This is a genomic window from Bacteroides congonensis (genome assembly GCF_900130125.1).
Lineage (GTDB): Bacteria > Bacteroidota > Bacteroidia > Bacteroidales > Bacteroidaceae > Bacteroides > Bacteroides congonensis.
Window position 1 is genome coordinate 1,095,758 of sequence record NZ_FQXY01000011.1, and the last position, 757,147, is coordinate 1,852,904.

Below are 757,147 nucleotides of genomic sequence, written 5' to 3' on the forward strand. Positions count from 1 at the left end.
TCTGTCTGTATGGAAACGACCTGGATGATACAACCTCTCCGATAGAAGCCGGATTGGGATGGATTACCAAGTTCGTGGACGGTAAGGATTTCATCAACCGTCCTATGCTGGAGAAGCAGAAAGCGGAAGGAACTACCCGCAAGTTGGTCGGTTTTGAAATGATTGACCGGGGGATTCCTCGTCATGGATACGAACTGGTGAATCCGGAAGGGGAGAAGATTGGTGTAGTGACTTCGGGCACTATGTCGCCTACCCGCAAGATTGGTATCGGTATGGGGTATGTGAAGCCTGAATATAGTAAGGTGGGCACGGAAATCTGTATCGACATGCGCGGACGTAAATTAAAAGCAGTAATAGTAAAACCACCTTTCAGAAAATAAGATTTTAAATCTGTCTTGTTTGATTAGGCCCCGGATAAGTTCTGAATTTATCCGGGGCTGATTGATTTTATGCCGGCTATCATAAAACATATCCGTAAATATGTTGTTTATACCATAGAATTATTTTAATTTTGTCAGCAAATACGATAAAATAATGTCTCAATTACCTACCCTGATAGCTGACCTTGCACTAATATTGATATGTGCGGGCATTATGACTTTATTGTTTAAGAAGTTGAAACAACCTCTAGTCTTGGGATATGTCGTTGCCGGTTTTCTGGCAAGTCCGCATATGCCTTATACACCTTCCGTAATGGATGCTGCGAATATCAAGACATGGGCGGATATAGGTGTCATCTTCTTGCTGTTTGCCCTTGGACTGGAATTTAGTTTTAAGAAGATTGTGAAAGTGGGTGGCTCTGCCATTATTGCTGCCTGTACCATTATCTTCTGTATGATTTTGTTGGGAATAGGTGTCGGCATGGGTTTTGGCTGGCACAGGATGGATAGTTTGTTTCTGGGTGGTATGATTGCCATGTCTTCCACTACCATTATTTATAAGGCTTTTGATGACCTCGGATTAAGGAAAAAACAATTTACCGGATTGGTGTTGAGTATCTTGATTTTGGAGGATATTTTGGCTATCGTGTTGATGGTGATGCTTTCTACTATGGCGGTGAGCCACAATTTTGAAGGCACGGAGATGTTGGAGAGCATCGGCAAGTTATTATTCTTCCTTATTTTGTGGTTTGTAGTCGGTATCTACCTGATCCCGGAATTTCTGAAGCGTTGCCGTAAGTTGATGGGGGAGGAGACTTTGCTTATCGTGTCGTTGGCATTATGCTTCGGTATGGTGGTGATGGCTGCCAATACCGGATTCTCTGCTGCATTCGGCGCGTTTATCATGGGTTCTATCCTTGCGGAAACGATTGAGGCGGAATCCATAGATCGGTTGGTGAAACCAGTGAAAGACCTTTTTGGAGCTATCTTTTTCGTATCAGTGGGTATGATGGTAGATCCTGCGATGATTGTGGAATATGCCGTGCCTATTATCGTGATTACTTTGGCAGTCATTTTAGGGCAGTCTATCTTCGGGACTTTCGGAGTGATACTTTCCGGTAAACCTTTAAAGACGGCTATGCAGTGCGGATTCAGCCTGACGCAGATTGGAGAGTTCGCGTTTATCATAGCGTCCCTGGGAGTCTCGTTGCATGTGACGAGCGATTTTTTGTATCCGATAGTGGTAGCAGTTTCTGTCATTACTACTTTTCTTACTCCTTATATGATTCGCCTTGCCGAACCTGCTTCTTCTTTTGTTGACGCTCATCTTCCCGCTTCGTGGAGAAAACTTCTGATGCGTTACTCTTCCGGGTCACAGACTGCACTCAACCATGAGAATTTGTGGAAGAAGCTGATATTGGCAATGGTACGGATTACAGTGGTTTATTCCATTGTCAGTATATCGATTATCGCTCTTTCTTTCCGTTTCGTCGTCCCTTTCTTCAAGGAGAACCTGCCGCATTTTTGGGCGTCATTGTTGGGGACGGTGTTTATCATTCTTTGTATTGCTCCTTTCTTACGGGCTATAATGGTGAAGAAAAACCATTCGGTGGAATTTATGACTTTGTGGCATGACAGTCGTGCGAATCGTGCTCCTTTAGTATCGACAATTGTTATCCGTATTATGATAGCGGCACTCTTTGTCATCTTTGTGATTTCCGGTTTGTTCAAAGCATCTATCGGATTGGTTATCGGTGTTGCTGTGCTTGCCGTATTGTTGATGGTATGGTCGCGCCGCCTGAAAAAGCAATCTATTTCGATTGAACGTCGTTTCTTTCAGAATCTTCGTTCCAGGGATGTGCGTGCGGAGTATTTGGGGGAGAAGAAACCGGAATATGCCGGACGTTTGTTGTCGCATGACCTGCATCTGGCGGATATGGAAATTCCTGGAGAATCCAATTGGGCAGGAAAGACGTTGATGGAGCTTAATTTGGGAAAGAAGTTTGGCGTTCATGTGGCTTCCATTCTTCGGGGGAAGAGACGGATTAATATTCCGGGCGGTTCCGTTCGCCTGTTCCCGATGGATAAGATACAGGTGATAGGGACGGATGAGCAGTTGAACGTGTTCAATGAAGCGATGCAGAATGGAGCGAAGATAGACTGGGAGGTATACGAAAAGAGTGAAATGACCTTGAAGCAGTTTATCATTGATGGTGATTCTGTTTTCTTGGGCAAAACGATACGTGAATCGGATATCCGGGATAAATATCATTGCATGATAGCAGGGATAGAAAGTGAGGACGGGACATTGATGGTTCCCGACGTGAATGCACCGCTCAAAGAGGGTGATGTGGTATGGTTGGTAGGCGAAAAAGAGGATGTGTACCAATTAGTCAATCAAAAAAACGAAAAAGTACAAGCCGGATAAGAATGGAATCCTTATTTTTGTGACGATAAAAACTTAAAATTATAATAATATCATGAAGAGCGATCCGAAAGAATGTCTGTATTGTCAGAATAATGAGACGCTGCATAATCTGATGATTGAGATTGCGCAGTTGAGTGTGTCACGTGTATTCCTGTTTAAGGAACAAACGTATCGTGGACGTTGCCTCGTAGCATACAAAGACCATGCGAACGACTTGAATGAGTTGAGTGACGAAGACCGTAATGCTTTTATGGCCGATGTAGCACGCGTTACCCGTGCCATGCAAAAGGCTTTCCAACCAGAAAAGATAAATTATGGTGCTTACTCGGATAAGTTGTCCCATTTGCACTTCCATTTAGCGCCTAAATATGTGGATGGGCCTGATTATGGTGGTGTATTCCAAATGAATCCGGGAAAAGTTTACCTGACAGATGAAGAATATCAGGAGTTGATTGATGCTGTAAAAGCAAATCTATAAATGATAATTTTATTGCAGACAGAGTAATAAATTTCTTTTTAGACATAAGAACATAAGAACAAAAGATGAAACAGTGGTAGTTTAATGACCAGCAGAAATAATTTTCCAAGCGCAGCCTCCTTTATGTTCTTTTGTTCTTATGTCTAAATTAAAATCCCATTTACTATTCTTCACTATCAAAATCGAAATCAAAGTCAAAATCATCCATAAACTCCGGTGCTGTGAAATCTTCCAGTTCCCGGCGGTCTTTTTTGGTAGGACGTCCGGTGCCGCGTGCACGGTCTATGAATCCACTGATTTTGCTCATCTCCAATAGTTCGTATTGGTCAGGAGTAGTCACGTTTTCCATCATTTCCGGTACGAGCTTTGCGCCTATACGCTTTTCGATAGCTTGCAGTACTTTGAAGGAATAGGTGATAGGCGGCTTTTTTACTTGAATGACATCTCCCGGTTTCACCATACGGGCAGCCTTGGCCAGGGAGCCATTGATGGTGATACGTCCTTTTTTGCAGGCTTCTGCCGCAATTGTGCGTGTCTTGAAGATGCGCACAGCCCACATCCATTTATCTATTCTTGCTTCAGCCATGTTTTTAGTGATTTCATTTCTTATTGAACTGGTTCATCGTGATGTCGATTCCGGCCAGGCAGAAACTCTTGATAATGTCTCCCGCCATTTCCAGTCTTTCGTCCATCGTCTTCCAGTCTTCGTCCGTGAAGTGTCCGAGCACATAATCAACCTGTCCGCCACGTGGAAAATCGTTTCCGATGCCAAAACGCAGTCGGGCATAATTTTGAGTACCCAGGGTGGCGGCGATATTCTTCAGTCCGTTATGTCCGGCATCGCTTCCTTTACCTTTCAGACGTAACGTACCGAAAGGGAGAGCCAGGTCGTCCACTACGATCAGTACATTCTCCAATGGGATATTTTCCTTCTGCATCCAGTAGCGGACAGCCAGCCCGCTTAGGTTCATAAAAGTCGACGGTTTGAGTAGTGTCAACTGTCGCCCTTTGACAGAGAAACTGGTGGTGAAACCGTAGCGCCCGTCGATGAAAGGCGGGGCATTATTGGTTCTAGCCAATGCTTCTACCGTCATGAATCCGATATTATGCCGAGTTTCGTGATACTCGGGGCCAATATTTCCCAGTCCGACAATTAAATATTTTATCATTGCTTTTCGGTAAAACAGTTCATTAATTGGAAAGAAAAACGCAGATTAATACAAATTAATGCAGACTGAACATCTGCTTTAATCTGCATTAATCTGCGTTTATAGTATATCTCTTTTTACAGGGATAATCTCAGATTACTTGCCAGCGGTTGCTGCTGCACCTCTTGCTGCACGAGTCAACTTAACAACACATACAACGGCTTCTTTAGCACTCATCAGTTCAAGACCTTCAAAGCTCAATTCGCCAACCTTAACAGTCTTACCCAATCCAAGGTGAGCAACGTTAACAGTCAGTTTTTCTGGGATGATGTTGTACAAAGCTTTCACTTTGATCTTACGCATCTGCAATGCCAACTTACCACCGGCTTTAACACCTTCTGCAAGACCTTCCAACTGTACAGGAACTTCCATTACGATAGGTTTAGCTTCGTCGATTTGATAGAAGTCAACGTGCAGGATAGTGTCTTTTACAGGGTGGAACTGAATATCTTTCAGGATAGCGTTTACTTTTTTGCCATCGATGTCCAGGTCTACGATGTAGATGTGCGGAGTGTAAACAAGATTACGAAGGCCTTCGTTAGGCACTGTGAAGTGAACTACTTCATTACCACCATAAAGTACACAAGGTACACCACCGTTCTTACGGATTTCTTTCAAAGCTCTTGCTTGTTCTGAAGAGCGTTCTGCAATTGCTCTTGCAGTTCCTTTTACTTCAATTGATTTCATTTCTTAAAAAATTGTGTTACTCTAAATTAAGTTATTTTGCTTAATTCACCATCACACGATGTGGATTATCACACGATGTTGCAAAAAAGCGGTGCAAAAGTACATCTTTTTTTTGAATTATCAAAGATTTACTTTCTTAAAAGTCGATATCAATCTTAATTTCGCTTTCCAATTTGTTCTCTTGTGCTTCTTCGGCAGCTTTTAGTTCATCTTCTTCATCTGCTTCCTGGTTCAGGCGACTGATATAGTCGTTCATGTCGCTGCGTTCTATGAAGTTGACAGCTTCCTCAAGTCCTGCCATGAACTTCTGAAAATCTTCCCGATATAAGAAGATTTTGTGTTTCTCGAAACTAACTTGAGAATCATCACCTTCTCCCGTTATCACTTTCTTACTCTCTGTAATAGCCAGGAACATCTCATCTTTACGATTCTTTTTTACGTCGAGATAGTAGATGCGTTTACCTGCTTTGATAGACTTGGAGAATACAATCTCTTTGTCATTCATGTCTGCGCTCATTTTCTTTTTTAAATCTTCCATGTCTTACGATCTGTTTATAATCGGCTTCAAAATTGGATATTTTTTTTAAACTGTCAAAAGAAAAAGCGCAGAGAATCAAATACTGCATTAAAAAATGTGATTTATTTGTGGAAACTCGCTAAAAATATCTACTTTTGCAGTTCGATAACAACAGTATTAAATTGAATTATGATCAACAGAGTTCTTATTCGTCTTAAGATTATACAGATAGTATATGCCTATTATCAAAATGGCAGCAAAAATCTAGACTCAGCGGAGAAAGAGTTATTCTTTAGTCTTTCAAAGGCGTATGACCTTTACAACTATTTGCTAATGCTGATGATAGCATTGACAGAGTATGCACAAAAACGTATTGATGCGGCAAAAGCCAAACTGGCACCCACGGCAGAAGAGTTATATCCCAACACGAAGTTTGTGGACAATAAATTTATTGCCCAGTTGGAAGTCAACAAACAACTAATGGAGTTTATCGCCAATCAGAAGAGAACCTGGGTGAACGACCAGGATTTTGTGAAAGAACTCTACGAAAAAATTGTGGAAACCGACATCTATAAAGAGTATATGGCTTCTGATGACAAATCGTATGAAGCGGATCGTGAATTATGGAGAAAGATCTATAAGACATACATCTTTAATAATGATTCTCTCGATCAGGTACTGGAAGACCAAAGTTTGTATTGGAATGACGATAAAGAAATAGTAGATACATTCGTATTGAAAACAATCAAGCGCTTTGACGAGAAAAAAGGCGCGAATCAAGAATTGCTTCCTGAATTCAAAGATGACGAAGATCAGGAATTTGCACGCCGTCTGTTCCGTCGTACTATTTTGAATTCAGACTACTACCGTCACTTGGTAAGTGAGAATACGAAAAACTGGGACTTGGATCGTATTGCATTTATGGATGTCATCATTATGCAGACAGCATTGGCAGAAATTTTAAGTTTCCCGAACATTCCGGTCAGCGTTTCGTTAAATGAATATGTGGAAATTGCGAAGTTATATAGCACCTCTAAGAGCGGTAGCTTTATCAACGGAACATTGGATGGAATAGTTAATCAATTGAAAAAAGAAGGTAAGTTGAATAAAAACTGATACCTTTGTATATATAATAGAAACTAAAACTGATTATTTATGAACGTATTTACTGTATTATTGCAAGCTCCTGCTGCTGGCGGTGGAAGTATGATGTGGATCATGCTGATAGCAATGTTTGTTATCATGTATTTCTTTATGATCCGTCCTCAAAATAAGAAGCAAAAAGAAATAGCTAATTTCCGTAAATCTCTGCAGGTAAATCAGAGTGTGATTACTGCCGGTGGTATTCACGGTATAATCAAGGAAATTACAGACGACTATATCGTACTTGAGATTGCTTCTAACGTGAAGATTAAGATAGATAAGAATTCTATTTTTGCTGATGCTTCAGCGGCTAGCAATCAATCTAAGTAAATCGTCGGTAAAAAAATGCCTATGTTTGATCGTAGGAAAATAAGATATACGTATTTAAAGTTATCTAAGAGAATTAAGGATTTTCTGCTCAGTGATAAGAGCAGGGAATTCTTAATTTTTTTATTTTTCTTCCTGATAGCCGGTGGATTTTGGCTGCTTCAGACATTGAATAATGATTATGAAGCGGAATTTTCTATTCCGGTGCGTATTAAAGACCTTCCCAATAATGTGGTACTGACTTCGGAACCTCCTTCCGAACTTCGTGTCAGAGTGAAAGATAAAGGTACTGTTCTCCTTAATTATATGCTGGGAAAGAGTTTCTTTCCGGTAAACCTGAGTTTTTCCGATTATAAAGGGAAAAACAATCATGTGAAGATTTACGCATCCGATTTTGAGAAAAAGATATTGAGCCAGTTGAATGTTTCTTCCAGGATTCTTTCCATTAAGCCCGATACGTTGGATTATATCTATTCTGAAGGGAAATCCAAGTTAGTGCCTGTCCGCCTTCAAGGAAAAGTGACAGCCGGACTTCAATATTATGTGTCGGATACGATTTGCAGTCCCGACTCGGTATTGGTCTATGCCCCGGAAGGGATTTTGGATACGATAACCACTGCTTATACTCAAAAGATAAACTTGGAGAATATATCGGATACTACCCGTCAACGGATTTCTTTGGCTTCGGAAAGGGGAGTGAAGTTTGTTCCGGGTTCGGTTGAGGTGACATTCCCGGTGGATATTTATACGGAGAAAACGGTGGAAGTACCGTTGCATGGGATTAACTTTCCGGCGGATAAAGTACTGCGTGCTTTTCCTTCAAAGGTTCAGATCACTTTTCAGGTAGGACTGAAGCGATTCCGTAGTATAAAAGCAAGCGATTTTGTGATTAATGTTTCTTATGAAGAACTACTGAAGCTAGGCTCGGATAAATATACGGTTAAACTGAAATCATTTCCGAGCGGAATCAATCAAATCCGTATTATTCCCGAGCAAGTTGATTTTTTGATAGAACAAGTAACTCCAGATGGCGATTAAGATTGGTATAACCGGTGGCATCGGTAGCGGAAAGAGTGTAGTTTCCAGACTGCTGGAAATAATGGGAATCCCTGTTTATATATCGGATATAGAAGCGAAACGTATTACGCATACGGATGAAGTGATCCGTCAGGGACTTTGTGACTTGGTGGGTAGGGACGTTTTTCAAGATGGAGAATTAAACCGTCCTTTGCTTGCATCCTATATGTTCGGACATCCCGATCATGTGAAAGAAGTGAACAGCCTCATTCACCCACAAGTGAAAGAAGATTTTCGTCAGTGGGTAATCCGGCGAGGGAGTGAACCGTTAGTAGGCATGGAGTCCGCCATTCTCATTGAAGCCGGTTTTAGGGATGAAGTCGATTTCCTCGTAATGGTTTATGCACCGTTGGAAATAAGAGTAGAGCGTGCTGTAAAGCGCGACTGTTCATCAAGAGAATTGGTGATGAAACGCATCGAGTCGCAAATGAGTGATGAGGCTAAGAGAAATCATGCTGATTATGTGATTGTAAATGATGATGAAACACCGTTAATTCCGCAGGTTTTGGAGCTTATTTCTTTGCTATCTAAAAATAATCATTACCTTTGCCCCGCAAAAAATAATTAATAAACAAAAGTATACATACTATGTTGAAGACTATCTTGTCTATCTCCGGTAAACCGGGATTGTACAAACTTATTTCGCAAGGAAAAAATATGTTGATTGTTGAATCAATCAATGCTGAGAAGAAACGTTTCCCCGCTTATGGTAATGAAAAAATTATCTCATTGGCAGATATAGCAATGTACACGGACGATGCGGAAGTTCCTTTGTACGATGTGTTGGAAGCGATCAAGGAAAAAGAGCAATCAGCAGCGGCTTCTATTGATCCTAAGAAAGCTACCCCTGAACAGTTGCGTGAATATTTGGCAGAAGTACTGCCGAACTTCGATCGTGACCGTGTGTATGTAGCGGATATAAAGAAACTGGTTTCTTGGTATAATATTCTGATTTCTAATGGTATTACAGAATTCAAACAGGAAGAAACCAAAGAAGATGAGAAAGAGGCAACGGCAGAATAGTCGATGTCGCTTATCCTGAAAGACTAAAAAACATGGTAATCATTTAAAAGTTGGTTATCATGTTTTTCTTTTATATAAATGTTTGTTTGTTAAAGAAAAAATTAGTATATATTGGGTTATCTTTTCTTTAAATAAATATCTTCTACTTATATTGTAAATAATGGTGCTTTTTTATGTATCTTTGCCACTGTTCATAATTTCATGGAATTTGGGCGTGGATAAATATAATAGTAGAGAACAAATCTGTTATGTAAGGGGATGGAAACGATAACAAATAAAGAAGTGAATGTCCATTTGGACAAAGAAACAGGGACATTATGCCTGACCAGGTTACTGGCGGGTACAATGGTATTCTTATATGATTCTCAAGGTGAGCTAAGGGGGAAGCATCAGTTTGCTCTGCCTTCACTTACCATAACAATACCGAGACATGGTACTTATGTTTTAGTGATGAGTCATCCGAACTGCCAGCCTGAAGTTCGGAGAGTCGTATATGCAGGAATATAAAAAAAGCCGGTAGGTTCTTTTCAGGCCTGCCGACTTTTTCATTTAGCTTGATGCTGTTTAATTTCTGAACACCAATCCGTCGCCGCCTGCGTCAACGATAATTGCCTTGCTTCGATCTACTTCCTGAGAAAGTAGTTTCTTGGACAAGTCATTCAACAAGTAGCGCTGAATAGCTCTCTTGACCGGACGTGCTCCGAATTCGGGATCATATCCTACCTGGGATAAGAAGTCCAAAGCGGCTTCTGTCATTTCCAGTTCTACCCCGTTTTCAGCAAGCATTTTCTGTACACTCTTAATTTGCAGAAGTACGATCTGCCTGATTTCCTTTTCCGTTAACGGCAAGAACATGATCGTCTCATCAATACGATTCAGGAATTCGGGACGAATGGTCTTTTTCAGCATATTCATCACTTCCTTTTTCGTTTCTTCGATTACTTCTTCCTTATTAGCGCCATTCAGCTTTTCCATCTGACTTTGTATATAAGAACTACCCATATTCGAAGTCATAATGATGATTGTATTCTTGAAGTTAACAACCCTTCCTTTATTATCTGTCAATCGTCCGTCATCCAAAACCTGCAACAGGATATTGAAGACATCCGGGTGAGCTTTCTCTATCTCATCAAACAGTACAACCGAGTAAGGTTTCCGCCGGATAGCTTCCGTCAACTGACCGCCTTCATCGTATCCTACATATCCCGGAGGCGCTCCAACCAAACGGGAAACACTGTGTTTCTCCTGATATTCACTCATATCAATACGGGTCATCATCGTTTCGTCATCAAACAGGAATTCAGCCAAGGCCTTTGCCAGCTCGGTCTTACCCACACCGGTCGTTCCGAGGAAGATAAATGAACCTATCGGACGTTTTGGATCTTGCAATCCGGCACGACTACGGCGCACGGCATCCGCAACCGCTTCAATTGCTTCATCCTGACCGATTACCCGTTGGTGAAGTTCTTCTTCCAAGTGCAATAACTTGTCTTTCTCACTTTGCAACATCTTGCTGACAGGAATACCCGTCCAACGAGATACGACATCCGCAATATCTTCAGCATCTACTTCCTCTTTAATCATGGCTTTATCGCCCTGCATCCCACGGAGTTTCTGTTGCGTTTCTTCTATCTCTTTATCCAAAGCCTGAAGTTTGCCATAACGGATTTCGGCTACCTTTCCGTAGTCGCCTTCACGTTCAGCCTTTTCAGCCTCAAATTTCAGATTTTCTATTTCGACCTTATTCTGCTGAATTTTGTCCATCAACGTCTTTTCGCTCTGCCACTTGGCTTTGAAGGACTTTTCCTGTTCTTTAAGCTCGGCAAGCTCCTTACCGATGATTTCCAGTTTCGGCTTGTCATTCTCACGTTTGATGGCTTCGCGCTCAATCTCCAACTGCTTGATTTTACGGGAAATCTCATCCAGTTCTTCCGGAACGGAATCCACTTCCATACGCAATTTGGCGGCAGCTTCGTCCATCAGGTCAATAGCTTTATCCGGCAAGAAACGGTCGGTAATATAACGGCTGCTCAATTCCACGGCAGCAATAATCGCATCATCTTTGATACGTACATGATGGTGATTCTCGTAGCGTTCCTTCAATCCACGAAGGATAGAAATAGTGCTTAAATTATCCGGCTCATCCACCTGTACAATTTGGAAACGACGCTCCAGTGCTTTATCCTTCTCAAAGTACTTTTGGTACTCGTCGAGAGTTGTCGCACCGATAGAACGCAATTCTCCACGGGCTAGGGCAGGTTTCAGGATGTTGGCTGCATCCATGGCGCCTTCACCTTTTCCGGCCCCCACCAAAGTGTGGATTTCATCAATAAACAGAATGATGTCACCTTCCGATTTCTTCACTTCATTGACAACCGATTTCAGTCGTTCCTCAAATTCACCTTTATACTTTGCACCTGCAACAAGTGCACCCATATCCAATGAATAAACTTGTTTGTTCTTTAGGTTTTCAGGTACGTCACCACGAAGGATACGATGCGCCAAACCTTCTACGATGGCAGTTTTACCTGTACCCGGTTCACCAATCAGAATCGGATTATTCTTTGTACGACGGCTTAATATCTGAAGTACCCGACGTATTTCTTCGTCACGTCCAATCACCGGGTCTAGTTTGCCGCTACGGGCAGCTTCATTCAGGTTGATGGCATACTTTTCCAGTGATTGATAAGTATCCTCACTTGACTGTGACGTAACCTTTTCTCCTTTTCTCAATTCGCTGATAGCATTGCGCAGTTCCTTTTCCGTCATACCGGCATCCTTCAGGATGGTAGATACGGTGCTCTTTACAGTCAGCAATGCCAGTATGATATGTTCCAATGAAACGAACTCGTCGCCCATTTCCTTGGAATACTGTGTTGCTTTCTGCAATACTTCATTCGATTCACGACTCAAATACGGCTCTCCACCGGATACCTTCGGCAGTGAATCTATTTGCTTGTCGACCACGAGCGCCACTTGCTGTCCATTCATGCCAAGCTTCTGGAAGATAAAGTTGGTGACATTCTCACCTACTTTCATCACTCCCTGCATGATATGGGCAGGCTCAATAGCCTGTTGTCCCCGGTTTCTTACCAGGTTCACGGCTTCCTGTACCGCTTCTTGGGATTTAATAGTAAAATTGTTAAAGTTCATATCGTTGTTCTCCTTTCTTATTTCACGTTTCTAATAACACCTAAAAGGGCGCAAAAGATTTGCCAAGTAGAAAAATATGACAAAATAGCATGGTTATTAGGGAGTTAAAGGACAAAATGACCTCTTTCTCTTATGTACGACTGACGAATTTGCTGCGAAATGAGGGTGATAAATAAAAGTATTGTAGTATCTTTATCGGCTGTAATAATATTAAGAATAAGGTATGAACGATAAACCTCAAATAAAACTGTCTGAGACAGTAGTGTTGATTGATGCGGCTTTTCTGAACTTTGTAATTACAGATATGAAGGGATATTTTGAAAAGACCTTGCGGCGTTCTCTGCAAGAGATAGACCTTTCGATACTGACTACTTATCTGACATTGGATGCAGGGATTACAGAAGGAAAAAATGAAGTGCAATTTCTTTTTGTTTACGATAAGGACTCGGAGCGGCTTGTGTATTGCCAGCCTTCCGATTTGGAGAAGGAACTGAACGGGGTTGCTTTTCAAAGCCCTTATGGTGAGTATTCATTTGCAAGTGTTCCTTCGGAAGGAATGGTGACAAGAGAAGATTTGTTTCTTGATTTGTTGTCCATCGTTGCCGATTCGGCTGACGTGAAAAGAATGATTGTGGTTTCATTCAATGAAGAGTATGGAAAGAGGGTGACTGATGCGTTGAATGAGATAAAAGGCAAGGAAGTTATTCAGTTCCGGATGAACGAGCCGGATGCTCCGTTAGCGTATAAATGGGATATGTTGGCTTTCCCCGTCATGCAGGCATTAGGAATTAGAGCTGATGAACTTTGATAGCCCCATGCCCGATGCTTGATATCTAATGCTTAATACTTAAAATTTAGCCCCATGTCCGATTTTCGTTTAAAAGTGTTTCAGAGTGTGGCGAAGAACTTGAGTTTTACGAAGGCTTCGCAAGAGCTGTTTGTCAGCCAACCTGCTATTACCAAGCATATTCAGGAATTGGAGACTTATTATCAGGCTCGCTTATTCGAGCGTCAGGGAAGTAAAATCTCCTTGACCGATGCCGGTGAGTTGCTATTGAAGCATAGTGAGAAGATTCTGGATGACTACAAACAGTTGGAATATGAAATGCATTTGCTTCACAACGAATATATCGGCGAATTGAAATTGGGAGCCAGTACTACAATTGCTCAATATGTCTTACCGCCCTTATTGGGAAATTTCATCGCTAAGTTTCCACAAGTCAACCTTTCCCTGATTAATGGAAATTCCCGTGGAGTGGAAACAGCTTTGCAGGAGCATCGGATAGATTTGGGTTTGGTAGAGGGTATCTTCCGTCTTCCTAACTTAAAATATACTTCATTCCTGCAAGACGAACTTGTGGCAGTGGTACATGCACATACCAAACTGAATATTCAGGATGAAATAAGTCCGGAAGACTTGCTGAATATTCCATTAGTCCTGCGTGAAAGAGGATCAGGGACGTTGGATGTATTCGAGCGTGCTTTGTCGCAACATAATCTGAAACTGTCCTCTTTGAATGTTATGATGTATCTCGGCAGTACGGAAAGCATCAAACTTTTCATCGAACATGCTGATTGTATGGGGATTGTTTCAATCCGTTCCGTACATAAAGAACTCGTAGCGGGCAATCTGCGCGTGATTGAAATAAAAGGGATGCCCATGCAGCGCGAATTTAATTTCGTACAACTGCAAGGGCAGGAGGGAGGATTGTCCCAGGTCTTCATGCGGTTTGCGGGACATCACAGCAAAAATTTATAATTCAGGTTCAGGCTCCCTGTTGCTCTACACAAGAAATGGAAAAAGTATTTCTCATATTCTCATAAATTTTAGTCAACAGTCTTCTAACCAATGAACTACTGTATGAGAAATGCTTTCACGGAAATGCATTTCTCATCATTTTAAAGAGAAAATAGCCTTGAAAAGGTTGTTTCTCATACCCTTTCTCATCATTTCTCATACTGTTATTGCTTTTTTCTATTGCCCTTCTTCTACTATTTTTTTCTTTATATATACTCTATGGACACCTCTGCCGGCTATTTCTATTCCTGAATCAGGCTGGTGTCCCCATTGTCTCAATTCATTGGTAGCAGCAGTTTGAAGCAATCCGGTCAGTTTGCGGTATTCCCATACAGTAAGGAAAGGATTCTCGTCAAGGTACTTTATTGCTAACGCCAATCGTTGCTCCGGTGTGAATTTCTCCGAAGAACGTTGCCGTTTCCAAGGTGCTCTTTCCAACCGGCATCTTTCGCTGATGTTTCTTATCATCGTCCTATCTGCACGGAAATTAACACCACCTATAAAGATGCTCTGTGCATTACGATGTGTTCCACCTTCTTCTGCGTCTTCCCGTTCCTTATCCCTGCCCAAGGTAAGCGACGGGGTAAATGTCCCTATCCCGTCTATTTTTACCGAGCGTCCTTCTGCCATCAGACGTGCCATTTCGATGCCTGTCTGAAGCAGTACGCCTTCTATGTCTCCGGCACTAAAACCGCTTACATCGCCCACCCGTTGCGCCAATTCTTTTAGACTTGCATTGTCTATCCGTGCAAATCTGGGATAAGTAATTCTTTTGCCTGTTTTTTGGAGATCGGGCATCTCTTCCATGATGTAACGTGCCATACATTCTTTGGTTTAAAGTATTAATAGATGGGGGCTTGTCTATTAAGAGAAAACTTCCTCTGCATTAAGTGCAAACTTCTTTTCTCCTAATCCTGAAGTTCCTTTTGATTAATCATAAACTATAAATGGAAGTTCTGTTTTTATAAATAAAGCTTGCAATTATAAAAATGAAACTTGCGTTTTTATAATCAAAGCTTGCATTTATAGTTTATGATTAGACAAAGATAAGTTTTCTATTTGATAAAAGTAAGTTTATGATTAATAAAGTGGAAGTTATTTGTTAATAGACTGGGCGAGAAGTAGTAATAGATGTGGAGAAGAGAGGTATATGTTTAATAAAGGATGCCAAGATTACACAGAAAGAGGAGTTATCTTCGAAAAAAGAGTGTGTAATACCTCTGTTTATCTCCGGAAAAAGTGTATATTTGTTAGTCGTTTATGCGTTAAAGCAATAAAATATATCAATATAAAGCAAACAGAAGAAAATTGATGATTTGATATGGGAGACTATAATTTACAACGGTTTCTTGACGCCCAACAAGGCGACTATGAACGTGCCCTTACAGAAGTCAGAAACGGGCGGAAATATTCTCATTGGATTTGGTATATATTTCCTCAACTGAAAGGGTTGGGAATGAGCTATAATTCACAGTATTATGGAATCAGTGGCAAGGAAGAAGCTGAAGCATATTGGGCGCATCCGATTCTGGGTGAAAGACTAAGAGAAATAACATCGGCTTTTCTGCAATTGAAAGGTAAGACGGCGCAGGACGTTTTCGGCGCGTTGGATGCGATGAAGGTACTTTCGTGCATGACGCTTTTTAATGAGGTTGCTCCTGACGGTTTGTTTCAGCAGGTGATAGAACAATATTATCGGAGCGAAACGGATGAGATGACAAAAAGAATATTGGATAAATAATAAAAAGTTATTGTTATGGGCTGTTTGATGAACCTTTTATGGTTGTTGCTTGGTGGTATTTTCACGGCAGTAGAATACCTTATTTCAAGTATATTGATGATGATTACTATTATCGGCATTCCTTTTGGAATGCAAACGTTGAAATTGGCAGGACTTGCTTTGTGGCCTTTTGGTAAAGAGGTGAGAAGCGGAAGTCGTTCCAGTGGTTGTCTTTATATATTAATGAACGTGATATGGATATTCGTGGGTGGCATTTGGATTTGTTTGTCGCATTTAGTTTTTGGGGTGGTTCTGTGTATAACTATTATTGGTATTCCTTTTGGCTTACAACACTTTAAGCTGGCTGCATTAGCATTGTCGCCTTTCGGAAAGGATATCGTAACTGTATGAAAATAGTCCAAAGTAGGTTGTCTATAACCAAAAGTTATAATGCATAATTAGAAACTATTGGTATGTCTTGATTGTTTCCCGTACCTTTGCACCCCGAAAACAATTAAAGATAAAATTATATGATTTCAACAGCTACAAAAACGTTGCAGACAAACAACAAGACAATTTATGTCGCGTTACTTTCTACTTTGACTTTCTTTCTGTTTTTAGATTATATTCCGGGATTGGAAGCATGGTCGGCATGGGTGACTCCACCGGTTGCTTTGTTTCTTGGACTTATTTTTGCATTGACTTGTGGACAGGCACATCCGAAGTTTAATAAGAAAACATCTAAATATTTATTACAATATTCAGTTGTCGGACTGGGTTTCGGAATGAACCTTCATTCGGCTTTGGCTTCCGGTAAGGAAGGTATGGAGTTTACTGTAATTTCTGTTATCGGTACTTTAGTGATTGGTTGGTTTATCGGACGTAAGTTATTCAAGATAGACCGGAATACCGCTTATCTTATCAGTTCGGGAACTGCTATCTGTGGTGGTAGCGCCATTGCGGCAGTAGGGCCGGTGCTGAGAGCGAAGGATAGTGAAATGTCTGTTGCACTGGGCACTATTTTTATCCTGAACGCAATCGCACTCTTTATCTTCCCGATGATTGGTCATGCTTTGAATATGGATCAACAGCAGTTCGGAACATGGGCGGCGATTGCCATTCACGATACAAGTTCGGTTGTCGGTGCAGGTGCTGCGTATGGCGAAGAAGCCTTGAAAGTGGCTACCACTATCAAGCTGACCCGTGCGCTTTGGATAATTCCTATGGCTTTTGCCACTTCGTTTATCTTTAAGAGCAAAGGACAGAAAATCAGTATTCCCTGGTTTATCTTCTTCTTTGTATTGGCGATGGTGGTAAATACTTACTTGCTTGGCGGAGTGCCGCAATTGGGAGCAGCAATCAACGGAATTGCCCGTAAGACATTGACGATTACTATGTTCTTTATCGGTGCTTCTCTTTCTATTGATGTGTTAAGAGCAGTCGGAGTTAAGCCATTAGTTCAGGGAGTTCTGCTTTGGGTAGTGATTAGCTTGAGTACGTTGGCTTATATTTATTTCGTATAAAGAAGAGGCACACATAAATACACATATATATAGAGAAAAGTGGGAGAATATCCGTGTCATGCGATATTCTCCCACTTCTTTTGGGATACAGCCCTGTCTTAAAAAGATGACAGAATCCCGTTATTCTTTTTTCTTCAATTTCTCGAAGATAAGTCCTTCCAGTTCCTCGGCAAGTTCGGGGTTGTCAGCGATGCATTGTTTGGCTGCGTCACGTCCCTGTCCCAACTTGGTATCGTTGTAGCTATACCATGAGCCGCTCTTCTTGATGATTCCCAAGTCGGCACCCAAGTCGATGATTTCTCCGGAGTGGGAGATACCTTCACCGAACATAATGTCGAATTCTGCTTTCCGGAAAGGAGGAGCCACTTTATTCTTCACAACTTTCACTTTAGTCAGTTTACCCAGAATTTCTTCGCCATCCTTGATAGGTTGGCTACCACGAATGTCTATACGTACGGAAGCATAGAATTTCAGTGCATTACCCCCGGTAGTTGTTTCCGGATTACCGAACATAACACCGATCTTTTCACGCAACTGGTTGATGAAGATACAAGTTGTACGTGTCTTGCTGACTGTACCGGTCAACTTACGTAATGCCTGCGACATCAAACGCGCTTGCAAACCTACCTTATTGTCGCCCATATCACCTTCGATCTCCGCTTTAGGAGTCAATGCGGCAACCGAGTCAATAACAATAATGTCAATAGCGGAAGAACGGATCAACTGTTCTGCAATTTCCAATGCCTGTTCGCCATTATCCGGTTGGGATATATACAAGTCGTCAATGTTCACGCCCAGTTTGGAAGCATAGAAACGGTCGAAAGCATGTTCTGCATCAATGAAAGCGGCGATACCGCCGGCCTTTTGAGCTTCGGCAATGGCATGGATAGCCAATGTCGTTTTACCGGAAGATTCCGGGCCATATATTTCGATTATCCTGCCTCTTGGGTAACCACCTACGCCGAGCGCCACGTTCAAGGCGATAGAGCCTGTCGGGATCACTTCTACCTGTTCAACACTATCGTCACCCATTTTCATGATAGAACCTTTACCGAAGCTCTTTTCTATCTTTTCCATGGCAGCCTGTAAGGCTTTTAGTTTTTCGCTTGATGCCATTTTATTATCTGTTTCAAAATTAAGTTCGTCTTTCTTTGCCATACCTTATTCTATAATTAATGGATTTATTGGTTTAAAATCTGTGAGGCATGTTCTTTGGTCTTCACTTCTTTCGGAGTGATGATCCGTTCTACGATTCCTTCTTCGTTAATCAGGAAAGTAGTGCGGAAAGTACCCATATATGCACGTCCGTACAGTTTCTTTTCTCCCCACACGCCAAACTCCTCTACCAACTTCTTGTCAGTATCGGCAATCAGGGTGAAAGGAAGGTTGTTCTTCTCGATAAATTTCTGATGCGACTTTTCATTGTCTACGCTGACACCGATCACTTCGTAACCGGCCTTGCGCAGATCGGAATAATTATCACGCAGATTGCACGCTTGCGCCGTACAACCCGATGTGCTGTCCTTCGGATAGAAATACAACACAATCTTTTTTCCTTTGTAAGCACTCAGACGGATTTCCTCACCTTTTTCATTGATGCCTAATACTTCCGGTGCTTTATCTCCAACGTTAATCATGACTTCCTTTTTAATGAATGTCTTACAATTCCAAATCCTGATCGATTACTTCATGCCATGGCAAACCCTGCTTGTTCAGTTGTTCCATAAACGGATCCGGATTGAACTCTTCTACATTGTTTACACCCGGACGTTTCCATTCTCCCTTGAAGAACATCATGGCTCCGATCATTGCCGGAACTCCGGTGGTGTAGCTTACTCCCTGCATACCCGTTTCCTTGTATGCTTCCTGATGGCTGCAATTATTGTAAACATAGTAAGTACGTTCTTTACCGTCTTTCAGACCGCGGATACGACAACCGATGGAAGTTTCGCCTTCATAGTTCTCACCCAAATCTTGCGGGTTAGGCAATACAGCTTTCAAGAATTGCAAGGGAACAATCTTCACTCCGTTATAATCAACTTCATCAATACGGGCCATACCGATATTCTGGATGACACGTAAGTGAGTCAAGTATTCCTGTCCGAAAGTCATCCAGAAGCGGGCGCGTTTGATAGTCGGGAAATTCTTCACTAATGATTCCAGTTCTTCGTGATAAAGAAGATAGGAGTCACGGGGACCGATATTCGGATAAGTCAGGTCTTTATGAATTTCCAACGGGCCGGTAGTTATCCACTTGCCGTTTTCATAATAACGTCCGTTCTGCGTAATTTCGCGGATATTGATTTCCGGATTGAAGTTAGTGGCGAATGCCTTATGATGATTTCCGGCATTACAGTCTACGATATCCAGATATTGGATTTCGTCAAAATAATGCTTGGCCGCATAAGCTGTATAGATACCACTGACTCCCGGATCGAATCCACAACCGAGGATAGCTGTCAGGCCGGCTTCCTTGAAACGTTCATGGTAAGCCCATTGCCAGCTATATTCAAAGTGAGCTTCATCTTTCGGCTCATAATTGGCAGTGTCCAGATAGTTCACTCCGGCTTTCAGACAAGCTTCCATGATAGTCAAGTCCTGATAGGGAAGAGCAACATTAATCACCATTTCCGGTTTGAAATCGTTGAACAAGGCTACCAGTTCGTCCACATTGTCTGCGTCGACTTTTGCTGTCTTTATATTGGGATTACCTATTGCCTCGACGATTTTGTCGCATTTCTCTTTTGTACGGCTGGCAATCATAATATCTGTAAATACATCGGCATTTTGTGCCACTTTGTGCGCAACGACAGTGCCAACACCGCCTGCACCAATAATAAGAACTCTACCCATTTCTTTAAATTGCGAATTAAAAATTAAGAATATAAGAATTGTTTATGGAGCAAATATACGTGATTATTTTCAGATAATCATTCGTCGGTACTCCTTTTTATTTGTATCGCCGTAAGGTACCGTTCTCAAATTCCAGCGTTTTGCCATTGTAGAACCAAGTTTCAAAACGATTATCTTTTTTCAACTCGATTTCTACCGGATCACCGATGGACAGACGGCATTCATCAGTGCTCATACCTGTTTCCAACTCACCGCGGGAGATGAGCTGCCAACGCTTTTCAGTGATGCCCGGATATTTTTTCTGTATATCTTCAAATCCGAAAAGATCCTCGATATAATTCGCATTTCTGACAATAACATCATATTTCAAGTCAGCTTCCAGTTCATAGAAGACTCCGGCTTTGTCTTCCAATGACAGAACACTCAGACTGCCTGATGGAGCCAAATTAATGTCTTTGATATTCAGAACCGTATACCGGGGCAAATGAACACGTGATTCCGTCTGCTTGCCTTCAAGGGAAACCACCCTTTTAGCAGGCAATATCTTTTTAGGATAAACGGTTCGTCCCAGATATTTGTTTTTCAGTCCTTCGATATTATCAGAGTTTTTATTCGTGAAGCTGATCGCATTCGAAAAATATTTCATTCTCTTTTCGCCTTGAAAGTCATTCAGATCCATGCCTGAGTTGGTTCGTGAGAGTGCGACTTCGAGATAGTAAGAATGTCCTTGTGCATCCTTAAATATGATTTTCACAGGATATGTCTGATTACCGACTCCGACGGCGGTTATTGTAGCTTCCGTATTGGCAGGAATGGCTACATCCCGATAACCGGAATAATTATTAATATCATCTACACGCACGCTTTCGGATTGAATATAGATTGTTTTTCCTATTAACAGGTTCTTTGCCGTATCTACATCTTTCAAATAGACTAATCCATTGACGCATGCGCGGGGAGCTTTCTCGCAAATTTCATCCAGTCGCATATTTTTTATGTCATAGTAATATTTTTCTCCTTCACATTCGAAAATGAAACGGGTGGAATAATTGGTGCTGTTTGATATGTTTTGGGCTTTTTCTTCAGTTCCGGTGAAAGTGAGGATTTTGTGTTTCAGCAAACTATTATCTACCCCCTTGTCGGTATCATAGTTAGAAAGTGTAGGCAGGAACATATCCCGTGAAGATGGAGCGAACATAAATTTCATTCCGGGCGTCCACTTGCACAAAAGTTGCAATGGGAAGTTACTTTTGATAAATTGCTCTTCTTCACTTTCGGGAATTTCCTGAGTGGAAGGGGTGGTGACAATATAATCGTTTTGTGCTGTGACAGGAGACGTACCACAACAGAAAAAAAACAGAAAAAGAGCGATGATTCTCATATTTATTTACTTTTTGTGAACTATGTAAATTGTTCGTTTGTTGTACATTCAATGGCAAATGTATATATTTTATATTGTATTGGATATTATTTTCCAATCTTTTTGATATCTTTGCCCCCAATTTAACTTAAACGTTATAACATATGAATAAAGTATTAGTTTCAATTTGCATTGCCGGTGCGGCGCTTGCAATGTCTTCATGCCGTTCGGTTGAGAAGGCGATCCCTTTGTCATCTATCAATGGTGAGTGGAATATCATAGAAATCAATGGCTCGAAAGTTACTTCGGGCGAAAGTAGAACACTTCCTTTTATTGCTTTTGATACCGCAACGGGGCGCGTATCCGGTAGCAGCGGTTGCAACCGTATGATGGGTAGCTTCGACGTAAACGCGAAACCGGGAAGCCTTGAACTCGGCGCAATGGGCAGCACTCGGATGATGTGTCCGGATATGACAACAGAGAGAAATGTATTGGGTGCTCTTGCACAAGTGAAAGGATATAAGAAAGCCGGCAAAGACAAACTGTATCTTTGCAATGCGTCCAATCGTCCGGTTATAACTTTGGAAAAAAAGGAGGCTGATGTGAAATTGTCGGTATTGAACGGAGAATGGAAAGTGAAGGAAGTGAATGGCGAAGCAATTCCTTCCGGTATGGAGAAGCAACCTTTCATCACTTTTGATGTGAAGGAAAAGATGATTCATGGTAATGCCGGATGTAATATGATAAATGGCGGTTTTGAAACCAATACAAATAATGCCAAATCCATTTCTTTCGCGAGAGTGGTAAGCACGATGATGGCTTGTCCGGATATGGAAACGGAAGGCAAGATTCTGAAAGCGATGAATGAGGTGAAATCATTTGATGTATTGTCCGGTGGTGGTATCGGTTTGTATGATGCCAACAATGCATTGGTGCTTGTTTTGGAGAAGTAATAAAATAAGAATAGTATATATTAAGGTATGCCTGTGTCGAATATGACGACACAGGCATATTTTTTTTCCTGCATTGAACCGAAGCCGTCTGCATTTGTTTTATGAAGCAGTTGCTGATTGAGTCCGGACGTGACTATGTCAGCAGTGTTTATTTATTAAAACTGTCTTTTTGGCAGATATTATGTCATGCATTCGTATAATTTCCTTTTGGCACACGGTTTGCTTTTTAATAAGCGTCCGTTCGGGACGAAGCTCTGCAATAGGAGCGGAGAAACAACCGGACAAAAAGAAATCATTGAATAATAATAAATAAAAAAATAACGATCATGGGAAAAATTATTGGTATTGACTTAGGAACAACAAACTCTTGTGTTTCTGTATTTGAAGGTAACGAACCGGTAGTAATCGCAAACAGCGAAGGTAAGCGTACGACTCCTTCAATAGTTGCTTTTGTAGATGGTGGCGAACGTAAAGTAGGTGATCCTGCCAAACGTCAGGCTATTACCAACCCGACACGTACGATTTTCTCTATCAAACGTTTCATGGGTGAAAATTGGGATCAGGTACAAAAAGAAGTGACTCGTGTTCCTTATAAAGTAGTGAAAGGTGACAACAATACTCCGCGTGTTGACATCGACGGACGTCTGTACACTCCGCAGGAAATCTCTGCAATGATTCTTCAGAAGATGAAGAAGACTGCTGAAGATTATTTGGGACAGGAAGTGACAGAAGCTGTTATTACAGTTCCTGCTTATTTCTCTGACTCTCAACGTCAGGCCACAAAAGAAGCCGGACAGATTGCCGGTCTGGAAGTAAAACGTATTGTAAACGAACCGACAGCCGCTGCTCTTGCATATGGTCTGGACAAGGCTCACAAAGATATGAAGATTGCCGTATTCGACCTTGGTGGTGGTACATTCGATATCTCTATCCTCGAATTTGGTGGTGGTGTATTTGAAGTGCTTTCTACAAATGGTGATACTCACCTTGGTGGTGATGATTTCGACCAGGTAATCATCAACTGGCTGGTACAGGAATTCAAGAATGACGAAGGTGCTGACCTGACTCAGGATCCGATGGCTTTGCAACGTTTGAAAGAAGCTGCTGAAAAAGCTAAGATTGAACTTTCTTCTTCCGCAAGTACAGAAATCAACTTGCCGTATATTATGCCGGTAGGTGGTGTGCCCAAGCACTTGGTGAAGACTTTGACTCGTGCTAAATTCGAATCTTTGGCTCACAGCTTGATTCAGGCTTGTCTTGAACCTTGTAAGAAAGCAATGAGTGATGCAGGTTTGAACAACGCTGATATTGACGAAGTAATCCTTGTCGGTGGTTCTTCACGTATTCCGGCTGTACAGAAATTGGTAGAAGATTTCTTCGGTAAGGCTCCTTCCAAAGGTGTGAATCCGGATGAAGTGGTAGCTATTGGTGCTGCTGTACAAGGTGCTGTTTTGACAGACGAAATCAAGGGTGTGGTATTGTTGGATGTAACTCCGTTATCAATGGGTATCGAAACACTGGGTGGTGTAATGACTAAGTTGATCGACGCTAACACTACAATTCCGGCTCGTAAGAGTGAAACATTCTCTACTGCTGCCGATAATCAGAGTGAGGTTACTATCCATGTATTGCAGGGAGAACGTCCGATGGCTGCTCAGAATAAATCAATCGGTCAGTTCAACTTGTCAGGTATTGCTCCGGCTCGTCGTGGTGTTCCTCAGATTGAGGTTACATTCGATATCGACGCTAATGGTATCTTGAAAGTCTCTGCCAAGGATAAGGCTACCGGTAAGGAACAGGCTATCCGTATCGAAGCATCCAGCGGTTTGAGTAAGGAAGAAATCGAAAAGATGAAGGCTGAAGCTGAAGCTAATGCTGAAGCAGATAAGAAAGAACGTGAAAAGATTGATAAGCTGAACCAGGCTGACAGCGTAATCTTCCAGACTGAAAATCAGTTGAAGGAATTAGGTGATAAGTTGCCTGCTGATAAGAAAGCTCCGATTGAAGCTGCTTTGCAGAAACTGAAAGATGCTCACAAGGCTCAGGATTTGGCTGCTATTGATGCTGCTATGGCAGAGGTAAATACAGCTTTTCAGGCTGCAGGTGCTGAAATGTATGCTCAAGGCGGTGGTGCCCAAGGTGGTGCACAGGCTGGCCCTGATATGAATGGTGGTGCTGGTCAACAAGACGATAGCAAGCATGGAGATAATGTTCAGGATGCTGACTTCGAGGAAGTCAAATGATTCCGATAAGGAAACAGATAATAAACAATAAGCAAAAGCGTGCAGCTCAATGAGTTGCACGCTTTTTGCGTTTATGTTTATTTGCGGATTTTTCAATCCTACATCACTCCATTACCGTTTCCTTTATAGAAAAACTCCCCCGTTGAATTACGAAAAAAAATCATATATCTTAAGTTATATGGAAAGAACCAGATCTGCTAGCAAGACAGCCGTTTCCGGTTCGTTTTTCGGTGCATCCTTAGCTTTCCATGCCACAACGAACCGAACAGATGCAGATTTCACTTTATAACCTTTTTCTTGCCATTCCGACAATGTGGTCTGCATGTTTTGTGACAACTTTGCTACCGGTTTGTTGGTCTGCGTATTATATAAAACGAAATTGTTGTAATTTAAAGGATCTCCACCTTTCAATGCTAATACTTCTTGCTTAAGTTCTTTGAAAAATCCCAAATAGACATCTTTATAAGAGAGTTGCAGGACTATTTCTTCGGGCATTGCATACTCTTTTTTACTGATATAATACTGGTCTGTTCTCAAATGACTGAAACAATCGCCGTTCGTATGCACAAACAGTCGATTTTTTGCACGGGTCATTCCCACATAGTACCGACGCATCAAATGGGCATCTTTCGAATAGTTGTCAGATATGAGCATATATACGTCATCAAATTCTCTGCCCTTAGCTTTATGGATAGTCGATACCACAACATCAGTACCTGAAACATCACAGAAATCTTCCACTGATGACTCAAATACAAACTCTTTGAAGTCACTAAAATATTTAGTTTTATTGGTCTGCTCAAACAGTTGTACGCAATGCTTTACATATGCCAAACTTTGACTTTTGTCATAAGTGGAAAAGGTTGTATGTTTGGCAGCTTCCCATAATTCTTCCGGAATTAAGGGTGTCTTCACTCGTTTGTCTATATACCTCAAGAAATATCTCATCTCGGCCATGTTCCAAAAAAGGAAACCATCCATAGATTGTATTAACTTGCTGTTTATGCCATATTTTCGCAAAAGAGCTACCAGAATTACAGCTTCTTCGTTTGTCTGGGTGAGCACACATGAAGTGCCGTCGTTCTTCCGGTAGTGAACCAATTCCTCAACGAGTGGCTGATACATATACTTTGATTGATGGCGTGTTACCTCAACCCAACCATCTTCTTCTCTCATTGAGATAATTGGCGTACTTTTCATCCTTTTACTGATACCTCGCACAAATTCGTTCGCGAAATTAACCGGATGATGAGCACTACGATAATTCTCAGTCATTTCAATAAACTTGCTTCCGGATTCTTGTGTCAACTGGTACATATATCTGGAATCGGATCCACGGAAATCATAGATGTTTTGGTCATCGTCGCCTACCGCTATCACACGCATCTCTTCGTTTTTGGTCATAAGAGCCTTCACGAGTGCATATTCCTCAGCACTCATGTCCTGAGCTTCGTCTATGACCAGTACCGTTTTTCCGATTTTGTTCGGCTCCACTTCTCCTTGGTCGATCATCTCGGCCGCCTTTGAAACAACGTTCTTTGCAGCCTCAAGGTTACCTATCCGACCCAAAAGGTCAAAACAATAGGAGTGAAATGTCTTTATTTCGACAAAGTGGGCGGCATTGCCTATCAGTTCCATGAGTCTCTGCTTGAATTCCGTAGCGGCTGCCCTTGAAAACGTTAACATCAGAAGTTGTTCGTGTTTTACATCTTCGAGCAGTAAAAGTGATGCAAGCTTATGTACCAATACCCGTGTTTTTCCACTGCCGGGACCTGCCGCGACAACGATGCAACGTGACTCTTTATCAGAAATAATTTCCATTTGGCGTTTGGACAACTGACCAAATAATTGCTTGTATTTCTGTGGAGTCAAGTTACGTTGTATTTCGCTGACTCTTTCTTCTTTGAAATATTTTGTGACAAACTTTTTGTAGTCCATTTGGAAATAGTCTTGAACATACTGTAAAGCTGTATTGTAATCCTTTACCATCAAATTGGCATATTCGCCTACAATATGAACTTGCTGGATCTTCTGCTTGTAGAATTCGTTAAGCATCCGGTAGTCATCCTGCTTATACCTCGATTTGTTGTCTTTTATTCTTTGTATATTCATGGCGTTATAAAGAACTAAGAAGCCGCCTTCGAGTTTGAGTGCGCCTATTTTCGACAGATACAGAAGTGCCTCTTCTACTTCTTCCAACTGCAGGTTATCAAGTCCGCTAAAAAGGGATTGGGGGCTTGACTTTATTTGATTTAGAAGTTCTACCACAGAAAATTGAACGGCTTTGTTTGGGGAACTCCCCTTGTCCACATCAGCAGACAACTTATATAGCCATTCCACAGTAAAACGACTGATTTCCAATCGCTTTTCAAAACGCCTGATGATTGATTCCGAGTCTGCCTGACGACTGATTTCCATATTGTGGCCTGCATCTTCTTTCTTGCGAATATATCCCTTGACCGTGAGGAAGTAGAGTAGTGTCCGGATATCTTTTTCTTTGGATGCATTAATTCCGTCGTTCACAGCATTGTCATTCAGTTGTTTGCATGATATCCGCAAAGATTCGTCAGGAATATGGCTGAGGATGTATTGTTCAAGTTTCGCAAAACGTTCGAGTAGTGTCCGTGATTTTCGTTCCGAGTCGCCTACATCCAGCAGATAGGCGGATATATCTTTACTGTCTGCCAATATGCCTTCCTGCCTCATTCGTTCTACGGCAGATATGACTTCACGTTTGCTTATCCCCAATATATCTGCCAGATAATCAATTCGTGATTCAGCTTCTGAATCTTGGGCTTTGGTAATATGTTTTTGAGAAATCAGTGATTTGATGATTCGGACAGCCTTCTCTATTTCATCACTGCCAAATAATAGTGACGCTGATATGCGCTCTCTTGCTTCATCCATGTTCTTTACTGTGATACCTGTGGCATATACATGAGGCACATTGTTTCCTCTTACCAGATATCCACTTTGTTCCAAAGCTGCCAAAGCTGTCCGCACACGAGTTTCAATATCGGATACCGAATCGTCCCAACCTGCTTGCCGGGCAATTTCCAATGCGGAACAGCTGACTTTCGTGCGTTGTCTGGTAAGGTCTTTTATTGCTTTCCACACCTGTTGAATTTCGCTGATACTTAGCTTTGTCTGGTTCAACAGTATAAAATGCTTATCCAGGTCATTGTCACTATAAAGTACATAGCACCGTGCGCTGAGATTGGGGTCACGACCGGCTCTGCCTGCTTCCTGAACATAATTTTCCAATGAGTCGGAAATATCATAATGTACCACAAGACCGACATCTTTCTTGTCGACTCCCATGCCGAAAGCTGACGTTGCCACGATGATGCGTACCTGATCATTCATGAATGCGTCTTGGTTTGCAATCTTTTCGTCAGCTTCCATCTTGCCATTGAAAGGTAATGCCTTATAACCGTCACGGGTCAATCTGTCTGCCAGTTCTTTTGTACGTTTAGTGCGTGATACGTAAACGATTGTCGGGCAATCGGATTCAGCCACAAGTCCCCTCAGTTTTAAGTATTTATCATTATCACTTTCGGCATGTATGACGGAATAACGCAGATTTGTTCTTGAAGCCGTTGATGCAAACAATTCCAAGTCTAAATTCAGTGTCTGTTTGAAGTAGTCACAGATGTCTTGTACTACCTTCTGCTTTGCCGTAGCAGTGAAGCAGGATACAAGTATCGGATTCTTGCATTTTTTCTTTTGTTGGTATTCACGGATGAATTTACCTATATAGAGATAATCAACCCTGAAATCCTGTCCCCATGAAGAAAAGCAGTGTGCTTCGTCTATTACAAATCTCACGACATGACGTGCCATCAAGATTTTCTCAATGGTTTTTGAGCGGAGCATTTCGGGAGATATATATAAAAGTGAAGCTTCCCCGTCTTGTACTCTTTGTATAGACAATGCTCTTGTGATAGGGTCTAAAAGGCCATTGATGGTTACAGCATCAGTAATACCTCTATCGGCAAGATTGTCTACCTGATCTTTCATTAGCGACTGCAATGGTGAAATAACAACCGTAAGTCCATGCACGGAACGGCCTGCCATGAGTGCAGGTAATTGAAAGGTAAGTGATTTTCCACCGCCGGTAGGGAATATTGCCAACAATGACTTGCTTTTTACAGCTGCTTGGGCGGCTTGTTCTTGAAGCGGTTCGCCTTCATAGGTGCGGAAGTGGTCATATCCAAAGAAGGCTTTTAAGTTATGGAGTACATCCAGCCGGGTATTGCAGTAAACACAGCTTTCGCTACAACTGGTATGACGCAGAAGTTTCATGACAAATTCCACTTCGGGGTAATTGTGAAGTACCCATCCGGGAGTAATGGAGCGATGGTCGGTAGTGTCTATTAGAGCCAATGCGTATGCCAATTCGCATGGATGTTGCGCAATGAGCATGTCAAGGTCGGCGTGTTGGCAGATTTTTCCCACATAAAGATTTCTTATGAGCTCGGACACCCCTTCGTTTATAAATTTCGCACCTGCCATACTGAGAAATCCTTCAAATTCTTTTTGGTCTTTCAGCAATGATGCAAACAGCTTGCGTTTTTCGTCCGGCAACGAATTCCAACGGGCTATTTCGTCCAGTAGAAGATCTTTTGCTTTTTCGCAATCATTCACCGGATTGTTCATTTGCTCACTTATCAGTTTGTCATCTTTTACCAGCCTATGGTAAGGGCGTTCCGGAAACAATAAAGGCGAGACATAAAGTGTATCGACTAAAATCCAGTGGCATGTTTTATTGGTGAACAGATATTTGGCATCATGATGAATGATATTGTGTCCGCAGATATAGTCTGTATCATTAAGAAATTCAAACAGTTCCTCTTTCGAAGTTTTATGATATGTTGCGCCGTCATGGCGGAGTGCTCCGATATCATGAATTTTACGATCTTTCAAACCAATCTCTACATCTACTATGGCATAGCGTGGGGCATCATATGGTACAGATGTAATTTTATTACTGATGACATTATTTGTGTCTTCAGTTTTCTTGATTCCTATGAGTCGGCTCCATATTGACATACGTTCAATATAATAAGTTGTTTTATAATTTGAATTTATTATGTATCTGTGGTGTATTCTTATTCAGATATAATAACCCGCACAATCACATACAAAGATAAGGATAAAACCGAATAATTTGTTAAATTTACTGTTTTCTTATGACTTTTATGTGTTTACCTCACACTTGGTTAACTTCCCTGACAAATGATAGAGAGTTGTTTGATAGTATGAGTTTTGATGATTACTTCCATAAGGGTATGTAATATTGATGGGGATTTTTTTTGTAAAAACCATAGGGTATTTCTCGTCTGAACGCTCTTATATATAGAAACGCAAATTATTTACCTTTAAAAAAGAACCGATATGAAGAATTTAGAAAAGTACTTGGTTGGATGGCTGGCAGTATGTTTGATGCTTTGCAACTCTCCTGTATGGGCGCAGGGAGATGCCGGAGATTATCTTACCATCGTTGGTCAAGTGAAGGATAAGCAAAATAAAAAAGCTCTGGAGAATGTGAATGTATCCGTATATGGAAGTAATATCGGTACAGTGACGAATGCAGAAGGAGAATTTGCTTTGAAGATCAAAAAGACGGAAGCGCCGCGCGAACTGGAAATTTCTCATATCGGCTATGCCAATAGTCATATCTCTATAGAGAAAGAAGCTCCTGCTAAATTGACGGTATGGATGACACCCCATGCCAACCTGTTGAATGAAGTCGTAGTGTATGCCAGTGATCCTCGCCTGATTGTGGAGAAAGCTATCAGTAAGATTCCGCAGAATTACAGTGATAAACGTGATATGCTTACAGGATTCTACCGGGAAACTGTGCAGAAAGGACGGCGCTATATCGGTATATCGGAAGCTGTGCTTGATGTTTCAAAGACTGCATATACCAATAGGAATATCAATTATGATAAAGTACGCGTAATGAAAGGACGTCGTCTGCTTAGCCAGAAGGCAAGTGATACGCTGGCTGTAAAAGTAGTAGGAGGCCCTAACCTGAGTGTAACGCTGGATGTGGTGAAAAACAATGAGGCATTGCTCGATTTGGAGGAATTGAACAATTATGAGTTTTGGATGGCGGAATCCGTTCTTATAGATAATCGTATGCAGTACGTCATTAATTTCCGCCCGAAAGTAATTCTTATGTATGCTTTACTGTATGGCAAACTATACATAGACCGTGAACGACTGTCATTTACCCGTGCCGAAATGAGTCTGGATATGCAGAATAAATCAAAGGCAACCACTGCTATCCTTTATAAGAAACCGCTCGGTTTGAGATTCAAGCCGCAGGAACTCTCTTATCTGGTTACCTATAAAAACGTGGATGGCAGAACCTATCTGAACTATATCCGCAACACGATCCGCTTTAAATGTGACTGGAAACGGAAGCTTTTCTCTACAAGTTATGCGATAACTTCGGAAATGGTGGTGACCGATAGAAAAGAAGGTTCATTGGAGACTATACCGAACAAGGAAGCTTTCAGCCTGAACCAAATATTCTACGATAAAGTGGATGAATACTGGAGCGAAGGCTTTTGGGGGAATTATAATATAATCGAACCTACGGAATCTTTGGAATACGCAGTAGATAAATTGAAAAAGCAAGCTGACTAGAATGAAATAGGGATAGTTTTCTTATATTTGAGGTCAATCATAAAGAGAAGCAAGTATGCTGAATGAACTGCTCATATTAAAAAAGATAAAGGAAGGTGACATAAAAGCGTTTGAAGACCTCTTCCGCTCTTATTATTTCCCTCTTTGTTGCTATGCAGCAGGTATCACCGGGCAAATGGCAGTGGCGGAAGAAATAGTCGAAGAACTCTTTTATGTACTTTGGAAAGAAAAGGAACATTTGCAGATTTTCCAGTCTGTCAAAAGCTATCTGTACAAGGCGACACGTAATCAGGCTCTTCAGTATTGTGAACATGAGGAAGTGCGAAGCCGCTATCGCGAAGCGGTATTAGCTGCTTCCAGTCCGGAGCAGTCAACAGATCCTCATCAGCAAATGGAATATGAGGAATTACAGAAAATCATAAATAATATCCTTGAAAAATTGCCTGCCCGCAGGCGGCAGATTTTTGAAATGCATCGTATAGAAGGACGGAAGTATATGGATATAGCCGCGCAGCTTTCCCTCTCGGTCAAAACAGTGGAAGCCGAAATGACCAAAGCCCTTCGGACGTTGAGAAAAGAAGTTGAAAATTATATTCACATGGAGTGATGAAAACAGATATTTATAAAATAAAGACAGATAAAGCCTGGAACCGGTTGTACGACCGGTTGGACAAAGACCATTTACTTGCGAAAGTTGATGAAGGTCATCATATGCGTAAACTTTCGCCGTGGATGCGTCATGGAGCAGTTGCCGCAGTATTGATTGGCATTGTTTGTGGGGCGTTATATTGGGTATCGGGCTTCAAAGAACCTGTACCGGATCTGCTCACGCAGGAAAATCAAAGTGCCTTTATATTGGCAACCACCCTTGAAGACGGTTCCGTTGTGCTTTTGGGCGGAGAAACTTCGTTATTGTATCCGGAACATTTTGTTGCGGATAAACGGGAAGTAAGTCTGGAAGGAAATGCTTTCTTTGATATAGCGAAGAAGCAGGGGCAACCTTTTTGGATAAATACGGAACAAGCCAAAATCGAAGTTTTGGGAACGGCTTTCAGTGTGCAAAGTGATGGGAATGCTCCCTTCCGTTTGTCCGTGCAGAGAGGCACAGTGAGAGTCTCTCTTAAAAAAGGGAATCGGGAATGTTATGTGAAAGCCGGTGAAACGGTAACTGTACAATCACAGAAACTGATAGTACAACGTACTGATGAAGAAGCCGAAGACTGGAGTCGCTTCTTTAAGCATATACGTTTTAAGGACGAACCTTTGTCCAATATTCTGAAAGTAATGAATTTGAGTACGGACAGTTTGCAGATTCAAGTTGATTCACCGGCATTGGCAGAACGCAAATTGACTGTTGAATTCTCAGATGAATCTCCGGAAATGGTTGCCAACCTGATAGCCGGTGCACTCAATTTAAAATGTATCCGGCAGGGAAATATTTATAATCTGTCGGAATAACGCTCTTTAAAATTCAAAAAAATGAAACCGGCTTATTACTATCTCCCCATTCTGTTCATGCTCTTTTTCGGATTTGATACGATGAGAGCAGATGGAGGAGATGTGTTGCAGCAAATAGTCCGGTTGCCTAAAACGAAAGCAACGGTATATTCACTGTTGGGGGATGTTTCCCGACAATCAGGATATATGTTTATTTATGATAGTAGGGTCGTAGACAATGACGCGATAGTGAGAGTAAAAGAAGGAAAGCGTACCATCCGTCAGGCTGTCTACGATATAATAGGAGATACTGACCTTGAATTTAAGGTTATCGGTACTCATATCCTGATAACTTCCCCTTCCGTCAAAAATCTCCGAATATCACAAGACTCTCTTCCGCTTCAACAAACCGTAAATTTAATCATTGCCGGCACTTTACTGGACAAGGAAACGGGAGTACCCATACCTTCCGCTACTGTCGGAGTCCGGGGAACATCCGTAGGTAGTATCACCAATCAGGACGGAGAATTCAAACTGTCCTTGCCGGATTCTTTAAGGCAAGCACCGGTTGCTTTTTCACATATAGGTTATATTTCACAGGATATAGAACTCTCTGCGCTGTCAGGTCGGCACAATGTACTTAGTCTCGAACCGAAAGTAGTCCCTTTGCAGGAAGTCGTCATTCGTAGAAGTGATCCCAGGAAGCTGCTGCGGGAAATGATAGAACGCAGGGAACGAAATTATTCGCATTCCCCCGTATATCTGACAACTTTCTACCGTGAAGGCGTCCAGTTGAAGAATAAATTCCAGAATCTGTCTGAAGGCGTCTTTAAGGTCTATAAGACATTCTCTTCCTCTTTGCTACCTGATCAGGTGAAGTTATTGAAGATGAGCCGGCTTAGTAATGTAGAAGTGAAGGACAGCCTGCTTGTGAAGGTAAAATCCGGAATCCAGGCTTGCCTGCAAATGGATTTGATTAAAGATATGCCCGCATTTATGATTCCCGATATAGAGAATAACGCATATGTCTATACTTCGGAAGGAATGACATTCCTGGATAACCGCTTTGTGAATATTGTGCATTTTGAACAAAGGAAAGGCATCACCGAACCTCTATTCTGTGGCGAACTATATCTTGATTCTGAAACGTGCGCTTTATTGCAAGTCCGTCTGGAAGTTCATCCTAAATATGTAAAAGATGCCGCAGGTATGTTCGTAGAAAGGCGTACGCGCAATATCCGGATGAATCCTCAAAAAGTAGTATATACTATTTCTTATAAACCGTGGCAGGGAACTTATTATATCCATCATATCCGCGGAGACCTTTATTTTAAGGTGAAACATAGGGGGATGCTGTTTGGTAGCCGTGACCTGCATATTTGGTTCGAGATGATTACCTGTAAAGTGGATACGGAACAAGTGACAGCCTTCCCCCGTATTGACAGGCTGTCCACCCGTACTATCTTCTCCGATACGAACTTCAAGTATGACGAGAACTTTTGGAAAGAGTTCAACGTCATTCCTTTGGAAGCTGAAATCAGCAAGCTGATAGAAAAAGTCTCTTTAAAGATAGAAGAAATAGGTGATTGATTTGTTTTGCCATTCAATGAGATTGCTGTAACTTTGCGTCCGGTTTAAAAGATTGTATGTTATGGAATTACCCAAAGACCCGATGATGCTGTTCAGCATTGTCAATATGAAATTGAGAGACTGTTATTCTTCGCTTGATGAACTTTGTGAAGATATGGACGTGAATAAGGACGAACTGGTGAATCAGTTGAAATCCGTAGGTTTTGAATATAGCGCGGAACATAATAAGTTCTGGTAAACGCTTTTTTGTACATAGCTTATAAATAAACATTTAAAGCGCTTCCGTGGTCTTTGATGAGGCTATGGAAGCGCTTTCTCCATTCATATATACTCTCTCTTTTCTCCTTTTCACGTTAATAAAAGCAAAAAGCGGAATCCCCTATTTAACTTCCCCGCCTTTCTGCGTTCTAATAATCAAAGCTCAGAAAAAGAACAGATGATAAATGAGAATAAAATCCGGGAAGCTTGTACCTCGAATCGCGAACGGGGATTCAAGATGTTGATGGACGCTTTTCAGGAACCGATATATAATTATATCCGTAGACTGGTCGTATCTCATGAAGATGCGGAAGACGTACTTCAGGAAGTATTTATTCGCGTGTTCCGGCATTTGGAGCAGTTTCGCAGTGAAAGTTCTTTGAGTACCTGGATTTACCGGATTGCGACCAATGAAAGCCTGCGTCTGCTGAATGGGAGAAAAGAAGAAGGCACCATCGCTTCGGAAGAGATTCAGGAAGAACTGATGAGCAAATTGCAGGCTTCTGATTATATTGATTATGAAAACGGACTGGCGGTGAAGTTTCAGGAAGCCATTTTGAGTCTGCCTGAAAAGCAGCGGCTCGTGTTCAACTTACGCTATTACGATGAACTCGAATACGAAGAGATAGCACGGATACTGGACAGTAAAGTGGATACACTGAAAGTGAACTACCATTATGCAAAAGATAAGATAAAGGAGTATATATTAAACAGATAGGACGATGAAAAAGGATTTTGATTTCGACGATATTGGTAAACGGACACCTTACCGCACTCCTGACGGATTTTTCGAGGATGTGCAACGAAAGGTGATGGAACGTGCCGGAGTCAAACAGCAGCGTAAATCCCATATGAAGCTGATTGTTTCTACGGTAATTGCTTTAGCGGCCATGTTGACAGGACTTTTATTTGTTCCGTCTTTGCATCAGACAGATGAGACCAAATCACCTTCGAATGTACTGGCTGCCGACCGAAGCAATGGTACAGATACGGACAAATGGATTAAGGAATTATCGGATGAGGAGTTGGAAGAGCTCGTCAGCTTCTCTGAAAACGATATATTTTTGAATTAAGTAACTCAATCAATTATTAAAAACGTGAAGATTATGAAGATGAAGTTTATTTATGTAATTTTGGCTGCCCTTTTGATGGGAAGCCAGATGACCCTTTCTGCCCAAAATAAGGACAATAAAGAGAGAAAACAACGTCCTACGCAGGAACAGATGATGCAGATGCAAACCAGTCAGATGGTGAAAACACTGATGCTGGATGATGCAACAGCCGCCAAGTTTACTCCGGTTTACGAGAAATATCTGAAAGAACTGCGTGAATGTCGTATGATGAACCGTAAACCAAGAACTGAAAAGGCGCAGGGTACGGAAACGGACGCAAAGAAGGAAGGTCAAAGACCGTCCATGACTGATGCGGAAATTGCAACGATGCTGAAAAATCAGTTTGCTCAAAGCCGTAAGATGCTCGATGTCCGTGAGAAGTATTACAATGAATTCAGCAAGATACTGTCTCAGAAGCAGATAATGAAGATTTATCAGCAGGAGAAAAGCAATGCGAATAAATTCAAAAAAGAATTTGACCGCAGAAAAGGACAGAAACCCGGACAAGGACACCATCATCAGGGACAGAAACCTCGTGCTCCGCGTCAAGGCTAAAAACAGAGATTAGGTTTATTTTATTAGAGTTTTATTTTACTAAATCAACACAATTTGAACATAGGCAGTCATAAGTATTCTTTTCAGTACCGTTTGATTAGTTGTTATGTCTTCTTACTGATTAGTTTGGCTGTTTATGCGCAGTCCGGTGGAGAGCGTTTTGCCGGACGTGTTGTTGACTCGGAAACTTATGAGCCGGTACCGTTTGCTACGGTCCGGCTTTTGGCTCTACCGGATAGTGCAATGTTGGCGGGCGGGGCAACCGATTCACAGGGAAAATTCCAGTTAGCCGCCACTGCTCCTAAGAATAAGTCTTTGCTACTTCATGTCTCTTTTATCGGATACACTCCGGTTTATCGCGCTGTTTCACCTGTGGCAAATGGCAATAAGAATGCTTTAGGTGATATTTCTTTAAGCTCAGAAGCAATCGCTTTGGATGAAACAGTTGTGGTAGGTCAGGCTCCTATGGCTGTGACCGAAGGAGATACAACCGTTTTTAATGCGTCTGCTTATCGCACTCCCGAAGGTTCGATGCTGGAAGATTTAGTGAAACAACTTCCCGGTGGCGAGATTGATGCAGATGGAAAACTGCTGATTCACGGAAAAGAAGTGAAGAAGATACTGGTAGATGGGAAAGAGTTCTTTTCCGATGACCCGAAAGCGGCGCTCAAGAATCTTCCTGTAGAAATGATAGAGAAGCTGAAAGCATACGAACGTCAATCTGACTTGGCACGCCTTACCGGTATTGACGATGGGGAAGAAGAAATGATTCTCGACCTGTCGGTAAAGAAAAATATGAAATTAGGTTGGATGGAGAACTTTATGGGCGGATATGGTAGTAAAGCCCGTTATGAACTAGCCAATACCCTGAACCGCTTTCGGGACAACTCCCAACTGACAATTATCGGAAACCTGAACAATACGAATAATCAAGGCTTTTCCGAGATGCAGAGAGAATCCGCCAGTTCCAGCGGCAATCTGCGCACGCAAAAAGGGCTGACCACTTCCCGTTCCTTGGGTGTGAATGCTACTTATGACTGGCAGCGGGTCAAGTTCCGTTCGAATATCCAGTATGTAGGAACAGATCGTCTGGAAGACAGCTATACAACGGTCGATAATTTTCTTCGTCAAGACAAGTCCATCACTCAGAGCACCGGGCGCAACCGGCTGAAAAATGATAATCTGATAGCGAACGCATCTCTGGAATGGAAAATGGACTCTGTAACTACATTGATTTTCCGTCCCCAATACCGTACGGCAGTCAACGACAGAAGGAATGAAAGTTTTCAGCAAGGGTGGGGGAATGATGTCTTGCTCAATGAAAAAGAATCATCAGGAACAAATCATAACTCTTCCTATAATATGACGATGATGCTGCAACTTAGCCGGAAACTCAGCCGGATGGGAAGAAACGTAGCATTGAAAGTAGATTATGGCACGAATGCTTCTTCAATAGACAGACAGAATCTTTCTACTACACACTATTTTAAGAATAATACGGAAAAAGTCCAAAACCAAAGGATAGAAGACGACGTAGACGGTTACAACTATCGTTTACAGTTAGTCTATGTAGAACCATTACCCTGGTTGCACTTTCTTCAGTTCCGTTATAGCTATCAATATCGGGTGAACAACTCCGATCATTTTGTCTACAACTGGGATAAGGAACTGCAAGAATTTACTCCCGGCTATGATGAAGAAGCAAGCAACCAATTTGAGAATCAGTATAGCAACCACCTGTTTAACCTTGCTGTCCGCACTTCCCGGAAGAAATACAATTATAATATCGGTGCCGACTTCGAACCTCAGAAATCCGTGAGTCATTCCGTTCTGAAAAATGACCCGGAGAACCAGTTGAAAAGGACAGTCTTTAATTTTTCACCTACTGTCAACTTCCGCTATAAGTTCTCCAAACGTACTCGTTTGCAGATTGTATATCGGGGAAAGAGCCGCCAACCCAATATACGCGACCTTCAGCCCGTGACCGACCGTACCAACCCATTGAATATCCGTGTGGGGAATCCTTCTCTGAAGCCTTCTTATATCAATACGTTTACATTGAATTTCAATTCCTATAATACGAAACATCAACGGAATATAGTTGCTACCGCACTGGTAGAAAACACCATTAACAGTGTGACCAATCAAGTTACTTATGACAGCGAAACAGGAGTGCGGACCACTACTCCGCTCAATCTGAACGGTAACTGGCGGGCTTTGGGTTCTTTTTCTCTCAATACTCCTTTCAAAAACCGTAGCTGGATATTCCGCACGTATTCATACCTGCAATACAGAAATCAGAACGGATATAGCACAATAAACAAGGAAGACCCTGTAAAGAGTACTGTAAAGCATCTCACGGCGTGTCAACGCCTGCAATTAACATACCGCACGAAACAAATCGAAATCAGTGCCCGTGCAGAATTGCTTTACAACAATTCCCATAATAATGTGAAAGAGACACGTACCGAAACGTACGACTACCGTTTCGGCACGGAAATGCAATATTACTTCCCGTGGAGGATAGAGCTATTCAGCGACCTTACTTATTTCCAACGTTCCGGCTATGGATACAGTGGCTATGCCCGCGAGAACTTTATGTGGAACTGCCAGTTGTCAAAAGCCTTCCTGAAACGGAAACAATTACTGCTCCGTTTCAAAATATATGATATCCTTCATCAGGACGTTTCGATGATACGTACGATTACTGCCACCGCCATTCGTGATACCGACTACAACGCGCTGGGTTCCTATTTCATGGTGCACGCTATTCTTCGTCTGAATATGATGGGACGATAATTTAAATTCCTGTTTGTTTGAAAACCACAACGGGGTTTTGATTGTTGTTGTCCTACGTGAAAACAATGAAAACCTTGCCGAATGTTTGATTTTGTCAATAAATTGAAGGATAAGGGCCGTTGGCGAATCTTTAAGTTGAAGTTGATTGATGCGCGGCTTTACTTTGTCAGTATCTTTGTGGGACTGCTGACAGGGCTTATTGCCGTGCCCTACCATTATCTATTACAGTTTTTCTTTAATCTTCGTCACGATTTCTTTGGTGCCCATTTGGAGTGGTATTGGTATATTCCCCTTTTTCTGTTGATGTGGGGGATTCTTATATTCGTCTCTTGGATGGTAAAGAAAATGCCTCTCATTACGGGCGGCGGGATTCCGCAGACGCGTGGAGTCATTAACGGACGGGTTGATTATAAACATCCTTTTCGGGAATTGATTGCCAAGTTCATGGGGGGAATACTCGCATTAAGTACAGGATTATCTTTGGGGCGTGAAGGTCCTTCCGTACAGATAGGCTCGTATGTGGGATACTTGGTATCTAAATGGGGACGGGTACTTAGTGGTGAGCGGAAACAATTATTGGCTGCCGGTGCGGGTGCGGGATTGGCGGCTGCTTTTGCTGCGCCGTTGGCTTCGTCGCTGTTGGTTATCGAATCCATCGAACGGTTCGACGCGCCTAAAACGGCTATTACCACGCTTTTGGCAGGAGTAGTCGCCGGTGGGGTAGCTAGTTGGATTTTTCCCATGAATCCTTATTTTCATATAGATGCCATTGTACCGGGAATGACTTTTTGGGGACAGGTGAAACTGTTTCTTCTATTGGCTGCTGTGGTTTCTATTTTTGGGAAGTTTTTTTCTATCACCACCCTTCAGGTCAAACGTATCTATCCTGCCATTAAACATCCGGAATATGTGAAGATGCTCTATTTGCTTTTTATAGCCTTCCTTATTTCTATGGCAGAATTCAACCTGACCGGTGGGGGAGAACAATTCTTGCTTTCGCAGGCAATGCATCCGGATACACATATTCTCTGGATTGTCGGTATGATGCTATTACACTTGGTTTTTAGCATATTCTCTTTTTCTTCGGGCTTGCCGGGCGGTAATTTTATTCCTACATTGGTGACAGGAGGGCTTCTCGGACAAATCATAGCATTGATTATGGTGCAACAGGGACTTATCGCTCACGAGAATATCAGTTATATCATGTTGATTTGTATGTCCGCCTTTCTGGTGGCGGTAGTCCGTACCCCATTGACAGCTATCGTACTGATAACCGAGATAACAGGACATTTGGAAGTTTTCTATCCTTCTATCGTAGTTGGGGGATTAACTTATTATTTCACGGAAATGCTTCAAATAAAACCTCTCAATGTGACTTTATACGAGGACATGATTCATTCGCCCGCATTCAAAGAAGAAGCACGCTACACATTGTCGGTTGAAGTCATGAGCGGTTCTTATCTGGACGGAAAGATTGTAGACGAACTTCGTCTGCCGGAGCGATGCATAATCATCAATGTCCACCGTGACCGGAAAGACTGGATTCCTAAAGGACAGAAACTAATGCCCGGCGACCAGGTACAAATAGAAATGGATTCGCAAGATATAGAAAAATTGTATGAACCTTTAGTCAGTATGGCGAATATTTATTAAGTATCTATCTGATATCACTTATCTTCCTTTCGGGAGTGGCAGTGAAGGAGACTTGTAAATATTTGTGGGAAGGGAATCTGGATATGCATGGGAAATAAGTAGGATTCTAAAGCTTGGTGATTGTGATATAAAAAATGGCTGAAAGTGCAAACTACTTTCAGCCATTTTTTATATTGAGAGGATAAGAGTGGTTATTTCTTGTACCAATCCTTATTTGTGTTATTATTCTTTGCCCAGCCTATGAATTTCGGATAAAGTTCACTAATGGCAATACCTTCATTTTCTTTTGTTAGAAGCTTCTCCACATCACTCAGGTTGGCACCTTGCAGGAAAAATGCAAATGGATAGATTTTATCTTTATCGGATACATAGTAAATACCTTTAGCCGGATCCGAGCGATCATCCTCTGTATTGAAATATGTCATATCTGCTTTTGCAGTTGGTGCTTGCATAGGAATATGTATTTCTAAGCGAGTTCCGTTATTGCTAGGACGGAAAATGAAAGCATCTATTGAAGTTTCAGATGTTTTCTGACCTTTTTTATATTCAATAGTTACTTTGTACTGCGTTTTTGAGTTATCTTTCACTTTTTCTGTCAGTATGACAACATTGTTTTCGTGTACGAAATTAGTTAACTTAAACTTTGTATCATTACTTGTCTTGATAGAGTCTGTTATATTCTGATAGCTACCTAAGTCTTTTAAAGTAAATGCCAGTCCGTTGTTCAACATTGCCTGCCAATCGGCAGTATGGGGTTCTAGGGTGAATGATTCCTTTAGAATTTCATTATAAATATTGAATGTTTTTTCATAGGTATAAAGTACAACTACGTCATTCATGTCGTAATCATACGCCTTAGGCCAGTAATCCTCGAATGAATACACACCTGTCTTTTTGATGGTGGTGTTTGATTCCGGATCTACAGTCGGAACATTAGTAATTTTTGGATTTGCTTTTAGGGCAAACAGGACATCAGTGAAATTCTGGTCGTCTTTGTAATCCTCAAAGGTAATGGCAATGTTGCCTTTGCTATCTTTGAACATAGCAGTGCGAACTTTTCCAATACCTTCTGTTGAACAAGCATAATAAGGAAAGTCGAATTTGAAAGCAGAGAAGTACCTGTCCCAAGCATTTGTAGCGAGGACAAAGCCTATTTTATAGCCTTTCGGGAAATACTCTGTTCCTTCCGGGTAATCTTTATCGAAGTATTTCAACTGAACGGATTCTCCCTCGTTAATACCTCTTGGGTATGAATACACTCCGTATCCATTATTCCAACTGGTTTGAGTATTTGGGAATATTGTGTATATAGTTACATCATTTAGATTAGTTGGAACCTTGTCAGCTCTATAGTAATAGTATCCCAATGAACTATTCCAACAAGTCCATCCGGATAATGCGGTTAGTGCTACGGCTGTTTGGTCTTTTTCAATATATAAATCAGCTCCTGTACGGTATGCTTGCGGGCAGACAAAACTAGTAGAATTTTTCAAAACACTATTTATGGTAGTCTTCAGCTCTTTCATTTCTGATTTGCTTAATTTTAAGTCACCATTATATAGGTAGTTTATTTTCCCTGTTTCTGTGTCAAAAGAGCCTAGAGCATTATTCCATCCTAATGATTTAAATCGGTTGGCATTATATTGGGTGTTTTTTTTGCCTTGTGGCTCTGAAGCCCTTGTTCCAATTTGTTCATCAGTTTCGGAAAACTTTAATATTCCATTCTCTACTTTACCTTCTATTACAGGTTTTGTTGCAAATGGCGATGTGGAGACAATATATACTTCTGATACATAGGCAGGAAGGAACATTTTACCACTATACTTGCCTTGTTCATCTGTCCAAGCACCATCCAGTGGCTCGATGTTTTCGTCAATGGTTATAGTGTTGGATTCAGCTTCCTGTGGTTTTATCGGATTCTTGTCATATATATAAAAAGGAACGTGCGAATCGGCGTTCGAATAGTCTGCTTCTACTTGTACTACCTGTTTTGTAGAGAAATCTGATAGATTTGTTTCTTTTTCCGGAGCTCCCTGGTATAAGTCTTTATCACTGTCTACACAACCGCTTATACCCACTGCGATGACCATTGTGCATGCTAACCAAAACTTTTTCATATACGTTGCTTTTTTGTTTATGCGATTATTAAAATGTTTGTTTTGCAATAAAAATACCCGTAAGCACTTTGAAGTCCAAAGGTTTACGGGTGCAAAAATACATATAATATTCAATATTATAACATAAAGTTGAATATATTTTCGTAAATGTGTTCTATAACTTGTATTTTCCGGTCTTTTACTCGACGCTTCTTAACCAGGCAATCTCTTCCGCCCACTTACTCTCATCCGGAGTTTCGAGTATTAGCGGCATATTGTCGAATCTTGAATCCTGCATTAATCTTTCAAAAAATGCTTTTCCAATCAGTCCTTCGCCGATACTGTCATGGCGGTCTACATGGGTGCCTAATGCTTTCTTTGAGTCATTCAAGTGCATGCCGCGTAGATAGTTGAATCCTATTTCCTTATCGAATTCGTCGAATATCTTATCGTAATCGTTCACTATATCGTAACCTGCTGTGTAGGTATGGCAAGTATCGAGACAAACACCTACCCGGCTTTTGTCGTTCACCCGGTCAATAATATATTTAAGTTGCCAGAATTCGCTTCCCAGATTACTGCCTTGTCCGGCGGTATTCTCGATAACGGCTGTCACTCCTTTCGTCTTTTCCAAAGTGATGTTGATACTTTCTGCTATAAGTGCCAGGCAATCTTCTATTGATATTTTATTGAGAGAACTGCCGGGGTGGAAATTTAGAAGTTTCAATCCGAGTTGTTCGCAACGTTGCATTTCATCCAGAAAAGCGGCACGGCTTTTATTAAGACCTTCTTCTTCGGGGTGTCCCAAATTAATAAGGTAACTGTCATGGGGCAGGATATATTCCGGCTGGAAACCGAACTTCTCACAATTCTCTTTGAAAAGACTGATACTTTCTTCTGTTAACGGTTTGCTTACCCATTGGCGTTGGTTCTTGGTGAATAGTGCAAAAGCATTTGCTCCTATTTCATGTGCATTGGTGGGGGCGTATTCTACGCCACCGGATGCGCTTACGTGTGCTCCGATATACTTCATCTGTTGTTCTTTTTTATTCTTAGTCTGCAAATATAACATTTTTATATGAACTAATGTTTGAATAAGCCATTGAGGTAGGATATTAAAAATCACTTTTTACCTTTCACAAATTTCACAGACTCGTAAGTTGTAGTATGACAGATGTTTACTGTGATTAAAAGTCCTCTTTTTTATCTTTCACATCTTTCACACTGTTCACACTCACAAAGAAAGAAGCCCCAGCTAAAACCAAAGCTTTGGTGTTCCGTGATATGTGAGGGTACAAGAAAACGAATACGACTGAATACCGGATTGAAATAGTCAGCATAATATTGGCCGAATGCAGTTGACCGTTCAGCCAACTGGTGTCGTCTAAGTAGCCAACTGTATTTGACCAAATAGCCAACTCTAGTCGTCCATTAACGAAACTTCAAAATCACCGTATAGAGCCGGCATTATGTAGTATTGAACTATATACTTCATGTGCGGTTGCGGTTAGGACCGTTCTTTGACATGATAGACAACAGAAAAAGAAGTAAGATAATTAAAATAAAGTTTGTCAGTCTAAATTTAACTTTCTATATTTGCAGCATCCAGCTAGCCCTAGAGGGGGTGGCGGGGATTTTTATTAAGAAAGGCGTTTACCAAACATATCTTTCAGTCTCGAATCTCGCAAATTCTTAGTCTGTAAGCGGATATGGCAACGGAGAACGTCCACTATAGGTGTGATTAAACATTATGCTATGCATAGTGTTCTATATATCTCATCTAGGCGTGGGCTAGCTGCGTTGCTTATCCTTACAGACGGGCAATGCGAGAGCCTGAGACTGAGATAAGCAACAGTACAGACTCCCATGCCTTTTTTATTTATTATTGCCCAATCCGGGGAGGCTATAAGCAGACAAAATAAAAAGCGGGAATGAAACGACGTAATTGCTTAATAGTTATTGCTCTATTCCTTTTTTCTATCAAGTCTATATCAATGTACGGACAGGATGTGAAGCAGAACATTGATAGGAGATATGACATCATTTGTGAAGGAAATGGAGTAGAAGGTACTTACCTTGTAAAGGTTTGGGTGTATGCAAATAAACTTAATCTGAAACCGGAGACACTCCGGAAATATGCTGTTCATGGAATTATATTTAAGGGGGTGACTGGTAGCACGAAATGCGGCGGTCAGAAACCATTTGCCAAAAGCTTATCTGTAGAGGAAGAAAACAAGGAATATTTTGATGAGTTTTTCGAAAAGAAAAATGCCTATTTGAATTTTGCCACTATTGTAGAAGGCACGTTTGAACGTGTCAAAGTAACAAAACGGCAATATAAAATAGGTGCTGTGATTTCTGTGGCAAAAGATCAGTTGCGAAAACAATTGGAAACCGATAACATTATCAGAGGATTGTCTTCAGGCTTTTAATATGTAACTATAAAATCTCAGCATATGAAACGGATGTATTATGTATGTGTCCTACTCTTCTTTTCACTGAACTTATTGGGACAAGCAAAGAAACCGGAACTTATGGTCGTTCCCAGTTTACCTTGGTGTAATGAAAAAGGATATGTGTTTGAAAGAACTACAGAATTGGGAAGCGAAACATTTCCGGACTATAAGAAAGCACTGGCGCAGGATAAGGATTTGATGAATGTCATTTCTAAGATAGGTATTTTGATGGCTGACAAAGGGTTTCCTTTGAAAGACCTTTCCACTTCTATAAAAAATATGGAAATGATGAATGCCAGAAATGCTATGACTTTGAGTAAGAATTCGGGTGCCGTGTTGACGGAAACAGCGCTTGATGTTTTGAAACGAACCGCTAAATGTGACATCATTCTGGAAGTTGACTGGAGCGTGAATGTGTTGGGGCCGAAGAAATCGGTAACCTATAATTTGCGTGGGATAGATGCTTGCACCAATATGCAGGTGGCAGGTGCACAAGGAACAGGGCAACCTTCTTTTTCGGCCGAGATACCTGTATTGGTTGAAGAAGCCATTTTAGTTAATATGGATAATTTTACTTCACAGTTGCAGGCTCACTTCGACAATTTGTTTGAAAATGGCAGAGAAGTCTCTATTGATATAAATGTGTTTGATACAGAAGCGGGTATTGATCTGGAAACTGAGTACGGTGAAAATGAGCTGATTGATGTGATTGAAGAATGGCTGGAAAAGCATTGTGTGAAAGGTAGGTTTTCGAAAGCGGAAGGCTCGGAGAATTTTGCCATGTTCAATCAGGTTCGAATTCCAATGATAAATGAAAATGGCAAAGCGATAGATACGGAAGATTTTGTGAAAGAATTGAGAAAGATGTTGCGCAAGCCACCGTACAACCTTGTCTGCAAGGTAATTCCACAAGGATTGGGAAGATGTCAATTGATTATAGGGGATAAATAGAAAATATCATGAAAAAGATTATAGGTGTATTTATGGTGTTGCTGATGTTTTCCAGTGGAATATCGGCGCAAGAGGAGTGTGACACTCCTATCGCTGTGTTAATGGCGGAGAGTATTGATGGGGTGAATGAAATGCAGCAAGAGTATTTACGTTCTAAAATGGAACAGTTGGTAGTTTCTCAAGGTATTTCATCCGATTTCTTTTATACTCAGTTTTTTCTTACAGCAGATGTTGTAGGAATACAGAAAGAGGTCGTGCCTACTATTCCGGCAAGTGCGATTTACCAATGTGACATTATTCTCAAACTGGTGGATAGGGCAGGTATGAAAACGATGGCAACTCTGGTTGTCAATGTAAGAGGGGCAGGTGCTACAGAGACAAAAGCCATGCAGAATGCCATACGGTTGATAAATCCGCAAAACAAGAAATTGCTGGATTTCATCAAAGGAGCAAAAGGTAAAGTTTTGGCCTATTACAATCAGCATACGGCGCAGATTGTGTCACAGGCACATCGGTTGGGTGGTCTGGAAAAGTATGAAGAGGCTTTTAACTTGTTGGCTTCTGTGCCGGAATGTTGTAACCGATATGATGAAGTGACTCGTGAGATAATAGCTATTTATCCAAAAGCGCGGGATAGAATAGGTGAGAACTATTTGAAGAAAGCCCGTAGGATATGGACAGCCGATCAAACAGGGGCTGCTGCCGGGGAAGCTTGCTATTGGTTGTCTTTGATAGATCCTAAATCCTCTGCTTATTCTAAGGCAGAATCACTCTATACTGAGATAAAAGGTCGGGTACAGGTAGAGGTGCAACATGAGATGAAAGTTTATGACGACAACGTTGATTTAGTAAAAGAACAGATAAATGCTGCCAAGGAAATCGGAATGGCTTACGGAAAAGGGCAGCAGACGGAAATTAATGTGATAAAATAATGTGCAACTAAAAAATGGTAATATGAATCGTATTTGTTGGATGATTGTTTTCTATCTAGTGATGGGGACATCAATATTGAATGCGCAAACTCTTATTCCCGAACAAAATGGGAAAGGGAAATGGGGATATGTAGACCTCGATGGCAAGAAAGTAATTGATTACAAATTCAAGGAAGCTTATCCTTTTATTGATGGTAAGGCGAAAGTTAAAAAAGGGGAGAAGTGGGGATATATTGATGCAAGAGGCAAAGAGGTTATAAAGATTAAGTACTCGGAGATGTACGAGTGGAATGGCGATTATTGCAAGATTGCGGAAGGTGGAAGTGTAAAAGACGGCATTCTCACCGGTGCAAAATGAGGATATATCAATCGGCGGGGAGATATAATAATGAAAGCTGAGTATGACGAGATTGGTCTGTTTAAGGATGGGCTTGCCTATGTAATGAAAGGTGGAAAATATGGTTATATAGATGATAGTTTCCATGTTTTTATTCCTTGTAAATATACTGCGGTCGGCACTTTCAACGAGCGTGGATATTGTTGGGTAAACGAAGGTGGCAAATTTGATAAGAAAAAGAATAAGGATATTGTGAAAGGCGGAAAGTTTGGTGTGTACAAACGTAATGGTGATCTTATTGTTCCTGTAAAATACAAAGCTATTGGAACTTTTGATGAATTGACACCGGATGCGAATCCATTGATGGCTTCGATTTATAATGATCCGGAATACATCAAACAACTTAGAAAAATAAAAAAAGACGGTTATGCGTTAATGCGGTACACTCCAAATCTGTTTAAGTTTAGTTTTGATGTATCTTCCGAGTTTGATTTTTCGGAAACGAAAAAATATGTGGAAAGCCATACGAAAGAATTGAATGAGTCATATCTGGAAAAAATGTCTGAGGCAGATCGGAAATTAGCGGAAGAATGCGGTAGCTTTGAATTATTGACATATAGTTTCCTGTCTCCGAAAAAGTTTGGCAAGTTATCCATGACTAAAAACACTTACATTGTAGTGTCTAATAAGTTTGGTTTCTCTAGCTTGAATGGAGAAATGCATAAATATGATTATAGGAAATCGAATGAGAAGTTTTTTCATAAAATAGGCATATTTGATGGGAATGGTACAATGTTGCTGCCACCGGATAAGTATGATTTGGCTTATAGCCCTAATAATGGATTTATTACTGTAGCTCGTGAGAAGAAGAAAAAAGTTCAGTCTAATTATTATACTATAGAATCGGGTAAATTACTTTTTAAGGATTGGATAGACGTTGAGGTAGTCACTCCTTTTGAAAAGGGAAATGCTGTCATCGCTACTCATAAAGAACAATATCTGATAGATAAAGAAGGTCGTAAGATTTCTAAAAATTATAGTTTGATCCTTCCTATGAGGGAGAGCGTATATGTAGTCAAGAATGGTGATAAATGTGGTATTATAGATAGCCTCGGACATGAAATTATATCTCCTTCTTATAATCTAATCAGTCCTGTAAGCGAAGGACTTATGTGTGCACAAAAGGATAAAGGCGGGTTGTATGGATTCCTTGATAAAAAAGGGGAATTTGTAATTCCGGCTATGTATGAATCTGCGCAATCATTTAAATATGGTTGGGCTAGCGTGCGAACAAAATCCGGTTGGGGCGAAATAGAACCGGATAATAAGATGGCTGTGGAATGTAAGTGGAATAATACAGCCGCTAAAGAAGAATGGAAACCAAAACTAATGTGGGTGCAGAAAGAAAACAAAGGTTTATGGTATTGCCTGTCAACCGAAACAAACCAATTGGCCTTTAGTGCAGGATATACGGGCTTTAGAAACTTTAATAGAGATTTTGAGGGAGTTGCGGTAGTCTGGGACAAGAACAATAAGGTCGGTTGTATTTCTTCTGATGGTAAGGTCTTGGTTCCTTGTATAATGCCAAATGGAAACTTGGCAATAAAGGCTTATTCGCAGATGCTCAATCAAAAGATGGGAGCATGGACAGAAATAGATACTTACAAATTTATGATTAGAAACAATCAGGAGCGCAATAAATGTGAATTGACAGGGACTATTGAAAATGATATGTGGGACTATTAAAGAATAAAGAAATGAGAAATGTAAGACTTTTGATAACGGTACTATTGGTAACATTCGTGTTTTCTGAGTCTGGGGCACAGGAAACCGTTCAGCAAGATATGAAATATCGTCGTAGTTCTATCTATAGCATACTTGTAAGCCATAGCGAACAGGATTTCTGTGACGAGATAAAAGAACAGTTCCTGGCGATTCCCGTTCCTGATAAATATAATGATCATGGGCTGAGTATAAATGCTGTTGTTGTAGACTGTAAAGGAAAATATACAGAGGATATTACGGACTTTATCAATCGTAACCATATAGCCAGCCGACTTGTAGGGAAATGGTTTAATAGGAACATTCTAACGGGGGAGTGTGACATGGAACTGGTAAAAGAACGCGGTCTTTATAATGCGTCAGAATTTGATAAGGAACTGGCAAAACGCTCAAAGAGAGGGATAGCCATGTTGCAAGATGCTGGAGAGGATTTAATAGGAAATACTTACTTATTGGTAAATGAGGTTCGCTATATAGATAAAAACGCCCGTGCCAAAACATGGGGACTGGCTTTGACTGTACTTGGCGGTGTTGCCGGAATGGCTACCGGCAATAGCGATTATGTAAAATTGGGACAAAATTATGGTGATATTATAGCGACACTAAAGGGCTTCTCTGTGAAAATACATACTCGTCTTTATCAACTGATATGGAATGAAGAAATTGCAAATCAGTTTTATACTCTTTACTACTCGGAGAAAGCGGATGAGCAAAAGAAGTTTGCCTTCGAGAAGAATCGGGGGGCGTTTCAGATGAAATATGTTGGTGAAGTGGAATCCAGTGGTGCTAAAACGTCTTTCTTGGGAATAAAAGAAGAAGAACCCTTGCAGATGATTCGTAAAGCCTGCCAACGGGCTATTGATGAAAATGTGGCTGACTTACAAAAGAAATATGAACAGTTTAAAATAAAAGCTCCAATCTTGAATGTGGATCCGGCTATAACAGTGCAGATAGGACAAAAAGAAGGCATCGACAAAAATTCCAGATTTGAAGTTCTTGAAGCCAGAGAAGTAGAAGGTAAGATTGAATACAAACGGATGGGCATTATTAAACCTGTTGCCGATAAAATATGGGATAACCGTTATATGGCAGCAGAAGAGGGGGCTTATGGAGCAGATTTGAAAGCTACAACTTTTGTCAAGGTTAGTGGCGGCGATTTTTATCCGGGGATGCTTGTTCGAGAGATAAAATAGGATTGAAGTCACTTTAATATTCACTTAAATTAATTATTTATGAAAAAGAATCAGAAAAAGAGAAACGGCTTGCATAGTCGGTTCTTAAAGAAAGTCGGATTGTTTTGCTTTATGCTGGCTGTGTTTCCTTCACTGGGCCATGCAATCGATTGGACACCCAAATATGCAGGAGGGATGCATATTGGTTATGGAACGAGTTCGACTGTGAACGATGCGAAGACGTATTCTGCCCGTGCCATGTTGGGAATGCTTCATGGAATCATGTGGGGGGATTATCTTCAGACATCAATTGGTGTAGATGCTCATATGTTAACGCATTATTACAAAGGTCAAGGTTTACGTTTTGCCATGACAGGGTATGTCGATTTGCGAGGCTTTTATCCTGTGACCTCTGACTTTTCGCCATTCGTGGATTTGGCATTAGGTGCAGGGCACTCACTGAAGCCGTCAGGTGGTAAAACTTCTTTCTATTGCGAATTCGGACCAGGTATAAAGTACAAAAAGTTCACTCTTAGTTGTGGCTTACAGAAGTTCGGGAACGATAAAGGCTCTTCTCATTTTTATGTAAAGACAGGTTTTTATTTCTAATATTTAAAGGATTACATTTATGAAAAAGAAAAATAATAACGACGAACTAATTTCCAGAAGACAGTTCTTTAAAAAAGCAGCAGGACTTGTACTTCCGGCAATAGCATTGACTGCATTACCAAGTATTCTCACTTCATGTGAAATTGATGAACCACCTTTGGATGAGGTTAATGGTGGCGGTGGCTGCTCTGATTGCAGTGGGAAGTGTAAAGATACCTGTAGCGGACAATGTACGAGAAGTTGTGCTTCTACTTGTAAGTCAAATGCGGCAAATACAACTGGCTGTAATCATAGCTGCAAGGGAAAATGTTTTGTGGGTTGTTCGAACGTATGTATGCATACAAGTAAATGATAACTGACTAAATGAAGATAAAAGAACAAGATGCAGGTTGGCAGTCCGGCATGGACAAGAACATCACATTCATTGTCACAAAAGACTGCCAGCTTGCTTGTAAATATTGCTATCTTGTAGGTAAGAATACGAAAGAACGTATGCCTTGGGAGATAGCAAAGCAGGCTGTTGACTATATTTTGGAACGGGAAGATGAATTCCGGGAAGAATCCGTTGTCTGGGATTTTATCGGAGGAGAACCCTTTTTGGAGATAGATCTAATTGATAGGATTTGTGACTATATTAAGATGGAAATGTTCCGTCGAAATCATCATTGGTTCAACTCCTATCGCTTCTCATTCTCTACCAATGGCATTAATTACCATGAAGAGAAAGTACAGAATTTCATCAAGAAAAATAAAGAACATTTAAGTATCGGTATCACTATAGACGGTACGGAGATGAAACATGATTTGAATCGTGTGTATAAAATTACAAATAGAGGTTCTTATAAAGATGTGGCGCGTAATATACCATTATGGCTAGAACAATTTCCAAGTGCGGGAACGAAAGTGACAATTAGTAGTGCGGACATTCCTTATATTAAAGAAAGCGTTCTTCATTTATACAGCCTAGGTATACATGAAGTCAATATAAACTGTGTTTTTGAGCCTGTCTGGAAACAAGGAGATGAGTCTCTTTTTGAGGAACAACTTATACAGTTGGCCGATGTGATTATAGATAGAGGATATTATCAGGATTACACTTGTTCGTTTTTTACAGAACATATAGGCAAACCTATGGATTGTGTACTGGATAATCAGAATTGGTGTGGAGCCGGTATGATGCTTGCTGTGGATGCAGCAGGTAATTTCTATCCTTGTACTCGTTTTGCTCAATACTCTCTGCGTAGTAAGAAAGCATGGATTATCGGAAATATTCATGACGGCATTGACAAAAACAAGCTTCGTCCATTCTTAACTCTTGACCGTTGTACGCAGAGTACGAAAGAATGTATTGATTGTGAGGTAGCTAGTGGCTGTGCATGGTGTCAAGGTGAGAACTACGATGCTGCCGACACTCCAACTATTTATCAGCGAAGCACTGCTATCTGCAAAATGCACAAGGCACGCGTTCATGCCAACAACTATTACTGGAACAAGCTTTTCCGTAAGTTGGAATTGGAGGGTGAGTGTGATGAGTTTGGGAAAAGGCAAAAGATGTCAAACAATGTAATCTGTTAACGTTATGATTCAATATCTGATTATACAATTAGACGATACGAGTACGTCTTTCTGTTATTATGAAAATAGCGGTAAGGCACGTAGGCTGATAGCTTTGGATGATTTGAAAGCAGGTATATTTTTTGCTATGAAAGAAAATTTGTCGATTCAGTTTGTGTATCCCGATTACGAACTTCCTGATGAGTATAAGGAAACTATTGAAACTATTGACCATAGCAAGATTGTTCCCGTCGGTTGTCGGGAAGAAGCAGATGTGATAGTTTTCAATGACTGGAACACATTTTTGAGTTTTCAGCTTGCTCCAGGTCAAACTTACGTGCTTCGAACATCAAAAAAGGATTTCTTTGATATGTATTTGTCTTTAGATTGTATTCTACAAAAGATATATCGTTTAAATGTCGTCTTTACTGATATAGACGACTTTACAGATGTAGACTTTACTATTTACAAGCAAGTATTACAGGCTATTTCGAAGATGATTTCGGCATGTTATGCTCAGGGAAAAAATTCGCAGCTTAATTTGCTGACTGACCGCATTATGTTGGATAGAATGAACAATTGCAATGCCGGATGGGAAAGCATAACATTGGTACCCGATGGGAAGTTTTATGTTTGTCCGGCTTTTTATCTGGAAGGTGAAGAAACTGCTATAGGAGATTTGAAAAAAGGTCTTGACATCAAAAATGCGCAACTTTATCGTTTGGATTATGCTCCTTTGTGCCGTATCTGTGATGCTTATCAGTGTAAACGTTGTATTTATCTAAACAGAAAAACTACGTTGGAAGTAAATACTCCTTCGCATGAACAGTGTGTTGTTTCACATCTGGAACGAAATGCGGCACGTGCATTATTAGCTGTTATTCGTCAGTCAGGGAGTACCTGCATGAATAATGTGGAAATAAAAGAAATAACGTATTTGGATCCTCTTGATATAATAAAGAAATGAGAAAAGTAGTTGGAAAAGTGACGGAGGAAGAGAAGTGTGAAATTCAACAGCTCTTTGAACGTCAGAATGGCTTGAATGAATTGGCTAAAATAGTATCTGCTGATAACGATGCTTTATATGAGAAATTAGTGAAGGACTTAGGCGAGACTGGAGCCAAGTTTCAGGATTGGTGGAATCGTATGGCGGAGTATTATCAATGGGAGAGTGGGGAAGGTGCTCATTGGGAAATTGATTTTGTGACTAACGATATTAATTTAGTTTATGAATGAGTTCTTCTTGAATGAATGTTGTAATTGAGTGATCTTTTAGTATAAACAATTAATAAAATGAATGAATTATGAAACAAATTTTATGGAAAATGGCTGCATGCATGGCAGTAGTGTTATTATCATTTAGTGTATATTCTTGTGGCGATGATGACGAAGATTCGGTGGGGTCACGTGATTTATTACTGGGAACTTGGAATGGTGTGTACTATCTTGACCAAGAATGGGAGGATGGTGAAATGGTGAATAACCATAAAGAGGATTATGTGAACGGTACCAATCGCTATTCTATTGAGTTCAAAGAAGATGGAACTTACGTAGAGAAAGATGTCTATAATCTTTCAGGTGGTATTAATTATTATCATGGTACATGGACATATTCAGGTAATAAGCTTACCATGATTGATACTGACGACGAAGGATATACGGAAGTTTGGACAGTGACCAAGATGACTGAAACGGAGTTAGTCTATGAACTTCGTGAAAAAGAAAAAGAAGATGGAAGCGTATATGAATATTATGAGCAACACGCTTTTGTAAGATAATTTTAGACTAGTAAAAGGTAGTTTCTACATTTTTATAGGAAAAACAGGAGAGTGATAATAAGCTCTCCTGTTTTTATTTGAATATTATTATCTTATATCTCAAAATCAGGTAAATAGTCCGTCAGAATTTTGCTGACTTGTTTACCTTCCACCTGGTCAGTTACAATCGTCGCACCTTCCTTTTTACCTGCGTCATAATTTAAGGAAACCTTTTCAGCCTTATTGGTGACACTGATAGCGGCTTTTCCTTTATCTGTCAGATTGCAAGTGATAGTCCAATCGCCTGCCTGCACGGTATTACCTTTACGGATTACTTTCATATCGGGACGATTATTTCCATGTGTATCCATAATCGTTAAGAAGCGGGCGGTTTTGCAAGGAACAGTTGTAGAGGAGAAATGCCAATGATTAGGATATTTCAGGGCTTTTCCCTGAGCATTCGTCACATTCTTCCAGTTGGTAGGAGCACAGAAGAAAGTATCTACAATAGCTTGTTCTGTCTTGGCTGAACTGAACAGATGAGCAACGGATATACCGCCGGTCTTATTCTTTCCGGTAACTTTTACCTCATCAGGTAGTTCCTGCATTTCCATAGGAAGTTCTACCGTATGCAGAAGATAGCTCCATGTCACAGCTTCTTTTCCTTCCAGTTCATCATAGATTACGTACACTCCGGTAGTCCCCAATTGAATGATGTGGCGGCGGAACATGTCTACTTTGTTCTCGTCCCAACCTTTTTCAGGCGTGTACTGAGTGCCGGACAGTTCACCGCGTTTCAGCCATAGGGGAGAAGTCACTTGGCCATAAGCGTTGGAAGCATCTCCGACCATATATGAAATCTTTTCCCCTTCATACCAGCGTGGAATCCATCCGTATCCTTCTGTCCCGATTTTCTGTGTCATTCCGTTGACCAGGATACTATTGTGCGCACGTGTGTTACGATAGGAATACATACAATGATCGTCCGTGAATCCGGTACGGTGTCCGCTGCTGTAGAAGATTGCTTTTCCACCATAGAATGTGTTGAAAGCATTCTGATTGGCAAGCGCATGAGAAGTAGAGCCGTAAGGACTGGAGCGGAATGAAAGCATTGCGTTCTTGGCTATATCTCCCAGAGAAGTATGCATTGTTGCAATTCCCGTTTCGTTGAATACTTTTGCCATGGGAAGTTCTGCCAATGAGTGTTCCTCTTCAGGCAAAGACTTTTTGGTAGTACAGCGATACCAGGTAAGGTCACCGGATTTTCCTAAGAATGTTTTCTTCATAATATTCGGTTCTTTTTCCAATATCGTGCGTGCATAAGCGGCTGCCCAAGGGTTGTTACATTCACGCGCCAATGCGTCTGCGTAACCTACTCGTGTACCATTCGGTTTCATCTTCGTTTCATGTGAGTTACCTTGTCCAGCAGATTTCGAGAAAGGCGGTTGCTGGTAAATAACATAAAGTGCGTTATTATTATACCAAGGGTCGGCAAAAAAGTCGAATCCGCTGATACGTGAGTAGAAAGCGGGAACTTCAATTAATGTACGGAGATTGACATGGAAATAAGAATCACCGTTGTGCCATCCACCGTCGGTGTTAAGTCCCGGCAGACGGGATACCCATTCATTGTAGCAATAATCTACCCAGGTAGAAGACATCGGGAGTTCTCCGTACGTAGCAAAGGCCGCCATATTCAGAATACGGAAAGTCATTTGCCAGACATGATTGTCCGCAATACGATTTTCAAGATGGTTGACGTATTCGTGATAGAACTTCTTGCCGTTGTCGCGGATAGTTCCTAAAAGTAGCTTTTTTTCTTCCGGTGTCAGCAGGTTATACCATGCGTCATAAGCCGAAGTACTCATAGACAGGATAGTGGAACGGTTGAAGTCCCCTGCAAAGTATTTACTGTTTTTCCATGAAAGGATTTCGGAAAGGCGTTTGACACCTTCTTTATAATACACCTCATCTTTAGTCAGCAAATAAGCACGTACCATTGCTTCGATATTCGCTTCTTCACGGTCTACAATCTTCCGGCTTTCACGAATCAGGGCAGAACGATACTGCACAATATTTGTCAGTTTGACAACCTGTGTCGTATCAATCTCTTCTTCCAAATGTTTCAGCGGATGATTCAGGCATTTGTTTGCCTTCGTGATATACGCCTGTGCTTCCGGATTATTCTTATTCCGTTCGATAATGTTATCCCAGTCGTTGGCATCGAGCAGAATACGGGGGTGGCTTTTTGGTAATTTAGCCAGTACTTCTTGTAGTGAAGGCGGGTTGAAAGTACGTGTCTGACCATCTACATAGAAATGATAAACAGGCGACCACTCTTCTTTGCCGTCTTTATCTACATAGGCATGTTGCCAATACCATTTCCCTTTCTCGAACAATTTGAAAGGATTGAAGAAAGCCCACTTCCTTTCGGCAGTAATCACCTCAGACTTAAATTCCGGATCGCGTGCAATACGGATGCGGTAAGTCACTTCCGGTTTGAAGTCCTCTTCTTCTACACCGTCAAGTACGGCACCAAGGTGAGGAAATTTGTCCGGCCACATAAAGCGTGGGGGATTGACTGCAATATGCTGTCCATCCAGTGGGGAAGGCGTTTCGCGGATTTCGTGCATCAGTGCCTGTTGACTTGGATGCATGATGCCCTTTTGTGCATATCCGTTTGCAGACAGCAAGAGAGAGAACAATAGGAGAATATAGGTTCGTTGTTTCATAATCATACTTTTTTAAACAGCTCTTTCAGTTTCACTGTCTTATTGTTGATCAACGGGCGAGCCCAAAAACCGATAAAGGTAATGTATCCTGCAAAAACGAGGATGAACAGCATACCTGTACGAAGGGAAGTAGCATCCGCTATCGTACTGACAATCATCGGGCCACCTGCTCCGCCTACGATTGCCGAACACAGGATACCGGCAAAGGAACCGTGATGTTGCGATGCTGAATTCAATGCCAGTGAGAATACGATAGAAAACATCATCGAAATGCTGAACCCGATAGCAGGAAAAGCAATTAATGATACTTCCTTGCTTCCGAACAGCGCAGAGAGCAACAATACAATAGTCAATACTCCGGAGAGTTGTAACAATCGCTTGCTGTCAATCAGTTTCAGTAACACCATACCTACCAGGCATCCGGCAGTCATCAAGCCCCAAAAATAGCTTACTGCCTGTGCGCCGTCAGTTTGAGGATTTACCCCGTGATATTGTTCGAGAAACGTACTCATAAAGATAGAAGTTCCCTGTTCCGTGCTCACATAGCAGAAGATTCCCAGAAAGAACAGCCATACGTATTTCTGCTTGAATAATGCCAGATATGAATCTTTTGAACCGCTTTTTTCGTCTTCTTTCAATTCGATTTTCGGGAAGCGGGATGCGCTGACAGCAATCAACATGACTAGCAGAATCAAGGCAAACACCCAGTAAAGAGATACCCAGGGCATTTCTCTCGGAGTGACATCGGCCAGCAAATCAATTAAGAAACCTTTTCCGGCCGTATAAGTCACAGGATCGAGTTCCCGAATCAGGTATGTATATACCAATGGGCTCAGGAAGGAAGCGATTCCAAACATGAATTGTGCCAGTTCGGCGACGAATGCGTAGTTTTCCTCTCCGCCTACGGTGCGTTGAAGCGGATTCAATACGGTTTGCAACATAGCCATTCCCAGTCCGATGATAAAAGAAGAAGCCAGTAATATCGGATATGTGTGCATGCAGGCAAAGAGGATAGTTCCGATAAACGGCATCAGGAATCCGCCGAATAGTACGGGCTTTTCACCGAAACGGTCGATCAGCAGTCCGGCAGGGATGGACATGATGGCGTAAGCCAGGAAAAAAGAAGTCGGGATAAATCCCGCCATCGCCAAATCGCTCAGATTGAAATTGTGAATAATGTCCGGAATGAGTGGTCCCAGGATATTAGTAATAAATGAGATGGTGAACCAGAACGCCATAATCAGCGCCAGCATTCCTAAATTTCTTTTCATAATTTAATTAGATTGGGAGCGGATAATTGAGTAAATACAAGTGAGGCGGCTCCGATACTTCCGGCTTTATTGCCTAATGCGGCAGCCATGATTTCCGTATTCACGGCACAGTCGGAGATGGCATAGCGGTGAGCCTTCTCACTGACTTTCCGGATATAGAAATCTCCGGCTTCAGAAAGTCCGCCGCCGATTACAACCTTTTGCGGGCTGAAGATATTGATAAATCCGGCAATTCCATGTCCCAGAAAATCACAATGTTCTTCCAGTGATTCGGTGGCAATGCTGTCGCCCTCTTTGTAAAGGCGGACAATCAGTTCTCCGTTGATTTCGTCATTCGGATAAGAGATACCCGCTTCCGCTATTCGCTGGCTGAAACGGCGCACCAAAGCCGAAGTCGAAGCATAATGTTCCAGACAGCCGACAGAACCACAGGCACAAGGTTCACCATTGGCAATTAAAGGCACATGTCCCAATTCTGTTCCCCGATTGGCATAACCATTGAACAGTTTACCGTCGATAACCACTGCACCGCCAATCCCCGTTCCTACGGTTAAGAAAACAACATGAGTGGCGCCCTGACCGGCTCCGTACATGGTTTCGCCCAATCCCATCAGATTGGCATCATTTCCCAATAAAGCAGGGATTCCGGTCTCTGTTTCAATACGGTCTGCCAAATGCAGATTCTCCCATCCTTTGATGTTTTCCGCTCCACCCAAAACGATGCGGTTCGTACAATCCACGATACCCGGTGTCCCGATTCCTATACCGTCAATCTTGAACTCTTGCTTTGATGCAAAAGCTTTCACTTCATTGATGGCGGCAACCAACTGCCCGATGACAGCTTCGGCTGATACATCGGCTTTCGACGGTAACTTCCCTTGAAAATGAAATACGCCTTCATTATCAATAAGGGCGTATTTCACAGAAGTTCCGCCAAGGTCTATCCCTATAGCGTATTCTTTTTCCATATCTGCAAAGTAATGCTTGATACTTATTTCTTAATACTTGAAAATCACACTCTTTCTGCCCAGATTGGTGAACTCCAAGCCCATTGTCCGTCACGTTGGCGGGCGCGTACATAGTAATAATCAGTATCGCGTTGAGGCTCCTTGTCTTCCATGTAGTGCTCTACTGTGAAGCAGCTTTCCGGCATTGCACGGTTGAAGAGGATTGCTTCGCTCAACCAGCCGATCATAAAGTGTGAACGTGAACCTTCAAGCAGTTCGCCCAATGTATGTTCAAACTTCTTGCCGTTGAACTCTGCGATAATCTTACCGTCTTTCGGCATCTCCACGTCAAGAATTACAGCTTGCATAGCCGCAGTTGTCGTATTCGGATTCTTGCTGCTGTACATATCCAGTTCGGTTTCCTTGTCGCCAACAGACAATATACGGTTGACATGTGTGTGGAACTCAGTTTCACCTTCCTGCGGAGAAGTGAAGGCTGCGCCGCGGAAACAAGGAGTCACGCTATGGAGCTGTCCTTTGTCTAATGACAATTTGCCTTGCCAATGTACGTATTTCTCTTCACGATTCCAACCAAAATCAACTTTAACTTTGCAACGTACCGTATCGCCTTCCGGAGCAACCGGGGTCAACGGGCCGTTCATGCGAGCCAGAATCTGACCGTTCTTTACAATATCTACATAGTCGATGCAGCTTTCACCTGTTACGTTCAGATAGATACGACGGCTGTTACCACGAACTACATCTCCCATAAGAGCGTCATTCAGACGGAAATCTATAAGAATCTTATCACCCGTTGCGGCACATACGTGGCGGGTACGGAGAGCTTCCCAAATAGCGTCGCGAGTCAGTGACGGAGCCAGTACGCCGATACGTCCGTCGCCATAACTTCCCGGATAACCGGAGTGTTGGTCGGTGGAAGCCATGATACCAAACTTGTTGCCTGATTCAAGACCATACTGGATAGTTCCTTCCCATTGACGGGGGCCCATATCATGCAGATAAGGATAATCGCCCTGGTCGCTTTCTGCCAGACCGTGGCGGGAATACATTTCTACGAAGGGAGTAATGTCACCTTCAGTAAAACAATTCCAGTTGTAACCGCGATAACCGCCCTGATAACCCATGTGGTGCGGAGTAACGAATACTTTGTGTCCTTTGGCTTTTTCTTTCCAGTCTTCGATAGAAGTACATTCTACAAGCGGCGCATCCAGGTCGTAGTTCAGTGCGACATGGTCGCCATGCTCCATGCTGTGAGCTTCGTATCCTACGAAAGTCAGGAATTCACCTTCCTTGTTATACTCATTAGTCATTCGTACATATTTCTCGTAGCCACCTTCACGCAGACGTTTGAAAGCCCCCGTGTGGTAGTCGATTACCCATTTCAGACGAGGGTCATCTGCTCCGGGAATATCCGGCCACATGGCATGAGGGGTTACACTGACAAAATCCAATTGTCCTTTCGCCGCTTCAAAAGCGTCGCGCATATCGCCGTGTCCGTATGTGATGTTACAGTGGTTATGTAAGTCGCCCCAATACATTTTGAGGTTGCTTGCCGATGGCATGATTTTCTTGGCATCCTTGCTTCCCGGTGCACAAGAACCTAGTAAACTGCCTGAAGCTGCCAATCCGAGGAAAGACCAGCCTGTGTTTTTTAAAAACTTTCTTCTATCCATGGTTTTAGTAATTAGTTTATCTGTTTTTCATTTGTCGACGGTCTCCTTTGAAAAGGACTTTCTCTTTTTCATCGGGGTCGGTGTCGTTATATTGTTTTTGGGTATCCTGAAGGAGTTGCATCAATTCTTTTTGTTTTTCTGCATATTCCGGTTTGCCGAAGACGTTGTTCATTTCTCTCGGGTCGGCTTTCATGTCGTACATTTCCCATTCATCTATATCGTTGTAGAAATGGATGAGTTTGAAATCCTGGGTACGGATACCGTAATGACGTTTTACGGAATGTTCAGCCGGATATTCGTAGTAATGGTAATAAGCAGCCTTTCGCCAGTCGGCGGGAGTTTTGCCTTCGTTTGCCAATATCGGTTTCAAGGATGCGCCTTGGATATCAGACGGGATTTCCACTCCGGCAAAGTCGAGGAAAGTAGGGGCAAAGTCTACGTTCATGCTGATGGCGTTGCTTGTGCTTCCTGCCTTGATAGCCTTCGGATAGCGGATGATAAGCGGCATACGCTGACATTCTTCATACATGAAGCGTTTGTCAAACCAGCCGTGTTCGCCGAGGAAGAAACCCTGGTCGGAAGTGTAGACAATGATTGTGTTGTCCAGTTCACCGATTTTTTCAAGATAATTCATCAGTCGGCCGATATTTTCATCTACTGCTAATGTAGTAGCCAGATAGTCGCGCATATACTGTTGATATTTCCAACTGATTAATGCTTTGCCTTTCAGGTCGCCTTTGCGATATTCTGCGATACGTTGTGCATATACGGAATCCCATTTGTCCTGTACTTCGGCAGGCATACGCTTATATACGCTGTAAAGACGGTTTGTCGTATCTTTCAACATCTCTTCGCGGGTCAGTAGCTTGAGATCCCAATCATCGGTCAGCGTGTGTTCGATGGACATATCCTGTTCGCGCGCTGCCCTTCCGCGTCCTTCGTAATCGTCGAACAGGTTGGCAGGTTCGGGGAAAGTAGTATTGTTGAAGATACCCAGGTAGCGGGGAGCAGGCATCCAGTTACGATGCGGAGCTTTCTGGTGATACATCATACAGAACGGTTTGTTCTTATCCCGGCTTTCGAGAAATTCAATGGCTTTATCAGTGATAATATCCGTCGCATATCCTTTTTCTACGATATGCTTGCCGTCTTCCCAAAAGTCAGGGTCGTAGTAATCGCCCTGTTCATGCTGACCGCTAAGGATGCTCCAATGATCGAACCCTTGCGGTTCACTGATAAGATGCCATTTACCAATCATGGCAGTCTGGTATCCGGCTTGTTGGAGAAGCTTGGGGAATGTCTGCTGGTCACCGTTGAATGTACTTGCGTTATCGGTGAAACCATTTTCATGACTGAATTTACCGGTAAGGATACAAGCACGTGAAGGGCCGGAAAGGGCGTTGACAGCATAGCAGTTATCAAAACGGATACCTTCGTTGGCAATCCGGTCCATGTTGGGCGTCTGAATCAAGTTTCCGCCATAGCAGGACATGGCTTGGGTGGTATGGTCGTCCGTCATCATAAAGATGATGTTCGGTCGTTTAGTTTCTTCTTTCTTCTGATTGCCGCAGGAAGCAAGGCTTAATGCAGCCAATGGAAGGAGTAGGGTAGAGGGATAGTTTCTCATAATAAAGAGTCTTTTTGAGGAGAATGTGATACTAATAAACGAATAATAGCCGGATATGACTGTCATTCAGGGGGATGCGTAGTGACGAAAAATCTCCTCTCTTTATAACGTAGAGAGGAGATTCTTCGCTACGCTCTGATGGACATTGATCAATGTCTTTTTATCAGAGTTTATATTTTAGTGACTGTTTCTTTCCATTTACTTTCACTTCTACTTCCAATCCGTTTTCATCGAACGCTTTGTTCTTGAATTTAGCAGCAAATTTAGGGGCATCTGCGCTTTTCTTAACAGGATAGATGACAGTGATATAACGTACAGCTTCTTCTCCGTCTTTTCTTACGTTGAATGATACGTTCATACGTTTGTAACGTTTGCGGTAAGCAGTTGAACACCATCCCGGTTCTTTCTTCATGCTCATACCGTCAGGACCGAAACATTGCAGTTTCATGTTGCTTCCATCCTCAAACTGAGTAAGGAATGTCATGTCTTCGCGGCTGTTGGCGATTTCGCCTTTCGGCATTTGGTAATGAAGATTGATAGAACCTTTGGCGCTGCCTGCCATTTCGTCCACAATTACAAAGTAAGTGTTATCAACGAAGAATACAGAACGGCGATGCTTCAAGTTCTTGTAACTCGGGTTTTCGGTAACCAAAGTCTGGATGGTACCTTCCGGTTGCCACAGTTTGGTAACTGATTCTGTTGTATCCAGATTCTTGTTGTTCAGGGTTACAGTGTTGTGTACACAAGTCTGACGATGCCAGTTGCGTTGTTCCATCACTTCGCCTTCGCCTGCATATACATATGAACCGGAATCCGGGAACAAGTTCTTGCCATTGAACCAAAGTTCGAATGTACCGTTGTCCGGCTGACAGTGCCAGAATGCTTTCGGACCTGCTTTTACTACCATTTGAGTAGCATCCATTCCCCAGGAATTACGGAATACGAAGAAACCTGATTTCAGGAATCCCTTAGACATATAATCCGGCAATGCGCCCTCTTTACCTTCTGTTGCAAAGTATTTGATAGCCTGATTTTTCGGGAACAGTTTACTCCACGCTTTGTAGTTCTTCACCATTTCTTTCTTAGTTGTCAACTTGGCGTCGCTGAAACATGGGTTTGTGTAATCCGGGAAAGAAATGTTTGCATAGAACATAATCATGCTTTCGATTGTATTCAGATAATCTTGCGGGAATTCCTTGCGGAATCCGTTTACATCTGCAATTCCTAATGCTTTGCAGAAAATGTTGATAGCAGCAAGGTGATAGTGAGGGTCGAGCTCAAACTGACCGCCGTCTTCATATACCTGTACGTGAATTTCACGGTTCAGGATATCGATACCACTCTTTCTCCAAGCCGGAGCATCTTTGAATTCCGGGAAGAAAGCGCCTGCATAAATCATACGCTGAGCTTCAAACAACAGGTGATTACCCTTGTCGGAGTAGTTACCTAAGATATGTACGGCATGTTTGTGGTAGTTCACTAGGAATTCAGTCAGGAAGTCCGGAGTGAAAGAAGGAGAAGGCAGGAACAACTGGAACTGTGAAGTCTGGTCTTGCAGACGGTTGCTCACTTCCAGTGGACGCCATGCGAAACGTACATTTTCTACTTCACCTTTGATTTTTCCGTTGCTTACCAGCTCATATTCTTTCTTGTCCATCTTCACCAACGGATTCTTTTTAATCCAGTCGATGTATTGGTGTGCCCATTCTTTGGCGTATTTCTCGTCACCGGATACACGGTAAGCCTTACCCATCGGAGTGAACCATTTGTGGCGGTGTAATTGCCAGCGAAGTTCGTTGTCTTTTACCGGCCAGTATTGCCAGTTGATGTCTTCTCCGTAATTGTAAGAAGGCTGATAACCTTTGTGAACGAAGAAGGTATGCTTCAGTGCGTCGTCTGCCCACTGCTGTTCTTCTTTGCCGATAGTAACTTTTTTCAGGTTAATATCCGGAGTTTTCACGTTGGTGCGTGCACGGTAGTAATCGAGCAATGCTTTTGCGGCATCTTCGTCTTTACCTTCCTGATGCAAGGCTTTTACTTTTTCCAGTCCCGGGTAATCGAGGTTGAGAAGTGAAAATACTTCGCTTTTCAACTCCTGGGCGCTAACTTTACCTGCAAAACAAGCAATTGCCAGCAAAAGGATATACTTTAAAATTTTATTCATGATAGATTCGGTATTATGATTTTATGTCTTAGATATTTTTGTAGTTGATGCCTTTCAAGTCCATGAATCTCTTCAATGCTTCCAAATAGTAGTAGTCAGCATAATTCAGCGGAGTGTCAATTTCAGAACCGTTAGGCAGTGAACCTACAGAGTGCATCAGGATGAATCCCTGGTTGTCGCCGACTTTTGCAAGGTATGCATCACTTGACAAACTCTTCAGAATTTTTTCAGCATAATCCAGGTATTTCTTACCATCAGGAACCATTGTGCTTAGTTCAATCAAGGCAGAAGCGGTAACAGAAGCGGCAGATGCATCACGCGGAGTTTCTTCAGTCACAGGAGCATCGTAATCCCAGTAGGGGATAGCATCGTCTGTTTTTACGCGATCCATAATCATATCAGCTACTTTGATAGCGAAGTTCAGGAAAGTGCTGTCGTTTGTTTCACGGTAACAAGCTGTGTAGCCATATACAGCCCATGCCTGTCCGCGTGCCCATGAAGAATCATCGTTCTTACCTTGGTGAGTCTGTTTGCGTTCAACTGTACCGTCGTTGTTGTAGCTCACTACATGCCAGCAAGTATAATCCGTGCGGAAGTGATTATGCATGGTAGTCATGGCATGTTTGATGGCAACATCTTTATATCTGCTGTCACCCGTTGCTTTGGCTACGTTGAACAGAAGGTCAAGATTCATCATATTGTCAATGATAACCGGGAAGTTCCATGTGCCGAAGTCCCATGAACGGATAGCTCCGATAGAATCGTTGAAACGTCCGCACAGATTGTCGGCTGTTTCTCTCATCACTGCTGCGATAGTGTCATTGGGTGCAAGACGCTCTGCGTTACCATAACTACAGTTAATCATAAATCCTAAATCGTGCGTACCTTTATAATAGCGTACCGGATTCAGAAGATTAGTATATTGAATAGCTTCCGCTTTCAGTGTGTCGTTTCCTGTCAGCTCGTATGCGTACCACAAAGAACCGGGGAAGAAACCGCTTGTCCAGTCATGAACGCCACAAAGACGGCGTTTGCCCAATTGTTCTGCGGTCGGTTGTGCGCGAAGTGAATCTTTAAATGTCAGTGAATCTCTTTCCAACTGGCGGCAAAGGAAATTCATGTCATAACCAGTACGGATGGAACGTGGGAGCTGACCTGTACCGTCAACTTCTTCTGCTGAAAGTTGTAATTGTGCAGAAGCTACATCCAGTCCTTTTTTAATCCAACTGTAGTCTTCCTTTGGAGCTGTCTGGCACGATGCGAGTGCGATACTAACCGAAGCAAAGAGAACAAGTTTCTTTTTCATGTTATTCATTTTAAGTGATTGTTTTTAGAAGTTTTGTAACTGATACAAAAGTAGCGGAAAGGCTTGACTTTGCGTTGCAGGATTGTCCAAAAGGTGTTTGAACCCTGCTCTTTCAGTTTCGATTTTGTTGAAAAAGGTTTTAAAATTCTCCAATACGCCTTGGTTAGGGGCATATTGGAGAGGATTAAACCTTTTATTTTAAAGAGAAATTACTTATTTTCCCCAGCCTGGATTTTGCTTAAAACTAGTCATCAAGTCTAAATCACGTTGTGGAATAGGAAGTAGTTCATGTTTACCCTTTTGAGTGAATTCAAAGCAGATGTAGTGAGGAGTCTGTCCACACCAGTCCAGCATATCGTAATAAGTATTCTGGATAGTTTCATAGTAAATCCCCCAACGGACTAAGTCTTGACGTCGATGTCCTTCATATGCTAATTCATAAGCTCTTTCATCGCGCACTGCTTGTTGGAACGTTTTGTAATCCAGTCCACTTCGGTCCACATTGGTATTTGGTGTTTGGACGTCTTTCCCAAATCCACGTCTACGTACCATATTTAAGGCTGTATACGCTTCAGTTGTTGGACCTTGTTTCCATTCATTTAACGCTTCTGCATAGAGTAGTAATACATCAGCATAACGGAGAATGTACCAATTAATGTTAGAATAGTCAGTGCTTAATAATGCATTGTTGGCTTCTACATATTTTTCTGTATCCCATTTGGCGGGACAACATTTGTTATCGAAATCTTTATAACGAGCTTCTCGTAACTTTTTAATATCACTATCTTTCATGCCACTATTACTTAGTTCCTCATCGCTGGTGATAGCTTGTTCAAAAGTAAAGTTTAAATTTACAGGAGTTTTAATACCGTCTTTACCTGTTTCTTTATCTTCTGCATATATATAATCTGCGAATGAGAGTGCCCATCTCTTATCCTCCTGGCGTTTGTACCAATCACGAAGGAAAGTGCAGGAAACTTTCCAGTTACCTTTATTACTTCTCTTTCCGCTTAAGGCTACTCCATTCCATTTTCCAATGCGTCCACAAGGATCCAAAAGTGAAGAACCTGTGATTGCAGGTGCATAGAAACTAACTTCTATTAGACTTTCATTTGCATCCCACACTCCGTTGCAGGTATTCTTCCAAAGTTGTTCGTAGTCGCTGAGTAGTTGATGTTTGCCGGAGTTTATTAATTCCCCGGCAATCTGTGCTGCTTTTTCCCATTTACTTTCGTCATTAACAGGCTGTCCTGCCCAAGTTGCATAGACTTTAGCTAATAATCCCATTGCAGCACCTTTAGATAAACGGAAACGATTATCAGAACGTGATGCGTCATCTTTTGCATAAGGTAAATTGTCTACAGCGTATAGCAAATCTTCTTCAATAAATTTATATACATCTTCCGGTTTTGCCTGTGTGTATGTAGAAGGATGCTGATAGGATTGTTGGGTATTGGTGATTAATGCGATATTTCCAAACCAACGTACCAATTCGAAATAATATAAAGCTCTTAATCCACGTGCTTCTGCCATATAGATGGTAGCTAATGAACGGTCTTTTTCAGGGAATTCATTGATACGTAATTGTAACATTTCAATAAAATTGTTGGCATCATAGACCGCTCCATAAAGAGACTGCCATGTGTTTTGTATGTCGGCTTGTGCAGGGGTATATGCATTTGCCGGTACTTGTCGGAAACCATTAGTTGTGCTTCCTTCGCATTTTGCCAAGTCACTAGGGATGGGGAGTAGGCAAGAGAGATTGTAACCATATAAGTTGGCTTGAACCATATCCCGATAAACTCCTAACAATACATATTGTGCTTCTGAAGCATTTTTCATGTATGTCTTTTTGTCAGCTTCTGTATATACTTCCTCGTCTAGTGAGCAAGAACTTACAGAGCATATACAAGCTAATGTGATGATATAATAGATAAATTTCTTCATTTTATTTGGTATTAGTTGTTAAAACTGAACTTCAAGGCCGAATGTGAAAATTCGACTCTTAGGATAGGCTCCCCAATCAAGCCCTGGAGTCATCGGATTACTGGAAGCCGTGCTAACTTCCGGGTCATATCCGCTGTATCCACTGATGCAGAATAAGTTTTGTGCAGAAGCATAGACGCGTAAGCGTGATATATATGCTTTTTTAGTCCATTTGTTTGGAATAGTATATCCAAGAACGACATTCTTTAGACGTAAGAATGAACCATCTTCAATGAAGCGGGAATATAATTCATTTTTGACATATCCTCTGGCAGATGGAACTTTATTGGAAGCATGTGTCGGAGTCCATCGGTCTGCAACTTCTGCCAACTGGTTGGAGCGTTCGTCTTGTGACTGGGTAGCAAACAAACGGGTTGCATTGTAAATATCGTTACCGTAGTTGAATTGAAGCATAAAGCTAAGGTCAAACTCTCTATATTTAAAAGTGTTGGTGATACCACCATACCATTTAGGGATACCGTTACCAATGACTGTACGGTCACTGGTTGTGATTACACCATCTCCGTCTATATCTTTGTATTTCACCATACCAGGTTTTACGGTTGTTCCAGCATGTTCACTAATATCAGTTACTCCGGGTTTTAATATGAATTGGTCACTTCCTGCTACTTGGTAGAAATCAGAATATTGATAAACACCGTCGAATACATAACCATACATCTGTCCTAATGGAGAGTCAATAGTAGCAATGTAATCGTATCCTTTGAAATCACCGCTGAATCCTGCACGGTCATATTTGGTGTAGGTTCCAGGTTGAAGCTCTTTCAATGTGTTTTTAATGAAAGATATATTGAAATCCGTCTGCCAACTGAAGTTGCGTGTTTGAATGTTAGTACTATTGATACTTAATTCAATACCTTTGTTCTGTATTTTACCGATGTTTTGCATCTGGCTACTAAATCCGGATACAAAGGCTAAATCTTGGCTTAATAGTAAGTCTTTAGTATTTTTGATAAAGAAATCGGCTGTTACATTCAGTCGGTTAGCTAAGAAGCCTAAGTCGAAACCTAAATTTGTAGTGGAAGAACCTTCCCATTTCAAATCTTTATTGGGTAAGTGCTTGGAATTGAGTACAGTAACAAGACTGCTTCCTATTCCGTATTTACTTGTTGTATATAAATCTTGTGAAAGGTTATTAGCAATACGGTCATTACCTACGATTCCCCATCCTAAACGTACTTTCATATTGGAAATCCATTCGATATTTTTAAGGAATGCCTCTTCTGAAACTCTCCAAGCTGCTGAAAATGATGGGAAATATCCCCATTTGTTTTTCTTAGAGAATACTGTAGAACCATCGGCACGCACTGTAGCTGTCAGTAGATAGCGGTTGTCGTAGTTGTAAGTACCGCGCGCAAAAAACGAAAGTGATCTCTTTTCACTTTTATAGGTTCTTACCTGGCTGGGAGTGGCTCCCAATCCTAAGTTGTCATTTCCTAGATTATCAAATGGGAAATCTTTGGCTTGTCCTAATAAATATTCACTTCCACGATAGGAGTATTCATGACCAAGCATTACATCCAGAGTATTTTTTTTGTTGAATTTCTTTCTATAAGTTAAGTTGTTATAATTCACAAAGCGTACATCTTTGGTCATCTGTGTCTGTCCATAAGGATTGCCACCGCTTCGATAGGCTTCACGTGATTCTTGTGTGTAGAAGATATCAGCACGAGTGTTAGTTGTGTTATAAGTTGCAGCAGTCTTGAAAGTCAAATCTTTTGTTATCTTGTAGGTGAGTGACATATTGGTTCCCCACATTTCGGCATTTCTTTTATTATTTACAGATTCTGCCTGTTTGATAGGATTTACTTGTGCAAGACTTCCATCACCTTCTGTCAATTCTATAACGTCAATAGCAGAGTTTAATAATTCTTCGTTTGTCATACTGTTACCACCAGTCGGACGTGCACGTAAAATCATTGCAAGCATATTGAAACGTCCGCTGTCTGCTGTAGTTCCTACTCCTTCTCGTATAATATTAGAATAATTGAATGTAGCGTCTAATGTGAGCGATTTAGTCAGTTTCTGATTAACACGGAATTTACCAGTAGTTTTTTGGAATCCGCTATTAGTAAAAATACCGTTTTCATCATAATGTGAGAATGATGCCGAGTATTTGGTATCATTTGTACCACCAGTGATTGTTACATTGTGATCTTGTGACCAAGTCGGATTAAATGTCTCGTCTTGCCATCTTACCCCTCCTTCTGTGAGGTAATCATCCAAAGTTTGATAGGGATAAGGATTTCCGTCTTTATCTACTCCTTCACGATAATATCCGTCTGTGTATTTTTTGTTCAGTTCTACTTGAAGTTTTACAAATTCATAGGGTGATAACATATCTAATTTTTTGCTGATATTGCGATAACTTGCAGAACCGTTGTAAACAATGACTGGTTTGCCTGTTTTACCGGATCTGGTAGTTACTAATACAACACCATTGGCAGCACGGGCACCGTAAATAGCAGATGCGGATGCATCCTTTAAAATTTCTATAGATTCTATATCAGAGTTAGCGAGATGGTCAATGCCGGATACCTCAAATCCGTCTACAATATAAAGAGGAGAAGCGTCTCCTGTCAAAGTTCCTACGCCGCGGATGTTTACGTTGAATCCGGAACCGGGAGTACCGTCATTTTGGGTGATTTGTACACCGGCGATTTGGCCACCTAAAGCTTCCATGACAGAACTTGTTTTGAAGCCTTCCACATTCTTCTGCGAGACAGATGCTACGGAACCTGTTAAGTCGCTTTTTTTCATAGTACCATAACCAACTACAACAACCTCGTCTAATGTCTGATTGTCTGGCATAAGGGTTACGTTGATGCTTGTTTTTCCTTGTATTTTTATTTCTTGTGTCTTATAACCAATATAGCTGATTATAAGTGTTCCGTTTTTAGGTGCTTGAATGCTATATTTCCCATCTAAATCGGTTGCAGCACCTGCCTGCCCGCCTTTTACCTGTACTGTTGCACCGATTAAAGGTAGATTTGTTTCGTCAAAAATAACTCCTTTTATCGTCACATTCTGTGCAAATGTGATGATAGATACTAGGAGAGCTAAGAGGGTGATGTACCCTCTTTTGCTCAGTGTATGATATATTGATTTATACATAATCGTTAAATTCTAGCTTTATTGAATTAAAAATTTTCATCAAACCAAATTACTATAGGATAGAATAATGCTCCATCACTTATTTTGTCTGTATTACCATCTGTTATATATGATATTCTTCCAAACAATACTCCATTGGCATATTCATTGTTTTTGGATTTCCACATATTAGGATTGATTACAATTGAGCGATCTGCAGGGTCAATATAGCCTAATAATTTGTTTAAGTTTTCGGGATTTTTAACCCCGCTGCTTGTGTCATAATATGACATAGGTTTTTTGGCCCCTGTATTTACTGCAACTCCCAGTGAGTTGAAGCACGATGTCCATACATCATTCAAAAGAGAACCTGACGTTGACGGTAAATCTCCCTTCTCATTTTCAATATCTATACTAAGGAAATTGAAATCTTTGCGGAAATCAAGTGCAAACAACTTATCGTCCGGACATTCAATTTCTGGTATACTGGAACGTCCGCCGGTTTTGGGGTTGACTTGGAAAACAAATGGTTGATACTTTATAAGTACATTGTTCTTTTTTACATTTCCTCTAATAAAAACCGGAGTAGTAATGGAATAGGCGATGTCTCCTTCTCCAACTGTTGCTCTTACAACTAACATGCCGACATTCATACTACCAGTAAGGAATCCGCTTTCTGTAAAAGTTATTTCTCCTGTGTTTTCGTCAATTGTCGTACCAGCTAAAGCTCCTGTAGGCTTGGAGCCTGCCATTATTTCTTTAACAACCAATTCCCATTTTGCTTTTCTGCCATTAAGGTCAGTTTTGGGCATTAGCTTAAGTTTACCTAATGCGGTCTTATTGGCAACTTCATATTGGCTGGCATTACTTTCTTCTGGCAGACCTAAATTATTTCCATAACGAATATATGTAAAACGGTTTGGATTAGCTTTTACTGTAAGTTTAAACGATGTAGTAGCATCGTTTTTATCATTATAAGCTTTCACCTTCACTTCATATGGGGTTGCACTAGGAGCTAAAGTATTGTTTCCTGCGATTGTGATCGTTCCTTTTTGACGATCAATGCTGATTTTTCTATATTCTATTTGTTTCTGAATTTCAGTAGAATTATCTTCTGCAAAATCAAAAAGTACTTCATCGCCTATCAAACCTTTTTCTATTTCCTGAATTAGTTCACGTGCTTCATAAACTTCAGCATCGGCATATTTGAACGTATTAGGGTCTATTGGGGTAATAAAAGATATGATATTCACGCTGTAAGCGTTAGGAAAGTCTGTTTCCCCGTATATGTTTTGAACAGTAACATCTATAATATATGGAGTATCACTGATTTCCAATCCATTATTTGCTTTTAAACTAATTTGTCCGGTAGTAGGATCAATAGTAAATGCATTTGTATTTGGAGTTACCGACTTGATTTTAAATGCTATTTCTTCTTTAGAACCTTGAATATGCATTTCTTTTGATGTATGTTCTGTATTTTGCTCTACACTAACAATATTGGGTGTGTATGATAAATTACGTGGCTTAGAAATAGCTTTGAAAGTTACTGCATTCGGATAGATATGTTCACCAGCTTTCGTTGTTAGTTTCAAGTCCAATACATATTCCTCACCTGCTATGATTTTGTCTGCAAAGCTTTCAACAATAGTGATTTTTCCAGTAGTTGGAGATACTGTAAAATATTCTAGGTATTCTTTTGAAGGATCTTTCGCAATAGCATATTGGATAATGGATACATGACTTTCTTTCTCTGTAGTTACTTGTGCGCTTGCTTTTACCCAATCGTTTTCATCCATTTTTAAGAGGACTTCTTCAGGTGTAACAGACACTCCTTCAGGAACTGCAAGAAGCATATTTACTTTTACGGCATCTTTGAATTCATAATACTTGCCGTTGCAGAAACAAGATACACTAATACTGTATAAACCGGTAGGTAATGTATTGGTGTTTTGAATGTTTATGACTCCTGTCTCAGCATTGACCGTGAAACTTTCTGTTGTATATGTTTCACCTTCGTGTGTCACGTTTGTGATAGCAAAATCATAAGGTGTGCCTCCTATATAGCTTGGAGCTTGTAGTTCACAACTCATTGAGGGACCTATGTCAGTGACTCCATAAAAGAAGAGCGTAAAATTCCCGGAGTCGGTCGTTTCCGTATCCGAGCAAGATACAGCTACATGCCCCAATAAACATATTGAGAAGAGCATGAAACATTTGGTAAATAATTCTTTAAGGTTCATTTCTGTATTATTTTAGAATTTGAATTTGTATTATAACGTATAGGATAAATTATAAGTCTCACCATCCACAGTTACTGTAATTCCTGAGACTCCATTGGCATTATAGTCCGCATTCATGCTACCTGTGATTTTTACATCATCAAGAGAGCCTTGTTTTGGGTAGATGACTGTCAAGAAGCGATCAGCTGTTCTTTCTCCTGCTTCCATTGTGAGATAATATGCGGGTCGAGGGAATGTGAAAGCTTCATCAGATGCCTTAAATGACATTTCTCCTTCTTTAGAATCAGTCAGTGTGTAAGTTCCATTCGCAAATACGGTACTGATAATAATGTTGTTATCATCGCTAAAGGTTGCACGTGCACTCTTATCTGCATTATTTGTAATGACCGTACCACCGTCACAAAGATTGAAGTGAAGAAGGACAGGTTCTGATTTAACTCCTTCACCGATACCTTCATCTACGATAACAAAGAATGTATTGTTTACAAAAAACACATAACGACGATGTTTTAAATTGGAATAACCTTGATTCTCAAAAACAACGACCTTAGTTTTTCCATTATCAATAGTTCCATGTGAGAGGTATTTGCCCAAGGTAGAAGTGTAATTTTTTCCGTTAAGTGTAAGTGTGTTGTGCATTTTACTTGAACGGAATTTAGCGCGTCTTGCATTTGTTTGTGCTGCCGTAGAACCAGAATAACTGTAATATTCACATACACCTGAATCTGGAAAGAAGTTACGACCATTATGATAAAGTTCGAACGTCCCATTGTCCGGTTGGTTATGTGACCATGGTGAATTCTTAGGATCTCCATTATTTAAATAATTGTTGCTGAGTATCATCATTGTTGATGATTTTTTCCAACCGTTGCGTAATATATAATATCCAGATTCCTTAAATACTCTTATTTCATCTGAAGGGCATGTACCGCCATTCTTTCCATAGCCGGCCATATACTTAAATTCTTCATTATCAGGAAAGAATTCATGGGCGAGTATGAACTTTTTATTCAAGACGCTTCGGCTCCATGATGATTGGCGGGTGTCATTAAATCCTGGTACAAAGTGGTTTCTGACCTCAGGATCTTTACCATCAAAATTGGGGCCATCAAAGTAGTGGGGATAGGTGAATTGTACAATTATGTTTCCTGCTTTTTCCAAAGATTTTTTTATATTAGAAGCAAATGGATTATTTAAATTATTGGCATTGATTAATTTTAGTAATTCACTACATGTAGTAAACACGTCAATATGATAACTTAAGTCCAATTCTTCATGCATTCCGTCTTCTAAAAATTGGTCACCTATATAACCGAACCCTGTTTCTGCCCATTTCTCAGAGTTCTTGAACTCTGGATATAGTGTGCCTGCAAATACTAGTGCTCGAGCTTGGGTTGCTAATACGTTTCCACCGCTAGCGTATTTATATTGAGTCAGATAATCGCAGTGGTCTGCGAAACTACACAAAAAGACAGAAAGCCATTCGGGAGTGAAATTGGTTGAATTTTTATAATATTCAAACAGTTCAACTTGAGCTTCCAAACGGGTTGCTGTTTGTAATTGCCACCATGGCTTGATATCTTTTACTTCTTCTGTAGGCTTAGGGTTTTGCACAATCCAATCTCCATAAACGTCAATCCATGAAAGAACATGCTGTTCATTGCCTGTTGTACGATATACTTTAGCTTGGGGAATGAACCATTGATGGCGGTGAAGCTGTTTGGGGTACTCATCGGAGGTTCCGTCCGGATGATTATCCCAATTAAGTTTTCCATCTGTCTTTTTTAATTGGTAAGGAAGGCCGTTTTTGTCTGTAAAACCATTAACGAAGAAACGGTATGTCAGTGCATTCTCCGCTTTACTTGCGTCATCGGTTGTAGCGGTAATATTCATTAAGTTAAGAAGTGGATTAGTTGGCACTTCAGTTCTTCTTTGGTAGTAATTAAGCAGCGCTTTTGCGGCATAATACAAATTACCTTCTTCATAATGTGTTTTAACTTGTTCTAATCCCGGATAATCAAGATTAATGACATCGAAGACTTTTTCGTTAATAACATCATTAGGTTTTGGTTGCGGATATGTAAATTCGCTTCCGTTTGTGGTCAGTTCATCGTCATCGTCTGTGCATGCGCTGAATGCAAATAAGCAGAACGAACAGGTAAACAAATAATAGAAGATGTTCTTCATACTTTATTAGGTTTTAATTATTAAAAGTTATATTTTACTGTTGCAAATGTAATCTGTTTATTTCTAATCGCTAAGCTGTGTTGTTCAAGCTTTGTTCAAAAATGATTTTTTTGATATTAAATTTGTTGAATCATATATTACTTCTGTTTAAAAAGCCTGCTATGACTCTGATAACAGGCTTTTTATCTGCCATAATGTAATCTATACCTATTGTGCTTGCAAGGTTTCTCTTGTACATTTTTAGATGTTCTATTGGATGATTTTTAATCCAAATTGGATGCGACTCCTATTCTTGAACCAAAAGTAGAGGCACATTTTGCCACTGATAATTTCTCCTTTGGGATGTAGGGCAAAGTATCCAGTCAGTAGTCGGGGGATTCCGAATACGTCTCTTTTGTTTCGGTGGTCATGTTTTTTATCTTCATTCTAAAGTTGGTAATTTAAACTATATGTTTCATTATCAATAGTCACTTCAATAGAGACATTATCTGAATTTGAAGTATTATCTGTAAATGTAGCATTAATCTTGTGATTGGAAGCAGTAGTTACCGGATATAATATAGTTATATATCGTACGGGAGCATTTTTCTTCTTCTCCATGATGAGCGAATAGGCTTTTCTGACAGAGTATTTTCTATCTGTCTGATAAGAGATTCGTCCATCAAAAGGTTTTAATGTAATGTCCTGATTTCCAAAACTACGGATAATCAGGTTGTTGTTATCTTCAAAAGTGGTGTGCGCACCTGCCTCTTGAATATCCAGATTCACGTTGTTGGTTGATGTCTCATCACAAAGGTGGAAATATAACTTGGAATATCCCGTAGCTGTCCCGAAACCTTCATCTACAAAAGCGAAGAACTCGACAGGTTTTTTCACATAGAAGATGGCACGGCGATGCTTGAAGTTGCCATATCCTTGATTTTCCGTTACTATCAGTTGTTGGTTATCGTTTTCTTCCGATAATACTAATTTTCCTTGTGCCTTGTTGATGTTTTCGCTTCCGGTAGCTTCATGTTCTTCTGATTGTCCCAGAACCATCGTGTTGTGTGCCTTGGTTTGGCGGAACCATCTGCGTAGTTCCATTACTTCCGTATCATTTTCTTTCATATACGAACAAACACCGGAATCCGGAAAGAAATTACGGCCGTTGTGGTATAATTCGAATGTTCCGTTATCGAGCTGGTTGTGACTTGAGTCTTCTAACTTGGAAGATATATTGTTGCTGTGTACCAACATCGTAGATTGGGGAGTCCAGCCATTGCGCAGTACATAAAATCCTGAATATTCGAATGTTTTGATTTTGCTGTCGGGCGGAGTTCCTTTTCCATATGTCTTCATGTAGTTAAGTTCTGAATCATCCGGGTACATTTCAGCGTATTTTACGAAATTCTTATTCAGGACACTTCGTGTTTTTATCCACGAATCATTGAATGCGGGACTGCAATTCTTACTTCCTTTTGTGAAGTAACTGGGGTACGTAAAATGCATGACGACTTTAGTTGCTTTCAGCAGGACGTTGTCAAGTTCTGGAGAAAGCAGATTATCCGGTAGCTTGTTCAATTGGATGAGTCTTTTTAAATCGTATAGGCCGTCCACTATGCCTATATGATAATGGAGTGAGAGGTCATTCGTCATTCCATCTTTTAAAAATAGCTTTGTGGTCTGTTCATTTATGATGTCGCATCCCGTTTTTTGCCACTGCGGGGCATTTTTAAGTTCGGGAAACAGAGTTCCTGCGAATACTAATGCTACTGCCTGGCTCAGTAGAATATTGTTTTCTCCGGCATATTTGTACAAGGACAAATAGTCGGCGTGTTCTGCAAAGTGTATGAGGAAAAAAGAAAGCCATTCAGAAGTAAAGTTGGGAGAGGACTTGAAATACTCGAATGATTCTGTTTGCCCCATGATACGTGTAGATACCTGAAGTTGATACCATTTGAATTTGTCCGGTTTTCCATCCGGTTTGGGGTTCCTGGCAATCCAGTCGGTATACACTTCTTTCCAAGAGAGAATATATTTCTCATCATGTGAGTTTTGGTAAGCTTTCCCTTGAAGAGGCATCCAATTGTGACGATGCAATTGTTTCTGATATTCGTTATCAGCACCCTTTGGAGCAAATTCCCAATTGATTGTTTTATCATTGTTCTGCAATGAATAAGGAATCTTTCTGGTTTTATCTTCCAGATAATTGTCATTGACATAAAAACGATATTCGTTTATCGCATAGTCGGCATAACCCTGTTCCGTTTCATTAAGGGTGGCAGATAGATTCGGATTTAGAATCTCAGGTCTGTTTTGGTAATAGACAAGCAGTTTTTGCATGGCTGCATCGTTGTCACCGGCTTTATACAAAGCCTTCACTTCTTCTAATCCGGAATAATCAAGATTGAGAATATCAAATAAAGATTCTTCAGCATCTTCTTTTGGGGGTGTCGGTTCCTCTTTCGGCGGAATGTCGGTATTGTCTTTTTGTGGAATATCATTATCTGTACATCCTGCGAATGTAATGATAAGAAACAGCCATATATTAATTCGGAATCTGTTTTTGCAATTCATAGTATAAACTTTAGTTTGGATGGATTTTGATTTTATATTTGAGATGGTTACTAACTCTATGCAAATATATGGGAGAAAGTAGCCTTGTTGTTAATAGTTTTATCGAATAGTATATCAAATTTGTGTAATGATACTGTTTGATATGTATAAAGGACTGTATTCTTTCTCCAAATTATGCGGAAGTTTTAATGACTTCATCTAATTGAATTGTACAAATCATGCTATCCTTTTAGTGATTTCTCCTAATAGAGTTAATCTGTTGCAGTTGAGTAACTCATGAGTTGCACTTGTATATCTACTCGGAAGGACAAGTGCAACTTGGTGATTGCACAACTGCAATTCACTAATGGTAAAAAATAGACGGTAATTGTAGGTAATATGTTGACAAATAGGATATTATGATAAAAGTGCAGTTTTTCGTCAGAAAAAAGCAAAATCATCCTATTGTTTTTTGTAAACTAATCTTGATTTAGTACTGTTTTTAGTCTTAAAGTGTTGATTATGAACTCTGCGACATTTTTGTATTTCCCCTTATAAAACTTAGAATAAATACAAAAATGTCACAGAGAATGGAATTATTAGTTCTTGGAATTATCCTTTAGCCTTCTTGATATATTCCGTAGGCAGGCATCCGAAATACTTCTTGAAACTTGTAGCGAAGTAAGACGGCGTATTGAATCCTACCATCGTACTTACTTCCGCTACTGTATAACGTCCGTCCTTCAGTAATTTGGCAGCCTCATTAAAGCGAATCTTACGTATAAAGTCGATAGTAGACTCACCTGTGATGGCTTTTAACTTCAGGTGTAGATTGGAACGGCTCATATTCATTTCTCTGGCAAACTCGTCGGTAGAGAATTCTATATTGTCCATATTCTTTTCTACAATAGCTACGGCACGTTTCAACAGCGCTTCATCCATAGCGTTGAACGTAATCTTCTCCGGTTCCACTTCCAACGATTTGGAGTAACGTTCAAGCATACGTCTGCGGGTACGCATCATGTTCTGAATCTTCGTAGTCAGTATGGCAAGAGAGAATGGTTTGGGGATATAATCATCCGCGCCCATTTGCAGACCTTCCATCTGATCCTTGATTTCGCTTTTGGCTGACAGGATAATAACCGGGATATGACAGGTACGGATATTCTGCTTCACGTTCTTACATAGTTTGATACCATCCATAACAGGCATCATCACATCAGTAACAATAATATCGACTTCATTATCTTTCAGTTTCTCCAGAGCTTCCTCACCGTTTCCGGCTTCCAGTGTATTAAACAGCTCGGAAAGTCCGCTGCTGAGGTAATGGCGGATTTCATTATTGTCTTCTACGATAAGAATTGTCCCCCGTTTCTTGTCACCTGATTCTATAGCTTCATTTTCCACTTTTTCCGTATCAATGAAATACATCTCCTTGGAATTAGTGGAATATACCTGTTCTTCTTCATTCTTGCTATCATTGGAAGCTAATTCAGATGGCTTGTAGGTATTTATATCCTGCGGAAGATATACAGAGAACGTGCTGCCTTTACCCTCTTCGCTATCCAGTTCAATGCGACCGTGATGTAATTCTACCAGACGTTGTACCAATGAAAGACCGATACCACTTCCCACATGCTCGCTTTCAACCTGATAAAACCGTTCGAATATCTTCCCCTGCTTGTTGATGGGAATACCGATACCTGTATCACTGACTTGCAGTATCAGCCAATTATTTTCCTCTTTCAGGGTTACAGTGATGCTTTGCCCGCTTTCCGTATATTTGAAAGCATTTGAAAGCAGGTTGTTGACAATCAGTTCCAGATAATTAGGATCGAAAAGTTCCTCTTTGTCTTCCAGTTCGGAATGGAGAGTATAAGTTATCTTCTTGTGACGTGCCAGCTTGTCATAGAACAGGAAATTGTCCTGTATCAATTGATGGGCATTTTCTTTCTTGACTTTCAATTCGAATACTCCAAGCTCGGCACGGCGGTAATCCATCAACTGATTGACAAGATGCAACAGACGATTGGCATTTCGTTGGATATATTCCAGTTGATTGCGTGTCCAGCGGTCGCTTATCTTATTGATGATTTCCTGTAAAGGAGCTAAGATGAGAGTCAGTGGAGTACGCAATTCGTGAGAAATATTGATGAAGAAGCGCATCTTCATCTGGTTGATTTCTTCCTGATGCTCTTTGTCCCTGCGTTCTATTTCCAGTTCCGCTTCCATGCTTTTACGCATCCAGAAGAAACGGAAAACAAAAGTGATAAAGCCGATGAAGGTAGCGAGGAAAAGTAGAATCGCCCACCAAGTCTTGTACCATATGGGAAGAACGATGATTTCGAGGGCGGTAGGAGTCATGTTCCATTTCCCGTCACTATTGGCGGCTTTTACTAAGAAATGATACGTTCCTTGTGGTAGGTTGGAGTAGGAGACAGAGCGTTTGTCTGTCAGATAATACCATTCTTTATCATATCCTTCCAGTTTGTAAGCAAACGTATTGTGTTGTCCTGAAATATAGTTGGATACAACGAACTCGATAGTAAAAGCGGTTTGCCATGATTTCAGAGTGATGCTTTCCGTTTCATTGATATTTTTGGTCAAAATACCAGTCTCGTCATCCGGACGAACTGTTTTGTTGAACAGTTGCAGTTTGGTTATTACTACTGGCGGAGTATAAGGATTGTCAAGTAGTAATTCCGGTCGGAAAGTTGTGATACCGTTGATACCGCCGAAGTACATTTGTCCGCTGGAAGTGCGGCAGTACGAGGAAGTATTAAACTGATTGCTTTGCAAACCATCTGATTCCGTAAAGTTACGGAACTTTTCAGTCTCCGGGTTAAAGCAGGAAATTCCCCGGTTCGTACTTAGCCAAAGTCGTCCGAAAGTATCTTCCAGAATACCATAGACTACATTATTAGGCAAACCATTGGCAGTAGTATATCTTTTGATTTTCTTTTCTTTCTCATTAAAGCAATAAACTCCTTCGCGTGTACCTACCCAAACAATACCGTTATTCGCTTCATAAATACAGTTGGTGAACATCTTGGTGACAGGAGACGCGGGAAGGATAGAGGCCCTTTGTATATCCAGTCCTTGTTGTTGAAAGACTGATACCCCTTCTTCACCACCAATCCAGAGCCGTTTGCGTGAGTCTCTGAATAAAGTCGTGATTTGCTGTGAAGTGAATGGAGTACCATCTTTTTCTTTATCTATGGTAGTAAAACTTTGTTTTTCAGGATTGAAACTGACTAAAGCGCTCAGTGTTCCTAAGAGAAGATTCCCCCCTTCGTCGGGAAGAATGGCATATACGTTCTCATTAACCAGTTGGCTGTTAATTTGGTTGAAACTTTCCATTCGTCCACTGTTGCGGTGGAGGACAGACAATCCGCCGGCATGCGTACCTATGTAAACAAGTGATTTCCGCTCGTCTACATACACCGCCTTGATGTTATTGGAGCCGATTCCTATTTCCCGTTCATTTTCCTGTAACGCATAATGTGTAAACTGCTGCGTTTTAGTGTTGTATAGATTCAGACCACCGTCATTTGTTCCTATCCACAGGTTTTTGTCCTTGTCTTCTACAATGCAACTTACCACATTGTCACTTAATGAGTTCTTATAAGGAATGCGTTGAATATTCTTGAACCGGTTCCGGATGGGATGATAATAGTTCAGTCCGCCGAAGTAAGTCCCGAGCCACATACCTCCTTGGGAATCCATAAAGATACTACGTACCGAACGTTGCGACAGGCTGCCTCTCTCTACCGGGCTGCTACTATATGAAATAAACGAATCACTTGCCTCGCGATAAATATTCAAATCATTGAATGTGCCTATCCACAAACGATTTTGCGAGTCTAGTGCCAAAGAGCGGATATAATTGGAACTGATACTTTTAGGATTGGAAGAAGAATGGAGATAGGTCTTGACTTCTTTAGTTTTCGGGTTGAGCAGAAGCAGGCCGGCTCCTTCGGTAGCTATCCATATACGGGTAGGGGATTGTTGCAGAATAGACTGGATTCGTTTAGTATCCAATATAGGAGTTACCTTTTCCAGGCTCTTTTGGGGGATGGAGTAGCTATAAAGCCCGTTCTCCATCGTACCGATATAGATTATATCGCCATGTCTGTAAAGGGCGGTAGCTATAATCTTATGCATGGCCGTACTAAAAGAATCCTCCACAAATTTGGATTCTTTTATGTCGAACATAATCAGACCTTCCTGTGTACTTATAAGCAACTGTTCCGGTGATATTTCAGCGATACCATTAATCTGTTGTCGCTTGCCTTTCTTCTCGTAGAAAAAGTTTTTGAATTGGTCTTTTTCTTCATCATACCATGACAATCCATCCCGCGTACCTATCCAGACCCGTCCCTGACTATCTGTCTTTACGATTCGTGAGATGTCATTGGCGATACTGTTAGGATCGTCTTCATTATGCTGGTAAACCGTAAATGCATATCCGTCATATTTGTTCACTCCATCGTAGGTGGCAAACCACATATTGCCACGCTTGTCCTGATCAATGGCGAATACGGTACTTTGCGACAATCCTTCATTGATGGAAATATAGGAGAAGTTAATTTGTTCCGGAATCTCGGAAAAAGCGGAATTCGTTCCTATGCATAGAAAGAACAAACAGATTATTATATATTTTAGATAGCTCATTATTAGGTCATAAGATTAATAACGGCATCAAAGATAATAAAATCTTTTCTATACAGTATTATGAGGTATGGAAAAAATAAGCCCGGAACTGCTTCCGGGCTCTCTTGTATAGTTTGATTTCGAAATCGGGAGGATTATTTGGCCAAGTCGCCTATTTCATCCAAATTCTTCTGAATATCTTCATCTGTCAATGAATAGTTGACCAAGTCACCCGCCAGGTATTTATCGTAAGAAGCCATATCAATCAAACCATGGCCGGACAGGTTGAACAGGATAACTTTTTCTTCTCCTGTCTCTTTGCATTTGTTTGCTTCGCGGATAGCTGCCGCAATAGCGTGGCTGGATTCGGGAGCCGGAATAATACCTTCAGACTGTGCAAACAGGCAACCGGCTTCGAAAGATTCCAATTGCTGTATATCTACCGCTTCCATCAGGTTGTCTTTGAGCAACTGGGAAACGATAACACCGGCACCATGATAGCGAAGTCCGCCGGCATGGATGTGAGCCGGGGCAAAGTTGTGTCCTAATGTAAACATAGGCAACAACGGAGTATATCCTGCTTCGTCACCGAAATCATATTGGAATTTACCGCGTGTCAGTTTCGGACAAGAAGCGGGTTCGGCAGCAACGAAGCGGGTTTTCTTTCCTTCCAGTATATTATGACGCATGAAAGGGAAGGAGATGCCACCGAAGTTGGAACCACCACCGAAACATCCGATAACTACATCCGGATATTCACCGGCCATTTCCATTTGCTTTTCAGCTTCCAAGCCGATAATTGTCTGGTGCAGAGTCACGTGGCTAAGTACCGAGCCGAGTGTGTATTTACAGTTGGGAGTCATTTGTGCCAGTTCGATAGCTTCCGAGATAGCTGTACCCAGTGAACCTTGATAAGTGGGGTGCTTGGTCAGAATATCTTTACCGGCACGGGTAGACATGGATGGAGAAGGAGTGACCTGTGCTCCGAAGGTCTGCATGATGCTACGGCGGTAAGGTTTCTGCTCATAGCTGATTTTTACCTGATAAACGGCAGCTTCCAGACCGAATACTTTTGCTGCGTAAGAAAGGGCAGCTCCCCATTGTCCGGCACCGGTTTCGGTAGTGATATTGGTTACACCTTCCTGCTTGCAGTAATAAGCTTGTGCCAAAGCTGAATTCAGCTTATGAGAACCGATAGGACTCACACTTTCATTCTTGAAATAAATATGCGCCGGAGTACCGAGTGCTTTTTCCAGTCCGTAGGCACGTACCAACGGAGTACTGCGGTAATATTTATACATTTCGCGAACTTCTTCCGGTATTTCAATCCATGCGTCAGTCTGGTTCAGTTCCTGGCGGGATAGTTCTTCCGCGAAGATAGGAAACAGGTCTTCCGCTTTCAGCGGTTGTTTGGTTCCCGGATGCAACGGCGGCATCGGTTTGTTGACCATATCGGCCTGAATGTTGTACCAGTAGTGTGGAATTTCTTCTTCCGGTAGGATATACCGTTTTCTTTTGTCACTCATAATATATTGTGGTTTTTAGTTTTCTGCTGCCAAAAGTAGACAATTTTTTTAATATTCGGATAATTTTGTCAACAAAGAATCGCATTTGATTGTTATTTTAGTTAAGTTTGCACGACCCTGTTAAAAAAGATGATATGAAGATTTATCATAAGTTTTTATTGTATCAGAATAAACTACTAAAACCCTATATACGCATTGTATTGGGATTGTTGGAAGCACTAACTTATTTAGCGTCTCTTACACTTATTATCGGAGTGATTTATGAACATGGCTTCCCCTTATCGGTAGATGAAGTGGCAAAAATACAGACGTTGTATAAAGCGGTATGGATTATTTTCCTGATTGATGTCACCTTGCATATTTTATTGGAATATAGAAGTACGAAAAAGCAATACCGGCGACTGGCATGGATATTGAGCGTCTTGCTGTATCTCACTTTGATACCGGTCATTTTCCATCGGCCTGAAGAAGAAGGGGCAATTTTACAACTCTGGGAATTTCTGCATGGCAAGTTTTATCATTTGGTATTACTGCTGATTTTCTCTTTGTTGAACCTGTCCAACGGACTGGTACGGCTGTTGGGGCGCCGCACCAATCCGTCTTTGATACTGGCGGTCAGTTTTCTCGCTATTATCCTGATTGGTACAGGGTTGTTGATGTTGCCGCGATGTACGGTGAACGGCATCACTTGGGTGGATTCCTTATTTACGGCTACGAGTGCGGTATGTGTCACGGGATTGGTTCCGGTGGATGTCTCGACTACATTTACTACCGGTGGTCTTGTTGTCATCATCTTATTGATTCAGATAGGTGGTTTGGGAGTAATGACGTTAACCAGTTTCTTTGCCATGTTCTTTATGGGAAATACTTCCCTTTACAATCAGTTGGTTGTCCGTGATATGGTCAGTTCCAATTCATTAGGCTCGTTGTTGTCCACTTTATTATATATACTGGGATTTACTTTGGTGATTGAAGGTATCGGCATGATTTCTATCTGGTTCAGTATTCACGGTACGCTTGGAATGAACTTTGAAGATGAATTGGCTTTTTCAGCTTTCCATTCTATTTCCGCTTTTTGCAATGCAGGATTCTCCACACTTTCCGGGAATTTGGGAAACTCAATGGTGATGACTAATCATAACGGGTTGTTTATTTCCGTTTCCTTGCTGATTATTCTGGGCGGTATCGGCTTTCCTATCCTTGTTAATTTCAAGGATATAGTATTGTATCATTTGCGTCATTTTTGGAAATTTGTACGTACCCGCAAACTGGAAAAGCACAGAATGCTTCATCTTTATAATCTGAATACGAAGATTGTACTGATAATGACTTTCCTGTTGCTGGTTATCGGTACATTGGCGATTGCTGCTTTTGAATGGAACGCTTCTTTTGCCGGAATGCCCGTCGCGGATAAATGGACGCAGGCTTTCTTTAATGCTACTTGTCCCAGAACAGCCGGCTTCAGCAGTGTCGACCTGGCTTCTTTGAGTGTACAGACTTTATTGGTTTATCTGGTGTTGATGTGGATTGGTGGCGGGGCACAGTCTACTGCCGGTGGTGTCAAGGTAAATGCTTTTGCGGTAGTCGTCTTGAATCTTGTGGCCGTACTGCGTGGAACAGAACGGGTGGAAGTATTCGGCAGAGAACTCTCTCACGATTCTATCCGACGCTCCAATGCGACGGTAGTCATGTCATTGGGCGTATTATTCCTCTTTATCTTTATATTGAGCATCCTTGAACCGCAGGCATCATTGATGGCGTTGACTTTCGAATGCGTTTCGGCGCTTAGTACGGTAGGTTCCAGTCTGAACTTGACTCCCGTGTTATGTGATGCAAGTAAGTTATTAGTGGCATTATTAATGTTTATCGGGCGTGTAGGCTTAATTACGTTGATGCTTGGAATTGTGAAGCAAAAAAAGAATACAAAATACCGTTATCCGAGTGATAACATAATCATAAACTAAAGATATGAAGTATATTATTATCGGTTTAGGAAATTACGGTCATGTGTTGGCCGAAGAATTATCAGCACTGGGACACGAGATTATTGGCGCGGATATAAGTGAAAGCCGTGTGGACAGTATCAAAGATAAGATTGCCACTGCATTTGTGATTGACGCAACGGACGAACAATCTTTATCGGTACTTCCGCTGAATAGTGTGGACGTGGTCATTGTCGCGATTGGTGAGAATTTCGGTGCGTCCGTGAGAGTGGTGGCTCTGCTAAAGCAGAAGAAGGTGACTCATATCTATGCCCGTGCCATTGATGGAGTGCACAAATCCGTGCTCGAAGCGTTCAGCCTGGAGAGGATATTGACACCGGAAGAAGATGCAGCCCGTAGTTTGGTGCAACTACTTGATTTTGGAACGAATATGGAAGCCTTCCGCATTGATTCGGAATATTATGTCGTGAAGTTTACTGTGCCGAAGAAATTTGTGGGATACTTCGTCAATGAACTGAATTTGGATGAAGAATTTCACTTGAAGCTCATAGGACTGAAACGGGCGGATAAGATAACCAATAGTCTGGGTATCTCTCTGACGGAACTACATGTGAAAAACGAACTGTCGGAGAACGAGAAAGTAGAAGAGGGGGATGAGTTGGTTTGCTATGGTAAGTATCGTGACTTCCAGTCCTTCTGGAAAGCTATTTGATACTTATTCATATTAAATAAACATCAAAGTCATATATTCTTAGACTCCAAACGATAAATGAAAAAGCCGGATAATCAATCGGACTCTGGAAAGACTTCCGATGATTATCCGGTTTTCTTATGACGTTTAAGAAGCAGCGTTGATTATTTCGTCTGGATACGAATATTTCCTGCTTTTACACCGCTTGCCTTTGCAGTAAGCACAATTTCACCTGTTTTTTCATCCGATTGTACAATGGCTGTCAACATTCCGTTGAAAGCATGCATTTTCGGAAGATGGAACTGTTCAAGGTTAGTAGGGTCACCGTTGGCGGCAGCACGATATTTACCGGCTCCTTTGACGGAGAAGTTAATCTGGCGATTGTCGGCAGGGCAGAGGTTTCCGTCTTTATCTACTACTTTTACAGTGATATAAGCCAGATCTTTTCCGTCTGCTGTCAGCTCGTTCCGGTTACTTACCAGTTCGATGTGATGAGGCTTTCCGGCAGTGCGAACCACTTTTTCCGCTACTGCTTTTCCGTCTTTGTTATAAGCTACTACTTTAACTTCGCCCGGTTCATATACGGCATCCATCCACATCAAGCGGTAACGGCTCTTTAAGGAACTGTTGTTTTTGCTTTGTTTGCCGTAGCTTTTTCCGTTGATAAACAGTTCGGCTGTCGGGTAGTTTGTATATACGAATACCGGAGTTACTTCACCTTCACGTCCCGGCCAAGTCCAATGAGGAAGAATATGCAGCGTCTCTGCATTTTTGTTCCATACGCTACGATAGAGATAATAACGGTCTTTGGGCAGGCTGGCAAGGTCTATAATACCAAACATGGAACTATGATTCGGCCATGAATCGACATCATAAGGTGAGGGTTCGCCCAGATAATCGAATCCTGTCCATACGAATTGTCCCATAGTCCAGTGATTATCATCCGCCAAAGCAAAATCTTCATCGGGAATATTCGACCACGGGCAGACTTCCACGTCATACGAAGAACATTGGTGGTCTTCATATTTGGCGCCTTTCTTGTCCTCAACCGGGAATTTATAGACTCCGCGCGAGCTGACGGTAGAAGCTGTTTCGCTACCCAGAATCAGGTTCTGCGGAAGTTGGTCGTAAGACTCTTTATAACGCTGGGTGCGATAGTTAAGCCCCGGTATGTCAATCATAGCCGCAAAGCCATTGGCAAGTACACAAGTCACCTGATCCATTCCGCAAGTTACGGGACGGGTAGGATCTTCACGGTGGCAAATATCCTGCAGGAATTTAGCTACCTTATAGCCGACAGGACTACATTGGGTAGGTACCTCATTACCGATGCTCCACATTACTACACAAGGATTATTGCGATAATTGTGAAGCATATTCACCATATCGCGTTCCGCCCATTCATCGAAATAACGGTGATAACCGTTTGTGCATTTGGCAATATCCCATTCATCGAACGGTTCAATCATCATCATAAATCCCATTTCGTCACATAGTTCAACGAGTTCCGGAGTCGGCATATTATGCGATGTACGGATAGCGTCACACCCCATGTCTTTCAAAAGAGTAAGTTGGTGGCGAAGAGCAGCTACGTTGATAGCAGCTCCCAACGGGCCTAAATCGTGATGATTGCATACCCCCTGGAATTTACGGTGTTCGCCGTTCAGGTAGAATCCTTTATCGGCTATGTATTCAATACTACGGATACCGAAACGGGTAGTATATGTATCTACCAACTTATCATCCGCATAAATCTTTGAAACAGCTTTGTAGAGCGACGGACTTTCCGGTGACCAAAGTTCGGGTGCGTCTATGATGAAATTCTGTTCAAACGGTTGTCCGTGATTGATTCGGCTTGTATTCTCTTTACGGGTAACGACCTTTCCGTCCGGAGCAAGAATATCCGTCTCTACGCGGATTTGCGTTTTCTCACCGGCATTCTCAATTTTCGTCTGCAGGCGCACGGCTGCAAATTCCTTGCTCACGTGAGGAGTTGTAATCTGTGTTCCCCATACAGGTACATGTACTTTCTCCGTCACAATCAAGTGTACATTGCGGTATAAGCCCGCTCCCGGATACCAGCGCGAAGACTGCGGACGGTTTTCCAAACGAACGGCTAATGTATTGCTCTTACCGTCTTTATTAAGGAAAGGGGTTACATTGCAATGGAAAGAATTGTAGCCGAAAGGCCAGAAACAAGCTTCTTTCCCATTCACATAGACACGCGCTTCACTCATAGCGCCATCAAAGAGTAATGTCACTTCTTTGTCTGCGGGAGTGTCAAAACTGGTGCGATACCAACCGGAACCTACATAAGGCAGTCCCCCGGTTCGTCCTGTCTTTAAAGATGCCTTTTTCTCGAAGTTCTGCGTAACAGCAACATTCTGGAGATCGTTGTTCATGTCGAAAGGGCCGAAAATAGCCCAATCGTGCGGAATAACGACCGATTCCCATTTTGTGTCATTGAACTCTGGCTGGCTGGCCTCTTTAAAATCTCCTTTACTGAACTTCCAGTTCTTCTCGAGCAGCGTCTCGCTGCGCTGCGCTTGCAGGCTGCAAGCGGCTCCCATCAAAAGTACAGTTATCAACTGTTTTTGGTGTTTCATGTTCATTTTCACTTTTCAGGTATAAATAATTTTGGATTCGGGGTAAAGATATAAAAAATGATCCAATAATATTATCTTTTAAAGGCATTAAATGAATTGGTGGGCTTACCGCTGTCGTCAAACATCCCTTTACTATAACCTTTCCAATTTCCGTAACATTGAGGTTCCCAGGTAAATACTCCCAGACATTGGTCTACTTGTTTCGCTTTGGTAACAAAATCTGTATAGAAGGCTTCCGCTTCTTCGTAATCCCAACTGATACCGATTTCGCACATCATTACCGGAGTATTGTATTTGGTTATTAACGCTTTCATATTGGCAATGCAAGCATCGTTCATCGCTTCCCAGTCATCCGGCGTATGTCCGTCTTCGGCCGATATGTCCGGATAAAGTGACATACCGATAATGTCCCATCTGGCATTGTTCTCGTGCAGGTAGCCGAAGATTCTATTGTACAGGCCGGCATCATTTCCCTGGTCGAGATGAACGATAACTTTGGCTTCCGGGTAGACCTCTTTTACAGCATCGTAACCTGCTGTGACAAAGGCTGCGAAATTCACTCTTCCCGCTTCACTTGTGGTTTGCCCGGTAGGGAATAGCATCCCTTGATGAGTTTCATTGCCTACCTGTACCCATTCTACGTCAATGCCTTTCTCTTTCAATGCGCTGAGCACATCTTTCGTGTGGTCGGCGATAGCCTGTTTCAATTGCTCTACGGAGTAATCTGCCCATGCCTTGGGCTTGGCTTGCTGTCCGGGGTCAGCCCAACGGTCGCTGTAATGGAAATCAATCATGATGCGGTAGCCCAGGTTATGCGCTCTCCATGCTTTGAGCAATACGTCCCCTTTGTTGCACCACCCTCTTACATCATCCGTGTCATTCTCCGGATTTACCCATACACGCAGGCGGACGGCATTCATTCCCAAATCACGTAACAGGGACATGCATTCTTGTTCTTTTTCTCCGGCAGTATAGAATTTGTATCCGGAGCTTTCCATTTCCGTCAACCAACTGACGTCGGCTCCCCTGGCGAAACCTGACATGTCATAAGTAACTTCTTCCTTTTCGGGGAAAGTCGGCGTGTCGTTATCATCGCTGCAAGCGGTGAAGAGGCTTCCGCCAAGCAAGGCGGAAGCTATAAATAGAATCTGTTTAAATCGTTTCATTGTCATTTTTATTATTGATTGCTAATGGTGTAAGTTCCGTTTATCAGGTCGACTGTAACATTGTATGTGCCTGCCTCTACCGGTTTGATTCCGTCATTGGCACCATAGTACAGCGTTCCGTCATAGCCACCGTAAGAGCCTGTCCAATCATTTATCACAAATTTGAGTCCCCATTGGCTGTCCTGTCCCAATGTAATGCTTCCGGAATATGTTCCTGCCGTTTCGCCGGCTTGTAGAGCGACCAAACCTTCACCGTCTATACCGAGATAACAATATATATTGTTGACTGCATTACTCTTGTAACTCATAGGTTCTTTTAATGACACTTCAAATAGATATAATCCGTCTACCGGAGCTGGGATATTTTTTCCGTTTCCTTGGAAAAGCACTCCGTTCTCGGCTGTACTTGTCGCATCGTCACTAACCAAGGTGTACAGTTGACTCTCATCCCAGTAGTCTGTAGTACTTATTGCATAATCTCCCCATTCAGAGTCTACATTAACAACCCCTGCATACTTGAGTTCGTCTTCGTTATAGATTACAATTTTGTGGTCATAAGCCCAAGCACCGTTGACGGCAGGCCCGATGCCGGGGAAGTAGATGTATGGTGCCGCTTCCGGTTCCGGCTCTGCTGCTCCGGCTTCCACGCTGACCGTCCATTGCTCCGGATTATTAAGGTCGATAACCAACGTACATTCTCCTGTAGCCGGAACGCTTATCGTTATATTTCCTGCTGTTGCAGCTTCTCCAGTGCTGAATGTCAGTTGTCCGGCAGTTCCACCGAAAGCAAATGGAGTGTCTTTGGCTTTCGTATCGTCAATCGCATTATCGGAACCGCTGACACTGGTATTGTTGTAAAACTTGCCTGTTCCTTGAAGCTGAATGTTGATATTCGTACCTTCCGTTCCCGTAAATACACCTTTCCATTGATTGTCCGCACGACTGTATTGCATGTTGATACCTTCTATGCCGCTTACATTCAGTTCGGGCATCAACAAGGCGTTCCATTGTTTCTGAGCCGTATTTACATTCACGAAATAACATCCCGACTGACCGGGGAACCACATATCCCATGTTCCTTCCGCTGCGTCTGTTGTCAGCAAGAATGGAGTTCCTACTCCGCCGGATTGGGCTGTATGCCAGGTTGTTCCGTCAGCTTCCTGCACGTAAATGCCTTCCCAGGCTGCCGCTCCGAAGAATCCGCTATACTGTCCGTCGGCATTTGCAGAATAGAAATCCTGACCGGAATCTTGACCGCTGCTCTTGTTGATAATGCTGGCGTAATGCATGTCAATATGATAAGGAGTCACCGTGACTGCCACCGTATTGCTATACACAGGAGCGATGTTGCTACCATTGCTTCCTGCCAGTCGGAAATAGAGAGGAGCGGCTTCTTCAGCCGGTGCATCCAGCTTGTAGGCAATGATGTTCAGGGCGGCGACTGTATAGCTTTTGGAAACTCCATTTTCCGTAGATTCGATAATGCTGCCTGAAAAATCTTCAGAGCGGGATACTTGTACGGTAGTTTGAATACCGCCGGTCACTTGATACCTCGGGTCGCTGATTTGCAAGGTCTGGTCGCTCCAGGCAAGGGACAATGCATAGAGTTTAGCGGTAGCTTCCGTCAGTACAACGGCATTGGTAGAAGCAATCAAGTCACTTTCCACCGGACTGGAGAGATAGAATTTGTCTCCGTCTTTCTCACACGCTCCTAATAGAAGGAGTGCGGAAAGTAAAGCCGACAGGATATTTATTTTTTTCATATTGTTGTATCGAATAAGCATGATTAATAGTTTTCATTGTATAGATTCGGGTTGGCGGTCAACTCGGTAGTCGGTATCGGGTAAATGTTGTACCGGCTGTTTACCGCTGTTCCCTCTTTTACGCCGCCTTTCCATTGCCATAGGTAGCCATTGGTGGTGAATACTCCATAGCGGATTAAGTCTGTACGACGATGCCCTTCCCAGTAAAGTTCGCGGGCACGTTCGTCCAAAATAAATGACAGGTTGATTTGGCTTGCGTCCTTATTATTACTGTCGTCACCATAAGCCCTTTCCTGGATTTGGTTGATATAATCGACAACTTCCGTTGCTGTTGTTCCGCTTCCACCCCGTACTACGGCTTCTGCCATCATCAGATACACATCTGCCAGGCGGAAAAGAGGGTAGTCCGTATTGACACCACCGTCCGCCGTGTTCGAAGCTGTTTCTCCCGCGTCAGTCAGGTTCGTCCATTTCTCTACAAAATAACCGTTGCTCTGGTCATCTATCTTATCCAGATTCAGCGTTTGCCCATCGGTGAAGAACATTGCCCGTTTATCTTCTTCTCCCGTGAACAGGGAAGGGATTTCTCCACGTACACGGAACATGCCCCAACCGCTTTTCACTCCGTAATCTTCCGGTTTCTGCAAGTCCGAAGTATTACTTACCGCACCACAGATAATATACGTGGAAGAGCCCCATGACACGGTATGCGTAGCGTCTACCGGCAAGGTAAAGATAATTTCGTTAGCAGTACGTTTGTCATTATCAGCGTTGAATAGCTTGCTGTAATCACCTTCCAATGAATATCCCTGTTTGATGACTTCTTTACAAGCGCTGATACATTCGGTATATTTCGGTGTGTTGATGTAAACTTCCGCATTCAGATACAGTTTAGCCAATAAGGTGTAAGCAGCTCCTTGGGAAGCCCGTCCGTAAGGACAGTCGGCTTTATCGAGCATATCGCCCGTGATACTGGTCAGTTCCGATTCAATATAGCTGAAAACTTGTGTAGCTGTATATCGCGGTGGCAGATAGCCGACGGTCGGGTCGTTCTCCGTTACGAACGGGATATTGCGGAACAAATCCATTGCATGATAGTAGAACAGGGCGCGCATAAAACGGGCTTCGGCACGGTAGTGACGAATTTCAGCCTGTTCCTGTTCCGTGAATCGGGCAATTCTCTCATCCGTAGCATTGCGGAGAAATTCGTTGCACAATGCAATGTTGTAATAAATACGATAGTACATATCCGACACCCAAGGGTCGTTGGCGTCCCAACTCAAGTAAGTCAGACCGGTAACATTATCGCCCGACAGCCAGGTAGAAGCCACTTCGTCCGTTCCACATTCCTGTAGATTGAAGAAGCAACGCATATAATCCTGTCCACTGTTACTGTTCAAATCCGGATCACCGCTTTTTTCCTGACCTGTGGTCACCATGGCAGCGTATATTTTCCCTAAAACGGCTTTATAATTATCAGCGCTTGTATAAATCGTAGAAGATGTTTCGTCTTCATGCGGATATTGATCCAAGTCGCCTATACAGGAACCCAACAGCAATGCGCTGCAAAAATAGAAGGCTGTATATAATATCTTTTTCATGATTCGCTTGTTTTTAAAAGTAATTAGAAGTTGAAACCTACGTTAAGTGAGAATGTACGCGGACGGGGGTAGAAGGAATTATCCACTCCGTCGGGCACTTCTGGGTCTACGCCGCTGTACTTCGTGATGCAGAATACATTCTGAACCATTGCGCTGACATTCAGGCTGCATCCCTTGCAAATCTGTCCGAAGTTGTAGTTCAGTGACAAGTTATCCATTTTCAGGAAAGAAGCATTCTCTACATAATAGTCGGACAAGTATTGGCGGGATTTGAATCCGGTTTCCAGATAACTGGTCGACAGGTTGTTCAACTGATAAGAGTTGTAGCTCACTGTTTCCCAGGCTCCGGCATTCATAGCCATGGCATTGTAGACATAGTTACCGATATTGGCTCGCAGGCTGGTGCTCAACGTCCATTTCTTCCAACGTAGGGAAGTGCTGAAACCGAGGATATAATCGGGGGCGGGAGAGTGGTAACGGTATAAATCTTCCGTATTGATTTCCCTGTCTCCATTAAGGTCTACGTAAGCGCCTTCTACGGGCTTTCCGGTTTTCTCGTCATAGAGTTGGTGATACACGTAGAACATATAAGGAGCGTATCCTTCGGTCAACGTCTGCACTTGATAACTGTCGATGTATGGGCCGACCGAAGTATTGGTTGCGGCAGCTCCGGCAACGAGCGACAGGTTCTTTACTTTCATCTTCTGCCATGTTATATTGAAACTGACATCGCAGTTCCAGTCTTTTGTCTGAACGGGCGTGGCGTTTATGCTGAATTCAATTCCCTGACTGTCCACATTTCCCACGTTCGTAGTGATATTACGGTCGAAAGTCGTTCCGGCAGCGGCGGGAACCGTGGCAATCAAGTCCTTTGTCTGGCGGGTGTAATAGTCGAAGCTACCTGTAATCCGGTCTTTCAGGAACCCGAAATCAAATCCGACGTTCCAGGAAGTAGTCGTTTCCCATTTCAAGTCGGGCACGTAAGAACTCGGACGATAGGTATGAATGTATCCGTTGCCCATACTGGCTTCCGCCCCATTCTGGCTGCCGGTATAGATAGGCAGGTAATTATAGTTTCCGATACCATCCTGCTGTCCGGTCACACCATAACTTGCACGGATTTTCAAATTGCTCAATACTTTATTTTCTTTCAGGAAAGATTCTTCCGTTACTCTCCAACCCAAAGCTACCGAAGGGAAAGTACCCCAACGTACATTTTTTGCGAAACGTGAAGTAGCATCCCGGCGGACAGTCGTTGTCAGCATATAACGTGAATCGAGCGAATAATTCAGACGACCGTAGTAGGAGAGCAGCACATGGCGTTCATCCTTCGCTTTGGATGTCTTCTGTATTTCTCCCAGCGTGTTCATTTCGCTATAAAGCGGAGTGGTCGATTTCCAGTACTGATAATCGTAACCGGCTGTCACGTCAAAGCTACTCTTGATAGATTCGACGAGCTTGTTGTAATTGGCGTATAAGGTGAGCAGGCGGTTCTCTTTCTTTTCGGGGCCGTAGCTGTAATCCAGGCCGGAAGTATTATAGTTCTGTGCCGCTTCTGCCGGAACATATACGCTGCCTTTACCTTGCGCGTAATCATAACCCAGCGTAGCGTGCAGTTTCAGGTCGGGGAAGAAATGAACACGGTAATCCGCATCGACATTTCCTATAAAACGCCTTACGTTACTTTGAGAATCATTCATCTTGATAAGTCCTACGGGGTTCATCACGGCTCCGTTGACAGGAGTGCCCGTGTTGTCCGTCGCTTCCGTATATCCGCCGAAGGTATCCAGTCCTGAATAAACGGGAATGGTCGGATTCATGGTAGCCGCAGCCCAAATAGCGTCTGTATTGCCGAATGTATTGTTGTTGATAGAACCTTTGGCATTGATGTTCAACTTCAGGTGGTCTTTGAAGAAAGAAGGGGTCAGCATGATGCTTCCCGTATAGCGCTCCGCATTGTCGGTGCGTAACAGACCGCTTTGGTTATAATAACCCACTGACACACGGAACGGCCAGTTTTTGGCAATCTTTCCGGAAACACTCAGGTTATTGTCCGTACCGAAAGCATTCTGATAAATTTCATCATTCCAGTCTGTGCGGACATTTCCTAACAAAGCCTGTTGTGCTGCACTTCCCTGTGATTGGATAGTGTTGACAAACTGATTGTAGCTCAACATATCCGCCAGTTTGGTACGTGTCTGAATGGAGTTGGTAGTGCTGAACGTGATTTGCAGTTTGTCCGAAGTCCCTTTCTTGGTAGTGATAAGGATTACACCGTTGGATGCACGCGAACCGTAGATGGCGGTGGAAGAAGCATCTTTCAGGATAGTCATGCTCTCAATGTCGTTCGGGTTGATGAGGCTCAGGAAATTTCCGTCGTTGCCACTGATACCGCCCTGTTCCAAAGGAACGCCGTCCAATACAATCAACGGGTCGTTGCTGGCATTCAGTGACGCACCGCCACGCACACGAATCGTGCTTCCCGCCGTAGGCGAACCACTGTTGGACATAATCTGTACACCGGAGATTTTACCGTTAATCAGTTGCTCGGGAGAACTGACCAGTCCCATATTGAAGTCTTTGCTGCTGACATTTGTTACCGAACCGGTCAGGTCACTCTTGCGTTGCGTACCATATCCGATAACGACTACGTCACTTAATACCTGAGAATCGCTTTTCATCTGTACGTTCAGTACGGAGCCGCTTGCAGGGAGGGGAACAATTTTTGTTTCGTATCCTACATAAGAGAATTGCAACTCTTTGTTGCCTTGTGGTACGTTCAATGTGTAATTACCGTCAAAATCGGTAACCGTACCGGTAGAAGTGCCCACGATGAGGATACTTACTCCGATCATCGGCTCTTTATTTTCATCAATCACTTGTCCGGTGATTTTCTTGCCTGCCTGTTGGGCAAAGGCAGGAATCGTGCCCCCTAGAAAGGCTGTACACAACATTAGTAGTACAGTCAGATGGCGTAGATTTAAGATGTTCCTGTTCATAATTACTGTGTTATTGATAATAGATTTATTATATTAATTCTTATTTATCTCTCCTCTTGCTTTTCACTAATATATTTCGTATCTTTAAGAATTTTCCGCCTTTTGGAAACAGGTAGTCACATTGCATAGTGATAAATGTCATGTTATAGAGTGACATTTGTCTCTTTATAAGGTGACTATTGTCACCTTGCAACGGGATGACTACCCGAGTGCATAAAAGATTATAGTTTACTGCACTCAAAATCCTTATTCTCTGCACTGAAAACTCTTGTTCTCTGTATTAAATAAAAAACTCTTGGATACGTTTATTCCAGCCATACGTCGCCGAGTTCAACCTCTATGGTTGGTTTGCCGGCTCCCGGCATCGACAGTTCCAGTTTCTCTATCTTTTCCGGTCGGAAGGGAATTTCTGTTTCCGGATGGAAATATTGTTTCAGGAATGTCGGATAAGCTATGGGCAATAACGCTGTGTCCGTTTGACGCAACTCTTTCAGAGCTATCCGTATAATACCATCTACAGCCGGAACAGGGCATAAGCTTTTGTAAGTATATCCGTCCGAAGTGACGAAACCTGCGCTGAATCCTTGTGGAAGGGGCTTGTCGCGATTTACGCGGATGCAGAGCGTAGTACAGCTTTTCACCTTATCTTTTCTTCCTTCGATTTCATCTTTCACGAATGCGCGGAGAAAGTGTTGCGGATTCTCTCCTTCCGGTGTGAACCGGAATCGGAGCAACGGCTTCTCAACTGGAGAAGAATCAAGTAAAGTACGTTGCAGGTCATTCCATTCGGGAAGTGTATATGCTTCCATCCGGCTATCCGTATCTGTTACTTTCAGCAGTTGTATCGCACTACCGGATGTGACAACACGGGTAGTCCAGTATGAATCGGAAGTGTAGTTCCAGTCCAATGGAGTTCCTTTGATTCCCGAAGGATTTCCGGTGACGGAGTTTCCTGCGGGATAAGTACGGGTGCTGTCGCCCCGGCAGACGATGATGTTATACCTGAAACAACCTTCCTTTATTTCTGCGGCAGGCAGGATAGCCTGATATGTATAGCCATTTGTACGTTTCATCTTTATGTACGGATTATGCTCGTTCCAGAAAGAAACTTTGTCCGTGTAGATAATGACGGAATCCGGAAGAATGTTTCCTGCTACTTGCGCGTTAATAGTCAACGCTTTGCCTGCTTCAACAGTTGTTGCCGGAGTATGAGTGACTTTATAATCCATCGTGCGGGGAGAGGGAGCAACAAACTCTCCGATACGAATCGAATTCCATTGGGAATCAGCTTTCCAACTCTGCTTCGGGGTGCAACCATTACGTTTCAACAGATAAACACCCGGACGAAGGCTGCGAATCACCCCATCCGTTATCTTTTCTTCTTCTTCTCGGTCATTCTCTTTATTGAGAGCAATAAGAGTAAACGTCCTGCCCAAATCAGGAATTTGTAAAGCCATATCCCACGCACCGTAGATGATGCTGACTACTTCTTTTTCGAGTGACGGTTTGGCAAAAGGGTCATTGACTACTATCGCGTCCGGCATTACTTCAAGTCGCCATACTCCCGTCTCGAGACAATCAATGAAATAAGCTCCCGTGCCCTCATAGCCTACTACCGGCGAACTGCCGCATCCGGCGATCGAAACCAACTTTGATGCATCCCTGGGCAGTGTATTTGTCTGATTGGAGTAATAAAATTTCTTCCCATTGTCCAACTCACTCAGATCTTCCGTATAACTGACGCGAAAGCCGTCACCAAACAAAGTATCCTGCGGATAACTGCCATAAGATTCTCCTCTTTTCAGACTTCGTGCAGCTTCGGCAGCAATCTTCATGCTGATAGCTTTGTTGGGAGTATAGGCAAGATTCAGAAAGTGAGTCTGATATTCTGTATTGGCATAGGCAATATCCATCGGATCATAGGCAAACTGTGTTATCCATTGGAAACCGGCTGTGCGGAAAGTGCGTACCATAGCCGGATACATATAGGAATACATAATATCCACCGGGTCAAATTCATAAATCATCCGTGCTTTCTTATTGAATCCTTTCACCTTATCAGCGAAAGGAATGTCATAACGGTCTACGTAAGGGAGAAAATTCCCTTGTTGCGTCTGTCCGGATACCAGTCCGATGGGATACCACTGATAGGTAGTTCCCTGAATGTCAGTCTCATAGTAAGCATCCACCACATATCCGTTGTGACTTACATTATAGAACACAGGCTTGCGGTTTCCTGTCTTATCGATTGCTTTCAGCATCCGGTTGATGTATGCCTTTACATCCTCTTTCGTGCCTGAATGGCAGGGTTCGTTATTAATCTCAAAACCTACGATAGAAGGGTCGTCCTTATAAGCCAGTCCCGTATAAGGATTGGTATGTTTCACCAGGTCACGGAGATACGTTTCCTGTGCGGCGATAGCTTCCGGGTTGGAGTGTATATCACATTTATCATATTTGTAAGAGAAGCCACCGGTGGGTATATTCCGTTCCGGGTAACCATTACCAAAGTTAGTCTGTGCGGTAACAACAATATGGATATTTCGCTCCTTGAGTTTGGCAATCAGATAGTCCATCAAGTCAAGATGCTCGTTTTCAAGGAGATTTCCTTGTCCATCTGTCAGTTCCACGTCCCATAGATGAATACGGTAAGCATTCAGTCCCAAACGGGCGATATGATATACATCATTATATATGGCAGCTTTGCGGTCAAGTCCCAGATAACCGAGTGCACGATAGGCATGGGCAAAAGGCAACGTATAGTTCACTCCGAAGAAAGAAGCTTCCTCGCGGGTATCGCTCCAACGCATCACTCCGTTTCCGTCTATATATATAATAGGTGTGGAAGTTGATTTCGCCTGCGTACTGCCAAAGGAGAATAACAAACTAATGAAGGTAAGGATTAACAGTCTTTTCATACTATCAAATTTATCGGTTTATTGATAGCGACAAAGGTAAATTATTGGCAAATCCACTGAAAGCACAGATTGGACATATAAGGATAAAAATAGGACGAAACGCGTCAGAATGCCCCTACGACTCCTCATTTAGATATTGGCGGGGTGTTTTTCCGAACTCTGACTGGAAACATTTGGAGAAATAAGAGTGATTGGAAAAACCTACCATATACATCACTTCAGCAATGGTGAATTTTTTTTGTTGCAGCAACATCGCCGCTTTTTTCATCCGGATGGATTTGATATATTCCACCGGAGACATTCCGGTCAGTTGTTTAATCTTCCGGTAAATCTGTTTGTTGCTGAAACCGGACAATTCGCACAAGGCATTAACGTTCAGGTCTGCATCGGAGAGATGATCTTCAATCAGACGGATAATATTCGACAGGAATTTCTCATCCTGTGATTCTGCCTCGATAGGTTTGAGTACAGGCAATGTTTCCAGTGATTTCTTCGTCTGGCTAGCCGGCATTTCTTCCTCTTCGATGGCAGTGACAGGAATGCTCAATCCTACACTTGTCCCTTGATTTTCTTCGGAAGTGACTCCGTTGATATGTCCGCCATGCAGTTCCGTATACGTTTTCACCAGATAAAGCCCGATGCCCGTACCCGCCTTATGTCCCGAACGGGGGGACTGGTAAAAACGCTGAAAGATATATGGAATATCCTGCTGCGGAATTCCGGTTCCGGTATCCGATACGCAGATATCCAGTTGTCCGGTTTCCTGCGAATAGAAAAGGGAAAGCCGCACACTTCCGCCATCCGGGGTAAACTTCACAGCATTTGAGAGTAGATTATCCAGTATCACACCCAATTTGATGGCATCCATATCCGCGTAAATCTTGGCTTTGTTCGCTTCGAAATGAAAAGTGAGACGGGGATTTTCCTCATAAACGGAGAACAGGCTGCGGCTGAAAGATACCAGCTCGATGCGTGACAGAATAAGCAGTGAATCTGCATTATCCTCTATCCGGTTGAAGTTAAGCACTTGATGAATCAATGAATTTATCTTCATGGCATTGCGCTGTACCTCTTCCAGTGTCTGCTTTTCGTGTGCGGCTTCCGTGGCAGGCAATAATTGGCTGACAGGAGCGATAATCCGGCTGAGAGGTGTCTTCAACTCGTTGGACAGATTGGTAAAGAATGCCATTTTCTGACGTGATTGTTCTAAAATCTTTTCCTTCTCCAAGCGCTCCATCTTCAACCGGTTTTTAACCCGGAAAAAGTTGATAGTCCAGGCAATAAGGCTCAGAAGTAAAAGACCATAGAGCATTTTCGCCCAAAGCGTATAATACCACGGTGGCAGAATCTTTATATCCAATATGTAAGGATGTTCGGAAGGATTTCCGTTCTTTTCCACTTTGCTGATAAATAGCTGATAATCCCCATAACTCAAGTTGCTGTAAGTAATACGGTTCGTATTGGATTTCAGAAAGTTCCATTCCTTATCCATACCTTCCAGGCGGTAAACGAACTTATTCTTTTCTTCGAGGGAATAGGGGAGATCGGACAATTCGAAAGCCAGATTATTCTGGTCGTATTTCAATTCGATGGCATTGGTATAGCGGATATTGGGAATATCCGTAGTACGCGGATTCATCAACTGGTTGTTGATGTACAGAGCCGTCAGAAAGATAGGATGCTCAGGATGATTCAAACCTTGTATCTCTGGGCGGGATATGGCAAAACCGTCAGCGCCGCCCAAATAGATATTCCCGTCTTTCGAATCAAACAGCAAACTGGTGAAACGCTTGTCCGTCATATTTTGCTGACGTGCATCCATCGTTTGCCGGTCGATAATCCAAAGCCCGTTCGTGGTGGAAACCCAAATGTGGTCTTTCACCGATGTCATGGACAGAATTTCGTTATTATTGAAACTTCCGAAAGAAATGCTTTGGTGACTGGAATCTTTGGGATTAATGCGCATCACTCCCCCGTGAAATCCTACCCACAGCATACCGTCTGCGTCACATAACAGATAATTCGGACTCTTTTCACCACTCAACTCGTCGGCAAAAAGCTTGGTGACCTGCTGTGTGTGCGGGTTGATTTTGTCCAATCCTTTACTGTTGTATAGCAATACCCATACATTCCCTTCTTTATCAGGCATAATCTGATTGATAAACATACCCGATAATCCGTTGTGAACGGAGTAGTTCTGTCCGGCTACATATTGTTCGCTGTTAGATTGCATTAATTTATGCTTGTCTACTACAAAGATTCCGCCTAAACAGGTGGCAATCCATAGATGTCCGGAATCATCTTCGAAGAGATAATAAGCCCAGTTTGTATTGTAAGTCCCCGTGCTGTCAATAATATTATAGTGTACAAACTGCTGTGTGGCATAGTCATAACGGTTGATACTGCCATCCGTAGCTATCCATAATTGCTGTTCTTTATCTTCGTAAATGTGACGGACGCGATTATGGGACAAAGGATACGTTTTATCTCCCATCCTGTACCAGGCGGCTTCATGCCTGCTCCCGGTGGGATGAATAAAACGGAGCAGCCCGTTCGTACCGCCAAACCAGTAAAATCCCTTTGAATCCCGGAACAATGAGTAGAATTGATTCCCGTCTCCCGTCCCCGTAATCCGGGAAATAGGAACGAATTGCAGGGCGCTGTTATAGCGTGACAAGGAAATTCCATAGTCGGTTCCCAGCCAAATATTATGTTCCTGATCGGAAAAAATATTCCAGATAATATTGTTTGTCAATGACTGGATATTGCGTGAATCATGGATGATGTGCTGTAAAGGCTCTTTATTATTCTGATATACATAAAGCCCGTTATCCGTACCTGCCAATAAATTCCCGTCACCGTCCAATGCCAGTGATTTGATGGAGTTATTATGGAAAACTTCTATCGCATTCATTTTTCCTGTCGCAGGAATGTATTGGAAGAGATAACCTTCCATGCCGATCCAAATGCACTGCCGGGTGGTATCTTCCAGTAAGGAGTTGACAAACAGATTACTTATCCCCCGGTTGACAGGCAGGAAAATACTCTCAAATTCCCCACTTTCCGGCAGGTAACGGCATAAACCATTATAAGTACCCACATAAATCTGATTCTCTTTCGTATGGATGATGGAATAGATTGTATTATGGGGCAAACCGCTATGCTTGCTGTCAAAACGGGTCAGTTTGCTGTCTTTTAGTTGATACGTATAGAGCCCGTTCAATGAACCTATCCATAACGTATCCCCCTGAAGCGCCATCGTGCGGACGTCGGTGGGAAAATCCGTCTCCGGCTGTTCGTATTTGTCCGTACGGTAGTTGTAAACAAGTATTCCGTTATCCGTTCCCAGGTACAGATGCGTATTGTCTGCGATAATACCACAGTAAATACGTGTGTTATTACGTTCGCCGTACGTGAAATGCTGTTGGGTGGAATAACCGTCGTAACTGAATAACCCTTTGTTTGAACCGATCCATATCAGTCCCTCGCTATCTTGCAGAAAACAACTGATAACCGAAGCCTCGGCGCCAAGATAAATATTATCGAATTGCTGATAATTCACTTTTTGCCCATATGCACCACAATGGATACAGCCAATATAAATGAGTAAAAGAATTGCTCTAATTCGTCGGTACATGGTATCAGGTTTGCAGGATTTATTCCGCAAATGTAGGAAAAATGTCGGTTACACTTGTAAATATCCCGCTCTTTTTGTTCCTTTGTTACCTATTTATAAACAGAAAACTTACGTATGAGAAAACTAATTTATTTGCTTTTGTTGCCATTGGCAGTGGCTATGACTGCCTGTGGCGGTAAAAAAGGAACTTCAAATAATGAATCGATATTGGCGACGATGGACAGTGTGGATGCTCACGGGCTGCAACGTATGCAGACTTCCAAAAGCGAAACGGATTTTAAGTTTAAAGGAAAAGACTACCATTCCATGGTTTCGCGCACACCGGACGAAAGCCTGCCCCATGTCACCAATGAAATGGGAGATACCTATGTCGACAATAAAATTGTGTTGCAACTGACACGTGGCAACGAAAAGGTATTTGATAAGACATTCACCAAGAATGATTTTTCATCCGTAGTAGATGCCAGGTTCCTGTCGAATTCCGTCCTGGAAGGAATTGTATATGATAAGACCACTCCGCAGGGAATGGTGTATGCCGCAAGCGTATGTTATCCGCAGACAGACCTGTATATGCCGCTTTCCATCACCATCACTGCTGATGGAAAGATGAGCATCCAAAAAGTCGATATGCTCGAAGAAGAATATGATGACGAACCGTCCAATTAAGCCTGTGAGTGGCTATTAACGGTAGAATTACACAAATGTGAAAACATTTGAGACAAAAGAAAGGCAGCCGAAGAGGTTGCCTTTCGTATTTTTGCACCGTCAACAAACTTAATACCAAATAGAATGAAGAAAAACATTTTAGCTATCTGTGTGGTAGCGGCAGGATGTACGGCAATGACCGCCCAGACCAAAAATACACAAACACTGGTTCCGCTTACCGAACGTGTAAACGTACAGGGAGATTCGGCACGCGTCGATCAGATAATAGACGGTTGTTGGGTTGCAGTCGGTTCTAAAAAACCGCATGCCATTCAACGCGACTTCACCCGTATGTTCAATGGAAAGCCTTCTTATCGTTTTGAACTGAAAGAAGATGATAACACGTTGTCCGGATACGCCAAAGGAGAAACAAAAGGACGTGCGGAATTTTCCTATTGCTATGCAACTTCCGCTGATTTCAAAGGCGAGCCTGCCGATACCTACAAGAAGGCACAGATTATGAAAACCGTATATCATCATGGTAAAGGAGCTTGCCCGCAAGGTTCTTCCCGAGATTATGAGTTTTCGGTATATATCCCTTCTACATTGGGCAGTGATGTTTCGACAATTTTCGCCCAATGGCATGGAATGCCTGACCGCACTTTAGTACAGACACCGCAGGGGGAAGTGAAGACACTGACTGTTGACGAATTCATGGAACTGGAAAAGACTACTATTTTCAAGAAAAACGCAGGACACGAGAAAAAAGTCAAACTGGACAAGCAAGGTAATCCGGTGAAAGACAAACAGGGCAATCCTGTGTACGTAGCCGGTAAAGCCAACGGATGGTTGGTTGAACAGGGCGGATACCCGCCACTGGCATTCGGATTCTCCGGCGGCTGGTTCTATATCAAAGCCAACTCCGACCGTAAATGGCTGACAGACAAAGATGACCGTTGCAACGCAAATGTAGAGAAAGCGCAAATTATGAAACCTGTGACATCTGAATATAAGGCATCCACCATTGCTTACAAAATGCCTTTCGCTGACTTCCCGAAAGATTGCTGGATTACATTCCGTATCCATATCGACTGGACGGTCTATGGAAAAGAAGCCGAAACAATCGTGAAGCCGGGTATGCTCGATGTGCAGATGGACTATCAGGACAAAGGAAAAAAGGTTAGTAAACATATCGTGGACAATGAGAAAATCCTGATTGGACGTAACGACAAAGACGGCTACTATTTCAAATTCGGTATTTACCGTGTAGGTAATAGCACGAAGCCGGTATGTTACAATCTGGCAAATTATTCGGAAAGGTAAATTAGTTAAAAAGGTAAAGAGAGGGTAATATCCGGATGTTCTTCAGTGGGCATCCGGATTTTTATTTATGTGAATCTGGTAATATTAAAAAATGTCAATAATCATATGCCGTTTGGCATATACGTTCCAGTTATGCAAAAAGATTCGTTCTTTTGCCGCCTGCCAATATGGTATATGTATAAAATAACTAGTGATGTAAATGATGAGTAAAAATGGATTTAGCCGGTGTGGAGAGCTCTACATCGGTCGTTTGCGAGAGGAGGGGCGCCATTCCACGGCGCATGTTTACAAGAATGCCCTTTTTTCTTTCAGCAAGTTCTGCGGCATATCCAATATGTCGTTCAGGCAGATCACCCGTGGCCGTTTACGATGCTATGGGCAGTATCTTTACGAGTGTGGCTTGAAGCCCAATACGATTTCTACGTATATGCGTATGCTCCGTAGCATTTACAATCGGGGAGTGGAAGCGGGGAATGCCCCTTATGTGCCCCGACTGTTCGGTGATGTTTATACGGGCGTGGACGTCCGTCAGAAAAAAGCCTTGCCTGCTGCCGAACTTCACAAGCTCTTGTATGAAGACCCGAAATCGGAGCGTTTACGTCGTACGCAAGCCATTGCCACCCTGATGTTTCAGTTTTGCGGAATGTCGTTCGCTGATTTGGCTCATCTGGAGAAATCGGCTTTGGAAAGCAATGTGCTGCGTTATAACCGTGTCAAGACCAAGACTCCCATGAGTGTGGAAGTGTTGGACAGTGCAAGGGAAATGATTGAGCAACTACGGAACAAGCAGGACTCTCTGCCCGATTGTCCGGATTATCTGTTTGATATTCTCCGTGGTGATAAGAGACGGAAAGATGAGCGTGCTTACCGGGAATACCAGTCCGCTCTCCGTCGGTTTAATAATAGCTTGAAAGATTTGGCAAGGGCATTGCGTCTGAAATCTCCGGTTTCTTCCTACACGTTCCGTCATTCCTGGGCTACTACTGCCAAATACCGGGGAGTTTCAATTGAAATGATTAGTGAATCATTGGGGCACAAATCTATAAAAACCACACAAATCTATTTGAAAGGCTTCGGGCTTAAAGAACGTACGGAAGTAAATAAAGGGAATTTATCTTACGTAAGAAACTACTGTGTAGGTCGGTGATTTTAGTGTAATGTGTTAATAATCAGTAAGAGTAATCGCCCGTTACTTCTTAGGTAACGGATTTAAATTCGGGACAAAGATAGACAAAAACATAGATAGCACACAAATATTTCTTCACTTTTTTTAGTTTTATCTGAAACAAAGCGCAAAAAACTATCCGAACATGAAATAATAAATTTTTCATGCTCTAACTTTTTATTGCCTAAAATCAAGAACTTTCTCGTTGATTATTAGGCAATTTCCTTTTTTGTGCCCTGTCTATGTGTATAATTTCCCTTTTCATTGTTGTGTGTGCTCAGTCCGTTACCTAAGAAGTAACGGACAAATATGGGGTAAAAAAACATGATTTTAACAAAGAGAAAATCAGTAATTGCTGGGCCTAGTAATGGGACAGGGGAAGGCGTAGCACACTCTAAACGCTGGTATGTAGCTTTGGTTCGCATGCATCACGAAAAGAAAGTCTCGGAACGTTTGTCTAAGATGGGGATTGAGAATTTTGTTCCGGTTCAACAGGAGGTTCACCAGTGGAGTGACCGCCGTAAGATGGTCGAATCAGTCTTGCTTCCAATGATGGTGTTTGTGCATGCCGATGCAAAAGAACGCAAAGAGGTTCTTTCCTTTTCTACAGTAAGTCGGTACATGGTAATGCGTGGTGAGAGCAGTCCGACTGTGATTCCTGATGATCAGATGGCTCGTTTCCGTTTTATGCTTGATTATTCAGAAGAAGCAATTTGTATGAACAGTGCTCCTTTGGCACGTGGTGAGAAGGTTCGCGTTATCAAAGGCCCTTTAATGGGACTTGTGGGTGAACTTGTTACGGTAGACGGTAGAAGCAAGATTGCTGTCCGGCTTAATATGCTTGGATGTGCCTGTGCTGACATGCCGGTAGGTTATGTAGAGCCGGTGAGGCCTTGATTTTAATTTCTGGTTGTATCTCTGATACGCAATTTTATTCGTTCATACTACAATGGAAAAGACATTGAAGGGCATAGTACAATATGCCCGTAAAAACTATTTCAGCTATTGGGTAATTTTAGGTATTGACACGGCAATATCCGTATTATGTTCATTGGCAGCCTATGCCGTCATTCATTATATGGCACATGTCCCAATGACCGACTGGATGCTTTGCAAACTTGTTTGCGTTTCTTTTGTGTCAAGTATTGCCGGAGCTCTGATATTTCACACATATCGTAATACGATTCGTTTCTCCCAGGCACGTGAACTTTGGCGTGTCATGTGTGCCGTCTTGTTCAAGATTACCTGTCTGGCGGTTATTTCTTATTGTGTTATTTATGAGACAGAATTGCCGGACAATTATAGAATATCCTATCTTTTATTTGATGGTTTATTAACTTTGGTGACACTGACAGTCTTCCGTGTATCACTGATAATTGTCTATGACCTGTTGTTGGATTGGGTGAATAAAAAGAATACGCGCATTCTTATTTATGGTATTGATGAAAAGAGTGTAGCCTTGAAATTTCGTCTCCGCGACAGTGCACATTATAAAGTTGTAGGTTTTTATACTTTTGGTAAAGGTAATAGCAGGCGTCGCTTGACGGATCTTCCCATTTATTACTTTGAAAATGAATCAGATGTTGAGTATATAATGCGGAAACGGGGAATTCGTGGCATTTTGTTTGCCCGTTATGAAGATACCCGCCTGGAGGAGAACCGTCTTCTGGAATATTGTAAAAGCAATTCTCTTAAAACTCTGATAGCGCCTACTATCAGTGAGGCTGACTCTGACGGTAACTTTCACCAGTGGATACGTCCTATTAAGATTGAAGATTTGCTGGGACGTGCTGAAATCAATATTAATCTTCGTCAGGTTGCCGAAGAGTTCAGAGGGAAAATTGTACTGGTGACAGGTGCGGCGGGTAGTATCGGTAGTGAACTTTGCCGCCAGTTGGTACAGATGGGTATTCAGAAACTCATCATGTTTGACTCTGCTGAGACTCCTTTGCATAATGTCCGTCTTGAATTTGAAAAAAATTATCCTACTATAGATTTTATTCCTGTGATTGGTGATGTGCGTGTGAAAGAACGCGTACGTATGGTATTTGAAAATTACCATCCTCAAATCGTTTTTCATGCCGCTGCTTACAAACATGTCCCATTGATGGAAGAGAATCCTTGCGAAGCCGTACTGGTCAATGTCACGGGTTCCCGTCAGGTTGCTGATATGGCAGTGGAATATGGTGCTGAAAAAATGATCATGGTCTCTACCGATAAGGCAGTTAATCCTACCAATGTGATGGGTTGCTCCAAACGTCTGGCAGAGATATATGTACAGAGTCTGGGATGTGCCATCCGTGAGGGAAAAGTGAAAGGTCATACAAAGTTTATCACTACCCGTTTCGGTAATGTATTGGGCAGTAACGGTTCGGTTATCCCCCGTTTTAAGGAACAGATAGAGAATGGAGGGCCTGTTACTGTAACTCATCCTGATATCATCCGCTTCTTTATGACCATTCCTGAGGCTTGCCGTTTGGTAATGGAAGCTGCCACAATGGGAGAGGGCAATGAGATTTTTGTCTTTGAAATGGGTAAGGCTGTGAAGATTGTCGACTTGGCTACCCGTATGATTGAACTGGCTGGTTATCGTCCGGGAGAGGATATCAAGATTGAATTCACCGGTTTACGTCCTGGTGAGAAACTTTATGAAGAAGTTTTGAGTGACAAGGAAAATACGATTCCGACCGAGAACAAGAAAATTATGATAGCTAAAGTACGTCGTTATGAATATGCTGATATCCTTGATACTTATGAAGAGTTTGAAGAACTATCCCGTGCGGTTAAGATCATGGATACGGTCAGACTGATGAAGAAAGTTGTACCAGAGTTCAAGTCAAAGAATTCTCCGAAGTTCGAGGTGTTGGATAAAGAATAATAAACTAGAATATATTATGAACAATTCATTTTGCATTGCTGTAAGTATGCATAAAAAGACTAGGGAATTACTTTCCTGTCTGTTTGTGCTCTTTCTGCTTGCTTCCTGCCAGTCTTATAAGAAAGTCCCCTATTTGCAAGATGCTGAAGTGGTGGGACAATCTGTCCTACACGAAACTATGTATGATGCCAGAATAATGCCTAAGGATCAGCTTACTATCATGGTATCATGTACGAACCCTGAACTGGCAGTACCTTTCAATCTCGGAGCGATCGGTTCCGTAGGTTTGACTGCCAGAAACTCACAGGGTACTTCCCAGTCATCCCAACAGACTTATCTGGTGGATAATGAAGGTAGTATCAATTTCCCTGTATTGGGCACATTGAAAGTGGGAGGACTGACCAAAAAGGAGATAGAGCAAATGATAGTGGAAAAACTGAGACCTTATATCAAAGAAACTCCTATTGTCACTGTCCGTATGGTCAACTATAAAATATCCGTATTGGGTGAAGTTGCCAGTCCCGGCACATTTACTATCAGTAATGAGAAAGTAAATCTGTTGGAAGCCTTGGCTATGGCAGGTGACATGACTATTTATGGAATTCGTGACAATGTAAAACTAATCCGTGAAAGTGCTGGCGGTAAGCAGCAAATAATAACACTGGATTTAAATAAGGTTGAAACTCTCATTTCCCCTTATTATTGGTTGCAGCAAAATGATATAATATATGTAACCCCTAACAAGGCGAAAGCCCGTAATTCGGATATCAGTAACAGTACAAGCCTTTGGTTTTCGGCCACCTCTATTTTAGTGTCATTGGCAAGTTTATTAGTAAATATTTTCAGATAGTAACATCGTATGGTTGAGGAAAGAAAAGAAAGAACGGGGGCACAATCCCAGGAACAGATCAATATTCAGGAAATCCTTTTCCGTTATCTGATTCATTGGCCATGGTTCGTAGTTTCGGTAATAGTCTGTATTACCTTCGCATGGGGATATTTACGTCTGACAACACCAATTTATAATATTTCTGCCACTGTTCTGATCAAGGATGAGAAGAAAGGTGGTGCGAATATGTCTTCAGAATTGGAAAAGATGGGTCTGAACGGCTTTGTCTCTTCATCAAGTAATATAGAGAATGAAATTGAGGTTTTGAGTTCCAGAACATTGGCAAGGGAGGTGGTTAGTTCTTTGGGATTATTTGTAACTTATATGGACGGAGACAGGTTCCCTAAAAAGGAACTGTATCGTACTTCCCCAGTTCTGGTAAGCCTGACTCCACAGGAAGCGGATAAACTTCCGCAGACAATGGAGGTGGATATGTCCATGCAACCTTCTGGTGTGATGGATGTACAGATTAAGGTGGGAGAAAAGGAGTATCGGAAACGTTTTGAGAAATTGCCTGCCGTACTCCCGACCGATGAAGGTACAATTGCTTTTTTTGCGAACAACGATACCTTGTCACCTATCCGTTCGGAGAGTGTTACGAAAGAACGTCATATCACGGCTTATATTAACAGACCTTTTTCTGTTGCGAAAGGATACGCCGGTTCTCTGTTGATAACTCCTACTTCGAAGGCGACTTCCGTAGTGACCGTTTCACTTAAAAATTCCAATACCCAACGTGGCAAAGACTATATAGACAAGCTGCTTGAGATGTATAATATCAATGCCAATAATGACAAGAATGAGGTTGCTCAGAAAACAGCTGAGTTTATTGACGAGCGTATAGGTATCATCTCAAAAGAATTGGGCAGTACGGAACGCGATTTGGAAAATTTCAAGCGTAGCGCGGGTATCACGGATTTGAGCAGTGAAGCCCAGATAGCTTTGGCTGGTAATGCCGAATACGAGAAGAAGCGTGTGGAGAACCAGACACAGATTAATCTTGTCATAGATTTGCAAAGATATCTGCAGGGTACTGAATATGAGGTGTTGCCTTCGAATGTCGGTTTACAGGATGCTGGTGTAGCGGGTGCAATTGATCGGTATAATGAAATGGTGTCCGAGCGTAACCGTCTATTACGTACATCAACGGAAAGCAACCCGGCTATTGTAAATCTTAATGCCAGCATCAGTGCGATGCGCGGTAATATACAAACCACCTTGGATGCGACGCTGAAAGGTCTTGAGATCACTAGGGTTGATTTGGCCCGTGAAGCAGGCCGTTATTCCCGTCGTATCAGTGACGCTCCCACTCAGGAAAGACAATTTGTGAGTATTGCTCGCCAACAGGAAATCAAGTCCGGCCTGTATTTGATGTTACTTCAGAAGCGTGAGGAGAATGCCATTGTCCTGGCCGCTATAGCCAATAATGCCAAGATTATTGACGAGGCACAGGCGGACGGTGCTCCGATTTCCCCAAAGTGGATGACGATTTATTTGGCGGCTTTGATGTTCGGAATAGGTATTCCGGTAGGTATCATTTATCTGATTGGTCTGACCAAGTTCAAGATAGAGGGTCGTGCAGATGTTGAGAAGTTGACTTCACTCCCTGTTATCGGTGATATTCCATTGGCAGATGAAAAGACAGGTTCTATTGCTGTATTTGAGAACCAGAATAATCTTATGAGCGAGACTTTCCGTAATGTCCGTACCAATCTTCAGTTTATGCTTGAAAATGGTAGAAATGTAATTCTGGTGACTTCTACCATTAGTGGTGAAGGCAAGTCCTTTATATCCGCCAATTTGGCTATCAGTCTTTCCTTATTAGGGAAGAAGGTTGTGATAGTAGGGCTTGATATCCGCAAACCGGGCTTGAACAAGGTCTTCAACATACCTAAGAAAGAGCATGGTATTACCCAGTTTCTGACTAATCCTGCTATAAATCTGATGGATTTGGTACAGCCTTCTGATATAAACAAGAACTTATATATTCTTCCCGGTGGAACTGTTCCACCTAATCCAACAGAGTTGTTGGCTCGTGACGGGTTGGAAAAGGCTGTTGAAATCTTGAAGGAGAATTTTGATTATGTGATATTGGATACTGCTCCTGTAGGTATGGTGACAGATACTTTGCTCATAGGACGTGTAGCGGACTTATCCGTTTATGTATGCCGTGCTGATTACACTCGTAAAGCAGAGTTTACTTTGATCAACGAACTTACCGAGAATAACAAACTGCCTAATCTCTGTATTGCCATCAATGGACTTGACCTTCAAAAGAAGAAGTATGGCTATTACTATGGTTATGGAAAATATGGCAAGTATTATGGCTTTGGGAAACGTTATGGCTATGGTTATGGCTATGGAGAACATAAAGAGAAGAAATAAACTTAGCAGATTTTTAAAAAAGTATTTTGGGGTGGTCAACAAGCTTGATGTGGCAGAAATACTTGCTCCTCTCCATGCTAGAGCCGGAAAGATGATAAAGAATGAAAACATCTGCATTTTAGTGACTTGATGAATAATGCTTTTTGTTATGTGTTTAATGGTTTGGATAAGTTGTAAAATAGCTGTATGGATGGTCGTTATATTATCCGTAGCCGCTACATATTTTATCGTAATAGAAACAGCAAAGATGTATGAGCTTGAAGTTAGGGACTATTTTGTACATGTAGTCTGTGAGATAATGAATGGAAATAAAGGCTGTTCAATATTCGCTTCTGAGTCGTTTCTAGCATTAAAAGCAAATATAAATGTGTAAATTGTTAGAAGACATTGACATAACCTTTATAGGAAATAAGCATGTTTGGCAAGCAGCGGAATAGTCGAAAGATATTTCGCTCAAGTTTCATGAAGAAATAAACAAAAAACTGCTAGTTGACAATTTAGAAAAATGAATTAAAAAAACTTTAATGCATTGTTTATCCAAGAAGATATGAAACTGAAGGTTTATTATAATATATTTAAACTGAGAAACGATTGGGAAAGGCTGAGCAAAGAAAATGTCTCATTAACTCCCTTTCAATACTTTAATTACAACAAAAATTTATTCTGGGATCGCTGGCTAAATGTATTCAAAACACGATTGGTACCAGTCTTTGTTTCTATTTCAGACAGCAATAAAATAATTATGATTGCCCCTTTTCTTAAAACGTTGAGGAACAATTATTTTATGTTGGGTGATATACAAGGTTGTGGCTTAACAGATTTTATTTACTCGAATTCTCTTAACGATAGCCAAATTTTAGAATGTATTAGTTTATTGCGAAATCATTGCAAGTATATCCATGTAGGCAGATTGTTATGCACCTCGCGTTTCTTTGAAGTATATAACAGAGCAAATGAGATTGGTGGGACACAAAGGGATATACTTATAAATGTAAAATTTGGGGATGACTATGACGAGTATTATAAAGCGCTTACGAAGCATGTAAGACAGAATTTAAGAACCTCATATAACAGATTAAAATCGGATAACATAGAATATTCGTTTGAAGTCATTGATAATTTATCTATGACTTCTGCTATTTGGAATGGTGTAAGCAATATATATTGTAAGAGACAGAAAGATGCTTACGGTGCGTCAGGTGTATGGATGGACATGAAAAATAAATATCTCAAGCATGACTCTATTAGCTTAAGATATAATGATAACCTTTTCTGTGCTATATTGAAGTATGGTAATGAAATAGCTGCAGTTTTGATGGGGTTAATCAATTACGAGAAAACAACGATTATAGTACCTCGATTGGCAATTAATACGGACTTTTATCATTATTCACCAGGAAATCAATTGGTAAATGAATGCATAAAGTATCTGATTGAAAAAACAAAAGTTCGCAATTTGGATTTAAGCAGAGGTACTGAACAATACAAGTATATGATGGGTGGCGAAGAGTATCAGACCGTCAATTTTGATATTGTTAAAAAACAATAGATAGAGATGAATTTTCTAAAGACGACAATGGGTATGTTGCCCTATAAGCAATGCCGCTTCAATATAAGCGCTGCAAGCATTGATAATGAAAAAATGACCTGTTGTTTACGTTTATTATATGTTCATCTGAATAAGATTGGAATTAACTGGGGACCAGCCTTTAGTACATTGATTGGCATTGTGCGCAACGATGGCTATCTGCCTTGGGCAAATAATATCTGCATATATGTGCTGAAGGAGGACGAGGAGTGCTTGAAGGATGAGATGTGGAACATTGTGGCTGATGGCTTTGAACTCTGCAGATATGAGCGCAGAGGAATGTATTATCTACGCAAAGAGGGCCAGTATATTCGCATTTTTATTCTTCGCAAAATTTCTTCAAACGTTCGACACACGGGGGGGGCTGACTTTATTTTTGAGAAATATCTTCAAAATACTACTAAGTGGGATTTTAGAGGCATGCAACTCAACGTACCTTCTGATTTGGACGAATATCTCACTTTTCAATATGGTGACTGGGTAGTACCTATACAGTATAAGAATAACCAGTTTGTTCGTGTAGCTGCTCATTTATCTCAGCTATTGCAGGACATTATACCTACTAGCATCTATTATAAATGGATGATAGCTCATCGCAAAAAAGACTTCAAACGTTTTAAGCAACTATGTGACCAAAATCATAAACCTCTACCTGACAATGTGGAACTGACCTACATACAACATCGTAAACATAAGAAAATACTAACAGTTGGAGTTTATGACCTCATTCACAAGGGGCATGCAGAGCTATTCCGCAGAGCCAAAGGCTTGGGTGACTATCTTATCGTAGCGGTGCAAGATGGCGACTGGGTGAATAAATATAAAGATGCAAAGCTCCTCAATTCCACAGAAGATCGCTGCTTGATGGTGCGCTCCATTCGTTATGTTGATGAGGTGGTCGTATATAAAGATGTTGATGAGTCGATTAAGAATATAGACTTCGATGTTTTTGTTACTGGTCCCGACCAGATTCATGCAGGTTTTCAGCGTGCAATAAAATGGTGCGAAGATAATGCCAAAGAGCATCTTGTTATTGGAAGAACGGAAGGCGTGTCTTCGTCTGAACTGAAAATCAAAATTTTAGAAAAAACAAAAACGCATAATAGATGATAACGCTATATATTTTATTAATTATTGTTTTCTTGCTTGCAGTACGACCTGTCTCTGCCCAAGTAATCTACAATGATGATTATATTTCAAAAGAAACAACAAATATAATCAAAGGCCTTTGTATATGGGTTGTTTTTATATGTCATATTAGTGTTTACGTAGGTAGGCTACCGGGGTTAAATTTTGCAGATAATTTACTTTTTGTGGCAAACCATTATGTGCGACAGCTTCTTGTAGCACCATTCCTGTTTTATTCGGGCTATGGCATTACGTTAGCTTTGAAAAACAAGGGGCATTCGTATGGCTCTGGCATCCTAAAGAATCGATGCCTAACAACATTAGTAAACTTTGATGTAGCTGTATTGTTTTTTGTTGTTTTGAATTACATATTAGGAAGGGAATACGACGTTAAAACAGTGCTTTTGTCATTTACGGGGTGGGAGTCTATTGGCAATAGTAACTGGTATATATTTTGCATAATAATATGCTATGCAGTATCATGGATAGCATATAAAATCTGTGGCATAACAAACAAAATGATTTATAGCATCGTTATTCTTGTACTATTATACACAATCGTTATGTATTGGTTTAGCGAAGGCAGCTGGTGGTATAATACTGCATATGCCTATGCTGCTGGTGTTATATTTGCATGGAATAAAGAAAAAGTAGATAAACTTTTAATGACACAATATTGGAAAATATTTATTGTGTCAGCAATAGGTTTCTTAATTTGCTACTTCGCACCGGATTACTATAGTGTTGCATCGAACCTTACAGCTGTCTTTATGTGTGTTTTAGTCGTTTTATTTACCTACAAATTTAAGCTGAAAAGCAAAGTTCTTGCATGGAGCGGTTGTCATCTATTTCCTCTCTATATATACCAGCGCATACCTATGATTTTATTCTCCACTATAGCGGGTGGAACTTTTATAGCAAATTACCGCTATTTATATGTTATTGTTTGCTTTGTAGTGACTATAGGTATAGCTTTTTTGTATAAGTACTTTAATATCTCGTTAAAGAAGTAATTACGCTTTATGGTAGAAAGTGTAAAAAAGCAGACATTATCAGGAGTTAAGTGGACAGCGCTGGAACAATTTAGTACACAAGCCATCACTTTTGTCCTTGGAGTTATACTTGCTCGCATATTATCACCATCTGATTATGGTACAATAGGTGTATTGGCTGTTTTTATGGCTGTGTCACAAACATTCATAGACAGTGGTTTTGGCCAAGCCTTGATACGTAAACCTGATCTAAAAGATATAGATTGTAACACTGTGTTCTATTTTAATATAGGCATATCCATATTGTGCTATATTATACTTTTTATATGTTCACCTTTCATTGCAGAATTTTTCAATATGCCAATATTAAACCGTATTGTAAAAATATATTGTGTAATATTGGTGATTGGCGCATTAGAATCAGTACAGATTAGTCGACTGACTATTAATCTTAATTTTAAGGCTCTTGCTAAAGTTAATGTAGCTTCAACATTCGTATCTGGTATTATTGGCTTATCACTGGCTTATCTTGGGTATGGTGTTTGGGCTCTTGTTTGGCAAAGTGTTTTGTCGAGGATTTTTCATGTTATTATGATTTGGAGTGTTGCAAGGTGGCATCCACAGTTTGCTTTTTCAAAGAATTCTTTTGATAATCTTTTTGGTTTTGGCAGTAAATTGTTAGCTGGAGGATTACTATGGCAAATGTATTCAAATTTAATTCCTATTATCATTGGGAAATTTTTTACAGCAAAAGATCTTGGTTTCTATAACAGAGGTACAAGTTTAGCACAATTGCCAAGCGGAACAATAATGGGAGTGTTGGAAAAAGTTACATTTCCTATACTTGCCAAATTGCAGAATGATACGGGGCATTTAATATTTATCTATCGAAAATACATTAAAAGCTCCTCTATGGCAATAATGTTTTGCTTGTTGCTGCTTGCTGCTCTTGCAAAACCAATAGTCTTGATTCTTCTTACAGAAAAGTGGGTTGACTGTGTTGTTTATTTGCAAATCTTCATTTTTGCTGAAATGTTTGATCATGTGCAAAAACTTAATTTGAATCTGTTAAAGGTTACAGGTCGTAGTGATTATGTGCTAAAATTAGAAATATATAAGCGAACTATATCAGTCGCAATAATTGTCATATCAGCCTATTGGGGTGTGATAGGAATTTGTGCATCAAGAGTGATTATTGCACAAATTTCGTTGGCTTTTAATACTTATTATACAGGTAAATTATTCGGGATGGGCTATTTTGCTCAAGTGAGAGATTTTATGCCTTACGCATTGTTAAGTATCATTGCTTGTGCACCCTCTTATATTTTGACCTTTCTACCTATATCAAACTGGATAATGTTAATATTAGGTGGTATGTCTGCCCCTTTTATATATATATTAATATTGCATGTCAAGCATGATGAGGCATATATGGAATTTGTTAAGCCTGTTATAAGCAAATATAAATTGCGTAAACAAAGAATATGAATTTTATAAAACACATATTTGAGATTGTACTGAATCTTCAAGAACATTATGATTTGCATAAATGCAGGCTGTATGATGTTAAGCGTGCACCTTCAAAAGTCATTTTGAAAAAAGCTGCAGAGATTAGAAAGAAGAATATTATAAAAGTTGCTTTTGTGGTTTATGATATCTCAAAATGGAAATCTGAGGAATTATATCTTCAAATGCTGGAACATCCCCGCTTTGAACCAGTGTTAGTTCCTGTAATGTGTTACCATGGAGATTATGTTGAAAGCACAAGGCAGTTTGATAAATGTATGGAAACTCTCAAAGCAAAGAATTATAAGTATATTGTTGGTAGCCCCCATGTTGATATTGATGATTTAGTACGGCCTGATATTGTGTTTTATGGCGAATTGTATGATGGATTATTTGATAAACAATATGCATTCTTATACAACACGAAAAGAACTTCATTAGCTTGCTATGTACCATATTGTTTTCGTAATACCAACATTCCAGAAACTATTAATCATTTAGAGAACAATCTTGTGTGGATGGGCTTTGTAGAAAATAATTATACGTTGGAGGATTTTCGTCCGATAATGACCAATAATGCGGTGAATCATTATGTGACAGGACTTCCTATTCAAGACTCTTTTATAAAAGCATTCCAGAATCATCAAGATGTATGGAAAATTCAGAGGACTAATAAAAAATGTATTATTTGGGCTCCGTCTCATACAATTAAAGGTGAAAATTTGCGAAATGCATACGAGCAATCTACATTCTTAGACATTGCTGATGAAATGTTGCAGTTGGTTGAGAAATATAAAGATTCTATTCAATGGGCATTCAAGCCTCACCCAGTACTTAAGCGTAAGCTAATACAAGTTTGGGGGCAAGAGCGAACAGATGCATACTATGCTAAGTGGGCAGAGTTGGATAATACCCAGTTAGAAGAGGGGCAATATGTTGATCTTTTTATGGGTAGTGATGCTTTGATTCATGATTGTATGTCCTTTATGGTTGAGTATATGTATACAGAAAAACCTCTCCTGTTTTTGAGTAATGGTCATGATAATATGAATATATGCAACACACAAACAAAAGAAGCATTTAAGTTACACTATAAAGGTGCAACTATTGAAGAAGTTGAGACGTTTCTTTTAAATATTGTTATGGATGAATATGATGATTTGAAAACAAAACGAGTTGAATACAAGAAAAAGTACCTAACTCCACCTAACAATCGCTCTTCATCACAAAACATTATTGACGCAATATTGGGTTGATTTGATAATTAATTTTTTTATAAAAAATGCAACTTTTATTTATTATAAAAAAAGCTGTTATCAAGTTTTTCGTTATAATCGACTACTTGAAACAACTGACACAATATACTTGTAGAATTGTCATCAGGCGAAAACTTGCAAATGTTCGTGTTTTGAATACTGAAGATTCCATCGATTATATTATTAGGAACAGATGTAGTCTGAGTCGTTATGGCGATGGCGAGTTCTCTATGGCTTGGCAGTATATTACTGGTAAGCGGTATATGAACGAATCATATTTTCAACAATATGACAAGGAGTTAGGGAAACGCCTTGCAGAGATATTGCAACAAACAAATTTTGATAATACTAAACATGCTGTGGGGATTTCATATTCTTATTATAATGGTTTAAGAGGGTTGGTTTTTGATGCGAGAAGATATTTGATGTATTTCATTAATAGCCATCATAGTTTGCTTTTGTCTAGTATCAATATAGATAGACTGTATTTAAATTCTGAACTTACACGTTTTTATATTACAAGAAAAGACAAAAAGAGATCACGTAAGGTTATTCAACAAATGTCTAAAATCTGGGAGGGTAGAAATATTTGTTTTATAGAAGGCGAAAAATCTAGATTGGGGATAGGCAACGATTTATTCGAAAATGTAAAATCTGTTAAAAGAATTTTATGCCCAGCAGAGGGTGCATATGATAAGTACAACGAAATAATAAACAAAGCGAAAGAACAACCTAAAGATACTTTATTCTTATTGGCTTTAGGAATGACAGCTACAGTAATGGCCTATGATTTGAGCTTATATGGGCTTCAGGCTATCGACTTAGGACACGTAGATATTGAATACGAGTGGATGAGAATGGGTGTAAAACAAAAAGTACCGGTACCTAACAAATACACTAATGAAGTTGAAGGCGGAAAACAACCGGGAAACATCGTGAATACAATCTACGAAACACAAATTATTGCACGAATAGGCTGTTAATTCATTTATTTATGATACACATAGGATTATGCGCTGACGATAAATTTGCTTTGCCATTAGGTGTTTGCATTACCTCAATTTTTGAAACAAATAAAGCAAATGATGTATTTGTTCATGTTTTAACAAAGGGGTTATCTCAAGTGAATATAGCTAAGTTGAATGAAACTTCAAAGCGATATAATCAACATATCGATATTCATTTGATAGAGGATACAATCTTTGATGGTTTCCCCATTTCGAAACTGTTCCCTAAGGCAATATATTTCAGGTATCTTTTTGCAGATATACTGTCAAAAAATATAAAAAAAATATTATATATAGATTGCGACACTATTGTATTGCAAAGTGTGGCGGATTTATATAATGTAGATATAACAGACTCACCTATAGCCGCAGTAGAAGACCGAAATGGTGATGATATCCTTGACCGAAATCGTATTGAGATTTATGATGGCAATTATTTTAATTCTGGTGTTCTTTTAATGAATCTTGAATATTGGAGACATAATGAGAGTTTCAAGCAATTATCGAAGTTCATTACAGACAATCCTAGTAAATGTCTGTGGCCAGACCAAGACGCTTTAAATATAATTTTTCATAACGAGGTTGTTTGGCTTCCTTTTAAATATAATTTTTTAATATCCTTCTTTGATTCATTTGACTCGTATAGGTTACATAAGAAAAAGTGGGCCTCAATATTAGATTCGTCTAATTGTATTGTAATTCTTCATTATGCCACAAAAGAAAAACCTTGGTATAATGATAGCAAGCATCCACTAACTTTTATTTGGAGATACTTCTATAGCAAAAGCGTATGGAATTCTGTAACTTTAAAAAATAATCGTAGTTTGACAGATATTCTTTATACAATATACAAAACAAAGGTATTAAAATGGCCAATGTATACTATTAATCCATTGATGAAAGATGCAATAGAAAAGTTGAGGCAAGATTATACTTTAAAGAATTAAGGCTATGAAAGAAAAATCTATGAAGTGTCCAGTTGTTTCTATATTAGTTCCAGCATATAATGCATCAGCCTTTCTTTCTCAATGTATGGAAAGCATTGTCAATCAAACTTATCCTAATCTGCAAGTAGTTGTGGTGGATGATGGGTCAAAGGATAGTACGTTAGTGATTGCGGAGCAGTATGCCGCAAAATATCCTTGCGTGGAGGTGTATCATCAGGAAAATGCTGGAGTGGCAGAAGCACGTAACAAACTCCTTTCGTTAGCTAAGGGTGATTATGTGCTTTTTGTGGATAGTGATGATTGGATAGAGTATGATATGGTGGAACGTATGCTCTGTACAATTAATGAGCTAAGAGTAGATATTGCAGTTTGTGGTTGTATAAAGGTAAAAGATGATAAGCAGACATATTGTCCAGTGACCTATAGTCGACAAATACTTGAAGGTCAGGAAAATATTATCAGAGCATTGCTCTTTCATAAAGAATTAAATGGTTCGCTTTGGAATAAATTGGTTCCTCGCAAGTTTTATGAAGGTCTCACTTTCCGAAAAGATATATGGTATGGTGAGGATTGCTTATTTTTTTGGCAAGCACTTAATCGTGGGGTAGAGAAGATTTGTTATGTCACAGAATGTTTTTACCATTATCGTATGAATAACCAAAGCATATCGCATGAGCCATTCAATTATAAAAAGATTACAGGTCATGAAGTTTGGAAACAAATAAACAATGATGTGCAAGTGAATTGGTCTGCACTTTCAGATTTAGGCAAGGCTGCTTATGCAGTATCAGATATGTGGTTGTTGTATTATGCAGCTGGGGCTGGATATAAAAAAGATGATTATATTAAGATATATCAATCAAATGTTAGAAGTCATCTTAGAAAAATATATAGCTCTGGATTAATAGCAAAAAAGAAGTTTTTATTTGCTATGTTAGTTGCTTATAGTTATAGATTAGGTGGTTTTGTGGTAAAGCATGTAGGGTAATTTATGAAACGAACAAAAGTTTGTATTTTGCAAAACGGGTTGGCAAGAGGTGGTACAGATACATTTGTGGTAAATTTATGCAAAAGAATAGATAAATCTAATTTTGAGATTGTTGTAGTAAATTGTAATAATCAACCTAAATGTATTGTCAGAGAACAAGATGTTCTTTCGCAAGGCGTCAAAATAGAGCATACAGGTGACTTGCTGGGTTTGAGAAATAAGTTAATGCATTATTGGCGACTTTATAAAATCTTAAAGAAAGGCAAATTTGAGTTTTTTCAAACAAATATAGATCTTCAAAATGGACCTCAATTATTGGTGGCAAAATTGGCAGGTATACCAGTAAGGATATGTCACTCACATAATACACAGCAACAAGCAGAAGTTATTAATAGTAGGTCATTATCACTTCGCATATATCAGAATGTAATGCGATGGTTGTGTTGGAATTGTTCAACTAGACGTTGTGGATGCAGTGAAGAAGCAATGGAATTTTTGTTTAAAGGCAGGCAATGGAGGCAAAATGAATATCCATCTGTTATCTATAACGGTATTGATATCGTTCATTTTAGAAAGCATATTGATATTGAAGCTAAGAAGTCGGAACTTAGGCTTTCGAAGAAGAAGCATATACTTACTGTGGGGCAAATGGTATTGCAGAAGAATCCAGAGTTTATAGTTAAATGCATATCATCCTATCTTAAAAAGAATAATGACTCTGATTTCGTATGGATTGGTGTGGGGCCAGAAAAAGAACGAATAGATAAATGGTTAGTAGAAACAGGAATGGCAGACAGATTTCATTTCCTTGGTTCTCGAAACGATGTAAACGAAGTGATGCAATGCTGCGACTGCTTTTTCCTGCCAAGCCATTTTGAAGGGTTGGGTATAGTTATGATAGAAGCTCAAGCTGCAGGTCTTTCATGTGTTGTGTCTACAGCTATCCCACCTCTTGCAAATTGTGGAAAAGTGGAATATGTTTCGCTCGATGATTCATACAATAATTGGCATTCTGCTATAGATAGAGCCATTGAGAATAAATCAACAATTAACGAAGATACTTTGCAAAAGTTCTCGATTGAGAATATGGCAAAGCAAATGACACAAGTATTTACAGTAAAATGATATGAGAATAGTATTTGTTAATCTCCATGCAGATTGGATGTTATTAAAAACATCATCTGTAATGGTATATAAGTTTTCACCTGCTATCAAACATGGTTATCTCTTGAACTATCTTTTACGACATCCCGAGTATGAGGTATGCAATTATATAAACGATAGAGGATTCTCACTATTAACAAAGGGAAATAGTGTTTTATTGAAATTCTTGAATTTATTCAGCATATTAGAGAACATAATTATCTTGAGCAAAAATAACATTGAACGCAAGAAGATAACTGTAATAACAAATCCAAAGGATATTCGTCCTGACGATATTGTAATAGCGTATAACTTCCACCATGAGCATTATCGTGGCTTGGAGAATGTGAAAGGCTTCAAGGCTTTGAGTATGCTTCATTTTCATGGTATATCAGAGGAGGATAAGTTGATAGAGAAGGCAAATGTGGATTGTTATTTCAATGAGGTTAATCTGCGGAAGACCTCAGAGCTATTCCTTCATTTTTACCATCAGGAGCATCCTTGGATTGTGATACCATTCGTGTTTGCTCAGCGTTTCCATAACAAGAAGCCTTTTGCAGAGCGTCAAAACAAAGCATTTTCGGTAGGTACAATTACATATAAAGTGCACAAGGAGTATTTTGAGGTATACGATGAAAGTTGTTTACAACCTGTTAGGAAGTTCGTAAAAGATAATCCTGAGTTCTTCAATGATACCATAGATTGCTATAGTGAAGATTACCTTGAAGGTGATGAGGGTAAGAAGGTTAAGACTACAGACAATAAACTAGTAGTATTATATAAGAAGATTTACAATCGCTTCCATACAGGTCAGCAAAAAAAGTATTTCTCGTTTGATATGGTTGAGAAGTTCAATGACTACAAGATGTGTATCGTAGGTGAAGAGCGTATTGGCTTGCCTGGTATAGGGTTCGTAGAGGGTATGGCTTGTGGTGCTGCATATCTTGGTATTGATTCACCTATGTATCGTGACTATGGTCTTATTCCTGGCACTCATTACATTGCTTACGATGGTACAAAGGAAGGACTGCGTAAGACAATTGAATACTATCAGATGCCAGAGCATCAGGAGGAACTTGAACGTATAGCAACGACTGGTTGTGAGTTCGTACGTATAAAATTCCAAGGAGATGTGGTTGCAGAGCATCTATTCAAGGAACTTGTTCGCCTTCGCGATGAGAAGTTAGCAAAGAAATGAATATTTTGGTTTGTCTTATTAGAAAAATAGTAAACCATTGCAATGGTTATGTAAAAAATCGTAGGTAATAATGTGTGTACACTTCCCCAGTAGCAGAAAAGTTAAATCATATAATTTCAACTTTGCCTCATTTCAATGAGACTGTCTATAAATTGGGTTATGGTTTTGTAGAATACATATTACTTTTTGCATATTGCGTTTTGATGGTATATTTCTGCAACCGATTTTTGCCAACTCTTACAGGTGGAATTAAACAAAATAGAAATTCAATATAATCGCTATGCGTAAACTACATATCGTAATGCCTATGGCTGGTGATGGTTCTCGTTTTCTGAAGGAGGGATGGAACACCCCGAAGCCACTTATTCAACTTCATGGTAAGGAACTCTTCTTGCGCGCTATTGGTAGTGTTAGCGAAAAGGACATTGAGATGAAGTATAGCTTTATTGTTCGTCAGGAACATATCGACAAGTACCACATTGACGAAGGTATTAAAAGTATCTTGCCAGATGCCAACATCTTCTCAGTACTTAAGACTACGCGTGGAGCAGTTGAGACCTGCCTCATGGCCGAAAGCTCCATCGCCGACAACGATGCTGTTATCGTGATGGACTGCGATCTCGAATTTCGCAGCAAGCGCTTCATTGAGATTATCAAAGAGGAACTTTCGCAAGGGACAAAAGACAAGGGACAAGAGACAACAATCAACGGGGGAGCCTTGGTTTCTTTCGAGAGCAATGAGCCACGCTACAGTTATGCCGCCCTTGGCGAGGATGGCAATGTAGTTCGTACTGCTGAGAAGGAAGTTATCAGTAATCACGCCCTCTGTGGCGCCTACTTCTTTAGCAGTGGCAAGACCTTCAAAAACATAGCCCATCGCTTACTTGATGAACCCGAATTCAAAAAGCCCGAGTACTATGTGTCACTACTCTACAACTATCTTCTTGCTGATGGTGCACGTGTGCGTTTAGCGCCCATGGAGGAGTACTATAGTTATGGTACTCCTGAGGAGTTAAAGCGATATTTGCAATCTGATTATAGTAAATAATTGATAATGAATGCGCTACTTCGTACATCCGCCTGTAACTAGGATAGTAAGCTTATAAGCATCATTACTCCTGTATATAATGCCGAGAAGTACCTTGATGACTGTGTGCAAAGTGTGCTTAAGCAAGACTATAGTCATTGGGAACTGATATTGGTTGATGATGGCAGTTCGGATGAAAGCCCCTCTATATGCGATGCTTATGCTGCCCAGAATGTAAGAATACGTGTTATTCATCAGAAAAATGCTGGATCTGGTGCCGCACGTAATAAAGGTATGGAGACTGCTAAAGGTGATTATCTTTGTTTCTTGGATAGTGATGACTATCTTACGTCTAACGGTGTCTCAGGATTGGTTGCTGGTGCTTTGAAATTTCCTTATGCAAACTATATTAAGGGTGACTATGTGTTGTCTAATAAGATAGATGTAGTTGACCATATCTGTTTGAGACGATATCCATATAGTTATACAGTGTATACTGGACCAGAGTTCTTGCGTACCATCATACACAAACATGCGTATACAATTGGAACGCTATATGAAGTAGAGTACTTAAGGAAATATAATATAACTTGGCCTGAAGGTATATTCATGAATGAGGATCAAGTATTTACGCTTCGTTACTGCTTGCATGGTTATGGAGTACATGTACAGCACGTTTCTTATGTGGTGAGACGTGATGAACAGAATGAAAATTCATTGTCTAATACTATAGATTATCGTAAGTTGCTGGGTATGATAAAAGTAATAGAATACGATAGAGTTTGTGCTTTAATGTCGAATGATAGTACATACATTAAGGAGGCTAACGATTGGCAATGGATGATACACTGCGGTAGCATTGCTTTAGTAAGACGTGTTGAATGTGCTAAACGCATGGAGGTGCTAAATGCGATGCGTAAGTCTTTAGGTCGTATTGCTATAAAGAAGACTTCATTAAAGAACACTATATACACTAGTTTGTACAATTATGCCCCTTGGTTGCTGGTTTGGTTGATGAACTGTGTATCACGTAAATAGGGTATATGCTTAAACTATTAATAACCGACTTCGACGGCACTCTCGTTGATACCTTCGAGGCCAACCTATTAGCCTACCAGCAAGCATTTGCTGAGGTGGGCTTGACGCTAACTACCGACGAGTATTCCCGTTGCTACGGTCTGCGTTTCGATGTCTTCATGCAGGCTATGGGCGTGTTCGATAAAGAAACGGCTACGAAGATAAAAGAAGCGAAAGCAGCTGTATACCCACAGCATTTCGATGCGCTCAGAGTAAATAAGGCATTGGCACAACTACTCCTCACTTTCCGCAAGAGCGGAGGTAAGATAGCAGTGGCATCAACTGCACGCGAGAAGAATTTGATGGCTGCTCTGAAGCATATTGGCATGGCGGACTGCTGGGACTATATCGTGGCAGGTGAACAGGTGCCAGTGGGTAAGCCCGATCCATTTATATACACGCATGTGCTGCAACACTTCGATATCTCAGCTAATGAAGCTATGGCTTTCGAGGATTCCCCTGTGGGCATGGCGGCGGCGGAACGAGCAGGACTGCAGTATATGCAAATAACAGAAGCATTTTATGGAAATTGAAGTAAAAGGACATAGCGGTTGCCAGATTGATGTGGTGAACGACACCGATGGTAAGGTATATGTGTATAAATCGACTGCCGACCCTAAGTATTTACAACGCTTGGCGTTACAAGCCGAGAAGCAGCAGGTGGCGGCCAAAACAAAGCACCAGCATATTCGTGTGCCGGGGATTTTTGCGATCAAGCGTACCGATAAGACCACGATTGTGAAGATGGAGTACGTCTACTCACGCAACTTTATCGAGTTCTTCGAGCAGGCTGGTTTTGAGCAGGTCAACTACCTTATTGCCGCCCTCAAGTCGTTTGTGGAGTGGGAGATATCACAGTGCGAAATGACCACTGTGAGTGCCGATGTCTTTCGCACAAAGTTCGCGGAGATTGCAGAAAAGGTATCGGTCAACCCTCTTTATAAGGGTAACGAACAGATTGCTGATGTCATGCAGTGTGCCGAAAAGGTTTTTGATGAGTTGGCCGACCTCACGATTCCAGTGGGCACCTGCCATGGTGACCTCACTTTTAGCAACATCCTCTTCAATGGTAACAACTACTACCTTATCGACTTTCTTGATAGTTTCATTGAGACGCCCTTGCAGGACATAGTGAAGCTTCGTCAAGACACCCGTTACCGTTGGTCGCAACTTATGTATACGAAAGAGTATGATGCTATGCGCTTGGGTATTGTGCTGGACAAGATAGATGCGGCCATTGATGCGCATTTCTCTGCACATTATGACTGGTATCGTCAGTATATCAATGTGATGCAGCTCATGAATATGTTGCGCATTCTGCCCTATGCCCATGAAGAAAAGGTGGTGCAGTATTTGGTCAATGTACTCAGCAGCCTTGTTGATAAGGGACAAGGGACGGGAGATAAAGGACATGGGACAAGGAATAAGAGGCAGGAGTTTAGAGATATGGGACAGCGTACACTGATTATGCCCATTGCCTCCAACAAACCCGACTATGCCTATCGTATGCCTCGCGTGTTTCAGATGGCAGAGGATGGCACTATGATGTGTATACATGCTTTGCTGAGTCTTGACTTGACAAAGTATGATCATATCTATATCACTACACTTCGTACTTTGGACGAGCGCTACTCCATCGGTGAGATGCTTCGCTTGCAGTTTAAGATTAAAGGAATTCAGAATGCCGAGGTCGTGGTGCTCGATGAACCTACAACTTCGCAGCCTGAGACTATCTACCGCACCATCCAGCAGAAGCAGATAATAGGTAGCATCTTCATTAAGGATGCTGACTGCAATTTCGTTGGTGAAGATACAAAAGATAATGCCATTGTCGTCTATCCCCTAGAGCAACTCGACTGGGTGAACCCCAAGAATAAGAGTTATGTGAATGTGGATGATCAGTACTACATCACCAATATTATAGAGAAACGAATCGTGAGTCATTACTTCACTGCCGGCGGCTATAGTTTTGCCGATGTTACCACTTTCTGTCGTTATTACGAACGTTTCGCAGGACAAAAAGGTCTCTACCTCTCACACTTGATTTACACCATGCTCCTCGATCAACATACCTTCCGCCCTGTGATGGCTAAGGCATATGAGGATTTTGAATTCAAATATTAAGCACGGAATATGGCTGCCGTACAACATATAATTTTCGACAGAGACAAGACGCAAATCATCAAGGGAATCGCTATTTTGACAATGATTATCCATCATTGCATAGCTATTCCTACAGGTTCTACATTACTCGACATGTTTGGAGCTTCGATGAAAATATGTATCTCGTACTTCACCTTTCTGATTGGTTTTGGCTATGCTTTCTCTAAGCAGAGAACTATAGCTGGTGGGTTGCATCGTGCTTTTAAACTACTGGTACAGTTTTGGCTGTTGCTCATCCCTGTGTTTATTCCTCTGTATGTAATAGGGGGTGGAAAATTAACGGTGTATCAAATTATTACAAATATGTTTGGCTTAGAATCTAACTTGCATCATTTTAGTTGGTATCTCTATTATTATATCTATGCTATGATTGTAATGCCATTTGCTTCAAAAACGATGGATAGATGGGGATGGAAAGCCTTAATAGGTGTGATTGTTTTTAGTTTTGTGTTGGAGTGTAGTGTACATATTATTCCTAATTGGACTGATAACATCTTCACTCAAGCAGCCTTTGATTGTTTTTTTAACTCACCATTATTGTTTTTGGGATACTACATGGCACGTTACAATAGTTATAGACGCATAAATCTTACAAAGAAGCATACCTTACCATTGGTTCTGCTCTTTGTAGTAGTGATTGCTGCAGTAATTTATAAACGAGTTGTAGTCGGTTTTATGCTTGACTTTATATATATCCCATTAATCCTGCTCTCAGTACTAGGTATCTTCACATTATATAAATTGGAGATAGTTCGCAAGGTACTGATGCACTTTGGTGATATGTCGATGCCCATGTGGTTTATTCATGCTTTGTTCATAATGCCTTTGGTTACTGCTTATTGGGTAAATTACATTGTAGGTAGTAATCCTTGGTTGAAATTTGTAATAGTTGTACCATTATCTTATTTGTTAGCTTTTTTATATGACAAGTTGACAAGACCGATTGTAAAACGAATATAGTTTATTAATGATTGCTGAATTCTATCAAAGTTTTTTCTTAGTAATATTGTTTTTTTTGTCAGTATCTGTTGTTAATAAGAATAATTCATCATTGTGCTATTATGGTGGTGATGGCATAATCTCTACCAATAAACAGAGCAAGCTTTTAATGTGGGGTGTTGTTCTGTTTATTGGACTACGACCTGTTCATACTGTATTCGCAGATACAATAGGGTATGTTATGCGTTATGAAAACGAGATTGCCATGCCTGCTTCATGGAATGAAGTTTATTATTCTGAAGATATAAGAAATGAGTGGTTATGGCATTTTATATTAATGGCTTGTGCTAGGTTGGGTTTACCGTCATGGGGTTGGCTGACAATTGTGGCTTTGGGTTATGTTGGTTTTGCTTTATGGGGTATCAAGAGAATTTTTCAGGCAAATCATACTTATATTGCTTTCCTCTTTTTCATTAGTGCGTTTAGTTTTTTTTCTTATGCAGTCAATGGATTGCGAAATGGGTTGTCATTTAGTGTAGTCATATTGGCTTTAACTTATTTAGACGATAATAAACGAGATCTGATAAAGTTTGGAATATTGTCTTTTATTGCATACAATATACATCATACTGCACTTTTACCTCTTGCTTGTATGGCAATCTCTCATTTTGGGTTAAAGAGTAATAAAATTGCATTTTATGTATGGTTTCTTTCAATTCCTGTATCATTGTTTGCACATAGTTTCTTTGAGGCAATACTGATTGATTTAGCCCCAGATGATAGGTTGGCGGATAATTTATCGGCTCAGTATTCTGGTAGTATTGATTCAGGTTTCTCTCGTTCGGGCTTTAGATGGGACTTCTTGTTGTATAGTGTTATGCCTATAATTTTATCATATTTTGTTGTATTCAAAAACAATGTAACCGATAAAACGTATACGCTTTTATTAAATACATATTTGCTTTGTAATGCGTTCTGGATCCTTGTTATTAGAGCATCTTTCTCAAATAGATTTGCATACTTGTCTTGGTTTATTTATCCGATTGTGCTAGCTTATCCTCTATTAGAATTAGATTTTACCGAAAATCAAAGAAAATGGATATCGAATATATTGCTGGCTCATTTAGGATTTACAGCTTTTATGCATTTTATATTCTATTGAATTATGAAAAAGAAACCTCGTATAAGCGTAATTATTGGCATATACAATTGTGCCTCTACTCTGGCAGAAGCGTTAGATTCGATGTATGCGCAGACGTATCAGGACTTTAAACTGATATTGTGCGACGATGGGTCAAAGGACAATACATTTGAAGTGGCAGCGGAATATGCAGAAAAGCATGATAATATTTTGCTGATAAAGAACTCATACAATAAAGGACTTAATGCCACGTTGAATCACTGTTTGGAGCATGCGGACACTGAGTTTGTAGCTCGTATGGATGGTGATGACAGGTCGTTGCCTCATAGATTTGAGAAGGAGGTGAAGTTTTTGGATGAGCATCCAGAGTATGCTATTGTTAGTGGTCCGATGCATTACTTTGACGAGCAAGGTGTGTTTATGAAGGGTAAGGGTAAGGGCATTGTGACAAAGCAAGATTTTATTGCGGGTACTCCTTTTTGTCATGCACCTTGTATGGTGCGGAAAGAGGCATACGATAAGGTGGACGGATATACAGTTGACCCTAAACTGTTGCGTGTTGAAGACTACCATTTATGGTTCAAAATGTATGCAGCAGGATATAAGGGATATATGCTAGAGGAGCCAATCTATGAGATGCGAGATAGTCGCGATGCTGTGGCTCGCAGAACGTTTAAGAGTAGGTTGAATGAAGCTTATGTGAAATATATAGGGTATAAGATGATTGGGTTACCTTGGTGGACGCAAGTTTATTGCTTAGTGCCAATTATCAAGGGATTAATACCAAATAAGGTATATAAATGGCTGCATAAAAGAATACAACATTAAATATTAAAATCTATGTCAAAAAAGAAAATATGTTTTGTGGTAGCAGTACCAGGGACTGCAGAAGCTTTTTTGCGTGATCACATAAAAGCACTGCGTGAGGACTATGATGTCTTTCTGGCAGGCAATATCAATAGCGAGAAGGATGTTGAGATGCTTGACCTTACAGGGTGGAGGCAGATCTGCATCTTAAGACCTATGTCATTAAGTAGTGATCTGAAAGCTGTTCTTCAGCTTTCTGCTTATTTTAAAAAGATGAAGTTTGATGCTGTACATTCGGTGACTCCGAAGGCGGGTCTGGTATGTGCATTGGCAGGTTTCTTTGCGGAGGTGCCAATTCGTATACACATTTTCACAGGACAAGTGTGGGCCACTCGCACAGGTTTCATACGCTGGATGCTGAAGTCGGTCGATAAACTCATAGCAAAGTTGAATACCCATATTTTGGTGGATGGTGGTTCGCAGAAAAACTATCTTGTTAAGAATGGTGTAATCAAGGCAGATAAAGGTCAGGTACTTGGTGATGGTTCAATTAGTGGAGTTAATCTTGACCGATTCAATCCGCTTGTAGAGACTCGCATGGCTGTTCGCAAGGAGCTTGGTATAAGCGATAATAAGATTGTATTTGTGCTAATGGGGCGTTTGAATCATGACAAGGGCTTATACGAACTTCTTCCAGCTTTTGATAGGTTAGCAGCAGAGAATAAGAATGTTTTTTTGCTTATGTTCGGTAGTGACGAAGAGAATGTTGCAGCAACCTTTGGCAACTATAAACATTTGAACAGAGACAACTTCTTGTACTATGGGATTACTTGTGCACCTCAACGCATGTTACAGGCTGCAGATGTATTCGTGTTGCCTACTTATCGTGAGGGGTTTGGAAGCAGCGTAATTGAGGCGGCATGCTTAAGGCTGCCTACCATCACCAGTGATGCTTATGGCGTGTTGGATGCAAGTGTGCCTGGGGTAACAGGCTTGCAATGTAAGATTGGTGATGTAGAATCGCTTTATGTTTGCATGAAGGAACTGGCTGATGATACTGACAAGCGCAAAGCTATGGGCGCTGCAGGCAGAAAGAGGGTACAAGAAAAGTTTGCTGGTGCTGTAGTAGTGTGTCATTGGAAAGAGTTTTACGATAGATTGCTTAAATAAAAATGGGGGATAATCCTGCGGAGACTGTGCTGAACAATGTGCGAGGTATGCAGATTATTGCAGACTTGGCTGTAAAGTATGGGACGAAGAAATTAGTGATGGTGAGTACCGATAAGGCTGTCAACTCAACTAACGTTATGGGTTGTAGCAAGCGTATTTGTGAAATGTACTCTCAGTTGCTCAATAATGAGCAGACAGGAATACAATTCGTAACGACTCGTTTTGGAAATGTATTGAGTTCTAATGGAAGCGTAATTCCTATTTTCAAGGAGCAGCTCAAAATTGGTGCTCCATTGGCTATTACGCATCCAGATATTATCCGCTACTTCATGCTGATACCAGAGACCTGTAGATTGGTTTGCAGGTTGGTACGATGGGGAATGGTGGCGAGAGTTTCGTATTCGATATCGGGAAGCCTGTGATGATTTCTGACCTTGCAAAACGCATGATTATGCTCTCTGGTGCTACACATGTGGAGATAAAGTACACTAGTCTGCGTGATGGCGAGAAACTTTATGAGGAATTGCTCAACAAGGAAGAAAATACCAAGTCTTCATCGCATCCGAAGATTAAACTCGCTGCAGTTCGAGAATTGAGCTACGCTGAAATATTGGAACAGGTAGCAGAGTTTGTGCGCATCATTAAGGATGGTGCGCAATTATATGGCTATGTGAAGCAGATGAAGGTACTGTGCTGCTTGAGTTTAAGAGTAGGCATTCGAAATACAAAGTTTGGGATGCTTAACGCTTGTGACAGCGTGATAAATAACGATAAAACAACAACTATTCAAAACATAATATCATGCAGAAAATTATAATATTTGGAGCGACTGGTAACTTAGGTGCTTATGTTGCACTCCATCTGAAATCAAAAGGATATGATGTGGTGGCTGTGGGGCATCGCAAAAATGATAATGGATTCTTTGAATCGAAAGGTATGCAGTATCTGTCGGTGGATATAACCAAGCCAAAGGATTTCAAGCAGTTACCTCAGGAGGGTGTGGACTGCGTGGCTCACTTCGCTGGTGAGTTGCCTTCGCGCTATACGTTCGAACCTGCGAAACTGATTGACAGTATCACCGTTGGTACGCTGAATGTACTGGAGTATATGCGTGGGTGTGGTTGCAAGAAAATTATCTTCCCTCAGACTCCTTCGGACATGGCTAACTATCACAACAATGGTAGTGTGATACCTGTGGATGCGCCTCGTCACTTCCCTTTGACTGGCGACCATGCTATCTATACAATTGCAAAGAATGCTGCGGTGGATTTGATGATTCATTATAAGGCAGAATATGGTATAAAATGGTTTGCACTACGGTTCTTTACTATCTATCAGTATCATCCAAATGCTTATCACTATCGTGACTTCAAGTTCCACTTGATGCCTTATCGTATGTTGATGAAAAAGGCTGAGAATAGCGAACCTATTGAGATTTGGGGCAACTGTAAGAAGGCAAAGGAGATGGTGTATATCAAGGATTTTGTTCGCGTAGTGGAGAAGTGTATTGAGTCTGATAAAGAAGGTGGTATGTACAACGTGGGTAATGGGTGGCAGGTATCGCTCGAAGCTCAGATAAAAGGCATCATAGAGGTGTTTTCTCCCAAGGACAATCCTTCTGAGATTATTTATTGCCCCGAAAAATCTGATCCTTTGGAGAATGCCTTTGATGTGAGCAAGACATTCAGTGAACTTGATTATAAGCCTGAATTCAGCTACATTGACCAGCTTCGCGACTTTAAGAAAGAAATGGAGGAGGAGCCTATGGCTCAGTTATGGGGCGTAAAGACTGATTATCCCAAGAACTGTAAAAATAGATAAGATGTACGCACATTTTTTTAAACGTATAATAGACTTTTTAATAGCATTGGTAGTCCTTTTGCTTATCAGTCCTGTTCTGCTAATAATTACGATTCTCCTTTACGTTTTCAATGAGGGGGCGGGAGCATTTTTTCTGCAGGAACGTCCGGGACTGCATGGAAAGATATTTAAGATCATAAAATTTAAGACAATGAATGAGCACAGGGATGCATCAGGTAAACTTCTTCCAGATGTACAGCGTATTACCAAGTTTGGTCGTTTTGTCCGTAATACATCTCTTGATGAACTTCCGCAGTTGATTAATGTTCTAAAAGGTGATATGGCGCTTATTGGTCCTCGTCCGTTACTGGTTAAATATCTTCCCCTTTATAGTAAAGAGCAAATGCGCCGTCACGATGTCCGTCCTGGTATATCTGGCTGGGCGCAGTGTCAGGGACGTAACTCTCTCTCGTGGACTGACAAGTTTGCATTAGACGTATGGTATGTGGATCATATATCGTTGATGACTGATTTAAAGGTAATCTTCGTCACTATGAAAAAGGTGTTATGTCGTGAAGATATAAATACCTCTGATGCAAGTGCAACAGTTACAATGGAAGAATTCAATGGTTATAACTGAATAATACAGCAGAATGGATAAGATATTGACAAGTACATTACAAACACCTTGCTTTTTATTGGATGAGAAAGAGTTAGGTAGGGGAATTAGCGGGTTTTACCGTTCACTGAAGAAGCGCTTTGCGCATTGTATTGTTGGATATTCGGTGAAGACAAATTCGCTACCATATGCAATAGCAAAAGCTAAGGATTTTGGCTGTTTTGCAGAGGTCGTTTCGGATGATGAGCTGGAGTTAGCTTTGGAATGCGGCTATAAAATGAATGAAATTGTATTCAATGGTCCCATGAAGTCTAAGGCACGTTTCCTTGATGCTTTAAAGGGTGGAGCAACGGTTAATATTGAAACTCACCGCGAATTAGAGTGGTTAAAGGAGTTACCTTCTGATGGTTTTTATAAAATAGGCATACGTCTCAGTGTTAATATTTCAGACGTGTCTTTAGAAGATGCTGATGGTGAAAATGATTTCAGTCGTTTTGGGTTTAATGATGTAACGGACGAGTTTGCCTATGCTATTGAATCAATAAGGAGTATTCCTCAAGTGAAATTGGTGGGATTACATATTCATCGAACTTGTCATAGCAGAAGCGTTAGATTCTATAAAAGCTCTGTTGCTTATGCTGCAAGTGTAATAAAGAAGTATCATCTGGATCTTGATTACCTTGATGTTGGAGGAGGATATTATGGAATTTTCCCTAATGCTCCCACCTTTGACGATTATGTGACAGCAATCTATGAATCTCTTCAGAAACAAGGTCTAGAGAAACTTGCAATCATCGTGGAACCGGGTAATGCATTGGCCGCTTCGGCTTTTACTTATTATTCGCAGGTGATAGATGTGAAACAATTGCCGGATTGTCGGATATTGACAACGGATGGAACACGTAATGATATAGATCCCTTTTTTCATAAGAATGGATATATGACAGAGATAAACCGTACGAATGAGTTTGGACAGGTTGTTCCATTACAAATAGTGGCGGGTGCTACTTGCTTGGAGTATGACCAATTGTTCAGGTTAGAAAATCAGCCGGAAATAAAGGTTGGAGATGTGATCGAATACAAGAATGTAGGTGCCTACACTTTATCGTTAACACCAATGTTTATCAACTATTTCCCAAGAGTATATTCACTTTCTTCTGATGGTTTGAAACTTGTTCGTGATAAATGGACAGCAAAGGAATACATACAAAAATCAAATATATAAATCCAATGAAATCTAGTATTTTGTTTAGTAGTGCCGGACGGCGTGGTCGCTTGCTCCGTAACGCACAAGAATCAATCGGCTCAAAATGTGATATCAACGCAACCGATAATAACGCAACGGCTCCTGCACTGTACTTTGCGACAAACGAATATATTGTTCCGCGTATCAATGCTCCCGAGTATGTTGACACGCTACTTGATATCTGCAAAAAAGCCAATGTAAAAGCTATAACTACTCTCATTGATCCAGAGATTGAAGTCCTTTCTGCAAACCGTGAGATATTCTTGGAGGCTGGCGTGTTGCCGCTTTGTCCTGCTGACGAGATTACTGCCCGTTGCTGTTTTGATAAGTATGAGATGTTCAAATATCTCACAGAGAAAGGTATTCCTACTCCATTGACTTATCATGACTTTGATGAATTTAAGAAAGGGGTAGCTGATGGTAAAATCTCTTTCCCTATATTTATGAAACCTATTTGTGGTAGTGGTAGTGTGGGTGCTCATAAAGTGAATACTATGGAGCAGGCTGAGGCTGATTGGTTCTCCGGTGAACATGATTACATTATCCAGGAGTTAATGACTGGAGGAGACTGTGATGCAGATGTTTATGTAGATGCCATTAGCCATAAGGCTGTCGCAGCTTTCTTAAAACGTAAGATTGAAACTCGTATTGGAGGAGCTAGTAAAACAATTTCTTACAAAGATCCGGTGTTATTTGCTTTTATTGAGAAGATCGCCTCTGTGTTCAAGTTTTGCGGTCCGCTTGATATGGATTTTTTCATTAAAGACGGCCAGTATTATTTATCAGAAGTAAATCCTCGTTTTGGTGGTGCTTATTTACATGCGTATGGGGCAGGTGTTGATTTCTTCCCTCTTATCTGGAACAATATGAATGGGATAGAGAATGACTCTCAGATCGGTCAGTATGACGAAGATGTTCTTATGTTGATGTACGATGATGTGGTCATACGAAAGAAATCTGAATTAGTTAATGACAATTTCTCAATATTGTAAAAACAAATTTGGAATAGAATTATCTCCTATCTTTAATAGATAGGAGAGTAATAACAATTGGAAGAAGATTATGAGTTACATTCCTGAAAAAACAATTTATCTCTGTCTTGCTCACATGAGCGAAGACGGAATTGAACAGAAATACGTAAAGGAAGCATTTGATACCAACTGGGTGGTTCCTTTGGGACCTAACGTAAATGCTTTCGAAGATGATTTGAAGAACTTTGTAGGCGGACAGAATGAGGTTGTTGCACTTTCGGCAGGTACGGCAGCAGTTCATCTGGCATTGATTGGCTGTGGTGTTGAGGCGGGTGATGAAGTATTGGTACAAAGCTTTACCTTTTGTGCTTCATCGCATCCGATAACTTATCTTGGTGCCAAACCAGTGTTTGTAGGTTCAGAAAAGGATACTTGGAACATGGATCCGATATTATTAGAGGAGGCTATAAAAGATCGTATCGCCAAAACTGGTAAGAAACCGAAGGCAATTGTTCCTGTGGCACTTTATGGTATGCCTTACGATTGCGAAAAAATCATGGAGATTGCAAACAAATATGAGATTCCAGTTGTTGAGGATGCCGCAGAGGGATTTGGTAGCAAATTTGATGGTAAGGTGTTGGGTACCTTTGGAAAGTTTGGTGTATTGTCATTTAACGGTAATAAGATGATAACCACATCTGGTGGTGGTGCTCTGATTTGCCGGAATGCGGAGGACAAAAATACCATTATGTGGTATGCGACTCAGGCCCGTGATGCTTATCCTTACTATCAACATACGGCCATTGGTTATAATTATCGTATGAGTAACATTTGTGCCGGTATTGGTCGTGGTCAAATGACTGTTGCGGATGCGCATATTGCCCACCACAAGCATGTTCAGGCATTGTATGAGGAACTGCTGAAGGATGTGGAAGGTATTCATATCCACAAGCAGCCTAGGGATTCACGCTATGATTCTAACTTTTGGTTATGTACAGCCACTATTAACCCTGATGTAAAGATTGTGGGTCAGGAGAATGCTTATAAAGAAGTAATTAAAACGGCTGTGGGTGGTGCTGCCGGTGTGATCAAAGCTGTAGATAGTGCTACGACGGATTGTCAGCCTAATGAGAATGTGGAGGCACTCCGTGTATTCATGCTTTCAAAGAGGATTGAGGCACGTCCTGTATGGAAGCCGATGCATAAGCAACCGGTTTATGCGGATGCTCCTTTCTATACGAATGGAGTAGAAGAGAAAATCTTCAAAGTTGGATTTTGTCTTCCTGCCGGACCGTATGTAACTGATGATGATGTGCATTACATTGTAGAAAAAATCAAAGAAGCGATTGTGAGATAATAGTTTCGACCATTAATATAAAAAGCAAGAGAATATGTGGCGGAATATCAAAGAAATATGTAGGTCCCTGAACTCATGATATATTCATGAATTCCCTGCATTATATGAGTTGGGAAGAATACAGCGGTATATTCCTGACTTATCCCCTCATATTGGTGTAAAACCGATATGTGTTTGTATGTGAAATATATCAACTGTCTGTGAAGATAGTTGATATATTAGTTTTAGGGGTATATCGTGGATTTCGATATTTTTTCGTAGCTTTGTGGCAACTAATATATGGACTTCTCTTCAATGAAAAACATCATTAGCAAAATCAGGCAAATTTATCCGGTTTCCGACGAAGCGCTTCAAGCATTACAGGAGAATATGCAGCTTCGTTATTACCCAAAAAACACTTATATCGTTCAATCGGGCATAACAGACCGTTTGGTTTATTTTATAGAAGAAGGTGTTGCCCGTTCCGTGTTTCATCATAACGGGCAGGACACTACTACCTGGTTCAGCCAGGAAGGTGATGTGACTTTCGGCATGGATTCGTTGTACTACAAACAGCCGTCGATAGAGAGTATTGAAACTCTGACGGATTGCAAAGTCTATGTTATCCATATTGATAAACTGAACGCCCTTTACGAAACATATATTGATATAGCCAACTGGGGAAGAATCCTGCATCAGGATGTAAACAAGGAATTGAGTCATATGTTTGTGGAAAGGCTTCAGCTTTCGCCCAGGGAGCGATACGAACAGTTTAACCGGCGATATCCCGGACTGATAAATAGGGTAAAGTTGAAGTATGTGGCTGCTTTTCTTGGTATTTCCATTTATACGCTCAGCCGGGTACGTGCAATAAAATAGATATTCTCCAGTCTTTTTTGCTTTTAAGCAAAAGAACTTCGCTTGCCAAGCTGTATCTTTGCCATCTGAAAATATTAATTAAACAATAAAAAAACAGATGTCGAACATTTCTTCCTCAGCTTTTGCAGACACTAAAGCACATTATGATCTTCTTGACGGACTTCGTGGCGTGGCAGCTCTCATGGTTATATGGTATCATATATTTGAAGGCTACGCTTTTGCGGAAGTCAGTAATTCCGCTGGTAGTGGTATGATTGAGACCTTCAATCACGGATATTTGGCCGTCGATTTTTTCTTTATCCTTTCGGGTTTTGTTATCGGTTATGCGTATGACGACCGTTGGGGTAAGAGCCTGACAATGAAAAATTTCTTCAAACGCCGTTTGATACGTCTTCATCCTATGGTAATCATGGGTGCTGTTCTGGGTGCTGTCACATTCTATCTTCAGGGGTGTGTGCAATGGGATGGAACGCACGTTGCCATATCCATGGTGATGCTGTCACTTCTCTGTACGATATTCTTTATTCCTGCGATGCCGGGTGTAGGTTATGAAGTTCGCGGAAATGGTGAAATGTTCCCGTTGAACGGGCCTTGCTGGTCATTGTTCTTTGAATATATAGGTAATATCCTTTATGCCTTGTTTATTCGTCGCTTGTCGAACAAGGCATTGACGATACTTGTAGTTTTGTTGGGAATTGCGTTGGCATCATTTGCAGTCTTCAATGTTTCCGGTTATGGGAATATTGGGGTAGGTTGGACATTGGATGGTGTCAACTTCTTAGGCGGATCATTGAGGATGCTTTTCCCTTTCTCTTTGGGTATGCTTTTGTCGCGTAACTTCAAGCCCGTTAAAATAAGAGGTGCATTTTGGATATGTACAATTATATTGCTCGCTTTATTTTCAGTGCCTTATCTGGAAGGTACAGAGCAGTTTTGTACAAATGGTGCTTATGAAGCATTTTGTGTGATCGTAGCTTTTCCCATCCTTGTCTGGCTGGGAGCATCGGGAACCACTACGGATAAGAAGTCAACTGTGATATGCAAGTTTCTGGGCGATATATCTTATCCGGTTTATGTGATACATTATCCAATTATGTATTTGTTCTATGCATGGTTGATTAAGAATCAGCTCTACACTTTGGGAGAAACCTGGGAAGTAGCTTTATTCGTTTACGTATTGAGTGTTGTATTGGCTTATCTGTGCCTGAAACTGTACGATGAACCCATACGAAAATATCTGGCTAAACGCTTTCTGCATAAGAAACAATAATTTATAACCCGGCTTTTGACAAGGCAAAGTAAAGGGAACGGTTAAAGAATATAAAAAATGAGCAAACTCATAGTATTCCTAAATCTTTCCGGAATCTGTATCGTTATTTGCAGTATAAAAACTAAGTATAGTATTAACGCTAAAAAGAATAACGATTATGAAGAAAATTCTATCTTTACTTGTGTTGGCTATTGTAGCCGTACAGTTTTCATTCGCAACTGATGTGATAACGAAAGACATGAATCAATTGCCGCTTCCTGCACGCAATTTTATCAATCGTCATTTCACGAAGCCTGAAGTTGCTCAGATTAAGATTGATAAAGATTTGATGGAGTCTACCAAATACGAAGTATTACTGGTGGATGGTACGGAGATTGATTTTGATAGCAAAGGAAACTGGGAAGAAGTAAGTGCTAAGAAAGGACAGTCTGTTCCCGCAAGTATAATTCCGGGATTTGCTGTCGATTATCTGAAAGCGCACAATTTTGTAAGTGAGGGCGTGACGAAAGTCGAACGTGACCGTAAAGGATATGAAGTGGAATTATCTACGGGAGTTTCTTTCAAATTTGATAAAAAAGGAAAGTTTCTGAAGGCTGACGATTGATTGAACAATAGTAATAGATAAACCTAAACAAGAAGAAAGCTATGTGGAAATTTAAGTTTGGCGCGTGGGCGGTATTGCTGATGATGACCGCCCTTTCTTTCAGCGCATGTAGTGACGATGATGATGATCCTGCCTTGGTGCCGCCCAGTAATATTACTGAGGCTTTGAAGCAACTGTATCCGGCTGCACAGAATATAGAATGGGAAATGAAAGGAGACTATTATGTGGCCGACTGCTGGGTGACCGGTGATGAATTGGATGTTTGGTTTGATGCCAACGCAAATTGGGTGATGACTGAGAATGAACTGGATAGCATCGACCAGTTGGTACCGGCTGTTTATACGGCTTTCCAAAATTCGGATTATAGTGCGTGGGTAGTGACGGATGTCTATGTATTGACGTATCCGCAGAACTTGACGGAATCCGTGATTCAAGTGAAACTGGGTAGTCAGCGATATTCGCTTTATTTCTCACAGGAAGGCGGATTACTGCATAAAAAAGATATCAGTAACGGGGATGATACCAATTGGCCGCCTACTGAGAATAATTAAAATTAGGCACGGATTACGCGGATTTCACGGTTTTAGTTAATCAGAACCGTGTTATCCGCGTAATCCGTGCCTGAATAATTCTAAAGGTATTTAAACTCCCCTTTATAATTACATCTGTTGGTAATCTTTAGCCAATCCGCCTTCACTTGTTTCTTTGTAGAGTGACGGCAGGTCGTGTCCGGTCTGTTTCATTACTTGCACTACTTTGTCGAATGAGACGCGGTGCATACCATCCGTAAAGGATGAATAAATGTTGGCGTCCAACGCACGGGCGGCAGCATAAGCGTTGCGTTCGATACAGGGAATTTGTACCAAGCCGCAGACAGGGTCGCAAGTCATACCCAAATGGTGCTCAAGTCCCATTTCGGCAGCGTATTCGATTTGTGCCGGACTACCACCGAATAACTGATTGGCAGCAGCCGAAGCCATGGCGCAGGCAACGCCTACTTCTCCCTGACAGCCTACTTCCGCGCCGGAAATAGAAGCGTTGAATTTGACAATGTTTCCGATTAATCCGGCAGTGGCCAATGCACGTAAAATACGCATATCACTGAACTCGCGGCTTTTTTGTAAATGATAAAGCACGGCAGGCATCACACCACAAGAACCACAGGTAGGGGCAGTCACAATCTTTCCGCCGGAAGCATTCTCTTCACTTACTGCCAGGGCATATGAAAAGACAAGTCCTCTGGATTGGAGAGATTGCTTATAGCCGGTGGCACGTATATAATAGGTGGAAGCTTTACGTCTCAGGTTTAGCGGGCCGGGCAATACGCCTTCCGCTTCCAGTCCGCGGTGGATGGCATCTTTCATGGTAGTCCATACCTCTGCCAGATAATCCCATATATCCTCATTCTCACATTCCTTCACATATTCCCAATAACTTTTCCCGGTACGCTCGCACCATTGGAGTATTTCGGTCATATTGTTCATGCCGTACACTTCCGGGCTTTCGATAGTCGGGGTATCATTGTTTTCTGCCAATGCACCGCCGCCTATACTGTAGACTGTCCAGTTTTCGGTAACTTTATTATTGGCATCGAGGGCGGCAAATGTCATCCCATTCGGATGGAAAGGCAGGAATACTTTGGGCTGCCATACGATTTCCACCGGAGCAACGGGTTGTAGAGTATCTATGATAGCTACATCCGTCATGTGCCCTTTGCCCGTAGCGGCCAAACTGCCATAAAGAGTAACTTTGAAAGAAGCGGCATCCGGATGGCGTTCCAGAAACATTTCAGCAGCTTTACGTGGTCCCATTGTGTGGCTACTGGAAGGACCTGTGCCTATCCTATATAGCTCTTTGATTGATTTCATGACTGAAGGTGTGTTTTTATTAATACCAATTTTTCTTTTTGAAGAACAAATATACGATAATACCGATAATCCCCATCACAAACCAGGCAAATAAATAACCATAGCGCCAATCCAGTTCGGGCATCCATTTATAGTTCATCCCCCATACTCCGGCTAAAAAGGTCAGAGGAATAAAAATGGTGGACACGATGGTCAGCCGTTTCATGATGTTGTTCATCCGTAAGTCATTGTTGGAGATATAAAGGTCTACCAATGAAGAAAGCGTTTCCCGGCAGATTTCAATGGTTTGCAGGACGAACTGCAAGTGGTCGTTCACATCGTTGAAGAAAGCGCGGTTCACCTTATGAATGAGCAGGTTTTCTGCACGTAACAGTTTTATATATTGCTCTTTCAATGGAAGAATAGATTTCTTCATCAGCATATATTGGCGTCGGAGTGCCTGAATCTGGACACCGATGTCGTTTCCTTCGGTGATAGTGAGCAGTTCCTCTTCCAGGTCTTCGAGCGCATCATCAATAGAGGAGATAGTCGAGATATAGTTTGCCATTACACTGTTCAGTAATACGCTAAGCAGGTAATCCGTCTGGCGGCTACGTATTTTCAGGACATCGTTGCGCAGAGCAGAATTGACGTCATCGAAGAAATCGGTTTCCTTTTCAAGGAAGGTAAGCACATAATTGCTTCCGAGGATAATACATACCTGTTGTTGGAGCAATTCGTCCAGTTCGTCTTCCTCTTTATGCGTATTGGGGTAGAATAATTTTAGAATCAGGACAATATACTTGTCATGTTCTTCGATTTTGGTAGGGTGGTCAGAGTTCAGAATGTCTTGTAATACAAGGAAATCTATTTCAAAATGACTGCAAATTTCGCGGATGGTTTCCGTATCTTTCAATCCGTGCACTTGCAACCAGTTGATTCGTGCATTGTCCAATGTATCTTTGACGGATTGGAATGTATCGCCGGAATTTTCCTGCATCTCGGTAGTATTGTACGTACAAAGATGGATGTGGGTAGGAGTCTGGCTGTCTCCGGTGTAAATAAGCTTTTCGCTTAACAGGTTATTTTTCATGCTTTATTCTCGTTTTAGAAAACCACCGCGGCAAAGGTAGTGGTTTTCTAAATGAGAACAAGTTCTTTAGACGTTTTGTTTACAGGTTAGTCAAAATCGACTACCGTGATTCCGGCACCACCGAACTGTACATGTTCGTCGGCATAATGACTGACTCCGGGCACGGTGGACAGATATTGGCGGATAAGGGTACGGAGTATTCCGGTTCCTGTGCCGTGAAGGATACGTACACGATCCATGCCGACTAATATAGCGTCATCAACAAAATAAGTGACAGCTTGCAGTGCTTCATCCCCACGCATTCCCCGAACATCGATGTCCTGTTTGAAACTAAGTTTCTTCTCATACATCTGGTCATGCGTCTGGCTGCTGACAAAGGTGCTTTTGGCAATGCCTTCCGTTTTTTGAACAGCATTGCTGCGTTCGAGACGGTCTAATTTTACGGTCGTCTTAATGCTTCCGAAAGCGACAGTCGCGTTTTTGCCGTTGATTTCCATCACCTGTCCGACACTGGTCTGACCTTTGATTTTTACATTGTCGCCGACTGCGATAGGAGTGACTTTGGGAGTGCTTGAAGGAGTGGTGGCAGCGGTTTTCGGTTCGTTTCTCTTGTTCTTCTTCCGTTCCTGTTTCTCTTTCAGTTTCTCCATTTTGCGTGCCATCTTCTCTTCCTGTTCTTTGGAAGCTATTGCATCCAGGGAAGCGCGGAAGTCGGTCAGTTCCTGACGTGCCAGGCGTGTCTTTTCCTTTTCGGCCTGTGCTTCCTTGATGGTACGAATCGTATTTTCAATGCGGGCATTCGATTCTTGCAACATTCGTTCCGCTTCTTCTTTTGCCTGCTTGATAATCTCTTTCCGTGATTTCTGCAATTCTTCTATTTCCGTCTGATAGCGGGTGATAGTCTCTTCCATATGCTTTTCCCGTTGGCGGATGGTTTGACGTTTGCCTTCCCAGTAACGCTTGTCGCGTACAATGTCCTGAAGATATTTGTCTGCGTTGATATATTCACTTCCTACAATTTCAGAAGCATCGGCAATGACATCTTCCGGCAGACCGATTTTACGGGCAATTTCTACGGCGAATGAACTTCCCGGATTTCCGATTTGCAGTTGGAAAAGCGCTTGCATCAGATGGCGGTCATAAAGCATAGCTCCATTCACTACTCCTTCATGGTCTTCGGCAAAATGCTTCAGATTCTGATAGTGAGTGGTGATGACTCCGAATGTCCGCTTCTGATTGAAACGTTTCAATACGGCTTCGGCGATAGCGCCGCCAATCTGTGGTTCCGTACCACCACCAAACTCGTCAATCAGGATGAGGCTGCGTTCGTTGCAGTTCTTCATCATAATTTTCATATTGGTCAGGTGGGAAGAGTAAGTACTCAGGTCATCTTCGATGGACTGTTCATCACCGATATCAATAAAGATGCTGCTGAATATGCCTGCATGACTGCGTTCGTGCAGAGGAATCAACATACCGCATTGCAACATATATTGTAGTAACCCGACTGTTTTCAGACAGACAGATTTACCGCCGGCATTCGGGCCGGATATAATAAGAATACGCTGCTTCTGATTAAGTTCCATATCCAGCGGTACGACTTTCTTGCCATGCTTGGCTAATGAAAGTTGCAGTAGCGGATGCACAGCCATCGTCCAATCCAGCAGTTGTTCATTTTCTACAGAAGGTTTCAAGCTATTCGTTTGTATCGCAAAATAACTTTTCGCACGGATAAAGTCAATCTCTGCCAGGAACTCATACGACTGAAGAATTTCCGGAATAGACGGGCGGAGTATATTTGAAAACTCGGTGAGGATACGGATAATCTCGCGTCGTTCGTCTCCTTCGAGTTCGCGGATACGGTTATTGGCTTCTACGACTTCGGCGGGTTCTATAAATACAGTCTTTCCACTGGCGGATTCGTCATGTACGATTCCTTTGATTTTCCGTTTCAGTCCCGGGGCGACGGGGATTACCAAACGACCGTCACGCATAGTGGGAGCCACGTCTTTATCTACATATCCTTCTGACTGTGCACTGCGCAGAATGCTGTTCAAAGAGCGTGAAATACTTCCCATTGTGCTGGCAAGCTCACGGCGAATGCGGGCTAACTCAGTAGAAGCGTTATCCTTGATTTTACCATATTTATTAAGGATACCGTCAATCTTCCCGATTAGTTGCGGGAATACGGCAATATCTCCCGCCAGTCTTTTCAGACTAGGGTAGGGGGCATCGTTTTCTTCTTCATCTTCACTCCGGTGCAGAAAACGTACGATGTCTCGAATGGTTTCTAATGAACGCCGCAGGTCAAACAGCTCCTGTTCGTCCAGATACATGCCTTCTATCCGTACACGTTTCAGCGACGGGCGGACATCAAAGAAGAACTGGTCGGGAAATCCGTCCTCTTCCTGAATGATGCGGACAAACTCAGTTACCTGGTTTAATTGCTCTTCTACTTCTTCAAATTGTTCGGAAAAGATCATATCCATCACCCGCTCTTCACCTAAAGTGCTGAGACATTTGTCTTTCAGTAACTGCCTGATCTGGTCGAATCCTATCTTTTGCTCAAAATTTTGAGGGTATATCATATCTTTGTTCTTACTAATGGTCTGCAAAAATACGATTTATTCGCGAAAAAAATATCAGATTGTTTGCGGATTTAAAAATGATTTGTACCTTTGCACCGCTTTCAACGGAAAGCACTTCTGATAAAGGAGTTTTGGAGAGGTGGCAGAGTGGTCGATTGCGGCGGTCTTGAAAACCGTTGAAGGTAACACTTCCGGGGGTTCGAATCCCTCCCTCTCCGCTGAACTTACTGGACAGAAATGGTCAGTAAACGGACAAAAAGCTACAAATCAATGATTTGTGGCTTTTTTTATTGCCCGAAAGTCCTGCTTCCAAGACTTCAAAAGTACGGTAAAAGACAAAGTTTCGTTACTAAATCGTTACCTGTTCCCTGCCGGACAAAAACGGTAACGATTTGTCCTCAAATGACCTGAAAATGACTTGATTAGTCCATAGTCTGCATAACTCGAAAACGAGAGGTAAAAATTAATTTTGCAACTAAAAAAAGTGAGTTATGAAATCGACATTCAAGGTTCTTTTTTATTTGAAGAAAGGTTCTGAAAAGAAAAACGGCGAGGTTATGATTATGGCACGCATCACCATAGACGGCAAACTTTGGCTCAGTCTGAAAATTTGGGGGATTTGGTTAAAATATCTACTTTTGCATCATGAAAACTCCTTCTCAATCCATAGCTTTAATTGATGCCCTAAGTTTGTTCTTACCTTCGGGCTTACTTGATTATTTTACGCTTGTTGACAGTATCTCTCAAGATACCTGTTTTATCCTTTATTTGGAAGAGAAAGCTGTTATCCCTGATGAATATTCCGACCTTCATCTTCATTCCAAAGGCTTCTTTCCCGAGATTGAAGTACAAGATTTCCCTATCCGTGGAAAAGCAGTTTATTTGCGTATCAAACGTCGTCGTTGGGAAGAGCCTACAACAGGACAGACCTATAGTCGTGACTGGACTTTGGTAGCCTCCGGCACTCGCATTACAGCAGAGTTCGGAGCATTTTTAAAAGAATTACTTAGACAATCATGCCGTTAGCTGCCAAAGCGTAGCTGAACATTATTGTATGGATGGTAAACAGCTTCAGAGTCAATACAAAGAACATTTAAGTGATTATAAAGACTGGGAACAAAAAGAGCATGCCCAAGATTATATTCTTTATCCCAAGAATGTCGGCTATCGTCTTTGTATAGACGAGACAGCCCTAAGCAAGGGAGAGCTTTACACAATTATTATCAATAAGGACAAACATGGAAGAAAAGGTTCTATTGTGGCAGTCATTAAGGGGACTAAAGCGGAAGACGTTATAGCTGTACTGATGTTGATTCCGGAAGATATACGCCGGCAAGTCAAGGAAATCACTTTGGACATGGCCGCAAGCATGTATAAAATCGCCAGAAAATGTTTTCCGCAGGCGATGCAGGTCATAGACAGGTTTCATGTACAAAAGTTGGTATATGAAGCAGTACAAGAACTACGTATTACCTATCGCTGGCAAGNTAATCAAGGAAGAAAACAAGCGGATGAAAGAAGCACGAAAGAGAGGAATTGATTATGAACCGGAAGTATTTGAGAATGGGGATACAATCAAACAACTCCTGGCCAGAAGTAGATATCTTCTTTTTAAATCACCTGATAAATGGACCAAAAGTCAGAAGATTAGAGCAGAAATTTTATTTAAACAGTTTGAGGATATCAAGCATGTATACTACTATTCACTCCAGTTAGGAAAGATATTTTCGGCTACTTATGACAAGGATGTGGCAAGAGCCAAACTCGCGTTATGGTACAATAAAATAGAAGAATATGGATATGACACATTTTCCACTGTGGCTAATTCCATTGAAAACCATTATGAAAGAATATTGAACTTCTTTGTGAACAGAAGTACGAATGCGGAGGCAGAAGCATTTAATGCCAAAATAAAGGCATTTAGAGCATCATTTAGAGGGGTAGTAGACAGAAAGTTTTTCCTATTTAGGTTAGCCAAAGTATATGCATGAGGGAATTAACACTAGTTAATCCCCCAAGATTTACAACTGAGCCCAAACTTTGCCAGTTCAGCACGAAACAGAGCATCCAGCCCGACAACTGGAACACGGCTGCGGGCAAAGCCAAAGGCAGGGATGCCGGGAGGATAAACGCCCTTTTGGACGACATACGTTCTTCCCTGAATACCATTTACCACGAAATGCAGCGGCGTGACAACTATGTGACCGCCGAGAAAGTGAAGAACGAGTTCTTGGGACACAGCGAGAGCCACGAAACAATCCTTTCATTGTTCCAAAAGCACAATGACGATGTGAAGCAGCTTGTGGGCATATCCAAGACGATAGCGACCTACCGCAAGTATGAAGTGACCCGCCGCCACCTCGCCGGGTTCATCCGCAGCAAGTACAACGTATCGGACATATCCATAAAGGAGATAAGCCCGATGTTCATTACCGATTTTGAGTTGTACCTGCGTACCGCCTGCAAGTGCGGCTACAACACCACCGCCAAGTTCATGCAGTTCTTCAAGCGCATCATCATCATTGCCCGCAACAACGGCATACTGGTGGGTGACCCGTTCGCCAGCTACAAAATCCGGCTGGAAAAAGTGGACAGGGGTTATCTGACAGAGGACGAGATAAAAATCATCCTCAAAAAGAAAATGGTTTCCGAACGGCTGGAACACGTCAGGGACTTGTTCGTCTTTTCCTGTTTCTGCGGTCTGGCTTACAGTGATGTCGCCAACTTGCGGCAGGAGAATATCCAAAAGTCCTTTGACGGCAACCTTTGGATAATCACCAAGCGGGTAAAGACCAACACGGACGTGAATGTCCCCCTGCTGGATATTCCCAAGATGATTTTGAAGAAGTACAAGGGCAAGTTGCCGGACGGCAAGATACTTCCCGTAATCAGCAATCAGAAGCTAAACGCCTACTTGAAAGAGATTGCCGATATTTGCGGTATTAAAAAGAACCTGACATTCCACCTTGCCCGGCACACGTTCGCCACGACCACCACGCTGTCAAAGGGCGTACCCATTGAAACGGTGTCCAAGATGCTGGGACACACAAATATAGAAACTACGCAAATTTACGCCCGCATCACCAACAGCAAGATAGGCAGCGATATGCAGGGGCTTGACAAGAAGTTTGTCGGCATCGAGAAAATTTACAAGGAAGTTGCCATGTAATCTTGATTATTGGGAACTGGTCACAATTTGTGACCAGTCCTTACTATTATTCCAACATTGCTAAATCTCCTAAAATATACGATTATGGATTTGCAGATTATCCAAAACAAGATTTTTGAAGTCAGAGGTTGCCGGGTGATGCTTGATTATCATTTGGCAGAACTCTACCAAGTGGAAACACGAGCTTTGAAGCAGACGGTCAAGCGCAATATCGAGCGTTTCCCCGGTGATTTTATGTTTGTCCTCACCCAAGAGGAAGCTAACTTGCTGTTATCCATAGGGGTGTCACAAAATGTGATACCCCCTGCTTACAACTTCGGCGTTGCTATGCCTATGGCTTTTACCGAGCAGGGCGTAGCCATGCTTTCTTCGGTTCTCCGCTCCAAAGTAGCCATAGAAGTAAACATTTCAATCATGCGGGCTTTTGTCCTCATGCGCCAAATGGTAATCGGTTACGAGGAACTCTTAAAGCGTATCGAGGAACTGGAGGTAAGCACCGATGCGCAGTTCAACGAACTGTACCAAGCCCTTACCCAGCTTTTGAGCCAGTCGAAACAACAGAAAGAACGCCGTCCGGTAGGTTTCGTTACCTATAACCGTGACAAAAACGAATAGATAACGATTTCGGTAACGAAATTCCACCTAACAAACTATATCCCAATAAAGTACATTCTTTTACCTTGCGGGCAGTCCACCGACTACCCGCATTTTTTTATATCCCTTTCCCACTGGCACATTTCCCGAAACGCCAGCCGTGCGTGGCATGGCTGACTGTATTTCGTGAAAAGAGCCGTTGGAAACCCGCACAAGCGTATTGCAAGCAAGCTCACAACACCCTTGCCTTTCCCGCCCGCATGGAGTGTTCCCTAAAAGACGAAAGAGAACAGGCTCTTTTCCCCTGTTTCCCTAAATGTAAATCTTCCTCTCACGCAGTCCCCCAGCCGGGACAGTCGTTTTAATCATTTCAATAGGCAAAGGTAGTTACGTGTTCTTCACGATTTTGAAAGGTCGAGCCGTTCCGGTTTGGCGAAAAAATCTTCCCTGCCTTGCGAGGTATTTTTTGCCCAAAACCTTGCAAACTCTAAACACTACCCTTTTAAGCCTATGTGAAACGAAAACGACCGACCCGACCGGAAGACGCATAAAAAAAAGTCGGATTTACGGGAAACAGGAAAAAAGTTCAGTGAAACTTCAACTCCCTCACCTCTCGAATCCGCATAAAATTAAAAACTTAAAAATTACAGCAATATGGAAGCAACGACATTATCAGCAGCAAGCGTTTATGTAGGCACTTACGCCAAGTACAACAACGGTTCATTGTATGGGGCATGGCTCAACCTTTCGGATTATTCGGACAAGGAAGAGTTTTACGAAGCGTGCCGGGAACTGCACAAGGACGAGGAAGATGCGGAATATATGTTTCAGGATTACGAGAATATCCCGGAAGCCCTGATTTCTGAAAGCTGGATTTCTGAAAACTTTTTCGCTTTGCGTGATGCAGTGGAGGATTTGAGCGACACCGAGCAGGAAGCCTTTTTCGTGTGGTGCAACTATAAAAGCCGTGATTTGGGCGAGGAAGATGCGGACGACCTTGTACGTGATTTCCGGGACGAATATCAGGGGGAATATGACGATGAAGAAGATTTCGCCTATGAAATTATAGAAGAATGTTACGACCTGCCGGAGTTCGCAAAGACCTATTTCGATTACAAACAGTTTGCCCGTGACTTGTTCATGTGCGATTACTGGTTTGATGACGGCTTTGTGTTTCGTGCGGCATAACAACCAATCCGGGCGGGGTGTCAAAGCCCTGCCCGCTAAAAACAACCAAGTTTATAACCATAAAAAAAATAAGACATCATGCAGTCACTTAACAAAAACGGGGTAAGCATCACCCAAATACCGGGAGAAGAAAAATACGTGAAATGCTGTTTAGGGGCTTTCAGGGGACAAATTTATTATCAATATGACTACCGCCACACGGACGGCGAACTTTTCAGCACGGTAGCCAAAACGCTGGACGAGTGCCGCCGCAGGCGTGACGAATGGGTAGCGAAGAAGAACGGAGTAATAAACAAGTAAATTTTAGGGACATGAAAACGACAGAAGTAAACAAGGAGCTTATCGGCAGACGTTGCGAGTGTATTTTTACGGGCTTAATGGTAACGGGCGTTATCGAGGACATCCAAGACGACCAGCATTCCACAGCGGTCAAAGTCCGTTTCGACCACCCGCACCAGTGGGGCGATGATTTGTATAGTGATGTATGGGCGTGGGGGCGCAAAATTGACGAGTTCGGCACGTTGCACCATTTGCAACTGTTAGAGGACAAACCGGACTTTCAGATAATGACGGTAGTTTTCGGCGAGCCAATCAGCCGGATAGACCGCAGTGTTTTTGAAGATGTGGACACGTGGGGCGTCTGTTCCCTGCAAGGCTGGATAAACAGCTATGAAAGTGTCCGGTTTGTAGCCATAAACGACCATACGGCAATAATCACGGGCGAATACAACATGGAGCAGGTAAAGGTGTGGTTAGAGAAATACACGTCCATAAAGAGCCTTAAAACCAGTTGATAGAGAACGGCGGCGGTTGCCGCCGTTACTTTCTTCCATGAGCATACCTGCGGTGAAGAAAGTAACAAAGAAGCCAAATTTGAAAAATTCATCAAGGGTTTATACCTATGAGTGCATAATCTTGAGGTTGAATATTTTTTAGTAAAATGCGCCTTTCAGTCTCAGGGAAAAGAGTTATTTTATCCTTGAAAAGAAGCAAAAATAATTTATTTGTTAAATATGAAGCTTTTAAAAAATTATTTTTCCATATATTGAAATCTCCTATTGAAAAAGTCTTTGTTGTATATGCTATTTTTTTAGACTGAAAAAACATAGGAGCTTCTGCATGTATATGCTTTGAAAATCTTTTCCAATAACTAGTCAATTCATCAATAAATGCTGATGCTCCTACAAAATTAGGGTGCTTTTTTAGATAATTATTTAATGTATCATGTTTTATTATAAAATCACCATCCTTCCATTGCATATATTCAATCTCATGTTGATAAAAATATACCATTTGCATTGATAATTCAATAAGGCTTCTTAAATGCATGTGTGCAGTACGATACAAGCCTAAATAGGATTGAAAAAACGATGTATTTATATCTTCATGTAATTCATCTAATAGAATGTCCATAGAAGTAATTCGTAAGTGATTGAGACTTTGTTTCCAATTTTTATATATCAGAGTCGCATGATAACAATCAATCAAATCGCTATCATTTATATTATTAACTACAGAATTCCAATAAGATTCAAAATCGTTAAGATATAAAGGAATATCCTTTTTAGCTTCTGCCAATATGCGTGTGTCCATATATTTTATATTTTACGAATAATTTCTGCCCATTTATCAAATGTTTCTGCTGTAATAATTTCTTTTTTTGATTTACTAGAAGAAATGTTATGCATTTTTTCATTGCGCATGGACAAAACTGCTAATTTTAATTTTTCTTTAAGTGTCGGATTGTTCCGAATCCGTCCTATTATCCGTGAAATAGTTACGTTTCGAGACTCCTTTTGGTCTTTAAAATCAAGATTCAATTTATCATTTGCAAATGTTATAACATCCTTAATTGTAGGAAAAACTTTTTTATCTTCTAGAAATTTTTGAACTAAATTAAGTTTTTCATCTAAAGACAGTTGCTCAATAGACTGTTCGTTTATTTTCAAGAAGTTTTTGTAGTTTTTTATAAATATTTTAAGAGACGAAGTATCCAACCCCATCTTTTCAAAGGATGATAGTTCTTTAAGTATACACTCTAGCTTATTTAAAATATCTATATTCATGGTTCTATTTTATTTAATATTTCCCGAACTAATGTTTTGTAGGCTCTTATCCCATTACTATTCGGATATTCTAATAGGGCAGGACGACTTTTTGCTGCAGCTTTGCTTAAATCTGTATTTTGAGGGATAATAGTGCTAAAAGAATATATTATATTTTTTCTTCTTAGTGCATCCATTTGTTCTGCATGCATATTATAACGTCCATCTACTTTAGTAAATATCATTCCTAAAAACTCAACATTGCACGATGCTATATTTCGTTTCCAATTATTAACTCGATTTACCAATAATGGCAATCCTATTGCAGGGAAAACTTCTGGAACTACAGGCACAATGATATAATTACTTATTACCAAAGCATTTTGGGGAGCTAAGGTCAAGTTGGGAGGACAATCTATCAATATATAATCATACTGTTTGGAAAGATTTCTTATTTGATTTTGCAAAATACATTCCCTTGCAGGACGTGACACCAAATCAAGGTCTAGAAATGTTAACTCTAAATGAGATGGAATCAAATCAAGATTTTCAATACCACATACATTCTCAATCACAGCAGAATTTATATCAAATTCTTCATTTCTAGAGGACATACCTCTATTCATTCCTAATACATCAGCTATAGTAGCGGTATCTTTTATTTGTTCCCACTGTTCTAAAGTTATTAAAGAAAGTGTGGCATTAGTTTGTGGATCTAAATCTATAACTAATACTTTTTTATTGTGTTCTTTTGCCAATATAGCTGCAATCTCTACCGTTGATGTGGTTTTTGCAACCCCACCTTTCATGTTGATAAATGAAATTACAATCATAATATATCTGTTTTTATTTGATATGTAAAAGTAGGCATAAAAGAGCATCCAACAAAATTTTGCTGGATGTTTATTAACATTAGACTAAAAGTTTTTATCCTCATTACTATCATTATTGAACGAGAACGAAACCTGCTGCACCTGCCCGAAGCTATCAATTACATAAATGTCAATCGTCTGCTGGTCTGTCGATGCCGAAGTGTAGTAGAGCCAGAACGTTTCATTCTCCAGCGGGTAAAGGTCATTGGGCAGGAACACCGTGCCGTTATCCATTTCCAGCTTCCCTTTGCCGTCCGGCTGGAAGTACCTTATCTGATAGGTAGTCGGCTGGTAATAGCCGCCACGCACCAACTGGCAGCGTATTTCTGCGGTTTCCCCGACTTTCAGCCTTTTGGGTACTGGCAGCGTTTCGATGCTGAACGGGTATGCCTGCTGAATATCCAAGTTGTCATTACAGGCGGTGACAAGTACGAGGGCGGCCACGATGTAGCAGCCCATGATGATTTTATACATTACATTCTTCATATACATTATTATATAGCGGTCAGTTGATAATGAATTTCAGTCCCAAAGATACCTGCGTGTGGAACTTGCCTATGTCCGAGCCGAACAACGCCCGTTCCCTTGCGTTCAGCAGCAGAGCCACCCGGTCGGTCAGGTAGGCTTCCAGTTCCAGCGTCAGCGCACCGCCGTAAATGAAGCAGTCCTTATCCAGCAGCGTGGAGCCGTCCGGCAAGAGTTTTTCGCTTCGGTTGCTCGTTTCATACCCGGCGAGTGCCGACAGTCCCAGCGACAGGAAAAAGGTCTTTCGCCTGTCCGATAGGAATTTCAGGTAATAGCCGCCCTCTGCGGTGAACTGTTCTACGGGTATCTGCATATCCTTGTAGTCATACTTCTTGTGCAGGTATTCGCCGCCAATCACCCAGCGGTTGGCGTTCTTGGTGTAAACGCTGTACGCCGCCCCGATGTGGTAGGCGAAATCACTGCCAGCGTTCCAATGCACCCCGTCCGTCATGCCCGCCGTCACCTGCAAGCCTTTCATGCCCGGCAGGTATCTTTGTGCGTGTGCCTGAAACGAGGTCAGGCACAGCGCAAAGAGCATCATTCTAAAGATGTGTTTCTTCATTCCCTATTTGATTTTTAGTTCGTTAATCACTTCTGCGTTCACGATGTCGGCGTTCTCCACCCGGATAACCTGATGCCGCCCGCCGTTCTTCTCGTAGAGTTCCACGACCAGCAGCTTGTCGTCAGGAATGGTGAACTTCGGCAGGGCGTACACCGTGCGCACGGTACTTTTTCCTGCAATCTCTACCACCTCGTTGTAGCTGCGTACCGCATCCAGTACCGTTTCCTGAATAGCCGTGCGTTTGGGCACTTTCTTATCGACTATCTTAAACTTGATGAAGTCGGTGTCGAAAGGCACGTTGGAACTGTTCTTTGTCTGCATATGCACGTAGAGCATCCCGTTATAGGTGTAAATCCCCTTGATTAAGAACTGTATGCCGAAACGTTTGCTACCCAAATGGCGCACTTTCCGGTCATTGTTCTTGTAGATGCTCTGCATTATCAGCTTCACCAACAGCGGGCTTTCATTACCTAATTCCCGGAAATAGATGTTCATGCGGGTATGTGAGAAGTCGGACGTATCTTCATTTTCCAAGAAGTCTTTCATTTCGATGTTGAGCATTTCCGGTTCACGTGCATATTTGGCGTTGAACGAAAAGAAACTTCCGTCCTCGCAAATGACGGAGAAGTTCGTTTCTCCCGGAAAACCCTCTGTCGTGGCTTTTACTCGGATTACGTTCTCCGCACCGTCCGCCTTTCCCGCTATGATATGGTTGCTTCCCAAATCGACATATCGGACGGCGGCGGGGAAGATGATATGCACCGTCTTGGCAAAGGTCACTTCCACGCCGTAGGGCGTTACCATTTGACGGTACGGGAGTTTCCGGGTAATTCCCCGGTACAAGTCGTTGCCAGCCGCATACTTCACGGTGGCGGTTTCCTGTGCGTTTGCCGCACACACGCCCAGCAAGAGGGCGAACAATACAAAAATATGTTTCATCGTTAATTGAAATTTTTACATAAATCTTGCTGCATTCGGCATAGCCCAAACAAGTTTGGCTCTGCTCTAATTGGCAAAGATTTTGTGGTTGATAAAATGGTTATTGTTGTTTGGCGTAAAGCATGACTTTATAGCCTGCTTTCAGCTTCACTTTCACGGTTCGGAACTTCTTGGCGAGATAGCCGGACGTTCCTTGCAGCAACCCCCTTGTCACGTCCATAGCCACCTGCTGCCCGGCACTCCGTGCAAAGGAAATGCTTGTGCCCAGCCCGCTGCCGATATTCGCCATAGCTTCGTTGAATGCTTCCTGCTCCATAGAGGACGGTACGGAAAGCCCCTTTTGCCCGTCCGTATCGAACACGGCGAGTTCCACCGGGATGATGTTGCCCGCATACTCAATCGAGGACACCTGTATGTCGAGCCGTTCGCCCTGCACCTTTGCCGTTCCCGCCACAAGGGTATTCTTCGGCACGACTATGTTTCCCGCCTGCATGGGTTCGAGCAGCCGGAGTTTCACCGCCTGCCCGTCCGTCAGGGTTTGGTCTTGGTGGATGCAGGCGGCTACCGTGTTCTTTCCCATAGCGTAGCCCGTGCCTACCGCCGTGTTGAAGCCGTAGTTTCGTGGCTGGCTGTAAGCCCGGATGAAGTCGGCATCGCTCATGGGCTGCTGCAATCCCGATACGGTCGTTTCCCGGATTGCCTGCACCGCCACCGCATCCGGCTTGCGGTCAATGCCGCCCGTTACCGGGACTTGTGCGACTTGTCCCTGCCCGCTGTTCATGTACTTTGCCGCCAGTTCGTAAGACTTTTCCAAGAGTGTCATTTGGTCGTCAGCCGTAGGCGTGGCGTTCTGCTGTTGTTGTAGTCTGTCGGTCAGTTCCGCCACCTGCCGCTTCAAGTCCTCTTTTTCCTCGTCCACAGGGGGCGTTTCGTAGAACGTGCTTAACTGGCGGTTGATGTCCCGGTAAGCGTTTGCCGAAGAAACACCGCCGCCCCTTTGGGGATGCACATCTTCTTCCGGCATCAGGTCGATTTCCGCTTGCGGTTCTTCCGTTTCATCGTCCCCCGTGAAACCGAAGTCCTGCAAGGATTGTATCTTGTCCTGTTGTTTGCGGCTTATCATCGCTTGTTCGTATGCCTTTTGCTTGTCGGCTATAATCCCGTCCTCTGCGGGCAGGGGTATGTCGGCGTTGAAGCCGCCCACGCTTTCCACATTCACGTCCTCTTTGCCGGAGGGGGCGAATATCAGGTACATGCACCCGGCAAAGGCAAGGAACATCAGCGGGAAGACTATCATTTTCCTGCGCTGCTGTACCTGTTGGGGTGTCAGTTCCCGTTTGGGTTTATCTTCCTTTTTCGGCTTCCCGTCCGTCTGCGGTACGGTCGTGCCGTTCTCATTCTTCTGTACTTCGTCCATATTCCGGTCTGTTTAAGGGGTTGATACTGTTGATTGTGTCATTGCCTTGCAATGGCAGTTGTCTGATATGTTCTATTTGCAGCCGCCTGCCGTCTCGTTTCCCGATATTGTAGATTGATGAAACGGTGATGTAGATAGACAAGCCGCCGAAAAAGAAGAACATCACAAGGATAACCGCCAGCCTTTTGCCCGGCGTAATCCGTCCGCACATTCGGCGCAGGCAGTCGTCCGCCCAGTCCTGCACCTTTTCGATGTAGTTTCGTTTTCTCTCCATAAGGCTATCTCTTGACGGTTTGCAAATCCTTGTTCTCGGTAATGGTGAACGCTTCGATGATGAAGCCGTGCGGGTTGTTGTCGCTCCGTGTGGCGTTGAGCAACCGGCACGAGGTCACAAGGCTGCGCACCGTCAGGCTGCTTTCCCGGACAATCAACTGGCGGGCGTAGGTGTTTACCTTGTAGGGGTACTGGTCGAAGTCGCATTTCACGCTGTCAATCTCCACCGTCTGCGTGACGTTTCCGGAAATCACCCGGTTGTAGTAACCCTTTTCCGCCAAGTCTTTGTAATAGTTGAAGGCGGTCTTGTCGGCGAGAAACAACGAGCGTTTGATGTTGCTTTCGATAGCCCCCTTGTCAGGTGATAAGGTGAAGAAAAGTTCGTGGAAACGCCGCACGTGCGATTTGGCTTCCACGGGTCTGTTCTGTGCCATGTCTTGCGAGAGTGCCAACATCAGGCTTTTGCCGTTGTCGAGGACGTATATCTTCTGCCGCTGCTTTTCGGCGAAGCTGTACGAGTTCCACACGGCAAAGCCCGTCACCAGTGCGCACAGGCAGATGAATACCAGTGCGAAGAGCCGGATTTGCCGGAAACTCGTTTCTATGTTCGTTAATGACTTAAATTCCATATCCTTTAAAAATTTGATGTTGTTTATTTGAGTAGTTTTCCCGATACCTTTCCACCGACTGCGCCAACCGCAGCCCCGGCGACCGACCCGGCTTTCGACACGTTGCGGTTATAGGCGGACATACCGCCAGCCGACACAATCCAGCTTGCCACCGTTGGAATGGTGAAATAGCCCACGATGCCGATAATCATAAAGATTACATACACGGTGCTGCTCCCGTCTGGGATGAAATTCGGGTCTGAAAGTTCCTGAATGTCCTTTTGGAGCATCAGCGTTTGTATGCGTGCCAGCACGCTGCTGAACAAGTCCGATACGGGCAACCACAGGTAAATGGAGATATAGCGTGAAATCCACTGGGTCAGCGTGCTTTGGAAACCGTCATAGACGGAAATCGCAAACGCCAGCGGACCCAGTATGCTTAACACGATTAGGAAGAACGTGCGCAGCGTGTCGATAATCAGCCCCGCCGCCTGAAAGAGCATTTCCAGTAACTCCCTGAACCAGTCCCGGACGGACTTCTTGATATTGTAAGCCGCCCTGTCCATGTACATACCCGTCATAGTCACCATGTCGGAGGGCGACCAGCCCAGTTCTTCCAGTTGTCGGTCAAATTCCTCGTCCGATGCGAGGTAAGCCGTTTCGGGGCTTCGCATCAGGGCTTCATATTCCAGTCGGTCTTTCTGCGCCCGGTACTCGTTCATGTCGAAAGTCTGCGTTTCCATAAGCTGGTTGCACCCTTTCACCACTGGCGACAGCACCGTGTTGATAGTCCCCAACACGAATGTTGGAAAAAACATGATACACAGCCCCAGCGCAAAGGGACGCAGGAGCGGGTACACGTCTATGGGTTCGGCACGTGCGAGCGACTGCCACACTTTGGCGGCTACGTAGAACAAAGCCCCCAGTCCGGCTATCCCTTTGGCTACCCCCGTCATGTTGCTGCACAAGGGCATCATTTCATCGTACAGCACCCGCAGCACTTGGTGCAGGTTGTCAAAATCCACTGCTGCTAATAACATAGGCATACCGGTTTATATGTTACCAGTAGCGTTCATCCGCCGAGCCGTAGAGAGCCAGCACCCGGTCGGTGTCGTTCTTCTTCTTTGCCCGCAGGTAGGACACGGATATGTTCTTGCGGGTGTAGTAGTTCACGAGGTTGCGGTAGTTGAGCAAACTTCGATAAGCGTTGTCGATGATTGCCAGCCGTTCGGCATCCGTCAGCGACATACCCGTGATGTTCACTACATTTTTCAAGTCCTGCAACACGTCCGAACTTTCCGACATCAGTTTGGCATAGCCGAACGATATTGCGGAAAGTTCGTCAGGCGTGAAATTCGGGTCTGCCAGCATGTTTTGGAAGTTGCGCACGTAGATTTCGGAGATTTCCGCCACCAGTTCAATGGACTTCTTCACCTTGACACCGCCCTTAACCACGTCATGCACCGCTTTGAGCGCATCGTAATATTTTTTACCCTGCTGGAAAATCTTCTGCGCTTCCATGAAGCCGTCCAGCGTGTTCTTAGCTGTGGTGGAAGTCTGCACTATCTGCTTGGTGGTGTTGATGATACCCTGTGCCAAGTTGCCGGGGTCTGACACCACCCACTGTGCGGATGCCTTGCCGATGAAGCAAAGGCATACCGCCATAAGGAGAATTGTTTTCTTCATGTTCCTAATTTTTAAGTTGTTGATGATTGGGGATTACGTTTGCTTTCCGCAAGCCGCTTGATAGCCAGTTCAAGGTTGCCGCCCAGCTTCTCGGCGAGGGCGAACAGTTCCATTTTTTCGCTTTCCTCTGTCGTGAACGTGTAATATTCTTCCAACGAAACTTCCGTGGCATATACCGCCGACTGCGTGCCGCCCAGCGAGAAGAAAACTTCCTTGTACTTCCGTCCGGGGTGGTTCGCCATGTTGATAGACAATATTTGCGAACGCTCCTTGTCGGTCAGTCCGAGCAGGTTTTGTATGCTGTCGAACTTGTTCAGGTATTTTCGCTGGTCTAACAAGATTTTGCAGTCCGAGTTATTGATGATACTCTCTTTCACTATGGGCGAGGAAATAATATCTTCCACTTCCTGCGTTACCACAATCGCTTCCCCGAAATACTTCCTGACGGTTTTGTACAAATATTTTATGTAGTCCGCCATATTCGCCGATGCAATCGCTTTCCACGCTTCTTCAATTAGTATTAACTTCCTTATTCCCTTTAACTTGCGCATCTTGTTGATAAAGGCTTCCATGATGATGATAGTCGTTATCGGGAATAAAATCTTGTGGTCTTTGATGTTGTCCAATTCAAAGACAATGAAGCGTTTATGCAGCAAATCCAGTTCCTTGTCGGAGTTCAGCAGGTAGTCGTACTCACCGCCACGATAGTACGGTTCAAGCACGTTCAGGAAATTGTCGATGTCAAAATCCTTTTCCCTGACATTCTTCTGTTCAAGCTGTCGGCGGTAATCATCCCGGACAAACTCGTAAAACGTGTTGAAACAGGGTGTTACCGACCTGTCGCCCGTGATACGTTCGATATAGGCACTTACCGCATTGGACAACGCCACTTCTTCCGACCGCTTGGGGGCTTCATCGTCCCGCTTCCATAAAGTAAGGATAAGCGTCTTGATGCTCTCTTTCTTCTCGATGTCAAATACATCGTCCTCGACATAGAACGGGTTGAACGCTATCGGGTTCTCGTTGGTGTAGGTGAAATAAATCCCGTCCTCGCCGTGCGTGCGGTTGTGGATAAGCTGGGACAGCCCCAAGTAACTGTTACCCGTATCTACCAGCAGCACGTGCGCACCCTGCTCGTAATACTGGCGCACCATGTGGTTGGTGAAGAAAGACTTCCCGCTACCGCTCGGCCCAAGTATAAACTTGTTGCGGTTGGTGGTGATGCCTTTCTTCATGGGCAGGTCTGAAATGTCGATGTGCAGCGGGTGACCGCTTACCCTGTCCACCATTTTGATGCCGAACGGGGAAAGCGAACTCTTGTAGTTCGTTTCTTCCACGAACAGGCAGAGAGCCTGCCCCAAGAACGTGTAGAAACTTTCCTCTGCGGGGAAGTCCGCCTCGTTGCCGGGTATGCCCGCCCAAAAGAGCGTGGGCGTATCGACCGTGTTGTGGCGTGGCTTGCACTCCATTAGTGCAAGCTGGCTTCCCACATCGTTGCGTATGCGTTTGAGTTCGTCCCTGTCGTCACTCCATGCCATGACGTTGCAGTGGCAACGCACCGAGATAAGCCCCCTGCTATGCGCTTCGTTCAGGTACTCGTCTATCCACTCCTTGTTCACTTGGTTGGCACGGGAGTAACGGGAGAGCGATTGCATATTCCGGGCGGTCTGCTCGAAGTTCTTCAGGTTTTCGGCGTGGTCGTCTATGAAGATGAACTGGTTATAGACGTGGTTACACGACAACAGCACGCCCACCGGGGCGGCAAAACTTAACCTGCAATCGCTTCTGTCAGTGGACAGCTTCTCAAATCGGCAGTCCGTCCCGACCTTTCCGGGCAAATCTTCCACGTCCGAAAGCGTGTGCAGGCACAGAATATCGTCCCCGACACGCATTTCTTCCGGGTACAGCCCGATGTCTTTCAGGCAGGTGGTATCTGTCTGCGAGAGCGAGAAGTATTTCTCGATGATGCCCGCCTTTCCGTCCTGCCCGGTGATTTCCGATGCCGCCAGCCGGGTAAGTGTGACAAACCCGCTGTCGTTCATGATGCGCTCGAACTGCCCGACCGCTTCGATGAACTTTGCCGCCGCTTCCTTGTCGGCTATTTCCTGCGGAACAATCCTGCCCCGGCAGAGGGTGGAGAAGTCGCTCTGTCGGCGGCTTCTCTCCCTTGTCGTTTTCGTCAGGAACAGGTAGCAGTAATGGTTCAGGAACGGGCGTTCATTGAAATGCCGTTCAAAACTCCGGGACAGGAAACTAAGCTCGTCCCTTTCGGTGTCGGGCTGGTAGTTCTCCTTGATGAAGAAGTCCTGCTTGTGTACTATGGAGTAGTCGGGCAGCACCTTTATAGCCTTGTACCATGCCGAGTGTATGGCTTCGTACTCGGCACTGGTGACGGTGAACAGTTCGGGCAGTTCCACCCTGAAAGCCACCGTTATGTCTGCATCCTTTGAAATGATGCAGCCGTTCTCCACCGCCAAAAGTGGAAATTTCCTTTCCAGCGTGGTAGCCTTTAACATATTCCTCATGTTCTTTCTTCCTTTCTTCTTTTGTAGTTGAACAGCCGGGGTATCGCCTTTCGGCTGATAATGAAGCGTGGGTGTCTTTTGCGTGCGACTGCTTTCATCAGCCCGTGCGTGCCGTACCGTGCGTTGAGCCGGAACGTCTGCCACACGAGCAGCAGCGAAGCCGACACGATGAAACCGATACATAGCCACTGGTTCACGCCTGCCATGAACAGGACGATGAACACCACGAAGACGGCGAGCAAGCCGCCGCAAAAGATAAAGAGGTACTGGCTTTTCAGCCCCTTGAACTCCACCGGCTTCCCGATACCCCTGTTTACCGGATATTCAGACATAGCCGCTGGTTTAGAGGAAGAACGACCGCAGGATAGTGGCGGCGACAATCAGGAAGATGCACGCCCCGAACCAACTGGCGGCGGTCTTTGAGGTGTCGGGGTCGCCGCTCGAAAATTTGTTATATACTTTTACCCCGCCAATCAAGCCGCAGACCGCCCCGATTGCGTACACTAATTTTGTTCCGGGGTCGAAATACCCTGTGATTAGGTTCGTGGCTTCGGTGATGCCCGCCTGCCCGTTGCCCTGTGCGTAGGCACTTACCGCTGCGGCAAGTATAGCCGCCGACAAAAATATTTTCTTTCTCATTGTGATTTGTTTTTAATGCCGGGCGGCGGGTGGGAAGTCCGCCTTTCCCGGCTGGTGAATAATTTGAAATTTTAGTGGTCGGGAACATTCCCGTTTGTCTGTTTGGTTTTCAGGTTGCCAATCAACCGTAGTCACGTTGCTTCATATTGTTACACATTAATTATATTATAGGAAGTCGTTCATGTCGAACGCTTCGTGTTCCTTGCTTGTATCGCCAGCTTCGGCAGGGACGGCAGCCGTAGCCAGTTCCGCTTCGTTGCGTCCCAGCAGTTCCGCCACCTTTGCCAGCCCGCCGTTGATGTTCTCCACCATCGCATCGTAGAGGTTCGTCCCCTCAATACTTGCCAGTGTCCCGGCTGCTTGCCGTTTCTCCGCTTCGGTGGGATTGTCGGCGTTCGCCGTGCGTACCGCTTCGCCCAGTTCGTCAAAGCTCACGCCCGTAGCCCGCCCGGTATCATCGTCACCGTCCATGTACCCGGCTATTTCCTCGTCCTCGTGGTCGGGTTCGTCATTCTCGTAACCGGGCGTTTCTTCCGCTTCGGCTGCTGCTCCCGAAATGTTTTCTTCCGGCTGTCCGTCAGCTTTCGGCGCAAAAATAGTATCATTTTCAGCCGCTTGCGGGAGGTGTCCCGATTTGTCCTGCGCTGTCCCGATTAGTCCGCCCTTGTATCGGCTTTCACCTATTAGTGTGTAGCCTGAAACCCCGTTTCGTGAAAGCGGCGCATCATCCGTTCTGCCCGGTGATGTCCGGCTGTCCGTGTAGCGATACCACAGCCATAAGGCGATATAGTACACCAAAAGCCCGGTAAGTATGCAATAGATTACCATAGTCAGACAGGCTTTTGGAAGTGGCTTTCGTACAGGGTGTTTATCTCGTCTTGGTACTGCTCGAAGTGGCGCAGCAGAATGTTTTCCACGTAGCTGCTTACCGTCACCTTTCGACCGCCTATCACCGTCACGATACGCATCAGCTTCTCGTGCGTGGTACGGCTTACATACAAGGGCTGTCGGTCTGCCAGTTCCACTTTCTGAAAGTAGGTTTCCCGGTAGTCACCCGAACCGCCCTTGCGCTTGCGGTTTGTTGTTTTCTCCACCCGTACCATTTCAGTCTGCCGTCCCTCGTGGGCGGTTCCCGTTTCGCCGCCGGGCTGCGGTGCATCATCCGGCTGGCTCTCCCGCTTGGCGGGTACGCCCTGCGAGATAAGCTCTTTCATGAAATCCTCGTCTATCTTCGGCATCCCGCCGCTTTGCTTTGCCATATCATTGTAATTTGATGTAGTACACTATTTCGGTTATCAGTTCTTCCAAGTTGCTTCCCCTTACCAGCGGGCGGCTGGCGGGAAAGAGCGTGGAGCGGAACACCGCCTTTTTATCCGCTACCAGTTCCTTTTTGTAGCGTTTGGTATCGGGGATAAAGGTTTTCATTAGCGGCAGTTCCAGTTCCTTAATGGTTTTGTCATAGGCGGTGTAAAGGTCTGTTTTCTCCCGCCCGTCCACCATGTTCCAAAAGAGGTACAGCCCGGCAAGTCGGCAGGCTTCATTCTTCACCAATAGCTTTTGGATAGCCATTGCGAACGACAGGCTGCTTTCCAGCACCACCTTGTCGGCTGAAATGGGGGTGAAGATGTAGTCCATGCCTGCAAGGGAGTTTATCACGCCCTCGCTGTTCACCGTGCCGGGCAGGTCGAAAAACACAATATCCGGCACGTGTCCGGCGGCTATATGTTCGTCAGCCGTTGCAATCGCCTTTTCAGGTGAACTGCACAATACCGGGTAGGCTTTCTTCCCCAGCCGGGTAAACTGTTCATACGCCATTCGCTTGTAATCTTCATCCGCCCCGACCTGCTCGGCATCCCGCTTTCGCATCCCGGCAATGGAGTGTTGCGGGTAGTCGCAATCGACTACCGCCACATCGTAACCTTTGAGGTAGTAGAGGTAACTCGCCGCCAGCACGGTAAAGGTGGTTTTGCCGACCCCGCCCTTTTGGGTGGAAAAGGCGACATAAAGGGGTGTTTTCTCGTTTTCCATATTGCTTTCGTTCATTATTGGTTGATAGATTTATTTATTGCTTTCAATCAATCCAGCCATATAGCTTTCTTTGTTTCCATATTGCAATCTTGAAAGATTGAAAGACTGTTTTATTTCAATCTTGTTTTCCAGCTTTCATTCTTTCTTGGAATATTGAAATCCTGCAATCATGCTTTCTTGAAATCATGCTTTCAATCATTCTTTCCTGATTGGAATATTTCTTTCAATCTTGCTTTCAATCTTGAAATCCGATGCAAAAAAAGGGAGAAAAAACGTCCCCTGAAAACCTTGTCCCGATTTGTCCTGCGCTGTCCCGTTTTGTCCACCAACCACCTATTTTACAGCATTATAAATCACCGTTACTTTGCAGCGGAGTAACGAACCGCAGGGGGCGGAGGTGTAAAACAGGGCTGGTGAATGGCTGGGCTTGCCGTTCCACGCTAACCCCAATCCGTCCGTGACGGATTTCGATTTTCGTCAGAAAATAGCAAGGTGTGTTTTGTAGCATACAAAACCGTTTTCCGTGCCTGAAAACGCCTTGCCCCTTGCGGGGGTAAAAATCACTCCGAAGTCGTAATTTTTTAATCCAAAGAAGTATGGAAACAAGAAGAACCAACAAGGGCGGTCGCCCCGCCCTCGCAGACCCGGCGAAGCATCGCCATGTCCTTTACCTGAACGACCGGGAGAACGCCCGTTTTCTCTCGCAGTGGGAGCAGTCGGGCGTCACGAGCAAGTCCCGGTTCATCGCCGCCCGGTTGTTCGGCGAGCCGTTCCGGGTGGTGAAAGTGGACAAATCGGCGGTCGAGTATTGCGCCCGGCTGACCGAATTTTACGCCCAGTTCCGGGCGGTAGCGGTCAATTACAACCAAGTGGTAAAGGCTCTGAATAGTAACTTTTCGGAGAAAAAGGCACTGGCTTTTCTCTATAAACTGGAGAAAGCGACCACTGAATTATCTCTGTTGAACCGTCAGGTTATCGACCTGACAAACGAGTGCAAGGAACTATGGTTGCCAAAATAAGCACGGGCGGAAATATGTTCGGCGCACTGGCTTACAACCAAAACAAGGTGGACAGCGGGGAAGCAAAGGTGCTTTTCTCCAACCGGATGCTGTTGAGCGAGGACGGGAATTTCTCTATCGGCGGGTGTATGCGCAGCTTTGAAATGCAAATGCCCGTCCAGCTATCCACCAAGAAGCCGATACTTCATATTTCCATAAACCCGCACCCGGAAGACGTGCTGACCGACCGGCAGCTTTCCGACATCGCACGGGAGTATATGCGGAAGTTGGGCTATGGCGACCAGCCTTATCTGGTGTACAAGCATACCGACATTGACCGCCACCATATCCACATCGTGGGGTTGCGGGTGGACGAGAACGGCAAGCCGCTGAATGACAAGTTCGAGCATCGGCGCAGCAAGCAAATCACCCGTGAACTGGAAAGGAAATACAACCTGCACCCGGCAGAACGAAAGGAACGTGCCGAACGTCCGGAACTTAAAAAGGTGGACTATGCCGCCGGGGACGTGAAGCACCAAATCGGTAATACAGTGAAAGCGGCTTGCTACGGCTACCGCTTCCAGTCGTTCAGGGAATACAAGGCTTTGCTTGCCGCTTACAACGTGTGCGCCGAGGAAGTCAAGGGCGAGATAAACGGCAAGCCCTATCAGGGCATTGTCTATTCCGCCATGAACGACAAGGGCGAAAAGGCGGGCAACCCGGTAAAGGCTTCCCGCATCGGCAAGTCGGTAGGTTATGAAGCGGTGCGGCGCAGAATGGAAAAATCGGGCGAAGCAATCATGAACGGGAAACTGAAAGAGCGCACCCGGAAGATTGTCGCCACTGCCATGCAGACCGCCCGCAGCCGCAAAGAACTGGAACAGCAGCTAAGGAAGCGGGGCATTGACGTGGTATTCCGTCAGAACGACAGCGGGCGAATCTATGGCGTTACGTTCATCGACCACGACAGCCGGGTGGTGCTGAACGGTTCACGCTTGGGCAAGGAGTATTCGGCGAACGTGTTCAACGAACGCTTTTCGGGCGAAACCGGAAAGATGCACCAGCCCGAAGTGTCAGCACCGCAGCAAGACCAATCCACGCATCAGGAACAGCCGGGCTTTACGCCGAAATCCGATATCGTTCCGGGTGTGGCTTCCGTGCTGGGAGCTTTCGGCGGTTTGCTGGGCGGCGGTGCATCAGGCGGTGACGAGCCGCAAGACACCGCCCGCCAAAAGAGAAAGAAGAAAAAGAAGCGCACAAGGCGCATCGACTAACTAAAAAAACATTACAATCATGCAACAGGAAGATGATTTGAGAGGGCTTGCACGGGTCATGGACTTTATGCGGGCTGTCAGTATTCTATTCGTGGGAATAAACGTGTACTGGTTCTGTTACTCCACCCTGAAAGAATGGGGAGTGACATTTGAGGTGATAGACAAGATACTGTGGAACTTCCAGCGCACCACCGGGCTGTTCTCGTCCGTCCTTTGGACGAAACTTTTTGCGGTGGTGTTCCTCGCCCTGTCGTGCATCGGCACTAAGGGCGTGAAAGAGGAAAAGATAACGTGGACGAAGATACATTGCAGCCTTGCGGTAGGAGTAACTTTGTTCTTTCTGAACTGGTGGTTGCTGGAACTTCCGCTGCCACATACGGCGGATGCCGTGTTTTATATCGCCACGTTGTCGGCGGGCTATATCTGTATGCTCATGGCGGGTACGTGGATGTCCCGGTTGTTGAAAAACAACCTCATGGATGATGTCTTTAATACCGAGAACGAAAGTTTCCAGCAGGAAACAAGGCTTATCGAGAACGAGTATTCTGTAAATCTGCCTACCCGGTTCTACTATAAGAAGAAATGGAATAATGGCTGGATAAATGTCGTGAACCCGTTCCGTGCCAGTCTTGTACTGGGAACGCCGGGCAGCGGTAAGTCGTATGCAGTGGTAAACAGTTACATAAAACAGCAAATCGAGAAAGGTTTTGCGCTTTACTGCTATGATTATAAGTTTCCCGATTTGTCGGAAATCGCTTACAATCATCTGCTTACCAACTTGGACGGTTACAAGGTAAAGCCTAAGTTTTACGTTATCAATTTTGACGACCCCCGCAAGAGCCACCGATGCAACCCGATAAACGCCAGCTTCATGTCGGACATTGCGGATGCCTACGAAGCCAGCTATACGATAATGCTCAACTTAAATCGCAGTTGGATAAGCAAGCAGGGCGACTTCTTCGTGGAAAGCCCGATTATTCTTTTGGCGGCTATAATTTGGTATTTGCGCATCTATCAAGGCGGTAAGTATTGTACTTTCCCCCACGCCATTGAACTGCTAAATAAGAAATACGCCAATGTATTCACCATTTTGCGCAGCTATCCCGAACTGGAAAACTACCTTTCCCCGTTCGTGGACGCATGGGAAAGTTCGGCAGTTGAACAGTTACAAGGGCAGATAGCCAGTGCGAAAATCCCGCTTTCAAGGATGATTTCACCCGCCCTTTACTGGGTAATGACGGGCGATGATTTTTCACTCGACATCAACAACCCGAAAGAGCCTAAAATTTTGGTTGTCGGCAACAATCCTGACCGCCAAAATATCTACTCGGCAGCACTGGGATTATATAACAGTAGAATAGTGAAGCTGATAAACAAGAAAGGTCAGCTTAAAAGTTCGGTGATAATAGATGAATTACCGACTATATATTTTCGTGGGCTTGATAATTTGATTGCCACCGCTCGAAGCAACAAGGTTGCGGTTCTGCTGGGCTTTCAGGATTACAGCCAGCTTACCCGTGATTACGGGGACAAGGAAAGCCGGGTAATCCAAAATACGGTGGGTAACGTGTTCAGCGGTCAGGTAGTCGGTGAAACGGCGAAAATCCTTTCCGAGCGTTTCGGTAAGGTATTGCAGAAACGGCAGAGCATGACAATCAACCAGCGGGAGAAGTCCACCTCGATAAGTACCCAAATGGACAGCCTGATACCCGCTAGCAAAATATCCAACCTCACGCAAGGTATGTTCGTGGGTGCTGTGGCGGACAACTTCGATGAACGGATAGAGCAGAAGATTTTCCATTGTGAAATCGTGGTGGATAATGAAAAGGTGAAGCGGGAAACCGCCCGTTACGTGAAGTTGCCGCAGATAATCGACTTCACCGACAAGGACGGCAACGACCGGATGCAGGAGGAGATACAAGCCAACTATGACCGCATCCGTCAGGAAGTCCGGCAGATTGTCGAGGACGAGATAACCCGGATTAAGAATGACCCGAAACTATGCCATTTAATCAAAGAATAAAAATAATGACAAGTCGCTTGTTTTTTTGCGACTTGCATTAAATTTAATCGGTTTCATACTTATTTAAAGCGTCTTTATACATTTCAGAACAATCATCTTGAAAAGTATCCTTATGTTCATATAATTCACATAATTTTCCATATACACTCCGATAAATAATTTGATGAGCTTTGTTGGCAAGTAAAGTTTCATTATATTCATCCATTTCTATCTCATCTTTATCTAAAACAATATTTATTAGGGATAAAATACTCTCTTTAGTAATTTTATCAATAGAAGTAAAGTTTACTCCATCTAAGCTAAATTTAGCTTGGTTATTTTCAATTTTCAAGATTTGCATAATTTTGTTTCCTTTCATTATAAGCATCTTTCCCAGCTTCAAGACTATTTATTTGTATGAGGAAATTTTGCTTTGATTCATTAATATGTGATTGTAAATGCTTATCATTTGGATGTCCGTAGTATATTTTAAATATAGGTTTGTTATTTTCGATAGTTCTTTCCGTATAAATGATATAGTCAGGTTGTATCGATGCACCTATTGTACTATTATGTGTAACAATTATAACAGGCATTTCTCTAGACATTTCTTTTAACATGATATTAATATTCTCTTTTAGAAAAACATTATCAAAAGAAGATTCAGGTTCGTCTACAAGTAACATATCATAGTTTCTTGCATCTCGAATCGCTTGAATTAAATTAAACTCTGACCGTTCTCCACCAGAAACAGGCAACCCATATTCATTTAATACGTCATAGTCAATAGTAATGAATAATTTATATATTTCATCTTTGTTTACTCCTGCTGCTTCAAGAGCTTCTATGTATTCTAATGGATTTTTGTAATGAATAAAAGAACTAACAAATGATTGCCTCTTAGGGTAATTTTTTGATAAATCTGTAGCATTAACAAATAGTCTTTTTTTTGCTACAATATGAAACTTAGAATGATAGCATTCATTGATAATTTTTTCGGTTTTTAACTTAGTACAAACTTCAATGAATTTTTTTCGTTTCATTTGACTTATAGCTATTTTATAAAAATCAATATCAGATATTCGTCCTGCAGACGAATTAAATCGTAATTGATTTTGTATTTCGCTTGTTAGTTCATTGGTTATTGATTTCCTTTTATTTCTACTAATATTTTCTATTTCTATATGAATTAACTTTATATATAATGCTTTTAGTCCAGCCCTTGATATATGTAAATCAATAATATCCTTAAAAGTTTCATTGTCTAAGATGTTTCTGATATTTTCAATCAAACGTTTTAATTCATTATTATCAACAATGCTATATAGGGACTCATTATATAGTGCGCAATTTGAATAAACATCTTTTAGTCCTTCTTCCTGTGCATATTTCAACAATGAACTAACATAATTCTCTAGTGCAGTTTCATCTTCTCTTTCCGTACTATTTTTTAGAATATCATCAAGTACAGATTTGAATTCGCAAATATATTCTTCAAATAAGCTGCTTTTTTGAAATGTCATCATTTCATCAAAAAGTCTTTTCTGTTCATTCTCCTTTAAATTTAATAATTGAAATTGTTTTATATATGTAATATTGTTTTTTCCATATATTGATTCTAACAAATTTAACGTATAAGTTTTGCCGGAAGAGCGCTTTCCAAGAATGACATTTAGACCTGTTGATATTTTTATTTCTCCATTATTGATACTTATTAAATCATGTCCGCCTTCTTCTGTAAGAGAGACTTTATTTTTATCATGTAGAGCTGCTTTTAATGCTCTTAATGTTATATCACCAATGTCAAGAAAGGTCTGTTTAGAAGAGAAAGTAGTTAATGCTTCTAATCGACAATCACTAAATAAGACAGGTACTATTTCGTTTCTTTTAATAGCATATATAAATTTCTTGGGGCTACTTACTTCTCCTGTAAAAATATTATCTCCGAATAATTTTATTGTTTCAAAAGATAAACTCGGAGTTTTATCATAATGAGGTATAAGAAGATATTTTTCATAATCTGGATATATATTTATAAATTCTTCATATGATAAACTATCAGTAGCTAATGTAATTTTGTTTTTCACACAATCTGCACGTTTGCTAAATTCTTCTAAGTTAGAAGAATCTGAAATGAGTAGCAAATGCCCACCGCATAAATTTATTTCTATACCTGGAAAAACTACAATATTATTTAGTAACGTTGTTATTTCTCTAAATTGCGTAATATCAAATAAATTGTGATTGGTTATTGCAATACAATCTATATTCATGGCATTAACATATTCTTGTAAGCGAATTAGGCTGAAATTGAAATCCGCATCGCTTATACTTTTGACTGTATGTATGTGTAAATCAATCTTTTTCATATCAATATTTATAATAAATTACTTTTACAGTAAAAGTTCTATTTTTTTAGCTATTTCTTCCGATGTCGGTAATAATTTTTTGTAGGCTTCGGGTAATTCGGAAGAAAGGCTGTATGTTGCCACCCCGATAGGCATATTGGAACTTTTCAAGGCGTACTCCACTATCATGCGGCTTTTGGACTTACAGATGATTATACCGATAGCCGGATTTTCATGCGGTAGTTTTACTGTATCATTCAAAATATTCAGATAGAATTCCATTTTACCTTTATACTCCGGCTGGAACTCTCCGATTTTCAGTTCTATGGCAATCATGGCTTGCAAACGTCTGTTATATAACAGTAAATCTATGAAGTATTCTTTTCCGTCCACTTCCAGCCGATATTGGTTGCCTATAAATGAAAAATCCGTACCGAACTCCATAAGGAACGCACGGATATTCTTAATAATAGCCTGTTCCAATTCATATTCCGAATGTTCCTCTGCAAGCCCTACAAGGTCAAATGTATATTCGTCCTTTAATGCAAGTATGGCTTGATTTTTTATGCTATCGGGCAAGGTTATATCGAAATTACTTTGTCCGAGCAAATAGTTTTCATAAGTTTTGGCTTCTATCTTATTGATAAGGACATCTTTCGTCCAACCGTATTTCTTGGTAGCCAATATATAAAATTGCCGTTGTCGTGTTTCCTTGCACTTCGTCAGAATGACGATATGTTTCGACCAGCTAATTTCTCCAACTAATGGTTGGAGAATTTCATTGGACTGGTATTCTGTATAAAAACGTGCCATGTCCCACATATTGGAAACTCCAAATCCTTTTATTCCCGGAAACTCTTTCTGTATGTCCCGTGAAAGGTTTTCCACAACGGATTTTCCCCAACCTAATGCCGTCTGTTGCTCGGTAATCCGTTTACCGACTTCCCAATATAAGGCTATCATTTCTTTGTTTACTGCCTTTAATGCTTCATACTGGGCAGACCTGATACGGGCGGTTATCTCATTTTTGAAGTTGAGATATTCGGGGGATAATATAGAACTGTTTTTCTCTGCCATATTCTGTATATATAATAACCGATTACAAAGTTATGTTTTTCTTTGGATTAAGTAATGGATTGCTCCTGCTTTATCACCTCTTTTTTAATCCTGACCGGACAAATCGGGACAGTTCAAGACAAATTCGGACAGCCGTTTCCGCCCGTCCAAATATAGCATATTTAGTCGCTACCTTTGGGCGGGACTATTCCCGTAACCGCTAAAATTTCAATTATTTATGGCAAACAGAATGACCCCGCCCGCAGAGGGGCAGGAAAAAGACGTACTGCTGGTCTTGGATAAACAGCAGGGCAAGGTGAGTGCCGTTAAGGGTATCGACAAGGAGGGCAATTTGCAGACCGTGCCGCCGACACAGGGCGGCGAGTTCATGCAGGTAGACAAGAACAGCGATGTGTTCAGCAACTTCATTTCCAATTTCTTCCGCAAGTTCCAAGACACTTCCGGGCTGGAACTGTTCAGCGTCAAGGCTTCCCAAGTAGAGCAGGACGCAAAGGCAATCGAGGACAACCACCGCAACCCTACACCGGAGGGCGGCAAGCGGGCTGAAATGCTTCGAGTTCCGAAGCCCGACTTTCACGAGTTCAAGCAGGGCTACCGCTTCGACCCGGCAAAAATCGACTGGGAGAACCTGAAAAAAGTCGGCATCACCACCGACACCCTGAAAAACACGAAGGACTTCGACCGGGTGATGCGAGGCTACAAGTCCCGCAACACCTACACCGTTTCGGGAACGGTGGGCGGCTTCTACCTCAAACCTACCGATGTCAAGCTCTCTTTCTATCAGGCAAAGGACGGCACGGTAGTACCCAAACTGCACGGCGTGCAGCAGGACGAGAAACTGTTGCAACGCCCGTTCCATGAACACGAGTTCACCAAGCAGGAACAGGGCAACTTGCAAGGCACTGGCAACTTGGGCGGCATCGCTGAAATCAAAGACCCTAAAAGCGGCGAGCAAATCCCCGTGTTCGTCAGCCGGGACAGGTACACGCACGAACTGGAGTATATGCGGGCTGACAAGTGGAAATGTCCCGATACAATCTGTAACGTGCAAGTCAGCCCGGAACAGAAAGCCGCCTTTGAAGCCGGGCAAGCGGTGAAAATGGAAAACCTGCAATTCAGGGACGGCACGAAGCGCAGTGCCTATTTGCAGGTCAGTGCGGTGGAGCGTGGCTTGGAGTTCCTGTCCCGTGCCGCCGTCCAGTTCTTGCAGCAGGGGCAGCAGCCCGCAGAACAGCAGGTAGCCGGGTTAAAGGACGGCAAGGGCGTTGAGTTCAACGGTCATGTGCAGCCCGGCACACAGGGCAAATCCCCCGACAAGGTGCAGCCGAAAGACGTTACCCCCGCCGCCGAGAGCCGGACGCAGGTAGCGGTCAATTCCGGGGGCAAGACCAACGAAGCCACCAAGCAGGGCAAAGAGCCGTTGAAACAGGGTCAGGACAAGCCCACCGCCAAGCAGAAAGAGAAGCAGGAGAAAGCGCAGGACAAGAGCCTGAAAGCTGACAAGCCCAAGAAGTCCAGAGGAATGAAAATGTAATATCCACCATTAAAAAGTAAAGAATTATGATTGCATTGATAGCAGAGAAGCCCAGCGTGGCAAAGGACATCGCCCGCATCATCGGTGCGACCCAGCGTAATGACGGTTATCTTTCCGGCAACGGGTATATGGTGACATGGGCGTTCGGCCACTTAATCCAGCTTGCCATGCCGGAAGCCTACGGCGTGGCGAACTTCCGCAGGGAGAGCCTACCCATACTGCCGCCCGATTTCCAGCTAATCCCCCGTCAGGTGAAAGCGGAGAAAGGTTACAAGGCAGACCCCGGCGTTCTGAAACAGTTGAAAGTGATAAAGGAAGTGTTCGACCAGTGCGACAAGATTATTGTCGCCACCGATGCCGGACGTGAGGGCGAATTGATACACCGTTACATCTATAACTATTTGGGCTGTACCAAGCCCTTTGTACGCCTGTGGATAAGCAGCCTTACCGACAAGGCAATCCGTGAGGGGCTGGATAACTTGCAGCCGGGAGAGCGTTACGATAACCTCTACCTCTCTGCCAAGTCCCGTAGCGAAGCGGACTGGCTGATAGGGATAAACGCCACCCAAGCGTTGAGCGTAGCCGCCGGGCAGGGCGTGTTCTCGCTGGGTAGGGTGCAGACACCCACGCTCGTGATGATATGCAGCCGCTATTTGGAGAACAAGAATTTCGTACCCGCCAAGTTTTGGCAACTCAAAGCGGCAACCGCCAGCGGGGGAATAGTTTTCACCGTCCAATCTACCGCCAAGTGGGAGCAACAGCCCGAAGCCATAGCCGCCCTGCAACGGGTAAAGGATGCCGGGCGGCTTTCCGTGAAATCCGTTGAGAGGAAAGAAGTCAGCCAAGAACCGCCGCTTTTGTACGACCTTACCACGCTGCAAAAGGAAGCGAACACGAAGCTGAACTTTTCGGCTGACAAGACGCTTTCCGTAGCGCAAAGCCTGTATGAAAAGAAAGTGATGTCCTACCCGAGAACCGGAAGCCGCTATATATCGGAGGACGTTTTCGATGAAATGCCGGAGCGTGTCGCCCTGCTGGGGCAATACCCCCGCTTTGCCGGGTATGCCGCCGGGCTGGACGGCACACCCCTGAACCGCCGCAGCGTGAATGACGGCAAAGTGACCGACCACCACGCCTTAATCATTACCGAGAACCTGCCCGGCGAACTCTCCAAAGACGAACGGGCGGTTTACGAGCTGGTAGCCGGGCGTATGCTGGAAGCCTTTTCAGGCAAGTGCGTGAAAGACGTTACCACCGCCGTGCTGTCAGGGGGAGATACCGACTTCACGGTGAAAGGGTCTGTAATGAAAGAAGCCGGGTGGCGTGCCGTGTTCGGCGAGCAGGAAACGGGCGGTGATGAAGAAGCCGCCAGCCTGCCGCCACTCCAAGAGGGCGAAAGCCTGCCGATTTCCAACGTGGAACTATTGGAGAAGCAGACCAAGCCGAAACCGCTGCACACGGAAAGCAACCTGCTTGCGGCAATGGAGAACGCCGGAAAGGAACTGGAAGATGCCGAACTGAAAGCCAGCCTGAAAGATACCGGGATAGGCACGCCCGCCACCCGTGCGGCGATTATCGAAACGCTGTTCGCCCGCCAGTACATCGTGCGTGAGAAGAAGAACCTTGTGCCTACCGAGAAAGGGCTTGCCGTTTACAAGATTGTCAAGGACAAGAAGATTGCCGATGTCGAAATGACGGGCATGTGGGAAACCGCCCTTGCCAAGATAGAAGCGGGCAGCATGGATGCCGACACGTTCCGAAAGGGCATTGAGGTGTACACCGCCCAAATCACGGCGGAACTGCTTTCGGTGCAGTTGTCTGTCGCCAATGACGAAACTTGTTCCTGCCCCAAATGTAATAACGGGCATATCTTGTTCTACCCGAAAGTGGCGAAGTGTTCCAACGTGGATTGCACGCTTACCATATTCCGCAACAAGTGCGACAAGCAACTGACTGACAAGCAGATTGTCGAACTGGTAACGAAACGCAAGACCGGGCTAATCAAGGGCTTCAAGGGCAAAAACGGCAAGGCTTTCGATGCTTCGCTGGTATTGGACGAGCAGTTCAATGTCGCTTTTTCATTCCCCGAAAAGAAAGGAAAGCCGAAGAAATAGCCTATCTTTATCGCTGAAATTTCATTGTGATAGGTTTTGCCACTTATGATAATTGAAATTTTAGTGGTTGTGCCCGGCGGGAAAACCGGGCGCATTTTCAAAAAACTTTTCAATTTTTTTCTGTTATAACTTCCTAATATACAAAAAGAGTTACCTTTTTGTAACTATCTTACCGTCTTGTAACTTCTTTTTTTATACTAAGTATATTTATATCTTTGCAATCGAAAAAGATACTTAATATATCATGTTTACCGCATTGGTATATTTGTTTGGTGTCTTAACAATACATTATTAACTAATAAAAAAAGGATTATGCACTACACTGGAACTATTTGGCGACCGCCTTACGAAGCATACTCAATGCTCATTCAAGTAACAGCTGGATGTACTCACCATTCCTGCAAATTTTGTACTTTATATGAAGATTTACCTTTCAAATTTAGGCTATCACCAATTGAAGAGGTAAAATCGGATTTAAAGGAAGCAAGTTATTATTATAGACACGCACAAAGGGTGTTTTTCACAGGGGCAAACCCATTTGTGCTTAGTGTGAATAAGCTTAAAACACTTGCGAAAATGGTACATCAATACTTTCCTGCTTGTCAGAGTATAGGGTGTTTTGCACGAATTACGGACATTACCCCTAAATCTGTTACAGAATTAAAAGAATTGCGAGAACTCGGATATGATGGAATTACAATCGGAGTTGAAACCGGATATGATGAATCTTTGATTTTCATGAGAAAGGGATTTCTATCAAAGGACATCATTGAGCAATGTAAGAAATTGGAAGAAGCAAATATTACCTATAACTTCTTTTATTTGACAGGAATTTATGGTAGTGGAAAAGGTAAGATGGGTGCGAAGGTAACAGCAGAGATTTTCAATCAGCTTCATCCACAAATAATTGAATCTTCAATGCTTACAATTTATCCGACTTCGGAACTGTATAAGGAAATACAGGCTGGTAACTGGAAAGAAGAAACTGAAATTGAGAAGTTGGAGGAAATGGAGACTTTGATTGAAAATCTTAAAATTGATGCTCGATTTGTAACGGATGGGGCGTCCAACTTAATTCAGGTTAGAGGCAATTTGAAAACAGATAAACAAAAAATGATTGCTTTTCTAAAACAACAAATAACAGAGCAAGACGAAGCTTATTTGAGAAGCTATCGTGAAAATCTGCCACATCTATAAAATCTATCTAATGAAAGCGGATATTAGAGTTATAGTAAAAGGTGTTCAACAATATGCTGATTATATTGACGAGATAGTGACTAATGCTATTGGCAAATATTCTATTGTTAATAGTCTGCATATTGTTGAATATCGAGAACTCTGTAAAGGTGGACATATCGTTGAAAACAAATTGGTAATCAGTAATAAATCTGTTTGTTTATACCGAAGTGGGAGTTTGTTCTCTGAAATGTCTTTCATAGAGGGAGAATGTATGGAATCTGATTATATTAATACAGATGGAGAACTCAATGTAAAAATCAAAACATTGTCTTACCATCCTACAATTAGTGATAACAATATTCATATTGAGTTGAATTATGACTTATTTATAAATAACCAGTTCCTCTCGAATAACTCCCTTACCATATTTATTAATGAAATGGCATTGTAAACTATAATATTATGACTTTATGAAAATAAGAATAATTGATTTGTTGAAAACAACTACTTATAATATTAATGTAAGTGTAAACGGCTGGGTACGAACGCATAGACAAAGTAAAAACATTAGTTTCATTGCAATAAATGATGGTTCAACTGTTCATAATCTGCAAATTGTGGCTGAACATGAAAAGATAAAAAAAGATTTTCTTAAATTGGTAACTACCGGAAGTGCCATTCGGGTAGATGGTATGTTTGTACTATCTACTGGAAATCAGCAGCATGGAGAAATAATAGCCCAAAATATAGTTTTATATGGCACTGCCGCCCCTCAGGAATATCCTTTACAAAAGAAAGAACACTCGTTAGATTTTTTGCGGAATATTGCTCATTTGCGGATGCGAACAAATATTTTTGGAGCGATATTTAGAGTTCGTCATAATTTAGCTTTTGCTATACATAAATACTTCCATGAAAAAGGTTTTTTCTATTTTAATACTCCCATAATAACTACATCTGATGCAGAAGGAGCAGGAAAATTGTTTGAAGTAACAACGGGTGATAATCAAGATTTTTTTGGTGTTCCGGCGAATCTAACTGTATCAGGGCAATTGGAGGGTGAACTGGGGGCTTTGGGATTAGGGGCTATTTACACATTCGGACCAACTTTTAGGGCTGAAAACTCGAATACTTATCGACATTTAGCTGAATTTTGGATGGTGGAACCCGAAATGGCGTTTATTGACATCAACGATAACATGGATTTAGCGGAGGACTTCTTGAAATATGTAATTCGCCATGTTATTGAAGCGTGTGAAAGTGATTTGATTTTTTTGAATAATACAGTAAATAGTGGTTTAATCGAAAGGTTACATTCAGTAGTAAATAACAGATTTGTTCGATTGCCATATTCACAAGCAATAGAAATATTGAAACAATCAAACAGAGAATTTGAAATTCCAATAGTGCAAGGCATGGATTTAAGTTCTGAACATGAACGTTTTTTAGTTGAAGAATATTTTTGTTGCCCTATCATTGTTACGGACTATCCTAAAGAAATAAAAGCTTTTTATATGAAGTTGAATGAAGACAGTAAAACTGTACGAGCAATGGATATTTTATTTCCACAGATAGGAGAGATAATAGGAGGTTCTGAGCGTGAATCAGATTACCTGAAATTACGCCAGCGAATGGAAGAATTGGGTATGAATGTGAAACAATTATGGTGGTATCTTGAAACACGAAAGTTCGGAACTGTTCCTCATGCAGGATTTGGGTTAGGATTTGAAAGATTAGTGTTATTTGTTACAGGAATGTCAAATATTCGTGATGTGATACCATTTCCACGTACACCGAAAAATGCCAATTTTTAAATCTTTTAAGTTTGAACGGTGCAAAAATACATCAATGAAATGTTACTTCGCATTAATGAAGAAATGGAATTGCGTGGTATTGATGAGAACGTCAATACAGAAGATGCATTATATATGATAGACGTTATACGTCCATTGTTTGAAAAATTGCGAGAAATGACTATCGCATACGAATTTCAGAGTGAACAAGAAGAAATTCATTTTTTCAAAGAAATAAAGCCAGATATTCTTGGTAGGTACATATTCTTTCATAAAGTTGTTAGAATTGAAATGAAACGTCCTATTGGCAGTGATGATGTACAGAGAGAATATCTTCATAGCCAATTAAATAGTCTGAAATATTTTTTTGACCAAAATCTTGATTTTTACCAGTATTACCGTTCAAGCGTAACGCATTTAGATACTTATTACTTTGTTCGATATAAAAGTAACTTTCGGTTATGTTTAGATTGCAATTTTTTGGATAAAGACCCTGCTTTTTCAACCGGGTTTGACTATAAAGTGGCAAAAATATTATCTAATGAAATGTTGCGCATATATTTAAATCGCCAGTTACAATTATTAGATAGAAAAACGCAGATTGCGGAAATACGAACTTCGCTTTCAGATTTTAGTTTAAAATGGACTGGCTCGAAATCTGAAGCAATAGAATGGGGATATGGATTGTTTGCTGCAAAATCCTTGAATTATGGAAATGCTACGATAAAAGAAATTATGGCGTTTATCGAAGCAGCATTTGGCATTGAACTGGGAGATTACTACCGAACCTATTTAAGCCTTAAAAATCGAAAGAAAGACCGAACTGCTTTTTTCACATTCATAGTAGAGCAACTGCAAAAGCGTATGGATGATGATATTCTGTAGATAAGATATTTAGCCTATTAGAAAACTACCATGTTATTAGCAACTTGGTAGTTTTTCTTTTTATACAGACTGGCAATATGAATAGGACTGAAATATGCAATTTTCTCTGAAATTCACTCCAAAAGACATTGAAAATAATTTCAACCAAGTTTATATAATCTTGTATTTTTTATCTTACAGAAAGATGCAATTTTGCGGAAAATCAATTAGTTATCATTTATGGAAATAATAACATTCGAGTCCAAAGCCTATAAAGAACTGGACAATAAGATTACCGCTATTGCCGATTACATCTTCAACCATGCGGAAACGGCAAAGCAAAGTGAAGAAGATATGTGGGTGGACAGCTATGAGGTCTGCACGTTCCTGAAAATAAGCGAAAAGACCCTGCAACGCCTGCGCGGGTCGGGGACTATCGCCTATTCCAACATCAGGGGACGCTACTTCTACAAGGTCAGCGAGATACGCCGGATGCTGGAAGAACGCCTGATAAGGAGCAACAAGGAGAACATCGACAACCTGATAACCAACCACCAGTTGTATGCTAAGGAAAGAGGAAATCTTAGAAAGAACAAGTAACGGGCTAGCGGTGTTCAAACACTACCTGCCCGGGAACTGGCGCATAGGTCGCAACTTTCTTAACCCGCTGTACGAGGACAGCAAGGCTTCCTGTAACATCTATTTCGACCGCCGGGGTGGTATCTACAAGATGAAAGACTTCGGCAACGACAGTTACAGCGGTGACTGTTTCTTCCTCGTGGGGCAGTTAAAGGGGCTGGACTGCAATAGGGCGGCAGACTTCGTGGAGATACTGGAAATCATCGACCGGGATTTGGGCTTGGGGCTGGCTTCCGGCACTTCAGTTTCCATTCCCCCGGCAACCGTCCGCCGGGCAGTGCCGGACAAACCCGAAGAAAAGCCAGTCAAGCCCTACCACTTCCGGGAACAAAAGTTCCTGCTTGCCGAACTGGTGTACTGGCAGCAGTATGGCATCACGCCCGAATTACTGGAACATTACAAGGTCTGTTCACTTCGGGAATATAGCAGCGAAACGGCAGAGGGTAAACCGTATACATACACTTCATCGGTGGCAGAACCTATTTACGGCTACAAGGGGAAACAGCACATCAAGCTGTACCGCCCGTTCTCCACGCCCCGCTTCCTCTACGGCGGCAGCTTCGGCGAAAACTACTGTTTCGGGCTGGAACAACTGCCCGCCAAAGGCGACACGCTATTCATCACGGGCGGCGAGAAAGACGTGCTTTCGCTGGCGGCACACGGTTTTCACGCTATCTGCTTCAACAGCGAAACGGTGACGATACCGCCCACGCTGGTTTATCGGCTGACGTTTCGCTTCAAGCACATCGTCCTGCTCTTTGACATGGACAAGACGGGCAGGGAAAGCTCACGCAAGCAAGAAAAGCTGTTAGAAGAATTTGGCGTGAAACGCCTGCTGCTGCCGCTTCCGGGAACGAAAGAGGAAAAGGACATATCCGACTACTTCAAAGCCGGGAACACCCGTGAAGATTTCCTGAAACTGTTTATCGAATTTTTAGACAACCTGTATAGCGACACATTGATTATGCTAAAATCATGCGAGATAGATTTCAACAACCCGCCCGCCAAAGCGCATGAGATTATTTCGGCGGGTGACGTTCCGCTGGGGACACAAGGCAACCTGTTCGGTATCACCGGGGGCGAGGGAACGGGCAAGAGCAATTATGTAGCCGCAATCGTGGCGGGCTGCATCTGTCTGGCTGGTGCGGAAGTAGATACGCTGGGCGTACAGATAACCGCCAACGGCAGGCACAAGGCGGTTTTGCTCTATGATACCGAACAGTCGGAAGTACAACTGTTCAAGAATGTAAGCAACCTGCTGACACGTGCCAAACAGCCGGACAAACCCGATGAACTGAAAGCATTCTGCCTGACGGGTATGTCACGTAAGGAACGCTTACACGCCATAGTACAGAGCATGGATAAATTCTACTACCAGTACGGTGGTATCCAGTTGGTCGTCATCGACGGCATCGCAGACCTTGTAAAGAGTGCTAACGATGAAGCGGAAAGCGTGGCGGTGATAGATGAACTTTATCGGCTGGCGGGTATCTACAACACCTGTATTCTTTGTGTGCTGCACTTCGTTCCGAACGGCTTGAAGTTACGGGGACATTTGGGTAGTGAGTTGCAGCGTAAGGCGGCTACAATCCTTTCGATAGAGAAAGACGAAGAACCCGCCCAGTCGGTGGTAAAAGCTCTGAAAGTAAGGGACGGAAGCCCGTTGGACGTTCCTTTGATGCTCTTTGCATGGGACAAGGAAGCGGGGATGCACGTGTACAAGGGCGAGAAACCCCGTGAGGAAAAGGAGAAGCGCAAGGAAAGGGAACTGGTGAATGTCGCACGTGACATCTTCGGGCGGCAGACACGTATCACCTACATAGACCTTTGTGAGCAGTTGCAGCAGGTCTTGGACATCAAGGAACGTACTGCAAAGAGTTATATCCGCTTCATGCGGGAAAGGGACATCATCACCAAAGACATGGCAAACCAAAGTTTCTTTGTTATCGGTTCATATAATCTTCAATAGAACATAACACCCCATAAGCGTATGGACGAAACTTGTGTGTTTCATGTGCTTGTGTCCTGCCATGTTGTGATAACACGGCAGGATTTCTATTATTTGCACGGTTATTCCAGTGATTTTTATTACTTTTGCAAAAGTAACATAAGAAAATAACGGCGATTGAACAGCTTCGGCTGTGATTTCGTCTTTATATATAACATATACGTTCGCCGAACGTCCCAATGCGAAAACTGGCACTTTTCAAAACGAGGGGATATTCAGCGCAGGATATGCTATGTTTTATCATAGCGTGGTCTTGCCTGTTCCTCGTTTGGGTATTGCCAGTACCTCGCATTGAAGCAGTGTAAGAGCCACGCTTCTTTTTGGGGGTATTGGCGGGCAGTTATCAAAGATTATTAACTGTTAAAACCAATATTTATGGGGCAGATAAAATCATTTATAGCACTATCTCTTGACGGTTTTATTGCGTCTGTCGATGGAGAATTGGATTGGATTCCACAAAGTGTAAGGGCGATACCTAAAAGTTTATTTGAAAATGCTTCTTGCTTATTAGTCGGTGCTAATACATACAATTATCTTTTTGAGCATTTAGATGGGCAAGTTTATAAAACAAAGCCTATTTATGTCGTTTCGCATTCCGATTATAATATACTCCCCAATAGCAATATTTCATTTCTTACTGAAAAGCCATTGGGTGCAATAAGAGGATTGAAGCAGCACCATGAAATATTAGTCATAGGAAGTGCTAAATTATTAACGGAATTAATTCAATTAGAATTATTGGATGAAATAACTATTTGCCATATTCCGGTTTTTGTAGGAAAAGGAATAGGCTTTATCGGAGCAACATTTGGTTCTTATTGGCAGTTAGTAAAATGTCAATCGAATAAGGACGCAATATTTGCGACCTACAACTATAAGAAAAAGCAGGATAGTTAATCATCCTGCTTTTTCTTAATTGATTCCATTTTATTACGATGTTTCAAGATTTCATCGGAATGTTCCAATGCCCATTGGATAATCCCATCTAAAGGCAACATAAGACTTTCGCCAAGTGGTGTAAGGCTATACTCTACTTTGGGAGGTATTTCGGGGTATAATTTACGATTTACCAACATATCCGCTTCTAATTTTTTCAATGCTGTAGTCAGCATCTTTTGAGATATGTTAGGAACATTGCGCATTAATTCATTAAAACGCATTGTCCCATTTTTTTGCAATAAGACCAGTATTCTTAAAGACCATTTATCACCAAAACGGTCTATAATACCACACGCTGGACATACCGCTTCTCTATAATGATTTTCTTCCATATTTTTTATCTTTAAATAATTGTCAATCAACAAGAGTTACCTTGTGGTAAGCATCTTACCTTTATGTAAGTTCTTTTTTTATACTAAGTAACTTTATATCTTTGTTTGCGCAAAAGTAACTAAATATATTGGAAATACAAAATTTGGTGTGATTATAAAATGGATAAATCAATGGAATTAAAAAGAATGCAATTTACTGGTTCTGTTTGGAGACCGCCTTACGAAGCAAATTCACTATTGCTTCAAGCCACTATAGGATGTTCACATCATAGGTGTAAATTCTGTAGTTTGTATAAAGACACGCAGTTTAGAGTTGCTTTCCGTGAAGAAGTTGAAAGGAATTTAGAAATAGCCCAGCTATATCAACCAAAAGCACGAAGAGTATTTTTAACTGGTGCAAATCCGTTTGTACTTAGCTTTGAAAAACTGAAAATACTTGCCACTTTAATAAAGATATATCTTCCGGAAGTGCAAAATATCGGCTGTTTCGCTCGAATTAGCGATATAAAACAAAAGACAATAGAGCAATTGATGGAATTACGTCAATTAGGATATGACCGGATTTCTATCGGGACAGAAAGTGGAGATAATATTACGCTGTCACAAATGAATAAAGGGTATTCTGTTATGGATATTGTTGAACAATGTCGAAAATTAGAGAATGCTGGCATTGAATATAATTTCACGTATTTGATTGGGCTTGCAGGAAAGGGGCAAGGGGAACGCAATGCTATTAATACAGCTGATACCTTTAGTTTGTTGCATCCGTATATTATCAATGTACTTTCTTTAACCGTATTTCCCGATACAGTTCTTTATGAGGAAATAGGAATGGGGACATTTATTGAAGCATCGGAATATGAACGGATAGAAGAAATGGAAATGTTTATTGAACGATTCCAACCATCTAATTGTGTTCATCTTTTAGCAAACACTGTATCTAATCCCATACCTTTTATTGGAGTTCTACCCAAAGAAAGAGAACGGATATTAAAAGAAATACAGTCCATTAAAAATAATTTTAGGGAAGAGGATTTAAGAGATTATCGTAAACGCATAAAATCGTTATAATGGCAAAATTAGAAACAAAAATAAGTGGTATTGATTTTAAAAATCCTGTAACAGTTGCATCGGGAACTTTTGGATATGGAACAGAGTTTTCAGATTTCTTTGATGTGTCTTTATTAGGAGGAATATTTGTAAAAGGAACAACGCTATATGCGCAAGAGGGTAATCCGTACCCTCGAATGGCGGAAACTCCATCAGGAATGTTGAATGCAGTTGGGCTTCAAAATAAAGGTGTAGATTATTTTGTGAATAATATATATCCAACAATAAAAGACATAGATACAAATATGATTGTAAATGTTGGAGGAACGACCATCGAATCTTATGTAAAATGTGCCGAAACAGTAGCCACATTAGATAAAATTCCGGCAATAGAGTTAAATATAAGTTGTCCGAATGTAAAACATGGAGGTATGGAGTTTGGAGTAACAACTAAAGGTGCAGCATCCGTTGTTAATGCAGTCAGACAGGTTTACAATAAGCCGTTGATTGTTAAGCTATCCCCAAATGTAACAAATATTGCAGATATTGCTAAAGCAGTAGAAGATGCAGGGGCAGATGCTATTTCTATGATAAATACAATTATGGGGATGGCTATTGACATAAATTCTCGTAAACCTATCTTATCTACTGTAACTGGTGGGTTGTCCGGCTCTTGCATCAAACCTGTTGCATTACGAATGGTTTGGCAAACATATAAGACTGTTAAAGTTCCGATTATAGGTTTAGGTGGAATATCGTCATGGCAAGATGCAATAGAATTTTTCCTTGCTGGTGCTACCGCTATTCAAATAGGGACATATAATTTTATAGACCCGACTATAAGCCTAAAAGTAATAAACGGCATCAATTCATATCTTGACGAGAATGGTTTTTCTGATATACAGGATTTGACAGGTGCATTAGGAGGGATTTAAGCCAAAATCTTAGTGCAAGGTGCAAGTATATATTTATATATATAGCTTGCACCTTGCACTAACCGCAGAATATTTATTTTCAATGATTTGCATATTTCAAAAGAAAGCCATATCTTTGAACCCGAAAGTTAGGCAGACAAACAGCGGTCAAAGTCAGACAGGCTTAACGGTTGAAAATCGTTACTGTTTCGTTACCTATTTGAAATCTTGAAAGCAAAGTAGCTGACACATAAGCGGTTAGAGTTACAGGTTCAAAACCCTCCCTCTCCGCTGAACTAACCGGACAAAACCGGACAATGAACAGCCAAGTCCTACAAATTCAACGATTTGTGGGACTTTTTTTATCCCCTTATGTCTGCCCTACCGGACATCATTTAGACCCTGAAAGACAAAGTTAGTAACCTAACTCGTACCCCCGACAACTGAAAGTCCAAAAGGGGTACACTTAGTCCGAAATTGGCGAACTTCTGTCGCTATTTGGCGAGCCTGTATAAACTTAACTTTGAGCTAATTAACGTAGTTTTGTAACCTAAAAAAGTGAGTTTATGAAGAGTACATTTTCCGTTCTTTTCTTTGTGAAAAAGGACAAGCAAAAAATCAATGGCAGTTACCCTATTTTTGTCCGCATCACGATTGATGGTGTGGCAAGCCGTTTTAATTCCAAGCTGGACGTTCAACCCAAACTTTGGGACGGTAAGGCTGGTAAAGCCGCCGGACGTTCTGCGGAAGCTACCCGTATCAACCGATTGCTGGATGATATAAACGCATCCCTTAATACCATTTATCACGAACTGCAAAGGCGTGACAATTATGTTACCGCCGAAAAGGTGAAGAATGAATTTTTAGGGCATAGCGAGAACCACGACACCATCCTTAACCTTTTCCAAAAGCACAATGACGATGTGAAACAGTTGGTCGGCATATCCAAAACGATTGCCACTTATCGCAAATATGAAGTGACCCGCCGCCATCTTGCCGAGTTCATCCAAAGCAAATATAACCTGTCGGATATTTCTATAAAGGAAATAACCCCGATGTTCATTACTGACTTTGAGTTATATTTGCGTACTACCTGCAAATGCGGTTATAATACGACTGCCAAGTTCATGCAGTTCTTCAAGCGCATTATCCTGATAGCCCGTAATAACGGCATCCTGATAGGTGACCCGTTCGCCAATTATAAAATACGTTTGGAAAAAGTGGATAGAGGTTATTTATCAGAGGATGAAATAAAGATAATCCTCAAAAAGAAGATGGTTTCCGAACGGTTGGAACAGGTGCGTGATGTTTTTATCTTTTCCTGTTTCAGTGGTTTGGCTTATGTGGATGTTGCAAATTTAAAGGAAGATAATATCCGCAAGTCTTTTGATGGTAACCTATGGATAATTACGAAACGCCAAAAAACAAATACAGACGTGAATGTTCCCTTGCTGGATATTCCTAAAATGATATTGGAAAAATACAAAGGTAAATTGCCGGACGGAAAGGTACTTCCCATTATCAGCAATCAGAAACTTAATGCGTATTTGAAAGAAATAGCGGATGTATGTGGAATTAAAAAGAACTTGACATTTCACCTTGCGAGGCATACTTTCGCAACCACGACTACGCTTGCCAAAGGTGTACCCATTGAAACAGTCAGCAAGATGTTGGGACACACCAATATAGAAACGACACAGATATACGCCCGCATCACCAACAACAAAATCAGTAACGATATGCAGGGGCTTGATAAGAAGTTTGTCGGCATTGAAAAAATCTACAAAGAAGTATCTATGAAATAGGTATATAGAGAACTTATCACAATTTGTGATAAGTCCCTTTATGCTTCCAATTACTCACCGTTAAATAATAACATTATGGACTTACAAATCATCCAAAACAAAATCTTTGAGGTCAGAGGTTGCCGGGTCATGCTCGATTTCCATTTGGCGGAACTTTACGGAGTACAGACCAAAGCCTTGAAACAGGCAGTAAAGCGTAATGAAAAGCGTTTCCCCGGTGATTTCCGCTTTACCATGACAAAAGAGGAATGGGACGAACTGGTCACAAATTGTGACCAGTTGCCGGAGAACCTGAAACACAGCTATATACTTCCCGATTGTTTCACCGAGCAGGGAGTAGCGATGCTATCCAGTGTTTTACGCAGTCAGACCGCCATAGACGTGAATATTTCCATCATGCGTGCTTTCGTCCTCATGCGCCAAATGTCAATCGGTTACGAGGAACTTCTTAAACGCATCGAAGAACTGGAACAGAGTACGGATGCACAATTCAGCGAGGTTTATCAAGCACTGACCCAGTTACTAAGCAAGCTCGAACCGAAGCCACGCAAACCGATAGGATATAGAACCTATGACGAATAACGGTTTAAGGTATTCGGTTGTCTAAGCGGTGTCACCAGTGATACCCCTTTTCAGTTCCCTAAAGTAATGTATCTCAATCACAAATTTTAGCAAAGTTACAGCCCGGTGGGGACAAATACCAAATCCGAGCCGTTCCGGTTTTCTAAAAAATCTCCACACCTGCGGGTCGTATTTTTTGAAAAGATATGGTTGAAGTCCCCGCCAAACTGTGGGTGTCCGGCAAAATTTCTTATTGTTTAATTTAAAATTCAGTAGTCATGAAAACAACAGAATTTACCATGCCGGAAATCACTATCTCTTATAAAGACAATGTAAAAGCATCCGAAAGGGTGAAAATACTCTCATCCGAAACGTCCTACTCTTATCTGAAACCGTTCTATGCGGAATGTATGGAACACCACGAAGAAAGTCATGTAATGTTCCTCAATCGGGCAAACAAGGCTTTAGGCGTTTCCCTTATTTCTAAAGGCGGCATGGCTGAAACTGTAATGGACGTGAAAATCATCCTGCAAACCGCCCTGAAAGTCCATGCTTCGGGCATCATCCTCTCACATAACCACCCATCGGGTAACCTGCGTCCGAGCGAACCGGACAAACAAATCACCTCAAAAATAAAAGAAGCCTGCAAGGTCTTGGATTTACACCTGTTAGACCATATCATCCTGACAGAAGAAAGCTATTACAGTTTTACAGACGAGGGGCTTTTATAAGCCCTTTTTTTACTCTCTCATTACCCAATACAAAAAGCCCGATGGCTTTTACTTCTATCCTCTCAAACAAGAGAAAAATTTTCCCTAAAACTGATTGGAACATTGTCAAAGGTATATCCGTGCCTGTTACTGTTCAAATTATTTTTTAGAAATCTCCACACCTGCGGGTAGTATTTCATAAATAATAATTTGCCCTGTACCAGTCCCGAACCTTTGAAAAGACAATGTTCCCATTCAGTTAAAGGAAAAATTTACGTGGTGGGCGACAAGCGATGTAAACGATTAAAATTCAAAAGTCATGGAAGTAGTAACATTATCAGAAGCAAGAGTTTATGTAGGTACTTACAACAAGTATAACAGTGGTTCACTTTTCGGCAAGTGGTTAGACCTTTCCGACTATTCGGACAAGGACGAGTTTTTGGAAGCGTGTCGGGAACTCCACGAGGACGAAGAAGACCCGGAATTTATGTTTCAGGACATCGAGAACATACCCGAAGCCCTGATTTCCGAAAGTTGGCTTTCTGATAAGTTCTTTGAGCTACGGGATGCCATCGAAAAACTAAGCGAAACCGAGCAGGAAGCATTTTTCGTATGGTGCGACCATCACAACAGCGATATAAGCGAAGAAGATGCGGACGACCTTGTTTCTTCCTTTGAGGACGAATATCAGGGAGAATATAAAGACGAGGAAGATTACGCCTATGAAATCGTAGAGGAATGTTACGAACTGCCGGAGTTCGCAAAGACCTACTTTGATTATTCGGCTTTTGCCCGTGACTTGTTTATGACTGATTACTGGATGGATAACGGTTTTGTTTTCCGTTGTGCCTGATTACTAATCGGGTGGAGCAATCCACCCGCAACACACAAAGACAATGAAAGTATATAATAACATAAAGACCGTTTTAAGGTGGGTAATACTGGCTTTTATTATCTATCAGGTAGCCACCAGCACCACCGGAGCATGGATAGTCCTAATCATAGGCTTTTATATAGTCCGGTTCTTTCTCTGGCTGTTTATCTCCGCCGTTTACCTGTTGTGTATGGCTTTTATTTTCATTGTACTGCTTTCGCTTTTGATTATCTGACAACTCATTTTAAATTATAACGATATGGAAACTTTAAACAAAAACGGGGTAAGCATTCCCCAAACACCGGGAGAGGAAAAATATGTAAAATGCTGTTTAGGCGCATTCATGAAAAAGGGTTTATAGTATTAGACTTATCGCGTTCCAAAGAAAACAATTTAGGTATTTGCTAAGATGCTTAAAAACTGCAAAGAATAATAGGACATAGAAATCCAGTTAAACTACTTTCATTTATGAGTAGAAACTAAATTGAAAGTTCGTAAATGATTTAGGCATCTATAAAAATTGGAAGAACTCTACCTCTATTATAAGAACTTTAGTAAAGAAAGCATTCTATAATGGCTGGAAACTCTGTAAAAAGTACTATTTTTCTTTATGTAAACATTCTCTATTGATTAAAATCACTATCTTTACGAAATAAAATATCAGTAAAGAGATTGTTTCTTTTTATGTTTAACAACATATAAATAGCGAAATATGATAAGTAAAGATAAAATTGAAAAACTGGAAGAAATCACAATTGAAGATTTTAAAGAGTTAATGGGAAACTTGATTAGTTTTTTAGGATATACGGACACTATTGTGGATGCAAATTCAATTACTGCTATCAGAGAAAGTCCTTTGAGTTCTGAAAAATATATGTTTATTTTGTTAGAAGAAAGATTGAGTGGTATTGTTAATGTAGATGAAATTGAAAAAACAATACTTGATTATCATAACAGAATAAAGCCTGATGTTACGTATTTAGTTTCTCCTAAAAACATTTCAAATGGATTTGAGCGCAGTTTAACTCAAATAATACCACAAATAAAGCTTAATTTTATAGGCAGAGACAATCTCATAGATTTGATAAATAAGCATTATGATGATTTTTGGAAGCATAAAGATTTAGCGTTGTTAGAATACGAAAAATATTTTCACGAAAATATATCAAAAGATAATGAACTAAAGAAACTTAAAATATTTAATGATAAATATCAGAAGATTTTAGATATATATATTGAACCTAGAATTACTCATTTTTACGAAGAGAAAGCGACTCAAACGCCCGTAAAAAAAAGAATTTTAATAGATGACGTTGTTAAAAACTTGAACCCCATTGTTATATCAGGTGATGCTGGGACAGGAAAATCTACTCTTTTAAAGAAAGTTGGAGAAAAACTAATCAAACTAAATCAAGAAAATATTGAAAGAAAAAACATACCTGTTTGTATAAGTACGTTAGAGCTTTTAGAAGAAAAATACCAAATAAACCAATTAGTAACTAAAAAGTTATCTGTATTTTTTGCGAATTTCAATTTAGAAGATTTATCTAAAAGTTATCAAATAACTCTCTTAATTGATAGTATAGATGAGTTTGGAGGTGAAGAACAAAAAATGATATTGAACGAGTTACAGAATTTATCGCAGAATCATAAAATTAGGTATATAATTACATCTCGAAATTCAGATAAGATGGAATCTCTCGGAGAGAAAATATTTGATTCTTATACGATTGAACGTTTCAATAATGAACAAGTTAAGAAATTTATATCAAACTTTTTTCTTGGTGAGAATTCTAAAACGGAATCACTTCTTGATGCATTACGTGAAAACAGAATTATCGAAAGACTTCCTATTACTCCTTTAACACTATCTCTTATATCTATATTATACGAAGAGAATAATTTAGAGATTCCAGCAACAATCGCCGATATTTACGACAATTTTAACTCCTTAATTATAGGGAGATTGACTGTTTCTAGTCGGATTGAATTTGTTGATATTTCATTTAAGGAAAGAATATTGTCATTATACGCATTGCATCTTCTGGAAAAGGAACAACATATTCCATTAACAAAAGAAGAGTTTTTTATCTTTTTTGAAAATTATTTTAAAGAAAAAACATTGCCAATAAAAAAAGGTACATTGAGAGAAGTGCTAGATTATTTAATTGATAATACAGGAGTTCTTATTATTAAAGATAATAAATGGGTGCAATTCAGCCATGATTCATATATGGAATATTATGGCGCTTTGGAAATATTTAAACACCGAAGAGATAAGGAAGACTTATTGATTGAAAATTTTTTCGATTTTAAGCTACAAAATGCAGCAGTATTTTATGCAGGAAAGTCTAAAGATATGCCCGTTTTTCTAGAAAAAATAATTGCCAAATTAAAGAAGGCTACTGCGTTAAAACATTTCATGTCTGGGGTACTTGGTGCTGGATATTTATTGCAAGCTTTATATCAAACAGATAATACTTTGAGAAAAGATGCTATATTACAAGCATTAGACCTTAATGCAAAGTCCACAGATATACTTATCAAACTAGCGGCAGACGATGTTATTCTTTTCAGAAGTTATTCAATACCAATTCTTCAAATAATGAATCTATTCTATTTTTACGAAACATTCAATTCTGTAACAATAAAAGAACCATTAAAAATGGCGTTTGATTTTTATTATCAAGATTATAAAGATACAGGCAAAGCAATTAATGCGCTAAAAGCAATCACTTTAGCTCTGGTGTTGGATTCAAAACGAATATGTTATCCCCAAGCATTAGAACAAATTTTAGAAAACGATAAAATACTGAAAGATCCAGGGCTATATACAATCCTAGATTTTTCGTTTAGCACGTTTAATAATGAGAAATACAACAAATTGAAAAAGGAAATTAGAGATAATTATTTCCCTAAGATATCATCCCCTGTTAGAGAATTAGTAAAATTGCCGGCTAGTAGAGTTAGGTTTACTAAATTGGATACCATATCTTTAGATAAAAAAGTTCAATTAATTGTTGAGGGGAAATCTGACGCTGAAATTATAGAACATGCTTTTTATGTATTGACGGGACAATCCCCCTATTGGAGTATAAAACCAGCGGGAAATGAATCAGGTGGAGCCATTGAGGTTAGTAAGGTAATTATGAATTGTAAATCTTTAATAGATAAAAATGGAGTTATAATTGGTATTTTTGACCATGATGCTAAAGGTTTGCAAGAATTTAGAGGACTTAAACCTTCTGTTTTTGAAAAATATATAAATGATACTGTACGAAAGCATATTAGCTGCGAAGCATATGCGCTTTTACTCCCTGTACCCGGCGAGATGGACATATATTTAAAGAAAGACCAATCATTTAATTTCTTTGAAATTGAACATTATTTTGGCAAAACATTTTTGGTTGAAAATGACATCGTAGAATCTACAGATATCCCCGAAGTATATAAAATAAAAGAATCAAAGAAAAAAGCGCTCTCTAAATTAGTAAGAGGGCTTCAAAATAAAGAGCACTTTATTTATTTCATAGATTTGTTTAATGCTATAGATAAAATAACAGGGATAGAACCTGAATATACATTGGAATAGCAATTAGAGTATATAAAGAGCTATTTCTACTATTAATTAATAGAATAGTAGAAATAGCTCTTTTTATTTTGATGTTTATTTTAGTCTGAAATAATTTTAATAACACCAAACATGCTATTTTCTCTTACTACTATCATTATTAAATAAATGAAAACGTAAGTTGTTGCACCTGTCCGAAGCTATCCTGAAAATACACATCTACCGTCTGCTGGTCGGTCGATGCAGAGGTATAGTAAAGCCGGAATGTTTCACCCGGAAGCGGGTACAGGTCATTCGGCAGTAAAACCGTTCCATCGGACATTTTCAGCGTTCCCGCCCCGTCCGGCTGAAAATAGCGGATGAAATACTTTGTTTCCTCAAACCGCCCATCCCGGTGAAGCTGGCAGCGTATTTCCGCCGTTTCACCTACCTTTAATTTCTTCGGTACAGGCATCGTTTCGACAGTGAACGGGTAAGACTGCTGTATATCCACATTGTCATTACAGGCACTCACTAACAACAGGGCAGCCACCATGTAGCACCCTATCAGCATCTTATAAATTACATTTCTCATATACATTGTATATAATAGGTTAGTTTATCGTAAGCATTCGGTAAACCACGTATTTTTTCCTCAAACTTCCGTCATTAACTTTACGTCCAAAAAGCAAAGTTATGATGACACGAGAAGAAGTAGTAGAGATAATGAACTACTGCAAAGAGCACAAAGTGACTTATAAGTCAAGATTAGAGGAACTCAACATCCCTGTATGGCGGTTTTATGACAGCAAATCCCGTTATGCCGGCGAGCAATCATCGGGTAAAACGGCTCAAGGTGAGTTTATCGAGCTCCCGCACAGTGGATCTTTTGTTCCGGTTCCTTCATTTGCCGGTACAACCGGACGGAAACAGAAAAGTACACCGGCTACGCCAAGCGGATTGAAAGAGATAGAAATACGTACACCGGGTGGTAGTGCCATACGCATTTGCGGTGAGCTAAATGAAAAGGAACTGTTTTCAATCATCCAGTCCTGCAACCATGTTCAGCCTTAATGACAGTATGCGCTATCTGTTGTATAACCGCCCGACTGATATGCGCAAAAGCTTCCATACCCTCAGCGGTATCATCACAGACGCCATGGGTCAGGACCCCTGCAACGGCAACGTGTATATCTTCATAAACCGTACCCGTGACCGTATAAAACTCCTGCATTGGGAGCCAGGCGGCATGGTGCTGTATTCCAAACTTCTGGAAGCCGGCACTTTAGGTAAGCCTGATTCTGCCAGCGATAATGAGGTCTGTGCAAATATAGAATGGCGAGAACTTGTCATGACTGTGGAGGGTATCATGGAAGCCCGCGATTCGCGACGCACGAGACTTGAAAACCTGCAAAAGCTTCGAAAATAGTACCGGCTTTTTACTCCGTTCGCTTTTGTATGCCATGGGATTTTAGTATATTTACATTGTGAAACAATGAGATGCAGATGCTTACAGAAGAACAGGAAAAAGCCTTATTGGAAGAAATTGAGAAGCTCCGTCAGGATAAAGCGGCGCTTATCAGCAGGGTTTCCTCGCTGGAACAATCCCTGTACTGGCTCCGGAAAAAAGTCTTTGGCCGGATGAGCGAGAAGAGTCTTCCGCTTGATCCCAACCAGCTGTTTCTGTTCTCAAAGGAAGCAATGTCCTCCATGGAAATATCCCGGCTTGAGGAGGAAGTCCGCAAGAGTGAAGAAGAAATCACCAGAACTATAAAAGTAAAGGAAAAACCGGTCCGCAAGTCTCTGGACACTTCCTCACTGCCTGTAGAGATTATTGATCTTTACCCCGAAGGGACAACAGACGAGGAAGGCAGGCTTAAGGATGATTTCATTGAAATCGGAAAGGAAGAGAGTTCACGCCTGGAACGTGTTCCGGCAAAAGTATATATTCTGAAGACCGTCCGTCACAAAGTGATAAGTAAATCCGATATGGAGAAATACCCCGAGGAAAGGCAGATTCTGATTCACCCGCTACCTCTTGTTCCGGTCAGCAAATGTATGGCAGACTCCTCGGTTCTGACAGACATTATCATCGGCAAGTTCATGTATCATCTCCCGTTCTACCGTTTGATACAGCAGTATCGCGAATCAGGAATTAGCATAAGCGAATCTACCATGTGCGGATGGTATGAAATGGCGGTGGAGAAACTCAAGCTGCTGTACAACCTGCTCAAACAGAAGATACTCTCCAGTGATTATATACAAGTGGACGAGAGTGTCATTCCTGTGATGGACAATGAGAAACATAAAGCGAAAAAGGGGTATGAGTGGTGCGTGCGCGACGGCATCACGGGAGACGTCATGTTCCATTATGACCGTGGCAGCCGTTCGGGTATGGTAGCCCGTGAACTGCTGGGATGCTACCATGGCATTGTGCAATGCGATGGCTATGCAGCTTACGAACAGTTTGAGCAGATGAAAGGAATCACTCTGGTCGGCTGTTGGGCACATGTCAGAAGGAAGTACGTGGATGCCCTGGAAGAAAACAGGACGCTGGCCACACAGGCGATTCATTACATCGGTAGGCTGTACAAGGTAGAGTCTGATGCCGGTGAAGCCGGACTCACAGCTGAAGAGCGTAAGGAAAAACGTATTCGTGAGGCCTATCCGCTGATACTTGAATTTGAAAAGTGGCTGCAGGATGCTTATCTTAGAGTGCTTCCTAAAAGCCGCATGGGTAAAGCTATCGAATATACGTACGCGCTTCTTCCCAGGCTTTCCAGATACGTAAACGATGGAAGAATAGAAATTGATGACAACCGCATAGAAAATGTCATAAGACCTTTGGCTTTGGGAAGAAAGAACTATCTGTTCTGCGGCAACGACGCATCCGCATACAGGGCTGCCATCGTGTACTCTCTGATAGCCACCTGCAAGTCTGCAGAAGTAGACCCTAGAATCTGGATGGAAGATGTCCTGAGTAAAATCCCATATTATGAAAGGGATAAAAAGGATATGACAGAACTTCTACCACGTAATTGGGCAAAATCCAATCAAACTTGTTCCGAATAGATACTATTAGTTCCGAATTAACTACGAATAGCACCGATTCGGAACTAATTCACAATATTTGCAACGTGGTTTACCGAATGCTTACAGTTTATCACATGATTATCTTTAGTCCGACCCCGAACTGTGTATGGAACTTGCCAACGGAAGAACCGAACAGGCATCTTTCCCGTGCGTTAATCAGGAATACCACCCGGTCAGTAATATAACTCTCCAGTTCCAGCGTCAGCGCACCGCCATAGACAAAACCGTCCTTATCGGTCAGGGTCGAACCATCAGGTAGCAGCTTGTCACCCCAATTACTTGTTTCGTACCCGGCAAGGGCAGACAAACCCAGCGAAAGGAAAAAGGTTTTCTTCCGGTCTGAAAGAAAGTTCAGGTAGTAACCACTCTCACCTGTAAACTGGCTTACGGGTATCTGTAAATCCTTATAGGGGTAATGCTTTTCGAGGTATTCCCCGCCGATAATCCACCTGTTCCCGTTTTTGGTATAGGTACTCATGGCAGCCCCGAAGTAATAAGCGAAATCGCTTTTACTGTTCCAGTGAACGCCGTCCGCCATGCCGCCCGTAACCTGCAAGCCTTTCATTCCCGGCAGACATCTTTGTGCGTGTGCCCGGTTGAAAGTCAGGCACAGCACAAAAAGGGATATAATACAGCATATCCTTTTCATGTTCATTTGATTTTAAGTTCGTTAATCACTTTGGCTGCCACGACATCCGAGTTCTCCACCCGGATAGTTTGGTGTCTGCCCCCGTTTTTTTCCATCAGTTCAATAACCAAGACCTTATCATCCGGTATAGTGAATTGTGGAACGGTGTACACGGTGCGGACGGTACTTTTGCCATCGATAACCAGTATCTCGTTATAGCTCCGCACCGGGTCAATGACGGTTTCCTGAATAGCCGTTCTTTTGGCTACTTTCTTATCCACAATCTTGAATCGGATAAAATCGGTATCAAACGGCACGTTTGAACTGTTCCTTACCTGTGTGTGGAAGTAAAAAAGCCCGTTATGCGAATAAATGCCCTTTACCAAGAACTGCACCCCGAACCGCTTGCATCCCAAATGCTTTATTTCCCGGTCATTGTTCTTGTAGATGGACTGCATAATCAGCTTTACCAAGAGCGGGCTTTCGTTACCCAATTCACGAAAATAGATGTTCATCCGGGTATGGCTAAAATCCGTTGTGTCCTCATTCTCCAAGAAATCTTTCATTTCGATGTTCAGCATTTCCGGTTCATGTGCATACTTTGCATTAAAGGAATAAAAGCTGCCATCCTCACAGATAACGGAAAAATTGGTTTCACCGGGAAAGCCCTCTGTCGTAGCCTTAACCCTGACAACATTTTCCGCCCCGTCCGCTTTTCCGGCAATAATATAGTTACTGCCTAAGTCCACATACTTAACGGCAGACGGGAAAATAATATGTACTGTTTTGGCAAACGTCACCTGTACGCCGTAAGGTGTCACCATTTGGCGGTAAGGGAGCTTTTTAGTAATGCCCTGATACAAATCGTTACTTTGTGCTTTCACGGAAACCATGCCCATGATAAGAGCGAATAAAATCATTAACTTTTTCATTTGGATTGAAATTTTTATGGTTGATAATTGATAAATAGATTATTGCTGTTTGGCGTAAAGCATCACCTGATAGTTCGCTTTCAGGTGTACCTTTACCGTTCTGAACTTCTTGGCAAGGTATTGCGAACCGCCTTGCATCAAGCCCCTTGTAATATCCATTGCGACCTGCTGCCCGGCACTTTGCGCAAAGGAAATGCTCGTACCCAGCCCGGCGCCGATATTCGCCATCGCTTCCTTTGCCGCTTCCTGTTCCAGTGACGAGGGAACGGAAAGCCCCTTTTGCCCGTCACTGTCGTAAACGGCAAGTTCCACAGGAATGATGTTACCCGCATATTCGAGCGAGGACACCAGTATGTCGAGCCGTTCCCCCTGCACTTTGGCACTTCCCGATACAAGGCTGTTTTTCGGGACAATCACGTTCCCCGCTTGCAACGGTTCTAACAGCCGCAGTTTGACGGTCTGCCCGTCCATAAGTGTTTGGTCGTTATGAATACATGCCCGGATAGTGTTCTTTCCCATCGAATAACCACTGCCGACTGCCGTATTAAACCCATAATTGCGTGGTTTGCTGTATTCGGCGATAAATTCGGCATTGCTCATGGGCTGCTGCAATCCTGAAACCGTCCTGTCCGATATAGCTTTTACGGGTGTGGCACTTCCTTTTTCCTGAATAGCTGCTGTGGGTGTTACTTGTGCTACCTGTCCCGGCTGCCCGCCGTTCATGTATTTTGCCGCCAGTTCATAGGACTTTTCCATAAGAGCCACCTGCTCGTCCATGCTGCCCGCCCCGTTTTTTTTCGCATCGAGTCGGGCAGTGAGTTCTTCCACCTGACGTTTCAGTTCCTCTTTTTCCTTGTCCTCTTTCGGCGTTTCGTAGAAACTGCCTAACTGACGGTTCATGTCCCGGTAAGCTGCCGCCGATGATTGGATGGAGGAACGGCTATTGTTCGGCGTACCCGCCCCGAAATCTATTACATTGGTTTTCGGCTTTTCCGCCGGAGCATCATCTATCAGGGTTAAATCTTCCCCGTTCCCGTTTTCCTCTCCCAGCGAAAAGGCAAAATCCTGTAAGGAGCGCATCTTGTCCGCCTGCTTGTTCTCCATCTGCTCCTGTTCGTAGGCTGTCTTTTTATCGCTGATTATCCCGTCCCCTTTGGGTTGCGGAATATCAGCATTAAATCCGCCCACGTTTTCCACTTTTGCTTCATCCTTATCGGACGGTGCAAAAATCAGGTACATAGACCCCAAGAAAACCAGTCCCATAATCGGATAAACCAGCATCTTCTTTCGCTGCTGTATCTGCTGCGGGGTAAGTTCCTTTTTTTCTTTTTCCTGTTTTTCAGGTTCTTTCTTCCTGTCCGTTTCCGGTGCGGGAACTTCATTCTTCACTTCTTTTTCTTCCATTGTCTGACTGATTAAAAATGTTCGTACTGTCTTTACCTTGTAGCTGCAACTGCCTGATGTGTTCTATCCGCAGGATTTCGCCATCCTCTTTTCCTATCCGGTAAATGGATGATACCGTAAAGTAGATGGATAGCCCGCCGAAGAACAGGAGCATAAGCAGGATTACCGCCAGCCTTATTTCCGGTGTCATGCGTCCGCACAGGTGGCGGAGTTTTTCATCCGCCCAGTCCCGTACATGGGTAATCGCCTGATTCACCGGAGAGAGAATTTTCCGTATCATGGCTTACCGCTTTATGGTGTTTAAATCCTTGTTTTCCGTTATCTCGAAGTTTTCCATGATAAAGCCGTGCGGGTTATTATCACTTCTTACGGCGTTTAATAACCGGCAACGGGTGACAAGGCTTCTTTCCGTCATGCTGCTTTCACGGATAATCATTTGCCGGGCATAGGTAGCCACCGCATACGGGTACACATCGAAATTGCATGAAACGCTGTCTATCTGTATCGTTTGGCTGATATTGCCCGATATGATACGGTTGTAATACCCTTTTTCCGAGAGGTCACGGTAATAGTTGAATGCGCTCTTGTCAGCGAGGAACAGCGACCGTTTGATATTGCTTTCGATAGCGTTCTTATCCGGGGACAACGTGAAAAACAGTTCGTGGAAACGCTTCACGTGTTCCCTTGCTTCGACCGGACGGTTTTGCGAGAGGTCTTGCGAAAGCGCAAGCATCAACGACTTGCCACCGTCCAGCACATAAATCTTCTGCCGTTGAGCTTCGGCAAACGTGTAGGAGTTCCAAACAGCATAACCCGTTATCAGGGTACACATGACGACAAACACAATTCCGAAAAGACGTATCTGTTTGAAACTGGTTTCAATATTCTTTAAACTTTTAAATTCCATCTTGATTTTTATTTATTGGTTACTTTTGATTAGTTTACCGCCGACCCTGCCGCCAGCGTTCCCGGTGGCTGCTCCGGCTACCGCACCCACTCCGCTACCTGTTTTGTTAGCTGCATTGTTGATGTTCCGGCTCATGTTACCCATTCCACCTGCCTGAATAATCCAGTTCGATACGGTGGGGATGGTGAAGTAACCGATGATACCGATTATCATAAAAATGATGTACACACTGTTACTTCCGTCCGGTATGAAATTGGGGTCTGATAGCTCCTGAATATCCTTTTGGAGCATAAGCACCTGTATTCGGGCAAGAATGGAACTGAACAGGTCTGAAACAGGCAGCCATAGGTAAACGGAAATGTACCTTGTTATCCATTGGGTCAGTGTCGCCTGAAAGCCATCATACACGCTGATGGCAAAGGCTATCGGACCCAATATCGCCAGTACAATAAGGAAAAAGGTTCGGATAGTGTCTATCACAAGGGCTGCCGATTGAAAGAGCAGTTCCAAAAGTTCCCTGAACCAGTCCCGGACGGATTGCTTGATATTGTGGGCTGCCCTATCCATGTACATACCGCCCATCGTGGCAATATCTTTGGCAGACCATCCCAGTTCATCTATCTGCTTGTCAAACGCTTCATCCGAAACAAGGTAAGCCGTTTCCGGGTTGCGTACCATCGCTTCATATTCCAGCTTGTCCTTTTGCGCCCGGTAAGCGTTCATATCGAAAGTCTGCGTTTCGAGCATGTTGTTACAGCCCCTTACCACAGGTGACATGACACTGTTAATCGTACCCAGTACGAATGTGGGGAAGAACATAATACAAAAGCCAATCACAAAGGGACGCAGAAGCGGGTAAACGTCTATCGGTTCGGCACTGGCGAGCGACTGCCATACTTTGGCAGCCACATAGAACAAAGCCCCCAGTCCCGCTATTCCTTTGGCTACCCCCGCCATGTTCCCGCATAAAGGCATCATGTCCGTGTACAGACTTCGTAAAATCTGATGCAGGTTATCAAATTCGATTGCTAATAACATACTACTTATTTTTAGAAGTTACCAGTAACGTTCATCCGCCGAACCATATAAAGCCATTACCCGGTCAGTGTCCTTTTTCTTTTTCGCCCGCAGGTAGGAGACAGAAATATTTTTGCGGGTATAATAACTTACCAAGTCCCGGTAGTTTTTGATGGCGTTATACGTCCGGTCGATAACGTCCATCCGTTCCTTGTCCGACATGGAAAGCCCGTTGATGTTCACCACGCTTTTCATTTCTTCCAGCACATCGGAACTTTCCTGCAACAGTTGGGTATATCCGTAGGCAATGGCGGAAAGTTCGTCCGGCGTATAGTTTTCATCCGAAAGCATCTTCTGAAAACTGTTCACATAGATGTCGGAAATTTCCCCGATAAGCAGGATGGACTTTTGCACCTTGCGGGCATCTTTGACAAGGTTATGTACTGATTTAAGCCTGTCGTAGTATTCCTTACCCTGTTGGTAAATCTTCACCGTTTCCTGAAAATTCTTTACCATATTCTGTGCGGTGGATGATGTCTGCACGATGTTCTTTGACGCATTGATAATCCCTTGCGCCAAGTTGCCGGGGTCACTCACGACCCACTGTGCGTTTACCTTTCCGGTAAACAGGCTGCATACTACGAGCAGCATTATAATCTTTGTTCTCATACGCTTACTTCTTTATTGGTTGGTTACTCCGTTTGTATTCTCCGCCGGGTGAAAGCAGAATCCGGTCGTTCTCCTTGTCGTAGGTCAAAAGGACGGAAAGCCCCGTTTCGATGAACAGGTTTCCGTCCTGTTCTGAAATCTGATAGGTTTCCGTTTGGATAGTCCCCCGGTAAGTTATTTTGCGGGTCGTTACCCTATAATGCCCGTTTTCCTCAAAGAGAGAGAACGCCGGACGGTTTTTCACGCTTTCCCAGTCGCCACGCATCGCCCTAAGACGGTCGGCGTTCGTTTCCTTACAGGAAGAAAACCCCAGTAACAAGGTGCATAACAGCACCGGAAACAGGAATTTTAAATGTTTCATACTGATTGATTATTAAATTGTTAATTGATTATTTTTCGGGATTACGCTTGCATTCGGCAAGCCGTTTGATAGCCAGTTCGAGATTGCCGCCCAGCTTTTCAGACAAGGCGAAAAGTTCCATCTTTTCCGTTTCTTCGGTCGTATATGTAAAATATTCTTCCAAACTCACTTCTGTGGCATATACGGCGGACTGTGTACCGCCTAAGCCTATCCAAACTTCCTTGTATTTCCGGTTGGGATGATTGGCAAGGTTGATGGAAAGCACCTGTGAACGCTCTTTATCGGTCAGCCCTAAAAGGTTCTGTATGCTGTCGAACTTGTTACTTTCTTTGGTCGAGCAGTATCTTACAATCCGAATTGTTTATAATACTCTCTTTTACAATGGGTGAGGAAATAATATCTTCCACTTCCTGTGTGACTACAATCGCTTCACCGAAATACTTTCTGACGGTTTTATGTAGGCTAAGCATCCAGCGCCTTATCATATTTCTATGGTAGGTTTCCAAATGCTCGCCCCCGAACCGGACTTACACCTCTCAGCGTATCCGGCTCTCCACTAATTTCAGTCTATCTTTCCGTCATGTATCTTCTTGTGACAACTCCTGCACACGGCAATCGTCTTGCGTTTGCGGGCAATCATGTGTCGTTCCCAGCTTTCCTTACCCTGCAAGTTTTTTAGTTTTCTTACATGGTGCATAACAAGGTCGTCTGTCGCTCCACATAATTCACACTCACGGGCTTGCAGTCTTTCAACAAGGCTTGTCCGCCCCGCAGTATAAATTGTTCGTGGCATAATGTCACATTCCGATTTATAGGTGGGCTTCTTTCGTTTGAAGCCACCGTCGTAAAAGTATCTTTCCTTTACACCTGTTTTAGTCATGTGTTTTATGATAAACCTACCGTTCTTACGATATTTTTTGTTTACCTCACGTGTGCGGCACTTGTATTTGCCTGCAAACGTTTTGTACATGCTGTATTCCATGATGTACTTGAAATTATTCAAGGCATGGGCGCAGTTGTTGGCTATGGAGTAATAATTATAGAAACCCACGATTTCCCGATTATAACTATCAAGGATTTCAAGGTCGTCATTGAATATCAGTCCCGATTTACATTTCGGTTTCCATATTTCCTTTCCGTTACGGTTTGTCAGTTCCAAGACTCCCCAATCGAAAAGTTTCTTACGGACAGTTTCCGTACTGACATTCAAGCAGACCCTTTTACCATAGGTTCTTCTTAATGCTCCTCTTTTATCCCGTCTTTGGTCGTTGGATTTTCTTACAGTAATTTCATATCCGAGAAACTTGGCAGCTCTTTCCGTGTGGGTGACAAGTGTCTTTTCATCAGACAGTTCCAATGCCAGTCTGTCAGCAAGGAAGTTTTTAATATCTTCCTTTATCAGTTGCGCATCCTGCTTGCTTCCGATAATTCCCACGAGAAAATCATCTGCATATCTTGCATATTTCATTCTCCTGTAATCAGCATCCATTTCTTCACCGTTGGGATATTTAGCCCGTCCTTGTTCTATTGCTTTCAGTTCAAAGATTAGCTTTTCCCTTTGCCTTTCGTCTTTTACGGACTTCAATCTTCGCACAATACGTTTTCTTGCATTGCCAAAGTCCATACTTTCTCTACTGAATTTTCGTTTCTTCCCTTTGTCGAATTTGGCTATGTATTCCTTTATATACTTATCCAGCTTGTCAAGGTATATATTAGCCAATATTGGGCTGATGATACCCCCTTGCGGTGTGCCACTGTAAGTATTGCGGAATTGCCATTCTTCAATATATCCAGCTTTCAAAAACTTGCGTATCAATCGGATGAATCGTTCATCCGCAATGCGCTCCATGAGAATGTTTATCAATACATCATGGTTTATATTATCGAAGAAGCCTTTTATGTCTCCCTCTACAAACCACTTTGCACCGCTAAACTCCTTTTGGATATGAGTTAATGCAGTATGGCAGCTTCGATTGGGACGGAAACCATGCGGGGTGTATTCAAAATTTCCCTCATATATGGCTTCCAATACCATTCTTACCACTTCTTGTATCAGCTTGTCATTGAAAGTCGGTACGCCAAGAGGTCTTTTCTTACCGTTTTTCTTCGGTATGTACACCCTCTTTGACGGTTGAGGCTGGTACGTCTCATCTTTTAACGTATCAATCAACTTTTCAATTCGTTTCAGGCTCATGTTGTCAATGGTCTGACCGTCCGAACCTTTAGTCATGTTGCCCTCTTTGGCATATATGCGCTGATAGGCAACATAGAACATTTCCTCATTGAACAAAATTCTGTAAAGACGTTCAAACTTATAGCTTGCATCCTTACTGTGTTCTGATAGACTGTTTAATACTCTTTCTGGACTTCTCATAATGTCTCTCACATTTTCCGTTAATTGTATTAATAATTAGCTGCTTCCCTTCGCCATGTACAAGGCGTTACCTTGCTCGGACTACTATGGAAGCTCCGTTACCACTCCGAATTTTCATAGGTCAAACCTAATAGCCTTTCGGCACTTCGGGATAGGTAATCCCCGTTTATTGCATCGTAACTGTTGGCATGATAGATTGTCGGATACGACTTCCGTCCTTTACTCGCTTACTGCGGTTGTGTCGTGATAAGTTCTTGCTACGTTCATACCTTTACACTGAAGTAGTATCACGATATGGCGATTGATAGTTACCTTACGCCATAGCCTCGAGGGGGACCACTCGGACTATCGTTCAATCAATTCGGACTTTATCCTCATATCTATCTTTTCATCTTGCCATTCAGTCGCAGTTTGGTAACTAACTGACTTATGACTTTTCCGACATGCTACACTCCCTGCTCGGTTAAGCTTTCCCGAAACAGATAAGTCGGCTGATGATAGGTTATTTTCAAAGAACACTTTCCTAATCTCTTGCCAAAGAGATGTTTACGATGCAACCTTTACGGGCGCACAGAGGTACTTAATATAATCCGCCATGTTCGCCGATGCAATCGCTTTCCACGCTTCTTCTATCAATATTAATTTTCTGATACCCTTTAGTTTACGCATCTTGTTAATGAACACTTCCATGATGATAATCGTAGTAATCGGGAACAGGATTTTGTGGTCTTTGATATTATCCAACTCAAAGACAATGAAGCGTTTATGTAACAAATCAAGCTCCTTGTCGGAGTTCAGCAGGTAGTCGTATTCGCCCCCTTTGTAGTAAGGTTCTAATACATTCAGGAAATTGTCTATATCAAAATCCTTTTCCCGGACGTTCTTTTCTTGCAGGTGTTCCCGGTAATCGGTTTTCACATACTCGTAGAACGTATTGAAGCAGGGAGTAACCGAACTGTCCTTAGTAATCAGTTCGATATAGGAACTTACAGCGTTTGACAAAGCCACTTCTTCCGCCCGTGTGGGTGCTTCATCGTCCCTTTTCCACAGGGTCAGGATAAGCGTTTTGATACTCTCCTTTTTCTCAATATCAAATACCCCATCTTCCACATAGAAAGGATTGAACGCTATCGGGTTTTCGGTGGTATAAGTGAAATATATTCCATCTTCCCCGTGTGTTTTGCGGTTAATCATTTCACACAGCCCCAAGTAACTGTTTCCTGTATCGACCAACAGGACGTGCGCCCCTTGTTCGTAATACTGGCGCACCATGTGGTTGGTAAAGAATGACTTGCCGCTACCACTCGGCCCAAGTATAAACTTGTTGCGATTGGTAATGATACCTTTTTTCATGGGTAGGTCTGAAATATCAATGTGCAACGGCTTTCCAGTGACCCTATCCACCATCTTGATACCAAAAGGGGAAAGCGAACTTTTGTAGTTCGTTTCTTCAGTGAACAGGCAAAGAGCCTGTTCGATAAAAGTGTAGAAACTTTCTTCCGCCGGGAAGTCCCCCTGATTGCCGGGTATGCCCGCCCAAAACAGGGTCGGCGTGTCGGTGGTGTTATGGCGTGGCTTGCACTCCATAAGTGCGAGCTGGCTGCCTACATCGTTTTTGATATGCTTTAGTTCGTCCCGGTCGTCACTCCATGCCATGATATTGCAATGGCATCGCACGGAGATAAGCCCCTGTGAATGTGCTTCGTTCAAATATTCCTCTATCCAAGCCTTGTTTATCTGATTGGCACGGCTGTATTTGGAAAGCGAGTGCATATTGCGAGCCATCTTTTCAAACTGTTTCAGGTTCTCCGTATGGTCGTCAATGAAGATGTACTGGTTATAGATATGGTTACAGGAGAGCAACACGCCCACCGGAGAAGCAAAAGATAACCTGCAATCGCTCCGGTCGGTGGATAACTTTTCATAGCGGGTATCTGTTCCCACCTTGCCCGGCATATCTTCCGCATCCGAAAGGGTATGCAAACAAAGAATATCATCGCCAATCTTCATTTCGTCAGCACCCAGTGAAATATCTTTCAGTGTGGTGGTGTCGGTCTGCGAAAGTGAAAAGTATTTTTCCACGATACCCGCCGTTTCCCTTGTTCCGGTGATTTCGTCCGAGTTCAGACGGGTAAGGGTAATGAAACCGCTATCGTTCATAATACTTTCAAACTGCCCCACCGCTTCGAGGAACTTTGTAACCGTTTCCTTGTCCTTAATCTCTTTTGGGACAAGGAAGCCCCGGCAAAGGGTGGAGAAGTTACTCTGCATCCGGCTGCGTTCCTTTGTCGTTTTCGTCAGGAACAGGTAGCAGGTATGATTTAAGAACGGTCGTTCATTGAAATGCCGTTCAAAGGAACGGGAAAGGAAACTTAAATCATCCTTTTGGATGTCAGGCGTATAGTTTTCTTTGATGAACCAGTCCTGTTTGTGTACGATGCTGTAATCGGGCAGCACCTTTACCGCCTTGTTCCAAGCGGAATGTATCGCTTCGTATTCGGCTGCCGTGACGGTGAACAGTTCGGGCAGTTCCACTCGGAACGCCACCGTTATGTCGGCATCTTTGGAAACGATGCACCCGTTTTCCACCGTGAACAGTGGAAACTTGTTTTCCAGCGTGGTAGCCTTTAATATATTTCTCATTTCGATGCTTGTTTTAAATGGAATAATCGGGATATGGCTTTTCGGTTGATGATATGGAAAGGGTGGCTTTTGCGTGCGGACAATTTCATTAACCCGTGTGTCCCGTACTTTTCGTTTAACCGGAATGTGAGCCATACAAGCAGCGTTGCCGAAGTAACGCCGAAGATGATGCACACCCACTGGTTAATGCCTACCATGTACATGATGATGAAAAGCACGAACAGGGCTAACAGCCCGCCCGCAAAAATGAAAAGATACTGACTTTTCAACCCCCGAAACTCAACTGGCTTGCCTATCCCCCTGTTAATCGGATAGTCTGCCATAGTCCGTTCTTTTAGAGGAAGAATGAACGTAGGATAGTGGCAGCGACAATCAAAAAGATACACGCACCGAACCACGAAGCCGCTGTTTTACTGGTGTCAGGGTCGCCCGAAGAAAATTTACCATAGACTTTTACGCCGCCAATCAAGCCGACCACCGCACCGATGGCGTAAATTAATTTTGTCGCCGGGTCGAAGTAACTTGTTACCATGTTGGTAGCTTCTGTAATACCCGCCATGCCGTTACCTTGTGCAAAAGCGGAGGATGCAGCCAAAAGAACGGCTGCCGAAAAGAGAACTTTCTTTTTCATTATAAATACATTGATTTTTAAATTGCCGGACGGTTGGATAGTCCGCCCGGCGGATTGATAAATAATTGAATTTTTGTGGTTGCGGGGAGTGTTCCCCGTGTTCGGAAAGGTTTGTCTTAACCGTAATCTCTTTGTTTCATCATCTTATTATTTAAAGTTTACCATTAAAGAAAATCGTTCATGTCAAAGTCTGCCATTTCATTACTTCCGGCAACCGGAACGGTGACGGGTACGGGTATCTCATGCTTTTGTAAAAGTTCTGCCACCCGTGACCTGCCCCCGTTAATCTGTTCCACCAGCGAATGAAACAGGTTTGTTTCCGTCCGGCAGATGGTTTGTACCGCTTGCCGTTCTTCCATTTCGGACGCTTGCTTAACCTGAATGACCTGTACCATTTGCCCCAGTTCCCCCAGCGTGACACCCTGTGCCATTTCCGGTTCACTGTTCCCCATGTAACAGGCGATTTCTTCCTCTTCGATTTCATCCGGCGAAATATCCGGTTCTTCCGTTTCAAACTCCATTTCAAATTCGGTGTCAATCGCTTGCGGGGCAGGTATTTCTTCCTCTGCTTCATCACTTTTCGGGACAAATATAGAAGCATTATCAACCCCTTTTGAAAGGTGTCCTAAGATGTCCCCGTTTGTCCTCATTTGTCCCACCCGGTAACGGCTTGCACCTACAAGAGAATCCCTGTTTCCGGTTTTCACGGTCGGTTTGCTTTTGGGCTGCTCCGGCTGCTTTTTCCCACCCGTGAACCATGTTCCCAAGCTATCCCTGTATCGCCATAAGAGGATGGCGTAATACAGGAGTGTTCCGATAATAAACCATTTCAACATATCAGAACGGCTTTTCAAATTTGCTTTCGTACAGTTCGTTTATCTCGTCCTGAAACTGGTCGAAATGCCGGAGCAGGATATTTTCTACATAGCTGCTCACGGTTGCCTTGCGTCCGCCGATAACGGTTACTATCTTCATTAGCTTTTCATGTGTGGCACGGCTGACATATAACGGTTGTCGGTCGGTCAAGTCCACCCGCATGAAATAGGTTTCCCGGTAATCGCCCGGAGCGTTCTTTTTCCGGCGGGCAGGTTCTTTCAATGCCTTTTCTTCCTTTGGTTCTACCTTGATTTCCGGTTTATCTGCCATTTCCACTGCACCCGTTTTATCATCCGGTTTATCCGGTGTTTCTATTTCCGTTTTCACCGTCACTGTTGGCGTTTCCTGTTTCTTCACGGGTAAGCCCTGTGAAATAATCTCTTTCATAAAATCCTCGTCAATTTGCGGTTTCCCGCCGCTTTGCTTTGCCATATCGTTACAGTTTTATAAGGTATGCGATTTCGGTTATCAGTTCTTCCATGTTGCTGCCTTTTACCAGCCGTTTGTCCGCCGGGAACAACGTAGAACGGAACACGGTTTTACGTTGTGCGTCCAGTTCCTTTTTAAACCTTTTGGTGTCCGGGATAAATACTTTCATAAGGGGTAGTTCCAGTTCCCCGATGGTCTGCTCATACAGGGTGTAGAGGTCTGTCTTTTCCCGCCCATCTACCATGTTCCAAAACAGGTGCAGCCCTTTCAGGCGGCACGCTTCATTCTTTACCAGCAGTTTATGGATAGCCACTGCAAAGGAAAGGCTGCTTTCCAATACCACCCGGTCGGCGGCTATGGGGGTAAAAATATAATCCACCCCTGAAAGGGAGTTGATAACGCCCTCACTGTTCACCGTTCCGGGCAGGTCGAAAAAGACCACATCATAATCCATCCCGGCAGACGCAAGAAATTCATCCGCCGTTTTTATCGCTTCGTCCGGCGAACTGCAAAGCACCGGGTACGCTTTCTTTCCCAGTGTCTTGAACTGGTGAAAGGCAAGCCGTTTGTAATACTCATCACTGTTCACCTGTTCGGCATCCCGTTTGCGCATGGCACTGATACTGTGCTGCGGGTAGTCGCAATCCACGACCGCCACGTTGTACCCTTTCAGGTAATACAGGTAACTTGCCACCAAGACGGTGAACGTTGTTTTGCCGACCCCGCCCTTTTGGGTGGAGAAAGCTACATACAAGGTTTCTTTCTTCATTGTCATTTTGAATTATTGTGATACATCTTTATTGTTTTCCATCCGTTCAGATTGACAGACAGAGTATTTTCTTTCGTTCCATACAGGAAGCCCGAAAGCAGGAATGATTTCTTTCTTCCTATTCTTGTTCCTTTCAATCTTTCCACAAAGACGGACAGTTTTCTTTCCCGATTGAAAGACTGTTTTCTTTCAATCATTCCATCCGGCTTGTATTCCTGCTTTCTTGAAAGATTGCAATCTTGAAATCTTGTTTTCAAGTTTTCAAAACCGCTTTCTTTCCGTCCGCTTGCCGTTACATATTCCCATCCGTCCATATTGCTTTCTTTCTTAAATCCGGGACAAATAAACGTAGAAAAACAACCCGTTTCGAGATGTGTCCTCAAATGTCCTCGTTTGTCCTCATTTGTCCTATAATCCGCTATTTCACAGCATTTTTAATACCCGTTACTTTGCAACCGAAAGGTATCGGTCAGGCTAACCAAGCCCCCGCCGCCGGGAGCGTTCCAATATCCGCTAACTCCAATCCGTCCGTAGGCGGATTTTTATTTGCACTGGCAAATAGCAAGGTGTGTTCTAAGCAGCTTGAAGTTCTTTCAGCAGCTTTGAACGCCTTGCCCGGACGAAGCCGGGATAGGGTCACTCCGAAGTCGTAACCCTTTAAAAAATGTAGCATGAAACAGAAAAATGAAAATGCGCCCCGTCCGGGTGGCGCAGGACGCAAGCCCAAAGCAGACCCGGCAGTGTTCCGGTACTCTATCAGCTTCAATGCGATAGACCACTCCCGCTTTTTGGCATTGTTCGACCAGTCCGGTATGCGCACGAAAGCGCATTTTATCACCGCCCGTATCTTCGGCGAACCGTTCAAAGTGATTAGAATCGACAAGGCGGCAGTCGAATATTATACCCGGCTGACCGCTTTATATTCCCAGTACAGGGGAATTGCCGTGAATTACAATCAGGTGGTAAAGGCTCTCCATACCAATTTTTCAGAGAAGAAAGCTCTCGCTTTTCTCTATAAACTGGAAAAGGCAACGATGGAACTTGCCGACCTGAACTGCCAAATTATTGAACTGACCCGTGAATTTGAAACAAGATGGTTGCAAAGATAAGCGTAGGCAGTTCCCTGTTCGGTGCGCTTTCCTACAACCAAAACAAGGTGGATGAAGAGCAGGGAAAAGTACTTTTAAGCAATCGTATGTTTGAAAGTGAGGACGGGAATTTCAGCATCCGGCGATGTATGGAATGTTTCGATATGCACCTGCCCGCAGACCTGAAAACGGAAAAGCCGATTATCCATATCTCCTTGAACCCGCACCCGGACGATGTGCTTTCAGACAGCCAGCTTGCGGACATCGCCAAAGAATATATGGATAAGTTAGGGTACGGCAACCAGCCCTATATGGTGTATAAGCACGAAGATATTGCAAGGCATCACATCCATATCGTTTCCATCCGGGTGGATGATACGGGTAAGAAGATAAACGACAAGTTCGAGCATATCCGCAGCAAGCAAATTACCCGTGAACTGGAACAGAAGTACGGGCTGCATCCGGCAGAGAAGAAACAGGCAGCCGACCGCCCCGAACTTAAAAAGGTGGATTACCGGGCAGGGGACGTAAAGCACCAGTTATCCAATACGGTGAAAGCACTTGCCAGCAGTTACCGTTTCCAAAGTTTCACGGAATACAAAGCGTTGCTATCTATATATAATGTACAGGCGGAGGAAGTGAAAGGGGAAGCGAACGGCAAACCCTATAACGGTATTGTCTATTCAGCGACCAATGACAAGGGAGAAAAGCAGGGAAACCCGTTCAAATCTTCTTCTTTGGGTAAGTCGGTAGGTTACGAAGCCATCCAGCGACACATCAAGAAATCCACAAAGGACATTCAGGACAAGAACTTGAAAGAGCGTACACGCCGGACGGTTGCCGCAGTGATGAAATCCGCCCATAACCGTAAGGAACTGGAACAAGAACTGAAAGCGAAAGGCATAGATGTTCTTTTCCGGCAGAACGATACAGGCAGGATATACGGTGTAACATTCATCGACCACGAAAACCGTACCGTCCTGAACGGTTCACGGTTGGGAAAGGACTTTTCCGCCAATGTGTTCAATGACCTGTTTTCCGGCTCCCGTACTTTGACGGGAAACAGCAAACAGGAAACGCAGGAACACACGCCGGAATTTAACCCGACCGGACACCTTGAAAATACAGGCAATACCGTTGCCGGACTGTTCAGTCTGTTATCCGGCGGGGACGATGCGCCACCCGACAACAGCCAAGTTCCGCCACCCAAGAAGAAAAAGAAGAAGAAACAAAGACGTATTTAATAACTATAAAATTTCAATTATGCAGAATGAAGATGATTTAAGAGGACTTGCAAAGGTCATGGACTTTATGCGGGCAATCAGTATTTTATTTGTAGTGATAAACATCTACTGGTTTTGTTACCAGTCGTTCCGGGAATGGGGTATCAATATCGGGGTAGTCGATAAAATCCTGTTGAACTTCCAGCGTACCGCCGGGCTGTTCTCCAATATCCTGTACACCAAACTCTTTTCAGTGGTATTCCTTGCGCTTTCCTGTTTGGGTACAAAGGGAGTGAAAGAGGAAAAAATCACATGGAACAAGATTTATGTGTTCCTGACTATCGGTTTTATCCTGTTTTTCCTGAACTGGTGGTTGCTGGCTCTGCCCTTGCCACTGGCGGCAAACACGGCATTGTATATCTTTACCATGACAGCCGGGTATCTTTCCCTTTTGGCTGCCGGAGTATGGATTTCACGTTTGCTGAAAAACAACCTGATGGATGATGTGTTTAATTTGGAGAATGAAAGTTTCGCACAGGAAACACGCCTGATAGAAAACGAATATTCTATCAACCTGCCGACACGGTTCTACTACAAGAAGAAATGGAATGATGGGTGGATAAACGTTGTAAACCCGTTTAGGGCAAGCATGGTTTTAGGCACACCCGGTTCGGGAAAATCGTATGCGATAGTCAATAATTACATCAAACAGCAAATCGAAAAAGGTTTTGCTGTTTATATTTATGACTATAAATTCCCCGACCTTTCGGAGATAGCATATAATCACCTAATCAACCATTTAGACGGGTATAAGGTACAGCCTAAATTCTACATGATTAACTTTGACGACCCACGTAAAAGTCACCGATGCAACCCGATAAATCCGGCATTTATGACGGACATATCGGACGCATACGAAGCCAGTTATACAATCATGTTAAATTTGAACCGCAGTTGGATAACCAAGCAGGGAGATTTCTTTGTGGAAAGCCCGATTATCCTGCTGGCTTCTATAATATGGTTTTTGAAAATCTATCAGGGTGGCAAGTATTGTACATTTCCGCACGCCATTGAATTTTTGAACAAGAAATATGCCGATACATTTACTATTTTAACCAGCTATCCCGAACTGGAAAACTATCTTTCACCGTTCATGGACGCATGGGAAAGTAATGCGCAAGACCAGCTTCAAGGGCAGCTTGCAAGTGCTAAAATCCCACTTTCCCGTATGATAAGCCCTGCTTTGTATTGGGTAATGACAGGGGATGATTTTTCACTGGATATAAACAACCCGGAAGAACCTAAGATTTTGGTAGTAGGCAATAATCCCGACCGTCAGAATATCTATTCCTGTGCTTTGGGTCTATATAATTCCCGCATCGTGAAGCTGATAAACAAGAAGCACCAACTGAAAAGTTCCGTAATCATTGACGAACTACCGACCATCTATTTTCGGGGACTGGATAACCTGATAGCAACGGCACGAAGCAACAAAGTAGCGGTCTGTTTGGGCTTTCAGGATTTCAGCCAGTTACGCCGGGATTATGGGGATAAGGAAAGTCGTGTAATCGAAAATACAGTAGGTAATATCTTTTCCGGTCAGGTGGTTTCCGAAACGGCAAAAACGCTTTCAGACCGTTTCGGAAAGGTCTTACAAAAACGCCAAAGCATGACTATCAACCGGAATGATAAATCAACCTCTATCAGTACGCAGATGGATAGTTTGATACCACCCAGTAAAATATCCAATTTAACACAGGGTATGTTCGTGGGTGCAGTCAGTGATAATTTCGATGAAAGGATAGAGCAGAAAATATTCCATGCGGAAATTGTGGTGGATAATGATAAGGTGAAACGGGAAACAGCCAATTACAAGAAGCTGCCCCAAATTATAGATTTCAGGGACGAGGACGGGAACGACCGGATGCAGGAAGAAATACAGGCAAATTACAACCGGGTCAAGCAGGAAGTCCAGCAGATTATCATGGATGAAATGGAACGGATAAAGAACGACCCTGAATTGCAATATTTAATAAAGGAATAGTAGTTTATATCGTTTCGTTGGTGTTGTTATATCGATAATCGTGTTTTTATTTACGATATTTGATATATTTATATCAATATGCTTGTTTTGTATTACGAAAAATGCTACATTTGCCACATAATTGATTTTAATGGATTATGTACACAGAAATATTAAGAATAATAGAAGGGGGATTAGCTAAAGACACGAAAAAAGTCTATAGCTATTCCAAGTTACTTGCCGAAAAAATGGGCAAGGATGGAGATAGCAGGATGTCTAAAATGATTATGAAAGCAATAGAAAATAGAATGGCTACGACTATTACTATGGATGAATTGCTAACAACACCTGTTGACCAAGAAAGCCGATTGAGTATTGTAGATGTATCAGTCCCCTCGGTTGATAGTACGCCAATTGTTCTACCAAAATTGATAGATAATAAAATAGCAGACTTTATTAATGTTGTAAAACACCAAAGTCAGTTAATTCAAAAAGGAGTAGAAACGTCAAATTCACTACTTCTTTATGGGAGTCCGGGATGTGGAAAAACAACTATTGCTAAATATATATCTGAAAAAACAGGATTGCCCTTAGTCGTTGCAAGGTTTGATGCCATTGTGTCTTCCTTATTAGGGAATACAGCCAAGAATATTAGAAAAATTTTTGACTTTGCTGATAATAAACCTTGTATTTTATTTTTGGATGAATTTGATGCTATTGCGAAAGCAAGGGATGACCAATATGAATTAGGAGAATTAAAAAGAGTAATAAATAGCCTCTTGCAAAATATAGATTCTTTTGCAAAACAGAATATTCTTATCGCAGCTACTAATCATCCAGAATTGTTAGATAAAGCAATTTGGAGAAGATTTAATACGGTTATAGAAATAGGTGTTCCTCAAGATGAAGAATTAGTTAGACTATTAAAAACTTTTGTAGATGATTTTAATACGGATTTTACGACTGATGAAAAAAAATGCGATAAAATAGCTAAATTACTTATTGGTAAGTCGCCATCTGATATAAAAACAATCATCAATAATGCAAAAGCTAAAATTGTTATAAGCAATAGAGATATTCTCCAATATGAAGATGTTCTGATTGAATTGTTTGAGTTTAACAATAGAGGTAATCTTACTGTTGACGGGTTAGTAGAATATTTGAATGACAATGGAGTTCCCCAAGCGGCTATTGCTGATAGGATGGGGATTTCTCTTAGACAAGTTCGCAATTATTTAAATAAACAATCATAGTTATGGCAAAAAATCTTCCTATTAAGTTCTTTCAAAAAAGACAAAAAGACGAATTAGATACGGAAGGTGGTAGTAGCAATAAGCCACCTAAATGGGTCAATCCTGAAACTGTATGTGAGAAATCAATACATTTTAGACAAGTGTTAAATGAAGTTGCAGAATCTTTGTCAAGAAAAGTGAGACGTAATAACTACGTTCCTTCTGTTGTAAAATTAAAGATGAATTCTGATGCCTTAGCTAAAACTTATCGCAGAGAAGTTGCAAACCTATTTAATGTAGGTAAGTTAAATACGATTGGAGTAAGTGGTGAAGATGAGGTTTTGGTTAAAATAGATAACAAAGATGATTTGCGAAGAATTTCTGATAAAATAGCATATGCAGAAATGAGCCATCCTACTCCTTCTGTTATCATAGGTATTTCTGCTATAATTAACATTGAAGAGTTTAAACCTCAAGTTAATGTAACACCTACTGCCGGAACAATATTGAAAGTCAAACTATTTAACTACTATGACAATTCTTTGAATAGTGTCTTAATTAAAGAATTTGAAAAGTATTGTAAAGAGCATAAGTTAAATTATAAAAGTGTTCCTTATTCTGGAGAACTGAATATTTACCGAATAGATGGTATCACTATAGACGCATTTAATGAAATAAAAGAATTTGATGGTATTCAATTAATATCAGAGATGCCAACTTATGATATTACTATGGATTCTGTTTCTGAAAAGAATAATATACCTGTAAAATATCCTAAAGCTGGTATTGAATATCCGGTAGTAGGAATATTGGATACAGGAATTGCAGATATAGATCATTTAAAGCCTTGGCTATGTGACGAAAGCATTACATACTATTCTAAAGAAGATGTAAATAAAAGTCATGGAACTTTTGTTGCAGGAGTATTATTATATGGAGATGAATTAGAGGGGGAAAATTATACTGGATTTGATGGGTGTAGGTTATTGGAAGCTATTGTAATGCCAGATACTTCAAAACAAAGTATAACTGAAGATGAATTGATATTTCAAATATGGGATGCTGTCAGTAGAAATCCTGATGTAAAAGTATGGAATCTTTCTTTAGGAACTAATAGGGAAGCTGATTTATATGAGTTCTCTGATTTTGCCAAGGCATTAGATGAAATACAAGAACAAAACAATGTTCTTATTTGTAAATCAGCAGGTAATTGTACTAATTTTAAATTGAATGCTCCGGTTGAACGAATAGCAAAATCAGCAGATACTGTAAGAGGTTTGGTTGTAGGTTCTTTAGCACATGATAAAAATAATACTGATATTGCAGAAAAAAATAATCCGTCTCCTTTTTCAAGAATTGGACGTGGTCCTTCACATTTAATAAAACCAGATGTAGTTCATTTTGGAGGTAACGTGGGATTAGATAGTTTCAATAATATTACAACAAACCCTGTTAAATCATTTTCGGTTTCAGGTCAAGTAGTTGGGAATGTTGGTACAAGTTTTTCAACGCCCAGAATAGCTGCAATAACTTCTGGACTTGATGCGATGCTAAATGAATCCTTTAATCCAAACTTATTAAAAGCTTTAATTATACACTCTGCAAAATATCCGGAGGAGATGAAAATGCAGATAGCTGATAAAATTAAATATACAGGATTTGGACTTCCTTCTAATGTTAAAGATATTCTTTTTAATGAACCTAATGAAATAACACTTATACTTCAAGATACATTAGAAAGAGGACATTTTATTGATATACTTGATTTTCCATTTCCTCAAAGCATGGTGGATGATGAAGGCTATTTTTATGGAGAAGTTACAGTTACATTAGTTACATCGCCTATTCTGGAGGTTTCACAAGGTGCAGAATATTGTCAGTCTAATATAGATGTTATGCTTGGCACATATGATGAAAAGATAGAACGTGATACTACAAAGCGAACTGTTAAGAATCCTATTGGTGCGGACGGAAGGCAAAATGTTTTAGCAATGGCAAATTATAGCAAAAAAGCATCCAAGGACATCACTTCTCCTTTTGCAACTGAACGAATGCTGGTTGCTTATGGTGATAAATTCCAGCCAGTCAAAAAATGGAGTGTAAATTTTGATGAATTTACGCCTGCTAATAAGGAGAAATTTCTAAAAGCACCTAAGAATTGGTATTTAAAGATGGAAGGATTGTATCGTCATTTTACAGAAGAAAAATGTGAGATGGAAGATAGAACACCAAGCCAAGACTTTTGTCTTGTAATAACCATCAAAGATACCAAAAAGAAAGGTAATATATACAATGAAGTTACTCAATTGCTTGATAATTTTAGTTTTATACATAGCAATGTGAAAGTTAAAGAAGAAGTACGAATCAGATTAAATAGCTAATAAACCAAGAAAAAACAATAAGCCTCAAAAGCGGGTAACTTTTAAGGCTTTATCATAGGAATGTTAAAACTATAGGAGTATTACAGGGTTGGTTACCCTTGCCATTCCTACTTTATTGAAAATCCAATATTACTGCAAATATAGTCATGTTTTCAATAAAACGAACAGATTGCAATATATTTCAATATTGGTTCGTCCTATCGGGAAAACTCATTACCCGTTATTAATGAGAATATAGTTAGTCATTTAAAAAAGAAATTTTATGGCACGAAATGGTAAAGTTGGCGATGGACATCGTAATGGGGCTGTAAGAGGAAGAACTCAAACCTTTAATCCTAAAACAGGTAATTGGGTTAAACGAAATTCCGAAACAGGAAAATTTATGGATGTTAAATCAGATGGTACTCCTTTTAAAGGAGTGACAAAAGAGAAATAGTTTTAATTTTGACGGCTGTCCAGTTTCTCTGGGCAGCCATTTTTTCATTTTATTAGGCTTAGAATATATGATAAGATGTTATAGTAATATTCCTTTTGTAATAATTTTATGGTACAAAACAATTAGTGATTTAAAAAGATACTTCTTTCTTAATCTCTGATTAAAAAAATTATTGGGATTTTAGCTATTAGTCAAAAAGCTACAATAGTGAGCAATGAACTTTAACCTCTTTTTCAATGATTGCAATATTTATTTGTCTGCCTGCGGACAAATGAAGCCAAACGGGGACTAATGAAGCCACCCGTTCCCAAATCCTTAAATATACTCTATTTCATCCGTACTTTTACTTTCGATAATTTTATTTATTCACTAAAATTCAAAAAGTTATGGATGTAAACACAGCCAACCAGTCCACCACTGACGAACAGATGATGGATATTCTTCTTGTACTGGATAAGGAGAAAAAGACAATCAGCGCAGTAAAAGGCGTAGATGAAAACGGGGAACTCCAAACTGTACCACCGGAGAACAACAGCGAACTTTTGAAATTCGACCGTCACGGTGATTTCTTTTTCAACTTCTTTTCCAATATGATGAACCAGTTGAAGAACCCGACCCGTTTTAACTTCTTCAAAATCCCGAAGATTGAACTTCCCAAAATCGAGCCGATGATTAGAGAGAACTTCAATCATCCGACACCCGAAAATGAAGCAGACATAGACCGTTACCGGGTAAAGCCTGAAACATTGAAACAGGAAGTGAAGAACGAACAGCCGACCCAAACGCAGCAACCGCAGCAAGAACCAACGGCGCAAGCACCGCAGCAACCTGACAAAAGTAAGTATGTTATCGATCCTGACAAGGTGGACTGGGAAGCCCTGAAGAACTTCGGGCTATCCAAAGAACAGCTTGAAAAGGCAAAGGCTTTAGAACCCATGTTAAGGGGGTACAAGTCACCCGGTGCGTTCTCCATCGCAGGAAACTATAATTCCGCCATTATGAAACTGGATGCACGCCTGTCTTTTCGGCATGACAAGGACGGGAATGTGGTTTTGGCTATACACGGCATCCGCCAAAAGCCGGAACTTGAACGTCCGTTCTTCGGACATGAATTTTCCAAAGAGGATAAAGCCAATCTTCTTGAAACGGGCAATATGGGACGCATAGTAAACCTGAAAAACTATATCACAGGAGAAATGATACCCTCTTTTATCAGCGTGGATAAGGTGACGAACGAACTGGTTTCCATGCGTGCAAGCAGCGTCCAAATACCCGATGAAATAAAGGGTGCCAAACTGAACAAGGAACAACAGCAAGCCTTACGGGAAGGAAAAGGGGTATTCCTTGAAAATATGATTTCCAACCGTAAAAATCCCTTTTCCGCAACCGTTCAGGTCAATGCCGACAAGAAAAGTCTGGAATTTATCTATCCCAATGCCAAACAGTCACAGGAGCAAGGGCAGAAACAGGCGCAGCAGAACAGCCTTGTCACCAGTGACGGTGTAACCATTCCCAAAAGCATTTCAGGAATAGAGCTATCACGCCAGCAACAGCAGGATTTAGTCAATGACAAGACCATTTTTGTTGCCGGACTGAAAGACAAGAGAGGGGTAGAATACGATGCTTATATTCAGGTGAACCATGATAAGAAGAAATTAGGCTTTTACAGCGACAATCCCAGCTTTGACCGTTCCGCCGTGAAAGAGATTACTCCGGCAAACAAGAACCGCACACAGGTGGCGGTCAATTCGGAGGGCAAGACCAACGAAGCCACCAAGAAAGTGAAAGAACCCTTGAAAAAGGGTCAGGACAAGCCCACTGAAAAACAAAAGACCAAGCAGGATAAAAAGGAGAAGCAGGAGTAAGCGGACAAACCCAAACAAAACAGGGGACGCAAAAGATGATAACAGTATTAATCCTTATCCCGGTTGTCGGTTTCTCCCTGTTTTTCTTCGCCTGTTACAAAACAGACTAGGAAGCCATAGACGAGCAGAACCGACAATTTTATGTAGATGGCTATCACATCTACTATGACCGGAAAATCCTAAGACAAAAAGAAGTGGAACAATTAAAATCGAAATTAGAATGATTGCAGTAATCGGAGAAAAACCAAGCGTGGCAAGGGACATTGCCCGCATTTTAGGAGCGAATGAAAAACAGGATGGCTACCTTTCGGGTAACGGGTATCTCGTTACATGGGCTTTCGGGCATCTTGTAGGTTTGGCAATGCCGGAAGCATACGGCATACAGAGTTTCCGCCGGGAAAGCCTGCCTATCATCCCGGAGAATTTTCAACTTACACCCCGGCAGGTGAAAGCGGATAAGGGGTACAAGGCTGACCCCGGCGCATTAAAACAGCTAAAGGTAATCAAAGAAGTATTCAGCCAGTCGGACAAGATTATAGTCGCCACCGATGCAGGGAGAGAGGGAGAACTTATCTTTCGCTACATCTACCAGTATATCGGATGCAACAAGCCCTTTGTCCGTTTATGGATAAGCAGCCTTACGGACAAGGCAATCCGTGAGGGACTGCAAAATCTGAAAGACGGCAGCCTGTATGATAACCTTTTTCTTTCGGCACAGGCACGCAGCGAAGCCGATTATTTAATTGGCATAAATGGGACACAGGCTTTAAGCGTGGCAGCCGGACAAGGAATATTTTCTTTGGGACGGGTACAGTCGCCCACGTTGGCAATGATATGTACCCGCTTTTTAGAGAACAAGAACTTTGTCCCACAAAAGTATTGGCAACTGAAATTACAGGCGGTAAAGGACAATGTTTCCTTTGCCGCCCTGCCCGCAGACAAATACGATACGCAGCAAGCTGCCATCGACACGCTGCAAAGGGAAAAAGAAGCGGAAACGGTACAGGTGAAATCCGTAGAACGCAAGGAAGTGAACCAAGAACCGCCATTGCTCTATGATTTAACCACGCTCCAAAAAGAAGCGAATACGAAACTGAATTTTTCCGCAGACAAAACCCTATCCATCGCACAAAAGTTATACGAGGGTAAACTAATCAGCTACCCCCGAACCGGAAGCCGTTATATCTCACAGGACGTCTTCGAGGAAATCCCGGAACGTCTTATTAATTTGGAACAGTACGCCCGCTTTGCCGGATATGCAGCCGGGATGAAAGGCAAAGCCTTAAATTCCCGTTCCGTGAACGATGGCAAGGTAACAGACCACCACGCCCTGATAGTGACTGAAAACCTACCCGGTAAACTGGAAGCGGACGAACAGGCAATCTATGAATTGATAGCCGGGCGGATGTTGGAAGCCTTTTCTGAAAAATGCGTCAAAGACGTTATCAGTGTAACGCTGGAATGTGCAGGCTCACTTTTCACGGTCAAAGGGTCTGTAATCAAGTCCGCCGGATGGCGTGCCGTATTCGGCGAGAAAGAGGACGGGGAAGATAACGCCACTTTGCCAGCCATGCAGGACGGAGATAGTTTACCGCTTTCCGATATTGAATTACTGGAGAAACAGACCAAGCCCAAGCCGTTACACACGGAAAGCAGTCTGCTTTCTTCGATGGAAACAGCGGGTAAGGAACTGGAAAACGCCGACCTGAAAGCCAGCATGAAAGATACGGGTATAGGCACGCCCGCAACACGGGCAGCCATTATCGAAACGCTGTTTTCCCGCCAGTATATCGTTCGGGAGAAAAAGAACCTTGTCCCGACCGAAAAGGGACTTGCCGTTTACAACATCATCCGGGACAAGAAGATAGCAGACGTTGAAATGACTGGAATGTGGGAAAATACGCTTGCCAAAATAGAAAGCGGGGAAATGAACCCCGACACGTTCCGCAAAGGTATCGAAGTGTATGCACGGCAAATCACGGCTGAACTTTTGGACGTTCAGCTTTCTTTCGCTTCGGGTAGTGGTTGCATTTGCCCCAAATGCAAGACCGGACGCATCCTTTTCTATCCGAAAGTCGCCAAATGTTCCAATGTGGATTGTTCTGTTACCATCTTCCGCAACAAGAGCGACAAGCAGCTAACGGACAAACAGATTACCGAACTGGTGACTACCGGGAAAACCGGGCTAATCAAAGGGTTCAAGAACAGGGACGGCAAAGTCTTTGACGCTTCACTTGCCTTTGACGGGCAGTTTAATGTTACTTTCGTGTTTCCTGAAAAGAAAGGCAAACCGAAGAAATAAGACGAAAATCGTTATATTTGCCACAGAAAGTTTCATTATAGATAGATTTATAATTGAAATTTTTGTGGTTGAAGCACCCGGAGGGACACCGGGTGCTTTTTTTAATCATTCTCCTTTATACTGGTAGGTCAGGCAAACGACCTGATTGTCTATAACCCGGTGTCCGGTCAGTTCCCACTTCGACCCGAAAGTCTTGCCTATAAACTTGATACCGTCCCCCAGCATGACCGGAACGATATACAGCGTTATTTCATCCAGCAGGGACGCTTCAATCAGCGAGGTTACAAACTTACCGCCGCCAATGACCTGAATATCGGTTTCCGAACTTGATTTAAGTTCATTGATTTCCCGTAAGGGCATATCGGTAAGAAAGGTTACATTCTCCTTTTCGGTCACATTGGTGTCGTAGTGGGACACGACAAAAGTCTTTTTACTTTTGTACGGCCATCCGCCCCAATGTTCAAAAATACAGGTATAGGTATTCGCACCCAGTAGCAGGTAATTCGTAGTTTCGTATTCCTTATTCAGTAAGGTTCTTACATTTTGGGGCATCCAGTCCAGTTCATTATCCGGTGTTGCGATAAACCCGTCAAGAGATACAGCGATGTTCGCTTTTATTTGCTTCATATTATCAGGTATTAAACAGTTTATAATCCTTATTCAAACTGTCCGCCAATATCTAAAAAAGAAGCGTGGCACTCACACTGCTCCGATACGAGGTACTGGCATACCCAAACAAGGAAACAGGCAAGACCACGCTATGATAAAACATAGCATAGACCTTGCGCTGAAAATCCCCCTGTTTTGAAAAGTGCCAGTTTTCGTATCGGGACGTTCGGCGAACGTATATGTTATATATAAAGGCGAAATCACAGGTTACTGTTCAATCGCCGTTATTTTCTTATGTAACTTTTGCAAAGTTAGCCAAATCCCTGAAAACTCCGGCATACAATAAAAGAAATCCTGCCTTATCTCACGACAAAACAGGATTTAAAGCCATTAGAAAAGAAAAAATTAATCGGTTTTCTCACGGATTAACTTGTGTACATCCGTTGCTCGGTAATAACATCTACCATCCAGCATAAGGAAAGGGAGTATTCCCTTTTTACGGTAACGGGTCAGTGTTCGGGGTGCTACTTTCAGGAGCAGGCACAAGTCCTGATTATCCAGCAGTTCTTCACCGTCCAAACAATTACGCCCGTTTATCACCCAGTCTATCTTCTTGTCCTGCATATCGAACCTATCCATGATACGTTCCATCCATGCGGTAAAATCATCTTTATCTATATACATAAGGCTACCTGATTAAATTGAACCAATCATAAAATAACTTTGGTTGGACGGGTCTTTGATGATGATGTCCCGTTCCCGCATGAAGCGGATATAGCTTTTTGCGGTGCGTTCTTTCACGTCCAAAATCTGCTGTATCTGTTCGCACAAATCTATATAGGTTATATGCTCTTGTCTGCCGAACACGTCACGGGCAACCCCGACCAGTTCCTTTTCCTTGCGCTTCTCTTTTTCCTCACGGGTCTTTTCACCCCTGTAAAGGTGCATCCCGGCTGCCTTGTCCCACGAAAAGAGCATCAAGGGAACATCCAACGGGCTACCGTCCCTTACTTTCAGGGCTTTCACTACCGACAAAGCCGGGTCTTCGTCTTTTTCTATCGAGAGGATGGCAGCCGCTTTGCGTTGAAGTTCCGAGCCTAAATGCCCCCGCAGTTTCAACCCGTTGGGTATGAAATGCAGCACGCAGATGATGCAGGTTTTATATATTCCCGCCAGTCGGTAAAGTTCATCTATGATTGCCACGCTTTCCGCTTCGTCATTGGCACATCTTACAAGGTCTGCAATACCATCTATCACTACCAACTGAATACCCCCATATTGGAAATAATACCTGTCCATGCTCTGGACAATGGCGTGCAGACGCTCTTTGCGGGACATACCCGTAAGGCAGAAAGCCTTAAATTCATCCGGTTTGTCAGTCTGTTTCGCCCTTTTTATCAGGTTGGTTACATTCTTGAACAGTTGTACTTCCGATTGTTCCGTATCATAAAGCAGGACGGCTTTATGTTTCGTGTTCTCATTTACATTGATACCCAGCGTATCAATCTGAATACTCGCCGGACGGATTGAACCCGCCACCAGTGCAGCCACATAGTTACTTTTCCCTGTTCCCTCTCCGCCAGTGATGCAGCACAAGTTCCCCTGTGTTCCCAGTGGAACGTCACCCGCCGAAATAATTTCCTGCGCTTTTGCCGGAGGATTATTAAAATCAATCTCACACGATTTAAGCATAGTCATTGTTTCATTATAGATTGTATCTAAGAAGTCGATAAATAGTTTGATGAAATTTTCCCGGCTGTTGCCCGCCCGGAAATAATCGGAAATGTCCTTTTCCGTTTTTGTCCCCTGCAAAGGGAGAAGCAACCGTTTCACCCCGTATTCACAGAGTTGTTTCTCATGCTTTTTTGCGCTTTCCACTCCGGTAGCATCCATATCGTAAAGCAAGATGATATGTTTAAACCGAAATGTAAGTTTATAAATGATGTTCGGCGGAACAGTTACCGTTTCACTGTTGAAGCAAATCGCATGGAAACCATGCGCTGCCAGTGACATGACATCTTTTTCCCCGCCCGTAATAAACAGGGTATCGCCTTTACTGGGTAGCTGTTCCAGCCCGAAACAATAGCTTTCGCCGATATTTCCGCCATATAGAAAGCGGGTCTTGGAAAACGGTCTGTACAGTTTGATGAAACGTTTGTTCTTATACCCGTAAATGGGTTCTTCCTTAGTGGAAGAATAAGAAAACGGATTGCCATCCGCATTTTCACTTTGGAACTGAACCACTGAACAGACTTTATACTGTTCCAGTATTTCAGGGGTAATGCCGTATTGTTGCCAGTATTCCAGTTCGGAAGCGGTGAGTTTCCTCTCTTTGAATGTGTACGGTCTGCCAGTACGTTCTACCGGAACAGGCACAGGCTTTTCCGGTTCTTTGAATGTTTTAGGCACAGGTATGGGATTTCCCTCTGAAAGTCCCAGTGACAAATCCCGGTCTATAATCCGCAATATTTCTATGAAACTGCTTGAATTGTTACAGTCCAGCCCTTTGAGCATACCCACAAAAAAGAAGCAGTCGCCGGAATAATCGTCATTTCCAAAATCTTTCAGCTTATAACTGTTGTTACGGCGGTCAAAATAGATGTTACAGGACGCTTTGCTGTCCTCATACAACGGATTAAGGAAATTACGTCCCACCCGCCACGTGCCGGGAATATAATGTTTAAATACGTTCAGACCGTTATTTGTCCTCTCTAATATTTCGTCTTTCCTTAACATATAGCTTGTGGTTGGTTATCAGGTTACGCATACATTCGTCATTGCTCTTTATCAAACGGCTTTCCAGCAACCGTTTGATTTCACCGATTTTATAGAAATTGCGTCCCCTGATGGTAGAGTAGGCGATTTCTCCTTTGGAACGAAGCCGTTGCAGGGTGCGGTCGCTGATTTTCAGGAAAGTACATACTTCGTAACTATCCACCCAAATATCATCCTCATTCTCTTTGCAGTCGTCCTGACGGGAAAATACATAATTGGCAATCACGTTGATTTTTGCCATCAATTCCTTAAAGGCTTTTGTTTCTACTGTTATTACGTCCATTTTATTAACTAATTGATTTGCTGCAAAGTTGGACGGTTCGGGGAAATAAAAAGCCACAGGCGAACCCACCTGTGGCGAAATAAAGTTTGTTAATCGGATAAGGTTTACTCCTGTTCTTCCATCCGGCGCAACAGTCGTTTTTGCAGGGTGTTCAGGTAGTGTGTCCGGTCATTTGTCCGGGATTTAAGTTCCATGTAGGTATGGTAGAAATCACCTAAATCTATGTCGAACATATCTTCAAAGCAAGATACAATATCCTTAATATCAACCGTTCCCTTATTGAAATCGCCATTGGTGTAGAGTGCGTAGATAAGTTCCACCAATGCCCGTTTTGTTCCCGTCCACCGGAGCAACTTCTTTATATTCCCGTTTTTGACCTGCTGGCGTTGGAAACGCCGTTCAAGTTCATTCAATCGGTTGGTGAGGTAGATGGCAAACAGTTCGATGGCTAAAATTTTGGCTACCTTATAATCATAACTGGTGCTGAACTGTGGGTCTGCTTCATAATAGAAATTGTCTATAAGGATATGAATGTCAGGTTTCCCACGCAGGAAATATTTATGGTCTAAATAGGTGGCTTTTGTCCGGTAATACTGGTAGAAACTTATATTACGTTGGAAATGTGCCAAAATCCGGTCGGTTTCCGCCATAATGAACTCCTTTTGCGTTTCTTCGCTGCCGTTCGGAAAACGCAGTTCAAACTGGTAAACCGTATTGTAATAGATAATTTTACTTGCTATTATTGGCTTTTGCTCTTTGAAGAAATAAATTTCTTCTTCCTTGCTGCTGAAAGAGTAGGAAATGATAAAGGCTTTCAGTTCCCCTATGATTTCTTGCAGGTAGTCAATGACCTGTTTACACAGGCTGAAAGGGTCGTTGTTGTTATCTTCAAAGTCCTGTATCTGTAAATCCACCTTTTGCAAAAGGTCGGTAAAGTATTCGTTCAAGTTCTGTTGTCCCATAATTAATCGTTCCTTTATTAATCGGGGGCAAAGTTACAGGCTTTAAATCGCTGCTTTATTCTTCATTTTTCACATTCTATTCTTCATAGCGTGCATTATTTTGTATTTTGCGCTTTTCTTCTTATTTCGCCGGGAGTATCGAGCAGGTAATCCTTGCAGAAGTCGTTCAGGTTCGATGTGGATGAAAACCCGGTAGTGAACGCTACTTCGGTCAGTGTATAGTTCGTGTTTTTCAGGTAGTGTGCCACGTCTTTTGCCCGTTCTATCTTTACCCACTGGCTTGTCGTGTACCCGGTCATTTTCTTTAACTTCCGCCGGAACGCCCCATATTCCATGCCGCACGCTTCCGCCAGCTTTTTGGCATCATACACCTTATAGCCTTTCAACCTTACCATTTCGATGAACGTCTGTTTGCCCAGTTCCGGCAGCATACGTTCGGCGTGGCGCAGTTCCTTTTCCGTTATCAGCAGGATGCTGTCTTTTACAGGATGCAGACGCAGGCGATGGAAAGCGTAACACACCGTATTATATACGTTGCACAGGTATTGCCGTCCCGGTCGCATCCAGTGCAGCGCATCGCAGTACGCCAGCAGTTCGGGTACATCGTCCCTGTGGCGGTGCTGTTCCGCCAGTTCGTCCAGTATTTGGTAATGTGTGGTAGAAATCCCCAGCAATATGACTATCGCCTTATAATCCTTACAGGTGGCGATGGTCGGGACTTCCGGCAATGCTTTCAGCGTGTCGCAGACGTACCCGCACAGCTCACCGTCCTTGCTGAACGGTTCCAGTTCCAAGTAGTTATCCATATTCCGGCTGTTGTGCTGCAACCACTTTATTTTATCTTCCAGTTCCTTGACACGCCGTACCAGTTCATTACCGGGATTGTTTGCCAACAGCAGTGATGTAATCTGTTTTTCCATATTTAATAACTGTATTTTTTTAGCATATTATCCAACAATCCATAACCATGCCTTTTTAATGAACATCCATATTATATAAAGGAGCATGCCGCCGAGCATTAAGAAGAATCCACGAAAGAAATAATCCTGAATACGTTCCCAAACGGTAAATTCATGCTTAGGCTCCATCGTTTCGGCAAGTTCCTCAAAGGACTTGCAAGCAAAAATCGTTTGCCGGAAATCGTCCACGCTGTCCCAGCATTCTTCCTCGAACCACCATCCTTTGGGGTATCTCTCCGCTATCCTTTCTTGCAGTTGGCGCAAGGAGAAAGGTTCGGGGTTATTTTCATATTCCGTTTCGCAACGAATCATCCCCGTTCTCATTCCCGTAAAGCCGTGTATGCCTTTCCATCCGGTCATGTAGGAACGCCGGACGGTGTATTTTGTCCCGGTGGAATCTATCACTATATCGCCTTTCCACCCCTTGCACTCTTTCAGTAGGGCAAGCTGCGTCGTTTTGTTCTCTTTCCAAAAGGTATAAACCATATTCTCGTCCGGGCTGAACTGGAATATGGGGTATTTCAATGTCGCTTTCATACTTTACTAATTTCTATGAATCTTATTTATAATCTGTTACTTAGTTGAATATCAACATACATATTCCTATCCCTGTCAAGAACCCCCATATCGGAAAAGTATATACTACCCAAGACGGGATAATCCTGTTCCATTTGTTGTCTTTATATTTCAGCAGTATGGCGGCAGTCCGCTTCCGGGTGTACCGCAGGTAAAAGGGGATGATGCAAAACAGTATTGCCACGCTGATAAAGATTAGTCCGCCTTGCAGTTCCGTGAAATTCTTCCGGGAAAAGAAGAAATCCGTAAAAATACAGTTTACAGCTATGCTCAAAAAGAACAGGGCAATCATGAAAGTGGCGGCAAACACGCAGCAAGCACTAAAACGTGGCGGGTCGTTGTGCTTCTTGTAGGTGACATAAAGCCTGTAATACAGATAGTCGAAGAAACAATAGCTGTATTTCTTCGTACTGCGCTTTGAGTTCATTTGCTCAAAACGGCTGCGGGGTTCGTTTATGACTTTCATTTTGTCTTTATGCCAATGGTTAGAAAGAAGTATCGTCAGATGCTATCTTTCGTTGTTACTAACTTATTTATAAATCTTAATCCGGTGAATAAACATCCAATCCCGATAAGCGGATAAATAATGCCGCATAAGACCGCAAGTATATTCAACCCTCGTTCATCTTCTGCGAAACCGTCCAAACCAACAACTTGCAATAATAGGTTTGTAATTTGCCAATCCAATAGATTTTGGTCAAAACAGATAAAGGCAAGCCACAAAAGTACAGAGCAACATTCCATGCCGAACCATAACATGATAGCTTTGGGATGACGGAAATATAGCTTACAGACTTTGTAGATTATCAGCATATCTAAAACCACCAGCACACCTAAAAAGCTGTATTCCATAACACCATATATTCCGAACAGTCGCCCAAAGCCTAAGCCGCCAAAAAAGAATGTTATCGCTATCAGCAAAAGGCTGAAAGCTGTTAATGATAGTATGAATTGGACTGTTTTATTCATCGCACTATTGTTACTAATGGCAAGAAAGGAGCATCGTTAGATGCTATCTTTCGTTGTTAACATCTTAATTTATTTCTCATTCCAGTGTACCATATCATAAGGATAGTATTGCAGTCCTTTCAAGCTGCTATCGTCCAATCCTAAGACCTTAACCAATGCTCCGCTTTCAAAAGACCAGTAGCCGAAATAAGAATTTATATCTTTCTTATGCAGATTATACCACGCTTCGCTTGAATGTCCTTTATACCAATATTTAGTCAAATATTGTTTTAGGCATTTCACAGCTTCTTTTTTATCAGATTGTGCCATTGTTACAATGTTTTGGATATGCTGATACGGTGATTTCTGGATATAGCTATTCAATGATATGTTCCAGTCCGGTTTTCGATAATGTATCAGATAGCCTAATGAAAAATCTTTGCGTCCGTCTTTTTCTACCACTTGAACTAATTTATCGAAATAAACATCGTCTATATTGATAAGTATTCCGATAGAAAGCATTTGAAGTATTGGAACTACCGTTGTTATCCTGTTCCATGTTTCGGCAAATAAAGGAGCGATAACAATATACTGTTTATGCAATTCTTCTATTTCCACCCCCATAGAATAAGATGCAAGCATTATCCTCAATCTGTAATTTATATCAAGTAAATGTGTATTTGCAATAACTTCATCATTAGGCAATGAATACGCTTGTACACCGCCTTTCTCTTTTTCCCGGATATACTCAATGTCTGCTTCATCCTCTCTGATATATTCCGAATACTCTCGGATTACTTGGGTGAAGCTATCTATTGTTCCGTATTTATCTCTTACTGTCATATATGGTACACTTTTGATGTTAATGGTTAGAAAGGAGCATCGTCAGATGCTATCTTTCGTCGTTATATGTATTTCTTGAATATCACTGGCTACTATCATTCCATTCATTCCAACAGATGAATCTATATGAATGAACTTCAAAGTATCTTTTGTTTGATAGTTCTTCACCCAACTATACTCGCCAATCAGATAGGTTGGTATGTTAGTGTTCGTGTATATATTGAGTTCGAATATGACATTTTGAATATCAAAAGAAGATAATTCCCACCATTCAACACCTTTACAAACCAAACGAATGTTTGATATAGTAAAGGTCAGTGTTGCATCTTCTTTTTGGTATGCTATTGATGTTATTTCTTTATCGTGATATTCCATACTGTTACATATAATGGGATGTAGATAACTGACCGTTAGGGAAGTTTATCTACTTGTTACCAACTTAATTATTCACTTTCAGCAGCTTCTTGAATATAATCTTCAATATCTTCTGGGTTGTTTAACTCTAAAGCCCTTTGTGTATTCGAAGCATCAGGCGGCATCAATTCTACATTTATCAGAATATTCTTGCGTGATTGGTTTTGCGCAAACAATCCCTCGCTATCAAGAATTGACATTGCTTCTACCATTGCCATTATCCTGAAATCCAACTCTTTTTCCCATGCTTCATCATTCAGATTATCAATGTTTGTCCTATGTTCAAAAAGTTGTTTAACAGCACCGAAATATTCGTTATCTCCAAAAGCATAATAGGGAGAGTCTGCATAAGACCACTTTACATCTTGTGCGTATGTTTTGGAATATTTTTGTGATACTCTGTCTAATGCTTCCCAAGACCATGCGGAAATAATGGGAGTAAGACCTTCTCCAGTTGTCAAAAGCGCACAATAATAGAAATGTTCTCCATTGCTAAACAACTTTTGGAAAGCCATTCGTGTGGCTTTTGTTATTGCTGCTGTAAGTTTTTCTATTTCCTTATCCATAATGCTACTGTTGGTAATGTATAGCAGGGAACGGTTTGCCGTTATCCTGCGCTGTTAGAAACTAAATTCTTTTTTTCCTTTTAAGTATATCCGATAACCATTCAGGAATGAATTTCTTAGCTCGTGGATATTTCTCAAAATCCTCACTGAAATCACTATCGAAGAAGGACTTTTGCAGAACTTTATCCCTCGTGTTATAAGCAAACTTTATATCCATTGCAATTTCTCTACCTATCGTTATTTTACATAGATAAAAAGCTCCCTCTTGCGAACATAAGGAATACATCAAATCTTTCAATTCTCCCACTTTTCGGGAAAGATACATTGAAATATTTATGTCAAGGTTAAATTTGACAAGTTCATTTCCTTTATAATAGAAAACTTGGGTATAAGAAGCAGTTCCAACATGATAAAAATAGAAATCACTTTTAGTCCAATGGGTAATATCCATTATTTTGACTAAAATTCCTTTGATGTCATTCATGCGGGAACGACATTCTGCATTTTCTTTCCAAATATTTGGTTGAGTACGATACTCCTTAATATTATTCCCCGAAAAGTATTTGGCAGATACTATTGAAGTGGTGGGAGGATATGGCAATTTATCGTTGAAAAAAGCTATTCTGATACAATCAGTCAGATACCAATTCCAAAATTCTTTATTACGGTCGTGATTGATTGCGTCTAAAGCGACAGCCCCACCGTTATAGGCTAAACTTGCAATAAAAGCAGTGTCCCATGTGTCAAGGTTCTGTAACGCTTCTTCATCCGAAACACATTCTTCCATACCCCTACTTGTAAGAACATCGTATGCGGCATGAACGGCAGTCATACCCGCAAACATTGCCATAATATTGTCCTCTTTGTTATAATCTTGAACGAACACTTCTAAATGTTCGGCATTACCTAACAACTCTTTTTCATTTATCTGCCCTAATAGAAATTTCTCCGACTGTTTTATCAATCCGATTATTTCAGTATCATTCTTGAAAAAATCATTCCATATCGGATATACTTTCAATGCGCATGAAATGCTTATTTTCCCAATGACGCATGGCTCATTGATTGTTTGCAGTATCTCACGTCTTATAGATAAAGGCAAATGTCCATTGATTGAATGATTTACTTCATTCACCCCCTTTCTTATCAATGAATTTATGGTTTCACTATATTTCATGCGCACTAATTGTTTCTAATGGCTAAGCAGGGAACGCTGTAAGCATTATCCTGCATCGTTATGAACTCATTTAAAAGATATAAGCCTACTATCTTCGCAATCAGAAGAAAGTAGTTCTAATAATTGATTGAAGCTATTACAAAGAAAGTCTGCCGAGTCTTCAAATTCAGGTTCTAAGCCATAATAGATTTTACCATAATTTTCAAGTGACAAATCAATACATAGATATTGATATTCTCCCTCGACTGCCATAGCAATAGGAATATGTGTATTCCAAAAGTTACGGATTTCATTACAGGCTTCTTCGTCACCTTCAAGTGTTTCGAGGCTCATAATCTCAAATTCATTCCAACGGATTTCACTGTCACTTGCTCCGTTAAAATCTTCAATGGAATTAAACCAAGCGTTATCGTCTTTATTCGTGATAAGCTGAAATTCATTCAGGAATTTCAAATAATCTGTCGGCAGGTTATTGTATCGCTGCAAAAAGTCAGAAGATAATTCATTAGCTTCTGTTCTTTCTTGTACGACAAATCCTCTATTTCTCAATGCTTCAATCATATATTAGTTTTTAATTGTTCATAATGGGATGCAGCTTGCCGCCGTTAGGCGGAACAGGTGCTCGTTATCAATATTTTCCTCTGCGAGTTACAAATCAACCGTAAAGATAACTGAACATCTTTCTTTTTGAGCATTCTCATAAAAAGATAAAATATCTCTACTCCAATCTAAAAGATAATTCAGGTTATCATCATTTTTAGGTAATGTATATTCTTGTTCATCTATTAGTGGAAAATTCTTTCGTATAATTTCATGCAGATTATTCTGTCGCAAATAAGTAACTATTTGCACTACATCAGAATAATTTTTCAGAGTAATGATTTCATCATCTGTTTCAACTAAAAACTCTCCACCGAACACAATATTTGTTGGGACAGAATTTTCCTCATTCCATACACCACCACCAAGACAATACTGAATACCTTCCCATGCTTTAACCAGCTCGCAGCCACGAGCCGTTTTTAATAAAAGTTCCTCTATTTCATCTAACATATAATTATATCTTTCTTCCTGTGGTATGGAACGAAGTTTGTTCAGTTCATCTTCATTCAAAGCATATAAAACTCCTAATCTTGACATAATTTATTCTCTTATTGTTTAATTTATTGATAATGTTTAAGCGGGGAACGCTGTAAGCGTTATCACGCTTTGTTATCCATATGTTCATGCCGATGTTTCCCATTCACGTAGAATGAAATGATTATTTGTTTCTATTAGGTCATATATTAAGCTCCAATCTTCTTCATATATATATATATTGACAATATTATCCTTTATATTGCAATCCAATATAAAATAATCAAAATCATCTTCTAACAATATAATCTGTGATTTTTTGAAACTATTGAAGTCAAGTTTTATTTGAGTATTCAAAAGGTTCAAGAAATCATCAACGCTGGCTACACAAGTTCGATTGCAAAAATAATACATAATATATGCTTCTCGTGTAAGATTTGCATATCCCTTTGTTTTTATTCTATTCATATATTGAACTATTTATGGATAATGTATTCAATAACCACACCTATGGTGTAGTTCCTATTTACTAATAAATTATACCTAATCATCATCTAAATAGTCCAGTGGATTAGGTATTTTGGCTTTGTGAGCATTTGATACGTGCAAATAAATAGCAGTCGTTTTTATATCATTATGCCCCATAAGTTCCTGAATAGTTCTAAGGTCAGTCCCTTGTTCCAGCAGGTGAGTAGCGAAAGTGTGACGGAGCATGTGCAGGTGTACCCGGTGCTTTATTCCGGCTTTTTGGGCTGCTTCTTTCAGTATTTTCACCAATGCACTGGCTGAATATTGTTCACCTGCCTGTTCGCCCTCAAAGAGCCATTTTTGCGGTCTGTATTCTTTGTAATAAACCCTTAGTTCGTTGAGTGCCTTTTCTGATAACAAGGAATATCTACATTTCTTTCCTTTGCCAGTTACCCTTATCAGCATCCGTTCACTGATAATATCTTTAGGGGTCAGGTTCAGAAGTTCACTTCGCCGCAATCCGGCAGAATATATCAATGAAATCATGCACCGATGTTTCCGGTTAGGTATCTGTGCAAAGATATTTTTCATTTCTTCCCGGCTTAACACTTCGGGCAAAGCCTTGTATTCTTTGGCACGGACTATCCCGCCATAGTATTGTCGTTTACCTTTTCGGACTTTCTCATAGTAGAACTTGATTGCATTGATACGCATATTCTGCTGGGTAGCAGATATATGTCGTTCCTTTACCATATAGAGCATATAATTATTAATATCCTCGACCGTCAGCAGGTCAAGTTCATGCCCTTTGTGGTATTCCATGAAGTCGCTGAAATAGATTTTATAGGCTTTTATGGTGGAAAGGCTGTATCGCTTTTGCTCCAACAGTTCCAAATAGCCTTTCGGTAACAGATATTCCCGCTTAGGTTTGGGATGCCGTACATATACACGGCTGTAATCAATGTAGGCGTGGGGGGAATAGCGGTCATAAAATGCAGGAAGCCGGAAAGCGGATGCCTGTATATAGGCACTTCCGTTTCCGGCTATTTTAATTCCACTATCTTCGGAAAGCAGCAAGGCAATAGCCTGATTATTTCCATAATCAATCCGTATATAGTCCTGACCGTCTATATTCTGCTTTGTCAGTACGATACTTCCCCGTTGTTTGTCTGCTTCCATATAGAACTGGTTTATAACGTTACAACTATCACTAATTAAATGATATTGCCAAAGTTATAAAACTATTCCGAAGAAAGTGAACGAACGTTTTCTTTTTATCTTTTTTTTGCAGAGAAAGTCAGATTTGCAAGGAATATGTGCCGGGTGGCACTGCCTAACATTTCAGTAAGGAGTAAACGGCATGCAGATGTTTGGCAAGTCGCCCGGTGTCCAATCCGCCGAGAAAGGACATTTCAAAAGACAACCCCATGTAAACCTGCCGGAACATGACTACCGCATCTTCTACATCCACATCCTTTCTCAACTCTCCGCTATCTATCGCACGTTGTATGGCAGTACGCCAATAAGCGTAATCGCCCTCTGCAAGGTTACGGAGCTTCTCTTTTGCGTCAGGGTCGTATTGGAGCAGTTGAAACAGGAAATGAAAATATTGGGCGTGATATGTGAATTTTCCTTGCTCCAACTTGTCTTTATCCGCACCTATCAGATTGCCCAGCATATCCATTGTCCGTTGCACGCCACGTACATATTCGTCTATAAATTCGGCAAACGTGCCGTTCGTTTCAGTGAATTTGTTTCGTGGGTTTTGCGCACTGAACCAAAACTTATCCACTACGGCAATGAATAGTTCCTGTTTGTTCTTGTAGTATTTGAATATTCCGGCTTTCGACATTCCGAGCATCTTTCCAAGTTCCGCAAAACTGGCTTTTTCATAGTTCACGGACATAAACAGCTTGAACGCAGCTATCAGCAATTCATCACGGGTAATTTTCATTGTATGGCAGTCTTTTATATTTTCCAATCCCGAAAATAACATTTTATTCTCATACAAGACACATTACAGGTAATAGATTAACAAAAATAAATCAGCGAACGCCTAAGTAAATCGGAACGAAATTGGTTTAGGACAAGTCAAATTTTTAGGTGCAAGGTGCAAGCATATATTTATATATATAGCTTGCACCTTGCACCTAAGTTGAAATATTAATAATCAAAGACTTGCATAATTCAAAAATAACCTGTACTTTTGAACCCAAGATTAATGCAGACAAGGAGCAGACAGATAAAGACAAATACAAGTCTTTTGAAATCGTAACCAAGTCGTAACCTAAGATAGTTCATTGAAAATATAACGCTGATATTGAGCGGATTGTAAGGTAAGGTTCATTTACCTCCCTCTCCGCTGAAATAAGATATAAAACAAATAAAGAGGATGTCCTTCAAAAGGCATCCTCTTTATTTGTTTTGTTACATAGCTGGGATAACTATCTTTTATTTTGAAATTTTGCCATTATCTTCCGGCTCATCTTTTTGTATATAAACCGTCCGTGTTGGAAAAGCAAACTCAAGTCCTGCCTTATTGAAAGAAGCCAGAATCTCCGTATTCATATTCGAAGTCACTCCTAATATATCCCCTTGCTTCTTAATATAGTAGATATACATGATACCCAGTGCGGAGTCGGAATATTCAGTAAAGACGGCAACCACGTCCGATGGACTGGGAGATACATTTTCCACTTTTTGTGGAAGAGCTTTTAAAATCGCCAAAGCCTCTTTCATCTTTTCGGCAGTTGTGCCATACGTCAGTCCGAGATTCAGAACGACCCGTCGCATCGGTTCGGAAGAGATGTTGATGATAGAAGAGTCGGTAATCTTATAGTTCGGGATAGTGATGATACGTTTATCATAGTTCATGATTCTTGTGCTCCGGATGCCTATATCGATTACTGTTCCTTCGATACTGTCGAAGCGAATGGTATCTCCGATATTGAAAGGCTTGTCTGTCAGGAGGGTGAAGGCACCGAACACATTCTTTACCGTGTCTTGTGCTGCCAAAGCGAATGCGATACCACCGATACCCAGGGTTCCCAATAATGCGCTGATATTTACTCCGACATTACTCAATGCCATCACAAGACCGATAATCCAGACAACAACCAAGATTGTCCTTTTAATAATCGGCAGCATTTTATTATTCTGACCGTCAGAACGGCGTCCCCAGTAAACTTGAAGCAAACCGCTGAACAAACGGGCGAATACCCAAGTGATATCCAATACAATCAGAATACGGTAAATGTTGTCTACTACTTTCACGAAGCTGTCCGGATATACCAAACGATGAATAGCTATCCAGATACCCAGCAGAATAATTGCAAACTTGAAAGGCGGCTCGAGAGAATAAAAGATAATATTATCCAGTTGATTCTTAGTCCGGTCTGTTAACGGTTTAAGTACTCTTCTGCTTAATAGCGTTATCAACTTTACAATAACAATTGCGGCAACAATAATAAGTATGGAAATGATCCAGTTCTGAACGGAATTTCCCCAAATTTCATATTCAAACATATTCGACTTGATTTTAATTATACATCATAATCATTATTTTAACTTAGTTTCTATACAGAATCAAGGCGGAAGAAGCCGCGATAGCTATATCGCCACCAGACAAATGCTCCTGGCTGTCCAATTTGATTTGTCCATCTTTGCAAACAACTATCCAGTCTTGCTCGGGCAGGTGGACAATCGCTTCGTTCCGGTTACCATTATAAGCTACTAATATTTCTTTCCATTCATCTCCATTAGCATATTCGCCCAATGTATAAGCAATTACACCGGAATCACCCGTGTCAAGGAAATGAAGCCATTGTTCCAATCCCTCTACTGTTGGAATACGAAAGGCGGGATGCGCTTTACGTAGTGCGATCAGTCCTTTTATATAGTCGAAAAAATCACGGTTCTTGGCTTTCAAAGCCCAGTCAATCTGGTTGACAGCGTCTGATGACTTGTAGCTGTTCGGTTCTCCTTGCTTATCTTGCATGATTTCTTCGCCACCACGGATGAAAGGGATTCCTTGTGAGGTCAGAAGTACTGTATGTATCAATTTGTCGATAGAGGGTAATTCCTCTTCAGCATGTTCGCCCTTTACGGATAGCCTCAATTTGTCTATCAAAGTATATCCGTCGTGACACGACACGAAATTAATCATTTGCGAAGGAGCCCCGGCATAAGGACCATCACAATAAAGCAATCCGTCATAGTCTACCTGCGGGTGCTGCGTGCCGCCGACGATACCATATTTAACCGGTTCGAAATGCCCGTTTATATTTCCGGAGGCATATCCGGGTTCTTGTTCGTCGAAGGTACTTCCTTTCAGTCCGTCCCGAAACTCATCATTAAATACGGCAATACCTTCCATCCGTCCGACATTCTCCTTTACTGCCCGCTGCTCGAAAGGCAATGGGGAATCTGCTGCTGCCCAACCTTCACCGTAAACGAAGATTGTCGGGTCAATTTTCAGCAGTTCTTCTCTCAAATGGTTCATTGTTTCAATGTCATGTATCCCCATAAGGTCAAACCGGAAACCGTCGATATGGTATTCTTTCGCCCAGAACTTTACAGATTCGATGATATAACGGCGAACCATTTCGCGCTCTGATGCTGTCTCGTTTCCGCAGCCGGACGCATTGGAATAAGACCCGTCAGGATTTTGACGGTAAAAATATCCGGGGACGGTCAGTTCGAAATTTGAATGATCGGTGGAAGCGGTATGGTTATATACCACGTCGAGTACAATGCGGAAGCCGTTCTGATGTAGGCTCTTCACCATTTCTTTAAACTCACGGATGCGGGTGACGGGATTAGCCGGGTCGGTGGAATAACTTCCATCAGGCACATTGTAATTTTTCGGGTCATATCCCCAATTATATTTATTTTCTTCCAGTCTCGTCTCATCTACCGTGGCGAAATCAAATGAAGGCAGGATATGGATATGTGTAACGCCCAGTTCTTTCAAGTGATCTAAGCCGGAAACTTCCCCTTCGGGTGTCTTGGTTCCGGTTTCCGTCAGAGCCAGGAACTTTCCTTTATTCTTGATGCCCGAATTCGGATCAATACTAAAATCGCGATGATGCAATTCATAGAGAATAATGTCGGAATACATCTTCAGTTCGGGGGGCTGGTCGGACTCCCAATCTTCCGGATTCGTTTCATTCCAGTCGATTACAGCCGCACGGTTACCATTGATACCGACAGCTTTAGCCCAAATGCCGGGCGTTTCGTCCAGCCATTTGCCGTCTTTCTCTATTTGGAAGGTGTAGAAAGAACCTTTCAGGTCACGGTCGACATTGATACGCCAGGTACCATCCTCTGCCATGTCCATATCCAGTTGTTCTTCCTTTTCTTCTCCTTCGCCGGCGGGGTACAGGTTTAAACGAACCCTGTCCGCGCTCGGCGCCCAAAGTGTAAAAACGGATTGTTCGGGTGTATAGACCAATTCGAGAGCATTTCCATCATAGCATGGATATTTGTCATACGACTCCAATTGGTCTGCGGACGGATGATTTTTTAATATTCTCATACATTCAATTTTATATTAATACTGTTTAAAATAATCAATGCCTATGTGGCGTAAATGAACTGGTATGTTCTTGTTTGGTATGATGAGAAACAACAGAACAAACAGAATTTATTGCTGTTATCCCGGTAAATATGGATATAAAAAGGATTATTAAGATATTTTTCGTCGTTGCGTGAACCATACTCTTGAACTTTCTGCTGTTTAGCATTTGTTCGTTCGGTTTATGGACAAATTCCTACCATTTTGCTAATAATTCATACTTGTGAAGGAACTTTATTCTATTGCAACTTGTTTTATACTCGTCAATTTTAAAAAGATAGCATATGGAAAATGGTGTAATGATGCAGTATTTTGAATGGAATCTCCCGAATGACGGGAAGTTATGGAAACAATTAAAAGAAGACGCGTCGCATCTTCATGACATTGGTGTAACCGCAGTATGGATTCCACCTGCTTATAAAGCCGACGAGCAGCAGGATGAAGGATATGCAACATATGATTTGTATGACCTGGGCGAATTTGAACAGAAAGGGACAGTACGGACAAAGTACGGTACGAAGGATGAACTGAAAGAGATGATTGGCGAATTGCACAAATATCATATTGCGGTTTATCTGGATGTAGTGCTGAACCATAAGGCAGGCGGTGATTTTACCGAAAAGTTTATGGTCGTGGAGGTTGACCCCAAAGAAAGGAACAAGGCGTTGGGCGAACCGTATGAGATACAGGGCTGGACCGGATATAGCTTCCATGGACGTAAGGACAAGTATTCGGATTTTAAGTGGCACTGGTATCACTTCTCCGGTACGGGATTTGACGACGCCAAGAAACGTAGCGGAGTCTTTCAGATCCAGGGAGAAGGAAAAGCCTGGAGCGAGGGAGTGGACAATGAGAATGGCAATTATGACTTTTTGTTGTGTAATGATATTGATTTGGACCATCCTGAGGTTGTATCCGAACTGAACCGTTGGGGGAAATGGGTTACCGGTGAACTTGGACTCGACGGATTCCGGTTGGATGCTATCAAGCATATGAAAGACCAGTTTATCGCACAATTTCTTGATGCGGTGAGAAGTGAACGGGGAGATGATTTTTATGCCGTAGGTGAATATTGGAACGGTGACTTGGAAACACTCGACGCCTATTTGGAAACGGTAGGGCATAAGGTGAATTTGTTTGATGTCCCGTTACATTATAATATGTTTCAGGCAGCACAGGAAGGTAAAGAATATGATTTGCGGAATATCCTGAAGGATACACTGGTCGAACATCATTGTGATTTGGCTGTGACATTTGTCGATAATCACGACTCGCAGTTGGGAAGTTCGCTGGAGTCCCAAATAGAAGACTGGTTCAAACCGTTGGCATATGGTCTTATTCTCTTGATGAAAGATGGTTATCCTTGCCTGTTTTATGGGGATTACTATGGAATAAAAGGAGAGAAATCCCCGCATACCAAGATCTTGGACATATTGTTGGACGCCAGAAGAAAATATGCTTATGGCGACCAGGTTGAATATTTCGATCACCCCTCCACTATCGGTTTTATTCGCACAGGAGATGAGGAACATACAGGTTCGGGACTGGTCTTTTTGATGTCCAATGACGAAGCCGGCAGTAAAATGATGAGTCTGGGTGAAGGTCATAAGGGTGAGATATGGCACGAAATAACCGGAAGCATTGGGGAAGAAGTAACTTTGGATGAAGAAGGGAACGGTGAATTTTCCGTTGATGCCCGTAACCTGGCTGTCTGGGTAAAGAAGGCAATTTAGGTTGCTTAAAATTAAATTCCTTCTTGCACTTTTTATAGAAAATACATACCTTTGGATGCTGAATGATTAAACACGGTAAGATTTTATGCGTTTTTGGGTATGTATTTTAGTGCTTTTATTTGTACACAATCAATTTTCGAGGGCTGATAAAACTATACATAGTGATTCTCTCTATACTGAAAAGTATATCAGGGATATTTATATCTCTGATTCTAAGCGAGCTCTGCAATTACTGGACGAAGCGGAGAACAGGAAAACAATATCTTTGCGGGTTATAAACGAATTGCGTAGTTTGTCATATAGTAATATGTATATGAACAAACTCGCGTTTATGTATGCGAAAAAAGCTTATCTGCTTGATTCCATATACCAGAAAGACCCGGAACACATGCTGAAAATGACAGTTTATTTGGCTGAGTTCTCGGCAATGATGAGCAAGTATAATGAAAGTATGCATTATGCATTAGAGGGAATCAGACAGGCACAAGAATTAGGAAACAGAGAGGCTAGAGCCAGATTGTTTTTCTGCATGGGAGAGAATAACTGGAGATTGTCTTTTAAAGACAAGGCATATGATTATTTCGATCGGACTATTGAATTGCTGCGCGGGTCGAAGGAGAAGCGTGAAATGATGCTGCTTTCATACTATTATGGGGCGAAAATGGGGTTTCTGATGAATGATTCCCGAATCGAAGAGGCTCTGGAAGTAGGTTTTGAACGTGAGAAGCAGATTGAACGGCTCAAAGCATTGCCTCAAATCCCTGAAGCTTATGTGGACGGCCAATATAGTTATTTGTATTCCAAGCTGGCCTATATTTATTGCATGGAGAAGAAATATGGGCAGGCGGAACAATATTATCAGAAATACTTGTCAAAGAAAGAATCACATACTCCGGATGGAAAAATGTACTCGCTTCCTTATTTGATGCTTTCCGGACAATATGAAAAAGTCATAGATAATTGCAAAGATTTTAAGGAACTGATGAGGATCCAACAGGACACTCTGAATGAACAATATCTGACTGTTCTCCGACATGAAGTGAAAGCATACCTGGGTATGCATAAATACAAGGAAGTAGCGGAGATACGTGAAACGATTTTAGCCATAACGGACAGCATCAATACCCGGGATAGGAATAATGCCGCATTGGAACTGAATGCAATATATGGTACTTCTGAAAAAGAAGAATATATCAACGAACAGGCTTTTCAACTGAGAATCAGAAATATGACTCTCTGGTTCCTTGCATGTCTTGTTGTGCTGACTCTGTTTATGGTATGGCGTTTGTGGCATTTCAATCATGTAGTCGAATATAAGAACAGAATGCTTGCCCGGCTTATAAACGAAAAATTCGCCAATAGGAAAGATGGCAACCAGTTGTCGGAAGCATACGGACAGCAAGCTGTCATATCGGAGATAGAACCGGAATTAATCTCATCCGAAGAATTGGAAGAGTTTTCGGACGACGAAACAGGTGAAGTCAGCGGGGAAGAGGAAGAGAACAAGAAGATATTTCAGGAATTGAATCAGATAGTCCTTCAGAAACAGTTATTTCTTTCATCGGAATTGTCAAGGGAAGACTTGGCGCATATAGTACATCTGAATAACGCACGTTTCGCCCGGATGATTCGTGAATGTACAGGGACTAACTTTAACGGGTATATCAATGAATTGCGTATTACTTATGCTATCAAATTGATGAAGCAATATCCCAATTATACGATACGTGCCATAGCGGATGAATCCGGATTCAACAGTACCCCAATATTATATAATCTTTTCAAGAAAAAAACTGGCATGACACCCTACGAATTTAAGAAAGCACAGGATTCGCTTAGGGATTAAGAGTTCTTGGTAAACAATTCTCGGCTTTTTCGGTTTATTACTATAAAGTTAATTAAATAAATATAGTAATGTTACAAGTTAGGATAAAGCGAGTGTACGAGGATTTTTCAGAAACAGACGGATACAGAGTATTGGTAGACAAGCTATGGCCGCGAGGCATTAAAAAAGAATGGCTGAAATGTGATTATTGGGCAAAAGACATAACACCGTCCGCTGCCCTGCGTAAGTGGTTCCACGAAGATATACCGGGACACTGGAATGATTTCTCCGTCCTGTATCAGAAAGAGCTGGACGCGTCTCAGGCAGTGACCGATTTTCTTTCCTTTATCAAGCCGCATCCGGTGGTGACACTCCTTTATGCTTCGAAAGAACCCGTGTACAATCATGCCCGAATCCTTCGCGATTATTTGGAAATGCGTCTGAAAGAGTGAAATTAAAGTAATTTTTATCTGTTTACGCTTTCTGTCCTTCACTCAATTTCCTACCTTTGTAATCTAAATCAAAATCGTGTAGCCATGAAGTATAAATTATTGGTCCTGGATGTAGACGGAACACTGCTTAATGATGCGAAAGAAATTAGTAAACGTACACTGGCCGCCTTGCTGAAGATTCAGCAGATGGGAGTACGTATCGTGCTGGCTTCCGGCAGACCGACTTATGGTTTGCTGCCATTGGCGAAGTCTCTTGAACTTGGAAACTATGGTGGCTTTCTCCTTTCTTATAACGGTTGCCAGATAATCAATGCACAGAACGGAGAAATCCTGTTCGAACGTCGTATTAACCCCGAAATGCTGCCTTATCTGGAAAAGAAAGCCCGCAAGAATGGCTTCGCGTTATTTACGTATCACGATGATACGATTATTACGGATTCTCCCGAAAATGAACATATCCAAAATGAAGCCCGACTGAACAACCTGCAAGTGATTCGGGAAGACGAATTCTCCGCAGCTATTGATTTCGCTCCCTGCAAATGTATGCTCGTCAGCGATGACGAAGAAGCGCTTGTCGGCTTGGAAGAACATTGGAAGAGACGCCTGAACGGAGCATTGGATGTCTTCCGTTCCGAGCCGTACTTCCTCGAAGTAGTTCCCTGTGCCATTGACAAAGCGAATACGTTAGGCGCCCTGCTCGAAGTGTTGGGCGTGACACGCGAAGAAGTGATTGCCATCGGCGACGGCGTGTGTGACGTAACCATGCTTCAATTGGCCGGACTGGGTATAGCTATGGGGCATTCTCAGGATTCGGTGAAGGCTTGTGCCGACTATGTGACAACTTCAAACGAAGAAGACGGAGTAGCTCTTGCTGTGGAAAAAGCGATTATCGCCGAAGTCCGTGCAGCGGAAATACCTCTTGACCAGTTGAATGCACAGGCACGCCACGCATTAATGGGAAACCTGGGCATTCAATATACCTATGCTGATGAAGACCGTGTAGAAGCTACAATGCCCGTAGACCATCGTACGCGCCAGCCTTTCGGAATATTGCATGGCGGCGCTACTCTTGCGTTGGGAGAGACGGTTGCCGGACTGGGTTCAATGATTCTTTGTCAGCCTGACGAAATCGTGGTAGGAATGCAAGTCAGCGGAAACCACATCTCTTCTGCCCACGAAGGGGATACCGTGCGGGCAGTAGCGACCATTGTGCACAAAGGACGCTCATCCCACGTATGGAATGTAGACGTCTTTACTTCAACCAACAAACTGGTGTCTTCCATACGGGTAGTCAACAGTGTTATGAAAAAAAGATGATTGACGAAGAAATAAGTAATCTGACAACTATTGATACATTCATCCGGCAACAACAACCGTTTGCCGTTTACCGTATTCCCGGAGAGAAAACCCCTCGTTTGTTGACACAGGTCGGGGGGGCTGTCCGCTTGATCTATGACCTCAAAGACCTGGACGGGCAGCGGGGATTTGTCATCGCCCCGTTCCGGGTGAGCGAAACATGTCCGATTGTGCTGATACAACCGGAGCAGTGGGGACAACCACTGCCAATTGACGAGGATACGGACGAAGAACAGGAAAAAGCCCGACAACTGCAAGGACAGGAGACATTCCTGAATACTTGCACGGAAAAGTATGCCGCCTGTTTTCATACATTTATAAATGCCTTGCGTGACAAGACTTTCGACAAATTAGTGCTTTCCCGTGAACTCACTATCGGTATCGGTCAGATGCCGGATTTCTCTCCCTCATCAGTGTTCCGTGCGGCTTGCAAACGTTATATCCATTCCTATATATACCTGTGCTATACCCCTCAAACGGGTATCTGGCTCGGCAGCACCCCCGAAATCATCTTGTCGGGCGAAAAAGACGAATGGAACACGGTGGCACTGGCCGGAACGCAACCTTTGCAGGACGGCAAATTACCGCAAGCGTGGGATGAGAAGAACCGGAAGGAGCAGGATTATGTAGCATCCTATATCCGCCGGCGACTTCTTTCATTAGGCATCCGTTCTACGGAGAACGGACCTTATCCTGCCTATGCCGGAGCATTGTCGCATCTGAAAACCGATTTTCATTTCTCCTTGAAAGATAATAAGGATTTGGGGAATCTTCTGAAAGTTCTGCACCCGACGCCTGCCGTGTGCGGGCTTCCCAAGGAAGAAGCCTATCAATTCATATTGGAAAACGAAGGTTACGACCGCCGTTACTATTCCGGCTTTATCGGATGGCTCGACCCCGACGGAAGGACGGATTTGTATGTGAACCTGCGCTGTATGCATATCGAAGACAAGCAACTGACCCTTTATGCCGGCGGCGGATTACTGGCGTCTTCGGAACTGGACGACGAATGGCTGGAAACGGAAAAGAAGTTGCAGACCATGAAACGGCTGATAGCTTATTAATCACTAATTCACTAATCACTAACCATCATGTACACAGATAAGAAGAACATACTCCAACTGGTTGCGTTGCTTCAGGCGCACGGGATTACTAAAATTGTATTGTGTCCGGGCAGCCGTAACATACCTATCGTGCATACCTTGTCCAACCATCCTGATTTTACCTGTTATGCGGTGACAGACGAAAGGAGTGCGGGGTATTTCGCCATCGGGCTTACGTTGAATGGTGGCAAGCCTGCTGCAATCTGTTGCACTTCCGGAACGGCATTATTGAATCTCCATCCGGCTGTGGCAGAAGCCTTCTATCAGAATGTTCCTCTGGTTGTCATCTCTGCCGACCGTCCCGCAGCCTGGATAGGGCAAATGGACGGACAGACACTTCCGCAACCGGGTGTATTCCAATCACTGGTCAAAAAGTCAGTCAATCTTCCGGAGATTCACACGGATGAAGATGAATGGTACTGCAACCGCCTGATAAATGAAGCCCTGCTGGAGATGAACCATCACGGAAAGGGGCCGGTTCATATCAATGTCCCAATTTCCGAACCGTTGTTCCAGTTTACGACGGATACCCTGCCCGAAGTACGTGTCATCACGCGTTATCAAGGCTTGAACGTCTACGACCGTGATTACAACGACCTCATCGACCGGATGAATAAATATCAGAAACGGATGATTATTGTCGGTCAGATGAACCTTATCTATCTGTTTGAAAAGAGATATACCAAGTTATTATATAAGCACTTTGCCTGGCTGACGGAGCATATCGGCAATCAGACTGTTCCCGGTATCCCGGTGAAGAACTTCGACGCGGCGCTCTATGCTATGCCCGAAGAGAAAATAGACCAGATGTCTCCCGAACTGCTGATTACTTATGGCGGGCACGTCGTCTCCAAACGATTGAAGAAGTTCCTTCGCCAGCATCCGCCCAAAGAACATTGGCACGTATCGCCGGACGGTGAAGTGGTCGACCTCTACGGTGCATTGACTACCGTGATTGAGATGGACCCGTTCGAATTCTTGGAAAAGATAGCGAGCCTGCTCGACAACCGTACTCCTGAATATCCCCGTGTGTGGGAGAATTATTGCAAAATCATCCCCGAACCGGAATTTGCCTATTCGGAGATGGCGGCTGTCGGTGCATTGATAAAGTCCTTGCCGGAATCATGCGCCTTGCATCTGGCAAATAGTTCGGTCGTCCGTTATGCCCAGTTATATGCCATTCCCTCTACGATTGAAGTCTGCTGCAACCGGGGGACGAGTGGCATTGAAGGTTCGCTTTCTACGGCTGTCGGCTATGCGGCGGCTTCTGATAAGCTGAATTTTATAGCCATCGGGGATTTGAGTTTCTTCTATGACATGAATGCGTTGTGGAATGTGAATGTCCGTCCCAACCTGCGTATTCTTTTGTTGAATAACGGTGGCGGGGAGATTTTCCATACCTTGCCGGGGCTGGATATGTCGGGCACTTCGCATAAGTTTATCGCGGCTGTTCATAAAACGTCTGCCAAAGGTTGGGCGGAAGAACGGGGATTCCTTTATCTGCAAGCGGAGAATGGCGAGGAACTGGCTGAAACCATGCAGATTTTCACTCAACCGGAAGCGAAGGAACGCCCTGTCTTATTGGAAGTGTTCACCAACAAGAACAAAGACGCACGAATGCTGAAAAATTATTATCACCAATTAAAACAAAAATAGATTATGTCAACACAAAGAGAGTGGACAACTATCAGAGAATACGACGATATTCTCTTTGATTACTATAATGGAATTGCCCGTATCACCATCAACCGTGAGCGTTATCGTAACGCATTCACCCCGACTACTACTGCCGAAATGAGTGACGCATTGCGCATTTGCCGCGAGGAAGCGGACATAGACGTGATTGTTATCACCGGAGCCGGAGATAAAGCCTTCTGTTCGGGCGGTGACCAGAATGTGAAAGGACGTGGCGGTTATATCGGCAAAGACGGCGTTCCCCGTCTGAGTGTGCTGGACGTGCAAAAACAAATCCGTAGCATTCCGAAGCCGGTGATTGCTGCCGTGAACGGATTTGCCATCGGCGGCGGGCACGTACTCCATGTGGTATGTGACTTGTCTATCGCTTCGGAGAATGCCATCTTCGGTCAGACAGGCCCTCGTGTAGGCAGCTTTGATGCCGGATTCGGTGCGTCTTATCTGGCACGTGTCGTAGGGCAGAAGAAAGCTCGCGAAATCTGGTTCCTCTGCCGGAAGTATAATGCGCAGGAAGCCTTGGATATGGGCTTGGTGAATAAGGTAGTCCCCTTGGAACAACTGGAAGACGAATACGTGCAATGGGCGGAAGAAATGATGCAGCTCAGCCCGCTGGCTTTGCGCATGATTAAAGCCGGACTGAACGCCGAACTGGACGGTCAGTCGGGTATCCAGGAACTGGCAGGTGACGCGACATTGCTTTATTATCTGACGGATGAAGCTCAAGAAGGAAAGAATGCGTTTTTGGAGAAACGCAAACCGAACTTCAAGCAATATCCTAAGTTCCCATAAACCATGCGGAGCACTCAAATATTTACATCTGATGGATTGCAAAATTCAAATAACTCCCCGCTTGCTCCATTTCAAGCAACCGGCAGGAACCTCACGAGGTACGTATACAACACGAAAAGTCTGGTATCTACATCTGACTTCTCCCGATTTTCCGGGTAGGGTAGGGATAGGGGAGTGTGCTCCTCTACCAGGACTTAGCTGTGATGATCTACCCGATTACGAAGATATATTGGAAGATGCCTGCCGGGAAGTGGAAAGGCAAGGCGGAAAGGTGGACGTTGACGCTTTGCGCAAATATCCTTCCATTCTCTTTGGGCTCGAAACGGCTGTCCGCCACTATAATGCAGGCGGTTGGGCTATGTGGAATTCAACTTTCTCCCGTGGAGAAGCCGGAATACCCATCAACGGCCTTATATGGATGGGAGATTACAATCAAATGTTGACACAGATAGAAACGAAGATGAAGACCGGTTTCCGCTGTATCAAACTCAAAATCGGTGCCATCAACTTTGAAGAAGAACTGGCCTTGCTCCGTCATATCCGTGCCCGTTTTTCTTCAAAAGAAATAGAATTGCGTGTAGATGCAAACGGTGCTTTCTCTCCGGCTGATGCAATGGATAAACTGAAACGGCTGTCCGAGCTTGACTTGCATTCTATAGAACAACCTATCCGTGCCGGACAATGGGACGAAATGGCACGCCTGGCTTCCGAATCTCCCTTGCCGATAGCTTTGGATGAGGAATTGATAGGCTGCAACACTCCGGAAGAGAAACGAAAGCTCCTTGCCGACATTCATCCCCAATATATCATCATCAAACCTTCCCTACATGGAGGATTCACCGGTGGAAACGAATGGATTGACGAAGCTGAAGAACAACAGATCGGCTGGTGGATTACTTCTGCTTTGGAGTCAAATATCGGTCTGAATGCCATCGCCCAATGGTGTGCCACCTTTGATAATCCGTTGCCTCAAGGCTTGGGAACAGGACAACTTTTTACGGACAACGTAGAAATGCCCCTTGAAATAAGAAAAGACTGTTTGTGGTTTTGTAATGACGCAATTTGATAATGCCCGATGATATTTGACCGAAAACAGCAATTTTTGCTATTGGAAGGGAAAGAATATACTTCTGAAGATATAGCCCGGTTTGTAGCGGAAGGAGCGGAAAACTATCCTTCTGCCATATGGGATTTATATCTTTTCCTGAACGAATGGTTCAATGATTCTCCTGTCATAACTGTTCATACTTCGGGTTCCACAGGTACGCCGAAAGAACTGGTTGTACGCAAAGACCAAATGATGCAAAGCGCACGCCTGACTTGCGAATTTCTGAATCTGCAAGCGGGAGACGCCGCTTTGTTATGTATGAATCTGCGTTATATCGGAGCGATGATGGTAGTAGTACGCTCTTTGGTGGCAGGGCTGAATCTGATAGTGCGTCCTGCTTCCGGCCATCCTCTCTCTGATATAAGCGAACCTCTGAAATTTGCGGCAATGGTTCCTTTGCAGGTTTATAATACTCTTCATGCTCCCGAAGAGAGAGAACAGTTGAAGCAAACGGAGATTCTGATTATAGGTGGCGGAGCAGTCGATGAGGCTTTAGAAACTGAGATAAAATCTCTCCCGATAGCTGTCTATTCCACTTACGGCATGACTGAAACATTATCCCATATAGCGTTGCGCCGCTTGAACGGAAATTCTGCGTCCGACCATTACTATCCTTTTTCTTCAGTAACATTGTCTTTATCTCCCGAAAACACATTAGTTATTGAAGCCCCTCTTGTCTGCGATGATATTTTGCAGACCAATGACATTGCACGTATCTATCCCGATGGCAGTTTCATTATTTTAGGTCGAAAAGATAATGTTATCAATAGTGGCGGTATTAAGATTCAGGCGGAAGAGGTGGAGAAGTTACTTCGTCCTTTCATTCTTCAGCCATTTGTCATTACTTCAGTTCCCGACCCTCGTTTGGGACAGGCGGTGACCTTATTGTTCGAAGGTCAGTTGGATATGGAAGAACTAAAAAATAAGGTGCAGGAGATACTGCCACCTTATGAACGTCCTAAATATATTCGAATGGTGGATTTAATTCCTCAAACGGGGAATGGTAAAATCAACCGTATCGAATGCCGCACTTTAGCGGAGAAGCTATTGTAGTCGTTATACTTCTTCTATTCGTGTCAATTCCCATCCGCAGAATTGCATAACGATGCAATTTTTTTGTTCTGTTACATATTTTATTATGAGCCTTACAACACTAATGTGGCTATCTCAGGCGATAAAGTAATCGTTTTATCTTTATTGATGATAATAATATTGGCATTATACAGTGAATTTATTATTTCTTTATAAGTGATTGCTCCCACACTTCTCCCTCTACTAGAAGAGTTTTCATTTTCATTTCTCATATTCTCATGATTATTAGTCAATGGGTTGAAATAGACTGAAATAGGGAATGAGAAATGTTTTCGGATATAGGCATTTCTCATTCTTTATTCCTAAAAACGGGTATTTTTCATGCTCATTATCATCATTTCTCATGGTAGTTGTATGGTAATCTACTGCTATTTTACGCCTGAATCATTAATAGAAAAGTTATTCTTCATTAAGGGTAAACTTGTTTTGGATTAATTGCAAACTTGCTCTTCACCTATCATAAACTATAAATGCAAGCTTTGATTATATAAATGCAAGCTTCATTTTTATAAATGCAACCTTTGATTATAAAAACAAAGCTTGCATTTATAGTTTATGATTAATCGAAAGCAACTTTAGATATAAAGGATTGGAAGTTTACTATTAACCAATAGCAACTTTTCTATTAATACTTTTCAGATGAATAAGTAATAGTTGGGATGTGAAGATAAGGTAGAATCGCTATGCTCGGTAGAATAACAGAAATAACAACGGCAAATAATCTTTCAGTTCTTCCCGTAAAAGTTCCATTGTCTTTTGTTTGTAGCGGTTGATGGATTTTACACTGAGATTCATCTCTTCCGCAATCTCTGCATGCGTTTTACCTTCAAAGAAGCTTTTCATAAATACTGTACGATAATTCTCAGGAAGTTTATCCAATGTTTCGTATAGCATCCGGTACAATTCATCGAGTGTATATATACTATCCGGCTCTAATTCATAAACAGGCGCTTTCTTTTGTATATTTTCAGCATAACTCCATTCATGTTCCTGATGCTTCAGGAAGTTCAGGCAACTGTTTTTCACGCATATTTTGATGTATCCCAATGCGGTGTCCGATTGCAGGACGAAAGAATCCGTATCCAACTTATCCCATAATGAAGCGAATACATCCGAGACAATGTCTTCGCGTGTCTCTTTATCATCAACAAACCTTTTTGCATACAGGCAGAATGGGGCGTAATACTCCTCATATAATTGCTTGAAAGCCCGTTCTTTACTCTGTTTGGAAAAAGAAATTTTCATTATTTAGAAGTTCTGTGTTTTTTCATTTTTGCTGCAAATATATAATAAGATAATTATCAAAGCCTAATTTTCGATTCTTTTTTTTGCTTTCAACACTAATGAATAGAAAATAATCAGATGAGGCTGTCCTTTTGTATATAGGTTGATTGTATTATATATAAACAGGATTGAAATATGAAAAACAAGTTTTTTTTATTGGCTATAACCTTTTGTTTGCCAATACATTCTCAAGAAGTTTCCAAGTCTTTTATTCCGATGGCTGAAATACCTGCCGGAAGTTTTTATATGGGAAGTGACGGATTAGGCGAAGATTTTGATGAGGCTCCTATCCATCAGGTAGTAATCTCTCGCCCGTTTCGTATGGGAATCACTGAAATAACGAATGCGCAATATGAATCATTCCGTCCGGAACATCGGGCATTACGAGGAAAAAATGGTGTTTCACTGGAAGATGATGAAGCAGTCGTCAATGTGAGTTATTCCGATGCTGTTGCCTTTTGTGAATGGCTTAGCCGGAAAGAAGGCAAAAACTATCGTTTGCCAACAGAAGCGGAATGGGAATATGCTTGTCGGGCAGGCACATACACACTATTTTCTACAGGAGACGGGTTACCTGCAGTTTATCATCGGAATCAAAAAGTGGTTCGTGACTTTGATCCGGTATCTTTAAAAGTAGCCCAGACTCCTCCTAATACATTCGGGCTTTATGATATGCATGGAAATGTGGAAGAATGGTGCTTGGATTGGTATGCTCCTTATTCCGCAGAAAAGCAGAAAGACCCGGCAGGACCGTTGACCGGAGAGTTTCGGGTCACTCGAGGAGGGAGTCATCACACCCCGGAGAAATACTTGAGAAGTGCCAATCGACTGGCTATGCTTCCGGAAGATAAACATTCCCAAACTGGATTTAGAATTGTGGAAGCCGATACTCGTTTGAATGTATCGGGAACATCTGCCCCTGTCCCGTTCAATCAGGAATCTGTAAAAAATGCATCTATAAAATGGAAAAAAGTATCTGCTGTCACACCGATGTTTTTGCCTCCGATACCATTTGTGGTACGTCCGGCATGTGATTCGAATATCCCATTTTATCTGCATAATCATCAGCCTGCAGTTACGTGGTGTGATAATGGAGATTTGCTGGCAATATGGTTTTCTGCAAATGAAGAGAATGGGAGAGGGATGACAGTACTCGGTTCCCGCTTGCGTGCCGGGCATACTGATTGGGATGTGGCTTCTTTATTCTTTAAGGTTCCGGATCGGAATATGACAGGAAGCGCTTTGCTCAATGACGGGAAAGGAAAATTGTATCATATCAATGGAGTGGAAGCGTCGGGAGACTGGCAGAATCTCGCAATGGTACTACGTACCAGTACAGATAACGGTGCTTCATGGAGCACTCCTAAACTGATAGCTCCCGAACATACCAAACGTCATCAGGTAATAGCTGGTACGATTCGCACACGTGAGGGATGGCTGGTTCAAGCCTGTGATGCGGGTCCTGGCAGTCATGATGGGGCAGCTGTTCAAGTCAGTAAAGATGGAGGAAAAACATGGTGCGATCCTTGGGATGGCGCTCCTTTGCCGGATTTCAAAGAAGGAGGAACGGGAAGTACAATCGCAGGTATCCATGCGGGAATTGTACAATTAGGGAACGGAAGTTTGATGGCTATGGGGCGTGGTAATAGCATACGGAATAAAGAAGGAAAACTCCGAATGCCAATGAGCATATCAGATGATATGGGAAAGACCTGGAAATATGTAGCAAGCGAACTCCCTCCTATTGACGGAGGCCAGCGTCTTGTTTTAATGAGACTGAATGAAGGACCTTTGCTATTGGTTTCTTTTACAGACCATCCGCAACGTACGCCTTTGGAAGAACGTGGTCTGGAATTTAAGGATAAAAATGGAAATGTGAAGAAAGGATATGGCATGTATGCGGCTCTTTCCTACGATGAGGGAAAAACATGGCCGGTAAGAAAACTACTGACGGACGGTGAATATCGCTTTTTAAACGGTGGAGCATGGACGGGATATTTCGAAATGGATGAAAATCATGCTGAACCACGTGGCTATCTTGCAGGAACACAAACTCCTGATAATGTGGTTCATATCCTTAGTAGCCGATTGCATTACCGCTTCAATTTGGCATGGCTCGAAAAATAAAATAAAAAAAGTTTGTTTTTGCTGTCCTTTTCCAATTGCTTCAGTTGTATTATAAGTGTAATTACAATTAAAAGATAAGATTTTGAAAAAAAATATGGAAAATATGAGTCCGGAATCATTGCTCCGTAAAGCACAAGCATTGGGAGATGATATTAAAGAAATGGAATCCATTGATGTATTGGGTGCCTATTATCAAGCACAAGCCAAAATAAAAACTAATAGAAGAAAGAACATATATAATCAACTGATGCGTTATGCAGCATTTCTGACTATACCTTTATTTCTCTCTTCTCTGCTTTTGGGATATTTATATTTTAGTGGAACAGAAACCGACGAGAAATATGCAGAGGTGGTAACCGCTACCGGTTCTGTCATACGTTATGAACTTCCGGATCATTCTGTAGTATGGTTGAATGCAGGTAGTACATTGCGTTATCCTACCACTTTCAAGAAAGACAACCGGTTGGTAGAACTGAAGGGTGAAGCATATTTCGAAGTGCAGGCAGACAAAGATCGTCCTTTCTATGTAAATACTCCGAATGGCTTGAGCGTATATGTTTATGGTACCAAATTTAATGTAGCTGCTTATGAGGATGATAATTATATAGAAACAGTATTGGAAAAAGGTAAGGTAAATGTGATAACCCCTAATCAGGAAACAATTGTATTGGCTCCTGGAGAACAGTTGCTTTACGATAAACAGAGTCAAAAGTCGGAAAAAAATAAAGTGGATGTCTATGGAAAGATAGCTTGGAAAGATGGAAAACTAATTTTCAGAAATGCTTCATTAGAAGAAATCCTGAAGCGCCTGGAACGACATTTCAATGTAGAAATTCAGTTTAACAATAGGTCTGGAAAAGAATATAAGTACCGGGCTACTTTCCGGACTGAAACTCTGTCGCAGATATTGGATTATCTGGCCAGGTCTGCCGATTTAAAATGGAAAGTTGAAGAACCGCAGCAACAGGCAGATGATACATTATCAAAGACTAAAATTAGAGTAGATTTATATTAGAGTAGTAACCCTTAAAATAAAAGCCCATGGAATAACACAAGAGAATAAAAGAAAGGAAGAAAGCTGCTACCAACAGCTGTCTTCCTCCGAATTTTCCAGATTCACGGTACAAGGTCTCGCAAACACTAGCCGGAATCAAACCATAGTTCATTTAGTAATAAACTTTAGTTAGCCACAAATGTATGAAAAAAAATCATTCATTTACAGCATTATGTCCTAAATATGCTTTAAATCTAAAACTTCCTTTAGTTATGAGGATTAGTCTAGCACTACTTTTCGCAGTAGTATTACAACTTTCTGCCGAAGATGGCTATGCCCAGCGAACACGGGTTGCCATTTCAATGAACAATGTATCTGTAGAACAGGTACTGAATAAAATAGAGGAGACGTCCGACTATGTTTTCCTTTATAATGATAAAACAATTCAGAAGAATCGTATTGTTTCTGTGAGAAACAATTCAGGTAAGATCCTGAATATTCTTGATGAGGTGTTTAAAGGAACCAACATTACTTATACAGTGGTTGATAAGCAGATTATCTTGTCTACCAATAAATTGAATGTAACAGAGCAAGAACCGACTATTCAGGTAAAAGGTACAGTGAAAGATACAAAAGGTGAACCTTTGATCGGAGTGAATGTGAAAGTAAAAGGAACAACTACCGGTGCTATTACAGATTTCGACGGAAACTTTCAGATTCAAGCTAAAAAGGGAGCGGTATTGGAGATCTCTTATATTGGATATGCTTCTCAAGAGGTGAAGGTTACAGATAATAAATCGCTTTCCATTGTGATGACGGAAGATACAAAAGTCTTGAATGAGGTTGTTGTAACGGCTTTGGGCATTAAACGCGAAACCAAGTCCTTGACATACAATGTGCAGCAGATTGGCGGCGACGAAGTGGCAAAGGCGAAAGATATGAATGTGATGAGCAGTCTTGCCGGTAAGGTGGCGGGTGTGAATATCAATGCAAGTTCATCCGGTATTGGAGGTGGTGCCCGTGTGGTAATGCGTGGTACGAAGTCTATATCCGGTAATAACAACGCTCTATATGTAGTAGATGGAGTTCCTTTGGCTAATATATCAGGTGAACAACCCGACGATCAGTATACGGGTGCCGGACAATCCGGTGACGGATTGGCTAACTTCAACGCTGATGATATAGAATCAATTTCAGTACTTAGCGGATCGGCCGCCGCTGCACTATACGGTTCGGCTGCTGCCAATGGTGTGGTACTTATCACAACGAAGAAAGGGGCTGTAGATAAAACCAGATTGACTTACAGTAATAATTCAACTTTCTATTCACCATTCCGATTGCCGGAATTCCAGAATACGTATGGTTCGGAAACAGGAGAGTGGTATAGTTGGGCATCTAAATTGTCATCTCCTACCGATTATGAAGTTAAAGATTTTTTTCAGACAGGTTACAATGTAGCAAACACTGTAAGTCTGACTACAGGGACACAAAAAAATCAAACCTATGTATCCGTAGGTGCTGTGAATGCCCGGGGTATCATTCAGAATAATGACTTGGACAGATATAATTTCTCTGTTCGTAACACGACCTCTATGCTGAATGATAAACTGACGATGGATTTAAGTTTTATGTATTCTAATGTAAAGGAACAGAATATGTTGTCGCAAGGAGAGTATGCCAATCCATTGGTTCCCGTTTATTTATTTCCGCGCGGTGATGATTTCTCGAAATATCAGTATTATGAACGATATGATGTAGACCGTAACATAAAAACACAGTTCTGGCCATTGAAAGAAAATGGATTATCCATGCAGAATCCTTACTGGATTACGAACCGGAATATGTATACCAACAAGAAAGACCGTTTTCTGGCAAGCGGTTCACTAAAATATACGATAACAGATTGGTTGAATGTTTCCGGACGCGTGAAACTGGATAAGGAAACTATCAACTCGGAAAAGAAAATGTATGCTTCCACTTTGAATGTGATTGCTGAAAACTCGGATAAAGGAGCATACGTGCAATCGAACAAGAATACCAGTCAGATATATGCGGATGCCATGTTGAATATCAATAAATATTTCTATCACGACACATGGAATCTGACAGCATCTTTAGGTGCCAGTTTATTGGATTTGGATTATAAGGAGCTTAATTTTGGCGGCGGATTACTGACCATTCCTAATCTGTTTACTTCTAACAATGCGAACGTTTCCGGTAAATTAACCTATAAAAATACGAACTATCACGACCGTACCAATTCTTTATTCGGAACATTCTCATTAGGATATAAGGGCATGGTTTATGTAGATGGTTCGTTACGTAATGACTGGATATCTGCTTTGGCAGGAACAAATCATTCTTCCATATTATATCCTTCTATCGGTGCTTCAGCGATTCTGACTAATATGTTTACAATGAAATCTAACATTTTTTCTTATGCAAAGATCCGCCTTTCATATAGTGAGGTGGGTAATGCACCGGAAAGATTCAGGGCTATCACTACTTACGCAGTGTTAGGAGGGTTGAATACCACTTCTTATTTCCCGATAAAAGACCTTAAACCGGAGAGAACTCATTCATGGGAAGGAGGATTTAATTTAGGTCTGTTTGATAATAAACTGACACTGGACGTGACAGCTTATAAGACATATACGGAGAATCAGCTCTTCAGTCCGGAAATTTCTACAACAACCGGATATTCTAAACTATATGTAAATGCAGGTAAAGTAACGAATAAAGGTATTGAGTTAGCTCTTGGCTTTAAACAGAATATAGGGCCTGTAGATTGGAAAACAACTTTACTATGGTCGCTCAACAGAAACCGCATTGACCAATTACTCCCTGAATATACAAATGAAGAGTTGGGAGTGACAGTACATTTGGACGAAATGGATGTTTATTCATTAGGCGGTGCCAAACAACGGCTAACAGTAGGGGGCTCTATGGGAGATGTTTATGTGAATACAATGAGAACTGATGAACATGGACATATCTGGATGAATTCAATGACAGGTGCATTGGAAACGGATAAGAATAATTATATCTATGCCGGTAATACCAATCCGAAATATACTCTTAGCTGGAGAAATGAATTTAATTGGAAAGGAATCAGTCTCGGATTTATGTTGAATGCCCGTGTAGGTGGTATCGGAGTTTCTGCCACTCAAGCTGTAATGGACTATTATGGAGTGTCTAAGACATCGGCAGAAGCGCGGGATAATGGTGGCGTGAAAGTAAACGGCCAGATGATTGATGCCCAGACATGGTATCAGACTATCGGAGCTAATGGTACAGGTTATGTAGGTTCTATGTATGTATATAGTATGACGAATGTTCGTTTGGGAGAATTGACATTGGGATATGATATTCCGATCAATAAATGGTGTAAATGGATTTCTGGATTGAATGTGTCCTTTGTAGGACGTAATTTATGGATGCTATATTGTAAGGCTCCATTTGACCCGGAATCTACTGCAAGTACAGGTACTTATAACCAGGGTATGGACTATTTCATGCAACCGAGTTTGAGATCGATGGGATTTTCTGCAAAGATTTCTTTCTAATTGGATAACCTTTAAAAAAAATAATGATGAACATACGTAAGTTTTTTAAAATAAGGAACTACTACTTACTCCTTGGAGTAATCATGATAAATGTAGGTTGTACGAAGAATTTTCTGGAGTACAATACCAATCCTAATGAAGCAACCGATGAGATGACGGATTGGGATAATGTGAGAACTGGTTCTCTTCTTTTACAGATGGAGCAGAACGTACTGGTAGTAGCACAACCGGGACTTAATATCGGTTCGGACAGATATCAGACTGTGGAAGTGATGGGTGGAGATGGTTATGTCGGCTATTTTGGTTTTCCTGCTCCCAGTATCAATTCTGCCGGTCGTTACAATTGGGATAAAAGAAGTTGGTATGGTGATATGTTCACTACCAATTACCTGACGACTATGAATGCCTGGCGTGAAATAAGAAAAGCGATTAACAATGACGAAGATCCCCGGTTTTCTATGGCGCAGATTCTGAAAGTAGCGGCAATGCATCGTGTGACAGATACCTATGGCCCTATTCCTTATTTGAATTTTGGAGTTTCAAAAGAAGTGCCTTATGATTCGCAAAAGGATGTTTATTACAGATTCTTTGAAGAATTGGATGGAGCTATCAATAACTTGGATAGTTATGCTGCATCTGGAAGTAAAGTTTTGTCATCATGGGATTGTGTGTTCAACGGTGATGTTACATCTTGGATAAAGTTTGCCAATTCACTTCGTTTGCGTCTTGCATTGCATCTTGCCTATGTAGATGAAACAAAGGCAAAAAGTGAAGCCCAACTGGCTATTGGCAATAGTCATGGATTGATGAATGTGAAGTCTGATTTAGCAGAACTTCAGCATATTACTCCGATAGCGACTTATGAAAGTCCTCTGTATATTCTGAAAGGATGGGATGATATTTGTATGGGAGCGACGCTGGATTCATACATGAATGGTTATCAGGATCCACGACTTTCTGCTTACTTCGAGGCAGGTACGGGTGGAAAATATCGGGGTATAAGAGCCGGAATGTCAAAGGACGTAAGTAAGGATAAATATATAACAGGAATCTTTGCCGAACCACAGGCAACCGCTACTTCCAATGTAGTGTGGATGCGTTCATCTGAATCATATTTCTTGTTGGCGGAATATGCTTTGCGTTGGGGAACGAATGGCGATGCTAAAAAGTATTATGAAGATGGAATAAGAATGTCTTTTGATGAACATGGTGTATCAGGAGCTGACGCGTATCTGACAAGAACTGCGGCGGGTGGATATGTGCCTGCCAATTATGAGGATCCGGTGACATCATCTCATTCCATGGATGCTTTGGGGACTGTTTCTATCGCTTGGGATGAATCGGGAGATTTTAAAACAAATCTGGAACAAATCATTACTCAAAAGTACATTGCTCTTTATCCGGTGGGACAAGAGGCATGGACAGAGTTCCGCCGTACCGGTTACCCGAAAGTATTTCCGGTTGTTGTGAACGAAAGTTCCGGAGGTTCTGTAGACACAAATATACAAATCCGCAGATTACCTTATCCGGAATCGGAATATAATACGAATAGAACAGAGTTGGATAAAGGCATCACACTTTTAGGTGGCGTAGATAACCCGGGTGTCAGATTGTGGTGGGATGTGCCTAATAAATAATTGGTTACTTAAATAATGCAGAATATGAAAAGAAATTATGTATATTTTTTGTTCACCTGTCTCTTGACATTTGTTGTGAGTGGTTGTGATACGGATATTGAACCTGAAGTTATACAGGCAGCTAATACTTATAATGAAGAATATTATCAGAACCTGCGTGAATATAAGAAAACAGATCATGCTATTTGTTTCGGTTGGTATGCCGGTTATACTTCAGAAGCATCTCCTTCGCAGGGACTTCATTTCACAGGTCTGCCGGATAGTCTGGACATCGTCAGTCTGTGGTCAGGTATTCCTTCCAACAATCCGGCTTATGTAGAAACGAGTTATTATAACGAGCGTTATTTGCCGACTGCTTATGAGGAAATGAATTATATCCGTACGGTAAAGGGGACTCGCGTTGTGATGTGTACGATTTGCCGTATTGGGAGTACGGAATTTCCTAAAACAGACGCAGGTATCGAGGCTTATGCTTTACATCTTGTGAGATGTGTGTTGCGTAATGATCTGGATGGTTTGGACTTGGACTACGAACCGGAAGGCGACTGGTTGCAAAATGATAACTTTACAAAGTTTATAAAGGTATTGGGAAATTATTTCGGTCCTCAATCGGGTACAGGCAAATTATTAATTGTTGACTTCTATAATCAGCTGCCTCCTAAGGAAACAGAACCTTATGTCGATTATTTTGTACGACAATGTTACACCACCGGTAGTGCTCAAACTTTGCAATCTAAATTTGACCAGCTTAGCAGCTGGTGCCCTCCTGAAAAATTCGTTGCTACGGAGCAAATGGGATGGTACTGGCAGAATGGTGGAGTCGCATTTACGGAAGCTGATGGAAATAAAGTAGATTCATGGGGCAATCCAATCTATTCTGTAATAGGTATGGCACGCTGGAATCCTACACAAGGACGAAAAGGCGGATTCGGCGGATATTATTTTGAATATGAATACAATACCACTCGTCCTGCTAATCAGGCTATAGGTGATAAAGAGAAAGCCGCTATTCCTTATTATAGTCTTCGGCGTGGTATTCAGGAACAAAATCCTGCCGGAAAGCCTGTACAACAGTCTACTAAACAAGAAACAGAAGAAGAAAATGGATGAATTTTAAATTTGTATGCAAGGTATGAAAACATTGAATAATATAAAAAAGATATGGGGAGCTGCTTTGATAGGAATAGCTTCTTTTATGCTGCAGGGATGCCAGGAAGCCGCTCAAAAAGGTGACGGGTTGTTAATGACCGGAACATCTTCGGATAGATTGGTGAAGTTTGCCATTGATGGATTTCCATCTGCGTATGCTGTTTCTGTGACTTCAACTTCTCGCGTTGAATCGGATATTCAGGTGAATCTGGCTGTTGATGCAAGTCTGGTTGATACTTATAATCAGGAAATGGGAACCAATTATTATCCCATTCCGGATAAATCATATACATTTGAAAATCCGGAGGTTACGATTTCAGCAGGACAGGCAATTTCTTCTGCTGCCTCTCTTTCAATTGCCGATGATTCGGATTTTGTTCCGGGACGTGTTTATTTGATACCGGTTACCATAAAAAGTGCGACGGGAGATCTGGATATTATAGAAGCAGGACGTACTATTTTTCTGAAAGTATCCCGAACATTGCGCTTCCATGCTCCGTATGTAGGACAGGCTTCTATGGCTTATCAGTTTTTACTTCCAGAGCCTATTCCTTCATTGCCTACTTATACATGGGAAGTGAAGATTTACGCTACTCAATTTCGTTCTTCCGGAGCTTCCGGTACTACCCGTGTTTGCTCATTTGGAGGTAGTGAAGCGTCTGTAGAAGGGGGAGCGATTGATGATGGAGGCTTTAAATGTGACCAGAACCTGCTTCGTTTTGGTGAAGGAACGGATGAGCCGAACCAGTTGCATGTAACAACTAAACAGGGTAAAATGTCATCGAATACTCGCTTTGCTTTAAATACCTGGTATGCTGTTGCCTTGGTAAATGACGGCAGTACGTTGACATTGTATATCAATGGAGAGAAAGATAACTCAATGACAGTTGCTCCGTATGAATATGCGCTTTATGGAGTACAGATCGGTATGCCTTCAAAAGGTTATCAATCTTCACAATTGTTTTATGGTCGTTTGAGTGAGATGCGCCTTTGGACTCGTCCTTTGTCTGCTCGTGAAATTAAAGCAAATGTATGTGGGGTAGATCCTTCTACCAATGGGCTTGTGTCTTATTGGAGAATGAATGAAGGAGAAGGAACTACTTTCTATGATTTATCTCCGTCCAAGCGTGATATCAGTTATAAGAATGGAATCACGATTGACTGGACTTATGATGATACGAATAAATGTCTTGAATAAGGTAATAATAAATGAATAGACTGTATGATAATGAAAAACAATATAAATAGATTAACTCTCCTTTTGCTTGTTTTATTGGGAGGAGTAGGATTCACATCCTGTTCGGATGATGACAATGATTTTATTGAATTGCCGACAATAGAGATGCCACAGTCGGAAGCAGGACTTGTTTCTATTGATTATAGGGAGATACTGGATGCAGGAAGCTATGTTTATGATTATACTATCAAACTGGATAAACCTGCTGCTACTACTTTATTGTGTGACATTGCCGTGGACGAAAGTATGGTAGAGGCTTATAATGCTGCAAATAACACGTCTTATAAGATGATGCCCGCTTTTGTCTATGAGTTGCAAGCTAAAAATGCGATAGTGAAGGCAGGACAGCAAGAATCCAATTCCTTATCAGTTAAGTTTTCATCATTGTTCGGTTTGGTGGAAGGTGAAGAATATTTGCTTCCTATTGTTGCAACAATAGATGAAACATGTGTAGGACAATTTGTAACGGACACTCGTTCTGTTTCTTATTTTACGATTAGCATTGATGGGGAATTGGATTATATACCGGGATTGAATATGAGTTCTTATTCAACGGATATGTATCGTACGTTAAGTTTTGCCAATGATGAAGTCGTTACGATTGAAGATAATACACATACGTTTGAAATGCTTATATATCCATATAGCTGGCACAGTGGAACTAATTACATTGGTACATGGCGTGGTAAAGATACCAACCATAATAATGAGGTTTTTAGTGGTTGTGAACTACGTGTAAGCGGTACAGCGGGAGCATCTAATATCGGTAATCGTCAATGTGACTTGACATTGGCTAATCAAAATATAAAGTTGCCGGCTAATCAATGGGTAAGATTGACCATTACTTGTGACGGAACAAAAACCGGCCAGAATACAGATGTTGCTTATCGTTTATATGTTAACGGTGAGGAAGTTGCTTCTGCAAAACCGACCAAACGTTGGGGGCCATCCTCTTCTCAAAGATTCAAGGTGGGATATACGTTGACCGGTATTCAATTTGGTAATACATCAAGTATGTATTTTGATGGTCTGATTTCTGATATTCGTATGTGGAAGAAATGTCTGACAGCGGAAGAAGTGAAAGCTAACTTGCGTACAATAGCTTCTCCATCTTCTTCGGATTTATATGGCTATTGGAAATTGGATGAAGGAGAAGGAAATACATTGAAGGACAGTTCGGGTAATGGGCGTGATTTAACTTTCCCGGCTTCGGCAAATATCAGCTGGAATGCAGAATTCAATGATTTGCCTCAAGATAATTAAAATGTAAATTTATATTGGGAGTTATTGTGTTTTTACGTAACTCCCAATATTAACTTAAAGAAATGATGATGAAACGTTTTATGTCAGCTTTGATCGTTTTACTGTGCTCTACTGTTGGCGTATGTGCCCAACAACAGGGAAAAGCTGTATTGCGTTTTGATACTACTACTTGGAATTTTGGTAATATTCAGGAAACAGGAGGCAAAGTGAGTTATACTTTTCATTTTACTAATATGCATACTTCTCCGGTTGTGATTGAAGAAGTGATTTCAACTTGTGGGTGTGCCATTCCTGTTTATAGTAAACAACCTGTAAAATCAGGGCATACAGGTACTATTACCGTAACATTCGATCCTAAAGGGCGGACAAACTTTTTCTCTAAGAGTATAAGGGTTGTTTCTAATTCAGGGCAAAGTGTCAATACTCTTTGGGTAAAAGGTACGATACATACAATGAATCGTATAGAAGATGAATATCCTTATTCTTTATCATCAGATATTCTGGCAGACCGAATGACTCTATCTTATGATCTGTTACAACAGAATGGGAGACCGAAACAATTAGAAATTAGAATCTATAACCGATCGGATAAAATGGTCAAGTTGTCATACTCGCTGTTGGATAAGAGTGGGTGTCTGTCGATATCTATGCCATCATTTCTTCAAGGTCGATCTTGTGCGTCTATAAAAATAACGGCTTCTCCTTTAAAAGGCTTTTACGGTACATTTAAAGATAAGATTATTATTACTGCCAATTCCGTACACAGTTCTCCTATACAAATCTTTGGTACAGTGATTGATGATATGAGAAAAGTGAGCACGGCAACTGCTCCCCGGATGAAGTGTTCACAGTCTTATTTAAATTTGGGGAATATCTCATTAAAAAAGCATATTCAGAGAAAAGTTAAAGTTACTAATGAAGGGGCGAATCCTCTTATTATCCGTAAAATAGAATGTCCGGAATTTGTTTCTACTAATATCCGGGGTGAAAAGGTTTTGAAGCAAAATGAGTGTTTGGAGGTTCTGTTTGAATTAAATGTATCATCTTCAAACCATCTATTGGATGCAAAGGTCAAGTTGATAACAAATGATACTCATCAGCCTGTACATACAGTTATATTTGAAGGAGAAATGGGTAAGTAGGGTTGAATATCTCTATTTGAAAGATTAGAAATACACTATAAATTAATTGAGTCATTTTACTATATATAACATTATGATAAAACGATTGTATATCTTGGTGATAGTACAGATGGTATGTACTTTGGGGTTTACTCAATCCTCTTCCTCGTTACCTGCTTACAAAGATCCCAGTTTGTCAATAGATATAAGACTTTCAGATTTACTTTCCCGCATGACTTTAGAAGAAAAGGTCGGTCAGTTACTTTGTCCTTTAGGTTGGGAAATGTATGAAATCCATGGTAGTGAGGTTCATCCTTCCGGAAAGTTCAAGCAATTGATTAAAGAAAGAAAAGTAGGAATGCTTTGGGCAACCTATCGGGCTGACCCGTGGACAAAGAAAACATTGGAAAACGGACTTAAACCTGAATTGGCAGCTAAGGCAGGAAACGCGTTACAAAAATATGTAATTGAGAATACCCGTCTGGGGATTCCTGTCTTCCTCGCGGAAGAAGCCCCTCATGGGCATATGGCTATTGGAACTACTGTCTTTCCTACCGGCATAGGAATGGCGGCAACATGGGCTCCTGAATTAATTAAAGAGGTAGGGCGGGTCATCGCTAAAGAAATCCGTTCCCAGGGCGGGCATATCAGTTACGGGCCTGTGCTTGATTTGACCCATGATCCTAGATGGTCGCGTGTGGAAGAAACTTTCGGTGAAGACCCTGTGTTGAGCGGTACTTTAGGAGCTGCTATGGTTGCCGGATTAGGTGGCGGCAACTTGTCACAGGAATATGCTACCATAGCTACTTTGAAGCATTTCCTGGCTTATGCAGTGCCGGAGGGCGGGCAGAATGGCAATTATGCGTCAATAGGCGTCCGGGATTTGCATCAGAATTTTCTACTCCCTTTTCGTCAGGCAATAGATGCAGGAGCGCTATCCGTAATGACTTCCTATAATTCAATTGATGGTGTTCCTTGTACGTCAAATCATTATCTGTTGACTCAACTGCTACGTAACGAATGGAATTTTCGTGGATTTGTAGTATCGGATTTGTATAGTATCGAAGGGATTCACGAAAGTCATTTTGTGGCTCCGACCAAAGAAAATGCCGCGGTACAGGCTGTTACGGCAGGTGTAGATGTGGATTTGGGCGGAGATGCTTATACGAGCCTTTGTCATGCGGTTCAGAGCGGGCAAGTTGACGAAGCGGTAATTGATACGGCCGTCTGCCGGGTGTTGCGGATGAAATTCGAGATGGGGTTGTTTGAACATCCTTATGTCGATCCGAAGATGGCAGCGAGGGAAGTACGTAGCAGGGAGAGCATTGAATTGGCACGGAAAATAGCTCAGGCTTCTATCACTCTGCTTGAGAATAAGAACTCCATATTGCCTTTGCGTAAAGATATAAATAAGATAGCCGTCATTGGCCCTAATGCTGATAATCAGTATAATATGTTAGGAGATTATACTGCACCCCAAGAAGACGGGAATGTAAAAACCGTACTTGACGGGATTGTTGCCAAACTTTCTCCATCGCGTGTAGAATATGTGAAAGGCTGCGCTATCCGTGATACTACAATAAATGAAATAGAGAAAGCGGTCGAAGCTGCCCTGCGTTCCGAAGTTGTAATTGCAGTAGTGGGGGGCTCTAGTGCCCGTGATTTTAAAACGAGCTATAAGGAGACAGGAGCGGCAGTTGCGGATAAAGGCAATATCAGCGATATGGAATGTGGTGAAGGGTTTGACCGTGCCACTTTGTCTTTACTTGGCAGGCAGCAAGAATTATTAGAAGCCTTGAAGCGGACAGGAAAGCCCTTGGTTGTAGTTTATATTGAAGGTCGTCCGTTAGAAAAGAATTGGCCGGCAGAATATGCCGACGCACTACTGACCGCTTATTATCCCGGTCAGGAAGGGGGAAATGCCATAGCTGATGTCTTGTTCGGGGACTATAATCCGGCAGGCCGTCTGCCAATTACCGTACCTCGTTCGGTAGGACAAATACCTGTATATTATAATAAGAAAGCACCTCAAAACCATGATTATGTAGAAATGTCCGCATTGCCGTTATATGCTTTTGGTTATGGACTAAGCTATACCACTTTTGAATACTCGGGTTTGCAGGTAACTTCTACATCTCCTTATCATTATGAAGTTTCATTTAGGGTGGAGAATACAGGAAAATATGATGGTGAAGAAGTGGCGCAACTTTATATAAGAGATGAATATGCTTCAGTTGTACAGCCAATGAAGCAGTTGAAGCAGTTTAAACGTTTTTTCTTAAAGAAAGGAGAGAAAAAGCCAATTACTTTCACCTTGACAAAAGATGAACTATCCATTATCAATCAGAAGTTGGAAAAAGTTGTTGAACCTGGAACCTTTCAGATAATGGTTGGTTGTTCTTCGGATGATATCAGATTGAAAGATTCTATTTTAGTAAGATGAGTAACTGACGTATATTCATTTTTCTAAAATAACTTTTATTGCTGCTATTATTTGTTTTTTTATCCAAAAGCATCTACTTTTGGCTTCCATAAAAATGATAATAACCGCAAATCTCTGATGACACATATTGGTGAACAAGAAAAGAAGAAGAAATTCGAGCAATTTTTCATTCTTACTTTTCCGAAGGTAAAGGCTTTTGCATGGAAGATTTTACATTCGGAGGAGGATGCTGAAGATATTGCTCAGGATATATTTGTCAAGCTGTGGGATAATCCGGAAATATGGGAGAACAAGGAAACATGGGATAGCTATATCTATACGATGGCCCGTAATCAGATTTATAACTTTTTGAAACATCAGTCGGTAGAGCTTAGCTATCAGGAGAAGTTGTCTCAGGAAGATTCTCCTTCTTTTGAATTTGATACATACGACAAACTTTATGCGAAGGAACTGCAACTTTTGATAAAGCTTACTTTGGATAACATGCCGGAACAACGTAGAAAAGTGTTTTCTATGAGTCGGAAAAACGGTATGAGCAATCAGGAAATCGCTGATAGACTGCAACTTTCTGTCCGTACAGTGGAGCGCCACATCTATCTTGCACTACAAGAATTAAAAAAAGTCATCTTAATTGCATTTTTTTTCTATTTCGGTTGAGTAGTCCGTTTTAGCAAGTTGTCTATATTATATAAGGCAAATCTAAAATGAAGAATTATATTCAAAAAATTATCAATGTATTCACAGCTTCCGGGCATAGTGAGAATGTAACCAAAGAAGTACATCAATGGTTATTGGATGAAGAACATGCTGATGAGAAAGAGGCGGCATTGAATGCATTATGGAAAGAAACAGAAGGAAAAGTTGATTCAGGCACATGGACTTCTTTGGAAAATGTATATAGTAAAATCGGTGTATCTGCCGGTACTAAAAAACAGTATAGGTTATTTCCCTGGAAATATGTGGCAGCAGTCGCTGTGTTTGTTGTAACTGTGTCCGGTACCTTCTGGTTGACAAGGAATGCATTTAATGAGGAGACAATCGCAATGATTGAACAATATATTCCTGATGGCAAAACACGTGAGTTAGAATTACCGGATGGTAGCCGTGTCCATGTAAATTCCGGAACCCTACTGCTTTATCCGGACGCCTTTAAGGGAGATACCCGTACTGTTTATTTGGTCGGTGAGGCCGATTTTAAAGTAAAGAAGAATCCGAATAAGCCATTTATTGTACGGTCTGCGAATATGTCTGTAACAGCTTTGGGGACGGAATTTAATGTAGCCGCCTATCCGGAAGCACCGGAAATTGTTGCTACCTTGATTCAAGGTAAGGTAAAAGTGGGGTATGAACAATCTGATAATTTTTATATTTTGAACCCAGGGCAACAGGTAATTTATAACCGGAAAACCGCTCAAAGTAAAATTGCGGATGCTAACCTGGAAGATGTGACAGCCTGGCAGAGAGGACAGATCGTATTCCGCGGAAGTACAATGGAAGAGATTTTGCAGACTTTGGAAAGACGTTTTGATATAACTTTCCAATATAGTACAAGCTTGTTTACTAACGATAAATATAATTTCAGCTTTAGTGCGAATGCAGATATTGAAGAAGTGATGGAAGTGATGAAAGAAGTCACCGGAAAATTCACTTATAAGATAGATAAAAATATTTGCTATATGAAAATTGTGAGATAGAACAAGATTGTTGATTGTTTAACCTTAAAATATATCATTATGTAAAAAAGTATCCGGAACAAGGATGCCGCCTGGTTCCGGATATGAAATAAGTTTTTTAGTATTAAAAAGTAAAATACTAGATTTTTGATAGAATTAATATTATGAGTTTAACACTAAAAACGCTACGAAGATATGAATTTATATCTAAAAACAGCTAAAAGTACAATAATTATTTGCTGTTTGTTTATATTGCAGACGACAGCATTCGCTCAAAGTAATATTCGTATTACTATAAAAAAAGCAGAAATCACTTTACAAAATGCATTGGTTGAAGTTGAAAGACAATCCAAATTATCTGTCGCTTATAATCAATCACAACTTTCGGGTCAAAGACAATTATCTTTGAATATAGTAAACCAGCCATTAGAGTCTGCTCTAAAGACAATTTTGAAAGGTACGGGATTTTCATATAAATTGACTGATAAGTACATCATGATTGTTCCTGAAAAAAAAGAGACGAACTCGCAGGCTTCAAAGACTGTAAAAGGGAAAATTGTTGATGAGAATGGAGAACCTTTGATTGGTGTGAATGTGGCGGTAGATGGAACTACTACAGGAACCATTACTGATTTTGATGGGAATTTTTCTATGTCAGCCTTTGCTAATTCCACTTTGAAAGTTTCTTATATTGGCTATGCCACTCAGTTAGTCGCCGTTTCGGACAAGGAATTTTATAGTATTACTATGCGTCCGGATAATGAGGTGCTGGATGAGGTCGTAGTTACCGCTTTGGGTATCAAGCGCGAAACGAAATCTCTGACGTATAATGTACAGGAAATGAAAGCGGCGGATCTTACTACCGTAAAGGATGCCAGTTTCATGAACAGTCTGGCAGGTAAGATTGCCGGTGTGACTATTAATCAGAGTGCATCAGGTATTGGTGGTTCTACCCGTGTTGTAATGCGTGGTTTGAAATCTATAACGAATGACAACAATGCTTTATACGTGATTGATGGTATTCCTATGTCTTCTATGCGTTCTAATCAGGAAAAAAGTTTTTATGAGAATGCAGACGGAGGGGACAGTGACGGGATTTCCAGTATAAATCCGGACGATATTGAATCAATGTCTGTATTGACGGGTGCGGCGGCTGCCGCGCTTTATGGTTCGCAAGGTGCGAATGGTGTTGTTTTGATAACAACAAAGAAAGGGGAAGAAGGAAAACTGAGAATTAATTACTCGAACGATACTCAGTTTATGAGCCCTTTAGTAATGCCGGAGTTTCAGACTACTTATGGTTCGGTAGAAGGTGAGTTTGCCAGCTGGGGAGCTAAGAAGAATGCGACATGGGAACCTAAAGACTTTTTTCAAACAGGTTTCACAGAAACTAACTCTATAGGTTTGTCCGCAGGTAATGACCGTAATCAGACCTATTTTTCGGCAGCGTCGACCAATGCACGTGGTATTATTCCTAATAACACTTATAACAGGTATAATTTTACATTGCGTAATACGACTGAATTAATTAAAGATAAGCTGACATTGGACATGAGTGCTTCTTATGTTATAACGAATGATAACAACATGATGTCTCAGGGGCAATATCATAATCCGCTTGTTGCATTGTACCTTATGCCTAGAGGAGATGATTTGAATAAGTATAAAGTATATGAACGTTATAATAGTGAGAAATATTATGATGTGCAATACTGGCCTTATGGTAATCAGGGAATGGCTATCGAAAATCCTTATTGGATCGTAAATCGTGAGAATATGAGTAATCATAAATCACGTTATATGTTCTCGGCAAATTTGAATTATAAAGTATTTGAATGGATGAACGTTGTGGGGCGTATGCGTGTAGATAATAGCAATGACACGTACGAACGTAAAATAGCAGCTTCTTCCGATCAACTATTTGCATCAGAATATGGTAATTATATGAACATGAAGTCAGGATATAAGAACACCTATGGAGATGCAATGATCCAAATTAATAAGCGTTGGGAAAACTGGGGAATCACAGCCAATGTGGGAGGCAGTTTCAACCATCAGACTTATGAGATGACAAATTATGAAGGACATCTGGCTACTGTTCCGAACTTTTTCTCGTTCAATAATATAAGCAAGAATGGGGCGAATACTAAAGCTGAACAGGCAGGATATATTGATAATAATCAAGCTGTATTTGCAACTTTTCAGTTAGGATATAAAAGCTGGGCATATCTGGATTTAACTGCCCGTAATGACTGGTTCTCTACTTTGGCTAATACTGATAATGAGAAAAGTGGATTTTTCTATCCGTCGGTAGGTATATCTGCTGTTGTCAGTGAGATAGTCGATTTGTCGAAAGTATATATTTCCTTTTTAAAGGTCCGGGCTTCTTATAGTGAGGTCGGTAATCCGCCGATGCGACAGATTACAATGCCGACATATACAGTCAAAGATGGTGTTATCAATACTTCCTCAAGATTATTGAATCCGGATTTGAAACCTGAACGTACAAAATCTGTTGAAGTTGGTATGAATCTAAGAATGTTCCAGAATTTACTGAATATTGATTTTACCTATTATAACAGTAATACTTTCAACCAGTTTATTAACTATACTATGCCGCCAAGTACAGGTTACAGTAATTACATGCTGAATGGAGGAAAAGTGAATAACTGGGGTATTGAGGCACGTTTGGGTATCAATACCAATCTTGGACCTGTAAAATGGAACTCCAATCTGACCTTTACAATGAACCGTAATAAGGTTGTTTATTTATTACCCGGTGGTGCTACCAATCCGATAACAGGAGAACCTATCTCTATCACGGAAATAGAACCTTTCAACCCACAAGGTAGCTATAAAATGATAGTGAAAGAAGGAGGTACTTTGAGTGACATTTATGTGACGGGGCTAAAGATGGACTATTTGGGAAATATTAAAGTGGATGCGAATACCGGTGCGATAGAAGCCGATCCGAACACTTGGATAAAAGCAGGTAGTACGGCACCTCGTTTTAACTGGGGGTGGAATAACAGTTTTAGCTGGAAAGGTATTAATTTAAGTTTTCTGATTGATGCCCGTATCGGTGGGGTCGGCGTTTCGGCTACACAAGCGAAGATGGATTACTATGGGACTTCTAAAACATCGGCTATAGTACGTGATAATGGGGGAGTGAATATTAATAGTGGACGTGTGACCGCGAAGGATTACTATAATGTGCTTGGTAATGGTTCGACCGGAGTTTTGGCTAATTATGTATATAGTATGACAAACGTACGACTTAGGGAAGCCACTTTAGGATATACATTCCCGACTAAATGGTTTGGTAACCAGATACAAAACCTGACAGTGTCACTCATTGGTAAAAATCTGTTCATGTTCCATAATAAGGCGCCTTTTGATCCGGAACTATCGGCTTCTACAGGTACATATTATCAAGGGTTTGACTATTTTATGCAGCCGAGTGTACGCAGCATTGGGTTTAGTGTGAAGTTCCAATATTAATAAACCAGAAAGGAATAATACAATGAAAAGACTAGGAAAAATAAGACATGCAATGTGTGCATTGGGAGTAGCTGTGCTGATCACTTCCTGTACAGACAATTATAAAGAATGGAATACCAATCCAAATGAGGTTCCTGAAGAAATGTTGGTTGGGCTGATGAAGATTGGAAACTTCTTTCCCGCTATGCAGATGGATGTGATACCGACCAGTGATGTGGATGCTAATGAATTTCAACGTGCTCAAAATTTGTGTGGTGATATGCATTCCGGCTATATGACTCCAATTGGGACATGGGGGACGAGTTCTGCTGTTCATTACAACTTGCGATATGATAAATGGAATGATGTCGCTTTTGACGTAGTGTTCACGAAAGTAATGCCTGCCTGGAAGCAAATCAGGGATAATGGGAAGGATAAATTCCCGGAGGCTTATGCCGTTGCACAAATCTTGAAGGTAGCAGCCATGCATCGTGTAACAGATATGTATGGTCCTTTGCCTTATTTACAATTTGGCCATGGGGGATTGGAAACTCCTTATGACTCGCAGGAAGAGATATATAAATCATTCTTTATTGATTTAGATGAAGCTATAGCGGAGTTACAGGACTATATCGCTATTCATCCGGGTAGTAAACCTTTAAGTAAATATGATCTTGTGTATGGAGGTGATTTTACTAAATGGTTGAAATTTGCCAATTCGTTGAAACTGCGTTTGGCTATGCGTACATATTATGTGAATGGATTTGAAGTAAATGGAAAAACATCACAGAAATTAGCGGAAGAAGCCACAAAAGCCGGAGTAATTACAGAAAATGCTGAAAATGCCTTGTTGCAGTCTGGAAACGGAATCTCAGTATTCCATCCTTTGAAGATTTGTTGGGATAGTTATTCGGATACACGTATGGGGGCTGATATTGAGTCTATAATGAAAGGATATAGTGACCCTCGACTTTCTAAATACTTTCAGCAATCTGAATATGGGGAAGCCGGTGATAAATTTCATGGTGCCCGGTTAGGAGTGAATGTGACGGATAAGAAGAATTATTTAAAGCTATCTTCTCCGAACGTATTTGCTGAAACGCCAGTCCAGTGGATGTGTGCTGCGGAAATCTACTTTTTGCGTGCAGAAGGAAAACTTCACGGCTGGGATATGGGTGGTGAAGTTGAAGAATTATACAACGCAGGTATTACGAAATCTTTCGAACAGTGGGGTGTTGCTTTGGATGATTACTTGACGAGAGGAGATACTTATAAGCCTGTGCGGTTTACTGCACCAGCCGGAACTTCTGGAAGTGTGGCTGCTGCATCTACGATTACTATTGCATGGAATAAAAATGATAGTGATGATAAGAAGTTGGAACGTATTATCACTCAAAAGTGGATTGCTATGTTTCCGGAAGGTCAGGAAGCATGGAGTGAACACCGTCGTACCGGTTATCCCAAGCTATTTAGTTTGTATGGAACAAATGCCAGTGCAGGTCAAGTAGAAAGCTCCGGGCCACGTCGTATTCCATTTCCATCTACAGAGTATGATACTAATACGACAGAGGTAAATAAAGCAGTGACAGATTTTCTTGGTGGCACTGACTATGGAAAAGTTAAGTTATGGTGGGATAAAAAATAATTATTGTATATTTAATTTGATTACTATGAATAAAATAATTAATAAAATATTTTGTTTTTTCGTATTAGCTACTGTATGGGTGGCATGTGATACAGAAATAGAAAATATTCCTCTTCAGGTGCCGTTAGAGCGGGATGCCCAATATTATGAGAATCTGAGAGCTTATAAAAAAACGAAACATCAAATGGCTTTTGGATGGTTTGGAGGTTGGAAAGCAACCGGGACATCTCCTGTTAAATATTTGCGTAATTTGCCTGATAGTGTAGATGTAGTATCTATCTGGGGAACATGGCATAGCTTGACGCCATCTCAAATGGAGGATTTGCGTTATATACAAGAAGTGCACGGAACAAGAGTGACATTTACTATATTTTCTCATAATATGGCAAACTTTCCGGGCAATTTTGAGAATATAGCCGAAAATATTCCGGCCGCAGCCAAAGCGCTGGCAGATAGTATCTTTAAATATGGATATGACGGCATTGATTTTGATCATGAATGTAGTGGGAGTGATTTGTTTAATAATGCCGTGAATATGACTACATTATTAAGAGAAATGCGTTCGAATCTGGGGGAAGATAAACTTATTTGTGTGGATGGATTTGTTGAGAAAATAACGGAAGAAGGCTGGGAATATGCTGATTATGCGGTTGCGCAGGCATATAATACTAAATCACCGACATCGTTACAGAATCGTTTTAATACAGTCAGTAAATATTTGGCTCCCGACAGATTTATAGTGACGGAAAACTTTGAAGATCACTGGGCTACAGGAGGAGATAAGTATTCTGATCCGGAGTTAGGAGTTATTCCATCGCTGATCGGTATGGCACGTTGGCAACCGAATAATATAACAGAAGGACAACATAAAGGCGGTGTGGGAAGTTACCACATGGAGTATGAGTATAATCATACCGATGTTGAATATAAATATCTTCGTGAGGCCATTCAAATCATGAATCCCGCAAAGAAATAATCTCTAAAACAAAAAATATATGAAGGCGAAATACTTATTATTAACTATATTTTGGGTTGGTATATTGTCAGCTTGTACGAATGTAGAAACATTCAAAGATGTTTTGTATTTTACCGGTACAGAAGATTCTCCTGCCGTTAAGTATACGATAGATGGGCCGGCTGAAATTGGAGTGACAGTCTCTGCTTCTTGCCAGGTTACGAGCGATCAGATCATAAGAGTACGGGTAGATCAGGATAAACTCGAGGGGTACAATGCGTTGTATGGGAAGAAATATAAAATGGTCCCGACTAAAGACTACATGTTATCTAATGATGAAATTGTATTGAAAGCGGGTGAGAATATTTCAGAGCAATTGATTTTTTCTTTGTTGAGAGCTTCTAATTTTGAAGAAGGGGTTACCTATTGTGTGCCTTTAACCATTACAGATGTAACGGGTGGTATGCCTGTATTAGATTCTTCCCGGACGGTTTATCTTGTATTAAATCAGGTGATGGTTGTCAATGCTGCTAATCTTTCTAGAACGAATATGCAGCTTCCTTTTGAAAGCGATCCTTCATTGGCAGCTGTTCCGCAAGTGACAATGGAAGCAAGAGTCAAGGTTAATAAATTTGCTTCTAGTAGTCCGTTTATTAGTACGGTAATGGGGGTAGAAGAAGAGTTCTTATTGCGATTTGGAGATACGACTATTAAGCCGAATCAGATACAATTGGCTGGTGGCGGTTTTCCAGTGACAGGAAAGACTGAATTTGAAGTTGATAAATGGTATCATCTTGCAGTTGTATTTGATGGTTCTACGATTAAATTATATGTAAATGGTGAATTGGATGGACAAGTAGATGCGCCACGCGGTCCTGTTATCTTGTGTGGAAACACAGATAAACGTAGATTCTGTATTGGTTCTTCTGTGAACTCCCGTTATTTGGATGGATCTATAAGTGAGGTTCGTGTGTGGAAGAGGGCTTTAACACAGAATGAAATTCAAAATAACATGTGTTACATTTCTCCTGATTATTATCAGGATATGGTTGCCTATTGGAGATTCAATGAAGGTGGTGGTGCTGTAATTAAGGACTGGACTGGTAATGGCTGGGATATTAGCAGAACTCTGAATTGGACTGAAGGAGTACGTTGCCCGGAATAATGGATAGTTATTAACTATGTAATTAATAAAGTATGAAAAAACTATTATTATATTTTATGTTTGCCACAGTAGCCTTATGTACTGCTTGTGGTGACGATGAAGAGACGGCTTTCACGGATATCACCGAAAATCCGTTTACTGATATTGCTGTCAGTAGTGAATTGATGAATGAAGAAGGAACGATTGTGCTTGATGCAATTGGTGCTACTACTACTTTGCGGATTAATGGCATTCCTGAAAATGCGGGGAGTATGGAAGATTTTTCTTTCAGATTCCGTTCTGGTAATGAGAAAATTTTTACTGTAGACATGGATGGTGTAATCACTAGTGTAGCCAGTGGTGAAGCTGAACTTAGCATTTGGATGGTAGATAAGTATAATGTAATACAGCTGCAGAAAACATGTAACATATTTGTAACTGCTAAAGTTGCTGACATTGTGATTCCCGGTGGTGTCGATGGGTTGACTTTGGAACTGGGAGCTGTTTATGACTTGAATTCCAATGTTACCGTACTTCCGGAAGGGGCAACTGACAAAACCTTGTCATATACTATAAAAGAAGGTGAAGATGTTGTTTCATTAGAGAATGGCATACTCAAGGTCTTGGCTCAAGGCACAGCAGTCATTGGAATAGCTGCTAATGATAATAGCGGGGTTGAAACAGAGCTTAATATAACAACAACGCCTTGGTACTGTCGGGATACTTGGACGGTAGGTACTTCAATCTTCTATGAAACAACAGGTACTAATTATGCTCCGGATAATGAAACTGGAAAACCGGAGGATATTCTGGACGGTAAAGGAGAGACTTTCTTGTCACTGATAAAGCCGGGTAAGGATTATGGTGACTGTGCTACTCCTGCAGACCATCTGCTTTATTTTGTTGTAGATATGAAAGAACCGAAGTTATTTAATGTAATCGAATGGAAGAATCGCTTTGGTAATACAGGTGTGACTGGGGTACATTTGCGTTATATCCGTGTGTTGGGAAGTAATGATAATGTTGACTATAAGGTAATTGCGGAAAAAATAGATCTTGATTACACAAATATTGAAACAGCCCAATTACTGCCCGTTAAAGAATCTGAATACCAATATGTGAAAGTAGAATTTACTGGTTGGGTATTTAATCCGAACAGTGCATTGCAAGTGGGAGATTTCAGATTGGGTATACAGTAAGAAGATTGTTTAGGATAAGATAGTTCTTTAAAATCTTGATTTTAAGATTCACTCTCGCTACTGGTATTTTGTAGCGAGAGTGTTTTCTTTAGGAGAAGTACAGATACGAAAGGAAGATGTATGGAAAAGAGAGAATATTCCTTCTAACAGGAGTATCCTCTCTTTCTTCACTTAAAACCTAAACCTTTTTTCTAAATTACTTGCTATTATAAGCCACCAACATCCAAACCAACTTTTCCTGTTCTTTCAGATAATCGCTCATCATCGAAACGGTTACCTCGTCTCCGGCTTGTGAAGCAATAGACAGAATCTTGCGTTCTTCACCGATCAGATAACTGATAGATTGAAGGATGCTGTTCAGTGCTTCATCTCCATTACTTACCTTGTCCACTTCATTGATACCGGCAACTTTCAGATAATCACTGAACTTATTGGCAGGAGTGCCGCCCAACATCAAGATACGTTCTGCGATTTCGTCCACCTTTTCGGCAGTGTCGTCATACATCTTTTCGAACTGGCTGTGGAGAACGAAGAAGTTGTGTCCTTTGATATTCCAGTGGAAACCGCGAAGATTGGTGTAATACACTTGGAAGTCAGCTAATAGTTGTTGCAAAGATGTTACTACGTTGTTTGCTCCTGATTCGTTCAATTTGATAAATTCTAAAGTCTTCATAATCTTATTGTTTTTAATGATTTATATTAATTTTCTTTTTTTCTGTACGACAAAGATAAGGCGAAAAGTGCTTGCTGTCAAACTGAAAATTTCTATCTTTGCATAGATACAATCTATAACATCAAACAATTTGATAGATGACAATACAACAATTGGAATACATATTAGCCGTTGACCAGTTCCGGCACTTTGCCCGCGCAGCGGAACACTGCCGGGTGACGCAACCTACATTGAGCGCCATGATTCAGAAACTGGAAGATGAACTGGGAGTGAAGCTGTTTGACCGGACAATGCAACCTGTTTGTCCGACAGCTATCGGGCAAAAAATAATAGATCAGGCTCGTGTGATTCTGGCGCAAGCAGCACAGGTAAAGGAAATTATCAGTGAAGAAAAGCAATCATTATCCGGCGTATTCCGTTTGGGAGTATTGCCGACAATTGCACCCTATCTGCTTCCGCGCTTCTTTCCGCAACTAATGGAGAAGTATCCCGAACTGGATATCAGAGTTACGGAAATGAAGACCCAAGACGTCCAACAAGCATTGCATGCCGGGGATTTGGATGCAGGAATCATAGCCAGTAAACTGGAAGATACGTTCCTTACAGAAGAAACACTGTTTTATGAGCAGTTTTACGCTTATGTATCCAAGAAAGAACCCTCTTTCAAACATGACCTTATCCGCACTTCCGATATAACCGGTGAACGCCTTTGGCTACTGGACGAAGGACATTGTTTCCGTGACCAACTCGTCCGTTTCTGCCAGATGGAAGCTGTGAAAGTCAATCAGATGGCTTATCGCCTGGGAAGTATGGAAACCTTTATGCGCATGGTGGAAAGCGGAAAAGGAATCACCTTTATTCCCGAACTGGCAGTATCCCAGTTGACAGAAGAACAACGGAAATTAGTACGCCCGTTCGCCATCCCGCGTCCGACGCGTCAGGTTGTACTGGCTACAAGCAAAGATTTCGTGCGTCACAGCCTTCTCTGCGTGCTGAAAGAAGAGATAAAAGCGGCGGTACCTAAAGAAATGCTGACTTTACAGTCTATCCAATGTTTATTGTAACTCCATGCTTGTAGTCCATGCAATGTTTCTTATAACCCGTCCGGATTCCTTTTATGCTCTAATCTTCTTGAACCATTGACCTATCTCAGCTCCTTTGAAATAAATAATCAGGGAGCTGACGATAATAATCATTCCTGCCACCGTACTGAATGTCGGATATTCGTCAGGGAGCATAATCCAACTCAATACCGCACCGAGAATCGGATTAATCAGCCTGCACATATTAATATCGCTGACCTTCGCTCCCTTACTTTGCAGAGCGATAAACCAAAAGCTGAAAGCAAAAACAGAAATAAACACCAGAATACCAAGACTGATATAAAATCCGCCCGGTTTTCCGATAAATGAATGATAACCTTCCGTACCCAGTCCTACCATATATATCAGCAGACCACCGAAGAACATCTGCACAGCATTCAGGAAAATAGGATTCACCTTTCCCTTATCTTCCGAAACGGAGATGGCGGAATACCCTTGAAAAATAATACTAAGCAGCAATAACACAATACCTGTGATTCCCTTCCAATCGAGCGGTGCGCCGTCACTTCCCATTCCTATAATAAGGAACAAGCCGATGAGGCTGACTACAAGACTTATTATTTTATGGATATTCAGCCTGTCATTACTAGCAAGCAGATGTGCCAGTAACACATTGATAAGCGGAGTCATCCCCATGATAATGGATGAGATAGCCCCGCTCACAAAATCCACGCCGAAGTAGAAAGCCGTGTATCCCATAAACATATTGATAAGAATCAGGTTCATAAACAATCTGCTGTGCTGACGTATTTCCTTCCACATCCCTTTGTGCCAGGTATAGGCGAAGAGAATGATCCCCACGGTAGTAAAACGGATTCCGGCAAAGTTCATCGGAGTAAAATCGTAGCTCAGTCCCTGTTTGATAAATGGATTGACTATAGCCCATAAAACAGAGGCCAATATGGCATAAAAAAGTCCTTTTTTCATTCGGTGTAATTTTCTATATTCGAAAAATGCCGCAAAGTTAGTCATAATTATACATATAGACTTTGATTTCCGCAGTAAATTATTTATTTTTGAAAAATAATACATTAATAAATTTTTGATTAGTTATGAAAAAGTACATTGCAGAAATGATTGGAACGATGGTGCTCGTCCTTATGGGATGTGGTAGTGCCGTCTTTGCAGGTGGTTTGGCCGATACAGTAGGCGCTGGCGTGGGAACGATCGGTGTGGCTTTAGCTTTTGGTTTGTCCGTAGTGGCAATGGCATATGCTATCGGTGGTATTTCGGGCTGTCACATTAATCCTGCCATTACATTAGGAGTATTCCTGAGTGGACGTATGAATGGAAAAGACGCAGGGATGTATATGGTTTTCCAAGTGATAGGAGCTATTATCGGCTCGGCTATTCTTTATGCTTTGGTGTCTACCGGAGCTCACGATGGCCCGACGGCAACAGGTTCGAACGGTTTTGGTGAAGGAGAAATGCTGCAAGCATTTATTGCCGAAGCAGTGTTTACATTCATTTTTGTATTAGTAGTCTTAGGTTCTACCGACCCGAAAAAAGGCGCAGGCAATCTTGCCGGACTCGCCATCGGTCTTACCTTAGTACTGGTGCATATCGTATGTATTCCCATCACAGGTACATCTGTCAATCCGGCACGTAGTATTGCTCCGGCATTGTTCCAGGGTGGAGAAGCCCTTTCACAGTTGTGGTTGTTCATCATTGCCCCGTTTGTCGGAGCAGCTTTGAGCGCGGGCGTATGGAATTATTTGGGAGATAAGAAATAAACTTTCTTTTCAAGAGGATAAAATAGCGAAGTATAAAAGTAAGAAGGGCGGGAGTTTCACAACTACCGCCCTCTTTTGCGTAATTAATATATAATATTAAAAAAGAGTGTCTTTCACATTAGATTAGCAGATTAGGGAAATTTCACTTCATATGTTTTTATTCCGCCATATAGAGTATTAACACGGATTCTTAGTCCTTTCTTTCCTTCCATCTGTTCTTTGATCTCATCCAGTTTGAAGGACACATACCCTTCGCCTAAAGTCTGTGGATAATCCCCTTCACTGTTGTGACGGAATTCCAGGTTGATATATTCATCTTCCGCATCCTCTTCGTCCGCAGTAGGAGCCGGCACAGGATTATTGATAACCAAATTCAGGAAATGCTTCTTATCTTCGCTGTGCGTGCCATAATATTGGAATTCAATAGTCAGATATTTCTTATCCTTATTAATCCACATATAGGTAGCGTTGATTTTATCGTCTCCTATTTTTTCTTTCGTATTTTCTTCATCATCCATGGTGACGATATCCTTGGTCAGAATTTCCTTGATTTGCTTAACCTGCACATTGTAGTCATATCCGCCCACCGGTTCTTCTAACTCGTTGAACATGACAAAGGCACGCTGTCCGTCCGCAAAATCTGCACCATTCCATCCTTGTCCGTTACTCGGATACATCTTCTTTCCATCATCCAAGGTGAAATAAAAATCCTTGCTATCCTGGCTGATCATATTTATTGTGCTGATAACCAATAGGTCGGACGGACTGTCATCGTCGTCCAGACAAGACTGGAAAATCGGCATTGTGGTCATAATAGCAAAGATAAAGGCAATGAATTTAAATTTCTTCATATAATAAACTAGGTTTTAGATTGATTAATATTACTGCTTTGTATTCAGAAAATGCACGATAACCAAGAATATTGCATCTGCATCTGTTAAAGAAACAAAAGTGGCAAAAGAGTTGTTCTCTCTATGCAGTATTTCTATCTTTGCTGCATTTATAAGGTAAACACGTGTATAAGCGAATGGAAGAATTAGAGTTGTCGGAACAATGCAGGCAAGGAAACAACCGGGCCCGCAAGGAACTGTATGAGCAGTATGCGGGGCGTATGCTTGGCATCTGTCTGCGCTATACCGGCGACCGTGATACGGCCCAGGATCTGCTACACGATAGTTTTATAAAGATATTCGACTCTTTCGACAAGTTCACCTGGCGGGGTGAAGGCTCCCTGCGGGCCTGGATGGAGCGGGTGGTAGTCAACACCGCTTTGCAGTATCTCCGGAAGAATGATGTAATCAATCAGGCAGCGTCATTGGAAGAGTTGCCCGAAGAATATGAAGAGCCGGATGCTTCTGATGTAGAGGCGATACCCCAAAAAGTGTTGATGCAGTTTATCGAAGAACTGCCTGCCGGGTATCGCACAGTGTTCAACCTTTATACTTTCGAGGACAAATCACACAAAGAAATCGCTCAGGTATTAGGTATTAATGAGAAATCTTCGGCTTCGCAACTGTTTCGCGCGAAGACGGTATTGGCAAAAAGAGTAAAAGAATGGATAATGCATAATGGATAGATAGAGATGGAAGAGAAAGAATTGTGGATGAATAAGTTGAAGGAGAAGCTCGCGGATTATTCCGAGCCGACACCTGCTTCCGGTTGGGAACAACTGGAGAAAGAGCTTATGCCCCCCGTGGAGAGGAAGATATATCCTTATCGAAAATGGATGATGGCGGCTGCGGCTGTTATATTGTTAGCTGTTGTTTCGTCAGTAAGCCTGTATTTCCTGGGGACACCTGCCGCGGATGAAATGCGTCATATACAAACACCGGCATTGGCTTCTACCCCCGATGTCTTGCCGGGCGTGCAACAACCGGATATACAAGGAACTTCCGTCGAACCTGTCCTGCGTCCCGTTGCCCGTGAAAACCGGTTGGCAAAAGTAGACCGGAATATTACGGAACATAAGATGCCGGTAGATGAACCCGCCGTGAAAGATGAGCCGGCACTTGTAGTAGAAGAAAAAGAACCCGGAACAGTCATCAATGAGGGAGAACCGACCGAAGAAACAAATGCCGGTCAAACTCAGACTCAGACGAAAGATACGGAACGACCGACTGCGGGTAACAGACCGCGCCGTCCTTCCGGCAGAGATAAATATCATATCCCGACTGAGAAACCATCTTCCCGGAAAGGGACATGGTCAATGGGACTTGGAGTAGGGAATTCGGGTGGTGCTTCTTCAGAAGTAGGTTCGGGCGCGTATCCTTATATGTCCCGCGTCAGTATGCTTTCTGTATCCAATGGTTTGATGGAGATTCCCAACGACCAGACTTTGGTCTTTGAGGACGGAGTACCTTACTTGCGCCAGGCCAAACAGGTAGTCGATATTAAACATCATCAACCCATCTCTTTCGGATTATCCGTCCGTAAAGCCTTGGGCAAAGGCTTCTCTCTCGAGTCCGGTCTGACTTATACGCTCCTTTCTTCTGACGCTAAATTGGCGAATGACGACCATCAGATAGAACAGAAACTTCACTATATCGGTATTCCGTTGCGTGCCAACTGGAACTTCCTTGATAAGAAGCTCGTTACTCTTTATGTATCCGGTGGCGGTATGGTTGAGAAATGCGTGTATGGAAAGCTCGGTTCCGAAAAGGAAACGGTGAAACCTATGCAATTCTCCGTGTCCGGTGCGGTAGGTGCACAGTTGAATGCTACCAAACGTGTCGGTATCTATGTAGAGCCGGGTGTCGCTTATTATTTCGATGATGGTTCGGACATTCAGACTATACGTAAAGAGAATCCGTTCAACTTCAATATACAGGCAGGTATCCGTTTGACTTATTAATTCGAATAATAGTTATTCAAAATAATCATATTGGTTAATAAAGAAATTCTCGATTTGTTGAATCAAGTCGGGATTTTCTTTTAGTGCTATATTGTTGATGAGCATGTATGCACTCTTCTCTATATTTTCTTTGTGATAGAAAACTCTGTCGCTAAAGTAGGTTGCTACAATTCTTGAATAGACTCTGTATCTTTTGGTACACTTCGTATCTTCATTAAAACCGTTGGCTCCAATAAAACCAAATGAAGCTTTGGAATTTTTTTCGTAGATAGAGAGCATTATATTAATACAGGTATTAATAATTTTTCTCGGCTCGAAAGTATTGGTCATTATCCTATACTTATTATGAGATAATCTATGATTTTTCTGATAGAACTTTATTGCATAGATACTGCATTATTTAGAGGAGGTAAGGATATACTGGAATCCTTCTTTTATTTAGTTCTTCTTTGGATACATCAGACAATACAAACTTTTTCCCGTCATCAATTTTTGAGGGATTGATTTTATTCTTCTGCTTTTGAGAAGAAATATTCTTTTGTTTTGTTTTGATATTACCCATTCTATTTAATCTTAAAATTACATTTTTTCCTTGATAACGTAATCCTATTGCAAAGATAGGAAAATATCCTTGTATGCTGATAGAACATTGGATAATCCGGGAAGTTAATTAACGATTTTTGGACTTTAGGAAAAAGAAATATATGCAGAAACCTTCCCGAAAAATCGGATAATTGAGAAAATATTAATAATATTGTCACCTGTTTCAGACCAACAGTAACATACCTTTGTCGCAAAACTCTAAAATATGATTGACTCTACTGCTGAAAAACTTTTATTAATCAAGTTAAAGGAAGGTTCTTTTCAGGCATTTGAAAAGTTATATACGATGTATAGTGGCAAACTGTACAATTTCATTATGCGGCTATCTTCCGGCGATCAATATATGGCTGAAGAAGTGGTGCAATCTACTTTTATCCGTATATGGGAAGTGCGTGCAAAAGTAGATTCCGACGCTTCATTCATATCTTTTCTCTGTACGATAGCCAAGAATCTGCTGATGAATATGTATCAGCGTCAGACCGTTGAATATGTTTACAATGAATATCTGTTGAAAAGTGGGGTAGACCGTGACTCGCAGACAGAAGACGATATTGACCTGCGTTTCTTGAACGACTATATCGACTCATTGGCAGAGGAATTACCGGCACAGCGAAAGAAAATCTTTATCTTGAGCAAGCGTCAGAACTATACGAATAAGGAAATTGCCGGGATGATGGGGATTTCCGAAAGCACAGTCGCCACACAATTATCGTTGGCTGTGAAGTTTATGCGTGAACAGTTGATGAAGCATTATGATAAGGTAATTGCGCTTTTGCTCGCCTTTTTTGTTAATGAAATGTAATTGTAATACACCTTTTTGGATAGTAGACAGGATGAAAATGTATACTTGTAAATAAGCAGGAAAGAAGATGGATAAGATATATTATAAGGAACTGATTGAAAAGTATTTCGAAGGAAATATAACGGATGCTGAGATTAAAGAACTCTCCGATTGGATAAAGAACGACCGCCGCTTACAGAACTGGTGGGAAGAGGAATTTTCCAAATCGAGTGCAGATATTAATCCGGTGCTGCGTGACAAACTCTTTGCCCGTATCAAAGAAGAAACCCAGGGCGAAGGGAAAATCCAGGGCGAAGAGAAGCCAAATACCATCCGCATGAATCCCTGGAAATGGGCAGCCGCCATCGTTTTACCCATTTGTATCGCCTTCTTTACCTACTATCTTATAGATTCTTCCCCAACAGCAGGAGCCCCCTTTGTAGTAAAAGCCAATAAAGGCGACAAAGCAACCATCGAACTGCCTGACGGAACGAATGTCGTTCTCAATTCGGCTTCGCAACTAAGCTATCTGAATAACTTCGGAGAAAAAGTGCGTCGTGTGCAACTGAATGGTGAAGCCTATTTCAAAGTAGCCCATGATGAAAAACATGCCTTTATTGTGCAGGTCGGCGATTTGGAAGTGAAAGTACTTGGTACTTCTTTCAACGTATCAGCCTATGAAGATGCCAAAGACGTGACAGTCGTTCTGTTGGAAGGAAAAGTTGGCGTCTATGCGCAGCAAACATCGCATATCATGAAGCCTGGTGACAAAATAGAATATAATAAAGTCACTCATAAGATAACAACCGCCCAAGTACATCCGAATGACTACATTGAATGGACGAAAGGAAATATCTATTTCGAGAAAGAATCTTTGGAAAATATCATGAAAACCCTTTCACGTATTTATGACGTAGAAATCCGTTTTGATTCCAGTAAACTGCCTAATGAATATTTCACCGGAACCATACCGGGCGGTGGCATACAGAATGCGCTGAATATTCTCATGCTCACTTCACCTTTCTATTATGAAATGGACGGTTCGGTGATAGTTTTGAAAGAGAAATAGTAAGTAAAATATAAAATAAAGCCATTCCGCAGCCCATTACTAAAGGAATGGCTTTTTTATTTCCGGTATCGAATAAGTTAACGAGAGTTAAAGTCTGATAGGCGATTGGACGGGCGGGTATAGCAGTCTGTATACCTATCAAACAACTTAAAAGTTTTGATATATGAAGCACAAAACAACCTTTGAAAAGCTCCCTCAAACAAACGTGGGGAGAAGTAAGAACTGGAAAACACTGCGGGCTCTATGTCTGCTATTGTTTCTAAGCGTATCTTTTGCCGCTTATTCCCAAATAACAGTAAGCGTGAAAGACATTTCTTTGAGAGCCTCTTTAAAGAAAATCGAGCAAGTAAGCAATTACAAGTTCTTCTACAATGAGAGCCTTCCGGAGTTAAACCGGAAAGTATCACTCAATGTGAAAGATGCAACGATTGCTCAAACCATGCAACAACTTTTAGGAGGAATGGATTTGGCGTATAAGAAAGAGCAAGACAATGTGATTGTATTGATTCGCAAAGCCCAGGACAAATCTATAACTAAAAAAGTAACAGGCACCGTTATAGATGAAAAAGGAGAACCTATTATCGGAGCGAGCATTGTGGTCAAAGGCGAGTCACATGGAACGATAACAGATTTCGATGGAAAATTCACATTGGCAGATGTACCGGAAAAAGGTATATTGACAATCTCTTACATAGGGTATAAGACAGTTGATATTGCTACCACAGGCCAATCATTAGTGAAAGTCGTACTTCAGGAAGACAGTAAAATGATAGACGAAGTCGTTGTTGTCGGCTACGGAGTCCAGTCACAAAAACTGGTTACAACTTCTATCAGTAAAGTAAAAATGGAAAATATAGATCAAGGTAATGACTATAATCCGATTAAAATGCTGCAAGGACGTGTAGCAGGCGTCAATATCTCTTCTGCTTCCGGCACTCCCGGCGAGACACCTAATGTAACCGTTCGTGGTATCGGTTCCGTCAGCGGGGGAAGCTCGCCACTTTATGTGGTCGATGGTATCCCGAGCGAAAAATATCCCAACCTGAATCCGAATGACATTGAGAGCATGGAAGTCTTGAAAGACGCTTCCGCCGCTGCCATCTATGGTTCGCGTGCCAATGCCGGAGTCGTGTTGATAACCACCAAATCAGGTCAGCAAGGCAAGACAAAGATAGAAGTGTCCGGCCGCTACGGATTCGCCTATCTGGCCAGCGACATTGAAATGGCCAATTCAACGGAATATATGAACACCATGCAAGCCGCTATTGATAATTACAATGTACAAATGGGGGCCAACCTTCAATTATATGTTCCTTCCCATATTCAGGAAACCAATTGGGTGAAAGAAATATCAAGAAAGAACTCAAAAACAGGTACCGGCTCCATCAGCATCTCCGGTGGAAATGAAAAGACCACCTTCTTTGCTTCTTTAGGCGCTAATACTCAAGAAGGATATCTGAATAAGAGCAGCTATGACCAATATAATATGCGTGCCAAATTCACACATAAAATAAACAACCTATTCAAACTGAATATGAATCTGGCAGGTTCGGCCAGCCGTTCAGACCTGTTGGAAGAAACAAGTACCAGTCTGAAAGTCCTGCGTACGGCACGTGAAGAACAACCCTGGTATTCACCCTACAAAGAAGACGGAACATCCTACAAAGTGAATGGTACGGATATTCTGCGCCACAATCCCGTAATGCTGATAAATGAAGAAGACTGGGTAGCCAAGAAATATCAACTATCCGGTGTGTTCAGCATAGACGTCACCCCCTTCAAAGGATTCAAATATACACCGACCGTAAGCGTATATGGCATTTTGGATAACACCTCTAAGAAACTGTCGGACAAGCATGACGCCCGCAAAAACAGCAGCGGTTGGGGAGCATTGGCAGAACAAAAAGATCAAAGTTTCCGCTATGTGATAGACAACATATTCTCTTACAACAATGAATGGAACAAACTGATTTATTCCGTCATGCTGGGACACTCGTTTGAGAAATACACTTATGAGCAATTCGGCGCAAAGAGTGACAACTACGCCAACGGCGCATTTCCTTCTTCCAACTTTGATTTAATCAATGCAGGCCCCAATATCTATGCCGGAAACATCAGTTATACCTCTTACGCTTTAGAATCCTATTTCGGGCGAATCGCCTTGAACTGGGACAACAAATATATACTGAATGCCTCATTGCGTAGTGACGGTTCTTCCCGTTTTGCAAAAAACAAGAGATACGGTTATTTCCCCTCTGCCTCTTTTGCGTGGCGGGCATCCAATGAAGGATTCTTCCCGAAAAACAAATACGTCAATGACGCCAAGTTAAGACTAAGCTGGGGTATGACAGGAAGCATGGCAGGAGTGAGCAATTATGCTCCGCTGTCACTTATCAGTGCGGGCGGCGCTTCTTACAACGGTTCTGCCGGATTCCAGATTTCGCAGGACGCCCGTGCCCTGACTTGGGAGAAAGCCAGCCAGTTCAATATCGGATTTGATATAGAAATGTTCCAGTCCCGCCTGACTCTGAACGTGGATATGTTCTATCAGAAGACCACCGACCTGCTGTTCAAGAAACCGGTCAATGCAACCACCGGATATACCACTTTGCAGTCCAATATCGGTTCATTGGAGAATAAAGGACTTGAGTTGGCTTTGAATGGCAAAATCCTTACCGGAAAATTCAAATGGGATTTGGGAGGAAACATTTCTTTCGTGAAAAACAAGTTACTTTCCCTGATTGAAGGAAATGATATGTATGTAGTTCCCAGTAGCGGAAGTAACCTTTTGGGAGGTTCGATGCACGCATTGATTAACGGACAGCCTATCAGTACATTCTATATGTTGAAGATGGAAGGCATCTACCAGCGTGACGACGAAGTGCCTGCAAAACTTTATGCTAAAGGCGTACGTGCCGGTGACGTGAAATATTTCGATTATAACGAAGACGGTGACATCTCCGATGCCGACCGGATGAACGTAGGAAAAGCCATCCCGGACTTTTACGGAGGTATCACTTCCAACTTCTCCTACAAAGGTTTCGACCTGTCTCTGTTCGGACAATTCTCGGTAGGCGGTAAAGTGATGTCGGCATGGCGGGGAGTGAACGGCTCCGAAGGTACTGACCACTTAGGGCTTGCACTGTCGAATGTGAAAGTAAGCGACCGGGGCGAATCTGTGGAACAATACTTTAATGTAAGCAAAGAAGTAGCCAACGGATACTGGCGCGGAGAAGGCACAAGCAACACGATTCCCCGTCCTGTACGAATGGGAGTACATACCGGATACGATTATGACTACAACGTGCAGACCTCAACACGTTATTTGGAAGACGCTTCCTATTTTAAACTGAAAACAGTAACCTTGGGTTACACATTGCCGGAATCAGTTGTAAAGAAACTCCGTGTAAATTCATTAAGAGTCTACGTTTCGGCAGATAATCTGCTGACCCTCACCAAGTATTCCGGTTATGATCCCGAAACATCATTTTCCGGCAGTCCGGGTGATTCAAATTATGGCGTTGACTTCGGTCTGCAACCCGTGTTGAGAACATTTATTTTTGGTCTGAATCTAAACTTTTAAAAACATAGATGTATGAAACGATACTATACTATAATCAACTATTTGCTGTGTAGCATTTGCCTTTTGTGGATGACGGCTTGTTCAGGTATGCTGGACGATATGCGGCCTAAGGATCAGATACCTCAAGATATGTTGAGCGAATCCGATTTGGAAAAATTATTGAATGGAGTGTACGCCGAAATGGAAGAACTTGTATTTAAGTTCTATATGGACGGTGACGTAAAAGGCGAGAATTTCAAGGCAGGCCCCGGCTTCTCTATGAACGACCCGATGTCGATGGCTCCTAGTTCCAAAGAGGTTTTGAGCCAGTGGCAGAAATGCTTCACCACCTTGAAGCAAGTAAATTTCCTAGTCGAAACATACGAAGCGTCCTCTAATAAAGAAAACCTGGTAGTGAAGCAGACAGGCGGTACGGGATACTATTTCAGAGCCTTGATTTATTATCATTTAGCCACTCGTTGGGGTGGAGCTCCTATCTTGCGCAAACGTACCTATGATGTCGTACCTATCTCTCCCGAAGCAGAAGTATGGAGTTTTATCAGAGAAGACTTGACGAAAGCGGAAGGGTTATTGCCAGAGTTTACAGACCGTTTTTATGTATCTCTTAGCGCTTGTGACGCACTGAATGCCAAAGTATGCCTGTCTTTGAAAGACTATACGAACGCAGCCGCTTATGCCGACAAAGTGATTACAAAATCAAATTTTGCGTTGAGCGCTACATCAACTGATTATGCCAATGCCTTTGTTTCCAACAGCAGCAGTAAAGAACTGGTCTTTGCGCTAGCCAACAAGCGCAGCACAAGTCTGCTGCTATTCTACCAAACGGTGAACGACATCGACCCCACCTGGGATTATTCTCCCTCTGCCGACTGTTACGGACATCTTTACGATGATACAGCCGTCAAGAAACAAGATATACGTGCAAAAGCCGTGTTTGGCGCAGATAATAGCCGCATTATCAAATTTCCGAATGGAAGTACCGGTCAGTTTGTCACTAATGAACAACCGTCACAGACTCCGATTGTAGTTACCCGCGTGGCAGAGATGTATCTGATAAAAGCAGAAGCACTGGGAGCTGTCAACGGACTGTCTACACTGAAAGAATTTATGAACAAACGTTACGCCACCGTTTCGCTGCCCTCAAGCATGACTGATGCTGAATTTCAGAACCAGATACTTGATGAGCGTCACCGTGAACTGTATGCGGAAGGTCAGCGATGGTATGATTTGAAGCGAACCAACCGTTTGGACTTGTTTTCTTCCTTGAACGGCAGAAACTACCTGATGTATTATCCCGTTCCCCAGTCGGAACGCGACTTGGCGGGAGAAGAAAACTATCCTCAAAATCCAGGCTATTAATTATCTTAGAAAGAACAAAGTATGAAGAATATAAAAATAGTTACAACGTTTTTCATCTGTTTGCTGCTACTTTCGGCATGCTCGGATGATTGGAAGGAAAATGCGCTGACAGCTAAATTTACTTTTGACAAGACAACCTACTATGTAGGTGAAGAAGTCTGTATCACGAATGAGACAGTAGGCGGAGAAGGAAATTATACCTGCCAATGGGATTTAGGGAATGGGGAGACTTCAACGGAAGTTGCTCCCAAAGTGACTTATGAAACGAATGGGGCATATACAGTGACTTTGCACGTCAAAGACGGCAAAGGAAATTATGCGATGGCTCATAAATTGCTGACGATTGAAGCAGAACCTCTGCCCGAAGTCGGCAATGTGAAACTGAAGTGGGTAGGTGCACACGTACTGGGCGAAATACGTTCTACGGCTCCGGCAGTCAGTGATGATAATAGCGTATATATGACTTCCAATGACCATTATTTGCGGAAATTCTCGGCCGCTACCGGTGAACAATTGTGGGAATTCGACTTGTGGACATCTGCCGATGGTGATTCTCCGTCCGGTAACACGCATACCACTCCGAGTATTGATACGGACGGTACTGTGTATGTAGGAACAGGCGACACGAGCGGCAAAGTAGGGCGTGTATACGCCATCAATCCCGATGGAACAAAGAAATGGGTAGTTGCCGGAGATGCAGAAAAAGGATTTTGGAATAAAGGACAGGCTTCCAAACCTCGTATTAATTATCTGACTTGTGCGATTGGAGAGAATCACATCTATATGGGGAATGGCGGCTCTACGGGCTCTGTGCTTGCTGTCGATAAGAGCACCGGTTACAGAGTAGGTTATGTGGCAAACGCAGATAATTCCGGCGGCCCTTCGGGCGGAGTATCTGCCGGAATGGCATTGGCGAACAACACATTGATTTGGTCAGGCGGAAAGAACGGATTATTCGGAGCGTCGGCGTCTGCGCTGAATACAGGTGGTAATGTGATGTGGGCATGGCAAATATATAGTTCGGGAAATGATAAGCCTGCGGAAAACATGAATGCTTCCGTAGCTGTGGACGCTGCCGGCACCATATACGGAATTGCCACCTTCCCGGGCATAGGAAGCAGCGCATTTGCTGTGGGAAGTGACGGGGTCGAAAAATGGCGTACTTCGTTAGGAAATGTAGGGACGCTGGATCAGGGCGGCGTTGTGATAGGCTTGGATGGAAGCGTCATTGTGACCGTAAAACGTGCTCCGGGTGAAGCCACGGGAGGAATCGTTGCGTTATCTCCTAATGGAGTAATTCAATGGCATTACGGTGTGCCGGAAGACGTCAGTGGATGTGCGGCAATCGACCAGGCCGGTAATATTCATTTTGGAACACAGTCCGGTAATTATTATATCATTAAACCCGAAGCCTCGGAAGAACAGCTAATCTTGAAAAAAGACTTGGCCGCATTGATTAGCGAGAGCGATTCTCCTTTAAAAGATAATTGGGAAGCGGGTATCGGAAAAATCTGGAGTTCGCCTACCATCGGGCCGGATGGAACGATCTATATTGGCGTTACTCATACAGTAGATCCATCGAAGAGTGTCCTGGTAGCTTTGGAAGATGAAGGTATAACCGGATGTGCAGCTTCGGCATGGCCGATGAAAGGAAAAGACAGCCGTCACTCCAGTGCACAATTGGGAGGTTCGGGAGAGAATCCGGGAGGTGAACCGGGCGGACAACTGCCTATTACAGGGAATCTGAAGACTGATTTAAAAAACTTGTTTGATGATAGTTCCTACAAGGTCTGGCTTTGTGCCCATCGGGCGAACACGCAGAAAGGTATAAACAATGGCATACCGGAGAATTCATTGCCTTCCATAGAGTATGCGATTAATGCAGGAGTAGAAATGATCGAGCTTGACGCACGTCCCACTTCTGACGGAATATTGGTACTGATGCACGATAATACGATTGACAGAACCACTAACGGAAGCGGCGCGGTAGGAGATTATTCTTATCAGCAGTTACAGCAGTTCTATCTTAAAGATGCAGCGGGGAATCTCACAAACGAGCGGATCCCCACTTTAGAGGACGCATTGAAAAAAGGTAAAGGAAAGGTTTATTATAATTTGGATATAGTCAACAAAAACGTTGCCGTAGCGACAATAGTGGCATTGCTTAAAAAACTCGACATGGAAAACGAAGTTCTGCTCTATGTCTCAAACAACCGTAATTATGCATATGATTTGAAAGCGGCGAACGGCAGTCTCTTACTGCATCCGATGGCAAAAGCTTCAGATGATATTACCTATTTTGCTTCATCTTACACGGACAATGTGCAAATGATGCAACTTTCCACCTCGGATGCTCTTGCGGGAGCGATGACGGAAGACATTAAATCCAAAGGCTGGCTTCTATTCTCCAATATCGTAGGAGCGAATGATACGAACATGTTGTCGGACAACTATTCGGGTCTGGTAGGCATGATAAACAAACGCATTAATATCGTACAGACCGATTATGCTGAAGTGGCAGCCAAGTATTTGAAATCCAAAAACTATAGATGACAAAAATGAATATGAAGAACTACCTGATAATAGGAATTATTTTGCTGTTTCCTTTCCGCTTGTTTGCAGATGAACCGGTGAAGGCAATTTATGCAAAGATAACGAATCCTGATGATAAAGAAATAACCGTAGTCGCTCATCGGGCGGACTGGCGTTTTGCACCTGAAAATTCACTGGCGGCGATAGAGAGTTCTATCCGGTTGGGAGCCGACGTCGTAGAACTGGACGTTCAGAAAACCAAAGACGGACAGTTGATTCTTATGCATGATAAGACTTTGGACAGAACGACTACCGGAAAAGGTAAGGTTGCCGAGTGGACACTGGATTCCATCCGGACGCTCCGTTTGAAGAATGGTGCCGCTTTGAGAACCAAACACCGTGTGTCTACATTGGAAGAAGCATTATTGACAGCCAAAGGGCGCGTTATGGTAAATTTGGATAAGGCTTATCCGATATTCGATGAGATTTTCCCCATTTTGGAGAAAACCGGGACTGTTGGACAGATTATCATGAAAGGGTCGAAGCCTGTTGCGGAAGTGAAAAAGGATTTGGGAAAATATTTAAACCGGATCCTATATATGCCAATCATACATTTGGATCGACCGGGAGCTATGCGGCAAATAGATGATTTCATGCAAGAACTTCACCCGGTAGCCTTCGAATTGTTGTTTGAATCGGATACTTGCCAACTCCCCAAACAAGTGAGGGCTAAACTTGAAGGAAAAAGTAAGATTTGGTATAATACTCTTTGGGATACGATGGCAGGCGGACATGATGACGATAAATCGTTGGAAAATCCGGATGAAGGATATGGATATTTGATAGATAAACTTGGAGCGACAATCATCCAGACCGACCGTACCGCTTATTTACTGGAATACTTGCAAGCTCGTAAAAAACGTAATGAACATAAGATAGATGTCTTTCATTAATATGTAAACTTCAGTTATGTCATTTAAAATAGTGGACTTTTATAAAATCTCTTCCCCGCTAGTCGGGGGAGAGACTGATTCCGAACGTTCTTCCCGCTTTAAGCATATCCGTTGGGCTACTTTTTTGTCGGCTACTACCGGATATGGCATTTACTATGTTTGTCGTCTTAGTATGAACGTAGTGCGCAAACCGATTGTAGAGGAAGGAGTATTTTCCGAGACTCAATTAGGAATCATAGGATCTTGCCTGTTTTTCGTGTATGCGGTAGGCAAACTGACGAATGGATTTCTTGCCGACCGTAGTAATGTACGGCGTTTTATGTCTACCGGACTATTGTGTTCCGCTTTGATAAATCTATGTTTAGGTTTCACCGGTTCCTTTTATGCGTTTGTCGTACTTTGGGGATTGAATGGTTGGTTTCAGTCGATGGGAGCAGCATCCGGAGTGGTTTCGCTCACTCGGTGGTACAGTAGCAAAGAACGCGGTACTTTTTACGGCTTCTGGTCTGCCAGTCATAATCTGGGTGAAGCATTGACCTTTATTTCCATAGCCTTGTTAGTCAGTTGGATGGGGTGGAGATATGGGATGATTGGAGCCGGTGTCATTGGGATATTAGGCTTCTTTATGATGCTTGTCTTTATGCGTGATACGCCACAGAGCCAGGGATTCTTGTTGGACAAAAAATCTTCTCCTGTGGACTCTCATTCTTCGCCGGCTAAACAGACGGAAGATTTCAACAAAGCTCAAAAAGCAGTTTTGAAAAATCCCGCAATTTGGATTTTGGCTTTGTCAAGTGCATTTATGTATATCAGCCGCTATGCTGTGAACAGTTGGGGCGTTTTCTATCTGGAAGCTCAAAAGGGCTATTCTACGTTGGATGCCAGTTTTATAATCTCAATCAGTTCTATCTGTGGAATCATTGGTACGGTATTTTCCGGCATCATTTCCGATAAAATGTTTTCCGGCAGTCGTAATATTCCGGCTTTGGTATTTGGGTTGATGAATGTAATAGCTCTCTGTCTGTTTCTCTTGGTTCCGGGTGTTCATTTTTGGATAGATGTGTTGGCAATGGTGCTGTTCGGTTTAGGCATTGGAGTTTTGATTTGTTTTCTGGGTGGTTTGATGGCAGTGGATATTGCTCCCCGCAACGCGTCGGGTGCAGCTTTGGGAGTAGTCGGCATCGCCAGTTATATCGGAGCCGGACTGCAAGACGTGATGAGCGGTATTCTGATAGAAGAGCAAAAGACTGTTCAAAATGGCGTTGATGTTTATGACTTTACCTATATCAATTGGTTTTGGATTGGCGCGGCATTGTTGTCTGTTCTCTTAGCTTTGTTGGTTTGGAATGCAAAATCAAAAGAAGTGAATTAAAAGTGAGTACATTAGGTTAGAAATAAAGTCTTTGTTTTCGAGGTATTGGTCGCCATTCCGGGAAGTAAGTAATGATTGCTTTCTTCCTGGAATGGCTTTTTTATAATCAATTAAATAATAGTTTTATGGAAAATTCATGTAATGATGAATTGTTTTGTTCATTGAAAAACGAACTTCGCAAAGTAATGCACAAATATGTCTGCCACTATCGAATATCAGGGAGACCCGAAACGATACATTTTCGTAGTGTTGGCCGCTATCGACCACGGCCGTCTTACGTATGACGGAGTAGCGAACTACGAACAGACTTTCTGTTCTTTGATACCTGTAATTGATTATTGCTTTGTTGTTGGATTATGAATGTTAGAATAATATTTTGAAAAATAGAATTATAATTTTATCTTTGTCACATGAAAAATGAGTAACTAATGAGAATATTTACTGAACAGGCATTAAAAGAATATGCAGAGAAGCATCCCGATTCAAAAGTCGCTTTGCAAGAATGGGCTGTTATAGTCAAAAGAAGTGAGTGGACTTGTTTCGCTGATATAAAGAAAACTTTTAATAGTGCTGATAATGTAGGTAATCAGCATTATGTTTTCAATATTAAAGGAAACAATTATCGGTTGGTGGTAGTTATTAAGTTTACTGTAAAGTTTGTATATATTCGCTTTATTGGTACTCATAAAGAATATGATAAAATAGATTGTTCTAATATTTGAAAGTATGACAAAGATAGAGAACCAAACCCAATATGAATGGGCTGTAAAAAGAGTAGAGGAGCTTCTTCCGTTAGTGAAAGATGATACTCCTTTGGATGACCCTAACAGCATAGAGTTGGAACTTCTTTCTAATCTTGTTGCTGACTACTCCGAAGAACATTTTTCTTTGGGAGAACCTTCACTTGTCGATGTCCTGAAACTTCGTATGTACGAGATGGGACTTAATCAAAAGTCACTATCTCAGTTAATAGGAGTCAGTCCTTCACGTCTTAGTGATTATATTTCGGGAAAATGTGAGCCAACATTGAAGGTGGCTCGTGAGATAAGTAGGAAATTGAATATTGATGCTAATATTGTGTTGGGAGTATAGCTTCGAACTTAACTTTAAAAAGATGGCGGGAAATCTGAAAAAGACAGTTGTGTTTTCAGATTTCCCGCTGTCTTTTTGAAGAAGAAAAAGGCAAAAAGTGAGGGGATTGAGGGAGAATTTATAATATTTGTGTTTGTTTTAAAAGAAAATATAGATAGGTGTATTGGAAATGAATGAAGTCAGTACTAGAGTAAGCAAAGACATGTACTTGATTTGCCTGATTCTCCTATATCATCCAGTTGAATGTAGTACTTGTTACAGTCAAGTCTTCTATACATTTTCTCATGATTTTGCCTATCCGAATATATAATACAAAAACTGCTTTCAGCTTCTGGTTTATGCTCTGAAACTCCTTGATAGAAGGGAATGTGGCTGAAAGCAGTACCCTGAAAGGAGGGGATTCCGCCTTCAGCCGTATTTTATGCCGATGGATACTCACCAATGTGTGAGCAAAAGTTTATTTACACGTCGGCAAAATTTGCTAAGATGTCGACTGAAGGAATCTGACATGCTGGTAAAGGATCGTTGATACGTGGGCTGGTATTTACTGTTCCAGGAAATAGGGGGTTATGTAAAATAGAGGGTCTGTTTAAGTAAAACAGACGCTTTGTTTGGATAAAACAGACGCTCTATTTTCGGAAAATAGACCTTTGGTTCAGTATGGACGTTTATGCAGACTCTAAAAATAAATAGAAAAACTTTCCCTTTGGTTTCAGGGGTGGCTTCAGCCAAATAGCTCGATGAAATGGAAGATTTAGGAAGAAACTGAAGGCTGAATGCTGTTTTGTGAACTTTTTATTGGATATGGTTTATATCTATAATATAGGTTGTCGGATAAAAAACATTTGTCATGATGTATGTTGTCTTTTATCTATTTATTACTGTGGCGGTTAATTAACCACCACAGTAGCAAAATACTCTTTGAATACTCCCGCAGCTTTTTCAAGTTGTTCGGGGGTATTTTCTTTTACGTCTTTCAGCTTGTATTCCTGCTCCATGGCTTCGTACTTGTGTACGCCCAGTGTATGGTAAGGCAGGATTTCTACCCGCTGAATCATCTTGTACTTTCCCAAAGCTTCTCCCAGTCGGCGGATATCCTCTTCGAAATCGCTGTATCCGGGCACTAATACATAACGCAGCCAAAACGGTTTTTCGTTCTCTTCGAGCCATGCCGCCGTGCGGATGGTCTGTTCGTTGCTTCTTCCGGTCAGCGTCTGATGGCGGGTGGGGTTGAATTCTTTGATGTCGAGCAATACAAGGTCGGTCAGTTTGAAAAGCTCTTCTACATCTTCATTCCAGATGCCGCCGTTGCTGTCTATGCAGACATGAATCCCTTTCTCCTTCAGTTCACGCACCAATGGAACAAGCGCTTTCGCCTGAAACGTAGGCTCTCCGCCCGAGAAAGTGACTCCGCCGCGCTTGCCGAAGAAAGGACGCTGGCTCATGGCCATGCGGATGATTTCTTCCGGTGGGGTAGGTGTACCGCCTTTGCCGGCTATCGTGTCGGGATTGGCACAATACAGGCAGCGGAAGTTGCAACCCTGAAGAAAAACGACGAGCCGTAAGCCCGGCCCGTCGAATGTTCCCATACTTTCGTATGAATGTACGTTTATCGTCATATAGAGTAGATAGATTACATACGTTCGTGGAAGCTACGGCTGATAACTTCCAATTGATGTTCGCGGCTCAACTTCACGAAGTTTACGGCATAACCGGAAACACGGATGGTAAGCTGCGGATATTTTTCAGGATGTTCCATGGCGTCATAAAGCATATCACGGTTCAGAACGTTAACGTTCAGGTGGTGAGCGCCTTTGGTGAAGTAACCGTCCATCATGGTAACCAAGTTATCAATACGGTCTTCTACGGTTGCTCCCAGTGATTTCGGAACGATAGAGAAGGTGTTGCTGATACCGTCTTGTGAGTCGCGGTAACGAAGTTTCGCTACGGAACTCAGAGAAGCGATAGCACCGTTCTTGTCGCGTCCGTGCATCGGGTTGGCACCCGGAGCGAAGGCAACGCCTTTGGCACGTCCGTCGGGAGTAGCACCGGTCTTTTTACCATACATCACGTTGGAAGTGATGGTCAGCAGAGACAGGGTAGGACGGGCATTCTTGTACACCGGCAGCTTCTTCAATTCTTCGCTGAAGAAATATACCAGGTCAACACCCAGGTGGTCTACCTTGTCGTTGTCGTTACCGAAACAAGGGAATTCGCCTTCGATGTCGAAACCTTCCGTCAGGCCGATGTCGTTGCGGCGGGCGGTAACTTTGGCGTACTTGATGGCCGAGAGCGAGTCGAGCGCGATGGAAAGTCCGGCTACACCGTAAGCGAGGTTGATGCGCGGGTTGGTATCTACAAGAGCCATCTGTGCTTTCTCGTAGTAATACTTGTCGTGCATATAGTGGATAATGTTCATCGCTTCGTTGTAAACACGGGCGATTTCAATCAATACCTTCTTGTAGTTGCTCATTACTTCTTCAAAGTTCAGCGTGTCACTGGTCAGTACAGGGATGTTTTTCACCATGACCGTACCCGTGTTTTCGCAACGTCCGCCGTTGATGGCAAGTAGCAGGGCTTTAGCCAGGTTGCAGCGTGCGCCGAAGAACTGAATCTGCTTTCCTATCTCCTGGTAAGATACGCAGCAAGCGATTCCGTAGTCGTCCGACTGGCGTACTTCGCGCATCAGGTCGTCGTTTTCGTACTGGATGGATGAAGTGTCGATAGAAACTTTGGCACAGAATTCCTTGAAACCGTCCGGCAGTTCCGGGCTCCATAGTACAGTCAGGTTCGGTTCGGGTGACGGGCCGAGGTTGTACAGTGTTTGCAGGAAGCGGAAGGAAGTCTTTGTTACTTTGGTACGTCCGTCGTTGAGACGTCCGCCCAGAGATTCGGTTACCCAGGTCGGGTCGCCGGCAAAGATGTCGTTGTATGATTGCATGCGCAGGTGGCGAACCATACGCAGTTTGATGACAAACTGGTCGATTAGTTCCTGTGCGAAAGATTCGGTGATAGTTCCTTTGCTCAATTCATATTCCATATAGATGTCGAGGAAGGAAGAAACGTTACCCAGTGACATAGCTGCACCGTCTTGTTCTTTCACGGCGGCAAGGTAAGCCATGTACACCCATTGTACGGCTTCCTGTGCAGTGTAGGCAGGACGACTCAGGTCGAGTCCGTAGTATTCGCCCATTACCTTCATTTCTTTCAGCGCCTTGATTTGCTCTGCCACTTCTTCGCGCAGGCGGATGCGGGCGTCGGTCATCGGGCCGGTCAGGTTACGCAAGTCTTCTTTCTTGGCTTCAATCAGTCGGTCGATACCGTAAAGAGCCATACGGCGGTAGTCGCCGATGATACGTCCGCGGGCGTAGTTGTCAGGAAGTCCGGTAAGGAATCCCAGTGAGCGGAACGAGCGGATTTCTTCCGTATATACGTCGAATACTCCGTCGTTGTGCGTTTTGCGGTAGTGAGTGAATATGTCTTTTACGCGGTCGTCTACTTCCACACCGTTCTCGTGGCAAGCCTTGCTCACTACGTTGATGCCACCGAAAGGCTTGATGGCACGCTTCAGCAGTTCGTCTGTCTGCAGACCGACAATCAGTTCGTTTTCCTTGTCGATATATCCGGCTTTGTGGGAAGTGATGGTAGATACGGTAACATTGTCAAGAGAGCGGACGCCATTGTTTTCTCTTTCCTCTGCCAATGCTTCGAGGCAGCGGTTCCATACGGCTTTTGTGCGTTCGGTAGGTCCTTCGAGGAATGAAGCATCTCCGTAATACGGAGTGATGTTATGACTTACGAAATCCCTTACGTTGATTTCGCTGCTCCAAAGACCGTCTTTAAAGATCTTATTTAATTCCATAAATGATAAAATTAGAGGTTGTAGTTATCCTTTTCTTTAGAGCGCACAAAGTTACAATCATTTTTCATATAATCAGCATAAATATGCTCTATTTTATGCTTTTCAACATAAAATACCTAGGTATTGCTATCCTTAGGAAATCTTCCCGAATTTTTTTTGTGGAAACTCTTGCATGTTTAAAAAAAGTTCGTATCTTTGCACCGCTTTTAACGAAAAGCACTTCTGAAAAGGAAGTTTTGGAGAGGTGGCAGAGTGGTCGATTGCGGCGGTCTTGAAAACCGTTGTACCGCGAGGTACCCGGGGTTCGAATCCCTGTCTCTCCGCTGAGAATAGCAGCTTTGAAGCTGCTATTTCTTTTGTGGAAAATATATTTCCATTGTCTGTTTTTTTATTGAAAAACAAGGAGAGGTGCTCGAGTGGTTGAAGAGGCACGCCTGGAAAGCGTGTATACGCCAAAAGTGTATCACGAGTTCGAATCTCGTTCTCTCCGCTTTTTTTCTCTGTTGTTAAAAAAATGTTTTGAAGCGGCTGCCTTGATTTTTCAAAGCAGCTGTTTTTTATTTGCGGCATTTATTCCAACTCCTCGATAATCTTCTTCACATCTATCGGTTGCAGTCTTCCGTACACTTTTTCACCAACCATCACCACTGGAGCCAATCCGCAAGCACCTACGCAGCGCAGGCAGTCCAATGAGAACTTCCCGTCCGGGGTGGTTTCGCCGACTTCGATGCCCAGTACGCGTTTGAATTCTTCGAGCAACTTCTCGGAGCCGCGCACGTAACATGCCGTACCCATGCAGACGGAGATGGGATGTTTCCCTTTCGGAGTCATGGTGAAGAAGGTGTAGAAGGTGACCACTCCATATACTTTCGATACGGGGATATTGAGTTTGGAAGCGATGATGCGTTGCATCTCTTCGGGCAGATAGCCGTGCAGGTGTTGCGCTTCGTGCAAAATATTGATTAGTTCGCCCGGATTGTTTCCATGCTTGTCGCAAATCGTTCTGACTTGTTCAACTACATCACAGGCTAGTTTTATATCTGACATAATACTCTTCGTTTAAAGTTAATCCATTGATTTGTTGAAATAGTGCGTGTGCAATAGCATTTCCGATTTCTCGCCCAGAGGTTTGCCGAGATATTCTTCGTACAGTTTCTTGATATACGGGTTGTCGTGCGACTTGCGCAGCGGTTTGTTGGCGTCTTCGCGGTAAAGGGCATTGGCGCGTGCGTATAAGACTTCCGAGTTGCCGTGGTGTAACGGCTGCCCACCACCACCGATACAACCGCCGGGGCAAGCCATGATTTCGATGACGTGATATTCATTGTGCCCGTTCCGTATATCTTCCAGTAGATGGCGGGCGTTGCCTAGTCCGTGTGCGATGCCTACTTTGAGTTCAAAACCATTCAGGTCGATGGTGGCGCGGCGGACACCGTTCAGTCCGCGTACTTGTTCAAAATTTACATTCTTGAGAGGTTCTCCGGTATAGATTTCGTAGACGGAGCGCAGGGCGGCTTCCATCACACCGCCTGTAGTGCCGAAGATAACGCCGGCGCCTGTCGATTCGCTCATCGGGTTGTCGAAAGGACTGTCCAGTACCAGGGGGAAGCCGATGTTGGCTCGTTTAATCAGCCGTGCCAGTTCGCGGGTGGAGATGGAATAGTCTACGTCGGGGATGCCGTTTACTTTGAACTCGTCGCGGTCGCATTCGTATTTCTTTGCCAGACAGGGCATGATGGATACGACGACCAAGTTTTCCCGGGGGATTCCCATTTTCTCCGCCCAGTAAGATTTGGCGATGGAGCCGAACATCTGTTGCGGGGAGCGGGCGGTGGAAGGTATATCCAACATATCCGGGAAATGGTGCTCGAAGAAGTTCACCCATGCCGGACAACAGGAAGTCAGGATGGGCAGGCGGACGGATTTGTCACCGTTGAGATAACGCGTCAGGCGGTTCAGGATTTCGGAGCCTTCTTCCATGATAGTGAGGTCGGCTGCGAAATCGGTGTCGAATACGTAATCGAATCCCAGTTCGCGCAGGGCGTAGACCATTTTCCCGGTAACCAGTGTGCCGGGGGGAAATCCGAATTCTTCTCCCAGGGCGGCGCGTACGGCGGGTGCGGTCTGTACGATGACTACTTTGTTCGGGTTGGCCAAGTCGTCTAGCAGGCGGTTGGTGTAATCACGTTCGGTCAACGCGCCTACCGGGCAGACAGCCACGCACTGACCGCAATAGGTACATTCACTCTCTGTCATCATCCGGTCGAAAGCGGGAGCTATCGTCGTGTTGAAGCCGCGACGGATGGCACCGAGCGCTCCTACCGTCTGCACATCGTTGCAGACGCTTTCGCAACGGCGGCAGAAGATACATTTGTCCATATTGCGGACGATGGAAGCGGTGATTTCCCGTTTGCGGGGAGACAGTTCGCCGCCATTGAAAGGCATTTCGCGGATATTGAAGCGCAGTGCCAGCGTTTGAAGCTCGCAGTTGCCGCATTTCGGACAGGTGAGGCAGTCGTTCGGATGGTCGGAGAGGATAAGTTCGGCCACTACCTTGCGGGCGTTCATCACACGCAGGGTACTGGTCTTTACTACCATTCCTTCTGTGCAACGGGTGGCGCAGGCAGGAGCCAGGTTGCGCCGTCCTATGACTTCGACTACACAGATACGGCAGGAAGCGGGATTGTTTTTTATACAGGTTCCTTTCAAGTCAATGTGGCACAAAGTAGGTATGTTGATGCCTATTTTGTTGGCAGCTTCGAGGATGGTACTTCCTTCGGGGACGGTGATAAAGTGACCGTCTATTTGGAGTGTAATTTGTTTTTCTTCCATAGTAAATAGATTTTAGCAGACAAGAATAGCTTTAAATTTACAGCGTGCCAGGCACATTCCGCATTTGATACATTTGTCGGGGCTGATAACATGCGGTTTGCGTACCAGACCGATGATTGCGTCGGCGGGGCAGTTTTTGGCGCACAGGTGGCAGCCGATACAAAGTTCGGGATTGATGGTGTAAGTCAGCAGGGATTTACACTGTTTGGCACGGCAGGTCTTGTCGCGGACGTGTTCCAGGTATTCATCATGGAAATTGTCCAGCGTAGACAGAACCGGGTTCGGGGAAGTCTGCCCCAGTCCGCAGAGGGCGGTATCCTTGATGACTTGTCCCAAAGTGGCGAGGGTATCCAGGTCTTTCTCCGTTCCTCTTCCTTCGGTTATCTTGTTCAGCAGTTCCAGCAGGCGTTTGTTGCCGATGCGGCAAGGCGTACATTTTCCGCAGGATTCTTCTACGGTAAAGTCCAGGTAGAAACGGGAGACGGATACCATACAGTCGTCCTCATCCATCACAATCATACCGCCGGAGCCCATCATGGAGCCTGCCGCCAGTAGATTGTCGAAGTCGATGGGAGTATCCAGATGCTTCTCTGTCAGACAGCCGCCCGAAGGGCCGCCGGTCTGCACCGCCTTGAATTTCTTTCCGCCTTTGATGCCGCCGCCGATTTCGTAGATTACTTCGCGGAGCGTAGTTCCCATCGGTACTTCAATTAGCCCTACATTGTTTATCTTTCCCGCAAGGGCGAATACTTTCGTGCCTTTGGAACGTTCCGTTCCGATGGCTGCGAACCATTCGGCGCCTTTCGTCAGGATGATGGGAATATTGGCGAGTGTCTCTACATTGTTCACGTTGGTAGGCTTTCCCAAATAGCCGGATTCGGCGGGGAAGGGCGGTTTGAGGGTCGGTTCGCCCCGTTTTCCTTCCATGGAGTGAATCAGGGCGGTTTCTTCTCCGCAGACAAATGCGCCTGCACCGTAACGTATCTCGATGTCGAAACTGAAATCTGTTCCTAAGATATTGTCTCCCAACAGGCCGTAGTTGCGGGCTTGTCCGATAGCTATTTTGAGCCGGTTGATGGCAAGCGGGTATTCGGCGCGGATATACACCAGTCCTTTGCTTGAGCCGATGGAGTAACCGCAGATACACATGGCTTCTACGATGGAGTGTGGGTCGCCTTCCATGATGGAACGATCCATAAACGCGCCGGGGTCGCCTTCATCAGCATTGCAAACCACGTATTTGATGTCCGATTGCTGTTTGTGGGTAAATTCCCATTTCAAGCCTGTGGGGAAACCGCCGCCACCGCGTCCGCGCAGGCCGGAACGCTTGATGAGGTCGATTACGTCCGTCGGTTGCTTGTTGAGAAGGCAGTCCGCCAGGGCGTGATATCCTTCGCGGGCGATGTATTCTTCGATGTTTTCGGGGTCGATAAATCCGCAGTTGCGCAGGGCGATGCGCAGTTGCTTCCGGTAGAAATCCATATGTTTGGAGTCGCTGACGGTGTGCTCCGTTTTAGGATCTATGTACAGCAGCCTTTCTATTTTCCGGCCGCCGATGATATGTTCGGTGATGATGTCTTCCGCGTCCTCGGGGGTGACTTGTGTGTAAAATGTATTGTCGGGGATGATTTTCACGATGGGGCCTTTTTCGCAGAAGCCGAAGCAGCCCACTGTGATGACTTCCACTTTGCCGGCGATGCTGTTCTTTTCGATGGCTGTCCGGAGACTGTCCGTAATGCCTTGACTGGAAGAGGCTTTGCACCCTGTACCGCCGCAGATAAGAATCTGGAGATGCTGTGTGCCGGACGCCAGTCCGCAGCACTTCTCTGTGACTTTTTCATTACTTTCTTCACGTAATGAAAGTTTGTGTTCCGCTCTCTTCCTGATTGTAGCCAAATCATGGATAGATAAGATTTTCATAAGTATCAGAATTGTTAGTAGGTTTTTTGCAAATATAATTCTTTGTTTGGAATAAAAGCATAGTTTCGGACAAATAAAAACAGTCTTTGCCGATCGGATTAGGTAAATAAATCTCTATCTTCGTATTTAATAGGTATTAAACCTAAAAAAGATAATTGAAGTATGAGACGAATTTTACTGGGACTGTGTTTTCTATCCTTTCTGAACAGTGCATCCGGACAAGAGATTCCCTTGCCGGAAAAGATGCCGCAGGCGCATCCGCGGGTGCTGACTACTCCGGCGGGGAAGCAGGAAACATGGAAGCTGATTAAAAAAGAAGAATGGGCGAAAGATGTTTTCAATAAGTTGAAGGAACGGACGGAAGTTTATACGAACCTGACGGATGCTCAACCGTCCTGGTTGCTGTCCCGCCTGGCGATGTATTGGAAGTCTCATGCCACGGAAGTATATGTAAAAGGTGAAACGTTCGACCATGCGGGCGGCGGGAAAGCTCCTTATCCTACGGTGCGCTATACGGGAACGCGTGGAACGGCTGCCACTCACGGTCGTCCCAAGTTGGCGGATGTCGTGCCTTATGATGATGACGAGAGCGGGAACGTCACTTTCTGTAATAATGCCCTTCCCAATCGTCCGATGGAGAGTGTGCACCCGTCCAAGACCGGGCGGAATATCGAAAGCCTGAACTGCGAAATCCTGGGAATTGCCCGTGACGCCGCTTTCCTCTATTGGATGACGGACGAAGAGAAGTTCGCCAAACTTGCCGCAGGTGTATTTGATACGTATATGACGGGTATTTATTACAGAAATGTGCCCGTTGACCTGAACCACGGTCATCAGCAGACCTTGGTAGGATTGACTTCTTTCGAGGTAATCCATGAAGATGCACTTCATATCGCTGTCCCTTTGTATGATTTTCTGTATAATTATCTCAAGGCTAATTACCCGGACAAGATGGAAATCTATGCGGGAGCCTTCAAGAAATGGGCGGATAATATCATTGCGAACGGTGTGCCCCACAACAACTGGGATTTGTTGCAAGCACGTTTCATTATGAATGTAGGCCTGGTTTTGGAAGACAATAAGGAATATGCCGACGGGAAAGGATGCGAATATTATATCGACTATGTGATGAACCGTTCCAGCATTCGCCAGTGGAGTCTGACACGTCTTGCGGATTATGGCTTTGATTCCAATACGGGGATTTGGGCGGAATGTCCGGGATATAGCAGTGTGGTAATCAATGATTATGCCAATTTCGTGAACCAGTTTGATACGAATTTGCAATATGATTTGGTGAAAGCGATGCCTGTATTGTCGAAAGCGGTGGCGACCACTCCCCAATACCTGTTTCCTAACCGTATGATTTGTGGCTTTGGGGATACGCATCCGGGATATTTGAGTACGAACTTCTTCATCCGTATGATACAGAACGCGCAGGCAAACGGGAAGAAAGAGCAGGAAAACTATTTCACCGCTTTGCTGAAATGCTTGCATCCGGATTTTGGAAATGATAAGGCGGAAAAGAAGAATGTGCGGGTATCTGTCAATTCGTTCTTTGAAGACAAGCCGCTGACGCTAAATCCGAAAGTGCAGCCGGGAAAGATAGAAGACTATGTTTCTCCTTTATTTTATGCTCCCAATGTGTCATGGCTGGTACAGCGCAACGGTATGCATCCGCGCAACAGCTTGATGATTTCGTTGAATGGTAGTGAAGGTAATCATATGCATGCCAACGGTATTTCAATGGAGCTTTACGGAAAAGGATATGTGCTTGGCCCGGATGCGGGCATCGGGCTTTTCCTGTATAGCGGACTGGATTATGCGGAATATTATTCTCAATTCCCCAGTCATAATACGGTTTGTGTGGACGGAGTATCAAGCTATCCGGTGATGAAAAGTAATCATTCTTTTGATTTGCTTTCTTGTTTTCCGGCATCGGCGGAACCGGGCAAAGAGTTTACGTCCGTCACTTACAGCAACCTTTATTTCCGTGAACCGGAAAGCAGGGCAGACCAGACCCGTATGATGAGTATTGTCACCACCGGTGCGGAGACGGGATATTATGTCGATGTATTCCGCAGCCGGAAGGAAAAAGGGGGAGATAAAATGCACGATTATTTCTATCATAACCTCGGACAGTCTTTGACATTGACGGCGGCAGATGGTACTGACTTGAATTTGCAACCCACGGAAGAACTGGCTTTTGCCGGTGCGCATCTTTATGCTTATTCCTATTTATATGATAAGAAAATGGCTGCCACCGACAAGGATGTCAAGGCGACTTTCACCATAAATATGAAGGATAAAGGCAGCGATGATATATATATGAATCTTTGGATGAAAGGTGAACCGGAACGCGAAGTCTTCACGGCTTTAGCGCCAATGACTGAAGGATTGAGCCGTACACCGAATATGCCTTATAATATAAAGGAGCAACCGACGCTGACTTTTGTTGCCCGGCAGTATGGGGAAGCTTGGAATCGTCCTTTTGTTTCTATCTATGAACCGAGCACGAAGAATGAGCCGTCCGCTATTCAATCCGTCTCTTACTTTGATGCGGAAGAAACAGGTTTGAAAGACTTTGCCGGAATCTGCGTGAAAAGCAAAAACGGGCGTGTAGACCATATATTCTCTCTGTCCGACGCAGTTCATACTGCTACTTATCAAGGAATGAAAGTGAAGGCGGACTATGCAGTTATCAGCAATGAATATGCAGGAAACCGGACGTTATTCTTGGGGAACGGAACGCAATTGGTTGCGTCCGGAATAATGATTCAGACTGACAGTGCCGCTAACGTGTTACTCGAGAAGAAAGAAGGAAAATGGTATATTATTTCTTCTGCTCCCTGCACGGTCGTTATCAATGGCAAAAAGGTGAAATCCGGTGTTGAGCCGAAACTTACATTGCTGCGTATCTGATGTTTCATTTATAAGAAGAGAATTTGTATATTTTATGCGCAATATGGTATATTGCGGTTTAAGATGGAGAAATGTTGCAATAAAAAACAAAAAAAGCGTATTTAAACGTTTTTAATGCTATATTTTTTCTATTTTTGCGGCTTCTTGTCCAAGTTGTATATAATATGGACAAGAAGCCCTTTTTGTGGGTGAATATTTTAGTGGGAAATATTTAGTGGGAAATAAATTATGGTATATGTGATGAGAAATGGTCGCAGGGCATTAGCTGCGTTATCATTTCTACTAGTATGTTGTGGCGTACATGTGCACGCGCAGCGGGTAGCTGTAAAGACAAATGCGTTGGGTTGGCTCACTGCCAGTCCGAATGTAGAAGCAGAGTTTGTATTGGGTAGTCACGTCTCCCTGAATATGGGGATTGCTGCGAATCCAATCAGTAAAGACAACTTTAAAACGACTTTCACGCATTTTCAGCCTGAAGTTCGTTACTGGCTAAATCGTCCGATGGTGAGCCATTTTCTTGGGGTCACCGCTTTCGTGAATAATTTTAATATGATGGTGAAGGATGTGCATCACAAAGGCGATGCATACGCCGCCGGGTTGACCTATGGGTATGCATGGGTACTAGGTAACCATTGGAACATCGAAGCAACTGCCGGAGTGGGCGTGTTGCGCTACCGTCAGTTCAAGTATGATAAGGGTACTCCGAAACCGGGTGCGGTTAACGATAGTAAGACCACCATTGCACCTGTCAAACTGGGGGTATCCTTTGTTTATATTATTCGATAACGAACATTAGCTAGTCAGAAAAGAGAATGAAAATCAATTTGAAACGTGATAGATTAATAGGTGTGCTTCTCATGGCGATGATGTTGGTCGGCATGGACGCATCTGCCCAACGTATCCGTGTGCAAGGACATATCACAAACCCGCAGGGAAAAAGTGTTCCGAATGTAAATGTGCTCAATCCTGTCAATGACGAACGTATCGAAATGTCCGATGAGGATGGTCGTTACAGTGTATTGGTGGAGAAGAACGGAGCGTTGAAGTTTACATGTGTCGGTTATGAGGACAAGACGGTGAAGGTGGCAGGAAAACAGATTCTTGATGTTGTGCTGAAAGATGCTGTCATCGAACTGGATGAAGTGACGATTACTTCCAAGGTAAAAGATAAAGTGATTCCGGAGCCGACGGACATCGAAATCAAAGGTAATTATTTCCATCTGAAAACCCGTGTCCCGGTGCCTAAGGAAATGTTTAACTCGCATCGCCGGTTGGTATTGCAGCCTTCCATTTATGATGTGACACTCAAAAAACGCCTGTTGATGCGTCCAGTGGTATTCGACGGTGGTACTTACAATACGACGCAAAACCGGATGTATGATTATGATTTGGATAAAGACCCTTTGCATGAATATATTCAGGTGAAAACGACTTCTTCACGCAAGGGAGATGTTATTGCTTACCATGATTCTATTTACATAGAGTACTTGCAACATGACTATCGTGCGGACGTGCATCTTGCAATGGAGAACTACCGGAATATCATTTATCGTGATTCTTTCTCTATCGCACGCGGAACTGTCAACCCGCTGCGTTTTCTGGAATATAAATTCTCCGCTTTCAATCTGACCGATGAGAAGTATCTCCCGAAACCTGTCATGCAGCTACGGGATACGAAAGGCGAAGTGAATCTGACATTCCTTGTGGGGAAAGCGGATTTGGATGACAAGAACCCTCAAAATCAGGTGGAACTGAACCGTTTGAATCAGGAATTGCGTGCTATTGAAACGAATCCGGATGCTTCTTTGAAGAGTTTCCATATCACGGGTGTGGCTTCACCGGATGGTTCATACGAGAGAAACTTGCAACTGGCAAAACTGCGTACGAACAAGGCTTTGGAACGTATCCTTTCACAACTTGACCCGGAAACGCGCAAGCTGCTGGAAGTGAAATCGGATGCGGCGGTAGCTTCCTGGAAAGAAGTGGCGGAATTGCTGAAAAAAGACGCTAAACCGGAAATTGCCAAGGAAGTGGAGACTTTAATCAAGCAATACGAATCTGTTCCTTACCGCTTGAATAACGCATTGAAGTCGAAACCTTTCTACAAGGAAATTGCTGCTATTTATCTGCCTAAACTGAGAAAAGTGCAATATACGTACGGCTATTCAATCTTCCGTACCCTGACTGACGACGAGATCAGAGGGCTTTACAACAGGAATCCGAAGGAGCTGACCCGTTTCGAATATTATCGCATGATTACGATGGCGAAAACTCCCGATGAAAGGGAGAAGTATTGCAGGGAAGCCCTTGAACTTTACGGCAACTTTACGTATGCAGCCAATGAACTGGCAGTGGCTACGATACAGAAAGATATGCCGGATTCGCGTATCCTCGAACCGTTTGTCAGCAAATCCGCGCCGGTAGAGTTATTGTCCAACCAGGCTATTGCCTTGTTGCACGAAGGGAAATATACAAAGGCGGATTCTGTCTTGACATTGGTTCCTGAAGGAACTGTTTCTGAAGATTTGCAGGCAATCGTACAGGCTTTGGCAGGTTACCATAAAGATGCTTTCGAAAAGGTAGCGGCTACCAGTCCTTTCAATGAGGTGGTAATGTTGTTGGCTATGAAGAGAAACGAAGAGGCATGGGAAAAGATTTCTGCCATGAATGTAACAACAGCCCGCGAATATTATGTGAAAGCGATTGCTGCCAATCGTCTGGAGAAAGTGGGTGATGCTATTATGAGTATCGAGAAAGCCCTTGAACTAGACCCATCCTTACTGGAAACAGCAAGAGTGGACGGTGATATTATTGACTTGCTGCCGGAAGAGCAGAAACTTAAATAATGATAATACAGAGTAAACGATGAATATCCTCAGAATCAAAAATAAATATGTGGCGGTGGCAATCTTCCTGATGCTTGCTGTCACCTTACAGGCACAGGAGTATGGTGCATTGCAATATATGTTGCAGAAACGGCCTGCGAATGAGAAGTTTGAGAGCAATAAATTCAATGAACATCTCTTTTTCTCTGCCGGAATAGGCCCGTATAGCCTGCTATCTGATAAAGCGGGTCAAGACGGGATGGGAATGACCGCCCATCTTTTTATGGGAAAATGGATTACTCCTGTTCACGGACTCCGGATAGGAGTGAATGTGGGTTATCTGCCGTCGAATATCTACGATTCTAAAATAAAAATGGGTGGCGGTAGCCTGGACTATTTGTTGAATATGTCTTCCCTGGCATACGGATACAATGCAAACCGACGTTTTGAGTTGTTTGGAATTGCCGGTATAGAAGCCGGTTATTCCAAGGTCGGCGACAATAGCGAACGTTCTGTCGATTATCCGAATTTGAAAGGGGGCGGTGAATTCTATTACGGCGCTCATCTCGGTTTACAGGGAAATGTGCGGCTTTCCCGTACATTGGACTTATTTGTAGAGCCGAGAATCGGATGGTATAATGACGGTTTTGCGCATACGGAAAGTTGGAGAAATTATAAAATGGGCGGTTCGGTTCTGGTTGGTCTGACGTATATGCCTGCTGCTCCGATGGGGACTAAGATTCATTTCGATGATTTCGATAATAGCTCGTTCCTGAATCATATGTTTATCTCCTTATCCGGCGGTATCAGTACGCTGAAAGTTTCGGGAATCAAGAATACGGTTAAAGGCTTGGGCCCGCAGTTCTCTGCCGGAATCGGTAAGTGGTTCAGTCCTTCTTCCGGTCTGCGTTTGTCTGGGACGTTTGGAGTTTCGGATACGCCTTCGGGCAGTGTGAGCCGTTACTTTAAACATGTTGATTTGCATGCGGACTATCTGCTGAATATCAATAATGTGCTTTGGGGATATGATGAAGAGAGAATATTCAGCCTGATTGGTATTGCCGGAGTTAACCTGGCAGGTACGAAAGGAGTGGATAAAACAGCCAAGTACGCTCCGGGAATAGGAGTGGGCGTACAGGGTAGTTTCCGTCTTAACCGTTCCGTAGATTTATTTGTAGAACCCCGCCTCAATGTTTATCATAAGAGATATGCAGGCGGACATGGATTGGGTGGCAATACAGACCAGTTCGGGGAGTTGAATTTCGGTTTGACTTATCATACGGTTGACCGTGCGGCACGTCCGGCCAACGGATTCTCAAGCAGTCATATCGCAGACAATCTGTTTATGACTTCGGGAATCGGTCTGCAAATGTTCCTGAATAAGATGAATCTTGAAAACCTCGGTTCTTTAGGCCCGCAGGCTTCTGTCTCTCTCGGTAAATGGTTCAGTGCCTATTCCGGTTTGCGACTGGTGGGTACAGGGGGATTTTTCACCAATTACGTAGTTCCCGGTGATGTTAAAGAGGGCAGACTCAGACATATCAGTGTCAGTGGCGGTCTTGATTATTTGTGGAACATTACGTCTACCATGAGCGGATACAACCCTGACCGCATCTTTGATTTAATAGGTTCGGTAGGTGTCAATCTGGCTTATACATCCAATTCAAACCATAATTTCCAACCGGGTGTCAATGCGGGCATACAAGGATTATGGCATGTGAATGATTTTCTCGGTCTGTATATCGAACCGCAAGTGAGGTTGTATGGCGACAAGTTTATCGAAGGAAACTTGGGCTTTATGCAGAAAGATGTGTTGGTAGGAGTCAATGCAGGTTTCCATTATCGTTTTGTTCCTTATTCAAAAGCAGCCAATCGCAGTGTGTTTGGTGAGGATGAAAAACGTTACTTCGTTTCAGGAGCGCTTGGGGTAGGTAGCTTGTTGGTTGGCAACAAGGATTTGGTGAAGAACGCAGGTGTGGAAGCGAAGGGAAGTTTCGGTAAATGGTACACTCCGCTGTCCGCATGGCGTATCAACGGAACAATACTGTATAAGTCGAAAGCACAGAATAAATTACCTTTGCATTATGCCGGTTTGGGTATGGATTATATGATGAGCCTGGCTACGTTGGCAAAAGGATACAGTCCTGACCACGTGATAGATGTCGTTCCTTTTGTGGGAGTTACTGCCGGACTGGCACGTCGCAACGGTAAGTTTCAGGCAGTGCCGGGACTGGATGCCGGTGTGCAGTTTAAACTAAGGGTAGCTTCTTCCGTCTATCTGTATGCCGAACCTAAGGTGGGTATCCGTACAGATACATATGATGGCATCGAGCAGGGAAGGCCTGACCGTGTAGCTTCTATGGTAGGCGGATTATTGTATAGGTTTAAGATGCCTACTTTCCAGTAAAAACAGATAAGAACGTTTTATAGATAGGGTTGCGCAATCATTGGTTCAGTATTGTGCAACTCTCTTTGTTTTCAAGATGCTGGGATGACAGTTTATTTTCTAAATGTCATATCAGGTTTAAATAAAGTTAAAACAAGGAATAGCAAAAGGTATTTTGTACTAGCTTTACGTAGACGATTAAAAAGCATGATAATCGTCATATATTTGTAGTATGAAAACACGTTGTATCCTGTTCATTCTTTTATCCATATTATATTCTGCAAAACTGAAAGCAGAAGCTCCATCCTATGTATTTCGTCATATAGGGATAGCCAATGGCTTGCCGGACAATTATGTGAAGAGTGTGTTTTGTTTGCCGGACGGACGTTTGGGGGTAAGAACAACTGTCCTGTTCAATTTATATGATGGAAGCCAGTTCGTTAGCTTTCCTTATAATTCTCGTAGTTGGTATCCCATAACGTACAATCATGTTATTCCTGAGCAATACATTGATGCCCATAATCGTTTGTGGATGAAAGAGCGGGGCGGACTTCGGGTCTTTGATTTGACAATGGAACAATACATTGCGAATGTCGATTCTTTGTTACAGGATTTAGGAATGACAGAGAAAATATCCGATATGTTTATTGATTCGGAACGTCGTTATTGGTTTGTTACTTCCGGGAACTCCGTTTATATGTATGATGAAGCATTTAAAACATTGGAACAGGTATGTGCTAATGATGAATTCGTAGAATATTACGGCACCCTTTTGAATGTAGAGAGCCAGGGAAAGTACGCATGGATGATTCATAAGGAAGGTATTATCCGGTGTTATGATACAGATAGTAAACGTTTTGTCCGGCAGGAAAATTATCTGGAAGGAAAGCTGAAGCCGGAAGACCATGTTGTGCTGCACATGTTGGACAATGGCGATTACTGGCTGATATGGGATCGTGGAGTTGGCTATTATAATTCACAAAGTAAAAAATGGCTGGAAGCTTTTACGATTCCTCAGGATAATTACTCTCTGTTCACCTCTATGGATGTGGATCATGAAGGGAATGCGTGGGTAGGTTCTGTATCGCGAGGGGTTTATATCATCATGCGTCATAATTTGGCTGTTACGCAGATGACGGACATACCTTTGCAGACAGGTGAAACGATTCATAATGATATTCATAGCCTATGCTTCGATTCGCGGAATGGGAGTATGTGGATCGGCTTTTTTAGCCAGGGACTATGCTATTATCATCCGAGCATGAATAAATTTCCTTTGTATAATCATCAGACTGCTTCCGGCAATTGGAAAAGTGAGAGCGTACGTGCCATGGTGGAAGATGAAAATGGGGATATTTTATTAGGTACGGGCAAAGGGCTTCATCGGTATAATCCCCGTACGCGGAAAGTGGATATCCCGTATAAAGACTTGGATTCACAGATATGCAGGGTATTGTATAAAGATAGTCATAAGCGTATTTGGGTAGGGACTTTCCATGATAACCTATACTGTATCGAGCAGGGAAAAGTCCGAAAATATTCTCCATATTTAGATATGGGTTATCAGCAGGATCCGGATTTCAGTAATATCCGTGCCATTGTTGAAGATAAAAAAGGTAAATTGTGGATTAGCATTTATGGTGGTGTAGGCAACTTGGATCCCAACACTGGAGAAATCACCTTATTATCCGAAAGGCACCCGGAACTTAAAAAGTATAAGATAGCGAATACCTTGGCTCTGGACAATGAAGGCAGATTGATTGTGGGAGCAGATAACGGACTCTATTTTTACCATCCGGAAACAGATACCGTATGGATTCCTGAACGTGATGCTCCCTCTGACAAGCTCTATATTCATGATAGTAACAAGTATAATAGTATATTGAATGACAGCCGGGGATTACTGTGGTTCGGTACGCAATATGGTTTGAATATTGTAACTCCGGAACAACGCTTATATACTCTTCAAAAAGAAGACGGGCTATCTAATGCTACTATCCAAAGTATTCAGGAAGATAATAACCATGATATATGGATTGCTACCATTAACTCTATTTGCAAGATTGAAGTTGGCAATCAAGGAGACGGTTACACTTTTCATGTCATTTCTTTTGCTTCGGAAGCCGGTTGGCAATTAGATGACTTATATGATTTTTGTTCGTTGAAGGCGACGGACGGGAAGATATATTTTGGGCGAGTGAATGGGTTCAATGCTTTCACGCCGGAGAATGTCTCTTTCGATAAATCAGTAAACCGCCCTATTTTTACTTCTTTGCGATTGTTTAATACCCCTGTCCTTCCCGCTACAGAATATAATGGAAGGATTTTGTTTGACAAAGCTATTAATTACGTGCAAGATATCGAACTGGATTATGATGAGAATTTTATCACGCTGGATTTCTCTGGTTTGAATTTTACCCACCCGTCGCATACTTTTTTCCGTTATCAATTGCAAGGCTTTGATAAGGAATGGATGGAGATGCTTTCCGATAATGGGGAAGGGCGTGCAACATATAATAATCTTCCACCCGGAAGATACGTATTTAAAGTCTCTACGTCAGGCAATGATAAAGCATGGGGACCGGAAGCACAATTCTCTTTTGTGATTCATCCGCCTTTTTGGGATACCTTGGCGGCACGCATTATTTATTTTATCCTGTTCTGCGTCCTGGTCTATGTTTTTATATTGTTTATGAACAGAAGGAACCATCGAAAGCTGGTCCGTATGCAACGGGAAGAGGTTCAACGGCAGAAAGAGGAACTGGATCAGATGAAATTTCGTTTCTTTACGAATATCAGCCACGAGTTACGAACACCTCTGACATTGATTATTACTCCATTGGACATGTTGAAACGTAAGATAAGCGATGAATCTGTCAAGGAACAACTGAACAGCATTTACCGGAATGCACAGGAACTGCTGACTTTGGTGAATCAGTTGCTTGATTTCCGCAAACTGGAGATGAAAGGGGAAAAGTTGCATTTGATGAATGGTGATATGGAAGAATTTGTGATTTCCATATCCGGCAGTTTCCTTCCCGTGGCGGCAGATAGACATTTTGATTTTACTTGCAGGACACTTCACCGGGCTTTATATATGTATTTCGACCGGGACAAGGTTCATAAGATAATCAATAACCTTCTGTCGAATGCTTTTAAGTTTACACCGGACGGTGGAAAAATTACGCTTTCGCTGGCTACGGAAGAAAAGTCCGGGAAGCAATACACCGTGATTACTGTTGCCGATACGGGAATAGGGATATCCGAGGCGGAACTACCCTTTATTTTTAATCGCTTTTATCAAGTGAAAAGCCACCGGAATGAAGAAAAGACAGGTAGCGGTATCGGTCTTCATCTGATTAAGGAATATGTAGAATTGCATGGAGGTGAAGTGGTGGTGGAAAGTCATCCGGGGCAGGGGTCGTCATTCAGTGTCTATTTACCGATGGACTTGAAACCGGAAGGAGAAATGCTTATGGACGAATCATTGGAAGATGAGGTTGGAATACAATCGGACGGTTCTTCTCCGGTAGTGGCAGATAATCGGAAGAAATTGCTGCTGGTGGAAGATAATAAAGAATTCCGCACTTTCCTGAAAGAGCAATTAGCAGAGTTTTATCTAGTGGCAGAAGCTGCCGATGGAGAAGAAGGCGAGCGGAAAGCGATAGAAGAAAATCCGGATTTGATAATCAGTGACATTATGATGCCGAAAGTAGATGGAATCGAACTTTGCCGGCAAATCAAGACGAATGTGCAGACTTCTCATATCCCTGTGATTCTGCTGACGGCACGAACGGCGGACGATGTGAAAATCAATAGTTACGAGGTAGGGGCTGATTCTTATATGTCCAAGCCATTTAACTTTGATATGTTGATGGTGCGTGTAGAGAAACTGATAGAGCAGCAGGAGAAAAGGAAGCAAGAATTTAGTAGGAATATAGAAGTCAATCCAGGTTCGATCACTATCACATCTGTCGATGAGCAACTGATACAGAAAGCTTTGGAGTGTATCGAGAAAAATATGGATAATACGGAGTATGCAGTCGAAGAACTGAGCCGGGACTTGGGAATGACCCGTATGAATCTGTACCGTAAACTGCAATCTATTACGGGAAATACTCCGTCCGATTTTATAAAGAGTATCCGTTTGAAGCGTGCCGCCCAGTTGCTTCAAGGCAGTCAGCTGACCATGGTAGAAGTGGCGGACCGTGTCGGATTTAGTTCGGCGAGTTACTTTACCAAATGCTTTAAAGAGATGTTCGGAGTACTTCCTACTCAATATGCAGAGAACTACAAAGCGGAAGAAAAATAAGAAACAGTAAAAAGTTTCAGTCTGGGATAGGCAAATCTCCTTTATTGTTCGTAGTAGACAGCAAAGGAGATTTTTTTTTTACCAGGAATAGAAGTTTAATAAAGTTAGTACAATGAATATAGTAAGAAGATTATTAGAAAGGAGAATTTGGCTGTTGGTAGCATCTGTTGCACTTTCAACAGCCGTAAATGCGCAGGTAGTGACCTACCCGGAAGCGTTGAACCCCGGTATGCCGCACAATGATGATTACACCGTAAAGGTTCGTGTACCGGGTGGAGAGTGGAAAGATCTGTTTGAGTATAATGTCCATGTGGATATGGACAATATACAGTCGGCCTCAATGGTGCAATTCGATATGGGAAGCTCTGTCGAAGTGATGGTGAAGAAGAATAACGGGCTGATTCAGGATGTAAAGATACGCCCGTTATCGGCAGGTGTACGGCATGCGGTCAACCGGAACACAATTCTTTTTACATTAGAGAAACCTCAATACCTGTCTGTAGAGTTTAATGGGGATCGTTTGCATAATCTTCATCTTTTTGCCAATCCGTTGGAGATTGAAACATATTCGGAAAGCAGTGATAAAGTAATGTATTTCGGACCGGGCATACACAAACCTCAGGATTTGCCGAATACGCAAATACAGATACCCTCTAATACAACTGTTTATCTGGCTCCCGGAGCTGTGGTGAAAGCCAAGCTCTTGATTGATAAAGCGGAAAATGTACGTATCATTGGTCGGGGGATTCTTGATCATCCGCTTCGCGGAGTGGAAGTCACTCACTCAAAAAATATCCTGATAGATGGAATTACAATCGTAAACCCCGACCACTACACCGTGTTTGGCGGTGAAGCGACCGGGCTGACTATCAAAAACCTTAAATCATTTAGCTGTAAAAGCTGGAGTGACGGCATTGACTTGATGTGCTGCAAGGACGTGTTGATAGATAATGTATTTATGCGCAACAGTGATGATTGTATTGCTATCTACGCCCACCGCTGGGTTTATTATGGCGGAAGTAAAAATATAACTTTGCAGAATTCTATTCTTTGGGCGGATATTGCCCATCCTATTAATATTGGCGGACATGGAAATCCGGACGACAATGTGGGTGAGACAGTGGAAAATATAACAGTCCGCAATGTTGATATTCTCGAACACGATGAGGACGACCCTTTGTATCAGGGCTGTATGGCGATAGACTGTGGTGATAAGAATCTGGTATGCAAAGTCCTGTTTGAGAATATCCGTGTAGAAAGTATTCAGGAAGGGAGATTATTTCATGTCAATGTCCGCTTTAACCCGAAATATGACAAGCAACCCGGGCGTGGCGTCGAAGATGTGACCTTCCGGAATATAACGTATGACGGAGCAGGTGAAAATCCGTCTTTGATAAAAGGTCTGGACGAAGACCGGTGTGTAAGGAATGTGACATTTGAGAATGTGATAATAAATGGTTCGAAGATGAAAAATATAGATGGCTTTATCACCAATGGCTGTATTAAGGATATTAAAGTAAAATAGAAATAATAGAATAGCATGATACGAAAACTAAGAATATGCATATTGCTTTCGCTCATTGTAGGTTTAGGCATTTACTCTCCTGTCTGTGCACAAGCGATAGATTCCCCCCGGCAAACGTTGAATTTTAACCGGGAGTGGAAATACGCGCAGGGTGATTATCCGGGTGCGGAGCAGGCAATCTATGCTGATAAGGACTGGGAGACAGTAGGCATACCTCACTCTTTTAGTATTCCTTATTTTATGTCGAAAGATTTCTATGTAGGCTACGGATGGTATCGCAAATCCTTCACCTTGTCTGCCGGAGAATTGAAAAAGAAGTTGTTTTTGGAATTTGACGGCGTGTTTCAGGATGCGGAAATCTTTATGAACGGGAAACGGGTGGGACATCATATAGGTGGCTACACAGGCTTTTCCATTGATATATCCTCTGTCGTTCGTATAGGGAACAATATCCTTGCTGTCCGTGTCAATAACTTATGGCGCCCGGATATTGCTCCTCGTGCGGGTGAACATGTGTTTAGTGGTGGCATTTATCGTAATGTACGTTTGGTGATGAAAGCACCGGCATTTCTTGACTGGTACGGAGTGCAGGTGACGACTCCTGATTTGGCGGCGAATCAAGGAAAAACATCCGTTGTAAAAGTACTGACAGATGTTTGTAATCAAAGTAAGGGAGCGGCAGACTATCAACTGGTGACTGAAGTACTGGATGCGAAAGCGAGGGTAGTGGCATCAGCAAAAAGTACAATGAACATACCTGCTAATACGAGCAGGCAATTCGAACAGCTTACCGATGCCGTAGAATCCCCCGTTTTGTGGTCGCCGGAATCTCCGGAATTATATACGGTAGTCAGTTCCTTGTATCAGGGAAAACGGCTGCTCGACCGTGAAGAAACTTCTTTTGGCTTCCGTTGGATAGAATGGACGCCCGATAAAGGATTTTTCTTGAATGGGAAGCATCTCTATCTGAGAGGAGCCAATGTGCATCAAGACCATGCCGGTTGGGGAGATGCTGTAACGGAGACGGGCATGCGGCGGGATGTAGATATGATGAAAGAAGCCGGTTTCAACTTCATCCGTGGGTCCCATTATCCGCATGCTCCGGCTTTCTCCCGTGCGTGCGACGAAGTGGGCATACTTTTCTGGTCCGAAGCTCCTTTTTGGGGGATAGGTGGTTTTAAGCCTGATGGTTATTGGAACTCCAGTGCCTATCCGGTGGATGAAAAAGACTGTGCAGGTTTTGAAGAAAGCGCTATGCAACAGTTGGCGGATATGATACGTGTTCATCGTAATCATCCTTCGATTATAGCGTGGAGTATGTGCAATGAGGCTTTCTTTTCGGCTCCCGAAGCAATGCCCGGTGTACGTCGTTTACTTCGGAAGATGGTAGATTTGAGTCGCTGTTTAGATCCTACCCGTCCTGCGGCAGTAGGAGGTGTCCAACGTCCGTTAGGGAAAGAACGCATAGACACAATTGGCGATATAGCAGGCTATAATGGTGACGGAGCCACGATTGCCGACTTCATAAATCCGGGTATTCCCAGTATGGTTTCGGAGTATGGAAGTATTACTGCCGAACGTCCGGGACCCTATTCGCCGGGATGGAGAAGCTTGCAGGAAGGCGATGCCTGGAAAGGACGGACTTGGCGTAGCGGGCAAGCTGTCTGGTGCGGATTCGATCATGGAAGCATCGCCGGAAGCCAACTGGGAAAAATGGGAATTGTAGACTATTTCCGTATTCCGAAACGTGCGTGGTACTGGTATCGCAATGAATATCGGCAGATAACACCGCCCGAATGGGCGCAAGAGGGAGTGCCTGCACAAATCAAGCTCACGGCATCTAAAACAAAAAACGTTCGTGCGGATGGTACGGATGACGCATTACTTACGGTTGCCATACTCGATGCACAAGGAAAGGAACTGAGCAACTCTCCTACGGTGACTTTGACGCTTCTTTCCGGTCCCGGGGAATTTCCTACCGGACGATCCATTACTTTCGCGGAAGGAAGTGATATTCGCATCATGGACGGAAAGGCTGCCATTGAATTTCGTTCCTTTTATTCGGGTGTGGCAGAGATTGAGGCAACGTCTCCGGGATTGAAATCCGCCCGGGTCAGCCTTACTTTTGAAGATGCTCCTATGTATGTAGAAGGAGTCACTTCCCCAGTGAAAGAACGCCCCTATGTACGTTTTGTAAAAACAAAGACAGGCGAGGATATTCAGACTTTCGGACGGAATAATCCGACTTTTGCCAGCAGTTCGGCTGTGGGACATTCAGCGGGTTATGCGGCAGACGGTGATATGAAATCCTATTGGCAGGCAGATGCGGACGACCTCAATCCCAGTTGGACATTGGATACGGAGAAAGGGCTTGCCTTACGTGAAGTACTGATCACTTTTCCTGCCGCAAAGATTTATCAATATAAGATAGAAGCGTCGGCAGATAATGTACATTGGAGTTTGCTGTCCGATAAGACAGACAACCATAGCTTGGTGAAAACAGTACAGTTTGCATTGAAAGAGAACCGAAAAGTTCGTTTTGTACGCATTACTTTCCGGAAAACTACTGACGGGCTTCCTGCTATATCAGAAGTTATCGCAAGAGGAATTGTATTAGAATAAAAAGAAATAAGGAAATATGAAAATAAATAACGCAAAGAAATCCCTCAGATTATTCGGACTCCTGCTTTTACTTGTATTGCCGGGGTTGCAAACGATGTTTGCCGGGCAACCCCCCATGAAATTATGGTATGACAAACCGGCAACCGTATGGATGACTTCCGCCTTGCCCATTGGTAACGGCGAATTGGGCGGCATGTTTTTTGGCGGCGTAGCGAAAGAGCAAATGCAGTTCAATGAAAAAACGCTATGGACAGGGAGTACGGCAAAGCGAGGAGCTTATCAGAATTTTGGCGACTTGTTTCTTGAATTTCCGGAACAACCTTCTACCTATACCGAATATAAAAGAGAATTAAGTCTGGATAATGCCCTTGGTTCCGTGTCGTACAGGCAGAATGGTATCCACTATCATCGTGAATATTTTGCGAGCTATCCCGACAGTGTGATTGTGATGCGGATAACGACTCCCGGAAAAAAAGGAAAACTCTCTTTTTCCGTTCGGTTGGCGGATGCTCATCCGGGCGTTACGAAAGCCGGAGGGAACAAGATAACGATAAGCGGAACTCTTGATTTGCTTTCCTATGAGGCACAAGCCGGAGTATGGAATGAAGGAGGAACGCTGGCGGTAGAAGGAACTGAAATCAAGGTATCGGATGCCGATGCCGTTACCATATTGTTGTCTGCTGCAACAAATTATAGTATTCATTCTTCTAGTTATCTCGGAGAGTCGAAAGAACAGTTGCACCGGAGAGTTTCACGAAGAATAGCGCAGGCAGGTGAAAAAGAATATAAAGAATTGAAGCAAGTTCATCTGGCAGACTATTGTCCGAAATTCAATCGTGTGAAATTGGACTTAGGAGGGAAAATGCCTGATATTCCTACCGACTTGCTGGTCAGTGAACATAAGGAAAGCGTGTATTTGGATATGTTATATTTTCAATATGGACGTTATCTGATGCTGGGTTCATCCCGTGGGATGAGTTTGCCTAATAATCTACAGGGGATTTGGAATAATGATAACCGTCCCGCCTGGCAGTGTGATATTCATACGAATATCAATATACAGATGAATTATTGGCCTGCGGAAAATACAAATTTGTTGGAGTGTCATCATCCTTTCCTGGATTATATAGCGACGGAAGCCCGAAAGAAAGACGGAAGTTGGCAGAAGGTAGCCCGGAAAGAGAACCTGCGGGGCTGGTCTATGAAGACTCAAAGTAATATTTTTGCATTTACCGATTGGAACATCAACCGTCCCGTCAATGCCTGGTTCTGTATGCATCTATGGCAACATTTTGCTTATAGTGCGGATACTGTTTATCTTAAAGAGACAGCATTCCCGGTGATGCAGGCTGCTTGCGAATACTGGTTCGACCGTTTGAAGAAAGATGATAAGACAGGCAAATGGATTGCTCCTGCCGAATGGTCACCGGAGCAGGGACCATGGGAAGATGGAGTGACTTATGCACAACAACTGGTTCGGGAATTATTCGACCAGACATTAAAAGCCGCGGAGATTGTCGGCTCGGATTCTTCTTTCAAGAGGGAATTGAAGGATAAATATGAGAATTTGGATTATGGACTTGTGATTGGCGATTGGGGACAGATTCGTGAATGGAAGAACCATGCTGATATAAAGGGAGATGATCATCGTCATTTATCACATTTGATGGCTTTGTATCCGGGGAATCATATTTCGTACCATTTAGATAAAACTTATGCTGACGCGGCTAAAACGTCACTCGAGTCTCGGGGCGACCAAGGAACAGGATGGAGTCGTGCATGGAAGATAGCATGTTGGGCACGTTTGTTTGACGGGGAACATGCCTATCGGTTATTAAAGTCCGCACTTAGCCTCTCCACTCTGACAGTGGTAAGCATGGACAATAGTAAAGGAGGAGTGTATGAGAACTTGTTGGACTCTCATCCCCCGTTTCAGATTGACGGTAATTTCGGAGCGACAGCGGGAATTGCAGAAATGTTGCTTCAAAGTAATTTGGGTTTCATTCAACTTGTGCCGGCTTTGCCGGAAGCTTGGTCCTGCGGAGAATTTACTGGCTTGAAAGCTGTCGGAAATTTTACGGTTAGTCTTTTATGGAAGAGCGGTAAGCCGGCGAAGTGCCGTGTCTATTCCGGTTCGGGAAATGAATGTAAGGTCTATTGTCCGGCAGGAATGAGAATCACTGCTGTCAAAGATAAGTCCGGGAGAAAGATAGATTTTACATCAACAGGAGAACTGGTTGCTTTTTCTACACAGAAAGGAGAAGAATATAAGCTTATTATCGCTTCTAAATAAATAGTTTATAAGGTGGTTTCAGTCTTCATCCACTTTCGGAATAGACTGATGGAAAGGCTCTAACGGCTGAAAGCAAGCGTTTATACAAGGACGGATTGCTTTCAGTTGTTATTTTTGTGTGAACCTACGGCATCCTATGTATAAGATTATGGCTAAAGATAATGTTCTCTACAGGTAAATAGTTTCACCCCTACTTGAAACTAAAAGTTTCACGCCGAGAAACTAATCGTTTCAAGGCATGAAACAAAACTTTCCTCTACATGTGTGGCTGAATAGGTCGTATAGTAATATTGTAACGACCAATATCTTCGATGAAAAGGGCGTTTTTTGTATTTATGAGCTCTTATGTTACTATTCTTACATCATTTGTTACCACATTACCATTTCAAATTACTGCCTTGCCCTACTTTTGCTGCATCAATCATTGAATAAAGTGAATGCTATGAACCAACATGCAACTACATTTGAAGAATTCTTTTCAGAATGTTATCTCCAATATCGGATTGTAATCCGGCGTTATATTGCATCTCGAATTAATCATTCGTGTGATGCGGAAGATATGATGCAGGACGTCTTTTTGCGCTTATGGGAATATCGGGCATTTGTAAATAAGGAGACGGTTCGCCCCTTACTTTTCACGATAGCACAGAATTTAATCATAGATAAAATTCGTCGGTATTATAAAAAAGAGGATTTCGTCACCTATATATATAATGTACAGGAACAAGGACGGAATTTGACAGAGGAACAGATGAACCTAAAAGAATTGAAAGTCTTGCATGAAAGGATTATTGAGGTTTTGCCGGAAAAACGGCAGCAGATTTACAAATTAAGTTTTTATCAGGAGATGCCTAACCACCTTATTGCCCAAAAACTATCTCTTTCTATTCGTACGGTGGAGGGACAATTGCTACTTTCTCGTAAATTTGTACGCAATCATTTATGCGGGCAATATGCTGTCACTGGCTAATAACATTAAAGATTGTATAATTAGAAAATAGAATATTCAAATAGTTAAAATTAAATTTAGAAACCATGAAAAGTAGAATTCTGTTGATGATGGCTATCCCTTTATTGTTGGTGGCTTGCAGCAAAGATGATAATGGGGACGACGGAAGAGAAGAGACTGCGACTGTGCCTGTTGCGTTTGTAGCAAGTATTCAGGCGGAAACAGAAACTCGTGTGACTGTGAATAATGGCTGGGCGAACCTTTCTGATAGTAGGGTAGCGATTGTAATAGACGGAACCATGAAGGAATACACCGTGAATGAACTGGGAGAGGTGACTTCGGATAATCCGTTTTATTGGGGAGAACAAGAAAGTACCGTTGTAGATGCCTGGTATCCATTCAATGATGGGGTAAAGCCAGAAATAATAACAGTATGTGCCGACCAAAGTATTCGTGAGAACTACGAAAAAAGCGATTACCTGGAAGTACTGAGGGCTACGGTATCTCCGAGAAAAAATGAGTTGACTTTTACGCACCGTACTACGAAAGTAGTTTGCTCATTGGATTTTGAACTGGATGAAGCCAAAGGGGCTAAGGTTGTTTTTAAGAACTTGGCGGGAGTAGATGAAGGAAAGAACGTGACCTCTACCGACAAGTTTCGTGCCCTTCTAGTACCTCAAACGATTCCGGCAGGTACGAAATTTTTAGAAATCACCGCCAGTATAACGGGAAAACACATTTATACACTGGAAAAAGACTTGGTCTTGAAAAAAGGCTGTCTGCAACAAATATATCTCACTGTTACTCCCCAGGGAGTGACTGCCTTGTTTCCGGCTCCCGGCGCATGGGTTGCCGATAGTGAAGAACTGGAAGGACAAAGTCCCGATGCGAAGCCCGGCGGTAATGGTAGCTGGAACGGAAGTACGGATAATGAGACTGTAAACGGAGAAACTCCGGAGGCGAATTCCGGCAATGGTGGCGGTAGCTGGGCAGGAGATAATGAAGAAGTAGAAGCTAAATGAGAATGAACAATATGAAAATAATAAATATAAATAGAATCATCATGAGAACACAATTTTTTAAATTATCATTGATAGCAATAGCTGTGGCAGCGTTCTTCGTTAGTTGCAGCCAGGATGAAGAGTCTGTAAAAACGGCACAAGGAAATAATGTTTTGGTAGTATCCGCCCAAGTGCAGGATTTTATATCGGATGCAGCGACACGTGTGGCGGACGAAGCAGACGGGAATGGCGGTTATATCACCCGGTTTGAAGCAGGTGATAAGATAGGCATTTATGTGATTGACGAAAACGGAGAATTTATGTGTAAGAATATGCCTATGACTTGTATGGCAGACGGCACTTGGACGGCTGATAATAATCAGAAATTATATTTCTACAAGAATGCCGCCTATATTGCCTATTCACCATATAATGAAGACTTGTCCGGACAGAGTATTGCCTCTGCGGAAGATATTAAAACCTATTTTACCGACCATGTTCTTGGCGTGGAAGGAAAGACTTATGCGGATTGTGATTTGATGACTGCTTCTGTTACCACTGACGGGGATTGGACTACTCCTGTCATTACTTTTGATTTCTCCCATGCCATGTCAATGGTAGAATTTCGTATTCCTGTTCAACAGAAGTATATCACATCTAAGGGATATGAATATTATGGTCCGATGTTGGTATCTGACATTGTGCTGAAACAAGCGGTAGGCGACAATGCGGCAACAGTGATAAATGCGACAAAATTAAGCGGCAGCGTCTTCCGTAGCTTGCTTGCTCCGTCCGAAGAGGCTATGACGTTTTCCGGAGAATTTAAAACGAATGCCACTACACCTGTCTATTTTTCCACGAGTGCTGACAAGAAATTTATCCCTGCTGCGGGTAAGTTCAAGAAAATAACGGTAACGTATGAAGGTAGTCCCTCGGAAGAAGTACAAAAAAGGGATATCGCAGTAGGTGATTATTACTATGCTGACGGAAGCATCGTGCCGGGGGATAATGAAAAGATTCCTGCTGAAAAATGTATTGGAATAGTGTACAGTACGGATATGGAAGGAAGTGATACCGGAAAAGAGAATGGATATGTCATTGCTTTGCAGTATGCTGTTCCTGTTGTGAATAATAGTGCGAAAGAACAATTCTGGTGGAATGGAGATAGTAATGTTACAGGCATTATTCCACGTTTTGACGACCAGGATACAGAGGCTGAATATGATTTTGACGCTATGCTGGCTGATATGAATGGATATACGGTAAAAACAAAACTGGAAGCATTGGGAGAGGAAACCTTCAAGAAATTCGAAGCATGTTATTACGGTGCTTATCCACAGATTGAAATACCGGCAAACACAAGCGGATGGTATTTACCTACATTGGGACAGCTCACTCTTGCTTTCCGCAATCTGACTGAGAAAGCTACCGGGGGCACTCTTGCTGAGGCTACGACTGGTAATATGGTGGGAACTGATGCAACTACTCTTACTTCACTTGTAGGGCTGTTTACTAAAGCTGGTGGAAGAGATTTTATGTATGGGACGACCTATTGTATCTGGACTTCTACGGAGAAGTCGGATGGAAATGCCTGGGCTTTAAAGAGCAATAACGGGCGGATTGAAGCCAGTGCATTGGCGAAAGTAAATCAAAAATCCCGTCAGATGTATATTTTCCCTGTTTTCAGTTTCTAGTGGTGACGAACTTAAATATAATAACATGAAAAATGTTTTTCTGGCCTCTTGTTTGGGTAGAGGTGTTTTTACAGTAATGCTTGCTTTATTCTTCTTATTAGGAAAGAATATGCCGGTATATGCTGGCCTGCCACATATCGGTGAGGCAGCACAGTCGATAAATGTGAAGGGACAGGTGTTTGACCCCACTGGTTTTCCTGTTATCGGGGCTTCTGTCTTTGAAAAAGGAACGACAGGCAAAGGGGTGATTACTGATTTGGATGGTAATTTTATGTTAACCGTTTCTTCTCCGAAAGCTATCATTGTGATTTCGTACATTGGATTTAAAACGCTGGAGGTGCCGGCTTCGGATGCCGGACTTCGGAAAATAGTATTGAAAGAGGATACGGAAGTGCTGGACGAAGTTGTCGTGGTAGGGTATGGCACACAGAAAAAGGCGACCTTGACCGGTTCTATAGAACAAGTAAGCAGTAAAGCGCTGGAAAGTCGTGCCATCACGAATGTCGGGGTAGCTCTTCAAGGACAGACACCGGGATTGGTGGTAAGCCGCGGCTCTTCACGCCCGGGTAATGAAAGCCTTTCTTTCAAGATACGTGGTGCGACGTCTGTCAACGGAGGTTCACCGTTGATTATTATCGACGGAGTACCAGCACTGAACGATGCTTCATTTCAAAATATGAACTCGGACGATATTGAAAGTATCACCGTCCTGAAAGACGGTTCGGCTTCCATCTATGGTGCGAAAGCTGCCAACGGCGTTATCTTGGTAACTACCAAGAGGGGAAAAGGGAAAGTAACGGTAGATTACAGTTTCAACATGCGTTTCAGTACTCCGGGAATTACAAACTTTTCTCCAAGCATGTCCGAGTATGCCAGTATCTGGATTGAGGCAAACAAAGAAGAACGGGTACCTAACTGGTGGGGATGGCTTTCGGAAGAGAACATGCTGAAGATGCAGCAAGGCATCGAAGGGATTTATCCTACTTATTGGGGAGATATTTTTATAGGCAATGCCAATCGGCTGGATGAGATGTTTGCCACTCGTTTCTCTTATCAACATAATCTTAGCGCTTCCGGTTCTACAGAAAAATCGGAGTATCGTATTTCGGTAGCCTATGCCGACAACCAGGCTAACTTGGCGACAGCCTATGATGGGCAGAAACAGATTAACCTTCGATTGAACTATGGAATAAAAATGACTGACTGGTTGAAACTGGAAACTTCTGCCAGTATGGTCAAAACTGATACCGAATCTCCCTCTGTCGGGTTGGATAATAGCATGTACGGATATGATATGCCTTTCTTTCCGGCAAAGAACCCCTACGGGCAATGGTATGCCAATTTCGGGACAGTGGGAAATCGCCAGGCAGTTGCCGCCACTTCGGAAGGCGGACGCGATAATAAAACAAACCTGACTACCCGTGTGGACTTGAAAGCGATAGCCGATATTTGGAATGGGATTAGCTTTGAAGGGATGGTTTCATTTCAGAATGAGGAATACCGGCGGGAACGTTATGTGCTTCCCGTATCCACTTATGACTGGTTCGGCAATCCGGCGGACTATGCCGTACTTGATGCTACAAATACCTCTTTGGCTAATACGACCAATCCGGCGAAGATTCAGGAAGGGAACAATCCGGGTTATTTGCTTCAATCCGACAACAGGCTTTATCAGTATTATTCGGCTCTGTTGAAGTATAACAAGACATTTAAGGAAGTACACAATATCTCCGCCATGATGGGTATTAATGCGGAGAAATGGGTGAATAAGAAAACGGCGGCGGCTCGTGAAACGTTTGCCGATAATGGTGTTTACGACCTTAACCTGGCAAGCGGCGCACAAGGAAATAGTGGTGGAAAATCGCAAAACGGAACTTATTCATATATAGCTAAAGTGAATTATAACTATGCGGAAAAGTATCTGATTGAATTAATGGGACGTCGTGACGGAAATTCTAAGTTTGCAGACGGGCATCGTTTTAAGAATTTCGCTTCCGCATCTGTCGGTTGGGTGTTCACACAAGAAGACTTTATGAAATTCATTACTCCGGTGGTCGATTTTGGTAAAGTACGTTTCAGTTATGGTAGTTCCGGTAATGATGCGGGCTTGGGAGATTATGATTATCTTTCTACTATCAACCAAGGTACTACCATATTAGGATTGCCTGCCAATTCACTGGTATCGAGCGGCTTGAATAATTCTGGACTGATTAGCTATACACGTACTTGGGAAAAGGTGGAACAGAAGAATTTCGGTATTGACTTTGCCTTTTTACGTAATCGGCTTACTACCAGCTTCGACTATTTCATCAAAGACAATAAAGGAATGCTTTCACCGGTTACTTATCCGGCAGTGTTGGGTGGTAAAGCGCCAAAAACGAATAGCGGACATTTGAATGTGAAAGGATGGGAATTCACTCTCGGATGGCGTGATACACTGAAAGATTTCTCTTACTTTATCAATATGAATGTCAGTAACACGAAAACGATGCTGAAAGACCTTGAAGGCGCTGATAGTTACGGAGGTGGTAAAAATGGAACCGTAAACGGATACCCTCTGAACTCTTATTTTTTATACCGTACGGACGGTTATTTTAAAAACCAGACAGAGGTGGACCGCTATTATGCCCTATACGGGGCGGGAGGAGCTTCCCTGTCTAATGTCAAGCAGGGTACTACGAACGAATTGCGTCCGGGTGATACCAAGCGCGTTGATTTGAATGGAGATTATAAAATAACGGATAATGGCGTTACGGATAGCGATTTACAGTTTATGGGGGATGCAGACCCGCATTATGTATTTGGTATTACGATGGGAGGAAGCTGGAAAGGGTTTGATTTGAATATGCTCTTTCAGGGTGTCGGCAAGCAATATATTGTACGCGGAGGATGGATGGCATATCCTTTTGCAGCGCAATACAGTAATCAAAACCCGAATTTCCTCGGACAAACATGGACAGAAAACAATCCGAACGCAAAATATCCGCGTCTGACTTCTAACTCGGAACATGCCAAATGGAATTATTTAAATAATGACTTCATGCTTCAGAACAATCGTTATATCCGTTTGAAATCACTGGTTGTCGGCTATACGCTGCCACAACAATGGAGCCGTAAAGCCAGGTTGGAGAAAGTCCGTGTTTATTTCTCCGGTAACGATTTATGGGAAGCAACCAGCATTAAAGACGGTTTTGACCCGGAAATGGGGGAAATGTCTCAAAATTCAGGCTATCCGTTCAGTAGAACCTGGTCATTTGGTGTGAATGTGAGCTTTTAATTAATTCAACGACTCTTAAAATAAGAAAGATTATGAAAATTAAGATAGTATATACAATGGCTTTAGTCATGTTGCTGGGAATGTCATCCTGTCAAAATACATTCCTTGATTTAGAGCCACTGGATACACGGACGGATGCGGTATATTTCAAACGTGCCAGCGATTTCAACGAGTATGCTCTTAGCTTTTACGGACAACTCCAGGGGTGGGGCTCACGTTATGGAAGCATATATAATTATATGGACGTTTCATCGGATTTGTCAACCTATATGCAGTATTCACAGGATTTGGCGCGTGGTACTGTCCAGATTCCTTACTCCGACGAACGATGGGATAAGTGCTATGAGAATATACGTACGGTCAATATCCTTTTGGAGAAGGCAAATGATTATCCCGGAAAGCGCGAGGAAATCGGGCGATATATTTCGGAAGCTTATTTCTTCAGAGCTTATACCTATTTCTATTTATTGAAATTCTTTGGCGGAGTGCCCGTGGTGACTACTGTGATGGATGTCGATTCTCCGGAACTAACGGGACCGCGTAATAGCCGTTACGAAGTAGTTGACTTAATTCTGTCTGATTTGAACCGGGCAATCGATGGTCTTCCCGTTGAACAAAGTATTCCGGTTACGGAAAAAGGGCGTATCAGTTATTATGGGGCAAAAGCGTTCAAGGCGCGTGTTTTGCTTTATGAAGCTACCTGGCGTAAATATAATGGGACGTCTACGGATTATGAAGGCTCTGCAGGTCCGGCTTCTGAACAAGTCAACGATTTTTTGGATGAGGCAATCTCCTTGTGTGACGACGTGATGGCAAACGGAAAGTATTCTATATGGAATTATAACAGTGTCAGTGCAATGAAGAATATGAGCAGCCGTTATCTCTTCTGTCTGGAAGATGCCGACAGTAATCCGGCAGGGCTGGGCAAAAGTTCCAATAATGAGTTTATTATTTATGGCGTATATGACAAAAGCCTCAGACCGGGCGCTACGAATATAAACCAGACCGTATCAAAAATGGACGCAAGCCGTAAACTGGTAGATATGTTTCTTTGTACGGACGGGCTGCCTGTCGCTTTATCTTCTAAATTCAAAGGATATGCCACGCCGAGTGCCGAATTTAAGAATCGCGATTACAGGTTGAAATCCTATATTGGTGAGCCGGACGATAATAAGACATTGACGGACGGGCGTTCAGGTTATTCAAATGCCAAGTTCTATCATGCGCATACGGCCAAAGATAAGGAAGAATCTTCCAATTATCCGGTGCTCCGGCTGGCGGAAGTTTTTCTGACGTATGCGGAAGCGTTGTATGAGAGAAACGGTGAAGTGACAGATGTACAACTCAATCGTTCTATTAATATATTGAGAGGGCGTGCCGGAGTCGCTAATCTGACAAATCAGTTTATCACTGAGCATGAATTGGATATGCTGACGGAAATTCGTAGGGAACGGACTGTAGAACTGTATATGGAGGGTTACCGTTTTGACGATTTGAAACGTTGGGGTATTGCTGAACGGGAATTGAATGTTGCGCATTGCGGCATGGTAGTGGGGGACGCATTATATCCTACTACTTTCAAGGATAAGAATGGAAATCCCACAAGCCTGTATTCTATATACAAATATCCCTATGGAGAAACATCTGTTCTCACCGGAGTCGGGCTGAGTAAGTGTGTTGTTATAGAAAGCCAGGAGAACCTAAACTTTTCCAAGACCCATTATTTATGGCCTGTTCCGCAACAACAGATTAATATGAATCCGAACTTGAAACAGAACCCCGGATATTAATTAGTACCTTTGAACATTAACCGTTAATAACATTGGATTATGAGATACTTGTTGTACCAATCATTATATATATACATTGCCTTGGGGCTTTCCGCACTACTGTTCAGTTGTGAGGGAGAAGGCAAATATCAGAACTATGTATATCCCGTACCCGTCGTGGATGAAATATATCCAGAGAGCGGATATGAAGCAGACCATGTTGCTATCATGGGGACTAATTTCGGAGACAGGAAAGAACCCGTGAAAGTCTTTTTTGGCGGAGTGGAAGCCGCGAATATTATTTCATGTAAGAATAACTGTATCATTGTAGAAGTTCCTTCCGAAGCGCGGACCGGAGATGTGTCCTTGCAAGTGTGGACACACACGTTGGAGAGTGTCGGACAATTTACGGTGATTCCTACTCCTGTCATCACTTCCATTCTGTCGAACAATGCGAATGGGGAAGCTTTTGCAGTGGGAGGAGATGAAGTAAGGATTGTCGGAAGCGCTTTCGGCATGAGTGAAGAGGGCGTGACGGTAACTATCAATGGCAAACTTGCCGAGATTCTTTCTATCAGAGATTCTGAAATCACAGTCGAGGTTCCCGAAAATTATGGTTCGGGTGTCGTGGTAGTGAATGTGAACGGCTATAAAGTGGAGGGAACATCGTTAATCGACCCAAGTACGTCAGGAGATGTGACAAGATTGTTCTTGAAAAACTACAAACAACCTTTCCAACGTTCCGACGCAGGCGACGCAGAGTGGGGAATGGCTGCCGGCTGGCTGACGAACACCAACTTTAACGGCAATTCCCTTCAATTTACGGATGATGAACCGAGCGGAGTGTTAGCGATGGTAGGAGCGAATAATAAATGGAACGGAGCTCTTTATCAGTTGACCGTATTGCCACAAGGTGAATATGAAATAACGGTGGACGTAGCGGCTACTACTACCTATGGTGGAAGATACGGTACGAAATTTGCGATAGTGAAGGGCAACGATACTTTCCCGGGACTGATAGGAGGATGGAGTTTTGAAGATACTACGAACGTTTTGTGTGAAATAGATTTGAGCAAGGGTTCTCAAAACACGGTAGTGTCTGGTACTTATTCAACGACAATGGTGGTAGATGGTACTTATCCTGTAACTATCGGATTCGCTACCATGTTGGCTAACTACAACTATGTGAAAGTTTCGGGCATTAAGATTGTTAAAAAATAGAACGAAGATTATGAACAGATTATATTATCTATTGATTTTGTTGTCTCTGACATGGCTCACTGCTTGTGATGAAGGGGGCACGGAGAATGTGTATTTGCAACAGCAGGATAGTTCTTTCGCTGTAACTGGCGTTAGTCCGGCGGAAGGATATATTGGCGGGCAATTTACAATAACCGGAACTGATTTTGGTGGGTCTAAAGAATTATTAAAGGTATATATCGGTGATTTTCAGTGCGAACTCATCACTTGCACAGATGAAAAGTTGGTAGTGCAGATACCTGAAGAAGCTGTGACTGGCAAAATATTACTGAAAGTCGTAAAGAAGATGGTAGATAGCGGCTATACGTTCACTGTGCTGGACAATCCCATCTTGATTCCGGCGAATACGGAAGGATATTTGAATGGAGAATTAATGTTTGCTTGTAGCGGCATGCCTGTTACGCCCGAACATTTGGAAGTGGCATTTGGGGAACTGAAAGCTGAAATCCTGTCGGAATTCTATGAGATGGATGAGTCGGGCTCGGGTACTATGGTTGTGAAGATACCCAATAGATTATCTGTTGGGGCAACGGATATTACTGTGAATCTCTTCGGAAGAGAAATATATAAGGAGAAATATACCATACTTCCCACTCCGAGCATTACATCCGGAAATAAGTTGACTACCATTGGAGCGATTATCATCTTCACCGGAGAAGGATTTGAACCGTTCAGTGGGGAAGGTAAAGTGAAAGTTGACTTTAACGGCACGGAGGTCGTGCCGGAATCCGTTACGGCAACTTCAATCGCGGTGAAAGTGCCGGATGGATTTGAAGGTGGTGAAGTATTTGTTAAAATAGAAGGAATACCGGATATAGAAGCCGGAATGGTCCATATTCTGAAACCTTCGGCAGAAGGTGATATAACGGCACAGGTATTGCAAAATAGCACTCAGCCATTTACCCCGACAAACGGCAGTACTCCTGATGGCTGGATTTTTAACGATAAATTTACAGGGCCGGCATTGGAGTGGTCAAAAGATGTCGTGAATGGTTTGATACTTTTGCAGTCCGGCTGGGCATGTCCGGTGAAGGAGAATGCTAAGATGTATCAAATAGTGTCACTTCCGGCAGGAACATATAAGTTTAAATTGTCGATAGTGGAGTGTGGCAGTAATAGTGGTAATTTTGGAGCTTCATTTGTCATGGCAAAAGGAAAGGCCACTATTCCGGATTTATCGAAGCAAAATGATGGCACATGGAAACTTTCGGATGAAAGTAATGTATTGGGCTCTTGTTCGATAGTAGAAACCTGGAAAGAGTATGACGGACTGACTTCTGTTTCCTGCGAAATGGAGGCGACACTGACAGAAGAAACGGAAGTGACGATAGGTTTCGTTACGCAGATGACTGGTCAGGGTTGGGTGAAACTCTCGTCCATAGAGGTTAAATGGGCAGAATAATGATGTATGACGTACTTAAATAGAAGAATATGAAAAAGAAATATTTCCTTATTGCCGTTTGGGCGTGTCTGGCGGCATGTGGTGATGGCATCGATATGCCTTCAATAAACGCGGAAACCGACTTGGACAAGATTCCCCTGCCCGATACGGGAGAGTTGCTGATTCCCCTGAAAGATGAATCGGAACCGATGATTCATTGCGGAGGTTTGCATACGGAAGAGGACTTTGAACGTATCAGGGAAAATTTGAATTCCGAACCTTGGAAGTCGGGATATGAGTTATTGGAAACAAACGGGTATGCGCAGCTAACTTATAATCCGGCTCCGGTAGAGACAATTATCAGGAATGACGGTGGAGGTAGTAATTTCATGAATGCGGCGAGAGGCGCGGCTGCCGCTTATCAGTTGGGGCTACGTTGGAAAATATCGGGTGATACCCGCTATGCAGACCGTGCGGTGTATGTGTTGAACAGTTGGGCATATAAATGTACGGGAATAACCGGTGATACAAATAGTTATCTTGCCTCAGGTATTTACGGATATGAGTTTGCTCTTGCCGGAGAACTGTTGAGAGATTATGAAGGATGGAGTGGGGATGATTTTAAGAACTATCAGGACTGGATGGTTAAGGTTTTCATTCCCGCCAATAAGGATTTTCTGGAGCGTCACAACGGAACTCCTGCCGGACATTATTGGGCGAACTGGGGCTTGTGTAATGTCGCTTCTATTATCGCTGTCGGTATTTTGGCAGACCGGCGTGATATTTATAATTATGGCATCAAGCATTTGCAAGCCGGTGAAACGAATGGAAATATAAACAAGGCGATTTATCATGTGTTTGACGGAGAAGATGCTAATTTGGCCCAGTGGCAGGAAAGTAACCGTGACGCAGGACATACGTATATGTGTCAGGGGTTATTGGGAGCAATTTGCCAAATGACTTGGAACCAGGGCGATGACTTCTTTGGTTATAAAGATAATATGCTTTTGAAGGCATGTGAATATACGGCAAAATATCATATCGCCAATATGGATGTACCGAATATCCCTTATACAAGGGAATATTTAAGTAATTGGGGAATTGCTTATGAAGAATATCCTACGATTGCCGACCGTAGTGCTATGGAACGTCCTATTTGGGCATTAGTTTACAATCATTATGCAAAACTGAAAGGCGTAGCTTCCGATAAATATAAGTACACTAAAATGGGAATGGATTATTGCTTCCCTGAAGGGGGAGGTGGTCAGTATGGCGAAACCAGTGGCGGATATGATTACTTGGGTTGTGGCACTTTGATGTATTCAAGATGAAGAATTTAGCTTTTATATTTTCACTACTTTGCATGTCCGTTCAATACGGGCATGCCCAAAAGAATATGGCAACCGGTACGGAAAACAGGACATATCAGGCTATGGTGTTTGACCCTTTACTGGATCTGGATGTTGTCATTCAACCGATGCCTGAACAAGAAGTCTGGACAAGTACCTATATGTGGTATCCGGGACAATTGGCTGCCTTTTTTCAGCAGCAATGCAGGGAACTGTCAAAAGTTCGTTGCGTGAATGTCGGCTATCCCGGAAAATTCTTTGCGAAGAAGAATCAGGCTTATTTTAAGAAAGAAGTCAATCTGGAAACTGACGTTCGACTAGAGTGGGCAGGACCGGAGAAGATAATACTTTATGTAAATGAAGAAAAACAATCTACGCCTGATAATGAAATAATCCTGAAGCCGGGAAAGAATCGTTTGATGTTTGAAGTCAGTACCCGGCAATCACTTCCGTGTATTCTGCTGAAAGGGACTACTGAACTGGAGAGCCCGGATAAGTGGCAAGTCAGTATGGATAAGAAATATTGGACATTGCCGGAGAGTGCCCCGGAATATAATAAACCGGGGATACTTCCCGATAATACGCCGGAGATTACTGCACGGATAAAACCGGCGCAAATCCTGCCGCTCCGTAATTCATTTCCGATGGGGAAGGCAGCAGTGAATATCGGTAAGAACGGATTGGCTTTAATTGATTTTTTTCATCTGGAGATAGGGACACTTGCTTTTCAAGCAAAAGGCAAGGGCAATGTAATTGTTCGTGTGGGCGAAACACCGGAAGAAGCCCTGAATAAGAATGAGCGTCTCTTTGAACAAAGGGGAATCGCTCCTTTTGAACTGACCGGGGAAAGAACCATTATACATGTGCCGGAACGGGCGTTCAGATATGTTTCGCTGGAATGTAGCGAAGGAGCTGAAATATCGGATGTTTGTTTCAATGCTTCATTGTGGCCTGTGGAATATCAGATGCAGTTTGAGTCGGACAATGAATATGTGAATAATCTTTTCAGAATGGCGGGAGCTACTCTTCATACCAGTATGCATCGTTTTTACCTGGATGGTGTGAAACGTGATTTCTTGCCTTGGTCTATGGATGCTATTGTCAGTACGCTTGCCGGAGATTATTTATTTGGCGACCAACAAGTTTCAAAGAATGGCATTTCTATTTCGCTCCTGCCGTCGCATCCTCAGAAATCCGATTTGGGGATTACGGATTATCCTTTGCACGCACTTATCGGCCTCAAACAAAATTATTTGAGATACGGGGATATGGAGACTTCTCTGCAATACAAGGATAGAATCATGGAATTGATAAATTTCTACGATTCGGTGGTCGATGAGAATGGATTTTTGCATGGACAGGTGAGCCCTACCGGATTTATTCCCGGATGGGCGACAAAAAATGGGCCGGACGGAAAAGGGATGGCTTCTTATGCGCAAATCATGCTCTATTATAATTATCGTATAGTGGCTGATTTCTGCGATTTATGGCAGGACAGGGCATCAGCAAAGAAATATAGGAAGAAAGCGGAGAACCTTAAAAGAAATATAGTTGAAAAATTTTGGGACAAAGAGAAAAAGGCATTCATTAATGGTACGGAGAGGAAAGGGGAACAAGACAAACGAATTTCTCTTCATGCACAGTATTGGGCTATTTTAGCTGATATATTCCCCAAAGAAGATTATGATAATTTGTTTGAGAAGGTATTGCCGGATATTCCTTATTATTACCAGGATATTAGTTATGAAAAAGGCTATGAGTTGATGGCTTATGCAAAAGCCGGGCGGATAAAGGAAATGTGGGGTTTGATAGACAGGGTTTTTGGAGATTGGATGAGACAGGGACATACCCGGTTTCCAGAGAATTTCTCACCGGAAGCATCGTATGAAAAACAACTTCAGTTTTATAGCCGTCCGTTCGGATTAAGCCTTTGCCACGGAGCGAATGGAGTCCCGCCTGTGGTTGGTGTATTGCATGGTATATTAGGATTTATGCCGTCCGATGAAAGGAGTAATGAATATACGATTCGTCCCGAGCTATTAACGCTTCAATGGGTGAATGCCCGTATTCCTGTAAAAGAAGGAACTATTGTACTCCGGTTAAAAGCGGAAGGAGAAAGTGAAATCAGTATACCCGAAGGATGCATTGTAAATTTGGTGATGCCGGATGGGAAGAGTACCCGCAAGTTGAAGAAAGAGGGAAATTATACGTTCAGTTTGGAAAGTGGAAAATAAATTGTAACTAAAATGCAGGGTTAATTGTATGAAGACGACGAATTGGTTTAAAATACTTCTTGTTTTATTTATTTTATGTTTTTCAGGAGAATATGTTTATTCCCAACGAGTCAGGGAAAACTTTGACTTCCACTGGAATTTTCACAAAGGAGACATCGCTATCAAACGCGCCGTAAAAGCCGGAAGGCAAGGAGGCATAACTGACGCTAATATAAAGGTGGTTACCGGAGAAGAGGTCATTATTGCTTATTCTGACAGGAACAAAGTGGTAGAGTATAAACCGAGTGATTGGAAAAGTGTGAATTTACCGCATGACTGGCTTGTTGAAGAGCCATTTGTACATGATAACACATTAGGCAGTTCACCTGCTTCTAACGGATATTTACCTGTGGGTATTGGCTTTTACCGGAAAGAATTTGAAATACCGGAGACTGACAAGGGAAAAGAGATAACGATTGAATTTGATGGAATCTTTCGGAATAGTACGGTTTGGGTGAATGGGCATCTGATGGGAAATCATTCCAGTGGTTATATTCCTTCTTTCTATGATTTGACAGATGTTTTACGTTATGGCGATGAAGGAAAGAATGTCATATTAGTAAAAGTGGATGCTACTGATTATGAAGGTTGGTGGTATGAAGGCTGTGGCATTTATAGGCATGTATGGTTAACGAAGACGAATAAACTGCATGTTGCCCGGTTTGGTACATATGTTACGACTCGAGAAGTCTCGGAGAAAGAGGCGGTAGTAAATATTGAAACTTGTATTCGGAACAGTGATAATAGTTCTAAGTATGTAACGCTTGTTTCTAAGATCGTAGATGGAGAAGGTAAACTCTTGGAAACCCAATCTTCAGATATAGAAATAGCTTCATTAAGTCAGGTTCAGTTGGTACAGAATGGTACGATTCTCCGGCCTTTGCTATGGTCGCCGGAAACTCCGGCTCTTTATAAATTGCAGACGGAAATCAAGGAGAATGGAATTGTTGTAGATCACTATGAAACAACTTTTGGAGTCAGGACAGTTGAATTTACCAAAAATGGATTTTTTCTGAATGGCAAGCATTATCCCATCAAAGGAACAGCCAATCATCAGGACTTTGCCGGAGTGGGAGTAGCTGTTCCGGATAAACTGAATGAGTATCGGATAAAACTGCTGAAAGAGATGGGATGCAATGCCTATCGTTCGGCTCATAATCCGCCGTCCCCTGAGTTATTGGCTATTTGTGATCGCCTGGGGATGCTTGTCCTGGATGAAAATCGTTTGCTTTCGAGCACGGAGGATGGTATAAAGGATTTGACCACATTGATTTATAGAGATCGTAATCATCCTTCTGTGTTTATGTGGTGTGCGGAAAATGAGGAATCGCTGGAGGGTACCATTATGGGAGCCCGTATTCTTAAGACAATGGTAGATGTAATCCGAAAGATAGATCCGATGCGTCCTGTAACGGCAGGCATGAACCATGGTTGGAATGAGGGTGGATATAGTGATGTGTTGGACGTGGTAGGCTACAATTACGGACAGCGGGGGATGCAATATGTAAAGGATCATGAGCGGTTTCCTGAACGGAGAATGCTGGTTACTGAATCGACCAGTTTCGTTTCCACACGCGGAGAGTATGAGGATAACAAACAAAAAGGATATGTTTCAAATTTCGGGAAAGGAGTCGGATGGGGAATGTTGCCGGGTACTGATTGGGAACATATAGTCAAGTATCCTTATCTTAGCGGTATGTTTGCCTGGACAGGATTTGATTATCGTGGAGAACCTACACCTTATCAATGGCCTTGTGTGACTTCTCACTTTGGCATCATGGATTTATGCGGTTTTCCGAAAGATGGATATTATGCCTATAAGGCAGCCTGGTGTGACGAACCGCTTGTACATGCGTTCCCGCATTGGAACTGGGAAGCAAAGACCGGGCAGTCTATAAAAGTAGGAACTTATAGTAATTGCGAAGAGATAGAATTGTTTATCAATAGAAAGAGTGTGGGACGGAAGAAAGTCATTCCTTACCATAAAATGGAGTGGGATGTTGTCTATTATCCTGGAACTTTGGAAGTCAGAGGATATAAAGCCGGAAAAGTGGTCACGAAAAAAAAGATAGAGACTACGACGGTAGCTGCTAAATTACAAATGCAAAGCAATACGTATGTATTGAAAGCAGACGGATGTGATGTAGCGGTAGTGAATGTTGCCATCAAGGACAGGAAAGGACGTACAGTACCGATAGCAGATAATTTAGTCAAATTTTCAATTGATGGGCCGGGAAGGATTATTGGAGTAGGAAATGGTAATCCCAGTAGTCATGAACCGGATAAGGCTGAACAACGGAAAGCTTTTAATGGACGTTGTCAAGTGTTGGTACAATCTGATAAGCAACAAGGACAAATAAAACTAACAGCTACTTCCGCAGGCTTGATGGGTTCGGAAATAACTCTTCTTGTTGAATGATGAGAAAGGAGAATACAATAGTGAAAAACAAACTATTTTATTCTCCTTTTTTATCTGCTAAATGTTATCTTTGCTTATCATTTGGGATAAATAGAAATCGAATCATACTATGACTAACAAGATTATATGGATTATTCTGCTTATATGGCTTGGAAATATTCATCATGCAGTACAAGCGCAGCGAAACTTTGTGCACCCCGGCATCACTTACACGAAAGGCGACCTGGATAGAATGAAAGTTATGGTTGCAGCTAAACAGGAACCTTATTATTCCACTTTTCTGAAGCTAAAAGAATCACCTTATTCCTCACTGGCGGCACCGGTCATCGACCGGGGAGAGCAAATCAAAGAAGGGCGTTTTAATGCTACAATCGGAGTGGATGGACGACGGGCACATGATTTGGCCTTGCTTTGGCATCTTACCGGTGACGAAGCGTATGCACGCAAGGCAGTAGAGTATCTGAACGCCAATTCTCACTATACAAACACAAGCAGCCGTGGTACAGGAGCTTTAGACAATGGTAAGATTTACCTGTTGATAGATGCGGCGGAATTGATGAGGGATTATCCGGGATGGGATGCGAAAGAGCAGCAATGTTTTAAAGATATGCTGGTTTATCCGGGGTATAGTCATACGGAAGATTTATTTGCCAAATATGCAAACTATTGGGATGATTCTAAAAATGGAGTTACTTTCTATTGGAATATATATAATTTCGATGCCGCACGTTTCGGCAATCAGGGATTATTTGCCGCGCGCGGCATGATGGCGATGGGTATTTATCTGGATAATGAAGTGATGTATGATCGTGCTTACCGTTATTTGCTGGGAATGGAACATCGTCAGGATGACTTGCCTTATCCTTCCGGCCCGGCAATCAGTAGTGAAGATCCTGTCCGGACTTCCCCTTACATGATAGATTATAAATTGCTGGGAAGGAAAACGGATATTCCCGATTATGGATATGATGAACAATTGCAACACTATATCTATCCCAACGGACAAATCCAGGAATCCAGCCGCGACCAGGGACATGTGCTTGCAGGAGTGCACAATTACGTAGCTATTGCAGAAATGGCATGGAACCAGGGAGACTCCCTGTATAGCTGTCTCAACAATCGTATTTTACTTGGTCTGGAATGGAACTATCGGTATAACTTATCGAGCGTACAGGCTTATGAAGACCAGCAAACATCTTGGGAACCGGTGGGATTTACCAAGAATGTGGACGAAGTAACTTTTGAAAACGGAAAATACCTTCGGATAAAAAGCCGTAGTGGGCGTTGGGAATCTGTGAACGTTTCTCCCCACGGGCGGGGAGATGCTGCAGGAAGTGGCGGAGCCAGGGAAATGGCTTTAGCGCATTATGCTGTACGTGCGGGACTGCCTGTGGAAAAATATACGTGGTTGGAACGTTATCGGGATTATATGATAGAACATCACGGCTGTGAAAACTGGGGAGTAGCTCCGAACTGGTTTTATGAATGGACAGGATGGGGGACACTGGCAAAACGATTAACCCCTTGGATGGCGGGTGAACCGGTCACTTTCGGTTCAGGAGAACGCGTTTCGGGCATACATGCTTTGCCCGGTACTATCCAGGCTGCTGATTATGATTATTACTGTCTGTCCGAGAATCCGGAAGGGCATACTTATCATAATATCGGAACAGAACGCGGGAATGAATATCGTCCCGACGGAGCAGTGGAGTTGGAAAAAGTGAGTAATGAATATGTTGTTACGCACTGTGAAGACGGGGAATGGATGAATTATACGGTAGAGGTTCCATTGAGCGGAGATTATACGATATATGCTGTTTACCGGTCGGAAGGGAAATCTTTGTTGTCGATTGCTTCTGACCAGGGGACGGATACCGGGACAAACCGATTGCCTGCTTCCAAAGGATGGAGAGAAGCAGAAATAGGCAGGCTATCCCTTTCAGCCGGGGCTTGTGTCATACGTTTAAGGATTGATAAGGCAGGACGGGAACTTGCTCTCCGAAAAATAATTGTGAGGTAGAATACGGGGATTTGATTTTTGGTTCGTATCTATAATAGGGACAAATTAAAAAAGATGATTATGAAGACACGGATATACTTGTTGGCAGTCTTATTGGGAGTTTTGTTTTCGGGTCGTATGTATTCGCAGGAGACTTCATATGTCTTCCGCCACATAGGGGTTACCGACGGGCTGCCGGATAACTACGTCAAAGGTGTTTTTCCCTTGCCCGACGGGCGTATTGGTATTCGGAGTACGGTGTTGCTTAGCTTGTATGACGGTGCTAACTATTCCAACTTCCCTTTCAATCTCCGGGGAGAATATCCGATTTCCTATAATCATATCATTCCCGAACAGTATATGGATGCGGAGAAACGTTTATGGATGAAAGAACGCGGAGGGCTTCGTGTCTTTGATTTAACCACAGAGCAATATATCTATAATGTCGATTCTTTATTGTCCCGGTTCGGATTGAAAGAAAAGATTTCAGATGTTTTCATAGATTCGGAAAAGCATTGCTGGTTTCTGACGCCCGATTCTTCTGTCTATATGTATGATAGCAGGACGGGTACATTGGATTTGATTTGCAGGAACGATGAATTTACAGAATATTACGGCGGATTGCTGGGTGTGGAGAGTAAAGGAAATTATAGCTGGATGGTTCATCAGAAAGGAGTTATCCGTTGTTATGACCTGGAGAAGAAAAGATTTGTCAAGCAAGTCGATTTTTTGGAAGGACAACTGAAACCGGACGACCGGGCGATATTGAAAATACTTGCTAATGGCGATTTCTGGATAATGTGGGATAGAGGGATAGGCTATTACGATGTATATAATAAAAAGTGGAACCAAATCTCCGGCATTAAATTGGGGCATTATTCCTGGTTTACTTCTATGGATGTAGACAAGGGAGGAAATGCATGGGTCGGAACTGTGATGGATGGTTTCTATGTAATCGACATGCACAATTTCTCAGTGACCTCTACACTGAATATTCCTCTGTTATCGGGTAAGTCTCTTCAAAATGGTATTCAAAGTATTTATTGTGACCAGGAGAATAATTCGGTCTGGATAGGACTGTTCAATCAGGGCATTTGTTATTATCATCCCAGCATGAACAAGTTGCTGCTTTGTAATAAAAAGGTAGTTGACGGTTCCTGGAATGGGGAAGAAGTCAGATGTATGCTTGAAACTTCGAAAGAGGAAATACTTATGGGTACTACTCAGGGACTTTATCGTTATGAACCGGGAATTCAACGTATGGATATACTTTATAAAGAATTCAATCAGAAGAATTGTCGCTTGCTTTATGAAGACAGCAAAAAAAGAATCTGGGTAGGTACATATCACGATGGATTATATTGCATAGAGAACGGGAAAGTACATGCATACGCTTATCCTAACACGGATTATCAGAACGAACTGGACTTTACCAATATACGTACAATGGCGGAAGACCAGTCCGGGCGGTTATGGGTAAGTATATACGGAGGCGTCGGGTTATTCAATACGGAGAATGGAGAAATCAGTCTATTGTCGGAGCAATTCCCCGAACTGAAAAAGTATAAAGTAGCCAATGCATTGGCGGTGGATAATCAGTCGCGGTTGATTGTCGGGAGTGACAACGGGTTATATATTTATGATCCTGACAAGAAAACAATTTGGATACCCGAACAGGACGGACAAGCCAATTCTATCTTCAACCGGGGCAGTATAAAGTATAACCAGATATTTAAGGATTACGAAGGGACTTTGTGGTTTGCCACACAGTATGGGTTGAGCATATTAACCCGTGACGGACGTAGCTATACTTTAGGAAAAGAGGAAGGTTTATCTAGTGCCATATTGAATGTAGTGGAAGATAAGAACCACGATATATGGATTTCTACTGTTACTTCTATCTATAAAGTTAAGGTTGACAGAAAACCGGAAAGATATGTTTTTCATGTAATCAGTTATCTTTCCGAAGCGGAAATCCGGCAAGATGATTTATTCAGTTTCCCTTCATTGGCTACCCGGGACAACCAACTCTTTTTCGGACTGATGAACGGCTTTATCGCTTTCTCACCGGAGAATATGATAGATAATCAATGTCTCAACCGTCCTTTGTTCACCTCATTCCGCTTGTTTAATGTTCCGGTTGTTTCAGGCGAAATATATAACGGCCGTGTCTTATTTGACAAAGCATTGAGCTATTCGGACGAAGTACAATTAAAATATGATGAAAATTACATAACGCTCGAATTCTCAGGTCTGAACTTCCCCAATCCCTCCCAAACCTCTTTCCGTTACCAACTCGAAGGATTTGATAAGGAATGGACGGAAACTCTTTTCGAGAACGGGCAAGGACGCGTTGTTTATAACAATCTCCCTTCGGGCGAATACATCTTCCGTGTATCTGCTGCCGGAAACGACCGGATATGGGGGCCGGAGTCAGCATTCAAAATAATGATTCATCCTCCGTTTTGGGATACATTGGCTGCCCGCATCCTCTATGCATTTTTCGGTCTTCTCTTAATCTTCGGACTAATCTATACCATCAACCGTCGCAACCGGCAAAAGACGATCCGTATGCAAGAAGAAGAAGCGCTGAAGCAGAAAGAAGAACTGGATCAGATGAAATTCCGCTTCTTCACCAATATAAGCCATGAACTTCGTACTCCGTTGACATTGATTATCACTCCATTGGATATGATGATACGTCGATTGACAGACGATGCAATGAAGAAACAACTGAATACTATCTATAAGAATGCCCAAAACCTGTTGTCACTGGTGAATCAACTACTCGATTTCCGCAAACTGGAAATGAAAGGGGAGAGGCTACACCTGATGAACGGCGATATGGAAGAATTTATAGTTTCTGCCTACAACAACTTCATGCCGATGGCAGTGGAAAAGCATCTGAATTTCGCTAACCAGTCGGAACATAGGGCACTCTATATGTTCTTCGACCGTGATAAGGTGCATAAGATAGTAAACAATCTCCTGTCTAATGCTTTCAAATACACCCCGGAAGGCGGTACAGTAAACTTACTGCTCTCAACGGAAGAGATAGAAGGAAGGAATTACGTAAGAATATCCGTATCCGACACCGGAATCGGAATATCCGAATCAGACCTTCCGTATATATTTGACCGTTTTTATCAAGTAGGAAATGAAGGGGATGAAAAAATAGGCAGTGGTATCGGACTTCATTTGGTAAGGGAATACGTAAATATACACGGTGGGCATATTAAAGTAGACAGCCGGATAGATTGCGGATCGGTATTTACCATTTGGCTGCCTATGGATTTGAAACCGGAATCGGACGAATTGCCGGAAGAAGTTATCGGAACGGAAACACCACCGGATACAAAAGAGAAAGAAACTACTGCATCCACAGTCGATGATAATCTGAAGAAACTGCTGTTGGTAGAAGACAATCAAGAGTTCCGTACTTTCCTGAAAGAACAGTTGGAAGATTTTTATCAAATCATTGAAGCGGCAGACGGCGAGGAAGGAGAGCGGAAAGCGATAGAGGAAAACCCGAACTTGATTATCAGTGACATCATGATGCCAAAAGTAGACGGTATCGAACTTTGCCGCCGAATCAAGACGAACGTGCAGACATCCCATATACCTGTGATATTATTGACAGCCCGTACCGCCGATGACATCAAGATTAACAGCTATGAAGTAGGAGCGGACTCTTATATGTCGAAGCCCTTTAACTTTGATATGCTCATGGTGCGCATTGAAAAACTGATAGAACAACAGGAAAAGAGAAAGCAGGAATTCCGCAAGAACATAGAAGTAAATCCAAGTGCTATCACCATCACTTCAGTGGATGAGCAACTCATACAGAAGTGTTTGGAATACATAGAAAAGAACATGGACAATCCGGAATATGGCGTAGAAGAGTTGAGTGGTGATTTGGGCATGGTGCGTATGAGCCTTTACCGCAAGCTGCAATCCATCACCGGACACACGCCGACCGACTTTATCCGCAGTATCCGTTTGAAACGCGCGGCACAATTATTGCAGGGAAGCCAATTGCCGATTGTCGAAATAGCGAATCGGGTAGGATTCAGTTCTCCTAGCTACTTCTCGAAGTGTTTTAGAGAAATGTTTGGGATGCTACCCAAGCAATATGCAGAGGAATCGGGAAGAAAAGGATGACATTGTGCTTGCATTTATAGTTTAATTGTTACATTTGCGTTGTATTAGCAAGATAATTGTAAAATCTTGATTGTATTGGGGCTGAAAAAGTTTTATTTTATAATATATGTTGATATGAAAGTATTAGTTTTAATTTCATTGGTAGGAGGTTTGTTGTTATCCTCTTGCGGGGGTAGCAGTTCAAAAAATAATGCAAATAATGAGAACGTAAATCCGGCAGATACAATCTATTTGGGCGACTTACGCGAAAAGTTTGCAGGAGATAGTGTTTTCTTTAAAGTAGTAGCGCCGGATTTGATGTTGATGGATTATCAATACTTCTGGGCGGCGACGGAATCGGATGCAATAGGGAAAGGACTTACAAAAGAGTACTATAAACGCGTAAAGAAAGAAATCACCGATACGAACGAAGCTATCAAAAGAGGTGTGATGAAAGGTGCGAACGTAAAGCGCATACCGGATTTCCAGGCAGCTCAGGAAAGCAAATAATACATCCTTCCGGATGAAAGGCTGTCATCCATGAAAATTTAAGAACAGGGGAACCGTCAATTGTAACGGCATCCCCTTTTTTATTGCCCTGACGGTTGGAATTATCCCGATGAAATGGGAGATTTTTGCAAAATAACACGCTTGTTACGATAGTTTTGTTATCTGTTACTTATGTGGTATTTGCTTTTAAAACTTATCCCTACTTTTGTATCATCGTTAAACGGATAAATTTAATGCCATGGAAAAACAGCAGACTACATTTGACGACTTCTTCTCCGAATGCTACCTTAAATATAGGGAGTATATCAAAAATTATATCGCTATCCGCATTTGCCATCCGCACGAAGCGGAAGATCTGGCGCAGGATGTCTTTGTCCGCTTATGGGAGCATAGGGCATTCGTGAATAAAGACACTGTCTGGTCTTTGCTCTTCACCATCGCCCGCAATATCGTAACGGACAAGATACGTCGTTATTACAAGCAGGAAGATTTCATCGCCTATATATATAATAAGGTGGAAGATTCCGCCCGGAACACGACGGAAGATGCCGTCCACTATCGTGAACTGAAGAAACTACATGATAAGGTGGTAGAAACGCTTCCCGCCAAACGTCGCCGGATTTACGAGTTGAGTTTCAATAATGAACTCTCTTGTCCTGCCATTGCGGGAAAACTGTCTTTGTCTCCCCGTACGGTAGAATGCCAATTACTGCTGGCACGCAAAACAGTACGCACTTATTTGCAGAATGAATTCTCCAAAGTCGGTTAGATACCAGATTCGGAAAAACACATATTAACTTTAACAATTTAATAGTATTATGGAAATTAAATCCAAATTCTTATGTTCAAAAGGAGTCGCATTGGCTTTCGCCATGCTGCTGGGTGGTTCGCCCGGTGTATTGCTCTATGCAAATGATTCTGTAGAAGAGAGTTTGATGGTAGCCCAGGCAGGGCGTACTATCAAAGGACTTGTTACGGACGCGAATGGTGAACCGCTGATTGGTTGTAATGTGGTGGTCGTAGGAAGCAATGCAGGGGTAATTACCGATATTGACGGTCGGTTCACGCTGAATGTTCCTGCGGATGCAAAACAGATAAAGGTCAGCTATATTGGATACGTGGATCAGGTTGTCAATCTTAATGACCGTTCTGATTTCATAATCAGGCTGAAAGAAGATAATAATGCGTTGGAAGAAGTGGTAGTCGTAGGTTACGGCACACAGAAAAAGGCAACGCTGACGGGTGCGGTAGAATCGGTGAGCAGCAAGACGTTGCAGAGCCGTGCTATCACTAATGTGGGGGCTGCCTTGCAAGGAGCTACTCCGGGATTGGTCGTTACCCGTTCATCTACCCGTCCGGGTAATGAAGGACTGAACTTCCAGATTCGTGGTGCGACATCCATCAACGGAGGTAGTCCGCTGATTGTTATCGACGGAGTGCCTGCGTTGAATGCTGTCTCTTTCCAGAACTTGAATATGGATGATGTCGAGAACATCAGTGTCCTGAAAGACGGTGCGGCATCTATCTATGGAGCGAAGGCTGCCAACGGCGTTATCCTTGTAACGACGAAGAAGGGTAAGGGAAAAGCCACGGTAGATTATAACTTCAACATGCGTTTCACTACCAACGGTATAATGTCCTATTCCCCGTCCATGCAGGAATATGCCACTATGTGGATAGAAGCTAACAAAGAGATGGAAACTAAAGATTGGTGGAACTGGGGAGAAGAGACTTTGCGGAAAATGCAGACCGGATATGAGGGGATCTATCATACTGTCGATGCGGGATGGGGTGATCTTTTCATAGGTCAGGCCAACCGTCTGGAAGAACTGTTCGCCCGTCGCTATTCCTATCAGCATAACCTGAGCGTATCCGGCTCGACGGAGAAGTCCGACTACCGCATATCCTTGGCATATGCGGATAATCAAGCTAACCTCGCCGTAGCGTATGACGGACAGACACAGATCAACTTACGTCTGAACTACGGAGTAAAGCTGACCGACTGGTTTAAACTGGAAACTTCTGCCAGTATGATTAAGACAGATACAAGCACTCCTTCTACGGGGATTGATGCCCATATGTATGCTTATGACCCGCCATTCTTTCCCGCGAAGAATCCTTATGGGCAATGGTATTCCATTTTCGGAACCAGAGGGGAGCGTCAGCCGGTAGCTGCCATCTCGGATGGCGGACGTGACGACAGGACAAACCTGACTGCCCGTGTGGATTTGAAAGCCACGGTTGATATTTGGAAAGGTATCAGTTTCGAAGGTATGGCCTCTTTCCAAAATGAAGAATATCGTCGCGACCGTTATGTCATTCCGGTACAAGTGTACGACTGGTTCGGAAATCCTGTTCGTACCATTGTAGCCACCCAGCAGACTATGGATAATTCGGGTGGCGTGTTTCCTCTGAAAGATACGAATAATCCGGCATATTTGATGGAAGCCAACAATCAGCTTTATCAATACTACTCCGGCTTGTTGAAATATAACCGTACTTTTGCCGACGTGCATAATGTATCGGCTACTTTAGGTATCAATGCTGAGAAATGGACACTGAAGAAACTTTCCGCCGCCCGTGAAACGATGGAGGATTCGGGCGTGTACGACCTCGAACTGGCGAGTGGAAAGAAAAACAGTAGCGGTGGAAAGACACAGACCGGTACTTATTCTTATCTTATGAGATTGAATTACAATTATGCTGAAAAATATCTGGCGGAAATTTTGGGACGTCGGGATGGTGATTCCAGATTTGCTCCGGGATATAAGTTCCGTAACTTCTTCTCCGGTTCTTTGGGCTGGGTGTTCACTGCCGAAGATTTTATGGACTTCATCACTCCGGTTGTCAGTTTCGGTAAAGTTCGTTTAAGTTATGGTAACTCCGGTAATAATGGTGGGTTGGGCGACTTTGCGTATTTATCCTTGATTACTCAGGGGAATACGGCTTTCGGTACGAATGTGTCCCAACAAGTATCTTCCGGCTTTGCCAATGGCGGACTGATTAGCTACGATACGACATGGGAACGTGTGGAACAGAAAAATATAGGTATCGACGTGAACTTCCTGAATAACCGTCTGACTGCATCTTTCGACTATTTTATCAAGGATAATATCGGAATGCTTTCTAATGTCACCTATCCCGGAGTATTGGGCGGAACAGCTCCCAAGACCAACAGCGGACGTCTCAACGTAAAAGGATGGGAAGTTACCGTAGGCTGGCGTGACCAGATGAAAGATTTCTCTTACTATGCTAACTTCAACATCGGCAACAATAAGAGTTTGCTGAAAAATGTAGAGGGAGCCGATACTTATACGGCAGGAACGAACAATGTAAACGGGTATCCTTTGGGAGCTTTCTTCCTTTACCGCACTGATGGTTTCTTTAAAGACCAGGAAGAAGTAGACCGCTACTATGCACTGTATGGCGGCAAGGGTGATTTGCTGAATGTCGGAAAGAACAGTGACAGGCAACTGCGTCCGGGAGATGTGAAACGCATCGACCTGAATGGAGACTATAAGATTACTGCTGACGGAAGCGCCGACAGTGACTTGCAGTATGTAGGTGATGCTGCCCCGCACTTTGTATTCGGGTTGAATTTGGGGCTTTCATGGAAAGGGGTTGATGTCAGTGCCATGTTCCAGGGAGTAGGAAAACAGTATATTTTGCGTAAGGACTATATGGCTTATCCGTTCCGTATGCGCACTACCAACCAGAATCCGACCTATCTCGGCAAAACATGGACAAAAGAAAATCCGAATGCCGAATATCCCCGTCTGACCACCAACTCCACGTTGGCTCAATGGAACTATGAGAACAATGATTATATGCTTCAGAATAGCCGCTATATTCGTCTGAAAACGCTGATTGTCGGCTACACATTGCCACAGATATGGACACGTAAGGTAAAACTTGAAAAAGTACGCTTGTACTTCTCCGGCAATGACTTGTGGGAAGCGACCAGTATTCGCGACGGTTTCGACCCTGAAATGGGAGCTGCTTCCAATACCGGCGGATATCCGTTTGCCCGTACCTGGTCGTTCGGATTGAATGTTACCTTATAATATGAACAAATCGATAAAAAGAAAATAGTATGAAGAAGATAATTTATATATTGGCATGTAGCTGTTTACTGGGACTCAATGCCTGCCAGGACTCATTCCTGAATTTGGATCCGCTGGATTCAAAGACAGATGCGGTTTATTTTAAAACGCCGGAGCACTTCCGTGAATATGCCAATGGCCTATATTCCCAATTACTTGGATGGCGTTCGGGCATTCTCGACCATATGGATATTCAGTCCGACCTTATTACGAACCCGTCCAACCAGTGGAATATCGGTCATGGAACAATCAGCGTAGGATATGATGACAGCCGTTGGACAAGCCTTTACGGCAATATCCGTGCGGATAATATGCTCTTGGAGAAAGCGGCGGCATACGCAGGTGACCAGTCGGCACTTGCACAATATATCGGCGAAGCGTATTTCTTCCGTGCCTACAATTATTTCTATCTGTTGCAATACTTCGGTGGAGTACCTATTGTGACTAAATCTCTCGATACGGAGTCTCCCGAACTATATTATCCCCGTAACAGCCGTTATGAAGTAATAGACTTGATACTTTCCGATCTTCAGAGCGCCATAGATAAACTGCCGATCGAGCAGAATATCAGTTCTTCTGATAAAGGCCATATCAGCAAGCAGGCCGCAAAAGCTTTCAAGGCACGCGTGTTGCTTTACGAAGCCACATGGCGCAAGAATGTGGGTACAAAAGCGGATTTTGAAGGCTCGGCAGGGCCGGCATCCGACCAGGTGAACGCATTTCTTGAGGAATGTATCGCTTTGTCCGAAGAAGTGATGAAAGACCAGGCTTACTCATTGTGGAATTACAACAGTGATACGAGAATGAATAACATGAGCAGCCGTTATCTTTTCTGCATTGAAGATGCTGAGAGTAACCCCGGCGGTTATGGAAGAGATACGAATAAGGAATTTATCATTTATTCCGTATTCGACCGTGACGCAGCTCCCGGTAAGTTCCAGCTAAATCTGAATATGGCGTATGTTTATCCAAGCAGAAAGTTAATGGATATGTTCCTTTGTAAAAACGGGCTTCCGGTTTGTGAAGGTAATACGCAATTTGAAGGTTATCATACTCCGACATCCGAGTATAAGAATCGTGACTATCGTATGGAAGCCTATGTGGGAAAAAGTGCGGATAATATGACCTTAAATGGAACATCGGGTTATGGAAACATGAAATTCATTACCTACAAGCCTGCCCAGGAGCGTGAAGAATCAGCCAACTATTCGATACTTCGTCTGGCAGAGGTCTATCTGAACTATGCGGAAGCGGTGATGACACGCTATAATAAGATAGAGGACACCCAACTGGACGCTTCCATCAATAACCTGCGCAGACGTGCCAATGTAGCATCGCTTACGAATGCTTTGGTAGCTCAGATTATCACACTGACCAACTCTACGAAATCGCACGAAGAAGTGATGATGGATGAAATCCGTCGCGAGCGGGCGGTGGAACTTTATATGGAAGGTTTCCGTTACGACGATTTAAAACGTTGGGGCATACTGGAACGAGAACTGAACCAACCCCGTTGTGGTAGAGTATTGGGCGGAGTGGGCTATGCCACTACTTTCAAAGATGCCAACGGTAACAATCTTTCTACTTACAACTCCAGTGCCTATGTGAACGGTGAGTTGAAAGTGGAGACGGGACATGGTGAATTATCGTGCGTACTTCTCTCCAAGAAAGCGGACAGTTCACTTTCCTCACGGCATTACTTGTATCCTATTCCGCAACATCAGATTAACTTGAATCATAATCTGAAACAGAATCCGGGTTACTAAATAACTTACTAATCTATATATATGAACGATATGAAATACTCATCAATAAAAAATGCGTTCGGGCTGTTGGCTCTGATTTCTTTTCCGGTGCTGTTTGCCGGATGCGAGCAGGACGCTAAATTTAAAACATATGTATATCCTACGGCAGAAATATCGGAGATGTATCCGACGCTGGGATATGCGGCAGAGAAGGTCACGTTTGTAGGAACTAGCTTCGGCGACCGGAAAGAAGCTCTGAAAGTAGCTTTTGGAGGAGTGGCGGTAAGTAATATTTTGTCTTGCAATGACAACTGCGTAGTGGTGGAAGTCCCGGAAGGGGCGGTAGCGGGTGACGTGACTTTGCAGACATGGAACAATGAGCCTATTACCGTGGGAACATTCAAAGTGTATCCCACTCCTATCGTAGAGGAGGTTATTTCTCACAATACGGAATATGGCTCGAATATGGCTGTCGAAGGTGACCTGGTAACTATAAAGGGAGCTAACTTCGGTACTGACAAGAGTCTGGTTGAAGTGAAGTTTAATGGAACGGTAGCTCCGATAGAGTCTTTGGTAGACGAGCAGATTGTTGTCAAAACTCCTGCGTATACGTCAGGACTGGTCACTGTTACCATTCGTCCGGAAGCAAATGCCAATAACATAACACTCACCAGTACGGGATTAATGGATCCGCAGGCAACGGGAGACGTGACATCTATTTTCTTGCAGAACAGTGTAGCTCCATTCAGTCCAAGTGGTGCTGTGGGAACTTGGGCGATCGCTACCGGTTGGCATACATCCGGCGGTTTTGACGGCGCAACGACTTTACAGTTTACAGAGGAAAATCCCGGTGGCCTGTTCGTAATGGAATGTTGGGGCAATAATAAGAAAGAAAATGCGAAGATATACCAGGTTGCTACTCTGCCGAAGGGAGACTATGTCTTTGAGTTGGAGTTTGTTCAGATATTGAAAAACTCAGGACGTTTTGGCGTGCACTTTGTGATAGCAGAAGGTGAAGAGACTCTTCCTGATTTAGTAGCTAATGGAGATCAACTCACCGGCGAGAATGTAGATAAAGTGATAGCATCTTATGGCATTACGGGCACTATGGACCCGCATACAAAAGAAATAACCGTTCATCTGGATGAAACGAAACAACTGACTATGGGATTTGTAACTCAGTTGAATAATCAGGGAACAGTAAAACTCTCGGCCATCAGAATCAATAGAGAGAAGGCTAATGATAACCAAGATTAAAAAGAAGATGTATGAAAAAGATATATTATAGCTTATTCTTATTGTTGTCCTTGTTTATATGGGCATCATGTGATAAAGGTGGAGAAGAGATAGTAGACCTGAAGTATGAGGGACGCGCGGTCAGTGTGTCCAGCATATCTCCGGTAGCAGGATATGTCGGTGAAGAACTGACGATTAACGGAGAACAGTTCGGAGTTTCTCCGGAGCTGATGAAAGTTTTCATTGGTGAGAATCAGACGGAGATTGTTTCGTGCTCGGAAGAGCGGTTGGTAGTGAAAGTACCGGAAGGAGCGACAACCGGAAAAATCATATTAAACCTGTTGGGTAGCACGTATGTATCGGAACTTACTTACGAGGTACTCGGCAAGCCGTCTGTAACGGCAATCTCTCCCATACAGGGATTTCCTGATGACGAGATTACGATAACCGGTAATAACTTGGGTTCTACCCTTTCGGCAGTGAAATTAATATTTACCGGAACATCGGGAGCAGCTCAGGTTGTCTCTTGTGAGAATACGAAGATTGTGGTGAAAGTTCCGGCCAAAGCAACGACCGGGCCTGTCGACCTGACTATCTCGAAACAACATGTCAACACTCCTTTAAGTGGTGAATCCGGCAAGTTTACAGTGCTGCAACATGCTTCGTTTACCGGTGTATCTGCCGAAAGCGGCTATCGTGGCGCGAAGATTACATTACAGGGTGAAGGCTTTGTAGGTACTGACGAGAAACCTCTGAAAGTATATTTCGGAGATATTGAAGCCGAAGTAGTCAGTTATACAGATACGGAGATTGTGATAATTGTTCCGGAAGAAGCAACAACCGGCGATAATGGCGTAATGGTAGAAACAGCTTATGAATTGATAGAGGCAGTTTATGTATTCAACGTGCTTCCTTCTCCGAAAATAACCGCTGTTTCCAGTAGTGAGGAATATATCGGTGCGGAAATAACCATTACCGGAGAAAACTTCCCGGAAAAAGCGGAAAATGTGAAAGTGATGTTTGGTGATGGCGAAGCTACTATTGTTTCCTGTTCAAATACGGAATTGGCCGTAAGAGTGCCCGCTCCGGGAGAGGGGATATATGGTGAGGTTGATTTGACAGTATCAATGTCGGAGGTAACCTTCTATACTGGTAAGTTCACAGTGAAAGAGACTCCTTATATCATTTCTGTAACTTCCGACAATGTGATGAATGACAAATTGGTTCAAGTAGGTGATGAGATTACAGTTACCGGACGGGGACTCACATCTGATGCTGTAGTTACGATTGGCGGCATAGAAGTGGAACCGGTATTTATCAATAATACAGAATTTAAGGCAACTATACCGGATGGATTTACGGGTGGTGCGGTAGTCTTGAAATACGAAACGATTTCTATACCTATTACCAGTGAAGATGAGTTGACTCTTTTAACTACAGGTATGGAGGTTACAGAATTTGTATTACAGAATTACAAGCAGCCGTTTATACCGGTAGAAGGGACAACATGGAGGGGATTGTCTGCTCCTTTGGGGTGGTCTTGTAATGAGCTTTTTGCAAATAAGGGAATGGTTTTGAATAATGGAACTACATATTTGCAGTGTCAGTCAGGTTGGGATGAAAATAAGAAAAACAATGGAAAACTGTATCAGGTAAAGACACTTCCTAAAGGAAAATATAAGATTGTGTTGGATGTTGCGGAAGTTTTCTTTAATAATGGACGTTTTACAATTAATTTCTTAGTTACTAAGGGTAATAATACATTCCCTGATTATGCAAGAGAAGTGAATACTCCGGAAACTGGTAAAATTTGGGTGTATGATGATCCTGATCACATTGTGCTGGCAGAGACATTACTTTCAAAATATAGAATTAGTTTGGGCACTCCCGTTCAAGAAGTAGAAGTTGAGTTTGAATTGTCCGAAACAACGGAAGTAACGATGGGATTCCTTACTATGGTGGATGGTCAGGCAGGTGTGAAAATTTCCGCAATCAGCACCGTTTGGCTTGGAGAATGATTATCTTAAATTAAAAAGAAAGACATTATGAAAAAGTTATATTACTTAGTTTCGGCATTGGCATTCGTATCAATGACATCATGTGGCGACGGATTCAATTTCCCGGAAGTGGGAGCAGAAACCGATTTATATAAAATACCTCTTCCGGAAACCAGTATGATGGAGGTGGAATTGAAAGACGTATCAATAGCGATGGAGCACGTAGGTGGCCTGCATACGGAAGAAGACTTTGAACGTATCCGTGAAAAATTGAAAGCCGGGGAATCTCCTTGGGTGGAAGGATATGAGTTATTGAAGAATAGCAAATACGCTCAGTTAAGTTTTCAGACTTATCCTACCGAAATTATAGTCAGAGGTGGTGGCAGTGGAGAAAATTATATGAATGCGGCTCGCGGAGCCGCCGCTGCTTACCAACTGGCACTTCGTTGGAAAATAGAAGAGAACGGCCAATATGCGAAGAAAGCTGTGGAAATACTGAATAAGTGGGCACAAACTTGTGTTGGCTTGGGAGGAGACTCCAATGTCTCTTTAGGTGCCGGAATCTACGGGCATGAATTTGCCATAGCAGGCGAACTGTTAAGAGACTATGCAGGATGGGCTCCTAAAGATTTTGCCGCTTATCAACAATGGATGCTTTCCGTCTTTTATCCGGCTAATAAGGATTTTCTAGTTCGGCATCACGGAACGAATCCTTTACACTATTGGGCAAACTGGGGATTGTGTAACCTTGCTTCTACAATGGCAATCGGTATTTTGACAGACCGTCGTGATATTTATAATGAAGCTATTGAGCATTTCCAGATCGGAGAAACGAATGGTCGTATCACATTAGCTATCTATCATGTATATGACGGAGCTTATGCCAACTTTGCACAGTTGCAGGAGAGCGGTCGTGACCAGGGACATACATTGATGTGCGTCGGATTGCTTGGAACTATTTGTCAGCTTGCGTATAATCAGGGGGATGACTTCTTCGCATATAAGGATAACATGTTCTTGAAAGCATGTGAATATGCGGCATGTTTCAACTACACGAATGACGGAGTGCCTTATACATTGTATACATGGAATCAACAGAACCCTTGGGGTGGCATATCTCCGGTAGAACAGCCGGAACTGGGAACAACCGGACGAGGAAATTTAAGACCTATATGGGCACTTCCTTATTACCACTACGCTAAAGTGAAGAACGTATTGGACACAAAAGTGAAATATTCGCTTATAGGTCTTGAAAGGGCATTTCCCGAAGGTGGCGGCGGCAATTATGGTGAAACTAGCGGTGGCTTCGATGCTCTTGGCTTTGGAACTTTAATGTATGCGAGATAAAAATAAATAATATTCTTTTACCGGTATCTTCGTTTCATGTTTTTTCTGTTTCTTGAGAACTTGAAGCGAAGGATACCGGATATTTTAATGGTCTTAGTTTTTTTGAAGATGAAATATTTGAAATTTGCAATAATATGTCTGCTCGCTATAGTTACAGGAACTTTACGAGCGGAAATCATCACCTATCCCGTACCGATGGGCATTTACTATGCCCGTCACAACGATGATTACACAGTAAAAGTACGGCAGGCAGGTGAAAAAGATTGGGTTGACCTTTTCGAATATAACGTAAAGGTGGATATGGATACCAAGTCCGATGCGACCATGGTACAGTTTGATTTCTCCGGTAAAGTGGAAGTGCTGGTGCAAAAGAATAACGGAGACATCCGTTCTGCCGTAGTGCGTCCCCTTTCCAAAGGCATTCAACCGGAGATAGACGGGAACTTTCTTTTGTTTACACTGGATAAACCGCAAAAACTCTCTGTCGAATTCAACGGCGACCGTTTGAATAATCTGCACGTATTTGCCAATCCGATTATTAAGAATGTGCCCGACAAGAATGACCCGAATGTGATGTACTTCGAGTCCGGCATCCATGAACCTACCGATGTGGCAGGAAAGTGCTTCCGTATTCCTTCCAATACGACAGTTTATCTGGAAGGTGGAGCAGTATTGAAAGGCTGCCTTAATTGTGACAGTGTGGAGAATGTGAAAATCTTGGGGCATGGCATGTTGCTCGAACCGCAGCAGGGAATATCCGTAGCCTATTCCAAGAATGTGCTGATTGACGGGATTACCGTTGTCAACTCGCGCCACTACACCGTTTCCGGCGGGCAATCTACCGGCATCACCATCCGAAACCTGAAATCATTCAGCTATCAGGGATGGAGTGACGGACTGGATTTTATGTCTTGCTCGGATGTGACGATTGATGATGTCTTTCTGCGCAATTCGGATGATTGCATAGCTCTCTATACCCACCGTTGGAATTATTACGGGGATTGCCGTAATATCCGTGTACTGAATTCCACCCTTTGGGCGGACATCGCACATCCTATCAACATAGGTACGCATGGCAATACGAAAACCGGGGATGAAGTTCTGGAAGACATATTGTTCAAGAACATTGATATACTGGAACATGATGAGGACGACCGTGATTATCAGGGATGTATGGCTATCAACGTAGGTGACCATAACCTTGCGCGAAATATTACTTTTGAAGACATTCGTGTGGAAAATATTCAGGAAGGACAGTTGTTCCATCTCCGTGTGATGTATAATCAGAAGTATAACACAGGGCCGGGCCGGGGTATAAAGAATATCGTGTTCCGCAACATCTCTTGTACAGCCAAGTATGTCAATCCTTCGCTGATAGAAGGGTATGATAAGAACCGCAGAATCGGGAATATCCTGTTCGAGAATATAGTCTTGAACGGTAAACGGGTGACTTCACTGGAAGATTTGAACGTCAATATGAAAGGGTTTGTAGATAAAGTGAGTATCAAGTAATATTTTGTTTCTCATGCTTATGAACTAATTTCGAGTTTGTGCAGATTTATTTTTAGTGTTTAATAGATTTATGGCTAATGATACATGATTTTATTCGTCTGACAACCGTTTCTTTTTCGTCTGACAGTTGTCAGACGAAAGAATAACAATTGTCAGACGAAAGTTCGACAACTGTCAGACGAATAAAGTTATGTGTTACGGGTATTAAATCATTGCATGTTAGCAATTAAGTTTTAGAAAAACTACGATTAGTTTATTACTGTACAAGATAGATTATATGATTACAAACGTATTGTTGAAACAATGAAGAAATACATTTGCCTTTTATTACTTATACTGATAAACAACCTGCCGGGTGTAGCCGATACTACTTTCCGACTGAAAAAACTGCAAGTGGAATATGCGACAACCCCGCTAGGGATTGATGTGGAGAAACCCCGTTTCAGTTGGCAGATGGAAGCGCTTACAGATGAAAGGGGATTGACACAAACAGCCCGCCAGATAATAGTGACTGATGAAGCTGGTACACAAGTATGGGATTCCCGAAAGATTGCCGACGATAAATCATTGAATATCGAATATGCCGGACTTCCCTTGAAAGCAACTACACGCTATTTATGGACAGTTCGCGTATGGAACAACAAAAATGAGGAAACTTCCGCTTCTTCCTGGTTCGAAACCGGACTGATGAGTACCGACCGTACTTATCAGGGATGGAGCGACGCCAAATGGATTGGAGGGGGAGAGGATGACAGGATGTTATACTCCCATTATCTTCCCGTTTTCAAGTTGAACTTTTCATTGCAGTTGGACAAGATTTCAAGAAGTACCCGTGCCGGATTCATCTATGGAGCCAATGACGAGCGTCTGATGGGGCAAAATAGGAATCTTTATCACTTGGAGAATAATAAAGACGAATCGTATATAAAGATAGAGTTGGATATTGCTCCTTTGCTTTCCGGTAAGGAAGCCGTACTGAATGTATATAGGACTGGATATCACCCGAATGATAAAAAAGAGGTTCCTTATAAAAGTTTCGCTGTTCCTCTGACAATCATCAATGAGGACAACAAATACGAACGTCATCATATAAGCCTTACTTCAGAATTAGGTTTTACACGTTTTTATATAGATAATATCGACAAGGAAATAGGCTCGGTCAACTTGAATCCGTTAGGGCAGGGTGGTGATTTTATCGCTTTTCCGGTGGTCGGAGATATAGGTTATTCTGTCTCTGCCGGTCAATCCGCTTCCTTTTCAAAGGTAGAAATTGCGAATTTCAGAAGTCCCTCGAATGTGATAGCGGCAGTGCAGGTTGAAGATTACCGGATAGAAGGTGGTGCTTCCGGTACTCTTAAAACATTTACGCCAAAAGGTCATTCGGCTCCTATGCTCAGGACGGTCTTTGCCGCTTCAGATGCGAAAATAACTAAGGCGCGTTTATATGTAACATCACGTGGCATCTATGAAATTTATCTGAATGGCAGACGGATAGGGGATGATTACTTTAATCCCGGACTTACCCAATATAATAAGACTCATTTGTATCAGACGTTTGATGTCACAGAGCATATTCATTCTGGAAAGAACGCTCTCGGCGCTATATTGTCCGAAGGTTGGTGGAGTGGTGGAGCGACTTTTACAGGGGATAACTGGAATTTCTTCGGTGACTGCCAGTCTATCCTGGCAAAATTAGTTATCACTTATGCGGACGGACAAGAAAAAGTGATTGTTTCCGACCCATCCACCTGGCAATGTTTCAACAGAGGGCCTGTGCTTTATGGCAGCTTCTTTCAAGGGGAAGTATACGATGCTTCGAGAGAGGTGGAAATAGAGGGATGGAGTACCCCCGCCTATAATGCATCCGGTTGGCATCCGGCCTGTGAAGTTACTTTGGACGGTCATATTAGTACGGAAGGAAATCCGAATAAACCGAAAGTGGATGATTACTCTGATTTTGAACTTGTCGGGCAGTTTGGTCAGACGGTGAAGGCTATAAAAGAATTGACTGCTCTGTCTGTGGAAGAAGTCCGTCCGGGTGTATTTGTTTATGATATGGGACAGAATATGGCAGGTGTGCCAAAAATCAACCTGTCCGGAATGAAGCCCGGAACGAAGATAAATTTGCGTTTTGCGGAAGTGAAATATCCCAATCTTCCGGAGTATGAAAGTAATATCGGCATGATAATGCTTGAGAATATCCGTGCAGCTATGGCACAGGATATTTATATAACGAAAGGTGGTGAAGAAACAATCCTTCCCCGGTTTACCTATCACGGTTATCGCTTTGTAGAAATTACCGGTATTGAAAAGGCATTGCCTGTGGATGCGGTGAAAGGTATAGTACTTAGTTCCATTCATGAGCTTTCTTCTCATTATGAGACATCCAATGCGAAAGTAAACAAACTTTGGGAGAATATTACATGGTCTTCGTATGCCAATTTCATGTCTGTCCCTACGGATTGTCCGCAGAGGAATGAACGTTTGGGTTGGACAGGGGATATTTCCGTCTTTTCCCGAACTGCTACCTATTTGGCAGATGTCCCGCAATTTCTGAGAAGATATCTTCGATCTATGCGAGATGTGCAGCGCAAGGACGGACGTTTTCCTGATATCGCCCCTTTGGGTGGTGGATTTGGCGGAGTTCTGTGGGGAAGCGCCGGAATCACGGTACCTTGGGAATGTTACCAACAATATGGAGACAAAACACTGTTGAATGAGCATTACGACTCAATGAAACGGTATATTTCCTACATCCTTAATGAAACAATCGACCCGAAGACGAATTTGCTTGTCCAATACAGGGCATGGGGAGATTTAGGTGACTGGTTGGGGCTTGAGGACTCAAAGAATGATAAGTCACTCTTATGGGAAGCTTACTTCCTCTATGATTTGGAACTGATGAATAAGATTGCAACTGTCTTGGGCAAAACCGCTGACGCTGAATGGTTTCAGAAACTTCATGCTGTTAGAAAAGCTTTCTTCAACAAAACCTATATACAACCTGGTACTTGCAAAACTGTCTTTTCCGCTTTTATTCCTGAAAAGCAAGGGACATTGGTGGATACACAAACATCCTATGTACTTCCATTGGTCTTTGGTATTGTTGAGGAAGATAACAAGCCGCAGTTCATTCATAATTTGATCGAAACAATTTCTTCTTATTCACTCATGACTGGTTTCATCGGAACTGCTTGGATTAGCAAAGCATTGTCGGACAATGGCTACAGTGATATGGCATACAGGCTGTTACAGCAAACCAGTTATCCTTCCTGGCTGTATTCGGTAGAGCAGGGAGCTACCACGATATGGGAAAGATTGAACTCCTATACCCACGAAGATGGATTCGGAGGAAATAACCGCATGAACTCATTCAACCATTATTCTTTTGGGGCGGTCGGTGCATGGATGTACAATCGTTCTCTAGGAATAGAGCGGGATGAAAACTCCCCCGGATTCAAGCATTTTGTGTTGAGGCCGGAAGTAGATACGACTGGTGGCATGACTTACGCAAAGGGATATTATAATTCGATGTATGGGCGTATTGAAAGCAGTTGGAAAAAGGAAAACGATGTAGTTGCCTACCAATTCACAGTTCCTGCCAATACGACTGCCCGGTTATATCTGCCGGCTGTTTCAGTAAAGAAGATAACCGAAGGGAATAAATCTTTAAAGAAGAGCAAAGGAGTGGAGTATGTCGACATGAAGGATGGAAAGGTGATATTGGAACTTTCGTCAGGTAGTTATTCTTTTGAGATTGGCATGCAGGATAAATTACTTTTTACCCCTGATGCAGATGAGTTATGGAACGGTGATATTGCAGAACAAGTAGTGGGGCAGGAATTACTGGGAGCCACTGTAACTTTTGGAGAGAAAAGAATGTTTTGGGTACGGGATGCACGTAATTCGTAAGCGGAGGTTGATTTTGTTTATAGGTTTAACTCTCATTTATTGCCGATAGAAGTTAAGACCGGGGATAATTCAAAATTACGCTCTTTGCATCAGTTTATGAATGACTCGAAAGAGACTGTGGCTTTGCGTCTGTGGAATGGGATTTTATGCTCGGATGTAATCAAACTACCTGATGGCAAAAAATATACGTTGTATAATATACCCTTTTATTACGCAGGACAATTGGAAACATTCTTGAAAAATAGGGTTTCGTTGCAATAGAATGAAGAGTTAACTTAACGTAAAGGTGTAACTGAACCTATATAAATACGTTCTATTTTCAAGGAATTGTCGTTCATTTCTAATAGCCCTGTTACTGCCTGTCGGCTATTTCTGCTGTATAGTGAATTATTGAGTCTCTTGATTACGAATCGGATACATTATTCAATAGGTGTATAGAGGTTTCTGTTCGTATTTAAATATAGAAACATACATAAAATGGTCTATTAATATTGCTAATTGAATAAGATTTGAACATGATGAAAAAGTGTATTTTGCTATTCTTGTTTACATTGATGAACTGGTCGTTTTACGCACAAGAGTATCCGAAAGTTATTATTCCGGGAGATTATCCTGACCCAAGTATTATACGCGACGGGGAGGATTATTATATGACTCATTCACCGTTCTATTATGCTCCCGGCTTTTTGATATGGCATTCCCGTGATTTGGTAAACTGGGAACCAATGTGCCGCGCCCTGACAGATTGGAAAGGTTCGGCTATGGCTCCTGATCTGGTAAAGTACAAGGGTAAGTTCTATATATATTATCCTGCTGCCGGAACTAATTGGGTGATTTGGGCAAATGATATTCAGGGGCCGTGGAGCAAGCCTGTTGATTTAAAGATTGGGGGGATTGATCCGGGACATATTGCTGACGAAAACGGTAATCGTTATCTGTATGTCAATGAAGGTGAAGTGATTCGTCTGACCGATGACGGATTGGCTACTATCGGAGAAAAAAAGCGGTTTATACCGGTTGGGAATATCCCCAAAAATGGAATACAGAATGTATGTGCCTGGAATCTCCGAAGTTAAATTACAGAGATGGTTATTATTATATGACTTCCGCCCAAGGCGGGACTGCCGGACCTGCTACAAGCCACATGGTTGTTGCTGCCCGTTCTAAAAGTCCGCTCGGACCGTGGGAGAATTCTCCATACAATCCTATTGTACATACTTATAGTTCACGTGATAACTGGTGGTCGAAAGGGCATGGTACACTAATAGATGACATAAATGGAAATTGGTGGATTGTGTATCATGCTTATGCGAAAGGTTATCATACCCTAGGACGTCAGACTTTAATAGAACCTATTGAATGGACAACGGATGGCTGGTACCGTACCAAAACTACTGCTACTCCGATTAGGTCGGATAAACAAATCAAGCATGGAATAGAGTTGTCTGATGACTTTAGCGAAGCAAGTTTAGGACTCCAATGGACTTTCTGGAAAGAATATGCCCCGAAATCTTTGACTTTAGATAATGGCACCCTTTGGATAAAGGCTAAGGGAAGTACTCCTGCTAACGGACGCCTGCTTCTGACAACTGCCGAAGATAAGAATTATGAAACCCAAGTAGAGATAAATACCGGCAACGGGAATACAGCCGGACTTATCTTATTTTATAATGAAAAGGCATATGCGGGTGTTGTTTCTGACGGAAAGAAGTTTATTGTATATCAGAATACAAACAAGCAACTGGAATTACCTAATGAGTTGGGTAAACGTTTTATTGCTAAAATCCATAATCAGGGTAACAATCTGCGTATAATGGTGAGCAAAGATAGTAAGGAGTGGATTACCCTTGCGGAAAAAGTTGATGTGTCACAAATGCACCACAATAATTATCATGGCTTCTATGCCTTGCGTATAGGATTGTTGTCTGCCGGAAAGGGAGCTGCCGGATTTAAACAGTTCCGATATAAGAATGCCATTCCACGGGAAAAAGACATGAGTGCTTATCTCATGGTATTCCACAAGGACGAGACGCATGGGCTTTATATGGCTATCAGTCGTGACGGTTATACATTTACGGCATTGAATGATGCAGAGCCGGTTATTGCCGGAGATACGATTGCTTGTCAGAGAGGTATTCGTGATCCGCATATTTATCGTGGACCGGATGGCGCTTTTTATTTGGCAATGACAGACTTGCACGTATTTGCAAAACGTGACGGTTATCGGGAGACTGAATGGGAACGTGATGGGAAAATGTATGGTTGGGGAAATAACCGTGGACTCGTGTTGATGAAATCATGGGATTTGGTTAACTGGAAACGTGCGAATATCCGTTTTAATAAGTTAACGGCAGGATTGAGTGAAATAGGTTGTGCATGGGCTCCGGAAGTAACATATAATGAAAAGCAAGGAAAACTGATGATTTATTACACGATGCGTTTTAGAAATGAAGCGAACAAACTGTATTATGTATATGTAAATGATGACTTTGATACCATTGAAAGTTTGCCGCAGATTTTGTTTGAATATCCTAATGAGGATGTTTCTGCTATTGATGGAGACATTACGAAAGTGGGGGATAAATATCACTTGTTCTATGTCGCCCACGATGGGACGGCAGGAATCAAGCAAGCAGTTTCGAATCGTGTGAATAGGGATTATGAGTATGACCCGCGCTGGTATGATTTTGAGCCTAAAGCTTGTGAGGCTCCTACTGTATGGAAGCGCATCGGTGAAGATAAATGGGTATTGATGTATGATGTATATAGTGTGACCCCTCACAATTTCGGTTTTATTGAAACATCGGACTTTGTGAACTTTAAAAACTTGGGACGTTTCAATGAAGGAGTAATGAAAACTACTAATTATAGTGCTCCCAAACATGGTGCAGTCATCCATCTGACTGCTGAAGAAGCTGATAAACTCGAGAAATATTGGCAGAAGAATAAAAGGAAATTTGTACCTATGACATCTGTCGAAGTTGCACAAAACAACAGGAACGGCGAATGATGGAGCATTCCGTTAGTAGGAAAGCAGTCTTTCACCTTTCTGAAAAGACTGCTTTCTGTTTTTATAGCCGAGGATTTCCTTAATGCATAACGAATACTCGGACTTTTTTATTTATAGTTTTATCTGTCGTCCTTTCTCATCATCCACCACAGCCATCATCCCTTCCACTTGTGCCAGAGCCAACATACGCCCGTGGAAAGAATATCCCGGATTATATCCTTTATCTTCGTCTCCAAGCATCATCCGTCCATGGTCTACACGCATGGGCAGTCCCGGATTTTCCTTTTCAAAGATACGGATAAGGTCAATCAAATGTCCCCGTCCTGTGAGATGGGAACTTTCAATGAAGTTTCCGCCCGGCATGGCAGCCGTGCTACGCAGATGTACAAAGTGTGTGCGTCTGGCAAATTTCTTTGCCAGTTCACGGGTATCGTTATGTTCACCTGCACTCAAAGAACCTGCACAGAAAGTCAGTCCGTTATGTGGATTATCTACGGCATTCAGGAACCATTCAATATCACTTTCATTGGTGACAATGCGTGGTAATCCCAGGACTTGGAATGGCGGGTCGTCAGGATGTACGCACATATTAACTCCATATTCTTCGCATACGGGCATGATTGCAGATAAGAAATAACGCATATTTTCACGCAAAGCATCCCGGTCTATATCTTTGTACAGAGCAAGTAACCGCTTGAAGATGGCAACCGGATTTTTATCCCCTTCTTTGATATTACCGTTGACAAAACCTTGAGTCTTGACAATGATGGTATCAATCAGTGCGTCTTTCTCTGCATCTGTGATTACCTTATCCAACTCGGCAACTTTCTGAAGTTCTTCTTCGGTATAATCTTTTTCTGCTCCTTCACGTTCCAGGATTCGGATATCGAAATAAGCAAAACGGATACGGTCGTAATAAAGTGAACTGGTTCCGTCCGGCCAGGGGTGTTGCAAGTCTGTACGTATCCAGTCGATAACGGGCATGAAGTTGTAACACACTGTCCTTATGCCGCATTTACCCAAATTGGCAAGGCTTACTTTGTAGTTTTCAATCAACTGTTCACGTTCCGCTCCTGCGTATTTGATTGCTTCGCATACAGGAAGACTTTCCACTACCGACCAACGCAAGCCGTATGATTCGATGTATGATTTCAAATCATTAATAGCTTCCATTGTCCATATTTCACCGTTCGGTACATCATGCAGGGCAGTGACAATCCCTTCTACCCCTATCTGTCGGAGCATCGGCAGGGTTATCTTGTCCTTTTTGCCGAACCATCTCCATGTCTTTTCCATCATAGTCTTTTTCTTCTCTTTATTACAGGCTATTATTTATTACTTAAACTCCGCTGAATGCACTGAAACCACCATCGATAGGCAGCATTGCTCCGGTTACGAAACTGGCAGCTTCACTACACAGGAAATGCACCGCACCATTCAACTCTTTAATGTCGCCGAAACGTTTCATCGGAGTTTTAGCCAATACTTTCTTGCTTCTGTCTGTCAATGAGCCATCAGGGTTGATGAGTACACGACGGTTTTGGTCGCCGATAAAGAAGCCCGGTGCGATAGCGTTTACACGGATACCATCACCGTATTTCAGTGCCATTTCGCTTGCCAGCCATTGAGTGAAATTGGCTACGGCAGTTTTGGCAGCCGAATATCCTGGTACACGGGTGATAGCACTGTATGCTGCCATTGAGGATACATTAATGATACATCCTTTACCCTGCTTAGCCATTACCTTGCCAAATATCATAGACGGATATACTGTTCCGTTCATATTCAGATTAGTTACTTTCTCCCAACAGGAGATATCCATGTCATAAAAATGTTGTTCCGGTTCAAGAGTGGCTCCCGGCATATTGCCACCGGCAATATTCAGCAGAATATCAATCCGTCCCCATTTGGCTACGATTTCTTCGGCTACTTTTTCCAAGCTAGAGATGTCAAGGACATTGCCGATGATACCGATTACATCGTCACCATATTGTTTGAGTTCAGCTACACGGTTGTCCAGTTGCTCCTGACGAATGTCAATAGCTACTACTTTTGCTCCCTGCTGTACAAAGTGTTGGGCGATATTTCCACCCAGTACACCACCTGCTCCGGTAATAACAGCGACTTTACCGGCAATACTAAATAATTCGTTCATGGTTCTATCAAATGTTTTTATGAATTGATGCAAAAATAGCGGGTTTTTACACATGCTATGATGCGTATATTTGCAAGATATTTACTTATCTTTGCAAAAGTGGTTTAGAAAGAAGATTTATGAAGAAGATAATGAATGAGAAGTTGACGATTACGACTTCCAATCCCGTCCGTGCCCGCTTTTATGAATATCCACGTTTCACGTATCCGTGGCATTTTCATAATGAGTATGAAATTATCTATGTGGAGAAAGGAGAGGGGGATTGTCTCGTAGGCGACAGCATTATTCCTTATTCGGAAGGAAATTTGATTCTTTTCGGTTCTGAACTGCCTCATAGCATGCAGAGTCCGCCGGATAGCGGGGAAGAATCTGATGACGGAGAAAAATCCGAACTGAAAGTAAAAGGCGTGAATATCCAGTTCGAGAAAGACTTCATGCATTATTCCATCTCTCAATATTCCCAGTTTATTCCCATCAGGAACCTGTTGGAGGATGCTTGCAGGGGAATTAAATTCACTGTTACCCGTTCGGGAAAAATCATTAAGTTATTAAAACAGATACCTTCTGCCAAAGGAGCCGACCAAATCATCCTGCTGCTTTCACTCCTGCAAATGATGGCTACCAGCAATCACAGGAAGTATCTGACTACTTCCCATTATACCCCGTCCCCTTCCATCATGCGTAATGAAAGGATGGAAAAAGTGATTGCCTATCTGAACAAACATTATACCGAGTCTATCGGCTTGGATGAAATAGCTTCTTACACAGCGATGAATCCCACCGCCTTCTGCCGATACTTTAAAGAAAACACAGGAAAGACATTCAAAGAGTATGTGCTTGATATGCGTGTCGGATATGCTTGTAAATTATTGAATAGTAGCATGATGAATATATCGCAAATCAGTGCTACCTGCGGATTTGAATCTCCTGTGCATTTCAATCGTATCTTTAAACGGGTGACCGGGATGACGCCGACTGTTTATAGGGAACAGATGGAATAAGCTTTTCAGGCAATAAACATTTGAGTATAATTTCTTCTCCGTTCGTATATAATAGGAAAGAAGAATAAACATGAACGTAAATAGAATGAAGAAAAGATTTTTGCTTTTGTTGCTGGTAATACCGGCATTGTTGAAAGCGCAGGATGTGATGACAGAAACCCGTCAGGAACTGACCTCTCCCGATGGGGCTTATCGTTTTACCTTTTATCAGCGTGCGGTAGGAGAGGATAATGCACAAATGTATTATACCTTGACTTATAAGAACCGTCCGGTGATTGAAGAAAGTAAATTGGGTGTTCTGATTGAAAATCAGTTGTTTGAGTCGGCGTTGGGGGTTCCGAATGATACTTGTCATTTTTGGTGTGAAAATCTCAAGTTGACAGGGACAGAACAACGAAAAACGGATGAGATATGGAAGCCTGTGTATGGGGAACGTGCGGAAGTACGTGATTGCTACAATGAGATGACTTTGAAATTCAAGAAGGGAGAAGGGAATGGCAACCAGGACGGCGGCTATGATAAGCGTAAGAATTACTTTATGAACATTATCGTTCGTGCCTATAATGAAGGAGTTGCTTTCCGTTATCATTTCCCGGAAACGACAAACGGGCTTTTCTTGCATATCGTCGGCGAACAGACCAGTTTCACAATGCCAGAAGGAACGATGGCTTATTACGAGCGTTGGGCACAAGGCCCTTGCGTACTTCGTCCGTTGGAAGGATGGGGAAAAGAGGAGAGTGAACGTCCGTTGACCTTGAAACTGCCTGATGGATTATCAGTAGCCTTATTGGAAGCGGAGATGGTGGATTATGCCCGTGGCAAGTTCCGTTTATCGGTAGAGAAACCTTCCACTTTGGAGACAAGTCTGTATAGCAGTGTCGATATTATTTCTCCTTACAGCACTCCGTGGCGTGTCATCATGGTCGGCGAACGTCCGGTTGATTTGATTAATAACAATGATATTGTCTTGAATCTGAATCCGGCTTGTAAACTGGCTGATACTTCCTGGATTAAACCCGGAAAAGTATTCCGTTCGGGTGACCTGAAACAGGATAGGGTGAAAGCAGCCATTGACTTCGCGGCAGAGCGTGGCATCCAGTATGTGCACATGGATGCAGGCTGGTACGGGCCGGAAATGAAGGTGAGTTCGGACGCTACTACTGTTTCTCCTGATAAAGACCTCGATATACCCGCTTTGTGTAAATATGCCGAATCGAAAGGAATCGGACTTATGGTGTATGTCAATCAGCGTGCGTTGGTGCAGCAGTTGGATACTTTATTGCCTTTGTATAAGAAATGGGGATTGAAAGGTATCAAGTTCGGGTTTGTGCAGATTGGTAATCAGCGATGGAGCTCCTGGCTGCATGATGCAGTCCGTAAATGTGGAGAATACGGCCTGATGGTAGATATTCATGATGAGTATCGCCCGACAGGTTTCAGTCGTACCTATCCCAACCTGATGACGCAGGAAGGTATTCGTGGAAATGAAGAAATGCCGGATGCGACACACAATACGACTCTTCCTTTTACCCGTTTCCTTGCAGGCGCAGGAGATTATACGCTATGTTATTTCAATAACCGGGTGAAGAATACGAAAGCACATCAGTTGGCGATGGCAGCAGTGTATTACAGTCCTTTGCAATTTATGTACTGGTATGACAGGCCGGAATTCTATAAAGGAGAAGAAGAACTGGAATTTTGGAAAGCCATTCCGAGTGTATGGGATGACAGCCGTGCATTGGATGGAGAAATTGGTGAATATATCGTTCAGGCTCGTCGCTCAGGAAATGACTGGTTTGTAGGGGCAATGACGAACACCGAACCCCGTACTGTTACATTGACTACGGATTTTCTGGAATCGGGGAAAAAGTATATGCTTCATCTGTATGAAGATGATGACAAATTGAATACACGCACGAAAGTGCGCAGTACCCATAAAAAGATAAAGGCAGGCGATAAGCTCGTCTTGAAGTTGAAAGCAAGTGGTGGAGTCGCGTTACATTTCACTCCGCTGAAAAAATGACTCAATTATTTAGATGACCATTGAGTATGTGAAAATGACAAGTAAATGATATTTTTTTAGCAGACAGATTAATAACTTTCTATTTAGACAGAAGAACATAAGAACAAAAGCTGAAACAGTAGCAGTTTAATGACCCGCAGAAATAATTTTCCAAGCGGAGCCTTTATGTTCTTTTGTTCTTATGTCTAAATTAAATTCCTATTAGTGGTCTCTGTTGAGAATTGCTACTTACCACTATTTACCATAATTAATCAACCACTTCACCATCGCCGGGTCATAGTGAGAGAAGAAGAGGGTTTTAGCTGTGTCAAGCGCAGCGATAGCCGCCATATCATCCGGTGTTAACGAAAAATCGAAAACATTGAAATTCTCAATCATACGTTCTTTATGAGTAGATTTGGGAATCACGATAATATCACGTTGAATCAGATAACGCAGTGCCACCTGTGCCACAGACTTACCATATTCTTTACCGATTTCCTGGAGAGTCGGGTTTGTAAAGAAGTCGTTTCTACCTTCGGCAAACGGGCCCCATGACATAATTTTAGTACCATATTCCTTCATTACTTCCTGTAACTTTATCTGTTGGTTGAAAACGTGTGTCTCCACCTGATTGACGGCAGGAGTGATTTCGCAGAATTCTGCCAGGTCTACAAAGCGGTCGGGATAGAAGTTGCTGACACCGATTGCACGAAGTTTTCCGGCTTTGTATGCTTCTTCCATAGCCCGGTAAGTTCCATAATAATCACCGAATGGCTGATGAATGAGCAACAAGTCGATATAATCACTCTTCAATTTGCGCAGCGATTCATCAATAGAAGCTTTGGCCTTTTCGTAACCGGCATTTGAAATCCATACTTTTGTAGTGATGAACAGTTCCTCACGCGGCACACCACTTTTGCTGATTGCATTTCCCACACCTTCCTCATTGTGATAGGCTTGTGCCGTATCAATAGAGCGATAGCCTACACTAATTGCATCTGATACGCAACGTTCACACTCCTCAGGCGTAACCTGATAAACACCATAACCCAAAACAGGCATTTCAATGCCATTGTTCAATTTTACTTTTTCCATAATCAAGCTATATTAAAATAAAAGCGTATTCTAATGTTTTTATTATCTTTATTTCCTCTATGCAAAGTTAGCCTGTAAATAGTAATCTGTCTTTATATAGATTACGGGTTTTGCTACCATTTTTACGGATAGCCCTATCTTTGCATTTAATCTCTCATATATATATAGTTATTTTTTGAGTGTTTTGTTCTCCATATTCGTAGTATATGGAGTTAAATCAATTAAAAGAAGCATTATGAATAAATATTTTCTTGTTGTTTTGTTATCCCTGTTCATGCAGGTTGCCCGGATTGCAGCCGCCCCCTGGCAATGGTCAGTAGAAATAAAAGAGCTGATTTCGGAAGAGACAAACGCTCACCCTTCCGCCTATCTATGGATACCGGAAAACTGCAAGCAAGTCCGTGCCGTCATCATCGGGCAACATAATATGACCGAAGAAACGATTTTCGAGCATCCCGAATTCCGGAAGAACATGAGTAAGCTGGGAATCGCGGAGATATGGATAACTCCCGGAATAGACCAACGATGGGACGTGGCCCAAGGTACTCGGCAAATCTTTGAAACAATGATGAAGAACCTGTCTGAAACAAGCGGGTATACAGAACTCGAATTTGCCCCGGTCATCCCTGTCGGACACTCGGCAATGGCTACTTATCCGTGGAACTTTGCCGCGTGGAATCCCGAACGGACATTGGCCGTACTCTCTATTCACGGTGATTCTCCCAGGACTCATCTGACAGGTTACGGGCGTGCGAATTTGGATTGGGGAACCCGTACAATAGAAGGTATCCCCTCATTAATGGTAATGGGAGAGGATGAATGGTGGGAAGACCGGTTGATAACCTCTTTCGATTATCGTCGTGAATACCCGAATGCCCCTCTTTCATTCCTTGCAGATGCAGGACACGGACATTTTGATATTTCCGATGAATTGATTGATTATCTTTCACTCTTTCTGAAAAAGGCAGTGCAATACCGGTTGCCAATATATTCGCCATCGGATACTCCCGTCCGGTTAATCCCGGTAGAAGCAAAGAATGGTTGGCTGGCAGACCGTTGGCGGAAAAATAAAATGCCTGCAAGCGAAGCCGCTCCCTATGATAAATATAAAGGAGACAAGAACCATGCATTCTGGTATTTTGATAAGGAAATGGCGGATGCCACAGAAAAATACTATGCCAATGAACGCGGAAAGACAGAACAGTATATCGGCTTTGAGCAAAAAGGAAAACTGATTACTTTCAATCCGGAATCCCATGTGCGTATGTCCCCTTCTTTTCAACCCGAAGCGGATGGAGTCACTTTCCACTTGAAAGCAGTGTATACAGATACGCTAAGGAACGAATATTCAAAAGAACATGGTACACGTCCGATTCGGATGTCGAGAATCTGTGGCCCTGTGGAAGTTGTGAATGATACGACTTTTACTGTACGTTTCTATCGGATGGGGTTGGATAATCCCAAGCGTACAGGAAGCATCTGCCTGATGGCTTCCGTAAAGCAAGACCATAAATACCGGAGTGCCGTCCAGCAGGTAGAAATTCGTATTCCGCATCGGAATAAGGAAGGGATACCACAACATATTACTTTCCCGAAACTATCGGATGTAAAGGCTTCAGTGAAAGAAATAACACTGAAAGGAACTTCAGATTCCGGCCTTCCGGTCTGCTATTATGTAAAGGAAGGCCCGGCAGAAATAAAGGGCGACAAGCTTGTATTGACAAAAATTCCCCCGCGTGCAAAGTTTCCGGTAAAGGTTACGGTAGTAGCCTGGCAATATGGACGTAGTGGAGAACCTCAAGTGCAGACTGCCGAAGCGGTAGAACAGAGTTTCTACATTGCTGCCCGTTAGTTTGACGGAGAGATTGTTCAGCGAATCAGAGTACCAGTTCCTTGAACAATCTTTCCAAAGTCTTGTCTAAATCAGCCGAAAATCCCGGATGCGGGCGGGACACCTGTATACAGGAACTTTTGACCGCAGTCAGCCAACGAAACCTGTCGGGAATATCCATATTGGCTATGGCTCCCCCTTCTTTATTTCCTATACATATCTTGTCAAATACCTGTAATCCTTCTCTCAGACAATGAATATCCAGTTCGGAAGAAAACAGTTTCAGTTTATTCTCATTTATCATATAGAGGGACTTCAGGTATTTAGCTCGTTTGGAAAACAGTACAATCCCCACGTTGATAAACTCCTCACGTTCTACTTTGGGAACGAAGCGGATAACTGCGTATTCATATAAGTGCCTTTCTTGCATTTTGTGCTTCATTTACAAATGTTTCGGAATGCTTCATCCTTTCTTCTAAGAATTGAAAATAAACCTCTCTCAAATCCTGTGGCGTTTCTGTGCCTTCCGTCCAGTTCAACCAGTCGTCGGGAACAGTATTGACTATATCACGTATTTTATCGGAAGTCAATAACTGCCTGAATTCAGCGTCTGCTTCTTCCAGTTTATCGGCAAACGGTAGTAGTACATGGTCTTTTATCTGTACAAAAGGAACAAGTGCCTGTTTTTGCCAGTTAGTCCAGGAATGGTGAAAATAGAGGGAAGCCCCGTGGTCAATCAACCATAGCTCTTTATGCCACATCAGCATATTGGTATTTTTGATGGTGCGGTCTATATTAGTCAACAGGGCATCCAGCCATACTACCTGCGAAGCAGTCTTTCCATCCACCGTATGCACTACCGGGTCAAAAGTCAGTGAACCGGAAAGGAAATGCAGTCCCATATTCAGCCCACGGCTCCATTGAAGCAAATCCTGTATTTCTTCATCCGCTTCCGTCTGTCCGAAGGCTTCGTCCAGATTCAGAAAAACGATTTCGGGGACTCTGAAACCTAGTGCACGGGCTATCTCCCCACCAATCAGTTCGGCAATCAGTGCTTTCGTACCGTGTCCTGCCCCTCTGAATTTGACTACATACTTAAATTCATCGTCAGCTTCGGCCAAAGCAGGCAATGAGCCCCCCTCACGCAGAGGAAGAATATATCTTGTAACATTTGCCGTACGTAAATCCATGTAGCTCCTTTCTTTGATTCGGGCAATAAAGATAGGACGTTTCAGATGAATTTTATAAGAAAGTGGGCTTTAAATTAAAGAATTGTAGCTTAATTAAATAATTTTGTGGCTTTGAGTGTTTAAGGCACCTTGTTCGTATCTTATAGATAAAAGATAGAAATAGTATGAATAAGAAAGTTTTAGTTACGGCCTTCTTGTTGGGCTCATGGACAGTATCAGGTATAGTGTCTGCCCAGTCTGTATATCCCGGACAACATCAGGGAAAGTTGAAAAAGGAAACGGTAGCTCCCCTTCAGGTAGAGAGTTTTGATTTGAAAGACGTCCGCCTACTGCCAAGCCGCTTCCGCGATAATATGCTCCGGGATTCTGCCTGGATGACTTCAATAGATGTCAACCGCCTGCTGCATAGTTTTCGTACCAATGCCGGCGTGTTTGCCGGACGTGAAGGTGGATATATGACAGTGAAAAAACTGGGTGGCTGGGAATCTTTGGATTGCGAACTTCGCGGACATACTACCGGACATATGCTTTCGGCGCTTGGTTTGATGTACGCATCTACCGGCAGTGAAATATTCAAGCTGAAAGGCGACAGCCTGGTCAATGGACTCGAAGAGGTGCAGAACGCATTGAAAAGCGGGTATCTGAGTGCCTGGCCTGAAGAACTGATAAACCGGAACATTCAGGGAAAAAGCGTATGGGCTCCCTGGTATACTCTGCATAAACTTTTCTCCGGACTGATAGACCAATATCTGTATGCGGATAATAAAAAAGCATTAACTATTGTCACCCGGATGGGCGACTGGGCATACAATAAACTGAAGCCCCTTAGTGAAGAAACACGTAAACTTATGATCCGCAATGAATTTGGAGGTATCAATGAGTCATTCTATAATTTGTACTCAATCACGGGAGATGAACGTTATCGCTGGCTTGCGGAATATTTCTACCATAATGACGTAATCGACCCATTGAAAGAACTTCGCGATGACTTGGGGACAAAGCATACTAATACTTTTATCCCGAAAGTATTAGCCGAAGCACGTAACTATGAGCTGACAGAGAATGAGACTAGCAAAAAACTCTCGGAATTCTTTTGGTACACCATGATTGACCATCATACTTTCGCTCCGGGATGCAGCAGTGATAAAGAGCATTTTTTCGACCCGAAGAAATTTTCTAAACACTTGACCGGATATACCGGAGAAACCTGTTGCACATATAATATGTTGAAGCTTAGCCGCCATCTTTTCTGCTGGACGGGCGATTCATCTATTGCAGATTATTATGAAAGGGCATTGTACAATCACATCTTAGGACAACAAGACCCTGAAACGGGTATGGTGGCTTATTTCCTGCCTTTGCTTTCCGGTTCCCATAAACTGTATAGCACAAAAGAGAATTCTTTCTGGTGTTGTGTAGGCAGCGGATTCGAGAATCATGCCAAATATGGAGAAGCTATCTACTATCACAACGACCGTGGAATATATGTAAACCTGTTTATTCCCTCACAAGTAACCTGGAAAGAAAAAGGGTTAACGCTCCGCCAAGAAACAGAATTTCCCAAAGAAGAAACGACACGTTTTACTCTTCAGGCAGAAAATCCTGTCCGCACGACTATTTATCTGCGCTATCCTTCGTGGAGCAAGGATGTAAAAGTTTCGGTGAATGGTAAGAAAATATCTGTAAAACAGAAACCGGGCTCTTATATTGCTGTTACCCGTGAATGGAAAGATGGTGACCAAATCTCGGCCACTTATCCGATGCAAATCAAATTGGAAACTACTCCGGATAACCCGGATAAGGCAGCCCTGCTATACGGCCCGTTGGTATTGGCGGGAGAACGGGGAACTGAAGGTATGCAGGCACCTGCTCCTTTCTCAAATCCGGCTCTTTACAATGATTATTATACCTATAATTTTCATATCCCTGCACATCTGCGCACTTCTTTGAAACTGGATAAGAAACACCCTGAACGTGCTTTGCAACGTGTAGGACGTGATTTGATGTTTACGACAGAACAAGGAGATGTGATTCGTCCGCTGTATGATTTACATCACCAGCGCTATGTCGTATATTGGGACTTACAATCAGAAAAATAGATAGTAGACAACGATATGAAGAATCTATTAATTGCCGCTTTTGTAGTAAGTATCAGCTTTTTGAGTGGTTCTTGTAAAGTATCATCCGATCAGGGGAATCAGTATGACTTCTCATCTTTGGATTCTGTTATCCAAGGATGGGTAGACAAAGGATATTATCCCGGAGCATCTATTTGCGTAGTGAAGAATGATACCGTCATTTTTCAAAAGAACTATCGGGACTATACACCTGATACAAAAGTATATGTCGCTTCTGCCGGAAAATGGGTCGCGGCTGCCGTCATCGGTGCAGTGGTAGACCGTACAGATTTGGGATGGGATGATTCGGTAGAGAAATGGTTGCCTGAATTTAAAGGTGATCCCAAAGGTAAGATTCTTCTCCGGCAATTATTATCCCATACATCAGGAGTACGCCCGTATCTTCCCGAACCTCGTGTAGATAACTATAATCATTTGGATTCGGCAGTCACAGAAATTCTCCCTTTGGATACAGTCTTTACCCCCGGCACTCGTTTTGAATATGGCGGACTTGCCATGCAGATTGCCGGAAGAATGGCAGAAGTGGCGATGGGAGAGGAGTTTGAGACTCTTTTTCAGGAACTGCTTGCACAACCTTTGGAAATGAAAAACTCTCATTTTACCCCAATCAATACGGACGGTGGACACGCTCCAATGTTAGGGGGCGGGCTATGTACCACCATGAATGATTATCTTCATTTCCTGTCTATGATTTATCACGATGGAATATATAATGGCAAGCAGATTATATCAGCAGAAACTGTGAAAGAAATGCAGGCCGACCAAGTGAAAGATGCCATAATCCCTTCGAATGACTCGGATAATTATGTAGCGAAAGGACTGGGACAATCCCACAATGGAATCTATGGATTGGGAGAATGGCGTGAACTGATAGACAAAAAGACAGGCGAAGCTTATCAGATCAGTTCACCAGGATGGGCTGGTGCTTACCCATGGATAAATAAGCGTGATAAAGTTTACGGATTCTTCATCTCCCATGTAACAGGTTCTTCCGCTAAAGAAGACGGTTTCTCTTCTTTCTTCGGCAGCCCTGTCATTTCACGGACTGTTTCAGAAATACTGAAAGGTAACTCACTAGTCATTAAGCAAGGACGGATCCATGTAAGAAACGGCTCTCTATACTATGAAGAAGCCGGTCAGGGTGAACCTATCATCTTTGTACACGGTCATTCGCTCGACCATCGTATGTGGGATGAACAATTTTCGGTATTTGCGAAAAAGTATCATGTCATTCGTTATGATTTAAGAGGATACGGCATTTCTTCTTCCCAAACAGAAGATTATCAATTTATGCACGCTGAAGACCTGATTACTTTAATGGACTCTTTACGCATCCAAAAAGCACATATTGTCGGGCTTTCTTTGGGCGGGTTTATTACTGCTGATATGTTGGCGTATTTCCCAAACCGGATGCTATCAGCTTTTCTAGCCAGTGGAAACATCCGAAAGTCCAAAGGCCCCAGTGAACCGATGACTAAAGAAGAAGCAAAGATGCGTGATGAAGAAATAGCTGCCCTGAAAAAGAAAGGAGTGGAGGTGATGAAGAAAGAGTGGTTTGAAGGATTGATGAAATCCGGAGGAACCCAGCGTGAACGGATGCGTGTACCTTTGTGGCAGATGATTGACGAATGGGATGCATGGCAACCGCTACACAAAGAAGTACGGGTAGTAGCAGGGTTGGATGCCATTGAAAAATTAGAGAAAAGTCACCCTGCTGTACCTGCTTTAATTGTAGAAGGTCATTCTTCTGATAATAAATTCTCAAAAAATCCCCCAATATTAAACTATCTACCTAATGGAAAACTGAAAGTCATTGAGGATTGCGGACATATGATGAATATGGAACGGCCGGAAGAGTTTAATGCAGCTTTAGAAGAATTCCTAATCAATATTGAACGTTAATGATAAAATAGTAACAGAGACTTTATCTTTGGACGGACGGGTAGCCAAATAAGTTTCTTGTTTTTTGTGCAAACCTATATAAAATCCGAGATATTTTATGTAGGTTTGCATTGTTTCGTTAAATATGAATCCTCTATGCATAATCTAATACGACATATCGTGAAGGTTTTGATTACTTTTTGTCTGGTACTCATAAGTATGCCTATTTATCCGATTTCTTACTCTTTCCGCAGTATTTCCGAAACAGACGGACTTTCCGACCTGATGGTCAGTTCTTTTTATAAAGATTCATTAGGTTATGTCTGGATTGGCACGGCAAGTTCTGTTGAACGTTTTGATGGAGTCCATTTGAAACATTATCCTGTATTGGGAAATAATGAAAAACTAAAATGGGTGAATGTAATAACAGAGACGGCCGGTAATAAGATATGGGTAGGGAATGATATGGGATTATGGATCATTAATAAGGAAACAGAGAAACTGGAACCTTTTAGGCCGGCGACTATTAATTGTGGTGTTCGTGCTCTTTTACCGACTCGGGATAGATTGTATATAGGCAGTGAAAAAGGATTATTTATCTATCGGAATAATCAATTGGAACGAATAGCATTAAGTTCTGATATCTTATCGGCAGAGAACTTCATCGTAGCACTGAATTTGGATGAAAATGGAATTTTATGGATTCTTACTAAAGGCGGATTACATTCCATGAATATCTCAAACCAGGAAATGACCTCTTATCCATATAGGCAGGGATTCTCTTATAGAAATATGACACGAATCGGCAAAAAACTCTATTTAGGAACAATGGATCATGGACTGCTATGTTTTGACAGCTCGACAGGTGGGTTTAAAGAAAATATTATCGACTTGGGTTGTAATGTCATCATGTCTCTCTCCAGTGATGAAAAGAACCTACTATATATAGGTACCGATGGAAACGGAGTACATTTTGTTTCTGCGAATAATATGAAGATTGTTCGTTCTTTTTGTTATGAGTCGGGTAATAAACAGGCGATTCGTTCCAATTCTGTCTATGCATTATTGGTTGATAGGGAAGGAGTGATTTGGATTGGTTTTTATCAGTTAGGTTTGGATTATACATTATATCAGAGCGGGTTGTTCTCTACTTATGCTTACCCACCCTATTTTGACTCAAAAGGAATGCCAATTCGTGCAATAGCCATTTCGAAAGATGAAAAACTGATAGGTTCACGTAACGGACTTTTCTATATAGATGAAAGGGAACAGCGGTTTAAGAGTTTTAAAGTTCCCGAGTTGCGTTCTAATATGATTCTGTGTATTTATGCTTTTGAAGGAAAGTATTACATAGGTACTTATGGTGGCGGTATATATGTACTCAATCCTTCTACGTTGACTTTATCCGATTTTGAAACAGCAGACCTAAAATTAACTCCATTTTTGAAAGGACATGTGTTCAGTATAAAATCGGATGATAAAGGAGATTTGTGGATGGCGACGTCTATGGGACTTTATTGTTATAGAAATGGACAGCAAATCCGGCATTATACTACTGAAAATTCAAAATTGCCGGGAGATAACGTATATGATATATGTTTTGATTCCACTCGCAAAGGATGGATTTGTACAGAGAACGGTTTATGTCTTTGGGATCCGTCGACCAATAGCTTGAAGTCGGATGTGTTTCCTGAAGGATTTATTCATAAAGATAAAATCCGGACGGTATATGAGGATTCTGATCATGAGCTTTATTTCCTTCCGGATAAAGGTGCTGTTTTTATATCTGATTTATCGATGAATCATTTTCGGAGAATGCAGTCGGGTACTCCATTGGATGGAAAGGATGCGATGTTTATTGTAGAAGATCACGAAGGTTGGTTGTGGATTGGTACTAATTTAGGCTTATACCGTTATGATAAGAAGAATAATTTTGTTCCCTATAATTTCGTAGATGGTTTGCCCAGCTCTATTTTTATAACCTGTTTCCCTGTAATAGATGAAGAGGGTACAATGTGGTTCGGCAATTCGAAAGGTCTGATTTATCTGACTTCAGAACAAGATGGCAGAAAAGCAAAATGGCATTATCCGATTGCTATTACCGATGTATTGGTGAATGGAAAGCAATCTGTTTATGCTGAGATGGGTAGAGAAAATAACGTTTATAAAATGCAATTGGAAGCGGAACAGCGTAATCTGACAATCCGTTTCTCCGGGTTTACTTATTCGGAGCCTATATATATGTCTTATATATGTAAGATGGAAGGGATAGATGGCGACTGGCAATTATTGAGTGGACAATCTGAAATAACGTATTATGACTTATCATCAGGCAATTATCAGTTTAGAATTCATCGGGTGGATGATCCGAAGTCAGAAATTTGTCTGATGGTGACTGTTGCTCCTCGTTTCAATGCTGTTATGTGGAGTGTGACTGTTTTAGTGATATTGATAATAACCTTGGCTTATATATATTATCGCCGGAGAATGAAACGAAACAACCTAATTCAGTCGAATGAAAAACAGCAACCGGTAATAGAAGAAAAATATAGAAAGAGTAATGTGACTGAAGAAGAATGTAGGCGCTTGGCTGGCGAACTGGAACTTCTGATGCAAAGGGAACGACTATATGTTAATCCAAATCTGAAAATAGCAGACTTGGCTGCAATATTGAATGTTTCCACTTATACATTATCCTATTTATTCAATCAATATTTGGATAAAAACTATTATGACTATTTGAATGACTATCGCATAGAGGAGTTTAAGCGTTTGGTTGATAAAGATGAATATTCTAAATATACGTTGACAGCTTTAGCCGAACTATGTGGTTTTAGTTCGCGTACTTCCTTCTTTCGTTATTTTAAAAAGGTTATTGGAATTACTCCGAATGAATATATTCGAAGTATTGGAAAGACCAATGAAGAATAATATACCTATGTACCTTTCATTTTAAACTTTAGATTGATAAATACCTCTTTAGAGTCTCAAATAATAAATTGAGACTCTATAAGATTGTAAGTTAAATGGTTGATAATTAGAACGTATGCAAGTCGGTTGCTCTCCGCCAATAGGACGGAATTTATCTCTTTCTTTTTGAATATCCGTTTTCATATTTACCCTCTATATTTGCCAACGTAATGATAAACAAAAATCTAAGCAATGGAAAATATAGATATGTCATCCGTACAGTTGATTACTGATTCTTATCAGAATTATCATCGTTCCGTTTACTTGTATATCTTATATAAGATAGGAAAAGATGAAGACGCGAAAGATCTGGCTCAAGATGTATTTTTACGTTTGATGGATTATAAGCAAATGTTGCGACCGGAAACAATAAAGTACTTTATTTTCTCTATTTGCCGGAATTTGGTTATTGATTATTTACGTCGTCATTATAAAATGCAGGAAATTACATCCTATTTTTTAGATCAGCTTCCTACCTTTATTAATGAGGTAGAGAGCCAGATAATCGCTAATGATTTATCTGTGTGTGAGCAGGAGAGAGTTCTCCGGCTGCCTGCGCAACGAAGAAAGATTTATGTAATGAGTCGCTTCAAGCATATATCGTCAGCGGATATTTCCGCTTGTCTCGGGTTATCTGTTCGTACAGTAGAAAATCATTTGTTTATCAGCCGGAAAGAAATCCGTGAATATATCCAACAGTGTATCTAATATTAGAATAAATAGTATAAATGTTAGTTTTAAATTTTATGTATATGAAAAAAAGTCTCTTCAGATTTTCATCGAGAAGGATTCTATTCTCCACGGTGATAGCCTCTGCTCTTATAGCAGGTGGCTCGCAGGCTGTCTTTGCAGATGCCGGGGAAGTGCAAGTCGTATTGCAGACTGGTACAATTAAAGGTAAAATCGTGGATTCCAATGGCGAGCCCGTTATCGGTGCTAATGTTATGGTAAAAGGTACCACCAATGGCTGTATGACTGACATTGACGGAAACTTCTCATTGAAAGATGCCAAAGGAACTTTGGTTATCTCATATATCGGTTACAAAACGGAAGAAGTTCAGGTGAAAGGCCATGAAACCAATTTGAAGATTGTATTGAAAGAAGACTCTGAACTACTCCAGGAAGTTGTAGTGGTGGGATACGGCAGTATGAAGAAAGAGTCGTTGACAGGCTCGGTAACAGTGGTCGACCAAAAACTTTTTAAAGACAAAGGTACGGTATCCAATCCGCTTTCGGCCATGCAAGGTCAGGTGCCGGGTTTACGCATCACCCGCTCGTCGGCTGCTCCCGGTGAAGAGGGATGGGGTGTCTCAATCCGTGGTTCTGTATCGAAGAACAAGGTAGAACCTCTCTTGATTATTGACGGTGTACCTGCCAGTGGTGTGAGTGAGATGGCTCAACTCAATGCCGATGACATCGAAACCATTAACTTCCTGAAAGATGCTTCGGCTGCCATTTATGGTGCAAAAGCGGCAGGTGGTGTGATTTTGGTAACTACCAAACGTCCCGATGCCGGCAGAACCAAGGTAGAATATAGTGGTTCGGTTACACGTAAAATTGTGGGTTTGCAGCCCCGCATGATGAGTATGGACGAATGGACGGATGGTGTGCTCCAAGCCCGTTTGAATGACGGCTATGGCGAAGACGACAACTGGGTGCGCTACGCCCGTTTAGCTAAAGCGATGAAGGGGAGTTGGATTAATCTGCATGGTGGAAATAATCCCGATGAAGATCCCATTCCGGGAGGATTCCGCGGTGTGGCCGACTTTGTGTTTCATGATATGAACTGGACTGATGTGTTGTGGGGGAACGCTACTTCTACCCAACATAACCTCAGCATAAGCGGGGGGTCGGAGAAATCGACCTACCGCCTCTCGCTTGGTTATTTGAATGACCAAGGGACGCTGCAATGGGGGAACAACTCGAACGAACGCTATAACGTACGTTTATTCAACAGCTTCAAGATAAACGACCGTATCAGCTTGGAAAGCAATATGTCAGCCAGTCGTCAGCATCAGGTGGCTCCTACACAGATTGGTAGTATATTAGGCAGTAGCATACCGCAGCCAGGGTTACCGGTTTCGACCATTGATGGCAAACCGTATGCATGGGGAGGCATTCATACTCCCAACTGGTCGGCCGAGTTGGGAGGTGACAACAAACTTGTAGTGACCACTATGAATGTGAACGAGATTTTGAAAGTGAACATATTGGATGGCCTTGATTTTCAAGGTACTTTGGGGTACTCAACGAACAATGCGGCCCGTGACGAACAGTATCTTTCAATTGATTGGTATCAATACGATGGCACACCGATTCAAAACGAGAACTCTCCCTATCCTGCAAAAGAAAAATCATCGTATACTAAAAGCTCTGCACGTACCGATAATTACACGGCATCAGCTTTTCTCACTTATAAGAAATTATTTGATGAGGCTCACGACATATCGCTTATGGGAGGTGTGCAATATGACTATGCCGCTTACGATTATAGCGGTACCAAAGCAATGGACGTGGAAGCGGCAATCGAATCGCTTAACGGTAAAGGACAAATCTACATAGACAAGGTAGACCGTTGGGAGGAAGCCATTCTCTCTTATTTCGGTCGCTTGAATTACAACTATAAGTCAAGATATATGGTAGAAGTGAATGCTCGCTACGACGGCTCTTCGAAATTCTTGCCCAAGAATCGCTGGAACTTCTTCTGGGGCGCATCAGCCGGATGGCGTATCACTGAAGAGAAATTCATGGAGAACTTGCGTGATTATGTGAATGAACTGAAACTACGTGCCTCATATGGTGAGGTAGGTAACCAAAATGGTATCGGACGCTATGACGGCATCCAACTTTACAACTACAAATCGAACAGCGGTGCTTTGTTGGGCAACTCGAAAGGAACCTATGTGGAATCTGCCGGACTGGTGAGCACCGTGCGTACTTGGGAACGTATCTACAACTATAATTTGGGTATTGACTTCGGATTCTTCAACAATCGCTTTACGGGTACGTTCGAGATCTTTAAAAAGAAAAACGACAATATGTTGGTTTCGCGTCTGCATCCCGGTGTTCTGGGCGGAACTGCTCCCAGTACGAATAGTGGTAAGTTTGAAGCCAATGGTTACGATGTTAGTTTGACTTGGCATGATAAGATAGGCAGTTTCAACTACCATGTTGGCGGTACGTTAACCTATATGACCAATAAACTCGTTGATGGAGGTAACATCGTGGTGAACGCAGGTTATAACGAAGCTGTGAATGGCTATCCGCTCAATTCGGTATTTGGCTACCGCTATGTGGGCAAGGTACAAAACCAAGACCAACTGGACTATTACGTGGATAAATATGTGGGCAGCAACTCTATCGCCCTGCCTGCCAACTTGCGTTTGGGCGACCACATGTATGAAGATGTGAACAAAGACGGTAAACTGACACAAGATGACCTTGTATTTCTCGGTTCCGACGACCCCAAATATTCGTTCTCGTTTAATTTCGGATGCGAGTGGAAAGGATTCGATTTCAATACCGTATTCCAAGGTGTGGGCAAGCGTACCATCTATCGTGAAATCGACTCTTGGAAAGTGCCTTTCAAGGCTATTTGGCTGAACACTACCAACCAGTCGGTGGGTAATGTATGGAGTCCTGAAACTCCCAATAACCATTTTCCTACTTATTCAAACAGTAATGACATCAATAATTACAACTACATTCCCTCTACCTGGTCGGCCGATAACGGAGCTTATCTGCGTCTCAAAGAGATTGTACTTGGTTACACATTGCCAAAGGCATGGATGAATAAGAGTGGTTTCATCAGCAACTTGCGTATTTATGTATCGGGCGTCGATTTATGGGAAAAATCGTATATCACCGATGGTTGGGATCCCGAAGCCACCCGTAAGGTGGAAAACAAGCAACGCTATCCATTTAACCGCACCGTGACTTTCGGTGTGAATGCCACATTCTAGTTTTTATTCTTAATATTGAAGATAACAATGAAAAAAATAGTATATATTTTAGGAATCATTTGCGCCATGACCATGCAGTCGTGTTTAGACCTTGAGCCCAAGACGCAATTGGCGGATACCAACTATTGGAAGTCGCCCGAACACTTCAAACTTTTTGCCACCCAGTTCTACGGCTGGTCGGCCGACTTTCGATGGCTCGATGACAGTCAGCACGCCGATATTCGCTCGGATTTGTTTGCCGGCAGCACGGTGAACATCTATAGTAACGGAACGAACAGTATTCCGTCATCCGACAAGCATTATACCGACAATTACAATCGTATTCGCCAAGTCAACACCTTGTTGCAACAGGCTGATGCGTATGAGCAACAAGCCGACATCGCCATTTCAGTGGGGGAAGCCCGTTTCTTCCGTGCTTATTGTTACTTCGAGTTATTGCAGGCTTACGGTGACCTTATCATAGCCCGCACGCCGCTCGACATCGACTCACCTGAGATGCAGAAGGCTCGCAATCCGCGTACCGAGGTGGCTGACTTTATCATTGACGACTTGAAAGAAGCCGCTAAACTATTGCCCGTTGATAAGGCTATCAGCAGCAGCGATGAAGGTCGCCTTTCCAGCGAAGCCGCTTTGGCGTTTCTTTCGCGTGTAGCCCTTTACGAAGGTACATGGGAGAAATTCCATAATGGCGGTCAAAATACCGAACGTACAAAAGATTTGCTCAATACCGCAGCACAGGCGGCTCATGATGTAATGACGGGCGGAGCATTCGAGCTTTTTGCTCCTCAAGAATTGGGAACGGAAGCCTACAAGTATCTCTTTATCTTGGAGAATGAAAAGTCAAACCCTGCCAATATCAATAAAACAGGTAATAAAGAGTATATCTTTACCCGCCGCCACGACCCTGTTATCAATTCTATTGGTTTTAACATCACACAAGGGCGTTTGGGCAATGCCTTGTACGTTACTCGCAAAATGGCTAATATGTATCTGCAAAGCAATGGATTGCCCATCAATCCCCAAACGTGGAATTACACGAAAGTGGATGATGAATATAAAAATCGCGACAACCGCATGAACAATCAGCTTATGGTGCCCGGACAGACTTATTGGGGTACAAATGGCGGACGCATTGATTGGAGCGGCAATGCTGCCGAAATAGCCAATGCCTCGCATAGGAACTTCATGCCTCAAACCGGTACGGGCTACTTTCCCCACAAGTGGTGCAGCGAACGTGACGGAGTGCCCACCGGTATGGAAGCTTACGACTTCCCCGTCATCCGCTATGCCGAGGTGCTGCTGAACTATGCCGAAGCTGTGTTTGAACGCGATGGACAAATATCAGATGAAGACTTGGCTATCAGCTTGAACTTGACACGTAAACGCATTAACCCCGAAATGCCTGACTTGACTAACGACTTTGTCACGGCAAATAATTTGGATATGCGCACAGAAATTCGTCGTGAGCGTACCATCGAGTTTTTCGATGAGAATTTCCGCATTGATGATCTGAAGCGTTGGAAAACGGCCGAAGACGAAATGCCGATGAACCTCACCGGTGTGAAGTGGAAAGATACTGATTTTGAAAGCAGATGGCCCGATGCTTCTTTTAAAGACAAAGATGGTGAAGGTTGCATTATTCACGAAAAAGGACGCAACTGGCACGAAAAGCATTACTTGTTGCCGCTACCCACTGACCAACTCAAGCTGAACCCCAACTTGAAACAAAATCCGGGTTGGAATCAATAATCCATTCATCATTCATTAATAAAGTAATCGAATTATGACATACAAAAACATACTTCAAAAATGTGCATTTGTTGCACTAATAACGGGTAACTTGGTAATGACCGTTTCGTGTAATGATGACGATGTATCCCCTGTTTTAGAAGAGAGAGTGCTCGTTAAGGAAATCAACCTTGAGGTGACTCCCGAACTGCCTCTGTTGATAGGTACTGATACGTTGATAAAATATACCGTAGGCCCCGATGAGGCTTTTAATAAAGCGTTGGTGTGGAAATCGACTGTGCCTGATGTAGCTACCGTAGATGCCGACGGACGCATCACTGCAATAAGTGCGGGTAACACGGTCATTTCGGCTAGGCCGGCTGTGGGTTATTCTACCACTTCAACCATCAATGTGAAGGTGGTAAATGAAATCATTCACATCACTGATATCAATCTCACTAACGAAGAGCTTGAAGTGTTTGTTACCTCGACTCTGCCACTTACTTGGCAGATTACTCCGGCCGACCCCACTTATCCCGGGCTGATTTGGAAAAGCCTTACCCCCGATAAGGCGACCGTCAATGAAAAAGGCGAGGTGAAAGGTGTGGCCGAAGGAACGGCACGCATACAAGTCACCGCTACTGACGACAAACATTTCACAAAAGAGTTTGAGATAAAGGTGAAGCCTATTATCTATATTGAAAGTATGGAATTCGTGAAGGAAACCGATAAGCTGGCTTTAGGCGAAACCTATACTCCGCAGATGAATGTAATGCCCGCAGACGCCACATTGTCGTACATCGCATGGGAAAGCAGTAAGCCGGATGTTGTAGAAGTTGACGAAAAAGGCCGGTTCATAGCGAAAGCTTATGGCAATGCCGTGATTACAGCCTTGGCTGACTATGGTGATGGTAAACCTGTTAAAGCCACGATGAGTGTCAACGTGAGTGAAGGTTTAATGAACGACCAGTTTACTATCGAGAATATCTGGCAGCCGTTCGGAAACTTTACCCACCGGGAATTTGAATGGATGGAGAATGACGGAGTGCTTCGCATCTTCCCTGGTGAAGATAAGACTTACAAGGCTGTCCGCATTTGTCGCACCGGCGGATTTGGATTCAACGTAACCAATTATCCCATCATGGCTTTTAAAGTGAAATTCCCCGAAAATGTATTCGAAACATCAACAAGTATTGAATGGTATCTCGACATTTGGGGTGGAAGCGGCATTACTGTAGCCGGTAAATATGGCGAAGATACCGATAAAGGAAAAAATGCCATGACTGTGGTAGATTGTGGCGAGTACAAAGTATTCTACGCTGACTTTACGAAGAAATTCCTCGGCAAAAACCAACAGTATATGCCTACCTCATTGACGAAGTACGATACGGTGGAACTTCAATTTTGGAAAATCTGGTATGAAGCCAATGAAACAGGCAGCATCTATGTGGATTGGATAAAGACTTTCGAATCGGAACAAAAACTGAAAGATTTGATTAAGAACGAAAGTGGCAAATAATTGCATCTTATTTTCTCTGGAAACTGATTGAATAACAAAATGAAAATTGAATGTATGAAAAATCTGATTTATACCTTCGTGGGTAGCGCAACGCTTGTGTTGTTGACTAGCTGTAGTGCAGAGTTCGAGAACGGAACTCCCGAACCATGGCAACGCGAAATCAACCCCAATGAAAATTATGAGTACACCATCAAGCACCCTTGTCTGGTGAACACCGAAGCCGATTTTGAACGTGCACGCCGTAAAGTGAACGAACGTGCCGAACCTTGGATTAGCGGTTGGGAAAAATTGTGTGAAAGCCGATTCGCCCAACTGAGCTACAACTCAAACCCGCAGGAAGAAATTGTACGTCACTCGCAAGGTGGCAACTTCAACACGGCTGCTTTTGATGCCGGTGCCGCTTATCAGTTGGCTTTACGCTGGAAAATATCGGGAGATGAAGATTATGCGAAAGCGTCTATTAAAATTCTGAACGGATGGGCTAAGACTTGTAAAGGGGTGAACTATAAAACGTGGCCTGACGACAGCCATCGCCTGCTTGCTGCTGGATTTATCGGTTACCAGTTTGCTGCTCCTGCCGAACTGATGCGCGACTATGAAGGCTGGAAAACCGAGGATTTCGAAATCTTCAAAAAATGGATGGACAAAACTTTCTATCCCATTTGCAACGATTTTTTAGATAATCACTTCAACTCCGCAGCTATTGTGGGGTGGATGAGTTGGGATTTGCCTGCCATGCTCACCATTCTTTCTATCGGTGTACTGAACGATGATGATGCTAAGATAAGACAAGCTTTGGAGTTTTTCTACCATGGAAAAGGTATGGGGTGTATCGAATGGTCGGTGAAAGGAATGCACGAAGACCCTGAGGGAAAAGTGAAAGGCAGACATTTGGCACAGAGCCAGGAGATGGGACGCGATCAGGGACACGCCACTCTCAATGTAGGCTTGCACGCTTACTTCTGCCGTACGGCTTATAACATGGGCATTGACCTCTTTGCTTACAACGACCACATCATTCTCGACCTCTGTGAATATACAGCTAAGTATAACTTGACTTCGGCCGAAGATGTGGAAATGCCTTTCGAACCTTACTATCACCCTAAATATGGCTGGCACGAGAAGGTTTCCGCCGACGGTAAGGGACGTGCTCGTCCGGGATGGGAACTCCTCTACAACCATTATGCCAAGGTGAAAGGTATGAACGCGCCCTATTCGCAAGCCTTTGCCGAAAAAGAACGTCCCGAAGGATATGGCGAGCGTGGCACTGCCGAAGCAGGCGATTTGGGATTTGGAACATTATTGTATACTGAAGAATAACTTTTGGGATTTTCCTACTGATTTCAAGGAGTTAAGAGGTTAGACTTTTAACTCCTTGATGTTACTCAGTGGAAACCTCACAACCCTTTCCTTATGATAAATAGATTATTTTCTACCTTATTATTTCTTTCCTGTCTCTTTGGTGGTTTACCTCAAACGGCAAAGGCGCAAAACAACGAGTGGGAAAATCCTGTCAAATATGAGTGGAATAAAGAGAAACCACATGCTGACTTTCGTCTCTACGAACAGGCAGAGGATGCAGTGAACGACAAACCCCGAAAATCGTCTTGGCAACATTCGTTGAATGGTGTGTGGAAGTTTATCTATGCCCCTACTATAGCAGCGAGCATAAAAGATTTTTATCGGATAGATTTACCCGACAGTAATTGGGATACAATAACAGTTCCTTCTAACTGGGAAATCCAAGGATTTGGTGAACCGATAATCCGCAACATTCAGTATGTATTTTCATCCAATCCACCTTATATTGACGTAGACAATCCTGTGGGTACCTATCGGCGCACATTTACGGTTCCTCGAAACTGGCAGGAGCGCGAAGTATTTCTGCACTTCGGATCCATTAGCGGCTATGCCCGCATTTATGTGAACGGGCAGCAAGTCGGAATGACCAAAGCTTCCAAAACACCGGCTGAATTTAATGTGACGAATTATCTGAAAGAAGGAGAAAATTTACTGGCAGTACAGATTTATCGCTGGCATGATGGCAGCTATATGGAAGACCAGGATTTTTGGCGACTGACCGGGATTGAACGTGATGTATTCTTGCAAGCTTACCCTAAACTGACTATTTGGGATTTTTTCTTAAAATCAAGTTTGGATAGTATATATAAGAATGGTATATTCAATGCCACCGTAGATTTGCGTGAATTTACAGGTAATAATGTAAAAAAAGGAACACTCAAACTGGAATTATTGGATAAAACCGGCAAAATAGTTTTGTCACAACAAAAGAAATTTGACATAGAAGATGAGTTTACCCAATTAGCTTTTTCGGGCGTCATTAAGAATGTATCCAAATGGAATGCTGAAAAGCCATCTCTTTATGATTGTGTCATCACACTTTGGGATGATAAAAACAAGCAGCTTGCAGTTACTGCCTGTAAGACAGGTTTCAGAAAGATAGAAATAAAGAATGCTCGATTATTGGTGAATGGTGTTCCGACTTATATAAAGGGCGTGAACCGTCATGAGCATAATGACAGTTTGGGGCACGTCCAAACTCGCGAAATTATGATGAATGACCTGAAATTGATAAAACAACTGAATATGAACGCTGTTCGTACCAGTCATTATCCCAATCATCCGTTGTTTTATAAATTATGTGACCAATATGGCATTTACATCATAGATGAAGCCAATATTGAAACCCACGGAATGGGCTCAGTTCCTTATTTCAAAGATACCATTCCGCATCCTGCTTATCGTTCCGAATGGTATGCGGCTCATGTAGACCGTATCACCCGTATGGTGGAAAGAGATAAAAACCATCCGTGCGTCATAGGCTGGTCGTTAGGGAATGAATGTGGTAATGGAATCGTATTCCATGATGAATATAAACGTCTGAAAGAATATGACCCAAGTCGTTTTGTGCAATTCGAACAGGCTTGGGAGGACTGGAATACAGATATTGTATGTCCGATGTATCCCAATATGTGGAAAATAACGGAATATGCCAAGTCCGGTAAACAGCGCCCCTTTATCATGTGTGAGTATGCCCATGCCCAGGGGAATAGTAATGGTAACTTCAAAGACCTTTGGGATGTTATTTATGACAGTCCAAATTTGCAAGGTGGTTTTATTTGGGATTTTATGGATCAAGGGTTTAAAATGAAGACAGAACCAGGAGACGGACGCATCTACTGGACGTACAATGGAAAAATGGGAAGTTATAAATGGCTGGAAGATAGGAAAGGGGAATTAAATACAGGAACCGACGGCTTAATTTCTGCTAATGGCATTCCCAAACCACAAGCGTATGAGGTAAAGAAAGTCTATCAGTACATTCAGTTTAATGCGAAAGATTTGAGTAAAGGGATTATTTCAATCAGGAATCGTTATGATTTTACCAATCTGAATGAATATGCTTTTACTTGGGAAGTATATAAGAACGGAGATAAGTTCTCTACAGGAAATTTCAATGTTGAATTAAAACCTCATGCGGAAAAAGAGGTGCGTTTAAGCCTTCCTGTTATCCCGAAAGATGGAAATGAGTATTTTCTCAACCTCTATGCCTATACAAAGGTTGCTACCGATTTAGTTCCTGTACATTATGAAGTAGCTAAGGAACAGATAAAGCTAAATAAAGGTAGTTTCTTTGCTTCTCTTTCGGCTTGTTCGGGTAAGTTGTCTTATGAAACGAAAGACCATGTTTTATCTTTTCAGTCGGGTGCCGTCTCCGGTAAGATTGATTTGAAAAAAGGAGTGCTGTTTAATTATAGCATAAACGGCAAACAACCCATTAAGCAATATCCGGAACCGGCTTTTTGGCGTGCTCCGGTTGACAATGATTTCGGGAATAAAATGCCCTGGTTGGCAGGTGTCTGGCGGACAGCACATGTGAACCGTTATGTGAAGAACGTGGTTATAGAGGAAAAGAATGAAAAAGGATTGTCCATAAAGGTTGATTGGATATTAAGTGACATTCAGGTTCCTTATACAATGGAATATTTGATACGTAATAATGGTTCTATTATCGTGACAGGAAGTATTGACTTGACAGGAACGAGACTTCCCGAACTTCCCCGCTTTGGTATGCGGATGGAATTGCAACAACCCTATGGGAATCTGACATATTACGGCAGAGGTCCTTTGGAAAACTATATCGACCGTTATTCAAGCTCGTTCATCGGACGATATGAGGATAAAGTCGACAATCAGTTCTATTGGTATATACGTCCACAGGAAACCGGAAATAAAACGGATGTTCGTTGGCTGGCTTTATTGAATAGTGAAGGAGAGGGAGTGAAGATTACAGGTCTGCAACCTATCGCATTTTCCGCTCTGCATTTCTCACCGGAAGACCTTGACCCCGGTTTGACCCGCAAAATGCAGCATACCATTGATATTGTTCCGCAAAAGAATATTTTCCTGCATGTTGATTTGAAGCAACGCGGGTTAGGCGGCGATAATAGTTGGGGGATGTATCCACACAATAAATATCGTTTGCTTGATAAAAAATATGTTTATAGCTATATGATTGAATTGATAGAAAAGAGTTCAGATTAAGGCTGTTGTTTGAACAAGTGACAGATAAAATTTTCAATAGTATTGAGTAAATAATTTCACTCCTTCGTATTTGTTTATCATATACAACAAATACGAAGGGGCTACTTTTTTAAAAAAGGAATGTGCTCTTTTGGAGATTTTTATGTATGTTTGTCACATGTTTAATATGAAAGGAAGCAGTTGTAAGTGAAAGACACGATTAAATATCTGATTCTTATATTAATATATTTGGCTTGTGGTATGGAACTGCAAGCCCAGAATTACACATTCCGTAATGTCGTCATGTCCGATGGACTATCCGGACTGTTGGTCAATGCTATTTATAAAGATTCCGAAGGCTTTGTGTGGCTAGGGACAGATAATTGTCTCGACCGTTTTGATGGCGTGAAAGTGCGCCATTTTGAATTCCGGGGCATTGAATCAGGAAGAAAGAAACGGGTAAACAGCGTTACAGAAACAGCCAACAAACAGCTTTGGGTAGGAAATGGAATCGGACTCTGGCGATTGAACCGTACAAACAGCCAATTGGAAAGGATTGTCCCCGAAAAGATTGATTTTGCCGTAAATACCTTGTTGGCTAATGAGGATATTCTTTATATCGGCACAGAGAAAGGCTTATTCATTCATAAAGACGGTCAATTGCTACAGGTTCTGACTGACCGGAATATGCTTGCCGCTTGTAATAGAATCATGGATATTTGCCTGAATGAAGACAAGACCGTATTATGGCTGGCTACGGTGCAGGGACTGTATTCTTATTCACTGAAAGACGGCAAGATTGATTCCTGGCATTTTCAGGAGAATGTGCCTGAAGCCGATTATTTCCGTTGCCTTACCCGTATCGGCGAAACGCTCTATCTCGGTACAATGAGCCAAGGTGTAGTACGTTTCGATACAAAGAAGGAATCATTCTCTCATGCGGTATCTTTAGGGTGCGATGTCATTTCCGATATTTCCAGCGATGGTAAAGGGACTGTGTATATAGCTACTGACGGTAATGGCGTCCACTTCCTTTCACACGAAGACCAACAAGTGACACGTCGTTTTTACCATGATGTCAATGATAAGGAAGGAATTCGCAGTAATTCTATTTATTCCTTACTTGTAGATGATAGAGGTGCCGTCTGGGTGGGGCATTTTCAGGCAGGACTGGATTATTCACTCTATCAGAATGGTCTTTTCCGTACGTATGCCTATCCGCCTTTGTTCAATTCGGCCAATCTTTCCATCCGTTCTTTCGTAAACAAAGGGCAAGAGAAGGTCATCGGTTCGCGTGACGGCTTGTTTTATATAAATGAAGCTACCGGAGTAGTGAAGAGCTTTGTAAAACCCGTCTTGACCTCGGATTTGATACTGACAATCTGTTTCTACCAGGGAGAATATTACATCGGTACGTATGGTGGCGGTATGATGGTATTGAATCCGGAAACGCTGTCTCTTAAATATTTTGCACAAGGTGATACGGAGCTTTTCCAAAAAGGACATATCTTTTGTGTGAAACCGGATGCCAAAGGAAATCTTTGGATAGGTACTTCACAAGGACTTTTCTGTTATAACGGGCAGACCAAACAGATCAAGCACTTCACCAGTGCCAACTCCCAACTGCCGGAAGGCAATGTGTATGAAGTCAGTTTTGACTCTACCGGCAAAGGATGGATTGCTACCGAAACCGGTATGTGTATTTACGACCCGGCTTCCCAAAGTTTGCGTTCCAATGTCTTTCCCGAAGGATTCGTGAATAAAGATAAGGTGCGTACAATCTACGAAGATGCTGAACACAACCTCTATTTTATCCGTGAGAAAGGAAGCCTGTTTACATCCACTTTAACGATGGATCGTTTTCAGAACCGCTCTATCTTTTCTACTCTTCCGGACAACTCGCTGATGTCCGTAATAGAAGATAACCAGGGATGGCTGTGGGTGGCCTGTAATGACGGGTTGCTGCGTATCAAAGAAGAGGGAGAGGAGTATGATGCTTTCACTTTCAATGATGGAGTGCCGGGGCCAACTTTTACGAATGGAGCTGCTTATAAAGATGAAAAAGGACTATTGTGGTTTGGTAACACTAAAGGACTGATTTATGTCGATCCGAAACATGTGGACGAAGTGCGTGGCAATGTTCGTCCGATCGTATTTACCGACATATTAGCTAATGGTGTCCCTTTTACCAGCTCCTCTTTGAAATACAATCAGAATAATTTGACTTTCTGTTTCACAGACTTTGCCTATGGTCTCCCATCTGCCTTACTATATGAGTATCGACTGGAAGGAGTGGACAAGGACTGGAAATTATTGGCGGCACAGAACGAAGTTTCTTATTACGGACTTTCTTCCGGGACTTATACTTTCCGTGTACGCCTTCCGGGAAATGAGCAATCGGAAGCTATCTGTCAAGTGACAGTGCGTCCAATGATACCTTGGTGGGGATGGTCGCTTTCCGTTTTATTAATCGTAGGAATTATAGCCTTTATACGGTATTATGTCTGGAAACGTATGCGTCGTTTGCATGTTTCTTCTGCTTCATTGGTTTCGGCATCATCAGCAGAAGAGGAGATACAGCAAAGAGAACAGTCTGTAGAACATCCGGAAGTAATTTCAGAGCAACAACCGTCCGTTGCTGAAGAGAAATATAAGACCAATAGACTGACTGAAAAGGAATGTAAAGAACTTCATAAGAAACTGGTGGCTTATGTGGAGAAAGAAAAGCCATATATCAATCCTGATTTAAAAATGGGTGACTTGGCATCTGCATTGGATACTTCCTCACATTCATTATCGTATCTCTTGAACCAGTATCTTAATCAGTCTTATTATGACTTTATCAACGAATACCGCGTTGCCCAATTCAAAAAGATGGTAGCGGATATCCAATATTCCCGTTATACTTTGGCTGCACTGGCGGAACTTTGTGGATTCAGTTCGCGTGCCTCTTTCTTCCGTTCATTTAAAAAAAGTACGGGGGTGACTCCGAATGAGTATATTCGTAGCATTGGTGGCACTACAAAAGAAGAGTAATACCAGTCCGGTATTTCTTTCTGTGGTTTCTTGTATGTCATTCATGTGTTTCATGTACTTCTTTCTGTGGTCTCATGTACTTCTTTCACCGGATTCATGTACTTGAATTACTCCGATGTCCTACATGTTTGGCTCCTTGCTTGTACTTGTTTTATTCCGACTCTCTCACTTGCATTGTTTTTATTGAGATTTGTATATATTTTATATCATATAAACAGTTGGGGTTTACTGCCACTACTGCCAACTGCCACCATAGGCATATTTGACAGTACTTTTTTCCTTGTTTTTCTTTCTATTTGTTGATAATCAGGTTAGTATATTGTTTTTATAGAATTCGTTTTTATTTTCTTTCTATCTTGAAGTCTTCTTCTTTAATACTCATGTTTTACTTATATTGTTTATATAAATTAATGATCGAGAACCCATGGAGAGTATAGGGCTATTGCAATGCGAGAAAAACGGAATAGTAATAATTACTTATATTTAGACTTTAACATACTCGGTTTTTCAAAAAAAATATGCCTATAGGTGGCAGTTGGCAGTATGGCAGTAACTATGGAAGTGACTGTTCTTTATATATGTATGATATAGAGTGAGTTATGGCGTATCTGCTTGTTGGTGTACTGCCAAATGTATCATCTGTTACTGCCACTCGAAATGTTAATTTGAAAATCCTTGTATGGTAATTATTGCTTATGCTCCTTCGGGCGTTATGGAGCTATCGTAAAAAAGGTCTCCGATACTCTTCGAATAGCGCTTATTGAGTCTCATTCTATAAAATGAGACTCAATGAATTGTCTATGTAATTCTCTGATAATGAGAAATATAATTAAAAATTAGTCTGTCTTGATGCGTTGAGATTGATATGCTCTGTTTTTCGGCTGTTATATCCGGAATCCCCTCTATATTTGCACCGTGATTAAAACCGAAAAAGATAGTATTATGGAGACAACGACCCACACTTCCGACAGTATCATCACCCGTTCTTATGAAGAATATTATCAGGTGATTCTTACCTATATTACTTATCGTATCACTCATCGTTATGAAGCTGAGGATCTGACCCAAGATGTATTTGTACGTCTGTTGGACTACAAACAGATGCTTCGTCCGGATACAGTGAAATATTTCCTGTTCACTATTGCCCGTAATATCGTGACCGACTATATCCGCCGCTATTATAAGAAGCAGGAGATAGACAGTTATATCTATGATACGATATCTACCTCAACCAATGAAACCGAAGAAAAAATTATCGGTGATGATTTAATGACAATGGAACGGACACGTCTGGCTGCCATGCCCGAACAACGTCGGTTAGTTTATACATTGAACCGTTATGAAGACAAGTCATCTGCTGAAATAGCAGAAGAAATGCAACTCAGCCGTCGTACAGTAGAGAACCATTTATTTATAGGTCGTCGTGAAATGCGTGAGTTCTTCAGAAAATGTATTTAATCTTATTTATTTAATATATAATCCTTTGTGCTTATGGAAAAAGAATCAGAATCTATGAAGAGACATCTTGATGCCTCATTTAATTTTAGAAAACAAGAAATAAATACTATTTTTAAACCTCAAATTTAATTTTATGAAACGAAGAGGATTAATTTTTAATTCGCGGCCTAACAAGACAGCAGTGTTTGCGTTAGGATTAATGCTGGGACTTTGTCCTGTTTCAAAGGCATGGGCCGATACGAATATGAACGATAGCCAAGTGGTGGCGCAGGCTCAGAAGAAAGTGAAAGGTCAAGTGGTTGACGTAACGGGTGAACCTTTGATTGGCGTGAATATCAGCGTGATAGGCGGGACAGAAGGAACTATTACCGATATTGACGGGAATTATACAATTAATTTGCCGGCAGGTGCGAAACTGAAATTCAGTTATATTGGTTATAAAGACCAAATAATAGAAGTGGGCGTCCAAACAGTTGTCAATGTGAAAATGCAGGAAGACAGTGAAGTGTTGGATGAAGTCGTGGTAGTAGGATATGGTTCACAGAAAAAGGAGACACTGACAGGTGCGGTAACTGTCGTTTCCGATAAAATGTTGAAGAATAAAGGAACGATGTCCAGCCCGTTGCAGGCAATGCAGGGACAGGTTCCAGGTGTTACGATTACCCGTAATTCTGCGGCTCCGGGTGATGAAAGTTGGGGGTTGAAGCTACGTGGTTCTGTTTCTGCAAATAGTGCGGAACCGTTGATTGTTATTGACGGAGTTGCTTACGACGGTGTGAATGCATTGCGGAATATTAACCCTTCCGATATTCAGTCTATCAACTTCCTGAAGGATGCGTCAGCGGCTATCTACGGTTCGCGGGCTGCAGGCGGTGTGGTATTGGTGACCACCAAACAAGCAAAAGAAGGTAAAGCAAGAATAGAGTATAGTGGTTCATATACATATAAAATGGTAGGGTTGCAACCGGAATTGATGACTATGAACGAGTGGGCGAATGCAGTATTGCAAACTTGTCTGAATGACGGTCAGCCCGATTCATATTCGTGGGTTAAATATGCGAAAATGGCATTGGCGAATGAAGGCAAATATATTGACTTGGATCATAGTGCCAATCCTTTTGCTCCCAGCTATTCGGATGTGATGGATTTTGTGTTTATGGATACCAACTGGCAGGATGTATTGTTCGGAAATTCTTATTCCACCCAACATGACCTGGCTATTTCTGGTGGTACGGAGAAGAATTTGTACCGTTTGTCCGTAGGATACATGTATGATGACAGTAACCTGAAATGGGGGAATAACAACAACCAACGTTTCAACCTTCGTCTGACTAACAAACTGAAAGTCTTTGATAACTTCGCTATTGAATCTGTCATCGCTTACAATCGTCAGGATCAGGTAGCACCATCACAACTGAATAAAACGCTGACTTCCAGCTATCCGCAACCGGGGCTTCCGGCTTCCACCATTGACGGGAAACCGTATTCGTGGGGAACATGGCTGTCGCCCATCTGGTTTGCCGAGTTGGGTGGTGATAATAAGTTGAAAGTCTCTGAAATCAATATCAGCGAAAAGTTCACTTACAATATCAATAAACACCTGGATGTAGTGGCCAATCTTGGTTATAACTCCGGCGTGGCTTCACGTGACATCAAGAAGATGGCTATTACTTCCTATAATTATGCCGGAACTCAAATAAACACGAAGGCCGACGGCTACAAACAGGAGGAATCATCTTACGAAAAAACGAGTTCACGTACTGATTTCTATTCTATGACAGGTTATGTTGACTATCATAATACATTCGCGCAACATCATAATGTAAGTGCGATGGTCGGTGCCCAATATGAATTGAAAGAATATGATTATTTTGGTGTATCGGTGAAGGATATTCAGAACTCATTGGAAACGGTAAATGGTGCAGGGCTTGTGAACCTGACCGACAAACATGGTACGAAATGGCATGAGGCTGTGATGTCCTATTATTCCCGTTTGAATTATAATTATAAGTCTAAATACCTGTTGGAAGTAAATATGCGTTATGATGGTTCTTCCAAGTTCAAACCGGAAAACCGCTGGGACTTCTTTTACGGTATATCCGGTGGATGGCGTATTACGGAAGAAGCGTTCATGAAGAATATCAAGTGGCTGAACGATTTGAAAATTCGTCTTTCATATGGTGAAGTGGGTAATCAGAGTGGTATCGACCGTTACGACGGTACACAGTTCTATAAATTTGAATCACAGAGCGGAGCTTATATTGGTCCCAACAAAGGTACTATCATAGATACAAACGGTAAAATCGCTTCTTTAGGACGTGAATGGGAACGCATCAAGAATTATAATCTGGGATTGGATTTCTCCTTGTTCAATTCCCGCCTTACAGGTACTGCCGAGGTATATATGAAGCGTAATGACAATATGTTGATAAACATCTCTTATCCGGGAGTTCTGGGTGATAACGCCGGTATGTCCAACAACGGAAAGTTCAAGTCGCATGGTTGGGAAGTTATGCTGAACTGGTCTGATAAGATTGGAAAAGACTTCACTTACCACGTAGGAGGTACTTACTCCTTCAATACCAATAAACTGACGGATATCGGTGCGGTATCAGTTTTGAAATCCGGTTTCGTTGACAAACAACAAGGCTATCCGTTGAACAGTATCTTCGGCCTGCGTTATGCCGGCAAGGCACAAACGGAAGAAGAACGCCAGAAGTACTTATATAGATTCCTTACCGGAAACACTATCGGACTGACCGAACAAAACTTCCGTCTGGGAGATAATATGTATGCCGATGTAAACAATGACGGTAAATTGGATCAGAATGACATTGTTTATCTGGGTACGGACGATCCGAAAATCTCCTTCTCATTTAATGTAGGAGCAGAATGGAAAGGTTTTGATTTGTCATTGGTTTTCCAGGGAGCTGCCAAACGTACTATTTTCCGTACGGGAGATAATAACGGTAATGAGATATGGCGCATACCGATGAAGGCATTGTACCTGAATACTTCGAATCAGTCTGTAGGTAATACATGGAGTCCTGACAACCGGGGTGCTCATTATCCTACATATAGTAATAAGAATGAGATTAACGACTACAACTATCAGGCTTCTTCCTGGTCGGTAGAAGATGGCTCTTACATTCGTTTGAAGAATGTGACGCTGGGATACAACGTGCCTTCTGCGTTTCTGGCTAAAACGAAGGCAATCAGTTCATGCCGTGTCTACGTAGCGGGAGCCGACCTTTGGGAATATTCTAAGATTAATGACGGCTGGGATCCGGAAGCAAGTCGCAAAGTGTCAGCCGCAGGACGTTTCCCCTTTGTCCGTACAGTGACTTTTGGATTAAATCTAACTTTTTAATGTATGAAGATTATGAAACTATATAAGAAAGCCCTTTTGATTGTATCGCTTGGCTTGACACTGAATTCGTGTCTGGACCTTGATCCGCAGGACCAGTTGGCAGATGGTAATCTGTGGGGAGCAGCAGATGACTTTAAATATTTTGCAACCAATTTTTATGGTTGGACACGTGATTTCAAGTCAGTTATTTCTGACGGTGCACATTCCGACTGGCGTTCGGACTTGATGACTTCCAGTTCCGTAAATATGTACAGTAACGGTAGCAATCCGATTCCGACTTCCGACGGTAACTATACAAGCAATTATGCTCATATCCGCCGCTGTAATCTGTTGCTGCAAAAGGCGGCATCTTTTTCCGGCACTGGTGATATCAGCCGTTATGTAGCGGAAGCCAAGTTTTTCCGTGCTTATTCTTACTTTGATTTGGTGCAGTTGTTCGGAGATGTGATTCTCACCAAAGAACCGTTGGATATTACTTCACCCGAGTTACGGATGAGCCGGAATGGCCGTAGCGAAGTGATTGACTTCGTGATTCAGGATTTGAAAGATGCGGCTGAAGTTTTGCCGGAAACTATCGCGACGGATGATGAAGGACGTATCTCCAAATGGGGAGCCTATGCGTTCCTTTCACGTGTTGCTTTATATGAAGGTACATGGCAGCAGAATCGCAATAATGAAGAACGTGCCAAAGCATTGTTGGGCATTGCTGCGGACGCGGCGAAGAAAGTAATCGACAGCAAACAGTTCGAACTTTTCAAACCTGCTTCTTTGGGTGATATGGCTTACAAATATCTGTTTATATTGGAGAATGTACAGTCTAATCCTGCCAATCTGACTAAAAGTGCTAATAAAGAATATATATTCTATCGCCGCCATGATGAAACGATCGCTCCTATCGGGACTAATATTACTCACGGTTGTGTGGCTAACGTGCAATATATCAACCGCAAGTTTGTGAATATGTACTTGTGCAGCAATGGATTGCCGATTGAACATGCAAAGAGTGCCGATGTATTTAAAGGATACGGCGGACTGACTACGGAATTCGAGAACCGTGATAACCGCATGAAGAACTGTCTTCTGGCTCACGGAACCAAATATTGGGATAACGACAAACCGCGTATCGACTGGAAAGGCATGGAAGGAGAAGATGCGACGAATGCTATTACATGCAATGTTTTCCAAGGTTCCGGTTATCAGAATCAGAAATGGGGTACGGAGCGTAAAGTTGCCGATACATTTGAAGGTTATGACTTCCCGATTATCCGTTATGCAGAGGTTTTGTTGAATTATGCGGAAGCCATGTATGAATTGGGGACTACCGGTAAAGCTCTGGACGATGCATTGAACATTTCGTTAAATCTGGTTCGTCTCCGTGTGAACCCCGATATGCCAAAACTGACAACTTCTTTTGTTTCGGAAAACAGCTTGGATATGCGCGAAGAAATCCGCCGTGAACGTACCATCGAATTGTATAACGAAGGTTTCCGTATTGATGACCTGAAGCGTTGGAATACGGCTATTGTAGAGATGCCGAAACCTATTCTTGGGGTGAAATGGACAGGAACGGACTTTGCTACTTCATGGGCGGGTGCTTCTACGATGGCAAAAGATTCGGAAGGTTGTTTGATTTTGGAAGGCGGCCGTCGCTGGGGTAGTAAGAACGACCTGTATCCGCTTCCGGTAGACCAATGCCAGTTGAATCCGAATTTGGGACAGAATCCGGGATGGCAATAATCAAGTCAGAAATAACTTAAAGAATAAGAATCATGAAAAGAGATTATATAAAATATTTTGTCGGACTGGCTGCTTGTTCGCTTTTAGGTCTGACTGCATGCGATGATGATAAGGATTTGGGAGGGAAGATGGATGAGATGATTACAATATCCGCCATTACTCTTGAAGATACTCAATATGACGCAGGAAACAAAACGATTTGTTTGCTGAAGAATAAGGAACTCCAGCTCTCTTGGAGTATCATGCCCGAAAGTGCGACTAATACGAATGTACAATGGACATCGTCTGATGAATCTGTTGCGACAGTTACACCAGAAGGTCTGGTTATGACTAAAGATAAAGTGGGAAAAGCTATCATAACAATGACACCGGAAATAGGCTTCGGGCCTGAGGCGACTATCGTCACCAGAACAGTTGAAGTTATGGACGAATATACCTATATGTCGGCCGTCAATATAACTAATGTTCCGGTAGAAGAGATTGCGGCAGGCGATGAATATCAATTAACCGTTTCTTCAGAACCGGCAACTACTACGTTCAAGCGTTATAAATGGACAAGTAGTAACCCGGAAGTAGCTACGGTGGATGAAAAGACAGGATTGGTGACCGGAATCAGCAAAGGAGATGCGACTATTACAGTGACAGCTGATGATTTCAGTTCGAATCCGGTGTCTGCAAGTTGCAAGATAGGGGTTAAGATAGTAACTCCAATTACCGGAATGACGTTTACTGAAGATGCGGAACTTAATCAATTAGGATATGGACAGGAATATCAGATTAAGTACACATTGGAACCGGTAGATGCTACTGCTTCGCTGCTGACTTGGACGAGTGATAATCCTGATATGATTAGTGTGGATAAGACAGGAAAATTGAAAGTACATACTACTAAGGCCGCTTCTGCTGTGATAACAGCTTCTTATGGCCCTGTTGTACAAAATGTAACTGTCACAGTTGCCGATGGACGTTTCTGGTATTCATTAGGTAATGGTTTGGGTAACGGACTGGATAATAATTGGTATTTGGATGGCAACAATGCGTCTGTCGTTTCATCTGACGGAAATAAGACCACTGTTCAGATGGGCTCCGGATACCGTGGTGACTTATGGCTTGCAAGAAATGGTAAAGGAAAAATTGTAAATGTAACTCCTGCTGATTATAGATATTTTGCCATTAAGATAGGATTTAAATCTCAATTGATTCCAGGAAAGAACAAACCCAATGGCTGTATTAAATTAGAGATTTTTGATGATGGCATTAAGAAAATCGGTCCTGAATATTTTGGAACAGGCGGAGATGCTAATAATAGATACGAGATTCTGGGTGCAAGTGAGATTTCGACTACAGAGCCAAATGTCTTGTATTACGACTTACAGTCAAAATATAAATCTGTGACTCCTACAGATTGGAATCAGGTATTTGATTTAGTGCAATGTAAGTTTGTAATTGCCGATTTCCCGGAAACTGCTCAGACTTATGATCTTTACTGGATTCGTTCTTTCAAATCCATAGAGGAACTTCAAGCTTTTGTAGATAGTGAAAACAATACTAACGAATAACTACCATGAATAAGATGAAATTATATACAATAATAGGAGCAGGGCTTTTTGCCCTGACTTCTACCACGCTTTTAGCATGTAGCGAAATAGAAGACGGCTCTAATGATATGAGCAGTTGGCCGGAAGTAAAAGATTATGTTACGACCTTGGAGCATCCTTGCATGCTCCATACGGAAACGGATTTTGAGTTCGTAAAAGGAAAGGTACAATCCGGTGCACAGCCTTGGAAGAACGCATTCGACCATTTAACTCGTGGTGGAAACAACTTGTCGCAATCCGGCTATAAGGCATCTCCTGTGAAATTGTTGGCGCGTCTCGACCAGAATAACTGGGCGGGTAAATATCCTAATGACTGGAATAATTACACGAAATTGATGAGAGATGCCGCAGCCGCCTATCAATTGGCTCTTCGATGGAAATTGTCAGAGACGGATGGCACACAATATGCAGATGCAGCTATTGCTATTCTGAATGATTGGGCTAAAACCTGTACCGGTTTTATCGTGAACGATAAAGGGGAATTTATAGACCCGAACGAGTTCCTGATTTTTATACAAGTGCATCAAATAGCAAATGCAGCGGAAATAATGCGCTCTTACTCCGGATGGCAGGAAGCTGACTTTGCTAAGTTCAAATCATGGATAGCCGATGTGTTCTATCCTCATATTACGAAATTCCTGTCCACACACAATGGCAACGAATGTGCGCTTCATTATTGGCTGAACTGGGATTTGTCTGCAATGACTGCATTGCTTTCTATCGGTATTCTGACAGACGATAATTTCAAAATCAATGAAGCCATTCAATACTTTAAGTTTGGTATCGGTTCGGGAAATATAGGAAACGGTGTTCCGTTTACGCACCTGGATCCGGATAGTAATGAAATGCTGGGACAATGCCAGGAATCAGGTCGCGACCAGGGACATGCCACTTTGTGTGTCAGCTTGCTAGGCGCTTTCTGCCAGATGGCAAAGAATGTGGGTGAAGACCTTTTCATATTCGATGATGGACGTGCGTTGGCTATGTGTGAGTATGTGGCTAAATACAATATCGGTGGTGCTGAAACCGGTAGCTCAAGTGCTAGCTGGAAGATGACTGGTTTTAGATATACGGATAATGACTTGCCTTATACTACCTATACCAATTGCAGCGGTAGCTGGGATACAATTTCGGCACAGGAAAGAAGAGAAGGAAAAGATTCCCGTGGTGAGGTGCGTCCTGCATGGGAATTGGTGAACCGTCTGGCACAGGATTATGGAAAATCGAGTATCTATGCCAAGATGTGGGTTGATAAAATGCGTGAAAATGCATCACGCGGAAATTCCGATGGTGGGGCAGGTGATTATGGACCTAATAGCGGCGGTTATGACCAATTAGGATTCGGTACATTGATGTTTGCCAAAGAATAAATATAAACGATTCCGTACCGGATGAATTATAAACGGGGAGAGGTTAAGCAAAATCTCCCCGTTTTTTATTTCAGGGCTGTCAATTATATCTTGTTATATCCCGGAAAACAACCTTGTTTCCGAAAAAGCAAGATACATCTTCATAGAAAATATATAATTTTGCCACAATTGTGTTTTACTTAATTTTATATCGTATGAACAAGAAACTATTAATGTATTTGTTTGGGGTAATGATATGCTTTATGGCTGCTTGCTCCGATAATGAAGATGAACAACCGAAGCCACAGGAACAACCCAAGGAAACGCCGGAAGTGATAATAGAAATAGTAGAGACTCTGGAAGAGACAGTGCCTCAGGCTAGTGACTTTGTTGAAGTGTTGAAGAAAGCCGATCTGACAGGAGTGACTGCTGAGAAAATCACTGTATTTGCCGTCAGGAATGAACTTGCTGACACAAGGGCGAAAGCAGGACTGGATACTGTGTCTGTGAAACGTCACATTGTTGTCGGTACTTATAAAAAAGAAGAGTTGACGGACGGGCAGGAACTGACGAGTGTGAGCGGTGAGAAATTATTAGTTTCCAAAGCAGGCGACGAAATTTCAATAAATGGTGTGGTGGTAGCGGGAGAACCGGTACAGGCAGGTGATAGTTATATCTATGTGGTTCCCAAGTTGATACCGGCACGTGAAACCGGCTCGTCCGAACCGATATTGCATCGTACCACATTTAAGGTCATGAAGTTGACAGGAGATGATTACGGCAATTGTATACCATTAGAAGGAGTTGTTGTAAAAGCCTTGAATAGTACCAGGGATTCTTTGGAACGTAATGTAACGAATAGTTTGGGTGAAATCACAATCAGTCACGCTTCCGATACCATTTTCTATCAATTATATAGAGCCGGTTATCAAACGTACGTTGATTGGAATGTCGATGGCAAGATTGACGGGAACGAACAGATACCGGAAGGGGGACTGAATATGGTTATCTATACAGATACCGGAAATAAGACAGAATACTGCTTCATGAAAGAGCAGGCAGATGATGAACTGCCATTAGACAAGGCAAAGGAACAGTGGCAGTCTTGCATTAAGAATTTTTATGACCAGAACCGTATTCTTAATCAAAGGCTGTGTTACGGATATGGCAATTTCTCGTATCGCAATGATATTGATTCGTGTTCTTATGAATATTGGAGAACGGCTTATAAGGCAATAGATTTAGGTGCGGGCTTGCAGAAGAAAGGTACAGATGCAGATGCTTCCTGGAAGGACTTCTTTAATTCGGTACAAATTGACATGAGTCTGATTTATGCGGATGTACTGGGATTTTATAATCAGGTTGCGGTATGGGATGCCGGAAATGATAAGTTTGTATGTACGACGGATGCCTTGACCAATTCTTTGAATGAAGCGGTACAACATCTTCCGGAACAACAGAAGGGAGCTGCTTATGCGATAGCCGCAAGGGTTTACCTGAGCCAGAAAAGATATCAAGAGGCGTATGAATATTGTAAAAGAGTGATAGATATGGGGCGATATGCACTTGTTTCGAATACAGACGTATTCTCCAGTAGGGCTAATAAGTCTGTTGTTTGGGGAGACTATGACGATAGCGTTTTCTCGTGGAGTGGCTTGAGTAAAGGCCTTTATTATCATCCTGTCCGCTATCAGGAAGTTCTTCTGATGTATGCGGAAGCGGCCAACGAATTGGGGAATATAGCGGACGCGATAGCACCTTTGAACCAAATAATGCAGGCGGAGGGCAAAGTTGAAATAGCACCTGCCGGTTCTACAAAGGAAGATATTAGAAACCACATCAATACGCTGTTTAGTTCCTATTTGCAATATGAAGGCTTGGAATATTCAACTTGGAGACGTTGGGGAGTACTGGATGCAAAGATTGGAAACAGGTTTGGCTATCAGTCTCCTAAGAACTCATTGCTCCCGATTCCTAAGGCAGCCTTGATGCAATATCCTGAACTGAGACAAAACGCAGGATATTATTAAGCAAGCGGCTATGGTCAGGAAATCTTTCCGGATAGCCTGATGAATAAGACAGGCTTGAAGAGGGAAACTGATAGATTGGAAGATTTACAGAAAAAATATTGGAAGGGGATTAGGTATTTACCTAATCCCCTTCGTATATATAAGCAAATAGGTCAGTAAATAGATTGTTTTAGGAAAGAGAATATATTCAGTTCTCCGATAGATTAGTTTTTATAAAGGTGGAAAGAACCTGTTTTTAGGAATAACAATTGAATTTAGAAAAGAATTATTAGTTAGGTACTATGCGTAAAAAGATTCTGTTTTTAGCAGGAATGATGGCTTGCTGCACCATGGCAGGCGCACAAGAAATTTCAAAGACCTGGGTGGCTGATAAGGGAAACGGTACTTATCAGAACCCGGTTCTTCATGCTGATTATTCCGATCCGGATGTTTGTGCAGCCGGAGATGATTTCTATATGACAGCATCCAGTTTCAATTGTATCCCGGGTATTCCTATCCTTCATTCCAAGGATTTGGTGAATTGGTCGCTGGTGAACTATGCGTTGCCGGTGCAGGAACCGGAAGAGTTTTTTGAGATGGCACAGCATGGAAAGGGCGTATGGGCACCGTCTATACGTTTCCATAACGGGGAGTTTTACATTTACTGGGGCGATCCTGATTTTGGAATCTACATGATAAAGGCGAAAGACCCCAAAGGGGAATGGAGCAAACCGGTGTTGGTAAAGGCAGGAAAAGGAATGATTGATCCGACTCCTCTTTGGGACGAAGACGGTAAAGTATATCTGGTACATGCCTATGCCGGAAGTCGTAGCGGAGTGAACAGTATCGTGGTGATTTGTGAACTGAATGCCGAAGGAACGGAAGCAATATCCGCTCCTGTCATGGTATTCGACGGAAATGATGGAAAGAACCATACGGTAGAAGGCCCGAAACTTTATAAACGTAACGGATACTATTACATATTTGCTCCGGCAGGTGGAGTAGCGACCGGTTGGCAACTGGTACTTCGCTCGAAGAACATCTATGGCCCTTATGAATCGAAAATCGTCATGGCGCAAGGAAAGACGAATATAAACGGCCCTCATCAGGGAGCTTGGGTAGACACGAATATGGGAGAATCCTGGTTCGTTCACTTTCAGGATAAAGGAGCTTACGGACGTGTGATTCACCTGAATCCGATGGAATGGAAAGCAGACTGGCCGGTAATCGGAGTAGATAAGGACAAAGATGGTTGCGGAGAACCTGTCACTTCATATAGAAAGCCGAATGTAGGAAAGACATATCCGGTAGCCACACCGCCCGAGAGTGATGAATTCAACACCCGCCATTTGGGATTACAGTGGCAATGGCATGCCAATAAGCAGGACACTTACGGGTTTACTACCGATTTGGGATACATTCGTTTATACGCAGGCAGCCTGTCAAAAGAATTTGTGAACTTCTGGGAAGTACCCAACCTGCTGATGCAGAAGTTTCCGGCGGAAGAATTTACAGCAACCACGAAGCTGACTTTTACAGCCAAACAGGACGGCGAACAAGCCGGACTGATTGTGATGGGATGGGATTACAGTTACCTGTCCGTTCGCAAAGCAGGCGATAAGTTTATTCTGCAACAGGCAGTCTGCAAAGATGCGGAGTTGAAAAATCCCGAACAGGTGAAAGAACTTGCCAGTTTTCCGGTAGAATATCTGAAGATGCCGGGTGTGGCGGACAATGAATGGAAAACAGTTTACTTACAGGTAAAAGTTCGTAAAGGAGCAGTTTGTTCGTTTGCTTATAGCCTGGACGGAAAGAAATATACGACGGTAGGAGAGAACTTCACCGCCCGTCAAGGTAAATGGATTGGAGCAAAAGTCGGTGTATTCTGTGTGACTCCCAATGAGGGAAACCGCGGATGGGTGGATGTCGACTGGTTCCGGATGACTAAGTAAAAAAGAATAAAAATAGATAGATTAAGAATTAACGCGAAGATATTGAACGATGAAAAAGGTTGTAGTAGGTTTGGCTGTGATGTTAGGATTCTGTACGTGTGCTCACAAGCCTTCCGGTACATTGGATGTGAATAAGGCATTAGATTACTGTGCGGAACAGACACAACGTACGCTTGCAGAACTGAAAACGGATTCTGGTATTGACTATACGATGATGCCGCGTAATATCATGCCCGACGAGCAGCACTGGAACTGCCGTAAGGCGACGAAAGAAGAATGGTGTGCCGGTTTCTGGCCGGGTGTTCTTTGGTATGATTACGAATATACACAGGATAAGCAGATTCGGGAAGAAGCTGAGAAGTTCACCAACTCTCTGGAGTTCCTGTCTCGAATTCCGGCCTTCGACCACGATCTGGGGTTCCTTGTATTTTGTAGCTACGGAAATGGTTATCGCCTGACCAAGAATCCTGCTTACAAACAAGTGATACTGGATACAGCCGATACATTGGCTACATTATTCAATCCGACAGTGGGCACTATCCTTTCATGGCCTCGCGAAGTGAAGCCGCGCAACTGGCCGCACAATACCATCATGGACAATATGATTAATCTTGAAATGCTTTTCTGGGCAGCGAAGAATGGCGGTAATCCCTATCTGTATGATGTAGCGGTTGCCCATGCGGACAAGACCATGAAATGCCACTTTCGTCCTGACTATACTTCGTATCACGTAGCTGTATATGACACGATTACGGGGAATCTTATTAAAGGAGTCACCCATCAGGGATATGCCGACAGCACTATGTGGGCGCGCGGACAGGCATGGGCAATTTATGGCTATACCGTAGTCTACCGTGAAACGAAAGACCCGAAATACCTGGATTTTGCGCAGAAAGTGACGGATGTCTATCTGGAAAGACTGCCTGAAGATAAAGTTCCTTATTGGGACTTCGATGACCCGGCTATTCCAAATGCTCCTCGTGACGCTTCGGCAGCTTCGGTAGTTGCTTCCGCTTTGCTCGAATTATCTACGTATCTTCCCAATGGAACAGGAAAACGTTATAAGGATGCGGCTATCGGGATGTTGGCGAGTCTGAATTCCGACAGCTATCAGAGTGGTAAAAGTAAGCCTTCATTCCTGTTGCACAGCACAGGACACTGGCCGAATCATTCGGAAATAGATGCTTCTATTATCTATGCGGATTACTATTATATCGAAGCCTTGTTAAGATTAAAACGTCTTCAGGAAGGGCATGGAGTGCTTGGATAAGGCGATTAAGTGAAGTATGCTGCCAATGCCACAGTACAGATTGGCTTAAAAAATAAATGCTCTGCAAGAACTATTCATTCTCTGCAGAGCATTTTTACTGGTTAGGGTCAGGTTGTTTATTATTGTTTCACCTTGATGATGTCATAATTCAAATCGCTTACAGCTTCCTGCAAACTATCGTTTACCAGGCGAAGAGTAGTATCGTTTACAATCACGAAATACATCGGTTCGTCATTACCATCTTTCGGAGTTAACTTAACAGCGGTAACAGGCTTTTTGTTCACGACTTTGTGTACAGTCTGCTGTTTTCCTTTTGAAGTGAAGGTTTTGTTTTTACCTTGTCCATCGGCATCCAGGTAAGTCATATCCAGTGTATAAGTGGTATCTACACCGTCGGTTGCAGCATTCAGGGTCAGTACATAGTCGATGCCCGGGCCGTCGGCAGCAGGAAGGGTACCGGCATAAACTTCAGTCATTTCTGTGATTGGAGTCATGGCAATGGCAAGGCTGTCTGCTTCTGCCTCTGCGGTTTTGTTGGCTTTTGATTGGCAAGATGCCAAAGCAGCTACAACGGCTGCTAACATAATTACTTTTTTCATCATTAAGTGCTTTAAGTTAATATAAATATAGTGAGCTATCGCTCGGTTTTCTCTATTCTTCATCCCGTTTGATGACCAGCAGTTTGTCTACTCGTCCCCGATCCATATCCACTACTTCGAATTGCAGGTTCTTGTAAGTAAAGATGTCTCCGGCTTTCGGGATACGGCCTATCAGGAACATGGCCAGTCCGCCTAAAGTGGTGAAGTCCTCGGACTCCAGGTCTTCATAAGATAAAATTCCCATTTCTTCCATGAAGTCGTCAATGTTCATTGAAGCTTCCACCAGCATCGAACCATCCTGCCTTGTGACGATTTCTTCTTCTTCCGTTTCATCCTCTTCAAGGATGTCTCCAAAGATACTTTCGGTCAGGTCGTGCAGCGTGATAATACCTTCCGTACTACCATACTCGTTAACAACAACTCCGAACTTGTTTTTGTTCTTCTTAAATAGCTCTAAAACTTTATTTGCATACAAACTTTCCGGAATAAAGAGGGGCGGACGGGCTATTTCACGCAGATTGAACTGCCGTTGGCTGCCTACCATCAGGATAATATCTTTGACGGAAACCACTCCGATAATCTCGTCTTTCCGTTCATCCACCAACAGGTATTTGCTGTAATGTTCTTCCTCGATAACTTTCATCACTTTCTCCCGTGTATCGTCAGGATGCAGAATGATAAGATCCCTGCGATGTGTCATCAGTTCGTTGGCACGCTTGTCCGAGAAGCGGAATACGTCACGTATCATTTCCGTCTCTTCCTTGTCAATCACTCCCTGTTCCGAACTTTGATGGAGAATCATTTTAATTTCTTCCTGCGTCATGGGGCGTTCTTCGCTTTTCAGACCGATAAGTCTGTTCAGCAGCCGTGTAGAGATACTTAGCAACCATACAAAAGGGTAAGATACTTTTGTCAGCAGAATCATAATCGGACTGAATAAGATGGCGTATCTTTCCGGATTACTCAGGGCAATGGATTTGGGAACCAGCTCTCCGATGATGAGGGAAAGATAAGTGATGACTGCCACGGTTGTAATCATGGCGAGGTTGCGTGCGTAGGCTTCCGCTCCCGGAATGAGGGAGAACAGGGGGACGAGGTCGTCGGCAATGGCTACTCCACCATATGCACCGGATACAATACCGATCAGTGTAATGCCGATTTGAATAGTGGACAGGAACTTTTCCGGCTCTTCCAGTTGTTTCAATACTCCGCGTGCGGATTTGTTGCCTTTCGCGACAAGGGTTTCAAGACGTGCTTTACTGGATGATACCAGCGCAATTTCATACATGGCAAACACGCCATTCAGTATGAGTAAGAAAAGAATGATAAGAAATTCCATAAATGGATTAAAATGGTTATTGCTTCGAAATTACATAAAAAATGAATACTCTCTATATTTATTAATGATAATTGGGTAAAATTGTTTGCTTCATCATATCAGAATTTTGCATAGTGGGGAAAATGTGCGGATGACCTAAGGCATTAGGATATAATTTGTATTGATAGTATTCAGGCACGGAATTGCTTCAAATTCCGTGCCTGAATGTATTCATTAGAGAGTACTACTCTTCTTTTATTCTAATTATTTCTTTGCGTAGCTGTCTGCTTTGGCTTTAGCGCGTTCGATACGTTTTGCGGTATCCGGGTGAGAGGAGAACATTCTCTGTACATAAGAAGATTTCGGAGCGTCCTTTGCCAGTTCAGCCAGTTTGGTTAATGAATTGGCCATAGCGTAAGGGTCGATGTTGTTTTTTACGCAGAATTCAACACCATACTCGTCTGCTTCGTTTTCTTGCTTCTGTGAATACTGTGCGCCGGCAAGAGCTTCTGCCATGGCTCCAAGTTCGGAGTCGGTCAGTTTGGCAACCTTGTCGCTGGCTGCTCCCGCTGCGTTCTTCACTGCCGAGCGGAGATAGGCGTTCTTCATTGCGTCTTTTGAGTCTGTGTGAACCACGTGACCGATTTCATGTCCAATCACCGCCATCACTTCTTCGTCAGTCATAACGTCCATCAGTCCGGCGCAGATGCGTACGCTACCGTCGCCGCAGGCAAAGGCGTTGACGTCTACTACTTCATAAACACCGAAGTTCAGTTTCAATCCGTCCATTTCTTTGATGTGTCCGGTCAGTTTCTCCAAACGTTTGCCGTACTCTGTGTCAGGTTTTGTCAATGGATTGTGTGTGTCCATCCACGCCATGTATTCCTTACTCATGTTGGCGATGTCGGCATCTGATAAAGTTACTGCCGATACTACGTCTTTTCCTGCTTGCAGGGCTTTACCTACATTAAATTTCTTTCCGAACTGTGCGGAAGCTGTCATTCCCATGCCTAATAATACTAAGGCAATCATAGCAATTTGTCTTTTCATACTCTTTTAATTAACGTTCAATTATAAAATTAATATTCAAATGTAATTCCTAAAGTTGGTAGCAACGTACCGCTTGATTGTTCAATCCGTTTCATCCGGTAGTGCCGGCTATCGGCGGGAGCATCCGGGTTTTCAATGATACCAGTGCTCATGAGCACATCTTGTTGTTTCTGTTTACTCATCGTGATATTCTGCAAGTCGATATAGAATCCCAACATGCAGTGTTTCAGATAGAATGTCTTGTCGATACGGATGTCTGCCTGTGCAAAAGCGGGAAGGCGTTCTTGATTGTATCTCGAATAATCATAGTATGCCTTTCCTTGCGCATCCCAAGCAGATACAAGCGATGATTTGCTCTCGTCATAAGGCGTGTAGGGAGCACCACCGATGCAGCTCACTTTCATTCCGACACTCCATTGATGGGGGAGATTATAAGTTCCGTGCAGGTTGAAAATAAACCGGTTGTCCCATGCGGACGCAATGTATTCGCTCTCTTTGTCGTTGCGGTATTCACTTTTAAATAAGGTAAAGGAAGAAGCTAGGTTCAGCTTCTTGGCTATGAGCCATTTTACCAAAACCTCTGCGCCGTAGGAGCGTCCCTGTGCGGTGGAAGTCAGTAATTCGTTTCCGACTACTCCATAGTCATTTCCTTTGCAGGCAAGGGGAATTCCGTCTACCATGGAGAGCGGTATCTTGTCATAATCCTTGTAGAATCCTTCAACGGAGACCTCGAACGAATCTCCTTTGCGCCAACTGATTCCCAAACTTTCCTGGCTGACTTTCATGTAGCGGAGATTGTGTTTGTTGGCATACGTCCCATTGTTGTTCTTGAAGCCGAGGGCCGTGTAAGGGGGAAGCTGATAGTAAAGTCCTGCATTGCCGCTGACGAACCAATGGTCGGTCAGTTGGTAAGAGAGCGAGATGCGGGGGGATAGTTGGTCGGAAAGCGACTTCATTGCCGACGAATAATTATTGGCATCGGCTCTCAATCCCAGGGAAGCAGTGAAGCGTTCGTCCATTGATGAATAATTGATGGTTCCGAAAAGTCCCCAACGCAGAATTCCCAAGTAGGTGTGATAATCGAACGTTTGTGCCTGGTTGGTATATACTTTCTGGAAGGTAGTATTGGAATACTGGCTGTAATCCAAATTCACTCCAAGGTTGATTTTCCAGTTTCGGAAAGAAGAATTGTTCTCGAAACGGAACTTGGTTTCCTGTTCGGTTGAACGAAGGCGGAGCATCAGGTTTTCAGGAAGACTTTCGTCATTCTGGCGGTATTTCGTATTACGGTTGTTCAGGTAACTGTGGCTGACTACGACCGATTGTACATGTGCACCTGCATAATGGCGATATACAGCACCCAGCGTAAATGTCTCCTGCTTGATTTTAGGCAAGTAGCTGAGAATATATTCGTTGTCTTCACTGTCGGCTTTCGTATTCAGCCGCATATTGTCAATTCCGCCCAGTCCTAATACGGTCAGTTCGTTCTGCTCGTTGAAGCGGGTTTTCAGTTTGAATTGGGCGTCGGTGAAAGTCGGCAGGAAAGGCAGGTCGAGCATATCAAAAAGGAACTGCAAGTAGGATTGGCGTACGGATACCAGATAGGAAGTCTTTTTCCCGATGTGTCCATTGGAAGCGAGAGAAACTTCGGAAGCTCCGAGAGTTGCCTTTAGTGAATTGCGTTCCATATCTCCGTCACGCAATTTGAAGTCGAGTACCGAACTAAGTGCGTTCCCTTTATCGGTGGGGAAAGCACCGGTGTAGAAGTTCACTTCGCGTATCAGATCGGCATTGAGGATGCCTACGGGGCCGCCGGATGCTCCTTGTGTGCTGAAATGGTTGATATTGGGGATTTCTACTCCGTCCAGATAAAAACGGTTTTCAAAAGGAGAACCGCCACGCACGATGAGGTCATTACGGTAACCTATCGGTGAGAAGGCAACTCCGGGATAAGACTGTACGATACGCGAAATATCCCGGTTGGCTCCCGGACTCTTTTCTATTTCCTGTAGTCCGATGATACGCAGGCTGACAGGGCTTTCCATATCACGACGGAAAGGAGAGGCTGTGACGGTGACTCCTTCGAGTTCGGTCAGGTTCTCTTCCATCTCAATCGGGATATTCAGATTTTTGGTGGAAAGGATGTATTCGGGAGTGGTGACACTTTTGTATCCGATGGCTGATGCTTGCAGGCGATAGATGCCGGGCGGCACCTGTTCTATTGTGAAATGTCCTTCCGCGTCGGTGACACCGCCTTTGTTCAGCCCGATAACCATCACATTGATAAATTCCAATGGTTGGCGGCTGTTTCTGTCAATCACTGTTCCTTTTATTTGATGCATAGGTTGAGCATGCAACGGAAAGAACAGGATATTGAAGAATAAAAGAAGTGTCAACAGTCTTTTCATGTGATTGCAGTTTAGTGCTGCGAAAGTACGAAAAAAGTATTAAAGAATGATATATTCGGTGAATAAAAAAGGAATAAGTCTTATATTTGTAGGACATATTAAAACAGATTCCTTATGAAGACTGTAAAATTGATTACTTGTAATGATGCGATGAAGGCACATATCCTTCAGGGAGCGTTGGAAAATGAGGGTATTGAGTCTATCCTGCATAATGAGAACTTCTCCACCTTATATAAGAGTTGTGTGAGCAGTATAGCAGGAGTCGACATTTTGGTGGCGGACGAAGATTATGCAAGGGCTGTCCAGGTGTTGAGAGATAACGAGAGCTGGCCGGAAGAGTTGACGCTTTGTCCGTTTTGCGGTTCGCCGGATATTAAGTTTATATTAAAAAAAGGAAAGAAGTTGCGTGCAATAGGGGCGGCAATCCTTTCGATGTTGGCGGCAGCCCCTCCTGGAGATAATCATTGGGAGTATACCTGTGCACAGTGCCATAAGAATTTTGAAGTGCCTGTTTCCAAATTTTCTTCTTCGGAAGAAAGGGAAGAATAACTTTATATAACTATATACACATAATGAATAAGAGAAATTTTTTGTTAGCCGTTTTATTATTACTATTGGCAGCGCCTTCTTTTGCTGCCCGGGTAGATACTTTATTAGTAAATAGTCCTTCCATGAATAAAGATGTGCAGGTGGTAGTCGTTACGCCGGATGCTGCACTGGGGAAGAAAGCGGTGGCTTGCCCCGTCATCTATCTGTTGCACGGTTACGGCGGAAACGCAAAGACATGGATTGGGGTAAAGCCGAATCTTCCGCAGATTGCTGATGAGAAAGGAATTATCTTTGTCTGTCCGGACGGAAAGAATAGCTGGTACTGGGATAGTCCGAAAAATCCGTCTTACCGTTATGAAACTTTTGTTTCATCAGAATTGGTGAAGTATATTGATGAACATTATAAGACGGTTGCCGACCGGAAAGGACGTGCCATCACCGGCTTGAGCATGGGCGGACACGGGGCGATGTGGAACGCTATCCGTCATAAAGATACGTTTGGTGCAGGCGGAAGTACCAGTGGTGGAGTGGATATTCGTCCCTTCCCGTTAAACTGGGAGATGGCGAAACAGTTGGGTGAATTTGCACATAACAAAAAGTCATGGGACGAACATACGGTCATCAATCAGATTGACAAGATTGAAAACGGGGATTTGGCAATCATCATCGACTGTGGTAAATCGGACTTTTTCCTGAATGTGAACAAGGATTTGCACAACCGTCTGCTGGCTAGAAAGATTAATCATGACTTCATTACCCGTCCGGGCGGACATACCGGAAAGTATTGGAACAACTCTATTGATTACCAAATCTTGTTCTTTGATAAGTTTTTCAAGAAATAAAACGGTAAATACTTGACTTTGGCTTTTTGATGTCGTATCTTTGGATACGTAATCATAAAATAGATTGAGGGTAAACTACGATAGAAGGAGAAAGTGAAAGCTTTCTCCTTTTTTGTTGTAGGCCAAAGGAACGGAGAGCTTTCTCCCGGCTCATATTGGGAGTGAGCCCGGGGATAAAGAGGTTTTAGCTGCCGGATGATGGTAAATCAGACCGTTTGTTAGGTAGAATCAGATGCTTTGTCCGGTGAAAACAGACGCTTTGTTAAGTGAAAACCGATGCTTTGTTTGGTAATAAATAAGGTTGAGGTATGAAAAGAACCTTTATAGGTTAAGAATTTGTAATTCTGCTCTTGACAAAAATGGAGTGACTCTGCTGGTTTATACTGTGGGTTGTTGTTCGGAATGAGATCATTCGAAAGAAATGGAGATGTTGCGTGTGTATGGATAATAACCGGACTCTCCTTTGGCATAGGTAGTTTGACAACCCATCTTTGTTGGATTTCCTTCTTTCTTATTTTAGTCGTAATCCACCCGTAAACCGTCTGCTTGCCGGACTGCTGACACTCTTCTCTATCTTGAATTGTGCTTTTGATGATTTATCTTCCTCTTCCTCTTCTTGCGGTGGATAAGTGCCTTCGATAACTCCAATTGCAACTTTTAATAGTCTTTCATTAGGGTCACCAAATGGCAGGAATTCACTATAATTGGTAACTCCGTCAATGCTTGTTTCACTGACTTTTAGCTTGTCGTTAGGTACGATAGCTCCCCAATCGTCGTGAGTGGAATTATAAACCGTGCAGACTACCGGATTCACAGACCATCGGAATTCTTCATTGATGAACTGTTCCGTTGCCACAGTTTGTCCTTTAGTGGAACTACCGATAGTTGCAATAGGATAACTGTCTTTCAGGAAAAGACTTCTGATTAGCATTTCCGGTGCTCCGGCAGTTGTTGAGCTGGTGATGGCATATAGGCTGGACTGATTTAAATTAACACCGGTTTTCAATACGTCGGGGTCAAAGTTAATAGTGGCATCTTTATCCCTGTTTTTATCATTGTATTCCAGATAAGCCATAGGCTCGTTTAATCGGGCGCTTGAAGTTAGGATTGTGCCTAAGAGTTGGACGCAATCTAATGAACCACCGGCATTATATCGCAAATCGAGTATAACATGTTCCACGCCCGCTGCCAGAAACTCTTGTGAAACTTTACGCAATTCATTGTTGTATTTCTCAGGTTCGGTTTTGGTTCCGGCAGTGAAGCTGTTGTACATTAGGTAACCAATTATAGTAGTGCTCTCGGGCGGAGATATGATTTTATATTCGTGTACCGGATTATCTTCCACAACTCGTGCGGCAGGTAGTTTTTTTGTTATACCGTTAGGTATTACCTTATATACATATTTTTCTTCTTCTTTATTTCCTTCTTCTGTATCAGCTTTTGTTTTATCTCCTTCTTCTACCTTTACTTTCTCCCATATTCCCATCACCAAATCCCGAGCTTCTGTTCCTTGCAACAATTTAGTTTCATATTTCTTACTGATATAAGAAGTGTCTACTTTCATAATCCAGTCGCCACGTACTAGTCCGGCTTGTGCTGCTGGTGAACCGGGAATTACATAAGTAATCAACGCATTGTAAGCTGTATCAATGTCTGCGCTTCTGACAAGTGAATAATCAAAGCCATACGTAGGCAGTGGAGTTTCCATAATGGAATCCACGAATGAATAACTATCGTTCTTTGATTTTACTTTAGATAAAAACTGGTCAGGTTCCAGAAACAGGTTTACATCATTATAGGAAGGTAGTTCCTGATACCACAGATAGTTCTGTTGCATAATATCCAACAACCATGTATCCAACGCTGTTTGGTGGGCATACTCCGGCCAACGGTCGACACCGCAGGAGAAAAAGCCGCTGATAAATACGATAACCAGGGCAGGTATGAGGATTATCTTTCTTAATTTTGTCATCATAAAAAGCTTTTCACTGTGCAAATGTAGGAAATACTTTGCTTATCTACCACATTTATGGTATAAAAATGCCTTTAATGTGTGATTGGCTGTTAGCAGATATAGCCTTATTTTTGCAATATCAAAGTTATCAATAGGTATTAAAAGATTTTTTGAATGGATATAGCTGCATTATTATCAGGAGGTGTCGACAGTTCGGTTGTCGTGCATCTCCTTTGCGAGCAAGGATACAAGCCGGCTCTTTTTTATATCAAGATAGGCATGGACGGTGCGGAATATATGGACTGTTCGGCGGAGGAAGATATTGAACTGTCTACCGCTACTGCCCGAAAGTACGGTCTATCTCTGGAAATCGTTGATTTACACCGGGAGTATTGGGAGAGTGTGGCAGCCTATGCCATTGATAGAATCCGGCAGGGATTCACGCCGAATCCTGATGTGATGTGCAATAAACTTATTAAGTTCGGTTGCTTTGAACAGTGTATCGGAAAAGATTTCGACTATACAGCGACCGGTCACTACGCTACCACATTAGAGCGTGACGGTCAAACCTGGTTGGGTACGGCAAAAGACCCCGTAAAAGACCAGACCGACTTTCTAGCACAAATTGATTACTTGCAAGTCTCTAAACTGATGTTCCCTATTGGTGGATTCATGAAGAACGAAGTGCGTGAAATTGCCAATAGGGCAGGATTACCGAGTGCAAGGAGAAAAGACAGCCAAGGAATTTGTTTTCTCGGAAAGATAAATTATAATGATTTTGTCCGTCGTTTCCTTGGAGAGAAAGAGGGAGCGATTATAGAATTGGAAACTGGAAAGAAATTGGGTACCCATCGCGGCTATTGGTTCCACACTATCGGACAGCGAAAGGGACTTGGTTTGAGTGGTGGCCCCTGGTTTGTGATAAAGAAAGATATTCAGGAGAATATTATCTATGTATCTCGAGGGTATGATGTGGAAACACAATACGGCAATGAATTCCGAATGCATGACTTCCATTTCATTACCGATAATCCCTGGGAAGGACAGGACAAGGAATTGGATATTACTTTTAAGATTCGCCATACTCCTGAATTTACCAAAGGAAAACTCATACCGGAAGGAGAGAACCAATTCCGTATCTTATCTTCCGAAAAGTTGCAGGGCATTGCTCCGGGACAGTTCGGAGTGATTTACGATAAAGAGGCAAGAATCTGCATGGGAAGTGGGGAGATTATCTGTTAAATAGTTATGGAGGAAGATTGAAGGGTAGCGTCAGATATAATATTCCGCCAAATCCACAATCCCCGCTCGCATGGCATACTTGGTTGCTTCATGCACATTATTCACCCCCAACTTACGAAAGATATTTTTGCGATGACTGTTTATCGTATGAAAGCTAAGTTTTTTTTCTGCCGCAATCTCCTTGGTCGTTTTTCCTAATGCGATTTCTTTTAGAATATTCTTTTCCGTCTGCGTCAGCAAATGGTCGTCTACGGCAGATGCCGCCATCGGAGAAGTGGCGCCGGAAAGTAATAGATTGCTGACATGATTACAGATATATCGCTGTTTGCGGGTAGCGCATTGGATGGCAGTCATGATTTCCTCTTTGGAGTTATCTTTCATCACGACTCCGAAAGCCATGCTGCTGAACAGAATCTGACGAAGAAAATTAAGACTAAGCTCGTCAGAGAACAGAATCCAGTCGGCTTCCTTAAACCTCTCTTGCAGTACAATCAGTTCGTCTGCTCCGGCAAAGTCGAATAACGTATAATCCAGGATAATCACCGCTTGCGGATACAATCGTAGTTGCTGAATCAGTTCAGCCTTATTGTCAGCTTCTAAAAGGGTGGATATATCCTTTTGCTTGCTTAGCAGAAACATCATTCCTGCCTTGCTGATATCTTGATTGTCTGCGATGATAAATTCTCTCATGGTTTAATGGACTAACGGACGGATAAATAAAAAACTCCGCTACAAATGTACGCATTTTGCGCGATTTGTAGCGGAGTTATGATAAGATTCTTGTATTCCGGTTACCAGGAACGTCCTTTGAAGATGTTTGACTGGTCGAGCGGAACGATATTTCCGTTCAGTGTCAGGTTATTGTTACTGAAGTTAGGGCTGATTGTAACTGAAGCATTGTTGTTTCCACTGCTCATGGTGATAAAGACTTGAGCCGAAATACCGATGCCTTGAACACTAAATGAACAGTTCACATTTCCTTTCTTGTCTACATTCATCTTCATATCTGAAGAATTGCCATCCACTGTAACACCACCGATACCGTTAGGGCCGGGATAAGGAGTGTTGAAAGCAGTCTGTACAGTAGCTCTGTTGCCATTCATCAGAACGAAGTTGGTGTTTGAAGTCACAAACGCACTCATGCCATTGCGGAAGATTACTTGATTGGCTTCCAATACGAATTGCTTGTTCTTCAAAGCCTGTACAGCTTGCTGATAGGCTGCCATGTCCTGCACCTCTTCTTCGGCGCGGAGTTTTGCTCTTTCCGCATCTCTTTGAGCTTTTCTTTCTGCGCGGCGTGCTGCTGCGTTACTTTCCTGTGCATACATCATCGTGCTTGCACTCACTAATACTAATGCTAATAATGCAATAAACTTTTTCATAACTTTTTTTTGTTTAGGTTTAATACGTTGTCCGTTTATTGCAAAAACAAAGTCTATGCCAGATTGTTCATGAACGCCTTGCAATTTTATATCCGATGGCTGCAACGGCAATACTCATTAAAGGGCTGATAATGTTGAAAAAACAATAGGGTAGATACACAAGTGTCGGCACACTCAGGATTGTAGCCTGGGTCATTCCGCAGGTATTCCATGGAATCAGCACGGATGTAACGGTTACTGAATCTTCCGTAGTCCGGCTCAGCAAGCAACTTTCGTATCCTTTTTTAGCATAAATATCCCGGAACATATTACCGGTAAGAATGATACTGATATATTGGTCGGCAGTTGCCAGGTTGAGAAAAAGACCGGAGCAAACCGTTGCAGTCACCACACTGACTGTCTTCTTCATGAAGCGGACAAAGATGGAAGTGATACTTCCCAGCATGCCACTCGCTGTCATTGCTCCGCCAAAACACATGGCGCACAAAATCAACCAGACGGTATTCATCATTCCGGACATACCGCGCGTAGCAATTAAATCTGTCAGAACGGCATTGTCAGAATGCAAATTTGTCCCTCCATAGACAGTCATCATCAGACCTTTAAACAGAGAATCGGCACCGGAAGTCATCATCCCTGAAATCTCCCGCAACAAATCCGGCTGAAAAATTAAAGCAAAAATACCGGCCAGCAATGTAGACAGGAATAAAGTAATAATGGAAGGAACTTTCCGGGCAATCAATATTCCCGTTGCCACAGGGACTATCAATAGCCAAGGGGTGATATGAAACTTCTCATTCAATGCGGCTGCCACTTCCATGATATGCTGCGTATTGCTTGCGTCATGCGAGAATCCCGCTACGGTGAAAATAATCAGCGTGATAATGAGGGAAGGAACGGTCGTTATCATCATATAGCGGATATGCCTGAATAGGGGAGTATCTGTTACGGAAGCAGCTAATATGGTCGTTTCCGATAGAGGTGAAACCTTGTCTCCAAAATAAGCACCGGAGATGATGGCTCCCGCAATCCATCCATCCTCAAATCCTTGTGCTCTGCCGATACCCATCAATGCGATACCGATGGTAGCAATTGTCGTCCACGAACTACCGGTCATGACGGAGATGAGTACACAAATGATGCAGGTAGATGCGAGGAAGAAACTGGGATGAATGATTTGCATTCCATAATAAATCAGAGTAGGTACTATGCCGCTAATCATCCATACACCGCTTAGTGCACCGATAATGAGCAGGATAATGATAGCTGTTGTCACTCCGGCCACATTGTTGGTAATTGCTATCTCGTAATCTTTCCACGGAATTTTGTAAAAAGCCATACCGATAAGGATGCACACAGCGGTAGTGCTAAGTAATGATACTTGGCTTCCACCACTCAGGGCATCACTGCCGAAAGTGTGAATAGTGGCCACTAACATTAATATGAGTACGATAATCGGTATCAGCGATACAATAGGGGAAGGAGCTTTTCTCATGCTGAATTCTATAACGCTTTATTTATTATTTGGCTGATGTTTATTTTTGACTGCAAAGATACAATAAATAAAGTGGAATTTTTGTGCATTGCGGGATAGAGCAATAAAAATTATTATAAGTTTATATTTTCTTGGAATATAGGCAGGTGTAAGCGTTAGTCAAGAATTGCCTTACGTCTTAGCCACCAATAACGGATAAAGAGTATTCCGGTGAGAATCAGTGCTATGGACAGTCCTGTGTAAAATACAGAAATGAAACTGTCCGGCAACAGGCGGAGACTTCGGATGGTGATTCCCAAAGAAATCATGAATATCATCACTATCCAGCTTTTTACGTCGAAGAAAGAGAAAGGACAGTTACGGGTTTCTTTCTTTTCTTCAATCCGGCGGGTATGTTTATAATAAAGTCTTCTGAAAATCAAGATAAAGAATAATAAGAAAACAACAGTTGCCTCTCCAATTTTGAACATCCACTCTTGAGAGCTGTTCAGCCAAGTCACAATTCCTATTCGTAAGATGTTGGCACCGGCGATAATCCAAACAGTGCCGGCGGTGATTAGTAAGATTTGCTTGTTAACTCCGTATTTCATTGGCTTTTTTTTGTAATAAACGGTTTGACCGTTTATTTTGTTGACTCATTTCTTATAGAAAAGCGTAATTAATAAAGAAATCACAGTTAAAATGACTCCGACACCAATGACACCGTGCCAACCATACAGTTGCCAGAAACTACCGGCAAGGAATGTTCCCATAGACCCGCCTATAAAGTAAGTTGTCATAAAGACGGTGTTGATACGGTTCGAAGCGCGGGGAGAAAGCTCGAAGATACTCGTCTGATTACTAAGCTGGATGCACTGCATACCTATATCAATAATGATAATGCCGGCAATAATACCTATATATGTACTTTCTCCCACATAAAACAGCAACCAGGCGAAAAGAATTAATCCGCAGCCGATAAAGTTGAAGCGGCGTACACCTACCTGTTTTACGTATCTTCCTACAAAAGATGCCGTCAACGCACCGGCTACTCCGCAGAGTCCCAACAGTCCGATGACGTCGCTAGTGGCGAAGAATGGAGCTTGCGCCATCTTGAATGCCAGGCAAGACCACATGGCTAGAAGGGAGCCGAAGTTCAGCGCTGCCCGGATGGAATAAATGCGTAGTTGCGGAAACTCTTTTACCAAAGCTACCAGGGATTTCATCAGGTCGCTGTATTTCCCTTTGAAATTGGTCTGGATATCGGGAAGGACTTTCAATACAATAATCGCGCAGACCAACATCATGCCGGCGGCGATATAGTACATTTCACGCCACCCGAACAGTTCGCCGACGAATCCGCTGACGACGCGTGAAGCCAGTATGCCGGTGAGCAATCCTGAAAGTACGATTCCTACGTTCCTGCCTTTGTGTTCGGGACGTGAGAATTGGGCGGCTATGGGAATGAATATCTGCGGAATCATGGAACAGGCTCCCGTAAGGAATGAGGCAACAAGTATCAGGTGGATGTTATGCGTCAGGGCAATAGTCAGCAGGGAGAATATCAGGACGGTAAAGTTGGCGAGTATGATTTTCTTCCGTTGGCACAAATCACCTAAGGGGGTGATAAACAACAGTCCGGCTGCATAGCCAATCTGTGTGACCATGGCAATCAGGTTGGTTCGGAACTCTGATATGCCAAGTTCATGGCGTATCATATTCAGAAGAGGTTGGACATAATAGATGTTGGCTACCGAGATACCCGCCACAATAGCAAGTGTCCAGAGGATAGACGCCGGTAGTCCCCCGTTTTCTTTTAATGGCTGTTTCATGCCGCAAAGATAATAAAATAGATGCTCACTCAATGAAGAAAGTGGTGGAAACTGTATTGCCTTCCCCATCTACTGCTGTCAAAGAATGTTTTCCGGGAGCGGGTTGCAGGGAAATCTTGTGGAAATCCTGCGTTTGCGTCAGGTAGGTGTCATCGAGATGCCAGAATAGGGTGGCATTGGGGTCGTTGTGAGCCAATTCGACGGTCATGAATCCTTTGCTGCCGTCCAGTTGTTTCGTCAATTTGATGTGCGCATTTATCGGGGGATAGATGAATTGCATAGGTTGGAAAGTGTCTTCCCCACAACCTGCTTTGAAAGGGGGGAGAGGGCTGTATTCCGGATGGTGCTGCTTGTAGTACCATTCCCATACGGGGGGAAGGGTAAACCATGACTTTTGAAGGGTCGGTTCTGTGTTGGCACAGTTCTCGTAGACACGGTGCTTTTCGTCAGCAGATAATGTGATTAGATGATGGTAGGGGCAAGCGTCCGTGCGCAGTCCGGCAGGAAGAATCAGGATTGTGTCCGTTTCTTCGCAGAATCTACCTTTCAAATGCCCTGAACGGCGGCATGCTTCCGCATCCACAAAAACACTGGTCGGACGTTCAAACCAGGATGAAGCGGGAAGGTAATTGAATATATCAAATAATACGGGGCCTGCCGTTTGCGCACCGACCAGTCCCGGCTTTCCTTCACCGGTTGCATTTCCTACCCATACCCCGACTGCATAGCGAGGGGTGACACCGACTGCCCAGGCATCCCGGAATCCATAACTGGTTCCTGTCTTCCAGGCAATGGTTTGCATGGACGGGATAGACTTCCAGTCGATTTCTTCGGGGCGGTTTACTTCTTTCAAGGCATCGAATGTTTGCCACACAGCACCTTTGTCCCAAATGAAATTCTTCTGAGTGCTCTTCCGGGTAGTCTCGTTTTCTTCTTCTTCTTTCTTTTCCTCTTTCGCCATTATAATCCCGGCTTCTTTCTTTTCGGAGAGCTTTGAATCCGGGTGAGGAATGAGACTCCGTCCCATTTGGGCATAGACATTCGTCACATCCCACAAGGTCGCTTCCGCTCCCCCTAGAATCAAAGATAATCCATAATGAGACGAAGAGCGGGTGATTGTCTTGAATCCGGTCTGTTGCAGGAAATTATGAAATTTAGGTACTCCGTATCTTTGCAGCATCGTCACGGCGGGAATATTCAATGAACGGGCAAGTGCTTCCGAAGCCGGGACAGCCCCTTCGTATTGCATGCTGAAATTCTGAGGAGTAAAGCCGTTTATATTAATAGGTATATCCGGCAATAACATATCGGGCAATAAAGAACCTTCCTGCAACATGGCATAATATAGAAAAGGTTTTAAAATACTGCCTGTGCTCCTGGGAGCTTGAATCACGTCAACTTGATTGCCACCCTGCTTCCGGTCGAAATGCACATTCCCGCAATAAGCTATCACCTGATTGGCGGGTATATCAATCACTAGAATAGCCAGATTACGAATATCGCTCCGGTTGAACTCATTGCTCCAACGTTCTGCCAAATCTTCTATGTGGGTCTGTATCCCCCGGTCGATGGTAGAACGGGTATATTGCCCGTTTCTCTCCTTATAAAAACGGCTGACTAAATGGGGAGCTGTCTGCGGAAGAGGATGCGGCTCGTCGGGAAGCGGTTCGGTGACAGCCAGTTCATAGGTCGATAAATCTATAATTTTCTTTTCAAGGAGTTGTTTCAATAACCGGTTTCGTTTGGAAAGCAGCATCTTCCGTCCTTTGGACAGGTGAATCATAGCGGGAGCATTGGGAAGCACGGCAAGCATGGCGGATTCCGCCCATGACAGGTCTTCCGCCGAATGCCCGAAATACCGCCAGGCTGCTGCGTCCAGTCCTACTACATTGCCGCCGAAAGGCGCATGAGATACATACATGGATAAGATTTCTTCTTTGGAAGCCCGGAATTCGAGCCGGGTAGCCCAAATCATTTCGATTATTTTCTCTCCGAAAGTCCTCGATTCATTCCGGGCAAGACGGATGGTTTGCATGGTCAGTGTACTTCCACCACTGATAATACGTTTGTGCTTGGTGTTCTGATAGATAGCTCTCCCGACAGATAACGGATTGACGCCCCAATGGTGATAGAAATGCTTGTCCTCGAATGTGATGAGACATTGTTTGATTTTCTCCGGTGTGGTCTCGCGTGGTGGAAACCGCCACTGTCCGTCGGAAGCGATACGTGCCCCGAGCAATTCATCATTACGGTCGGTGACGACAGTAGAATAGGGGACATGAAACAGTTGCCGGGGAAGACAAAAGATATATCCAATCAACAGGAAAGTAAGGATGCCAAGCATTACTTTCCTGAATACTGATAATCGTTTGAAGAACTGATAGATAGAAATCATTGAGTGGCAAAAGTTGGGACACCTATATTTATGATGAATGATTAGGCACGGATTACACGGATTACACGGTTCTACTCATTAACTAAAAAACCGTGAAATCCGTGTAATCCGTGCCTGAAATTTACCTGCTCACCGTCGTTCTTCCCGCTTTACTTCGTGCCTGTACGGTTGCGTCATACATGGCTTCGCATTGAATAGCCGGAAGGATGAAGTTACCTGCATAGGTCGCTTGCAGCCTGACAGTAAATACTTTCGTTTCTCCACGGCGTAGATTGAAATAAGTCAATACACGGTCGTCGCGAATATCCTGATAGGAATACTTGCTGATTGAGTTTTTAGGACTACTGGTTGCACTGGCGGCGTTCTCTGTATCAGCAACCAGCATTCGTTCATTGTATATCTCCCATCCGGACGGTATGATATGCGTCAGTGCCAGGTTGATATAGTCCGAAGTGCCACTGATATTGGATATGGCGGCAACAGCGATAAAGTCAGTACCTTGCCTGATATCATCTATTGATATAGGTGTACCGTTCAGGTCTGCATATCTTATATCCATCCGGATATTGTCCGAAATGGCAGGCAGCGTATCATTCAGCAACTGTGTACGTGTGATAACATCTACGCCCAGTGCTCCCTTGCCTTGATTCCTTATCGAAATCGTACCGGATTTCGGGGAAGTGGAAATCTCTTTCTCAAATACAGCCTTGGCAGATTTTACCGCAGGTTGTTGTTTGCCGTTCCATGTCCATGTGAAATCCAATGTACCTGATAGCTTCTCGGCCAACCGTCCCATTGCCATAAGGGCGAAAGCGGTGGATTGAGTACTGAACCAGTTCTCTTGTGACAGATTCTGTGATACTTTCTTCGCCTGTTGAAGCGCATCCCGTTCGCGGTTCATCAGAATCAATGTTTCCAGAATCATCGCTTCATCCCGGTCGGATGAACCATATATCAGGTTCATTGAAGAATAGGGGATAACGGTAGTCTCGGCATTGTACACTAATTCCTCGGCAGGTTTCATCTTTCCTGTTAGAGCATAGGCGGCTGCCAGTCTCCATTTTGCCTGGATAGACAATCCTTGTTGCTCTTTCATCCGGTTCATAGCCCCGTATTCCGGTGCGCCTGCCAATGCCAAAGTGTACAGGCGGAAAGCCTGCATCAATTCTGACTGCCATTGCTGCCAACTACTAGCATCCTGCGGCATACGCCAGTTTTGAGCCGCCGCGCGTTGGAAACGTTTCCACTTATTCAATGCATTGGAGTGAACGGCGTAGCCTTTCTCTTGTGCCAGTGTGAGGAACATTCCTGTATATGAACTAATCCATTCGTCGGCAACGGCATTTCCCGGCCAATAGATAAATCCGCCGTTCGGAAGTTGGCGGGCATAAACCTGCCGGATGGCTTCCTGTACATTTGTTTTTATTTTCTCTGCTTCCTGCTCGTCCACCGCTTTAAATTGGGAGACGAATAAGAGTGGCAGGGCTTTGGAAGTCAACTGCTCCGTGCAATGGTGCTGATAGTTGTACAAGAAGTCGAATCGACGGCTGATATCTACCGATGGAATACGGGAAACTTCCAGTTGGATATGATTATCGTCGGAAGAACCGGCAAGGCTGTATGACAGTTCTCCGCTTTGTCCGCTCTCTACCCATTGGCTGTTGCGTAATGTCACAATCGGGTTCGGGTTGCGCACTTCGATTTCAATGGTTTCTTTCGTCTGTTGTCCGCCACCGCTTGCTGTTAGGTGGATAGTTGCTTTTCCCGTCTTGCTGCCCGTCTTTAATGTAAAGAAAGTAAGTTGGTCGCCCGGCTGATTGAAGGTCAGTGATTGTTGCGGAGAACCGACAACCTGAACACCGCCACCGGTAGCCTGGATAGATACTGTAACATTCTTCACCTGATTTTCCATGGCAAAGATATTTACCGGAACGGTAATCTCCTCTTGAATGCTAAGTACGCGTGGTAAAGTAGACAGCAGCATTAACGGTGTCCGTACATAAGACGTCTTTTCCGCATTGCCATAAGCTCCGTCCTGTCCTGCCACTACCATGGTACGTACCGAACCTACATACATCGGCAATTTCAATGTATGTGTCTCACGCTTCCCTTTACCCAGATAGAAAGGCCCTATAAATTTAACTACCGGTTTGAAACGGTTCGCTTTGGCATCCGCCGGCTTCAATGAAGCGTCACCGCCTGTGCTGAAAAGAGAACTGTAACTTCCGGCGGAAGCCCCCAATACATTATCATACATATCCCACGTCCGGATACCGAGCGCTTCACGTGAATAGAAGTCGTTCCAGGGGTCGGGAGTCTTGAAGTTTGTTAAATCCAGCAAACCGTCATCTACGATAGCCAATGTATAAGTCATCGGCTTCCCGTTCTTTTCGCTGACGGTGACATTGAAACTTGTTTCCGGCCGCAACACTTCCGGCATCTGTATCTGCGGTTGCAATATAGTCTGGTTATTAGTCACGAATACCGGGACAACACCATACATGCGAATCGGTAAGTCATTGACCGTTTGTGCATGAGGCTGCAACAGGCTGATGTGCAAATATACGTTCGGTGCCATTTCCGGCGTAACCTTAAAGCTGTATTTCGTATCTCCCTGATTGGATACCTCTATCCATTCCTGTTTAAGTACAGTCGAACCGTTTTCGATGGATACCAACGCACGACCACCGGCTGCTGCGGGGATAATGGCTGTCGCTGTTTCGCCTATTTCATAAGAATCCTTATTCAGTGAGAAAGCAAGCATCTTGATACCGCTGGGGTCAGATTTGCTTGAACGTCCTCTCCAGTCCGGCCAGTCTACATAGATAGTGCCCCCGGTGGCGTGTCCGCTCTCTTTATCTTTCACATATACGAGATAACGTCCCCAACTCGGATAGTCGACACGGAACTTGAAGGAAGCCTTCCCGCCGTTGGTTTGCAGGTTTCCACTGGCTACCGGTGTGATGGAACTGCTGTTTATATAGGAACTGAAAGATTCGTCACTGTTCTCCCACCACCAGCTCCAACTGATACGGTATATTTTGTATTCCAGATTCGAACGGCTTACGGGTTTTCCTTCTGGATTAACGGTAACAACATCAAATACATGGTCTTTATCCGTTTCAATGTATTTTCCTTTCGGCTGATTCAGATTGATACCCACATAAGATGTGAACGGTGAGAAAGGAACGCTTTGTGTGTAAATGCTCGCGTCTCCGCCCGGTTCAAAAACACGCGTTGTGAAAGAAGCGTTCAGCATCCCTGGCGCATTGGTTGCAGCCGGTAGTTTCAGCGTAACTCCCACTCTTCCTTCCGCGTCGAGCGCACCATCGAATACATCCGTCTTGATGGTTGAGAAATCCGTAGCCGGATTATTGAAGATATATTGTCCGTAGTTCTTGAATTGTGTGTTTACCCTGGACAATGACATTTCTACTTTAGCTTTCAGGCGTGAAGCGGTTGCTCCTGTCAGCCATGCGGAAGTAAGCGGAGCATAAAATTCTTTGTCTGTTGCCTGAAGTACTCTGGGCAGTGCCAGTGTTATTTTGAGCCGGTTAGGCTTTATCGTCTCAATGCGTAGCCCTTTGTGGAAAGTAGTTCCGCCTACTTTTACGTATGCATTCCAAAGTCCGGTGGGGTCATCGGCTTGCGTCGGGACATCAAAGGTGTAGAAACCGTTCATTCCCTGCGTCGAAATCATCTTGGTATAGAACTGTCCTTTCGGATTGTAAATCTCCAGTGCTACCGGATGCTTGTCCGGTATTCTTTTTTCGCGGTCTTCCAGGATGAAGGATATATGCAACGTATCTCCCGGCCGCCATACACCTCTTTCACCGTATATAAATCCCTTCAACCCTTTCAGAATATCTTTTCCGCCCACATCGAACCGGCTGACGGATTGTTCTTCCCCGTCCACCACACGTACATAGGCTTTTTGCTTGTCCGATTCTGCCACGACAATAAAGGGTACGCCTTTCGGAGCGATTTCCGCCAGTCCTTCTCCGTTTGTTTCCCCTTTGCCTATCACTTGCAACTGGAAGTTGTAAACGGTGACTTGCGCTTTTCCGACCGGTTTGGTATCCAGAATATTGCTGACTGCAATCCATAAATTATTCAGGGAGTTTCTCTTCACAATCATTCCCAGATTAGAAGCAAAGACATTGCAGGCTGCTGTCCGATCCGAACCCATGTAGTAGGATGGATGGCAGGGATTATTCCGTTCCTGCCAACGATATAAACTCCAGTCCATTGTTGAACCGTTATAGTAATAATAGGCTTCGGGAGTATCCCAAACGGCTTCGTCTTCTTCCGATATAACGTTTCCGCTTACTTTTGTCAGACCATCGGAAGTGCTGTCGGCAAATTTCATTTCCTGATTGTCACTACCACCGCAAGGATAAGCTGAATACTCTTGCCGGAAAGATAAAATGACACGATAGATAGCACCCGGCTCTTGATGAATCAGTCCGGCAAGGTCTATTGAGTAATCTTCCCAACGGTGAACGTCCTTGGAAGAGTCTTTACCCAACCACAATGTTTTCTTATAAACCAGTCGTCCCGAACGGCGTAACTCATTGGCGGAAGCCAGTGAATTGCTCTGCATGAACATCAATACATTATTCTCGAAAATGCGTATCACACTCAAGTCCACCGCATACAGATTGACAGCGCGGAACGGGATAATCAAGCTTTTGGAATCGGGAAGAATAGCTGCCGAAGTGGACATTTCAACCTGCGGCTTCAGATTCAGTTCGCTGAACGAGATAGAATGTGAAGTTCCCAAAGTCTGCTCCTGACTGCTTTTTACTCCTTCGTGAATATTTAAAGTCAGCTTATTTATCTTGTTCGCTTCGAAATAGATAAATACTTTATTGTCCTTGATTTGAGTGATAGAAGAAGATACTTCCGGTATTTCAATCAGTCCTTTCAAATCCTGGGTATTGGATACGGGATCGGAGAATACAATTTCAATCCCATTCTCTGGTTGGTCAACGCGTTCGGCAGTCAGAAAGCGGAAACTGTCTTTTGCCGGAATCAGAATTTCTTCGCTTTGTGTATGGTCAATTCGTGCGGGACTTCCATTGGCTTTTATCTCCAGTTGGTAATCTTCCGCCTCTCGTGGAATCCGGTTGATATGGAATTCATAACGGGTAGAATTGTCGGTGGAAGTAATCTCTACCGGATAGTTTTTGCTTTTCCCGTTACCGGCTGTCAGCATTTTCTCCACCTCTTCTTTCTTCACTACATCACTGAAACGTATTTCTCCTTTTATGCTTACTTCGTCGGGCTGGGTAGCGGTAATCGTTATCGGTTCTGTATGGATGGTAAAGTTACGCTCTTGCACCCGGAATGAGAAATTGAACTCCTTTAGTTTCTTATCGACTTCAATAAAATCTCCGAGTTGGAAAGTCCCCTCATAAAATGCCCCCGGTTTCAGTGTCCCTTCTTCCGGAACAAATTCAATGGTATTATTGCTGACCCAATATGCTTTTCCTTTCAATGAGGGCGAGAAGCTGAACGGGTTATCTTTCAATTCATTATTCATATCCACCATTGGTTGGTCGTGCGTCAGTTCGATGCGTATGGTCGAGCCTTGTGAAATGACTCCACCTGTATAAGCGTTAACGTATGGCGCATATTCTGCGGAAGGGATAATGTCTTTTTGACTGTGCGTACATGCGGAAAAACTCACAATCAGCATTAAAAAGAAGAATAATCCGGTAGCAATGTTGCTACATCTGGTTTTAATTTGTCCCATAGCGAAGAGGTTTTTACGATTCAACGAACAAATATACTGTTTTTATGATAGATTCTTTTCAAATCTCCTTATTTTTGTACACTCTAATAAGATTGTTTATGGGAAAAAAGAAAGAATACAAAGAAGCTAACCGCCGGTTTCTGAAAAGATTGGCTTCTCAGGAAGGTGTTTTTGCATTGCCGGGCGGTATCTATTATAAAGTGTTGGAGACTGGTGAAGGAACGATTTCTCCCGGTGCGCGGAGTATTGTCACCGTACATTATACGGGAAGTCTGATTGACGGCCGGATATTTGATAATTCTTATGAACGCAATTGCCCGGATGCCTTGCGGCTTAGTGATGTGATAGAAGGTTGGCAGGTGGCACTTCAAAAAATGCACGTTGGCGATAAATGGATTATTTATATACCTTATACACTGGGATACGGTAATAAGAATACTGATTCTATACCGGCTTACTCAACATTAGTATTCGAAGTGGAACTATTGGCTGTTGCATAAAGACAGGGCTTTTGATTGTCAGAGACAAGGATATCTTTCCTTCAGCTTTTTCATAAAGGATTTGCTTACTTGCAGGGATTCCGAGTTACTGAAGGGAGGAAGTAGCAGGCAATTATTATCTTCAATAGATGCCAGATAAGTGATATTGATAATATAAGACTGGCTGATCTGAATCAGATAAGGATGCAAACTCAGTATTTTCTGTGAGTTTGTATTTCTCTTCAATATTAAGGTATGCTTATTATACAATACAACTTCCCACAATTTACTTTTGGAGTTATAACGGAAATAACCGATTTCTTCAAAATGAACCACTTGTAAATTTCCGGTAATAGTAGTGTATAAAAAAATGTTTTTCTGATTCTTCTCGATGATTGTATGATTACAATGTTCGATGTGTGTCTCTTGGTTGTCCATGTGATTAGCTTGTCTATATAACTTATGTCATACGTTTGTTTTCAGCCAAAGGTAGAGTTTTACTTTTAATCATAAAAATAAAAAGTGTCTCATTTCAGAAATGAGACACTTTTACATAGTAGTATTGGCAGTATTAAAATGAGTTTTTATCCTTCATTGTTCTGATTTTCAAGGAACTGACTGGGTGATACACCATACTTGTCGGAAAAGTTCCGATAGAAAGTTGCCCGTGAACTAAAACCGGATGCGAACATTAATTCTTTCATGCTTTTTCCCGGATTCTCGACTGCTAACCGTTTGAAATATTCCAGGCGGTTACAATTTATATATTCCCGGAAGCCGCTAAAACCCTGACTTTTGATTGCCATCGAAATATCATGTTCTTTTTTGTTTAAGGATTTTGCTAAATCTTTCATGTTATACAGTTGGTCTGTATAAGGATGCTTTTCTTTAAGATAGGTTTCAATAGTTGAGAAGAGTGGGAGAGGCTGAGGCTGAGGTGAGTTTTCTATGTGCGGCATCTCTTTTTCTGTGCTATATACCATACTGATATGATCCGAGAATGGATTCTCATGTCGTAAATATAGTACTGAAAATAAAACGGTGAAAACAATTGCCGTTATGCCGAATAAATTGAATATAAATTCGTTGATACTCAACGTAAACAGAGTGTATATTCCTAAAAACAAGAACAGGAAACCTATGAATAAGTGCATATTCTTATTTATTCTGCGATAGGTCTTAGTGCTGAATATTGCATAAATAAGAATAAAGAGGGGCGTTAAAACAGAAAGTAAGAATATGCAAATCCTAAGTTTGACATCCATATTGTTTATATTCGGTATTATTTCATTCAATGAATAAATAGGAGTTATGACACCGTTGAACCCTAAATAACAGATTCCTACGGTTATTGTAATGATAGGTGGCAATAGGAATGTAAATATTCTGAAGTGGTTAAGATGCCCCGGAGATAGTGAAGCAATGGGGAATAGTGCGACAATATTGGCTAAAGCATACCATTTGAGCATCTTTTCGATGTTAAGCAGATCGATGAAATTATATTCCGGAGTATCTGTAACGATTGTCAACCATCCGATATTTTCCCATGAAAACATGAGCCCTATACACACTGCTATAATTCCCCAATATAATTTCGGGTAATTGTCTTTAGCCCGGAAAATAAGAATAATTCCTGATATCAGTGCAATCAAATCAAGTGTGAGTTCAATTGATAAATGTAGTATTCCCATGTTTATATGACGTGTTTCTAATTTTCCCTTATTTTAATTGAAAAGTCAATGAAACAAAGATAAGTAATTTAGTCATATCAGACAATAGGAAAAATGTCTTTGAGTATTTATTATACCTATATATATTTATTTTTCTTTCAGAGATTCATTTTCTGCCAATTCTTTGATCTCTTTATTCAGAAAAACAGAAAGCACAGTTCTTACCACAACTACTCCGCCTAAGATTGCCAATTCATCTAAAGTCGGATCAACCACAGTTTTCAGTATGTCGGATGCGATCAGAAACTCCAAACCGAGTAAAAGATAACTGCCGAAATCAGCTCTGAGCTGCCGGATGTTATTGATGGTATATGTTCCGTTGAACCGTTTTATTTCATTGCGCATGAAAGCGATGAAGCCGACGAGTACTCCATAGGTGACGATCAGCAGGCTTATAACGCTGATGATAGTAGCAAGCATATTTAAGAAAGTCAGTAGCATTGTGTATAATATTAGGGATATAAAATATAAACAAATAAAGTGATATAATGGTTCTTATAATAAATGATAATGAATGGAAGTTACTAGTAATGCTCTGTTTATTGAGAAAAAAGATAAAGATGCTATATTGCTGTTTCAGTTAGTTAAAAGGAAATTAATGAAACAGTATGTTAATGATATACCGGAATGGGCATTAGCTATTTATGGAACATATTAAATTTATCCTTATGTAAAGAATAAAGATAAAACAATATCTTTGCTATAATTATTTTTATTGCGACTAAAATGATGGTAAGATAGATTATAACGAAAGTAGTTTTCATTTTATCTTATATTTGTGATAGTTGCGCACTTTAAAATTGAATTGATAAGATTCCTCCTAGGGTTTTATTAGAATGATCATAAAAAGGACAAGTGATAATTGTAGGAGCTTCTTTTTTATTTAATTTAAAAAGCTTCCGGTTAATGGGAAGTAACCAGTAACCAATGCGTGCGCTTAAAATTCCAATGCCTGCGCCCGTTATAATGTCATTGAACCAGTGCCTATTGTTATATAGTCGTAAAAATGCTACCCCACTTGCAATTGTATAAGCCCCGATTGCATATCCTATGCCGTATTCCATTCGTACTAGTTCTGCTCCCATAAAAGCTGTCGCGGTATGTCCTGACGGGAACGAATTTCTTGCAGAAGAATCTGGCCTTTTTTCATGTATAGTCAATTTAATTCCATTTACCATTATTCCCATTGCCAGATAAGAAGTAGCTGTGGTTAATAGTCTTTCTTTGAAAGAGTGTTTTGCCTTTGCACCAAGAAATTCTAAACTTATATTGGAGATGACGGGTAAATATTGTATATAGTCATCAGCATGGAAGAATTTGTTCTTACGCAAGTCTGTCATATTGCCTTGAATGGTATGGTTTGCAGATTGTAGCCATCCGTTACAGATACCCCATGAACCAACCAATAGTAGTGATGTAGGGAATATTAGTTTATAAGGACGAAATAGTGTCGAATTTTCATTATAAGAAAGAGAATCTTTGTTTTCTTTTCCATATGCTGCATGCAGACTAATAGGAATGCAGAAAAGATAAAGTAGAAGTGTAGCTGTTTTCATTTAGTTGTTTGAAAATATAGATGTTAAATATCTTATTTGGATATATTTTAGTGCTTTTTTGTTGCTGCAAAGTTACTTTGTTTAGGATGGCCGAAGATGAATTTTGTATAGTTGATTTTTCTACGGAAATGTGGAATTTTGTCTACACTAATATGGAAAAATCCGCACCCTTCCCTATCTCAGGGAAAGAATGCGGAATGATATAAAAAAGGTTTCTTTATATATTTACTCACTGCTGGGAATAAGCGTTCAGCAGTGTAAATGCTTTCATAATTATAGATGTTTTTGATTAGAAATTGTATCCAAGAGTGATGGAAGTAGTTCCGATTTTTGTCTTTTTGCACAATTCAATAAAATCTTTACCATAACCAACTCCTACATAAAGTTGGTTGTAGTTCAAACCTGCGCCAATTTGCCATCCCATTTGGAAACGTTTCCATGTATAGTCTTTACTGCCTGTATCTTTTTTATCAAACATATTAGCTTCCTGTTTATAACCTTCTTTTTCCATTTGCTCCCAAAATTCATCTTCTGAGAAGCCTAATTCGTTGGTGTCTATAGTTAAATTGTATTTTTGTTTTCCGATGATATTTCCTCTAAAGTTGATACCTATATATGGTACTATTGAAACCTTACCGTTAGGTAAAGAAAATTTGTATGCAATATTGACAGGTATGTTGAGGGAAAAGAGATTAGTTTTGCGCTCTAAAATATCTTCATCAAAGCCTAAATCATCGTAATCCTCTTTCCCGAATGAGTATGTTGCATTTACGCTTGCTTCAACAAAAAGAGGAAATTCTTTAGCTATACTAAATCCTTTTGTATATCCGATAGAAAAACCATTAACGCTTAAATCATCTGCCCCTTCATAATCAGAAATGATTTTTGTCGGATTATAAGATACGGTAATTCTTTGCCATCCATTAGTATCCGTATTTCTAGTGCTGCTAGAAGATGACAATGCTTTAGAATTGGCAAACTGTGCGGATGCTGTTCCTGTTAAGGCTAGTAAGCATACTGCTAAATAAAATTTCATTGTTTTCATTGTTCCTTTTATATTTTAGTGAATTAATAAGAAAAACTCATCCTCCAAATGTTGGCTGCGCCTGTTTTATCTCCGCGTTGTGAAATAAAATAAATATATTTGCCATCTTTGCTCCATACAGGACTTAGGTCATCAGCTGCATGATATGTGATTTGAGAAAATCTTGTTCCATCTGTTTTGCATACGAATATGTCTGTATTAAGGTAGGTGAAGCTACCCCCGTCAATTTTACTGTCTCCGACAAATAGGATCCATTGACCATCAGGTGAGAGTGTCGGAGTTGTAAAACTACGTTGCGGGTCAGAAATAATACATTCTTCTACTCCGGTTTCGTAATTGATTTTCCATATTTCGCTTTTCCCAGCTCCGTTCATGCGTGTGCAGAGAAAGGCACTTTCTCCTTTTATAGGGCATGGATTCATGCCACTACTATAATTAGACAAGAAATTGTTTTGAATATTGTAACTCCAAATACTTACTCCATTCATTTCTTGTCGGGCAAAAAAGATAAGTTGCATATTAGAAGAGTAGGTAGGTGAGTAATCTTGGTTACCGTTAGTAATTTGGCGACAAACATAACCGTTGTTGGCGTTAGTTTGAAAAATCTGAGTGGTTTTTCCTCTAGTTTCTGAAAAACATAGATATTTTCCATCAGGAGAATAAGAAAAGTCTAATACTCCAGTCCTGTTAGTTCTTTGAATTGAGCTGCCTTGTTTGCTTAACTCTTTAATAAATATATTGGTAGTGTTATTTCTGTATGAGAGGTATGCTATATTATTTCCATCTATAGAAATGTCTAATATGTGATTGGATAGCCACTCGATTCTTTCCTGTAGACGCTTTACGAGGGGCATACATACATAATCACTTGGAGTAGAAATCTGCGTAAAATCAATACCGGATTCTTCTGGCACCGAAACAATCGAGTAATCAACTTGTTGTGCTTGTAGAGAATTATGTAGTCCTATAAATAGAAAAAATACTAGTAATACAATGTACTTAGTGTTCTGCATATTTTTATTATTATTTTTTAATGATGCAAAGGTAACTTGTATTGTGCTGAAAGAGCTTGTGTCGGTGTAGGAATAATTTATACGGAATCGTAGAATTTTATTCACGTAGGTCGTTGTTGATTATTAGGTTTGCTGATGTTCTGTTTCAAATTCAGTGAGGTAATAATTGAAGAAATTATGATGTAATATGCAACTGATTCGTAATAGGAGTTCGGTATCTATACTTTTTCTTTTAAATATGGAGTACACATTTGTCCTGTCGCAATAGAGCTTTTTTGCGAACCAAGTAACAGAACGTTCTTGACGGTGGAGTTCTGTTTCTATTATTTGACCTATGTGTACCATTTGCAGAGTGTTTGCGGATTGTATATGTTCCTATTTTATTTGTCTTTACAAAAATATCTCCAAATTTGTATGAATTAAGATATTGTGTGTTGATAATAAGTCACATATCTGTTGTTTAATATTCACGTCTTTGTTAGATAGAATAAAAAAGGCGGAACCATTCAAAACTTATTTTGTTCTGAGGTACCGCCAAGCACCTTGCAAGTAAATAAGTATGAATAGTTCACGCCTGTAAAGCGCAAACCTCTATCAACTTATTCTCACTTACTTTAAATTGGCGGTTTTCAGAACAGAGAATAAGAGCTAAAAGCTCAGTTTCTTTTAATAAGTATATATGAATGGAAACGCTATTCCAAAAGTTTATTGTTTTAAATATGCATAGAAGCCCTTAACCTTATTTGTGTATCAATGAAGTATAAGTCTCCGTCTATCCCATAAAGCACATTATTAGGGACTGCATCAAACACTTCATTCTCGCCACCTTTATCCATATAGGTAATGTCGAGGTGGGATAAGTCAATCCATAAGTTGTTAGTATGGGCAAAGTCTGTTAACTCTTTAATTTGCCCTCTCTTATAGCCCTCTGTTGGTTCAATTTCTCCTGTTGCTTCTTTACCTCTTTTGACGATGCAGGCTGCTTGCTCCAGGATATTATTGATTGACGGGTACGCTCTATCCATTGTTTGTGAAATTCATTAATATATTCCATACTACTATGATTATGAGTTTAAGACAAAGATAATCATTCTCCTTTAAATCATCATAGTTTAGCTACAACATTTTTAAAAGGGCTGTGTTAGAGAATATTCTATTCTTTATGGAGCAGTTATTTATCTATATGAAAAACTTCTGTAATCAGTAAGATTACAGAAGTTTTTCTATATAAAGTAATCTAAATTACTTAGCTAAAGCCTGAGCTACGTCAACAGCACAAGCCACAGTACAACCTACCATCGGGTTGTTACCAATTCCCAGGAATCCCATCATTTCTACGTGAGCAGGAACTGATGAAGAACCAGCGAATTGAGCGTCTGAGTGCATACGTCCCATTGTGTCAGTCATACCATAAGAAGCAGGACCAGCCGCCATGTTATCCGGGTGAAGAGTACGACCTGTACCACCACCTGAAGCTACTGAGAAATAAGGTTTGCCGGCAAGAACACGTTCTTTCTTGTAAGTACCGGCAACCGGGTGCTGGAAACGAGTCGGGTTAGTAGAGTTACCTGTGATAGATACGTCTACGCCTTCTTTCCACATGATAGCTACACCTTCACGAACATCATCAGCGCCGTAGCATTTTACTTTAGCACGAGGACCGTCAGAGTAAGCGATTTCGCGAACAACTTTCAGTTCACCTGTAAAGTAATCGAATTGAGTCTGAACATAAGTAAAGCCGTTGATACGAGAGATGATCTGAGCAGCGTCTTTTCCAAGACCGTTCAGGATGCAACGCAACGGTTCTTTGCGTACTTTGTCTGCTTTTGCGGCAATTTTGATAGCACCTTCAGCAGCAGCGAAAGATTCGTGACCTGCCAGGAATGCGAAACACTTAGTTTCTTCGCGCAGCAACATAGCAGCCAGGTTACCGTGACCGATACCAACCTTGCGGTCGTCAGCTACAGAACCCGGGATACAGAATGCTTGCAGGCCGATACCGATAGCTTCAGCAGCTTCAGCAGCATTGGTGCAACCTTTCTTAATAGCGATAGCGCTACCTACAACATACGCCCATTTTGCATTTTCGAAGCAGATAGGCTGAGTTTCTTCACACGTTTTATAAGGATCAAGTCCATGAGCTTCACAGATAGCGTTAGCTTCTTCGATATCTTTGATGCCGTTAGCGTTCAAAGCAGCGATAATCTGCTTGATACGACGGTCTTGGCTTTCGAATTTTACTTCTCTAATCATAGTTTCTTTCCTCCTTATATTATTCGTGACGTGGATCAATAGATTTAACTGCTCCCTGTTCTGCTGTTACGCGACCATAAGTACCTGTAACTTTCTTCAATGCTTCGTTAGCATCAGTACCTTTTTTGATTTCGTCCATGAACTTACCCATGTGTACGAATTCGTATCCGCAGATTTCGTCGTTCTTGTCCAAGAAGATTTGTTTGATATAACCTTCTGCCATTTCAAGGTAACGGGGGCCTTTAGCCAAAGTACCATAAAGAGTACCTACCTGGCTACGCAGACCTTTACCCAAGTCTTCCAAACCTGCACCGATGATCAAACCACCTTCAGAGAAAGCCGATTGGGTACGTCCGTAAACGATTTGCAGGAACAGTTCGCGCATAGCTGTGTTGATAGCGTCGCAAACAAGGTCAGTGTTCAGTGCTTCAAGAACTGTTTTACCCGGAAGGATTTCAGAAGCCATAGCAGCCGAGTGGGTCATACCGGAGCAACCGATTGTTTCGATCAAAGCTTCCTGGATGATACCTTCTTTAACGTTCAGTGTCAGTTTACAAGCACCTTGTTGAGGAGCACACCAACCGATACCGTGTGTCAAACCAGAAATATCAACGATTTCTTTAGATTTTACCCATTTGCCTTCTTCGGGTATGGGAGCCGGTCCGTGGTTTGGACCCTTCTTTACAACACACATGTGTTCCACTTCGTGTGAATAAGTCATAATTAGCTCTTTTTTTAAGTGATATAATTAAAAATACGTAGTCACGATTCTCTAAATCGCCCACAAAGGTAGTCGATTTATTTGTTTCTGCAAATCGCCTTTTATTACTTTTTTGTGAAAAGTGACAATTCAGTTTACGTTTTTTCGCAGTTTGTAAAGTCGGGATTGCATTTGCGGAAGATTGAGGATGGACGAACTATCTATTTGTTGCTTTGTTATTAGTAGAAAACCAAAATTTATGGAACTGAACCAAATAGATATACATTATTTAATTGCGGCAATTTGCGTTATTTCATCTGCGCTTATTTTTTATTCGATTGGTGTTTGGGGAGAACGTCTCCAAAAGAAATTGAAGTTTTGGCATATTATTTTCTTTCTTCTCGGTCTGATAGCCGATGCGGTTGGCACGAGCCTGATGGAACATATTGCAGAGTTGACTCATTTGCATGACGAGATTCATACGGTGACGGGTACGATTGCCATTCTTCTTATGTTTGTACACGCTTCATGGGCAATATGGACTTACGTGAAGGGTTCGGCACAGGCGAAACGACATTTCAATCGTTTTAGTATTGTGGTTTGGTGCATCTGGCTTATACCTTATTTTATAGGTATGTATTTGGGGATGCGTTTACATGCATGATAAGCGGTCTGAATAGAGTCTGATATTCATAAACATTTTGTAAGCATTCGGCCTTGTGCGTGTTTCTTTCCCTTGTTTTCCTTCCTACCTTTGTGACTTCATAATCATCTTAATCTATTATGTGTTCAGTATTAGTATTTTCTAATGAAAGTGAAAAGCTGCGTAGTCTCTTGTCTGAGTCTAATCATTTTGATTCTGTTCTTTTCATATTTGACGGTGGTCGTCGTTATAAAGTATCGGCTTCTAGTCTTGGTATCCATTCCCCTCAGGACCTACTTCTCCCTTTAGGTCTTGGTCTTTTCCGTAGCAGTCCTTTCTGGTCTTATTACCTTTATCCGCAAGGTTGTAATTTCCATAAAGGAATTGACGGTCTTTGTGGTGAGGTCATCCGGCACACGGGTTCTTACGTGTCAGAGCAGAGTTGCCATATTTTTCTTGACCGTTCCCGTAGCAGGTTGCATATCCTTTATCGGTGCGACGATGAATACCGTCTGGAATGCCGTCGTCTGAACCACGGTTCTTTCCTCTTGAAAAAGGACGAACGGAAGAGGGATTTTCTTCAAATTTCCTGGAATCGCCTGAATGAGCTGCTTACTGTTAAAAAGTATCGGAAAACAGTTGAAAAGTAATCTCCCGTCCTATAAGGCGTACAGCTTTATTTTGATAACTTTGCCACATAATAAAAAAGTGGATATACAGTGAAAGAACCAGTCATTACCCTTACTTTGGAAGAGTACGAAGAGTTGCGCAAGGAACGTGAACGTCTTGAAAAGGAGCATGCGGAACTTCAGAGAAAATACGAAGCCTCTTTGCAGGAGTATTCCCGCCAGGCCGGGGAAATCTCAGCCTGTACAGCCGTCATAGCTGACTTGAGATGGAAACTGGCTGACTTGACACGCCGTTTATGGGGTAAATCCAGTGAAAAACGTCATCTTCCCGAAGATGCCAGCCAATTGAGCATCTGTTTCGAATCCCCGTCCGATGTCAATGACCCGGTAGCGGAAGAACAGAAAATAGCTGAGAAATCTGTCAAATCGGAGAATGGTTACAACCGTTTCCGTAAGAGCTTCACCAAAAAGATTACTCCCCACGCCCGTAAGCCCATCGACCCGTCCCTTCCCCGTGAGGAAATCATCATTCCCATGCCGGAAGGTCTTTCCCTGGAGGGAGCGACAAAGCTGGGGGAGGAAGTGAGCGAACAATATGCCGTCAGCCCTGCGCGATTCTATGTGAGACGCATCATCCGCCCTAAATACCGGCTTGCCGACGGTCGTATCATGACTGCTCCCATGCCCGTAATGGCACACCCTCACAGCAATGCGTCGGAAAGTATACTGTCCCACATTGCTACCGCCAAATATTACGATCACCTGCCTCTGCACAGACAGCTGGACATTTTTGAGCGTGAAGGCATCCATCTGAGTCCTTCCACCGTAAGTAACTGGATGATGGCCGCCGCACAGCGTCTGGAGCCGGTCTATAATGAGCTTCGTGAACTGGTCAAGGACAGTTATTACGTCATGGCCGATGAGACGCCCCACCCCGTACTTGAAAGCGACCGTCCCGGTGCCCTTCACCGCGGGTATATGTGGAACTTCTATCTGCCCCGGTTCCATACCCCCTTCTTTGAATATCACAAGGGACGTGGCAGCAGTGGAATAGACACACTGCTGGCAGGACAGGTCCGGGTGGTACAGAGTGACGGCTTTGCAGTATATGACGAGTTCGACACGCTACCCGGAAAGTTACACCTGTGCTGCTGGGCACACGTCAGGCGCAAGTTTGTGGAAGCGGAAGGGAATGACCCTCCCAGAGCAGGGTATGCACTTGAACAAATAGGCAGACTGTATGCTGTGGAGGAGAAAATCAGGATAGAACATCTGGAAGGCGGGGCTGTAGTAAAGCTTCGCCAGGAAGAATCGTACCCTATTATCAAAGGACTGGAAAAATGGTGCAAGGAGGAATATGAACATACGGTTGAGAAATCGCCTATTGCCAAGGCCATATTCTATATGTACACACGATTTGAACAACTGTCCGGATATGTCAACGATGCACAATTCTGCATTGACAATAATCCGGTGGAGCGTTCTATAAGACCATTGACTTTGAACAGAAAAAACACTCTTTTCTCCGGATCACATGAGGCGGCACATGCAGCGGCAATATTCTTTTCACTGATGGGATGTTGCAGGGAAAATAAGGTGAACCCGAAACTATGGATGCAGGACGTGTTGATTAGGGTACAGGAGAAAGAAAGAGAAGAGAAAAACGACTACTCCGATTTACTGCCATTTAATTGGAAAGGATAAACAAGAAAGATTGATAAAGCCAAAAGCCAGACGAAGTACGTCTGGCTTTTGGCTTTATTATAGCTTGGAAAGAAACACGCACGAGGCCGAATGCTTACAACATTTTACTTTATGCTTGTCGGCCGGCTATAGTTGTCCTATTAGCCAACTATAGCCGGCTAATTAGCTGACTAGAGTTAACTAGGTGGTCAACTGGAGTCGTCTACTGTTGAACAAACATTTTCTATTCGGAATATATACACTATTTGTCTGTTCCTATAATATAGCCAATGTTTGTTTCCGCTATATTGTAAGATTGGAAAATATATATCTTGTGAAGGGTGTGAATAGAGGTGAATCCTGTATTTTATATGAATTGTTCACCGGAAACGTCTGTATATGAGATGATAAGATTCGTGTGAAGAAGGTGGAGGACGGATAATGAAATTAAGATTGGTAAGATTGTGAAAGGATTGTTACTGGATGTAGAATAAAATTCGTAGCTTTGCTGCATCATTTATAAAAAAGATTATGATCGAAGTTGTAGAATCAGCTTTACAAAAGGCTGCGGGTGAAGGAATGGATGAATTTATCCAGGCGTTTACAGATAAATATAAAGAGGTGATCGGTGGCGAACTGACTGCGGAGACGATGCCTTTATTGACAGGAGAACAACATTCTTTGCTGGCTTATCAGATATTTCGTGATGAGGTGATGGCAGGGGGATTCTGCCAGTTGATCCAAAACGGTTATGGCGGATATATCTTTTATAATCCGTTTGCTAAAGTAATGCGTTTGTGGGGAGTGGATGAATTCTCGAAGCTAATCTATAAAGCAAAGAAGATATTTGATGCAAACCGTAAAGACTTGGAGAAGGAACGGACGGATGATGAATTCATGGCTATGTATGAGCAATACGAAGCCTTCGATGAGTTGGAAGAGGCTTATTTAGAGATGGAAGAGCAGGTTACGGCAGTGATTGCAAGTTATGTAGATGACCATTTGGAACTTTTTGCAAAAATAATAAAGTAGCGGATGCAGTATTTTTTAAGTATCTGCATTTATTAATTGTGAATTAGAATTTATATCTTTGCAAAATCTAAAAAATATGTTTATGAAACAGATGAAATTTTTCTTGGTAGCTTTGATGGCTGTGGTGATGGGTATGTCGGTTACTTCTTGTATGAATGGGGATGATAATAATGGACCGCAACCTTTGAGTGTTATTGCAAGACTTGACTCTTATGGAAGTAGTTTTAAAATGATAGATGGTACTAAACTGATTCCTACTGATCCGACTAGTATCATGCTTTTAAATTCAGGTATGTATATTGTTAATGGTCAATATAATAGAGAGGATATAAATGCTAGTACTGCATCTATTACTTTTACTTTGACTTCCACTCCTACCAATATTGATGGACCTAATGTAACTTCCACACCAGATGAAGCGGATGCAACAATGTATACTTTGAACTATGAAAATGTATATTATCCTTATATGTTTGATAAAAATACATTGATTCTTCCTGCAATGTTTCATTTCAAAAACTCATCAGTTGCAACAGAAGTTGAAGAGGAACTGAAGAAACATAAGTTTATTATTTCATATGATGAAACGAAAGTTTCAGAAGGAGGTGAAACGTTGGATTTATATGTAAATCATATTATTACTGAAGATAAAGATGAAACTCGTAGAGAACATACTGTGAGTTATCAAGCGTATGATTTATCTTATCTTGTAAATCGTTTTTCAACTTTGAAGAAGATTGTAATTCATGCTCAGGTAAACAGTTCATCTAATAAATTAGATGATTCTAGTACAAGAGAAGGGACATTTGATATAGATTATTCAAAGATTACACAGTAACTTGAACTACAAAGAACTATTTAACATAGCAATGAAACTGATTTCCTCTCCGGTCAAGGCCTGGGAGGAAATTTCTATGGAAGAGGATAGGCGAAAAGTATATATGGCTTTTGTCTATCCTATGATTGGTTTATGCGGTCTGTCCGTGTTCATCGGTTCGTTACTGACGAATGGATGGGGTGGCCCGCAAAGTTTCCAGATAGCTATGACCAATTGCTGTGCCGTAGCTGTAGCCTTGTTCGGTGGCTACTTTCTGGCTGCTTATGCCATTAATGAGATGGGGACAAGAATGTTTGGCATGCATAGCAATATGCCGCTGACACAACAGTTTGCAGGATATGCACTTGTTGTACCTTTCTTGCTTCAGATTGTCACCGGACTATTACCTGATTTTAGAATTATTGCCTGGCTGCTACAGTTCTATATCGTCTATGTAGTATGGGAAGGAGTTCCTGTGCTGATGGGAGTAGAAGAAAAACAACGATTGAAATACACCCTTTTGTCGTCTGCATTGTTAATACTATGTCCGACGGTGATTCAAATTGTGTTTAACAGACTGACGGCCATACTTAATTAATGTGTGAAGATGAAACAACCCTCTGTAAATATTAAGAATAAACGGGCTACGTTTGATTACGAACTGATAGATACCTACACAGCAGGTATTGTGCTGACCGGTACGGAAATCAAATCCATTCGTTTGGGAAAAGCAAGCCTGGTAGATACGTTTTGTTATTTTGCGAAAGGCGAATTATGGGTGAAGAATATGCACATCGCCGAGTACTTCTATGGTTCGTACAATAATCATACGGCGCGTAGGGAGAGGAAGTTGTTGCTTAGTAAGAAAGAATTGGAGAAACTTCAACGGGATATGAAGAATCCCGGTTTTACGGTTGTTCCCGTACGCTTGTTTATCAATGAAAAAAGTTTGGCGAAACTGGTAATCGCTTTGGCGAAAGGTAAAAAGGAATATGATAAACGAGAATCCATTAAGGAAAAAGATGACCGTAGAGATATGGCAAGAATGTTCAAACGATGACATGATAGGATAAATGAAAAAGACAATTTCGCAGATCGTATCCGAGCGCATCCTTATTCTGGATGGGGCAATGGGTACAATGATTCAACAATATAATCTCAAAGAAGAAGATTTTCGTGGTGAACGTTTCGCGCATATTCCCGGACAGTTGAAAGGGAATAATGACTTGTTGTGTCTGACACGTCCCGATGTGATTCGGGATATTCATCGTAAATATCTGGAAGCAGGCGCGGACATTATCGAAACAAATACATTCAGTTCGACTACCGTTTCTATGGCCGATTATCACGTAGAAGAATATGTGCGTGAAATGAATCTTGCTGCAGTGAAGCTGGCCCGTGAACTAGCGGACGAATATACTGCAAAGAATCCCGACAAACCCCGTTTTGTAGCCGGCTCCGTAGGGCCTACGAACAAAACTTGCTCCATGAGCCCGGACGTGAACAATCCGGCTTATCGTGCTTTGAGCTACGACGAACTGGCCGCCGCCTATCAGCAACAGATGGAAGCAATGCTTGAGGGTGGGGTAGACGCCATTCTGATTGAAACGATATTTGATACGCTGAATGCGAAAGCGGCTATTTTTGCTGCTGAACAGGCAATGAAAGCGATAGGTGTTGAAGTACCTGTCATGTTATCAGTGACTGTATCCGATATTGGCGGACGTACTCTGTCAGGACAAACATTGGAAGCATTTCTCGCTTCCGTACAACATGCCAATATTTTCTCTGTCGGCCTGAACTGCTCGTTCGGAGCGCGTCAGTTGAAACCTTTTCTTGAGCAATTGGCAGCCCGTGCACCTTATTATATTAGTGCCTATCCAAATGCTGGATTACCGAACAGCCTCGGTAAGTACGACCAGACACCTGCGGATATGGCTCACGAAGTGAAAGAATATATTGACGAAAGATTAATCAATATTATCGGTGGTTGCTGTGGAACGACAGACGCCTATATTGCCAAATATTCAGCCCTGATAGAAGGTGCTCAACCACACGTCCCGGCTGCAAAACCGGATTGTATGTGGCTTTCCGGCCTTGAACTGCTGGAAGTGAAACCGGAAATTAATTTTGTGAATGTCGGCGAACGTTGTAACGTAGCCGGTTCACGTAAATTCCTTCGTCTTATCAATGAAAAGAAATACGATGAAGCTCTTTCCATCGCCCGCCAACAGGTAGAAGACGGAGCTTTGGTGATCGACGTCAATATGGACGACGGTCTATTGGATGCCAAGACCGAGATGACTACCTTCCTGAACCTTATCATGTCCGAACCGGAAATAGCCCGCGTCCCGGTTATGATTGATTCATCCAAATGGGAAGTGATTGTTGCCGGATTGAAATGCCTGCAAGGTAAGTCAATCGTTAACTCTATTTCTTTGAAAGAAGGGGAAGAAGTATTCCTCGAACATGCCCGGACTATCAAACAATACGGAGCTGCCGCCGTCGTAATGGCTTTTGACGAAAAAGGTCAGGCGGATACGGCCGCTCGCAAGATAGAGGTGTGCCAACGTGCATACCGCCTGTTGGTCGACAAAGTCAATTTTAATCCCCATGATATTATCTTCGACCCCAATGTGCTCGCCGTAGCTACGGGAATCGAAGAACATAACAACTATGCGGTAGACTTCATTGAAGCTACCGGATGGATTAAGAAAAACCTTCCCGGTGCGCATATCAGTGGTGGAGTAAGTAACCTTTCTTTCTCTTTCCGTGGCAATAACTATATCCGTGAAGCCATGCATGCCGTGTTCCTTTATCATGCCATTCAGCAAGGAATGGATATGGGAATTGTGAATCCGGGAACTTCCGTGCTTTATAGCGATATTCCGACAGATGTACTGGAGAAGATTGAAGATGTCGTTTTGAACCGTCGTCCCGATGCTGCGGAGCGTCTTATCGAACTGGCGGAATCTCTGAAAGCCACCATGAGCGGAGCGGCAGGACAACCGGCTGTCAAGCAGGATGCTTGGAGAGAAGGCTCTGTTCAGGAACGTTTGAAATACGCTTTGATGAAAGGAATTGGCGATTTTCTCGAACAGGATTTGGCAGAAGCACTGCCACTTTACGATAAAGCGGTCAATGTGATTGAAGGCCCGTTGATGGATGGGATGAATTATGTCGGTGAACTGTTCGGCGCAGGTAAGATGTTTCTTCCGCAAGTAGTAAAGACTGCGCGGACAATGAAGAAAGCCGTCGCTATCCTTCAGCCTGTCATTGAATCGGAGAAAACAGATGGAGCAACCTCTGCCGGAAAAATATTACTTGCTACTGTGAAAGGCGACGTGCACGATATTGGAAAGAATATCGTTGCCGTGGTGATGGCCTGCAACGGTTATGATATTGTTGACTTAGGAGTGATGGTGCCCGCAGAAACAATCGTTCAGCGTGCTATTGAAGAAAAGGTGGACATGATTGGATTGAGCGGTCTGATAACTCCTTCTCTGGAAGAAATGGCTCACGTAGCCGTCGAACTGGAAAAAGCAGGATTGGATATACCTCTTCTGATTGGTGGGGCTACCACTTCAAAGATGCATACGGCATTGAAGATCGCCCCTGTATATCATGCTCCGGTGGTGCACCTCAAAGATGCGTCATTGAATGCGGGTGTTGCCGCCAAACTGCTGAATCCGCAGACGAGAGCCGAACTGGTGAATGAATTGAAAACTGAATATGAGGCACTTCGTGAAAAGAGCGGCTTGATGAAGCGTGAAACCGTTTCATTGGAAGAAGCACAGAAAAATAAGTTGAACCTATTTTAAAACATTACCACAATGAAAAAGATTTTCTCTTTCCTGTGTCTGTTCATGGTAGTAACTGCTATGATGTCATGTTCTTCTGCAAAAGAAGAAAAAGGAACGTCCGAGACCGGAAATGCTGCATTGGATAATATCTTCGAGCGCAAAAGCGTGCGTACTTATCTGAATAAAGGAGTGGAGAAAGAGAAAATCGACTTGATGCTTCGTGCCGGAATGGCTGCACCTTCGGGAAAGGATGTCCGTCCTTGGGAGTTTGTCGTAGTGACCGACCGTGCCAGACTGGATTCGATGGCTGCCGCACTTCCTTATGCCAAAATGTTGACGCAGGCTCGCAATGCCATTGTTGTTTGCGGGGACTCTGCACGCTCATCCTATTGGTATCTGGACTGTTCCGCTGCCACCCAGAATATTCTGCTTGCTGCCGAAAGCTTGGGATTGGGGGCTGTATGGACGGCAGCTTATCCTTATGAAGACCGTATGCAGGTAGTACGCAAGTATACCGGGCTTCCGGAGAATATTCTTCCGCTTTGTGTCATTCCTTTCGGCTATCCGGCTACAAAAGAGAACCCGAAACAGAAATTTGACGAGAAAAAGATACATTATAATCAGTATTAGTAAACAAAAGTTTTGTCTTTTCAATAAATTCCTTACATTTGCGCCTTAATTGATTAAAATCTGATACGCAAATGTTTGGAATAGAAGACCCTTTTATCATTATGCCATACCTGCTTTCGGTGGTATGCGTGATTTTTGCTGCCTGGTTTGGGCTGAAATATTGGAATAAGGACGATGAAAAAGACGAAACACGATGAATACATTTACACTTGGACTGATTGTGATAGCTTATCTGCTGTCACTTGCCTATCTTGGCTTTTTAGGATATAAGAAAACGACGTCTACCAGTGACTATCTGGTGGGGGGACGACAGATGAATCCTATTGTGATGGCACTTTCTTATGGTGCTACGTTTATTTCCGCATCTGCTATCGTGGGTTTTGGTGGTGTGGCTGCTGCTTTCGGAATGGGTATCCAGTGGTTGTGTTTCCTTAATATGTTTATCGGCGTTGTCATTGCCTTCATTTTCTTCGGGTTACGCACCCGGCGTATGGGGGCAAAACTAAACGTGAGTACTTTCCCTCAATTATTAGGGCGGCATTTCCGTTCACGTAATATACAGGTATTTATTGCCGCCGTTATTTTCATTGGGATGCCACTTTATGCGGCAGTTGTAATGAAAGGCGGAGCGGTATTTATCGAGCAGATTTTTCAGATAGACTTCAATATTTCCTTATTGATATTTACATTGGTGATTGCCGCTTATGTTATTGCCGGCGGTATGAAAGGTGTAATGTACACGGATGCTTTACAGGCAGTTATCATGTTTGGGTGTATGCTGTTTCTGTTGTTCTCTCTATATCAGGTACTCGGTATGGGCTTTACAGAAGCAAATAAGGAGTTGACAGCTATTGCTCCGCTAGTTCCGGAAAAGTTTAAGGCATTGGGGCATCAGGGATGGACGGCTATGCCTGTGACGGGTTCTCCACAATGGTATTCATTGGTAACTTCTCTTATTTTAGGAGTTGGAATCGGCTGTCTTGCGCAACCGCAGCTAGTAGTTCGTTTTATGACGGTGGAGAGTAGCAAGCAGTTGAACCGTGGTGTGTTTATCGGTTGTTTCTTTCTGATTATAACGGTAGGCGCTATCTATCATGCCGGGGCATTAAGCAATCTTTTTTTCCTGAAAACAGAAGGGGCGGTTGCAACGGAAGTGGTGCAGGATATTGATAAGATTATTCCCTACTTTATTAATAAGGCAATGCCCGACTGGTTTGCCGCACTCTTTATGTTGTGTATCCTTTCAGCCAGTATGTCTACACTTAGCTCACAGTTCCATACGATGGGAGCTTCGGTAGGTTCAGATATTTACGGAACTTATAAGCCGCGCTCACGGGGGAAACTTACGAATGTAATCCGTCTTGGCGTATTATTCTCTATTTTAGTCAGCTATATTATTTGTTATATGCTGCCCCATGACATTATCGCCCGTGGAACTTCTATCTTTATGGGAATCTGTGCGGCTGCTTTCCTTCCTGCTTATTTCTGTGCTTTGTATTGGAAGAAAGCTACCAAGCAGGGTGTAATGGCAAGTCTTTGGATAGGAACAGTCGGGAGTTTGTTTGCTCTCGTATTCCTTCATCAGAAAGAATCTGCCGCATTGGGTATCTGCAAGGCTTTGTTCGGACGGGATGTGTTGATTACCACTTATCCTTTCCCGGTCATTGACCCGATATTGTTTGCTCTGCCTTTATCGGTGTTGGCTATTGTCGTGGTTAGTTTGGTAACCTATAAAAATAGGTATTAAGTTACTTTCTTTACGCTTTGATCTTCTTTTTATAAGATTCATAGCGTGACATAATGTCGCGAACGAAATTGTAAGTCTCTATGCCACGGAAGTAACCGTTTTTACAAACGGGGTCGGTGAAGTATTCTTCATTGCTTTTGAGTAAGATAAAGTTTTCTACATTATCTTTCCATACCAGTTTGTTTTTTCCGTATTTCTCGGCTAGTGCCATGGCATCGTAAATATGTCCTAGACCGGCATTGTAGGAAGCGAGGATAAAGTTGAGACGTTCCTCTTTATCGGGAATCATACTAAAACTACGGTCGGTAGCAGTAATATACTTGATGGCAGCCTTAACGCTCTCTTCCGGATTTTGTTCTTTTCCTGGTGGCACTCCCATTGCCCGGGCAGTGGCGGGCATTAGTTGCATGAGTCCTTTCGCACCTGCCCAGGATACGGCAGTTGTGTCAAAATTGGATTCCGTATAAGCCAGAGACGCCAGTAAACGCCAATCCCATCCGATGTCTTTGGAATACTTCTTGAATAGATCATCATAATGGGAAATCTTTCCCTCTCTCAATGAAAGGATAGGAGAGTGGGGCATCATTTTACTATTTTCAAAGTAACGTTTCATACTGGCTGTATAAGCAGGAGAAGTCATGTTCTCCTGATGCCATTTAGTGGCGGCTGCGGCTAGTTCCGGACTGTCTTTCCGTACTGCCCAGGAAGAACGCTGGTCGAAGCTGATAGACAGGTTTATATCCAGATTGGGATAATACGTCTTATTAAGTTTTGCCAAATCATTGTCGGCCACCGTGTATGGTATTTTACCTTGCGCCACTTGTGTGATCAAGTCCTCAATAGTGATACTGTCATTGTTCACTTCATGGATTTGGATGCCGCCGCCCAGTTCGTTGTTCAGGTTGACAAGGCGGTCATAATACTTTCCGGGTTTCACATAGACATCTTTTCCAATCAGTTCGGTGACATCTTTCAAAGGTTTCTGCTTGCCTCGCCCTTGCTGGACAATAACCTGATGGGTAATCACGTCTTCCCCACAATAAATGAGACTGTCTTTCCATTCTTTGGTGATAGGCAGATTGTAGGCAATCATGTCTCCCTCGCCTGCCAGCAATTTCCGAATCAGTTCGTCAACGCTGTTAGCTACTTCGATTCTGAGCTTTAATCCCAGGCTTTTGGCAAATTGCTCGCTGAGTTCATACTGGAAACCCATTTCCTGTCCCCGGTATATGAAATAGGAAGTAGAACTGTATAATGTCAATACAACCAATTCACCGCTATCTTTTATCTGTGGAAGATCGCGGACGGATTCATCCGTCTTACTATGCTGCTTATTCCGGCATCCGATTACGCAACAGAATAACACAAGGAATAAAGGGATAATCAGTGTCCTGACATTCATATCTGACATTTTGTTTTTAACTTTCAACTCTCCATTTTCAACTCTTCAAGTGTTTCTTGATATACATGGTCAGTATATCAATAGCCACTTTATTGCTGCCGCCTTCCGGTACGATAAGGTCGGCATAGCGTTTGCATGGTTCGATGAATTGTTGGTGCATTGGTTTCAGAACCCGTGTGTAGCGTTCCATTACAGCTTCGGCAGTACGTCCGCGTTCTACAACGTCTCTTTGGATAACGCGTATCAGCCGTTCATCGGGATCGGCATCTACGAATATTTTAAGATCCATCATATTACGTAGTTTCTTGTCACACAAGGCAAGAATACCTTCGATGATAACTACTTCGCGCGGCTCGATATGAATCGTTTCGGGTTGGCGGGTGCAGGTCAGATAGGAATAGGTAGGCTGTTCGATACTCTTTCCTTCTTTCAGCGTCATGACATGTTTGGAGAGCAGGCTCCATTCAAATGCGTCCGGATGGTCAAAATTAATATTCTGGCGCTCCTCGACAGGGACATGACTACTGTCTTTGTAGTATGAATCCTGAGGTAATAATACTACTTCTCCTGCGGGGAGACTTTCTACGATTTTTCGTACGACGGTGGTCTTTCCGGAGCCAGTTCCACCTGCAATTCCTATAATTAACATCTCTTTAAGTGTATATTTAAACCAAATAGAGTAAATTTGCATTGTTTATGCAAAGTATTAACAAGACAAATATAGAAACAATTCATTAAAATAACAACGTAATGGTAAAACACATTGTATTATTTAAGTTAAAAGACGAAGTTTCTGCCGAAGAGAAGCGGGCAGTTATGACAAAATTCAAGGAAGCAATAGAAGCGCTTCCTGCTAAAATCTCCGTGATCCGGAAAGTGGAAGTCGGATTGAACATGAATCCCGGAGAAACGTGGAATATAGCTCTTTATAGTGAGTTTGATACTCTGGAAGACGTGAAATACTATGCGACGCATCCCGACCATGTGGCTGCCGGTAAGATTCTGGCTGATACAAAGGAAAGCCGTGCGTGTGTAGATTATGAATTATAACCCCCCAATTATTAAAATGAAAAAGTTTGTATCTTTTCTGCTTTTAAGCTTTGTAGTCTATGCCTTGCAGGCACAGATTAAAGATCCGGTAAAGTTCAAAACTGAGTTGAACACTCTTTCTGATACCGAAGCGGAGATTGTATTTACCGCCACCATTGATAACGGATGGCATGTTTATTCTACCGAACTTGGAGATGGCGGACCTATTTCTGCGACATTCAATGTCGATAAGAAGAGTGGACTGGAGCTTGCCGGTAAACTGAAGCCGGTTGGTAAGGAAGTGGCTACTTTCGACAAGTTGTTTGAAATGAAAGTGCGCTACTTTGAGAATACTGCGAAGTTTATCCAGAAAGTAAAACTTACGGGTGGGGCTTATGAAATAGAAGGTTACTTGGAATATGGCGCTTGTGACGATGAAAGTTGTCTTCCGCCTACTGAAGTTCCGTTCAAATTCTCCGGAGTAGCGAAAGCCGCAAGTGCTGCCGTGGCTAAAACGGAGCAGCCGGAGAAAAAAGAACCGGAGAAAAAGGAAGAGCCTGCTCCGGCTTCTGCTGAAGTGAAGGATACTGCTGCCATGATGGAATTGGTTCCCGCTACTCCGGTGGATGCTGCTACGGATGTTCAGTCGGCAGTTAGTTCCAGTGAGCTTTGGAAACCGGTTATCAGTGACCTGCAAGCGTTAGGCGAAGAACATGGTCAGGAAGATATGTCCTGGATTTATATTTTTATAACAGGTTTCCTCGGTGGATTAATCGCTTTGTTCACTCCTTGTGTGTGGCCGATTATCCCTATGACAGTCAGTTTCTTCCTGAAACGTAGTAAAGATAAAAAGAAAGGTATCCGGGATGCGTGGACATATGGTGCGTCCATCGTTGTGATTTATGTAGTGCTGGGATTGGCTATTACGTTGATTTTCGGTGCCAGTGCACTGAATGCTTTGTCTACCAATGCCATCTTTAATATCCTCTTCTTCCTGATGCTGGTAATTTTCGCTGCTTCATTCTTTGGAGCATTCGAGATCAGACTGCCGTCGAAGTGGGGGAATGCAGTAGATAGCAAAGCGGAATCCACCACCGGATTATTGAGTATTTTCCTGATGGCTTTCACCCTTTCCTTGGTATCTTTCTCTTGTACAGGCCCGATTATCGGATTTTTGCTTGTACAGGTATCCACAACAGGAAGTGTCGTTGCTCCTGCAATCGGTATGCTGGGCTTCGCCATTGCACTGGCTTTGCCGTTTACCCTGTTTGCCCTGTTCCCGTCATGGCTGAAATCTATGCCGAAATCGGGCGGATGGATGAATGTAATTAAGGTAACGCTGGGTTTCCTTGAACTGGCATTCGCGCTTAAATTCTTATCAGTAGCCGACTTGGCTTATGGATGGAGACTGCTTGACCGTGAAACATTCCTTGCTTTATGGATTGTTATTTTTGCTTTGCTCGGATTCTATCTGTTGGGTAAGATTAAGTTCCCGCATGATGACGATGATAATAAGGTGGGAGTTACCCGCTTCTTTTTGGCGCTCGTCTCTTTGGCATTTGCCGTATATATGGTTCCCGGTTTGTGGGGAGCACCTTTGAAAGCGGTAAGTGCATTTGCTCCGCCTATGCAGACGCAGGATTTCAATTTATATAAGAATGACGTGCATGCAAAATTCGATGACTATGATTTGGGAATGGAATATGCGCGTCTGAATGGAAAACCTGTTATGCTCGACTTTACCGGATATGGTTGCGTAAACTGCCGTAAGATGGAAGCAGCAGTGTGGACTGACCCGAAAGTAAGCGATTTGATTAATAACGACTATGTATTGATTACCCTTTATGTAGATAACAAAACTCCTTTGAGCGAACCCGTGAAAATCGTAGAAAACGGTACGGAACGTACTTTGCGTACGGTTGGTGATAAATGGAGTTATCTGCAGCGTGTGAAGTTTGGCGCTAATGCCCAGCCTTTCTATGTGTTGCTGGATAATCAGGGCAAGCCGGTGAACAAGTCATATGCTTACAATGAGGATATTCCTAAGTACATTGAGTTCTTGCAGACAGGATTGGAAAACTATAAGAAAGGGAAATAACAACTGTTTCCCTGATAGACTGGTAATAGAAAAGCGGCCTCATCCTTTTGGTGAGGTCGCTTTTTCCATGTTGTTATTTTACCTCGAAGAAGGTTTCCAACCCATTCTGGCTATCTGTGCCAACCATTATTTTGAACTTACCCGGTTCCACTACTTTCCTCATGTCGATATTCCAAAAGGCTAATTCGTATGAAGGGAGTTCGAATTCTACCATCTTTTCTTCATTGGGGCTTAACTCTATCCTTTTAAATCCTTTTAGTTCCTTTACCGGCCGGGTGACGGAACCGAAAAGATCCGATACATAAAGTTGAACCACTTCTGTTCCTTTATATTGTCCCGTATTTTTCACTTTGACGCTGATTGAAAGTGTATCTCCCGGAGTGAGAACGGTGCGGTCTGTCTTTAAATCGGAATATTCGAAAGAAGTGTATGACAGGCCATATCCGAACGGGAATAAAGGTTGTGCTCCTAAATCAAGATAATAAGAGGAATGTCCTAATACGGATTGTTTGGCATTTAAAGGTATTTCGTCCAAAGGCTTTTCTTTTCCTGTGGCCGGACGTCCGCTATTGGTGTGATTATAGTAGATGGGAATTTGTCCCGTTACTTTTGGGAAAGTAACGGGTAGTTTGCCACCAGGTGTGGTCTTGCCAAATAAAATATCTGCCAGTGCATCGCCACCCATCGTTCCGGGATGCCAGGCATACAATACGGCATCGGACAGGTTCAGTTCCTCATTAATAACCAACGGGCGTCCCGCCATAATAACTGTAATGAGCGGCTTATTTGTTCCGCTTAATACCTTGATAAGTTCGGATTGCGCTCCTTGCAGTTTTATATCAGCCAGACAGTGTGCTTCACCTGATAGGATGGCCTCTTCACCGACAAAAGCTATAATGGCATCTGCCTGGTATGCTTTCTCCAATACCTTATTGAAGTTTGTCTTATTTTTATCTCTGCTGTACTCCAGACCTTTCACAAAATGAATTTTCACTTTGTCGCCATACTTTTCACGTAGTGCTTTTATAGGCGTCCGCGTTTTTTCTGTTTCTCCGTCCATTGTCCAGGTTCCGAGTTGGTCGTGAGGAGCATCGGACAACGGGCCTACTATCAGGATACTTTTTATGTTCGAAGACAACGGTAATGTGTGGCTTTCATTTTTCAATAGTACAACAGACTCTTCCGCCATTTTCTTTGCAATAGCCAGATGTTTGTCCGAGTAGGTTTCTTTTCTCTTATTGATATCAGTGTACGGATTATCAAACAGTCCGAGCCTGAATTTTAATCTTAGTACATTTCGCACAGCATTGTCCAATGTCTCTTCGGAAATTATTCCTTTGGCGATTAATTCTTCGATATTCTGAATGAATGCTTTGGAAGACATATCCATGTCCAGTCCGGCTTCTATCGCTTTTCGGGCTGCATCTTTCCGGTCTTCGGCGAAGCCATGTTTTATCATTTCCGTTACAGAACCCCAGTCGGAAACGACAACCCCGTCGAAATTCCATTCTTTGCGAAGAATATCCTTTAATAGTTTTTTGTTACCTGTAGCCGGAATCCCGTCGTTATCATTGAACGAAGTCATGATACTGGAACAGTTGGCTTTTACAGCTTTCTCGAAAGGCGGAAGATAGACATCTCTCAACAGTCTTTCGGGAATATGGGTTGAATTATAATCACGTCCTCCTTCTACGGCTCCATATCCTATAAAATGCTTGGCGCAGGCAGCCATTGATTGCGGATTTGATAAATCGTCACCTTGAAATCCATTTACTACGGCGACAGCCATCTGTTCTGTGAGATAAGTGTCTTCACCGAAACTTTCGGCTATGCGTCCCCACCGGGCATCTCTGGATATATCTATCATAGGTGCAAATGACCATCTGACACCATGTTCCGTGGCTTCTATGGCTGCGATTCGTGCCCCTTTCTGTATCAGTTCCGGATGGAAAGTGGCAGCTTGCCCTAACGGAATGGGCAGCATGGTCTTGAAGCCATGCACAACGTCGCGTGTAAAAACCAAGGGGATACCCGTTCTTGATTGTTTGCAGGCAATTTCTTGTAACTCATTGACGACTTCGGGTTCGGTAACATTCATTACCGAACCGATCTCTCCTTTACGTATCAATACCTTCAAATTCTCAATTGTACCTCGCCCGTCAAGCTGGTTAAGTTGCCCTACTTTTTCACGGATAGTCATGCTTGATAGGGTTGAATCAATCTTTTGTTCCAAGTACGTATTCTTATTCTGGGCATGGGAAAAACAAAATATTGATAACAGATACAGTAAACACCAATTCTTTTTCATATACATATAAATCTTATTTTACGGGTATGAACAGCACAGCGTCGGCAATGACCGTCCCGCTTGTGTCTCCAGTGGATATTTCTACATAGGGCATGCGGCTTTTTTGAAAATCGTATGTTCCCAGTTCCACCCATTCTCCCGAAGTTTGTCCTTCTATTCTCACGCTGTCTTTATGTATGACTCTTGTCCAACTATCGGTTCCGTCCGAGATGGAATATGTGATAGTCGGCGAAATGTCTTTTCTCATGTGATAATAAGTATATACTTTGTACTTTCCTTCATGTTCTATATGTGGGGTGAAACGGACAGGTGAACCGTTGCGGGCTTTGGATTTCAGGAAAGTGGGGCCATATCCTCCTCGCTTTTTTATAATCTCCCAATCATTATTCGCGGATATGTCCAAATCGCAGTCGTCTATCAGTATCTCAGAAGAACTGCCGTCCAATAGTGGATTTTCGTGTAGCAATGCTTGTACTTTTTTGATATCGACGGTCTGCACGCTTCCTGTGTTTATGGCTTCTGTTGCGGCGATAGCGGCAGACTGTGCCAGTACCATGAATACCGGCTCCATACGGATGGAACCATAGGCGATATGACTGGCAGAGAGACAAACGGGAACGAGCAAGTTCTTACATTCTTCTTCTTTTGGGATGATGGAACGATAGGATATGGGGTAGGGGAGTCCGCCGCCGATTTCTACATTTCCCTCATTTTTTACTATGTACTTGCCGTCTTTTTTTACGAGTATCCGTTGGCAGTTGTGTGAGTCCATGGTATATGCGGCCATACCGATACCATCGGCGACCGTTTCCCGCCCTTCGCAATGTGCTTGCGTCATTACATAATCCCCTGTCATTCTGCGGCTTTCTCTGATATATAGTTGGGGCGACCAATGGTTGTCCTTTGTATATTCGTCTTTGGGGTAACCCCATGCCTGTATTTCATCTCTTAGTTCTTGCGGAACCCTGGGATCGGTCTTGTAGAAATAAAGTAATCCCTGAGTGTAGTCTTTATGTGCTTGAATGATTTCCGCCCGTTCTTCATAAGATGCTTCCGGATAGTTATGGTTCATTCCGATCATATCAGTCGAAAATCCTCCCCGGTTATTTATATCCGTCTTATTGTTTGGCATCCGGCTCCAGATAAAATAATGGTTTAGTTTTCTTTTATCGGGTTGGGCGTCAAACAGGCGTAACAGCAACTCATATTTGGTGGAATCATAATTTTCCGGCCGGGTGATTTCTATTTTGTTGGCAGGATTATCGGTGAGGCAAATGCGGTAATTATAGGCTTGCACTAACTTGTCGCCCGTACCGTCCGGTGAGAGTGCGGCAGGACTGATTCCCCATAATAATCCGCTTGTGGAATCACCTTTTATCTTGTACGGGTCTACTCCATCCGGGAACTGGTGTCCTTTCATCAGTTGGACGCCATTGTAAGTTTCATGATATAGTTTGTTATCTTCCCGTCCTATCGTGTATGAAACTCCTGCTTTAGCCATCAGGTCACCCTCATAAGTACAGTCGATGAATACTTTGGCGGTTATGGATTTGCCGGGTTTTGTCCCGTCGGAACTTTCAAGCGTGATATTTTTTATATATCCGTTGGCAAGTTGGGCATCTGTGACTCTGTATTTATATAAAACCTCGACATCTGCCCGATTAATGTAGTCATTAAAGATGCTGTCCGCTACTTTGGGTTCGAATATCCATTGTTCCAGTTTGCCGTAATGAGCACCCAAACGACGGTAAAAGTCTTTTGATAATCCGGTTACTACTTGTTTGTTTCCTATATCAGTGAAACCAAGCCCGCCGGAAGTCAGTCCGCCGAGACGGTTTTGTGGTTCGATAAGCAACACCTTCTTACCCAACATCTTGGCAGAGTATGCTGCTATGACTCCGGCGGAAGTACCGCCATAGATACATATATCGTACTTTTCTTCCGGGTTGCTTTTACAACTGTACAGAAAAGTAAGAACGGTCAATAATAGAATAAGTTTCTTCATATTCGGTTTCATTTTACGTTAAACTTAATTTTTTGTAGGTCTTTGTCCAAAGAACTGCCACCCACCATGACGGTGAATGTGCCCGGTTCGAGCACATATTCGGCTTTATGGTTATAGTAGGACAGGTCTTCTCTGTTCAAGCGGAATGATACCACTTTGCTTTCTCCCTTTTCCAGAAGAATACGTTGAAAACGTTTCAGTTCTTTCACCGGTCGGGTGGTGTTACTGTAATCATCCCGAATATAAAGCTGGACGATTTCTTCCCCTTGCCTTTCTCCTGTGTTGCTGACATTCACTGTAACTTCTATTTCTTCGTTGGCATTATAATCCGTCTTGTTTGTTTTCAGTTGGTCGTATTTGAAAGAAGTATAACTTAGACCATACCCGAAAGGATAAAGCGGTGTTTTATCCCCGTCGATATAAGGATGGAGAAATTGGGACGGTTTGTGATTATATACCGTTGAAATCTGGCCTACGTGCCGTGGAATAGTGATTGGTAACTTTCCGCTGGGATTTACTTTGCCGAAGAGAATTTCTGCAATTGCTTTTCCACCCATTGAACCAGGCTCCCAAGCTTCAATAATAACCGGGATATTTTCAGCAATCCATCCGGTGGCAAGGGGGCGTCCGTTTACCAGGATGACAATAGTAGGAATTCCTGTCTTGTAAATAGATTCTACAAGATAGTCCTGTTTACCCCAAAGGGTGATGTCCATGCGATCCCTGTTTTCTCCACATGTTTTCTCTTTCCAATGTTGCCGGAAAGAGTCTTCACCGACTACGACGATTGCCAAATCCGAAGACTTTGCTGTTTGTACGGCTTCTTCTATTTTGGCGCTGTCCAGTGCTCTCAGATTCCAACCGACATCTACATAATTTATCTGTGCGCCGGATGCTTCTTCTTTTATGCCTTTCAGTATGGTTGAGACATTCTTCTCCGGTTGCTCAAATACCCAGTCGCCCATGATTGACTGGTTGTTGGCATTAGGGCCTGTCACGAGTATCTTCTTGAATTTTCGGGTGTTGATGGGAAGCAGGGCCTCATTTTTCAAGAGGACGATGGAGCGTCGGGCGATTTCGAGTGCCGTCTGCTGATGTTCTTTGCTGAATACCGTTTTCTTTATACCGCCTTCCGTGACATACCGGTTTTCGAATAATCCTAGCCGGAACTTGGCTTCCAGTATCTTGGCGCATGCCTTATTAATTCTTTCTTCCGTCAGTTTTCCTTCTTTTATCAGTCTCAGGATGGCATCGGAAAAAACAGGACCATGCATATGCATGTCTACTCCGCCATCTACGGACAAGAAGAATGCGTCGGTCGTATTTTCGACTATCCGGTGGCGTGTGCTGATTGCTTCCATATCCATCCAGTCGCTTACAATGAATCCGTCGAATCCGTATTCATTGCGTATGATGTCAGTCATCAACCATTTGTTTGCATGGCACGGGACTCCGTTCAATTCATTGTGTGCCGGCATAAGGGTGAAAGGTTTGGCTTCTTGTACGGCTGCTTTGAATGGTGGCAAAAAGATATTTCTCAGTTTTCCTTCACTCAATTCTACCGGACCGGCATTAGTTCCGTTATTGGCTATTCCCCCTGCAACGAGATGCTTGGCACAAGCCAATACGGTGTTTAATCCTGTAAGATTGTCTGTTTGCAGACCTTTGATGGATGCTACTCCCATGCGGGATACCAGATATGGGTCTTCCCCGAATGTTTCTCCGACTCTTCCCCAACGGGCATCGCAAGCTATCTCTATGTTGGGAGTGAAAGCCCAATGAGAACCTGTTGCGCGCATTTCGAGAGCTGTCTGTCTGTTTGCCTGTTCTATTAAATCAGGTGCAAATGTGGAAGCCATTCCTATGGGAGACGGGTAAATGGTAGAGCCACTGACAAGCCCGTTTCCGTGTATGGCATCAATCCCTATCAGTAAGGGGATCTTCAAACGGCTTTTCTCCGCCAACTTTTGCAAATGATTGGCTTCTTCCGGAGTCAGGACATGAAGAAATGAACCGATTCTTCCCTGTGTGACCATCCGTTCTACTCCTGTGGAGTGCAATCCTTTATAGAACCCTCTGGCATGACCGTTCAGCAGCTCTTCTTCCGTAATATTCTTTTCTGCATCACGCATATGCTCCAGACCGACATACTGGCACATTTGGGCAATCTTTTCTTCCAGAGTCATTAAGGACATGAGGTTTTCAACTCTTGTCCGGACTGGCTGGGAAGGGTCAAGGTATATCGGTTGTTTGGGTGCGTCATTGGCCCCGGATACTAAGGGCTGAAAAGCAATAAACAGGATAAATAATAATTTTATTTTCATTGTTTTATAGATAATAATTTCTAATCCGCCCCTATTTTTGTCATAAATAAGGGCGGTTAAGAATTAATTTATTTTGAGAACCGGATTATTTTTCCACTTTCATGTCGATGGTGACATTTCCTTTCGAACTGCCGCTGGCAAATGACCTGACAATTATAATACCATATTTGTCGGCTACAGTTTTGAATCCGATGATAGAGCCTACCCCTAGTTTTTCTGTCAGTTTCTCTACTTCTGCTTCGGATGAATTGGTGTAGAGATTCTGAATCATTTCAGCAGAATTGATTGCCAGGAACTCATCCGGTGTTATTTGCATAACTTTCAGTTTCGTACTGTTACGATGTTCCCAAGTAGCTATTGCATCCGGTGCTTTAAAAATAGCTGTGATGCTTGCGTCGGACGGAGATACGAAATAATAGCCATATGAATTGTTGCTGTAGAATAAAGTAATGTCAATATTAGCTGATTTGGCTGCCGCTCCGTCTCGTACATAAATTTCTCCATTCGTGGTATTGAGGAAGGGACCTGCATCCGTACTGGCTTGTGCTCCGATTTTAAGTCCGTAGAATTCGTTGATGTCTAATTCTACAGCTCTCGTTACTTCTACGCTATATTCGCTTCTTACGATACCGCCGTTAGCATCCATCACCTCAAAAGTGAATGACAGGGTTTGTCCGGCATTCAAATCTGTAGTTGTGTATGAGAACGTATATGTATCACTGTTCGGATTCTCGAATATCTCTTTGGTCAAATCTGTAAGTTCGGAATCAGCCAGATATGTTTTTATACTTCTCAGTGTTGCTGAAGAGGTAATCTCAATATCGAATGCGACCATTTCCCCTGCAGTGACTGTCTCTGGTGCTGTATCAGGAATCCTTATTTCGATTTCCGGTTGGGCGGCCTGAACGTATACGGCATATTCGGCAGTTGATTTCTTTTCTTCATTATCAATTGCCAGTATTACAAAGTTCAGTGTTTTTCCTACTTCTTCCGATTTTATGGTATATGCTACATTGTATGAGCCTTTATCCGTATTTTCCGGATATTCTTTGGCGCTTCCGGGGATTTCTTGAGAGTTGAGCATGGTAACAACTTTTTTGATACCGGCTGTGCCTGTCATTTCTACAGAGAAACTAAGCTCCGTTCCGGGGTAAGCAATGACAGGTTCGTCTCCGACTTTCGTGAACTTAATAGTCGGTTTCGGGTTTTGCTGTATAGTTTCGTCATCACTGTCGCATGCTATGAAAAAGATAGCCGTGAGACACAACAAGATGCTTAAATTATATTTTAATAGTTTCATGGTCGATATTTTTTTATTGAACAGAAAATGGAATAACCGCACTTGCTACTTTCTTATTTTTCACATCGCGCACAAAGACTATCAGACGATAGTTGCCAACTGTTGAAGGAGCTTTGAATGTAATATCCTTTTGGGTGTTATCAGCTATCAATCCGGTGATACCATCCGGCAGGCTGCCGTCTGAAGAAGCTGTCTTTTCTTTCATAATCATCCAGTCGTAGGTCAGTGCATCTCCATCCGGGTCGGTGGCTGTAACTTTTGCTTCGTTGGATGAATTCGGGCTGACAATAATAACGTCTTCCGCTTTTTTGCCATTCATCAGCATATCATTACGGGTTGCTATCACCGGAGCACGGTTTTTCGGGTAACTTCCTGTCCATGCATATTGCATGGCATCGACTGCCGGGAAGGTATATCCTTTCTTGTCGAACAGCCCGTACCAAGTCAGTACTTCTCCGTGTGTCTGGTATCCCCATAAGAATACGAACGAACCTAAACAACCGTTGTCCTTATTGGCGGCTATATTCTCCTGATAGGCTTTCAGGTAGACGGCTTCTTTTTCACTACTGGTCTGTTCTACCAAGCCACCCCACGGCAATATTCTTTCGGGTTCGGGATTCATTTGCCACGTACCGCGAGGTCCGAACTCCGTAATCATATATGGTTTGGTCCAGCCTGCGGACTGAAGGTTACCCAATACTCCCGGCAGGTTAGGCGCATATGTATTGACCGATAGAATATCTATATGAGGGGCCTTTTCTATAATATTCTTTATATGGTTTACATTAGAGGATGCCAATGTCGTTGTAGTGGGATGATTTGGGTCGGTTTCGTGAATCATCTTAGCTATATCATTGATTGCATCCCAGAGTTTGAGATTGGTATAACTTGCTTCAGCTTCATTGCCTATCGACCATACCAAAAGTGCCGGATGGTCTTTGAAGCGTTCGACTGTTGCTTTTATTTCATCAAACTGAGCTTTTACCGCTGCACTGTTGTTATAATCAAAGCCGTCGGTTTCTCTTCTGATATAGAGCCCGAAATTTACATAAAGTCCTTTTTCCTGTGCGCTGTTCAAAATAGTCATGCTCTTGTCAGACACCCCATATGTTCTGATAACATTGGCTCCGAAGTCTTTGGCTTCAGCATAGAAGTTGTTGCATGCGGCTCCTTTGATATATAATTCTTGTCCGTTTACAAGCAATTTCCATTTTCCGTCGACTTTTGATGTCTCAACTTTAGCGGGGGGAACAACTGGCTTTTCTTCAAAAGAACCTTTGGGGATTGTATAATTGTCGTTGTCTGAACACGAAGCGTTCAGGACAGCGGCAAGTATAAAGAATGAGGTAAATAGGTATTTTAGTTTCATAACTTTATTTTTTAGTGGGTACTGATAATAATTGTCCGTCCTGTAGTAATTTATACTTCAATACATCATAAGATAGTTTCTGGACAGGTAAATTGGAATCTATTGCTAAAGCGGCGGCAGTGGCTGCCGATTGTCCTAATATCATATATACCGGTTCCATTCTGATAGTACTGTAAGCTACATGAGAAGATGACAAACATACGGTTGCCAATAGGTTGGCACATTCTTCCTCCTTAGGAGTCAGTGAATAATAACTGATAGGGTAGGGGATGGTAGGGGCAAATATGGTACCCTCGTTTCTTAACTTGCCTTCTTGGTCGATGACACGGGATACATAATGGCAGTCAAGGGCATAAGAACCTAGTCCCACCGAATGTTCGGCGGGTGTACGGTCTGTTTTGCGTACATTCTTTTCTGTCATCACAAATGTACCGATCATCCTGCGGGCTTCGCGCACGTATATTTGATAAGGGAAATTCCGGGTGTCGGTGAATTCGTCTTTAGGCAATCCCCAATCCAGCATCTCCTTGCGGATATGTTCGGGTACACGCTTGTCATGACCCAAAAACCATAACATGCCCAGTGCGTAATCTTTATGCAGTTGCTCTATTTCCTTTCTGGTTTTGTAGTCGGCTTCTGCATAGTCGTAGCTTGCTCCGAAGAAGTCCAGATGGTTGGTATCCGTTTTCTTGTTAGGCATAGGAGTCAATGTTATAATTTGCTGGAGTTTTGTTTCCGGTTCCAGTTTCAGCATACGTACATATATCTCATACCATAACGGATTATAGTTCTTCGGCTTTTGAATGGATATACGGTTGTCGGGGTCGTTTGTCAGAGTCATTCTGTAGCAATAGGCTTGTACGCGTTTGTCCGCATCCCCTTGTTTACCCCATTCCTGGGTTGTCACATAAGGCAGAGCGCCTGATTTTGCATTCCCTTCCTTGATGTAAGGACTTATCTTTGTCAGGTCTTTCCCTTGGTCATAATTGATACGGATACCGTTATAGGTTTCTCCGTATTGCAGGTTTGATTCGCGCCCTACTGTGTAGGAAATTCCTGCACGTGCCAGAAGGTCTCCTTCGTAGGAAGCGTCTATAAACATTTTAGCTTCAATAACCTTTCCATTCTCCAGTTGGATGCTCCGGATTATATTCTCTTCTTTCCGGACGTTCTTATTCAGGTCGAGCCGATGGTTGAAAAGGACTTCTACTCCTGCCGTTTTCAGCATATCCCGCATAATCCGTTCGGCTACTGAGGATTCATAAACCCATTGTATCCGCCTTTCATCATTTTTACCTCTATATGTGCGCTTTAATGTCGAAACCATGAATGATTCTCTGTCTTGATTGCGCCATACTTCGGGTTGCAGGTAGTAATTGTATATTTTGTTGTAGAATTCTTTTGTTATACCACCTATCAGGTCATTACGGTTCATGTCGGTAGCTGTCAGTCCTGATGTGACAAGACCGCCTACATGGTCGTTCTTCGATATAAGCACTACTTTCTTACCCATACGTGCGCCTTGTATCGCTGCAATTACTCCGGAAGCTGACTCTCCATATATACAAATGTCATATTGTGGAGTATTGGCAAACAAGCCTGTAACAAAAGAACAGAGCAGTAGTATTAATATAGTAATCTTTTTTCTCATCTTATTATATGTATGTTTTTCAGTGATTATTTGTATCCAATATTTTGCGGAAAGTTTTCGGCTCCCATATTGATGACTTCCGCTTCGGGTATCGGCCATCTCACAAAGTGAGGGTTGGCAGGCAGATTATTACGTCCGAGAATAGATGCAGGTATTTCCGGGTCCCCGGCATATGCCTTGACTTGCTCAATAAGTATTCCAAGACGTTTCAGGAAATACCATCTGTCGCCTTCGAAAGACAGTTCGCGAGCTTGCTCGTCCATAATGTCTTTCATAGTGAGCACACCGGTGAATTTATCGTTTCCGGCTCTTTCCCACGTTTTGTTGAAATAGTATTTGGCTAACGTCTGGTCATTCTTCATCAGGGCTGCTTCGGCCGCCATTATATAGGACTCGGCAAGACGGTATACTATCACATCCTTATAGCTGCGTGTCTCAGAAGCGGTGCGCGTCCATTTATCCCCATACTTGATGCATCCCGGATATACATATTTATTGATGCTTCCATTCTTATATAGTGGAAAATAATCTCCGGGTTTTACTGTAGCCGAACCGTATGAGATGTTCTTATCAGTAGTATTCTTGTACTGGTGTATATAGTACTCCTGATAACGTTTGTCCTTAGCTTTGTCATACAGTGAGAATAAATAGGGGCTGGGGAGACATCTTCCGTAAGTATATCCCCAGTTGTCATAAGAACAGGCATATTCTGCGGTTCCACCGATTTCTGTGCGATACTGTGCGATGAAATAGGCGGCAAAGTAATTACCTTTCGGACTGGCACTGGATAAGTTGCCGCCCGGATTTTTGCTCCATTGTTGCACCATCAGCGCTTCTTTATGGTTCAAGTCCCCGGCATTGAAAACTTCCTTCAGTGCAATCAAGTCAAAATGGCCGGATTTCTCAATTTCTTCCACTTGTTCCAAAGTCGTATCCCAGTCTTTGAGCCATAATGCTGCTTTGGCTTTCATATGACGGGCGGCAGCTTGGGTGAACCGTCCCGCTTCATCAGATACCCAATCGAGGTTTGTAATGGCATACTCCAAATCTTCGTAAATCAGGTCGAACACCTCTTTCTCGGAAGCAGCATGAAAATCTCTCGGGTCGTTGACGTTTTCAGCAGTAGTCGGTAGTACATTCAGCCATATCCTGTCGAATGTGCGATAAAGCAGAAAATAAGACTGTGCTCTGAAACACTTTGCTTCTGAAACGGTGGCCCGTAGTGAAGGGGTGTCTTCCAAATCCTCGGCGGCAGCAATTATTTCATTGGCTTTGCCTATGATATGGTACATCGTGCGCCACATAAATCCTACCTGATAAGCAGACGGCTTTAAATAATTAGGGTCATAGATGCCGTAAAAGTTACCGGTTCCACCGTTGGTTACGGCTAAATCCGTACCTCTTTCCAAAGCAAAGATGGTGGAGTTCTCAGTATCATTTGCATAGTTACGTTGCAATGCGTATAGTGCATTGACAGCGAGCTTTAGCCCTTCCGGTGTTCCGAATACGTATTCGGAGCTATACTTCGTCTTATGTTCTTCGTCCAGGAAGTCGGAGCAGGAAGTAGTAAAGAGGAAGCAGGCTGTAAATATAAATAATATACTCTTTTTCATGATTTTACCTTATTAAAATGTCACATTCAATCCAAATAATACAGTCCTGGGTTCGGGATAATCTCCCGGAGTCTGTTCCGGGCCGTAAGCCTGTACGTCGGTTTTCGTCCAGAAGTTAGACAGTGTCATATAGAGTCTCAGACTTTGCATGTATGCTTTGCTGATAAGTGCACGGGGAAAATTGTATCCGAAAGTAACGTTTCGCAGACGGACATATGATGCATCCTGATAGCCCAATGAACTGATGTATGCGGGTGCTTGCGTCATGTTGGGCGCAGGGGCTTCATTAGACGGGTTATTCTGTGTCCAGTAATTGCGTCGGATACCGTTCCGCTTGGCAGTCAAGTCGCCACCATTCTCGAATGTGGTCAGATAAGGGTTGTAGATTGTCCCACCATGAGAGATATACAAGTCGGCAGATAAGTCGAATCCCTTATAGTTGAAAGATGTGCCGACCGTACCTATCCATTTGGGGTCACGTTGCATCACTACTCTGTCATCGGCTGTTATCTGATTGTCGTTGTTCACATCCCGCAGTTTGATACTGCCCGGAGTAGCTGTCGGCATATGAGAATTGGCGATATCGTCATCTTTTTGCCAGATGCCGTCAAATACATAGTCGTAATATACATTCATCGGATATCCGACAAACCATTTGTTGTTCACGTCATCAAGCGGTTTTCCATTCTCATCGACTTGTCCGTCTATCTTTTTTATTTCATTTTTGTTCTTGGTGAAAGTGAAGTTGACATCCCATCTGAAATCTTTGATTTTGACGGGAGTGGTATTCAGCGTTATTTCAATACCATTATTCTTCATTTCCGCCAGATTCACGGTCTGGGTGGAATATCCCAGTGAGCTCGGGATAGACTTGGTGACAAGCAGGTCGGTAGTCTTGGTAGTATAGTATTCTATCGTACCATTGATTCTTCCGTTGAAGAATCCGAAATCAAGTCCGATATTCCCGGAAGTGGACGTTTCCCATTTCAAGTTAGGATTGGTCAATTCTGTTCCGGGCAGGTAACCGATGACTGTTTTATCTCCGAATTCAGTCAGGTATCTGTCAGTCAAGCCAAGTGATTTATAAGGATTGACTCCTTGATTACCCACCGCACCGTAACTTAGACGGAGTTTCAGGTTGGACAGCCATTTGGCTTCTTTCAAGAAGGACTCTTCATTTATCCGCCAGGCAAAAGCTCCTGAGGGGAAATAACCATATTTATTATTTTTCCCGAAAACCGAAGAGCCGTCCACGCGTAAAGCGAAGGTGAATAAGTATTTCTCGAACAGGTTGTATCTCACACGTCCTAAGAATGATAAAAGTTTTCTGTCAGACAATTGCCAGGTAGGAGTACCATATTCATTGGCGGAACCTATTGCATTGTAGGTCAAGTCGTCATTCGCAAATCCTGTGCCGTTTATTCCTAAACTCTTCCATTCAATGACATTCACACTTTGCATAAAGGTTGCGTCGAAATGATGATTCTTATTGAAATCCTTCACATAGTTGACTATATTCTCGAACAGGTAGTCATTGGAGAAACTGGTTCCGGCAGTCGCTTTTCCATTGTTGTTGCGTCCGGTCGTGTGCTTCGTTCCCTGATACGTGTTGCTATGGACGGTTCTGGTATTCAAACTTCCGTTGGCACGATATGACAAGTCCTTTGTGATTTTCCAGTCTACGAAGAAGTTTATCAATAACCGGTCTGTCTGGCTTTTATTGTTTGAGTAGTCGATATTCCATAAGGGGTTGTAATGAGACTCCCCGGCTTCGGTTACATCTTCACGCAATGAACCGTCGTCATTATATACTTTTGCCAGAGGCGGCATGGTGATAAATGAATTGAAGGAGCCGTCGGCTGTTTTCTTCCATGATTTGGTGTATAAGAAGTTTGTGCCTATTGTCAGGTTTTTCAGTAGTTTGTGGTCGATGTTCAATCGTCCGCTCAAACGCTGGAATCCTGAATTAGGAACCATACCGTTCTGGTCAAAATATCCCAGTCCCAGGGCGTATTTTGTTTTGTCCCCGCCGGATTGGATTAGAATATCGTGCTTTTGTTGCCAGGCGGAGCTTATCATTAGTTTTTCCCAGTCAACATATTCTCCTGATTTGAGCACGTCGAGCATCAACCCTCTGAAACAGTCGGCTTCATCATAACTAAGATTGGCATTGTAGTATGCTTCCTTACGTAAAGCAGCCCATTCTTCTCCATTGTAAAACTCAAAGTTCTTATGAATACTTTGTGAAGCAGCGTAAGTGTTATAACTGATTTTCATCTTTCCGGTCTTTCCCCGTTTGGTAGTAATCAGTATGACACCGTTGGCGGCGCGTGCACCATAGATTGATTGTGAAGAGGCGTCTTTCAGAACTTCGAGCGATGCTATATCGTTGGAGTTTATATCATCTATACTGCTCATTGGAACACCGTCCACAATATAAAGAGGGTCATTTCCACCGGAAAGGGAACGCCGTCCCCGAATCAGAATGTTTGAACTTCCACCGGGCGCGGCATTAGCCATGGTGACTTGTACACCGGCAGCTTGTCCTCTCAGCATTTCACCCAAGCTGGAAGAGGGTGTGGCATTCAGTTTCTCGGAAGTTACGGAAGAAATGGCACCGGTGACGTCACTGCGTTTCTGTACGCCGTAACCTACTACTATTACTTCGTCCAGCAGTTCGCTGTCTTCTTTTAGTATGATGCGCGCTAACTCTTTACTGTTAGCTTTAACTTCGGTTGTTTGATATCCGATGTATGAGAACTGAATAGTAGCGTCTTCGGTTACGTTTGCCAAAGAGTAGTTTCCGTTAATATCGGTAATGATACCGTTCGTCGTACCTTTTACTAATACATTGGCACCGATAATGGGTTCACCGTTCTGGTTTGTAACTGTTCCGTTGACTGTTTTGGTTCTTGTAGACTTTATTGTTTCCCGACTTTTTTGTTTGCCGACGGAGATGGTATTGTTTTTCCTATTGAAATATAAATTGGTCTGTACCGTTATCTTGCTCAGAATATTTTCTAATGAGCTGTTGCGTGCTTTGATTGAAATGCGTGGAGCAGCATTCACAATTTCCTGGTCATAAAAGAATTTGTAGCCGGTCTGCTTGCTTAATTGATTGAATACATTTTCTACGGTTTCATTCTTGACATCCAGCGTAATGTTTTTCTTTTCCTGTGCCTGTGTGTAATAAGGCAATGATGACAAGCATACGAATAGTAAAAAAGCTAAAAATGAATGTACATTCCTGCCTTTCCTTTTTATATTAGGAAGATTATTCATAAATTTGTACGTTTTAGTAATTGAATAGATTATTTAAAACAAAGGTTCGTAATGCGCGATACGTTATTCACACGGGTCGAAACGAATGAATATCCGTCCGGATTACGGAATAGGGGCTTCTCTGAGAGACGGCTCCTATTTTTCTGAAATGGGATTAACCGGGTGCTTTCATAATATAATTTTTTTTTAGAATTATAAGTTTAATATTCAAGGTTCTATAAAGTAATACACACGATAGATTATATGCTAGGGTGTGATTAACATCTTTTTGCTATTTATATAACAATATGCAGTTTCCTTCTTTTTTATACCGGATACCACTTGTATATTCGATAGATTGAAGAACTGCTTCCAGGCTCTTATTGTCGTGCTCTCCGGAAATCAGATTATTGAATTTACCATCGGCAAATGTAATGCGGCAATTGTACATTCGCTCCAGCTCCTTTGCCACGTCACGTATCGGAGTACTGTTGAAACGCAGTCCGCCTTTTTTCCATATCGCCACCGGGCGCTCTTCGCGTCGTTTGCTGTATTCGCCCGAAATGGTATTGATAAGTACCTGTTCCTTGCCTTTTAACCGCATCATTGCTTCCGGCAAGTCCACTTGTACCTTTCCGCTTTCCACCTCTACAGAAACAATTTCATCAGAAGAATAGGATTTTATGTCAAAGCAGGTTCCCAATACACGTACATCGAAACGGCGGGTACTGACAATAAAAGGCTGTTCCTCATTTCTGTATACTTGAAAATATCCTTCACCTTCCAGTACTATTTTACGTTCTTCTCCTTTGAAACTATTCGGATACCGTACATGTGAACATGAATTTAGTGTCAGTTGGGTGCCGTCGGGCAGAAGAATCTGTTTACGTTCGCCATAAGAGGTTGAGGCTTCCAGATAGATAGTCTGTCGTTCATTCAGATGTTCCAGATAATGAATTCCGCCTAGTACAAGACAAACGATTGCTGCTGTGCTGATGGCAGCAACTGCGATACGACGCAGCCAAGTACGTTTTTTATGTTCTATGCGTTTCAATAATTGGCGTGCTTCCCGTTTATAGTGTTCCCGTTCAAGATCAGTGAGAGGTTGCTGGGTTGCCGCTTCTTCCCACACATCAGAAGACAACTCGTCGAGTGTTTCATGATTATCCGGGTGGTGCAAGCTGTTCAGTATTTCCCGGGCATCCTCTGTGGTATAGAGATCATCCAGATAGCGACGATATAAGTTCTTGTTATTTTCTGTATTCTTCATATTCTGTTATTTAGAGTTCGGGGATATCTTATTTTCCCCTTTGTATAATTAGTACACAAAGGAAAAGAGTATCTGGGGTATAGTTAACTTCCTTTAACCATCAACTTCATGAGAAGCTGTCTTCCGCTAAAGATTGAGGCAGATAAGGAGCAAGATAAGGTCAGTGCCGGTAATGGAGTGTTTCTCCAAATACGTACGAAGTGAACGTAATGAAGATGAGATATGCTCTTGTACAGTATTGACAGAAATCCCCAACGCTTCTGCAATTTCTTTGTGAGACATTTGTTTTTCACGGCTCATTTCGAATATTTCCCGTTGGCGGGAAGTCAGCTGTTCCAGTGCTTGGGATACAAGTCTTTGTAAATCATTAGCAATGATTGCATTGTTTGTCTCATTGCTATAGTCTATAGCTTGTGATAGAATCTGTTCTTTCAGCCGGTCTTCACTTGCCAGTTCACGCAACTGGTTCAGAATCCGGTTGCGCATGATTGTATATAGATAAGAAGAAAAAGAGGCGTCCGGATTAATAAAACGGCGACTTTCCCAAATCACAGTGAAGGCGTCCTGAAAGATGTCTTCAGCATATTCGCGTGATTTAAGGAAACGCATGGCAAAATATATCAGGCGATTTTTATAAGCCGCATAAAGTTCACAGAATGCATCCTCATCTCCGGCTATCAGACGGATGACAAGCGAACGTTCATTACCGGGAATATTTGTTGCGCACATATAGCATTTTAGGTTTCAATTCACAAAGGGATTGCTTAGATTGTCACAAACGTACGTAAAATCCGGGAAATAAAAAAGGAAAGAAGTAGCTAATCTTTTTCAGATTTATTTCAGTATCATGATTTTTCTTTGCCGGAGATAATTTGCTATCTTTGCAATTTTAACCCGATAATCAATGAGTAGAATATTATTTAATGCTAAGGCTTGGCTGTTTGTTTTATTAGTTGGACTGGTATCCTCTGTATGGGCACAAAGTGATGATTTCACTACATGGACCAAGTTCAAAGTGAATCATAAGATAGATTCTCGATTTTCGGTTTCCGGTGATTTGGAACTGCGCACGAAAGAGGATATGAGCAGGATGGATCGTTGGGGAGTTAGCGTCGGCGGAGTTTACCGTGCATATTCTTTCTTGAATTTCGGGGTTGGGTATGAAACTCATATTCGTAATTTGGGAGATTCGGACTGGAAGTTAAGACATCGTTATCATGTCAGTGCAGTTGCAAGTTTCCGTTATCAGTGGTTGAAAGTCTCCTTGCGGGAAAGGTTTCAGCAGACTTTTGACCGTGGAGATTCGGAAACCCGTTTGCGTTCCCGTTTAAAATTAGCCTATGCACCCACAAAAGGGATTGTTTCACCTTACTTCTCTCTCGAGATTTATCAAAGTCTGGACGATGCCTCTTTTTGGAGAGCGGCACGTATGCGCTATCGTCCGGGAGTAGAATTTGATTTGGCCAAACGTTGGTCGCTGGACGCGTTTTATTGTTACCAGTATGAGTCTTCACGGGGGAAACATATTGCCGGTATAGAAGTGGGTTATTCTTTCTGAAAAATGGTTGCTCCCTTATATAATAAGGTGTAGGGTAAAGTCTGTTAAATATATCAGGATTACTAAGTTGTTGACTATTTGTTGATTAAAAATAAAAGAGAAGATTTCTTAATTGAAATATGTCTCATCTTAACTATAATATGTACTTTCGCTTCCGGTATTTCAAAATGGAATGCTGAAATTAACGATTCTACAGTAACAACAGACGTGTTGTATGATGTCTCATAATCGAAAGCGAATACTTCCTCTTATGTCATTCTTCTGCTCAATCAGAGATTTCAAGTTTTGACCAATAAATAATAATAATGAAAACATGCCATGACCTATTTGTGGGAATAGGTTTATTAATTCTGTGTTCTGTTTCGTTGACAGCTTGTGTAAACCACATTTCAGAAGAAGAGGGAGAAATAATCAATAATGGAGATATTCCATTGAAATTCGTGGCTGATATTCACGAAATAGTTAATACTCGTGTGGCTAATAATAATTTTGAGGAAGGGGATGAGGTTGGTTTGTTCGCACTTGCAGGTAGCACAACGATGCAAGAAGAACGTTATGCCGATAATCTTCATTTTGTACGTTCTTCCAGTGGTGATTTTATTTCTGATGAGTCGGTTTATTACCCGGACGATGGAGTAACGTTGAATTTAATCAGTTATTATCCATATCAAGAAGAAGGAGTAGCAATGGGGGAAAGCACTATGCAGGTAGCGGTTGCTACGAGTCAGGATAAATCTAAAGATTATTCATATTCGGATTTTCTGGTTGCATCCAAAGAGGATGTTTTAGCCAGTAAAGAAGCTGTAGCTCTGACTTATAATCATCAGTTCTTCCGCTTAAAGGTGGTTCTTGTTCCGGGTGAAGGAGAAAATGTAGAAGATATGTTATCTGTCAATCCTACACTTTCTGTTAGCGGTTTTTATACTAAGGCTATTTACGATTTTCAGAAAAAAACGTTCTCCACATATTCCGAAGAAAAGGAAATTACTCCTGCGGGCGAATGGGAAATCGAAGAGGGGCGATTGGTAGGAAAAGAACTGATTCTGATACCGCAGGAAGCGACGGTTGGATACCAGTATATAACATTGGAAGCCGGTGGAAAGCCATATACTTGTTTACTGCCTTCTACTTTACAATTGAAAAGTGGTAAGCAAAGAGAACTCGAAATTACATTTGTAGCAGATGAGGATATATTAATGAGTAAAGTCAGTGGAGAAATCGGTGATTGGGATGGAACTGAGGTAGATCAGACTGAATCGGTAACTCTTCATAAATATGTAGATGTATCGAAACTGACTTTTGAAAAATCAAATGTGTATAAAGTACTGAATTCAGGAAAACAAGTTGCTGAAATATGTAAGGAGTATTTAGTTACTCCAGAACTTTCTTCCCAGGCGATTGTTGCTTATCCGATGAAAGAAGATGGAGGTGTTGATTTATCACAAGGAATTGTGGCTCAACTATTAGGTAAATCAGGTAAGGTTCATGGTGGAAGTGTTTCATGGAATGTGGAAGATAATTCTTTGACTTATACTGCCGGGAACTTGGCGGCTCGTAATAATGTTTATGTGCTGGCAGATGGAAAAATATCTTTGTCGGTAGCAGTAGCAGATAATGTATTATCTGTATTGGCATTAGAAGACGTTGCCCGCGATGTACGTGGCGGGATGATTCATAATTATCCATTGGTGAAGATTGGAACTCAATATTGGATGCGGGATAATTTGGAAACTGCCCTGTACGTGAATGGTGACGAACTTCCTAAGTTAGATGCTGTGACTGAAAATGCTGTCGGGTATTTGCAATCCGGTGCGGAACATCATTTTTATACAGCTGGTGTTGCGTTATCAGCTAATTTCTTACCTGCACATTGGAACATACCGAATAAAGGGGATTGGGATCTTTTGAATACTTATCTAAAAGGGGATGCTTCTTTACTGAAATCAGGAACCTGGTTACCACTTAAAACAGGAGAGACAGTACAACCGGCTAATAATTTGTCAGGTTTCAATGCAGCTCCTATAGGCATGTGGGTTGAACCGAATCAGAATATATTTGCAGGCAAGCATTTGGCATATTGGACATTGGATGATACAAATACAGCAATAGCCGATGATGTCTTTTACCTGAAAAGTGATGAAAATACGATTGGAAAGTCTGCTCCGGGTGTCGAGAAAAAAGCTTTTGCAATTCGTTGTATCCGAAAGTAAATTAGCGGAAATCATTCTTCCTTTTCATATTTTGCTTATATTTGGGAAGAAAAACTAAAAAAGAGAGAACCATGAAGAAGATAATAAATCCCTGGAAAGGTTTGGAAGGGTACAACTGTTTCGGCTGTGCACCAAATAATGAAGCCGGAGTGAGAATGGAATTTTACGAAGACGGTGATGAAATCGTGAGCATCTGGAAACCCCGTCCTGAATATCAGGGTTGGATTGATACATTGCACGGTGGTATTCAAGCTGTTTTGTTGGATGAGATTTGCGCATGGGTGATACTTCGTAAGTTACAGACAACAGGGGTCACTTCGAAAATGGAGACTCGCTACCGGAAGCCAATTGATACGAAAGATTCTCATGTCGTGTTGCGTGCATCCATTAAAGAAATAAAGCGGAACATTGTTATTATTGAGGCGAAGCTATATAACAAGGATGGTGAAGTATGTACGGAAGCCCTTTGTACTTACTTTACATTCTCACAGGAAAAGGCGAAAAGTGAAATGCATTTTCTGAAATGTGATGTTGAACCGGAAGAGATATTACCTTTAATTTGAAATGAAAACTCAAGTTTTTGTGATAAATGTTTGGTAGTATCAAACAAATACTTTACTTTTGTCGCAGTTAATAAAAGAAATATGAAATATACAGCTACACATCATCATCATCATTTTCCTAACGAATAACTCGGTGGGCGTAGATGATATTGTGTATACTCTATATAACGATAACGAAGGCTTGCCGAATACGGTAAGCCTTTTTTTATTTTCTCATTCGGATAGTAATTAATAATAAATAATTAAATAAGATCATGTTAAGAATCGCAGTACAAGCCAAAGGACGTCTCTTCGAAGAGACAATGGCACTTTTAGAAGAGTCGGATATCAAGTTGAGCACTACCAAACGTACTTTATTAGTGCAATCTCCTAATTTCCCCATCGAAGTTCTTTTTCTTCGTGATGACGATATACCACAGACGGTAGCTACCGGAGTGGCTGATTTGGGGATTGTCGGTGAGAACGAATTTATGGAAAAAGAAGAAGACGCGGAAATCATCAAACGTTTGGGATTCAGCAAGTGCCGCTTGTCATTGGCTATGCCGAAAGATTTGGAATATCTCGGATTGTCATGGTTCAACGGAAAGAAGATTGCGACCTCATATCCTGTTATCCTTCGCAACTTCCTGAAAAAGAATGGTGTGAATGCAGAAATCCATGTCATTACCGGTTCGGTGGAAGTGTCTCCGGGCATCGGATTGGCTGATGCTATTTTTGATATTGTAAGTTCCGGTTCTACTTTAGTCAGCAATCGCCTGAAAGAAGTAGAGGTAGTGATGAAATCGGAAGCTTTGTTGATTGGTAACAAAAACATGAGCGATGAGAAAAAAGCTGTGTTGGAAGAACTGTTGTTCCGTATGAACGCTGTAAAAACTGCCGAGGATAAGAAATACGTATTGATGAATGCCCCGAAAGATAAACTGGAAGAAATTATTGACGTATTACCGGGTATGAAGAGCCCCACCGTAATGCCATTGGCACAAGAAGGCTGGTGTTCCGTTCATACAGTACTTGACGAAAAACGTTTCTGGGAAATTATCGGAAAACTCAAAGCATTGGGAGCAGAAGGCATTTTGGTACTGCCGATTGAAAAGATGATTGTATAAATATATATAGGCACGGATTACACAGATCACGCGGTATCTGAGATTAGTGACTGCATTATCTGTGTTATCCGTGAAATCTGTGCCTAATAAAATATAAACTATGAAATTAATTAAGTATCCATCAAAAGAGCAATGGGCAGAACTCTTGAAACGTCCGGCACTGAATACGGAGAACCTGTTCGATACGGTTCATACCATTATAAGTAAGGTAAGGGCAGAAGGTGACAAAGCTGTACTGGAATATGAAGCCGCCTTTGATAAAGTTACTTTGTCTGCGCTTGCAGTGACTCCTGAAGAAGTGCAGGTTGCCGAAACATTAGTAAGTGATGAATTGAAAGCCGCCATCTCCCTGGCAAAACAAAATATTGAAACCTTTCACTCTTCCCAACGTTTTGTGGGAAAGAAGGTGGAAACGATGAATGGCGTAACCTGTTGGCAGAAAGCTGTGGGCATTGAAAAGGTCGGGCTATACATTCCGGGAGGAACAGCCCCGCTGTTCTCAACCGTATTGATGCTCGCTGTTCCTGCCAAAATAGCAGGATGCAAGGAAATCGTGCTTTGTACCCCCCCCGATAAAAATGGGAATATCCACCCTGCCATTCTCTTTGCCGCCCAACTGGCAGGAGTTAGTAAAATCTTCAAGGCAGGTGGTGTACAAGCGATTGCTGCCATGGCTTACGGAACAGAAAGCGTGCCAAAAGTCTATAAAATCTTTGGCCCCGGAAATCAGTATGTGACAGCAGCAAAACAATTGGTAAGTCTGCGTGATGTTGCCATTGATATGCCTGCCGGGCCTTCCGAAGTAGAAGTATTGGCTGACGCATCCGCAAATCCGGTTTTCGTGGCAGCGGATTTACTGTCCCAGGCAGAGCACGGAGTCGACAGCCAGGCCATGTTGATAACAACTTCCGAGGAACTCCAAACAGAAGTGATGGCAGAAGTGGAACGTCAACTAGCAGAATTACCCCGTCGTGAGATAGCTGCAAAATCGTTGGAAAACAGCAAACTAATCTTAGTGAAAGATTTGGATGAAGCACTGGAATTAACCAATGCTTATGCGCCCGAACATTTAATCATCGAGACAGAAAACTATTTGGAAGTGGCAGAACGTGTCACCAATGCCGGTTCTGTATTCCTCGGCTCATTAACTCCCGAAAGTGCAGGTGATTATGCTTCGGGTACTAACCATACTTTGCCGACCAACGGATATGCCAAAGCATATAGCGGTGTAAGCCTCGATAGTTTCATCCGCAAGATTACATTCCAGGAAATTCTTCCGGCAGGAATAAAAGCCATTGGCCCGGCTATTGAAGAAATGGCAGCTAACGAACTTTTGGATGCGCATAAGAACGCAGTTACTGTCCGTCTCAAAGCTATTCAGAACTCATAACTTAAAAAATCAAAGAAGTGAAAACGTTACAAGAACTAACCCGCCCGAACATTTGGAAACTAAAACCATACTCTTCGGCCCGTGATGAATATAAAGGAGTGACAGCTTCTGTCTTTTTGGATGCCAATGAGAATCCGTACAATACGCCTCATAACCGTTACCCGGATCCTATGCAATGCGAACTGAAAACGCTGCTGTCGAAAATCAAGAAAGTAGCTCCCGAACATATTTTCCTCGGAAATGGTAGCGACGAAGCCATTGATTTGGTCTTTCGTGCTTTCTGCGAACCGGGCAAGGATAATGTAGTGGCTATCGACCCTACTTATGGGATGTATCAGGTTTGTGCAGATGTGAACAACGTTGAATACCGGAAAGTACTATTGGATGATGACTTCCAGTTCTCTGCTGATAAGTTAATGGCTGCTACAGACGAACATACCAAACTTATTTTTCTTTGCTCACCCAATAATCCGACAGGAAACGACCTGCTTCGTTCCGAAATAGAAAAGATTCTGAATCGGTTTGAAGGACTGGTGATGCTGGATGAGGCTTACAATGATTTCTCCAAAGCCCCCTCTTTTCTGGAAGAGTTGGATAAATATCCTAATCTTGTTGTATTCCAGACATTCTCCAAAGCCTGGGGATGTGCCGCTATCCGTTTGGGAATGGCTTTTGCATCCGAAGATATCATTGGCATTTTGAGTAAAATCAAATATCCCTATAACGTTAACCAACTCACTCAACAGCAGGCTATCAGTATGCTTCATAAGCATTATGAGATAGAACGTTGGGTAAATACATTGAAGGAAGAACGCGATTATTTGGAAGAAGAGTTTGAAAAACTTCCATGTACCATTAAGTTATTTCCATCCGATGCTAATTTCTTTTTGGCTAAAGTGACGGATGCAGTGAAAATCTATAATTATTTGGTAGGCGAGGGGATTATTGTCCGCAATCGTCATACCGTTTCACTCTGCTGCAACTGTTTGCGTGTGACGGTTGGTACTCGTACAGAGAATAACACCCTATTGGAAGCCCTTAAAAAATACCCGGGATAGATTATGAAGAAAAAAGTTTTATTTATAGACAGAGACGGAACGCTGGTTATTGAGCCGCCAGTTGACTATCAACTCGACTCTTTGGAGAAATTGGAATTCTATCCGAAAGTATTCCGTAATTTGGGCTTTATCCGTAGTAAACTCGATTTCGAATTTGCAATGGTCACCAATCAGGACGGACTGGGTACATCATCCTTTCCGGAAGAAACATTCTGGCCTGCCCATAACCTGATGCTTAAAACATTGGAAGGCGAAGGAATTGCTTTTGATGAAATACTTATAGACCGTAGTTTCCCTGAAGATAATGCGCCGACACGTAAACCACGTACCGGAATGTTGACGAAATATCTGAATAATCCTGAATACGATCTGCCTGGAAGTTTTGTTATCGGTGACCGTCCTACAGATGTGGAACTTGCCAAAAATCTGGGCTGTCGTGCCATCTATCTACAAGATTCAACAGAAAGTCTGAAAGGAAAAGGACTGGAAGACGTTTGCGCTCTCGCCACAACAGACTGGGATCAGATAGCCGAATTCCTGTTTGCCGGTGAGCGGAAAGCGGAAGTACGTCGCACAACTAAAGAGACGGATATATATGTAGCTCTGAACCTTGATGGAAACGGTACTTGCGATATTTCCACCGGTCTTGGTTTCTTCGACCACATGCTCGAACAGATTGGAAAACACTCCGGTATGGATTTAACGATTCGTGTAAAAGGAGACTTGGAAGTAGACGAACATCATACTATTGAAGATACTGCTATTGCTTTGGGAGACTGTATCTACCAGGCTTTAGGCAGCAAACGGGGAATTGAACGTTATGGATATGCTTTGCCGATGGACGATTGTCTTTGCCAGGTATGCCTGGATTTTGGTGGCCGCCCCTGGTTGGTATGGGATGTGGAGTTCAAACGCGAGAAGATAGGGGAGATGCCGACTGAAATGTTCCTACATTTCTTTAAGTCATTGAGTGATGCCGCAAAAATGAATCTGAACATCAAGGCTGAAGGGCAGAATGAACATCATAAGATAGAAGGAATTTTTAAAGCATTAGCCCGTGCTTTAAAAATGGCACTCAAAAGAGATATCTATCATTTTGAGCTTCCATCCAGTAAAGGTGTGCTTTGAGTAAATACGAAAATTTATGCAGAAACGAATCTTGTTGATCCTGTTTTTAGGAATCATTTTCTCTGTCTCTGTTTTCAGCCAAGGCCTGAAAGCAGAGAAGATTATTCTTCCTGATAGTGAATTGGCCAATTTGTATAAGATAGATTCGGGAGTATATCGTTCGGAACAGCCTTCATCTGTTGATTTTAAAGCTCTTGAAAAATATGGAATCAAAGAGTCCCTAAATCTCCGTAACAGGCATAGTGACGATGATGAAGCGGCAGGTACAGCCGTGAAACTTCATCGGGTAAAGATGAAGGCGCATTCAGTCAGTGAGGAGCAATTAATAAGGGCATTGCGTATCATAAAGAACCGTAAAGCGCCAATTGTAATCCATTGTCATCATGGTTCCGACCGTACAGGAGCCGTTTGTGCGCTCTACCGCATTGTATTTCAGAATGTCTCCAAAGAAGATGCGATCAGCGAAATGACTGAAGGAGGTTTTGGTTTTCACCGTATTTATAAAAATATAATTCGAAGAATCAAAGAAGTGGATATAGAGCGAATAAAAAAAGAGGTGATGCAATAATTCAATTGACTGTATGAATTAGTCAAATCATAAGGAAGCATTAGAAACTTCTATGGCATGAATTAATGTTTTCTCCTCATCTATTAGCTAATTCAACTGCTAGTATTATCCTGTTGCACTTGTGTAACGGTGCAAATGGACTTGAGCAACTAGCCGGACAGACTTGTGTAACTCTTCAGTTGCACAAGTCTGTCCGACTAGTTATTCATAAAAGATGGTAACGCTCTGTAATATAGTATGTTATATGAAAAATGCAGTTTTTCTCTCCAAAAAGTCAAAAACAACCGCATGTTTTTTGTAAACTTTCCTTAAAATGAGCCTGTTTTTAGACTTAAATACTTGATATATAGCGCTGCAACATTTTTGTTTTTCCCCCTATAATACTTAAAATAAATACAAAAATGTCGCAGACAAAAATGCCTGCCAAAATAAGTTGTCTATCAAGAAGATTATAAGTTCTCTATTTCTTTAAGCCACATAGCTGAACTGGCATCACTCGGCATTCGCCAATCCCCTCTCGGACTGATAGAAATACTACCGACTTTCGGCCCGTCAGGCAGGCATGAACGTTTGAACTGCTGATTGAAGAAACGACGGAAGAAAATGGATAACCATTTCTTAATTGTCTCTTCGGCATAACTGTCTTTGAATGCGGCACTTGCCAGGTAATAAATCTTGGAAGGACGGAAACCGAAACGCAGGAAATAATAAAGAAAGAAGTCATGCAGTTCGTAAGGGCCTACCAAATCCTCGGTCTTTTGCTTGATTTCTCCATTTTCATCTGCCGGAATAAGTTCCGGGCTGATAGGAGTGTCTACTATATCAAGTAGTGTAGCTTTAGAATCCTCATCCACACCATTTTCTGCCACCCATTGTACCAGATATTTCACGAGCGTTTTAGGCACGCTTGCATTGACACCGTACATAGACATATGGTCACCATTGTAAGTCGCCCATCCCAAAGCGAGTTCCGATAAGTCTCCTGTACCTATTACCATTCCCCAAGTCTGGTTGGCAACATCCATTAAAATTTGCGTACGTTCGCGTGCCTGTGAGTTTTCATAAGTGACATCATGTACGTTTACATCATGGTCTATATCTTTGAAATGCTGGATACAGGCATCTTTGATACTGATTTCACGGATAGATATGCCTAATGACTTCATCAAGTCAATAGCATTATGATAAGTCCGGTCAGTCGTTCCGAAGCCGGGCATTGTAATTCCGAGAATCCCTTTTCTTGATAATCCCAGTTTGTCGAAAGTCTTCACGCAGACTAGTAAAGCCAATGTTGAATCCAGTCCGCCGGAAATGCCTACCACAGCAGTCTTGGCTCCGGTATGGACGAGCCGTTGTGCCAGTCCTGCCACTTGAATGGAAAAAACTTCTTCACAATGTTTATTTAACTCATTGCCCTGCGGTACAAAAGGATGAGCATTGAAGTTCCGGGTTAAAGTCAGCTCTTTACTATTCACAAATTCCGTTGCGATAGAAACCGCCTTTTTGTCTTCTAAATTAGCTTGGTTGGCAGCGAAAGTCGTATTGATTCTACGTTCTGCGCGTATGCGTTCCACATCAATCTCGCTGATTATAAGTTGTTCTTCCATACTGAAACGCTCGCTGCGTGCAAGAAGGCTGCCATTTTCGTAAATCAATCCGTTTCCGGCAAAGACTACATCTGTAGTAGACTCTCCGAAACCGCAAGATGAAAATACATATCCTGCGATACAGCGTGCAGATTGCTGGCTGATAAGAGAACACAGATAATTATGTTTTCCGATACCCTCATTATCTGCCGACATATTAAATAAGATTTCCGCTCCTTGCAATGCAAGTGAAGAGCTGGGTGGAATTGTAGCCCAGAGATCTTCACAAACTTCAATTCCGAAAGTAGTATCCGAAGTTTCAAAAAGCAGGTTAGCCCCTATAGGAACAATCTGTCCGCACAAACGTACATTATCAGTTGTAAGCTGAAGGGCGGATGTGAACCAACGTTGTTCATAGAACTCTTTATAGTTAGGCAGATAAGTCTTGGCTGCAACACCCAATACTTTTCCTTTCTGAATAACTACCGCACTATTGATAACCGTAGAATTGGCAACTACCGGCATACCGACAATAGAAATGATGTCCAATTGGCGTGTATTATTCAGAATCTGCATTAATCCCATTTCAGCCTCTTCCAACAAAAGTTGCTGACCGAATAAGTCACCGCAAGTATATCCGGTAATACTCATTTCCGGGAAAATAATGATTTGCACTCCTTTTCCTTCAGCCACTGCAATCAGACTTTCTATTCTCTCTACATTGAATTTACAGTCAGCCACTTTTATATGTGGCACGGCCGCTGCTACTTTCACGAATCCGTAGTTCATCTTATACCTTATTTATATATAGTGGGTGCAAAAATAGGAAAATAGTTTTGAATATTTATCTTTTCTATAGTGAATCCTTTCTATAGGGTATTTTACATCACTAGTGCTACTGTTGTTTAAACAATTAAATGAATTGTCAAAATGAAAGTTAATATTCTATTTATTGAATAATTATTCTTTTGCTTGTTCCTTAATTGATTTATATGTACTTAAATATGTGACAAAAAGATATATGTGGAAATTTAGTATAAAATATGCGACATTTTGTTTCTTTTATTTAACTATAATATTTATATTTGTAGCGAAAAAGAACATATTTAGAAATATATAGCACTTAAACAGGACAAGTAATATTAGTGTTTAATTTATAACTTAGGAGAGCAGATGGTCATACATTTAATTCACACAGCGGTAACACGAAAAATCTATTTGGATATTTGGCGTAATATTAAGAATTTGCCAAGTTAGTATTCCCTATTTTGTTTTTAGAGAAAATATCCTGCCCAAGGTCAAAAAAGTTATGCTTTGAGAGTTGACCTGTGGGAGAGGAGCGTATTATTATTTCTTGAGTGAAAATGGAATACGCGTATTTTACTTGTAGACAAATCTATAAAATAAATCAATTTCATTAATTTTAATTTAAGTATCAAAGATGAGAAAATCAATTCTCTTGTTTGTACTCTTTACTCTGACGAATATCCCCCTGTTGCTTTTCGCACAGGGCGGATATCAGGTAAAAGGACATATCATTTCGGCGGAAGATAACCAGCCGATGATCGGTGTGTCCGTTTTGGAGAAAGGTACAACAAACGGAGTAATTACCGATATAGATGGTAATTACAGTATCACAGTGACTAAGTCTCCTGCCACTTTGCAGTTCTCTTATGTCGGTATGAAAACGATAGATAAGCAGGTGACTGCTTCTACTCGTATAAACTTGACAATGGAAAACGATGCGCAGATGGTGGATGAGGTTGTAGTAGTTGCCTATGGTGTTCGCAAGAAAGGAACCGTGGCTGGTTCAATGTCGGTAGTAAAGGCCGAACAAATGGAAAATGTACCGACTCCTAGTTTCGACCAAGCTTTGCAAGGGCGTACTCCAGGTTTACAGGTAATCTCTAGTAGTGGTGAACCTAGTGCTTCTGCAGACTTTCAGATTCGAGGTGTGAATTCTATTAATGCAGCTACAACACCGCTTTTTATATTGGATGGTATTGCTATTACAGCAGATGTTTTTTCGGCAATTAACCCTAATGATATTGAGAGTGTATCTGTATTGAAGGATGCTTCTTCTACTTCCATATATGGTGCACGTGCTGCTAATGGTGTAGTAGTAATTACAACTAAACGTGGTCGTAGTGGTACGAATGGAAATATTATAGCTCGTGCGCAATATGGTATTTCGAAATTAGCTTACGGCAAATGGGATTTGATGAATACAACCGAACGTCTTGACTATGAAGAAGAAATCAATCCGGATAAAGTAGGTACTTACGATCGTGATTTGTTAGAGCGTACCAATATCGATTGGCGTGATGTTGTGTACAATGATGCAGCTCCTTTTACTAGTGTTGACTTGCAAGCAAGTGGTGCTACACAGGGAGGATTCAACTATTACGTATCAGGAAATATTCATTCACAGAAGGGTATTGCTTTGAGTTCTGATTATAAACGCTATACCTTACGTGCAAATCTGGAGGCAAAAGTGAATAATTGGTTCAAGGTTGGGACGAATGCTTCTTTTGCCTATGAAGATATGACCGAAGCTGTTGATGGTGACTATAATACCGTGACTCCAATTTCTGCTTCTCGTTTCATGCTTCCTTATTGGAGTCCTTATTCAGCTACGGGGGGAATTGCGAATGTAAATGATGGAACTTGGCTAGGAACAAATGTGAATCCGGTAGAATATCAGAACAACAATCCTTCAGATAAGAATCGTTGGAAAGTAATTGCTTCTGCGTATGGTGAATTTCATCCTATTTCGGGATTGACTATTAAGACATTGGGAGGTGTTGATTTTCTTGATCAGCGTAGTAATATGTTTTCTATGCCCTCATATTTGCCTAACTATGGTGAAGGTTCTGTAGGACGTGGTTTTTCGCGTTATACGAATATTACGTGGTCTAATACTGCTACCTATGTTTTTGATATAAAGGAAGAACATCATTTTAATGTGATGCTTGGTCAGGAATGGGTTGATAATCAATCTGATGGATTTTCTGTTGTATCACATGGACAAAGTAATGATAAGTTGTTGACTTTTTCAACGGCAACACGTGCTGATAACCCTTCTGATACAATGACTCATGCTCGTTATCTTTCTTTCTTCGGACGTGCCGAATATAATTTTTTAAGCAAATATTACGCTGATTTTTCTGTACGTCGTGATGCTTCTTCACGTTTCGGTAAGAATTCCCGTTGGGCTAATTTTTGGTCAATAGGTTTAATGTGGAATGCTAAAGGAGAAAAATTTCTTGAAAATGTAGACTGGTTAACGAATGCGCAGGTTGCCGCTAGTATCGGTACGTCGGGTAACTCGTCTATTCCAGCTTATGATCACCTTCCTCTTGTGTCTGGAGGCCCAATTTATGGTATTGTAAAGGATGTTGATATGGCAGGTATAGCTCCTTACTCCAAAGGTAATGAAAACCTGACATGGGAAAAGTTGTTGACTACTAATGTTTCTTTGAAGTTGGGCTTTTTTGATCGTATAAATTTGGTTGCCGAGTTCTACAATAAGAAAACAAAGGATATGTTGATGGAAGTACCCGTATCGGTGGTGGGCGGTTATCCATATCGTTGGAGTAATATGGGAGAAATGGTAAATCGTGGAGTTGACCTTTCTTTGGATGTTGATGTACTTCGGTTTAAAACATTCAGTTGGAATGTTTCTGCCAATGCATCTTATAATAAGAATGAGATTACAGAACTATATAGTGGCCGGGATGAATACGATATGGGTTCTACAGGTTTATACTTGAAAGTGGGGCATTCATATGGAGAATTTTATCTAAATCGTTTTGCAGGAGTAAATCCAGCCAATGGTGACGCTCTTTGGTATGATAAAAAAGGGAAGATTACGAATATATTTAGCGAGGACGACAAAGTCCTGACTGGCAGAAGTTGTAATGCTCCTTGGCAAGGAGGTTTTGGCACAACATTATCTTGGCAGGGTGTAACTGTAGCAGCACAATTCAGTTGGGTCGCAGATCGATATATGATGAATAATGACCGTTATTTCAGTGAGAATGCAGCTGCATATTCAAATTATAATATGTCAAGAAAACTGTTAACAGAACGTTGGAAAAAGCCGGGGGATTTTGTAACGATGCCTCGCTATGACGTTCCAATGCAATTTGACGACCGTTTGTTGGAGGATGCATCTTTTCTTCGCTTGAAGAATTTGAGTATATCTTATGAATTGCCTAAGAATTTATTGCTACCGACAAAAGTTATTGATAGGGTGAGAATATTTGCACAAGGGCAGAATTTGTTTACTTGGACAAAATTCCAAGGTATGGATCCTGAATCAACTGCCAACTATTATCAGGCAGCATATCCTATGTCACGTCAATTTTCCATTGGATTAGAAGTAGGCTTCTAAAAGTTTATTTTATACATTAATATAATAGAGAAAAATGAAAAAAATATTATTCCTATTGATGTCGTTGATGTTCGTTATGACTTCTTGTGAAATGGATCTTACACCGGATAGTGCAGTTCCTGAGCATCAAGCTTTGCGTACGATTGATGATTGCGACGCATGGGTGGTTGGCATTTATAGTGCATTCAAAAATAGTGCACTATATAGTGGCTACATGACTTTGCTTCCGGATATTCAGGCTGATATGGCTTATGCGGCTTTGAAAACTAATACTGGATTCTATTCTAATTTCTATCAGTGGAATATCAAATCTACTACTGATGAAATTGCTGCTGTATACAATGGATTGTATACAATTGTGGCTCGTTGTAACTTCTTTATGGATTATAAAGATCAGGTAGAAGCAAATTTGAAAACAGAAAAAGAAAAACAAGAATTCAAAAAACGTTTGGGTGATGTTTATTTTGCACGTGCTTTGGCATATGCCGAGTTGATTCGTTTGTTTTGCGAACCTATGACCTCGGAGAATGCAGATAAGGAAAATATGGGTATTTGTTTGCCTGTTACATATCGGGATGATGTTCCGATGGTAAAACGTTCAACATTACGTGAATCTTATAATCAAATTATCAGTGATTTGAAGGATGCAGAAGATAATATTCCCGATTCACGTACCATAGCTGATATTCACTATTTTAGTAAAGGCGCTGTGTATGCATTGCGTGCGCGGGTGTATATGTATATGGGAATGGGGGATTTAAAGCGCGACCGTAACAATGAATACTTGAAGAAATCGGTAGAGGCTGCAACAAAAGTGATTAAGCTTGGAGTATATAAACTCTCGGATGCCATTAATAATGCTTTTATTATTAATTCCCAAAATTATACGGATTATCAAGTAATGTGGATGCGCGACGGAAGTGATGAAATTATTTGGAAGATAGGAATGAGTCCTACTAGTTATGGTGGTGCTTTGGGTAAGAGCCTGTTAGGTTACAACAACTCGTCTTACAACCCTCAATATCATTTTGCTGAAGCAATTCTAAAATTGTATGAAGATAATGATATGCGTGCTTCTGCATTTTGTAGTCAAACAAAGGACGTGAATGGCGATGATGTGTATCTTATAACAAAATATCCGGGGAATACAGACTTGGATGGCGGTGATACTCGAAAATTTATCAATATGCCGAAGCCTTTACGATTGTCAGAAGTCTATTTGGTACGCGCTGAAGCCTATTACTGGCTGGGTGATGATGAGAATGCTCAGAAAGATCTTTCTTCATTGAAGCGTAAGCGTATTACAGGTTTTGGTTCTGTCTCTGCTTCGGGCGATGATTTATTGAAAGAAATAAAGAATGAACGTGCCCGCGAATTGTATATGGAAGGTTTCCGTCTCTCTGATTTGAAACGTTGGCATGATCCGGTGAAACGTGAAAAGCAGCTTTATAGCATAGACGGTTCTATCAATAATGAGTTGAACGTGAAATATACAGATGCAAAATACCGTTTTACTACTTGGCCTATTCCAAAACATGAAATCGAAGCTACTAATGGCTTGGTGGTAGGTAATGCAAGTAACAATTAAACTAATAATAAGTAACAGATAAGATGAATATGAAGAAATTTTTGAATCTTCTGTTGATGTTTCCGTTGGCAGCCACTATTATGATAGGGTGTCAATCAGAAGAGATTACATATACCGGACCGGAATATGTGATGTTTGCTGATACCACCTACACGATGCCGATTTTAGAAACGGATAAAATATTTGAAGTACCGGTTGCCACAACTACTTTGGCAGACTACGACCGGAACTATGCTGTAGAAATAATTAATGATAAATCAACCGCTGTTCGTGGTTATCATTTTGATTTTGTTGACAACTCTAATAATGTCACTATCAAAGCAGGAGAGCGTGTTGCTTTCGTCAAGTTGGAAGGGCATTATGAAAATGTAAACCGTGATGACAGTTTGGTTGTAAGATTGCGTTTGGTTGAACCCAAAGTCCAGACATGGGATTTATATGGAAATGAGACATTGGTTGATTTTATCAAGTGCCATCCGTTTAAAATGAATGATTTTCTGCAAATCAAGAATGAGACGGATGAAGCGAAATTCACGATGTTGGCATCTTTCCCCTTTGATAGTAATATGGGATCATATTCTGTGAAGGGTTACAAGAAAGATGAAAAGACATTAATGCTTACTGATATGTTCGGGCATTCGGGCTCCGGTGATATCCGGGTAATTTTCGACGATTCGGATCCTTTGGATCTTGTAATTACTGTTCCTGAACAGGCCGGTTTCCGTGAAAGCAATTATGGAACAGTTTGGATTCGTTCTGTTGAGCAATATCCTTCGTACTTCAATACGTTTGACAACTTCTTTGTACTGATATTAGAGGCGTATGTTCCTCAGATAGGAAGTTTTGGAGTATATCAATATATATTCAAGTCGCTTGATGAAGATGAAGCAGAAGATAATGAGAATGGTACTGTAACTCGTAGTATAGCAGAAAGAAATGACTGTTCTCTTTTTAAATTCAATAAGTTTTAATCTAAAAAGATAAGAATATGAAAACAACATCGAGTTATTTTAAATATTTATTTGTTTGTGTTTTGATGTGTACTTTCGTTGCTTGTGGTGACGATGATGACAATAATAATGGCTCTAATGCTACTATTGAGCTTCTTTCTCCTGCAGAGATAACTTGTACAGGAGCTGACAATGATGCTGTAACAATCACATTTGTTGCAGAAAATGATTGGACTGCTATTGTAAGTCATAACTGGATAGATTTGAGTAAAAGAACAGGCTCTGCCGGTGAGCAGAAAATAATAGTAACCGTTGAGAATAATGACGATTTCAAAACTCGTATCGGTACTATTACTATCAAAGACAAGGCAAGTGGAAAGTCTGTCGATATTATTGTGACTCAAGGTGAGAAAGGCTCTGTTCTCACTTTCTCTACCGAAGATCAGAATGGAACTAGCCTGGCTATTGATAATGAAAAACAGGAGATTATTGCTGAAGTAAGTGTTAAGAGTAACTATGATTATTCAATTACCATATCACCGGATTGGTTGACTTATGAGGATAAGGGACGAAATAATGATGGCTCAAGAAAATATGTTTTCCATGCAGATCCTGAAAAACTCTATGCCGCAGGCGGATATGGCGAGCAGGCTGCAATTGTCAGTTTCGCATATCAGGCAGAAACTCGTACTCCGGCAACAAAGGAATATGCTGTGAAATTTGCCGGAATTACTCCATCAATGTCGTGCGATATGGATCCTGTAGTTTTGGATGATATGATGGGTGACGGATATCAGGCTACTATACACGTAGTTTCGAATATAAAGTGGGCATTGGGAAATACACCTTCGTTTTCTGACGTTACTTATCCGGTTGCAAATAGTTCAGTAAATTTCTTCGAAGTAAACACTTCAGTGAAGCTTACTTATAACAAGGCTGAACTACAAGTAGAAGAAGAAAATGGCACTTTGACTTTTGTTGATGCTGAAGGAAAAGCATTGGATTATAGTCTCAATGTAAAATATCCGGGTGTAGGAAATGACTATGTAGAGATTGATAATACAGTCTTTAAGATGCCGGATAACCAACTGTATATGTTTGAAGCACATGGCGTTGAGGAATATCCTGGCTATTATAATGATATAGCTATCGATTTTCAAGTAAAAGCTGCAAATAAGAATGATGTCACTTTCTATATCGTAAGACAAAATTTTGGTGGTTCTCCTATTTATTCTACATATATAAATGGTTATGGGGATGAAGAATCTGCTGATATGACAGGTTATCAGGGTTGGGGATTTGTTGAAGACCCAGAAACTGACAACACCCGCGCTATTGTGGAAACAATAACAAAGACTTTGTATATTAAGTCACGTGGTAATGAATGGAATGGAGGTTCCACTGAAGATAAGGATCGTTATTTTGCTTTATTTGCCGTTTCTGCTACTAAATATCCAACATTTGAATCTTTGTTTGATGATGAAGGAGAGCTGAAACCTGAATTGGATGCAAAATATATAAACTTGGGTCAGAAGAAAAAAGGCGGTATTGAAGACTTTGTATGTGAAGGTTTGGCAGGTCAGACTTTGACAGCATCACCTTCCGGTGAGACTTTAACTTTTGAATATTCAGGCATTGATTTAAGTTCTGAAGATTGGGGGGCTACTTGGTATCATGGAGTTCAAATTGTTGATGGAAAAATGAAGAAAGGAGATTATGGTACCGGTGATATGTTGGATAAAGGGACTAAACTGGGACAGTTGGTAAATGGAGTAGGAAATATTATTATAGAAGTAACTCCTAATACAACAGGTAAAGCCCGATCTGAAAAGTTTGCAATTTGTGCAGGTATGTTAGAAGATGCAGTAATTACTTATTTTACAATTGAGCAAGCTGCAAAATAATCATTCTATAATTTTATTTATTTGATAAAGAAAATGAATCTATTAAGAAAAATAAACTGGTTGTTTACGGCAATGCTTTGCATAGCATTGGTGTCAAGTTGTTCAGACGATGATGTCGTATCTGGCAATGGAACATCAGGATTCCTCAAGTTACATCTGACTTCTTCGAAGACTGTAACTAGAGCCACAACATTGGATTATATGTCTGATGCAAAGAAGGTGGAGGTATCTATGCTGTACAATGATATGTATGTAACACAATCCTTGAATCTGAGTTCTGTAGCGAATGCTACAGATCTCGGATTGGAATCTGAGAACCTGGAATTGCGCACAGGTGAATATCGCATCATGAGTTATACCCTTTTCGGAGCGGTGAAACCCGGTATGGAGAAGCCTGAAAGATTAGCCACTATTTACCCGGATGAGTCACTTACATTCCAAATTACGGGTGGACATCTTACAGAGCTTGATGTGAAAGTGAAAGCTACCGTACGCGGATATGTATACTTTGATTTATTGAAAGATTTATCCAACTATGATGAAGAAATGGATAAAGCTAATAAAGCGAAGTCTCGTGCTGCATTAGAAGGCGATCCAAAAGAATTTAGTTATGATAATGTTGAAGAAATAGATATCTACTACCGTAAGAAAGGTACAAGCGAGTATGCTACTCCGCATCCTTTCAAGATTTACGAAACAAAGAATGAGAAGTATCTGCATACTGACACTGTAAGTTGGGAATCCGGAGAGTATGAGATAACCCGTTACATGATGTACGATAAAGATCGTAGAAGCATTTTGTTGGCGGCAGATTTGAAAGATACTTATGTGAAAGTCACTACAGGGGATTATACAGAAGGAAGCGTGGATATCAAATTCCCGGAAAATATGTATGCTATCAAAGATTATATTGCCCTTTATACTATTTGGGTAAACATGGATGGACCGAATTGGAGCTATGCAGGTGAATCTTTCCCGGCAGGAGCAAACTGGCGTTTTGCTAATCGTCCGATAGACGAATGGGGAAATCAGCCCGGTGTTGAACTGGATAATTATGGTCGTGTGAAAACATTGGAACTAGGTTCGTTTAATCCGAAAGGAGCCATACCTGATGCTTTGGGAGATTTGACAGAAATAGTTTCTTTGTCATTGGGTACTCATAATGACTTGGCTTCTGTTGAGAACTTTGAAGGCGATAAGGTAAGCTATAGTTTGAACCCTATTGATTTGTATCGTAAAGGGATTGATTATCGTGGTCGTCGAATGGAAATTGCGAAGGAAAGATTGAGAATTTTACATCCATCACCAATAGATAATGGAAAACTGTATACTTCGAAAAAAGTTGCTCCTTTGAAATATGCAACTTCCGGTACTTATGATTTTGCTCAAGGGTCTATTTCCAATCGTATCACGAAGATTCCGGCTACCATTCGCAATCTAACCAAGCTTAATTATCTTTTTGTTGCGAATTGTCTGATAGGGCGGAATGATGATGACCTTCCGGTAGAATTGGCAGAACTGCCTGATTTGACTGATGTGGAATTTTATAATTGTCAGTTTAAGAAATTCCCTACAGCTTTGAAGAAGATGAAAAAGGTTATTTCATTGAACTTCAGTTGTAATACGACAATGGAGCCTTCCGAATTGTTGAATGGATTGAACGAGTTCATAACAAGTTGCAAAGATGAATTGCAAATTTTGTATGTGTCGTCTTGCGGATTGGAGGAATTTCCTATGGCACTAACTGAAGCGACTAAGATTGGCTTGCTGGACTTTTCTACTAACAAGTTGAGAAAGCTACCGGGAACAGGACGTAAACTTGCGCCGGTACAAGCATTCTTTGATGATAACAAGATTTCTGAGATTGCAGATGACTTCTGCGAAACGGACGATATTGAAACATTTTCAGCTTCTAACAATATGCTAAAGGTATTTCCTAATTTATTCAAAGATGGAAAGGATAGTAAATATCAGGCTACGAGCGTAGACTTTTCCGATAATCATATAGAGCGTTTTGCTGAAGGATTTAATGGTATCAATGTTGAAACATTGACACTTACTAAAAACGATTTTGGTAAAGCCAATAAGGATGAAAAAGGAAAGGGTTATTTCCCGGGAGCGTTGAAGGGTTCAGGTATTAGTTATCTGTTGATAAACAATTGTGAATTAGATACGTTGCCACCTTGCTCATTTGAAGAATTAGAAGTATTGGAAGCATTGGATTTGTCTGGAAATAATCTCAGGTATCTTCCTATTGAGTTTAATTCCAGAAATCTGGTATTCGTATCTGGTTTAAACTTGTCTTACAACAGATTCGGAGTTTTTCCGATGAAAGCTATGGAATTGCCAATGTTGAATAAACTATATCTGAATGATCAGTGGGATATTGATAAAAAGACAGGTAAGGAAACACGTCCTTTAAAAGATTGGCCGACTGCATTGTCGTCTTATCCGGGATATGCTACTTTAAGACTTTTAGATGTATCAGACAATGATATTCGTAAGATTCCAGAATCTAACTTCCCAACATTGTTGGCCGAGTTTAATATTACTGATAATAATAATATTGATGTGACTATTCCGTCAGCAGTATGTTCGAAAATATCTTCCGGTTTATACAACTTGGTATATGATTCGAATCAGTATATAATAGGATGTCCGATACTGGATTTGGATATGAATAAATAATGGAGGAAACAGAATTTATGAATTATTTATTTAAAGATATGAGAACAATGTGTTGGGCAATAGTTGCCCTGATAATATTATTGGTATCTTCTTGCAAAGATGATGATGATGTGGTTAGCGGTTTTTCTGTTGATCAGACAGAAATGCAGTTCTTGAATAATGGTGGAACCATTGAATTGAAAATCGCTACTGATCAGACATGGACTGCCGAAGCTGAAAATGATTGGTGCATGGTCAGTCCGGCTACTGGAGTAGGAAATGGAGTATGTGTGATAAAGGCAGATTCTTCTTATTTGTATAAGGAACGTACCGGCCGAATTATATTTTATTCTGATAAAGGAGATTTAGCTGAAGTTTTGGTGAAGCAATATGGATATGAACCCACTATCGACTTTGCAGAGTCAGAGGTGACAGTACCATCTTATGCTGCTCCTGAGAAAGCTTATGTAGATGTCGAGGCTATAGCTAATGTTCCTTTTGAGGTGGTAATCCCGGAAGAGGCAAAGGCTTGGTTGACTCTTGATGGAACTTCAACCTATACTCCGTCTACAACCATTCCGCGTAAGCAGAAATTCCGTTTTAAATTTAAAACCTACTCGGATTTTGATAAAGGTAACCGTATTGCTGAAGTGCAGTTTAATCAGAAGCCATTAACAACTAATCGTGCTTCCGGGGAAACGGCAATGCTCAATAAAGTAGTGAAAATCATTCAGGAGAAGGCTCCGGTGATTATACCTTCACGTGAAGGTGATTCATTGGCGGTTCTGGCGATTATGCGAGTCATGAATTCAGGTACCCCTTCTGCCAGTCGACCAATTATCCATTGGGATAATGTTGTTGTAGAGGAACGTACATATGACTATTATAATCCATTAACGGGAGTTTCAAAGAAAGATACAACAGAACTTCGTGTTGTAAGTTTCCGTTTGTCAATGATTGATACGGATGAAACTATTCCGTATCAGATTAAATATCTGACAGAATTGGAGACGTTTGCAGCTATAGCTAATGCAAATGGATATAGGAAGAAAATAGCATTAGGACCGGAAATTGCTTCGTTGACTAAATTAAAGAGTCTTTCTCTGATGGGATATGGTGTTAATTCCCTTCCTGCCGAAATGGCTCATATGCAGAGCTTGGAAGAGTTGGATTTGAATGGTAATACAATTCTGAGCTTGGAGTCAATCAAAGATGTACTTTTAGGATTGAAAAACCAACTTAAATATTTAGACTTGGGTAGTAACCGTGTAAGTGGCACCGTTATGAATCTGAGTACGGATATTCCAAGAAATGAAACATTGGAAACGATTGGACTAGGTGGTGATTTATCTAAATCTGAATGGTTATTCCGTGATATGGTAGCTTTGGAAGAGCTTCATATGTCATACAACTATTTCTATGGCAGTATTCCTGATTTGGATGGTGTTAAAGATGGAGTTCTTCCTAATATGAAATATTTGACATTGAATCTGAATCGTCTCACAGGTAAAGTTCCTGATTGGATATTGTATCACAAATATCTGGCTTGTTGGAATCCGTTCTTGTTATTATTCAATCAAGAAGGGTATGATAATAGAGGCATTATGGCTGGCTTTACAAATGCTCCTACCAAGTTTGCGGAATTCCCGGCTGAATATAACCGTACTTGTCCGGAAGACGAAGAAGCGGCTGCTGTTGCGGCAAAATTACCTTCATTGACTCAGGAAGACCTCAATACGGTGCCTTTGCATGGTAATTGGAGATATTATAGAATGCTTAATAAAAACTGGTATTTGAATTGGAAATGAAAATGACAATGTATATGAAGGCGACACTTCTATTCTGTTTCATGGTCTGTGCAGCTCTGTTTACGGGCTGCTCAGATGATGATGAAGTTGCAACCTTAGCCGAGGGCCAAGGAGAAGTGACTTTTAAGTTTGTGCGTAATAAAGTCTTTACCATATCTACATTGGAAGATATGGCACGGCTGAAAGTGACACTGGAAAAGGATGGTAAGAAAATCAATTTGAAGACAGTTGATTTAACTGGTAATGAAGACGAATTGACTTCCGAGGTTCTGGCTTTGGAAGAAGGTACTTATCAGGTGGTGAAATATGTAGCTTATAATAATAAGGGTGCGCAGATTCAGGAAGCTTATGTGGATGATGAAAATAATATCACAGTTAAGCATGGAGAAATGGCGACTTTCTATTTCCCTGTTTCTATTCGTTTTGTGTATGTTAATAATCAGTTGCGTAATCAATTGTTTGGTCTGTGCGAACAAGTTCTGGGAACTGATTCTACCAAATGGCCTAAAACGTGGCGTGTGGAGAATGAAGATCTGCTGACTTGGGAAAACCTAGAGTTTGAGGTGGATGATTATGGGAATATATCCTATCTGGCAACTATCATTTTTGATAATAAAGCGTTCCCCGGAATGAAGAAATTGCCTGAACTTATTAGTACATTCTCTACTTTGGAAGGAATACAGATTATGAATATTCCGGAATTTGAAGAGTTGCCCGAAAGTTTGGATAAATCTACACTTTATTCCATTTTGATTATGAATACCGGATTCAAAGCTTTCCCGAAGAACTTTGAAAAAATGAAGAATCTACGTTCACTAACTGTTGTGAACAGTCAATTGACAGAGCTTCCTGCAAGATTGGGAGAACTTCCGGAACTTCGTGATTTAGAGATTAGCGGAAACACCATATCAGAGTTTCCTGCTGCACTAGCAGAGAATTTGCAGAAAGTGGTTTCACTGCGGATGAATGACACCAAGTTGACTACACTGCCTTCTAATATCTTTGGAATGAAGATGATGTCGACTTTTGATTTCCGTAATAATCCTAATTTGAATGCTTTACCGGAAAATCGCGGTGAAGGTGTTCGCATGGGAGGACTGCTATTAGATAATTGTGGCTTTACGTCTATTCCGAAGATTGCAAAAGGAAGATTGCGCACACTTACATTGGCGAATAATAAAATCACTTCTGTCTCGGAAAGTGAGTTGAATGGCTTGTCGGACGAATTAGAAATGTTGGTTCTGGATGGAAACAAGATTAATACTTTCCCAAAAATGAATTCAGAAAGCTTGATAGAACTCAAATTGGATGATTGTGGTTTATCTGCTATTCCGGATTTGTCGGCATTGCCTAATCTGCGTTCTTTGGCATTAGCTAAAAATAATATTAATGCTATTGGTGATGGTGTATTTTCTAAAAACCCGTATATCTCAATTCTGGATTTCTCAGATAATGCAGGATTGACTTCTTTCTCTGCAAATGCCGGTATATATCTTAAAGAACAGGAAGACGTAATTAAGGGTGTAACAGAAAAAGTATCCAAACCATTCTATTTGCATTGTGTAAATGTAGATAACTGTCCGTCTTTGACTTGGCAAGTTCCGGCAACGTGGTGTTGCATCGAGAATTTCAAAATGGAGAATAAAGAGGATTTGTTATTGCCCCGTAGAAATGTAATTGTGTACAACCGTAATTCTTCTGGCGTGACTCGTGCGGTTTGTCCGGTAGATGGCTGTAAGGCAACTTATGAACTGCCTAAAGATTTTGATGAATATCTGGAGTCTTTAAAAAAGAAGTCAGATGAATAAATTCCTTTATCTGCTTATAATATTGTGTCTCGTCATTGCTTCATGCAATGACGAGCATAATGATGAAAAGCCGGATGCGAAGATTCCTTTCTGGGAAAATTCGCATTTGGCTTTTTTCGGTTTGAAAGGTTCGGTAAGTAGGGTTATGGAATCAACATATTCTTTTGATAAAGGTTCGGAGATTGAAGAAGAAAACGTGATTTTCGATATGCGTTTTAATTCTGCGGGACAAATAACATATTATAATCCAACAGGTGTTGAACCTTTATCCCGTGATGTGTGGCAGACCGTTGCTTGCTACTCCTATGAATATGATGGAAATGGGAGACTCATCAAGGCGACTGTTACTCCTTTGGGAGATGACCCGCTTGTATATACTTTGAATTATGGTGAGCATACTAATTATGTTCCTCTTATTTTTCCTTTGGGAAAAATGGAGTTCTTTCTAGTGAAAGGCTTACAAAGTATCATTAGTGAAGATGGCTCCATTTCATATATATATGATGACGGGAAAGCTGCTTATGAAGAGGAAACATGGAGTGGTAATATTAAAACAGAATATTTGTATGAATCCGGAAGCTCATATCCGGCAAAGAAAGTTGTTACAACATCTCGCGGTGCAACAGTTATGAGTGAGGAATCCACAATGTATACTTATGATACTGAAGGGCGGCTTTTAACACAAGATGTCAGGACAATTGAAGATGGAATTGAATCAGTTCGTACCATTACCCGTTATGCTGAAGGACAGCTATTGCTGCCTGCGGTAAAGAAAATGGATATGGGCTCTACTATCTTTGATTGGACATATACGTATGATTCTAAGAACTATTTGCAGCGAGTTCAATATATTGAGAATGAGGGCTCGGAAGATGAAATGACAGATAAAGAAGAATATACGTATCTTTCTTATGATGCTTATGGCAATTGGACGGATTCCAGACAGTTGCAAAGTAGTGTGGTTGATTGGTCACATACAGACGGGACAGTCGGTGTCCGTCGGAATTTTACTTATTGATAAGATTGGAAGAACTTTCTCTTTGGTAAAAGTGGCTGGTTTTAAACGATTAGGTTTTGCCAGCCACTTTTTATATTAGAATCAATGTTTGCATTTCTCTGTGGCTATTTCAATATAAATGTATCCTATTTTAGAAGGATATGTTTTATCTTCTTTTAGTCTGATACATTTAGCTTGCATTTTTGTGGCATCTGCTTTGCGGCAGACTCGTATTTCTCCTATTGAATCGGGAGATATTACTCTTGGAACAGTATAGCCGGAAAGGGTTGTGTCTAAGGAACGGAACTGCAAACGAATCGGTTCTTTGCCACTATTAACAATTACTATGTTTTGTTCCTGTTCATTTCCACGCATCGGTGAAAAACGGACTCTTGTTGTTTTTAATTGCATACTACCCATAACATATGGGAAACGTTTGTCTTTGCGCTGTGCTCCCGGAGTGACAATTCCCGAAATGGTCAATTTTATTTTTGCATTGCTTCCGGTAATATCGACCAAAATGGAACGGTTAAATTTTCCCGGACGTCCCTGTGGATTATAAGTAACGCTGATAGTACCGCCTTTCCCCGGTTGGATCGGTGCTCGTGTATATTTGGCTACCGTACAACCACATGTGGTTTGCACATGGGTGATAGCTATTGCTCTGTCTCCTTGATTAGTAAACTTGAAATCACATGTTTGGTTCTCTCCATCTTCGGAAAACGTTCCAAAGTCATACGATTGTTTTTCAAAGACAATATTATTGCCTGTTTGGGCTGTAGCTGCAAATGCAATAATAGTGAAATAAAATAATATGATAAACTTGAATTTCATGGTACAAAGATACAGGTATTTATACTGTTAACCGGAATCTTTCTAAAAAAAACTTGAAAATATTTGGATATACCATTAAGGCTTTCTATCTTTGCATTGGATTTATAATTGTAATGAATACAAGTTTGGAAAAGAAGGGATAAATGATGAAACCGTACGAAAGATTATTAGAGCATAATATAAAGCCATCAATGCAACGCATTGCTATCATGCAATATTTGATGGAGCATCCCATTCATCCGTCGGCGGATGATATCTATACAGCATTGTCTCCATCTATGCCTACGCTTTCAAAGACGACAGTTTATAATACTTTGAAATTGTTTTCGGAGCAAGGGGCGGCTCAGATGCTTACGATTGATGAGAAGAATACTAATTTTGATGCGGATACATCCATTCATTCCCACTTCCTTTGCAAACGTTGCGGACACATTTATGATTTGCAATGTCCGGAAGCGATAAAAAAAGTGGAAAGTTTGGAGATGGACGGACATCAGGTATCGGAAGTGCATTATTATTATAAAGGTATATGTAAGAATTGCTTGAGAAAAGATAAAGAAACACGTATTGACTAATTAATTTAAAATTGAGAAGAAAATGAAAAAATTTAGATGTACTGTATGCGGTTACGTTTATGAAGGTGACGCAGCTCCTGAGAAATGTCCTTTGTGTAAAGCTCCTGCCAGCAAGTTCGTAGAAGTTGTTGAAGTAGAAGGTGGTGCATTGTCTTTTGCTGACGAACACGTTATCGGTGTTGCAAAAGGTTGCGACGAAGAAATGATCAAGGATCTGAACAATCACTTCATGGGTGAATGTACTGAAGTTGGTATGTATCTTGCTATGAGCCGTCAGGCAGATCGTGAAGGTTATCCTGAAGTAGCTGAAGCTTTCAAGCGTTACGCTTGGGAAGAAGCTGAGCATGCTGCAAAATTTGCAGAATTGCTGGGTGACTGTGTTTGGGATACTAAAACCAACTTGCAGAAACGTAAAGATGCTGAACAAGGTGCATGCGAAGATAAAAAACGTATCGCAACTCGTGCTAAAGCTTTGAACTTGGATGCTATCCATGACACTGTACACGAAATGTGCAAGGACGAAGCTCGTCACGGTAAAGGTTTTGAAGGTCTGTACAACCGTTATTTCGGTGATAAATAATCAAACCTCATAATAACTCTTAAAAGGTCTGTATTCAAAAATGAATACAGACCTTTTTTCTTTATATTTGCTCATCAACTTTTAATACCACAGTTATGAAAAGAGTACAACTATTGTTAGTTTGTTTAGTGCTTTCGGCGGCTGCTTTTGCTGCTGATAAAGTGATTAAGTTGCCGCAACCTAATTTGAATCGTACAGGTGCGGTGATGAAGGCATTGTCCGAACGTCATTCGACCAGAGAGTTTGCATCCAAAGCCTTGAGCTTGGCTGACTTGTCGGATTTATTATGGGCTGCTAATGGAATTAACCGGAAAGATTCAGGGAAAAGAACCGCTCCTTCAGCTATGAACAAGCAGGATGTGGATGTATATGTAGTGTTGCCTGAAGGCAGTTATTTGTATGATGCGAAAAATCATCAATTGAATTTGGTAGCTGAGGGTGATAATCGGGGTGCGGTAGCCGGTGGACAGGCTTTTGTGAAATCAGCTCCGGTTTCTCTGGTTTTGATTAGCGACCTTTCCCGTTTAGGGGATGCAAAGAAACCTCATACCCAGTTGATAGGAGCTATGGATGCAGGAATCGTTTCGCAGAATATTTCAATCTTCTGTTCTGCAGCCAAGTTAGCTACGGTGCCACGTGCTTCGATGGATAATAATCAATTGAAGAAAGTGCTGAAGCTGAAAGATACGCAGATTCCTATGATGAACCATCCTGTAGGATATTTTAAATAAGGTCTGATAAGAATATAAAAATAGTGACGCTATCCTCTCAGGATACCGTCACTATTTGCTTGTTATAGCGTCACTATCCTTATTGGATAGCGTCACTATATTTTTCCCTTTTTTACTTCAATAAAAATTCATCAATTGCTTTCTTGTAAGTTGCCTTGTCGGCAGCTCCGCGGAAAAGCTGTGGATCTCCTTTCATGGGGATGAATACGAACAATGGAATACTTGTTGCGTTGAACAGGGCTGCCAGTTCTTTCTGCTTGTCCACATTCACTTTGTAGATTGTTATTTTCCCTGCATATTCCTTTGCCAATTCTTTCATGATAGGAGCTGTCTGGCGGCAAGGCCCGCACCAATCAGCGTATAAGTCGATAATGGCGGGCTTGTCACCTTTGTATTTCCACTCTTTTGATTTTTCATAATCGAAGACGTCTTTCAGAAACATTTCCTTGTTCATTACGACGACTTCACCGTTACCTGTTACCTCTTTTTTACCTTGACTGGCTTCTGCTTTGTTATTGAAAGCGTATACAATCACGCTTATCATGACAAGAGCCACCATTACTAATACTTTCTTCATTCGTTATCTTTATCTTTTTATGTATAATGTTTCTCGATAACCCCTTGCAGTTCGCTGCTATGGATTACGCCGGAATGTCTCCACACCGCTTCCCCATCCTTGAATACTATAAAGGTAGGTACGGCCTGTATACGATATTTAGTAGCCAGTTCTTCATGCTGGTCAACGTCTATCTTTACAATCCGGGCTTTGTCACCTACAACTAATTTCAGTTCTTCCAAAACGGGTTTCATTGCTTTACAAGGTCCGCACCATTCAGCAAAGAAATCAACCAAAACGGGTACCGGTGACTTTATCAAATCTTCAAACTTTTCCATAATCTTTCCTTTCTTAAAGTTAAATGGCAGCCATTGAAGACTGCAAATATAAATTCTATTTCATTAATATAACGGGAAAAAACTGTTTTTGTTCACAAAATAGTAATCTTGAAAATATTATCTTGTAATGTAAAAGAGGGGACTTTACGTATCGAAAAACACAAAATGAAGGTACGAACAAAAGAAAAATGGATAATGAGCGAATCAGGCTTCATTATCCATTTCTTCTTTATGAATGATATTTCTAATTATTCCGCAATAGTCAATTCATCAATGATATGGGAAACTCCCGCAAATTTATCTATGATAAAGAGTGTATAGCGAATATCGACACAGGCGGCACGCTGTGATGAAGGACGGAAAGCAATGTCGCCCGTCAATCCTTCAAAGTTACGGTCGAAAGCAGTTCCTACCAACTGACCTTTACCGTTGAAGACCGGACTACCGGAGTTTCCGCCTGTATTGTCAGTGTTTACAATAAAGCAGACGGGCATTTCACCGTTTTTGCCATAGCGCCCATAGTCTTTGGCTGCGTATAACTCTTTCAGTTTTTGAGGTACAACAAATTCCCAGTTTCCCTGATCTTCTTTCTCCATTACTCCTTTAAGGGTGGTATGGGCATCATAAACAGCACCGTCAAATGGTGCATAAGAAAGTACCTGACCGTATGTCAACCGTAAAGTAGAATTTGCATCCGGATAAATAGGAATACTTTTTTCCTGTCTCATATCCATCATGCCTTTCACCCATACTTTGTGAGCGGCGTCGTAGTTCTGATTCGCTTCTTTCATGGCGATAGCCGTTTTCAGTATCCCGTCGGTAATGGAATATTTGAATAATACCATCCAGTCGTATCCTATTTTATACAAGCTCGGCTTTTTGATAAACTTCTCAAAATTTTGGGGACTGCCGAAGATGGAATGTTCGAAGCACTCATCGACGAATGCGTCGATATTACCTTTAAAACGTGAATTGATAATCTCAAAGATATTAATCCGCTGTTCTGTCGGAATATACTTGGCATAAGTTTTCAGCATTTCTTTGCCGACCATTTTCTCCACTTCCGGAAAAGGAACATTGGCAAAATATTTATCAGCTTCTTTTTTCAGGTTTAGCTTTGCTTCTTTTATCTTCTCTTTATCTTTAGATTTCAAGGCAGCAACCATTTCCATTGTAGAAGGAATACGCATAAAATCAAGGGCTGTTACCAATGCTTCATTAATAGCCTGCTGATGATAGAGAGCATCACGGCGATGAGCTACGATAGAACGGATTTCATCGAAAGCTTTCTGATAAGAATCATCTCCTTTTTCATGTCCACGTGCCAAAAGTTCTTCTTGTTGTGCACGTTTGGTATCCAATACGTTGAGACGTACCAGACCTTCGTTCATACCGATGGCATTCTTCCAATAGTTGGCAGATGATGCATACTTGCTGGCATAATGAATACGTACGGCGGGATCTTTCAGCATTTGATCCATAAGTACCTTTTGACGGGCCCCACGTACATGCTGACGCATGAAGTTGGTAGTCTGCATACGTTCTTCCACTTCATCGGAAATCATGTATCGCCAGTTGCGTCCGGGGAATCCCATGACAAAGGTGAAGTCACCTTCCTGTACTCCGGCAAGGCTGATAGTCAGATGTTTCTTTACTTTCAAAGGAACGTTGTCTTTAGAATAGGCTGCCGGTTTTCCATCTTTATCCGCGTAAATACGGAAAAGAGAGAAGTCCCCCGTGTGACGCGGCCACATCCAATTATCCGTATCTGCTCCGAATTTACCAATGGAAGAAGGGGGCGCACCCACCATACGAATGTCGCTGTACACCGTTTTGATGAACATATAGTATTTGTTTCCACCATAGAAAGCCTTAAGCTCCAGTTTGGTGGCGGGAGTAATTTCTATATTCTCGGCTTTGGCAAAACGTTTTGCTACCTTGCTAAGATAGCTTGGTGACAGGTAGTTGATTCCTTCTGGATCCGGATCTTTCTTTAATTGCTCGGTGACATAATCGGTCACATCGAGAATACGGTCGATATATGTGACGGTAAGTCCCGGAGTAGGAAGCTCCGCCTCGCGGTTCATAGCCCAAAAACCTTCAGTCAGGTAATCATGCTCTACATTGCTATGCTGCTGGATAGCTCCATAACCGCAATGATGGTTTGTCAGAACCAGTCCTTCGGAAGAAATAACCTCTCCCGTGCATCCACCGCCAAAGTGTACAACCGCATCTTTCAGAGAAAGACCGTTTGCGTTGTATACCTCTTCGACAGGAATTTCAAGACCAAGTTCACGCATGGCAACTGCATTCTGAGTTTTCAGGTCGGTTAGCATCCACATGCCTTCGTCGGCGTGGATGCTGAGAGTTGCCAGTGAAAAGATGGTAAATAGGATTTGTTTTCTCATTTATTCTACGATTGTCATTTCGTTAATCAGATGTCCGCAGTTGCCCAATTTCTCAAGGATGAACAGGACATAACGGATATCCAGGTTGATACAGCGTTGCAGGTTGTTGTCGAAGTTAATATCACCACTCAATGATTCCCAGTTGCCGTCAAAAGCACAACCGATCAGTTCTCCGTTTTCGTTCAATACCGGGCTGCCGGAGTTACCACCGGTAATGTCGTTGGTAGAGAGGAAGCAAACAGGCATATCTCCGTTCGGTAAAGCATAACGTCCGTAATCCTTCTTTTCTATCAGTTCTTTCAGTTTGGCAGGTACAACAAATTCACGGTCTTCCGGGTTTTCTTTTTCAAGAATACCTTTGGTAGTAGTGTAATAGTTGTAGTGTACGCCGTCTTTCGGATCATAAGGTTTCACGTTACCATAAGTCAGGCGAATGGTAAAGTTAGCATCCGGATAAGAAGGTACAGGCAGTTTCATTTCGCCAAGGCCACGGATATAGGTCTTGTGCAGCAAGGCGAGTTCCTGATCCATATCTTTCAGTTGTGAAACGATTTGCTCGAACAAGTCATATTTAGATTGGCAATATTGTAAAGCCAGGTCGTTGTCGATAGCTTTCACTGTCGGCTTTTTGATGAACTTTTCAAAGTTTTCACGGTTGGCGAAGATGGAGTTGTCATACATATCGTCGATAAACTTGTCATAGTCGCCTTTGTATTTCTGTTCGATCACCTTGTAGATAGACGGACGCTGGTCAGCCGGAATCATTTCTGCGTAAAGCGGGAACAGAGCTTTGGCTACCTTACGGTCTACTTCGTGGTCGTAGTCCTTATTATGTATACCGTCATAGGTTTCTTTCAGAGCTTCTATGCGTGCGTTGATTAAAGAGTCGTTCTTTTCTACCAGTGCTTCCCGTGTTTTGGATAATAGGGTACTACCGAATTCGATAGCGCCGAAGAATGTTTCTCTTAAACAAGTGAACTGATAGTTGAGAGGAGCGGTTTTAGCTACCAGGTCATCTATTTTCTTTACTACCTCTGCGTATTCGGCATTGTTCTTTGCTTTAGCAAATTCTGCGAATTTAGCTTCCTGCGCAGCCTTTGTACCCAGCACGTCATTATCAATAATCGCTTTGTTCATTCCGATGGAGTTCTTCCAGTAGTTGCTGGAACCGGCATACTTGTTGGCATACTGGATACGGATTTTGTCGCTGGCATTCATTACTTCTTTCAGGACAGCCAGGCGGGCACCCCGGATACGGATACGCGGTTCGTTTTCAGATTCCATACGTTCTTTTACTTCCGATACAGTCAGATAACGACTTGTACTTCCGGGGAATCCCATGATCATTGCATAATCTCCTTCTTTCAGACCTTTGATGGAGATAGACAAATGTTTCTTGGTTTTCAGAGGAGTATTGTCTGCACTGTATTCTGCCGGTTCACCATTAGCATCTGCATAGATACGGAACATGGAGAAGTCACCTGTGTGACGCGGCCACATCCAGTTATCCGTTTCACCGCCGAACTTACCGATAGAAGAAGGCGGTGCGGCAACCATACGTACGTCCGGATATATTTTCTTATAAAACAGATAGAATTTATTTCCGGCATAGAACGGAAGTGCTTGCGGCACAATTCCTTTTTTATCTTTCAGATCACTTTTAGAGTAAAGTTCTTCTGCCAGTTTCTGAAGAAACGCACCTGTGAATGATTCTGATTCGGTGATTTCTTTAGCGGCGATTTTTGCGTTGACAATATCGGTAATATCTTCAATACGTTCGATAAAGGTGAATTTTAGTCCCGGAGTAGGAAGTTCCTTATCTCGGGAAGTAGCCCAGAAACCGTCGGTCAGATAATCGTGTTCAACGCTGCTGTGTTGTTGGATGGAAGCATAACCACAGTGATGGTTTGTCAGGATCAGACCTTCCGGTGAGATGATTTCTCCCGTACATCCCCCACCGAATATGCCGACAGCATCCTTTAGAGATACACCGTTGGGATTATATAAATCTTGGGCTTCCAACTTTAAACCTTGTTTTTTCATCATATCTATGGAATGTTGCTGCTGCATCAGTTGCAATAACCACATACCTTCATCCGCCTTGGCGGAACATACGATCAGCGCAGTCAGCGCCAATAAATAAAGTCTTAGTCTATTCATTAATTAAGTGATAAAAGTTAAATATATGATTGTTAATATGTTCTGTTTCTGATTATTCTGCTTTGAATGTTCCGTTCTTCAGGGCTTCCATAATATTTGCCGGTGGACGTTGGTTCATCAGTTCGTTTTTCATGAAGTCCATGTATGGAGCTACATGCTTGAAGAACTGATAGTATCCTTTGCATAAGTAATTCAAGCCGGGTTCGCCTTCCGATGTTTGGCTGAAACGATTCTTCGGACATTCCCCGTTGCAGGCAAAGAGGAATTCACATTCCTTACATTGAACCGGAAGAGACTGATATTTCATGTTTCCGAAGTTATGCTGGCGTTCGCTATGCATCATTTCCACGAGTGTTTGGTTGTAGATATTTCCCAATTTATATTCGGGGAACACAAAGTGGTCACAGGAATAAACGTCTCCGTTAAATTCCATCACACCGGCATGTCCACAGGTTTTTGCCATTGTACATACTCCAGGCTGTTCGCCCATCCAGTTGGCAAGGGTAGAGTCGAATATCTGTATGTAGTAGTTGCCTACATCTTCCTTTACCCATTCGTCAAAAAGAGTACAGAGGAACTTGCCCCACTGTTCGGGAGTGATTGAGAAGTCAGCCAACGTTCCTTCCTTGTTTTCTGCAAGAGAGGCGAGGTGTCGTCCGTCCTGATGCGGCAGGATACGCTCTACGATGGGAGCAAACTGAATATAGTGACAGCCTATCTCTTTGAAGAAATTGTAAAAATCCAGTGGATAGTCGGCATTGAAGTCATTGATAACAGCCATTGCATTCCATTCCACTTCATGTTTTTTCAGCAGATTGATGCCCTGCATTACTTTCACAAAAGAAGGTTTTCCCATCTTGTTTTTGCGGTACTCGTCGTGAAACTCCTGCGGCCCGTCGATAGAGACACCTACCAGCCAGTTGTTGTCGTGGAAAAACTTGCACCATTCATCGGTGAGCATTGTTCCGTTGGTCTGGATACAGTTGTCGATCGTACGTCCCCGGGCATACTTCTTTTGCAGTTCCATCGCCTTTTTGTAGAAAGAGAGCGGTCGCATCAGCGTTTCTCCCCCGTGCCAGGTAAAAAGCACCTGCGGCATGGTCTGTGAGTTGATGTACTCGTCGATAAACTTTTCAAGAAGTTCATCGCTCATTACGTGTTTCGGATTGTCTTTGTATAGATTTGCCTTCTCCAGATAGTAGCAATAATCGCATGCAAGATTGCATACGGCACCTACTGGCTTTACCATCACATAAAGCGGTTTGGCAAAAGGGGCATAAGTCGATGTTTTCATAACTGCAAAATTAGGTAATCTAAATGAAAAAAAATCGCTTATACGTATGTTTATAAGGATTATTAAAGAAAAGAGACTTACAAGATTTAAATATTGATAAAATGTTTCCTTGAATTCTGAATCAGTTGTACCTTTGCACACAGAATTTTAATGAATAGATGAACGTGAATAAAATTTTGCCTTTTTTGCTTTTGCTTCCATTTCTGGCTTCTTGCACCAGTAAGTACAAGATTGAAGGAACATCTTCAGTAAACAGTCTGGATGGAAAAATGTTGTATCTTAAATCCCTGAACGACGGCGAATGGGTAAAACTGGATTCCGCTGAAGTGGTGCATGGAGGATTCTCTATGAAAGGGAAAATAGATTCTGTGCAGATGGTAACGCTCTACATGGATAATGAAAGCATCATGCCGATTGTGCTGGAAAAAGGCAAGATTACGGTAACTATCAGCAATACCGACCTGAAAGCAGTGGGTACACCTCTGAACGTGGCATTGTATGAGTTCATCGACAAAAGAAATAAGCTGGAAGAAAGCATCGGTGAACTGGAACAGAAAGAAACCCGCATGGTGATGGACGGTGGCGATCTGGAAGAGATTCATTCACAACTCATGGTGGAAGGCGATTCACTGATGAAAGAAATGAACCAGTATGTAAAAACTTTCATCTCGACCAATTATGAGAATGTGCTCGGGCCGAGTGTGTTCATGATGCTTTGCAGTTCCTTGCCATATCCTGTTATGACTCCCCAGATAGATGATATAATAAAAGATGCCCCTTATTCTTTTAAGAGTAATAAACTCGTGCGTGAGTTCCTTTCCAAAGCGAAAGAGAATATGAAATTGATAGAAGAGCATCAACGTTTGGAACAAAATACTCCGACAAATAAGTAAACTTTGAGTTTTTTGCGTATTTTTGCGTAAAACTCAAGAAAAATGAAAACGACTACTTCTGTATTTGCCGCTTTCTTTTTTATTTCTATCTTATTAATCTCGTGTCATAAGGATTCGGATGTCCTCAACAGGACTTTTTCCAAAGTGGAAGAGTATATGGACATCTGCCCGGACACAGCCTTGTATATTTTAAATTCAATACCTAATCCGGAGAACCTGCGTGGCAAGGCAGGGGCTGATTATGCGTTGCTGATGACGGAGGCTATGGATAAGAATTATATGAAATTTAGTTCTGATTCATTGATGGTATTGGCTTTGGAATACTATATGCCGGATAAGCGAGAACCCTTTATGCGTGCAAAGGCTCAGTTTTATTACGGACGGGTGTTGTTGGAGTCTGATAAGGCCGAAGAAGCCTTGGGCTATTTCCTTTCTGCAAAAGAATACTTTGCAAGTGTCCGAAACGATGAACTACTGGCATTGGTCGCTGAAGAAACGGGTAAAGTAAAACGAAAACAAAAAATACATGCCGAAGCTTTAGAAGATTTTCGGGAGGCATTTGCCATGCACAAACAATTGGGCGATTCTATGGGAATCGTGCGATCCAGCCTTCATATGGCACGTTCCTTTTTGTTTGAGAATCAGTGGGACAGTAGTTATTATTATTATAAATATGCTTTAGAGTTAACTGAACTGAAGAAATATCCATTCGAGATTTCTATTCTGCATGAACTGGGAATATTATACCGTTCAATGGGGAATTTGGATGCTGCCGAACCTTATTTTCTGTCTGCATATCAGAAAGAAACTGATGAGGAGAAGAAGTATATGGAATGTTTGTCTTTGGGCTATCTGTATATGCAGATGGGAAGAATACAGGATGCACGGAAATATCTGAAGCTGAGTATGAATGCTACCCATCCATATACACGGATTGATGCTTATACTTATTTGTATTTTTTGGAAAAAGATATTGATAATTTTGAAGAAGCCATAATTTATCATGAGAAGGCGGATTCCATTACTAATGCGATGGAAAAGGTTAACTCCGGCGAATTGATTGTCCGTTTGCAGAAAGAATATGAGAAAGTGAAGCTTTGGAATGATAATTTGCGGATGAAGATACAGTATACAAGTTTTGCCTTGTGGAGTGTAGCCTCTTTTCTGATAGTAGCTTTTTGCATGTGTTATTATTATTGTAAAAATAGGGAACATAAGAATAAAATTATCGAAATTGAATCGCAAATCAAAGAAAATGAGGAACAAATAAAGTGTTATCAGCAGGAAATAGATGAAATTCAGAAATCAAAGGAGCGAATGTTGGAAGAGAACAGGATGCTCGAAGAAACCCGACTGAAAGTTGGTGAACTGAATGGTAAAATCATTCTTTTGAGCATGCAGAATAAGACATTATCGGGACTGCTCAAGGAATTAGGGGGAGAATTGACAGTAGGAACCTCTTCCGAACAATATATATCAGCTTTTCGTTTATTGCTCGCTATAAGGGAGGGTACGCTGAGAGGTAAATTGTCGGCTGGGGAGCGTTATAAATTATTCAGCTTGTTCGATTTGCTTTACTGTAATTATGTAACCCGTTTACTTGAAAAAACTCCTTCGTTGACTAAACGTGATCTTGAAATCTGTTGCTTCCTCAAGTTTGGACTGAATAATGAAGAGCTGGCACGTATTTTCCAAACTTCTTCTGACTCTGTAACTAAAGCAAAGGGAAGGTTAAAAGGGCGTTTGGGTATTTCTTCACAAGATGATTTGGCTGTTTATTTGGGCGGATTTTGATAAATAAAAAATGAATTGTCCGGTTCTGTTTTTAAATAGTATTTGTATTTTATTGATTATTAGTTGTTTAAGTTTTGTTCTGTATACTAAATTTGTCCGGGTGACTTTTTTGGCGTTTTTCGATATATGCTGTACTTTTGGGCAGACAAAAACCAAATAGCTATATGAAAAATTTTAATGAGTTATCCGTTACTTCTTCTTATAAGGAGAGTAATTTGCAGCTTGTGGAACAGAAAGCCTGCATTGTTGTTGGGATTGCTAATCCCCGTATAAAAATAAGAGTGGAAGTTTTATTGAGTGAAAGCCCGGAATATCAAACAATTTATATATCTTCGGGAAGTGAAACAGGTAAGCTGATTGAAGAGGCGGATCTGATTATCGGATCGGGGATTACAGCGTATGAAGGGGTGGCGCGCCGGAAACCGGTGATTGTAGTAGGAGATTACGGACTGGGGGGACTGGTTACCCCTGATACATTCCGTAGTCAATATAACAACCGTTTTAAAGGTAGGATAAATGGTATGAAAGATGAATCTTTCTCGCTGGAAAGTCTTGAGAAAGAAATAAAGAAGGCTTTTAGCCTGACTTTTCAGGAATTACAAATGATGTCTAACCAAATTATCACATATCAAAATATCTAAATTTCTAGTTTTAATAATTTAATGCATAAAAACTGGTTAGGAATGTGGGGGTACGTGAGTATCCCCACATTTAGTATCTGTATCACCGATCTTGATCTTCGTTTTTCACCATACCCTTGTACTTTTCGGGAAGTGCACTTTCAACCGCGGTATAAGCCTCTGCCATAGTAGCTTTGATATTATCCATACCTTTTCCTTTGGGTGGAATAGGGTCGTGAATGGTCAGAATCATACGATGACGATGTATCCACTTCCCTGTACGTGGTAGAATTTCAAATGAACCGTCGATGGTGACAGGCACCACTGCCAACTGTAAATCATCGGCCAACTGGAAAGCTCCTTTCTTGAAATACCCCATATGCCCTGTGAAAGTACGTGCCCCTTCCGGAAAAACCACTAAAGAAACCCCGTCTTTCAGAGAGTCTTTTGCCTGTCGGATAGTCTCCAATACTTTCTTCGGTCCGGAACGGTCGACGAAAATATGCCCTGCACTTTCACAAGCCTTTCCTACGAATGGTAATTTGCGCAGGCTCTTTTTCATCATCCACTTGAAGTTTCTTCCGATGAAGCCATAGATCAGGAATATATCGAATGACCCCTGATGATTAGGTACGAAGATATAGGACGTTTTGTCATGCAACTTTTCACGCCCGTGAATTTTCACGGGAATCAACAGGAAAAGACAAATTAATTGTGACCATATTTTCCCCGGATGATATCCCCAGAAGTGGGCTCCACCCAAGAGTGAACCTACAATAGTGACGAGTGCCGTGAGGATGGTCAACACTAATAAAATAGGCAAAGCGATGCAAATCTGATAAATATAGTACAGTATCTTCATAGGGTTGGATTTTTATCCTGCAAATATACATGATTATTGGTAAAAAAGAGATTCAAATGCCGTTTTATCTTTTCGATTGTGTTATTTTTGTCTCTTGTTATTAGAGATAGTTACAAAAATATGATACGTATATTACATACTGCCGACTGGCATCTCGGACAAACGTTCTTCGGCTATGACCGTGCTGCAGAACATGAGATGTTTTTGAATTGGTTGTCAGAAGAAATTCGTCAGAAAGAAATTGACGCATTGGTTATAGCCGGAGACGTCTTTGATGTCTCCAATCCTTCGGCTGCTTCCCAAAGCATGTATTATCGGTTTATTTACCATGTGACGGCGGAGAATCCGAACTTGCAGATTGTGATTGTTGCCGGTAATCATGATTCGGCGGCACGTCTGGAAGCTCCCCTGCCTCTATTGCAGGCTATGAGGACAGAGGTCAGAGGAGTGGTGCGCAAACTGGCGGGTGGAGAGATAGATTACGACCATCTGTGTGTGGAACTGAAAAACCGGATGGGGGAAGTTGAATTGCTTTGCATGGCCGTTCCTTTCTTGCGTCAGGGAGATTATCCGGCAGTGCAGACGGAAGGTAACCAGTATGCGGAAGGAGTTCGCGAACTTTATGCGCAACTTCTGCAAAGGTTATGGAAGCGGAGAAAAGCCAATCAGTCGATTCTGGCCATCGGGCATTTGCAGGCTACCGGATCGGAGATTGCAGAGAAAGATTATAGTGAGCGTACGGTCATTGGCGGTTTGGAATGTGTGTCGCCGGATGCCTTTTCCGAGCAGATAGCCTACACGGCGTTGGGGCATATTCATAAAGCCCAGCGGGTATCCGGACGGGAGAATGTACGCTATGCAGGAAGTCCCATTCCGATGTCTTTTGCAGAGAAACATTATCATCATGGAGTGGTGATGGTAACTTTTGATGGTGGTTGTGCGGTAGATATAGAACGGATTGAATGTCCGAAGTCAGTCCCTTTGGTGAGTGTGCCGAATGGAGAACCTGCATTGCCGGAGGTTGTATTGGATGCTTTGAAAGATTTACCCGTAGCAGAGGAAATTGCACCCTATTTGGAAGTGAAGGTACTGTTGGAAGAACCGGAGCCCATGCTCCGGCAAGAGATAGAGGAAGCCTTGGCGGATAAAAACTACCGGTTGGCACGTATTGTTTCCACGTACTACAATGATGCGGGAAAGGTGGAAAAAGAGGAGACGGACTGGAAAGGGGGATTGCAGGAAATGTCTCCTTTACAAATTGCCCGATCTGCCTTTGAGAAAATTTATCAGGCAGAAATGCCTGAAGAATTGACAGACTTGTTTCAGGAAGCCTATTTGGCTGCTACCCGTAAAGAAGAGGAGGAAGAAGGATGAGAATATTAGCGATACGATTGAAGAATCTGACTTCGATAGAAGGAACTGTCGAAGTGGATTTTACATCCGAACCTTTACATTCAGCAGGTATTTTCGCCATTTCGGGACCTACGGGAGCAGGTAAATCTACTTTGTTGGATGCGTTGTGTCTGGCATTATACGATAAAGCGCCCCGTTTTGCCACTTCGGTGGAAAGTGTAAATCTGACGGATGTGGGAGATAATCAGATTAACCAGTCCGATGTCAGAAACCTGTTGCGTCGCGGAACGAGCGACGGTTATGCGGAAGTCGATTTCTTAGGAGTAGACGGACGTCGCTATCGTTCCCATTGGTCAGTAAGGCGGACAAGAAATAAAGTGAGCGGCTCTTTGCAATCACAAGTGTTGGAAGTGAGAGAACTGGATACGGAGAAAGAATTTCAAGGTACTAAAAAAGAACTGTTGGCTCAATTGGTCGATTTGATCGGTTTGACGTATGAACAGTTTACCCGTACGGTACTGTTGGCTCAAAATGATTTTGCCACCTTTCTGAAATCAAAAGGAGCGGCAAAGGCGGAATTACTTGAAAAACTGACGGGGACAGGCGTGTATTCGCGTATCTCACAGGAAATCTTCGTCCGGAACAAAGCTGCACAGGAGGAAGTGGCTCTGATTCATAATAGAATGAGTGTGATTGAACTGATACCGGAAGAAGAACTGTTGGCTTTGCACGAAGAAAAAGAGTCATTGGTTGAAAAGCGTGCGGCAGGAATTAAATTGCTTGCCGAGCAGAATGCGCAACTGAATATTGTCCGGTCATTAAAGACGCAGGAAGAACTTCGGAAGAAGAAACAGGAAGAGGAGCAAGGGGAGAATGCAAGGTTGAAAATGTCTTTGGAAAGGCTTGCCTCACAAGAAGAAGGACTGGTACGCTTTAAAACTCAATGGGAAGCCATACAGCCGGATTTGAAGAAAGCGCGTCAGTTGGATGTGCAGATACAGTCACAGCAAGATGGATATACGCAGGCGCAACAGATTTTGCAGGCTGCTTGCGGGCAGGTGGCAGAACAGGAAAAGAAGATGCGGACAGCTACGGAACACCTGCAATTATCTTTTCATTCTTTAAATCGCTTGTTGAATCATACAGGGGCGGAAGAATCTCTGCAACTTGAACAGGTGGAGAAAATCTTGCGGCAGGAAGAAGAGATGCTGAATGCCGGAGTAAAGGTGAATGAAGAACGGCTGGAACGATTGAACTCCTTTGGCTATCCGTCATTGGCTGAAGAACAAGTGAAGTTGCAGAAAGAACGGATACGTCAGCAGACCATCCGGCAGTTAATGGAAACACAAACGAAAGCCAAGGTGGAAATCGAAAAGTTAGAGAGAGAGACGGCTGATTGTTTAAAGCAACTGGCAGAACAAGAGACTGCACTGAAAACAGTCCAACGGCTTTATGAAAATGCCCGTATGGCGGTAGGAAAAGATGTGAAGGCTCTGCGTCAGCAGTTGCAGGAAGGTGAAGCCTGTCCGGTTTGTGGTAGTACATCGCATCCTTATCATCAGGAACACGAGGTAATAGACACTCTTTTTCGGAATATAGAGCAGGAATATAACACGGCGGTAGCTGCTTGTCAACAGAACAATAACCGTAGTATTGCTCTGCAACGTGATTTGGCACATCAGAAAACGATTGAAAGACAGGTACGTGAACAGTTGGCTGCATTACAGAAAGAAGGTCTGGATGTTGGTAACGAAGAACAGATACAACATCGCCTGGAAGAGTTGGCTAAGCTCATTTTAGAGTACCGTAATCTTTATGCGGAATGGCAACATAGCGATGAAGAGATTAAGAAAATGCGTGCCCATTGCGAGGCTCTGCGGGAAAATGTCTCCCAATGCCGTTTGGCAATGCAGAAAGTATCGTCTGCCAAAGAACAACTGGCTATTTTGCAAAATGCAGTCGCGGCCGAACAGAAGCGGTTTGAAGTGATAGAAAAGGCATTGAACACATTGCGGAAGGAACGTTCGGTCTTATTGAAAGGCAAGAGTGCGGACGAAGCGGAAGCTGCCGTAGCACGAAGAGAAAAAGAGTTGAATCTTGCTTTGGAACAAGCGCGCAGAGAAGTAGAGACAGTACAAAATCGTCTTTTCGGGTTACAAGGAGAAATAAAGCAAATAACTTTAGCTATTGGGGAATTACAGGAACAACAGAAACAGATTGAATTCCCTGAGCAGCTTCCCGAAATAATCAAGAAGCAGCAGGACGAAAATCTGAATACGGAACGAACCCTTTCTATTATTGAAGCCCGCCTGCTACAACAGATAAAGAATAAGGAAATGGTAGAAAAGATTGCCAAAGAACTGGCTGAAAAACAGACTGTTGCCGAACGCTGGGCGAAACTGAACAAGCTGATTGGAAGTGCAGACGGGGCGAAATTCAAGGTTATCGCACAAAGTTATACCTTGAATTTACTATTGCTTCATGCCAACAAGCATTTGTCCTATCTCTCCAAACGCTATAAATTACAGCAAGTTCCCGGCACATTGGCACTTCAGGTCATTGACTGTGATATGTGTGATGAGGTGCGGACTGTATATTCCCTTTCCGGGGGAGAGTCCTTCCTGATCTCTTTAGCATTGGCATTGGGGCTGTCGTCCTTATCCAGTAATAATCTGAAAGTGGAATCTCTTTTCATTGATGAAGGATTCGGCTCTTTGGATGCGGAAAGTCTGCGGACAGCTATGGAAGCATTGGAACAACTGCAAATGCAAGGAAGAAAAATCGGAGTGATTTCTCATGTACAGGAAATGAGTGAACGGATTTCCGTTCAGGTACAGGTACATAAGAAAGTGAATGGAAAAAGTGTGCTTACCGTCGTAGGGTAAGCACCGTTATTTCCGGCCATGCGCCAAAGCGGAAAGGTAATCCTACATAACCGATGCCGACATTGACATATAAGCCACGTGTGCCTTCCAGATACATTCCACCCCATTCGGGATAGACGTAAACAGAAGGAGAGTAGCTACCGAATTGAAGCTGCATGGCGTGGGTATGTCCTGCCAACATTAAATCTACGTCCGATTTGGGTAACACTTCCCGCCGCCAGTGCGTTGGGTTATGGCTTAACAGTATTTGGAACATACCGTCAGTACCGGCTTTTGCCCTGGCGAGATCACCATGTTGGGAGAAAGGCGGTTCACCTTCATTTTCTACTCCGATAAGGGCAATACTGTCATTTCCCTGAATTAGGATGGAATGTGAGTTATTCAGCAGTTTCCATCCCATAGCTGCCTGCCTTTGCTCTAAATCAATCAGATTATCATCTTGCTCCTGCTTGCTTTTCCAACGAAAATAAGGGCCGTAATCGTGGTTTCCCAAGATAGAGTAAACTCCGTCTTTAGCCTTCAATCGGACAAGGATTTCCTGAAAACCATCCAATTCCTTCGCACGATGATTTACCAAATCTCCGGTGAAGACAATAAGATCGGGCTGTTGGGCGTTTACTTGGTTCACCATTCTTTCGATGTCAGGTGCATTTCCTATCCAACTACCGATATGTAGGTCTGAAAGTTGTACAATGCGGTATCCGTCAAAAGCTTGGGGAAGGCGAGGCGAGGAGTAGGTGACTTCTTTGACCTCAAACTGGCTTCGTCCGATGAAAGAACCGTAGAGAATCATAATAATACAGAGGACAGCTAATGTCAATCCTGTACAGATAAACGGAGTACGTGGTACCCGGAGCCATTTATGAAAAGGAATCCCGATGACAGTGCAGAGAGCCAGTAGTAACTTGGGAGCCGCAAAAAGGAAGAAGAAGACAGAATACCATCCGATGTCCCTTGTGTGGCTTTCGGAGAAAGGATTATTGGCGAAAAATACCAGATATACCAGTCCCGCGAGGATAAGGGTAGTCGGTATCCAATAGAGGATTCGTAACCATCGCTTTGTTGTGAGCCGGACGATAAAACGAAGATACAGATAAATATCCGGCAGGATCAGAAACAATAGCAGGAATATGAATAAACGTTGTAACATGCTGATTCGGAGTTAATATATTTAGAGTCTCTTTTTTATATCAATTCATTTAATTCGCTCAGGTTCTTTTTGATTTCGTGGATACGGTTAAGGAATTTCTTGCGGTAAATCCATAGGATCAAGCCAAGTCCGCCACCCCATAACAGGAAGAAAAAGAGTATCATACCTATTCCATATTGCCATACTTGCCAATAAATGAATGAAAGTACTGCCAATATCAGAAGAAAGATAATGGCAAACAATCGTTCTCTGATAGTCCACCGATGGATACGGTTGACACGACCAATCACCTCCACAAGCGGCATTTCGTCTATTTGAGTCCGTTGGAGAAAACGCGTGGTGACAATGTCCCAGCAAAGTGCCGGAATCCAGGCAAGAAGAATGATGATATAGATTGGATTTAAACGGTTGTGCAACAATACTTCCGCTAAAAACAATATTAATACCGGCAGAGAAATCAGGATCAGCTTGATATTCAGGTTGGCAATGGCATGGATACCTTTGTCGGCATGTCCTATCAGCTTCGAAAGTTCTTCTTCCTTGATAAGCTCCTTGTCTTTCAAGTGCTCATCGAGGGCATTCCAGGATTTTTTCAGTTCTTCCAGTTCCATATATCTTATTCCTCCTTTTTCATTCGTTTAAGTTTGTCTTTGATACGGCTTAGCTTGGTCGCTACATTCGTCACGGTCAGCCCGGTGATTTCTGCGATTTCCTCATAACTTTTATCTTCGAGATAAAGCAGGATAATTGATTTGTCGAGTTGCCCCAGTTGGTTAATCATCCGGTAGAGCTGTTTCAGCATTTCATTGATCGGGTCGTGTGCTTCGCTTGTCCAGTCAATCTCATGGGTAAGGCTGACGATTTCCGGTACATTTTTCTCTTTACGATAAAAACTGATACAGGTGTTGAGAGCAATACGGTAAATCCATGTAGAAATCTTACACTCCTTTCTGAATTTGGGAAAAGCTTTCCAAATATTCAGTATCACGTCCTGATAGAGATCGTTGAGAGGAGCGTTCGGATTGGCATACAGATAGCATACTTTGTAGATAACCCGCTCATATTCGCGGATGACCGACAAGAACTCTTGCTCAATGGGGTTATTTGCCTCTGTTGCTCGTTCTCTCATGGAGTTTATGATTGCTTTTTTGGTTAGTTAGTCGTGAGAAAAGGAGGAAAATCACAGTAAACGGAAGCTATTGTAAATTGGCTGCCAGGAATTTACGGATTTCTTCCACACTCTTTCCCCGGCGACGGGCATAATCTTCGAGTTGGTCTTCACCAATCTTGCCGATAGAGAAATATTCGGCTGCCGGGTGAGCGAACATCAGTCCGCAAACGGATGCGTGAGGATACATTGCTCCGTTTTCAGTCAGCGAAATACCTATCTGTTTCATATCTAAGAGCTCATCCAACAGGAAGTTGACGGATTGATCCGGCAAAGAAGGATAACCGACTGCCGGACGGATTCCCTGGTATTTCTCAACCAGCAAATCTGCCATACCTAAATTTTCATCCTTGGCATATCCCCATGCTTCTTTTCGTACATACTCATGCATCTTTTCCGTAGCCGCTTCCGCAAGGCGGTCGGAGAGGGTTTGGACGAGTAAATGCTTATATGGATCCTGCTCATACAGTCCTTCCATATCTGCGTCGATAGAAGAAGCAAAAGCACCGATGGTATCTGGGATGCCGGAAGATAACGGACGAATAAAGTCGCTTAAACAAACAAAGGGACTACCGTCCTTTTTAGGCGTTTGTTGGCGAAGCAAGGGGAAGGTGATGAACCGTCCTTCTTCCTTTTCAATCAACAGGTTATCTCCATCGGAATTTGCCTTGCAGAGTTTGAAGATTGTTTTTACTTCATAGTCACGGTCGAGCACGTCCAGCATCCGGTTGGCTTCTTTGAATAATTGCATGGCTTCGGCGGCTTTGCTACGCTCTTCTTCGGGGAAGCTGGCCAGCCACATGGCACGACAGGAATCACATCCATGAATGTTGGCGATGGCTGCAAAGCGTGGTTGGAATCCCCATGCATGGAAGAAGTAAATCCAGTTGATGTATGGGGTGACGTTATGTATTTTGTAAGATATAACAGTACTACTCATAGGCTATCAGTGACGAATTGTAATTTATCTGAATCTTAACTCTTGTCCGCGATAAGTTTCGTCTATCTCTCCGTTGTTATATAACAAATGTCCGTTTGCAAATGTTTTCTCCACTTTCCAGTTGAAGGTATGACCTTCCAACGGGCTCCATTTACATTTACTTAAAATACAGTCAGTTGTTACTGTCCACTTATTGTCAGGGCGTACCAAAACAAGGTCTGCCTGATAATCTTTACGAATGAATCCGCGATTTTGTATATCGTACATTTGTGCAGGTGCGTGAGCCATCTTTTCTACCATTTTTTCAATAGTAAATACCCCCTTGTCAACTAATTCAAGCATACTGACTAATGAGAACTGAATCATCGGCATACCGGACATGGCTTTCAGAGCTCCTCCCTCTTTCTCACTGAGCAAGTGCGGAGCATGATCTGTTGCAATAGCGTCAATAAGACCGTTATTGACTGCTTCTTGCAATGCTTTCCGGTCTTCGGCTGTCTTGATGGCAGGGTTACATTTGATACGCGCCCCCAATGTCTGATAATCTTTTTCTGTAAAGAGTAGATGGGAAACGCAGGCTTCTGCCGTAATCCTCTTTTGTGCCAAAGGAGCGTTGGAGAACAGGCTCAATTCTTTAGCGGTGGAGATATGCATGATATGCAGACGCGCGTTAGTTTCATGTGCCAGTTTCACAGCTAGTTCGGAAGAACGGTAGCAGGCCTCTTCTGAGCGGAGAAGCGGATGGAGAGCCAACGGTACATCGTCTCCGTATTCTTTTTTATATTTATCCGTATTTTCTTTGATGATTCCCTGGTCTTCGCAATGGGCGGCGATAAGCAAATCGGTTCCACCGAATATATTACGCAGGCTGGCCATGCGGTCTACCAACATATTTCCAGTGCTCGAACCCATAAACAATTTCACGCCACAAACGCGGTGCTTGTCCAGTTGCGCAAACTGGGTGTAGTTATTATTGGTCGCTCCGAAGTAGCAAGAATAGTTGACCGACGACTTCTCGCCCAATAAAGCAAGTTTCTCATTCAGGGCTTCCAAAGTGGTTGTCTGCGGATTGGTATTCGGCATATCCATGATGGAAGTGACGCCACCGGCTGCTGCGGCATGGCTTTCTGTGGTAATATCTGCTTTATGAGTCAGTCCCGGATCACGAAAATGTACATGTTCGTCGATGACACCCGGAAGCAGGTAACATCCGGTTGCGTCTATGATTTCATCACAAGGCGCGGTTGCTTTCTCTTCACCTGCCAATATTTCGGCGATTTTTTCGTCTTCGATTACAACCGAACCCAGTACTTTTCTTCCTTCGTTGACAATAACGGCATTTTGAATCAGTGTACGTTTCATTTCTTTTGCGGGAATTTATGGAACCAACTATTTACTTTTAATTTAATCACACCGAATATGGCTTCTCCAAAGATACTGCTATTCATCTTGGATGTACCCAACTCGCGGTTGATGAAGATAACAGGAACTTCGATGATTTTGAAGCCGCATTTATAAGCGGTGAATTTCATTTCAATCTGAAAAGCGTATCCTTTAAAACGAATATGGTCTAAATCAATCGTTTCCAGTACCTGACGATGGTAGCAGACGAATCCGGCAGTCGTGTCGTGTACGGGAATGCCTGTGATGAATCTCACATATTTGGATGCGAAATAGGACATCAGTACCCGTCCCATCGGCCAGTTCACTACGTTCACTCCGCTGACATAACGGGAGCCGATAGACACATCTCCGTCTTGTTCCGAGCAAGCCTGATACAGACGGGGAAGGTCGTTCGGGTTATGGCTGAAGTCGGCATCCATTTCGAAGATATATTTGTAGGTATGCTCCAGTGCCCATTTGAAACCGGTGATATAGGCGGTTCCCAGTCCCAGTTTCCCTTTACGTTCAATCATGAAAAGACGTTCGGGAAATTCTTGTTGCAAGGTTTTGACTATATTTGCCGTTCCGTCCGGGGAACCGTCTTCTATTACCAGAATATGGAATACTTTGGGAAGTCCGAAAACGGCACGGATGATATTTTCTATGTTCTCCCGTTCATTATAGGTGGGGATAATTACGATGCTATCCGATGTTTGCATATAGATACTATAAAATTTAGAAACAAAAGTAGCTCTTTTCCTTTAGTTATAGATGAACTAAGGAAAATTTAACGTGTGCTATATTTCATTGGGAATCTCCCTTTATAATACTTCCAACCTTTGAGTATATACTCCCATTATTTTTTGTACTTTTGCGGTGAAATTCTTAATAGGTATGACAATAACTGAGTTGCAACAACAATATGCTGCCCACCCCAATACGGCAGTTATGAAGCGCTTGTTGAAGGACACTTCTGTTCAAACTATCTTTTGTGGTGGACTGTGTGCATCTGCTGCTTCCCTTTTTTCTTCTGTATTGGTGCAAGAGGGTGGTTGCCCGTTTGTGTTTATTTTAGGTGATCTTGAAGAAGCCGGATATTTCTATCACGACCTGACGCAGATATTAGGTGCGGAGACGGTACTTTTCTTTCCCTCTTCCTTTCGTCGTTCCATCAAATATGGGCAGAAAGACGCAGCGAATGAGATTCTTCGTACGGAAGTACTTAGCCGCCTGCAGAAAGGGGAGAAGGGATTGTGTATCGTAACTTATCCGGATGCGTTGGCTGAGAAAGTCGTATCTCGCAAGGAACTGAGTAGCAAAACGTTGAAACTGAACGTCGGCGAGAAAGTGGATACCACATTTATAACGGATGTTTTGCATAGTTATGGCTTTGAATACGTAGATTATGTATATGAACCGGGACAATATGCCGTTCGCGGCAGCATTATCGACGTCTTCTCTTTTGCTTCGGAATATCCTTATCGTATCGACTTCTTTGGCGATGAAGTAGAGAGCGTCCGTACCTTTGAAGTGGAAACCCAGTTATCCCGTGAAAAGAAAAACGGGGTGTCTATTGTACCCGATTTGGCTGTGACAGGTGATGTGACTACTTCTTTCCTTGATTTTATCCCGGAAGACACGACTTTGGCAATGCGTGATTTCCTTTGGTTGCGTGAACGGATACAGGTGGTGCATGATGATGCGTTGACGCCGCAGGCGATAGCTGTTCAGGAAGCCGAAGAGAACGGGGGGATTACATTGGAAGGAAAGTTGATAGACGGTAGTGAATTTACGGTACGTGCACTTGATTTCCGCCGATTGGAATTTGGCAACAAGCCGACCGGTACGCCGAATGCCAGTATCACTTTCAGCACTTCCGCCCAACCTATCTTTCATAAGAATTTCGATTTGGTAGCAGGTTCTTTCAAAGATTATCTGGAGAAAGGATATTCGCTTTACATCTGTAGCGACAGTATGAAACAGACGGATCGTATCAGGGTTATTTTTGAGGATCGCGGTGACAAGATACAATTCACCGCTGTTGAACGTACCATTCACGAAGGATTTGTAGATAACACTTTACGGCTCTGTATCTTTACAGACCATCAGTTGTTCGACCGTTTCCATAAATATAATCTGAAGAGTGATAAAGCACGTTCGGGAAAAGTGGCTCTTTCTTTGAAAGAATTGAACCAGTTCACTCCAGGCGATTATGTCGTTCATACGGATCATGGTATCGGACGTTTCTCAGGTTTGGTACGTATTCCGAATGGAGATACTACGCAGGAAGTTCTGAAGCTGGTCTTTCAGAATGAAGATGTGGTATTTGTTTCTATTCATTCCCTGCATAAGGTTTCTAAATATAAAGGCAAGGAAGGCGAAGCTCCGCGATTGAATAAATTGGGCACGGGTGCATGGGAGAAGCTGAAAGAACGCACAAAGAGCAAGATAAAGGATATTGCCCGTGATTTGATTAAGCTGTATTCGCAACGTCGGCAGGAAAAAGGATTTTCCTATAGTCCCGACAGCTTCTTACAACGTGAGTTGGAAGCATCTTTTATTTATGAAGACACACCGGATCAGAGTAAGGCGACTGTCGAGGTCAAGGCGGATATGGAAAGTGACCGTCCGATGGACCGTTTGGTTTGTGGAGACGTAGGTTTCGGTAAAACAGAGGTTGCTATCCGTGCCGCCTTCAAAGCGGTAGCCGATAATAAACAGGTAGCTGTCCTGGTGCCGACAACAGTCCTTGCCTACCAGCATTTCCAGACATTCCGCGAACGTCTCAAAGGATTGCCTTGCCGGGTAGATTATCTAAGTCGCGCACGTACGGCCGCACAATCCAAAGCGGTTCTGAAAGGATTGAAAGACGGGGAAATCGGTATCCTTATAGGTACGCATCGTATCTTGGGAAAAGATGTCCAGTTTAAGGACCTGGGACTGCTGATTGTTGACGAGGAACAGAAATTCGGAGTTTCTGTAAAGGAGAAGCTGCGTCAACTAAAAGTGAATGTAGATACGTTGACAATGACCGCTACCCCGATTCCCCGTACACTTCAATTCTCATTGATGGGTGCGCGTGACCTGAGTGTTATTTCTACTCCGCCGCCCAACCGTTATCCGATTCAGACCGAAGTACACACCTTCAATGAAGAAGTAATCACGGATGCGATTAATTTTGAAATGAGCCGTAACGGTCAGGTTTTCTTTGTCAATAACAGAATCGCCAATCTGCCGGAATTAAAAGCGATGATCGAACGTCATATCCCGGATTGCCGTGTAGCAATCGGACATGGGCAGATGGAACCGTCGCAACTGGAGAAAATCATTTTAGACTTTGTCAACTATGATTATGATGTACTTCTGGCGACAACTATCATTGAAAGTGGTATTGATATTCCGAATGCCAATACGATCATTATCAATCAAGCCCAGAATTTTGGATTGAGCGACCTTCACCAAATGCGTGGACGAGTGGGGCGTAGCAATAAGAAAGCCTTCTGCTATCTGTTGGCTCCGCCATTGAGTAGCCTTACCGCAGAAGGAAAACGACGACTTCAGGCAATCGAGAACTTTAGTGACCTTGGAAGCGGAATCCATATTGCCATGCAGGATTTGGATATTCGTGGAGCCGGAAATTTACTCGGTGCGGAGCAAAGTGGATTTGTTGCGGATTTGGGATATGAAACGTATCAGAAGATTCTTTCCGAAGCTGTCCATGAACTGAAGAACGACGAGTTTGCAGATTTGTATGCAGATGAAATCAAAAGCGAAGGACAGATTAGTGGTGAAGGATTTGTTGATGAATGTCAGGTGGAAAGCGATCTCGAACTTTTGTTGCCTGCCAATTATGTAACCGGTAGCAGCGAACGCATGTTACTCTATCGCGAACTGGATGGTCTGACATTAGACAAGGAGGTAGATGCCTTCCGTTCCCGACTGGAAGACCGTTTCGGCCCTGTTCCACCGGAAACACAAGAGTTACTGCGTATCGTTCCTCTCCGTCGCTTGGCTGCACGTTTGGGAGCGGAAAAAATATTCCTGAAAGGCGGACGCATGATCCTGTTCTTTGTGTCCAACCCGGATAGTCCGTTCTATCAGAGCCAGGCATTCGGTAAGGTGATAGACTATATGATGAAATATACACGCCGATGTGATCTTCGCGAGCAAAATGGAAAACGGAGTATGCTGATTAAGGATGTATCGAATGTAGAGACAGCAGTCAGTGTGTTGCAGGAGATTGTGGCATTGCCGGTAAAAGAGGAATAGACAGGCGGTTCTGGCTATTTATCTTTTACCTCTGATTTTGTTTTGTACTACTTCTTTCCCTTTTCCATATAATTTATCTATTAAGTCAGAACGTCCAATCCGTCTCAACTCATTAATGATGTTCTTCCGTTCTTCCGGTTTATACCAAAAGAAAAACTGACGTTGAGAAAGTTTCTCCCGTTGGGTTTTAGCACTGAATATCGGTTCTAACGTGTATGGATGAAAACCGGTATACCATGCTTCGGTAGCTACTGTCATCGGAGTAGGAGTGAAGTCCTGCACTTGTTCCAAATGAAAGTCTAGTTGCTTGGTGATAACGGCAAGTTCCGCCATATCTTCTTCCTTACAACCCGGATGCGAAGAAATGAAGTAAGGAATCAGTTGCTGACGCAGATTTTCCTCTCTGTTAATACGGTCGAATATTTTCTTGAATGTTGTAAACTGTTCGAAAGATGGTTTGCGCATAATGGATAATACACGGTCACTGGTATGTTCGGGAGCCACTTTCAGACGCCCACTAACGTGATTGATAATCAGTTCGCGAGTATATTCAGCAGTACTGCGATTCGTTTCAGGGTCTTTACTTTGATGAAGTAACAAATCATAGCGTACTCCACTGCCGATAAAGGATTTCTTAATGCCGGGCAAAGCATCTACCGCATGATAAATATCCAGTAACGGGCGATGATCGGAGTTTAGATTCGGACAAACTTTCGGATGAATACATGACGGGCGTTTGCATTTCTTGCAAATAGATTCATCTTTCCCTTTCATCTGATACATATTAGCCGAAGGGCCACCCAGGTCACTTAAATATCCTTTGAAGTCCGGTAACTGGATAACCTCTTTTACTTCTTTCAGAATAGACTCTTTGCTACGGCTGACGATGAACTTTCCCTGATGTGCGGAAATAGTACAGAAAGCACAGCCACCGAAGCATCCCCGATGGATATTAATGGAAAACTTAATCATATCATAAGCCGGAATCCGCTTTCCCTTATATTTAGGATGCGGTAGGCGGGTATATGGCAAATCGAAAGAATGGTCCAGGTCTTCCTGGTTCATCGGTGGGTAAGGGGGATTGACTACGATGATCTTGTTTCCCACAGCCTGCGTGATACGTGCAGCCGCGTATTTATTGGACTCTTCTTCAATATGCCGGAAATTGCCCGCTTGTTTCTTCTTATCCGCCAAACATTCTTCATGTGAATAAAGTTGGATATCTTCCGCATCGGAAGTCCACTCTGTCTCGCGGCAAAGATAGGCTGTCTGAGGGATTGTTCCAATAATCTTTTTAAAGTCGTTGGCGGTTAATGAAGCTTCTTCTGTTAGAAGTAAACTTTTCATTTTCCGGGTTAACTCTACAATCGGCTTTTCACCCATTCCATAAATGAGTAAGTCCGCGCCGCTGTCACATAAAATGCTTTTTTGTACCTTGTCCTGCCAATAGTCATAATGGCTTAACCGCCTCATGCTAGCTTCAATGCCGCCTAAGATAACGGGAACATCGGGATAAAGCTTTTTCAGAATTTGACTGTAAACGGTAGAAGGGTAGTCCGGACGCATATCCGGGCGACCGTCCGGGGTATAAGCATCCTCACTACGCAGTCGTTTGTTGGCTGTATATTTGTTTACCATGGAGTCCATACATCCGCCGGAGATACCGAAAAACAGACGGGGACGTCCCAGTTTCTTGAAATCACGCAAGTCATCACGCCAGTTAGGTTGAGGTACGATGGCTATTTTCAAACCTTCCGCTTCGAGAATACGCCCTATAACAGCAGCGCCAAAAGAAGGATGATCTACATAAGCGTCCGCGCTGAAGAGAATGACATCCAATTCATTCCATCCGCGAAGTTCTACTTCTTTCTTAGTAGTGGGTAACCAATCAGTCAAACGATATTCTTTCATGCCGCAAAGATACGGATAATAAAAAACATCCCAATGATTTTTTTATTCATTGGGATGTTTAACTTCAATCATTGGGATATTTTTTCAAAACTTCTCATTGATTGTGAACTCTAATGTCATCTGTTCCCCGTCGTAGATTTCGCGAAAACCGATACCTTGCTCAGAAAGAAATTCTTTCAAATCCTGAAATGCGTCGGCATGGTTCATGATAATCCCTATCATTTCACCGGGAGAAGCACCACACATGGCTTTTATTGCAGGAATCAGCGGACTGTAAGCTGTTGTTCCGCGAGTATCTACCGTAATCATCGTTATTCCTCTTCTTCCGTTTCCGGACTGGATAGCCAAGTGAGATAGAGCTTGATAAGCTGTTGCAAGCCGAATGCCTTCATATTATTGTGATAAATCACGTCGATGCAGAGATCCAGCAAGTCTTTGCTGTCTTCTTCCTGACTGGCGATAAGAGAACGGATGTTCAGTTTTAGCTTGTCCAGTACGCTTTCATCCACAATACCGGTGCTGTCAATAAGGTGGCGGAACAGTGCATATTTTTCAATTGTTCTCAAGTTTTCGTTAGATACTTCTATGCTGCGTGTACCGCTGGGATTTGCTTGTATAGTATACATTGTTTTTTAGTTTTAAGGGTTATTACAGTAGCAAAGATAGAATTTAAAATGAGAAACAGATTAAAAAAATGGATATTTTTTATTTCTGAATAAAGAATTCCAGTATGCCTGCCATAATCGTTGCCCGGTCAGCTTCCGACTGGATACTTTCAAAAGGAAAGCCCAATACGAAAGTGCGGTAGTTCCCTTTATAAGCGATACCTGCACTCTGGTTGTCGGGAGCATACGTGAATACCGGAAAAGCAGTATCTACTGGGACGATGCAATCCGGTGCGGGGACAGCGTAGCTATCTTCATTGGGGACACGTGGAATAGTAATCGTGCGTCCCAGTCCATTGATCCGGTTCGAAGTCTTATCCGTCAGACTGCTCTGATAACCGTATTTCAATATCTTCTCCGTAAACTCCCGATTTCCTTGTGTGCCGCTCATATCGCTTCCTACATATGCTCCGCTGACGAATAAGTTGCCGCCCGACTGGCAATAACTGGTGATAATCCGTTGCATGGCCGAAGAAAATGTCTTATAATATGCTTTGTTTACAGGATCTTCCTTCTCGAGTCCCAGGATATAATCCACAATCGGATAGTCTTCCAGTGATACCAGTCCGTTTTCTACCACTTCATCACTGCATGACACGAAACTATATTTTCCGGCTGCCTGAATAGCCTTTCCATGAATAAAAGGATAGTCAAACGTATTTCCCGCAATTTTCATTCCCTCTAATTCGCTTCCGCTATGTCCTAGGCTACCTTTTCCTTCTTTACCTGCCTGCGAGCGGTCGAATCCTACCTGTGCCCCGCTGAATGAGATATTTGACAGATACGGAACTCCGGGATCTTGTTCCAGATCGAATCCCGCCTTATCAAAAGTATTAATAACAGCCGGGCCGCTGATTCTGTCAAATCCATTGATGATTAATACCTTTTCCCGTTCCCGTTTCGCCTTATATGCAGAAAGAATTTCGGAAGGGAAACTTTCTCCACCCCTGTTTACGGCAGTTACTTTAAATGAATAGACAAGTCCCGGTTCTATCTTGACGGTGTATGAGGGCTTGCTGACTAATGTTCCATTATCAAAGCCGCCATAACCAATGCGTGTATATACAATGTATTCCCGTGGACGGGCAGTAGGTTCTTGCGGATCATCTTCCCCTTTCCATGAAAGTTCCAATGTATTCTTCTTTTTACCAAAACGAATGGCGAAATTGCTCACAGGCAGTGGTTGTACCACATATTCTTTATTATGCTGACTGGTGACAAACTGCAAGATACCTTTATAGATGGCACGTCCTACGGTAAACTTGAAATTCGGGTCATGCCCTAACTGCATATCTGCAAAGTTCTGATGAGAAAGCAATTCGATAATCGTAGAAGGAGTGGCGGGAAGTCTCGTCTCGCTATAATTCCGGTTCCACATACTCCGGCGTGTCCAAGGCAGGTTATAACTCGAATGAATATCTTTCTGAATCTGTGACAGCAGAATGTCTGCCAAGTCACGCGATGCATACCGGTCTGTACCTGTATTTAGTTTGCCATTATTGAAATCGGTGGTATAAATGCCGAGTGAGCCGATCAGTTCATCCGTTTTACTGCATCCTGCATCGCTGTGCAATGCCATTGTCATTTCCAACGGTACACGCAACCCCGGTTGATCCGGATTATAAACAGAACCTCCGGATAAGTAATTGATAGTGTTGGAACGTGTATTAATATCATCCGCATAATCATTATCACCTTTGCGTCCGGCATATACATCGTATGGCATTCCTGCCCATTGGGCAGAGTAACGTGCTCCTTCCAGGTAACGCGGCAGTCCGCTGATTTTTCCACCCCGGGAGATATTTCCCATTCCCCCGCCGAAACGTACCGCATCGGCACATACTACGCCGTGCTCACTGCTCTCATTACTTAGTATGACCATTCCATAGTCATTATTTCCCTTATCAAATTCAAAAGTACCAAGATATACCCATGTACCACCACCTATTTTTTGATTTACCTTAAATTCAGTAACTCCGCCATTATGAAAAACGAGATACTTGGCGTCACTTACACTATTAGGCAATGTCTGATAAGAAACATAAACGGCATATTCACCTGTTGCCGGCAGGGTAGGTACCCATTCAGCAAATGCCTGATCCTTATTCTTCTTTTTCTTTCTTTCGGTAAGGATGAAACGGCAAGTACCGTCGCTGAACGGATTTTCCCCATCCCTATAAATCTTTTTCTTTTGGGCGAATCCTTTTACAGGAGCCATTGCCCACTTCGCTTTTTTGCTTCCTACTTCCAGATAAAGGGAAGCGTTGGGCGTATCATTGTCCACTATGATTTCATTCTTTTGTGTGTCCCGTTCGCGGGGAGTATAAACGATAGCGCCTGCATTCTCCAGCATGGGAATCACATAGGGCAGAACGAAAGATTGAGTAAACAAGTCTTCTGTAGTGCAGAACAGGCGGGGACGTTGCCATCCCCATTCGTTCTTGTCATTCTTGAAATAGTTGCCATGGCTTTGCCAGATTGCGATGTGACGGTCTTGTAATCCGCGTGAAATGTCATTAGGCCGTGAGATGTTTTTCACCCAGGGAGCTCCTTTGTAATCAACGTTCAGGGACATTCGTTCCTTATCCTTTTTCTTGTTCCGGTAGAAATTAGGAACCAGTTCCTCGATAGGCTTTCCATCCGCATAAATCGTCAATTGGTAATAATGGACGGGGCCCGGGAGCAATTCTTTCACTTGGTTATAAATCGTTTCTACGGTTTCCGGTCGGAAAGGTTGATAGGCGAAACTCTCCGAAGCATAGACAGCAATCGTTTTACGGTCATAATTGATGTCGATACTATTCAGTTTGGGAGTGCTGATTTTAGCTGCTGCGGTATATTTGCCGAAATAATCCGTTAACCGTTCTTTTACATTCCTTTCAATATCCTGCGCAAAAAGGAAATTTACGCTGAGTGTAAGGCATAGAAAAAACACTATTATTTTTTTCATTATTCAATTCTTTTAGGTCATTTATCACAGATTGCCCGCAAAAATAAACAAAAAAGAGTGAGAAGTATCCAAACTTCCCACTCTTCTTTCATTGTTTTATATTCTCTTAATTAAGAATGTTTTCTCTTATAGCGGAATGTACTCTACGAATGCTTCCATTGCTTCGTATGAAGCCAGTCCTAACTGGTCGTACAAGACAGCAGTAGCATGGTTGCGGTCTTCACTGCGTTGCCAGAACAAACGTTCGTCGTTACCCAGGAACGGGGCGCTTTCCATCTGAGACTGATGTTTCAGGATAGAGTTGCGTTTTGCACGAAGTTCTTCCGGGCTGATAGGCACTGCCATTTCGATGTTTTCAATTTCCCATTCAGCCCACGCGCCACGATACATCCAGATACGGCAATCCTTCAGCCATTTGGCGCCTTCTTCTTTTTCAAGGTCGATAGCAGCGAATACGGCATCCGTACATACACGGTGTGTACCATGCGGGTCAGCCAGGTCACCGGCTACGAATATCTGATGAGGCTTCACTTCACGGAGCAGGTTACGTACGATTTCCACGTCTGCTTCGCTGATAGGATTTTTCTGAATCTTACCTGTTTCGTAGAATGGCAGGTCAAGGAAGTGCACGCGATCCAACGGAATATTATTATAAGAAGAAGCAGTGCGGGCTTCACCACGACGAATCAGACCTTTGATAGTCAGAATGTCACGGCTGTCCATATCACCGTCTTTCTTATTTTTCAGGAAGTTACGTATTTCCGTATATTTCTCATTGATGATCTGATCCTCGCTATTATTGAAAATCTGATTGAAACCGTTGATGAAGTGCATGAAACGAACCACTTCTTCATCACCTACGGCGATATTACCGGAAGTCTCGTAAGCTACATGTACTTCGTGTTTTTGCTCTACCAGGCGGCGGAGTGTTCCACCCATGGAGATAACGTCATCATCCGGGTGCGGAGAGAAGATAATCACACGTTTCGGGAAAGGTTTGGCACGTTCAGGACGATAAGTATCGTCAGCATTCGGCTTGCCGCCCGGCCATCCCGTGATAGTGTGCTGCAAGTCATTGAAAATCTTGATATTTACATTGTATGCAGAACCATAAAGTGCCAGCAGTTCACTCAAACCGTTTTCGTTATAGTCTTTATTTGTCAACTTCAAGATAGGCTTGCCTGTCAACTGGCATAACCAGACGATGGCGCTACGGATCAGCTTGTCGTTCCATTCGCAGGAAGTCACCAGCCACGGACGTTGGATACGTGTCAGGTTCATGGCTGCCGAAAGGTCGAGAGCTACATGCGCGTTGTTGTGAGTTTGCAGATAAGATGCCGGAATCGTATCGGTGATTGCGCCTTCCACACATTCTTTAATCATGGCTGCCTTGTTTTCACCCCATGCAAGCAGATAAACCTTCTTTGCACCGAGAATGGTAGCTACACCCATCGTGATAGAACTGATCGGAGTATTGTCCATCGTTCCAAAAATCTTGGCTGCTTCATTGCGTGATGCATTATCCAACAAAATCAGACGCGTGGTAGAATTCAGGCGGGAACCCGGTTCGTTGAATGCGATGTTACCTACACGACCGATACCCAGCAAGGCAATATCAATACCGCCGAAGCTTTCGATGCGTTGCTCGTACAAACGGCAATATTCAAAGATTGTATCTTTGGCAATGCTTCCGTCGGGAGTGAATATATTCTGCTTGTCGATGTCGATATGATCCAACAACATACTCTTCAAAGCATTGAAGTTACTGTTGACTGCATCGGGAGACAACGGATAATATTCATACATATTAAATACGATCACGTTACGGAAGCTAAGCCCTTCTTCCTTATGCATGCGGATAAGTTCCGTATATACGTGTCTGGGTGAATCACCACCAGGAAGTGCCAATACGCAGAAGCGTCCTGCCTTTTGTTTTTCGCGGATGGTCTGTGCTATTTCGCGAGCAATGTAGTTAGCGCCTTCTTCCACAGACTCATAAATGTCAGTGGGAATTTTTTCGAGTCTTGTCAAGACTGATTTTTCAAAAGCATTCTCCGGTCTGTAGTATCTGGGGGAGACCCGGTGGAGACTGATTTGAGAACTAAGATTTGTTTTCATAAAGTTGTTAATTAAGTTATGTAAGATTAGCGTCCTTACGACTGTATTTACACGACAAAGATACAAAAGAAGTCTATATTAGTAACTACCAAGTTCTAGGTATTGTTGTCGTTTTAATCTGTTTTTAACATTTGTTTTGTTGCGTATCCGACAGATGAAATTCGTCGGCATCTTTCCATACCGGAAACTTTTCTCTGAATTGATTGAGAGAAGTCAGATTGAGTGCTGCCGTAGCTATTCCTTCCTGTCCGTCGGGCAGGGAAGCAACCTCTTCACCAAAAGCCGGGTAAACTTTGCTTCCACCGTTATATTCCAAATGGTATCCATCCGTTCCTATCCTGTTTACACCGCATACATAGCATTGGTTCTCGAGCGCACGGGCACGAAGCAGGGTATCCCACACGAGTCGGCGGGAAACAGGCCAGTTTGCTACATATATTAATAGGTCATATTCGTTGTTGACATTCCGGCTCCATACCGGGAAACGAAGATCATAGCAGACAAGCAGACAAATATTCCACCCGCGATAGGGGATGATGAGGCGTTTGTCACCGGCTGAAAAGTGTTCGGCTTCCCGTCCCATACGGAACAGATGCCGTTTGTCATAATAGAACTCTTCTCCTTCAGGAGTCAGGAAAAAGGCGCGGTTATAAAACTGCCCGTTATCTGTTGCTATATAACTTCCGCAGATAGCCAGTTGGAATTGCGAAGCCCATTGTTTGAGAAGGGTGATAGTCTCACCCGAGTTCGATTCTGCCAGTATTTTACTCTGCATACTGAATCCGGTAGAAAACATCTCCGGTAAAACAACAATCTCCGTTGTTCCACGAAGGCTTTGCAGCTTTTCGTGGAGCAAACGGAGATTTTCTTGTTTATTTTCCCAAACGATATCGGTCTGTACTATGGAAATACGGATAAGCTCCATAATTGAATACCTCTATACTTAATGTTTAAAGTTCGCCTAGAGCAAAATTCTCAGGATGTTTTCCTTTGAAATCCTTGAAATAAAGTTTGATTTCTCTCATGTCCTTACTGATATCTCCCGATGGCATGATAGCTTTCGTTGCCGAAATCGTCTTCTTGCTATAATCAATCCCGATTAAGACAATAGGCACCTGAGCTTTCTGGGCGATAAAATAAAAACCTTTCTTCCAATTTGGATTCGCTTTGCGGGTTCCTTCGGGAGTGATAGCCAGGTGGAACTTTTTGCACTCGGCAAAATGGCGAACCATCTGGTCTACTAGAGAAGTCTTCCGGCTACGATCTACGGGAATTCCGCCCACTGCTTTGAAAAACAGTCCCAACGGAAAGAAAAACCATTCTTTTTTCATCATGAAACTTGTCTTACGGCCTAAAGCGCCATAAAATAGTTTTCCAATAAATAAGTCAAAGTTCGTTGTGTGTGGAGCGGCACATACCACGCATTTATCATAATTAGGTACCGTAACGTTTGTCTTCCACCCTAACAGACGGTAATAGATAAAGCTATAAATTGCTTTCTTCATTCTGCTCTTTAGTTCAATTTTCCGATAGCTTCAATAATTTCGTTAACCTTTGCATTAAAGTCTGCGCGGAATTTCTTATAAAAACCTTTCACATTACCCGGTTCGGTATGGCTGATGCGTGTTACAAATTCATCCTGCATCTTCAGCACTTCAGCCATTAGCTCATCAGCTTTAGCTTTGTCAGTTCCAGGGATAAACATGGTATTGATTAAACACTCGGTGAATAATTCTCCTGCGATATAGTTTACGTTCTTTTTGAGTTCTCTTCTACTTGCCATAATTTCTACATTTAATGGTGAATAATAAAAATACTTGCGGTAAAGATAGGCACTTTCTTTGATTCAGACGAATAAATGACCAAAAAAACATGATTCAAGCCTGCATCTTCTTACTGTATCACTAATTCACTCAAATAACCTCGCCGGATTGATACTTAAGAATTGTTCGGTTTTCATTCCCCCTTCTCCGACTACGAAAGTAGCATACGGGTGATACATTTTGCGTACTTCTTCCAGTCCTGCATTATATTTTTCACTATTGCTTTTTACTTCTATAGCTACAATTCGATTTTTCTTTTTCAATATATAGTCTACTTCTTTATCTTTTTCTCTCCAGTAAAATACTTCATAATTGCCGGTAAATGCATTAGAAACAATATGTGCGCCAATCGCAGATTCAAAAATACGTCCCCATTCTTTTCTGTTAAGAATAGCCTCTTTAAAAGTTAAATCATTGTATACGGCTTTTAAGGCATTGTTGAATACCTGAAATTTTGGAGCGCTTGCTCTTTGACGTGATTTGTCCATTGCAAACTTTTGTAAGCCGGTCAGTAAGCCGCTATCTCCAAGCAAGTTTAAATACCCTGCCAGTGTTGTTGTATTTCCGGCATCTTGTAATGAGCCTACCATTTTGGTCAAGGATACGATTTCACCGGAATAAGAAGTTCCTAATTCGAACGTTTGCCGTAATAACGCCGGTTTGCTAATAGGAGAGTTGTATAAAATATCTTTATTGATAGTGGCATCTATGATTGCTCCATTGATATATTGTCCCCAGCGTTCTTCGTCTTTTATTAAAAAAGCAGCTCCCGGGTATCCGCCAAAATAGAGGTATTGTTCCAAACTCATGTCAAATGCATCCCGCATTTCCGGATACGACCAGTGTGTCATCCTTATCTCTTCAAAGCGTCCCATCATTGAGTCTGATAATCCTTTTTCCAACAACACACGTGAAGAGCCGAGGAGAACCACTTTCATATTGACATCATTGAATGTATCCGCATCCCATTCTTTTTTAACTACTTCGCTCCAGTTTTTTATTTTTTGGATTTCATCGATTATTAGAATAAATTCAGGTGAATTTTCTACCCGCATCTGTACTCTTGCTGTATTCCAACAATCTGAAATCCAAGATGTCTGTGTGGCGGGAATGTTATCTGCCGAATAGATTTGATACGGTAGATTCAGATCCTTGACAACTTGTTTGATGACTGTAGTCTTTCCAACCTGACGAGGTCCTAATACAACTTGCAGAAAATGTCGAGGTTCTTTTAGCCTTTCTGTAATAGTTTGATATTGAGCTCTTTTATACATGATTTCTATTATTTACTCAATGCAATGAGTACTTTTACTCAATACATTGATTTATTTTACTCAATGGATAATGCAAATATACACAAATAGTTGCTTTGTACCATCTTAAATCTGCAATTCTTTATCTTTTATTACTCTTGGCAGGCTATACCCGAAAAGTTCGTTTCCGTACGGATTTGAATGTAAACTTACATCTATCATGTTTATACCACCAAAAACAGGGTATCTCTCATCAATAAAATAGCCGAATAAAGGTCGGATAGGCTCAAGATGGCTTGTTTTTGTTGCAATGAATCCATATAAATCCGACCTGAATGGCTCAATAACTCCACTTTAACGGTGATAAGTTTATAGCCCACATCTGTGTGACGAACAGCCTGCATATGTGGGCTGTACGGTTTACAACTGCGGGCTGTACAGCCTGCATACGCGGGCTATAAAAAGATAATCGTTTCCAATGGATTATTAAGTTGCCAAATACAGGTTATCATCCTATAAAATGGATATTCTTGTGGCTTCATATGGGTGTTTTCCCCTGATACTACACTAAAGCGGATGCAGTATGGATATGATAGATACCCGTTTTTTACGGCAAAAGTATGATAGATACCTGTTTGGAAAGTTATCTATCATACTTATCATCCTGACAATTAGCATAATATAAAAATGAATGATAGTATGATAGATATTTTTTTCATTATGTAGTATTTAAGTTGGCTGATAATCGTATGAACGATTAGAAATAATACCCCAAATTCACAAAGCAACTTCCCTTATCCGTCTGATTGGAGTATCCCAATGAAATTTCCAACGGGCCGAAGATGCTGTCCATTCCATAGCCTGCGCTGATGCCGAATAGCTGTTTACCCTTCAAAATCTCAAAGAAATTACTTTCCGTTAGTCCATAGTTTCCTGTCAGAGTGAGGTAATGAATAGATCCCATACGCTGTCTGAACTTTACGGACGCAATCATGAGAGTGTTGTCCATCAACTCCAGATTATTGACTCCCGCAAATGGCAATTGCTGTGGAATATAGAAACCGGGGACTTCGCCACCAATTGCGTTTTGCAAAGGATATGGAAATCCTTTTCCAATCAGGATACGTCCATAAATGGAAGGGATGACGGAAAAACGGCGGGTGACGGGAATGACACTCGCCCATGATGCACTCAAAGCGGAAAACGGAGCGTGTTCATTGTATTGCGCCATATTATCCGTATAGAGTGAATAAGCGGCTTTGAAATCACTTCCTTTGGCAGGGAAATGTCCTTTGTCGTATGTATTATATTGTACCTGCGCAAAATAACTTAGAAAATGCTCCGATTCTACTTGCAGGTTCGTAAGTTCCGGCTTCTTGAACAGGAAATCTTTGTATTTATAATATTCGAAACGGAGTCCGAGCCCGAAACGGAAGTTCTTGTACCACACGTCGGAGAAACCAAATTCTGCCAAGTGGTATTTGTAGGTTGTATTGTAGGCACGGTCACCCTCTTCATAGATGTTGATATCATTGTATTGGAACATATATGAGAAGTTGAAGTTGCGTTGTTGCATCGGTTCGAGCGTATAGTCTACACGGGCGGCATACCGTTTTCCCAATCGTCCGGTAAGGGACAGGCGGGACGGGATACGGGTTTTGAGGTCTGCTGTTGCGTTGAGCAGCAGGGATGCGATTTCTTCCGAATCAAAACGGATACCGAGATTGATTCTTCTTTCATATTTCTCTTGCAACAGGAAGTTGAGCCGGTATCCTTCAGGCGTCTCTGTCAATGTATAACTGGCACCGGAATAGGATTGGCTGCCACGTAGTTGGTACAAGGCTTGTTCTATTTGTTGGGTCGAGATATTGCTGTTCTCTTTCAGGTTGCATTTCTTCATCAACCATTTCTTGTCGTACACCTCTACGCCGGAAAACGAGATGTCTGTCACGTAGATGGTACGCACATTGGATAGAGAGGAATAAGGCCCATGTTGCTTGGGTGTATAATCATCCGCTATTCCTATCTTCTTTTTCAATGCGAGCAGAGAGCCCCATTGTGCCCTTGCCGCTTCTTCACCTCTTCTCATCAACGTGTCGATGGCGGCAGGTGTGAAACTGGCGGATGAATAACCATCCACGTTTACACGAATATAGGTATCTGTGAGGTCTACATTCTTTTCATGATTCGACTGGCAGGTAATATCTACAATCTGTCCTAAAATATCGGGAACACTATTCAGCTTATCCGCTGTTTTCAAGGCGTTTTGTACATCCACTCCGATAATAATATCAGCGCCCATTGCTTTTACCACATCTGCCGGGTAGTTGTTGACGATGCCGCCGTCTACCAATACCATGCTGTCTTGCCGTACCGGGGTGAATGCACCGGGGATAGCCATACTGGCACGCATGGCAGTAGAAAGTATTCCGTCACGGAATACGATCTGATTTCCGTTTACGATATCAGCCGCTACGCAAGCAAAGGGAATGGGAAGTTTATTGAAGTCGATAGAGTCATGATATCCCATCGTTAAGTCCGAGAATAGATTCGCAAGATTCTGGCCTTTCATGATTCCCCCCGAAGCTGCATCCTTGGGAGTTTTGGTGAAAGGTATGGAGATGACGAACTTTTCAGAGCGTTCACGATCAGTCAGTGACATGGCACTTCGTTTGACACGGTCACTGAGCAGGAATGTCCAGTTCTGTTTCCGTACCATACTGTCCAGTTGTTCCGGCGTGTAGCCGATGGCATAAAGACCACCCACAATAGCCCCCATACTGGTTCCGGCTATGTAGTCAATAGGAATACCGGCTTCTTCAATCACTTTCAATGCTTTGATGTGCGCCATTCCTTTGGCGCCACCCCCGCTCAAAACGACTCCTACCTTTTTTCGTTGCTCCTGAGAATGCAAAGAAAAAGGAAATAAGATGCAGATTGACAAAACCAATGTTGAAAAGATTTGTTTTTTCATTAGGACACGGTCTAGTGTTGTTGTTTTAATATAATACAAATGTAGGGCATAATTTGTTTAGTTGTTGAAATGGGAATTAAAAAAAATGTTCCAAAAGTCGGAAATGTGGATTATTTCTACACTTTATCCGGCAAATTCCACATTTTCACATCTGATATGGCAGAATATAACAGGCTGAATGCCAGTAAATAGTAGGTGTAAGGAATTTTGGCATGCAAATTGCATAAACAAGGAGTAGAGAACAAACATAAGTTAAATTTAATAATAAGATTCGATATGAGATTATTCTTTTCGAAACATGAGTTGAAACTGAGGAGAAAGAGAACCATTGCTGCTATTATCTGTGCGGTAGTTGTGTTGGGCGTGTACTGGATACTGACCCGACCTCAGAAGGCTGCACCGGAAATACCGACAGTTATTGTTGAACCGGTGGTGAAAGACGATGTAGAAATATATGGGGAATATGTGGGACGTATCCGTGCCCAACAGTTCGTCGAAGTACGTGCCCGTGTGGAAGGCTATTTGGAGAATATGCTTTTTGCCGAAGGTACGTATGTAAATAAGAACCAGGTTTTGTTTGTGATTAACCAGGACCAGTATCGTGCCAAAGCGGATAAGGCAAGGGCTCAGTTGAAGAAAGACGAGGCGCAGGCTTTGAAGGCGGATCGTGACTTGAAACGTATCCGTCCGCTGTTTGAGCAGAACGCTGCGAGCCAGTTGGACTTGGATAATGCGGAGGCAGCTTATGAGAGTGCCGAAGCAACCGTAGCGATGAGTGAAGCAGACTTGGCACAGGCGGAACTTGAATTGGGCTATACTATTGTCCGTTCACCTTTGTCCGGACATATCAGTGAGAGGAATGTGGATTTGGGTACATTGGTTGGTCCCGGTGGAAAGTCGTTGCTTGCTACGATTGTGAAAAGTGATACTGTATTGGTAGACTTCAGTATGACAGCACTCGATTACCTGAAGAGTAAGGAAAGAAACATTAACTTGGGACAGCAGGATTCCACCCGTTCTTGGCAGCCGAATATTACCATCACATTGGCGGATAATACTGTTTATCCGTATAAAGGGTATGTCGACTTTGCCGAACCGCAGGTCGATCCTCAAACAGGTACTTTTTCTGTTCGTGCAGAAATGCCTAATCCGAAACAAGTTTTATTGCCGGGACAGTTTACAAAAGTGAAACTGTTGCTGGATGTTCGCGAAGGTGCTCTCGTCGTTCCTATGAAGGCGGTTACCATCGAAAAGGGTGGAGCTTATATTTACACGATGCGTAAGGATAATACGGCAGAAAAACGTTTTATCGAATTGGGGCCTGAAGTAGGAAACAATGTCGTAGTGGAACGAGGAGTGGCTGAAGGAGAGATGGTTATAATAGAAGGCTTCCATAAGCTAACCCCGGGAATGAAGGTGCGGGTAAGTCAGCCGGACACAGAAACGAAGGATAACGCGAAAGGAGAATAAACGATGAAAGTTACTTTTTTTATAGACAGGCCGGTCTTTTCGGCTGTAATCTCCATCGTGATTGTAATTGTCGGCATTATCGGTCTGACAATGCTTCCGGTGGATCAATATCCGCAGATCACGCCCCCGGTGGTGAAGATCAGCGCATCTTACCCCGGTGCGAGTGCGCTTACCGTGTCACAAGCGGTAGCCACTCCGATTGAGCAGGAAATTAACGGTACGCCGGGGATGCTTTATATGGAATCCAACAGTTCTAATTCCGGTGGTTTTTCGGCAACGGTTACGTTCGATGTTTCCGCCGACCCGGATTTGGCGGCTGTTGAGATTCAGAACCGTGTGAAACTGGCGGAATCCCGTTTACCGGCGGAAGTCATTCAGAATGGTATTTCAGTAGAAAAGCAGGCTCCCAGTCAGTTGATGACTCTCTGTCTGACGTCTACCGACCCGAAGTTCGATGAGATTTATTTGAGTAACTTTGCTACAATCAATGTGCTCGATGTGATTCGCCGTATTCCGGGAGTAGGACGTGTCTCGAATATCGGTAGCCGCTACTATGCGATGCAGATATGGGCACAACCCGATAAACTGGCAAATTTCGGACTGACCGTACAGGATTTGCAGAATGCATTGAAAGACCAGAACCGTGAATCGGCGGCAGGTGTGCTCGGACAACAACCGGTGCAGGGATTGGATATTACGATTCCTATTACGACACAGGGACGTCTTTCCACAGTCGGACAGTTTGAAGATATTGTGGTGCGTGCCAATGCGAACGGTTCCATCATCCGGTTGAAAGATGTGGCGCGTGTATCACTCGAGGCATCTTCTTATACTACGGAAAGTGGTATTAATGGCGAAAATGCTGCTGTGCTTGGTATTTATATGTTGCCGGGTGCCAATGCAATGGAAGTTGCCGGCAGGGTGAAAGATGCGATGAATGAAATCAGCAAGAATTTTCCCGAAGGGTTGAGTTATGAGATACCGTTCGATATGACGACTTATATTTCCGAATCCATTCACGAAGTATATAAAACATTGTTTGAGGCATTGGTACTGGTGGTGCTTGTGGTCTATCTATCCTTGCAGAGTTGGCGTGCCACGTTAATCCCCATAGTGGCAGTACCTATTTCGCTGATTGGTACGTTCGGATTCATGTTGATTTTTGGTTTCTCACTCAATATATTGACATTGCTCGGATTGATTCTAGCTATCGGTATCGTTGTGGATGACGCGATTGTGGTAGTGGAAGGCGTGGAGCATATCATGGAAACGGAAAAGCTGGGTCCTTATGAAGCGACAAAGAAAGCGATGAACGGACTCGCTAGTGCATTAATTGCCACTTCTTTGGTATTAGCGGCGGTTTTTGTACCTGTCAGCTTTTTGAGTGGGATAACGGGACAGTTATACCGTCAGTTTACGGTGACGATTGTAGTGTCCGTACTTATCTCTACGGTGGTAGCTTTGACATTAAGTCCTGTCATGTGCTCTCTGATTCTAAAGCCGGATAGCGGGAAGAAGAAAAACATTGTTTTCAGGAAAATCAATGAATGGCTGGGTATTGGCAGTAATAAGTATGTAGCTGCTGTAACCCGTACTATCAAGCATCCCCGTCGGGTATTGAGTGCTTTCGGAATGGTATTGATTGCTATCCTGTTGATTCATCGTATTATCCCTACAAGTTTCTTGCCTATAGAAGACCAGGGATATTTTAAGGTAGAACTTGAATTGCCGGAGGGGGCTACGTTGGAACGTACGCGTGCCGTGACCGACCGTGCCATTGCTTACTTGGAGAAGAATCCGTATATCGAATATATACAGAATGTGACAGGAAGTAGTCCGCGTGTGGGCAGCAGTCAGGGGCGTTCGGAACTGACAGTTATCCTGAAACCTTGGGAAGAACGCAAGAATACCAGCATCGAAAAGATAATGGATACAGTGGAAAAACATCTCAAGGAATATCCGGAATGTAAAGTTTATCTCTCCACTCCGCCGGTGATACCGGGATTGGGTACTTCGGGCGGTTTTGAAATGCAATTGGAAGCCCGTGGAGAGGCTACTTTTGATAATCTGGTAGAGGCGGCGGACACATTGATGTATTATGCTTCCAAGCACAAAGAACTGACAGGTTTGTCTTCTTCGTTGCAATCGGAGATACCGCAACTTTACTTTGATGTAGACCGTGATAAAGTGAAGATGCTGGGTGTACCTTTGGCGGACGTGTTTTCTACAATGAAAGCCTATACCGGTTCGGTGTATGTGAACGACTTTAATATGTTCAACCGTATTTATAAGGTATATATCCAGGCGGAGGCTCCTTACCGTGAGCATAAGGATAATATCAACTTGTTTTTTGTGAAAGCGTCCAACGGAGCGATGGTGCCGCTGACTTCTTTAGGAAATGCATCCTATACAACAGGACCGGGCAGTATCAAACGTTTTAATATGTTTACTACAGCTGTTATCCGTGGAGCCGCCGCGCAAGGATACAGTTCCGGGCAGGCGATGGAGATCATGGAGCAGATTGCCCGTGACCATCTTCCCGATAATATCGGTTTGGAATGGAGCGGACTCTCTTATCAGGAGAAACAGGCGGGCGGTCAGACCGGTATGGTGATGGCATTGGTATTCCTGTTCGTATTCCTTTTCCTTGCTGCTCAGTATGAGAGTTGGACGGTGCCCATTGCGGTATTGCTTTCTTTGCCTGTTGCTGCTTTGGGAGCTTACCTGGGAGTATGGATTTGCGGATTGGAGAATGATGTATATTTCCAGATTGGTCTGGTCATGTTGGTGGGACTTGCCGCCAAGAATGCCATCTTGATAGTGGAATTCGCAAAAGTCCAGGTAGATAAAGGAGAAGATCTGGTACAGTCGGCTATTTATGCAGCTAAACTGCGTTTCCGGCCGATTCTGATGACCTCATTGGCATTCGTTCTCGGTATGCTTCCGATGGTATTGGCAAGTGGTCCCGGTTCGGCAAGCCGGCAGGCGATTGGTACTGGTGTATTCTTCGGAATGATATTCGCCATTGTATTTGGTATCATTCTCGTGCCGTTCTTCTTTGTGATGGTATATAAAACAAAGTCGAAAATCTTAAAACATAAGAAATCATGAAACGAAAGAAACTATATATTGCCGTCTTATTACTTGCAGGAGTCTTGACTTCCTGCAAGGTAGGAAAAAGCTATGTCCGTCCCGATCTTCATCTGCCCGATAGCTTGGCACAACATCAGGATTCTGTCAGCTTCGGCGACCAGGATTGGAAAGATATATACACAGATGCAACCTTGCAGAACTTGATAGAACGTGCACTGGAGCATAATAAGGATATGCTGATTGCCGCTGCCCGTGTACAGGAAATGGCTGCGCAGAAACGAATCTCTACTGCGGCACTGCTACCGGATATTAAAGGGAAAGTGACTGCAGAACGTGAATTGGAGAATCATGGGGGAGATGCGTTTAAAAAGTCGGAAACCTTTGAAGCTCAGTTTTTAGTTTCGTGGGAACTCGACCTTTGGGGAAATCTGCGTTGGGCGCGTTCCGCCAGTATTGCCGAATATCTGCAATCCATAGAAGCGCAACGGGCACTCCGTATGACCATTGTAGCCGAAGTGGCGCAGGCTTATTATGAACTGGTAGCTTTGGATACGGAACTGGACATTGTAAAGCAAACATTAAAAGCCCGTGAAGAAGGAGTCCGCCTGGCACGCATCCGTTTTGAAGGGGGATTGACTTCGGAGACTTCTTACCGTCAGTCACAAGTGGAATTGGCGCGTACGGCAACATTGGTGCCGGACTTGGAACGTAAAATCTCTTTGAAAGAAAACGATATTGCTTTTCTTGCAGGGGAGTATCCTAACAAGATAGCCCGTTCCCGTTTGCTTCAGGAGTTTAATTCTCCCCAAACGCTACCGGTAGGACTATCGTCCACTTTGCTGGAACGTCGTCCCGATATCCGTCAGGCGGAACAGAAACTGATTGCCGCTAATGCCAAAGTTGGAGTGGCTTATACAAATATGTTCCCGCGCCTGGCACTGACTGGTGGTTTCGGTACAGAAAGTACTTCTCTGTCCAGTCTGCTGAAATCTCCCTACGCCGTTATGGAAGGTGCTTTGCTGACTCCCATTTTCGGTTGGGGAAAGAACCGCGCGGCGCTGAAAGCGAAAAAAGCGGCTTATGAAGGCGAAGTGCATAACTATGAAAAGTCCGTACTGCAAGCATTCAAGGAGGCACGTAATGCGATTGTAAATTTCAACAAGATAAAGGAAGTGTATGAGCTTCGTGCCAATCTGGAACGTTCGGCGAAGAGCTATATGGATCTTGCGCAGCTTCAATACATCAACGGTGTCATCAATTATCTGGATGTGCTGGATGCCCAACGTGGATACTTTGACGCACAGATAGGTTTGAGTAATGCGATTCGTGACGAATTGATTACTGTTGTGCAACTTTATAAGGCTTTAGGCGGTGGTTGGAAACAATAGCTTTTAACTTGTTTTTGAGGAAATAATGCAGTGATGTGCTTTTTAGCTATCACTGCATTATATATTTAGAAAAGGGAAAACTTATTTGAAAGTATAATTATAAGAAGAAACGTTATCTTTGCTGTTTATTGTACAGGTTTTCACATACTCATCAGCATCTAACACATATTCATAGGTTTCTTCATAGCTATTGTAACCGAATTTTTCTTTTTGTGATGCAATCAGATGTTTTGTGGGTTTTCCTAAGATTCCTGCGTAATATGCAATGTGAAGTTCTGCTTCCACATCAAGCCAGCCGTTGTCAATCGGAAGGATTCCGCCTTTGTTTATATTTGAAGTATAGGTATATGTATATTGACTGTCATCGTAACTGAATGATAGTACGTCACCGTCATTTCGCTCTATTTCTATTATTTTCGCATCTTCTCCGTCACTTTTTTCTGTGATTTTGATTAGATAACCGTTTGTGTCATACTCGAAAGTATAATGCGTATTCCATACATCTTCATCTTCTTTAGTGACTAATATTGCAGATGTTGCAAAACCGTTTTCGTTTAAAGAATATGTACATACTTCACTGTCATTACCGTCTTGCCATGATATCCTTACTTGATTACCATATTCAATGGTATATTTATCTTCAAAGGTTTCTTTGTTACTAATCTCATACTCACTATAGGAGATAAGCCTTCCGCTATTGTAGCTATACACATCTTTTTCTGTATAACCGTTGGTTGTCAATTCGCATTGAGTGATTCTTTTGCCTTCGAATATTGTTGGCAATGTTACTTCTTGCTTATCATCATCATTACCACAAGCCGTAAATCCGGCACAAATTACGAGGGTTAATCCAGTTACAAATAAATTCTTCATTGATTTCATACTTTTAATGGTTTTATAGTTAATAAATAGTTCTTTGTTTATATTGATTGAGAAAATAACAACTCTTATTCTTCAATGATGTCACGAAACAATGACCAATAGTTTGTCTTTTTATAGGTAGCTAGTGAACCTTTTGGTATAAATAGCGTACAATGACTCATATAGTCATTTGACCAATATGAAATATCAGGAGGAGTTGTTCCTTTTAGGTGAATTTCCTGTAGCTTATTACAATCTTTAAATATATTAGATTCTATTTTATTTACATTCTGAGGAATAGTTATAGTTTCTAGACTGAGGCATCCTTCAAAGGCTGAGACAGATATCACATTAAGTGAGGTGGGTAAGTTGACTGATGAAAGATTGATACAATTTCTAAAAGTTCCATATTGTATTTCGGTGATACCTTCAGATATTGTTATTGTTGATAAGTTAGAGCATCCGTCAAAAGCAAACTGACCTATTGAATTTAATGAGTTGGGAAGGTTTATATTTGTAAGTGATTTGCAATTTTGGAATGCAAGAATACCTATTTTTTGCAAGGAATTATTGAAATGAATGGAGGCAAGTTCTTGGCAATTTTGAAAACAATAGTCTCCAATACTTAGTAAAGAACTAGGAAAAATTACAGATTTCAGACTTAAACAGTTATATAATGCTACATTATCTATTTCTTCTAATGCATTAGGTAGCTCTACAAAAGAAAGATTAGTAAGACTAGCTAATGAATACTTTCCTATACGTGTGCAGTCTTTAGGAAGATGGATGGTTTGTAATTTAGGGTATGAATAAGTAGAAAAAAAATAATCGGAAACTTCATTGTTTTCTGTATAATATTTTTTTGTTACTATTGCATACGGTTCACCACCTTCTACAATTTTCGCATCTGATAAATTTAATTTAAACAATGTTTTGCTTAATTCCTCTTTCAAATACAAGATGTCACTCCCGTTCAAATAGCCGGATAATGTTAAGTCTTCTATCTTGTTTTTTTCACAATCATTCATTAGCTTAGATAAAGTTCCGGCCTGTGTCACGTGGATTCGTTCCACATTTGTTTCAACGAATATATCAGACTCAATTTCATGATCATCGCTGCTGCATGCTATTATGTTTATACAAGTAATAGCAGTAAAAAATATTTTTTTTAATAAAGATAGGTGTTTCATGTTACATAATTTATTTATCATGGTTTAAGTTTTATCTCAATTTATTGATAAACCTCAGCGCATTGGTTGCTGTTCTGTTTATTTTATCTATATTCTTTTCTTTTTTCAAACTGGATATTGCTTTATCGCTTAGGTTGTAAACTTGATGCATATTGTGGGGAAGGCGATGGATTAAAACTCCGGCTTCATTCAGATAATCATTACCGTTTATAAGTAATAAAATAAAGTTTTTGTCTGCAGAATAAGAAATAGTACAGTGTTCCATAAATTCACCTGTAGGTACTTCTTCTTTTGAAACTAATTTGATGGGAGGCAATTCTGTATTATCTTTTAATGTGAAAGTAACGGTTTGCTGTTCTACAAATACTTTTTTAATAGTTTGAATACAGTTTGAAGTCTTATAGCGTCTGTATCCTCCTCCTGCTGAAATTCTCATAATGTTCTTTTTAAGTACAGTTTTTATTAGTTCGTAGAATTTTTCTTTTTCATGACGGATGGAGTCTTGCAAGTGTTGCGCGATATCTTTTTCTTTCTGTATCTGCTTTGCATGCTCAATTTTTTTATGATAGTCATTATACTTTTGTTGTGCTTCCATTTGTTCTTGTTTTATATTTAGTAACCGTGCTTCTATTAGTTCGTCAGATGTATTCGCATATGTATATGTTCGTTCTACCCATCCTGTCATTTCATTTTTATTGTATGTTTTCCGGCAAATCCAATTTTGATGCGAATCGTATATATATTTGTATGTTTCAGTGGTGATATGGTGTTCATCCTTATAGTTGATTGTTAGTCCAATTTCGCTATTCTTTTGTAGTATGTCACCATATTTATTATATTGATAGGTCGTTTGTGAAGCAGCAGAACCATTGCTTGCTCCTAAGTATAATATTGATTTTAGAGGTTGGTCTATTGAATTGTATTCTGTTGCAACGAGTATTCCACCTGTATTTTCAGTATGTTTCTTACCATTTTGAGTAATTATTTTTTTTGCGGACAATTCACCATTCCCGTTATAAGTTTCAATAGTGTTTTCAGCAGATGAGTAAGAGTATTTCACTTTCTGAGATAATGTTTTTTTGCTTGAATCCTTAAAGTCATAATCATAGGTGTTTGTCTCAATAAGTTTTCCATTTGCATCATAAATATATTCTGTTTGTTGTAGGGTGTCTTTTACTATTTCTTCTATATGGGTTTCTTTATCCAAGATAGTTTTGTCTCTTAGGATAATAATAGTATTGAGTTTAAGACTTTTGTCATAGATATAATGTATAATATCCTCTTTATTGGTTGTTTTGTCGTAGAAAGTTCTTTTTTCTATTTTATTTGCTGTTTTTCTATAGATATTACCATTTTCATCGTAAAATGTTCGACTATATTTGCTCGTATCTTGCTTAATATACTCTCCGAATTTAAACGCGAAATTGTAGTATGTTTCTGTCATGGATATAACATGCCCTTTTATTCTTTCTTTTTGTAGGTCAGTCTTCTGTGCCATTACAAAAACTGTGAAAATCAATAAAATAGTCGTAATAATAGTTCTCATAATTTTGAATTTTCATCCTCTAGTTCCTATAAGGACATTATAATAAAAAAGAAAACGCGGAACTGCGTGCTATTCATTGTTTTTGAAGGTCCTGAGAAAACCCGACACACTTATGAATAGACAGCAGACCCGCGCTGTTTAGCGCGAGAACCGCATATGTCATTCTTGTGTGTCGCGAAAATTTCTCAGGTTTTCAAAAACAAGAATGAAGCACAACGCTTCTTACAATAACTTCTTTAAAAAAACAAATGTATCGCTATACATACTTTCATTTTGCAAAAATAGCCATATTTTTTCTAAGAAGCAAATAAAATGTAAGGTCTTTATTGGAGACTCAAAATATTATCGTATCTTTGTCATCGGAGTTGCAAGTGAGCAATTTCATTTAATATATTATGCGCTATGAGCGTTAAGTATAGAAAAAGAAAAATCGTACTTCAATTCGACAAGGAGAATCCGTTGTCAAAGTACGTTGCTACTAATGTAATTATTGGTAGTATCGGTTACAACAAACTCTGTGATGAAGTAAACCAGCGTACTGGGATGCATCGGGGCATAGTAGATGTTGTATTAAAGGGTGTCCAAGACACTATGATTTCTTTTTTAGAAGAAGGCTTTTCGGTAAAGTTGGGAGAGTTCGGGTCATTCCGTCCGTCCATTCAAGCCAAAAGCCAGGATAAAGAAGAAGATGTAGACTCGGACACAATATCTAGAGTAAAGATTGTTTTTACTCCGGGAAACAAATTTCAGCAGATGCTGGGTGGAGTGAGTAAAGAATCTTTCTTTAGTACGTCGAAAGATGGAGAGGAAGACAAAGGGAAACCCGATAATCCGGGTGGTGGTTCCGAAGATGAAACACCGGATCCTTCTGTTTGATCTTTTTTATTTATTTTAAGCTAAACGGATGAGGGAAACTGAAAAGGTTCCCTCATTTTTTTTGTCATATTCGCTCGAAACCTTCCAAATCACCGTTGGGCAACCGTGAATTCACGGTTGCCCAACGGTAAATTTGCCGTTGCCCAACGATGATTTTATGGATAATGGCTATTTATTATCAAAATTGATGACATAATATCTCTTGTTGGCTTTTAATGATATGTGTAGAATATTAACCGATTAATCTGTGAGGTTTCTATGAGAAAATTGTAGGATATAAATTGCGGAAAAGAATCTTTTAACTTGCCATGACAAAGAGTTCTATTAAAAATATATATCTTTGCGAGACAGATGTTGATTTATAAAGGAAGCGATTATGAGTAATAAAATATATCCTATCGGTATTCAGAGTTTTGAAAAGATTCGTAATGACGGTTATTTCTATATTGATAAAACTGCATTGATGTATCAAATGGTCAAGACAGGAAGTTATTACTTTATGAGTCGTCCGCGCCGTTTCGGAAAGAGTCTGCTCATCTCTACCTTAGAGGCTTATTTTCAAGGAAAGAAGGAGCTGTTTGAAGGACTGGCAGTAGAAAAGTTGGAAAAAGATTGGATTAAATATCCTATATTGCATCTCGACCTTAATATCGAAAAGTATGACACATCGGAAAGTCTGGATAATATACTTGATAAATCGCTGACAGCGTGGGAGAAACTTTACGGTGCTGAGCCGTCCGAACGTTCGTTTTCCTTGCGTTTCGCCGGTATCATAGAGCGTGCCTGTAAATTGGCAGGGCAACGTGTGGTCATTTTGGTCGACGAATATGATAAACCTATGTTGCAAGCCATTGGTAATGAGGAACTTCAAAAACAATTTCGAAATACCTTGAAACCGTTCTATGGAGCGCTCAAAACAATGGACGGTTGCATCAAGTTTGCCCTTCTCACTGGTGTGACGAAGTTTGGCAAAGTCAGTGTATTCAGTGATTTGAATAATCTGGATGATATTTCAATGTGGAATGAGTACATCGAAATATGTGGTGTCAGCGAGCGTGAAATCCACGAAAATCTGGAAACGGAACTTCATGAATTTGCCGCAGCGCGAGGAATAACGTATGACAAACTTTGTGAAGAACTGAGAGAGTGCTATGACGGCTATCACTTTACGCACAATTCAATCGGCATGTACAATCCGTTCAGTCTGCTTAACGCTTTCAAACGCAAAGAGTTCGGTAGTTATTGGTTTGAAACGGGTACACCTACTTATTTGGTGAAACTACTAAAAAAACATCATTATGATCTGGAACGGATGACACATGAAGAAACCGATGCCCAGGTCTTGAACAGTATAGACTCTGAATCCACCAATCCCATTCCGGTGATTTATCAAAGTGGATACCTCACTATTAAGGGATATGATGAACGTTTTGGCATGTATCGTTTAGGCTTTCCCAACCGTGAAGTGGAAGAGGGTTTTATTCGTTTTCTACTTCCTTTTTATGCGAATGTAAATAAGGTAGAGTCCCCGTTTGAGATTCAGAAGTTTGTCCGTGAAGTGGAATCGGGAGATTATAATTCTTTCTTCCGTCGCTTACAGAGTTTCTTTGCGGATACTACTTACGAAGTGATCCGCGACCAGGAATTGCATTACGAAAACGTGCTTTTCATCGTTTTCAAACTGGTTGGTTTCTATGTTAATGTGGAATATAACACGAACGACGGCCGCATCGACCTTGTCTTACAGACTGATAAGTTCATCTATATAATGGAATTTAAACTGAATGGCACGGCGGAAGATGCTTTGCAGCAGATTAATGACAAGCATTACGCCCTTCCTTTCGAAATGGACGGACGAAAGGTCTTTAAAATCGGCATAAACTTCAGTGCGGAAACCCGTAATATCGAGAAATGGATAGTGGAAGAAAAATAGATAGTATAAAGTACCATATCTTTTGTTAGCATTTAATGACATGTGCGGAATATTAACTGCTTTGTATTTCTTGTGTCGGAAATAAAAGTTCACTGCCTTCTTTCATAATTCGGAAAAAAGTGCGAAATTTGCAACGCTTTTCAAGTTTGACAAGAAACTTACTAACACCTTTAAATAAAAAATTAAAGAAAATGACTAAAAGTGCATTGCAAATCGCAAGGGCTGCTTATCAGCCCAAACTTCCGAAAGCATTGGCATCAGGAGCCGTTAAAGCTGTAGCAGGTGCTGCTACACAGTCCGTAGCCGATCAGGAAGCTATCAAAGCATTATTCCCTAACACGTACGGAATGCCGTTAATTACATTCGAAGCCGGTGAAGCTGTGGCTCTTCCTGCTATGAATGTGGGTGTAATCCTTTCAGGTGGACAAGCTCCCGGTGGACACAATGTAATCTCAGGTTTGTTCGACGGTATCAAGAAACTGAATCCGGAAAACAAATTATTTGGTTTCATCCTGGGGCCCGGCGGTCTGGTAGACCATAATTATATGGAACTGACTGCTGACATCATTGACGAATACCGTAACACGGGTGGTTTCGATATCATCGGTTCAGGACGTACGAAACTGGAAGCTGAAAGCCAGTTTGAAAAAGGACTTGAAATCATCAAGGAGCTGGGCATCAAGGCACTCGTTATCATTGGTGGTGACGACTCTAACACAAATGCTTGTGTATTGGCTGAGTACTATGCTGCGAAGAAGTATGGTGTACAGGTAATTGGTTGCCCGAAGACTATCGACGGTGACTTGAAGAACGATATGATTGAAACTTCTTTCGGTTTCGATACGGCTTGCAAGACTTACGCAGAAGTAATCGGTAATATTCAACGTGACTGTAACTCTGCACGCAAATACTGGCACTTCATCAAATTGATGGGTCGTTCGGCTTCTCACATCGCACTGGAATGTGCTTTGCAGGTACAGCCTAACGTATGTATCATCTCTGAAGAAGTTGAAACAAAAGATATGTCTTTGGATGATGTAGTGACATACATCGCTAAAGTGGTGGCAGACCGTGCTGCACAGGGACACAACTTCGGTACAGTATTGATTCCTGAAGGATTGGTTGAGTTCATCCCGGCTATGAAACGCCTGATTGCTGAATTGAACGACTTCCTGGCTGCTAACGCGGAAGAATTCGCTCAAATCAAGAAGTCTCACCAACGTGATTATATCATCCGCAAACTTTCTCCGGAAAACTCTGCTATCTACGCAAGTCTGCCGGAAGGTGTTGCCCGTCAGTTGACGTTGGATCGTGACCCGCACGGAAACGTTCAGGTATCATTGATTGAAACAGAAAAACTGTTGTCTGAAATGGTAGCTACCAAGTTGGCTTCCTGGAAAGAAGAAGGTAAGTATGTAGGTAAGTTTGCTGCACAGCATCACTTCTTCGGTTACGAAGGACGTTGCGCTGCTCCGTCAAACTTCGATGCTGACTACTGCTACTCTTTGGGTTACACAGCTTCTATGTTGATTGCTAACGGCAAGACTGGTTATATGTCTTCTGTACGCAACACGACTGCTCCTGCTGCCGAATGGATTGCAGGCGGTGTGCCTATCACAATGATGATGAACATGGAACGTCGTCATGGTGAAATGAAGCCGGTTATCCAGAAAGCATTGGTGAAACTGGACGGTGCTCCTTTCAAGGCATTCGCTGCACAACGTGACCGTTGGGCTGTTGAAACGGATTATGTATATCCGGGGCCGATTCAGTACTTTGGTCCTACAGAGGTTTGCGACCAGGCAACCAAGACTTTGCAGTTGGAACAAGCTAAATAAAAGATACTTTTCAGAGCGGTTGTAATAAAACAGTTGCAATGAAAGTTTTTCCAGGCACGGATTACGCAGATTAACACGGTTTTTTAGTTATTCTATTTCTTATAAACCGTGTATTCCGTGTAATCCGTGCCTATCTCTAAATATTTATCATTTGAAGTAAATGCCGCCACGCAACAACCCGATGTCTGCCGTACAGAAGAAAAAAACTGTTTCCACTACCCGAAAGAAAGGAACGGCTTCTTCTTCCAAATCTTCCCGTACCCCGAAAAAGGTACAAGCGAAGCATAGTCATGCTATGCCTGTTTGGCTTCGCAATATCCTGGCAGTGATGATTGTCGGTTGTTTCTCTATTGCTTTTTATTATTTCTTTATCCGTCCTTATGCTTACCGTTGGAAACCTTGCCACGGATTAAAAGAATATGGTGTCTGTATTCCGGCAGGATATGATATTCACGGAATTGATATTTCCCATTATCAGGGAAAAATAGACTGGGCGAAGCTCCGGCAGAACAAAGAGACGGTGACTCCTTTGCACTTTGTCTTTATGAAGGCGACGGAAGGCGGAGACCATGGCGATACTACTTTCTCGGCTAACTTTGCCAATGCCCGTAATCACGGATTTATCCGGGGAGCCTATCATTTTTATATTCCGAGCACGGACGCTCTGAAACAGGCGGACTTTTTTATCCGTACGGTGAAACTGGATACAGGCGACTTGCCCCCTGTACTCGATGTGGAAGTGACCGGACGAAAAGAAAAAGCAGAATTGCAGCAAGGCATCAAACGCTGGCTAGACCGTGTGGAATCTCATTACGGAGTGAAGCCGATTCTTTACACTTCCTATAAATTTAAGACGCGTTATCTGGACGATTCCATTTTCAACGCATACCCTTACTGGATTGCCCATTATTATGTTGACTCCGTGAGGTATCAGGGCAAATGGGACTTTTGGCAACATACGGACGTGGGGAATGTCCCCGGAATCGAGGAAGATGTCGACCTGAATGTATTCAACGGTACATTGGAAGACCTGAGAAAGCTGACAATTAAATAACAGGTATTTCCTTTCCAAACAACTTATCTCTTCTCTTATTTGTTATAATCGTATTATTACTTAAAAAAAATACGATTATGAACTTTGATATAGCTATTATTGGCGGTGGCCCTGCCGGTTATACGGCCGCCGAAAGGGCAGGGGCAAACGGATTGAAAGCCGTTCTTTTCGAGAAGAAAGCAATAGGTGGAGTATGTCTCAACGAAGGATGTATCCCTACTAAAACTTTGTTATATTCTGCTAAAATACTGGATAACATAAAGACTGCTTCCAAGTATGGCGTTTCCACCGAATCTCCTTCTTTCGATTTGTCCAAAATCATGAACCGTAAAGATAAGACGGTGAAAATGCTGACAGGGGGCGTGAAGATGACTGTAAACTCTTATGGGGTGACAATCGTAGAGAAAGAAGCCTTCATCGAAGGAGAGAAAGACGGATTGATTCGCATCACTTGTGACGGCGAGACCTACTTCGCCAAATATCTGCTGGTCTGTACAGGCTCAGATACGGTGATTCCCCCGATACCGGGATTGTCGGATGTCAGTTACTGGACTTCCAAAGAAGCGTTGGAAATAAAGGAACTTCCCAAAACTCTGGTTATCATTGGCGGCGGAGTGATTGGGATGGAATTTGCTTCTTTCTTTAACAGCACGGGCGTAAAGGTGCATGTTGTGGAAATGATGCCCGAGATTCTAGGGGTGATGGATAAGGAAACGAGTGGTATGCTCCGTGCCGAATATGCCAAACGGGGAGTTACTTTCTACTTGAATACGAAAGTGGTGGAAGTGAAACCGGATGGAGTCGTGATAGAGAAAGACGGGAAAGCTTCTACTATTGAAGCGGAAAAGATCTTGCTTAGCGTAGGCCGTAAGGCAAACCTGTCCGGCGTAGGACTGGATAAACTGAACATCGAACTCCTGCGTAACGGAGTGAAAGTGGATGAACATCTACAGACGTCCCATCCCCATGTATATGCTTGCGGAGATATTACGGGATATTCCTTATTGGCGCATACCGCCATCCGTGAAGCGGAAGTTGCCATCAATCACATTTTGGGAGTTGAAGACCGTATGAATTACGATTGTGTGCCGGGCGTGGTCTATACCAATCCCGAAGTTGCAGGAGTCGGAAAGACCGAAGAAGAACTGATAAAACTGGGACTTCCTTATCGTGTCTCCAAATTGCCAATGGCTTATTCAGGGCGATTTGTAGCGGAGAATGAGCAGGGTAACGGACTTTGCAAGCTGATTCAGGATGAAGAAGGAAAAATCATCGGTTGCCATATGTTGGGAAATCCTGCATCGGAACTCATCGTGATAGCCGGCATCGCCATTCAGAGAGGATATACGGTGGAAGAATTTCAAAAGACCGTATTCCCGCATCCTACGGTGGGAGAGATTTATCACGAGATTATGTTTTAATTCTTATCCCGGCCAGTCTATGATTCGATGTATATATAGTCCGTTTACTGATATTTATTTTCACTTGGCAGCAGAAGAGTATTTGTTAAAGCAGGGAAACGATGATATTTTTATGCTTTGGCAGGATACTCCCTCTGTGGTGATAGGTAAACATCAGCGTCTGCGGTCGGAAGTGGATATGGAGTGGGCAGAACAGGAACAGATACATATTGCCCGCCGCTTTTCGGGCGGGGGGACGGTGTATCATGATATGGGTAATGTCAATCTGACTTTTATCGAAACAGCTCCGCGCCTGCCTGAGTTTATCACTTATCTTCAGCGGACATTGGACTTTTTGGCATCCATCGGTGTAATGGCAAAGGGAGACGAACGGCTCGGCATCTATCTGGATGGAATGAAAATATCAGGGAGTGCACAATGTGTACATAAAGACAGGGTTCTGTATCATTGTACTTTGCTTTATGATACCAATCTTACGGTACTGAATAAGGTCTTGAACCCGGAACTGCCAGGCGATGACGGATTTCTATCCTCTGCATATGCCGTTCCATCCGTTCGGAGTGAAGTGACCAATATCCGTAAGCACTTATCAGTAGGAACTGTGGACGATTTTAAAGAAAAGGCTTTCCGGTATTTCAGCAAATCGCAAATGGTCAGTTCATTCAGTGGCGAAGAGATTGTGGCTGTCAATCAGCTTCGGAAAGAAAAGTATGTTCAGAAAGAGTGGATATATAATCGTTGAAATATAAGTTATGTTTATCAGCGGCCGGTTAAAAATACCTTAACATAAAACTTTCTATTTCAGCCCATTGTTCTATTATATCAAGGTTGAATAAATAAATTTACTGTCTATGTCAAGATTCGAAATAAAAATGCCCAAGTTGGGCGAGAGTATAACCGAAGGGACAATCGTCTCCTGGTCTGTAAAAGTGGGTGATATGATTCAGGAAGACGATGTTCTTTTTGAAGTAAATACTGCTAAAGTAAGTGCTGAAATACCTTCTCCGGTAGCGGGAAAGGTAGTCGAGATTTTATATAAAGAAGGGGATACCGTTGCGGTAGGTACAGTTGTAGCCATTATTGATTTGGATGGTGAAGGCGCTGCCGAGGGGGAAACTACCCATGAAGAAACTGTAAAAGAAGAAGTTCCTGTAAGTCAGTCTCCGGCTCAGCAGGAAGTTGCCAAATCGGTTGTCGCCGAGGAAGAGCGTTGGTATTCGCCGGTCGTGATTCAACTCGCAAGAGAAGCGAAGATTCCGAAAGAAGAACTGGACTCCATACAGGGAACCGGTTACGAAGGACGATTGAGCAAGAAGGATATAAAAGATTATATCGACAAGAAGAAAAGAGGTGTCAGTGGGGATTCCAAACCGTCAGCACCCGTTGCTGCTCCTGCTGCAAGCAAACCGTCGGTTGCTGCTGCTGCCGCACCGGCAAGCCCGAAATCTTCTCCGGCCGCTCTGGCTGAGTCCAAATCATCCGCTCCTGTCACTATGCCGGGTGTAGAGGTGAAAGAGATGGATCGTGTCCGCCGGATTATAGCCGACCATATGGTTATGTCTAAGAAAGTATCTCCGCATGTCACTAATGTGGTAGAAGTAGATGTCACCCGTTTGGTGCGCTGGCGCGAAAAGAACAAAGACGCTTTCTTCCGTCGCGAAGGTGTCAAGCTGACTTATATGCCCGTGATTACGGAAGCCGTAGCGAAAGCATTGGCAACCTATCCGCAGGTGAATGTATCGGTAGACGGATACAATATTCTTTTCAAAAAACATATCAATGTGGGTATTGCCGTTTCTTTGAACGATGGAAATCTGATTGTGCCTGTGGTACACGATGCCGACCGTCTGAATTTGAACGGACTGGCTGTTGCCATTGATTTCCTGGCTCTGAAAGCGAGAGATAACAAGCTAATGCCCGACGACATTGACGGCGGTACATTTACCATCACCAACTTCGGTACATTCAAGAGTTTGTTCGGTACGCCGATTATTAATCAGCCCCAGGTAGCTATCTTGGGAGTAGGCTATATCGAAAAGAAACCTGCCGTTATAGAAACCTCTGAAGGCGATACGATTGCTATCCGTCATAAGATGTACCTTTCCCTGTCTTATGACCATCGGGTAGTGGACGGAATGTTGGGAGGTAATTTCCTGCATTTTATAGCCGATTACCTGGAAAACTGGAAAGGTTGATAACTGATTGTTTCATTCATTAAGAACTTCATTAACTATGAAAAAGTATGATATAAAAAATACAGATGTCGAAACCCTGAAGAAGTGGTACCATCTGATGGCATTGGGACGCGCCCTGGACGAAAAGGCTCCATCTTACCAGTTGCAATCTTTAGGTTGGTCTTATCATGCACCCTATGCGGGGCATGATGGTATCCAACTGGCGGTCGGGCAAGTCTTTACTCTCGGAGAAGACTTCCTGTTTCCCTACTACCGGGATATGCTGACCGTACTCTCCGCCGGAATGACTCCGGAAGAGATTATCCTGAACGGTATTTCCAAAGCGACAGACCCCGGAAGCGGCGGCCGTCATATGTCGAACCATTTCGCGAAGCCGGAATGGCACATCGAAAATATATCTTCCGCAACGGGAACACATGACCTTCATGCGGCTGGCGTAGCCAGAGCGATGGTCTATTACGGACATAAAGGAGTGGCTATCACTTCTCACGGAGAATCTGCCACTTCCGAAGGATTTGTCTACGAAGCTATCAACGGCGCCAGTCTCGAACGCCTTCCTGTGATTTTTGTGATTCAGGATAACGGCTACGGTATTTCTGTCCCCAAATCGGAACAGACCGCCAACCGCAAGGTAGCGGAAAACTTCTCCGGTTTCAAGAACCTGAAAATCATCTATTGCAATGGCAAAGATGTATTCGATTCGATGAACGCCATGACCGAAGCCCGCGAATATGCCATCAGTACCCGTAATCCGGTGATTGTACAGGCGAATTGTGTCCGTATCGGTTCTCATTCCAATTCCGACAAGCATACCCTCTACCGGGATGAAAACGAACTAGAATACGTAAAGGAAGCTGACCCTTTGATGAAATTCCGCCGGATGCTGCTTCGCTATAAGCGTCTGACTGAAGAAGAACTGCAACAAATAGAAGCGGCAGCCAAAAAAGAATTGTCCGCTGCCAACCGGAAGGCGTTGGCTGCTCCCGAACCTGACCCCAAAAGCATCTACGATTTTGTAATGCCCGAACCTTATCAGCCGCAGAAGTACAAAGACGGTACACATGAGGCAGAAGGCGAAAAGACCTTCATGGTCAACGCCATTAACGAAACATTGAAATCCGAATTCCGTCACAATCCCGATACTTTTATTTGGGGACAGGACGTGGCGAATAAGGAAAAAGGCGGTGTATTCAATGTGACGAAAGGAATGCAGCAAGAGTTTGGTGACTCCCGTGTATTCAGTGCGCCGATTGCCGAAGATTATATCGTAGGTACAGCCAACGGAATGAGCCGCTTTGACCCTAAAATTCATGTAGTAATAGAAGGGGCGGAGTTTGCCGACTACTTTTGGCCTGCCGTCGAGCAATATGTAGAATGTACGCATGAGTATTGGCGCAGCAATGGTAAGTTTGCTCCGAACATTACTTTGCGTCTGGCTTCCGGTGGCTATATCGGTGGCGGACTTTATCATTCCCAAAATATAGAAGGCGCTTTGACGACTTTGCCGGGAGCACGTATTGTTTGTCCTTCCTTTGCGGATGATGCGGCGGGATTGCTCCGTACCAGTATGCGTTCCAAGGGATTCACTTTATTCCTCGAACCAAAAGCGTTGTATAACTCCGTAGAAGCGGCTGCCGTTGTGCCGGAAGATTTTGAAGTTCCTTTCGGTAAGGCACGTATCCGCCGCGAAGGAACAGATTTGAGTATTATCACGTATGGCAATACCACCCATTTCTGTCTGCACGCAGCGGAACGATTGGAGAAAGAAGGTGGTTGGAAAGTGGAAGTCATCGACATTCGCTCTTTAATTCCTTTGGATAAGGAAGCAATCTTCGAGTCGGTGAAGAAAACGAGTAAAGCGTTGGTTGTCCATGAAGATAAAGTATTCTCCGGCTTTGGTGCGGAACTTGCCGCTATGATTGGGGAAGAGATGTTCCGTTATTTGGACGGGCCTGTGCAACGTGTAGGTTCTACATTTACTCCTGTTGGCTTCAACCTGATTCTTGAAAAAGAGATTCTGCCCGATGAGGCTAAAATCTATGAAGCTGCCAGGAAATTATTAGAATATTAAATAGTATGGATTATGAAAAAGATAGGTTTATTTTATGCAGCGAAGGCTGAAAAGACGAGTTGGGTAGCAGAGAAGATTCAGCAGGAATTTGGTGAAGACAAGATAGAGGTAGTACCCATTGAACAAGCTTGGGAGAATGATTTTGCCGCTTATGATTGTTTTATAGTCGGCGCTTCCACTTGGTTCGACGGCGAACTTCCCACCTATTGGGACGAACTGTTACCGGAACTTCGTACAATGGATTTAAAAGGAAAGAAAGTGGCTGTCTTCGGCTTGGGAGATCAGATACGTTATCCTGAAAACTTTGCGGATGGCATCGGACTGTTGGCGGAAGTCTTCGAGGGAGATGGAGCTACCTTGGTAGGTTTCACTTCTTCCGAAGGATATACTTTCGAACGTTCCAAAGCATTGCGCGGTGACCGTTGGTGCGGGCTGGTCATTGACTTGGATAACCAGTCGGAACAGGCGAAAAAGAAAATCAAGGACTGGTGCGAACAGGTAAAGAAGGAGTTTAAATAACTTCTTTATATATAATATGTGACGAGGATGTCAAAAGGAAAACTGTTCTTTTTGACACCCTTTCTTCTTTTGGGATTCTATAATGAAAAGAACTATCAGGCTTTATAAATAAACTTCACCTCTGCCCAACGATTCTTCTCTTTATAGTGGACAAAAGTCAATCCATTCTTTTCCGCTTCCTCACGGATTACTGTGATATCATCCACATAGAATCCGCTCATATACAGTTCAGACCCCGGATGCATACATGCGACATATTGTTTCATGTCATTCAACAGGATATTCCGGTTGATATTGGCAATAATGACATCGAACGGCCCTTTTCCGGCGAGGGACGAAGCGTCTCCTTGAGAAACTGCAATGTCATCTACATGATTCAGTTCAATATTCTCGATGGAGTTTCGTACGCACCATTCGTCAATGTCGATAGCTGTACACGGGCGTGCACCTCTCATTCGTGCGAGGATGGCAAGAATCGAAGTTCCACAGCCCATATCGAGCAGTGATTTATCTTTCAGTCCGCTATCCAGCAACTCCTCGATGATGAGACTTGTCGTTTCATGATGTCCTGTCCCGAAAGCCATTTGCGGGTTGATAACAATATCATATTCCGCTTTGGGAACATCTTGATGGAAAGTGCTGTGAATCACGCATCGGTCGCCGATAATAATCGGCTGAAAGAAATTCTTTTCCCATTCCTCGTTCCAGTCCTTATCTTCTGCTTCTACATAGGTATAGGTAATTTCCGTATCGGGCAGGGGAAACTCGGTGATTACACTCTTGATAGCGGCTTCGTCACATAATGATTGTTGGATATATGCGGTCAGTCCGCTTTCACATTCAACAAAACTCTCAAATCCGACTTCGCCGAGCACGGCAGCCAGTACGTCATTAACTGTTTCAGTGCAGGGATTGGTATGGAATGTGAACTCAAAATACTTCATAGTTGTTTTATTTTCTAGTAAATAATGTGCAAAGATAGTTAGAAATAGGGATTTCCCTATTATCCTTTGGGGAAAATCTCCCCCGGACGAAAAATCTCTTCCTTATCTTTGTAACGTGAATAAGTTTAAGTAATTACATAAACCGAGATGATATGAAAAAGATTGTTTACTTCTTGCTATTTGCCTTGTGCCTCCCGATAGGCTTGATGGCACAAAGCGTTGATGACGACCTTTACTTCGTACCTTCCAAGGACAAGCAGGAGAAGAAAGAAACTCCAGTCCGGAAGAAACCGAAGAAACAGGTGACCAACATCTATACTTCACCGGGGACTACCGTAGTTGTTCAAGACCGCAAGGGCAGAACACGGGACGTGGATGAATATAACCGCCGTTACGATGCACGTGAAAATGAATTCGTAATGGATAATGATACCTTATACATAAAAGAAAAATCTAATCCGGATTTGGACGGAGAATGGGTGACCGGCGAATTCAATGGTACGCAAGACGATTATGAATACGCTGAACGTATCATCCGTTTCCGTAATCCGCGTTTCGCAATCAGTATCAGCAGTCCGCTCTACTGGGACGTAGTTTACGGACCGAACTCTTGGGACTGGAACGTATATACTGACGGTATGTATGCTTATGCGTTCCCAACGTTCAGCAACCCGCTTTGGTGGGACTGGCGTTATAACTCTTACGGTTGGGGATGGAACTATGGCTGGGGATGGAATCGTCCTTACTATTCTTGGGGCTACTCTCCGGGTTATTGGGGCGGCTGGTATGGCGGCTACTGGGGTGGCTGGTATGGCGGCGGTGGCTATTGGGGACATCATCACCATTGGCACGGTGGTCCTAGCTGGGGCTGGGGCGGTGGTGGAAACCATTGGGCACGCAACACCTATACGAATCGTCGTTCTTATGGCTACAATAATTTCTCTTCTTCACGAAGAAGTGGCTCAAACTCAGACCGTAGATCGGCAATAAGTACAGACCGTCGTAGCTCATCAGGTTCTTATACCGGCAGAACTGTTGGTACAAGACGTGAAGCAACCCGCGTTAGTACCGGACGTACCGGAGTAACTACTCGCAGTGACGCTTCTTCTACTCGTAGAAGTAGTAACTATACACGTCCGAGCAGTACACGTAGTTCCTCTACTTACAATAGTAATCGTGAAGGCTCCGTTCGTCGTAGTGCTTCGTCTCCTTCACGGTCATCATCGTCTTCATCATATGGAACTACAAGAAGATCTTCTTCTACTTATAATAGAGGGACTTCAACTAGTAGTCCGTCTACTAGAAGCAGTAGTAGAAGCTCTAGCCGTTCTTATGATAGTGGCAGCCGTTCTTCTTCTCGTAGCAGCTATTCACCAAGTAGCAGTAGTAGCTCTCGTTCCAGTGGCAGCTATTCAGGTGGTGGATCTTCACGCTCTAGTGGTGGCGGTGGCGGATCTAGCAGAAGCGGAAGAAGATAATAAACACTATATATTAACTCTGTAATATAAGACAACGTTATGAAAAAGATAATCGCAGTTGCTTGCGCCTTGTGTTTTGTCGCAGGTGTCAACGCACAGACAATATATGATGCAGCGAAGTTGTCAGAGCGAGACTTGAATGGAACCGCCCGTTTTGTAGGTATGGGCGGGGCGATGGGCGCTTTGGGTGGTGATATTTCTACAATGGGAACTAACCCTGCCGGTATCGGTATTTATCGTAGTAATGACATCATGACCTCTTTCAGCTATTCTGCTTACGGTACGGAGAGCAAATACCTGGGGCAGACTTTTAATAATGATAAGAACCAGTGGTCGTTTGATAACATAGGCTTTGTGTTCGCTTCCAAGATTGGAAATCAGACAGCATTGCGTTATGTGAACTTCGGTTTTAATTATAAGCGCACCAAGTCTTTTTATAAGAATATGACAATGGGCGGATTGATGGGAGTCGTAGATGATAAGATTTTTGTATCTCAGGTTAATCAGATGGGGCAACAGGCTACAGATGCTGTATGGTACAACAAAGAAAACTACAACTTTAACGGTGCTGATGCTTATGGTAACAATCGGCTTGGATGGTTAGGAATCATGGGTTACCAAGGATTTTTGACAAACTCAATTCGGGAAGATGGTTATGATAGATATGATCCGGTAGTCCCGGATGAGGCTGAGGCTTATTTCAACTCCAATGAAAAAGGGGGAATCAGTCAGTATGACTTTAACGTTGCATTAAATGTCAATGATCGTGTCTATTTAGGATTGACGATTGGTGCATATGACGTAAATTATAAGAAAACGACCTTATATGATGAAGATTATGGGAATGGTGAGGGTTACGAATTAGCTTCATACAATCGGATAAAAGGTTCAGGAGTAGATGTTAAGTTTGGTGCTATTTTCCGTCCGTTCGAGTCTTCTCCTTTCCGCATTGGTTTTGCGGTACATACGCCAACATTTTATAATTTGACGTATGAGAATGGTGCAAGTATGACGTCAGATGTTTATTTGAAAGAAGTACAGGATGGTGACAACACATTTAAAGTACGTGACGATAAACCTACTGAAGGTGCTCTTACAACAAGGGAGTCTTTTGATGCCAATGGTGGAAGAAGAATAGAACAGGATTTCCGTTTGTCTACTCCGTGGAGATTTAATGCGAGTTTGGGGTATACAGTTGGAACTTCTTTGGCATTGGGAGCTGAGTACGAATATGAAGATTATTCATCTATGAAGTTTAAATATCCTGAAGGAGATGAAATGGTAGATCAGAATAACACGATTAAAGACTTCATGAAAGGTGTTCACACATTCCGTATCGGTGCTGAGTATAAAGTAATACCTGAGTTTGCCTTCCGTTTAGGTTATAATTACAGTACTACTGCTTTTAAAGAAGATGATGCTTATAAATGGATACCGGCTAACTCTACTTTGACAGATACAGACTTTGCAAATTCCCAGTCGCATAGTAATTATACACTCGGAATAGGATATCGTGGAAAGACTTTTTATGCTGACTTAGCTTATCAATATTCTATGTATAAAGAGAAGTTCTATCCATTCTATAATGACTTGGAGACTGCACCCGGAGTTTGGGAGATAGTCACTCCGCAAGCAACCAAAGTAACCAATACCCGTAGTCAAGTACTATTAACCCTAGGTTTGCGCTTCTAATCTAACAAAGACAGTTTTCAATTTCAATAATAACTTTTGTGTGTAAAAAATCCCTGGAATGCTGAGTGTCTACAGCGGTTCCGGGGATTTTTATTAGTATCACTTTTATTTTTTTGTTTTATCTGCGCAATGGAGTCCGTTCGTCAATAATACCGCGACCTCTGTAAAGGCTGATGGCAATAGGAGTATCGGGAGTCAACTCGATATCCTCATCCACGATAATAGGTTCTTCCTTATCATCTACGATAACCGTTCCTATCGTCTCGCCGGCCTTAATCCGTTGCGGGAGCAAGTTAGTCAGGATACCTTCCGATATTTTCCGGATGTCGATGTATTCGGGTTTTGCATTATTGTCCGCTTCGATTTTACCATTGAACAGGTCTTGTACACCTTTGTTCTTCAGGAAAAGCTTGACGATTGCATTGCCTTCATACGGTTGTCTTTTCTCATCAAGCAGGATAACGGGCACCGTCATTCGCTTGAATTTAAGAGCAACGTTCTTGGAACCTTTGGCAGCTTGTGCCATTCCGAACAAATACTCTTTACCACCTGTAATCCCACGATAACGGCTACCGAACGAACGCGTAGCAACATCATCGGACAATTCGGGATAATGAGCATAAAAAGTAACAGCTTCCGCATCCGTGTCTATCGCGTCCCAGGCAGGGTTCTCCATACCTATGGTAAACGGTAGATAATCCTGTTCGGAAGCAGACATCGAGATTACATCTCCATCCGAAAAACTGCTTTTTGCAGGAAGAGAAAGAGTGCTGCTGCTACGTGTAAGAGCATCAGTGATACTTTCATTGTCGATAGAAGCAGAAAAGCTGAAAGCTTTCTTGCCGGGTTCTTGTTGTTCATCTTGTTGTTGACAACCGAGCAGGCATGACGCCGCTAAAAAAAAGAGAAGGGTTTTCTTCATGTGAGGGGTAAATTAATAGGTTAATAATAGTGAGAGGTTTACATTTAATATTCTATCTTGTCTTCTTTGGCCGCCCAGGCTTTGAAGGCAGTAAGGGCTTCATTGTGTAGTAAGATTTCAGAGGGGAGTTTTCTGTTTTCAGGTTTAAGTTCCAGTTCGTCATAAATAAAAGAGTCATCAAAACCGATTTCTTTGGCATCCGTCTTATTGTTGCCATAATACATTTTGTCCAGTCGTGCCCAATAGATGGCACCCAAACACATCGGACAAGGTTCGCAGGAAGTATATATTTCATATCCGCTAAGGTTGAAAGTTCCGAGCTTCGCAGCCGCGGCACGTATGGCACTCACTTCAGCGTGAGCAGTAGGGTCACAGGATGCCGTAACACGGTTCACACCCGTTGCAACTATTTCCCCCTCTTTTGTAGCAATCACAGCGCCGAAAGGGCCACCACCATTTTCAATGTTCTCCTTGGAAAGCTCGATTGCTTTCCGCATTAATTCTTCTTTTGTCATAGCACAAAAAATATATTGTTAGTTTTATTCTAATCACTTCTTTTACAAAGATAGAAAAAACTAACAATATACAATGGAGTGTTTCTATTAATTTTTTACCAGTACCTATTATTCGAAATGGAAAAAGGCTTTGGGTATGGCTATATGCCAGATTTAGAGTTTGCCAAGAATCTTGTCCATCACCCAGTTGGTCAGCGTGGCGCTTTCACCGTCGCAGGAGCAAACTGACTGACCCAACAAATGGTCTACCACTGCCTGGATAAGCGGCTGTTGCACATGTTCAGGATTACCGATGCAGATTTCTTCGCGTCCCTTTTCGGTATGCAGTCCGATAGGCTCGTAAGTAAAGACAGAGAAACAAATCATTCCCTTGTCGCCGATAATCTCTATACGGTCTTCGCGGGCGGAATCATGGGCGACGAAGCACCACGAACCGCTACCTACCAATCCGTTGTCGAACTGGAAGCAGGCGCTCAATGTATCTTCGGCGGGATAGAGTCCGCCACGATTGCTCTTGTAGCCGCTGGCTTCGAGGATACAACCGAACATATCCTGCAATAAATCTATCTGATGCGGGGCAAGGTCATAGAAGTAACCACCTCCGGCAATATCCGCTTGTACGCGCCAGGGAAGATTATCACGATTGTAATCCAAATCGCGCGGCGGCTGGGCAAAACGAATCTGTACATTGATAACATTACCGATAGTCCCATTTTCTACCAGTTCCTTTACTTTTTGAAAATAAGGAAGATAACGCCGATAATATGCGACGAAGCAGGGGACACCCGTTTCTTTGGATATGCGGTTGATGCGGGTACATTCTTCATAAGTGACGGCCATCGGCTTTTCGATATAGGCCGGCTTGCCTGCTTTCATGGACATGATTGCATAAGTGGCGTGTGAAGAAGGGGGAGTAGCGATATAAATAGCATTTACTTCCGGGTCGTCTATCAACTCCTGTGCGTCATCATACCATTTCTTGATACCTCTCTCTTTGGCATAAGCCTTCGCCTTCGCACCGTCACGGCTCATTACTGCCACGACTTCCGAATGGTCTACTTTTTGGAAAGCAGGGCCACTTTTTGTTTTCGTAACTTCTCCGCAACCGATGAAGCCCCATTTAATGATCTTTTCACTCATAATGTTATTACCTATTGTGCCTGTTTTAAACAAACCCCAAAGATAAAGCTATTTTTTGTCAAGAGCAACTTTATCGGGTATAGTATTTCTTGTAAATCTTTTGATATTCCTCTTTCTTTTGGAATGCATCCAGCCATGTATTCAAACTATCGAGTAAGACGGGTGATTGTTTGCTGACTGCCCATGAGTAGAACTGCGTAAAGCTGATTGCCGTATTAATATCAATTTGCGGCAAAGAATCTGCAACCGCTTGTGCGATGCTTTCGTCACAAACGGCGTAGTCGATGTCTCCATGAGCTACCATCGAAATCAATTGCTCGGGGCCGTATTTCTCTATCTCCTTTATATAGATAGTGTCTCCGATTTCATTTCCCAGGTTTTGGATGCGTAGAATGGAAGGAGAGCCTTTCACTACATGAAGGGTTCGTTGCGCTAAGTCCAACTGGCTGTGAATATAAAGTGAATCGTCTTCTCCGGTTTCTTTCCGCTGCACCAGCACTTGCTTGTTGAGTACGATGGGAGAGGTGAGAAGCAGGGAATCTTTTAGCGCGCTGGTGGCTAATATACCGAAAGCGATGACATCATAACGCCCTTCGCTTAGTCCTTTCAGACGTTCGTCGAAACTCATAATGGGAGTTATCCTGGCTTCCAGTCCCTTATCACGGGCAAATGCTTCAATCAGTTCATAATGAAAACCGGAAATGGTGTCACCATCTACATAGAAACTGATGGAATTGTATTCGGTTGCTACACGCAATATCCCTTCTTTGGCAATGGCGGCGTAGTCACGCGGGTGTCCCGACGGCTTTTCCTCTTTGCCGCATTGGCGGACAGAAAAAAGGATTGCCAGTACAAGGATTACAGGTATTAAATATCTGAACAGTCTCAGTTTGGGGCGTGTCTCCATAAGCCATAAAGGTTTAGTTAATCATAGAAATTCCATGAAAGGCCGAATTTCAGTACTCTGGGGTTGATAGGGTAGTGAGGTGACAGGAAGTAATTCGGTCTGCTCATACCCTGGTTCACATGATACATCATCACATAGAAACGTGTACGCTTTAAATGCAGGTTTGCGTAAACATTCACAATTGGATAACCGCCAATCTCTACCTGATCTTCTGTCGGTTGCAGATGGAAGTTCTGAATGGCAGGCATATAGGCAGGGGCATTGTATTTGGTAAAGTACCGCACATCTGCACCCAACTGTACGCTAAGTACCTTCTTCGCCAGTTTGAACTGCATATAGAAATTGTGATATAAGGAAAGGTCGGGCAGAGGAAGCACCGTCTGGTCACTGGACTTTTGCCAGGTTACTTCATTGTCCAGATGGAATATTCCCACCTTGAAGTCTTGTGTTAAACTGGCGGATAATACTTGCAGGCTTCCGCTTTTCTGTTCGGGTGTTGCCTGTTGGTTGAAGTAAGTATAGTTCTTGATGTTTTCAACTCCTGCTTTCAGCCGTGTTCTCCAACGGGCGATACTTAATTCCCCCTCGATACGGGTGCGGAATTCTTTGTCCATATCATTGTCCCACAAGAAATGTTTGGAGTGATAATGGCGCATATAGAAAGGCGCAAGTTTATTGCTGACTTCACCACGGGCTATAAAACTGACCGTGTCTTTCCATAAAGGGAAGTTGAAGTCAATATCTCCTTTCACGTTGAACTGTCCGATAGCTTTTCCTGCCAGTCCCACTTCACCGATGGCATGATAATGAAGGAAGTTTCCTTCACGTTTGGATAATTCACCGCCCACAAATATTTCGTTCTCGTTATATTTGTCGGGAGATGGACTGCCATTCATATTCATGAGTGTGTACTTGCTGACCTTGTAGGAAGCAAATGCGGTCAGTCCGGCTTTGGCATATTTGTTGAATCCTTCCAATAAAGCAATACCTAAGGTGTTCTTGATTCCTATATACGTGGTACTGTCTCTGACAGTCGGGCTTTCCGGGTCTAAATATGTATTCTGATAATAGCCTTTATCTACTTGGTCATTCGAATTAAAACCGTGCCGCGCACGCTCTACCTGAATGGTATGTATGAAGCTGGTAACCGGTACAAATTCCTGTTTGGCGGGAGTGGTATCATTTTCAGCCTGCACAATATCGCGTTTGAATCCCAAATTGTAGCGTTGGGTCAGGAATACATAAAAATCGTGATTACGATTGGTTGTTGCGTTTAGTTTGGTCGGGATGTTGGTTGATTCATATTCCCTTTGTCCTTCCGCCATTTCTTCGGGAGCTGTGATATATCTGTCATCAGTAATACCGCCGTTTTCGTTTGTCTTCAGGTAGTTGTTGCTGTATATGGCTTGCATCTGATATTTGTCGCCAATGTAACTACCGAAAAAGGCGGCATTGAAGTATGCCGTATTCTGATTATTGTAATATCCCCGTCCGTACAGGTAGTCTATATTAAAACCGAAAGCCAGTCTCTTGTTGACATTGACAGAGAAGTATGATTTGAAACGTTCTTCACCGTTTACTTTATTCCCCGCTTTATGATAGGTAAGATTGGTGTAGGGTACGTTACTGTTTGTAAAATTGAATTCCGTAGGACGGATAAAGAAACTGGAGAAAGGCTCCATGAAAATGGTCGGTTCCGGGTCGCGGCGGTCAAAGAAGATACGCGACATACGGGGAGAACCCATATTACCCAGATAATTATAATGTCCGGTCAGTCCGTCTGTAAGGTTCGTGTTCTGGAAATGATGGTAGGCGGTATCTGCCGGAATGATAGTCCGGTCGCCCAACTGATTTTTGATACGCCACATATATAATGTAGGCGGTAACCCCTGCACTTCGACATTTGCACTATCCAGTCTGTCCGGAATCATGGCAGGGTCTACCTGATTACCATATTGGTCGTATCCGTTCTCGTCCACTCTTTGTCGACCATTATCGAACTGTGCACGGACAGTTGTCAAACCTATAACGGAAAGCAGTATATATAATAGTAAGATTCGTCTCATAATTGGGGACAAAGATACTTACTTTTATTGATTTAATGATAATGGATAATTGAAAATTATGTTGCATACGCACTATACGTAGCTAATAATTATCAATTATCCATTGTACATTATCTGTTAATTAAACCTCACGGATTAACTCCATACCTTTCTTGATGGCTTCCTCATTCATAGGTATCAAGTGGTGGTGGCGTTCAGGCAGGGTTTTCTTCAGTCCTTTGATGACATTTTCCAACGTAACAATCGGGCGGAGCTTCAATAAACCGCCAAGCACAATCATGTTGAATGCCTTGGCATTATTCATTTCGTTGGCTGCGTCCATTGCGTCGATGCGGTATACTTTGATGTCCTTGCGGGTAGGCGGGTTGATAATTCCGTAACCGTCATAAATAAGGATACCGCCGGGCTTCACTTTGCTTTCAAACTTCTCGAGTGAAGGCTGGTTCAGAATGATGGCACTGTCATATTTACTAAGAATCGGCGAGGATATCTTGTCATCGCTTACAATGACCGTAACGTTGGCCGTTCCGCCACGTTGCTCAGGGCCGTAAGCCGGCATCCAGCTAACTTCCTTGCCTTCCATCAAACCGGAATAAGCCAGAATCTTACCCATAGACAATACGCCTTGTCCACCGAATCCTGCTATAATTATTTCTTCTTTCATTGTTCTGTTGACTTTTAGCGTTATTCTTTATCTTTTAAATCACCCAGCGGATAGAACGGGAACATATGTTCTTCCATCCATTTGTTCGATTTTTCAGGAGTCATCTTCCAACCTGAACTACAAGTTGAAACGATTTCTACCAAGTTAGAACCTTTACCGCTCATGGAATTTTCAAAAGCCTTGCGGATTGCTTTCTTTGCCTTGCGGATAGCCGGTACGGATTGTACGGACTGGCGGGTTACGTAAGCGGTTCCTTCCAGTTGGGCGGCGATTTCGGTCATCTTCAACGGATAGCCGTGCAGTTCTACGTCACGTCCGTAAGGACAAGTGGAACTTTTCATGCCTACGAGGGTAGTCGGAGCCATCTGACCGCCGGTCATACCATAGATAGCATTATTGATAAAGATAATCGTGATATTTTCGCCACGGTTCAAAGCGTGTATGGTTTCGGCTGTACCGATACAAGCCAAGTCACCATCACCCTGGTATGTGAATACCAGACGATCAGGCCACAGGCGTTTCACGGCAGTTGCCACAGCGGGGGCACGTCCGTGTGCTGCTTCCTGCCAGTCAATGTCCAGATAGTTATAGGCGAAAACTGCGCATCCTACCGGCGAGATTCCCACCGTCTTATCTTCCATGCCCATCTCCTCTATCACTTCGGCAATGAGCTTGTGTACCACGCCGTGACTGCAACCCGGGCAGTAGTGCATGGCGTTATCGTTCATCAGAGTCGGTTTTTTGTAAACCAGATTCTCGGGCTTGATTATTTCTTCTTTAGTCATAACTTCATCTCCTTATCTGTTGGTGAACCGTATAAAAAACTCCATCAGCTTGACAAAGATTGCCGCGCCGCATACGTAGATAAACATTTTGAAATCATCTCGCGCTACGAAGTAGGTGATGATGGCTGCCACAGCCAATATTATAAAAAGGATGTTCAGTACGTTTCTTATTTTATCGGGATTCATCGTTTCGTTATTTGATTATTTTTTCTTCCAAAGCAGTTACAATCTCATCCGGGTCGGGGACAATGCCACCGAGACGTCCGAAATGTTCTACCTTAATTTTACCGTTCACAGCCAGGCGGACATCTTCAATCATCTGTCCCGCGTTCAGTTCCGTAACAAGCATGCCTTTCACCTTTTCAGCGTATGCGGCAATCGCTTTTGTCGGGAACGGCCACAGTGTAATCGGACGAAGGATACCTACTTTGATACCTTTCTCACGAGCGAGTTCCATTGCTTTCTGACCGATACGTGCCATTGAACCAAAGGCAATAATCAGATATTCTGCGTCTTCGCAGTTTATTTCTTCGAAGCGTACTTCGTTTTCTTCAATTTCGCGGTATTTGGCCTGGAAACGCAGATTGTTGATTTCCATCGCTTCCGGTTTCAATTCAAGAGAAGTGATAATGTTCGGTTTGCGGCCTTTCGCTTTTCCGGTAGTAGCCCACGGGCATTGTGCAATCACTTCTTCTTCCGTGCGGCGTGGTTTCTGCGCGGGAAGAACTACTTTTTCCATCATCTGTCCGATAACACCATCGGAAAGGATGATAGCCGGGTTACGGTATTTGAAAGCCAGTTCGAAGCCGAGTGCCACGAAATCCGCCATTTCCTGCACGGATGCCGGAGCGAGGGCAATCAGCCGGTAGTCACCGTGACCGCCGCCTTTTACTGTCTGGAAGTAGTCGGCCTGGCTCGGTTGGATAGTTCCCAGTCCGGGGCCGCCGCGCATCACGTTCACAATCAGACAAGGAAGTTCGGCGCCGGCGATGTAAGAGATACCTTCCTGTTTCAAGCTTACACCGGGGCTTGAAGATGATGTCAGTACCATCTTTCCGCTACCTGCGCCACCATATACCATATTGATAGCTGCCACTTCACTTTCTGCCTGAAGCACTACCATGCCGGTTGTTTCCCAGGGTTTCAGTTCGGCAAGCGTTTCCAACACTTCCGATTGGGGAGTAATAGGATAACCGAAGTACCCGTCCGCACCGCAACGGATGGCTGCGTGGGCGATGGCTTCGTTTCCTTTCATTAATACAACTTCTTCTGCCATATTCTTTTCTTTTATTCTACTTTTACTTTATACACTGAGATACATCCGTCGGGACAAACCGTTGCGCACGAGCTGCATCCGTTGCAGGTATCTTCTTTCACTTGCCAGGCATAGTTATAGCCTTTCATATTCACCTCTTTATTGAGGGCGATTACATCGAGCGGACACGCCACTACACACAGGTTGCATCCTTTGCAACGCTCCGTGTCGACTACGATTGCTCCTTTGATTTTTGCCATAATCTTTATTTTATTACGTTATCTTTGAGTACGGTTATTGATTATACATCTCTTTATTGGTTGAATCTGTTCTTTACTGGTTGAACATATCCTTGTTGTAGAAGTTAAGGATATCTATCACCATCTTCCTGGCCTGAACGGCAGGACTGTCGGGATTGATTTCGATAGCATACTGGTAGTTGTCCAGCGCCCGTTTCCAATCTCCTTTTTTCCGGTAGGCATTTCCCCGTAAATAATAAAGGGCATCTTTCTCTTTTTCGACAGAAGTGTCCTGGAGAAGCTGATCCAATTGCTTGATCGCTGTGTCCACGTCCCCCTGATTGATAAGCTCTTTTAGGTTGTCTATTTGCTCCATTTCTTTCGTCTTTCGGGATTCTGAAACGCAAAGATAGTTTTTATTTGTGTAAATGGGGCAAACGTGGACGGAAATTTGCATCGTTTTGAGTTTATTGCATATTACTTCTTTTATATCTCTTCCGTCAGCGCCAGTTCCCAACTGCGCCATACAACGGTAATCAGTTTCAATCCCCCTTTCCCGCGAGTTTCCGCCACGCATTCATCCTTGCTGTAACGAATCAACTGCTCCCGCGCGTCATCGGCAAGCGTCCTTATTTCCTTATCCGACGCACCGGCTTTCGCATACTTCACTTCCAACAGATACGTGTACGGTGGCAATACGGGTACTGCCGGACTGGGTTTGAAGAAGAAATTATTCTCTTTATATAATATTTTATTAGATGAAAAAAGCGTGTATTTGAGGGTGAGCCCCTCACCCTCAAATACACGCTTTTTTTACGATAAAAAGAATAATATTTCGCGCCTGCGCGCGTACATTATTACATAAAAAATCAATTGTAATAAGAAAACTGCCCCCCCCCCCTTGCTTATTTTCCATAATGCGATGTATTTGACGAAATCCCGTTATAGTCGCTTGAACTTTTCGCTATAGCTAATTCCGGTTTCATTATAGCAAATCTTTTTTTCATTATAGCTAATCCGTTTTTCATTATAGCTAATTTTATTTTCGTTATAGCTAACCGGAATCTGTCCTAAAGAGATCCACGGCTCATCGGGATACTTCAAGAAATAATTCCGGATGTTAGCTTGCATTTACTGAAAGATACTGTATTTTTGTGCAGATATTAAAATGTATAGACTATGCTGGACATTATTTTGATTGTGATAAGTGCCCTCTGTTTGATAATCGGGTTGGCCGGTTGTGTACTTCCTATGGTGCCCGGCCCGCCTGTTGCTTATTTAGGACTGGTTATTCTCCATTTCACGGATAAGGTGGAATATACTGCGACGCAATTAATCGTGTGGTTATTGATTGTAGCTGTTTTGCAGGTCTTGGATTATTTTACGCCGATGCTGGGCAGTAAGTATAGTGGTGGCAGTAAATGGGGAAATTGGGGATGTATCATCGGAACTTTGGCCGGACTTCTTTTCTTGCCTTGGGGAATTATTCTCGGGCCTTTCCTCGGAGCAGTGATTGGTGAGTTGCTGGGGAATAAGGAGTTTTCCCAGGCACTCAAATCCGGATTCGGCTCATTGATCGGGTTCATATTGGGAACATTGCTGAAGTTCGTTGTCTGCGGTTATTTCTGTTATCAGTTTATTATAGGTTTTATCCGGTAAGCCTTTTTTGTTGTATAAATTCAAATGTAAGTTACTGAAATGTCTGGTGAGAGTTTATAATAAACTGTAGGCCCGTTTATAATAAACGATGAACCTTTTTATTATAAACTTAAAAAGGGTTTGTGTATAAAGGATAAACAATTTTCAATGAATAAGGAAGGCGGGAAAACGAATGAATGGTTTTAGAAGATTGAAATGGTAAATATATGGTACATATTTCCCGGATATACGATTCAGTTATTCAAAAATAAAGGCAGCTATTTTATTTGATGTTGTACCATCCTATAAATAGCTGCCTTATCTATTTTATCTTTTCAGGCTTTATTTTACCGGAATCTTATCAATACGGTTCTGATGACGGCCACCGTCAAACTTTGTAGAGAAGAACTCTGTCAAAATCATGTCCGCTTCTTCAGTGCTGATGAAGCGTCCCGGCATTACCAGAATGTTGGCGTCATTGTGCTGACGGGCAAGATGTGCAATCTCTGCATTCCAGCAAAGAGCGGCACGAATACCCTGATGTTTGTTCAGCGTCATATTGATTCCGTTTCCGCTGCCGCAGATAGCGATACCGGGATAACATTCACCCGATTCCACTGCAAGGGCTAGCGGATGAGCATAGTCCGGATAGTCTACGCTTGCGGTAGAGTTAGTTCCGAAATCTTTGTAAGCCCAGCCTTTTACTTCCAGCCAGCCACGAACATATTCTTTCAGTTCAAAGCCGGCATGGTCGCATGCTAATCCGATTGTTTTCATTAGAGCATTGCTTTTACTTGGTTATACACGTTCTCGGCAGTAAATCCAAGTTTCTCATCCAATACAGTGTAAGGAGCGGAGAAACCGAAAGATTCCAGTCCCCAAACTTTACCGTGGCAACCTACCAGACCTTGCAGGTTGACAGGCAGACCGGCGGTCATACCGAAGATCTTGGCTGCTGAAGGAAGAATAGATTCCTGATACTCTTTGGACTGGCTGCGGAACAGACCTTCGGACGGAGCAGATACAATACGTACTTTTACACCGTCTTTACGAAGCAATTCTGTGCCGGCTACCAAAGTAGCCACTTCAGAACCGGAAGCTACAAGGATTACATCCGGGTTTTCGTCAGAACCCGCTACGATATAAGCACCTTTGGATGCTTGTTCGTAATCCGTTCCTGAGGGCAAGCTAACGATATTCTGGCGGGAGAAAATCAAGCCTGTCGGAGTAGATGTATTTTCCATGGCAAGTTTCCATGCGATAGTTGTTTCTTCTGCGTCGGCCGGACGAAGTACCAGCATAGAGTTGTGTCCCTTGTGGTTTTTCAGTTTCTCCATCAAGCGGATTTGTGCTTCCTGCTCTACCGGTTCGTGAGTAGGGCCGTCTTCACCTACGCGGAATGCATCGTGTGTCCAGATGAACTTCACGGGTTGTTCCATCAGGGCAGCCATACGTACGGCAGGTTTCATATAGTCAGAGAATACAAAGAAAGTACCGCAAGCTGCGATTACGCCACCATGAAGTGACATACCGATGCAGATACAAGCCATTGACAACTCAGATACGCCGGCCTGGAAGAATGCTCCGCTGAAATCACCTTTCTTGAAAGAATGGGTTTTCTTCAGGAAGCCGTCGGTCTTGTCAGAGTTGGAAAGGTCGGCAGAAGCGACAATCATGTTTTCCACTTGAGTGGCAAGTGCTCCCAATACAGTTGCAGATGCGGCACGTGTTGCGCTGCCTGCTTTCTGTTCGATAGCGGCCCAGTCCACTTTCGGAGCTTTGCCGGAGAAGAATGCTTCCAGTTTGGCAGCCAGTTCAGGGTTCGCTTTTGCCCATGCGGCTTTTGCTGCATATCTTTCAGCTACGATTTTTTTCAGTTCTTCCGCACGTTTAGCATACAATTCGGCTACTTCGGGGAATATAACGAACGGGTTGGTAGGATCACCGCCCAAATTTTTGATTGTATTTACATAAGCGTCACCGCCGAGAGGGGCACCATGTGTAGCGCAGTTAGCTTCATAGCTGCTGCCGTCTGCCTTGCGTGCGCCTTTACCCATTACGGTTTTACCGATAATCAGTGTCGGGCGTTCTTTTTCTGCCTGTGCTTCCTTGATAGCTGCGCGGATTTCGTCCGCATCGTTACCATTGATGGTAAGTACGTTCCATCCCCATGCTTCATATTTCATGGCTGTGTCTTCAACGGTCACATCTTTCGTTTCTGTAGAAAGCTGGATATCGTTGGAGTCATAGAACATAATCAGGTTGTCCAGTCCCAGTGCGCCGGCAATACGTCCGGAACCTTGAGAGATTTCTTCCTGAATACCACCGTCCGAAATGTAAGCATAGATGGTTTGATTCATCACCTCATTGAAACGGGCTTTCAGGAATTTTGCGGCAATCGCGGCACCTACGGCGAAAGTATGTCCCTGTCCCAACGGGCCGGAAGTATTTTCAATGCCACGCATGATATCTACTTCAGGATGTCCCGGAGTAGGGCTTCCCCATTGACGGAATTCTTTCAATTCATCCAACGTGAATTTTCCTGTCAATGCCAGTGTGGAATAAAGCATCGGAGACATATGACCCGGATCGAGGAAGAAACGGTCACGTCCTTCCCAACGTGGGTTTTCGGGGTCGTATACTAGAAACTCGGAGAAGAGTACATTAACAAAATCAGCACCACCCATGGCACCACCCGGGTGACCGGAATTGGCTTTTTCAACCATTGAAGCAGCAAGAATACGGATGTTATCCGCTGCACGATTCATAAGTTTGTTATCGTTCATATCTTTAAAATTTAATGGATTTCTGTCAGATTGCTGGCAAAGATAACTCTTTATGTGGATTTAACAATCCAAAAGTACTATCTTTTTTATTACCATTTTAACAGTCTTCTTGTTTGTGGAACAATAAGTGACATCCCTAAAATTACTGTAACTCTAAAGTAACAATGGACTTAGCGGGAAGTTTTACCTTCATTGTACCTTTATTGATTTTTACCTCTTTGAAAGGTGCCGGTTTTACAATATCAGGATTTTCAAAAGAATTGTAATCGGTCAGGTTTGCAGAGGTCAGGATTTCTCCGACAGCTTTTTTCGCTTTCGTATCTCCCAAATTGATGGTAATTTCCTGTGCGTCGTCAGCATCTACATTGGAGAGTGAAATATGAATGATACCGTTCTTGTCTTTCGAAGCGGTGGCGCTTACCATAGGTACGGTGCGATTATCACGTGCATTTATCTTTTCGCAGTTCAGGTCGATGGGAAGATAGGTGGCATCCTGATGCACTTTGTACATCTTGAATACATAATAGGTGGGAGTAAGCACCATCTCTTTGTCTTTCGTCAGAATCATGGATTGAAGTACATTGACAATCTGTGCGATGTTTGCCATCTTCAGGCGGTCTGTGTATTTGTGGAATACATCAAGGCTCAAAGAAGCTACGAAAGCGTCGCGCATGGTGTTTTGTTGATACAGGTGTCCTCTGATAGTTCCGGGTTCTTCGTCCCACCAAGTTCCCCATTCGTCCAATAAAAGAGCGATTTTCTTTTCCTTGTCGTATTTGTCCATGATGGCGCAATGCTTCTTGAGTACGTTTTCCACTTCCAGGCATTTGCCCATTGTCCAGTAATAATCGTCCTTGTTGAATCGGGTGGCGGAAGTCTTGCTGCCACTCCATCCGGTTACGGTATAATAATGGAGAGAAAGACCTTGCATACGATGTCCTACACGGTTCATCAATACATCTGTCCAGTTGTAGTCGTAGTCGCTCGCACCGCTGGCAATCTTATACAGGCGGTTGCCGTCATAATTGCGGCAATAAGTGGAATAACGGCGGTACAGGTCTGCGTAATATTCCGGACGCATACTTCCACCGCATCCCCAACTTTCATTTCCTACACCGAGATATTTAACTTTCCATGCTTTGTCACGGCCGTTTTTGCGGCGGAGATTTGCCATAGGCGAGTCGCCGTCCGACGTCATGTATTCCACCCATTTGGCAAGTTCCTCTACCGTACCGCTACCTACATTTCCGCTCACGTAAGGTTCGCAACCCAACATTTCGCAGAGATTCAGGAATTCATGTGTACCGAAACTGTTGTCCTCAATCGTTCCGCCCCAGTTATTATTAACCATCTTCGGACGGTCTGCTTTCGGGCCGATACCGTCCATCCAGTGATATTCGTCGGCGAAGCAACCGCCCGGCCAACGGAGAACAGGAACAGCCAAATCCTTTAATGCGTTAAATACGTCCGTACGATAGCCTTTGATATTAGGTATATCCGAATTTTCGCCTACCCAAAGGCCACCATAGATACATGAACCTAGGTGTTCGGCAAACTGACCGTAGATTTCTTTCGGGATGATTTCTTTGCCTTGGTCGGCATGTACGGTGATGGTGGCGCTCTTTTGTGCGGAAAGAGACACGGAAGCTGCCAGAAAGGCCGTGCTGACTAATAGTTTTGCTTTCATAAAATGGTATTTGTTTAAATGATTATATAGATATTTGATGATGTCTTTCTTTTTGCCTTTATTTGAGTAAGCGTATCTCGTAAATGGCGGGAGTCCACTCTGTGCCGTCAGGGCTGAAACGTATCGGATAACTGCCGGCTTTCAACTTCTGTGGCAGAAGCCAGGAGAGGGTAGTGAAACCGTCTTTATCTGCTTCGCTGATAGTCGGATTTACTGCCAGTTTCTCGTTATTCAGGAGAATGGTTACTTTATTACGCTCATCTTTGCGTACTGTAATCATAATCCGGCTTGCTTCTTCCTTTACTTTCAGATTATAACTGAACCAACCTTTGGCACGGCGGAAGTGACGGTCTTTGTTCGTTCCTGTTTCTGCCTGTTCGTATTGGATACCGTGGTCGGATTCCGGTTGTTGCTCACCGGGGAAAATCAAGTCGATAGTTTGATTGGCCAGTTCTGTCGCTCTTCTTTCGGCCATTGCCATTTCTTCCTGAATAGCTTTGAACTGTTCTTCACTTGCCTGGTGGAAGTAAACGGCATAGCGGGAATTGTGCAGGCGGAAGAATGGAACGAGTTCCAATGCTTTGCCTTGTGCCGGATAAACCTCTCCGTTGTAACTGAATGTCAACAGGTTTTCACTCTTCTTGTGGAGAGAGTTGCGAATTGAATTGGGATTTCCAATCAACATCGGTACTTCCTGCAAAGGAATTTGTTTGCCATGAGCGATATGTCCGCCACGACTATCATCGGCATATAAACCATCAAGATGTTCAGTGCTCGTGGATGCAGCAAGAACGATAGGGCCATACAAAAAAGCGTAATAGTCTTTCTTGTCAGGTATCTGCTCAAGACTGACTTCCATTGGCAGATTGAATGTAATGACATCTCCTTTTTTCCATTTGCGATGAATGGGTAGATAAACACTCACTCCCGGACGTATAACAAACTGACTTTTCTTTCCATTGATTGTTATTGCATAATCTTTGGAGTTTTTAGCCCATTCAGGAATACGTATCATCAATGTGAATTTCTTTTTAGGTGCTTCATCCATTCGTAAGGTTACTTTTCCATCATCAGGAAAACGGGTCTCTTGTGTCAAGGTAATGCCTTGCTCTTTCCAGGTCAGTTGTGAGGGGATGAAAAGATTGACGTAAAGCGTATCTTTCTGATGTGCATAGATAAATTCACCGTATTTGGTATGATTCTCCAAACCTGAACCGACACAGCACCACATGGATGTTTCCGGTTGTGAATAAACACGATAATGTCCGGGACGCATAGGAGTGAAGTAAACAAATCCGCCCTTATCCGGCTCTTGTGATGCCAGGATATGATTGTAAAGTGCGCGTTCGTAATAATTCACATAAGTTGGATCCGGTTCATTGGCATGATACGGATTTTGAGAGTTCTGATAAAGCATTTTGGTTAGCCGGAGCATATTATAGGTATTGCAAGTTTCCGGCCCTTGGACATCGTTCAGCATGGAAGTGAAATTATCTGCCGGATGGAAATGTTCGCGTACGCTATTTCCACCAATGCATACAGAACGGTGATTGACTACCGTATTCCAAAAGAAACGGGCGGCATGATCCCATTCAGCAGCATGATTCCAGTTTTTATCATCTTGTGACAGTTCGGCAACTCGTTTGTATCCGATAACTTTTGGTATCTGTGTGTTGGCGTGCATACCTGTCAATCGGTCTTCATCTTTGATAAGCGGGTCAAGGATTACTTCATGGGAGAATCGGCGTGCCAGTTCCAGATATTTCTTGTCTCCTGTGATTTTTGCTACATCGGCGAATGTTTCATTCAATCCGCCATGTTCGCTGCGAAGCATATCCTGTATTTGTTTATCGCTTAGTCCGGAAGTGATGTCAATCATCCAGTCTGTCAGGGAAATAAGCATTTGGCGTGCCAAATCACTGTTGGCGTAGATATATGCGTCCCGCAATCCGGCATAGGTCTTGTGTATATTGTAGAGAGGTACCCATTTGCCGTTAAGGTCGAAACCACCGGCACGGATATTTCCTGCTTTTATTTCTTTCCAAAGTTGGAGACTTCCCGGAGTTCCTCCGATAAATCCTGTGCCTACTGCTTGCTGTGCACGGTGAAGTTCACCCAGCATATAGTTGAGGCGATTGTAAACTGCGGTGTCTCCCGTAGCAGCATGCATCATGGAGAGTGCGGATAAATAATGTCCGCCGATATGTCCGTCCAATCCGGTATTCTCCCAGTTGGTGTAGCTTGGAGCTTTCGGTGTCAGTCCCGCTTCACGAAGAAAAGGAGCGAGCAGACGGTCGGGGTCGAGAGCTAGTATGTAATGTAAATCAGTCTGTTGGGCTTGTAAGAAAGGACTATCCAATAACTTTACATCCTGTAACGGGAAGTAAGACACTTGTGGAGCGTTTTGTGCTTTAGCCAGTGAAGCGGATAGGATGAGTGCAAGTATGAATGAGGTGGTTTTCATAATAATAGTCTCCCCTTATCCCTCTCCAAATGGAGAGGGGATGAGGATAGTTTATGTGAATACTTAAATATGGTTATTGAGAAAAGAGCAGAGAAAGCTGCCTGTGATGAAGCTTATTTAAATTTGACTGCTGCTTCTTCAATGGGCAATCCTGCCTTGTAGTTTTCGATGTATGTATTGAAACCGGCTACATCTTCGGGTGTGGGGGATACCTCGACACCGGCGTCACCGACAAATACACTTTCATCCAGAAAATCGGCAAGGGATTGTTTCTTTTCATTGTTCACGAGATAAGAACCTAGCAGGGCAATACCCCAGGCACCACCTTCACCGGCTGTTTCCATCACAGAAATGGGCGAATTGATAGCTGCTGCAAGTACTCTCTGACCTACTCCCTTTGTTCTGAATAATCCTCCGTGACCTGTAATTCTGTCGACTTTGACTTTTTCTTCGTTGAACAGGATGTCGTTGCCAATCTTGAGAACTCCTACTGAAGCGTATAAGTGAGTCCGCATGAAGTTTGCCAGGTTGAACTTGTCATTTGCCGAACGTACAAACAACGGTCTTCCTTCAGCAAGTCCTGTTACAGGTTCGCCTGAAATATAGTTGTACGAGAGAAGACCTCCGCAATCAGCGTCACCTGTGAGCGCAATATTATAGAGCTTGCCATATATTTCATCCATATTTACGGGGATGCCCAGAAGTTCCTGATATTCCTTGAACAGGTTGACCCATGCATTGAGGTCGGAAGTGCAGTTGTTACAATGTACCATGGCTACGGGACTTCCGTCAGGAGTGGTGACCATGTCAATCATCTCGTATGGTCGGGACAACTCTTTTTCCAATACAATCATGGAGAATGAGGAAGTACCTGCCGATACGTTTCCGGTACGCTGTTTCACCGCATTGGTTGCAACCATGCCGGTACCGGCATCTCCTTCCGGCGGACAAACCGGTATTCCTGCCTTCAAATGACCTGATACGTCGAGCTTTTTGCTTCCTTCCGGTGTGAGGACACCCGCATTTTCACCTGCCGATAATACTTTGGGCAGAATATCCAGCAATTTCCAGTTATATTCCTTCGGCGCAATCAGATTGTCGAATTTCGCCACCATTTCTGCAGAATAGTTGTTGGTAGTTGAATCTATGGGAAGCATACCCGATGCGTCGCCTATGCCCAATACCTTTTCACCTGTTATCTGCCAATGCACATAACCTGCAAGAGTTGTCAGGAAATCAATCTCCTTGACGTGAGCTTCATTGTTCAGAATAGCCTGATACAAGTGGGAAATGCTCCATCTTAGAGGGATGTTGTAGACAAACAATTCTGATAAGGCTGCTGCTGCCTGACCTGTATTGGTGTTTCTCCACGTGCGGAAGGGTACGAGGATTTCTTCTTTTTTGTTGAATGGCATATAGCCATGCATCATGGCGCTGACACCGATGGCTGCCAGGTTTTCGATTTCTATGCCATATGAGTTCTTTACGTTAGAGCGAAGGTCGGCATAGCAATCTTGCATTCCGTTCCATATGGCTTCAATGCTATACGTCCAAAGCCCGTCGACTAACTGGTTTTCCCAAGTGTGACTTCCTTGAGCAATGGGCTTGTTTTCCTGGTCAATCAAGACAGCTTTTATTCGTGTCGAACCGAGTTCGATACCAAGAATGGCTTTACCTGCCTCGATGGTTGATTTTGCATCTAATTTCATGTTGAAATTAATATTTTAAGGTTTAGCAAAGTGCTTTATTCAGCATATAATAAACTTCGTTCATACGGAGTTCTTTCTTGAAGCAGCTGATAGTCGTATCCTTGTTGATATGTACCATTTCGATACCGGCGATTTCAGCGTAATCTTCCCAGTATTCGGCTGTCAGGTCGTAAGAGAAGCAAGAGTGATGAGTACCACCTGCCAAAATCCATGCACCTGCACCTACTTCGAGGTCAGGCATCGGAATCCAAAGGGCGGAAGCAACCGGCAATTTAGGAAGCGGCTTCGGTTCGATACATTCTACATCGTTCACAATCAGACGGAAACGGTTACCCATATCTACCACAGTAGCAGTACAGCCTGTTCCTGTCTTTGAAGTGAATACAAGACGTGCTGTCTGGCTCTTGCGAATACCTATACCGAGGAAGTGTACTTCCAGGCGAGGTTTGTTGGCTGCGATAAGCGGACAGATTTCCAACATATGTGATTGAAGGATAGAGCTTCTTGCACCATCGAAGTTCAATGTATAGTCTTCCAGGAAGGAGCAGCCTTTGGGAAGTCCCTGGTTCATTACCCATACAGTGCGGTAAAGAGCAGCCGATTTCCAGTCGCCTTCAGCACCGAATCCGTAACCTTCTGCCATCAGGCGTTGGGAAGCCAATCCCGGAATCTGGTCGAAACCATTGTATTCTATGTCACCCAAATCGTCGAAGTTGGTTGTGAAACCTTTGGCGCCTTTCGCTTTCAGGATAGCACGCATGGCAAGTTCGGCTTTCGCGGCATTCCATACTTTCTGGTAAGCTTCTGTCGACTTGTCTTCCAAAGAAGCATCGTGGTCGTATTCCTTGAAATAAGTAGCTACCAATGCATCTACGTCAGCGTCTTTAATATCTTTGTGGTATTCCATCAGTTCGCTTACCGGACAGTAGTCTACGTGGTAACCCATGCGCTGTTCAGCTTCTACTTTGTCACCGTCGGTTACAGCTACATTATTCATCTGGTCGCCGAAACGGATGATAAGCATATCCTGTGAGTCTGCCCAACCTGCGCATACACGCATCCAAACGGCAATCTTATGCAGTGTATCTTCTTCTTTCCAGTAGCCTACCACCACTTTGCGACGGATACGCATACGGGTACAGATGTGTCCGAATTCACGGTCGCCATGAGCCGACTGGTTCAGGTTCATGAAGTCCATATCCATTGTATCCCAAGGAATTTCCTTGTTGAACTGGGTGTGCAGGTGCAGCAACGGTTTCTTCAACTGCTGCAAACCATGAATCCACATTTTAGCAGGAGAGAAAGTATGCATCCAAGTGATAACACCGATACATTTTTCATCATTATTGGCTGCTTTGAAAACAGCTTCCACTTCTTTGGAAGAATTGGCCGTTCCTTTATATACTACTTTAACAGGAAGTTTACCGGATTCATTCAGTCCGTTAACCATTTCATTAGAGTGTGCGTCTACTGCGATTACTGCGTCACCTCCGTACAAAAGCTGTGCTCCTGTTACGAACCATACTTCATATTGGTCAAATACGTTATTCATATCTTTACTTGTTTTACTATTATTAATCGTCTAAATTGAATTTCTTGTTATTGTCCGTAGTAAGCATTCGGACCATGCTTGCGACTGAAATGTTTCTCTATCAGCAGCGGGTTCATTGTTAAATTCGGATTGACGGCATAAGCGATGCTTGCCATCTTTGCCACCTGTTCCATTACTACAGCATTGTGTACTGCATCATGCGCATCCTTCCCCCAAGAGAAAGGACCGTGATTCTTCACCAGTACCCCCGGCGTATGTACAGGATTCAATCCTTCAAAACGTTTCACGATCACGTTTCCGGTTTCCAGTTCGTAGGCGCCTTTCACTTCCGCTTCCGTCATGTCTGCCGTGCAGGGGATGGCGTCATGGAAGTAATCCGCATGAGTGGTTCCGATATTCGGAATATCACATCCGGCTTGCGCCCAGGCTGTCGCATAGGTAGAATGAGTGTGTACCACTCCACCGATTTCCGGGAATGCTTTGTAGAGTACTACGTGAGTAGGAGTATCTGAGGATGGCTTCAGCCGTCCTTCGACGACTTTGCCATCCAGATCCACTACTACCATATCTTCCGCTTTCATATCATCATAGCTTACACCACTGGGCTTGATTACTACCAGTCCGCTTTCACGGTCGATGGCAGAAACATTTCCCCAGGTAAAGATGACTAATCCATGCTTTACCAATTCGAGATTGGCATGAAATACTTTTTCTTTCAGTTCTTCCAACATGCTGATTATAATTTAAATTTCGGGTCTTTGCGATAAACTTTGCTGTTAAACTTGTACAAGGCTGCACCGCGCTTGGAACCCAGTTTATCTATTTTGTCCGTCTTTTCTATATAGTCCATTCCGGCGACGCGCTTGCGGAAATTCCGCTTGTCCATCTCCTCACCGTAAATGGCTTCATATAAGCTTTGTAACTGGGACAAAGTGAAGAGCTTCGGCAATAAGTTGAAACCGATGGGTTCGGAAGATGCTTTCTGTTTCATCAACTCCCGTGCTTTTGTCACCATCTCGGGATGGTCGAAAATCAGTTGGGGGAGTTCATTGATATTTACCCAGTAAGCATTATGTTTCTTTACCAGTTTCCGGTCGTATTCATTGATGTTGATGAGTGCATAGTATGCAACGGAGATTACCCGTTCCCCCGGGTCGCGGTCGACCGCCCCGAAGGTGCCCACTTGTTCCATATATACATTCTCCAGTCCGGTAAGCTCCGCTAATACGCGCTTGGCAGCATCGTCCACGCTTTCATCGTTTTGCACGAATCCGCCCATCAGTGACCATTCGCCCATTGCCGGTTCGAAGTTTCTTTTCAGTAATAACAAGTTCAATTCGCCCTCGCTAAAACCGAAGATGATACAGTCGATACCAAGATAAAAGGTAGGGTTCGAGCTATAATAGTTATTCATTGTTTTGTTAATATGAGTTTTTATTTAGTTACCAGAAATACCAATAGAATGCACCTGTGATAGCCAGAATAATAACTGTATGGATAATATCCCAGTGATTCCAGCTTGCACGTGTAGCTGCTTTTTGTTCTTTGCTAGCCGTACCGAACACCAGTCCCTGGATTTTTTCGGCTGTCGGAGCTTCTGTTGCCAAGCTGACTACGATTACTACGATGATACAGAACAGGAACATCCATCCGCAGAAGAACAGCCAGTTCATATCATAGAACAGATATTTGAATGTAGAATCTGCCATTTCACCTGCATTGCTGTAATATACTTTAGCACCCAGACGGGTCAAACCGATAACCATACCGGAAATCAATCCCCACATACCACCTTGGGCGGAAGTACGTTTCCAGCAGATACCCAGTAAGAAAGCAGCGGCAATACCCGGAGCCAATACAGACTGAACATCTTGCAAATAGGTATAAAGCACGTCACCTACGCTACGCATGATAGGAATCCAGAGAATACCTAAAATAACGATTACCACTGTTGCAATCTGGCCGATACCTACCAGTTTCTTTTCCGGAGTCTCCGGTTTGAAACGTTTGTAGAAGTCGATAGTGAACAACATGGCAGATGAGTTGAACAAAGAAGCCAAAGAACTCATCAATGCAGCAAGAATACCACATACTACCAAACCTTTCACACCGGCAGGAAGCAATTTAGCCACTAATGTCGGGAAAGCGGCATCGGCATTGGCATTACCGTTAGCCAGCATCGGAAGGAAACCTTCACCACCGGCACCGATATATTTCTGATGCAAGGCAAATGCAATCATGCCCGGAATCAGGAACAGGAACACAGGCAACAGTTTCAGGTAAGCACCGAAGATAGTACCACGGCGGGCTTCCTTCTCGTTTTTTCCGGAAAGTACACGTTGTACGATAAACTGGTCAGTACACCAGTACCAGAAACCGATGATGGCAGAACCGATCAAGGCACCCAGCCAGGGGAAGTTCGCATCATCATTGCTACGAATCAGGTTCGTCATTGTATCGCCATAATCATTAACGGTTACAGCACCACACACTTTCATCATTTCGTCCCATCCGCCCAGTTCTTTGAAACCAAGCACAAGGATAATCAATGAACCCAACAGAAGGATGGGGGTCTGAAGTACGGAAGTATACAATACAGATTTCATACCACCGAAAATTGTATAAAGTGCAGTCAGGAGAACCAGACCGATTGCCGCAATCCAGAAGAAGTCGATTCCCCAAAGTTCTTTGATGCCGAATACCTGCTGGAATACCAAGCCGCCGGCATATACGGTCACAGCTACTTTAGTCAATACATAACTTACCAGAGAGATAACTGACAGTATCGTGCGTGATTGAGGATTATAACGGCGTTCAAGGAATTCGGGCATTGTATATACCATGCTTCGTGTGTAGAACGGCACGAACACCCATCCGAGAATCAAAATCATCCATCCCTGAATTTCCCAGTGTGCCATAGCCATACCACTGGAAGCTCCGGCTCCTGCGAGTCCTATCAAGTGTTCCGAACCGATGTTCGACGCGAAGATAGAGGCACCTATCGCAAGCCATGTCGCGTCACGTCCGCCTAAGAAATAATCTGCCGAATCATTTTGTTTTTGTCTGACTACCCAAACAATAATACCGATTAGAGCCAGAAAGAAGACTCCAATTACTACCCAATCTAATGCTTCCACAATAAATATGATTTATAAGTTAATATTATTTCTCTGCTGAGAATTTGAAAATACATTCGCTGTTGTATGTTTGTCCCGGTTCCAGAACCACTGAAGGCCAGTCTGCCTTGTTCGGGCTGTCAGGATAGTGTTGTGTTTCCAGGCAAACGGAAGCACGTTGGTTGTAAACGATTCCTTTCTTGCCGGTTACGGTTCCATCGAGGAAGTTACCTGTGTAAACCTGGATACCCGGTTCGTTGGTATATACTTCGAGGGTAATGCCACTTTCAGGAGAAGTCAGTCTGGCAGCTACCTGCGAAATGTCCCCCTTTGTATTCAGTACCCAGTTATGGTCGTATCCGTTTCCGTTCTTCAACTGAACGAAATCGTAGTTGTTGATTTCCTGTCCTACTGCTTTTGGAGTAGTGAAGTCCATCGGCGTGTCTTTTACCGGAGCTATTTCGCCTGTTGTCATAAAGGTGCTGTCCACCGGAGTATAGTAGTCTGCGTTTACATACATAATATGATCGGTTGAAGCTTTCGACGGATTACCGGCCAGATTGAAATAAGAATGGTTGGTCATGTTGATAATCGTCTTTTTATCAGTAGTAGCGCTATATTTGATGTCGATAGCGTTGTCTTCAGTCAGTTGGTAAGTCACTTTTGCAGTCACGTTGCCCGGAAAGTTTTCGTCACCGTCGGGTGAGATACGGGTCAGTTCCAGTGTCATCGGGTCAACGGGATTTGCTTCGTAAACCTGATATTGCCAGCCTTTCGGACCGCCGTGCAGACAGTGACCGAAGTTGTTCTGTGGCAATTGGATTGTGTCGCCATCCAGAACAAAGCGTCCCTGATTGATACGGTTCGCATAACGTCCGATAGAAGCACCAAAGTCACTCGGCACATTGATATAATCAGCGATGCTGTCAAAACCTAAAACTACATCCTGCATCTTTCCGTTTTTGTCCGGCACCATGATAGACACGATACGTCCTCCGAAGTTAGTGATGCATACTTCCATGCCTGCCTTATTCTTTAATGTATAAAGATTCGTTCGGGCATTGTTCACTTCTGTTTGAAAATTTACCGGGTCAAGACCGGATAAAGTCAGCTCGGAAGCCGGCTTGTTATTGCACGCAGCTAGCATTAGCGCGGCAATTCCTGCAAGTAGAAAATGTTTTTTCATGGTTTTATTTTTAATGTAAATGAGATGCTTACTTTAATTTGGGTGTAAAAGTAACACTTTAGTTTGGTGTATCAAATACACTCTTGTATGTTATGCAGCATAAAAGGTACTTTTTAATTATACCTTATTATATATAAAGTATTGATTCGTCGTTCGTATGGATAAATAGTAAGGATGAAATAGGTGTCTTTATGCCTTGGTTCGTACTATAATAATGGACGATGAATGGAAAATTGTGCAAATGAATGGAAATTGGTCCTTTTTGACCGAAAAATGCCTATTAATGGTAAGATTGGGCAAAGAGGAAATTAAGAATCTGATTATCTTTGCAGGACACGATTGGGAGAATGAAACGGAAACTATATATAAATTTTTAATTAAAACCATGAGAAGATACACAGAAATCTTGGCTGCATTAGCCTTATCCGCCGGAATGGCACTTCATGCGCAAACCAATGAAATGGTGATACAAACCAAGAAGTTGGGAGCAGAAATTCAACCTACCATGTACGGACTCTTTTTTGAGGATATCAACTATGCTGCGGACGGTGGGCTCTATGCCGAACTGATCAAGAACCGTTCATTCGAGTTTCCCCAACACTTGATGGGTTGGAATACCTACGGAAAAGTGTCATTGATGGACGACGGCCCTTTCGAACGCAACCCTCATTATGTACGTCTTTCCGCCCCGGGACACGCACATAAGCATACCGGACTTGATAACGAAGGTTTTTTCGGTATCGGCGTCAAGAAGGGGGAGGAATACCGTTTCTCCGTTTGGGCACGTCTGCCACAGGGAAGTACGAAAGAAACATTGCGGATTGAACTCGTAGATACCAAATCAATGGGCGAACGCCAGGCTTTTGCCACACAGAATCTTACCATTGACTCAAAAGAATGGAAAAAATATCAGGTTATACTGAAACCGGAAGTGACCAATCCCAAATCTACGCTTCGCATTTTCCTTACTTCCAAAGGAACCGTAGATCTGGAACACATTTCTCTTTTCCCGGTAGATACTTGGAAAGGACATGAAAACGGACTTCGCAAAGACCTTGCACAGGCTTTGGCGGATATTCATCCGGGAGTCTTCCGTTTTCCCGGCGGCTGTATTGTGGAAGGTACGGAACAGGGTGATCGTTATGACTGGAAGAAAACGGTAGGGGCTGTAGAAAATCGTCCTTTGAATTTAAATCGTTGGCAATATACGTTTACGCATCGTTTTTATCCGGATTATTATCAAAGTTATGGACTGGGATTCTATGAATATTTCTTGTTATCCGAAGAAATAGGAGCGGAACCTCTTCCTATTTTGAATTGTGGACTTGTTTGTCAGTACCAGAATAATGATCCGAAGGCGCATGTGGCTGTTTGCGACTTAAATCCTTATATACAAGACGCTCTTGATTTGATAGAGTTTGCCAATGGTGATGTAAATACGACTTGGGGAAAAGTGCGTGCCGATATGGGACACCCGGATCCATTCAATCTGAAATTTATTGGTATCGGTAACGAGCAGTGGGGAAAAGAATATCCCGAACGTCTCGAACCGTTTATCAAAGCCATCCGCAAGGTGTATCCCAAGATAAAAATTGTAGGCAGTTCCGGCCCTAATTCCGAAGGTAAGGAATTCGATTACCTGTGGCCCGAAATGAAACGTCTGAAAGCCGACCTAGTGGACGAACACTTCTATCGTCCCGAAAGCTGGTTCTTAGCCCAAGGCGCACGTTATGACAACTACGACCGTAAAGGTCCGAAAGTCTTTGCCGGTGAATATGCCTGCCACGGAAAAGGAAAGAAATGGAACCATTTCAATGCCGCCTTGCTCGAAGCTGCTTTCATGACCGGACTGGAACGTAACGCTGACATTGTCCATATGGCTACTTATGCTCCGCTTTTCGCCCATGTGGAAGGCTGGCAGTGGCGTCCGGACATGATTTGGTTTGATAACCTGAATTCCGTACGTACCGTAAGTTACTATGTGCAGCAACTGTATGCACAGAACAAAGGGACGAATGTACTTCCGCTTACAATGGACAAGCAAAATGTGACAGGTACCGAAGGACAGAACGGACTCTTTGCCAGTGCCGTATATGATAAGGATAAGAATGAACTGATTGTAAAGGTTGCCAACACTTCGAATACTGCCCAATCTATTTCGTTGAACTTCGCAGGATTGAAGAAACAAGACGTATTATCGAATGGCCGTTGTATCAAGCTTCGCTCACTTGATTTGGACAAAGATAATACGCTTGAACAACCTTTTGCCATCACTCCGCAGGAAACTTCAATATCTATTGAAGGACATGTGTTTATAACCGAATTAGAACCGAATACATTTGCGGTTTATAAATTTACGAAGAAATGATATATTAGATAATTGGCTTTGTTAATAGAGAAGAAGGGCGGCTACCGTGATGGGAAGCCGCCCTTCTTAGTTATTTAATATTGAATAATCTCTTATTCCAATCTACGAGAACCGTCGCCGATTACTACATCATATACTTTCGGGCTTCTGCCGAATTTAGCTTTGAAAGCTTCTTTTGTCTTTTCAACGAAGTTGTCATACAATTCGTCTTTAACAAGGTTGATAGTACAACCACCGAAGCCACCACCCATAACGCGTGAACCGGTCACACCGTATTCTTTAGCGCAATCATTCAGAAAGTCGAGTTCTTCGCAGCTTACTTCGTACAGCTTGCTCATGCCGTGGTGAGTTTCATACATCTTCTGGCCTACAGTCTCGTAATCATCTTTTTCCAAAGCGTCGCAAACATCGAGTACGCGTTGGATTTCTTCGATTACGTATTCTGCACGCATATAATCTTCGTCACTAATGTCAGCTTTTGCCTCTTTCAGCATTTCCATTGTACAGTCGCGCAGGAATTCTACGTGCGGATGATTCTTTTGGATAGCGGCAACAGCAGCTTCGCAGCTTTGGCGACGCTTGTTGTAAGCGGAAGAAGCCAATTCGTGTTTCACCACTGAATCCATCAAAACCAGACGATAACCTTCCGGATGGAACGGGAAATACTGATATTCCAGTGAACGGCAATCCAAACGAATCAAGCTGCCTGCTTTACCAAATACGGAAGCAAACTGGTCCATGATACCGCAGTTCACGCCACAGTAATTATGTTCTGTTGCCTGACCAACTTTCGCCAATTCAAATTTATCTATTTTGTTTTCACCGAACAGTTCGTTCAATGCGAAAGCGTACGTACTTTCCAAGGCTGCAGAAGAAGACATACCTGCACCCAGAGGCACATCACCCGCGAAAGCAGTATTGAATCCCTTTACGTCAACGCCACGTTTGATCATTTCACGGCATACACCGAAAATATATCTTGCCCAGCTGGCGCGTGGAGCATCTTCTTCGTTCAAACCAAATTCCACATAATCCTTCAAGTCGATAGAGTAAGCTCTTACCTTGTCAGTACCGTTCGGTTTGATTTCAGCAATCATACCTTTGTCTACTGCTCCGGGGAAAACGAATCCACCGTTGTAATCTGTATGTTCGCCGATCAAGTTGATACGGCCTGGTGAAGCATATAAGAATCCGGTAGTTCCGTCAAAATGCTTAATGAATCGACTTCTTACGTATTCTGTATCCATGATATTAATAGTTTAAAGGTGAATAAATTATATATGATTATTCCACAGGAATATCCTTATTGACATTTTTGCAACCTACCAGGCCGTAGAACAGCAGATAAGCGAGGGCAACGATAATCAGCCAGTAGCTAGCCATGTAACCGACAGCATCTGAGATACCTTGTTGGATCAATGGCAATACACCGCCACCGACAACCATCATCATGAAGATACCGGAAGCCTGTGCAGTATATTTTCCCAAGCCTTCTACAGCAAGGTTGAAGATACCACCCCACATTACAGAAGTACAGAGACCGCAAAGAACGAGGAACAATGCGCTGACAGGAACCTGAGCCATCATGAAACCTTCGCCTACCGAATAACCCGGCATGGACACTGTTACGTCTTTCGGAGTGAAAATAGCGATCAAAACAAAGATGATAGCAGTAACCGATACGACAATCAACTGCGTGCGGCTTGAAACCTTACCGCTGATAGCGCTACTTGCAGTACGTCCGACAAGCATTAACAGCCAGTAGATAGCAGCAATTGCACCACCGATAGCTGCTCCGTTCATCAATATACCGGCACCTTTGTCGCTTGGGTCGGCAAGGTAGAAGTTCAATGTACCCGGAATACCGATTTCGATACCTACATAAATAAAGATACCGATTACACCCAATACCGTGTGGCGGAAGCTCCAGGGGCTATGAGAGAATTTCTCTTTAGCAGCTCCGGCTTTCTGAAGATGAGGTTCGGGAATTGCGACAAATGAAATAATGATGAATGCAGCTACGAATACTCCCATTGCAACGAAAAGGAGAGGAGCTACGTCGGACATGGCTGTCTTGTCAGTTACTGTACCGATCAAAGCACCTACGAAGAGCGGAGTCAGCGTTCCGGACAAAGAGTTAAGCGCACCACCCGTCTGGATCAATTGGTTACCCTTGTTACCACCGCCACCGAGAAGGTTAAGCATCGGGTTTACAACAGTGTTCAGCATACATACGCAGAAACCGCAGACGAATGCACCGAGCAGATAGATGATGAAGTTCAGCTTGATGGCATATTCACCGAAAGCGAAAACGTCGGTGCCTGCGCCTATCACACTGGAAAGATACTGGATAAACAGTCCGACAACACCTACTGCCATTGCAATAAGAGCTGTCTTCTTATATCCGATTTTGACAAGCATGTTACCGGCGGGAATACCCATAAACAGATAAGCCAGGAAGTTCATCATATTTCCCATCATACCTAATGTGCTCGAGCCTGCGTATTCATTTTTCCAAATGGTACCGAAAGGCGCGGCCAGGTTTGTCACGAAAGAGATCATCGCAAATAAGAAGAACATTGTAATAATCGCGATGAGATTACCGTTCTTTTTTCCTTGATTCATGGTTCAAAAAAAATGTTAGTTTATAAAATTAGGTTAGTTGTTTTTTGATTATTCTTCTTCTACCGTAAATTTGTAGACAGTGATTTGCTGATATTCATCACCCGGCAGCAAAGTAGCCGATGGGAAATGAGGTTTGTTCGGAGTATCCGGGAAACACTGTGCTTCGAAGCAGATGGCGCTTCTTGCAGGGAATGTGGCACCGTGTGCACCTTCGAATCCGTTGAGCCAGTTGCCGGTATAAAGTTGTACGCCCGCTTCGGTTGTGTACACTTCCATGATACGTCCGCTTTCCGGGTCTTTGCAAGTGGCAGCCAGGTCGAGTGAGCCGCTTTCAATCTTGTTCAGTACATAACAGTGGTCATATCCTGCGCCAAATACCAGTTGCTGGAATTTGTCGTCGATACGTTCGCCTACGGTATGCGGAGTACGGAAATCCATCGGAGTGCCTTCTACTTTGGCAATTTCTCCCGTTGGGATGGAAACTTCGTCGATTGGCGTATAGAAATCAGCGTTGATAGTGACAATGTGATTGTTGACAGTAGGAGTAGGGGTGGCGATGCCGGCGAGATTGAAGAAACCGTGGTTAGTCAGATTTACCACTGTGGCTTTGTCGGTTGTAGCACGATATTCGATAGTCAGTGCGTTTACTTCGTTTTCCAACCGATAGGTCATTTCTACTTCGAGATTACCGGGGAAACCTTCCTCTCCGTCTTCAGAAACATAGTTGAATTGTACCGTACTCTCGTCAATCTGGATAGCATCCCAAACGCGGGCATGGAAACCAGTGGGACCGCCATGCAGGGAGTTAGGCCCGTTGTTGATGGTGAGTTCGTGCTCTTCGCCGAATAGAGTGAATTTACCCTTGGCGATACGGTTGCCATAGCGTCCGATAGTCGTACTCAGGAAAGGTTCCGGGCTGTTGACTACATGGTCGATACTGTCGTGTCCGAGAATCACATTAGCATACTTACCGTTTTTGTCCGGTACCATAATAGAAAGAATGGCGCATCCGTAATTGGTTACAGCTACTTCCATTCCCTTTGTGTTTTTGAGGATAAATAAATCTGTTTTCTTATCGTTTATCTCCTTTTGAAAATCTTCACGGCTGAGCCCTGAAAGATTCCCTTCTGTTGGGAATGTGTTATTCATGTCTGGTATTATTAAAATTTCCTGCAAATAAAAGGAAATTCTTTCTTACTCACAAATTATTCCGACTAAATATAAGAGGTGGTTTAGGAAAGTTTAGCTTTCTTACTTTATGTTCCTTATTTTTTGCGGTACGATTTTTTTCAAAAAGATTTTCATCTTCCTTTTCTTAAAAACTAAACTATTTTTTGTATGTTTGTTCCCGGATTGTAACAATCCGAGCGAATTTAATCTAAGTTTATAACAAGAAAAACAAAAATGTATCCATTAAAATTCGAACCGATTCTGAAGCAGACGCTTTGGGGGGGCGACAAAATTATTCCGTTCAAGCATTTGAACTCAGACTTGAAAGGAGTAGGAGAGAGCTGGGAGATTTCCGGCGTTGAAGACAATGAATCCGTAGTGGCTAATGGCCCGGATAAAGGTTTAACCTTAGCCGATATGGTAAGAAGGTATCGCGAGGAATTGGTGGGCGAAGCTAACTATGCGCGCTTCGGTAATAAATTCCCGTTGCTCATTAAGTTTATCGATGCCCGACAGGATTTGTCAATCCAGGTGCACCCGGCGGATGACTTGGCGAAGAAACGCCATAACTCGATGGGAAAAACCGAAATGTGGTATGTGGTAGATGCCGACAAAGGAGCTAAATTGCGTTCGGGATTTTCTGAACAGATTACTCCGAAAGAATATAAAGAACGCGTGTTGAACAATACGATCACCGACGTATTGCAAGAGTACGAAGTCCATCCGGGAGATGTATTCTTCCTGCCTGCCGGACGCGTGCATAGCATCGGTGCCGGTTCGTTTATTGCCGAGATCCAACAGACCTCTAATATTACGTACCGCATCTACGACTTCAACCGTAAGGATGCGAACGGTAAAACACGTGAACTTCACACCGATTTAGCACGCGAGGCCATCAACTACGAAGTATTGGATGACTACCGTACTAAATACGACGCAGTGAAGGATGAACCGGTAGAGCTGGTTGCCTGCCCTTACTTCACGACTTCCCTGTATGACATGACTGAAGAAATTAGTTGTGACTACTCGGAACTCGACTCATTTGTGATTTTCATTTGCATGGAAGGTGCATGCAAAATAAGAGACAATGAAGGTAACGAGCTGACAGTCAATGCAGGTGAGTCTATCCTGCTTCCTGCCACCACACAGGATGTCACTATTACTCCTGAAGGGGGAAATGTGAAGTTGCTGGAAACATACGTGTAATCTTATTTTGCATATAGTTAAGGTCATCCGACTTTGTCCCGTTATAGTGACGGACAAAGCCGGATGACTTTTTATTGTATGTAATGAAGATGATTAATGATGCATTATAGAGCCTTAGGGAAACGAATAAGCAAAGCATCGCTTTGTGCCTGCTAAAGCTATGCTTTACGATTGCTAAAGCATAGCTTTAGAACTCGCAAAGCACTATGTTATTAACAGGTACAGTAGGTACACTTTTTCCGGGGCTCCTAACACACACACGCATGTGTGTATATGCGCGCCCGCGTATATAATAATGTACACGCGAAAAAACTTATATATGGGTTTGATTTGATACTTATATCTGTTCGTGTTCCGAATAATTTCGAATTACGCAATGTATAGTTGCGGGTAGTATGAATTATGATGAATACTAGAAATTCTGATTAGCTTTTTTGTTGTTCCATACCTTATTATTACGCGCACGTGTGTGTGGAAAATGAAGAGGGTGTACCTGCTGTACCCGCTGTACCTCTCCGGTTGTTTAATACCCCATGAATAAGTATGAAAAATGAGTCAGTATAATCTCATTTCAAACTCCTGAAATACTTCCGCACCTTCCGCATAATCTTAACTCCCATCATTACTCCATCAAAGACAGCCATACCCGTATTGAACGAGCGCATGATGGCGTCCGCCTTATTGGCTGTCGGAGCAACAGGGGCGAATATTTCGCGGGTAGTAGTAATTATAGCCTTTTTCTGGACCTGAATCTCACTTTGTAATTGCTTTTTACGTTCGGCAATTTCTTCTAAAGTATATTTATGTACAGTTTGCGGACTCATAACTTATTTATTTGAATCGGTTAGAAATAAATTAGCGAGGAAGTTGACTAAGGGTGAGATGATAAGCCGCTTCCGGAAAATGACAATGATGGCAATGAGGACAACATTGATGCCTGCAATGATGGCAAAACTTGCCATGAGTCCACCAACGAATGGTTCCAAAATATAAGCCAGTGTGAAAAATAGATAAAACAGGGCTACCATGCCAAGAATAATTAGTATTAAAACCATGATTAACGTTGAGAAAAGTATGGTTAACTTTTCTGTTAATTCTAATTTGGCATATTCTTTTTGAAGTTCCAAATACTTCTTGAACTCGAAAAATAACTGTTGAAAATTCTCAATACTTTTATCATTCCCAAACATAGTTGCTCTGTTTTTAGTCTTTTGTTACTCACTTACTCTGCTATTTCTCCTTTCATCTCGGCAGCAATCTCGTCCACGAGATTTTCCATTTCACTGCGGTTGAGCTTGATTCCTTTCTTACGTAGAATCTCGGCGATCTTGTTACGGGTATCTTCTCCCTTTTCAGGAGCAAATAAAATACCAAGGGCTGCGCCTACGGCTGCACCACCCAAAAAAGCTGCTAATACATTCAATCCTTTCATAATTTGTAATATTTAAAATGATTACGATACAACAAATATAACATTTTTATCGAAAGGTTGTTCATGAAAACGAAGAAAAAGTGCTTAGTTTTATAATTCTTTTTTCTTTTATGGTTTAATCTTATTTAACGGGCTTTCGAGACTAACCAATATGACTTAAGGCGTACTTTTGCTACCGAATATTATAAACCAAAACATAATGGATAATAAAATTGTTTTAATAACTGGCGCAACTAGCGGAATTGGTAAAGCTTGTGCCCGTAAATTTGCGAAAGAAGGATGGGATTTGATTTTGAACGCACGTAATGCTTCGAAATTGGAGGAGTTGATATATGAGTTGAAGGTGGAATATCCCAAGGTGGTGACGTGGTCATTTCTTTGTGATGTGCGTGACCGTGGACAGATTGAGGCTGCATTGGAAGAGTTGCCGCCGGAATGGGCTGAAATTGATTTGCTGATAAACAATGCCGGACTGGTGATTGGAGTGGATAAGGAATTTGAAGGCAGCCTGGACGAATGGGATATCATGATCGATACGAATATAAAGGGATTATTGGCAATGACGCGTCTTGTGGTTCCGGGCATGATAGAACGTGGACGGGGACATGTTATCAATATCGGTTCTATTGCCGGTGATGCGGCTTATCCGGGCGGAAGCGTGTACTGCGCTACCAAGGCTGCCGTGAAGGCTCTTTCGGATGGTTTGCGGATTGATTTGGTCGATACTCCGTTGCGGGTTACGAATATCAAGCCGGGCATGGTAGAGACTAACTTCTCGGTAGTACGTTATCGGGGTGATAAAGAAGCTGCTGATAATTTCTATAAGGGAATCCGTCCGTTGACGGGAGATGATATTGCCGAAACAGTTTATTTTGCAGCATCGGCTCCGGAACATATTCAGATTGCGGAAGTGCTTTTGATGCCGACAAATCAGGCAACAGGCACTATTTCGTATAAGAAAAAGCAGGAATAGACGTTTTTTTGACGGATTTCTTTGCCGGATGATAAAATTTCTATTATTTTGTTGCCCGAAACTAAATATAGATAGACGGGAACGTTGAATTATTAATTAAAACAGAGTATAGGATTATGAAAAAATTAGTCGTATTAGGAATGGGAGTATGCTTGGTTCTGGCATTTACATCTTGTAAATCCAGCGAAAGTGCCTATAAGAAAGCTTATGAGAAAGCAAAACAGCAGGAATTGGCAGAACCGCAAGTGGAAGCTCCGGTAGAAGTGACTCCGGTAGTTGCAGCTCCTGTGACAACGCCTAAAGTGGCAGATACATCCGGCGTTCGCCAGGAAAAGGTTACTGTGGTTTCCGGCAATGAAGGATTGAAAGATTACAGCATCGTGGCTGGTAGCTTTGGTGTAAAGGCAAATGCCGAAGGTCTGAAAGACTGGTTGGATGCACAAGGTTATCATTCTACTATCGCATTTAATGCAGACAAGGCAATGTATCGCGTGATTGTCAGCTCATTTGCTGATAAGATGGCTGCTGCTGAAGCCCGTGACGCATTCAAGGCTAAGTACCCGAATCGTTCCGATTTCCAGGGAGCTTGGTTGCTGTATCGTGTATATTGATTTCTTTTTGGTAATATATATTGGAAAGGACAAACGTTTTTTCCAAATAAGAAGGCGGTAACTGGGAAGTTACTGCTTTTTTATTGAAAGAGGAAAGTGTTATTCCGTTTAGATATTTTTATCTTTCTACTAAAAGAAGTTATAAATGATAGTGGGGAAACTTTTATAGCAAAGAAAGTTTTTACTTTTGTCAATTCTTAATTTGGAGAATTCACAGCCTTGGTGTAAATAAGGTATTAATGAAGGAATTAAATGGAAGAAAAATATGTAATGGCTGCTATCGACGCAGCATTAAAAGCTGGTAAAGAAATACTTTCTATCTATGAGGATCAGGCATCGGATTTCAAGATAGAGCGAAAGGCTGACAACTCTCCGCTGACAATAGCAGACAGAAAGGCACATGAGACAATTGTGGCTATTTTGAATGATACTCCTTTTTCTGTTCTTAGTGAAGAAGGGAAGCATATGGGGTATGAAGTCCGTAGTCAGTGGGATACTTTGTGGATTGTGGATCCGCTGGACGGAACGAAAGAGTTTATCAAGCGTAACGGAGAATTTACCGTAAATATAGCTTTGGTGCAGAATTCTGTCCCTGTGATGGGGGTTATTTATGTACCGGTAAGAAAGGAACTTTATTTTGCGCTTGAAGGTGTGGGAGCTTATAAATGCTCCGGTATTATCGGCTTGGAAGATGACAGCGTGGCATTGGAACAGCTGATAAAGGGATCGGAACGGATGCCTTTGGAAGATGTCCGCGATCATTTTATTGTGGTGGCTTCCCGTTCGCACCTCTCACCTGAAACGGAAGAATATATCGCAGATTTAAAGAAGAAACATGGCAGCGTTGAATTGGTATCAAGCGGGAGCTCTATTAAGATCTGCCTGGTTGCAGAAGGAAAGGCTGATGTGTATCCGCGTTTCGCTCCGACGATGGAGTGGGATACGGCTGCCGGACATGCGATAGCACGTGCCGCCGGAATGGAAGTGTATCAGGCCGGAAAAGACGAACCTCTACGATATAACAAGGAGGATTTATTGAATCCGTGGTTTATCGTTGAGCCAAAAAGAGAACACTAATTAATGTTTATATGACATTTGAAATTGTATTTGTACTATTGTCCCTATTAGGAATGGTAGCTGCCTTGGTTGCGGATAAGATGCGGCCGGGCATGATACTTTTTTCGGTAGTGGTATTGTTTTTGTGTGTAGGTATCCTGACTCCTAAAGAGATGCTTGAAGGGTTTAGCAACAAGGGGATGATTACCGTTGCTTTGCTGTTTCTGGTCAGTGAAGGTATTCGTCAGTCGGGTACACTGGGGCAGGTGATAAAGAAATTGTTACCTCAGGGTAAGACAACAGTGTTTAAAGCGCAGTTGCGTATCTTGCCTTCGGTCGCTTTTATCTCTGCTTTCCTGAATAATACTCCTGTTGTAGTCATTTTCGCTCCGATTATCAAGCACTGGGCAAAATCGGTGAAGCTCCCTGCTACAAAATTCCTGATTCCTCTTTCATATGTGACTATCCTGGGTGGTATTTGTACGTTGATCGGTACTTCTACCAATCTCGTGGTGCACGGAATGATATTGGAAGCAGGATTTGAAGGGTTTTCCATGTTTGAACTGGGAAAGGTGGGGATTTTTATAGCGATTGCCGGAATTATTTATATATTTCTTTTCTCCAAACGGTTGCTGCCGGATGCCCGTCCGGATACAGCAGTACCGGATGAGGATGTAGAGGAAGGGGAGAGGCTGCATCGGGTGGAAGCTGTTTTGGGCGCCCGTTTTCCCGGTATCAACAAGAAACTGAAGGACTTTAATTTCCAGCGTCATTATGGGGCGGAAGTGAAGGAGATCAAGACACGTAGCGGACAGCGGTTCGTGACGAACTTGGATGAAGTGGTGCTTCACGAAGGTGATACGCTTGTGGTGATGGCGGATGATACATTTATTCCGACTTGGGGGGAGTCTTCGGTATTCGTCCTGTTGACAAACGGTAATGAGCCGGATACTACCGGAAAGAAAAAACGTTGGTTTGCTTTGCTGCTGTTGGTCTTGATGATTGTAGGCGCAACGGTAGGTGAACTTCCGGTCACCAAAGAATTGTTTCCGGATATCAAACTGGATATGTTTTTCTTTGTTTCTATTACTACGATTATCATGGCGTGGACAAATCTGTTCCCTGCCCGTAAATATACCAAATATATTTCGTGGGATATTCTGATTACTATTGCCTGCGCGTTTGCTATCAGTAAGGCGATGGTGAATTCAGGTGTGGCTGATTGTGTGGCGAAGTTTATTATCGGGCTAAGTGATGATTACGGGCCGCATGTATTGCTTGCCATGTTGTTTATCATCACGAATTTGTTTACGGAGTTGATTACGAACAATGCGGCGGCCGCTCTGGCATTCCCGTTGGCGCTGTCTATTGCCGCCCAGTTGGGAGTAAGCCCGACGCCTTTCTTTGTCGTAATCTGTATGGCTGCGTCTGCCAGCTTCTCTACGCCTATCGGCTATCAGACTAATTTGATTGTGCAAGGTATCGGTAACTATAAGTTTACGGATTTTGTCCGTATTGGTTTGCCGCTTAATATCATTACCTTCCTGATTTCTGTTATTCTGATTCCGATGATTTGGAACTTTTAATAAAACTAATTTTATAAATGGAAGAAAAGAATCATATATATCCCATATTCGACCGCATGATGACGCGGCAGGATAAAGAGGAGCTCCTTGGACAGCATAGTGTGATGATTTGGTTCACCGGTCTGAGTGGGTCGGGGAAAAGTACAATCGCTATTGCGTTGGAGCGCGAACTTCACAAGCGGGGACTGCTCTGCCGTATTCTGGACGGGGATAATATCCGTAGCGGTATAAATAATAACCTGGGATTTTCGGAGACTGACCGGGTGGAAAATATACGTCGTATAGCCGAGGTTTCCAAATTGTTTTTGGATAGCGGTATTATTACGATTGCCGCGTTTATCAGTCCGAATAACGATATTCGTGAAATGGCGGCAAATATTATCGGCAAGGAAGATTTTCTGGAGATTTTTGTAAGTACTCCATTGGAAGAATGCGAAAAGCGCGATGTAAAGGGGCTGTATGCGAAAGCACGGAAAGGAGAGATTCAGAACTTTACGGGAATCTCCGCTCCGTTTGAAGTTCCGGCGCATCCGGCTTTATCACTGGATACTTCAGAATTGAGTCTGGAAGAATCGGTGAACCGTTTGTTGGAGTTGATTTTGCCCAAAGTGAAAAAGAATGTTTAGTAGAAGAATAAAATCATTATTTTAGTAATGGAAGAATATAAATTAAGCCACTTGAAGGAGCTCGAAGCAGAGTCTATTCATATCATCCGCGAGGTGGCTGCGGAATTTGAGAATCCGGTGATGCTTTACAGCATCGGAAAGGATTCTTCGGTGATGGTGCGTTTGGCTGAAAAAGCGTTTTATCCGGGTAAAGTGCCATTCCCGTTGATGCATATCGATTCGAAATGGAAATTCAAAGAGATGATTCAGTTTCGTGATGAATATGCAAAGAAATACGGATGGAATCTGATTGTGGAAAGTAATATGGAGGCTTTTCATGCAGGCGTTGGGCCTTTCACGCATGGAAGTAAAGTACATACGGACTTGATGAAGACGCAAGCGTTGCTCCATGCGCTGGATAAATATAAGTTTGATGCTGCGTTCGGCGGCGCCCGCCGTGATGAAGAAAAGTCACGTGCCAAAGAACGTATCTTCTCATTCCGTGATAAATTCCACCAGTGGGATCCGAAAAATCAGCGTCCCGAGCTGTGGGATATTTATAATGCCCGTGTGCATAAGGGGGAAAGTATCCGCGTATTCCCGATTAGTAACTGGACAGAATTGGATATTTGGCAGTATATTCGTCTGGAGAATATTCCGATTGTTCCGCTTTATTATGCCAAAGAACGTCCTGTTATCAACCTGGATGGAAATATCATTATGGCGGATGATGAACGTCTGCCTGAAAAGTATCGTGACCAGATTGAGATGAAAATGGTGCGTTTCCGTACATTGGGTTGCTGGCCATTGACAGGCGCGGTGGAAAGTGGAGCCGCTACCATCGAAGAGATTGTGGAGGAGATGATGACTACTACTAAGAGTGAGCGTACAACCCGTGTGATTGATTTTGATCAAGAGGGTAGTATGGAACAAAAGAAACGTGAAGGATACTTTTAATTGGAATTGGAAATGGCAGATAATAAATTAGATATAAAGGCTTTCCTGGACAAGGATGAACAGAAAGACTTGCTGAGACTGTTGACCGCCGGATCGGTAGATGATGGAAAATCAACGCTGATCGGACGTTTGTTGTTTGACAGTAAGAAATTATATGAGGATCAGTTGGATGCGTTGGAACGTGACAGCAAACGTGTGGGGAATGCGGGTGAGCATATCGACTATGCATTGCTGCTTGACGGTTTGAAGGCCGAACGTGAACAGGGTATCACGATTGACGTGGCTTACCGTTACTTCTCTACCAATGGTCGTAAGTTTATCATTGCGGATACTCCGGGACACGAACAATACACACGTAATATGATTACCGGCGGCTCTACGGCCAACCTGGCGATTATTCTGGTGGATGCCCGTACGGGAGTGATTACGCAGACACGCCGCCATACTTTCCTGGTGTCTTTGCTGGGTATCAAGCATGTGGTATTGGCTGTCAACAAGATGGACTTGGTGGACTTCTCGGAAGAACGCTTTAATGAAATCGTTGCAGAGTACAAGAAGTTTGTGGCTCCGTTGGGGATTCCTGACGTGAACTGTATTCCTCTTTCTGCGTTGGATGGAGATAATGTTGTAGATTTGTCAGAACGTACTCCGTGGTATAAAGGAACTTCCTTGTTGGATTTCCTGGAAACTGTCCATATTGACAATGACCATAATCTGACTGATTTCCGTTTCCCGGTTCAATATGTGCTTCGCCCGAATTTGGACTTTAGAGGATTTTGTGGCAAAGTTGCGTCCGGTATCATCCGTAAGGGAGATCCGGTGATGGCTCTTCCTTCAGGCAAAACGTCTAAGGTGAAGAGTATCGTGACTTATGACGGAGAATTGGATTATGCTTTCCCGCCGCAGTCTGTGACGTTGACACTGGAAGATGAAATTGATGTGTCTCGTGGCGAAATGCTTGTGCATCCTGATAACCTGCCGATTGTTGACCGTAATTTCGAAGCGATGATGGTATGGATGGACGAAGAACCAATGGATGTTAATAAATCATTCTTTATCAAGCAGACTACCAATTTGAGCCGTACTCGTATTGATGCGATTAAGTATAAGGTGGATGTGAATACAATGGAACATCTGTCTTTGGACAACGGACAATTGACAAAAGAAACTTTGCCTTTACAACTGAATCAGATTGCCCGTGTGGTGCTGACTACTGCGAAGGAACTGTTCTTTGACCCCTATAAGAAGAATAAGTCTTGTGGCTCGTTCATTCTGATTGACCCGATAACCAATAACACTTCAGCAGTGGGTATGATTATCGACCGGGTGGAGATGAAGGATATGAGCAATACGGATGATATTCCTGTACTGGATTTGTCAAAGCTGGGAATTGAGCCGGAACATTATGAAGCTATAGAAAAGGCGGCGAAAGAGCTGGAACGCCAGGGATTTGCCGTGAAAATAATAAAATAAGATAGTATGGGATTACTCGAATTTAATAAACTTCCGATTAATACACTGGTAGGTGCCGACTGGAAAACGTTTAAGGCAATCACTGCCGGTCGTGAAATTGATGCGGCCTATAAGGGTAAATACCGACTGACAAAGGCTGTATGCCGTTTGCTTTCTCCATTGGCCGGGCTGCAAAATAGCCGGTATGAAAAACGGTTGGCTAACCAACCGTTGGAACATGACCCGGTATTTATCCTGGGGCATTGGCGGAGCGGAACGACTTTCGTGCATAACGTATTCTCGTGCGACAAGCATTTTGGGTATAATACAACGTACCAGACTGTATTCCCTCATTTGATGATGTGGGGGCAGCCTTTCTTCAAGAAGAATATGAGCTGGCTGATGCCGGACAAGCGCCCGACGGATAATATGGAACTGGCTGTGGATCTTCCCCAGGAAGAGGAATTCGCATTGTCGAATATGATGCCGTATACGTATTATAATTTTTGGTTTTTGCCGAAATACCAACAGGAATATGCTGATAAGTACCTGCTGTTTGACGACATCACGGATGCTGAACTGAAGGTTTTTGAGGAGGTGTTTACAAAACTGATTAAGATTTCTTTGTGGAATACACAGGGGACGCAGTTTCTTAGTAAGAACCCGCCGCATACGGGCAGGGTGAAAGAACTGGTGAAAATGTTCCCGAACGCTAAGTTTATCTACCTGATGCGTAATCCGTATACTGTATTCGAATCTACACGCAGTTTCTTTACAAATACGATTCAACCGTTGAAATTGCAGGATATAAGTAATGAACAATTAGAGGAAAATATCCTTTCTATCTATGCAAAGCTTTATCATAAGTACGAATCGGATAAACAGTTCATTCCTGAAGGAAACTTGATTGAAGTGAAGTTTGAAGATTTTGAAGCGGACGCGATGGGTATGACGGAGAATATTTATAAGTCTCTTTCCATCCCCGGATTTGCCGAAGCACGCGGAGATATAGAAAAGTACGTAGGCGGCAAGAAGGGGTATAAAAAGAATAAGTATAAATATGATGACCGGACAATTCAATTGGTAGAAGAAAACTGGGATTTTGCTTTGAAGCAATGGGATTATAATTTATAAGAAGAAAAAAGAAAGGAAAGTAATGATTCAGAAAATCGTTCATCGCCTGTTGGTGACAGGTTTCGTGGCATTTTTTTCTTCCTTGTCTTTGATGGCGCAACATAGGGTGGAAATGGTTCCTTTTGGAGACATGGACCAGTGGGTAGACCGTCAGATAAAGGAATCGGGCATTATTGGTGGGAATACAAAGAATGTATATGCGATAGGGCCGACGTCTGTAATCAAGGGAGATCAGGTTTATAAAAATATGGGTGGGTCGCCTTGGGCTACTTCCAATGTGATGGCGAAGGTGGCAGGTATTACGAAGACAAATACTTCGGTTTTCCCGGAAAAGAGGGGAGACGGATACTGCGCCCGGTTGGATACACGCATGGAAAGTGTGAAGGTGATGGGACTCGTTAATATTACAGTATTGGCGGCTGGCTCTATTTTTACCGGTTCGGTACATGAGCCGATTAAAGGCACTAAGAATCCACAGAAAATGCTGCAGACGGGTATCCCGTTTACCAAAAAACCGGTTGCCCTTCAGTTTGATTACAAAGTGAAGATGTCCGACCGGGAGAATCGTATCCGTGCTACCGGTTTCAGCAAGATAACGGATGTTCCCGGCAAAGATTTTCCGGCGGCTATCCTGTTTCTGCAGAAACGTTGGGAAGATGCGGAAGGAAATGTGTATGCCAAACGTATAGGTACGATGGTGACTTACTATTATCATTCGACGGACTGGAAGAATAATGCTTCTTATGAAATTATGTATGGTGACATTACGGATCGTCCTGAATATAAAGCTCACATGATGCGCCTGCAGGTGACCGAAAGCTATACGGTGAACAGTAAGGGTGAAAGTGTGCCTATCCATGAAGTGGCATGGGGAGATGAAAATGATGTCCCGACTCATATGTGTCTTCAGTTTACGTCCAGCCATGGAGGTGCTTATATCGGTTCGCCGGGAAATTCATTGTGGATTGATAACGTGAAGCTGGTATATTAATAGAAGGATACAACCAAAATATGAAAAATGACCGGTGGTGTGATTTACTATCGGTTATTTTTTTTGTTTTGATTCTTCTGTAATAAATGCCCTCAGAAGGCTTCTGAACTTATATGACACTTTTATCATTCCATAAAAAACTATGTCCGAATGAAAATTTACGTGATTTTTTGTTTGTGTTATATTAAATATCTATATTTGCATTAATTTTAGAGAAAAGGACAATGAATATTGTCTCTTTGTTAGGAATGGACGTTAAGGTCTATTGCCATCTTGAAAGACAATTGAAATATATTATTTACTAAAATAAATTGAGATGAAAAAGGGTTTATTGTTTATTTTATTGGCAGCAGTCTCAGTGTGTCTGCCTGCTCAAGAAAAAGAAAAAGCTGCAAAGAGCTACAGAGTAGAAACAAATCTCTTTGGCGCTAATTGGTTTATTAGCGGTGGCGTTGGTGCACAAATGTACTTTGGTGACAACGACAGTAAGGCTAGTTTTGGAAAACGTCTTGCTCCGGCACTTGATATTGCTGTTGGTAAGTGGTTTACTCCGGGGTTGGGATTACGTGTTGCGTATAACGGTCTTCAGGCTAAAGGCGCATCTCCGGAAGCTGATGACCTTTATGTAAAAGGCGGCACCTATTCTAATGGGTATTACAAACAAAAATGGAATGTTGCTAATTTCCATGGTGATGTAATGTTCAACCTTTCCAATATGTTCTGTGGATATAATGAAGAACGTGTTTATTCATTTATTCCTTATGTAGGTGTTGGATTGGTGCATTCATGGACAAAACCGACAGAGAACAATTTAGGTTTGAATGCAGGTTTGATTAACCGTTTCCGTCTTTCTCCGGCATGGGATCTTAATGTAGAATTACGTGGATTACTGATGAAGAATGCTTTCGGTGGTGCAGGTAAGGAAGGTATGGCCGGTTTGACTGTAGGTGTTACTTATAAGTTCAAGAAACGCGGTTGGGATGCTGTTCCTACTGTTCCTATGGTTCCGGAAAGCCAGTTGAACGACCTGAGAGACAGGGTTAACTCTTTGAAGGGTGAAAACGAATCTCTGAAACGTGACTTGGTTGAAGCACGTAACAAGAAACCGGAAGTTATCGTTAAGAAAGAAGTTGTATCTGCTATCCCACGTCTGGTTGTTGTATTCAATATCGGTAAGAGCAATATCGCTAAGAGAGAATACATGAACATCGAGACTATGGCTAAAGCTATCAAAGAAAATTCAGGTAAAGTATATACTGTAACAGGATATGCTGATAAGGGTACCGGTTCTGCTGAGTACAACATGAAGTTGAGTAAGAAGAGAGCTGAAGCTGTTCGTGACTTGATGGTTAACGAATTTGGTGTTCCTGCTTCTCAATTGAAGGTTGATTACAAGGGTGGTGTAAGCAATATGTTCTATGATAGCGCTAAACTGAGCCGCGTAGCTATTGTTGAAGAATAATATACATTTGAAATATTACAATAAAAGAGACGTTTCCTTTCACGGGAAGCGTCTTTTTTGTATTTTTGTGCCCCATGAGCAGAATTGTAGCAATAGATTATGGAAGAAAGCGCACAGGGATAGCTGTCAGTGATACTATGCAACTGATTGCAAACGGTTTGACAACAGTGTCTACGCATGAGCTTCTGAAGTTTATCGGTGATTATGTAGCCAAAGAACCGGTAGAACGGATTATTATCGGACTGCCTAAGCAGATGAATAATGAGGTCTCGGAAAATATGAAAAATATAGAACCTTTTGTCCGTTCGCTGAAGAAACGTTTCCCTGATATTCCGGTTGAGTATGTGGATGAACGTTTTACGTCTGTTCTGGCGCATCGCACAATGCTGGAAGCGGGCTTGAAGAAGAAGGATCGTCAGAACAAAGCATTGGTAGACGAGATAAGCGCTACAATAATTCTGCAAACATATTTGGAGAGTAAACGTTTTTAGTAGATGACAATAGAATAATTTAATTTATTAGTAGAATATAAAGATATGATTTTACCTATTTATGTATATGGACAGCCTGTTTTGAGAAAGGTGGCAGAGGACATAACTTCGGATTATCCGAATTTGAAAGAGTTGATTGCGAATATGTTTGAAACAATGGTGCACGCAGACGGTGTTGGGCTGGCTGCCCCGCAGATTGGTCTGCCTATCCGTGTTGTTACCATCACATTGGATCCGCTTTCGGAAGATTATCCTGAATTTAAGGATTTTAATAAGGCTTATATCAATCCGCATATACTGGAAGTGGCTGGTGAGGAAGTGAGTATGGAAGAAGGTTGTTTGAGCCTTCCCGGCATTCATGAAACAGTGAAAAGAGGAGATAAGATCCGCGTGAAATATATGGACGAGAATTTTGTAGAACATGAGGAAGTGGTAGAAGGTTACCTGGCTCGTGTCATGCAGCATGAATTCGACCATTTGGACGGTAAAATGTTCATTGATCATATCTCTGCGCTTCGTAAACAGATGATTAAAGGAAAGCTGAATACGATGCTGAAAGGGAAAGCACGCAGTTCTTATAAGATGAAACAGGTGAAATAAAGATAAAAAACGTTTATATCCCTGTTAAGTAAACGAAAAGCATTATTTTTGCTTCGTTTACAAGCATAAAATGTCGATGATAAAAAGAATATTAACAGTATTATTACTGTTCCCCACGCTGGTATGTGCTCAGATAAATACGGATCGGGTGATGACTATCGCCCGAAACGCTCTTTATTTTGAGGATTATGTACTTTCTATCCAGTATTTTAACCAGGTGATTAATGCGAAGCCTTATTTGTATGAACCTTATTTCTTCAGGGCGTTGGCTAAACTGAACCTGGAAGATTTTCAAGGTGCTGAAATAGACTGTGACGCAGCTATTCAGCGGAATCCGTTTGTGGTAGGCGCTTATCAGGTTCGTGGTTTGGCAAGGATTCGTCAGAGTAAATTTGACGGGGCTATTGAAGATTATCAGAAAGCTTTGCATTATGATCCGGAGAACATCACTCTGTGGCATAATCTGACATTATCCCATATTCAGAAGAAGGATTATGATTCTGCGAAAGAAGACTTGGAGAGTTTGCTGAAAGTGTCTCCGCGTTATACTCGTGCGTACCTGATGAGGGGTGAGGTGTCTTTGCAGCAAAAGGATACGATTGCTGCTTTGAATGACTTTAATAAAGCGCTTGAACTGGATAAGTATGATCCGGACGCATGGTCTGCAAGAGCGATTGTGAAATTGCAGCAGTCTAAGTATGCGGAAGCTGAGTCAGACTTCGATCGGGCTATTCATTTAAGTGCCAAGAATGCAGGAAATTATATTAATCGTGCATTGGCACGATTCCACCAGAAAAATCTGCGGGGTGCTATGAGCGATTATGACCTGGCCCTGGATATTGATCCTAATAATTTTATCGGGCATTATAACCGTGGTTTGCTTCGCGCGCAGGTAGGTGATGACAACCGGGCGATTGAGGATTTCGATTTTGTGATTCAGATGGAGCCGGATAATATGATGGCTATATTTAACCGTGGCTTGCTTCGTGCACAGACGGGTGATTATCGTGGTGCGATAAAAGACTACACAACTGTAATCGACCAGTATCCCAACTTCCTTGCCGGATATTACCAACGTTCGGAAGCCAGACGGAAGATTGGTGACAAGAAAGGGGCGGAACAGGACGAGTTTAAAGTCATGAAGGCGCAGATCGACAAGCAGAACGGTGTGACGAATAAAGATGTAGCCCAAAATCAGAATAAAGAAAAAGACGGTGAAGACGAGGAGGGTGAAAAGACCCGTAAGAAGTCGGATAAGAATATGAATAACTATCGTAAGATAGTCATTGCTGACGACTCTGAAGCCGAACAACGCTATACGAGCGATTATCGTGGACGTGTGCAGGATAAGAACGTGAATATTACACTGGAACCTATGTTCGCATTGACTTATTATGAGAAAATGAGTGATGTGAAGCGTTCTGTGAATTTCCACAAATTCGTTGAGGATTTGAATCGTTCGGGTGTGCTTCCGAAACGTCTCCGTATCACAAATATGGAAGCTCCGTTGACGGAAGAACAAGTGAAGTTCCACTTTGCTCTGATCGATACACATACATCTGCTATTGTAGCGGATGAAAAGAGTGCTCCAAAACGCTTTGCCCGTGCAATTGATTTTTACCTGGTACAGGATTTCTCAAGTGCCGTTTCCGATTTGACGCAAACGATCCTGTTGGATGGGGATTTCTTCCCGGCATACTTTATGCGTGCTCTTATCCGCTGTAAGCAACTGGAATATCAGAAGGCGGAACAAGCTGCTGAAACAGAGACTTTGGGTGATAAGCGCAAGGAGATTACGGCGGTAGATTATGAAGTGGTGAGAAAAGATTTGGATAAAGTAATCAATTTGGCACCGGATTTTGTTTATGCTTATTATAATCGTGCGAATGTTTCTGCCATGCTGAAAGATTATCGCGCGGCAGTGGCCGACTATGACAAGGCTATCGAACTGAATCCGGACTTTGCGGATGCATATTTCAACCGGGGGCTTACTCATATTTTCTTGGGTAATAACAAACTGGGTATTTCTGATTTAAGTAAAGCCGGTGAGTTGGGCATTGTTTCCGCTTATAATGTAATCAAGCGTTTTACGGATCAGACGGAATAACATTTTTTTGATAAAAAATGGAAAACTCAAAAGATTTAGTTACTTTTGCGTTCAAATTGTGAAAATATAACATAATCATATTATGATAAAGATAACATTTCCCGATGGCTCTGTTCGTGAGTATAACGAAGGAGTGAACGGTTTACAGATTGCAGAAAGTATCAGTTCGCGTTTGGCACAGGATGTGCTGGCATGTGGCGTGAATGGTGAGACTTACGATTTGGGACGTCCTATTAATGAGGATGCGAATTTCGTACTTTATAAATGGGATGATGAAGAAGGTAAACATGCCTTTTGGCATACAAGTGCCCACTTGCTGGCTGAAGCTTTGCAGGAACTTTATCCGGGTATCCAGTTTGGTATCGGTCCGGCTATTGAAAACGGATTCTACTATGATGTGGATCCGGGAGAAGCTGTGATTAAAGAAAGTGACTTGCCCGCTATTGAAGCTAAGATGCTGGAACTGGCTGCAAAGAAAGAAAATGTAGTCAGAAAGAGTATTGCTAAAACAGATGCTTTGAAGATGTTCGGCGATCGGGGGGAAACTTATAAATGTGAATTGATTTCCGAATTGGAAGACGGACACATAACTACGTATACACAGGGTGCATTTACTGACCTTTGCCGTGGCCCTCACTTGATGACGACTGCTCCGATCAAGGCTATCAAGCTGACTGCTGTTGCCGGTGCTTACTGGCGTGGTCACGAAGATCGCAAGATGCTGACCCGTATTTATGGTATTACGTTCCCGAAAAAGAAAATGCTGGATGAATATCTGGTATTGCTGGAAGAAGCGAAGAAGCGTGACCACCGTAAGATTGGTAAGGAGATGCAATTGTTCATGTTCTCTGAAACGGTTGGAAAGGGACTCCCGATGTGGTTGCCGAAAGGTACTGCATTGCGTCTGCGTCTGCAAGAATTCCTGCGTCGTATTCAGACCCGCTACGATTATCAGGAAGTGATTACTCCGCCGATTGGTAATAAACTGTTGTATGTGACTTCCGGTCACTATGCAAAATATGGCAAGGATGCATTTCAGCCTATCCATACGCCGGAAGAAGGTGAAGAGTACTTCTTGAAACCAATGAACTGCCCTCATCACTGTGAGATTTACAAGAATTTCCCGCGTTCGTATAAGGATCTGCCTTTGCGTATCGCTGAATTCGGAACGGTTTGCCGTTATGAACAAAGTGGCGAGTTGCACGGTTTAACTCGTGTACGTAGCTTTACGCAGGATGATGCACATATCTTCTGTCGTCCGGAGCAAGTGAAGGATGAATTTCTCCGCGTGATGGATATTATATCTATCGTGTTCCGTTCTATGGATTTCCAGAATTTTGAAGCTCAGATATCATTGCGTGATAAAGTGAATCGCGAGAAATATATCGGTAGCGATGACAACTGGGAAAAAGCTGAACAGGCTATTATCGAAGCTTGTGCGGAAAAAGGCTTGCCTGCCAAGATTGAGTATGGAGAAGCTGCTTTCTATGGCCCTAAGCTCGACTTTATGGTGAAAGACGCTATCGGCCGTCGTTGGCAGTTGGGTACTATCCAGGTTGACTACAACTTGCCGGAACGTTTTGAACTTGAATATATGGGTTCTGACAACCAGAAGCATCGTCCGGTAATGATTCACCGCGCTCCGTTCGGATCTATGGAACGTTTTGTTGCCGTGTTGATAGAACATACTGCCGGTAAGTTCCCATTGTGGCTGACACCGGAACAGGTGGTTATTCTGCCGATCAGTGAGAAGTTCAATGAATATGCAGAACAAGTGAAGATGTATCTGAAGATTCATGAAATCCGTGCGATTGTAGATGATCGTAACGAGAAGATTGGCCGTAAGATTCGCGATAATGAAATGAAGCGCATTCCTTACATGCTGATTGTCGGTGAGAAAGAGGCTGAAAATGGTGAAGTTTCTGTTCGCAGACAAGGCGAAGGTGATAAGGGAACCATGAAATTTGAAGAATTTGCTAAAATTTTGAACGAAGAAGTTCAGAATATGATAAATAAATGGTAACTTTGCAGCCGTTTCAGAATAAAATATTTAGTATAACAATTAAAAGATCAAACTAGGAAGTAAACGTTTTTAATGAAGAATGACACTCTAAAAGGGCAATACAGAATCAATGAACAGATTCGTGCCAAGGAAGTTCGCATAGTAAGCGACGATATTGAACCGAAAGTATATCCTATCTTTCAGGCTTTGAAAATGGCCGAAGAGAAAGAACTGGATTTAGTGGAAATTTCTCCGAATGCTCAACCCCCTGTTTGTCGTATAATTGATTATTCTAAATTTCTTTATCAGTTAAAGAAACGTCAGAAGGAACAGAAAGCAAAGCAGGTGAAGGTTAATGTGAAAGAGATTCGCTTCGGCCCTCAGACAGATGACCATGACTACAACTTTAAGTTGAAGCATGCGAAGGGATTCCTGGAAGACGGTGATAAAGTGAAGGCTTATGTATTCTTTAAAGGTCGCTCCATCCTTTTCAAGGAACAAGGTGAAGTATTGCTGCTTCGTTTTGCCAATGATCTTGAAGACTATGCAAAAGTGGATCAAATGCCGATACTTGAAGGAAAGCGTATGACTATACAACTTTCTCCGAAAAAGAAAGATGTTCCTAAAAAGCCGGCGGCTCCGAAACCTGCTGCTCCTGCACAGAAAGCTGAAAAGCCAGAAACGGGCGAAGAATAAGAAAAGATGCGTAACGCGCAGGTATAGTGCGTTGCCATTATATATTTAATAATTTAAAAACAAGTAAGATGCCAAAGATGAAGACTAACTCCGGTTCTAAAAAAAGGTTTACCCTTACCGGAACAGGTAAAATCAAAAGAAAGCACGCTTTTCACAGTCACATTTTGACTAAGAAATCCAAAAAGAGAAAAAGAAACCTGTGCTACTCTACAACTGTTGATACAACAAATGTAAGCCAGGTGAAGGAACTCTTAGCAATGAAGTAATCAAAAGCGTAAAAGTATTATTAAAGTATTAACCGAATGCATTAGCCTGAAGTTCGCTGCGTGAAGTAGCGGCGCTAACATTCAAAAAAAGTAAAACTATGCCAAGATCAGTAAATCATGTTGCTTCAAAAGCAAGAAGAAAGAAAATTTTGAAATTAACCAGAGGTTACTTTGGTGCAAGAAAAAATGTATGGACCGTAGCTAAAAACACTTGGGAAAAGGGTTTGACTTACGCGTTCCGTGACCGTAGAAATAAGAAAAGAAACTTCCGCGCTCTTTGGATACAACGTATCAACGCTGCTGCACGTCTTGAAGGAATGTCTTATTCTAAATTGATGGGCGGTTTGCACAAAGCCGGTATCGAAATAAACCGTAAGGTTTTGGCTGATTTAGCAATGAATCACCCGGAAGCTTTCAAAGCTGTAGTTGCAAAAGCAAAAGCTGCTTAAGTTTCAACAGTTTACGATTTACAAAGTGTCAGTTACTAAGCTAGTAACTGGCACTTTCCTTTTATCAGGCAGATGAAAAGGAATAAAAAAAATGTTAGTAGGCAAACAAAATCCTTTTTTTTTCTTGCTAATCTCAGGGATTCTTATTACATTTGTGATACAAAAATATTAGCCGTATCGACTGGATCGGGAAACTCTTCAAATTAATCTGATGCACCGAGAAAGCTTCGTTCTTCAATGGCGGGCCACATCCTTCGGGACAGCTTTAAGCCGGTGGATTACAAAGAGGGCGAGCGCTCAAATCTTGTTCTATCAGAGTTTCATCACATCGTCGGTACGGCTTTCTTATATACTTTCCTATGATATTTTATTTTTCAGGTACAGGTAATTCCAAGTGGATCGCCCGGCAGCTATCCAAGGAACAGAAAGAAGAATTGGTTTTCATTCCCGATGCATTAAGGAATGAAACGTTGGAGTTTTGTCTGCAAGAAGATGAGAAGATAGGATTTGTGTTTCCAATCTATTCGTGGGCACCGCCTGAAATTGTATTTCGCTTTATCCGGAAACTTTCTCTGAAAGGATATAAAGGACAGTATTTGTTTTTTGTCTGTTCATGTGGGGATGATACCGGACTTACGCAGCAGGTGTTGACGAAGGCACTGAAGTCTAAGGGATGGGAGTGCCATGCCGGCTTTTCTGTGACTATGCCTAATAATTATGTATTGTTTCCGGGGTTTGATGTGGATAGTAAGGAACTGGAACGTAAAAAGTTGGCAGAGAGTATTCCAAGCCTCAAAAGGGTAAATACTTTGATAAGTAGGAGGGAGTATGTATTTTCCTGTCATGAAGGGAGTATGCCTTTTATCAAGACAAGGATTATCAATCCTTTATTTAATAGTTTCCAAATGTCACCTAAGAACTTTTATGCTACGGATGCCTGTATTGGATGCAGGCGCTGTGAGAAGAGTTGCCCGGTGAAGAATATCACCCTTTCGGAAGGAAAACCTGTGTGGGGAAAGGATTGCACCTCCTGTCTGGCATGTTATCATGTATGTCCTCAGCAAGCGGTGCAATATGGAAAAAGAACAAAAAGGAAAGGGCAATATTTCAACCCCAACTCCGGTTATTGATCTTTGATTTTAATACAGCAGTGGGATAAGTCCTCAATAATAGCAAGGCTTTCTACTCTGACTCCTTGTTCTTCTAATATTTTGCGGCCGTTTTGGAAGGCTTTTTCGATAATAAATCCCATTCCTACCAAATTAGCTCCGGATTGCTTGATGAGGTCGAGAACGCCTAATGCTGCGTTTCCGTATGCAAGGAAGTCGTCAACAAAGAGTATATTGTCATTAGGAGTGAGGAAATCGGCACTGATAACAACTTCATAGTCACGGTCTTTGGTAAATGAATGGACAGTGGTACTCAGTGCATTCTGAATGGTTTTAGGAGATTTTTTCTTGGCAAATACGACAGGTAAGTCCATTAAGTAGCCTGTCATGATAGCTGGGGCGATACCACTGGCTTCGATTGTCATAATCTTATTTACGTTTGTGGCTGCAAAACGGCGGACAAACTCAACTCCGATTGATTTCATTAGGACGGGATCCATTTGATGATTGATAAAACTGTCTACTTTCAGGATACCTCCTTCGTAGCATTTTCCGTCTTGCAGAATTCTCTTTTTAAGTAATTGCATGCTGTATGATATTAATTAATAATGTGCTAATATGCCATTCCGTTTGATGAAAGTTGCGGATGGTATATTAGCACATAGGCAATTTAAATAGTTTACTTGTTGTTTCGTAAGTCTTTCACACGAACGGCTTTTCCCTCGCTTTGTGGGAGAGAGCCTTTCTTGACCAGTTTCACTTTCGGCGTAACTAGAATTTCATCTTTCAATTGGCGGGTAATATCCTTGCGGATTTTTTCCAGCTCAATATAGTTGTCGGTAGAGAGATCGCTCAATTCTACCTCGACAATCATTTCGTCCTGGTTGTTGACAGTTTCCAGAGTGATTAAGTAGTTGCTACCTAATTCGGGGAATTGTACCAGAATTTTCTCAACCTGCATCGGGAAGATGTTGACTCCCTTGATAATAAACATATCATCACTACGCCCTTTGATACGGTCGATGCGGATATGTGTACGTCCGCAGGGACATTTTCCGGGGAGAATTCGGGTTAAATCGCGCGTACGATAGCGGAGCAGCGGCATCATTTCACGGTCGAGAGTGGTGAGTACTAATTCTCCGATTTCTCCTTCGGGCATAGGTTCACCTGTTTCGGGGTCAATGATTTCTACCAGATAGCAGTCTTCCCAAAAGTGCATTCCGTTCTGTTCCTGGCATTCGAAAGCGACACCGGGGCCGTTCATTTCAGTCATACCGAAGCTGTTGTATGCTTTCACGCCTAACATACGTTCTATTTTCCGGCGTTGCTCGTCTGTATGAGGTTCAGCGCCGATAACCAACGTCTTTAGGGTGGTCTTTGTCGGGTCGAGACCTTCTTCCTGGAAAACTTCAGCAAGGCGGATAGCATAACTGGGAATGGCGTGTAAGGCGGTCGTTTTAAAGTCGTTGATGAACTTGATCTGGCGCTTACTGTTTCCGGCAGCAGCAGGAACCGTCAGGCAGCCGAGACGTTCGGCACCGTATTGGAAACCTAATCCGCCGGTAAACATGCCATATCCCGAACTGTTTTGGAAAACATCGGTCTTGCGGATACCTACGGCATACAAGCATCGGGCAACCAGGTTCGCCCAGGAGTCGAGGTCATGTTGTGAATGGACAATTACGGTCGGATTCCCGGTAGTACCACTGGAAGAGTGGATACGTACACCGTCATTGCTCATATCGCCTGCCACTAGTCCGAAGGGGTAGTGGGCACGCATATCGGATTTGGTTGTAAAAGGCACTTTGCGGATGTCATCCAATGACTGTATGCTATCTGCGGTAATGCCATGTTTGCTGAAAACTTCTTTGTAGTAAGGAGCGTTTGCAGCTATGTTGATTGTTTTTTTAAGCCGTTGAAGTTGCAATTCCTGCAACTTCTCGCGGCTCATGGTTTCTAGTTCTTCTTCCCAGTATTGTGTATTCATGGTAATGCCTGTTATTGCATTAACTTTTCGGCAATTTCCTTGCCGGCAGCCAATGCTTTAAGATTCATTTCTACAACTGCTTCTCCCTTGCGCAGGAAGATTTCACGAATGCTGTCTTGTATTTTTTCGTAATCAATGCCAAGGAATGGGATGGTTGCTCCCAGTAAGACGATATTAGCAACCCGGGCAGAACCTACTTCCTTTGCTACTTTATCTACATTCAATACAATCTTATGGGGTAACTTATTGATTTCCGCCATTACTTTGTCTGCTTCCGGATAGTTGGGAATGTTGACAAACGGAGTTTCGTTAGTCACCAACCAGCCTTCGGGACTAAGGTAGGGAAGATAACGCAATCCTTCCATAGGTTCCAGGGAGATGATAAGATCACATTTTCCGGAAGGGATCAAGTCTGAGGCAATCGGCTGGTCACTGATGCGGAGATTGGACTGAACGTCTCCACCACGCTGGCTCATTCCGTGCACTTCTGCCTGTTTCATGTAAAGTCCTTCTTTCAAGGCAGCTTTGCCGATTACTGTAGCGATGGACAAAATTCCCTGTCCACCTACTCCTGATAATATAATGTCTTTTTTCATGGCTTACTTACTTCTTTTTTTGCGTGCTAATGTTTGGATACACTCTCTGCGTGGGATAATGACAGATACACCCCGATATTCGATTTCTTCGCGTATGATTTGCTTCATCTCTTCGTAGTTTTTCTTCAGTGGAACAACTACGCGGATATGGGCGGGCTCTACTCCAAGGCCAGCGCATATAGCCTCAATGCGTCCTGTTCCGGCCGAATCCTGTCCACCTGTCATGGCAGTGGTTTCATTGTCGGAAATCACGATAGTTACGTTGGCGTTTTCATTGACACAGTCTAGCAGTCCGGTCATTCCCGAATGAGTGAAGGTGGAGTCTCCGATAACGGCTACAGCCGGATAAAGACCACCGTCGGCCGCACCTTTTGCCATAGTGATGGAAGCACCCATGTCTACACATGAGTTGATGGCGTTGAATGGCGCATTAGCCCCCAGTGTGTAGCAACCGATGTCACTGAATACCTTGTGAGAAGGATATTCTTCTTTAAGGACTTCAGTCAATGTGATATACATATCGCGGTGTCCGCATCCTTCGCAAAGTGCGGGTGGACGCATTTCCACTACGGAAGGAATGCCAAATGCTGATTTATTCTCTTTTCCTACTGCACGGGCTACCGAATCGGGGTTTAATTCTCCATCTTGCGAAAGAGTACCGTCCAAGCGTCCTTTTACTTTAATGCCAATGCCCAGATAACCTTTTAATTGCTTTTCTACAAATGGCTGACCGTCTTCCAGAACGAGGATTTCATCACAAGATTCGATTAATTGATGCAATTGTTTTTTAGGTAATGGGTATTGACCGATTTTGAGCACCGGATATTCACAACCTTCGGGATAATTTTCCATCAGGTAATTGTAGCCGATACCGCAAGCGATGATTCCTAATTTCTTGTTAGGGCCATCTGTATATTTATTGTAAGGTGATTCTTCTGAAGCTTTGATAAACTCATCCTGGCGGGAGAGCAATACTTTATAGCGCTTGCGGGCATTTCCCGGCAACAGGATGAACTGGCGTGGATCTTCGCTGAAAGATATGCCATTCTGTGGTTTTTGCTCTTTACGCTCTACTCCGGAACGGGAGTGTGCAAGGCGTGTTACCATACGCATTAAAACAGGCTCGCCTAGTTTTTCAGAGAATTCGAAACCGCTGTACACCATGTCATATGCCTCCTGCTGGTTGCTGGGCTCGTACATAGGAATCAGTGAAAAATCTCCGTAGAAACGGCTGTCCTGCTCATTCTGAGAAGAGTGCATACTAGGGTCGTCGGCTGCTATCACGATCAATCCGCCTTTCACGCCGGTGATGGCAGAATTGACGAAACAGTCGGCAGCTACGTTCATTCCTACATGCTTCATACAAACTAACGCCCGTTTGCCCACGAAGGACATACCCAACGCGGCTTCCATCGCTGTTTTTTCATTGGCACACCAACGGTTGTGTATATTCTGTTCGGTCGTTATAGGGGCCATTTGAATATATTCCGTAATCTCAGTTGAAGGAGTACCGGGATAGGCATAAACACCTGAAAGTCCGGCATCCAATGCAGCTTGTGCAATGGCTTCATCGCCAAGTAAGAGTTGCTTGCTCATATCTATTTCTTTTATTTAGTGTTGATCACAGTTTGTTAATCTATCGGGCAAAGATAGGCTTTTCAGTTCGTTTTATCACGAATTTACTTGAAAATCTTTCTTTCATTCAGTGCTTTCCAGTATTTTCTTGCATTTGCCATGTGGTCGGCATAATTGGATGCAAAATTGTGGGTTCCTGAGAAATCTTCTTTGGCACACATATAGATATAGTTATGTTTGGTATAGTTCAATACGCTGTCCAGACCTTTCTTGGAAGGGATACGGATAGGGCCCGGCGGCAATCCGGTATTTATATAGGTATTATAGGGTGAATTAACTTTCAGATGTTCGTTGGTGATACGGCGCAAGCCAAAATCTTGCAGGGCAAATTTTATGGTAGGGTCTGCCTGCAAAGGCATATCTTTATGCAAACGATTGATATACAGTCCGGCTACCATTGGCTTTTCTTCATTGTTGTTGGTTTCTTCCTCAACAATGGATGCCAGTGTACTTACCTCTTCCGGTGTCATTCCGATGGCAGTAGCTTGAGTGAGGCGTTTTTCGTTCCAGAAACGCTCGTGTTCCTTTTGTATACGCTTGAAAAAATCATCTGCGCTTATATCCCAGTATACTTGATAAGTTTCCGGTATGAAAAGACTGGGAAGGGTTGTCTCCGTGTATCCTATTTTGTTTTGAAAAGCAGGGTCAAACAGTCGTCCGGCGATTTCGGCGGAGTCTATCATAAGTTGTCTGCCGATGCTACGTGCCAGTCGGTCTAATGTCCGGACGCTTCCGATTGTGAGATTGATGGGTTCCTGGTAACCTCTTGAGAAACGGCTGTATACATGATAGACATTATCATTCGGGCGAATGGCGTAGCGTCCGGTATGAATGTTCTGTTTGAAATCCTTATATTTAGCCATCCAGTAAAATCCTGTGAATTTGTTGACATGTCCGGACTTCTTTATTTTATTATATATGGAGTCTGCTGTGTCATCCCGGTCTACATAAATATATACGGTTTTAGACGGACGGAATTGAGGAGCAAACAGGTAATAATAAACAGTTCCTCCGGCAATGGCACAAAAAAGGAATGCTCCGATCAGAATGGATAATAAAATGTTTCTCTTTTTCTTCTTCATCTTATGAGACGTTATTTTTGCAGCGTCAAAGATAACAAGAATTTGAATAGGAGTGATTTCTTTCTGAGAGGAATCTTTCTTTTGTGACATTTTTGCTCTTATATTAAGTATTATACCCGGAAAAACAAAAATGTCGCAGCGTTGATAATCAGACGATTATGTGTGTAAATAGGGTATAATTAAGATAAGTTTACAAAAAACATCTAAATGATTTCTGTTTTTTGAAGGAGAAAATTGCACTTTTTGTGCAATGTGTTGTTAATGAGGTGATTACTTGCTTTTATACGTATATGTGCTGATTTGTTAAGTTACAGTGGAGTAACTACGGGGAAGAACAAGTGCAACTGGCAAGTTGCCCAACAGTATCAAGCCGGTTGCACAAGTGTAACAGCTTAATATCCCGGCGGATTTTATTAATATACTGAAAGGATTACATTAATTGATAGGAAAGAAATCGTTAAGGTTACCGCATGATTCTAAGAAATTATGTGGTGTTTCTGATTAATTCGGCCATTGGAAATAGTTTGCTTCTGCTTCTATTTTATTCTCTATTTCATCGGGAAGTGACGCAAAGAAGTCCATGTTCGTAAGACGTTCGATGCTGTCTATGGTTACTGCGTATGTAGAAAGAGGCTCTACTGCCTGTTTGTTATTGAACAGGAATCCGATAGCCCGCATGGGTTTGACGTAAGGAGAGAGGATTACTTTGAAAAACTGCTGAGGTACTGCAACTTTATTTTTTCCTATTGTTTTTGGCTGTTTGTTTACGATAGGGCCACATATAATGACAATTGCGCTATCTGCAATAGCCCAATCCCGGATTTTCTCTTCCAGATTTTTCCATCCTCTCCTGTTTAATTGCGGGTGTTGCGGACACATATTACTGAAATAGAATGATTCTTTCATTGCTTGTGAACTCCATTTCATATCCGCAGCAGGTGCCATGTGTCCTTTGTCGTATCCTGAACGTGTATAGTCGGCATTAGTTGCAACCGAGCCTATTACCAGCGGATCGGCAATAAAACGGTCGTTTCTTTTTTCTTTTCCCTTTGTTTCTTTCCGGGTTAATTCATAGGAAACCCAATTGGGGAGCTTTAAATCTTTATTATATGAAACGGTGTATCCGGTATGGTGGATTATTTGTTCTTGTCGCGGAGTTAGCGATACCGGAATCTTCAACTCTTTGCCGGATGGAATTTGAAGTGATATGTTTGCTTGCGGCTCTTCCTTTTTTGTGCTGTCAATTTGTTGACAATATAAATAGACGCCATAAAGAATAGGAATAAGTGCAATGAGGACGATAATCCATCCTAATTTATAATTAGAGCGTGATTTCTTTTTGAATAATTTTCTGCTTTTGCCTTTTTTACTTCGATTCATTGATTTATTGACGATAATGGTATGTTGGTTTTACTCTTCTTTTCTCATGCTGAATTCACAACCACAATATTGCTGGTTGTAGAAATTATATTCTTTGATGATGGCGATACGGCGTTCGCTTAATCCACCTTTACGCCAATTCTGTTCCCAGTATGTGACATCGGGATAGTGTGCCGTGGCGTATTGTCCGGCTTCATTAATCTGTTCCAGGCTTTTCCAGCGGCTGGAAGCAAGGGTGGTAGTAATTACGGAAAATCCATGCTCGTGTGCATAACGGGCTGTTTCCAACAAGCGGACTTTAAAACAACGCAGGCAACGTCCCCCTCTTTCGGGTTCCTGTTCCATTCCTGTCATTTGGCATCGCCAGGCTTCGTGGTTGTAATCGGCATCAATAATTTCCAGCCCTAATGATTGTGCATAACGTGTACATTCATCTTTTCTTATATTGTATTCTTCCAGTGGATAAATATTGGGATTACAGTAGTAAATGACAGGGGTTATATTGTGTTGCATCAGACATTCGATGATAGCTGACGAACAGGGAGCACAACAGGTATGAAGTAAAATCTTGTCGGCTCCTCCGGGAACTTCGAGTTGGAATTTCTTTTTCATGCGGTAAAGTTAGTACATAATTTGCCATACCGCTCAATGGTTTATAATTTATTCAGAATAAAATCGGAGAGGGTTGGGGATGGGATTTTTGCTAAATGAATCAGAACGAATCAATTAATCTCGTTTTTTTTAGTAATTTTGCCCGCTCAACTCAATAACAGAACATGATGGATGAATTAAACAACGGGCAACAGGAACAATATGCTGAACCCGCTAAGAAAAAGAATACACAGAAAATAGTAAAGAGAACTTTGGTAGTGGCAGGATTAGCCTTGGTGGTATATGTTGTATATTCCATCGTTTATCTGTTTGTCTCGCCCGACCGTAATATCCAGCAGATTTATCTGGTTCCCGAAGATGCTGCATTTATTATACAGTCATCTGCTCCGATTGAAGATTGGGAAAAATTCAGCGGAAGTGAGACATGGCAATGTCTGAAGAAGGCGAAATCTTTTGAAGAAGTAACTGCGAGTGTGGAAAAGCTCGACTCGGTAGTAAAAAGCAATAAAGTACTATTGTCTCTTGTCGGTAAAAGAGACATGCTGATTTCACTTCATAAAACCCGTCCTACTAATTGGGATTTCCTGCTTGTCCTGGATATGCAGAAAGCGTCAAAGATGGATTTGGTAAAGGATCAGGTTGAAACGGTACTGGTAATGAGTGGCTTTAAGGTTACTAACCGAATGCATAATGGTATCAATATACTTGAAATGCGTGATCCTGATACGCGTGATATTTTCTACATTGCTTTTGTGGATAATCATTTGGTGGGTTCTTATACATCCGGCCTTGTCGAGTCGGCTATCGATTCGCGTAATAAACCCAAAATCGGACTCGACCAGTCTTTTATCGAAACGGAAAAATTAGTTTCGGGTAAGGGGCTTGTAAGGGTCTTTGTCAATTATGCACGCGTTCCTCAGTTTATGTCTATTTATTTAGGAACGAGAAACGAATATGTTGATCTCTTCAGTAACTCTATGAGCTTTGCCGGTCTTTATCTGAATGCAAACAATGACAGAATGGAGGTGAAGGGATATACTTTACGAAAGGACTCCGCCGATCCCTATGTTACTGCTTTGTTGAATTCGGGAAAACATAAGATGAAAGCGCATGAGATTCTTTCCGGGCGAACGGCTCTTTATACAAATATAGGTTTCAATAATCCGGTAACTTTTGTGAAGGAGTTGGAAAATGCACTTTCTGTGCATGATAAACTGTTGTATGATTCTTATCAAAATTCCCAGAAGAAGATTGAAGGATTGTTCGGTATCTCTTTAGAGGATAACTTTCTGAGTTGGATGTCGGGTGAATTTGCCATTACACAATCTGAACCGGGCTTATTAGGACATGAACCTGAACTTATTTTAGCCATCAGGGCTAAAAGCATAAAAGATGCCCGTAAGAATATGGAATTTATTGAGAAGAAGATAAAGCGGCGTACTCCGGTTAAGGTCAAGACTGTTAATTATAAGGACTTTGAGATTAATTATGTTGAGATGAAGGGCTTCTTCCGCCTGTTTTTCGGAAAGTTATTTGATAAGTTTGAGAAGCCATATTATACTTACGTGGATGATTATGTAGTTTTCAGTAATAAGGCTTCTTCTTTGCTTTCCTTTGTAGAGGATTACGAACAAAAGAACTTATTGAAAAATAATCAGGGATTTAAGGATGCACTTTCGTATATGAAATCCAGTTCTACTATTTTCTTGTACACAGATATGCATAAGTTTTATTCTCAGTTGAAACCTATGATGAATGCGAGTACATGGAACGAGATACAATCTAATAAAGATGTTTTGTATTCATTCCCTTATTGGACGATGCAGGTGATAGGGGATAACCGGTCAGCTTCTTTGCAATATGTTATGGACTATGCGCCCTATGAGCCTGAAGAGACTGTTGCGGTTGTAACTGATGAGGATGACGAAGAAATGAACGAAGATGCTGAAACCGAAAAAGAACAGATGAGCGAACTGAAACGTTTCTATGTAGAGAAATTTGAAGGAAATGTTCTGCGGGAGTTTTATCCGGAAGGCGCATTGAAGAGCGAGTCGGAAGTCAAAGAAGGAAAACGGCATGGACGTTATCGTGAATATTACGAAGATGGTACTTTAAAACTTCGCGGAAAATATGCTAATAATAAACCTAAAGGTACGTGGAAATACTATACCGATGAGGGGAAATTTGACCACAAAGAGAAGTTTTAGATTTAGCCAACAAAAGCCGACTAAAAAATAACTTCAAAAAAATAGTCGGATTCTTTTTGTTTTCTCAAATAAAGCTGTAATTTTGCACGCCGTAAACGAGAGACAAACGCCGCTATAGCTCAGTTGGTAGAGCAACGCATTCGTAACGCGTAGGTCGCCAGTTCAAGTCTGGCTAGCGGCTCTCAAATAAAACGCTGATTATTAGTTAAATAATCAGCGTTTTGTTTTATGTGGAATTTCTTTTGTATGAGTGGGGTGTCTCCCTTTATATGAAATTTATGTGAAATATAAAAACGAAATTTATGTTGAGTCGCATTATTGTTTTAGTCATCGCCGGAGTTGCCGTGGTCTATATTGTTCGTTTTATAGATAACTTTTTCTCTCAGCGCAGAAGATAAAATCAACTTTCAAACATCCGGCTGCGTGCCAGCATACAAGCGCCGACGATACCGGCTTTGTCTTTCAGTTTGGATGTCACAATGGCTGAATCCTTATTGACCAGATTTAGCGAGTACTTGCGTACTGCTGTTTTTATCGGCTGGGTGATATAATCGTCAGTCAAAGATAGGGTTCCGCCTATGATTACCAGTTCAGGGTTGAATATATTAATTAGCCCTGCGATTTGTTTTCCCAGTTTTTGTCCGATCTCTTCTACAATTTCAATGCAGAGTGGGTCTTCCTTGTTTACGGTAGCTATAATTTCATCCAAAGTAAGAGGATTTTCTTTGGCTAAAATCCGGTTGGATAGGATAGAACTTTCTCCTTTCTGGATGCGTTCTATTAATATTCGATGAAGAGCTGAACCTGACGCTTCCGTTTCCAAGCATCCTTTTTTACCACAGTGGCAGATGATTTCATTGTCAAATACATTTGTATGCCCGAATTCTCCGGAAAATCCGGACTTTCCGGTATATATTTTCCCATCAATGATAATGCCTATGCCTAATCCCCAACTGACGTTTACAAAAATAATGTCTTTTTCCCCTTTTACGCATCCTTTCATATATTCCCCGTAAGTCATAGCGCGTGTATCGTTGTCTATTGTTACCCGGAATCCGATTTTTTCAGTTAATACTTCCGCCAAGGGTCTCTCTTCAAAATTAAATTGACTGAAGCTATATCCGGATTCTGGGTTGACTCTGCCGGACACATTTATATTGATATTTAATATTTTATCATTATCTATATCTGCTTTCTTTATGAATTGCAGAATAAGTTTGCATAACTCTTCCAGTGCTTCTGAAGTGTTTTCTGATTTAAAAGGGATATTCATTTTTAATTCTACCATATCGCCTTTGAAATTAATCAGTCCTATATTAATGGCAAACTTTTTAATATCTACTCCTATAAAATAACCGGATTCGGGATTTAGTCCATATAAGCTGGGGTAGCGTCCACCGCTCGTCTCCAATTTGCCATAATCGTTTATATATCCTTCTTCGCACATTTCACTAATGAATTTTGTGACAGTCGGAACACTGAGATCCAGTTCTTTTGCTAAATCTGTAATAGTAGAACTACCATTATATATATAATGTGTAATAATCTTCTTTTTGAGAAGAGCGTTCTTGGTTCCTGCTTCTATTTCTTTCAGTAAATGTTGTTTCATCTTAGTCCTTCTTTATTGTTTGAGGCAAAGATAATAAATTTATTTATTAATGGAGATTTGTTTGATTTGAATTTAGTAGATGCTTTATTTATCCCTCTTCCTGAATATTGTATTAAAATGAATAATATATAAATCAAGAATCTATATATTGAATAATTTTATTAATAACATCCATTATATTAAATATTTCTTTTATATTTGCCCTTCTATTATTTAATTATAAATGAAAGGAAAAATATGATTGTATCTAATCTGCAAAACAGTCAGCGTATCGAAGGGCTCCACCCTTTGTTCAAGCCCTTGTTTGACTATGTGAAAACCCATGATTTGCTTCATACGGATTTGGGGCGTATTGAGATTGATGGTGAGAATTTGTTTATCAATAATGTAAATCCGGAATGTGTATCTCCTGATAAGCAAGTTTTAGAATTACATCATGACTATATTGATGTGCATATCTTGTTGGAAGGTGCGGAAACAATTGGTTGGAAAGCCTTGGAGGACTTACAAAAAGAGGTTAAGGCATATTCTAAAGAGGACGAGTGCGCCTTATATTCAGATACTCCGACTACTTATGTTAATCTGCTTCCGGGGCAATTTGTAATAGTGTATCCGGAAGATCCCCATGCCCCGATTATTGGTCATGGCAAGATACGTAAATTGATAGCTAAAGTACGGCTATAAATTGTTATTGTTTTTATTTTGTAGTATCGAAAATAACATGGAAAAGGTGGTATCTCTTATTAATGAGATGCTGCCTTTTGATATATATAAAGCATTATATCTTCTTGCATGTTTTATAAATAAACGGATATATAATAAAATATTTAATTAAATGTTTGGATAAAAATAAAAATAGTATTATGTTTGCAATGATTTAATACGAGTGAAACATAAAAAATTACTTTATATGAAAAACAAAAGTATTTACCCATGGGTGGTTGTCGGTCTGCTATGGATAGTAGCGTTACTTAATTATATGGATCGTCAGATGCTTTCTACGATGCAGGAAGCTATGAAAGTAGATATCGTAGAGTTGAATAAAGCTGAAGCTTTTGGAGCTTTAATGGCTATATTTTTATGGATATATGGTTTTATGAGTCCTGTTGCGGGAATTATCGCCGATAGGGTAAATCGTAAATGGTTGGTGGTCGGTAGTCTTTTTGTTTGGTCAGCGGTTACTTTTTTAATGGGGTATGCTCATAACTTTCACGAGCTTTACTGGTTGCGTGCTGTCATGGGAGTCAGTGAAGCGTTGTATATTCCTTCGGCTTTATCGTTGATTGCTGACTGGCATGAGGGAAAATCCCGCTCTTTAGCTGTAGGAGTTCATATGACAGGGTTGTATGTCGGGCAGGCTATCGGTGGTTTTGGGGCTACGGCTGCTGCCGCTTTTTCCTGGCAGGCTACTTTTCATTGGTTTGGCATTGTAGGTATTGCTTATTCTTTGGTACTTATATTGTTTTTGAAAGAAAATCCTATTCATAATATATCTATCAAAAAAATAGATAATGCTCCTGAAGAGAAGAAACCTTCCATTATAAGTGGACTTTCCTTGCTGTTTACTAATTGGGCATTTTGGATTATTCTTTTCTATTTTGCGGCTCCCAGTCTTCCGGGGTGGGCAACAAAGAATTGGCTTCCGACTTTGTTTGCGGATAGCTTGAATATTCCTATGTCCGAAGCGGGACCGATATCTACTATAACAATTGCCGTGTCTTCTTTTATCGGTGTTATTTTAGGGGGAATCTTATCTGACCGTTGGGTGCAAAAAAATATTCGCGGGCGTGTTTATACCGGAGCCATCGGTTTGGGTATGACTATACCGGCTCTGCTCCTGCTTGGGTTTGGACATAGTTTTGTTAGTGTGATTGGAGCGGGATTGCTCTTTGGTATTGGTTTTGGAATCTTTGATGCAAATAATATGCCTATTCTATGCCAGTTTGTATCAGCAAAACATCGTGCGACGGCTTATGGAATTATGAATATGACCGGTGTGTTTGCGGGAGCTGCCGTGACAGAAGTTCTTGGAAAGTGGACAGACGGAGGAAGTTTAGGACAGGGATTTGCAATGCTGAGTATCGTGGTAGCTGTAGCATTGGTACTTCAAATCTATTTCTTAAGACCGAAGACAGATAATATGGTAGATTAAGAATATAATAACTTTATAAAAAATAAAATGATGGAACGAATTAAAGGACTTATCGATGCACCGTTTACTCCTTTTTACGAGAATGGTGAAGTGAATTTGGAACCTATTGAAGCATATGCCAAGATGTTGGTAAAGAACGGACTCCAAGGAGTATTTATCAATGGTTCTTCCGGTGAAGGTTATATGTTGACAGAAGAAGAACGTATGTTATTGGCAGAGCGTTGGGTTGCTGTCGCTCCCGAAGGCTTTAAAGTTATCGTGCACGTCGGTAGTTGCTGTGTAAAGGCCAGCCGTATGTTGGCTGAACATGCACAAAAAATAGGCGCATGGGGAATTGGTGCTATGGCTCCTCCTTTTCCGAAGATTGGCCGTATTGAAGAATTGGTAAAGTATATTGAAGAGATAGCATCCGGTGCGCCCGAACTTCCCTTCTATTATTATCATATTCCGGCATTCAACGGTGCTTTTCTGCCAATGGTTAAATTACTGGAAGCGGTAGACGGACGTGTTCCTAACTTTGCAGGTATTAAATATACTTTTGAGAGCATGTATGAATACAACCAATGCCGTTTATATAAAAACGGAAAATATGATATGTTGCATGGACAGGATGAAACAATTCTTCCTTGTCTGGCTATGGGTGGTGCTCAGGGCGGTATCGGCGGAACAACCAATTATAATGGTAAAGAACTGGTTGGCATCATCAAAGCATGGGAGGCTGGTGATATCGAAACAGCCCGTGAACGTCAGAACTTCTCACAGGAAGTAATAAATGTGATCTGCCATTTCCGTGGGAATATTGTTGGCGGAAAACGCATAATGAAATTGATAGGACTTGATTTAGGCAAGAACCGTACTCCTTTCCAGAATATGACAGATGAGGAAGAAGCTCAAATGAAAACGGAACTTGAGGCAATTCATTTTTTTGACCGATGCAATAAACTTTAAAAACGCATAGCATGAATACAGCAGATTATTTGAATAAGTGGGCCATATCCTATAAAGACGATATAATAAATAATATTATGCCGTTCTGGATGAAGTACGGGCTGGATAAAGAACATGGTGGGGTGTATACATGCGTTAATCGGGATGGTAGTTTGATGGATACAACGAAATCTGTCTGGTTTCAGGGACGTTTCGGGTTTATAGCTGCATATGCATATAATAATATAGAGAAAAATCCCCAATGGTTGGCGGCATCCAAGAGTTGTATCGATTTCATCGAAGCGCATTGCTTTGATACGGATGGACATATGTTCTTTGAAGTCACAGAAGATGGAGTCCCGTTGCGTAAGCGCCGTTATGTGTTTTCAGAAGGTTTTGCGGCAATAGCAATGGCTGAATATTCATTGGCAACCGGTGAAAAGGAATATGCTGAGAAAGCATTGGAAATCTTCAAGCGTACACAGCATTTCCTGGATACTCCGGGAATGCTTGAACCTAAATATTTGCCGGCTATGTCTTCAAGAGGGCATTCTATAACGATGATCCTGATTAATACAGCTTCCCGTATCCGGATGGTTATTGACGATCCGGTGTTGACAGAGCAGATAGATGCTTCGATCTCCGCCTTGCGTAAGTATTTTATCCATCCGGAGTTTAAGGCTTTACTTGAAATGGTAGGACCTGATGGTGAATTTATCGATACATGTAACGGACGTGTCATAAATCCGGGCCACTGTATTGAAACCGCGTGGTTCATTATGGAAGAAGCTAAATATCGCAATTGGGATAAGGATTTACTGCAATTGGCTCTTCAGATTCTCGACTGGTCTTGGGAATGGGGATGGGATAAAGAGTTCGGCGGTATAATCAATTTCCGTGATTGCCGTAATCTCCCGGCTCAGGACTATTCTCAGGATATGAAATTCTGGTGGCCGCAAACAGAGGCTATTATTGCCACTTTATATGCCTATCAGGCCACAGGGGATGAGAAATATATTCAGATGCATAAACAAATCAGTGACTGGACATATGCTCATTTTCCTGATAAGGAATATGGAGAATGGTATGGTTATCTTCACCGTGATGGTACTGTGGCACAACCAGCTAAGGGAAATCTCTTTAAAGGTCCTTTCCATATACCTCGCATGATGATTCGTAGTTATATGCTTTGCAGGGAGCTTTTGTGAAGTAATATGTAACTTTTCTGATAAAATCTAGAACTATTACTATGTGTATTATGAAGAACATATTATTTGCGGGACTTATGCTTTTCTTTTCTTGTATGAAAGGAGAAGCGCAGTCCGGTGCAAAAAATATTTTCCCGGAGTTTCCTAAATATACCGTGTTTTCAGCAGGAGATGATAATGTGAATAGTTATCGTATTCCATCATTATTGACAGCGAAAGACGGCTCTTTACTTGTGTTTTGTGAAGCACGTAGAGAAAGTTGGAAGGATAAAAGCCGTACAGATATAGTAGTGAAACGTAGTACGGATAATGGGCGGACATGGTCAGTTATGCAAGATTTGACTCAGGGAACCACCGGTGCTTATATGGATCCGACTCCTCTTTTAGATTCAGTTACCGGCAGAATTTTCCTTTTTACCACTTTTTGGCCGGCAGATGATCACACAGGTGCCAAAAATCGGGCAGTCTTGCTGACTTCAGATGACAATGGTTGTACATGGGCTGCTCCTGTTGACGTGACTGATACGTTAATGCCGAAAGGATGTCGTATTTATGGTTTTGGGCCGGGAGCCGGTCTGCAAATGGTGGGTGAAAAATATAGAGGAAGACTGATTTTACCGGCTCGTGTATCTGAAGTCACTGGTGAGAAAGCCCATGATGTAGCTATTTATTCCGATAATCATGGTAAAACATGGAAGATGGGTGGCAATGGTGATAATGATGATGAATTTCAGATTGCAGAGTCACCTGCCGGAGTCTTGGTTTATAATGCCCGTGTTCCCAAAGCACGAATGGTGTCATTCAGTGTAGATGGGGGAGATACATGGAGTAAGGCTGTAAAGGAACCTGCTTTGCCTGGTGTATCTAAAGGATGTCAGGCAAGTGTATTGGGAAAGGGCAAAACGCTTTATTTCTCGGGGATACAAGGAATACCGGAGACATCCGAATATGATGAACGTGCAAAACTTACTTTATATAAAAGTGAGGATGGTGGAAGGAAATGGGATAATGGGCTACTGCTATATGATAAAGCTTCCGGATATAGCTGTATGTCTTTCTTACCGGACGGACGAATGGCTATAATCTTTGAAACGGCAGATACTCGGTCGTTTACTCGTAAATCATTACCTGATACGAAACCTCTTAAGCGTCCGGCTGATTGGATGAAGTTGGATTTAATTTTAGTGCCTGTTATTAATCTTTAATTTTTTTATTTATGAAAAATATATTTAATACGTTTTGTTATATTCTGAGTTTGCTTACTATTATTGCCTGCTCGGATGATAACGTTAATGACTTTAGTCCGGTGCCCTATCCGGATGAAGTCGTGAACCCTAATCCTGAGCCTAACCCTGATCCTGATTCAGAACCGATATGGGAGATAACTTCTCCAACAATAACCGTATTCAATTCAAAAGCAAGTAATGACATTTCGTATCGTGTCCCTGCCATTGCGGTTACGAAGAAAGGTAGTATACTCGTATTTTGTGAAGCTCGTTATGGAACTTGGCAAGACAAAGCTGGCCGGACGGATATTCTGATGAAGCGTAGTACCGATAAAGGGGCAACATGGACTGAAAAGAATTTAACCAGTCAAGCTACTTCATCAAAGTTGTCATATATGGACCCGACTGTTGTAGTCGACCAAGTTACGGGGAAAATCTTTTTGTTTACTTCTCTGTGGGATGCTGTAGGCAAGGAGTCTGCCAAACAAGGCTATAATAATAGAGCTATCATGTACACTTCGGAAGATGACGGATTAAATTGGACAAGAAAAGATCTCACAGACGAGGTGGAAATTGGTATTTTTAGCGGTGCGACAAGAATGATTGGTAGCTTCGGTCCCGGCTCCGGAGTGCAAATGACGTCAAGTGAGCAATATAAGAATCGGTTGATTGTTCCCATACGCACATTCAAGGTAAATGAAGATGCCGGTACTGTTTCAAACGGTGGAAATACGGCCATGTGGTCGGATGACAACGGAGTGACATGGGAAACCGGACAGCCTAACAAGTCCGGTGAATGGACAGTTACGGAAGCTCCTGACGGTGCTTTGATTGGAAATATCCGTTATAAAGGATATCGCCAGAATTATGTAAGTACAGATGGTGGAGCCAAGTGGCCTTCTTTCTCAGACTATGATCCGACAGCATTACCCACTCCTGCTAATGGTTGTGCAGGAAGTGTTATCGTAAAGGATGACTGGTTGTATTATTGTGGACCGAAAGGGATTACCGAAACGGGTGCTCATGATGACCGTGGTATACTATACTTGGCTAAGGCCAAATTCTTTGGTGGCCATTCGCATACATTCGAGCCGGCAGACCATATGGTGCTTTATGACAAAGCGGCAGGATACACATGTATGGCACTTCTGCCTGATGGTGATATGGCTATTGTTGCCGAACTCGGTAATGAACCGGGATTCCAAAAACTATCGACTCGTCCGGCCGGATGGATGAGATTGGAATTATTTATATTATCTACTAAATAACCTCTTTTAATATGAGAAAAATACATTTAAAGTACTGCCGGGAAGTAATATTCGTGGTAGTGGCCATGCTTTGCTCCATTGGTAGCATGTATGCACAAGTCGGGCAGACGGTAAGTGGTGTTGTGAAAGATGTTACAGGAGAGCCTTTGATTGGTGTCTCGGTATTGGAAGTAGGCACATCAAATGGTGCCATTACTGATTTGGATGGAAAATATACGTTAACATTGACAAAGAGTAAATCAGTTCTTGCTTTTTCATACATAGGTTATGTTCAGCAGAATATTCATGTGGATGGACGTAAGAATATTATGGTAGTGATGAAAGATGATGCTATAGGTTTGCAGGAAGTCATAGTCACAGGTTATGGCAAAACCGTTACTAAAGATAAGCTGACAGCGGCTATTTCCAAAGTCTCTTCCGAAGTTCTGGAGAAAGGTGTACGTTCTAATCCGCTGACAGCTTTGGCGGGTACGGTTACTGGTGTACGTGTTACACAGACTTCCGGTCAGCCGGGAGCAGGGCCTTCCATTCAAGTGCGTGCGGGAGCTTCCTTGAATGGTAGTGGTAGTCCGTTGTATATTATTGATGGTGTGCAGAAAGACGATATGAACGACATCAACAGTAACGATATTGAATCTATCGAAGTCTTGAAAGATGCTGCTGCGACAGCGCTTTATGGTGCACGTGCCAATAACGGCGTAGTTCTGGTGACCACAAAAAGCGGTCATGTGGGGAAAACAACCGTAACATTGAACGTAAATATCGGTAAAGGTTTTGCCCGCGACAACTACGATTTTATGAATGCCCGCGATTATCTGTATTGGGAACGTATGGCGGCAAAACGTAGTGGAGATGACATGAATCTTGTGAACGGATGGGGTACAGGAAATGATATCACTGCCGACGGAAATAAAAGCAGCAACGGTATCTATAGTACCTCTATTCTGACGGATAAGAACAAATATCTTTTGGATTATGGTTGGCAATCGATGAAAGATCCAGCGTCAGACAATTATCTATTGTTCAAGGAAACTGATTTTATGAAGTTGAATACGCAGGATGCTTGGACGCAGGATTATAATGTCTCTTTCTCCGGCGGAAACGATAAAGGCAAATACTACTCAAGTATCGGGTATTATGATGAAACAGGTTTTCCATTGGAGTCGGGATACCAACGTTTGTCTTTCAACCTGAACGGTGAATATAAGATCAAGAGCTGGCTGAAAGCTTCCGGTTTCGTGAATTTCTCACGTTCGGAAACTAATCCCAACTACATGAGCGACGCTAATTTCTGGAGCGTGGTAGCTGCTGCTCCGCCTACTTTCAAAGGAGCTAATCTGGACGGAACGGTTATCACACTACTCAACAATACCCAAAATGCCAATTGGAATGAAATGAAGAACTACTACTATCGCAGAAATACGGCTTACAAGACCACATTGGGAACTTCTTTCCAAGTGGATTTGATGAAAGGACTGAGCCTGAAACTGAGCGGTATGTGGTATCTTTGGATGAAGGAAACAGAATCTTTTGATAAAGAGTTGCCTACCGCTCCCGGTAAGTTGAATTCTAACCGCAAGGCTTCTGCTACTTATGCACGTAAACTGGATCAGACTTACAACGCCATTCTTAATTACAATGCATCATTCGGTGAACACAGTGTCAGTGCAGTCGGTGGTTTTGAAATGATAGACAAATACAACTACGGACTCTCGGCATCAGGTCAGGGAGCTACTTCCGATGACTTTATCGGATTGCAGTTCACTGCCCCGTTGGACGCAAACGGAAAATCCACCCGTAACATGTCTACCACTCACACACAGGAGCGCATCATGTCCGGTTTCCTGAATGCTACCTACGACTATAAGAGCAAGTATCTTTTCTCTTTCTCCGGACGTTACGACGGCTACTCCAAACTGGTGGACAACCGCTGGGGATTTTTCCCTGGTGTCAGTGCCGCATGGAACGTATATCGTGAGGAATTCATGGAGAAATATCTGGATATATTTTCCAACATGAAAGTACGTATGGGATACGGGCAGAATGGTAACGTGAATGGCATCGGACTGTACGAACTACAAGGCAGTTATGGAACAGCCGGTAACTACAACGGCATCTACGGCCTGTTGATTGACGATATTGCATATCCCGGACTGCGTTGGGAGAAAACCACCTCTTTTGATACTGCCATAGAATTAGGACTGTTTAATAAAGTAGACCTGACAGTAGGTTACTTCAACAAGAAAACTACCGATTTGATTGCCAATGTACCTTTGGCTTCTTCATCCGGCGTAGGCTCAATGATGACAAACAACGGCGCTGTGCGTAGCCAGGGTATGGAGCTTGAAGTCAATTACCGTATTTTTGACCGTAAGGACTTTAAGTGGAATATAGGTGCCAACATTACTTTTGTGAAATCCAAAATCCTGCAATTACCTGATAATGGTAACGAGAACAACCGTCAGGGCGGAACGGAAGTTTATAAAGGCAAAGGTAGTAATGAAACCGTATGGAAAGGTGGAATGCAGGAAGGACAGTCTTACGGCGATATCTACGGATTCAAAATGATGGGCGTTGTGCGTGACGAAGCCGATTTGGCAAACTATGCTTATTACGTAGATAAGATTCCCTCTAAACCGGTATATGGTCCGGCAGCTTATGCGCAATTGACAGTTGAGCAGCAGAAAAATGCGCAGCAGTTAGCTCCAGGTGATGCTGTCTGGTACGATGTGAATGGTGATGGAACTATCGACACGTACGATCAGGTGAAGCTTGGTAATGAAATTCCAAAATGGATGGGTGGTTTCAATACGTCCGTTACGTGGAAAGGGCTGACCTTGTTTGCCCGATTCGACTATGCGTTGGGATACAAGAAGTGGAATAGCGGTTATCAATATTTCATGGGTATCACTTCCGGTCACTTTAATGTCCCGGATTTGGCTAAAAAGACATGGACAGAAGATAATCCGGGTGCGGAACTTCCGGTATTGATGACTAACGACACTAACTTTAAAAAGAACTATACCCGTAGCACTTCATTGTTTTGGGAAGATGCTTCATACCTGTGTGCCCGTGAGATTTCCTTGAGCTACGATTTACCTTCGCAGTGGACTAAGAAAGCCCTCATGGATAAAGTGACGGTGACGCTTACCGGACAGAATTTATTCTACATAACGGACAATCGTCTCTACACTCCCGAGTATGGAACCACCAGTAGCAACAAGGGTGGATATGCTTTGCCGAAGACAGTTCTGATGGGATTAAAGGTTGTGTTCTAAAATCATAAAGAAAGATAGCATTATGAAAAAAATAAAATATACATTATTAGTGTTGTTGATAGGAGCCATGCAGTCTTGCGATTATTTGGACTTGAGTCCGGTAGACTCCTACGGTATCAGTAATTATTGGAGTACCAAAGATCAAGCGGAACGTTTTGTGCGTGGTTTACATTATCGTGTCCGCGAGCGTCAGGAAGTGTTGTTCAAGATGGGTGAACTGAGAGGCGGGACTTTTTTCGGCTCCAACTCTTCTTTGTTCAATCAGACTATCAGTGACGTTCCGGCTGTGACAAACAATCTCACTGTGGCTAATTATGTAATAGGTAACTGGGGTAATTTCTATATGGACATCATGCAGATAAATCATGCCATCCAGTCCGTTCCCGGCAGTTCTGCCCTGAATGAAACAGAAAAGAACTATTATCTGGGAGTGCTGCACGGATTAAGAAGTTTTTATTACTTCCACCTGTTCCGTACCTATGGCGGAGTTCCCCTGATTGAAACCGCACGTGTGATGGACGGAAGTTTTACCCCTTCCGACTTGAATCAGCCGCGGGCTACGGAAGAAGAAGTCTATGATTTCCTTGTAAGAGACATCAAGGCATCAGACGATTATTTTGCAGGTGACGCATTTACCATCCCTTCCACAGACAAGAGTTCTTATTGGAGCAAAGCGGCCACAAAGATGCTGAAAGCCGAAATCCTTTTGTGGGGGTGTAAGGTGAAACCCATTGGCGGTGCAAGCGTCTATTCAAAAAACATATCGTCCGATCTTGCGGCAGCCAAACAGGCATTGCAGGATATCATTGATTGTGGCAAGTACGGCTTTGCTTCTAAGAACAGTTTTGAGGACGTTTTTGATGTAACGAAGAAAGATAACAAAGAAATGATATTCGTTATCCGCTATATGCTGAATGAGAAAGAAAATTTCTTCAGCAAGTTCATGTATCCTACCAATACCAATTTGGTCGGTTTTGAAAATGCGGACGGTGTAGAGTACAAAGGTGACAATGTGAACCCATTGAAACTGAATGGTACGGCATCCAACTATCAGTATGCGAAAGAATTTTTTGATACGTTCAGTGAAAACGATATCCGTCGTAGCGCCACTTTCTTTGATGTATATAAGATAGACGGAGGAGCGGCAGCCATACTTTTGAATAAGTATAAAGGTGAACTGGACAATGATATACGCAAGTTTACGAACGACTGGCCTGTCTACCGCTATGCGGATTTGCAGTTGTTGCTGGCTGAAATCGTGGCATTGCAGGGAGGTGATCCTGCCGCTTACATCAATAGTGTCCGTGAGCGTGCATACGGTTCCGCTTATGCTGCCAATAAATATCCCCGTGAAGGCGAAACGGCGGAAGATGCAATTCTGGAAGAACGCTCCAAGGAGTTTGTCGGCGAAGGTAAACGTTGGTATGATATTCGCCGCATGAAGGGTGGAGAATTGGCCAAGGCTCTCCAGACCAGTGTATCGGGCGACCTGATTGAGAAGCACTTGTTGTGGCCTGTCGACGCTTCGGTAATGTCGAAAGACCCGTTGGTACAGCAGACACCGGGTTACTAATCTGCCTGTCGGATTCATATCATTCATTAAAAATTAAATCATACAAAGATGAAAAAACAATATATATTTCCGGTCTTAGGACTTTGTGCAGCGTTTCTTGCCACTGCATGCAGTGACGATGACTATGCCCAGACAGATTTTACGCGTCCGGCGGGAGGAAATCAGATCTTCCTCAGTTGCCAGTCACAGTTGGGTGATAACAAGACGGTTTGGGCGGCAGATAGTAAAATTGGTTTCTTTTGCGAGCAGACAAAAACAATCAATCTTGCCGTGGGAGTTGCAGCTCCTTATGTGGGACAGGTTGAGGGAATGTTTTACACACAGGTAGTGTGGGGCAAAGAAATGGGAGAGCACACTTTCTATGCTTACACTCCTTATAATAAGGATAATACGTCAGCGAAAGCGGTTGCCGGAGTTTTGAGCAACTCACAATTACAGTCGGGCACATCAAACGCTCATCTGACGAACACTGCCTTGATGTATGCGACGGCTAAGTCTGCCGAAGTGGAAACTGCTGTTCCGATGACCTTTAGACATGCTTTGGGATATTTAGACATCAGTTGCAAGACATCGGCCAAGTATGTCGGTTGGAAAGTGAAGTCTATTGAGTTCTCTACGGAGGATGGCATTGCTTTGGCGGGTGATTATAAATTTGACCTTACTACTGGTCAGTTTGCCATCGCCGACGGTTCTTCAAGAATAGAGTTGAGAGTAGACAATGCTCCGGCACTCGTTGCGAACGAAATTTTTCACGGATATATGTCTATGAATCCTATGGATTTGTCAGCGAAACAATGTAACGTAAAAGTAGCGATTGAAAAAGCAGGGGAGGACGACCTTAGTCTGACAGGCAGGATCGTTTCTGTCAATATATTTGCAGGCGGCATTAACACATTGAATCTGGAACTGGACAATCTGACTGCCGAACTTCTGGAAGACTTATCCATTGATTTGAGTGCAACGGAAACGGCAAACTGCTATGTGGCAGGAAAGGCAGGGCAGGAATATCGCTTTAAGGCTACCGTTATGGGTAATGGAGCAATTACTCCGGCAGTAGAAGGGGACGAAACAAAGAAAGGCATCACTCCTTCGCCGCTAGCTCCTGTATCGGCTTCAATTCTTTGGCAAAGCGAAAGAAGCCTGATATCCGGTGTGAAACTGAAAAATGATTATATCTATTTTACCTTGAACGGTTCGGAAGAAACGGCGTTGAAAGCAGGTAATGCGGTTATTGCCGCTTATGATGACGCAGGAACGATTGTATGGAGTTGGCATATTTGGGTTACAGATGTGGATTTGGACACTAAAGTGCAAACATATACTGTGCATGCAGATTACAGCGCATACCCCGCTTTCCAGTCACCTGTGATGATGGATCGTAACTTGGGTGCAACGGATGACAAACTGTGGTCGGCAGCTACTGATCCTAAAGGTTCGCATGGTTTGTTCTATCAATGGGGACGTAAAGATCCGATTATCGGCCCGAGTGATGATGCGGCAAATGCACACGCCACAGTTTATGATAAGGATAATGAGGTTGTAAGTTGGGACTTTACAGTTACAACATTGATTTCAAGAGAAGATATAGCCAAATATCCGATGAAATATATTAAGGGAGATAATTGGTTGAATGAAGACGCCTATGATTTATGGGGAAATTCAACAATGTATGATAGTGGCGGAGGAGACGGCTCTACCGGTTCGAAGTCAATCTATGACCCATGTCCTCCGGGTTATCGTGTCCCTCATCCTTATGTGTGGAGTGGATTTACATCGACAGTCAGCGGCGGCAATCATAAAACAGGTGCTGTGATTACCAGTGCTTCAGGTGATATAACGAAACAGGGTGGCGTTACTTTTGCAAATGGCGGAACGGCTATTTATCCTAGTACCGGTTTTATCAATAACGGAGCATTGCAGCGGGTAGCCCCTGCAGGTAATGGATGTGTCAGCTTATGGAGTAATGCCGCAACCAAAAAAGACTTCGGGGCACAGTTCTATTACGATGCTACGAATTGTAATACACCTAAAGGAAATAAGCGTACATTTGGTTTTGGTGTTCGTTGCATGAGAGACAATACCGTCAACTAGTCACTCGCTTTTCATTTCCATAAATCCTTGGCATGTTTTTTGAAGAATCATGCCAAGGATTCTTTTTCAATATAAGGAACGATAAAATAACCTTTTATAATACAGGCATTACAATGAAAAAGAATACAATAGCTGTTTTGTTATTACTATTGGTTCATGCCAACAGTCTCTCTGCCCAAACCCCTGACGTGACAGGAAGCGGGCATAATATAATTCAGACAGACCGCTCCGACGGACGATTTTTAAGTACTTACGGAGTTGTCCATGCAATGCTTTCGGGCATCAAACCGGAATGTGCGTTTCAGCCGGATATGACTGCCGAAGAATTCTGTGAATGGCAGCATAAAGTGCGGAAGTCAATGCAGGAAATCATGAAATTTCCCGAAGTGAAAGATATGCCGTCGCCTAAACGGCTGTACAGCAAACAGCGTGACGGTTACAAACTGGAGAAATGGGAATTTTATCCTTTGCCCGAGTGTGTCTCTACCTTTTTAGTACTGATACCGGATTCTCTGCGGCAACCGGTTCCCGCCATTCTATGTATCCCCGGTTCAGGTGGCAGTAAGGAAGGATTGGCGGGAGAGCCGGGAGTTGCTCCGAAGCTGAATGATGATTATCTGAATCCTAAAGTAACGATGGCACGCAACTTTGCGAAAGCGGGTTATGTGGCGGTAGCCGTAGACAATCCGGCAGCCGGTGAAGCTTCTGATTTGGAACGTTATGCCCGCGGAAGGAATTATAACTACGATTTAGTGTCACGCATCTTGTTGGAATTGGGGTGGAGCTATCTCGGATATACTTCATTTCTTGATATGCAAGTTCTTCAATGGATGAAAACGCAGTCCTATATCCGTAAAGACCGGATTATTGTAAGCGGTTTTTCTTTGGGGACAGAACCTTTGATGGTATTAGGGACACTGGATACATCCATCTACGCTTTTGTTTATAACGATTTTCTGTGTCATACACAAGAACGGGCATTGGTTATGACTGCTCCGGACAAGGCGGGTATACGACCTTTTCCAAATTCTATCCGCCATTTGATACCGGACTTCTGGCGTAAATTTAATTTTCCGGATATTGTAGCCTCTTTGGCTCCCCGTCCTGTTATATTAACGGAAGGCGGACTGGATCGCGATTTGGATTTAGTACGTGCCGCTTATAAGATGACCGGACGTTTGGAGAATGTCGAGATACATCATTATCCAAAATACACTGATCCGCATAGTCGGACAGATATAAAGGCACTGCCGGAAGGGCTCGATAGGAATGAGTTTTATAAACTGGTGAATGTGGACGGGGCCAATCATTATTTTAAGTCGGAGTTGATACTTCCTTGGTTGAAAAAACATCTTGAATAGATTGTGATATCTATCACTAGGGTAATAAAATATCTATCATACTATCATTCATTTTTATATTGTTCTCATTATTAAAACAATACATATGATAGATACCTTTATCAAAAGGTATCTATCATTATTTCTCCAGTAAAAACAGGGTATCTATCATTAATGAAACAGTCTAATGGAAGGAGAAAAAGCATAAAATGGCTTGTTTTTGTTGAAATGAATCCATATAAAGCGGATTATAATGGCTTAACGACCCGATTTGAGTGGCGCTAAGTTTATAGCCCACGGTTGTGTGCTGTAGAGCCTGCATACGTGGGCTGTATGGTTTACATATGTGTGCTGTTCAGCCTGCATATGTGGGCTATAAAAAGACGACCGTTCCTAATAGATTATTAAGTAGCTAAACGTTGGTAATATATGAGATTTGATGGTGTTTATTTCTACTGGCTCATATTAATGATGCGGTTCTGTTTATGCTGTTGTCATTATACGAGTAATCGAACCCATTAGCTTTGTCTTTCTAAGAATCTAATAGGCATAGTTTTTCTAATGTATAAATGGCTTTCTTGATAAGTTTTAATGGATGGCGGTTTCTGATAAATGCCTAAGTTCGATTAGAACTTAGATGATTTATATATTAGAATTACTTCTGTTTCATTGACAATTTTATTGTTAACATTCAGCATCTATTTCTTAAAACGTTGCAAATATACAAACATTATTAATAACAGCAAATGAATTAATAAATTATTTTATTTATATATGCTATTAAACATCGTTTTATTTAATAAATTACCTTGCTAATACGCTAAACAAATATTCATACATCAAGTAGATAATAGGTATTTCTTTTGAAGTTATTTTTTCATATTGCAATTATAATAGTCGAATTTGTACGAAGAAACCATAAGTATTTCCAGAAGATAAGTTCTAATCGAACTTAGGTGAGAAGTGTGAACAAACCTTTTTTATTAACTAAAAGTAATACTTATGAAAAGAAACATCTTTTTGTTGATGTTGTGCTTATTTGGCTTGATAGGGGCTATGGCGCAGACTAAAACTGCTACAGGTGTGGTTACTGATCAGGCGGGTGAGACTGTTATTGGTGCATCCGTGATTGTGAAGGGTACCACGAATGGTACCATTACGGATCTTGATGGTAAATTTACCTTAGGCAATGTGAAAGACGGAGATATTATCCAAATATCTTTTGTCGGTTATAAAACGCAGGAAATTAAGTTTGCCGGACAGATGTTGAATGTCATCTTACACGATGACACGGAAGTTTTGGATGAAGTGGTGGTTACAGGTTATGGTGGTTCTCAGAAACGTGCGACGTTGACGACTGCAATCTCAAAACTGGACAACTCTGTTTTAAAAAATGCAGCGTTCAGTAATGCAGGACAGTCTTTGCAAGGATCGGTAACAGGTCTTCGGGTGGTAAACACTACCGGTCAACCGGGTACGAATCCGGATATTACATTGCGTGGTGGAGCGACTATCACTGGTGACAACAGTAACGCTTTGGTTGTTGTGGACGGTATAGTACGTAATAGTATGTCGGATGTTAATCCTTCTGATATTGAATCTATCCAAATTTTGAAAGATGCGGCTTCTACGGCTATTTACGGAGCTCGCGCGAATGGTGGCGTTATCTTGATTGAAACGAAAAGTGGAAAGGAAGGAAAGACTTCAGTCAATTATAAGTTCAAGATAGGCAAAAACTTCACTCGTAAGGGATATGAATTTGTAAATGCGGAAGATTATATCTATTATAACCGTTTGGGTATGCTTCGTACCAACCAGGCAAGGGATGGACGTATGGGCACATACAATGTAGATGCACAAGCCGGATATGGCGTAGGGAATGCATTGTACGATATTCGGTATCTGACGGATGAAACAGCTCATCTTCAGAATGAAGGATGGTCTGTAATGAACGACCCATACTATGACGGAAAGCAAATTTTATTTAGAGATTATAACGGGCAGTTGGATGATGAGGTATTCAGCAGCAGTGCCATTACGCAAGACCATTACCTCAATATTACAGGTGGTAACGATAAAAGCACCTTTGCGAGCAGCTTGGGTTACTATAATGAAGATGGTATGATTAAAGGAACGGGGTTCAAGCGTTTCAGTGGATCGTTCAACGGATCGTATAAGATTTTTCCGATATTAAATATAAAAGCGGGTGTCTCTTATGTATGGTCTACCCGGCCGGAATTATGGATCGGTACTTATGAATTCTTTTATCGTACCCGTTCGCAGCGTCCTACATGGAATCCTTGGATGGAGGACGGTTCTCCTGCGTCAGGGGGTGGTACTGGGGATGGTAACCCGGCTTACTATCGTGATTTGCTGACCCAAAAGAACAGTACGGCACGTGCTACATACAATATCGGCTTTACGTTGGATATTCTTCCAAAAGAATTGGTCTTGAATGGAAACGCTTCTTTATTGAACTATCAGTATCAGAGAGAGAAGTTTGACAAGGCATATCAAACACAGACAGCTTCTACGCCCAATACAACTCGCAATGCGGAAGCTTGGATTCAAAAATACAATCAGATTCAGCTGAATGCTTCATTGACATATACCAAAACATTTGCCGAAAAGCATAATTTGGATGCAATGATTGGCGGAGAGTATTATACTTACAATCAATTTGATTTTGAAGCTAAGACGCAAGGTTCTCCTACGGACGATATCCCGACCTTGAATGTTGGTTCTGAAAGGACTTTCACTCGTACGGAAAAAACGGCTTATCGCATTCTTTCTGGTTTCGGTCGTGTCAATTATAACTACAACATGAAATATTTGTTGTCTTTCACGGCTCGTTATGACGGAATTTCTCGTTTGAAGGACAATCGTTGGGGATTCTTCCCGGGGGTATCTGTAGGATGGAATATTATGGAAGAAGATTTCTGGAAAGAATCCAAAGTGTCAGATATCGTTTCCAATTTGAAACCGCGTATCAGTTATGGTGTGAATGGTAATGTAAATGGTATCGGAAATTATGAAGTCTATGGAGAATACGCACAGGTGGATGCTAAAACTTATGGTGGGGCGACAGCTCTTTATAATAAGAAATTGCTCAATACCAACCTGCGCTGGGAACAGAGTCAGACCTTTGAGGTGGGATTGGATATCGGATTCCTGCAGAACAGACTTTCTTTTATTCTCGACTTCTACAGCCGTCGGACAAAGGATTTGCTGACCAAACAAGCATTGCCCGGATATACCGGATTCTCGGATATTGTAACGAATATGGGTACGTTGCGCAACTCCGGTTTCGAAGCGGAAGTGAAAGCAAACATCATCAACAAGGGTGGTTTCACATGGGATATGACTGCGAATATTACTTCTGTTGCCAACAAGATAATTGCATTACCTTATAACAATGTTGAGAACAACCGCGTAGGCGGTTATGAAGTAGCGGCTGGTAAAGTAGATGCCAATGGCAAGTTCCCGACCAAATGGATTGCCGGTCGTCAGGAAGGCGGTAAACTGGGAGAACTGGTTGGATATAGACAGCAGCATGTTTTCAAAGACTGGGATGACGTAAAGCAACATGCAAATTTACGTGTGGATGAAGTTGCCAACTTGTATGGTCCCGGACTGGCTGATCAGATCAACCCCGCTACCGGAAAGACTTATAAGGAATCTTCGGGATGGCAGCCTATCGAGCCGGGTGACGCTTGTTGGGAAGACATCAACGGTGATAATATTATTAACGGTTACGACCGTTCTGTGATGGGTAACATCTTCCCGAATGTTACGGGTGGTTTCTCTACTACATTCGGATATAAAGGTCTGTCACTCTATGCCCGTTTCGACTATGCTTTGGGACACACCTTATACAATGACTTGAAAGCTCGTTCGTTGGGACAATATCAGGGGCAATTCAACATCATTACGGATGTGAAAGATATGTGGAGCGAAGCAAATCCGAACTCAGACCTTACGAAGTTCTACTATGCCGACCAGTTGGCGAAAAAGAATATTACCCGTTCGAACAATGCTTCTACCGCAGCCGACAACAACAGTTCCCGTTATTATGAAAAGGGTGATTATCTGGCTTTGCGCGAAGTCACATTGAGCTATCAGTTGCCGAAATCGCTTATCAGCAAGGTACATATGACAGATGCATCTGTGTATGTCACCGGACAGAACTTGTTCTATATCACCGGATATGGTGGTGTATCTCCTGAACCAGCCGTATCGACTACATACGGTCGTGGTATTGACAATGGACGTTATCCTACTCCGAGAACGCTCTTGTTCGGTTTATCTCTAACATTCTAATTTGACAGGACTTAAAAAGGAATAGAATTATGAAAAATATATTCAAATATTTATGGGCAAGTGCAGCTTTGCTGCCTTTCCTGACAGGATGTAACTCTTTGGATCTGGAGTCGGAAAGTACGATAACCGATGCCAACTATTGGAAGAGTGACACGCATTTCAGTGCTTTCAACGTTGGTTTGCATGCACAACTCAGAGAGCGGTCGTACAATTTCTTTATATTAGGTGAACCTCGTGCTGATATTTATGGTGATGCGCCGTTCGGTGGTGAGGCGACTCAAGGTATGGAAATCTTCCCTGCCAATTCGCTGAACAGGGAGAACGTAGGGCTCAGTAATTTTGCTAATTTGTACGGAGTTATCAATCAGATAAATCTGATGATTGCCAAAACGGAAGAAACCGGATTGCTGCCCGAAGCTACCAAGAAATATTATTTGGGAGAGGCTTATGGGATGCGTGCTTTTCTTTACTTTCACTTGCTCCGCTCATGGGGGGATGTCATTCTGCATTTGACTTACACCAGTGGTTCGACCATTGATTTGGCAAATATACAGAAGGCTGCTTCGCCGGCAACGGAAGTGATGGCCCGTATCAAAGAAGACATTACTGCGTCTGAGACGGCATTTAATGGTGACTATTCCTACAAATACGGAAAACATTACTGGTCGTTGGGAGCTACAAAAATGTTGAAAGGTGAAGTATACTTGTGGAGTGGCAAGCAGATGGGGGGTGGTGATGCCGACTACCGTACTGCTAAAGGGGCTTTGCAGGAAGTGAACAATTGTCCGGGTATTGGTTTGGAAGACAACTTTACCAATGTTTTCGCCTATGCGAACAAGAAAAATAAAGAAATAATCTTCACCATTCATAATGGACGTGATGAGTATAATATGTGGGGCGGGACTAGTTTTAGAAATAATCTTGTTCCTCAGCAGGCTTACATGACTTCCGGCAATTATTTTGATGAGAACGGAGTTTCTTTTGCCGAAACGAAAGATGCTGAACTGAATGGTTTGATAAGACTTCAGATTAAAAAAGATTTTTATGATAAGGTATTCCGTGAAGGCGATACTCGTAAAGCCGGTTCGGTGAAGGCTGTTTATGTGAAAGAGGGGGAAGACTTGGTATATAGGGCTTGTTTCCCTTATAAATTCCAGGGTACGATGTTGCCTGGCGGCTCAGAGCGTGCATGGTTAGACGATTATCCTATTTATCGGTATGCAGACTGCTTGCTGCTTTTGGCAGAAGCCAAAGCTTTGCTAGGTGAAGATATCACTACTGAAATCAATACTGTTCGTAAACGTGCGTACGGTGAGACTTATTTCGAAGCGAATAAGGCAACGGTGGCCTATCCGAATGAAAAAGGCGGTGAATTTTATTCCGGCAATCCGTTTGTAGCAGGTGATGATGACCCTATTGAAACAGTTCTGAAAGAACGTTTGCGCGAGTTGATGTATGAAGGAAAACGTTGGTATGATATACGTACTTTGGGTTGTACGGCAAAATATTCTACAGCAAATCAAAAGCGGTTGCTATGGCCGATTGATGCTAATACGCTGACCAATAATAGAGAGCTGGTTCAGACTGAAGGTTATCTCACCGGTGGAGAAGGTGAAGAATAATAATACTTCAGGCTGATAACCGAATAAAAACAAGAGAACGTATGTGTGGTTTAGCATGTGCGTTCTCGTTTTTGTAATAGGTGGTTTATTAATTATGCATTTTATAATAAATTATTTTATTAAATGTAGAGGTGATTCGTTGTAATTTTATATATTTGCAGCATGAAACATTTAAATAATACCATGAAAAAGAATCTATTCTTATCAATCGCCTTTTCTGTTTGTGCGATTTTGCAGTCAGTTGCATCGGATACTGTATTTGTGCGTGAAACTCAGATTCCTGTTTTGATTGAACGACAAGACAATGTGTTGTTTATGTTGCGTTTGAACGCAAAAGAGAGTCGTGCTTTGGATGAAGTGGTTTTAAATTTCGGCAAAGATGTGAATTTGTCAGACATAAAATCCGTCAAGTTATATTATAGTGGTACGGAAGCCCGTCAGAACTATGGCAAGAATCTTTTTGCTCCTGTGTCCTATGTTTCCAGTTATACGCCGGGAAAGACATTGGCGGCCAATCCTTCTTATTCGATTAATAAGTCGCAAGTGGACAATCCGAAACAGAAAGTTACCTTGAAAGCCAATCAGAAGCTTTTCCCCGGAATCAACTATTTCTGGATTAGTTTGCAGATGAAGCCGGATGCTTCTTTGCTGGATAAGGTTTCGGCTAAGATTGCTACTGTGAAAGTAGATGGTAAAGCCGCCCTTATGCATACGGTTTCACCGGAAAATATAGTTCATAGGGTAGGAGTGGGCGTGCGTCATGCCGGTGACGACGGCTCGGCTGCTTTCCGTATTCCGGGACTGGCAACTACCAACAAGGGAACTTTATTGGGAGTATATGATGTACGTTACAATAGTAGTGTCGATTTGCAGGAGCATGTAGATGTTGGTCTGAGCCGCAGCGTAGACGGTGGTAAAACATGGGAGAAGATGCGTTTGCCTCTGGCTTTCGGTGAGACCGGCGATTTGCCCGCTGCTCAGAACGGTGTCGGTGACCCTTCTATTCTGGTGGATACCAAGACCAATACGGCATGGGTGGTAGCAGCCTGGACACATGGGATGGGTAATCAGCGTGCCTGGTGGAGCTCTTATCCGGGAATGGATATGAATCATACGGCCCAGTTGGTGCTGTCAAAGAGTACGGACGACGGTAAAACGTGGTCAAAGCCTATCAATATCACAGAACAGGTGAAAGACCCTTCCTGGTATTTTCTTCTGCAAGGGCCGGGACGTGGTATCACAATGCAGGACGGCACACTGGTATTCCCGATTCAGTTTATCGACTCTACCCGTGTTCCGAATGCGGGAATCATGTATAGCAAAGACCGTGGCGAAACATGGAAAATACATAACTACGCACGTACCAATACGACTGAAGCACAAGTGGCGGAAGTAGAGCCGGGCGTATTGATGCTGAACATGAGGGATAACCGTGGCGGCAGCCGTGCTGTTGCTACCACCAAGGATTTGGGCAAGACGTGGACAGAACACCCTTCTTCGCGCAAAGCATTGCAGGAACCGGTTTGTATGGCAAGCCTGATTAGCGTAAAAGCCAAAGACAATGCACTAAACAAGGATATTCTTTTATTCTCCAACCCGAATACGGTGAAAGGCCGCCATCATATCACCATCAAAGCAAGTCTGGATGGCGGTGTCACATGGTTGCCCGAACATCAGGTGATGCTCGATGAAGGTGAAGGATGGGGATATTCTTGTCTGACTATGATTGATAAGGAGACAGTCGGCATACTGTATGAGAGTAGTGTAGCCCACATGACTTTCCAGGCTGTCCCGTTAAAGGATATAATAAAATAGAGACACACTCGACCTGTAATCATGAAAAACAAATTAATACTATTAATATATTTTACAATTAACTTATACACACTTTCAGTGGCAAAAGCAGGTGATTACCACCTGCTCCCCCAGCCACAAAAGTTTACCCCCTCTCATATAAACTTTCAAGTGAATAAGGTGATGTTTTCCACTCCTGTGCTTCAACAGGAGTGGGAAGCCTTTATCGCAGAAATGGGTGGAACAGTCTCGCCAAAGGCAACTGCCGTCATCGAGGTGAAACTACTGCCTTCTCTACCTGAAATACCGATGAACCGGGATGAGGCTTACCGCCTGAATGTAACCAGGAAACGGATAACCGTTGAGGCTGTGACCGAACGGGGCGTTTATCGGGCTATGCAGACTTTAAGGCAACTGGTAGAGAAAAAGAACTCAAAAACGCAGATTCAAGGAGCTGAAATCATTGACTGGCCTGCTTTCCGTGTTCGCGGATTCATGCAGGACGTAGGGCGGAGTTACATTTCATTGGAAGAACTGAAACGTGAAATCGCCGTACTCGCCAAATTCAAAATCAACGTCTTCCATTGGCATCTGACCGAGAATCAGTCCTGGCGACTGGAAAGCAAGATTTTCCCGATGCTTAATGATAGCGCGAACACCACCCGCATGCCCGGCAAATATTACACGCTGGAAGAAGCCAAAGAACTGGTCGCTTTCTGTAAGGCGCATCACATGACGTTGATTCCTGAAATTGATATGCCCGGACACAGTGCGGCCTTTATACGCACCTTCCGTCACGACATGCAAAGTCCCGAAGGAATGAAAATCCTGAAACTTCTGCTGGATGAAGTGTGCGAAACGTTTGACGTGCCTTATTTGCATATCGGCACGGATGAAGTGCAGTTTACCAACCCTCGTTTCGTACCGGAAATGGTGTCCTATGTACGTTCCAAAGGCAAGAAAGTAATCTCATGGAATCCGGGCTGGCATTATAAACCCGGAGAAATTGATATGACCCAGCTCTGGAGCTACCGCGGGAAAGCGCAGGAAGGTATTCCCGCCATTGATTCACGTTTTCATTATCTGAACCATTTTGATACATTCGGTGATATTGTCGCATTATACAACAGCCGTATTTATAATAAGGAACAGGGAAGCGACGACCTGGCAGGAACGATTCTGGCTATCTGGAATGACAGGCTGATTGATTCCGAATGGGATATGATTATCGAAAATAATTTTTATCCCAATATGCTGGCTGTGGCAGAACGTGCCTGGAAAGGTGGCGGAACTGAATATTTTGACAAGAACGGCACAATACTTCCTACTGACGGACAGTCGGAGCTATTCAAGAATTTTGCTGATTTTGAACGTCGTCTGTTGTGGCATAAGGAACACACCTTTGCCGGTTATCCGTTTGCGTATGTCCGTCAGACAAATGTGAAATGGAATATTACGGACGCGTTTCCGAATGGGGGAGATTTGACAAAGACTTTCCCGCCGGAAGAATCCTTGCGGGATAGTTACACTTATGAAGGAAAGACATACAATGTACGTCCTGCCATTGGTGCCGGTATTTACTTGCGCCATGTATGGGGTACGCTTGTTCCCGGATTCTATAAAGAACCGGAAGAGAACCATACAGCCTATGCTTACACCTATGTCTATTCACCGAAAGAACAGACAGCCGGCCTGTGGGTGGAATTCCAGAATTACAGCCGTTCGGAAGCCGACCTTCCTCCTTTACAGGGAAAATGGGATTATAAAGAAAGCCGCATTTGGATAAATGAACAGGAAGTGTTGCCGCCCGTATGGACAGCCACCCACCGGACTAAAAGTAATGAAATCACTTTGGGTAACGAGAACTGTGTAGTGCGTCCTCCTTTGGAAGTCCGTCTGCAAAAAGGATGGAATAAAGTATTTATGAAATTGCCGGTAGGAAAGTTCACTTCTCCCGAAGTCCGGTTGGTGAAATGGATGTTTACCGCTGTTTTTGTTACTCCCGACGGACAGAAAGCGTTAGAAGGACTTGTGTATTCACCGGACAAAACATTGAAATAGCCAATCATAGAGAGGAAGACTTTTATGGATATGCCATGAGCTAATAAGAATATGCTATAATGAAAAACAGATATGCTATAATGAAAAAGAAATATGCTATAATGAAAAGCGAATGTTCTATGATGCAAAACGGATATGTCAATGAGCCAATAAGAGGAATAGCCTGTAGGAAGTTCTTTTTTTTAGTGCTCGTATTGTCCTTGGCATTGGTATGCCGTGCGCAGGAACGTAAATATTCTACATTTTATTATCAGCGTGCCACATTGTTTGAAGAGCTGCCTGTGACTTCCGATGACATTATTTTCTTGGGGAATAGTATCACGAACGGTGCCGAATGGTCGGAACTGTTTAATAATAAGCACGTCAAGAACCGCGGAATCAGCGGTGATATCTGTATGGGAGTGTATGACCGTCTGGATGCTGTCCTGAAAGGAAAACCTGCTAAAATATTCCTTCTGATTGGCATTAATGATGTGAGCCGTGGAACTCCTGCCGATACCATTGTGTCCCGTATCGGGATGATTGTCCGGAAGATAAAGATGGATTCACCGAAAACAAAGCTTTATCTGCAAAGCGTTCTCCCCGTGACCGACCATTATAATATGTTCAAGGGGCATACTTCCCGCTGGCAGGTTGTTCCGGAAATTAATAAAGGATTAGTCCGTCTGGCAGAGAAGGAAGGAGCGGCATATATAGACTTGTACTCCCATTTTGTAGATAAAGAAACCGGAAAAATGAACACTGCATACACGAATGACGGTCTGCATCTTTTAGGAAAAGGGTATTTGAAATGGGTAGAGATTGTAAAACCTTATATCGGAAAGAAATAAAAACCAAAGAAATAAATCAAAAGGAGCTCGATATAAATCATAGGCTGTGCTTCTTCTCCTTCTGGAAGGAGGGGAAGCCATGCGGAGATTGATATTATATTGAATTGACGTTAAAAAGGGGAGGAAATACATGAAAAAGATTCTGATTCTATCTGTCTGTCTGTTTGTATGTTGGACTATTTCGTCCGCTCAGCAACAACGGATAAAAGTAGCCTGTGTAGGAAACAGTATCACCTACGGAACCGGATTATCCGACCGTTTGGTGCAGTCTTATCCCGTGCAGTTGCAAAAAATGTTAGGCACCCGTTATGAAGTCGGAAACTTCGGAAAGCCCGGTGCCACCCTGCTCAATCAAGGACACCGTCCCTATATCCGGCAGGAAGAATATCAGAAAGCATTGGATTTTGCAGGAGACATTGTTGTCATTCATTTGGGAATCAATGATACCGACCCTCGCAACTGGCCCAATTACCGTGACTTTTTTGTGAAAGATTATCTGAACCTGATTGATACCTTCCGCAAAGCCAATCCCGGCGCACGGATTATCATAGCGCGAATGACCCCGATTGCCGACCGGCATCCGCGTTTCCAGTCGGGCACCCGTGACTGGCACGGCGAGATACAGACAGCTATCGAAGCAGTAGCGCGTTATGCCGGTGTGCAGCTGATAGACTTCCACGAACCGCTCTATCCATATCCTTTCTTGCTGCCGGATGCTGTTCATCCTACTGCCGAAGGGGCAGCCATCATGGCAAAAACTGTTTATTCGGCTATCACCGGAGATTATGGCGGCTTGAAATTATCCCCGCTTTATACGGATAATATGGTTCTCCAACGTGATACCCCTTTACTGATACAGGGAACAGCCAATGCAGGAGAGCAAGTAACAGTCAGCATAGACCGTCAGCAGTGGATTACAAAAACTGCACCGGACGGGAAATGGTCGGTGAAATTATCACCGTTGAAAGCAGGCGGCCCTTATACGTTGGCAGTCTCCACTCAAAAAAGAATCTTGAAGTACACCAACGTCCTGGCAGGAGAAGTCTGGTTATGCTCCGGACAGTCGAATATGGAATTTATGTTGAGCCAAACCACTACCGGAAAGAAAGACATTCCTCAAGCTGCCGACGAACAGTTGCGCTTGTATGACATGAAAGCCCGTTGGCGTACGGACGCGGTGCAATGGGACGCTTCCGTCCTCGACTCCCTGAATCATCTTCAGTATTATAAAGACACGGAATGGCAAACCTGTACTCCCGACAATGCCGCCCGTTTCTCGGCGGTAGCATATTATTTCGGCCGGATGTTGCGGGATAGCTTGAAAGTTCCGGTAGGGCTGATATGCAATGCAATCGGCGGTTCGCCTACTGAATCATGGATAGACCGGAATACGTTGGAATATCACTTCCCGGCTATATTGAAAGACTGGACACACAATGATTTTATACAAGACTGGGTACGCGGACGCGCTGCATTAAACATCAAACAGTCGAAAGAGAAATACCAACGCCACCCTTACGAACCTTGTTATTTGTATGAGTCGGGGATTCGTCCGTTGGCGCAATATCCGGTCAAAGGTGTGATTTGGTATCAGGGAGAATCGAACGCCCATAATTACGAAGCCCATGAGAAACTCTTCAAACTCTTGATAAGCAGTTGGCGTAAGAACTGGGAGAATGAGGAACTGCCGTTCTACTACGTTCAGCTTTCCAGTATAGCTCGTCCTTCCTGGCCGTGGTTCCGTGACAGCCAGCGCAGGATGATGAACGAAATACCGAATACAGGTATGGCGGTGTCGAGTGATAATGGCGACTCATTAGACGTACACCCTAGAAATAAGAAACCGATTGGCGAACGTCTCGCCCGTTGGGCCTTGAATAAAACGTATGGCATGAGCCATATACTGCCATCCGGCCCGTTATTTCAGCAAGCCGATTTTCGTGAAAATGCCGTATATGTGACTTTCAATTACGGCAAAGGCTTAAAGAGTGCGGACGGTCGTCCTTTGCGTACGTTTGAGGTCGCCGAGACGGACGGCATTTATTACCCTGCCGTTGCGGAGATAATAGACGGTCGGATAAAAGTATATAGTGAACAAGTAAAGCATCCGCGATACGTCCGCTACGGTTGGCAGCCTTTCACACGTGCAAATCTGGTGAATGAAGCAGGTCTGCCGGCTTCGACCTTCCGTGCGGAAGCATCCGAGCGGTTCATTACGGATATTCACTTGCAGAAAATGGAAGGATTCCCTCAATCGGAGAAAGGCTTCAAACTTGGCGTTTCCGCCTGCTACTCAGGAATCCTGAGCGGCAATCTGCTGATGGCGGGTGGTTGTAATTTTCCCGGTGTTCCTGCCAGCGATGGCGGAAAGAAGAAATTCTATCGGGGGATTTATGCGGCAACGATAAATACCGATACGGTACTTGCCTGGCGTAAGGTGGGAGAGTTGCCTGTCGCTTCCGCTTACGGAGTTTCCGTATCTTGTCCGGACGGCATCATCTGCATAGGGGGAACCGATGGAAAAGATGCGCTGACGTCTGTCTATAAAATCAGTTGGGGGAGAAATCCGAAGGCGGCAAAACAAGGGAAAGTCGTAATAGAAACTCTTCCTGCTTTGCCTTATGCGTTGGATAATATGTGCGGCACGTTGATAGGCGGGCAACTGTTCGTTGCAGGTGGTAACAGAAACGGCAAACCTTCCAACTCATTCCTTTGCCTTGACTTGGACAGGCTTGAGACTGGTTGGCAGGAGTTACCGAATTTTCCCGGAGATGCACGGACGCAAGCTGTCTGTGCCGGACAGTTTAAAGACGGTGAAGCCCGTATCTTCCTATGGGGCGGATTCGCCGCTTCTACCGATGGCAAACCGGCAACACTTTCCACCGACGGTTATTGCTACTCGTCCCTGTCCCGCCAATGGACTCCCATAGCTACCCCGACAGGAAACGACGGTGAAACCATCTCCTTAGGTGGCGGAACAGCCATCGCCATCAATGAAAACCTGATACTCTGTACAGGCGGGGTGAATAAAGATATCTTCCTTGCGGCTCTCCGACAGCCCCAGAAGGACTATCTTCTCCATCCTGCCGAATGGTACAAATTCAATGACCGGATATTAATATATGACATCAGCCAAAACACATGGCAGGAAGTAGCCCGTACCCCGCAAACAGCCCGTGCCGGAGCAGCGTTGGTGGGATGGGATAAGACTTATTACAACATAAACGGAGAATTGAAGCCGGGTATCCGCACACCCGAAATAATCAGGATAACAGTGGAATAATAAAAACAATGCCGCTTGTAATCTATATTTTGTTAAATTATCAGGGAAAATTGATGGAAAAATAATATCTTTGACACCGTTAATATCTAATGCCCCCACTATGATGATTAATTTAACCGGAAAAAAAGCTCAGATAGCGTGTGGATTACTCTGCTGTTGCAGCATGGCCTATGCCCAGAGCAATGACAATTCAGAAGTTCTAACTTTGCACACAGGCTGGGAGTTTTCCCAAGTGGGGACAGAGATATGGCGCACAGCCGTAGTCCCCGGCACGGTACATCAAGACCTTATCCATCACAACCTCATTCCCAATCCCTTCTACGGTATCAACGAACAGAAAATCCAATGGGTCGAAAATGAAGACTGGGAATACAGGACGGCTTTTACAATCACTGCCGACCAACTGAAACGTGATGACGCCCAACTCACCTTTGAAGGGCTCGATACCTACGCCGATGTCTACCTCAACGGAGCATTGCTGTTAAAAGCCGACAACATGTTCGTCGGCTACACAATCCCCGTCAAACAATATCTTCGTTCCGGAGAAAATCTCCTTCACATATATTTTCATTCGCCCATCCGGCAGACATTACCCCAATACGCTTCCAACGGATTCAACTATCCCGCCGACAACGACCATCACGAGAAACACCTGAGTGTATTCTCCCGCAAAGCTCCTTACAGCTACGGCTGGGACTGGGGTATCCGCATGGTGACCAGCGGTGTCTGGCGTCCGGTAACCATCCGCTTCTACGATGCCGCTTCCATCAGCGACTACCATGTGAAGCAACTATCGCTGACCGACCAGGTAGCGAAGCTGTCCAACGAACTGGAAATAAACAACATACTTCCCCATCCGCTTCAAGCAGAAATAAAAATAAAAACTTCGCTCGAAGGGGAACAGGAAGCCGCCATCACCCAAAACGTCACCCTGCAACCCGGAATCAACCACATCTGTATCCCTACGGAAGTTGTCTCACCGGTACGCTGGATGCCGAATGGCTGGGGAGCGCCGACTTTATACGATTTCTCCGCCCAAGTTATCGCTCAAGGTAACATCGTGGCTGAACAATCCCACAGAATCGGACTCCGCACCGTCCGCCTGGTGAACGAAAAGGATGCAGACGGAGAATCCTTCTATTTTGAAGTGAACGGTATCCCGATGTTTGCCAAGGGAGCCAACTACATACCCCAGGACGCGTTATTGACGAATGTGACTACCGAACGCTATCAGACATTGTTCCGCGACATTAAGGAAGCGAACATGAACGTCATCCGCGTATGGGGTGGCGGAACCTATGAAGACGACCGTTTCTACAATCTGGCAGACGAGAACGGAATACTGGTATGGCAGGACTTTATGTTTGCCTGCACCCCTTATCCGTCCGACCCCACCTTCTTGAAAAGGGTAGAGGAGGAAGCCTGCTACAACATCCGTCGTCTCCGCAACCACCCTTCGCTAGCCATGTGGTGCGGAAACAACGAAATACTCGAAGCCTTGAAATACTGGGGATATCAAAAGAAATATACCCCGGAAATCTATCAGGAAATGATGACTGGCTACGACAAACTCTTCCGCGAGTTGCTTCCCGCCAAAGTGAAGGAACTCGATGCAGACCGTTTCTACATCCACAGTTCCCCCTATCTTGCCAACTGGGGACGTCCCGAATCATGGGGAATAGGGGATAGCCACAACTGGGGCGTCTGGTACGGAAAGAAAACTTTTGAATCATTGGATACCGATTTGCCGCGTTTTATGAGCGAATTCGGTTTCCAGTCTTTCCCCGAAATGAAAACCATTGCCACATTCGCATCTCCAGAAGATTATCAAATCGAATCGGAAGTGATGAACGCCCATCAAAAGAGCAGCATCGGCAATGACTTGATTCGTACTTATATGGAACGCGATTATATCGTACCCGAGAAATTTGAGGATTTCGTCTACGTCGGACTTGTATTGCAGGGACATGGCATACGTCATGGTCTGGAAGCGCACCGGCGCAACCGTCCCTATTGTATGGGTACATTATACTGGCAATTGAACGACAGTTGGCCGGTAGTGTCATGGTCGGGTATCGACTACTACGGTAATTGGAAAGCCCTGCATTATCAGGCAAAGCGTGCATTTGCCCCCGTTCATATCAATCCTTTGCTGGAAGGTGACAACTTGTGTGTTTACTTGCTTTCCGACCATCTTGACACCCGGGAGAAACTGACGTTGGAAATGAAACTGACGAATTTTGCGGGAAAGAAAGCCGGAAAAACGGTTGTCCTTCCTTCTTTGTCTCTTCCTGCCAACACTTCCCAATGTGTATACCGCACTCCGCTCACCACTTTGTTCTTTCCGGCAAAGCGCCCGCTTACGGACGACCTGCGCAGTAGCTTCATGCAACTGACCTTGAAAGACAAATCCGGTCATACAGTAGCCGAAACAGTCTACTTCTTTGAAAAGACCAAAGACCTGCTCCTGCCCGAGACGACCATCACCTATAAAATGAAGCAGACAGACGGCAAATGCGAACTGACACTTCTTTCTCCTGCCCTGGCAAAAGACGTCTTTATCGAAATACCTTTGCAGGGCGCCCGTTTCAGCGACAACTTCTTCGACCTTTTGCCCGGAGAGCGTAAAACGGTCATCATCACTTCTCCCGACATCAAGAAAGGAGAAGAATTGCCTTTGGGACTCAAACATATTCGTGAAACCTATAATTAAATATCTATTAGTAACTTAACACTTAATTTTTAGTTTATGAAACAATTCTTAAAACTAACCGGATGCCTGGCAGTGGCGGGACTTTTTTCTTTGTGCCAATCCCCGCAACAGGAAGCTGATTACCAAATCATCCCTTTTCCGCAGGAAAACGTTACAGCTCAGGGAAGTCCCTTCATCCTGAAGAGCGGAGTGAAAATCCTTTATCCGGAAGGTAACGAAAAGATGCAACGCAACGCAAAATTTCTTGCCGACTACCTGAAAACAGCTACCGGAAAAGACTTTGCCATCGAAGCCGGAACAGAAGGTAAGAACGCCATTGTACTGGCATTGGGAGCGGAAGCCGAAAATCCCGAGTCCTACCAGTTGAAAGTAGCGGGTGACGGAATCACTATCACCGGCCCGACGGAAGCCGGAGTATTCTATGGAATCCAGTCTTTGCGCAAATCTTTGCCCGTTGCAGTGGGTGCGGATATCGCATTGCCGGCAGTAGAGATAAAGGATGCTCCCCGTTTCTCTTATCGTGGCGCGCACTTCGACACTAGCCGCCATTTCTTTACCGTAGACGAAGTGAAGACCTATATCGACATGATGGCTTTGCACAATATGAACCGTTTCCACTGGCATATTACTGAAGACCAGGGCTGGCGTCTGGAAATCAAGAAATACCCGAAACTGACGGAAATCGGTTCCAAGAGAACGGAGACAGTCATCGGACGCAACTCCGGCGAATATGACGGCAAACCTTACGGTGGTTTCTACACTCAGGAACAGGCGAAAGACATAGTAGCTTATGCTGCTGAACGTTATATCACGGTTATCCCCGAAATCGACCTGCCGGGACATATGCAGGCTGCTCTTGCCGCTTATCCGGAACTCGGATGTACAGGCGGCCCGTACGAAGTATGGAGACAATGGGGTGTATCCGAGGATGTGCTCTGTGCCGGAAACGACCAGGTATTGAAATTCCTCGAAGACGTATATGCCGAACTGATTGAAATCTTCCCGTCGGAATATATCCACGTTGGTGGTGACGAATGTCCTAAAGTACGTTGGGAAAAATGTCCGAAATGCCAGGCACGTATCAAGGCGCTGGGATTGAAATCGGATGATAAGCATAGCAAGGAAGAACGTTTGCAGAGCTTCGTTATCAACCATATCGAAAAATTCCTCAACGACCACGGACGTCAGATTATCGGTTGGGATGAAATCCTCGAAGGCGGGCTTGCACCGAACGCGACTGTCATGTCATGGCGTGGTGAAAAGGGCGGTATCGAAGCAGCCAAGCAGAAACATGATGTTATCATGACACCGAACACTTACTTGTATTTCGACTACTACCAGACAAAAGACACGGAGAACGAACCTCTCGGTATTGGTGGTTACCTGCCTCTTGAAAGAGTGTACAGCTACGAGCCGATGCCGGCTTCCCTCACTCCCGAAGAACAGAAATATATCAAAGGCGTGCAGGCTAACCTTTGGACTGAATACATTCCTACATTCTCTCATGCCCAGTATATGGTATTGCCCCGTTGGGCTGCCTTGTCCGAAATCCAGTGGTCGGCTCCCGACAAGAAGAATTATGAAGACTTCCTGTCCCGTCTGCCGCGCCTGATTAAGTGGTACGATGCCGAAGGATACAATTACGCAAAACACGTATTCAACGTAACTGCCGAATACACTCCGAACCCGGCAGACGGTACGCTGGATATCACCTTGTCAACCATTGACGGTGCGCCTATCCATTACACACTTGACGGCACAGAACCTACCGCTGCTTCTCCGCTTTATGAAAGCCCGCTGAAAATCAAGGAAAACGTAACTTTCTCTGCCATTGCTGTCCGTCCTACCGGAAACAGCCGTGTGATTTCTGAAAAGGTTAATTTCAGCAAGTCCAGCATGAAGCCGATTGTAGCCAACCAACCTGTCAATAAGCAATACATGTTCAAAGGCGAATCTACACTGGTAGACGGCTTGAAAGGAAATGGCAACTACAAGACCGGACGTTGGATTGCATTCTACAAGAACGATATGGATATGACTATCGACCTTCAGCAGCCCACCGAGATTTCGAGCGTTGCTATTTCTACTTGCGTGGAGAAGGGCGACTGGGTGTTTGACGCGAGAGGACTTTCCGTAGAAGTTTCGGACGATGGCAAGAACTTTACCAAAGTTGCTTCCGAGGAGTATCCTGCTATGAAAGAAAGCGATAAGAATGGTATCTACGAACATAAACTGTCATTCAGCCCGGTGAAAACTCAATACGTGAAAGTGGTTGCCCTGTCTGAAAGTAAAATACCGGCATGGCATGGCGGCAAAGACAGTCCGGCATTCTTGTTTGTAGACGAAATCACGATAGATTAATGAATATAAGAAATAGATACGCTAAAGTTTGTCTTTTCTTATGGGTATTGGGAATGTGCTTGACCGCACATTCCCTCAAAGCACAGTCCGTCATTCCTGTCCCGTTGAAAATGGAGCAGGGGACGGGCTCTTTTTTGCTCTCGGAGAAAACAAAACTTTATACAAACCTACAAGGTGGAGAAGCGCAGCTTTTGGAGAATTGCCTGCAAGCATTGCCGGTTCATCTCAAGAAAGGGAAAAAGAAAGATACGCAGAATGTACTTTCTCTATTGATAACGGAAAAGAGCGGACAGTTGCCTACTCTTGAAAGTTATACGCTGTCCGTCACACCGTCCCGAATCCTGATACAGGCAACTTCGGGAGCCGGACTGTTTTACGGGATTCAGACACTCCTGCAATTGTCGGCGGCTTCGGTTGAAAGTATTACCGTTCCTGCCGTTGAAGTGCAGGATACCCCCCGTTTCGCCTATCGCGGATTGATGTTGGACGTGTCCCGCCATTTCCTCTCCAAAGACTTTGTGAAAAAGCAGATAGACGCACTGGCATACTATAAAATCAACCGCCTGCACCTGCACCTTACGGACGCGGCAGGGTGGCGCATTGAAATCAAGAAATACCCCCGGCTGACAGATTTTGCCGCCTGGCGTACCGATGCCAACTGGAAGAAATGGTGGAACGGCGACCGCAAATACGTCCGTTTCGATGAACCCGGAGCTTCCGGCGGTTACTATACCCAGGATGATATCCGCGAAATCGTGGAATATGCCCGTCAGCATTTTATTACGGTTATTCCGGAGATTGAAATGCCTGCCCATTCGGAAGAAGTATTGGCAGCCTATCCGCAACTTTCCTGTGCGGGCGAACCATATAAGAATGCGGATTTCTGTGTCGGAAACGAAGAGACATTCACCTTCCTCGAAAATGTACTGACCGAAGTAATGGAGCTTTTCCCGTCGGAATATATCCACGTCGGCGGTGACGAAGCCGGTATGGCGGCATGGAAAACCTGCCCGAAATGCCAGAAGAGAATGAAGGACGAGCACCTCTCGCACGTAGACGAACTGCAAAGCTACTTGATTCACCGGATAGAAAAGTTTCTGAACGCCCGTGGCCGCCGCCTGTTGGGCTGGGACGAGATATTGAAAGGCGGTCTGGCTCCTAATGCGACAGTCATGTCATGGCGTGGGGAAGAGGGTGGCATCGCCGCTGTCACTTCCGGTCATCAGGCCATTATGACCCCCGGCGCATTCTGCTATCTGGACAGTTATCAGGACGCCCCGTATTCTCAGCCGGAAGCTATTGGCGGATACCTGCCCTTGAAGAAAGTCTACTCCTACAATCCCGTTGCCAAATCATTGTCGGCAGAACAGGCGAAACTGGTGTATGGCGTGCAGGCTAACCTGTGGGCTGAATATATCCCGACTCCGGAACACATGGAATATATGATGTATCCTCGTGCATTGGCGTTGGCGGAAATAGCCTGGTCGGTTCCCGAACGCAAGTCGTGGACAGACTTCCATGCCCGTGCCTTGAAAGCGGTGACGGACTTGCAGTCAAAAGGTTATCACACTTTCGATTTGAAAAACGAGATAGGCAGCCGTCCCGAATCCACCCGTCCTGTTGACCACCTTGCTTTAGGAAAAAAGGTGATTTACAACGTTCCGTATAGTTCTCATTATACCGCTGGTGGAAATACTGCCTTGACGGACGGGATACGTGGAGACTGGACATATGGTGACGGCCGCTGGCAAGGCTTTATCAACGGCGACCGTCTGGACGTGACGATTGACCTCGAAGCCGCGACTACCATCCACTCCGTTACAGCAGCTTTCATGCAGGTGGTGGGAGCGGAAGTATTCCTTCCCGCATCTGTCACCATTTCTGTCTCCGATGACGGAACCAACTTCACGGAACTGAAACATCAGACCTTTGAAGTAACCAAAGAAGTCCCCATTAAATTTACGGACATTTCTTGGGAAGGAAACGCACAAGGAAGATATGTGCGCTATCAGGCAAAGGCCGGAAAAGAGTTCGGCGGATGGATATTTACTGACGAGATAATTGTGAAATAGATATTCGGACATGGATTAAAAAAAAGAGGGAATCTACTCAACCAGATTCTCTCTCTTTTTGTTATATTTATATCAGAAGTCTGCTTTAAAAACGAAAGTATCTCAAATTCCTTCCGGAAGGAAGAGATTTGAATAGAATCAACAGCTTGGAGTAGACACTATTGTAACATTACCTTAAAAACTAATTATTATGGTACGACGACACGGTAAACTAATTTTTCTCGGTCTTCTTCTGATAACCTCTTGTGGCAGCCTGTTTGCGCAGAAGATTCCCCTGACAGTCCCCATAGATTCCTTAATCACGGTAGGATATGCCACCGGAAGTCTGAAAACCATCTCCGGATCCGTAGAGAAAATCACGGAAAGACAGATGAACAAAGACCAGATAACGAATCCTTTGGAAGCCATTCGCGGCCGCGTCCCCGGTTTGACCATCCAACGGGCAACGAACGGGCCTGCCGCCCTCGACGCCGTTCGCCTGCGGGGAACGACCTCTCTCACCAGTGGCAACGACCCGCTGATTATCGTTGACGGAGTATTCGGCGACCTTAGTATGCTGACCTCTATTTACCCCACCGACATCGAGAGCTTCACCATTCTGAAAGACGCTTCCGAAACCGCCCAATACGGTTCACGCGGTGCGTCCGGTGTGATAGAAGTCACCACGAAAAAAGGAAGGCAAGGCCGGACGCAAGTCGCCTACAACGGCAGCTTCGGCATCTCCACCGTCTACAAAAACCTGAAAATGCTCTCCGGCAACGAATTCCGCCAGGTAGCTTCAGAACGTGGCATCTCCATCCTCGACAAAGGAAACAACACCAACTTTCAGAAAGAAATAGAACAAACCGGCTTACAGCAGAATCACCACATCGCCTTCTACGGCGGTTCTAGTGAATCCAACTACCGTGTCTCCCTCGGTTTCATGGATCGTCAGGGAGTCATACTGAACGAGGACATGAAGAACTTCACCTCCAACATGAACATGAACCAAAAGATGTTCGATAGTTTCCTTGATTGCGAACTGGGAATGTTCGGTTCTATCCTCAAGAACCATAACCTCGTAGATTATCAGAAAACATTCTACTCCGCCGCCACCTTCAACCCCACATACCCCAACCATAAAGACCCCGTCACCAACTCTTGGGACGGCATCACCACCGCCAGCCAAATTACCAACCCGCTGGCATGGATGGAAGTGCAGGACGACGATGCCACCTCACATATCAGCACCCATGCCCGACTGACATTCAACCTGATGAAAGAACTGAAACTCACACTGTTCGGTGCCTATACCTACAACATTGTCGAAAACTCCCAATACCTCCCCACGTCCGTATGGGCAAACGGCCAAGCCTACAAAGGAACGAAAAAACGTGAATCCCTGCTAGGCAACATGATGCTGACCTACAAGAAGAACTGGAGAAAACACTTCTTCGACGCACTCGCCCTTGCCGAAGTCCAGAAAGAAACTTACACCGGATACTACACCACAGTAACCAACTTCAGCACCGACAAATTCGGTTACAACAACCTGCAAGCAGGAGCGCTCCGCCTGTGGGAAGGCACGAACTCCTACTACGAGCAGCCCCGCCTTGCATCCTTCATGGGACGCTTCAACTACACCTACGCCGACCGCTACATTTTGACCCTGAACGCCCGTACGGACGCATCCTCAAAATTCGGCTCTAATCATAAATGGGGATTTTTCCCTTCCGCATCCGCCGCCTGGGTAATCAGTGAAGAGAAATTCATGAAACAACTCCCGATGGTCGATAACCTGAAATTCCGTATCGGCTACGGTCTGGCAGGCAACCAAAGCGGAATCGACTCCTACACAACCCTGAACCTCGTCAAACCGAACGGCGTTGTCCCCGTAGGAAACTCCGCCATCGTCTCCCTGGGCGACTTGCGGAATACCAACCCCGACCTGAAATGGGAAGTAAAACATACCTTCAATACCGGTATCGACGTCGCCCTGTTCGGCAACCGTCTGCTGCTCTCCGCCAACTATTACAACTCCCGCACCACCGATATGCTCTACCTCTACAATGTCAGCGTACCGCCATTCACCTACAACACCCTGTTGGCCAACATCGGCTCCATGCGCAACTGGGGTACTGAAATCGCCATCGGCATCACCCCTCTGAAAACACCGGACATGGAACTGAACATCAACGCCAACATCACTTTCCAACGCAACAAACTGCTCTCCCTGAGCGGTATGTACAACGGTGAAATGATTTCCGCCCCCGAATACAAAAGCCTTGCCAGTCTTGACGGTGCTGGTTTCCACGGCGGATACAACCACATCGTCTACCAAATGGTAGGTCAACCCTTAGGTGTCTTCTACCTTCCCCACAGCACCGGACTGGAATCTGACGGCAACGGCGGATACACCTATGGCATCGCCGACCTGAACGGTGGCGGTGTCAGCCTCGAAGACGGTGAAGACCGCTACGTGGCAGGACAGGCCGTCCCAAAAACGATACTCGGCTCCAACATCAGCTTCCGCTACAAACGCTTCGACCTCTCCGTCCAAATCAACGGAGCTTTCGGGCATAAAATCTACAACGGAACTTCCCTGACGTATATGAATATGAACATCTTCCCCGACTATAACGTCATGAAAGCAGCTCCGAAGCAGAACATCAAAGACCAGACAGCCACCGACTACTGGCTGGAAAAGGGGGATTACGTCAACTTCGACTACGTCACCCTGGGTTGGAACGTCCCCATAGAGAAAGTGCAGAAACTCAAAAAGTATGTCCGTTCCCTGCGTCTGGCATTCACCGTCAACAACCTGGCGACTATCTCCGGTTATTCGGGACTCTCTCCGATGATAAATAGTTCCACCGTCAACTCAACCTTGGGCGTAGACGATAAACGCGGTTACCCATTAGCCCGCACCTACATACTAGGATTAAGTATCAACTTCTAAAAGAGGACAACATGATAAAAACATATTTGAAAAATATAGGACTTATCCTTATTGCATGCACCACTTTCTTTTCATGCGATAAATTCCTGGAAGAAAATCCCAAGGATAAACTTCCCGCCGATGACGTTTACAATAAACTGTCAGACGTATATCTTAACGCCGTAGCCTCGCTCTATACCTACATCGGCGGTTACAGCGACAGTCAGGGACTGCAAGGAACGGGTAGGGGAGTCTACGACCTCAATACCTTTACCACCGATGAAGCCATCATCCCCACACGTGGCGGTGACTGGTACGATGGTGGCTTTTGGCAAGGTCTGTTTCTCCACGACTGGGGCATCGAGAACGATGCCATCCAAGCCACTTGGGAATACCTCTACAAAGTCGTTATGCTAAGCAACAAATCATTAGAAATAATAGACAAATTCAGCGAAACCCACTCCGACGCGGAACTTCCCGCCTACCGTGCAGAAGTGCAAGCCATGCGTGCCATGTACTATTATTACCTGATGGACTTATTTGCCCGCATCCCCTTGGTGCAATCTTCTTCCGTGGCCATGAAAGACGTCGTCCAAAGCGACCGCAAAAACGTCTTTGAATTTATATTCCGCGAATTGCAGGAAGCCGCCCCCTTGTTAAGTGTCGCGCACAGTAACCAATCCGGCCCTTACTATGGTCGTATCACCCGTCCCGTGGTCACTTTCCTGTTGGCCAAACTAGCCTTGAACGCCGAAATCTATACCGACAACGACTGGACGGACACTCAGCGTCCGAACGGAAAGAACATCAAATTCACCGTAAACGGTAACGAACTTAACGCCTGGGAGACTACCATCTACTACTGCGACCAACTGGAATCCCTTGGCTACAAACTGGAACCGGAATACGAAACGAACTTCTCCATATTCAACGAACCATCGGTAGAGAACATCTTCACCATCCCGATGAACAAAACCCTGTACACCAATCAAATGCAATACCTCTTCCGCTCCCGTCACTATAACCACGCCAAGGCCTACGGACTAAGCGGCGAGAACGGGCCCAGTGCAACGATTGAAGCCCTCGAAACCTTCGAATACGGGGAGCCAACCCAAGATCCCCGCTTCGATATCTGCTACTTTGCCGGCATCGTGCGCGACCTCAAAGGAAACATCATCAAACTGGACGACGGGACTGTCCTTGAATATCTTCCTTGGAAAGTAGAACTCGATATCACCGACACCCCCTACGAACAAACAGCCGGTGCACGCATGAAAAAGTACGAAGTAGACCCTACCGCCACCAAAGACGGTAAACTGATGGAAAACGACATTGTACTCTTCCGCTACGCCGATGCCTTACTGATGAAAAGCGAAGCAAAAGTACGCAACGGCGAAAGCGGCGATGATGAACTGAACGAAGTCCGCAAGCGTGTAAAAGCTGCTCCCCGTCCCGCCACCTTGGAAAACATACTTGCCGAACGCCAACTTGAACTGGCATGGGAAGGTTGGAGACGTCAGGACTTGATTCGCTTCGATATGTTTACGAGGAAATATGAAAGCCGTCCGCAATTACCAGGTGAAAAAAGCGGCTATACAACTGTGTTTCCTATACCGGAGAAGATACGGGTAATGAATGATAATCTGACACAGAATCCGGGATATTAAGTGAAATTTATACTAAACGCTCCATGAATGTTTGACACATACATGGAGCGTTTCATTATTGACAGGGGGCACTCCCTTTTATTTCTTCATATAGTGGTATCTCATAGAAAATACATATACTTCAATCGTATCTTCATGTACGGAATAGATGATTCGATGTTCTGAATTAATACGTCTTGACCATTTGCCCGCAAGTTCATATTTTAGCGGTTCTGGTTTACCTATGCCGGTATATGGATGCTCTGAAATATCTTTGAGCAAAGCCGTTATTTTATTCATAATGACTTTGTTACCAGTCTTTTTCCAGTACTCAAGATCTATTTTAGCCTGTTCAAGAAGTTTTATTTCCATAAGTTTTCAATATCAACCGAAGTGCCGCCACCATTTTTTATTTCATCATCTCCCTTTCTAATGATATCCATCATGGCGGGGGATTTCATAATGTATTCAGTCTCTTTGATAGAATTGTATTCTTCCAGAGAAATAACGACTACACTTTCGTTTCCTGAACGATGAACGATTAATGGTTCACTGTCATTGATAACCGCGTCGAGATAGCTCTTGAGGTTATTTCTTAGTTCTGAATAATTGGTTGTTCTCATAATCCTTCTTTTGATAAGTACAAATATAGGTACTTAAAATTGTATCTGCAAGTGAAATGAGAACTATTTATGATTCGTCAAGGGGATTTAAGAATAAATGATAACAGTGGTATTCTAAAAACAGTTCCATAGGATTTTGTCCCATGGAACTGTTATATAAGTTATATAAAAGTCTTAGTCGAAGAAACTCTTGAACTTCTTGAAAATCTTCTCCTTCACCGACGTGCTCGGCTTGAAGTTGTCCGAAGCCTCCATCTTCTCGAGCGTACTCTTCTCCTCCTTGTTAAGAGCTTCCGGCACATAAATACTGATATTCACGAGCAAATCCCCCGTTCCATATCCATTCACGTTCGGCAATCCCTTACCGCGTAGACGGAGCACCTTGCCCGGCTGAGTACCCGAATCAATCTTCACCTTCACCTTGCCGTCAATCGTCGGAATCTCCACGGCACCGCCCAGCGCAGCCGTCGGGAAACTCAACAACAGATTGTAAATCAAATCATTCTCGTCGCGAATCAAGTCCGGATGCGGTTCTTCCTCTACGAGAATCAGCAAATCGCCTGCCACGCCATTATGCTTTCCGGCATTACCCTTGCCACCCATAGAGAGCTGCATACCCTCTGCCACTCCGGCAGGAATCTTCACCGTCACCACCTCTTCACCGTAAATGATTCCGTCGCCACCACACTTCTTACACTTGTTCTTGATAATCTTACCTTCACCATTACAAGTAGAGCAAGTGACACGAGTCTGCATAGTCCCCAGAATCGTCTGTTGGTTGCGGATCGTCGAACCGCTACCCTTACAAGTAGGGCAAGTCTCCGAACCACCATCGCCCTCGGCACCCGAACCATGACACTGGTCGCACGGCACATATTTCTTGAGCTTAAACTTCTTTTCCACCCCTTCGGAAATCTCCTTCAGAGTCAGTTTCACCTTGACGCGAAGGTCACTTCCGCGATACCGGCGCTGCTGTGAACCGCCGCCACCGCCGCCGAATCCGCCAAAACCGCTGAATCCGCCGCCGAAGCCACCGCCACGACCGCCGAAGATATCGCCGAACATAGAGAAAATGTCATCCATCGACATACCTTCGCCACCGAAACCGCCAAACGGCCCGCCATTGCCTGCCGCGCCGCTCACGCCCGCATGACCGAACTGGTCATAACGTGAACGCTTGTCCGGATTACTCAATACATCATAAGCCTCGGCTGCCTCTTTAAACTTCTCTTCCGCTTCCTTATCCCCCGGATTCTTGTCAGGGTGATACTGAATCGCCTTCTTGCGGTATGCCTTCTTTATTTCTTCTACTGTGGCGGTCTTCGTCACTTCCAGTATTTCGTAATAATCTCTTTTTTCTGCCATGCTTCTTTGTCAATTACAAATTAATCTTATTCCCCTACAACTACCTTCGCGTGACGGAGCACCTTGTCGTTCAATGTATAACCCGTCTGCACACAATCCAGAATCTTGCCCTTCTGTTCTTCCGACGGAGCAGGAATCACTGCGATGGCTTCATGATAATCCGTATCCAGCGGCTGGTCTTTCGTCTCGATGACCTTCACGCCGTTCTGCGCCAGTACAGCCAGAAACTTATTGTAAATCAGCTCGACGCCTTCCTTCACGGCATTCACATCCGTTGCCGTCTCCATCGTCTTGATGGCACGCTCGAAGTCGTCCACTACCGGAAGAATGCTGCTCAGGCTCTTTTCGCCACCATTCAGAATCAGCTCCGCTTTCTCCTTTATAGTGCGCTTGCGATAATTGTCAAACTCGGCAGACAATCGCAGATACTTATCCTTCTGCTCCTCGATAGTCTCCTGAGCCTTTCCCAATTCCTGCTCAAGCTCTTCCTCGTGTGTCAGCGGAGCCGCGTCTTCAGCCTGTTCGTTTTGCGGTTGGTCTTCCGCACCATTATTCAGAATGTCTTCCACATTCATCTCTTCTTCCTTCACTTTTTTTTCTTTCGGATCCATATTGGTATTTACTATTTTACTTATTACTATTTACTGTTTAAAAAACATGCGTCATCCGTATAAGATACCGCCTGTAAACATGCCGGGCTGACCGGATGTCATTGATTCTGCCTGCAAAAACTTTGCCAAGTTGGCCGTTTTGCCAAAAAACGCTGCAAAGGTAACACTTTTATGTCAGATTGGCACATACCGGATAGCTCATAATTCATTTTAAATACCTACCTTTGCGGCTTCAAAGCGAAAAAGTTAAAAGTTAAATAGAAAAAGGTAAGATGATTACAGTTTCGAATGTTTCGGTACAGTTTGGTAAAAGAGTGTTGTTTAATGACGTAAACCTGAAGTTTACGAGTGGTAATTGCTATGGTATTATCGGTGCGAACGGTGCGGGAAAATCTACATTCCTCCGCACGATTTACGGGGATTTGGATCCCACTACCGGTACGATTGCCCTGGGCCCCGGCGAACGCCTCTCCGTATTGAGCCAGGATCACTTCAAGTGGGACGCCTTTACCGTAATGGATACCGTAATGATGGGGCATACCGTGTTGTGGGACATAATGAAACAACGCGAAGTGCTGTATGCCAAAGAAGATTTTACAGACGAAGACGGACTGAAAGTTTCCGAACTGGAAGAACGTTTTGCCGAGTTGGACGGATGGAACGCGGAGAGTGACGCGGCCATGCTGTTGAGCGGACTGGGCATTAAGGAAGACAAGCATTATACATTGATGGGTGAATTGAGCGGTAAGGAAAAGGTACGTGTGATGTTGGCACAAGCCTTGTACGGAAATCCGGACAACCTGCTACTGGATGAGCCTACCAATGACCTCGATATGGAAACAGTGACCTGGCTTGAAGAATACCTTTCCAACTTCGAACACACCGTGCTCGTAGTGAGCCACGACCGTCACTTCCTCGACTCCGTATGTACGCATACCGTAGACATCGACTACGGAAAAATCAATATGTTTGCCGGTAACTATAGTTTCTGGTACGAATCGAGCCAGTTGGCTCTCCGTCAGCAGCAGAACCAGAAGGCGAAGGCTGAAGAGAAGAAGAAGGAACTGGAAGAATTTATCCGCCGGTTCAGCGCCAACGTAGCGAAGAGCAAGCAGACCACAAGCCGTAAGAAGATGCTTGAGAAACTGAACGTAGAAGAAATCAAACCGTCTTCACGCAAGTATCCGGGTATCATCTTCACCCCCGAACGCGAACCGGGTAACCAAATCCTGGAAGTATCGGGACTGAGCAAGAAGACGGAAGAGGGCGTAGTGCTCTTCAACGACGTCAACTTCAACGTAGAGAAAGGCGACAAAATCGTATTCCTTTCACGCAACCCACGTGCGATGACTGCCTTCTTCGAAATCATCAACGGAAACATGAAGCCGGATGCCGGAACCTTCAACTGGGGCGTGACTATCACCACCGCTTATCTTCCGTTGGACAACACCGACTTCTTCAACACTGACCTGAATCTCGTAGACTGGTTGAGCCAGTTCGGCGAAGGCAACGAAGTCTATATGAAAGGCTTCCTCGGCCGTATGCTGTTCTCAGGCGAAGAAGTGCTGAAGAAAGTAAGCGTACTCTCCGGTGGTGAGAAGATGCGTTGTATGATTGCCCGCATGCAGCTCCGCAACGCCAACTGTCTGATTCTGGATACTCCTACCAACCACTTGGACTTGGAATCTATCCAGGCATTCAACAACAACCTGAAGACGTACAAGGGAAATATCCTCTTCTCTTCCCATGACCACGAATTCATCCAGACCGTTGCCAACCGTATCATCGAACTGACTCCGAACGGCATCATCGACAAGATGATGGAATATGACGAATATATCACGTCCGACCATATCAAGGAATTGAGAGCAAAGATGTACGGCGATAAATAACCACGCTAACGCTTAGCCATAGCCATAAAACTAAGGTGCGAATTACGCGGATAACACGGTTTTTGTTAATCACAAATGATTAGCCACCGTGAAATCCGCGTAATCCGTGCCTGATTTTTTTATATCTAAGACTCACCCGCACATTGTCGTGTGATAAGTTATCCTATACCTCTTTCATCTGTGCCGATTTCCGATAAAAGCCCGTGCGTAAGTTGAAAGAATGTGTTGTTTTGTGCGAAAATCACAACTCCAATCCCTTCTGAACCGGAAGTTGCGGTCGAATTGAATTTTCTTTGCGTTCTTCGGGTGAATATTCCACCACCCAATATTCCGTCACTCCGTCTTTGGTCTGCCTTGTCCTGAATTTATTGCCGTTGAGTACGGCAACCAGCATTTGCTGTGTCTGCCGGTTGGACTGGATGCGCCCGTTCAGGCTTATTGTTGCGAGTAGAGAGGATGCGGAATACCATTTAGCGTTAATATCCTTCCCTTTCGCTGCACGGAAATAGAAGAACAGATTCTCCTCGACCGGTTCTTTCAGACGGAAATTCTCGTTTCTGCTATTCAGATCCGTAATCTCGTCCCCTTCGTACCAGTATTGGAAACCTTGCCGGTAAAGGGCCAGAGCCTGCGAATAAATCCCCGCGTGATGAACCGGACTGCTATAGTCGATACTATTGACGATACTCAGCAGGAGACGGCGGCTTTCGCCAAACTCCTGCACACAGTACGGATTGTTGGTACTTGCCACGAACGATGCGTGACGGATAAACGTGCTCGATTGCAAATCGTACACTTTGCGCTCGGTTATCTTGTCCTGCACGATGATACGTTTCAAGTCTGCCAATTGGTTGGCAACTATCCCGTCAAACTCTTCCAGATTGATAATAAGGCAAGTGGACAACATCAGCATATGGTCTTTGTTGTCTGGATTTATTCTACCGTTGCGGTAATACGTGCGTAGCTCCGGCGGCAACAGATTACGGATGAAAGTACTTTTTCCTACCCCTTGCTTACTGTGAAATACCAGCATTTCCTGATTCTGCACTTCGTCATTCAACGCACATGCCACCAGTCCCACCAGCCATCGCCGAAAACTGTTTTCCCAAAACGGCTGGTCTTCGGCCTGCACCCTGGTGGCGAGCTGGCCGATGTAATCCGTCACACCGTCCCAGGGCGGCAGGGAAGAGAAGTAGTCGGCAAACGGGTCGATATCGGGCGTAAAGTTTGAGTCAATCACGGCTTTTAGCATCGGCAACGAGCAGTAGACGGACGACAATTGCAGATGCGTATAGATGGAATTGAAATCCTTGCCACGCATCGCCACGAAGGGAAGGGGAGCGGCTGAGCCGGCAAATGGGCGGAATTCCACACTGTCCAGAATCGTGTTGCGACGGAATTCGTAATGCTCCCGCAGGAAATCGACCACTTTCTGCACGAGCGGCTTCTTCTGTTCCTCTTCGTTAGCGTCAGTCTTGCTGGTGTAGAGATAGGAGTTGCGCAGGGGAGATTCAGCGTCAAAATCCGGTTCGCTGCCGAAATCGTGCAACGTCATGCGCACGGCATCTTCCTCGGCGATGTGGCGGGTATAACATTGGTTGCCCAGGCAGTAAATGAAACAGTCGCGGCTGTTGCGCTCAAAGTGGAACTTCCGCTTCGTATATTCCACCGCCTTCCGGAATTCCATTTGCGACACGGGGTCAATGTCGGAAATATCCGGGCGGTTTGCGTCGTTCGTACCGGGTAGGTTTACGTCTTCCGGTGTTTTCCGCAGCGCCTTTTTCCGCTTTGGGGGAGTTGATTCTTCCGGCAACGGCAGTTGGACGGTGACGTTGAGCGCGGTGACGCCTGCCAACCGTTCTTCGGAAAAGAACACATCCGGGTCATAAGTGGCATACATGCCCCGGCTCAGGTCGCTGCCGCTGGAGTCTACTTTACTGTCCAGCAGGCGGGTGTAGTAGCGGGAAGCCAGTTCGAACATTCGTTTGTGATAACGTTCCAGTTCGGCATATGTCACTGTACCCTTTGCTTCGACTTCCGCACGCAGGCGCGCCGCCTCTTCCGTTTTCAGGTAGACGAGCAGTTTCAGCCCGTGGCGGCGCGGACTAAGCGCGCAGCCTATCGTGGCGGGATCGTTCTCGGCAAGAAGGCGTAGGCGGGGAATGTCTTCCGTCGGCATTTCGTCGAAGTCCAGTACCGGCAGGTCGTTGTAAGCCGAAAGGCTGTGGGGCAGACGGCAGGTAGAGTAATTGGCAGTCAGGGTGAAGTAAGGCAACTGGCGTTTTATGCTGTCGGCTTTCGCCAAATTGCCTTCGCTGAGGGCTGTCTCTATTTGTTCGATTTTATGATGATACATACTGCTGCCTATCTGTTCGAAGAATTTGCAGAGTTCAACCTGTCCGATAACTTTTGAATACCCGCGATAGCAGGTTACATAAAACTGATTCATTGTGATACTTAATTATTGAGTTATGAAATTCTTTTTATTAACATGTGTCTGTTGCAGAAAAAAGGAAAGCACGTCGTGTGACTTTGGATTTTAGATGTAGCAGCATTTGTTTTCGCCGGTAAAGATATGGCCTTTTTGGGGAACGGAAAAATACATTTTCCATCCCCAAAAGAAGCTATAAATTGTAGTGCGGGGGAAATAGAGCTTCCTTATTTTCCATAAAGAATTATGCGCAGTTTCTGTACACATCTACTAAGTTGAGATTCTGACAGATATCCCTCTTTGACATTGGATTTGCGGAAGTCAGCCATCTGCATAGCCATTTGGGCGATGATGTGCGGGGGAGTTTTTTCTGACAGGAGTGTGTTGTCGTCGAAGAACTTCACAAACGGTGTAAGATATTCATTTCGCTCGTCCGGGAAAACTTCTTTTTTGTGCTTTCTGAAGTACTCCAGCAGTCTTATGCTGGCTTTGTCCGATTCGGGCAGCTCACTCTTGTTGTAGAGATTCAACTGCTGGATGTGTTCGTCCGTTACTTGAAATTCGAACACAAAAATGTTCCTTTTTCCATAATTTAAAATGTTCTTTTGGATTAATAATTATTTATAAAAAGGTGCAAATATAGCACCTTTTACCTCTCGGATAAAGAATTTTTAAGAAAAATCTTAAAAGCTGTGCGTGCCAGATGTTTTTCTGTATTATTCTTCTTGTCATATATGTTCTTTTCTTATTAGCGCACGCACATTAAAAAATGGAAGTGGTATCACCACCACCAGTTTTCTAATGTATGCGTGTGCTAATAAAAAAAAGAACATATTGCGTACGCGTGCGGATGCGTACATTATTATAATGCCAACTCGATATAAGAAAAGTTATAGTCAGCTTATTTTAGATTACCATGTATATGGGCGGAAATGTCATTATAGCAAATTCCAGTTTCATTATAGCAAATCTTTTTTTCATTATAGCTAATCCGGATTTCATTATAGCTAATTTTATTTTCGTTATAGCTAACCGGAATCTGACCTGAAGAGATTCACGGCTCATCGAGATATTTCACGATGAGCCGCACCTGCCTTGCGCTGTAAGCGTGGTCGTTCTTTCCCTCGCCACCGCTGTACATAGCGTCACATAGTTCCTTGTTATTTCTGATCCACTCCCTCATCTTCCGCATGGCATACACCAACGGTACATAAGGATTGTACAAATGTGCCAGTTCCGACTTCAAATACGGACGTATGACAAACGGCTCTTCCGCCGCCTCTTCTGTTTCTGCTTTCATATCTTCGGGAAATTGATATTATCGTATTCCAAATATACGAAAAATCCCCCGGATAGCCAACTATGTAAGTCAAATAAAATCAATCTGAATAAAAGTAAATACACTCTGGATGAAACGGAATGAAAGTAAGACAAAGTAAGCCAATCCGAGACAAAGTACGTCATCTCACCCCACTGTAATATAGTACCTTTGAGGTATCGAAAGAGAAAGAAACAGAGCTCGTTCATCTCTCCCGATACTCATTGCGAAAATCGCAATCTGTAACAAATATTTTTCAATTATTAATTCTCAATTTTTAATTTATCATGGCAATACCATTTAAAAGAATGGGTCGTAAAGACCCGAGAAAGGATGACGGGGTGGTGAAATTTCACCCGCAACTTGTGACACAGGGACAGAGTGTAGACTTGGATAAACTCGCTTACATCATGAAAGACAAGAGTTCCCTTTCACTGGGAGACATCCAGAGTGTGCTGACCAATTTTGTGGAAGCGATGCGCTCGGAACTGTTCGATGGCAAATCCGTCAACATCCGTGACTTCGGTGTATTCAGTCTTTCCGCCACCACACTGGGAGCGGACACGAAGGACAAGTGCACGATGAAAAACATTAAGACGGTGAACATCAACTTCCGTCCTTCGAGCAGTGTCCGTCCTAATCTGACATCTACCCGTGCCGGAGAAAAAATCGAGTTTCTTGATCTCGATGCGCCCAAGACGAAAAACGAGGGTGGCGGAACTCCTGATGAAGGTGGCAATGAGAAGCCCGGTGGCGGTGGCGACGACGGAGAAACTCCGGATCCGGCAGCATAAGCTATTGGCAACCGATAACCGGTTATCAGTAACCGACAACCGGTAGTCGCCGATAATCAAAAACCGGCAATCAGTAATCAACAATCAGTAATCAACAATCAGCAATAGAAATATCAGCTACACCATGAGAAAGATTGACTTAATCGTGATCCATTGTTCCGCCACCCGTGAAGACCGTTCACTTACGCCGGATGATTTGGAAACGTTGCACCGGCGACGCGGATTCAACGGTACGGGCTATCACTACTACATCCGCAAGGATGGCACGGTTCACCTCACCCGTCCGATTGACCGTATCGGCGCGCACGTCCGGGGATGGAACGCTCACTCGATAGGCATCTGCTATGAAGGCGGCCTGGACTACCGGGGACGCCCGGCAGACACCCGCACCCCGGCACAATGGTCTTCACTGTGGCAACTGGTGAATCTGCTGCTTAAGAAATTCCCCGGTTGCCGGGTGTGCGGTCACCGCGACCTCTCGCCCGACAGCAACGGAAACGGGGAGATTGAACCGGAAGAGTGGATTAAACAGTGCCCGTGTTTTGAGGTGAAAGCGGAGTTCGACAGTCCTGCCGGATAGGATAGATTCACCACTTCGCTACGCAAACTATCAGTTTTCAACAGGAAAGTTATCGATATGAGGTAAAAGCGAGTTTTCAGGTAACGGGTATTCAAGTAAGAGAGTTTCAGGTAAGCAAGTATTCAGGAAGTAACAAATCTTTTAAAGTATCGGAAAGGAGGTGTGTAAAGTTATGGCAATGAAAAAATCCCTTTGGGACATGATCCTGAAAGTGGTTATCGCAGTGGCATCGGCAGTGCTGGGCGTTGTGGGCGGTAATGCGATGAATCTGTAAAAATCAGAAAGTTTATGACCAAGGCGGGAGACGATAGACTGTCTCCCGCCTTATTATTTTATTTATATTATATCCAAATTTATTATTCAACCCAATATGGTAAAAACAATGAAAAGAAAAACAATTATACGGTTCGGAGTTTTCGTGATGAGCCTGCTTCTATTGGCTATGCCTATAAACGCCGAAGATGAGATTCCCCCGTTTATTCCTACTTCCACGCACGACCCGGATGTACAATCTCCTCAACTGGCTGCCATAAAACGCCATGACAACCTGCCGGTAGAACTCAATACAGGCGGAATAAGCCTGGAAATCCCATTAGTCAACTGGAAAGACCGGGACTTTGAATGTCCCGTATCTCTTTCATACAGTTCTGCCGGCTTCCGGCCCAGAGAACAAGACAACTACGTGGGGCGGAACTGGATGTTGAACGTGGGAGGAGTCGTCTATCGGAAAGTGAATGGTGTGCCCGACGATCTCAATTGGGGACTGATACCCATCGCCGGCGATGCAGGGCCGTCGAACTATCAATATGCCAACGGCTTTCTCTATATGCTGAACATGCATAAGTTCAATCGCGACGAAATGTTGCAAAACTATCGAACGAATCCTTATAAATATGCCGCCTATAAAGACTCCCTATCTTGCATGCCGTCCATTCCCGGAACGAATAGCGTTGAAGCGTCGGCAGACGTGTTTCATTTCTCTTTCGGCAAGTATTCGGGCAAGTTTATGATCAATTTCGACGGTAGCGTGAGCGTATCGGGTAATAATGGCGGGAAATATAAAGTAGACTTGAGCGAGATGGCGATATTTGATTCAACTACGCCCCGCGAAACCCGCATACGCATCATGACCGACGACGGATATATTTACACTTTCGGGGGTGGAGGATATTCTTCGTTGGAATACAATGCACTCGCCTGGAAAAATCATATTTCCTCTGTAAACATACAACCTCAATTCAGCCGAAATGAAATCAGCGCATATTATCTGACAGAGATACAGGCTCCCAACGGACGGAAACTGATTATTAAATATAGAGACGATATCAACGAAGATTATCATAAACATCCCGAGATGCTAAGCACTTTATACAACAAGCCGGTTGCCGAGATAGGGAGTATGGCTCTTCAATATTCGCTGTCGGGCATGTCGAAGAGTCAGGCTTATCGAAGCGCGACATCCTCTTTTGATGAAAATCCGGCTTTTAAACCGGAACCTCTCAGAAGCTACGCACTCACCAAAGTAGCATTGATTGACCGTATAGTAACCACTGATTGTGAAATCCTTTTCACTTACTCTGCCCGTGGAAAATATACAGATTATGGAAGTGAAGTGGCGGAACAGGGAAGTTTTCCTTATATCTGCGGAGCCAAACTGGACGAAGTGACTCTCTCGTGCCGCTCTTATTCGGAAAAAGCGCTACTATCTTACACCTATGAGTTTGGCAACCGTATGTTTCTCCGCAGCGTGAAAAACAAAGAAGGTCGCTATGACTTTCAATATAAAGTGGGAGGGATTGCTTCTGTGCCCACTCCTTTGTCTTATAACATCGACCATTGGGGATTCTGGAGAGGATTGCAAACCAACTCGGGCATCATCCCACGCATGAAACCGGGCACACTCTATGCCCAGGATTATATCATCACCAGCAATGATCGCGATGCCACAGGAGAATGCTATGACTACACCCTCTTGCAACAGATGACATATCCGACCGGAGGCTATACCCGTTTTGAATATGAACCGCACCGGTATTCACTCTTCCCCCAGCCATCTTACAATAGCCACTACTACCTCAAACCTGAGTATCCGGTGGGAGTTCACGATGCACCGGCAGGTGGAGCACGTGTGAAATCGGTCACTCATTATGAGCAGGACAAAGCTGTGAAAAAGACTATCTATACGTATGGCTACATTGCGTATATGGGTGAGCTGACGTACATGCCCTATTATAGATATCTTGCTTATTTCATCAATGATAAAGGAGAGAATCTAATCAAATATATTAGTTTTGACAGTGAAGGCATTACCGATGTTCCTTACCCTTCGGTGCATATCCGTTATCCGGAGGTGACGGAACACTATGTTGCTCCCACGGCAAAAGACTTGTCGGCGAAGCATCCTTATAAGACTACGGAATTTGTGCACAATCTGGCAAGTACCTACAACTATCAGGGCGACTTTTCATACGCCACTGCTCCGAATGTGTTCCCGCTCGATCCTGACAAAACATTCAAGTATGAAGACATAAAGCAGTATAATCGCAATTTGTTGGCACACCCCACCGTCGATGTTTCCCTAAAATACGGCAAGGTTCAGAAAGAGAGCTTCTATAATGACGAAAAGAAGCTGGTGGCACGCACCGAGTATGAATACAGCTATCTGAACAAAGACAAATGCGCCCTGCGAATCTATACGGCAGCCCCTCATTTCGGTCTGCGGACAGGATTGTACAGTCATATCATCAACGAACCATTTTATGAATACGCATTGGTGAAGAAGACCACCTCGCGCTATATGCCGGAGAACGACAGGGAAGCCCTGCGGACACCGGAATGGTATGAGTATGATAAAGACGGATATTTGTGCCGCCACTCTGCATTAAGAAGCGAGGGCGACTCGCTTGTGGAGAACTATACCCGCATTCAACGAAACGCCGGCTACGGCATACAAGTACTTCCTGCTGGGCATTCGCTTCGCATGGCCGATGCGGACAAAGATGTATTATTGAAGCGAGACACTGTCTGTTATACGCTCTGTCAGTCCGCCGACGGTTCGTCTGTTTGGCATATGCCGCAATTCGTCACTTCTTTTGACGGAAACGGAAAAACTCAAAACGTGAAGGAATTGCTTCACCGTGACGTTTACGGCAATCCGACGGAGATAGTGACCAATCATTCGGAACGTGTCATTTATCTGTGGGGATATTACGGGAAATATCCGGTGGCACAGATTAAAAACGCCACTTATAGCGAAGTAGGGAGTGCGTTGGGCAAGAGTCCCGCAAGTGTGTCGCAAGCATTTTCTTGCGATTCATCATTGAGCGGTCTTCAAGCACGTCTGCCTAAAGCACAAGTGACTACTTATATCTATCATCCGTATGCAGGCATAAAGAGTGAAACCACTCCCGACGGAAAAACTACTTACTACGATTACGACGCGAAAGGACGGTTGGTGAAATCTTACCGAACCGGAGAAAACGGCAAACAAGAGATTCTCCAACTGGCCAATTACCATATTATTAACGAATAAATATCTATCCGAACACATGAAGACAATATTTTCAAGATTGATACTGGCGCTTGCATTCTTGTTGGCGGCAAGTGCGACTTCGGCAGAAGAAATCGACCTGAAGGAGTTGCGCTACACATACGAAAACCATTTAATGACTAACGATAGTCTGTCGGAATATCTTTTTCACTTGGAATATCCGATGCTAATGACCGTCAACCATGCCGGTTCTCCGGCAGACAGCACTTCGCTTCGGTTATGGGAGAAGAAGGAAGGTGAGACTGAATACATTTTAGTGACCGAAGTGCATGATCACAGCCGGGCATCCGGCACTGCTCATCTCTGGAACCGTACCGGAACTTCAGGCAAAGTAAGAGAGGACACATTGGCGATGAAAAACGCACAGGCATTCTTTTGCCGCATTTTACCTGCCGGTTATTATAAATTGACAAGCATAAGAAAAGGGGAAAGAATGTCTGCCGGCTGCTTGCCCGAACTGAAAACAAATATCTATGCGCAGGCAATAGCTGCTTCAAAATCTGATCCGTTGACAGTAGAATTATATCGGTGGGGCGTTTGCAGTTGGAATGCTCCCTATCGGAAAGATGGGACCTTATACTATCAGCTTTCCGTGGAATGCAACCTGACGGTGGATATTGAAACGTATGATGCGGGAAACAGTACGCTGTTTTTGAAGGATGCCAAAGGAGTGGCCATTGTGCAAAGCACAAACAATAAGATTACACAGCAAGCATTGACTCCGGGCAATTATATGCTAAGCATGGCTGTGGAAGAAGGATATTGCAAATCGGGTATACGCATCACGTCAACCGATGAAATAGGTAATACGATTGAACGTCCCATCCCTATCAGTGCTTCGGGATATCGCTCTTTCAGAACTGAAATATCCCACTTGTCGGACACCTACGGCGAGAAGGAAAAAGACATTTTCTATTCTTTCAATGCGGAAGCGGAAACGATATGTGTATTGGATGCTTATTATTCTTCCATGACAGAGAAAAGCCGGATTTTCATCACGGTGCTTAATGAGAAAAAAGAGGTGGTAGAGAAAGTATCTTCCGATTTATATAGTGCACGATTGGTTTGCAGGCTCGCCCCAGGCATATATTATCTGGTGTGCGAAGGAGGGTTAGGACTCGATGGAACTTTAGTGGTCGATACTAAAATCAGACCGGTAAGTCCTACACCACCCACACCGGAACCTGAACCCGCCCCCGTGCCTACTCCGGAACCGCAACCAAAGCCGGAGCCTGAAATCCCCGAGCAGCCGGAAAGTTATATTCCTTCTGCCACCCGGAATTACATTCAAACCATTGTCCCGACAATCGGCAGTGACTCCGTAGCCAACTTCTCCTACTTGAGTAAAGCCCGGCATCAGATTCAGTATTATGACCATTTGGGCCGTCCGGAGCAAGAGATTGAGTATAAAGCATCGCCTTCAAAAAAGGATTTGATAACCTATCGCCAATATGACGAACTGGGGCGTGACAGCCGCCAGTGGCTACCCACCGAACGTGCCGAAAGCACATCGGGAGTCTGGATGAAGCCTGATGCCTTTATCTCGAATGCCGGAAAGCTATATGGTGACAAATCTGCCTGTAGTTCTACCGTATATGACGGCTCGGCGCTCAATCTTATAAAGGAAGAATACGGACCCGGAGAAGAATGGCAAACTGCCGGACACGGCATCAAGCACGATTACCGTGTCAACACATCCGACGACCATTGCCTTTGGTTGAGCAGCGGGGGAGTAAGGGAGCTTCCCCGGCTCCTGCAACACGGCACATATCCCGCCTATGAACTAAAAGTGGAGTCGGCGGAAGACGAAGACGGACATACGTCCTACAGCTTTACCGACAAGCAAGGACATCTCATCCTAAACCGAAACATCGCAGATAATGATACACTGGACACCTACCATGTGTATGATGACTACGGCAACCTTTGCTTCGTCCTGCCACCTGCTGCTACCGACAATCTCTCGTTGCTCCTTCAGACGGGAGAACTGCCGGATGGTGAAGCCTGCCGGACTATGTTAGACAAGTACGCCTATCAGTATTGTTACGACTACCGCAACCGCTGCATCGCAAAGAAACTTCCGGGCTGCGACTGGCAGGAAATGATCTATGACACCGCCAACCGCTTGATTTTCAGTCGCGATGGCAATCAAAGGAAACGTGAGGAATGGAGCTTCCTGTTTTCTGATTCGTCGGAACGCTCGGTATTATCGGGAATCTATCACGGAACATTAAACGCCGCCTCTTATGAAGCATTCAACGTATATGCAAGTTTCAAACCTGAAAACGCTTCGACTCTCTACGGCTACGTGCTTCATTATCCGGCGGAAATCAATCCGGACAGCCTTGAAGTACTGAAAGCCAATTATTACGATACGTATGATTATAAAGAGCATTTGTCAGGTTTCAATGCTTCACTGGAGTATGTGGAGGATGAAAATTACGGTAAGCAATATGCAGACATTGCCAATCTGCACTGCAAAGGTTTGATCACCGGAAGCATGACCAGTACGCTGGAAAGCGGTGAAGAACTGTATGGCTGCTATTATTACGATTATAACCGGAACCTAATCCAGTCGCGCCAAACGACCTTGAACGGAATTACTCTGGTGGATAAGTCGTCTTTCAATTTTAGCGGAAATCCCACTGCCACTTGTGAAAAGTATGGCAATGATATCACTTTATGCAAGGCCTACACTTACGACCACGCAGGAAGACTGACCTGTGAGAATCATGTATGCGAAAACGATACTACCGCCTTTCTTTATTCTTTCGATGAAATCGGTAGAATGAAAAGTCTCACCCGTATCAACGGAAAAGATTCTCTGACCACCATTAACAGCTACAACATCCGTGACTGGCTGACAGGAATCGACAGCCCTGTTTTTAAACAGTCGCTTCACTATACGGATGGTGCAGGCACTCCCTGCTATAATGGCAACGTGAGCAGCATGATATGGCAGACGGATACCTTGGCCACTCGAGGTTACAAATTCTCTTACGACGGTCTTTCACGATTGAAAGACGCTAATTACGGTGAAGGTTCGTCTCTGACCGATAACTCGAACCGGTTTGATGAACAGGTGACAGCGTATGATAAAATGGGAAACATCCTTGCCTTGAAACGGTACGGTCAGACTTCTGCTTCCGCATACGGATTGATTGATGATTTATCTTTGTCGTATGATGGCAATCAATTGCAAACAGCAAATGACAATTCTTTGAATTCGGTGTATGTCAATGGTTTCGAATTCAAAGATGGAGCAAATGAGGATATAGAGTACTTTTACGACAACAATGGAAATTTAATACAAGATTTAAATAAAAAGATTACTGATATTCAATATAATTGTCTAAATTTACCCGATCGGATAGAGTTCGGAGATGGCAACAGTATTTCCTATCTTTATGATGCGAACGGAACGAAGCTCCGGACAACGCACGTGATAGATGGAGTGACTACTACCACCGACTATTGCGGCAATGCGGTCTATGAAAATGGAGTGTTTCACAAGTTGTTGACGGAGTATGGATACGTCACTCTCGCGGACACGGCATACCATTACTTTCTGCAAGACCATCAAGGGAATAACCGTGTAGTGGTCAATCAAAACGGAACGGTAGAGGAAGTAAACTATTACTATCCGTTCGGCGGTATATTTGCTTCAACGTTTTCCGTACAGCCTTATAAGTATAATGGTAAGGAACTGGATAGAAAAGGTGGATTGGATTGGTATGATTACGGGGCGAGGATGTATGATGCTGCGATAGGGAGATGGCATGTGACCGATCCGTCGGCTGAAAAGTTTTATTCTCTCAATGCTTACAATTATTGTTTTGACAATCCTGTGAAACATGTAGACCCGGATGGAAAACAGGGTAGACCTGTCAGACCACCGGTAAGAAGAGGTTATAGAAATGCGGGAAGACCTAATCCTTATGCTTTTTATCCAAGAGGAATGAGACCACAGTCTTATACGCAAAAGACTTCTGTGTCTTATCGCGGTAAAAGTCCAAAGAAAATGGAAATTATGGAACCGCCTGTTCTTTTGCAGACAGTTAATACTCCTGGGGGAAATGAGGTGCAGATGAGTAATAATAATGAGTGGGGAATGAAAATCTCTGGCGGCATAGATCTTGCAAATAGCTATAAGGATTTCAAAGAATTGCTGATTAGTCTCGTTAGTACTGTACGTTATGGAGAAAATGGCGTCGTTCAAAACAGTACAGAGATAGTAATTGATGACCCTCAATTGGCTATGCAACAGCTTGAGTATGAAGCAGAAGCAAGAAATATCGAAAAGGAATTGGGAGAAGTCGATATTACAGGTAAATCAATGATAGAAATTATTGAAATGCTTGCCGAACGTAAACAAGTCATACAAGATAGACTCGGCTTATCTCCAAAAGAAATTATACAGACTGAATTTTATATTCATCCCGAAAGATTTCAGCCTGGAGTAACAGTAAGACGGGTTTTGCCGACAATTATTCAACACTAATATATTTATGAGGAAAAGAAAGAAAAAATGGACGACTAAGAACACCCATATTGAAAGGAAGAAAAAACAAGAATATTATGATAAAGACTTTACCGGATGGGTAGCAAAAATAGGATCATGGATGATACTTATTGCAGCAATTATTTTTATAATTGTTGTCGCATTTAATAATCATATTGTTGGCTATGACCACTTCATCGGCATACCTCGTGAATGGATACATTCTTTATTAAAGTAACACTTAACCGCCCTGATATAAGTTGAACTAAAAACAACTTATATCAGGGCTCACACTTACCCTTTGAAATATACTTCTCAAATTTTGAACAAAAAGTATTATTATCCCATAAATTTATTCTACCTTTACGACACAAAACAAATCTTCAGGATAAAAAGCAATTCTACATTGTAATATACCCTCCGGATAAATAGTAAAAAATAATGTTGAATTTAAACTAAAGTACTATGACACACAAACTTATTGTAGCGGGGGTGGTAATATTTTGTCTTCTCTCATGCAAATCAGAGAATGTATGGGAAGAATTCGAAGACCCGGTATTTATCACTTATCTTCATGATAATTACGATATTCCCATCACGGAAAATGGACACATAGACTTGGATAACGATGACACTCTCCGGGCTTTAGGGAAAATAACATTCCTGAATATTAATAATATAAATTGCATAAGTCTGAAAGGTATTAATAATTTGGTCAGTCTCACCCAGTTATATTGTGGAGGTAATAGGCTGACATCTCTTGATGTAAGTTATCTGGATAACTTGTTTGAATTGGATTGCTCGAACAATTACTTGAAATCCATCAATGTAAGTGGATGTAGTGATTTAGAGATTCTTTATTGTAACAACAATCAAATAAAAAAATTAAAGCTTGAAGGATGTAAGCATATAATGTGGCTAAAATGTGGGAAGAATCAACTTAAAGAATTGGACATAAGAGGACGAAACAGTCTCAATGCCATATCTTGTGTTCCGCAAACTGATGATAAAAATAATATCCAGAACCTAACTATCATAATGTCTCCTGGAATGAAGCAAATTTGGGAAGAATCCTGGGCAAAGTGGAATCAAAATGTAAATGCTATTTTTAAAGAATAAGTACAGATGAAATACGAAGGTTGCCACATCTTGTGCATCAACCTTATGTCAGGGGTGGAGTCTGAATGTTAAATGTTTGTATTTGTATGAAATAAGCCTTTTTTAGTTTGCTTGAATGTAATTTATAAATTACCTTTGTATTATGAAAGTTAGAGAAGTAATAACGTATAAAGGGTATTTTGATGAGTTTTTCAAAAAACAACCTCAGAAGGTTCGTGATAAAATTATCAAGATATTGGATATAATCGAACAGATAGACCGAATACCTTTGACGTACTTGAAATATATTGAGGGCACTAACGGATTATTTGAGGTTCGTGTACAATTAGGCAATAATATATTTCGCATCTTTTGTTTTTTTGATGGTAATAAGTTGGTGGTTCTGTTAAGTGGCTTTCAGAAAAAGACACAGAAGACACCACCCGAAGAAATAAAAAGAGCCGAACGACTTATGACTGATTATTATGAAGAAAAAGGAAAGGAGATAATAAAATGAATACAAAGACTTTAGACCAGATTAAGAATGAATATTACGGTGAGATTGGAATGCCGGAACGGGATAGGCTTGAACGGGAACTTGAGGCTTTGCGTATCGGTTTTAAGATACGAAATGCAAGAGAAAAGTTGAATATGACTCAAGCTGAACTTGCAAGCCGTGTCGACAAAAAACGTACTTTCATATCGAAAGTGGAAAATGATGGAGAGAATATCACTCTCAAAACATTGTTTGATATTGTGGAACGCGGACTTGGTGGTAAATTGAATATCGAAGTTCAAATTTAAGGCTGAATCTATATTTTCCCCTGATATAAACTGACTAATAACGAGTTTATATCAGGGTAATTCTTTTTTTTCTTATTTCTTATAAACCAACTTACTCGGCACCCCGTCTCCAAACAAACTATCACCCAGCGTTGTAATCTTATCTCCCGTAGCCAACACATAACGCAGATTATCACATCCCATAAATGCACCGAACTCGATAGCCGTCACACTGGCCGGCAGTTCCAATGTACCGCAAAGGCGACCGCAGTTGCTGAACACACGCTGTCCGATAGACTTCAGATTATGCGGTAATTTCATATTCAACAGGTACTTCTTCTGTGCAAAAGTGAAATCGGGGATAGCCGTAGCGTTTGTCTTGGAAATATCGACCGACACCAGATTCGGCATATAATCGCGGATAAGTTTGAAATCAGCATTATCCAGTTTTCCTTCAACGGTCAGGAAATTGATATCACGAGGCTGCAATCCCGCTTTCAGAATCTCCTCTTCCAGTTTGCCCATAAGTCCTACCTGCAAAGTCGCTTCCACCGGCTCACCTTCGATGAAAGCAAAGTTCTGCCATCTGTCCTTGTAGCGGTAAGAGTCGCTGCTACCCAGCGGGACGAAGATAGCGGTAACACTGTCCGCCAATGCTTCCGGCAACAGGTTGGGAGCGGTCTTTTTGCGGATCTGGCAGATTTTCAGATTCTCGCATCCTTTGAAGGCGGCATCTTCGATATTCTTGGTCTTTTCGGAGAGGATAACTTTTTCTAAAGTCTGCTTACCTTTAGTCACTCCGTCCACTATATTGGAGAAAGCATAGGCAGGGATGAAGTTCGGCATATAAATGTAGAACTTGCCGTTTGGATAAGTTCCCGACTTACCGCTGTACATCTTTATTTCGGCATTCGAAATATCCAGCACTTTCAGGTTATCGAACTCGTCACGCAGGTGCCTGAAGTCTTCGGCATTCAGTTTTCCGGTAAGGGTGAGGTGGGTGACGGCGTTGGCTTCGTCTTCCGTCATCATGGAAATCAATGTTCCGGGTTTGCTTACATAGTACGTTTTACTCACTTGCGCTGCGGCTCCTAATGTGTTGGCAGCCAATAAGAAGCTTATCAATAGTAGTTTAAATTTCATAATTTTGCGGATTTGTTCTGACAAATATAGGAAAAAACAGGATTACATGATGTTTTTTTATGTTTTATATCTAATTTTGTAGCCGGATTAACAAATTGTAAAGATGGCGGCAGACGATATTGTAGAGAAAAAAGAGCCAAAGAGACTTCCTGTATGGGCGTGCATCCCACTGTTCATTGTGGTGTTTCTGGTATTCATGGGATTATATGGTACGTTGACTCAAGGTTTCTTGTCATTGGTGCTTGGTGTGGAAGCCCGCCATCCGGGGATGGTGGGGTATATTCTGCTCGAAACCAGTATGTTGTTGGCTGTCCTTACTGCCGCCGCTATCATGCTCCGCTTTGAACGGCGTCCGTTTTCCGATTTGGGACTGTCCGTAAAGGGGCACGCAAGCGGGCTGTGGTATGGTTTTCTGATGGCTGTCTTGTTATATTTCCTCGGCTTCGGACTGTCTTGGGTGATGGGAGAAGTGGAAGTGACCGGCTTTCAGTTCAAGCCGTTGGATTTGCTGGGGTCGTTGTTGTTTTTTCTGTTAGTCGCGTTGTTTGAAGAGATTCTGATGCGCGGGTATATTCTCGGACGTTTGCTGCACACCCGCCTGAACAAGTTCCTGTCACTGTTCATCTCGGCGGCGTTGTTCGCCTTGCTGCATATTTTCAATCCGGAGATAGACATCCTGCCGATGGTAAATCTTGTACTGGCAGGCATGCTGTTGGGAGCTTCCTATTTATATACGCGGAATCTTTGTTTCCCCATTTCACTGCATCTTTTCTGGAACTGGATACAAGGCCCGATATTGGGCTATCAGGTGAGCGGGAACAATTTCATGTCTACTATGCTGAAACTGCGTATGCCCGAAGAGAACGTACTGAATGGCGGAGCCTTCGGTTTTGAAGGCTCGCTCATTTGTACAGTACTAATGATCGTGTTTACGATTCTGATAGTCTGGTGGGGTGAGAAGAGAGAGGCGATCAGTCTTGCTGTACCCCGATCATGCTAAGCTGAATCCGTTTCCGGTCGGTATCTACGTTCATTACTTTCACCATGACGTGCTGATGGATGGATACGACTTCTGTCGGGTCGGAGATGAACCGTTCGGCCATTTGGGAGAGATGTACAAGGCCATTCTCCTTGATACCTATATCGACGAAAGCACCGAAATTGGTGATATTGCCTACGATGCCCGGAAGAATCATTCCTTCGCGGAGATCGGCTATGGTGCGCACGTTCTTGTCAAATTCAAATACTTTGATGGCTTTACGCGGGTCACGTCCCGGTTTGTCGAGCTCTTGCAGGATGTCCTGTAAGGTAGGCAGACCAACGGTGGGGGTGATATAGTCGGAGATGGTAATCTTCTGACGGATCCCCTTGTCGGTTATCAGTTCATCGACGGTACATTTCAGGTCTTTTGCCATCTGCTCCACGATGTGGTAACTTTCGGGATGCACGGCCGTATTGTCCAACGGGTTCTTTGCCTCTGGGATACGAAGGAAACCCGCACATTGCTCAAAAGCTTTCGCGCCCATGCGCGGGACTTTCATCAGTTCTTTGCGTGAACTGAATGCTCCGTTTTCTGCCCGATAGTTGACGATATTCTGGGCCAGTTGCGGGCCTAAACCGGAAATGTACGTCAGCAGATGACTACTTGCCGTGTTCAGGTTCACTCCGACAAGGTTCACGCAGTTTTCTACAGTCTGGTCGAGTGCCTTCTTCAGCTTCGTCTGGTCTACATCGTGCTGATATTGACCGACTCCGATGGATTTGGGATCAATCTTTACCAATTCGGCCAACGGATCCATCAACCGGCGTCCGATAGAAACTGCTCCTCTGACTGTCACGTCATATTCGGGAAACTCGTCACGGGCGATTTTGGAAGCCGAATAAATGGAAGCTCCCTGCTCGCTGACTACAAACACGGGAATCTGACGGTCGAAGCTCTGACGGCTGATAAAATCTTCCGTTTCACGACTTGCCGTCCCGTTACCGATGGAGATGGCTTCTATCTGATAGGCTTCAATCATCTTGCGGAGTTTGGATGCCGCTTCACTGGTTTTGTTGACGGGCGGATGCGGGTAAATATTCTCGTTATGCAATAAATTTCCTTGCGCGTCGAGACAGACAACTTTACATCCGGTACGGAATCCGGGGTCGATGGCGAGTACCCGTTTCTGTCCTAAAGGCGCTGCGAGAAGTAGCTGGCGAAGGTTTTCGGCAAAAACACGGATGGCTTCATCGTCCGCTTTCTCTTTCGACTGGGCGGCAAATTCCGTTTCGATGGAAGGTTTGAGCAGGCGTTTGTAGGCGTCGATGGTAGCTTCGTTCACTTGGCGGCTGCATTCGTTGTTGCCACGTACGAACTGGCGTTCCAGACGTTCGAGGCATGCTTCGTCGTCCGGGGTGATGGAGACTTTCAGCAGTCCTTCCGATTCTGCCCGGCGGATGGCGAGCAGACGGTGGGAAGTGCAGCGTTTCAAGGGTTCGGAGAAGTCGAAGTAATCACGATATTTGGCGGCTTCTTCCTCTTTGCCTTTCACTACTTTGGCACTGATTTCCGCCTGGCGGCTGAATTGATTACGTATGGCGTTGCGGGCACGCTCGTCTTCGTTCACTTGTTCGGCGATGATGTCGCGCGCACCTTTCAGGGCATCTTCCACATCTTTCACTTCACCTTTGACAAAGGCGGCGGCACGGGCGGCGGGATTGTTTTCCCTTTGTAACATCAAGAGGGTGGCGAGCGGTTCCAGTCCTTTCTGACGGGCTGCTTCGGCACGCGTCTTCCGCTTGGGTTTGTAGGGGAGGTAGATGTCTTCCAGTTCCGTCGGATTCCAGGTATCGTTGATACGTTTTTCCAACTCGGCGGTCAGCTTTCCCTGTTCGGTGATGGTGCTGAGAATCGTCTCTTTGCGCTTGGCTATGTCGCACAGCTTATCATGCTGCTCCTTTATCTGCTCTATCTGAACTTCATCCAGTCCGCCCGTAGCCTCTTTACGGTAGCGGCTGATAAAAGGAATCGTGGCACCTTCACCCAGAAGATGGAGAGTGCTGCTTATTTGTCTTTCCGGTATCCCTGACAGGCCGGAAATCATCTTGTGAAATAATTCCATATATAGTCTTTTGAAAATAAATGAGCGACAAAAATACATATAAATCTCATATAACCCGACAAGTTTTATTATATTTGCAGCTTGAATAAAAGAATTGACACATCAAAACTGCATGATTATGCTGAGATTTTTAGGATATCTTTTTATCTTTTCCCTTTGGCTTTTACAGTCAATGGAAATCTTTGCTGCCTCTAAAGACAAGAATCCCATCCTGATTATCTGTTCCTATAATCCCGCTGCCCACCAGACTTCGGTAACTATTTCCGACTATATGGAAGAATATAATAAGTTGGGCGGAAAACGGGATATTATCATCGAAAACATGAATTGCAAGAGTTTCTCGGAGTCTCCTTTGTGGAGCGACATGATGACGCAGATTCTTTCTAAATATAAGGGGGAGAACCATCCGGCACAGATTGTCTTGTTAGGACAGGAAGCGTGGGCGGCTTATTTGTCGCAGAGGGATTCGATGCAGGTCAAAGTGCCGGTGATATGCAGTCTGGTCAGTAGCAATGTGGTGATTCTGCCGAAAGATACGATGGAGCATCTCGATAGCTGGATGCCCGAATCGGTCGATATATTTGACGACCATCTGAATATTCCTGAACTGAAGTCGGGCTTTATCAACCGTTATAATATTGAGGATAATATCCGCATGATTCAGGCTTTTTATCCGAAGACGGAGCACATAGCTTTCATTTCGGACAATACCTATGGTGGAGTGACGATGCAGGCGTTGATGCGAAAGGAGATGGAGAAATTTCCTGACCTTGACCTGATTCTGATGGACGGACGGAGACATACAATCTACACGATTGTCGAGGAATTGAGAAATCTGCCGGAAAATACAGTGATTATGGTGGGAACCTGGCGGGTGGATATGAACGAGGGGTATTTCATGCGGAATGCTACATATGCGATGATGGAAGCGACTCCTACCATCCCGACTTTTACACCATCATCGGTGAGCCTGGGATATTGGGCAATCGGCGGCGTGCTGCCCGATTACCGGAAAGTGGGTGGAGAAATGGCTATGGAATCCATCCGTCTGGATAATCAGGCGGATAACCGGATAGGGGATGTGGAGAAGCATCTGGAGATTATCGGTTGCAAGGCTGTATTGGACAGCCGGAAGATGAAAGAGTGGGGGTTGAATCCGGATGTTTTACCTTTTGATGTGCAGCTTGTCAATCAGCCGGTTTCGTTCTATCAGCAGTACACGTATCAGATATGGTCTGCCTGTGCGCTGTTTGTGGTGTTGACGCTGGGACTGTTCATTTCTCTTTTCTTTTATTTCCGTACGAAGCGTCTGAAGGATGAACTGTTGAAGTCGGAGAAGGATTTGCGCGTGGCGAAAGATAAGGCGGAAGAGTCCAATCGACTGAAGAGCGCTTTCCTTGCGAATATGAGCCATGAGATACGGACACCGTTGAACTCGATTGTCGGATTCTCGGATGTGCTGGCTGTGGGCGGCAGCACGGAAGAGGAACAGCAGTCTTATTATCAGATTATCAAAACGAATTCTGACTTGTTGCTGCGCCTGATTAATGATATTCTCGATCTTTCCCGTCTGGAAGCCAACCGGGTGACTTTGACATGGGGGGAGTGCGATGTGGTGCAATTGTGCAGGCAAGTGGTGGCTTCCGTCAGTTTCTCGCAGCAGTCGTCGGATAATCAGTTTCTGTTTACTACAAAAATTGATACTTACCGCATGGAGACGGATGTACAGCGTATGCAGCAGGTGATTATCAATTTGCTTTCAAATGCGAATAAGTTTACGAAAAAAGGAACGATTACGTTGGACTTTTCGATTGATGAGACGAAGCAAATGGCTGTTTTCTCGGTGACGGACACGGGATGCGGTATCCCGAAGGAGAAGCAGGGGCTTGTGTTCGAGCGTTTTGAGAAGCTGAATGAGTATGCGCAGGGAACAGGTCTGGGACTGTCTATCTGCAAATTGATTGTGTATAAATGGAAGGGTGCTATATGGATTGATCCCGACTATACCGGTGGGGCCCGGTTCGTATTCTCGCATCCGCTAAAAATAGAAAAAGAATGAAACGGATTACATTAATTTATGTGTGGCTTCTATGTCTGGTGCTGTCGGCGGCAGCGCAGGAAAAAGTGGTGAAGCTGAAGATTGTACAGACAAGCGATGTGCACGGCAACTATTATCCTTACAATTTCATAACCCGTCAGGAATGGAAAGGCAGTCTTGCACGGATATATTCGTTTGTGCAGAAAGAGCGCGAGCAGTATAAAGATAACCTGATATTATTGGATAACGGGGATATTTTGCAGGGACAGCCTACCGCTTATTATTATAATTACATAGATACTGTGTCTCCGCATCTTTGTGCAGAAATGATGAATTATATGAAGTATGATGCCGGCAACATGGGCAACCATGACGTGGAAACGGGACGTGCCGTGTTCGACCGTTGGATCGGCACTTGTGACTTCCCCGTGCTGGGTGCCAATATCATCGATACATCTACGGGAAAGACGCATCTGCCGCCTTATAAGGTGTTGGAGCGTGACGGCGTGAAAATCGTTGTTCTCGGAATGATTACCCCTGCCATCCCGGCATGGCTCTCGGAAAATTTGTGGAAGGGGTTACGTTTTGATGATATGGAAGAGACGGCTCGCAAGTGGATGAAGATTATTCGTGAAAAGGAAAATCCGGATTTGGTCATCGGGCTGTTCCATGCGGGACAGGAAGCATTCAAGATGTCGGGAAAATATAATGAGAATGCGTCACTGGATGTAGCGAAGAATGTGCCGGGATTTGATATGGTATTGATGGGGCACGACCATGCCCGTGAATGTAAGAAGGTGATGAATGTGGCCGGAGATTCGGTGCTGATTATTGATCCGGCAAGCAACGGGGTTGTCTTGTCGAATGTGGACGTAACTGTCAGGATGAAAGACGGCAAGGTCTTGGGCAAGGATATTCAGGGAGTGCTGACGGCTACGAAGGAGTATGGTGTCAGCGAGGATTTTATGAAGCGTTTTGCTCCGCAATATGAGGACGTGCAGAAGTTTGTTTCCAAGAAGATCGGTACGTTTACCGGGGATATTTCTACGCATCCTTCTTTCTTCGGCCCTTCTGCTTTTATAGATTTGATACATACATTGCAGCTTGATATTACAGGGGCTGAGATTTCCTTTGCCGCTCCGCTTTCATTCGACGCGGAAATAAAGAAGGGAGATGTATTCGTGAGCGATATGTTCAACTTATACAAATATGAGAATATGTTGTATGTGATGACATTGTCGGGAAAAGAAATCAAGGATTTCCTGGAAATGTCTTATTATATGTGGACTAACCGGATGAAGTCGCCGGACGATCATCTGCTCTGGTTCAAGGAGAAACGTCGTGAAGGTGCGGAGGACAGGGCTTCTTTCCAGAATTTCAGCTTTAACTTCGATTCGGCTTCGGGCATTATTTATACGGTGGATGTCACCAAGCCGAAAGGGGAGAAGATAACGATTGTCAGTATGGCGGATGGTTCTCCTTTCCATTTGGATAAGATTTATAAGGTGGCGTTGAACTCTTATCGGGGTAATGGCGGTGGAGAATTACTGACAAAAGGGTCGGGCATTCCTCAAGAGAAATTGAAAGAACGTATTGTCTTTTCTACTGATAAGGATCTTCGTTTTTATCTGATGAATTACATTGAGAAGAAGGGAACGATGGATCCGAAAGCGTTGAACCAGTGGAAGTTCGTTCCGGAGAAGTGGACAGTGCCTGCTGCCAAACGTGATTCCGAATATTTGTTCGGGCATGGTCAATAAGTAGCCAATAATGTTCTTTTTGTCCTGTAATATCCTATCTTGACTTGTATATATGATTTATTGCTGATATATTTGTCGTAAAAAAGAGAGAGTATGGATATTCAAAGTGTTCCGAAGATTGGTATTTCTTCGGTGGTTCATTCAAAGCATATAGATTCCGACAGCATTGATGTTGTTGATAATGATATAGCGCTCTTCGATACGGAGAGCGTTATTTCCTTGTATAATGGCCCCAGTAAAATGGAGGTACTGACAATAGGGCTTTGCCTGCAGGGCGAAGGGGCTTTCAATATCAGTTTGCGCGAGTTTCAGTTGTCACCGGGAGTGATGGTAGTGGCGTTGCCGAATCAGATTATCGAACACCGGTATTTCAGTCCGGACTATAAAGGTATATTCTTTGCTGTGTCGAAGAATGTATTGGAGACATTACCTAAGGTCGGGAATATGCTTTCGCTGTTTTTCTATCTGAAGGATTATCCATGCTTCAGTCTCACTCCGCATGAGCAGGAAGTGATTCAGGAATATCATACGTTTGTGAGAAAGCGGTTGAGGGACAAAAAGGGTACATACCGCAGGGAAGCTGTAATGGGTTTGATGCAGGGCTTTTTCTTCGAGCTTTGCAATATCTTTAATAATCATGCTCCTGTAGCTGCTGCGCCTAAAACCAAGACCAGAAAAGAGTATATCTTCGAGCGTTTTTATGAATCGTTGGTCGAGTCTTACCAATTTGAACGTAGTGTGAAGTTTTATGCGGATCAGTTGTGCCTGACGCCCAAGCATTTGTCGGGTGTGGTGAAAGAGGTCAGCGGGAAAACGGTGGGAGAGTGGATTGATGAGTTTGTTATCCTGGAAGCGAAAGCGCTTCTGAACTCTTCAAGTATGAATATACAGGAGATTGCCGACCGGCTGAATTTTGCCAACCAGTCTTTTTTCGGGAAGTATTTCAAGCATTATACAAATATGTCTCCCAAGGAATACCGGAAAAGCCGATAACGGGGAATTCCGTTATCGCAGTCGGGAAGAATGTCTTATAGAACCCCGGAACGTACGCGGCTCAATGTTTCGGGCGTCATCAGCAGGTAAGAGGCTATGTACGCCAAGGGAGCCCGTTTGATGATTTCGGGATGTGTTTCGAGCAGGAGATTATAACGCTCACGGGCGGACTCAAAACGCCACGAGTCTGCTTTGACCTGTGATACGATCAGGGAGTATTCCAGTATTTTCTGATAGAACATATTGATTTCCCAGTTTTCTCTCGCCAGTTTTTGTATCATGTCCCGAGGGAACAGATAGATTATACTAGGTTCCAGTGTTTCTACTATCAGTCGTGTAGGGACTTGTTTCAGGAAACTTTCAATGCACATGGTGATACATCCTTCATAGGAGAAATGTTCGGTAACGTCTTTCCCGTTTTTATAGTAGTACTGCCTGAGCATTCCTTTGCCGACAAATACGATTTCGTGGGCTACTTCTCCTTCCTTCAGCGCGATGGCTCCTTTAGGGAATTCTTCACGAATCAGTATGCTTTCTATCTGTCGTCTTCCTTCTATACTCATCTCGGGGAAACGGGAGTTTACAACGGCATTTACCGTTTCTCTTAATAGTGTATCCATGTCTTTTCTGTCTTGATGTGTGCAAAAATACTAAAAACGGTTGACATAAATCAAGTGTGGTACAAAAAAGATGTATATTTGCCTCTCAAATCAAGATGTAAGACGATAATGGATAAGATAATAGGAGTAGCAGTGTTACTGCTTTGTTTATATGGTTGCGCGAAGGATAATGATGCTATTTATTATCCGGTAGGCAACGTGAACGTTGAGAATGGCGATCCGGCTCTGGAAGATGGAAAGGGTGAATTGGTTGCCCGTAGTTATAATGACGAGGACTATGTACTGGATACGATAGCGCAATATCCGGGAGATCCTACCCTCGGCAAGTTGACGTTTATGGTTAATCTGAAAAATCAATTGGCAGGTAAGGAAGCTGAAGGATTTAATGGAATCGGTAAGTCCGGACTAACAATGAGTCTTGGATACAAGAATGGTAACTATCCGCAAGAAAGTCAAATCCCTGTCTATACCTCATCGGATGTGACTACTGCTTATGCCGTCAAGCTCCGTTTAAAAGGAGAATTGACCTTGTCGGGGGATGAATGGATGATCGACTATGTTTATGCCCAACTGGCGAGCCTGTTTCAGCCATATCCGCCTACGGCTTTCCCGGAAGTCTTCATGTGTAAAGGTGGAGAGCAATCATTTGCCTATTTCGACTCTTTCCGCAGAACCTGGACATTCGATATTGAGTATAATCGCTCTAATCTTTCTTTCAGCCAACTGTATTTTAACTTATTCGTAAACTTGGCAGGGCAGAAACGGGAGGACAGAGTCCGGTTGCGGATTGATAAAGATTCTTACTTTGAGATATATAAATTAAAAGAGGGAGTGTAGTTAGAACTACACTCCCTCTTTCAATTTTGTAGTGGGTACGAGAATCGAACTCGTATTACATGCGTGAGAGGCATGTGTCCTAACCGTTAGACGAACCCACCGATTTTTAATTGATTTAAAAAGAGCCAAGTCCTAAAACTTAGCTCTTTTTTATTTTGAGATTTTGCGGAAGCTGGGGGATTCGAACCCCCGGTACCCTTACGAGTACGTCAGTTTAGCAAACTGGTGGTTTCAGCCACTCACCCAAACTTCCTTGAACCCGCATTCTCTCTCAAATGCGGTGCAAAGATAGGGGGAAGTTTTTGACTATGCAAATCTTTTAGCAAGAATTTTTTTACGGTTTTTGGAAGAAATGAGATAACCTGCTATGTTTCAAATGTTAAACGGGAGAAATTTTTTTTCGGAGCTTTTGAATTTTAGTAGCAGGGAAGGGGGGTGAAACATATTGACGCTATCCGCTCGTTATAGTGACGGTATACTGACGGGATGGGGTAACTATATTGATGGGATAGTGACGCTATCTGAATACATAAAAAAAGGCAGAAAAAAGAGCATAAAAAAAGGCTATCTATCCCAGACAGCCAATCTTTTGTTAACCTTAAATCTAATACTATGAAAAACACATTGCAAATATACGGACTTCTGTGAAATTAGCAAATAAAACAAGAAAAGACAGATGTTTTATAACATTGATTAAATATTTGATTCTTCAATTCTATTTTTATTAAGTTTTTCGGCGGTTTGAACACTATATTCCCAATATTTATCACATAATTTCAGATAACTGTTTTCGGCGCTTTTGCCACCTAAGGAAATGGCGTACATCTTTGTCTCTTTTGCTTTCGCCCGTTCTATGCTTTTGGCCAACATATTATCGACGGGACGCATTTCGAAGTCGGATACGGTAATAATGTCTGCTTCCATGTATCCTTCTTCATTGATTTTCCGCAAAGCATGGGTGATAACGGGTTCCATATCCGTGCCACCATGAAAAGACTGGCTGAGGAAATCAACCAGACGGTCGAAGCTGCTTCCTAAATCGGTGATTTCGATACATTCAATATCGTCGGAGAAAAGGATGATGTAGCATTTCCGGTGCTGTACTTCCGTCAGTTCGGCGATGGCGAGCAGGGTTGACTTTGCGATTCTTTCCCGCTCTCCTGCCATAGAGCCGGAAGTATCCAGGCAGACGATAAAAGGGCCTTCGGCTTCTTCGGAAACTTCGTTTCCTGCTGTTTTCTTGTCGTTGACGGGTTGTTTTTCGTGCGATTGATAGTCGATTACCTGGAGCCGCTTTTCTATGAAACGTTCGAAGAAGACGGGTTGCAGGCTTTTTTCGGCCAGATAGCAGTACTCGAGAGGGAGAAGGCTGTTCAAGTCGTTTCCTTCACAAATACCTGTTATATCACTACGTGTGGCATGGGATACGATTTGTTCCCGATGGATTCCCGCAGTCATCTTGAAACGTTTCCGGCTGCTTTGGTGTTTCTTTCCCAATATCTCTACCAATTCGCGGATTACCGGATTCCGTTTGATTGTTTCTTCATATTCCAGTATTTGCTCCGCTATCTGTTTATGGTTACGAAGTAGCCAGACGAGACGTGAACCGCCACGAACGGGGAGATTCCTGGATAGTGACAGTTGACGGCGGTAGAAATCGTCACAGAGCTGTTCGATATGTTCCATTTGGTAGTTGAACTCGTTGTTCGAGAGTAACGTATTCCATTTCTCGAAAAAGAGGGCGCGCAGAGCTTTCCATTCTTTGGTGCGCGGACTGATTGCGGCGAAACGCTGGAGATAATACTTGACGTTCAGGTCTACCAGATGGTATTTCATGGAAAAAGGATAAGCGCTGTTTTTCAGGAATTGGAGAAATCTGGTGTCGGACGCTTCATCCATTTCGTGAAAATATTCCCATTGGGATGCATAGCGGGAGTAGAAGTCCTGCAAAGAAGGCAATGTATGACGAAAATACAGATGAATATCCGTGTCCAGTTCTTCGGGGCGGATAATCAGGTTGTGTAGCTGTTCGTCGTACACATCGTAGGCTATTCCCTGCAATTTCTCGTAATAAATGTCTTGCAGGTGTTTGAGCCTAATACTCTCTGTTCTCTTGTTCATGGGCATGGGCGATGATGCGAAGCTCGTTCCGGTAGTTTTCGATGATATGCGCGGTTTCTCCTAAGATTCGTCTTATCTTGCTTTTCTGTGATGGACTCAGGAAAAGATGTTCTTTGGTGTATGCGGTTTCCCGTTCTGAAATCGTCTTGTATTCTGTTTCCATTTGTTGGAGCAGGTCGATGACTTCTTGCAGGGTAAATTCAAACGGGGTACTTTCATCCTGTTGTACCGGTAGCGGATCGCAATTGTCGTAGCATAATAGCGGATACTCCTGGTTGTTGACAAAGACAGACCGTTTTCCTTTTCGGAGAGAATAGATGTTCTTTTGCGCGATGTTCCTGTTTTTCACAAAGTCATAGGCTTTCAGGATTTTGTTGACAGGACGGAATTTATCTTGCTGGATATAGAATAAACGGTTGCTGTCTTTTTTGAGAGACTGATAGTCTGAAGCGAATATAAGCAGGTTTCCGGCGATATGATACCCTTCGATACGATGATAGAATGCATCTACTACCTGAATACCCGGATCGCTGATTTCCCGCAGGCTATGTTCGGATTTCATGTTTTCTTTGAGGGTATCCAGTTTCTGTTCCAGTCTTTTTTCACCCAGCAGATAGGCGTTGATACCTCGTGCTATGGATTGTTCCACCATTTCTTCAACAATGGGCAGTTGGGATACTTCGTCCCACAGGCAGGCGGTCATTAAGAGACAATCCGAGAAATGGATTCCCGGAGACTCATTCAGACAGGCGGAAGTGCGGAGCAGACTCACAATTTTCTTCCAGCGACGGTCGGATATGTAAATAGGCGGGGTGTTCTCATCACGTCCTGCATTGTACTGCTCAATTTCCCGTTTGATATTGTGAATCAGTTCGAAGATTGTATAGTGGATTCCTACCTTCTCACTTTCAGCTTGTATTTTAGAGTATAACTCATCGTCTATCTGAAGTTTTCCGGGAATTTCGGGCTCAATCTCTTTGGTGGAGGAAATCATCTGGTCGAAAGCGTATTCCTGTTCGATGCATCCTACGAACTGGCGGATCAGGAAACGGTCATACAACGCTTCCAATCCTTCACCTTTGGCGGGTAACTCGTTGGAAGCGGCGAGCAGGGCTTTCAGAGGAACACGCACTGTGAACTGTCCGTTTCGGTATATCTTTTCATTGATAACCGTCAGGAGTGAGTTCTGAATGGCGGGGCCTGCCTTCCATATTTCATCCAGAAAAACAATGGCGGCTGTGGGCAGATATCCTTTGGTGATTCGTTCGTATGTGTCCTCATCTTTTAACTTGGATATGGATACAGGGCCGAATATTTCGTCCGGCGTACTGAAACGGGACATCAGATACTCGAAAGCATCCGCATCCTTGAAAGCAAGTTTGAGTCTGCGGGCTACCAGACTCTTGGCTACCCCCGGAGGGCCTAGTAGGAAGATACTTTCACCCGCCATGGCAGATAGCAGGGAGAGCGCGATGGTATGTTCTTTTTCAAATACTCCCTCGTTGAGAGATTTTAGTAATTGAGTGATATGGGATTTGATAGCCTTCATGTGACAGATGATTTTCTTGTGTTTTTTAGTGACGGGCAAAGATACAAGAATTCTTTGAAATAGACTCCGTCAGGCTCGGAAGCTTTAGGGGATTTCCTCCTGACAAGTAGGAATTTTCAGTTTCAGGAGGAAAATTCATTCTATACTTTTGTCATATCGAAAGATAAATGATAAATAATAATAAATGAACCATTAAAAATAAAGGAATATGAAAACGAACACATTCAAATACTTAGGCTTGGCTTTGATGGCTGTATTGATGGTAAGCTTTACTTCTTGCGAAGTGGAAATTGACAGTTTTTATGATAGCGATAATAATGGCGCAGGGTATTACAATCGTTCTGCTGATTTGTGCAGCCGCACATGGGTAAGTTTCTATCGGGATATGGACGGTAATTATTGCCGTCAGGAACTTGATTTTTTCTTGGACCGTACCGGAATTGACTATATACGGGTGGAATATCCTAACGGTGCTGTGGAACAGTTTGAATATAATTTCCGTTGGAGTTGGGAGAATTACGCACAGACTTCTATCCGCATGGCTTATGGCCCGAATGATGTTTCATATCTGGATGATGTATATATCGGTGGCAACAGGTTGAGCGGTTATCTGGACGGACGGGATAACTTTGTGGAATATCAGGGAAAAAGATAAAAGATAAGAGCGACAAGCAACAGGTGAAAAGTTGGCGGATGTCAATATGCGGGTAAAAAGAGAAAGGATAATACGGTTAAGACAGGAATATCACAAGTATTAAAAACAAAATAATAGGTAAGGCGGTAAAAGGGTTGCCAATAAGATTTCAGGATACAAGAATCAGACCATACATGGGGCGCGAAATGAAAGCTTAAAAGTTTTGAACGGGACTAAATAGTTTTTATCTTTGCGCCCTATTAGTTTGAATATACATGGAGTGGTTATATAGTCTATTTCTCGAACATTCTGCCTTACAGGCTGTTGTGGTGCTTTCGCTGATTTCGGCGATAGGTTTGGGCTTGGGAAGGGTGCATTTCTGGGGAGTTTCCCTGGGAGTCACTTTTGTTTTTTTTGCGGGCATTCTTGCCGGGCATTTCGGACTTTCGGTAGATCCGCAGATGTTGAATTACGCGGAGAGTTTCGGTCTTGTCATATTTGTTTATTCTCTCGGGCTGCAAGTGGGCCCCGGTTTCTTCAGTTCTTTCCGTAAAGGAGGAGTGACGCTGAATATGCTGGCACTGGGAGTCGTATTTCTAGGAACATTGTTGACGGTGGTGGCGAGCCTTGCCACAGGTGTTTCACTTCCTGATATGGTTGGTATCCTTTGTGGGGCAACCACGAATACTCCGGCGCTGGGAGCTGCACAGCAGACTTTGAAGCAGATGGGAATGGAGAGCAACACACCCGCTTTAGGGTGCGCGGTAGCCTATCCGATGGGGGTAGTCGGCGTTATTCTTGCCGTTTTATTAATTCGTAGAGTACTGGTTCGCAAGGAAGATTTGGAAATAAAAGAGAAAGACGACGCGAACAAAACTTATATTGCAGCGTTTCAAGTACACAATCCTGCTATTTTCAATAAGAGCATCAAGGATATAGCTCATATGAGCTACCCGAAGTTTGTCATTTCCCGTTTGTGGCGGGACGGGCACGTCAGCATCCCGACTTCCGATAAGGTTTTGAAAGAAGGAGACCGCCTACTGGTGATAACTGCGGAAAAAAATGCCTTGGCTTTGACCGTGCTTTTCGGCGAACAGGAAAATACGGATTGGAACAAAGAGGACATTGACTGGAATGCGATTGACAGCGATTTGGTTTCTCAGCGCATTGTCGTGACCCGTCCTGAACTGAACGGAAAGAAGCTGGGTGCACTCCGGTTGAGAAATCATTATGGGATTAATATCAGCCGTGTCTACCGCTCGGGCGTACAACTGCTTGCCACTCCGGAATTGATACTTCAGTTGGGCGACCGGTTGACGGTAGTGGGAGAGAAAGCGGCTATCCAAAATGTGGAGAAAGTATTGGGTAATGCGGTCAAAAGCCTGAAAGAACCTAATCTGGTGGTTATATTTATAGGCATTGTGTTGGGATTGGCGTTGGGTGCCATTCCTTTTTCCATTCCGGGTGTCAGTACTCCTGTGAAGTTGGGACTGGCGGGTGGCCCGATTATCGTCGGTATCCTTTTGGGTACATTCGGGCCTCGAATACATATGATTACCTATACTACCCGTAGCGCGAATCTGATGCTGCGTGCATTGGGACTTTCGATGTATCTTGCCTGTTTGGGACTGGATGCCGGAGCGCATTTCTTCGATACTGTCTTCCGTCCGGAAGGTCTGTTATGGATTGCTTTGGGAGCCGGATTGACAATTGTCCCGACAGTCTTGGTTGGCTTTATAGCCTTCAAGATGATGAAGATAGATTTCGGAACGGTATCCGGTATGTTATGCGGAAGTATGGCGAATCCGATGGCGTTGAATTACGTAAACGATACAATTCCCGGTGACAACCCGTCCGTAGCTTATGCGACAGTGTATCCGCTGTGTATGTTCCTGCGGGTGATTATCGCGCAGGTGCTGTTGATGTTCTTGTTAAATTGAAAATTGAGAATTAAAAATTGAGAAATAATGGACTTGTGAATAAAAAGTACTATATTTATCACGAATAATTGAATCGCATGATTCCAAACAAAGAACATAGGAAGCAAAATAATTGGTAATTAGTAAATTGTAATATAATAAAATGACTGCTCAAAGTAATATAACTCCTGAAAGCATTGTGAGCGACCTTCGCTATCTGCAACTGCTTTCCCGAAGTTTTCCTACGATTGCCGATGCAAGTACGGAAATAATAAATCTGGAGGCTATCTTGAATCTACCCAAGGGGACGGAGCATTTCTTGACAGATATACATGGTGAATACGAAGCCTTTCAACATGTGCTGAAAAATGCATCGGGTGCGGTGAAACGTAAAGTGAATGAAATATTCGGTAATACTCTCCGTGAGGCCGAGAAGAAAGAAATCTGCACCTTGATTTACTATCCCGAAGAAAAACTCCAACTGGTGAAAACGCGTGAAAAGGATTTGGACGACTGGTATCTGATTACTCTGAACCAACTGGTGAAAGTCTGCCAGAATGTATCGTCCAAGTACACCCGCTCCAAAGTCCGTAAGTCGCTGCCGGCTGAATTCTCTTATATTATACAGGAGTTATTGCACGAATCTTCCATTGAGCCGAATAAGCATGCCTATATCAATGTGATTATCAGCACGATTATTACTACAAAGCGTGCGGATGATTTCATCATTGCCATGTGCAACCTGATTCAGCGTCTGACGATTGACTCTCTCCATATTGTAGGCGATATCTATGATCGTGGGCCGGGCGCACACATTATTATGGATACTTTGTGCAACTATCACAACTTTGATATTCAATGGGGCAACCATGATATCCTTTGGATGGGCGCTGCTTCCGGTAACGACAGTTGCATTGCCAACGTTATCCGCATGTCGATGCGCTATGGCAACTTGGGTACACTTGAAGACGGTTACGGAATCAACCTGCTTCCATTGGCAACCTTCGCCATGGATACTTATGCCGATGATCCCTGCTCTATCTTCATGCCGAAGATGAATTTTGCCGATGCCCACTACAATGAGAAGACTTTGCGCTTGATAACGCAGATGCATAAAGCGATCACTATTATCCAGTTTAAACTGGAAGCTGAGATTATCGACCGTCGTCCTGAATTCGGGATGGCAAATCGCAAACTGCTCGAGAAGATTGACTTTGAGCGTGGCGTCTTTGTCTATGAAGGTAAGGAATATGCCCTTCGTGATACGAACTTCCCGACCATCGACCCTGCCGACCCTTACCGTCTGACGGATGAAGAGCGTGAATTGGTGGATAAGATTCATTATTCGTTTATGAATAGCGAGAAACTGAAGAAGCATATGCGCTGCCTGTTTACCTACGGCGGGATGTATTTGGTTTCCAATTCCAATCTGCTTTATCATGCTTCCGTGCCTTTGAACGAGGATGGTAGCTTCAAGCATGTCAAAATACGGGGTAAGGAGTACTGGGGACGTAAATTACTGGATAAAGCCGATCAGTTGATTCGTACCGCTTACTTTGACGAAGAAGGAGAAGAAGATAAGGAATTCGCTATGGATTATATCTGGTATATGTGGTGCGGGTCGGAAGCTCCTTTGTTTGACAAGGATAAGATGGCTACTTTCGAACGTTATTTTGTAGAAGACAAAGAACTGCATAAGGAGAAGAAAGGATACTATTATACATTGCGTAACCGGGAAGACATTTGCGACCAAATACTGGCTGAATTTGGCGCTTCAGGCCCTCATTCGCATATTATCAATGGTCATGTGCCTGTGAAAACCATTCAGGGGGAACAGCCGATGAAAGCGAACGGCAAACTTTTTGTTATCGACGGCGGATTCTCCAAAGCTTATCAGCCGGAAACCGGTATTGCAGGGTATACGCTTGTTTATCATTCTCATGGTATGCAACTTGTACAGCATGAACCGTTCCAGTCTCGTCAGAAAGCCATTGAAGAAGGGTTGGATATTAAATCAACTAATTTCGTTTTGGAGTTTAACTCCCAGCGGATGATGGTGAAGGATACTGATAAAGGAAAAGAACTAGTGACGCAGATTCAGGATTTGAAAAAGTTACTTGTGGCTTATCGTACGGGGCTGATTAAAGAAAAAGTGTGATAGAGCATTCGCACATTATAAATAAAGCCCTGCAAGAACGAAATATCTATTTCATAGTTCTTGCAGGGCTTGTCTTATTATATCGCATTGATATGCCTTGTTCCTTTTTTAGAAAAGCACAATACCGGCTTCTACAATCGCTCCCTTGTCGTAATTACTTGATTTATTATAGAATCTGGTTAGTCCGTAACCACCTGTCGCGAAGATACCGAATTTCTTGGTAATCTGATATTCCAGATTGGCGCGTACCTGTAATGCATACAGACGTCTTGGGATTACTTCGTCTTTGTTATCACAGGCTTCGATATGCTGATATCCAAGGTCACCGCTAATTGAGAGACCTTTATAAACAGGAAGGGACAGACCAGCACGGTAGGACGCACTGATAGAAAATTTGTCATTCAATCCCTGGTACATGGAACCCACTCCCAAAATCGTATAGAATAATTGGTTCTTGAAGCGTACGCCTATATTGGCGGGAGTAGCATTGCCACCATATACCATCATTTGTATTCTTGTGTCAGGATTCGCGTTGACCAGTCCCAGTTGTAGTCCTTTCATATCTTCCCTGTAATAATTGACCAGTCCGATCTGGAGTCCACGGACTTTTGTAGCGTAATTGCACAATGCTATCTGTAGACCATTCAACTTTGTAGCTGTAATATTGGCAATACCGGCTATTTGCAAACCATTCATATTTTCACCGACCACGTTCAGGAGTCCGGAAGTCATCATGCCATTGAAACTCTGTCCCGTGATATTCGCTGCTCCGGAGAGATGGACACCTGAAGCCATGTTTCCCGTCACATTCATAAATCCACTTATCATTACTCCCGAAGTATTGTCTCCGCCGATACCGGTAAGTCCGGCTATGGTTACTCCTTGTGTACCGTCACCGGTTATGTTAACCAGTCCGGCAGTGGAGAATCCTACGGTATTGTCTCCGCTGATATTACTGACACCTGCTATTTGGACACCCCGCATCGTCCCGCCTGCCAAGTTTGCCAGTCCTGTAATCTGAATCCCGTTCATGTCACCGTGGACTACGCTTCCCAACGCGTTGATTCCCACTCCATTCAGGCGGTTCATGGTAGACAGCAGGCCGATATTCACATAAGTTATCTGTGTGCTGTCATGCGGCTGCGTGCAAATATCCTTCCAGATGGAAATATTAATGCCGCCACTTTTATTCTGTGCCGGCAAACAAACGGCAGCCATCAGGATAGCTGCCGTGATTATTGTTTTCTTTATCTTCATTCTATATCTTTTTTCTTCGGTTCAAGTCATATCCTCTACGGCTCAGTTGCCTTACCCTTTCGCTTCCTGATATAAATACCGCTTGATACTCTTCTTCGGCGTCTTCTCAAACTCTTCGGGATAAATTTTCATTTTTGAAACCTGGCTGTATGCCGGCAGCATTGTATTCAGTGTTACCCGGTTCTCTTCCATTACCTGCTCGATGTCTTCATTCTTCAGGCCGTGGGCGAAAGCATCATCAAAGTCAGGATAAACGAGACCGACGAGCTTTTCGTTCTGCTGAACGATAATGCTTTCGGCTACATACGGCATATTGTTCAGCTTGTCTTCGATTTCTTCAGGATAGATGTTCTGTCCGCTTGCGCTGAGAAGCAGGTTTTTGCTGCGTCCCTTGATCGTTACATTGCCTTCCTCGTCCATTAATGCCAGGTCGCCTGTATGTAACCAGCCGTCCTTGTCAATCACTTCCTGTGTAGCTTCCTCATTCTTGTAATATCCCAGCATCACATTCGGACCTTTGCAAACGATTTCTCCTACAATGTTCTCCGGATCGGAAGAAAGAACCCGTACATCCATACGGGGTACGGCTTTTCCGCAAGACCCCGGCTTGAATCTTCTCCAGTCTTCGTAGCAGATAATCGGGCCGCATTCTGTCATTCCATATCCTACGGTATAAGGGAAATCAATCATTTTCAGGAATTGTTCCACTTCCTGATTGAAAGCCGCGCCCCCTACAATCACTGCTTTGAAGTTGCCGCCGAACGCTTTGATCATTTCCTCGCGCACCGTCGCTTTGATCTTGTCATTGATGATAGGTACTTTCAACAATATCTTCATGGCCGGAGTTTCCAACTTTGGAAGTACGCTCTTCTTTATAATTTTCTCGATGATGAGCGGGACAGCCACAATCAGGCTCGGCTTGACTTCCTCGAATGCTTGAAAGATGATTTTCGGACTCGGCATACGGGTAAGGAAGTAGATGTGGCAACCTACGGAAAACTCATAAAGGAATTCGAATGCCAGTCCGTACATATGTGCCATAGGAAGCATGGATACGATTTTGTCTCCGGCTTCCAACTCCAACACTTCAAAGGCGAATTTTGTATTCGACCACAAACTGCGGTAGGGGAGCATTACTCCTTTTGAATAACTAGTTGTTCCGGAAGTATAATTGATTACGGCTAGTTCTTCGGGTTCGTCTTTGTGATAGGCGACGTGTTCTTTGCGGAAATTCTTGGGATATTTCTTACCGAACATTTCATTCAGATGTTCGCGGGCGTAAGTCAGGCGTTCGCTGCGTGATACCAGCAGGGTGAAGTCGTTCATCATCAGGATACCTTCCAATAGCGGCATTGCCGATTCGTTCAGGTTTTCCCATACCATATCTCCTACAAGCAGTAGTTTAGCTTCGGAGTGATTGACGATGTTGTGTACATTGTCCGCTTTAAACTCGTGAAGAATGGGGACGATAACTGCCCCATACGTCAGCGTAGCGAGGAAAGTGACTCCCCAATGCGAACTGTTTCTTCCACAGACGGCAATCTTGTCTCCCTTGCGGATTCCACTTTCTTCAAAAATGATATGGAGTTTTTCGATTTTGCGGGCTACGTCTTTATACTGAAGGGTGGCTCCCTTATAATCTGTCAGGGCATCCAAGTCCCAATTGTTTTTGATACTATTCTCAATGTAAGCTATAAAACTCTGTTCCATTGTTTTTTGCACATTTGGTATTAAATTGTGCAAATATAGCAATTAAATTAAGAATGAAGAATTATGAGTGAAGAATTTTTGGAAAAGGAGTGGGAGAGGGGGTAAATCTAAGCTCATACTATGAGCCGGTTCTGATATGCTATAATGATAATCGGATATGCTATAATGAAAAATAGATATGCTATAATGAAAAACAATTATGCTATAATGATATCAAATTATGCTATCAGCAAAAATAATAATGCTGATAGCATATTAATAGATTGTTCGGCTTCTCTTATTTCAAGTACCATTCGTACATTCTCTGTACGCCTTCCTCGATTTCGATTTTGTGATGCCATCCGAGAGCGTGTAGCTTTGAAGGGTCGGTCAACTTCCGCATAGTACCGTCCGGTTTGCTGCTGTCGAAAGTCAGTTTGCCTTGGTAGCCTACGGTTTCCACGATATGTTCGGCAAGCTGACGGATAGTGATTTCCTTACCTGTTCCGATGTTGATATGGCAGTTGCGGATATCCTTGTCGCCTTCCTTGTAGGTATCTTTGAAATCGACGTGCTCCATGACGAATACACTGGCGTCTGCCATTTCTTCACTCCAAAGGAATTCACGCAGCGGAGTACCTGTGCCCCAAAGAGTCACTTCAGTATCGCTGATACCATATTTTTTCAGAATAGCCAGAATCTCTTCCTTCGGGCTGTCACCATTGACGCCTTCTACCGGACGCAGGTTTATATCCTTGCGTACAGCTTCCCAATTTCCTTCTTTCAGACAATGTGCCAGGTGAATCTTGCGAATCATGGCAGGCAATACATGACTGCGTTCCAAATCGAAATTATCATTCGGGCCGTAAAGATTGGTCGGCATCACAGCGATATAGTTAGTACCATATTGCAAGTTGAAACTCTCGCACATCTTTAATCCGGCAATTTTGGAAATGGCATATGGTTCGTTCGTGTATTCCAGCGGAGAAGTGAGCAGTACATCTTCTTTCATGGGCTGTTCAGCATCACGCGGGTAAATACACGTACTACCTAGAAAGAGTAGTTTCTTCACATTGTGACGGAAACTTTCCCCAATCACATTCTGTTGAATTTGCAGGTTCTTGTAAATGAAGTCGGCACGGTAGATACTGTTTGCCATGATACCGCCTACGAAAGCGGCTGCAAGGAATACATATTCCGGCTGTTCTTCATCAAAGAACTTGCGGACAGCCGCACCGTCCAGTAGGTCAAGTTCTTTATGGGAGCGACCTATCAGATTGGTATATCCTTTATCCTGCAAATTTTTCCAGATAGCAGACCCTACAAGACCGCGGTGCCCTGCTACGTATATCTTTGCATTCTTTTCCATTTTATCTTTTATTAGTTCACCACAGAGGACACGGAGGGCACAGAGGAAAAAATAAAATCCTCCGTGTCCTCTGCGTCCTCTGTGGTGAAATGAAATTCATTTAGTGTTTGTTGGCTATCATGCGTTTCACCTTCTCCATATCGTGGCGAACCATGATACTTACCAGTTCCTCGAATGAAGTCTTGCACGGATTCCATCCCAGCAAAGTTTTTGCTTTAGTCGGGTCACCCAATAATTGTTCCACTTCCGACGGACGGAAATATTTAGGGTCAACTTCTACCATTGTCTTTCCGGTAACTACGTCGATACCCTTCTCGTTCACGCCTTCACCTTCCCAACGGAGTTCGATTCCCGCTTCTTTGAAAGCCAGCGTCGCGAATTCGCGTACCGTGTGCATTTCTCCCGTAGCAATCACGAAATCTTCGGGAACGTCATGTTGCAGAATCAGCCACATGCATTCCACGTAATCCTTGGCATATCCCCAGTCACGGCGTGCATCCAGATTACCCAGATACAGTTTGTCCTGTTCTCCCTGCGCGATACGTGCGGCAGCCAGAGAAATCTTACGGGTTACGAAAGTCTCGCCGCGGCGCTCGCTCTCATGATTGAACAAGATACCGTTTACGGCAAACATACCATAACTTTCACGATAATTCTTGGTAATCCAGAAACCATATTGTTTGGCCACCCCGTACGGAGAACGGGGATAGAACGGAGTTGTCTCTTTTTGTGGAACTTCCTGCACCTTACCGAACAATTCGGAAGTAGAAGCCTGATAGATGCGGGTTTTCTTTTCCAGTCCAAGGATACGTACAGCTTCGAGCATACGCAGTGTACCTACAGCATCTGCTTCGGCAGTGTACTCAGGAACGTCGAACGAAACCTTCACATGGCTTTGAGCCGCCAGATTGTAGATTTCATCCGGTTGCACCTGTTGAATGATACGAATTAACGAACTAGAATCTGTCATATCCCCATAATGCAGATTAATAGTACGTTTCTGTTTCATGTCGCGCACCCACTCGTCAAAATACAAATGTTCAATACGTCCTGTATTGAACGAAGAAGAACGGCGTAGAATGCCGTGTACTTCATAACCTTTTTGCAATAAAAACTCGGCAAGATAAGAACCATCCTGCCCGGTGATGCCTGATATTAGGGCTTTTTTCATACGCTATGTATTTAATAATTGAAAATGTGGGTGCAAATGTCGTCATTTTCTATGACCCTTGCAAACCACTTTCCAATTATTTTTCAGCACAGTTATTCAGCACAGTTTTTTCCCATCATTTTGTCGATAATCAGCGCAATAGCTCCGTCGCCGGTGACATTGCAGGCTGTTCCGAAACTATCCATCGCAATGTAAAGCGCAATCATTAAAGCCTGTGCCGATTCATCGAAGCCGAGCATGGATTGAAGGATTCCCAAAGCAGCCATGATAGCCCCGCCGGGAACGCCCGGTGCCGCCACCATCGTGATTCCCAACATAAAGATAAAACCGGCAAAAAGGGGGAAGTCGAACGGCATTCCCTGCATCATCATCAACGCCAGTGCGCAAGCTACGATTTTCAGCGTACTGCCCGATAGATGAATTGTGGCACATAGCGGAATCACGAAGCCTGCGATATCTGCCGATACTCCGTTTTTCTTCGTCTGTTCCAGTGTCACGGGAATTGTGGCGGCTGATGATTGTGTACCCAATGCGGTGAAATAAGCCGGCAGCATCCTGCCGAGCAGTTTGAACGGATTCCTGCGCACAAACAGTGCGGCTATGGAATACTGAAAGACCAACAGGAATATGTGCAGAAGAAAGATTACCCCGATGATTTTGATAAATACCATCAGGATAGAATATACTTGCCCCGAATGTGTCATATTCAGAAAAATACCGAAGATATAAAGCGGGAGCAAAGGCAGAATCACCGCACTAATCATACGGACGATAATCTCCTGAAAATCCCGTGCCACGTTCTTCAAAGCATCACTGTTGAGCGAAGCCAGCCCCAGTCCCAAAGTGAAAGCAAAAATCAGAGCTGTCATCACATTCATCAACGGGGGAATGGATACGGTGAAGTAGGGGAGAATCCCTTGCGCCTCGCTCACTTCTTCGAGAGGGACTCCCTGTTCGATGAGCGACGGAAATACCGTGACTCCGGTAAAATAGGAGAGGAAACCCGAAAACAAAGTGGCAAAATAGGCAATCAGGGCAGTGATGAGCAGCATCTTTCCCGCGCCTTTGCCAATGTCAGCGATAGCCACGGTGACCAGTCCGAGAATAATCAACGGAATGGAGAAATTGAGGAACTCACTGAAAATACCGTTGAAAGTGACGAATATCCGTACCAACGGAGCCGGAAAAAAGGTACCGATGGCAATACCTAGAATGATGGCGATAACAATACGGGTCAATAAACCGATTCTGATTTTCTTCATCCTTGCTTTTATTTGTTGCCCGCAAAAATAATATTTTAATCTAAATATTACGAACAAATGTTCATTTCAATTGTTACTATGATAAACATTGTTACAAAATATACAAGTTATGGCAAATCAGAATAAAACAGATATCGGACTTATCGGCTTGGCCGTGATGGGCGAGAATCTAGCTTTAAATATGGAAAGTAAGGGATGGCATGTCTCAGTTTATAACCGTACCGTCCCCGGAGTGGAAGAAGGAGTAGTAGACCGCTTTATGAATGGCCGTGCAAAAGGTAAAAATATCGAAGGATTCACAGATATAAAAGCTTTTGTAGATTCAATAGCTACCCCTCGGAAAATAATGATGATGGTTCGTGCCGGAAGTCCGGTAGACGAACTGATGGATCAGCTTTTTCCGTTACTTTCACCCGGAGATATTCTTATCGACGGTGGTAATTCCAATTACGAAGATACCAACCGCCGTGTCAAGCTTGCCGAGTCGAAAGGTTTCCTTTTTGTCGGCAGCGGTGTGTCCGGTGGTGAAGAAGGCGCTTTGAACGGTGCTTCCATCATGCCCGGCGGTTCGGAAAAAGCATGGCCGGAAGTGAAACCGATTCTTCAGAGCATTGCGGCGAAAGCGCCGGACGGTACTCCTTGCTGTCAATGGGTGGGGCCGGCAGGTTCCGGTCACTTCGTGAAGATGATTCACAACGGTATCGAATATGGCGATATGCAGTTGATTGCCGAAGCCTATTGGGTGATGAAGAAACTGCTCGATTTGAACAACGAGGAAATGGCGGATGTTTTCGCCCGTTGGAACGAAGGCAAACTTCGCAGTTACCTTATCGAAATCACCGCCAACATCTTGCGTCATAAAGACAAAGCCGGTGGTTATCTCATAGACAAGATACTGGATGCTGCCGGACAGAAAGGGACAGGCAAATGGTCGGTCATCAATGCCATGGAACTGGGCATGCCGCTAGGACTGATTGCTACGGCCGTGTTCGAACGCAGTCTCTCCGCCCAGAAAGATTTGCGCCGCCTGGCTTCCAGACAATTCCAGTGCCAACATACACAACCTATATATAATAAGGTGGAACTCGTCAAGGATATTTTCTCTGCCCTTTATGCTTCCAAACTCGTCTCCTATGCCCAGGGATTCGCCGTGTTGCAACGCGCTTCCGATGCTTTCGACTGGCATCTCGACCTGGCTTCCATTGCCCGTATGTGGCGTGGTGGATGCATCATCCGCAGTATATTCCTGAATGACATTGCGGCTGCCTTCGAAGCCACCGACAAGCCTGAACACTTGTTGTTGGCTCCTTATTTCAAAGAAGAAATGAAAACGTTGCTCCCCGGTTGGAAGAGCCTCGTGGCCGAAGCTATGAAAGAAGAGCTTCCTGTTCCCGCTTTCTCTTCTGCCTTGAATTATTTCTATTCGCTCACTTCCGCCGATTTGCCCGCCAACCTTGTGCAGGCACAGCGTGACTACTTCGGCGCGCACACGTTCGAACGTAAGGACGAACTGCGCGGACAGTTCTTCCATGAAAACTGGACAGGACACGGTGGCGATACGAAATCGGGCACATACAACGTTTGACAGTATATGGTGAAGTAATAAGATTGTTTTATAAGTAAGAGATAAAAAAGCGACAATGGATAAATTTGCAATGATTATTTTCGGTGCGTCCGGCGACCTTACCAAGCGTAAGCTGATGCCTGCCCTTTACTCTCTCTTCCGTGAAAAACGGTTGACCGGAGATTATAGCATATTGGGTATCGGACGTACAATCTATTCTGACGAGGACTACCGTTCCTATATATTAGGTGAACTTCAGACATTCGTAAAGTCCGAAGAGCAGGATGCGGCGCTGATGGATGCCTTTATTTCCCATCTGTATTACTTGCCGATGGATCCGGCAAAAGAAGAAGGTTACCCGACACTCCGCCAACGACTGGTGGAGTTGACGAATGAGGTAGACCCCGACAACCTGCTGTTCTATCTCGCCACTCCGCCGTCACTTTACGGTGTAGTACCCTTGCATCTGAAAGCAGCCGGACTCAATACTCCCCATTCACGTATCATCGTAGAGAAGCCTTTCGGTTACGACCTCGAATCGGCACGCGAACTGAATAAAATCTATGCTTCTGTTTTCAACGAACAGCAGATTTACCGTATCGATCATTTCCTCGGTAAAGAGACTGCCCAGAACGTACTCGCTTTCCGCTTTGCCAACGGTATCTTCGAACCCCTTTGGAACAGGAATTATATCGACTACGTAGAAATCACGGCAGTCGAGAATCTCGGCATCGAACAGCGCGGTGGCTTCTACGAAACGGCAGGTGCCCTGCGTGATATGGTGCAGAATCATCTTATCCAACTTGTAGCCCTCACGGCTATGGAACCGCCTGCTGTCTTCAATGCGGACAACTTCCGTAACGAAGTCGTGAAAGTCTACGAATCTCTGACCCCGTTGAATGAAGTCGACTTGAACGAACATATCGTTCGCGGACAATATACGGCTTCCGCCAATAAGAAAGGTTACCGTGAAGAAAAAGGCGTATCTCCCGATTCGCGCACGGAAACTTATATTGCCATGAAACTGGGTATCAGCAACTGGCGTTGGAGTGGCGTTCCGTTCTATATCCGCACAGGTAAGCAGATGCCGACAAAGGTGACGGAAATTGTAGTTCATTTCCGTGAAACACCTCATCAGATGTTCCATTGTGCCGGTGGCAACTGTCCACGGGCGAATAAATTGATTCTTCGTTTGCAGCCAAACGAAGGAATAGTGCTCAAGATTGGTATGAAAGTTCCCGGCGCAGGTTTTGAAGTCCGCCAGGTGACGATGGATTTCAGTTATGCCCAGTTGGGTGGTGTACCTAGCGGTGACGCTTATGCGCGCCTGATAGACGACTGTATCCAAGGTGATCCGACCTTATTTACTCGAAGTGACGCAGTGGAAGCTTCATGGAATTTCTTCGATCCGGTACTCCGTTATTGGAAAGAAAATCCTGACGCACCTCTTTACGGCTACCCTGCAGGTACGTGGGGGCCTTTGGAAAGTGAAGCCATGATGCACGAACATGGGGCCGACTGGACAAATCCCTGTAAGAATTTGACGAACACAGATCAATATTGTGAATTATGAAATTAGAAGTTTTTCCCTCGTCCATAGAGACGTCGCGTGAGCTGATACTCCGCTTGGTGGAAATTATGAAAGAAGAACCGGGTAAGGTGTTCAATATAGCGGTGAGTGGTGGCAACACCCCTGCTCTGATGTTTGATCTATGGGCGAACGAGTATATGGATATCACTCCCTGGCACCGTATGCATATCTATTGGGTGGACGAACGTTGTGTGCCGCCCGATGACTCGGACAGTAATTATGGGATGATGCGCAATCTACTTTTAGGACTGACTCCCATTCCCTATGAGAACGTCTTCCGTATTCGCGGCGAAGCGAAACCAGTGAAGGAAGCTCTTCGTTATTCAGAATTAGTCAGGCAGCAGGTACCGCTCAAACAAGGCTGGCCTGAGTTTGACATTATCTTGTTGGGCGCGGGAGACGACGGGCATACTTCTTCCATTTTCCCCGGACAGGAAGACCTGCTGACTTCCAGTTCCATTTATGTAGTCAGCAGCCATCCCCGCAACGGACAGAAGCGTATTGCAATGACCGGCTATCCGATTCTGAATGCCCGCCATGTCATTTTCCTGATAACGGGGAAAGGCAAAGCGGACATAGTAGAGGAAATATGCAATTCGGGAGATACGGGGCCGGCAGCTTACATTGCCCATCACGCACGGAATGTAGAACTTTTTATGGATAAAGGGGCAGCCTTGTATATTGACGACTTGAATAAAAAAGACTTCAATTAGATTTTTCTTCTTGTACTATCATAAACCGGATACATACGAAAACTAAAAAGACTAGAGGAGAATTACACTTTCGTAATCTCCTCTACTATATAAGTCTCTTTCACTTTCCTGCAAGTACATACAAAGTATTCGGGATGTTGCAACGCTCCTTGTAAAGTATCCGGAAGAATTATCTCTTTCGTACGCCGGTCTACCGCAACCATTGCATACAAGATTCCTTCACTTTCGCATTTCTCGATTAGTGCACTTTTCAACTCTTCTACAGCATATTCCATTTGTGTGATATTTTGTCGCTGCAAAGTTATGGAAAATATGTATATTTTGTGCAATATTATTCTTGTAATATATAAAAATAGCTCCCTTGTTCGTCCGCCGACGAGGGAGCTATCAACACAAAAACTAAACTAGACACATTTTTGGAAATCTAGTTGTATATTCTGTATATCAATTATATAGTCCTGCTTTTTTTTATGGTTCGACCATAATTCGACCATTTGATGTTTTATGTACTATCAAGATTTCTATATTTCATATTTTATATTACTTTAAATATTATATTTGCGCATTGTCAAACTAAAATAGTGCGTTTATGAAAATGTTTTTTAGAAGCATCCAAAAATGGATGAGAGTGCGTAAAGTTCGTAGAGAACTTAAAAAAGATCAAGCTTTAAGAGAACGCTGCATTGGTTATGTCACAAAAGTGAATGGAACCAGTTCTTTCATTAATGTGGCTGATTATACATATAAATATATCAAAGAAGGAAAATTGCCTTAATAATTTTAAACTTCCTTGTTTGGTAAAAGCATGGGTAAGGAGAACTTTATTCTGCTTACAGATTCATTTTGTGCATCTTCATTAGAAGATACACCTACTCCTATAATGCTTGCAAACACACCAACTTTTGTATTGTTTCCTTTATTGTCAGATGTTGTCAATGACAGATTAAATTCAATATTTGTGATATAACAATGTTTTGACGCTATCTCTATGTAATTTGAATCCTGTTTCCCTATATCACCAATAGGATTAATGGTTAGTGGATATTTGGAAGCTCCGCCATTTAATTCAGTTACTGCATCTGCTATTTGAGTAACTGTATCTTTTATGAATTCTTTAAGTTCCATATGTGATACGTGCTAATATCTAACTAGTTGTTGCTATTACTTTCTTCTCCTGCCATTTTTTTAAGAAGGCGAATTATTTCCTCCTGATTAGACACCATCTTATTTATCTTGTAGTACCAACAGAGTAGTTCCCTGCAAACGATAAAGATTATAGCACAGATAAGTAATACCATAAGTACTGAACCGAAACCATCGAATGATGAGGACGGTGCAGGAGCTTGTGCAAATAGTGCCATTGGTACAATGGCAAAAGTGATAAATGTAATTATTTTCATGTCGTATCTGTTTTATTGATTGGTTCTATCCTATATTTCGTTCATGCTTCAACAGTTCTAAACTTATATTTCATTATTGCTTTTAGAATCAGTTTCATCACTTTCTTTTTTGCTTTCTAATACTTCATTAATAAGTTCTTTGATTTTAATGTAATCTTTGTCATCTAAATCTTCTTTATTAATAATTTCCTTGAAATCCTTATCAAATATATATTCATAATTTCCTATGTCTGGGCTACCTCCTTTAGTTTTACATCTAAATTTATGTATTGCTTTCCAACCACAAAATTCTTTTTTTATAAAATTAGCTCTGTCTTTTATACTGTCCGAATGTAGTGAAACCATATTAGTACATGCTTTGGCTTTTTCCAGATTTTCATTGAATTTATTTTTAGCTTCATAATATCTAGAGTTACTATATGAAGAATAACCATCACTCCAAATCTCCATGGTTTTTCGTGCATCTTTCATTTCATCTAGATATTCATCTGCTTTTTCAATAGCTATTTTAATGAAATAGGCATGTCTTGTAATGATTGAATCTGTATATACAGATGTAAAAGCACTGTCTATATTGGTTTCAATAGGTTCATAGCTAGCAAAATCATATAGGACTTTAAACATATCGTCCTTAATTAATTCATTAGCTTTTTCTTCTTTAGATTTGCATCCACTTAATAATATGGTAGCTGATACAACGATAAATAATAATGTTTTCATTAGTGTGTATAAATTTAAATTATCCAATATTTCTTTCATTCTTCAACATAGCCAGTTCACCCTTTAATTTTTGGTTTTCTTCCAAAAGGCGTTGGGTAAGTACTGTCTTTTCGTTAATCTCATCTTGTAGATTAGCTATGGTATATACTATACTTTTCAATTTCTCCATTCCTGGTTCTGTTTCTTCTTTTTGAAGAAGCATGGAGCCTTTTCCTCTTAACAGCCATTCAGCAGATATTTCTTGGTAGTTATCCAATATTGCATTAATAGTTGAGGCACTAACCTCACTTACCCCTCCTAATTGTCTACTCAATGTGTTTTGTTTAATACCACATTTGAGGGCAAATGCCCTATCAGATAGCCCCGAATAGGCTATAACTTCTTTAATTCTATCAATCATAAAATTTACTATAAAGTTAATATATCCAAATATGGATAATAAAATAAGCTTTTGGATTTGAAATTATCCATATTTGGATTACATTTGCATCATAAATCAATCAATCATACAAACATACAAAAATTGATTGATAAAACAAATGTGAAACTCTATAAATGTGACAGACATGAAAAGATTTGATTTATCCGAAATAATGAGAAATGCTCATAGAACCTATAAGTATTCAGGCAAGAAGCAGGGAAAAACTTTTGGAGAGGTTCTGAAAGCTACTTGGAGACTTGCTAAACTTCAAGAAAATTTCTCACAGGAAGCCATGAAAGCAAGAACGGATAAATTCTTATCAGAAAGAAACGAGGTAATGAGTAAAGCGGCTAAAGCTACAAGGCATGAGGGGTACAATAATCTTAATATACCCGCTTCCGCTTACTACAACCCAAATAGTACTCATTACGGTGCACATTACGTCGGAGATTAATCAAATTATACAACAATGGATAAAAGAACCGAACTAGAAATACAGCGAGACAAATATGAAGCTGTGATTGAAGAACGAGACGCGTTGATCAGCTCTTTGAGAGGTGAAAATGAAAAACTCAAACGAGATTTAGAATCAGAACGTGGATTTTATAGAGAGAAAGTTTCCCAATGTGATGATTTGAAGAAATTTATTGAATCGCAAAGAAACTTAATGGATATAGTTTTGAAGAACAACCAAAGTATTCTCTAACCCTCACTAAAGTCAAACCAAACCGCCGGTTATCCGGTACCCAGTCCGGTCTTTGAGCCTGCCCTTGAAGGGAGACTGGGAACAACAGAGAAGAGTTCTTTGACATATTGGTAAAATGGTGTTTTGGAAGCCGACACATGCCGAAAGGGATTACTGACGTAGGCGGGCTTCTCAACGATATAATGCTGTGGTTAATGGTCAAGCCGTATCGTTGTAAAACTAAATCAGTTAGACGTTTGTCGGCAAATCGAGGTATTTGCTTTATGTATATAAAGGTGATGTAGCTCAGGCAGGTTAGAGCGCTGCGTGTGGTGGATGGTTGAGAGTTCGAGTCTCTCAAGAAATACTCTTAGCTTAACGGAAGAGCACCACAAGCAGAGGTCGGCGGTTCGAATCCGCCCATCGCTTCAATGTTTAATTAAAGAATATAGAGTTATGACAAGGTTTTTCCAGTTTGTAATAGTTGGAATAATATTAGGGGCGGTGCTTATGTTACTCGCTTCTATTGTTTCTTCGTGTTACTTTTTTATTACAACATTTACGTTGAGTGATTTTGAAGAAAGAACAGCTTCATTTGTTCTCGGTGCGGTAAGTGCTCTATTTACATACGGAATGTTCCGGATATTAATGAATGCCTTACAAGCATTTTCAGATAAGTTGGATGCAATAAAAAAGAGATATGAAAGCAATAATTGAAATTAAAGATGTCGCCTTTCGAGAGATAGGCGACATCAATAGGGGAAGAGGGAAACCTATCAGGGATTGCGTGAAAGTATTTGAAAGCTACAAGGTGATAACTTTCTTTGGCATTCCCATTAAGCGAATTACCCATAGATTGAATGATTGGGATCCTGAAGAATCGACTTCAAACTCTCATAAGCAAGAGTGATTGTTAATGGCGGTGTTCCATCAATGAAATGTAGGATACACTGTTTTCTATGGTCCTCAATTTTAATAACACATCCTAGATTGATAAGGATGCGTTTACCGTTTTCGGTAATCTCAATAAATTTGTTCATTTTCTTGTTTTTTGATTTGACACTTCAAAAATAAGAAAATCCCCCGTTCCTTTTTTATTAGCGAATAATCTTGGAACGGGGGAAATTTATTAATCAATTAATATTAAGCGTATTATTATGAAGAATTACATAACTCTAATTGTGATGTTCATCATCGGTCTATTTGTTGGAAATAGAATATTTAATCATGTAAATGCGTGGATAGGTGTGGGTGTAATCTTGTTCACGATATTTTTTGTCACATATAAATTAATAAAAGCACTGAAAAATGAGAAGAAAGATTGATTGTCTGTTTTTGGCATTGATTGCCATTATTTTATTTGCATCGTGTGAAAGAGTTGCTCCTAATTATGCCGGTGTGCTCATGGAGAATTACGGTAAACAGGGGAAAGATGATTTTAAGGTAGTTTCGGGCAAAGTATCTACATGGGAATGGGGTACGGAGCTATTTCAAGTTCCTTTGTTTGACCAACGTGGAGAATTCGCAGAGCCAGTAACATTAAAGGCTGCTGACAATACGGAGTTTACAGCACGTCCGACTTATTCCTATAAGGTGATGAAGAATAGGGCTATTGATATTGTATTTGACAACAAGCATATTGATAAAGCCGATACTCCATCAGGAAAGGATGGCTTTATGCAATCGTTGGAAGATAATATCTTGGAACCTCGTATTTATGACCTTATTAAGGAGGAAAGCCGAAAACATAAGACTGATAGCCTGATGGCGGATGGTGGTTCGTTAGTTTTTGAAAAGAGACTGGAGCAAATAGTAGATAAAGAGTTTGATAAACGAGGATTACAATTACTTACTTTTTCTGCACAGTTGGAGTTTTCAAGAGCTGTTCGTGATAAGATTGATAGTCGCAATGAAGTAAATACCAATATATCTGTTCTCGATCAGAAAATTGAAGAGCAGAAGAAACAAAATGAATTGGAACGATTGAAAACGGAACAGGCTCTTATTACATCGAAAGGGTTGACTAAAGAAATCCTGTATAAGCAGTTTATTGATAAATGGGATGGAAAAACACCGCTCTATGGTATTGCTCCTGATTTTCTGAAAATAACTCAATAATGAAATTACCCAAGTTTATCCGTAAATACTTAATCCGAATGATTAAGATGCGAGTTGTTAAGAAAATACAACCCGATGGAGATTACCCAAAAGCAGTCTCTTTTGTAATTAACGCACCTTTGAAAGAGTGGCGCATCCGATTGTGGTGTGTCACCCATTTCAAAGATGAATGTGGGTCAGGCGATGAGTCTGATTGGGAACGGTTATTGGACTATCTTACTCATTGAGTAGCCACATTAATTAATCAACATATTTATGATTCAAGTAACAATTAAAAACGATAGGAATGAGAATTTGGAAGATGCCACATTCTCATTAAGTGTAGAGAATATGCCGATAAAATCAGCTAAAGTAGTAGCCGAAAAGCTTCCTGCTATGATACAGAAAGCTTTTCGGGATTATTCAGATTGTAAAGTCGGGTTTAATCGAGATAAAAAGAGAGATAATGAATGAATTTTTCTATGAGTGATTTGAGCTTGTTGCAATCATCATTGTAATAATGATCTAAAAAACCTGAATCAAATCGAGGTCGAGGTTCTGACATCATTTTTTTGTAAAATGGCATTTCTTGGTCAAAAGCATGTACAAGATTGATGAAATCATCTTGTACTTCTTTGAATTTGCATGAATATACATCATTTGTTCCTGGAGTACTATCTTTATAGCTTTTGGGCGCTATCTTGTTAGAATCAACCAATTCTTTAAATGTTGCTCGTATGCTTTCAAGGTTAGAAAGTATATCTTCTGCGTGTTTTTTGTAAAATTCAGCTCTCATATTACTTAATTTTTGATTATACACCCCAAAGTTAAGTAAATCCTCCGAATAAAGCGTGATGCTGCCGATCGAATTGGTTCGGGGGAGCTTTTATTTTAAAATTAATCAGTATGGAAAAAGAAATAGAAAGACGCAGTATAATCAATGTTTTGCGAAACATGGACGTTGGTGCAATAGAAGTATTTCCTATCATTCAAAAAACGTCTGTTACTTACACTTTAAATGCTCGGCTTTATAAAGAAAAAGCTGAAGGAATGGTTTGGAAAACAAAGTCAGACGTAAAAAATATGCAGTTTATAGTAACTAGAATTGCGTAACTACCTTGTTTGTTGAGATGATTAGAGGTGAAATGGCTGAAATATTGCTAGATAATATTCTCCGTCTGTTTTCTACAGAGACATTTGGAAAAGATAAGTCTGCGTATTATGTAGGTGGGGAAAAGAAATTGATGAATCTTATAGAAGCGGGTAAGATTGAAAGTGATAAGCCCACTAATGTTCAAAATGGCAAATGGCATTGTAATGCTGCTCAAGTATTACTGCATTGCCGATGTGCGAGAAGGAAAGTCAAATCTAAAAAGCGGAAGAGATGAAAAAAATAAAATTCATTCATAACATTTTTACAGTAGTTGCCATATTGGTAGCTATGTATATAGGTGGGGGAATCGAAGCTACGCGAAGTGATATCGCTTGGTCATATCTCATATTCATTATAACTGTTGTACTATTGGCTGTGAGATTCGAATATGAGGAAAGGGGAAGAATATAAAAGTAGCCTGTGAAGGTTTGCATTGCTTAATTTTAGTATTTGTCATGTTTATTTAGCCCGGTTCGCCGGGCATCTGCCGGGGTAGTTCAGTTGGTTAGAGCACATGTTTTTACATGAGGTCAGCGGTTCGAATCCGTTTCCCGGCTCAACTCAATCAGAGTTAAGTAACCCGTGAGGGGGAAAATTATGTTTGTATCAATAACAATCAATCAATGTAGCCAGAATCGTCTGGCTACGAATTGAAGGAATGGCGGAATTGGTAGACGCAAGTATGCAGATAGATTGAAGAAAGTCATACATAGGTAATCTATCATCCCGGTTCGAGTCCGGGTTCCTTCACAGAGAATTTTTCTTTTTATGTTTAACTAATGTTGCCAGCGAAAAGGACGCTGTAGGGTTAAAGCCCCTGTTATTTGAGTTTTAATTGTTCTATACTATTCCGGTGTGCTTTGAACGGCTATCCGGAAGCAAGAAGCTCGTGAGAGTGCTATTTTATAGTTAATGTCGTGTTTTATTTTGTGTTTGTGTTCTAAGTGAATGGTTCGTGAGAATAGTTCACTTAAAACGGATGGCTGGTGTAATTGGCAGCATACGCAGGTATGCGTGATGTGGGTTCGAGCCCCACGCCATTCACATTTCTGATCCTATTAAATTATAGTAGTTCATGAGTTATGTTTTGTGTTTGTGATTGGGGTGTATGGTCTGTGAAGATAGTGCACCTTTTTAATTAATCGGGCGGATATGTATATCGTTGGTTGAAACTGCGGTGAGGTGCACCAATATTCCGTGAGACCGGTTCGACTCCGGTTCCGTCCACTAGCATTTACATTATGTATAAATCAGGGAGCCGTACACCCTTCAAGCGTAGCCGTTCCATAAGGTACATTGGATTATTCATTTTCTTATTTTTCTGCCTGTACAATACCGTACAGGCAGTTTTTAACTACCTGAAAATGGCGTTAAAATGGCGAAGTTTCTGTTTGCTAAACTTGTCAATAACGATTACCTTTACTGATGTAATAAACTAAAAGTCAAACCATTAATTCAGAATTATGAAAGAATTAGTAACCATTCAGCAAAAGCTGAAAGCCCCGAAAGGGCAATTTAATAAGTTCGGTAGTTACAAATACCGTAGTTGTGAGGATATTCTTGAGTCAGTGAAACCTATTCTGACTGAAACAAAGTGTTCGTTAACTCTCAGTGATGAGATGGTGCCAGTAGGCAATAGAATTTATGTAAAAGCAACTGCCACTTTAACCAACGAAAAAGGGGAAAAAGAAATAGTGACTGCTTTTGCGAGAGAAGAGGAAACAAAGAAGGGAATGGATGGCAGCCAAATTACCGGAGCCTCATCTTCTTATGCAAGAAAGTATGCTCTTAACGGTCTATTTTGCATTGATGATACAAAAGACAGTGATGCAACTAACACTCACGATAAAGAAGATGCACAACAGCCTGCAAAAACACCGGTTAGTATGAAGAATCCAGTTTATACTGATGCCCAACTGAAAAAGTCTATTGCTGACATGCTTGCTGTCAAAAGCAGAGCTGAACTTGAAAAAGTATGGTATGGTAATCCGGCTATGCAAAATGATAAAGAGTTTGTAAATGCTTGTATGGAAATGGGCAAAATTTATCCTGCATCATGATAGAGTTGGTTAAATCGAGTGTGGTTTTCTCAGAAGAGAACCACACATATTTTCTTGGTGAAAAGCAACTGAAAGGTATTACCGGAATGATAAGCCGGCAACTATTTCCCAATAAGTATAGGAATATTCCAGAATGCATATTGAAAAAAGCTGCTGAAAAAGGCAGTCGTATTCATGGACAATGCCAGTTTGCTGATGTTACAGGATTACCACCCGAGAGTATTGAAGCTATTAATTATATCAGGGAAAGAGTAAATGCCGGATATAAGGCTTTTGCCAATGAGTACACTGTTTCAGACAATGAATATTTTGCATCGAATATTGATTGTGTTTGGGAAAAGGACGAGAAAATCAGTCTTGGCGACATCAAGACTACTGCAAGCCTTGACCGTGAGTATTTGAGTTGGCAGTTATCAATTTATGCCTATTTGTTTGAACTTCAAAATCCACTAATTAAAGTTGATAAATTGTTTGGAATTTGGCTACGAGGTGATAAATCTGAATTGGTTGAGATTGAGCGTAAACCGGATGCAGAGGTTAAGAGATTACTGGAGTGTGAGATTAAAGGTGAACAGTTCTTACCTAATGCTCCTGTTCCAGCCGATGAGAAGCAGCTTATTCCTATGCAATTAGTAAATACTATTATTGATATAGAGGAACAGGCGAGTTATATCGCTGAAGTGCAGAAAGGTTATAAGGAACAGCTTAAAAGTGCCATGCGTGAGAACGGTGTTAAATCATGGGACGCCGGTCGGTTGCGTGTTAGCTATACTCCCTCTTCAACGGGTAAGAGTTTTGATGCAAAGAAGTTTCAGGAAGATCACCCGGAACTATATTCTCAATATTTAAAAACATCAACTAAAGCGGATAGTATTCGTGTAACTATAAGGGAGGAAGGAAAATGAGTGTTAATAAAGTAATTCTTATAGGGCGTGCCGGTAAAGACCCGGATGTGAGAACATTGGACGGTGGAGCGAAAGTAGCTTCTTTATCTTTTGCCACAACAGATAAGGCGTACACCTTACAAAATGGAACCCAGGTGCCGGAACGTACAGAATGGCATAATCTTATTTTTTGGAATAAGACTGCTGAAATAGTTGAGAAGTACGTCCATAAAGGAGATAAGTTGTATATAGAAGGTAAGTTACGCACTCGTAACTATGACGATAGCAAAGGAGTTAAACGTTACATAACTGAAGTCTTTGTTGATAGTATCGAGATGCTTACACCGAAAGTTCAGCAACAGGCTGCTCCTGTACCACCACCGTTACCAACGCAACAGCCTACACAGAGACAGCAACAACAAGTACAGCAGCCTGCATATCAGCAACAGCCATATCAACAGGTATCACCGCCTGATGATTTACCATTCTAAATATGGCAGAAGCTATTCTAACAAAACAAAACGGGGTAGTCACAATGGATAAGTCGTTTGGCTACCTCTGTTCCACGCTCAAAAATGGAACTTACACTGTAAGCATCAAGAGAAAGGTAGAACCGCGTACCCTGTCGCAGAATGCGCTCATGTGGCTGTGGTTTGCCTGTATTGAGAGGGAGACAGGCACGGATAAGTTAGATGTTCATGATTACTATTGCCGGAAGTTTCTTCCACGGCAAATATGTATGAATGGAAATATTGTTTCGGTTGTTGGAAGTACTTCTAAACTGAATACGATCCAAATGAAAACTTTCATGGATAAGGTTCAGGCTGATGCTGCCACCGAATTAGGAATCAATTTGCCATTGCCTGTTGACCAGTACTATAAAGATTTTATTAATGAATACCTGCATAGGTAAGTATTAACTCAAAGTTTAATTAAAATGGATTTGAATATTTCAAAAGCAAAATTGACCAAAAAGGGATGTCTTGAAGTGGTCTATGCAGACAAGGAAGGAAACGATATTGTTTTTAAGGGGATTAATCCTGTTCATCCGGATTTGAAGGATTCGCTAAACAAGCTCATACCCTACATTGTCGATATTACAGAACAGAAAGAATCCCAGTACATTAATTGGGAACGTCCAGAGTCATGTCTTGAAGATGAGTTCTTCAAAAAGTTCAATGTAACCGGCGTTAGCATTGGTGGTGATTCTTCTTTTGAGGTTTGTGTGTTGACAGGTAAGCGAACCCTTATGACGAGCAAAGTCCTTAATCTTTGTTCTCCTGGTATTGGTTTCGATCCGGACAATGAATCGTATGTGCATTGTGAGGAGTTTCGTGATGCTGTTTATAATTTCTTGTATGAAGCAGAGCTTTATGTTACAGAGAATAAATGTTCGGAGATTCAAAGGGAATTTGAATTTAAAGATGGTGAGGACCCGTTTGACAAGGTTGATGAAGCTGCTGATGCAATGAATGAAGATGGTGAAGATAACGGGATATGTTCAACAGTTGAACATCATGAATTAGTATTAGAACCTGCTTCATGAAACCAATTTATGTGACTAAGACGCCCAATCTGTACCGGATTCAGTTCGAGTATCACCCAAAGTTGGTCGAGGTCATAAAGATGATACCAAGTAAGCCACGCTATGACGGAACAGACCGGGCGTGGCTTGTTAGTATCAATGATACGCGTTATCCTATTGGACGTGATGCGAATTGGTATGTGAGAGCTTTTGCGCAATGGGCTGTTCAGATGCGTTATTGTTCTACTGTCAAGGAACGTGAGGTAACTGAAGATATTAATTATGATATTCCTCCGATGAAACCTTTTGTCGGTGAACACTATATGTTGCTTCAACCTTACGAGTATCAACTTGAAGGAGTACAGTATGCAATAGAGCACAAACGCTGTTTTTTCGGTGACCAGCCCGGATTAGGTAAAACATTGCAAGCCATATGTGCAGTTGTTAAAGCACATAAGGAAGCGCCCATTTATGGTGAGTCTTTTCCAGTACTTGTAATTTGCCCTGCTGCGTTGAAAGTAAACTGGCAGCGTGAGTTTAAGAAGTTCGCAGGTATGAATTCGATTATCCTTGATGACAGAAACCGACAGTCCTGGCAATCATTTTATGAGTGTAAAAAGTCTGATGGCAGCCCACTTTGTGAGGTGTTCATTACTAATTATGAATCGCTTAATAAATTTTTTGTAAAAGCTGTAAATAAGGAATCCAAGCTTACAATGAAAAGTATTGCTTTCGATCAGCGTGTCTCTCTGTTTAGGTCTGTTATCATTGACGAATCTCATAAATGCAAATCAAGTAAAACTCAACAGAGCAAATATGTTGAAGGTATCTGCAAAGGTAAACGTTATATATTCGCATTGACCGGTACTCCTGTTGTTAACAATAATACAGACTTGCTACAACAGCTAAAAATATTAGGTCGATTAGAGGATTTTGGAGGTTATAGCCGGTATGTTGAAAGATATTGTGATGGTCCCAAACAGGCATCCAACGTTAAAGAGCTGAATTGGCGACTATGGAATACTTGCTTCTTTCGTCGTGAGAAGTCAAAGGTGCTTACACAACTTCCGGACAAGACTCGTCAATACTTGACAGTTGATATCACTACCACCAAAGAGTATAAGGCTGCCGAGGCTGATATGGTAAAATACTTGAAGAAGTACAAGAACGCTTCGGATGAACAAGTGCAGAAATCAATGAATGGTGCCGTTATGGTGCAGATGCAGCTTTTAAAGCAGATATCTGCCAGAGGTAAAATCAAGGCTGTTTGTGAATTTGTCCATGATGTTATCGACGGTGGTGAGAAGCTGATACTTTTCGGTTACTTGAAAGAAGTTGTAGCAGAACTGAAAAAGGAATTTCCTAAAGCTGTTACTGTAACGGGTTCCGATAGTGTCAACCAAAAGCAATATGCCGTTGACTCTTTCCAAAATAATCCGGATTGTAAACTGATTATTCTGAATTTCAAATCGGGCGGTACCGGGCTTACTTTGACTGCTGCCAGTCGTGTTGCTTTTATAGAGTTCCCTTGGACTTTCAGTGATTGCGAACAGGCAGAAGATAGAGCACACCGTAACGGTCAAAAGAACAATGTTAACTGCTATTACTTCTTAGGTAAGGATACTATTGACAAGTATATGTATGATGTGATTCAAACAAAGAAGAACATTGCTAACGGTGTAACCGGAACGGATGACCAAGTAGAAGAGAATATGGTGAATCTTGCAATGGACTTGTTTAGGGATAAATTATGAAGCCATTTAGATTAGTTATAATTGGGCAGAGAACTCATATTCAGGAATACAAGAAAGAAATGTTGTTCGGTCCTGAATGGGAAACCATAATATCCTTTGTCGGTTGCAGGAACAGGTGTAAACAAATCGTTGACCTTCTAAATGAATGTGCTACGATTTCAAAAAACAAGCAGAAAAATGACTGAAGAAGATATTCGTAAATTGGAGGTGAAATATTCTGAAACCAAGATACAACACATTTGTGTAACTTGGTTCAGAGAAACGTTTCCCAATGTCGGCCCTCTACTCTTTGCTATACCAAACGGCGGCGTCAGGACAAAGAAAAGCGGTGCTATGCGTAAATATGAAGGTGCCATCGCTGGTGTTGCTGACTTGATTCTGCTTTTTCCTCGCGGTGGTAAGAGCAGTCTTTGCATAGAGATGAAAACTCCACATGTAAAAGGTAAACGTGCCGGAACGCAGTCTGATGAGCAAAAAGAGTGGCAGGCCTTAGTTGAGAAATATGGTAGTGTATATGTCGTTTGTCATGGGTTGATTGAGTTCATTAATAGCGTTTGCTATTATCTGAAAGCCGACCCTCAACCTTATATAAACAATGTCTTACGGAATTATTATAAATTGATATGACTTATATTGAACTTATCAATAGGTTTTGGGAACTTGACGAAAGCTGGCAATTTTCCTGCTGTGAAACGAGGCTTTATTTTTACTTGCTAAAAATTGCGAATCGTTTAGGCTGGGAGGATAACTGGACACGTAGTGATACAAAGGTGTCATCTGACGTGGGAGTGTCTGTAAAAGTATTCAAGTCCGCCCGAAATAGATTAGTTCAAGCAGGTCTTATTGAATGTAAACAAGGCAATGGAAGAGGCAATAAATCAACGTATTCTATCAAAGGTGTACAAAAAGGTATGCAAAATATACCACCTTTACGGCATCCTTTAGGGACACCTTTAGGGTACCCTTTAGGGACACCTTTTCAAGAAAGCTCCCCCATACCCCCTAAAGAAGAATATAAGACAGAGACAAAGACAAAGAAAGAACCCCCTAAAGGGGGTAAGAAAGAAAGTAGCTCTGGCGAGCTTTTCCCACTCTCTAAACCGGAGAAACCTAAAAGAGTCGCAAAAGAATTTATAGCTCCTACGCTTGATGAGGTTATTCAACACTTCATCAAGCAAAATGCTCCGGAACGGTTAGATGACTGGCAAGAGCAAGCAGAAATATTCTTCAATCACTTTGACTCGATAGGGTGGAAGAATGCCAATGGAGTGAAAATAGAGCGGTGGGATTCCAAAGCAAACCTTTGGATACTGGATCGTATTCGTGAAAATCGAAGAAATGAATTAGACCATGACGGAAGAGGAAAAGAATTTATCAAGCAAACTTCAAAATTTGATGGAGAAGGAAGCCGGCAAGCGCAAGCTGACGCTCCAACAGATAGAGAATCTGATACAAAGGCACAAAGAAAGTATTCAGAACGTTTCTGAATATGACTTAACTGATACGCAAGAGTATTACAGTCATTGGAATTTAATTTCTAACCTTGGTACGGATTATACGGAACGGGAGTTTAGAAAATTTGATGTTGATGATAACAACTCTAAACTAATTCAGTTTCTTCTGTACTATTTCAACGGATGTCGGTATGCTCAAAATGTGTTTCCGGAAGAGAATTATAAGGTTCATAAGAATCTTTTGCTTGTTGGTGAACCTGGCACCGGGAAAACAATGTTGATGCAGATTTTTGCAGATTATTTGAAACTCACTTGTAACCCCAATGCTTTTGAAAACTTGTCTGTTACTCAAATGATGAATTATTATAAAATTCACGGGCATATTGACTTGTACACTTACAATGAGAATCAATCCAAAGGATTTAAACCAAATCCCTTTAATATCTGCTTGAATGATATCGGTTTGGAAACGGAAAATCAAAAATCGTATGGTACCAGTCTCGATTCGGTTATTGATGAATTTCTTTATGCCCGGTATGAGATTTTTCAGCAATACGGCAAGAAGTATCATATAACATCGAATCTTGGCATAGCCGAATTTAAGAAACGTTTTGGGCCAAGATTAGTGGATCGTTTTAAAACGTTTAATGTTCTCCCCCTGTGTGGCGAGAGTCGTAGAATATAGCTACTATGAAAGTTACAATTTACTGGGTTACTAAAGATTCGGATAAAATTGCTCGTATCAGAGAGCGTTTCGGTATTGGAACGTATCGAAGTGTGAACGGTGAAACGCCTGCTGAAATACGAGAAGAAGATATGGAACTTCTTCGGGAAACTGAAAGAAGAGGATTTATTCAAATACGTAATAAGCCCGCATGAAAATGGCGTTAAAATGGCGGAGTTTCTGTTTGCATAACTTGTCATTTTACGATAACTTTACTGATGTAATGAATTAAAAGTCAAACCAATATAATTAAATTATGGAAGTACAAAACATTAGAATTGACCTTATTAGTCCTTCTCCTTTGAATCCGAGAAAGACTTTTGATGAAGCAGCTCTTGAAGAGCTCGCAAGCAACATTGAAAAGCAAGGCTTATTGCAGCCTATCACCGTCAGGGTAGCCAAATCCGAAGATTTTACTGACTTAGAGACTGGCGGTGTTACGACAATTCCCTGTTCGTATGAAATTGTTTGCGGTGAGCGTCGTTTTCGGGCTGTGTCACTTTTGAAAGCAAAGGAAGATGAAGCGAATGTTGCAAAAATCAAAGCCCATCGAAAAAAGTCGGAAAAATTTCAGACAATATCCTGCATTGTCAGAGAAATGACAGATGATGAGGCTTTTGAAGCGATGATTACCGAGAATCTTCAAAGAAAAGATGTTGATCCCATCGAAGAAGCTTTTGCCTTTGCGCAGTTGACTGAGAAAGGACGGACTTTGGAAGATATTGCTCTTAAATTTGGAAAGTCTACTCGTTTTGTCTTTGACCGTATAAAGCTAAACGGTCTTATCCCGGAACTGAAAGAACGTGTAAGAAATGGAGACATACCATTATCCGGTGCTATGATTCTTTCAAAACTTGACGAAGAAACTCAAAAGGAGTTCAATGAGGAAGAAGATGAACAATGCACGACATCTATGATACGTGACTATGTTAGTAATTCCTTTTTAGAACTGGATAAAGCGGATTGGATTAAAGAAGACGCTGACAATTGGGAAAATGGCGAATTTAAGCAGTGCTCTCAATGTGAATCTAATACCTGTAATCATGGTTGTTTGTTCTATGAGATGAATAATAAGAATGCTCGCTGTATCAATGCTGCCTGTTTTTATAGAAAGCGGATTGCATATGTAATCCGAAAGATTCTGCTTGAGAGTGAGAATCTTGTTAAAGTAGGTGAACCTTTTTCATTCGGAAAAACTGTTATTGTAGCAAAAGCAGAATATTATTGGAGTGATGAAAGAAAAGCACAATATGAAAGTGCTTTAGAAGCCGTAAAGCAACTTGGATTTGAAGTAGTTAATCCAGATGAGGTGTTTAGGAGTTTATGTTATTATAGTGCTGATGATGAACGGACACTAAAAATGCTTGATGAAGGTGAAATTTATCGCTGTATCTCATTCTTTGGTAATTATAATCCAGAATTTAATATAAAATTCTATTACACAAAGAAAGAACTGGTTTCTAGTACTGCCGCTGTTGCCGATCTAAAAGAGATAGAAAGGGAAAAAATAAACGCCCAATTAAAAAGAGCGAAGGATATAGTCAAGGAGAAGTCTGCTGAAGAAATGCGCAAGTGGGCGCAAGAGAAAACATATTATCAGAGAACAAAAGAATTCTCTGAAAATGAACAACTTGTTTTTGATGTGCTGGTTCTTAGCGGTTGTAGCAGTACTTATCTTGAAAAACTGAATTTGAAAAAATGGAATGGTGAGAGTGATTTTGTAAATTATGTCAAGAACAACCAAGCTGACCGACACCAATGGTATAGAGCCTTTATTGCTGAATGCTTATCATCGAATAATGTGAATTTCTACTCCTATTTGCAAAAGTGTCAGAAAATCCTTTTTGCAGAACAATATCCGGATGATTTCAAAGCGCTCTCTAAGAAACTTGCGGATTCATATGATAAGAAAGAAAAGAAGCTCAAAGAAAGACTGAAAGAACTAAATAACGATAACACAGAGGAAGCCTAGTGGTTTCCTCTCTTTATTGACGCACTTATGAAAACGTGGACTGACGAACAACTTGCTATACTTGACAGTGAGTACCCGACTGCTGATTTAAAAGAACTTGCTAGGCGTCTTGATAAAACACTTAGTGCTGTTAAAACAAAGGCCTTGATTCGAAAACTTAGGCGCTCTCCGAGAATCTCGTTTTGGAATAGTGAGAGACTTGATAAATTGAAAAAGTTGTATCCCAATCATACTAATGAGGAAATAGCACAGATATTAGGTATCACTTATTCTGCTGTAAATGGAATTGCATTTAAATTACGGCTCTTTAAATCTAAAGAATTTAAATTTCAATGCGCTTCTAAAAGCTTCTTTCCCAAAGGCCACCAACCGATGAACAAGGGACGTAAGCAAACGGAATATATGTCAGAGGAACAATTAGCAAAAACGAAAGCTACTCGATTTAAGAAAGGACATATCCCAAAAAATCATAAACCAGTCGGTTATGAACGCATAACTCGTGACGGTTACATTGAAGTGAAAACTGCCGAACCGAATGTCTTTGAACTTAAACATCGGCTTGTATGGATTGAGCATAATGGAGAAATCCCCCCTGGTTATAATATTCAGTTTAAGGATGGCAACAGGCAAAACGTTTCCATTGAGAACCTTTACATGATTAGTCGTTCTGAACAATTAAAAAAAGAGAATTCTTTGTATGCCCGATATCCGGAAGATGTTCAGTACCTAATCAAGCTAAAAGGAGCTTTGAATAGACAAATTAATAAAGCAACAAAAAAGAATGAATCATGACTGATGGAGCAATAGATAGATTGAAAGAAATGGTTAATAAACCATTCCTTTATCAGAATGAAGAAGTTGTAATTCTCAATTACTGTGACGGTACCGGTGATGATGGTACCGAAGTTGAGATATACTTGAATAATGGCAAAGTGTTAGTGTTTAGTATGTTTGATTTGGCTTCCAAGTTGAACCGTTTCCGGCCAATAACAAATACTGTTGTCGTGTTGGCAAATGAACGGTTGAATAAGGTGTCTACAGTGAACCCTACCATTTTACAAGATTTGAGGAATTTGGTTCTTCAACAAATTAAGGATGTGAAAGAAGATCCTAGTAAAGTGAGCCAAGCAAAACAAGTTTTCCAAGGGGTTAATACCGTAATCAATCTTGCCAAAACAGAATTGGAATACAGGAAGTATTTGGATACAACAGACCCTCAAAATAAATAATTAGTATGCTGATAGATAAAGAATATGTTCATTGGTTTCACATCAGAGACCAACCTAATAGAATCGTGTGAGATTATTCATAGTCTAACAATTTAACCCGATCGATATGATAACATTGAATAGGTTTGCCCAGAGATGCTTGAATATCATGAGGAAACGCTTTAAGATGAATGAGCATAGCTCAAGAAAAGCGTTTAGCATAAGAATTGAAGCCGTTTGGAGAAAATTCGATATTGCTTCTAAATATAGGAGTGATAATCTTCCTAAATATTCGGAAGATGAAGAATTAGCAGCCGAGATGATAATTTACCTTGTTGCCTATTTAAAAAGATTTGGTTGTGAGGACATTGAACAGCTTATCAAAGATAAGATAGAGTTCGATGATAGAAAAAATGATTAGGTGTTGTTACTGACTGTTTGTGTTGTTGATTTTGTGTTGTTGATTTTAATATAGTTAGTTATGACAGAGATTATTCAAGTCTGCCTACTTGATTTTAATAAGGGGCAGCTCACGGGATTGCCGAAAAATCCACGTTTTTTTCGTGATTACCGCTTTGAAGCGATGAAGAAAAGCATTCAGGATTCACCAGAGATGCTTGAGCTTCGAGAACTTATAGTTTTTCCCTACAATGATGGCAGATATATTGTTGTTTGTGGTAATTTACGTTTGCGAGCTTGCAAGGAGTTAGGTTATAAAGAACTGCCTTGTAAAATTCTGGCACCTGATACCCCCGTTAAGAAGTTGAGGGAATATGCCACTAAAGATAATGTCAATTTTGGTGAGAATGATTTGGACGTTATGGAAAACGAGTGGAATAAGGCGGAACTCCAAGATTGGGGCATCGAATTTGCCCCGGAGAAGAAAGAGGATGAATTTAAAGAGCGCTTCGATGCCATCACGGATGATACAGCCATTTATCCTCTCATTCCAAAGTATGACGAAAAACATGAGTTGTTTATCATCACCTCAAGTAATGAGGTAGATAGTAATTGGCTTCGTGAAAGGCTGGATATGCAGCACATGAAGTCGTACAAGACCGGGAAAGTAAGTAAGAGTAATGTAATCGACATAAAAGACGTTCGCCATGCCTTGCAAAATAGTAATACCAAGTCATAAGCGCCATGACCGGGTGTTCGCTAAAAAGTTGGTGAACGATCCTATCATTTGCGTTGCTGAAAGTCAAGCTGACTTGTACCAGCAGTTTAACCCGGAATGTGAAATAGTTACTCATCCGGACGATGTAATCGGCCTCATCCCTAAACGTAATTGGATGGCGAAACATTTTGGTGAGCTCTTCATGCTCGATGATGATGTCCATGCCTGTAAACCTATTTATGCGGAAAAAGGAGAACCTAGCCGGATAAAGGATAAAGATAAGATAACTAACATCATTCAGTCATTATATGAAATGGCCAGTATGATGGATGTTCATCTGTTTGGCTTCACCGCTCGAATATCGCCGGTTATGTATGATGAATCCGCTTTTCTTTCTCTTTCGAAAATGATAACCGGTTGTAGCTATGGAGTAATCTATAACAAAAACACCTGGTGGAACGAGGAAATACGTTTGAAGGAAGATTTTTGGATTTCTTGTTATATGAAGTACAAAGAGCGTAAGGTTTTAACCGATTTGCGGTATAATTTTGAGCAAAAGAACACTTTTGTAAACGCTGGTGGGCTTGCTTCTATAAGGAATCAGGAAGAGGAACGTAAATCTATCCTCTTTATCAAAAAGAATTTTGGTGATAGTATTTTGCTAAAGAGTGCAACCACTAATGGGAAAGACAAAACAAAGCAGCTCGTTCAATATAATATATCATGCAAATTCAAATTCTAATAGTCTGTAAAAAAGGCGTTTAAATGGCGTCCATTCTGTTTGTCATATTCGCCTTTTTTAGCTAACTTTACTGATGTAATAAACTAAAAGTCAAACCATTAAATTAGAATTATGATTATAAGAACAGTTTGCGGATATGATTTCTTTGAGGTGAGTTCTGCAATGCAGAAAGCCATTAGGCGAGCCGACACCGGGGTAGCCGGCTTTTTTGCATTGGAACTTTGGGCGAGTGGGTACCGCGACTATGTGTGGAAGCGTCTGTTTACCATTAGTGCTGAAGATTGCTATGGAATCATTACTAAAGAGATAGAAGCATTGTGGCAGGGGCATGAGCTGGTAAACAAGACTGCTACTGAACCCAAAGGGAGGATATTTGTTAGTAAAGCTGTTATTCTCCTTTGTGAATGTAGAAAGAATCGTGATGCGGATCATTTGCAAAACTTCATCTATGATAGAAAGGATATTGATATAGAAAAGTGGATAAATGATGTCAGGCGTTATCCTATTCCTATTCCAGATTACACTTTCGATGTACATACACGAAAGGGTAAAAAAAATGGGAGAACCAAAGAAGAATTCTTTCAGGAAGAATACAAGGCGTTACAACCTCGTGTTCCTGGTTTATTCGATGATTTGGTTCAACCCAGTCAACCAAAGTTATTTAATGATGAAACCACGGCTAAGTAGCTGTGGTTTCTCATTTTTCATATAAGTCAAACCAATTTAATTAAAAAAAAATGAACACGTATTACAAATTTGCGCCAAATGTATTTTTGGCAAAGTGTGATGAGAAGCACGAAAAAGGTGAAACTATTGAGGTTACCACCAAGTATGGTAAGGAGAACGAAAGTATAGTATTTAACCTAATCTTCGAGAAAGATGGGTTTTACTATTACTCTATCGTTAGAGCTGACGGCTTTAATGTTCAAGAATGGGCTAAGCAAAGAGCGGAACGCAGGCATGAATGGGCGTCATCGGCAGTACAAAAAAGTAATGAGTATTTTCAGAAATCAAATAAACATCGCGATTTCCTTTCTTTGGGTGAGCCTATCAAAGTTGGACACCATAGCGAACGAGGACATCGCAAAATGATAGATGATGCCTGGAATAACATGGGGAAAAGCGTTGAGTTTAGCGATAAGGCTGCCGAACATGAAAGAGTTGCGAAGTATTGGGAAAAAAGGGCTAATACGATAAACTTGTCCATGCCGGAAAGTATAGATTTCTACGAACATAAGTTGGAACAAGCAAAAGAATATCATGAAGGATTGAAGTCCGGCAAATATCCACGTAGCCACTCTTACACTCTCACTTATGCAAAAAAAGAAGTGAATGAGTTGCAAAAGAAATACGAACTTGCAGTAAAGCTGTGGGGCGATGTTTACTAATCTGTAGTATCTCAAATAATTTACTATGAGAGAATTATCAAAAGAAACCTCATTACAAAGGGTAATGAGGGCTTCAGGTCGTGTACCTGTACAATGCTCATGCAGTGTTTGTAAACAACAATGTCATACGCCATGTTTAGGTACTCCTGATGATATTGAACGAATTATTGATGCAGGTTATGCCGACAGGTTAGCGCTGACGAACTGGGCTGCTGGTATATTCTTAGGGGTTATTAATATTGCTATTCCGATGATTCAGCCCGTTGCTAGTAAGGAGTATTGTGCTTTTTTCGAGAATGGACTGTGTATCTTACATGATAAGGGTTTGAAGCCCACTGAAGGACGTTTGTCTCATCACACTGTCAGGAAGGATAACTTCAATCCTGCTATGAGTATTGCTTGGAACGTTGCAAAAGAATGGCTGATGCCGGAGAATGAGGATGTACTTTCTCGTGTAGTAAATAAATTCTTGAATGCGAGGAAGCCATGAATGTGTGTCAATCAATACCTCGTAGAGATTGTAAAGTGTTTGCTAAATGTGGAGCAAAATCCTTATCACATTGCCGGCGGCACCGCGAAACTGATGAGAAGTGTAAAAGTTGTACTCTAATTCGTCGTAAGCCGCGTAATCGGATTATAGATGATTCAGGACGTGAAATGAAAAAATGTACCCATTGCGGAAATTACTTCTACTTGAACCGGTTCTACAATCGTATAGTGGTGAGAAAAGGTAAGGAATATCATTTGTTGACTTCCTGGTGCCGTATGTGTATGTCACAGATTAATAATCAGAGGGCAAAGAAGAAAAAGTGACTTGTCTATTAAATTTTTTGTATGAAATATTATGCTTCAGTCAGCTTTGGAAAGGATTCCTTGGCAATGCTTTTCATGCTAATAGATAAAGGATATCAGTTGGATGAAGTCGTTTTCTATGATACAGGTATGGAATTTCAGGCAATCTATAACACTCGTGATGCTGTTCTTCCAATTCTTAAAAAACTTGGCATTAAATATACAGAACTGCATCCGGAGCAACCTTTTCTTTGGACAATGTTTGAAAGGCCGGTTAAGAAAAGAGGGACCAATATTATCCATAAAAAAGGATATAGTTGGTGTGGGGGAACATGCCGGTGGGGAACGAGTGAAAAACTTCATGCGTTGAAAGCTCACACAAAAGACGGAATTGATTATGTCGGTATTGCTGCCGATGAGATCCATCGCTTTGAAAAGGAAAAACGACCAAATCGGGTTTTACCACTTCGTGATTGGGGCATTACTGAAGCAGATGCACTCCAGTATTGTTACACAAAAGGCTTTGTTTGGCATGAGGATGGAGTAAGGCTATATGAGCTACTTGATCGTGTGAGTTGCTGGTGTTGTGGAAATAAGAACTTGAAGGAGTTGAAGAATATGTATTTGTACCTTCCATGGTATTGGAAAAAGCTGAAAGAACTTCAGTTAAATACCGATAGGCCCTATCGGCGTAATAGTGGAGAAACCATTTTTGATTTAGAGGAAAGATTTAAACGTGAAATGCAATAGAAAGAGTTATTATGATTCCCATATATGTAAATGGAAAAGATTATTATAATCGAGAAGAAGCACTTGCTGCTTGGTTCGAGGAATGGTTAATGAAACAAGACTTTGAGCAAGACCTTATTGACCGGGAGAAAGAGCTTGAATATCGAAGAACCCATCCAGATTGGGATATTCCCTACGTAATGTATGGAGTTCGTAAAAAACACAAGTCTATTAAGAAGAATGAAATAGCTGTGTTTTATGACTTGTTACCGAGACAAAAGCGTGCTCGTACTGCTGAAACGCACTGGTACAAAGTGCTATACAAGAGAAAGGCTACACCTGAAGAAGTAGCGTCACTCAAGGCAGGAGAATACACTCATAGATATTTGGTATATTCCCTGTTTATTGAGAAGAGGATGACTCTTGACAAGGCTTTGTCCCTTATAGTTGCCGATGACAAGTTGTTAGGCATTACTGATAATACCATCTCTGAAATTGTAACAGCCTTTGAGACTTTCTTTAGCCGTAAGTTTAGAATTTATAAACCCGAATTTACAACCCAACTTAGTTTATTTACGTAATATGAAAACAACAATTATTTCATGTGTGATTTTGTTTGTGTTCCTGTTATATGTAGGACACTTTTCTATAACAATCAAGCCGTTCACAGTCCAACTTCCATACTGGCATCGTTCGCTCGGACTGTTTTTGTTGTTCCTCTCTTTTATAGTGTATAATGCCGGTGAACATGCAAAAGGCTACCTTGATGGATTAAGAGAGAGTGAGAGAATAATACTTGAATTGTTGAAGAAAAAGACCGAGTAAAATGGCGTTAAAATGGCGAAGTTTCTGTTTGCTAAATTTGTCAATAACGATTACCTTTATAGACGTAAAGCATTAAAAGTCAATCAACATGAAGAGGAATGAAAAAATAGAAAAATTAGAAAGACTAGGTATTTTCAATCAATGGAAATATAATACAGAAAGAGCAAATGAGACATTTAATATTGAATGTCCTGACTTCTCAATGACAAATGAAGAGCGGATGAACAATTTGTTAGATGTTGATTGCTGTTTTCATCGGTTTCTAGCTATTTCATTCCCTTTTAATGGTACTCCTGAAGGCGTTGCTTTTTGGGAGAATATTGCAAAAAAATAATCGAACTTAATTGAATTGAAATTATGAGTAAAAAAGATTTAATAGAGCAGAACATCACAAGAGTTCAAGAATATGTGAGGGAACTTATTGAAGATGCAAAGTGTAATAATGGTGTTTCGGAAACTCTTGAATCTACTTCAATAATTGTAGGTAATAGTGATGATATCTATGATTTTGCAATTTTATTTGCTTCTAATAGTGAATGTGTTTATTGTGAATTCATAAATGGTAAAATAGAGTACATTGATTGTGAACTAGATTGTGAAATATGCCAATTTGAAGGAAGAATAATTTTTCAATATATAAACGGAAAATTTCATAATCCTGATAGTCAAATTATCGAACTATCAAAGTTGCTGATGAAAGGCGAATTAAGAGACACAAAAAGTATCTTTTGTTCTATGGTACTTCGATTAATGGATACTGAAGAATACAGTAACAATTATTGTAAATCTTTGGACTTAGTTCTGAGACTGTTTCCTGAAATAGATGGAGAATTATTAGAAAAGGAATTGGATAAATATATTTAAGCAATACAAAAAGGAATCATTATGAAAGAATATGTTTTAACTAAAATACGTGATACTTTGTACGGTAAGATACCCAATGAAGAAATTTCGACAGTAATTGATTCGGTATCTTTCTGCCTAAAGAATTATGATATAATGGCAAAGGAAACGTCCGTTGTAGTATATGATAATTCCGATTCTCAAATTATCAGTAAATTCTTCATAGCCAAAGCCGTGGAAGGATTATGCCAAAGTTCATTAGACTATTATCGTGTCATTTTAAGAGCGTTTATCTTACATGTAGGAAAACATATCAAGGAAATCGTTACCGATGATGTCCGTGTCTATTTAGCCTATAAGAAGATTAATAAATGTAGTGATAATACTCTTAACAACATTCGAAGAACTTTGAGCAGCTTCTTTACTTGGTGCACAGAAGAAGGTGTACTTGATAGGAATCCAATGCTTAGAATCAAGGGAGTGCGACAAGTGAAGAAATTGAAGAAGCCATTAAGTGAGGATGATATGGAGAGATTAAGGTCTTTGGCTAGGACAAAAAGGAATAAGGCTATAATCGAATTCTTGTTTTCCACCGGCTGTCGCGTATCCGAAATGGTAAATGTGAATCTCGGTGATGTAGATTGGCAAAATGGGCAGATTGATGTACTTGGAAAAGGGCGTAAGTACCGAACTGTTTACTTGTCTGCTCGCTGTAAAATAGCTCTTCAGGAATATGTTGATTCAAGAACAGATGATTTAGAAGCCCTATTTTTATCTGATTATGAGGGAATGTGCCAGCAGATAAAAGATATGAATAAACTATCCCGGATATCCAAGGGAGCAGTTGAAATCATGCTAAGGAATCTAGGGAAAAAGGCGGGTATATCCAATGTACATCCACATAGACTTAGGAGAACAGCGGCAACTACAGCCCTAAAACGAGGAATGCCAATAGAACAGGTACAGAAGATGCTAGGTCATGAAAGCATTGAGACAACTACTATTTATGCACAATCAACCAATGACGAAGTTAAATTAGCCCATGAAAAATATATTATCTGACATAAATGTAATGTTGAACATAACAGACAGTTATCAGGCACCGGAACGGATAATGAATCTTTTGTTTGGAGAGGAAAAAGAACGAATCAAGGTATTCAAAGACTTTTTGGATTACTTCAAATGTGATGTTAGTTACGACTGGTTCCATGAATATTTTGAAAACGAACACGCTGATAGGAAGAATAACAAGCAGGATTTTACTCCTAAATGTCTTTCAACTTTGGTTTCTAAATTATTAGGTTCTGATACGGGTGTAACCTATGAGCCAACAGCCGGAACAGGCGGAATGCTCATTTCAAATTGGTACAATCACCGGAATAGTATCAGCTTCTTAGATTACAAACCTAACGATCATTTGATAGTATGCGGTGAATTATCCGACAAAACAGTGCCTTTTCTTCTTTTCAATTTGGCTATAAGGGGAATATCCGGAATAGTATTTCATGGTGATACATTAAGAAACGATTATAAGGCAGCGTATATATTAACTAATAAATTCAATTCACCTTGTGACTTTTCAACAGTTACAAGGTGGAAATAACCTTCAAAACAGAATAGTAATGAGCATAAAGATAACGAAACGTGCATACACGAAGCTAATCAAAGAGGATTTGGATTGGCTTAATAAAGAATGCCCTGCTGGACTGGAGAAAGACCATATAGAGGCTGTATTGCGTAAATCTATTGATTTACTATATCCAAGAGATGAAAATTTTAAAGTAAGATGCCCTTATTGTGGCTCTACAAAGGTTATCATGTTTGACGCAGATAACGACATGTGTAATAAATGTGGGAAGTATTTCCCCAGTAAATAACCTTCATAACAAGATAGATATGAATTTTAAATCATTGGTAGCTCAATTAGCAAATCGCATCAATCAGCCGCATGTGGTTGAAACATATATGCGTAAAGTTTTTGCGTCTGGTGTTGAGTGGCAGAAAAAGCAATCTCCTTGGATAAGTGTAAAAGAGCAATTACCTGAAACCAACGATGGACAATCTTTATATGAGGTTGTCGTAGTTACTTCCGATAGAAGATTCTTAGTTGTAGTTAATATAGAAGTAGAACATCTTGTTAGGCTTTTAGGAGTCACCCATTGGATGAATATACCGCAATTTAATGAATAGGACTAATATGAAGTATATCTGTATAAAAGAGTGTTGCGCATTAGATGTGCAACAACTCATTCTCAAACAAATGTTTCGTGTTGGCCAAGTATATGAATTTGCGGAAAAGCCAGACAAGAAGTTTTTTAGAAAAGTGAATACATTAAATTATAAAGAATGAAAGAACTAGAAATTGCTGCCCAAGAAGAATTAATGCATAGCTATTCATCTTCTACCGTAATTATTAGCACATACGGAGAATCTGCGAGAATAGAAAAATGTGAACCGTTCTTTTTCAGCCAAGAAGCAATGATTAATATGTTTCGAAAAGGTGCAGAATGGCAGGCAAAGCAAAATCCATGGCGTAATTTCAAAGATGAATACCCGAAACCAAACTCCCATATTCTACGAAAAATGACTCACACTGATTGTCAAGCCTACGGTAAGACAATATATTATGCTGATTTTTGGGGTGAAGATAGACCGGATAAATGGGAACAGGATAACGATAAAGTAGTCTATGAATGGCAATATATTAACAAATAATATAAGAAATGAAAGCAATAACAATAAAACAACCGTGGGCCTCTTTGATAGTTCACGGTTTTAAAAACATCGAGAACCGTACCTGGGCGTGTCCATGGAAATACATAGGGCATAGAGTGTTAATCCATGCAAGTGGGAAACCTGTAGAAATGAGAAATCCCAATAGTGTATTTACAAAAGCTCAATGGGATAGTCTGCCTGTTGAGTTTCAACGAAAAATAATATGCGCAGAGGGCATTGTCAATTCTGCTATCATTGGAAGTGTAGAAATAATTGGATGCTCTATTAATCATCCTTCTAAATGGGCAGAGAAATCCGATGATAGTAAAGGCTATTATGAAAATCCTATTTATAACTGGGTACTAGCTAATCCTATATTATTTCCAGAGCCGATACCGGCTAAAGGGAAATTGTCATTTTGGGAGTATCCCAATATCAATTCAGAGGACGATATCTGCTTGTGTAATTTGGTCGTAAATGAAAGGAATCAAGTCGTTAGCTATGGAGAGTATGACCGATGTGTATACTGTGGTAGTAAATGGAGTAAATAACAATAGTACAGAATAATAGTAACATAATAGTTAGATATGAATTATACTGTCAATATCTTCTTCATTGTCAACATACATTTTGATGTATTTTCTTAATAAGGTTGGATTATTGACACATTCATCTGTTTTAATTATTTGGAGATTATTCAATCCATATAAAGATGTCAAATTCCAATTTGTCATTTCTTGTAGTGAGCGTTTTATCTCAATTTCTGATTTTGCGTCTTTAGTGAATATTGTAATATTCTTCTTTTGAGGATTAGTGGATGAAGATTGTCTTTCAAAAAAGGCTTTAAAATATTGGCTGTCATTTATGCCTAATGAATGCCCAAATATTGTAATATCATCAGCATCCATTAAATCATATACCATAGCAGGAGGATTATATTGAGAATCAAATGATTTTTGTATGAAGTCATAGTTATGAGCAATTTTATCATCTCTTGTTCCTAATATAATATTTTCATCTAAGATACATCCATGTACATAGTTTATTGTATCATTAAATTCCATTGCAAAACTGGAATTAGGAGTTACTTCACTAAAACTTGTGTAGTTAAAAGAATATATTACAATTTGATCATTTGATTTATTCGGTATAAAGACTCTTGCGACAATTGCAGCTATAGAATTTTCGTTAATAGCTTCTTGCTGTACTTTTATGAGATATTGTATTAATCCATCTTTTATGAGCTGTAAGGCTTTTTTGTCTCGTTCAATAGGAGAATTTAATATATCTTCATGGGACAAACGGAGGTAATAATCAAATTGTGGCATCCATAATATATCTTTATTTAATAGTTTGTTTACTGTTTTGGCATTGGCTTGTATAAATGAATTGTACTTAGAGATTGGCCCATTGGTTTGAATCAGATTTAAGATTTCTTTCTCCTTGTCGTTGTATAGGTCTATTATTTGCCCATTATTGTTTTTGATTCTTATATAATAATTGTATAACTCATTCTCCAAATCATACCATTTTACAGCATCTAAATTATCGTTCCATTTGTCATTTAAATGTTTGATTAAAGGAGATGGGTAGTCTTTGGGACAAAATTCGGATTGGCAAAAGTCCTTGTATGAAGTCTTTCTGCCTAAACAAAGGTCAAATCCGTTACCTATTATCAGAACTCTTTTTCTGTCTTTATTCATATTGCAAAGGTAAGGAAAGATTGTAATAATAAGAACTGAAATTTATATAATTGTTGAACCTTTGGTGTATTGTTTATTCGATACACCTTTATTTTTTTGTGATGATGAGAAAAATGATTGTAACCGGTAGTGAGGGGTTTATAGGCAAAGCCCTTTGCTGCGAATTGACAAAAAGAGGGGTTGAAGTCATAGGACTTGATCGAAAGTCTGGTACTGAAGCCACAAAAGTATGTGAGCTCCTGAAAAATGGGGGTATTGATTGTGTGTTCCATTTGGCGGCGCAAACTAGTGTGTTTAATGGAAACCTGGAACAAATCAGGAAGGATAACATTGATACTTTCATGCGAGTAGCTGATGCATGTAACCAGTATCATGTGAAGTTAGTATACGCCAGTTCGTCAACGGCGAATCCGGAGAATACCACTTCCATGTATGGAATAAGCAAGTATTTCGATGAACAGTATGCATCTATCTATTGTAAGGCTGCGACCGGGTGCCGGCTGCATAATGTATATGGACCTAATCCGCGAAAAAGAACTCTTCTCTGGTTCCTGATAGAAAAGGAAAACGTGTCTTTATACAATTGTGGTCAGAATATCCGGTGCTTCACTTACATAGATGATGTCGTCGAAGGGCTTATTTATGCGGTGGGCTGTAACCGGCAGCTTATCAATATTTGTAACGTCCAACCTGTGACTACTATGTATTTTGCTTCTTTAGTAAAATACTACAAACCGCTTGAAATTGAGCTAATTAATGAAAAACGGGATTTTGACAATTTGGAGCAGTCGGTGAACCGGGATATCTATTTAGTACCTTTGTCTTATACGTCAGTCGAGGACGGAGTAAAAAAAGTATTCGCAGTGCGGAGAGAGGATAATTCTCAAAAAAATGCGGGGGCGGAGAAATAGAAATCCTATTAGTGTACAACCATTCTAATTTATTCCTGCATGTTGAGTAACTATCATTGTTTCTTCATGCAGGAATTTAATAATTTGAAGCTATGAGTAGAGAGAATGTATTAACATTGAAACAAGAGAAGTTCTGTCAATATTACGTTGATATTGATGGCAACGCAAGTGAAGCATACCGGATGGCTTACGACTGCACTAAGATGAAGCAGGAGAGCGTTTGGCGCAATGCTCATGCCCTTATGCAGAACATCAAGGTTACATCAAGGATAAAAGAGATAAGAGAAAAGAGGGCGAAAGAATCTGAAGTTAAACGTGAAACAGTTGAACGTGTGCTGATGGATATCATAACTTCTGATCCTAATGACTTGTATATTGTCGATGAGCTAACAGGTAAGGTAAAGATGAAAAGTCCTTCGCAGCTTCCAAAGCGTACACGCAATGCATTGAAGAAGATTCAGAATAAGAGAGGAGAAGTTGTCTATGAGTTCAACGGTAAAACAGAAGCCGCTCGCTTGCTTGGTGCCTGGAATGGATGGGAAGCCGATAAGAATGTCAACATCAAAGGTGGAGACGGAAATAAAGTCGGTGAACTTCGTATCGGATTTGAAGATAATGAGAATTCGGAAGAATAGAACAATTTGAACTGCAAAATCCGGTATTCATTCTACGGAGAAACCTTACTTTTAGAACAATATGGTTATAAATTATAAGAAGCTAAATCCTAACGGATTCTATCTATTGAAGTACTTGAATGATGAGACTATCCGTTTTATCATTCTCTATGGAGGTTCATCTTCCGGTAAATCGTATAGTGTGGCACAAACCATACTGATACAGACATTACAGGATGGTGAAAACACTCTTGTCATGCGTAAGGTAGGAGCTTCTATTCTCAAAACCATTTATGAAGATTATAAGGTCGCTGCGATCGGTCTTGGCATCTCCCATTTGTTCAAATTTCAACAGAATACTATTAAATGTCTGGTAAATGGTGCGAAGATAGATTTCTCCGGTCTTGACGATCCGGAGAAAATAAAAGGTATCTCTAACTATAAGCGAGTTCAGTTAGAGGAATGGTCAGAGTTCGAGCATCCGGATTTCAAGCAGCTACGTAAGCGTTTGCGTGGTAAGAAAGGGCAGCAGATTATTTGTACCTTTAACCCGATCAGTGAAAGCCATTGGATAAAGAAAGAGTTTATTGATAAAGATAAATGGCATGATGTACCGATGACTGTTACCATTGCCGGCAAAGAATTGCCGCAAACAATTGATAGACGGATTCATTTGTCTAAAAATCAGTAAATTACGATGCTGTGTTAAAATGTTTTTTTATTTTAGTGAATTGAACATAAAAAAATCCAACTACCATTTCTGATA

General features: G+C 42.5%; 596 protein-coding genes, 11 tRNA genes and 10 pseudogenes (1 of these 617 only partly in view). 382 read left to right on the plus strand and 235 right to left on the minus strand.

Features of this window, described 5'->3' with window-relative positions; all coding sequences use genetic code 11:
• The 3 genes from gcvT to BQ7997_RS21810 form a co-directional block, all read left to right on the plus strand.
• Positions 1-380, plus strand: partial view of a glycine cleavage system aminomethyltransferase GcvT gene (gcvT, locus tag BQ7997_RS21800; protein WP_022137357.1) — the end only. The gene continues 706 nt to the left of window position 1, outside the view; 380 of the gene's 1,086 nt are visible here — the last part of the coding sequence; its start codon lies off the left edge, out of view; its stop codon occupies positions 378-380.
• Positions 381-534: 154 nt separating this feature from the next.
• Positions 535-2,808 (plus strand): monovalent cation:proton antiporter family protein, encoded by a 2,274-nt coding sequence (locus tag BQ7997_RS21805; protein ID WP_073348033.1) that lies wholly within the window; start codon positions 535-537, stop codon positions 2,806-2,808.
• 52 nt (positions 2,809-2,860) lie between these two features.
• Positions 2,861-3,286, plus strand: a complete 426-nt coding sequence (locus BQ7997_RS21810; RefSeq protein ID WP_022137359.1) for an HIT family protein — start codon at positions 2,861-2,863, stop codon at positions 3,284-3,286.
• A gap of 163 nt (positions 3,287-3,449) precedes the next feature.
• Here BQ7997_RS21810 and BQ7997_RS21815 read toward each other — a convergent pair whose 3' ends face one another.
• From BQ7997_RS21815 to BQ7997_RS21830, 4 genes are all read right to left on the minus strand, one after another.
• The gene (locus BQ7997_RS21815) at positions 3,450-3,872 is read right to left on the minus strand and encodes an RNA-binding S4 domain-containing protein (RefSeq protein WP_022137360.1); all 423 of its coding nucleotides are present in this window, start codon (positions 3,870-3,872) and stop codon (positions 3,450-3,452) included.
• Positions 3,873-3,885: 13 nt separating this feature from the next.
• Positions 3,886-4,452, minus strand: a complete 567-nt coding sequence (gene pth / locus BQ7997_RS21820; RefSeq protein ID WP_044656324.1) for an aminoacyl-tRNA hydrolase — start codon at positions 4,450-4,452, stop codon at positions 3,886-3,888.
• Between the two features lie 138 nt (positions 4,453-4,590).
• Entirely contained in the window at positions 4,591-5,181 is a 591-nt protein-coding gene (locus BQ7997_RS21825; protein WP_073348034.1) for a 50S ribosomal protein L25/general stress protein Ctc, read from the minus strand.
• A 136-nt stretch (positions 5,182-5,317) separates the two neighbouring features.
• Positions 5,318-5,719: a PUR family DNA/RNA-binding protein gene (locus BQ7997_RS21830; protein ID WP_073348035.1), complete on the minus strand. Its 402-nt coding sequence runs from the start codon at positions 5,717-5,719 to the stop codon at positions 5,318-5,320.
• 168 nt (positions 5,720-5,887) lie between these two features.
• Here BQ7997_RS21830 and nusB point away from each other — a divergent pair, with 168 nt between their 5' ends.
• From nusB to BQ7997_RS21860, 6 genes are all read left to right on the plus strand, one after another.
• Positions 5,888-6,814, plus strand: a complete 927-nt coding sequence (gene nusB / locus BQ7997_RS21835; RefSeq protein WP_073348036.1) for a transcription antitermination factor NusB — start codon at positions 5,888-5,890, stop codon at positions 6,812-6,814.
• Between the two features lie 39 nt (positions 6,815-6,853).
• Entirely contained in the window at positions 6,854-7,171 is a 318-nt protein-coding gene (yajC, locus tag BQ7997_RS21840) for a preprotein translocase subunit YajC (RefSeq protein WP_073348037.1), read from the plus strand.
• Between the two features lie 21 nt (positions 7,172-7,192).
• Positions 7,193-8,206, plus strand: coding sequence for a CdaR family protein (locus tag BQ7997_RS21845; protein ID WP_073348504.1), 1,014 nt, complete (start codon positions 7,193-7,195; stop codon positions 8,204-8,206).
• Complete coding sequence (gene coaE, locus BQ7997_RS21850; RefSeq protein WP_044657271.1) at positions 8,196-8,813, plus strand: dephospho-CoA kinase; 618 nt, start codon at positions 8,196-8,198, stop codon at positions 8,811-8,813. Before BQ7997_RS21845 ends, coaE begins: the two co-directional genes overlap by 11 nt.
• 20 nt (positions 8,814-8,833) lie before the next feature.
• Positions 8,834-9,268, plus strand: a complete 435-nt coding sequence (locus BQ7997_RS21855) for a DUF5606 family protein (protein ID WP_073348038.1) — start codon at positions 8,834-8,836, stop codon at positions 9,266-9,268.
• A 258-nt stretch (positions 9,269-9,526) separates the two neighbouring features.
• On the plus strand, positions 9,527-9,775 hold the full coding sequence (locus BQ7997_RS21860) for a hypothetical protein (protein WP_044657333.1): 249 nt from the start codon (positions 9,527-9,529) through the stop codon (positions 9,773-9,775).
• 57 nt (positions 9,776-9,832) lie between these two features.
• On the opposite strand, the gene clpB is transcribed toward BQ7997_RS21860, so the two are convergent.
• Complete coding sequence (gene clpB / locus BQ7997_RS21865; RefSeq protein ID WP_022137759.1) at positions 9,833-12,421, minus strand: ATP-dependent chaperone ClpB; 2,589 nt, start codon at positions 12,419-12,421, stop codon at positions 9,833-9,835.
• 223 nt (positions 12,422-12,644) lie between these two features.
• Here clpB and BQ7997_RS21870 point away from each other — a divergent pair, with 223 nt between their 5' ends.
• Together BQ7997_RS21870 and BQ7997_RS21875 are read left to right on the plus strand one after the other, a co-directional pair.
• Positions 12,645-13,229, plus strand: coding sequence for a DUF6621 family protein (locus BQ7997_RS21870; protein WP_073348039.1), 585 nt, complete (start codon positions 12,645-12,647; stop codon positions 13,227-13,229).
• Positions 13,230-13,283: 54 nt separating this feature from the next.
• A complete protein-coding gene (locus BQ7997_RS21875; protein WP_044656511.1) occupies positions 13,284-14,180 on the plus strand; it encodes a LysR family transcriptional regulator in 897 nt (298 codons plus the stop codon).
• Between the two features lie 216 nt (positions 14,181-14,396).
• On the opposite strand, the gene BQ7997_RS21880 is transcribed toward BQ7997_RS21875, so the two are convergent.
• A complete protein-coding gene (locus BQ7997_RS21880; RefSeq protein ID WP_073348040.1) occupies positions 14,397-15,041 on the minus strand; it encodes an HU family DNA-binding protein in 645 nt (214 codons plus the stop codon).
• A gap of 499 nt (positions 15,042-15,540) precedes the next feature.
• On the opposite strand from BQ7997_RS21880, the gene BQ7997_RS21885 reads away from it, so the two are divergent.
• From BQ7997_RS21885 to BQ7997_RS21895, 3 genes are all read left to right on the plus strand, one after another.
• On the plus strand, positions 15,541-15,960 hold the full coding sequence (locus tag BQ7997_RS21885) for a DUF1810 domain-containing protein (RefSeq protein ID WP_073348041.1): 420 nt from the start codon (positions 15,541-15,543) through the stop codon (positions 15,958-15,960).
• Between the two features lie 15 nt (positions 15,961-15,975).
• Positions 15,976-16,350, plus strand: coding sequence for a YccF domain-containing protein (locus BQ7997_RS21890; protein ID WP_022137764.1), 375 nt, complete (start codon positions 15,976-15,978; stop codon positions 16,348-16,350).
• 119 nt (positions 16,351-16,469) lie between these two features.
• Complete coding sequence (locus tag BQ7997_RS21895) at positions 16,470-17,462, plus strand: YeiH family protein (RefSeq protein WP_073348042.1); 993 nt, start codon at positions 16,470-16,472, stop codon at positions 17,460-17,462.
• Positions 17,463-17,582: 120 nt separating this feature from the next.
• Here the strand turns inward: BQ7997_RS21895 and recA are convergent, their stop codons facing one another.
• The 4 genes from recA to BQ7997_RS21915 form a co-directional block, all read right to left on the minus strand.
• Complete coding sequence (gene recA / locus BQ7997_RS21900; protein WP_044655992.1) at positions 17,583-18,620, minus strand: recombinase RecA; 1,038 nt, start codon at positions 18,618-18,620, stop codon at positions 17,583-17,585.
• A gap of 23 nt (positions 18,621-18,643) precedes the next feature.
• Positions 18,644-19,099 (minus strand): thioredoxin-dependent thiol peroxidase, encoded by a 456-nt coding sequence (gene bcp, locus BQ7997_RS21905; RefSeq protein ID WP_073348043.1) that lies wholly within the window; start codon positions 19,097-19,099, stop codon positions 18,644-18,646.
• Between the two features lie 22 nt (positions 19,100-19,121).
• The gene (locus tag BQ7997_RS21910; protein WP_022136868.1) at positions 19,122-20,315 is read right to left on the minus strand and encodes a saccharopine dehydrogenase family protein; all 1,194 of its coding nucleotides are present in this window, start codon (positions 20,313-20,315) and stop codon (positions 19,122-19,124) included.
• A gap of 97 nt (positions 20,316-20,412) precedes the next feature.
• Positions 20,413-21,696: a hypothetical protein gene (locus BQ7997_RS21915; protein ID WP_073348044.1), complete on the minus strand. Its 1,284-nt coding sequence runs from the start codon at positions 21,694-21,696 to the stop codon at positions 20,413-20,415.
• A gap of 143 nt (positions 21,697-21,839) precedes the next feature.
• On the opposite strand from BQ7997_RS21915, the gene BQ7997_RS21920 reads away from it, so the two are divergent.
• On the plus strand, positions 21,840-22,628 hold the full coding sequence (locus BQ7997_RS21920; RefSeq protein ID WP_073348045.1) for an META domain-containing protein: 789 nt from the start codon (positions 21,840-21,842) through the stop codon (positions 22,626-22,628).
• Positions 22,629-22,954: 326 nt separating this feature from the next.
• Entirely contained in the window at positions 22,955-24,871 is a 1,917-nt protein-coding gene (dnaK, locus tag BQ7997_RS21925) for a molecular chaperone DnaK (protein ID WP_073348046.1), read from the plus strand.
• Between the two features lie 174 nt (positions 24,872-25,045).
• On the opposite strand, the gene BQ7997_RS21930 is transcribed toward dnaK, so the two are convergent.
• Complete coding sequence (locus BQ7997_RS21930; protein ID WP_073348047.1) at positions 25,046-29,923, minus strand: RecQ family ATP-dependent DNA helicase; 4,878 nt, start codon at positions 29,921-29,923, stop codon at positions 25,046-25,048.
• A gap of 345 nt (positions 29,924-30,268) precedes the next feature.
• Here BQ7997_RS21930 and BQ7997_RS21935 point away from each other — a divergent pair, with 345 nt between their 5' ends.
• The 10 genes from BQ7997_RS21935 (at position 30,269) to BQ7997_RS21980 (ending at position 40,932) form a co-directional block, all read left to right on the plus strand.
• Entirely contained in the window at positions 30,269-31,528 is a 1,260-nt protein-coding gene (locus tag BQ7997_RS21935; RefSeq protein WP_073348048.1) for a carboxypeptidase-like regulatory domain-containing protein, read from the plus strand.
• Positions 31,529-31,583: 55 nt separating this feature from the next.
• Entirely contained in the window at positions 31,584-32,135 is a 552-nt protein-coding gene (locus tag BQ7997_RS21940) for an RNA polymerase sigma-70 factor (RefSeq protein WP_073348049.1), read from the plus strand.
• A complete protein-coding gene (locus BQ7997_RS21945) occupies positions 32,135-32,986 on the plus strand; it encodes a FecR family protein (RefSeq protein WP_052662093.1) in 852 nt (283 codons plus the stop codon). The genes BQ7997_RS21940 and BQ7997_RS21945 overlap by 1 nt, the downstream gene beginning before the upstream one ends.
• Before the next feature lie 21 nt (positions 32,987-33,007).
• Positions 33,008-34,555: a carboxypeptidase-like regulatory domain-containing protein gene (locus tag BQ7997_RS21950; protein WP_073348050.1), complete on the plus strand. Its 1,548-nt coding sequence runs from the start codon at positions 33,008-33,010 to the stop codon at positions 34,553-34,555.
• A gap of 61 nt (positions 34,556-34,616) precedes the next feature.
• Positions 34,617-34,793, plus strand: coding sequence for a DUF4250 domain-containing protein (locus BQ7997_RS21955; protein ID WP_073348051.1), 177 nt, complete (start codon positions 34,617-34,619; stop codon positions 34,791-34,793).
• A 198-nt stretch (positions 34,794-34,991) separates the two neighbouring features.
• Positions 34,992-35,531, plus strand: a complete 540-nt coding sequence (locus tag BQ7997_RS21960) for an RNA polymerase sigma factor (protein ID WP_073348052.1) — start codon at positions 34,992-34,994, stop codon at positions 35,529-35,531.
• 4 nt (positions 35,532-35,535) lie between these two features.
• Positions 35,536-35,886, plus strand: a complete 351-nt coding sequence (locus BQ7997_RS21965) for a hypothetical protein (RefSeq protein ID WP_073348053.1) — start codon at positions 35,536-35,538, stop codon at positions 35,884-35,886.
• Between the two features lie 33 nt (positions 35,887-35,919).
• Positions 35,920-36,480 carry a hypothetical protein gene (locus BQ7997_RS21970; RefSeq protein WP_022136852.1) on the plus strand — a complete coding sequence of 187 codons (561 nt, stop codon included), beginning with the start codon at positions 35,920-35,922 and terminating at the stop codon, positions 36,478-36,480.
• A 54-nt stretch (positions 36,481-36,534) separates the two neighbouring features.
• Entirely contained in the window at positions 36,535-39,279 is a 2,745-nt protein-coding gene (locus tag BQ7997_RS21975; protein ID WP_073348054.1) for a TonB-dependent receptor, read from the plus strand.
• Between the two features lie 81 nt (positions 39,280-39,360).
• Positions 39,361-40,932, plus strand: coding sequence for a ClC family H(+)/Cl(-) exchange transporter (locus BQ7997_RS21980; protein WP_073348055.1), 1,572 nt, complete (start codon positions 39,361-39,363; stop codon positions 40,930-40,932).
• Between the two features lie 191 nt (positions 40,933-41,123).
• Here BQ7997_RS21980 and BQ7997_RS21985 read toward each other — a convergent pair whose 3' ends face one another.
• Both BQ7997_RS21985 and nfo read right to left on the minus strand, forming a co-directional pair.
• Positions 41,124-43,049, minus strand: a complete 1,926-nt coding sequence (locus BQ7997_RS21985) for an LruC domain-containing protein (protein WP_073348056.1) — start codon at positions 43,047-43,049, stop codon at positions 41,124-41,126.
• 178 nt (positions 43,050-43,227) lie between these two features.
• On the minus strand, positions 43,228-44,061 hold the full coding sequence (nfo, locus tag BQ7997_RS21990; RefSeq protein ID WP_073348505.1) for a deoxyribonuclease IV: 834 nt from the start codon (positions 44,059-44,061) through the stop codon (positions 43,228-43,230).
• An 898-nt stretch (positions 44,062-44,959) separates the two neighbouring features.
• Between nfo and BQ7997_RS22000 the strand changes: the two genes are divergently transcribed.
• The 12 genes from BQ7997_RS22000 to BQ7997_RS22055 all read left to right on the plus strand — a co-directional run bounded on the left by BQ7997_RS22000 (position 44,960) and on the right by BQ7997_RS22055 (position 54,599).
• The gene (locus BQ7997_RS22000) at positions 44,960-45,460 is read left to right on the plus strand and encodes a hypothetical protein (RefSeq protein ID WP_022136847.1); all 501 of its coding nucleotides are present in this window, start codon (positions 44,960-44,962) and stop codon (positions 45,458-45,460) included.
• 24 nt (positions 45,461-45,484) lie between these two features.
• Positions 45,485-46,435, plus strand: a complete 951-nt coding sequence (locus BQ7997_RS22005) for a DUF6175 family protein (RefSeq protein WP_073348058.1) — start codon at positions 45,485-45,487, stop codon at positions 46,433-46,435.
• A gap of 8 nt (positions 46,436-46,443) precedes the next feature.
• Positions 46,444-47,367, plus strand: coding sequence for a hypothetical protein (locus BQ7997_RS22010; protein WP_073348059.1), 924 nt, complete (start codon positions 46,444-46,446; stop codon positions 47,365-47,367).
• 22 nt (positions 47,368-47,389) lie between these two features.
• On the plus strand, positions 47,390-47,725 hold the full coding sequence (locus tag BQ7997_RS22015; RefSeq protein WP_073348060.1) for a WG repeat-containing protein: 336 nt from the start codon (positions 47,390-47,392) through the stop codon (positions 47,723-47,725).
• 6 nt (positions 47,726-47,731) lie between these two features.
• Positions 47,732-49,450, plus strand: coding sequence for a WG repeat-containing protein (locus BQ7997_RS22020; protein ID WP_262481157.1), 1,719 nt, complete (start codon positions 47,732-47,734; stop codon positions 49,448-49,450).
• 11 nt (positions 49,451-49,461) lie between these two features.
• Positions 49,462-50,679 carry a hypothetical protein gene (locus BQ7997_RS22025; protein WP_073348062.1) on the plus strand — a complete coding sequence of 406 codons (1,218 nt, stop codon included), beginning with the start codon at positions 49,462-49,464 and terminating at the stop codon, positions 50,677-50,679.
• A 174-nt stretch (positions 50,680-50,853) separates the two neighbouring features.
• On the plus strand, positions 50,854-51,267 hold the full coding sequence (locus BQ7997_RS22030; RefSeq protein WP_139260960.1) for a hypothetical protein: 414 nt from the start codon (positions 50,854-50,856) through the stop codon (positions 51,265-51,267).
• Between the two features lie 19 nt (positions 51,268-51,286).
• Entirely contained in the window at positions 51,287-51,619 is a 333-nt protein-coding gene (locus BQ7997_RS25430; protein ID WP_022139635.1) for a hypothetical protein, read from the plus strand.
• 11 nt (positions 51,620-51,630) lie between these two features.
• Entirely contained in the window at positions 51,631-52,842 is a 1,212-nt protein-coding gene (locus BQ7997_RS22040; RefSeq protein WP_022139634.1) for a radical SAM peptide maturase, CXXX-repeat target family, read from the plus strand.
• A 4-nt stretch (positions 52,843-52,846) separates the two neighbouring features.
• The gene (locus BQ7997_RS22045) at positions 52,847-53,788 is read left to right on the plus strand and encodes a CXXX repeat peptide maturase (RefSeq protein ID WP_073348063.1); all 942 of its coding nucleotides are present in this window, start codon (positions 52,847-52,849) and stop codon (positions 53,786-53,788) included.
• Positions 53,785-54,057, plus strand: a complete 273-nt coding sequence (locus BQ7997_RS22050) for a CXXX repeat peptide modification system protein (protein ID WP_073348064.1) — start codon at positions 53,785-53,787, stop codon at positions 54,055-54,057. The genes BQ7997_RS22045 and BQ7997_RS22050 overlap by 4 nt, the downstream gene beginning before the upstream one ends.
• A 68-nt stretch (positions 54,058-54,125) precedes the next feature.
• On the plus strand, positions 54,126-54,599 hold the full coding sequence (locus BQ7997_RS22055; RefSeq protein ID WP_073348065.1) for a lipocalin-like domain-containing protein: 474 nt from the start codon (positions 54,126-54,128) through the stop codon (positions 54,597-54,599).
• Between the two features lie 92 nt (positions 54,600-54,691).
• On the opposite strand, the gene BQ7997_RS22060 is transcribed toward BQ7997_RS22055, so the two are convergent.
• The 14 genes from BQ7997_RS22060 to BQ7997_RS22125 all read right to left on the minus strand — a co-directional run bounded on the left by BQ7997_RS22060 (position 54,692) and on the right by BQ7997_RS22125 (position 84,563).
• Complete coding sequence (locus BQ7997_RS22060; protein ID WP_073348506.1) at positions 54,692-57,310, minus strand: DUF4962 domain-containing protein; 2,619 nt, start codon at positions 57,308-57,310, stop codon at positions 54,692-54,694.
• Positions 57,311-57,312: 2 nt separating this feature from the next.
• Positions 57,313-58,581 (minus strand): sugar MFS transporter, encoded by a 1,269-nt coding sequence (locus tag BQ7997_RS22065; RefSeq protein ID WP_073348066.1) that lies wholly within the window; start codon positions 58,579-58,581, stop codon positions 57,313-57,315.
• A complete protein-coding gene (locus tag BQ7997_RS22070) occupies positions 58,578-59,549 on the minus strand; it encodes an ROK family protein (RefSeq protein ID WP_073348067.1) in 972 nt (323 codons plus the stop codon). Before BQ7997_RS22070 ends, BQ7997_RS22065 begins: the two co-directional genes overlap by 4 nt.
• Before the next feature lie 44 nt (positions 59,550-59,593).
• Complete coding sequence (locus tag BQ7997_RS22075) at positions 59,594-61,222, minus strand: PHP domain-containing protein (protein ID WP_073348068.1); 1,629 nt, start codon at positions 61,220-61,222, stop codon at positions 59,594-59,596.
• Between the two features lie 16 nt (positions 61,223-61,238).
• On the minus strand, positions 61,239-62,849 hold the full coding sequence (locus BQ7997_RS22080; RefSeq protein ID WP_044656082.1) for a sulfatase family protein: 1,611 nt from the start codon (positions 62,847-62,849) through the stop codon (positions 61,239-61,241).
• A gap of 163 nt (positions 62,850-63,012) precedes the next feature.
• Positions 63,013-65,013: a heparin-sulfate lyase HepC gene (hepC, locus tag BQ7997_RS22085; protein WP_073348069.1), complete on the minus strand. Its 2,001-nt coding sequence runs from the start codon at positions 65,011-65,013 to the stop codon at positions 63,013-63,015.
• 28 nt (positions 65,014-65,041) lie between these two features.
• A complete protein-coding gene (locus tag BQ7997_RS22090; protein ID WP_073348070.1) occupies positions 65,042-66,328 on the minus strand; it encodes a DUF4995 domain-containing protein in 1,287 nt (428 codons plus the stop codon).
• A 204-nt stretch (positions 66,329-66,532) separates the two neighbouring features.
• A complete protein-coding gene (locus BQ7997_RS22095) occupies positions 66,533-68,266 on the minus strand; it encodes a RagB/SusD family nutrient uptake outer membrane protein (RefSeq protein WP_073348071.1) in 1,734 nt (577 codons plus the stop codon).
• Between the two features lie 18 nt (positions 68,267-68,284).
• Positions 68,285-71,440, minus strand: coding sequence for a SusC/RagA family TonB-linked outer membrane protein (locus BQ7997_RS22100; RefSeq protein ID WP_073348072.1), 3,156 nt, complete (start codon positions 71,438-71,440; stop codon positions 68,285-68,287).
• A 26-nt stretch (positions 71,441-71,466) separates the two neighbouring features.
• Positions 71,467-73,662, minus strand: a complete 2,196-nt coding sequence (locus BQ7997_RS22105; protein ID WP_073348073.1) for a surface glycan-binding family protein — start codon at positions 73,660-73,662, stop codon at positions 71,467-71,469.
• Between the two features lie 30 nt (positions 73,663-73,692).
• Positions 73,693-75,849, minus strand: a complete 2,157-nt coding sequence (gene hepC / locus BQ7997_RS22110) for a heparin-sulfate lyase HepC (protein ID WP_073348074.1) — start codon at positions 75,847-75,849, stop codon at positions 73,693-73,695.
• A gap of 426 nt (positions 75,850-76,275) precedes the next feature.
• Positions 76,276-78,405 carry a heparin-sulfate lyase HepC gene (hepC, locus tag BQ7997_RS22115; RefSeq protein ID WP_073348075.1) on the minus strand — a complete coding sequence of 710 codons (2,130 nt, stop codon included), beginning with the start codon at positions 78,403-78,405 and terminating at the stop codon, positions 76,276-76,278.
• A 591-nt stretch (positions 78,406-78,996) separates the two neighbouring features.
• Positions 78,997-83,058, minus strand: coding sequence for a hybrid sensor histidine kinase/response regulator transcription factor (locus tag BQ7997_RS22120; RefSeq protein ID WP_073348076.1), 4,062 nt, complete (start codon positions 83,056-83,058; stop codon positions 78,997-78,999).
• Positions 83,059-83,192: 134 nt separating this feature from the next.
• Positions 83,193-84,563, minus strand: a complete 1,371-nt coding sequence (locus BQ7997_RS22125) for a TrpB-like pyridoxal phosphate-dependent enzyme (RefSeq protein ID WP_022139614.1) — start codon at positions 84,561-84,563, stop codon at positions 83,193-83,195.
• A gap of 134 nt (positions 84,564-84,697) precedes the next feature.
• Between BQ7997_RS22125 and BQ7997_RS22130 the strand changes: the two genes are divergently transcribed.
• Both BQ7997_RS22130 and BQ7997_RS22135 read left to right on the plus strand, forming a co-directional pair.
• Positions 84,698-86,527 (plus strand): TrkH family potassium uptake protein, encoded by a 1,830-nt coding sequence (locus tag BQ7997_RS22130; RefSeq protein ID WP_022139613.1) that lies wholly within the window; start codon positions 84,698-84,700, stop codon positions 86,525-86,527.
• A 4-nt stretch (positions 86,528-86,531) separates the two neighbouring features.
• Positions 86,532-87,218 (plus strand): potassium channel family protein, encoded by a 687-nt coding sequence (locus BQ7997_RS22135; protein ID WP_022139612.1) that lies wholly within the window; start codon positions 86,532-86,534, stop codon positions 87,216-87,218.
• Between the two features lie 143 nt (positions 87,219-87,361).
• Here BQ7997_RS22135 and galB read toward each other — a convergent pair whose 3' ends face one another.
• The 7 genes from galB to BQ7997_RS22170 form a co-directional block, all read right to left on the minus strand.
• Entirely contained in the window at positions 87,362-89,809 is a 2,448-nt protein-coding gene (gene galB, locus BQ7997_RS22140) for a beta-galactosidase GalB (RefSeq protein WP_073348077.1), read from the minus strand.
• A gap of 65 nt (positions 89,810-89,874) precedes the next feature.
• Positions 89,875-90,969, minus strand: a complete 1,095-nt coding sequence (locus tag BQ7997_RS22145) for a glycoside hydrolase family 53 protein (RefSeq protein ID WP_073348078.1) — start codon at positions 90,967-90,969, stop codon at positions 89,875-89,877.
• 11 nt (positions 90,970-90,980) lie between these two features.
• Positions 90,981-92,732: a DUF5114 domain-containing protein gene (locus tag BQ7997_RS22150; protein WP_073348507.1), complete on the minus strand. Its 1,752-nt coding sequence runs from the start codon at positions 92,730-92,732 to the stop codon at positions 90,981-90,983.
• Between the two features lie 23 nt (positions 92,733-92,755).
• Positions 92,756-94,333 (minus strand): RagB/SusD family nutrient uptake outer membrane protein, encoded by a 1,578-nt coding sequence (locus BQ7997_RS22155; RefSeq protein ID WP_073348079.1) that lies wholly within the window; start codon positions 94,331-94,333, stop codon positions 92,756-92,758.
• A 23-nt stretch (positions 94,334-94,356) separates the two neighbouring features.
• Entirely contained in the window at positions 94,357-97,332 is a 2,976-nt protein-coding gene (locus tag BQ7997_RS22160; protein ID WP_073348080.1) for a SusC/RagA family TonB-linked outer membrane protein, read from the minus strand.
• A 305-nt stretch (positions 97,333-97,637) separates the two neighbouring features.
• A complete protein-coding gene (locus tag BQ7997_RS22165; RefSeq protein ID WP_073348081.1) occupies positions 97,638-100,250 on the minus strand; it encodes a glycoside hydrolase 5 family protein in 2,613 nt (870 codons plus the stop codon).
• A gap of 115 nt (positions 100,251-100,365) precedes the next feature.
• Entirely contained in the window at positions 100,366-103,887 is a 3,522-nt protein-coding gene (locus BQ7997_RS22170; RefSeq protein ID WP_073348082.1) for a two-component regulator propeller domain-containing protein, read from the minus strand.
• A gap of 114 nt (positions 103,888-104,001) precedes the next feature.
• Here BQ7997_RS22170 and BQ7997_RS22175 point away from each other — a divergent pair, with 114 nt between their 5' ends.
• From BQ7997_RS22175 to BQ7997_RS22360, 35 genes and pseudogenes are all read left to right on the plus strand, one after another.
• Positions 104,002-104,553, plus strand: coding sequence for a DUF4738 domain-containing protein (locus BQ7997_RS22175; protein WP_073348083.1), 552 nt, complete (start codon positions 104,002-104,004; stop codon positions 104,551-104,553).
• A 123-nt stretch (positions 104,554-104,676) separates the two neighbouring features.
• Entirely contained in the window at positions 104,677-105,855 is a 1,179-nt protein-coding gene (locus BQ7997_RS22180; protein WP_073348084.1) for a heparin lyase I family protein, read from the plus strand.
• A gap of 199 nt (positions 105,856-106,054) precedes the next feature.
• A complete protein-coding gene (locus BQ7997_RS22185; RefSeq protein WP_073348085.1) occupies positions 106,055-107,002 on the plus strand; it encodes a tyrosine-type DNA invertase cluster 3b in 948 nt (315 codons plus the stop codon).
• A gap of 342 nt (positions 107,003-107,344) precedes the next feature.
• On the plus strand, positions 107,345-107,917 hold the full coding sequence (locus tag BQ7997_RS22190; RefSeq protein ID WP_073348086.1) for a UpxY family transcription antiterminator: 573 nt from the start codon (positions 107,345-107,347) through the stop codon (positions 107,915-107,917).
• A gap of 52 nt (positions 107,918-107,969) precedes the next feature.
• Complete coding sequence (locus BQ7997_RS22195) at positions 107,970-109,898, plus strand: polysaccharide biosynthesis protein (protein WP_073348087.1); 1,929 nt, start codon at positions 107,970-107,972, stop codon at positions 109,896-109,898.
• A 16-nt stretch (positions 109,899-109,914) separates the two neighbouring features.
• Positions 109,915-110,748 carry a polysaccharide biosynthesis/export family protein gene (locus BQ7997_RS22200; RefSeq protein WP_073348088.1) on the plus strand — a complete coding sequence of 278 codons (834 nt, stop codon included), beginning with the start codon at positions 109,915-109,917 and terminating at the stop codon, positions 110,746-110,748.
• Positions 110,749-110,757: 9 nt separating this feature from the next.
• Entirely contained in the window at positions 110,758-113,172 is a 2,415-nt protein-coding gene (locus BQ7997_RS22205; protein WP_073348089.1) for a GumC family protein, read from the plus strand.
• A 547-nt stretch (positions 113,173-113,719) separates the two neighbouring features.
• Positions 113,720-114,721: a GNAT family N-acetyltransferase gene (locus BQ7997_RS22215; protein WP_139260964.1), complete on the plus strand. Its 1,002-nt coding sequence runs from the start codon at positions 113,720-113,722 to the stop codon at positions 114,719-114,721.
• A 6-nt stretch (positions 114,722-114,727) separates the two neighbouring features.
• Positions 114,728-115,870, plus strand: coding sequence for an FAD synthase family protein (locus BQ7997_RS25005; protein ID WP_083589329.1), 1,143 nt, complete (start codon positions 114,728-114,730; stop codon positions 115,868-115,870).
• Entirely contained in the window at positions 115,867-116,901 is a 1,035-nt protein-coding gene (locus BQ7997_RS22225) for an acyltransferase family protein (protein ID WP_073348092.1), read from the plus strand. Before BQ7997_RS25005 ends, BQ7997_RS22225 begins: the two co-directional genes overlap by 4 nt.
• Before the next feature lie 9 nt (positions 116,902-116,910).
• Positions 116,911-118,368: a lipopolysaccharide biosynthesis protein gene (locus BQ7997_RS22230; RefSeq protein WP_073348093.1), complete on the plus strand. Its 1,458-nt coding sequence runs from the start codon at positions 116,911-116,913 to the stop codon at positions 118,366-118,368.
• Complete coding sequence (locus tag BQ7997_RS22235; protein WP_073348094.1) at positions 118,365-119,642, plus strand: CDP-glycerol glycerophosphotransferase family protein; 1,278 nt, start codon at positions 118,365-118,367, stop codon at positions 119,640-119,642. The genes BQ7997_RS22230 and BQ7997_RS22235 overlap by 4 nt, the downstream gene beginning before the upstream one ends.
• 86 nt (positions 119,643-119,728) lie before the next feature.
• Positions 119,729-120,625: a GT-D fold domain-containing glycosyltransferase gene (locus BQ7997_RS22240; protein WP_159436789.1), complete on the plus strand. Its 897-nt coding sequence runs from the start codon at positions 119,729-119,731 to the stop codon at positions 120,623-120,625.
• A gap of 11 nt (positions 120,626-120,636) precedes the next feature.
• Positions 120,637-121,596 (plus strand): glycosyltransferase family 8 protein, encoded by a 960-nt coding sequence (locus BQ7997_RS22245; RefSeq protein WP_073348095.1) that lies wholly within the window; start codon positions 120,637-120,639, stop codon positions 121,594-121,596.
• Between the two features lie 4 nt (positions 121,597-121,600).
• A complete protein-coding gene (locus tag BQ7997_RS22250) occupies positions 121,601-122,584 on the plus strand; it encodes a glycosyltransferase family 2 protein (protein ID WP_073348096.1) in 984 nt (327 codons plus the stop codon).
• A 3-nt stretch (positions 122,585-122,587) separates the two neighbouring features.
• Positions 122,588-123,709, plus strand: a complete 1,122-nt coding sequence (locus tag BQ7997_RS22255; protein WP_083589331.1) for a glycosyltransferase — start codon at positions 122,588-122,590, stop codon at positions 123,707-123,709.
• A 1-nt stretch (position 123,710) separates the two neighbouring features.
• Complete coding sequence (locus tag BQ7997_RS22260; protein WP_073348098.1) at positions 123,711-124,925, plus strand: glycosyltransferase; 1,215 nt, start codon at positions 123,711-123,713, stop codon at positions 124,923-124,925.
• Between the two features lie 280 nt (positions 124,926-125,205).
• Positions 125,206-125,973: a glycosyltransferase family 2 protein gene (locus BQ7997_RS22265; protein ID WP_073348099.1), complete on the plus strand. Its 768-nt coding sequence runs from the start codon at positions 125,206-125,208 to the stop codon at positions 125,971-125,973.
• A 63-nt stretch (positions 125,974-126,036) separates the two neighbouring features.
• Positions 126,037-126,990 (plus strand): glycosyltransferase family 2 protein, encoded by a 954-nt coding sequence (locus BQ7997_RS22270; RefSeq protein ID WP_262481158.1) that lies wholly within the window; start codon positions 126,037-126,039, stop codon positions 126,988-126,990.
• Positions 126,991-126,995: 5 nt separating this feature from the next.
• Positions 126,996-127,562, plus strand: a complete 567-nt coding sequence (locus tag BQ7997_RS22275) for an HAD family hydrolase (RefSeq protein WP_073348101.1) — start codon at positions 126,996-126,998, stop codon at positions 127,560-127,562.
• Positions 127,563-127,593: 31 nt separating this feature from the next.
• Positions 127,594-129,153 carry a phosphotransferase gene (locus BQ7997_RS25960; protein WP_235817340.1) on the plus strand — a complete coding sequence of 520 codons (1,560 nt, stop codon included), beginning with the start codon at positions 127,594-127,596 and terminating at the stop codon, positions 129,151-129,153.
• Positions 129,154-129,162: 9 nt separating this feature from the next.
• Complete coding sequence (locus BQ7997_RS22290; RefSeq protein ID WP_073348102.1) at positions 129,163-130,152, plus strand: acyltransferase family protein; 990 nt, start codon at positions 129,163-129,165, stop codon at positions 130,150-130,152.
• A gap of 7 nt (positions 130,153-130,159) precedes the next feature.
• The gene (locus BQ7997_RS22295; protein ID WP_073348103.1) at positions 130,160-131,293 is read left to right on the plus strand and encodes an EpsG family protein; all 1,134 of its coding nucleotides are present in this window, start codon (positions 130,160-130,162) and stop codon (positions 131,291-131,293) included.
• Positions 131,294-131,296: 3 nt separating this feature from the next.
• A complete protein-coding gene (locus BQ7997_RS22300; RefSeq protein WP_073348104.1) occupies positions 131,297-132,100 on the plus strand; it encodes a glycosyltransferase family 2 protein in 804 nt (267 codons plus the stop codon).
• Positions 132,101-132,112: 12 nt separating this feature from the next.
• On the plus strand, positions 132,113-133,249 hold the full coding sequence (locus tag BQ7997_RS22305) for a glycosyltransferase (RefSeq protein WP_073348105.1): 1,137 nt from the start codon (positions 132,113-132,115) through the stop codon (positions 133,247-133,249).
• Between the two features lie 2 nt (positions 133,250-133,251).
• Positions 133,252-133,993, plus strand: a pseudogene (locus BQ7997_RS25015) (polysaccharide biosynthesis protein); the annotation flags it as partial.
• Between the two features lie 57 nt (positions 133,994-134,050).
• On the plus strand, positions 134,051-135,070 hold the full coding sequence (locus tag BQ7997_RS22320; RefSeq protein WP_073348108.1) for an NAD-dependent epimerase/dehydratase family protein: 1,020 nt from the start codon (positions 134,051-134,053) through the stop codon (positions 135,068-135,070).
• A 1-nt stretch (position 135,071) separates the two neighbouring features.
• Positions 135,072-135,689, plus strand: a complete 618-nt coding sequence (locus BQ7997_RS22325; protein ID WP_073348109.1) for a sugar transferase — start codon at positions 135,072-135,074, stop codon at positions 135,687-135,689.
• A gap of 13 nt (positions 135,690-135,702) precedes the next feature.
• The gene (locus BQ7997_RS22330) at positions 135,703-136,893 is read left to right on the plus strand and encodes a type III PLP-dependent enzyme domain-containing protein (protein ID WP_073348110.1); all 1,191 of its coding nucleotides are present in this window, start codon (positions 135,703-135,705) and stop codon (positions 136,891-136,893) included.
• Positions 136,894-136,898: 5 nt separating this feature from the next.
• Positions 136,899-137,906 carry an ATP-grasp domain-containing protein gene (locus BQ7997_RS22335; protein WP_073348511.1) on the plus strand — a complete coding sequence of 336 codons (1,008 nt, stop codon included), beginning with the start codon at positions 136,899-136,901 and terminating at the stop codon, positions 137,904-137,906.
• 70 nt (positions 137,907-137,976) lie between these two features.
• Entirely contained in the window at positions 137,977-139,242 is a 1,266-nt protein-coding gene (locus BQ7997_RS22340) for a DegT/DnrJ/EryC1/StrS family aminotransferase (RefSeq protein WP_073348111.1), read from the plus strand.
• Between the two features lie 294 nt (positions 139,243-139,536).
• Positions 139,537-140,100 (plus strand): Crp/Fnr family transcriptional regulator, encoded by a 564-nt coding sequence (locus BQ7997_RS22345; protein ID WP_073348512.1) that lies wholly within the window; start codon positions 139,537-139,539, stop codon positions 140,098-140,100.
• 97 nt (positions 140,101-140,197) lie between these two features.
• A complete protein-coding gene (locus tag BQ7997_RS22350; RefSeq protein ID WP_073348112.1) occupies positions 140,198-141,370 on the plus strand; it encodes an acyltransferase family protein in 1,173 nt (390 codons plus the stop codon).
• A gap of 157 nt (positions 141,371-141,527) precedes the next feature.
• Complete coding sequence (locus BQ7997_RS22355; protein ID WP_022139573.1) at positions 141,528-141,974, plus strand: PepSY-like domain-containing protein; 447 nt, start codon at positions 141,528-141,530, stop codon at positions 141,972-141,974.
• A gap of 41 nt (positions 141,975-142,015) precedes the next feature.
• On the plus strand, positions 142,016-142,525 hold the full coding sequence (locus BQ7997_RS22360) for a PepSY-like domain-containing protein (protein ID WP_073348113.1): 510 nt from the start codon (positions 142,016-142,018) through the stop codon (positions 142,523-142,525).
• A gap of 108 nt (positions 142,526-142,633) precedes the next feature.
• Here BQ7997_RS22360 and BQ7997_RS22365 read toward each other — a convergent pair whose 3' ends face one another.
• The 3 genes from BQ7997_RS22365 to BQ7997_RS22375 all read right to left on the minus strand — a co-directional run bounded on the left by BQ7997_RS22365 (position 142,634) and on the right by BQ7997_RS22375 (position 147,502).
• Positions 142,634-143,842 (minus strand): L-serine ammonia-lyase, encoded by a 1,209-nt coding sequence (locus tag BQ7997_RS22365; protein WP_022139571.1) that lies wholly within the window; start codon positions 143,840-143,842, stop codon positions 142,634-142,636.
• A gap of 19 nt (positions 143,843-143,861) precedes the next feature.
• Positions 143,862-144,914 carry a magnesium/cobalt transporter CorA gene (gene corA, locus BQ7997_RS22370; RefSeq protein ID WP_022139570.1) on the minus strand — a complete coding sequence of 351 codons (1,053 nt, stop codon included), beginning with the start codon at positions 144,912-144,914 and terminating at the stop codon, positions 143,862-143,864.
• An 86-nt stretch (positions 144,915-145,000) separates the two neighbouring features.
• Entirely contained in the window at positions 145,001-147,502 is a 2,502-nt protein-coding gene (locus BQ7997_RS22375) for an endonuclease MutS2 (RefSeq protein WP_073348513.1), read from the minus strand.
• Positions 147,503-147,635: 133 nt separating this feature from the next.
• Here BQ7997_RS22375 and BQ7997_RS22380 point away from each other — a divergent pair.
• The 11 genes and pseudogenes from BQ7997_RS22380 to BQ7997_RS22435 all read left to right on the plus strand — a co-directional run bounded on the left by BQ7997_RS22380 (position 147,636) and on the right by BQ7997_RS22435 (position 153,247).
• Positions 147,636-147,720: transfer RNA gene (locus tag BQ7997_RS22380), tRNA-Ser, on the plus strand.
• Positions 147,721-147,993: 273 nt separating this feature from the next.
• Positions 147,994-148,182, plus strand: a complete 189-nt coding sequence (locus BQ7997_RS22385) for a hypothetical protein (RefSeq protein ID WP_073348114.1) — start codon at positions 147,994-147,996, stop codon at positions 148,180-148,182.
• Complete coding sequence (locus tag BQ7997_RS22390) at positions 148,148-148,528, plus strand: ISAon1 family transposase N-terminal region protein (RefSeq protein ID WP_022136870.1); 381 nt, start codon at positions 148,148-148,150, stop codon at positions 148,526-148,528. The genes BQ7997_RS22385 and BQ7997_RS22390 overlap by 35 nt, the downstream gene beginning before the upstream one ends.
• A gap of 28 nt (positions 148,529-148,556) precedes the next feature.
• The gene (locus tag BQ7997_RS26250; protein ID WP_073348115.1) at positions 148,557-149,042 is read left to right on the plus strand and encodes a transposase; all 486 of its coding nucleotides are present in this window, start codon (positions 148,557-148,559) and stop codon (positions 149,040-149,042) included.
• On the plus strand, positions 149,014-149,493 hold the full coding sequence (locus BQ7997_RS26255) for a transposase (protein ID WP_073343378.1): 480 nt from the start codon (positions 149,014-149,016) through the stop codon (positions 149,491-149,493). The genes BQ7997_RS26250 and BQ7997_RS26255 overlap by 29 nt, the downstream gene beginning before the upstream one ends.
• 26 nt (positions 149,494-149,519) lie before the next feature.
• Positions 149,520-150,671: pseudogene (locus BQ7997_RS22405) on the plus strand (site-specific integrase); the annotation flags it as partial.
• An 84-nt stretch (positions 150,672-150,755) separates the two neighbouring features.
• Positions 150,756-151,286 carry an ORF6N domain-containing protein gene (locus BQ7997_RS22410; RefSeq protein ID WP_073348117.1) on the plus strand — a complete coding sequence of 177 codons (531 nt, stop codon included), beginning with the start codon at positions 150,756-150,758 and terminating at the stop codon, positions 151,284-151,286.
• Positions 151,287-151,351: 65 nt separating this feature from the next.
• Positions 151,352-151,630, plus strand: a complete 279-nt coding sequence (locus BQ7997_RS22415; RefSeq protein ID WP_235817341.1) for a hypothetical protein — start codon at positions 151,352-151,354, stop codon at positions 151,628-151,630.
• Positions 151,631-151,919: 289 nt separating this feature from the next.
• Complete coding sequence (locus BQ7997_RS22425; RefSeq protein WP_073348119.1) at positions 151,920-152,453, plus strand: antirestriction protein ArdA; 534 nt, start codon at positions 151,920-151,922, stop codon at positions 152,451-152,453.
• Between the two features lie 78 nt (positions 152,454-152,531).
• Complete coding sequence (locus tag BQ7997_RS22430) at positions 152,532-152,753, plus strand: DUF3873 domain-containing protein (protein WP_059026279.1); 222 nt, start codon at positions 152,532-152,534, stop codon at positions 152,751-152,753.
• An 11-nt stretch (positions 152,754-152,764) separates the two neighbouring features.
• Positions 152,765-153,247 (plus strand): DUF7258 domain-containing protein, encoded by a 483-nt coding sequence (locus BQ7997_RS22435; RefSeq protein ID WP_073348120.1) that lies wholly within the window; start codon positions 152,765-152,767, stop codon positions 153,245-153,247.
• A 91-nt stretch (positions 153,248-153,338) separates the two neighbouring features.
• On the opposite strand, the gene BQ7997_RS22440 is transcribed toward BQ7997_RS22435, so the two are convergent.
• From BQ7997_RS22440 to BQ7997_RS22520, 17 genes are all read right to left on the minus strand, one after another.
• Entirely contained in the window at positions 153,339-154,046 is a 708-nt protein-coding gene (locus BQ7997_RS22440; protein ID WP_073348121.1) for a hypothetical protein, read from the minus strand.
• Positions 154,047-154,051: 5 nt separating this feature from the next.
• Positions 154,052-154,519, minus strand: a complete 468-nt coding sequence (locus tag BQ7997_RS22445) for a hypothetical protein (protein WP_073348122.1) — start codon at positions 154,517-154,519, stop codon at positions 154,052-154,054.
• Positions 154,516-155,331: a ParA family protein gene (locus BQ7997_RS22450; RefSeq protein ID WP_073348514.1), complete on the minus strand. Its 816-nt coding sequence runs from the start codon at positions 155,329-155,331 to the stop codon at positions 154,516-154,518. The genes BQ7997_RS22445 and BQ7997_RS22450 overlap by 4 nt, the downstream gene beginning before the upstream one ends.
• 84 nt (positions 155,332-155,415) lie before the next feature.
• Positions 155,416-155,862: a DUF3872 domain-containing protein gene (locus BQ7997_RS22455; RefSeq protein WP_073348123.1), complete on the minus strand. Its 447-nt coding sequence runs from the start codon at positions 155,860-155,862 to the stop codon at positions 155,416-155,418.
• Between the two features lie 13 nt (positions 155,863-155,875).
• Positions 155,876-156,457: a conjugal transfer protein TraO gene (locus tag BQ7997_RS22460; RefSeq protein WP_073348124.1), complete on the minus strand. Its 582-nt coding sequence runs from the start codon at positions 156,455-156,457 to the stop codon at positions 155,876-155,878.
• Between the two features lie 3 nt (positions 156,458-156,460).
• Positions 156,461-157,396, minus strand: a complete 936-nt coding sequence (gene traN / locus BQ7997_RS22465) for a conjugative transposon protein TraN (protein WP_073348125.1) — start codon at positions 157,394-157,396, stop codon at positions 156,461-156,463.
• A gap of 100 nt (positions 157,397-157,496) precedes the next feature.
• The gene (gene traM, locus BQ7997_RS22470) at positions 157,497-158,813 is read right to left on the minus strand and encodes a conjugative transposon protein TraM (RefSeq protein ID WP_073348126.1); all 1,317 of its coding nucleotides are present in this window, start codon (positions 158,811-158,813) and stop codon (positions 157,497-157,499) included.
• Positions 158,791-159,087, minus strand: a complete 297-nt coding sequence (locus BQ7997_RS22475; RefSeq protein WP_059026285.1) for a TraL conjugative transposon family protein — start codon at positions 159,085-159,087, stop codon at positions 158,791-158,793. The genes traM (BQ7997_RS22470) and BQ7997_RS22475 overlap by 23 nt, the downstream gene beginning before the upstream one ends.
• A 4-nt stretch (positions 159,088-159,091) precedes the next feature.
• Positions 159,092-159,715 carry a conjugative transposon protein TraK gene (traK, locus tag BQ7997_RS22480; RefSeq protein WP_004309966.1) on the minus strand — a complete coding sequence of 208 codons (624 nt, stop codon included), beginning with the start codon at positions 159,713-159,715 and terminating at the stop codon, positions 159,092-159,094.
• Positions 159,716-159,738: 23 nt separating this feature from the next.
• Positions 159,739-160,734 carry a conjugative transposon protein TraJ gene (gene traJ / locus BQ7997_RS22485; protein ID WP_085931159.1) on the minus strand — a complete coding sequence of 332 codons (996 nt, stop codon included), beginning with the start codon at positions 160,732-160,734 and terminating at the stop codon, positions 159,739-159,741.
• Positions 160,735-160,753: 19 nt separating this feature from the next.
• Positions 160,754-161,380 (minus strand): DUF4141 domain-containing protein, encoded by a 627-nt coding sequence (locus tag BQ7997_RS22490; protein WP_007653045.1) that lies wholly within the window; start codon positions 161,378-161,380, stop codon positions 160,754-160,756.
• An 11-nt stretch (positions 161,381-161,391) separates the two neighbouring features.
• Positions 161,392-163,905, minus strand: a complete 2,514-nt coding sequence (locus BQ7997_RS22495) for a TraG family conjugative transposon ATPase (RefSeq protein ID WP_073348127.1) — start codon at positions 163,903-163,905, stop codon at positions 161,392-161,394.
• The gene (locus tag BQ7997_RS22500; RefSeq protein ID WP_073348128.1) at positions 163,902-164,237 is read right to left on the minus strand and encodes a DUF4133 domain-containing protein; all 336 of its coding nucleotides are present in this window, start codon (positions 164,235-164,237) and stop codon (positions 163,902-163,904) included. Before BQ7997_RS22500 ends, BQ7997_RS22495 begins: the two co-directional genes overlap by 4 nt.
• Positions 164,238-164,247: 10 nt before the next feature.
• Complete coding sequence (locus tag BQ7997_RS22505; protein ID WP_004309970.1) at positions 164,248-164,544, minus strand: DUF4134 domain-containing protein; 297 nt, start codon at positions 164,542-164,544, stop codon at positions 164,248-164,250.
• Between the two features lie 165 nt (positions 164,545-164,709).
• Positions 164,710-165,372: a hypothetical protein gene (locus BQ7997_RS22510; RefSeq protein WP_073348129.1), complete on the minus strand. Its 663-nt coding sequence runs from the start codon at positions 165,370-165,372 to the stop codon at positions 164,710-164,712.
• A gap of 2 nt (positions 165,373-165,374) precedes the next feature.
• Positions 165,375-165,803, minus strand: a complete 429-nt coding sequence (locus BQ7997_RS22515; RefSeq protein ID WP_073348130.1) for a DUF3408 domain-containing protein — start codon at positions 165,801-165,803, stop codon at positions 165,375-165,377.
• A 1-nt stretch (position 165,804) separates the two neighbouring features.
• Positions 165,805-166,587, minus strand: coding sequence for a ParA family protein (locus BQ7997_RS22520; protein ID WP_073348131.1), 783 nt, complete (start codon positions 166,585-166,587; stop codon positions 165,805-165,807).
• A 581-nt stretch (positions 166,588-167,168) separates the two neighbouring features.
• Here BQ7997_RS22520 and mobA (BQ7997_RS22525) point away from each other — a divergent pair.
• The 3 genes from mobA (BQ7997_RS22525) to mobC (BQ7997_RS22535) are packed head-to-tail and all read left to right on the plus strand — an operon-like array spanning position 167,169 to position 170,867.
• On the plus strand, positions 167,169-167,591 hold the full coding sequence (gene mobA / locus BQ7997_RS22525; protein WP_073348132.1) for a conjugal transfer protein MobA: 423 nt from the start codon (positions 167,169-167,171) through the stop codon (positions 167,589-167,591).
• Positions 167,576-168,844 (plus strand): conjugal transfer protein MobB, encoded by a 1,269-nt coding sequence (mobB, locus tag BQ7997_RS22530; RefSeq protein ID WP_097677851.1) that lies wholly within the window; start codon positions 167,576-167,578, stop codon positions 168,842-168,844. Before mobA (BQ7997_RS22525) ends, mobB (BQ7997_RS22530) begins: the two co-directional genes overlap by 16 nt.
• A gap of 19 nt (positions 168,845-168,863) precedes the next feature.
• The gene (gene mobC / locus BQ7997_RS22535; protein WP_073348133.1) at positions 168,864-170,867 is read left to right on the plus strand and encodes a conjugal transfer protein MobC; all 2,004 of its coding nucleotides are present in this window, start codon (positions 168,864-168,866) and stop codon (positions 170,865-170,867) included.
• Between the two features lie 43 nt (positions 170,868-170,910).
• On the opposite strand, the gene BQ7997_RS22540 is transcribed toward mobC (BQ7997_RS22535), so the two are convergent.
• From BQ7997_RS22540 to BQ7997_RS22550, 3 genes are read right to left on the minus strand one after another with little or no spacing between them, the layout of a single operon-like run.
• Positions 170,911-171,225 (minus strand): hypothetical protein, encoded by a 315-nt coding sequence (locus BQ7997_RS22540; RefSeq protein ID WP_083589334.1) that lies wholly within the window; start codon positions 171,223-171,225, stop codon positions 170,911-170,913.
• Complete coding sequence (locus BQ7997_RS22545; protein ID WP_073348134.1) at positions 171,188-173,215, minus strand: hypothetical protein; 2,028 nt, start codon at positions 173,213-173,215, stop codon at positions 171,188-171,190. The genes BQ7997_RS22540 and BQ7997_RS22545 overlap by 38 nt, the downstream gene beginning before the upstream one ends.
• Positions 173,216-173,239: 24 nt before the next feature.
• Positions 173,240-174,271 (minus strand): PDDEXK nuclease domain-containing protein, encoded by a 1,032-nt coding sequence (locus BQ7997_RS22550; protein ID WP_073348135.1) that lies wholly within the window; start codon positions 174,269-174,271, stop codon positions 173,240-173,242.
• Positions 174,272-174,488: 217 nt separating this feature from the next.
• Here BQ7997_RS22550 and BQ7997_RS22555 point away from each other — a divergent pair, with 217 nt between their 5' ends.
• From BQ7997_RS22555 to BQ7997_RS22600, 9 genes are all read left to right on the plus strand, one after another.
• Positions 174,489-175,805: a DUF3945 domain-containing protein gene (locus tag BQ7997_RS22555; protein ID WP_073348136.1), complete on the plus strand. Its 1,317-nt coding sequence runs from the start codon at positions 174,489-174,491 to the stop codon at positions 175,803-175,805.
• Between the two features lie 26 nt (positions 175,806-175,831).
• Positions 175,832-177,919, plus strand: coding sequence for a type IA DNA topoisomerase (locus BQ7997_RS22560; RefSeq protein WP_073348137.1), 2,088 nt, complete (start codon positions 175,832-175,834; stop codon positions 177,917-177,919).
• 312 nt (positions 177,920-178,231) lie between these two features.
• Complete coding sequence (locus tag BQ7997_RS22565) at positions 178,232-179,116, plus strand: radical SAM protein (RefSeq protein ID WP_073348138.1); 885 nt, start codon at positions 178,232-178,234, stop codon at positions 179,114-179,116.
• 10 nt (positions 179,117-179,126) lie between these two features.
• On the plus strand, positions 179,127-179,549 hold the full coding sequence (locus BQ7997_RS22570) for a YwiB family protein (RefSeq protein WP_073348139.1): 423 nt from the start codon (positions 179,127-179,129) through the stop codon (positions 179,547-179,549).
• A gap of 19 nt (positions 179,550-179,568) precedes the next feature.
• Entirely contained in the window at positions 179,569-180,912 is a 1,344-nt protein-coding gene (gene asnS / locus BQ7997_RS22575) for an asparagine--tRNA ligase (RefSeq protein WP_073348140.1), read from the plus strand.
• 18 nt (positions 180,913-180,930) lie between these two features.
• Positions 180,931-181,776: an RteC domain-containing protein gene (locus BQ7997_RS22580; protein WP_083589335.1), complete on the plus strand. Its 846-nt coding sequence runs from the start codon at positions 180,931-180,933 to the stop codon at positions 181,774-181,776.
• A 219-nt stretch (positions 181,777-181,995) separates the two neighbouring features.
• Positions 181,996-182,355, plus strand: a complete 360-nt coding sequence (locus BQ7997_RS22585; protein WP_032560971.1) for a helix-turn-helix domain-containing protein — start codon at positions 181,996-181,998, stop codon at positions 182,353-182,355.
• On the plus strand, positions 182,318-184,363 hold the full coding sequence (locus BQ7997_RS22590) for an AAA family ATPase (protein WP_073348141.1): 2,046 nt from the start codon (positions 182,318-182,320) through the stop codon (positions 184,361-184,363). The genes BQ7997_RS22585 and BQ7997_RS22590 overlap by 38 nt, the downstream gene beginning before the upstream one ends.
• A gap of 414 nt (positions 184,364-184,777) precedes the next feature.
• Positions 184,778-185,299, plus strand: coding sequence for a dihydrofolate reductase family protein (locus tag BQ7997_RS22600; protein ID WP_073348142.1), 522 nt, complete (start codon positions 184,778-184,780; stop codon positions 185,297-185,299).
• On the opposite strand, the gene BQ7997_RS22605 is transcribed toward BQ7997_RS22600, so the two are convergent.
• On the minus strand, positions 185,296-185,673 hold the full coding sequence (locus BQ7997_RS22605; protein WP_073348143.1) for a winged helix-turn-helix transcriptional regulator: 378 nt from the start codon (positions 185,671-185,673) through the stop codon (positions 185,296-185,298). The genes BQ7997_RS22600 and BQ7997_RS22605 overlap by 4 nt on opposite strands.
• A gap of 171 nt (positions 185,674-185,844) precedes the next feature.
• Between BQ7997_RS22605 and BQ7997_RS22610 the strand changes: the two genes are divergently transcribed.
• From BQ7997_RS22610 to BQ7997_RS22645, 9 genes and pseudogenes are all read left to right on the plus strand, one after another.
• Positions 185,845-186,744, plus strand: a complete 900-nt coding sequence (locus BQ7997_RS22610) for a radical SAM protein (protein WP_073348518.1) — start codon at positions 185,845-185,847, stop codon at positions 186,742-186,744.
• Positions 186,744-187,658: a dihydroorotate dehydrogenase gene (locus BQ7997_RS22615; RefSeq protein WP_073348144.1), complete on the plus strand. Its 915-nt coding sequence runs from the start codon at positions 186,744-186,746 to the stop codon at positions 187,656-187,658. Before BQ7997_RS22610 ends, BQ7997_RS22615 begins: the two co-directional genes overlap by 1 nt.
• Before the next feature lie 545 nt (positions 187,659-188,203).
• On the plus strand, positions 188,204-189,442 hold the full coding sequence (locus BQ7997_RS22620) for a site-specific integrase (protein WP_073348145.1): 1,239 nt from the start codon (positions 188,204-188,206) through the stop codon (positions 189,440-189,442).
• A gap of 75 nt (positions 189,443-189,517) precedes the next feature.
• Positions 189,518-190,024, plus strand: coding sequence for an ORF6N domain-containing protein (locus BQ7997_RS22625; RefSeq protein WP_073348146.1), 507 nt, complete (start codon positions 189,518-189,520; stop codon positions 190,022-190,024).
• 257 nt (positions 190,025-190,281) lie between these two features.
• Positions 190,282-190,734: a JAB domain-containing protein gene (locus tag BQ7997_RS22630; protein ID WP_057318696.1), complete on the plus strand. Its 453-nt coding sequence runs from the start codon at positions 190,282-190,284 to the stop codon at positions 190,732-190,734.
• Between the two features lie 298 nt (positions 190,735-191,032).
• The gene (locus tag BQ7997_RS22635; protein ID WP_073348147.1) at positions 191,033-191,566 is read left to right on the plus strand and encodes an antirestriction protein ArdA; all 534 of its coding nucleotides are present in this window, start codon (positions 191,033-191,035) and stop codon (positions 191,564-191,566) included.
• A 43-nt stretch (positions 191,567-191,609) separates the two neighbouring features.
• The gene (locus tag BQ7997_RS25250; protein WP_057318695.1) at positions 191,610-191,822 is read left to right on the plus strand and encodes a hypothetical protein; all 213 of its coding nucleotides are present in this window, start codon (positions 191,610-191,612) and stop codon (positions 191,820-191,822) included.
• A gap of 24 nt (positions 191,823-191,846) precedes the next feature.
• Positions 191,847-191,930, plus strand: a pseudogene (locus BQ7997_RS22640) (DUF3873 family protein); the annotation flags it as partial.
• Between the two features lie 369 nt (positions 191,931-192,299).
• Complete coding sequence (locus BQ7997_RS22645) at positions 192,300-195,179, plus strand: NACHT domain-containing protein (RefSeq protein WP_073348148.1); 2,880 nt, start codon at positions 192,300-192,302, stop codon at positions 195,177-195,179.
• 139 nt (positions 195,180-195,318) lie between these two features.
• On the opposite strand, the gene BQ7997_RS22650 is transcribed toward BQ7997_RS22645, so the two are convergent.
• A complete protein-coding gene (locus BQ7997_RS22650; protein ID WP_120129924.1) occupies positions 195,319-195,738 on the minus strand; it encodes a DUF3872 domain-containing protein in 420 nt (139 codons plus the stop codon).
• A gap of 95 nt (positions 195,739-195,833) precedes the next feature.
• Here BQ7997_RS22650 and BQ7997_RS22655 point away from each other — a divergent pair, with 95 nt between their 5' ends.
• The 3 genes from BQ7997_RS22655 to tnpC (BQ7997_RS22665) all read left to right on the plus strand — a co-directional run bounded on the left by BQ7997_RS22655 (position 195,834) and on the right by tnpC (BQ7997_RS22665) (position 198,209).
• The gene (locus BQ7997_RS22655; protein ID WP_235817250.1) at positions 195,834-196,211 is read left to right on the plus strand and encodes a hypothetical protein; all 378 of its coding nucleotides are present in this window, start codon (positions 195,834-195,836) and stop codon (positions 196,209-196,211) included.
• Positions 196,159-196,566, plus strand: a complete 408-nt coding sequence (gene tnpB / locus BQ7997_RS22660; RefSeq protein ID WP_235817342.1) for an IS66 family insertion sequence element accessory protein TnpB — start codon at positions 196,159-196,161, stop codon at positions 196,564-196,566. The genes BQ7997_RS22655 and tnpB (BQ7997_RS22660) overlap by 53 nt, the downstream gene beginning before the upstream one ends.
• 77 nt (positions 196,567-196,643) lie before the next feature.
• A complete protein-coding gene (gene tnpC / locus BQ7997_RS22665) occupies positions 196,644-198,209 on the plus strand; it encodes an IS66 family transposase (protein WP_159436740.1) in 1,566 nt (521 codons plus the stop codon).
• A 91-nt stretch (positions 198,210-198,300) separates the two neighbouring features.
• Here the strand turns inward: tnpC (BQ7997_RS22665) and BQ7997_RS22670 are convergent, their stop codons facing one another.
• The 17 genes and pseudogenes from BQ7997_RS22670 to BQ7997_RS22750 all read right to left on the minus strand — a co-directional run bounded on the left by BQ7997_RS22670 (position 198,301) and on the right by BQ7997_RS22750 (position 212,184).
• Entirely contained in the window at positions 198,301-198,879 is a 579-nt protein-coding gene (locus BQ7997_RS22670) for a conjugal transfer protein TraO (protein WP_044544889.1), read from the minus strand.
• Between the two features lie 2 nt (positions 198,880-198,881).
• A complete protein-coding gene (traN, locus tag BQ7997_RS25255) occupies positions 198,882-199,790 on the minus strand; it encodes a conjugative transposon protein TraN (RefSeq protein ID WP_044544890.1) in 909 nt (302 codons plus the stop codon).
• Positions 199,791-199,829: 39 nt separating this feature from the next.
• Positions 199,830-201,194, minus strand: coding sequence for a conjugative transposon protein TraM (gene traM / locus BQ7997_RS25260; protein ID WP_073348150.1), 1,365 nt, complete (start codon positions 201,192-201,194; stop codon positions 199,830-199,832).
• A complete protein-coding gene (locus BQ7997_RS22685; protein ID WP_044544892.1) occupies positions 201,169-201,474 on the minus strand; it encodes a TraL conjugative transposon family protein in 306 nt (101 codons plus the stop codon). Before BQ7997_RS22685 ends, traM (BQ7997_RS25260) begins: the two co-directional genes overlap by 26 nt.
• Before the next feature lie 3 nt (positions 201,475-201,477).
• Positions 201,478-202,101 carry a conjugative transposon protein TraK gene (gene traK / locus BQ7997_RS22690; RefSeq protein WP_073348151.1) on the minus strand — a complete coding sequence of 208 codons (624 nt, stop codon included), beginning with the start codon at positions 202,099-202,101 and terminating at the stop codon, positions 201,478-201,480.
• 12 nt (positions 202,102-202,113) lie between these two features.
• A complete protein-coding gene (gene traJ / locus BQ7997_RS22695) occupies positions 202,114-203,139 on the minus strand; it encodes a conjugative transposon protein TraJ (protein ID WP_044544894.1) in 1,026 nt (341 codons plus the stop codon).
• A gap of 18 nt (positions 203,140-203,157) precedes the next feature.
• On the minus strand, positions 203,158-203,787 hold the full coding sequence (locus tag BQ7997_RS22700; protein WP_087879900.1) for a DUF4141 domain-containing protein: 630 nt from the start codon (positions 203,785-203,787) through the stop codon (positions 203,158-203,160).
• 4 nt (positions 203,788-203,791) lie between these two features.
• Entirely contained in the window at positions 203,792-204,148 is a 357-nt protein-coding gene (locus tag BQ7997_RS22705; protein ID WP_044544896.1) for a DUF3876 domain-containing protein, read from the minus strand.
• Between the two features lie 28 nt (positions 204,149-204,176).
• A pseudogene (locus BQ7997_RS22710) lies at positions 204,177-204,609 on the minus strand (TraG/VirB4 family ATPase); the annotation flags it as partial.
• A gap of 101 nt (positions 204,610-204,710) precedes the next feature.
• Entirely contained in the window at positions 204,711-206,522 is a 1,812-nt protein-coding gene (locus BQ7997_RS22715) for a reverse transcriptase/maturase family protein (RefSeq protein ID WP_073348152.1), read from the minus strand.
• Between the two features lie 558 nt (positions 206,523-207,080).
• Positions 207,081-209,165 (minus strand): annotated as a pseudogene (locus BQ7997_RS22720) (TraG family conjugative transposon ATPase); the annotation flags it as partial.
• Positions 209,162-209,488 carry a DUF4133 domain-containing protein gene (locus tag BQ7997_RS22725; RefSeq protein ID WP_073348153.1) on the minus strand — a complete coding sequence of 109 codons (327 nt, stop codon included), beginning with the start codon at positions 209,486-209,488 and terminating at the stop codon, positions 209,162-209,164. The pseudogene BQ7997_RS22720 and the gene BQ7997_RS22725, both read right to left, overlap by 4 nt.
• An 11-nt stretch (positions 209,489-209,499) precedes the next feature.
• A complete protein-coding gene (locus BQ7997_RS22730; protein WP_005926215.1) occupies positions 209,500-209,796 on the minus strand; it encodes a DUF4134 domain-containing protein in 297 nt (98 codons plus the stop codon).
• A gap of 164 nt (positions 209,797-209,960) precedes the next feature.
• Positions 209,961-210,632, minus strand: coding sequence for an immunoglobulin domain-containing protein (locus tag BQ7997_RS22735; RefSeq protein WP_073348154.1), 672 nt, complete (start codon positions 210,630-210,632; stop codon positions 209,961-209,963).
• A 1-nt stretch (position 210,633) separates the two neighbouring features.
• Complete coding sequence (locus tag BQ7997_RS22740) at positions 210,634-211,104, minus strand: DUF3408 domain-containing protein (protein WP_073348155.1); 471 nt, start codon at positions 211,102-211,104, stop codon at positions 210,634-210,636.
• A 4-nt stretch (positions 211,105-211,108) separates the two neighbouring features.
• The gene (locus tag BQ7997_RS22745; protein WP_073348519.1) at positions 211,109-211,870 is read right to left on the minus strand and encodes a ParA family protein; all 762 of its coding nucleotides are present in this window, start codon (positions 211,868-211,870) and stop codon (positions 211,109-211,111) included.
• A gap of 2 nt (positions 211,871-211,872) precedes the next feature.
• Positions 211,873-212,184, minus strand: a pseudogene (locus BQ7997_RS22750) (hypothetical protein).
• 135 nt (positions 212,185-212,319) lie between these two features.
• On the opposite strand from BQ7997_RS22750, the gene BQ7997_RS22755 reads away from it, so the two are divergent.
• The 10 genes and pseudogenes from BQ7997_RS22755 (at position 212,320) to BQ7997_RS22795 (ending at position 224,420) form a co-directional block, all read left to right on the plus strand.
• Entirely contained in the window at positions 212,320-212,523 is a 204-nt protein-coding gene (locus tag BQ7997_RS22755) for a hypothetical protein (RefSeq protein ID WP_235817343.1), read from the plus strand.
• Between the two features lie 18 nt (positions 212,524-212,541).
• Positions 212,542-212,979, plus strand: a complete 438-nt coding sequence (mobA, locus tag BQ7997_RS22760; RefSeq protein WP_073348157.1) for a conjugal transfer protein MobA — start codon at positions 212,542-212,544, stop codon at positions 212,977-212,979.
• On the plus strand, positions 212,964-214,202 hold the full coding sequence (gene mobB, locus BQ7997_RS22765) for a conjugal transfer protein MobB (RefSeq protein WP_073348158.1): 1,239 nt from the start codon (positions 212,964-212,966) through the stop codon (positions 214,200-214,202). Before mobA (BQ7997_RS22760) ends, mobB (BQ7997_RS22765) begins: the two co-directional genes overlap by 16 nt.
• Before the next feature lie 19 nt (positions 214,203-214,221).
• Positions 214,222-216,225, plus strand: coding sequence for a conjugal transfer protein MobC (gene mobC / locus BQ7997_RS22770; protein WP_073348159.1), 2,004 nt, complete (start codon positions 214,222-214,224; stop codon positions 216,223-216,225).
• A 137-nt stretch (positions 216,226-216,362) separates the two neighbouring features.
• Positions 216,363-217,457, plus strand: coding sequence for an AAA family ATPase (locus tag BQ7997_RS22775; protein ID WP_073348160.1), 1,095 nt, complete (start codon positions 216,363-216,365; stop codon positions 217,455-217,457).
• Between the two features lie 2 nt (positions 217,458-217,459).
• Positions 217,460-219,817, plus strand: a complete 2,358-nt coding sequence (locus BQ7997_RS22780) for a S8 family peptidase (RefSeq protein WP_073348161.1) — start codon at positions 217,460-217,462, stop codon at positions 219,815-219,817.
• 262 nt (positions 219,818-220,079) lie between these two features.
• Positions 220,080-220,253: a hypothetical protein gene (locus BQ7997_RS25755; protein WP_087880416.1), complete on the plus strand. Its 174-nt coding sequence runs from the start codon at positions 220,080-220,082 to the stop codon at positions 220,251-220,253.
• A 386-nt stretch (positions 220,254-220,639) separates the two neighbouring features.
• Positions 220,640-222,118, plus strand: a complete 1,479-nt coding sequence (locus BQ7997_RS22785) for a DUF3945 domain-containing protein (RefSeq protein ID WP_073348162.1) — start codon at positions 220,640-220,642, stop codon at positions 222,116-222,118.
• A 35-nt stretch (positions 222,119-222,153) separates the two neighbouring features.
• Positions 222,154-222,342, plus strand: a pseudogene (locus tag BQ7997_RS25965) (hypothetical protein).
• A complete protein-coding gene (locus BQ7997_RS22795; protein WP_073348163.1) occupies positions 222,339-224,420 on the plus strand; it encodes a type IA DNA topoisomerase in 2,082 nt (693 codons plus the stop codon). Before BQ7997_RS25965 ends, BQ7997_RS22795 begins: the two are co-directional and overlap by 4 nt.
• A gap of 105 nt (positions 224,421-224,525) precedes the next feature.
• Here the strand turns inward: BQ7997_RS22795 and BQ7997_RS22800 are convergent, their stop codons facing one another.
• The 20 genes from BQ7997_RS22800 to pulA all read right to left on the minus strand — a co-directional run bounded on the left by BQ7997_RS22800 (position 224,526) and on the right by pulA (position 241,613).
• The gene (locus BQ7997_RS22800) at positions 224,526-225,047 is read right to left on the minus strand and encodes a dihydrofolate reductase family protein (RefSeq protein ID WP_073348164.1); all 522 of its coding nucleotides are present in this window, start codon (positions 225,045-225,047) and stop codon (positions 224,526-224,528) included.
• A 387-nt stretch (positions 225,048-225,434) separates the two neighbouring features.
• Entirely contained in the window at positions 225,435-225,713 is a 279-nt protein-coding gene (locus tag BQ7997_RS22805; RefSeq protein WP_073348165.1) for a helix-turn-helix domain-containing protein, read from the minus strand.
• 12 nt (positions 225,714-225,725) lie between these two features.
• Positions 225,726-227,765, minus strand: a complete 2,040-nt coding sequence (locus BQ7997_RS22810) for a bifunctional DNA primase/helicase (protein ID WP_073348166.1) — start codon at positions 227,763-227,765, stop codon at positions 225,726-225,728.
• Entirely contained in the window at positions 227,728-228,156 is a 429-nt protein-coding gene (locus BQ7997_RS22815; protein ID WP_175413995.1) for a helix-turn-helix domain-containing protein, read from the minus strand. The genes BQ7997_RS22810 and BQ7997_RS22815 overlap by 38 nt, the downstream gene beginning before the upstream one ends.
• A 35-nt stretch (positions 228,157-228,191) precedes the next feature.
• Positions 228,192-229,049: an RteC domain-containing protein gene (locus tag BQ7997_RS22820; protein WP_073348167.1), complete on the minus strand. Its 858-nt coding sequence runs from the start codon at positions 229,047-229,049 to the stop codon at positions 228,192-228,194.
• A gap of 95 nt (positions 229,050-229,144) precedes the next feature.
• Complete coding sequence (locus BQ7997_RS22825) at positions 229,145-229,969, minus strand: helix-turn-helix domain-containing protein (RefSeq protein WP_073348168.1); 825 nt, start codon at positions 229,967-229,969, stop codon at positions 229,145-229,147.
• Between the two features lie 27 nt (positions 229,970-229,996).
• Positions 229,997-230,545, minus strand: coding sequence for a hypothetical protein (locus BQ7997_RS22830; RefSeq protein WP_073348169.1), 549 nt, complete (start codon positions 230,543-230,545; stop codon positions 229,997-229,999).
• Positions 230,546-230,585: 40 nt separating this feature from the next.
• Positions 230,586-231,050 (minus strand): hypothetical protein, encoded by a 465-nt coding sequence (locus tag BQ7997_RS22835; protein ID WP_073348170.1) that lies wholly within the window; start codon positions 231,048-231,050, stop codon positions 230,586-230,588.
• A 35-nt stretch (positions 231,051-231,085) separates the two neighbouring features.
• Positions 231,086-231,553, minus strand: coding sequence for a hypothetical protein (locus tag BQ7997_RS22840; protein WP_073348171.1), 468 nt, complete (start codon positions 231,551-231,553; stop codon positions 231,086-231,088).
• A gap of 69 nt (positions 231,554-231,622) precedes the next feature.
• Positions 231,623-232,375, minus strand: coding sequence for a PoNe immunity protein domain-containing protein (locus BQ7997_RS22845; protein WP_044300581.1), 753 nt, complete (start codon positions 232,373-232,375; stop codon positions 231,623-231,625).
• 42 nt (positions 232,376-232,417) lie between these two features.
• Complete coding sequence (locus tag BQ7997_RS22850; protein WP_073348172.1) at positions 232,418-232,750, minus strand: hypothetical protein; 333 nt, start codon at positions 232,748-232,750, stop codon at positions 232,418-232,420.
• A 68-nt stretch (positions 232,751-232,818) separates the two neighbouring features.
• Positions 232,819-233,355: a DUF4303 domain-containing protein gene (locus BQ7997_RS22855; protein ID WP_073348173.1), complete on the minus strand. Its 537-nt coding sequence runs from the start codon at positions 233,353-233,355 to the stop codon at positions 232,819-232,821.
• A 61-nt stretch (positions 233,356-233,416) separates the two neighbouring features.
• On the minus strand, positions 233,417-234,532 hold the full coding sequence (locus BQ7997_RS22860) for an Imm5 family immunity protein (RefSeq protein ID WP_073348174.1): 1,116 nt from the start codon (positions 234,530-234,532) through the stop codon (positions 233,417-233,419).
• A gap of 66 nt (positions 234,533-234,598) precedes the next feature.
• The gene (locus BQ7997_RS22865) at positions 234,599-235,093 is read right to left on the minus strand and encodes an SMI1/KNR4 family protein (protein WP_073348175.1); all 495 of its coding nucleotides are present in this window, start codon (positions 235,091-235,093) and stop codon (positions 234,599-234,601) included.
• A gap of 87 nt (positions 235,094-235,180) precedes the next feature.
• Positions 235,181-235,672, minus strand: coding sequence for a DUF1877 family protein (locus BQ7997_RS22870; protein ID WP_073348176.1), 492 nt, complete (start codon positions 235,670-235,672; stop codon positions 235,181-235,183).
• 84 nt (positions 235,673-235,756) lie between these two features.
• Complete coding sequence (locus BQ7997_RS22875; protein WP_073348177.1) at positions 235,757-236,077, minus strand: hypothetical protein; 321 nt, start codon at positions 236,075-236,077, stop codon at positions 235,757-235,759.
• A gap of 75 nt (positions 236,078-236,152) precedes the next feature.
• Positions 236,153-237,256: a tyrosine-type recombinase/integrase gene (locus BQ7997_RS22880; protein WP_073348178.1), complete on the minus strand. Its 1,104-nt coding sequence runs from the start codon at positions 237,254-237,256 to the stop codon at positions 236,153-236,155.
• Between the two features lie 154 nt (positions 237,257-237,410).
• Positions 237,411-238,031: a TetR/AcrR family transcriptional regulator gene (locus tag BQ7997_RS22885; RefSeq protein WP_032530281.1), complete on the minus strand. Its 621-nt coding sequence runs from the start codon at positions 238,029-238,031 to the stop codon at positions 237,411-237,413.
• Between the two features lie 497 nt (positions 238,032-238,528).
• On the minus strand, positions 238,529-239,602 hold the full coding sequence (locus tag BQ7997_RS22890) for a mechanosensitive ion channel family protein (protein WP_073348179.1): 1,074 nt from the start codon (positions 239,600-239,602) through the stop codon (positions 238,529-238,531).
• Between the two features lie 43 nt (positions 239,603-239,645).
• A complete protein-coding gene (pulA, locus tag BQ7997_RS22895) occupies positions 239,646-241,613 on the minus strand; it encodes a type I pullulanase (RefSeq protein ID WP_073348180.1) in 1,968 nt (655 codons plus the stop codon).
• Between the two features lie 323 nt (positions 241,614-241,936).
• On the opposite strand from pulA, the gene BQ7997_RS22900 reads away from it, so the two are divergent.
• From BQ7997_RS22900 to BQ7997_RS22940, 9 genes are all read left to right on the plus strand, one after another.
• Positions 241,937-243,385: an alpha-amylase gene (locus BQ7997_RS22900; RefSeq protein ID WP_073348181.1), complete on the plus strand. Its 1,449-nt coding sequence runs from the start codon at positions 241,937-241,939 to the stop codon at positions 243,383-243,385.
• Between the two features lie 85 nt (positions 243,386-243,470).
• Positions 243,471-245,231: a helix-turn-helix domain-containing protein gene (locus BQ7997_RS22905; RefSeq protein ID WP_073348182.1), complete on the plus strand. Its 1,761-nt coding sequence runs from the start codon at positions 243,471-243,473 to the stop codon at positions 245,229-245,231.
• A 68-nt stretch (positions 245,232-245,299) separates the two neighbouring features.
• Positions 245,300-245,662 (plus strand): DUF488 domain-containing protein, encoded by a 363-nt coding sequence (locus BQ7997_RS22910; protein ID WP_073348183.1) that lies wholly within the window; start codon positions 245,300-245,302, stop codon positions 245,660-245,662.
• A gap of 84 nt (positions 245,663-245,746) precedes the next feature.
• Positions 245,747-246,979 (plus strand): Cof-type HAD-IIB family hydrolase, encoded by a 1,233-nt coding sequence (locus tag BQ7997_RS22915; protein ID WP_073348184.1) that lies wholly within the window; start codon positions 245,747-245,749, stop codon positions 246,977-246,979.
• Positions 246,976-248,082, plus strand: coding sequence for an isochorismate synthase (locus BQ7997_RS22920; protein ID WP_073348185.1), 1,107 nt, complete (start codon positions 246,976-246,978; stop codon positions 248,080-248,082). The genes BQ7997_RS22915 and BQ7997_RS22920 overlap by 4 nt, the downstream gene beginning before the upstream one ends.
• A gap of 27 nt (positions 248,083-248,109) precedes the next feature.
• Positions 248,110-249,777 (plus strand): 2-succinyl-5-enolpyruvyl-6-hydroxy-3-cyclohexene-1-carboxylic-acid synthase, encoded by a 1,668-nt coding sequence (menD, locus tag BQ7997_RS22925; protein ID WP_022140109.1) that lies wholly within the window; start codon positions 248,110-248,112, stop codon positions 249,775-249,777.
• A gap of 3 nt (positions 249,778-249,780) precedes the next feature.
• Complete coding sequence (menB, locus tag BQ7997_RS22930) at positions 249,781-250,605, plus strand: 1,4-dihydroxy-2-naphthoyl-CoA synthase (protein WP_022140108.1); 825 nt, start codon at positions 249,781-249,783, stop codon at positions 250,603-250,605.
• Between the two features lie 31 nt (positions 250,606-250,636).
• Positions 250,637-251,671, plus strand: coding sequence for an o-succinylbenzoate synthase (locus BQ7997_RS22935; protein ID WP_073348186.1), 1,035 nt, complete (start codon positions 250,637-250,639; stop codon positions 251,669-251,671).
• A 9-nt stretch (positions 251,672-251,680) separates the two neighbouring features.
• On the plus strand, positions 251,681-252,766 hold the full coding sequence (locus tag BQ7997_RS22940; RefSeq protein ID WP_073348187.1) for an AMP-binding protein: 1,086 nt from the start codon (positions 251,681-251,683) through the stop codon (positions 252,764-252,766).
• A 92-nt stretch (positions 252,767-252,858) separates the two neighbouring features.
• Here the strand turns inward: BQ7997_RS22940 and BQ7997_RS25545 are convergent, their stop codons facing one another.
• A complete protein-coding gene (locus BQ7997_RS25545; protein WP_159436791.1) occupies positions 252,859-253,017 on the minus strand; it encodes a hypothetical protein in 159 nt (52 codons plus the stop codon).
• 469 nt (positions 253,018-253,486) lie between these two features.
• Complete coding sequence (locus tag BQ7997_RS22950; protein ID WP_073348189.1) at positions 253,487-254,050, minus strand: RNA polymerase sigma-70 factor; 564 nt, start codon at positions 254,048-254,050, stop codon at positions 253,487-253,489.
• Between the two features lie 174 nt (positions 254,051-254,224).
• On the opposite strand from BQ7997_RS22950, the gene BQ7997_RS22955 reads away from it, so the two are divergent.
• The 16 genes from BQ7997_RS22955 (at position 254,225) to BQ7997_RS23030 (ending at position 279,722) form a co-directional block, all read left to right on the plus strand.
• Positions 254,225-256,216 carry an SUMF1/EgtB/PvdO family nonheme iron enzyme gene (locus tag BQ7997_RS22955; protein WP_073348190.1) on the plus strand — a complete coding sequence of 664 codons (1,992 nt, stop codon included), beginning with the start codon at positions 254,225-254,227 and terminating at the stop codon, positions 256,214-256,216.
• Positions 256,217-256,310: 94 nt separating this feature from the next.
• Positions 256,311-257,231 carry a FecR family protein gene (locus tag BQ7997_RS22960; RefSeq protein WP_073348191.1) on the plus strand — a complete coding sequence of 307 codons (921 nt, stop codon included), beginning with the start codon at positions 256,311-256,313 and terminating at the stop codon, positions 257,229-257,231.
• Positions 257,232-257,482: 251 nt separating this feature from the next.
• Positions 257,483-260,776: a SusC/RagA family TonB-linked outer membrane protein gene (locus BQ7997_RS22965; RefSeq protein WP_052588029.1), complete on the plus strand. Its 3,294-nt coding sequence runs from the start codon at positions 257,483-257,485 to the stop codon at positions 260,774-260,776.
• 23 nt (positions 260,777-260,799) lie between these two features.
• Positions 260,800-262,413: a SusD/RagB family nutrient-binding outer membrane lipoprotein gene (locus BQ7997_RS22970; protein WP_073348192.1), complete on the plus strand. Its 1,614-nt coding sequence runs from the start codon at positions 260,800-260,802 to the stop codon at positions 262,411-262,413.
• A 24-nt stretch (positions 262,414-262,437) separates the two neighbouring features.
• Positions 262,438-263,523 (plus strand): endo-beta-N-acetylglucosaminidase family protein, encoded by a 1,086-nt coding sequence (locus tag BQ7997_RS22975; protein WP_073348520.1) that lies wholly within the window; start codon positions 262,438-262,440, stop codon positions 263,521-263,523.
• Positions 263,524-263,545: 22 nt separating this feature from the next.
• On the plus strand, positions 263,546-264,760 hold the full coding sequence (locus BQ7997_RS22980) for a DUF1735 and LamG domain-containing protein (RefSeq protein WP_073348521.1): 1,215 nt from the start codon (positions 263,546-263,548) through the stop codon (positions 264,758-264,760).
• A 24-nt stretch (positions 264,761-264,784) separates the two neighbouring features.
• A complete protein-coding gene (locus BQ7997_RS22985) occupies positions 264,785-266,062 on the plus strand; it encodes a LamG-like jellyroll fold domain-containing protein (RefSeq protein WP_073348193.1) in 1,278 nt (425 codons plus the stop codon).
• Between the two features lie 65 nt (positions 266,063-266,127).
• A complete protein-coding gene (locus BQ7997_RS22990; protein ID WP_073348522.1) occupies positions 266,128-267,204 on the plus strand; it encodes a DUF1573 domain-containing protein in 1,077 nt (358 codons plus the stop codon).
• A gap of 73 nt (positions 267,205-267,277) precedes the next feature.
• Positions 267,278-269,626: a glycoside hydrolase family 3 N-terminal domain-containing protein gene (locus tag BQ7997_RS22995; RefSeq protein ID WP_073348523.1), complete on the plus strand. Its 2,349-nt coding sequence runs from the start codon at positions 267,278-267,280 to the stop codon at positions 269,624-269,626.
• A 117-nt stretch (positions 269,627-269,743) separates the two neighbouring features.
• Positions 269,744-270,283, plus strand: a complete 540-nt coding sequence (locus tag BQ7997_RS23000; protein WP_022140094.1) for an RNA polymerase sigma-70 factor — start codon at positions 269,744-269,746, stop codon at positions 270,281-270,283.
• 47 nt (positions 270,284-270,330) lie between these two features.
• Positions 270,331-271,320: a FecR family protein gene (locus tag BQ7997_RS23005; RefSeq protein WP_073348194.1), complete on the plus strand. Its 990-nt coding sequence runs from the start codon at positions 270,331-270,333 to the stop codon at positions 271,318-271,320.
• Between the two features lie 174 nt (positions 271,321-271,494).
• Complete coding sequence (locus tag BQ7997_RS23010) at positions 271,495-274,800, plus strand: SusC/RagA family TonB-linked outer membrane protein (RefSeq protein ID WP_073348195.1); 3,306 nt, start codon at positions 271,495-271,497, stop codon at positions 274,798-274,800.
• A gap of 22 nt (positions 274,801-274,822) precedes the next feature.
• Positions 274,823-276,424, plus strand: coding sequence for a RagB/SusD family nutrient uptake outer membrane protein (locus BQ7997_RS23015; protein WP_073348196.1), 1,602 nt, complete (start codon positions 274,823-274,825; stop codon positions 276,422-276,424).
• Positions 276,390-277,400: a glycoside hydrolase family 18 gene (locus BQ7997_RS23020; RefSeq protein WP_235817346.1), complete on the plus strand. Its 1,011-nt coding sequence runs from the start codon at positions 276,390-276,392 to the stop codon at positions 277,398-277,400. The genes BQ7997_RS23015 and BQ7997_RS23020 overlap by 35 nt, the downstream gene beginning before the upstream one ends.
• Before the next feature lie 19 nt (positions 277,401-277,419).
• A complete protein-coding gene (locus BQ7997_RS23025) occupies positions 277,420-278,544 on the plus strand; it encodes a DUF1735 and LamG domain-containing protein (RefSeq protein ID WP_073348197.1) in 1,125 nt (374 codons plus the stop codon).
• Positions 278,545-278,576: 32 nt separating this feature from the next.
• On the plus strand, positions 278,577-279,722 hold the full coding sequence (locus BQ7997_RS23030; RefSeq protein WP_139260966.1) for a hypothetical protein: 1,146 nt from the start codon (positions 278,577-278,579) through the stop codon (positions 279,720-279,722).
• A gap of 196 nt (positions 279,723-279,918) precedes the next feature.
• Here BQ7997_RS23030 and BQ7997_RS23035 read toward each other — a convergent pair whose 3' ends face one another.
• On the minus strand, positions 279,919-280,395 hold the full coding sequence (locus BQ7997_RS23035; protein ID WP_073348199.1) for a Dps family protein: 477 nt from the start codon (positions 280,393-280,395) through the stop codon (positions 279,919-279,921).
• Between the two features lie 137 nt (positions 280,396-280,532).
• On the opposite strand from BQ7997_RS23035, the gene BQ7997_RS23040 reads away from it, so the two are divergent.
• Entirely contained in the window at positions 280,533-281,459 is a 927-nt protein-coding gene (locus BQ7997_RS23040) for a hydrogen peroxide-inducible genes activator (protein ID WP_073348200.1), read from the plus strand.
• Between the two features lie 51 nt (positions 281,460-281,510).
• On the opposite strand, the gene BQ7997_RS23045 is transcribed toward BQ7997_RS23040, so the two are convergent.
• A complete protein-coding gene (locus BQ7997_RS23045; protein ID WP_044655614.1) occupies positions 281,511-282,425 on the minus strand; it encodes a DMT family transporter in 915 nt (304 codons plus the stop codon).
• 125 nt (positions 282,426-282,550) lie between these two features.
• Here BQ7997_RS23045 and BQ7997_RS23050 point away from each other — a divergent pair, with 125 nt between their 5' ends.
• Positions 282,551-283,231: an MIP family channel protein gene (locus BQ7997_RS23050; RefSeq protein WP_022140084.1), complete on the plus strand. Its 681-nt coding sequence runs from the start codon at positions 282,551-282,553 to the stop codon at positions 283,229-283,231.
• Positions 283,232-283,362: 131 nt separating this feature from the next.
• On the opposite strand, the gene BQ7997_RS23055 is transcribed toward BQ7997_RS23050, so the two are convergent.
• A complete protein-coding gene (locus BQ7997_RS23055) occupies positions 283,363-284,082 on the minus strand; it encodes a NigD1/NigD2 family lipoprotein (protein ID WP_073348201.1) in 720 nt (239 codons plus the stop codon).
• 176 nt (positions 284,083-284,258) lie between these two features.
• Between BQ7997_RS23055 and BQ7997_RS23060 the strand changes: the two genes are divergently transcribed.
• The 12 genes from BQ7997_RS23060 to BQ7997_RS23115 all read left to right on the plus strand — a co-directional run bounded on the left by BQ7997_RS23060 (position 284,259) and on the right by BQ7997_RS23115 (position 299,426).
• A complete protein-coding gene (locus BQ7997_RS23060) occupies positions 284,259-284,807 on the plus strand; it encodes an RNA polymerase sigma factor (RefSeq protein WP_044656479.1) in 549 nt (182 codons plus the stop codon).
• Positions 284,808-284,813: 6 nt separating this feature from the next.
• The gene (locus BQ7997_RS23065; protein WP_073348202.1) at positions 284,814-286,082 is read left to right on the plus strand and encodes a porin family protein; all 1,269 of its coding nucleotides are present in this window, start codon (positions 284,814-284,816) and stop codon (positions 286,080-286,082) included.
• An 808-nt stretch (positions 286,083-286,890) separates the two neighbouring features.
• A complete protein-coding gene (locus BQ7997_RS23075) occupies positions 286,891-287,487 on the plus strand; it encodes an RNA polymerase sigma-70 factor (protein WP_073348204.1) in 597 nt (198 codons plus the stop codon).
• A 67-nt stretch (positions 287,488-287,554) separates the two neighbouring features.
• A complete protein-coding gene (locus BQ7997_RS23080) occupies positions 287,555-288,535 on the plus strand; it encodes a FecR family protein (protein WP_022140079.1) in 981 nt (326 codons plus the stop codon).
• A 163-nt stretch (positions 288,536-288,698) separates the two neighbouring features.
• Positions 288,699-292,118: a SusC/RagA family TonB-linked outer membrane protein gene (locus BQ7997_RS23085; RefSeq protein WP_073348205.1), complete on the plus strand. Its 3,420-nt coding sequence runs from the start codon at positions 288,699-288,701 to the stop codon at positions 292,116-292,118.
• Between the two features lie 12 nt (positions 292,119-292,130).
• A complete protein-coding gene (locus tag BQ7997_RS23090; protein WP_073348206.1) occupies positions 292,131-293,477 on the plus strand; it encodes a RagB/SusD family nutrient uptake outer membrane protein in 1,347 nt (448 codons plus the stop codon).
• A 21-nt stretch (positions 293,478-293,498) separates the two neighbouring features.
• Positions 293,499-296,030, plus strand: a complete 2,532-nt coding sequence (locus BQ7997_RS23095; RefSeq protein ID WP_073348207.1) for a glycerophosphodiester phosphodiesterase family protein — start codon at positions 293,499-293,501, stop codon at positions 296,028-296,030.
• Positions 296,031-296,041: 11 nt separating this feature from the next.
• Positions 296,042-296,962 (plus strand): glycerophosphodiester phosphodiesterase family protein, encoded by a 921-nt coding sequence (locus BQ7997_RS23100; protein WP_073348525.1) that lies wholly within the window; start codon positions 296,042-296,044, stop codon positions 296,960-296,962.
• 16 nt (positions 296,963-296,978) lie between these two features.
• Positions 296,979-298,334, plus strand: a complete 1,356-nt coding sequence (locus tag BQ7997_RS23105; protein WP_073348208.1) for an MFS transporter — start codon at positions 296,979-296,981, stop codon at positions 298,332-298,334.
• 195 nt (positions 298,335-298,529) lie between these two features.
• A complete protein-coding gene (locus tag BQ7997_RS25550) occupies positions 298,530-298,694 on the plus strand; it encodes a hypothetical protein (protein ID WP_159436792.1) in 165 nt (54 codons plus the stop codon).
• Positions 298,695-298,762: 68 nt separating this feature from the next.
• A complete protein-coding gene (locus BQ7997_RS23110; RefSeq protein ID WP_073348209.1) occupies positions 298,763-299,056 on the plus strand; it encodes a type II toxin-antitoxin system HigB family toxin in 294 nt (97 codons plus the stop codon).
• Between the two features lie 4 nt (positions 299,057-299,060).
• Positions 299,061-299,426 (plus strand): helix-turn-helix domain-containing protein, encoded by a 366-nt coding sequence (locus BQ7997_RS23115; RefSeq protein ID WP_073348210.1) that lies wholly within the window; start codon positions 299,061-299,063, stop codon positions 299,424-299,426.
• A gap of 890 nt (positions 299,427-300,316) precedes the next feature.
• Here BQ7997_RS23115 and pflA read toward each other — a convergent pair.
• Together pflA and pflB are read right to left on the minus strand one after the other, a co-directional pair.
• A complete protein-coding gene (gene pflA, locus BQ7997_RS23130) occupies positions 300,317-301,045 on the minus strand; it encodes a pyruvate formate-lyase-activating protein (RefSeq protein ID WP_073348212.1) in 729 nt (242 codons plus the stop codon).
• 14 nt (positions 301,046-301,059) lie between these two features.
• Complete coding sequence (gene pflB, locus BQ7997_RS23135) at positions 301,060-303,288, minus strand: formate C-acetyltransferase (RefSeq protein ID WP_044654502.1); 2,229 nt, start codon at positions 303,286-303,288, stop codon at positions 301,060-301,062.
• 238 nt (positions 303,289-303,526) lie between these two features.
• Between pflB and BQ7997_RS23145 the strand changes: the two genes are divergently transcribed.
• Together BQ7997_RS23145 and BQ7997_RS23150 are read left to right on the plus strand one after the other, a co-directional pair.
• Positions 303,527-303,611 (plus strand) — tRNA-Ser (locus BQ7997_RS23145).
• A gap of 79 nt (positions 303,612-303,690) precedes the next feature.
• Positions 303,691-303,778, plus strand: a tRNA-Ser gene (locus BQ7997_RS23150).
• Between the two features lie 80 nt (positions 303,779-303,858).
• Here the strand turns inward: BQ7997_RS23150 and nuoE are convergent.
• Genes nuoE through BQ7997_RS23165 form a run of 3 tightly spaced genes read right to left on the minus strand, consistent with a single transcriptional unit; the run spans position 303,859 to position 308,040 of the window.
• Entirely contained in the window at positions 303,859-304,335 is a 477-nt protein-coding gene (nuoE, locus tag BQ7997_RS23155) for an NADH-quinone oxidoreductase subunit NuoE (RefSeq protein WP_073348214.1), read from the minus strand.
• 18 nt (positions 304,336-304,353) lie between these two features.
• Positions 304,354-306,120 (minus strand): NADH-dependent [FeFe] hydrogenase, group A6, encoded by a 1,767-nt coding sequence (locus tag BQ7997_RS23160; protein ID WP_073348215.1) that lies wholly within the window; start codon positions 306,118-306,120, stop codon positions 304,354-304,356.
• Between the two features lie 12 nt (positions 306,121-306,132).
• Complete coding sequence (locus BQ7997_RS23165) at positions 306,133-308,040, minus strand: NADH-ubiquinone oxidoreductase-F iron-sulfur binding region domain-containing protein (RefSeq protein WP_073348216.1); 1,908 nt, start codon at positions 308,038-308,040, stop codon at positions 306,133-306,135.
• A 162-nt stretch (positions 308,041-308,202) separates the two neighbouring features.
• On the opposite strand from BQ7997_RS23165, the gene BQ7997_RS23170 reads away from it, so the two are divergent.
• From BQ7997_RS23170 to BQ7997_RS23315, 30 genes and pseudogenes are all read left to right on the plus strand, one after another.
• On the plus strand, positions 308,203-310,959 hold the full coding sequence (locus BQ7997_RS23170; protein WP_073348217.1) for an endo-acting ulvan lysase-like protein: 2,757 nt from the start codon (positions 308,203-308,205) through the stop codon (positions 310,957-310,959).
• A 240-nt stretch (positions 310,960-311,199) separates the two neighbouring features.
• Positions 311,200-311,745, plus strand: a complete 546-nt coding sequence (locus BQ7997_RS23175) for a DUF3575 domain-containing protein (RefSeq protein WP_073348526.1) — start codon at positions 311,200-311,202, stop codon at positions 311,743-311,745.
• 26 nt (positions 311,746-311,771) lie between these two features.
• Positions 311,772-313,805, plus strand: a complete 2,034-nt coding sequence (locus tag BQ7997_RS23180) for a carboxypeptidase-like regulatory domain-containing protein (RefSeq protein ID WP_073348218.1) — start codon at positions 311,772-311,774, stop codon at positions 313,803-313,805.
• 19 nt (positions 313,806-313,824) lie between these two features.
• A complete protein-coding gene (locus BQ7997_RS23185) occupies positions 313,825-316,191 on the plus strand; it encodes a hypothetical protein (protein ID WP_073348219.1) in 2,367 nt (788 codons plus the stop codon).
• A 211-nt stretch (positions 316,192-316,402) separates the two neighbouring features.
• On the plus strand, positions 316,403-320,482 hold the full coding sequence (locus tag BQ7997_RS23190; RefSeq protein WP_073348220.1) for a hybrid sensor histidine kinase/response regulator transcription factor: 4,080 nt from the start codon (positions 316,403-316,405) through the stop codon (positions 320,480-320,482).
• 112 nt (positions 320,483-320,594) lie between these two features.
• Complete coding sequence (locus BQ7997_RS23195) at positions 320,595-322,007, plus strand: glycosyl hydrolase family 28 protein (protein ID WP_073348221.1); 1,413 nt, start codon at positions 320,595-320,597, stop codon at positions 322,005-322,007.
• A gap of 15 nt (positions 322,008-322,022) precedes the next feature.
• Complete coding sequence (locus tag BQ7997_RS23200) at positions 322,023-324,629, plus strand: glycoside hydrolase family 2 protein (protein ID WP_073348222.1); 2,607 nt, start codon at positions 322,023-322,025, stop codon at positions 324,627-324,629.
• Positions 324,630-324,645: 16 nt separating this feature from the next.
• Positions 324,646-326,922: a glycoside hydrolase family 95 protein gene (locus BQ7997_RS23205; protein WP_235817347.1), complete on the plus strand. Its 2,277-nt coding sequence runs from the start codon at positions 324,646-324,648 to the stop codon at positions 326,920-326,922.
• A 442-nt stretch (positions 326,923-327,364) separates the two neighbouring features.
• Positions 327,365-327,892, plus strand: a complete 528-nt coding sequence (locus tag BQ7997_RS23210) for a sigma-70 family RNA polymerase sigma factor (RefSeq protein WP_073348223.1) — start codon at positions 327,365-327,367, stop codon at positions 327,890-327,892.
• Positions 327,893-327,957: 65 nt separating this feature from the next.
• The gene (locus BQ7997_RS23215) at positions 327,958-328,893 is read left to right on the plus strand and encodes a fimbrillin family protein (RefSeq protein WP_083589337.1); all 936 of its coding nucleotides are present in this window, start codon (positions 327,958-327,960) and stop codon (positions 328,891-328,893) included.
• A gap of 41 nt (positions 328,894-328,934) precedes the next feature.
• Complete coding sequence (locus BQ7997_RS23220) at positions 328,935-330,566, plus strand: fimbrillin family protein (RefSeq protein WP_139260968.1); 1,632 nt, start codon at positions 328,935-328,937, stop codon at positions 330,564-330,566.
• A gap of 109 nt (positions 330,567-330,675) precedes the next feature.
• Positions 330,676-333,843 carry a SusC/RagA family TonB-linked outer membrane protein gene (locus BQ7997_RS23225; protein ID WP_317045021.1) on the plus strand — a complete coding sequence of 1,056 codons (3,168 nt, stop codon included), beginning with the start codon at positions 330,676-330,678 and terminating at the stop codon, positions 333,841-333,843.
• Between the two features lie 32 nt (positions 333,844-333,875).
• Entirely contained in the window at positions 333,876-335,633 is a 1,758-nt protein-coding gene (locus BQ7997_RS23230; RefSeq protein WP_073348226.1) for a RagB/SusD family nutrient uptake outer membrane protein, read from the plus strand.
• Positions 335,634-335,672: 39 nt separating this feature from the next.
• A complete protein-coding gene (locus BQ7997_RS23235) occupies positions 335,673-336,833 on the plus strand; it encodes an IPT/TIG domain-containing protein (RefSeq protein ID WP_073348227.1) in 1,161 nt (386 codons plus the stop codon).
• Between the two features lie 10 nt (positions 336,834-336,843).
• The gene (locus BQ7997_RS23240) at positions 336,844-338,274 is read left to right on the plus strand and encodes an IPT/TIG domain-containing protein (protein ID WP_073348228.1); all 1,431 of its coding nucleotides are present in this window, start codon (positions 336,844-336,846) and stop codon (positions 338,272-338,274) included.
• Positions 338,275-338,303: 29 nt separating this feature from the next.
• Positions 338,304-339,584, plus strand: a complete 1,281-nt coding sequence (locus BQ7997_RS23245) for an alginate lyase family protein (protein ID WP_073348229.1) — start codon at positions 338,304-338,306, stop codon at positions 339,582-339,584.
• 65 nt (positions 339,585-339,649) lie between these two features.
• A complete protein-coding gene (locus BQ7997_RS23250) occupies positions 339,650-341,836 on the plus strand; it encodes an alpha-L-rhamnosidase-related protein (protein ID WP_097677881.1) in 2,187 nt (728 codons plus the stop codon).
• 28 nt (positions 341,837-341,864) lie between these two features.
• Positions 341,865-344,294 (plus strand): beta-galactosidase GalA, encoded by a 2,430-nt coding sequence (gene galA / locus BQ7997_RS23255; protein WP_083589340.1) that lies wholly within the window; start codon positions 341,865-341,867, stop codon positions 344,292-344,294.
• Between the two features lie 109 nt (positions 344,295-344,403).
• On the plus strand, positions 344,404-346,314 hold the full coding sequence (locus BQ7997_RS23260) for an alginate lyase family protein (protein ID WP_073348230.1): 1,911 nt from the start codon (positions 344,404-344,406) through the stop codon (positions 346,312-346,314).
• A gap of 60 nt (positions 346,315-346,374) precedes the next feature.
• Complete coding sequence (locus tag BQ7997_RS23265) at positions 346,375-350,454, plus strand: hybrid sensor histidine kinase/response regulator transcription factor (RefSeq protein ID WP_073348530.1); 4,080 nt, start codon at positions 346,375-346,377, stop codon at positions 350,452-350,454.
• Positions 350,455-350,568: 114 nt separating this feature from the next.
• Positions 350,569-350,943 carry a hypothetical protein gene (locus BQ7997_RS23270; RefSeq protein ID WP_022136972.1) on the plus strand — a complete coding sequence of 125 codons (375 nt, stop codon included), beginning with the start codon at positions 350,569-350,571 and terminating at the stop codon, positions 350,941-350,943.
• A gap of 238 nt (positions 350,944-351,181) precedes the next feature.
• Positions 351,182-351,712, plus strand: a complete 531-nt coding sequence (locus BQ7997_RS23275; RefSeq protein ID WP_044655309.1) for a sigma-70 family RNA polymerase sigma factor — start codon at positions 351,182-351,184, stop codon at positions 351,710-351,712.
• 49 nt (positions 351,713-351,761) lie between these two features.
• Positions 351,762-355,007 carry a SusC/RagA family TonB-linked outer membrane protein gene (locus BQ7997_RS23280; protein WP_073348231.1) on the plus strand — a complete coding sequence of 1,082 codons (3,246 nt, stop codon included), beginning with the start codon at positions 351,762-351,764 and terminating at the stop codon, positions 355,005-355,007.
• Between the two features lie 29 nt (positions 355,008-355,036).
• Positions 355,037-356,812, plus strand: coding sequence for a RagB/SusD family nutrient uptake outer membrane protein (locus tag BQ7997_RS23285; RefSeq protein ID WP_073348232.1), 1,776 nt, complete (start codon positions 355,037-355,039; stop codon positions 356,810-356,812).
• Between the two features lie 30 nt (positions 356,813-356,842).
• Positions 356,843-358,048, plus strand: a complete 1,206-nt coding sequence (locus tag BQ7997_RS23290) for an IPT/TIG domain-containing protein (RefSeq protein ID WP_235817348.1) — start codon at positions 356,843-356,845, stop codon at positions 358,046-358,048.
• 11 nt (positions 358,049-358,059) lie between these two features.
• The gene (locus tag BQ7997_RS23295) at positions 358,060-360,045 is read left to right on the plus strand and encodes an IPT/TIG domain-containing protein (RefSeq protein WP_073348234.1); all 1,986 of its coding nucleotides are present in this window, start codon (positions 358,060-358,062) and stop codon (positions 360,043-360,045) included.
• Between the two features lie 27 nt (positions 360,046-360,072).
• Positions 360,073-361,371 carry an alginate lyase family protein gene (locus BQ7997_RS23300; protein ID WP_073348235.1) on the plus strand — a complete coding sequence of 433 codons (1,299 nt, stop codon included), beginning with the start codon at positions 360,073-360,075 and terminating at the stop codon, positions 361,369-361,371.
• Positions 361,372-361,479: 108 nt separating this feature from the next.
• Entirely contained in the window at positions 361,480-362,883 is a 1,404-nt protein-coding gene (locus tag BQ7997_RS23305) for a glycosyl hydrolase family 28 protein (protein WP_073348531.1), read from the plus strand.
• A 303-nt stretch (positions 362,884-363,186) separates the two neighbouring features.
• Entirely contained in the window at positions 363,187-366,795 is a 3,609-nt protein-coding gene (locus BQ7997_RS23310; RefSeq protein WP_083589341.1) for an alpha-L-rhamnosidase, read from the plus strand.
• Positions 366,796-367,313: 518 nt separating this feature from the next.
• Positions 367,314-369,805: pseudogene (locus BQ7997_RS23315) on the plus strand (family 43 glycosylhydrolase).
• Positions 369,806-369,916: 111 nt separating this feature from the next.
• On the opposite strand, the gene uxuA reads toward BQ7997_RS23315, so the two are convergent.
• Together uxuA and BQ7997_RS23325 are read right to left on the minus strand one after the other, a co-directional pair.
• On the minus strand, positions 369,917-371,104 hold the full coding sequence (gene uxuA / locus BQ7997_RS23320) for a mannonate dehydratase (protein WP_097677853.1): 1,188 nt from the start codon (positions 371,102-371,104) through the stop codon (positions 369,917-369,919).
• 40 nt (positions 371,105-371,144) lie between these two features.
• Positions 371,145-371,960, minus strand: coding sequence for an SDR family oxidoreductase (locus BQ7997_RS23325; RefSeq protein WP_073348236.1), 816 nt, complete (start codon positions 371,958-371,960; stop codon positions 371,145-371,147).
• A 119-nt stretch (positions 371,961-372,079) separates the two neighbouring features.
• On the opposite strand from BQ7997_RS23325, the gene BQ7997_RS23330 reads away from it, so the two are divergent.
• Positions 372,080-372,961 carry an AraC family transcriptional regulator gene (locus tag BQ7997_RS23330; protein WP_073348237.1) on the plus strand — a complete coding sequence of 294 codons (882 nt, stop codon included), beginning with the start codon at positions 372,080-372,082 and terminating at the stop codon, positions 372,959-372,961.
• Between the two features lie 70 nt (positions 372,962-373,031).
• Positions 373,032-374,984: a glycoside hydrolase family 97 protein gene (locus BQ7997_RS23335; RefSeq protein ID WP_073348238.1), complete on the plus strand. Its 1,953-nt coding sequence runs from the start codon at positions 373,032-373,034 to the stop codon at positions 374,982-374,984.
• A 234-nt stretch (positions 374,985-375,218) separates the two neighbouring features.
• Here the strand turns inward: BQ7997_RS23335 and BQ7997_RS23340 are convergent, their stop codons facing one another.
• Positions 375,219-376,061, minus strand: coding sequence for an aldo/keto reductase (locus tag BQ7997_RS23340; protein ID WP_073348533.1), 843 nt, complete (start codon positions 376,059-376,061; stop codon positions 375,219-375,221).
• 235 nt (positions 376,062-376,296) lie between these two features.
• On the opposite strand from BQ7997_RS23340, the gene BQ7997_RS23345 reads away from it, so the two are divergent.
• The gene (locus BQ7997_RS23345; RefSeq protein ID WP_073348239.1) at positions 376,297-377,913 is read left to right on the plus strand and encodes an alpha/beta fold hydrolase; all 1,617 of its coding nucleotides are present in this window, start codon (positions 376,297-376,299) and stop codon (positions 377,911-377,913) included.
• Positions 377,914-377,938: 25 nt separating this feature from the next.
• On the opposite strand, the gene BQ7997_RS23350 is transcribed toward BQ7997_RS23345, so the two are convergent.
• A complete protein-coding gene (locus BQ7997_RS23350) occupies positions 377,939-378,322 on the minus strand; it encodes a DUF3037 domain-containing protein (protein ID WP_022137430.1) in 384 nt (127 codons plus the stop codon).
• The gene (locus BQ7997_RS23355; protein ID WP_073348240.1) at positions 378,300-379,082 is read right to left on the minus strand and encodes a HipA family kinase; all 783 of its coding nucleotides are present in this window, start codon (positions 379,080-379,082) and stop codon (positions 378,300-378,302) included. The genes BQ7997_RS23350 and BQ7997_RS23355 overlap by 23 nt, the downstream gene beginning before the upstream one ends.
• Positions 379,083-379,246: 164 nt before the next feature.
• On the opposite strand from BQ7997_RS23355, the gene BQ7997_RS23360 reads away from it, so the two are divergent.
• The 18 genes from BQ7997_RS23360 (at position 379,247) to BQ7997_RS23445 (ending at position 415,604) form a co-directional block, all read left to right on the plus strand.
• Entirely contained in the window at positions 379,247-381,181 is a 1,935-nt protein-coding gene (locus BQ7997_RS23360) for a glycoside hydrolase family 127 protein (RefSeq protein WP_073348241.1), read from the plus strand.
• Positions 381,182-381,196: 15 nt separating this feature from the next.
• Complete coding sequence (locus tag BQ7997_RS23365; protein ID WP_073348242.1) at positions 381,197-383,122, plus strand: alpha/beta fold hydrolase; 1,926 nt, start codon at positions 381,197-381,199, stop codon at positions 383,120-383,122.
• Between the two features lie 135 nt (positions 383,123-383,257).
• A complete protein-coding gene (locus BQ7997_RS23370; protein WP_073348243.1) occupies positions 383,258-386,032 on the plus strand; it encodes a ligand-binding sensor domain-containing protein in 2,775 nt (924 codons plus the stop codon).
• Positions 386,033-386,263: 231 nt separating this feature from the next.
• Positions 386,264-386,779 carry a sigma-70 family RNA polymerase sigma factor gene (locus BQ7997_RS23375; protein ID WP_073348244.1) on the plus strand — a complete coding sequence of 172 codons (516 nt, stop codon included), beginning with the start codon at positions 386,264-386,266 and terminating at the stop codon, positions 386,777-386,779.
• Between the two features lie 44 nt (positions 386,780-386,823).
• On the plus strand, positions 386,824-390,033 hold the full coding sequence (locus BQ7997_RS23380) for a SusC/RagA family TonB-linked outer membrane protein (protein WP_229127315.1): 3,210 nt from the start codon (positions 386,824-386,826) through the stop codon (positions 390,031-390,033).
• Positions 390,034-390,060: 27 nt separating this feature from the next.
• Positions 390,061-391,782: a RagB/SusD family nutrient uptake outer membrane protein gene (locus BQ7997_RS23385; protein ID WP_073348246.1), complete on the plus strand. Its 1,722-nt coding sequence runs from the start codon at positions 390,061-390,063 to the stop codon at positions 391,780-391,782.
• Between the two features lie 34 nt (positions 391,783-391,816).
• Positions 391,817-393,280 carry an Ig-like domain-containing protein gene (locus tag BQ7997_RS23390; RefSeq protein WP_022137439.1) on the plus strand — a complete coding sequence of 488 codons (1,464 nt, stop codon included), beginning with the start codon at positions 391,817-391,819 and terminating at the stop codon, positions 393,278-393,280.
• A gap of 54 nt (positions 393,281-393,334) precedes the next feature.
• Positions 393,335-394,600: an alginate lyase family protein gene (locus BQ7997_RS23395; RefSeq protein WP_229087886.1), complete on the plus strand. Its 1,266-nt coding sequence runs from the start codon at positions 393,335-393,337 to the stop codon at positions 394,598-394,600.
• A gap of 93 nt (positions 394,601-394,693) precedes the next feature.
• Positions 394,694-397,846, plus strand: coding sequence for a glycoside hydrolase family 2 TIM barrel-domain containing protein (locus BQ7997_RS23400; protein WP_073348248.1), 3,153 nt, complete (start codon positions 394,694-394,696; stop codon positions 397,844-397,846).
• Between the two features lie 186 nt (positions 397,847-398,032).
• The gene (locus BQ7997_RS23405) at positions 398,033-400,861 is read left to right on the plus strand and encodes a ligand-binding sensor domain-containing protein (RefSeq protein ID WP_073348249.1); all 2,829 of its coding nucleotides are present in this window, start codon (positions 398,033-398,035) and stop codon (positions 400,859-400,861) included.
• A 942-nt stretch (positions 400,862-401,803) separates the two neighbouring features.
• The gene (locus tag BQ7997_RS23410) at positions 401,804-402,319 is read left to right on the plus strand and encodes a sigma-70 family RNA polymerase sigma factor (protein WP_073348250.1); all 516 of its coding nucleotides are present in this window, start codon (positions 401,804-401,806) and stop codon (positions 402,317-402,319) included.
• Between the two features lie 133 nt (positions 402,320-402,452).
• Complete coding sequence (locus tag BQ7997_RS23415; protein WP_073348251.1) at positions 402,453-405,689, plus strand: SusC/RagA family TonB-linked outer membrane protein; 3,237 nt, start codon at positions 402,453-402,455, stop codon at positions 405,687-405,689.
• Positions 405,690-405,701: 12 nt separating this feature from the next.
• Positions 405,702-407,426 carry a RagB/SusD family nutrient uptake outer membrane protein gene (locus BQ7997_RS23420; protein ID WP_394333752.1) on the plus strand — a complete coding sequence of 575 codons (1,725 nt, stop codon included), beginning with the start codon at positions 405,702-405,704 and terminating at the stop codon, positions 407,424-407,426.
• 32 nt (positions 407,427-407,458) lie between these two features.
• Positions 407,459-408,985 carry an Ig-like domain-containing protein gene (locus BQ7997_RS23425; protein WP_073348253.1) on the plus strand — a complete coding sequence of 509 codons (1,527 nt, stop codon included), beginning with the start codon at positions 407,459-407,461 and terminating at the stop codon, positions 408,983-408,985.
• A 5-nt stretch (positions 408,986-408,990) separates the two neighbouring features.
• Positions 408,991-410,394 carry an alginate lyase family protein gene (locus BQ7997_RS23430; RefSeq protein WP_073348254.1) on the plus strand — a complete coding sequence of 468 codons (1,404 nt, stop codon included), beginning with the start codon at positions 408,991-408,993 and terminating at the stop codon, positions 410,392-410,394.
• Positions 410,395-410,588: 194 nt separating this feature from the next.
• Entirely contained in the window at positions 410,589-412,403 is a 1,815-nt protein-coding gene (locus BQ7997_RS23435) for a RagB/SusD family nutrient uptake outer membrane protein (RefSeq protein ID WP_139260970.1), read from the plus strand.
• 281 nt (positions 412,404-412,684) lie between these two features.
• Entirely contained in the window at positions 412,685-414,334 is a 1,650-nt protein-coding gene (locus BQ7997_RS23440) for a glycoside hydrolase family 43 protein (RefSeq protein WP_073348256.1), read from the plus strand.
• Positions 414,335-414,383: 49 nt separating this feature from the next.
• Entirely contained in the window at positions 414,384-415,604 is a 1,221-nt protein-coding gene (locus tag BQ7997_RS23445) for a glycoside hydrolase family 88 protein (protein WP_022139926.1), read from the plus strand.
• A 119-nt stretch (positions 415,605-415,723) separates the two neighbouring features.
• On the opposite strand, the gene BQ7997_RS23450 is transcribed toward BQ7997_RS23445, so the two are convergent.
• The 4 genes from BQ7997_RS23450 to BQ7997_RS23465 form a co-directional block, all read right to left on the minus strand.
• Entirely contained in the window at positions 415,724-416,203 is a 480-nt protein-coding gene (locus BQ7997_RS23450) for a copper resistance protein NlpE (protein WP_044655449.1), read from the minus strand.
• 52 nt (positions 416,204-416,255) lie between these two features.
• Positions 416,256-417,542 (minus strand): hemolysin family protein, encoded by a 1,287-nt coding sequence (locus BQ7997_RS23455; RefSeq protein ID WP_022139924.1) that lies wholly within the window; start codon positions 417,540-417,542, stop codon positions 416,256-416,258.
• A gap of 243 nt (positions 417,543-417,785) precedes the next feature.
• Positions 417,786-418,571: a M48 family metallopeptidase gene (locus tag BQ7997_RS23460; RefSeq protein WP_044656364.1), complete on the minus strand. Its 786-nt coding sequence runs from the start codon at positions 418,569-418,571 to the stop codon at positions 417,786-417,788.
• A gap of 29 nt (positions 418,572-418,600) precedes the next feature.
• Positions 418,601-420,979 carry a TonB-dependent receptor gene (locus tag BQ7997_RS23465; protein ID WP_073348257.1) on the minus strand — a complete coding sequence of 793 codons (2,379 nt, stop codon included), beginning with the start codon at positions 420,977-420,979 and terminating at the stop codon, positions 418,601-418,603.
• A 114-nt stretch (positions 420,980-421,093) separates the two neighbouring features.
• On the opposite strand from BQ7997_RS23465, the gene BQ7997_RS23470 reads away from it, so the two are divergent.
• Together BQ7997_RS23470 and BQ7997_RS23475 are read left to right on the plus strand one after the other, a co-directional pair.
• A complete protein-coding gene (locus BQ7997_RS23470) occupies positions 421,094-421,528 on the plus strand; it encodes a putative signal transducing protein (protein ID WP_073348258.1) in 435 nt (144 codons plus the stop codon).
• Positions 421,529-421,551: 23 nt separating this feature from the next.
• Positions 421,552-422,370, plus strand: coding sequence for an alpha/beta hydrolase (locus BQ7997_RS23475; protein ID WP_073348259.1), 819 nt, complete (start codon positions 421,552-421,554; stop codon positions 422,368-422,370).
• A gap of 511 nt (positions 422,371-422,881) precedes the next feature.
• On the opposite strand, the gene BQ7997_RS23480 is transcribed toward BQ7997_RS23475, so the two are convergent.
• The gene (locus BQ7997_RS23480; protein WP_073348260.1) at positions 422,882-424,345 is read right to left on the minus strand and encodes a S41 family peptidase; all 1,464 of its coding nucleotides are present in this window, start codon (positions 424,343-424,345) and stop codon (positions 422,882-422,884) included.
• Positions 424,346-424,498: 153 nt separating this feature from the next.
• Here BQ7997_RS23480 and mnmA point away from each other — a divergent pair, with 153 nt between their 5' ends.
• Positions 424,499-425,566: a tRNA 2-thiouridine(34) synthase MnmA gene (gene mnmA / locus BQ7997_RS23485; protein WP_073348261.1), complete on the plus strand. Its 1,068-nt coding sequence runs from the start codon at positions 424,499-424,501 to the stop codon at positions 425,564-425,566.
• A gap of 30 nt (positions 425,567-425,596) precedes the next feature.
• Here the strand turns inward: mnmA and BQ7997_RS23490 are convergent, their stop codons facing one another.
• The 7 genes from BQ7997_RS23490 to BQ7997_RS23520 form a co-directional block, all read right to left on the minus strand.
• On the minus strand, positions 425,597-426,256 hold the full coding sequence (locus BQ7997_RS23490; RefSeq protein WP_073348262.1) for a response regulator transcription factor: 660 nt from the start codon (positions 426,254-426,256) through the stop codon (positions 425,597-425,599).
• A 101-nt stretch (positions 426,257-426,357) separates the two neighbouring features.
• Positions 426,358-426,948, minus strand: coding sequence for a DUF4251 domain-containing protein (locus tag BQ7997_RS23495; RefSeq protein WP_022139916.1), 591 nt, complete (start codon positions 426,946-426,948; stop codon positions 426,358-426,360).
• 67 nt (positions 426,949-427,015) lie between these two features.
• Positions 427,016-428,443 carry a Na+/H+ antiporter NhaC family protein gene (locus BQ7997_RS23500; protein ID WP_073348263.1) on the minus strand — a complete coding sequence of 476 codons (1,428 nt, stop codon included), beginning with the start codon at positions 428,441-428,443 and terminating at the stop codon, positions 427,016-427,018.
• Between the two features lie 155 nt (positions 428,444-428,598).
• On the minus strand, positions 428,599-429,033 hold the full coding sequence (locus BQ7997_RS23505; protein ID WP_022139914.1) for a hypothetical protein: 435 nt from the start codon (positions 429,031-429,033) through the stop codon (positions 428,599-428,601).
• A 45-nt stretch (positions 429,034-429,078) separates the two neighbouring features.
• Positions 429,079-430,254, minus strand: coding sequence for an MFS transporter (locus tag BQ7997_RS23510; protein WP_022139913.1), 1,176 nt, complete (start codon positions 430,252-430,254; stop codon positions 429,079-429,081).
• Between the two features lie 25 nt (positions 430,255-430,279).
• The gene (gene pbpC, locus BQ7997_RS23515) at positions 430,280-432,649 is read right to left on the minus strand and encodes a penicillin-binding protein 1C (protein WP_073348264.1); all 2,370 of its coding nucleotides are present in this window, start codon (positions 432,647-432,649) and stop codon (positions 430,280-430,282) included.
• A gap of 121 nt (positions 432,650-432,770) precedes the next feature.
• Positions 432,771-438,407 (minus strand): alpha-2-macroglobulin family protein, encoded by a 5,637-nt coding sequence (locus BQ7997_RS23520; RefSeq protein ID WP_073348265.1) that lies wholly within the window; start codon positions 438,405-438,407, stop codon positions 432,771-432,773.
• 98 nt (positions 438,408-438,505) lie between these two features.
• Between BQ7997_RS23520 and BQ7997_RS23525 the strand changes: the two genes are divergently transcribed.
• Positions 438,506-438,907 carry a BamJ family beta-barrel-assembly machinery protein gene (locus BQ7997_RS23525; RefSeq protein WP_044655340.1) on the plus strand — a complete coding sequence of 134 codons (402 nt, stop codon included), beginning with the start codon at positions 438,506-438,508 and terminating at the stop codon, positions 438,905-438,907.
• Positions 438,908-438,925: 18 nt separating this feature from the next.
• Here BQ7997_RS23525 and BQ7997_RS23530 read toward each other — a convergent pair whose 3' ends face one another.
• The 3 genes from BQ7997_RS23530 to BQ7997_RS23540 form a co-directional block, all read right to left on the minus strand.
• Positions 438,926-439,324: a LytTR family DNA-binding domain-containing protein gene (locus BQ7997_RS23530; protein WP_022139908.1), complete on the minus strand. Its 399-nt coding sequence runs from the start codon at positions 439,322-439,324 to the stop codon at positions 438,926-438,928.
• Positions 439,325-439,470: 146 nt separating this feature from the next.
• On the minus strand, positions 439,471-440,577 hold the full coding sequence (locus BQ7997_RS26075; protein ID WP_073348266.1) for an AraC family transcriptional regulator: 1,107 nt from the start codon (positions 440,575-440,577) through the stop codon (positions 439,471-439,473).
• 126 nt (positions 440,578-440,703) lie between these two features.
• The gene (locus tag BQ7997_RS23540; RefSeq protein WP_022139906.1) at positions 440,704-441,057 is read right to left on the minus strand and encodes a DUF1622 domain-containing protein; all 354 of its coding nucleotides are present in this window, start codon (positions 441,055-441,057) and stop codon (positions 440,704-440,706) included.
• A gap of 73 nt (positions 441,058-441,130) precedes the next feature.
• Between BQ7997_RS23540 and BQ7997_RS25555 the strand changes: the two genes are divergently transcribed.
• The gene (locus BQ7997_RS25555) at positions 441,131-441,274 is read left to right on the plus strand and encodes a hypothetical protein (protein WP_159436793.1); all 144 of its coding nucleotides are present in this window, start codon (positions 441,131-441,133) and stop codon (positions 441,272-441,274) included.
• Positions 441,275-441,410: 136 nt separating this feature from the next.
• Here BQ7997_RS25555 and BQ7997_RS23545 read toward each other — a convergent pair whose 3' ends face one another.
• From BQ7997_RS23545 to BQ7997_RS23570, 7 genes are all read right to left on the minus strand, one after another.
• Entirely contained in the window at positions 441,411-442,172 is a 762-nt protein-coding gene (locus BQ7997_RS23545; RefSeq protein ID WP_073348267.1) for a phosphatase PAP2 family protein, read from the minus strand.
• A 289-nt stretch (positions 442,173-442,461) separates the two neighbouring features.
• Positions 442,462-443,217, minus strand: coding sequence for an outer membrane beta-barrel protein (locus BQ7997_RS23550; RefSeq protein ID WP_139260972.1), 756 nt, complete (start codon positions 443,215-443,217; stop codon positions 442,462-442,464).
• A gap of 23 nt (positions 443,218-443,240) precedes the next feature.
• Positions 443,241-444,230: a PD40 domain-containing protein gene (locus BQ7997_RS23555; RefSeq protein ID WP_073348269.1), complete on the minus strand. Its 990-nt coding sequence runs from the start codon at positions 444,228-444,230 to the stop codon at positions 443,241-443,243.
• 123 nt (positions 444,231-444,353) lie between these two features.
• Positions 444,354-444,575 (minus strand): hypothetical protein, encoded by a 222-nt coding sequence (locus BQ7997_RS25975; protein ID WP_073348270.1) that lies wholly within the window; start codon positions 444,573-444,575, stop codon positions 444,354-444,356.
• Between the two features lie 368 nt (positions 444,576-444,943).
• Positions 444,944-445,255 (minus strand): hypothetical protein, encoded by a 312-nt coding sequence (locus BQ7997_RS25030; RefSeq protein ID WP_083589343.1) that lies wholly within the window; start codon positions 445,253-445,255, stop codon positions 444,944-444,946.
• 217 nt (positions 445,256-445,472) lie between these two features.
• Positions 445,473-446,483: a GGGtGRT protein gene (locus BQ7997_RS23565; RefSeq protein WP_044653787.1), complete on the minus strand. Its 1,011-nt coding sequence runs from the start codon at positions 446,481-446,483 to the stop codon at positions 445,473-445,475.
• A 19-nt stretch (positions 446,484-446,502) separates the two neighbouring features.
• Positions 446,503-447,204 (minus strand): iron-sulfur cluster assembly scaffold protein, encoded by a 702-nt coding sequence (locus BQ7997_RS23570; RefSeq protein WP_004296942.1) that lies wholly within the window; start codon positions 447,202-447,204, stop codon positions 446,503-446,505.
• Between the two features lie 238 nt (positions 447,205-447,442).
• Between BQ7997_RS23570 and BQ7997_RS23575 the strand changes: the two genes are divergently transcribed.
• The 11 genes from BQ7997_RS23575 to BQ7997_RS23620 all read left to right on the plus strand — a co-directional run bounded on the left by BQ7997_RS23575 (position 447,443) and on the right by BQ7997_RS23620 (position 458,167).
• A complete protein-coding gene (locus BQ7997_RS23575; protein ID WP_073348271.1) occupies positions 447,443-447,847 on the plus strand; it encodes an HsmA family protein in 405 nt (134 codons plus the stop codon).
• 119 nt (positions 447,848-447,966) lie between these two features.
• Positions 447,967-448,476: an IS66 family insertion sequence element accessory protein TnpB gene (gene tnpB, locus BQ7997_RS23580; RefSeq protein ID WP_073347688.1), complete on the plus strand. Its 510-nt coding sequence runs from the start codon at positions 447,967-447,969 to the stop codon at positions 448,474-448,476.
• A gap of 69 nt (positions 448,477-448,545) precedes the next feature.
• On the plus strand, positions 448,546-450,159 hold the full coding sequence (gene tnpC / locus BQ7997_RS23585; protein ID WP_073347687.1) for an IS66 family transposase: 1,614 nt from the start codon (positions 448,546-448,548) through the stop codon (positions 450,157-450,159).
• Between the two features lie 510 nt (positions 450,160-450,669).
• On the plus strand, positions 450,670-451,170 hold the full coding sequence (locus tag BQ7997_RS23590) for a DMP19 family protein (protein WP_073348272.1): 501 nt from the start codon (positions 450,670-450,672) through the stop codon (positions 451,168-451,170).
• A gap of 82 nt (positions 451,171-451,252) precedes the next feature.
• On the plus strand, positions 451,253-452,008 hold the full coding sequence (locus BQ7997_RS23595; protein WP_073348534.1) for a hypothetical protein: 756 nt from the start codon (positions 451,253-451,255) through the stop codon (positions 452,006-452,008).
• A 31-nt stretch (positions 452,009-452,039) separates the two neighbouring features.
• On the plus strand, positions 452,040-452,585 hold the full coding sequence (locus BQ7997_RS23600; RefSeq protein ID WP_073348535.1) for a Yip1 family protein: 546 nt from the start codon (positions 452,040-452,042) through the stop codon (positions 452,583-452,585).
• Between the two features lie 9 nt (positions 452,586-452,594).
• The gene (smpB, locus tag BQ7997_RS23605) at positions 452,595-453,047 is read left to right on the plus strand and encodes an SsrA-binding protein (protein WP_073348273.1); all 453 of its coding nucleotides are present in this window, start codon (positions 452,595-452,597) and stop codon (positions 453,045-453,047) included.
• A 13-nt stretch (positions 453,048-453,060) separates the two neighbouring features.
• Positions 453,061-455,808 carry a methionine synthase gene (gene metH, locus BQ7997_RS23610; RefSeq protein ID WP_073348274.1) on the plus strand — a complete coding sequence of 916 codons (2,748 nt, stop codon included), beginning with the start codon at positions 453,061-453,063 and terminating at the stop codon, positions 455,806-455,808.
• Between the two features lie 12 nt (positions 455,809-455,820).
• On the plus strand, positions 455,821-456,420 hold the full coding sequence (locus BQ7997_RS23615; protein ID WP_044653286.1) for a nitroreductase family protein: 600 nt from the start codon (positions 455,821-455,823) through the stop codon (positions 456,418-456,420).
• A gap of 71 nt (positions 456,421-456,491) precedes the next feature.
• A complete protein-coding gene (locus tag BQ7997_RS26035) occupies positions 456,492-456,617 on the plus strand; it encodes a symporter small accessory protein (RefSeq protein WP_022139562.1) in 126 nt (41 codons plus the stop codon).
• Positions 456,614-458,167 (plus strand): sodium:solute symporter family protein, encoded by a 1,554-nt coding sequence (locus BQ7997_RS23620; RefSeq protein WP_073348275.1) that lies wholly within the window; start codon positions 456,614-456,616, stop codon positions 458,165-458,167. The genes BQ7997_RS26035 and BQ7997_RS23620 overlap by 4 nt, the downstream gene beginning before the upstream one ends.
• 10 nt (positions 458,168-458,177) lie before the next feature.
• On the opposite strand, the gene BQ7997_RS23625 is transcribed toward BQ7997_RS23620, so the two are convergent.
• A complete protein-coding gene (locus tag BQ7997_RS23625; protein ID WP_073348536.1) occupies positions 458,178-459,569 on the minus strand; it encodes an MltF family protein in 1,392 nt (463 codons plus the stop codon).
• A gap of 37 nt (positions 459,570-459,606) precedes the next feature.
• Complete coding sequence (gene udk / locus BQ7997_RS23630) at positions 459,607-460,218, minus strand: uridine kinase (protein WP_044653296.1); 612 nt, start codon at positions 460,216-460,218, stop codon at positions 459,607-459,609.
• A gap of 101 nt (positions 460,219-460,319) precedes the next feature.
• Here udk and BQ7997_RS23635 point away from each other — a divergent pair, with 101 nt between their 5' ends.
• Positions 460,320-460,619 (plus strand): Dabb family protein, encoded by a 300-nt coding sequence (locus BQ7997_RS23635; RefSeq protein ID WP_022139558.1) that lies wholly within the window; start codon positions 460,320-460,322, stop codon positions 460,617-460,619.
• Positions 460,620-460,635: 16 nt separating this feature from the next.
• Complete coding sequence (locus BQ7997_RS23640) at positions 460,636-462,696, plus strand: protein-disulfide reductase DsbD family protein (protein ID WP_073348537.1); 2,061 nt, start codon at positions 460,636-460,638, stop codon at positions 462,694-462,696.
• A 73-nt stretch (positions 462,697-462,769) separates the two neighbouring features.
• Here BQ7997_RS23640 and bglX read toward each other — a convergent pair whose 3' ends face one another.
• The 10 genes from bglX to BQ7997_RS23690 all read right to left on the minus strand — a co-directional run bounded on the left by bglX (position 462,770) and on the right by BQ7997_RS23690 (position 480,526).
• Complete coding sequence (gene bglX / locus BQ7997_RS23645; RefSeq protein ID WP_083589344.1) at positions 462,770-465,010, minus strand: beta-glucosidase BglX; 2,241 nt, start codon at positions 465,008-465,010, stop codon at positions 462,770-462,772.
• 7 nt (positions 465,011-465,017) lie between these two features.
• Positions 465,018-467,009 carry an FAD-dependent oxidoreductase gene (locus tag BQ7997_RS23650; protein ID WP_073348539.1) on the minus strand — a complete coding sequence of 664 codons (1,992 nt, stop codon included), beginning with the start codon at positions 467,007-467,009 and terminating at the stop codon, positions 465,018-465,020.
• A gap of 8 nt (positions 467,010-467,017) precedes the next feature.
• Complete coding sequence (locus tag BQ7997_RS23655; protein ID WP_073348276.1) at positions 467,018-469,333, minus strand: glycoside hydrolase family 3 N-terminal domain-containing protein; 2,316 nt, start codon at positions 469,331-469,333, stop codon at positions 467,018-467,020.
• 85 nt (positions 469,334-469,418) lie between these two features.
• A complete protein-coding gene (locus tag BQ7997_RS23660; protein WP_073348277.1) occupies positions 469,419-470,633 on the minus strand; it encodes a COG1361 family protein in 1,215 nt (404 codons plus the stop codon).
• A gap of 13 nt (positions 470,634-470,646) precedes the next feature.
• Positions 470,647-472,002, minus strand: coding sequence for a glycoside hydrolase family 2 TIM barrel-domain containing protein (locus BQ7997_RS23665; RefSeq protein ID WP_073348278.1), 1,356 nt, complete (start codon positions 472,000-472,002; stop codon positions 470,647-470,649).
• A 4-nt stretch (positions 472,003-472,006) separates the two neighbouring features.
• Positions 472,007-473,653, minus strand: coding sequence for an FAD-dependent oxidoreductase (locus BQ7997_RS23670; RefSeq protein ID WP_073348279.1), 1,647 nt, complete (start codon positions 473,651-473,653; stop codon positions 472,007-472,009).
• Positions 473,654-473,679: 26 nt separating this feature from the next.
• Complete coding sequence (locus BQ7997_RS23675; RefSeq protein WP_073348280.1) at positions 473,680-475,266, minus strand: RagB/SusD family nutrient uptake outer membrane protein; 1,587 nt, start codon at positions 475,264-475,266, stop codon at positions 473,680-473,682.
• A gap of 12 nt (positions 475,267-475,278) precedes the next feature.
• Positions 475,279-478,548 (minus strand): TonB-dependent receptor, encoded by a 3,270-nt coding sequence (locus tag BQ7997_RS23680; protein ID WP_073348281.1) that lies wholly within the window; start codon positions 478,546-478,548, stop codon positions 475,279-475,281.
• A 271-nt stretch (positions 478,549-478,819) separates the two neighbouring features.
• Positions 478,820-479,797: a FecR family protein gene (locus BQ7997_RS23685; protein WP_044656621.1), complete on the minus strand. Its 978-nt coding sequence runs from the start codon at positions 479,795-479,797 to the stop codon at positions 478,820-478,822.
• 126 nt (positions 479,798-479,923) lie between these two features.
• Positions 479,924-480,526, minus strand: a complete 603-nt coding sequence (locus BQ7997_RS23690) for an RNA polymerase sigma-70 factor (protein WP_044655278.1) — start codon at positions 480,524-480,526, stop codon at positions 479,924-479,926.
• A gap of 175 nt (positions 480,527-480,701) precedes the next feature.
• Here BQ7997_RS23690 and BQ7997_RS23695 point away from each other — a divergent pair, with 175 nt between their 5' ends.
• From BQ7997_RS23695 to BQ7997_RS23730, 8 genes are all read left to right on the plus strand, one after another.
• Positions 480,702-481,355, plus strand: coding sequence for a DUF2490 domain-containing protein (locus tag BQ7997_RS23695; protein WP_073348282.1), 654 nt, complete (start codon positions 480,702-480,704; stop codon positions 481,353-481,355).
• Between the two features lie 305 nt (positions 481,356-481,660).
• Positions 481,661-483,565, plus strand: a complete 1,905-nt coding sequence (locus BQ7997_RS23700) for a fimbrillin family protein (protein ID WP_073348283.1) — start codon at positions 481,661-481,663, stop codon at positions 483,563-483,565.
• A gap of 71 nt (positions 483,566-483,636) precedes the next feature.
• Positions 483,637-484,128 carry a PaaI family thioesterase gene (locus tag BQ7997_RS23705; RefSeq protein ID WP_022139553.1) on the plus strand — a complete coding sequence of 164 codons (492 nt, stop codon included), beginning with the start codon at positions 483,637-483,639 and terminating at the stop codon, positions 484,126-484,128.
• A 254-nt stretch (positions 484,129-484,382) separates the two neighbouring features.
• A complete protein-coding gene (gene hisG / locus BQ7997_RS23710; RefSeq protein WP_073348284.1) occupies positions 484,383-485,234 on the plus strand; it encodes an ATP phosphoribosyltransferase in 852 nt (283 codons plus the stop codon).
• Between the two features lie 100 nt (positions 485,235-485,334).
• Positions 485,335-486,624 carry a histidinol dehydrogenase gene (gene hisD, locus BQ7997_RS23715; RefSeq protein WP_073348285.1) on the plus strand — a complete coding sequence of 430 codons (1,290 nt, stop codon included), beginning with the start codon at positions 485,335-485,337 and terminating at the stop codon, positions 486,622-486,624.
• A gap of 17 nt (positions 486,625-486,641) precedes the next feature.
• Entirely contained in the window at positions 486,642-487,682 is a 1,041-nt protein-coding gene (hisC, locus tag BQ7997_RS23720; RefSeq protein WP_073348286.1) for a histidinol-phosphate transaminase, read from the plus strand.
• A gap of 3 nt (positions 487,683-487,685) precedes the next feature.
• Positions 487,686-488,810, plus strand: a complete 1,125-nt coding sequence (hisB, locus tag BQ7997_RS23725) for a bifunctional histidinol-phosphatase/imidazoleglycerol-phosphate dehydratase HisB (protein WP_073348287.1) — start codon at positions 487,686-487,688, stop codon at positions 488,808-488,810.
• Positions 488,811-488,826: 16 nt separating this feature from the next.
• The gene (locus tag BQ7997_RS23730; protein ID WP_073348288.1) at positions 488,827-489,378 is read left to right on the plus strand and encodes a dual specificity protein phosphatase family protein; all 552 of its coding nucleotides are present in this window, start codon (positions 488,827-488,829) and stop codon (positions 489,376-489,378) included.
• 449 nt (positions 489,379-489,827) lie between these two features.
• Here the strand turns inward: BQ7997_RS23730 and BQ7997_RS23735 are convergent, their stop codons facing one another.
• Complete coding sequence (locus BQ7997_RS23735) at positions 489,828-491,753, minus strand: NAD(+) synthase (RefSeq protein WP_073348289.1); 1,926 nt, start codon at positions 491,751-491,753, stop codon at positions 489,828-489,830.
• 652 nt (positions 491,754-492,405) lie between these two features.
• Between BQ7997_RS23735 and BQ7997_RS23740 the strand changes: the two genes are divergently transcribed.
• Genes BQ7997_RS23740 through BQ7997_RS23775 form a run of 8 tightly spaced genes read left to right on the plus strand, consistent with a single transcriptional unit; the run spans position 492,406 to position 507,103 of the window.
• Positions 492,406-495,360 (plus strand): SusC/RagA family TonB-linked outer membrane protein, encoded by a 2,955-nt coding sequence (locus BQ7997_RS23740; RefSeq protein ID WP_073348290.1) that lies wholly within the window; start codon positions 492,406-492,408, stop codon positions 495,358-495,360.
• A gap of 34 nt (positions 495,361-495,394) precedes the next feature.
• Positions 495,395-496,948 (plus strand): RagB/SusD family nutrient uptake outer membrane protein, encoded by a 1,554-nt coding sequence (locus BQ7997_RS23745; RefSeq protein ID WP_073348291.1) that lies wholly within the window; start codon positions 495,395-495,397, stop codon positions 496,946-496,948.
• A gap of 29 nt (positions 496,949-496,977) precedes the next feature.
• Positions 496,978-497,919, plus strand: a complete 942-nt coding sequence (locus tag BQ7997_RS23750) for a DUF4984 domain-containing protein (protein ID WP_159436794.1) — start codon at positions 496,978-496,980, stop codon at positions 497,917-497,919.
• Between the two features lie 17 nt (positions 497,920-497,936).
• Positions 497,937-499,802, plus strand: a complete 1,866-nt coding sequence (locus BQ7997_RS23755; RefSeq protein WP_073348293.1) for a BACON domain-containing protein — start codon at positions 497,937-497,939, stop codon at positions 499,800-499,802.
• A 33-nt stretch (positions 499,803-499,835) separates the two neighbouring features.
• A complete protein-coding gene (locus BQ7997_RS23760; RefSeq protein ID WP_139260974.1) occupies positions 499,836-502,490 on the plus strand; it encodes a DUF4458 domain-containing protein in 2,655 nt (884 codons plus the stop codon).
• Between the two features lie 38 nt (positions 502,491-502,528).
• Positions 502,529-504,277 (plus strand): BACON domain-containing protein, encoded by a 1,749-nt coding sequence (locus BQ7997_RS23765; RefSeq protein WP_159436795.1) that lies wholly within the window; start codon positions 502,529-502,531, stop codon positions 504,275-504,277.
• Between the two features lie 14 nt (positions 504,278-504,291).
• Positions 504,292-506,085, plus strand: a complete 1,794-nt coding sequence (locus BQ7997_RS23770; RefSeq protein ID WP_159436796.1) for a leucine-rich repeat domain-containing protein — start codon at positions 504,292-504,294, stop codon at positions 506,083-506,085.
• Complete coding sequence (locus tag BQ7997_RS23775; RefSeq protein ID WP_073348297.1) at positions 506,078-507,103, plus strand: hypothetical protein; 1,026 nt, start codon at positions 506,078-506,080, stop codon at positions 507,101-507,103. Before BQ7997_RS23770 ends, BQ7997_RS23775 begins: the two co-directional genes overlap by 8 nt.
• A gap of 81 nt (positions 507,104-507,184) precedes the next feature.
• Here the strand turns inward: BQ7997_RS23775 and BQ7997_RS23780 are convergent, their stop codons facing one another.
• Complete coding sequence (locus BQ7997_RS23780) at positions 507,185-507,916, minus strand: DUF1573 domain-containing protein (protein ID WP_073348298.1); 732 nt, start codon at positions 507,914-507,916, stop codon at positions 507,185-507,187.
• A gap of 146 nt (positions 507,917-508,062) precedes the next feature.
• Here BQ7997_RS23780 and BQ7997_RS23785 point away from each other — a divergent pair, with 146 nt between their 5' ends.
• The 3 genes from BQ7997_RS23785 to BQ7997_RS23795 all read left to right on the plus strand — a co-directional run bounded on the left by BQ7997_RS23785 (position 508,063) and on the right by BQ7997_RS23795 (position 509,802).
• Positions 508,063-508,491 carry a Fur family transcriptional regulator gene (locus tag BQ7997_RS23785; RefSeq protein ID WP_073348540.1) on the plus strand — a complete coding sequence of 143 codons (429 nt, stop codon included), beginning with the start codon at positions 508,063-508,065 and terminating at the stop codon, positions 508,489-508,491.
• Between the two features lie 22 nt (positions 508,492-508,513).
• Positions 508,514-509,071, plus strand: a complete 558-nt coding sequence (locus tag BQ7997_RS23790; protein ID WP_007759170.1) for an NADH peroxidase — start codon at positions 508,514-508,516, stop codon at positions 509,069-509,071.
• Positions 509,072-509,166: 95 nt separating this feature from the next.
• Entirely contained in the window at positions 509,167-509,802 is a 636-nt protein-coding gene (locus BQ7997_RS23795) for a SagB/ThcOx family dehydrogenase (protein ID WP_073348299.1), read from the plus strand.
• Between the two features lie 112 nt (positions 509,803-509,914).
• Here BQ7997_RS23795 and BQ7997_RS23800 read toward each other — a convergent pair whose 3' ends face one another.
• The 5 genes from BQ7997_RS23800 to BQ7997_RS23820 all read right to left on the minus strand — a co-directional run bounded on the left by BQ7997_RS23800 (position 509,915) and on the right by BQ7997_RS23820 (position 516,558).
• Positions 509,915-510,379 (minus strand): thioredoxin domain-containing protein, encoded by a 465-nt coding sequence (locus BQ7997_RS23800; protein ID WP_073348300.1) that lies wholly within the window; start codon positions 510,377-510,379, stop codon positions 509,915-509,917.
• Positions 510,380-510,396: 17 nt separating this feature from the next.
• Positions 510,397-510,696: a thioredoxin gene (gene trxA, locus BQ7997_RS23805; protein WP_022139528.1), complete on the minus strand. Its 300-nt coding sequence runs from the start codon at positions 510,694-510,696 to the stop codon at positions 510,397-510,399.
• A 248-nt stretch (positions 510,697-510,944) separates the two neighbouring features.
• Positions 510,945-513,104 carry a S46 family peptidase gene (locus BQ7997_RS23810; protein ID WP_073348301.1) on the minus strand — a complete coding sequence of 720 codons (2,160 nt, stop codon included), beginning with the start codon at positions 513,102-513,104 and terminating at the stop codon, positions 510,945-510,947.
• A complete protein-coding gene (locus BQ7997_RS23815) occupies positions 513,105-515,264 on the minus strand; it encodes a S46 family peptidase (protein WP_044656246.1) in 2,160 nt (719 codons plus the stop codon).
• A 52-nt stretch (positions 515,265-515,316) separates the two neighbouring features.
• Complete coding sequence (locus tag BQ7997_RS23820) at positions 515,317-516,558, minus strand: anaerobic sulfatase-maturation protein (RefSeq protein WP_073348541.1); 1,242 nt, start codon at positions 516,556-516,558, stop codon at positions 515,317-515,319.
• A 158-nt stretch (positions 516,559-516,716) separates the two neighbouring features.
• Between BQ7997_RS23820 and BQ7997_RS23825 the strand changes: the two genes are divergently transcribed.
• The 3 genes from BQ7997_RS23825 to BQ7997_RS23835 all read left to right on the plus strand — a co-directional run bounded on the left by BQ7997_RS23825 (position 516,717) and on the right by BQ7997_RS23835 (position 519,886).
• On the plus strand, positions 516,717-517,451 hold the full coding sequence (locus BQ7997_RS23825) for a DUF4369 domain-containing protein (protein ID WP_073348302.1): 735 nt from the start codon (positions 516,717-516,719) through the stop codon (positions 517,449-517,451).
• A gap of 42 nt (positions 517,452-517,493) precedes the next feature.
• Positions 517,494-519,245, plus strand: a complete 1,752-nt coding sequence (locus tag BQ7997_RS23830) for a tetratricopeptide repeat protein (protein WP_073348303.1) — start codon at positions 517,494-517,496, stop codon at positions 519,243-519,245.
• A gap of 164 nt (positions 519,246-519,409) precedes the next feature.
• Positions 519,410-519,886 (plus strand): hypothetical protein, encoded by a 477-nt coding sequence (locus BQ7997_RS23835; RefSeq protein WP_022139521.1) that lies wholly within the window; start codon positions 519,410-519,412, stop codon positions 519,884-519,886.
• Positions 519,887-519,968: 82 nt separating this feature from the next.
• Here BQ7997_RS23835 and BQ7997_RS23840 read toward each other — a convergent pair whose 3' ends face one another.
• Positions 519,969-520,727, minus strand: a complete 759-nt coding sequence (locus BQ7997_RS23840; protein ID WP_073348304.1) for a lysophospholipid acyltransferase family protein — start codon at positions 520,725-520,727, stop codon at positions 519,969-519,971.
• A 120-nt stretch (positions 520,728-520,847) separates the two neighbouring features.
• Here BQ7997_RS23840 and BQ7997_RS23845 point away from each other — a divergent pair, with 120 nt between their 5' ends.
• Positions 520,848-522,101: an exonuclease SbcCD subunit D C-terminal domain-containing protein gene (locus BQ7997_RS23845; RefSeq protein WP_073348305.1), complete on the plus strand. Its 1,254-nt coding sequence runs from the start codon at positions 520,848-520,850 to the stop codon at positions 522,099-522,101.
• Complete coding sequence (locus BQ7997_RS23850; RefSeq protein WP_073348306.1) at positions 522,098-524,965, plus strand: AAA family ATPase; 2,868 nt, start codon at positions 522,098-522,100, stop codon at positions 524,963-524,965. Before BQ7997_RS23845 ends, BQ7997_RS23850 begins: the two co-directional genes overlap by 4 nt.
• Here the strand turns inward: BQ7997_RS23850 and BQ7997_RS23855 are convergent.
• The 6 genes from BQ7997_RS23855 to BQ7997_RS23880 all read right to left on the minus strand — a co-directional run bounded on the left by BQ7997_RS23855 (position 524,949) and on the right by BQ7997_RS23880 (position 530,325).
• Positions 524,949-526,115: a metallophosphoesterase gene (locus BQ7997_RS23855; RefSeq protein ID WP_073348307.1), complete on the minus strand. Its 1,167-nt coding sequence runs from the start codon at positions 526,113-526,115 to the stop codon at positions 524,949-524,951. The genes BQ7997_RS23850 and BQ7997_RS23855 overlap by 17 nt on opposite strands.
• A 35-nt stretch (positions 526,116-526,150) precedes the next feature.
• Positions 526,151-526,726: a hypothetical protein gene (locus BQ7997_RS26260; protein ID WP_044654584.1), complete on the minus strand. Its 576-nt coding sequence runs from the start codon at positions 526,724-526,726 to the stop codon at positions 526,151-526,153.
• Between the two features lie 5 nt (positions 526,727-526,731).
• Entirely contained in the window at positions 526,732-527,244 is a 513-nt protein-coding gene (locus BQ7997_RS23865; RefSeq protein WP_022139515.1) for an RNA polymerase sigma factor, read from the minus strand.
• A 67-nt stretch (positions 527,245-527,311) separates the two neighbouring features.
• Positions 527,312-528,223, minus strand: a complete 912-nt coding sequence (locus tag BQ7997_RS23870) for a vitamin B12 dependent-methionine synthase activation domain-containing protein (protein WP_073348308.1) — start codon at positions 528,221-528,223, stop codon at positions 527,312-527,314.
• Between the two features lie 24 nt (positions 528,224-528,247).
• The gene (locus tag BQ7997_RS23875) at positions 528,248-529,585 is read right to left on the minus strand and encodes a dihydroorotase (protein WP_073348309.1); all 1,338 of its coding nucleotides are present in this window, start codon (positions 529,583-529,585) and stop codon (positions 528,248-528,250) included.
• Positions 529,582-530,325, minus strand: coding sequence for a polyprenol monophosphomannose synthase (locus BQ7997_RS23880; RefSeq protein ID WP_073348310.1), 744 nt, complete (start codon positions 530,323-530,325; stop codon positions 529,582-529,584). The genes BQ7997_RS23875 and BQ7997_RS23880 overlap by 4 nt, the downstream gene beginning before the upstream one ends.
• Positions 530,326-530,500: 175 nt before the next feature.
• Between BQ7997_RS23880 and mfd the strand changes: the two genes are divergently transcribed.
• Positions 530,501-533,875 (plus strand): transcription-repair coupling factor, encoded by a 3,375-nt coding sequence (mfd, locus tag BQ7997_RS23885; protein ID WP_073348311.1) that lies wholly within the window; start codon positions 530,501-530,503, stop codon positions 533,873-533,875.
• Positions 533,876-533,893: 18 nt separating this feature from the next.
• Here mfd and BQ7997_RS23890 read toward each other — a convergent pair whose 3' ends face one another.
• The 10 genes from BQ7997_RS23890 to BQ7997_RS23935 all read right to left on the minus strand — a co-directional run bounded on the left by BQ7997_RS23890 (position 533,894) and on the right by BQ7997_RS23935 (position 547,569).
• Positions 533,894-535,786 carry a YgiQ family radical SAM protein gene (locus tag BQ7997_RS23890; protein WP_073348312.1) on the minus strand — a complete coding sequence of 631 codons (1,893 nt, stop codon included), beginning with the start codon at positions 535,784-535,786 and terminating at the stop codon, positions 533,894-533,896.
• A gap of 84 nt (positions 535,787-535,870) precedes the next feature.
• Positions 535,871-536,095, minus strand: coding sequence for a sulfurtransferase TusA family protein (locus BQ7997_RS23895; protein ID WP_022139509.1), 225 nt, complete (start codon positions 536,093-536,095; stop codon positions 535,871-535,873).
• A 2-nt stretch (positions 536,096-536,097) separates the two neighbouring features.
• Positions 536,098-536,412, minus strand: a complete 315-nt coding sequence (locus tag BQ7997_RS23900; protein WP_022139508.1) for a hypothetical protein — start codon at positions 536,410-536,412, stop codon at positions 536,098-536,100.
• A 79-nt stretch (positions 536,413-536,491) separates the two neighbouring features.
• Complete coding sequence (locus BQ7997_RS23905; protein WP_073348313.1) at positions 536,492-539,401, minus strand: golvesin C-terminal-like domain-containing protein; 2,910 nt, start codon at positions 539,399-539,401, stop codon at positions 536,492-536,494.
• Positions 539,402-539,527: 126 nt separating this feature from the next.
• Positions 539,528-541,519 (minus strand): glucosamine-6-phosphate deaminase, encoded by a 1,992-nt coding sequence (locus BQ7997_RS23910; protein WP_022139506.1) that lies wholly within the window; start codon positions 541,517-541,519, stop codon positions 539,528-539,530.
• A 124-nt stretch (positions 541,520-541,643) separates the two neighbouring features.
• On the minus strand, positions 541,644-542,444 hold the full coding sequence (locus BQ7997_RS23915) for an amidohydrolase (protein ID WP_073348314.1): 801 nt from the start codon (positions 542,442-542,444) through the stop codon (positions 541,644-541,646).
• A 25-nt stretch (positions 542,445-542,469) separates the two neighbouring features.
• Complete coding sequence (locus BQ7997_RS23920) at positions 542,470-543,024, minus strand: 1-acyl-sn-glycerol-3-phosphate acyltransferase (RefSeq protein WP_022139504.1); 555 nt, start codon at positions 543,022-543,024, stop codon at positions 542,470-542,472.
• Between the two features lie 8 nt (positions 543,025-543,032).
• A complete protein-coding gene (locus BQ7997_RS23925; RefSeq protein WP_073348315.1) occupies positions 543,033-543,302 on the minus strand; it encodes a hypothetical protein in 270 nt (89 codons plus the stop codon).
• 126 nt (positions 543,303-543,428) lie between these two features.
• Positions 543,429-544,616 (minus strand): ATP-binding protein, encoded by a 1,188-nt coding sequence (locus BQ7997_RS23930; RefSeq protein WP_073348316.1) that lies wholly within the window; start codon positions 544,614-544,616, stop codon positions 543,429-543,431.
• Between the two features lie 736 nt (positions 544,617-545,352).
• Positions 545,353-547,569, minus strand: coding sequence for a patatin-like phospholipase family protein (locus tag BQ7997_RS23935; RefSeq protein ID WP_073348317.1), 2,217 nt, complete (start codon positions 547,567-547,569; stop codon positions 545,353-545,355).
• A gap of 276 nt (positions 547,570-547,845) precedes the next feature.
• On the opposite strand from BQ7997_RS23935, the gene BQ7997_RS23940 reads away from it, so the two are divergent.
• Genes BQ7997_RS23940 through BQ7997_RS23950 form a run of 3 tightly spaced genes read left to right on the plus strand, consistent with a single transcriptional unit; the run spans position 547,846 to position 553,520 of the window.
• Entirely contained in the window at positions 547,846-549,039 is a 1,194-nt protein-coding gene (locus tag BQ7997_RS23940; protein ID WP_044653821.1) for an efflux RND transporter periplasmic adaptor subunit, read from the plus strand.
• Positions 549,040-549,042: 3 nt separating this feature from the next.
• Positions 549,043-552,150, plus strand: coding sequence for an efflux RND transporter permease subunit (locus BQ7997_RS23945; protein WP_073348318.1), 3,108 nt, complete (start codon positions 549,043-549,045; stop codon positions 552,148-552,150).
• Positions 552,147-553,520 carry an efflux transporter outer membrane subunit gene (locus BQ7997_RS23950; RefSeq protein ID WP_073348319.1) on the plus strand — a complete coding sequence of 458 codons (1,374 nt, stop codon included), beginning with the start codon at positions 552,147-552,149 and terminating at the stop codon, positions 553,518-553,520. Before BQ7997_RS23945 ends, BQ7997_RS23950 begins: the two co-directional genes overlap by 4 nt.
• Before the next feature lie 81 nt (positions 553,521-553,601).
• Here the strand turns inward: BQ7997_RS23950 and BQ7997_RS23955 are convergent, their stop codons facing one another.
• The 3 genes from BQ7997_RS23955 to BQ7997_RS23965 all read right to left on the minus strand — a co-directional run bounded on the left by BQ7997_RS23955 (position 553,602) and on the right by BQ7997_RS23965 (position 557,117).
• Positions 553,602-554,402, minus strand: coding sequence for a DUF4595 domain-containing protein (locus tag BQ7997_RS23955; RefSeq protein WP_083589346.1), 801 nt, complete (start codon positions 554,400-554,402; stop codon positions 553,602-553,604).
• Between the two features lie 65 nt (positions 554,403-554,467).
• The gene (locus tag BQ7997_RS23960; RefSeq protein WP_073348321.1) at positions 554,468-555,592 is read right to left on the minus strand and encodes a leucine-rich repeat domain-containing protein; all 1,125 of its coding nucleotides are present in this window, start codon (positions 555,590-555,592) and stop codon (positions 554,468-554,470) included.
• A gap of 10 nt (positions 555,593-555,602) precedes the next feature.
• Positions 555,603-557,117 (minus strand): hypothetical protein, encoded by a 1,515-nt coding sequence (locus BQ7997_RS23965; protein WP_073348322.1) that lies wholly within the window; start codon positions 557,115-557,117, stop codon positions 555,603-555,605.
• 402 nt (positions 557,118-557,519) lie between these two features.
• Here BQ7997_RS23965 and BQ7997_RS23975 point away from each other — a divergent pair, with 402 nt between their 5' ends.
• From BQ7997_RS23975 to BQ7997_RS24015, 9 genes are all read left to right on the plus strand, one after another.
• A complete protein-coding gene (locus tag BQ7997_RS23975) occupies positions 557,520-557,993 on the plus strand; it encodes an HU family DNA-binding protein (protein WP_073348324.1) in 474 nt (157 codons plus the stop codon).
• Between the two features lie 376 nt (positions 557,994-558,369).
• Complete coding sequence (locus BQ7997_RS23980) at positions 558,370-559,926, plus strand: ATP-binding protein (RefSeq protein ID WP_073348325.1); 1,557 nt, start codon at positions 558,370-558,372, stop codon at positions 559,924-559,926.
• Between the two features lie 191 nt (positions 559,927-560,117).
• Positions 560,118-561,764 (plus strand): diphosphate--fructose-6-phosphate 1-phosphotransferase, encoded by a 1,647-nt coding sequence (locus BQ7997_RS23985; RefSeq protein ID WP_073348326.1) that lies wholly within the window; start codon positions 560,118-560,120, stop codon positions 561,762-561,764.
• 160 nt (positions 561,765-561,924) lie between these two features.
• On the plus strand, positions 561,925-562,818 hold the full coding sequence (locus tag BQ7997_RS23990; protein WP_073348327.1) for a GH25 family lysozyme: 894 nt from the start codon (positions 561,925-561,927) through the stop codon (positions 562,816-562,818).
• Positions 562,819-562,895: 77 nt separating this feature from the next.
• Positions 562,896-564,239 carry a dihydrolipoyl dehydrogenase gene (lpdA, locus tag BQ7997_RS23995; RefSeq protein WP_073348328.1) on the plus strand — a complete coding sequence of 448 codons (1,344 nt, stop codon included), beginning with the start codon at positions 562,896-562,898 and terminating at the stop codon, positions 564,237-564,239.
• A gap of 19 nt (positions 564,240-564,258) precedes the next feature.
• On the plus strand, positions 564,259-564,981 hold the full coding sequence (locus tag BQ7997_RS24000; protein ID WP_083589347.1) for a lipoate--protein ligase family protein: 723 nt from the start codon (positions 564,259-564,261) through the stop codon (positions 564,979-564,981).
• A 109-nt stretch (positions 564,982-565,090) separates the two neighbouring features.
• Positions 565,091-566,434 (plus strand): dihydrolipoamide acetyltransferase family protein, encoded by a 1,344-nt coding sequence (locus BQ7997_RS24005; RefSeq protein WP_073348329.1) that lies wholly within the window; start codon positions 565,091-565,093, stop codon positions 566,432-566,434.
• 37 nt (positions 566,435-566,471) lie between these two features.
• Positions 566,472-568,505 carry an alpha-ketoacid dehydrogenase subunit alpha/beta gene (locus BQ7997_RS24010; RefSeq protein ID WP_073348330.1) on the plus strand — a complete coding sequence of 678 codons (2,034 nt, stop codon included), beginning with the start codon at positions 566,472-566,474 and terminating at the stop codon, positions 568,503-568,505.
• A 12-nt stretch (positions 568,506-568,517) separates the two neighbouring features.
• Positions 568,518-569,024, plus strand: coding sequence for a flavodoxin (locus tag BQ7997_RS24015; RefSeq protein ID WP_022138101.1), 507 nt, complete (start codon positions 568,518-568,520; stop codon positions 569,022-569,024).
• Positions 569,025-569,119: 95 nt separating this feature from the next.
• Here BQ7997_RS24015 and prmA read toward each other — a convergent pair whose 3' ends face one another.
• Entirely contained in the window at positions 569,120-569,968 is an 849-nt protein-coding gene (gene prmA / locus BQ7997_RS24020) for a 50S ribosomal protein L11 methyltransferase (RefSeq protein ID WP_073348331.1), read from the minus strand.
• A gap of 152 nt (positions 569,969-570,120) precedes the next feature.
• On the opposite strand from prmA, the gene BQ7997_RS24025 reads away from it, so the two are divergent.
• Together BQ7997_RS24025 and BQ7997_RS24030 are read left to right on the plus strand one after the other, a co-directional pair.
• Positions 570,121-571,446 (plus strand): hypothetical protein, encoded by a 1,326-nt coding sequence (locus BQ7997_RS24025; RefSeq protein WP_073348332.1) that lies wholly within the window; start codon positions 570,121-570,123, stop codon positions 571,444-571,446.
• Positions 571,447-571,485: 39 nt separating this feature from the next.
• Entirely contained in the window at positions 571,486-573,138 is a 1,653-nt protein-coding gene (locus tag BQ7997_RS24030; RefSeq protein WP_073348333.1) for an OmpP1/FadL family transporter, read from the plus strand.
• Positions 573,139-573,256: 118 nt separating this feature from the next.
• Here BQ7997_RS24030 and BQ7997_RS24035 read toward each other — a convergent pair whose 3' ends face one another.
• The 12 genes and pseudogenes from BQ7997_RS24035 to BQ7997_RS24085 form a co-directional block, all read right to left on the minus strand.
• On the minus strand, positions 573,257-574,060 hold the full coding sequence (locus BQ7997_RS24035; protein ID WP_073348334.1) for a fimbrillin family protein: 804 nt from the start codon (positions 574,058-574,060) through the stop codon (positions 573,257-573,259).
• A 44-nt stretch (positions 574,061-574,104) separates the two neighbouring features.
• Positions 574,105-574,575 (minus strand): nucleoside deaminase, encoded by a 471-nt coding sequence (locus BQ7997_RS24040; RefSeq protein ID WP_073348335.1) that lies wholly within the window; start codon positions 574,573-574,575, stop codon positions 574,105-574,107.
• 153 nt (positions 574,576-574,728) lie between these two features.
• Entirely contained in the window at positions 574,729-575,715 is a 987-nt protein-coding gene (locus tag BQ7997_RS24045; protein ID WP_022138096.1) for a Gfo/Idh/MocA family protein, read from the minus strand.
• Between the two features lie 70 nt (positions 575,716-575,785).
• A complete protein-coding gene (locus tag BQ7997_RS24050) occupies positions 575,786-576,622 on the minus strand; it encodes a transporter substrate-binding domain-containing protein (RefSeq protein WP_073348336.1) in 837 nt (278 codons plus the stop codon).
• Positions 576,623-576,639: 17 nt separating this feature from the next.
• Positions 576,640-578,688 carry a putative porin gene (locus tag BQ7997_RS24055; RefSeq protein ID WP_073348337.1) on the minus strand — a complete coding sequence of 683 codons (2,049 nt, stop codon included), beginning with the start codon at positions 578,686-578,688 and terminating at the stop codon, positions 576,640-576,642.
• A gap of 121 nt (positions 578,689-578,809) precedes the next feature.
• Positions 578,810-579,352 (minus strand): 2-oxoacid:acceptor oxidoreductase family protein, encoded by a 543-nt coding sequence (locus BQ7997_RS24060; protein ID WP_022138093.1) that lies wholly within the window; start codon positions 579,350-579,352, stop codon positions 578,810-578,812.
• 20 nt (positions 579,353-579,372) lie between these two features.
• Positions 579,373-580,137: a thiamine pyrophosphate-dependent enzyme gene (locus BQ7997_RS24065; protein WP_044653655.1), complete on the minus strand. Its 765-nt coding sequence runs from the start codon at positions 580,135-580,137 to the stop codon at positions 579,373-579,375.
• A gap of 12 nt (positions 580,138-580,149) precedes the next feature.
• Complete coding sequence (locus BQ7997_RS25760; protein WP_097677857.1) at positions 580,150-580,323, minus strand: hypothetical protein; 174 nt, start codon at positions 580,321-580,323, stop codon at positions 580,150-580,152.
• Positions 580,324-580,330: 7 nt separating this feature from the next.
• Positions 580,331-581,413, minus strand: a complete 1,083-nt coding sequence (locus BQ7997_RS24070; protein ID WP_044653656.1) for a 3-methyl-2-oxobutanoate dehydrogenase subunit VorB — start codon at positions 581,411-581,413, stop codon at positions 580,331-580,333.
• 11 nt (positions 581,414-581,424) lie between these two features.
• Complete coding sequence (locus BQ7997_RS24075; protein WP_004297419.1) at positions 581,425-581,652, minus strand: 4Fe-4S dicluster domain-containing protein; 228 nt, start codon at positions 581,650-581,652, stop codon at positions 581,425-581,427.
• Positions 581,653-581,725: 73 nt separating this feature from the next.
• Positions 581,726-582,007, minus strand: a complete 282-nt coding sequence (locus tag BQ7997_RS24080) for a tetratricopeptide repeat protein (protein ID WP_044653122.1) — start codon at positions 582,005-582,007, stop codon at positions 581,726-581,728.
• Positions 582,008-582,117: 110 nt separating this feature from the next.
• Positions 582,118-582,363: pseudogene (locus tag BQ7997_RS24085) on the minus strand (PD-(D/E)XK nuclease domain-containing protein); the annotation flags it as partial.
• A gap of 447 nt (positions 582,364-582,810) precedes the next feature.
• Here BQ7997_RS24085 and BQ7997_RS24095 point away from each other — a divergent pair.
• Complete coding sequence (locus BQ7997_RS24095) at positions 582,811-583,290, plus strand: DUF456 domain-containing protein (protein WP_073348339.1); 480 nt, start codon at positions 582,811-582,813, stop codon at positions 583,288-583,290.
• A gap of 321 nt (positions 583,291-583,611) precedes the next feature.
• Here the strand turns inward: BQ7997_RS24095 and rpiB are convergent, their stop codons facing one another.
• From rpiB to BQ7997_RS24145, 10 genes are all read right to left on the minus strand, one after another.
• A complete protein-coding gene (gene rpiB / locus BQ7997_RS24100) occupies positions 583,612-584,046 on the minus strand; it encodes a ribose 5-phosphate isomerase B (protein WP_044656153.1) in 435 nt (144 codons plus the stop codon).
• Entirely contained in the window at positions 584,046-586,055 is a 2,010-nt protein-coding gene (locus BQ7997_RS24105; RefSeq protein WP_073348340.1) for a transketolase family protein, read from the minus strand. Before BQ7997_RS24105 ends, rpiB begins: the two co-directional genes overlap by 1 nt.
• A gap of 142 nt (positions 586,056-586,197) precedes the next feature.
• Positions 586,198-587,742: an alpha-N-arabinofuranosidase gene (locus BQ7997_RS24110; RefSeq protein WP_073348341.1), complete on the minus strand. Its 1,545-nt coding sequence runs from the start codon at positions 587,740-587,742 to the stop codon at positions 586,198-586,200.
• A gap of 58 nt (positions 587,743-587,800) precedes the next feature.
• Positions 587,801-590,206 carry a beta-L-arabinofuranosidase gene (locus BQ7997_RS24115; RefSeq protein ID WP_073348342.1) on the minus strand — a complete coding sequence of 802 codons (2,406 nt, stop codon included), beginning with the start codon at positions 590,204-590,206 and terminating at the stop codon, positions 587,801-587,803.
• 113 nt (positions 590,207-590,319) lie between these two features.
• Positions 590,320-591,915, minus strand: coding sequence for a xylulokinase (locus BQ7997_RS24120; protein ID WP_073348343.1), 1,596 nt, complete (start codon positions 591,913-591,915; stop codon positions 590,320-590,322).
• A gap of 22 nt (positions 591,916-591,937) precedes the next feature.
• Positions 591,938-593,467 carry an L-arabinose isomerase gene (araA, locus tag BQ7997_RS24125; RefSeq protein WP_073348344.1) on the minus strand — a complete coding sequence of 510 codons (1,530 nt, stop codon included), beginning with the start codon at positions 593,465-593,467 and terminating at the stop codon, positions 591,938-591,940.
• Positions 593,468-593,514: 47 nt separating this feature from the next.
• Positions 593,515-594,198, minus strand: coding sequence for an L-ribulose-5-phosphate 4-epimerase (locus tag BQ7997_RS24130; RefSeq protein WP_004297457.1), 684 nt, complete (start codon positions 594,196-594,198; stop codon positions 593,515-593,517).
• Between the two features lie 5 nt (positions 594,199-594,203).
• Entirely contained in the window at positions 594,204-594,881 is a 678-nt protein-coding gene (locus BQ7997_RS24135) for an NUDIX hydrolase (RefSeq protein ID WP_044655514.1), read from the minus strand.
• Between the two features lie 28 nt (positions 594,882-594,909).
• Positions 594,910-596,604 carry a sodium:solute symporter gene (locus BQ7997_RS24140; protein WP_073348345.1) on the minus strand — a complete coding sequence of 565 codons (1,695 nt, stop codon included), beginning with the start codon at positions 596,602-596,604 and terminating at the stop codon, positions 594,910-594,912.
• 25 nt (positions 596,605-596,629) lie between these two features.
• Complete coding sequence (locus BQ7997_RS24145) at positions 596,630-597,769, minus strand: aldose epimerase family protein (RefSeq protein ID WP_073348346.1); 1,140 nt, start codon at positions 597,767-597,769, stop codon at positions 596,630-596,632.
• 385 nt (positions 597,770-598,154) lie between these two features.
• Between BQ7997_RS24145 and BQ7997_RS24150 the strand changes: the two genes are divergently transcribed.
• Positions 598,155-600,137 (plus strand): alpha-L-arabinofuranosidase C-terminal domain-containing protein, encoded by a 1,983-nt coding sequence (locus BQ7997_RS24150; protein ID WP_073348543.1) that lies wholly within the window; start codon positions 598,155-598,157, stop codon positions 600,135-600,137.
• A gap of 92 nt (positions 600,138-600,229) precedes the next feature.
• On the opposite strand, the gene galK is transcribed toward BQ7997_RS24150, so the two are convergent.
• The 3 genes from galK to BQ7997_RS24165 are packed head-to-tail and all read right to left on the minus strand — an operon-like array spanning position 600,230 to position 603,911.
• Positions 600,230-601,384, minus strand: a complete 1,155-nt coding sequence (galK, locus tag BQ7997_RS24155) for a galactokinase (RefSeq protein WP_073348347.1) — start codon at positions 601,382-601,384, stop codon at positions 600,230-600,232.
• 37 nt (positions 601,385-601,421) lie between these two features.
• Positions 601,422-602,762 (minus strand): MFS transporter, encoded by a 1,341-nt coding sequence (locus BQ7997_RS24160; protein ID WP_073348348.1) that lies wholly within the window; start codon positions 602,760-602,762, stop codon positions 601,422-601,424.
• 48 nt (positions 602,763-602,810) lie between these two features.
• Positions 602,811-603,911: an aldose epimerase family protein gene (locus BQ7997_RS24165; RefSeq protein WP_073348349.1), complete on the minus strand. Its 1,101-nt coding sequence runs from the start codon at positions 603,909-603,911 to the stop codon at positions 602,811-602,813.
• 255 nt (positions 603,912-604,166) lie between these two features.
• Here BQ7997_RS24165 and BQ7997_RS24170 point away from each other — a divergent pair, with 255 nt between their 5' ends.
• Positions 604,167-605,138, plus strand: a complete 972-nt coding sequence (locus BQ7997_RS24170) for a type I phosphomannose isomerase catalytic subunit (protein ID WP_073348350.1) — start codon at positions 604,167-604,169, stop codon at positions 605,136-605,138.
• A gap of 566 nt (positions 605,139-605,704) precedes the next feature.
• Here the strand turns inward: BQ7997_RS24170 and BQ7997_RS24175 are convergent.
• From BQ7997_RS24175 to BQ7997_RS24185, 3 genes are read right to left on the minus strand one after another with little or no spacing between them, the layout of a single operon-like run.
• Positions 605,705-605,962, minus strand: coding sequence for a hypothetical protein (locus tag BQ7997_RS24175; protein WP_073348351.1), 258 nt, complete (start codon positions 605,960-605,962; stop codon positions 605,705-605,707).
• 3 nt (positions 605,963-605,965) lie between these two features.
• The gene (locus BQ7997_RS24180) at positions 605,966-606,328 is read right to left on the minus strand and encodes a phage holin family protein (RefSeq protein ID WP_073348352.1); all 363 of its coding nucleotides are present in this window, start codon (positions 606,326-606,328) and stop codon (positions 605,966-605,968) included.
• Between the two features lie 32 nt (positions 606,329-606,360).
• On the minus strand, positions 606,361-606,570 hold the full coding sequence (locus tag BQ7997_RS24185) for a YtxH domain-containing protein (protein WP_044653389.1): 210 nt from the start codon (positions 606,568-606,570) through the stop codon (positions 606,361-606,363).
• A 199-nt stretch (positions 606,571-606,769) separates the two neighbouring features.
• Here BQ7997_RS24185 and BQ7997_RS24190 point away from each other — a divergent pair, with 199 nt between their 5' ends.
• The 18 genes from BQ7997_RS24190 (at position 606,770) to BQ7997_RS24275 (ending at position 625,138) form a co-directional block, all read left to right on the plus strand.
• Positions 606,770-607,543 (plus strand): SDR family oxidoreductase, encoded by a 774-nt coding sequence (locus BQ7997_RS24190; protein WP_073348353.1) that lies wholly within the window; start codon positions 606,770-606,772, stop codon positions 607,541-607,543.
• Positions 607,544-607,659: 116 nt separating this feature from the next.
• Positions 607,660-608,154 carry an SPOR domain-containing protein gene (locus BQ7997_RS24195; RefSeq protein WP_044653391.1) on the plus strand — a complete coding sequence of 165 codons (495 nt, stop codon included), beginning with the start codon at positions 607,660-607,662 and terminating at the stop codon, positions 608,152-608,154.
• Positions 608,155-608,406: 252 nt separating this feature from the next.
• Positions 608,407-609,231, plus strand: coding sequence for a 3'(2'),5'-bisphosphate nucleotidase CysQ (cysQ, locus tag BQ7997_RS24200; protein WP_073348354.1), 825 nt, complete (start codon positions 608,407-608,409; stop codon positions 609,229-609,231).
• 11 nt (positions 609,232-609,242) lie between these two features.
• Positions 609,243-610,796, plus strand: coding sequence for an SLC13 family permease (locus BQ7997_RS24205; protein ID WP_044653393.1), 1,554 nt, complete (start codon positions 609,243-609,245; stop codon positions 610,794-610,796).
• A 17-nt stretch (positions 610,797-610,813) separates the two neighbouring features.
• On the plus strand, positions 610,814-611,422 hold the full coding sequence (gene cysC, locus BQ7997_RS24210; protein ID WP_044653394.1) for an adenylyl-sulfate kinase: 609 nt from the start codon (positions 610,814-610,816) through the stop codon (positions 611,420-611,422).
• Between the two features lie 27 nt (positions 611,423-611,449).
• Positions 611,450-612,358 carry a sulfate adenylyltransferase subunit CysD gene (gene cysD, locus BQ7997_RS24215; protein WP_004313239.1) on the plus strand — a complete coding sequence of 303 codons (909 nt, stop codon included), beginning with the start codon at positions 611,450-611,452 and terminating at the stop codon, positions 612,356-612,358.
• A 12-nt stretch (positions 612,359-612,370) separates the two neighbouring features.
• Positions 612,371-613,831: a sulfate adenylyltransferase subunit CysN gene (gene cysN, locus BQ7997_RS24220; RefSeq protein ID WP_073348544.1), complete on the plus strand. Its 1,461-nt coding sequence runs from the start codon at positions 612,371-612,373 to the stop codon at positions 613,829-613,831.
• A 6-nt stretch (positions 613,832-613,837) separates the two neighbouring features.
• On the plus strand, positions 613,838-614,944 hold the full coding sequence (locus BQ7997_RS24225; RefSeq protein ID WP_073348355.1) for a sulfotransferase family protein: 1,107 nt from the start codon (positions 613,838-613,840) through the stop codon (positions 614,942-614,944).
• A gap of 22 nt (positions 614,945-614,966) precedes the next feature.
• On the plus strand, positions 614,967-615,935 hold the full coding sequence (locus BQ7997_RS24230) for a PCMD domain-containing protein (protein WP_073348356.1): 969 nt from the start codon (positions 614,967-614,969) through the stop codon (positions 615,933-615,935).
• 316 nt (positions 615,936-616,251) lie between these two features.
• Positions 616,252-617,397, plus strand: coding sequence for an OmpA family protein (locus BQ7997_RS24235; RefSeq protein WP_073348357.1), 1,146 nt, complete (start codon positions 616,252-616,254; stop codon positions 617,395-617,397).
• Between the two features lie 74 nt (positions 617,398-617,471).
• Positions 617,472-617,888, plus strand: a complete 417-nt coding sequence (gene ruvX / locus BQ7997_RS24240) for a Holliday junction resolvase RuvX (protein WP_073348358.1) — start codon at positions 617,472-617,474, stop codon at positions 617,886-617,888.
• 45 nt (positions 617,889-617,933) lie between these two features.
• On the plus strand, positions 617,934-618,488 hold the full coding sequence (gene def, locus BQ7997_RS24245) for a peptide deformylase (protein ID WP_073348359.1): 555 nt from the start codon (positions 617,934-617,936) through the stop codon (positions 618,486-618,488).
• A gap of 76 nt (positions 618,489-618,564) precedes the next feature.
• Positions 618,565-620,595 (plus strand): tetratricopeptide repeat protein, encoded by a 2,031-nt coding sequence (locus tag BQ7997_RS24250; protein ID WP_044654666.1) that lies wholly within the window; start codon positions 618,565-618,567, stop codon positions 620,593-620,595.
• Between the two features lie 82 nt (positions 620,596-620,677).
• Entirely contained in the window at positions 620,678-622,618 is a 1,941-nt protein-coding gene (gene thrS, locus BQ7997_RS24255) for a threonine--tRNA ligase (RefSeq protein WP_044654662.1), read from the plus strand.
• 72 nt (positions 622,619-622,690) lie between these two features.
• Positions 622,691-623,293, plus strand: coding sequence for a translation initiation factor IF-3 (infC, locus tag BQ7997_RS24260; RefSeq protein ID WP_073348360.1), 603 nt, complete (start codon positions 622,691-622,693; stop codon positions 623,291-623,293).
• A gap of 68 nt (positions 623,294-623,361) precedes the next feature.
• On the plus strand, positions 623,362-623,559 hold the full coding sequence (gene rpmI, locus BQ7997_RS24265) for a 50S ribosomal protein L35 (RefSeq protein ID WP_004297539.1): 198 nt from the start codon (positions 623,362-623,364) through the stop codon (positions 623,557-623,559).
• A gap of 98 nt (positions 623,560-623,657) precedes the next feature.
• A complete protein-coding gene (gene rplT, locus BQ7997_RS24270; RefSeq protein WP_004297540.1) occupies positions 623,658-624,008 on the plus strand; it encodes a 50S ribosomal protein L20 in 351 nt (116 codons plus the stop codon).
• A 359-nt stretch (positions 624,009-624,367) separates the two neighbouring features.
• Complete coding sequence (locus tag BQ7997_RS24275; RefSeq protein WP_073348361.1) at positions 624,368-625,138, plus strand: EFR1 family ferrodoxin; 771 nt, start codon at positions 624,368-624,370, stop codon at positions 625,136-625,138.
• Here BQ7997_RS24275 and xpt read toward each other — a convergent pair.
• The 7 genes from xpt to BQ7997_RS24310 form a co-directional block, all read right to left on the minus strand.
• Positions 625,132-625,704 carry a xanthine phosphoribosyltransferase gene (xpt, locus tag BQ7997_RS24280; protein ID WP_044654658.1) on the minus strand — a complete coding sequence of 191 codons (573 nt, stop codon included), beginning with the start codon at positions 625,702-625,704 and terminating at the stop codon, positions 625,132-625,134. The two genes, BQ7997_RS24275 and xpt, sit on opposite strands and share 7 nt — an antisense overlap.
• Before the next feature lie 92 nt (positions 625,705-625,796).
• Complete coding sequence (locus tag BQ7997_RS24285) at positions 625,797-627,104, minus strand: phenylacetate--CoA ligase (protein WP_022136609.1); 1,308 nt, start codon at positions 627,102-627,104, stop codon at positions 625,797-625,799.
• Positions 627,105-627,115: 11 nt separating this feature from the next.
• Positions 627,116-627,700 carry an indolepyruvate oxidoreductase subunit beta gene (locus BQ7997_RS24290; protein WP_022136610.1) on the minus strand — a complete coding sequence of 195 codons (585 nt, stop codon included), beginning with the start codon at positions 627,698-627,700 and terminating at the stop codon, positions 627,116-627,118.
• Positions 627,701-627,703: 3 nt separating this feature from the next.
• The gene (locus tag BQ7997_RS24295; protein ID WP_073348362.1) at positions 627,704-629,296 is read right to left on the minus strand and encodes a thiamine pyrophosphate-dependent enzyme; all 1,593 of its coding nucleotides are present in this window, start codon (positions 629,294-629,296) and stop codon (positions 627,704-627,706) included.
• A gap of 83 nt (positions 629,297-629,379) precedes the next feature.
• On the minus strand, positions 629,380-630,417 hold the full coding sequence (mltG, locus tag BQ7997_RS24300) for an endolytic transglycosylase MltG (protein WP_073348545.1): 1,038 nt from the start codon (positions 630,415-630,417) through the stop codon (positions 629,380-629,382).
• 501 nt (positions 630,418-630,918) lie between these two features.
• Positions 630,919-631,797, minus strand: a complete 879-nt coding sequence (locus tag BQ7997_RS24305) for a DNA/RNA non-specific endonuclease (RefSeq protein ID WP_073348363.1) — start codon at positions 631,795-631,797, stop codon at positions 630,919-630,921.
• A 30-nt stretch (positions 631,798-631,827) separates the two neighbouring features.
• Complete coding sequence (locus tag BQ7997_RS24310; RefSeq protein WP_044655981.1) at positions 631,828-632,409, minus strand: epoxyqueuosine reductase QueH; 582 nt, start codon at positions 632,407-632,409, stop codon at positions 631,828-631,830.
• A gap of 167 nt (positions 632,410-632,576) precedes the next feature.
• On the opposite strand from BQ7997_RS24310, the gene BQ7997_RS24315 reads away from it, so the two are divergent.
• Together BQ7997_RS24315 and BQ7997_RS24320 are read left to right on the plus strand one after the other, a co-directional pair.
• Positions 632,577-634,616: a toxin-antitoxin system YwqK family antitoxin gene (locus BQ7997_RS24315; RefSeq protein WP_073348546.1), complete on the plus strand. Its 2,040-nt coding sequence runs from the start codon at positions 632,577-632,579 to the stop codon at positions 634,614-634,616.
• A 108-nt stretch (positions 634,617-634,724) separates the two neighbouring features.
• Positions 634,725-634,797, plus strand: a tRNA-Thr gene (locus tag BQ7997_RS24320).
• Between the two features lie 219 nt (positions 634,798-635,016).
• Here the strand turns inward: BQ7997_RS24320 and BQ7997_RS24325 are convergent.
• Complete coding sequence (locus tag BQ7997_RS24325; RefSeq protein ID WP_022139740.1) at positions 635,017-636,225, minus strand: ROK family transcriptional regulator; 1,209 nt, start codon at positions 636,223-636,225, stop codon at positions 635,017-635,019.
• A 237-nt stretch (positions 636,226-636,462) separates the two neighbouring features.
• On the opposite strand from BQ7997_RS24325, the gene BQ7997_RS24330 reads away from it, so the two are divergent.
• The 21 genes from BQ7997_RS24330 to BQ7997_RS24430 all read left to right on the plus strand — a co-directional run bounded on the left by BQ7997_RS24330 (position 636,463) and on the right by BQ7997_RS24430 (position 676,928).
• Positions 636,463-636,909, plus strand: coding sequence for a NanQ anomerase/TabA/YiaL family protein (locus BQ7997_RS24330; RefSeq protein WP_073348364.1), 447 nt, complete (start codon positions 636,463-636,465; stop codon positions 636,907-636,909).
• A 226-nt stretch (positions 636,910-637,135) separates the two neighbouring features.
• Positions 637,136-638,377, plus strand: coding sequence for an MFS transporter (locus BQ7997_RS24335; protein ID WP_022139738.1), 1,242 nt, complete (start codon positions 637,136-637,138; stop codon positions 638,375-638,377).
• Between the two features lie 30 nt (positions 638,378-638,407).
• On the plus strand, positions 638,408-639,325 hold the full coding sequence (locus tag BQ7997_RS24340; protein ID WP_044654222.1) for a dihydrodipicolinate synthase family protein: 918 nt from the start codon (positions 638,408-638,410) through the stop codon (positions 639,323-639,325).
• 11 nt (positions 639,326-639,336) lie between these two features.
• Entirely contained in the window at positions 639,337-640,512 is a 1,176-nt protein-coding gene (locus tag BQ7997_RS24345; RefSeq protein ID WP_073348365.1) for an AGE family epimerase/isomerase, read from the plus strand.
• A gap of 50 nt (positions 640,513-640,562) precedes the next feature.
• The gene (locus BQ7997_RS24350; protein ID WP_235817350.1) at positions 640,563-641,717 is read left to right on the plus strand and encodes a sialidase family protein; all 1,155 of its coding nucleotides are present in this window, start codon (positions 640,563-640,565) and stop codon (positions 641,715-641,717) included.
• Between the two features lie 11 nt (positions 641,718-641,728).
• On the plus strand, positions 641,729-643,006 hold the full coding sequence (locus BQ7997_RS24355) for a sialidase family protein (protein ID WP_073348367.1): 1,278 nt from the start codon (positions 641,729-641,731) through the stop codon (positions 643,004-643,006).
• An 11-nt stretch (positions 643,007-643,017) separates the two neighbouring features.
• On the plus strand, positions 643,018-646,284 hold the full coding sequence (locus BQ7997_RS24360) for a SusC/RagA family TonB-linked outer membrane protein (protein ID WP_073348368.1): 3,267 nt from the start codon (positions 643,018-643,020) through the stop codon (positions 646,282-646,284).
• A gap of 22 nt (positions 646,285-646,306) precedes the next feature.
• Positions 646,307-647,857 (plus strand): RagB/SusD family nutrient uptake outer membrane protein, encoded by a 1,551-nt coding sequence (locus BQ7997_RS24365; RefSeq protein WP_073348369.1) that lies wholly within the window; start codon positions 646,307-646,309, stop codon positions 647,855-647,857.
• 48 nt (positions 647,858-647,905) lie between these two features.
• Positions 647,906-649,948, plus strand: a complete 2,043-nt coding sequence (locus BQ7997_RS24370) for a fimbrillin family protein (protein ID WP_073348370.1) — start codon at positions 647,906-647,908, stop codon at positions 649,946-649,948.
• A gap of 113 nt (positions 649,949-650,061) precedes the next feature.
• Positions 650,062-651,309 (plus strand): alpha/beta hydrolase family protein, encoded by a 1,248-nt coding sequence (locus tag BQ7997_RS24375; RefSeq protein ID WP_073348547.1) that lies wholly within the window; start codon positions 650,062-650,064, stop codon positions 651,307-651,309.
• 981 nt (positions 651,310-652,290) lie between these two features.
• Positions 652,291-655,608, plus strand: a complete 3,318-nt coding sequence (locus BQ7997_RS24380; protein ID WP_022139729.1) for a SusC/RagA family TonB-linked outer membrane protein — start codon at positions 652,291-652,293, stop codon at positions 655,606-655,608.
• Between the two features lie 29 nt (positions 655,609-655,637).
• Positions 655,638-657,230, plus strand: coding sequence for a SusD family outer membrane lipoprotein NanU (gene nanU, locus BQ7997_RS24385; protein ID WP_073348371.1), 1,593 nt, complete (start codon positions 655,638-655,640; stop codon positions 657,228-657,230).
• Between the two features lie 183 nt (positions 657,231-657,413).
• Positions 657,414-659,045, plus strand: a complete 1,632-nt coding sequence (locus BQ7997_RS24390) for a sialidase family protein (RefSeq protein ID WP_083589348.1) — start codon at positions 657,414-657,416, stop codon at positions 659,043-659,045.
• 21 nt (positions 659,046-659,066) lie between these two features.
• Positions 659,067-661,085 (plus strand): family 20 glycosylhydrolase, encoded by a 2,019-nt coding sequence (locus BQ7997_RS24395; protein WP_073348373.1) that lies wholly within the window; start codon positions 659,067-659,069, stop codon positions 661,083-661,085.
• A gap of 122 nt (positions 661,086-661,207) precedes the next feature.
• On the plus strand, positions 661,208-661,915 hold the full coding sequence (locus BQ7997_RS24400; protein WP_073348548.1) for an SGNH/GDSL hydrolase family protein: 708 nt from the start codon (positions 661,208-661,210) through the stop codon (positions 661,913-661,915).
• A 130-nt stretch (positions 661,916-662,045) separates the two neighbouring features.
• Positions 662,046-665,198 (plus strand): cyclically-permuted mutarotase family protein, encoded by a 3,153-nt coding sequence (locus BQ7997_RS24405; protein ID WP_073348374.1) that lies wholly within the window; start codon positions 662,046-662,048, stop codon positions 665,196-665,198.
• A 100-nt stretch (positions 665,199-665,298) separates the two neighbouring features.
• Positions 665,299-667,911, plus strand: a complete 2,613-nt coding sequence (locus BQ7997_RS24410) for a beta-mannosidase (RefSeq protein ID WP_083589356.1) — start codon at positions 665,299-665,301, stop codon at positions 667,909-667,911.
• A 36-nt stretch (positions 667,912-667,947) separates the two neighbouring features.
• Complete coding sequence (locus BQ7997_RS24415; protein ID WP_073348375.1) at positions 667,948-670,272, plus strand: glycoside hydrolase family 20 protein; 2,325 nt, start codon at positions 667,948-667,950, stop codon at positions 670,270-670,272.
• Complete coding sequence (locus BQ7997_RS24420) at positions 670,272-672,344, plus strand: glycoside hydrolase family 20 protein (protein WP_073348376.1); 2,073 nt, start codon at positions 670,272-670,274, stop codon at positions 672,342-672,344. Before BQ7997_RS24415 ends, BQ7997_RS24420 begins: the two co-directional genes overlap by 1 nt.
• Positions 672,345-672,534: 190 nt before the next feature.
• Positions 672,535-675,282 carry a SusC/RagA family TonB-linked outer membrane protein gene (locus tag BQ7997_RS24425; RefSeq protein WP_073348377.1) on the plus strand — a complete coding sequence of 916 codons (2,748 nt, stop codon included), beginning with the start codon at positions 672,535-672,537 and terminating at the stop codon, positions 675,280-675,282.
• 11 nt (positions 675,283-675,293) lie between these two features.
• On the plus strand, positions 675,294-676,928 hold the full coding sequence (locus BQ7997_RS24430; RefSeq protein WP_073348378.1) for a RagB/SusD family nutrient uptake outer membrane protein: 1,635 nt from the start codon (positions 675,294-675,296) through the stop codon (positions 676,926-676,928).
• A 78-nt stretch (positions 676,929-677,006) separates the two neighbouring features.
• On the opposite strand, the gene BQ7997_RS24435 is transcribed toward BQ7997_RS24430, so the two are convergent.
• From BQ7997_RS24435 to BQ7997_RS24450, 4 genes are all read right to left on the minus strand, one after another.
• Positions 677,007-677,279, minus strand: coding sequence for a Txe/YoeB family addiction module toxin (locus BQ7997_RS24435; RefSeq protein WP_073348379.1), 273 nt, complete (start codon positions 677,277-677,279; stop codon positions 677,007-677,009).
• A complete protein-coding gene (locus tag BQ7997_RS24440; RefSeq protein ID WP_022139717.1) occupies positions 677,270-677,530 on the minus strand; it encodes a type II toxin-antitoxin system Phd/YefM family antitoxin in 261 nt (86 codons plus the stop codon). Before BQ7997_RS24440 ends, BQ7997_RS24435 begins: the two co-directional genes overlap by 10 nt.
• Positions 677,531-677,704: 174 nt before the next feature.
• Positions 677,705-678,895 (minus strand): molecular chaperone DnaJ, encoded by a 1,191-nt coding sequence (dnaJ, locus tag BQ7997_RS24445; protein WP_022139716.1) that lies wholly within the window; start codon positions 678,893-678,895, stop codon positions 677,705-677,707.
• 26 nt (positions 678,896-678,921) lie between these two features.
• Positions 678,922-679,506, minus strand: a complete 585-nt coding sequence (locus tag BQ7997_RS24450) for a nucleotide exchange factor GrpE (protein WP_073348380.1) — start codon at positions 679,504-679,506, stop codon at positions 678,922-678,924.
• 272 nt (positions 679,507-679,778) lie between these two features.
• On the opposite strand from BQ7997_RS24450, the gene BQ7997_RS24455 reads away from it, so the two are divergent.
• Positions 679,779-681,398: an ABC-F family ATP-binding cassette domain-containing protein gene (locus tag BQ7997_RS24455; protein WP_073348381.1), complete on the plus strand. Its 1,620-nt coding sequence runs from the start codon at positions 679,779-679,781 to the stop codon at positions 681,396-681,398.
• A 241-nt stretch (positions 681,399-681,639) separates the two neighbouring features.
• Here BQ7997_RS24455 and BQ7997_RS24460 read toward each other — a convergent pair whose 3' ends face one another.
• From BQ7997_RS24460 to BQ7997_RS24470, 3 genes are all read right to left on the minus strand, one after another.
• Complete coding sequence (locus BQ7997_RS24460; protein ID WP_073348382.1) at positions 681,640-683,847, minus strand: VapE domain-containing protein; 2,208 nt, start codon at positions 683,845-683,847, stop codon at positions 681,640-681,642.
• Between the two features lie 209 nt (positions 683,848-684,056).
• Positions 684,057-684,398, minus strand: a complete 342-nt coding sequence (locus tag BQ7997_RS24465) for a hypothetical protein (RefSeq protein ID WP_073348383.1) — start codon at positions 684,396-684,398, stop codon at positions 684,057-684,059.
• Positions 684,399-684,883: 485 nt separating this feature from the next.
• Positions 684,884-685,129 (minus strand): DUF4248 domain-containing protein, encoded by a 246-nt coding sequence (locus BQ7997_RS24470; protein ID WP_073348384.1) that lies wholly within the window; start codon positions 685,127-685,129, stop codon positions 684,884-684,886.
• A 305-nt stretch (positions 685,130-685,434) separates the two neighbouring features.
• Between BQ7997_RS24470 and BQ7997_RS24475 the strand changes: the two genes are divergently transcribed.
• The 9 genes from BQ7997_RS24475 (at position 685,435) to BQ7997_RS24510 (ending at position 696,474) form a co-directional block, all read left to right on the plus strand.
• Complete coding sequence (locus BQ7997_RS24475; protein ID WP_044656504.1) at positions 685,435-685,941, plus strand: HU family DNA-binding protein; 507 nt, start codon at positions 685,435-685,437, stop codon at positions 685,939-685,941.
• Positions 685,942-686,065: 124 nt separating this feature from the next.
• Positions 686,066-686,521 carry an N-acetylmuramoyl-L-alanine amidase gene (locus BQ7997_RS24480; RefSeq protein WP_022138448.1) on the plus strand — a complete coding sequence of 152 codons (456 nt, stop codon included), beginning with the start codon at positions 686,066-686,068 and terminating at the stop codon, positions 686,519-686,521.
• Positions 686,522-686,699: 178 nt separating this feature from the next.
• A complete protein-coding gene (locus tag BQ7997_RS25560) occupies positions 686,700-686,795 on the plus strand; it encodes a smalltalk protein (RefSeq protein ID WP_022138449.1) in 96 nt (31 codons plus the stop codon).
• Between the two features lie 108 nt (positions 686,796-686,903).
• Positions 686,904-690,053 carry a hypothetical protein gene (locus BQ7997_RS24485; protein ID WP_073348385.1) on the plus strand — a complete coding sequence of 1,050 codons (3,150 nt, stop codon included), beginning with the start codon at positions 686,904-686,906 and terminating at the stop codon, positions 690,051-690,053.
• Between the two features lie 16 nt (positions 690,054-690,069).
• Positions 690,070-694,572, plus strand: coding sequence for a DUF6443 domain-containing protein (locus BQ7997_RS24490; RefSeq protein WP_073348386.1), 4,503 nt, complete (start codon positions 690,070-690,072; stop codon positions 694,570-694,572).
• Positions 694,573-694,579: 7 nt separating this feature from the next.
• Positions 694,580-694,810, plus strand: coding sequence for a hypothetical protein (locus BQ7997_RS24495; RefSeq protein WP_073348387.1), 231 nt, complete (start codon positions 694,580-694,582; stop codon positions 694,808-694,810).
• A gap of 227 nt (positions 694,811-695,037) precedes the next feature.
• Positions 695,038-695,691 carry a leucine-rich repeat domain-containing protein gene (locus BQ7997_RS24500; RefSeq protein WP_073348388.1) on the plus strand — a complete coding sequence of 218 codons (654 nt, stop codon included), beginning with the start codon at positions 695,038-695,040 and terminating at the stop codon, positions 695,689-695,691.
• 142 nt (positions 695,692-695,833) lie between these two features.
• Positions 695,834-696,187, plus strand: coding sequence for a type II toxin-antitoxin system RelE/ParE family toxin (locus BQ7997_RS24505; RefSeq protein WP_073348389.1), 354 nt, complete (start codon positions 695,834-695,836; stop codon positions 696,185-696,187).
• A complete protein-coding gene (locus BQ7997_RS24510; protein ID WP_022138458.1) occupies positions 696,184-696,474 on the plus strand; it encodes a helix-turn-helix domain-containing protein in 291 nt (96 codons plus the stop codon). The genes BQ7997_RS24505 and BQ7997_RS24510 overlap by 4 nt, the downstream gene beginning before the upstream one ends.
• A gap of 72 nt (positions 696,475-696,546) precedes the next feature.
• Here BQ7997_RS24510 and BQ7997_RS24515 read toward each other — a convergent pair whose 3' ends face one another.
• Complete coding sequence (locus BQ7997_RS24515; RefSeq protein ID WP_073348390.1) at positions 696,547-697,596, minus strand: leucine-rich repeat domain-containing protein; 1,050 nt, start codon at positions 697,594-697,596, stop codon at positions 696,547-696,549.
• A gap of 103 nt (positions 697,597-697,699) precedes the next feature.
• Between BQ7997_RS24515 and BQ7997_RS24520 the strand changes: the two genes are divergently transcribed.
• Positions 697,700-698,596, plus strand: a complete 897-nt coding sequence (locus BQ7997_RS24520; RefSeq protein WP_073348391.1) for a CPBP family intramembrane glutamic endopeptidase — start codon at positions 697,700-697,702, stop codon at positions 698,594-698,596.
• Here BQ7997_RS24520 and BQ7997_RS24525 read toward each other — a convergent pair.
• Entirely contained in the window at positions 698,568-700,700 is a 2,133-nt protein-coding gene (locus BQ7997_RS24525; protein WP_073348392.1) for a Tex family protein, read from the minus strand. The two genes, BQ7997_RS24520 and BQ7997_RS24525, sit on opposite strands and share 29 nt — an antisense overlap.
• A gap of 118 nt (positions 700,701-700,818) precedes the next feature.
• On the opposite strand from BQ7997_RS24525, the gene BQ7997_RS24530 reads away from it, so the two are divergent.
• The 3 genes from BQ7997_RS24530 (at position 700,819) to BQ7997_RS24540 (ending at position 705,491) form a co-directional block, all read left to right on the plus strand.
• The gene (locus BQ7997_RS24530; protein ID WP_073348550.1) at positions 700,819-702,759 is read left to right on the plus strand and encodes a sensor histidine kinase; all 1,941 of its coding nucleotides are present in this window, start codon (positions 700,819-700,821) and stop codon (positions 702,757-702,759) included.
• Entirely contained in the window at positions 702,756-704,498 is a 1,743-nt protein-coding gene (locus BQ7997_RS24535; RefSeq protein ID WP_073348393.1) for a bifunctional metallophosphatase/5'-nucleotidase, read from the plus strand. Before BQ7997_RS24530 ends, BQ7997_RS24535 begins: the two co-directional genes overlap by 4 nt.
• A gap of 93 nt (positions 704,499-704,591) precedes the next feature.
• On the plus strand, positions 704,592-705,491 hold the full coding sequence (locus BQ7997_RS24540; RefSeq protein ID WP_022138464.1) for a helix-turn-helix domain-containing protein: 900 nt from the start codon (positions 704,592-704,594) through the stop codon (positions 705,489-705,491).
• Between the two features lie 35 nt (positions 705,492-705,526).
• Here the strand turns inward: BQ7997_RS24540 and BQ7997_RS24545 are convergent, their stop codons facing one another.
• Complete coding sequence (locus tag BQ7997_RS24545) at positions 705,527-706,111, minus strand: Crp/Fnr family transcriptional regulator (protein ID WP_022138465.1); 585 nt, start codon at positions 706,109-706,111, stop codon at positions 705,527-705,529.
• Positions 706,112-706,126: 15 nt separating this feature from the next.
• Between BQ7997_RS24545 and BQ7997_RS24550 the strand changes: the two genes are divergently transcribed.
• Positions 706,127-706,948, plus strand: a complete 822-nt coding sequence (locus tag BQ7997_RS24550) for a DUF3845 domain-containing protein (RefSeq protein WP_073348394.1) — start codon at positions 706,127-706,129, stop codon at positions 706,946-706,948.
• 29 nt (positions 706,949-706,977) lie between these two features.
• Here the strand turns inward: BQ7997_RS24550 and BQ7997_RS24555 are convergent.
• The 4 genes from BQ7997_RS24555 to BQ7997_RS24570 form a co-directional block, all read right to left on the minus strand.
• Positions 706,978-707,049: transfer RNA gene (locus BQ7997_RS24555), tRNA-Glu, on the minus strand.
• Positions 707,050-707,114: 65 nt separating this feature from the next.
• Positions 707,115-707,201 (minus strand) — tRNA-Ser (locus tag BQ7997_RS24560).
• Positions 707,202-707,641: 440 nt separating this feature from the next.
• On the minus strand, positions 707,642-709,069 hold the full coding sequence (locus BQ7997_RS24565; RefSeq protein WP_210436312.1) for a VWA domain-containing protein: 1,428 nt from the start codon (positions 709,067-709,069) through the stop codon (positions 707,642-707,644).
• Positions 709,044-710,618 carry an AAA family ATPase gene (locus BQ7997_RS24570; protein WP_073348396.1) on the minus strand — a complete coding sequence of 525 codons (1,575 nt, stop codon included), beginning with the start codon at positions 710,616-710,618 and terminating at the stop codon, positions 709,044-709,046. The genes BQ7997_RS24565 and BQ7997_RS24570 overlap by 26 nt, the downstream gene beginning before the upstream one ends.
• A 208-nt stretch (positions 710,619-710,826) precedes the next feature.
• On the opposite strand from BQ7997_RS24570, the gene BQ7997_RS24575 reads away from it, so the two are divergent.
• The 3 genes from BQ7997_RS24575 (at position 710,827) to BQ7997_RS24585 (ending at position 715,329) form a co-directional block, all read left to right on the plus strand.
• Entirely contained in the window at positions 710,827-711,273 is a 447-nt protein-coding gene (locus BQ7997_RS24575) for a hypothetical protein (RefSeq protein ID WP_022137752.1), read from the plus strand.
• A 254-nt stretch (positions 711,274-711,527) separates the two neighbouring features.
• Complete coding sequence (locus tag BQ7997_RS24580) at positions 711,528-713,192, plus strand: putative transporter (RefSeq protein ID WP_073348397.1); 1,665 nt, start codon at positions 711,528-711,530, stop codon at positions 713,190-713,192.
• Positions 713,193-713,334: 142 nt separating this feature from the next.
• Positions 713,335-715,329, plus strand: coding sequence for a fructose-bisphosphatase class III (locus BQ7997_RS24585; RefSeq protein WP_022140183.1), 1,995 nt, complete (start codon positions 713,335-713,337; stop codon positions 715,327-715,329).
• Between the two features lie 108 nt (positions 715,330-715,437).
• Here the strand turns inward: BQ7997_RS24585 and BQ7997_RS24590 are convergent, their stop codons facing one another.
• The 5 genes from BQ7997_RS24590 to BQ7997_RS24610 form a co-directional block, all read right to left on the minus strand.
• Positions 715,438-716,586, minus strand: coding sequence for an LA_2272 family surface repeat-containing protein (locus BQ7997_RS24590; protein ID WP_073348398.1), 1,149 nt, complete (start codon positions 716,584-716,586; stop codon positions 715,438-715,440).
• 51 nt (positions 716,587-716,637) lie between these two features.
• Positions 716,638-718,296: a long-chain fatty acid--CoA ligase gene (locus tag BQ7997_RS24595; RefSeq protein WP_022140186.1), complete on the minus strand. Its 1,659-nt coding sequence runs from the start codon at positions 718,294-718,296 to the stop codon at positions 716,638-716,640.
• Positions 718,297-718,573: 277 nt separating this feature from the next.
• Positions 718,574-719,644 (minus strand): GDP-L-fucose synthase family protein, encoded by a 1,071-nt coding sequence (locus BQ7997_RS24600; RefSeq protein WP_073348399.1) that lies wholly within the window; start codon positions 719,642-719,644, stop codon positions 718,574-718,576.
• Between the two features lie 100 nt (positions 719,645-719,744).
• Positions 719,745-720,815 (minus strand): GDP-mannose 4,6-dehydratase, encoded by a 1,071-nt coding sequence (gene gmd / locus BQ7997_RS24605; protein WP_044654960.1) that lies wholly within the window; start codon positions 720,813-720,815, stop codon positions 719,745-719,747.
• A 92-nt stretch (positions 720,816-720,907) separates the two neighbouring features.
• Positions 720,908-722,077, minus strand: a complete 1,170-nt coding sequence (locus BQ7997_RS24610) for a dicarboxylate/amino acid:cation symporter (protein WP_073348400.1) — start codon at positions 722,075-722,077, stop codon at positions 720,908-720,910.
• A gap of 109 nt (positions 722,078-722,186) precedes the next feature.
• On the opposite strand from BQ7997_RS24610, the gene gnd reads away from it, so the two are divergent.
• From gnd to pgl, 3 genes are read left to right on the plus strand one after another with little or no spacing between them, the layout of a single operon-like run.
• Positions 722,187-723,662 (plus strand): decarboxylating NADP(+)-dependent phosphogluconate dehydrogenase, encoded by a 1,476-nt coding sequence (gene gnd / locus BQ7997_RS24615; protein WP_073348401.1) that lies wholly within the window; start codon positions 722,187-722,189, stop codon positions 723,660-723,662.
• A 55-nt stretch (positions 723,663-723,717) separates the two neighbouring features.
• Complete coding sequence (zwf, locus tag BQ7997_RS24620; protein ID WP_044654958.1) at positions 723,718-725,214, plus strand: glucose-6-phosphate dehydrogenase; 1,497 nt, start codon at positions 723,718-723,720, stop codon at positions 725,212-725,214.
• The gene (gene pgl, locus BQ7997_RS24625; protein ID WP_044654957.1) at positions 725,211-725,945 is read left to right on the plus strand and encodes a 6-phosphogluconolactonase; all 735 of its coding nucleotides are present in this window, start codon (positions 725,211-725,213) and stop codon (positions 725,943-725,945) included. The genes zwf and pgl overlap by 4 nt, the downstream gene beginning before the upstream one ends.
• A gap of 62 nt (positions 725,946-726,007) precedes the next feature.
• Here the strand turns inward: pgl and BQ7997_RS24630 are convergent, their stop codons facing one another.
• Complete coding sequence (locus tag BQ7997_RS24630) at positions 726,008-726,220, minus strand: hypothetical protein (protein ID WP_044654956.1); 213 nt, start codon at positions 726,218-726,220, stop codon at positions 726,008-726,010.
• A gap of 314 nt (positions 726,221-726,534) precedes the next feature.
• Between BQ7997_RS24630 and BQ7997_RS25440 the strand changes: the two genes are divergently transcribed.
• A complete protein-coding gene (locus BQ7997_RS25440; protein ID WP_128858150.1) occupies positions 726,535-726,720 on the plus strand; it encodes a hypothetical protein in 186 nt (61 codons plus the stop codon).
• 5 nt (positions 726,721-726,725) lie between these two features.
• Here BQ7997_RS25440 and BQ7997_RS24635 read toward each other — a convergent pair whose 3' ends face one another.
• From BQ7997_RS24635 to BQ7997_RS25980, 4 genes are all read right to left on the minus strand, one after another.
• The gene (locus BQ7997_RS24635; RefSeq protein ID WP_073348402.1) at positions 726,726-727,070 is read right to left on the minus strand and encodes a hypothetical protein; all 345 of its coding nucleotides are present in this window, start codon (positions 727,068-727,070) and stop codon (positions 726,726-726,728) included.
• A gap of 23 nt (positions 727,071-727,093) precedes the next feature.
• Positions 727,094-727,345, minus strand: coding sequence for a hypothetical protein (locus BQ7997_RS24640; protein ID WP_073348403.1), 252 nt, complete (start codon positions 727,343-727,345; stop codon positions 727,094-727,096).
• Between the two features lie 63 nt (positions 727,346-727,408).
• Complete coding sequence (locus BQ7997_RS24645) at positions 727,409-728,104, minus strand: hypothetical protein (protein ID WP_073348404.1); 696 nt, start codon at positions 728,102-728,104, stop codon at positions 727,409-727,411.
• Positions 728,085-728,465, minus strand: a complete 381-nt coding sequence (locus BQ7997_RS25980; RefSeq protein WP_073348405.1) for a helix-turn-helix transcriptional regulator — start codon at positions 728,463-728,465, stop codon at positions 728,085-728,087. The genes BQ7997_RS24645 and BQ7997_RS25980 overlap by 20 nt, the downstream gene beginning before the upstream one ends.
• 166 nt (positions 728,466-728,631) lie before the next feature.
• Between BQ7997_RS25980 and BQ7997_RS24655 the strand changes: the two genes are divergently transcribed.
• The 7 genes from BQ7997_RS24655 (at position 728,632) to BQ7997_RS24680 (ending at position 731,516) form a co-directional block, all read left to right on the plus strand.
• Positions 728,632-728,940, plus strand: coding sequence for a hypothetical protein (locus tag BQ7997_RS24655; RefSeq protein WP_009039399.1), 309 nt, complete (start codon positions 728,632-728,634; stop codon positions 728,938-728,940).
• A 15-nt stretch (positions 728,941-728,955) separates the two neighbouring features.
• On the plus strand, positions 728,956-729,192 hold the full coding sequence (locus BQ7997_RS24660; protein WP_004300198.1) for a hypothetical protein: 237 nt from the start codon (positions 728,956-728,958) through the stop codon (positions 729,190-729,192).
• A gap of 274 nt (positions 729,193-729,466) precedes the next feature.
• Positions 729,467-729,600 (plus strand) — tRNA-OTHER (locus BQ7997_RS25565).
• Positions 729,601-729,627: 27 nt separating this feature from the next.
• Complete coding sequence (locus BQ7997_RS25570; protein WP_032856101.1) at positions 729,628-729,888, plus strand: hypothetical protein; 261 nt, start codon at positions 729,628-729,630, stop codon at positions 729,886-729,888.
• Complete coding sequence (locus BQ7997_RS24670) at positions 729,872-730,081, plus strand: hypothetical protein (RefSeq protein ID WP_032856102.1); 210 nt, start codon at positions 729,872-729,874, stop codon at positions 730,079-730,081. Before BQ7997_RS25570 ends, BQ7997_RS24670 begins: the two co-directional genes overlap by 17 nt.
• Positions 730,082-730,479: 398 nt before the next feature.
• The gene (locus BQ7997_RS24675) at positions 730,480-731,289 is read left to right on the plus strand and encodes an SPFH domain-containing protein (RefSeq protein ID WP_009039401.1); all 810 of its coding nucleotides are present in this window, start codon (positions 730,480-730,482) and stop codon (positions 731,287-731,289) included.
• Between the two features lie 38 nt (positions 731,290-731,327).
• On the plus strand, positions 731,328-731,516 hold the full coding sequence (locus BQ7997_RS24680) for a hypothetical protein (protein ID WP_139260976.1): 189 nt from the start codon (positions 731,328-731,330) through the stop codon (positions 731,514-731,516).
• Positions 731,517-731,710: 194 nt separating this feature from the next.
• Here the strand turns inward: BQ7997_RS24680 and BQ7997_RS24690 are convergent, their stop codons facing one another.
• Positions 731,711-732,064, minus strand: a complete 354-nt coding sequence (locus tag BQ7997_RS24690; protein WP_032851135.1) for a hypothetical protein — start codon at positions 732,062-732,064, stop codon at positions 731,711-731,713.
• A 110-nt stretch (positions 732,065-732,174) separates the two neighbouring features.
• On the opposite strand from BQ7997_RS24690, the gene BQ7997_RS24695 reads away from it, so the two are divergent.
• The 37 genes from BQ7997_RS24695 to BQ7997_RS24870 all read left to right on the plus strand — a co-directional run bounded on the left by BQ7997_RS24695 (position 732,175) and on the right by BQ7997_RS24870 (position 753,704).
• Positions 732,175-732,381 carry a hypothetical protein gene (locus BQ7997_RS24695; protein WP_073348407.1) on the plus strand — a complete coding sequence of 69 codons (207 nt, stop codon included), beginning with the start codon at positions 732,175-732,177 and terminating at the stop codon, positions 732,379-732,381.
• 17 nt (positions 732,382-732,398) lie between these two features.
• Positions 732,399-732,656 carry a hypothetical protein gene (locus tag BQ7997_RS24700; protein ID WP_073348408.1) on the plus strand — a complete coding sequence of 86 codons (258 nt, stop codon included), beginning with the start codon at positions 732,399-732,401 and terminating at the stop codon, positions 732,654-732,656.
• A gap of 251 nt (positions 732,657-732,907) precedes the next feature.
• Positions 732,908-732,978, plus strand: a tRNA-OTHER gene (locus BQ7997_RS24710).
• Between the two features lie 95 nt (positions 732,979-733,073).
• Positions 733,074-733,171, plus strand: a tRNA-OTHER gene (locus BQ7997_RS25575).
• Positions 733,172-733,398: 227 nt separating this feature from the next.
• Positions 733,399-733,465 (plus strand) — tRNA-OTHER (locus BQ7997_RS25580).
• Positions 733,466-733,565: 100 nt separating this feature from the next.
• Positions 733,566-733,648, plus strand: a tRNA-OTHER gene (locus BQ7997_RS25585).
• A gap of 236 nt (positions 733,649-733,884) precedes the next feature.
• Positions 733,885-734,481: an ERF family protein gene (locus BQ7997_RS24715; protein WP_073348409.1), complete on the plus strand. Its 597-nt coding sequence runs from the start codon at positions 733,885-733,887 to the stop codon at positions 734,479-734,481.
• Complete coding sequence (locus tag BQ7997_RS24720; RefSeq protein ID WP_073348410.1) at positions 734,478-735,386, plus strand: hypothetical protein; 909 nt, start codon at positions 734,478-734,480, stop codon at positions 735,384-735,386. The genes BQ7997_RS24715 and BQ7997_RS24720 overlap by 4 nt, the downstream gene beginning before the upstream one ends.
• Positions 735,383-735,856, plus strand: coding sequence for a single-stranded DNA-binding protein (locus BQ7997_RS24725; RefSeq protein WP_008775943.1), 474 nt, complete (start codon positions 735,383-735,385; stop codon positions 735,854-735,856). Before BQ7997_RS24720 ends, BQ7997_RS24725 begins: the two co-directional genes overlap by 4 nt.
• A gap of 2 nt (positions 735,857-735,858) precedes the next feature.
• The gene (locus BQ7997_RS24730) at positions 735,859-736,278 is read left to right on the plus strand and encodes a NinB/YbcN family protein (RefSeq protein ID WP_073348411.1); all 420 of its coding nucleotides are present in this window, start codon (positions 735,859-735,861) and stop codon (positions 736,276-736,278) included.
• A 24-nt stretch (positions 736,279-736,302) separates the two neighbouring features.
• On the plus strand, positions 736,303-736,911 hold the full coding sequence (locus tag BQ7997_RS24735; protein ID WP_004311529.1) for a hypothetical protein: 609 nt from the start codon (positions 736,303-736,305) through the stop codon (positions 736,909-736,911).
• Entirely contained in the window at positions 736,908-738,644 is a 1,737-nt protein-coding gene (locus BQ7997_RS24740) for a DEAD/DEAH box helicase (RefSeq protein WP_073348412.1), read from the plus strand. Before BQ7997_RS24735 ends, BQ7997_RS24740 begins: the two co-directional genes overlap by 4 nt.
• Positions 738,645-738,821: 177 nt before the next feature.
• Entirely contained in the window at positions 738,822-739,271 is a 450-nt protein-coding gene (locus BQ7997_RS24750; protein ID WP_008775940.1) for a VRR-NUC domain-containing protein, read from the plus strand.
• Positions 739,268-740,131, plus strand: a complete 864-nt coding sequence (locus tag BQ7997_RS24755) for a hypothetical protein (protein WP_073348413.1) — start codon at positions 739,268-739,270, stop codon at positions 740,129-740,131. Before BQ7997_RS24750 ends, BQ7997_RS24755 begins: the two co-directional genes overlap by 4 nt.
• Positions 740,040-740,783 carry an AAA family ATPase gene (locus tag BQ7997_RS24760; RefSeq protein WP_009039409.1) on the plus strand — a complete coding sequence of 248 codons (744 nt, stop codon included), beginning with the start codon at positions 740,040-740,042 and terminating at the stop codon, positions 740,781-740,783. The genes BQ7997_RS24755 and BQ7997_RS24760 overlap by 92 nt, the downstream gene beginning before the upstream one ends.
• A gap of 5 nt (positions 740,784-740,788) precedes the next feature.
• Complete coding sequence (locus tag BQ7997_RS24765; protein ID WP_073348414.1) at positions 740,789-740,977, plus strand: hypothetical protein; 189 nt, start codon at positions 740,789-740,791, stop codon at positions 740,975-740,977.
• A gap of 101 nt (positions 740,978-741,078) precedes the next feature.
• On the plus strand, positions 741,079-742,794 hold the full coding sequence (locus BQ7997_RS24770) for a ParB/RepB/Spo0J family partition protein (RefSeq protein ID WP_073348415.1): 1,716 nt from the start codon (positions 741,079-741,081) through the stop codon (positions 742,792-742,794).
• A gap of 27 nt (positions 742,795-742,821) precedes the next feature.
• Positions 742,822-743,586 (plus strand): HNH endonuclease signature motif containing protein, encoded by a 765-nt coding sequence (locus BQ7997_RS24775; protein ID WP_073348416.1) that lies wholly within the window; start codon positions 742,822-742,824, stop codon positions 743,584-743,586.
• The gene (locus tag BQ7997_RS24780) at positions 743,583-744,023 is read left to right on the plus strand and encodes a hypothetical protein (protein WP_008765972.1); all 441 of its coding nucleotides are present in this window, start codon (positions 743,583-743,585) and stop codon (positions 744,021-744,023) included. The genes BQ7997_RS24775 and BQ7997_RS24780 overlap by 4 nt, the downstream gene beginning before the upstream one ends.
• Positions 744,024-744,129: 106 nt before the next feature.
• Positions 744,130-744,423: a hypothetical protein gene (locus BQ7997_RS24785; RefSeq protein ID WP_004318818.1), complete on the plus strand. Its 294-nt coding sequence runs from the start codon at positions 744,130-744,132 to the stop codon at positions 744,421-744,423.
• A 60-nt stretch (positions 744,424-744,483) separates the two neighbouring features.
• The gene (locus BQ7997_RS24790; protein WP_004314103.1) at positions 744,484-745,140 is read left to right on the plus strand and encodes a ParB N-terminal domain-containing protein; all 657 of its coding nucleotides are present in this window, start codon (positions 744,484-744,486) and stop codon (positions 745,138-745,140) included.
• Positions 745,109-745,861, plus strand: a complete 753-nt coding sequence (locus BQ7997_RS24795) for a GREB1-related protein (protein WP_073348417.1) — start codon at positions 745,109-745,111, stop codon at positions 745,859-745,861. Before BQ7997_RS24790 ends, BQ7997_RS24795 begins: the two co-directional genes overlap by 32 nt.
• Positions 745,862-745,972: 111 nt before the next feature.
• On the plus strand, positions 745,973-746,548 hold the full coding sequence (locus tag BQ7997_RS24800; protein ID WP_073348418.1) for a hypothetical protein: 576 nt from the start codon (positions 745,973-745,975) through the stop codon (positions 746,546-746,548).
• A 50-nt stretch (positions 746,549-746,598) separates the two neighbouring features.
• Complete coding sequence (locus BQ7997_RS24805) at positions 746,599-747,249, plus strand: DUF3560 domain-containing protein (protein WP_073348419.1); 651 nt, start codon at positions 746,599-746,601, stop codon at positions 747,247-747,249.
• 25 nt (positions 747,250-747,274) lie between these two features.
• Positions 747,275-747,739 carry a hypothetical protein gene (locus BQ7997_RS24810; protein ID WP_032856175.1) on the plus strand — a complete coding sequence of 155 codons (465 nt, stop codon included), beginning with the start codon at positions 747,275-747,277 and terminating at the stop codon, positions 747,737-747,739.
• Positions 747,736-748,062, plus strand: coding sequence for a hypothetical protein (locus tag BQ7997_RS26200; protein WP_008999330.1), 327 nt, complete (start codon positions 747,736-747,738; stop codon positions 748,060-748,062). The genes BQ7997_RS24810 and BQ7997_RS26200 overlap by 4 nt, the downstream gene beginning before the upstream one ends.
• A 21-nt stretch (positions 748,063-748,083) precedes the next feature.
• Complete coding sequence (locus tag BQ7997_RS24820) at positions 748,084-748,791, plus strand: phosphoadenosine phosphosulfate reductase domain-containing protein (RefSeq protein ID WP_073348420.1); 708 nt, start codon at positions 748,084-748,086, stop codon at positions 748,789-748,791.
• Positions 748,792-748,802: 11 nt separating this feature from the next.
• The gene (locus BQ7997_RS24825) at positions 748,803-749,351 is read left to right on the plus strand and encodes a hypothetical protein (protein WP_073348421.1); all 549 of its coding nucleotides are present in this window, start codon (positions 748,803-748,805) and stop codon (positions 749,349-749,351) included.
• A gap of 1 nt (position 749,352) precedes the next feature.
• Complete coding sequence (locus BQ7997_RS24830; RefSeq protein ID WP_032849495.1) at positions 749,353-749,595, plus strand: hypothetical protein; 243 nt, start codon at positions 749,353-749,355, stop codon at positions 749,593-749,595.
• Positions 749,596-749,683: 88 nt separating this feature from the next.
• The gene (locus BQ7997_RS24835; protein WP_024986976.1) at positions 749,684-749,929 is read left to right on the plus strand and encodes a hypothetical protein; all 246 of its coding nucleotides are present in this window, start codon (positions 749,684-749,686) and stop codon (positions 749,927-749,929) included.
• A gap of 23 nt (positions 749,930-749,952) precedes the next feature.
• A complete protein-coding gene (locus BQ7997_RS24840) occupies positions 749,953-750,459 on the plus strand; it encodes a hypothetical protein (RefSeq protein WP_073348422.1) in 507 nt (168 codons plus the stop codon).
• Positions 750,460-750,480: 21 nt separating this feature from the next.
• Positions 750,481-751,500, plus strand: coding sequence for a tyrosine-type recombinase/integrase (locus tag BQ7997_RS24845; RefSeq protein ID WP_073348423.1), 1,020 nt, complete (start codon positions 750,481-750,483; stop codon positions 751,498-751,500).
• Positions 751,481-752,041 (plus strand): N-6 DNA methylase, encoded by a 561-nt coding sequence (locus tag BQ7997_RS24850; RefSeq protein WP_073348424.1) that lies wholly within the window; start codon positions 751,481-751,483, stop codon positions 752,039-752,041. Before BQ7997_RS24845 ends, BQ7997_RS24850 begins: the two co-directional genes overlap by 20 nt.
• A gap of 19 nt (positions 752,042-752,060) precedes the next feature.
• Entirely contained in the window at positions 752,061-752,315 is a 255-nt protein-coding gene (locus BQ7997_RS24855) for a hypothetical protein (RefSeq protein WP_073348425.1), read from the plus strand.
• A 19-nt stretch (positions 752,316-752,334) separates the two neighbouring features.
• On the plus strand, positions 752,335-752,628 hold the full coding sequence (locus BQ7997_RS24860) for a hypothetical protein (RefSeq protein ID WP_073348426.1): 294 nt from the start codon (positions 752,335-752,337) through the stop codon (positions 752,626-752,628).
• A gap of 156 nt (positions 752,629-752,784) precedes the next feature.
• The gene (locus BQ7997_RS24865; RefSeq protein WP_073348427.1) at positions 752,785-753,153 is read left to right on the plus strand and encodes a hypothetical protein; all 369 of its coding nucleotides are present in this window, start codon (positions 752,785-752,787) and stop codon (positions 753,151-753,153) included.
• An 8-nt stretch (positions 753,154-753,161) separates the two neighbouring features.
• On the plus strand, positions 753,162-753,704 hold the full coding sequence (locus BQ7997_RS24870; protein ID WP_073348428.1) for an ASCH domain-containing protein: 543 nt from the start codon (positions 753,162-753,164) through the stop codon (positions 753,702-753,704).
• Between the two features lie 30 nt (positions 753,705-753,734).
• On the opposite strand, the gene BQ7997_RS24875 is transcribed toward BQ7997_RS24870, so the two are convergent.
• Entirely contained in the window at positions 753,735-754,856 is a 1,122-nt protein-coding gene (locus BQ7997_RS24875; RefSeq protein WP_073348429.1) for an AbiH family protein, read from the minus strand.
• Positions 754,857-754,957: 101 nt separating this feature from the next.
• On the opposite strand from BQ7997_RS24875, the gene BQ7997_RS24880 reads away from it, so the two are divergent.
• The 3 genes and pseudogenes from BQ7997_RS24880 to BQ7997_RS24890 all read left to right on the plus strand — a co-directional run.
• A complete protein-coding gene (locus tag BQ7997_RS24880; protein ID WP_073348551.1) occupies positions 754,958-755,767 on the plus strand; it encodes an NAD-dependent epimerase/dehydratase family protein in 810 nt (269 codons plus the stop codon).
• A gap of 92 nt (positions 755,768-755,859) precedes the next feature.
• Positions 755,860-756,402, plus strand: a complete 543-nt coding sequence (locus tag BQ7997_RS24885) for a terminase small subunit (RefSeq protein ID WP_004314114.1) — start codon at positions 755,860-755,862, stop codon at positions 756,400-756,402.
• Between the two features lie 61 nt (positions 756,403-756,463).
• Positions 756,464-757,066: pseudogene (locus BQ7997_RS24890) on the plus strand (PBSX family phage terminase large subunit); the annotation flags it as partial.
• Positions 757,067-757,147 lie beyond the last annotated feature (81 nt).

Excerpts from the sequence above, each read along its gene's own strand:
- traN (WP_044544890.1), bottom strand. The coding sequence starts at position 199,790 with ATGAAAAAGTTAATGATTTTATTCGCTCTTATCATGGGCATGGTTTCC.
- BQ7997_RS25760 (WP_097677857.1), bottom strand. The coding sequence starts at position 580,323 with ATGAATCCCGATAAAATAAGAAACGTACTGAACATCCTTTTTATAATA.
- BQ7997_RS25570 (WP_032856101.1), top strand. The coding sequence starts at position 729,628 with ATGACAAGGTTTTTCCAGTTTGTAATAGTTGGAATAATATTAGGGGCG.
- BQ7997_RS23815 (WP_044656246.1), bottom strand. The coding sequence starts at position 515,264 with ATGAATAGACTAAGACTTTATTTATTGGCGCTGACTGCGCTGATCGTA.
- mobA (WP_073348132.1), top strand. The coding sequence starts at position 167,169 with ATGGAAACAAGAAGAACCAACAAGGGCGGTCGCCCCGCCCTCGCAGAC.
- BQ7997_RS24375 (WP_073348547.1), top strand. The coding sequence starts at position 650,062 with ATGAAAAAGAATACAATAGCTGTTTTGTTATTACTATTGGTTCATGCC.
- BQ7997_RS22890 (WP_073348179.1), bottom strand. The coding sequence starts at position 239,602 with ATGTTTGAATATGAAATTTGGGGAAATTCCGTTCAGAACTGGATCATT.
- BQ7997_RS24450 (WP_073348380.1), bottom strand. The coding sequence starts at position 679,506 with ATGGATCCGAAAGAAAAAAAAGTGAAGGAAGAAGAGATGAATGTGGAA.
- BQ7997_RS22500 (WP_073348128.1), bottom strand. The coding sequence starts at position 164,237 with ATGTCTGAATATCCGGTAAACAGGGGTATCGGGAAGCCGGTGGAGTTC.
- BQ7997_RS23095 (WP_073348207.1), top strand. The coding sequence starts at position 293,499 with ATGAAGAATATAAAAATAGTTACAACGTTTTTCATCTGTTTGCTGCTA.
- traM (WP_073348150.1), bottom strand. The coding sequence starts at position 201,194 with ATGGAAGAAAAAGAAGTGAAGAATGAAGTTCCCGCACCGGAAACGGAC.
- BQ7997_RS22955 (WP_073348190.1), top strand. The coding sequence starts at position 254,225 with ATGAAAAACAAGTTTTTTTTATTGGCTATAACCTTTTGTTTGCCAATA.
- BQ7997_RS23590 (WP_073348272.1), top strand. The coding sequence starts at position 450,670 with ATGATCGAAGTTGTAGAATCAGCTTTACAAAAGGCTGCGGGTGAAGGA.
- BQ7997_RS23780 (WP_073348298.1), bottom strand. The coding sequence starts at position 507,916 with ATGAAATTCAAGTTTATCATATTATTTTATTTCACTATTATTGCATTT.
- BQ7997_RS22825 (WP_073348168.1), bottom strand. The coding sequence starts at position 229,969 with ATGGAAAAACAGATTACATCACTGCTGTTGGCAAACAATCCCGGTAAT.
- BQ7997_RS24575 (WP_022137752.1), top strand. The coding sequence starts at position 710,827 with ATGAAAACGAACACATTCAAATACTTAGGCTTGGCTTTGATGGCTGTA.
- BQ7997_RS22060 (WP_073348506.1), bottom strand. The coding sequence starts at position 57,310 with ATGAAACAACGAACCTATATTCTCCTATTGTTCTCTCTCTTGCTGTCT.
- BQ7997_RS22360 (WP_073348113.1), top strand. The coding sequence starts at position 142,016 with ATGTGGAAATTTAAGTTTGGCGCGTGGGCGGTATTGCTGATGATGACC.
- BQ7997_RS22940 (WP_073348187.1), top strand. The coding sequence starts at position 251,681 with ATGATATTTGACCGAAAACAGCAATTTTTGCTATTGGAAGGGAAAGAA.
- BQ7997_RS24485 (WP_073348385.1), top strand. The coding sequence starts at position 686,904 with ATGAAAAGAAAAACAATTATACGGTTCGGAGTTTTCGTGATGAGCCTG.
- BQ7997_RS23740 (WP_073348290.1), top strand. The coding sequence starts at position 492,406 with ATGAGAAAATCAATTCTCTTGTTTGTACTCTTTACTCTGACGAATATC.
- pgl (WP_044654957.1), top strand. The coding sequence starts at position 725,211 with ATGAAATTAGAAGTTTTTCCCTCGTCCATAGAGACGTCGCGTGAGCTG.
- BQ7997_RS23615 (WP_044653286.1), top strand. The coding sequence starts at position 455,821 with ATGAAAAAGATTTTCTCTTTCCTGTGTCTGTTCATGGTAGTAACTGCT.
- BQ7997_RS23790 (WP_007759170.1), top strand. The coding sequence starts at position 508,514 with ATGAAAAAATTTAGATGTACTGTATGCGGTTACGTTTATGAAGGTGAC.
- BQ7997_RS23665 (WP_073348278.1), bottom strand. The coding sequence starts at position 472,002 with ATGAAACTAAAATACCTATTTACCTCATTCTTTATACTTGCCGCTGTC.
- udk (WP_044653296.1), bottom strand. The coding sequence starts at position 460,218 with ATGTTAATTATAGGAATTGCAGGTGGAACTGGCTCCGGAAAGACCACC.
- BQ7997_RS23730 (WP_073348288.1), top strand. The coding sequence starts at position 488,827 with ATGCAGAAACGAATCTTGTTGATCCTGTTTTTAGGAATCATTTTCTCT.
- BQ7997_RS22785 (WP_073348162.1), top strand. The coding sequence starts at position 220,640 with ATGGATGTAAACACAGCCAACCAGTCCACCACTGACGAACAGATGATG.
- BQ7997_RS22075 (WP_073348068.1), bottom strand. The coding sequence starts at position 61,222 with ATGGATAGAAGAAAGTTTTTAAAAAACACAGGCTGGTCTTTCCTCGGA.
- menD (WP_022140109.1), top strand. The coding sequence starts at position 248,110 with ATGTACACAGATAAGAAGAACATACTCCAACTGGTTGCGTTGCTTCAG.
- hepC (WP_073348069.1), bottom strand. The coding sequence starts at position 65,013 with ATGAATAAAATTTTAAAGTATATCCTTTTGCTGGCAATTGCTTGTTTT.
- metH (WP_073348274.1), top strand. The coding sequence starts at position 453,061 with ATGAAAAAGACAATTTCGCAGATCGTATCCGAGCGCATCCTTATTCTG.
- BQ7997_RS23285 (WP_073348232.1), top strand. The coding sequence starts at position 355,037 with ATGAAGAAGATAATTTATATATTGGCATGTAGCTGTTTACTGGGACTC.
- BQ7997_RS22410 (WP_073348117.1), top strand. The coding sequence starts at position 150,756 with ATGGATTTGCAGATTATCCAAAACAAGATTTTTGAAGTCAGAGGTTGC.
- BQ7997_RS24205 (WP_044653393.1), top strand. The coding sequence starts at position 609,243 with ATGACATTTGAAATTGTATTTGTACTATTGTCCCTATTAGGAATGGTA.
- BQ7997_RS24225 (WP_073348355.1), top strand. The coding sequence starts at position 613,838 with ATGGGATTACTCGAATTTAATAAACTTCCGATTAATACACTGGTAGGT.
- BQ7997_RS23700 (WP_073348283.1), top strand. The coding sequence starts at position 481,661 with ATGAAAACATGCCATGACCTATTTGTGGGAATAGGTTTATTAATTCTG.
- trxA (WP_022139528.1), bottom strand. The coding sequence starts at position 510,696 with ATGGAAAAGTTTGAAGATTTGATAAAGTCACCGGTACCCGTTTTGGTT.
- BQ7997_RS23545 (WP_073348267.1), bottom strand. The coding sequence starts at position 442,172 with ATGAAAACAGCTACACTTCTACTTTATCTTTTCTGCATTCCTATTAGT.
- BQ7997_RS24105 (WP_073348340.1), bottom strand. The coding sequence starts at position 586,055 with ATGAACGATAACAAACTTATGAATCGTGCAGCGGATAACATCCGTATT.
- BQ7997_RS23245 (WP_073348229.1), top strand. The coding sequence starts at position 338,304 with ATGAAAAAGAAATATTTCCTTATTGCCGTTTGGGCGTGTCTGGCGGCA.
- BQ7997_RS24150 (WP_073348543.1), top strand. The coding sequence starts at position 598,155 with ATGAGAAGATACACAGAAATCTTGGCTGCATTAGCCTTATCCGCCGGA.
- BQ7997_RS22260 (WP_073348098.1), top strand. The coding sequence starts at position 123,711 with ATGAGAATAGTATTTGTTAATCTCCATGCAGATTGGATGTTATTAAAA.
- BQ7997_RS23295 (WP_073348234.1), top strand. The coding sequence starts at position 358,060 with ATGAAAAAGATATATTATAGCTTATTCTTATTGTTGTCCTTGTTTATA.
- BQ7997_RS23770 (WP_159436796.1), top strand. The coding sequence starts at position 504,292 with ATGAAGGCGACACTTCTATTCTGTTTCATGGTCTGTGCAGCTCTGTTT.
- BQ7997_RS23350 (WP_022137430.1), bottom strand. The coding sequence starts at position 378,322 with ATGCAAGAAAGGCACTTATATGAATACGCAGTTATCCGCTTCGTTCCC.
- BQ7997_RS24570 (WP_073348396.1), bottom strand. The coding sequence starts at position 710,618 with ATGAAGGCTATCAAATCCCATATCACTCAATTACTAAAATCTCTCAAC.
- BQ7997_RS23045 (WP_044655614.1), bottom strand. The coding sequence starts at position 282,425 with ATGAAAAAAGGACTTTTTTATGCCATATTGGCCTCTGTTTTATGGGCT.
- BQ7997_RS24135 (WP_044655514.1), bottom strand. The coding sequence starts at position 594,881 with ATGAATAACTATTATAGCTCGAACCCTACCTTTTATCTTGGTATCGAC.
- BQ7997_RS21895 (WP_073348042.1), top strand. The coding sequence starts at position 16,470 with ATGATTTCAACAGCTACAAAAACGTTGCAGACAAACAACAAGACAATT.
- BQ7997_RS22830 (WP_073348169.1), bottom strand. The coding sequence starts at position 230,545 with ATGAAAGCGACATTGAAATACCCCATATTCCAGTTCAGCCCGGACGAG.
- BQ7997_RS22555 (WP_073348136.1), top strand. The coding sequence starts at position 174,489 with ATGGCAAACAGAATGACCCCGCCCGCAGAGGGGCAGGAAAAAGACGTA.
- BQ7997_RS24520 (WP_073348391.1), top strand. The coding sequence starts at position 697,700 with ATGGCGGCAGACGATATTGTAGAGAAAAAAGAGCCAAAGAGACTTCCT.
- BQ7997_RS24760 (WP_009039409.1), top strand. The coding sequence starts at position 740,040 with ATGGAGAAGGAAGCCGGCAAGCGCAAGCTGACGCTCCAACAGATAGAG.
- BQ7997_RS23370 (WP_073348243.1), top strand. The coding sequence starts at position 383,258 with ATGCATAATCTAATACGACATATCGTGAAGGTTTTGATTACTTTTTGT.
- BQ7997_RS23440 (WP_073348256.1), top strand. The coding sequence starts at position 412,685 with ATGCGTAAAAAGATTCTGTTTTTAGCAGGAATGATGGCTTGCTGCACC.
- asnS (WP_073348140.1), top strand. The coding sequence starts at position 179,569 with ATGAAAATAAGAATAATTGATTTGTTGAAAACAACTACTTATAATATT.
- BQ7997_RS22545 (WP_073348134.1), bottom strand. The coding sequence starts at position 173,215 with ATGAAAAAGATTGATTTACACATACATACAGTCAAAAGTATAAGCGAT.
- BQ7997_RS24405 (WP_073348374.1), top strand. The coding sequence starts at position 662,046 with ATGAAAAAGATTCTGATTCTATCTGTCTGTCTGTTTGTATGTTGGACT.
- BQ7997_RS22625 (WP_073348146.1), top strand. The coding sequence starts at position 189,518 with ATGGACTTACAAATCATCCAAAACAAAATCTTTGAGGTCAGAGGTTGC.
- BQ7997_RS22170 (WP_073348082.1), bottom strand. The coding sequence starts at position 103,887 with ATGTACCGACGAATTAGAGCAATTCTTTTACTCATTTATATTGGCTGT.
- BQ7997_RS22540 (WP_083589334.1), bottom strand. The coding sequence starts at position 171,225 with ATGAAAGGAAACAAAATTATGCAAATCTTGAAAATTGAAAATAACCAA.
- mnmA (WP_073348261.1), top strand. The coding sequence starts at position 424,499 with ATGGATATAGCTGCATTATTATCAGGAGGTGTCGACAGTTCGGTTGTC.
- hisD (WP_073348285.1), top strand. The coding sequence starts at position 485,335 with ATGAAATTAATTAAGTATCCATCAAAAGAGCAATGGGCAGAACTCTTG.
- traJ (WP_085931159.1), bottom strand. The coding sequence starts at position 160,734 with ATGTTATTAGCAGCAGTGGATTTTGACAACCTGCACCAAGTGCTGCGG.
- BQ7997_RS24250 (WP_044654666.1), top strand. The coding sequence starts at position 618,565 with ATGATAAAAAGAATATTAACAGTATTATTACTGTTCCCCACGCTGGTA.
- BQ7997_RS22330 (WP_073348110.1), top strand. The coding sequence starts at position 135,703 with ATGGATAAGATATTGACAAGTACATTACAAACACCTTGCTTTTTATTG.
- BQ7997_RS24480 (WP_022138448.1), top strand. The coding sequence starts at position 686,066 with ATGAGAAAGATTGACTTAATCGTGATCCATTGTTCCGCCACCCGTGAA.
- BQ7997_RS23745 (WP_073348291.1), top strand. The coding sequence starts at position 495,395 with ATGAAAAAAATATTATTCCTATTGATGTCGTTGATGTTCGTTATGACT.
- BQ7997_RS24585 (WP_022140183.1), top strand. The coding sequence starts at position 713,335 with ATGACTGCTCAAAGTAATATAACTCCTGAAAGCATTGTGAGCGACCTT.
- BQ7997_RS23490 (WP_073348262.1), bottom strand. The coding sequence starts at position 426,256 with ATGAGAGAATTTATCATCGCAGACAATCAAGATATCAGCAAGGCAGGA.
- mobB (WP_097677851.1), top strand. The coding sequence starts at position 167,576 with ATGGTTGCCAAAATAAGCACGGGCGGAAATATGTTCGGCGCACTGGCT.
- BQ7997_RS23985 (WP_073348326.1), top strand. The coding sequence starts at position 560,118 with ATGACTAAAAGTGCATTGCAAATCGCAAGGGCTGCTTATCAGCCCAAA.
- BQ7997_RS23680 (WP_073348281.1), bottom strand. The coding sequence starts at position 478,548 with ATGAATAATCTTCCTAATATAAAAAGGAAAGGCAGGAATGTACATTCA.
- mltG (WP_073348545.1), bottom strand. The coding sequence starts at position 630,417 with ATGAAGAAGAAAAAGAGAAACATTTTATTATCCATTCTGATCGGAGCA.
- BQ7997_RS23380 (WP_229127315.1), top strand. The coding sequence starts at position 386,824 with ATGAAAAAAAGTCTCTTCAGATTTTCATCGAGAAGGATTCTATTCTCC.
- BQ7997_RS22635 (WP_073348147.1), top strand. The coding sequence starts at position 191,033 with ATGGAAGTAGTAACATTATCAGAAGCAAGAGTTTATGTAGGTACTTAC.
- BQ7997_RS23705 (WP_022139553.1), top strand. The coding sequence starts at position 483,637 with ATGAAGAAGATAATAAATCCCTGGAAAGGTTTGGAAGGGTACAACTGT.
- BQ7997_RS23190 (WP_073348220.1), top strand. The coding sequence starts at position 316,403 with ATGAAAACACGTTGTATCCTGTTCATTCTTTTATCCATATTATATTCT.
- nanU (WP_073348371.1), top strand. The coding sequence starts at position 655,638 with ATGAAAAATATATTCAAATATTTATGGGCAAGTGCAGCTTTGCTGCCT.
- BQ7997_RS21965 (WP_073348053.1), top strand. The coding sequence starts at position 35,536 with ATGAAAAAGGATTTTGATTTCGACGATATTGGTAAACGGACACCTTAC.
- BQ7997_RS22155 (WP_073348079.1), bottom strand. The coding sequence starts at position 94,333 with ATGAAAAAGATATTATATACAGCCTTCTATTTTTGCAGCGCATTGCTG.
- BQ7997_RS22205 (WP_073348089.1), top strand. The coding sequence starts at position 110,758 with ATGGTTGAGGAAAGAAAAGAAAGAACGGGGGCACAATCCCAGGAACAG.
- BQ7997_RS24740 (WP_073348412.1), top strand. The coding sequence starts at position 736,908 with ATGAAACCAATTTATGTGACTAAGACGCCCAATCTGTACCGGATTCAG.
- BQ7997_RS23260 (WP_073348230.1), top strand. The coding sequence starts at position 344,404 with ATGACTAACAAGATTATATGGATTATTCTGCTTATATGGCTTGGAAAT.
- BQ7997_RS23170 (WP_073348217.1), top strand. The coding sequence starts at position 308,203 with ATGAGACGAATTTTACTGGGACTGTGTTTTCTATCCTTTCTGAACAGT.
- BQ7997_RS24370 (WP_073348370.1), top strand. The coding sequence starts at position 647,906 with ATGAAAAAACAATATATATTTCCGGTCTTAGGACTTTGTGCAGCGTTT.
- BQ7997_RS24360 (WP_073348368.1), top strand. The coding sequence starts at position 643,018 with ATGAGAAAAATACATTTAAAGTACTGCCGGGAAGTAATATTCGTGGTA.
- BQ7997_RS23360 (WP_073348241.1), top strand. The coding sequence starts at position 379,247 with ATGAATAAGAAAGTTTTAGTTACGGCCTTCTTGTTGGGCTCATGGACA.
- BQ7997_RS22460 (WP_073348124.1), bottom strand. The coding sequence starts at position 156,457 with ATGAAGAAACACATCTTTAGAATGATGCTCTTTGCGCTGTGCCTGACC.
- BQ7997_RS22135 (WP_022139612.1), top strand. The coding sequence starts at position 86,532 with ATGAAGTATATTATTATCGGTTTAGGAAATTACGGTCATGTGTTGGCC.
- nfo (WP_073348505.1), bottom strand. The coding sequence starts at position 44,061 with ATGAAGTATATCGGAGCACACGTAAGCGCATCCGGTGGCGTAGAATAC.
- BQ7997_RS23530 (WP_022139908.1), bottom strand. The coding sequence starts at position 439,324 with ATGGACAACCAAGAGACACACATCGAACATTGTAATCATACAATCATC.
- BQ7997_RS23015 (WP_073348196.1), top strand. The coding sequence starts at position 274,823 with ATGAAAAGACTAGGAAAAATAAGACATGCAATGTGTGCATTGGGAGTA.
- BQ7997_RS23035 (WP_073348199.1), bottom strand. The coding sequence starts at position 280,395 with ATGAAGACTTTAGAATTTATCAAATTGAACGAATCAGGAGCAAACAAC.
- BQ7997_RS22805 (WP_073348165.1), bottom strand. The coding sequence starts at position 225,713 with ATGTATATAGATAAAGATGATTTTACCGCATGGATGGAACGTATCATG.
- BQ7997_RS22730 (WP_005926215.1), bottom strand. The coding sequence starts at position 209,796 with ATGAAAAAGAAAGTTCTCTTTTCGGCAGCCGTTCTTTTGGCTGCATCC.
- pulA (WP_073348180.1), bottom strand. The coding sequence starts at position 241,613 with ATGAGAATATTAAAAAATCATCCGTCCGCAGACCAATTGGAGTCGTAT.
- BQ7997_RS22630 (WP_057318696.1), top strand. The coding sequence starts at position 190,282 with ATGAAAACAACAGAATTTACCATGCCGGAAATCACTATCTCTTATAAA.
- BQ7997_RS23065 (WP_073348202.1), top strand. The coding sequence starts at position 284,814 with ATGGAAGAGAAAGAATTGTGGATGAATAAGTTGAAGGAGAAGCTCGCG.
- BQ7997_RS24840 (WP_073348422.1), top strand. The coding sequence starts at position 749,953 with ATGAGTAAAAAAGATTTAATAGAGCAGAACATCACAAGAGTTCAAGAA.
- BQ7997_RS23165 (WP_073348216.1), bottom strand. The coding sequence starts at position 308,040 with ATGAAAATCTTATCTATCCATGATTTGGCTACAATCAGGAAGAGAGCG.
- traM (WP_073348126.1), bottom strand. The coding sequence starts at position 158,813 with ATGGACGAAGTACAGAAGAATGAGAACGGCACGACCGTACCGCAGACG.
- traN (WP_073348125.1), bottom strand. The coding sequence starts at position 157,396 with ATGAAACATATTTTTGTATTGTTCGCCCTCTTGCTGGGCGTGTGTGCG.
- BQ7997_RS22225 (WP_073348092.1), top strand. The coding sequence starts at position 115,867 with ATGATAACGCTATATATTTTATTAATTATTGTTTTCTTGCTTGCAGTA.
- BQ7997_RS24305 (WP_073348363.1), bottom strand. The coding sequence starts at position 631,797 with ATGAATCGAAGTAAAAAAGGCAAAAGCAGAAAATTATTCAAAAAGAAA.
- BQ7997_RS24395 (WP_073348373.1), top strand. The coding sequence starts at position 659,067 with ATGAAAAACAAATTAATACTATTAATATATTTTACAATTAACTTATAC.
- BQ7997_RS24475 (WP_044656504.1), top strand. The coding sequence starts at position 685,435 with ATGGCAATACCATTTAAAAGAATGGGTCGTAAAGACCCGAGAAAGGAT.
- BQ7997_RS25550 (WP_159436792.1), top strand. The coding sequence starts at position 298,530 with ATGTCTGCCACTATCGAATATCAGGGAGACCCGAAACGATACATTTTC.
- nuoE (WP_073348214.1), bottom strand. The coding sequence starts at position 304,335 with ATGTCAGATATAAAACTAGCCTGTGATGTAGTTGAACAAGTCAGAACG.
- cysC (WP_044653394.1), top strand. The coding sequence starts at position 610,814 with ATGGAAGAAAAGAATCATATATATCCCATATTCGACCGCATGATGACG.
- BQ7997_RS24635 (WP_073348402.1), bottom strand. The coding sequence starts at position 727,070 with ATGGAACTTAAAGAATTCATAAAAGATACAGTTACTCAAATAGCAGAT.
- BQ7997_RS23520 (WP_073348265.1), bottom strand. The coding sequence starts at position 438,407 with ATGGGACAAATTAAAACCAGATGTAGCAACATTGCTACCGGATTATTC.
- BQ7997_RS23085 (WP_073348205.1), top strand. The coding sequence starts at position 288,699 with ATGAAGCACAAAACAACCTTTGAAAAGCTCCCTCAAACAAACGTGGGG.
- BQ7997_RS24075 (WP_004297419.1), bottom strand. The coding sequence starts at position 581,652 with ATGGCAAAAATCAAAGGAGCAATCGTAGTCGACACGGAGCGTTGCAAA.
- BQ7997_RS24695 (WP_073348407.1), top strand. The coding sequence starts at position 732,175 with ATGGAAAAAGAAATAGAAAGACGCAGTATAATCAATGTTTTGCGAAAC.
- BQ7997_RS23950 (WP_073348319.1), top strand. The coding sequence starts at position 552,147 with ATGAAACGAAAGAAACTATATATTGCCGTCTTATTACTTGCAGGAGTC.
- BQ7997_RS23650 (WP_073348539.1), bottom strand. The coding sequence starts at position 467,009 with ATGAAGAAACTTATTCTATTATTGACCGTTCTTACTTTTCTGTACAGT.
- BQ7997_RS23925 (WP_073348315.1), bottom strand. The coding sequence starts at position 543,302 with ATGGCAAGTAGAAGAGAACTCAAAAAGAACGTAAACTATATCGCAGGA.
- traK (WP_073348151.1), bottom strand. The coding sequence starts at position 202,101 with ATGGAATTTAAAAGTTTAAAGAATATTGAAACCAGTTTCAAACAGATA.
- BQ7997_RS26035 (WP_022139562.1), top strand. The coding sequence starts at position 456,492 with ATGTTTGGAATAGAAGACCCTTTTATCATTATGCCATACCTGCTTTCG.
- BQ7997_RS23300 (WP_073348235.1), top strand. The coding sequence starts at position 360,073 with ATGAAAAAGTTATATTACTTAGTTTCGGCATTGGCATTCGTATCAATG.
- bglX (WP_083589344.1), bottom strand. The coding sequence starts at position 465,010 with ATGTATATGAAAAAGAATTGGTGTTTACTGTATCTGTTATCAATATTT.
- infC (WP_073348360.1), top strand. The coding sequence starts at position 622,691 with ATGAAGAATGACACTCTAAAAGGGCAATACAGAATCAATGAACAGATT.
- BQ7997_RS23910 (WP_022139506.1), bottom strand. The coding sequence starts at position 541,519 with ATGAAAACAAATCTTAGTTCTCAAATCAGTCTCCACCGGGTCTCCCCC.
- BQ7997_RS23990 (WP_073348327.1), top strand. The coding sequence starts at position 561,925 with ATGCCGCCACGCAACAACCCGATGTCTGCCGTACAGAAGAAAAAAACT.
- BQ7997_RS22725 (WP_073348153.1), bottom strand. The coding sequence starts at position 209,488 with ATGGCAGACTATCCGATTAACAGGGGGATAGGCAAGCCAGTTGAGTTT.
- BQ7997_RS22130 (WP_022139613.1), top strand. The coding sequence starts at position 84,698 with ATGAAGATTTATCATAAGTTTTTATTGTATCAGAATAAACTACTAAAA.
- BQ7997_RS22505 (WP_004309970.1), bottom strand. The coding sequence starts at position 164,544 with ATGAGAAAGAAAATATTTTTGTCGGCGGCTATACTTGCCGCAGCGGTA.
- BQ7997_RS22735 (WP_073348154.1), bottom strand. The coding sequence starts at position 210,632 with ATGTTGAAATGGTTTATTATCGGAACACTCCTGTATTACGCCATCCTC.
- BQ7997_RS23635 (WP_022139558.1), top strand. The coding sequence starts at position 460,320 with ATGGTAAAACACATTGTATTATTTAAGTTAAAAGACGAAGTTTCTGCC.
- BQ7997_RS22475 (WP_059026285.1), bottom strand. The coding sequence starts at position 159,087 with ATGGAGAGAAAACGAAACTACATCGAAAAGGTGCAGGACTGGGCGGAC.
- BQ7997_RS21915 (WP_073348044.1), bottom strand. The coding sequence starts at position 21,696 with ATGAGAATCATCGCTCTTTTTCTGTTTTTTTTCTGTTGTGGTACGTCT.
- BQ7997_RS23000 (WP_022140094.1), top strand. The coding sequence starts at position 269,744 with ATGACACATATTGGTGAACAAGAAAAGAAGAAGAAATTCGAGCAATTT.
- BQ7997_RS23395 (WP_229087886.1), top strand. The coding sequence starts at position 393,335 with ATGAAAAATCTGATTTATACCTTCGTGGGTAGCGCAACGCTTGTGTTG.
- BQ7997_RS23265 (WP_073348530.1), top strand. The coding sequence starts at position 346,375 with ATGAAGACACGGATATACTTGTTGGCAGTCTTATTGGGAGTTTTGTTT.
- BQ7997_RS22185 (WP_073348085.1), top strand. The coding sequence starts at position 106,055 with ATGATGAGTAAAAATGGATTTAGCCGGTGTGGAGAGCTCTACATCGGT.
- BQ7997_RS23160 (WP_073348215.1), bottom strand. The coding sequence starts at position 306,120 with ATGGAAGAAAAACAAATTACACTCCAAATAGACGGTCACTTTATCACC.
- BQ7997_RS24400 (WP_073348548.1), top strand. The coding sequence starts at position 661,208 with ATGCAAAACGGATATGTCAATGAGCCAATAAGAGGAATAGCCTGTAGG.
- BQ7997_RS24380 (WP_022139729.1), top strand. The coding sequence starts at position 652,291 with ATGAAAAGAAACATCTTTTTGTTGATGTTGTGCTTATTTGGCTTGATA.
- BQ7997_RS22670 (WP_044544889.1), bottom strand. The coding sequence starts at position 198,879 with ATGAAAAGGATATGCTGTATTATATCCCTTTTTGTGCTGTGCCTGACT.
- BQ7997_RS25975 (WP_073348270.1), bottom strand. The coding sequence starts at position 444,575 with ATGGTACACATAGGTCAAATAATAGAAACAGAACTCCACCGTCAAGAA.
- mfd (WP_073348311.1), top strand. The coding sequence starts at position 530,501 with ATGACAATAACTGAGTTGCAACAACAATATGCTGCCCACCCCAATACG.
- BQ7997_RS22550 (WP_073348135.1), bottom strand. The coding sequence starts at position 174,271 with ATGGCAGAGAAAAACAGTTCTATATTATCCCCCGAATATCTCAACTTC.
- BQ7997_RS24600 (WP_073348399.1), bottom strand. The coding sequence starts at position 719,644 with ATGGAAAAGAATGCAAAGATATACGTAGCAGGGCACCGCGGTCTTGTA.
- BQ7997_RS22235 (WP_073348094.1), top strand. The coding sequence starts at position 118,365 with ATGAATTTTATAAAACACATATTTGAGATTGTACTGAATCTTCAAGAA.
- BQ7997_RS24035 (WP_073348334.1), bottom strand. The coding sequence starts at position 574,060 with ATGAAGAAAACCCTTCTCTTTTTTTTAGCGGCGTCATGCCTGCTCGGT.
- BQ7997_RS22950 (WP_073348189.1), bottom strand. The coding sequence starts at position 254,050 with ATGAAAATTTCTTTTTCCAAACAGAGTAAAGAACGGGCTTTCAAGCAA.
- BQ7997_RS22990 (WP_073348522.1), top strand. The coding sequence starts at position 266,128 with ATGATGAAACGTTTTATGTCAGCTTTGATCGTTTTACTGTGCTCTACT.
- BQ7997_RS23240 (WP_073348228.1), top strand. The coding sequence starts at position 336,844 with ATGAACAGATTATATTATCTATTGATTTTGTTGTCTCTGACATGGCTC.
- BQ7997_RS22590 (WP_073348141.1), top strand. The coding sequence starts at position 182,318 with ATGCTAAGGAAAGAGGAAATCTTAGAAAGAACAAGTAACGGGCTAGCG.
- BQ7997_RS24865 (WP_073348427.1), top strand. The coding sequence starts at position 752,785 with ATGAAAGAACTAGAAATTGCTGCCCAAGAAGAATTAATGCATAGCTAT.
- BQ7997_RS22845 (WP_044300581.1), bottom strand. The coding sequence starts at position 232,375 with ATGACAGTAAGAGATAAATACGGAACAATAGATAGCTTCACCCAAGTA.
- clpB (WP_022137759.1), bottom strand. The coding sequence starts at position 12,421 with ATGAACTTTAACAATTTTACTATTAAATCCCAAGAAGCGGTACAGGAA.
- BQ7997_RS24530 (WP_073348550.1), top strand. The coding sequence starts at position 700,819 with ATGCTGAGATTTTTAGGATATCTTTTTATCTTTTCCCTTTGGCTTTTA.
- BQ7997_RS22510 (WP_073348129.1), bottom strand. The coding sequence starts at position 165,372 with ATGGTAATCTATTGCATACTTACCGGGCTTTTGGTGTACTATATCGCC.
- dnaJ (WP_022139716.1), bottom strand. The coding sequence starts at position 678,895 with ATGGCAGAAAAAAGAGATTATTACGAAATACTGGAAGTGACGAAGACC.
- BQ7997_RS22245 (WP_073348095.1), top strand. The coding sequence starts at position 120,637 with ATGATACACATAGGATTATGCGCTGACGATAAATTTGCTTTGCCATTA.
- BQ7997_RS23040 (WP_073348200.1), top strand. The coding sequence starts at position 280,533 with ATGACAATACAACAATTGGAATACATATTAGCCGTTGACCAGTTCCGG.
- BQ7997_RS23755 (WP_073348293.1), top strand. The coding sequence starts at position 497,937 with ATGAAAACAACATCGAGTTATTTTAAATATTTATTTGTTTGTGTTTTG.
- BQ7997_RS24730 (WP_073348411.1), top strand. The coding sequence starts at position 735,859 with ATGGCAGAAGCTATTCTAACAAAACAAAACGGGGTAGTCACAATGGAT.
- BQ7997_RS24680 (WP_139260976.1), top strand. The coding sequence starts at position 731,328 with ATGATTAAGATGCGAGTTGTTAAGAAAATACAACCCGATGGAGATTAC.
- BQ7997_RS22015 (WP_073348060.1), top strand. The coding sequence starts at position 47,390 with ATGAATCGTATTTGTTGGATGATTGTTTTCTATCTAGTGATGGGGACA.
- BQ7997_RS22215 (WP_139260964.1), top strand. The coding sequence starts at position 113,720 with ATGAAACTGAAGGTTTATTATAATATATTTAAACTGAGAAACGATTGG.
- BQ7997_RS23060 (WP_044656479.1), top strand. The coding sequence starts at position 284,259 with ATGGAAGAATTAGAGTTGTCGGAACAATGCAGGCAAGGAAACAACCGG.
- BQ7997_RS24000 (WP_083589347.1), top strand. The coding sequence starts at position 564,259 with ATGATTCGATGTATATATAGTCCGTTTACTGATATTTATTTTCACTTG.
- BQ7997_RS24275 (WP_073348361.1), top strand. The coding sequence starts at position 624,368 with ATGATATTTTATTTTTCAGGTACAGGTAATTCCAAGTGGATCGCCCGG.
- BQ7997_RS23685 (WP_044656621.1), bottom strand. The coding sequence starts at position 479,797 with ATGAAGAATACAGAAAATAACAAGAACTTATATCGTCGCTATCTGGAT.
- BQ7997_RS24350 (WP_235817350.1), top strand. The coding sequence starts at position 640,563 with ATGAAGAACATATTATTTGCGGGACTTATGCTTTTCTTTTCTTGTATG.
- BQ7997_RS23940 (WP_044653821.1), top strand. The coding sequence starts at position 547,846 with ATGAGATTATTCTTTTCGAAACATGAGTTGAAACTGAGGAGAAAGAGA.
- BQ7997_RS22265 (WP_073348099.1), top strand. The coding sequence starts at position 125,206 with ATGCGTAAACTACATATCGTAATGCCTATGGCTGGTGATGGTTCTCGT.
- BQ7997_RS24290 (WP_022136610.1), bottom strand. The coding sequence starts at position 627,700 with ATGAAAAAAGACATTATATTATCAGGAGTAGGTGGACAGGGAATTTTG.
- BQ7997_RS23625 (WP_073348536.1), bottom strand. The coding sequence starts at position 459,569 with ATGAATGTCAGGACACTGATTATCCCTTTATTCCTTGTGTTATTCTGT.
- BQ7997_RS24670 (WP_032856102.1), top strand. The coding sequence starts at position 729,872 with ATGAAAGCAATAATTGAAATTAAAGATGTCGCCTTTCGAGAGATAGGC.
- BQ7997_RS23080 (WP_022140079.1), top strand. The coding sequence starts at position 287,555 with ATGGATAAGATATATTATAAGGAACTGATTGAAAAGTATTTCGAAGGA.
- BQ7997_RS23675 (WP_073348280.1), bottom strand. The coding sequence starts at position 475,266 with ATGAAAAAGAGTATATTATTTATATTTACAGCCTGCTTCCTCTTTACT.
- BQ7997_RS24415 (WP_073348375.1), top strand. The coding sequence starts at position 667,948 with ATGAAACAATTCTTAAAACTAACCGGATGCCTGGCAGTGGCGGGACTT.
- BQ7997_RS23905 (WP_073348313.1), bottom strand. The coding sequence starts at position 539,401 with ATGAAAAAAATAATAGTGTTTTTTCTATGCCTTACACTCAGCGTAAAT.
- BQ7997_RS23200 (WP_073348222.1), top strand. The coding sequence starts at position 322,023 with ATGATACGAAAACTAAGAATATGCATATTGCTTTCGCTCATTGTAGGT.
- BQ7997_RS24565 (WP_210436312.1), bottom strand. The coding sequence starts at position 709,069 with ATGAACAAGAGAACAGAGAGTATTAGGCTCAAACACCTGCAAGACATT.
- tnpB (WP_073347688.1), top strand. The coding sequence starts at position 447,967 with ATGTGTTCAGTATTAGTATTTTCTAATGAAAGTGAAAAGCTGCGTAGT.
- BQ7997_RS24525 (WP_073348392.1), bottom strand. The coding sequence starts at position 700,700 with ATGGAATTATTTCACAAGATGATTTCCGGCCTGTCAGGGATACCGGAA.
- BQ7997_RS24410 (WP_083589356.1), top strand. The coding sequence starts at position 665,299 with ATGATGATTAATTTAACCGGAAAAAAAGCTCAGATAGCGTGTGGATTA.
- BQ7997_RS22560 (WP_073348137.1), top strand. The coding sequence starts at position 175,832 with ATGATTGCATTGATAGCAGAGAAGCCCAGCGTGGCAAAGGACATCGCC.
- BQ7997_RS26075 (WP_073348266.1), bottom strand. The coding sequence starts at position 440,577 with ATGGGAATACTACATTTATCAATTGAACTCACACTTGATTTGATTGCA.
- BQ7997_RS23020 (WP_235817346.1), top strand. The coding sequence starts at position 276,390 with ATGGAAAAGTTAAGTTATGGTGGGATAAAAAATAATTATTGTATATTT.
- bcp (WP_073348043.1), bottom strand. The coding sequence starts at position 19,099 with ATGATTAACGTTGGAGATAAAGCACCGGAAGTATTAGGCATCAATGAA.
- zwf (WP_044654958.1), top strand. The coding sequence starts at position 723,718 with ATGGATAAATTTGCAATGATTATTTTCGGTGCGTCCGGCGACCTTACC.
- BQ7997_RS24180 (WP_073348352.1), bottom strand. The coding sequence starts at position 606,328 with ATGTTTGGGAATGATAAAAGTATTGAGAATTTTCAACAGTTATTTTTC.
- BQ7997_RS21855 (WP_073348038.1), top strand. The coding sequence starts at position 8,834 with ATGTTGAAGACTATCTTGTCTATCTCCGGTAAACCGGGATTGTACAAA.
- BQ7997_RS23275 (WP_044655309.1), top strand. The coding sequence starts at position 351,182 with ATGGAAAAACAGCAGACTACATTTGACGACTTCTTCTCCGAATGCTAC.
- BQ7997_RS23050 (WP_022140084.1), top strand. The coding sequence starts at position 282,551 with ATGAAAAAGTACATTGCAGAAATGATTGGAACGATGGTGCTCGTCCTT.
- traK (WP_004309966.1), bottom strand. The coding sequence starts at position 159,715 with ATGGAATTTAAGTCATTAACGAACATAGAAACGAGTTTCCGGCAAATC.
- dnaK (WP_073348046.1), top strand. The coding sequence starts at position 22,955 with ATGGGAAAAATTATTGGTATTGACTTAGGAACAACAAACTCTTGTGTT.
- rpiB (WP_044656153.1), bottom strand. The coding sequence starts at position 584,046 with ATGAAAACAATCGGATTAGCATGCGACCATGCCGGCTTTGAACTGAAA.
- BQ7997_RS24780 (WP_008765972.1), top strand. The coding sequence starts at position 743,583 with ATGACTGATGGAGCAATAGATAGATTGAAAGAAATGGTTAATAAACCA.
- BQ7997_RS23030 (WP_139260966.1), top strand. The coding sequence starts at position 278,577 with ATGAAAAAACTATTATTATATTTTATGTTTGCCACAGTAGCCTTATGT.
- coaE (WP_044657271.1), top strand. The coding sequence starts at position 8,196 with ATGGCGATTAAGATTGGTATAACCGGTGGCATCGGTAGCGGAAAGAGT.
- BQ7997_RS23270 (WP_022136972.1), top strand. The coding sequence starts at position 350,569 with ATGAAAGTATTAGTTTTAATTTCATTGGTAGGAGGTTTGTTGTTATCC.
- BQ7997_RS24230 (WP_073348356.1), top strand. The coding sequence starts at position 614,967 with ATGATTCAGAAAATCGTTCATCGCCTGTTGGTGACAGGTTTCGTGGCA.
- BQ7997_RS22180 (WP_073348084.1), top strand. The coding sequence starts at position 104,677 with ATGAAGAAAAACATTTTAGCTATCTGTGTGGTAGCGGCAGGATGTACG.
- BQ7997_RS23880 (WP_073348310.1), bottom strand. The coding sequence starts at position 530,325 with ATGCAAACATCGGATAGCATCGTAATTATCCCCACCTATAATGAACGG.
- BQ7997_RS24855 (WP_073348425.1), top strand. The coding sequence starts at position 752,061 with ATGAGCATAAAGATAACGAAACGTGCATACACGAAGCTAATCAAAGAG.
- BQ7997_RS22055 (WP_073348065.1), top strand. The coding sequence starts at position 54,126 with ATGAAACAAATTTTATGGAAAATGGCTGCATGCATGGCAGTAGTGTTA.
- BQ7997_RS24545 (WP_022138465.1), bottom strand. The coding sequence starts at position 706,111 with ATGGATACACTATTAAGAGAAACGGTAAATGCCGTTGTAAACTCCCGT.
- BQ7997_RS23955 (WP_083589346.1), bottom strand. The coding sequence starts at position 554,402 with ATGAAATCAATGAAGAATTTATTTGTAACTGGATTAACCCTCGTAATT.
- BQ7997_RS23850 (WP_073348306.1), top strand. The coding sequence starts at position 522,098 with ATGAGAATATTAGCGATACGATTGAAGAATCTGACTTCGATAGAAGGA.
- BQ7997_RS24510 (WP_022138458.1), top strand. The coding sequence starts at position 696,184 with ATGAATACAAAGACTTTAGACCAGATTAAGAATGAATATTACGGTGAG.
- BQ7997_RS22655 (WP_235817250.1), top strand. The coding sequence starts at position 195,834 with ATGATGACACGAGAAGAAGTAGTAGAGATAATGAACTACTGCAAAGAG.
- BQ7997_RS23215 (WP_083589337.1), top strand. The coding sequence starts at position 327,958 with ATGAAAAGTAGAATTCTGTTGATGATGGCTATCCCTTTATTGTTGGTG.
- BQ7997_RS23115 (WP_073348210.1), top strand. The coding sequence starts at position 299,061 with ATGACAAAGATAGAGAACCAAACCCAATATGAATGGGCTGTAAAAAGA.
- BQ7997_RS22005 (WP_073348058.1), top strand. The coding sequence starts at position 45,485 with ATGAAACGGATGTATTATGTATGTGTCCTACTCTTCTTTTCACTGAAC.
- BQ7997_RS23870 (WP_073348308.1), bottom strand. The coding sequence starts at position 528,223 with ATGAGTAGTACTGTTATATCTTACAAAATACATAACGTCACCCCATAC.
- BQ7997_RS22065 (WP_073348066.1), bottom strand. The coding sequence starts at position 58,581 with ATGAAAAGAAATTTAGGAATGCTGGCGCTGATTATGGCGTTCTGGTTC.
- hisG (WP_073348284.1), top strand. The coding sequence starts at position 484,383 with ATGTTAAGAATCGCAGTACAAGCCAAAGGACGTCTCTTCGAAGAGACA.
- BQ7997_RS22355 (WP_022139573.1), top strand. The coding sequence starts at position 141,528 with ATGAAGAAAATTCTATCTTTACTTGTGTTGGCTATTGTAGCCGTACAG.
- BQ7997_RS24365 (WP_073348369.1), top strand. The coding sequence starts at position 646,307 with ATGAAAAAAATAAAATATACATTATTAGTGTTGTTGATAGGAGCCATG.
- BQ7997_RS22835 (WP_073348170.1), bottom strand. The coding sequence starts at position 231,050 with ATGAAAGTCATAAACGAACCCCGCAGCCGTTTTGAGCAAATGAACTCA.
- BQ7997_RS23820 (WP_073348541.1), bottom strand. The coding sequence starts at position 516,558 with ATGAAAACATCGACTTATGCCCCTTTTGCCAAACCGCTTTATGTGATG.
- BQ7997_RS24345 (WP_073348365.1), top strand. The coding sequence starts at position 639,337 with ATGAATACAGCAGATTATTTGAATAAGTGGGCCATATCCTATAAAGAC.
- BQ7997_RS22795 (WP_073348163.1), top strand. The coding sequence starts at position 222,339 with ATGATTGCAGTAATCGGAGAAAAACCAAGCGTGGCAAGGGACATTGCC.
- BQ7997_RS24190 (WP_073348353.1), top strand. The coding sequence starts at position 606,770 with ATGGATAATAAAATTGTTTTAATAACTGGCGCAACTAGCGGAATTGGT.
- BQ7997_RS24340 (WP_044654222.1), top strand. The coding sequence starts at position 638,408 with ATGGAACGAATTAAAGGACTTATCGATGCACCGTTTACTCCTTTTTAC.
- BQ7997_RS22970 (WP_073348192.1), top strand. The coding sequence starts at position 260,800 with ATGATGAACATACGTAAGTTTTTTAAAATAAGGAACTACTACTTACTC.
- BQ7997_RS23420 (WP_394333752.1), top strand. The coding sequence starts at position 405,702 with ATGAAACTATATAAGAAAGCCCTTTTGATTGTATCGCTTGGCTTGACA.
- BQ7997_RS25250 (WP_057318695.1), top strand. The coding sequence starts at position 191,610 with ATGAAAGTATATAATAACATAAAGACCGTTTTAAGGTGGGTAATACTG.
- BQ7997_RS23895 (WP_022139509.1), bottom strand. The coding sequence starts at position 536,095 with ATGATTACGGTAGATACTCGCGGAACAACAGCTTACAGTCCGCTGATT.
- BQ7997_RS21810 (WP_022137359.1), top strand. The coding sequence starts at position 2,861 with ATGAAGAGCGATCCGAAAGAATGTCTGTATTGTCAGAATAATGAGACG.
- BQ7997_RS24285 (WP_022136609.1), bottom strand. The coding sequence starts at position 627,104 with ATGAATACACAATACTGGGAAGAAGAACTAGAAACCATGAGCCGCGAG.
- BQ7997_RS22605 (WP_073348143.1), bottom strand. The coding sequence starts at position 185,673 with ATGGAAGAAAATCATTATAGAGAAGCGGTATGTCCAGCGTGTGGTATT.
- BQ7997_RS21920 (WP_073348045.1), top strand. The coding sequence starts at position 21,840 with ATGAATAAAGTATTAGTTTCAATTTGCATTGCCGGTGCGGCGCTTGCA.
- BQ7997_RS23180 (WP_073348218.1), top strand. The coding sequence starts at position 311,772 with ATGAAAATCAATTTGAAACGTGATAGATTAATAGGTGTGCTTCTCATG.
- BQ7997_RS22615 (WP_073348144.1), top strand. The coding sequence starts at position 186,744 with ATGGCAAAATTAGAAACAAAAATAAGTGGTATTGATTTTAAAAATCCT.
- hisB (WP_073348287.1), top strand. The coding sequence starts at position 487,686 with ATGAAGAAAAAAGTTTTATTTATAGACAGAGACGGAACGCTGGTTATT.
- BQ7997_RS23460 (WP_044656364.1), bottom strand. The coding sequence starts at position 418,571 with ATGAAAAGACAAATTGCTATGATTGCCTTAGTATTATTAGGCATGGGA.
- BQ7997_RS21985 (WP_073348056.1), bottom strand. The coding sequence starts at position 43,049 with ATGAAAAAGTTTTGGTTAGCATGCACAATGGTCATCGCAGTGGGTATA.
- BQ7997_RS21825 (WP_073348034.1), bottom strand. The coding sequence starts at position 5,181 with ATGAAATCAATTGAAGTAAAAGGAACTGCAAGAGCAATTGCAGAACGC.
- BQ7997_RS23025 (WP_073348197.1), top strand. The coding sequence starts at position 277,420 with ATGAAGGCGAAATACTTATTATTAACTATATTTTGGGTTGGTATATTG.
- BQ7997_RS26200 (WP_008999330.1), top strand. The coding sequence starts at position 747,736 with ATGAATGTGTGTCAATCAATACCTCGTAGAGATTGTAAAGTGTTTGCT.
- BQ7997_RS24060 (WP_022138093.1), bottom strand. The coding sequence starts at position 579,352 with ATGAAAGAAGAAATAATTATAGCAGGATTCGGTGGACAAGGCGTATTG.
- BQ7997_RS24800 (WP_073348418.1), top strand. The coding sequence starts at position 745,973 with ATGATTATAAGAACAGTTTGCGGATATGATTTCTTTGAGGTGAGTTCT.
- BQ7997_RS23845 (WP_073348305.1), top strand. The coding sequence starts at position 520,848 with ATGATACGTATATTACATACTGCCGACTGGCATCTCGGACAAACGTTC.
- BQ7997_RS25030 (WP_083589343.1), bottom strand. The coding sequence starts at position 445,255 with ATGGATAGAGCGTACCCGTCAATCAATAATATCCTGGAGCAAGCAGCC.
- corA (WP_022139570.1), bottom strand. The coding sequence starts at position 144,914 with ATGAAAAATAACCTGTTAAGCGAAAAGCTTATTTACACCGGAGACAGC.
- BQ7997_RS24025 (WP_073348332.1), top strand. The coding sequence starts at position 570,121 with ATGAAAAAGATTGTTTACTTCTTGCTATTTGCCTTGTGCCTCCCGATA.
- BQ7997_RS23290 (WP_235817348.1), top strand. The coding sequence starts at position 356,843 with ATGAAATACTCATCAATAAAAAATGCGTTCGGGCTGTTGGCTCTGATT.
- BQ7997_RS22040 (WP_022139634.1), top strand. The coding sequence starts at position 51,631 with ATGAAGATAAAAGAACAAGATGCAGGTTGGCAGTCCGGCATGGACAAG.
- BQ7997_RS22810 (WP_073348166.1), bottom strand. The coding sequence starts at position 227,765 with ATGTTAAGGAAAGACGAAATATTAGAGAGGACAAATAACGGTCTGAAC.
- BQ7997_RS23890 (WP_073348312.1), bottom strand. The coding sequence starts at position 535,786 with ATGAAAGAATATCGTTTGACTGATTGGTTACCCACTACTAAGAAAGAA.
- BQ7997_RS21980 (WP_073348055.1), top strand. The coding sequence starts at position 39,361 with ATGTTTGATTTTGTCAATAAATTGAAGGATAAGGGCCGTTGGCGAATC.
- BQ7997_RS24715 (WP_073348409.1), top strand. The coding sequence starts at position 733,885 with ATGAAAGAATTAGTAACCATTCAGCAAAAGCTGAAAGCCCCGAAAGGG.
- BQ7997_RS22715 (WP_073348152.1), bottom strand. The coding sequence starts at position 206,522 with ATGAGAAGTCCAGAAAGAGTATTAAACAGTCTATCAGAACACAGTAAG.
- BQ7997_RS23540 (WP_022139906.1), bottom strand. The coding sequence starts at position 441,057 with ATGCTACTGACTTTCTTAAATATGCTTGCTACTATCATCAGCGTTATA.
- BQ7997_RS22585 (WP_032560971.1), top strand. The coding sequence starts at position 181,996 with ATGGAAATAATAACATTCGAGTCCAAAGCCTATAAAGAACTGGACAAT.
- BQ7997_RS22335 (WP_073348511.1), top strand. The coding sequence starts at position 136,899 with ATGAAATCTAGTATTTTGTTTAGTAGTGCCGGACGGCGTGGTCGCTTG.
- BQ7997_RS21880 (WP_073348040.1), bottom strand. The coding sequence starts at position 15,041 with ATGGCACGTTACATCATGGAAGAGATGCCCGATCTCCAAAAAACAGGC.
- BQ7997_RS23930 (WP_073348316.1), bottom strand. The coding sequence starts at position 544,616 with ATGTATAAAAGAGCTCAATATCAAACTATTACAGAAAGGCTAAAAGAA.
- BQ7997_RS22965 (WP_052588029.1), top strand. The coding sequence starts at position 257,483 with ATGAGGATTAGTCTAGCACTACTTTTCGCAGTAGTATTACAACTTTCT.
- thrS (WP_044654662.1), top strand. The coding sequence starts at position 620,678 with ATGATAAAGATAACATTTCCCGATGGCTCTGTTCGTGAGTATAACGAA.
- BQ7997_RS22345 (WP_073348512.1), top strand. The coding sequence starts at position 139,537 with ATGAAAAACATCATTAGCAAAATCAGGCAAATTTATCCGGTTTCCGAC.
- rplT (WP_004297540.1), top strand. The coding sequence starts at position 623,658 with ATGCCAAGATCAGTAAATCATGTTGCTTCAAAAGCAAGAAGAAAGAAA.
- BQ7997_RS22190 (WP_073348086.1), top strand. The coding sequence starts at position 107,345 with ATGATTTTAACAAAGAGAAAATCAGTAATTGCTGGGCCTAGTAATGGG.
- BQ7997_RS23445 (WP_022139926.1), top strand. The coding sequence starts at position 414,384 with ATGAAAAAGGTTGTAGTAGGTTTGGCTGTGATGTTAGGATTCTGTACG.
- BQ7997_RS22600 (WP_073348142.1), top strand. The coding sequence starts at position 184,778 with ATGGGGCAGATAAAATCATTTATAGCACTATCTCTTGACGGTTTTATT.
- BQ7997_RS25545 (WP_159436791.1), bottom strand. The coding sequence starts at position 253,017 with ATGAGAAATGAAAATGAAAACTCTTCTAGTAGAGGGAGAAGTGTGGGA.
- BQ7997_RS23355 (WP_073348240.1), bottom strand. The coding sequence starts at position 379,082 with ATGGATTTACGTACGGCAAATGTTACAAGATATATTCTTCCTCTGCGT.
- BQ7997_RS23280 (WP_073348231.1), top strand. The coding sequence starts at position 351,762 with ATGGAAATTAAATCCAAATTCTTATGTTCAAAAGGAGTCGCATTGGCT.
- BQ7997_RS25755 (WP_087880416.1), top strand. The coding sequence starts at position 220,080 with ATGGCACGAAATGGTAAAGTTGGCGATGGACATCGTAATGGGGCTGTA.
- BQ7997_RS21910 (WP_022136868.1), bottom strand. The coding sequence starts at position 20,315 with ATGGGTAGAGTTCTTATTATTGGTGCAGGCGGTGTTGGCACTGTCGTT.
- BQ7997_RS23090 (WP_073348206.1), top strand. The coding sequence starts at position 292,131 with ATGAAACGATACTATACTATAATCAACTATTTGCTGTGTAGCATTTGC.
- BQ7997_RS22030 (WP_139260960.1), top strand. The coding sequence starts at position 50,854 with ATGCATATTGGTTATGGAACGAGTTCGACTGTGAACGATGCGAAGACG.
- BQ7997_RS22960 (WP_073348191.1), top strand. The coding sequence starts at position 256,311 with ATGGAAAATATGAGTCCGGAATCATTGCTCCGTAAAGCACAAGCATTG.
- BQ7997_RS23345 (WP_073348239.1), top strand. The coding sequence starts at position 376,297 with ATGAATAAATATTTTCTTGTTGTTTTGTTATCCCTGTTCATGCAGGTT.
- ruvX (WP_073348358.1), top strand. The coding sequence starts at position 617,472 with ATGAGCAGAATTGTAGCAATAGATTATGGAAGAAAGCGCACAGGGATA.
- BQ7997_RS22855 (WP_073348173.1), bottom strand. The coding sequence starts at position 233,355 with ATGGATAAGGAAATAGAAAAACTTACAGCAGCAATAACAAAAGCCACA.
- BQ7997_RS22365 (WP_022139571.1), bottom strand. The coding sequence starts at position 143,842 with ATGAAATCAATCAAAGAGCTATATAGGATAGGCACAGGTCCTTCCAGT.
- pbpC (WP_073348264.1), bottom strand. The coding sequence starts at position 432,649 with ATGATTTCTATCTATCAGTTCTTCAAACGATTATCAGTATTCAGGAAA.
- BQ7997_RS24880 (WP_073348551.1), top strand. The coding sequence starts at position 754,958 with ATGATGAGAAAAATGATTGTAACCGGTAGTGAGGGGTTTATAGGCAAA.
- BQ7997_RS24055 (WP_073348337.1), bottom strand. The coding sequence starts at position 578,688 with ATGAGACGAATCTTACTATTATATATACTGCTTTCCGTTATAGGTTTG.
- BQ7997_RS24640 (WP_073348403.1), bottom strand. The coding sequence starts at position 727,345 with ATGAAAATAATTACATTTATCACTTTTGCCATTGTACCAATGGCACTA.
- BQ7997_RS22150 (WP_073348507.1), bottom strand. The coding sequence starts at position 92,732 with ATGAAAAAAATAAATATCCTGTCGGCTTTACTTTCCGCACTCCTTCTA.
- BQ7997_RS21935 (WP_073348048.1), top strand. The coding sequence starts at position 30,269 with ATGAAGAATTTAGAAAAGTACTTGGTTGGATGGCTGGCAGTATGTTTG.
- BQ7997_RS24830 (WP_032849495.1), top strand. The coding sequence starts at position 749,353 with ATGAAAACAACAATTATTTCATGTGTGATTTTGTTTGTGTTCCTGTTA.
- BQ7997_RS22745 (WP_073348519.1), bottom strand. The coding sequence starts at position 211,870 with ATGAAGAAAGAAACCTTGTATGTAGCTTTCTCCACCCAAAAGGGCGGG.
- BQ7997_RS22160 (WP_073348080.1), bottom strand. The coding sequence starts at position 97,332 with ATGAACAGGAACATCTTAAATCTACGCCATCTGACTGTACTACTAATG.
- BQ7997_RS24235 (WP_073348357.1), top strand. The coding sequence starts at position 616,252 with ATGAAAAAGGGTTTATTGTTTATTTTATTGGCAGCAGTCTCAGTGTGT.
- BQ7997_RS22305 (WP_073348105.1), top strand. The coding sequence starts at position 132,113 with ATGTCAAAAAAGAAAATATGTTTTGTGGTAGCAGTACCAGGGACTGCA.
- cysD (WP_004313239.1), top strand. The coding sequence starts at position 611,450 with ATGGAAGAATATAAATTAAGCCACTTGAAGGAGCTCGAAGCAGAGTCT.
- BQ7997_RS22620 (WP_073348145.1), top strand. The coding sequence starts at position 188,204 with ATGAAGAGTACATTTTCCGTTCTTTTCTTTGTGAAAAAGGACAAGCAA.
- BQ7997_RS23505 (WP_022139914.1), bottom strand. The coding sequence starts at position 429,033 with ATGAAATACGGAGTTAACAAGCAAATCTTACTAATCACCGCCGGCACT.
- BQ7997_RS23760 (WP_139260974.1), top strand. The coding sequence starts at position 499,836 with ATGAATCTATTAAGAAAAATAAACTGGTTGTTTACGGCAATGCTTTGC.
- BQ7997_RS22685 (WP_044544892.1), bottom strand. The coding sequence starts at position 201,474 with ATGATACGGAAAATTCTCTCTCCGGTGAATCAGGCGATTACCCATGTA.
- BQ7997_RS22900 (WP_073348181.1), top strand. The coding sequence starts at position 241,937 with ATGGAAAATGGTGTAATGATGCAGTATTTTGAATGGAATCTCCCGAAT.
- BQ7997_RS24185 (WP_044653389.1), bottom strand. The coding sequence starts at position 606,570 with ATGAAAGGATTGAATGTATTAGCAGCTTTTTTGGGTGGTGCAGCCGTA.
- BQ7997_RS23800 (WP_073348300.1), bottom strand. The coding sequence starts at position 510,379 with ATGAAGAAAGTATTAGTAATGGTGGCTCTTGTCATGATAAGCGTGATT.
- BQ7997_RS24535 (WP_073348393.1), top strand. The coding sequence starts at position 702,756 with ATGAAACGGATTACATTAATTTATGTGTGGCTTCTATGTCTGGTGCTG.
- BQ7997_RS22340 (WP_073348111.1), top strand. The coding sequence starts at position 137,977 with ATGAGTTACATTCCTGAAAAAACAATTTATCTCTGTCTTGCTCACATG.
- BQ7997_RS24675 (WP_009039401.1), top strand. The coding sequence starts at position 730,480 with ATGAGAAGAAAGATTGATTGTCTGTTTTTGGCATTGATTGCCATTATT.
- BQ7997_RS23570 (WP_004296942.1), bottom strand. The coding sequence starts at position 447,204 with ATGACTTATTCACACGAAGTGGAACACATGTGTGTTGTAAAGAAGGGT.
- BQ7997_RS24110 (WP_073348341.1), bottom strand. The coding sequence starts at position 587,742 with ATGAAAGCAAAACTATTAGTCAGCACGGCCTTTCTGGCAGCTTCCGTG.
- BQ7997_RS24065 (WP_044653655.1), bottom strand. The coding sequence starts at position 580,137 with ATGACTAAAGAAGAAATAATCAAGCCCGAGAATCTGGTTTACAAAAAA.
- galB (WP_073348077.1), bottom strand. The coding sequence starts at position 89,809 with ATGAACATGAAACACCAAAAACAGTTGATAACTGTACTTTTGATGGGA.
- BQ7997_RS22385 (WP_073348114.1), top strand. The coding sequence starts at position 147,994 with ATGAAATCGACATTCAAGGTTCTTTTTTATTTGAAGAAAGGTTCTGAA.
- BQ7997_RS24460 (WP_073348382.1), bottom strand. The coding sequence starts at position 683,847 with ATGAATCAGTTTTATGTAACCTGCTATCGCGGGTATTCAAAAGTTATC.
- BQ7997_RS24015 (WP_022138101.1), top strand. The coding sequence starts at position 568,518 with ATGAAAAAGATAGGTTTATTTTATGCAGCGAAGGCTGAAAAGACGAGT.
- BQ7997_RS22145 (WP_073348078.1), bottom strand. The coding sequence starts at position 90,969 with ATGAAACGATTTAAACAGATTCTATTTATAGCTTCCGCCTTGCTTGGC.
- BQ7997_RS22295 (WP_073348103.1), top strand. The coding sequence starts at position 130,160 with ATGATTGCTGAATTCTATCAAAGTTTTTTCTTAGTAATATTGTTTTTT.
- BQ7997_RS23310 (WP_083589341.1), top strand. The coding sequence starts at position 363,187 with ATGAAGAAATACATTTGCCTTTTATTACTTATACTGATAAACAACCTG.
- pflA (WP_073348212.1), bottom strand. The coding sequence starts at position 301,045 with ATGACGATAAACGTACATTCATACGAAAGTATGGGAACATTCGACGGG.
- BQ7997_RS21805 (WP_073348033.1), top strand. The coding sequence starts at position 535 with ATGTCTCAATTACCTACCCTGATAGCTGACCTTGCACTAATATTGATA.
- BQ7997_RS22105 (WP_073348073.1), bottom strand. The coding sequence starts at position 73,662 with ATGAACCTTAAAGAATTATTTACCAAATGTTTCATGCTCTTCTCAATA.
- mobC (WP_073348133.1), top strand. The coding sequence starts at position 168,864 with ATGCAACAGGAAGATGATTTGAGAGGGCTTGCACGGGTCATGGACTTT.
- BQ7997_RS23010 (WP_073348195.1), top strand. The coding sequence starts at position 271,495 with ATGAATTTATATCTAAAAACAGCTAAAAGTACAATAATTATTTGCTGT.
- BQ7997_RS24590 (WP_073348398.1), bottom strand. The coding sequence starts at position 716,586 with ATGAAGATAAAGAAAACAATAATCACGGCAGCTATCCTGATGGCTGCC.
- BQ7997_RS23690 (WP_044655278.1), bottom strand. The coding sequence starts at position 480,526 with ATGTGCGCAACAAATATTCCCGGTAATGAACGTTCGCTTGTCATCCGT.
- BQ7997_RS22920 (WP_073348185.1), top strand. The coding sequence starts at position 246,976 with ATGATTGACGAAGAAATAAGTAATCTGACAACTATTGATACATTCATC.
- BQ7997_RS22985 (WP_073348193.1), top strand. The coding sequence starts at position 264,785 with ATGATAATGAAAAACAATATAAATAGATTAACTCTCCTTTTGCTTGTT.
- BQ7997_RS23775 (WP_073348297.1), top strand. The coding sequence starts at position 506,078 with ATGAATAAATTCCTTTATCTGCTTATAATATTGTGTCTCGTCATTGCT.
- BQ7997_RS24005 (WP_073348329.1), top strand. The coding sequence starts at position 565,091 with ATGTCAAGATTCGAAATAAAAATGCCCAAGTTGGGCGAGAGTATAACC.
- BQ7997_RS24335 (WP_022139738.1), top strand. The coding sequence starts at position 637,136 with ATGAAAAACAAAAGTATTTACCCATGGGTGGTTGTCGGTCTGCTATGG.
- BQ7997_RS23915 (WP_073348314.1), bottom strand. The coding sequence starts at position 542,444 with ATGGAGCTTATCCGTATTTCCATAGTACAGACCGATATCGTTTGGGAA.
- BQ7997_RS22780 (WP_073348161.1), top strand. The coding sequence starts at position 217,460 with ATGGCAAAAAATCTTCCTATTAAGTTCTTTCAAAAAAGACAAAAAGAC.
- BQ7997_RS21945 (WP_052662093.1), top strand. The coding sequence starts at position 32,135 with ATGAAAACAGATATTTATAAAATAAAGACAGATAAAGCCTGGAACCGG.
- BQ7997_RS23750 (WP_159436794.1), top strand. The coding sequence starts at position 496,978 with ATGAAGAAATTTTTGAATCTTCTGTTGATGTTTCCGTTGGCAGCCACT.
- BQ7997_RS22705 (WP_044544896.1), bottom strand. The coding sequence starts at position 204,148 with ATGAAACATTTAAAATTCCTGTTTCCGGTGCTGTTATGCACCTTGTTA.
- BQ7997_RS24080 (WP_044653122.1), bottom strand. The coding sequence starts at position 582,007 with ATGGAGCAAATAGACAACCTAAAAGAGCTTATCAATCAGGGGGACGTG.
- BQ7997_RS22995 (WP_073348523.1), top strand. The coding sequence starts at position 267,278 with ATGATAAAACGATTGTATATCTTGGTGATAGTACAGATGGTATGTACT.
- BQ7997_RS23325 (WP_073348236.1), bottom strand. The coding sequence starts at position 371,960 with ATGAACGAATTATTTAGTATTGCCGGTAAAGTCGCTGTTATTACCGGA.
- BQ7997_RS22290 (WP_073348102.1), top strand. The coding sequence starts at position 129,163 with ATGGCTGCCGTACAACATATAATTTTCGACAGAGACAAGACGCAAATC.
- BQ7997_RS24165 (WP_073348349.1), bottom strand. The coding sequence starts at position 603,911 with ATGAATAACACATTCCCAACAGAAGGGAATCTTTCAGGGCTCAGCCGT.
- BQ7997_RS24755 (WP_073348413.1), top strand. The coding sequence starts at position 739,268 with ATGACTTATATTGAACTTATCAATAGGTTTTGGGAACTTGACGAAAGC.
- BQ7997_RS24850 (WP_073348424.1), top strand. The coding sequence starts at position 751,481 with ATGAAAAATATATTATCTGACATAAATGTAATGTTGAACATAACAGAC.
- BQ7997_RS24610 (WP_073348400.1), bottom strand. The coding sequence starts at position 722,077 with ATGAAGAAAATCAGAATCGGTTTATTGACCCGTATTGTTATCGCCATC.
- BQ7997_RS23640 (WP_073348537.1), top strand. The coding sequence starts at position 460,636 with ATGAAAAAGTTTGTATCTTTTCTGCTTTTAAGCTTTGTAGTCTATGCC.
- BQ7997_RS24655 (WP_009039399.1), top strand. The coding sequence starts at position 728,632 with ATGAAAAGATTTGATTTATCCGAAATAATGAGAAATGCTCATAGAACC.
- BQ7997_RS24095 (WP_073348339.1), top strand. The coding sequence starts at position 582,811 with ATGCTGGACATTATTTTGATTGTGATAAGTGCCCTCTGTTTGATAATC.
- BQ7997_RS21870 (WP_073348039.1), top strand. The coding sequence starts at position 12,645 with ATGAACGATAAACCTCAAATAAAACTGTCTGAGACAGTAGTGTTGATT.
- BQ7997_RS22775 (WP_073348160.1), top strand. The coding sequence starts at position 216,363 with ATGTACACAGAAATATTAAGAATAATAGAAGGGGGATTAGCTAAAGAC.
- BQ7997_RS23595 (WP_073348534.1), top strand. The coding sequence starts at position 451,253 with ATGAAACAGATGAAATTTTTCTTGGTAGCTTTGATGGCTGTGGTGATG.
- BQ7997_RS23055 (WP_073348201.1), bottom strand. The coding sequence starts at position 284,082 with ATGAAGAAATTTAAATTCATTGCCTTTATCTTTGCTATTATGACCACA.
- BQ7997_RS22390 (WP_022136870.1), top strand. The coding sequence starts at position 148,148 with ATGAAAACTCCTTCTCAATCCATAGCTTTAATTGATGCCCTAAGTTTG.
- BQ7997_RS25440 (WP_128858150.1), top strand. The coding sequence starts at position 726,535 with ATGAAAATGTTTTTTAGAAGCATCCAAAAATGGATGAGAGTGCGTAAA.
- BQ7997_RS23960 (WP_073348321.1), bottom strand. The coding sequence starts at position 555,592 with ATGATAAATAAATTATGTAACATGAAACACCTATCTTTATTAAAAAAA.
- BQ7997_RS22090 (WP_073348070.1), bottom strand. The coding sequence starts at position 66,328 with ATGAATAACATGAAAAAGAAACTTGTTCTCTTTGCTTCGGTTAGTATC.
- BQ7997_RS25430 (WP_022139635.1), top strand. The coding sequence starts at position 51,287 with ATGAAAAAGAAAAATAATAACGACGAACTAATTTCCAGAAGACAGTTC.
- BQ7997_RS22800 (WP_073348164.1), bottom strand. The coding sequence starts at position 225,047 with ATGAAGCAAATAAAAGCGAACATCGCTGTATCTCTTGACGGGTTTATC.
- BQ7997_RS22865 (WP_073348175.1), bottom strand. The coding sequence starts at position 235,093 with ATGATTGAAGCATTGAGAAATAGAGGATTTGTCGTACAAGAAAGAACA.
- BQ7997_RS24725 (WP_008775943.1), top strand. The coding sequence starts at position 735,383 with ATGAGTGTTAATAAAGTAATTCTTATAGGGCGTGCCGGTAAAGACCCG.
- BQ7997_RS22275 (WP_073348101.1), top strand. The coding sequence starts at position 126,996 with ATGCTTAAACTATTAATAACCGACTTCGACGGCACTCTCGTTGATACC.
- BQ7997_RS23855 (WP_073348307.1), bottom strand. The coding sequence starts at position 526,115 with ATGTTACAACGTTTATTCATATTCCTGCTATTGTTTCTGATCCTGCCG.
- BQ7997_RS22250 (WP_073348096.1), top strand. The coding sequence starts at position 121,601 with ATGAAAGAAAAATCTATGAAGTGTCCAGTTGTTTCTATATTAGTTCCA.
- BQ7997_RS24595 (WP_022140186.1), bottom strand. The coding sequence starts at position 718,296 with ATGGAACAGAGTTTTATAGCTTACATTGAGAATAGTATCAAAAACAAT.
- BQ7997_RS22565 (WP_073348138.1), top strand. The coding sequence starts at position 178,232 with ATGCACTACACTGGAACTATTTGGCGACCGCCTTACGAAGCATACTCA.
- BQ7997_RS22045 (WP_073348063.1), top strand. The coding sequence starts at position 52,847 with ATGATTCAATATCTGATTATACAATTAGACGATACGAGTACGTCTTTC.
- BQ7997_RS23415 (WP_073348251.1), top strand. The coding sequence starts at position 402,453 with ATGAAACGAAGAGGATTAATTTTTAATTCGCGGCCTAACAAGACAGCA.
- BQ7997_RS23175 (WP_073348526.1), top strand. The coding sequence starts at position 311,200 with ATGAGAAATGGTCGCAGGGCATTAGCTGCGTTATCATTTCTACTAGTA.
- BQ7997_RS23935 (WP_073348317.1), bottom strand. The coding sequence starts at position 547,569 with ATGAAAAAACAAATCTTTTCAACATTGGTTTTGTCAATCTGCATCTTA.
- BQ7997_RS22095 (WP_073348071.1), bottom strand. The coding sequence starts at position 68,266 with ATGAAGAAATTTATCTATTATATCATCACATTAGCTTGTATATGCTCT.
- BQ7997_RS23470 (WP_073348258.1), top strand. The coding sequence starts at position 421,094 with ATGAAGACTGTAAAATTGATTACTTGTAATGATGCGATGAAGGCACAT.
- BQ7997_RS26260 (WP_044654584.1), bottom strand. The coding sequence starts at position 526,726 with ATGGAACTGGAAGAACTGAAAAAATCCTGGAATGCCCTCGATGAGCAC.
- BQ7997_RS24425 (WP_073348377.1), top strand. The coding sequence starts at position 672,535 with ATGGTACGACGACACGGTAAACTAATTTTTCTCGGTCTTCTTCTGATA.
- mobC (WP_073348159.1), top strand. The coding sequence starts at position 214,222 with ATGCAGAATGAAGATGATTTAAGAGGACTTGCAAAGGTCATGGACTTT.
- hepC (WP_073348074.1), bottom strand. The coding sequence starts at position 75,849 with ATGAAGAACATCTTCTATTATTTGTTTACCTGTTCGTTCTGCTTATTT.
- BQ7997_RS22860 (WP_073348174.1), bottom strand. The coding sequence starts at position 234,532 with ATGAAATATAGTGAAACCATAAATTCATTGATAAGAAAGGGGGTGAAT.
- BQ7997_RS24845 (WP_073348423.1), top strand. The coding sequence starts at position 750,481 with ATGAAAGAATATGTTTTAACTAAAATACGTGATACTTTGTACGGTAAG.
- BQ7997_RS23105 (WP_073348208.1), top strand. The coding sequence starts at position 296,979 with ATGTCATTTAAAATAGTGGACTTTTATAAAATCTCTTCCCCGCTAGTC.
- BQ7997_RS24630 (WP_044654956.1), bottom strand. The coding sequence starts at position 726,220 with ATGGAATATGCTGTAGAAGAGTTGAAAAGTGCACTAATCGAGAAATGC.
- BQ7997_RS23525 (WP_044655340.1), top strand. The coding sequence starts at position 438,506 with ATGGGAAAAAAGAAAGAATACAAAGAAGCTAACCGCCGGTTTCTGAAA.
- lpdA (WP_073348328.1), top strand. The coding sequence starts at position 562,896 with ATGAACTTTGATATAGCTATTATTGGCGGTGGCCCTGCCGGTTATACG.
- BQ7997_RS22425 (WP_073348119.1), top strand. The coding sequence starts at position 151,920 with ATGGAAGCAACGACATTATCAGCAGCAAGCGTTTATGTAGGCACTTAC.
- recA (WP_044655992.1), bottom strand. The coding sequence starts at position 18,620 with ATGGCAAAGAAAGACGAACTTAATTTTGAAACAGATAATAAAATGGCA.
- BQ7997_RS23655 (WP_073348276.1), bottom strand. The coding sequence starts at position 469,333 with ATGAAAATAAAATTATTATTTATCCTGTTTATTGCTTTTCAGCCCTTA.
- BQ7997_RS24455 (WP_073348381.1), top strand. The coding sequence starts at position 679,779 with ATGATTACAGTTTCGAATGTTTCGGTACAGTTTGGTAAAAGAGTGTTG.
- BQ7997_RS21860 (WP_044657333.1), top strand. The coding sequence starts at position 9,527 with ATGGAAACGATAACAAATAAAGAAGTGAATGTCCATTTGGACAAAGAA.
- BQ7997_RS24490 (WP_073348386.1), top strand. The coding sequence starts at position 690,070 with ATGAAGACAATATTTTCAAGATTGATACTGGCGCTTGCATTCTTGTTG.
- BQ7997_RS24805 (WP_073348419.1), top strand. The coding sequence starts at position 746,599 with ATGAACACGTATTACAAATTTGCGCCAAATGTATTTTTGGCAAAGTGT.
- def (WP_073348359.1), top strand. The coding sequence starts at position 617,934 with ATGATTTTACCTATTTATGTATATGGACAGCCTGTTTTGAGAAAGGTG.
- BQ7997_RS24540 (WP_022138464.1), top strand. The coding sequence starts at position 704,592 with ATGGATATTCAAAGTGTTCCGAAGATTGGTATTTCTTCGGTGGTTCAT.
- BQ7997_RS23830 (WP_073348303.1), top strand. The coding sequence starts at position 517,494 with ATGAAAACGACTACTTCTGTATTTGCCGCTTTCTTTTTTATTTCTATC.
- BQ7997_RS22050 (WP_073348064.1), top strand. The coding sequence starts at position 53,785 with ATGAGAAAAGTAGTTGGAAAAGTGACGGAGGAAGAGAAGTGTGAAATT.
- BQ7997_RS23330 (WP_073348237.1), top strand. The coding sequence starts at position 372,080 with ATGAAGAAGATAATGAATGAGAAGTTGACGATTACGACTTCCAATCCC.
- BQ7997_RS21885 (WP_073348041.1), top strand. The coding sequence starts at position 15,541 with ATGGGAGACTATAATTTACAACGGTTTCTTGACGCCCAACAAGGCGAC.
- hepC (WP_073348075.1), bottom strand. The coding sequence starts at position 78,405 with ATGAATTGCAAAAACAGATTCCGAATTAATATATGGCTGTTTCTTATC.
- BQ7997_RS22875 (WP_073348177.1), bottom strand. The coding sequence starts at position 236,077 with ATGAATAGAATAAAAACAAAGGGATATGCAAATCTTACACGAGAAGCA.
- BQ7997_RS23825 (WP_073348302.1), top strand. The coding sequence starts at position 516,717 with ATGAACGTGAATAAAATTTTGCCTTTTTTGCTTTTGCTTCCATTTCTG.
- BQ7997_RS24050 (WP_073348336.1), bottom strand. The coding sequence starts at position 576,622 with ATGGAGACACGCCCCAAACTGAGACTGTTCAGATATTTAATACCTGTA.
- BQ7997_RS23425 (WP_073348253.1), top strand. The coding sequence starts at position 407,459 with ATGAAAAGAGATTATATAAAATATTTTGTCGGACTGGCTGCTTGTTCG.
- BQ7997_RS24430 (WP_073348378.1), top strand. The coding sequence starts at position 675,294 with ATGATAAAAACATATTTGAAAAATATAGGACTTATCCTTATTGCATGC.
- BQ7997_RS21960 (WP_073348052.1), top strand. The coding sequence starts at position 34,992 with ATGATAAATGAGAATAAAATCCGGGAAGCTTGTACCTCGAATCGCGAA.
- BQ7997_RS24775 (WP_073348416.1), top strand. The coding sequence starts at position 742,822 with ATGAAAACGTGGACTGACGAACAACTTGCTATACTTGACAGTGAGTAC.
- BQ7997_RS22325 (WP_073348109.1), top strand. The coding sequence starts at position 135,072 with ATGTACGCACATTTTTTTAAACGTATAATAGACTTTTTAATAGCATTG.
- BQ7997_RS22910 (WP_073348183.1), top strand. The coding sequence starts at position 245,300 with ATGTTACAAGTTAGGATAAAGCGAGTGTACGAGGATTTTTCAGAAACA.
- BQ7997_RS24790 (WP_004314103.1), top strand. The coding sequence starts at position 744,484 with ATGACAGAGATTATTCAAGTCTGCCTACTTGATTTTAATAAGGGGCAG.
- BQ7997_RS23435 (WP_139260970.1), top strand. The coding sequence starts at position 410,589 with ATGAACAAGAAACTATTAATGTATTTGTTTGGGGTAATGATATGCTTT.
- BQ7997_RS25555 (WP_159436793.1), top strand. The coding sequence starts at position 441,131 with ATGGAAGTTACTAGTAATGCTCTGTTTATTGAGAAAAAAGATAAAGAT.
- BQ7997_RS22435 (WP_073348120.1), top strand. The coding sequence starts at position 152,765 with ATGAAAACGACAGAAGTAAACAAGGAGCTTATCGGCAGACGTTGCGAG.
- BQ7997_RS21830 (WP_073348035.1), bottom strand. The coding sequence starts at position 5,719 with ATGGAAGATTTAAAAAAGAAAATGAGCGCAGACATGAATGACAAAGAG.
- BQ7997_RS24505 (WP_073348389.1), top strand. The coding sequence starts at position 695,834 with ATGAAAGTTAGAGAAGTAATAACGTATAAAGGGTATTTTGATGAGTTT.
- BQ7997_RS23455 (WP_022139924.1), bottom strand. The coding sequence starts at position 417,542 with ATGGAATTTCTTATCATTCTTTTCTTACTCATACTGAATGGCGTGTTT.
- BQ7997_RS22520 (WP_073348131.1), bottom strand. The coding sequence starts at position 166,587 with ATGAACGAAAGCAATATGGAAAACGAGAAAACACCCCTTTATGTCGCC.
- BQ7997_RS24690 (WP_032851135.1), bottom strand. The coding sequence starts at position 732,064 with ATGAGAGCTGAATTTTACAAAAAACACGCAGAAGATATACTTTCTAAC.
- BQ7997_RS24355 (WP_073348367.1), top strand. The coding sequence starts at position 641,729 with ATGAAAAATATATTTAATACGTTTTGTTATATTCTGAGTTTGCTTACT.
- BQ7997_RS23795 (WP_073348299.1), top strand. The coding sequence starts at position 509,167 with ATGAAAAGAGTACAACTATTGTTAGTTTGTTTAGTGCTTTCGGCGGCT.
- BQ7997_RS23100 (WP_073348525.1), top strand. The coding sequence starts at position 296,042 with ATGAAGAACTACCTGATAATAGGAATTATTTTGCTGTTTCCTTTCCGC.
- BQ7997_RS23575 (WP_073348271.1), top strand. The coding sequence starts at position 447,443 with ATGGAACTGAACCAAATAGATATACATTATTTAATTGCGGCAATTTGC.
- BQ7997_RS22200 (WP_073348088.1), top strand. The coding sequence starts at position 109,915 with ATGAACAATTCATTTTGCATTGCTGTAAGTATGCATAAAAAGACTAGG.
- BQ7997_RS24160 (WP_073348348.1), bottom strand. The coding sequence starts at position 602,762 with ATGAATCAAGGAAAAAAGAACGGTAATCTCATCGCGATTATTACAATG.
- BQ7997_RS24115 (WP_073348342.1), bottom strand. The coding sequence starts at position 590,206 with ATGAAAACCACCTCATTCATACTTGCACTCATCCTATCCGCTTCACTG.
- BQ7997_RS24330 (WP_073348364.1), top strand. The coding sequence starts at position 636,463 with ATGATTGTATCTAATCTGCAAAACAGTCAGCGTATCGAAGGGCTCCAC.
- BQ7997_RS24170 (WP_073348350.1), top strand. The coding sequence starts at position 604,167 with ATGTATCCATTAAAATTCGAACCGATTCTGAAGCAGACGCTTTGGGGG.
- BQ7997_RS22195 (WP_073348087.1), top strand. The coding sequence starts at position 107,970 with ATGGAAAAGACATTGAAGGGCATAGTACAATATGCCCGTAAAAACTAT.
- BQ7997_RS25560 (WP_022138449.1), top strand. The coding sequence starts at position 686,700 with ATGAAAAAATCCCTTTGGGACATGATCCTGAAAGTGGTTATCGCAGTG.
- BQ7997_RS23375 (WP_073348244.1), top strand. The coding sequence starts at position 386,264 with ATGGAAAATATAGATATGTCATCCGTACAGTTGATTACTGATTCTTAT.
- BQ7997_RS23220 (WP_139260968.1), top strand. The coding sequence starts at position 328,935 with ATGAGAACACAATTTTTTAAATTATCATTGATAGCAATAGCTGTGGCA.
- BQ7997_RS22820 (WP_073348167.1), bottom strand. The coding sequence starts at position 229,049 with ATGGGACAACAGAACTTGAACGAATACTTTACCGACCTTTTGCAAAAG.
- BQ7997_RS23865 (WP_022139515.1), bottom strand. The coding sequence starts at position 527,244 with ATGAGAGAACGAGCAACAGAGGCAAATAACCCCATTGAGCAAGAGTTC.
- BQ7997_RS24820 (WP_073348420.1), top strand. The coding sequence starts at position 748,084 with ATGAAATATTATGCTTCAGTCAGCTTTGGAAAGGATTCCTTGGCAATG.
- BQ7997_RS25005 (WP_083589329.1), top strand. The coding sequence starts at position 114,728 with ATGAATTTTCTAAAGACGACAATGGGTATGTTGCCCTATAAGCAATGC.
- BQ7997_RS22700 (WP_087879900.1), bottom strand. The coding sequence starts at position 203,787 with ATGAGAACAAAGATTATAATGCTGCTCGTAGTATGCAGCCTGTTTACC.
- galA (WP_083589340.1), top strand. The coding sequence starts at position 341,865 with ATGAAGACGACGAATTGGTTTAAAATACTTCTTGTTTTATTTATTTTA.
- araA (WP_073348344.1), bottom strand. The coding sequence starts at position 593,467 with ATGAATAACGTATTTGACCAATATGAAGTATGGTTCGTAACAGGAGCA.
- BQ7997_RS23765 (WP_159436795.1), top strand. The coding sequence starts at position 502,529 with ATGAGAACAATGTGTTGGGCAATAGTTGCCCTGATAATATTATTGGTA.
- BQ7997_RS21930 (WP_073348047.1), bottom strand. The coding sequence starts at position 29,923 with ATGTCAATATGGAGCCGACTCATAGGAATCAAGAAAACTGAAGACACA.
- BQ7997_RS24885 (WP_004314114.1), top strand. The coding sequence starts at position 755,860 with ATGAGTAGAGAGAATGTATTAACATTGAAACAAGAGAAGTTCTGTCAA.
- BQ7997_RS23565 (WP_044653787.1), bottom strand. The coding sequence starts at position 446,483 with ATGATTAGAGAAGTAAAATTCGAAAGCCAAGACCGTCGTATCAAGCAG.
- BQ7997_RS21815 (WP_022137360.1), bottom strand. The coding sequence starts at position 3,872 with ATGGCTGAAGCAAGAATAGATAAATGGATGTGGGCTGTGCGCATCTTC.
- BQ7997_RS24440 (WP_022139717.1), bottom strand. The coding sequence starts at position 677,530 with ATGAGAACAACCAATTATTCAGAACTAAGAAATAACCTCAAGAGCTAT.
- BQ7997_RS23400 (WP_073348248.1), top strand. The coding sequence starts at position 394,694 with ATGATAAATAGATTATTTTCTACCTTATTATTTCTTTCCTGTCTCTTT.
- BQ7997_RS24310 (WP_044655981.1), bottom strand. The coding sequence starts at position 632,409 with ATGAAAAAGAAATTCCAACTCGAAGTTCCCGGAGGAGCCGACAAGATT.
- BQ7997_RS23975 (WP_073348324.1), top strand. The coding sequence starts at position 557,520 with ATGAGCGTTAAGTATAGAAAAAGAAAAATCGTACTTCAATTCGACAAG.
- BQ7997_RS22840 (WP_073348171.1), bottom strand. The coding sequence starts at position 231,553 with ATGAATAAAACAGTCCAATTCATACTATCATTAACAGCTTTCAGCCTT.
- BQ7997_RS23695 (WP_073348282.1), top strand. The coding sequence starts at position 480,702 with ATGAGTAGAATATTATTTAATGCTAAGGCTTGGCTGTTTGTTTTATTA.
- BQ7997_RS23620 (WP_073348275.1), top strand. The coding sequence starts at position 456,614 with ATGAATACATTTACACTTGGACTGATTGTGATAGCTTATCTGCTGTCA.
- BQ7997_RS23225 (WP_317045021.1), top strand. The coding sequence starts at position 330,676 with ATGCCGGTATATGCTGGCCTGCCACATATCGGTGAGGCAGCACAGTCG.
- BQ7997_RS23305 (WP_073348531.1), top strand. The coding sequence starts at position 361,480 with ATGAAATATTTGAAATTTGCAATAATATGTCTGCTCGCTATAGTTACA.
- BQ7997_RS23920 (WP_022139504.1), bottom strand. The coding sequence starts at position 543,024 with ATGAAGAAAGCAATTTATAGCTTTATCTATTACCGTCTGTTAGGGTGG.
- BQ7997_RS22080 (WP_044656082.1), bottom strand. The coding sequence starts at position 62,849 with ATGAGAAACTATCCCTCTACCCTACTCCTTCCATTGGCTGCATTAAGC.
- BQ7997_RS23475 (WP_073348259.1), top strand. The coding sequence starts at position 421,552 with ATGAATAAGAGAAATTTTTTGTTAGCCGTTTTATTATTACTATTGGCA.
- BQ7997_RS22495 (WP_073348127.1), bottom strand. The coding sequence starts at position 163,905 with ATGAGGAATATGTTAAAGGCTACCACGCTGGAAAGGAAATTTCCACTT.
- BQ7997_RS23110 (WP_073348209.1), top strand. The coding sequence starts at position 298,763 with ATGAGAATATTTACTGAACAGGCATTAAAAGAATATGCAGAGAAGCAT.
- BQ7997_RS24770 (WP_073348415.1), top strand. The coding sequence starts at position 741,079 with ATGGAAGTACAAAACATTAGAATTGACCTTATTAGTCCTTCTCCTTTG.
- BQ7997_RS24785 (WP_004318818.1), top strand. The coding sequence starts at position 744,130 with ATGATAACATTGAATAGGTTTGCCCAGAGATGCTTGAATATCATGAGG.
- BQ7997_RS21875 (WP_044656511.1), top strand. The coding sequence starts at position 13,284 with ATGTCCGATTTTCGTTTAAAAGTGTTTCAGAGTGTGGCGAAGAACTTG.
- BQ7997_RS22445 (WP_073348122.1), bottom strand. The coding sequence starts at position 154,519 with ATGAATATAGATATTTTAAATAAGCTAGAGTGTATACTTAAAGAACTA.
- BQ7997_RS22350 (WP_073348112.1), top strand. The coding sequence starts at position 140,198 with ATGTCGAACATTTCTTCCTCAGCTTTTGCAGACACTAAAGCACATTAT.
- BQ7997_RS24030 (WP_073348333.1), top strand. The coding sequence starts at position 571,486 with ATGAAAAAGATAATCGCAGTTGCTTGCGCCTTGTGTTTTGTCGCAGGT.
- BQ7997_RS22515 (WP_073348130.1), bottom strand. The coding sequence starts at position 165,803 with ATGGCAAAGCAAAGCGGCGGGATGCCGAAGATAGACGAGGATTTCATG.
- BQ7997_RS24435 (WP_073348379.1), bottom strand. The coding sequence starts at position 677,279 with ATGGAAATAAAACTTCTTGAACAGGCTAAAATAGATCTTGAGTACTGG.
- BQ7997_RS23365 (WP_073348242.1), top strand. The coding sequence starts at position 381,197 with ATGAAGAATCTATTAATTGCCGCTTTTGTAGTAAGTATCAGCTTTTTG.
- BQ7997_RS23430 (WP_073348254.1), top strand. The coding sequence starts at position 408,991 with ATGAATAAGATGAAATTATATACAATAATAGGAGCAGGGCTTTTTGCC.
- BQ7997_RS22740 (WP_073348155.1), bottom strand. The coding sequence starts at position 211,104 with ATGGCAAAGCAAAGCGGCGGGAAACCGCAAATTGACGAGGATTTTATG.
- BQ7997_RS23660 (WP_073348277.1), bottom strand. The coding sequence starts at position 470,633 with ATGAAACTATTAAAATATAATTTAAGCATCTTGTTGTGTCTCACGGCT.
- BQ7997_RS22975 (WP_073348520.1), top strand. The coding sequence starts at position 262,438 with ATGAAAAGAAATTATGTATATTTTTTGTTCACCTGTCTCTTGACATTT.
- BQ7997_RS23075 (WP_073348204.1), top strand. The coding sequence starts at position 286,891 with ATGATTGACTCTACTGCTGAAAAACTTTTATTAATCAAGTTAAAGGAA.
- BQ7997_RS23005 (WP_073348194.1), top strand. The coding sequence starts at position 270,331 with ATGAAGAATTATATTCAAAAAATTATCAATGTATTCACAGCTTCCGGG.
- BQ7997_RS22175 (WP_073348083.1), top strand. The coding sequence starts at position 104,002 with ATGAGAAAACTAATTTATTTGCTTTTGTTGCCATTGGCAGTGGCTATG.
- BQ7997_RS24295 (WP_073348362.1), bottom strand. The coding sequence starts at position 629,296 with ATGAGCAAGCAACTCTTACTTGGCGATGAAGCCATTGCACAAGCTGCA.
- BQ7997_RS23450 (WP_044655449.1), bottom strand. The coding sequence starts at position 416,203 with ATGAAAAAAGTAATTATGTTAGCAGCCGTTGTAGCTGCTTTGGCATCT.
- mobA (WP_073348157.1), top strand. The coding sequence starts at position 212,542 with ATGAAACAGAAAAATGAAAATGCGCCCCGTCCGGGTGGCGCAGGACGC.
- BQ7997_RS22450 (WP_073348514.1), bottom strand. The coding sequence starts at position 155,331 with ATGATTGTAATTTCATTTATCAACATGAAAGGTGGGGTTGCAAAAACC.
- BQ7997_RS22000 (WP_022136847.1), top strand. The coding sequence starts at position 44,960 with ATGAAACGACGTAATTGCTTAATAGTTATTGCTCTATTCCTTTTTTCT.
- BQ7997_RS23840 (WP_073348304.1), bottom strand. The coding sequence starts at position 520,727 with ATGAAGATACTGTACTATATTTATCAGATTTGCATCGCTTTGCCTATT.
- BQ7997_RS23735 (WP_073348289.1), bottom strand. The coding sequence starts at position 491,753 with ATGAACTACGGATTCGTGAAAGTAGCAGCGGCCGTGCCACATATAAAA.
- BQ7997_RS24040 (WP_073348335.1), bottom strand. The coding sequence starts at position 574,575 with ATGACAAAAGAAGAATTAATGCGGAAAGCAATCGAGCTTTCCAAGGAG.
- BQ7997_RS24325 (WP_022139740.1), bottom strand. The coding sequence starts at position 636,225 with ATGAAACAACATTTACTGAAAGAAATAGAAGCAGGAACCAAGAACGCT.
- BQ7997_RS25980 (WP_073348405.1), bottom strand. The coding sequence starts at position 728,465 with ATGATTGATAGAATTAAAGAAGTTATAGCCTATTCGGGGCTATCTGAT.
- BQ7997_RS23185 (WP_073348219.1), top strand. The coding sequence starts at position 313,825 with ATGAATATCCTCAGAATCAAAAATAAATATGTGGCGGTGGCAATCTTC.
- BQ7997_RS24130 (WP_004297457.1), bottom strand. The coding sequence starts at position 594,198 with ATGTTGGAAGAACTGAAAGAAAAAGTATTTCATGCCAATCTCGAATTG.
- BQ7997_RS22870 (WP_073348176.1), bottom strand. The coding sequence starts at position 235,672 with ATGTCAAGATTAGGAGTTTTATATGCTTTGAATGAAGATGAACTGAAC.
- BQ7997_RS23390 (WP_022137439.1), top strand. The coding sequence starts at position 391,817 with ATGACATACAAAAACATACTTCAAAAATGTGCATTTGTTGCACTAATA.
- BQ7997_RS22320 (WP_073348108.1), top strand. The coding sequence starts at position 134,051 with ATGCAGAAAATTATAATATTTGGAGCGACTGGTAACTTAGGTGCTTAT.
- BQ7997_RS21890 (WP_022137764.1), top strand. The coding sequence starts at position 15,976 with ATGGGCTGTTTGATGAACCTTTTATGGTTGTTGCTTGGTGGTATTTTC.
- uxuA (WP_097677853.1), bottom strand. The coding sequence starts at position 371,104 with ATGATGGAAAAGACATGGAGATGGTTCGGCAAAAAGGACAAGATAACC.
- BQ7997_RS22375 (WP_073348513.1), bottom strand. The coding sequence starts at position 147,502 with ATGATATACCCTCAAAATTTTGAGCAAAAGATAGGATTCGACCAGATC.
- BQ7997_RS24720 (WP_073348410.1), top strand. The coding sequence starts at position 734,478 with ATGATAGAGTTGGTTAAATCGAGTGTGGTTTTCTCAGAAGAGAACCAC.
- BQ7997_RS24195 (WP_044653391.1), top strand. The coding sequence starts at position 607,660 with ATGAAAAAATTAGTCGTATTAGGAATGGGAGTATGCTTGGTTCTGGCA.
- BQ7997_RS22430 (WP_059026279.1), top strand. The coding sequence starts at position 152,532 with ATGCAGTCACTTAACAAAAACGGGGTAAGCATCACCCAAATACCGGGA.
- BQ7997_RS22455 (WP_073348123.1), bottom strand. The coding sequence starts at position 155,862 with ATGTATATGAAGAATGTAATGTATAAAATCATCATGGGCTGCTACATC.
- BQ7997_RS24860 (WP_073348426.1), top strand. The coding sequence starts at position 752,335 with ATGAATTTTAAATCATTGGTAGCTCAATTAGCAAATCGCATCAATCAG.
- BQ7997_RS24810 (WP_032856175.1), top strand. The coding sequence starts at position 747,275 with ATGAGAGAATTATCAAAAGAAACCTCATTACAAAGGGTAATGAGGGCT.
- BQ7997_RS24580 (WP_073348397.1), top strand. The coding sequence starts at position 711,528 with ATGGAGTGGTTATATAGTCTATTTCTCGAACATTCTGCCTTACAGGCT.
- BQ7997_RS22610 (WP_073348518.1), top strand. The coding sequence starts at position 185,845 with ATGGAATTAAAAAGAATGCAATTTACTGGTTCTGTTTGGAGACCGCCT.
- BQ7997_RS23835 (WP_022139521.1), top strand. The coding sequence starts at position 519,410 with ATGAAAAATTTTAATGAGTTATCCGTTACTTCTTCTTATAAGGAGAGT.
- BQ7997_RS26255 (WP_073343378.1), top strand. The coding sequence starts at position 149,014 with ATGAAAGAAGCACGAAAGAGAGGAATTGATTATGAACCGGAAGTATTT.
- BQ7997_RS22850 (WP_073348172.1), bottom strand. The coding sequence starts at position 232,750 with ATGGAATATCACGATAAAGAAATAACATCAATAGCATACCAAAAAGAA.
- BQ7997_RS21950 (WP_073348050.1), top strand. The coding sequence starts at position 33,008 with ATGAAACCGGCTTATTACTATCTCCCCATTCTGTTCATGCTCTTTTTC.
- BQ7997_RS24120 (WP_073348343.1), bottom strand. The coding sequence starts at position 591,915 with ATGAAATTAGATGCAAAATCAACCATCGAGGCAGGTAAAGCCATTCTT.
- BQ7997_RS24765 (WP_073348414.1), top strand. The coding sequence starts at position 740,789 with ATGAAAGTTACAATTTACTGGGTTACTAAAGATTCGGATAAAATTGCT.
- BQ7997_RS23500 (WP_073348263.1), bottom strand. The coding sequence starts at position 428,443 with ATGAGAAAAGCTCCTTCCCCTATTGTATCGCTGATACCGATTATCGTA.
- BQ7997_RS23385 (WP_073348246.1), top strand. The coding sequence starts at position 390,061 with ATGAAAAAAATAGTATATATTTTAGGAATCATTTGCGCCATGACCATG.
- BQ7997_RS22255 (WP_083589331.1), top strand. The coding sequence starts at position 122,588 with ATGAAACGAACAAAAGTTTGTATTTTGCAAAACGGGTTGGCAAGAGGT.
- BQ7997_RS23875 (WP_073348309.1), bottom strand. The coding sequence starts at position 529,585 with ATGAAACGTACACTGATTCAAAATGCCGTTATTGTCAACGAAGGAAGA.
- BQ7997_RS22650 (WP_120129924.1), bottom strand. The coding sequence starts at position 195,738 with ATGTATATGAGAAATGTAATTTATAAGATGCTGATAGGGTGCTACATG.
- BQ7997_RS23195 (WP_073348221.1), top strand. The coding sequence starts at position 320,595 with ATGAATATAGTAAGAAGATTATTAGAAAGGAGAATTTGGCTGTTGGTA.
- BQ7997_RS24645 (WP_073348404.1), bottom strand. The coding sequence starts at position 728,104 with ATGAAAGAAATATTGGATAATTTAAATTTATACACACTAATGAAAACA.
- BQ7997_RS24515 (WP_073348390.1), bottom strand. The coding sequence starts at position 697,596 with ATGAAATTTAAACTACTATTGATAAGCTTCTTATTGGCTGCCAACACA.
- BQ7997_RS24870 (WP_073348428.1), top strand. The coding sequence starts at position 753,162 with ATGAAAGCAATAACAATAAAACAACCGTGGGCCTCTTTGATAGTTCAC.
- BQ7997_RS22120 (WP_073348076.1), bottom strand. The coding sequence starts at position 83,058 with ATGAGCTATCTAAAATATATAATAATCTGTTTGTTCTTTCTATGCATA.
- BQ7997_RS24010 (WP_073348330.1), top strand. The coding sequence starts at position 566,472 with ATGAAAAAGTATGATATAAAAAATACAGATGTCGAAACCCTGAAGAAG.
- BQ7997_RS22905 (WP_073348182.1), top strand. The coding sequence starts at position 243,471 with ATGCGTTTTTGGGTATGTATTTTAGTGCTTTTATTTGTACACAATCAA.
- BQ7997_RS23410 (WP_073348250.1), top strand. The coding sequence starts at position 401,804 with ATGGAGACAACGACCCACACTTCCGACAGTATCATCACCCGTTCTTAT.
- BQ7997_RS23550 (WP_139260972.1), bottom strand. The coding sequence starts at position 443,217 with ATGAAAACAATGAAATTTTATTTAGCAGTATGCTTACTAGCCTTAACA.
- BQ7997_RS23480 (WP_073348260.1), bottom strand. The coding sequence starts at position 424,345 with ATGATGACAAAATTAAGAAAGATAATCCTCATACCTGCCCTGGTTATC.
- gmd (WP_044654960.1), bottom strand. The coding sequence starts at position 720,815 with ATGAAAAAAGCCCTAATATCAGGCATCACCGGGCAGGATGGTTCTTAT.
- BQ7997_RS23235 (WP_073348227.1), top strand. The coding sequence starts at position 335,673 with ATGAGATACTTGTTGTACCAATCATTATATATATACATTGCCTTGGGG.
- BQ7997_RS22165 (WP_073348081.1), bottom strand. The coding sequence starts at position 100,250 with ATGAAAAGACTGTTAATCCTTACCTTCATTAGTTTGTTATTCTCCTTT.
- BQ7997_RS22125 (WP_022139614.1), bottom strand. The coding sequence starts at position 84,563 with ATGAGTGACAAAAGAAAACGGTATATCCTACCGGAAGAAGAAATTCCA.
- BQ7997_RS23810 (WP_073348301.1), bottom strand. The coding sequence starts at position 513,104 with ATGAGAAAACAAATCCTATTTACCATCTTTTCACTGGCAACTCTCAGC.
- BQ7997_RS23230 (WP_073348226.1), top strand. The coding sequence starts at position 333,876 with ATGAAAATTAAGATAGTATATACAATGGCTTTAGTCATGTTGCTGGGA.
- BQ7997_RS24045 (WP_022138096.1), bottom strand. The coding sequence starts at position 575,715 with ATGAGTGAAAAGATCATTAAATGGGGCTTCATCGGTTGCGGAGAAGTT.
- BQ7997_RS24420 (WP_073348376.1), top strand. The coding sequence starts at position 670,272 with ATGAATATAAGAAATAGATACGCTAAAGTTTGTCTTTTCTTATGGGTA.
- BQ7997_RS24825 (WP_073348421.1), top strand. The coding sequence starts at position 748,803 with ATGATTCCCATATATGTAAATGGAAAAGATTATTATAATCGAGAAGAA.
- rpmI (WP_004297539.1), top strand. The coding sequence starts at position 623,362 with ATGCCAAAGATGAAGACTAACTCCGGTTCTAAAAAAAGGTTTACCCTT.
- BQ7997_RS23555 (WP_073348269.1), bottom strand. The coding sequence starts at position 444,230 with ATGCAGAACACTAAGTACATTGTATTACTAGTATTTTTTCTATTTATA.
- BQ7997_RS24875 (WP_073348429.1), bottom strand. The coding sequence starts at position 754,856 with ATGAATAAAGACAGAAAAAGAGTTCTGATAATAGGTAACGGATTTGAC.
- BQ7997_RS24470 (WP_073348384.1), bottom strand. The coding sequence starts at position 685,129 with ATGAAAGCAGAAACAGAAGAGGCGGCGGAAGAGCCGTTTGTCATACGT.
- BQ7997_RS23670 (WP_073348279.1), bottom strand. The coding sequence starts at position 473,653 with ATGAGAAAAAAGATTACTATATTAATACTACTGCTCTGTTCTTTTGTT.
- BQ7997_RS21970 (WP_022136852.1), top strand. The coding sequence starts at position 35,920 with ATGAAGATGAAGTTTATTTATGTAATTTTGGCTGCCCTTTTGATGGGA.
- prmA (WP_073348331.1), bottom strand. The coding sequence starts at position 569,968 with ATGAAGTATTTTGAGTTCACATTCCATACCAATCCCTGCACTGAAACA.
- BQ7997_RS24795 (WP_073348417.1), top strand. The coding sequence starts at position 745,109 with ATGCCTTGCAAAATAGTAATACCAAGTCATAAGCGCCATGACCGGGTG.
- mobB (WP_073348158.1), top strand. The coding sequence starts at position 212,964 with ATGGTTGCAAAGATAAGCGTAGGCAGTTCCCTGTTCGGTGCGCTTTCC.
- pflB (WP_044654502.1), bottom strand. The coding sequence starts at position 303,288 with ATGGAATTAAATAAGATCTTTAAAGACGGTCTTTGGAGCAGCGAAATC.
- BQ7997_RS22880 (WP_073348178.1), bottom strand. The coding sequence starts at position 237,256 with ATGGAAGCAGACAAACAACGGGGAAGTATCGTACTGACAAAGCAGAAT.
- BQ7997_RS24495 (WP_073348387.1), top strand. The coding sequence starts at position 694,580 with ATGAGGAAAAGAAAGAAAAAATGGACGACTAAGAACACCCATATTGAA.
- BQ7997_RS22070 (WP_073348067.1), bottom strand. The coding sequence starts at position 59,549 with ATGGAAAAAGAATACGCTATAGGGATAGACCTTGGCGGAACTTCTGTG.
- BQ7997_RS23340 (WP_073348533.1), bottom strand. The coding sequence starts at position 376,061 with ATGGAAAAAGTAAAATTGAACAATGGCATTGAAATGCCTGTTTTGGGT.
- BQ7997_RS22100 (WP_073348072.1), bottom strand. The coding sequence starts at position 71,440 with ATGTATAAATCAATATATCATACACTGAGCAAAAGAGGGTACATCACC.
- BQ7997_RS24175 (WP_073348351.1), bottom strand. The coding sequence starts at position 605,962 with ATGAGTCCGCAAACTGTACATAAATATACTTTAGAAGAAATTGCCGAA.
- BQ7997_RS22915 (WP_073348184.1), top strand. The coding sequence starts at position 245,747 with ATGAAGTATAAATTATTGGTCCTGGATGTAGACGGAACACTGCTTAAT.
- yajC (WP_073348037.1), top strand. The coding sequence starts at position 6,854 with ATGAACGTATTTACTGTATTATTGCAAGCTCCTGCTGCTGGCGGTGGA.
- tnpC (WP_159436740.1), top strand. The coding sequence starts at position 196,644 with ATGCTTACAGAAGAACAGGAAAAAGCCTTATTGGAAGAAATTGAGAAG.
- BQ7997_RS22230 (WP_073348093.1), top strand. The coding sequence starts at position 116,911 with ATGGTAGAAAGTGTAAAAAAGCAGACATTATCAGGAGTTAAGTGGACA.
- BQ7997_RS21845 (WP_073348504.1), top strand. The coding sequence starts at position 7,193 with ATGTTTGATCGTAGGAAAATAAGATATACGTATTTAAAGTTATCTAAG.
- BQ7997_RS23510 (WP_022139913.1), bottom strand. The coding sequence starts at position 430,254 with ATGAAACAGCCATTAAAAGAAAACGGGGGACTACCGGCGTCTATCCTC.
- BQ7997_RS22980 (WP_073348521.1), top strand. The coding sequence starts at position 263,546 with ATGAAAACATTGAATAATATAAAAAAGATATGGGGAGCTGCTTTGATA.
- BQ7997_RS23495 (WP_022139916.1), bottom strand. The coding sequence starts at position 426,948 with ATGAAAAAGTTTATTGCATTATTAGCATTAGTATTAGTGAGTGCAAGC.
- BQ7997_RS24550 (WP_073348394.1), top strand. The coding sequence starts at position 706,127 with ATGTGTGCAAAAATACTAAAAACGGTTGACATAAATCAAGTGTGGTAC.
- BQ7997_RS22440 (WP_073348121.1), bottom strand. The coding sequence starts at position 154,046 with ATGGACACACGCATATTGGCAGAAGCTAAAAAGGATATTCCTTTATAT.
- BQ7997_RS24315 (WP_073348546.1), top strand. The coding sequence starts at position 632,577 with ATGGATGAATTAAACAACGGGCAACAGGAACAATATGCTGAACCCGCT.
- BQ7997_RS24145 (WP_073348346.1), bottom strand. The coding sequence starts at position 597,769 with ATGAAAAAACATTTTCTACTTGCAGGAATTGCCGCGCTAATGCTAGCT.
- nusB (WP_073348036.1), top strand. The coding sequence starts at position 5,888 with ATGATCAACAGAGTTCTTATTCGTCTTAAGATTATACAGATAGTATAT.
- BQ7997_RS24735 (WP_004311529.1), top strand. The coding sequence starts at position 736,303 with ATGGATTTGAATATTTCAAAAGCAAAATTGACCAAAAAGGGATGTCTT.
- BQ7997_RS23250 (WP_097677881.1), top strand. The coding sequence starts at position 339,650 with ATGGCAACCGGTACGGAAAACAGGACATATCAGGCTATGGTGTTTGAC.
- traJ (WP_044544894.1), bottom strand. The coding sequence starts at position 203,139 with ATGTTATTAGCAATCGAATTTGATAACCTGCATCAGATTTTACGAAGT.
- BQ7997_RS22935 (WP_073348186.1), top strand. The coding sequence starts at position 250,637 with ATGGATTGCAAAATTCAAATAACTCCCCGCTTGCTCCATTTCAAGCAA.
- BQ7997_RS24390 (WP_083589348.1), top strand. The coding sequence starts at position 657,414 with ATGAAAAAGAATCTATTCTTATCAATCGCCTTTTCTGTTTGTGCGATT.
- BQ7997_RS24070 (WP_044653656.1), bottom strand. The coding sequence starts at position 581,413 with ATGGCAGAAGAAGTTGTATTAATGAAAGGAAACGAAGCCATCGCCCAC.
- BQ7997_RS21955 (WP_073348051.1), top strand. The coding sequence starts at position 34,617 with ATGGAATTACCCAAAGACCCGATGATGCTGTTCAGCATTGTCAATATG.
- BQ7997_RS23980 (WP_073348325.1), top strand. The coding sequence starts at position 558,370 with ATGAGTAATAAAATATATCCTATCGGTATTCAGAGTTTTGAAAAGATT.
- BQ7997_RS23205 (WP_235817347.1), top strand. The coding sequence starts at position 324,646 with ATGAAAATAAATAACGCAAAGAAATCCCTCAGATTATTCGGACTCCTG.
- tnpB (WP_235817342.1), top strand. The coding sequence starts at position 196,159 with ATGAAAAGGAACTGTTTTCAATCATCCAGTCCTGCAACCATGTTCAGC.
- BQ7997_RS23465 (WP_073348257.1), bottom strand. The coding sequence starts at position 420,979 with ATGAAAAGACTGTTGACACTTCTTTTATTCTTCAATATCCTGTTCTTT.
- BQ7997_RS23965 (WP_073348322.1), bottom strand. The coding sequence starts at position 557,117 with ATGAGAACTATTATTACGACTATTTTATTGATTTTCACAGTTTTTGTA.
- BQ7997_RS22885 (WP_032530281.1), bottom strand. The coding sequence starts at position 238,031 with ATGAAAATTACCCGTGATGAATTGCTGATAGCTGCGTTCAAGCTGTTT.
- menB (WP_022140108.1), top strand. The coding sequence starts at position 249,781 with ATGTCAACACAAAGAGAGTGGACAACTATCAGAGAATACGACGATATT.
- BQ7997_RS23945 (WP_073348318.1), top strand. The coding sequence starts at position 549,043 with ATGAAAGTTACTTTTTTTATAGACAGGCCGGTCTTTTCGGCTGTAATC.
- BQ7997_RS22025 (WP_073348062.1), top strand. The coding sequence starts at position 49,462 with ATGAGAAATGTAAGACTTTTGATAACGGTACTATTGGTAACATTCGTG.
- BQ7997_RS23785 (WP_073348540.1), top strand. The coding sequence starts at position 508,063 with ATGAAACCGTACGAAAGATTATTAGAGCATAATATAAAGCCATCAATG.
- BQ7997_RS24700 (WP_073348408.1), top strand. The coding sequence starts at position 732,399 with ATGATTAGAGGTGAAATGGCTGAAATATTGCTAGATAATATTCTCCGT.
- BQ7997_RS22300 (WP_073348104.1), top strand. The coding sequence starts at position 131,297 with ATGAAAAAGAAACCTCGTATAAGCGTAATTATTGGCATATACAATTGT.
- galK (WP_073348347.1), bottom strand. The coding sequence starts at position 601,384 with ATGGATACAGAATACGTAAGAAGTCGATTCATTAAGCATTTTGACGGA.
- BQ7997_RS22645 (WP_073348148.1), top strand. The coding sequence starts at position 192,300 with ATGATAAGTAAAGATAAAATTGAAAAACTGGAAGAAATCACAATTGAA.
- cysQ (WP_073348354.1), top strand. The coding sequence starts at position 608,407 with ATGGAAGAAAAATATGTAATGGCTGCTATCGACGCAGCATTAAAAGCT.
- BQ7997_RS24500 (WP_073348388.1), top strand. The coding sequence starts at position 695,038 with ATGACACACAAACTTATTGTAGCGGGGGTGGTAATATTTTGTCTTCTC.
- cysN (WP_073348544.1), top strand. The coding sequence starts at position 612,371 with ATGGCAGATAATAAATTAGATATAAAGGCTTTCCTGGACAAGGATGAA.
- gnd (WP_073348401.1), top strand. The coding sequence starts at position 722,187 with ATGGCAAATCAGAATAAAACAGATATCGGACTTATCGGCTTGGCCGTG.
- BQ7997_RS22010 (WP_073348059.1), top strand. The coding sequence starts at position 46,444 with ATGAAAAAGATTATAGGTGTATTTATGGTGTTGCTGATGTTTTCCAGT.
- BQ7997_RS24750 (WP_008775940.1), top strand. The coding sequence starts at position 738,822 with ATGACTGAAGAAGATATTCGTAAATTGGAGGTGAAATATTCTGAAACC.
- BQ7997_RS23900 (WP_022139508.1), bottom strand. The coding sequence starts at position 536,412 with ATGTATACTATACAAGCAAATCCCAGCGGTACACGCAGCATAGAAGTA.
- BQ7997_RS23210 (WP_073348223.1), top strand. The coding sequence starts at position 327,365 with ATGAACCAACATGCAACTACATTTGAAGAATTCTTTTCAGAATGTTAT.
- BQ7997_RS22570 (WP_073348139.1), top strand. The coding sequence starts at position 179,127 with ATGAAAGCGGATATTAGAGTTATAGTAAAAGGTGTTCAACAATATGCT.
- BQ7997_RS24835 (WP_024986976.1), top strand. The coding sequence starts at position 749,684 with ATGAAGAGGAATGAAAAAATAGAAAAATTAGAAAGACTAGGTATTTTC.
- BQ7997_RS22490 (WP_007653045.1), bottom strand. The coding sequence starts at position 161,380 with ATGAAGAAAACAATTCTCCTTATGGCGGTATGCCTTTGCTTCATCGGC.
- BQ7997_RS21940 (WP_073348049.1), top strand. The coding sequence starts at position 31,584 with ATGCTGAATGAACTGCTCATATTAAAAAAGATAAAGGAAGGTGACATA.
- smpB (WP_073348273.1), top strand. The coding sequence starts at position 452,595 with ATGAAACAACCCTCTGTAAATATTAAGAATAAACGGGCTACGTTTGAT.
- xpt (WP_044654658.1), bottom strand. The coding sequence starts at position 625,704 with ATGCAATTACTTAAAAAGAGAATTCTGCAAGACGGAAAATGCTACGAA.
- BQ7997_RS23600 (WP_073348535.1), top strand. The coding sequence starts at position 452,040 with ATGAAACTGATTTCCTCTCCGGTCAAGGCCTGGGAGGAAATTTCTATG.
- BQ7997_RS24660 (WP_004300198.1), top strand. The coding sequence starts at position 728,956 with ATGGATAAAAGAACCGAACTAGAAATACAGCGAGACAAATATGAAGCT.
- BQ7997_RS23335 (WP_073348238.1), top strand. The coding sequence starts at position 373,032 with ATGAACGTAAATAGAATGAAGAAAAGATTTTTGCTTTTGTTGCTGGTA.